We start from the raw sequence: 692,641 nt of genomic DNA on the forward strand, positions 1-692,641 counted from the left end.
GCCGAACAAAACAAATCAACCGCATGGCAAAGCCAACAGATCTACATGGCTCACAGTGCCGTCACCACCGAAGAAAAACACTACGCCGATGAAAAATGGTCACGCGATCAAGCAGAACTGGCAGGAGTAAGCACATCACCATTTCGCGTCTATCTTGATGATTGGCAGTGGACATCTTCTACCAATGACTTATTCCCTGCCACATTGAATGCTAATTCAGAGCAGTTTGGCTACTCGTTAACACTGACTAACGACGCTCCCTACCAAAAACAAGGAGAGCAAGGCTACAGCACCAAAAGCAGTGACGGAAAAGTCGCCTCCTACTACTACAGCCAGCCATTCATCGATGTATCAGGCGACGTGACGATTGATGGCGTGACGCATGAAGTTTCAGGCAAAGGCTGGATTGACAGAGAGTGGAGCTCGCAGTTCTTACTCGACTCTCAACAAGGCTGGGATTGGTTTGCACTTAGGCTCAATGATGAAACCAGCCTAGTCGTGTTTCAACTGCGAAACTCGACGACAGGCAAAGCCAGTTATGCTCACGCAAGATTGATGCAGCAAGATGGCTCTGGTACTGCCATTTCGCAGCAAGACATTACTCTCACCGCCACCAAACAAACAGTAATCGATGGGCGCGATTATCCAACAGAGTGGCAAATATCAATTCCAACGAAAAACATAGAGCTGACTGTCTCAGCACTCAATCCCAAAGCAAAAATGCCCCTATCGGTTCCCTATTGGGAGGGTCCAATCTCAATTAAAGGAACACACTCAGGTACAGGGTATATGGAGTTGACGGGGTATTAGGTATGTCTGAGCAATCATAAAGCAATGACAATAAAAAGGCATGAATTAACCAGTCACCGATTCAAATCGCACGAGCTTGTCACAGCGTAAAGTCATGTTCACTACAACATCAAAAAATTAAGTACAACCAAGTCAATAAGTTAAATTCGCACCTAACAACGAAACCACTCATAGTGAGATACCGTTTTGTGAAGCGATCAAACATTGATGTACGTTTAATAAATACCAACAAGTATAAGCTTTAGATATATTACCAAGAGTAAAAACAACAAAAGCTAATAGCTTAATATTTGGCTACGCGGTTCCTTCTTTACAGGCAACACCACCACGATTTTCAGGGTCATCATCCAAATTAATTGACCCTGTATGTTAGAGAGTATCCGTCCAAGGAGGTCACAGCGCGCTCAAACATAGCTAGGTGGACCTGACATTATCAAACAACTCAAATATCCAATTCATATAAAGGGAAAAAGTGAAAAACAATAGTGACGGTGTAATTAAAGCGTATAAGCTAGCAAGCCCAGGGCGTCGTTATGTAGGGGAGCTCATCGATTCTTTGATTAGCGCTATCATATTCATGCTCTTTCTTTCGTTAGGTAATTCAATCGGCTTATCTCAAGATATAACAGGTTGGTCAGCGAGCTTGATAGCAGCTTCGTATTTCCTACTTTCTGATGGTTTGCCGAGAGGTCAAAGTCTTGGCAAGAAACTACTGGGAATTTCGGTTATAGATTCGGTTACAGGAGAAAATTGTAGTTTAAAACAATCACTCTTTCGTAATTTGCTATAACCATTGCTTGGCATTATCGACGCATTTTTTATTCTTGGTAAAAAGAGGCAAAGAATAGGTGACAAGTTGGCGAAAACGGTCGTCATCGTTCACTAGCTACAAACAGTGGCAGCTCGAGAGGATACTATGGAACAAGAAGAACAAGAGTTATATCACGCTGCCGTTGAGCTGATTAAAAAACGGTATCCGCGAGGCTGGGGCGGTGCTGCAGCTGTAAGAACGGAAACAGGCAAAATTTTAACTAGTATTGCTCCCGATACGAAAAATGATGCACTTTCTCTTTGTATGGAGGTCGGCGCCTTTCTGGAAGCGCATAAATTGAACGAAAAAGTCACGCACTCCCTGTGTATCTGTCGAGAAGACGAGAGTACTGAGTTTTTGGTGCTATCTCCTTGTGGAGTCTGCCAAGAAAGACTGGTTCATTGGGGAGGCGACGTTAAAGCAGCTATCTCAACAAAAGAGAATAAGCTGGTGTTCAAAACTATCCGTGAATTAATGCCACACCACTGGTCGTTAGTAAATGGAACCACTCTATAACAAAACGCTTATTACCAAGCCTCGAAGCCCCTAAGCACTCTATACAATGCTTCTAGGGATGATACGTAACATGATAACTGGTAATTTGAAATCTACGCTAGGGAGCTCTATTGGACATTTTAATTCAGCAAGAAATCGAACTTCATCAATATGAAGTTCGACAAAACAACAATGATATTAAGCGTTTAATACATCCCGATTTTTCTGAAGTCGGTCGCAGTGGCGATAGCTATGACTTTATGTCTATCGTCAAAATGATGAGAGCAGAGGAACCTTCCACCTCAAAAATTCACTCACAAAACTACGAATGCCTTTTACTAAGCCCTTCGGTACACTTACTAAAATATCAGACTGCTTTGGTAAGTGAACTTGGTGATGTGAGTAACTATGCCAAACGTTGCTCTATATGGGTTTTGACTGAGGCTGGTTGGCAGCTTAAATATCACCAAGGCACACCATGTTTACCTTTCGAGCTAACCAACTCCTAGTATGTGAACTCACATATTGGACGTTGTATTGAAGCTGAGCTAATGGACAAGCATATCTCGTCGGCTACCTTTGGCACTCCATTAATACAGAAGATAAATCTACCTTCATCTACGACTTCTACGTATTTAATTTGTACCGAGGTGCAAGCTATGGAAAACAAGCACTGAGCTCATTAGAACACCAGCTTAAGGCACATGGTCTTGAACAAATAAAGTTAAGAATCGCGTACCATAATGAAAGAGCACCGAAGCTCTACCAAGCAGTGGGCTTCTCTATTACTGGTTTTTACATGTCTAAGAAAATAGGAGCTGTTGAAGCCTAAACCCACACAACCGAGTAATGGAACAGCTAAACATAATATTTGAGTGAGGATGCATTTTAAGCCACTCATCTCAAGGGAATAAGTTCTGTACTCACCTATTGTCTTAATAACTATCGAAGGAAAACTGTGAGCGAAGAGATTTATGATAAGATGTGGCAACGCTTTAAAGTTGCATCTAAAACCGACCAATATGAACTAGATTCACATCTATTAGATCTACCCAACGACACTCGAAGAGGGATCACTGCTCTAGCCTATCTAAAACAAGGCAACAATGCTCTTCTCGATGAAATAATGAGATTTCAAGAGGCTGTAAGCATACTCGAACCCGACCAATATTATCATCCTAGGGAGGAGTTACATTTAACCATTCTTTCCATTATTTCATGCGTTGCTAACTTTGAAATAACTCATATTAATGCTCAATCCTACGTTGAGGTTTTCAATAAAGTTGTAGGTTCAATTGCACCTATTGAGATTGAGTATAAAGGCATAAGTGCTTCTGAAAACTGTATCATCCTCCAAGGCTTTCCTATGGGTAATGGACTTGAACAGTTCCGAAACAAGTTACGTGAAGCATTAGTAGAAGAAGGGCTACGAGTCACTTTCGATAGTCGATACAAACAGGTCACTGCTCACAGCTCTTTGATTCGCTTTAGATCACCAATCAATAATGCTCAGCGACTTTTTAACCTCTGTGAGCAATATCGAAATCATACGTTTGGTAGGATTACTCTTAATGACTTCGAACTGGTTTTCAATAACTGGTACCAACACCTGGATATCACTCAATCGTTATCTAGAACCTGCATATCACTCAACACAAACACAAAGAGCTTAGCTGAAGCTTAACGACGTTGCTTATCGATACACTGAGTGTTCTCTACTGCAAATACCACTCACTAATAAAGTGTTCGCAAGATAAAAAGCCATCACTAGGATGGCTTCATTGCATTGACTTAAGTTTATATATCAACCATTACAGCGGCTGTCATATATGTCATTTACCCAGCTTGGATTATCAATGAACGGGTTGCGGTTACCTTGCCATTTAACAGCTTTTTCATGTCGATTACGTTCCCAATCATCGACAGGGTCGGCGTTATGCCATTGTAGTAATGTGCACAGTTTTCCAACCTTAGGTTGCCCTGAAGAGCTCGACGTGTCATCGACTAAGTACAAGTCCGGCATTTTCGCGTTATTGCCTTCATAACGTACCGCCATGTAGAAAAGCGAACGAGCGGTATCCCCTTTCACTGCGTCACGAGGTTCAAAGCTGTCGTAATCCGTCTTGTTAAGCGGTGACTTTTTCAATGGCGCACCACCAAAATCGAAGTCTTTGTTCGAACGGATAGAGTTAATCTCTGCGTCGGTTGGTTGAAGATGGTGAATGTCGGTATAACCCCACTGATCTTTGCGCTTGAAACCAAAAGATTTTGGCCAAAGATGTTCACGGTTCCAAGCATTCTTGTCGTTGTTGCCTGATGACGTAAAGTCTTTGGATTGTGAACGACCGCTATAGTACAAAATCACATTGTTCGGATTATTCGGATCTTCGTTGGTGTCTTTCAATGCAGACCACACCTGAGTGTAAGTGAGTTGCTTTTGCCCGCGAGCAGCAATCACACCAAGCATGTCTTTTAAGGCATTGCCGCTTAGCCCCTCAGCTTCAAGGTAGTAACCATCAGGGTAGCTAGTATTAGCAAGCGCAACTGGACTAAGTGCCGTCGAAATCAGCAATAGGCTAAGATTTAAACGTAATTTCATTGTTTTTATTATCCTTGTTATTGTTGTTATCCACCCACCATTGATGAGTGCCCTCATACTCTACAAAACACAATTTATATGCAATCTGTTTGTTTATAAATCTTACTCGAGCTACAGCCTTAATATTTAAGCCGTAAGGTATAGCTGTGCACAAACCTGCAATGAGCTATGCTTGATTTAAGGTATTTAGGGTTGGGGTGCTTACTCCCGAACGCGAATAAGCTGCTTTTGCTAGTGATGCAGAGCGAAAGTGAGTCACTTACGCCCTGCTATCTTCGGTTAAGTTAAGTTCGAGACAGATCTAGCCACGTCTTCCGCGCCTTTTTGTATCTCTTCGATCACAACAGATACGCTTTCAAGCCTGTCGTTTGTTTCGATAGACGATTGACTGATCACTTCCATAGATTGCGTAATGTCATTGGTTAAAGATAAGTTCTCTGCAACCACTCGACTGATTTCTTCTGTTGAATCGGATGTTCTCGAAGCTAAAACTCTGACCTCATCAGCAACTACGGCAAAACCACGGCCGTAATCTCCAGCCCTAGCCGCCTCGATGGCCGCATTAAGTGCCAGTAGATTCGTTTGATCAGCAATATTGCCGATGACCTGCACGATATTTTCGATGCTGCCCGATAATTCGGTCAGTCGACGAATTAGCTTTTCAGACTTCTCGATATCTTCAACCACATTTTTAGACAGCTCGCGGGTCAGAGCGAGAGAAGATTGTCCATCGCTTGCCACTTGTGCTGTCTCTACCGCGGTACTGTAAGCAATAGAAGTCGCATCCGAAGTCGCCTCTTCTTGCAGCACTTCATTAGTGATATCAGAAGCAAACTTAACGACTTTATAGACCTCTCCTCGCTCGTTCTTTATTGGGCTGTAAGAAGCTTGAATCCAAACTTTTCCACCATGTCGATCTTTTCTTAAGAAGCGGCCAGTAAATGCTCGACCCGATTGCAGCTCTTGCCAAAAGTTAGGGTTCTCTTTGTAAAATTCGTCAAAACAGAACATCCGATGATTCTGCGAAATAACCTGTTCTTTTGAGTAACCCAAGGTTTTCAGGAAGTTGTCATTTGCATCTAAAATATTGCCATCGGGCGTAAACGAAATAGTCGCAAAGGTTTGGTTGAGTGCGTCTAATAACTCGCTGTCTAGAGTCTGCTTTACATGAGACTCGGTAACATCAGCGGCAACTTTAACGACCTTTTGCACTTCCCCATTTGAAATGATTGGGCAATAAGTCGCTTCGATATGAACTTGTCGCTTTCCCTTGGCGTAACGAGGAAAAACACCGCTTTTCTTTGTACCTGCAGCAAGGTCTCGCCAAAACTGCGTATAGTGAGAGGTATTCACTACCTCGTCAGAGCAAAATAGTGAGTGATGTTTACCTTTTATTTCATCCAGTGAATAGCCCATCAATGATAAGAATGGCTCACTCGCGTCTAACACATGCCCGCGAGTATCAAACGACACCATTGCTAAAGAACGATTCAATGAATCAACAATATCCATATTGTGATCAGGTTGATCTATGCTTTTTTCCTTCTTTTTAAAAAAAATGATACTGTCCACCTTCAAAAATAATAATTGGTTTTATGTTTTATACCCTTAGTAAATAAGGACTAAATTCCTATCGCGCCAAGTTAGTTAACGACAGAAAGTTCTACGATTGGCAAACTGCTAGTAGGATGCGTGTTAAGTTCGACTTTATGAAAGCCAAACAGTTGGACAATATGAATAAAGTTGTCCACGTTAATATTGGATAAACTGACCATTAATGGCTTAATTTGCTGTTGCTCCTCTGAGAAGCATTGCTCTAGATGCGCCTGCGAGACATATAAAGTACTAGGAAGATATTCGGACACACCTTCATTAAGGTCTGCCGTTATCCCATGATCTTCTCTCAAATATTCAAGTAGATAGTGAAGCTTATGCATGTCATTCAACCTATCCCTGTAGCTTTGGGATAGCTCTCTAAGCTCACATAAACGCTCTTCAAGTAAGGCTGTACCATACTTGCCAGCCTGTATGATCGACTTTATCTCTTTCTTAATTTTTTTATATTTGATCTTATTTATTTTTGGCTTAAACCATCGCACCAATATCTGGTTTCGGACATCTCTAGAAACATGATTTCTTGAGTTGGCAACCGAAATCCAAAGGTGCAATAAAGCGTTGTCTATCGTGGTTGAGAGTAAACGCTCGTATTTGTAACTCGACATTGTCACTCTTTATTTTCGAACTGCTACGTTTTGTAAAATCAACGGGGCTAATTACCTGCCTACCTGTATCCCCCCAAGAAATGAAAAATTATCTGGTTGACTATTGAGGTATGGGTTTATTTATTAACGGATGCTTCTTTTTCAAAAAATATTGTCATACACATTTCTCTGATGTAACAGAACATTTATTAAACAAAATTGAATTTATGATCAAATAGCAACAGCAAGGCTATAGAAGTAATGGAAACTAATGAAAAACTGGCTAAGGATTAGATGTAATGAAATATAGTCAACCTAACAGCTCTCTTCGCTGTTCATCAGGTTCACCCGCGAGTAAAACGTGATCAGGTGCATATTAATGTCATCTAGCAATATAATAAGCAACTAATTACTCATCAAATGGAGATGCTAGTGCTAGTATTGATTCTCATTAACATTAAGTTACCATGCAACTTTTAATGTTTTATCTGCACAGAGTAAAGGACTCTCGTTAGTCAACAAACTCTTAGGTAACTCTTGTAGTAATACGTTCCAAAAGCAACATTTTGCATATTAGAATCACGAAGGTTTAGTGCGTTAATAATTAGAGTCGAAAGTCGTTGTGTAAATCTGTCGTGAAGAAATTAAGCTAATTATGAATCTTTGTAAGAATTATCGAAACTCTAAGCTAGAAAGCCTCCTGCGAATCTCTAATATCAAGCAAGAGGATATAAAGTAATGATCACTAAAATAGCACAATATTATATTACGCAAGAACTGCTACCTGCTCTCGCCCGATCTAAAACTGGACTTATAATAGGAACGATTGCGGAAGGGGTTGCTGCTCTGACTAAAGTTTTCGCTCTATTATGCTTAATACAACTGATAGATAACTTTTCGAGTCAATGGTTATATACAGCCATTATATTATGGATTACGAGCGCTGCGCTTTCATCACTAGCCTCTTGGTCGATTCACAAGGCGGAAGCACAGTTCTCTTCTCAATTACGTAGACAAATAGCTCAGCACCTCGTGAGGTTACCCCATAAAGCGTTAACACAATACAGCGATAACCAACTTCGTCGTTTGACGACAGAGGATATTAATGCACTTCATCATATGGTGGCTCATTTACCCTCAGAGTTCGTTACATTTATGGTAGTGCCATTGGCATCAATAACTATCATGATACATTTTGCTGGTGCAACCGCCCTGCTGGTTCTGCTCCCTGGGCTACTTGCATCACTCTATTACCTAATATTTCTCCCGAACTACGCAGCTAAACATGGTAAACGACGTATGAGCATCATGGGAGAAATAGTAACGGCAGTTAACGATTACATACGAGGAATCAAAATAAACAGAATCTTTGAAACTCACGTTGGTGCTATGGCAGATTATAATAAAGCCACCCAATGCTTCACTAATGGTATTGTTGGTTGGGTAAGTAAAGTCGCTTTACCAGCCGCAATAGCTGTCGCACTTCTGCAAGCAGTAGCTACATTTTCAATTGCATATACTGTGTCCTACCAATTACCCGTTCCAGAAATGGCAGCAATCTTCTTTTTTAGCTTAGCTATTGTAACGCCAGTGTTGAAGCTAGGGCACGGACTCGATTATGTCGTTGCAGGAAAAAGTGCAGCAAGACGGCTTCAAAGCTTCTTGAAAGAGTCCCCAATAAAAAAAGCTCAAGCTACCGTCGATACTGTCGAGCAATTACATGCAAGAAATATACATGCTATCTATGAGCGAACACTCCTGATTGACAATGTCAGTCATACGTTTACTCCAGGTTCATGTACTGCGATTATGGGACCTAGTGGAGTCGGTAAAAGTACTTTTCTACGAATCCTATCTGGTTCTGAAATTCCAACTAAAGGCTCGGTTTTTCTTGGAGAAACACCAATCCAGCAATTAAACGACAAGTCACAATTCTCTGCCATTCGCTACTTACCACAGCAGGTCAGTATTTTGAACACAACAGTGAGAAGTAACTTACAGTTGGCAAATAGCGAAGTTACTGAAAGGCAGATGATAGAGGCACTTGACATTGCACAGATAAGTATTGACTTAGAAGACAATGCCGGTGCCTTATCGGGAGGACAAAAACAACGAATCGCACTCGCTTGTTTGCTTCTCACTGATGCGAACATATTTTTACTTGATGAACCGACCAGTGCACTCGACAAGCACACCGCAATCTCAGTCATCGAGAATTTGCGGAACTTTGCCCACGAGAAGAATAAAACTTTGATCATAGTCACCCATGACTCAGAGTTGGCTCAGAAAACAGATGTCAAGCTAACCTTAACACGAACGAACCGCACTTGGAGTGAAGCAATATGACAGCGCAAGATTCACGACTTTCTGAGCAAAAACTTCCATTGGCGGTAAAACAACGTTTGCTTGGTATTGGCTGTGCTTGGGGAGTTATTGCAGCTCTGGAAGCCTTTTCCTATACATGCCTTGCGATGGCAATCGTGCAACAGCTCCCGCCACTCTACGTAGTCGTTCCCGCTTTCATTACAATATTAGTAACCATCGTAGTTACGCGGAGTGGCTTCATAGCTGGCGCACAATTGGCTGGTATCCTTTATCAGTCACTTGGATATGCGCTAAGCCGAGCTAAATTAGCATGGTTTAACGATAAAAATCGGGCCCAGACAACCCAACTTGCGGAACAGGGGATACCGGACTTTATGGCAATTCCCGCACACCAATTACAAACCTTTATTTATGCCCCACTTCTTCCCTTATTTATTATTTTTGGTATCGGTTTTGTCGGAGGCTTTCAGATTGCAATGCTGAGTGCAGCTTTGCTTTTTATGTCACTTTTCTTTCATCACAAGCTTCAAACCCTACTCAGTAAAGCCGATGCATCACGCCATGATTCGGATACTCAAGCTTCGCAATCAACAATAGAGCTTCTTGAGCATCTCGATTTTCTGCGCTCAACCGTAGGTCCTGGAAGAGCAGTAAAAAGAATGGAATCTAGTTGGGTCAGACAAGAAAAAATTTACGCACATATCAATTGCACAATTGCAAAAGTCACATTTTTATCAGCTCTTGTAAACATAATTCCAATTACAGGCATAGCAAGTTATATGGTCTTTAATGATATAGACCAGCCTGTACTAATTTTGGCCATACTAATTCTTATTACAAGAGCTTCTGCTACATTAGAAAAGTTAGTATTTACAGGGATGGACGTTAACACCGTAAAAAATTCAATAAGTGACTACCTTTACTTAACGAACGTCCCCTGCTTACCCGACCCGGAAAAAGTCAGTGCACAATCCCCAAGTCATCATCACCTTCAGTTATCTGGAATAAGCTATGGTGACATCTTCAGTCACATTGCAGCCGATATCCCCCAAGGCTCAAACGTCGTTATAACTGGGCCTAGTGGTTGCGGAAAAAGCACGTTGTTAGGGCTGCTGTTACGGTTTGATGATCCTACATGTGGGCATATTTCTTTGGGGGGCATCGATCTAACCAGAATTCCGTATAATACGCTCACTAAGCAACTTTCTTACGTTGCACAAGACCCTATCATTTTTACGGGTACGATAGCTGAAAATATACGACTAGGAAAGCCCGACGCGAGCGATGAGGAAGTAGAGGAATACGCTAGGCTAGCTCAACTCAGTCAAGTACTCGAACGATCGGCTTTAGGCATTCACCAACACGTTGGACTAAAAGGTAGAAGTTTATCCGGAGGTGAAAATCAGCGAATAGCGATTGCGAGAGCATTGATAAAACAAGCTCCTATTTTGATCCTCGACGAAGCCACTTCGGCTTTGGATGAAATGACTGAACGTTCTATTGCTGAGCTCACTCACTCATTAGCATCGACCGTTCTTGTTGTTACGCATCGTGATTCAAGTATTTGGCAACCAACTTTCGAGTTAAATATGGAAAGCTAATTTAAAGTACTGTACTAAAGAATAGCCCAAATTAATATTTATCAGCGAGCGAAAACGTACTTGCGCTCGCTGATAAGTTTAGCTGCAACTCACTGTGTAAAGTTAATTAGGCTAAACTTGGGCGACGTGACAGAGAGAACTTGCTCATTGAAAGGCTATTGCGTCAAATCAGCCTTAATCTGATCAACTTGATTCGCCAGAGAAGTATCTTGGAAATATTCACTGTGTGTTTTTCCTAAGTACAACTTCTTGTTTTTAACGCGTTGATCCAACTTATCTTTAACAACAGTGCCTTGTACTAACTTGTTGTTTAGCTCGTCGGCGATAGCAGAGCTGTCTGATACTTTGTTTCCTTTCGTATCATAATAACGAACTTTGCCGATATTTTTATCAAATGGATCACAGTAGGCTATGTCTAAATCACCACTTTCAATAATGTTGTTATATTGGGCTTTGGTGATTGGTGCCTCTTTATTTGATGCGAATTGGCTACCTCGAATACACCAATTGATTCGGGTACCTACACCTGGGAAATACGCCGAAATTAAGTTAACGGCATAATATGAATCAGGGTCTGACAGATTTCGTTTTGCATATCTATCAATCACCTTACCGCCAACCACTTGATATTCGGCTTCGCCATTATTATGAAGCTCCAAAAAATAGCTATTTCTAAACATATCACTGAAACTAACAGTATCAACTATACGCTCGCTACCTGAGCTGAAACTCTTCAATTGCTGCTTGTTCTGAATAGCACCAGTAATGCTAGTTGTCACTAGACCAATCACTGTGTTTTTCTGAGAATCAATTTGCCAAGCAGTATAGTTTTTCCAATTTTGTTGAGGTGTGTTTTTAGCGGCATCAACGCTATATTGGTGCCTAAGCTCTGTAATGTCTTCACCCACCTTATTCACTTTGGAATAGGACTTGTAGCGACGAGCTTCGCAATCTTGATGGTTTGCATCATAGTAGAAGTAGCTGATCCAATCTTTTGCTTCAATCATTTCTTTGCTGTTCTCAGCATAGTCTACGATCCCATTTGCGCCGTAAACGCCGTAAAACCCTTTGAGGTCTTTTTGCTGCTTAAGTGATAACTCTTCATTAAATTTATCATCCCAGCCAATACTATAAATATTAAATAAGTTTAAAGATTTGATGCACTCTTTGATATCAGTGCTGCCAATGGTATTTGCCGAATACATGGCAGGGCTGCTAGAGAACTTCTTTACTGCATCATCTTTTGGATCAGCCACACTACCTTTTGCTGGAGTGACCGACATTTGTGGCACTACTGTTTGTTTCTTTTGAGCCTGTGGCGCTGAATCACCGCCGCCACCTCCGCATGCAGAAAGTGTGGCAACTAACACTGATAATATTGAGATTCGGAACTTCAAGGTTTTCCTCGATAGGTTAAGCAAGTGGTAAATAAATCATCACCGAATTACCGAAAGAAAACTAAACACTTATATAACCAAATTAAAACCATTAAAGAATCAGGATTAGAGCTAAGCTCAAAATAATTGAATTTAGCCAACTAAAGCAGCAACTTAGATATAAAAATCAGTAACCTTCACAATGTCAATCTAAGTATTTGACTAAACCTATTACAACAAACGGTTCTTATACTATTCGGGAGTTTGACCTGAATAATTCTTGAACATACTGATGAAAAGACTGGCCTGATTGTAGCCTGATAATGCAACTTATTTGATAGACAGCCAACTTTTTTGTAGAACCATTGAATATAAGTATCAAACTCGCAATCACTATTCCGTCACACTCATGCCCTATTCAATTTGGTATGATGCCATAAAGAGCATTTATTTTTGAATTCAACTCTCGAAACATATCAATATGAGAAGCAAGCTCGATAGACGAATCTATGTTCGGTGGAACGACATGAAAACTATCATTGGCAGCAATTGGGAAAGAAGATTGGTTGACGGGGGTACCAGAATTGTCTTCACTTTCACACCCAAGTTGCGCGAGTAACAAAGCACTAAACAAGACTAAAAACAAACCGCGTTGCATTAAATACCCTTTTGACTGATATAACGAATAAATTCTTCCAAAGTGAGTGGCTTAGAATAAAAGTAGCCTTGAATAGCGTCCACGCCTCTAGAGAGGAAATAGTGAACTTGGTCTTCAGTCTCAACGCCTTCAACAATGCATGTTTGTTCCATCTTCTGGGATAATTCGATCAAGCTGTCTACAATGTGTGCAGACGCCGACTTATCACCGACTCGCTCAACAAAACTTTTATCAATTTTGACAATTTGAAACTCATAATTCATTAAAGACTCTAAAGTTGAAAAGCCAGTGCCAAAATCGTCAAGTGCCAACTTGACACCCATCGCTCTAATGGATGCCAATAAACTCAACGTTAAGTCAGTATTAGCGAGAAGCTCTCGTTCCGTGAGTTCAAGGCATAATATTGAGCCTCTTGAAAAATGGCTGAGGAAGTTTTCGCAACTACTTACTATTGAAGGGCATCCAAGATGAGAAGCCGACACATTAAAACTAATCGAGAACTCAGGTGATAACTGATGCTCAATGTCACAAAGTCTGTTAGCCACAACCTCCATGATCTGCTCTGTAATTGGAATAATTAATCCACTTTCTTCAGCAAGCAATATAAAATCATCGGGTGGGATTAGGCCAAATTTGGGGTGAACCCATCGAACCAATACTTCTGCATGTTTAATTGTTCCATCATGGCTGACTATTGGCTGTATATAAGGAACAAAATGATGCAATTTTATAGAATTTTTAATCTCTTTAAGCAAAAGTGCATCATCGTCACAACCAAAGTTAATAAAAAAATAGACAACAAGGGGTGAGAAAAATAATGAATACAAAAAGAAGCTGCTACTAAATAAGTAGTAAGCCAAATCATAATAATGATAGTTAAATACCAGTGAATAAGGGTATTGGCTTGATTCAACAATGATGGTTTGACCAGAAAAATGTTCAACAAAGTGATTAGACCCGATATAAGCATCGTTAATGTTAATATAAACGGTACCAAAATCGTAAAATTGATCAATAACATTCAACAAGGTATAAATATCCAATGTGGAATATGAACCGATGCGTTTAGAGTCGCTAACCATTAAGATAGAGTCGATAGGATTTAAAGCTTGGCCTACCTTGAGCTTAAAAAAGTCACCTTTCCATTCTGGTAACGAGAGGCTAATACTTGAAATATTTGAGGAATAACACTCCTCTTTATCATTGGCCAACACCACTCCATTGATATATCGTGTAGTCAAAACTAAGTCATCCAAATATTTTTGATAAGTATAGCAACCATTAATAAAATGTTTACTTATTGTTCCTGCCCGAATAGCAGCGACTTCACCCGCTCTCACAATATTGTTTAGTTCGATGACTTTTTTATTTAAAGAGAGATTTATCGTCTCATAAATATTTTTTGATTGATAAGTAAAGCTAGCTAATGTTAGTACAACCAGAAAAACAATTGAAAATAGAATCCGCTTAATATAAAAAAGACGCTTTCTATCGAAAAGAATATTTTGTACCACACTTCCGCCTTTAAAAGCTCATATAGTAAGCTACTAGTACTACGACTAACAATGTAATTGCAAACGCCCGCAGCGCTTGATTCACAGCCACGACCTAGGTTAAATATCGTTCAAACAAAAATTATGATAACTCGTTTCTTAAGAAATCGAGAGCCACTTACTATAGCATAAATTATTTTTGACAACTTACTACCAACCAATTTTGTAATAGAAAACCACATACAAAACCTAAAAGCTAACCTTACATTGGATAAAAAGTTTTTTTTGAATTCCGTGACCGTAAATTTAAAGCCAAATATCTAATAGCTTTTAAATAATTAAAAAATTACGTTTAAAATCAATCACTTAACCAAAGTCGCCCCAATAAAAACAAAGGTGAACTCATTCCCTTTCAACTCAAACGTTTCTTCCGTTACCGCTCTCTGTAAGCTTACATTTGGTGACTTCTTATGGTAAGGGCATAGCAAGGCAGCTACCTCCTCCAATACCCGCTCGAACCGTATGGCTGCTTCAACCGGAAAAAGGGAGGTAAATGATTTGTTGTACCTTTCATTGGGGCCAAAACACGTAACAAGATCAGTTTAATTATTAATAAACTACTTCACCATGATTAACTCTACCCGTCGATTTAACGCCCTGCCTTCTGGTGTTAAATTTGTCGCTAAAAAATTTGATCCACCACGACCTTCAACGGATACTTGTTCTTTATTGATTCCATTAGCTTCTAACCACTTAGCCAATGAGATAGCTCTTCTCTTCGAGAGTGCAAAGTTATATTGATCAGCGCCTTTTGAATCTGTATACCCAATAACTTTAATTCTTAAACTTTTATCTTTTTTCAACCTTTCTAGCAACTTATGGTAATTTGCATGAGCATCGCCTCCGTTGACCTCATCACTATCAAAAGCAAAATTAAGTGCAGGGTAATGATGTTTTATTGGCGTATGAAGGGACGTTTGGCGATCTTGTAAGGGAAGCTTCTCTTTCTTGATGACATCAGTAGGGTTAACGACAACCGTTGTGTCATTTCCCTTACCTAAGTGAAACCTCAGACCGGAGATCAAACCATGGCTATTGTAAGTGCCGGTTTTACTTGAACCAATGTGATTGATGTACTGATAGCCAATATTGACTTCTACTTTGTTTGACAGTTTATAAACACTACCCACTTCCACTATTGGCGAAAAACCGGTGTCGTTTATCGACTTCTGTTGGTATTCAGTACTCATTCCCCATTGACCCACACCGACTCGTCCATAAAAATACAGATCGTGCTTTTGATAAAAATCATACCTTACTCCACTTTCAATGAAGGATACGTTTACATTTGTTCCATCACTACTACTGGGAACAATATGATATTGGTAACCTAAATCAATGCTTATATTTCCAGTGATATACAGCCCCCCATAGAGCCCCACAATAGCACCATTAGAAATGGTAGAATGGGAATCTTGGTTATTGGCGTAACCGTACCCAACTTTTCCCCCTAAAAAAGACGCGTCATTTATCTCATAGCTGCCTGAATAAGTGAGATGTGAAAATACGGACAGAAAAAAAATGACGATCGTGTTTTGAATAGATTTTTTCATAGGAATAATCTTTATCGATGTAAATAGAGGCTTTCAGTGTCGGTTGACTATATTTAATGGTCTTATTTTATATCTATAGCATAACAACTGAAGCGACCGAAAATATCCGACCTCCCCATCACGACAGCGAGATGAGGAGGAAAGAAAATAACAGACTAGTTTGGCCTTGGTTTAAAGCCATACCCCCAAGACACCAAACGCCCGTCATTTTTTATTGCATGAAAAGAATGACCAGATGAGTAAATATCTTTCACACCCCCCGTAAGGTCAACACCGGTATTGTTATTTCCTCCACACCTAGCTTCACCGAAAACTTCTACGGTTCCGTCAAATTTCAATGCCGCCAGAGCAGTATTACCATAGCAAGAGTTTTTGAGGATTTTTTTAACATCTTTTAACATATTGTTAGGAATATAAGAATGACTATCATCGCCCCAAATAATACTAGAGCCATCAGTTTTACGAATGAAAAAACCACCACCAATACTACTAACCACATCTTTTACACCTGAAAGTGTCTCAGTCGGAACCTCTTCTTCACTATGAGTACTAGGATTATAACGCCCCCCCCAAATAGTCAGCGTATTGGTCTTACGATTGAGCGCTCCAAATTTTCTGTATGTTGGTACTATCTTATCTATATCTTTTAACCACATGGACGCTGTTGTTGCCCCACCATAAGAATTTAGCCCCCAATTTGTCACAGTCCCATTATTCCATAACACGGCAAATGCGAGCCCTGTTGAATATAGTACCTTATCCATTTTTTTTATATCGAGTGTTGTAGGATGAGGGGTCTTACGCGAAGGGTAACGATACAGGGGTCCAAGTTGTTGAGTCCTCCCCGACACATGAATCAGTAATACATGAGTCTCAGTACCCATAATATCTACAATGTAGTGTGCACGTGGAGTAGGGTAAGGATCATAAAGACCCCAAACTTTTCCGCAAACAAACACCTCACCGTTTTCGAGCAAGATCACGAAACCATTAGTCACGGCTTTAACCTTTTTAACTCTGATCGTGCTCGTATCAATTCCACAAGACATTGTCTTACCCGAGGATTTACCCCAAACTTCTACAGAACGGTCAGGCTTAATAGCAAGCCAGCTTTCACTGGATCCAATTAATTCATCGACGTCTTGAACACCTTTAAGATTATTTAGATGGGGATGGTGCGGGGCAAAAGTATAGGCCGTATTGTTATTGTTATTATTGGTGATAATACCAAAGCCTGCTCCTGATCCCACAAGGTTTGTTATGTTTTGATAACCACGCACTTTTAAAATAGCTGGTGGTACGGTGCCGCCTAAAGATTGCTGAGCCCAGACTACATCAACGGTACCATCAGAACTCAGCGCGGTACCATAGCCGAAACTGTCTAAAGCAAATTTTATAACCCCTTTTTGTATAAATCGAGGTTGCCACACATTTGACCTTGCCTTAGATACTGAAGCAATAATAACAAGGTTGTCATTCGCGGCATTAGCACTGGCCTCGATAACCACTTCCCCATTTTGGTTAGTGGTACCAGTCATGCTGACTGTTCCGCCTGTTAGCTGACGAACTATCGGCTGAGATGTTGTAATGCCGTCTAACGCATTCCCTGACCAAGTAAAAGTCACGGCATGACCAGAGATAGGGTTATTATTTTTATCGGTAAGAATATAAGTCGCCTTTATCTTATCTGTGCCATTAGCGATTGCCGAAGAGACGGCTCCTGGCTTTATTTCTAATGAATTCACATTTGACGCATCGCCTATCAGGGTCACTAACGGGCTTTTTACCGAGTCTGATGAATCAGAAGCATCGATATAAAACGATCCCGCTTTGGTACCACGAACAAAGATTCTGATTTTCAAGGAATCATTTGGATCGCTCTTAGAAGACAAGGTCACTTCCGCATCATCCAAACTCCCGCGTTTTACCGTTAACGTCGGAGATTGGCTGATATCTTTTTTGGTTAAAGTCGCAATCCAATGCTCTTTGCCGTCGGCAACAGCGATATTAGTACGCATCCTCAATCCGAATGAGCTGTTCTGTACACAAGTGACATAGTATGGGCCAAGATTTTTAGACACAGTATTGGCTTTAAGATCATAACCAGCAAAAACAATGTTTCCGTTGTTGTTGGTTTGAGTCAGATAGTGTTTATCTTTTGGCCATTTTTTCTTTTTGTCTAGCCTATTTTCCTCAACGTGCAGCGATTGCATTTCACTCACGGTTGGCAGTCGCCCTCTGGATGCACAATACTGCTGCCCAGACTGATCGTTAAATGCAGACAGTGTATTCTTAACGCCTGTATCCCACTCAGGGGCAACATGAAAAACGTTAAACACGCTTTGTATATACCGTTCTGGTGCCGTAAAAAACTCGCTACCAATCGCTATTTGCTCCCAAGTTCGTGGCCTTAAGTCCGCATTCACTGTAATTTTCATTTGGCCCATACTATAGCCACCGTAATGGTCTGCGACGATGTAGCTAACGATATGCTCGCCAGCTTTTTGAGCTTTGAAAGTAAATTGAGTGTTAGTGACTGAGTCTTTATCAGTTGGTTGAACAACCCCCGTCATGCTTTGTACTGCCAAAAGTTGATAACCTTGGCCATCAGGCTCAGTTATAGTCGCACCCGAAGTCTTTAAATCAATCGTCAGGCTGACACCGGCATCCACCTCTGTTTTATAGTCAAGATTTGGTTTGCCTATTTGTGGCGGTAAATTCACTTTATCAGAAATAGTGACATAGACAGCACCAACTTTATCCTGATCTGTTTTGCTAGGATGACTCAAGGTATAAACAATCCGATTCCAGCCCGACATTGTAGGCGGTTTATAGCTGAAGGTAGTGCCTGATTTATATACAACGGCCCCCTTATTATCGCCTTGAACATTTAACGCAGCTTGATCTACCAATTGATAGCCTGCGGGAAAGTCGGTCGCTAGTAGCTGTTTAAGATCGATATCAACCGCATTGCCATCAACTTGTAACGCGCGCGATATCGGAGGTAACGTAGGTTGAAGTGCATTACTTGCAAATACAATCACTTCAGCCGAGGCAGATGCATCAAGTGAAGAAGCACTATACGTGTAACGGCATAACGACGGGTTACTTCGTACACTCACCTCAAAACCATGGTCTTTCACCGTCGCATCCTGGCAATCAGGATCCTCGGTTGTCACCGAGTTCACCTGAATAGAAGAGGTTTTGGATGAATACTTTGACAACTCAACATATTGAGTCCGACCCGGTGCGATAACTTCAAAGCCATCGCTCACTGTAAAGCCTTGTCTAACAGTACCTGAGTGAGTCGTGTCTGCTGCTGACGCACTCTTCTGTCCATCATCACTTTGATTACAAGCACTCACCAAAGTGATAAAAGTGATAATGAGCCAATGCTTTAGTTGGAATAGATTTCGTATGTCACTAAAAGTCTTTGTCATATATTAAATCCTCGGCTCGATGAGAAAGCGAAATATACCTCTATACTTGCCTGTTTTAAGTTCATTCAATTTCTTATTGTCAAAAAATATTCTCAAATTAAAGGGCAAAACGTTTAAGTTTCCGGCATTATCGATATATGTGCTCTGGACCCTTACGTTATTATCACGTAATAGTATTTTGTCTTCACAACGCGAACATTCGACACTAAAAGGTATGGTTTTATTCTCTGGTCCAATTAAATGATAATTCCCGGCATCTTCACTATACAAAGATAGTTTTAAGCCCAAAGGGAAAACTCCTTCAGCTGTGAATGTGCATAAAATATTGCCTGAAACATTGTCCCTACGGTCGTATCTTGTCGTCATCGATTGATTTGATTGAAGACATGGTGATCTTACTGTGTTGAGCACAGCCGGTTCATAATTAACAGATATCGTCAATGGCACAGATAAAGTATGCCGAGCACGAACTCCAGACATTGGAACGACATAATCATACTCGACCGTAATTGTTGACTGACCAGTATAAATACCTCGAATAGCTTTGACGTCGGTGAATGATTTTAGTAGTGTACTTCTATCCACAGCCTTGAATATTGGCCGAAAATGAGTGAATGGGGTTGCCTCAGTCGTTAGATTGATTAGCTTTTCCCCTTGCCCAACGCCATTAGCAATGATTAGAACACCGTCAAGAGTCAGCTGAGTAGAACCTGAACCCTTATAAGAGCGAAGGTTATCCACTTTTGGGCTCATGTACTCAAAGCCGATTATTTCGAGCGGAATAGAGACTGTTTGACCTCCTCCCCTCAAAGTAATACTTTGGTTAGCACTAATCCGAGCTTGAGTGAAAGCCTTAGCGCTAGGAAGACCATAACTTAGAAACCAATTACTAGGAACAAAGCCATTTGTGACGCTTTCACTTTGATTCCAACGAACGTTATCGCCTCGAATATCTACAGTTAAAAGGACAGCTTGGGCGGGAGCAATAAATAATAATATCGCTACCGTTAAAAATAGATTCCACATGCCTTAACCTCTGGGGTTATTAAAATGATAGGTCTTTTCAACCCTGAATTTATTGGCATGAGAAATCAGAGATACCTCAAATTTGTTTTGATTCTTCATCTTCTCAGGCAATTCAAGGACTAATCTTCGGCCAGACAGTACAACAACTGAAACAGCACACTCACTTTTTTCCATCTCTTCAGTATTATCATCACAACTGCTGACTGATGCGCTGAAATACCCCTTACCGTAGTTAAAAATCTCCACTTTATCGCCGAGATATGTAAACTCATATTCAATAGGTGGGGTTTGTTTGGCAGGTAAAACGACAAAAGGGGCAAAACCAAAAGTCACAAGAACTGGATTCTTTGTCTCGCCATTAGCCTCACTCATATAAGGTGTTGGAATGATATTTAACTGGTAAATCCGGTCTTCATGATCAGACCATTCGCTCATTGGTAAGATATTCCTTACAACAACTTTTTTATGAAATCCAGGATCGATGATTGTACGCGCAGGCGTTGCTTCAACTTCCCATTTTTCTATATTATTTCGAGTATAAGGTTCAAAGGTAAAGTCTCCATTTTCCAAATTCACTTTATTAATAGTGACATTGATAAACTGGCGTTGGCTATCAGAATTGGTTACGACTAGCTCTGCCTTACCCTTGGAATCTCCAAAACTTACCATCGTATCAATTGAAATAGCATAAACTTGGGAGCTAAGTAGAATAATCGCAAGCACCGAAGCACTTATTAGTGTATTTTTTAAATTAGACATCATTGACATAACCTTTTACTAACTAGAACAGCGAGCAGATATAAAATAACTATTTGTTTTCGATTGAGAAAAGACACACGGACCTTCAGATGAAGATAATTGGTAAGTTCCTTTGTTAATAAACTTAACTCTGAAAACACCATCATTAGATAGGGCTTCTACACCTCGACAATCATCTCCAATACATTGTAAGTTTGTCACTGGTTTACCTTGATTATCACTAACAACATATATTTGGCTATTGTATTGATTAATTTGGCTATCGACTATTAATACTGTGCTAGGGTACATTATCTGAGTACGCGAAGGGTCACTTATATCTAGGTTTTGATATTCAGCATTGAGTTGGATTGTCACTTCATTGTAAGGCTGTAAGCTCACAATATGCTCGGATATTGCATCAAACTCCCCCATAGATTTACTTCCATTATCGGAAATGACATCGTAATCGACAGTCATGCTATCTAAACCTTGGATTTCAGGAGATAAAATTGCGAATGATTCGCCAGTTTCATCGGTGAAGTTAACGCTATCTGCAGTAAAAATTTGAGTACCCGTAAATGAACCACTAAACATTTTAATATCATTGGTTCCGGTATAACCATAAGCATTAAAATGGCCATACCCCTCTTTCTTAAACAATTGCGCAGAAAGAGAAGTCTCTGGCTCGCTCGTTCCCACGGAGCCAGTAACAGTACCTGAATAATCTAAGCTATCACTAGAGTGAGAGTAAGTAAGCGCCGTCTCTGTTCGTTCTTTACCGTTTTTTTCAAAGTTAGTCGAGAATTGAGCCGTCAAATCACGACTAAAGTTATAAGATAGATAGATATTCGTTGAAATATTATCCGGAGTTGAGTTATCCATCATATTATAGTTGAGACTGAGACCAATATTGCCCCATGATGTCGCCTTCGACCAGCCTGCAATTAAATTATTACTGGTATAGCTACTATTGAAGTCAGAGTTTCCCTCCATTGCTCCTTTATTCTCTGAGTGTCTATAACTTAAGTAACCAGTACCATGAAAAATCTCTGCTGTTGTACCAATATCATAACGTAAAAAAGAACTTGGACTGTATAGTTGTGATGCTAGGTCAAGGGCTAATGAACGAGTGTTTTTTTCTAAGGACTCGACAGACAAAGACAGACCAAAATTAAAATCCAATGTGGCTGACTGATATGTATCCCCGGTTGAAAAATAGCCCGCGACATAGTCAAGAGAAGTAGATTCCTGGAAAAAATATTTCGCCCCGACATTGGTATAAATATCATCTTTGTCGTGGAAAGTTAATCCACTTGCCAAAAGAAGATTTTCATCCCATTTATATGTTGAACGAAACTGACCAAAGTTCAATGAAGACATTTCGTTGAAATTATCACTCGTGACATCAAGCTGACCGACACTCAAGACATAGTCAACGCCCCTAATAGGCAGGTACAGGTCAGGAGTGTTCACAACTCGTCTTGTTTCGTCGACTAAAACCTGCTCACCAGACTTCAACACTAATCTGACATCGTAACTGCCATTAGGTAACTCACTGTAATTAATGAATTGTTGGCCTGACGAAACAGCACGAGAAATCAACAAGCGGTCATCTTGATAAACATCTAACTGACCTGCTCGTAAAGCCATAAAGTACAATTTTAATTGATTGGCTTGACCACCCCGAACTAAATTCCCACTGGTACCATAACTGATCCCCGTTGATGCATAGTTTGCCGTTTGATTAAGAAAGTCACTGGTATTAAAGGGGTCGTTCGTACTGGTGTAACCTGCAAACACCCGATATGCGTCAAATTCATAATCATAGCCGGCTCTATAAATATCGCCTTTTGAGTGAGAATTTAGTTGTGACTCAACTTGAATAAAACCAAATGGCAAGCCTATCGTCGTATCATTTTCTGTACTCAAAGAGTTGTTCAAACCTGAACCAGCTTGAGTGTAAATACGCATTTGATTAATCAAAGCATTTTGCTGACGCAATGCCGAATAATAAGAATTATTTCTGCCAGACACTGAAAAAACATTAGAACCAAGAAATATTTTCAAAAAACTATTGTCGTAATCAAATGTATATTTAACCGAGTGCAAAGTGTTATTAGGTATACAATCAACAATACTCTCTTTGCAGGTAATGTCGGTTGAAACACCTTTTAAGAGGTCAGAAACAATGCTATTAACAACCTCATCCTTCAAATTCATCGAGCCTAAAAACCCCTGAACCTTTAATTCATCGCCTATAGTCATCCGAAAATCATCATAGGTAACAAGAGCATTTACTATAATGCTTTCCCTCTCTCCAAAAATTTGGATTTTAATATTTCTTTGTTTTTCAGAAAATAAGTCATCAAACCCTTCAGGGTATTGTAATGCTAGTGTTAGACTTGGAAATATAATAGTTAACAAACAAAAAACAACAGCAATTCGCATACTACCTATTCCTTAAATTCTTGCTCTTGCCATTATTGAAAGACGACCTTGACACTCTTGAAATTGGTTTACTTGCTTAACATCATAAACATCAACACTCAGTGTATGGTTTGATTCATTAGCATTATTTTTAAATTTCAACGCTTTTGAAACTGAAAATTCCGTATCATCAACCTTAAACATAACCTTCGGTAAAGTTTCACTTTTTGATTCCGTTTTGCAATATGTTTCAGCATTTAACAATGTCAAGGAATAATTATCAAGCGCGGACTTAGAAATCGTCGACTTTACAATAAATGGGATCTTGAGAACCTTAAATTTATTTTTCCCACTCTCATATTCCAGAGTAAAATCAGACTGAGGAGTAACAATATCTAGACCATTAATCTTTCTTTTCGAATATATATCAACGGATAAATTTACTGCTCCAATAAAAGGATCTGCCAATCCAGAAAAACTGAATATTATAAAAGAAAATATTAATAGCCTAGACATTATTTACCGCCTACATCCCTGCATCACTAACAACCACCGCTGCATATACTGAGACATAATCTCCCGCAGCAGGCACGCCGCCTTTATTCGAAGCGTGCCCTTTTACGGACAATGTTGTGGTGCCAGAGACTTCAGATGATTGTGCATTTTTTGCGAGTGGTTTTCCATTTGCAGTGATTTCAAAATAACCCTTTGCCCCTTGCTCTTTCATCATATTACTGCTGTTTGATATTTTTAACGAAGTAAGTTCATATTTATATTTAATTACCTTAGTTAGGTTGGGTTTGTTATTGGCGCCTAATTCAAAAACGTTAAATGCAATATCCGTGGCATTTTTCAACGTAACAGTACCATCAGTATCAACATTAAAGTCTAGCTTACCGGCAGCTGGTTCATTACCTGTTGGGCTTGCAATTCTGTACTTTGCTCCTGTCGGAGCAGGTGGAACCTCGCCCTGCCAAACGAATGTACGAGAAGCATCAACGGCTGCTAATGCTGGGAACGAACTTGAAACGGCTAATGCGACAAGTGCAATGCTCTTTTTATAATTTTTTATCATACTGACTCCTAAAAACCATAACGCAAATTAACAACTAATTGACTAAAAATAACATTAAGCCAACAACTAAATAGTGACAATCAATATGTAACAAGTCAACGCAGAAATTAACAAAAAAACTGGTAATACCAGATAAATATATTAGTTGATTAACTCTAAAAACTTATTTATTAACAAAAAAAATAAGCAAATCGATAACAAATAACATCATATTTGAACAGTTCTTAAGCATTGCTTTTTGATTTAATGATTAAATAAACACACAATTTTAACGTGTATAAAAAGATAAAATTGAATAATTACCGCGTCCATTCAAAAAAAACTTGGTAGAAAATTTAAAGTTTCCTTAATTACAGAGGTTTACTGAGACTATTATCTGAACACCCGAACTTTACTGCTGAACAATCTGGTAGAAAATCTCTGTATGAATGAATTTTATCTATCTGAAGGGTGTGCGCATACCCATATTCAGAAAGTCAATAATAGTTTCAACACTTGACAGCTGTCATTACTAAAACTTTGACACCGAATGCTCTCGGACTATCTTGTATATACTCTTTCAACTTGAAGATGCAGGTATCAGTACCTGAAAATTATCTGTAATTCTGGATACAAGTGAGCCTGCAACTTCTGGTAACGTCACATCGAAAAACTTTTTGATAGCAGAAGTGCATGCTGTTTTGGAGGGAAAATAGACATTGTTCCTCACATGCTCATTCATTACTTTCCAAAGCCGCTCTATTGGATTTAAGTTTGGGCTGTATGGGGGTAAGTAATGAAGCTCTATATTGAGTACTTTTGCCGCATTCCTAACCATTTCTTACCGATGGTAGGCCGCACCATCAAGCACATTATGCACGGTTTGCTCTAGTGGATAATGCTCTTTCTTGAGTTTCCAAAAGAAGCGAACAATGCTCTCGCTATCTATCGTTTCATAAGTATCTGTGATCGTCGCGCTGATGTTTTTCAATGACAGAGCACCGATTAGGTTCACTCGAGTGCGGCTACCTGTCGTTTCAATTAGCTTATCCTGTCCCTTACGGATCCAACCACAGCTAAGTTTTGTTGATTGAGTTGGATGAACGGCGTCCATGAAAAGTACAGGCGCATCCTTGGGCTTAAGTACCTCGTTTTAATACTCGATAAATGCTTGCTGCTCTTTAGGCTTTAGTTTACGTGGTACACCTTTGGGCTTTTTGTATACAAAACCGTGGTGATGTAACCACTTATTCATCCCAGAAACGGTGTAGCTCACACTGAATTCAGCTTCGACGTAAGTAATGATTTGACGCGTATGAAAATAGGCATTCTCAGTCAAATGCTCGATGAGCTGAATCGTCTGAGTATCAGAAAGTAGACTCTGGCTCCCGCCATTCTCAGGTTTAAGTTTTTCAGATAGAGCATAATCACTAAAATGACGAGAAACTGTAGATTCATGGATACGAAGGGCTTGAGAGATCATAGTCGGACTCCAACCTTCGGAAGCTAGCAAGACAGCTTTTATACGGTCGCATACTCGACGATCACGCTCAGTATTGTGCATCTGTTCGAGTTGTTGTTTTTACTCAGGAGTTAGCACCATTTTCATGGTGAGTAGCATGATCCTGATTTCATTGAAAATCAAGCATCTCCAATGATCACGGGTATAGACACTCAACATTCACAATATTCTAAAAACGACTATGAAGAATAATTATAATTTTATACTATCAGAATAAGTTTACGGCTTATCAGTTTGAGAAATAAAACATCCGATATCTTTGATATCGAGAACCCAACCAACGTGAACATTCAATTACGCTAGGTGCAATATTATTCATATTGGTAAAGCAGGGTTCCTCTACTGATTATGAGATGGGATTTGCAACATTAATCGGTTTATAAAATATAAAATACAGCCAAGAAAGATTTAGCAGTCTATTTTAAAAGTTTCTTATAAATTTCGATAATATTATCTACAGTAAAACTCATATTTTCTGAAGACAACATAACACCAGGGTATGCGTTTAAACTGACTAATACAACTAAGTAACTTTCATAATCGGTTGATTCTACATCTGTACAAAGTTTTAGATAAGAGTAAATGATGTCAAAAAACTCTTCCTTAATGTCGGACTTTAATAGAATCAACTTGTTTATTGAAACTGAATATCTGTAGTTCTCCACAAAAATAGATGTAAAAATAAGGACCAACTCTTTGAAGGTCAACTTATCAATTAATCTAATTCGTTGTTCAAGTATGTAGGCGTATGATTCAATAAACAATTGTTCTTTGTTTTCATAGTAATAATATAATAGTGACGATGATACATTTGCAGATTTAGCAATCTCTGCGATTTTAACATCACTATAACTTAATGAGGAAAAGTGTAAAAAAGCACTTTCCATTATTTTATTTCTTTTTAAAAGTTCCTTTGATTTCATTAAAGCTCGCTATTTCAAAAAATAAATCTGGTCAATTTATAGAAAAAAACTTTCAATTTAACCACTTAAAACATAGATCAATTATTAACAGTCGTATAAAAATGTCAAATTATAAAATTGACAAAAAACTCATTCGACCAGTTGTTAATTAAAAGTTAAAACCTACGAAAACAACACTTTCGGTAGTGGATTTTCAGTAGGAATCATAAAAAGATAACTTTTTAAAGGTATTTTAATGGTATTTTTACGAGGCAAAATCGATTATTGTAGTTCAAAGCAATCTTGAAAGTTGAAAATAACGGCGATAAATTCAATATTTTTTTTCTAACTTGAATTGGCTTAGTAAAAAAAGATAATGAGATTCATTTACTACGTCAGAAATCTGCTTCATCTACCGAATAAAGACCTTTTTATTCAATCTATATTCTTATATGGGGCTTTTAATTTACTAACTATCAAATTTATTTAGAGAGGGGTGAACATGGCCTCTACATCCTTGATGTAAGATATACACTTGAATTTTCCTTAATTAAGCATAAGGAAATGTAAGCATTCTAATTAGATATTTAATTTATGATTCCATTTACAATCATTTTTGGAACTGAGATCAAATATTGTTTAATCGTATGTATGAAATAGACGAAGAAGGCGTTGTTGCCTAAAATAGTTGAACCTTTTCCAAGTCCTGCGATCTGATCATTTGAAACGATTGGAATGGTGGTGATATGGGTAAATCAAACAAGAAGATAACTAACTGGTCGGAGTACAATAAGGCTCTTTGTAAACGTGGTTCGGTTACATTCTGGATAGAGGATTCAGCCGTAGATGCATGGTGATGCAAAACCCATCATGGTAGGCGTGGGAGAGGCTTTCAGTACTCTGATACAGCGATTGAAACCGCCTTGATGATTAAGGGCATCTTCACTATTCCTTTACGTGCTCTTCAAGGCTTTATCGACTCTATCTTTGAGCTATTAGATGTTCCACTAACGTCCCCTGATTATACCTGTATCTATAAACGCTCGAAGACAGTTCAGGTCAAATATCGCAATAAATCGAGAGGGGCTTTTCGCCATATAGCCATTGATTCTGCTGGCCTCAAAGTCTTTCGTCAGGGTGAGTGGAAAGTGAATAAGCATGGTGCAGAAATGTAGGACATGGCGTAAACTGCACTTAGCTGTAGATGTGGATACTCACGAACCGATGAGTGCGGAAGTCGGTCTTGTAAATGTAGGCGATAGTGAAGTGTTACCGACGTTACTCAACCCACTACGTTGAAAGGTCGCTGCCGTACCCGCCGATGGAGTATATGACACAAAAATGGCTACGAGACTCTGAAAAAATAAAGACTGTACTTCGTTAATACCGCCTCGAAAGAATGCAGCTCTTTGGGAAGACGGTCATCCCAGAAACAAAACGGTAATAACTCTGAGAGATGGAACAATATCGAAATGGAGAACAGAGTCTGGTTATCACTATCGTTCAATATCTGAAACTGTTATGTCCCGATATAAAGGACTAACAAGCAGTTAATTGAGCTTGAGATGTTACAACGCTCAACTGGGCGAAATCATGGCGAATGTCAAAGCGATTAACAAAGTCATAGGACTAGGTATGCCCGTTAGAAATTAACGGATAGCTACATATGGTATCGTTGATCTTCAAGCTGATTCGATCAACAACACCACTACAAACTAGCGAGTACTACTTAAGCAACTTATTATAGGCTTCAAGCAAATTATGCATCTTAAAATTGGCTTCCTTGGGGCATGACATTACTTCCTGACTGGGTATCAAGCCCATTAGAACCGCTAAATATGTATCGTAATCTGTCAATTTAATATCACTACATAACTTAAAACAAGAATACACAACTTCATGTATATCGTGCTTGGCATCGCGATTAGAAGAAGCAACCTCACTAATTGATGCAGAGAACTTATAGTTTTCCAGAAAAACTGATGTATACAATAACACTAACTTCTTAAAGGTAAGCTTACTAACCGACTTTACTCTTTGATTGATAATATGAGCATAAGACTCTACAAATAAGTGCTCTTTGCTTTCATAATAATAATAAATCAGGGATGGCGAAACACCTGCAGAGTTTGCGATTGCGTTTACTTTTACATTTCTATAACTAGTTTTTGAAAAATGGGCTATTGCACTTTGAAGTATTTTTTTTCTTTTTACTGCTTCACTTGGCTTCATGTTTTGTACGGCTCAATATTGACTTATTTAAATCAACTATGATTTATAATGAAAAGTTAGATTTACGAAAAGTCACCCTAACTATTTACATAGAAAATACATAATTAACGCCATGTTCACTTAACTAAACACTTTGAATTATATTGCTGTAGATAAAAGCATTACAATTAAGAGCCTTTACCATCGCATACCAAATTGCTATTCAAGCCATCGTCCTGCACTGCATTACTTTCATCATCAAGGCTATTAGTTTAACCAATAACTACTGCAATAAAACTAAGAGTAATACTGATGTACTGTCTATCCACCTTAATGATCAGACCAGTTTTAGAACGTGTAAATGATAAGCTCTCCATTTGGTACGTTGTTAGTTAAAATCGGAGCGCATTAACCTCTAAATCAAACAAAAAAAACTAATTAAAATATAACAAAAACCTAAAAATATATAAAAATACATAAAAAAACACATAAGTTACTGATAATAATATCAAAAATATAATCATAAAAATTTACAAGAAAGCCATAACAACTTCACGCCTCTTCTCGGTCTGGCCTAACTAGCCGTAGCTTAGTTTCATATCAAACAACCAACTTATGCCGCTTTATATTAATATATCTCAATATGATCGTTTTTAGCTTCTGGAGGAAAGCCTCTTTTCATCCTTTAGTCATTTTGATTAAGTCTCTCCTTTCCCCTTTAAAGAAAGACTTTAAGTGTCATAGTTCTGTATTTTACTTATATAAGGTAGCACTGGGATAATATTTACTGTAATTGCTTATTCTTAATATTTTGCAATGCCCGTAGTTAATCACAACAAACGGTTTTTATACTGCTCAGGAGTTTGACCTGAATACTTCTTGAACATACTGATGAAAGGGCTGGCTTGGTTGTAGCCTAATGTAAGCGCAACTTCTTTAACCGATTGCCCATTTCTTAGCAGATCCATTGAGTATAAATAACGAACACGCAGTCGCCATTCAGTAAAACTCATACCTAATTCACTCTGGCAATGACGCGACAAAGTGCGCTCGGTAGTATGGACTTTCTCCGCCCAATCTTTCAACGAAACTTCATCCGTTGGGTTTTCTTCTATCGCCGCTAAAATAGGCGCAAGGTATTTGTTGTCGGTTGAAGGTAAGAAGTGGTGTTCAACTTGACGCTCTGCGAGTTGATCCAATAAGACCTGAACCAGTCTCTTGTCTGGTTCGGTTTGTGCCACGTTGATATCACGCTGACGAAAGTCATCAATGATCGAAGAGACTATCGGCGTGATCTTAATTAGGCTGGTCTTTTCTGGCAGGTGCTGAGTTAGCTCTGGGGCGATATTCAGTGAGCAGTAATCAAGCGGTTTACGGTTATAACTGCAGTGCCTAACCCCTGCTGGCACCCAAATAGCGAGATGTGGCGGCGCCAAGAAACGAGTTCCCTCGGCCTCCATTTCAAGAATCCCACCACTGATCAACTGAACCTGTCCCCAAGGGTGACTGTGGACACGCGTTTCAGTATTCGATAAGAACGCTTCAAAATTCATAAATACGTTGGATGGTGCCTTATCAATTGATAAGGATGGGTGAAGGTTTCTTGGGTGTTTTTTCAAACTTGTCTTCCTATCGCGCCTGATGTCTTTTTAAAGATATCTGTAAGTATAACGACCTGTCAAACTAGCCGCATCAACTCATTTTGCGATGGAATTCACATGCATTATCTTTTACCTTTTTTCACAGTCTGTATCTGGGGTGCCAATGCGATAGTCAACAAGCTCGCTGCAAGCACCATCGAACCAAGCGCGATGAGTTTTTACCGTTGGTTTATTGCGATGTTAATTCTGACTCCTTTTTGCATTCGCTCGGTTGTCAAACAATGGCCAACCATTAAGCCTAACTTATCAAAGCTGGCTTTCCTTGGCTTTCTAGGTATGGTGTTGAACCAATCTTTAGGTTACTACGCAGGCTTAACCACTTCCGCTTCGAACATGGCTTTGATTACATCATTAGTGCCATTGATCAGCGTATTCCTTAGCGTTCCACTGCTTAACAAGTCAATTTCAAGTTTGAGTATTGTAGGCGGTGTGTTGTCTCTATCAGGCTTAGCATTAATGCTTGGTAAAGGCGATCCCCTATTCTTCATCCATCAAGAGTTAACGCAAGGCGATGGCTACATGTTAATCGCAGCTTGTGTGTATGCTTCTTACTGCGTGTTGCTAAAACGTTGGAAAATGCCGATAAGCAATTGGGTAGTCATCTACATGCAAGGGATATTCGCGGTCGCGATGTTGGCACCACTTTGGCTAACCAGCGATCAGCTAGTGCCTTCACAACAAGCCATTCCTTTGATTGCTTACGCAGCGGTAGCGGCTTCTATTTTAGCACCTTGGATGTGGGTCAAAGCGATTGACACGATTGGCGCTGATTCAAGTGCGATGTTCATGAACTTAATGCCTGTCGTCGCGATTGTATTGGCATCAACATGGTTAGGCGAAGAGATTAACCAGTTCCATATCATTGGCGGTATCATGGTCGTTTCTGGTGTTATCCTTGCTCAAGTAAAAAGAAAACCAAGACTGGAAGCGCCACTACCTCAACAAAGTTAAGTAAAGTTCCCATACTTTAAGCTTCCTACACACGAACAAGTTCCACTTAACAATGCCTGCGTTACTCCGCAGGCATTTTCGTTTTGTTCACACCGCTTTCAAATTCCGTTAATGCACACTTGCTGTATTGCAACCTGTGTCCGAGTCATTTTTAATGCATTGAGTACTGTTTAAGTTGTAAAAGGAAGTACAATGATTCAACCAAAGCTACCTTTGCTTATCTCATCGCTTATCGCTCTCTCTTCGACTTCAGCTATTGCTGCTTCTGTACCCTCTGGCACTTCACTCGCCAAAGACAGCATTTTGTTCGTGGGAATGGTGCAGAGCCAAATACGCTAGACCCTAGCTTCGTCAACTCAGGCATGCCAGGAGATATTATCGTCAACGATATGTTTGAAGGCTTTGTTATCGAGAACAGCGATGGACAAATAATTCCGGGACAAGCTGACAGTTGGAGGTTCAGCGACGGGGGAAAGACGGTCACATTCGTTTTAAAAGATGGTCTGAAGTGGTCAAATGGTGATCCTGTTACCGCAGCAGACTTTGTGTTTGGTTGGCAACGTGCCGTGTCTCCTAAAACGGGCAATAACACCGGTTTTGTTTTCTCGACGGCAAATATCGTCAACGCCAGTGAAATTCTATCTGGAGACAAAGTTCCCTCAGAGTTGGGGATTAAAGCACTGGACGAGCGCACGGTAGAGATCTCTTTATCGAAACCTACTCCCTACTTCAATGAGTTTAATGAGTTTAATGAGTTTAATGAGTTTAATGAGTATTAAAACCTTCTTCCCTCTGCCAACTAAATTAGTAGAAGAGAAAGGAGATCAATGGACTCGTGCGGAAAACATCACGACCAATGGTGCTTACACTCTCAGTAAATGGGTTCCCAATGAATACGTCGAAGTGACGAGAAACCCAAACTATTGGGGTAACGATTCAACGGTTATTAATAAGGTAACCTACCTAGGGTTATCATCTCAAAACGCTGAGCTTATTCGTTATCAGTCTGGTGAGATTGATATGACCAATCGCGTGCAGCTTGAGTACTACCAAAAACTTGTCAAAGAGAGCCCTGAGCAAATTAAAGCGCAAGCTTTGCTAGATTCTTACGTCTACTCGTTCAATACGCGTCAGGCGCCATTTGATGATGTCAGAGTACGTCAAGCACTAAGCATGGCCGTCGACCGTCAAATACTAGTAGATAAGGTAACAGGGCAAGGTGAACCCGAAGCCTACAGCGTGACACCGAATAATATTCCTAACTACACGGCGCCGAAATCAGTATTTGAAGCATTAAATAGTGTCGAACGCCAAGCCAAAGCGAAACAGCTACTTGAAGACGCTGGATACAACAAAGCAAACCCTCTGAAATTCACACTCACCTATAACACCAGCGAGAACCACAAAAAAATTGCCATCGCAATTGCCTCTATGTGGAAGCCTCTAGGGGTACACGTTGAATTACAAAACATGGAATGGAAAGCATACGTTGCAGCAAAAGGAACCGGAGACTATCAACTTGCTCGTTCATGGGCATTTGGCGATTACCCAGAACCTTCTGCTCTTCTAGAAGCATTCACTTGCGATCACACAGCAAACGAAAGTGGTTTCTGTAATCCAGAATACGATGAGCTTTTACAGCAAGCAAGCAAGACGGAAGATCAGGCTAATCGCTTTGCTTTATACCAGCATGCTGAGTCGATATTAAACGAATCCGCAGCAGTTATGCCTCTATATCACTACAATCACACTCGATTAGTGCGAAATACCCTCAAAGGCTTCCCAAACAACAATCCGAAAGGAAATATCTACGCTAAGGATCTATACTTCATACAACAGTAAAAGTGAGCTCAACAATAAAGACTTTTAACTACCACTTTGGTGGTAATGAAGATAGAATCACTTTAACGAACCAGATAAAACAACGGTTAGTTGGCTAACATTATAAAGGTACCGCGATGAGTACCTAGCGGCTTAAAAACACCTAGCACTGCGCTAGGTGTTTTTTTCAGTATCGAACTCCATGAGCCTATTCCACTACCTCATAAGCCCAACAAACAACAACCTTCACCTGCTTGTCATCCGTTTGAAAAAATACTCGTAACCTTGAGATTATCCGCTTTAAATTATGTCGTCTTAAGTATATTGTTATTAGCAAGTAACACGCATGTTATGCAATAAAATAATAATGAAGGAAGACACATGAGCAGTAACAATAGCCGACAAGATGGTAAACGAGACGTTACTCTGCGTTTTTTAGCTGAACCCGGGGATGTGAACTTTGGTGGTAAAGTTCATGGTGGCGCAGCAATGAAATGGATCGATTTAGCGGCCTATGCTTGCTCTGCAGGATGGAGTGGTAAATATTGCATTACAGCCTACGCTGGTGGTATTCGATTTGTTGCCCCAATCCATGTAGGTAACTTGGTAGAAGTAAGTGCAAAAGTCATCTATACCGGTTCCTCTTCTATGCATATTGCTATCGATGTACAAGCCAGCGATCCTAAAGAATTGAATAACCGACTAACCACTCACTGTATCGTTATTATGGTTGCAGTGGATGAAAATGGTAACCCGACTAAAGTTCCAGAATGGATTCCAGAAACACCAGAAGACATCGAACTAAGAGATTCAGCTATTCGCCTCATGAACATGCGAAAGCAGATCGGTGAAGAGATGGAAGCGCACGTGAAGTACCTGAAATAAGGTTAACCATTAGCCCTACATTATCATTTAACAGCTATTTTCAGCCCAAATAGTTTCAGTGCCAGGCACTCGCTTGGCATTCGTTTATCTAACTCTACCTTCCTATCTAATAAGCCCCAAAAGCACTCTGTTACGCCCATAGAACGTGATTCTCAGCCAACACTTAGAATGAATTGCCCTAAGCTCAATGATTTATTTTGACTGTAATAAAGTCGTCATTTTGCTCTGGTTAAATACCGCCAATCATAATGGATGTATTAAATTTCCCGGAGCCACACTTGAGCGTCACACGCCCCACTCTTAGCGAAGCTACACTGAACAATTTGAAGGCTGTTGAGTACCAATGGGTTAGAACTTTGTACGTCGAAGGCTACGACAGTAATGAGATCAACCACTACATCCAAACCTGTTTCGGCGGTGACTCGACGTTTGCGGATCTGTTTCGTCGCGTGGCCTTGGATCAAGAAAGTATCTATGTATTACTGCAACACCTTGGATGCGCTCCTTCGAGTAAAGAGTTCTGACTCAATACTCAACCAAACACTTCACAAAGCTAATATCCAAATCACCTTATATAAGCATATGAAATAACGAGCAAAAGCTCTAAAAGACACAGTTGTGTCTATGTCCTTTTTTATGCAATATCTATAGTTGTTGCATACAAATCATTGAAGTATCACGCAATGGAATATTAGCAATATATCAATAGACCAATCGCCCCTTATACTGAATGTCTGATTTGTGAGACTAGTTCATTTCCTCAAGTAACCGAGATGATGCAGTCAGTGTTTAGGAGAGAAGTGACTCGAAACTTTGAATACTTAAGCCGTTGTAAACATAACAACCGCGCTGGGTAGACAGTTAACGAGTAAAGCTGACACAAAGGTGAGATAAAAACAGCAGGCATAAAAAAACCCAAGTAAATACCTGGGTTAGAGTTACAAAAACCACTAATCATTAATAGCGTAAGGAACCTGATTAGTAGCCAGCTATGCGTAACCTGAGGGTTATTTTTATTACTGATCGGCGGCCAAACCAAATGATGTAATAAAAATGCCAATATAGAGCGACCTAATGGTCGCTCTTTTTCTTTCTTATAGGATACAGCTTATCCTTTTACACCACCTGCCGTCAAACCGCCAACTAACCAGCGTTGAGCAAGTAAGAACACGATAGTGATAGGAAGCGCTGAAAGTACAGCCGCTGCCGCAAAGTCACCCCATAAGTAGTTCTGAGGGTATAGGTATTGCTGCATACCTACGGCTAGCGTGTAAGAGTTCACATCAGTAAGTAGGATAGACGCTACTGGAACCTCACCCACTGTTGCAATGAACGACAGGATAAACACAACCGCTAGAATTGGCACAGACAACGGCAGTAGAACCAGTCTGAATGCTTGCCATGGCGTTGCACCGTCCAGTGCTGCAGCCTCTTCCAAAGAGTTATCAATCGTCTCAAAGTAGCCTTTAATCGTCCAAACGTGCAGTGCGATACCGCCTAAGTAAGAGAAGATCAAACCACCGTGCGTATTTAAGCCTAAGAACGGAACGTATTGTCCAAGTTTGTCGAATAGCGCGTAAATCGCTACAAGAGCCAATACCGGAGGGAACATTTGGAAAATCATCATCGCTTTCAGGATTGTATTTTTACCTTTAAAGCGCATACGAGCAAACGCGTAAGCTGATGTCGTAGACAGTGCCACAATCAGAATAGATGTAATACCCGCCACTTTCACTGAATTCCACAACCAAGTCAGTACTGGGAATGGTGGTGTTGTTACCGAACCATCCGCGTTTGTTACTGAGATGCCTAGTGCAAGTTTCCAGTGCTCCAGCGATGGATTGTCTGGAATCAAGCTACCCGTTGCGAAGTTACCTTCACGGAACGAGATCGCGATGATCATCAGTAGTGGGAAGATAATCATTGCCAGGAAGCACCACAACAGTGCATGTGTTGCCCACACTCGGTATTTAAGGCCTTTACCTTGTACCATAGCCATTGTCGTGCTCCTTAATCTTGAGACAGTTTAGTGAAACGAAGGTTTAGTAACGCTAGTGCACCAACCAATAGGAAGATAAGCGTCGCGATAGCACTTGCTAGACCGAAGTCTTGACCGCCGCCGCCTTCGAATGCGATTCGGTAGGTGTAGCTTACAAGCAAGTCTGTGTAACCCGCTGGCTCAGAAGTACCAATCATGTTCGGGCCACCGTTCGTTAATAGTTGAATCATTACGAAGTTGTTGAAGTTAAAGGCGAACGCTGCAATCAATAGCGGTGTTAGCGGCTTAATCATCAATGGGAAAGTGATTCGCTTGAAGTTATCAAGGAAGTTCGCACCATCGATTGCTGACGCTTCGTATAGGTCATCAGGAATCGCTTTAAGCAGACCCATACATAGAATCATCATGTAAGGGAAACCTAGCCATGTGTTTACAATCAACACCATGGTTTTCGCAAGAATCGGGTCAGAGAACCAGTTCGGGCTTAGGCCGAAGATATTCTCAAGCACCATGTTGATCTCACCAAAGCTCTGGTTGAATAGACCTTTAAAGATAAGAATCGAGATGAACGCTGGTACCGCATAAGGCAGAATAAGTAGAACTCGGTAAATAGAACGACCTTTCAGCTCTTCCCACTGTACGATGTTTGCAAGTACAAGACCGATAATCAGAGTGAACGCCACAGTACATACAGAGAAAATAACCGTCCAGATGAAGATGCTGATGAAAGGTTCTTTAATACCGTCATCTTTCCATACACGTTCAAAGTTGTGCGTACCGATGCCAACGACAAAGCCAGGAGAAATAGTGTTACCAGTAAACTCACCGTTTGCATCAACAGGTTGGTAGAAACCGACTTCCATATTTGGCTTTAATACATCACCAGTTTCATTGTTAACCAGTGTTTCGCCATCTTCTTGTAGCGTGTAAAGCGGAGCAACAGAGGCAAACTTACGCAAACCGCTCATGCGGATGTCATCGCCGTTTGGCAGATGGAAATCTACGCCACTGATCGCTGCTCGGTTTTGAATAATCGCTTTGATCTTCTCTTTTTCACCTTGAGTCGACTCGATAGCCGATAGGTCCATATCTGTCGCTGTCATGCCTCCTAACGAAAATACTTCAGTCGCTAACAGTTGATCGCCATCTTTAACCACGATTTGATGGCCGTTATCTGTTTTGTACAAAGTGAATGGGTAGCTTTCGCCGCTTTGGAAAGAGCGGTCTAAAAGAACGGTTTGAGTACGTTCTAGAGAAAGTTGGTTTTTTGAGCTGTAGTTAGTAAACGCAAGCCCAACGGTGTATGCCAATGGGAAAAGAATGAACAAGATCATTCCGGCAATACCCGGGTAAATATAACGGTGGGCGTAAGTTTTCTTACTACCAAAAATGTAAAGAGCTAAAGCCGTTAAGATCACTGTAAGCAGCGCAAAAGCGAGCTCACCGCGAGAATACATTAGAATTGTAGCGTAGCCATTAATTAAGCCAACGCTACCAAGCAACCCCCATTTGATGAAGACGCTTTTACTGCCTGGAAGGCTTGATGGTGCTGGGATAGCATCTGTACCTTGAACTGACTGCATAGAGGAACCTGCTAGCGATATAGATAAAAAATAGAAAAGTAAGGAGAGGTTACCCTCTCCTTAAAAGGTAGTGCTTAGTTATTACTTAGTCATGCGATCTTCAGCACCTTTCAGCGCTTGGTCTACTGTTTGACGACCATCAACTACGTTGCCGATCGCTTCTTCCATGCTGTACCAGAACGTTGTGAACTGAGGGATGTTAGGCATGATTTCGCCGTTCATCGCGTTGTCCATTGTCGCTGCGATACGAGTGTCGCTGTCTAGTTGACGTTGGAAAGAGTTTAGAGCAACAGCGCCAAGTGGTTTATCGTCGTTCAGGCTCTTCATACCTTCATCAGTTAGTAGATAGTTTTCCATGAACTCAACCGCTAGGTCACGGTTTGGAGAAGCTGTGCTGATACCACCAGCCCATACGCCAACGAAAGGTTTAGATGCTTTACCGTTGAACTTAGGTAGAGTTGCTACGCCGTAGTCTACGCCAGCTTTCTCGATGTTTGCCCAGCCCCAAGGACCGTTGATTGTCATTGCAACGTTACCTGCAACGAACTCAGACTCCGCTACTGAGTAGTCCATGTCTGCAGAGATAACTTTGTCTTGTACCATTTTCTCGATGAAACCTAGTGACTTCTGAACACCTTCAGTCGCTACGCCTGCATCTTTAATGTCGTAACCTTCAGCAACCTGTTTGAATGCGTAACCGCCGTCAGCTGCTAGTAGAGGCCATGTGAAGTATGCGCCACCACGTAGAGGCCACATGATCGCTTTCTTACCTTCTTTTTGAAGTTCAGCGTTAAGTGCTGGGATTTCTTCCCAAGACTTAGGTGGGTTAGGAACAAGTGCTTTGTTGTAGATTAGAGAAACTGACTCAACAGCAACTGGGTAAGCGATTGTTTTACCCTCGTAAGAAACTGCGTCCCATGCGAAGTCTACGATACCTTCTTTTGTTTCTTTAGAAGGTTTGATATCAACAAGAAGACCCGCTTCTGCAAAACCACCAAAACGGTCGTGTGCGTAGAAAATCATATCTGGGCCGTCACCAGCCGCTGCAACTTGAGAGAACTTCTCTTCTAGTTTGTCAGGGAAAGCTACTGTTACTTTAACGCCAGTGTCTTCTTCAAATCGTTTACCTACTTCAGCCATCCCTTCGTAAGCTTTGTCACCACCTATCCAGATTGTTAGTTGTCCTTCTTCGATAGCAGCGTTTGCACCAAAAGAACCCAATGCAACTAATGTACCTAGAGCTACAGCGCTTAGAGCGTTTTTCATGTTAATATCCTTTTTATACTTATACGTAGGGCACATCAGCCAAGACGAGCCAGTTATCGACAGTTATGATCTGAGAAAACACTCACTAGCTCATCATCCTAGCCACTACGCCCTAGCTATTATGGCTTAAATTCGTGATCACCATCCGGTCAGATTAGAGACTAAAATCACAAAAAACGCACTCAGCGTGATCGGCATCACCGTTATCCGGTGAATTTATTTGAACTGGATCGCTAATTATTATTGAGCTCATTTATCTACTCATCCCCTCCTACTCCCCCTAGTTAATTTTCCATTAGGAGGATGTGCGCTTACGCTAATTCACCGAGACTACGTTCATCCGAGAGTGGATAGTGAGAACTCTTTCCCAGCGAGTATTATGTGTATCGCATGATTCATTAAGCTGGCTTAGCTGCCCGCTGTTGTCTTTATTAGGCATCAAGCTAAACCTGTGATGGAATCACGGGGGAGGTTTAGCTTGTTGTGGGGGAAATAGGCATCAGTTTGGCAATGACGGTGGGGCTTGGGTAACGATTCAAGCCCCACCCACTTTTTTTACTCACTCAGTACTTACCAATTCCTACAGTTACTGCTGGCCCACAAATTTCTTATAATGATAAGCAGTACAACTTAAAATTTGATCGAGGACGAGCTAGATGGCGAGTGTCACTTTAAAAAACGTTTATAAATCATATGGCGATGTACAGATTTCTAAGGACGTAAACCTAGAGATCAACGAAGGTGAATTCGTCGTATTCGTTGGACCATCAGGCTGTGGTAAATCGACGTTGTTACGTTGTATCGCAGGTCTAGAAGACATCACTTCAGGTGATTTGTACATTGGCGACGAGCGTATGAACGACGTTGAGCCATCAAAGCGTGGCGTAGGTATGGTATTCCAATCATACGCGCTATACCCTCACCTAAACCTTTACGACAACATGTCTTTTGGCCTTAAGCTAGCGAAAGCGGATAAAGCTGAAATCGATAAGCGTGTTGAACATGCAGCTGAAATCCTGCAGCTTGGTCACCTACTAGAGCGTCAACCTAAAGCGCTTTCTGGTGGTCAACGTCAGCGTGTTGCGATTGGTCGAACACTGGTTTCTCAACCAAACGTATTCCTACTGGATGAGCCGTTATCTAACCTAGATGCTGCACTTCGTGTTCAAATGCGTTCACAAATCACGAAACTACAGCGTCAGCTTGGCTGCACCATGATCTACGTTACCCACGACCAAGTGGAAGCGATGACAATGGCTGACAAAATCGTTGTTCTTGATGGCGGTTACGTATCTCAAGTGGGTAAGCCACTGGACCTTTACCACTACCCTCAAAACCGTTTTGTTGCTGGCTTCATTGGCTCACCTAAGATGAACTTTATGTCTGTACACATTGAACAAGCGGAAGCAGAGCGCGTACTGGTACAGCTTTCAAACGGCATGACTTTCTGGATCCCTGTTGATGGTACAACCGTTAACGTTGGTGACCGCATGTCACTAGGTGTTCGTCCAGAGCACTTGATGTCTGCAGAAGCGGGCGACGCAACGATTGAAGGCGAAGTGATGATTGTTGAGAAGCTAGGTAACGAAACTCAAGTTTACCTAAACCTTGAAAGTGCAGATGCCGACGTTATCTACCGTCAACCAGATACTCTAACAGTAGAGCCTGGCGACAAACTTGCTATCGGTATCCCAGCGCACCGTTGTCACCTGTTCCATAGCGATGGCAAAGCATGTCGTCGTCTGTACAAAGAGTACGGCACTGAATAAGCGCTAAGCCTTTAAGATATAACTTGCCCAATTCAAATCCCTCTTACGCTGTAAGGGGGATTTTTCTTTAGATTCGACCAATATCAGTACGCAATAAAAACCAGTAAGCAATAAAAAAGGCCTAGCGTGTGCTAGACCTTTATCTGTTAAGTTTGAGCCTCAGCCCAACCAATCACTTAACAACGTCACCTAACATAGGTTTGTTTTAAGCTTAGTGGATTGGCGTATCATTCTTTTTGTTGAACTGACCAAAGTGCGCTTCTAATACTTCAGGTGTCAGTTTGCCTTCTGCTTCTAGTCGCTTAAATTCAGCAACGATCGCTTTTTGCTCTTCAAGTGATGGCAGTTTTACCTCAGGCTCATCGCCCATCTCTTGAGTCATCTGCTCTAGTTCTTTTTCAAAATCGCTCATGATACATACTTACCTAAATATTAAACTTAATCAGATTTTACTCATTTCCGCCCTATGATGCTAGGTTGATTGAAAGCAAAGCCCGAAACCAGATCAAGCTAAATGCAGTTAGAAGCAAATGAGCTCACCAATAAAAAGAGCCGGATTCACGAGAAATGAATCCAGTTCTTCGTCTATATCATTTTCTAAACCATGTTACCGCTTGAAAGGATTAAAGCTTAAATGAACCAACCATCTTATCTAGGCGAGAAGACAAGTCACGAAGCTCTTGGCTCGCTTCAGCAAGTTGCTCAGCAGTGCCTGTTGTAACTTCGTTAATCGCGTTGATCTCTTCGATGTTCTGGTTAATGGTGTGAACCACTGTTGATTGCTCTTCAGTTGCAGTCGCGACTTGAGTGTTGCGGTCAGAGATATCAACGATACGGTCAGAAATACCACCCAACACATCAACCGCTTCATCCGATGCTGATACACCTTCAAGCGTAATCACTTTGCCCGCACTCATTGCGGTTACCGCATCTTTTGCATCACTTTGCAGTTGGTTGATCATCTTCTGAATCTCTTCCGTTGAATCTGCAGTGCGACTTGCTAAGTTACGGACTTCATCCGCTACTACCGCAAAACCACGACCTTGCTCACCGGCACGCGCAGCTTCAATCGCAGCGTTCAATGCAAGTAAGTTGGTTTGCTCTGAAATATCACGGATAACACCCAGAATAGAGCCAATGTCTTGAGTCGTAGAAGCCAGTTGCTCTACTACCTGCCCAGTGCTTTCGATGTCTTGAGCCAAACGGCTGATAGCATCTTTTGCTTTGTTCACAACAGAACGGCCAACTTCTGTATTGCCTGAAGCCTGTGTTGCCGTTTCAGCAGCGGTTGCCGCGTTCGATGCAATCTCGCTGATGGTCATGCCCATCTGGTTGATTGCAGCCACCACTTGAAGGGTCTGGTCACGTTGTTCTTGACTGTTGTCATGGGTGATGTGTGCTTTGTGAGAAACGCTCTCCGCCGCCACTTGAAGCGCTTGGCTTGTCGAGCATACTTCTTTCATCGACTCGTGAATCTTCTCAATGAAGCCGTTGAAGCCTTTTGAAAGCTGAGCGATTTCATCATTGCCTTTCACTTCGATACGCTGTGCAAGGTCACCATCACCTTCACCAAGGTCACTAAAACGCTTAGCTAGTAGTTTAATTGGCTGAGTAATGCTGTTTGCTAGCACTACGCCCATCAAGATAAATGCTAATGCCACAACCGCAGTCATGATCAGCATCTTTTGTGCTGTCTCATCGAGCTCAGCAAACACTTCACCCGTTGGTACCACGCCAATAACAAACCAGTCCATTGAAGACACATACAAACTTGCGACAAACAATTCTTGGCCTTGGCTTTCCGTTGTGATCAGGTTAAAGCCTGATTTATTCAAAAGTTGGCTCGCTTGAGGACCGTAAAGTTGTTGAAGAGAAGAATCACTGCGAGAACGCTCACGGTGAATCTGCACATCACCTTGGCTATCAGTTAAGAATACAAAACCAGTATTCTCAATTTTGAAGCCATTAAGCAGGCTCACCATGTCGTCCATCGATTTTGATAGACCAGACATCGCTAAACCAGAAGGCTGTTGGTAGTTAGCGAACATCTTCACTTCACCATTCGCTTCTTGGAACATGCTTACCATGGTTGGCTGCCCAGATTGAGTAAAGCCAAAGAACCAACCATCTTGTTGTTGGTTAAGCTGGCGTAGGAAGCCATTCTGGTTCCAGTAATACGCCGTTTGACGGTTCGCTACTGAAGCATCATTTAAGTTGTATTGGTTACGCACATTATTCAGTTGTTTAACCAACTTACTCTCTAACGCTGGATCGCGCTCTGTCGACTCGATTGCATCAGAAATGAATTCATTTGAAGCAATTTGCTCAGCGGCCAACAATAGCTGGGAAACTTCACGGTCAATCTCACCATTGATTCGCTCTAGCATTCCAGGAAGTTCAATATCGACCAGTCGATGACTCAGTACATCTCGTGCTTGTTGCTGCGCCATCGCGCCCACAATAACCGTAGAGGCAAGAACCGCAAAAGTAATACCCAGTACTACCTTTTGCTTAATACTCAGAGAGTTAGCTTTAAACATATTTGGACCTTTAAAAAGAATCGCTCTTAATTTGTATCCCTAAAACAGGGCTTTCTAGTGCACTCTTAGGCTGGAATGCACAGTCTGAGTTATGTTTCGGCAGGGATTGATAAAACTAGAGACTTTTCTCACAAAAAAACGCAAACGCAATGCAACAAGACAAATTATTCAACATACACATCAAATGAAACAGAATAAACCTAGCCAATATTTTAATTAATCATAAAATTCAATATGTTAAATTAAGACGTGTTGAACAAAAATATGAGAATCACCACGGCTTTATTATATAAATATCGGCTGATGTGATAAAAATCGCCTGATAAACGGATTACTCGCTAAGCGCTTGTAATTCGTTCCAAATTTGAAAAGATAAATTACGTGGATGTACCGGAACTTTTTGCTTTCAAGAAGTGACCAATACTCACAATAAAAAATCAAATGGCTACCCAGAGAGTCCAAAATGCACAAAACGAATTTCGAAGTCCTTCAAAACTATTTAGAGTCTCAAATTATTGGTCAGCAAGAGCTCGTCAAACAACTGATGATCGCACTACTTGCTGACGGTCATATTCTGGTTGAAGGTCCTCCGGGTTTAGCGAAGACCCGTGCAGTCAAATCACTGGCTGATTGTGTTGAAGGGGATTTCCACCGCATTCAATTTACCCCAGACTTACTGCCTGCCGACTTGACGGGCACCGATATCTTCCGACCAGAGACAGGCGAATTTACGTTCCAATCTGGGCCGATCTTTAACTCACTTATCCTAGCGGATGAGATCAACCGTGCTCCTGCAAAAGTGCAAGCAGCGATGCTAGAAGCAATGGCGGAGAAGCAAGTCACTGCTGGCCGAAAAACCTACGCCCTACCTGACCTATTTTTGGTGATGGCGACACAAAACCCGATTGAGCAAGAAGGTACATATCCACTTCCAGAAGCTCAATTAGACCGTTTTCTGCTACACCTTGAAGTTGAATACCCAGACATGGAAAGTGAGCTTGAGATCCTGCGGCTCAACCGTGGCGAAGCTCAAGGTAACGAATCGGCACAGCCACAAGAGATCTCTCAACAGACTATCTTTGAAGCGCGCCAAGAAGTACTGAATATCCACATGGCAGATACCATTGAGCAGTACATCATCAGACTGGTCATGGCAACTCGCCAACCTAAGCAGTACAGCGACCAACTGGATCAGTGGCTAGATATGGGTGTGAGTCCACGTGCGACTATCGCTCTCGACCGCTGCGCTCGTGCACATGCTTGGCTTGCAGGCCGCGACTACGTCACACCTCAAGATGTTCAAACGATGGCATTTCCTGTCTTGCGTCACCGCCTGCTTCGTAGCTACCACGCACAAGCTGAAGGTGTCACAGCAAACCAAGTGATTGCACACCTAATTTCGTTGGTTGGTTGCGCATAGGAACACGCGCATGAATAATTTATTACCGAACCACAGTGACGGCGTGATGCTGAACCTAGACGAACTGCTGCAGTACAAAGCGCAGTCTGTTCGATGGTTACCTCCAGCGAAAAGCCTCTGGTCACAGCTCAATGGTCAACACGAAAGCAACCGTAAAGGTCGCGGGATGAATTTCTCAGAAGTTCGCCAGTACCAAGCGGGCGATGACATACGCAGCATTGACTGGCGAGTAACCGCAAGAACAGGCAAAGCGCACACTAAGTTGTTCTCTGAAGAGAGAGAACAACCTGTCATCTTGTACTTAGATTTATCAAGCAGCATGATTTTCGGCTCAACCTTATTACTGAAATCGGTTCAACTTGCGCACTTTGCTAGTCAGTTGTGCTGGCTAACCGTCGCTCAAAAAGACCGAATTGGTGCAGTCATCGATACCGGTAAAGAGATCATAGAAATCAAACCGAGTGGCAGTAACCATGCTCCTTTGCGTATTTTGCAAAAAGTCATAGAAATCAATAATGCAGCGCTAATCAACGACGATAATCGTTGCAATACTACCTTAGAGCATGGATTGAAGTCTCTTCATCAACTTTGCCCAAAAGGAAGCGATATTATTATGCTCAGTGACTTTGTACGTTACCAAGAAAGTGACTACTCACTTATCAGTCAAATTCGCCGACACAACAGAGTACGTCTTGTACATTTTTATGACCCGCTAGAGCAAGGTCAAACGGCCTATAAAGGCTCAAAACAAGTCACCGATGGCAGTAAAACACAGTGGTTTAACTTCTCCTCCACGAAAGAGAAGCAAAAACTCAATCACGCGTTCTCATTAAAAAAACAGCAGCTACAACAGCTGAGCTTATCTCTCGCGATACCCTATAGCTCGTTGTCGAGTGCACAGCCATTGATGAGCCAGATATCAGGAGCTCAGTCATGAAGCAGCCCTTAGATTTAAGCCCTGTGATTACACCAGATGCGCCAACATGGTGGCCTCTGGCGTGGGGTTGGTGGGCAATGATTGTCACATCCATCATCTTGATTGCCCTTGTATTTTTCATTGTAAGACGCAGAAACAACAATCAACAGGCGAAGCAAGAAGCGCTGTCTTACTTCACTAATAGTCAGTCTTCAGATCGTTTGTCTCCGAGTGAAGCACAACGCATCCTTCGTCAGGCTGCATTGAGCTACTTCCCACGAGAAAAAGTAGCAGGCCTAGCTGGTGATGATTGGTTGAAGTTCTTAGACGCGCAATTGAAAAAACCGTTGTTTGTAGAGAAACAAGCTCATTGGCAACAGTCACTCTATCAAGATCCAACTTCAATGAACGAAGAACAACATAAAGTCCAACAACAATTGGTGACTGACTGCGAAACTTGGATTCGCAAAGCCCTTCCTCCAAAGCGAGGTCGTTATGAGTAATCTCCTAAGCACTAACTTACTAAACATTGAATTCGTTTGGTGGTGGATGTTTTTCCTCGCACCATTGCCGTTTCTCGTTTACTTGTTCTCACCTAAAGCAGAATCAAGCGGTGCTCTCAAGCTTCCATTTCTGCCAGAAGACAGTAATACCAAAACACCGAGTACTCGCTTACCAAAAGCGTTGTCAGTGCTTATTTGGCTACTGCTAGTAACGGCGAGCGCTCGCCCGGTCTGGTATGGCGAACCCGTTGAGTTTCAACCGAAGCACCGTGATTTGATGTTGGTCGTTGACCTCTCTTATTCGATGAGCCAAGAGGACATGCAATTCAATGGCGAGTACATCGACCGCTTATCGGCAGTGAAACATGTGTTGAGTGACTTCATTGAACGCCGCAAAGGCGACCGAGTTGGTTTGGTGCTCTTTGCCGATCATGCCTACCTACAAACACCTTTGACTTTGGATAGAGACACGCTGTCACAGCAGCTCAATCAAGCAGTCCTAAGACTGATCGGTAATCAAACCGCGATTGGTGACGGCATTGGATTGGCGACCAAAACCTTTGTAGATAGTGATGCGCCTCAACGTGTGATGGTACTACTCAGCGACGGCAGTAATACCGCCGGGGTGTTAGACCCACTAGAGGCCGCAGATATTGCCAAGAAGTACAACGCAACCATCTACACCGTCGGTGTTGGCGCAGGCGAAATGATGGTTAAAGAGTTCTTCATGACTCGTAAAGTAAACACCGCTCAAGATTTAGATGAACGCACGCTAATGGAAATTGCCAAACGCACTGGCGGTCAATACTTCCGAGCGCGTGACAGCAAAGAGCTGGCAACGATTTACGACACTATCAACCAACTAGAACCCGTGACAAATGCGACCAAAATATGGCGACCACAACAAGAGTGGTTTGTATGGCCTTTGTCGGCTGCCATGTTCTTCGCATTTATGCTGTTAGCCATTAGGAGAAACAATGTCTAACTTTACTTTTATCTACCCATATTGGTTGTTAGCACTTGCTGCCCTGCCCGCTATTTGGTGGCTCAGCAAGAAGCAATCAAAACAAGGGTTACTGGCGTCTCATATCGCGCGATATTTAGCCCCAGAATCAAGCAAACCGTCTAAAAACCGCAGTACTTACTTTGGGATCTGGTGGTTGGTTGGTGTTATTGCGCTAGCCGGACCAAGCTTTCAAAACAATGAGCAGCCTAGCTTTGAAAAAACACAGGCACGAGTTGTGATGATGGATATGTCGATGTCGCTCTACGCTACCGACATAAAACCAAACCGTTTAACGCAAGTGCGATATAAAGCGCTCGATCTACTCTCATTGTGGAATGAGGGCTTAACCGGAATGGTCGCTTACGCTGGCGATGCTTATACCATTAGCCCACTAACGTCAGACATCAACACCATTAAGAGCCAAGTACCGAACTTGTCTCCGGATATCATGCCTTACCAAGGCAGTAATGCCCCCGCAGCGGTTAAGCTTGCCATTGAGATGATGACTCGTGCAAAGATCTACCAAGGTGATTTGGTACTCATTGCCGATGACATCGATGACCAAGAAAAGAAAGAGATCGACTCGCTACTATCTGGTGGCAATTGGACGCTATCTATCTTGGCGGTGGGCAGTGAAAGTGGCGCACCAATTTCATTACCAAGTGGCTCGATGATGCAAACCGACTCTGGACAGACGGTAGTAGCAAGAACCAACTTAAAAAACATGCGCGATCTTACACGCAGCTATGGCGGCACCTTTACTGAGGTTCAATTTGATAATTCGGATGTTGAACACATAGCGAGCTATCTCGACCGCATTGCAACAACGACAGAAGTAACCAAAACTAATAACTCACTCAACACCAGAGTCAACAATGGCTTTTGGCTACTGCCATTCCTATTGCTACCTGCGCTTGGGCTGTTCCGAAAAGGCGTTCTTTGGTGTGGGTTAGCTGTGGTTCTATCATTTAGCCAACCGAATGCTGCGTTTGCAAGCCCGTGGAAAACCGACGATCAAGTCGGTTATCAACTTTATCAAGATGAAGATTTCCAGCAAGCTGCGGAACAATTCAAACAGCAAGAGTGGAAAGGCATCTCACAATACAAAGCGGGTGACTTCGAAGCGGCTGAGCAAACACTACAAGGTTTGACTGACGAAAGTGCTCGTTACAACCTGGCGAATGCTCAAGCACAGCAAGGCAAGTACGATCAAGCGATCGAAGAGTATCAACGCATTATCGAAAACAACCCTGATCATGAGTATGCGAAGAAGAATCTAGAGATCGTTAAACAAGCCCAGAAGCAACAGCAACAGCAACAGCAACAGCAACAGCAACAGCAACAGCAAGATGATTCTCACTCCAAAGACCAAAAAGACCAAGACCAGCAGAATCAGCAAGGTCAGCAAGGTCAGCAAGGTCAGCAAGGTCAGCAAGGTCAGCAAGGTCAGCAAGGTCAGCAAGGTCAGCAAGGTCAGCAAAATGATTCTTCACAAGGCTCGCAGGATCAACAGCAAAACTCTGCAGACGCTGAAAATTCGCAGAGCAAAGCTGATAGCCAATCTCAAAACGCAAACCAAGAGCAAGCCAAAGACCAATCGAGTGCAAACACAGGCGACCAAGAGGGCGAGCGATCTAAGCAGCCAAATACAGCAAACCAGTCTGAGGAAAAAGAGCAGAATAAGTCGCAACCTCAAAGTGCAAGTGCACAGCAAGCTTCAGGTGAGAAAGGTGATAAAGATGGTCAACAAGCTTTAACACAAGCCTCAGATAAGCCGCTATCAAATGACCCGGATATGCGAAAGCTTGAGCAGGTAGAGAGCGTCCGAGATCCAAGCCAGCTGCTTAAAGCGCAAATGATTTTACAAGCACAACAAAAAAGTGCCCCTAACAACCAGAACAAAAAGTGGTAACCATGCGATTTCTAAATAAGCCATTTTTATCCATAGCCCTAACACTGCTTTTGGGCGCTTTCTCGTCATTTTCAGCATTGGCGGCGAATGCCGTAGCGAGCGTTTCACAGAACAGTGTCACCAAAGATGAAGTATTCTTACTTAGAGTGACCACTGACGAGAAGGTCTCTTCTGATGCTCTGGATCTCACCGCACTTCAGCAAGACTTCTATGTCGGTACACCAAGTTTTGGTTCATCGATGCGAATCATTAATGGTAGCCGTTCGGTTTCTAGTGAATGGAACATCACCCTTGCTCCACTGCGCTTAGGCCAAATACAGATCCCGAGCTTTGATATTGAAGGGGCTAAAACCAAGCCTATCACCATCAATGTGGCCGTTAACAAAGCGGCGCCCACTCAACATGATATGGCTGAGTTTCAACTTAATCTAAGTAAGAGCTCACTATACCCACAAGAGACCGCAGAGCTTGATGTAAAGCTGATCATTAAAGCAGACCCAAGAAGGCTGCAAGATCCAAAAATAGCGCCACCAAGCTCTTCTGGCTTAGACGTAGAACCTATTGGGGAATCGAAGCAGTTTCAAGACGTTCTCAATGGAAAGGAGGTGACAGTAGTTCAACAGTCATTCCGAATCTCGTCACAAAAAGCAGGTCAATTTAAGCTGAACGGGCCGAAGCTAACAGGAGCAGTTGTCTACTCAACCAACAACTCCAGTGCAACTCGACTGTTCCAACTCGACACGCCCGTTGAAACCTTAGATGTCACCGTAAAGGATGTGCCAAAAGGCTACAAGGGTGAGTGGTTACCTACATCGAACTTCAAATTGATTCAGCAATGGTCGGATAGCCAAGGCAACGAATTAACGGCTAACAAGGGATTAGCAGGTGGCAAGCAAGCCATCGAAATGGAAGTGGGTGATTCTTTAACTCGTACTATTACCATGACGGCGAGTAACTTAACGCAGCACCAACTACCAAAACTGAATATCACCTACCCTAAATCGGTTCGTATTTATGAAGAAAAGCCGCAATTTGGTACCACAAAATCCGGCGATGCAGTTGTAGTGTACAAACAGGTTCTAATCCCAAAAGAAGCAGGAAATATCTCGCTTCCTGACGTTTCCCAAGCTTGGTTCAATACTGATGCTCAATCAGAACAAACCAGTAAAGCTCTGGGCTTAGAGCTAGCAGTAACAGCAAGTGATCGTGTTGTATCAAGCACACCTCCAGTTGCTAGCGCACCGCTCCAACAAACAGCGCCAACGGTGATTAATGTCGATAACCCTGGTTTCTGGCCTTATCTCACCGCCCTATTCGCTGCTTTGTGGTTAATCAGCTCAGCAATGGCTTTCTACTTCTGGTCACGCCGTGGAAAAATCACACAATCGAAGCACCCAGAACAAAGAACTTCCAATACCGAAGAGGCGTTAGTCAGCGCTCTAAAGGCGCACGATGGTGTGATGATCAGAACCTTGTTTGAACAATGGAAATCTGAAAATACAGATCTAAGTGATGAGGCGTTGCAAACCGTTGAAGCCGAACTCACCAAGCTAAACCAAAGCCTTTACGGTGAAGCCGGTTCATCAGCCCAAACATGGAGCCCTGAACTGGCAATCAAAACGGTGAAGAAGCCCAAGAGAGTCGCGAGTAAAAAGCAGAGTAGCTCACTAGAAAAGCTTTAGTCGACACTGCTCATCAAGAACAGTAAAACACAAAGGCCGTTGATCATATGGAGATCAACGGCCTTTATTTTAAGAAAGAGAGGCTGCAACTTTTTTACGCTTTAATGCAGAAACAATTCGATTTCGCCCTGAGTCTTTGGCTTGATATAAGGCTTTATCTGCCTTGCCATATAACAGATCAAAATCGAATTGATGCTGGTCAGAAGTTATCGAGGCATAACCCACGGATGCGGTTAAATAAGGGCTGGTACTACTTTCACAATGGAGGATTTTTGCCTCTTCAATGCATTTTCTAATCGATTCTGCACGTTGCTTTGTCTCTGAGTGATTCGTACCAATCATCAACAACATAAACTCCTCTCCGCCAATCCGACAGAAAGTTTCTTTGTCATTGTGAACATGAGCATTCAGTATCTCGCCTACCGTCCTCAGAGCTGCGTCCCCTTCAGTATGACCATAGACACTGTTGTACAAACCAAAGTGATCAAGGTCGACAAGGATTAACCCAAATGTGATTTCATGCTGTGAGGCAAACGCACCTTGATCGTTGCAATTCAAATCGTCTAAAACCTGCGACAACATACGACGGTTTCCAAGGCGCGTAAGAGGATCTAGCTTAGAGATGATGTCTAATTGCTCATTCGCCAACTCCAGCTCTTGAGTGCGCTTACTGACTTCTTGCTCCAGTGTTTCATTGAGCTTTTTCAGCTCTTCTTGAGCCATGGTTCTTTGCAGTACCTCAGCAAGGCTTGAAGCAAAGATACGTATTACCTCACGAAGCTGTGAGGTTAAAGGGCTACGAGTTAGCAAGTTGTCGGCAGCGATAAACGCAATAGGCTCACCCGTGTTTGTGGTGAGCATAGTCATGGCCGTCCAACCAACGCCGACAATATTGAAATCGTGATAAATAGGGACTGACTCCTCGAACGCGACTTGGTTCGGGCAAGCACGTGCTGCTGCGACAATGTCACGTTCCACCAGCTCAGAGCGATAATAAGACTCATCGACAATATCGCCTTTGATGTCGGTGCCCCACGTACCTTGCATGTAACTGCACTTTTTGTCCGTCAAGAAAACCGCAAGTCGATCGATACCTAGATGTTGAATCGCAAAACTCACAGCTGACTTACAGACTTCACTGACGCTATCGCATCGAGACAGCTCAACCATACTCGAGTGCAACATACGTATGTTCTGCTCTTGGCGCTTGCGAATATAGATCTGAGAAAGCAGAGAGCCAAAAGACTCAAGCATCTGCTTTTGATAATCAGTAATCGGTGAGCGATTAATGTAGTTATCCATGGCAATCCAGCCAACAGGCTTGTCGCCTTCACGCAAGATGAGCATGCCATTCCAGCCCTGCCCGACCACCTTACCTTCTGTATACAGAGGTGCATTACCGATAATGACTAGGTTCGTGTGATTATCAGACAGCGCTTCGATGTATTCCGCTTCAAGTTGATGCAAATCGTATTGAGTGTGGTGTTCACTGTTAGTTTTACCCGCTTCGTCGGTGCCATAAGTGCCGCTGAAACAACGCTTTTTCATATCAAGCAACATGAAGATCGCTCGATCAAACCCTAGCCTATCTCGAACAGCCTCAACAGAGGCTTTATACAAAGCATCGAGTGACTCAGGGTTAGACAGTTCTAATGCGACCTGATGGACCAACTTCATGTTCTCAACAAATAACTCACGTAGCTTTATCTCATCTAAGTATTGAGCTTCACGAGTGTCTCTGTGTTTGATTTCAAGCGCAGCGTTCTTTTCAGCTCGAATGCACTGCCAACGGGCTGCGGCTAACTGAAGTACGTCAAGGTCTTGATCAAAAGTCTGGTTGATCTGCTCTGTACAACAATTTTGAACAATTAAATAAGTTCTGGAGGCAGGCGCATTATCGAGCATCATGATGAATGACTCACCGCCGAGTACCTTCATGTGTTCCCACTTACAGGTGTTGATAGCCATTGGCAAAACCCCGTCCGCGGTATCGAACTGAGCAACCCAAGGCCAAAATGTAGCGGGATAGTTCGCTAATGAAGTGAGTTCGCCGTAAGAGAATAGTGGTAATGCGTCGCTCTCTGGCGTTGGCTCAGCAAATATTCCAATCCCTTTGGGAGCTAGCACCTTAACCAGATAGTCAAAAAGAGACTCAGCCAACAGACGATGGTCGCATGTCGCAGATATTTGTTTTGCAAAGGCTTTAACAGGCACAGCTTCCTTCCATTGGCGATTAAGAATAAAGCAAAAATACAGAAGCCTTGATATGCAATCAATGTAAGTAAAAATGAGATGTTAAGCGGGTCGCAGTTTCACCTTTAACATTATCACAAGCTTGAGAAGGACGACAAAAATGGGATTCTCTGCCCAAAATTAGATCGACATTGGGGCTTTTTTAGACACATAAAAAAGCCCCACCTAAAGTGGGGCAAAACTTCCATCGCTTATAGTTATAGTGATAATTCTTTTGTTCTATTCGATTATCTAACCTGCGTTTCAGTTAGTGTGTAAAGGTATCTAATCGCTTAAATACCACACGTAAATCGACGATTAACCAAAGTCACCGTTAACGTAACCTTTAGTACGGTCATCTTTTGGCTCACTGAAGATGACACTAGTTTCGTTGTGCTCCACAAGCTCTCCCATTAGGAAGAAAGCAGTGCGGTCTGAGATACGACGCGCTTGTTGCATTGAGTGTGTTACGATAACGATAGTGAAGTCTTTCTTCAGATCTTCCATCAATTCTTCAATCTTGTGTGTCGCGATTGGGTCTAGAGCCGATGTTGGTTCATCCATCAGGATTACATCTGGTTCCATTGCAATGGTACGTGCGATACATAGACGCTGTTGCTGACCACCCGACAAACCAAATGCATGCGCTTTAAGACGGTCTTTTACTTCATCCCACAGTGCAGCACTGCGTAGCGAGCGCTCTACCACTTCATCGATGTGCTTTTTGTCCTTGATACCTTGAGCACGCAGGCCGTATGCGACGTTCTCGTAGATACTCATTGGGAACGGGTTAGGCTTTTGGAATACCATGCCTACACGGATACGTAGGTCAGCTACATCGATATCGCCATAGATGTCAGTACCATCCATATCAAGCTTACCTTTGATAGTAACGCCTTCAATTAGGTCATTCATGCGGTTCAAACAACGCAATAGTGTTGATTTACCACAGCCAGATGGGCCAATCAGAGCAGTCACCTGACGAGTTGGAATCGGCAGGTTGATAGATTTAAGCGCTTGGTTGTCGCCGTAAAACAGATCTAGGTTCTCAATATCAAATTTGTTCATGTTCGTAATCTCTAAATTCTTAAATTCGTGTCTAACTTGATGCTTTCTTTATCACGGGGCTCTCTTTGTTGTGGAGCCAATAGCTAATGAGCTTAATAAGTTGCCGTGTTGAAGCGTCTCGCAATCAGTTTTGTAACCATGTTGATCAAGAGAACCAATACGATTAGGACTGTCGCCGTGCCGTAGGCTTGGTTCCATTCGTCGATAGTAAATAGCTCTGTTGTCAGCTTATATAAGTGAACCGTTAGTGTACGGCCAGAGTCGAATACCGACTCAGGAACACGTGCCACCATACCTGCTGTTAAGAACACAGGCGCTGATTCACCAATCACACGACCAATACTAAGAATGACCGAAGTTAAGATACCTGGCATTGCGCTTGGTAAGATCAAACGCCAGATAGTGTAGATTTTTGAAGCGCCAAGGCCGTATGAGCCTTCACGGTAAGTTTGTGGTACTGCCATCAATGCTTCTTCTGTAGTACGAATGATTACAGGAAGAATCAGGATACTTAGCGTTAGTGCGCCCGACAGAATCGAGAAGCCAAGACCAAGAATCGATACAAAGAAGGTCATACCAAATAGACCGAAAATAATCGACGGAATACCCGCTAGAGACTCAGTACAGAATCGAATCGCTTTAACCAGTCGGCTACCCACTTTCGCATATTCAGTTAGGTAGATTGCCGTCATGATGCCCAGTGGTGCTGCAACGACAATCGATGCAATAACCATGTAGATCGTGGCGATGATCATTGGGAAAATACCACGTTCTTCACCAGTACGAGTGTAATCGTCAGTGATGAAGTTCCAATCTACGTATTGCAGACCGTTCGATAGGATGTACCAAATAATCCAGAATAAGAAACCAACAGTGACTGCTGCTGCCGCCCAGATAAAACCATTTAGGATGTTATCTTTAGTTTGACGGGCTTGTTTTAATTTTACGAGATCCATATTACTCATCCCCGCTTACTTCGATTTTTCACGGTTAAGATAAAGTAGAGCACCATTTAACATCATGATGAACACTAGAAGTACAACACCGGTTGCGTAGAGTGCATTTGCGTGAACGCCACTTGCGTAAGACATCTCAATCGCAATGTTTGCTGTTAGTGTACGAGCCGAGTCCAAAATACCTTCTGGCATTGCTGGAGCGTTACCCATCACCATGATGATTGCCATGGTTTCACCAAGTGCACGACCGATACCTAGAATCACACCAGTCATAATGCCTGAACGAGCGGCAGGAACGAGCAGCTTAAAAATCGTGTAGATTTTAGAAGCACCCAGTGCAAGTGAACCTTCTTTATAAGTGCGTGGTACTGCACGAATCGAAGTTTCAGAAACCGTAATAACGGTAGGAAGAATCATGATACCCAGAACGATGATACCTGCCAGAATGGTGTTACCCGCTGGTACAGAGAAGATGTTCTGAATCATCGGAACGATAATTACTAGACCAAAGAAGCCGTATACTACCGACGGGATACCCGCTAGAAGCTCAACTGCTGGACGAATAATATCTGCAAGACGCTTAGGAGCAATCTCGGCAATAAAAATAGCGGTTAATACACCTACTGGTACACCAACAACTACAGCGCCTAGTGTCGACACAATCGATGCAACAATCATGGTTGCAACACCGAATAGAGCTGGAGGTAACCAGTCAACACCCAAAACGATGCCAGAAACACCAGCCTCTTGGAATGCAGGGATACTCTCTGCAACGATAAAGTAAGCGATAACGGCTAGTGATACGATGCCGATTACAGCACTCGACAAGAACAAGCCGTGAAAGATTCTTTCTTTCCAGTCAACGCGCTTTTTAGTACGCAGACTCGGCTTATTGATTTGAGTTGCTTCAGTATTCATAAGCTTTTCACTATGTGCGATGGTCATATATAAAATCTCAAACTTTGTGACTCAAAAAGAGCTCGAAATAGCCAAAGTTGAAAGAAAAGGCTCAGCCTAAAGTCAGGCTGAGCAATAATTAAGAGTGAGCCAGTTAAGATTAGTTAACTGTGATGTAACCTTTCTTACCAGCGATAGCTTGAGCTTCGTCTGAAACCATCCAGTCCAAAAACTTTTGAGTTTCAGCTGTAGGAGCGCCAGACTTGTATAGCACTAGGAAAGGACGAGCAACTTTATAAGAACCGCTCTTAACATTAGCCACTGTCGCAGCTGCACCATCGATAGTTAGAGGATGTACAGATTCGTCAACCGTACCCAAAGAGATAAAGCCGATTGCGTATGGGTTGCTTGCTACAGAAACTTTAAGTGCGCCGTTACCGTTAGCAACTTGTGCACGCTGAGAGATAGCCGATACTTTCTTATCACCAATTTTCTTCTTAAGCTTCATGATGTCCTCGAATGCACCACGTGTACCAGATGCAGTATCACGAGTGATTGCTACGATTGGCTTGTCTGCGCCACCCACATCTTTCCAGTTAGTGATATCGCCTTTGTAGATTGAAGTGATTTGCTCAGAAGTAAGAGCAGATACTTCATTATTTGGGTTTACAACAACTGCGATACCGTCACGAGCGATAACTAGCTCTTTCAGGTCAGCTGTTTTTTCTTCTGCTTTCAGTTCACGAGAAGAGATACCTAGGTCAGCACTTCCATTTTTTGCTGCTTTGATACCTGCAGAAGAACCTGGAGCTTGAATCTCGATGAACACTGGTTCACCTTTATTCATGAAGGTTTCTGCAAAAACTTCAACCAGTGGAGAAGCACTGTTAGAGCCAACTACAGAGATAGTTTCGTTAGCTGAAGCTGTATTCACTGTTAGAGCGCCTAGAAGTGCGATTGCACCGATAACTGTCTTTTTCATCACAAATTTCCTTTCGTGGCGTTATTGCCGTAATGTTGTGTTTGCTTGAACGGTGCCCACTTTAGAATCCGAATGTGACAGTTGTGTTTCACTAAATTGAAGCCTATATGACAACTGCAACTTATTTTCTTGTTCTATACTTATTTAGATGCCTTCAAAGTAATACATTTCCTTGTTCTATAAGCACTAAGTATTTATTCCAACCAAATTAAAACAACCTGCGCAATTAACCATCACTGTTGTTCGTTACGTAGAACATGTCTAGATCTCCCCTTATTAGCCTTACCTTTATAAAGGTCAAGAGGCTTAATTGAACGATTAATAATCATTACCTATCAAATACCTATCACATATATCTAAATCGAATCTATTACTGATTGAATTGTCATTCTCAGAAGTTAGAATCACCCACTAATAACAATAATAACAATTGCTTCTGCTCATTTATTTATTCAAAGAGGGACATTACATGCGCCAACTTCTCAGTGGCTTATCTATAAAAATACAAATACTAATTCCTGTACTCTTTTCCGTCGTATTGCTTTTTACGGGGGTTATTATCGGTGGTGACAAACTAGAAAATGCCTTTAAAGAGGTATCTATCGCAACAGACCAGTTGATACTACATAAAGAAGAACTCGGCGAAATCGTCGACAACAGCTACGGTATGCGCATCAAAGCGATCTACAGCTTATTCAATGCAGATGATGTGAAAACCTTGGTTCAAACTCTTAATGAAAAGCGCGACCTGAACACTCGTCTACTGAACTCCTTAAACACTGTGCCGGGGATGCAAGACGAAGTAGCAGCGATGAGTAAGGCGATGAATCATTATGTCGACTTTTCTCGTACAACAATGCTTCCTCTATTAAAGGCAAAACATGGTAATTCAGCTCTGTCTTCTGACTTCGATGCACGTTACCAAGTGGCCATTGACCAATACCGTCATGCTGGCAACGAGATGGTACAAGCCATCAATACCCTATCTAAAAAGCTCAACTTACTTGCAACGAAAGAAGTGGACATCAATGGTCAGCAACATACCAATACACTTGATACGGCGACGGTAGCACTGTTAGTTATCCTTTCAGTCGCACTGGGCATCAGTTGGGTACTCGCAAGCATCATTGTTAAACCAATAAGCAATATTCAAGCAACCATGCGTGAAGTTGCTAAAGGTAACTTGTTAGTCAAAGCAGAAGAGTACGGCGATAACGAAATCTCTCGCCTAGCAAAAGACGTTAATCAATCGGTAGACCAACTGCGTGACACCGTAAGTTCACTTTCTCGAATCAGTATTGAAGTCGCTTCTGCTTCCACAGAGCTAGCAGCAGTAATGACGCAATCAAGCGTGAACTCAGATCAAGAAAAGCAAGAAGTTGAACAAGTTGCTTCAGCAGTGAATCAACTGGAGAGCACAGCTTCTCACGTTAACGAGAATGCCGTTCAAGCAGATTCGGCGTCTAAGCAAGCTGACGAGATGGCAACGCACAGCATGAGTTTGTTTAACGAAAGCAACAAAGCCAATGAGCAAATGGCTATTCAGCTTAGTGAAGCAGCGAATGTTGTGGGAACACTAAAAGAGCACTCAGAACAGATTGGTAAAGTAATTGAAGTGATTCAAAGCATCTCTGAACAAACCAACCTACTTGCGCTGAATGCAGCTATTGAAGCGGCGCGTGCTGGAGAAAGTGGTCGTGGTTTCGCTGTGGTTGCCGATGAGGTTCGAATGCTTGCGGCACGTACTCAAGACTCAACCAAAGAGATACAAACCATTATCGAAGGTTTGCAGGTTCAATCTGGCAATGCGAACGAGAGCATGAGCGGCTCACTGGCGATGCTAGAGCACAACCAAACACTTGCAGCTGAAGTAAGCGAGGCTCTTTCTGGTATTGCCAACTCAGTAACGGACATGACGGAAATTAACACTCAGGTAGCCTCGGCAGCGGAAGAACAAAGTCAAGTGACGTCAGACATCAACCGCAATATCTCCAACATCTACAGCTTAGTAAGCCAGAACGTAACCGGGGTTACTCAAGCTGCTGCTGCAAGCCATGAGTTATCCAACCTTGCCGAGCAACAGAAGCAACAGTTGGGCTTCTTTAAGGTTTAGGGTTTAAGGTTTGACTTTATAGTCGAAACAACCCTCCTCGTAGTTAAAAACCAGTCACTCGTGACTGGTTTTTTTACTCATAGGCTCTTTCATTAAACGAACCTCGCTACTCAAGCTCTGCATCCCAAATTCGTTCTATCGCTTCGACTCTTCTAATCTGCTTTGAAGGAAAGTGGGCAACTCTAAGCTCCGCAATTGTCTCTTGCCGTTCGGCCTGTGATAGCCCAGTGTCATCTAAAATATCTTTTCGCTCCGCTAAGTAAATTTCTAAAGCACCTTCAAAATCCGCTCTTTGTTGGTCCAGTACTTCAAGCCTTTGCGCCGCTTCATCACCCACTAGTTCATTTCGCTTCAAGTATTTCTCTTGCTGATCAAGCCCTTCAGAATTGGATAATTGTTGAAGCAATACCTGATTCTTGTGACTCGTTTGAACATAATCGGCTTGCTCAGAGATTAAAGAATCTAACCGTTGCTGGTACTCCAGCTCATTCAACCCTTCTTGCTTCAATCGAAGCTTTTCTAGGGAAATTTCCCTCATTTGGTTATCGTGAGTAAATAAAATACTTATCTCGCTCGGGCTAAAAAACTGAGCCTGAAGATCGAGTAAGGCTAGGTTTAAGCGTTGTAGATCATCGACAGAGATCGAGGTGGTGTCGAACTGAACGTCCAATGACGTCAATGCCGACTTGTAATCAAGGTATTTGGCAAACAAAGCCTCGTCGACAATCGCACCTTGTGATTGAGCATGATGTTGAGCAACGTTGCTACGAATATCTTCAAGGGTAAGCTCTGTTTGTCCAGAGACAAAGTAATCCATTGTGTCTTTAGCCGATGCATTATCAATATCGGTGTCTTGTTGAGAGCTCACTTTCAACGAGGAGATGCTTTGTTGTTTGCTATTGCTTGGGTTTAAGCCCTCTTCCACTGGATATAAAAAAAAGACCGCCGCTGCACTCATCAGGGCTATCGTGGTTATCGAAAAAATGGCGGCCTTAGTCATTATATTTTCCTTATGGTGTTAATGAATCATCCAAACAGACTACAAGCCTGCCAACTTCAATCGGTTAGCGTGCTGGCGATACAATGTCACCGGGTCGGTCTCAAACAAGTGATGGATGCCTAGCAAACCGTTGATCTCATCCAGATGATTCATTTTGTAATCATCGCCGATCACTTTACCTAGATGAGTACTACATACTCCAACAAGCCCATCATTTGGTTCGTTAAACGCTAAACCTAGCACTGTCATCGCCGCATCGGTTGGGTCCAAAAGATTGGTAAAAGTGGAAGACCCTGTCCATGAGTAATAATAAACGCCGTTACTGGCTTGCCATTCACCATCACCGCATGCAGAGGTTGGAACCCCTTCAGGGTAAAACTGATTGAAAGCAAGAGAGCCTTCTGTGGTCAGCGCTTCTAATGATGCCAAGCCATCTTGTTCTAGATCAGAACCACCGGACAGTAGATTGATGAGTGTCGTCAAACCACCAGCCAACTTAACCGCAATTCCCTCAGTGGCAGACCCTTCAGGTACGGTTCCACGAACTAAATCCGCTACCTTTGAGCCTTTATGAACGCCGCCTATACTCGTTACCGATGCGACAAGGTCTGGTCTCACTGAGGCCACATATCGCGCTGTGGGACCACCATGACTATGCCCGACAAGGTTGACCTTATTTGCTCCTGTTGCCGCTAAAAGTGTCTCTACCTGAGCCAGTAACTGCTCTCCCCTAACCTCTGAGCTATTGGTCGCTGATACTTGTGCAACGTATACGCTCGCGCCATCTTTGGTTAAAGATTCAGGCACTCCGTAAAAGTAATCCACACCCGCTAAGGTATCGAACCCAAATAAGCCGTGCACCAACACAATGGGATACTTGGTTTCAGTGTACCCACTTACCTCTAATGCCGATGCGCTTGTTCCTGCATAGACACCCATGCTGGATAGGCAGGCGATTGTCCAAATTAATATCTTTTTCAATGCTCTTTCCTTAAACAAGTTAGACCTCTGATGAGTATCAAGAAACGTAGGTGATAATTTTATAAAACTAAAAAGAGTGACTCGAGATTTGTGATGTTGAACTGGAAATAAACAATTGCAATTAACATTGAACGACGAAAATCACAATAAACCCAAAAGATAATAAGTAACTGATTAATAATCATTAATTAACATAAAAATTAATAGTGAAGCATTGAAAATTTGGGTGAGGAATTGAGCCCAAAGAAAAGTGAATGAGCGTAAACTCGTTGAAAGTTGGATCCATGCAACACTTATTAAACGTGCTTTATATGAGTTATTGACGTAACAGCGAGTAATGTTCGATACACTTTTAAATGATATTGATTCTAATTATTAACAATCAAGTAATTAAACACACACCCCTTGTTAAATGAGTACTCGAAAATGAAGAAAATGACCTTGGTATTTGCGCTGACGATGGCCCAAATTGCATCAGCTCAGGCAGAGACATCAATGCCTTTAGACTCAACAATGCCCGACGAAGTAACACAAGAGCAGATGCTTGATACACAAACATACGTAAGATGCTGGTACCGATCCGACATATCAAATGACTCGGTCGCGACGGATTGGAAATGGGCAAGAGACAAAGAGGGCAATTATTACACCATTGAGGGATATTGGTGGTCACCCTCCGCGTATAAAAACATGTTCTTCAGTGAAACTCCGCAATCAGAAATTAAACAACGTTGTGATGAAACCCTAGACCTTAAGCATGATGCCGCAGATATCACGTATTTTGCAGCAGACAGTCGTTTCTCCTACAACCATTCGATATGGACTAATGACGAAGAACGCCAAGAGAATCAAATTAATCGAATCATCACATTTGGAGATAGCCTTTCTGACACTGGGAACTTATTCAACGGCTCGCAGTGGGTGTTTCCAAACGCCAACTCGTGGTTCTTAGGTCACTTCTCAAACGGCTTGGTCTGGACTGAATACTTGGCAAAAGAGAAAAAGATACCGCTTTACAACTGGGCAGTTGGTGGAGCAGCAGGCACAAATCAGTATGGCGTGCTCAAAGGTGTTTATGATCAAGTGACGTCATACTTAAGATATATGGAAGCAGCTAAAAACTATAAACCGGAAAACTCACTGTTTACTTTAGAGTTTGGACTCAACGACTTTATGAATTACGATCGCTCTGTCGTCGATGTAAAAGCCGATTTTAGTAGCGCGCTTATTCGGCTAACAGGGTCTGGCGCTCAAAACATCTTGCTATTTACACTTCCAGACGCAACTAAGGCACCACAATTTAAGTATACGAGCGACGCGGAAACAGAGCTCGTAAGACGTAAAATTATCGAGTTCAATCTCTTTATCGAAGAACAGGTGAGCTACTACAAGCAAAGAGGACTCAATATCGTTCTATTCGATGCTTACACTCTGTTTAATAGCATTACCGAGAACCCGCAGCAACATGGTTTCCAAAACGCAACTGAACCCTGTTTAGACATCCAACGTCACTCTGCGGCCGATTATCTCTACCAGCATAACCTTACCAATGAATGTGCAGCCTATGGTTCAGACCATTATGTCTTTTGGGGGGTAACTCATCCTACGACCGCAGTACACAAATATCTCGCAGAGCATATTCTCATGACTCATTTATCGACCTTTAACTTTGACTAGTAAAATTTGCCTGGAATGACACTATTCGCCTCATAACGCCATTAACATTTTATCGCAAACTCAATGTTGTCGACGGAAGTCAATGTACTCAAATACTGTTATACCCAGCTCTTAGAAACGGGTCGTGAGCGAAGTTTGAAATAGACTAAGGAAAAGTAGAGAAACATCGATACAAAAAAACCGCCTGTATAGGCGGTTTTTATTTGTATTCATTTTATCAGCACAGGCGCTTGGACTCGCAAGAAATTACTCGTCGTCCACTTTTGGCGCAACTTTCTTCTTAGGGATAAACACGCTATCACCCACAGCCACATTTTGGTGGAAACTCTTATCGCGTTTAACTGGCTTCTTCGCTGTCTTCTTCGCTTGAGGTTTGCCCGCTTTCTTAGCTGGACCGCCCTTCTTAAAGGCTGGCTTACGAGGCTTAATGCCTTTGAACTTGCCTTTAAGGCCTTCAAGAACTGAGAAGTTAAGATCTTGCTGCAGGTAAAGCTCAACGCGCTTAAAGCTGTCCCAGTCTTTTGGACCAACCAAAGAGATTGCATCACCTTTATTACCAGCACGGCCTGTACGACCAACGCGGTGAACGTACTCTTCGGTGTGCTTAGGCATATCAAAGTTGATAACATGGCTCACATTTGGAATATCAATACCACGTGACGCAACATCTGTTGTTACTAGAATCTTGTAAACCGCACGCTCAAATTGACTCATGATGGCATTACGTTGCGTTTGGTTTAGGTTGCCACTCAGTGCAACCGCTTTTAGTTTCTTCTCGTTAAGCTTGTCAGTTAGACGATCAGTATCAGCACGAGTAGCCGTAAAGATCATAACCTGACGGTACTCAGCCTCTTCCAGAACGCGATCTAAAATCGCCTCTTTATGATCCAAGTGGTCACACAGGTAGAACTTCTGCGTGATATCAAGGTGCTGCTCATTCGATACACCTACTGAAATACGCTTAGGTGCGTCTAGCATCTCATTAGCAATATCGTTCACTTCTGCGTGATCAAGCGTTGCAGAGAACATCAAGGTTTGACGACGACGGTGTTTAGCGGCATTCGCAATACGGCGCAGCTCAGGTGCAAAGCCTAGATCAAGCATTCGGTCTGCTTCATCAAGGATCAGTGTTTCAACACCATCTAGGAACAATGAGCGGTGCTCTAGGTGATCGGCTAAACGGCCAGGAGTCGCTACGATAAAACGAGGGTATTTACGAAGTGCTTTAACCTGATCATTAAAGTTCTCACCGCCTAGGATAAGAGTCGCTTCATAAGACAGACCGCCCAGCATGCTACGTAGCTCGCCATATACCTGCTTAGCCAACTCACGAGTAGGAGCCAAGATTACACCACGAGGATCACGAGCAGAAAACGCTTTGGTTTTTAATGCTTTGTGAATCATCGGCAAAACAAACGCCAATGTTTTACCTGAACCCGTTTTTGATGAAGCCAATAGATCCTTACCGGCAATAGCAACAGGGATCGCTTTCGATTGGATCTCTGTCGCTTTCTTAAAGTCGTAATGTTTTAAGTTCTTCAGTAAGCGGTTATCTAAGCCTAAATCTTTAAAGTGCAAAGGACTCTCCAGTCATGATGGTATTGAATAAAATTATTTTAACGTGACATGATACCGCGAAAATGCTTTATAAGGATAGAGATCACAGTAAATTTATCCTTACTAACAAAGTTGTTTAGAGCATTGTATGCGTTGACAACAAAGGGCTGCCTCCATTAAATCAAAGACAAAGCTCTTCAAAATAAGCTATCTCACAAGTGAGACAGAACGTGATGCTCAGCTAATTACCTCTAAAATTTAGCAATTTCTTTAGTTATTGTTTTTGCGCTTAAAAAATTAGTCGCTACAATCATTAATGAAGCGACTATATGATAAAGAATGTATAGCGCATCTTTTGATGTTAAATAAGCAAGGAGTTCTTATGAATAAGACGTTAATCGCCGCTGCAGCCTCAGTTTTCATTCTAGCTGGTTGTTCTTCAGAGCCAGAAGAAGCTGCAGTGTCAGAAATGGATCAACTAACTAACCAAGTCGCTCAGCTTACAAGTGAAGTTGAAGCACTTAAGAGTGATAAAGCAGCAGCAGAAATGAAAGCTCAAGAAGCTTCTGAAGCCGCTATGGCAGCAAAAGAAGAAGCGGATCGTGCTAACGACCGTATCGACAACATCGCTGAGTCTTACACTAAGTAGTTTGATATTTAAGCGCGATTAAGCTGTAGATTAAATCAGTCGCAAAAGCAGTAAATTGATAGCACCACCTCTTCGCAGATGTGGTGCTTTTGTTTTTTGGGGAGAATTTGTGAATCTAGTAGAGCAGCTGCCTCAGCTAAGAAGAAGTGCGTTAAAACTCAATCACCGGTGGAGCGATTTCAACAGGTACACCATTTTGCGCAAAGATAACCGCTTTGGCTTTTGAATTAGGCAAATCTGCATCTTCAAGCCACCACTTCAGTTCAACCGGGATTTGTAGTGATTTCTTAGAACCGTCACTTCGAGTTAATGGCTCATGCGCTTCAACAAACACGCTTCGGTCTGGTTCTAACGAGACCTTAATCGGCTCATTAATAATCGTCACTTGCTCACCGCGATTCACCTGCTCAAAAAGCCACTCGATATCTTTAGGTTCCATACGGATACATCCGGAACTCACACGCAGGCCGATCCCAAAGTCCTTATTGGTGCCGTGTATCAGGTAATCCCCAGCTCCATACGCAAGTCGCAGCGCGTACTCACCTAGAGGGTTTTCTGGTCCTGCAGGAACAACTTTCGGTAACTCAATACCTTTTTCTAGATACTCTTCACGAATTGACTTAGGCGGCGTCCAGGTCGGGTTTGGTCTCCTTTGGCTTATCTTGGTGATCATCTCTGGGGTATCACGTCCAATCCTGCCAATACCGACAGGGAATACGTGCACCTGATTTTTCTCTGGCTCGAAGTAGTACAACCTAAGCTCAGCCAAGTTAATCACTATCCCTTTTCTTGGGGTATCTGGAAGAATGAGACGACTGGGAATACTTAGCACGTAACCTTCAGGGGGAAGAAAAGGATCAACACCTTTATTTGCCGCCATTAAAGAAAGAAAACCGATATCGTATTGCTTGGCAATGATGGCTAGCGTTTCACCAGCAGCAACTTCATGCTGTTGTATCCGGCCAACAATACGGCTCTCTTTCGGAGGAAGCTCAAAAGTTGCCGCAGAGGCCCACGACGACGCAACCCCAGCAGCAATCAAAGTCCCTTTCACAGTAAACCTAGTCGTTCGCTGTGCGAGCAAAGCGATCTTACGTATATATATTTTCATAGAGTACATAAGCGTCGAGTTAGGGCAATACAACATACAATTCCTTGGTTTGCCGTCTTTATCAAAGTTTAGATTATCGCTGATCAAACGTCTCTACAATGTATTGTTGTCTCAAACACCAGATGCAATTGCGCTTTCGTCTATGTGTTTCCTTTATCTGACCTTTAATTTATCGATACAAAATCGATTGCCTTTACGCTTTCAACAGATTTAGTTATCAATATTAATAAAGCGATAATAGCAGACCCATTTTGTGACTAACATCTCATGGAGGCTCGTTTTAACTCGCTAATATTGCCTCAACAAAACGAATTCAATTCAACAGAATCGGTAATTGACTAAATTCTGTTCCTAAAATTACCGTTTAAACTTTGGAGAACGACCATGGCTACACCTCATATTAACGCTCAAGCTGGTGATTTCGCAGAAACAGTACTGATGCCGGGTGACCCGCTTCGCGCAAAATACATTGCTGAAACATTCCTTGATGACGTTAAGCAAGTTTGTGACGTTCGCAACATGTTTGGTTACACAGGCACTTACAAAGGTAAGAAAGTTTCTGTGATGGGCCACGGTATGGGTATCCCATCAGCTTGCATCTACACACACGAGCTGATCGCTGAGTACGGTGTAAAGAACGTAATTCGCGTAGGTAGCTGTGGTGCAGTACGTGACGACGTTAAACTTATGGACGTTGTTATCGGTATGGGCGCTTCAACAGACTCTAAAGTTAACCGCATTCGTTTTAATGACCACGACTTTGCAGCAATCGCTGATTTCGGTCTTCTAGAAGAAGCTGTAAACCAAGCGCGCGCTCAAGAAGTGCCAGTGAAAGTTGGTAACGTATTCTCTGCTGACCTATTCTACACACCTGAAGCAGACATCTTCGAGAAGATGGAAAAACTAGGTATCCTAGGTGTAGACATGGAAGCGGCAGGTATCTACGGCGTTGCTGCAGACCTAGGCGCGAAAGCACTAACAATCCTAACAGTTTCTGACCACATCATCCGTGGTGAAAAACTAAGCTCAGAAGAGCGTCAAAAATCGTTCAACGACATGATGAAAGTAGCTCTAGAGACAGCTATCAACATCTAATCATTGATTAACGATACTTTGAAAAGCAATACCCCGCAGCCAAGTTCGCTTGGCTGCTCAAATAATCCCGAGGGGGAGATCGTGTCTAACGACAAGCTGCCAAAAGATGCAGATGGTTTGCAACTCAACTTTTGTAAAACATTGGCGTGTGACAACTTTGGCTTGAGCGATGCAAAACGTTATGTTTTGCAACACGCTAACCCTAAGCGTCCAGCGATGGTTTGTCGTGAATGTGGAGCTTTCCCCCCCTTACTTAACAATCGTGAAGTGTTAAGCGAACTTCATCGCCTGAGACAACTTCACAGCGATGGGCTCCCTGCCTGTCGTAATGATGATTGCGATAACTTCGGCTTATCGGTTCATACTCACAAACATCTTTACCATGCCTTCGGCTACAGTGGCGACAGGCAGCGCTATCGATGCAAAGACTGCCAATCAACCTTCGTTGACAAGTGGTCTGGCTCCAATAAAAAACTCCAGTTCCAAGAGAACCTCATGGGCTTATTGTTCATGGGATATTCTGTACGTGAAATCTGCAGAAAATTAGAGATCAACCCAAAGACTTTCTATGATCATGTTGACCATATCGCTAGCCGTTGCCGTCGCAAACTCGCGATGATTGATGCTCGATGGGTCAACCATGCCAAAGATTATCAGTTCGCCTCTCACTATCAGCGTTTGCAACCGCAAAGCAACAACGGCGTGGTTTGGATCGCGACAGGTGAAGCGCACTCTGGATACATCCTTTGCCAACATGTGAATTACTCACAAAATGAAGAGCCTTCAGGCAATGTCGACCACAACCCGTATGATGATGTGGCACGCTTTGTATCCAAAGAGCACTCTTCAGAGGCAAATCTTGACCTACCACAACGCTCAGACAAGCTAAAAGAGCGTATTGAGCAACAATACCAAGTTATTTTGGCGCGAGGCAACGTTGAAGACCCGATGGGGAATCTCACAGCATTTAGCTATCCGTCAAAAGGGGCGCTAATTCGACCACCTTATACGTCCTATGCCCACTTCCTGCATGTATTAGACATGTGCGATGAAAATAAGCACGTAGCGATCTATATGCCACAAGATCCATTACTAAGATCTGCCGCCCTAAGCATTTGTTTGCCGCGTATACAGAGTCAAAATATTGACCTTATGTACGTAGAGGAAGATTCCGGATGGCAAGACGATCACAGTTTTGAAAAGATCGACATTGTTCATATGAGTTGGTGGCGCGATCGTTGGGCTATTGCTAATCAAGGTGATAAACAGAAAGGTATCTGCTACCTAACAGGTAACAATCCAGAGCCAAAACAGTGGTTTAATACTGCTTCAATTCAACAAACTAAATTTTATCAAGAGCGTTTTCAGGTGCTATTTGATAGCTTTATTAATGAGCCTAGACGTAAGCTTCGTCCTGGTGGCATTCTTCCATTACTCGACATATTTAGAGCTTGGCACAATCTGTGCTACCAAGATAAGCAAGGGCTTACGGCAGCGCAACGCTTAGGTGTAGCGGAACAACCATTGACCCTAAAGCAACTACTTTCATAGAAACGTACCTCTAGATGATTATTCGGGAACTCATTGATTTTTAAGTAACAACATGAGGTAACACCCATAATTGGAAAAGATACGTGTTCCTTTAGTGCTCTAAGAAAGATAATTAGTGCTTATCCTAAATCACACTCTTATAATGATTGTGTTATCAATATTTTCGATAATTACGGATCTAAGCCTTGGACAAAAATCAGTACCTTCTTGAAACAGAACTAGAACAACTCAAAACTCGTGTCGACTCTGAACCGCTGGTGATCCTTGAGATTGCCCAGCAATGCCTCGTCAGATCTGAGCAAGTTCTGTTTGAAGAAGGAGCGATCCAATCGCTTATGTTAATGGCGAGATGTTGCTGGAGCCTGATGGATTACCAAAAAGGTTTAAAGTACGTCAAAGAAGCCTATAAGCGCCAAAGCCGATTAGACACCGACCTTTTTCTTCCTGAAATCCTTCACTTACATGCGCTCCAATATTGGGGACAAGCCAAGTACTATTCTGCACAACAGTTCTGGATCAATGCGCTAGAGCAATCTGCACTGGTCGATGAAGTCGAAATACAGATCGAATGCCTGATTGGTCTGGGCAACATCTGGCGAATTACTCACGAATATAAGCTGGCTCGTTCAACACACCAACTCGCGGTAAAAGTGGCAAACAACAGCCGCATTGGTTGGCTTGAAGGCAAAGCAAGAATCCTTCTCGCGTGGGATTACTACCTGCTCAACAACTATGTTGAAATGCTGTCGGTGTTAGATGGTGCGGAAGAAGCGTTAAAAGGACACAAAGACAACACTTGGCATGCCGAGGTGTGGGACTTCAGAGGCCTTGCATTACTTGGGCTTGAGCGTTTAGACGACGCTGAGCGTGCCACAGCCAAAGCGCACAAACTTGCGGTTGAACACAACCTTGTGTGGATGAAAGCCCACTCTTATATTAGCCGCGCGCGCTTAGAGTTACTCAGAAAGAGACCAGAGCAAGCCGCAGAGTTACTTAGGCTTGCGGAAGAGTCAGCAAACGAATTTGATAATGGTGAGCTACTCAGCCAAATCTGTTATCAGCAATCTTTGGTCGCAGAAGAAAACCAAGATTTTAAAGCCGCTTTAATCGCCTTTAAGAAGTACCGTCAATATTCTATCGGTATGCTTCGAGAACAAACCACTCGCGTGGGTTTAGATAAAGCGCGCAGTTCAAAACGCCAACTCGAACAAAGAGCGAGAAAGCTCATCAACCGCATTCGTGGCCAACACGAGTATGACCCAGAAAAGCATCTCTCTTATGTTGTGTCTGAAACCTTTTGGTGGGAACAACTGGTTCTGTTCAAAACAGAACTTAAGCGTTCAAATCACAGCATTATTATGTTTCAACACGTCGATCCCGACTATTTAGATGTCTGTACCGAAATCGCTCACACCTTGTGTAATCAAGATGACTTCATTTCAAGGCTCAGTTCCGAGCGTGTTGCGCTCATGCTCTCTGAAAAAGGCGAAGCCGCAGAGCAAACCTTCCAAACTCTAAGCACCATGCTTGATATTTATCCATGGCATAGAAAAGGATTAAAAGGTTCAAAACCAACCGTCAGCCTCAATGACATTTTGACGTTCCCATTCACTCTGGAACAACTAGAAGAAGACGATGTCGAGGTAAGAGTTTGATGGAAACGCTACTAAGTAAAATCACCGATGCCGGCCTAGACCCCTCTTCCGTTTCAGGTGAAGAAGCAATCATATTCTGGAATCATATTCGCCAGCATGTTTCGACAACCAAAACCGAGCAAGCGCACTGCTATATCATTAGTTCGGAATATCGCGCTGAACTCCAGCAAACCCAAACCAGTATCGAAGAACTTAGACTGGCACTCAATCTATTAAATTTGCCAACAGATATAGAAGATATTCTGACCGTAAAAACCAGCCTAAGTGATCGCTTGGTAGAAGTTGGGGATTACACTTCGGCACTTAATGAGTTCGTTAGCTCATCATCCATCGCCGTTGAACATGGCTATATCGATGAATACGTCATGGCAATTCTAGGTATGGGAAACCTGTGTGACGCTTATGGCGACCACAACCGAGCTCTCCGCTACTACCAGAAAATCAACAGCATTGACCATGCGATAAGTAGTCGCTCACTTCGTCTTAAGTTCAAGCTTCATATGGTGGCGAGCCTAGTTCTACTGAATAGGATTACTGCAGCGAGTGACCTGCTCAATGAGTGTGAAGAGCTCAGCATTCTGGTCAGCGACAAACTACTGACTGCTCAAATATTGCTATACCAAGCAAAAGTGTTACGTGCAAAGAAGAAGTATCACGAAGCACTGCGTTGCCTGTCTCAGATTCAATACTCTGCGAACAACACGCAAGCAAGTTGGTTAGCAACCATGACACGTCTCGAGCTCGCTCATTGTTTAAGTGCAATCGGCAAGCAAGAATACGCCAGCATGATCTTATCGAGTACAGACAAGCGCATGAAGGTTTACTCATCCCCAGTACTCGCTAAACGATTTTATGATTCACTAAGCGACGTGTGCATGAATCAAGGACGTTTTCAGGAAGCACTAAGCTACGAGAAAAAAGGCTACCGAATTGAGACGGATCTAATGAAACAGATCCCGATCAGTGAACTGGGAGCCAGCCAGCTTCGTCGCCTATCGAGATTCGAGCTGCAACTTAAACTCATCCTCTCTGAGCAAGAAAACCGAGAGCTAAAAGAGACAACCGAACAGCACAAAAACGCGGTAGCACAGCTACAGCAGGATGTGTTCACCGACCCATTAACCGGTTTGCACAACCGCCGGTGGTTAGATGTGAAGCTAAAAGACATGCTGTTACACGACACCTCTTTCGCACTCATGGTTGTCGATATTGATCACTTTAAGTCGATCAATGATGAACTGAGCCACCTAGTGGGTGATAAAGCGATTGTGAGTGTTTCTCAAGAGTTAAGGTCGTACTTCAAGTTCCGAGGCGCTTCCTGTGTCAGATTCGGTGGAGAAGAATTCCTAGTCATTCTTGAGAATACCGACATGGCAAAAGCAGAAATGCACTCAGAGAATTACCGTGAACGCATTTTTCAATTTGGTTGGCACGAAATACTCGGTGAGCGTGGCTTAACAGTCAGTATTGGTATCACGATGCATCGTGAGGGAGAGAATACACAGCGTACCTTCTATCGAGCAGACAAAGCCTTATATCGTGCAAAAGCAAACGGTCGAAACCAAGTCTGCACTGAGTAGTTAGATAGTTAAAGTAGTGCCGAACCAATCATGCTCGGCACTATCCAATTGCAAAACAATCACTTGCTTCGAGCTTTATCTATTAATGAAAAGACGTCATTGATAGAAGAACAAAGATATTCCTCCTACTGCGGCAAGCGTGCCTATGAGACTCTGCTTTGAGACCTTTTCCCCTTTCAACGCATAGATCACCAGAATAAAGACCGGGCTGGTCGCTATCAATGTTTGAGCAATCGCGGGATTAGCATTTTTTAAAGCGATTTGTTGCAACCAAAGCGCGAGAAACGTCCCAACAAAAATGGCGCTGAGTAACCATAGCTTGTCGAGTTTAGTCATCTCCCATAAATCCCTTTTGATTAATGAGTAAGGTTTACGCTCAACAAAAGGAATAATCATCATCACCACAAACACGCCGATTGTCAGGCGAATCAACGCCCCCAACAATGGTGGGATATCACCGCTAACCAAAGCGTAGTGAGAAATGACTACACCTGAAGCTTGGCACACACTTGCTACTAGCCCGTATCCAATGCCGCTCCATTGCGTTTGGTTAGTTGAATCATCACTCACCGAATTAGATGGCTGAAACACCACAAAGGTCACCGCTAACGTGGTGATGACGACACCGAGCCAACTTTGCAGTGTCAACGCAGCACCCAAGAACATCAACGCCAGTACGCCAGAAAGAGGCGGGGCTAAAGACTCAAGCAGCAGTGTCTTGTTGGCACCGATTCTTTTCAAAGCAGCAAAGTACGCGCTGTCACCAATTGCGATTCCAATAAAGCCTGAAATCGCCAATATCCAAAAGTGATTAGCACTCAGTTCAAAATCGGGCATTGGGATAAGCGGCATCACAAGCAGCATCATGACTGAAGCAACCAAGCCCTTGACGATATTGAGCTGCATTGCTGAGAAACGATGCCCAAATTGCCCATAAATCCAAGTCGCACACGCCCACACGATAGCAGCACCGATCGCCGCTATTTCACCTATATACATTTGTATTTATCCTTGTGGTTATGTGCATCATGCATATTTTAACGATCACTATTAAGTCTGTATGACAAATAAGATAACAGAAATAACTCAATACATTAGAGATGTGACTTTATGGGTTCCAATAATGACATCGCTCACATTAGAAGCAAAAACACATTATTTATAACTCGTTAAATCACATTGATAACAATTACTTGGATGATAGCCTACTATATTTATAACTAATATCTAACATCACAAGGATCTGTTATGTTTTTAGACTACTTTGCGCTCGGTCTGCTGATTTTCGTAGCCTTAGTCATCTTCTACGGCATCATAGTCATTCACGATATTCCCTATGAAATTGCGAAAGGACGCAATCATCCTCATCAAGATGCAATTCATGTCTCTGGCTGGGTTAGTCTTTTCACTCTACACACTATCTGGCCGTTTCTTTGGATCTGGGCGACGTTATGGCGCAAAGATCGTGGATGGGGCTTTGCCAAACTCGAAGAAGAGCAACATGACATTCACCACCGCGTTGATATTTTAATCGACCAAGTGAGCACTCTTCAGGAAGAAATCTCACAACTCAAAAAAGCAAAGCCAGAGCAAAGTAACCAAGATGACGATCAAAATAAAGCTCAAGATCAGGAGGTTAAGTAATGGATTTACTGCTGATAATGACCTACGCGGCACTGTGTATCACCATTTTTAAGGTGTTCAACATTCCGCTAAATAAATGGACTGTCCCTACTGCTGTTCTTGGCGGTGTGATCATCATCGGTACTTTGATCTTACTGATGAACTACAACCACCCTTTCACTCAGATTGGTAACCAAGTTTACTCAACAACGCCTATCGTTTCAGGGGTTAGAGGTAAAGTAATTGAAGTGCCTGTAGAGGCAAATAAGCCTCTGAAAAAGGGCGATATCCTCTTTAAAATCGATCCTATTCCGTTCGAGGCTGAAGTCGCAAGATTAGAAGCGAAAGTAAAGGAAGCTAGCCAAGGTGCGCTAGGAATGGAATCTGATGTTGCTGAAGCTGAAGCTGCAAGAATCAAAGCCATTGCTGAGAGAGACAAAGCTCAACGTGAGTTCTCTCGTTATAAACGCGGTTACGACAGTGGTGCCTTTACTGAGCAACAACTGGATACTCGCAGACAAGCTTATAAAGCATCAGAAGCTGCCGTAAAAGTGGCAGATGCGACTTTAGAAAGAGCAAAAGTTGCTTTGGATTCTGAGATCGGTGGCGAGAACACAGCAGTATTAAGCCTATTAGCTGAATTGCGTAAAGCTCAATTTGACTTGGATCAGACCGTGGTTCGAGCACCTACCGATGGCTACGTGACTCAATTAGCCCTGCGCCCGGGTGTTATGGCGGTACCACTTCCATTGGCTCCGGTGATGACCTTTGTTCACACAGAAGACCAGTTCTACACTGCAGCCTTTAGACAAAACTCGTTACAGCGCTTACAGCCAGGCTACGAAGCAGAGTTCCTGTTTAGAGCATTACCAGGCAAAGTCTTCAAAGGACGCATTGAAGAAGTGATTCCAGCCATCGGTGAAAGCCAATTTCAAGCGAGAGGTGCGCTACTGGGTACAGAGGCATTGCGAACTAGTGGCCGTGTGTTTGTTAAATTGACCATTACTGATGACCTGTCTGATTTCCACTTACCTATGGGAACAGCAGTAGAAGTTGCGGTTTATTCAGATAGCTTCACTCACGTATCTATCATGCGTAAAGTACTTATCCGCATGAAGAGTTGGCAGAACTACCTATACCTAGATCACTAAGCCCGGCATATGTTGGTCAAGAACTGACTTAACACTTTGTTAATATGAATGAAAAAGCCAGACCTGATCTGGCTTTTTTGTTGCTTGATTAACCACAAACCACGGATTTTTACATCATATAAACGTATCTGGATGGAATTTTAGACATCTAGACACTTACCTTCCCTTATGGAAGGGTTCTACTGTATAATGCGCGCCTTATTTTTTATATTTGCCTAAAAAACGATCTCGATGAGATACCTATTAGAAATGGCGAATATACGTTCTTTGTTATTTTTATCTTTCAGTATTTGAGGTTACCTATGAACTTTTCAGCTAAAACGGTGGTTGTGATTGCCATTGGCGCAGCACTGTATGGCATTGGTGGTTTACCTATGTTTGGTGTCCCAGTGTTCGCTAATACAACATTAAAACCAGCAATGGCGGTGTTAGCACTGTTTTCTGTTTTGTTCGGCCCAATTGTAGGTTTCTTAGTAGGCTTCATTGGCCACTGGGTAACAGACCTATTCGCAGGCTGGGGGGTATGGTTAACTTGGGTATTGGGCTCAGGTATTGTAGGTATGATCATCGGTTTATTCCCGATGTTGACCAAAAACCGCCTTCAGCAAGGTGAGTTGCCTATGAAAGACTTCGCGCTGTTTGTGGTACTTGCCCTTGCCGGTAATGTGGTCGGTTACGGCTGTTCAGCATTCCTAGATACCATCCTTTATGCAGAACCGTTTACTAAAGTCTTCACTCAACTGTCTATCATTGCAGCGGGTAACACCGTTCTGATCGCTGTTGTTGGCTTGCTGATCCTTAAATCAGTCGCTAAACGCAACAAACAAAGCCGTAACCTGACTGAGGCATAAGCGATAATGACTATAGCATTTTCGAACTTCTCTTTTAGATATGAGTCGCTGGATAAACCGACGCTAAAAAATATCAATCTAAGGATAGAGAAAGGAGAGAAAATCGTCATTATTGGACCAAGTGGTAGTGGTAAATCTACCCTAGGTCAATGCCTTAACGGTCTGATTCCTCATGCTACCAAAGGTGAGGTGACTGGGTCTCTAGAGATCAACGGCAAGAACATCTCTGATTTTTCTATGCACGACTATACCGAGCAAGTCGGCACAGTATTACAAGATACTGATAGCCAATTTGTCGGTTTGAGTATTGGCGAAGACATCGCATTCGCGCTGGAAAATCAGTTAGTGTCGAACATTGATATGTACCCTCTGGTTAAGTCGACAGCAAAAATGGTCGACTTAGCAGATATGCTTGATCGCTCGCCACATGATTTATCCGGCGGCCAGAAACAACGCGTGTCATTAGCGGGAATCTTAGTTGATGACGTTGACATCCTTTTGTTTGATGAACCTTTAGCTAGCCTTGACCCGAAAACGGGTAAAGCGACTATCGAAATCATCGACCAGCTTCATAAAGAAACCAACAAGACTATCGTAATCATCGAGCATCGCCTTGAGGATGTTCTACACCGCGATATAGACCGAGTGATCTTGATGGAGCGTGGTGAAATTGTTGCGGACATGACACCCGATGAAATCTTAGCTTCTGAACTGCTTGAAACACACGGTATTCGTGAACCACTTTATTTATCTGCTCTGAAGGCAGCGAAAGCACCTTTGACCAGTGAAGATAAGCTATCAAACCTCAAAGCTCTCGATTACAAGAGGTTCCGTCCTGCAGTTCAAACTTGGTTTGCAGAACGCCCGATTCCAGTTGCCGAGAAACAGTACCAGCCTTTGCTTGAGGTCCACGGTCTGACTTACTCTTACGATGGTGAAAAGAACGCTCTCGAAGACGTTAGCTTTAAGATCGGCAAAGGAGAATTCGTTTCAATCTTAGGCAAAAATGGCTCAGGTAAATCGACCATCACCAAGATTATCATGGGTGTGATTGACGCAGATTCAGGCTCGTCGTACCTCAACGGTGAAAACCTGTCAGAGCTTTCTATCTTTGAAAGAAGCCAGAAAGTCGGCGTTGTGATGCAGAATCCAAATCATATGATCTCTCATCATATGATTTTTGACGAAGTTGCATTCGGTCTACGTAATCGTGGGGTTACAGAGCAGGAAATCAAAGAAAAAGTTGAGAACGTTCTTGAGCTGTGTGGCTTGAGTAAGTTCCGCCACTGGCCAATTGAAGCACTGAGCTACGGGCAGAAAAAACGTGTAACGATTGCTTCTATCCTAGTATTGGAACCTGAGCTTCTGATCTTGGATGAACCAACTGCTGGTCAAGATTACCGTAATTACACCTCAATGCTGGCGTTTATCCAAAAGCTTAACCGCGAGTTAGGTATCACCGTCGTGATCATTTCACACGACATGCACCTCGTTCTAGAGTACACCACACGCTCAATCGTCATTGCTGACAGCAAGCTGATTGCTAACGCAGACATGACTGAGGTGTTCAGCCAACCATCGCTTCTAGAGCGTGCAAATCTCTGTACCACCAGTATTTATGAACTCGCGACCATGATGAAAATCGACGACACCAATGCATTTATGCAGTACTTCATCGACTACGAGAGAAGCTCGCTATGAATGCATCAAAAGTAAAATTCGGCATCAACTACATTGATACCAAATCACCGCTGCATGCATTAAACGGCATCACTAAATTTGCTCTTTTCTTAGCTTGGGTGACCGTTGTTTTAACGACATTCGACCTACGGTTAATCACGTTACTTATCCTAACGGGGCTTTATCTACTCAAGCTAACCAGAGTGCCAGTTAGGGTTTATAAGCCTCTGTTGCTAGGTACGGCCAGTGTGCTAAGCCTAAATGCTTTGTTCATGTATCTGCTAGCCCCACAGCAAGGTACTGAACTCATTGGCAGCGAAACTTTATTGCTAACATTACCGGGTAACTACTCGTTGAGCCAAGAGACATTGTTTTACTTAGTGACCGTAACACTCAAGTACATGAGTATGTTTCCAATAGCGCTGATCTTTGTATTCACAACGCATCCGACTGAGTTTGCGGCTAGCCTTAACCGCATTGGTGTTCCTTACAAGATTGCCTACGCGGTCAGCTTAACGCTACGTTACTTACCAGAAGTTAAGAAAGATTTCGTCAACATCATGCATGCCCAACAAGCTCGTGGTGTTGAACTTTCCAAGAAAGCACCACTTCTTGTACGCATAAAAAATGTTGCTAAAGTGTTAGGGCCATTGATTTTCTCAAGCTTAGATCGAGCAGATGAGATATCGAATGCTATGACGCTACGTGGCTTTGGCAGACACAAGTCTCGCACTTGGTATAGCTACGCACCATTAAAACGTATCGATTTTATTTGTTTATTTATCATCGGTTTAATCGTGATATTGGCTATCGCAAAACGCATCCTTGAACCAGCTTTGTTTTGGTATCCATTTTAGTATCAGTTTAAACAACTAGTTAAAATGACACACCGCCCAATAGGGCGGTGTGTCATTTTACCCATCCACTTTTGAACAAAACTTAACCGAACAAACCGTAATCATCGGGTTTTGGCGATAAACTGACCGTTTCCTTACATCTTTGGTTTGAATTCTAATTTAGAAGCTCTTAATATTCTGTTTACAGAATGTTGCTCGAAATAGAGATTTGTAATGGCTCGAATTACCCAAGTACAGAAACTAGAAAACCAAAAGCACTACGATGAGATCGTACTAAGCCTTTTTCTAGCTGAAGGACATGAAGCACTAACTTATGCAAGGATTGCTCAAGAAATTGGCATTAGTTTAACGACGCTTCAGGGTTACTACCCATCAACTCGTGCTATCCGCTCCGTGTTACACCAACACATGCTATCGATTGTTATAGAGAGTCTAGACTTCTCATCAGAGGAAGCGTTTGTTCAATCATGGCAAAACGCTTTAGATAACGAGCAATTCCGATACGTGATCAAGTTAATGTTCTTTCATGCGTCTCAGGTTAAAAGCCCTGAAGAGTTCAATATCAGCTCAGATGGCGCATTTAAAAATAAAATGCTCGAGAGCTTTGGAACTGACTCCATTAGGATTATTGAAACGGTAGTAGGACGCTCTATGCTCTACCTTACGAACTTCCGACAGCACTGAGCAAATACATCGTCAATTAAAAAGGGGCTTTAGAGCTCCTTTTTCATACCTAAAACACGAGCCACTGAAGAGGGCAGCACAATTAGCACGTCCATTTTTATATTCTTTTATGGACAAGCTTATAAACTTTGTGATTAAAGCTAATTTGACGCCATTGCGTATAAATCTACCGTTATTAATTTGCTCACGGTGCCTTACATATCTGAATTTCCCTTACATATTTAACCTTCCACCATATGAAATAGATCACTATAATTTCTGGATGCCCAGAATTACTAAAGTACAGAAACTACAAAACCAAAAGCACTACGATGAGATCGTACTAAGCCTTTTTCTAGCTGAAGGACATGAAGCACTAACTTATGCAAGGATTGCTCAGGAAGTTGGCATTAGTTTAACGACGCTTCAGGGTTACTACCCATCAACTCGTGCTATCCGCTCCGTATTACATCAACACATGCTTTCGATCGTTATAGAGAGCCTAGACTTCTCATCAGAAGAAGCCTTTCTTCAATCTTGGCAAAGCGCTCTCGATGATGAACAGTTCCGATACGTGATCAAGTTGATGTTCTTTCATGCATCTCAAGTAAAAAGCCCTGAAGAGTTCAATATCAGCTCTGATGGTGTATTCCGAGATAAAATGTTCGAGAGCTTTGGAACTGACTCCATTAGGATTATTGAAACCGTAGTAGGACGCTCTATGCTCTATCTTACGAACTTCAAGCAACACTAAACGAGATACTCTCAAATAGAAAAGGGAACCATAAGGTTCCCTTTTTTGTGTTATCTACGCGTGCATTCTACCGACTCCATTACGGGTTCAGCTTGTAAAAAATAGTCGACAATGGCGGTAGGCGAAGCTCAATCGAGGTATCCAACCCTTCACTCTGAACGGCTTCGATTTCGACAACCTCTTTCACGTCATAACCACTACCGTTATATTTAGCATCATCAGTATTGAGTAATAGGCTGTACTTACCTTGTGCCGGAACACCTAGTCGGAAATGCTCATGTGGTACTGGCGTAAAGTTCGATACGACTAGCACACGCTCACCAGATTCACTGATACGCTCATGAGCTAAGATACTCGCCTCTGCAGAGTCTTGAAGACGCCATTCAAAACCTTGTGGATCGAAATCTAAGTCATGCATTGCAGCTTCATTGCGGTAAAGGTAGTTCAGGTCTTTCGTTAGCTTTTGAACACCTTGGTGGCGTTCGTAGTCTAATAAGAACCACTGCAGTTGGTCATCATGGTTCCACTCTGCTGTCTGACCAAACTCAGCCCCCATGAAGTTAAGCTTCTTACCCGGTTGTGCGTACATGTAACCCATGTATGCGCGTAGGTTAGCCGTTTGCTGCCACTCATCACCTGGCATCTTGTTATGGATAGAGCCTTTACCATAAACCACTTCATCGTGAGACAGTGACAATACGTAGTTCTCACTGTGTGCGTAAACCAGCGGGAAAGTAATCGTATCGTGGTGGTATTTACGGTTAATAGGATCTTCTTGGATGTAAGATAAGCTATCGTGCATCCAACCCATGTTCCACTTAAAGCCGAAGCCTAACCCCCCCATAAAAGTCGGTGCAGAAACACCAGGGAAAGCCGTCGACTCTTCCGCAATCGTCATCGCATTCGGGAAGTGCTTGTACACCTCTTCGTTCATCCATTTCAATGTCGCGATAGCGTCGTAGTTCTCATTGCCGCCATCAACATTTGGAATCCACTGATCGTGGCTACGCGAGTAATCGAGGTACAACATCGAAGCTACAGCATCCACACGGATACCATCAATATGGAATTGCTCGAACCAGTACAGCGCATTTGCTACTAAGAAACGACGCACGTGTTCGCGACCTAAGTCATAGATGTACGAGTTCCAATCTTGATGCCAACCACGACGCGGGTCCGGATCGTGGAACAATGGTGTACCATCGAAGTTAGCTAAGCCGTGGTCATCGCTCGGGAAGTGTGCTGGAACCCAGTCAAGCACTACGCCAAGACCAGCTTGATGACATTGGTCGACAAAGTATTTGAAATCATCCGGAGAACCAAAGCGGCTCGTTGGTGCGAAAAGACCAACTGGCTGGTAGCCCCATGAACCATAGAAAGGGTGTTCTGAAACTGGCATCAACTCGACGTGAGTGTACCCAAGCTCGGTGAGGTACGGAATTAGCTCTGCCGCTAACTCACGGTAGTTTAGAAAATCACCTTCAGCATTACGCTTCCAAGAACCAGCATGTAATTCATAGAACGACAGTGCTTCTTTTCGCTTCTCTGTCACTGGGCGATTTTGCCATTTCGCATCTTGCCACTCATAACGAGCGTGATCGTAAGTCACAGAAGAGAACGAAGGGTACTGCTCAGAGTAGAACCCCCATGGATCAGCCTTGTGAGGTAAGCCTTCACCATTTGGTCCTTTTAATTCGAACTTATATTGAGCGCCCTCTTCCAAGTCTGGAATGAATAAGCCCCAAATGCCGTAGTCCAAACGTTGCATTGGGTGGCGGCGACCGTCCCACGAGTTGAAGTTACCCACTAAGCTAGCCGCTGTTGCATGCGGTGCATAAACCAAGAAGCGAGTACCAGAAATTGTCTGACCATCACGCTCTAGCGTAACAAACTGAGCCCCCATGTGATGGTACATATCTTTAGGTGTGTGAAGGTCTTCATAGCTCGCGTACAGCTCATGATATTGGTATGGGTCATCTATGATCTGCTCTACTCCCGCCCAATCAACTGCGAGCTTGTAGTGAGTAAAACGCAAGTCTCTTTCTTGCTTAAGAATGAAGCCACTTTCATCCTCTCGCTCTAACTCAATACGAGGTTCCTTTCCAACAATCAACTCGACTTTATCTGCCCCTGGGATCCATACACGTAATGCACCTTGCTCTGAAGGTAAGTACGGCCCTAAAAACGCAAATGGGTCAGTGAAACAAGCCTGTGATAGTTGGGTATATATTTGTTTTTGCTTTGAAATCGAACTTAGTTCCAAAACGTTTCTCCCTAACCAAACATCCAAAAAATATAATACAAAAATGCCCGCTATTAGTGCGGGCAATATAACGACGGTTTATTCTACCAGATGAGCATTCATTATTGAGTGACCAAGGTTGTAGTTTCGTACGCCGTAAGCAAAAAACCACCTATTTTCAAAGCCACTCAAACTCATCATTTACCTGCTTTTTCTCGAACTTCTGTTAGCTTAGAAGCAATTCGATTCACGCCGTCATGAGCAAAGATTTCGTCTAGATTCATCGATAGTTTACGACGCCAGTTCGGGTACTCATCAACCGTGCCAGGAATGTTTACTGGCTGGTCCATTTCCAACCAATCTTCCAATTGAACACTTAGCAATGTTGAGCCACCAGCAGCAACGTGCAACTGCAATGCTTCAGCAAGGTAAGAGTCCATTGGTACTTGGCTCGCGTCACGGCCTACACCTTCAGGTAAGAAACCATGCCATGCCACAGAGTCTAGGATACCTTGCTTACACTCAAGACGATCATCAAACAAGCCGTTCAGCTGTTCTTGATCTGGGTACAAGCCAATCTCTTGACCCATTTTCAGGTCATCACAGTGCCAGAAGCCACGGAGTGTTGGCATATCGTGTGTACATAGTGCCGCCATCGACTGTTCAGCATAATGAGCAGGTGAGATGAAACCGCCATCTTCTTCTGATGTTTCGAAGAAGAACACCTTGTACGAGTGCACACCTGCATCAGCCAAGATATCAACAATCTCATCTGGCACAGTACCTAAATCTTCACCGATAACGCTACATTGGTAACGATGAGATTCAAGAGCAAGAATAGACAGCATGTCTTGAACTGGGTAGTAGATGTAAGCGCCTTTCGTTGCATCTTCACCTTTTGGAATCCACCACAGGCGAAGTAGGCCTAATACATGGTCAATACGCAACGCACCACAGTGCTTCATGTTTGCACGAAGTAGCTTGATGTAAGCATCGTAACCCGTCGCTTGAAGCACTTCTGGGTTTAGCGGTGGAAGCCCCCAGTTTTGACCTAATGGACCAAGAATATCCGGTGGAGCACCGATGCTTGCATCCATCACAAGATTACCTTCATCGGCCCAAGTTTCACTGCCTGAATCCGCAACGCCTACCGCTAGATCTCGGTACAGGCCAACCGCCATGCCTTTTTCTTCAGCCAATGACTGAGCATCGTTGATTTGACAGTCAGCTAGCCATTGTAGGTACATGTAAAGATGTACTTTATCTAGGTTGTCTTTGATGTACTTTTGAGTAGCTGGGCTGTCGAATGTACGGTATTTCTCAGGGAATACCGGCCATCCCCACATACCAGAATCTTCAGCATGCAATTCACCGTGCAGAGCATCAAATGCCGCTTGGTGCATCAGGCTATCACCGCCCTCTTCAACAAACGCCAAGAATGCTTGTGCGCGATCGCTGTTTTTGTCTAGGTGACGAGTTCTAAATTCTGTAAATAGCAGAGGCAAGATGCTCATCTTCAGCTCAGACACTTCGGTGTAGTTCACCCAGTGTGCATCACGCGCTTTCTGAAGGCGCAGTTGGAACTCTGCACTGCCTACTGTTTGTTGCGCTTCAGCGCTTAATGCAAACTCAGGTACTGAGCTCACATCAATATATAGGATGTTCAACCAACGACGTGAAGACGGGCTGTATGGGCTCGCACCTTCAGGGTTCGCAGGGAACAGAGAGTGAATCGGGTTTAGACCAACGAAGTCACCGCCGCTAGACGCGATATCAGCCACCAATTGTTTCAGGTCACCGAAATCACCAATACCCCAGTTATGCTGAGTTCTTAGAGTGTAAAGCTGAACACTTGGTCCCCAAAGTTTTTTGCCTTCTTCGATTGGCGACTGCTTAAAGCACGCTTTAGGTGTAATAATTAGCGTCATTTCGTAAGGCTTTTTACGGCGCTTACGGCTCACAATTAACTTGTGGTAACCCCATGCCAGATCATTTGGCAATGCAAACACTAAAGGGCCACCCTCTGCACGCTCATCACGAACGACTTGAGATTGAAGATAGCCTTCAAGTACCTCTCCTTGCTCGGTCTCTAAACGCCAGCTGAACTCACTCTCACGAGCGCTCACACCTAGATTCAGCGCCACTTCTACTGGCTCACCATCACGCAAGACAAGAGCTGGGTCTAGTACATCTTTTTTGTGTTTTCTTTCTGCTGACTTAAGCAGTGCATCATCGCTGCTTGTATCGTAGCCCAATGAAGCCAGTAGAGATGTAATTGTCTCATCTGATACCTGTGCTTCATCGCCCCACGCACTAACGTAACTATCGGCAATGTTTGCCATTTCTGCGACTTGTTTTAATACGGTCTGTTCTTTCATCGCTCTCTCCGAAAACGTTCTGACGCTTTCAATTTTGTAGGGTTGTTATTTAATCTGTTACTAATCAATTAGCTTGTGACAATCAGTTTGTGAGCATTGCTATCGGTTAAGCCATCTGTTTGCTCACAAGCTAATTGAGCCAAGGCAGAGACTGCCTTGGCTACGTTGAAACTATTAACGGTTAACCGCTTCAAGTTTCCAAATGTTATTCACGTAATCGCGGATAGAGCGATCCGATGTGAACTTACCAACGAGTGCTGTGTTAAGAATCGCTTTCTTAGCCCAACCCGCTTGGTCTTTGTATTGCACGCCCATGTCTTCATGCGCTTTCACGTAAGAAGCAAAGTCAGCAAGACATAGGTATGGGTCACCGCCATCTAGCAGGCTATCAAACGTTGCACGTAGAAGGCCTGGTTGACCTGGTGTGAACTCTTCACCAGTTAGCAGATCAAGTGACGCTTTCAATAGTGGGTCTGCGTTGTAGTAGTCATATGGGTTGTAGCCCTGAGCTTTCAGTGCTTGTACGCCATCCACTTCTAGACCGAAGATGTAGATGTTCTCATCACCCACTTCTTCACGGATCTCAACGTTCGCACCATCCATCGTACCGATAGTCAGAGCGCCGTTCAGAGCCATCTTCATGTTACCCGTACCTGATGCTTCTTTACCCGCTAGCGAGATTTGTTGAGAAACGTCAGCTGCCGGAATGATGATTTCCGCCATGCTTACACGGTAGTCAGGTATGAATACCACTTTAAGCTTGTTACCAATGCGAGGATCGTTGTTGATCTTCTCTGCAATCTTGTTAACCGCGAAGATGATTTCTTTCGCTAGGTGGTAACCCGGTGCTGCTTTCGCTGCAAAGAAACATACGCGTGGCTCACACTCAAAACCAGGTTCCTTAAGAATACGGTGGTACAGAGATAGAATGTGTAGCAAGTCTAGGTGCTGACGCTTGTATTCGTGTAGACGCTTGATTTGCACGTCGAAGATAGCGTTAGTGTCTAACTCAATACCCATGTTCTCTTGAACCCAATCAGCAAGGCGCTGTTTGTTTTCTTTCTTAACCGCCATGAATTCTTTTTGGAATTTCGCGTCTGTCGCGTACTTAGCAATACCTTCTAGCTGCTCAAGTTTTGCTGGCCACTCTGTGCCAATCTTGTCAGTGATAAGCTTAGATAGACCTGGATTACAGAACTTCAACCAACGACGAGGCGTGATACCGTTTGTTACGTTAGTCAATTTGCCAGGGAAGATTTCGTTGAACTCTGGGAACAGGTCTTTCTTAACCAACTGAGAGTGAAGTGCTGCTACGCCGTTTACTTTGTAAGAGCCGATTACACATAGGTTTGCCATGCGAACCATACGGTGGAAACCTTCTTGGATGATAGAAAGCTTAGCTTGCTTCTCACCGTCACCAGGCCACATCTTGCGAACTTCTTGTAGGAAGCGGTGGTTGATTTCAAAAATGATTTCCATGTGACGAGGAAGTAGACGCTGGATTAGCGACTCAGACCAAGTCTCAAGTGCTTCAGGAAGTAGTGTGTGGTTCGTGTAAGCGAACGTGTTTGCACTGATGTCCCATGCTGTATCCCAGTCTAGACCTTTCTCATCGATTAGGATGCGCATTAGTTCAGGAATCGCGATTGTTGGGTGCGTATCGTTAAGCTGGATAGTCTCTTGCTTAGGAAGATCAGCTAGAGCGAAACCTGCTGCTTCGTGACGGCGTAGGATGTCACGCACAGACGCTGCAGAGTGAAAGTACTGCTGCATTAGACGAAGCGTTTTACCTTTTTCGTGGTTGTCGTTCGGGTATAGAACCTTAGTGATGTTACCCGCATCGATTAGCGCGTGTTGTGCTTCGAAGTAGTCACCGTTGTTGAAGCTTGCTAGTGAGAATGGTGCGATAGCCTGACATTCCCAAAGACGCAGTGGGTAAACCGTGTTTGACTCGTAACCTATGATTGGCAGATCCCAAGGCATTGCTTTTACTTCCATACCTGGAACCCAAGTACGCACTTCTTTACCGTCAATGTATTCAACTTCAACATGACCGTAAAAACCAATGTGTTGCGCAAGTTCTGGACGAGCTACTTCCCATGGGTAACCTTCAACACCACGCCATGCGTCTGGTGCTTCTTGTTGACGACCGTCTTGGAAAGATTGCTTGAATAGGCCGTATTCGTAGTGAAGACCGTAGCCTACCGTTGGGTATTCTTGAGCGGCACAAGAATCCATGAAACAAGCCGCTAGACGACCAAGACCACCATTACCTAGTGATGGGTCACGTTCTTCTTCTAGAAGGTCAGTCAGGCTTTGACCTAACTCTTCCATCGCATGCGTGATCTGCTCGTACAGACCCATGCTGATTAGGTTGTTACCTGTTAGACGACCAATCAAGAATTCTAGCGAAAGGTAGTTCACGCTCTTCGCATTTTTGATTTTCTCGTCATTTTCAGTTTCTAACAGGTCAAATGTTGTAAGTTCGGCTAGTGCGCGACCCATTGCTAGGTACCATGCGCGGCTATCTGCGTTTTCTATTGTAGTTGCGTAGGTTGCAGATAGATGTTTCTTAACGCTTTCTTGGAACGACACTTTATCGAAAGTTTTTTGCTGAGTTGGTTTCATTTCAGAAATCTCGCTTTTAATAGTTCTAATTCATCTGTGACATATCGTGCATGGTCACCAGAAACTAAACATCCTCCCGCTAACGCGCCAAACTAGGAGTAGATGGGAGGGCGTAGGGGGCGTACCGACATAGGGTTAGTGATCTGACTCTCATGTTCTGACTTCGAACAAAAACTTGGAGTGACTAAGATCACAAGCTCCCGTTCGATAACTTAACTTCGATTGATGTGATTTTTATTTGACCTAATTAGAGTCATTGTCAAATCTGAGTTTCAGATCACGAAAATATTTTCCGGGTATCATCTTTTGCATTAAATACAGTGCAAACAGAAACAAAGTCACATTATCGAACCACCACACTTTGTGAGAAAAGTCACAAATAAAGGGCGTAGAGACTCAAAAACATGCAGGAGTGCAAGGTTTCTGCGGAGGATCATAGTCGCTGTCGTTTTGCTTCACGTAATATGAGTAAAGACTTAAGTAATTAGGCTAGTGTCATTGGACTGCACTCACTACGTGCTTGATAGATTCCAGACCATAGCCACGGAATAGGTGTAAAACTTCGACATGTGGATCCCTTCGAAACTGACTCGTCCCGGCCGCTTACACAATGCAATTCTGCGTCCTAGGGTTCTCGATCTGCTTCAGAATGCAGATTGCTATAAACTCGTACTGTTCCGCTCTCCAGCTGGATACGGCAAGACCACCATGGCTGCCCAGTGGTTGGTAGATAAGCCCAACGTAGGTTGGTATAGCATCGATGACAGTGACAACGATGCCTTCCGTTTTATCAACTACCTACTTCAATCACTCAATAAGGCGACGCAAAACGCCTGCCCTAATGCGCAAAAGCTAGCAGAGAAAAGACAGTTTTCATCGCTACACTCTCTACTAAGTGAAGTGTTCGCCGAGATGTCTGAGTTCCATCAGGAATGTTTCCTTGTATTGGATGACTATCACCTGGTTAACAATGACGACATCCACGAAGCCATGCGCTTTTTCCTTAAGCACATGCCCGACAACCTAACGCTTGTTGTGACCAGCCGCGGCACACCGCCATTGGGTACAGCAAACCTTCGCGTTCGTGACTTAATGATCGAATTAGGTAATGACTCTTTGGCATTCGATACCGAAGAGACCACACGCTTCTTTAATCAACGCGTTGCCGATGGCATTGATGACACAACCGCCAATAGTATTTGTAGTTATGTAGAAGGCTGGCCTTCTGCACTGCAACTTATCGCCCTTCAAGCACAACACCAAAAACGCACACTGGCGCAGTCTGCTGAGTCATTCTCTCACTTCAACCATGCTCATTTGTGGGACTACCTGGTTGAAGAAGTCTTCGACTTGCTAGACAAAGAAACCCGTCAGTTCTTGATGCAATGCTCTGTACTTGATCACTTTAATGATGAACTGGTGTGCGCGCTTACTCAGCGTGAAGACGCACTCGGTATGATCGAGTCTCTCAACCGATTTGGCCTGTTCATCTATCCTCTTGAGGGAGAGAAGAACTGGTATCGCTTCCATAATCTGTTTGGTGAATTCCTTGCCCATGAGCGTCAAGCTCGCATTCCACAACAAGAAGCTGAACTGCACCGCAGTGCGGCAAAAGCGTGGATCAAACAGAAGACACCGCATCAAGCACTGCGTCATGCACAGCGCGCCGATGATCCTGATTTGATTGTTCAGATCCTCAGCGAGCACGGTTGGCAGATGTTCAACCAAGGTGAATTGTCCTCACTAGAAATGGCAATCAAGCAGCTCACGGCCGATCAGCTCTACAGCGAACCAAAACTGTCGATGCTACGCGCATGGTTGGCACAAAGTCAGCACCGTTATGATCAAGTGGGTACCTTGTTAGAAGAGGCAGAAACTCAGTATCAGGCACGAAACATCGAGCTAGATACTCAGCAGCAAGGCCAATACAACGCCCTACGCGCACAGGTGGCCATTAATAGCAACGAACCAGAAAAAGCACTCGAACTCGCAGAGCTTTCTCTAAGCCAACTTAATACCACGGTTTACCGCAGCCGCATTGTGGCAACCTCGGTTGTTGGCGAAGTGAATCACGTAATGGGTAACCTAAGCCGTGCGCTACCAATGATGCAGCAAACTGAGAAACTGGCTCGCCAGTATCAGGTTTACCATCAGGCACTGTGGGCGATTCTTCAGCAGAGTGAAATTTTGATAGCTCAAGGCTACGTTCAAGCTGCATTTGAATTGCAAGACAGCGCCTTCAAATTGATCGAAGAGCATCAACTTCAATACGTTCCACTACATGAATTCTTGCTACGCGTACGCGCTCAGATCTTCTGGTGTTGGAACCGTTTAGATGAAGCGGAAGAGTGTTGCTACAAAGGCTTAGATATCCTTGGTCACCACTCTCCGAGCAAACACCTTCATAGCTATTCAATGTTGGCTCGTATTTCACTAAGCCGTGGTGAGATCGACAAAGCATCGAAGTTTATTGACCAGATCCAACACTTATTGCGCCAATCAACCTACCACGTTGACTGGACGGCGAATGCTTCATTATCTCTGATCTTGTTTTGGCAAGTTAAAGGCGATAAAGATGCTATCCGTGACTGGTTAAGCGTTGCGGTAAGACCTGAATCTGCCAGCAACCACTTCTGTCAGCTTCAGTGGCGTAACATCGTCCGTGCCCACATCATCCTTGAGCAATATGAAGAAGCAGAAGAGGCGTTAGCGTTTTTGAAGAGCGAAGCTCAGCGTTCACACTTGGTCACTGACACCAACCGTAACTTGATTGTTGAGGCGGTGCTGCGTACACAAATCAATGATGAAGACAGCGCACGTGTATTGCTTGAAGAAGCCCTTCACATGACCAACCAAACAGGCATGGTCGGAAACTTCTTGGTTGATGGTGGCACTATCGGACATATCCTAGATAAGTTGAGCAACAAACCTGGCTTGGGTGATTTAGAACGTCACAGAGCACAACAAATCATGAAGGATATCTCGACCACGCAACGCAGCCGCTCCGTTCACTTTGATGAAGACTTTGTTGAAAACTTGGTTAACCACCCGAACATTCCTGAGCTTGTGCGCACCAGCCCACTCACTCAACGTGAATGGCAGGTACTGGGCTTGATCTATTCTGGGTTCAGTAACGAACAAATCGCTCAAGAGCTGGATGTGGCAGGGACAACGATCAAGACTCACATTCGAAATCTTTATCAGAAGCTCAACATCGCTAACCGTAAAGAAGCGATAAGTACAGCAGAGAATTTGTTGCAGTTGATGGGTTACTAAACGGATTTGAAATTCGAGAAAAAAATAAGCTAGTCACCGATGGTGGCTGGCTCTTTTTCGCTTGAAGAATGGAGTAAAACCTATAAAGAACTAGAGATAACCAAACGACAGGCAAAAAAATAGCCAACCGCAATAATCGCGATTGGCTCTATATATTTGTGAACAAATCATAGGTTCACTAACAACGTCAGTTGGCTAGGTGACCCTCGGCTTAAGAAGGGTCACTTAATACTATGCAGTTAGCGTGCCAACTTTAATTAGGCATTTTATAAGCCCTGCATCGCATAAAAACGGCTAATTTCACATGAGAATTGCAAAGTGCATTTGCATAATGCAATCAAGATGCAATATTGATAAGAGACCAGTTTCATCCCTAACATTAATGATAAATTACTAAGTGATTGTATTTTAAATGTTAGGCTGATATTCACATCAACGAATTGCCTTACAATTAAGAGAGTAAGAAAAGTACCTTCTCAGTAGCATATTCATACTTTTTTGACAGCAAAGTTTGTATACTGCACGAAATTACCCTCAACTCTATGAAGCAATGAACTACTTAAGTACTTTTTTCAAAGGCATGGCCATGGGCGCAGCTGACGTTGTCCCAGGCGTTTCAGGCGGCACCATCGCATTCATCACAGGTATCTACGATACGCTATTAGAAAGCATTCGTAGAATTAACCCTAGCGTACTTGGTTTATGGAAACGCGAAGGCTTCAAAGCTGCGTTTAACCACATTAACGGCTTTTTCTTAATCTCCTTGTTCGCAGGCGTGTTCACTAGCATTGCGACATTCGCAAAACTGATATCTTGGTTATTGGTCACTCACCCAGTACCTCTATGGTCGTTCTTCTTTGGCCTGATTTTGGTGTCGGTGTTCCATATTCTTAAACAAGTAGAAAAGCGCGATATCATTCGATTCGTGTTTTTACTGCTTGGTGTTGCCTTCGCTTATAGCATTACAGTGCTTAAACCACTGCAAATGGAGCCAACTAGCATCAACATCCTAATTGCAGGTGCGATCGCGATCTGTGCGATGATCTTACCTGGCATATCAGGCAGCTTCATTTTGCTGTTAATTGGTATGTACGGCCCCGTACTTGGCGCCGTGAAGGAATTCCAAATTGACGTGCTTGCCCTATTCCTTGCGGGCTGTGTGATCGGTCTGCTGACTTTCTCACATGTACTATCTTGGCTATTACGTTCATTCCGCGACTTCACGCTTGTGTTCTTAACCGGTTTGATGATTGGTACGCTGCCTAAGATCTGGCCTTGGAAAGAGACCATCAGCTGGCGCATCAACTCTAAAGGTGAGCAAGTGCCTCTCATCCAAGAGAACTTGTCGCCGTTTAACTTCGAAGCCGTCACCTCTCAGCCTTCTCAACTGACTTTGGCTGTGGTCATGATGTTGGTTGCCATCGCATTAGTTCTTGGCTTAGAAAAGTTCGCTGAGCGCAATGCTGACTAACCTCTAACAATCGAGCGGCATTTCGCATGTAAGGTGCTTTCCTTAAACAGCGACGTGTCAGTAAATTGAATCAAAGCGAAGCTACTGGCTTCGCTTTTTTATATCTACCATACGCACAAAATTGCTTTTTGATACAAGCACGTATTGAGTGGTGTGATACCATCGCCGTTCTTATAAAATCAAATGAGAACACGACATGCACCCAGCATTAAAGGTTGCTGCGCTCGGTATTGCGCTGGTCGCTGGCTTTTATGGACCACAGGCAGTCGAGCAATTTAAATCCGTAGTAGAGAGCCGCTCTCCTGACGTCAACTTAGATGACTACTGCATGCTTTCAACAACATCGTGTGAGCAAGACAGTGTTGCTATGACCCTTGAGCATGAAACGGCTCAACCTCTAGTCCCAACAAAAATCAAAGTGGTGTGGGAAGGCGCGGCCTCTGAAACCTTGATGCTATCGCTGACCGGTTTAGAGATGGAAATGGGCTCGGCACGTTTCCAATTAAAAAATACTGGTAACAACATCTATGAAGGTGATGTCATTTTACCCGTGTGTACCATGGATCACATGACTTGGCTTGGTGAGCTCACCGATGGTGTTGAAACCGTAAAACCTGCAATAAGGATGACAAGATGAGTAAGAATTGGTCGCTAGCGCTGGTTGTAGCGTTTGTACTTGGCTTTGGAGTTAAAAGCTATCTCGATGATCAAACAGAGGCTCAAGAGCAACACGTTGAAAAACAGCAATTCTCCGAAACAACGCTTTTTGGAAAAGACAACCAACCAATAAAACTCTTTGACGAAACCGATGACAGAATTCGTATCGTTTATTTTGGCTTCACGCGCTGTCCTGACGTTTGCCCAACGTCACTAGCGATGCTAGCGGGAGCTCTCAATCAAATCTCTGATGAATCGAAAGCCAAGATTCGCCCTATGTTTGTTTCTCTTGATCCAGAGCGCGATGCCGCGGAAGCGTCATACGAATACGCGCAGTACTTCAACCCAATGATTGAAGGGATGAGTGGCCCATTGGATGTCACCACGAATCTAGCACATAAATACGGTGTTATTTTCAGAAAGACACAGCTTGAAGGTTCCGAGCTGGAATACACACTCGATCACAGCTCATATTTCTACTTTTTAAAGCCCAACGGTACCTTGATTACGAAAGTACCGCACACGTTGACGCCAGCGCCAATTGTTGAAGCGATCAACACATTAACGCGCTAGTGTGCTAAATCACTCGAGAAACAACGTGTACAAAAATAAAGAACTCAACCAATAGAGTTCGAAACGTAAAGTCAGGTCTCAGACCAACACATAAAACAATAAGGACAACAACATGAAGTTAAAAGCACTTGCTCTAGCAGGCTTATTGCTCACTCCTCTTGCTCAGGCAAAAAGCGACATCATGGTTCATGACGCGTACGCTCGTGCGACACCGCCAACAGCAGTGAACAGCGCAGTATTTACGACCCTAATGAACCATAGTGACAAAGATCGCGCTATCGTTTCAGCGACAACACCAGCTGCAGGTAAAGTAGAGCTTCATGATGTTATCGTTGAAGGTGATGTGATGAAAATGCGTCAGGTTCAACAGATCACAATCCCGGCAAATGGTGAAGCCGTACTTAAGCCTGGCAGCCTGCACATTATGTTATTCGACCTTAAAAATGGTCTAAAAGAAGGTGAGCAGATCGAAATGACACTGACTTTCGCGAATGGCGAAACACAAACTTTCGAAGCACCTATTAAGAAAGTGATGAGTGGCATGAAAAAGATGAATCACGATCACCACTAATTGTAGAAACTGATGCTCATGAGGCTTATTAAGAGTCGCAGCACATATCGGTAAAAATTAGACAAAACAAGCCACGATGACTTCTAGCTATCGTGGCTTTTTGTTAAACTGCGCTCGCTTTCTGTGCAAAGCGTGACCAAATTAATAACCAAGGAGAAGAGAAGATGATTGTAATGAAAACACTAAAACTGGCCGTAAAAGTAACGCGTTAATTTTGTTTGGTTAAACCAACTTTAATCTCGAACTACCAACATTAAGCCACCAGCTGGCTACCGCACACTTTTACCCGGTTTACACTTGATCGCACATGATCAAAGCATGCTCACTACGCATGAATCAATCCGGGGTCCTATCTATTTGAATTCGACCCAAACTCTAACGCATTTTTGACGTCACGACGCTTTTTGAGCTTGTAATGCTTCTGGTCTCACCAACGATAAGAGATCTCACAAGAAGTAAATGCTCTCATAAGAAAGCTCGCACGTCTGGGTAAATAGACATGAATTCACAAACTGCATTTTCTCATCCAATGTCACTTCAACAACTTGGATGGCAACCGGTATTTCAACAACAACTGACACTTGAAGATTACGACCATTCAGTGATCGCCCGTATCACCGCACACCATCGTAGTGGCTACACATTGGCGTCTGAACAGGGCGAAATCACTCTATCCATTCATCACAACCAACCGGCAATGACCGTTGGCGACTGGGTAATATTGAACTCTGAACTGCAATTCGATCGCTTACTAGAACGCCAATCGCTCTTTAGCCGAAAAGCTGCGGGCAGTCGTGTTGCTGAACAATATATTTCAGCCAATATCGACACAGTGTTTATCGTGGTTTCATTGAACAACGACTTTAATCTGAGTCGCATTGAACGCTATCTAGCACTTGCCAATGAAGCCCAAGTTGAAGCGGTTATCGTCCTAACTAAGAAAGACTTGTGTGACGACTGGGAAGACAAAGTACGACAGGTACAAAGCTTAGACCCGATGCTCATGATCGAAGCGGTCAGCAGCCTAGATCAAGACTCAACCCAAGTACTTTCACCTTGGTGTAAAACCGGCAAGACCGTCGCGCTAATGGGCTCTTCTGGTGTGGGTAAGTCAACTTTGGTTAACTCATTGCTAGGTGAAGCATCGCAGGCAACTGGTGGTATTCGTGAAGACGACAGTAAAGGACGTCATACAACGACATCACGATCGCTCCACTTGCTCGAGTCAGGTGGCTTGCTACTCGACACTCCTGGAATGCGAGAGCTACAACTTGCAGACTGCGCTGAAGGCGTGAGTGAAATTTTTTCAGACGTAGAAGAGTTAGCAATGCACTGCCGCTTCTCTGATTGTCGTCATGAATCAGAGCCGGGATGCAAGATAAGGGCTGCTATTGAGAGTGGTGAACTGTCTGAAAGACGATTTACTAACTATCAAAAGCTACTGAGAGAACAAGCAAGAAACGGCGCTTCTCTTGCAGAGCAACGCGCTAACAATAAGCAGCTGTCCAAAATGTACCGAAACGTACAGTCAGAAAGCCGCAACATTAAGAAAGGCTCTGCTTAAACAGTTGACATATGGCCGCGAGCTAAGTTCATAGCTCATCGTTTAACTGAAAACTTCAAGCCCCATGATGTTTATCGCAAGGGGCTTTTTTTCAACGTGTGGGGAAGCGACTATTTACGCACACAATGTTCTCACCAATCGCCATTTACACCCTCTAATTTACAGTATATTAGCTCCATCAAATATGAATTTGCAGATTTATAGCTCAATCAAAATACATTTATTTAACATTTAGCTCTAAAAACACCACGTAGTGCAAACAATCACACTAAAAGTAAACTATTCCTAGACACCCGCTACGATCCAGCTAATATGACCGCCCATTCCACTAGTGTATAGTTGGATTCGGTACAACTTTATAAAAGATACATCACTATAATAAATTAACAATTGCAGGTATTTTATGCAAAATCACAACATGCTCGCCCGCATCGCTCGTGGGAATCTTGTCCTACAGATCCTTGCTGGTATTGTTTTCGGTGTCGTTCTCGCCATGGTTTCTCCTTCAGCAGCTCAAGACGCAGGCCTATTAGGTAGTCTGTTTGTTGGCGCTCTGAAAGCTGTTGCCCCAATTTTAGTATTCATTCTTGTTGCAGCTTCTATCGCAAACCAAAAGAAAGGTCAGCATACTCATATGCGTCCAATCATCGTGCTATACTTGATTGGTACCTTCTCTGCAGCACTGACAGCAGTAGTACTGAGCTTCATGTTCCCAACCACCTTGACACTGGTTGCTGGCGCAGAAGGTGCTACTCCTCCTCAAGGTATCGGTGAAGTACTTCACACGCTTCTATTTAAACTTGTAGACAACCCAGTAAGCGCGCTAATGAACGCAAACTACATCGGTATTCTTGCTTGGGCTATCGGTCTTGGTCTTGCTCTGCACCACGCATCTGCAACAACAAAAGCGGTTTTCGAAGATCTAAGCCACAGTGTTTCACACATTGTTCGCTTCATCATTCGCCTAGCGCCATTTGGTATCTTCGGTCTAGTTTCAGCGACTTTCGCAACCACTGGTTTTGAGGCGCTAGCAAGCTACGGTCAACTTCTAGCGGTACTACTAGGTTCAATGCTAATCATTGCTCTAGTGGTTAACCCACTGCTTGTTTTCGTTAAAACAAAGCAGAACCCATACCCTCTAGTATTCCAATGTATTCGTGAATCAGGTGTAACTGCATTCTTCACTCGTTCAAGTGCTGCGAACATCCCAGTAAACATGAACCTTTGTAAGAAATTAAACTTAGACGAAGACACTTACTCTGTATCTATCCCACTAGGTGCAACCATCAACATGGCTGGTGCTGCAATCACTATCACTGTGTTAACGCTGGCTGCTGTACACACCATGGGTATTGAGATTGATATCTTCACTGCAATCCTACTAAGCCTTGTTGCTGCGGTATCTGCATGTGGCGCATCTGGTGTTGCGGGTGGCTCACTGCTGCTTATCCCTCTTGCATGTGGTCTATTCGGTATCTCAAACGATATTGCGATGCAGGTAGTAGCGGTAGGTTTCATCATCGGTGTGATTCAAGACTCTGCTGAAACTGCGCTTAACAGCTCGACAGACGTAGTGTTCACAGCTGCAGTATGTAAAGCTGAGCAGAACAAAGCTTAATTAGCCTTTATTCGCTCGTAAGCCAAAGCTATATAAAGAAAAAGGGAAGCATCGGCTTCCCTTTTTTGTTGTCTGAATTTCATTATATCCACTCAAGCTGTATTAACTTATCACGATGGATAACATGGTCCCATGGATAATCCAGTGAACACCACTAACTAGCTTCTGCTCCAATTAGACTGACTAAAGTCTAGAGGGTCACTAGTCTGATTGGCTTGCTTCTCTATTGGTGCTTGCTCTGTATTCGATTGCGGGCTGTAATCGATGTTCGCTTCTTGTGTATTCGATAGCGACGTTTCTAGATGGCTAGCCTCTACATTTGATGACTCACCCTCTTCATCAGACGCTTCTTTCACTTTCTTTGGAATCGGTACATTGCGTTTGTAAAGCTTATTGAGCGCTTTGATTATTGAATGCTTGGTGATCGCTTGTTGGGTAAGCTTCGTCATGATCGGTTTAGTCAGCGCTTGTAAGCCCACAACCGCATCGACACCCAGCTCACCACCTACTTTATCTCGCTGCTGCTTAGCTTCTGAATAGCCAAAGTGAGCAGATAGGAATAGCCAGATATAAGCAATCGCATTACCGTTGTCACCATGGTCTATCCATGCCTCACCGGCTCTAAACATCGCCTCTGCACTGTTCTTTTCTGCTGCAGTTTCAAACCAGTACACAGCCTCACCATGATTTGGTTCTACGCCGACGCCATTTAAGTAACTCATACCGAGTTTGATTTTGCCGTCTAGATTGTTTTTCTCTGCCGCTTTGCGATACCAATCAACAGAGCTTTCTGCAGAGCAGTCTGGGTTTTCTTTATCTAAGCACCAATCACCCATGAACAGCATCGCTTCGGTATTACCACCAGCGGCAGATTCCTCAATATAGGTGTAACCCTTGGGAATGTTCTTTACGGTCCCGCGCCCATGAACCAGCGCTTTGCCCATCTCAAACTTCGCCGACATGTCGTTGTCTAAGGCTGCGATCGCAAGCTGCCAAAAGTTAGCTTGTTCTCTTAAGATCAGGTCTTCTTTGCGCTTCATACTTATGCGAACAATACCGTACATACCGTTGACGTTATCCAAATGTGCTGCTTTATCGTACCAATATAACGCTTCCTTAATATTGTTACGCTCCGCCTCTTTCGCCAAAAATAGAATCGACGGGACATGCCCGGTTTCTGCTTTAAAGTGGCGCTCTTTTTGCTCTTGGATACGTGCTTTTTCAATCGCCTTTCGGTAAGCAACAGCACGCGCTTTACGCTCTTGTTCCAAGCGCTGTTTTCTCAGTGATAAAGAAATCAGCCACACGACAATAAGTATTAACGAAAGAGCAGTCGCACCAATTGCGATTCCCATTGTACTCATAGAATGTTTAACCTAATTCGGTTTCGTTCTACCCTATATCGACCACAAGCAGACTATATTGAGTAGTTAATTTCTGAGGCTATTAGCCCTGATGGTGACAAGAGACGCAGTCTCTACACGCTCCGCCTTAAACTCGGTTCAGTATCTCAGGAATACATAACGATAAGAAGTCTGCAAAGACTAATCCGTACGCACTCCATAAATCGTGTGATCTTGCTTCAATAAAGATTGTTATCTCTAGCTTGCCTTTCATCAAATAAGGCTCAACCGCTCACCAGAAACCCATGGTTAAAGACCTGTACCTGAATGCAGCGGTGATGCATCCCCCACCAAGAGTGACAACGTCACTCGAACATAAAATATTAAGATCTATGAAACGGGCACTGATCGTCGATCAAGAAGTAGAAATTGATGACCACTTGGGTACAAAAGCTTACCCAAGTGGTAATGAGGTGATTCACGAGCACTAACTGCGATTGAAGACGTACTCTTTGTGGAATAATAGCAGCTCACGCTAGCTATAGCTGAACTTTACATTGTAAATTAGTGAGCGCTAGAAAAGTAAAAAGAAGCCAGTTCGTGTGACGTTCTGGCTTCTTTTTTGATTTGATATGGCAGAGAAACCGCTAACCTTGCTGCATCTTCTCCCAAATCGTTGGTGACCCAATATAATCTTGCACTGAGGTGATGAACTCTTTTACTAGCTTGGTCTGCTTACGGTGTGGGTAGACAGCGTAAATGGCGGTATCCACTGTTGAGATGGCGTAATCAGGAAGCAGTGTCACCAAGCCTAACTCTTTCATCGATGCGTACAGGTTTGATTGATCAAGGAAGCCATAACCTAAGCCATCTTTCACACAAGACACCATAGTACGAACATCACTCACCTTGTAGTTACCACGAATCGTCAGGCTCTGGAAAGTGTTGCCATGCGGCTCTTCACTGATACGCAGATGATCCACCGTCATATCACCGTTGGTATAAATCACCGCAGGCAGAGACAACAGATCTTGTGGCGTTTTCGGCTTACCATGCCGCTTCACAAAGTCTTTCGAGGCGACCAGCATGAAGTTACTGTCGGCTATCTTCTTCGCAATTAGATTTGATTCCACCAACTTACTGAAACGAAACGCGATATCAAACTGCCCAGCAATGATATTAGCGATCTTGTCGTCTAGTGAAAGTACGATCTGTACATCTGGGTACTTTCTCATGAACTGCGTGATGATAGGTTGCAGGTATTGCTGACCAAAATAGATGGGCGACGTAATTCGCAGCACACCTTTAGGCTCAGACTGATACGAATCAGCAATGCCTTGAATCTGATTAATGGTGTCTTTCAACACATAGGTTTGCGCAAGAATATCTTCCCCAGCTGACGTCAAAGAAAACGAACGAGTAGAACGGTTGAGTAACTGAACACCTAAGTCTTGCTCAAGCTTTTTGATCTGTTTAGAGAGTGAGGAATTGTCCATATCGTGCAAGGTTGCCGCTTTAGTAAACGACCCTTGTTGAACCACATCTAAGAACAATAACAACTGATTGGTATTGGGCACTGTGCCGCTCCTGATATTTAAGCTCGATTAACGTTCATCTTTAGGAGTGTCCATCACTACCATGGTTGTGATGGATTGAACCTGAGCACACTCCCCTAGCACATCGGCATGAAACTTCTTATAGCTCTGCAAGTCTTTAGTCTCGACTCGCAACAAGTACTCATTGGCACCGGTGATGTTGTGACACTCGACCACCTCTTTCTCCATAGCGACGTGCTCTTCAAACTCCAATTGAGCAGATTTTTTGTGGCTTGATAAACCAATTGAAACATAGGCGATAAAACCCACGCCCATTAAGCCGTTATCTAGAACCGCACGATAACCTTGAATGATACCTTTGCGCTCAAGATCTTGTACACGCCTTAACGTCGCTGAAGCCGATAAACCAATTCGCTCTGAGAGCTCAATGTTGGAGATTCTGCCGTCCAACTTAAGCTCTTGCAATATCCTTTCGTCAAATCTATCCATAAGTACTTATTATTGTGCATTTAGTGATAATAGAGGAAATAAAAGCACATAATTGCCTCACTTTCCACCTACTATGTTTCTCAACACGTGAAAGTCATGACCGGTCAGTCACTTCGTTCATTTTATTGCTGGAGAACCATTATGCCTTTAGAACAACTTAGCGCACTTGCCTTGTTTGCGTTTGTCTCGACCTTCACGCCGGGTCCAAATAACATCATGCTCATGACTTCTGGTGCCAATGTTGGCTTTGCCCGCACCATTCCACACATGTTTGGCATTGCTCTAGGTTTTGCTGCTATGTTGCTATTGGTTGGCTTTGGTTTAATGGGGGTTTTCAACGCCTATCCGGTGACTCACCAAGTATTGAAATACCTGAGCCTTGCTTACTTGGTGTACCTCGCAATTAAAATAGCCAAGAGTGGAAAAGCGAAAAGCACTGAAGCTTATAAACCGATGACCTTCATCGGCGCGGCAAGTTTTCAATGGGTTAACCCGAAAGGTTGGTCAATGGCACTGACAGCCATTTCTGTTTATAGCAGTGGCAGTTCATGGTGGGAACTTGCAATCATCGCAGCCGTTTTTACGCTAGCTAACCTGCCATCGGTGACCTTCTGGACAGCAGCAGGCAAGCAGCTACAACACTGGCTAACAACGCCAGTCCGCATCAAAAGCTTCAACTATGGTATGGCGGGCTTGCTGTTAGCATCGACCATTCCGATGCTCTAATCGAATAACTTCTATATTTTAACGGTTAGTACTCCGCTGCTAACCGTTATTCTCGTTATAAATACCCCACAAGTTCACCAAGCCAACGACCAAACATCGCCTGCCCGTTAGGCGTTAACGTCCAGGCAAACGCCGCTACATTGATGACCACTGTCGACCAATAAATCGCTCTGAACGGCTGTTTTTGTGTTTTATGACGCAGCTTATCTTGTGCGATCAAAGCCCCTAACCAACCACCAGCTACCGAAAAGATGTGCAGGGTTTTCTCTGGCACACGCCAATTACCATGAATCGCGGCTCGCTTGTCTTTTGCGTACACAAAAAACGTCACGACACCGATAACTAAATACCACGCCAGCATTACTTTAGAACTTTCCGCAAACAACGCAGACACCGCCACCAGAACCAAATAGGTGATAGCGATCTGAACAGATGAAGACAACATCAACTCCTTTTGGGTAACAGCTCACATACTGTGGCAATTACGACCTGTAGATTTTGATAAGGATGAGTAAGGCGTATTGTAATTCGATTAGCCTGCAAAAAATAAACAAGCCCTTTCATCCCTACATAACATGATGGAAGTTAAAGGAATTATAAATATGTACAACCAAAAGTACGCCATCTACCAAGTTTTTACGCGTTTATTTGGCAATAAAGACACCCAACATGTCCCGTGGGGCACCATTGAACAAAATGGCGTTGGTAAATTCAGTGATTTTACAGACAAAGCGCTGTCTGAAATTCGCAAGCTTGGAATGACTCACATTTGGTATACCGAAGTTCCTCACCACGCGTTAATCAATGACTACAAATACATTGGTATTTCAGACGATCACCCGAGCGTGGTAAAAGGCCGTGCGGGCTCTCCTTATGCCGTAAAAGATTACTACTCTGTTAACCCTGATCTCGCTGATAATCCCGAGCAGCGACTAGAGGAGTTTGAGGCGCTAATTAAAAGAAGCCACGACCACGGCTTAAAGGTGATCATCGATATCGTCCCTAATCATGTTGCACGTCACTACAAAGGGTTAAACAATCCACAAGGCGTAAGTGACTTTGGTGCTCACGATGACACTACACTCGAATACCACAGAAACAATAACTTCTACTACATCCCCAACACCCCCTTTGAGCTTCCGAATATCGAGCCTGACTTTACTCCACTTGGTGGTGAACAACATCTAGCCCTAAACTCTCCATTTGTCGAAATGCCCGCTAAATGGACTGGTAATGGCTCACGCCTAGCTAAACCCAACTTCGACGATTGGTATGAAACTGTGAAGATCAATTACGGTGTGCGCCCTGACGGTTCAAAGGACTTCCCTGAATTACCGAGTAACTATGCTCAACGTGATTGCCGAGAACACTTCGATTTCTGGAAATTCATCGATGTGCCTAACTCTTGGGTTAAGTTCAGAGACATCGCCTTGTTCTGGTTAGATAAAGGCGTCGATGGGTTTCGTTACGATATGGCTGAAATGGTACCAGTCGAGTTCTGGAGCTATCTCAACTCATCAATAAAAATGCAAAACCCCGATGCCTTTCTTATGGCAGAGGTATATCAGCCAGACTTATACCGCGACTACATTCACTTAGGAAAAATGGACTATCTATACGACAAAGTAGACCTATACGATGGACTTAAATCTGTTATGCAGGGTAAAGCTTCAACAGCCATCATTCCCGAGATTCAGAATCAAATGATGGACATCGAACACCACATGCTGCACTTCTTAGATAACCATGATGAACAGCGTATCGCGTCTCCTGAATTTGTAGGTGACCCAAATATTGCCAAACCTGCAATGCTCGTCAGCACCTTATTGAGCAGTTCACCAACGATGATTTACTTCGGACAAGAAGTCGGCGAACCGGGCGCGGAGCACGCAGGTTTTGGGCAACCCTCTCGTACATCCATCTTCGATTACGTCGGTGTCCCACAGCATCAAAAATGGATGAACCACGACGCATTCGATGGCGGGCTATTAAACGATAACGAAAAGCAACTACGTCACTTTTATCAGAAGGTGATGAACTTTTCGCTCGAGCACTCTTCAATGACAGGACATTACCGAGACTTACACCAAAGCAATAATTTGAGTGATTCGGTTTACGCATTTCTACGCTATGACGACCAAGAGCTGACAATAGTTGCTGCGAATTTCAGCCAGCACACTACAGAGTGTGTTTGCTTGGTTATTCCACGTGATGTAATCCAAGTAATCAAAGTTGCGGATGGTGGTTACTTGCTTAATGAACATATCGAATCTATCCAGCCACAAGAATTACGTGTGGAGGAAGGAGTTGGCTGCTTCAATATTGAATTAAAACCGCTGGCATCCTTGGTTTGGGTATTACCATTAAATAATTAAAACCCTTGTCGATATTATATAGAAAAAAATTAGGATAATTGATAATTAACTTAATTCCCAAGTTAAATTAACACCCAAACATTTCGATATCTTCCTCACATTTATAAGGATGAGCTCTCATCCTTATTCTCTACGCCCGGCCGCTTCGCCCTATCCTATTGATATTAAATATATGAGTTCTTGATCCAAGTAAATCTACATAAACCAAGTACAAATCGTGATATCGACACTAGGTTTTTTATTTTTACTTATTAAAAACAACTTTACATATAGACATCACAAATAGTTGACCACCGTTAAGACTAGGATATTCATCTTCATAAAAAGTGAAATATGGATATCGAAACGTGAACAATATAAATATTAATCAATGTTTAACTCTACGAAATACCTTTAACAATACAAAGAAAAGAAGCTTCAAGAAGTCGACCTTAACCAAAGCGATTTTACCTCTTTTCACCGCTACTTTAATCGCAGGTTGTGGCAGTGATAATAACAGCGACAACGGTACTGACACTGGCAGCAGTGGTCTATATCCTGCAGCAGAAAACGAAGTGGTTATCTACTACAAACGTGATGTTGCCGCAGCGAGCACTTCTGGGTCGACTTATGACGGCTGGGGACTGCACCTGTGGAATGGTGAAGGCTGTACCAGTACCGATTTAGTCGGAATGGGGTTGAGTGAGACTGGAACCGATTGGAACAGTCCTTACGAATACGACGGCATTAGCGATACTTACGGCGCCTACTATGTATTGAAAGTCGATCCCGATGCCGCTGACCCACATAAGTGTATGAACTTCATCTTACACAATGGTGATGAAAAAGCCTTTGGTAGCGCGAACTCAAAAGTTGAGCTAGATAAACTCGGTGAATCTCAAGGTGTGTTTGGTTTCCATGGCAGCAGCGAGTTGTACTACGAGCCTATCTCAGAACGACCAGTGAATATTGATGGTCAAAAAGCACATTGGCTTGATGCAACGACCATAGGTTGGGAAGCGGCCAGCAATGCAGATTCTTTAAAACTCTTCTATGCATTGGATAACAGCATCTCAATGAATGATGACAAAGAGATCATTGGTGGTACTGCGATTGAGCTAGTAAAAGATGGCGAACTATCCTCAGAACTCAAAGCACGTTTCCGTCACTTAGCCAGCTTACCTGCGGTCGCGATTGACGTGGATAACAGCACGCTACGCACCATTTTAAAATCTCAGATCGTTGTCGTAGCTTACAATGCCGATGGCGATGTTATCTCTTCAACCGAGGTTCAAAAGCCTGGTGTGCTTGATGCGGTGTTTGCTAGCGAAGATGCAGGTAATGCCATCAGTGAACCATTGGGGGCGATAGTAGATGGTGACTCTACAACCTTTAAACTTTGGGCTCCTACTGCGCAAGATGTTGAACTCGTTCTATACAGCGAATACCTACAAAGCTCACAAGTCATACCTATGACAGAGCATACTGAAACGGGGATTTGGGCGACAGAAGCAGTGTCAAACGCAGTGAACCAATACTACCGCTACCAAGTGAAGGTTTACCACCCAACCACTGGCAAAATAGAAAATCGCCTTGTGACAGACCCTTACTCTCTCAGCTTGTCGAAGAACTCGGCATACTCTCAAGTCATTGACCTTGATGATGCATCCTTGATGCCTGATGGCTGGACCGGCTACGTTCGTCCTACCGTCGAGAAAGACGAAGACCACGTTCTCTACGAATCACATCTACGTGATTTTAGTTTCAGCGACAAGTTAGGCACCACAAGCCTGAACGGAAAATACCTTGCGCTTACGGAAGCGGATCGTGAGTCCGTCAAACACCTGCAAGCTCTGAAAGATGCCGGTTTGACAACTCTGCATATCTTGCCAGCTTTCGATATCGCTACCGTGGATGAAGATGAAGCAAGCCGTGTCGATATTACCGATACCGTTGGTAAGCTGTGTGATGTAAAACCTGCCGCTACCTTATGTGGTAATGAAGATGAAAACCGAACGATTGAGGATGTACTCGACGGCTATGACCCTTCCACAGGCGACGCACAAGCGTTAATGAACGACTTACGAATGCTCGACAGCTTCAACTGGGGTTACGACCCATTCCATTACACCGTGCCTGAGGGAAGCTACGCGACGGATCCAAACGGATCTAAGCGTATTCTAGAGTTCCGTCAAATGGTTAAGGCCACGCACGACATGGATCTTAAGTTGATCATGGACGTGGTATACAACCACACCAATGCATCTGGCGTGAATGATAAATCCGTACTGGATAAGATCGTCCCTGGGTATTACCACCGACTTAATGTAAATACTGGCGGCGTGGAAAACTCAACCTGTTGTGACAACACTGCGACAGAAAACCTAATGATGGGTAAGTTAATGGTCGACTCGCTCAAGGTGTGGGCTGATGATTACAAGATCGACGGTTTCCGTTTTGACTTAATGGGCCACCAGCCAAAAGACGTGATGGTCGAAGCACTGGAAGAAGTGCGTAAAATTGACCCGAATACCCTGTTCTACGGGGAAGGTTGGGATTTTGGTGAAGTCGCCAACAACGCTCGCTTCGACCAAGCAAACCAAATCAACATGGCAGGCACAGAAATCGGCACATTCTCAGACCGTTTGCGTGATGCTGTTCGTGGTGGTAGCCCGTTCGATGGCGGTGTTGACTCAGAAGGGAATCACCCGCTTCGCTTTAATCAAGGCTTCGGTAACGCAGCTATCACCAATGAAGAAACCAAGACAGATCAAGACTCCATCAACGGTCGTTTGCACAACCAAGACCTTGTTCGCTTAGGGATGGCAGGTAACCTCGCTGAATACGTGCTAATTGATTACAAAGGTGATACCAAACTGGGTAAAAACGTCGACTACAATGGCGCACCTGCGGGTTACACTAAGATGCCTTCAGAGAACATCTCTTACGTATCAAAACACGACAACCAAACACTTTGGGACAACAACGCATACAAAATCGCAACTGGCACTAGTTCTGCAGAACGTGCTCGCATGCAGTCGGTATCGCTTTCTACCGTGATGTTGGGCCAAGGCATACCATTCATCCATATGGGTTCGGAACTGCTTCGCTCGAAGTCTATGCAGCGTGACTCTTACGATTCTGGAGACTGGTACAACCGTGTTTTCTTCGATGGGTCTGACAGCAACTGGAATGTCGGCTTGCCTCGTGAAGACAAAGATGGAGCAAACTGGGATCTGATCAAAACCATCATTGCTGACCCAACGACAAAACCAGACGTAGACGACATCGAGTTAACTAAGCAGCAATTCCTAGAACTATTAAAGATCCGCAGCTCAAGTGAGCTTTTCCGCTTAGATACAGCTGACGAAGTCATGAAGCGAGTCGATTTCCGTAACGTTGGCGAAGACCAAGTCGAAGGCCTAATCGTGATGTCTATCGATGATGGTGTATCCACAGGCGAAGACCTTGATCCCGCTAATGACGCCATTGTCGCAGTTGTAAACTCAACCAATGAGTCTCAAACGTTCAAGATCGCCGGAACAACAGACTTTGCGCTTCACGATGTTCAACAAAACTCAGCGGATGACATAGTGAAAGGCGCAAGCTTTGCTAATGAATCATTCACAGTTCCAGCACTAACAACAGCTGTGTTTGTACAAGCACAAAACGGTGCGCAAGGCGCTGGTTTGCCAGTTGATAACTCAGACAAGGATGTATCTAGCATTCCTCCATACGGTCAAACAACCGTTTATGTGCGTGGCTCTATGAATGGTTGGACGCCTGTTGACGATTGGGCGATGAGCTTTATCAGCAACGGCGTTTACTCTATAACCAAGACTTTGGAACAAGATGAGTATGGGTTCAAGTTTAGCGGGCCTACTTGGGATCAACTAGACCTTGGTTGTAATTCAGTTGAGCTTGCTGATGGATCAATCGACCTAGGAACTGGTGGTAATTGCCAACTAAACGTAACTGAAGCTGGAACCGACACATTCACCTTGAATGCGATTCACGAGCTGGATGACGACGTAGATGGTCCAGTTGTTTCGGTCACGAAGCAGTAAGTCTGAAAGGATCAAAGCTAAGTAACAGATAATAAAACCAGCGAAAGCTAGCCTTTGGGAGACGTCAGTCTCCCTTTTTTGTGCCCCCAACAAACACCAACCTAAAAATGCCTTCTCTACTATCCGTGAGCCACATTCAACTTCAATGATGAACTAACCTCTTGCGTTCTAGATAGAACATCTCTTCTTCACCTGTACTGCAAATTTCAGCCCAAATAACCTTAAGTCACTGTATTTGAATTAAGTATATGCAATAGAGAAGAGTGAGAGCTTATAGAGAGCAAAGCCATTTAATCATGGTGATAGGGCTACAGAGTATAGCGTCACTAAGCTCTGTATTTAATGAGATCTGCTGTTCATGAGATTCGATAGCATTCATAAAATCGCTTGTTTCGAGCTAATTGATTTCAACCAATGTGAATATTTCATTTATAGCTGGCAATAAAAAAGGACCCTATTAGGGTCCCTTCTCTTAAATCAGACTTTGCAATTGTATCAGTTACTTTTTATTAACTGCTTTTACAAAGACTTCTTGTGCGCCTTCAATGCCCAGTGCTTTCGCTTCGTCTAATAGACCCAAAGCTTTTGGAATATTGTCAGCTTCGACAGCGGCTTTGATCGCATTATGGTAGTAAGTTTGTGTCTCTGGTTGAATTGTTTCAACCTTCGCGGCTGCCGCTGGCTTAGCGTTAGATTCACTGCTTGAACCGAACGAGAAGAAACCAACTCGATCAATAGCGACTTCGATTTTACCAACGTTTGAGTTTGGAACTGGAATATCTTCTACTTCTGGTAAGTAGTTACCACGGCCTTCCGCGTCTAAACGAGCAGGGTGAATAACATCAGTAAAACCATCAAGGTCTTCTTGCTCTGTGTAGATAACTAAGTAAACAGACTCAGCGGTTGTCGGAGGGTAAAAATCGTTTTCTGCGACAAGGCGGTTGCCCAAATGCAGCCTAGGCTTCGCATATTCGAAGCTATCTTTACCGTAACGCTCTAACTCACGACCATTTTTATCATAAATAACCGCATTAGGAACAAACGCGGTGTCGCCGATCATACTTGTGATCTTAATAGAGTATTCACCACGATCCGCTGGTAGCTCTATCGCTACTACAGGGCTGTTTATATCCTGATAGTTCAAAATTTGGCTGTCTGGTGTTACATCGAAAATTGCCGAGCTTGGAAGCTTCATCGGGGCAAATTGAAGACCAGCAAGAGAGTTAACTTGTTCAGCTTGTGCCACTTGCACTTGCTCTACAACTTGTGCAGATTGACAACCGGCCAACGCAACACAGCCACTCAACATTAGAGCTTTAAAATACATAACTCTTCCTTCTTGTTATTTTTTTTAAGAAATTTACTAACTTTAATTACCACAAAGAAAACTATTCACCTAGGGAACGATCCACTTAATCGTACATTCCTTAAAAAAATAGCCGACGCGAGCCGGCTATGAATTAGGACAGTTTAGGATTGGTTAAGCTAAGTGTTTACCACCAAGCTTCAGCTTGGATACCGAATACATATTCTGTATCGTCGCCGTTGAATGCATCTTTGTTTTCAGTATCTAGGATGTAAGAGCCGTAAACGCGGATTTCAGGACGAGCCCAGAAGCTGTCACCCATAGCCCAAGCTTGAGCTACTGTGAATTTAGCGTTACCGAAGTCTTCTTTCGCTAGACCACCGTCAGCAATGCGCTCACCAGCGTTGTAGCCAGCTTCAAATACTGTACGCATTGTGTCGTTCCACTTGTACATTGGACGAACTACAGCAGAGTACTGGTCGATGTCAAAAGTTTTGCCTGTCGCTTTATTAGAGTCGTCACCGTCGCCACCAATTTGACCACCGATATCGCTACCTGCTAGGTAGGCTAGTTGGTGACCCATTTCCCAAGATTCGCCAAGGTTCATTACACCCCAGTTAATTAGACGGAAACCAGATGCTTCGTTGAATGCTTCAGTACCACGTGCGTAGTAAGAACCAGAACCCCAGAAGTTTGCAGCTTGTACGCCGTAACCGTTAGTACCGTACTGAAGTACTGTTTGGTGGAAACCGTTGCTTGTTCCTTGATGTACAATTGCAGAAGCTAGTAGGCCGTCGTCAGCAGACTCGCTTGCGTTATCTGAATCAGTTGCGAAGTTGTACGCTAGTGCTAATTCTAGAGATGCATCTTGCCATAGGCCGATGTTCGCTAGACGAGCATCAAAGATGTAGCCAGTTGAATCATCAGTCGCGCCATCTTGGATTAATGCAACAGATAGTTTTTGGTCACCGATTGAGATGTTTTCAACACCACCACCAGTACCAGATGTGTTTAGGAAGTAGAAGTCAGTGATATGGATATCTTTACGTTGGTAGTATGTTTTACCAGCCCAAAGAGTCGCTTCTTGGTCGAAAGATAGAACACCTTTCGCTTTAACTGCGAACTGAGCAACGTTAAAATCAGAATCTTCCCAACCATTTGCGCCTGGAGCACCAGAAGCAATCATTGACTCAACGCGCCAAGTTTGCTCACCAGTTTTGAGTTCTTCAGCCAAACCAAACTCAGAGTAGTTGTCATTTTCGTTACCTAGACGACCAATACCGTTTTTGTTAACTGAGATATCACCATTACCGTTGCCGCTGATACCAGTACCAGCACGCATGTAACCATTAAAGTCAACAGCGAACGCAGAGCCAGCAGCTAGCGTAGTCGCCACTGCAGCAGCAATCAAACTTACTTTTTTCATTCTTAACTCCATTAAGGACGATTTATTTTAGGTTTTTATATTTTGCTCTCTTGCGGCAACCAAAGGCAGTTATGGTAGTCGTAAGATAGAGAGGTTTAGGGTTTCCCCTGATTCGTTTCAACGGGGTCAATATTAAGAGGGGATGACAAGTTTGACTTCCTCCACCCCCAACTAAATTAAGGGGGACTAGAGGGGAGTAGAAAATATACAGAATGGCGTTTTAAAGAGGTAGATCACTTAATCTAGGAGGAGTAGACAGCACGAAGATCTAATTATTCAGCATAAGTGAGATCTACTTCAAATATATAATTTGAACTTCATCGATCAATTATTTTTTTAACCGTAATTAATCTGTGAAGATGCTTGACCTTACTGTGACAAAGCCTTTTACTAATAGTTCACTGATGTTGATAAACGAACAAGAAATCAAGCAATGACTAGAACGCTCGATCGCCCTTATCCGCTAGGCGCAACGCTAGGTAACACTGGCTGCAACTTCTCTATTTATTCTCCTGACTGTAAATCTCTCTCACTCGCTCTTTTTGATGAGAACGATGAATTCACAACTTATAAATTGGACAATGAATACGCTGATATTCGATATGTATTTATCGAAGGTATTAAGGCGGGGCAAAAATACGGTTTTATTGCAGAAACAGATAATGGGCCAATATTACTTTCTGACCCTTATGCGAAAGCAATAAGCGAGCCGCTCCACTACGCCACACCTTATAGCAATGAGAAAAGCTTTGCGATGGCAAAGTGTGTCGTTGTTGATGATGCCTTCGATTGGCAAGACGTCGAAAAACCACGCATTAGCCGTGAAGAGACGGTTCTATTTGAAACGCATGTTAAAGGTCTATCTCAACTTCACCCCGAAGTAGCTAGTAATACTAAAGGCCGTTATCTGGGGTTAGTGAGCCCAGAGATGCTTGCATTCTATAAGCAACAAAACATCAACTCTCTACAGCTTTTACCCATTGCGGCCTGCATGCACGAACCACACCTGCTTGATATGGGTAAAGTGAACTATTGGGGCTACAACCCTTATTTGTTCATGGTGCCAGACCCTCGCTATGCAGAAAAAGACGCCGTCACAGAACTCAAAACGGCTATTCGTGAGCTGCACCGCAATGGTATCGAGGTGATCTTAGATGTGGTGTATAACCACACAGCAGAAGGTGGCGAAGGCGGAACAACCTTCAACTTAAAAGCATTGGATAGCCGCACGTATATTAAACACGGCTGTCATTACGCAAACTTCACCGGTTGTGGAAATACAGTAGACCTCACCCACCAGCCAGCACTCAACCTAGTTATGGACACGCTTCGTTACTGGGTAAGTGAATTCCAAGTCGATGGCTTCCGTTTTGACTTGGCAGCCACATTGGGACGCGAAGGAGACAACTACAACCCTGAGGCGGCTTTCTTTAAAGCGGTAGCTCAAGATCCAGTGCTTAAAGAGACCAAATTAATTGCAGAACCGTGGGATATCGGCCCTAATGGCTACCAAGTGGGTAACTTTCCGTTTGGTTGGAACGAATGTAACGACAAACTGAGAGACATTACACGTAGCTTCTGGCGCGGCGATCAAGGCTACCTTAAAGAGTTTGCAACGCGCCTTATGGGCTCTCGCGATATCTACAGTGCGGCGCACTGGCCATACAAACTCACCGTAAACTACATCACTTACCATGATGGCTTCACCATGCAAGACCTTGTCTCGTACAAACATAAGCACAATGAAGAAAATGGAGAAAGTAACCGTGATGGACATGGTGACAACCGCTCTGAAAACTACGGAGTGGAGGGTGAAACCGAAAACCTGTTGGTTATCGCGACTCGTGAAAAGCAGAAACGCAACTTCATGGCGAGCCTGCTGTTTGCTTTCGGTATTCCACACATTCTGACAGCAGACGTGTTATCCCATACTCAAAAAGGTAACAATAACGCTTACTGCCAAGATAGTGAGACGAGTTGGCTGAGCTGGGAAGATTCTGAGCGCAAGACCTACTTCAAAACTTGGCTATCTGAGATGATCGCCGCACGACAGCAATACATGGTGCCTTTTATCAAGGCATTCAGTGGCGAGAAACGTAACTCTAACCGTATCTTCTGGAGCCGTGTTGATGGCACGCTGATGGAGCATGATGATTGGAACCGCTTAAGTTCAGTGGCACTGCATCTTGGTATAGGTAAAGATGGCGACGAACTGATTTACCTCATCAACCAAACCAATGCACCAGCACGTTTCAGCTTACCCAGTGATCGTGAACAAAACTGGGTGACGATATGTGATACCAACCTGAGAAATGTAAAACCAGGTCACGCTGAAGGGGAAATGTTGTTATCTCCAACATCGATGGCTATTTTGCACTACTCACCAAACAAAACAGGGTTAAGTGAAGGTTAAGCTCACTCAATAAAAAAGCAAAATCCATAAGATCCAGTTATGTTTTTAACTGGCTTTTTTGTTAGCTGAATATCACAAAACTCATTCTTTTATATGGAATCATTTGCATTGATGTGATTAATAAAACTGTTTAGTATGGCCGTACTATAAAAATGAATCTATTACGTCTTTGGATATCATGGCTTTACCTAAAACACTTATTCGGCTTTTTAAACCATACACAATCTTATTAACCGGAGGAATGCTTTACCTCGCAGCAGCTCAATTAGAAAAAGTAGAGACCGCAGCAACCAACCAATCAGCATCAAACATTCGCATCGCAAGCGCGACTATTCGTTCCAACATCGAGGCCGTATTCGGCAAACTCTATTTCTTAGAAACTAGCCTAGGCTTACCCAATACTACCGACTTTAGCGACCAAAAATTTCGTGAACTCAGCGATAATATTCTAAAAAGAACACCAAACTTCTCCGATATCATCCGATACCAACCTAACTCCCAGCATTACGTCTCCACCCGTGGCCTTCCTCTTTCTAATGAGCAAATTGCCACAATACAATGGCATTCAATAGACGGTGTTGTTGAAGATTTCTACATCTCTTCCGTTTACCAGAAAGCAGATGGTCGATGGGTTTTCGCGGTTAAACACACAGCAGAAAAGCTCAACGAAGAAATCTGGATTGAGTTTGATTTACTGCACACCACACAAGGCTTAAGAGATTTAAAAACGCTAAATAATGGCTATGTATTTGTTGTAGATAAAGCAACTGAACGGCTCGTTTTCCATCCAGATCCAAAACGAATTGGCTCAAAGTCGATTAGCTATCATGCAGGAATTAGCCACCAGCTTTCACAGGGGCAATTGGCCGGAAAGCATGAGTACTACTATCAAGATAACTTCAAAATATCGGTATTTGATGCAGACAACAGCTTGAACTGGGTGTTTATTGCGGGCACCGATCGTCATGACATCTTAACCAGCTCACATCAATTTACGTTAACAGGCGTTGTACTTGGCTCGCTCCTTCTACTGTGGATTGGTGCCAACTACCTGGCTTATCGTTTAAATGTCTCTTTATCTCAGCTCAATAAAGTAGAAGACCTTGCGAGCTTTAAACGCAAACTGAAGTCTATTTTGGATAACTTTACCTACCATAAAGGTATTCAGTTCTGCCTATACCAACCAGAGAACCACTCATTCAGTACGCTTGATTATCATGGGAACAAATCAACTGTGCATTGTGACAAAGCGCTCTCAGAACGTTTTGTCGCAAATGCTATGGTTTATCGAAACGGTAAAGACGCTGATCCACTCGCCCGTAAACTCAAAATAACCCAGCGCCACTATTGCCTCCCTTTATACTCACGTCAGCAGTTAATTGCGGTGTTATATGTGAATGCGAACTTGCCTATTAGCCAGAATATCTTGCGCATGATCAGAGATTACACGGAAGTCTCACTGTCCAACTTACTGCTTCAGCACCAGTTGAGTAGCAAAGACCTGATGACGCAACTGGACAATAAGAGCAGCTTCAATCTTGCATTGGAAAACTACGCCAACCAATCAGAAACCTATATCGCTCTGCTCGATATCGATAATTTTGATCACTTAAACCGCGCTTATGGTGAAGCCGTGGGTGACAAGATGATCAAGCTAACAGCTGAGGCATTGCGCTCGTACTTTCCGAAGCCTAAAGGGCTGTGCCTTGCTCGTGTTGGAGGCAAAGAGTTCGCGGTATTATTCAAAGCAAACGACGCTAACGACGCCAAGTTCCAACTAGACCAGTGCCGAATCGGCGTAGCAGAGAAAGCGATTGTGACCCCAGACATCAGCCTCTCTTTAGGCGTAAGTATCGGTTTTTCTCAAATAGAGGGCGAGCCAGATACAGCCCTAGCACTTGCGGAGCAAGCAAAGCTTATCGCTCAACAACTTGGAAAAAATCGAGTTGAAGGCCACATCAGGGCAGTTGCAAAGGCTTCGTAAGTTGCCCTAGCAAATCCCTTACTCGGATACCGATGAAAACAAAGCACCTAGGGTTCACGCTCTCGGTGCTTTTGTTTTTATAGAAAGTCATTACAATGCGCGTTCAACACGACAACCTCACTTTTCCAACGATACGGACCTTATGAAGCTAAGTAACCGACTGCAAACTCTCCACTCCCTTGTCAATAATGACTACCAACACATTTGGGACTGTTGCTGTGATCATGGCTTCTTGGGTGTTCAACTGTTGGCGGATAACAAAGCCCCCCACATTCACTTTGTCGATATTGTTCCGTCCCTAATGAGCGAGCTAGAAAGCAAACTGGTGCGTTACTTTCCACAAAGCGAGATGACACGACAAAAAGTCACTAGCCAATGGCAAGTCTATTGCACGGATGTCTCTGCAATCCCATTGGAAAAACACACGGGAAAGCACCTGGTCATCATTGCAGGAGTCGGTGGCGATCTAACACAGAAGCTTGTGGACGATATTCACCGCCAGCATCCAGACAAAACGATCGACTTCTTACTCTGCCCGGTTCATCAGCAGTTTGAGCTAAGAAGCCACTTAAAATCGCTCAAGTTCGGCCTGATTGATGAGGTGTTGATTGAGGAGAATCGCCGCTACTACGAGATTCTGTTGGTCAGCAATAACCGAGGTGAAAGAGTAGATACTTCGACAGTAAGCGAGATTTCAAACGTCGGTGACAAGATCTGGACTCCAAACAACGATGAGCAGATTAAGGTATCTCAGCAGTACAAAGCTAAAACACTGCAGCACTACTTGCGTATCCATCAAGGGCAGGAGAAACAAGGTAAACCTAGCCAAGTGAAGCATATTATTGATGCCTACCAATCGGTTCAGCCATAGTAAATACTCACTTGATTGTTGAAGGTTAAGAAAGTCGAATCAATAAAAAAGCCGATAGTTCAATGAGCTATCGGCTTTTTTAATACTATTGGTTCAGTTTGAGCTTACTGCTCTTGTTTCTTATAAAGCTTATCAGCCTCATCAACTGTCTCTACCTCAGAAGGCTTATCAACCCCATAGACCGTATCAAGATAAGCATCTTTCTCTTTCCAAGTGTTGTTTAACCAGCTATGGAAGCGACGTTTAAATGCTTTATCTTCGAAGTAGTTACCATTCACGTTCTCATCCATTGGATGCAATTTAATGCGCACAACGACCTTAGTCATCTTGCCTTTCAGCATATCTTCAAACGGAGAGGTTTGGTTTTCAGGGTAAGCTAAAGTCACATCCACGATGCCATCCAAAATTGGCCCCATTGCAGATAAGGCAAAAGCCACACCACCCGTCTTCGGCTTCAGTAAGTGACGGTAAGGGGTTTTCGCTGACGCAAGTTTCTCGTGGTTTGCACGAGTCCCTTCAACAAAGTTAACCAATGTTGTCGGTGCTAATTTGAACTTGGTACACGCTTTATTGATTGCATTGAAGTCATCATTACGGCGTTCAGGGTTACGTAATAGAAACTCACGAGAGTGGCGTCTCATGAATGGCATATCTAAGCCCCAGCATGCCAAGCCAACAAATGGTACGTACAGCAATTCGTGTTTCAAGAAGTACTTCGTCATCGGCATTTTGTCTTTTAAGATCGAAGACAAAATCACAATATCTGCCCAGCTTAAGTGGTTAGACATCATCAAATACCACTGCTTGGTCGAAATATCTTCCCCCCCTTCCACTTGCCATTCGATGTCGTTGTTGGCGTTCAACATCCACAAATTAAGAGAAGCCCAACACCAGAATGCGAAGTTAGCTAAGCGAGTGCATGATTTTTGAATGACAGAGATTGGCAAAATAAGTTTGATTAGGGCAAACAGGCTCACAGCCAATGCGGTGAATGCAGTATTAATGGTCACGAACAATACGTTCAAGGCCATACGAAGATTATCAAGCATAAAACACAATTATATTGAGAACGAAAGCCGCCATTATACGCATCTATAAATTATTCTCTTCAGTAATTGGTTGAATATCCTAGGGGTCAAACCACTCAACCTATTTCAACGATATTCAACTTGCTAAAGCCTATTAAAAAGAAATCAAAACACACCACAGTGTCATTTGGACACAATTTCAACACTGTCTTTTTGACAACATTTGATCCAACAATCACCCTTAAAGCCAGCATTGATAAGCATTCTCATTATTGGCATGGTACATGCAACTCTAAAGTGTAAATAGTTGAGTATCCTTAATGAGATAACTTCTCTTCTTAAAGGTGATGATATGACAGATATTCCTCATGGTTTAGTCACAGGTAAAGTCCTAAACAAGACAGAATGGACAGATCAATTGTTCTCACTCCAAGTCAGTGCGCCTGTCTCTTCTTATCAGGCAGGTCAGTTTACTAAGCTTGGTTTGCTCAATAACGAAGGTGAGTTTGTGAGACGCGCTTATTCCATGGTGAATGCACCAGAGCATGAGCAAGGCCATCAGCATCTAGAGTTTTTGATTATTAAGGATCAGAACGGTCAGCTCTCGCCTCAACTTCACGAATTGCAAGCAGGCGATGAAATCTTTGTCGGGAAAGACCCAAGTGGTTTTATGACATTAGATGAGATCCCAGAGATCGCCGAAGATCTATGGATGCTTTCAACCGGAACCGCGGTAGGCCCGTTTATCTCAATGCTTGAGAGCATGCAGATACAACAAAATGAGTTGGCTTCAGACAAAGCCTCTTCATTCAAAAATCTGGTTCTGGTGCATGCCGTCAGAACAGAGCAAGACCTGACTTATCGAGATCGTATCACTCAACTCGTTGATCACTTTCAAGGGAGACTTAAATATGTGCCAATTATTTCTAGAGAATCAGTTACCGGAACTTTGCGCGGACGAATCCCAAGTTTGTTACTTGGAGGCGACCTCGAGCAAGCCGCGTCTGTCACTTTCAATCAAACCTGCAGTTTCTTCTACCTTTGCGGCAATCCGCAAATGGTTCGTGACACAAGTGATGCGCTAACAAGTTTAGGTTTCGAGAAGCATCTACGCCGAAAGCCTGGTCAATTCAGCAGTGAAAATTACTGGTAAAGATAGGCCACCTAAAACACCGAAGTATCAACTTCAAAGAACAGTTAAATAAGAGGTTTTATATGAGTCATTTACGTATTCCTTCTCACTGGAAAATTCAACGTTCAACACCGTTTTTCACTAAGGACAACATCCCAGCAGCATTGCTCAATCATCACAATACGGCTGAAGGCGTGTTTGGTCAGATCTGCGTAATGGAAGGCACCGTCACTTTCTATGGCTTTGCCGATGCAGAAGCGACAGAACCAGAAACCGTTATCACTATTGAAGCAGGGCAATTTGCCACAAGCCCACCTCAATATTGGCACCGAGTAGAACTGAGTGACGACGCGCAATTCAACATTAACTTCTGGTCAGAAAAAGAGACCAAGAAAATGTTCAATACTCGAAAGTAAGATCGACTCTGCATTGATGAACTTATAAGCAAGCTACATCGTAGTATGATTTTTGATGTTCAGTAAATAACAACAAGAGACCAAATAACCATAGTAATTACAATGACTAATGGTGATAGACAAGACAAAAAAACTCTAGCACACTGAACGGAGTTGTTAGTTTTTACCCCTTATCAAATAAACATAATTGGGGTAGTCATTTTTTAGGTAAGAGAGGAAGCCATGCTCAACATTGCTTTTTTTAGCTCAAAATCATACGACGAAAAGTCATTCAACCTTGCGAAAGGCGAACTCAACGCTGAGTTTCATTTCCATGATTTTCGCCTCACCACAACCACTGCGAAAATGGCGCACGACAATGAAGTGGTTTGTGCGTTTGTAAACGACGACCTATCGCGAGAAGTGCTAGAGATTCTTGCACAAGGCGGTACAAAACTAATTGCAATGCGCTGTGCTGGCTTTGACAAGGTCGACCTAGACGCAGCCAAAGAGCTTGGCTTACAAGTGGTGCGCGTTCCTGCTTATTCACCAGAGTCAGTGGCAGAGCACACTGTCGGCATGATGATGTGTTTGAACCGTAAACTTCACAAGGCATACCAACGCACTCGTGATGCAAACTTCTCTCTAGAAGGCTTGGTTGGCTTTAACTTCTACGGCAAAACTGTGGGTGTGATTGGTTCCGGTAAAATAGGCCTAGCGACCATGCGTATTCTGAAAGGCTTGGGCATGAACATCCTATGTTACGACCCATATCCAAACCCACTAGCCGTTGAGCTAGGCGCTAAATATGTAGAGCTAGACGAACTTTACAAAGAGTCGGATGTGATTTCTCTACACTGCCCAATGAGTAAAGAGAACTACCACCTATTGGACGCGACTGCGTTTGAGAAGATGAAAGACGGCGTGATGATCGTCAACACCAGCCGTGGTGAACTACTGGATTCCACAGCGGCTATCGAAGCGCTTAAACAGAGTAAGATTGGCGCGCTTGGCCTTGATGTGTATGACAACGAGAAAGAGCTGTTCTTCCAAGACAAATCGAATGACGTAATTGTTGATGACGTGTTCCGCCGTCTATCGGCTTGTCACAACGTGCTATTCACAGGTCACCAAGCTTTCTTAACCAAAGATGCTCTGTTCAATATCGCGAACACAACCCTAACCAGTGTTGATGCTTTCTTTGCAGGCAACACCAGCGGCAACGAACTCGTCGAATAACGGACTGAGTTAAAAACAAACTAGCTCTACAAATACAAAGCCACGCAGGTTCTTAAGAATAGCGTGGCTTTTTGGTTTATCTCAGTATCAAAACTAGATGCAGAAGTGGCAGTCCTCGATATCTAAACCATAGGTCCCTTTGCGAATCGCCAAGTGTTCTTCCCCTGCTTTCAGGCCCATCTCATAACCTGCATCCAATATCGCTTTATCCATAGTGAGTCGCTTAACCGCGAACGCCTCAGGTGGCGCTATCACCTTAATGGTCGCATCTTCAGGCGGATTACGAATGAACTCCAAAGATTGGTTGTAGTTTTCAGCACGCACCGCCATCGATTCTGCAATGTTGGGGAATTTCTTTAACAGCTTTTTCAGCATCCATTGATACTTCTGCGGCTTCATTCGGTAGCTCAGTGGATGGGAAAGAATCACAGTAATCTCTCGCGCACCACGGCGATAAGCTTCACGAACTGGGATTGAATCCGCGACCCCACCATCGGTATAACAACCACCAGAGAAACACGGTGTTTCACGATAAGCGATAGGTAAAGCCGTTGTTGCCTCAACCACGTTCGAGAGATTTTCTGGCTTGATATGATAGTAATCACCACTGCCTGTGTCGACGTTAGTCACCGCAGCAATCAGTGGAATGCTTGAAAATAGCTCTCCACAATCCAGTGGGTAACGTTGGTTTGATTCATTCCATAACCACTTCACATCAACCAAGTTGCCACCTTTAGCGAAGCGAGCTGGATTAAAGAACGTTTTATCGGTCGCCATCGTGGTAATCACACTGTAGCTACGTTTTGGCGCCTGAGATAAGTAACCAACCAAATTAGACACACCCGCAGATACACCAATCGCAAAATCATAAGGACGAAAATCCTCTTGCATAAAGGCGTCTAATACTCCGGCTGCAAAGATGCCTCTCATTGCCCCACCCTCAACGATTAATGCACTTTTACTCATCTCAAACTCTACTACTTTATAAACTGATAGCTGTAGGATAATCCCACCTAAATCATAAAGATAATGGGCATAATTTATTACTTCGATAGGAAAAAACTATTGTTAGGTAACTGTCTAAGATTCAATAATTTACTTAGACCAATGATCTAAAAAGGCCATTGAGTGATTAACTCAACGGCCTTCAATTTAATGAATTAAGCGAATCGATTACGACTTAAATTCACTCACATCGATTTCAAGCAACTTACCAATGCCTTCGCCGTATGCTGGGTCTGCTTTGTAACAGTGTCTTAGGTGACGCAGCTGAATCTCTTTAGGCACGCCGCCTAAGTTACGTGCTGTGTTATCGAATAGGATTGCTTGTTGTTCTGCACTCATTAAGCGGAACAAATCACCCGGTTGTGAGAAGTAATCTTCATCTTCACGGTGATCCCAATGCGCTGCCGCACCATCAAGGTTCAATGCTGGTTCGGCAAAATCTGGTTGTTCTGCCCATTGGCCTTCATTGTTTGGCTCATAACCTAGCGTACTGCCAAAGTTACCATCGACACGCATCGCACCGTCACGGTGGTAGCTGTGGACTGGACAACGAGGTGCATTCACTGGAATATGCTGATGGTTCACACCTAAACGGTAGCGCTGCGCATCACCGTAAGCAAACAAGCGACCTTGTAGCATTCTGTCTGGAGAGAAGCTAATACCTGGAACCACGTTTGCAGGGTTGAATGCTGACTGCTCAACTTCAGCGAAGAAGTTCTCAGGGTTACGGTTAAGCTCTAGCTCACCCACTTCAATTAATGGGTAGTCTGCATGTGGCCAGATCTTAGTAAGATCGAATGGGTTGTAAGGTACTTTCGCTGCGTCCGCTTCTGGCATCACTTGAACTTTAAGTGTCCATTTTGGGAAGTCTTGGTTATCGATACTTTCTAGCAGATCACGTTGATGACTTTCACGATCTTCGCCGATCAGCTTCGCTGCTTCAGCATCCGACAAGTTCTTAATACCTTGCTGAGATTTGAAGTGGAATTTAACCCAGAAACGCTCATTATCGCTGTTAATAAAGCTGAATGTGTGGCTACCAAAACCATGCATGTGGCGGTAAGTCGCAGGGATACCACGATCACTCATTACGATAGTGATTTGGTGAAGTGCTTCAGGCAGAGAGGTCCAGAAATCCCAGTTGTTCTTCGCGCTACGCATGTTCGTGCGTGGATCGCGTTTCACCGCGTGGTTTAGGTCTGGGAATTTAAGAGGATCGCGTAAGAAGAACACTGGCGTGTTGTTGCCTACCATGTCCCAGTTACCTTCTTCAGTATAGAATTTCAATGCAAAACCACGGATATCACGCTCTGCGTCAGCCGCGCCACGCTCGCCCGCTACGGTCGTAAAACGTGCAAACAAGTCGGTTTTCTTGCCCACTTCAGAGAACAGTTTTGCCTTGGTGTATTTGGTAATATCGTGGGTCACGGTAAATGTACCGTAAGCACCTGAGCCTTTTGCGTGCATGCGACGCTCTGGAATCACTTCACGATCAAAGTGAGCCAATTTCTCTAAAAACCAAACATCTTGTAGAAGCTGTGGGCCACGTTTGCCCGCCGTTTGAACATTCTGGTTATGAGCAACAGGACAACCCGCAGCTGTAGTTAGTTTTTTACTCATGGTCTATTCCTTAAGGTAAAAGATATCGCATCGTTGCCATATCTTCGATTTAAGTGGATTCAATACTTTAAAAACCACTAAAATAATATGGGTAAAGAATAGACCTGAGTGGCCGGAAAATATAATCGTTTATATTTATCGTTGCTATCTATAAAACCTATCGAACGACTGAGTTAACTAGGCACCTGTATAACAATACTTTATTTCAGAATCGCATGACCTAATTTCAGCGTTGATGCAATATTTCTTGCTGTTCTGGTTAGGTTCAATTCGGCTTCTTGCAGCACTTGTTCAAGAGGCTGGGGAGAACGTACGGTTCCGAATAGACTGGTCATTTCACCATACAAAGCCTCAACTTGAGTTCCCAAAGAGCCTGCTATCCCAATCGCAGGAATACCTTGTAAACTCGCTCGTTTAGCTATCCCATAAGGTGTTTTTCCTTGTAGAGTTTGATTGTCCATCTGCCCTTCCCCCGTAATCACAAGGTCGGCACCGTTCAATATCTCATCGGCTTGTAATACATCAAGCACCATCTCAATGCCCGGTTTAATCTGCATGTTGAATAGCACACTCAACCCCATCGGTGTGCCACCAGCCGCACCATAACCGGTACGTTCATAAACCGACTGTTCCCCTTTAACACAGCCTTGTGACTCAGAAACTTGAGCAAAGTGAGCGAGGGCATTATCAAGCATTGAGGCTTGTTCTGGGGTTGCACCCTTTTGTGGGCCGAAGATATGGCTGGCACCCTTATCACCACACAATGGATTATCAACATCACATGCGACAATCAATTCGATATCCGTGCAGCGCGAATCTATGTCAGCTAAATCAATAGAAGCTAACTCCGATAACGCGGCACCACCTCGGCTGATCTCTTGTCCTTCACTATTGAGCAACTTACCCCCTAACGCCTGAACAATCCCCGCACCGCCATCGTTGGTTGCACTGCCGCCCAAGCCTAGAATGATCATTTGAGCGCCCTGCTGCATCGCTTCTAAAATGAGCTGACCTGTACCGTATGAAGAAGCCACCAGCGGATCACGCTGCTCTGGCGTTAGTAAATCTAAACCGGACGCCGCCGCAATCTCAATCAGTGCCGTTTTTTTCGAGATTCGTGTAGATGGCTCAAGCATCGCCCATTCTGCGTTTACAAGTTCACCCAACGGCCCTTCAACCTGCGTTACTCGCTTTTTCCCTGCTAAGCCTTGCAGCAAAACATCCACCGTGCCCTCACCACCATCAGCCAGAGGCAAGGTCACGTAATCCGCGTCGGGGAAAACTTCACGAAAGCCTTTTTCAATGCATTCCGCCACAGAACCAGCGTCTAATGACTCTTTGAATGAGTCTGGTGCGATAACTATTTTCATAATTCGTAGATCCAATAAGCCCCTATGAGTGATCGATAAACCAATCAAACGATAGGGGCAGTATAACCAGAGATGCAGTATTAGCTTGCTGCTGCAGCTTTTACTTGTGACTTCTCTTTAGATTTTAACCACACCATAATCGCGCCAAGTACAGCAATTGGTACTAATGGGTCGATCATCGTGCCGCCCTTACCAAACACCAAGTTCAAAATCATGATGATAGATGCACCAATTGCCCAAGCAATCGTTGATGAAACTGACCAAATCTTGATTTGATCGGTCAACTCAGTGATACCCAAAGTTCGGTTAATGATATGGAAGTAAGAGTCATTTAGGTGTGAGAAGCCAACAGGGCCAACCGCACATGCTAATGCAACGAATACCGGGTCAAGGCCAAGTGTTTCAACCAATGGTAGTGTCATCGTTGCTGCTACCATCATTGATGCCGTTGCTGAACCTTGAATTAGACGAAGCATAGAAGCAATCGTTAGTGGTACCAATAATGGTGGAATACCGCTGCTTGCGATAGCATCAGCAACCTGTGGACCAGCACCTGATGCTTTAAGAACTGCACCCATAGCACCACCACAACCAGTTACAACAAGGATTAGGCCCGTTGTAGAAAGTGCGTCGTCCATTGAACCCACCATGTCTTTGCGTTCAATTTTCACCGTTAGGCCATAAAGCGCCATCAGCACACCAATACCCACTGCAACTACAGGGTTACCTAGCAGTGACAAAACAGTATGCAGCGCAGTATCACCTTTACCTACTAACGTGTTAATTAAGATAAGCGCAATAGGAATCAGAATTGGACCGAAAGATAAGAAGTTGCTAGGAAGCTCTTTGTCATCTGTCGCTTCTACTTTTTCTAGGTTCGCCCAATCGGCTTGGTTAGTAATCCAAGTTTCACCATTTGGCACACGGTAGTACTCGTTGCCAACACGACGAATATAGATCATCGACAATAGCATCATAGGGATTGAAACCATTAAGCCCCACAACATGTATTGACCAAGGTCGACACCAAGAATTCCTGCAACAGCAACCGGACCAGGTGTAGGTGGCACAAGAGCGTGAGTGATAAGGAGACCAAGTGCTAATGTAACACCAAGACCAACAGCAGACTTACCAGTGTCACGTGAAATTGCGCGAACAAGAGAATGCAAAATAACGTACGCAGAATCACAGAAGACTGGAATCGCCACTAGCACACCAGTAAAGCCAAGCGCTATATCCTCTCGACCCTTGCCACATAGCTTAACGAAGGTTTTCGCCATACGAACCGCCGCACCAGATCGTTCAAAACACGCGCCCATAATTACGCCAAAAGCGATAATTAGACCGATACCGCCAAGCACGCCGCCAAAGCCTGCTTTAATTGCATCAATCAGTTCAGTTGGTGCCATTCCTGCAAATAGCCCCATGATAATGCTTGACATAACCATTGCGAGTGCTACTGGAATACGCGTTTTAATGATCATTCCCATCATGGCAATAATACCAATCACAATGCCTATCAATGCTCCGTCCATTTTTAATTTCCTTTTGTTTCTTATTTTGTAGGGAAGTTCTGTGGGCAGTTCGATCTACCCACAGTACTTTCTATGCAAGCGATTTATTCGTTGTTAAATCGTCGAGTTGTTTGTTTTTTAATCGACTCTTGGTTGAGTTGCCTGATTAGAGATAAGACTTGACCCAACCGAGACCTTGTTCTGTTGTCTCTCTTGGGTTGTACTCACAGCCAATCCACCCTTGGTAACCAGAGTCATCCAAAACAGTGAAAAGGTGTGGGTAATTCAGTTCACCTTCCGACGGTTCATGTCGTTCAGGTACTGATGCGATTTGGATATGCCCTGTGTAAGGCGCGACATCGCGAACCAATGTGCTTAAGTCGCCATCCATAATTTGTGCGTGGTATAGATCGAGCTGCAATTTCACGTTTGGACGGTCCACTTGCTTGATAAGCTCTACAGCTTCACGTTGATGTGCAACAAAGTAGTTCGGCACATCGCGACTGTTGAGAGGCTCTATCATCAGCTCGATGCTCTGCTCTGCAAATTTGTCAGCTGCGTAGCGGATGTTCGAGATGAAGGTATCAACGTGCTGTTCACGCGTGAAACGCGCATCAACAATGCCAGACATGGCGTGAACCTTTTTACAGTTCAGTGCGTTGGCATACATCAGTGTAGTTTCAACGCTCGCTTTAAACTCTTCCTCACGACCTGGGATAGCTGCAAAGCCACGCTCACCCGCATCCCAATCGCCCGGAGGCATATTGAACAGTGCTTGTTCAAAACCAAACTGCGCCATCTTATTTGCGAGTTCTTGAACTTCAAATGGGTATGGGAAAAGGTATTCCACCGCTTTGAAGCCCGCTTGATGCGCTTCCTCGAAACGCTCTAGAAACGGTACTTCTGTGAATAGCATGGTCAGGTTTGCTGCGAACTTAGCCATTATTTACCTCTCCCTTTTAGGTCTTGAACCTCAGCATCCGTTAGGTAGCGGACGTTGCTGTCTTTAAGAATGAACGCCAGTTTTGCTGTCTCTTCCAGCTCTTCGGCGTTGTCTACTGCATCTTCAAAATCTGTACCTGTGATTACTGGGCCATGGTTCGCCAGCAAGAAGGCACGGTAATCCCCTGCTCGCTGCGCAAGCTCTTCGGCAATTTGCGGATCGCCCGGGCGTAGATAAGGAATCACTGGTAGCTCACCAATACGCATCACAAAGTAAGGCGTAAAGGCTTTAATCGCGTTCTCGCGATCTAAACCGTCTAGGCAAGAAAGCGCTGTCAGGTAAGTCGAGTGCAGGTGCACAATCGCATTGCATTCAGGATTATTGCGATAAATCGCTAGGTGAAATGCTGCTTCCTTCGATGGCTTCTTACCAGAGATATGGTTGCCATCAATGTCCACTACCGAAAGTTCCTCAGCAACCAAGCGACCAAACGATGAGCCCGTTGGCGTTGCCAGAAAGTGACCATTTGGCAGTTTCAAAGAAAGGTTGCCTGCTCCGCCCGTCGCATAGCCACGTTCAAACATAGAACGCGCCATTGTGACCATTTGCTCTCGCAGTTGTTGTTCTGTCATTGTTTCTTTACTCATCACAGCCTCACTTATGCAAAGAACGACTGCGCTTTGACAAAGAAGTTTTCATCGCCGAAGTTGCCAGATTTCAGAGCAAGAGAAAGCTCGCCTTCTACTGATTTCACCCAAGGCACACCCGGTGCGATTTGAGGACCGATATGGAAGCCTTTCACCGCGAGGCTTTGAGTCACAACGCCAGAGGTTTCACCACCAGCAACAATGAAGTTTTTCACGCCGTGCTGTTGAAGTTTGATGGCTAGCTGACTAAAGAATTGCTCTACTGCGTGGCTCGATGCCTGCGCGCCAAATTCTTGTTGAATGGCTTTTAGAGCCGTTGCATCCGCGGTTGCGTAAACCAGTGGCGCAAACTCACTTTCAATGTTTGTCATCACCCAATCAAACACTTGGTTTGAGTAGGCTTCGTCCGTCAGGCACGCCTTCACATCAATCGCGAAATGCGGCGCTTTTTCTTTGTAAACCGCAACCTGCTGGTTCGTCATTACTGAACAAGAGCCAGAGAACAAGACCGTCGGCGCTTTTACAGGATTACCCGCTTGCTTCGCATCGCTTTGGTCTTCTAGGTGTTCAACCCAGTTCTTCGCAATGCCTGCCGCCAGACCTGAGCCGCCAGTCACCAATTTTAGAGATTTCGCTGCTTGGCCAAGAGTGACAAGGTGCTCTGCATTAAATGCATCAACCACAGCGTAGCGATTACCTTGTGCTTTTAGCTGTTCAAAACGCTCAGAGACCGCTTGTGAGCCTTGGTCAATCACTTTGAAATTCACTAAGCCTGACGTGCCTTGTGATTGGGCATCCATCATACGAACAAGGCTTGAATCCGTCATTGGTGTCACTGGGTGGTTACGCATGCCTGAATCGCTCAGCAAGTCTTGGAATACAAACAGGTGGCCGTTGTAAACCGTGCGACCATTCACTGGTAATGCAGGACATACCATAGTGAACTCTTCACCTAGCTCAGCAAGCAGTGCATCCGTTACAGGCCCAATGTTGCCCTCTGCTGTGCTGTCGAACGTTGAGCAGTACTTGAAGTAAAACTGCTGACAGCCATTTGTTTGCAGCCACTTAAGCGCTGCGACTGAATCGTTGATTGCTTCGTCCACAGGACAAGAGCGAGATTTAAGACTGATCACAACCGCATCTGCATTTACATCAATCTCTTCTTTTGGAATACCATTAAGCTGAACTGTGCGCATGCCGTTTTCTACTAGGAAACCAGCAATGTCGGTTGCGCCAGTAAAGTCGTCTGCGATAACGCCTAATAACATAATTTCTTCTCCGATTTACTTGCGCTTATTTCTGTTTGCTTTCTACACTTGGAAGCTCGATGCCACCAAAGATCTTGATAACAGCGCTATCATCTTCCTGACCAAAGCCGGCGTTGCTTGCACTTACAAACATGTTGAGTGCTGCACTTGATAGAGGAAGTGGGAATTTCAGATCTTTCGCAGTGTCCGATACGAGATTTAGATCTTTCACAAAGATGTCGACCATAGATTTTGGTGAGTAGTCACCATCAACCACATGCTTCATACGGTTCTCAAACATCCAAGAATTACCTGCTGCATTGGTCACCACGTCGTACATCAGATCAAGAGGGATATTTGCACGTGCAGCTAATGCCATTGCTTCAGCACCTGCTGCGATATGAACGCCCGCTAGCAATTGGTGGATGATTTTGACCGTAGCGCCAAGACCAACCGCTTCGCCGATGTTGTAAACCTTAGCGGCCGTTGCGTTCAGTACCGGTTCAAGTGCATCAAACGTTTTTTGCGAACCAGATGCCATAATGGTCATCTCACCCGCTTCCGCTTTCAATGCGCCACCAGAAACCGGAGCATCTAGCATGACGAGATTGTGCTCAGCCAGCTTCGCTTCAATTTGTTTTGCATCTTCAGCTGAGATGGTCGCTGAAACCATAACTGGCGTGTTTGCCTTGAGCGCCGCAGCAAGACCTGTTTTGAACAGGACTGTATTAACTTGCGCTGCGTTCACAACCAGAACAAGAACCGAATCTAGCTTGTCTGCGAACTCAACTGCATTAGTAGAAACCGCTTTCGCACCAAATGAACCCAGCTCTTCAAGAGCTTGTGGGTTTAGGTCGAAACCGTATACATCAAGGCCAGCACGCACACATGACTTTGCAGCACCCATGCCCATCGAACCCAAACCAATAACACCGACAGATTGAACTTCACTCATAACAACAATGCCTTCTTGGAAAATATGTAAGTAGTTTTTGTTAATTCTTGTTTATGTTTGTGATTATATGTGAAGGTGGTATTTTCTACTTAGTGATAAGTCACATTTTTAACAAAATTTAACACACGGACGCCGATTTAACCCTTTTTAGGCATAGAATCTAGACTCAAAACACTAAATCACATAAGTATGTTCGCATTTGGAACACAAGTTCACAGATATTCACAAATCCTGTGAAGATTGGTAGGATGCGATAAAACAAAGATATAGAAGAAAAAACATGATTCCAGCTGAACGCCAACGCACGATTTTATCGCTGCTTTCACACCAAGAAGTGATCAGTATCACTGAATTAACAGAGCATCTCGATGTTTCACATATGACAATACGCCGAGATATCGTGAAGCTTGAGTCATCAGGTAAGGTGATATCTGTGTCAGGAGGGGTTCAACTGGCGCAAGCGCTTCACAGTGAGCTTTCACACGATGCAAAAGCTGAGCAACAAGCGCTTGAGAAAGCACAGATAGGTAAGGTAGCGGCTAGCTTGATTTCACCGGAAGCAACCATTTACTTAGATGCGGGAACAACGTCGCTCGAAATCGCTCATCAATTAGCAGGTCGAGACGATCTGTTAATCATCACAAATGATTTTTCAATCGCGGCTTATTTAATGAATCACACCCGTTGTGAAATCTACCATACAGGTGGCAAAGTCGATCGTGACAACCAATCCAGTGTGGGAGGGAAAGTTGCAGAGTTTCTCAACGGCGTAAACATCGATGTGGCCTTCATCTCTTCATCATCTTGGAACCTAAAAGGGCTATCCACCCCTAATGAGAATAAAGTTTCGGTCAAACAGGCCATCGTGCGCGCTGCACAAACTAACTACTTAATATCTGATTCAACCAAGTATGGTCGAGTAGCAAGCTTTCACGCACTCGATCTAGAGGAACTCAACGGAATTATTACCGATAGCAACCTATCCGCGAGCGTAATCGAAGAGTTAAAAGATAAAGGTATTGAAATTATTAACTCCTAGTGCCTCCCTATATCAATCCAGGCTCAAAAATTAACATTTAGAGCCTGAATACAGTTCACTCAAAGTATTTATTAATCCACTCGATAAAAATAATTCTTACAATTAAGTCCCTTTATTCGTTAATAATATTGTTACTCAACGGCATAATAGTCACGAATCCATTCAATGAGTTAGGTTATGTTCTGCAAGCGCCTTTTGGCATTAGTTTTACCCATTTCTGTTGTTTTTTCTGGACACGCTGAAACCTTTGGTGAACAAATAGAGCGCATCGAACAAGAAAACGCACTCGCGAAAACCATGAGCGAAACACAAGCTGAGTTAATACAGAAAGTCGTTCAAACTAATCACTGCGCTAAAGTAGCATTGGTTCATCACCAACGAATTCTAGGTCAATACAAGAATCCAACCTCTTCTTCAGAGCTATTCGTTAAATGGCGAGAACAGGGCAAGCAACTGGACAGTGAATATGAGGCCGAGTATCCCGGTTACCCTAAACACGTATTCCAAGAATACCCAGCCGCTTCAAGCAAGGTTGATGGTTACCTATTCGCCCTAATTGACAATGGCTTGAATGAAAAATCATGGGTCGCCAAAGAGTTCAAACAGTGTAAAAACAACAAGCTGATTTCAAGAGCCTAATTCAATGTTGGCAAAGAGCGGGCTTCCAAAATAGAGGCCGACAAACAACTTAAAGCACCTCGAGTTTCAGGCTAGTAAAGTAGAAACAACCCTTCATACCCGCCAATTTCTATCTGGTTAACATATTCACCAATGTTGCCATCTGCATCAACGGGCTTCATCGGCACATCCAATGTAATCGTCAGTTTCTCTGTCTCATAAAAACTTGCGCTCTTGCCGTGGAAGTCAGTGCGATACAACACTCGCCCATGCTCGAACTCTCTCGCTAACACCATATCTTCAGGCCCACCAGCGACCACTTGCTCTTCAGATTGGTAAATAAAATAGGTAAACGTCGGCAATACATGCGTCATACCATTAGGTAAGTCTTGATGCACCATCTCGTTCATCGATGCATCACCGACTATGGTGTAATCGGCTGACACAGGCGTACTTGTCGAGAGCATAAAAGGAATGGCGTCAAAGCCTTGTGGAATGTGGTTCGCTGGCTCGCCTAACTCAACAGCTAGCAGCAAGCTTGGCTGATACGCCAAATTCTTAGGTATACCACTCCGCCAAAAGTTATCTGATGTGGTATTGCCGCTCCCATAAACATAACCATTATTCCATTGGTTAAAATAGCTATAGTGAGGGTGGCGACTCAGATGGTAAATCGCCAAAGCGGAGTACTGATCCTGCTTCCAGTTTTGTTCACTATTTCCGTAATGATGAACTCGTCCATAGCGAGTATTTGCCTGAAAAATAACGCCTTGCTCAGCATAAGCGAGTGCAGAGTTATCCCAATGTTTTGATATTCCTGAGTAGCCACTCAAGCCGGTAGAAGGAAAGATATAGTGCTCTCTGAGATATAGTGACCCGGCTTCGCGCAAGTGAGATTGACCATTTCTTCCTAGCAAATTTGCCGTGCCTATATTCAATCCAATCAACGAGGCACTTTCCAGCAATGATAGATTTTTCAGGAACTCTGAAAATTGCAGTTTGTAACGCTCATCCGCTTCACTTGAGCCAGCAACAGCCCCCAACTCCTGGACATGTCCACCGGAGTAGACAAAAAATTGATTAGCGCCGATCAGCTTGTTGGTATCATCGTTGTAAGCACCATTCAGACCTTGTTCGCCCCAACTCTGTTGGTAATAGCCATGTATTGCCGACAGGTAGTCCAAATTAGCCATATTCGTTAGCGCCCAAGAGGAATCAGCACTCCACATTCGACCAAATGGAATGACTCTCGATTCCCAACGAAAGCGAGCAGTGGCGTTTTTATTTGTGCGATTACGGTACTCGCTTTGTGACAAGTAGTTATCACCATTGAGGTCTGCAGCAACATCAAAACCACGGATTTTACGCCATTGGCTGATAGCACTTCCGTCTGGCGTGACTGTGGGTGCATCAGTCAGTTTCACCGTCGGAAAACTGTTTTTCAGCTTCACGTCTTTTAAACGCGGGCGGTCTTGTGGGTTATCACCTTGCCAGCGAACCCTAACTACATAAAAGCGTCCACCATCTCTTACAAAGGTTGAACCAAAATACTGCCCACCACCATAGCTTGCGCCACTGCCATCATGTGTCGCCGCTCTCATCCAATCACTTGGTGGGTTCCAAATCACAGACTGGTTTTTGGTCATGTTGAGGGTTTTGTCTTTCTTACTCTCAAGCCTCTCCCACTGAGATACCATCCCATGAGAATCAACGGCAGCCGGGTATTCAATCCAAAACTCGCCACCCGTAGCGAACTGAGAAAACTTGAAGGTTAAACGATCAAACGGCTCAGCATGGTAGATATAAAGCGCCCCACCGCTTTCGAAATTCTCAAATACATCTGCATCCCAAGGTGGTTGTTGGTAAAGCCAAAATCCCGCGTGATCCTCACTGGCTGTGTACCCAACAATTAAGGGTTTTCGATTTAACAGTGTGTTTTCACCGTGCGTTTTGTCAACTTCGGCTATAACTGTATCTTCGGAAAAGTGAAGGAAATAGTCTTCGAAGTTAATGCCATCCAACTCGGCTTGATTGCGAAGATCGTTCTCCAACCAACCCGAATTCACGGCCATCGCTTGGTTATACATATAACCAATGGTTATAGCTTGTTGGTTGTCAGCAATGTCTGAATAAGCGCCGAATACAAGGTCGCTATTGGCGATCTCCCAATCAATAACATCATCCGCAGATAAAGGGGAACCGTCGAGAGCAGTGCCGGGCTCATGTTGCCCAGGTAATACTACCGCTGTACCAACGGCAAACGAGTGACTAGCAACCAAGTATGATGCAATGAGCGCTAGTACCCAGAGAATGTAGGTTTTCATTATCAAAACTTCCTAATCGATACTGTCGTAACTCATATAACGAGACGAAAAGTCAGCCAACTTACGTGTCAATTTAGGAATCAAAATAAGAAAAAGTATTGGTTAGATATAAGTATTGATCAAGGGTGCTCCGTCTGAATGGCAGTTACCATCACCCACTCCATATAAATAGAGACGTAAACTCAGGACGTTATAGGGAAAGATAAAAATTTATAATCTTAATTTTTCTCGTAAGGTAAGTTTCATAGGCAGTGAAAACTGAGGGGGCATTTATTCTCAAAATGAGAATTTTGGGTAAAGAGAGATTGTGGTGTTTCCAAAGCAACACCACCAAATTCCGTCACCGTTGATCGAATATCAAGATGTTCTGGGGGGAGAATTACAGCCTTAAATTCCACTTACCTTGGTGGTCACGGTCGCAATTTTCTTGTGTATCGAAGCTTAAGTGCTTATCAATGTTCTTAAGCTTAATCCCGCCCTGATTGAATGCGCTTTGAATAACGGAAGCCACTTGTTGTTGACCATCAGCCTCTAAGAAATTCGTTCTATCTTGATTGCTATCGAACACACAAACGATTTTTAAGCTTTGTGGAAAGGAAGAAAAATTGACCGTATGAGTCACCCAAAGAAAACCGTCGTAGCCTTTCAACGTATCTTCACAAACATCAGCTAGCACATCTCTAATTTGATTTTCGATCTTCTTATCTGATTTACGCATGAAGCAAAGCCCCTATTTAACACCTTAAAATATAAGGTTTTTTGGTCAAAATAATCTTAAACGATATTGGACACTGTGAGTGTTTCAAATGCAAAGTATTTATAGGGAATCAAAAGGGAAATATTTGGGGGAATGTGTGAGAAAGAACGACCCATCTTGATTAGCTGAGCAATACAGCAAAGTAATCAAGCATGAGTCGTTCATACTAATCAAGAGGGTTAAGCGCTCGCCGCTTGTTCCCAATCAGTCAGTAACTTCATGATTACGCGAGAGTCTTGATGAGTTGCCATTGGTGCTGTGAGTTGTGTGTCGCCTTGCTCGACTGCTTGGCGAATATTGCGCACTTGATAATGGAAGGCGTCACCTTGCGCTTCGACTTTTACTTCACGTTTCGACGTTTCGTAAATCTCAACCGTGAATGTGTTGTCTTCGGTCGGTAACCATGGGTTGGTGTCGAGAGTGATACAGCCTTTACTGCCGAGAATCGTGAAGCCATGCTTTAAGCCGTGGTCTTCTGCAGTATGGATTTGCGCAGTGAACTGACTATTGAAGCGTATCATCGCTGACGACTCGCAGATATTGCCATCTTGACCACGTCGGCCAATGGCTGAGATCTGCACGTCATTGAACACGCTCTCACCAAACTGGTGTTGCGCGACAGAGTGGATCAGTGACATTGGGTAACAACCTAAGTTGTACAGCGCACCTTTGCTCGCAGGGTTCACAAACAGGTCAATCGCCGCCACATATGAACCTTGGATTGAGCGTACTTCACCTATTTCACCAGTCGCCAGCTCTTGATGAAGCTTGGCGATCAATGGGTGATTTAAGTACATCAAACCTTCTGCAAAAAATACGCCCGCTTCTTTCACCGCTTGCAAAGCTTGTTCGGTTTTTTCCATATCCACTGATAACGATTTTTCACACAGAATCGCTTTACCGTTTTGAGCGGCTTTAATCACGTATTCGTGGTGAACATGGTTAGGTAGCGCGATGTAGATAATGTCGACCGACTCTTCTTCAATCAGGGCTTCATAGCTATTGAAGGTTCGTGTTGGTTGGTATTGCTCGGCAAACTCATTGAGTGTTTTCTCTGTGCGTCCTGCAACGGCATAAAGCTCGCTTTGAGCATCGCCTTTAATCGCATCTGCCATAACGCCTGAGATAAAGCTGGTGCCTAGAATTCCCCATTTCATGCTTAGATCTCCTTCTTATGAGTTTCAAAGGCTTGTACTAATTCTGTTATATCACGCTCGATAAATGCTTGGGTGTGGGGCATTCCAAAGTGCTGGTTAATGGCTTCACGGTTAGCGTATTGCTCAAGCAAGATCACTCGGTCGTGTTGGCTTGAGTCATAGGTTGCAATCGCTTGTAGGCAGCCCGGCTCGCTCTGCATATCTAGGCAAAACTGTTCGATGGCTTCAACCGCAGTCTCACGTTCAATGTTGCTTTTAATCTTAAGTTCGGCAGTAACAAAGATAGTTTCGTTTGTTTGAGGCATTTCACGCTCTTATTTTAATCAACTATTGGTTTGCCATTAATATAATTAACCCCTAATAATTGATAAACTCACCTTTTGTTTATTATTTATCAACCAAGAGTGTTCAATGGATAAGTTAACTAGCATGAAAGTCTTCGTTTACGTAGTGGAGCAAGGTAGCTTTCGTAGTGCCGCCAACCACTTCAATCTATCGGCAACCATGATCAGTAAACATATCCATCATCTTGAATCGAGCCTTAACTCTCAGCTGATTCATCGCACTACGCGTAAGCAGTCTTTAACCGATTCAGGGCAGCTCTACTATCGAGAATGTAAACGAATTCTGGAAGACATCAGCAATGCTGAAAATCTAATTCAAACCTTAGAAAACCAGCCTCAAGGCACGGTCAAAATAAACTGCCCAGTGACCTATGGGAACAAGGTGCTAGCCCCGATCGTGGCGAAGTTCCTTGCAAATCACCCAACGATTAATGTCGAGCTCGTACTGAACAACGATCTTGTTGATCCCTACTCTTCCGATATTGATTTAATTGTGCGAATTGGTGACCTGTCTGACTCGAGTTTAGTCGCCAGATACTTAGGTGATTACGAGATGTGTTACTGCGCAGCGCCTGAATACCTAGACCAACATACAAAGATTCGTGTATTAGAAGATCTCGCACAGCACCCGTCGCTTGGATTTAGTTACAGCAGCCGTCGTGATGTGAATGGTCGTGAAACCCAACTACGCAATCCCCAAAACAGTGAGTCGCAACTCCTAGCCCCTAAGAACCACCAAGCGGCGCATAGCACGGGGAGTAAAGGCCAAGTGCGTTTGATGTCGAACAATGGGGATGTGTTGCGATATGCCGCCCTACAAGGTGTAGGCGTGTTGTTACAGCCAACTATCCTAGTCGCAGAAGAGATTGAACGTGGTGCTCTGTTAGAAATATTACCTGGTATGGCACCTTTGCCCAAGCCGATTCATCTACTCTATAAAACCAAGCAACTGTCTCTGAAAAACAGAACCTTTGTCGAGTTCTTGTTAAGCGAGCTTGCTGAATAACTAGAGTGATCAAAGTAACTAAGGTGGGCTACGTTACTAATGGCTTTGAAGCAACGATGAAAGTTAAAGCGTTTGCCAATGACTCATCAAGTAACTGCCAAGGCCAGAAGGCGTAGTTACGATTCCACAGCGTATGATGGTGGGCTCTTTGAATCACAGAGATCGTATCAATTTGCACATACCCAAGGTTTTCAATCGCAGACAGCGTGCTCGCCAAAGCTCCGCCATTACGTTTCTTTTTAGGCGGCAGCTTTTGCGAAAGCAGTACAATTTTTTGCGCTTGAGCGAGTGAAAGTGATTCCATGAAATTCAGACTCTAATTGATACCATCGATCGGCTTATGATTCCGCAATAAGCTCTTGAAGGATTTGCTTGTACGTTTCTACCGTCTGCGCGCCTGTCACTGCACTCTTGCGGTTAAATACCACGGTAGGAACCGCAGAGATCCCCATGCGTTGCCATTCGAACTCTTGCGCTTCTATTTGCTTTAAGTTGTCGGTGTTCTTTAAGCGTTTCAGTGCCTTCGTTGCGTCTAAGCCAACCGCTTCAAGCTCTTGCGCAATAACATCCAGATCTGACAGATCTTTCTGCTCTGAAAAATGCGCGGTGAAGAAGCGTAGCTTCAACTCAGTCTGTTTTCCGTAAGCTAGAGCAAAATCAAGCAGCACATGTAAGTGGCGTGAATTCACCATTCTCATGCTGTCATAAAAATTGAAATCGAACCCTACTGCCTTGCCGCGAGCCGCCAGTTGCTCACGTGAGCGCTGACTTTCTTCTGCACTAGAACCGTATTTTCTCATGATATGCTCACGCAGGTTTTCACCCTCTTGCGGCATATCTGGATTCAACTCAAACGGTTGCCATTCAAGTTCAATCTGTTGTTCTAAACCTAGCTCTGAAACAGCCTGCTCTAGGTTTTTGTAACCGACGACGCACCATGGGCACATTACGTCAGAAATAATATCGAGTTGAAGTTTCTTACTCATCGTCATTCCAAATATCGTTAATAAGGCAGATCCAATACAAGGTGGATATCCGTGTTGCCATTAAGACTACAACAATCTGAACACTCGTTCAAATACCGACATGTTCGCTCTCAAATTTCTCTCAATTAACCTTTGACTTAAAGTTAACTTTAAGTTGTAGAGTGATACAAAACGGAGACGATGAGACAGAGATATGAAAAGAAAAACACCACCCTACCTTACCGGACGCTTCTTTGATGGCATTAGCTCAGGGCTATTTATGTTGGCACTTCCGTGGCTAATGCTAGCAACGCCCAATATGGGCACTTTTGTTGCGCTCACGGCTCTGGTCTGTACGCTCACTACCTTTCTTGCTACACCCTATTTTTCAGCGTTGATCGACCGCCATTCTCGTAAAAATATTTTGATCATCGCGCAGGTAATCCAGGCTTCAACCGCATTTACTGTCGCTGCAATTTACTGGTTTGGCTTCGGCTCCATTGTCGTCCTAGGTGCAGCTCAACTCATTTTTTGGGTTTCAAGTAGCCTTGCCTGGCACACCAACAATGCCTTTACGCAAGAGAATTACGACCACCATGAATATGCCAAAATTTCGAGTCACCAAGAGATTATTTTGCAGTCGACAACTTTGGGTGCTGGCGCTCTTGGCGTTGTATTACTCGAGCAGTGGAGCATTATTGAATTTGCGATTTTTGCAGGTCTTGCCTCGAGCATTTCAGCGATAAGTTACTTGGTGACACCTTACAGAAGACAAATCACGGAGAGTGTAAATACACCATTCAAACAGCAATTGGTCGAAATTAAGGATGTGTTCTCTCAATCGCCTCAATTTTACGGTTTCCTGATCGTTTCTTGTCTCTCATATCCGATGGTGACCTTTTTAAGCCGCTTAATTCCGATTTGGTTTTCAGAACTGAATATCACCGGAGACTGGCTTGCACTTTACAATATCTCTCTCGGCATGGGGGCACTGATTATTGGGATATCTTTACCACTGATTCTGAAGTCCGCGTCTCACAAAACAACCATCCAAATAGCGATGTACATCATCGGACTCTCTTTATTGTTGATGAGCCAAGCAGAAAACCCTGCGTATCTTATTATTCTTACTTTCATTTTCGGCGCATTCAACGCGCTCAATAGAATCGCCCGAACCAACTGGATGCACCATGCAGTAGCAATAAAACAAAGAGGAAGAGTAGATGGAGGGCTTGCGCTATTCGCTACCTTAACTCAGAGCCTAAGTTATGTGTTGATTGCCGTATTGGCGCAAGCCGATGCGATTATTTATGGTTTTACCATTGCTGGAACCGTGGTTCTGGCTGCCACATTTTGGATGGGTAAACTTGGCAGACAAATTAAGCCGGAGTGTACCTTAGCGAATCAATGTTAAGGCGAATTATCAAAATTCGAGATTACTAATAAAAAAGCCGACTCATGTTAGAGAGTCGGCTTTGATAAAAATCTAAAAAGGATTCCAAACGTTACGCGAGAAGCTTTTCCAACACTTGGAATACACCCGCATCAACATTACTTGGCGCGCCAAAACGAGCTATCTCTTTCAGTTTTGGATGTGCATTTTCCATCGCATATGAGTGGTAACTTTCTTTAAGCATCTCGTAATCATTTAGGTAGTCGCCAAAGCTCATGGTCTGTTCGTAAGTGAAACCTAATGTGTTCTGGAGATGCTTAATTGCCGCCCCTTTTGAAGCCTCAGCATTCATTACATCCAACCAAATTTTTGCGCTTACAACCACTTGGTAATTTTCACCAAACTTAGCGTTGATGCTTGGGTTTACTTTCTCTTGCGAGCCGTCAAAGTGGCAAATAGCAACCTTGATAAATTCATCTTCAACCGCCAACAGATCTTCTACTTGCTCACGGCGATGGTAGTACTTAGAGATCTCTGCTAGAGCACGCTCGTCTTTGGTTTCGATGTATGCCGACTTCTTACCACACAACACAACATGAGCGCCTTCGATAGCACGCGCTTCTTTGATGATGTCTCTGATGGCATCTGTATCTAGCAAGCAGCTGTAGAGTTCTTCACCTTTGTGCATCACTAATGTGCCGTTTTCAGCAACAAACATCATGCGATCGTTAATAGGAGAAAAAGTTTCCATTAAGCTGTAATACTGGCGGCCCGAAGCAGCAGCAAAGATAATGTCTTGAGCTTCTAGTCGCTCATACAGGTTGAAAAATTCTGAGTCTAATTTCCCGTCTTCATTAAGCAGAGTGCCGTCCATATCAGCAGCGATAAATTTGATGTTCTGTTGTGGCATTTCAGAGCTTACCTATAAATATAAATAAAGTTGTAAATTATGATTTTTCGTTATCTTGGGTAACGGTTCTGCGTTCGATTATATCGTTAGAGTAGCCAGTGAATGCAATGCTTTTCGATAAGCTTCTTTGTTTGAATCTAAGCTTAAATCTATTGCTCCAAATTCACGTCTTACAATCAGCCCTTCGATGAACGTCATAACCGATTCCGTTCGGCGCTCAAGCGTTGCTGCGCCTGCTTCTTCGCCACTAGTTATCACGTCGTGAATCGTGTTCTTGAGCCAAATCTTGTGTTTCTGTGAGAGCATCGCAATGTCATCTTCTGACTCTTTAAATTCAGCGAGCGCATGCATGAACATGCAACCTTTGAAGTCTGGTTGTTCGAACCATGCAAAATGCCAATCTAAAAGCACATCCAATTGGTGTTGTAATCCAGAAGTGGATGCAAGTACCGCCTCTAAACTCGACTCAAAACGCTGATGACGCCTTTCCAACACCGCTTCAATCAGCTTGGTTTTAGAACCAAAGTGACGATACATGGATGTCTTAGAAACCGCTGCTTCATCCCGGATCATATCCACCCCAACAGCGGTATAACCAAACTGATTAAACAAAGACTCAGCCACATCCAAGATTAGTTCTTTCTTACTCATCCTATCTACTCGTTCAATTAAGGTCGCAAAATTTTACGTTGCAAAGAGTGTACAGATCTGTATCATTCAAATCAAAAAGTACAGATCTGTACACTTTTATTTTCTAGTCATAGATGGGAGTTAGTGATGATAAAAAAACTGATCGGTGGAGAAGAGCTACCTCCTAAGGCTACGCTGAACCAACTACTTAAGGGCTTTGTCGGTGGTACGGTAGGCATATTGATCTTGTGTTTGCCGGCTGAACAGTCGCAAGTGCCTTGGTTAATGGCACCGTTTGGCGCGACTTGTGTGCTGTTGTTTGCAAGACCAACCTCGCCGCTTGCTCAACCACGCAACATCATTGCGGGTCATTTTATTTCAGCAGCAGTCGGGCTCGTAGCGCTGTATGGTGTCGGGGATTCTTATTTAGTGATGTCGCTAGCGGTAGGCAGCGCGATCTTTTTGATGCAGTACTTTCGCACAGTTCATCCACCTGCTGGAGCTAACCCGATTGTTATCTCGCTAGCAGGAACGTCACTTGTCGATTGGACTTTCTTGTTTACGCCAGTTTTAGTCGGCAGTGTCGCGCTCGTTTTGGTTGGCGCTATGCTCAATAACACCTCGACACAACAACGATGGCCGCTGTATTGGGTAGGAAAGTAGAGCTGCTCACTTATTTCTAACTCACACGGTAATCGCTAAGTTGGCCTTAATCATGGATGTGCATATTTGCTCTTTAAGTTGTGCGGCTTTTAAAATTCACATTGACCGCTAAAAGAAATAGGCTTACTATTAATCGTCTTTTAACGATTAGTATTAAGTGAGCCACCTAAGTATGACTGCAACATGCCAAGCAACAGAAAGCTGTTCTCTACCTCTTCCGCCGAGTAATGCAGAAGCAGAAAAAGAAATGGCAGCGTTAGCAAAAGCACTCGCGCATCCAGCTCGAATTCGCATACTTAGCATCTTGTCTGCACTAGAAAAGTCAGGTGGCTGCTTAAACAGTGATCTGGTGAGTGAATTAGGTTTAGCTCAATCAACAGTGTCAGAACACTTAAGAATATTAAAAAACTCAGGCTTCATTACCGCTGAGTCTATTCCGCCAAAGATGTGTTACCGCATCGACCGCGACAATATTCAACGCTTCGAATCGGTATTTAACAGCATTTTAAAATAGAAGTTCACGCTTGAATGATTGGCTTTGATAGCCTTTACTTTTAAGCGTGTTTTTTTGCCACAATCAATCGTTTTTCGACGATTTACGATATCAACAAAGAGAGATTACCATGAAACCAAAGTTAGGTTTTCTAGATCGCTACTTAACACTATGGATCTTCATCGCCATGGGCATTGGTGTACTGCTGGGTACCCTATTCCCACAGATCGAACAGTGGAACGATTCAATGTCTGTTGGCACCACCAACATTCCACTTGCGATTGGCCTTATCTTAATGATGTACCCACCTCTGGCTAAGGTTAACTACAACCTGCTAGGCACCGTGGTAAAAGATAAGAAAGCCATCAAGCTCTCTTTGATCATGAACTGGTTTGTTGGCCCAATCCTCATGTTCGTATTGGCACTGACTTTCTTAGGTGATCACCCTGGTTACATGGTCGGCGTAATTCTTATGGGTCTTGCTCGTTGTGTGGCAATGGTTCTAGTTTGGAACGACATCGGCGGCGGTAACAAAGAATACGGGGCTGCCTTGGTTGCTCTAAACAGTGCATTCCAAGTGGTTAGCTACAGCTTTATGGCGTGGTTGTTCATTAGCGTTCTTCCTCCTGTATTCGGTTACGAAGGTATGTTGGTTGATATCTCAATGATCGATATTGCACACAGCGTGCTTATCTACTTAGGTATCCCATTCTTAGCAGGCTTCCTGAGCCGTAAGATCCTTGTGTCGATGAAAGGTGAACAATGGTACACCGAGGTGTTCATTCCGCGCATTTCTCCAATGACGCTGATTGCACTACTAGCAACTATCGTTCTGATGTTCAGCCTGAAAGGTGAAATGATTGTTGAACTGCCAATGGACGTTCTATTAATTGCGGTTCCACTGACTATCTACTTCACTGCGATGTTCTTCATCAGTTTCTTCATCGGTAAGAAGATGGGCATCGAGTACGACAAGAACGCATCAATTGCATATACAGCAACGGGTAACAACTTTGAATTAGCGATTGCGGTTGCAATCTCTGTATTCGGTATCAACTCAGACCAAGCGTTTGCAGGCGTTATTGGGCCGCTGATTGAAGTGCCTGTGCTGATTTACCTAGTGAACGTTGCACTTAAGATGAAAGACAAGTACTACAACGGACTAACAGTGAAATCAGCGAACTAAAAAATTACGTATCGTTTTAAACAGAAAGGCTCACAAATTACTTTGTGAGCCTTTTCTTTATTCCGGTTCACCCAATTTAAGTCTCATTCAGCTTATGCTTCGTCTAATAGACCTTTCAATGCTTGTTCAAGCCATAGCAGTGCTGGCCCTTTCGAGCGTGTTTTCGATAAAACCAAGTCAACGGGAGGCTGTAAGAGACTACTTTGTAACACAAGGCAAAGTTAGCGCTCTCAATTAAGTCACCACTGAGCGATAGACCAAGCGAATTGCCAGAGTCAGTATGGATCTGGCATTTTTTTTCACAGCTTAAGTACATCCTTGTTTGTTAACGCTTTTCCAACATTTGAGAACCCGGATAAGTCCACAAGATCCAAGTTTAATAAACCACCACTCGCGAATCAGCATCACAAATCCAGCCATCAACTCCTCGTACCAGTTGTGCATCTGCTTACATACAGGTACTTTTAGCGACCTCACAGGACATACATTCGCACAATAGCATCCATACAAGCTTCTTTTTCGAGCAAAAGTGTTCGGTTTAACATTTCAAGCCAGTTTAATTAACAATTTTATGCTCAAACGCTCATTTTTAATGCTCGTTTATTTTCGAGTTCGCAAATTTATGCACAATACGCGTGCTAGATAAGCAAAAATAACAAGGACTCGAACATGACAACAAACAAACAACCTTCTTTATTTGGGCAATGCCTCGCCGAATTTATCGGTACTGGCCTGCTCATCTTCTTTGGCGTTGGCTGTGTGGCTGCACTGGTATTAACAGGTGCAACATTCGGACAATGGGAAGTTAGTATCATCTGGGGCTTCGGCGTATCTATCGCAATTTACTGTACAGCTGGCGTTTCTGGCGCACACATAAACCCTGCAGTAACCATTGCGTTAGCCATGTTCCATGGATTTGATAAGGCGAAAGTATTGCCTTACATCATCTCTCAATTACTTGGTGCCTTCTGCTCTGCAGCTTTGGTTTACAGCCTATACAGCAACTTGTTCACCGATTACGAAATTGCTCATAACTTTGTTCGTAGCAGCCAAGACGCACTATCAACTGCTGGTATCTTCTCGACTTACCCACATGCTTCACTCTCTTTCTTCGGCGCTTTTGCTGTGGAATTCGTGATTACTGCAGTATTGATGTTCGCCATTCTGGCACTGGGTGACGAAAACAATGGTGCATCACGCGGCGCAATGAACCCTCTACTGATCGGTATTCTTATCGCGGTAATCGGTGGCTCTCTAGGTCCACTAACTGGCTTTGCAATGAACCCAGCACGTGACTTCGGACCAAAGCTTTTCGCTTACTTTGCAGGTTGGGATTTTGCATTAACCGGTGCTCGTGATATTCCTTACTTCATCGTTCCAATTCTTGCTCCTATTGCTGGTGCGTGTTTTGGTGGCTGGTTGTACCCACGTGTTATCGGTGCTCACCTACCAGTGGAAGGCCAAGGCTGCACAATTCCAAACCAATGTGAAACAGAAGAAGAAGCTGAACAAGCTCAAGCTTAACCCCAAGCAACCTTACATTTACTAAAATATAAATAACGGAACAAAAAGGATTCTTACCATGACCGAGCAAAAATACATTGTTGCCCTAGACCAAGGCACTACAAGCTCTCGCGCTGTAATCCTCGATCACGATGCAAACATCGTAAGCTCTTCTCAACGAGAATTTACTCAAATTTATCCAAAGGCTGGCTGGGTTGAGCATGATCCAATGGAAATCTGGGCGACTCAAAGCTCTACATTGGTTGAAGCTCTAGCTAAAGCAGGCATTCGCAGTGACGAGCTAGCGGGTATCGGTATCACTAACCAACGTGAAACCACTATCGTTTGGAACAAAGAGACTGGCAAACCGGTATACAACGCTATCGTATGGCAATGTCGTCGTACTGCAGAAATCTGTGAAGAACTTAAAGAGCGCGGCCTAGAAGACTACGTACGTGACAATACAGGTTTAGTCCTTGATCCGTATTTCTCAGGTACAAAAGTAAAATGGATTCTAGACAACGTTGAAGGTGCTCGCGAAGACGCTGAAGCAGGTAAGTTACTGTTCGGTACGGTTGATACTTGGTTGGTTTGGAAGATGACTCAAGGCCGTGTACACGTTACGGATTACACTAACGCATCACGTACTATGTTGTTTAACATCAACGACCTATGCTGGGACAGCAAGCTATTAGACGAGATGGGTATTCCAGCATCTATGATGCCTGAAGTGAAACGCTCTTCTGAAGTTTACGGCCAAACGAACCTTGGTGGTAAAGGTGGTACTCGTATTCCAATCGCGGGTATTGCCGGTGACCAACAAGCAGCGCTTTACGGTCAAATGTGTGTTGAAGCTGGCCAAGCGAAAAACACATACGGCACGGGCTGTTTCCTACTGATGAACACAGGCCAAGAGAAAGTTACATCGAAGAACGGTCTATTGACGACATTAGCATGTGGTCCTAAAGGCGAACCAGCTTACGCACTTGAAGGTGCGGTATTCATGGGTGGCGCATCTATCCAATGGCTACGTGATGAAATGAAACTACTGGCTGGCGCAGAAGATTCTGAATACTTCGCAACTAAAGTCGATACGTCAAACGGTGTTTACGTTGTTCCTGCATTTACCGGTCTAGGCGCACCATACTGGGACGCTTACGCTCGCGGTACGATTGTTGGCCTAACTCGTGGTGTTAACTCTAACCACATCATCCGTGCAACACTGGAAGGTATTGCTTACCAAACTCGTGACGTACTGGATGCGATGCAAGCGGACTCTGGCATCAAGCTAGCAAACCTACGTGTTGATGGCGGTGCAGTAGCGAACAACTTCCTAATGCAGTTCCAATCAGACGTGCTAGATACAGAAGTTCACCGTCCTGAAGTAACTGAAGTAACGGCTCTGGGTGCAGCATACCTTGCTGGTCTGGCGGTTGGTTTCTGGGACAGCATCGATGAGCTTCAAGACAAAGCAGTACTAGACCGTACTTTCTTGCCACACCACGATGAAGAGAAACGTAACCGCCGTTACAAAGGTTGGAAACGTGCTATCAAGTGTGCACAAGTTTGGTCTGAACTGCACGATGACGACGAAGAGTAAAATCGAGCGTTCGAATAATCACTCTCTTTTCGATTGAATTGTTCGTTCCTCAGTAAACGAAACTAAAAAGAGCACTATTTTGTGCTCTTTTTTGCGTTTGGGGCCTTTTTTTCATGTTTTGATCAACGTTTTTGCGGTTTAGACATAATTCCTTACCATCATTACTTCTCTCTGAGTATCAATTCGAGCACAATAGAACGAGGTAATATTTAGAATTAGGTGCGCTAAAGTATTGCAGCGCGCAGGGAGTGGTAAGTTAAGTGAAGCAAATACCAAGACACCAGCAGATTGTAGACCTGGTAAAAACACAAGGATATGTGAGCACCGAAGAGCTCGTAGAGAAGTTCGATGTTAGCCCACAAACCATCAGACGAGATCTCAATGAGCTGGCTGATAGCAATAAAATCCGTCGCTATCATGGTGGTGCTACTATTCCTCTTAGCTCAGAAAACACCTCTTACAACACGCGTAAAGCGCTTAACTTCAATGAAAAAGATGTGATTGCCGACGAGCTGGTAAAACACATTCCAGATGGTGCAACCTTGTTCGTTGATATCGGCACCACACCAGAATCCGTGGCACGCGCGCTGAACAAAAACCACAAACAACTCAGAGTCGTGACTAACAACATCAACGTTGCCAGTATCCTTCTACCAAACCCAGAGATAAAAGTTATCTTGGCAGGTGGTGAAGTAAGAAACCGTGATGGTGGCATCGTGGGTGAAGCAACACTCGATTTCGTAAAGCAGTTCCGCCTCGACTTCGGCATTCTAGGGATCAGCGGTATCGACTTTGACGGCTCACTGCTTGATTTTGACTACCATGAAGTTCGAGTGAAGCAAGCCATCATTGAAAACAGCCGTAGCATCTTCCTGGCAGTCGACCACAGTAAGTTTGGTCGTAACGCAATGGTGAAGCTGGGTAACATCTCTCAAGCACACATGGTATTCACGAATAAACAACCACCAGAAGAGATCCTGAACATCCTCAAGGATTCATCGATCCCACTAGAAGTGATCGAGACTGCTTCTCAACCACTAGCGTCGGACGAATAAAAAAACGCTCAGAAATCATGTTCATTAGAAGAGCTCACCATTGATAGATCACTCTGTCGATAATGGGCTCTTTTGTTACTTAGAAAGTCGTACTTGAACATGAACAGTATCACTTCTATGCTCGAATAAGAGTTATTTTGAACCTTCGCTGTCATAAGCGAAGGTTTTTTTATGCGCAAATCACATAAAACGCGCATAAACGAAAATAATGAATGACCGCAAACGAAAGTTAATATAGGATTCAATTATGTTCTAAAATGCTCGTTCGCTCAGAAAGAGGTCAAAACTATGAGTGCTCAACAAACTAATTCAAACAATAGTACATCTTCAACTCTAGACTTAATCGTTATTGGCGGCGGCATCAATGGTGCGGGTATCGCGGCAGATGCTGCTGGTCGTGGTCTAAACGTTGGTTTATACGAAGCAAATGATTTCGCCTCTGCGACGTCTTCTGCAAGTTCAAAGCTAATCCACGGTGGCTTACGTTACCTTGAACATTACGAGTTTCGTTTAGTTTCAGAAGCACTCGCAGAACGTGAAGTGTTGCTGAGAAAAGCACCTCATGTTGCGCAACCAATGCGTTTCCGTTTACCGCACCGTCCATTTTTACGCCCAGCTTGGATGATTCGCTGTGGCTTGTTCCTTTACGACAACTTGGGCAAACGTACGACTCTTCCTGGAAGTAAAACGGTGAACTTGGCTCAATCAGGTTTGCTGAAACCAGAAATGAAAATAGGTTTCGAATACTCAGACTGCTGGGTAGATGATGCGCGTATGGTATTACTGAACGTGTTGGCAGCGAAAGAAAACAACGCAGAAGTACGCAACTACTGCCGAGTTGAAAAAGCACACCGTGAGGGCGACATTTGGCATGTAACTATTCTTGATGTGATGACAAACCAACGTTTTGAGCGCAAAGCGAAAGCGTTGGTCAACGCAGCTGGCCCTTGGGTGAAACAGTTCTTTGATGATGGTTTGGAGCAAACATCACCGCGTAATATTCGCCTAATCAAAGGCTCACACATTGTGGTCCCGCGTGTTCATGACGAACCACAATCTTACATTCTACAAAATAAAGATAACCGCATCGTGTTCATGATCCCTTACTTAGATAAGTTCTCACTCATCGGTACAACCGATCTTGAATACAAAGGCGATCCTCGCGAAGTAGCTATCGACGATGTAGAAGTTGATTACTTAATTGATATTGTAAACCAGCATTTTGTTAAGCAACTAGAGCGTGACGATGTAGTGTGGACTTTCAGTGGCGTGAGACCGCTTTGCGATGATGAATCTGACTCTCCACAAGCAATAACCCGTGACTACACATTAGAATTAGATGCTGAGTTTGACCAAGCGCCACTACTTTCTATTTTCGGTGGCAAACTAACCACTTATCGTAAGCTTGGTGAAGCAGCTGTAAACAAGCTAGAACCGTACCTGAAAAATATGGGGGCACCTTGGACAGCTAACGACACGCTACCGGGTGGTAACTTCAGCTGCAGCCGCGAACAGCTTGCCACAATGATGCACACGAAATACCCTTGGGCATCCGAAGCACTGCTGCTTCGTTACGTAACCCAATTTGGTACTTACACATGGCATCTACTTGAAGGCGCTACGTGTGAATCGGACCTTGGTATCCAGTTCTCAAGCGAAGCACACGGTGTTTACCAAGCTGAGATTGATTACTTGATCAACCAAGAGATGGCAATGACAGACGAAGACATCTTATGGCGCAGAACCAAGCTTGGCCTGTACATGAGCGAATCTGAGCAACAAGCATTGTCTGATTACTTAAAAGAGAAGCTACAACGTAAAGTGGTAAGCTTTTCTCAAGTAGGCTAACTCCACCAACCAACAAGCACAGTTCAATAACCTGATTAATAACCAAGCTTAGCGTCCCCCACGCTAAGCTTTTTATTACCGGGTAATCAAACCACACCCAATCACTTAAGCAAGCACCAATATCTTACAAACAAAAAAACTCCCGAAGGAGTTTTTATTGTCGATATCTAAAAGATGCTGTCCACTAGTTGTTCAAGCGAGCATATAGCGCATCTTTCAGCACAGAACGGTCGTGCTTCAGTTGGTGCATTGAGACATCATCAATGGGTGAATCTTTCAGCTCAAGTTTACGAATCTCTTTATCAAGGTTGTCGTATGTCTTCATGTCTGTTGCAAAGCCATCATCAGTTTTAGCAAGCTCAGCAATTTTGTCTTTCATTTCAGGAAATTCGTGAACAAGAGAGTGATTTTCACCTAGCATAGAAACCTCTTCAGTTGATTAAAGTGATTGGTATTACACGTTCATTATTAACCTTAGCAAGGGACTCAAATAACAAATGAGATCCAGTACACAGCATAGAATATAGACAATTTAGATTCATAAATTTACAACATCCCCCTACAAAATCGAGGGTGGTAAATTGAATTGTCTCAGTAACGATATACTTTTCCCACATATTTCATCTTGGTCTCTCCGGTCTACAAGCTCAGAGCGTGCTTGGATACACCAAAGCGTATCAACGTCAGCATTCGTTGATAATCCACAATATAGTCGAATCAGTTTTTAGATTTTAAATAAAATACCCTCTCCAGATGGAGAGGGTATTAATGTACTTATTGATAGAGGAGGAGCTTTAATCTCAATGTGAGATGATTAATAACCTACTGCTTAGATTCATATAATTTTGTTGGAACTTCGGTTTCACAACGCTCAAGGTCATAGTCTTGAGTCGTGCCACTATTACCTTGGAATCGAATTCTCACGATCATACCTCTATCAACAAACCAACGAAGATCTTCGCAAGAATAACGATAGCTCAACTCCGAAATGTGCGCTGTTGACCATCGAGAGTCACCAGGCAGTGAAATGACATAATAAATCACGCCATTTTCTGTAATCGTCATTCCTTTTATATCGCTTAGGTGTTCAATAGCTGTATCAATTGTTTCTTGATCTGCTGTTGGTTGTAGCTCTTCAATTGGGACACTCAAACAACCAGAAAGAGCCGTTGCTGACAGACAAGCCAAAAAAATAGATTTCAAATTCATTTTAATTCTCATTCAATTACATAGTCAAAATAACGCTAGAACGAGATTCTATTCACAATATAAATAGATGTGTATTGGTATATCTACTAATTTATAATAAATGTGATGCAGAGTTCTAATTCACTCGACTTGGGGCTTTCTAAAAGAAGAGAATGACTCGTAACCCACTCTTAGAAATATCAGTGTCTACATAAAAGCTAAATACTTTGACGACATATCAATGTGTTACTATTGAATCTGTGCGGCGCTTGCTCTATTGAAGCGTTCATTTTTCACTACAGCTAGCGATATCAACAAAGGCCAGAGGGAATTGCTCAACTGGCACATGAAAATATGCCCACATAGCGGTCGCCCGCGTATGTGCATTATAATCGACACATATACAGCCAGTCTTTGGACGCAAAAAAGCTCCAAGTTCAAAAACAAATGCGTTACGGAGTTAAAGGTTTACCCCACTAAAAAATGTCGTTATGGTGATTTGTAATACATCATAAAAACAAGGACAGTCAGAGCGCTATGAATAGTACGATTGAGACCATCTTGGAGCATCGCTCCATTCGTCAGTATACCGATCAACCAATAGAGAAAGAGCACCTCGATTTAATTGTCCAGGCAGGTCTCGCTGCGTCATCATCAAGCTTACTGCAGGCTGTTTCTATCATCAGAGTAACAGACAAAGACAAGCGTAAACTGCTAGCGGAATACGCTGGCAACCAGTCTTATGTGGAAAGTGCCGCTGAGTTTTTAGTGTTCTGTATCGACTATCAACGCCACGCCCAGATTAACCCTGAAGTAAAAACCGACTTTACTGAGCTTACCCTGATTGGCGCCGTTGATTCTGGCATTATGGCGCAAAACTGTATGCTAGCAGCGGAGTCATTGGGATTAGGTGGCGTATACATTGGTGGCTTACGTAACAGCGCTCAACAGGTTGATGAGCTATTAGAACTTCCACAGCACACAGCCGTGCTATTTGGTATGTGTTTAGGTCATCCTGCACAGCAACCAGAGATAAAACCCCGACTTCCAGCTCATGTGGTGATGCACGAAAACCAATACCATCCATTAAGCCTAGATGAAATCGCTAGCTATGATGATTCAATGCAGAGCTACTACTCCAACCGCTCAAGTAACCAAAAGCAAAGCAGTTGGTCACAACAGATCACACAGAAACTCTCTGGTGAATCTCGCCCACATATTTTGCCGTACTTGAACAGTAAACAACTGACTAAAAGGTAGCGTTCAAAACCTAGCTCAGATAAACAAGCTAAGTTTCAATCACCACAAACAAAAATGTCAGCGCATTATACGGTGACATTTTTCCTTATTCTGAGGTCGACTCTCTTAGAGGTATTTCTCTATCGGGAGAAGCTGTAGGAAACCTGATTGCATGCGCTCCCACTTACCGGTTTCTGGTTCGCTGTCCCAACTTTGCTCACCTGAATACCAATACACATCACCATCTTCTAGCTCCAAACGCCAACTGTTGTCTTCGCTCATTGCCTGTTCGATAGTTTCAGCTAGCGTTTCAGCAATCGCTTTGTTTTCGATGATTAACACCGACTCCGTATTTAAGTAAGTCGAACGCAGGTTGAAGTTGAATGAACCAATACTCGCAATACTGCGGTCAAATACCACTGATTTAGCATGCAAACCGTAAGCTGTCTCAGGTGCACACTTAGACACGTCTTGGGTAGATGCTTCACACAACTTGGAATCTGGTTTTAGCTCAAATAGGTCGATGCCATGCTCTAACATATCGTAGCGTCTGCCCGCGTAAGCAGAGTGGTTAGTAACCAAGTCATTTGACGCCATTGAGTTGGTCAGTGCCTTTATCTCAACGCCTTCGTCATTCAACGTTTGCCACTCATCTAATTGGCCATCATCGAATACCAAGTAAGCCGACTCAAGCAAGATCTCTTGTTTCGACTCGCTTGCTAGTTGTCCTAACAAAACTGCCGTTGCTTTGGGTTCATCAGTATTGTCTGAATCGACAGGCACAGGGCGATCGTAAGCGAAACGAGCATTCACCCAAGTCATCTCATCAAGAGCCTTTTTCAGTAGGCTATCTGCTGCTTCGCGATTTAATGGTAACTCTGGATAGTTTTTGTATTGTGGAACCGTTATATCGTCAATCTTTGAAAGATCCGGTTGCTCTTCGTCACCCAACATAGCGACAGGATAAGACCAACGGCTGTCCCAGTATTCAATAAAGCTGGTTTGGATAGTGGTAACCACCGTGCCCATCACCAAGACATCGCGATCGCGGAAGTTGATCTTGTCAGAAAGGTCGAAGTATTCATCACCAATATTACGTCCCCCCACCACAGATAAAGTGCCATCTACGGTGAAGGATTTATTGTGCATACGACGGTTTAAACGAGAGAAGTCACCAAGGAAGCTCAACCACTTACTGAAACCACGGCGCGTTGGTGTTGGGTTGAAGATTCGGATCTCAACATTCGGGTGAGCGTCGAGTGCCGACAATAACCCTTCACGCTCATTGAGGTTGATGTCATCCAACATCACTCGAACCTTAACACCACGATCAGCAGCGGCTAGCAAACGGCTAGCGAGATACTTGCCCGATTCATCCGAGTTCCATATGTAGTATTGAATATCGATGGTGTGCTCTGCGCTTTCAACTAATGCCAAGCGCTGAGCCAAAGCGTCCCAACCGGATTCTTGTAAACGAACGGCGGTTGTCGCCTGTTCTGATGCGGGTTGATATTCATCTGCCAAAACCGATAAAGCGCTAGGTCCATAAGAAGTGTACGGTTCTGCCGGGTGATCGATGCCTTCTGGTAATGAAGAACAGCCGCCGAGTACAGCGACGAGTAATAAGGTTAAGCTGATGCGTTGGAGCACAGGCATGTGTTTGACTTCCTTTTCACGGTGAGGTCTTTGAATTGGCCTCGACAACTTTTCAACGACCAAGTTGTTCGAGGTTATGCATTGATTATTACTGCTAAATCCAGAAATTTATAGGTAATTATCCAGTATAAATAAAACTTAGCGACTTCATCATGAGGAACACTGTACCGAATTCACCTATTCAGGCATCAATACTGACTACAAGGTCATGACGTTTTCAGTTGTTCGATACCCAAGCAATAAAGGCCTAAAGGCTTTCTCACCATCTCAACCGTAATCTCAGTTCTATCCGGGTTACAGTTCAATGCAAGCGCATAGCCATGCAAGTAGTCAACTAGCAAATGAAGAGCATCTTCGGATTGCTCTGATGTAAGATTTAACGGATTCACTACCGCTTCAAAGCGCTCACTAAAGACTTCAACGGGCCCAAGCGATTTCATCGTCAGCAAAGTTTCTAGTAGCCCGCGATAGTCATTCAACACTGAAAGATAGCTCACGCTAAGCTGATACAAGTTCTCTTGCCACACTTGGTTTTGCTCAGGCTGTGCCACTGCACCTACCAATGAGACAGTGATCGACTCCAATAGATCATTTTTGTTTTTGAAGTAATGGTATATCGCCATCGCATCGACACCGAGCTCTGTGGCTAATCCTCTGATACTCGGAACTTTACCGCCTTCACGCATCATGCTCTTTGCCGTATCTAAGATCTTTTCTGCACTCAGTTGACTTGATCCACTCTTTGGTCGACCTCGCTTTTGATCCTTGACAGTCATAACACCACCTATTAAATTAAAATATTCTACACTGTAGAATATTTTAATTTAATACAGCGTAAATGCCAAGTTCCTGTTCAATTTCGGAGTTAACAATGTCAAATATTGTCTTTATCGGTACGAGTCTTGATGGTTACATTGCAGACAAAAACGGTGGTCTAGATTGGTTACAAGCCATCCCAAATCCAGAGGGTGATGACATGGGGTACAACGCCCATATCGATCGTATCGATGCTTTGGTAATGGGCCGAAACACCATGGATATGGTGCTGATCTTCGGTATTGATTGGCCTTACACAAAACCGGTTTATGTTTTGAGTAACACGTTGACTGAAGTGCCTAAAGAGCTTGAAGGTAAAGTGTTCTTGATAAAGGGCGAACTCACTCAGATCATCGAAGATCTAAACAGCAAAGGCCTTAACAATCTGTATATTGATGGCGGTGTGACCATTCAAAACTTCCTGAAAGAAGACCTGGTTGATGAACTGATTATCTCGACGATCCCTGTCGTTCTTGGTGGTGGTGCTCCGCTATTTGGTGACTTAGTCTCTCCTCTCGACTTTACGCTAAAAAGTGTCACGACTTACCTCGATGAGATCGTAACTACTCACTATTTACGTAAGCGTTAAGCCACTTAATGATCGATGTTGATGAGCCAAAATCGAGTTGGCTCATCATGCCTCCTTTACTTAAGAAACCTAAAGTCTGCAACCCAGCTCTCTCCTCGAAGCCGTTCCTAATTCTGCTCACAAGCTAATCATTGACAAGCTAAGCCAACATTGACACTCTATAATGCTGCGTTGATTTTGCCGCACTAGCTGCATTGCAGTTCTAACTTTTTAAGATAGGTAAAATATGAACTACCCAAGCACTCTTCCAGCACCTCACAAAGCACTTCTCATCAAAGTGGTTGATGTCTTGTCTCAAGATCCTCGTATATGTGGCATCGCCGCAAGTGGCTCCTTTGGCGCTAACTCGATGGACAAATACAGCGACTTAGATTTTGTTATCGCGGTTAACCCAGCCGACTATGAAAGCGTAATGAAAGAACGGTTCAACATTCTTGATAGCATTGGCGGTAAAGTCGCTGCCTTCACGGGTGAACACGTTGGTGAGCCACGTTTAATTGTGTCGATATTTGGCCCAGAGCCTGTTCACGTTGATTTCAAATTTGTCTCGCTACCAGACGCAGCAGTTCGAGTTGATAACAACCAAGTGTTATGGGAACGAGATAGCTTATTAACCGATGTGTTCAGCAGCGCGGAACCACGCTACCCACAACCAGACCCGCAATGGATTGAAGATCGTTTTTGGATTTGGACGCACTATGCCGCAACCAAGATAGCTCGTGGCGAATACTTCGAAACAGTTGAGTCTCTCTCTTTCATTCGTCAAAACGTTCTATCTCCGCTGGCGCTAAAGCAAGCTGGGCTCACGCCGTCTGGTGTGAGGAAAATTGAAGAACGACTGCCTGAGTTTGCGCAAGCACTCGTAAAAACCGTCGCGATGCCAGAACGTGACGCATTGATCCCGGCACTCAAACAAGCAGTCACACTGTACCTTGAGTTGAGAGGTAACGAGCAAGTTAACATTGATGATCATGCTCAATCATTTTGTCTTCAATACGTTGAGGAAGAGTTAAGCTAATTCCGTATTAAGTAAGCCACAGGTTTTAACAGCCAATTCATAAATGCGCCGAAGGCTAATTGCTCTCGGCGTATTCGTTCTCAGTACAATCATGATAAGTACGGCAATCTTGACACGGCACTTGCAAGAACGGGTTGATCGCTCCTACACAATCCTACCCAAAAGTAGTACCATTTATCGTATCTCATTCTTAATGGTATTTATGTCTTATGAAGCTTTTAGTCGATCGCACTGGTGAACAGTTTTTTAGAAATTCTGGAAGAATCAGGAGACAAACTGACGGTTCAATTCATTAGCAATGAAGGTAATCGAAAAGGTAAGCCGTTCCAAGACAGTTTGAGTGGCTTGTTCCTCACAGGCTGGAAGCCTCACACGACCTCAACCGCTATTGGCCTAGAGCGCTTTAAACAAGGCAAATTACAAGATCCAAAAGTAAGCTTTGCGCTTCATCAGCTCTACCCACTTGGCCGAGATGTAAAACTACCTTCTTGTGATATCGCCACAATCGTAAGCTACGCCAATACCCACAGCGACGGCTACTATATGTTTGTTCGTCTCAATGATGAATTGAAGCGCCTTAAGATGACGCCAGAATGGGAGCTATTACCTTCAGTTGTGAGATTAGCCCTGCCTTATTACCCAGCCCCAAGAAGCCAGCAAGAACTCGACAATATTGATGACTTCGATGCCTGGGCGGGCGGGTTTTAAAGTTCAATTACCTTTGTTAATCAACATCTAATAGCTCCATTATTATCAATTAATTTTTGATAATAATTCTAACGGAGCACGGTTTATCATCATGAGCCTTCCTACTATTCTTTGTTCATCGGCACTGATGATTGCTCATCCAATAGGGAGCAACTCAGTGAATAGCACCGCTTTGGTGAATCAAATAATATAGGTAACAAACATGACTCAACTGACTATCATCGCAAATATCGTCGCTAACGAAGACAAAGTTGAACTGGTTAAAGCAGAGTTGCTAAAGCTGATTGATATCACTCGCGCTGAAGAAGGTTGCATCAACTACGACCTACACCAAGATAACGAAAACCCTGCGCATTTCACTTTCTACGAAAACTGGACATCACGCGAACTGTGGCAAGCGCACATGGGGAATACTCATCTCGCTGAGTACATGGCTGCAACCGAAGGTTGTGTGGCGTCGTTCACTCTCAATGAGATGACGAAAATCGGTTAGTCGCTGACTGAACACATTAACATGTCTCGTCCTAAAATACGTTGACAGTTTTTTACTAAGCCAACAGCGCCAGCTGTTGGCTTTGGCCTCATATTGTTATAGATATTGATAGACTCTTTTACTAGTCGTTTTAGCTCCTCAAGATTCTTACACCTATCAAGTAAGAACTCTTGTTTCAGGCTCCCATTTATTCTTTCTGCTAAAGCATTTTGGTAGCAGTCATAACCATCTGTCATCGAAGGCATTATGCCGCTAATTTTCAATTTATCTTGATATACACCTGAGCAATACTGCAGACCACGATCCGAATGATGGATGCAAGAACGATGATATTGACGCCCTTTGATAGCCATATCTAGCGCTTTCACGACATCCGTCGCTTTCATTTCATTACTCAGCTCATAGCCCATTATTTTTCGGCTAAACGCATCCGTAACCAATGATAGGTAGTGAACTCCTTCATCAGATTGAACATAGGTTATGTCGCTCACAAACACACTCTCTGGACTAGACGGCTTGTAGTCTTTTAATAAGTTCGGGTGTTTCTTCATCCAATACCGACTATTGGTCGTTTTTGTAAAACTACGCTTAGGTCTTACCAACAATCGCTCAGCGCGTAAGTAGTTGAAAAGCGCATCTCGGCCTAACTTGATACCTTGTTCTTTTAGTCTAGGCTTAATTAAAAAATAGAGCTTCCTCGTACCAACCCGAGGCATATAACGCCTAATATCCAACACCATTTTTTAATCGGTTTAAGCTCTAACCGACGATGATGAGCTCGATTTTCTCGTTGATAAACACTCTGCCTTGTTATGCCGCAAAGCCTACATACCCGAGCTAAACTTATTCCTTCCTGTTTTTGAAGGCTTCTTGCTACTTGGCTAGATACTTTTTTCTGAGACTGGTTCCGTGCTCAGCATCAAGGATATCAACCACTCGATTTAAGAAGAGGTTCTTGATTTTTTCGTCTTCCAACTCCTTCTCAAGAGGTTTTATTTTCTGTGCAGGCGATTCTTTAGGCTTAGGTGATTGGCTCATGACATTCATCCTTGGATTTTGCGCCCAATTCATCTTACCGTGCTTTCGAAGCCAGGTTAAAACGGTTGAACGGCCTTGGATACCATAAATGGTTTGGGCTTGTTTATAGGTCATATCGCCTCTTTCTACAGCGGCGACGACCTGTAATTTAAAGCCTAGTGTGTAATCACGCTGAGTGCGCTTAACGTGGGTATTATTTGAAGTAGTCATAATTCGTCCTCAATGTGTAAACACATTTCAGGACGAGACAGCAGAAACTAAAAAAGCTCCAATATCGCTATTGGAGCTTTTTATTTACCTCGCGTTAGGTGACCGTGTCATTAGCGCCAGCTAAACATTCGTACTTCGTTGCCCTCTTCAGGCTTCTTCGGAATATTCAAAGACAGCGCCAAAGAAACCGCCGCCATTGCTGCACCAATGTAGAACACCGTCGCAGGCGAAGAGAGCCAAATCACACCGAATACAACGGGAATGACAACAGCTGCGATATGGTTGATAGTGAAAGACACACCCGCTGTGGAAGCCATATCAGCCGGATCGGCAATCTTCTGGAAGTAGGTTTTGATTGCTAGAGCGAGAGCAAAGAATAGATGATCGACCACGTACAGTGCTGCCGCCCACTCTGCACTTTGCACCAAGCCGTAACCGACAAACACGCCAATCAAACCCACGTACTCGAAGATAAGTGCTTTACGCTCACCCACTACACCAATGAACTTGCCGATACGCTTAGCAAACAAGAAGTTAAACAAATAATTAATTAAGAACAGTAGAGTCACGTCTGCCGCCGAGTAACCGAACTTCTCTACCATCAAGAAGCCTGCGAATACCGTAAATATCTGTCTTCTGGCACCACTCATGAAGGTCAACGCGTAGTAGAGCCAGTAACGCTTTCTCAGCACCAACTTTTTGTTTTGTTGGGTCTTCGTTTGAAATTCAGGGAAGCCAAAAGTCATCACCAGTACTAGAACAAAACCTAGGCCGCCAGTAATGCCATATACCCAAACGAAATCGAGCTTTAACTGCTCCAACATCACCCAGATAGAGCCGTATGTAAGCAAAGAAGCTAACGCGCCAACCGAGATCATTTTACCTAGCATCTCAGGCGCTTCTTCTTTGTTCAGCCATTGTAGGGACAAAGATTGCTTGAGGGTTTCAAAATAATGAAAGCCTGTCGACATCAAAATAGTGGTAAACAAAAGGCCAGTAAGTGAAGGGAACAAGCCAGTAATCGCTGTACCGATAGTGAGCATTGCCAGCGATACCAACATGAAGCGCTGCTCGCGGATAAAAGCCAGCACAAACACCACAGTAAAAGCTAAAAAGCCTGGAATTTCACGAACACTTTGCAGCAAGCCGATATCGGCACCGTCAAAGTTCGCTTTCTCTATCACGAAGTTGTTCAACAGAGCCATCCAGCTCGAAAACGCGATAGGTACAACAATCGAAATCAATAATAAAAAGTTTTGCGGCGTTTTCCAGCTCGCCTTCGATGCACTCATAGCAGCCAAATCCTGAATGATAATGTTACATCATACTCTGCTTTTCTCTTGAGTCACAAATCATTAACACTTCTGGAGAAGTTAAAATGACACGACTTTTATCGTTTACGTAGGGGAGCGAGAAAACAGCAATCGAAGCCTTGAAATGATGAAACATTATGTTACATTTACACCCTACTTGATCACAACCAAGTGACGGGAATGACAACCCTGCGTAACACTCCTCTCTACTACGCGCATCCCAGTATCAAAATTTCATTCTAAGCCTACCTGCACTTGCAGCGTTTGCGCTTCTGACTTTTATAATAATAACTCATTGGATTAACTATGTTTCCCATCTCTCATGAGGGGAAGTGGTTTCGATTTTTAATGGTATTCATATTCCTTGGTGCTGCCATGGAGACGGATATCTATCTACCCACATTTCCCGATATATTGAACGACTTCAACACTAACGCGGTTATGGTGCAGCGCATTCTGAGCTATAACTTTATCGGCATCTGTCTTGGTTCATTACTCTATGGACCACTATCGGATCATTTTGGACGCCGAAAGATACTAATGTTTGGTTTTAGCGTCTTTCTTGCTGCAAGTATCGGCTGTATTTATGCTTCGAGTATCGAGCAATTACTAGCATTTCGACTACTTCAAGGCTTTGGCAGTTCGGCGTGTGTGATCGTTGGTACCGCAATGATCTTTGATCTGTTTGATGAAGAACCCGCCGCCAAACTGATTGCCGATCTCAACACGTTAGTGGTCAGCTTAATGGCTTTTGCACCTCTTATTGGCGGCTGGATAAGTCTCCATATAGGGTATAAAGCAAACTTTGTCTTTATCGCCATTTTAGTGCTGCTTTCTGCGACCAAATGTTTCTTCTTCTTGCCTGAATCTTTGAGTAAAGATAAACGGAAGAAGGTCGCGCCTAAACGAATAGCAAGCGACTATAAAACCTTATTGTCTTCGTCTGCTTTTTGGTACAACACGCTAGTGACGAGCTTAATTCTTGCCGCCTATATGATTTATGTTTCCAACATGTCGTTATTGTATATAGAGCAATTAGAAGTCAGCCCTGATCAGTTCCCGTTTTTCCAAATGGCAACACTGGGCACATTCGTCTTGGTGAGTTTGAACAACGCACGCTTAATCGACAGGTTTGGCATTGATAAATTAAAAAGTACTGGGCTTGGCTTAATATTTACCACCACGCTCATCTTTTTCTTATTGCCGTCTGAACAACTTAACTCACCATTCATCCTAACAGGGACGATGTGCTTGTTTTCAATAGGTGCAGGGTTATCGATTGGATTGTTCTTTGCGAAATCGATGCAAGTTTTTCCAGATCTCACAGGGATCGCAGCATCACTGGTGACAGCTATTCGTCTATTTATCGTTTCTGCAGCGATTGATTTAGGCAGTAATGCGTATGAAGGGACGTCGGAGTCAGTCATACATGTGATGACCGCTGTCGTTGTCTTTTTAGCGGCTATCTCCTCAGTCAATTACTGGCGTCAAAGCCAATTGAAACGGGCTAAAAGCTCTTGACTAAACAGCTCAATCAAGAACATATAGTTTGTAGATAGTCCATAACGAAAAGCCCAGCAAATGCTGGGCTTGATATCGCATCATGATCTCTTATCTCGATTGATAAAGAAGTTGGTTCTAAATAACAGCAGGACCTTTATCAACGTTCTCGTCTTGAGAAATAATTACGAGGTATTCTACTCCAGAAAATTTTAAAACTCATTCCACTACTTGCGAACCTACTGCAAATACTCTTACATTATCTTCAAAAGCAAGGCTATCATCGGGCAGTCCTCCCCGACTAACCAAAGATTGATGAATAATATGTTGGATACGATAATACAATAGAACACTCATTAAAGGAGATAATTTAAATATGTCTATATTAGCTGTTTTTTCATTTCTAACATTTGTTGTTGCCATAGTGGCACTAATTTTGTCTTTTATTCTCGGGATTATTCTTGGGCATATTTTAAAAGTACACGAACCAAGCGCTCGAAATCAACTTTTCGCATTTTACATACCTATTTCCTTACTTTTGTTATATGGATACGTTAAAGATAGTGAAAATGCCAATAAAATTCCCAGAGATAAGCTTTGGCTATTGGTTACCTTAAAGTACCTAATACCAACGGCAATAATCTCTGGAAGTATGATGTTTATTACTGGCTATTTTGCATTTACTAACCAGCTGTAAAGCTAGTCAGTAAAATCAGCATAGGCTTCTCTCCCTAAGTCATAAACCCAAGTCACGCCATTTATGATTGGATCTCGTAAACTCTGTTCGTAAAAGGTATCTATTTCATAATCAACCTTAACCCCTACTCCTACAATTGTTGACGCTGCACCACTTGAAACCATTTGTACAAAATCGACACCATTAGCAATAAACGCTCTTGAACTAACTCCATACACATTGATGTTATCGTAGCCATCAACACCAAATTCATAAGCATCCCCAACAATTCCTAAGTATTTACTGTATATGTAGAAAGACGAGCTTTCACTCACAACTTTAGAGGAAGTTGAGTAGGTCTGATTATTCCCATAAATACTAATCATTTCGCTGTCATCCGGATCATAAATTGAGGAATGCGGTAGCTCAGTTTTAAATCACCTAATGTATTATAATTCAACATATTACTCGTCGAAATATGTTGTGTCCTTGAGTTAAGCACTGCCCATATTCATCGACATCTTCAAATAATTTTTTGGAATTAACGACTGTTGTACCTACTCGTTGGCTAATGTCAGTTAAGCGACTGGCACCACCAAATACATGTCCCTCATTGCCAATTGTGAACTTTGGATCCGCTACTCTATCTTTACAAAGCACATAACCATCACGTCAAGGTCCAGGCGAACGCTCATGTCCGCTGACTCCCAGTGCTAACTCTCCAAAGTGATGTTCTAAATGCGCATCCCATCCGCTCATATGCGTCTCGAATGTTAAATCTTCCTCTTGGAGATTCCAGTTACTCGGGTCATCCGCTGCAGAAAGTGGCGTTACAATCATCGTTGGTTGATCGTGTTCATCAACACCATCTACAATAGAGTTACCCACGCATTGCCAAAGGAGTCGGTTAGCATAGATATATTGACCAGCACCATTGGTTATTGGAAAGCAAAATGCATGGAGATAAGACGTCCAGTGGGATGGAGGCGACTGATTTATAGTGCTTGTTAACTCTTTTATTGTCGGCTCTAACAGTACCCATACTCGACTGGACTAAACCGCTCAAACACAAGCACATTGTTTAATAATACCAGATAGGCCATAACGAAAAGCTCAGCAAATGCTGGGCTTGATATCGCATCATGATCCCTTATCTCGATTGATAAAGAAGTTGGATCTAAACAACAGCATGACCTTTATCAACGTTCTCGTCTTTGGAATAATAACGATGTACTCTACTACAGAAAATTTTAAAACTCAGGCAACTAGATATAACAGGAGCCAAACCGCTTTGTTTGGCTCCTAAGCATTAAAAATAAACCTTTATTCCCTCTCAATCTATGAAAGCAGAGAACAAGATGATTATCTCATTATACTACCTCATCAAAGCTGCGATAAAACCTACCACTAGGGCTCCAAGACGTGTAGAAAAGCACATAACCGTAAAAAGAAAACTCAAAGTCCGCGCAGCATTGCACCTTGTATTTTTTCAACAGAAAAAAATAAGCTTCTCCATACTTAAAACCTTTATTCTTTATACAAATTGTATAGGTCATGTAGGCCGATAATAAACAACTCAAGGTGTAGGGAACCCAAATGCTATTCTCATCAATTATTCCCAAACTTATATGTATTAACAAATAAATCCCATGAAAAAAAATACTGATCAATGAAGTGGTCATTATGAACGGCCAAACTACGCCATTAGTTTTATTTCCAGAATAATTATAGTTGTGCACATGCTGACACCCAAAAAATACACGAATAATATCCCTCACACCTAAAACAAATTTACTAACCATTATCTGTTCAACTATCTATCCATCTCATACCATCTTGCACCTGATTTACTTCACCTGAAACATTGGGTAGAAAAACTATCTCTTACCAAGCAGAAGTTTGTGAGTGAGATGCTGGATACCGAGATACGTTAGGCAAGCGGCTAAGGGTAAGGGTAAGGGTAAGGGTAATTAGCCACTCATTAAAGACTAGCTAGCCTAAATTAACCGTTTCAGTTTTTCCAATAAACATTGGCACGCGGCTGATTCTTCAATAAATTCCTGTTCACTAAGACGTCTTCCTCGCTCTGCATAATAAATATACCACCGGCCCTCTCTCTCTTGTAAACAATACTTATCATTGGCTAGCTCACCTGAAAGTGTATATGATTCAGTAGGTACACCTAATGACTTTAGCTCTTTCGTTAATTGTTTTCGGTTATTTACCATATTTATTTGATATAGAGAAAATCTAGCCCTAATACAGAAAACAAAATCTGCGAGATAGCTAAATGAATAAACGTAAGCGAAACACATACTCAAAATAACCAAAATCAACATATCAACCATTATCTCACCACCGTTATCCTGTATGGAGATGGCAATAGAAGTGCCCACAGCTGACAAAGCCCCCACTTTGCGAAGAGTGCTTTGGCAAGTATCACCTTTTGTTGTCTTAAAGCCAAAGAACAACAGGACTGGATTATTGTCTGAGACAGTACCTTGCGAGATAGCAGAATTAAATGAAAAAGATGAATCCTTAAACCGACCCTTCATTAACCCTACTCTAAAGTTTGATTTGGGTTCTAGTGCCCTGGTGAGAAACCCACAACAACACATGCCTATTGGCAAGAGCAATAACATTACGATACCAAGCACACTACCGCTATATGTACTCCACTGATATATTATGATTGATAGCATATAGGCGAAAGATGTCGTAGATAACAAAAACCGCCAGCTTACAAAAGCAAAGGACAATTTAACTCGCGTTCTAAAATAGGCTACTCCAATTATAAAGATAGTTAGCATCAATAAAAATATACTGACATAAACGCGTAAAGCTGCTGCATCAAAATAGGACCGCAACAGAACAGCTCCCCCCGTTAAAGCCAATATTATAAAAATCCCCCCAAAATCAATCAACTCACTTTCATCCGACATACTCTGCATAATTATCCTTTAAAGGGGCTTAACCCCGCAATTTTCTGCAGCGTGGTAGTTACACTTTGATGGAAGAAATGCATAGTTAATACTAGCAGAGACCAACGCAACTCCACTAATAAGCTTTATGCATCAGCAACTTAGAAAGACCGACAAGTAATTCATCTATGAAAGAAGGAGCTGACCTCCCCCTTTCATAAACAGCATCCCTTATAGAGCTTTATAGAAGGTTAACCACTCGCCTCGTTCTAAGCCGCTAACGTTCACTCCAGTGATGCTACTCGAGGTTGTTGCGTTAGAAGGAGAGAATGAAAGATTAACATTTTTGAATTTATCAGAAATGCTACTTTCGGTCCCTGTTTGAGAAAGAATGTAGCCCAAGTTAGTAGAGTTCCAGCTTGAGTTTCCACTGTCTTCCCATTTTTTTAGGAGTTCTTTTGTTACCAGTTGGCTGCCAACTTTAAGAGCCGGGCCACTAATATTTCGGAATTGATAGTAATCTACTCCTGAAGAAGTCAGCGCAATTACTTTATCAGCCAATACATATAAAGAGTTGATTGCCGAACTGCTCAACACCTCTTTCACTACCAAGGCTCTATTTGTGTTATCAACGATATAGAGAGTGTTCGCTGTAGCAACCGCACTTATTTTGCCATCCTTCGATGTGGCTATCTTACTGATGGTGGAATCGACATCCAACTCCCCAAGTACCGTTTGCTGAATCGAGTTTGAAACCCATTCAAGCTTGTTACTGTCTAGCCCCAACAAAATTTGCTGGTTCGCTACAATATTGGCGGTTTTCAGGTTCAACTTATCAATCGTCATCTTAGTGGATAAGTTAGTTGTATTGATAACCTCAGCCGCTAAATTGGCGCTCGAAAAATAATTTTTGTAAACAATCAAAGCTTCACTCTGATCATACGATGGCATGATTTGAGGTGAAGAAGATTTAAGAGTATGACGCCAACTTTTCATAGTTAACTTGTCGGCGCTTAACGATTTCAGCTCTTGCTGCGAGTAAATCGAACTGCCAGTATTTTTAACTGCCAATAACGAACCGCTCTGCAATAATGGAACCACTTTAGCGAAGTTATCGTTAATACAAGATTCACTCGAATTCGGAGTCACCGCAGGCTTAGGTTTCGGCGTTGGAATTGGCGGTAGTGTTCCTCCACTTTGGCCGCTATAGCTATCAATAGCGTACGCTTTTGCGCCATTATTATTGTTATTGGTGTCACTTAGATTCGCTAAGAAAATGCCGTTCGAACCTTTGCTATTACAAACATCACTCGCTGTCGGGGAAACATGGGAGGTCGGCTTGTAAAGCTTATAGGCCTGAACACCGTTTAGCGCAGGCACTAACTGGACAATTTCATTAGAGTCTACCGGTATCTCTACCCCCCCTGTTCCGCCTCCATGATGGTCATCATCATCGTCGTCATCGTCATCGTCGTCATCATGATCATCGTAATCGTCGTCGTACGAGCGAATACCAACCGCATCAAAACTCGCTTGGGAAGCAAGGTCACCAACAATTGTCACAGGCTTATTACGTGAAGAGCTATCGATTTGCATAACCACATCATTCGCCGTTAAAAACACAATCTGGCTGCTCGCTGGATTCAGAGCGATAGATTTTGCACCAGAGAATTCTGGCACCGATTGTGACCCGCGAACAACCAGAGCATCCTCTATTTGCAGGTGCCTCGAAGCAGTTCCAGCGACATCGACATCTGATAGGTCTAACGTTTTATGCTCGATCATGAGGTCGAGAGCATGGGCAATATTTGTGTATGCAGCTTGCTTTCCATCAGTTTGTGCCTTTTTCAGAGATTTTAGCAACACATTAGACTGATCTTTAGGGCCGTACGTTGTATCTAGTGAGGAAAAATTAACACCAACATGATCACCCAATTTACTTTGAAGCGATGCTTTAGCCTGCTCTACATCGTTGCTAACCGTTGGATTAAACATCATCTCGCTATGAATCAAAGTCGTGAAAGGCGTCACCAACGCCATACCGGGAGAAGCGGTTAAAATTGCACCATCATATTGCCTCTGTTTTGCATACCCTGAAACGTCTGAAATGAGTTTTTCTTGCTCACTGCATACACCATTCAGATCTGCATCAGCACATACTAATGAACTTTGAAATGCATAGCCTGAAGTAGTAGATCCAACTGGGTTTTCGCCATCAGAACCGCCTCCGCATCCTGCGACCATTAAGACACCAGATATAGCTAGTGATAGTTTGCATATTAAAAAATTATTGTGCATTTTTTCGACCAATTCACCTAGTTTATTGTTGTGTGGGTAGTATTTTATTTTGCTATTAAATCACTTAACGAAATAAAAGATCAAATGATATTGATAACTACTATCATTTAAATTAATATTCTCAGCCTTTCTTGCGGGTAATTTATAAATCTTTTGGAGTTCAAGTGGTAAGGAATCCATACAAATTGGCGGGTGTTTCACTCGTCTCTACAATGCTTGTTGCTTGTGGTGGTGCAGAGTCAGATCCCAAGCTTAACCAGTCACAAACTCAGCCAAAATCCTCGAATATTTCAGGCATAGCGTTAGATGGTTATTTGCACAAAGCCAAGGTCTGTTTAGACAAAAATAACAATGCGATGTGTGATTCTGCCGATGGAGAAATTGCGACAACGGACGCCAAAGGACAATTCCAACTCAATGTCGACGATGATGTGGCTCAATACAAAGTGCTGGTTGAGGCCTTAGCAGGCACCACCGTAGATATGGACTCCCCTAACCAAGCAATTAAGTCTGGGTTTACCTTAGAAGTACCAAGTAACAACTCGGACGTAGTGAGCCCGGTTACCTCACTGATTGCCAGTGTGTCAAAGACCAGCGGTATCAGCTTCGATGATGCGACTGAGCTTGTTGCTAACGACCTAGGGATCGACAAAAGCCTAGCATTAGGTGATTACTCTGTATCAAATTCGGCGAAAAGTCGTGAAGTGCACATGTTTGCGCGTGGTGTGACTCGCGTACTGCAAGAAGCTCAAAAGGCTTCGGTAGACGCAGGTGTCGACCAAGTTAACGCCCGTAAAGGTGCAATGTACAAACTTGCTGATCTTGATTTGGTCGAGTTCAAAGCCAAAACGGATCGACTTTCACACGGTGCATCTGGGACAGAGGGTGCTCTGGAGCAACTCGGCAAGGAGTACCGAGAGCAGCTCAAAGTCTCGCAAGAAGATATCGACGGTAGTGAAATCGTGGTTAAGCCACCAGCGCCCAAGCACGGTAAAGTCAATGATGCCTCAGATACTTTCAACTGGCAGTTCGTACGTGGATTCAATCAAAACACAGATTACGAATATTCCGTAGATTCCGGTAGCACCTGGTCGACTGTCATTCGCAAGCCGATTGTGGTTGGAAAACAGGCATTCGATAAAGGCGCTATTCAGGTTCGAGTCGCAGCCTCTAGTGCACGTAATACTCCAGCAGGTAAACCGCTTCTTTCAAGCAAAGCATTTACGCTTACGACGGTCCCAGCAGCACCCGCTTGGGTCACCGTTGACAACGCGAGCAACGAATTTGATTGGGCGCTGGTCGATTCTTTTAATGAATTATCTCTTTACGAGTACTCTCTAGATAACGGTGCTAACTGGGTACAAGCAACTGAAAAACCTCAACGCATTCAAGACTTAGATATTCCAGTTGGGCATCTCAAAGTACGTATCGCGAAGGACGACTCCCTAGGTCACCCGACTGGTTTAAGTGCTATGTCAGACAAACCGATGACAGTAACCCCGGCGCAACCAGTAAAACCTGTACTGGACTTTGCAAACGACAGCACTAATCAGATCAACTGGCTTTGGGTCTCTGGATATGATGCGCCATCTTTCTACGAGATTAATCTAGGTAACGGTTGGAATACTGTAACTGAACTTCCCTATGTGGTTGGCAACGTTTCACTTCCGGCGAACAGCATCTCTATCCGTGTAAAATCGAATGTGCAAGATGCTCGCCCTGCAGGCAATCCACTAGTAATAGGTACGGCTTTCACTCGCTCTGAAAACCAGCCTGTTGCGCCAACCCTGCCGATTATTGATGATGCTGAAAACACATTTGCATGGACAGAAGTTACAGAATTTGCAGGCAATGACTTCTACGAATACTCACTAGACAGAGGTCTTACATTTAGCCCGGTAACTAGCAACCCACAAGCAGTCCCAGATGAGAAGTTTGCTAAGGGACAAGTCTGTGTAAGAGTGAAAGCCGGAACAGATCCTCAACATGATCCTGGTGAAACGCTATGCTCAGATAAGCCATATTCGGTGACACCTAACAAGCCATCGGCACCAACATCTCCAATAACTCACGATGGGTTAGACACATTTGATTGGACATTCGTAACAGGCTTTTCAGAAGCTGCAGATTACGAGATCAATGTACTCAACACTGGTTGGGCAACGGTTACTCAGAAACCTTATCAGTTAAACGATCAAGCTTACGCTGTTAACTCAATTCAAGTGCGAGTTAAACGAGATCCAATCACCGGTCGCCCTAGTGGATCAGAGCTGACAAATGATACTGCGTTTACCGTTCGTCCATCTGCACCCAATGCTCCAACAGGCCTAGTAGTGAACGATACGGACAACACACTAGATTGGACATACTTTGGCGAATTCACACAACCAGAGCATTTCGAAATCACGCTCGACTCAGGTTCTACTTGGACTAAAGTCACCGCAAAACCGGTTGTGATCGGTAACGTCGACAAGAATATCGGTGAGGTTCAATTACGCGTCGCTCAAAATCCGGCGAATGGCATGCCTCATGGCGTAGCAGCATTAACCACACAAGCCTTCACCAAAGTGTTTGAGATTCCAGCACCAACCTCGCCTGAGATTACCAACACCTTCACTGGCTCAAATCCAATTAAGACCAATGGTTTTGAGTGGGATTACCTAACGGCTAACGTTGATGGCCAATCTGTTCGCTTTGATGACGCGGAATACTATGAGTTTACCAACGACAAAGGCCTGACTTGGCACCCTGCTGTTTCGAACCCACAGTTCATTGGCCCTGAAGCATATGACAAGGCTAGTGTCGGTATCCGACTAAAAGCACGTGCGAAAGAAGGCGTCGCAAACTCAACCAGTGACACGCTTTGGGCGACAGCAGCAAGCAGTCGCTTTATCGGCCTAAAATTCGTACCAATGAAAACCCGTTCTCAAGCTGCTGACTTTGGTTACGGTGGCTCATGGAATACGTACTCACTCAATTGTATTGCTGAATACGATGATAAAGGACAAGGGGAACCGACATTTTGGGCAGAACGAATCTCTTCAGACATCAATACTGTATTCGATAAAATCGCACAACTAGATGATTGTGGTATCGCGGGTTGGACACTTCCAGACACCAATGAAGTGATCACCTTGTCGCAGAGAGATCCTGCAACACTCCCTTCAAATCTAAGAAAGGGTTACTTGGTATCGAATCAGTCAGTGAATGTATTAGCAGATAAAAATGGCGTCGCTGTCACTATCAACAAAGGCCAAGAATCTGTTGAGCAATATTATTCAAAATACGCATACGCTAAATGGCAATTGCCATCAGGTACAAAGTTACTCACTGGTGTAAATAGCGCGACGACTGAAATAACCACCTTTCTGAGTACACAAGATACGAAGATTAGCGCTACAGAGCTTTATTTAGAAACCTGGCTAACCGCCAACCAATCTAAGAGCAAAGGTTACGCTGCATTAGAAGCGGAAGCTCAAGCTAAAGTAGTAGAACTGCAGGCTTTAACCCAACCATGGGCAGATGATCTTAAGAATACAAAACTAAAGCTAAAAGCTCTTGAGTTTCAGGCATCTGTTGCTCAAAGCCGAACTGATGCTGAAAGCCTTGAATTTATTAACAAAGTAAAAGCGTATAAAGAGCAAGTCGCTAAATTAGAGCAAAACACCGTTGCACTGAGCGCATTAGTCTCTGGTTCTGAGTTTGCTCAAAAATTGGCGTTCATGCAGCAAAAGTCCGTAACTCTGTCCAGCTCAACCAACGCACTAAGCTCTGCGTCACTGGCTAAGGATATTCACCAAGCAAGTTTAGACCTATACAAGGCTATCTCAGACTTAGAGTATCAATATGGCATGGTTAATTCGTTCGTAAGCGAGCTGAATACATCAACACAAACGCTAGGCTCGGAGTTTGCCACCCTAAGTACGTTGTTCCAGAAGTTTGTCAGTGAGATGAACATTACGGCCACAATCCACAACTTAGTACAATCAAAAGTGCTAGCAAAAGATGGACTGAAACTGGCAAAAGACAATGGCTTTAGCGTTTCTCAAACAGACGCAATGGTAAGCAACCGCTTCGCTAAATTGGACGAGTTAGGTAACTACCTACCAAAAGACACCACCTACCAACAAGGCTGGCGTTGTGTTGAGGACACTAACATCACAGGCAAACGCCGAGTTTGGACACTGCTCAAAGACGGCCGACCAAAAGGTGCTGACGATCTTGCTTATGACGCTTCAGCATCTGGTGTCGCGAGTGTCTTAGGCAGTAACGGCCTGCTAGAAAGCACTAATGATGCGAACTTATGTGGCTTCAATGATTGGAAAGTACCAGCGCTGTCTCAGCTACTTTCACTACAAACTAAAGCAATATCTAGCTCAAACTCGACCATAACAATCGATACAGATGCGTTCCCTCATCACCGAGGGCTGGATCCGGAATACGACAAATATAGCTCTTATGGGGGCGTGATCTTTTACTACTGGTCGAATCAAGCAAAGGACGCCAAACAATACATCACAAACTACAGCTCTGAACGCAGCTACCAAGATGTCCGTCGTTCGGCAGTCGGCGGTACTAAAGATGCAGTCATCTTAGGACGTCTGGTTAGAGAGAAAGCAAACGCATACCAGTATCTAGATATGCAAGGAAACGTTGTCGCCGATCGCCAAAATGCCATTTGCGCGCAAGACACTGATAGCAAGCTCGTTTGGCAACTGTTTACCAACGGAGACAGCAGTCGTTTCAAGAAATACGTAGAGGTAACACCTTTAATTTCAACACGAAATACACAAAAGGTGTGTGGCAAAGCGAACTGGCGCTACCCATCGAAAGCAGAGCTGTATGGATTACTTCCTATCAATGCGAATGTCTTTAAGTTTAACGAAGTCACTGGTGGAGGTTATTCCAACCATAGTTCCTATATCACCAGCGATCCTGCTCCTTATGGTCGTGTCCTCGGATTGAACATGACAACCATGGATGAAAGCCAAGTTGGTACTCAAAGTTACGACGGCCGTTACCTATACCGACTCGTTGCCCAATAGGCACTCAAAATCTCTTATTAATTACTACAACAGCCTCTGCTGAGGCTGTTTTCATCTAGGAAACAAGAAATGTTGAACAAGAAAAAGCAACGCGGTGCAGCCGCAATCGAATACGCCATTCTCGCAGCAGCAATGGCAGTCGTACTACTCAATTTTGTTGGCGGTGAAAACGGTGAGCTAACTACAGCTATCAGTGACGCCTACGGTACTGTAGTCGACAAACTAAAAGACGCACAACAAGCCTCAGAGTAAGCCCGTTTATTGCAAATTAAAGGAATAGTTATGACTGCCAAGCGACTCATGTTGCTGTCGTTATTTTGCTCGGTGCTCGGAATATCCGTTTTGCTGTTGAGCCAAACCAATAGCGAGTCTGCGACCACCTCTTCTAAACAAGCCGTTAAGCAAACGGTCAAAGTGCTGGTTCCAACTCGCACGATAGAGATAGGTCAAGCCTACACACCAAACTCGTTCCGATGGAGAGAAGTTCCACAACAAGAGTTGGAGAACTACATCGACCATGTGACACCGGAAGATATTTCTGCTGATCACTCTATGTCGGGGCTTGCACGTACCAAGCTTGTCAAAGACTCGATATTGTCTAAAGCGGATATTACCGAGCCAGAAGGCGGTTATTCGCTTTCATTAAAGCTACAACCTGGTTATCGCGCTATCTCAGTGCCTGTTGATCAGGTGACATCAAATTCGGGATTTATTGAACCGGGCGACCACGTAGATATTCTCCTGCTCGGTTCACAAGATGGTGAGCTTCTTCGTTATGGCAATTCGTCGCAGGGTTTGTATGTCACAACGATCGCTCATGATGTGAGAGTCTTGGCATTTAATGACAAACAAACGGCTGAGTCTTATCAAAAGGCCCGCGAATCTAATCATTATGAAAATGGTATCCCTGACGACAGCAGTGTCTCTTTAGAGGTAACCCCTGAGCAAGCAAACCAAGTTGTTTTGGCTAAGCAATTAGGCAAGTTAACACTTGTCTTACGCGGGCAAAACGAAGACCCAAGTCAAACTCAGCACGCAAATTCAGCGACGCTGAAAGCCATCTCGCCAGACACAACTCAGGTACTGCCTGACGTCGGTTTGGTGGAATTTAGAGCCGACAACAAAACGATCAACAATAAAACCGGAGCTGATAACAATGGCTAGTACCTGTCGTTGGTGGGGGATTCTCCTACTATCAAGCCTGTGCCTCTCTTTCGCATCAGCAGCATCTGCGCTTGATGTGACAATCAATGAGGCAAAAATGATTCGCTTACCAGAAAAAGCGAAGTCAATTTTCATCTCTAGCACCCATATTGCCGATTACCAGACCTTAACTAACACCAAGGTAATGGTATTTGGTAAACGAGCTGGCAGTGCCACTATCACTGTTTTGAACGAGCAAGAGCGCGTCATCTATACCAATAAGATTCGCGTGACTCACAACAGCCGCGAGTTCAATGAATTGGTCAAAAACAAGTTCCCAGAAGCCTCCGTAAACGCGGAATCTCTGGGTGGAAAACTATGGCTCAAAGGGCAAGTGCCTTCACCTATGATGGCGCATAATATCGTGTCCTTGGCGAAAGGTTACTTGTCTCCTATTGTTGACCAAACCCAGCAACAAGAAAGTTCAAACACTCAAAACGGTGCAGGTAGTAGCAATACGACGACTAAAGATCAGCCAATGCAATCCAATGAAGATGAGCTGATCAATCAATTGGTTATCACCATGCCAAACCAGGTCAACATTCGAGTGAAAATCGCTGAAGTATCGAGAAATGTTTCGAACAAATTGGGGATCAAGTGGGGCTCTATCGCAGGTGGTGTTGGACAGTTTTCATTCTCAAAGCTGCCGAATGTCAGCAGCTGGGGTAAACCAAGCATTACCGCACTGATTGATGCATTAGCGACAAACGGCATGATGTCTGTACTGGCTGAGCCTAACTTGACGGCGATGTCCGGCGAAGATGCTGAGTTTCTGGTGGGTGGTCAGGTTCCACTGCCTTTGATCACTGCTGATACCACTCAAATCGAATACAAAGACTTCGGTGTAAAACTAAACTTCACTCCAACGGTGCTCAGCCAAAATCGAATCAGTTTAAAGGTAAACCCAGAGGTCAGTAACGTCTCCATCGAAAGCCAGCAAGTGATACATGGGACTAACTTTCCCTCTTTTACTACTCGTAGCGCTGCTACCACCATCGAATTGGCCAGCGGACAGAGCTTTGCCTTGGGCGGCTTATTGAAATCAGAAGACATTGAACAACTGCAAAAAGTGCCGCTTATCGGTGAAGTACCTGTACTAGGAAGTCTGTTCCGTTCAACTGAATTCACTCGCAGAGAAACAGAGTTGATCATCATTGTCACGGCTTACCTAGTGAAGCCAACTCGTTCAGATTCGATGCAGCTACCAACCGACGGTCTCATTCCACTAAGCGATGTAGAACGTCTTCTAGCATTGCCAAGAATTCAACGTAAAAGAACACACGACCAAGACACATACACCGACAACCACAAGCCTCGCTTGCTGGGTGACAACGGGTTCTATTACTGAGGACATCATGAATAAATTATCCTTATTGCTCCCTGCCCTATTTGTCTTTGCGGGATGCGCACCTACGCCAACCACTCAGCAACCATCAGTCGATGTGGTGTCTGTGACTAACAAGTTCTCTCTGACACTTGCCGGGAAAACGCTGTCGGCTCAGGAAAAGGCCGATATTTCTGACTTTATCGCTCGTCGAGGCAGCGCGAGTAGCTTGATGGTCAAAATAGAAAAAACAACTCCCAAAGGTGAAAAGCAGCTCGAGAAAGTAAGACTTCACCTTATCGAATCAGGTCTCTACCCCTCACAAATTTGGGTAGCAGACGAAGCAACAGTAGGTAAAGGCGACATCACTATTTTAGTCGAGTCTTACCGCGCCAAAGTCACAGCCTGTGACGCGGGTAAAACGCCAAGAACGACGCTCAACGCCTACCGTACTCAGCGCAATTTTGGGTGTGCAAATGCCAATGCGCTTGCACAAATGGTAGCCAACCCTAAAGACCTGATCGTCGGTCAACCGATTAATGGTGCTCAAGGGCAGAAAGCTGTCTCTAGTATCGATAACTACTTTGCTCCACCAGCCCAAAACCAACAGCCACATAATGGTTCTTCGACGACCACGCAAGGAGGTTCGCTATGAATCAAGTACACCAGTTGACGGTACTGATCGCAGCGTCTGAGCAACTCGATGCCCTAGCGCTTACGCATACACTGAATGACTTTGGTATCCACAACATCACTGTCTCTTCAAATCAAGAAGACGACGTAGTGCGACACGTTCTGAAGCATGGCATCAAGACAATATTTCTCGATGTGTTGAATTGTGAACTGGCTGAATCAAAACAAGCCGTGCAGCGCTTGATTAAGCGTACAGGCTGTCAAATTATCGTTCTTGGCCACTCAGATGAAATTTTCATCTACCGTGGCATGCTGGCATCAGGCGCGAGTGACTATCTAGTACCTCCTGTGACTCCGCAAGATCTGGAACACGTTTCTTTCGCGGCTTTACAGAACAACAGCGAAAAACGACATGAAAAAGTCATCTCGGTTGTCAGTGCAAAAGGTGGTTCAGGCAGTAGCACCATTACTGCAACTCTTGCACAACAACTCGCAGAGCTCGATAAGAAAGTGGCTTGTCTAGACCTAGACTTTTCAATGGGCGACTTGGATCTGCTACTCAATGTTGAGGGAAACTCAGCATTGATCGAGCTTTTACAATACCCAGAGAGACTCGACCCGTTAGTTTTCGAACGCAGTGGGATCAGCGTATCTGCAAAGCACACCCTCTTTACTGGCTATCTACCTTTAGATGCCACACCATTCTGGCCACAAAAGAGCGCTTTAGACCAATTTACCAAGTTTTGCCTACAAAACTCAGACTACCTACTAGTGGATATCCCAACTTACTCTTTGCGTGATCAAGTTGGCTTTGACGCACTGAAAAGTGCCGATATCCGAGTGATTGTCGTAGAGCCAACACTTGGCTCTATCCGCAATGCCGGTCAAATAATCAAACGACTTCAGAATCAAGCCGACTCACAAACGCTTGTTGTGCTCAATCACACCAAGTCCGATTCAGGCTCAATGATTTCAGTTAACGATGTGAAAAAGTCATTAGGTGTCCCGGTAGACGTTGTCATTCCATTCTCCCCGAACCACTTTTTGAGCAAGTCATCACTTGGTCAACCTGCCCACAAAGGCAACAGGAAAGTGAAAGTGGCATTCAATTCTTTGGTTGAATTAATCACAGGTGAATCGCAGCAAAGCAGCCGCCGTTTTTGGAAGCGAGGTGCATAATGTTTGGTCAAAAAGCAAACACGGTTGATCCGATTGAAGTCAAGCAAGCTCGGTTGCATGAAACGTTAACATCCGCTCCTTCGCTACGTGATCATTATCATGTGATTCATGAAGAAATCATCAAGGCAATCGATCCATCAGCGGTTGTGAGTTTAAGTGCGTCCGATCTTGAAGCTCGAATTTCAGAAATGGTATCGGAAATTGTGGTCTCTAAGCAGCTACCACTCGGTCATCAGGATGTGACTCATTCTGTAGAACAGCTCTTAAATGAATTTCTAGGGTTGGGACCACTACAACCACTGATTGAAGACCAAACGGTCACTGACATCATGGTCAATGGTTACCGTGAAGTTTACGTCGAGCGTTCAGGCAAACTGCAAAAAACCACGGTCCAATTTCGTAATGAAGAGCAGCTTCTCAACTTAGCGCGACGTATCGTGAGCAAAGTAGGTCGCCGAATCGATGAATCGAATCCATTAGTTGATGCAAGGCTAGACGACGGCAGCCGTGTCAATGTCATGATCCCGCCGCTCGCGCTTGATGGAACCTACATATCTATCCGTAAGTTCAATGAAAAGAAGCTGACACTGAGCCAATTGGCACAGTTTGGTGCGATGTCGAATTCGATGATTAAGCTTATTGATATTATCGTTCGCTCTCGCCTCAACGTTCTTGTCGCGGGTGGTACCGGTGCAGGTAAAACCACCCTGCTTAACGCGATGTCTTTCAGCATCTCGCCTCAAGAGCGCATCATCACCATTGAAGACACAGCAGAACTGCGCCTGCAACAACCCCATGTGGTGCGTGCAGAAACTCGCCCAGCCAATGCAGAAGGTTTAACGCCGATTACTCAAAGAGAGTTAGTACGAAATGCCCTACGTATGCGACCAGATCGCATCATTTTAGGCGAAGTTCGTGGCGATGAAGCCTTTGAGATGATGCAAGCAATGAACACAGGCCACGAAGGCTCGCTGTGTACACTTCACGCCAATTCTGCAACAGATGCACTGGTGCGCATGGAGAACATGCTAATGATGAGCCAGGCAACGCTGCCTCTCTTTTCACTGCGTCGCCAAATCGCCGACACCATTGATGTGGTTATCCAAGTAGAGCGAATGCGCGATGGCAAGCGACGCATTGTTTCAATAACCGAGGTACAAGGATTAGAGGGCGAGCAATACGTCACTCAAGAGCTGTTCGCCTTTAAAACGCTATCGGAAGACCAGCAAGGCAACCTAATTGGTGAGTATAAGAGTGCCAAGTGCGTGCCAAGCTTCAACGAAAAAGCGAAATATCACCAGCTAGACGCTCAACTAAGGGTGGCAATGGAGCTTGAAGCCGGATGATTATTGTTCTTACTATTTCTGCGCTGCTGGCTACGGTTTGGCTAATAAAGCTCAACTCAAAACAAGCCATTGTTAATAAGCGCCTGTCATTAGTATCAAATGCTTACAAAGTAAGCCCTGCAGACGTTTCTATCAAAAAGTCGAGCCACCAGCGCGCCAACAAACTGCATTCCTTTTTCCTACGAATAAATGCCTTGCTGCCTGTTTGGGATAAGTATTTTATCGCCTCAATGGTTGTTGGCTTTCCAGTTGCTGGTTACCTGTTAGTACCGGAACTTCCAGTGCATCTTCGATTGCTTGCAGCACTGGGGCTGTGGCTCATATGTACCTGTGCCATTGTGTTTTATCGCAGAAAGAGACAAGTAGAAGAGTTTGAAAAAGACATCATCAACGTCCTTGGATTGATTTCTAGAGCGGTATCAGCAGGGCTATCTATCCCACAAGCGATTGATCAAGTGGCACAGACGCAACCTGGCTTGCTAGGACGCGAGTTCTCTTACCTTCGCGACAATCTTGCGCTTGGCCTTAGTCTTCGTCAGAGTCTCGACGATGCGTGCATTCGCCTCCCTTACAGCAGCTTTCGTTATTTCTCTGTTGCACTGATCCTTAACCAGTCGAATGGTGGTCAACTGCGCGACATTCTTCATAGCTTAAGCCGAACCATGCATGACAACCGAGCGATGAGAAAAAAGGTGAAGAGCTTAACCTCAGAGCCTCGCATCACAGCGTTATTTCTCTCTGTCTTACCCATAGGGTTGCTGGGTGGCATCTATTTAATTGAGCCCTACATGATTAAGCAGCTGTTTAACACTGAACTGGGCCAACGAGTTCTGACCTATGCACTCATTAGCATCAGCATCGGCACCTTAATTTTGAATGCTCTGACTCGCAATAAGAGGTTCCCATCATGATGTATGTTGCCATGTTGCTGTTGGGATTAGCTGTTCTTCTCACGCTGATCGCACACCTATCTTCGTTCAAACGAGACGTTGTGGCTGAGCGACTGAATCGCGTATCAAGCTATTCCTCAAAGTATAAAAACACGTCGAGTAAGTGGCATTTCCAAGGTGAGAAATCTCGACGTCAAAAGCTGGTTCTGATTGGCTGGCTTAACCCAAATGCAGAGATGTACTTTTTAGGGCTTAGATTAATCACCATGACCGTAGGTGCTGTTACTTGGTATGCCACTCGCATTCCAGTGCTAACGATGAATTCGGCGGCAGAGTGTATCGCTATCGGCATTGTTGTCGGCATCCTGTTCGATCGCATCCTTGAATGGCGTGTGAACCAAGTTCGAATGCAGATCAGCCGAGTAATACCCGATGCCGTCGACCTAATGGTAGTGTGTGTTGCATCTGGCCTAACACTCGAAGCGGTATTTCGCTGCGTTGGTGAAGAGATGCGTTCGATCTCCCCTGCCTTGTCACGAGAATGGCTGTTAACCGCAACAGAAATCTCTGTTCTCGATTCTCCACAAACGGCACTCAACAACCTAGACAAACGTGTACAACTATCTGACATCAACAACGTTGTCACTACCATGAACCAAGCATTGCAATACGGTACGCCTATGGCTGATGCCCTCAAACTGATCGCTTCGGATAGCCGTCAATATCACTTTTTAGAACTGGAAGAGTGGGTGGGAAAAATACCAGCCAAGATGTCATTCCCTTTGGTGGTTTTCATCATGCTACCTGTGGTGGGCATCATCGTCGTGCCAATCATGTTATCTCTTACACAAACTCTGGGGGGCTTATGAGAACCATCCCGTTATTCTTTTTGTCGCTGATATTGTTCGGCTGTCAATCAACCAACCATGTTGAAAAAGATACCGCCGAAAACATGAAGGTGGCAGAAGTTGCGTTAATGAATGGTAAGCCAGAGAGCGCCATGGATCTCTATCGCAAAATGTTGGTATCCAATCCCAATGACCCGCAGTTACTGCTGTTGATGGGCTCCGCAGCCAATCAAGCCAGTCGTTATGACGAAGCACTGCATTACTTAAAGCGTGGTATCGAGCTTAATCAATCCAGTGCGATTTACCGTGAGTTAGGCCGTTCATGGTTAGCTTTAGGAGAGCTTGAACAAGCGACCTCCGCTCTTGAAAAGTCTGTTCGGCTGGATGCTTCCGATGACGTTGCTCAAAATAGCTTAGGAGTCAGCTACTCGCTCAATAAGCAGTATTCCAAAGCCAGAGAGTGTTACTCAAATGCGCTTAGCTTAATGCCTTCAAGCAACGAATACCGAAACAACCTCGCTATGGCGTGGATACTCGATGGTAAACCAGATCAAGGGATTCGTATTCTGCACCCGATCTTTGTCAGAGGTGAAGCTAGCGTAAAACTCCAGCTTAACCTTGCGTTGGCTTACGCACTTTCTGGTGACAGCGAGTCTGCAAAAGCAATCGCTCGTGAACACTTATCGCAACCGGAATACGCTAACAATAGCTTGTATTACCAAGCCCTAGCCGCTCACGCTGAGCGAGGAGAACAATAATGCTCTCTCGTCAGAAAGGTGCGAATAGCGTTGAGTTTCTAATGATCACCCTACCGTTTCTATTGCTGATACTAGGGGTCTTTGAGATCTGCCGCCTGCTGCTAGTCAACATCATCTTCGATGTTGCCGTTCATGCAGGAGCGCGAGAAGTCAAAATTCGACCAGTTGGTCCCATATCAAACCAAGTTTTCATCGACACTATCGACAATTTCCCACTGCTCGAACGGAGCAAGATCAAGTTGTCTCAACCTTTGTACGTTGAAAGCCTACCGGACTTAGTTAACAGGAAAGCGGCACCGATAAGCAAAGCAGTATTGGGGGAATACACGGTGTCTTACGCATTTTCATTCGCTCTACTGCCTAGCCTTTCAACTCGTTTTTTAGAACGTACCGGCCAAATGACAACCTTGGAAAGAAAGGTATTGGTGAGTTATGACGGTTAATAACACACACACCAAAAAACAGGCGGGATCAGCAGCCGTGGAATTCCCATTTGTCGTGCTCGCGATGATGATCATTCTGTGGGGCTTCGTTGCTATCTATCGCTTATTCAGTATGCAGACTCAGTTAGACAATGTTACCTACAACCTAGTGAATGCGATTTCTTCAACTCAACTCAAACCTGAGCAAGGTAAGAATGGTTTACCCGAGACTCTAAAAGGTCCATTGATCGTACTCGCTGAACGTTACCTGCCGAGTAGCATTGCCCATAGCGATATTGGGCTTTTACTTGAAAGTCGTGTCTTTGATATTGCTACTTCAACGTGGGAATACAAACATCTGTATGCGGGAAGCGACTGCCAAAGTGATCGACCGATTGAACAGCTTACGGACATGCTCGTTGTGGGCAGCGGCGATCCTGCGTTGGATGGAAGACCGTCCACCCTGGTTCAGCTGACCTTATGCGTGGAGACACCATTTAGTTACGAACGACTCGCTCTTCCAAAAAGCTTAAAAAGCTCATCAGTAGTGGTAGGTAAGCACTATGGTTAACCCAATGTTTAGCGGCCTAGCCCGACAGCAAAAAGGTTCGATCACTCTTTCCTTTCTTGCACTACTGTTCCCTGCACTATTTATCGCTGTTGGCACTCTGATGATCTGCGCGCAAGTGATGGTTTCTAATCGAGCTGCGCAAGCCGCTGACTCTGCCGCACTGGCTTGTGCTTTTACTGATGAAGCGACTTCGAAAATGATGCGCGCATACCAAAGTTACTACCGCCCAACATTGAAAGGTGTGAGTGGATTAACGCCAGAAAACCAAGGCTGCCGAATTAGCCTAGGTTACTCCGTCACACCGCTAATACCGCATTTCAGCTATGAACGCTATGACCAAAATGTGACTGCAACAGGTGGTGGCTTTAAGGGGGGGGTTGAAAGCAAACACTCTGCGATTCCAACAGAGTTGGTATTGGTACTCGACGTATCTGGCTCCATGAGCTCAAACATACAGTCACTAAAATCTATTTTGTCGAATGCCTTGAATACAATTCAATCTCAGAGTAATAACGCTAACGATTTAGATTCAGTAAGGATTTCGATCGTTCCCTTCGATTCTGGAGTGGCAACACATCGCCCGCCCTGGTTATCCGAAGAAAAAGCCGGAATCTACTGTATCGATGGACTTAGCTATCGTAATGGCGATTTCTCTGCGGCGCTGACCGTAGATAACCTCGCGACGCTGCATTCAGAGCGACCTGTGAAGTTTACACCGCCGAGTAAGTGGTTAAGCGACTGCAATCAAGAATCACCAATGCTGCCATTGACCAGCGTCTTTTCCCGCGTCCAAAACTCGATAAACAGCCTAACAGCAAATGGCGGTACTCGCTCTTATCAAGGTTTGGTATGGGGCGTAAGACAGCTTATCCCAAGTTGGCAACAAGCATGGGGAATGAAGGTTAGCACTGTACCCGAAACCAGAAGAAAGCTGGTGTTATTTACCGATGGCGCTGACGAAGGAGACGCGTTCAATCAACTAGTAAACGCTGGGTTCTGCACTACGGCTATCAAGCAGTACGGCATTGAAATGAATTTCATCGGCTATGGCGTCAGCCCATCTCGAATTACTCAGTTCGAGAACTGTGCAGGCAATCATTTACGCGTATTCAGTGCCACCAATACGACACAACTTAACGAGTATTTCTCCGACATTTTGGCGGTTGAATACTCGGCAAGCATCCGACTCACTCGCTAATTCAAATAAAGCGTTTGATTCAAAAGCCCCAAACTTAAAGCATTGAATTTAAAAAAGATAAATTAAAAACAATATGGAGAAAAACATGTTTACACGAGCCCTAGCGTTATTGGCGCTGTGCCTTTCTTTGCCTGCAATGGCTTATCAAGAAGGCGATGCTTTATCGCAAGACGTTATAAAGAAACTGCAACTCAACAATGAGGAGCTCACCATTGTCGACTTCTTTGCTGAGTGGTGCGTTTCTTGCCGTGAAGAGCTTCCAGAAATAAACCAACTCTACAAAGAACTTAAAGGCACTGGCGTGACATTCAAAGGTGTTGATGTCGATGAGGATGTTGAAGTTGGTCTTGAGTTTCAAAAGCAACTCGGATTGGAATTCCCAGTAGTTAACGATCCAGAGCAAGCATTAATCGCAGAGTTTAAACCTATCGGTATGCCTGCACTGTATTACATCTACCAAGGCAAGGTTATCAAGATTCGCTTTGGCGCAATCAACCACATTGGCGACGTCATTACTGATGACCTAGTGAAAATGGGAGTGCAGTTGTGATGTTGATGAAAGCCACCCTTGTTGGATTGCTCGCTATTCCAATGACCGCAAACGCCGCTCTTGAACTCGACCTTAGTGGTTTAGGAAAAAAGCCCGTTGAACAGCAAACCAGTAATAACAGCACTAATAGCGATGGTCCCATCGTAGAAGAAGAGATCATCTCCAGCACGGTTTACTCCAGTGGCGGCACGCACTCAAACCAAACCACCAAAAGCGCAACTAGACGCAACATCGACATGGTTACACCAAAGGCAAAACAGCTGGTTATCAAAAAAAAAGAGCCAGAAGAGACTAACAAGCCTTCAGCGTTAGCGTTTGTCGATGAATTTCTTGGTATTGAGCCGGTAAAGCCTTGGGAGAAAGGGACGCTAGCTCAAAAAGAGATGAAACCGGGCGGTCCAGTACCAGAATTCGATGTTTTCTCTGAAAAAGTCTTTGCCTACAAACAGGGCTCTGTGGGTGGCAGCGGTGTTGGCGGTGGCGGCTGCGGCTGTAACTAACCATTAAATCGATCCAATAAACTCAATCGACAAAAACACTCAATCAATAAAAAAATATTCAGTACTTCAAAAACAAAATAAGAACAAAATGAAAAAACTACCAATTACGCTGCTAAGTGCAGCGGCAGTGGCTAATGTGGCATTAGCTGAAGATCATGTCTCTGTGCATTACCTTAACTATGAAGAGTATGACGACAGAGTTTCAGCCAAGGACACCATGGTTTCGATTGAAAAAAGTATCGGCTTAGATTGGACCCTAAACGCAGAAATAAGCTACGACAGTGTTTCAGGTGCTTCTCCAGCATGGGGCCCTACGACGCCTACAGCTTCGGAGGCCGACAAAATAAATCGCGCCCTGAAAACCCAGCAAGCTCAAGACAAAACTGACGAAGTCATCCGTGCGGGTTACGATCCTTACCGAGACAGTTATGAGGTCCAGAAAGTCGGTCTAGAAGACACCAGAAAAGCGCTCAGCTTGAGTGCCACCTATCGTGACAGACTGCGCAATGAATGGACTTTTGGGGGCAATATATCCCAAGAAGAAGACTATAAAAGCATTGGTATCAATGGTAAAGGTTTGATTTATGCCGATAGCACTAAAAATCGTTCGTACAGCTTAGGGGGCTCTACTCTTTTCGACCAAACGAAGGCGTTTGGCAAATACGTTGATAACTCTTCTAACAGCCAAAGCTGGAAAGACATCTTCACCGGTAGCTTAGAGGCAGGGTTATCTCAAACCTTTACACCAAATCTGTACAGCATTTTTACCGCTTATGCAGGCTACCGTAGCGGTTACTTGAGCAACCACTATTTGACGGTGCTTCGTGAAGTCGACATTAATGACGATGGTAAAATCGATGATGACGAAGTGTTCTTGGGGCAAGACTCTAGACCAGATACCCGACTGTCTGGCGGTATTAACCTTCAGGCCTTCTACTCGCTGTCCGATAGCATCAAAATCCGACCACGTTACAAATGGTTCATAGATGACTGGGGCGTGATGTCTCATCAAATAGGCGGAAAATTATCTTGGCGTGTCAGTGAGTGGCTAACCCTAGCGCCAGGCTATTTCTGGTATACGCAAGATGCGGCAGATTTCTATCGCGATCCGAGTAGCGCTGATCCTTCTTTTGCTTCGACAGGTTACGCGACTTCTGACCTACGCCTAGGTAACTTCACCGCGAATGCTTATGAGCTTGGCGCGAGCGTGAAGGTCCATAAAACTGTGCGTTTAAATGCGCTGGCGGCTTACTACGAACAAAGCAACGGATTTGAAGCGCAGTGGTGGGCGGTTGGAGCAACTTATGAATTCTAAGCTGCCCTTTGTCCATCGCTTTCATGCCATGACAGTACCTTGCGAAGTGCAGATCTTATCGCTTGATTTGACCCACTTCCCAAAGGCGTGCGCAAAAAGCATCGCTGATGAGATAGAGCAGAACACACATCGATTAGAGGGCAAATATAACTTCTACAGCGATAATTCATGGCTAACGCGACAGATTAATCAGCGCACAACCAGTGAAGTCGAACTCGATTCAGAGTCTGCGGAAGTTTTTGAGCATCTCGACCGATTAAGCCAACTGACATTCGACACGTTTGATACCACTGTTGGCAGCATCAAACATCTTTTAAAACAGAAACCTAAGATGTCACACAGCCATGCCTTTCAAGCCCTCTCTTCTGCACTGGGCAAGCAGGCGTGGGAGCTAAAAGAGGCAATAGGTCAAGAAGAGACAGTCGATCTACAAAGGACAAGACTACACGTTCCTGATTCACGCACTCGCTTCGATTTTGGTGGCGTCATCAAAGAGTACGCGGTCGACCAAGCAGTAAAGATAGGTAAGCGACTTGGTGCAACTTCAATGTTGGTGAATTTTGGTGGCGATATCTATGCATTGGGTACAAAGCCAGATGGTTCGCCATTCAATATTGCAGTTCTGGATCCAAGAGACAACAAGACACCTTTTTTTGCCGTTCCGATTACCGACGCGGCGCTGACCACATCAGCCCACAGTGAACGTCAGATGCAGTTCGGCGATAAAACCACGTCTCATATTTTGTCGAAACAAGGCGTAGAAAAGAAAATTCTGTCTGTTACGGCAATAGCTTCCTCCACTTTGGAAGCAGGTGTACTTAGCACTTCCTTGACGCTCAACCCGAACATTTCAGTACCAGAAGAGAGCGCCGTTATTTACATCGACGATCAATTACACATTCACCAAAGCACGGAGTTTTTGCATTCATGAAAAACTACCTACTCACGTTAATTCTATTGTTTAGCAGCTTTTTACATGCTCAAGACAGTGAGTTTCTTCCGGTTGAAGAAGCCTTCCCTGTTACATGGGAAGCCACAGGCCAAGGCGCAGTTATCCGCTTTGATACACACCCCGGGTACTATCTTTACCAATCTCGCTTCTCGTTTAAAGAAGAGTCTTCATTATCGACATTAGATCCTCAATACTCTCTGCCAGGTGAAGAAAAACAAGACCCTAACTTCGGCAATGTAGTGGTATTTCACGATCCACTTACCGTTACCGTGCCTTACACCGGAAGTGGCAAGCTCACTGTCCGCTATCAGGGCTGTGCAGACAAAGGGCTTTGCTACCTGCCACAAAAGCTAGTGCTGGATTTACCTACGCTCAAGGCGTTGGCAGACGTCGCTACTGAGAAGCCATCAAATTCTCTGGTTCAAACGCTAGGTGAGATAAGCGATGATACCAATGGCTTGTCGTCGTATCTCTCTCAAGCAGGCAAGTTACAGGCACTGCTTGTGTTCTTCTTGCTTGGCTTAGGCCTTTCTCTAACGCCGTGTGTGCTGCCTATGATTCCTATCTTAGCCAGCATCATAGGGGGCGAAAAAGCGATGACAGGCAAGAAAGGTGCAGCCCTTTCTAGCTCGTACGTTCTGGGTATGGCGACCAGTTATGCCATGACGGGAATTCTGGTCACCACATTAGCAAAAGGCATCAATTTACAAGCAGCCATGCAACAGCCTTGGTTGCTCAGCATTTTTGCCGCCGTGTTCGTGTTACTGGCGTTAGCCATGTTCGGCTTCTATGAACTTCAACTGCCAGCCGCACTGCAGCAGAAACTCAACAGTGGTTCAGACAAATTGGGCGGCGGTAAAATTGCTAGCGTGTTCGCGATGGGCGCGATATCTGCCCTAGTGGTTTCGCCTTGTGTGAGTGCGCCACTAGCCGGTGCATTGCTTTATGTATCCACCACTCAAGACTGGGGGTTTGGCGGTGCTACCCTGTTTGTTATGGCTCTGGGCATGGGTGTTCCGCTTATCGCGATTGGTGCTAGCGGCGGACGCTTACTGTTAAGAAGTGGCGCGTGGATGGTATCGGTTAAGCAAGTATTCGGTGTACTCCTGCTTGCGGTGGCTATCGTCTTGTTAAGCCGCTTCGTTGACCCATCAATCATTATGATTTTGTGGGCGCTCCTTGCTATTGGTACGGGTGTACACTTCGGCGCGCTAGAAGCGGCACAACCAGGCTGGGCTCGTACTCGTAAGTTTTCTGCGCTGTTGCCACTAAGCTATGGCTTGATTCTATTTGTAGGTTATTTCTTAGGCAATTCCGATCCTCTCAACCCACTTGCGAACCGAGAATCCGCACAACCTATAACCATCACATCTTTTGAGAAAACCGATTCAGTCACTCACTTAGAACAGCAATTACAAGCTGCAGCCAATGCTGATCAAAAGGTGTTAGTGGATCTTTATGCTGACTGGTGCGTCTCTTGTAAAGTGATTGAGGCCAAAGTGTTTAACGATCAACAAATCAGCCAAAAACTCAAAGAGTGGCAGACCATCAAGCTAGATGTGACAGAAAGCTCGCCAGAACAAATGGCATGGCTCAACAATAAGAACGTGTTCGGCCCACCAGCCATTTTCTTTTACTCTCCCCTTAGCGGAGAGTTAGAACCAGCGCGAGTCCTGGGGGATATCGACAAGGCTGGCTTTAAAAGCAAACTCAAACTTGCTAATCAGCTTGTAGCAGCCCGTACAGCGAAGCAAGACAGCCAAATAAATTAGACCGTCGCTCAATGAGCAAAAACGCCCAACCAATGATTGGGCGTTTTTATTTGGTCTATTGATGATAACCCTGTTACTCAGCTCTCTCTAACTGTTGGATAACCGCTTGAGTCAACTGCTCAGTGTAAGGGTTGATCTTCCAATGATCTGGACTCCAACCTTTCACGAAACGTTGGAAATCAGCCCACGCAACATAAAACAGTGGTCGCCATGCGCGTTCGACGTCTTCAAATGAGAGCTGTGGTTGATAGTGTGCAAGCGCCTCTTTCAAGTGCTGGAAATAAGTACCTAACACCTCACTTTCATACTCTTGGCAATCTTGTGGCCTAACCGCGCTGCTCATAAACAAGGCGACGTCTTTCATTGCACACCCATGGCCAACGTATTGAAAATCGACTGCAGCCGCATTTTCACTTTCTGGATCAAAGCAAAAGTTTGCGAGCTTTGCATCGCCGTGCACTAAGGTGGGATACGGGCACTGTTTCAATAAACGGTCGATACGTTGCGCTTGTTGTTTCAAAGGCAAATCCGCCAAGGCACTCAGCTCATCAGGACGCGTGTCTAAATGCCAATAAGTACCGACTGACCACAAGGATACAGACTGCTCTTGATTGATGTTAATGTGCTTTGCGTGAAAGTTAGCCAACCATTTTAAGCAAGCATTGCGCTGTTTGACCTCAACAGGCGTATAAGCATGATGCTCCTCGCCTGAAGCTGATTCATCAGAAGCGGCCAGTACATCAAACTGAGAGGTTAATGGGAAACCGCTATCCGCTAAGTCTTGCATCACGATAAGCCATTCGTTATCTGCTAATTCACATTGCAAACCCACAGGCACGGGGCAGCGCTCATCCCATTGTTGAGTGAACGATTGATACCACACCGTCTCTACTTGATAGGAATGCACTTTACGCTGATGAGACAGCTTAGTGTTCCATCCTTTCGGGTGTTCAGTTTTATCGGGCAACGCGACATGTTTAACGATAACGCTGTTGAACCCAGCATCACTACTATTTGTAAAGACTAAGCGCACTAACTCGCCATAGCCGCCCCACAAGCGTTGAATCACGTGAATATCGAACCCTTTATGACGACCTAGTGACGTGGCTATTTTTTGATAAAGCTCAGGAAGTTGCTGGCTGGGATTAACATCGGATTCGATAGAGTGTTTTGAAGATATTGATTGAGACATATAACTCGTTGCTACGCCTTGTCAGCTAAAAGGTGTGACCATTGTGGCTGTCTATTCGTGTAGTGAACAACATAACTGCATACCGGGACAATGGTGTAACCCGCTCGCTCAATCTCAGGGAGTACCGACTCCATCATCACCTTACCAAAGCCCTTGCCTTGCAGTTCATCAGGAATTCGAGTTGAGGTGATATGCAGTACCTCGCCATCCATTTTATACTTAACAACCGCAAATTGGTCTGGTTCCAATTCAACCGTGATCTGGTTCTCACCTTTATCCCATTTAACTGCCTGCATTCTCAACTCCTGCAAATAATGGATACGACAAACAATTAAAGTTTGAAGTATGAATTCCTTGTAATAGACTAACGCAAGTGCATATAAATAAAACTAAGTACTTACAAACAAAGAAAATATTATTATAGCGTGTGGTTATAGATAAAATTCAAACCAATAAGAGGCACTCTATAAATTGCGTTAGTACGCCTACTCAATCTAGCACGTAATACCCCCTTGTTAGCAAGTTATCAATATCTAACAGACGCATGTTGGCACATGGAGAACCTATAATGAACGCACCACTGAAGAAGCCTTTGGAGCATAATCAGGCACTGCAAGATCCTCGAAATCGAACCGTCACCACCATTAATAGTACCGATGCGCTGGCTATGATTGAGCATGGCAGTGAGCTGACGTTAAATGTCTCGACACCTGTTGGTAACAAGTTTCTCGCTACCACCAAATTTATCGGCACTCACAGTGATAACTGTATCCTGATTGAAGTACCGGAGATCTCCAGTGATGACCTACGCTTTTTCTTTCAGGAAGGCTTTTGGATGACAGCTCGAGCCTACTCTTTGCGAGGCGAAGGTGCTCTAATCCACTTTAGGTCCCAGATTCACCACACCGTTGGCGAACCCTTTCCTATCATCGTGCTTTCCACGCCAAGTACCATGCAAGTGACGCAACTGCGTAAAGAAACGCGCTATGAAGTAAACCTAAGCTCTCGAGTGATCTTTGATGATCAACGCATGAACTGCGAGATTAGAGACCTCTCAAAGAGTGGCTGTCGCTTTGTTACATCACCAACCTCTCGTCCAATTCAGGTTGCCGACCGAGTCTCTATCGAAATTACGCCTGAGAACTACAATGGTCCGTTGATTCCGCCACTTCGAGGGATTGTGTGTAATCTGCAAAGATCAACGCACTACGCGCGTTATGGTGTCGAATTTGATGATATCGGTAAAGCCAATGCCAAGAACCTGCTCAGTAAGCTGAAGTTCGATGGCACCAAACTTCGTTTGCGTAATGCTTAAACGCTCTCGATAGAAACGAAGCAAAAGGCCCCAAATAAAAAAACAGCCATCGATAATGTCGATGGCTGTTTTGTTTCAAAACGATAATAGGTTTAGAGCTTTTTCCTGCTCTCACCTACCAGGTTTCACTATTTACGTAAGGCATTAAGCTTAGCTTGCGCGATACCGAAGATAGTATCGATTGGGTAACTGCCCTCATCGCTCGCTTCACCTGCCGGTTTGCCTGTGAACAGCTCAATCGCCTCTGTCACATGATCAATCGCCCAGATATTGAACTCGCCCTTTTCCACCGCTTTCACGATGTCACTGCGCAACATCAGGTTATGAACGTTAGAGCGCGGGATGATAACCCCTTGCTCATTAGAACGACCTTTAATTTCACATACGTCAAAGAAGCCTTCAATCTTCTCGTTCACACCACCAATTGGCTGAGACTCACCGAACTGGTTCATCGAGCCAGTAATCGCGATGTCTTGACGGTTTGGTTGCTTAGAGAATGCAGATACAACGGCACAGAACTCCGCCATACTCGCACTATCGCCATCAACGCCACCATAAGACTGCTCGAAAGTGATGTTAGTCGTAAGCGGGACTTTGGCCGTCTTACCAAACACAGAAGATAGATATGCCGACAAGATCATCACCCCTTTCGAGTGAATACTGCCACCAAGGTCTACGTTTCTTTCAATATCAATCACTTCACCATCACCATAAGCGGTGGTCGCCGTGATTCGGTTTGGCGCACCAAACATGTGATCCGTTGTGCTTAATACCGACAGCGCATTGACCTGTCCTACTGCTTCACCATCGACATGAATCAGTGTTGTGCCGTTGGTGAAGGTCTCCATTACGCTGTCTTGTAGTCGTCCAACACGCATCTGTTGGTTCGATAACGCTTGTTCGACGTGCGATGCACGAATCAGATTCGACTTCGAACCTCTAGCCACGTAGTTGGATTCACGAAGCAGATTAGCAATGTGTGCTGAGTGCAGGGACAGCTTACCTTGGTCACCCGCCTGACGAGAACTGTGCTCAATAATGCGAGCAATCGCCTTGCGGTCACAGTGAAGCATATTGTTGTCGTGGACGATGCTCGAAATAAAGCGCGCATAATGCATTTCAGAGTCAGCAGTACGCTTCATCTCATCTTCAAAGTCGGCCGTCACACGGAACAGCTCACCAAACTCCGCATCGTAATGTTGCAGTAGCTGGTATGTGCGGTAATCACCAAACAAGATGATCTTAACGTCCAGAGGAATAGGTTCTGGGTCGAGCGATACCGCTCCCGTTAACGTCACCTCTTTCTCTAATGAAGTGAAGCTTAACTGACGAGAACGCAGCGCACGTTTCAAGCCTTCCCATACGTAAGGTTGTTCTAGCACTTTGACCGCATCTATCAACAGCACACCGCCGTTCGCTCGGTGTAAGCTACCTGCGCGAATCAACGAGAAATCAGTAAATACTGTGCCTTTAAAGGTTGCCGTTTCTACATAACCAAACAGCGAGTGATAGTTCGGATTCTCCTCGACCACAATCGGGAGAGTGTCTTCCTTCTGGCTTACTATCACGTTCACTTTGTAGCGACGCGGCATTTTCTTGTCCAAAGAAGCCGTCGCGACTTCAGCCTGCTCAGTACTCTCTTCTAAGAAAATATCAGCGTTATCGACAATGTCTTTACGCAGTGCGGTTAGGTACTTTTTAATGTCTGGATATTCGCTGTAATCCTTCTTCAATTGCTTGATGAAGTGCGTGATCACATCTCGCGCCGTGTCATCATTCAGCTTTTGAATTTTCTCGGTATACGTCTCTTCAAGTTCCGTCAGTTCACGAGAAACCGTTCGCAACCCAACTTCCAGCGCATCGATGGTTTTATCGAACTGGTCTTGCTCTTCCGGTGACAGCAGATCAAAGCTCTCTTCGGTATGAAGCTCATCGCCGTTCATTGCTACGAATTGGTAATCACCTTGAGTGGTGATCGTCAGATTCACACCGTTCTTTTTCGCTTCTTGGCTGATCGCCTCTAGCGCAGCTTGTTGCTTGGCTGCTAACTGGTTCTTTAGTCGATCAGCACGGCTGAAGTACATCTCATTGTCGAACGCGAGTGGCATCGCTTTGATGAGTTTGCGCATCAGCTTTTCAATATCTTGCTTTAAGCTGCTGCCCACGCCACGCGGAAGTTTCAGTACCTTAGGTGTACGGATATCCTCGAAATTCGCGATGTAACACCAGTCAAAAAGCTCCTCAACTTCATGAGGGTGTCGGTTGAGATAACGCAAGATCATGGTGCGCTTACCCAGACCATTGCGTCCTATCGCATAAATGTTGTAACCCTTTTCTTTAATTGACATCGCGAACTCAACGGCTTTTTGCGCACGTTCTTGCCCGACGATTTCGTCAATTGGAGCCAGTTCTTTGGTTGACTTGCATGGTAACTTTTCGAGTTCTGCTACCTGATACAGTTGTTCTGTATTGAGTCTTTGAATCGCCATCGCCGCCTCCTTAGTCCTTTATTTCTTGGGTGTAGATAAATTCAGTGTAGATGTAATTGCCTATAAATTTAGTGACTTACGCTACATCGCTGTTCAACCGAACAAATAACACACAATTTAATGCAATTTAACGAATTACAAGCTATTTAATTCACCAAACCTAACATATGAATGATTTTAATTTGCAATTGATAATAAATATCATTAACATTTTAAGATATTATAAATCGAGGATGTGGATATGGAAATTGAACGATGCTGGATGCACTACCTAAAAGCTGAACAGTTAATGGAGCAAGGTCACTGGCCAGAAGCACAGCGCCTTTATGGTGATGTTCTCAATTCTCTTCCTCACCACATTCAAGATGCGGCATACCAAAGCGATATCAAGCCTTGCCAATTTGCCTGCCTACTTGCTGGGCTCAGAGATGCAAGCGTGGCTCAATCTGAGATTCTTAACCGCCTAGGTCAACACAAGCAAGCCTTTGATACATTGAATCAGTCTTATGCGCTAATGCAATTTATCTCTCTTGAGAGCACAGAGCTGATTCAACGCACTCACGGGTTACTGGAAAAGCAGAGTGAAGATCTACTCAATCACCTGATCGCTTTTTGCAGTGCTCAACGCAGCTCGCATTGGATGCTAGAGCTAGAACAAATTCAACGCGCTCATCACCATTTTGGGCAACTTAAAACAACGTCAGAAGTTCAATCTTCACCAAACGTCTTAAATTGATAAGGATATATCATGTCGGACCAGGCTCTTCTTAAAGTCAATAACCTATCCGTTAGCTTCAAAACCAACGATGGAATCGTTGATGCGGTGAAAAAGGTTAACTTTACCCTTAAATCCAGCGAAACCTTGGCCATTGTTGGTGAATCAGGTTCTGGTAAGTCTGTTTCTTCTAACGCACTGATGCGTCTACTTCCAGACAACGCCATTATTGATCCGCAGTCTCAAATTGAGTTCGAAGGCGAATCTGTTCTCGAAAAATCAGAACGTGAAATGCAGTCGATTCGTGGCGATAGAATCGGCATGATCTTTCAAGAGCCGATGACATCTTTGAACCCATACCTGCGCGTCGGTATTCAAGTGGCAGAAGCCATTATGTGTCATCGTAAAGTGTCGAAGTCTCAAGCCAAACAGCGTGTGATAGAGCTGTTTAATCTTGTGCACTTGCCAATGCCAGAAAAGTCATACACCAAGTACCCTCACGAATTTTCGGGTGGTCAACTGCAGCGCATCATGATTGCAATGGCACTGATTAATGAACCGGATATTCTGATTGCTGACGAACCGACGACAGCACTCGACGTAACGGTTCAAGCTGAAGTGCTTTCTCTTATCAAAGAGATTCAAGGAAAGATGGGAATGGCAATTTTGTTCATCACTCATGATTTAGGTGTGGTGAAACACTTCGCTGATCGTGTGATAGTGATGTGTAAAGGTGAACTTGTAGAAGAAGGGATGACTCAATCTCTGTTCGATAGCCCTAGACATGACTACACACGAATGCTCATTAACTCGATACCTAAAGGGGCGAAAGACCCGGTAAACGCTGCAGCTCCAGAGCTTCTTTCTGCTGATGATATTCGCGTTAAGTTCTTGGTGAAACCACACTTCATCAAGTCAAAAAATCAGTACTTTGAAGCGGTGAAAGGCATCTCGTTGAACCTAAAACAAGGTGAAACCCTGGGCATTGTGGGCGAGTCTGGTTCTGGCAAATCAACCCTTGGGCGTGCGTTAATCGGCTTATTACCAAGCTCAGGTCGTATTGTTTATAAAGGACAAGACGTCAGCTTACTCAACGACAAACAGCGCCATAGCCTGAAAAAAGATGTTCAAATGGTGTTCCAAGACCCTTATGGTTCCTTGTCACCACGTATGACGGTTGGCGAAATCATCACCGAAGGCTTAACGGTGCATCAACCTCACTTGTCAAAACAAGAACGTTTAGAAAGAGCTCGTAAAGCGCTGATTGAGGTTCGTCTAGAGCCAAACTCAATTAACCGCTACCCGCATGAGTTCTCTGGTGGACAAAGACAACGTATTGCAATTGCTCGAGCACTGATTCTTGAGCCATCTTTCATTTTGTTGGATGAACCAACTTCGGCACTCGATCGCTCAGTACAGCTGACCGTGATTGACTTGCTCAAAGACATCCAAACCAAGCACAATATCGGCTTCCTGTTCATTAGCCATGACCTTTCGGTCGTAAAGGCACTTTCAGATCGTGTACTTGTGATGCAGAAGGGTGAAGTGATGGAAGAAGGCTCAGCTGAAGAGATTTTTAATGCGCCGAAAAACGACTACACCAAGAAACTCATAGCTGCGTCATTCGATTTAGAAAATAATTCGGAAAAAAATGCTGCTTAAAGGGAACTAATCAAGATTAACAGCGTCTTATAAGTACATTCTGAAAAAGCATCTAATGGATTGCACTCTAGAATGGATATAGCAAAACTGGTTTGGCCGCCAAAAGAGAAATGTCGCATGGATGCGACATTTTTCGTTTCTGACATATAAAGAAAATCAGTTTAGTGGTTGATAACGATGGTCACGTACATTTACTTGTATTAACAGTCTTTTCAGACTTTCAATTGAGTACAACCTCACTCCACCTACTGTAATCAATATCCAACCGAATCGTTAAAGTGGCTTCCTTATTTCAAATAGCGAGCCTTAACTAAAACAATCTTTATTGACTAGTCGATCGCATTATACGAACACGAATCCATTATCCAAATGCATGCCCGCAATGGCGTTCAACTTACTGAACATTTTCCACTACTCGACCTTAAATCATTGACGGTAAAATTAAAGCTATCATCATTTGAAGTTACTTCCCCCAACAAGAATGACACCATTTTACTCAGCATCATGTCATCAATGGTGCCATGATGAGTAAATCGAATATGGCCCATTTTATCAATTAGAACCAATCCAGGAGTCCCCCCTAATCCATATTCGCCCATTGTAATAGGTATTGATCCGCCTGAAGGAGCATCAATTGCGATTGGAAAATCTAGACGGTATTCATGTACAAATGCTTTAAGTGAGTTAAGCTGCATAGCTTCATGGTGTTCGAAAACCGTATGTAGCCCTATGACCTCTAGCGCTTCATCCTTGAAGAAATGTGCTAACTTGGCAGCTTGTGGCAATCCATGACTTACACAACCAGGACAGAGCATCTGAAATGTGTGTAAGGCAATGACTTTCCCTCTCAACTCACTAAGAAGCAAAGGAGTCTCTGTATTTAACCAGCTCGATACTTTGAGCTCTGGGGCCTTTGACCATTGATTCATGTTAACCCTCCTACTGGTTCGTTTTACCCGGCAGTGATAGATCACCAGATGCAACATCAAAAACATCAACCACACAAAGCAAAGGTGAATGTGCACTAGCATTGACTCTCAGACCAGACGTAACTCCGTCAAATTGTGTCAAATTCAGCGCCTCTACATTGTCAAACTGAAAACTTACATTAACCGAATTTTCTTTGAAGTTGGGTTTATAATCAGGGCTATCAATCAAAATCGGTAAACCTGGCCAAGTTTTGGGTAAATTAGGCTTGGCTCCTTCAGGAATATTTACCACACCAAGTGCACCAACTCCGCACTGCTCATTAGGCTCTAAAACCACCCAGTGACTATGCCAGACATCACCATCATTCGCTTTATTACCATCACCATTCTCGTCATACAATGGCGTATCATCAAAATCTGGATGAGACGTCACAGCTAGCGCGAGTATTCCTGCATTATCGTCGAAACCAACCAGACTACTGTTGAGAGTTGTCGGCCAAACGTAAGAGAACACGTTACTACCTGCAAGTTTGCCTGTTGCCGTAGGCTTAACCTCTCCAGCTCGCTCAGAGACTGCCATATGAAAAGTCGCGATATTCCCTTTAGTCGTGACTTTGGTGTGAATGATGTCAAATGGTGCCAATATGCCAGAACTCACCTGAGAATTAATACCACCTGTGTGATTTGCGTGTGCGAACACCTGACCAGAGCTTGACACTACCGATACTGCCAATATAGATAAACCTAGTTTAGAAGTTTTCATTTCCTTGTCTTTTAGTTTCGAGTCGATACCAAATAGCATAATCGTATAGAATCCCGCTTGTCAACATTGTTTTTAGTCGATACTATTAATTCATGAATACAGAAATTTTATATCACTTACTCGATAGAGTCGGTAATCTGCTTAGAAATGAAGTGCGGGCCGATTTAACGCCTTATGGCCTTCAGCCTATCCATTTTGAAGCATTGTACTACTTATCAATTTGCAATCGATTTTCTGACACACCAAAAGCCGTAACTGAATACTTGGGTTTAACAAAAGGCACGGTTTCCCAAAGTCTTAAAGTACTGGAAGCCAAAGGCTACTTAATAAAACAACCTGACGTAACAGATAAGAGGGTGACGCATTTAGTCGTATCGCAACAGGGCAGGAAGCTAATAAAAACCGTGTTCCCACCACCGTTGATGAAACGGGCAATAAATACGAATAAAAAGGAAAATACAGGCGTCGATGGCGCAAAATTACAACAGCAATTGCAACTTTTACTGCGTTCAATTCAGAATGAAAACCGTCTACACACCTTTGGTGTATGTGCCACATGTCAACATAATCAACCTTTATCTAAAGGCACCCATCTATGCGGCTTAACTCAATTGCCTCTATCAGATGAAGATATAAAATTGATTTGTATTGAGCATCTTGAATAACAACAATATTTTTCCTCTAATGCCAAGGCTCTGTTTCCCCCAACCTTGGTAAACTACACATAGCCACAATCAAATACATTACTCATTAAATGTAGTTCTTTCATCTTTTGGAACGATGAGGAGGAGATTAATGTGTGGACGCAAGTATACAAATTAACCATGGGACAGCGTGATAGATGAGAGCTCAATGATACTCAAAGCGTTGGACAAGCTTACTAGGTTAAATATGACTAAAACTGTTCGTATTGACTAAGAACGATACGAATAGCTCTATCTGTAAATTTAATTACACGACAAAGTTTCCAAATCAGAAAAACTACTCCTGCCACATCATGTCGTTAGCCCCCACTCTATGACGTTCACAAAATCATATGAAAAAAGAAAGGTTAACAAAGCAAGCGATAACCAACAAAAATTGACAACATCATCAATTAATTGATTGGAAATCTTTATCCACTAATCAAATTCGAACATTAAAACATATAGATTACGAATATTAGCACCTATTAATACCTCTACTGATTTTAAATTATTATTTGTATGTGAAAGCTTATTTAAAATAATAATCAATAAATAAAGAAATCATATAACAAGTACAACGTTATATAAAAAACAAAAAAGCATAAACGCCTATCAATAGAAAAAATATATAATTAATTTTTATTAAAAGGATATTCTTGCATTAATTTTAATTTTATAAATAAAGGGGATTTGTATATATTAATAAAAAAATATTAAAGAATTAGAGAGACTTATGGAAAGACGATTTATTTTAAAAGGAATTACAGCCTCAATATTTTGCTCAACTTTACCTATGGAAGCATTATCTAAAAGCTTAAAAAATGGTGTTGATATTTATAAGGAAAATTCAGATGTAGATAGGTTTGCTGGAAAAGGGGTGTTTGTTGATGAATATGGAAAGTTCATATTGACTGATCATCACTGGCTACAGATACAGATGTATATCACACATGCTCTTTCACTGCCAACAACAGAAAAAGAGTTTACAACAGAGTTTTCTATACCTGAACACATAGATGTTTCTGGTTTTGATTGGTTAATGAGCTGCTACCAAGAACTCAAGCAATCCGCAGAGAAATGGAATAACAAAACATTCCGTAGTTTATTAGACAACATTCAAGCAATGTCTGGATGGTGTAGTTTCTCTGGAGGAATAATGGAATTTATTTATTGGTCGATAGAAAATCTTCAATATGCTGCAGATATAGGAAATTCAACGCTATTCGAAAATACAAAAGGGCCATTAGTGATGCTTCTCAGAGAGCAACTCAAATTCGCTATACCTCGTGCAGAAGAAGCTGAGAAATTAGCCAGGGAAATGATTGATTTTCAAACATTATTAATAGGCCAACAGAGAGACTTAGAAACTTTAGAATCTAGGTATGGAGACTTAATTGGGAATTATGATGAAAACTCAATAAAAGAAGATATAGAGGATCTTAAAAAGGAAATAGATGCTTTAAATAAAGAATATGCGAGGCTTGTAACCATCGCTGCAACAACTCCAACATATGCCTGGGTACCTTTCTGGGGCTGGTTCATTGCGCCTGCTGTCGCAGGAGTTTACGGGTCGCAAGCCGCAGAAGTTAATCGCCAACGAGAAGAAAAAATACAAGAACTAAATGAGCTGGAAATCTCATTAGATCATGGGTTAAAAATCTTCAGGTCATGGCAACTAGCCAGACAGAGTATCCAATCAACCGATATGTTAATCGGACCAGCAACCAATAGCTTAGGCCATCTAATTGGGCAGTGGCAAGCCTTTGTCAGCTCTATGGAGCTAGTGATATCAACAATTGAAGAACTCGACTGTGATTTAAAAGATCCCACTGTGGGATATATCTTAGCTGAATACACAGCGGATTCACTTGGTGATAACTGGCTGGCATTGAGTGAGAAATGCCAAGAATTTATAAACAGCGTAACAATAAGAACATACCACTAAAAGGAAACTTAATATGAGATTTAAGAAAAAGATACTTTTAACAACCATTGCGATTGCAGCACTACAAAGTACTTCTGTATTTTCAGCACAAAACACAATGAACACCTATAAGTCACAAAATTATTCGGGGCAGAGCCAATCATTTCAGATTGCCAATGAAGGTCTATTATTGGGGGACCCGACAGTATTTGAAGAAAACGGCGACTTCATACTTTCAACTGACGAATGGTCAGACATTCAATTTTTTGCACAAACGGCATATAGCTTACCTCATACAGAACAAGACATGAAATGGGAGTTTGAGCTAGGTGACTTACCGTTTGTTGGAGTATATCCTCAGCTATTAAGTAACTATCAAGATATACATAATATCTCGATCGAATGGCTAGGAGCTAATGGTTATCGAGATCAAATGGTTAGACTGGCACATGACCTTAAAAACTATTCCTTACAAGTTAACTCTAAATCTAATGCTTTATCAAGTCTTGCAGAGTTAATGTATGATGCCGCCTTATATGATGATCAAGAAAAGTTTGATAGATATAAATCTGCATTTAAAAAACAACTCATAAAAATGAGTAATGAAACTCATGAATTTAATGATAAAGCTGGTTTACTTAATGAAAAATTAGGTGAATTCGTATTAACTTTAACAGAGTCCGAAACTAAGCTAGATCGATTAGAAGATGCTTATCAAGATGAACTTGGCAATAACGGGGATATTCTAAAATCTGAAATTGAACGCTTAATACTGGAAAAAGATGCTCTCAATGCAAAATATGTAAAATGGAAAACCGTTTCTTGGACGACTCTTACATATGCGTGGATTCCACCTTGGGGTACGATTGCTGCAATTACCTGTGCTGCAAAATGTTCAGCAGAAGCAATCGCGTTTAAGGCTGAATTAGAAGCAAAAAAACAAGAGCTTGAAGAAAAACAGAAAGAACTTGATACTCAGTTAAAAGTGTACACCTCTTGGACACTTGCGACAGGTAATATGCATAATATTGAATCCTCTATGGGGGCTGCTCGCCAATCACTTGAAAAATTACAAGGTGGCTGGGCCGATATTACCAATACTTTAGATACGACGATACAAGCTATTGATGGTATTGACACTGACGATGTACTGAATGATCCAGATAACTGGACTGCAGCTTGGAATACGCAGACTGAAGTCGAAGCTGTTCAGGCACTGTGGGCTGAAGTTGGTAATGTCGCTAATAAATGGGCTGCAAATGCATTTATAAGTGAAGCACCAACTAAAAAAATCAATTTTAACTAAATAGCAGTTTGATAATTTTAATAAGCAAACTTAAGTTTGCTTATTTTAAGTTTATGTTGAGAAAAAAATGTATAAAAAAACAATTTTAGCTTTAAGTATCATTTTAGCTTCCAATAGTTCGAGTGCGAATCCTTTTACAGACTATTACAATCTCATTGAAGATGAGCTGTACCCATCCTCTTATAAGGATATAGAACAAACAACATCCTACAAGGATGGTGTTATTCAAGGAATGCTTATTAACTCTGATTTATTAATTGAACTTTTAAGATCTAACAAGAATGCTAGAAACATTATTATTATTGCTGACACAATAAATATTGATTCTCCTGTTGTCTCGGACATATCAAATCAGTCAGTTTTAATCTTAGCTAGGAAGATAACTGGTGAACACTCAGTAAACTTATCAGCTTCTGAAGATTCAAGGGCTATGGTTAATGTTATATCAAATGAAATTGATACTAGAATTTCTATTAATACGTTAAATTCTTTTAATCAAGTACACCTAGAAAATGGCCGTCACTACAGATATGTAAAACAAAAAAACCAATCCCCTACGGATTATAATGATGAAAACTTAAACATCAACAGCTATTTAACATCTTCTAACAAAAATCATCAATTTATATTTGATCAAGCATTTGATATGAGTGTATCTATTTACGATCAAGTACCTAATTTGAGTTTAGATATGTTATCTTGGTACTCAGATATTTTAGGTAAATCGCAATCTTTACTGGATAAAGATATTAACCTAGCAGGATTATACAATTCTATTCAAGCTATAAAAATATTTTTGGAAATGAACAATAATTCAAGTAATTATGTTCCAAAATTAAAAATGAATGTCTATTCTGATTCTTATCAGATAATCCTTGATTCAATGTCTTCATTTCAAGATGAATATAACCAGTTCGAAGATCATACATTAGATATCGAGACTAGAAAAGATGCAGCTCAACTAATGCTGGGTCATCTACAAAGTGCTTTAGAAGCGCAACAGGGAATAATAGATAACCAAAACAAAAAAATCGACAGCTACCAGAAAGTTATAGAAGAACGAAGTGAAGAATTTAAAAAACAAGAGTCTATTGTTGAAGTTCTAGAAAAAGACTTTCAAAAAGGCATACTTGAGTACCAAGCTAATTTTGTCATTGAAACTATGTTTAACTGTTTATCTATCCTAGCTGACCTAGGTCAAGCATTTATTGGAGCATTTACAGGTAATGTTGGTGGCGTTGCTGACTCTGCTGATCAAATAGCAAGTGATGTTAAAGAAACTGTTTTTGATGTTAAAAATTTAAAGAAGCTAGCTGAAAATATAGGTCATATCAAAAAATTAAGTGATAATATTACTGCTATTCTAAAAATGGTCAAAGAGCAGAAGTTTGGGGCTGATCTTCGTGAGCAGATGAATGATATCAATTTAGCCATTCCTGAACTAGAATCCTCTGCACTGAATTGGACACTCACTCAGCAAGATATTTCAGAAATGCTTGGAGCTGCCGAAGCGCTATCAATAAGAGGAGCTAAGGCTTATCGAGCATCTCTTGATCGATTAATGACTTGGGGCTCTGCTGTGACTGGTACTCAGTTAGCATTAATTCAAATGTCTGCTAGGGTTGTAGAGTTAGAGCTCGAAAAAACAGCTATTCTAGAAGATCTAGAACGTGTTGAAGCTTTAATTGAAAAAATAGAAGATGATGAGTCTAACATGTTAGAAGTTCAAAAGTACCTATTCAGGAGCTATAACTTTTTCAAAAGGCCATTGTACACAACTCAATTAAATTATAACGCGGCCCTAAAATACAATACATTTAAAAATAGCTCCGTTGTTCCTAAGTTAAATTCAACATACGATGAATATAATAAAAACTTGGTAACAATGAACCAAGATCTAATAGATCATCTAAGTAGCCTTAACTCTTATCCTCAAAATTATGAGTATACATTCCCGTTAGAAAACGAAGATGTTGTCAAAAGCTTAAAAGAAAGTGGTGAGTTTACCATTAGTATTAATAACAATAAATATGTTAGCTTTCAAAAAAATCCATTTGAATATAATATTTCCAGTTTTGCTGGTGGCACATTGAAGGATAGAGATAGAATCAGAGTTAACAAAATTGGTATTCAGCTAGTAGGTAATAACTTGCCCGATGGCTATTATAAGTTCCAGGTGAGCCATACTGGCCAATTCCAAGATACATACTTAGGGACTAGCTACACCTTCAACACTAGCCCTCAGTATAGGTTTTATTCCTATAACAGTGTGGGATCACACAACACTATAGTAGAAGATGGCGCCATTGATGAAGACTTCGGTCCTTATTATTTTAAACCGACATTGTTATCTAATTGGACATTCAAGCTAAAAGATTTTGAAATTCATGATTTAAGTAAGCTTCAAGACGTGAAGATCTCTCTGAGCTTAAACTCAATATCTACACCTTGGAGGAGCTCAAACTTATTCTGATTTAGAAAATTTTTATTAAACTCCTAACATACCAAGCTAGCTACTGTAGATTGTTGAAATCAGGTAGTTAGCTTGTATGAAATGGGCAGGTTTCAGTGATTTAAACCGTTGTCAACCCTCTCACATAACTCCATCAAGCACACCTAATCAAGTTCCAGCCCTAAGATATCTTTGGAAAATTGCATAAAACAACATTCTAATTTCTTCTTATTGCTCTTATATTCAATCTTCGAATTGACCGCTTAACGAGCCGAGATCTACGTTGTCATGACATTAACTGGTACAAAGAAAATTAAATTGGTGCGAAATAAGAAGCACAAGGGAGAAAAGATGAAGACAAACACATCTCACCAGCAAGTAGTCAACGCCAAAGCTTGTCAGCAGCTTCAGTTGATACTAGCCCAAAAATAGAAACGGAACGTATTGTCACGCAAGAGGTCAAGCGATTGGCTGGTAGCATCGACGCGAGTTTTTATCACTTGGTGCAGAAAATAGTTCTGAGGCTTAAAAACTTAGAAGTCGTCGTACGACTCAATAACGGCAGTGTCGACTACGAGTACTTCAGGGCGTAACACCTTGGTGATCATCTTAAAATTAACGATACAAAGACTTAGTCGATTCTCTAACAAGTAAATCAATCGGTGGTAGTCGCGCTTCATGTCTCTCACCTGAAAGCAAATTCAAAATAGACTGAGCACACACCTCACCAATCTCTTCAATTGGCTGTCTCAAAGTCGTCAATGCTGGCGTGAAATACTTCGACGTAGGCAAGTCATCAAACCCTATTACAGACACATCTTCTGGCACTTTGTAGCCGTGATCGTGGAGCGCCTTAATCGCCCCATAAGCCGTTTGATCATTGGCGGCAAATAGAGCAGAAAAATGAATCTTCGACTCGATTAATTCCACGGTTTTCTCATAGCCAGTTTCACTACTGAAATCCCCTTGCTTGACGAGCTTTGGCATCACCTTAATGCCCGCTTCTTGAAGCGCTTTCTTATAGCCTTCAAAACGATTACCTGCATCTGGTTGGCTTGAAAGCCCTTTGATATGAGCAATATTCACGTGCCCCTGTTGGAGCAAATGGAGGGTTGCCATGTAGCCACCCAACACATTATCAATGTTAATTGAACGAACATTATCCGCAACCATGTCATAGCCCACCGCAACCACAGGAGTGTCTGGTGCGTACTTGGCAATATCCTCTTTGGTAATGCTCCCTGTCACGATGATCATGCCATCGACATTACTCTTAGCTAGATACTCTAAGGCGTGTATCTCAAGCTTTTTTTGCCAATGCCCGGTAGCTATCACCAACGAATAGCCTTGGGCTATCAGGGTTTTCTCCATGTCGTTAAGGATACGACTGGTATAAGGGCTATCAGGGTGTTGTACCAATACACCAATCGTTAATGAACGGCGATTACTGTTTTCCTGCATTTGAAAATTCGGTTTGTAGCCGGTGTCTTTGATCGCCTGTTCGATGTTCTGGCTTTTATCATCCGAGACATAGGTTGTTCGATTAAGAAAACGAGAAACCGTGCTTGGCGAAACGCCAGCTAGCCTCGCTACATCGTATACGGTGGTTTTTTTAGTTTTAGTGCGCATCTCGATACCCTAACCCAGTGACATTAAGGGGAGCCCTAAAGCTCCCCATCAGTTTCAACTCAACATTGCTCGAGTTGAAACTCATACTCTTTAATTAATATAAGTAGGCGAAAATCATCCCCGGTCGGAAATAGCGACCTGCGGTATATTTCAAACCTGTGCTCAGAAGCCACATGTGAAGAACCGTAGCTTGCTCCGCTGAAATTTCACCTTGAACCATATTAACAAATTTATCACTGTCTTTCGTCAAGCTAGGATTAACCCGACCGTCAGACAGCACACAGTTTTGCAATTTAAGTGCATTAATCCACTTTTTCGCATCACTTTGTGACAATTTAAAAGACTCTGAAAGATCTTTCTCATCAAATGAGACAGAACAGTTGAACCCTTCTGGTGCGGCAAATGGAATTTTTGAATAGTCATACAGCGCGGTATACACAGTATCCATCAATGTTTCTGCTTGCTGCGACTTACCCGCTAAACTCAACGCTGTCGAGACACTAAACTGCACGCCAATCCACACGTCTTGCGCCTGAAAGGCCTCATGCGGCGAACCATCGGCGAGCGTCATATTCGCCACCCCAAGTTTAGGGCTGTTAATCTCGAAGTTATGTTTATAAACATAGTCCAATGCACGCTGAATGCGCTGTTTCGGGAAAATACCCTCTAGGCCAATCAGTTTGAGATAGCTATCGGCAAGCAATGCATCACCAAAGCTATTGTCTGAATCGGGTACCAAATCTAGATATTCTTGTGTGAAAGCTTGAGGTGCCGTTTCACTCAACAAACGTTTCTTGGAAACACGTTGAGCTACCTTACCGATGTTTATTGAAGTATCGGTTTGGTTTAGATAATCGTTAAGCATATTCTTATCGACAATCGCATCCCCCGTTAAAACCAACCCCAGACTTTCCAAAGCTTGGTAGCCTTCACCAGTAAGGTGCTTAGCTTGGACTGGCGTCACGAAGAAGTGGTAATAACCCTCTTTCTCATCCCACAAGCTCTGCTCAACTGTTGCTAATGCCTTTTTCGAACGTGTTAGATAACCCGCGCCTAGATCGTGTTCGCCCATCAATTTTGCAAGCTCACTTGCAGCTTGAAGACCTGCAACCCAGAGGCTCGCACAGTAAATAGAGATACCGTGAGACGCAAGGTTATCAAAGGTGTCGTCAGTACCGCGGGTTAGCGGTAAATCGTCACCTTCAGCAATCAAGTTCGACAAGAAATCGATGCTCTCTGTTACGGCTTGCCAGCACTCTTTAACCACTGATATATCTTGTGTTTTTTGGTAGTGACGGTACACCATCAGAATGTATTTCGGTGCTAAGTCCTTCCACTCCTTAACATTATGCCAACTATACGCGTCAGGCTGAATATCGAACGGGCTGCCCAAATCGTGGATGACTGCACCTCGAATCGCGCGCACACCTTGGTACTTTTCATCAATCAATTCAGCATTCGGTGTCGCTTCATATTCCCAGTAGCGGCGCTGGGTAAAATCTTCAGCCAAAATCGCTTTTGAGAACTCTTTCATCACACAGCCATCAAGTTCAGGTAGCAAATAGAGCAATGAAAATGAGCCGTAGAAATACACATCCAGAGAGTTAAAGAATGGGTAATCAACACACTCTTTCACCAGGAACTTATCTTCTTTATCCCATACTGTTGATTCAGCAAGGAATGATAGTGAGTTCATCGCCATCGTCGCATAGCGCAGTGCCGATTCAGGCTGTGATATCTTGCTTTGAGCTTGCTCTAGGAAAGCAATCTGTTGCTCAACGATCTTCTGCTCAATCACCTCAAGCTTTGGTAAAACATCTTCTAACATCGGTAAGGCTGGTTTCGCTTGAGGGTAGAATTGCGTATAAGCCTTGTCCGAGTTCCAGCCATTAAGCATCACTTTGCTATGTGCCATCACTTGAGCAAAACGCAGGTCTACAGACTCACCCGGCTCCAGTTCAACCTGAGCCACAACTAGTGCGCTCAATGCTTCGCGCCCTGTGTAAATGCCTGTTTGGAATTCAGCGTTAGTGCGGCCGGTTTTCAATGCGAACTCGGTTTGCTGGCTCACTTTAGAAGTATAGAGCGTTGGCTTAACAGACACCGATACCTTCCCAGATTCAGTCAAACGGTTTTCGGCTTGAACACCAAACACCACCTCACCCTCAATGTCACTTTGATAAGGCGACTGACTAGTGAGCTGAACACCAGTAAAACCGTGGCTTTCACCATCGACCTTCACTGCTTGATGCTGCTGAGCAATCGGGTTTTGAGATAAGGTACACGCCGAATCTTGAATCCCATCACGACCTTTTCGGTAGGTTGAACCAATCAAGTTTTGTAGAGGTTGAGCAAGCGTAATCACGCGTGTTTGCTGTGATTCATTAGTAATCTGGAAGTGGTTCCAGTGCATCGGCAAAGAACAGAGACGCTTATCCTCTTTAACGATCGGCGAGACTACTTTTCGCTTTATATTAATACCATCAAAACTATTATATTTATATTCAGCTAATGGATATAAAGCCTTATATTCTATATCGCTACCATTAACACTTTCTATATCACTATTATTTCCCGCAGTTAGTGATAGCTGTCTCGTTGTATCATTTATTAATAAACCATTAAAGAAATCTAAGGCTACATATAATTGACAATCAATCGACGATGAATCGGATTCAATTAATAATTGGGTCTTATTAGAAAACTCGACATTCCACTTTATAAAGTTATCTTTATTTTCTTTATAGAAATTACCATTTTCTAATGCGGCACGAATGAGGTTAATCGCATTCGAAATATTTTCTTTATCTATCTTCTTTCCATCGAATAGCGCTGGGTAAAAATTCAGATGAACGCTAAGCTCTTGCTCATTAAGAACCTGAAGCGTTTCAATGGCAGGCCCATCCATCACTGACGCATAAAAATCATTAAAATTAATAACTTGCTTTGAGCAGTCGACAAATATTCCTGGAATAAAACTGAAGTTTGGCGTGTTACCATTTGGCGTCAGTGTAAAGGTATTACCGATCCCACCGATCGCCATACCTGTATTTTCTGGTGTCGTAGAAATTGGCGTGTACCAAGGTTGAATAAATTCAACTGCGTCGCCCTTTGTACACAAGTGTTCTGAATTTCCTGAATAGCTTGAATATGGAATTTTATTATTCATGTTAAAACCGCCATTGAATATTTTTTTCTTCTTGTTAATATCTTTCAAAAAATGGAGACATCAACATGTTTAAAATTATAAATGAAAAATTTGGAAATATTGACTCTGTCACATTAATAAATCAGCAGCATGGTATAGAACTTCAAATAATCAATGGGTTTGGTGCTGTTATAAATAAATACATTGTGAATAACAGTCCATTCTCTTTTATTTGTGGCTATCAGAATTATGATGAACTGATCAACCAACATCCGTTCTTTTCCCGCAGCGCTAAATTATTTCCTTTTCCAAACCGTTTAAACTTAGGTCGCTACAGTTTCGACAGCCAAAACCATCAACTCCCAGCTAACTTTCCTTGGTCTGATCACGCCGTACATGGCCTTCTCTATAACCAACCTTTTTCAATAACAAACAGCGTAGCCAATGATCAGTCAGCCAGTGTGACGCTTGAGTATCAAACGTCGTCTTTACATCCAGGTTTTCCGTTTGCTTTTAACCTTGAAATTACCTTCACCATCTACACAACGGGTAAGCTCTCTTGCTCAACAACCGTCTCTAATTGTGGTGATTATGCCTTCCCATTCGGTGATGCTTGGCACCCTTACTTCTCGCTCAGCAATGACCTAGAACAGTGTGAACTGACCATGTCGCCTTGCGCTGAGGTCGTACACGAGAACGACCTACCCAATGGTGACAAGCGTGCTTTTGAGCGTTCCTCCCTGAGTGAAGATCTTATTAATCAAAGCCTAAATCACTGCTTTGAATTCGAAGCGACTGCGACCAACCAACTGACTTTGACACGCTCAGATTCATCTGCCGCAATTCACTACCAACAAGACGCGAGCTACCCATTTGTTCAGCTTTATACTCCAACGAGTGAACAGAGCATTGCGATAGAGCCCATGACTTGCCCTGCCGATGCATTCAATAACCAGATTGGCTTATTGACGCTGAACCCGAACCAGTCTCAAACCTTCACTTGGCAATGCCAAGCCACCTATCAACCAAAATAACCAAACGAAAGAGCAATAAAGGGCGCATAAAGCGCCCCTCTCTTTGTTAACCTAAAACCACTTCCACCGTGTGCTCACCCGATGTAAATACCGGTGCTTTATTGCCTGAAATCAGGTCACCATTGACCTTCATCTCAACCACACCTTTACACACGTTGTTCGGGTTCGTGACATGAATATTGTATGTTGCACCACGGAACTGGCGACGGACTTTGAACTCAGGCCACTCAGCGGGGATACAAGGGTCCACCAGCAAGCCATCAATTTCAGGTCGAACACCCAGAATCCACTGAGTACCTGCAACGTATGTCCAAGATGAAGTACCCGACAGCCATGCATTACGACCTAGGCCGAACTGTTTATGTTCGTCGCCCAAGATGTTTTGTGGGTAGCAGTATGGCTCCGATTCGAAGGTATCAATATCGTCGTTCTTCGAAGCCGGGTTAATTTGACGGTAGTACTCGTAAGCACGCTCGCCATTGCCCATTTTCGCTTCTGCAATCATCACCCACGGGTTTGAGTGAAGGAAAATACCGCCGTTCTCTTTCGCACCCGGTGGGTATGTCGAAACACCACCAAGTTGTGGATCAAAGCCGTTGTAACCAGGAGTTGAAAGCTTGATACCATTGGTCGTGTTCAGCTTGTTGTAAACCGAATCTAGCGCTTGTGTCGCACGCTCTTGCGTTGCGAAACCAGAAATCACAGGCCAGCTTTGACCGTTAGTGTAGATCTGCCCTTGTTCATTCTTATGAGAGCCAATCGGCAGGCCTTGCTCATCAAAGTAACGCACAAACCATTCGCCATCCCAACCGCATTCATTCACAGTGCTCTGCATTTGTTGGTATTGCTCTTTGAACTGAGCTGTTGGTTGTTCCTCACCGCGTAGCTCACAAAGGTCCAACATATCAAGCAGGGCTTTACCGTACATGTTAGCTACCATCATCGACTCAGCACCTGTTGGCAGGTTCACCGTGTCATTCCAGTCTGCAAACCCTAATAATGGTAGGCCGTGCTCACCGGTGTTGGTGTATGTAAATTTAATCGCGCGACACAAGTGATCCCAAACGGTGCCTGTTTCTACAGGGTTGCCCGCTTTATCTTTTTGGTAGAACGGAATCTCTTTGTTCAAGAAGTCAGCATTGCCTGTCTCTTTCACATATTGAGTGACTGCGTAGATGATCCACAGATGATCGTCACCGTAGTAATCCGGGCGATCTTCTTCTTCACGAGAGTCACCAGCGTTCGCTTCCATGGTCGATGGGAAGAACTGGTGCATCGCAGAGCCATTAGTGTTTTGCACCGATAGCAGGCGCTCAATGAACTCGCGCGCCTCTTCTGGCATATGAGTAATAACGCCCAATGTATCTTGTGAAGAATCGCGGAAACCGATGCCGCGTGCGCCATAACCAAGCTGATACAGAGACAGGTAACGAGACCAGTTTTTAGTAGTGTGGCATTGGCGTGGGTTGTGTACGTTAAGCATCGAATTCATAGCAGGGTCTGGCGTTTCAACCTGAACCGCTTGTAGGTAAGAATCCCAGTGCTCAGCCAGTTCAGCGAATGCCGAGTCAACCACTTGGTGGTCACGGTATTTAGCCAGTAAAGGTTGCGCGACTTCTAGGCTCTCTTCTTGTGCAATTTGTACAACGGTACGTTCAGTCTGCTCTGGAGATAACCAACCTAAACGCAGATTCAGTGCACCGATGTTGTCACCACGCAGACACTCGGTATTGCCAAGCTCATCGTTTTCTAACGCTTGCGGCGCAGCCCAAGTGCCATAACCAAACTGACCTAGGAATGATTGGCGATCACCGTCAAATGAAGTCGCAGGGCGATCCGCTGTCATCAGATTTACCGCATAGTCTCGCTTCATGAACGCATACTGCTCAAGCACGGTATGACCCGACTCTTGCTGGTGTGCTTTGAGCGTCATGGTTTGTGGAACCCAATCCGCATTCAATAGTTGCTTAAGTGCATCGAAGTGTGTGAATTCGTATACAGGCACAACATCAACGTGCAGCGCTTTGTCTGAAATGTTGGTGACTTTGATGTCTTGTAGAAGAACTTGGTCTGCTTTTGGCACGAAGAAGGTCGCTTCACAACGCACACCAAACGCTTCTGCAATGATGGTGGTGTAAGACAAGCCTGTGTGGTTTTCAAACTTATCCAGCGGCTTCAATGTTGGTGTGTAGAAAGGTGAAAATATTTCCAAGTTGCCCGCTTCATCACGCACCTTGAGGTACATGGTCGAGCCTTTGAAATCTGAGTTTGGCAGCTGAGCAATGTACTTAGTGATACGGTTCAGTGCCGGATCACCTTTACACAACAACACACCGCCGTTGCTATCGACAATACCACCGAAATCTAATGTACCTACATAGTTACACCATTTGATCGGTGTACACGGCGTGGTTGCTACGTATTCTTTGTTTTTATCGTCAAAATATCCGAATTTCATCATCACTATCCCTAGCCCCTCCCAAATCAGGAGGAGCCAAAACAATTTGTCGTAAGTAGAGTGGTATCAGCTCGTTGGCTGACTTAAATTGACTAGCTCGCTAGCGAGTTCTCGCTCAGTGCGTCAAACAGATGGAAAGCATCCAAGTCCAAATAAAGTGTCAGTTCTTTCACATCCACTTCAGCGGCTTGGGTTTCAACCATCAGCGGTTGACCACCGATTTCTGTTTTCAGAAGAATGCTCGCACCTAGCAGTTCCTTGTCTTTGATTTTCACAGGGAATGGCAGCACACGGTCGTGGTCAACTTGCTCAGCACGTAGGTGGATGTCTGTTGGACGAACACCAAAGTGAAGCGCTAGGTTTTTAGATGCTAGAGACTTAAAGCGCTCTGGCAGTGGGATATGAACATCGCCAAGTTCAACGAAGAATTCTCCTTCTTTTTCAATCAGCTTAGCTTCCAACATGTTCATTGACGGGTTACCAATGAATTGCGCGACAAACTTGTTAGCTGGGCGTTGGAACACCTCGGTTGGCGTGCCCACTTGAGCAACATAACCGTCTTTCAGAATCACGATGCGGTCTGCTAGCGTCATCGCTTCGATCTGGTCGTGTGTAACGTAGATCGTGGTCGTTTTCAGCTCGCGGTGTAGGTGTTTGATCTCTTCACGCATCACGCCACGAAGTTTTGCATCGAGGTTAGATAGCGGCTCATCAAACAAGAACACTTTCGGAGTACGAACCATCGCGCGGCCCATAGCTACACGCTGACGCTGACCACCAGAGAGCTCTTTTGGCTTACGGTTTAGTAACGGATCAAGCTCTAGCATTTTCGCCGCTTTGCGTACTTCTACGTCAATCTCTGCCTTTGGCATGCCCTTCAGTTTCAGAGCGAAAGCGATGTTCTCGTAAACCGTCATGTGTGGGTACAATGCATAGCTTTGGAATACCATTGCTAAGTCACGGTCTTTGGCATCAACCTTGTTCATCACTTTGCCACCAACCACGATGTCACCAGAACTGATGCTTTCTAGGCCTGCTAGCATGCGAAGGGTAGTCGACTTACCACAGCCAGATGGGCCAAGGAAAACCACGAACTCACCGTCTTCGACCGTAAAATCAAACTCTTTAACCACTTCAACATCACCAAATGATTTCTTGATGTTTTTGAATTCTACTTTAGCCATTATCTGTTCTCCTCAACGCGCTCTTGAAGCATGTTTCGGTACGCAATTGCGCTCTGTTTCAGTGTTCTTTCTTGGGTGGTGTAATCAACATGGACGATGCCAAAGCGTTGGCAGTAGCCGAATGCCCACTCAAAGTTATCCATTAGACTCCACGCAAAGTAGCCATCAACTTTCACACCTGCTTCAACGGCGTTGTGAACTGCTTCAATGTGGCCTTGGAAGTAACGAACACGTTGGTCATCCATCACTTGTCCGTTAACACGCTCGTCGTTACCTGCTGCACCATTCTCTGTGATGTAGATAGGCGGCATATTTTCGTAACGAGCATCCAGTCTTACCAATAAATCAGTTAGGCCTTGTGGATTGATTTCCCAGCCGATATAAGTGTGTTCTGCGTCAGTCTGTTTTACTGATTCAATGTCACCATTTTCATTGAAGCGAGCGACATTACGTGTGTAGTAGTTGATACCGATGTAATCAACCGGTGCACTTATGATGTCTAGATCGCCTTCTAGAATCATCGGCATGTTCATCGCTTGACGGTCGACTACTGGCTGTGGGTATTCACCCTTTAGCACAGGGTCGATGAACCAGTGGTAGTTCTCTGCTTCACAGTAGTCTGCAGCGCCTTGATCTTGCGGTGTCAGTGGGTAAGCCGGAGTCGCGTTAAATACCACACCATGCTTAGCATGAGGTGCATTCTTACGAAGAATCGGCATCGCCAAACCATGACCTAGCATTAAGTGGTGAGAGGCTAAGAAACCTTCTTTTTCACCCTTGATACCCGGTGCATGCTCGCCCCAACGGTAGCCTAAGAACGCAGATACAAACGGTTCGTTCAATGTGGTGTAAACATCAATTTTATTGCCAAAGTAGTTACTCACCACTTCTGCATACTCAGCAAACTTGTAAGACGTTTCACGGTTTAACCAACCACCTTTGTCTTCTAGGTATTGCGGTAGATCCCAGTGATAAAGTGTCACGAACACCTTCATTCCACGGGCATGACATTCATCGATGATCTGCTCGTAAAACTCCAGACCTTGCTGATTCACCACACCGTCTTGCGGCAAGATACGTGGCCATGCAATTGACAGACGGTAAGCATCAACACCTAAGCCTTGAATCATCTCGATATCTTGTTGCCACAAGTGGTAGTGGTCGCACGCCACATCACCACTATCGCCGTTATCTACCTTACCTGGCGTCTTACAAAACGTGTCCCAGATAGACGGTGTACGACCGCCCTCTTCAACGCCGCCTTCAATTTGGTATGCAGATGTCGCGACACCGAATACAAATTCCTTACTGCGTAACTTTGAATCACTTGGAAGTTGAAATTTATTCATTGTTATAACCCTTAAACCTAACCTTTAACTGCGCCGGACGTTAAACCACTGATCATCTGTTTCGATGCGAGCAGGTATGTAATCACGAGTGGTAAAATAGAAATTGTGGTACCTAGCATTACCGCGCCCCATGGCGTATTCGGAATACCTTGAACACTTCGTAGTGCTTGTGTGATGACGTAATTGTCAGGGTTGTTCAGCACCACAAGAGGCTGCATAAACATGTTCCAGAAGAAGACGAACTGCACGATAGCGAGTGTTGCTAGTGCTGGTTTCATCAGTGGCAGTACCACACTCCAGTACGTTCTGAACTCACCTGCACCATCTAACTTCGCTGCTTCTAATAGCTCTTTAGGAATCGATGCAATCACGTGCTGACGCATCAAGAAGATACCAAATGGCGTGGTTGTGAACGGTAGCCATACCGCCATGTGGTTATCCAACAAGCCTAAGAATTTCACGATCATGAAGTAAGGGATCAAGCTAAGCACTGGCGGAATCGCCATTGAGCCAACCAGCATGCCGAACAACACGTTCTTACCGCGGAACTTAAACACAGCAAACGCGTAGCCACCCATGCTACAAAACAGCAGCGAGATGGTTGTGCCTAAGAAAGCCACGTAAATCGAGTTAAACATCGCTTTCCAAAACGGCATGATTTCCAGCAGTTTTGCGTAGTTCACCATTAGGCTGTCGCCAATCGCAAAGCTGATGCCCGAGCCGAAGATCTCCGAACGGTCACGTGTTGAAAGCAGTGCAGACCACACAAATGGGAACACCGTAATGATTGCGGAAACAATCAGTAATATGCCGAGCATGACCATCAAGATCTTAGTCATGATGTACATGGTGCGTTCGCTTGGCATTAGGCCACTTAGTGGTGAGGTATTTGTCTTAATTGATGTCGACATCTTAATGTTCCCCTAAGCCTTTCTTACCGAAGAATAAAAATTGAACCAAAGTACAAGACGCGATCAGTGCAAACAGAAGCCATGAAATTGCTGACGCTGTGCCCATTTCTAACCATTCCCAACCCACTTTGTAGAGGTACATAGAGATAGTTAAACCAGATTGACCCGTACCACCTGTACCACGCGTTAGAACGAACGGTTCTTCAAACATTTGCAGGTTACCGATGATGGTCATGGTGATTGCAAAGAAGATGAATGGACGAATCATTGGTAGTGAGATGTTCCAGAAGCGGCGGAAGGCATTCGCACCATCCATACGAGCAGCTTCTAAAATATCTTTAGGAATCGTCATTAAACCAGTGGTGTAAAGGACGATGTTAAAACCGGTGTATTTCCAGAAAACCATGATCGCGATAGACGGCTTCACCATAGTGGCATCATCTAACCAGCGGATCGGTTGAAAATCGTTAACCCAAGCAAACGCCCAACCAAACAGCGTGCTATCGGCCAATGCCATTAGCGTTTGGTTGATAATTCCTGAGTTAGGAGAATACATATTGAAAAAAATCAGTGACGCTGCGACCGTTGATGTGATGAACGGTAGAAAGTACGCCGATGTTAGCCAGTGACGCATACGGTCACCCATTGAAACCAACATGTAAGCCACTGGAATAGCGACTAAGTGCTGAGCAACACCCGATGTGATTGCTAGCCATAATGTGTTCTTTAATGAACGCCATAGCCATGGGTCAGTCAAGGCAATGTGATAGTTCTCAAAACCAACGAACTCCATTGCATCCATGCCCTGTACTGGGTTCCATTCGTGGAACGACAGGTAAACAGAGAACAACAGCGGGAAGATCCCAAATACAGAAAAAATGATCAGAAACGGCAGAAGGAATCCATACGGTGTAAGCGCTTTCAAATTCAGACGAGAAAAAAGGCTTTGCTCAGAAGGTTCTATCGTTGTGCTCGCTGTATGATTCATAGTAACGACCTCTTAAAAAAGGAAGCGCGTTATCCACGCTTCCTCACTTACTCAAAGTAATAACAAATTAAAGATTACGCGTACGACGCTTAATTAGGCGCTCTGCCTCTTTCAATGCAGTCTCGATGTCCTTACCTTCATCAAGCACTTCCATCAATGCGTTCTCTAAAATTATAGAGCGTGCTACGTGGTCGCCTTGAGCTGGAGATACTGGCTTGATGTTCTGTGCCACTTCTGCAAATAGAAGACGTGCTTTCTGACCACCTAGGAACTCCATCTCTTCTTGGAATAACTCATCGTCATACGTCGTTACGTTCGCAGGGAAAGCCGCAATCGTTTCGAAGTGCTTAAGTTGAACTTCACGGTCCGTCGTCATGTACTCGATAAGCGCCCATGCTTCATCTGGGTTTTCAGATTGCGTTGGGATAGATAGAAACGAACCACCCCAGCTGCCGTAGATACCATCAGGAAGGTTTTCTACTGCCCACTTACCTTTGGTTTCAGGTGCAATCCAGTTGTTTAGGTGACCAAGTAGCCAAGCGCCAGAAAGTTGAGTTGCAAATGTGCCGTTGCGGAAGCCTTCGTACCATTCGTTAGACCAAGCCAGAATGCGGCCATCTAAGCCTTTGTCGCGAATCTCTTTTGCCACTTCAAAAGCGTGAACAAAACGCTCAGATGTCACCACTGGATTGCCATCTTTATCGAAGTAAAGACCTTCGCCTTCAGGAACTGTAGTAAAGATGATTGCTTGTGCTACGTCGGCGGCTGAAGCGATAAGCTGTACGTTTTGCTCTTTTAGTTTCTCACCAGCTGCGATGTATGAATCCCAATCTTTGATTGCGTCTTCTACATTGATGCCCGCTTTTTCAAATACGTCGGTGCGGTAGTACATAACACCAGGACCAAGGTCGACAGGAATACCGTACATGTCGCCGTCAGCGCCTTTACCTTGCGCCCATGCATATGGTGCGAATCGCTCTTGGTACTTATCAGCACCGTAGTTTTCAGACAGGTTTACTAGGCCACCAGAACTTACGAATGGACCAATTTTCTCAACGTCCACAACAATCACGTCACCTGCACCAGAGCCTGTTGCCAGGTTAGTGGTTAGTTTCGTGTGGTGGTCACCGTGATTGTTCATAAGGTAATCCACTTTGATCCCTGTTTCCTTTTCGAAATCAGGCAGTAATACCTTCAGGCTGCTATCGAAATCAGGGAAGCCATCGAAACGAATCTCTTTGTCAGCAGCATTAACAGCTGTTGCACCTAGTCCTAAAGCAACCGCGCATGAAAGCGCTAAGGTCTTAAATTTCATCTTCTATCCTTAATATTTTTTATAGGGCAATGAGTAAATCCGATACCGAGTTTCTAGTGACCAACGTCGGCAACAATTTAAAATTCACGTCATGTTTAATTTTCTTTAGCTTTTGCAGAGTGAGCTGAACCGCTTCAATGCTCATCTCTTCAATGGGGAAATTAATGGTGGTCAAACTAGGGGTCAGATAACGCGCGAAGATGGTGTTATCGAAGCCCACAAGAGATATGTCTTTCGGAACCGACAATCCCTCGTTGTGTAAGACTTCGAAAGCGCCAAATGCCATGTGATCGTTTGAAGCAAATACAGCTGTGAAGTGGCACTTACGGTTGATCAACTTCTTCATAGCACTGATGCCGGTCTCTTCAGTAAATCCCGCCTCAGCGACCAAGGCCTCATCATATGGCACACCCGCTTCTTCCAAAGCCTTGCGATACCCCTGCAAACGCCCCCTAGCGTCTGCTTTATCTAAAGGCCCGGTGATACACGCGATATCTGTATGTCCCTTTTGCAAAAGATATTGAGTGGCGAGCAGCCCCCCGACTTCGTTATCAATATCAATGCAACTCATCGCCATTTCTGGGATAACGCGGTTAATTAAAACCACAGGGGTCCCCTGTTCTTCCAATTCAATTAAATAGTCATCACTGAGCAGTTGAGTATGAAGAATCAAAGCATCAACACGACGCCCCAACAAAAACTCCACAGACTCGCGCTGCCCTTGTTCGGTGTTCGAGCCCGCCGCAACAACAGCGTGGTAACCAAAGCGGCGTAGGTTTTCTTCTATACTGTGCAAGATGCCCGAATAGAAAGAGCCACCAAGCTCTGGAACAACAACGCCAACACTACCGGTACGACTTGAAGCCAAGGCTTGAGCGATAGAATTCGGGCGATAACCTAACTCCTTGATCGCTTTTTCAACCTTTAATTTCTTGTCATGACTCACTCTACTAGTGCCGTTGATCACTCTAGACACTGTCGCTTGAGACACACCTGCATGTTCTGATACGTGTTTAATTGTCGCCACTCGAACCTCGATACTTCATTAGCTTGTAACCGCTTACAAAACGATTATTAAGAAATTACGTTTTAGTTGAAGTGAGTGTCATCACACTAAGCTTGGAGGTAAAAAGGCTGGATTTGGAAATCTTGAAAGCGCTTACAGATTCACTTCACGCCATGAAACTGTTTCATGAGATTATTACTCACCCAATCAAAACGATGCCTGGTTACTTGCTGCCAGGGTGAAAGTAAGAACGCTTAAACTCCGGTTCTCAAAAGCACTATTCAGAGGTGAACCCGCAGCAGACGGTAATATACGGGGCTAAATTGACCCTAATATTTCAGTGGCTATGCGAAATTGTATGGGAACATTTCATAGGTACTTCGAATTCGCTTTGCAGAACCCGAAACTTGAAACAACAACGCCCAGCAAAGGCTGGGCGTGAAACAGTAGAGAGCTTAGAGTCGCCTCTAAACCTTGTTTTCTGATTGCTCAGCGAGCTTAAACTCTTGAGTTAGTGAGAATTGCTGCTGCGACATGGTTTCAAGCTGTTGACCATGAGAGAACAGAACTTGAGATCGTTGAGAATTATCCTCTGCCAAGGTGTGTATCTGGCTGATGTTTTGTGTGACTTGAGATGCGACCACTTGGTGTTCCGTGGTCGCAGTCGCGATTTGATGGCTTCTTTGTTCAACCTCAGTGAGCAGTTCTGACACGCTTGATATTGAGTGATTCACTTCGCCCGTTTGTTCAAAACATTGAACCATGCCCACCACACATTGATTGATTTGTTCCACCGCCAGTTTGGAACTGGTTTGTAACTGTTCAATCTTGTTGTGTATCTCTTGCGTCGAGGCATTGGTTTTGGCCGCTAGCACGCGAACTTCATCGGCCACCACAGAGAAACCACGCCCTTGTTCTCCCGCTCGCGCTGCTTCAATGGCTGCATTTAATGCCAACAAGTTAGTTTGCTCTGATATCCCAGATATCACATCAAGAATCGAACCAATGCTGGCACTATCACTTTCAAGCTGGCCGATGGTCGCTGTTGATTCTGCTAATTTGCGTTCCAAGCTACTCATCAACTCGACGCTTTTGTCCATCGTCTCTTGGCCATGATTGGAACTCGACACCGCTTCAGTCACCAGGGTTAACGTTTGATTAGCCGCTTGAGTTATTTCGGTCACCGAACACTCGATTTGCTCCATGGCCGTTGCTACCATCACGGTCTGATTGGTTTGGTCTTGCATCGCCTCACTCAATGAACGGCTAGTGCTTTGGTTCTCCAAAGACGCTTCTTTTAAGCGCGTTGACGATTGGCGCATGTTCTCAATCATTTCAGTCAGATGACTGATAACCAAATTCACTTTATCGCTAACTAAACCAAACTCATTATTCGCTTGATATCGCACCATTTTGCTCAAATCCTTGTTCGCAACTTGGTCCAATGCGCCTTGCAGAAGCTTGCTTGGTTTACGAATCCCTTTGGCGATATTCAACCCAATCAAAAGAGCAATAACTACAGAAGTAAGAGCAATCACGCCTTGTATCCAAAGGGCTCTCTCTGAAGAATCCATCGATTCGTGATACAAGCGTGTTGCGGTATCTTCTGCGTATAGAGAAAGCTCATCAAAGTGACTTAACTGTTGATCGATTAGCTGTTCAATTTCCTGCTTTTGAAGGGAGATAGACTCATCAAGTTTCACGGTTTCTTTATGGGTAGCGACTGAACCACTGGATGAAAATGCGTGTGAAGCGAGCAGTGATAAAGACTGTTGACTGCGACGTAGTAAAGATGAGTCCAGATTATCTAAGTCGGTTACCGCTTGTTCGAATCGCTCTTTGCGACTTTGTAGGCGTCGCTCTACCCCGCGAACTTCTGATGACGTTTGTAATGAGAATGCCTCATTAGTCTCTGCCGCAATCAGGCTTAGTTGCACCAACAGAGCTTCGACCGCCTTCTGTATTTGATCTGATTTCGCACTCGCCAGTTGATTGACCAAGGTGTTATTAAGCTGTCCCACCACAGACTGAAATTGCGCTTGCCCCATCGCACCAAGATCTTTGCTATCCAGATAAGCAACGTAAAGTTCTAGTACTCCTTCTATCTTTTCGATCGTCGATCTACCCGTTTCATCAATGTTGCTAAGCAAGATTTCCATTTGTGAGCCAGCGACACCTTTACCTTCAAACCAACTCAACTGCTGCTGATATTGCTCTATGTTATTCAATATGGTCAGTTTCAGTGGTTCGAGTTCATCCATGTAATTGGCGGATAAGTACGGCGTGATGCTGCGATTAATGTCCAGAAATCGGATGGTTAACGTGGAGGATTGAAGCATTAATGGCGTAGCTTGCTGGGTGATGCTTTCGATTCGAGTGGTGATGTCTTTATTGCTACTGATGCTTAACCATGCAGAACCCAGCATGATCACAATCAGTACGAAGAAACCTAAATAAACTCGAGACACGATGGAAGAAAGTCTCATAGTAAATCCCTGATCTAGTGGCGAAAAAAAGGGCACAAAAATGTGCCCAAGAATGGAGCTAATTGAAACGTGCCCTAATCAATCTGCCTTTAGGGCTAAAATGGACAGTATTTACGTACTATTGAAACGTATGGATATTCGAAAGCATGGCTCTTTGAAAATATGCCGGATTCAAAGAGCCGCTGTTTCTATATCAGTGATTACCACCAAGCTTCAAACATTGCACCGAACGACAATGTGTCAACATTCGTTGTCTTCACTGTGTTGCCTTTAGTTTCTACATCACCCACCGTTGTGTAGAAACGAAGCATTGGACGGCTCCAAGGTAAGCCACCTAGAGAAACGTTTTGAGAAAGCGTTACTTTCCATGCGTTCTCTTCACCGTCGTCATCGTAATCAACCATGCCGTAGCCCGCTTCTAACCATGTAGAGTGAACATCATTCCATTGGTACTGTGGACGAACGATACCAGCGTATTCCGTGTTCTCGCGGTCTAGATCAGAACCAGAGTTGTCTTTGTACGACACCAAGTAATCAATGATGAATTGCTCAGACGCTGCGTAGCTACCTTCCAAACTTGCGTAGAAGGTTTGGTAATCACCTTTCAGTTCAAATACAGATGAGTCTGCACCGTCACCATACTTCATAACTAACTTGTTAGACTCGCCTAGACCTAAAGTTGCACCAACTAAGTATGCTGTTTCATCACTAACTTTTTGACCCGGTGTTACCACTGGTTCCATTTTGTCTGTAAGAGGGTTATATACATACTCAGTCGTAGTAGAAGTATCAGCTTCATCAGAAGCAAAACCGTAGTTTGCGTAAAGATCTAGGTTACCGATACCAGCGTTGATGCTATGCAGTTTTGCAGTCACAGCGTATCGACCGTTGTCATTAACGAGGCCGCCTTTCACTTGGCCTACAAAGCCCATATCTAGCTTCGCGCCACCGAAATCTAGGTTATTAAAACCAGCACCTTGACCATCGTGTGTCATCCAGAAGTAATCGTTCAAACCTTGTTGCGGACGTTGATGGAAGTCACGACCAGCCCACATGTAAAGCTCAGGCTGGCTTTCAAATACATTGGTTACACCGGCGTACATTTTTTTCATGCTCAGGCCACCGTCATCAGCCCATGCGTCTGCTTCCCAGTGATCAGCCATGAATACGATGTCCCAGATAGCGCCGTTGTCAGCTTGGAAAAGCTTAGCTAACTGAACTTCACCACCATTGGCTTCGTTACCTAAACGACCAACTGAGCGACCTGTTGTACCGATGTCTACATAACGCTCATCACCACTTTTGTAGTGAGCGCCGTAACGAGCATAACCAGAGAAGACGATGCCGTCTGGTACATTGGTTTCTGCCGTTAGAACCGCCTGTTGTTGATCATCAACATACTTGATGTCACCAACTTGAGATTCTAACTCTAAGATTCGTTGTTCTAGAGCGGCAAGATCCGTTTCTGCAGCAAAAGAAGAGAGTGAAGCAAGCGAAGCCGCCACTGCGACCGTTATTGGCAAAAGCTTAAATCTTTGCATTGTAATTCCCTATTATTTTTTTTGAGTTTTCATCGAACAGGGAAATATTAAGCAATGAAAGCGTTGAAAAGTTGGTCGCTGTTCACACTGATAAATTAGGTCAGGAGCCATGAAACTTTTAGAAAATTCATGAGCAAAACTATTTCTTACAGATCAGTTATTTAGAGTTTAAATTGTGTGAAATATCAGCTTGAAATCGCTTTCATTTCATCAATAATGGCGGGGTCTATCACGGAAAACAGTGTGTAAAAATAAAGGAAACATGGTGCATTTTTGATAGATTTTCATATATATGAAAAGCCTCAAAACCTAAGGTCGATTTTGAGGCTTTTTGGTTATGGTCAAATATCTATTTTAATTAATTCAAAACATCTCTACGGCGTATCAAAAGACTCAACACCCATGTTGAACAGAGTAAATGCATAGATATCTGCAGTAAGATCGATAGCTTTACTCAATGGCATTCCAGCACCGTGCCCCGCATTAACATCAATACGAATCATCACAGGCGCACCACCGTCGTGCTTGTCTTGTAGCTCAGCAATGAACTTATAAGAATGTGCTGGCACCACGCGGTCGTCATGGTCAGCCGTCGTGACCAATGTTGCTGGATAGTCGACGCCACGTAGCACATTGTGAACTGGGGAATAACCAAGCAGGTATTCAAACATCTCTTTGTTTTGTTCAGATGTACCATAGTCGTATGCCCAGCCTTCGCCAGACGTGAATGTGTGGTAACGCAGCATGTCTAGCACCCCAACCGCAGGCAAAGCCACTTGGAATAGCTCCGGCCTTTGAGTCATACAGGCACCAACAAGCAAGCCGCCATTAGAGCCACCGCGAATCGCTAGCTTGTCGCTACTGGTGTAGTTCTCTTTGATTAAGAATTCTGCTGCAGCGATAAAGTCATCAAACACATTCTGTTTCTGCTGCTGAGTACCGGCTTTGTGCCACGCCTTGCCATACTCACCGCCGCCTCTCAGGTTGGGAACTGCGTACACACCACCCAACTCCAACCAACTGCCCACCGTCCCCGAGAAAGAAGGGGTTAGGCTGACATTGAAGCCGCCATAGGCGTATAACATGGTTGGGTTATTACCATCTAGCTGTAATCCCTTCTTGTAAGAGATAAGCATCGGAACCTGAGTTCCGTCTTTTGAGGTATAGAAGACCTGCTTAGATTCGAACTTGTCCGGCTCAAACGGAGACTCAGAGTGCTGATAGATTTCCGAGTTGCCAGATTCAACATCAAACGAGAAGATAGTGGGCGGCGTAACATAATTGGTAAAGGTGTAATAAAGCTGAGTTTGCTCTTTTTTACCACCCAAACCGCTGGCCGTTCCTAATCCTGGCATGTGGAGCTCTCGAACTAAGTTACCTTGGTAATCAAGCTGATCAATTTTGGATACCACGTCTACCATGTAGTGCGCGAACAAGTACCCTCCACCGGTACTGATGTCTAATGGCTGTGGCTTTTCTGAGATGATATCTCGCCACTGCTCAGTACGTGTGTCAAAGCTCACGGCCTTGCCGTTCGGAGCATCAAGATTGGTGTAAAGAATGAAGGTCTCATCTTGATTATCGATGAGATACGTATCGCTATCCACATGATCAATCAGTGTGCTCAACGATTGGTCTTGTGAATTTAAGTCGATATAGAACAGTCGGTTACCAGACGTAGACTCTTTCCCAAGAATAATTAAGTAGCGATCGTCTTCGGTAGTGTAGCCGGACACATAGCGGTGTTGCTCATCGTTGCTTTCGCCAAAAATCACCTTGTCATTGGCTTGCTCTATACCTAATTCATGGAAGTACAATTTGTGTTGCTCAGTGCGAGCAGAGAGTTCACTACCATCGGGCTTATCGTAGCTTGAGTAGTAAAATCCACGATTGCCTAACCAAGAGATGCCCGTAAATTTAGCGTCAGTGATTTCTGTTTCGAGCTGCTGCTTAGTTTCGGTATCAATCACAAAGATCTTGCGCCAGTCACTGCCGCCCTCAGAAATACTGTACGCCACTAAGCTATAGTCTTTCGAAAACGACACTGAGCCGAGAGATGTGGTGCCATCTTCCGAGAAGGTGTTCGGGTCTAGGAATACTTCAACCGACTGCCCCTCTTTCTGACGATAGAGAATACTGTGGTTCTGCAAGCCATCATTCTTATAGAAGTAGGTGTAATCGCCTCGGACAAACGGCTGAGAGCTCTTTTTGTAGTCTTGCGCTTTTGCTAAGCGCTCTCGCAGTTCTGCACGATAGGGGATTTGAGCAAGGTAATCAAACGTGACTGCATTTTGGCTCGCTACCCACTGCGCGGTTTCATCACTTCTGTCGTCTTCTAACCAGCGATAAGGGTCTTCGACTATCTGACCAAAGTAGTCATCGCTGACAATCTGTTTGTTGGTGATTGGATATTGATACTCTTTTAAATAGCTCATCGTGATCCTTATTAAAAATAGTGAGAAATCGTCAGGTAACGCGTTCTTATGTGTTCAATCAGTAACTTAATCTTGTTGGGCGGCTGACGAGTAAAAGGGTAAACCGCATAAATGCCCAACTTCTTGCCCACCAAGTCAGGGAAGATATCCACCAGCTGACCATTGCGAATATCGTGATAAACCAGACAACGCGGCACGTACGCCACACCATGCCCACCTAAGGCGGCTTTTCTTAGCGCGGTCGCGTTGTCCGTCGAGAAAGAGCCCGAAACGCGCACAATGTATTTATCGTTGTCGGTAAAACCGTCTTTGCTATGCAGAAACTGCCACTCACTCGCGCCTGTGGTTTGATAAGCGTATTGCAAGCAGTTGTGCTCAACTAAGTCTTTGGGCTGCATCGGTTTACCGTTTTTGGCGATATAAGAGGGCGAAGCACACACCACCCATTGCGAATCCAATATATGTCGTGCAATTAAGCTGGAGTCTTCTAGGTAACCGGTACGAATCACCAAGTCCAAACCATCTTCTACTAAGTCAACAAAGCGATTGTCCAGTGACATATCGACCGTTAAACCTGGATGCATATTACAAAACTCGGCAACGGCGTCTGCCAGAATCAAATCTCCAGAGATAGTAGGCACTGACATTTTGATATGACCGCTGACATTTTCACCAAAGCCTGAAACTGCGTCCATAGCCTCTTGAGTCGCCTGCTTCACATTTTTGGCTCCGTGCAAAATTGCCTTGCCCGCCTCAGTCAGGGTCAATTTACGCGTCGTTCGATATAATAATTGCACGCCAATTTCTTCCTCTAGGCGTGCAATTCTTTTACTAACTACTGAATTTGTAAGGTTATTTTGCTCTGCCACCTTACTAAAACTGCCCAGTTCTACTACCTGTGAAAACAGGATCAAATCGTCTGCTCGCATTTTATTATGCCAATTTTGGAATTAATTATTTTCATTATTTCCCTATATCAATAAAAAATAAAGGGGTAAATTCACGCCAAATTAACAAAACAATTACAAAAACAGTCATTCCAATTACAAGAGTCGCCCAAATAAGGTGCCCGTTTAGAGGCCAAAGCGACTCAAATGACGACAAACCATAACGTGATCTTTACTTCAAACATGAACGTTTGAAAACAGTACGAGGAAGTACCCATGAGTGAAACTCTACTAGCTTTATTGGCCTTTTCGCCAATAGTTGTTGCAGCGATTCTACTGGTTGGCCTGAACTGGCCAGCGAAAAAAGCGATGCCAGTGGCATTTGCACTAACCGTTGCTATTGCCCTACTTGCTTGGGATATGTCTGGCACTCGCGTGCTAGCTTCTGTGTTCCAAGGCTTCGGCATTACCGTGTCGGTTCTCTGGATTGTGTTCGGCGCCATCTTCTTATTAAACACTTTGAAACACACCGGAGCTATCACCACTATTCGTAACGGCTTTACGGATATATCCGCTGACCGTCGCGTTCAGGCAATCATCATTGCTTGGTGTTTTGGTTCATTCATTGAGGGCGCATCTGGCTTCGGTACGCCTGCAGCTATTGCAGCTCCGCTACTGGTTGCTATCGGTTTCCCAGCACTTGCTGCGGTACTGATGGGCATGATGATCCAATCTACGCCAGTATCATTCGGCGCGGTTGGCACTCCAATTATCGTTGGTGTGAACAAAGGTTTAGATACACACAACATCGGTGAAAGCCTGATTGCTCACGGTTCTACTTGGGACGCTTACCTACAACAAATCACGTCAAGTGTTGCACTGATTCACGCCTCTGTGGGTGTGATGATGCCTGTGCTGATGGCGATGATGCTGACTCGTTTCTTCGGTAAAAACAAAAGCTGGACGGAAGGTTTAGACATCTTACCGTTTGCGCTATTCGCTGGTGCAGCTTTCACGATTCCTTACGCACTGACGGGTGTCTTCCTAGGTGCTGAGTTCCCTTCACTGATTGGTGGTCTGGTTGGTTTAGCAATTGTCGTTACAGCAGCAAAACGTGGCTTCCTAGTACCGAAATCAAAATGGGACTTTGAGAGCGAAGACAAATGGCCAGCTGAATGGCTAGGTTCTCTAAAAATTGACCTTGATGACAACAATCAAGGCCATAAGAAGATGAGCATGGCGATGGCATGGGCACCATACGTGCTGCTGGCTGTGACTTTGGTTGCGAGCCGCGTGAGCCCTGAGTTTAAAGGTCTCTTGAAGAGCGTTAGCCTTTCGTTCAGCAACATCCTTGGTGAAACCGGTGTGAGCACTGCGATTCAACCTCTTTACCTACCGGGCGGTATCTTAGTATTCGTGGCATTGGTTGCAGTTCTGATTCAAGGCCGCAGCGCAGCGCCACTAGCAAAAGCGTTCGGTGAATCAAGCAAAACACTGATTGGTGCTGGTTTTGTACTGGTGTTCACCATCCCTATGGTTCGTATCTTTATCAACTCTGGCGTGAACGCAGCTGACCTCGCGAGCATGCCTGTAACAACAGCAAACTTCGCCGCTGACCTTGTAGGCTCTGCTTTCCCTGCGTTGAGTGCGACAGTGGGTGCTCTAGGTGCCTTCATTGCAGGTTCGAACACAGTATCAAACATGATGTTCAGCCAGTTCCAATTCGAAGTGGCACAGACCCTGACTATCTCAAGTGCAGTCGTCGTTGCCCTGCAAGCCGTTGGTGCAGCAGCCGGTAACATGATTGCGATTCACAACGTGGTAGCCGCTTCGGCAACGGTAGGCCTACTAGGACGTGAAGGTGCAACACTACGTAAAACCGTTATCCCTACGTTCTACTACTTGGTGATGACAGGAATCATTGGCCTAGTGGTTATCTACGGCTTCAATATGACAGACGCACTTATGTAGACCATAAGTCGTTACAAAAGCACTTAGCGTTAATACTCAATTCCCCGACAGCGACACCGTCTAATAAGACAGTTGATGAGTTCCGGGATGGACACTAGAACACATCAACACCCACGGGTATTAACGCCATTTTCCCGAATTAAAGCAGCCCAAACCAAGCTCTCAAAGAAGAGCAACATCCCAAGAATTTAGGACTGAAATTATGATCATATCCGCATCGACTGATTACCGCGCCGCAGCAAAATCGAAATTACCTCCGTTTCTTTTCCACTACATTGATGGTGGTTCTTACGGAGAGCACACCCTACACCGCAACACGGCTGACCTTGCTGAGATTGCGCTAAAGCAGCGCGTACTCAACGACATGTCGGATCTAAACTTAGAAACCGAGCTGTTCGGCGAGAAGCTTGCAATGCCAATCGCACTGGCGCCTGTTGGTTTAACGGGTATGTACGCACGACGCGGTGAAGTACAAGCCGCAAAAGCCGCAGACAACAAAGGCATTCCGTTTACTATGTCGACCGTGTCGGTGTGCCCGATTGAAGAAGTAGCGCCTAAGATTGATCGCCCAATGTGGTTCCAGCTCTACGTACTCAAAGATCGCGGTTTCATGAAAAACGTGCTTGAGCGTGCAAAAGCGGCAGGCGTAACAACATTGGTCTTCACCGTTGATATGCCCGTACCCGGTGCACGCTACCGTGACATGCATTCCGGAATGAGTGGACCCAATGCAGCAGTACGCCGCGTATTCCAATCTATGCGTCATCCTAGTTGGGCAGTTGATGTCGGCTTACTGGGTAAGCCACACGACCTAGGCAACATCTCTACTTATCGTGGTTCTCCTACCAAACTGGAAGACTACATCGGTTGGTTGGGCGACAACTTCGACCCGTCGATTTCATGGAAAGACCTAGAGTGGATTCGTGATTTCTGGGACGGCCCAATGGTCATCAAAGGCATTCTTGATGAAGAAGATGCAAAAGACGCCGTGAGATTTGGCGCAGACGGTATCGTCGTTTCAAACCACGGTGGTCGTCAGCTTGACGGTGTTCTATCGAGTGCTAAAGCGCTGCCTTCGATTGCTGATGCAGTTAAAGGCGATACCAAGATTCTGGTCGACTCTGGCATTCGTACTGGCTTAGATGTGGTTCGTATGATGGCACTTGGTGCAGACTGCACCTTGCTTGGCCGCTCTTTCGTATACGCATTAGCAGCGCAGGGACAAGCTGGGGTTGAGAACCTACTCGACCTTTACGACAAAGAGATGCGCGTTGCGATGACATTAACTGGCGCAAAGACAATCAAAGACTTAACTCGTGAATCTTTGGTGGGCTTAGATTAAGCCCGTTGATTAACTGTAATGCTTTGGCCTACTTAGACTGAAGTTCAATCGGTGTCACAGCAATTCCACTGCCGTTGTGACACCGTTTAAGCACTGGAAAATAAAATAAAAAAACAAAAAAACAAACCAGTGCCAAATAAGAAGCACAAGGAAGCAAAGATGGAGACAAACACATCCCATGAGCGAGTAATCGACGCCAAGGCTTATCAGCAGCTTGAGGCGATACTGGCCCAAAAAATAGAAACGGAACGCATTGTCACGCAAGAGGCAAAGCGATTGGCTTACGGCACCGACGCGAGTTTTTATCGCTTGGTGCCGAAAATGGTTCTAAAGCTTAAAAACCTAGACGAAGTAATATTCACCATCCAAAGCTGTCGTGAACTAGGCATTCATTTTACCTTTCGCGCTGCAGGCACCAGCCTTTCAGGGCAAGCGGTTTCAGATTCCGTACTTATCACTCTGACCGACGATTGGCGTGGCCATGAGATCGTCGATAATGGCAATCAAATCATTCTTCAGCCCGGTGTGATTGGCGCCGATGCCAACAAATACCTTGCCCCATTTCAACGTAAAATTGGCCCAGATCCAGCTTCCATCAACACCTGTAAGATTGGTGGTATCGCCGCAAACAACGCCAGCGGCATGTGCTGCGGTACCGCGCAGAACTCCTATCACACGGTCGAAAGCATGAAAGTCGTGTTGAGCGATGGCACCCTACTCGATACAGCAGACAGTGCTAGCGTTGAATCATTCAAGCAGTCACACAAAAACCTGTTTGATGGTATTGCTGAATTGCATCGTCAAACCAGCTCAAATCAAGAACTGGCCGACAGAATCCGTCACAAATACCGTCTTAAAAACACCACAGGCTATGCGCTCAATGCATTGATTGATTATCACGATCCAATCGAAATTATTAAACACCTGATGATTGGTTCTGAAGGCACCCTCGGCTTCATCGCCGAGATCACTTACAACACAGTGATTGAGCACCCAAATAAAGCCTCTGCACTGCTTGTGTTTGCGGACATCGAGCAAGCTAGTAAAGCAGTCACTACATTATCCAAAACTCCGGTTGCAGCCGTTGAGTTAATGGACGGTAGAGCACTGCGTTCTGTCGCGGATAAACCGGGTATGCCTGCGTTCATGCCAAACTTGGATTTAGAAGCAGCGGCTATCTTGGTGGAATCACACGCCAGCTCCCAGCAGGACTTAGATTTACAATGTAAATCAATTTTAGATGCATTGGCTGATTACACGATTATTGAATCTGTTCCTTTCACGTCCGATCCGAAGATTGTCGCTACCCTGTGGGGCATCCGAAAAGGCATGTTCCCAGCCGTTGGTGCAGTGCGTGAAGTCGGTACGACCGTCATCATTGAAGATGTTGCTTTCCCAGTTGAAAACCTAGCGAATGGTATTCGAGAGCTGCAAGAGCTGTTCGATAAATACGACTACAGCGAAGCAATCATTTTCGGTCACGCCCTAGAAGGCAACCTACACTTTGTGTTTACCCAAGGCTTTGATAGCCAAGAAGAGATCGACCGGTACGGTGGTTTCATGGATGACGTTGCCGAGCTTGTCGCCGTGAAATATCAAGGCTCTCTGAAAGCGGAACACGGCACTGGCCGCAACATGGCACCTTACGTAGAGTTGGAATGGGGCAAAGATGGCTATGCCCTGATGCAACAGATCAAAGCGCTGTTCGATCCAGAAAGGCTGCTCAATCCTGGCGTCATCATCAACGACAATCCAAACTCCCACATCACAGACTTAAAGCCAATGCCTGCAGCCGATGATCTTGTCGACCGCTGTATTGAGTGTGGATTCTGTGAGCCTGTTTGTCCGTCTCGCACACTGACCTTGTCACCACGACAGCGTATTGTGTTGTACCGTGAACTGCAACGCCGCCGAGCTGCAGGTGAAGAGATAGAAGCCAGCGAACTAGAAAAGACCTTTGAATACCAAGGCATTGATACCTGCGCGGCAACAGGCCTGTGTGCAGAGCGTTGTCCAGTAGGCATTAATACGGGTGACTTGGTGAAGAAGCTTCGTGTTGCCAAGTATGAGAAGTTCACACCAATTGCTAAGTGGACAGCCGATCATTTCTCGACCACCACGAAGCTGACCAAAGCCGGCCTCAAAACCAATCAAGTAGCGAGTAAAGTTCTGGGCGCAAACACAGTCGGCAAGCTTACCAATGGCCTGCGCTCAGTGACCAAAGGCGCGACACCGGTTTGGATGCCAGAGATGCCACAGTCCAACAGTCACTCGCTCACAGCTTCACCAATGACAGGCGCAACATCGAATAACACTAAAAAAGTGGTTTACCTCCCGTCGTGTGCTAGCCGAACCATGGGGCAACAGAGCGATGCGGGCGACCAACGTCCTCTTACTGAAGTAACCATGTCTCTGCTCAACAAAGCTGGTTTTGAAGTCATCCTGCCTAAGAAATTAGACGACCAGTGTTGTGGTATGCCTTACGACAGTAAAGGGATGAACGATCTAGCTCAATCGAAAGCACAACAGCTCGAAGAAGTGTTGTGGCAAGCGAGTCGCCAGGGTGAATACCCAGTATTGATGGACACCAGCCCATGTGCCAAACGCAGTATTGAGCAGTTCACTAAGCCATTAGAAGTGCTAGAACCGACAGGGTTTGTGAATCAATACTTGCTAGAGCACCTGACGCTTGAGCCACTTAAAGAGACCGTGATGCTTCATGTCACTTGTAGCTCTCGCCGAATGGGCTTAGAAGGGGCGATGTTAAACCTTGCTAAAGCCTGTACCGAAGAAGTGATTGTCCCAGAGCATATTCAATGTTGTGGCTGGGCGGGTGACAAAGGCTTCACTACGCCAGAGTTGAATGAAGCGGCAGTCCACCCACTTAAAGAGCAAGTACCGAGCAACTGTACTCGTGGTTTCAGTAACAGCCGAACCTGTGAGATCGGTTTATCACACCACAGTGGCATTCCATATCAGTCAATCTTGTATTTAGTGGATGAAGTAGCACAATAGCTAGACTTTAAAAGCGAGACACACTCTAGATTAAAAGGTTGCCTGATCAGCAACCTTTTGTAGCTCTAGTCAAAGCTCCCTCATGATGATTTGACAATATATGTCGTTTTCTGGGCAAAGGCTCAAAGAATTGTTCATTTCGTTGTTGAGTTCTTGAGCATAACTGGTAGCGACCAAAATGAGTTGTATTAGTGCGGCCAAAATGGTTACCTTCTTCATGACTATTTTTCCCCAATGTATACTGAAACAGGGAGCCTTCAAGTTTAATTATATTAAAGCTGGCTCACTCCGAAAAACCATACTATTCAGAACTTTAAACATGAATGCCTATTTCTTAAAAAAGACGATGGAAGACTCAAAGCCGCATGAGCTTTCTCTGAATAATGACTACCAGACCGAATCAAGCTAAGTTTAGCGATAAGCAATATTAAGGGTTTTCAATATGTTACAATGCACTTTGTTTAAACGAGACCATACCCATCGCTATGGTTACGCACTAATCAGTTTCGCTAACTCTTGCGCAGAATAGTCCTCGGCCTCTTGACCTCTGCTGATCAAATCAATCACTTGGAGTTCACTCATATCACCAAACTCTTTGGCCAAGTAATCACGAAACGCTTTTTCGTTCGGCCATTTTCCTCGCACGATATAGCCCTCTTCTTTGTCGAAATCTTCCGTCTCAAAAAAAGAAAAATCAGTCATACCAATGTTATGGCAATACAAAGCAAGATACATGTTGAATCCTTTACACTTAACTAGGGTCTATTGAACTTTCGAGCAGTTCTAAAAGCAAGCCTAAGGTTACAACATAAAGAGCCAACCGAAAACTCAAGCCCCTTCCTGATTCGTTAGTCATCAAACATCATGTTGATAGCCGCACCCAGCAGGATAAGCCCAATAATTGGCCCCATTACGGCCAGTGGTGCACGTTCAATATATGGTAAGTTCTCTGCAATCATTAAACCCCATTCCGGAGTTGGTGGTTTTGCCCCAAGTCCGATGAAGCTAAGCGAGGTCAGGCTTAGAGTGATGACTGGCAACCTCAACAACGCGTGTCTTAACAACGGTGGTAAAACATAAGGAAGCAAGTAGAAGCGGAAGACTCTCAGCTTGCTAGTACCCCACAATGGCGCGAGGTGAGTATAAGGCTGAGCCTTGGCTTCTACGATTAAACTTGAACAGTGCGCCGCTAATGGCGCCCAAGATACCAGTACAATCGCGATTAATGCGCTATTCGGGTTCATACCTGTTAAGCCCGCAACCAACAGGCCTGCAATGATGTAAGGAATACCCTTAGTGATCTCGATAAGGCCTTGGCTAAAGCGCGTATTGAAGCCCATGATAATGCCGGTCACCAAGCTCAAGAAGGTTGCCAAGATACCCGCTTGGAAGGTCGCGACCATACCAGAGCCGATTCTCGCTAACAGGTCTCGCCCAATGCCATCTGCACCCAAAGGCGCTTGCCAGCTCGGTGCTGCCAAACGTGCAAATGGGCTGGTGTATGGGTCTCGGAAGAAAGCCCAAATCACAATAGCAATTAGGAATGAGAAGATCGCAAAAGCAGTGACACGCTTAGTGCGGCTCTCAGTAAAGCGAAACGACGAGTGGCTGCTGATGAGCTTACCGCTTTTCAGACTATGACCCAGAATCAACTGCTGAACAAACAGGCTGATGCTGCTTACTGCAATCGAAAACAGTAACAATACTAATAAGCCACCTTGCAGCATTGGTAGATCTTGCGCTTTAGCAGCACCAAGAATCATGCGCCCGATCCCCGGAATCGAAAAGATCAGCTCAACCGCGACCGCGCCGCCAGTTAAACCAATCACGATCATCGCGATTTGTGGGATCAGACTGCTCAGCGCCCTTTTCAGCGCAAAGCGAATAATTTGATTGGAGTGAACGTTGGCACTGAGCCAAGTTATCACCCAAGGTTCGTTAAGAACTCGTTGTAAACTGTCTCTGAGTAGGCGACTAAATAGGCCGCTAGCGGGCAGTGCGAGCGCTAGACTCGGTAACCAAAGATCTTGCCAGCCTTGCCAACCATAAGGTGGTAGCCAACCTAACCAGATTGAGAACACCAGTATTAATACCGAAGCCACCACGTACTCTGGCAACGATATTAATACGGTGCTTAAACTGCTGTAACTCTGCCCTAATTTGCCCTTCTTCCAACTGCTCAAGGTAGCAAGTAGGCCTGCACCACATAGTACGAAAGTCATCACTAGTGCGCTAGACATCAAAAACAGAGATGTAGCCGCTGTTTTTTGCAGGCCTAATGCAACTGAAGAACCATCTATCCATGATGTACCTAGGTCACCAGAAAAGGCACTGCCAACCCAGTCGATTAAGCGCTCACTTGCCGAACGGTCCAGCTGTAAGTCAGCTCTGACTGCGGCTAAAGCTTCAGGCGTAAGCAGGTGTTGTTGCCCCGCCCTCGCTCGCAGGATGGATTGACTTGGGTCGATGCCGGCAATGTCAGGCATCAAGCCAACAAGAATCACCACCACGATCAGTGAAGCGATTCTTGATAGCCAAGGCGTCAAAATAAATAAAGTTCGACGCAGAGTTTCAGCAGATAACATCTATTTAGTTAACCTGTGTTGCCGAGTTAACTTGAGTCGTTTGATCAACCAAGCGACGCTCACTTGGGTCACGAACTACATTGCTTACACGTTCGCTTTCACCTTGAATCACACGCTCATGAAGCAGCGGAATAGCTGCGAAGTCATTAAGTATTTTTTGCTCAGCCTCAATGATCGCTTGCTGACGCAGTGCACCTAGTGGTTGCAGGTCTGCGTGAGTCAATGCTTTGTCTACTTCTTGAGAGCAAAACTGACCAAGGTTGAATGAACCCTTACAGCCAAAGTCACTCATCATGTAAGCCACTGGGTCACCAGAATCCAGAACGGTTGCACGAGAAAGGATGAACGCATCAAACTTACCAGACAATGCATCGTTTTCAATCTGAGCGTATTCACGGATATCCAGCTCAACTTTAAAACCAGCCGCTTCAAGTTGCTGCTTAAGTAGTGCCGCTACTTCTGGAAGCTCAGCACGGTCAGTAAAGGTACCGATAACAATGCTCTCACCGTTAGCTTTTAGCGTTTTGTCTACCGCCTGACCTTCAGGTCGAATCGGCGCGGCCCAAGCAAGAGCGGGACCTAGAAGACCTTGTGCGATGTCCGCGTGATTTTCGTACACAGTCTTCACGATTTGCTCACGGTCTACAGCCGCTGCTGCAACTTTACGTAGGTTGATATCGCTAAATACACCCGACTTGTTGTTCAGGTAAAGCGTGTTAGTACGAGGCATTGCCACTTCATAAAGCAGGTTAGAGTCAATGGTCGCGATTTGTGAAACTGGCACCGCTTCAACGACGTCTGCAGTACCGGTTCTTAGAGCAGCAGCACGTGCAAAGCCATTTGGAACATACTCTGCAATCACAGATTCAATTCTCGCCTTTTCGCCCCAGTAGCCATCAAATCGCTGTAGCTTGGCACTTGTTGTTCCGTTAATTTCAGTCAACTCAAACGGCCCCGTACCTGCGCCAGTTGGGATTACACGACCATCTTCTTGGTAAGCGCTTGCTGCAAGAATCGCGAGCTGAGGGCTTGATAGACGGCTTGGTAAAAGAGGGTCATCAAAGCTGGTTTTGATCTCAACGCGGTAGTTGTCCAACGCTTTCACTTCCAGATCTACACCATCAAGAATGCGAGGCTTAGGTGCCGCTTCAAGTGCCTTCTGAAGCGAGTTCACAACAGACTCTGCGCTTAATGTAGAGCCATCATGAAATTTAACGTCCTGACGAATCGTGAATTGCCACGTCAGGGGATCTACCTGTTTCCAGTCCGTAGCCAGCATTGGCTCAGCTTCTGAAGTTGGGCTCAGGTTAACTAGCGTTTCAGCCGTGCTCCAACGCGATAACTTAAACGCATCATCAGAAAGTGGCGATAGGCCCGTTCTTGGTGGCTGCATCATCGCAACACGGATTTCAGATTTGACCGCAGCTTCGCTCGACTCTGGTTGAGAGTCAAAACAGCCTGTCAAAGGCAGCGCTAGCGCAAGTGCGCAAGCCAATTTGATTGAATTAAAACGCATAGTTGTTTGTCTCTATAGCTGTATTTTATTAATTAGTAAGGTTGTGTTTAACAAGTAGATTTCGACAGAGGCTGAGATTCGATCAGCATCTGAGTCGCTGGATGATCAGGTTCACTCATCACTTGAGGTGTCGGTCCATGCTCAACCATTTGGCCATGGTCGAGGACCAGAATTTCTTCGCAAAGCGCCTGTGCTGCGCCTAGGTCGTGTGTTACCAAAATAAGGCGCATATCGCGCTTCTTTTTCAATGAATTCAATAAGTCGAGTAGCCTCTGGCGATTCACCGGATCTAAGCTACTGGTTGGCTCATCGGCAACTAATACTGCGGGTCTAACGACAAGCGCACGAGCAATAGCCACACGTTGAGCTTGGCCCGTAGAGAGGTGATTTGGCTTGAGCGATAACAAAGACGCAGGTAAGCCAACGTCCGATAGCGTCTCTTCAATGATGCTTTCATGATTGCCAGAAACATCTAGGTTGCTCAGCGGTTCAGCTAAGATCTGTCGAACGGTGTAGTAAGGGTTGAGGCTAGTGTGTGGCTCTTGTGGCACCAATTGGATAAGGCGACATACCGTCGCTTGCACTTTGCTATTTCGAATCGGCAATGAATGCCCAAACAGGCTGATACCACCAACGGTCGGCGATTTCAGCCCAAACAGCAGTTCAATCAGCGTAGATTTACCCGCACCAGAACGCCCAACAATAGCTAGGCTTTTGTCTTCAACATTAAGGTCGACATTTTGTAGCGCTTTGAACACCTGACCACCTAACCAACGAGGAATGGAGTAATAGTGCACTCCGACGTTCTCGAACTTAATCTCAATCGGTGTTTGTGTTTCTGAATCAATCACAGGCATTGATGGCGAGACTTCTGAATTTAGTGAATAGGTCGAGCTCATTCGATGAGGTCTCTCAATGAACAACAGAACGCATGAGAACTCGATTCAAGCGCATTTTTTGGTGATCCATAAGCCACCACACCGCCATCATCTATCACCAATAACTTGTCACACGCTAACGCGCTGTGTAGATCATGAGTAATAAGCAAGCCGCCAATCTGGCGCTGCTTTACATTGTCTCGAATCAGCTTGAGTATCTCTTGCTCTGTCACCGGATCTAACGCACTGGTGGGTTCATCGGCAATGATGATATCGGCGTTACTCAACAAGCCAATCGCAATACACACTCGTTGACGTTGTCCTCCAGAGATTTGACTTGGGTATAACGGCAAAATAGTTTCTGGGTTTGGGAAGCCCAACTGAGTCAACAGTTCGGTGATCTTGGTTTTGTCTTTTGACTTAGGCTTAGTACGAGTTCCCGTTAGTGCCAACGTAAGCTGACCTTCAATAGAAACAAGCGGATTGAGCGCTTGGAGGGCATCTTGGAAGATCACCGCTGGTCTCTGTGCTGCAGTTCTTTGCAACATCGGCAAATCACACACACTCTCACCAGCAAAAGTAATATCACCAGCCGCCCCAACAGTCTCGGGCATGAACCCCGCAATCGCACGTGAAAGCATCGACTTGCCGATTCCTGAAGGTCCCATGATCGCTAACAATTCACCTCGATATACATCGAAGCAGATATCTTGGAAAAGGGTTCTCGAAGAAGTTTTGATTGTTAACTGGTCAACAGACAAAAGTGGGGCGTTCACGCAAATACTCATAGATAAGATGTTATAACATAACAACCTTATCATTTAGCTGAGGGGATGGAAAGAGAACATTGAACTGTATCGCAGTTTTTTTGCTGTTTGATTGACCGATTTTAACGATTTATCGGGTACAAAAAAGCGCCGTCTAAATTTACTGTATAAAGATAGACAAGCGCTTTCATAAAGTTTTAAAAGTGGCTTTAGATAGAGTTAATTCGTAGCCCCATTAAGACTCTCTTTTGCCGGGTAACACTTCTGTTTAACCTGAGTGATGAGCGGGTACAGGAAGGCAATACGCCCAAGGTAGAACAGCGTAAACGCTAACCACAAACCATGATTACCCCATGCACCAACTGCTAGTGCCTGGACAACCAAGAACACCAACAACGTAGCAATACTCGAGTCACGAACCGGACGGGTTGTGCCTGTTCCAGTAAAGATGCCGTAAACCGTCAAACCAAACCCAGCCACCAGCGGAAACGCAATCAGCCACGGTGCCATCTCATAGTATAAAGCAACTAGCGCCGGAATATCGGTAAACAAGAAAACGATCATATCTTTAAACGCCAAAGTCAGTAGCGTTAGCGCAGCAATGAAACCTGCGGTCCATTGGAAGTTAAGCCTTAATACACTCTCCAACATTGAAGCATTTTTTTGACCAACCGCTTTACCCGCAAACACGCTCGATGCGTTAGCAATGCCATCAAACATGTAGCTGACTATAAAGGTCACCTGCATCAAGATCGCGTTAGCGGCCAGAACATCAGTACCCAGTTTAGAACCGGTGCGCGCCATCATATTGAAGAACACCAAGATACAGATAGTGCGTAACAGTAGGTCAGTATTTGATGAGATGATTGTCGACAGGTCTTTCTTGGTCATCTTAGAGCCTTGTAGGAACTCAGATACCGAGATATTACTCGTCTTCATAACCAGCGTCATACCAATCGCAAAGGTGGTGATTTGTGCAATCAAACTTGCGTATGCCACCCCCGCAACACCTAAATCGAAATACAGTACGAACACCGCATCCAAAACAATGTTTAACACGTTGCCAAACACTTGTGTGTAAAGGACTTCTTTGGCTTTCGCCTGCCCCATCAACCATCCAATAATGGTGTAATTGAGCAGGACAAAAGGCGCACCATAAATGAGAATGTTGAAATAGATATTCGCTTGCTCAGCAACATTCGACTCCGGTTCAATCACCCACATCGCACCTTGCCAGATGAGGGGTTGTATCAAGATAAAGATCAAACCCACCAAACCAGACAGCACAAATGGGCGCATCAAACTGCCCGCCAGTTCTGAGCGATCACCCTTGCCTAACGCCATCGCACTTTGCCCTGTTGTGCTGACACGAAAGAAGCCAAACAACCAATACATGGTGTTCATGATAATGGTGCCAATCGCCACACCTCCTATCAATTCAGCAATACCAAGTTGGCCAATGACAGCAGTATCCACCGCACCGAGTAGAGGTTGAGTAACCGTGGAGATAATGAAAGGGAAAGCGATTTTCAGATAATCTTTGTGAGTAATAGTCATGTTTACTAGCAGGTGATATTAAGAACTATTTGCAATAAGACGGTGATGCTATCGTTTAATCCGTATGTTGTCATCTTTTAATGGAGTGCATTATCAACAAAGCGTGTCTATCTTAGTCCACCGGCATAGAATCGTTGTCAGCCATTAGTCGTGCTAATTTGTCTCAACAAAAGAGCAAAGTCTGGTTCAACAAAACAGCACAACCATCGATCAGTAGAAACTCACGGGAAGATAGAAATCAAGCTCGAACACTTCATCACTATTTAAGAAATGATTCTGATGATAGTGCACATAGGCTGGTGTTGAACGCTGCTTGAAACCTGATGTAGGTAACCATTTTTCTAATACCATACTGATCTGTGGTAGCAATTCTCCATAACGGCCATTGAGTCGAAACACGGCATGTAAGCCGCCGGGAATCACCATCTGATTGACCACGCTGCGATACTTGATCGGTTCACTGATCGCGATACACGCCACATAGCGACACTGGTCCATTTCAACCCAAGCTGGGTTTGAGTGATGCAAACCAAACTGGGTCGAAAAATCACGCTGTTCGGCGTTCGCCCACGCTTTCAATATCAACCACGCATTACGAATAGAACGGTTATAGCCAGTGTGTCGCACATATGCCGCCATGCGCTCAGGTGTTTCCACGATTTTAGGCTCGGGTAGCTTGCGCTGTGCGACATTTTGATAACCAACCGCCACCTCTGGATCTTTCAAATAAGGCTTTTCGGCGATCTGCAAATCGTGTTTTCTCCACTCGCCCGGAGACATATTAAAGGTCGCTTTAAACGCCCGGCTAAATGAAGACACCGAACTGAAACCACATTTATTGGCTATCTCAACCACCGACGAGCTGGTATCGAACATCAACTGATTAGCGGCATACTCCATCCGAGTACGTCGGATATATTGGTGCAGCGACTCCCCCACCACACTTTTGAAGGTGCGATGAAAGTGTTGCTCTGAGTAGGCTGCTATCTCAGAGAGCTCTTTGGCAGACAACGGCTGGCTGATGTCTTGATGAATATGGAAAAGAACATCATTGATTCGAGATATGTGTTGACGTGACATCGTTTAAATAGCATAAATGGACATGTTTAAGAGCATAAATGGACACGCTAGTTTTTACAATTGCCGTGTAATATCAAGCGATAGAATAGAAACGAAAAACGATGAGACACAAAAAATGGAAATCGCACAGTCATTACAACAAATTCAATCTTCATATATTCGAGAGATCCTCGCTGCAGCAAGCGACCCAAACGTCATATCATTAGCAGGTGGCCTGCCGGATGAGAAAACCTTCCCGATCGATTTAATGAAGCCAACGCTAGAAAACCTAGCGAACATGCCTGAAGTTTTCCAATACGGCTCAACAGCGGGTTACGGCCCTTTGCTTGACCACCTAACGCAAAGCTACCAATTGCCAGAAACTCACACTGCGATGATCTGTACAGGCTCTCAGCAAGGTCTAGATTTGATTGCTCGTGCGTATGTCGATCCGAATGATGTAGTGGTAATGGAAGCGCCGAGCTACTTGGGTGCGATGCAAGTGTTTGGCTTGGTTCAAGCAAACATCGTGACTGTGTCTCAAACTGAATTTGGCCCTAACCTAGATGAACTAGAAACGTGCTTCGCCGAGCAATCGCCAAAGATGTTCTACGCGGTGCCAGATTTCCATAACCCAACAGGCGTATGCTGGACAACAGAGACTCGCCAAAAAGTGGCTGAGCTGTGTATCAAATACAACGTCGCGTTCATCGAAGATGCACCATACCGAGAGCTACGTTTCACAGGTACAGAGCTGCCGTTGGTTTCGTCTTTCTGCCCTGACAACTCTATCGTTCTTCGTTCATTCTCTAAGATCGCATCACCTGGCTTACGTATTGGTGCGGTAACGGGTAAACGCAGCTACCTTGAACCACTGATCAAGGTGAAGCAAGGTGCAGATTTACACTCAAGCGTTCCGATGCAGGCCCTACTGCTTGGCCTTCTAAAGCACCAAGACTTTAACGCACACATGGAAAGCATTCGTTCACTGTACAAGTCTCGCTATGAAGTGCTGTTTTCAGAACTAGAACAACAACTGCCTGCTGACTGTGTATTAAAGGCAGTAGATGGCGGGATGTTCATTTGGGTTGAGATTCCAGAATGCGATACTTTTGAACTGGCTAAGACCCTACTTTCAAATGGTGTGGCGGTTGTACCAAGCCCAGTATTCTATCCAAAGCCGGAGGGAGCAAAAGCTGCACTGCGCTTAAACTTCACTAACGCTAACCCAGAAGAACTGACTGAAGCGGTCAAACGCTTAGCGGAAGTACTTAACCAAGCGTAATCGCTGATTAAGTAAGACAGATTCAACACCAAGCCCTACTGTATTTGTACAGCAGGGCTTTTTCGTTCCTCAAATCATAAATCCACAATAAAACAGGTGATAAATAGCCCTACACTTGGTTGGTTTTTGTCCTACATCGCCTTAGTTATACTGCTGCGGATTTTAATAAGCCATCATGACGAGCTAGGTATCAATACCCAGCTATGATCAGAATAGGCAACCGCTCTGGATTTACGTTCCAGCTCGCAGAAAGGAAAAACCATGTCTCAATATGTTGTATGTGCTCTGTATAAATTCGTAGCACTTGATGATTACCAAGAAATTCGCCAACCGCTAACTGAGCTTCTAGAAGCCAATAACATTCGCGGTACTTTGTTACTTGCAAGTGAAGGTATCAACGGTACCGTTGCAGGTAAGCGCGAATCTATCGACGCCCTCCTTCAATGGTTCAAGCAAGACGACCGTCTAGCGGATGTTGTTTACAAAGAGTCGTTCAACGACGAACAACCATTCAACCGCACCAAGGTTAAGCTTAAGAAAGAGATCGTAACCATGGGTGTTGAAGGCATCGACCCTCGCCATGTTGTCGGTACTTACGTTAAGCCAAACGAATGGAACGACCTTATCTCTGATCCAGATGTGGTCTTGGTTGATACTCGCAACGACTATGAAGTGGACATCGGCACATTCAAAAACGCGGTAAACCCAAACACGGAAACTTTCCGTGAATTCCCTCAGTACGTTGAAGACAATCTAGATCCTAAGAAGCACAAGAAAGTCGCGATGTTCTGTACAGGTGGTATTCGTTGTGAAAAATCAACAGCCTACATGAAAGAGCAAGGCTTTGAAGAGGTTTACCACCTTGAAGGCGGCATTCTAAAGTACCTAGAAGAAGTGCCTGAAGAAGAGAGTATGTGGGAAGGCGATTGCTACGTGTTTGATGGCCGTGTTGCCGTTAACCACCAGCTAGAAAAAAGTGGCTACGATGTATGTAACGCTTGTCGTCTACCAATCACAGAGGGAGACAAAGCCTCTGAGCACTTCGAGAAAGGCGTAAGCTGCCCTAAGTGTTTTGATAAGCACACGGACGAGCAGAAAGCGCGTTTCCGTGAGCGTGAAAAGCAAGTACAGCTATCAAATGCACGCGGCGAAACTCACGTAGGTGGCGATGCTGCTCACCTAATCGAGCAACGTAAGAAAGAAAAATTGGCATACAAAGAGCAACAACGCTCTGGCAAAAAAGCGAAATAATCTCCTAGGAGAAGCGCTATAGCGGTCAACGCAACTGATAGAACAAAGGGCATCAGCGAATCCAATTGGGAACGCTAATGCCCTTTTTTGATCCTAATCTCGCTTTGTGTTTTGAACCACATTTATCTTCAAAAATAGGTTCTATACTGAAGTTAATTTAACGAAAGAGGAAGTGCCAATGCTCAATGAAAACCATGCCTTTATCTTAGATTTCCCAGAGCTAAAATTAGACATTGTTCAACTCAACCACGACGACGAAAAGTTCAAAGCAGACATGCAAAAGTATCATCAGCTTGATTATGACATCCGTGAATTGGAAATATCAGGTAGTCCGATTGATGACGACAGCATGCACAACCTCAAAGTAGAACGCATGGAGCTCAAAGACGCGCTACACAAGCAACTCACTCGACATCACGCTCTGAAAATGGTTTAGCCAAGTTTCTAACAATCAACTTTCAAGGCCACGTATCTACGTGGCTTTTTCATTTAGTATAAATATCAGCCGCTTATGGTATTGTTTGCTTATCGAGATTCAGGGTAAGGAAATAGAAAGAATGACAAGCAAATACGGAGAACTTCGATTAGAAACCGTCTTAAGCTCCGAGTTTAAAGAGCTGTTTGACTGCGTTAAGCAAGGTATCTTCGAACACGTCGACAATGTGTTTGGCTGGGATGACGAGTTTCAGCGCAACCGCCTCTCAAACGACTACCAGCCGTCTTGGTTTCATTGGGTGTATAGAGGCTCTCAAAAGGTCGGGCTTACCTGCTTCAAACCTTACGACAACGCATACCACGTTCACTTATTGATTATTTTCCCTCAACATCAAAGCCAAAACATCGGTCAACAAGTCATGATGCTGATTCACAATAAAGCTCGCCTGGAACAGCGAAACCAAGTCACGTTATCTAGCTTCAAAGGCAACACTCGCGCCATCCAATTTTATGAGGGGCTTGGCTATCAAATCGTTGATAATAGTGATGAGGATTTTGTCGGAATGACTCTCTCCCTTAATAACTATTTATAAGTCGTTAATTAGGGAGAGAGTAACGCATTAACGAATATCCAATTTATTCAACAATGAAGGGAAACCCCAACCATTCTCGCCTGCTACTACGAGTTCTCCAGTTAGATACTCATAGAGAGTCGGTGCCAGCGAACCATTAGCTTCGATCTTTAATGGCAATGAGTTCTCACCAATTGGAGATCCCCAAAATCCGATAAATGCATCTTTCTCTAAATAGTCTTCACCTGCGTGACGCCCCGGTACTATTGTGTTGTAACCAATTCCTGCTTTAGGGAACAAATTAATAGTACCGGCTCTATCCTCAAGATAAATGTTAGCCAGTTGATTGACCGAATCAGGTCGAGGAGTCAATTGAGTTAAATCCGTCCACTCACTGCGACTACACCAAGTTGAATCATCTTCCTTAACTGAACGGTTTATGCACTTTTCCAACAACCGAGAGTAAGCAGAAAAATCAGCTTTACTTGGTGATCCAAGATATGGGTTTAACGTTTGGATATTCAGTAAGGTAGGTGCCTGATTACCCATTAATGACTCATAAAATAGCTTGTCACCGTGTCGGGTGATCAACTCGTCAACGCGCTTAAGATCACGATTGCCGATCACTCGAACAGAGCAAGCTCGCTCGCCACAGGCACTCTCTCTTACCACCATATAATCGAGACTCTCAGGTAAGCGTTTTGCTATCTCATCAATAACATTAATGCTGCCATCTTTTGGGGCAGCAATAGGCGCCCACTGTACCAACTCCTGATAAAGCGGCTGTACAGTCCAACCCTGCTTTGAGTTAAAGAAATCCATCATAAAGTTGCCACCGGCGGTCGAAGCAACCACGACATCAACATGTTTAGAGCTTGGATAATTCAACGCATTCGTTATTTTAGGCCCCTCACCTTCATCCGAGGAAATTTTCTTCACCACAATTGGGTAATCAAGCTCTGCTTGTAACCCATAAAAAACTTGCTTCTCAGGATTCAATGAATAGAACACAGGTGTTAGCCCGTGATCCCCAGCCATTCCCCACAACGTCTTATCGTAGACACCAGCACTTTTATAAGTCGCTTCTATTTGACGAATCCAATAATCCAAACGATTTAACTCACCGGTTGGCATTAAAATCTCGTCACTAAAAGGCCCTGTAAAATGGGCGAAGTGATCGGGCCATGGGTTATACACCAAGGTGTAATCTGGCATCCCGTTGCCATCAAGCTCCGCAAACTGAGTTATCGACTGTTTAACTTGCGCTTTTTTAGATAACTTAGTGAACAAGTCAAAACTTGAAATAGACTGGTAGGCCTCGATGTCTTCTATCAAGGCCTTTCTTTTCTCTCGTAAAGCTACTTCAACTTCAGAGCGTGCCTGAAGCTCTTTTACACAACGTTTCTCACCGTAATCGCGTAATGACTCCCCTAAACCTAAGTTCACCAGACCATCATAACTTGTATGTGCATTCCAATCGTATTGAGCATTACAATTCAGAGTTTTAAGGTAATCGAGACGATCAAACATCGTCTGTACCTTGTTGTCTACCATTAGTACATCCAGCTGGAGCGCATCATTCCCAAAGAAGTAATAAGCTCGGTCGATATCCCTGTCCACAAAGTGGAAGTTAGGCACGCCTGTACCACCTTCACCAGAAACCTTAGCGCCCGTTTTGATAATAGGCAGGTTACGCACGCTGATGGTTGGAGTCGACGAGATACCGACGCGGCTAATATTGTCTCGATGATCTTGATAAAGCTTTTTAAAGAAAGGCAGATAATGTGGATCACGGTAGGTTTGTTCAGATAGAACTTCCATGAACCTCACTTGTTGTTGATGCTCAGGTTCGATCACCTTTTCTATCTCGGGTTTATATTTCGCTCGGTCTTTATGGTTCTGATAAGCAACCGAAATAAAAGGCGTGCCTTCATTGACCAAACCCTCAATCAACCCTTGTTGTAAGCCATCTACCGTCACTTGCACAGCAAAGCGTTTATTCTGTTGGGATTCCAAAAACTGGATTAGAGAGTCCGGCTGCTCATCAAAGGCTTGCTGCATCCAATCATCAAGCGCTTCAGCTCGCTCATCTTTATAAACAAATTGCCGGTAGGCTTTGAGTAAATTCAAGCGAACAAAATCAATAAGCGTGATAGTAAGAGCTTGTGCTTTGTTATTCGACTTATCGGCATTTTCCGGCTTACCATCCTCGGCAATTGCGAGCATTGCCGATTTCATGTCACCCTCTTCCATGCCCGACGCTGCCTGAGCAATTAACTCAACAATAATCGGTTGTATCTGATTAATGATTGCTAAATCTTCAGGACTGTTAGTTAAATAGGTGTAGCTCTCTGGCAATCTTTCCATATCTTGCCAAACACCAATCTCAAACAGCGCATCGTAGATCACAACCATGTTCGCAATGAAGTGTTCATCGATTCGAATACCCTCATGATGTCCGGTTGCTTCTGTGGACGTATCAGGCTCTTTGTAATCAGAATCAGGCGCATCACCCACATAATAGAGGCTATGTTCAAAGCCTCTTAATACCTCATCATCGTAGACTGTCGATAGGTATGCTTTGAATACATCTTCACTGCCCAAGCCCGAATAGCGATCGTAGTAACTATAGAGAAAGTACCCCAAAGGAATGGAGTAAGTCGGGTTAGACAACTGAGCGATCACCCGCGCTTTCGTTTTAGCATCTAAAGGCAGTGCGAGAATGTACGCATCTAGCGTTACGCCCGCGATCGTAAAGATCGCTGCATCGCGAGTTAATGTAGCCGAATAACTCAGGCTTGAAAGCACCTGGTTTTTCAAAACCTCACTTGAACTGAATACACCACCAATGACAGGCGTTGTCGATATATCGGCAACACTAGACGTTGGTACAACCGCTAAAGAAAGCGTGCTAAATAAAAAGGCACGGCAACGACTTGGGGAATAGAAACTCATCAAATACCCTTAGTTTAATGTGTTTTTATAAATGTAAGTTATTGTTCCAGTTTAGTTTAACAACCAAAAAATGCGCAATGATGCACATCTCAAGTACCCAATGAGCTGTCACTTATTAACTGGTAGTAATATCAATTACAAACACCATTCATTCACTAGAGATATGACTCGCATATAAAAACATTCAAATTTGATGTAACTCTAGAATAAAAGCTCCTTTGCTTTCCGCGCAATCCCTACTTGATACATTCCACAATAATGGCACTCGATTTATAAATAGTCATATTTATCAATGACATTCCGCCAATTGATTTCTAAATAGAAGACTTTTATCAATAACTCAATAAAGGAGAACTAACATGAATGGTCAACGTTCACTGTTAGCAGTGGCAATAGCCCTAGGGATAGCAGGATGTGGTAGCGATAGTTCGAATAGCCCCGCAACGGATAGTGGGGGGGCAACGGCAACAACAGCATCTCTTACTGCCAAAGCCGCAGATGGCTATCTAGTAGGTGCTAATGCATGTTTGGATCTAAACAGCAACAAGGAGTGTGATAAGGATGAGCCAAATGCAGTAACCGGCGACAATGGCGAATTCACCATTGATAACTTAACTCAAGAGCAACTAGAGCAGATCACTCTATTGATTGAAGTTGTCGCCGGACAAACCATCGACACGGATAACCCAGGAGTAGTGTTAAACAAAAGCTACCGCTTAACGGCTCCACCACAATCAGAGTTTATTAGCCCGTTAACCACACTCATACAAAATGAAATTGAAAGTGGCGCATCATTAGATGAAGCCAAAGCAACTATTCAAGAGAAATTAGGGACAACGCTCGACTTAACTCAAGATTACATTGAGGCCAAAAATAACGACAAGCTAGCCGACTCACAAAAAGCAGCTTTTGAAAACCTACACCGCGTTGCTCAAGTTACGGCATCGGTCATGGCAGAGAATACTGACGCACTATCAGAAACCGCAGCGGGTGCTGGTATTTCTGTAGAAGCGCTCACAGCGTTGATCAATGAAGAAGTAACTCGAGTACTAGATGAAGTCGTCAAAAATATTGAAGCCGCGGGAGAAAACTTCAACCCGAGCGACATTGCTGGCAGCATTAATCGCGACCACATCGACATTGATGACTCTAACCTTGAAGATAAAATCAAAGAAAACGAAGCAAATAAAGAATCTAAGCAAGCCGACCTTGCGAAGCTGATTAAAACGGATGGCATCAATTGGTTTGGTGGTGAGAATGACACAGGCAAAGACTTGATGGTCGCCTATGGAACACTAAAAGCGGATTCTGATAACTCTGTCACCGAAACCAGTTACATTTATGACTATTTTGCAGAACAGTTTATCGAGGTAGAAACAACTCTGGACTCCAATGGCATGGTATTGGGTCAAAATGGTTGGGAAACTAGCAATGACACTTTAACTAGCATCAAGCCAAATAAAAACGGCAGTGTCATTCTTGAGTCGAGCAGCTCAATTTTTAATGAAGTTGCTAGTGCTAAGCAGTTGGATATTAGCGGTCTTAATGTTCGCTCAATCATGGATCAAACAGATGGTGAGAACGTTTGGTCTCTAATTATGCCAGCAGGATTAAAATTCCCAGATAACACCACAGCATACAAGTTGTCAGTAGAAGATCTCTACGACAACATTTATTACTTTTATAAGGGTGATTGGTGTGCTGAACACGATCCAGATCGTTACCAAGCGCTCAATAACTCGTGTAACGGAATAAGTGCTTTTAAAAATGGCGACGTTACAGATACATGGCTGGCAACTTTAGCATCGACTATTGCTGACGATGAGTCAGATCGTCATGAAACAGCATCTAACAATCATGATGACTTAATCCCGATGGCGGGCTTCGAAAGTGCTGAACTATTTGCACAGCTTCTATCTAACGGTACCGTTGTTTATTATTCAAGATCGTGGGAAGGAAATACTCAGTTCTTGAGATTAGCAGACCTTGGTTTGTGGAAAGATATCTCATTGAACGGTGAAGTTGTACGTCAGGTTACGATTCCAGAGTCCATCCACTCACAAACCACATGGTCAAACTATCAAAGACAAGATAACTCTGCTTACCTATCTGTTGTCGACGGGTTTGTGCGTATAACCTATAAAGAGAACGAAGAGCTTGATAGTGAAGCCTATATCTTTGATGAAGCAACTAAACAGTTCATTTTAGATAACGCATTAACGCCACAGCCTCTACACCCTCTAAATCTACAGGCTTGTCTTGACTCGCTACCAGATGCCGGGTTCGCACCAGCAACCAATGACGTCACGCTTTACGATGTACAGCGCACACCTATGTGGGAAGAAGATCCTGTTACCGAAAATCTAACTTATGAGTTTACCTATCTTGGGGATACTTTTTCTTGGCTGAATGACGTTACGTTAGTCACTGGACTTCCAAGTTGGATTTCTGACCTAGAGGATAGTCTAGAAAAAACACGTATCGATATTAAAGATTCGGAAGGTATTCTAATCGGTTATGAGTTCTCATATAGCTCTGAAGGTCACTATCTAGGTCAAGAAGGCTTTAACTCTGATGACTCGTTAGGTTGGGGGTCAGCGAAAGCAGTATTACCTCTAGCGGTTGCTGATAACCAAAAAATCATCAATCAAACGGTAGACTTTGGAACGTCAACCAACGCACCACTCACCTCTCAGCTCGATTATTGGTGGGACGAAGAGAGCGGTGACATAATCGAAATAGAGTATCCTGGATTAAGAACCGTTTCTGTTGAAACCTCATTAGATGAAATCATTAACGCACGACCTTACTACCTATCTACCTTTGACTACCAGCAAACCTACGTAGGTAAAGAGGAAATCACAGTGCCTGCAGGTGCTTTGGAAGCATGTAAAGTAACAAGTAAGACACAGTTCGCGAATGACGGACCGATTGATACTCAAACAACCTGGCTTACTAACCGAGGCTCCATCAAGTCTATTAAAGAGGAACAATCTTGGGGTATGTCGATTGTAATGGAGGCAAAAAGCTTACCTTCTATTCAGTAATCGATAAGTAATAAGAACAAGCCAATATTTTATTGGCTTGTTCTTTTTTACAAACCACACTTTGCACCCGACACAAAAACTGATTCACAAGATGTGGTGTAAAGACCTCTACAAACGCTTACCGCTGCCATCTTCCCACATCACTTCACACTCTTCTTTAATGGCTGCTTTTAATAGTTCTACCAACGGAAATGCTCGGCTGCCAATGTTTACTGGCGCTTCGACAACTTCATCTTCATTGTCGTCATCCGTATCGCCTTGCTCTACAGCTTGATTTTGCTCCGCAGCTATTGCAGTGCGCAGGTTATTCAATGCTTGGGGAACTTCTGAAGCATCGATCGCTCCTGGGATCTTGCCACTATGTCCGAGCATTTTAATAAACTGAAGGCCTACTTCACCAAACATCGTGACGCTTGCGTGCGCCTTGCAACTGAACGTGATTAACATAATTGGTCCCTTGATAACTCAATAGTAAAAGAACTATGTGGAGTAAATTGTTGGAAAGCAAGCACATAATCGCCCGATTGCTTTTGGCGAGCTGCACCACCAGTGACATTTATCACCATTTAGAATGCGTTAATCAACCTTTCATATGAAATCTTGATAATAGTCACATTAAATGATCACCGAAGTTTCCGCATAGCCCATTATTTAATCTAGTATTAATACCATTATCAAAATTAGTGGCACAAATCACATGAACAGGCTTGTAGGAAGGCACCTTGAAGAGATGGCGGATCTCCGCTCTACGCGAAAACAAAAAATCGTCTACTCCTTTTCACTGACTGCTGCCGCGCTCTTTATCTTTTACACATGGGCTTACTTTCAGGGGCAACACTATACGCTGTCCATGTTTGAACTGTGCTTCGCCTTTATCGCTATCGCCAACGCGATTTATGTAAGAAAAGTCTACAACCCTGAGTACTCAGAGCTAATTCTCAGCTGTGTACTGCTTGTGCAAGGCGTCATCCTATTTTTATACAGCTATGCCATTCCCGACCGCATACTTTGGCTCTATCCAATTTTGGCCGCCGTTATTTTCATCAACGACTTCAGAATTGGTGTCATCCTAAGCACCTCTTTTTGTCTATTCATAAGTACGCTGATCACTGCATTGCCTAGCAATTTTTCTCTACCTTTTAACAGCACACATCGCTTTATTCTTAGCTTGTTTACTATGAGCTTGGTGTGCCATACCTCGGCTTACTACTACACTAAAGCAGTAAGTTATATACAGCGCTTGTATAAAGAAGGGATCGAAGACTTAGCTTACCGAGACCAACTCACAGGGCTAGCAAATCGATGGAGCTTTGAACGTTGGGCTATTGAAAAACTCACAACCGTTGATAGTGAGCGATCACTTACTGCATTGGTTTTTTTAGATATCGATGATTTTAAAGGCATCAATGACAGTTATGGACACGATGTGGGCGACAGTGTGCTGCAGCACTTTGCGAATCGCTTGAGCAACAATATTCGAACTCGAGATCGAAAAAGTCACGAATACGACTATTCGATTGCGCGTTTTGCAGGCGATGAGTTTGTATTAATGCTCTACGATATCCCGACGCGAAAAGACCTCGACGGAATCCTAGACCGGATCTGTGGTTTATTCGAAAGCGGCTGCCAAACAAATGAAAGAATAAAAGAACTAACGCTCAGTGTTGGTGTGTCTTTGTATCCACAAGACGCGCAAGACTTACATGAGTTAACGAGATGTGCGGATAAAGCCATGTATGTTGCCAAGCATTCAGGCAAGAACCGATACGCTTATTATCACGACAACCCTGTTTCTCCCCTGATAGAAGAGTGTCCGATAGACAGCATCCATGCAGAAGCCGAATCGTCTAAACATGAAGAGGATGTTCAAACTAACGTAGAAGGGAACAATGTAACGTTACTAAAAACTCGCCAGCGTTAGCCAGCCATATACATGGCCCATAAGCTGACAAGACCAATAACAATAATCCAAACCACTTGCCGAACTCGGCTTCGGTTTTCCCATTTAGATCTGGTGACGGTTTTCAGCGCGGATTCCTTTGCCGAATGCACAAAAGGCGCTTCAACTTCGCGCTTTTTGATGCGACGTTTCACCGCGTTATTCGCAACCTCAGTAAAACGTTGACCTTGATCTTTCGTAAAGTCATTTTCAAAGCCCATTCGACCGTGCCTTTCGCCATGTTTTTGTTGTACTGCCATAGCGGCCTCCTTGGCGGTCTACCCTATATTGAGTATAGACTTAATTTTATATTGTTACCTGTTCAAAATTTTCGAATAAGTCACTCAACGTAGCACCATCTTCTTTATAAATTAAATTCCATACACTAACCCTATTCAAGCTTACGAGGGTTTCAATATGTCGAATGTAAGAACCGTAGAACATGTAATCTCAGCCCATGCCACGTCCGATGGCGATGGGGTTAAAATCCAAAGAGTTGCTGGTTTTAATAACAAACGCTTCTCTCCATTTTTGATGATTGATGAACTCAAATCAGATGAGAGCAAAGGCTATGTTGGCGGCTTCCCTCCCCACCCTCACCGTGGGATAGAGACACTCACCTATATGCTGCAAGGTCACTTTCAGCATAAAGACCACATGGGCAATGTCGGAGAGCTTCGCAGTGGTGGGGCGCAATGGATGGCTGCAGGCCGTGGCGTTATTCACAGTGAAATGCCGATGATGGAGGAAGGTGCACTTCATGGCTTTCAGATTTGGATCAATCAACCTGCCAAAGACAAAATGAAGCCAGCGCAATACCATGACTTCCAAAGCGAAACTATTACTGAACACCAAAGTGAGCAGGGTGGTCTACTAAGAGTCATTGCCGGAGGATTTGAATTACTTAATCCTGTCACTGATACTTTAAAGATACAAGGACCACTACAACAAACGGGCGTGCCACTGAGTGTTTCAGATTGGCGAGCAAGCATTGGGCAACAAATCTCGCTAAGCACTAACGCTAGTCATAATGCCATGACTTATGTGCACAAGGGCAGCCTTAAAATTGGTGAAAAGATCATAAGCCAAGGTCAACTGGCGTTCCTAACAAGCGCTGAAGTACTGTCTTTAGAAAGCCAAGAGGATTCCGGTGCGCTTATCTTTGTCGGAGAGCCAATCGATGAACCGGTTGTACATTATGGTCCATTTGTCATGAACTCTATGGAAGAGATTGAACAAACCATTCAAGACTATAACAGCGGCGTATTTGAAACTTATTAGTGTTTGGTTCGGACTTTTGAAGGATTGAGAAGATAACAACGAATTTGGTCGTCGATTTGATGACTGTAAAACAAGTGGCACTATCCACTGCCGGTTATTATCACTTATTTAACCACGCTCTTAGAGCGTGGTTTTTTCTTATTGGAGAGAAGCTAGCTCACTTATCCCTAAAGGTACTCACATAGGTAAGCCGTTGCTTCTTTTACTTGCAGGTCGAAAGAAGATTCGCCCGCAACGTCAAAAGATTCTCCAGATCGGTATGTAGTCCAGTCGTCATCGCCAACACGCTTTACAATCAGAGCGCCTTTAACCACTGTCATCTTTTCAGGAGCAGCCGTACCGAAGGTATATTCGCCAGCCGCCATCACACCAACACTCACATCAGCGCCAGATTGATTAAACGCTAACGATTTAACGCCACCTTCAAAGTATGTGTTTTCTTTAATCATTGTACTTCCTTGTTGTCTTTAAATTGCAGTTATTTGGCTCAACGAATAAGCCTACCTGTAGACTTAGGTGATAATTGTTTTAACCAATTCGCGACTTTCCTACAAGAAATAAATACGCATAACTTAAGATTTACTGACAGCAACTTCCATTGATGACATAAATATTGGTGGTAATACTCAAAGAAACATCAAAGCAAGCCTATTTATCGTAACATTGGATCTTGCTTCTAACTCTTTTACCAATCTTTGCAAACAAAGATTTTAATTTATAGACTCAAAGACGGTACAAGCAAAAAAAACGAAGAGATAATGGCAAAAAAGCCCACTAAAAGCAGAGATATATTTGCCAACTCACTACTCTACGGCTTTCTATTAGCTGGTTTTATGATTGCCGTCACCGCTGGTTATTTTGCTTATCAAGCCCACCAAAAGTCTGTCAGCCCAAGTAACGTACATGGTAATTGGATTGAGATTGGTGCTCCACCATACGATACCGACATCCTAACCCTTTCTGAAAAAGGGGTAATGATCAATCATCGCCTTATCACCACTTCGTTTGAGTTTGACGGTAAAATCGTCACGATCAATACAGGCTCTGGACCAAGGGTTTACACCATCAGTGGTACCTACGATTCACCTCGCCTAAAGCGACTGGAGCCAAGCACACCTGCCCAGCAATTTATTAAAGAAGGCTTTGAGCATACCGCTACCGGTGATAATCACAGTGTCATGCAACAAAGAAGAGCGTCATTAGCTGAGCAATTCAAAAAATAGTCTTCAATCGCCAAAATCACTCCACCAACACGCTTCATACCTCTCCTCACCACTAATTCGTGATCTTGCTTCAACGTCACGATATTTTCATGCAGCTAGTCGCATTTTAACATAACTTCATGTCGTGCAATTTCACATATGAGATTTTCATGCTAGGTGATATTTCATTTTATAAAACATGGACTCGACCTCTCACTCACTAAGCAACAAATTTGTAACAAGATACAATTTTTTAGTTGTCCATCGAAAACAGATTTATTTTCAGTTATGAAATTAAAACTCTCTCGAATACTGACGGGGAAGCTCCTTCAAAAGTGATCGGAGCAACTTATAGGGCCATTTGGTTCTCGTAACCTTCAAGGAATGAGAGAAATAGTATGATTCGTTTTAATACCTGTGCGGCGAGCATTGCTCTAGCGCTATCTGGTGCAGCATTAGCTGCTCCAACAGCACCTAGCATCGATATGTACGGTTCCAACAACCTACAGTTTTCTAAAATTGAACTCGCGATGGAAACCACTTCTGGCTACAACCAGATGGTTAAGTATCACGACGAAGCAAAAGTCGACGTTAAGTTTAACCAGTGGAGCGGAACGACAGGAAACGCGTACAACATCTACTTTGATGGCGTCAAGGTTGCGACCGGTCCAATCACTGGCAGCCAAACTACAGCTTCATTCGAATACGGCCAGGGTGGCTTGTTTGATATGGAGATCGAAGCGTGTGACGAAACGGGTTGTAGCAAGAGTACACCCGCAAAGATCACCATCGCCGATACGGATGGTGCACACTTGGCACCACTAGCAATGAACATTGATCCAAACAACAAGTCATACAATACAGACCCAAACACAGTAGTGGGTACTTACTTTGTTGAATGGGGCATCTATGGCCGCGATTACACAGTCGACAACCTACCCGCTGATAACTTGACCCATATCCTTTATGGCTTTATCCCAATTTGTGGTCCTAACGAATCAGTGAAATCGGTTGGCGGTAACAGCTACAACGCACTCATGACGGCTTGTCAGGGCGTCAACGATTACGAAGTGGTGATTCATGACCCATGGGCAGCTTTCCAGAAAAGTTTCCCTCAAGCAGGTCACGAGTACAGCTCACCAATCAAGGGCAACTATGCAATGATGATGGCGCTCAAGCAGCGTAATCCGAACCTGAAAATCATCCCTTCAATTGGCGGTTGGACCCTGTCAGACCCATTCTTCGATTTCACAACCAAAGCAAACCGTGACACCTTCGTTGCATCGGTTAAGAAGTTCCTAAATACATGGAAGTTCTATGACGGTGTGGATATCGATTGGGAATTCCCAGGTGGCGGCGGTGCTGCACCAGAACTTGGTGACCCAGTAAATGATGGCCCAGCTTATATCGCACTGATGGCAGAACTGCGCGCAATGCTTGATGAGTTAGAAGCAGAAAATGGTCGTACTTACGAACTCACATCAGCGATCGGTGTTGGTCACGACAAAATTGAGGATGTGGATTACGGTGATGCTATCCAGTACATGGACTACATCTTTGCGATGACTTACGACTTCTATGGCGGTTGGAACAACGTGTTAGGTCACCAGACAGCATTAAACTGCGGTAATTTCATGCGTCCTGGTCAGTGTGATGGATCTGGCATTGATGAAAATGGCAAACCATACACAGGCCCTGCTTACACCACTGACAACGGTATCCAATTACTGCTTCAGCAAGGTGTTCCAGCTAACAAGCTTGTCGTAGGTACAGCAATGTACGGTCGTGGTTGGGAAGGCGTACTACCATCAACACTCTCTGATCCAAGCGACCCTATGACAGGTGTCGGTAATGGCAAACTGAAAGGCAGCACTGCACAAGGTGTATGGGAAGATGGCGTTATCGACTACAAAGGCATTAAAGCGAACATGCTTGGCGCCAACAACCAAGGCATCAATGGCTTCGAATATGGCTACGACGAAATGGCAGAAGCGCCATACGTTTGGAACCGTACTTCAGGTCAGTTGATCACGTTTGATGACGACCGCTCGGTTAAAGCAAAAGGTGCGTACGTGCGTAGCCTTGGTCTTGCGGGTCTGTTCTCTTGGGAAATTGATGCGGATAACGGCGACATCCTAAATGCGATGCACGAGGGTTTAGCAGGTGGCACCACAGAACCTGTGAACAAGAAACCAACCGCATCAGCAGGTGCAGACCAATCTGTTGAAGGCCCTGCTTCTGTTTCTCTGGATGGCAGTGCTTCAAAAGACAGCGACGGCACTATCGCTAGTTACGCTTGGTCACAAGTGAGCGGTCCCGCCGTAACACTGGCTAATGCTAATGCCGCAGTTGCAAGCTTCGATGTCGTTGAAGTCGCACAACAAGAAGCTCTAACATTCAGCCTAACCGTAACAGACAACGAAGGCGCAACGTCAACAGACGCGGTTGTTATAACGGTAAACCCTAAAGATACTGGCCCGGTTAACACAGCACCAGTTGCAGTAGTTACGGCTCCGGCAGAAGTCAATACGGGTGATGTTGTAGTGGTTGATGCGTCAGCGTCTAGTGATGCGGATCAAGACACATTAACCTTCACATGGGATGTACCTGCAGGTATCGATGCAACCGTACAAGGCGCTTCAGTAAGCTTTGTCGCCGCTGAATACACGCAAGATACGGTACTAAACTTCTCTGTGACAGTGAGTGATGCTACAGATACATCAGTCGCGGCTGTATCAGTGAAAGTACTTAAGAAAACCACAGACGGCGGTACGTGTACAAACGCTTGGGATTCAAGTGCAGTCTACACTGGCGGCGACCAAGTGACTCAGGCTGATAAGGTTTGGGAAGCGAAATGGTGGACCAAAGGTGATGACCCAGTTAACTCTGGTGAGTGGGGCGTATGGAAAGAGATTGGCCCAGCAAACTGCGCTAACTAAAAATAGGTGTAAGCTAAATACTTACTAAAATCCCAAAAGCAAAGGCCAACCAGAAATATCTGGTTGGTCTTTTTGTTGTTTTTTATCCAAGCCTACGTATTACCGAATTGCTTAACTAAACCTAGCCAATCAAGGTATCAAAGCTCTCAAACACTTGCGGGCACTTCATTACTCGCCCGTGACCTTGCCCTTGAGTGGCAATCAAGGTAACGCGATCCATTTCATTCGCTGCACGCTGCGACACATCGAACTTAGTAAACTTATCTTTCTCATCATGCACAATGATGGTCTGAGACTGACGAAGCGCAAGCTTGCCATACGGGTCAACAGACTGAATTGGGTAATTAAACTGCTCTTGTACTTCTTCAACTACCGCCTCGAAAAGCTTCATTGAATAACCAGAACGAGCAACGCTGCCAAACAAATTATCCAAGTAGTCCAATACAGGTGCGATCAGAAGCAACGGCTTGTTTTCTAATTTAACGTGCTTACATTCCAACGCAGAAGCGGTACCCATGCTGTGACCGACCAAACCAGCCACTTCGCCCACCGAATCTAGAATCGCCTCAAGACCGTTCACAAACGCTGGAATATGACCATGCACTCCATCGCTGCCACCATGCGCCGGGTGATCGTAAGCCAGAGCGGTATAACCTTTAGCGGCAATGTGTTCCATCAAAGGGAAGAATTGACTCGCGGTACCAGACCAGCCATGAGTTAATACCCAAACTGGGCCTGTACCCAAAGAGTAAGTTTTTAACACACCATCACGGCCTTTGATTTCGCTCTTGATCAGCCCTTGCGGATCCGCGTTTTTTTGCTCGGTTCGCATTGGCGTAAGCAGCAGTTTACGCGCGGTTTTCTTCGCATGGCTCGGCGCTAAGATGTAATGCAGATTGGTGGTTGCACCAATCAGGCTGCGCTTAAAGCTGAATTTGTTCGATGTATTAAAATAGATTTTGTCACTCATGACCGTTCCTTATCTCGCCAAGTTTATTAGCGTATCCAGCTCGGTCATAAAAACGAACGACCGTGCTATTTGTTAATGTAAAAAATGGCGCTACTGCTATTTATGCACGCTACCGCCACTTATCTTAAATTTTTTAGGCCATAGATAGGCCAAGCTCATGGGCTTAACCGGCTCAATGGCTTACCTGTTAAACCACTTTCCAGCTGGTAATTAAGCGCTCTACGCCACTCCAAAAATGAGTATGGCTCGCTTGTTGGCCTCGTAACGAATAGAACAAGTTCGCACTCAAGTAGAGCCCATACAACTCAAAGGTTGCCTGTTTTGGGTCTAGGTCGGCTCTAAACTGTTGGCTCTCCACCGCTTTTGCTACTTGAATCGTCAAGTAATCAATCCAAACCGAAATGGTTTTCTGCAGCGCTTGCTGAATCACAGACGTTTCACTGCCTGCGTCTTTCCATGCATCTATAAACATGCAACTACCTTGGAATGAGTGGTTCCACCCTAACCAGTTATCGAGCAGCTGTTTTAATTTCGCTTCAATGTCAGCATCACCAAGCTCTCTTGCTGGGATGATGACTCGCTCGGTGAAGATAGCATTGGAGTACTCAAGTACAGAGAGCTGGAGGTTCTCTTTAGAGTTGAAGTGTGCAAACAAACCACTCTTAGACATACCACACTGCTTGGCTAATTCGCCAATCGTCAAACTCTCAAGCCCGTTCTCACTCGCAAGGGCGAATGCATGGCTCAAAATATACTCTTTGGTTATCTTTCCTTTACTCATCATTCACCAAGGATAAATCTGATACGTTATTTTTAGCACGTTCGTTCTTTTTTTCAAAGATTTTTACTTATCTATTGGGGTTCAATTTCTCTTCTCAAAGAATTGTGGAAAAATGCGACAGTATTCAAAGGATATTGAAGTTGGCTAAAATTAAGGAAAAATAATGGACACACTTTGGGAACAGTTTGCATTTTCAGCCTCAGTGACAGGCCCTATCTGTTTAATGCTGTTTCTTGGTGTGGTGCTCAAACGAATAGGACTTATCAATGACAACTTCATTGATGTCGCTTCTAAGATTGTTTTTCAAATCACCTTACCTGCAATGCTGTTCTTGAGTATCGTTCAATCCGAACATAACTTCTCTGCCAGCAGCACCCTGGTGTTATTTGCTCTCGCTGCTAACTTCGCTTTTTTCCTCATTGCTACCCTCTCGACCAAGCTGCTATTCAAAGGTTCGAAGGACCAAGGCGTCATCATCCAAGGTGGATTCCGAGCGAATACGGGCATCATAGGTTTAGCGTATGTCGCCAATATCTACGGTAATCAAGGCGTGGCACTTGCGGCGATCTATGTTGCCTCAATTACTGTGCTCTACAATATCCAAGCCGTGATTGCTTTAACCCCTAAGGGCAAAGACACGGGCGATAAAGCCATTCAAGCGATAGCAAAATCGATAACCAAGAACCCTCTTATTATCGCCATTTTCCTCGGTGTTTTCTGTTACGCACTGTCTGTTCCAATTCCTAAAATGGTGACTGATGCCGGACAATACTTGGCGAAAATGACCTTGCCTCTGGCTTTGCTGTGTACCGGCGGCTCATTGGATATCAGCTCTCTCAAACAGGAGAAACTCGCGACTTGGTTTTCCTCAAGTTACCGGTTAATTGCCTCGCCATTACTTATCACATTGACAGCATTGGCCTTAGGCTTTGAAGGACTCGATCTTGGACTGATCTTCCTGATGAGCGCGGCACCAACCGCTGCTGCAAGTTATGTAATGGCACGAGCGATGGGAGGAAATGTAACGCTTGCTGCCAATATTATCGCGCTGACCACTTTAGGTTCGCTTATCACTTGTACGCTTGGTATTTTTGCACTTACTGCAATGGATTTAATATAGCTGCGACAGGCTTCAAAAAATCAATACAAGCCGTCATATAAAGGCCGAAACCCTTGATTTAACGCTAACCGGTTCAATACAAAGGCTGCTAGATTCTACGAAAATTTTCTTAGAGCTCTGATATGTCTTCCGTTCAAAATACGCCTTCACAACGCATCGCCAGTATCGAGTTAGGTCGAGTGATTGCTATCTTGGCGATCATTGGCTTACATGGCCAAATGGCCCTTACTTATTGGCAAATCAATGAAGTGCCATGGATTGGTTATATTCTCAACCAAACTGCTCGCTTTGCGGTACCTCTGTTTTTCCTAATTTCAGGTTATCTGATTCAACCTAAGCTCGTCTCATCTCCTTGGGAAACCGTCATCAATTACTCGAAACCACTGCTCAGGGTTTGGGTGGTATGGAGCATCATTTGTTTAGCTTTACCATTCAACCTCGCCAGAGTTGAAGAGCTCGGTTATCTAGGTGAGCGCCAAGGTTACTGGGGCTTTTTGATGAGCACACCGCTCAACTCTTTCTTAGAGGGGGGATTGGTGCATTTATGGTTTATTCCAGCTTTAGTTTTCGCTGTTTTGATCATCGCTTTGGTGGTTGAGATGAAGCTCGATAAGCTTTTATTGCCTCTCGCAATTGCACTCTACATCTACGGTGTTTTAGCGGGGAGTTATACAAACCTGACTGGACTGGAAGCACCTTTCTTTACCCGTAACGGCCCATTCTTCAGTACATTAATAGTGACCTTAGGTTTCCTTATTCGTCAGCATCAATGGAAAGTGTCGTCGGCTAAGGCGCTAGGACTCATCGCATTGGGTATGGGGATTCATTTTGCTGAAGCGGCATGGCTGTCTAAATTCGACATCGCGTTCAACATCCATGATTTCTTGTTTGGTACTGCGCTATGGGGAATGGGCACGTTTATGTGGCTTCTAGCTAATCCAAACGTGGGCAATTATGGTTGGGTTCGTGCTATCTCAAATCGTATGTTGGGTATCTACGTTAGTCACCTATTAATCATCATCTTGTTGTTTAATGTCTGTGGTGTATTGGGCATTACGGAGCTAGCAAAAGACGTAACCGTATTCTTTGGCACCGTATTACTCAGCTTTGGGTTGGTCGTTGCGATTGAGAAAAGCCCACTGCGACACATGCTGCTTCGTTAGCACCAACAAAATGGTGTGATTAACCTTCTCGGTTTAACTAGCCACAAAAAAGAAAGGCAAGATAACTTAATATCTTGCCTTTTTTGTTCAGATAAAGAGTGAACCTACGTCATTCATGAGGTGTTATCGGAACGCCATCGCGCCTTTACCTACCCCTTCATAAGCCACAATTTGTAGTGATTGGTTTTCTGTCAAACTTGGGGAAACTTGATCCGCAATGTAGCCTGCCAGTAATTCCACCGTGGTATCGGTTGGCAAGATCTCTGTTTCACTCTTAGCAATCGCTAACTCAAACTCACCTTGTGGCGCCGTGTAGCTAAAACCATAATGGCTTTCGTCATTCACACTCTGTGAGCGCTCGCTTAGGTTTAATGATGAAACAGAAACTTGGTCTTCTTTAGAGCCTAGGTAGATGTCTTCCCAGCGCTTAGCAAACGCTAGCTCACGTTGCTCATCACGCTGACCGTCAACCACAATTTCAACCGGAGAACGGTGGCCATGCGCAATACGCTGACAGTTACCATCGTGCTTTTTCAAACCATGGGTATAGTGGTAGAATGCACCATTAATGTTCTCGTGGCGAAGGGTGATCTCTAACCCTGTTACGTTACTTGGAAGGTTATCGCGAAGAATGTCATAAACATGTGCGGTCACGCTCTCGATGGTGATCGCCTCAGCATCAACCAGACAGTACGCTTCATCAGGACAGTGCAAATGAAGACTCTTATCACCACGTAACACATCGACTTTTGCGTAACCCGGTTTACTTGCTTGATGCACGATCACTGCATTTTTCATTGGTAGCAGTAAACGGTGATCAACATGCTGATCAACAAGGTTTTTGATCTGTTTTTTGACTCTGCTAAAGTCTAAAACCATGCTCATTTCATTCAGTTCACCAGACATAGTGACATCTAAAATCCAACTATCTCCTACGACCCCTCTGTGTTCACAGATGTATGAAGAATCGATAACGGTAAGGTCTCTTACAAATAGGTTCAAGTGGAACTCCTTAGTGCTTTAATGAGATACGGGAGGCTGAATAATGTTCAGCAGGCACTTCGTCTCATTGATGTCTGATAAAATAGGACGGGCAGGATGTTACAACGAGCTTATAAAGTCCACCTTTTTAGCCCATCATTCGAGAAATGAGCAAACTACGCGCAATTTCCGCTAAAACATAACCAAGCCTCATGCTAATAGCCACATTTCAGATAAGGTTGCCCGGAGCTTTACGCCACATTCTGTTTTAGCCATAACCGCGGCGACATTCCGGTTACATGTTGAAACGCACGAGCGAAACCAGAATAGCTGTTGTACCCCACTTCATCCGCGACCCAGTTGATGGGCTTGTTTTGTAACAGCAACGATTGAACCACAGAAACGCGCCACTTTTGAACATAGTCACCAGGGGTTTCGCCAACTTCCCGCTTGAACGCTTCAATGAACTGAGTGCGAGACATCGCAGCCAAAGAAGCCTTTTGAGCGATAGAAAAGTGTCGAGCGGGCATCAAGTGAATAGCAGTCACCACCGGAGCTAGCCTCGGATGAGCAAGCGCAGAGAACACGCCTTGATCGATTTGCTGGTGCTCTATGAGATGTCGAAAAATCAAAGCCATTAGCGCATCACTCAACTTATCCATTAAGTATTGCTGACCCGATGATGCCTGGCTCGACTCTCTAAACAGCACTTCAATCACCGGCATGACATTCGGAGCATCCTCAAACGGAATCACAATCACATCAGGCAATGCAGCCAACAATGGGTTCATCTGCCCTGATCGGTATTCGACGTTTGCACACACTAATTCAGCGCCCTCTCCCACACCTTCTATTGCATGAGGCGTGCTATTGGGTAAGTAAACGATACAAGGCTGTGAAAGCTGCCTGTGCTCCCCATGAGCGCAAGACAAGGTCAGCTCCCCCGCACTCAATACGTGCAGGTGTCCCTCTTTCCCTTCTTGTGCATTAAATGATGAGACGCCACACAAGTGCCCTGAATAGAAGACACCGGTACGTATCGAGAAGTGCTCCATCAACTGTGACAGCAGATCCATGCATCCTCCGAACGATTCGCTTACTTTTTAGTTCTTTTGTCCCTCTATAGACCGGACCAGTCGGCTAATTTATTTCATACAAGTTAACTAACACTGACAAGGAACTTGATATGTCACATTTAAAATCGACCAGTCAAAAAATCACTCTTACAGCCGCGTGACTAGGCGCGAGCTTTTCAATAATGGCTGCAGACCTTGATATGAGTGTCGATAGCAACGATCTAGCAATTAAAGGCTATGACCCAGTAGCTTACTTCGACAACAAAGGTCCAGTGAAAGGCACGTCAAAATTCACTGCAACGTATAAAAATGCCATTTATCAGTTTGTGAGCAGTGAAAACCGAGACCAATTCAGCGCCGATCCACAAGCTTGGAAAATAGAAGATGGAAAGTTATACCTGAACTTAGACAAGTCAGTACAAAAGCGTTGGTTGGAGAACACACAAGAGTTCATCCAGGATGCGGACAACAATTGGAGCACTATAAAAACGGTTGAAGCCTATATGCTCTAGATAAATTGCCACTACCCTCCCTTCTATAAACGGAAGACCCTCTGTCTTCCGTTTTTCAATCTGCACTTGTTAACCATTTCTATTGATTAATTGCTTGCGTACATAAAACATTGATTTTCTGAGCTCCAGCTAACATCGCTCTTAGGCTATGTGACCTAGACAACATTTTAAGTGGGTTAGTTATTGATAATCTAACCAGATAGCTTTGTTATGTTATAACATTTAACAACCTCTGCTTACGATGGTTTTTCACAAAGCGTTTAAGAGGTCAATCTTGAGTTAAAGGAAAGTATGATGAAACTACACAAGTTAGCGGCGCTGTGCGCTCTTACTCTGGCCGGTAATGCATTTGCCGACGTCACCGTTAAGGAAACAGATAAATTCCAAGATGTGGCAGATAAAGTAAGTCAACTAACAGAGAAAGGCGAAAAACCGCTGATCGTTATTGATATCGATAACACGCTTCTAACCTCGACGAGCGATATCGGCGGTGATATTTGGTATCAGTGGCAGCGAGGGAAACTGGATGTGAAGCCATCAGCTGAAGACAAAGTAGATTGCCTATTCCAAGACTCAATCGGACTTCTTTACGAACTTGTTCCTATGAGAATTATCGAAGACGATGTGCCAAGCACAGTCAGCGGCTGGCAAGATAAAGGGCTTACTGTAATGGCTCTCACTTCACGCTCACCAAATTACCGTTATGCGACCGAACGCGAGATGATTCGTAATCAATACGATATGACGCGTACCGCACTGAAAGAAAAAGGCTCAGATGAGCTACCAATTTACATCGATAACCCTGACCGCCCACTGAGTTACATTAATGGCATCATGATGACGACAGGAATGAACAAGGGGGTCATGCTCGACTACATCCTTGATAAAACAGGTCAAAGCTTTAGCAGCGTTGTATTTATCGATGACAGTAAAAAGAACATCGTCAACATGGCAGAGGCCTACAAAGATGATGCTTCTATCGACATCAACATTTTCCACTACACCAAGGTGGAACATGATCGCATGAAACAGTATGGCTCAGTTTTGACACAAGAGCAGGCAGAGAAGATGGCTAGCGATTGGAAGGAATTAAATGTAGTTCTTGATAAAATTGCCCCAGCTCGACTTGGGGAAGCGTGTTTGGGGCAATAATCTAGACCGCTACATTTAGGGTCGTGGGGCGCAACGCTCCCCGACCTTTTTCCTAAACCATCTATCACTTCTTTTGTCATATCCTCTCACTTACACAGAAACAAATGTCACGCGAACCCAACCTATTTTTATTCTATACTCATGGCAGATAAGCTTCTCATTTCATGGAAGAATAATGATATTACCTAGGATTTTGGTACTTGGACTCTGTTTATTTTCAGCTCTCTCTTATGCGACTCCGTGGCAATTTGTCAAAAGTGAAAACGGCATCACCATTCATAAGCGTAATCATGGGAATAGTCTTGTTGAAGTTCGAGCTCAAATGCAGGTCGAAACGAGCTACTCAGGTTTTCTCTTATTATTGGAAGACAGCGATAATGTACCGAATTGGATCGAAAATGTTTCGCACAGTGAAGTATTAATGCAGATCTCTAGTAATGAGAATATCGTCTACACCCAGTTCAAAGCTCCTTGGCCAGCTCGTAACCGTGATATGGTAACGTATTCGAAATATAAAGTAGAAGACGGCCAATTCACCTTAACCATTAAAGATGCATCCAATTACTTGGCTAAAGAGTCGGGGTATATTCGAATCAACGAGGTCGATGCACTTTGGGTTTTACAGCCCCTCACCAATGGCCTAACTCACATCACCTATACGGCATATGCGAATGCGGGCGGTATCTTGCCTGACTGGTTAATGAACCGCTTATCAGCTAACAACGCATTCAGTACCTTCAAAAAGCTTAAAGACCAGCTTCCAAAGTACCAAGGGCAGCAGCACCCTCATCTCGACAAATAACTCAACATCAGGTTTGGCTGCAGTTGTAGAACGGTTAATTTCGTCTCGCTAGGTCACGCGCAAGAATCAATGCTAAACCAAAGATCTGAAGAAAGATCGCGATATTTTTATAGAGGGTCATCAGCTCTTCAAGAGCTTGGAGGAGTTCAGATAAGGTTAGATTATCAAGGTAGAAGTCATCGATGCGTGTGCGTTGCGATTACTGAGCTTGGTTAATCAGCATCATGACATGAGAAAGGTTTTCGACAGTAATCTCTGGAACTTCGCCACTGACTCACGCACCAAGCTGACCGCGCATCGCTTCTTTTAATTCCGGCGTCACCGCCGAACTTGAAGAAGTACTATTATCCATGTGCAGCAACATAGATTCACGCTTACGCTCTAAAGCTTTAATCGTATTCCAAGCCAACTGAATCGAGTAGACATTGCCCTGTTGGCGCTCTCGATACTGAGCTTGTTCAACCACCATTTTATCCAGCACTAGACTCGACACAACAATGGCCAGAATATTCAGCACTAACCCTGTTAGTACAATCATCTATGGTGGAGGGAGGCGTAGCGCCATGCTTGTCCTACATAAGCTTATCAAACGGAAGATAAATCAAGTTTAGAACAACTAAAGACACCATGCTGGCAAAGGTCAAATACATGCCTTGCTTTCTTCCCTTCAGGCTACGAGCAAGAATGCTTTTTCCATGAATAATACGACCAGCAACAAAAGCAATACCAATAACGTGAATCAGCCATACATTGGCGCCGTTGAACTCTAGCAACGCCATCAGTATCACGGTAATCGGAATATAGTCCATTGCGTTACTTTGAGCGGAACGAGCCACTTGTAACGATTCAACACCACCATCTGCGTATGCTACTTGATTATTTCTTCTTTGCTTAATCACCTCAATGGAAAGCCATAACATGACTAACGTGAGCAACGAAGCATATAACGCTGTAACCATTATCATTACCTACTGGTTAGTTTATTCGGCGGGCTACCTCAACCTATCTGTATTCAGCAAACAAGGAGCATTCACGCCCGCACATATATAAGAGATCTCTCACAACAAACGTAAGAGATTACAATCAAGCTTCGCAGAAAAATCCTAGATTACAAACCCAAGCCCTTGTTTTGTATGAGTACGCACAGTTTTTCTTAGCTTTGCCTTCAGATTATTTGCTTGAGGTAGATTGTCGGAGAAGCCTCGAGAGTGTTTATATACGTGTCGACAGGGAGTTGGCAGGAACAGGAAAAAGCCTAATGGATTAGGTATCTTCAGGATGAAGATTTGATGACTTAGGATGAGTTATCAGCAAGGAAGTTATGCTCTAGGATAGAGTCACTTATCAGGATGATGAGTTTGCAAGGACACCGCTAGGAAGGCGATGGATTGGATAGGTTAAAGGATTTAGCCACGTCAAGGAACGATGCAGGGAGCACCAGTTACCTATTGAAAGATAAGTAACGCGCAGTAGCAAGATGGCTACAAAAAGAATAGACCCCGTTTGGTAAAAGCCAAACGGGGTTTCCTTTTTCTAAAGCCTAAGAAATATCAAAAGCTAGGCTACAGAATAATTCTCATCAGGAACATCGCACCAAACGCATTCAACACTGAAATAGCGATCATCACTGGAATGTAACGGCCTTCGGTACCAATTGGTCCCATGATACGACCCATGTATTGAACCTGTGAGCCCATCAAGTAAATAGCTGGCGCTAAGATCGCAATATGATTGCCATTCAAGATACCTTGGTCAAACAGCGTGATTACCACACCCACAGCACCACCCATCGACATCCACGCACCGATCAATACCGCAGCAGCTTCACCCGGCAAACCAAACACCGCCATGATTGGAGCAAAAACGCTACCCATCAGATCCAATGCACCCGTAATCTGCAATGCTTTGATGATTACAAACGCCATCAGAACATTTGGCACTGTCGAGGTGGTCGCAATAACCCAGCCTTTCTTAGCACCTTCAACGAAAATATCAGTCACCATTGGTTTCTTTGCTTTTACTTCGCTCATTATGCTACTTCCTCTTCCAGTTTTTGTTCTTTGTCTGATTTTGGTTTGTCTTCTTTGCCTTCAGTAATATTGAGGTAGATACGGAATAGGTTGGCACCCACAAACTTAAAGATGAACATTACCGCAACAGCAAGGCCAATAGATGACGTTACTGCCAGAGAACCGTCCATCGCGGTTAGAGTAAATAGCACAGCACCCGACGAGAAGAAGTTAACGATCGCCGCACCTGCTGTGAATTGGAACATGGTAAAGACATCAGTTTCACGCTTAGTTAGATGCCCTTCATCTTTAAGCTGACGAGTCATCGCTGCACCTGCATCGGTGCTTTGCAAAGAAGCGATCAGTGCCAAGCCTGAGTTACCAGGAATGCCCATAAGCGGACGAAGTAGTGGAGTAAGCAGTTTACGAGCAGCGTCTAGCGCACCGTAGTGCTCAAGTACGTTGATCATACCCAAAGCAAACATCACGGTCGGAATAAGTGTCAGAGCAAAAATGAAACCGTCACGAGCACCGCTACCGCCTTTACCACGCAAAGAGGTGGTTGCCGCTTGAATACCATCAGCAGATTCACTTACATCGTAAGCCACTTTACCGAATGAGCCGTTAAGCGTCGTAAAATCGAATACGCCATACCATTCATTGGACTGCATCAAGCCGGAGAAAAACACAACCGCAAAGGCGAGTGCGATGTAACTGCCGATCGTGACTTTACGATCGGTTTTCGTTGGATTAGTCATAAGGACCTCTATACATCTAGTTTATGTGGAACAGAACACGCATAGATAGTGCAAACTAATGAGAAGAAGGTTAATGACCAAAATCAAACAGAGTATCGGTTTAAATTAAAGATGATAGGCAACATATAAAACTGTGACTATAGTTTAGATATCGAAATATAAACTGACAAAATCCTCATATTTCACATACAAAACTAAATAAATTTTGCTGCAATAGCGCAACCGAAAACATACAGACGAGACACAAAAATCAGTGCTCAACGGATAACATTCTGGATAGTCCGATCTCTGATAATTATGTGAGATATCTCTTACATGAATTTTTAGTTAAATTTTTATTTAATTATAATACAGGCACTTAAATCGTGATTTATCTTCCAAAACGCAACCGTTTTCATTCTGCTGATTGAGTTTTATTCCAAGCCGAATTCATGAGCCATTTTATAAAGGATTTGAGCTTGATTCGAAATTCCAGCCTCAAGAGGTGCTATAGACTTCGCGCAGCCAATATAGAAGGAAAACGGTGACAAAAATGGAAATGAAAACACTAAAATATCAGGTAATGGGTAAAGGCATGTGGATCACTGCCACGGTATCTCGCGTAGTTGCGGACAAACTTGCGATGGAATACCAATCCTATGGCTGGCCTGTTGAGATATGTGCTGCAGAACAAACAATGACGTTTGATCGTAATGCTGCATAATGTTGGCGACACAGAATAAGCTCTATCGGACTAAGCCCGGTAGGGCTTTTTCTTTATCACTCGCGTGTACAAGATTGTAATTTGAGACGCACAAGGCCGTACTTCAGCCCACCTCACAGTCTCTCGCTTTCCCTGTAATCTGTTGAATTATTAAGATATCTATCACACTCCACACGGTTATTTAAGTCTACGCTTTTACGCGTGTTAATAACTTATTAACTTTGGAGCGTAATCCATGCTAGGTATCCAGCTTTCTGTTGTCCTCTCTTTACTGTGTTTTTCTGCGGTGGCAGGGGCAGCTACCTCCCAACTCGGGGAACCTCTCAAGCTAACCAACTCATTTGCTGGCTACCTCTCGCTAACAATTTTCGTTATTGCTTACGTTGTAGTGATGATGGAAGAGTATCTAAAGCTGCGAAAGTCCAAACCCGTTTTACTTGCTGCAGGCCTTATTTGGATCATCATTGGTTTCACGTACCAAGAACACAATCTGGTTGAAGTCGCGAAGCAAGCCCTAGAACACAACCTATTAGAGTACGCCGAACTACTACTCTTCCTGCTCGTCGCCATGACTTACATCAGCGCGATGGAAGAGCGAAGACTATTTGATGCGCTACAAGCTTGGATGGTGGGTAAAGGCTTTAATTTTCGCTCTCTATTCTGGTTAACCGGTATTTTGTCGTTCTTTATCTCTCCGATAGCCGATAACCTGACAACGGCTTTATTAATGTGTGCCGTGGTACTTAAAGTCGCAGGAGATAACCCTAAGTTTGTTAACCTCGCCTGTGTGAATATTGTGATAGCGGCGAATGCAGGAGGCGCGTTCAGTCCATTTGGCGACATCACTACCTTAATGGTATGGCAGGCAGGCTATGTCAGTTTTAGTGAGTTCATCCCCTTATTCATTCCTTCAATGATGAACTACCTCGTCCCTGCTCTTATCATGTCTTACTTTGTGCCTACCACTCAGCCTGATACGGTACATCAACACGTTGAATTGAAACGAGGTGCGAGACGAATTGTATTCTTATTCATTATGACCATAGGGACAGCGGTTGCTTTCCACGCCGTCCTGCACTTCCCACCAGTAATGGGCATGATGATGGGGCTCGCATACCTCCAGTTCTTTGGGTATTTCCTGAGAAAAACACTGCCGAATTCGCTGGCTAAGAAGAAAGCCGTGGCAATTGCGAATAACGATGAAGGAGCCTTGAAACGACTCGGCTCTGTTGTGCCTTTTGATGTATTTCGAAGAGTCTCTCATGCCGAATGGGACACATTACTCTTCTTCTACGGGGTGGTAATGTGTGTCGGTGGTTTGAGCTTGCTTGGTTACTTAGAACTCGCTTCAGGCGTAATGTATAGCCAATGGAATCCGATTTGGGCGAATATCATGGTGGGTATATTGTCTGCGATCGTCGATAACATTCCGGTGATGTTTGCAGTGTTATCAATGGAGCCACAAATGTCGATGGGTAACTGGTTACTGATTACGTTAACCGCTGGCGTTGGGGGAAGCTTATTATCTATCGGTAGTGCAGCTGGTGTGGCATTGATGGGCGCAGCTCATGGCAAGTACACCTTCTTTGGACACCTAAAGTGGATGCCAGTCATCATGATTGGCTATGCGGTCAGTATCGCAGCTCACTTATGGCTTAACGGTGGGTTATTCTAGTTAGATGAACCCTCTTGATGCGGGGTTTCGACTCGGGTCCAAACGTTACTCAATTGAACAGCTGGGCATTGGTTGCATGTCAGTACCTCACCCTGCTGTTGAATGCGCATCACCAAGTCTGAATCCGTTCGACTGCTTCCTGAGTTCAGCTCAATGGTAATCAAAGCATCATCGACACTATAACTGCGTGTCACCGTGTTATCTGTCGTCTGATAAGTGACTTGTCCCGATTCAAAAAGCAAATAGCTGTCGTTATCAGTACTTTCATACATACCTTTAAATAGAACCAGCTGTGAGACTTCAAAAGGTTGATTGGTATCGCTTAAACAACCTGTCAGTAACAGCGTACTACTGCAACTGAGTAAGAAAGGGATTTGACTATTCATTTGGGCATCCTTGCCTAGAGAACATAACTAAAAGGATATACAACCAAATAAGTATTTTCCAGAAAGCGCCAACCTTTTTGCAAAGTCACACTTTTAAGGTCTCTAGGCTAGGTTCAACACTGCGAGGCATCAGTTAACCAAAAATCCAATAACCAAGCGATCTATTCTTGGCCAATCCCCTCAATCGTCAATAAGCGCTGTTTTCGTTCAATCCCGCCAGCGTAACCCGTCAATTTGCCATTCTTGCCTATCACTCGATGACACGGAACAATCACTGATACCGGGTTCTTGCCATTGGCTAACCCCACAGCTCGTACCGCTTTTGGATTACCGATCGCGTCGGCTAACTGAGCGTAGCTCCATGTTTCTCCGTAAGGAATAGTAGTAAGAGCGTGCCAAACCGATTGCTGAAAAGGAGTGCCTTTGGCAGCGATTGGTACATCAAATTGAACGGCGTCTCCTGCAAAATAACGTTCGAGCTGCTCTTTGACCGATTGGAAGATCGGAAAGCTATCTTCTTGTATACCTAAGTCTTCCGGTTTCGTTGTGTGTGTTTCAAACCAAACTCCGAGTAAGCCTTGCTCATTCGCTTGCAGAGTCACAGTGCCTAACGGGCTGTCATAATATGTAAAACGGTTCGCCATGATTACTCCTACTTTGTATTGCGGACTTTCGCGGGTTACTCTTTCTATTAAGACTGATTCCAGCAGTGGAACGTAGCGTAACTGCCCCACGGTGAAACACTCTCTATATTGATAGCCGGTCGGTGCTCGATAAACTTCTTCACAACTAAATCACCCACCAACAGATGATTCGGTTCACTCAAGCCACGCAGTAATGCGTATTGTATGGTCCAAGGGCCAATGCCTTTTAGGTCAATCCATTTGGAAGGGTGCTCGGATTGATTGTCGGTCATGTATTCGGCAAAACGCTTTAAGGTCTCCTTACGGCTTCCTGGCATTCGCAAAAAGCTCACATCAGCTTCCGCTACTTGTTTCGGTGTCGGAAAATAGGTTTTCTTATCTGATTCAGAAAGCTCTTTAACCAATAGGTTTAACTGACCAATCGCAGCTGTTACCGAAACTTGCTGTCCAAGTATCGCTCTGACCCCCGCCTCCCAAGCACTCCATACACCTGGAATACGAATGCCACTTCTGGCGACTAAGTTAGGATCTATCGTCGCAAAAAAGGCTTCAACTTTAGCGATGTCGACATCTAGGTCGAACATGCGACGAATGTGAGTGATCAAACCTCGTAATTGGTTTATATCATCCAACTCAAATTCAATGTCTAATCGGTTCTTTTTAGCTAAGGTCGCCTTAAACCAACCTTTCGAACCATTTACTGTCACAGTTCGCTGATAATAGTCATCCCCAACCTCTTCTATCCCCTCGATCATTCTGCGTCGATAGAAGTCTAATAAGTGCTTCCAATCTAATGGGCCATGAAAAGCCAGTTGGATGTGATTACTCAGACTATCACTAGGTTTGGTTCGTCGAATCTGACTTGGCGAAAGCTTCAGCTCTTTTTGAAATGCATCGTTAAAGCGACGCGTGCTATTAAAGCCACTCGCAAAGCCGACATCAGTAATACTCATACTGCTGTTGTGCAGCAACTGTTTAGCGAACATTAATTGACTGTACAGGCTATATTGCTTGGGTGACACACCAATATAGTTGTCGAACAGGGTGCGTAAGTATCGATCAGAGATCCCCAAACGCACAGCAAGATCGGTTATCGACCCTGAGCTTAATGCACCGTTATCGATAAGCTGCATCGCTCTAAGAAACGTGGTTTCAACCCCTTTCCATGCTGGTGAGAAAGGCGCACTGTCTGGTCGACAGCGTAAACAAGGTCGGTAGCCCGCTTTTAATGCCTGAGCCTGATGAGAAAAATATTCGACGTTCTCTTCTTTTGGTGGTGTTGCAGGACAGATAGGCCGACAGAAAATCCCCGTCGTTTTTACTGCAGTGAAAAACATACCATCAAAGCGAGCGTCTCGCGCATAGCGAGCCAAATGACATTGCTCATTAGTTAACGCATTGTTATGATGAATATTGTTCGACATATTGAGCTCTTCTCTTTTTCAATAATTCTTACTTCACGCCCTAAAAGTCTATCCTGAAAAACCACTATCGCTAGCCATTTTCGGAGCTTAAGGTTAGATAAATCACATGAAAGGGTTTTATTTTTACCCAATTCGACTAAATTTAACCCAGAGAAGCCAATCTTCTCACAACGTCAAACGATAGGCACTTAGCACGTCAAAGATGCAGAGACCTATCGAATATAAAAAGGAAAAGGCTATGGTTCTTCACACGTGTCGTATTGTTTTATCAAACCAACAGGTTCTCACCAGTCAATCAGTCGAGCAATCACTAGGCTTTCTTGAAGACCAAGTAGAACAGGAGATTTCTAAGATTGAGATTGACGCAACGGACGGACAAACAATCCATTCGTACATGTCACACTCTCTTGAAGAGTCGATTGAAAACCTAATGAACCTATGAGTGCTTTAAAACTATAGAGCCTTTTAGATGGGTTACACACCAGGCTTAAACGATTTTCCGACTTAGAGCTTTCTCTAACTTGGACAGTATGAATATCTCTGGTTTAAACAAAAATGGCTCCCAAAAAGGAGCCATTTTTTATTTATTCAGCAAAGCAATGAGTGACAGCCTAAACGGCTACTCAGGTGCTTGTTCTGCTGCTTGTTGCAGAGTGTATGCCGTCGATGGATCAATCTCGTTAACCAACTTCTCAACCTGCATGATCGCCTCTACTGAGGTACTGTTTTTACGGTAGCTTAGGTAAATCGGGCGATACCAGTCTTCAACGCCTTTCACCTTGTACAACTGTCCTGACTCGATAAAAGGTTCAACAAGAGACACTGGCAAATAGGCACTACCCCCTTTCTCTAAAATAAAATCGAGTGCAATACGAGCCGTTGAGGTGCGTAAGTACGGTGCGGGTACTTTTGGGTGACGCTCTGCGTGCTCAGAACCAAAACGAGTTCCCCAGTCGACATAAACATACTTATGCTGGAACACCGATTCTAAATCATCAGGTTGTGTCGATACCAAAACTAACACGAGATCAGCCACTTTTTTACAGTTCAGCTCTTCAGCTTTAATCTGGTCAAAAGCAAAGGCCATATCTAAGGTGCGCTCAAGTAAGTTACGGTTCAGTTGCTCACGCCCCATCACCTCTGCCATAAAGCCGTAACCGCCAAAAGAATCCGTCACAACACTCAGACAGTTTTGTAAATACGCATCCCAAATATTCGGTGTGCCACCCAACGTTAGCTGCAAGGCTTTTCCACTCTCTAGTGACAGCTCAAACTTAGCCTGTTGCAAAGTAGAAACCATTACCTCAGCGTAACCAATCAAACGCTCACCTGAAGAGGTAAGCTTGATGTTATTACGATCACGGATGAACAACTGAGTATCAAAATAGCCTTCTAGCTGTTTGATCCGCGCACTCACCGCCGCTTGTGTTAAATACAAGTTCTCAGCAGCACGCCCAAAGTGGCGTACCCTTGCAACCTCAAGAAAGGTTTTAAATACTTTCACATCCATCAAATACATCTCTGTAATAAATCTGCTAACTAGCGGATCTAGGATTGTTTATCGTAAAGGCAAAAACGTTTTGTTTCCTATTTTAGCCTTTTAACAATATTTTCGCGTGAGCAATAAACACTAATTTCTATCTAACCACATTACTGAGGCTGATATGTCTGAGACCGAATTCCGTCATGGAAAAAAACGTTTTTATGACACCATTAAATTCCCACGAGGGTTCGCTAAGTCAGGGGATTTTACTCTTTCAGAAGAGGAAATCCTAACCTTGTTTGGCGACACTATGCTTGCACTTGAGACTGGTGAACTTACACCAATCAATGCAGAAGAAAAGCACTTCCTTAAAGTGTTGTCTCACCCTCATAAGGCAAAGTCCAAGTTAGAGCGTGTTTGGTTGAAGTACATTCAACTGGCTCGCGGACGCCGTCGCTTTCATACCCTAAACGGCTGTAAACGCGGCGAAGTGCCTAGGGAAGAATACAACAGCGAGTTAGTGTTAGAAGATTAGTAAAATCGCTCAAAGTGATACCTCATCACTTTGGGCTTTTTTGTGCCTTCAAACACGACTTCACTTCGTGATTAGTAATTTTAGCCAACCCATTAAGTTTTACCAAGATTTATATAAAATTCATAGAGATAGCACACAATAGCTATCTCTAAGTATCCAGATCTTGCAAATTCAAAGCTAAGAGCCCTTTCAGAAAGCGACTATTACTGCGGCTTTTTGAGAGCTGCTCAATCTCCTGGGTTCATGCTTATCTGCTCACCTCTACTATACTCCTCTAACTCACTCCAACTTCAAAATCGGTGAACCCTTTCAGGCGCTGAATTAAATCAAGATTGCGATATATGACAAGCGTATTAATCTTGTTTAACGCCACCAAATATCCATACAATAGGTATGAAATTTTGAGAGTTCGACTCACAGATATGACGAAAAAAGTAAAAACTTGACCTAAAACAATGGCAGAAACAGATCACTTATTTTATAATGCGAATTAATGTTTCAGCACACTATAAATTACTTATCTTAGGGGCTACAAAAATGAGACTTATTCCTTTAAACAACGCGGCACAAGTAGGTAAATGGGCAGCACGTCACATCGTTGAAGCGATCAAAGCATTCAACCCAACAGCTGATCGTCCATTCGTTCTTGGTCTACCAACTGGTGGCACACCACTTACGACTTACAAAGAGCTAATCGCACTATACAATGCGGGTGAAGTTAGCTTTAAAAACGTTGTTACATTCAATATGGATGAGTACGTAGGTATCGATCCTAACCACCCTGAGTCTTACCGTACTTTCATGTACACAAACTTCTTCAACCACGTTGATATTCAAGAAGAGAACATCAACCTACTAGACGGCAAAGCAGAAGACATCGACGCTCACTGTGCAGCTTACGAAGAAAAAATCCGTTCTTACGGTAAAATCAACCTGTTCATGGGCGGTATCGGCATCGACGGTCACATCGCATTCAACGAACCAGGTTCTTCTCTAGCATCTCGTACTCGTATCAAGACGCTGACTGAAGAAACTCGCATCGCGAACTCTCGCTTCTTCGACAACGACATCAACCAAGTACCAAAATACGCACTAACTATCGGTGTTGCGACTCTACTAGACGCTGAAGAAGTAATGATCCTGACTATGGGTCACAACAAAGCACAAGCTCTACAAGTAGCTATCGAAGGTTCTGTAAACCACATGTGGACTGTGACAGCACTACAAATGCACCGTAAAGCTATCATCGTTGCTGACGAGCCAGCTCAACAAGAGTTAAAAGTTAAGACTCTACGCTACTTCCAAGAGCTAGAAGCAGAAAACATCCAAGACCTATAATTTCAGGTCTTGTTGAAATAAAAAGCCACTTCGGTGGCTTTTTTTGTACCTGAAATTTGCCGTCGATATGCTGACTGCGACGAATTTGAACAATCAGATTGAATGCTAGGCGAGAGAATCACCTCCGATACAGCTCTTGCTTATATCAGAAGAAATGAAGGCTAAAGTGAATACCAAAAAGCGATTCCTCAATGAGAGAAACCGCAATCAATATTTATTCTAGGATGGATAAAACAGGTGGTAGCGAGTGGTTGTGTCGTAATGAAAACGTTCAATAACGAAATCTAAGAACTCAAGGCATTGTCGCGGCATAAGGTGTTAATAATGTCTGTGATAGCCAAAACAATGGTCGACTTCACTTTCTGGTGATGTCGCCCTAAGAACATTTGAAGCATCGGGCCAGGCATGGTTTCGACCATCTCCGCATCATATTCGATAGGCATAATACGCTGAATCGCGTGTACCTTATTGAGCTCAAAGATAACATCAACGTCGGTAAAGCTGGTGTCGTCACCTTGTAATTTCGCCCACTCTTTCAAAGTTACAAAAACCTCTAAATCGTCATAAAGCTCTTTACTGATAACACCCAACCCCAGGAGCAACTTGCCGCGAACCATTATTTCGCCTAAAGGCCCACCGCTGTTAAGTAGTGGCTCGACAACGAATTTAATCGCCGTGTCATCTTTCTTGAAGATGTTTTTTAAAACCGCATCCACCGTATCATCCAATGCATCATAAGCCGCCATCAAGCAGGCGCTAGCACTCTCAGCTTCAGATAAGGCCTCGAGTAATTCTGTTTCATGACTAGGATGTATTGGCATAACGGCTCGGCAATAAGAAAGTGCCACAGGTGTGGCACTTTGATGATTTATCATTTCAATGCTAGGTAAGCTTGTTCCGCTAGTTTAACAACTTCTGAGTCGATATTCAGCTCAGAATAGTGCGCTAATGTCTCAGCAAAACCTTTTTCTGCGAACATTGCCTGAAGTTCAACCGCTTGAGGGTCATCTTCATTCTTGTAGTGGAAAGCCGCGGCAATCGCTTTTACAAGGTGTGCATTTGGTAGGCCGTATTCTAGCGTACCGTTCAGTGGCTTGACTAGACGATCTTGTGGGCTCAGTTTACGGATTGGTTGACGGCCAACGCGGTCAACTTCGTCACGTAGGAATGGGTTCGCAAAGCGGCCTAGAATTTTTAAGATGTATGCTGCATGTGCCTCTGGATCAAAGCCGTAACGCTTGATAAGCACCTCACCACTCTCTTCCATCGTCGCTTTTACTTCAGCGTAAATTGCTTGGTCTTCAATCGCGTCTTTGATTGTTTCGTGGCCTGCAAGCACGCCAAGGTATGCCGTTACCAAGTGACCTGTATTTAGCGTGAATAGTTTACGCTCAACGAAAGCCATAAGGTTGTCAGTGCATTCCATACCTGGGATGTTTGGAATCTCACCTTTAAATTGTGTTTGGTCTACGATCCACTCGCTGAACGTTTCAACCGTTACTGCTAGTGGGTCAGTTTCACCGGCTTCAGCTGGCGGTACGATACGGTCAACCGCAGAATCAACAAAGCCAATATGTTCTTCAGTGAACGCTTTCATGTCATCAGAAAGATGCTCTAAAACCGCCGCTTTTAGTTGGCTAGTACCACGAACCATGTTCTCTGCTGCGATGATGTTCATTGGCGCAGTATTGTTTGCCGCTGCGCGCTTCTCGATACCTTGAGCAATAGACTTAGAAATAATCTTAAGAACCGTTGGGCCAACGGCTGTCGTCACAATGTCAGACTCAGCAATGCAATCTACCACAGCGCTTGTTGCTGAGTTTACTGCTGTCACGTTCTTAACGGTTTCAACAACGCACTCTTCACCAACAATCTTCACTGGGTATTCTTGGCGTTCAATTAACGCATTAACAACCGTTTCATTTACGTCAGCAAAAGTAACCTTCATACCAGCGTCAGAAAGAAGTTTACCAATGAAACCACGACCGATATTACCTGCACCAAAATGTAACGCTTTCATAATTTTGACCTTATAAATATTTGAATCTAGATAGCTAACTGCTCAACAACATGCCTGATGATTAACTAGAGACATTAAGCAGTAAGCTATTCAGACTGAATCTTGTTAAGACAGATTTAGACCGAAAATGAGGCCAGTAGGGGGATACCGGCCTCCTTCACTTAGGAGCTTGACTAGAGCTTTTTAGTTTCCGCTAAGAATACGTAGAACATCAGCAGGGTTTGTTGTGTTCTGTAGGCATTCCACAGCGTCTTCATCATCAAGTGAATTGGTAATAGCCATCAGCACCATGTTGTGCTCATCGCCTTGAGCGGCAATACCGATAACCATCTTCGCGATATCATCTTCATCTTCACCCCACTGAATACCTTCAGGGTACTGACAGAATACGATGCCGGTTTTTTGTACGTATTGCTTCGCTTCGATTGTGCCGTGTGGTACTGCGATAGACTCGCCTAGGTAAGTAGATACAAGCTCTTCACGAGCAAACATGCCATCTACGTACTCTGGAGATACGTTGCCAAGTTTCACTAATTGGTCGCCAGCAAACTTGATTGCGTCTTCTTTCTGAGTCGCTTTAAGGCCAAGGAAGATGCTGTCATTAGTCAGTGCAAGCTTGTTGCCTTCTTGAGCTGGTGCTGCCGCAGGAGCCGGTGCTTCTACTTTCGCTTCACCACTTTGTGCTTCAACAAGTTCTGCTACTAGGTTGTCGTATACTGCGCCATCTAAGAAGTTGTTCAGAGACATGTGCATTGCACCAGGAATGGTTTTACGTGCACGGTCTGTTAAATCTTTATGCGTAATAACAATTTGTGAATCAGCTGGTAAGTTGTTGATTGCGTAATTAGTTACCGTGATATTTAGGTCCGCTGCATCTACTTTCTTACGCAGTAGACCTGCACCCATTGCACTTGAACCCATACCCGCATCACACGCTACGTATACTGCTTTCACGTCAGCTAGGTTGATGTCTGCACCCGTTGCTGCACCTTTAGAAGACGCTTTCATGTCTTTCATTTGTGCTGATGCTTTCTCTAGTGAATCTTCCTCATCATCTTGCGCTGATGTTTTAAGAAGGATTGACGCTACAACAAACGATACTGCCGTTGCTGCGATAACCGATAGAATCACGCCGATGTAAGAGCCTTTTGGTGTCATCAACAGAATCGCGAAGATAGAACCAGGAGATGCTGGAGAGATTAGGCCAGAGCTGAACATTACGTTAGTGAATACACCAGCCATACCACCTGCGATTACCGCAAGGATTAGACGTGGGTTCATTAGAACGTATGGGAAGTAAATTTCGTGGATACCACCTAGGAAGTGGATGATAGATGCACCCGCAGCAGATTGCTTCGCGCTGCCTTTACCAAATACCATGTAAGCAAGTAGTAGACCTAGACCAGGACCTGGGTTCGCTTCAATTAGGAAGAAGATAGAACGGCCGATCTCTTCAGACTGCTGAATACCTAGTGGAGAGAAAATACCATGGTTGATTGCGTTGTTTAGGAATAGGATTTTCGCCGGTTCTACAAAGATAGAAGCAAGAGGTAGTGCACCCGCTTCAACCATCACGTTAACGCCAGCCGCTAAACCAGAAGACAGAACTTTCACAGCAGGACCAATCACGATGAACGCGATGATCGCGCAGATCATGCCGATGATACCAGCAGAGAAGTTGTTCACTAGCATTTCGAAACCACTCTTCACTTTACCGTGAATAGCTTCATCGAATTTCTTGATTGCGATACCGCCTAGTGGGCCCACAATCATTGCACCCATGAACATCGGGATGTCAGTACCAACGATAACACCCATTGTTGTGATGGCACCTACTACCGCGCCGCGGTCACCACCAACCATCTTACCACCAGTGTAACCAATCAATAATGGCAGCAAGTAAGTGATCATAGGACCAACCATTGATGCTAACGTTTCGTTAGGCCACCAACCTGTTGGGATGAATAGTGCTGTAATGAAACCCCACGCAATAAATGCGCCGATGTTTGGCATTACCATATTGGATAAGAAACGACCAAAGTTTTGAACCTTGATCTTCGCTTCTGGTGATAACATAGGTAGAACCCCGTAGTGTATTGGTTGGTCAAATGACCGAAAATGTGTGCTCAAAAGTTGATTGAAATGTATCACAACATTTCCAAAATGCACCTCAAGCCAATTTTCGTGATAGCAATCACACACAAAAAACACTTAGGGGTTATCGGGAACGATTTAGATCACAAAAACGCCATGAATTAAAATTACAAAGCAAAATTAACGATAATAAATCTCATTTACATGAGATCTTTATCACACTTATAAATTCAGTCATTAAAAATAATTAGCGATCCAGATCACACTTAATAAAAGATACACCTTAAAAACTATAAAACATGTATGAAAGAACGCCATTCCAAGTGTGTTTTCTATGCACCCAGATGAATTCAGCTTGTTGTTTTGTAATTTAATTACAAAAAATCAGATTAATGCCTATTTTTCAAAATTCTGATTTTCCCAGCCCCTAAACCTCAAAATACATGAACAATGAAGGAACGAAATTGCTTAAAATAGATGTGTTATTCTAGTAACGCCTACCCCAACGTTATCCAGTAGCCCAATAACGAGTTAAGAGAAGACTATGTCAGACAAGATCTCCACATCAGCTCTCGCTAAGCAGAGAGATATAGAAGCTAAAACTCTATTCAGTGACCTAAAAACGGCCGGATATATCGTACGTTCACAGGATCGATGGGTGCTGACCGAACGAGGGGAAAGCTTTGGTGGGGAGTATGTAGAACACAAAAAGTTTGGTGTCTTCATTGTCTGGCCAGAGAAGCTACTTATCGATTTGGACACCTTCTCAGGGCAAACACTAACCGCAACTCAACTTGGGAGTGCTTTCAAGCTCAGCGCAAAGAAAATTAACCTCTTGCTCAATGAACTTGGTTGGATAACAAGAGAAGAAAACGGTTGGCACGTCACCTCGACAGGTTTAAGGGCCGGTGGTGAACAGAGAGAAGATAAAGGCACACAAAACCTATTCGTGGTATGGCACGATTCATTAGTCCGCAATAAACGTTTGAAGCAATCAGTTGTTGAATTCCTAGGGCACGATGCAGAAAGCCACTCAACGGATGTGTCATTCTCTAGCTTCCGCCAAAAGTTCGAGGCCAAGCATAGAACCTTGGATGGGCACTATGTGCGTTCAAAGGGAGAGCTAATCATCGACAACTGGCTATATATGGCGGGTGTGGTACATGCGTACGAGCGTCCACTGCCAATAGCAAAAGAAGTGATCAGTGACTTTTATCTTCCAAGTGGCAAAGTCTACATCCAATTTTGGGGAACCGACTCTGCGCCAATCGCCGAGGAAAAACGTGAAGCGACGAGAAAAATCTATGATGAGCATGGTTTTGGCTTAATCGAAATTACACCGGAAGATATCCCAAACCTAGACAGCGTCCTTCCACCATTATTGCGCCAGTATGGCATCAAGGCGTACTAAACTACTGAATCTAGACAATTCAAACCTATTAAGATCACACTTATCGAATCATTATGGACATTATTTACCATAGTGATTTGATATGTTCGCTATTTTTCCCAAGCTAATCTTCTATTATCTTACCTCCATCGACTTGAGCTACCGCAGATACTCGATTTATCGGGGCATGTTCGATGACCATTTCAGCGCTTGTTTCTTAGAAACCCGTTCTATTAAAGATCGATGATATTAGAGACAAAGCCCAAATGCGTTATCCGTTTATTGTTGACGTTACCGAACATAACACCCTACAACATTTATTATTGATAGATATTAGGATTCAACATGACTCATCCAATCATTACTGATCTAAACACTCGTTACACAACTAAAAAATACGATGCAGAAAAACGCATCTCTGCGGAAGACATGGAAGTAATCAAAGAAGCACTTCGTCTGTCAGCTTCTTCTATCAACTCTCAGCCTTGGAAATTCATCATCATTGAGAGCGACGAGGCAAAACAACGTTTCCACAACACTTTCGAGAACATGTTCCAGTTTAACCAACCACATGCGAAAGAAGCGTCACACACAATCCTGTTCGCTCACGATCCTAAGTACACTAAAGAGAAATTCGCGAAACGCGCAGATACGGAAGTAAGCTCTGGTCACCTACCTGCTGAAATGTATGAACAGTTCTTAGGTGCTTACGCATTCGCAGAAATGAACACCGACGAAACAGGTTTCAACGGTAACTGGACTAAGTCTCAAGTGTACATTGCACTGGGTAACACACTGCACACACTTGCGCGCCTTGGTATCGCTTCAACTCCAATGGAAGGTGTAGACGCGGCTATGATCAGCGAAGAGTTTGCTGACGAGCTAGAAGGTCACGTTGTTGATGTAGCACTGGCTATCGGTTACCACAAAGACGGCGAAGACTACAACCACGGTAAACCAAAAGCGCGTTTAGCTCTTGATGAAGTCGTGACTACGCTTTAAAAACTAACAAATAAATTGCACAGCTTATTTGGCCAGACTTTCGTCTGGCCAAATAACATTACTAAAAATTTTGCTCTATTCATGTGAGCAAGAAGACCGAACCTGAAATCATAGCCTCTGTTCACTACTCCATAACAAAATTATCCCTCCATCAGCATTACTTAGAAACTTTAAATAATCACCCTAGCCAACTTGCGCATTTGAAACTATCAATGACCTCAATGTAGCAGATCAGAGAGTATACTTTGGATTTGGTGCCATCAATTTAGTATCAAAGCCACATAATATAAGGAGAAAAAATCATGCAAACCATTATCTTGTCGTAATAATGACTTTAATTGTCCCTATATTGATATTAGTTAGAAATATAAATAATTTAATATTTAATCTAACAAATAACTATCCTTATCAATAAAGGTCTAATATGTCAAGCAAAGAAATAATAAATAAAATTCTTAAAGATGCTGGAATCGAAATCAATGGAAGCAATGAATGGGATATAAAAATAAATAATGATAAGATATATGAAGACCTTTTAAAAAAAGGGAAGATTGCTTTTGGCGAAGGTTATATGAATAATCTTTGGGATTGCAATAGAATTGATATACTAGTTAGTAAATTATTGAAATATGATATTGAACGCCATCTATCAAAAAAAGACATACTAAAAATATCAGCAAATATCGGCATGAAAAATATACTTAACATGCAATCTATAAATCGTGTTAAAAAAGATGTCCCTTTTCATTATGATATTGGTAATGATCTTTATGAAAATATGCTAGACAAGCGTTTAACTTACACTTGTGCATACTGGGATGGAGCTGAAAACCTAGACCAAGCTCAAGAAAAAAAAATGGATCTAATATGTCGGAAATTAGACTTAAAGCCAGGTCAAAGATTACTTGATATTGGCTGTGGATGGGCAAGTTTTATAAACTATGCTGCAGAAAATTATGGTGTAATCTGCGATGGCTTAACATTATCTCAAGAGCAAATGAAATTAGGGAAAAAAATTGCTAATGAAAAAGGATTAGACGTAAATATAATTTTGCAAGATTATCGTGAATATGAAGTGGATGATAAATACGACAAAGTTGTTTCAATTGGTATGATAGAGCACGTCGGGCCTGAAAACTATGATGAGTTTTTTAAATGTGTATGTGAACTGATGAAAGATGATGGTTTATTTTTATTACATACCATAAGTAGTCCAATATCAGTAAATAAAACAGACCCATGGATTAATAAATATATATTCCCAAATGGAGTTATCCCATCCATATCTCAATTAAGCCTTGCTTTAGAAGGAAAGATGAACATTGAAGATATCCATAATTTTGGTCCGGATTATGATAAAACACTATTATCTTGGTGTGAAAACTTTGAGAAAAATTGGCATAGAATATCAGATAAATATAGCGATATGTTTTATAGGATGTGGCGATATTATTTACTTAGCTGCGCTGGTGCATTTAGGAATCGTGATTTGAATTTGATACAAATATCTCTAACTAAGAATGGCAGAGCATTACCTACAACAGCTCGTTCTAGTTGATAAAATATACCTTACTTATATCTAATATTTTATATTAATAAAAATTCCCTTATTCAGATTCGGTGAATTTTTTTCATACCACGTTGAATGTCTCTTTGCATTTTAAATCTAAAGAGAAAATAAATGAACAGGTAAAATTTAAAGGTTATTTTAGGATTCTAGATTAAAAATTAAAAATAATTAATAAAATCTCCGGGTTACAATATGGAAATACTTATAAGTAATCCGGCAGGTGCATTATAAAAATTTAACTAATAAATTTTTATATATGGTTATCATGCCTAGTTATCACCTATAGAAGTTGAAAAATTAATCTTTATTTAAGATAAATGGTGAAATATGTCAGGAGTTAACGTTTCCATCTGCAGAAGCAGTATTGAGCCTTTTCATAAAGTGAATGATTTATCAAGCTTAGCACTTATTACTGAAGGGGGAGGTCAAAGAGGGGTTTTTACAGCAGGAGTACTAGACGTTTTTATGGAGAATAATTTTAATCCATTTTCTCTTTTAATTGGAGCATCTGCAGGATCTTTAAATTTAGCGTCTTATATTTGCAACCAACGACAACACGCATATCGTGTAATTACTGAAGTTACCACAAAAAAACATTTTTTTAACTATTACAACCTATTTTCAAATAAAGGAGCAATGAATCTAGATTGGTTGATCGAGGAGACAAAAAGCAATTTGAAACTTGATTGGGATACAGGTAAAAAGAATATGAAATACAAGAAAGTTCTTGCCTGCGCTTCTTGCCTTTACGAGGATAAGGCTGAATTCTTCGATCTAAATCTAGGCTCCTGGGAGGATAGTCTAAAAGCTTCTTGCTCAATACCACTACTAAATCGTCACCCAGTTTATTTTAATCAAAAGTATTGGGTCGATGGTGGTTTAAGCGCACCGATCCCGGTTGAAGAAGCTTATAATCGAGGTTTTAAGAATCTTGTTGTGATTCGCACTAACCCCAAGGGGACTTACTCATCTCACCAATGGCTTAAAGTTGCTAAAAAGTGTCTTTCAAAAACAAAAGTAGCTGCATTAATCGACATGTTACTAATTCATGAAAGAAACTATGAAAGAAATGAAAAATTTATTAATGATCCACCAGATGATGCTGTTATATATGAAATTCACCCAAGTAAGAAATTAAATGCTAATTTAGTAGGCAGTGATTTATTATCTTTACATTCTGACTATGAACATGGACGAAAACTAGGGAAGTACTTTTTAAAGTATTATAACCACTTAAAATAATCAAGTTTTCCATTTCGTTCCTGATAACCTTCTGATTTTGTTAGAGTGTTAAAGCATACATAAATTACAGATGCTTATAGATTACCAGATATCAGCTTATTCGCTACGAGATTTAATCTAAAATTGAGAGCCTGCTACGACCTAGATACGATGCATTTTATGAGAGACTTTAGTGCCTTATTTTTAAAAATCATTTACCTTCTACCTTCAGATCTTAAATAATAACCACGAGTTCTGTTGATTCGGAAAATGATGTTTTTATTAACAAGATTTTCGATCGTGTGAAAATTATATGGACAGTTACATAGATTTTTCAAAGTATTAGATAATTTTAATTCTACCAGACTCCATGTTGTCCTAGCGGATTTTCATGAAAAGATACTTTCTTGTTTGCCGGCTATTTAGAGAATATTTCTCTGATTTTTATTTCAAATGCTGATTGGCCAATATTGCTACGCAGCTTCTAGACTAAGCTTGGGAAGTTAAAAAATAAGAGAACATGCCTTACAAGACAAAAAAAGCCAGTCAATAGACTGGCTTTTTTATGCGTTAAGCGAAGTGTTTACATTAACCGATAAACGAGATGTAACCTTGCAGGATAATCAGGTTAACGATATCAATGAAGAATGCGCCTACGATTGGCACCACCATGAACGCCTGTGGTGATGGACCATAACGGTTTACCAAGGAGCCCATGTTCATTACCGCTGTAGGTGTTGCGCCTAGGCCGAAACCACAGTGACCACCCGACATAACCGCTGCGTCGTAGTTTGAACCCATCACTTTAAATGTCACAAAGTAAGAGAACAGACCAAGTACCACCGATTGAACACTTAAGATCACCAAGAATGGGATCGCAAGGTCGAAAATATTCCACAGCTTGAGGCTCATTAACGCCATCGCCAAGAATAGAGACAATGACACAGTACCCAGAATATCAACAGTTTCGCTGTCAGTTTTATGCAGCTTCGTCACTTCAAACACATTAGTGATGAATACACCGATAAACAAAGCGTAAACAAAGTCAGGAATCATCAACCAAGAAATTTCGAAAGTCGCTACCCACTGCTCTAGGTATTTCGCAGCTGTGATACAGACAAGGAGAATGAACAATACTTCAATCACCTTCTTGGCTGTCACTTTGTCTTCTTCATACTCGTTATATGTCACCAGCTCAGGGAAACGCTCGTGCGTTTGTGTACCCGTGCCGTACTCTGATTCAAGATTGTTTTTATCGATCAGCTTTTGTGCCACCGGGCTACCAATGATACCGCCAATGATCAAACCAAAGGTGGCCGAAGCCATCGCGATTTCTAGCGTATTGGCAATGCCATAAGTATCAGAAAAGGTTTGCGACCAAGCTGCACCCGTACCGTGACCACCAGATAGCGTAATAGAACCTGCAATCAAGCCCATTAACGGTTCAAGACCAAGCGCGGTAGCTAACGTCACACCCACACCATTTTGGATGATGATGTACACCGAAGCGACGCCCAAGAACAAGAATACCTTCGCACCGCCTTTCATTAACTGTGTGTAGTTAGCAGCAAGACCTACCGTCGCAAAGAACATCAGCATGAATGTGTTCTGTAAAGGTAGGGAGAACTCTAGATCAACGCCGTTAAAATGCAGACCTGTAATCGCAAAAGCAACAATTAAGCCGCCCACAATGGGCTCTGGGATATTGTACTTTTTAAGAATCGGTAGCTTTGCGTTTACAAAATGACCTAGAAACAAAACGCTGATCGCGATTAAGAAAGATTCTAGTGGCCCTATTGAAATTAATTGATTCATATAACCTCTATTGTTTTACGTTCTCATCTTCCCTAATGAGTCTAGTTTTATCTGTAAGTATTTGTCTTGCTCAGCCTATATTTATGCAAATTGATGAGAAATTGTTGGATTAGAAAACCGAACACACTAACGTGTCAGCTAAGTGTCATGTTAGTAACACGTTAACTTTAGTAGGCGATGAGAGATTCTATGACCCAAATCAACACCTATCTGTTTATCTTATCGCCGATGCTATCGTCGATTTAACCCTTTCTGAATACCTAAAAAAGCAAAAAGGAGCTATCGCTAGCTCCTCTTTTATTACCATCGCTGGTAATTAGAATTTCTTAGGGGCATAACCCGTCATAACCTCAAGACGAAGCTCTTTACCAATCTTCGTCATTGGGTGAACAACGACTAATCCTTTTACAGACTTTTTCAGTTTACCCATATCCGCTTGCTCAGCTTTAGTAATCTCGCGGCTAAATGGCATATCAAGCAACGACTTACGTTCTTGATTCACATCGTAGCTTTGCTTGTGCTTAAGCTGTGCAATCTTCTTTGTTAGCTTTTTGATTTCGTCTTCAAATTGACGAACAACAGGACGATCATTACGAGCTTTAGCAGCCGCTAACTTATGGCGACACTTGTCTAAACGGTTGTTAATTTGTTGAAGTTCGTTTTTAGCACTCATAATAATTTCCTAAGATTAAGCAAGCCAATTCGGATTGGGGCGCGGAGTATAGCACAAGGGTTTACCTGAACCGAAATTTATCTGATAAATAGCCTTTGGAATAAAAAACAGCCTAAGCTGTCTATCAGCCCATCGATAAAAAAATGCCACTAATCCGCCGATCAGATATCAACCACAAGGAAGCGTAATGACATCACCGAAACAAAGAGTATTGACCTACAGCCTAGTCCTTGGCTCTGTATTTGCCACAAGTTATGCATCCAGCGAAGCCTCTAATGAAAGCATGCACGACAACAATCTGATTATTGAGTATTCAGCGCCTAAAGACGAAACAGAGAGACAGCTTAAGCAAGAGATTGAGCAGAGTGGCGTTAATGACACCATGGTAGACCTATCGAATCAGTTGTTCCTGTTCAAACAGCCTTTGGTCATTCAATATGGTGGCGATGAGGGTCCGCTCTACGACCCGCAAACTCATCATGTACTGATTCCTTACAGCTTCTACGCCGAATCATTCAACTATTTTGAAAAGAACCAATACGAAAAAGAGTATGGGAAATCCGCGCAAACTGGCGCCATCGATACCTTGCTCCATACGCTGATTCATGAGGCTGGCCATGCCTATGTTGAAGATCAGCAAATAGCCATTCTAGGTAAAGAAGAAGACGCGGTTGATAATTTAGCGACCATCTTACTTATCAACTATGTCGAACACGGTACGGATGCAGCGATAAGCGCAGCTGATATGTTCGCCTTCGAATCAGAGGACCGCCCAGAGTATTACGATTTGGGTGAATACATTGATGAGCACAGCTTCGACCTACAGCGCTACTTCTCAACCCTATGTTTGGTCTATGGCAGCGACCCCGAGGCCTACAAAAACTTACTTGATGAAGTAGAAAACTCCTATCTGAAAGACAGAAAGGAGTTTTGCGTAGAGCATTTTGATGTCATCAACGCCAATTGGCATCGATATTTAAAAGAGAGCGACGATAGTTAAGAGCTTCACTATCACAGTTCAGAAGTTTCCCCATTCAACTGCTACCTCCAACAGCGGCTTCGTGCTTTTAAAGCCGCTGAATGTTGTTTGGGGAACGCAAAATGAGACGTCAGACAAAACCTAGACGTTCACTTTGTACTTCAGATCTTGTGCTTCATCGCCAGTCATCCCTCGGAAACCCCAACAATGTGAAGGCTGCTCTTTGATGGTGATTTCAATATCGATCGGAGAGATAGAGAGCTGCTTTTCAATCTCAGAAAATATCTTCTTAATTAAGCGCTTTTTGGTGTTAACAGCGCGTCCTTCCATCATATTAATCTCGATAACGGTATAGGCCTGCGTTCGCCCTTCTGGGTAAAAGAAGTCATCTCGTTCTAATGGCACAAAACGATGCGCGCGCTTGTCATCTGGCAACCCCATCTCACTATTTAAGCACTGCTGCAAAACATTAGAGAGCTCTAGCTTAATCGGGTTTAAGCACTCTTTGATACCATAAATAACAATCATGACCAGTCCTTCGATGTGATGTTAAGTAAAGAAGAAAGTTAGAAAGAAGCAGCCATCCACCCTTTCTGCTCGCTTACTATTTATCCATATACTACCTAATGACATTGACTAAAGAAGAGACGAACGATGAATTTATGAACAAGTGCAACAAAAAACATATCCTTCTATTGCAGCTGGTTTGCCAAACAACTTCGATTAATAAACAACCACCTTCTGACCTAGATTGATCGAACCTCTCAAACAGTCCGTATACCCTCCTAAATCATCTTTGAACTAAGGAGTGCTATGTGCCGAATTCAACTGGGAAGACCACGCGGACAGAAGCCAAAACAGACAAACCCGTAGAGTCTTCTCTAGAGCTTGCTGTGTTCCCCCTCCCCATCTTTCTTTTGCCAGGAGGGAGACAAAGGCTAAGAATCTTCGAACAAAAATATCTCACCATGGTGGCACACGCTGCCAAAGGCGAAGGTTTTATCATCGCGACGCAAGACAACACAAAGTCCGAACATCTTAGTACGTGGGGAACTAAGGTCACGATTGTCGATTTCAACATGTCGGATGATCAGTTGTTGGAGATCGACGTAGAAGGGCAAAACTTAGTGCAGTTGCACTCCTCACATCGCCAAAGCGACGGCCTGATTAAAAGCCAATTCCATGATTTACCCCATTGGCCAGCGCTCGACTATGATGTGCCCAATGTCTTTACTGCATTTCTTGTGCAGTTGTTCCGCGACCACGACTCAATCAGAACGCTCTACCCGACCCCAGATTTTGATAGCCCGCAGTGGATTTGTGCGCGATTGCTCGAAATGATGCCAATCCCGTTAGAAAAGAAATCAGAATTTACAGAACCTGCGAGTTTTCCCTCGCTAGTTCCTTTTTTGAATCAAATCATTACGGGGCAGTAAACACTTTTTTTCACTATAATTTTGTATAGTAAAAATTAATTTAAACAAAAGTGATCCCTACTGATGCTTTGCACGTAGTGCCACTCAAATTCGCATGATGGTTACTGACTATGCAAGTGGAAAGCAGAAGCAAAGGGAAGGGCAAGGAGCATGTCATCATTCCCGACAACAAATTACCAAGTGAAAACAAGGTACCTACAGAGCTCTCAAGCTGGTTAATTTCGGTGGGAGAAAACCGAGACAAGCAGGCATTCACCTGTTTGTTCAAGTTCTTTGCACCCAAAATCAAACGATTTGGAATTAGCAAACTTGGTGGCGAAGCAGCCGCAAATGAACTGGTCCAAGACACCATGACGAATGTTTGGAAGAAAGCACACCTCTACAACGAAGATAAAGGTGCGGCGACCACTTGGGTCTACACAGTAATGCGAAACGCAGCATTCGATATGCTTCGCAAAGTAAAAGCAAAAGCAGAGCAAACGATAGCTGACGACATTTGGCCATTAGACGCTATGGTGGCTGAGACTCAAAACGAAGATTTGCCTTTTGGCGATCATCTGATGAGCCGACATGTCATGACGCAAATCGAGAAGCTCCCTTTAGCTCAGAAAACCATAGTGAAAGGCGTTTACTTCCAAGAGCTGTCACAAGAGCAACTCGCTCAGCAACTCGGCGTCCCGCTTGGAACCGTGAAATCCCGTTTAAGACTCGCTCTAGCCAAACTTAAGGTTCACATGGGGGAACAAAGCCATGATTAAACATCACCCAAACGATGCAATATTGAAAAACTTTGTTGATGGTACGCTTGCTGACTCAGTTTCCCTAATTGTGTCCAGCCATATCGAGCTATGTGAACATTGCCAGGCAAAGGTGCAGCAGCTAACGGCTAATGCAGCTGACAGCGTATTTGATGAGCAGCAAACAGCAACAAGTAACGAACTAGATAGCTTCCTTGCCGACGACATAGATTTCGATTTTGATGTGATTGATCAGATCACTACCGATTTGTCGCAATCAATCGAGGTGGAATTAAAAACCGAACAAGTGACAGTCGCTGATACTACCTTCACCATTCCACGTGCGTTGAGTTCAATCGCGAGAAAGGACTGGATGAATCTCGGGAAAATATCTCGAGCACGACTCGATTTTGAAGATGACGCTCACCACACTAGTTTGTTGCACATCGACAAAGATGGACAAGTCCCTTGCCACACACACAAGGGCTTCGAGATTACTCTATTATTAGAAGGCAGTTTCGAAGATGAGATGGGTGTCTACAACAAAGGCGATTTCATTTGGTTGGATGGAAATCATACCCATCAGCCAGCAACGAAAGAAGGGTGTGTGTGCCTGACAGTGTCAAGCGACGCCTTGTACTTCACCAAAGGGGTGAGCCAACTGTTCAACCCACTGGGTAAATACATTTATTAAGTTACATTACAGAACTTTTAAAGTCGGCTAGGAAACAATCTTAAAAACGACTAAATTAATGTGGGGTAAGCAACATCCCACATAACAAGAAATAAAATGAGCAATGAGCGTAAGGAACTGACCAATGGATAAAAAAATAAAAATAGGCATTAGTGCATGTGTCGCCGGTCATAAAGTTAGGTTCGATACTGGCCACAAACGTTCTCGCTTCTGTACTGAAGACCTTGCAGATTATGTTGAACTTGAGCCAGTGTGCCCTGAAATGGCAGTTGGTTTGCCAACGCCTCGCCCAACTATTCGTCAGACACGGATGTTAGACGACATCATTCACGTTTCCCGTCCTGATGGTACTGGCGACGTCACTGATGAACTAATCGAATTCGGTCAAAACTACTCCAAGAACAACCAACATATCGCTGGTTTCATCGTGTGCCAAAAGAGCCCAACTTGCGGCATGGAGCGCGTTAAGGTGTATCACCATCACGGCCGCGGCTCTGAGTCAACAGGTATTGGCATGTTCACTAAGCAAGTTATGGAAGGCAACCCTTTGCTGCCTGTGGAAGAAAATGGTCGCCTGAACGATCCGATTTTGCGCGAAAACTTCATGACTCGTGTTTTCACGTATCAGAAGTGGTTAGACCTAGTAGATGAAGGAATTACTAAGCACAAGCTTATCCAGTTCCATAGTGCCCACAAATATCTAGTAATGTGTCATCACGTTGAAGGCTACAAAAGCCTTGGCAAGTTACTAGCAGGCAACGAGCTAGAGATAAATGAGCTTGCAGATAAGTACATCGAAGGACTGATGACGGCATTATCACACCACGCAAACCGTGGTACGCACGCCAACACGCTTCAACACCTTCAAGGTTACTTTAAGAAGCAGCTCAGCAGTGCTAATAAGCAAGAGTTATCTAACCAGATTGCTTCCTTCAGAGAGGGCGTGATTCCGCTATTAGTGCCTCTAACACTGATCAATCACTACTTGATGGAATACCCAAACGAGTATCTGCAATCACAGGTTTACCTGAACCCTCACCCGCAAGAACTTAAATTGAGATACGGATATTGAGCGACATTCTATGGATAAGACGAGACCTGCGCATTCACGATAATCCAGCTCTCGTCTCAGCAATCGAAAACGGCGTTTCAATCGCCGTTTTTATTTCTACACCACAAAAGTGGCATCAGCATCACCTTGCTCCTATTAAAGCAGACTTTATCTTCCGTCATTTAAAGCAACTGGAAGCTGAACTCGCCGACTTGGGCATAACCCTGCTGCACCTCAAAGCGACCGATTTTGATGATCAAGCCAAGCAGTTGACCGAGCTGTACCAACAACTCGGTTCTCAGGTTGTTTTCGCCAATTCAGAGCCAGAGGTCGATGAACAAGCTCGTGACCAACAACTGATATCGAGCGGTATAAATCTTCAGATCAGTGACTGTGATGTGATGCTCCCTCTAGGCAGTGTGCTTAACCAGCAAGGTGAGATGTTCAAAGTATTCACGCCATTTAAAAATGCCTGGTTAAAAGAAGTGCAAGCAAAAGGCATTCAATGCAGTCCTGCTGCGCTCACTTCTAAAAACAATGCTAAAGCCCTATTGCCTGACAACCTGCAAACGCTCCAGCTTGCCAGTGACTATGACTTCGACTTTCCGCGTGTCGACTCAAGCCGTTGGCCACTAAGCCAAGACGTACTCGGCAATGTGATACCTAACTTCCTAGCCAACAAGGTCAACGACTACGCTCACCTGAGAGATATCCCTTCAGTAAAAGGTACCTCAGGTTTATCGCCTTACTTAGCAATTGGTGCAGTAAGCCCAAGATGGTTAGCCATTCAGCTCATCCAACAGCAACCCGATTTACTGTTTGATACCCAGCTGCCCGCTTTTTCTTGGCTTAATGAACTAATTTGGCGAGATTTTTATAAGCATTTGATGTTCCATCACCCTAAACTGGTTAAAGGCGCTAACTTTCAGCAGAAATACAACGGCTTAGATTGGTATAAAGATCATCCGAGCTTCAAAGCGTGGTGTGAAGGGAAAACAGGCTACCCCCTAGTTGATGCGGCCATGCGTCAACTGGTTGAAACTGGCTGGATGCACAACAGGTTAAGAATGGTAGTCGCTAGCTTCCTAACTAAACATTTGTTGATTGACTGGCGTTGGGGTGAGCGCTTCTTTATGGAACACCTAATTGACGGTGATTTTAGTGCCAACAATGGCGGCTGGCAGTGGGCTTCAAGTACCGGCTGTGATGCACAACCTTACTTCCGAATCTTCAATCCGATCACACAGAGTGAAAAGTTTGATCCGAAAGGAATTTTTATCCGTAAGTACATACCAGAGCTGAAAAATATTCCAGACAAGCATGTGCACTTCCCACATGGTTACATAGCAAAAAACGGAATAAACAGTGAATACTGGCAACCCATCGTTGAACATAAAGAAGCACGATTGAGAGCCTTAGCCTTTTTCAAATAATTAGAGTGAATATTATGGATAACTCTCTATGGCTTGATAACTTTCTCAACATGTATCGAGAGCTCGGAACGGACAATTTCGACGTGCTAAAGACGGTTTATCACCCTAATATCGAATTCCAAGACCCGCTGCATCATGTCAGCGGGATCGCAGCGCTAACTCATTATTTCGACAACATTTACACCCAAGTGACTAGCTGTAACTTTCACATCGAGCACACGTTTGAAGTCAACGGAGAAGCATCGGTGTATTGGACAATGCACTTTGTACACAAGCAACTTAATGGGCAGAAGCCTATCGAAGTGCAAGGCCACAGCCATCTAAAAATGCTCGATGATCAAGTGATTTACCACAGAGACTATCTCGATGTCGGCTCTATGTTGTATGAACATATTCCGGTGTTGGGCTGCGCCATCAAATCCATTAAGAAAAGAGCGAGCCGATAATGCATATTATGATTACAGGTGCTACCTCTGGTATCGGCCAATCACTCGCTCTCGATTATGCCCAGCAAGGACATCAAGTCATTGCGTGCGGTCGTAGCCAAGATAAGTTACAGACTCTAGTCGATTCGCACGAAACTGACATCACAGAGTCCTCTATTACCCCTCTGTGCTTTGACCTGACGGATTATCACCACTTTCCGGAGCTTGACCAAGACAATCCACTTGACCTCCTGATTCTCAATGCAGGCGACTGTGAATACATCGATGACCCAGTCAACTTTGATGCGGAGCTTTTTGAGCGCGTCATCAACATTAACTTAATCTCTATTGGTTACGCTCTAAAGTCTTGGTTAAAAAACATTAAACCCGGCGGACGCTTAGTTTTAGTAAGCTCTAGCGCTAGCTTTCTGCCTCTGCCAAGAGCTGAGGCTTATGGCGCTTCAAAAGCAGCACTCACTTACTTAGGAAGAACACTTTCGGTTGATCTTGCCAAGCATAATATTCATGTCTCAATTGTGCATCCTGGCTTTGTGGAAACACCATTAACCGAGCGAAACACGTTCGCTATGCCTATGATTATAAGTAGTGAGGCTGCAACTCAGCGAATCGTTAACGGAATTGCTCAAGGAAAGAGCGAGATCGATTTCCCTCGACGATTCATCATGTTGATGAAGCTATTAAGAATGCTTCCAACTTCAGTTTGGCAAAAACTCGCTTCAAGGATGGTATAACAATGAAGAAAATCGCCATTATTGGTTCAGGCATTTCTGGACTCACTTGCGCGCACATATTAGATAAACACCACGACGTAACAGTATTCGAAAAAAATGATTACGTTGGTGGGCACACCGCCACCGTTGATATTGAACATCAAGGCTCGGCGTTCTCGATTGATACAGGCTTCATCGTGTTCAACGATCGAACCTACCCAAACTTCAATCAACTACTCGAACAGTTGGGTGTCGAACGACAACCGACAGAAATGAGCTTCAGTGTACACAACACAACCACTCAGTTTGAATACAATGGCCACAGCATCAACTCGCTGTTTGCGCAGAGGAGCAACATCTTCAAGCCGCAGTTCTGGTCGTTAATCTCTGACATTCTGAAATTCAACAAACTGTGTAAGGCTCAATTCGAAAGTAATCGCTTCTCACCTGACGTTACCCTTGGCAGTTTCCTACGTGACAATCAATTTTCTGACTTCTTTAGCCAACACTACATTTTGCCAATGGGGGCGGCTATTTGGTCAACCAGCCTTGAAGAGATGGAAGAGTTTGAACTTAAGTTCTTCATACAGTTCTTCTACAACCACGGCCTGCTAGATATCACCAATCGCCCTCAATGGTATGTGATTCCAAAAGGTTCTCGTTCTTATGTTGAGATCATCCTTTCTCGCCTAAGCAAGCCAGTGGCATTAAACACATCGATTCAACAAGTCACTCGCCATGAAACCGGCGTGACTATCAAATTTGAAGACGGTGCAACAAAGCAATTTGATGAGGTGATTTTCGCTTGCCATTCAGACCAAGCGTTAGCACTGCTAGGCGATGCAACACCTGAGGAGAGAAAGGTATTGGGTGAAATACCCTACAGCCGCAACGAAGTAGTTCTTCATACCGATACCAGCTTGCTACCAGACAGAAAGCTGGCGTGGGCAAGTTGGAACTACATGCTGGATGGTAATAGCAAGCGACCAGCTTGTGTCACTTACAACATGAATATTCTGCAGGGAATAGAGAGCAAAGATACCTTCTGCGTGACCTTAAACCAGAGTGAAGCCATTGCTCCAGAAAAGATCATCCGAAGCTTTGTGTATCACCACCCAGTATTGAACTCCAACACAGTCAATGCACAACAACAGCGTGACCGCATTTGCGGTAAACAGAATACGCATTTCGCAGGCGCGTATTGGTACAACGGGTTCCACGAAGATGGCGTGCATAGCGCATTGGATGTGACCAAGCGCTTTGGTCTGGATCTCAGCACGAGCACAGCACAATGAACACCGAGGCCCTAGCGTCCAACACAGAAATAGCATCTGAACAGAGTGAAGAGTTCAGCGGTATTTATTGGGGAAACGTCAGACATCGCCGCTTTGGTGATATCCCCCATGAGTTCAGCTACCAGCTCTACATGATGGGGCTAGATCTCGATGAGCTGCCTAAGACCACTGCGAGAAGTGTGCTGTTTGGGACTCGCTGGTACAACCCGATTCGCTTTGTCGAATCGGATTATCTTGCTGAAAAAGAAGAAAATGCGATTAGCGATGAACCTAAATCTCTAAAACAACGTATAGCATCCAAAGTACAACAGCTTGGTGGCGCTTGGTCTGATGTAAACCGAGTAACAATGCTGGCTCAATGCCGATGTTTAGGTATTTACTTTAGTCCAATTAACTGCTTTTTCTGTTACGACGAAGCAGACGAGTGTCGATATATGTTGGCCGAGGTTAGCAACACACCTTGGCGAGAGAGACATTATTATCTGATCGACATGCGCCAAGAGTTAAAAGTTAAAAAAGATTTTCACGTTTCGCCGTTCATGGATTTAAACATGACCTATTTTTGGAAAATTAAGCCACCAGCGAAACGAACGCTTGTCCACATCGAAAGCCGTCGAAGCGAACGAATATTCGATGCGACACTAGCGCTGACTAAGCAGTCAGTAACGAAAACAAACATTAGGCGAACGGTATTAAAGATCCCTGCAATGACAGTGAAAGTGGTGATGGGGATTTATTATCAGGCTCTCAAGTTATTCCTGAAAAAAGTACCGTTTGTGGCGCACCCTGACTCAACACCTTAAGCGCCAAAATCAATACTCAATTATGTTGCGAGTGTGCTCAAACCAACGAATGCCACCCAACTTAGTTGGCAAAAAAGTTAGAATGAATTCTCAGCGAGGTTGACATGGAACAGCTTGCAAAACAAAACAACAACATTGAACAACAAGCTAAAGCCGTTGCTGTTTCAAGCAACTGTAAGTATCGAGCTTTAATCTTTAAGGTCCTAGAGCGCCTGCAATTTGCAACGCTGGAAATCATCGAGCGAGACCAGCATTCGGTGTTTGGAGACAGAGAAGCAAATTTGAAAGGTCGAATTGTGATTCATGATGCGACCTTTTTTAGAGACGTGGTTGTCAACGGCAGTATCGGGGCATCCGAAGCGTATATAGACGGTAAATGGACCAGTCCAGACCTAACCCGCGTTATACAGATTATGGCTCGTAACCAAGCCCAGTTAGATGAGCTAGACGACAAAACTCAGTGGATTTCTCGCATTAAGAATCTACTGCTTCGTCGCAAAAACGCCAACACCGAGCAAGGCTCTAAGCGAAACATTTTGGCTCACTACGACATCGGTAATGAGCTATACGAACGTTTTCTTGATAGATCAATGCAGTACTCGTCGGCTATCTACAGCGAAGATGCATTAACCCTTTCGAAAGCACAGCAGAACAAAATGAAAACCATCTGTGAGCGTCTAGAACTATCTGAGGCAGACAGTGTGGTCGAGATTGGCACTGGCTGGGGTGGTTTAGCAATCTTCATGGCACAGCATTATGGCTGCCACGTCACGACGACGACTATTTCAGATGCACAGCACGAGTTGGCAGAGCAGCGCGTAAAATCGCTCGGCTTAACCGATAAAATAACTCTACTCAAAGAAGACTATCGCAACCTAACGGGTGAATACGATAAGTTGGTTTCCATCGAGATGATAGAAGCGGTGGGACATGAATACCTGCAAACCTTCTTTGAGAAATGCTCTTCATTGTTGAAGCCTTCCGGCAAAATGTTGATACAAGCGATTACCATCGCCGATGGGCGTTATGAAAAGTACCGCAAAGGCGTCGACTTTATCCAAAAGTACATTTTCCCTGGCGGCTGCTTACCTTCGGTATCAGTGATGACCCAACATCTTGCGACCAGCACAGACCTTGTCGTTCAAGAAATTGACGATATTGGTCTGCATTACGCTCGCACATTGAACGACTGGAACGTTGCCTTTCAAAACAGCTGGGAAGAATTGCAATCACTGGGCTATTCAGAAGAGTTCAAGCGCCTGTGGACCTTCTACTTCTGCTACTGTGAAGGTGCATTCAAAGAGCGAGTGATCAGTACTCACCATTTAGTGGCAAGAAAACCTCGTTACTTTGGAGCGAAAGATGAAACGGTTTTGGATTATTAATCTCATTCTGTTTCAAGCGACCTGGGTTTGTAGCGCGTTCTTCACCGCTCAAGCCCCGTTCGTAACACCGCTGCTGGTGATCATTCACTTCCTATTGTCACCGACTCGCCACAGCGACCTTAAAATACTCGTTTTATTACCATTGGGGTTACTGCTTGATAGCCTCATGCTTCACTTCGGCGTCTTCACCGTCGACCCTGCCATTGCCAATCAATCATGGTTCCCTGTATGGCTCGTCTGCCTATGGATCATGTTCTTGATTAGTTTCAACCACAGCCTTAACTGGCTCTTAAAATGCTCAAAAGTGATCTTGTTCGCCTTAGGGTTCGTAGCGGGTACTAGTAGCTATTGGGGAGGAATCAAAGCGGGAGCCCTCCTTGCTACTTGGCCAGATGCATCGGTAGTTGCTGCCCTTGCGTTGAGTTGGGGGATATTTTTGCCTCTTCTTGTGGCCGCCTACTCCAACTTAATGAAACCGACAATGGCAAGGACAACGAGGTGACTTATGGCTTACTCACTCAAACGGACACAGGCGCTCCATTCAAAGAGCACTGAGAGTCACGCGTGTGCCCAATCTAACACTCTAACAGCTGCAAACAATCACTACACAAGAGCATTTCTAGGTGCGTTCACTCTCTCTCTATTAATCGCAGCATTACTGTTTGCCGGGCAAGCTCGCGCCTCTGCTGTCGACGATTTAAATAAGCGCGGACAAGGGGAAATGAGTTACCTATTTTGGACCCTCTACTCTGCTGAATTCTACACCGCACCTTCGAGTTCAGAACGCGCCCTGAAAATAGAGTACTACCGCGCGATAGACAGTAAGGACCTAGTCGAAGCAACCGAGGATCAGTGGAACAAGCTCGGCTACCCTAACAGCAATATCGAACGCTGGTTGAAGCCCCTCTACTCGATGTGGCCCAACGTAGAAGCAGGAAGCACACTAACGATTCGCGTAGCAGAAGATAATGTCAGCCGCTTTTACTTCGATGAGCAGCCTATTGGTGTCATTCAAGACAAACAATTTGGCGATGCCTTCCTAGCGATCTGGCTATCTGAAAACACCTCCGAACCTGGCCTACGCAAACAACTATTAGGTTTGAATAAATGAATCCAAAAACAAAAATAATCAAATTTGCTCTCGCAATACTGTCTCTTAGTTGGCTAATAGGTTGCGGCTCTGCCAGCCTTGATAATCATGTCGACACAACACCAGAGCTCAAGCTTGAGTCCTTCTTCAATGGCGAGTTAATGGCCTACGGTATGGTGCTCGACCGCTCCGGCAACTTGCTACGACGCTTCGATGCTAAACTCATCGCTACGTGGGAAGGTAATAATGGTGAAATCAAAGAGTGGTTCTCATTTGCCGATGGTGAACGCTCAACTCGAGTGTGGAACCTGATAAAAACCGGCGACAACACCTACTCAGGCACCGCTAACGATGTTGTAGGAACCGCTTATGGTGAAACCCAAGGCTCTGCGCTCTACTGGAAGTACGATTTAGAAATTGAAGTCGACGGCAGTACCTATGAAGTTACATTGGATGATTGGATGTTCTTGATGGACGAAAAGCGATTGTTCAATAAAACAGAGATGTCTAAGTTTGGCTTTAAAGTCGGAGAAGTCATCCTGTACATCGAAAAGATTTAGACAACTCGCCTTTCAATTCAATCTGAATCACTCGCTTTAGAATCCAGCCCACTACTGCACGTTGTGGGCTGTTTCGTTTAATCCCTCGAATAGCATGCCTACATGCTTCCCCACTATGCTAAGATGCGCCACCAGCGTACAAATGGCTAATACCTCATACTGATGAATACCCCTTTGTTTCGCCACGTGTAGATTCCCTACCACGATAAATTAAAAAGGCTTTAAAGCATGAGCAAGTTAACCTCAGCGGAGCGTAAGGCTCGCGACAATGAACGTTTCTCACAACGCGTAAACGAGCGCAGAGAAAAAGGTGAAGACGTAGCTGCTTACGCATTAACCAACAAAAAAGCCGTTAAATTCCTGACCAAGTCAGAGAAGAAACGTCTCAATGAGATGAAAACAGCTCGCCAAGAAGAGCTTCGTCAGAAAGAACAAGAAGAGCTGAACCGAATCGAAGACGCCTTCACCATCAAACAGTTCGACGACGAATAATCACACCAAACAACTCAAAGTGCTGTCGCAGATTTTGGCTACCCAAACAAATGAGATCTTAAATTATTTTGTAAGGGTGACCTTCAAAGTGTGCGACAATGCGCGATGTAAATTCATATTCAAGGTTCATTATGAAACTTCTAGTTCGTAACCTATCTCGCTCAACAACAGAGCAAGACATCCGTGTACTATTTTCTGAGTTCGGTTCAGTAAAAGCATGCAACCTAGTATTAGACCAAGAAACTGGCTACTCAAAAGGTTTTGCTTTCGTTGAAATGCCAGAGCAAGAAGAAGCGAAAACTGCACTAGACAAGCTGCACATGACCAAGCTTGGCAAAAACACGATTCGTGTAAAAATCGCCAACTCTTAATTCGACTTTAATTCTCTCGCTGGTTTCACAGAAACTCAGATGATAAAGCCCGTAACGATATCGCGCTGAAATAACGCCATATCGTTACGGGCTTTTTGCTGCTCGGTACTTTTCTAAGCACTCATAACTTATCTATAGCCCTTCATAGTCATCAATGGCTCGTCGTGCTTCGGCCATAGAACACCCAGACTCCATGACCAATTGAGCAACTGTCATAGAAGGAGTTGCGGCTAACAGCGACGCCAAACACACCACAGGTTTTGGCAGTACCTTGTCTATGGCTACTGCTATCCAGCCGTCTTTTTCATGAGTTAACAAAGCTTTGAATTCGATCAATTGATGCTCTTGAGCCACCAATAACCAGTTGCGTGAGCGACGAACTCGCTTCAACTGACATCCACACTCAGCAGCGTTCGCTATTACTTGGCTCTTATCACTCACACGATGTACAAAACTATTCAGTGGGACGCTAAACATAACTCTCTGCCAATCAATCTCTATAATCATTCTGCGCTGTCTTGAACTGCTTGGTGAAACCGTGAGTAGGATTACACAGACAAAAAAAAACCGCCAGTCATACGCTCCAGCCACTCTTCCCCCTTTTCAAAAGCAGCAATGGTCGCAAATGTCGTCAAAGCGTTACCGTGGTCAAGGTACATCGCCGCTACGTTGGCTTTAAACGCTTCAAATAGGGCTTCATTATTGGTGTAAACATAGCCGTTAGAGATGCTGTGCATGCCAAAGGTTTTCGCCGGTGAACCAATCAGGGTGATCACCTTGTCGTAATCGAAACTGGTCAAGCTCGTGAAAGTATGGCCTTCAAAAATAATGTCGGAATGGATTTCATCGCTGATGACCAGAACATCATGACGCTTAGCGAACTCAACAACTTGCTCTATTTCTTGCGCTGTCCATACGCGACCCGTTGGGTTGTGCGGGTTACAGAAAATCATCGTCTTCACTTGATGGTCGACGATCTGTTGCTCCATCCCCTCGAAATCAATTTGGTAACTTTGGCCATCATTTACCAACGGGCTTTTCACTACCTCGCGACCGGCTTTGTTCACCAAGTTAGAAAACTGGTGATAGGCTGGCGTATGAATAAGCACGCCATCACCTTCGTTGGTGAATTGGCGCATTAACAAGGCAATACCAGAGAGCACACCCGGCACCTGCACAAATTTGTCCGCTGAAAGATTTAGCCCATGACGCTTTGCATACCATTTTGAAAGAGCTTCAAACACCGCTTGCTCATGAAACTCGTAAGAGTACACGCCGCGTCCGACCAAACGATTCAGCTCTTGGGTAATGGGTTCCGCTATCTGAAAATCCATATCGGCAACCCAATATGGGAATACATCTGTGGTGTTATACATATTCATAAGCATCTGCGGTTTGCTTTTAATAAACGCATTATCACCGCAGTTCGATGTACTCTTAAACGCTGTCATGGTCTGTCCTCAGTTAGTTTCTCAATCATCTTTTACAAATAAGATGAATTGCATAAATGCCCGTAAGACGACGGCAAAGTCAAAAAGACGAAGCTTTTAGAAAAAACTGGAAATGAGTCCCTTGCCTCTACCTTGATCTCAGCCTTAACCGAATTCGTAATAAGGCAATTCTTGTGTAGTAATTAGTGCTGATTTTTGAGAGCGATGCAGCGGTTGTGGTGGCGTCGGCAAAGCGATTTGCTTTTCACTTGCCGATCTCGGTGCGACAGAGATCGCAATATATGACCGGGATCTAACAAAAATGAATAGCCTAGCGAAGCTGCTTGCGGCTGAGAATGTAGATACCGTATGTTTGAATGAAACGACGCTAGAAACAGCGGTACAAAAAGCAGAAGGTGTCCTCAATTGCACGCCCATCGGTCACTATCAAACACCCGGTTGCCCAATTGAAGCCTCTTGGTTGCAGGATCAGGCTTGGTGTTTTGATGCCGTATACACACCGCGGGAGACAGAGTTTCTAAAAGCCGCACAGCTAAAATCTATCAATACGTTGAGTGGCTTTGAGCTCTTTTTCCATCAAGCGCACGATGCGTTCACCCTGTTCACCGGTGCCCAAGTTTCAACTCAACAACTCAATACTTTTAAGCAAACACAGCTTGAGAATTTACGTTAAGGACAATGACTCAATGAAAAAAATCTTAATACTCAACGGACCAAACCTAAACCTACTTGGCACACGTGAGCCTGCACAATACGGCTACGAAACACTGGCTGACGTAGAAGAAAACTGCCGCAAAGTCGCAGCGGAGTACGGTTATGACGCTGAGTGTTTTCAAAGCAATACTGAAGGCAGCCTAATTGATGCTATCCACAAAGCGGGCCGTGAGTTTACTCAAGGTGAATGCGCTGGCGTTGTATTTAACCCGGGCGCTTACACGCATACATCGATTGCTCTTCACGATGCGATCAAAGGGGTTGAGGTACCAGTGGTTGAAGTACACATCTCTAACGTGCATGCACGCGAAGCTTTCCGCCATCACTCGTACATCTCGCCTGTCGCTGCAGGCACCATCATAGGTATGGGTACGAAAGGCTACAAATTAGCGTTAGATTTTTTGTTAGATAAGTAATCAAACTGAATACGTTGAGAGGCGCTTTGAAGAAGTCGTTGTAAGCAGATCGGCTTGAGCAACGCCCTATCAATCCAAAGTAAGGGAGCATCGCTAAGTTGCTCCCTTAATTGATCTTGAGTACAACTGAGAAAATCGTGTGGGTTACGAGTCTATCTCTACCGTGATCTCGGTTTTTACAGAATTGGCAATGAAGCAGTTACTGTGCGCCAGATGGTGCAGTTTTTCGAGCTGTTTATCCGTGGGGCGCTTATCACCAACAAATTGGATTTGAGGTCTAAGCGTCACATGACTCACCCAAGCGCGCCCCGCTTTATCTTCTTCAAGAACACCAATCGCATCATCAACGTAAGACTCAATCACGTATTTACGCTTAGCTGCAATGCCCAAAAACGTCAGCATATGACAACTGGCAATCGCAGCAATAAAGGCTTCTTCGGGATCAACATTTTCTTCAACAGAGAGTGGTAGTGGCACTACATGAGGCGATGACGACGCAGGGACAATAACGCCACCATCAAATTCCCACGTATGCCCGCGACTGTATTGGTTATCGCTAAATACCTCATCTTCATCTTTCTGCCAACGAATCAGAGCACCATAATCCGACATATTTTTCTCCTTAGCGATCCGCAGGATGGTTCACACCATCGTTAGTTACCACATCACCAATATCAAAAGGGTTCACGCCTTCCAAACAACCAATATTGAATCCGTATTCATTTGGGCTAGAGCGACGTTGATGATGGGTATAGATACCGCAGTTCGAACAGAAGTAGTGCTTCGCGGTGTTGGTATTGAATTGATATAACTTGAGATGCTCTGCACCTTTGAGGATCTTGATGCCATCCAAGGCTACCGAACCCACTATCGCGCCTTTACGACGACAGATAGAGCAATCGCAGCGACGCGGCTTTTCGATGCCGTTAGGTAGACTAAGCTCTAACTCCACCGCTCCGCAGTGACAGATCGCTTTATGAAATGGTTTGATCACCGTGTTACCAACTATTTTCATTGTTCTCTCCAGTAACGTCCATATATTGCTCACATCATAACCAGTTCTGCCAGTCCTGTCCGTAGTCCCGTTTTCAGTTCGAGAGTTTTGTCATATCGCGTTAATTAATTGATTTATCTGTCAAACGACCAAAATTATCGATTAGAAAGTCCAAGAACAGTCGAATTCGCTTAGGTTGATACTTCTTGCTGATGTACACCACATTCAAGTCGGCGCTCGATACAGAGGTCGAGGTATTGAAGTTTTTCATATAGCCGTTGAGCAGCGTGACAAGGCGTTGGTTATTGATGTCATCTTGCACATCCAACACTGATTTGAGCGCAATACCCTCGCCTTTTAATGCCCAATAGCGAATCACTTCGCCATCGTCTGAGAATCGTTTTGGCACAACGGTAATCGACTTCTTCATATCGTGATCTTGAAAGTGCCATGTTTTCAGTTCTTCATTGCTACGTAGCATTGCCAAACAATCGTGGTCTGCTAAGTCTTGAGGCGTTAGGGGCGTTCCATGCTTCGCAAGATATTTAGGAGAAGCACACAACACACGTCGGCTCGGGGATAAACGTCTTGATATCAAACTGCTGTCGACTAACTCTCCGTAGCGAATCACCACATCCATGCCCGACTCTGCAATATTCGACAGGTTATCGTTCAAATACAGGTAAGGGATCACGTCAGGATATTGCTGACAGAACTCAGAGAGAATCGGAAGAATGTACTGCTTGCCGATGTCTTTCGGCGCGGCGATCTTTAATGGGCCTTTAACCTCTTTGACGCCATTTTGAATCAGGTTTTCGGCTTCGCTAACGTTATCCAATATCTCCAAACACGCCTTGTGGTACAGCTCTCCAGAGTCAGTTAAAGACACATGTCGAGTACTTCGATTCAACAGCTTCACGCCATATCGTTCTTCCAGTGCTTGTAGCCTTGCCGTCATGGTCGCAGGTGATAAGCCTAGCTCTCGCCCTGCTGCAGCCAACCCTTGGTGCTTAACGATACTGACGAACATCGCCATGTCTGAAAACTTATCCATGCTACTTCTTCCTCATCATACTGTTCATCTCATCCGAATAATGAATTCACATTTTAGCCAATTATCAAAATTAATCGAATAAATATAATGGCCAACCATCAGCAGAACACGCAGGAATTCAGAACATGAACAACGTAGTAACGAACCAAGAAAAAAGCACTTTCGTCATCATTGGTGGCACGTCTGGCATCGGTAAAGCATTAGCGATGCAATTGAGAAACGAAGACAACACTGTACACATTGCAAGCCGACATACCGGCGTTGATATCAGCAATGAAAAGTCGATTTGCGAGTACTTCGAATCGATTGGTCCCTTCGATCATTTGGTGGTCACGGCTGGCTCATCTGCTCCCGCAGGAAAGGTGACCGACGTTGCTCTTAAAGACGCAAAAACGGCATTTGATACCAAATTTTGGGGCAGCCTAAACGTCGCCAAGCATGCGGCGCGTTACATCAAACCCAAGGGTTCTATCACGCTTACCACAGGCATGTTGTCACGCAAAGTGGTCGCCGGCACTTACGTAAAAACCGCCATCAACGCCGCACTAGAGAGCTTGACTAAAGTGCTTGCAAAAGAACTTGCGCCTATTCGAGTGAACGCCGTCAGCCCAGGTTTAACCATGACCGAAGCCTACAAAAATATGGACGACTCATCTCGTAACGCCATGTATGACAACGCCAAGAAGAACTTACCTGTTGGCAAAGTCGGTGATGCTTCAGAGGCCGCCATGGGCTACCTGTTCGCGATTAATAACACATATGTGACCGGCTCAATTATCGACATCGATGGCGGCGCGCTACTCGGCTAAAACACTTCACAAAGACACAAAGAACAATTGTTAGGGCGTGTACCTAAGCGTCCTAACAAACCAGAATTTACATAGGCATATCATCATGAAAAAAGAACAGATCCCATTACAAGTTTGGATATTGACACTCGCAGCATTTGCGATCGGCACCGCTGAGTTTGTTATCGCAGGCATTCTTCCACAAATTGCTACATCCCTTTCGATCACAGAAGGCCAAGCAGGTTATCTAATCAGTGCTTACGCGTTAGCTATCGTTATCGGTGGGCCAATCTTAACCATCTACCTTGCTCGCTTTAATAAGAAGATGGTACTGATTGGATTAATGGCGCTATTCATTATTGGTAATGTCTTGTCAGCCCTAGCGCCTAACTACTCATTGCTGCTCGCTAGCCGTGTAATTGCAGGCTTAGTTCAAGGGCCTTTCTATGGCATAGGTGCGGTTGTTGCGACCAACCTGGTATCGGAAAAAATGGCAGGCCGCGCGGTTGGTCAAATGTTCGCAGGCTTAACACTGGCTAACGTTCTTGGCGTTCCCGCTGGTACATGGATTAGCTTGCAGTTCGGTTGGCACACCACCTTCTTTACCGTAGCTGCACTTGGCACCATCGCAATGATTTCTATCCTGACATCTATCAAATCAAGCGGTCACAGCGAAGCGAAAGACATCAAAACTCAACTAATGGCATTTAGAAATCCAATGCTACTGATCAGCTTGGCGATCACCGCTTTTGCTTGGTCTGGGTTTATGACGCTTTACGGCTACCTTGCTCCTATTGCCATGCACATCACGGGCTACGGTCAAGACTCAGTCACTTGGATCTTAGTGATTGTCGGTGTGGGCTTAATCATAGGTAACACATTAGGCGGCCGCTCTTCAGATAAAGATTTAGGCAAAGCTTCCATGTTTTGGGCTATCGCGATGATCGCTTCACTGGTTGTGGTGGGCCTGGTGGTAGACAACAAAATACTATTCGTTGCAGCTGCATTTGTCTTTGGCATTGCATCATTTGCGAACGTTCCTGCCATGCAACTTCGAGTAATGAACCACGGTGGCGAAGGACAAGAACTTGCTGCTACAGCCAACATTTCAGCCTTTAACCTAGCGAATGCCTTCGGTGGATTCCTTGGTGGCATGGTACTCGACAGCCAGCTAGGGGCAGGCATGATTCCATTCGCAGCCGTTGTTGTTCCTGTCATTGGCTTGCTACTTATCGCCAAAGCCAACCAAGCTGATAAGCCTCAGAGCAACTCGATTTTCAGCCCGGCGGAAAGCAAGTAATCCGCTCTATAACCCGAATACAAAACTAAAAACATTGAATTAAAAAGTACTGAATTAAAACAAGGTAGATACCATGAACAAATTATTCGAAACACCAGCACTCAAAGGCCTAGCACTGCAAAACCGTGTCGTTATGGCACCCATGACTCGCGCTCGTACCAGCCAACCGGGCAATGTGCCAAACGATATGATGGCGACCTACTACCAACAACGTGCGAGCGCTGGCCTAATCATCACTGAAGCGACGCAGATCTCTGATGACTCTCAAGGCTACTCATTCACTCCCGGCGTTTACACCGATGCACAAATTGAAGGTTGGAAGTCAGTAACCAAAGTAGCCAAAGAACAAGGCGCAGCAATATTCTGTCAGCTCTGGCATGTCGGCCGCGTGTCTCACCCTACCTTTCAAAAAGGCGAACTGCCGATAGCACCGTCAGCTTTGGCTCCAATAGAAACTCAGGTGTGGATTTCTGATGAGAATGGCAACGGCAATATGGTCGATTGCATCCAACCAAGAGAGATGACCCAAGCAGACATCGATCGAGTGGTTCAAGATTTTGCGAATGCAGCAAAGAAAGCCATCGAAGCAGGCTTTAATGGTGTCGAGATCCACGGCGGAAATGGCTACCTGATTGACCAGTTCCTAAGAACCAACTCAAACAAGCGCAACGACAACTACGGTGGAAGCCGTGAGAACAGACTTCGCTTCCTGATTGAAGTGGTTGATGCTGTTATTGCAGAGATAGGTGCCGATAAAGTCGGCGTGCGTTTGGCGCCATTCATCACCTTTAAAGATATGAACTGCCCAGACATAGTGCCAACGATTTTGGAGGCTTCGAAAGCACTGCAAGCTCGTGATATCGCTTATCTGCATCTTTCAGAAGCTGATTGGGATGATGCACCGGTTATCCCTGAAAGCTTCCGAATTGAGCTAAGAGAGCTATTCTCCAACACCATCATCGTCGCAGGCAGCTACACACCACAACGCGCGGAAGAAGTATTAAGCAAAGGCTACGCGGATCTCGTCGCATTTGGTCGCCCATTCGTAGCAAATCCAGATCTCGTATCACGCCTACAAAACGGCAGCGAGCTAGCACAACTTGATGGAGCTACCCTATTCGGCGGAAATGAAAAAGGTTATATCGATTATCCAGCGTTGTAGTGGGTTTTGAAGTGATAGTGCTGCCTAGAGTTTTCCTTCAGGCAAAAGAAAGGCTCGCGTGACTAGTGCGAGCCTAATGCAGTTTAGGGGGTAAACCACAATCTGATATTAATTTGGGCTAATTATTTAACTTATGAGCCATTATGCACTTGCGCGCACTAATATTCCATTTTTAAATGATTCACGGCAATTAATCAATCGATAAAAGTTAGCGTTTGGTCAATTTAAACCACATAAATAACAATGATTTAGTGAGCGATGTCTACTAATTCATCAGAAAGCCCATACAAAGCAGATTTATAGACTTTTCATTTGCCAATAGCCTTCACCATTGGTTGCGAGCTGACTATGTAAATAATCGAGCGTGTCAGCAACCGTCCCTGCAATGCCTTGTGGTGGGTTAAATAATAGTAAGCCACTACCAATAAGGCGGTCATCCCCTTTCGGATCGCGCAGTCGTAATTCCGACTTTATCGGACTTGGCAACAAGCCATCTGTCACCGCTGTCACACAGTGCTCCAATATTAGAGAGCTTCGATCATCGGTGTATAACGGATACCAAATTAACGCAGAGACTCTCTCTGACTGCTGATAGGCCTTAACCAAAGCATCAATCACCGCGAGATATTCGGAATCCGTTTCGTAAGGTGGATCGATCACAATCAGGTGGTGGCTATCATGTTTCGCGACATCGTCAGGCAGTGCTTTAAGCCCATCGCCCGCACTAATGGTCAGCTTGCTAGAGACATCCAGATCGCGTTGTAACTTCTCAATATTGGTTTGCAGTAAGTCGGCTTCATCTTGCTGAATATCTGAAAAATAGAAGCTATCTTGGCTGCGACCTTGTTGATAGGTAATCGCCGCTGAACCGGGATACAGCGTAATAAGTTGATTCGGATTGTAGTATTCCAACACCAACATAAAAGATGCGAATGACTCAGGAAGGTACGCCTTGTTTCGCCAAAGGTACCCAACCCCTTCTGCAAACTCGCCAGCGTGATTACTTGGCGCAGTGGTTAGGTCGTAACACCCTGTACCTGAGTGAGTGTCGATAACATTGAGGCGCGAATGCTGCTGCATTAATGACTGAACCAGAGCACTTAATACAGGGTGCTTCAGTGCATCACCGTGGTCGCCTACGTGACATTGATGTCGATATTCCATTCCCTTGCCTCATTTCTACTAACGTCATATAAACATACTTCATATCATTAGTGCTTGCCTGCTCAACCCGTCGTTTTTTGAAATAGGCTCTCTTTTCTCTAACTAATTGACTCTTAAATAAAATAAAGCCCTTCGTTCGGTTAAAAACGAAGGGCTAAAGTAAACTCACTTACTGAGTTGCAGCATTATCAAAATAGATAACTTAAGGGTACTCACCCTCAACTTCTACCGGCGGTTTCACTTGATAGTGACAAGGCTGTAGGCCAAGTAATTTCGGAAGGGTGATACCGACCGAGATTGAAGACCATGTACCACTCGCAATGCCGACAACCAATGCAATCGCAAAACCTTGTAGCGCTGCGCCACCAAGCAACCAAAGTGCAGATACCGTTAACAAAGTCGTACCTGAAGTCACCATGGTACGAGAGAACGTCGCTTTAACTGATTCGTTAAGCAGGTTGTCAGTATCACCGTTAGGGTTGCCACGCAGCATCTCACGGACACGGTCAGCAATGATGATCGAGTCATTCAGTGAGTAACCCAGAATCGCTAATACCGCCGCTAACACCGTTAGGTTGAACTCAAACTGAGTCAAAGCGAATAAGCCGAAGATAATCGTCACGTCGTAAATGATCGCAGCCAAAGCACCTAGAGCTAAACGCCATTCAAATCGTACACTTAGGTAAAGCATGATCATTAAGAAACACACCAATACCGCTAAACCACCTTGGTCAACCATGTCTTGACCCACTTGAGGGCCAACCACACTGCTGTTCAGCACTTTCACTTGGTCACTCACCGATGCCAAAGCATCAACTAAGTTAATCTGCGGTGCGTCTGTCAGTTGGCTGTAGCGAATGGTCCAGCGGTCTTGCTCTGCCATGCCAACCACTTGCACGTCTTGTTGGAAAGCGGCATCAAGCTGTGTTTTCAATGCGTCTTTGGTCACTTGATCAGAAAGTTGAACCTCAGCAACCACACCGCCTGTAAAGTCCAAACCCCAGTTAAACCCTTTCACGGCCACTAGCATTACTGAGCTCATGAACAGAACAATAGAGATTACTGACATCACCTTACGCAGGAGAGTCATATTGCTATTGGAAAAATAGCGTTCTGAAATTGTCATTTTTGTTGAAGTACTCATGCTTAAATCCTTACATCGTGGCGTTGGTCACGCCCCCAAACCAAATTGATGATCGCTCGTGAAGCAAAAATGCCCGTAAACATACTGGTTAGAAGACCCAAGCCCAGTGTCAAAGCAAAGCCTTGAATTGGTCCGTTACCAATGGTGTAAAGAGCGACAGCTACAATCATGGTGGTGAAGTTAGCATCGAAGATAGACGAGAACGCGCTATCGAAACCACGATCGATGGAGCTAGCAAAGCTGCGTCCTTCTTTCATTTTGTCTCGAATACGTTCGAAGATAAGTACGTTAGTATCCACCGCCATACCAACGGTTAATACCAAGCCAGCAATACCCGGCAGTGTTAATACCGCACCCGGTAGCAATGCGATCAGACCAAACAGCGTTACCATGTTAACGATAAGCGCACCATTCGCGACCCAACCAAGACGGCGATACCATAGCGCCATAAACGTCAGAGTAAGACCAAGGCCAAGCGCCAATGCAGCAAAGCCGTTAGTCACGTTTTCTGCGCCCAAAGATGGACCAATGGTACGCTCTTCAATAATGGTGACTGGCGCCGTTAGTGAACCTGCACGAAGCAATAGAGCAAGCTCTTGCGCTTCAGCCATGCTGCCCGCACCTGTAATTCTGAAGCGGCTACCCAATTGAGATTGGATGTTCGCAAGGCTGATCACTTCACTGGTTTTCTCGCTGTTACCGGCTCTGTCGCGGCTGTACTCGCTGTACACTGTCGCCATTGGCTTACCGATATTATGACGAGAGAACTCAGACATTTTCTTACCACCCGCAGAATCTAGGGTGATGTTTACTTCTGCGCTGCCCATTTCACCAATGCCACTACGTGCATCAATAATGTGCTCACCACTCAGTACTGCTTTGCGAGCAACAACCACACGGTTGCCATCGGTATCTTTTAGCGTTTGAGTGTTGCGTGTTGGGTTATCGTAAACCGAGTAGAACGCCAATGATGCTGTGGCACCAATCACGTCTTTTGCAGCTGCAGGATCTTGTACACCCGGCAATTCGATACGGATACGGCTTTCGCCTTGGCGTTGAATTGAGGCTTCAGTGATACCTAGCTCTTCAATACGGCTGCGCATGATTTGTAGGTTTTGTTGAACCGTTAGGTTGCGAAGCGTGCGTTGTTCATCTTCAGATTGCGTTAGAGTCAGCTTTTTGTCTGAGCTGTCACGTAGCCATTGCGGGAACTCTTCACGAATCAGCTTTTGCGCCTTTTCAAAATCGGCATCGGTGCGGAAGTTAAATTCCACTTTGTTGTTCACCACTTTGCCGCGGGCATAACGCACTTGGCTGGTGATCTCGTCCACCACAGCTTGCGCTTGCGCGTGGTAAACCGGTTCCATATCTACTTCGAGTAAGAACTGCACACCACCACGTAAATCAAGGCCTAGCTGAATCGGTGCAAAGCCCATGTCAGTCAGCCATTTTGGTGCCGCTGGCTCCATTGCTAGCGCGACGGTTGCAGTATCAAGCAGACGCTCATTCAGTACTTCTTTGGCTTTTGCTTGCTGCTCGGCATCTTCTAAGATCACGACTAAACGCTTGTCTTTCTGATAAGCCGATTTCGCTTGGATGCCTTCGCTCGCAAGGTATTGAGTGACCTGCGTCGCGTCGATGGTTTGCTCAGAGCGATTGTTAATTTGAACCGAAGCATCTTCGCCATACCAAGACGGTAAAGCGCTCAGAATCATAATGATAATGGTGGTGATAAGTACCACGTATTTCCACTTAGAGTAGTGGTTGATTTGTTTTCTTGGAATGCGTTTTTTCACAGTCAAGATCTCTTATTTCTTAAGCTAATATGTTACGAACAGGTACGAAACTGACGACAACCAGACAAAACTGATTAAACGACAGCAGAGTGCATTCGCAAATTGTTTTGGGGATTGGCTAAAACAACGGACAAAAGGGAGCGTCGATACGACCAATCAGGGGCAAAGGATTAGCTAAGAAGTTCTCGGAAATGTGAATATTGGATGTTGCCCTCTTTCCACCCCGATAAACGGGAAGGCGGAGAGCTGACAATACTGGTCCAGTGCTGTTTGAGGTCCAACATAGGGGTTGTCGCTAACAGCGAAGCCAGTAAAGAAGGGGGAGAGAAGTCAATCAGCAAGTGATAAGCAGGCTCAAGGTCAGGCGCGCTTTCTTGCTCATTGGTTGATATACGTCGGTAAGTGGTCGCTTGAAGGCTAGATTCAGTATCGTGATAATTGGATCTGTCACCTACTGACGAAGCGCCTACTTGAACTTTATCGCACTCCAAATAGGCCGATGGGTCATCAATGGCAGCGTTCTGACACTGTTTTTGCGCGAAAGATTGCTGTTGAGCAGTCTCGATTTGAAACGGCTTAGAAGGAAACGAATAGCCGTTAGAATTCACTAAGCCAAAGCTCAGTAAAAACAACATTAAGACTAATCGGGTACCCAGTTTAAGCAATCTAATATCCAAACAATATTCTCGTAGATCGCCAATCTACAACACAAATGAAACGCTGTCTTGATTTAAAACATTTTTTTAGAAAATGATTCAATGCAACCGATTAAGCTTTGATGCTTCTAAAAAAAGAAAAAGCCAAGCAACTAGGCTTGGCTTTCCATTACGTATGCGTCCAACGCTGATCGTTATGACGCTTTAGGTCGCATGATGTTCTTAACCTTACGGCTATTCTCGCCAAACAGGTGATGGAGCAGAGTATTCATGTCTTCAACCGATATTGATTTAACGACTCGGTCAACATCAGCCAAGGCTTCCACTCCATACCCATACAATAGATAACGAGACACAAACCACGCCTGATCGATAGAACTTGCCTCTAGTGGCGCGAAGTCAGCTTCAAACTGTTTTACTATCGAATGCAGTTCGTCTTCAGAAATACCTTGTAGGAGGCCTGAGATCACTCTATCAATCGCCATTTCAACAGTATCTACGTTCTCCGGCGCGATCATTGCTCCGATTACCCACTCATGAATCGGTTCACCATCATTCGAAGCCGTATAAGCATAAGGTGAATAATCTAAACTCAACTCTTCACGAACATAAGAGTCTAAACGAGATGCGACTAAACGTTGCAATAAGTCTTCCATGAAGACATCTTTTGCAGTCCAGCCTCCACTTTCTATTGTCGTCGGCTCTGGAATCACTCGTAAGATATATTCCGCACTATTTACGTTGTTGATCGCGACATCAATACGTGGTTTCGCTGGTTGCTTGTACTCCACTTTGAAATCTGGCACCGTCCCCGCTTGCAATGGAATTGAAGCTAAGTACTTACGAACTAGAGGTTTCAACTCACTTGGGTCGATATCACCAACGACCACCAACTGGTTGTGTCTTAGTTGACCAAACAGTTGTTGATGAACAGCACGGACATCTTCAACAGAAACCGCTTTAACACGCTCTTTATTTACGAATAGATGGCGGCTTCCCGAGCGATAAATATTTTGATTGATCGCTTGTTCAAATTGACCAACAGGCGTACTTAGGAAGGACTCTTTATCTTGCACTAGCTCTTGCTTGACAGCTTCAAGCTGATCAGAATTCACTTTAGGAGACACCATGAAGGTATATAGCGCAGCAAACGCGTCACTCATCCCATCTTTTTCGATATTAAACTCAATGCCATGTCGCGTCGAAGAAATAAAAGAATCGACTAAAATCCCTTCACGATCAAAGTAGGCTTTCAGCTCAGATCCCGTAAAGTCACCAGCACCACTTCGAGCAATAACAGGTAGTGTCACATTTGCAGCTGCGTATAAATCCGGCTCCAACGCCGCTTTACCGCCAAGACTCACGTACATTATTCCAACATCGTCTTTCGCGTATGAATCACGTAGGTACCACATGTCGATACCATTACTTAAAGTCCACTTTTGAATATTTGGATCGGCGTACATTTGCTCTACCAATTCAACCTCGCCGGGTACGGCAGGCGAAGCAAATGCACTGGCTGTTGCCGTTACGAATGTCTGTGTACCCTGCTGACTATAAGAAGCTTTTAATCCATCTAGAGAAGCCAGAACCGCTGTGCGATCCTCATTGTCATCCATGCCGACAATCAAAAAGTAATCACTCGAAAGGACTTCTTTGATATTTTTATTAATCGCTTCAAGGCTTAAATTAGCAAGAAAGGCTTCCATGCTGGCCTGATAGTCTTTTTGAGATTGAACAATATCGCCAGACAGTAATGCGTTCACTTTATCGTTCACGTGATCCACACTGTCCCTTTTATCCCAGTCGTGCTCAATATCATCCAGTGAGTCTTGATAATAATGGAGCTCACTCGCAATTTCTCCTTCAGAAACACCGTAATCACGTAACGACGTTAAAGTAGAAACCAACGCTTTCTGAACCGCATCACGGCTGCCTGCTGGGAAGCCAACACTTGTCGATGAATAAAGCAGAGCACCCAACCTGATGTTATCTGACGTTATCCATTGCGTCGGTAGCGCTGCATCATTAAAGTCTGCCTCTAAACGCTGCTGAATAAGAATCTGAGTGGTTTCATCCAACCAACGCTGATGTTGTTGAGCGTGGGTTTCAACAGTGTTTAAACCTCGGTTAAACGTCAAAGAAATACTCGGAGCTTCTCTGCCAGCATATTCAATGTAGTCACCTTCATTGAACGAAGTCGTATTCTGCTTTTGTGGCTTTGACGTTTTACCGCGCTCCCAGCTCGAAAATTTCTCTTCAATCAGTGGGATCAGTGTTTTAAGGTCCACATCACCAGAAACCACTAGCTCAACGATTTGAGGTTGATACCAAGTTTGGTAGAAGTCGGTAAGCCCTTCCGACGTGGCAGCCATAACCGAAGCTTTAGTTCCTAACGCATCTTGCGATTCGTAAGGGCTGCCTTCGAATAGGTAATCAACATATTTCTCGGGGAATGACTTATCATCGAGACGAGCCATACGAAACTCACCAAGAATCACTCCCTTTTCTTTTTCAACTTCCGAACTAGAGAGATCGAGGCCATCGCCAACGTCACGCATCCAAGTCAATGCTTGCTCTAATTGGAGGTTATCTGGCAAATCTAATTCATACACCGTATCTTCATAGGAAGTATAGGCATTGATGTCCGCACCAAAGCTGGAGCCAGCTTCTTCAAATAGACGAATCACATCGTTTTGAGAGAAGTTCTTGCTGCCATTAAATGCCATATGCTCGACAAAGTGAGCATAGCCTTCTTGTTGAGGTGTTTCTTGAATGGAGCCCGCGTGCACAACTAAACGCACAGATACCGATGCTTCATGATCAGGATAAACATGGTAAGTAAAACCATTATCCAGTTGAGCAGATGTCCAGGCAGGATCTGGTTGAATTAAAGTTTCATTGGTTTTTGATGTAGAACTGCAACCAACCAGGGCAAAGCATATTGCCGTCGCTAAATAATATGTCTTCATAACAACCTCTTAATGTCATTCACTGACAATATACAGATTGAGTTAATGATTATTATTTAATATTGAACCAAATGAGTATAGTTGTGATCTAGATCGTCATCTTATAAATTACAATAACACATGTAAAGTCAGCCATATTCAACTAGAAGTTCAGGAGTAAGGGGAAGAAAAACAGACTACATGCCTTTAAACAGAGCTTGCGAGGCACGGCTGATTGGCAGCTTGTCACCGGATACATACGCCGACATCTGACCGGATAGTCCTTTTTTGACCTTATCAATAGCCGACACTTTCACTACCACTGAACGATGGATCTGCCAAAACTCATCCGGATTAAGTTGAGCGAGTAACTCTTTTAGAGATACACGAAGAATAAACTCCTCTAAAAGCCCGCCCTGCCCTTTCTTAAATATCGATACGTACTTATCTTCGGCTTTGAAATACGCCACATCATCGACGGCGATCAGGTGAATGTCTTCGCCAACGCTGGCTTTGAGCCACGTAAGATACTTTTTCTGCGACAAATAAGGAGGCTGCGTTTGCTGTGACGCCGACTGTGACAGTTGCTGAAGTTGACTCATGAGTGCAGCGATGTCGGGTTGTTCTGGCATATGACCGGACTGTGTTTGATTACTTGATAAGCGCGCTTGAATCTTCTGACAGGTAGCAAGCAGGCGCTCTTCATTGATTGGCTTGAGTAGGTAATCTATCGCATTGTGCTCAAAAGCTTTAACTGCATACTCGTCGTAAGCCGTAACAAAGACCACCAGCGGCGGTGATGCAAGCTTGTTCAATTGCTTGGCTAACGAAATGCCATCAAGCTCTGGCATGCGAATATCAAGAAAGGCGACATCAGGTTGTAGCTGCTGAATGCTCTGCATAGCCTCTGTCCCATTTTTGGCCTTGCTGATAATCTCTAGCTCAGGCCAAACCTCAGCAAGACTCTTATCCAAGTGATGTCTTAACAGCGCTTCATCGTCTGCAATAATTGCCGTCACGCTGGGCTTTACTCCTGAGTTGATCATTATTCTTCCTTTAAATTCACACTGTAAATCGTCTGTTTTTTAACAGTACTTAGAGTTTCAAAACTGCATTCTCGGAGCTAGTTTCGCTGATGAGCGGCAACAATATCGTCGACACCACGCCGCCAGTCGCTCGCTCTGTGATCGTCAGGCTCGCCTTATCTCCGTATAGGGTATCAATACGCTGACGAATGTTACTCAATCCAACACCATGGCCGGTAGCAATAGACGGTGCTGTTAGCCCCACGCCACTGTCTGATACTTCAATTTTCATCTGATCATCTTGTTGAACAATTCGGATATTAACTTCACCGCCAGCAGCCTTGGGCTCGATGCCGTGTGTTAACGCATTCTCAACCAAAGGTTGAATCAAGAAAGGCGGAATCACTTGTTGTTCGCTGATGTCGTTGGTTTCAATCGAGAACGTCAAACGCTCATCTAATCGTATCTTCTGGATGTTGAGATATGCGTCGAGCAAATCGACCTCTTGAGCGATGCTCGATTGCTCAGTACGGCTGTTCTTCAGAGTCACACGCAACAAGTCAGTCAGCTTTTCAAGCATCAACTTAGCTTTGGCGCTGTCACTCTCAATCAATACATTGATGGTCGCAAGAGTGTTGAACAAAAAGTGCGGCTCGATTTGGCTTTGCAGCTGTTTTAACTGGCTAAGTACAACGACCTTTTCTTGATCAGCTTGGCGACGCTTCGCCACCTCTAATTCATTATCGGCACGCAGCTGCTGCTCTCTTGTGTAGAAATAGTAATAACAAACGGAACAAAAGATCACACCAAGCAGCATCACAGACTTAAGATCGGAAAGGTTAGAGCCGAAAAAGCCGTTCAACCAATAGTGTGCATTCAAGGTACCAATGGTCATTGCAATCACCATTGATACCCCTACATCAAATGCCTTTGATTTCCTTTTGAATAGTTCAACCAACACAAACGAAGAGCCAACTGCGCTGTAGCCAAAGCCGAAGCTGATGACCAAGTTGAGCGTAAACCCGCCTCCCCAAATCGTATTGGTTGTAATTGCAATAAGAACGCAAAATAGCGTAGTGAACGCGAAGCTTTTAATCCATGAAAAGCGACTGTTTGAAGAAGTGTCCATTAAAATCGTCCTTTGATATTTAAAAGAATCATATGACTATCCGGTAAGTTGGCGTAAGCAGAATCACTTTTACCGCCTAGAAAGCGTGCAGCAAGTTCCAATTCCAACGATGAATCACCATTATCGAAAGCCTGACAATTAAGCCACTGCGTAGCAATAAAGCCACCGTCCTGTGGAGACAGCATGACATCAAATGTAGGTGTAATATCTTCAAGCCAGCCATGTGCCGAGTCCAAAGACCAGTGAAACATGAGATTGTGTTGAACCAAATTAGCGTGTTGATAACCTTGAGCGTAAGAGCCCGCCAACGATGTTGTCATGGGATTAAGAGACAAATATTCCGCATTCACCAAAGCGCTTTGCCACTCAGAGTCACTCCAAGCACGGCTATCAAACCAGTATTCCAGTACCACATTGTGGCCCGTCTCGTTGGCCCATGTCAGTCCAACTAAGGCTTGGTACGCCTCGCCCCGCTCTTCTAGATAAACCGGTTCAAGCAGTGAGTTGGGCTGGCTGTAACCCAAACTTTGTCGTTGATAAACCATCGAACCGTGAAACTCCCACGCGAGATTTAATACCGACACCAAGCTCGCTCCAAGCAAGCCGTGGCGTACATCGTCGTAATAAGCGACCCATTGATATTCGTGATCGCCTACTAAATTGTAACGACGTAAGCCAACCCCTTGTTGCTGATTCTGCTTTTCGAATTGATTCACATCTTGGGAAGTCCATGATGAATCGCTGTAAAGCAGTGTCCATTCGCCCGTCATATCGAACAGTGACGCTGAAGCCACACCTGCGCCCTCTTCTGCGACAATGCCAACAGGGTTTTGTCGGTAAGGCTTGATAATGTCTAACGGTCGGTAGCCATAACCAACACCCCAATCTAGGCGAACCTTACCGAGTGTCACATCAAGGTAGTGATCACCCAACGCTGAATTAGACAGTTCAACACCACCTTGCCAAAACAGCTCGCGCACAATGAATTCCGATTCAAAGCTCGCGTCTTGGTCTTGAGGAGTATTACTCAAAATGTCGTTGGCTTTTACGGCAAACAGCCCAAGCCAATTCCCATATCCAACCTCAAGATCCAGCAAGCCATTGAGTGACTGACGATTATCAGATGCGAAAGGGCTAAATGGCGACTCTCGCGATTCAACGGCCTCAGCACTCAGTTGCCAGTCCCATGCTAGGCTCAGATCGCCCGCTTGAGTCGTGTTACTCACACAAGACAATGCAAGCAAGCTAGCGATCAAAGGCTTGATGTGGAATCGACGGCTAGAAGCTTTCATAGCACCCACCTAAAGCCCAGACACGCTATTACGCGATAAGTAAGCAGGGTTGTAGTATTTATCTGCCAAGGCTTGCTCGCTTACCTCGCGATACTCAATCACGGTTTTCTTACTTGGTTGAATCTTATCGAGTAGGGTCATCGACACCACACTTGGCAAGCCATCTCGCACGCCTTCAGTAAACCAAGCTTGCTTGGCTAACTTACCTGAACGCAGATACAGATCCGCTTTGACTGGAAACGCTCGGTCTGCCGTTAACCACAGATCAATCGATTGATAACTCGCGCCCTTAGTTTTTGCGGTGAGTTTTAAGTGATGGGTATCAAGCTGATCACCACTTGGCATCTCAACCGATTGTTCAGCAACCCACTCGCCTTGGTAGTCTTCGCTCCAAGTCAGCGTCGAGATGTCACCAACCGAAGCTTCACCAAGCAGCTTTTGCATCGGGGTGATACGAATTGGACGGCGCGATTTCGGCATCAGTAACCAATAGTTGTCTTCTATCATCAACATCTTTTGACCCGCCTCGACCGCCGACTTGAACACAACCAGCGACTCTCGGTTTGGTCTTGTGTAGACGTTGTACTCACGGGTTTTGTCTAGCTGCTCGTCTTGATATAGCGCGACCAGAGATACCACTTTTGATGCCTGTTCGCTGTTCAAACGGTAGCTATCTGCCTTAGCAATTATCTCGGAAACTTGCTGTGAATCGATAGCCCAGCTTGATGCCGATGCTAGAGCCAACGCACAGCCTAAAATAGAGAGTAAACGAGTAAATTTATACATAAACCAGTGCCTCCGTGATTGGTTTATTTACGCCTTTGCGAGCAGAGAAATACGCAGCCAGCAAACAGATCGTCAGCACACCCAAAGTGGCATAACCAACCAATTCCAATGAGAAATAAATATTGAGTGGGTAACCTTCGGTTCTTCCCGGAGGTGGTGGCATTTGCACATCGATCACCAGCAATAACACCGACACTAAACCACTCACTAATGCGCCTATCGCACTGCCAATCACCGCCAGTAAGCCCGCCTCTTTTAGAAAACCCGCCACGATTTCAGATGGGTAACTGCCGAGTGCCGATAAGGTGCCGATTTCACGAGTGCGTTCCGTAACCGACATGGTCATGGTATTGAACAGCGACACAAACACGACCAATGCCATCACTGCGCCCATGATGCCGAAGATACGGTCGTAAAGGTCTTTAACCTTGGTGTAGAAAAACGCGCGATCTTGCCATGGGGTAATCTCAATGCCTGAGCTTTGTTGGCCAGCTTGCTTGTCTATAGCCGATTGGATGCGTTGTTGAACCGTCGAAGTCTTGCTGGTTTCGAAAAGGAATACCGATAAGGTACTTACTTTGTCTGATGCTAAAAGCTCTTGTGCGGTGGTGATGTGCACGTACAACTGACGTTTGTCCAACTCAGGCACACCAGTCGAGTAAATGCCCTGCACCTTAAAATCAAAGGCATTCAATGCGCCATCACTGGTGGTGGCGAGCAGTGTGACCCAATCGCCAACGGCCACTTTGAGGTTACGAGCAAGGTCGGTTCCGAGCATCACTTGTGGCTCTTGGCTGTCGTATCTTGGTGATTTCACATCCGAGAGGGTTTGACCGCTGCGCACGTCAAGGAAAGGTCCTTTCATGTCGAACTCGCGCTCATTAACGCCTGTTCCCATAAAAATGGTCGACTTGCTTCCGTTAGACACCAAACCGCTAAAGTAAACTCGTGGCTGCACACCACGTACGTCGCTGTCACCAATAATGCTCTTGGTGAGCGCTTGAACGTTATCCAGACCATTACTCAGCGGCATATCTTCGTCTTGTTCAAAATAACCCGGCGTACTCAAAGTAAGATGACCAGTATCTCGCGCGGTTGATTCTCTCAAAGATTCGTAGGTGTAAAGCCCATAGCCACCAGCACTGGTTAATGCAAATACCGCGATGGCGATAATCAATACCGACAACAAACTACGGCGACCATTTCTTAATAAGTTGAGCCACGCTAAGCGAACCGACGTAGGAACCAGAGAAGTGCTCAACCCTTGCGTTAACTTGCCCATGAGATCGCCTCCATTGCTTCGGCTTGTGATGACAGTTGTCCATCGATAAGTTCAATCACTCGGTCACAGCGCTGCGCCATCCTTGGGTCGTGCGTTGCGACGATAAATGTGGTACCCATCTCATGACCGAGCTCTTTCATAATGTCGATCACCAAGTTGGCTGTGTAGCTGTCTAAGCTGGCAGTCGGCTCATCGGCAATCACTAGGCTTGGGTTGTGGATCAGTGCTCTGGCTATCGCGACACGTTGCTGCTGACCGCCTGATAGGTTGTCTGGACGGTGATGGATGTACTCCCCTAGCCCAACACGCTCTAACATATCTTGCGCTCTGGTCTGCTGTTCTTGCTTTGAACATTGGTTCAGCATCAATGGGTAAGCGACGTTCTCAAGCGCTGTCATCACAGGAACCAGATTGAAGCGCTGAAACACAAAACCCAACGACTGGCGGCGAAAACGCGCAGCCGTAATCTGATCTGTTGGATACGCTTTGCCATCAATATTTATCTCACCTCGATAGTCCATATCCAACAAACCTAGGATGTTCAGCAGTGTGCTTTTTCCCGATCCCGACGGGCCGCACAGTGCCACCATTTCACCGCGTTTAATCTGACCATCGACTCCCTTGAGTGCGTCTACACTTTGTCCACCCGTGAGATACGACTTACCGATTCCTTTAAATTCAATCATTCCATTTTCCTCTGATTGCTCGCCAACTATTTAGCTTCCATGCCCTTTATTTCGCTTTCGCAACTATTACTTAGCTTTCGCTACTATTACTTGGCTTTCGCTATTAGGGCCTTCGCAGTCATCGTTTCGATGTTGTCGGCATCAGCCATTTCCATTTGTTTTAACCACACTTGTGCTTGCGTTAGGTCTTCAGCACGAATCGATGCAGTAATTGCGTAACGATAAATCCATGAAGTTGCAGAGAAGTGCTGTTGTTGAAATTCTTCTTCCGCGAGTAGCGAGAGAAACAAGTCATAACCGCGATCGAAATGGTTAAACATGTCTGGAAGAGAGGTGTAAGTCACCGCGGCCATGGCGCGAGTCAGGTAAGAATCTGGTAACCCTTGAACACGAGGTTGTTCATGAATGGGCAGGTCTTCATCTTTCAGCAACACCAGTGATTTATCGATGGTCGATAAGCCCTTTTCGACATACTTCATCTTGTTCCAAGGTAAGAACGCATCACGACCCATTAAGGTTTCTGTGCTCCCTAGGTAAACCAAAGTCAGTGGTGTTGCGCCGTCTTGTTGCAGCGTGTCATTAAGGCGTTCATACGCCACCTCGACCAGATCTTCATTGCCTTGCGCGGCTTGATTGTAAATATCAAGCACGTCTGAACTTGGATTAGCTAGCGCCAGCGTAGGAGCGATTGAAGCTAACCCAATTAAAAGTGAACGACGAAACAGAGCAGTAAATGAGTTTGAAGTGTTTGAAGCCGTCATGATATGTAATCCCTTTCAAATGTTGACGTTGAAAGGTTAACCACAAACTGTCACGCCGTTTTATCAATGCGACGAATGGCAATAATGCGGAGTGAATGGTTGAGTGAAAGCGTGAGTGGGGAAGTTAGAGGTGGGAGTAATTACCCTTCTCTGCAAAGAAAGATTCAAGTTTAGTCACCATCATGCTGCACTGTTTGTTAACTGGCCATTTCAATTAACCCAAATAATTTAGCCCTTTATAAAGCTAATTAGAACGACTCAAGCAACATTAGTACATAATTTAAACACAATATAATAAATTCATACTATCAATACACAACCACATAACATTTACCATCATAAGAGCTTGATTTCACACTGCGTATTAATATAGGGTACAACCCGAAATAGCTCGTCACAAGTTACTGATTTAAAAGAACAAAAAACCATCAGATCAATTAATCAATGCTTTGATAGCTATAATTCGCGTACGTCGGTCGTTCTAAACAATGGCTAGTCTTATAACAATTCAATGAGAACAAAATGAACTTACTTAACAAATCGGTTATCACAGCTATCACCAGTGTATTATTCATGACATCAGCGCAGTCAATGGCCAGCAGCGGCTGCTACATGGGAGAAACCGATGGCTCTCAATGGCTAGAAAGTATCATCGAGCCAGATAAACCACTCTTCATTGATTACAACACCAGAACATGGGGTGAAATCGAAAAGTTTGATTTTGATTTCGGCTACGACAAGATTGAAAACCCACGAGGCTTTTCAGTTAAGGTTCTTTTAGCTAACCGTACTACAGAAGCAATGTCGATTTCAGGTATCCTTGAGGGAGAGAGTGGATCAAACGGCGGCTCGAATAACGCTGGTAGAATTGAACTTCACATGAATCTAAACAGTGACCGTTATTTTTCACGTTTAGTTGACGGAAAACTGAATCTTGGGTTAGGCCGTACAGGTTCAAATGAAACCATCGAAGTAATCAAAGTAACAGCAAGATTCTGTGGTTTACCTGTTCAAGAAGGTGTCGCTGTTAGCGCGTCTGATCACAATATTCTTGCAGGCAACGCTCAGCCTCTATCACATTTTATTGATGCGGATACGACGTATCGAGTTTCGGCGACGGGAAGCGCAACCGATGAAAACGGAAATGCTATTACCGCAGTATCGATCAACTACATTGATTCTCGAAATTCTGAAAATTCGACGCTTCAAGTGAATACAGGTGAAGAGTTCTACCTTCATTCAAATGGTAAGGTATCTCTGTATTACGCAACAGAATCAAGTCAAAACACCGGTGGTCACACTGTCAAATTTGAGCGTGTTAACCTAGATTAGTCTCTAGCTAAAACCTGATTAAAGGCACTATGTGTACCGAACTACTCGGGTATACATAACCATCGATAGGCTTGCCTGGATTTATACAAGCCATACAAAAATAGCCGCTAATCAGCGGCTATTTTTCGTTATCCAAGTGACACTCCAACTCGGCGCTCGTTAGCCTTAATAAAGTAATGACAATGCTTTTTCGAGCACAACATCTCGGCCTTGCTGACGATCTTCTAACACAAAGTTTCTAACCACGTGATCTGGCTGTACCCCTTTGACTTCATGGTTTTCAAGGTCGCGATTCTTATAATATAAATTACTTAATGAATACTCCCAGCCATTAGGCAGCATTCTGCCAAACGCATCTGAGGTGGCGCCTGATGTCGATTCACCAACGATGGTCACGTGAGGGAGCGTCTTCATCGCCGATGCGAATGTCTCTGCTGCACTAACCGTTCCAAAAGAGGTCAAAAGTACAATAGGTTTTGTATATGAAATACCATCGCTCGGAGTCATCGTGACATCGACATCATGGCTGAATTCACCTTTGAAGTAAGAGCTAACATGCCAAGCTAACTGCTGCTCTTCAATCAAATGCTGCAATAACCATAAACCTTGCATATCAAGCCCACCCTCATTTTCACGGATGTCGATAATCAACGACTGGGTATCATTTAGCTGCGTTAAAATTTTAGTCACTAATTCTTCAAACTGACGATGAGCTTTATCTGTGTTTCGTTTAGGAGTCTCTGTTATTAAACCTTCATCGATATAGCTCATGAAGTCGCCAATTCTTAAGTATCCAGTCGGTATGCCTTTATTATCAATGATGCCCCAGTTAAGACGATGTTCCTTGCTCTCACGAGAAGCTCGTTTTTTAAAACCTTCCTGTTCATGTTCAAACAAATACTTCATGATATTGAGCGTGATTTTATCCTTCTGACTGGTTATGTAGCTTTCTTTTTCTGATTCAGGAATATTTAACTGGTCAGCTTCCAACTCCAATTGCTGTTCCAAGGTGGCTTTATTGCTATACCATATCTGCAGCTCTTTTGAAGGGATAGAAATAGAACTATGATCATCCTTTAAGTGACGCAGTATTTCATCGAATACATTAATTAACTGTTCGTCGTCTGCACCGTATAATTCATCATAATATTTATCATAAACCTCATCCCAGTCAATGTTACGTTCATCAAAAAAGGCATAGTGGTTGTTCATATCTTGCCAATATATATCGAACATCGATTGAGCATCAAAATCAAAGTAACCATCGCGAACCATAGAGTGGCCAAGGCCTTCAGTACATACATCATTAATATTGCTAATTAAAGTATAAGTAAAAGGTCTAGGTCGAAGAATATTAAGAATCAATTGATTATCTTGACGAATGGAATGCTGTTTTATTGCTTCATAACTCAACTCTGTGCCATAACTCAGAGAGTTAGACACTTCATAACAAGTGCTATTAACCACTTGTATTGTTCTTGTAGTCTCATTTTCGATAACTTTAATTTCGCCATCTCGTTGGCTAAACCAAACCCCATTAATATCATGAGTCTGGTCTTTTTTAACTTGTTCGCTATGACATGCGAATGAGCCTTGAATTAAAGCAAGTGTCATCACATATTTAAGAGGTTTCATTTTATTACTCCACTATACTGAAGTTAAAAATGATAAATTAATTTAATAGTAATCAGTGTAGGTATATGTATGTTTTATGTAACTAAGCCTATTACATTATTAATTAGAATAAAATAAATTAATATTATCAAATTTAAAGAAACCTAATTTAAATCTAACTAATTTAGAGAATTTAGAATAAAAAAGAGCCTATATTAAAATATAGGCTCAAAGCAGTGGCAGTGCATAAATTAAAATAGGTTTATATATTTTTAGCTAATTAAATAAATTCGTTTAATTAAGCCACAATCGCTGATACTTTAACGGCATCACTGATTGTTCGGTAATTCGGAGAAAATTGTTGGACCCCAGCAATAACTTCATCGTAATCAGCTTGAGTACCATCACCTTGAACTTCAAACTGAAATTGGATCTCTTCGAAGCCAACCGGAGCTTCTTCAGCTACATTCAAGAACCCACGAAGATCCAAAGCCCCTTTGATGGTCAACTTTACAGATTCTAAACGAATGCCGCGGGCACTGGCGCCTGCAACAAAACCAACCATCATACAGCCAGCCATGCCACCCAGCAGGTAATCTTGTGGCGTAGGGTATGCGTTATTGCCAAGAAGCTCTTCTGGTTCACCCACGTCGAAAGTAAAATCTTTAACGATTTCTGTTCCACCTACCTTTTGGTTCAACGTGCGAATTTCGCTATGAACACCGCCTTTCCATTCAGCAACAATGCCGTATTCAGATACCGCTTGTGTCGCATCATCAGTAATAACTTTCGTATAAGCTGATAGGTCTTCTAAGTTAAGGCCATTTAATGGTGCATTACTCATGTTAAATCCTTTAATTATTTCTTGTTTATAGTGATTAATATTCATGTAGTGCCTCCCACACCGCGTGGAAGGCGACATGTAATTTAGTTTCGACCCGCCATCACGCCGCCATCGACATTTAGAATCGTGCCCGTTACCCAAGAAGACTTGTTCGATAGTAGATATTCAATCGCGTCAGCAACATCGTCTGTAGAACCAATTCGACCGATTGGGTGGAAATCGTTAAAGCCTTGTAGTGCAGATTCAATCTCGTCTTCAGCGATGAATGACTTATAAATTGTCGACATCACGACTGCTGGAGCCACTGCGTTTACACGTACACCGTGGTCGCCTAGTTCAATGGCCAAGTTTTTTGTCAGTGCATGTAGTGCCGCTTTCTGCATAGAGTAAGCTGAAGAAGGCGTTGCTTTAATTGCTTGATGTGCCCACATAGAACCGATGTTTACAATTGCGCCACCACCGTGTTGTTTCATATTTTTCGCAACAGCTTGTGTAATGAAGAAGAAAGCACGGTTCATATCTAACTGAAGGTCGTAATCTTGCTCAGAATGCTCTAGGAAATCGACAGGTTTGAAGAAACCAGCTGCATTCACCAAATAGCCAATGTGACGTTTTTCTGCATTTAATTGTTCAATAAAGCTTTGAACAGCAGAAGGGTCGTATAAATCAACCTGAGCAGTTTCAACATGACCATTCGTGGTTGATTCCAGATCCAATTTTGCTTCAGCAAGATTCTGTTTGTCATGAGAGAGAATCATTACAGGCACACCAGACTTAAGCAGTCGCTCTGCTGTTGCTTTACCCATACCAGAAGAACCGCCAACAATTAGTGCAATAGAAGATGTATTAAACATAATGAAATCCTTAACTTAAAACTACCTACTAGTAGATAGGTTGTTTATTCAAAAAAATGGAGGAGTAGTAGAGACCATCTCCTCGTCAGTGGGTGTACTTTAAGATCGGATCGGTTTCGCGTCAACAACTTTATCTACCTACCAGTAGATAGATAAAGTTGTTTTCAATAAAAACCCATATTTATCATAAAGATAGGTTATAGAATTATTTTTGTAAAAATAAGCATCCGTCTCATAAAAAGTGTCTACAACACCATTTAGTGAGTCAGAACCATTACGAATTTTTGTCCAATGAACAGTTTGCAGACATAAAAAAAGCGAGGGCTAAGCCTCGCTTTCAAAACTACAATCTCTTTTGGGTTGCACTACGTCCAACATATCTACAGCGCGATGACAATGTCTCCTTCAAGGCCGATTGCTATACCGCGCCGTATCAATCTGAGCGATAAACTATGACGCCTGCAGAATGTTTAAACAGCTGGCTTTCACTGAACGGATATAATCTGTGTCCTTGAATTGAGACAGTAAAATCCCTCCCTCCAAGGCGACAAAAACCAACCTCGCAGCTTGAGTCACTTCTAACCCAGAACGGAAATGTCCACTCGCAATCCCCTGCTCTATGCTTTTACGAATAAAGTCTTCATTGATTTGAACAAATTTAGACAATAGGCTTTCCAAACCATCCGCCAAAAAATAGAAGTCAGAAGCATACATACCACATAGACACAGTTTATTGTTCTCGCGTACATCAACAAAAATGTCGGCTAATGCTTCAATTTTACCTTCTGCAGAGATGTCTTGACTCTCGATCCGCTTTAACGCTACTTCGTAATTAACAAGGTAACGTTCAAATACCGTTTGAGCCAGGTCTTGTTTCGTTTTGAAATGGTAATGGATACTCGCAGTCTTTATCCCAAGCTCATTTTGAATGTCGCGAAAACTGAAGCCATTAAAACCTCGGCTTTGCATATAACTTTCCGCTAAATCGACGATCTTTTCTGCCGTTGGATTAAGTTCTTTCATATTAATTCCACCTATATTTTGGACGAATATAGCATAATTCACAGGGAACGCCTATCTATCAGTAGGTATGGTTTTCCAGGAGGTGTAAAGTTCGAGTGTGGGTGGGCAAAAAATAGCCGCTGATTAGCGGCTATTTTTAATTATCTAAACGAAGTTTCTATCTTTCTACTTCTTTGTCTCTTCAACCACAGCTTTCATCAATACAGAGGTATCCATGCGGCCTTCACCTTGTGCAGAAAGAGCCTTGTATGCGTTGTTGGTCTTCTCCGTCAATGGAAGTTGAATGCCTTGGCGCTCAGCTTCATCTAAACAGAAACCTAAGTCTTTGATCATCCAATCAATGGCGAAACCAAAATCAAACTTGTCTTGCGCCATTGTCGTAGCGCGGTTTTCCATCTGCCACGAACCAGCAGCGCCGTTTTTGAGGCAATCAACCAGAGTTGGGATATCTAAACCTGATTTCTCAGCAAGCACTAAGCCTTCAGATAAGCCATTCAACACACCTGCGATGCAGATCTGGTTAACCATTTTCGCGCGCTGGCCTTGGCCGACTTTACCCATCAGAACCGACGATTTACCGTAAGCTTCGAACACAGGTTGAAGGTCGTTAAATAGCTCCTGTTCACCACCACACATGATAGTTAACACGCCGTTTTCTGCACCCGCTTGGCCACCAGACACTGGTGCATCCATAAAGCGAATACCCGCTTCTTTCGCTGCGACTTCAAGTTCTTCGGCAAGGATTGCTGACGTTGTAGTGTGATCAACAAGAATCGCGTTTGGCTTCATAGCCGCCAATGCACCTGTTTCGCTAGTTGTCATGCTGCGTACGTCATCATCGTTACCCACGCAAACCAGCACAACATCGGCTTCTGCCACACACTCAGCAACGCTCTCAGCGGCTTTACCTTGGTGCTTTTCAGCCCAGTCCAATGCTTTGCTGTGAGTTCGGTTAAATACCGTTACCTCGAAACCGGCTTTGACTAGGTGTCCTGCCATTGGGAAACCCATAACGCCTAACCCGATAAAACTTACTTTCATTTCTTTCTCCTTTTGTTTAACTCAGCTCATCGCTATGGAACGACTGAACGCTTTTAATTAACGCCTCAATAAGCAGAGTTAAAGCCTTCGGCTGATATTTTCTTTCTTTGTACACTAAATACGCTTGGCGATCACCCCGATGGTACTCAGGGAGCACTTGAACCAGATTCATTTCCGGATACACATGACGAAAAGGCAGCGAAACGATACCCAGCCCCTTTTGCGCTGCCGCCGCGACCGCATGAATATCGTTCACAATAAACTTGGGTTTGATCGTCACCATCTGTTCCAAGTGACCCGCTTTGTAGAGCGGCATATCAAACACATCATCAACGTTAATCCAGTCTTGATGTTCAAGATCCTCTGGTTTAACGATCGGTCCACGCGAATCTAAATAGGCTTGGCTTGCAAAAAAGCCATGTTTCGCTTTAAACAATGGTCGAGCGATCATGCCATCCATGTCGGAAATCTGAAACGTGATCAACAAATCACGGTCGGTTTGAGGCGCCACTTGTTGCTGGCTCAAAATCAGATTGAGCTGCACATTTGGATATTGAGTAAGGTATTGCTCGACAGTCGGGCGAAGAAAACCACTATAGAAATTATGAGGGACTGCGAGTTTAATCTTGCCTTGAATGGCATCACGTTCTTCAAGCAGGCTACTAAAACCTTGATGAAGAGACTCCATGCCACTACTCAGCGCTGCAAAGGCCGCCTCACCATCTTTGGTCGCCACCAGTTCCCTACCCTTCTTTTCTAACAAGCGAATACTCAAACGCTCTTCTAAAGCGGTTAACCGGCGTGACATGGTCGACACAGGCAGTTGAAGCCGCTTCGATGCCGACAGCAACGATCCCTCTTCAACCACAGAACAAAACAGGAATAGGTCGTCAATGTTTCCGAATATGGAATTCATACTTCTATTTATGCCTATTTTTCTCATTAATGGATAGTTGTAACCTTATCTCATCAGTTACAGAAAATCACGGGAGAAACATATATGAGCAAAAAACAATTTTGGGTAACCGCGATTTTATCCTCACTCACCATGGCAACCATCATGTCTGGGTTAATTTCTGGCTATAAAATGGGTTTCAGCCACGAGTGGCCGCCAATCTGGTTACAAAGCTTCTTTCTTGCTTGGCCGTGTGCCATTGTGCTGAACCTTACAGTACTCCCTTTGATTCGAAAGCTGTCTGAGTGGATTTGTCGACCACGCACGCTTTGCTAATCAGTGCTGTATCAACGGGCTCTTTGTTGGCAAAAATGCGGAACGATGATCAAGGCTGATCAATACTCAAAGCATAAAAAAACCGAGCACTAGGCTCGGTTTTTTATTAACTATTGTCACTGTAAAAATTACAGCTCAGCGTTGTGGTAAACCTGCTGAACGTCATCACAGTCATCAAGAAGGTCTAGGAACTTCTGGAACTTCTCAGAATCTTCTTCCGCTACTGGCGTCATAGTTTGAGGAACGAAAGTAATTTCCTCAACATCTAGAACTAGCTCAGGGAACGCGTTAGTTAGTGCAGTCTTCGTTTTGAAGAACTCAGTTGTTGGAGCGAATACAGTGATTACACCATCTTCTAGCTCTACATCTGTTACGTCTACGTCGTCCATCATTAGTGTTTCTAGGATGATCTCGTCATCTTCACCTTTGAACTGGAATACAGCTTGGTGAGCGAACATGTGAGAAACAGAACCTTCAACACCGATTTTCGCGCCAGTTTTAACGAAACATTGGCGAACGTCTTGGAAAGTACGGTTGCCGTTGTCAGTTAGACAGTCAACGATTACGCTTGTGCCGCCTGGGCCAAAGCCTTCGTAACGAGCTGGTGCGTAGTCTTCACCACCGCCGCCATTTGCTTTGTCGATCGCTTTGTCGATAACGTGTGCAGGAACTTGGTCTTTCTTCGCTTTAGCAATAAGGTGCTTAAGCGACAGGTTCATGTCTGGATCTGAACCACCATTCTTCGCACACATGTAAATTTCTTTACCGTATTTGGAATAAACTTTAATTTTTGCGCCAGCAGTTTTAGCCATTGAGGCTTTGCGCACTTCAAAACTTCTTCCCATCGGGATCTTCTCTCTGATTCAATTAACGGGGCAAATTCTAGCAAATTACTGTGTCATTTCAATTCTACAGCTTTGCTGAGCAAGGTTTGTCTGCGGTTATGCGACGCCCATTACTCGTTTGTATTTTTCTACAGACTGTTCAAACCACGCCTTTTCATCTGGGTCTCCGAGCTTCATTGCTTCTTCAACAATGGCTTCTGGGCCACATTTAGCCTGCTTCAATTTCCATACTAGAAACGATGCCTGCTTATCCAGTTCGATTTTGTTTTTCTCGCTGGGTGGAAGGAGTGAAAGGTTGATAGACATTAGTCGCCTTCGTCTGTAATACACTTGGCCGAGAAATATATCATAGAGCAGCCTCATAAAACCAATACTATGAGTAGCAGAAAGGATTTATGAGACAAGAAACCAAGCAAGTGCTGATGTAGGTCAAGCTAGTTTAAGAGAACTTATGCCACTTGATGAGAAAGTAGCACTTATTCGACTCACCAAATGAGCCGAATAATGAGATATTCAAATCATTGAGGCTGGAGAAGCGCCTCTCCAGCCCAGAATGACTATTCACTCACCGCAAACACATCGCAGCGTGAAGCACAGATGAAGTCGTTTTTGTGTAGGCCTTTGATTGAATGGCTCCACCAAGTGACGGTGACTTTACCCCACTCCAATAAGATAGAAGGGTGATGGAACTCTTCTTCTGCCAACTCTGACACTTTATTGCTGAATGCCCATGCTTGTTTGTAGTTCTTAAACTTGTATACCTTTTCAAGCTGCGGGATGCCGTCTCTTTCGATGATTTGCCAATCAGACAACTCCAACAATAGCGACTGTTGTTCAGCTTTAGTCAGGGCAATCGCATCAATACTGCAGGCTTCGCATTTTAATTCATTCAACATGTGTCGGTTCCTTGGGTTCAAAAAGTGGTGGTAGTAACCCCGCCTCAATCGCGAGATCAGCTTGTTGTAACAGGTTTTCTTGGCTGATTTGAAATAGCTCAGCCAAGTCATTAATCACATAATATTTCGGTTGCATGATGTCGATGCGATAAGGGGTTCTTAGCACCGTTTGTAAATCAAAACGCTCACGAACGGCCAAATCCCCTTCTAGCGCATAATGGGTTTCTGCTGGAGAAGAGAGAATGCCGCCGCCGTAGATTTTCAATTTATCGCCCTCTTTTACTAATCCGAACTCAACCGTAAACCAATACAAACGGGCAAGATAACCTCGCTGTTTAGAGGTGGCGGCTTGGCCTAGCTTTCCATATTGCTCAGTGAAAGCGGCAAAATCAGGGTTAGTGAGCATGGCACAGTGACCAAAAATCTCATGGAAAAAATCTGGTTCTTGTAGGTAATCAAACTCTTCTCGCGTTCTCAAAAATGTTGCTACAGGGAATCGCTTATTGGCTAGCAAATCAAAGAAACGGTCGAAATCTATCAACGCAGGTACGGGCTGTACTTGCCAACCTGTTGTTTCCTTTAGAACTTTGTTTATCTCAGGGAGTTGAGGAACTCTGTCTAATGGCAGATCAAGCAACGTCAATCCATGCAAATAGGCTTCACATGCGCGATCATCAATGACGTCCAGTTGCCTTTTCACCAAGTCGTGCCAAATGGCGTCTTCTTCGAGGCTCCACTCAACCCATCCCTCTTGGCTCACGGGCTTAGAATGATATTGAGTCATTACGTACCTCCTTTCGAATGTCTCCCTTTAAGCCTATCCCCACTCATTGTAAGCGCCAAATTTACACTATTTTTCGAAACACCCCTTTATGTAACATTTTATTTACATAAATATATCAAAGCCTTATTTCACTGATCTTTTGACTTTGTAAAACCTTCATACCAGACTGAAATCGTTAAGTTTTTGTTAAAGGTAAAGGAATGTACGAAAGCAACAAGCCAGTTTGGCAGCCAAGTGAGCAGCGTATCGCTGATGCCAACTTAACCCGATTTATCGACAACTTTGATCTGTCTGAATTACATCTAGATAGAGGTATACAAAGCTACGCCGATCTCCATCAATGGTCGGTGGATCAACCGGAGTCGTTTTGGAAAAACGTGTGGCAGTTTTGTGGCGTGGTTGGCTCACAAGGAAGTGAAATTCAAACACAAGGTGAGAGCCGATGGCAGCAGCCTAAATCGAATCGTGATGCGATTTGGTTTCCGAATGCGCAAGTAAACTATGCCGAGAACTTGCTGCGCTTCGCGCAAACCATGCCTGACCAGCACGCGATTTGGTTTGAGAATGAACGTGGTGAGCAGCAGAGCTACACATGGAAAGCCTTGTGTGAAGCTGTCTCCAACGTACAGCAATGGCTTGTTGATAGCGGCATCGAGCAAGATGATGTGGTTGCTGCGTATACGCCCTACCTACCACAAACCGTGATAGCCATGCTCGCGACCACCAGCTTAGGAGCGATTTGGACGTCAACCTCGCCTGATTTTGGCGTTGAGAGTGTTATTGAGCGATTTGGCCAAGTTAAACCCAAGGTGCTATTCACCTGCGATGGTTACACCTTCAATGGTAAAACATTTGATATGGCAGACAAGAACAGCGCCATCATTGAGCACCTCAGTGAACTAAAACAGGTGTGTCAGATCGGCTATTTAAAAAAGAATGATTTTGAGCACGACGTGTCGCTACAAAGCTGGCACAACATCATCAATCATTACCAGCCACAGCCTGTTCGGTTTGTGCGTATCGGCTTCAATGATCCGCTGTTTGTTCTTTACTCTTCTGGAACCACAGGTAAGCCAAAGTGCATAGTGCACTCTGTTGGCGGCACCATCATCAACCACCTAAAAGAGCATCAACTGCACAGCGATGTTAAGCCGAAAGATCGCGTTTTCTACTACACCACATGTGGTTGGATGATGTGGAACTGGCACGTCTCTGCGCTCGCCAGCGGTGCTTGTTTAGTGATCTTTGATGGCAGCCCTGTTTACCCACAACCCAATGTACTGTGGGACTTGGCACAGCGCGCCGATGTGTCGCTGTTTGGTACATCGGCCAAGTATCTAGAAGCGATTGAGAAGGCAGAGCTCTCACCTATCGACAGTCACTCTCTGCCGAATTTAAGAACACTGTGCTCAACGGGTTCTGTGCTTTACCCAGAGCAATTTGATTACGTTTACAAATACGTCAAACAAGATCTGCATTTGGCGTCTATCTCTGGCGGCACGGATATTTGCGGATGCTTTGTGTTAGGTAATCCTATCTCGCCAGTGTATCGCGGCGAGTGCCAACAGGCAGGGCTTGGCGTCGACATTAAGGTGTTCAATTCAACGGGCCATAAAGTCGATCAGGAACGTGGTGAACTGGTGTGCACGAATTCCCTCCCAAACTTCCCAGTTGGCTTCTGGAATGACACCGGAGAGCGCTATCACAGCACTTATTGGGACAGGTTCGAAAACGTATGGCATCACGGTGACGAGGTCGCACAGAGCGCGCATGGCGGTTATCTGTTCTACGGGCGAGGTGACACTACGCTCAACCCTGGAGGTGTGCGTATTGGTACTGCTGAGATCTACCAACAAGTGAACACCATTGAGGGCATCATAGATTCCATCGCCGTGGGTAAAGATGTCGACCGCAATGAGCAGATCTGGTTGTTCGTTCAACTGCAGCAAGGTGTGGTTCTAAATGAAACACTATTGGCAGCCATTAAGCACAAGCTCAAATCCTCTTGTTCACCAAGGCATGTACCAAGCCAAATTTTTACTATCAGCGACGTGCCAAAAACACGTTCAGGAAAACTGGTAGAGCTGGCAGTGAAACAGGTGGTAAATGGCAAACCCGTTGAGAACATCGGTGCGATAGCCAATGCGGATGTGCTCGATGAGATCAAGCGTGTGATTTCGCTTTAAACTTGAAAAAAAGCCCTCCACGAATGAACATCGTGGAGGGCTTTCTACTCTTAACAGCCGTTGGGGCTTAATCTGAGCTATACGTTCGCATCTGCCTGATTCTCTGGCATCGCATCAATGAACGCAGGTAACTGGTTACACGCTGCAACAATCGAGTTAATCAGCGGATAAGGCGACATATCCACATCAAATCGCAGCGCATTGTAAACTTGAGGCACTAAGCAAATATCGACGATACAGGGTGAATCTGTGAGGCTATACACCGATTCGCCGTACACTTTTCTGTGTTTCGCCAGCTTCTCTTCTAAAGCATGGAAACCTTGGCTCATCCAGTGATGAAGCCAGCCCATTTTCACCTCTTGTTCGCACGATAATTCTCGCTCCAAATACTGCAGCACACGCAGATTGTTCAGAGGGTGAATTTCCATCGCAATATCCTGAGCCATCGCCAACGCTTGGTAACGCAGTGGTGTTTGCTCTGGAATCAACAAGGAATCTGGGCTGCTCTCACACAAATAGCTCTCGTCCAAGTATTGTAAAATCGTCAGCGACTGATTGAGTTGAACGTCACCATCCACCAGCACTGGCACCAATGCACTGGCATTGAGATCACGATATTGTGGATCATGCTGCTCGCCACCATTACGCACTAAATGCACCGATTTCGACTCATAGCTAAGTTGCTTTAGATTCAACCCAATACGCACTCGATAGGCTGCCGAAGAGCGCCAATAACCATAGAGCGTGATCTTCTTGTTCATATCGTGCCTCTCGATAGCTTATTTATGGCTGTCGATATTGACTGACTTTTTGGTCAATCGCGCCAAAGATCGAGTCACCAGCCTCATCAAACATCTCAAGCTTAATCGAGTCACCAAACGACATGAACTGAGTCAACGGCTTACCATCACGAATTGTCTCTATCATGCGTACTTCAGCAATGCAGGAGTAGCCTACACCACCTTCTGCAATCGAGGTGCCGTGGTCAGTGCCTTGTTTGTTCGATACCGTGCCAGAGCCAATGATTGCACCAGCCGACAGTGGACGAGTTTTCGCAGCATGGACAATCAGCTCCGCGAAATTGAAGGTCATATCCACACCTGCATTTGGACAACCAAAAGGCGTGTCGTTGTAGGTTGAAGTCAGTGGCAGGTGCACCTTGCTCCCTTTCCAATGTTCCCCCAACTCATCAGGCGTAACGGCAACCGGAGAGAACGCTGAAGACGGTTTAGACTGGAAGAAACCAAAGCCCTTAGCGAGCTCAGCAGGAATCAAACCACGCAACGACACATCATTCACTAGCATCAGCAGACGAATCGAATCATGCGCTTGCTCGGCACTTGCACCCATTGGCACATCTCCGGTAACCACCGCGACTTCGCCCTCAAAATCGATACCCCACTCGTCACTGGCAAATTCAATATTGTCATGTGGGCCAATAAACGAATCTGAGCCACCTTGATACATGAGCGGGTCAACCCAGAAGCTTTCTGGCATTTCAGCGCCACGAGCCTTACGCACCAGCTCAACGTGGTTTACATACGCGCTGCCATCCGCCCATTGATAAGCGCGTGGCAGAGGCGATTCACAATAATGAGACGCAAACACTTCACTGCCCGTTACATGACCAGTGTTGATCGAGTTGTATAGCTCCTCTAACTGAGGTGCAACGCTGTCCCAGTTATCCAGAGCGACTTGCATTGTCGGCGTCAGATGCATCGCGTGGAAAATATCCGTCGCTGGCACACACTGTTTTAGATCTCGACTCACGACCATCAACAGACCATCGCGAGTACCATTTTTCTTGGTTGCTAATTTCATCCTTGTTGCCCCTTACTTCTCTTGCCAACTGTAGACATATTCTTTGTTCTCAACGCTATCGAGCTCATCAGAAAACTGCAGTGCATGACGGGTATCAATCATCACAGCCACTTCGTCGGTAAACTTTTTCTTATATGCTTGCCCAGCCTTAAAGGCTTTCGGGTGAGGACCATGAGTGAAGCCAGCAGGGTGGAAAGTCACCATGCCCGCTTCAATATTGTCACGACTGAAAAAGTCTCCAGCGTGATAGAAAAGCACTTCATCGTAATCATCGTTGTTATGGTAGAACGGCACTTTCAGCGCACCAGGGTCGCTCTCTATCGGGCGTGGCACAAAGGTACAAACCACAAAGCCTGCGCCAACAAAGGTGGTATGTGCAGACGGTGGCAAGTGGTAGCGATGTGACATCAACGGTCTGATATCGCGCCAATTCACTTTCACCACGGCCAAATCACCATGCCAGCCAACCGCGTCTAAAGGATTGAACGGATAAGTGATCACACTGACTTTTTCGTGGCGTATCACCTGCACTTGAGTTTGATCTTCTGAATACTGAGCGCGGAATTGATCGTTGATCGATGGGATTTCAAGAACCGCCGGATCAAACACCGCGTGATTGCCGACCATGCCCTTCTCTGGCAAGGAATAAGCGGCGTCGGTGTTCTCAATCATCAGGATGAACATTGGTTCACTTGGCTCCAAGCGCCAATTGGTCGAACGCGGGATCATCACGTAATCCCCTTCACTCACCTCTAAATGACCATAGTCGCAATAGAAATCAGCCCTGCCTTGGTGAATGAACAGTAGTTCATCGCCATCGGAGTTACGTACCAAGAAATCCATCTTCTCATCCATGCGCCATACGCGAATTTTGCAGTCCGCGTTGTGCAAAAGATGAGGCACAGCCCAAGGGGTTATCTGACTGGCTTTTTCCACCAGCGTAAAATCAAAAGCGCGAGGGCGTAAGTCGCCCTCCCACTCAGACCAACCTGTCGGCGCATGTTGGTGATGGAAGTGAGCGGCAGGGCCGAAGAAACCACTTCGGCCCGCCTCTCGCTCATAGATAGCCTCTTCGGGGAAATCAGCATGCGCTTGTTTAGAGCACACCCCCTCCCGATGAGGAAACGAGATCCATTTATGCATCGTCTAATACTCCTCGACGAATCTGGTCCTCTTCGATCGATTCAAACAGCGCCTTGAAGTTGCCTTCACCAAAGCCTTCATTGCCCTTACGCTGAATGATTTCAAAGAACACAGGCCCAATAACCGTCTGTGTGAAAATTTGCAGCAAGATGCCGTCTTTCGTCGGTGCACCATCAATCAGAACACGAAGCTCACGCAGCAGATCAGTGTCTTCTCCGTGGCCTTTAACGCGCTCATCAACTTTCTCGTAGTAGGTGTCTGGCGTTGGCATAAAGTCCATACCGCGATCACGCAGAGTTTTCACTGTTTTGTAGATGTCATCTGTCGCAAGTGCGATGTGTTGAATGCCTTCACCGTTGTATTCGCGGATGAACTCTTCAATTTGTGATTTGTCGTCTGAAGACTCATTGATAGGGATGCGGATTTTACCACATGGGGAGGTCATTGCTCGGCTCACAAGGCCTGTCAGCTTACCTTCGATATCAAAGTATCGAATCTCGCGGAAGTTACCGATACGCTCATAAAAACCAGACCACAGGTCCATATTGCCTTGTTTCACGTTGTGCGTAAGGTGATCAATCTCGTAGAGGCCTACATCAGCTTTTGCCATGCGCTCTTCCGCATCATCATAGAATCGGAAATCAACATCATAGATGCTCTGCTTGCCGTAACGGTCAACGAAATAAAGCAGACTTTCACCGATACCGTAAATGGCAGGAATGCTCAGTTCCATTGGCCCGATTTCTGTCTTGTACTCTTCCCCACCACCGCTAGACGCCTGCGTCATTGCCGTGGTTGCATCGTTAACACGAAACGCCATGCCACACACCGATGGGCCGTGAACTTTAGCGAACGCTTCAGCTTGGCTGTGTGGTTGTTCATTGACGATAAAGTTGATGTCACCTTGTCGATAAAGCCAAGCCTCTTTTGAACGGTGCTTAGCGATCTCGGCAAAACCCAGTGACACAAACAGCGCTTTAAGTTGCTCAATTCCCTTGTGGTCGACAGCTGTGTATTCAACAAACTCGAATCCATCCGTACCAAGCGGGTTGTATGACTCCACCATGAACTTTCTCCTTGTACCTATCGGTCTTGTGTTACGTTTTTTGTGAAATGATTGTTTGTTTTTTGTCCTTAACTAAATTTGGCCCACAAGCCGACAGATTGGAATGGATAGAGAGAAATGGACAATCACGCTAAAAACCCGTCAATTTGTAAAATATTTGTTACACGCAAGCTCTATTCACAAGAAAGTGAGCGCTATCAAGGGGTTGAAAGATGATGGTTTGATTTACAGGTAAGCAAGAGATGTTATTGAATTGTTACATTCAAGCTTTTGTGAGCTAAGGTGATAAGTCGAACATTAGACTGATGAGGCAAAAAAGCCGCTGTAGTCAGCGGCTTGATAAGTTCTAAAACGAAGCTAATTAGAATATAGAGCTCGCGTTAATCCCAGTTCAGAATCGACCAATTCGGTTTATCGGCCAGTGCTTTCAAACGCGGGCATGGGTTCACTAAATACGCAAAATCAGCGTGTTCACACAAAGGTGCGTCGTTGATTGAATCGGTATAAAAGTGAATGTCTGAATAGTTAGTTTCTTGATTATCTAACCACTCTTTCAAACGGGTGACTTTACCTTCTCGGTAGCTCGGCACGCCTAATATTTGAGAAGTAAAACGGCCTTGGTTTTCTACCAAATCGATACCGAGTGCATTCTCGATACCAATCTTACGGCCCACTGCTTCTACTAAAAAAGTGACGCTCGCTGAGATGATCAACATGTCGATATCGTCACGCTCAAGCTGCTCTATTAATGGTTTCGACTGTTTGAACTGCCTAGGTAAAATATACTGCTCAACACACTCTTCCACCAAAGCCCTGACTTGCTCAGTCGGCATGTCAGCCAGTGGCTCCATAGCAAACTCAAGGTAGTCTTCCATGTTCAGCTTACCTTCTGAATATAAGCCCATTAAGCGTTGGTCTTCTTCAATAAATTTCGGTGCTGTAGCAATGCCCTTTTCAACCAAGAATTCATTCCAGAGCATCGCTGCATCGGCATTGATCAGCGTTTCGTCCATATCAAATACATACAAAGGTTTGAACATCTTAGGCTCTCACTGGTTGAATTTCGTTAAGGTTAAACAGGAGTTCAAGTTGGCTGCCGTTTGCCAACAGTCGTTCAGAAGAACGGTTAAGTAAGTCGACCGTTAATTCACACTCATCAACGTCCACTTGGTAGCGAATCACGTTGCCCAACAGTTGGTGGTTGCGAATGGTGCCGGTCTTCGGCGCAGAGATATGTTCGCCATATTGTCGGCCTTGCTCTTTAACGTAGATAGATTCAGGTCGAATCGCCACTTTCCACTCGGTTTCAATATCGAACAGCTGCTTAGCCTTGTTCGCCTGCACCAAGTTGTAGTGTCCCATGAACCCTGCCACAAACTCATTAGCTGGTTGAGTGTAGATCTCTTCAGGTGTGCCCGCTTGGACGATCTCGCCTTTATTCATCAGGAAGATACGGTCAGACATGATCATCGCTTCTTCTTGATCGTGAGTCACGAAGATCGTGGTCAGATTCATCTCTTTTTGGATATCTCGGATCTGTTGGCGTAGATGTTTACGGATCTTCGCATCCAGCGCTGAAAGTGGTTCATCAAGCAATAAAATACGCGGCTTGACCACCAAGGCTCTGGCCAAAGCCACACGCTGACGCTGACCACCTGATAACTGATGCGGGTAGAACTTCTCTTTGCCCGATAAGTCCACTAGCCCAATCACTTTCGCCACTTCGCGCTTGATCTCGTCAGCAGCAAGCTTTTTCATTTTAAGGCCAAACGCAATGTTGCCCTCAACCGTCATGTTCGGGAACAGCGCATAAGATTGAAACACCATGCCAATGCCACGCTCTTGCGGCACTTGGTGAGTGATCCCTTCACCATTCACCCAAATCTCGCCACCATCGACCGGATTTAGGCCTGCTAAGCTACGTAGCAGCGTTGATTTACCACAGCCACTTGGGCCAAGTAACGTGATGAATTCCCCTTTCTCGATGGAAAATTCAATGTCTTCAAATACTGTGTTGTCACCAAAACGCTTGGTGAGGTTTATCGCATTTACATAGCTCATTATTTGGTTCCTTGGCTGAAACGACTTGCCAACCAAGTCAGTAAGAAAATAAACAGGAAGTACGTCATCACAAGGGCTGACGTGAAGTGACCGCTGGTTTGACGCATGTTGTATAGGTAGATTTGCAGTGTCTCGTAACGTGTACCAACCAAGATGTTGGCAAACACGAACTCGCCAAGTAGGAACGAGAACGATAAGAACAGCGACGCCATTAAGCCTTTTTTAAGGTTTGGCAAAATAATCAACAAGAACGCCTTAGTAGTGCTTGCACCAAGCAGATGAGCTGCGTCCATCAAGTCGTGCAAGTTAATTGCTTCAAAGCTGTTAGCAATCGCGCGATACATGAATGGCAATGCGATGGTGAAGTAAGTACCGATCAAAATCCATGGCGTGCCTATCAAAGATATTTCGCTATCGGCATACAGCTGAAGCAAGCCTACCGAAGACACCACTGGCGGCACTGCGAATGGCAATAAGATCATGATATTCATGACCTTGTCGAGTTTCGGGAAATAGTAAAACACCACGAAAATCGCAGGCAGAATCAACACTACACTCAGTGATAATGCTGCTATACAAATAAACAGTGAACGGCCAAAGGCTTGTAAGAAGCGAGGATCCGTCAGTAAGTTAATGTACCAATCCAAAGTAAAGCCATCAGGCAAGATCGTGGCGCCCCAACGCGACGAGATCGAGTAGATGAAGGTCGCTAAGATCGGGATCATCATGATGCCAACGATCGAATAGACCACGGTTTTATGAAAGTGAGTATTTACGGTATTCATTACTTTCTCTTCCCTGCGTAGCTTTTGCTGATCAGCCATTGGTTAATCACGGTGATGAAGGCCAGCATAGCCATCAGAATCACGGAAATTGCGGCTGCTAGATTAGGTTCTAGGAACAAGTCGCCCGATACCAAGCTCGCGATTCGAATCGTAATCACGTTGTAGTTACCCGAGGTCAACGCATACACACTCGCATAGGCGCCAATCGCATTAGCAATCAAGATGATGAAGGTGCCAAATAAGGCAGGTGATAGCACAGGAAGCGCAACTTTGGTCCAGTATTGCCAGGTTTTCGCACCAAGCAGTGCTGAGGCCGCTTGCCAGTCGTCACTAAGGGCATCAAACGCTGGATACAGCAACAGCACCGCCAATGGGATCTGGAAGTAAATATAAATTGCCAGCAAGCCCCACTTGCCGTACAAGTCGAAGTCCCCTAGCAATCCGTACTGCTTGAGCAATAAGGTGATCGCACCGTTGGTGCCTAAGATGATGATGAAGGCGAACGACAGAGGCACCCCCGAGAAGTTGCTGCTCATATTGGTAAAGGCAATCACCGCGTCGCGGATTTTAGAGTCGACACGGCGCAGTGAAGAGACGAGCAGAGTCGCAATCGCCAAACCAAAGATACTCGACCAAATCGACAGCCATAAACTGTTGCCAAAGGCCTGCATCATGAAGGCAGAGTCGAAGACTTCAGCGTAGTTTTCTAAGGAAAGCTCATCGTCGTAGAAGAAGCTGTTGATCAGCACCCAAACCATAGGAGCCAGTTGGAACAGATAGAAAAACAGGGCGAAAGGCGCAAGCCACAAAGCAGGCTTGAAGCGTTTGAACCAAGATTTGGTTTGAGGTTTAAGGACAGAGCCATCGCTCTGCGTGATTACAGAACTGCTCATAGGGCCAACAATTCCTGAGTATAAGATTTATCGTGTTCAAGGTTGAGTAGCTGACACACACTGCCGCAAATATCAGTCTGTTTCACTGAACATGCTTGGTGTGTAAACTTATCGCCAATCACAAAGAATGGCACTTCACGCTCTTCAGGAAGAATGCCACCGTGTGATAAGTCATTATTCATGCCGTGGTCACTAGTGATGATCACCTGATAACCATCGTCCACCCATTTCTCAAGGTAGTTCGACAGGTAGATATCGGCGCCACGTGCACTATTACGGTATTGGCGAGAATCCAACCCATGCTTGTGACCCATATCGTCAATGTTCATTGGGTGAATCAATAAGAAATCCGGCTGATGAGTGACACGCAAGTGCTCAGCATCCAAGAACAAGGCTTCATCTGGGTAATGATCCCAATGATAGAAACAGCCATGTTGAATGTTCATGGTTTCGTCGTTGGTAAAGCGGTCACGCACCGCATCAAAGGGCGCTCGGTTATACAGCTCACTCACCCAGTGATACGCCGCGGCAGCCGTCACTTTGCCCTGCGATTTGGCCAAGCTAAAAATCGATTCGTGATTCGATAAACGCACGATTTGGTTGTTAACGATACCACTCTCAACGGGGCGAACTCCGGTTAAGATGCACTCATACAGTGGACGTGACATGGACGGCAGCTCGCACTGCATTGGGTAAAGCGTGGCACGCAGCTTGTTTTTCTGCGTGCTCATGTTTAGCGAATCGCCTTGTTTTTCATGAAGATCACTCAGTTCTAGAAGACCGTTCAGGTAGCCCATGCAATCACGGGCTACCTGATAATTCAGTCCATCTAGAACAACAAGGATAACCTTATTGCTCATGGTCTATTCTCTGTTGCTTGTTTTGAATATGGATTACTGCTGATGAATCAAGACGCTTTCTTGCCATTGGCGCGGCAGGCGACGTGCTGATTTTTCCCATGCTGAGAAGTCAGTGACTGGATGAACGTTGCTGTATTGCTCGTTCGAGATCAGCTTATCTTGTACTGATTGAGGAAGCGTCACGTTGCTACGGATTGGGCGCGCGTAACCTTCAGCTAGGTTGATCTGGCCTTGGTCACTGAAGATGTATTCACGAGCCAGCTTCGCGGCATTCGGGTTCTTCGCATATTTGTTGATGATGGTGGTGTAACCAGAGATCACTGAACCATCTTGTGGAATATTTACAGTGAAGCGCTCACGGTCAATCTTGTCGCGGTAGTTCAGTGCGTTGAAATCCCACATGATCGCGACTTCCACTTCACCTTTTTCAAGGTTCGCAATGCTTGGGTCGGTGTAAGATAGGCGGCCTTGCTTCGCTAGTTCACCAAAGAACTTAATCGCCGGTTTTAGGTTCGACTCGTCACCGCCATTCGCAAATGCTGCCGCTAGAATCGCGTTGTTAGCTTGTGCTGCGACACCTACGTCACCAACAGTGACTTTGTAATCGCCTTCTAGTAGGTCACTCCAAGATTTTGGTGCGTCTTTAACAAGATTGTTGTTTGAGATAAATGAGATAGTGCCCGTATAAGCCAGAGCCCAGTGACCATCTTTGTCTTTCGCCCAATCCGGAATATCATTCCAAGTACTTGGCTTGTATGGCTGAGTCACGTCTTTCTTCACCGCAACACGTGCAAAGGCGAAGCCAACGTCACCGATATCTGCGGTTGCATTTCTTTTCTCTGCTTCAAATTTCGAGATCTCTTGTGCTGAGCTCATGTCTGTATCCTGATGCTTCAAACCGTAGTTCGCTTTCAGATCAGCCCATGTGCCTTTCCAGTTTGCCCAACTGTCTGGCATGCCCACACTGTAAACCGCACCCTCTTTTTGAGCGGCTTCAATCAGTGACTCAAGATCAGCATCTTTCGCCATCGCTGGCATTGAAAGTGTTGCCGTTATTAGCGTTGCGCCAATCATTTTGGCTGGCGATACAGTTGAACGGCTAAGCAAAGTTTTCATTGTCTCTATCCCTCTGGACTAGGTCAGTAAGTTCGTTTTGTATGCTATCGCCAGAATATGACGCTTTCGCGCAACTTATTTGACAGTTAGGGTGCATTTTCGTGGCAGTTATATTTCACTCATATGACAGTAAGCCTTTGTTTACTGTCACATTCCTGTTAACTCCATGGTTTACCTTATTGAGCACACGAACTTATGGACTAGATCAGTAATGAGAACATTGGCAACAGCGCAATCAGGGACACAGCTAGGTAGAATTAAGGCGAGCATTAGAGAACAGCTTCAATCGGGTATCTTCACCGAGGGGCAAAAACTGCCATCCGAACGAGAGCTCAGCGAACTGTTTTCCACCACTCGAATCACGCTTAAAGATGCATTGGTGTCATTAGAAACTGAAGGTCTGATATACCGAGAGGAGCGCCGAGGCTGGTATGTGTCACCTGAACGTATTCTCTACAACCCATTGTCTCGCTCTCACTTTCATCAAATGATTCGCGAACAAGACCGCATCGCAGAAACACGACTGCTGAGCACCCGTACAGAAATGGCGGCAGGTGATTACGCCAAAGCATTAGAGATAGAGCAGATAACGCCAATACATGTGATTGAGCGATTACGCTTTATTGATGGCAGAGCGGTGCTGTTCGTTGAAAACGTATTGAAAGCGCCCCTGTTTGAAAAAATATTGTCGGAAAACCTCACCATGTCGCTGACAGGTATTTATAGAGAGAAGTATGGCTATGAGACCAAACGTTCGCGCTTTGATGTCATTCCCACTTCAGCCCCAGCCTATGTCGCTAAGGCGTTGAATTTAGCTGAGGGCCAGCCAGTGCTGAAGATCTGTCGTGTGAACTACAAGCAAGATGGCGAGTTGATGGACTGCGAACTGGAATACTGGCGACCAGACTCAGTAGTGATCCACATTGATAGCATTGGCTAGTGCCGTATCTTTTTAGAGAGTAAAGTCACATATACAAAAACTCCGACGGATTAAGTCGGAGTTTTGGGTTTTAACGATGAGATTTAATGGTGCGCGGACTAAACAATCTTCTGCTCACTGTCGCCTGTAAGCTTGTTCTTATCAGACAAAAAACTCGCTACGACTTCTCTCAGTGTACCTTGATTAACAGGCTTAGGTAGAAACTCATCCATCCCCACATCAAAACATAAGTGCTTATCTTTCAGCACTACGTTGGCTGTCAGCGCCACAATAGGAATATGTTTCGACGTCCCTTCTTCGAGTGCTCTAATCTGTTTCGTCGCTTCAAAGCCATCGAGCACTGGCATCTGACAATCCATGAAGATCATCTGATATTCGTTGTGCTTAAATTTATCGACTCCGACTTTACCGTTGTCGGCAATATCCACTTCAAAACCAAGCTTCTTGAGCATCATCTTAGCAACTTGTTGGTTGACTCTGGAGTCTTCGACCACCAGTACTTTACCGCTAAATAACGAAGTTTCAGTTTGAGGCTTAGACTCTTCAACCTTAACGCCCTCTTTCGCCACCACCGCGGGTTTAGTGGTTGATAGAGGGTCATTGTCCTTAAACGCCACCTCACCTCGATTTGGATAGGTAAAGGTCTCGGTTTCAGCTGTTCTCGCCAACACCTCACTGATGGTCCATTTAATCTGATTATCTTGATACGGGCGAGCAATGTAGGCAATAAACCCCACTTGCTTAGCATGCATTTCGTCTTGCTTACGAGGGTCGGCAGAGATCATGACAAGCTTAGGGCAGGCTTTGCCAAAGCGCTCTATCAGTTTTCTTGCAAGCTGAAACCCATCGATGGAAGGCATCACTTTATCAATCAACACTAAGTCGTAAGGCGAAGCGTTTTCGACAGACTCTGAAACGAGCTCTAGCGCTTCGGTTGCGGTTTCACAGCATGTAGAGGACACACCAAACGATTGTAGCTGTGTCGATGTGATACGCATGTTCAGTTGGCTATCATCCACCAGCAACACCGAGACCTTATTGAAATCGATATTACTCTCGTCGAGCTCCAAACACGGATCAAAGTCAGCCACAAAGTAAAAGGTACTGCCCTTGCCTTCAATACTGGTTAGCTCAAGCTTACTGCCCATTAAGGACACTATCTTATCGCATATGGTCAGACCCAATCCTGTGCCGCCGTAAATACGAGTGGTACTGCCATCAGCCTGCTGAAACTTATCAAATACCGATTTTTGTTTGTCTTCTGCGATACCAATACCGCTATCGGCAACTTCAAATCGAACTCTCAATTTCTGCTCAGGCTCAATCACTTTTTCTAAACGAAGAGAAAGTGTCACATGACCGCGCTCGGTAAATTTAATGGCATTACCCACTAAATTATTCAGCACTTGTCTGAGCTGCGTTCCATCACCAATCACCATGGTTGGAATCTTAGGGTCTATCTCCAATTGGAATCGTAAACCTTTTTGCTCGGCTTTAACTCTGAACGTCGACTCAACATCAGCCGCAATGCCCATCATTTTCATCGGCTCTTGTTGAAGCTCTAAACGTCCCGCTTCAATTTTCGAATAATCCAAGATGTCATTGATAAGGTCTAGCAGGGTAAGTGAAGAGGTATTGAGCATGTTGACATACTCTTTTTGCTCTTTCGGCATATCCATTTCTGAAAGCAGAGACGAAAGTCCGATAATTCCATTCATGGGAGTACGGATTTCGTGGCTCATGTTAGCCAAAAATTCACTCTTGTTGCGGTTAGCAACTTCAGCCGTCTCTTTGGCTTTAATCAACTCTTGATACTGTTGACGAATGCGTTCGATTGATTGGTTGTAGCTGTTTTCCAGCGTCGATATTTCATCTTTATAAGTAGAGTCGGTTGGCGTTAAAAAACGGGGTTTATTGTCTTCAACTTGCTGCTCGTTTATCTGAGAGGACATGGTCATCAAGCGTTTGACGACCAAGCGATAAACAATGGCCAAAGAGACCAATGACAGCAAAAAGATTTTCACAGCTTCAAAAGCGAGTAACAACAGCACTCGTTCTTCGAAGTCATTGAGGATCATACTTAAATCGGACTGCACCGTGAGGGTGGCAAGTGGGAAGTCTTTCCCCCCCATTTGATACACCATTTCCCATGACTGAGAATAAGATTGCCCGGTCGTAGGGCTGCCAAGCTCTAAGATTTTTTCGTCAGGGCTTTCGATAAGAAGATAACTGACCGAAGGGAGGCGGGAGATGCCCTCCGCTTGCACAAACAACTGAGCGCGATCTTCAACCCAAAGGCTTGACGTTAAACCAGAAAGGTAGCCAGCTTTGACCTGTTCGATCTGAGAACTGATAAAAGAAACTCGATTTTGGTACTCCACATACAGCCCCAGACCTGTCACTATAACTGTGAATAAGGTACTGATAGCAATGATGGCCCCGATTAACTGTCGAGAGAGTCCAATATAGCGTTTTCCTTTTTTCACCATATAAAAATTACCAATGTTGTTATCTTAGTAAACTACAATTACTCAACTAGTATAGTAGTAGTCATTCATCAAATAACTAGGGAAGGTTATGAAAAAACATCTTATCGTTGCATCCATAGTCAGTTTGTTTTCAAGCAGTTATGCTTTCTCAAGCGAGCCTCTTCACTACTACATTATTGCGAGCCAAGCGCAACCTTTTCAGATCGAAACTGACGGGTCATCCCACAGAGGAATCGTTTCTGATATTGTTGAAGCCGTGTTTGACGATAGCCAGTACGAGATTAACTACCACACTTACCCTTTTAATCGAATGATTGACAAGCTAGATGCGAGAGAGAACCCAAATTGGGTTACCTACGGCAGCCCTAGCTGGGGGAACATCCAATCAGTCAACCTATCTGAAGAGCCAATTTACAATGTAAAACACGTATTGCTGAGTAGCGGTAAAAAGCCGTTCGAGTTCAATACCATTGACGATTTAGATGGTAAGGCAGTGGTGTTGCTGGTGGGATTTGAATATCCAAACTTAGAGCCTTACATCAAGCAAGGCAAGCTCAATGAGATCCGAGTAAAAGATTATACGGCTGCATTCCGCGTTATTAACCGTGCACCTGGTGATACCGTATTTGTAGAAATGGAATCACGAATCAAATACAACCTAAACGATCAGAAACTCAATATCGATGATTACCAAATGCAGGACTTCGGTTCAGTCATCAATAACTACCCAATTCATTTGGCTTTCGACCCAGAAATGGATCCCAAGCTCGAGACTTTTATTAACCAACGTTTAGACCAAATGAAAGACGATGGACAACTCGACGACATCGTCCAAAGTTACTTATAGTTCTAACGTCACTCTATGACTCGTTAGCGCACTCTAGCGACTTCGGATACCGGAACTACAGAAATACAAAAGGCCGCTCTGTTTTTAGCGTACAAGCTAACCAGAGCGACCTTTTTAATGTGTACTTAATGTGATGTGATCAAATGCAGTTGCTGACTACGAAGTTGTTGGCGCACTGCCATCAAAATTTTCCCTAAGTGATTCTCACCGGTTCCATCTCCCCCATCTCCCCAAAAATGGTCTTTATGAGAGTGCTCTTTGATCACCGAATCGCCCGTGCTCGTTAAAAACAAAGCAAACTGCGGGTTCTGTGTGAATTTCTCGGTCACAATGAATCGCATCACCTCTACACGAATATCGTACCAGTCCTCTCGAACCTGCTCTTCGTATTGTCGGCTTAACGAGAATGCTTCAGCAGGTGTGCAGGCTTTAAGAATCCTATTTCTTAGCGACGGTGAAGAAAACTTCATTGCCTGATAATAGTGCTCACTGGTTGCCCACACTTGCCCATCCACCTTGATCGGGCAAGCGGCAAAATTTGAAAGGTATCCATTCGGATCTTCTGGTTCATAAAACAACACTTCTTCAGCTTGAGCCACTGAATTCGACATAGCCTTCTCCCTACCAACGACATCGCATATTTTTGCTTTGCCTTTAAAATTAGTGGCGTCACATATTGCTGTCAAACAACTTAGTTCAAGAGTATGCCGTCAGCCTGTTTTTAAACGAAAAGTAGAAACTGCCGAGAAAATTTGTGTGAGTGAGCTTTGAGCCTAGAAGGTAAAATTGCAGATGGAAATCGAGTGAGAAATGAGTAAAGTGCTTATAAATCAAAGGGTGGCACTGAGCCACCCTATTGCATGCAATCGGGGATATTAGTGAATAAGACCCAGCTCCCTCGCTTCTTCCAGACTCAAACCGCTTTCTCTAATTTCTCTTAGCGCCTCGATACGACGACGAGCTTCAGCGGACTTCATTTTCTTTTCTGGTTTGAAAGATACTTCTTCTTCAGCATCCCACTTGTTTGCAATGTTTGTCATTTCATCATGGTTGATAGAATTAATGGACATGTTTTCCTCCGAAAAGCACCATGTAATGGACAGGTAATCTTTAGCAAATGCTATTTCGCTTGTTAAGAAATTCTGCACTGAAATGTGATGATTCCGACGCTTCATAAAGCTAATTAATAAATGGCTTATTTAAACTTTGCCAAAGCCATTTTCTGCAATTACATTTAAAAAATTCCCCATAAGAAATGGGGGTTGATCCAACTCTCACTTTCCTCCCTTAGTTTTCGCATTTCCCACTGAAAATTCCTGAAATACCCCAAGATAAATTTCGAGGCACTTCATTGTTTTTGTGCTGATCGCTTTCACTAAATCCAACACATGTTAATGATAATAGTTATCAATATCATAACTGAGTATCTATCATGTCTATGGAAAATCCAGATACACCTCTTCTCGAAGTGAAGAACCTATGTGTCGATTACATCACCGATGACGGAGACTTCAACGCGGTAAAGTCCGTCAGCTTTAGCATAGGACAAGGAGAAATCTTTGGCCTGGCTGGCGAGTCAGGCTGTGGCAAAAGCACCATCGCATTTGCCATTAACCAACTTCACAAGCCACCCGCATTCATCTCTGGCGGTCAAATACTTTTTGATGGGCAAGACCTACTGAGGCTATCTGACAGTCAGCTTAATACATTACGCTGGAGTGAGATCGCTATGGTGTTCCAGAGTGCAATGAACTCACTTAACCCTGTGTTAACCATTGAAGAACAGTTTGCCGATGTGCTACGCCACCACAAAGGGATGAGTGATGAACAAGCCAAAGATCGCGCAGAAAAGCTGCTCGACTTAGTGAATATTCCACGCCATCGCCTAACCGAATATCCTCACCAATTTAGTGGCGGTATGCGTCAACGATTAGTGATTGCAATTGCTCTCGCGCTCAATCCCAAACTGATCATCATGGATGAGCCAACCACGGCATTGGATGTGGTCGTTCAGCGAGAAATATTGCAACAGATACACCAACTCAGAGAAGAGTTCGGCTTCTCAATCCTCTTTATCACCCACGATTTGGCCCTGATGAGCCAGCTGTGTGACCGCATTGCCATTATGCGTCATGGCAAGATAGTTGAAGTCAATCAAGCCTACGAAATTCGTAATAACCCTCAGCACTCCTACACCCAAAAGCTGTGGAGTTCATTCCCTAATATTCACGAACATGCTCACGCCACAGCGTGCTAGGAGCCTAAATGTCACAACCAATTATGCAAGTAAAAAACCTCGTTAAAGAGTTCACCGTTGGTGGCGGATTTGGCAAAGAGGAGATATTTAGAGCCCTGCATGGCGTGAGTTTTGACTTATACGCAGGAAGAACGTTAGCTCTCGTTGGCGAATCAGGCTGCGGAAAAAGTACCTGCGCGAGGCTAATGACCAAGGTTTACCCACCGACAGAAGGCGAGATCCTGTTCAATGGCAAAGACATCTCTACCCTCAACAGCCGCAAAGACATCTTGGACTACCGCAGCAGAGTGCAAATGGTGTTCCAAGACCCGTTTGGGTCGTTGAATCCGACACATACTATAGAGCACCATTTAACGCGCCCTCTCAAGATTCATAAGCAAGTCGCCAATAAAAAAGCGCTAGCAGAGCGTCTGGAAGAGTTATTAACGCTGGTGGAGTTACCCATTGAAACACTGGCTAAGTACCCTCACGAGCTCAGTGGAGGCCAAAGACAAAGGGTTAACCTAGCAAGAGCACTGGCTGTTGGCGCTGAGGTTATTCTTGCCGACGAACCCACCTCCATGCTGGATGTTTCAATTCGACTTGGCGTGCTCAACCTAATGCAACGAATGAAGAAAGAACTCGGGATTGGCTTTTTGTACATAACCCATGATCTCGCGACCGCACATTACATCGCAGAAGAAACAGCAGTTATGTACAAAGGACAGATCGTCGAATGGGGATCCACTCAGTCGATCTTGACCAATCCTCAACACCCATACACCAAGCTATTGATCTCTGCGGTGCCAGATCCTGATCTGCCATTTGGCGAACTCGTTAAAAATGAACCAAACTATTCAATAGACGCGGAGCGTATTCGAGAACAAAGCAGTGAAATACAGCATAACGTTAAGCAAGTTGCTGATAATCACTATGTAAAACAATGGGATAATGTTGCATGAATGAACTAGACACTTGGTTAGAGCGGATCGGAGATTGGTACAAAGCCCGAAAGCATGATCAAGTGGAACGGTTAGAACCTTTGATCTTAACGCCTCCAGATGCACTCTGGGGGCCATTGATCACGGATGAACAAAGCAAAGGCATCGCATGTTGGTTAGATGGCTGCCTGAGAATCTTTACCTTCTATCGACAGCCGAACGAAAATGCACACCATCAAGAAAAGGCTTACCAATACCTAATGTTTGCTTACGGCAAGCTGCAAGCGGTGTCTTGTGACCCCGAAGCAGAGCCAGACTTGCAAGAGTGGTGTACTCAGCGAGTTCAGCATCTGTGTGTGCTGGCTCTTGAGTTTGCCAATCAGCAACAAGAGCCACGCTGGCAAGCGGAATCAGAGAAGTTGATCGAGTCGCACGTCCGCTTCATGGCGAGCCATTCCCGAAACGATGATCAAGGTAATGTAAAACATCAGATTCACTGATCGCTACTCACTTGATCCACAGTCGCCCCTAAGAAGCTTCCATTCCTGACAATGAGCCAGATCCATGAAAGCATGATCTAACCTTGATCATGCTTCGGAAGGAAACACATTAAACTATTGATTTTTAATGGCGAGTCGAATTTTAGACAAAAAAAAGCGAGTCCCTTGGGGAACTCGCAAAAATCTATTCAGTATGATGTAACAAAATATGAGCCAATCTATTAATCATAAGAAAGGACAAAAGGTTGTCTATTCGGGATAAATAATAATCAACCGGGTGCGCTACTTTGTCATCACTTTGTCAGCGTTAGGTTCGGTTCTTATCAACACCAAATGATGTTTCAAATTTCCATTCACAGGCCTGAAAACAGGCCCAGAATTAGTGGCCAATCGCCATCTCATCTAACGCTAAGAACACATTCTCATCCAAATGCCCTTCGTGAACTTGCTTACACACTTTGCGGCGAACCGCTAAGCCAGAGATAAGACGTTCAATAGAAAGGTGGCGGTTGCTGTTACTATCGCGGTCGTTGTACAGCTCAATTAACTTACTTAGCGTTTCGTAAGGAATGATCTCATCCCCTACTCTCAACCAATCAAGCTTCTCAATAAGCTCTGAGCACTCTTCTTTGATTGAGGCGTGTGAATGCCCTGTCATAGCAGATAAAGCCGTTATACTGCGTTCTAGAGCCTCTGCAGAGGTATATTTAGAGAGTGTTATCATGATCTCGTCTGCATTGATCTCAACAGAGTGCTTACGCTGCTTAACACGACGCCCTAATTTACCTCTTGGTGATGGTGCCTTGCGTTGGATTGGTTCGAACTCACCATCGATAATTTCAGACAGCTCTTCCAGCTTCTGCTTCGATACCATCTCGTTGCGGAGCGGGTTTGGCAGCGTTGGTGCCATATTACGTTTACCTGCATTGGTGGTACGGGCTCTCGAGTAACGCAATACTTCTTCAACGTTACATTTAATATCAACTTGATAGTCTGTAGTTTTCCCTTTCTCGATCAAAGCGGTGATCGTCAAATGGTAACCCCACAGGTTAACCAGGAAGGTATCTTCTTGATCTCCAGCTTCGCCAAGTTTTCTCAATTCACGGATCAAATCCATTGAGAATCGACGCCAATCGATGTTGCGAGCCAACTTCTGATTAAGTTCGCTTAACAGCATGCAATCAGAATGACGACGTGCCATACGACTTCTGAAGTAAGAATACAATTGGAAAACCAAGGTATGTTGCTTCAGGATCTCTGGCGGGAACAAGAAGAAATAATCACGTGTCAGCAGCTCTTCGTAGAACGATGGCTCCCAAACAAGGATGTATAGGTTCGGTTTAATGCGAATTTCGCCGTCAGAGCCCTCTGTAGGCGCCTCTTCCGATGCAGTAATAGTTCTCGCTAAGAATCGGAAACGATCACTCTTAAAGCCTTCTGGCATGTTCTCGCTAAGCCAACGACCAGTAAGCTCATGCAATTGAAAATCTGTAAACTCGATACGATCAATACTGTCACGGATTGAGTCACGTGCAGGACCGCTGTCTTTTTTGCCTCGAAGCGACAAAATATCGGTGATGTAGAGTGGTGTTTTGTTCGGTGTGTGCTTTGCATCAAGATGGTAATCATCTTGGTGGTGATCATGATATTGAACGGTGAGTGTAAATAACGCAAATAGCGTCATGAGATCATCAACCGTCATGATATTTTTCGATGATCTTGTCTCGATCACTGCGCGAGTACCTGAGATCGAAACCATTGATTTTTGGTAACTCTTACGCGTTCGTGGTGGCGCTAACGCTTGATCAATAATCCCCGCCCAGTTTGTAGGAGACACAATGAACTGGTCTGCTTCATCTTTCATTGTTGGGGGAGTATTGAGTCCGTGTTCATTCAGCAGGCGTTTGTTTACTTTAGTTTGAGCTAGGGCTTTAGAACGCTTCTGCTTTTCATTTTGTTTGACACTTTCTGTCACCAAGCTGGTGGCACCCAATACCGATATTAACTGGTTAGGGTTAACAAAACGATGCAGCATGGTTTTTCCTGCTAGGCCTTCTTCAAAGCGAACAGGGATTTGCTTGAAAAGACCTATATTTACCGCCGCTCTCAATCTTTGTTGCAAAGCTGCGCGGGTAACTTGACCATCGGTTGATTCAATAATCTCGGTCGTTGAAACGTATCCATCTTTGCTGCTAAATCCACGAAGTGAAATTAGGTTAAGAAGCTCAACTATGCTTTTAGTGACACCTTTGAAGTGTTGATATTGTTCTATCCATTCAACGGCTGTTTCAGATACCTCAAATAAATGACCATCTTTGTGGCTTCGTGCCTTAATTAACAATTTCTCTTCTGGTTTCATTTTTGATCCGTATCACACTAACCGTAATTTCACTATAGTTCCTGAATGATAAAGAAAGAATGATCATAAATAAAGAGAATTTATTGGCTTTTAAATAACTGATCTTTTTGATTAATATGATCTTAAATGATTAAGTGATCTAATGATCTGGCTATAAGTTTGCCTTTAAGTTACTGAATTTAAAGTGTTAAATAAAACACGCTTGGAAAGCATGATCATAAGCTACTCGAAACGATGATCATAAAACAGAAGAAAGCATGATCACAGAGAGTCAGAACGATGATCATTAAGTCATTGTAAGCATGATCATTATTGATTCGAAAGCATGATCATTATGGTTATACAGCTTATCCACAGCCGATCTTTGTCTACTTTGCTTCGAAGCGCTTATTTGCTGACAGTGTGGATATTTTTGACGACCAATTTATCGGAACAATGATCAAGTAAGTCGTGATTTTCATTGTTCCTGCCCTATTTCGTACAAAATCCATTCAATATTGATGTATCACAGGTTGCCTCTCATTTTAAAAATACACCTAACCAAAGGTAGGAAGCATGATCATGAAATTGTCATGTTTCTGTATTCCCATCTTGTGTCGATTGAATTTCCTAGCAATGAGGCCCAATAAGCCTTGAATCCCCATTCCAAAAGCATTTGTCCGTAAGTTAGGTCCAAAAAAATATGCTTCCGGAACGATATCTACTTGATCATTTTTCCGGAAGTTGATCATTTTGAACTGACATTCATTCGGATCAATATTGGCGACGATGAACCTTGATCATGCTTCATAATATCAGTTTATCAATTATAGAATTCGTCATTTACACCATGATCATTCTTCCGGTGTGATTTGGTTTGTTCAGTATTCAATGGTGCCCATTGCTTTGAAATGGTTCAGTATCGAATCGATTTTCTTAAATCGAAGTTTCAATTTTCATGTATTGCTATTTTTTGTGTGGTTCGCCTGTAATTTAGAATGAAAATCACATAGACCGTAATCTATGGTTGTATTTCAATCGTTCCGGCGTTTTCGGTCATTTTAGCATTTACATTGTAAATAAGTGATACTGTAACATTTCAAATCTAGCGGGAAATTAGGCTAGTTATGCACTAAGAAAGAGGTCAAATTTGTATTCATTTTAAATACTATTTCATCAAACTGTAAAAATTCAGTCTATTTTATGTGATTTTACTCATAAATGCATGTTCATGTTTTTGTTGTTTTTATTGGTGATCGCTGTACAATTTGTACGTAGTTAATCATTACGGAAACTGGCAATGAAAAGAGAACAAACGATTGATAAGCTCTATCAGCTAGCCGAACAAACTCAACAAGTTCAGGCTGACCGAATTGAGATTATTTTGGAAGAGCGAAGTGATGAGCATTTTCCGCCTATGTCTAAGGCTATGATGGAGACTCGTTCTGGCTTAACTCGTCGTAAATTGGATGAAGCTATCACTAAGCTTGAGGCGGAAGGCCACCAGTTTACGAAGAATAATGCTAACCATTACTCAATTTCATTGACCGAAGCTCACATGCTGATGGACGCGGCTGAAGTGCCAAAATTCCACCAACGTAAACAGCATGCGGGGAATAAGCCATGGATTATCAACGTACAGAACCAAAAGGGTGGTACGGGGAAATCAATGACAGCGGTTCATTTAGCGGCATGTTTATCTTTGAATCTTGATAAACGTTACCGTATCTGTCTGATTGACTTAGATCCACAAGGCTCTCTGCGCTTATTCCTAAACCCACAAATTAGTGGTACTGAGCACGATAGCATTTATTCTGCTGTTGATATCATGTTGGACAACGTGCCAGAAGGCCAAGAAGTTGACCAAGAGTTTCTGCGTAAAAATGTACTGTTGCCAACACAATATCCAAACCTAAAGACTATTTCAGCTTTCCCAGAAGATGCAATGTTCAACGCTGAAGCGTGGCAAAGCCTTTCTCAAGATCAGTCTTTAGATATTGTACGTCTTTTAAAAGAGAAGCTTATCGATAAAATCGCGGATGATTTTGACGTGATTATGATTGATACCGGCCCGCACGTAGACCCGCTGGTATGGAATGCAATGTACGCGTCTAACGCACTTTTGATTCCATGTGCGGCGAAGCGTTTGGATTGGGCTTCAACGGTTAACTTCTTCCAACACTTACCAACCGTGTACGAAATGTTCCCGGACGATTGGAAAGGGCTTGAGTTTGTTCGTCTGATGCCAACCATGTTTGAAGACGATAACAAGAAACAAGTATCAGTACTGACTGAAATGAACTACCTGTTGAATGACCAAGTAATGATGGCAACGATTCCAAGAAGCCGCGCATTCGAGACTTGTGCAGATACTTACAGCACGGTTTTCGACCTTACAGTGAGTGATTTTGAAGGCGGTAAGAAGACTCTGGCTGTCGCTCAAGACGCGGTACAAAAAAGTGCTCTAGAATTAGAGCGAGTATTACATAGCAACTGGCCTTCACTTAATCAGGGATAACAAGAATGGCAATTAAAACATCTGACTTAAATGCAAAGCTATTTGGTAAGGCGAACAAACGTCGTGTTGCTACGCCTCAAGAAGCGCAAACTGCAGCTAAAGAACAGGCTCAAGTGATCGAGCTTTCTGTTGCTGGCGAAGATTTAGTTTCATTTGAATTGGTTCGAATTCCTGCTTCTGAAGTAGCAACTCGCACCGTTGTTTTTGAAGAGAATGCTCGTGAGCAATCTTTCCTAAACGAACATGCTCTTTCTGATGTTCTTACAACATTGAAAGAACGCGGCCAGCAATACCCGGCAGTAGGTCGTAAAAACAAAGACGGTAAGATTGAAGTTCTTGATGGTAGCCGTCGTCGTATGTCATGTATTTTGGCTGACAAAGAGTTCCTAATCTATGTTGCTGAAAACATTAACGGCGAACACGCTAAGTTTTTATCTGATGTAGCCAACGCTCATAAGCCGCTTTCTCTGTACGAGAAGGGTAAAGAGATGCAAGCCAAGCTTGATAAAGGCGAAGCTGAAGACCAAAAAGCGTTAGCAAAAATGTTCCAGTGCAGCGAAGCGCTAGTGAGTGGTGCTTTGAAAGCAGCTGCTTTACCACTTGAACTACTTCAAGCTTACCCAAATGTGAGCGACCTTGGTCGTCCAACGATTGTTAAACTGCATAAACAGTTCAGTGGCCTGACTGAAGACCAGCAGCAAACATTACTCACTAAGTGTGATGCGTCTGAAGGTTTTGTATGGCAGCGCAGTGAAGCACAAGGTGTGACTCGTCTAACTAAAGACGTAACGGAAACACTAGAAGGTTGGATTCTTGAACTGGCTCCTGCACCTGCGAAAAAGGCATCTCCAAAAGTCGAGCTTATCAAAGGCCGCGCATCATACAGCCGTAAGGGTTCAAACCTAGCGTTAAACCTTAAGAAAGTTGATGATGCAACGATGCAAGAAATCCTAGCGTTCGTGCAATCGAAACTCGACTAAGTCGATTACTTTCCAAAACTTCTCTAAAGCCGCTTTATGCGGCTTTTTATTTGGCTGTGATAAACTGTGTTTAGATGAATCTGGACACAAATTATGACAAGCCCAATCAACACATTTCTGCATACACTTTCTGATATCGCCCAACATAATGATCACCGTTACGGCGTGGTGTTTAATGGCGATGCGACATGGCAAAACTCTGCTATCTCTAGTTACTTCAAAGAGAACAACACACAAACCGTTTTCCAAATTGGTGGGACTCCATTTGGCGGCGTTATACATGCCCCTGCAAAGAAAGGTCAGCAACTTCTTGGTCGCGAATGCCAAGTGCTTGTTTGTGATTTTAGAGAGCAGTTTGATGCGAATGGCTTTAGTGCAGCACTCGGTGCCTTGGTCGGTGGCGGACTGTTGTTGGTGTTACCGCCTGATATCGAAAATACCGAAGGTTTAGTGTTTGGCCAACGTTGGTTACATACGCATTTCGAAAAGCTTATTTCCGTGTCTCAAGGTGATGAAGCTTCAGGATTGGAGCACAGCTTTGATTTGCTTCCACAAAAGAATAACGATCCCAAACATCTAGATCGATTTGCGCAGCAGAATGTCGCCATTGAGTTAGTCAAAAAAGTGGTGTTTGGTCATCGAAAGCGTCCTTTGATTTTAACGGCTGATAGAGGCCGTGGTAAAAGTTCGACGTTAGGTATTGCAGCAGCGCAGCTTTTGACTGAACGTCCTGGATTCAACATTATTGTGACAGCTCCATCTGTTAAAGCCATTGAGCCTGTTTTTTCACATGCGAAGCAACGGCTCAATGGTTGTGAAGTAGTGAATGCCACTCATGTTTGCTATCAAGGTGGCAGCCTTAGATTTGTTGCGCCAGACGAACTACTAAAATCAAAGCCCGAGTGCGATTTATTATTGGTTGATGAAGCGGCTGCGATTCCTATCCCAATGTTGAAATCTATGGTCGACAATTATCACCGTATGGTTTTTTCAACCACGGTGCATGGCTATGAAGGCAGCGGCCGAGGTTTTGGAATCAAATTCGAAGCATGGCTTTCTAAGCATCGTCCGGGCTGGAAAGGATACAAACTTGAACAACCTATCCGTTGGAATAATCACGATCCGCTTGAAGCTTGGTTATTTGATTGTTTCTTACTTGGTGCCGCCTCATCAAATGATGCCGCAGAGCACGACGTAGAGCTACTTTCTAGTGAGAAACTCAGCTCACTAAGATTGGTCGAGGTATCCAAGCAAGATTGTTTAACTAACCCGAGCATGCTTCAACAATGTTTTTCGCTATTGGTCGATGCTCATTATCAAACATCCCCAAATGACTTGATGCAATTTCTAAATAACCCTGCGATTCAGTTGTACGCGGTTTGGCAACAAGAAGAGTGTTTGGGGTGTATGTTGGTCACGCAAGAGGGGGGGTTAGACAGTGAATTGATTTCCCAGATTCAAATTGGAAAACGCAGACCACAAGGCCATCTGGCTCCAGTGTTGTTAGCTAATCAACTTGGCGCAGCACAAGCGGCAACGAGCCGCTGTATCAGAGTCATGCGTATCGCGGTTTCAACACGTCACCAAGGTCTTGGTATTGGCAGTTGGATGCTGGACAAGTTGTCACTGCATATTGAACAAGCCGACTACTTAGCGACGAGTTTTGGAGCGACAAGTGATTTGATTGCATTCTGGCGTAACAATGATTTCGCACCAGTACATATTGGCCACCAGCGTGATCAGGCAAGTGGCTGTCACTCTGTCCTAATGGTTAAACCTCTTAAAGTAAATTCAGAAAGTTGGATCAGCCAGCTTCTGAATCATTTTGAGCGTAGTTTTTGTTTTGTTGTTGCGGGTTCTCTGGCATCTCTTGAAGTCGATATGGTGCGAGCATTGCTGCCAACTTATTCTGAATCGATCTGCGAACTCGAAGTCCAACTTATCAAGAACTATGTTGATGGAGGGAATAGTTACGACAGCATTGGCTACAGTGTGTTGAAGTTGGTGCTTATTAGTAATGCCCGCCTAGCTCAGAAAACAGTTCTCGATTCTACGAATGTCGTTCACTCTTCTGTTTCTGATTTGTTGCTTGCCAAAGTTGTTCAACAGAAAGGGTGGGGGAGCTGTGTTGAACAATTTAACTTTATTGGACGCAAGCAAGCTGAGGCTCAATTCCGAAAAGATGTAGAAGCCTTATTGGTGAATTTACAGTGTAAATAGCGACAGCCAATTTCAAATGTGATTTACAGTGTAAATTAGAATGTTGAATTTACACTGTAAACTGTTCCTTAATCCCAAGCCTTCAGCCTCATTTCGATGCCACTACCTCAATTTCCTATTTAACTCAGATAAGTCACCACATCATTAGACAATGAAACTTCAAATTAAACCGTGTGAGAATTGTCGCTTTGCCTTTGTAAAGGTGAGACACATCATAAAATGAGTACGTCTTATTTATGAGTCATCTTTGCAGCCACGAAAGTAAGTGATGTGACGCTGATTATTATAATGTGACGATTCTAAGCTCAGATTGATTTATATAGACTGAATAAAAACTGAGTCATTAGGGATACTCAATTCGAATGTGGGATAACATCGTTACACTGTCGGAAGATAAGCAACAAGTGATGGCATGTCTGCCGTCAGGGTTTGTGGTTGATGCAAGCTTTGATAACAAGACACTGCCACCAGCCTTGGAAGCCATAGACGCATCAAGCTATTTTCTTTTTGAAGAAGAAGTGCTGCGTTTTGTCTCTCTTGCTAAAGAAGGCAAAGGAGAAGCTTACGAAGGTATTTTGATTGCTGAAGTTCGTGACGCCAGTGCAGAGGTGCAACTATCCGATGATGAGATGTTAGCGAGTCTTGTTGTTACTGGTCCATACAACGGAAATCCTCTGCGCGGTAGTGACATCATTCATTGTCTAGCCCAAGCTCACATCACTAAAGGGATTAATAAGTTAGCCCTCAGAAAAGTATTAATGATGAGTAGTAAGCTTAGGCCGGGAGAAAAGTTTACTCAGCCTGTCGCTAAAGGCACTCAGCCGATCAGGGGGAAAGACGCTAAGTTTGCAGCGCTTGTGGAAGACATTACGCGCCAAGTTCTAAAGCCCCGAAGTAAAGACGAAGGCAAGATTGATATGCGGGATTTGGGAGAAACCATCACCGTTGGATTGAATGACCAATTGATGAAGCGTACTCCCGCGACTAAAGGCGTCGCTGGCTTTACGGTTCTAGGTCGAGTTATCCCGCCAATCCCCGGACAAGACAGCTTAATCAAGCCTGGTAAAGGCACGTACATTTCTCCTGATGACCCCAATCTATTGCTCGCTTCCCATCCTGGCTTACCCATCATTAAAGATCGAACCATCGAAGTGGATGACGCATTGTGTGTTAGCAATGTCGATGTCTCTACTGGACACGTAAAGTTTAAAGGTAATGTGTTTGTCTCTGGCAACATTGAACCAGGAATGGTTGTGAAAGCCACAGGGAGTATTACCGTCGGCGGCTTTATTGAATCGGCTGAAGTTCAGGCGCAAGGCGATATCAAAGTCGCGAAAGGAATCATCGGACATACGACCAAAGAGGGAGAACCGAAAAGCTGTAAGGTATTTAGCAAAGGGTCTATCACGGCAAGCTATGCTCAAAACGCTGAATTACAGACGGCGGGCGATATACGTTTTGGCGTGCACAGCATGAGTAACGAAATACGCTGTGGTAACAACCTTATTGTGATGGACTCACTCAAGAAGCACGGCACACTCAGTGGCGGTGAAGCGAAAGTGGGTGGCAAGGTGGAGTGCGTTTTCTTAGGCGTTGAAGGAGATACTGCAACTAAGGTTCATGGTTTTGCACGCTATGATGGTTACCGACAGAAGATTGCTGAACTTAAGGAAATTTATAGATACGCGCAAGAACAGACGCTGGATGTAATTCGCCAAGAGATTGAGTTTAAGAAATTACCTAAAGCCGAACGACTTGAAGAACATGCGTTACAAATAGAGCAGCAACGGGAGAAGAACAATCACGCTATAGAAAGCACTAAACAAAAGCTTGATACTCTTGAAGCGGAATTTGAAACAAACCTAGCAGAATGTACAGTCGAAGCACATGAAAAGGTTTATACACGAGTCACCGTGCAGTTTGGTGATGAAACCGTGACAACTAAGCGCACCCATGGGGGAAGCGTATTTTCCTTCAATCAATACGAGATTCAATGTTCCTTTAAGATGGAACAAGAAGACATTTCACTATAAATGGCGCCAGTATGCGGCGCCTCTACCAAAAACATCCTCATCGCAACCTCTCTTTAATCAGAAGACCACACCGAGCGAATGTCTGGCCATCCCCAGTTGGTCAGTGCGACATCTTCTAAGACACCTTGAAATCTTAATGTTTGAGTGTGATGAAACATTGGGGCAATCCAGTATTCACTGACCAAGGTTGAAGCGATCGGCTCTAACGCCGTTAGGTAATCTTCAAGCGGGTTGCTCGCTCTTAGGTTTTCCAATTGCTGATCAAACCAACTTGCATTTGCCTCCCCTAAGGTGTGGTACAGCACGTTGTTACAGTAGAAATTAGAAAACGCTGAAGCATGACGGTTATCGTCTAAATTGATATTGGTTAAGATCAGTGTTTCATCGAGTGTGCCGTTGTTCGCTTTCTCACTCAACTCTCGATAGGAATACATCACCATTTCAACCACACAATTGTGCTCGGCAAGTACAGAAGAAATAGCCTGAGCACATCGACGCAGAGCTGTGTAGTTGTATCCCGCAATGGTAATGGTTTTTGGTAGCGCGCTGAATTCACCAAACGGGCGTAAAACGGGGTTCCAAACCGGTAATAAGTTGTTGGCTACGACACTGCCGTAATGGACCTTCTTTTTCTGGAATACTTCGAGTAGTCGCTGCGGTTGAATCAATTCCGTAATGTAACAGCGTTGGGCACGTGTTAACGGATGCTTTGCATGGTGGTTGAATAACGCGAACAAACAGCCATCTTCAGTTCGACTGTGTTGACTCGCTTGAGTAGCATTGGTTGCTTGTATTGACACTTCAATACCGCTTGTCGTTTCAGATACTTGGATTGGTGCATTACTGGATAGCGACGGATTCTCCATTTTCTCGTCGTTGACGCTCCAAATCGTAACTAAGTCGACTAACACGCGACACGAATAGTAGCCATCGAACGCTTGCAGTTTAAGCTTATTTTTGTCGTGTTCGAGCACTGTAAATGGACCACTGCCAATCACAGCATTGTTGTTTGCGACATTAACTTGGTTTGCTGGTTGAATACCGTATTTGACACCAGAGACAAGCCCTGCAAACCCTTGGTCCGGTTTACTTAGTGTAAATACCACTTTCAATGGATGCGGTGCGCTGATGTCGCTGACGTGCGCGAGTTCTTTTTGATAATAGGGAAGGGCACTGAGTTTAGCAAACAGGCTCACAATGGTATCAGCGTTTATTGGTTCGTCGTTGTGGAACGTAAGTCCTGGACGAAGGTGGAATGTCCATTGATAGCTTGCTTCGTCATAACGCCAGTGGTGAGCGAGTTCTGGTTTGATAACACCATTGTCATGGCTGGAGACCAAGCAGCAATACACCTGACGCAAGAAGAAGCGCTCGCTACAGCGGTGTAATTGGTGTGGCACAATGCGCTCGAACATGCGTTTGTATGTGAGTTGGATACTGACACGGCCTTCCTGAACAGAAGCTCCTGAGGTGGTTTTCAGCAGGCGACCAAACGTTGCTTCGTCCTCATCAAGAATAGCCAAAGCTTTCTCATACTTGCCTTGTTGGATTCGCTCTAGAGCAAGTCTCTCTTTGAGTGCGCCTAATTCGATATTTAACAGTAGCGATGAACGTTGGTTTCGACCGGCTTTCGGTTGCCAGGTTAACCACGTTAGCTCTTGCATTTGTGATAACAGGTTGCGGGCATGTCGAGGTGAAGTACACAGTAAATCAGCCACTTCCTGTACTGTGGTTTTCATTTCGCTGCCGACACCAATGGGTGCGATTCGCTGATAATACCTAAGCAGGTTGAGATTAGACACCAAGAGCCCTTTGTTAATGGATAGCCTGGTATTTTACTCAACTTAACTTTGAGAAAATAAGAAAATGTTCAGTTACTTTGTTCCCCTTTTGTCACGGTTTAAGGGAATAAAAAAGGGGGGGAGCATTCGCTCCCCCCTTTGGTAATTGTGTTGATGACAGGCTTTAGCTAACTGCTCTTACACGGCCTTGTTTAAGATCGGACAGAACCTTCGCTTTCGGACCATCAGCAATTATGCTGCCTTTCTCCATCACGATGACTCGGTCTACAACATCTAACATCGAGGTTTTGTGAGTGATAAGGATCAGCGTTTCACTTGGTAACAGTTGGCTAAGCTGGTGCTTGATATGCATTTCTGAACGGTTATCCATCGCACTGGTTGGCTCATCCATTAGCAATACTGGTGGACGGCCTAAGAAAGCTCTGGCAATCGCAATTGACTGACGTTGACCACCTGAAAGCAAACCACCACCTTCACCTACTTGACGTTCTAGGCCAGCAGGATCTTGTTGAGTAAAGGCTGTCACACCGGCACGGTTCGCAGCATCCATCACATCACGATCGTCCACCAAAGGACGGCCTAGAGTAATGTTATCTCTGACTGAGCCATAGAATAGGTTACTGTCTTGCGGTACACAGCCTATATTGCGTCGTACGTCGACATGGTGAAGTTGCTCCATATCGGTATCATCAATACGTACATGGCCTTCTGTGGGCTTGTAGAGGCCCATAATAAGGCGTTCTAGGGTTGTTTTACCTGAACCAATACGACCGATGATCGCCACCTTCTCGCCGGGTGCTATGGTCAGGCTGAGATCTCGCACTGAAGCGACGGGCGAATCAGGATAGTGGAACGTCACTTTATCCAGCGCAATATGACCTTGGATGATTGGTCGGTGAATGTAACGCTTACCTTCTTCTTGCTCGTCAGGCATCGACATCACTTGTTCAATCAGCGTCATTGAAGATTTGGCTTGGTTGTAACGTGTAGAAAGCAGCGACAATTGAACGAGAGGACCAATCGCACGGCCACTCAACATGGTTGCAGCGATCAAACCACCCATCGTCAGTTCGCCTTCCGCAATTAGATACACACCAAAAATGATCATCCCTACATTGGTACTTTGTTGAACAAAGCCTGCGGTGTTTTGGATGCTGTCGGTAATGCGGCGGCTTTTAATGTTCCAGTTTGCCATATGAGCAACGGCTTCTTCCCAACGGAATTGGAACTGGCTCTGTGCGCTAAATAGCTTAACGGTTTCTAGGCCCGCCAAACTCTCAATCAAGTTTGCGTACTTCTGAGAGGCTAGACGTGAACCTTCTTCAATGGTGCGACGCAATGGACCTTGAATCAGCAGCGCGTAGATGATCAGAATCACAACGCCCGCGACAGGAACAAACACTAAGTTACCCGCCATCAACCAGATTAAGGCGAGGAACATAAGCGCGAAAGGCAAGTCGATCAGAGAACCAATCGTAGCTGAGGTGAAGAATTCTCGAATGGACTCAAACTCTTGCAAGTTCTTCGCGAAGGCACCAACTGAAGCTGGTTTTGCTTCCATACGAATGCCAAGTACCTTGCTGAACAATTTGGAGGAAATCAGGATATCGGATTTTTTCCCCGCAACGTCGATGAAGTAGCTACGCATCAACTTTAAGAGCAGATCGAACAGGAAGACTACGAAGATACCGCTTGCTAATACCCACAAGGTTTCAAATGCAAGGTTGGGTACCACTTTGTCGTACACCAAACGCGTAAACATCGGCGCGGCAATCGCAAAAATGTTGATAAGAATCGATGCAATTAACACATCACGATAGATGTTTTTCGATTCCCAAATAGTGCTCCAAAACCAGTGACCTTTGCGTGTTTTCAGAACTTCTGGTGAGCGCTCGTCATAGCGGAACTGCTTTTTAACTAAGAAGTAGCGGCCAATGAACTGCTCTTTGAGTTCAGCAACAGGAATGATGATTGGCACCATTCCACTCTCTGCTGTGATGATTTCAGCTTCTTGCTTTTCAAGGTCGATGCTGTTGAGCACACAAGCTTCGCCCTGTTTTAGCAATAATACCGCCGGCAAAATGAGGTGTGGGATGCTATCTAAGTCGGAACGGTTTTCTTTTGCCACTAGCCCCGCACGTTCGGCAGAACGTGGGAACAGGAAAGGAGTTAGCTTTCCGTCTGATAGTGGTAACCCATTGACCAACGCCTCAGGCGAGTTCGCTAACCCGTAATATCGGCTAACGTAGATCAATGAGTTCAATAGTGGATCTTGCATGCGATATAACCCTTACAACTATTTATCAACAATGAAGCCTTGGAACACTTCTACGTAGTTATCAGACAAGATATCTAACTGAGTCTGAGTTTCGATTCGAGATGCGATGGTGGTGACACCAAGGTTATGAGCCGTTCGTGAAATCGACGTGAGCGTGAATTTCTGCTTCTCATCGTCCAAGTTATGCGTGAACAGGTAATCCAGTTTCACGTAGCTAGGACGGTACTCGTTGATGTAGTCCAGTGATTGGAAGTTACGTCCGTAGTTATCGACACCAAACATCGCTTCAGCATTACGAATGGTGTTACACAATAGTGCCGTGTAGTGCGGAACGTTGATGAAACAGTTTTCTGGGATCTCAAAGTGCAGCAGGTGAGCAACTGAAGCGTTTTGCTCAAGCGTTTTACCAATCCAACGGATAAAGCTTGGTTGAGAAATACTGCTTGGTGAGATATTGATTGCGATTGGGCTTGTCACCTCTTGTGCTGTTAGCTTCTCAATCATCTTCTCGATAACGTATTGGTCGAGAATGTGGCTCATTTCAAGCTGCTCTAGTGCGTATAGGTACTGGTTAGCACCGTAACGAATGCCATCCTTCTCTATCGCAGAGAACACCTCTTGGTGATAGGTTTTGCCAAACGCATTGTTTGCAGCTTGCAGGCGGAATGTGACTAGGTCATTGATGATCGCCTCTTCAACCAACATACGCCATTGTTGTTTACCCATTACTGCGCCATGGTCGTCAGCAGTGACGTAGCCGTAAGCAAGTTCACGATTCGCTTTAGCACTAGAGAGCGCGTTATCGACCAATGACATGATTTCAGTGCTGGTTTTACGTTTGTTGCTGTACGTTACACCCAATGCAATGTGTGGGTTTGCCATGCCTGTTGGATCTGAACCTAGGCTTTGAATACAGTTAACGATGCTGCCAGCGACCAGTTTAAGCTCGCTTTCATCAATGTTTGGCATAATGAAACCAAACTCGTCACTAGAAATACGCGCGATGGTGATGTCTGGTGATGAGATAGAAGCTTGCAGTTGCTCTGCCAATTGATGAACTAACGTGTCACCCTCTTGGTAACCTTTCTCGTCATACTCTTCACTGATAAATTCCGCTTTCAGTACAGCAAGGCCACCTAAACTTGATTCTTCCAACCACTGATTTAATTGCGACATGTAGTAAGCGCGATTACCCAGCTGAGAAACCGGATCAATGTACGCTCTTTCACGTAGCTTCTGAGCTTCTTTCGCTTGGTTTTTAAAGGCTTGTTCAACTTGAGTCGACATGTGATTGATGCCATCAACCACCAAGATCAGATCTTTTGTTTTAGGGCGTTTTAATGGCTCACCGAATTGGTTCTTAGCGATCTGATCCATTTTGGTAATGATCATCGATAGTGGGCGTAGTGCTCGCTTAAGGATCCATGAAATCGAGACCAAGCCGAGTAAGAAGATCACACCGAAGATGCTGAGTAAGCGAGTGAAGGCTTGCCACAATTGATCATAGGCAGGGCCTGGATGACTGACGATCTCTACCTCTGCAAGCTGCATCCAACCACTGGTGATCACTCGGCGATCATGAACGGGTTCAAATAGGTTGAGATTGGTAAACCAATGGGGCACGCCCGAGGGTTTTACTGGGTATGAACGGATGATGTCTTCACCGCTGTCGAGAAAAATTAATCGTACGACCGAGTAAGAACTGCCATCAAACAGGGCGTTGATAACAGACTCTACCGATACCTTGTCCTTTTCTTCAAGGTATGGGGCAAGAGCCAGTCCAACAGTATTAATGGTATTACTTACCTCAGAGCGTTGCTGTTCCTCTAAGTATCCACGGGTAGTATTGAATTCGATCATAAAGACTGACGTCATCAGTAATATGAACACCGCAACCATCCCGACCACAAGCTGTTTATATAAAGTCATTGTACCTACTCATCGTAATTGATAATGGGTTTGTTTAGTTTTAGAGAGCGCTCACGGGAACGTAAGTCGTTCCATAAGCTCAATCTTGAAGATTTCCCTGCTAGCTTGCCGCTGCCTGCTGCTGACTTGATTAACCAAAGGTTTTTACCATTGAAACTGTAAATTGGTCGTAGGTCAGGGCGCTTAGAACCGCGCTTTATTTCAGGGTTTAAGTTGTCCAAAATTAGTGGCTCTGCACTCGGTGTGGAGTAGTAAGCCAATACCATGTGGAATTGGTTTAGCTCCAGTGCCTTTACGTACACTAATCGCAATTTCTTATCTGGAACGCCTAGCTCAAGCAGAGAGAAGTATTTCGCAATGGTGAAGTCTTCACAGTCACCTGCGTTACTGCCTAGAAACTCCAGCGGGGTCGCCCAGTAGTCGTTTTTTCCCCACAGGATGCTGTCGTCGACAAAGTACATCTGATTGAAGAACTGGTTAACTGACGTTAGCTTCTCTTTCTCGCTTAAACCATCGTACGACGTCATATTTGAACGCCAAGTTGCCACGCGCTTTCCGGCTCTTTCACCGTAGGTTTGCGTGACAGCATCGATCCATCTTTGGTCGTTCTTATTGAGAGCGACAGAAGTAAAAGAGGTGAGGGCGAGCAATAACAGCGATATTCGAGACTTCATAGCCTCAGCTCTTGTTGGTTCACTATGTATTGAAAGGCGTTGTTAACCATCAAACGTCCTTACTCTTTCAATGCGTTATTTTGAGCACTGAGGATAGGTTTCAACATGTACTCAAGTACGGTTCTTTTACCTGTGATGATATCGACAGAGGCTGTCATACCAGGGATGATTGGCAGCTCTTCGTTTTGTCCAAAATTATGTTTCTCGGTACGTACACGTACGATGTAAAAGCTGTTGCCTTCTTCATCTTGTGTGGTGTCGGCGCTGATGTGCTCTAACACGCCTTCTAAGCCACCATATTTAGTGAAATCATAAGCACTAAACTTAACAATGGCGGTCAGTTCTGGGCGTAGGAATGCGATGTCTTGCGGGGCAATTTTTGCTTCAACGAGCAAGGAGTCTTCGGTTGGTACAATCTCAACGATGTCCATACCTGGCTGGATTACGCCACCCACAGTATTGATACCTAACGTTTTAACGGTGCCGGTTACTGGAGAAACGACGACTGTGCGGTTTACTCTGTCTTCCAAGCCAACCGCAGATTCGGTCAGTGCAGAGAGTTTATCTTGTGCTTGGTTGAGTTTTTCTTGTTGTTCCGAACGGAAGTTAAGAGCCGCGTCGATACGGCTGAGCATGGCTTCTTTGATTGCTGAGCGTAGTAGAGGGATTTTAAGCTCGCTTGAGGTCATTTCTCGGCGAGTGTCGTTGACTTGTCGTTGCAGCTTAAGTAATTCAATTCTTGGTACCACGCCTTCGTCGGCAAGCGGTTTCGTGATGTCCAATTCTTGGCGAGCGAACTGGTAGCTCTGTTTTAGGTTTCGCACACGTGCTTTGATTTCAACAAGATCTTGTTGTTTTTGTTCAACTTGTTGATCAAAAACGGAAAGTTGGTTTTTAAGATTGTTTAAATCTTGGCGGTATTCTGCTTTTTGACGATTAACCAGTTCAGGCTGAACCTCGTAGAACTTAGGTGGGAAAGCGAGTTTTCCATAATCAAGAGTGACACTTTTCTTCCACTCTTTTTCGTTAAAGTCCTCGTTGATTACGACGCTGGTTAACGATGCGGAAAGCATCAATACGCTGGCGGTTAAGTTGGCAACTTGCTGTTCACGTTCACGGAAGTCAGAGCGGAATCGAGTGTCATCGATCAATAGCAGTTGTTGGCCTTTTTGAACCTGTTGACCCTCTTTAACCAAGATCTCTTTAACTAAGCCACCTTCAAGGTTTTGCACAACTTGGATCTGCGAAGAGGGGATCACTTTGCCTTGGCCAACGGTGACTTTGTCAATCTCTGCCCAAGCGGACCACCCAATAGCAGCAATAAAGAACAGAACGATCATCCACAACATGATACGCGCACTGGTCGGCGTATTGAGCAGTAGTGCCGCGGTCTTATCGTCGACGTACTCAAGTTCGGTTTCGTTCAATTTGCTGAAATTCTTCTGGCTCATAACAGTCCTTGTTTGCTGAATAAAAGTGCAAGCCTATTGAGTGTATTCTTACTTTTGATAAATGTTAAGAAATTGCTCCTTTAAATATTTGAATTTATATATCTTTTAACTCTTATTTGTTTTTGAAATCTGTTTTGTCGAGTTGATGCTTTCTTAGCTTGTCATAGAGGGTTTTCCTCGACACTTGCAGCTCTTGTTGTACGTCTTTTAAGCGCCCCTGATGGCGATGTAGTGCTTCTATTAAGAGGATTTGCTCAAAGCTGTCGGTACGTTGGCTTAATGACAGTTGTTGTTCTTCAATCTTCACGTCTAGCGAACTGTCATCCACTTGTTCTGGATTGTCTGCTTTATCTGACTCTTGATTGTCGAGTGCTGGTTGCTTCACCTGAGTTAGCACGCGTAGCTCGGCATGTTGACGAAGCTGGCGAATATTTTCGCTCCAGTGAGTGGCTATCAAGCGTTGAATCTCTTTCTCTGTGATCACTGGTGGTGGCAACTGGTAACGACTTGCTGCACCTCTAGCAAAGTGTTTGAACAAAGAGCCAATATCCTCTGTTCGTTGCGCCAAAGGCAGTAAGTCAAATCGGCGCAGCTCACTTGTAATTGTAGTAGGAACCACTGTAGTTGCGACAATGATACAAGTTGCATTTTTCTTACATGAGTTTTCTCGAAGCAGAATCGGTTTTAAAGCCGCCAACCACTGCCATTGATCAGAAGTTAATGCTTCTGTTTCATGGATGTAGAGTGTTCCGCCTTGATGTTTGTGAAAGAGCTGTAAGACAAATTGGTGAAATGTCGCTTCGTCATTGCCTGGCAAATTAAACGCAGCAATCGGACAAAGTTCAGCGGTGGGATGGCTGTGTAAATCGTGAGTGTACTGCGCGGTAATTCGTTTGCCTGTGCCTATGTCGCCAACAAACAGTAACAGTGGGCTCTGTTTGCAATCTAAGGTGATCAATTCGCGGCGTAATGCCTGCATTGATTGAGACTGGCCAATCAGCTTTGGGCCCACTTGATTTTGCATCGCAAGCTCTTTTCTGAGTAGATTGTTTTCCTCAACCAAAGCGAGTTTATCGGCTGCTTTTTTGACTGCCGTTAATAGCGCATCAACAACAAACGGTTTCTCAAGAAAATCATAAGCGCCGGACTTCATCGCAGAAACGGCGGTTTGCACGTCACCGTGACCAGTAAGAACAATGATTTGAAAATTCGGATTTTGACTCAACAGCTTCTGTGTAAATTGAATGCCATCCATCACTGGCATGTGAATATCGGTGATCACAATGCCTGCTTGCGTGATGTTAATCTGCTTGAGAGCCTCGATGGCATTCGGAAAGCAGACTATATCGATACCTTCAATGAGCATGGCTTGTTCTACCGAGTCACGAATCGCGGGTTCATCATCGACAAAGTAGAGTTTAGGCATAGAGTGCAAGTGTTGAGTCCTTAATGTTGGGAAAGCTTTTAATAACAGGCTGTTAGCCTTTATCTTGGTACAGTGGAATATTCAGAGAGAATACCATGCCTGAAGGCTCGCGCTGAGTTGCGCTGATCGTGCCGTGATAGGCTTCAATGATTCGCTTCGATATCGAAAGTCCGAGCCCTAACCCCTCAGGCTTATTAGTAAAAAATGGGTCGAATAACTGTTCCAGTTTGTCGCTGGCGATACCAATCCCGTTATCCCAAATGATCAGTTGGCAGGCATCATTATTAAGCTGCCACTCTACGCCAATTTGAGGAAAGGTTGGTTGATTCCCTTCTTGAGTTTCCAAGTCGTTTTGAAGTGCGGCTTGCTGAGAAAGTGCCTGAGTCGCATTGTGCATCAGGTTAACTAACACTTGCTCAAGCTCTGTTGGGTGAATCGCGATATTAATGTCATCTGGCACGGTACTTAACTTGAGCGTGATGCCTTGTTTGATCATCAGTGCTCTGAGAATGCTGGTGGCGTTGTTGATCGCGTGATGCAGGCTCGCCACATGATGCTCTTGCTTGGTCACCTTACGCGCAAATACCTTAAGGCGCGCAATGATCTCGGTAATTGAGGTGTTTAGCGCGATCATTTTATCCAGATTACTTTTTACTAAGTCTGAACGTCCCATCTCAAGCAGCTTGACGCTGTTTTCGCTGTAGGTTCTAAGTGCAGCAAGTGGTTGATTAATCTCGTGGTTAATACTGGCTGACAGCTCACCCAGCACGGCTAATTTAGCGGTTTGTGTTAGCTCTTGCTCTGTCTGTTTTAACTTCAATTGAGACTCTTGATATTGAAAGAGTGTCTGTTGCAGCTGTTGGTTGGATTGCTTTAGATATTGAGTTCGCTTGTCTACGGTCTGCTCTAAATTCTGATTGAGCTCAGTCAGTGCCACTTTCGCGAGGTAGGTTTGGCGCCACGACCAAGCAATCAGCATGACTAAGCTGTAAATTACGATGAAGATAACGTCGAGCTGCAGCACCTTGAGCAGTTCGGATCTTGTGTCCTTGATAGCAACGACTTGGTACTGATTGTCACTGGTAGCGGCAGGGTACAGGTTGAAAGTTCCAAGTTTAAATAACTGGTTTGCAGTAAGCACTTTGCTTGCATCGGTTGTTTGGTTCGTAGAGTTAAACGCATCAATGATCGAAATTTTGTTTTGACCGTATTGGCGTTGCGCTGCGATATCTTGTTGCTGTTGATCCGTTAATGGCAGCAATGAGTGATAAAGCCAAGGTGCCTGACTAGATAGAAACACCACTTGGTTGGAATCAAGCACTACAATCTCAAAGTCGTCGCTAGTTAGAATGTTTTCTAGGTTCTCTAAGCTTACTTTCACCGTGATGACGCCTACGATGTCATCGTCGATATAAAGTGGTGAAGATAAGAAATAGCCTCGTACATCAGAGCGAGCGCCGAGTGCGACATATTGGGTTTTATGGCCTTTTATTGCGGACGCAAAGTAGGGGCGAAACGCGAAGTTTTCGCCAACGAAAGTTCGAGGTTTTCGATAGTTACTTGAGGCTACCACGGTGCCGCTCGGATCGTGGATGTAGATGGTATCGGCTTGGCTTTGTCCCGACCATTCGAATAACAAGGTGTTGAGTTCAGCTGTGGAGATTTTGTCTGTCTTTAGTGATTTATCAAAGTAGGACAGCAGGCGTGGATCGTGGCTGAGCAAGTCGGGAATTTGTTTGAACTTATCTAATTCAGAATCGATCTGCAGGTTGGCTTTGTTCGCCGCTTCGTTGAGTTGTTGTGTGACAACTTGCTCTTGGTATTGACCTGCCAAAAAGTGAGTAGCAGTTAGCCCAGCCGCTCCCAATATCAATGAGAAAAATACAAAAGGCGTGATCAGGTTAGACAGTTTTTTAGACACGAGAAACTCAAGTTACAATCAGTTTACATATAGACTATCAATATGACGGTTAGCGTACCGAGATCTCGTTAACACAGAGCACCTTAAATGAGACAAAACCAAGGCTTAGACTTGTGTTTCAAAGGATTACGGCGCAGAATCACAAAAAAATTAAAAGGAGCAACCAAATGGAACTGACAGACATTCGTCGCGAATACGCTCAGGGTGGATTGAGACGTAAAGACTTAGCCGCAGACCCAATTGACCAATTTAACCTTTGGTTAGAGCAAGCGATTGAAGCTAAGTTGACGGATCCGACGGCAATGACAGTGGCGACGGTTGATGAAAATGGACAGCCATTCCAGCGCATTGTTTTGCTGAAGAATGTTGATAAAGATGGTTTCGTTTTTTACACCAACCTAGGTAGCCGTAAAGCACAGCAACTTGAGCATAACAGCAAGATCAGTTTGCATTTCCCTTGGCATCCTTTAGAGCGACAAGTTCATATTACTGGCACGGCTGAAAAGCTGACGGCGATGGAAAACATGAAGTACTTCTCGTCTCGTCCAAAAGAGAGCCAATTGGCTGCTATTGCAAGTAAACAAAGTAGTCGTATCTCTGCTCGTGGCATCTTAGAAGGCAAGTATCTAGAGCTTAAACAGAAGTTTGCGAAAGGTGAGATCCCAGTCCCTTCTTTCTGGGGTGGTTTCCGAGTGCGCGTCGATAGCATTGAATTTTGGCAAGGTGGTGAGCACCGCCTACATGATCGCTTCTTGTTCTCACGTCAAGACAACAGCTGGGACATTGATCGCCTAGCGCCATAGTTTGAGTTTGCTGAACTAACTAGAAAATAGCGTTGATTTAAGAAGATACCGTTGATCTTGTGTTCATTCACGTCAACGGTATTTTTTTGTCTGTCTTTCCATCTCGACGGGCGCTGTGAGTCGTTAATCAGTCGCTGTGTAGAACCACAGAGATCTGTTTCTTGAGTAAAGTTTCAGGAATCACAGAGCCTAATCCTGAATCCAATGCATACTCGATTAACTGGCTCTTACTACGTGCATCGAACTTTTGCTTAAGCCTTGCTACATGCCCCTCAACCGTCTTGATTGAGATGTTTAACGTCAATGCAATGTATTGAGGTTTCTTACCGAAAAGCAGTAAAAATAGGACTTCTGATTCACGTGAGGTCAGCTTCTTTTGCAGTTTAGATACACGCGGTGTTGAGCCCGCGATCGATGCCTGATTGTCTTTGGCGCAAGTTGCCTGACACACCCAGTGACCCACTTCTAAAATCGCTGTATCAGTCAGCTCTTGTCCATAGAAGATGGTGCCTTGTACGTTGTCGTTGTCATCAAGCCAAGGCGTTTTGGTGAAGATATGGGCGTGCCAGCGTCCATCGGGGTAGGGATGAATATCAAGGATCTTGAGTGTCGAGCGCGTTTCCATTACATGCTTGTCTTGCGCCCTAAAGTCTTGCGCGCATTCGATGGTTTGGCTCGGCATATCAAAATCTGTCAATCCAGTACAACTCTCACCCGGTTTTAAGCCAATCAATTGGTTGTAAGCGAGGTTTGCGTATACGAAAACAGAGTCAGTATCTTTACAGCCCCAGCAGCCTGGAAGTTGTTCGAACAAAGAACGATGTATGGGGTTTAGTGATTCTGGCAAGGTTTTATCTCGTAGATGGCGATGTTGCAATAATATCAGTTTACTATTGCACTGCAATGGCAATTACAGGTTGGAATACGTGTAGAAAAGATGGGGTGAGTTTTCGTTAATCAGAGTGTTGAATAACTGCATGATTCACGGGCAATAGATAGGCGAACCGTGTGATCGATAGGCAAAAAAAAGCCAGCCTGAAGAGGGGCTGGCCAAAGACAAGATATGCCTTGTCGACATGTAGAAGGTTTTCAGCTTAGTTTACGAGGGTCAGGCAAATTAAGCTGAGGCATCAGTTAGATACCCAGAGTGACTTACTACTCTATCGACGAATCTACTCCTAGGCGTGCTCATGCATAAGGGGGGAATTCCCCTATAAACACAATTGAATGCGATAAATGAGAGCCTAGAGTAAATATTTTAAACTATGGCGCGAGTTATCGAGAGCTTATAGCTCTCGTAACACTCTAAAGCCGAGGTAGTTGGCTGCGGTTGAAGGCGGAACGTATAGCTCGTTAAATGCTTTGGCTTCTTCAGGAGAGAAGCTCCACGCGCCACCTTTGGCTAGGCCTTTCTGAGTGGTTGTCCACTCCCATACATTGCCTACCATGTCGTAGAAACCTGTTGGTGTTGGCATGAATGACTTTACCGGAGAGGTACTCACGTTTGACCACGGTGTGCCTGCCCATCCCGTATTCGCTTTACCTGAACGGAATTCATTACCCCACCAGAAGTTGGTTTCTTGGCCTGCTCTTGCTGCCGCTTCCCACTCTTGTGGTGTTGGCAAGCGATAGGTAAAGCCAGTGTTCTTGGATAGCCAACGAGTGTAGGCCATCGCATCATTCTGACTGACACAAACTACTGGTGAGTTGTCTGCTTGCTTGAAGCCTGGTTTTTGCCAGTCGCTGTCGGCAACAGAGGTAATTTCAGCATTGGCGAAGGTATCGCAGGTATTCATTAGCTCTGCATCTGTTTGGTAGCCAGTGCTCTCTACAAACGCTCTAAAGTCTTGTACACGTGTTGGGGTAGCGGCTAAGGCAAATGGCTGCTTTATTGTCACTTGCTTGGCGCTGTTTTCACCCAGTAGGTAACGGCCAGAGCCGACAACGATCATTTCAGGGCTCTGAGTGCTATCTTTCATCGGGTCCGCAAACTTGGTGCCTACGTTTAACGTATTTTGCTTGGCTTGTAACACTGCTCTTAGGTTGTGATCGCGAGTTATTTTTAGCTCTTGGTGGAAGGAGATGTAACCTTCTTTCTCGATCGTCACCATGTGTGGGCCCGTTGGCAGCATGACTTCAACAGGGGTGCTGCCGTAGTTAACGCCGTTGATTAGCACTTTGTCGTTGTACTGATTTGAGCGAACTACCAAGTTAACCCAAGCGACTTCTTTTTGTTGGTCGTTGGCTTGTTGATCAGTTTGCGTGAAACAGTTGGATGACTTAATACCAAGCAGGCGACAAGGGGTGTTCTTGTTTGGGCGAGTTTCTAGGTTCGCAGAGATGACAGCGCGGTAGCGGTTATCTTCCGAGAAGCCTGAAGAGGTCACTTTGTGTTGCAGAACGTGGATGTTCAGTGATGTAGACGACAAGTGCTCTTTAACGGTTTTCGACTCTGTCGTGTTATCAATCAGGCTGTGTTGGAACTGCTTCACCGCCCTCTGAAGCGCTAGGGTCACTGTTTGATCAGAACATTGGGCTAATGTCATGTCGCTGCTGCAGCGATTGGTAAAGCTGACTGTCTGCTCTTGTGTTTGGGTGATCTCGTTTCTGAGTCTTTCAGCTCTTGCTCTCAGCTTGTCTTGCTCTAGCTGGGCGATGGCTGTTTCTGTCGCTGTTTTCTCGGCTTGGATAGCTTCAAGCTCCATAGCCAAACCTTGCTGCTTCTGCTTAGAGTCAGAAATCGCAAGTTTGCCTTCTTTCACGGTTTTCCATGCGTCTTGGAAGTGATTTTGAGCCGTCGAGATATCGAAGTCTGGCTCATCAATCATGCGCGTGTAATCTTGCTCTAGGCTTGCTTTGGCCGCTGCAAGTTTTTGTTCCGCTTCCACAGATAGTTTAGCGAGACGTGCTGTTTGCTGCGCTTGGTTGTCAACTTGGTTTTGTTTGTCTGCGACTTTCTTTTCGATAGCCGTTAACTCAGCGTGCTTTTCGAAAAGCGAACTTTTAAGACCAGTAACAGACGCGGCCGTGATTGCTGGTGGTGTTGCTTCAGCGAAAACAGCAGGTGTCATTAAGCAGGGAGCAAGTGCAAATAATAGAGTGGGTAAACCTTGGCGCATGATGGGCTACTTCAATCGTAATTTAGGTTAATCGACTATTCTAAACGACAACGCCATTTCGTCTGCAGCTACTGTTTATTAAAATCAACAGTTTATAACTATCAACAAAATGGCGAGTGTTCATTCAGCTTCGTGAAATCGGTATGGCGATCTTCTACTGAGGGAATTAGCTTTCTTTGCTAGGAAGAAGCTTAACCCAGATAGTATCGCTGCCATTGATGGTGACTGTGCGGTTGTATGACTCGTAACCTTGCTTAGAGATGGTTACTTGGTGACGACCACTTGGTAGCGCGACCTCAATAGGTGTGCTGCCATACTTAATGCCATTGATGGTCACAGAGTCGTTGTATTGGTCAGAACGCACGGTCACGTTTGCCCATTTCTTGTCGCTCTTTTTGACTGCAGCTGCGTCGCTGCCAGTTAAACAGTAGCGTGTTGACACGTTCAATAGGTTACATGCAGCAACTGCTTCAGGTTTGGCTTGCAGCTGAGCTTGCATCTGCATGAAGTAAGAGTTGTTGCCAGAGAAACCGCTCTTGATTGGCTGGCTATCCTGAACGTGGATGTTCAGTTGAACACCTTGTAAATTTTGCTTTGCCAACGTGCTTTCTGTGAGCTGTTCAAGTAACTGGGTCTTGAACGTTTGCACGGCTTTTTGGTTCGTTAGGTATTTACCTTGTGCAGTACACTCACCAAGCGTCATTGTTGATGCACATGTCGTGGTGTAGCTGGTTTCCAAAACCGCACTTTCACGCAGTTCTGTAGCAATACGTTTTACGCGAGCTTCAACTTTAGACTCTCGCAGATTCGCTAACTCATTATTTAGGCGAGCTTGCTTTTGCTTGATCTGAGAAAGGTGAATCTCACCTTCATTCATCGCTTGTTGATTGTCTAACTGAGCCGATTGATTTTCTTTAACTGCAGCCCATGCATCTTGGTAGCTTTTTTGAAAAGAGACCAGATCCGTTTCTGGATCTTCAAGTAAACGACTGTACTGTTTGTCTAGTACAGACTTGGCTCTGTTACGTTTTGCCTTAAGTTCTTCACCTTCGCGCAACAACTTACTATTTTTGTTTTGTAGTTGTTTTAGGTTCTCAGTCGCCGATACTTTGGTTGCTGAAATACGCTCAATATCTGAGTTTTTCTCTGTGATTTTTGCATCGATGGCTGAAACGGGATCGACTTGATTCAGTTCTTCAGCTGATACCGATGCAGATACCCAAAGTGGGGATAGCGCAAGTAAAAGCGCTGAAATTCGAAAGTTAGTCATAGGTCCCTGCAACTTATAGATTGTAATTGGCTCATTGATAATGTGTCTGCTTTCTAGTTGTGAGTCACTAGTTATTAGCAATCAACACAGTATCCATCTTTATACCGTTTTATTGTATTTCAATCTACTCAAATGCCGCGTTTCGGTACTTTGGATACACTTTTTATAAGTTTTATGCGAATTGTTTGAGCTATAGAAGCAAATTTTTTAGCGATGTTCTGATGATTGAATTCTCATTTATGAATCATCTCGAGTTGGTTGGATAATGAGGTTGGGATTTATAAAAAAGCACTGGAAATATTGATTTTACATAGCCCGTAGTTTGTACACTCATGATCATCTTTCCGGAAGTATGATCATGATGATTGCGATAATGATCTTTTCGTTCTCGTGAGCAAATAACTCTCAGGAACATTTACAAATTCATCTTATGCGCATTTAAGAGTATTATTCTTAGTATGTTGACCCGAGTATTTGTCTGTCATGTCTAAACCTTTACCCTTTCCTAACCTAGACCTTTCTCCGCTAGGCCTTACTGGTCCTCGTCCTGCTGAGATCATCACTTTGCCATCGCACATGGATTGTCATGATCATAGTTATTCTCAGGTGGTGATTGGTTTAAAAGGTCAGGCTGAATTTGAAGTCAGCGGTAAGGGGAATCTTGTTGGCCCTGGACAAGGTTGTGTGGTGACGGCGAGCTCTGATCATGCTTTCGGTGGTGTGGTCGGTCAGTCCGATATTTTGGTGCTTAACATGCCCGTGCCGAGTGACGACGACCCGCTGATGCTAGATAAGATTAACCAGCTCGAATCTTCGAACGTCTATTTCCAATTAGATGCTCAAATTCAAAAGCTTATCCATATGTTAGTGCAAGAGATGCAGGCGAGTCCTGATGATCTCTTATTAAGCCGAGCGTGTAATGACACGGTGATCGCCTTAATGCAAAGGCACATTTCGGCATTTGAAACGTCAGTGAAGGATTCGCGCTTCGATCTTGAAGCACTTGATCGTTATATCGAGCAACATTTAGCAAGTAAGATCTCAGTCGCGCAACTCGCAGGTAGCGTGTTCTTAGGTGAGAGCCAATTCCACATGTTGTTTAAAGAGCAAATGGGCATTACTCCTCACCAGTATGTATTAGGTAAGCGAATCGACCGTGCTCGACGCCTTATTGAACAAGGGAATTTAAGCCTTGGTCAGGTCGCAGAACTTGCTGGATTCTCCGGTCAATCCTCCTTTACCCACACTTTTTCACGCCTTCAAGGCATGTCACCATCTCAATACAAAAAGCAAATTTCTGTTAAATAGTGAAACGAAACGGCATATTATATTAAAGTTTCATATGTGACATTGTGTTTGTTTTGTTAATAAAGCGAGTTTTTAGCAAAAAACTCGGAGTTTTTGACAAGTATTCCTTATATACTCTAAATACACTGCAGCCATTGTAGAGATCCCGGGCTAATTCCGGGTGTGAGATTAAGGAAAACGCATGTTTACAGCTACTGATGTGTTAAAGCCAGAATTCAACGAGCAGTCGCTTGATGATCTATGGTCGCTTATCTCACCATTGTATATGGTGGATGAAACCCAATGGCTAGAGCAACTTCTGCCACTAGCTACCCCTTCTGAGTCTGAAAAGCAGCAAATCACAGACAAAACGACTTCTTTGATCGAAGCTATCCGTGCGGATAAGACTTCTATCCAGATGATCGATGCGCTGTTGCTTGAATACAGCTTAGATACTCAAGAGGGCATCTTGCTGATGTGTCTGGCGGAAGCCTTGATGCGTATTCCTGATTCAGCAACGGCTGATGCACTGATTCGCGACAAGCTAAGCGTTGCGGATTGGAAGTCTCACCTAAAGAATTCTGATTCTGTTTTTGTTAACGCTTCGACTTGGGGCTTAATGCTAACAGGCAAGGTGGTTGGACTTTCATCGAACGAGCAGAGTGCTGGACAAGCGGTTAACCGTCTAGTGAACAAGCTTTCTGAGCCGGTAATTCGTAAAGCGATGCACCAAGCGATGAAAGTGATGGGTCACCAATTTGTTCTTGGCCGTAGCATTGCTGAAGCGCAAAAGAACGGTAAGTCTATGCGCGACAAAGGCTTTACCTACTCTTACGACATGCTAGGTGAAGCGGCACTGACCACAGCTGACGCAAATAAGTACTTTAAAGATTACCTAATGGCGATTGAAGCCGTAGGCCGAGACACTTATGTCTCTTCAAAATCTAGCCCTGCGCCATCTGTGTCTATCAAGCTTTCTGCACTTCACCCTCGTTACGAAGTAGCGAATGAAGACCGTGTACTAACTGAGCTATGCGACACGCTAGAGCAGTTACTGCGTCGTGCGATTGAGCTTGATGTAGCGATCACGATTGATGCAGAAGAAGCGGATCGTCTAGAGCTTTCGCTTAAGTTATTCGAAAAACTGTACCGCAGCGAGCTAGTGAAAGGCTGGGGTAAGTTTGGTCTGGTTATTCAAGCGTATTCAAAGCGTGCGCTACCAGTTCTAGTTTGGCTAAACCGCCTAGCAAAAGAGCAAGGTGATTTAATCCCACTTCGCCTAGTTAAAGGTGCTTACTGGGATAGCGAGATCAAATGGTCGCAACAAGCAGGTTTCGATAATTACCCAGTTTACACACGTAAAGAAGCGACTGATGTAGCTTACCTAGCGTGTGCGCGTTACCTATTGAGCCCAAGTGTTCGTGGCAATATCTTCCCGCAGTTTGCGAGCCACAATGCTCACACGGTTTCTGCTATTGCAGTGATGACAGACCATAAAGACTTTGAATTCCAACGTTTACATGGCATGGGTGATTCACTTTACAACCATGCAATGGAAGCTTACCAACAGTCGGTACGTATCTACGCGCCAGTTGGTAGCCATAAAGATCTACTGCCATACCTAGTACGTCGTCTGCTAGAGAACGGTGCAAACAGCTCGTTTGTACACCGTTTGGTTGATGCTCGTTGCCCTGTGGCAGAGCTAACACAGCACCCAGTCGACATGCTTTTGGCATTCGATACTTTGAACAACACTAAGATTCCTCTGCCGCCAGCGGTATTCCCTGAGCGTAAGAACTCATACGGTGTGAACATTGATATTGAAAGCGAAGCGCATCAGTTTGAAGAGCAAGTAAAAAGCTTTTTGAACAATCAATGGACTGCTGGACCTGTGATCAACGGTGAATCTCTTGCCGAAAGCATGATCAAGGCTGATCAGAATGTTGAACAAGTAACAGCACCTTACGATCGTCGTATTAACGTGGGTCAGGTGGCTTTCGCAAACCTTGATCATGTTTCCGCAGCGATCACTGGTGCAGACGCAGCATTTGCTGATTGGAATGCGACATCAGTTGAAACCAAAGCCGCTGCGCTTGAGAAGCTGGCTGATTTGATGGAAGAGAACCTAGCTGAGCTGGTGGCAATCTGTCACCAAGAAGCGGGTAAGACTATTCACGATAGCATTGATGAAGTGCGTGAAGCGGTCGACTTCTGTCGTTACTACGCAAAACAAGCGAACAACCTACAAGGTTTTGAGCTAAAAGGCTTTGATGGTCTAACTCGAATCGCTTCGCGACAAGGTCGTGGTGTATTCGTTTGTATCAGCCCATGGAACTTCCCATTGGCAATCTTCCTTGGCCAAATTACCGCTGCACTAGTGGCGGGTAACACGGTTGTGGCGAAACCTGCAGAGCAAACAAGCTTGATTGCAGCTCGCGCGGTTGAACTGATGAATGAAGCGGGTTTCCCTGCTGGCACGATTCAACTTCTACCTGGTCGTGGTGCTGAGATCGGCAGTGCGTTAACTAGCCATGATGCGATTGCGGGCGTTGCCTTCACGGGCTCTACACCAACTGCACAACGCATCAACGTGTCGCTGGCAAGTCGCAACGCTAAGCCAGTGCCGTTTATCGCGGAAACTGGTGGTCAGAACGCGATGATCGTTGACAGTACTGCACTGCCTGAACAAGTGGTTCGTGATGTTATTCGTTCTGCCTTTGCTTCAGCTGGTCAACGTTGTTCAGCGCTACGTGTGCTTTACATTCAAGAGGACATTGCAGACCGCGTGATTGGATTGATTCACGGTGCGATGGATGAGCTAAGTGTTGGTATTCCACATCTTCATAAAACGGATGTGGGCCCGGTTATCGACCAAAACGCGAAGCAGAAGTTGATGACGCACCTAGAAAACATGACCAAGACCCAGAAGAAAGTGGCTCAACTTTCTCTAGGAGCGGATTGTGAACATGGTGATTTTGTTCCACCAAGTGCATTTGAAATCGATGACATTAGCTGTTTGAAAGAAGAGCAGTTTGGTCCTGTGCTGCATATCGTTCGCTTCAAAGCGAGTGAACTGGCGCAAGTGGTAGACCAAATTAACCAAACCGGTTTTGGCTTAACCATGGGTATCCACAGCCGTAACGAGACAACTTACCGTTGGATCGAAAAACACGTTCGTGTGGGTAACTGTTACATCAACCGTGACCAAGTTGGCGCTGTTGTTGGTGTACAACCATTTGGTGGTCAAGGCTTGTCTGGTACTGGCCCTAAAGCGGGTGGTCCTCACTACCTATACCGCTTTACTGATGTTCATTTCTCTCAATCACAAGACAAGGCATAAGGAGCAGTATCATGGTTCATCAAGTGACAGGTTTTTCTGATGCTTTCTTGGCGTGGGAACAATGGAATCTTACCGACTTTGATCATAAGAGTGCTCAGGTACTTGCATTCAAATCAGAGATCGAAAGCCAATCTACGTCTTTGGCGGCAGTGGCAACTTATCACCTAGAGCAAGCGTCTGCGCTGCTTTCTGAGCAGCACTTAATGGCTGGCCCGACTGGTGAAACAAACGAGCTGTATGCTGCAGGTCGCGGTGTGGCTTTGGTAATTGTTGATGATTGCCAAGACAAAGAGCCAGCACTGCAAACAGCAACCGCGATGATTACCGCAGCACTATTAGCGGGTAACAGCGTGCAACTGTGCAGTGATGACGTGCAATTCAACACGTTGATCGCTGATGCGGCGAAACAAGCGAATCTACCGACGAACTTGGTGCAGGTTGCTTCGTACGACGCGGCTCAACAGCTGCTGTCTTGCGATGTACGTAGCGCAGGTTACGTAGGTAATTCACAAACGGCTCAAGCTATCAATTTACAACTTGCTAAGCGTGACGGTGCCATCGTCAGTTTAGTAGCTGAAACGGATCTGACAGCAATGCATGTTGCTCACGATCCACACCTATCGCTGCGCTTCATTACCGAGCGTACGCGAACTATAAATATAACAGCCGTGGGCGGTAACGCGACCTTGCTCGAACTTGGAAGCGAAGCTCACTAACCTTCAGTAACATTGGCTCTAAGCACTTTTGGTTTTCTCCCTCAGTGCTTTGGAGCCAAAATCCCCAACTCAATGTAATGGCTTGCCTTTATTTAGGTGAGGGCATGGTATTGGGTTAGGCATGGAAGGCTTTTTACAAATGAGGACTATCTAATGATAGAAAACAGTTTTGCAATAACGACGACGTTCATTGCGTATCTAATTATGATGCTGGCAATCGGTGTTATTGCTTACAAACGTACTTCTAGCTCTACAGACTACTTCCTTGGTGGTCGTTCGCTAGGCCCATGGCCTGCAGCACTTTCTGCTGGTGCATCAGACATGAGTGGTTGGCTACTACTTGGTCTACCGGGTTACGCTTACGCTGCTGGTTTTGAAGCATTCTGGCTTGCTGGTGGCCTGCTAGTGGGTACTTGGGCGAACTGGTTAATCAGTGCTAAGCGTCTGCGTACTTACAGCATTACGACAGAGTCACTGACCCTACCTGAGTTCCTATCTCGTCGTTTCAATGATAATTCTAAGCTGATCCAAACAATTTCTGCTTTCTTTATCCTTTTATTCTTCCTTTTCTACACAAGTTCTGGCTTGGTAGCAGGTGGTAAGTTGTTTGAAACGGTATTCGGCCTAGATTACACAACAGCGGTAATTATCGGCACTGTATGTGTGGTTTCTTACACGCTATTTGGTGGCTTCCTTGCGGTATCTTGGACGGACTTGGTTCAAGGTCTACTGATGTCTGCTGCGCTATTGATTGTACCAATCGCAGCGATGAATGGCGGTCTTGGTCAGCTATCGACTGATCTTCACAACATCAACCCAGAGCTGCTAACGCTATGGAATGATGCGAAAGGTGAGCCACTGTCTGCTATCGCGATCATTTCGCTAGCGGCTTGGGGTCTTGGTTACTTCGGTCAGCCACACATCCTTGCTCGTTTCAAAGCAACACGTACTAATAAAGACCTAGCAACAGCGCGTCGTATCGCTGTGGTATGGACAGCACTGTCTATGGTTGGTGCAATGCTAGTGGGTCTGGTTGGTCTTATCTACGTGACTAACTCTGGCGCGCCGAAGCTAGACGATGGTGAGAAGATCTTCATGCTTCTTGTTAACGCGATGTTCCACCCAGTAATCGCAGGTATCCTACTGGCGGCTATCCTTGCTGCAATCATGAGTACTGCGGATTCACAACTTCTTGTATCTTCATCTGCAATGGCAGAAGACCTTTACAAGCAAGTGCTTAAGAAAGATGCGACATCTGAAGATATCGTTCGTGTAGGTCGCTTTGCGGTAATCATTATTTCTCTTATCGCGCTATTCCTAGCGATGACGCCAGACAGCTCTGTACTTGGCCTTGTATCTTACGCTTGGGCTGGTTTTGGTGCGGCATTTGGTCCAGCTATCGTGATGAGCCTTTACTGGTCTCGTATGAACCGTAACGGCGCTCTAGCGGGTATCGTGGTTGGTGGTGTGACTATCGTACTTTGGAAACAGTTCACGGGCGGTTGGTTCGACGTTTACGAAATCGTACCAGGAATCATCCTATCGACTATCTCTATCGTTATCGTGAGCCTAATTACTGGCGAGCCAGAAGACGAAGTGAAAGCGCAACACGCTGAGTTCGAGAAGAAGCTAGTAGAGCTAGACTAATTTACATTGTAAAAATACAAGTGAACTAGCAAAAGATATTAATTTAGAACAATAGAGTCACTTCGGTGGCTCTATTTTTTTGACCACTCTCTAATGCTCGCGACTTCTTGCTCATCGATATTCAATGACTCCAAAAACTCTTGGTGAGCGGTTGGTTCCATCTTTTTTGAAGCGATCGGATCTTGCGTGAGAAGGGAAAGATTAACTTGCTCAATGGCGTGTGATGTCAAAAAATGAAACAGAAAAGTGGCTAATTTTTGAACTTGACGCTCACTTTTGTTATTAGCTCGGTGAATTGTGGAACCGAATTGGACATGATGTGTCAATTGTCAGTAATCACTAAAGACCTATAGGACAAAGGTATGCCTGATCTCTATTGCAAAGGATGTAAAAAAACAACACTACATAAGTCTATAATGAAACGTTGTGAATCAGAACCCGAGACAGCCTCTGGCCGTATGTTGCAATGGACCTCAAAGCTATTTAGTGGCAACTTATATTACGATATGGAAACGCAGCACTTTTGTCGTACATGCAATTGCCGTTGTGAAACTGGAAGTTCAGTTCCTCAAGTAGGCTTAGCTTAGCTGATAGTAAGCGCTTACTAACTCATATCAAAAAAAACCTCCGTTTGGGAGGTTTTTTGTCATTTAAGCTGCTTTAAGCGCGATCTCGCTGTTAATGGCATTGCCATCAATTTTTACTTCCCATCCGTAGTTTGAGTATTCATTAGCGAGTGCTTGAGCCACATCTTTTGACACTGTTACGTGTGTCCATGAGCCGATACCGTAGGGTTTATATGCGAGTTCTTGTGTTTTCATAATAGAGTCATCCTTTCTCTTTGATAATTATATTATTCACTTTGCCATATATCCTTTCTTTCGTTTCTGGCTCAACTTATTTGTTTATCGGGTCATTTCTATAATAATTTGTTAATAACCAGAGTTTGATTTATAAGGGTTGTTATCGATTTGTGTGGATTTATATTTAGTGTGAATGCGACTTGCGCGTTTAGTTTTTAAATGTGTGAGCGGGGTTTTCTTCGATCGCTCTAGGTATGGAATATACTGAGCCGAATTTAGAATGTTTAAGGAATGTTATGTCTCAGCATCAGCTTGATCGTATCGATAAAGAGATACTAAGAATTCTGCATATGAAAGGACGCTTGCCTGTGGTTGAGTTGGCCAAGCAAGTTAACCTAACCACCTCTCCTTGCTCTGATAGATTGAAGCGATTAGAAAAAGAGGGTTACATCACGGGTTACCACGCTGAGCTGTGTTCCGAGAAGTTGGGGCTCGATGTACAAGTCTTTATCCATATTCGTCTCGACCAAACCAGCTTTTCAATTTTTGATAAATTTGCCCAAGCCGTGGAAATGATGCCAGAGGTGGAAGAGTGTTACTCGTTGTCGGGAGACTTCGACACCATGATTAAGGTTCGAGTGAAAGACATGAAGGCGTACCAAGCATTTATGGCCACCAAGTTAGGTACTTTGCCTGGCGTGATTCAGACACGCAGTGAAGTGGTGATTGAAGAGCATAAAAAGGGCTTTGGTGTGAACCCAGAGCTGTTAGCGACTTTAACTTAGCGCGCTTCTAACTTGACCCAGTTTGATAGATATAAAAAATGGAAGCCAATGAGCTTCCATTTTTTGTGACTGCCAGAAAGGGGCAATCAGATAAGTATGGTCATAGACGATTTACAGTGTAATCGCCGCTGAAATAAGACCAATCACACCACCGAATACACCACCCCACACGACAAGCCAGCCAAGGTGTTTCTTGATCATGGTTTGAACCATCTCTTTTACCAGTTTCGGTGTCAGTTCATTCAAACGCTGGTCGATGATAGCTTCAATGTTCTCTTTGATTTCATCCATCATCGCTGGTGACTCCAGCTCTTCTTTGATGGCATTCTTCACTGAATCACTCTTGCTGATTTCGATAACAGATTCTTGCATCTTCTCAACAAATGGCGCTTTCATTGGCTCTAATGCTTCTGTACCACCAAACATTGCGAGCATGCCGCCAAACTGTGAGTTCTCGATAACGTTAACCAGTGAATCAAATGCTGGATTGAAATCGATTTTCTTAATCACAGGCTCTAGGTTCAGTGATTGGCCACCGCTCATTTCGCTGCTTAGGAAGCGGTCGATGTTACTCTCAGTAAAGAATTGCTCCATCATCAGTTGTTTGATGGCTGCTTTGAACTCTTCAAAGCGTGCTGGAATAACGCCAGAACCGTATAGGCCGGGTACTTTCTCGAACAACATGTGAATCGCAAGCCAGTTGGTGATGGCACCAGAAAAGGCGAATAGGCCCGCGTAAAGTAGGTATTGATTTGCTGTCGTATAGCCGCCAGCAAGCAGTGCTAACGCGATGACGTTAGTTAAGACACTTTTGTTCATGGTTGATCTCTAGAAAGAATATTGCGCGCATTTTAAGAAAAAAACGCCAAGAAAAAAACAAAAGGATCGATGAAGTTGAAGGAACAGGTGGGAAAGAGCGCTGAACTACGGGCATAAGAAAGGCTAGCCTCCCCCCGAAGTCTAGCCTTATTCCAGAACGCGCAAGCGAAGCCGTCTTGGTTTGTTAAAGTCATTATATAATTACGACATAACATTCTGCCATGTGTAATTCACCGCTATGTAGCAAATTGGTGTGAAGTGCGCCGCACTTTTAAAATAGCATATAAATTAATCGCTACTATTTTTGAGCAAGATAATACGCCATAAAAGCCATCAGTTTATTAAATCTAATACCATCAAAGGAAGGCGTGTATCTTCTCGGAACAAGCATAAGTAGTTGCAGAATGTTCTATCGAGACAGTTGTCATCTTACCGGAAATTTCCCCTCTACACTGATAGAGTGATATCTACTGGTGCAAAGAAAATATTGGCTTCATACCTTTCCTGATTTCTATACCAGGGCTAACTGTAAGGTTAGGTTGTTATATGAAAGACAAACTCACAATAGGCCAAAAATATCATAGAACTACATTTTATGTTTGGCACTTTTATAATACAAACTGTATAAAAAACATATAGATCGAGTGTTGGGCTATATTTAGAAATTTCCATTTTTGTTCTTGCATTAATTGTCAGCAGATACTAAACAATAAGTAGTGATACCACTATTTAAGGAAAAATAGCATATGAATAAGTCTCAACTAGTTGATCAAATTGCGCTGTCAGCGGATATATCAAAAACGAAGGCTGAAAAGGCTTTGAAAGCTGTTATGGAAAGTGTGAGCCATGCGCTCTCTAATGGTAATGAAGTTGCGCTGGTCGGATTTGGTACATTTAGAGTTAACGAGCGTGCTGAACGTAAAGGGCGTAATCCGAAAACAGGTGAAGAAATAACGATTGCGGCGGCAAAAGTTCCGACATTTAAAGCTGGAACAAAACTGAAGGCGGAATGCAACGCTTAAATGCGGTCTACCTAAATTCTAACTTTAGCTAGTAAAAACATACATCGAGAAAAGGCTGTCAAAAGGCAGCCTTTTTAGTTTAACGAGTCCAATTATTATTAACACTTACCTGATCTTCAACGTAGGACAATCATGTAAGCAACGGTCTGTATACTTTTGATCATCCATGCTTACTTATCTTACTTGGGTTTCCCATAACCTTCTTTTGTTCATAATCAAACGAAGCCATTGCTATGGTCAGAAAGCACTCGCTATGACGCGTGATTTGAATTCAGTCTAAGAGAGGTCACACCCACTTCAGTAGTTTGAGTCAATTAGAACTTCTTCGCCATACCTACCTGCCTGAGGCAGCGGAGTATAGGTTGTTTGTGCGCCTCTTAGAAAGCGTATAGCTTTTGCGCCTGCTTCACGAGAGCTGGTGATATCTTCGTCTGAATCACCGTAGTATTGGGCAATTTTTGCCATTTTAAGTTGTTTTACCTTATCTAAAGAGCCAGAGAATATGACGGGTTGAATTTGTTCCCTGTATTCTTTTGGAAATATATTGCGTAAGGTTTCGGTGATAGTTTCTTGTCCTTGAGGAGCAGTGCGGCCAGTAATGAAGTATATGGTATCACCGTGTTTTAGGTGCATTGATACTATTTCTACCGCTGACTTTTTTGGGATAGAAAAACGGTCAAGACCCGTAGAAGCCTCATTCCAAAAATCTTGGTTTTTTAGGTAATTAAAAGAGTCCGGAGAATATTTTTGTTTACCGTAATGAAAAACAGGACTTGAGAACAACATAGTATCATCAATATCTAAACCAACATTAATTGGGTGCTTAGGAAGCTCTGAAGCAATCTTGTCAACAGTTGTCCAACTGATATCCGAGTAATGCGTTAGTGCTTGTTTTGAAAGAGTATGCATATCTATGGTTGCATTAGTATTGGCGAGTACTGATACCGAAAAAAGTGAGCTAAGTACAATGATGGTAGACGTCTTCATTTTTAATCCTAGTAAGAGTTTGTATGCTTGTGGCTTAGGTTTCAATCGATCTTACATCTTTTATTATGCTGTGCATTCGCTCAAAATTAGTTTTTATTAATGGCTTTTCAAAGTGTCTTGAAATCCTGTGTTTCATCGTTGTCTATTCACTTTTTGTTCTGAAGTTTTTAGATCCGATGAACTTACCGTTTGGTGAACATTGATGTAAATCGAATTGATTTAAGTCGTATCTTGAGGTGTCCGTACTGAAACCTTCCGAAGTTCTATCTCTAAATTATATTTCGATTCACATAACAGATTGATGTAAATTGAGTTTTATAATGTATGCCAGCATCATAGCTCTGATGACATTTAAACCAAGGAAAACAAATAGAAATACCAAACCTTCCCTTAAGTTAAACCTAAATTAGTGGAACTTGAAATAAGTCATCAATCAGAAACCACATTATTGAAAGTTCTTTCATAATTAAATTGGGTCAAAAAATGAAAAAAATATTGATCACTTGTGCTACCAGTAATATTGGCTCAGCTCTAGCTAAAAGATTGGCTGCAGACAACAAGCTTTATCTTGCCGCTCGAGATACAGCTAAATTGGACAATATTGTCGATACCGTCGTCACATCAGGGCATCATAGTGTACTGGCACATCACCTGGACTTCTTCGACAAAGGATCTATCGACCTGTGTGCAGACTCCATTATTGAGTTTGGTGGGCTGGATGGATTAGTTTTTATCATTCCAAGGATTCCGCCTTCTAATAGTGTATTTCCGGACGATGAGGCTTGGAGAGACTTGTACGAAAAATATTTTATATTACCTTTGAGGCTTATCAAAAAGCTTGCTAATCACTCACGATTAAACAGTGGGTGTAAGATCGTGTTGATTTCCGGTCTAAGCTCAAAGAGTGCTCTAACACATTATTCTACAAATAATTGTCTGAGAAGTGCTTGGGTTGGACAAGCAAAAACGATGGCGTTGTATTTAGCCTCTCAGAACATATCTGTGAACACTATTTCACTCGGAGGTGTCATGACTGAGAGTTACACTCAAAAGATGCGAGATAAAGCAGAGGCTCAAGGGGTCAGCTTTGAAGAATTTATGGTTAGTGAAGTTGCAAATATCCCACTGAAAAAGTATGCCACGGTAAACGATGTTACAGAATCTATAGTTGCCTTGTTAGGTCCATTAGCGAATCATATGACAGGACAAAATATTTTGTTAGATGGTGGTTTTAACAAGGCGTATTGATTGAATTATCTTAAACTTGTGTGGACTCAGAGGTAGCTTTTCAACGGCTCCTTTGAGAGTGTCCAGAATTCTGTGTAGCTGTCTAGACTTTAGCCTCAAAGGCTAAAGATTGACAATATGGTTAAGAGAGCACTTGAAGCTTTTGCTCGTGAAGCAACAAAGTCAATTGAGACAGAATCTGATCTTGATGACTCTTGAAAACTGTTAACCAAGGTTACCGTTGAAACGGCCTTAAACGCTGAACTCGATGGGCACCTTGGATAGCAAAACCACGAATTTAGAGTGAGTTCCAACTCCCGCAACGGCTAATAGGGTAAGTTAATCCTCGCGATCGTGAAGCTAGTTTTTAGCCTCAACTCGTCCGCAAACACCCAACTCACTTTCAATCCATGGATCACAATATATTAAGCTTGTGCGCAAAGAGCATGGCCACACGTGACATCGTCGCAACGTTCAAGGAAATGTATGATGCTGATTTCTCACCAACGCAGATATCAAAAGTAACGGGCTCGGTGCTGATTAAGTGATTTAATGTCAGTCGCGACCTCTCGACGATATTTACCCTACTGTCTCAAAGCGCGATTAGTCAGATGATGTCATAGTTTTATGGCTTGGTTGAACATCTATGCTATTGCCTAGAAGACGGTAATTTACGATCTCTCCAAGCTTAATTCGGTTTAGATAGTCTTCGACTTCGTGTTTAACTAACGGGGCAAACAAATAAAGACCGATGACGTTAGGCAACGCAATTAGAAATACTAGGGCATCAGAGAACATCAGTACAGCATCGAGATGGAGCATGCTGCCTAGAGCAACAAACCAACAGAACATAAGTTTGAATAAAAATTTTGAGTGACGCTTCTCACCGAAGAGATACGTCCACCCCTTCAACCCATAGTATGACCATGCAATGGTAGTTGAAAAAGCAAATAACAGAGCTGCAATTGCTAGTGGATAAGGGGCCCAAGTAAAATGATGTGCAAAGACAGCCGAAGTTAATTCAATACCGACAAGGTCACCATTAATCAGGCCGGCTGGATAAGCAGTAGAAATCACCACCAGGGCGCTCAGAGTACAAATAACAACGGTGTCAATCAGTGGTTCAAACAAGGAGACTAGGCCTTCAGAAGCTGGTTCCTCTGTTTGTACCGCCGAATGGGCAATGGATGATGAGCCTATTCCGGCTTCATTAGAGAATACGGCCCGCTGGAATCCAACTATGATGGCTCCAATTGCACCACCAGTGGCACTTTCTAGGCTAAAAGCGTGTAAGAATATGAGTGATACAGCACTTGGTAAGTGCTCTACGCTTTTGATAAGAATAATGCAGGCAGAAATCACATAGAGAATAGCCATGATCGGAACAAGTTTGGCGGTTACCTTAGCGATGGAACTGATACCTCCAAGAATGACTAGAGCTACTAGCACCGCCATAATCAAACCAAACAGCCAACCTTTATCGGCAAAGAAGCTTTGGCTTTCTCCTGTGATAGCCAGTAACTGTGAATAGGCTTGATTTGATTGGAACATGTTGCCAATTCCTAAGCACCCAATAACAAGAGCAAGTGCATAAAAGCTTCCTAAACATTTACCTAAAGTCGGGTAGTTACGACTTTTTAAATAATGCTCAAGGTAGTACATAGGGCCACCTGAAATACTGCCATCTGGATTTACTTTTCGGTACTTTACACCCAAAGTACACTCAACTAGCTTGGTCGACATACTGAGAAAGCCAGCCATGATAAGCCAGAAAGTTGCGCCTGGTCCGCCAATAGTGATTGCTACGGCGACGCCACCAATATTACCAATCCCGACGGTCCCTGATATTGCAGTGGCAACAGCTTGAAAGTGAGAAATTTCCCCCGTTGCTCTTGGGTTGGTGTAGTCGCCTCTAATTAATCGAAATGCTGTTGCCAAACCACGTAAATTAACAAAATTCAAATAAAAGGTGAAAAAAACAGCGGCAACGCTTAGCCAGAGAACAATGATGGGCACTGAGTAACCGAATAAGTTTATTTTGTAGAAAACGATTGAAGAGAGTTGGTGTGCGATAGGAGAAATGATGGAATTGACTTGCTGATCAAAGTTAAGTGCTTGAGCAGAGTTTGTGGCCAAAGCGGGAGAAGACAAACTTAATGGTACAAACCAAGCTAGTACTCGAAAGGCTTGATTAAGTGGATGTAGATGCATTGCTTAAAGTCCTGCGTTATTAACGGCATAGGATTCATCTTAGATAAAAGATCCGAATACTATTAGAGCCAGAAGTATGTTAAAAATGGGGCCAGTAAGTTGCTAAATTGTTGATAGTATTAATAAAATGAAACATTTGTTTTACATGGAGTTTGACGAAGGTGCCAGTCTACAAACTCAGATTAAGAATATGATCACCTCCAGCATTCTCGATGGTCACATTAGTTCAGGTGCACCATTACCTTCATGTCGAGAGCTAGCAAAAACGCTTGGAGTTTCCCGTAATACTGTGGTTCTTGCTTATGAGAGGCTGATTGAGGAAGGGTATGCAATTGCCAAAGAGAGAAAAGGATTCTTCGTCCACTCTACTTATGACGAGAATCTAGTGGCAAGTCACTCCTCTTTACCGTCAAGAGGATCGAATGTTAATTGGGATAATAAGCTTAAACTTATGCCGTCTCAGCAACATCTTTTTTATAAACCGGATGCTTGGAAACAGTGTGAATACCCATTTATTTATGGGCAACCTGACCCTGATTTTTTTCCTGTTAGGGAATGGCGCGAGTGCACTCAGCGAGCTGCACAGACTTTGCATGCAAAAGAGTGGCTTCAAGACCGTTTCGATGAAGATGACTCGTTACTAATTGATCAACTTAGGACTCGTATTCTTGCTCGCCGAGGAGTTCGTTGTAACAAAAATGAGATCTTGCTTACGGTGGGTACCCAGCATTCATTATATCTACTGAGTCAATTGCTCGGAGGCGATCACGCTTGTCTCGGGTTAGAGACTCCTGGTTATTCCGATGTTCGTCACATTTTTGATCTTAACCAAACACAACTTCGTGAGTTGGACGTAGATGAAGGTGGGTTGGTCGTGAACCAAAAGATTGATGGTTGTGACTATGTATTTGTAACGCCCAGCCATCAATCACCTACAACTGTCACCATGCCGCTTGAGCGTCGCCTTAAGCTGTTGCAAAAAGCGGCTGACCATGATCTTGTGCTTATCGAGGATGATTACGAATGCGAGCTTAATTTTCATTCAGCGCCAACTCCGGCACTGAAGAGTCTAGATAATGAAGGTCGGGTCATTTATATAGGTAGTTTGTCAAAAACACTCGCTCCGGGCTTGAGAGTTGGCTACTTGGTTGGGCCAGAAGCCTTAATACGTGAAGCTCGTGCGCTGCGGCGATTAATGATGCGTCACACTCCATCGAATAATCAACGCGCATTAGCACTTTTTCTAGCTGGCGGGTACCACGATACTTTAGTACACAGACTGACGCTTAGATATTCTGAGCGTTATGAGGTGCTAAAAACAGCCTTACAAGAGTTTCTTCCTTGCGTGGAATTAACACCATCATTAGGCGGAAGTGCGATTTGGCTTAAAGGAGCTCCAGGTTTAGACTGTGTCCGTTTACAAAGAGAAGCGTTGAAACATGGTGTCTATATCGAGACTGGAATACAGCACTTTCATCAACTGTCCAATAACGAATATGAGGCAAGCCGATATTTCAGGTTGGGGTTTTCTCTGATAAAGACGGACCGTATTCGAGATGGAGTCCGTCTTTTATCGTATGCGGTTGATCAAGTGCTTTCGACTACAACGCTGGCGTGAGTATTTTCTCTTCTACTTCTGTCAGTGCCTTGTCGATTGCTTGTGCTATCAGGTCGATCTCGTATTGCTGAGTAATAAGCGCAGGACTTAAACACAAGGTGTTATTGAGTGTCTGGAATGAGCGATTCGTTCTGCCAATAATAACGCCTTGTTTTAGGCAGTTAGCCGCAATGGCAGCACTTATACTCTCATCAACAGGTTGCTTGGTTTCTTTGTCTGTTACAATCTCGAGGCCGACGAAGAGACCTTTACCACGTACATCACCGACAATGGGGTGTTTTTTCTGTAACTCAAGCATCTTTTCTTTCAGGTATTCGCCTTGTATCCGTGCATTGTCGACCAAGCTTTCTCTTTCTATGATCTCTAGATTAGCTAGTGCAGCGACAGGCCCTGCAGTACAACCACCAAACGTAGAAATGTCGCGGAAAAAATCCATACGGCTGGTTGTATCTTGATCATGGATCAATTGATAAATACGCTCCGTGGTTACCGTGCATGAGATAGCGGCATAACCTGATGCAACACCTTTAGCCATAGTGACGATATCAGGCTGTATGCCGTAATGCTGATAGCCAAACCACTTACCAGTTCGGCCAAGGCCACATACGACTTCATCGATGTGCAGTAGTACATCATATTGGTGACATATTTCTTGTACACGTTGCCAGTAGCCAATTGGTGGCTCAATAACACCGCCTCCTGCCGTAATAGGCTCAAGGCAAATAGCGCCAACGGTATCAGGCCCCTCTCTCAGTATTACTTTTTCAATTTCATCGGCCGCTTTAAGACCATAATCTTCCATTTCGCCCCATTGAGAACGATACTCACAGCAGTGAGGTACGCTAACAAATCCAGGAGTAAATGGCCCGTATTGATCGCGCCTTTCTTCTTGGCCTGTTGCGCTTAAGCACGTAATCGTTGTGCCATGATAGTCGCGCTCGCGATAAAGTATCTTGTACTTTTTTCCGCCATATTTTTTTGCAGCAATTTGCCTTACTAGTTTAAATGCTTTCTCGTTGGCCTCAGAACCAGAATTTGAGTAATAAACACGGCTTAGTCCGGGCATTTTCTCAAGGAGCTTTTTGGCAAAGCGCCCAGCGGGCAGGTTACCAGCGGTTTGCGCAAAGTAGTTCATAGTCACTAATTGGTCTCTAACGGCATTCGCGATCTCTTCGCGGCCGTAGCCAACATTGACACACCAAACGCCACCCGAGACAGCATCTAAGTATTGTTTGCCGTGGACATCCCAGACATACATACCTTGGCCTTTTTCGATCATCATAGGCGTAGCTTGGTGTGGCTTCATATGGTGCCAGACGTGTTCATTGTTGCTGTCAACCAGTGATTGAATATCCATGTCCTTCATCATCAGCTCCTTAAGATTACTACTTTTTATAACGGATTAACTTTGATACTCGATGAATGAACCATTAGGTCAGGTTAACTCACCATTGCTTAGTTAAGGTGTTGTGCGTGTGAATAAAGTTTACAGATCAATGTGACGAGTTGAGTAGAGCCAGATGTGGATAGTTTTAAGTCCAGTTCTGGTACCAAAAAAAATGCTTGTTGGCTCTACGCTCAATGGGTTAGGTCACTTACATTAATGGTTCTGTTTATGACTGGGTAGTAAAACAAGCAATGGACGTTATTTCTCTGTCAACCACAACCCTAGCTTTAACTACCTTGGTGGTGGTTTTGGCTTCTGTGCTATCGAGTTTGACAGGGAGTGCTGGTGGTATCTTGATGTTCACTGGCATGAGTGTATTCATTCCAGTGAGGCCATTAATTGCAATTCATGCATCCATTCAGATTGTGGGGAATGGCATTCGTGCTTGGTTATTGCGTCGTGAAGTTTCTGCCAAAATGTGCATACCATTTTGTATTGGTGCTTTGATCGGTGCTGCGTTGACGACCAGATTGATGGTTGAGCTAGTAAGTGATTTGTTTGCCTTATATCTATTACTAATACTGATTGCTTATACATTGTTTAAACCCAAAAAACTGCCGATGTTAAAGATAAAAGATCGGAGTTTTTTTTGGGTAGGGTTGGCAGCAGGAAGTTTAGGAATTATTGCGGGTGCAGTTGACCCTTTGCTTACGGCATTTTTCATGCGTGATGATTTGTCAAAGGAAAGTATTGTTGCCAACAAGTCTATCATGCAGCTTTTTGTCCACTTAACCAAAATACCGGCATTTCTCTATCTTGGCTTTTCATTCTCTGACAATGCGGGGCTGATTGTAATTTTTGCTCTGGCTGCTTTTTTAGCAACAAAGCTAGGAGTGTTCCTACTGACTAAGGTAAACACAGCCTTATTCTTACGTTTGATGTGGTGGGCACTGCTAATATCTGGCGGGCAATTGGCCTATCAAATTATCACCATACACCTTAACTAGAATAATAGGAAAGACTTATGACATTGGCTTATCAGGTAAAAAACCCTTATACACAAGAGAGCATTGGTCAATTTCACTTTAGTTCAAAAGAAGAAATTGCAAATTGTTTTGCCATCCTTCATGAGGGGCGTGAAGTACAGTCGAAGCTAAGGGCTTTTCAGCGTTCTGATATTTTGCGTAGATTAGCGGGTTTATTAGAAACCCATGCTGAATCTTTAGCATCAATGATAACGCAAGAAACAGGAAAAACGATCGCAGATAGCCGAATCGAGTTGACGCGTGCTATTAATACCACCATTGCTTGCAGTGAAGAAGCACGTCAAATCCAAGGTGAAGTGCTGGACTCCGATGCCTATGCACCTGCGAGGGGCAAAACTGGTGTTGTTCGTTACACTCCTATCGGTACCGTGCTATGTATTACACCTTTTAATTTCCCTATTAATATAGCAATGCACAAAATTGGCCCAGCTTTTGCTGCAGGCAACCGGATTATTTTTAAACCAGCACCGATTAACCATGGTTCAGCAGCAAAGTTGGTCGAGCTTTGCTACGAAGCGGGCATCCCAAAAGAAGTGCTGCAGCTTCTTGTGCCAGATATTGATCAAATGGCTGGGCTAGTGAGTCATCCAGACGTTAATGCGGTGAACTTCACCGGAGGTCATCCAGCGGCTGAAGCTATCGCTGCCCACGCAGGTTATAAAAAAATGCTGTTTGAATTAGGAGGCAGTGATCCACTCATTGTCATGCCTGATGCAGATCTTGAAGCTGCGGTTAATGCTGCTATTCAACAGCGTTTTGCTACGGCAGGTCAGCGCTGTACTGCTGCGAAACGTTTGTTTGTCCACCAAGACATATATAATGAATTTCGTGACTCACTTTTGAGCGCGAGCAGTGAGCTTGTTGTAGGTGATCCAGCTAAAGAAGCGACTTTTGTCGGGCCGCTTGTCAACGAGCAATCCGCTATTCAAATACAAGATGTGATTGATCAAAGTGTGAAAATGGGTGCCCACATTGTTCTTGGTGGACAAAGAGAAGGCAATATTGTTTTTCCGACCATATTAGAGAATGTGACAGATGATAGCCCAGTGATGACAGAGGAAGTGTTTGGCCCGGTTATTCCATTGCGTGAGTTTGCGTCTATCGATGAGATTATTCCTGTTATCAATAGTAGTGATTATGGTCTTCAGGCTGGTGTATTTACTCATGACTTGAGAACAATAAATAGGTTGTTCGATGAGCTAGATGTGGGGACTCTTGCGGTGAATGACGGTCCTGGATTTAGAGCAGAGCACTTTCCATTCGGAGGGGTGAAGAATAGTGGTATTGGTCGAGAAGGAATAAAGTATGCGATAAGAGAAATGTCTATTACTAAAACACTAGTGTTATAAATATTTATCTATGGTGTGTTGATGTAGTTTGGACATTAGATTACGCAACTTCACTCATTTATGGGTAAGTTAAGCAAAAGGTAACTCGTTTTATCTAAATTAAAGCCCGTGAAGTTTTAACGGGCTTATCGGACAATACTTCACAGGCTTCGATTTTGAGAGCGATACTCATTTTTATAAAAATAATTTTATAACCTATGTTTTTGATAAATATGGGTTTTTATTGAAAGCAACCTACCTATCTACTGGTAGGTAGGTAAAGTTGTTGACGCGAAACCGATCCGATCTTAAAGTACACCCACTGACGAGGAGATGGTCTCTACTACTCCTCCATTTTTTTGAATAATAAACCTACCTATTGGTAGGTAGTTTTGAATTAAGGATTTCATTATGTTTAACACATCTTCTATTGCACTAATTGTTGGCGGTTCTTCTGGTATGGGTAAAGCAACAGCAGAGCGACTGCTTAAGTCTGGTGTGCCTGTAATGATTCTCTCTCATGACAAACAGAATCTTGCTGAAGCAAAATTGGATCTGGAATCAACCACGAATGGTCATGTTGAAACGGCTCAGGTTGATTTATACGACTCTTCTGCTGTTCAAAGCTTTATTGAACAGTTAAATGCAGAAAAACGTCACATTGGCTACTTGGTGAATGCGGCTGGTTTCTTCAAACCTGTCGATTTCCTTGAGCATTCTGAGCAAGATTACGACCTTCAGTTAGATATGAACCGTGCTTTCTTCTTCATTACACAAGCCGTTGCGAAAAATATGAAACAGCACGGTGGTGGCGCAATTGTAAACATCGGTTCTATGTGGGCACATCAAGCAATTAAAGCAACGCCTTCTTCAGCTTACTCAATGCAGAAAGCGGCACTACATGCACTAACAAAAAACTTGGCCATTGAACTAGGTGACCACGGTGTACGTGTAAACGCAGTGGCTCCAGCAGTCGTGATGTCAACAATTTATAAGTCATTCATCGCTGAAGATGAGATTGAATCTGCACTACAAGGCTTTAACGATTTCCACCCAATCGGTCGAATTGGTTCTACAGACGATGTTGCTGATGCAATTGAATACCTACTATCGAATAAGTCTTCTTGGGTAACGGGTACGATTCTAAATGTCGATGGCGGCGTGATGGCGGGTCGAAACTAAATTATTTACGATTTTTCAAGATGTGGCAGTTGTTTCAATAAAGAAATACTGTAACCAAACGAATAAAAATTAGAAATAGAAAGGCTAATGTATGCGTAAGATAATTGCACTTGGATTAATGGCTACTTCAATGAATACTGTTTTTGCTGCAGATGGGGCTTATACAGGAACTATTGATACGACAAAGAGCAAAGGCAATCAAGTAAAGGTAGAGCGTGTTAAGGTTGATTTTATTCTTAAAGGAAGAAATAAAGCGTCAAATGGCGGTTTGAAATTTAGTTCGAATGCTTCACATGACCAAAAATTCCAATTGAAAGGTCGTCGTGATTAACGCTAAATCATGCCATGAAAATACTGTGCCGTCGGGTGCAGTTTTTTCGTTTTGTGATTAGGGGGAGAACTTCGGCATCGGTTACGTGAGATAAGCTCAGCTCTGCTGTGCTATTTCGTGGGGGGGAGTATCTACTGCGATGTGCAGCTTACGCCATACTCTGCGTATCCCGTCAGTTCTATGCTTCTTGACTTTACATTCACCTTCGCCATTAACCTTGAGAACAGTGACATCAATGGCTAGGTTTTGTATCACACCTCTGGTTTTAGTTTTAAATGAAACCTCAACATCTTTAGATCGACGGCTTATACAGGTGTAGTGTGGGCAAACCAGCGGAATGTTAGCCAGCTTAAATACGGAGTTTAGAAAACCTTGCAGCGCTTAAGATGATGATTTTCATAATATCTCCTAGATTTATGACGTTAATTTTATCCTACTAAATCCTCCATAGCACTACTGTCAGCGAATTAGTAAATCATGCACTTCTTTTTGTAACAAATGGCGATCTAACGTGGTTGGTTGTAATAGCTCACCAATATTGACTTCGATACGAGACCAAAAACGAGTCGGGCGCTTAGTTAACGCGTGTCCATTTTTATGGCTGAAGAAAGAGCCCCATAAGCCCTTTAACGCCATTGGAATCACGGGTACAGGTTTTCTCTTTAAAATCTTCTCAACACCGGGTCTGAACTCGCCCAGTTCACCATTTGAGGTCAAACGACCTTCAGGGAAGAGACAAACTACTTCATCGTTACTAAACGCTTGCTCAATCTGTTCGAAAGCTCTTTTGTAAGTCTCTGCACATTTGCGTGGAGAGCAGATTGGGATAACTCCAGCATGACGAAAAACGTGTTTAAGAACAGGTAGCTCACTGATTGACTTGTCCATCACGAATCGAACAGGGCGGGTTGATGTACCCATTAGAATCAAAGCGTCCACATAGCTTACATGGTTTGCCACAATCAGGGCAGCGCCTTGCTCCGGGATATGCTGACGACCGCTTACCGAAACTCGGTACAGGCAGTGGCTTAGCAAGTAGCTAATAAAGCGCTGAGTAAACTCAGGTACTTGACGGTAAACATAGATGGCTACGATGAAGTTACCGACGGCCAAAATCGCAAATAGCTCAACAATAGAGAACTCAAAAACACTTAACACCAAGATAGAAACAGCAGCGGAAGCGACCATAAACAGTGCGTTCATGATGTTGTTTGCCGCAATAGATTGAGCACATTCGCCTTCTTCTGAACGCGATTGGATAAACGCATAAAGGGGAACAATAAATACACCTCCGCTCACACCTACCAAGAACAAGTCGATCATCACTCTAATATGCGAAGACTGAGCAACAAAGCTTTGTACGTCGTAATATTGGCTTGGGAAAGATTCGATTGCAGGCACTGCCCATAAAAGGTCGGTACTGAAAATCGTTAAGCCCAAAATACCAAATGGTAGAATACCCAGTTCAACTTGATTGAAAGACAGCTTTTCACACAACCATGAACCCGTCGCGATTCCAACTGAGAATAGAGCTAACAGCAGAGAAACCACAGTGCTGTCTGCAAATAGGTGTTCGCGAGCAAAGTTCGGGAATTGAGTTAGGTAAGTCGCACCCATAAACCAGAACCAACTGATCGCGAGAATAGACATCCAAATACCGCGTTGTTTTTGTGCCAGTTTGAGTGTTTTCTTCAAACCAGTAATAGGTTCGAATTTTACTTTGTCACTTTTCTTACTTGGCAGAGAAGGGATGTTAGCGCTGCTTAAAAAGCCTAGAAGTGAAAGCGTAATTACAATGCAAGAAGCGATAATCATGCCGTTTGGGACTGCAAGCAGAAGACCTGCGCTTAATGTACCAATCAGGATAGAAAGGAAAGTCCCAATCTCAACCCAAGCATTACCTTTCACTAGATCATCCGATTTTAGCGCTTGAGGAAGTAGAGCGTATTTCACAGGGCCGAAGTAAGCCGATTGAGTGCCAGTCATGAAGAGTAGCACCAGCATTAGGATAGCACTCTGCGTCATGATAGCCGCCGCAGCACAACTCATGATCACCAATTCAATAAGTTTTAAGCGGCGGATTAGCTTAGCTTTGTCCATGTTGTCGGCAATCGCACCAGCGTGAGCTGAAAACAGAAAGAAGGGGAGAATAAATAAGCCAGCCGCAAGGTTAACAAAAAGATCGACCGACATCGGTAGTGAATCAATTTGACTGTAGGTCACCATCAGCAAGAGAATATTTTTGTAGATATTGTCGTTCAGTGCACCAAGGCACTGAGTAACGAAATAGGGGAAGAATCGTTTAGTAAAAAACATGCTGGCTCCGTAGGGGCAAAATCGCGTTGAGATGGGAGCACTTTAATGGCTGAGCTTTAGGAAACTAGCGTAAAGAAAAGAGTTACGTTATGAGAAACCAAAAGTAACACTTTGCGATACTTCTGGTTTCATTAACTTGAGATATTGAACGGATAGGTGCTTTTATACGTTACGAGATTAGCTTAATGTCGGAACCAGACGCTGAGCATTCTCAATGTAACGAACAAGATAAAGCCAGACAGTCCAATAAAGCCCAAGGTGATGAGATAAAAGAACAGACGCACTAAGCGAGCTTTCATTCGTTTGAAAAAACCGAGGCTTGGTGTAAGTTCAGGAACATGCTGAAAGCTTGAGATCATCACCCAAGCTGCAAGCGCCCACAACGCCGTTACGCCACTCGGAATAAGATAAGACTCCCCAACCACATCAGAAAGTTGCAAGAGTGTGGCAATGAACACCGCAAAACCAGCAAATGCAACCAACATAAACAAAGGGAGAATAGGTCTTGTCTTGATAGATAGGCTTTTGAGTTTATCGAGCATCAGTTCTTCCTATTTACGTTCCCAAGGGTTAAACAGCGGGAACGTCCAACGACGCATCGCAATCACCAGAGAGGTACCGTGCTTCTCGTTCATTTCCAGTGAATCGTCGCTTTGACAGATCGTATAAAACTCATCAATGACCTTTTGTAGCTTCTGCTGCATCTTCTTATTGGTTGGCAAGCTCATGAGGCCTGTTGCCATCACCAGCTTTTCACCCTCGGCAGAGAAATGGCTTTGGAAAAAGGCTTCTTGAACTTGTTGTTGGAAGAAACGCTGAATAGGGCCGCCGGTATGCCAACGAAAAGTAGGGGAAATACGCAGACGAATCTTATTGCCAGGTAGCAGGTCAATAATATTGAGGCGGTCGAGTTGGGCGAGCTTTTGTATCAGCTCTAACTCATCAAAGGTGTACTGTTCAATGATCTGTTCGAAGCGATAGCCATTTACTACACAGACAGCGACAAGCAGCAGGCCCTTATCGTCGACCAGTTGCTTTTCTTGTTCTAGCGTGAGTGACTCCAGCCCTTTGTTGTGTGCCGCAGCCAGCTTAAATAGCTCAGACATCTCCAAACCAATTAGTTGACAGATACGCTCCAATCGATCGAGGCTAATTTGACTGCCTTCTGCCAATAAGCGCTTTATGGAGCCCTCGCTTAACTCCAAATGTTGTGCAACATCGACATAGTGCAAGCCATACAGCTTGAGTTGGCGTTTGAGTTCTTTGATAAGGTCTTGACTTTCTGACATATTAACCTTTACTCCTCAGTGTAATTATTCTAGCGAGATTGATTTACTGTTCAATGTTCTCGATTCGCATATTCGACTATCTCAAGCGCTGTATCCAGTTGATACTGTTCAATCTAAGCTGGATATTCTTACACACGACAGCGTTAATCTAAAAGAAATCGACCCAATGATGAGTGTGGACTAATTATTTATCTGGTCGGTGATAATTGCGATTAATTGGGGGAAAAAAGCCCTTTTGCAGTGTTGCAAAATGTAACTCACATGATTCAATATGCTCGGTAATTATCGTCTTTATCGATTGGAAAGAAAGTGGCTAAATCAGCTAGAAAGACAGATATAAAATCAGTATTTGAACCACTTAACTTGCTTCTTCTTTTTATGGCTTTGCTTACATTTCTATTTAAGTCACGACTCAAAGTTTTTCGCTGAACTCATCACACTGATTGCACTTATAACCCTGTTTATAGAAAAACAGAGGAAAGCCTAACAATATGAACACCAGAAACGCTGGCCGCTTACCCTTTGTATAGGCAGATAAGTCACTACTTCCGCAGTGAGGGCAAATGTCTAGCTTTTCTCCTATTTCTTGAGAGTGACTTTTTAGGCATTCAGAAAAATCACTATTAAGAACTTCGGTTGCCTCCTCTAAGTCCTCTTCTGAAACCATTAATCGAACACCTCCAATTGCATTCGAATATAGCCATTGTGTATTCACCGTATGTTCATCTCCAATGAAGCTTTTAATACCAGCACTTTCTAGGTTAGCTTTGGCAATATGGGCTTCATGTGGAAAAGAAAACCTTACTACTACAATCATGAATTTCTCCTCAAGGCATAGACATAATGCCCCCACGAATGAGCTAAAGTCCTAACAGTCACCATTTCTCGATTATGACGCTGTGGGGTAGATAACCTTATCATCACAAAAGCTTATAGATTCTAAATGACTCACTTCTAACTTGTTCAACATTTCACTGTCTAGCTCATGAATTTTGAAACCGAAGACAAGGTGAACCCCCTCAAGTGCTTCATCAGAAAGTAACGTTTCTAGGATTAATGCTTGTTTTATAAGTATGAGCCCAGGTCGATTAGAAATATCCATGTACATACTTCAATCTTTCAACAGCCTCACTCCCACTCAATGAACAAAGATAATAAAGTCATTAGCCACAAGGCTATCCTGAAACACTTACAAATCTATCTTAAACCGATGTTACTCGATAAAGCCCAAAATACCGACGTTTCCTGGGGCATGGCGATGGTCAAAGATGAAGCTCTTAAAGCCGTAATTGTGCATACTCGTGGCAATTAAGCAAAACCCGCGAAGTTATTGGGCATTAGTCGTAGTAATTTCACTATCAAAATAAAAGATACAGCCTTTCAACGACAAGGCAGGTGAAGCTTCACTGTGCCAGTATATTTGATGTGCTCTTTAAGAGTTTAGAACACCGACTTTCAACTAATCGTAACTCATTATTGGACAAAACCTTGTTAGATTAAATGACTTAGTTGCATCAAGATCAGGTATGAAAAAGTATCTTGAAACCAAAGTCTCTTGTTATGTGTGTTGCTCCATTTCTGCTTTATAGAGCTCTGAACCTACAGCTATCTCCCACAAGTACCCATCTGGATCAGAGAAGTAACCTGAAAAACCACCCCAAAATACAAGCTGCCCTTGCTTTACGATTTTCCCACCATTTGCTTCTGCCTTGTTCAGAAGACTAAGCACTTCACGAGAAGAGTCGACATTTCTAGCCAGTGTAATACCGGCAAAACCTGAACCATCTGGTTCAACACCAACATCTTTAGCTAATTCGGGTTTAGGAAATAAAGCTAACTCCGGTCCATCAACATCCATGAATACAATTTCATCAGATTTATAATCTGTACGCTCTAACCCAAGCACCGCTTCATAAAACTTTGCTGAGGACTCGATATTTGATACGCCCAGCGTGATGATTGATAGTTTTTTCATATTTTGCTCCGAGCACATAACGCAGCGTTAAGTAGTGAGCAACGCTACCATTGAACCTAACCTATTGTGCCGTAAACACTAAAACTGATTCAAACCCAAAATGCCAAGCGTTGCGAATCTGTCTTAAACGCTTTGTTAGGCATTTATACTACGTTCCATTTTTTGAACTACAAGATCTCGTACTTTTGCTGACAAAAAGTGTGTTGGGATATAGCGCAAACTATAGGATTGCCTTGACGGTCTCATACGTGTTTTTACATAGTTTAGAATTAATTGAGCATGATCTTTATCCCATGCCCACAGTAGCTCACCTCTAATCGGCCATTGCCAATAAGCATCAGAAGGCCAACACAACACATGCTTGTTATTCACATGGCAACTCTGACATTGTACAAGTCCATTAGTTAATAGTGGATAGCCTCCTTTACCAGTGTTACCACCGCCTCTCAGATACTGACATGAACTCGATGGCGGCTTCCAAGATACTTGTGATGGAAAACGTTCCACTACTGTCCAACCTCCCCACCTATGAGTTGGTCGATTGTCATCAGCATTAGCTTCTATTTTTGGCCAGAACTCAAATGGTTCTTCGAACTTTGCTAAATTGCCACAATTTGGGCACTTGATATCTATTGGTTCGTACTTCATTTTAAATGCCTAACAGCTATATTAGACAGAATAATTCTGTACTTAAATATAGAATTATTCTGTCTAGTATCTTTATGACGTAAACCATACATCTGTTTTGCTTTGAATAACAATAGTTTAAGTTCTACAGTTCCGTACCTACATCACTAAATACAGATTTTTTCTGTATAGCATGAATTGATCGGCAAAATATGTTCCAGCCTGATGCTCGAATATGTGTTAGACAATTTGCGAACAAGCTATTGCCACAATAGTTATCATGCTAGATTCATAAGTTCTAAACACACTTTGGGGCACAAACGAGTCAGACAAGCTTGAAGCTACAGTGTGATCACCAAGCGATTCTGTCGTACCTTAACTACCAAGCGACTTTGTCGTTAGCCTAATTACCGAGGGAAATTTCACTATTCCATTTCACTTGGTCTGCCATCACAGAGCCTAAACCTAAGTAGGGTACACTCACCTACTCACCTTCGCGCTGAGCATTCATCTTCTTAACGACACGTACAACTGTTCTCGCTGAGACGCCTATCATTTTGGCTGTCTCATTGACGCTCATCTGGTTACCCACTCTAAGCTTGTAGATTTTTTCATGCAGCTCTAAATCTGGCTTTCTTCCTTGATACTTCCCTTCTTTCTTAGCCTTCTCGATACCTTGTTTTTGGCGTCGGCGTCTGTCTTCATAATCTTTTCGAGAAATTGCAGCCAACATGTCCATCATCATGCTATTGATGGCTTTGAGCATTGAGTACGTGAACTCATCAGAAATTTCTGGGGCCAGTGCAATATGAACAGCACCACCAATACTGGACACTAAGTTAAACGACTTTACATACCCTTATTTATTCATAAATAACCAATTTAGCAAAGCCACGAGCAAATTTGTGTTCAAAAGTGAGTCTCAAATCCAAGTGCTCCTATGTGATCACCAAGCGACTTTGCCATAAAACTTCGTTCAGTGATGAATAACAGTTAATTGAGATGTCTACAACAAGCCCCCAATACAGCCACTTTCTATTCTTTGTCCATACCATAAACGTTCTTTATCAGAGACAGATATTTGCTGAGTAAAATAGCTATTAGATCGGAGCTAAGACTAAAAAATCACTACGCTAGGTTGGCTATACTTATACTGTGTTTAAGGCATCGAGTGAGTCATGCCAAAAACTCAGTCCGCTATCTAATGACTCCTCAGTTTAGGGCGTTCAGTTTTATGTGCGAGTTACGCAGCAAAGCCATTCTGTACTCTAAAAATGATCAGAAATTGTATCTTATTTAACAGCCGCTGAATGACTACTATTAGCTTTGATTAATGCAAAAATAAATGAAACCGCTAGTCAATTAAGGTTGTTGTGTATGAAATTCAAAAACAAAGAACTGTGTAAAATAAGGACTATTACTACTTTTTTGTCATTAACAAATGATAAAAAAACTTGGAGAAGTCAAATACAAAAAGCTGCTGATTTTTGTAATAATCTATCTGAAAAATTTATTAGTCAGGGCTATATAGTTCAATCTATTCGTATTGTCACCAATCCGTTTGGTGAATACTTAAATACTTTAAATATAGAAAGTGCTAAAGCTGATTTAACTCTACTAAGTAAATTGATTAATAGCCATAATAAAAGCGGATTACGTATTAGATTTGCTATCGGTGAAGTTAAAACTAAACATGAGCTTAGCCTTCTTCCTGAATTAATACGTGACTTCGGAGATTTGTGTAATGCTTGCGTTAATGTATCACCTGATGAGTTTGGTATTCTTGATAATGAGATGATTGACTTAGCAGCAACAACCGTAAAAAGAATTAGTGTAATAACTAGCCATGGTGAAGGTAACTTTAATTTTACAGTTAATTTTAACTGTAAACCATTTATCCCATATTTTCCTGCAAGCTACCACCGTTCAGAGCTTGAGGATAGCTTTGTGATTGGTTTGGAAACACCAGATCTTTTAGTGCAAGTATTAAAAGATATAAATGAAAATTATAATATTAAAAACCATAACGAAGCATTCAAAATATATTTTGACGCAATGAAAACTGCTTTGCATTATCATATCGAGGAAATTAATCAACTTATTTTAGATTCAACGACAACAGATAGCTTCAATTTTGCAGGTTTTGATAGTTCTGCTGCACCGTCTAAAAGTTGCGCAAGTATGGTGGAAGTATATAAAGAATTAGGCGTTAAAAACTTTGGGGCCGCTGGTACAGTTGAGGTCTCTTCATTGTTAACTCGCGTATTTAAGTCAATGACTCACGTTAATCTAGTTGGATTTTCAGGCGTAATGCTCGCATTGACAGAGGATACAGGGCTTGCTGAGAGAACCTTAACTAGTGATTTTGATATTCTGACCTTACTTACTAATAGTGCCGTCTGTGGTATCGGGTTAGACACAGTACCGATTCCAGGTAACACATCAATAGATAAAATTTCAGCGTTAATGCGCGATACAGGGACAATGGCCTATAGGTTGAATAAACCATTAACTGTGCGTTTGTTTCCTATTCCAAATTTAGTAGCAGGTGATGTTACTCAGTTTGAAAGCGACGATTTGTGTAACTCTGCCGTACTCAGTGTGGATTAAAGCGTAAGTAAAATTACTCACTCATAAAATGCCTGATATATTACAGTGGGGCTTATCTCTTTCTCTACATAAACAAAAAATTAAAGATTATTGAGTAAGATTTTTAAGATACATACCCTAATGCAAAAACAAGCTAGCTGAACGCTAATCGTGAAAACCAGAGCATGAGCTCTGGTTTTTTTTAGAAGCGATGTACTTATATTCTTCGTTATATTGTCGCCATTTAATGTTCTATTCTAATTAATGTTTAAAAGCCTAATTCTCGGTACCGATAAAGCCACCAGTCTGGTGATTCCACAACTGCGCATAGATACCATTTTGGTTAATCAGATCTTGGTGCGTGCCTTCTTCAACGATATTACCTTCATCTAAAACGATCAGGCGATCCATTGCTGCGATGGTGGATAGGCGGTGCGCAATTGCGATAACCGTCTTACCTTCCATTAGTTCAATTAAGCTCTCTTGGATTGCAGCCTCTACCTCTGAATCTAGAGCTGAAGTCGCTTCATCAAGAACCAACAGTGGTGCATTTTTCAGAAGTACACGTGAAATTGCTACACGTTGGCGTTGACCACCAGATAGCTTAACACCACGCTCGCCCACTTGAGCATCGTAACCAATGTTGCCGAACGGGTCGGTTAGGGTTTCGATAAACTCATGCGCGTGCGCTTGTTTGGTTGCAGCATACACCTCTTCATCCGTCGCTTCCGGACGACCGTAAAGAATGTTGTCTTTGATCGAACGGTGAAGCAGTGAAGTGTCTTGTGTCACCATACCAATATTGCTGCGTAGTGAGTCTTGAGTAACGCTTGAGATCTCTTGATCATCAATCAGGATACGACCGCTTTCGACATCATGAAAACGCAGTAACAAGTTAACCAGCGTCGATTTACCAGCACCAGAACGTCCAACTAAACCTACCTTTTCACCGGGTTTGATTTTTAGGTTTAGCTTGTTGATAACGCCTTTGTTTTCACCGTAGTTGAAGCTCACGTTTTCGAAGTTGATGCCGCCTTGTGGAACCTTAAGTGGCTGTGCATCTTTCTTGTCTTCGATAGCGATCGGCTTCGACATGGTTTTAATGCCGTCAATCACGGTACCTAGGTTTTCAAACAGGCCACCGATCTCCCACATGATCCATTTAGACATGCCGTTAATACGCAGAGCCAAACTCACCGCAATCGCAATGGCACCCACAGTGATTGCGCTATCGAGCCATAGGTAGATAGAGATACCCGCGATACTGAATACCAGTAGGTAGTTAGCGAATTCCACACAGATGTTGAAGCCAGTAACAAGGCGCATTTGGCGATACACGGTATCTAGGAAGCCTTCCATGCCTTCTTCGGCGTATTCGGTTTCACGTTTACTGTGCGAAAACAGTTTTACTGTCGCGATGTTGGTGTAGCTATCAACAATTCGACCTGTCATGAGTGAGCGAGCGTCTGCTTGTTCCGATGATACGTCTTTGAGTTTCGGCACGTAGTAAAGCTGAATGCCGATGTAGACGAACAACCAGATCAACATTGGAGCCATTAAACGCCAATCCGACTCGGCCAGCATGAACAGCATCGCAGTGAAGTAAACCGTCACGTAGACAAACACATCAACCATTTTGGTCACGGTTTCACGTACCGCGAGCGATGTCTGCATTACTTTGGTGGCAACACGCCCAGCAAAGTCATCTTGGTAGAAAGATAAGCTTTGCTTTAACAGATAGCGGTGCGCCAACCAGCGAATCGACATCGGATAGTTACCGAGTAAGGTTTGATGGAGCAACAGTGAGTACACGCTGATCAAGATTGGCATTACGACCAACAGCAGTACACCAAGACCCATAAGAGTGGACTTGTTGTCAGCTAAGAAGGTTTCTGGGTTGCTTGTTGATAGCCAGTCAACCAATTGTCCCATGTAACCAAATAGCGCCACTTCGATGATCGCAATCGTCATGCTCATGATACCGAGCAAGATGAGAGGCTTTTCAAAACCTCGCGTGTAGTGGCGGCAAAATGCCAGTATTCCAGCAGGAGGTTGTATCGGCTCTCCCTTTGGAAAGGCTTCAGTAAAGCCTTCAAACTTTTTGTACATAGATTTCCCTTTATAAACTCGTGTCTCTATAAGCAGCGGCATCGTCGTGCAGCTTTGTTTTTATAGTCTCAATTTAAATTTTCACAGTCTTAGTTTGAAATTTTATGAGCGCCCATGCGTTCTTATAAGCATTAAATCATTCGATAGAGTTTGGTTTAACACCGTGTTTTAGTGATCGCGAAAGGTCCAAAACGTATTGTGTATGACGCTTATTTTAGATTGGATCAGATGGGAAGAGTTAAGCTTATTTCAAACGTAATTGATTGTTATGCAACGGTGATAATCCTAACGCTAAATGGATTAAATTGTAACCTAAACTCGCGGTAACACAGAAAAGAGCGCTCGGATATTTATTCAGCAAATTCTTTAATTGATATGCAAACTGTTTGTTCTTTCTGATGTGCTGTTATCTTGCAGTAAAAATTACGGTTTAAACTGGGTTTGGCAGTAAATGTTTGGGATAAATATTCAAATCATTATTCTTTTCAGTGAATCTTGTCGTAACAACTTGTTTACAATCCTGAGGTAAATAAAAGATAGGGACGGTTGAAATGTTAAACCTACACAAAAAATCACTTCACATTACTAATGTTCAAAACGCCAATTGCGTTGTTATGGTGCCGCCAAAAGAATTTCGATTTAACGAAGAAACTGCACGTGATAACGAGTTTCAAAACAGAGTTAACCTCACCGAAGCTGAGGTGAAGTTAGAAACTATGGCTGAATTTAAGGCGATGGTGGCTTCATTACGTAAAGAGGGTGTGCAAGTTGTAGAGTTTGATTATCCAGAGCTTGGTGTGGAAACGCCAGATGCGGTGTTCCCAAACAATTGGTTTAGCACCTGTAGCGATGGCAGCTTATTCACCTTCCCTATGGCCTGTGAAAACCGTCAGAATGAAGTTAAACCAAATGCGCTTATTGAAGCTTTAGAGGCGTCGGGTCGTATTGTTAACCATACTGAGTCGCTAGAATCTTACATCGCACAAGGCTCTTATCTTGAGAGCACGGGTGTGATGGTGATTGATCATATCAACAAGACCATCTATGCCGCGCTTTCTCAACGTTGTGACCGTGAAGTGTTGGAGGATTACGCAAAGCGTATTGGCTATTCACGCGTGGTTTCTTTCCAAACGGCATTGCCATCTGGTCAGCCGATTTATCATACCAATGTAATGATGGCGATTGGTGATAACTTCTGCGTAATCTGTGATGAAGTGATTCCAGAGTTCGAGCGTCGCTTCGTCGTGAAGTCCCTTGCGAAAGACAAACAAGTGATCTCGATTTCGATTGATCAGATGAACCGTTTCTGTGGCAATATCCTGCAGCTTGAAACCGTGAATGGCGACAAGGTGATCGCGATGTCCCAATCGGCTTACGATGCGTTCTCTCCAGCTCAGCTTACTCAGCTGTCGACTCACGGAAAGTTGCTCCCATTCGATGTAAAAACCATTGAAGACATTGGTGGCGGTTCAGTACGCTGTATGCTCGGTGAAGTGTTCCTGCCAAAACGAATAAACCGTCTGTAATAAACAGGTCTTATAGAGTTATGAATCCCATTCTGATTGCAGATTGGGATTTTTATATTTATCGTTTAATAGCTTGAAGCAAGCATGGGATAAAGGCTAGGAAGCCATCTGGAAAGTCCTGTGCTCGATAAACTGGACAGAGCGCGTGACGACTTCCTTAGAATACACCAAGGCAGTGTGGTTGACGTTGAGCGCGCAAGTGTCTGTTGCCCCTTTCAGGTTTGCGTCTTCAAGAGTGACCGTACCATCGCCATGATTTTTTCCTAATACGATTCGTCCTACGCCAGCGTCGTAGGTGCCAGTAATCACACCAATTGGCACATCATTATCGTAGTCACCAAGCCCATCGTTGAGGATGTGTTTGGTTGAACCAAAAATGAACCCAAAGCCATGATTAGAAAGCGTTTTAGCTATGGTCGCACCATTGTGTGGTGTGCCCGCAGTAATGATGCAGGTGTCAGCGAAGTGTGGTTGGTAGAATTTAAAGTAATGACGAATCAGTAAGCCACCGAGTGAGTGACCAAAGAAATAGACTTTATCGTGCTCATCAAAGCGTGCATTTACGAAGCGATTTAGGCGTTTTGCTGCGGATGGGAAGCGCAGTGAGTTGTAGGCAAACTTATGGGTAGTGAAGCCGCGTTTCTTAAAGTTTCTATCTAGATATTGCATGATCAACGCAGGCATATACAGACCATGAATTAAAACTATGTGTTTGTTTTTATTATTCATTATTGCCCTCCGTCTGATGGTGTTTCCAGTATATGGAGTCGCAATCCTAAACTCAATAAAACTTGCTACGAATGAGGCACGATAGACAGAGATCTAATGTGTGGTCAGTTCGTTACTCTGACCTGAAACCGTCATATACATCTATGGTTAATCCACCTTCTTTGACATAGGTATTTGGTGTGAAGCCAATGGTCTTTTTTAGGTAACGAATCAGGTGTGGTTGGTCGCTAAATCCAAATTGAAAAGCGACGTCTAGCCAATCTATGTCATTCAACTCTTTCTTATAAAGATATTCGAGCATTGCTTCGAGTTTGTTCATGGATTGGCACTGCTTTAACGTTAGGCCTGTCACTTTGTTAAAGCTTCGTTCGAGTGTTCTTTGAGAAAAAAATAGCGTGTCACTAAGTTCAGCTATCGGCGTTGAACCAAGCACACTCAGTACTTTTCGAGTGAGGTCACTATGTCTATCGTTTGTAGCGGTGGATAACCAAGGTAGCAGCAAGTCATCCAACTGCTGGCAACAAGCTTCAAAGTCGCTTTGAGCAAGCTTAATCAGTGACGTTACATCGGCATCAAAATTGTTGAGTAGAACTGCAAGGTCGATGGTGTTGACGCGATCTAAGCTTGGATGCGGGCAATCAGGGATTGTGAGCGAGTATAAAGCGCCGGCGTGGAACTTGATGCCCAAGTGAATAAACGGCTTCGAGTGATCCAGTTCTATCGCCTTATGATGGGGCAATAATAGGTGGCTGCCAACTCCTTGTTGGACTTGTTGATTTATTGTGTAGTGATACGGTTGGTCGCTGGGTGACAGAATCAAATGTGCTGAAGGGGCAGGGGGGAGTATCGGAAATTGATGAGTTTGAGCGTCGGGCGTTTTCTCGATTAGCCAATAACAATCAATGTATTGAGCAACAGCTGAGGGTTTAGGAGACTGTAACCAATAGCTCATTCTAATTTCAACCTCTAATTAGGTTTATGTATGGTGATAAGTTTTTAAATATCTTCTACCAGTGCCTATGAATCATAAATGGCAATATTTACGCGCTGTGGAATGATAAAATTCACTTTGCCGTTTTGATTGCAAAGTGAATTATTTACGTTAGGGTGTTCTAAGTAGGTTCGCTACATTAGAAGTTGTAAGAACCACCTAGGCTAACACTGCTGAATGCCAGTGTCTTATCTTCGGTTTTGAATGGACCGTAGTAGTTTTCTACGCTCACGGCATCAGCTTGTGAAATTAGGCGTAGTGTTAGGTTTTCGATTGGCGTGTATTCAACACCAAGGCCAAAGTGGAAGCCTGTACCGCTGTCATCATTGTAACCAGCGCTCTTGTTTGCGTGTAGGTCAACAGAGCTAAGACCAGCCAACACGAATGGGCGAATCGTGTTGTCGAACGTGTAACCTAGGTTTGCAGATACGGAAACAGACGTTGGAGATACTTTTGCTGTGCCCTGTTTGTAGTTTGCGTAATCATTGTAGCCAAGTTCAACACCAACGATACGGTTGAACTGGTAGCCACCATATAGGTTGTAACCCATACCATCTGAATCTAGGTTACCTTGACCGTCTGTATCAGAATCTTGATACACACCAAGGCCGCCACCGATGTACGCACCGCCGTCAGTTCCTGCTGCTAGGGCAGGAAAAGAAACCGCGCTGATTAAGCCCAGTGCCAATGCTGATTTCGCGAATTTGTTCATTGTTCTTACTCACTCTTTTATGTCATGCAGTATCAAGTATTTTTGTTATCGGCCTTTGACCGTTGGTGAGCATTATTCCGCAGTCTTATACGTATTACTGTATGGCTTTGTAAGCTAAATCGTTACATAGTAAAAGCTTATAAATAAGGGGATATATTTTTGTTAGCGTGAATAGTGCTCTAATTTTAATTTGATATGTTTGTATTGGAGATATTGTCCTTTCGTTACAAAAAATATTGTTCAAGAGTTTGCACAATAAACGGTAGTAAAAATTGGAATACATGTCATTGAGCTCGACTTGGGAATTGCAGTGCATCCACTCATAAAAATTAATGACGAAATGAGTAACACTCTCATGGGGATTTTTCTCGCTGTTATTATGTTGAGTTTATTTTAAACTACTATCAATTAGTAATATAAACCATAACAATTACACAAATTGTAACAAGTTTTATTTGATTTAAAAATTTCAGGTACTAACATTGCGGTAATTCAATTGAACAGTGTTTTATATTATGAGAAAGAAATTTTTTGCTTTGTTACTTTTGCCATTCTTAACACATGCTAAGAGCTCTGATTATGTTGTAGGTGCTGGGTTGAGTGCTGACAATAACCATATACTAGGTGGTTCAAGTAAAGAGACTTACATGCTTAGATCCGGCATCATTAATAATGATACTCACCGATTTCTTGGAACAGTTACCTACTCAAGTGAGAGTAAGTTGACTAAATACCTTGGCTCGTATGACTATATGTATGGTTTAGGTTCAAGTGGTAAGTTTAATACATTTATTGGTATAAGTGCTGGTTATAAACATCAAGACATTGACACTCCTGATAATAATAGTTTTTATTTATTCGGGGGGCAGGCTGGTGTTAATTACTTTTTCAGCGAATCTTGGTCTACAGAATTAGGATATCGAGTGCTAAGTGGAAGCACACAAGAGGATGAATGGATAAAAGATGAGTTATACATGACGCTAGATTACCGCTTTTAGAAATCTTATAGTATTTAATTTCGTAATTACAATGAAATATCTTTTCAATTACGATGATTTTATTTGTAAATGTATTTTTATCTTAGTGGTCAACATTTTATATTCTTGAGTAATATAGCAATAGGTTATAATTTTTTAAATTTATAACTATACATTTTTTATATTGATTTCCGATGGCGCATGCCTGTAAATGTTGTTATTGCTCATGTTTATCGTCGATATTTTTTAGCGTTAGCGTGAACGTCATTCCTTGAGCTGAGTTGTTTTTAGCAATCAAGTAGCCTTGCATATCGCGTACATTGTTGGCGGTGATGGCGAGCCCGAGTCCGAGCCCTTCGCCCATTTTTTTGTTGGTGTGGAAGGGTTCGAAAATGGTTTCTAGTTGGTCTTCGGATACGCCACAACCGTTATCTTGCACCTTGATGATCACACGCTCTTGTTCGGTATGAGCACTGATAACAATGGTCGCTGTTGACTGATTTTGCGTGGCATCGATAGCATTGCTTAAGAGATTACCGAGTACTTGTCTAAGTCGTGCTTCTTCTCCCATCACCATTGAAATATTAGAGGCGACACGTACTCGAATATCGACACGTTCTAACGCGGCTTGGTGTATGCGCAGGGTTTCTTGAAGTGCGTCTGTTAGTGAAACCGGATAAGGCTTTTCCAATCTTTGAAAGGCGAAGGACTTCAGCTGACTCGTCATGTTGGCCATCCTGTCGATCAGGCTCATCACCAGGTCCATGTTCGCTTTTAACATCTTAGTCTCGCCTCTTTCCATCAGTAACTGATTACTTGAAAGCAGGGTTTTTAGGCCAGTAAGCGGTTGATTGAGTTCATGAGTAATTGCGCTAGACATCCGCCCCAATGCGGCAAGTTTGCTTGATTCGACCAACTCTTGCTGTGCATCTTTTAGGTCTTGAGTTCGCTCTTCGACCCTCAGCTGTAGTGTTCTATTGGCTTCTTGTACCGCGATCTCCGCTTTCTTACGTTTACTGATATCAATCACAGTACACAGGTAATAGGTTGTGCCATGCCAAGGAAAGGGACTAATCGAGAACAATACCGGGAAGTTGCTGCCATCACTGCGTCTTGCCATGGTTTCAACACTGGTGATTTCGGCCAGCTCCTGATGTTGCTCTAAGTTCTTCAGCAACTGCAAAGTGGTTGAGTTCGGGTTACCGGCCTCAAAAAGTTGCCATGCTTTGATGTTGCTGATCATCGAATCGGATAGGCAGAAGTAGTTTTTCGCCATCAAATTAATGTCGTGGATGTGACCGTGTTTATCGATCAGCACAAGTCCTACGTGGGTCTTGTTGATCATTCCAGACAACCGTTTTTCCGACTCTTCGATAAGCTTTTGGATTCGTAGGTTACTGAGCTTTTTCTGGCGTCTCTGGTAGAGAATGACCAGCAATAGCATGATGAAAAGACAGCCCACCGCCACACTCCAACTTATCCAATTCGTAGTTTGGTTGAGGCTAGTTAATGGGGTGAGGTAGGTTAAACGCCAGTTGAGGTCGTCTAACTTGATCGACTGAATCAGATAGTCTTTACCTTGCAGTCGCCACACGCGAATGTGGGTTTGATCGTACAACTCGCGTGTGGTGGCAGTAGGCTGGGAGCTGAAGGTGTCGTTAAACCAATCTGCACTCAGTTTGTGGTCACTTGAGAGAAAAAATTGTTCGCGAGGGTTTTGGAACAGTACCGCTTCGCCATCGGCGAACCATTGATCGGTCAGCAGCGACAAATCAATCTGCACCGCAACAATGCCCACCACATCAGCGGCTCGATACACCGGAGCGGCAATAAAATAGTCTGGGGTGACGCCTTTGTTTTTGGTTACTACTGAAATCGCCCCACCTTGCTGGTGGATCTTGGACACTATCGTATTGGCGTTTTTACGGCTGAGTTGGCTGCTTTCGACACTCGATACCAGCAAATCGCCTTTGTGGGTGAGTAGGTACCAACCTTTGGTATTCGCTGCTTTGTCCAATTGGATGAGCTGCTTTTTTATACGCTTTTCAAGGCGGTTTTCGCCATCGATAAAACGAACCGTGGTTTCATCATTGGTGACTAGGTAGGGCAGGTAATAGAAACGTTTTAGGGTTCGCCTTGCTTCAGCGATATATCCAAGGAAGCGCTGCTCAGCATAGCGCTGCGCTTGTTCAAGCTTCCATTGACTGATCCCGTTTTTGGTTGTGACTTGCACTAAGCCAATTATTAAACAGGAAAATAGGAATAACCAATATCGATTGTTATTCATCATTCTTGATTAAATCCCTTTAAAATTAGTGGTTTAAAGTCATTTTGTGTTTGCTTTTTGAGCACGAGGAGAGTGAAACAAGTTGAACCTAACAAACATCATAAAACTGTTAAAGAGGTGTTACTCAAAGTGGGAGCTAGCTCCTTTTCGTCGGCTCGGTTTTTGAATACCGTGGGCGGCATATTTGGTTCAAGTGTTAGGAACAGACCATGCAACGTATAGCTTTGATTGAAGATGATGCGATTGTGCGTCAAGCAACCAGCCAATGGTTACAGTTGGCTGGCTTCGACGTCACTGCGTTTGAGGTTGGGCAAGATGCGTTAAACGCAGTTAAACAGGGGGACTTTCACACCATCATTAGTGACGTGCGTTTGCCCGATATTGATGGGGTGGAATTACTTGGAAGATTTAAGAGTTTGGTGCCAGAAGTCCCTGTTATTTTGATCACCGGGCACGGTGATGTTGATATGGCGGTAAAGGCGTTACATCAAGGCGCCTATGATTTCATCGAAAAGCCGTTTGACCCTGAACGGCTTTCCCAAACCGTTTCTGAAGCGGTCGAGAAGTACCAAAGCAGCCAAGACAGAGTTAACCGTCAAAGCTACTTAAATAACCTAAAGGGTATTGAGCAGGTCCTGATTGGTCGCAGTAAGGTGATGTGTGAACTGCGCGAACAGATACAGAAGGTGGCTTCCATAGACACTAATGTGATCATCTATGGTGAAACTGGCTGTGGTAAAGAGTTGGTCGCTTCTTGCTTGCATGAGTTTAGCGAGAGAAAAAGACACCCTTTTGTACCGCTCAATTGTGGTGCCATTCCTGAAAATTTGTTTGAGAGCGAACTGTTTGGGCATGAGGCCGGAGCCTTTACTGGTGCAGCTAAGCGACGCATCGGTAAGCTTGAGTTTGCTGATAAAGGCACGGTCTTCCTTGATGAGATCGAGAGCATGCCTTTGTCTATGCAGGTCAAAGTGCTAAGAACTTTACAAGACAATGTCGTTGAGCGTGTGGGGGGTAACCAGCAGCAACACGTTGATTTGAGGGTAGTATCTGCCTCGAAATGTGACTTATTGAATCATCCTGACTTTCGCCAAGACTTATTCTATCGTCTGAACGTTGCCCAGTTGCACTTGCCTCCGCTTAGTGAGCGTGAGGATGACGCTTTGATTCTTTTTGAACACTTTACTCAAGAAGCGAACAGCGAAACTCGAGTAGCCAGTGAAGCGGATCGCCATGCCTTATTGTCGTATGCGTGGCCGGGGAATGTACGTGAACTTCGCAATGTTGCGATTCGTTTTGCGTTGGATGAAAGCCTAACGGTTGGGGATATATTGGCGTGTCGCCCCAATTCGGTAACGGAATCTGCCACAGCGGGAATTCCGTTGGCGGTGCAGGTACAGAGTTTCGAACGTAAGGTGATTCACGATGCGTTAGTGCGTTATCAAGGGCGCATTAATGATGTGATGCAAGACTTAGATCTACCTCGCCGAACATTGAACCAAAAAATGGTGCGCTATGCGCTGAATCGAAGCGACTATGTCGAATCTTAGTGAGCAACAAGACTGTAGTGTTTATTGAAAGTTAATGAGCAATAAATGGCTCACTCTGTATTTGCGATTTTATAACTGTTGGTCACATTTCTCACGTAAAGTGTGATGTAGCTAACTTTATATAGATGTTAATGCCCTTTTTTAGTAAGCAAAAAATTGCTCATGCCATCAGTATGTAATAAGCAATAATCCGCCTACCGTTATTGATCTTTTTATTTAAATTTATTTAAATCAATAACTTAAAATTTGGCATTGTGCTTGCTATCTGGCTGTTGTTGTTAACAAAACTATAACGTGAATAACTCTACATGGAGAGTAACAATGAAATACAACAAGCTAGTTAAAACTTTAGCAATCGCAATGGCATCTATTGGCCTTATCAGCAACGCCTCTGCTCAAGAAGAGCGCAGCTATATTCTAGCGACAGCTTCAACAGGCGGCACTTACTACCCTGTAGGCGTAGCGTTGGCGACATTGAGTAAAGTTAAGCTTGCGCCGAAGCAGCACTTTTCTTTGGCGGCTATCAGTTCTGCAGGGTCGGGCGAGAACGTAAAACTGCTGAATGAAAATGAAGCCCAGTTTGCTATCTTGCAAGGCTTGTACGGCGCGTGGGCTTGGCAGGGACTAGGGCCATACGAAAAATCGGGTAGCCAAACTCAGCTGCGCTCTGTCTCTATGCTTTGGCAAAATGTTGAACACTTTATTGTTCGTTCGGACCTAGCTGAAACAGGCACCATGAGTGATTTAGAAAATCTGAACGGCAAGAAATTTTCTATCGGTAAGAAAAACTCAGGTACAGAAAACTCAGGTCGTCAGATTATGAAGGGCCTATCAGTGAACCCAGAACAATTTAAACTTGCCTTTATGGGTTACGGCGGTAGCGCGAGCGCATTGCAAAACGGCACCATTGATGGCATGAACACCCCAGCAGGTGTACCTGTGGGCGCGGTAACCCAAGCTTTTGCAGCTCTAGGTGAAGATATTCAAATCCTGTCGTTTACCGATGAACAGATCAAACAAGCGAATGGCGATTACAACATCTGGACCAAGTACGAGATCCCTGCCAATACCTACCCAGGTGTTGATAAACCGATCACTACAATCGCTCAACCTAACTTCCTAGCGGTTCGTGAAGATATCTCAGAAGAAGATGTCTACCAACTGACCAAAGCTATCTATGAAAACCTACCTTTCCTACAAGGTATCCACAAAGCAACCAAAGCCATGGCGCTTGAGAAAGGGATTGCAGGTCTGCCTGTTCCACTTCACCCGGGCGCAGCACGTTACTACAAAGAAGTGGGCATCGAGCTTCCTTCTGAGTTGATCGTTAACTAACGGCTTTCGTCGACTAACTGTTTTGGTCGATCCCCAATCTTTAATGGCTTAACCGCTAGGTGCGCGTTCACGTTGTGAATGGGTTCGTGCGCCTGCATATTTTATGGATTTTCTCTGCGCATTTTGTTGTAGAGAGCAGGAGTTTTCTATGAGCGATTCGCTGCAGCAGGAACTGAAAAAATTTGAATTGCCGACCCGAACGGATTTTCCTTGGGTAGGCAAAGCGATAACAACCATGGGAGTGATTCTCTCCCTATTACACATTTGGTTTAATACCTTATCTACCTTACCGGAGCTTTGGATCTCTGCGACTCACTTTGCTGGTTTCGCGATCATTTGTGCGCTTTGGTATCCCGCTCATATCTCGCTGAAAAAGAGCAAGGTGGCACTTGCTGTCGATATCGGGATCGCATTGGCAGCATTGGCTTGCCTTATCTATATCCCCTTTGCAGAGGATGCACTTTATGAGCGAGGCGTGAAGTTCATCGCCAGTGATTGGTTCTTCTCTATCTTGGCGATTGCTATCGTCATCGAGCTGATTCGTCGTACCATGGGCTGGTTTATTCCTGTACTTATTCTGGTGTGTTTGAGCTACGTAGTGGTGTGGGGGCAATGGACCAGTGGCATCTTCCACTTTCCTGGTTTGAGCCTTGAGACACTGCTCTATCGAAGCTTTTATTCATCGGAAGGTATGTTTGGTTCTATCTCTAGAATCAGCTGGACCTTCGTATTCATGTTTATCCTATTTGGCGCTTTCTTAGTGCGCTCGGGTGTCGGTGACTACATTATTGATGTCTCTCGCGCGGCGGCGGGCAAAGTGATCGGTGGGCCTGGTTTTATTGCGGTGATTGGCTCTGGTTTGATGGGCTCAGTGTCTGGCTCTAGCGTGGCTAATACGGTGTCGACAGGCGTTATCAGTATTCCTCTGATGCAAAAAGCGGGTTTCCCTTCACGCTTTGCTGCTGGTGTGGAAGCTGCTGCATCAACAGGTGGGCAGTTGATGCCACCAGTGATGGGGGCAGGTGCTTTTATCATGGCGTCTTACACGCAGATCCCTTATGTCGATATCATTGCGGTCTCTTTCTTGCCAGCGCTTATTTACTTTTTGTCAGTGGCGTTTTTCGTACGTATTGAAGCGAAGCGTAGCGGTGTACAAAAAGTCTCTTCGGGTTGTGAGCCTCTATTAAAAGTACTCTTGTCTGGTTGGCATAATCTTATCCCTCTTGCGGTGCTGGTGACTCTATTGGTGCAAGGCTTTACGCCGACGTACGCTGCGGGTATCTCAATCGTCTCGGTAGTGGTTGCTTCGTGGTTCTCCAAAAACCATAAAATGGGACCAAAGGCGATCATCGAAGCGCTTTCTCAAGGCGCAAAAAACATGGCAACCACAGCCGTATTACTCGTGGGTATTGGCCTTGTGGTCAATGTGATCAGCACCACCGGGATAGGTAACACCTTCTCGTTGATGATCAATAGTTGGGCCAATGGTGACTTGTTGGTGATGATTGCCTTGATCGCGCTGGCATCTTTGATTCTCGGTATGGGTCTGCCAGTTACCGCGGCTTATATCGTGTTGGGTACTCTGTCTGCTCCAGCCTTGTACAAGTTAATTGCTGAAAGCCAGCTGCTTGACCTGTTGGTTTCGGGTCAGTTACCAGAGCAGGCGAAAGCAATTTTCATGTTGGCAGCACCAGAAAAGCTGGAACTGCTTAACGCACCTATGGCTCTGGAAACTGCAAAAGAACTGATTGCGTTAGTGCCCGCTGATTTTGTGGAAACGCTGCTTGAGCAAAGCTTAGGCTTGGAAGCGATTAGCCTTGCTCTATTGTCTGCACACTTAATCATTTTCTGGTTATCGCAAGACAGCAACGTGACGCCACCGGTTTGTTTGACCGCTTTTGCGGCAGCGACAATTGCTAAAACGCCACCAATGAGAACGGGCTTAATGGCATGGAAGATCGCTAAAGGCTTGTACTTGGTGCCACTGCTTATCGCTTACACCAACTTGGTAAGTTGGGATGTGACCTCGGTTTTAGTGACTGGTGGCTTTGCTATTATTGGTACTTATGCATTTATTGCAGCGATTGAAGGTTACCTCGAGAGCGAAATCAATCTTGTGTTGCGCGCGGTATTGATTGCCTTAGGTGTGGCTTTAGTTTGGCCTGATGTGTCAATCGTGATTCGCCTGGTCGGTGTGGCACTGTTTGTTGCTATCTTCATCTACAGCGGTCGTAAGTACGATATCAATCAAGTGAAAAAGCCGTCGGATGAAGAGCAAAAGTCTTTGCCTCAAACCGAGCCTGATACTGTCGCTTCTTCCCTATAATTTAAAGGACTGAATGTAGGAACATTATGAACTCAATATACGACTATATTATCGTTGGTGGTGGCATTGTTGGCGTGTCGACGGCATGGCAACTGCAACAAGCTCACCCTGATAAAAGTATCCTTTTAGTCGAAAAGGAGCGTGGCTTTGCGCAGCATCAAACGGGTCACAACAGTGGTGTGATTCACGCTGGCGTTTACTACGCTCCGGGTAGCTTGAAAGCGGATTTCTGTAAGCGAGGCGCAGAGCGTACTATCGCGTTTTGTCGTCAACATGATATCCCCGTCGAAAACTGCGGTAAGTTATTGGTTGCGACCAATGAGCAAGAAGTTGAGCGCATGAACGCGCTCTATCAGCGCTGTCATGATAACGATATTGATGTCGATTTATTGGACCGAGCGCAGCTCAAACTCGCCGAGCCGAACATCACTGGTTTAGGGGCGATTTACGTCAAAACCACCAGCATCGTAAACTACAAAAAAGTCACTGAAGTGATGGCTCAGCAGTTTGTTGAGGCGGGTGGGGAGTTGAGTTTAGGCACGGAAGTTATCCTGGCTGATGAGCAAGACGATGAGGTTCAGTTAACCTGCAAAGTGGATGGGCAAACCTTGCAGTTGAACAGTCGATTTTTGATCACTTGCTCAGGCCTAATGGCGGACAGAATGACCAAGATGCTTGGTATTGAAACTGACTTCCAAATCCTCCCTTATCGCGGTGAATACTATCAGCTTGATCCTAAACATAACCAAGTGGTGAACCACCTTATCTATCCGATCCCTGACCCTGAACTGCCTTTCCTCGGTGTGCATTTAACACGCATGATTGATGGCTCGGTAACGGTAGGGCCTAACGCGGTTCAAGGGTGGAAGCGGGAAGGCTACGGTAAGTTGAATTTTAGTGTTAAGGATACCTTGCAGATGCTGAGCTTTGCTGGCTTTTGGAAGGTGACGGCTAAGCACCTAAAAACCGGTTTGGTTGAGTTCAAAAACTCGTGGTGGAAGGCGGGGTATCTAAAGTTGGTTAATAAGTACTGCCCAAGCATCACTGTGTCTGACTTCAAACCCTACCCGGCAGGTATTCGTGCTCAAGCGGTACTGAAGGATGGTACCTTGGTTCATGACTTCCTGTTTGCGGAAAGCCCAAGAAGCTTGCATGTGTGCAATGCACCATCGCCAGCGGCGACCTCAGCGATGCCTATTGGCGAATACATTTGTGGCAAGATAATGCGTAAAACAAGCAGTTAAATTACCCCAGCTTCAATAATAAAAAAGACCATCATTATGATGGTCTTTTTTTTATCAGCCGCTTACAAAGTAGCAGGCACGCTAGACTACAGGCAAGAGAGTGAACTGCGGCTGCGAGCCGCGACTTCTTCACCGCTGTAACTGTCATAAATGTGGATATCAGGTTCCGCTTTTAGGTACCGTGAGGGGTTCTTTATTTCACGCATCTTGATGTAGTTCTTCTTCGGTGAGACTCGCTCAATCGCTTCTACTCGAAAGTAGGTGTTTGGCTTCGCGAGTATTTCTGCTTCATCTGGTTTGAACGTGTACGCGTTAATGGCGCGACCTGCCGACTTGAGTTCAATTTTGAATTGAGCAGCAGAAGCACCTTCATAAACACCGGCTGAAGAAAAGTGCTTGGCGACACTTGGTAGAGTTGATGTCGATAAAAACGCTTTCTCATGCAGAATATCACCCACGTTGAGTTTATCGAGCAGTGAGTTCTTGATGGATGAGCCACGATAAACCGTACCTTTGTAGTTAGGCAGTTTATTCATGACATTTCGCATGTGGAATACGCGTGATTTCAATGTACGGCCAAACATTTCGGATAAGTAGCCTTCAGGCTCTCCCGCTCTCATGTATTCATTCACCACATCATGGTCAACTCGACCGTAATTCTTAATGGCAGAGTACTCTTCACTGATCATCTTTTTTTCAGCTTTTACATGGTGCGTCGTTGCCCAATCCATCAGGTCATCCGCAATTTGTTGTTGCGCCTGATAGGAGAGTGAACGGCCTTTAAACTCTGGAAACTCCTCACTCTGTGCCGAAAAACTTGTCAATAAAGAGAGGCAAAGCCCCCAAATAAATTTTTTCATTGCTTGATCCTTAGCTTATGTACAAACGAGAGAGTGCCAAAATGACGCTTCTACTTCTTCGCCTGAATAGAGGTTATATTTCTGAGTATTTTTGGCGGCAGATGCCTTTACCGTTTCCACGCCAATGTAGGTGTGGTTAGAGGTTCGCTCTATCTGGGTGATTCGAAAGTGTGCATTTGGCGCAAATAGAACCTCTGCTTCTTTGCTGTATTCCGAAAGCCCAGCAATGGTGTGCCCCCCCTGATTGATCTTGACTTCAAACAGTACTCGCTTGAGCCTTTGCGGGGAGTTGGGATGCACTACTGAAAAGCGCTTAGCGACTTCTGGGAGAGTCGAAGTTGAGGTAAATGCTGGCTCGACCAACACGTCCCCCTCTTCGAGCTTATTAAGCAGAGATTGTTTTACCCAAGTGCCTCGATAGGCGGTCCCTTTGTATTTTGGCAGCTTGTTGAGTGCCGATTTAACCGTGCGAATGTACTGCCTCGCATCCGCCCCTGCGACACCCCATGTTGAGGTGTCAGTGGCTCTTAGGTAGTCATTAGCGGTCTGATAGCCAGAAATGGAAAAGTCTTCCACTGCTTCCTTTTCATTAGCAGTGATGAAGGAATAGCGCCAATCATTGGAAGCCTTTGACCAGTCTTTGAAGTCTTCTGCTAGCTGGGTCACTTCTTCCTCTGAACGGTTTGGCTGTTTGAGCGAATCAAACGGTTGAGAGAAGGTCGTAAAACTCAGACAACAGAGCAGTAATAAAAAACGAGTATTCATAGTGTCCGCCCTTTATTGGTATTGGTAGCTGTTAGGGCTTAAATCACATGGAATGCCGAAAGTGTTCTGATTGATGACGGCATATTTCAGAGCCCCAAACATATTGAGCTGTTGGCGAGTGACGGCGTCGTACCATTCTGAGATAGGCGAAATCCAATACAGGTCATCATCAGCCGCAACATCAAGCAGTGCGCTCTTAAGGTATGGGTAGTAAATCATGCAGCTACGGCCCGGTTTATCGGTAAAGTTTTCATTTGTATTGCTTAACTTATCGAGTTTTTGATTGAGTTCAGACGTTGGGTTAAAGATGGCGTCGATAGAGCGCTCAATGCGCGCATCGTAGCTATCAGGGATGATGTCTGAAATCAGGTAGCGCATAAGGTGAGCAGGCAGCATCTCTGAAAACAGAGCGGTGACTTCACCTTCCCCAGAGGCGTAGTGCCCAGTAGAGATATGCTGAGAATGGATGATCGATGTATAGCGCTGGAATTGGCCCACTTGTGAATGTAGCCACTCAACACCGTTGCTGTCGGAGACACTGATCGCTTCAGCAAGACGAGTTTTTACGATCCCTTTCGCGAGTTGCAGCGTGTTGCCTTGCAGGTGAGCAAGATCCAGTGAGGACGATTTCAGTGCAGAATAAATCAGTGGCGCATTTTTCTGAAGATCAATGCTACCTGGGTAAGTGAAGCTATAAAACTCGACGGCTCTCTTAGCCTGCCATTCACTCTCTAGCGCAGTGGTGATCAAGCCACCAAGCTTTTGATAGCGCTTCGAATGCACATAGGCGCCTTTGCCTGAGTAATTTGCGTGCCAATTGTTGATGTAATGTAGCGACGCTTGTCGTGAAAGGTTCTCTTTTTGAAGGTAAGACAAGCTCCACCCAGCACATGCGCTACCGCCACCACATTCACCTTCAAGCATTGCGCTTGAGTCCAGTAACCAGTGATAAACCTGTTGTTTGTCGAATTCAGCTTGCTTTTTTAGACGTTGCTGCGCAGAAAAATCCAGCAACTGTTGTTCCAACCAACGCTCCTCTGCTTCGGCATTCCAACCATGATCAATTAGGTTACTAAGTGAATCGAAAAGCACGCGTTTTACTGCTTCTTTGCTTGGCGGCAAGATCTGAGCAATAACGGTATCTTCAGATGGAATAAATGGGCGAGTTTCTGCTGGCACCCAAGCGTACTCAACGCAACCCCTAAAGTTTGGATCGCCTCCTAGAATGCCAATACGAACGCATTTTTCGTAACCACTTTGCAGGACGATCTGTTTGTTTCGTATTTCTTGTGTTGTTGCTGGGCGCCCTAGAATACTGCGTGTCATCTCATCAATGGCGCTGCGCTCGGCTTGTCCCTTGAAGAAATTATGCATGGTGTCGACCGAACCTGAACGGAATAGTCGCTCTATGGCGATATCACCTTGTGTGAACATCTCTCTTTGTAGCTTACTCATCAGTAGATTGACATGATTATCTGCCGTTTCGATGATCTGTGTTTTAGCCGCAAGTGTGCGTGCATACAACTGTTGAACTGCAGCTTGGTCTAGCCCCTCAATTTGACCTGTTCGCAACTCATTCAGTTTGGCAATGGCTTGATCTAGCAGGTTCTGCTGACAGTGCTGAAGTTTGGCCAATGCGCGGTTCGCTTGGCGTTTTGAAGGTAATGCTGGTGGTAGGGAGTTACTCTCTTCAATATCATGATCAGGATAAAGGTCTGCCAGCACTCGAGTTTCCTCGTTACAGCTAGCGGCAATATCCGATGCAAATAGACGAGAGTCTTTATGGTCGAGAGCCAGTTGGCTAAAGATGGCTTTGCGGAGCTCGTGGTCGACCGCGGTGATCAGCTCTTCCGCCATAATGGTCTGAGCTTTTACCACTTCTTGATAATGCTGTTGGTATTTGAGGGCAAGATCGGTGGCAAAGCCGCGTGCAACGGCGTTCAACATCGCTTGCTGGTCTGAGGCGAGTTCTGCCCAATAAATTTTGTCTCTTAAATCTTGCTGGGTGACGAGATCTTCATGAACGTGATAACTGTAATGGTTACCTGCTGCAATTCTATCCCAGCGACTACTTAAAATTTGGCGGTCAATCTCTCTTGCGGGCAGCTTTAAAACGCCAAACCAATCGACGAGCCCCATTACTGTGGCAAACCGATCGTAAGAGGTACGTGATTCATCTTGGAAGCTCGTTGCGACCTCATTTGCCCAAAGCCCAACGGCAACCGCGTCGCCAATCGGTCCCAGAGCTTCCAGTGCACCTTTCGCTAGCCCTGTCGTTGAACGGCCCAAAGTGTCCATCAGCCTTACAGCTTCCTCAGGTGCTAGCGTAACAGCTGAGGTGGGGCCTGTTTCTAGTAAGGTGGCAGTTTCAGGGAAAACATCACTGGCTTCAGAGAGAGAGGGTTTTAAGTCGACAATGTGCTCTGGCGCTGATGGAAACAGGTTTTCAGGAGTAATACCTTCACCGAAGGCATCATAGTTTTTCTGTCGGATCTGATGAAAGCTTTCGCTGTCCAAGACATTATATTCGTCTCCGATGTTACAGACCTGAAAGGCATTAACGTTGGATGAAATCATAGCAGTAATAAGTGCTAATCTTTTTAACTTCATAGGTTTATCCTTATTGTTAGCGAAGTTATATGCTTAATTTAGAAAGCAAAAAGCCTCTCCTTGCCGAGATGGAAAAGAGATAACTAGAGGTTGTTGTGTGGGGTGTTTTGAAAAATCGTTTACTCAAATCACCTGGGGGGTAATATGAGGTTTAGCTTTGGTGTTGTGATTAGGGGAATAGCTTCCCCTAATCAGTCTTTATTGAATCTTGCTGAGGTTAACGGTTTAGCTTGAAGGTACTGACTGCTTGTGTGAGCTTCTCAGACAGTGCAATAAGCTCTGACGCTTTCTCTTGGTTCGATGCAGACAAGCTGTGTGTCTGACGGGCTTTGTCATTGACGTCAACGATACTCTGGTTGATTTCGCCTGCGACAAGGGTCTGTTCTTCAGTCGCTGTGGCTATCTGTGTATTCATGTCTTCAATAATAGTAATAGAGCTCGAGATTTCATTGAGTGAAGCCTGTGCTTGCTTCGCATTCTCCATGGTGACATTTGACGCCTCTCTGTTCATCTGCATCATTTCCATAGAGCTATTGGCTTCATGTTGCAGTGAAGTAATCACCTCTTGAATTTCGTTGGTACTCTGTTGAGTGCGGTTGGCTAGGTTACGAACCTCGTCAGCAACAACTGCGAAGCCTCGACCTTGCTCACCTGCTCGTGCGGCTTCAATGGCAGCGTTAAGAGCGAGTAGGTTAGTTTGGTCTGCAATGTCTTTGATCACGTCCAATACGGTGCCAATGCTTGAGGTTTTCTCACCTACAGTGTTAATAACATCGGATACTTCTTGAATCCCTTGAGAGAGGCTCACAATACTGTGATTTACAGTATCGAACGTTTGATTGCCAGACTGTGCTTCTTGAGCTGCTTGCATTGCCGCTTCTGAAGCTCTATGGGCGTTTTGTGCGACTTCATCTACAGCGACCGACATTTCGTTCATTGCCGTCGAAGTTTGCTCTAGCTGTTCCATTTGTGAGGCAGAGCTGGCATTCACGTTGTCGGCAGCGTTGGTTATGCCTTCGGCAAAGGTAAACAGGTCGTTTGATGAATTACGGATGGTTTCAATTGTGGTGCTCAGCTCATTGACCATATCGTTAACCGCAGCGTTAATACCAATCGCTTTACCCTGTTGCTGTTTGATTGCGGTAAAGTCACCAGAGGCTACTTTAGCTACTGTCGCTTCTATTTCGCTTGGCTCTCCACCGAGTGGGCGGTAAACCAAAACTTCAACAACGTAGTAGACGCATCCAGCACAAATAAGTAGCAGTAATAAAGAGGTAAATAGAGTCTCTTGTAGGTTGTCATTTGAGTCCTGATTTACATTAGACTCTTTATCCCATGCCCATACACTCCAGCCAAGATCGTTGATTTTCGCCCCACTTGCTAGGAACTCAATATTCTTGTAAGTGTATTCAAAACTTTCTTCTTTCGAAGGGTCGCTGTTTTTAAACGCTGGAATCTCGTTGAAGATATTCTTTCCAATCAAAGACGCGTTTTGTGCGCCCAAGATAAAGCCATCTTTCCGGGTAACGAAGATTTTATTATCAGTGGTGAGTTGCTCGGTGAACCTGGTCAGGTCTTCAACTAAGATGTTTAGAGCAGCCACGCCAACAATCTTGCCTTGTTTGTAGATAGGCGTTGCTAGAGACATTACTTGGTCGCCGGTTGATGCCAAATAAGGGCGAGTAATGATTTTGTCCTCGCCGCTCATTGCTTTCAAAAACCATTCGCGTTGTTTGGTTTTTGCGTTGAAATTTTCGATCAGTCCATTTGTCTTTGACGAGTAAGAAGTACCATCCGCTAGAGAAAAGTAGATGTTAGTAACCTTGGTTGAGCTCATGGCACTATGGAGAGTTGTGATTGCTCGTGATATGTCGACTTGACCACGCTCATCGAAGGATAGCTCATTGCTCACTACGTTCAAAATATCAAAGTAGCGATTAATTTTCTGTCCGATAGTATCTGCAATCAGTTGAGATTTATATCCTAACTGTTTTTTATAACCTATCGTCGAAGAAGCTTCGAAATTCTTCCAGCTTAAAAAGCTTGTCGTCATGATTAACATGACAGTTAGCCCCATAATAGAAAGCATTATTTTTAGTTTAGCACTCATAATTCGTTCCAATATAATCAGTGTTAATTGTTTTTGGTTTTATTATCATTCAGGTAAATGTCTGAATAGAAATAATATAACACTTATAAAATGCACGTATAAGCTCGGTTTATTTGTGAATAATATACATCTAATTAATATATGCAATATTTATTAAATAGGTTGATTACTTATTTGTTTGATGTATTAAGTGCTGCTTTTTCTTGAACCAATATCTCAAATCAAAACTGGTCTTACTTGTCGTTTTTATTGCTTAACCCTTGGTGTGTATGGGTTTGCTGGTTTATTTTCTCCTTAATCAAAATGTGGTTATACATTTCGAACACTCTAAATAAATCATAAAATGAAGGTTTGTTTAATTATATTTAAAATGATTGGACTGGTCTGATTTGTTGATTGCTGCAACGGTAGGTGAGAATTAAATAGATAAAGATACTTCTAATTAAGGCTTTGCTGTTTTAGTTCTTGTTTAAGTTAATTGGCGGGATGGGTTTATTCTGGGTAAAATAAGCTTTGTATATTTGTGGTTTTTATTGCTTTAAATGAACCTATCTATTTAGAGCTAATTTTCTAAATTCTATGATCTATCAATTAATTCGGCTTCTTCCAAAAAACGCAGCCAGTTCGGCTGCGTTTGTTTTGGTTATTTTGGCAATGAGCCATGTCATGCTTGAGTTTAGCTAGTCAGCACTAGAGAAGCTCAGGGATAAAGTTAGCGACGATAGAGACATCGCTGAAGTTGCGATAGCCGCGCACCATGATGCTGAATTCACCCGCAGGTTTGTTCAGTACACATTGTTCATTGCTGCTATTCTGGTACGGGCGGCAGTCAAAGTCCGCTTTCGATACCACACCGTTATATTTGACGTATAAGTCGGCATCGCCACTGCGAGGCCCCGTTATGGTTACGGTCAATTGCCCTGCGTATTCCGTCGTTACGGTAAAGAATTGCTCTTCACCGTAACCTGCGGATAGTCCTTCAATAGGGACGTCATACTGAAGTTCTGTTGGACCTGCAACAGGTGAATCCAAACTAGTTTCAACGAGATAAGCAATCGCCAACTTAGCGAACTTTGAGGCATGGGTTGCAGTCGGGTCTGAGTTCTCAATCGTATCATGCTGAGTGTGGATGCTAGGGTTGTAGTCGTTGAACATGCTCTCGAACGGCATAGCTGCTGAGTAGCCGACGTTGTGCCATGAGGCGTGATCGGAACAGGCATAACCACAACGGTCGAAACTGTAACTGATGTCGCTAGCATAGGTGTCAATCAACTCACTTAGGTAAGCCGTTAGGTTGTTATCAGTGTAGTCGGTGATGAAGGTGATATCGTGCGCCGAGCCATTGTAGTTAGTCATGTCCAACTGAAGTACAGAGACAACATTTGCTTGTTCGTCTCTAAGTGCATTAGCCACATCTTGTGAGCCACGCAGCCCCACTTCTTCAGCCGCATAGCCATAGAACTTGATGGTTTTGTCTGGCTGAATACCACTAGCTATCATCAAACGCAGCGATTCAGTAACGGTAGCAATTCCCGACGCATCATCGTCTGCTCCTGGAGAGATTGTCCCTTCGCTCGTCCAAGAACCAACGGTTGAGTCAAGGTGTCCACCAACGACAACGATCTCTTCTGGATACTTTGCGCCACGTAAGGTGACCTCGACAGATTTTTGCGGGTACTCTGCGTGGGTGATTTGGCGTGCCGAGGCATAAGGTACATCTTCAATTTCCGCTTTCCAGCGCTCTAGTAGCCAATCTGACGCAGCAACACCCGTAGAAGTGGTATAAAAACGGTTGGTGAAGTTGGTTAGATTTTCGATAGTCGCAACCATATTGTTTGGCTCAACCTGAGCAAGCAACTCATTGACGGTGTTTTGATGGCTGATCACTGGTTTTTCGAAGGTGCTCATTGTTAGTGGCATTGCTGAGGCTTTAAGCGCACTTGCTTTGTCTTCGTGCACCATGTAGCCACCACAGCGGTGAGTCTCTTCGTGCATGTGGCTCGAGAGCGCAGCCAGTTGTTTCGCGTTGATTTTTGCGACGACCGAGTGTTTGTTTCCATTCACCGCTGGGTAAACTGTTGCGCCGTGCTCCACTATCAGGTGCTGAGCGTCAGCATCGGTGGTGATCCAAACTTCTGAGTTTTCTGGCGGTGTAATACCCAGGGATGCGTAAGCCGTTGCGCTGCCAAATAGAGCCACAGCGAGAATGCTTTTTTGAATAGCCATTTGATGTCCTTTCTATCGTTTATATTGTTGTTTTTCGCATTGCTTTAGTTATGAGAGTTTTCATTATCCATATAGTTAAAGGGCTCCTTTCGGAGCCCTGAATTAACTATCGATTATTGTGTTTTGATGAAGCGGTAGTGCTTGGTTTCTGAACAAACATCGCTTGAGGTACACACTTGGTACTCCACATCTACTGTGCCGTTGTGACGGAACTTATCGACGTATGAGTTGAAGTCTGTTGCGCCAACATTTTTGCCGTTACGCTTAATCACAAAGTAATCGTTGGTGTCGTAATTCCATGTAAGCTTGACGCGAGCTTTGCCATTCGGGTTCTTGTTACCAAACTTCAGTTTTAGTGGGAAACCTTCCGCAGAGTCACCTTCAATCGTGATTGATTTACTTGTTGATGTTGCAACGCCAGCGTCGTCAGTTACGGTCAGTGTTACCACGTAGTCGCCTGCTTCAGCGTAGGTGTAGCGAGTTACTTCACCCGTTTGTGTGTTGCCATCGCCAAGGTCCCATAAATAAGAGACGATTTGGCCGTCGCTGTCTGAGCTTGTACTGCGAAGTTCGACTTCTTTACCAACCACGCTGTGTTCAAATGAAGATACAGGTGGTACGTTCGTACTGCCCACTTCATATACCGCTTTCAGGTTGGCACCTGAGTATTCTGAGTAGCCCAGAATGTTAACGGTGTAGCGACCTGCTGTTGGGTTCTCGATGACACAAACTTCATTCGTCACGCTTTCACTCTTACAGATGTTCTCTTGTGGGCTTGGCGCATAATCTAGGCCAACATACATATCTGGATCACCCGTAGAGACAGCAAGATCAATCGTCAGTTTGTCCTGGCCTGCAGGTACTTCGATATCAAAGTAAGTCTTGGAACCGGTTCCACCAGTCACTGGTGTCTCAACACCATTTTCTAAACGCTGGTATTCTGGTTCCGGCGGTAGTGGTGGCTCGTCACATGGCGTAACGCCAACCAGTTCGAACGCAGAGACTACATCTTCGGTACTGTAACCAAGGTCAGTTGCTGAGTTTTTCACGCCACAAGCACCTTGCCAGAAATCACTGTTTTCCGACCAGTAGATCTGGTTAGCCAATACGAACAACTCGAATGCTTTCTTTGTGTCCCATCCTTGTGTCGTTGCAAGGTGGTAAAACGCCTTGTTGAATACACCTGAACTGTAGTGCACGTTTAAGCCGTCGTAGTATTCCGATGCGTTGTTGATTGAAGAACCGTCACGCGATGGGTCATCCATGTAACGTAGAGCACCGTCACCTTTAAAGATGTTGCGACCCACCATCCAGTCGTTGGTACCTTTCATGTAGTATTCTGCTGCTTCTCCGGCCATATCAGAGAAGGCTTCGTTCATACCACCAGATTGGTTTGCGTAGATCAGACCTGAGTTTTGCTCTGTGAAACCGTGGCTCACCTCGTGGGCAGACACGTCTAAGCTCACAAGTGGGTAGAAGAAGCTTTCACCATCACCAAAGGTCATCGCTTTGCCGTCCCAGAATGCGTTCTCGTAGTTAGAGCCGTAATGGACACGCATCATGAGTTTGAAAGAGAGTGGTGCTGTATCGAACCAGTTTTTATACATGTCGAAAACGATGTTACCAAAGTAATGAGCATCGTTCAGAGGAGAGTATGCACCGTTTACTTCTTTATGTTCGTTACGTGGGCATTCGTAGCTGTAAGCGGTATCGCCTTCTGTTGCGCCATTTAGGTCAACCGTGACAACGTTTTCAGATTCCATCACACACTCAGTGCCATTCTCTTGAACATCGAGGAAGTGGTAGTCGGTACCGTATTCGTACATGCCTGTCTTCTCATTACCGCCAGGGCCTGTACCGATCTGAGCGTGAGCAATACCTTCCCAGCGGTCGATGATTTCACCGGTGTGAGCATCTAGCATAGTGAATGGTCGCGAAGGCTTGTCACCCCCTTTGATGAAGTAAGAAACAACGTATACTAGGCGTGTCTTATCAACCTTTTGTGCTCCAAGTCCTTGCTTCGACGTGCCTTGGTAAATAAACAGCTCATGTTGTACGTTGTCTAGTGATTTGCTAATTACGTTCTGGTCTTTTAGGTCTTTACTTGCCAGTTCAATTGCTTGAGCGCTGTTGATGGACGGCTTAACGAAAGAGCGCTCCAGAGTCGTGGTTTTCAGGTAGCGACCTTGAACAGACTTAAGTGCGCCACCTTGAACACTTTGGGTTGCGTTTAGGTAGTGCCCCCAAACCGGCGTCCCCCAAATGTTTTGTTGGATCTTAACTTTGTAGATACCGCGCTTTTTCAGGTTAACTTCTTTAACCATTTTGAAGCTTGAAGCATTGCTGACGCCTAACTGAGTATTTAGCCCAGAGAAGCTTGTAAAGTTGATCGGTTGATTAATGCTAACGGATTCACCCGCGTGCACTGATAAAGACATAGCACTAGCTATAGCAACGGCAACTAAACGCTTTTTCATTTTCATTGTTATTTTCTCTTTCCATGTAAAATCCATAAAAACGTAACAAAAATATCACATTGAATTTACATTCTTCGATCGGATTAATTAGTAGCATGGCAGAGCTCTCTTTTATTCATGAAAGTTATATTTCTCGTATTTACAGATGGTTATGATTTCTGTTTATTTTTCGATGTAATCATATGTTTTATTTATAAAATCATGATGAATTTATTAACTGTTATTTATCGAAGTGAAATAACCCCATTATGTGAATTGATCTGTGCCTCAATTAATTGAGTTCAAGCTGATAGAAGAGTAAATGGTTGAAATGCGTACGTTATACTTTACGACGATTAAGCGATTTTAAAAATGATTTTGACGAAGATTCTATCTTTTAGACGCTTATTGCTTAAGTTGTCATTTATTTCTCATCGCGATTTTTGAGACGTTTTTTGGCACAGCGCTCAAAAAGTCAGGAACAAAAAAACCAGCGACGGATGCCACTGGTTTGAAGATTCTTGCTTGGATTAGCTTGCGTTTAACGTTACGTAAGCTCTCGCAAATTACTGCTTTTTACCGCCAACTTGAACGTAGTCGATACCGATGATGCGGTTGATGATGCCAAGGGCAGAGCTTGTGTCAGAGTTTGTTGAACGGATGGTATCAACACTTGCACCTTCAGGAACCAGTTCCATTGCTCGATCCTGTGTATTGCCAGGAATTTGGAAGCCTACGATGTTGAAGCTTTCAGCGTGCGCAGTGTACACCTCATCGTTGTGGGTAATACCTGAACAACCGGCAAGAGATACAATACCTAAAACAACTAATAATTTTTTCATAAACATACCTTTAGAATAAATGGGATCTAGAGGCTTTGCCTTTGGCACTAATGACTCATAAAGAACGTCGGAGCGGTTCTTCGCCGCACTCAAGTGACAAGCCATTAATGTGGCGCCAAGGTTATCTAGATCGAATAAATGGATTGGGAGACAACGCCTCCCTACCGATGTGAACATTATTTCAGAGGTGTTTTGTCGTTACTGTATGGCTTTGTCAGTTGCTTCGTTACAGAGTGGGAAAGTGATGGTGAAGACCGCACCTTTCAAACTAGGGCTTTGAGCGACTAAGACGTTTGCATTGTGTTGGGCGCAGATCTTATCGACGATAGACAACCCTAAGCCATGACCACTCTTCGCTTTATTACGTGCTTTGTCGCCAACATAAAAGGGATCGAACAGGTGTGCTCGGTGTTCTTCTGCAACGCCATCACCATCGTCATGTACCGCAATTTTTAGCTGCTCTTGGTGTTTGGTTACTTCAATTGAAATCTGTGTGCGTGCAAATTTCATAGCATTACGTACGAGGTTATCCAAGGCGCGATTGAGCAGGGTTTCATCGGCCACAATCGACTGCTCGTGTTCTGGTAAGTAAAGGTCAATACTGAGCGCGGTCTCTTTGCTCCAGCGCGTCGTCGCGTGCTCGAGAAAGTCTTTTATTTCAAATGGCTGCTGTAGGCTTTCGAGTTCAGTGCTGTCGAGCTTGGCATAATACAAGAGCTCATCAACCATCTTTTCCATCTCTTCAGTGTCTTCAACAATGCTCTCAATGGTTTTCTTTTGTTCTTCGCTTAACGGCGTGTCTTTCAGCATTTCAGCCTGCCACTGAATACGAAATATTGGTGTGCGCAGTTCATGAGCTACCGCATTGGTGAGCGAGCGATTACTCTCAATTAAGCGGTGAATTCGATCGGCCATGAGGTTGAAGGACTTGTTCAATGAGCCAATCGCGATGCCGCTTGAGATTTCAGCTCGCGTCGAAAGATCTCCTTCTGCAAAACGCAGAGTAGCGGATTCAAGCTTCTTAACTCGTCGGAAGATGATCAGTACATGGCATAAGCCATATAAGATAAAGCTAGCTAAAAAGAACAGCCAGATTAGGTCATCCTCTAACTCTATCTTTTGCCTCACTAACGCTTCACTGTTGGGCAGGTAGTGATAAGTGTTGTCACTGTTTGCTAAGCGAAACCACAGGTCACGTTCATCATCGTGAAAGATAAAGGTATTCGGGTTGGCGGTGAAGAACTCTGAAACGGGGCCTGGTATTTCATCATCTGGGCTGAAGGTCACTAGCTTGTTTCGTGTTGTCTCGACAAACTGATTAATGGCTTGATGAGCCGCCTCAAGCCCCTGATTTTTTGCGATGTTTTCTATAAGTTGTTGGTGCGCTGCTGCTTCATAGTCTTGCAGCACATATTCGTAGTCGGTATTAAGCTGATAGACACAGATCTCATAGGCGATGATGCCGCTCATAAAGCAAACTAGCAGCCCTAATAATGACTCCAAATAGATACGTCGCATAATCGTTCTCTTTCATTACGCTCGTATTGAGCGAGGTTAATGCCAAGCGGTGGACACAAATAAGTAACCTTTACCGCGAATGGTCTGAATTTTTTCTGCTGGCGTATGGTCGTCACCCAGTATTTTCCTTAGGCGCACGACTTTGTTGTCAATGGTTCGATCAATACCGTCATACTCAATACCACGCAAGGTTTGTGTCAAATAGTCACGTGATAGTGGTGTATCAGGGTTACTCGCCAATAGCCAAAGTAGGTCAAATTCACTGTCTGTGAGTGACAACACTTCACCTGCCAGTTCGCACTTCTTATAGGTGTTTTTTAACACCAGTTGATCGAATTGTAGGCTGTCTGAGTCATCGGCTGAAGCGGTACTAGTGTCTTGGCGGCGTAATAATGAACGAACTCTTGCAAGCAGAACTCTTGGTTTGATTGGCTTAGTGACATAGTCATCAGCCCCTGTCTCTAAGCCTGCGACGTGATCAAAGTCGTCGTCGCTAGCAGTGAGCATCAGGATTTTACCTTTGTAATGTGTACGCGTCTGTCGGCAGATTGTAAGTCCGTCGCTTACAGGAAGCATCAGGTCCAGTAATACAATGTCTGGTTGTTCAGCGAGGATAGTCTGTGCAGCACTGCTGCCATCATCGAGTACCGAGACGTCAAAGTCTTGTGCGATAAAGTAGTCTTGCAACATTCTTTGAAGCTTCAAATCATCTTCCACGATGATCATTCTAGGTTTTGTCATTCCATTATCAGCCTTATCGTGTGTTTAACTTATGAGATTTCATGAGTGCAATTATCTTACCTGGATAATCATAGTTGCATATTCGGTTCGAATGCTTCACGAAAAATACCTGATGCAAATGATTAAACACTTTATAAGTTAGTTCAATGCTGAATTGGCATTTATAACAAAAATAAAAAACATTGTTCAAATGTAAGACTGGCCGCCACCAAACCCAATTTTCGAATGGGTTTAATGGCGAGGTTCTATTTCAAGAGACTAGATGTAAAGCGGTAGGTGCACTAAGCCATACCCAATGGGATACTTGGAACTCTCGGGTGACTTTCAATAAGCCTGGAGGCAGTCCCGTTTTTTCGAGTATCAGTCGCTGTACATTCTATTACATTCCCACTACAGATAGTTTGAAGTCTAAATAATAGAATTTCCCCATCTTACGTTTGGGGGAATCATTGCATGAAGTACTATCGAAACGCGCTGTTGGCATTACCATTAATCTTTTTAGCTGGATGCCACTCTGGCTCTAACACCATGAAAAAACAATTACCTCAACCTAAAGCCGATTACGTGTTCTCATCGGCCAAGCTAGGAAAGTTGTATCAAGACCGAGAAGAGCTACAAGAAGCCTTCACACTGAATTACGATGGTGTGCAGTACGAGAAAGTGATGTTTGCCGAGGACATTAGCGGGCAGCAGAAAGTCATCAGGCTTGTCGACCGATTAGGTCAAACCATTGACATGTATTTCCCTGATGCTGGAGTCGATACCTGTGGTATTTATAGGGAAGGGGATTTCTATGATGAGTTTGATTGCAATGCTGCACAGCGCTCAGTGTCGAATGAAACCACATTAATCCAAACGACAACCAGTGATAGAAAACTGCCTATTGAATTTGAGTTCTATACCGAAGCGTTAGATTACGTGACGACGCTAGGCTCTACGGTTTTAACCCGCTCTCTACAAGATAACAAAGTCACGATTACCACTTCGTTCGCTTTTCAAGCCTTTTACCGATATAGATTTAATGAGCCCAGCGTTGGTGAGCGTATTGACTCCACTTTAGGCGCATCAACCTATTCTCAGTTATTTGATATTGTGAAGTTATCTCAAGGCCGAGATATGACATTCAAGTTCGATAATCATATTGGCGGCAGTGCCGATGATGAAATCAACATGTACACCGGACGTATGATCCATAGTAATAAAATGACAACCATTGTGAGTCCAAGAGGTTCGGTTTTCTCGGGTGGTACGGACCTATTCGCAGCGGGTTACCCACGTATTTTGCAACGTGCAGACACCAGTAAAGCTATTGAACAGAATAAGCAGGTTGGTGTACACAGTTGGGCTGAGGGAGATAAAACCGCGAAAGAATTTCCTTACACTGATGTGAGCCATCGCAGTCAAGCGACTTACTTTAACAAGGTGATGGGAGACAAAGGGATCGCTTTTTATATGTTTACCCTAAATTCAGCCCCAGCGTCTGGTGAGCATTGGATGACGAAAGCGGACTCTGATAAATACAGTTTTATTACCCGTATTGAGTAAGTTTGGGGACGATAACTGAGCGTTCTTCATCGATTACTAAAGGTTGATAGTGGCTTTGTCATTATCAACCTTTTTTGTGTTTGTTTTTTCCATTTCAACTTCATTCTCAAATTGAGAAAAACGATAGAATTTTCTGTAACTAATTGTTAAGTATGACTTTATTTTTCGGCATTATACTTGCTCTATTTTTCTTTACACGTTTAAGGCTGGTGAGAGAGGGAATAGAATGAGAAATTGGAATTCAGTCATACTGCCGAGTTGCTTGGTGCCATGTGTTGCGATGGCGTTGACAACCGCAGACCTTACATTTGAATCTGGAGCGGACGCTTCTAATTATTCAGCAAAAGGTAAGCCCAATAACACTTACTCGATAGCTGAATCACTCCCACAAGACGTTTTAACTAACGTCTATTCGATGCTGCCTGAAGGTACCACTGTCAACAGCGCTTTTATTGCACCTGAGCGCTACTCTAGCATCGACATTGATGATGAGTTGGACGGTGCAGAGTACGCCACAGCTACAATCACTTTCTTGAACGAAGGAGCAGGTTACCGCAACACCCTTGGTTACTTCGTTTTTGATACTGATAACCCTCCAGCAACTAAAGATGATATCAACGCACATGTCGTGGTGTTTCCTAATACGTCCGTTGCTGATGTTGGGGAAATGCAAGAAGGGGACTCCATTGATCTCAGTGTCCAACTTACGGCAGGTCAAACATTAGCCTTTTTTATCATCTCTAATGGTTGGGGCTGGGAAGGATCTTATAACAACATCCCGTGGCTTGGTGGCTGGGGCACACCTTTCTACAGCTATCCAGCGCTTAACCCTGAGGCGTCAGCTGACAATAGAAGACATAATGTTGCTTTCCTGGATACCGAGAATGAGTTTTTGGTACTTGGCTTTGAGGATATTTATCGTCCAACGGGAGACAACGATTTTAATGATTTGATCTTTACTGTTGAAGTGACGCCATTTATTGCTGTTGATGGGGTTAACGAAGATGGCACAACAGACTCAAAATATGAGGTGCTTGTCCAAGAGAACAATGAAGATGTGACAGTGACAACCGTCTACCCAAGTTCGAACAGCTACGCAACGATCGCCTTTGAGGATAACTGGCCACTAAAAGGTGACTACGACTTCAATGATGTGGTTTGGCGCTACAAAGTGACGGAGCAGCTCAATGGTCAACGAGAACTTAAAAACTTGACCGTAGATTACACACTTCAAGCGATGGGGGCAGGCTACTCGAATGGTTATGCAGTGAAACTACCGAATGTTTTACCTGCGAACGTAGCATCTACGACACTCACTCGTAATGGCGTTGCCGTTGGTCACACGATTTTACAAGCGGGAGACAGTGAGACGATATTGATGGTGTCAGAAAATCTAAGAGAGGATCTGGAAAACTTAGGTGAACTCACAGAAAGCTGTGTTTTCTACCGAACTCAAAGTGCGTGTTCTGGGGTACAAAACGCTGACGTGCTTAACTACCAACTGTACGTGGAATTTACTACACCAGTATCACGTGATGACATAGGTTACCCACCTTATGACTCGTTTATCTTTGGAGCTGATGGTACTTATCACGGTGACTTCGTTACGACCCCACCGGGTATGACGTGGCAAACTCACTTAAAAGAGTTTTCAGGTACAAGTGATATGAATGACACCTTGTTCAACAGTCATGATGATAGCTCTTCAGGCTCTGAGTCGTTCAAAACCAGCAATAACATGCCATGGGTTATTAATATTCGAGACGAATGGGATCACCCTGTAGAACTGGTTGATATCAGTGATGCCTATACGTCATTCCCTACATGGGTAACCAGCAGCGGTGAAACTGATGGTGAATGGTATAAAGCACCGACCACTAACAAAGTTATATCAGCGACGGATGAGTAGGAGAGCACCATGAATAAGATCAGCAAATTAATCACCATGACATCCTTCTCACTCATAGTCAGTGCTTGTGGCGGCGGTGGAGGAGGTGGCGGTGGTAACACGAGTGCATCACCTGCACAGACTCCAGATACGACACCGTCTCCAACGCCTGCTCAACTGCCTGCGTCAGCAATCCAACCAGCCGCGATCAGTACGTCTGACATTGTGGCGCCTGTTGGTTTCTCATTTGATATTGGGGAGAAGATCAGCTTGTCAATGGATTACACGGGAACGACGGCAGGGGCTCTTCATTTGTACTCTGAGTCAGCATTTGTCATGAGTAATGGTGATGTTGTTGCGGAGCCTACTTCTCGAATCACAACCGTTTATCCAACACACACCGATGTCGTAGAGTTAGAAGTCAATGGCAACTGGGAGCAGATCTATGCTCGTTGGGTGCCAATGAGTAGTAAGGAGCAAGAACAGAGCTGGGTGATCACACTCGATCAGCCGAGCAATAGTTACCATTTAGCTTTCCAGTAACGTGTCGCTTCTCGATAAAATATCGAGCGATATTAGTGATAGTATTTCCAATTTAAAGTACCCAAATATTTGGGTACTTTTATTTTTCACCTGCTTTCCCTTCCTTTATTCCAAAGAAAAATAGAGCCGAAAAGAGGGCTTTCTCATTTAGTAAGCCCACCTCCTCTTCTGCTTAAAATTTAGGCGTTTTAATCAATATCTGTTGAGCCATAACCATCATAGTTCAAACTTTTAATGAATTTGATTAGTGCTCTGAATGAATATTAAGTGTCTGTTTTTACAGTGATTGTTGTTTGGTTGGTGTTGTTTTGTTAACGGTTTGTTTTAAATAATAATTTGAACCCTAACTAAACTTCTGTCATTTTATATTTAACTGAACGTTCAATAAAAAATAAAAGGACTGAGAAATGCCGAAGGTTGGGATGCCTGATATACGTAAACCACAGCTTGTTCAAGCCACTATGGCTGTGATCGATCGAGTGGGTTTACATGCCGCGAGTATTGCGTTGATCAGCAAAGAAGCGGGAGTCTCTACCGGCATCATTAATCACTATTTTGGTGGTAAGCACGGCCTGCTCGAAGAGACCATGCGTGAAATCCTTCGCCAACTGTCCAATACCATCACCACCTCATTAAAAGCCCTTCCTGTTGATGCTCACCAACAGAGGATCAATGCGATCATCGATGGCAACTTCGAAGGCTATCAAGCCGAGAATAAGGTCGCGAAGGCGTGGTTGGCGTTTTGGTCTTACTCCATGCATGACGAACAGTTAAAACGATTACAGCGCGTGAATGAAATACGTTTACTCTCGCATTTACGCCTTGAATTAAAAGGTATTTTGGATCATGAACAAGCGGATCTCGTTGCTCACGGGATTGCTTCTCTGATTGATGGTTTATGGCTGAGAGGCACGTTAAACCCTGATGGTATTGATGCTAAGAAAGCCAAAGCCATCATCAATGATTACCTTGATAAACAACTGACGTTCTATTCGTGTGACACTAAGTAGACCGCGGTTTTGTCATAGAGCAGCACTAGAACGACCAATACTTACAACTAACATTCAAACAAGACCAACAGAGTCTAATAACAACAATCAAGTCAGAATCTCAAATGGAAATGAACTCGTTATATATTGACGGCGCAGCAGTGAACGCTACGTCTGGTGAAACCTTTGATAGCATCAATCCAGCAAACGGCGAGCCTATTGCCATGCTAGGCCAAGCCTCTGCGGCGGATGTCGATAGCGCTATCGAATCAGCAAAACGTGGCTTCGCAGTGTGGTCAGCAATGACAGCAGTCGAGCGCAGTCGCATTCTTTTGAAGGCAGTAGAAATACTTAGAGCTCGAAATGATGACCTTGCAAAACTTGAGGTTGTTGATACGGGTAAGCCACTACAAGAAGCGATTGAAGTGGACGTAGCCTCTGGCGCGGATGTTATTGAATACTTTGCTGGCCTGGCGCCAACGCTGCAAGGTGACCAACAACCGCTTAGCGAATCTCAGTTTTTCTACACACGCCGTGAACCGTTAGGTATTTGTGCGGGCATTGGTGCGTGGAACTATCCAATCCAAATTGCGATGTGGAAATCAGCTCCGGCGCTGGCTGCGGGCAACGCGATGATTTTCAAACCTTCAGAAGAAACACCGTTAACCGCTCTCAAACTTGCCGAGATCTTTACCGAAGCAGGCCTTCCAGATGGTGTGTTCAACGTGGTTCAAGGTGATTACCGTGTGGGCCAAATGCTAACGACTCATCCTGATATCGCGAAAGTCTCGTTTACGGGTGAAACCGGTACCGGCAAAACAGTAATGGCTGATAGTGCTAAAACTCTTAAGTCAGTGACGATGGAGCTTGGTGGAAAATCACCAATGATCGTGTTTGATGACGCAAAACTGGACGACGCGGTTTCGGCTTCTATGGTCGCTAACTTCTACACACAAGGCGAAGTATGCACCAATGGTACTCGTGTTTATGTGCACGAAAACATTTACAACGCATTTATCGAACAACTCAAAATGCGCACAGAGAAACTGGTCATTGGTAATCCAATGGAGATGGAGACTCAGATCGGTGCGTTGATTTCTAAAGAGCATCTTTCGAAAGTCCTTGGTGCGATTGAGCTGGCTAAACAGTCTGGCGCAACTTTGTTGACGGGCGGCTACCAAGTAACGGATAACGGCCTCGAAAATGGCAATTTTGTTATTCCAACGGTGTTTGTCGATTGTGATGACTCTATGCCACATGTCCAGCAAGAGATATTTGGCCCTGTGATGTCGGTGATGAAGTTTACCGACGAAGACGATGTGATTCGCCGTGCTAACGACACCAAATATGGTCTGGCTGCTGGTGTATTCACACAGAACCTTTCTCGTGCTCACCGCGTGATCCACCAAATGCAGGCGGGTATTTGTTGGGTAAACACTTGGGGTGACTCACCGGCAGAAATGCCTGTTGGTGGCTACAAACTTTCGGGTATTGGTCGTGAAAATGGACCAGAGACTCTACTTCACTATACGCAGACTAAGAGCATTCTTATCGAACTTGGCGATTACGCCAGCCCTTATGCCTAACGCGTAACACTCGATTTAACGGGCTAGCGTAATAGAGCTAGCCCAACTGACTCATCTAAGGGAATAGATAACATGGAACAACGCTACGATTATATTATCGTCGGCGCGGGTTCGGCCGGCTGTGTGTTAGCGGATAGGCTAACGGAAAGCGGTGAACATAGCGTTTTATTACTCGAAGCTGGTGGTACGGATAAGAGCATTTTTATCCAGATGCCAACCGCGCTTTCTTACCCAATGAATACTGAAAAGTACGCTTGGCAATTTGAAACTGAGCAGGAACCGGGCCTTGATGGGCGTGAACTGCACTGCCCACGTGGCAAAGTGTTAGGTGGTAGCTCATCAATCAATGGCATGGTTTATGTGCGTGGCCATGCGTGTGACTTCGATCAGTGGGAAGAAGAAGGTGCGGCCGGCTGGAATTACCAAGCGTGTTTGCCTTATTTCCGCCGAGCTGAATCGTGGAATAAAGGCGGCGACGAATACCGTGGTGACAATGGCCCGGTCGGCACATGTAACGGTAACGATATGGCGCTTAACCCACTTTACCAAGCGTTCATTGATGCAGGTAAAGACGCCGGTTACCCAGAAACTCAAGACTACAACGGCTATCAGCAAGAAGGCTTCGGCACCATGCACATGACGGTAGACAAGGGGGTTAGAGCCTCAACCTCTAACGCTTATCTGCGTCGAGCATTGAAGCGCCCAAACCTTACGTTGAAGAAAGGCATCGTGGCACGCAAGTTTTTGATCGAGGTTCAACCGGACCAAAGCAAGAAAGCAGTCGGTGTGGAATTTGAAAAGTCAGGCAATATCCAAATTGCTATGGCGAACAAAGAAGTGATCTCTTCTGCGGGCTCTATCGGCTCTGTTCAACTACTACAACTATCAGGTATCGGCCCGAAAGCCGTACTTGAAAAGGCAGGCGTAGACGTTAAACACGAGTTGAATGGTGTGGGAGAAAACCTTCAAGACCACCTAGAAGTGTACTTCCAATATCACTGTAACGAACCTATCACGCTTAATAGCAAGCTTGGCTTAGTGAGCAAAGGAATGATCGGTGCTGAGTGGGTTCTTACTCGCAAAGGCTTAGGTGCGACCAATCATTTTGAATCGTGCGCCTTCATTCGATCTCGCAAAGGATTGAAATGGCCAAATATCCAATACCACTTCCTGCCGGCGGCCATGCGTTACGACGGCCAAGCCGCCTTTGATGGACATGGCTTCCAAGTTCACGTTGGACCTAACAAGCCAGAGAGTCGCGGCACGGTAGCCATTACCTCAGCAGATCCGCATGCCAAACCTCAGATTCAATTCAACTACATTTCGACCGAGCAAGACCGCCAAGATTGGCGTGACTGTATTCGTCTAACGCGCGAAATTTTGTCGCAACCAGCAATGGACATTTACCGTGGCGAAGAGATTCAGCCGGGCTCGGATGTGACTTCTGATGAAGCGATTGACGAGTGGGTTAAGCAGAATGTTGAAAGTGCTTATCACCCATCTTGTGGCTGTAAAATGGGTGCTGACGATGATCCGATGGCAGTGCTTGATGAGCAGTGTCGCGTTCGCGGCGTTGATAATCTGCGTGTCGTTGACTCGTCTGTTTTCCCAACTATTCCAAACGGAAACTTAAACGCGCCAACCATCATGGTTGCAGAGCGCGCATCTGATCTGATTCTGGGTAAACCAATGCTTAAAGAGCAAGACGTTCCTGTGTGGATTGCACCTGAATGGCAAGAGAAACAAAGAATCCACAAACCCGTCAGAGAAGCGTAACGCGCGGTGACTGGGTGAAAAACGATAAGAAATTCGCAATAAAAATAATTAGTTAAAAGTCAGCAAAACTGCCTCTACCGTGTGAGAAGAGGCAGAAAAAGGAAAGATTAAAAGGAACCATTATGACGACTCTAAACATGCACAACGTGACCACAAAAACGTTAGCGACATTGGCGATTAGTTCATTTGCATTTGCAGCTAACGCTTCCGTTGAACCGCAACAATGTGAAAACGTGCGTTTTGCCGATGTTGGTTGGACTGACATTACCGCTACCACCGCTGTCACCACTGAGCTTTTAAAAGGCTTAGGCTACACCACTAAAACCGACCTGCTTTCAGTACCTGTAACTTACTCTTCAATGGCTAACGGCGACATCGATGTGTTCCTAGGGAACTGGATGCCGACGATGGAAGGCGACATTGCTAAGTACCGTGAAGCGGGCACTGTCGAAACGGTTCGTGCCAATCTAGAAGGTGCTAAGTACACGTTAGCGGTACCTAAATACGTGTATGACGCGGGGGTTAAAAGCTTCGCAGATTTAGCTAAGCACGCCGATAAATTCAAAGATCGTATCTACGGTATCGAGCCAGGTAATGATGGTAACCGTCTAATCCAATCGATGATTGACTCTGACGCATTCGGTTTAAAAGATTTCAGCCTAGTTGAATCAAGTGAAGCGGGCATGGTGTCGCAAGTATCACGTGCAGCGCGTCGCAGCCAATGGATTGTTTACCTTGGTTGGGCACCGCACCCGATGAACAGCAACGTTGAGATGGAATACCTTGCTGGCGGTGACGACTTCTTCGGCCCGAATTACGGTGGCGCGAATGTTTACACCAATGTTCGTTCAAACTACCTATCTGAATGTTCAAACGTCGGTCAGCTCCTGCAAAACCTAGAGTTCACACTAGAGATGGAAAACCAGTTGATGGAAGCGATTTTGAACCAAAATGTGAAGCCTGAGAAAGCGGCTCAGCAATGGTTGAACAGCAATCCACAACAAGTGGAAGCTTGGTTAGATAACGTTAAGACACATAAAGGTGAATCTGCAACTCAAGCGGTTACAGAGTACCTAAAGCAAGTAAAAGCATAGCTCTATCTATCGATCTGTTTACCAAAGCTACATAAAGAATAAAGGTGGGCTTCGGCCCGCCAATAATGAAAGGCAATATTGTGAATTTTATTACGGAAAACAAAATCCCTGTCGGACAATGGATGGAAGCTGGTGTTGACTGGTTAACTATCAACGCAGCGGGCTTTTTTGATGCTATTTCTATCTTTTTAGAAACCGTTATTCTGTTTTTAGTCGATGTATTTAAATGGATGCCGCCTGCGCTCCCTATCGTGATTACTGCTGCGATCGCTTGGTATTTACACCGTAAATTGTCGTTGGTGATCTTCGTTGTCGCGGCGCTTCTGACCATCCTCAACCTTGGCTATTGGCAAGAAATGCTGGAAACCTTTGTTCTCGTCTTTGCGGCGACAACGATTTCCGTATTAATTGGCGTACCGGTTGGCATCATGGCAGCGCACCGTCCTTGGCTGTATACGTTACTGCGCCCCATTCTCGACTTAATGCAGACGGTCCCAACGTTTGTTTACCTTATCCCAACTTTGGTTCTATTCGGCTTAGGTATTGTCCCTGGCTTAATCTCAACCATTATTTTTGCTATCGCGGCCCCAATACGTTTGACCTACTTGGGCGTGACTAAGGTGCCAGAAGAGCTGATTGAAGCCGGTAAAGCGTTTGGCGCTAGCCGCATGAAATTGCTCCTCAAAGTGGAGTTACCAGCTGCTCTGCCAAGCATTATGGCAGGTGTCACTCAGTGCATCATGTTATCGCTTTCTATGGTCGTGATCGCGGCGCTTGTTGGTGCTGACGGGCTTGGTAAACCAGTGGTTCGAGCCTTGAACACAGTGAATATCTCGCAAGGATTTGAAGCGGGACTTGCGATTGTACTTGTCGCTATCATTCTTGATCGCTTGTGCAAAACACCTAACCAGAAGGAGGCTTAATCATGTCTATTTCTCAAGAACAAAAGACAGTGGACGCAATTACGATTAAAAATCTTGATGTCGTTTTTGGTGATAAACCGAAGCAAGCGCTTGAGCTACTCGATCAAGGCAAAACTCGTCAGGAGATCATTGATGAGACCGGCCAAGTCGTCGGCGTAGATAATGTGTCGCTAACGGTTAAAGAGGGCGAGATCTGCGTGCTGATGGGCTTGTCTGGCTCAGGAAAATCTTCATTGCTTCGAGCGGTAAACGGTTTGAATGAGATTAGCCGTGGCTCGTTGGCAATTAAAGATGGCGATAAGCAGGTTGATTTAGGTGAACAGTGTGATGAAACGACACTGCGCCACCTTCGTACCCACCGTGTTTCGATGGTATTCCAAAAGTTCGCCTTAATGCCTTGGTTGACCGTGTTGGATAACGTGGCCTTTGGCCTTGAAATGCAAGGTGTCGCTAAAGATGTTCGTCGTGCTAAGGCACGTGAACAGCTTGAAATGGTTGGTCTTGCGGAGTGGGAGACCAAATTCCCTCATGAGCTCTCTGGTGGTATGCAGCAACGTGTTGGCTTAGCTCGAGCATTCGCTATGGACACTGACATTCTATTAATGGACGAACCGTTCTCGGCGCTTGACCCATTGATTCGTGCACAGCTTCAAGATGAGTTGATCACACTGCAAAACAAGCTCAATAAAACGATTTTGTTCGTCAGCCATGATTTAGACGAAGCGCTGAAGATTGGTAACAACATTGCGATCATGGAGTCAGGCAAGCTGATTCAACATGGTAAACCTGAAGAGATTGTACTTACACCTAAAACGGAATACGTGAAGGACTTCGTTGCTCATACTAACCCATTGAATGTACTAAAAGGTCGCTCATTGATGCAGCCTCTGGATTCTTTGAAACAAGAAGATGAAAGCTGGCAGATCTGCGATTCAAAAGACCTATGGGTTGAACAGAGCGAAGGGGAGCTATCTGTAAAAGGTGAATCGGATTTGGCACTTGTCGAGTGGAATGAGTCTGATGATTTAACCGAGATCAGCGGGTCGAGTGTGGTTGTCGTAAGCCCTGAAATAGGCATGCGTGATGCAATTAAGCTCAAGCAGATCAGCAACCATCCCATCTTGCTGGTTGAAGATAATCAATTGGTCGGAATCTTGGATAATAGTGAGTTTTACAACGCATTGACGGGAAATTTCCAACTCAATAATGCTGCTTAGTCGTTTGAGTTGAGTACACTCGCTTTTTATGACAAATAGGTAGCGAAATCTCGCTACCTATTTGACTCTACTCTCTTTTTATTTTTCTCTTGTTCGTGACTTTTCTTTGATGGTTCGCCGCTTCAAACCGGAATATCAGTACTCAAAGTACAAAAGTGTTGTCACGCTCAAACTCAGAGGCATAGAAAAGATTGAGAATAGTATGAACATCAGTACAATGCGGAAAAATTAATGAAGTAATTTATCAATTTACAGTGTAATTCCCGAGCAGCTTTGGCTCTATTAATTGGAGTTTCGAGTCGCTTGAGCACTGTGAAAACATTCACCGTATATTAGTACAAAGGTCTGCATCTTGGACAAACATGACGAAATCCTGGTCGCTATTCGCCAAATTATTCGCGCTATCGATTTACATTCGAAGAAGCTGAGTAAAGAGTATGGTTTGACTGGCCCTCAATTAATCTTAATGAGAGCAATCCAAGAAATGGGTAACGTGACGATCAAAGAATTGTCTAACCACACCAATGTAAGCCAAGCGACTACCACTACGATCATTGATCGTCTAGAGGTGAATGGCTATGTACAACGTATCCGCAGTGTTGCTGACCGTCGTAAAGTGCATGCGAACTTGACCGAAAAAGGTCAAGAACTGCTAAACAACGCTCCACCACCACTGCAAGATAGCTTCGTTAACAAATTTCAAAATCTTGAGCCGTGGGAACAAAGTTTGCTACTTTCTTCGATGCAACGTGTATCATCTATGATGAACGCGGAAGACATTGATGCCGCTCCAGTTCTTCAGCTTGAAGGTATTGCTAATATCGCAAAAAGCTAGACAACACAACCTGAGAACACGAGTTAAATTCAACCCTCGGTACTTATGAATCGGTTAGCCTCCACGATGGTGAGCTTTACCTATTTTGTTTTTAACTTCTCAGAAAAATTGAGTCTTGTACTTTCCTCCTCGTTAGCCAGGTTTCCTGGCTATTTAAAGCTTACTGATTTTTAAACATGCATCTTTATCTGATGATCAGCTACGTCACAAAACCTTCTGTAAGCCACAAAACTTTTTTCAATATAAGCGCGTTCTATTAACTAAAAACAGCCAGCTTAAATTGCTTATTTGGCGCCTTAAATTGGCTAAAAACAGGTGCTTTAAGTTGCTGTTTTTGTTGGCTTTTAATTTGATGTTTTCTAAAGATCTCAGTGGTAGTCTTAGCTTACTTTCTTTAGGGGGCTAAATGGACACTAATAACAGTACTTATCACAACCACATTTTCGCTCAACAAGACTTGTCCGATATGACTTTCACAGCATGTACCTTCATTCGCTGTGACTTTAGGCGTTGTAATCTACGTGACACGACCTTTATTAATTGTAAGTTCATTGCGCAAGGCGATATCGAAGGATGCCACTTTGGTATCGCAGATTTGCGTGATGCAAGTTTTCAGAGCTGCCAGCTCGCCATGGCGAATTTTAGTAACGCCAATTGCTATGGGATTGAGTTACGTGAATGTGACTTGAAAGGGGCTAACTTTACGAGAACGAACTTTGCCAACCAGGTGAGTAATCGTATGTACTTTTGCTCAGCGTATATCACAGGCTGTAACTTGTCTTATGCTAACTTTGAACAGGCTTGTTTAGAAAAATGTGAGCTGTTTGAGAACCGTTGGATAGGGACTTACCTTGCAGGAGCGTCATTAAAGGAGTCGGATCTGAGCCGAGGCGTATTCTCTGAAGATGTATGGGGACAGTTCAGTATGCAGGGAGCAAACTTGTGTCACGCTGAATTAGAGGGGTTAGATCCTCGAAAGGTTGACACATCGGGCATTAAAATTGTCGCTTGGCAACAAGAGCAACTGCTTGAAACTATGGGTATTGTGGTAATGCCTGATTAATAGGGTTAGCGAAATCTTTGATTAACCGAGAAAAGACGGTTGTTTTGCTTCTAACCACTGTGGCTGCACATGGTTTATACCTGCTTTATCTATGAAACTTATCTTGTGAGATTTTTAGGTAAAGTTTTGATTTTAATAGTCAAAGCAAGATTAAAATAAGGCACTTTCCTAGCAGGAAAGTGCCTTGCTCTTATCGGTTGAGAGCTTTACGTACTCACAATCTCTTCACCGACTTTGGCCCAGTTCGAACTAACCTCTAAGCTAAATCACGCCCTAATCTTTGATAGGCACCCACGTTCTTTGGCAGCTTGAAGCCTTGCTAAGTGTGGCGTAGTCAAAGTTATATGGCACAGAATGGTTGGTTTTTATTAATGTTTGTACAAGGCTGAGATTCTCGTTTGTTCGTGTTACGCCCCAATTCAACCACTTGTTTACCATTGACATCAAACATCGAGAAATCGTATGTCTCAACTTGATCTGTGTCCCATCGGTCTAGCTTGAGTGTTTTATTCTTTAAGTCTACTTGCGAAACCCATAAAGTTGGAAAGTTCGCGTCATAGGCGACGTCCCATTTTGTATATCCGCTACGCATCTCATGAGCAACACCTTCAATAATATTACTTAATTGTTTGTTGTCGCGGATACCAAAACGCTCTTCATACGCTTTTACTTCCTTAAGAGCATATTGAGCACGATAACGACGATCTATAGAGTTGATTGAAGCCGTTGGGAAGCGCTTTTCACTTAATAATTCTCTGTCCATTTCTGTCATAGTATCAAACGTTGGGTTGTTTGAAATGACATCTAAAGAACCTGTTCCTCGGTAGAGTTTCTTTTCACCATTTACCATTTCAACAAGGACAGTCTCACCAGAGTTATCAGCAAAAATGAAGTGAGCCAAGAAGTGGTTTACAGTTGTATTTGCATCATACAGACCAGGTACGCCACCAAGTTTTTGGTCACGGATGTTTGTGTTATTGATAATAGATTCTACTTCATCAAGGTTTTTTGCATTCGCAATAACGTATTGCACGAATCGCTGACCATCGATGTCTTGATTACCTTTTACTCGCGCTTTTTCATCTTGCCAGTCTGTATTGAGATAATGAATTTGACCAAGAACACCATGTTCGTTGATTGCTTCGGTGACAAACTCTGCGTCGAAGCTTGCAATCTCAATCATGGCATGTTTTGACTTGTAAACTTGATGGGCTCCCCCTGATTTGTTGAGGTCGACACCGTATACCGTGGGTGCTCGTGTATCAAGGACAGTTCCTCTCGGTACACCGCGCACAACACCTTGATCGTAACCTTCCCAGTCCATTGAACGTGTGACCATCGTCGTATCTAAAGTATCCGAGTGGTACAAAGCTCGTGTACAAGCTTGTGCTGTACCAGAAATGGCTCCAAGCGTTGTGGCAACTAGGGTGAGTGTTAATAATTGTTTTTTCATGATTTAAGTAACCTAAAAGATAAGTTCGTATGTGTCGAATGCTAGGTGTTATGCGCTATATATGTCATTGGCTGATAGAATTTTGCACTCTTCAGAGTTGTGGTTAATTCAACTTTTATTTCTCAGAAAACATATAACAATAACTTGTTAAATAATCTTTGTTTCTATGTTGGATATTATGCAATCTTAAGTATATCAATTCAACTGGCTCTCAATAAGTTAGAGGAGAGATTCATTTGCTAAAGCTTTGAAGGTAATTACCTCAATCAAGGCGTCATTTTTTGCTATTAAAAACATAGCAAGTTAAATTATAACCGATTATACTCAGACACGTTTTTGATAGCGGAGGAATCTCAATGACTCATTTTAGTTGTCTCGGTAAGCCAGTTCGCGGCTCAGAGTCAGGAATCCCTATCATGGCATTATTTGACTTGCTGGGGAGACGTTGGGCTATGGGAGTTCTTTGGCAGCTATGTTCAGGTGGTCCCTGTACATTCCGTGAATTGCAGGATCGCTGTGAATCAATTTCTCCTGCCGTTTTAAATTCAAGAATTAAAGACTTAAGACAGGCAAAGTTACTTGAACGCGGAGAGGGGGGGTATCAACCTACGGATTTAGGAAAGCAAATCATCTCATCCCTTCATCCTTTAAAAGATTTAGCTGAACAATGGGTTGAAACACTCTAAGACGGAGAGTGAAAAGTGAATACTAAAAAAATTGCCTATGAAGCTATACAGTAACCTGAACGAGGAGCCATCATGTTTATTGTATCTTTAAATTATATTGGTAAATTATCAGAAGTTGATAAGTATCTTGAGGATCATATTGACTATCTGAATAGATACTACGAGCTGGGTATTTTTATTGCTTCCGGCAGGAAAGTGCCTCGTACTGGTGGGGTTATCCTTGCACAGGCGAAGGACCGCACTGCACTAGAAGGTATATTAAATCATGACCCTTTTATCATTTACAACCTTGCCGATTACGAGTTAACAGAGTTTATCCCAAGCAAGATGGTTCCTGAGCTTGCTTCGTTAATCAATTGACACTCAATGTTAATCTAAACGGAGCAAGATCAGTGAGTGGGCTTAGTTTCAAGCTCGTAGATCTACGGAAACCTTTCGCACGATATCTATGTTTTAAGAATATTCTAATCCAAAAATTTATGTGCAACACACTATTACCAGAGCAGGGACTGGTAGTGGCCTAGTTACGTGTTGTCGCCTAAGTTAGATTATCGTTTTAATTTTACTTGTTTTATTTGATTAATACTTGGTCAAAGATTTTCTTAACGATGGGCGCACTATTGAAAGAACCGCCACCGGCATTTTCGAGGATTACTGTTACTACGATCTCCGGCTCTTCATAAGGGGCAAACCCAGTAAACAACGCTAAATCTCTTAGATGTTCGGGAGTATTATCAGCATCGTACTCTTCGTTTTCTGCCAACCCGAAGACCTGGCTCGTGCCAGACTTCCCTGCGCTTTTATAGAGAGCGTTTCGAAATACTGTTCTAGAGGTGCCATTTTTACCATGATTTACTAGGTACATACCGTATCTAGCAAGTTCCCAGTAGTTTGATGGAACTCCTTGGATCGGCGGGGACTCGGCTAGCTTATTTTTAGTCGAATCATTTTGATTCGATAAACTGTCGAGCAACTGGAGCGGCTTTTTCCGACCATTATTGACTAAAATTGAGGTGGCATTGGCTATCTGAATGGGAGTTGCTGTCCAGTAACCTTGCCCTATACCTATAGGTATGGTGTCGCCGATATACCAAGGCTTGTTAAAGCGATTCCGTTTCCACGCTCTAGTCGGCATGTTAGCTGACGTTTCCTCGAATATATCGATCCCGGTACTTTCGCCAAAGCCAAACATCATCATCCAGTTGGAGAGTGAGTCAATACCCATGTCGTATGCAATCTGATAGAAGAAGGTATTGACGGACTGTTCGATAGATTGAGTCACATCTACGTTACCATGCCCCCACTTGAGCCAATCGCGAAATGCACGAGTACTGCTGTTAGGGACTCGCCATGCGCCAACGCTTCGAACTTTGGTTCTCGGTGTTATGCTCCTTTCTTTTAAGGCTGCTACAGCAATAAATGGCTTAATAGTAGAGCCTGGAGAATAGGTGCCTAACGTAGCGCGGTTGATTAGTGGCCTATTCCTGTTGGTCAACAATGCTTTGTAGTCATGGTTAGATATACCTCCGACAAAGGCATTAGGGTCATAGCTAGGGCTAGACACCATCGCTAAAACACCGTTATCGTGAGGATCTACCACTACTGCGGCTCCTTTGCGGCCTCCAAGCAGTTTATGTATATAAGATTGAAGTTTAACATCGATATTGAGGGTAATATCTTGTCCAGAGACTGGGGGGACGTATTTGAGCGTTCGTATGACGCGACCACGACTGTTTACTTCGACTTCTTGATAGCCTACTTTTCCATGTAGTACATCTTCATAATACCGTTCAATGCCAATTTTTCCGATGTTCCTAGTGGCTTTATAGTTGTGGTCTTTCCCTGCAGTGATGAGACGATTTAGGTCTGACTGGTTCAAGCGTGCAACATAGCCGAGCGAGTGTGTCAAAATATCAGCATAAGGATAATGTCTTTTTAGCGTTGCTATGACATCCACACCCGGATATTTATAACGATTTACCGAGAACCTAGCGACTTGTTCCTCATTAAGGTTGTCTAACAGAGGTATTGAACTAAAACGTCGTGCTCGCTTGAGGTTTTTTTTAAATCTCTCCTCTTGCTCTTGGGATATATCGATGATTCCACGTAGCTTCTCGATCGTTTCAGATATGTTTTCTATCTTTTCTGGTACTAGCTCTAAGCTAAATACTGGTACGTTTTCGGCTAAAATGATGCCGTTACGATCATAAATCAGGCCTCTGGTAGGGGGGACGGGGATGATTTTGATACGATTTGAATTAGAACGCGTTTGATAGTACTCATGTTGTGTCACCTGTAGGCAGTATATGTTTAGAACCAACAGTCCTGCTAGGAACACAATACATATAAAAGCAAACACCGCCCGACTTCTGAATAATCTAGCTTCTAGCTTATGATCTCGAAATTTGTTTCTTCTTCGCATTTATCATTGTCCTTCAACATGGCGGTGTTGAATTGACCATAAATGTAAACACAGGTGATTTCGCTCACAAAAACATTCATTAAATGACTGACTGGGTGGGCATAACATATCTTTTTCTACTGCTTTGTTCGCTTTTTAGGGAGAGGAGGCTTGCATGATGATATGGAACGTATTGCGTATGTCAATTACAAGGCTATTTTTTTGGGGGTAAGGGACGTGTTTTCATCCGAGGATCTCCTATAGACATCAGTGGCTCACTTAATGGTTTAGGTTTAATATGCGTCTTCGCGGCTGCACATGTTTATATTCAGTTCAATCAAGAGAAAATTATGACTATAGAAAATGTGCTTCCTGAAGATTACGCAGAAATGCTTAAGGTTTGGGAAAATTCAGTCCGAGCAACTCATGACTTTATTACAGAAGAAGATATTGAGTTTTTTAAACCTATCATCATCGAACATACGTTCCCTGCGGTTTCTTTGAAATGCGTTAAAAATGAATGTGGTTCGATAGTTGGCTTCGTGGGCGTCCATGATGCAAAAGTCGAGATGCTTTTCGTTTTGAATGAAGTTCGAGGACAAGGAGTAGGTACGGTGTTGTTGCAACATGCGATTGAGCAGTTGGCAGCGACCAAAGTTGACGTGAATGAGCAAAACCCACAAGCGGTAAGCTTCTATCAGCACATGGGGTTCAAAATTGAATCACGCTCACCACTTGATGACATGGGGAAACCATTTCCAATTCTGCATATGACGCTGTAAGACTCGGTTGTCGTATCACTCGGTTGTAATCAACCACAGTCGCTAGAAGAAAAGCCCAAAGCTAATAACTTTGGGCTTTTCCGTATTTGATAGCCAACATTTGATAATGGTTTGAAAAAGATAAATGCTTTGCTATCTCGAATTAGATTAGTGCATACCCGAACGCATTTTATCGGCAAGGGCAAAGAACACAAACAGCACAAAACACACCAAAGCTACACAAAGTGAAATGAGTATCATTGTGGCATCTTTTGTCATTAGTGGAACCACGATAGAAGCTAATGCTATCAAGATAACAAGGATATGAACGACTCGACCGGGAATTGGGTTTTTATGACAGAATGAAGCCCATAGGTAACGCATTATTAACACCAGTATAAGATTAGTGGGTCTATTTTATTTGTTTAATGAGTATTTTGTAAATAAGTTTTCTTTACGGGTGACTGTAAATATGATCTAAGTCGATGTGGTATAAAACTAGTTAAATAACAGTGATTTATTGTTTTTTATAAGGCTAAAAGTATACAAGTGAAAATAATAGTATTCTGTATCCTTTAGCTTGGTAAGTTGAAATTCGGCAAAATTTTGGTTTCTTGACTGAAGATCTCACTTATTGAGTTTTTTGTTAAAATATCGTTTGCGCATTTGTATTTATCTTGTGAATGTAAATTGAGTGGGTAGCGGTTTCGGATCTGCGAATCGTTTTGTGTAATTTATCAAAGAGAGCTTTCGAATTGAGAGCGCGGTAATCTTATCGAAGATTTGGTTTGATATACTCAAGGTTCATTCTACGAAGATGATGGAGATGATATGTCGAAAACCGCGAAGATCATGAATGAAGATAAGCTGGTTAAGAAGGCTCTAGAAGTCGGTTTTAAAATGGCAAAGTTGCAAGGTTTCGATTTGCCGAACTCATCTCAACCAATTAAGGTTAAGGCTGTTTATCTATTTCTTGTTGAAGTTAATCAAATTACTCCGTTGCCAGACAGCAAATTGGATGGCGCAAATCTTAAGAAGCGCCTAGCGTTATGGATACACAACGCATTGCCTGACAACGATCCTCTGAAGTAAGCAAAGAGTAATTCATTTTTATCTTTGAAACCTAGCGACTACTCGCTAGGTTTCTTTGTTTTATGGTGACCAATTCAAGTTTGAGCTGCGTCAATAAAGTAGTATCAAACCTTGGTAACCACCTACCTGCACTTCATCTAGATATTCTCCCACTTTGCCATCAGCGCTCACGGGCTTCATTGGTGGATCTAATCGAATAGAGATTTTCTCTGCGGCATAAAAGTCAGCGTTTTTCCCATAAAAATCGGTGCGATAGAGAACGCGTCCATGCTCAAACTCTCTGGCTATCACCATGTTTTCTGGGCCGCCTTCCACAACCTGTTTATCTGATTGATAAAGGAAATAGGCATGAGTAGGCAATAATGAAACCTTGCCATTCGGTAGATCTGGGTGATCGATTCGGGATTGTGATGTGTTGCCAACAATCGTGTAATCCTCAGGTTTTGGAGTGCGGGTTGAGAGCATCAGTGTAAGTGGTTGGAAGCCCTTTGGTATGGCTCCTGAAGGCACACCAAGATCAACGTTGAGCAGTGCTGTGGGCCGGTAAGCCATATTTTTGGGTACGCCAGCTTTCCAGAAATTATCTGTTGTGGTGTTGTCGCTCCCGTATACGTAACCACTGTTCCATTGGTTGAAGTAGCTCTGCTCGGGGTGGTGGTTAAGGTAATAGGTCGCGAGAGTTGAGTACTGGTCTTGTTGCCAATTCTCTTGGTTGTTCCCAAAGAACTGCACTCTTCCATAGCGCGTAGTGGCTTGTTGAATAACCTTCGAACCTGAATACCCGAGTGCTGAGTTGTCCCAAAACTTCGATAGCCCGCCATAGCCGCTAAAACCCGTTGACGGGAAAATATAGTGCTCCCTGAAATACAGGTTTCCTGCATCTATGAGGTGCGATTGTCCATTTCGACCATAGAGGTTAGCTGTTCCAATATTGAGCCCAATTAACGGTTTGTCATTAACGGCAGTCAATCGTTTGAGAAAGGCGGAAAACTGTTGTTTATAGCGTTCATCAGCTTCAGTTGAGCCTACGATAGCATCAAGTTCAGCGATGTTACCCCCAGAGTAGATATCAAATTGATTACTACCCAAGAGCTTATTGGTGTCATCGTTGTAGGCGCCAGTAAGTCCTAGCTTGGTCCAATGTTGACCATAATAACTGCCCATTGCCATCAATAGCCCGGGATTAGACAGATTGGTTAGCGACCATGACGAATTTTGGTCCCACATTCGACCAAAAGGGATAACGCGAGATTCCCAACGAAATCGAGCTGTGGCGGATTTGTTACTTCGATTCTGGTATTCAGCAGGAGACAAATAGTTGTCTTGGTTAAGGTCGGCCGATTGGTCGAAGCCACGAATTTTTCGCCAACGCTTTGGTTCATTAGGGGAGGGGCTGTGGCTACTCTCTTTAGAACCAAGTTCAACGCTTTTAGGCGGTAAGTCTTCTTTGGTCATTTGGGGAAAGCTATCTGTGAACTGGACGCGACTTAAACGAGGTCGAATATCACTTGCTTGGCCTTGCCAACGCACTCTTACTACGTATAAACGCCCTCCATCACGGACAAAAGAGGAGCCAAAAAATTGCCCGCCACCATAACTGTTGCCACTACCATCGTGAGTGCTTGCTCGTACCCAATCAGAGGGCACTTGCCAGCTAACCGCTTGGTTTTGAGTCATGTTCTCGGTGTTATCTTCACTTACAACAAGATGAGACCATGCTTTGACTTGATTGTTGGTGTTCACCTCAGAAGGGTATTCAATCCAAAACTTCCCACCTTGTGCAAAGCGTGAAAACTCAAAATCGACACTATCGAATTGTTCAGAGTGGTAAAGGTAGAGTGCGCCACCTTGTTGGAAGTGTTCGAAGACATCGGCATCCCAAGGTGGTGGCTGGTAAAGGGCAAAACCTGCGTGCATTGCGTCTGCGGTATAACCCACAAGCATGGGTTTACGGTTTAACAGGGTACTCTCACCATGAGTGGGGTTTGGCTCTGCAAGGATGGTGTCTTCTGAAAAGTGTAAAAAGAAATCTTCGTAATCGATGTCGTATCGTTCTGCTATTTCTCTAATCTCGTCTTCGAGTACACCTGAGTTCAACTCTAACTTTTGGTTGTACATGTAGCCAACGGCCAGGATATTGGTTTTAAGGTTTTGGTTAGCACTAGATCCAAATATCAAATCACTATGGTTGAGCTCCCAATCAATCACATCGTGGGCAGATATTTCATTACCTTGTAAGTCGATCCCTTGCTCATGTTGACCGGGTAGAACGATCGCGTAGTTGGCCCAAGTAATATTGGGAATGATAAGGCTGGTAAGAAATAGGGCAGAGACAAATCGTGTTGTTTTCATTAAGTTTCCTAGCCATTCACTCTTTTAGTGTTATCCCTGTTTGTTAATTGTAGTCAATCGTAATATCTGTGCTCCGTTTCGTGGTATGCCTGATTTTGAGGTGCGTATGCTTTTCTTGATTCGGCGTGTTACTTGCATCTTCTCTTCATAGAAGGATTTGTTAGTCGTGGAAACTTGACAGGTTAACGCTTACTAGCAAGTATTAAATTGATGATTTTTAATCCGTAATCCATAGATTTGCCGATTTTGAATGCTGTTTGGGGCGTAGGTGTGGATATTCATTTTGACGTTCAATATGACTGGACTTGATAAATAGCGAGGGAATATCTCTTATGATGTCTTTACTGTTTCTACTATTACTCGTGGCGATGTTATGCGCTTTTTTCGACAAAAAGACTGCAGCTTATGGCTTTTTTGCGGGCTCAGTGATCCTTGGGTTGTATTGGTTTAATCACCATGCGACTGATTCATTACCCATCTTATTGTAAGGAGCTAACATGAATCGAAATCAGTTAACGCTCCTAAATACGCTTGGCCTACTCGGTATGACTGCCGTTCTGTTGATAGGCTTTATCCTTCAGTTTGTTCTTCATGAGTTGCCTTGCCCGCTGTGTTTATTGCAGCGCATCGGTTTCGTGATGGTTGCGTTTGGCTTTATGTTGAATGTGGTTTATGGGCCTCAACCTCGTCACTATGGCATTGTTTTGATCGGTGCCTTGTATGGTGTCGCCACCTCACTGCGGCAGGTATCGCTGCATGTGATTCCAGGCACGCCTGGCTATGGTAGTCCTATCTTTGGGATGCACTATTACACTTGGGCTTTCGTGTTATTTGCTGCGACCATATTAGCGGTTGCCGTCATTTTAATACTGACCAATAAAGAACCGTCGCAAGAAGCTTATAAGATGAGTAACTTGGGGCGTGTGGCGTGTTTGTTAGCCATCGTTGTGGTTGCCCTCAATGCCATTGCAACCTTTGTTGAATGTGGACCTTATCAGTGCCCTGATAATCCTATTAGTTATTGGCTACTGGGCTAGCTGTCCTGTCTGTTTATTTAGTGAAAAAGAGAGCCACAGCGCCAGCTGTGGCTTTGTTGTTTATGGGTGACTCCATTACGGTGCTTTGTAAGCATTACTATTGTTCCTCACAATTCGGATAAATACACAAATATCTATTACGGTGATTGCCTGTTTTGTATCTGAGGAAGGGGGAGGTAGGTGTTGTGGATTCCCGGTTACTTTGAGCATATTGTGGATTACCTTGGTAAGGCGGGGAAGAAAGGTAGATAGCGCCACGATTGGTTGTTTTTTGTTCTTTTGTCAACTTGATACTTGAATTTAGCCATTTTCAGGCCAGACTTCTAATTGAGTTTAATGTAATTAGGAGGTAAGTATGGCTGCAGATAGAGATCTAGTGAACTTCAGCGAAGAGCATGAGCTTAATTATTGTCTCAGAAGTGCAGGTAAGCGCCAAACTAAAGCAAATCGAGATGCGCTTGTTGATTTGGGTAAACAAGTTAAACATGTTTTAGACAAACGTGTGTTGACTCAAGATGATGTAAGAGGTGCTATCCACGATCACGATGATATGTTTGAGTGAGTATGGTCGTTAGTGACTGTATTGTCTTTCGAGAGGCTTGACTGGCGATTGTTCCGAGCCTCTTTTTATTTCATTTCTGTTCGTCTAATTCATCATAAACTCACAGTGCTTCCATATTTGTTATCATTTTCGTGAATATGATTTGCGTGGCTTTTATTTTATTTTTTATTTATTTGTATAAAATGCGCGTTTGGTTTTTTATTAATAATGAAATGTTATATATCGACATTAATTGTTTTTATTTGTTCTATAAAATACTGGTCCGACATCATGTTATTCCAATATTAGATAAGACGAGTATGATACAAAGAATAAAAGATTTTAGCCTAAAAACAAAAATATCATTTACATCACTTTTTGCTGTTATAGCCATGGGTTCTATTCTGACTTGGGTTTCCGCCAATAGCCTTAATGATGCAACCAATACTGCGATCAAAGCCAGAGCCCAAAGTTCAAGTTATGTTGCTACAGAGTATCTATCAAGTTGGGTTTCCTACAAAAAATCGGTTTTATCGTCGATCGATATTAAGGAGAACAATATTGGTATATTTGCTTCTCTAAGCCAAGCACAAGAAGCCGGAAAGTTTGCAGATACCTATTTTGCAACAGAGGATGGTAAAACCTTAGACACACTCACGGGGAATTCAGCTAGCGACCTGAGAGGGAGACCTTGGTACTTAGAGGCAAAAAATGCCAATAAAACAATCATTACGCCTGCTTATCATGACTTAAACACAGCACAGTTAATGGTTACTATCGCTCGACCAATTAAGCAAGAAGGTATTTTAAACGGTGTTGTTGGGGTAGATATTTCATTAGATTCATTGCTTAAAGGTATCAGTGATATCAATGTAGGCAAAAATGCGCACGCTATTTTGATTGATATGAAAAGTCATACTTTTTTAGCGCATCCTAAAAATAGCCTTGTATTGAAACCAACAACTTTTATTGCGCCTGATTTTACAAGTGACCTTATTGAACGAGCAGCTGACCAACAACAGGTTGTTACTATCAGTATCAACCAAGAAAATAAATTTTACTACTTTTCTCGAGTACCTGAAACAAACTGGATGTACGCCATAGAAATGGATGCTAATACGGAGACTGCTCATCAATCAGAGCTATTGCGAGATATGATCTTTGTAGCATTGTTTGTCGTGCTATCTGTAGCTGCGTTTATCTTTATTTTAATGAAAGTATTATTCAAAGATCTGGAGAATGTCTCACTGGCTCTAGCAGAAATTGCATCAGGAGATGCAGACCTGACCCAACGGATAAAACCACGTTGTAATGATGAAGTTGGAAAATTAGCAAACAGTTTTAATCGCTTTGTTGAAAACATGCACTCGATGGTTACTCGTTTAAGTGGCGTTTCTATCGCGCTTTCTGAACAGGCTAAAGACATTGCTCAACAAGCAACGAGTAACTCGCAGAGAATCTCTTATCAACAAGATGAAATCAATATGGTTGCGACAGCTGTTAATGAAATGGCTGCGGCTACTCAAGAAATAGCAAGTAACGCTGACCTTACAGCAAGTAATTCAGAGCAAGCCGTTCTTGAATGTTCAACAGGCTCAAGCCAAGTTCAAGAAACACAAAGCTCTATTCAAAGTTTGGAGAGTGAAGTTCAAGTAGCCACCGATATCATTCAGCAGTTAGAACAGCATGGGCAAAGTATCAATGCGATACTCTCAACGATTCAAGATATCGCGGAACAAACAAACTTGTTGGCTTTGAACGCAGCTATCGAGGCTGCACGAGCTGGTGAACAAGGTCGAGGATTTGCCGTAGTTGCAGATGAAGTGAGAATATTAAGTCAGCGCACTCATGCATCGACTAAAGAAATACAAGGTACGATTGAATTATTGCAAGGCACTACAGGTCAAGCAGTATCTATTATGGATGAAAGTCGCAAGCTAGCAAGCACGAGTGTTGATGATGCAAACTCTGCAACAGTTAGCTTGGGCCAAATTCATTTGGCTATTGAACAGATTAGTGATATGGCGACACAGATAGCATCAGCAGCAGAAGAGCAAGCCTCTGTGACGAACGAAATTACTCGTAATACGGAGGGTATTAGAGATGTGTCCAACGAGTTATCGATTGAAGCGCAACAGACTTCAGACAAAGCGGCTAATCTATCTAAGTTATCCAACGAGTTAGAGCAAGAGATCAACCACTTTAAACTTTAATATGGATGATCCTTTGATAATACCTTGATTATCTCGGCGTTAATTTAATGGGTGTTTAAAGTGGGATGTTGATTATTCAACATCCCACTTTTTTACGGTGTTTGTTTTCATTTTTTCGATTCAGATACCGGATTAATTTGGCTGGCGTGCCGCCGTAGAGGCAATCTGGTGGTACATCACTGTTGACGACAGAGTTGGCAGCGATAACAGAGCGAGCGCCAATCGTCACATCTTGATTAATGACCGAGTTCCCACCAATCCATACATCATCTTCAACGATAATAGGGAAACAGAAGGTTTCCCACTGACGACGACTGCGGTGGTCCAGAGAGTGAGAAGCGGTATAAAATTGAACGCTTGGCCCTACTAAAACATTGTTGCCAATTTTGATGTTAGCACCGTCCAGCATGACCACATTCATGTTAATGAAAGTATCGTCACCTATCTCAATGTTTTTACCAAACTCACAATGAAAAGGGGGACGCACTATGCTGCTACCAATCTTGCCAAACAGGTTTGTTTGCAAACTTGGCTGTTGAGTATCGTCTGTACATTGATTGAAGTCTGACAGGGCTTTACTGGCATGAGAACGCATTTGGCTAATCTCATGGTCGGCGCCGTCAAAAACCTCGCCAGTGAGCATTTTTTCGAGTTCTGTTTTTGTGTTCATGGTTTATATCTTGCGAATCAATATTGGTATCAGAATACTGATAAATGGACATAAAAAAAGAGAAAAGCGTCAGCCTTTCTCTTCCTATTTTGTGCTTTTAAGCACTAGCTTTAAGTGAGCCTAGCTCTTCAGCAAAAGGCGCTTTTAACCGTTAGATTTGCTCAACAAAACCCATTAGATGCTGCTTTACTTCGTCTGAAGCAAATGCGCTTTCTACAGAGTACTTGTAGATTTCTGCGTAATCTTCTTTCGTTAGGTCGAAAGTTTCACATACGCGTTTCACTTCGTTAGTCATTGTTGTGTTCGACACAGTGCGGTTATCTGTGTTGATGGTTACAATGATGCCATCTTTCTTGAATTCAGAAATTGGGTGGTCGCTGAATTTATGAATACATTTAGTTTGAACGTTACTCGTTGGGCAAGTTTCAAGCGCAACCTGCTTCTCTTTCACAATGTTGTACGCATCTTCGTTACCTTGGATGTGAACACCGTGGCCGATACGCTCAGCGTCCAGCATAGTCACTGCGTCGTAAACGTTTTGACCGTGCCATTGCTCACCTGCGTGAACCGTCACTCGGTAGCCTTGTTCGATCGCGTATTGCGTGTATTCAGGGAACTCAGTACAGAAACCTGGCTTTTCACCGCCAGCAATATCAAATGCTACAACGCCTTTACCAAGGTATGGCTTACCTGCATCGATCACGTCTTTGATTGAATCTTTAGGGAACATACGCAGTACAGACATAATGTAGTTGCCCTTGATGTCGTATTTCTCTTCAGCACGCTTCATGCCTTTCACTGCACTTGCAATGATCGCGTCAAGAGACAGGCCTTTATTCACGTGCAGGATTGGTGCGAAACGAACTTCTAGGTACTTAACGTTTTCTAGTGCTGCGTCTTCGTAAAGCTCAAAAGAGATACGCTCAATTGCTTCTTCAGTTTGCATCACTTTAAGTGGCAGGCTGAAACAGGCTAGGTACTCATCTAGGTTTTTGCAATCTTCTGGCACAGTTAGAGATTGAACAACCGCATCACGGTCTTCAGGTAGTTCGATATTGTACTGTTTTGCTAGATCAATAATCGTATCTGGGCGAACACTTCCGTCTAGGTGGCAGTGTAAGTCAATCTTTGGTAGTGCTAGAAAATCCATGAGTATTCCTTAATTCTATTATTCTTTGAGTGTGTTAACTCACATGCGCTCAATTTACCAAGAGCATGATATGATTTAAAGTGACAAATAATCATCATTAACCTGAATTTGGGGAATATCATGGTCGATGTTAAAAGCTTACTTAAATGTGATATGAATTTGCTGTTGTGCTTACATGTTCTGATTGAAGAACGTAGTGTGAGCAAAACGGCAGAGCGGCTGTTTTTGAGCCAATCTGCGGTAAGTAAACAACTCACCAAGCTTCGAGCTTTGTTTGACGACCCGCTATTTGAGCGTGAGTCTAAAGGGTTATTCCCAACTCCAAAAGCACTCGTATTAGCGCCCAAGATCCACCAAATTTTGCTGCAAATCGAAAAGCTAACTGTCCCTGAGGTGTTTGATCCTAAGGAGAGCGAGCGTACTTTCACTATAGACCTGGTTGAGACCGCCTACACAGCGGTTTATCCGCAATTTATGCCGACAGCGCTTGCTGATGCACCCCATATCACCATCAATAGCTCAACGTGGAGTAGTGATAGTTTCAAACGTTTACTCAAGCGCGAAGTCGATTTTGGTATCGGTATTTTTGAATTAGATGAACGTGCTTCAACCCATGTGCAATGTATTCCGGATGAGTTGGATTACGTTGAGTTGTGCCTAGATTATTCTGTTTGTTTAATGCGTAATGATCACCCCGCTTTGCAAGAAGAGTGGAACCTCGACACCTTTCTTAAGTATCGACACATACAATTGGTGACGGGCGGAGCGGGCGACTGGTTATTGATGGAAGTGCTTAACGCTAAGCAGTTAGAGATCAACAAGGCCGCGAACGTGTCGGATATCACTAGTGCCATTAAACTGTGTAAGCAGAGCGACCTGTTGATGTGCTATCCATACAACTCGGTGCGCGATTATATCGATAGCGGTGAACTTGTGATGAAGCCAGTTCCCATCGATTTGGTACCTGGAGGGTTATTTTTATTGTGGCACCATTACTTTGATTCTGAGCCTAGCCATCGCTGGTTGCGAGAGCTGATTGTTAAAAAGACGCAAGACTCTCAATAGTAGGTTATTGATTTACTAATTATTGAGCGCAATAAAATGTTTTTCAGGCAGCTCGATGAAGCTGTTTGTGAGCATAAGTTGAGTGAATTTGCCTTTTTAGGCTGCCGTTAAATTAAAGAGTATTTAAACGCTTATCGTGCTTAAAGCCAAATGAGTCCGCTGTATGGTTTCGCTTTAAGTGCCTCTAACCTACTTTTAAGTGAGCCTGAGTGTATCTCCAGCTTATGACCATCAGGGTCTAAAATATAGAGTGAGTTCCCTTCGCTTTTGTTCTCTTTGAAAACTGTCGCGCCTGATGAAATAACACGTTCTGTAAAGGCTTCAAATTCTTCTGGTGCAATATCAAAAGCTGTGTGTATAGTCATTTTTCGGGCAAGGTTCATCCAGAGCAAGACAAAACCAGAGGTCGCCCGCAGAAAGATAAGCTCCTTTGTCCCATTTAGCATGAGCCGCAAACCCCAAAGTATCTTGATAGAAACGAATAGAACGTTCCAAGTCACTGACTGCAATGGTGATATGATTAAGCCCTAAGATCATTGCTTTTTTCATTAAATACTCCCACTAACTTAATGAATCGTATAAATATTTTATGACCATAATATACTCTACTTAATCTGGATTTACCCAAAGTTTTGCAAAATCGCACCAACCAATAGAGTTGATTTCGACATTTCTTACTCGAGATGGAACCGTTAGCGTTAAACTCTCTGACTTAAAGATCGCAAGAACATTATTGTTGTAGAGATCAGTTATTAGGCCATTTATTAAGGTTTCTTTTTGAGTAGGGGACTCAGTTTTACGTATGGTATTTAAAGTGTTAGCTAAATTATCATGCTGCTCCCAAGTTAGATTTTTACTCCAAAAAGGGTAAAGCTTGAAAAAAGCAAACAAGCTTGTAACTCGATCTCCCTCTAATCGAATCCCACCAATAGCCAAGTCTTGGTTAGGTACAGCACGTCCGTATGAATGCTGACGACCTATAGGCTTTTTATTTATGGATGAATTGGCACGCATTAACTTACGAGCAAAGTTGCGATTTTCATTGTTGTTCTCATAGCTGAACGATATGGGAAATGGCCATTCAAATGATGATTGGTCATTGCATTGAAACAAATTGATTAGTGAATTTTTGATGGAAGTGGTTTGGAGCTCACTATGATTAAGTAAAATGAAAAAGTAACCAATATCACTAGTTGATACTTTGTATTTGTTCTCATCACCATCAAGAAAGAAGAAATTCTCAGCGCACTTTTTGTCTTGCTCCCATTCCGGATGAATCCAAAGTTCAATCCTTTCAATTAATGCGCAGTGGCCGCTGTATTGGTCATTTCGTGCTAACCTAAGAACTCGAGTTGAGTTAACCTCAACAAGAAATGGCCCAGATCCTATGGGCAAGTAACTCATGTCTGGCTGGTAAATGCTATGTTTAGGCATAATTGCTGTTTCAGCTCTGGACAACAACAGAGGTAGGCTAGGGTCTTTGGTTTTTAATCTGATAATAATGCAATGCAACGAAGCTATTTCTATGTCGCTAATATGATCGTATAACCTTTGCCAGTACACAGATAGAGACAAGGCTTTTAAGCTTTCAACAACATCTATCGCTGTTACGGCTGATTGATCATGAAAAATTGCTGAGGATCTCAGGTGAAAAGTCCAATTCATATGGCCTTTATCACTTTCCCAGTGATGCGCAAGATCTCCTATAAGCTCTGACCCTTCATAGGTGACTAAAGTCTGAAAAACTTCATGAATTAGATGTCTTTCAGTTCGTTCTATAGATTTGTGAGGGTGTAGTGGTCCTATCTTTCTGTGAAATGGAGCGTAGATAGTTCTATCATTTTGGCTAGATGTTCGCTCCAAATATTGCTTTAATCCGACTGCAGCATCTCGTTTGTTAAAGCTCACTAATTGGTGTGCTTGTTCATATTTTGCGCTGTCTATAGCTTTATCTACTTGTGCGTAACAAGCATCGATTGGTTCTACGACGCAGTTAAGTTGCCCTCTTTTGCCTCGTCCTCTAGCTGGAGCCCAAGTCAGCCAATTCATTTCGGACATTTGTTTAAGTAGAGTTCGCGTATGCCTTTCACTGCACATAAAGGCGGTAGCGATCTGTTCAATAGTCACCTTATTAGTGCCGGGACCCATTTTTTGAAACAGGTCCTCGTATAATTCTAGTTTACGTTTATTCATTTATTTTCGCAGTATCGTTGGACTTTTCTCGTTGAGTCATTCGAGTATGACTCTCTCGTGTATCCTCCCAAAACTTGTTAGTGTCAAATATTTCATTGAGCCTTTGCACTCTTTGCGCAGGTGTCATATAGAAAATCCGAGCCAGCAATCCCCGCGTTCTCTCGTGCGGATAAGTTGATCGAATGAACTTTGCAATGTAGTCATAAGTTGTCATCTTTTTTACCTGTATGAATGAAAGCATAGACAGGCTAAATGATTTCAGGAAGACAAAACCGGAACATTTATAGAGTTTGTTCCTGTTTTACTAACTAAAGAGTCGTTGCTAATACACATAGTTCGCGAGTGCTGAGTGTAAACGGCGTGTGTTACAAGTGATAAATCTGACATATATCAATAGTAATGGTTTAGGATAACTCGATCTTCTTAACGTTGTGCAACCATATGTGAGTAGATTGAATTACTTTTTGTGGTAGTAGTGGTTGCATTTTTTCAGGTTTAAATATGGCTTCAGCTATAAAGGTTCCTTAGCTACCACTGAGCTTGTAAAACTTCATAACGAATATCCGTTTGGCGTACTCGAATATAAATATTGAATGGAGAGGCAATTAGGTTGTCTCAGATTTATAGCCGTTTTTTGTGAATGGTCTTACGAATGAGTAAGACCATTTTTTCATTGAAGCCGCTTCGATGTGCGCGAATTTGATTTAAGGGATCTCAGACAATTCTTGCTTTAAGTCATCAATTTTACGCTGCTCTTTTTCTATCTTGCGCTGATACTTTTTAATTTTGTCCGACCTGTTGTCTTGTTTGGCTTTTTCTAAGTCGGCTTGATACTCAGCCAAATCTTTCTCATTAGATTCGATTTTTTCACGAAGGTCGTCTTTCAAACTTCCGTTGCTACAGTTTTCTTTTGCCGCTTTTAATGCCGTTGTGAGTCGGTCGACTTTGTATTGATTGTCGTATTGCTTGGCTTGTTCGATTTGATGCTCGATCTCACAGAACTTTTTCTCACAGCCAGTAAGTGAGTTGCAGGTCGTGCTTGCCATACTGCTAAAAGAAAATGCACTGAGGAGCAGTATTGGGCCTTTTAGGTGTCGATTCATGATTTACCTTCTACTGGTTCTATAGGGTTGAGCCTAGTTTCATCGTAACTTAACACCCGCACGCTTTGCTTATGGCAGAGGAGTGTTAAAGGTAAGTCTATGTGTTGAATGACTTATCTCTGTTAAAGATAGAATCAAATATGGCTAATCCACAACTTATCGAGGTCACACCAACCGAATCCATTTACTCGTGCTCCGTGTATTTTTTCAGATACCTCAAGATTGAATGCCTCTTGCTTAAGCTCAACCACTACTTCAGTCTTGTATAGCCAGCATTTGAGTTTCAAGAGCGTTTTGGCAGCTTGTTCAAAGTCTGGTTCGCACTGAATTGAGGTTAAAGCCTGTTCGATGGTTGCGAGCATTTCAACGGGTAGTGACAGATCTTCGAAAGGGAAACGGGTGAAGAAGTCTAACCAAGAAGAGAATGAGTGGTTTTCATCGATAATGCTGCATAAAGCAGCGTCTCTTATTGTTGAAAAATCCCCATACTCGACGGTGAGTTTAGTTTCACCAGGCGCTGAAGATTGCTTGAAAAAAGCTTGGCATTCCGAGGTGTCTTCGACGGTGAATGTTCGATTGGGAGAAGACAACCCTGGGTTTTGAATTTGGAAAAAAGTAGAACCATGACTCTGAGCATGTCCACAGCCGTATTCGCCAACTTTGAGTGTCTTTTCAGGCATTTTTACGCACACCTGATTTTGAGCACACGCTTTACTCTCTGCCCACTCTGGGTAAACCCATAATTCGACTCGATTTAGGGTCGGAACCTGATTTGAATACGCATCATTGCGGTTCAGTCTTAGCATCTTGTTTGAGAATATCGCCAATGAGAATGGGCCGGAACCGACCAGCCTCTCGACAGAATTAGGTTCAAAAATCGATGCTTCGGCTCTAGCAAGCAAGCGGGGCAGATGCCAATCCGTCTTGCTGAGTTTTATTGTGATGATGTTGCCTGAAGACGCAGAGACTTCAGTAATATGCTGATAGCAGCGATACCATAACTTGTTTGAAGAGAGCAAACTCAGACAGTGTGCTATGTCTTGAGCTTCCATTGTTCGGCCGTTGTGGAATTGTACACCATTACGAATTTGGAAACGCCAGATCGTTGCATCTTCATTGGGTTGCCAATGATAAGCCAAGTCGCCACATAATTTACCTTGTTGTACCGAGGTGAGACGCTGGCAAATTTGCATCACTAAGAAGCGCTCGGTACGTCTCAGTACACGCTGAGGGTGAAGCGCTTCTAATTCACGGTGGAAGGGGATGTACGCGACGCTCTGAGCCGATTGATTCGCGCTGTTTAGAAAGGCTTGCAGCTCTGTACCAGCATTGCGTCCATTAAAGCTTAAGGTGCTGAAGACCTGCTCGATATTGCCGGAGTCTGCTTGGCTTTGTGCGTATTGGTAGCACGCTTCCATCGGTTCAATCAGACACGTGAGTTGTGCCTTTTTATTGCGTCCTGAACCGGCTTGCCACTCAATCCAGCCTTGTGCTGTCATTGCTTTGAGTAGAGTTTGAACGTGACGCTCACTCACATGTAGAAGCGTTGCGATTTGACTGACTTGGCAGCGTGATACTCCAGGCCCAAAAGCCTGAAATATCTTTTCGTACAGTTCAAGCTTGCGCTTTAGGTTGCCCAATTCGAATTCCTAAATGTTAGGTTGAGTTAAGTGTTGGTAGCCTGCATCAGCGAGCGCTTTTTCCATGGTTTCAAGAACCTGTGCACTTATCTTTGAGCTTAGGATATCAGACTCAAGTTTTCCCTCTAATACAAGTTGCGAGAAGTGCTCGATTTGATACTCGAACCCATTACCTTGAACGGGGTGCTCGATGGTGAAGGTTTCTTGTTTGTACTCCACCGTTATATGGGCTGGGTTCCACCACTTCTCTTTAATCGTAATGGTGATATCTGGGCCCGTTAATCGCGCTGCGCGTGGCAGATTACGTACCGTTGAAGCCGATATGGTCGCGTTGATCTCTCCAGAGAACTGGAAGCACGAATCGGTATCTACATTCGAACCTTCATAGAGGCTCGACATTTCGACTTGAGGTAGAGGAGGCGTAATACCAAGAGTGCGACATAAATCGTAGAAGAACCACAGACCATACACGCCAACATCAAGTGTTGCCCCGCCGGCTAAATCCGGGTTGAAGATAAACAGATTAGGGTTGTAGTCGTGTTCATTACCAAAGCTGGCTTCTATCGAATCAAGCTTAATCTGGTTACTGGTTAAAAATGTTGTAAGCTCGCGATAAGCTGGGAATACGACAGTCTTCATTGCCTCTAGCAACATCACACCATTTTTCTCCGCTAGGGCTTGCATTTCTAACCAATCACCAAGGTTGGTAAAGGCTGGTTTTTCTACCAATACGTGCTTGTTGTGGCTCAGAAATAGTTTGGCTAGAGGTTTGTGATAAGGGTGGACCGTGGCAATGTATACCGCTTCAACATCAGGATCTTGAGCCATGGCTTCATAAGAACCATAAGCTTTATTGCAATCAAACTTATTAGCAAAAAGAGCTGCTCTTGATTGGTCGCGCGCTGACACCGCGTAGAGTTCGCCAAATGAGCAGTGCTCTGTTAGCGCAGTTGCGAATCTATTCGCGATATTGCCGAGCCCTGCGATACCCCATTTAATCTTACGTTGCGTGTCACTCATCACTTACTCCAATCGTTGTTTTGTTCCAGTGTACTCAGTGGGCTCACATACAAATAGAGAACACTTGCTTCGATTTGTTCAGGGTTTACATCACTAATTCAACTCATTGAAATACTTACGCTTCTTACAATCCATTACTCCCACTTACCCTTTCTCTTTATTGATATGCTCCAATGGACATTGAAAGTAAGTTTATTCATATAGAGTCAATTAAGGATAATAATAATGAAACACATGATAAGCATCGTAATGATGTTTACGGCTATCTTTAGTCACTTGGTTAGTGCTGCACCGAGTAAAGGATACACTGAGACACAATACCCAATCGTATTAGTTCATGGTTTTTTAGGCTTCGATGACATTCAAGGTTATGACTATTTTTATCAGATAGCTCAAACCTTGCGTAAAGATGGAGCCAAAGTGTTCACTGCACAAGTGTCCTCAGCAAATACCACCGAGGTTCGCGGTGAGCAGCTTTTAAAGCAGGTGAAACAGTATCTTGCTCGAACAGGAGCTAAAAAAGTTAACTTGGTTGGGCATAGCCACGGCGGACCGACTTCCCGCTATGTCGCGTCGGTTGCCCCTGAGCTCGTGGCCTCTGTGACCAGTATTGGTGGAGTAAACAAAGGCTCCAAGTTTGCTGACCTTTTCTATACCGTTGCTCCTGATGGCACCTTAGTAAATAGCGCTGGCGCAAATATCATTGGCTATCTTTCTAAAATAACTCAATACCTATCGAGTGGTTCTACTTTACCGGTTGATGCTACTGGTGCGTTAAAAGCACTGACTACGCATGAGTCGTTGGCATTCAACAAGAAATATCCAGAAGGCGTACCAACAACAGAATGCGGTCAAGGTACGCCTGTTGTTACTACTTCGGTAAATAACATCGATCACGATGTTTACTATTACTCATGGAGTGGTAACCGATTACTGACCAGCCCGAAAGATGCGCTTGTTGATGGACCGCTGAAGGCAGTGAGCCTATTGGCTTTTGGTTCTTCAATCTTGGGTGGCGAAGAGAATGACGGAATGGTTGGTGTTTGCAGCACACACTTAGGTAAAGTGATTAACGATAGTTATCGAATGAACCATGTGGACGAAATTAACCAAGTTCTAGGACATACGGCACTGTTTTTATCTGTTCCAAGTATTTATCGACAACATGCGAACCGCTTAAAATTGCAGGGCTTATAAACATGAATAAGGCTATTCTAGCTATCACTGTGATTGCTGTGGCTACTAGCGTAGCCTATTTTCAAGCGTCTGTTCCCCGCTCACACCAGACGCAAAGTCTACCAGTCGCATTTGAAGAGTCTCTCGCGTCAGCAGAAATGTCGCAAGAGAGTGAACAAGTTGAAAAGTTTGCAAAGCCCAAGGTTTCTTTTACAGAGGATGAGCTTCAAGCGCCTTCCCAACAGGATACGGAAGTCGACCAAGCATCATTGCGCGATACGTTTGATTACTTTCTGTCAGGGTTCGATGACTCGACGATGGATATCGAACAGTTAAAAACAAGGGTTAAAGAATTCATGGCAAGAAACTATGAACGCTATCGCCCTGAGCACTACGATCTGTTTGAGCAATATCTGCTATATAAAGAGTTATTGATGTTAATTGAGGTTGAACAGGCGTTGAGCCTTGATGATTTGATTCGAATCGATAATGAGCTGCTTGAACATCAGCTCTCACTCTTTAGCATAGAGGAACAGGCACTACTGTTCAGCGATGAAAACTTCCATCGTCAAGTAACCATTAAGAAAATGTCTCTCAAAGATATTGCCGCCTCGAACAATGATTACAATTACTTACTTAAAGAAGAGTTGGATGAAATGCCAGAAGAGATCCGTCGTGTTTACCAAGACGATCTTATTTCTGCGCAATTGAATCAGGTAGCGAATTACGAAGATGAGCAGCAACGCTACATCGCTTATGAGACGTTAATTGGTACCGAAGCAGCACAAAGGATGGTGGAATTAGAGCAACGAGAATTGGCGTTAAATCAAAAAATCGAGCGCTACTTGGAGCAGCGCCGTCAAATTTTAAACAGCAGTGTCACGATAGGTAAAGAGTATGAGATCGCTAGGTTGAGAGAGTCGTTTTTTGAGCCCTCAGACCATAGGCGCATAATGTCACTTGAATCGATAGATGACCTTTAAATACCTTATATGTGGACTTCGCCCTGTATTGGAATACAAGTAACAGGGCGCTTAACTGCCACTGAGCCCAAACTATTTTTCTTCAATGACCTCAAGTTTCCAATCTGCTAGGGCTTTAATATGTTTTGGTCCGATGCCGCAACACCCGCCAATAATATTAGCGCCGAGGTCATGCCAGCGTTTTGCATAGGTTAAGTAACCTTGGCCATCTAACTCGCGCATTTCTTGAAGCATGTCATTCGCTTCATGTTCGCTGCTGATCGGAGCAAAGTTATTTGCATAGACACCGATTTCTAGATCTTGGCCTAACTCATCCATTACCTGTTTTGTATCGATAATCGCTTGATCCATCACTTCCGGTACTGAACAGTTAAACATGATGCCTGTCGCGTTAGACTGACAAACCAGTTTGACGGCTTCTTTTACGCTCTCACCTGAACGAATAGACGCAGAGTCGCCTTTAGTATCTTCTAAGCTAAAAGCGTAGTAACACGGTTTCGTTGATTGCTTAAGTACCCCATGAATGGATTCAAACTCTTGTACGCTGGATAGGGTTTCTACCAACCACAGATCGATATTTGGTTCTTGTGCATCGTAGAGAGTTTGAATGATAGATGCCGCTTCTTCGACTTTGAATAAGTCAGGTCGGTAGCTACCAAATGGTGGTGGAATAGAGCCTGCCACTTTGACCGCTTGAGGCGCTTGGTCAGCAACTGCTTTAGCTAATTCGCCAGACAGCGCTGCTAGCTCAAATCCTCTTTGTGCAAACAGTTCTTCACCCAAGTGAAAAGGCACACAAGCATAGCTGTTAGTGATTATGATTTCAGCACCTGAATCGACAAAGTTTTGGTGCGCTTGGCTAACAAAATCCGGGGCTTCAATCAGCGCTTGAGCGCTCCAAAGAGGTTGCGAGAAAGGTGCGCCAATCTCTTTGAGTTCTCGGCCCATGCCGCCATCAAGTATGGTGAGTGTTTTCATATTCGATACTATCTAAAACAATTGCTGAAGTTCTGCTGCCACCATATCAGACAACCTTGCTTGACTAAAGCTGTCCAAGCGCGAGGTTCTTAACTAAGCCGATACTGCCTAGGTAGGAATAATAAAATATTGCACCTCTGGCGCTATGTTGTATTGGATTTGGGGGATATATTATTAATTTAGTGCCAATGATTGACCTGAATCCAACAAGCTGTAGAGGAAAGTGCATTGAAGTTAACGAATAAGCTCGTGCGTTACCCGCACATTGATGTTGATCGTGCGTTTGAAAAAGAAGATGAGCTATTGCAGCAGATACAGAATGGTGAGATTGGACAAGCCTTAATGTTGTGGCAAGCCAAAACGCCGACACTTGTTTTGCCTGCAGGGAAAAAGTGGCCAGTGACGTTGGAATCTAGAAAGCAGCTTGAGACTCAAGGTTGGCAACTCTCTTCGCGTAAAACGGGTGGTGCTCCCGTTCCCCAGCTACCGGGCGTGATTAACTTGTCGCACATTTATCATTGGCCGAGCGATGAAGCGTACAATATTCAAAAAGCTTATCTGCATTTATGTGATGTTTTAACTCAATTTTTTAGAGAGTTAGGCGTTGATGTCGATGTGCATGCAACTCCAGGTTCTTATTGCGATGGCGATTACAATCTCAACATCAACAAGCAAAAAATAGTGGGTACGGCTCAGCGTGTGTTGCTGAAACGCGGGGGCGGTCAAATCGTACTTTCCCAAGCCTGTATCTTGTTAGATGCAGACCTAGAACACATCGTTACGCCCGTGAACTTTTACAATCAAATTTGCGGGAATCCAACCGTTGTTGAGCCGCACGTTCATACGCTTTTATCTGACCATGTGACGTCCATGCCCAACGTAGACTCACTCTTTCAGCAGTTGAGCCAAGTTTTTATTAGGTATGCATAGCGCTCTGTATCTGTCGGAATCAATGGAGTTCGGAGGATAAGTTTTCTTGCAACAGTCGCTCGATCACTTCCACCAGTTTACGGTTTTTAGTGGGATCAAGAGCATCGTTGTGAGGGTCTTTGAATAATCCAGAGTCATTATCGAAGTATCGTCCTGAGGCATTGGCAAACTCATCGCTGAGCGCTGCTCGACAAAGGATGTCTGCGCCAATCGCAAGATCATTACCATCAACGCCATAAGCATCTTTGACCAGCTTGCTCCCCAAGAAAGAGGCAGGGTTTACTGGAATAACCGCGAGGCCATTAGTTGATGGGCTATTTGCTAAGGCATTCGCCAAATCAATCGACCACATCGTTAGTGCATGATGGTTTTAGTGGGCATGTTCTGCTGAATCTTTGTATAGCTCAGCGTCCACTTCTTCACCTTTATTCGGACGTGGGACAATCTCAAATGAAGTGTCGGCTTCCGTCAGAGAAGAGAGCAGTTTGTTCAGTGATGACTTGTCACCTTTGACGCCAGCTTGACCATCTTCTAGCAGTTTATCGAGTGTTGTCTTCTTCAATACGATGTCAGACACGTCTGCTCTATTAATGATCAGCGTCGTATTGGCATCTTGCAGTTCACTCACTTGAATGTTGTTTAGGTTACCGTTAGACATTTCTACGTAGTAGAACTCTTTCACGTCAGGCAGTTGAATATTCATGGTAAATGGCGTGTTTTGCGCTTTCAATGAATCTACTTTTACTGCTAAGTAATCCAATAGGCTCTCGATTGTCATATTCGCCAATACATCTGGTGATACTGACCTTTTCATCCGTGAAGGGCGGGGTATCTCGCCGACTAATGCGGCGGTGCAACTGGCAAGTCGTGTAGAACCTGCTCTAGATGGAATTACGAGCGCGGTGAGTACGTTAAAGCAGTTCGACAATCAGCAGCATCACGTGTTTCGAGTTCACCATGGTGCCGAATAATGAAGAGGATTTGCTGCAAAGTCTGAGCATGCAGCAAGCGGACTTAGCTATCGATATTCACTACCCACAAGTAAATGGGTACCTAAAGCAACCTTTGATTGAAGATGAGCTAGTACTTATTGCCAGAAAAGGACATCCACGAATCAATGGCTCAGTGACAGAAGCGCAGTATTATCATGAAAAGCACATTACTTTCCGAATGCGACGCACGCGTTTATACACCGCTGACTACTTTACTAAATCGCCGCTCAAGCAAAGAAAGGTCAGTGCGGAATGTGACTCGTTAATGACGATTTGTGTGTTGGTATCGGGCTCGGATTGTGTAGGCAGTACATCGCGTGATTTTGCTAACCAGTTTGCAGACTCTTTTCAGCTTCAAGTGCTCGAACAACCATTTGAAATCTTGCCGATGCAGCAATATATGATCTGGCATAAAAGAACCGATTTAAATTCTGCTCATCAGTGGTTGAGGGACAAGATCCAGCAGTATATGAAGAAGTCTAAAGTCGGCTGAGTTACATGTGAATCAAATAAAAACGGCCTCAAAATGAGGCCGTTTTTATATCTGGTTATTCCGCTTTTTGTTTTCGCTTTTGGCGTGCGCTTTTGAGCATCTTTGCTGGTGATAAACCGGTCACCAGCATGGTGCCTGTGATGACCAAGACAGAGCCAACCACAGTATTAATGCCAATGGCTTCACCTAAGAACAAGTTACCCCAGAGAATACCAAAGACTGGAATTAAGAAGGTCACAGATAGCGCTGAAGGCGCACCAAGCTCATTGATGAGATTAAAGTAAAGCAGATACGCTAACCCGGTACATACTGCACCCAATAAGATGACCGATGTGGTGATAGTGAGATCGGGTGCTTCTCGCATTGGCATGAAAAACACAAATGGCAATACGATTAACACTGCTGCCCACATGCTGCCGTGCGCGTTATTGAAGGCTTCAACCTTGGGTGCTGTTTTGGTGTAGTTAGACGCAATACCGTAGCTAAATGCGGCCATCACGGCAGCAAAGATTGGAACAATGGCTTCTTGGCCAATATTGAACGCATCCCATCCAACCAACACGGTTACGCCCGTCACACCAATGCCTAGTCCAAGCAACACTTTGCTCTCAAGTGCAGTTTTGGTCCATATGGCTCCAATGATTGCCGCCCATATCGGTGCTGTTGAGTTCAGAATTGCGAGGGTTGAAGCATTCAGTGTTTGAGCCGCATAAGCGAAACACAAAAAAGGAAGTGCGGTGTTAAACAAACCGAGAATGAAAAAGTGTTTCGAATGAGCATTAAATGAGAGCTTTCTCTTTAGATAAAAAGAAACCAAAAGTAGGGTGATTGCCGCACACAAAACTCGCGCTTCAATTAGGACCGCAGGGCCTAAAGGATTCGCTGCAATTCTCATGAAAAGGAACGAGCCTCCCCATATAGCAGCTAGCATGATCAGTTTAAAATAGCTCACAGTTTGAATCTCGATTGTGTAAAACACCGACTATGGAGCAAAGCTATCTATTACACAAATTGATATGCCAATATTGCGCAGCGACTGGGTGAAATATCACCAAATAAATAGGAAGGTGTTTGGCGAGTAATCTGATGCTAAATATCCACATTAGGTGTTAGAAATGAAGATTGAACATATCGCGATTTGGACCAAACAACTCGAAGTACTGAAACGATTTTATGAAGATTACTTTGGTGCGACGTCTAACCAGAAATACCATAATCCAACTAAAGGCTTTTCTTCTTACTTTTTATCTTTTGATACCGGTAGCCGTTTGGAACTGATGGAGATGGACTCAGTCCCGGAATCGAAAGATGACATCTATGATCAGTTCACGGGCTTTGTTCATATGGCGATTTCGTTGGGGTCAGAGCAAGCCGTCGATGAACTGACTCACCGCTTAGTCGAAGATGGTTATGAACGTTTAGACGGTCCAAGAAGAACGGGCGATGGTTATTATGGGAGCTGTGTCCTCGATCCTGATGGTAATCGCTTGGAACTTACCGTTTAATGTACGGACTTGATTGAATGACTTACGGATTTGAGGGGGAATGATGAAGCGCATTTTGGCTTTTGTTTTTAGTCTGAGTTTGGTGGGATGTGCGTCTTCGGAGCTAGCGCAGGTTGATGTACCAGAGACGACAATCGAACCATCTCAATCTATTGGCTACCTCGGTTTCAAAGATCATCAAGACTGGGCTATCAAATTCAATGATTGTACGGTTTATGATCTAACCGGAGCTCAACCATATCAATGGTTTGATCGCACTTCTGCGTCTGTAAGTTGTTATACCTTTAAACCAAGCGACGCTATTGCACCTTTGCCCGTCTATTCGAGTGCAAGTTTCGAAAGCGATCAGCTTTCCTCGATTGAGCGCTTTCAAGAGTTACAGGTGTCGGATTCTGGCTGGGGCCGTTTTCCTATTGTCTATGATAAAAACGGCACCAATTGGCTAAGGGTTAAAGAAGGTTGGATTCATCTTACGCTCGCCGACCAGACGCTCGTCCAGTTCTACCCGGGAACTCAAGATCAGTCTGCTAAATCACAACATGATCAGTATTTTGAGCACCATTGAGAAACGAATGATCAATGCCCCTTGCTAAATGCGGTTTGGGGCATAAATAGCTAATCAGTTAACAGTTAACAGTTAGCAGTTAGCCTGAACAATGACAGTTACTGTTTCTGTTTGGCTTTGATGATAAACGGTAGGATTGCACTGAATAAAATCACGCTCGCACCGATCAAAGCGAGTGAGTTTGGCAGCTCCGCAAACAATAGATAGCCTAGAACCATTGAGTAGATCATTTGTGAGTATTCGACATTCGACACCACGTTCGCTTCTCCCCATTTATAGGCGGTCACTCCAAAGCACTGCCCGATAGAAGAGATAACGCCGACCAGAACTAATAAAGCCAGTTCAGACCATGTCGGCCATTGCCATTCGATGATCGCTGGGATTAACGCAACAGCGCCAACAAAGATGGCTTGGTAGGCCAATACAACGGTTTTCGATTCTACATTCGCCATTTCCCTCACACAGATAACCGCAATAGCAGCGCCTAATGCTGCGACTAATCCTGTTCCAACATAGAAAAGAGACTCACTTTCTAAGGTCGGTTGTACGACTAACATCACTCCAGTAAAGCCAACTAAGATCGTCGTCATGCGAGCCCAGCCAACGTTTTCTTTCAGGAATAGACGAGAGATAACAGCCACGAACAACACTTTCAGAAACCCTAATGCGGTTGCATCGGCAAACGGAATATTACTGACGGTTAAGAAGCTGAAGTAGAGTGCGATGAATGCTCCGGTGACACGCCATACATGCATCGACATCATTTTAGGGTGGAGCATTGCATCGATGTTGCTGGTTATCGATGGCATTAATAAGGTGACGAAAACCAGTTGTCGAAATAGCAAGATCTGGAAAATGTCGATGGTCTGGCTCAACTCGCGGACAATAACGCCTACTAATATGAACAGCGCATTTGAGATAAGCGCCAGTGCAATTCCTTTTGCTGGGTCGGACAGTCGGTCGAAAAATGAAAGCAGCGGACGAGGCACTGCGAAGGAACGATGAATAGACATAGCACACCTCTTGATGAATGGGTGCTGAGCATAAAGCCTACACTGGTAGACGGGTCAAACATTGTTTTTTAAAAAAGCTCAAGGGATTAACAAGTAGAAGTGAACAAGCCTTTCATAATTTTAATTAATAAGAGTGAGGTAAAACCATATAGATTATTTTTATCATGATAAACGAAAGTTTATTTAATCACTTAATGATAGAAATTAAATTTTGACAAATTTAACGAGATTTTAAACTTATTAGATAATAAGCGAGATGTCGGATATTTCCTTTTTATTTTAAGGGGTAAACGGCTAGCGAATTATTCCAAATAATAAAAAACTTTCTAAAATCACTGATAATCTTAACATTAAAGGTGTTTATTGATGCGAGTCACAACAAATAAACAGTCAAGATTTTATAAAAACTAATCCTTTTTCCATTTGTGAAGTGGTGATTACCTGAACATTATTGAATTGGTGGTTTTACTATCAATATAAACTACTGTTTTTTAAGGGTATTACTTTTCATTTGGTTTTATGTCTTAGTTGGCTTTAGCAAGGTTTAGAAATTTTACATTGATGAAGTGATTAATTAACTTGGCACTGTCCGTTTAATCAATTAAATGGCTTGTAAGTAATAGTTATCGGAATGGTCAATGGCGTTTACAAATTTGATGATGTGAACATTGAATAAGGCAAAGACCTTAAGATGATTTAATTATCAAAAAACTGTCATATCTAAAGATAACTGTACTTTTATTTAATTTCTTAACGAATAATGTTGAGGGTCAATACTATGAAGTTATCGATGAAGAAGTCATTGTTATTAGCAATGTCGGCATGTGTTTTTTCTAATGTAAGTGTTGCTGCCATTAATGGTGACTATCATGTGGTCGACGATGATCTGACGGCTGATCATAATGAAAGCAATGGTGTACCAATGCCTTTTTACGCTAACGGAAGAATGCAGTCAAAACTCAGCGTTTCTGTTTCTTTTGCGGATAGCTACGGCAGACCAGTGACCGTATCTAAGAGTGACTTAGAGGGGGCGATATCATTTTACCTAAAGAATAGTGGGCAGGAGTTAGGCAAAGATAAAGATTGCAGTTACGGAAGAGGTTGCTGGGGATACACGTTGAATCCAAATGATTACTCCCACCAAATGGGCAGCAGTTACGGTTACTCGAAGACCCTTCCCACGTCTCGTGTTTCAGCAAGTGATACTAAATTAACCGCTTGGGTTTATAGCAACGAAGTCGCTCAATACCGTGAAGTGTGTATGAAGGTTAAGTTCGATGCCGGAAGCCAGTATGACAACAATTACTACGATAGCTGTGCCTTCCCGAATGAAAGCAGTGCGTTCTACCAAAGCGTGCAGCCTAAGTCTTACAGCGCTGCTGACTTTTCTGAGCTTGGAGAAGGTGAAGTGGTGTGGGAAGAAGCCAACGCCGATGGGTTCTATTTTGATAAAGCAGAGATGCGTAACTTTTATGTGACGCCGAAAGATACGTCCGTTCAACTGGTTCAGGTTGCTATGGATAACTTTGACGAGTCAGATAGCGATAAAGTGTTCCTAAATGATGAATGGCTGGGCTGCTACTCAGATTGCCCTGACGATAATCGCTCTGTGAAAGGTTATATATTTGTTCCAGGTTCAGAGCGCAAAGTCTCTGACGAGTATGTCTGGAATAGTGCTGCTGGTGAAGGCCGAACTGCTGTGTGGCGTGTTAACCAACAGCTAAGATCAGTGACGCTTAGCAAGCTGTTATATTCGAACAACGGAACGTCAAATAACGATTCGCAAAAAGAGTACCGATTTACTGTATTTGACCAATACGGTAACAAGGGACCATTGAAGCTTATTTATCCTCAAAGTGAATTTACTGGTGGTGGTCAGAAGTGGGATTACACCCGTTGGACCCTAGTTAGCCAATAACACTCGAACAAAATAGAGTTAGCTCAAGCATTTGAGCTAACTCATCCACTTTAGGGGAAATTTATGTCTAATTGGACTTCAAATGCTTTTAACTTTGATAGTTTTTGTTCGGGCGGTGTAGACCAAAGGACCAGAAGCTACTCATACCAAATCTTACTTGGCTCTCTTATTGGTAACTGGCTCAAGGGACCAAACCTCGATATCTCCATTCAATTCTCACCATACTCAGCAGAAAACCTTGGTTTTGGTAAAGGCTGGAAGTTAAATCTTCCGCGATACGATATTGAAAATAAACAACTCTATCTAGCCAACGGGCAATCTTATCGCGCTGAATTAAATGCCAATCTAGAAATGAGTATTCGTTACAAAAAGTTGCTCGATTTTTCGGTATCGTCTAGCGCAAATGGTTACGAAATTACTTATAAAAATGGCCGTACTGATATCTTAGATAAAGATGGTGACATCATTAAGGTACGCCAAAGTAATGGGCATGCCCTCTATTTTTCTTGGCTCAATGTTGGCGGCAAGAAACGCTTGGAAAAAATTTGGGACGATAGAACAAACAAGCAAACAGCGCTGCTGTGGATTGAATATGTGAGCGCAGGTCGCGTCAATATTTTTACCAATCTTGGCAGTACCCACGAGGCCTTTTTTGGTCTTACACTAAATAACAGTAAGCTGGTTAAGTGTGACTTACCTGAGCGCGCCGGTAGCTATAGCTTTGGTTATCTAAACATTGGCACATACACGCTAATTGAGAAGGTGGTTCACCCTTGTGGCTTAACGGAAAGTCTGCGATACAAAGCTAATGGCATTCGAATTAATTCGATGACCTATTTACCTGCGGTGACTTCTCATGAGGTGCTGACTCTCAACTCTCCTGTTATTACGACAACCTATGACAGTATTGGTACCGATAGTCGTAATTTTATGGGGTATGGATCGCCCGGTGGAGAATTGAGCGAAGGGCTTGATAATTTGCTGGAGCGCGGTAGAGAGTACAGCTATCGCGTACAAAAAATTGAAAATGGCTCTATTGTCACAGCTCAAACCTACAATCAATTTCACTTGCTTGTTGAAGAAGCTCGACACGTCGATGGTAACCTGGTTCATTTGAAAAGGTTGGACTACCCCGCCATTGATAATCAAGAGTTTTCCGCTCAACCCGCTCAGTACTCATTGATCAGTAAAGAGGAGCAGGTTTGGTTCTCTGGATCGGATAGCCAAGTTCAAAATAGATTCTGGGACTATGACGAATACGGCAACATGCTTAGGTTTGTCGACGAGAATAGTATTACAGAACACTATGAATATTATGCTAAAAATGGAGAGGCGGGCTGTCCTGCATCACCAACGGGCATGGTTAATTTCGTTAAATCTCGCACGTTAGACAATGGCTCTGAACAAAGAGTGATTACTTACCAGTATGCTTCTCTAGAGGGGTTAAATGGTCAGCGAGACGTAGTGCTGAGTCTAGAAGAAGATACACAACGTTACCAAACTCATTACGCCTATCAAACTGATACAAGTGATACCTATTCATTTAGCCGACTGGCTTCGGTACAAAATGACATTCTTCACCCTAACGGTGTCTATTCTGCTACTTCACGCTATCAGTATGCATTGGATAATGATGTTCTTGAAGAACACGAAGAGCTGACTTGTCATGATAATACGAAAACCAATCTTGTTGTTGGCCACTACCTTGATATTGGTGAGTTAGCGCGACATGTCGACTCTGACGGTGTCAGCTGTTCATTTGCTTATGACACGCTTCGAAGAACCACCGAAGAGCGAATTGAAGGAAGTGCTTCCCGTTCGTACCAATATATCGTTGATACTGGTTTGAGCCGACAAACTCTGCTGTTAACTGACTGCAAAGGTAATTTGTGTGAGCAGAGCTGGGATGGTCAAGGGCGAGAATTAGAAGCCAAGGTTGGAAGTTCAGTCGTATGGACCAAAATGTACGATGCGTTTGGCAGGCTGCAAAGCAAGAGTACCTATGATGTGCTGCCCGATCGAAACTCCAGATCAGCGCCTGTAGTGTTAACTGAGAGCTATGAATACGATGATTGGGGGCAGGTTAAATCTACGTTGCTTGCTAACGGAAAGCGTCGCGTTGAATTTAACAACCTTGCATCGCGTAAGAAAACTCAGGGCATTGAAGGCTTAACCATGACGGTGAGCTCTCTGAACACTTGGGGTCTTGAAGACAAAAAAGAGCAGGGGATCCATAGCTGGAATTATGAGTATGACTCGTGGGGAAGGCTGATCAAAGAAACCAACCCACTTGCTCACTCCAAGTACTACCATTACGACCGTTTTGATCGCGTGATTCGCATGACTCAAGCGAACGGTGTCGACCACGACATCACCTACGCTGAGCATACCGATCAGTCACAGGTTATAGACCTGAAGATTGGCGGGACAACGGTGGGGAAACGTGACATTGATGGCTTGGGGCGTCAGCGATCACTGCGACGTGGTGCGAGTACTCAAGCGGCGCTGAGTTGGTCCTACTCAGACAGCAGTAATATTCCTGAAACTGAAACTAGCTTGTCAGCGCCAGTGCGTAAGTTTACTCGCGATAGTCAGTTGGGTGTATTGAGTGCCAAGTCATCTGATGGGCAGGTTGCCAACTATACTCATGACCCAATATCTGGCTTGCAAACCGGGAGTCAAGATAGTGAAGGCAATCAAAGCAGCATTACCTATTCGTCGAAGGGGTTACCTGAAGTTGAGGTAAATGACGGACAGTCTCGTTACTACAGTTATTCAGATGGCGGGGTTATCGCTGCCGTTGATAGCGACACGGATACTCGCCAGTATGGCTATGATGAACTCGGGCGTTTGGTGAAGCTGAGCTGCAATTCGACAACGGTATATTACGATTATGATGAGTTTGATCGGGTGATCGTCGAGACTTTAGTGTCTGGTAATCAAACCCAAATTACGGAGCTTGATTGGGATGAGTACAGCCGTGAAGTGAATCGTGCTGTTGCCTTGAACAACCATTATATCTTTGAGCAATCACAAGAATATAACGCGCTAGGTATGCTCGAATCTCGTACCAAAGAGTGTGCGACATTAGGCAACCTGACAGAAAGCTATACCTATGACGAGCTTGCTCAGCTTACTAAGGTCGAATTCTTTGGGGCGGGTCCTTTGAGTGATTGGGGACAGCCAATGACTTCAATTGAGTGGAGCTATGACGAGCTGGGTAACATGTTGACTCAGCGTACATTGACGGCTGAATCTGAAGATTTCGCTCGTTATTTTTACGAGTCGGATGACCCTAGTCGGTTGACCAGCATTACTCACTCTCATCCACAACTCGATAGCCAAATATCAATCCAGTACGACTTGAATGGCAACATGACTCAAGATGCGGATGGTCGAGTGCTCGAGTATGACAACTTTGACCGCCTGCAGCGTGTGTTTGCCGACAATACCGAATGGTTATACCACTATGACAGCAACGACCGACTCTCGGCTCAGCAGTCTTCTTCGGAGTCTCGTCACTTTAGTTATCTGTGGGGTGATCTCTCAGCAATAGAAGAAAATGGCAAACTGACTCAGTATGTCTATCACGAAGGGGTACCAATATGGTCAGAGACAGGCTCGGAGACGACATTGTTAGCGACGGATCTAAATGGTTCTGTCATTGCCTCTAACACTTCAGGGAAAACGGGCTCGATGTACCGTTACTCTCCATATGGACAACGCGAGCAAGCGGGGAATGCAAATGAAGAATAAAGACTCGGTATTTATTACCCCACTTAATCGCCGTCAGTTTCTGATTAAAATTGGTCAAACAGCGGCAGTGGCTGGTGGCATATCCTTGCTACCGACTTCAGTTCGTTTGGCGATGGCGCAGTCGATGACAATCTCTCATTCAGACATTGGTTTCAATGGTGAGTGGCTAGACCCCGTGTTGCAAGGTTATCACTTAGGACAAGGCTATCGTGTTTACCAACCTAAGTTGATGCGTTTCAATGCCCCTGACAGTTTGGCGCCTTTTAATGAGGGTGTTCATAATGCTTATGTGTATTGTCACAATGATCCTATTAATTTCACTGACCCAAGTGGGCACCTGAATATCAGCAAGATCTTGTTTGGTGCTTTTGGTGTACTTGCTGGGATAGTTGGTATTGCATTGGCGGCACCTACTGGTGGTTCAAGCTTGGTGTTGGCGGCTGGTATCATCGGTGGTATTGCTGGGATGACCAGTGGCGCATTGCAAATCGCATCTGGTGTTATCGATGATGGGGACATTTCCCGTAAACTTGATATAGCGACGATTCCTTTCGATATTATTGGTGTGGTAAGTGGCGGGTATTCGGCCTATAAGTCGGTTCAGAATCTGCGTTGGGTAAGAGCTGGCGGTGCTCTAGAAGATGTGACACAGCCAGGCCTTGGTTCTCGCTTAATGAATAAAATCAGGCCTTCGAGTGAGTACAATGTGGCATGGGCCAGTAAAACGAACCCGGCCATGCGCATAGGAAGTTCTGAGGGACGGGTGATTGCAACCAGAATGACTCAGGGCGGCAAGACGATGACGTACACGCCTCCTCCGATTCATGGTGGCTACACAAAGATCCTCCTTGGGCAGGTAAAGGTTGGTGCACGAGGTTATACCATCTATCAAGGTATAATGACGGCGCGCTCGATCGGTAGTTTGGGCTGGTCTACGGTCAAAACAATACCTGGGCGTTTGGATCAGGAGAAGTCCTCAGCGGATAATATGGTAACTGAAGGAAGAAGTGCTAACCCTGCTGCTAAGAAGACCCAAATGTACGCACTTGAAGAGACCAGACAGCGCATAAAATATGGTAATGAAGTTCAGCAAATGATCCGTCAATTGCCATTGTCTTAGCCTGCTCTATTTTTCTTGAACACTGTAAAGCCAGCTCAACCTTAGTTGAGCTGGTTTTTTTGTATTTAATATTGGCGTTTTTGAACGTTATCTGTAAACCATGACCGCTTCCCTTAAATTCACTTTGTGATCAAAAAAGATCAAAAATAGTTGTTGAAACCGGTTTCAATGTGTATCTTTATTGCATCTTGAAATCGGTTTCAGAGTTTCAGCTTTTAAGTTTGTTACCTTAAACCTATCTATTTTCTAGCGAATAACTTGTAGTGAGTGATGGTATGAATAACGAATTTCCAAACAATTTTTTATGGGGTGGCGCGGTTGCGGCGCATCAGCTAGAAGGCGGCTGGGATGCGAATGGTAAAGGTGTTAGCGTTGTCGATGTATTAACAGCAGGCGCTCATGGTGTTCAGCGTCGAATCACCGATGGTGTGATCGACGGTGAAAACTACCCAAACCAAGTGGCGGTTGATTTCTACCATCGTTACAAAGAAGACATTCAGTTATTTGCTGAGATGGGCTTTAAGTGTTTCCGCACCAGTATCGCGTGGACGCGTATTTTCCCGAATGGCGATGAAGCCGAACCTTGTGAAGCGGGATTAAAATTTTACGATGACCTATTTGATGAGCTTCTCAAATACGATATTCAGCCAGTTGTGACGCTGAGCCACTTTGAAATGCCTTACCATCTAGCCAAAGAATATGGTGGCTGGATGAACCGCAAAGTGATCGACTTCTTTGTTAAGTACTCAACCACGGTGATGGAGCGTTACCAGCACAAAGTTAAATACTGGATGACGTTTAACGAGATCAACAACCAGATGAACACCTCGGCGGACATCTTCGGTTGGTTGTGCTCTGGTGTGAAGTTTCCGCAATGTGAAAAGCCACAAGAAGCCATGTATCAAGCAGTTCACCATCAGTTTGTTGCGAGCGCATTGGTGGTGAAGAAAGGTCATGAGATCAACCCAGATCTTCAGATCGGTGCAATGTGTGCGATGGTGCCTTTCTACCCTCGTTCTTCAAAGCCAGAAGACATCATGGTGGCGCAGCAAGCGATGCGTGATCGTTATTTCTTCTCTGATGTCATGGTTCGTGGTCACTACCCAAGCTATGCCAAGCGTGATTGGGCTATTAAAGGCTTTAATATCGAAATGCAGCCTGAAGATGAGCAGATCTTAAAAGAGGGTAAAGCCGATTACTTAGGCTTTAGTTACTACATGTCGAATACCTTGGACTCTTCTTCTCACCAATCTACGGAAGAAGCGATGGACGGCGGTCATGAAAATTCAGTAGAGAACCCTTTCATCAAATCGAGCGATTGGGGCTGGCCGATTGATCCAACAGGCCTACGTTACTGTTTAGCGTCTCTCTACGAGCGCTATGAAGTGCCACTGTTCATCGTTGAGAATGGTTTTGGTGCGGTTGATACCATCGAAGAAGATGGCAGCATTAATGATGACTATCGTATCGCTTATCTTGGCGATCACATCAAAGAGATGAAAAAAGCCGTAGCGATTGATGGCGTTGACTTGATGGGCTACACCCCTTGGGGCTGTATCGACTTGGTATCGTTCACCACTGGCGAGATGAAAAAGCGCTACGGATTCATTTACGTAGACAAACACAACGACCAGTCAGGAACACTAGAGCGTAAGCGCAAGAAGTCTTTTGAGTGGTATAAAGGCGTGATTGCATCTAACGGTGCCACTATTTAGAATGCCTGCAATTAAACGGCAGCGAGCGTTGCCGTTTCCTAAGCAATACAATTAGCTGGCTTAGGTCAGCTAATTTTTTATAGAAGGGTAAGTGAATGGTCACCATGCTTGATGTCGCGAACCGCGCAGGCGTATCTAAGTCGACGGTTTCTCGTGTCTTAAACGGCAAGAATATCGTGCGCCCAGATGTGGTGAAAAAGGTATTTGATGCGATTCAAGAAACGGGCTATCGACCAAATCTATTAGCTCAACAATTGGCGACTAAGAAGACTAATTTTATCGGTTTTGTTATTACCAACGAGCTTTTCAACGGCCCTTACTTTTCGTCTTTGATGTATCACGCCGCTTCTTACAGTGAAAAATCCAATCATCAGTTGGTGATTACCGATGGTAAACACAGTGCTGAAGACGAGCGCAAAGCCATTAATTTTCTACTCGATATGAAATGCGCCGGGATCATCATTTATCCGCAATGCTTGAGTGAATCTGAAATCGCGCAGATCATTGAGAGCACTGACACTCCCATTCTTGTGCTCAACCGTGAAATGCCTTCGAAGCCTGAGCATGCGATCACTACCGATCATTATCGAAGTGCTTGTTTGATGGTTGAACACATCATAGAGCAGGGACATACAGAGATTGCGGTTATCCGTGGTAAAGCTGGCTCGTCGACCGATGAACAGCGTTATCAAGCTTATCAAGATGTGCTCACTAAGCATGGTATTGAGCTAAACCAATCTAACGTTGCTCAAGGCAACTGGACCATGGAGAGTGGTTACCGTGCCGCTCAATCTTTAGTGGAACGTAAAGCAAGCTTCACTGCGATTCTGTCTGAAAACGATGACATGGCGATTGGTGCGATTAAGGCGTTAACTGAGCTGGGGTATTCATTACCTCAAGATATCTCTATCGTCGGCTTTGATAACAGTAAAGTAGGTGAGTTCCTCACACCAAGCTTAACCTCTGTGAGCGTTCCATTAGAGCAAATGACCCAAAAGGCGATTCTACAAATCGTTGGAGATTCGGAACACGCAGATGCCATCGACACTACGGGTAGTCTTGTCATTCGAGATTCAGTTGCACAGCGTACCTAAACGATATGACACATCAATTTCAATTGGCCTTTGCTTAATAGCAAAGGCTTTTTTATTGGTTTCATCTATGTGTTGCGTTTGTTGAGCATGAATTTTAATGGGTCGTTCACTACAAATCGTGACAGGAAGCGCATCTCCGTAAGCATCTTAAAACCGCTCTTATTGTGGGAGGGAAAGATATGCGGTATTGCCTTTTTTGGTCATTGTATTGACCATTACTGGGTCAGTCGTGTGGAAATAGGTAAATAACGTGAAAACAGAAAAACAGAAGATGTTGGCTGGAGAGCCTTACTTAGCATGGGACGAAGAGTTGTACGCTGAGCGAATCGAGTGTCGTAAGGTTCTGCAAAAGCTTAACAACATTATTCCAGATACCGATGAATGGCGCACGGCGATTGATAAGCTGATCCCTGATTCTGAAGGTGTATATTTAGAACCACCATTTCGCTGCGACTACGGCTCAAACATTAAGCTCGGTAAGAACTTTTACGCCAACTTTAATTGTGTCGTGTTAGATATGGCTGAAGTAACGATTGGCGACAATGTGCTGTTTGCCCCTAATGTACAAGTGCTTACGGCAGGTCACCCATTGGATGTAAAGAGCCGTGTTGATGAAGGCGTTGAGTTCGGTACGCCAATCACGATTGGTGACAATGCTTGGATTGGTGCTGGCGTGATTATTTGCCCAGGCGTGAATATTGGTAAGAATAGTGTGATCGGTGCGGGTAGTGTTGTGACCAAAGATATTCCAGACAATGTGGTCGCAGTCGGTAACCCATGCCGAGTATTAAAGCCAATTGATAATGAATAGTAGAACAACCAAAGAGACAAAGCCCGAATCTAGATTCGGGCTTTTCTATTCTAGCTAGATGCTAGATGCAGCGACTTGCGGAGTCTGTTTCTTGCCTAGCAGACCACTGAATCGAGTTAATACAGTAGCGAGTCAATGCGGTGTTCTACAAATCATCCTCGGTATCTAAGCGTATCTCTGCGTTTATCGATTTTATTCAGCCTAGGTTAAACCTTTGATTCGCTGTTAGACGAAGTTAATCTTCCTATTTATTATTACTAATATGTAATAATTATTCTCAAAAATATGGGATTATCAAACTTGATGGTCACACCTATACTAGCCTCAACAAAACGAGAGAGCGATAACAAACAGGCTCAACGTTGACTGACTAATATAGGAAATATCACATGACTATCGAAATCAAACCTGGTCAAACTCATATCCAATCTAAAGCTATGGTTGCTTGGAAAGCTGGTGAGCCACTAAAGCGTGAAACGGTTGACGTTGAACTGCCAAAGGCTGGCGAAGTACTTGTTCGTATCGTTGCTACTGGTGTTTGTCACACTGACGCATTCACTCTTTCAGGTGACGATCCAGAAGGTATCTTCCCTTCTATCCTTGGTCACGAAGGTGGCGGTATCGTTGAAATGGTTGGCGAAGGCGTAACAAGCGTTGAAGTTGGCGACCACGTTATCCCACTTTACACAGCTGAGTGTGGCGAATGTAAGTTCTGTAAGTCTGGTAAAACTAACCTTTGCCAAGCGGTTCGCGAAACTCAAGGTAAAGGCCTAATGCCAGATGGCACAAGCCGTTTCTCTATCAACGGTGAGCCAATTTTCCACTACATGGGTTGTTCTACTTTCTCTGAGTACACGGTACTTCCAGAAATTTCACTAGCGAAAGTAAACAAAGAAGCACCTCTCGAGGAAGTTTGTCTTCTAGGTTGTGGCGTAACCACTGGTATGGGCGCAGTACTGAACACAGCTAAAGTTGAAAAAGGCGACACAGTTGCTGTATTCGGCCTGGGCGGTATCGGTCTTTCTGCAATCATCGGTGCTCGTATGGCGGGTGCAAGCAAAATCATCGGTGTTGATATCAACGAGAGCAAATTCGAGCTAGCAAAACAACTTGGCGCGACTGACTGCATCAACCCAATGAACTACGACAAGCCAATCCAAGACGTTATCGTTGAGATGACAGACGGTGGTGTTGATTACTCATTCGAATGTATCGGTAACGTAAACGTGATGCGTCAAGCTCTTGAGTGTTGTCACAAAGGCTGGGGTGAATCCGTTGTAATTGGTGTTGCAGGTGCAGGCCAAGAGATCTCAACTCGTCCATTCCAACTAGTAACAGGTCGTGTATGGCGTGGTTCTGCTTTCGGTGGTGTTAAAGGCCGCTCTGAGCTTCCAGAAATCGTAAACCGTTACATGGCGGGTGAGTTCGGACTACAAGAGTTCATCACTCACACTATGGGCCTTGAAGACGTAAACGAAGCATTCGACCTAATGCACAAAGGTGAATCTATCCGTACTGTTCTACACATGGATAAATAGCCTTAAATCTTAAACCTCATTTGGTTTTCTTAAAGTCCGTTAGATCAAATCTAACGGACTTTATTTTTTCCTAGGCATGCTTTACCAAGGAATATTTTTATTAAAGGTTGTTCCCTTTAATAAAGGTATCTGAATTGTCCTACAGGGTTACTGGAATTGTCCTTATGTTGACTAAACTTCGCCACTCTTTACCTCTACAGTTAATGTTAGCTGCTTTGCTTGCATGGCTTTTTGCACAACTTATTTCTTCAACCTCTGGTATTACCCAAACGGGGTGGTATCAGTTCTTAATGCTTGGCAAAACTACCTATATCGGCTTGCTAAAAATGGTCGTTGGCTTAGTGGTTTTATTCTCGCTATTGCAAGGTATAACAAGCATTGGTTCGATAACTCGATTGAAGCAAATTGGTCGCAATACGGTGCTTTTCTATAGCTTCACGACGCTGATAGCCATTTCTTTGGGCTTGGGTGCTTCACTACTGTTGCCTGCTTGGGAGCCTTTAACCAGCGCTGCTGCGATTGGAGACGATGTTCAGCTTATAAGCGAAGATGCGGCAGGAGGAGCTGCGATTGCCAGCAAGCTGTTTAGCATGGCATTAGTGAACCCGGTAGCGGCATTAACCAATGGTAACTTGCTCGCGATTGTTGTGTTCTCATTCATGTTGGGTATTGCTCTGCTTTCTTCATTGCCAGAAAAACACCCGATCTTTGAGGTGCTTAATGGCTTGAACAAGAGCATCAATACCATTGTTGGTTGGATAATTCGTTTAGCTCCACTAGCGGTTTTCGCCATTGTCTTTGATTTTACCGTTCGTGGCGGTGAGTCACTGTTTGAGCAATTGGCACTGTTTGCTTTGCTCGTGTTTGTGCTGACTTTAATTCACGGAGCGATTGTCTTGCCGACTATTGCGAAGGTGATGACTGGGATTCGTCTTAGCACACTATTCAAAGGTATCTCGGCACCGATGGCGATGGCGTTCGCAACGTCATCAAGCTCTGCTACTTTGCCACTTGCGATGCAGAGCGCAGAAGAAAAGCTCGGCGTATCGCAAAGTACAAGTAGCATGGTGTTACCACTTGGCGCAGTGATGAACATGGATGGGACGGCACTTTTTGAAGGTGTTGCGGCAATCTTCTTGGCTCAATTGTTTGGTGTGGACCTCACGACTTCTGGCTTGGTGATGATCTTCATTATGGCGATGGTCTCTTCTGTCGGGGCTCCGGGTATGCCATCTGGATCTATGTCTGGCATGCAGCTGGTGTTATTGGCCGCAGGTATACCACTGGAAGCGATCGCGATTCTGCTGATTATTGAACGTCCGTTAGATACATTTCGTACGGCTGTGAACGTAGAAGGTGACCTGATCGCTGCACTGGTCGTGGATAAATGGCAGAAACAACAAAAGATAGTGCTTGAACCTGCACTGAGCGAGTCAGTAGCTTAGAGAATACCAAGTTCAATGAAAAAGCCCGTTCAGGTGTTCTGAACGGGCTTTTTGTTGTTTGTCTCGTCCTGAAATGTGTTTACACATTGAGGACGAATTATGACTACTTCAAATAATACCTACGTTAAGCGCACTCAGCGTGATTACACACTAGGCTTTAAATTACAGGTCGTCGCCGCTGTAGAAAGAGGCGATATGACCTATAAACAAGCCCAAACCATTTATGGTATCCAAGGCCGTTCAACCGTTTTAACCTGGCTTCGAAAGCACGGTAAGATGAATTGGGCGCAAAATCCAAGGATGAATGTCATGAGCCAATCACCTAAGCCTAAAGAATCGCCTGCACAGAAAATAAAACGTCTTGAGAAGGAGTTGGAAGACGAAAAAATCAAGAACCTCTTCTTAAATCGAGTGGTTGATATCCTTGATGCTGAGCACGGAACCAGTCTCAGAAAAAAGTATCTAGCCAAGGAGCAAGAAGCCTTCAAAAACAGGAAGGAATAAGTTTAGCTCGGGTATGTAGGCTTTGCGGCATAACAAGGCAGAGTGTTTATCAACGAGAAAATCGAGCTCATCATCGTCGGTTAGAGCTTAAACCGATTAAAAAATGGTGTTGGATATTAGGCGTTATATGCCTCGGGTTGGTACGAGGAAGCTCTATTTTTTAATTAAGCCTAGACTAAAAGAACAAGGTATCAAGTTAGGCCGAGATGCGCTTTTCAACTACTTACGCGCTGAGCGATTGTTGGTAAGACCTAAGCGTAGTTTTACAAAAACGACCAATAGTCGGCATTGGATGAAGAAACACCCGAACTTATTAAAAGACTACAAGCCGTTTAGTCCAGAGCGTGTGTTGGTGAGCGACATAACCTATGTTCAACCTGATGAAGGAGTTCACTACCTATCATTGGTTACGGATGCGTTTAGCCGAAAAATAATGGGCTATGAGCTGAGTAATGAAATGAAAGCGACGGATGTCGTGAAAGCGCTAGATATGGCTATCAAAGGGCGTCAATATCATCGTTCTTGCATCCATCATTCGGATCGTGGTCTGCAGTATTGCTCAGGTGTATATCAAGATAAATTGAAAATTAGCGGCATAATGCCTTCGATGACAGATGGTTATGACTGCTACCAAAATGCTTTAGCAGAAAGAATAAATGGGATCCTGAAACAAGAGTTCTTACTTGATAGGTGTAAGAATCTTGAGGAACTAAAACGACTAGTAAAAGAGTCTATCAATATCTATAACAATATGAGGCCGCACCTCAGTCTCATGATGAAAACTCCAAATGAGGTGCATGAAAAAAGCCAACATCTGGCGCTGTTGGCTTAGTAAAAAACTGTCAACGTATTTTAGGACGAGACATGCTGTTCGCTCGTCTACACGACTTGTTGCTCTAAGGAGTCAGCAAAGCGCTTCTTGTAACTGCGTAACATGCTAAAGCTGACGATCGCCGTTAGAGTTTCCGCGAATAGAATACTTGCCCAAATCCCTTGTTCTGGGAACAGCTTTGGCAGAATGATGATACCCAAAGCCATGAAAACAAAACTGCGAGCAATTGCTATGAGTTTTGCTTGTTTGGGGCTTGCCGGGGCCTGAAAGAGTCTAGCTATCACTAAGTTAATGCCCATGAGTGAGCTGATGACAAGATTAGTGCGAGTGAAGTAGCAATCAATTCAATCAGATGATGTGATCTCCCTAGGTAAAGATCAGCAATGTTGAGAGCAAGCCGATACACAAAGCTTATAAACAGTAAGCCATTGACTAAGGCGCTTTTTGTTTCTGATTTAAATGTCGTCTTTATGCGCTCCGTTTTGTTAGCCCAGATTATCGAGCACTTTGCCGCACAGTTTCTTCAGCATGATCATTTCATCCAACTCTAATGAAATTTTGCACATCATGGCGTTTGGCACTGACTTGGCGTGCTCTCTGAGGTCACGACCCCGCTCGGTTAGATTGAGTACACGAACGCGCTCATCCGTATCACTGCGACCACGCTCTACGTAGCCTTTTGTTTCTAATCGTTTAAGCAACGGCGTGAGTGTGCCTGAGTCTAAATGCAGTTGTGATCCCAATTCTTTCACGCTGGCACCGTCTTTCTCCCATAACACAATCATCACTAAATATTGTGAGTAGGTCAGATCAAGCTCGTCCAACAGCGGACGGTAAGCTCGAATCACCGCATTCGCTGCGCTATAGAGAGGGAAGCAAGTTTGGTTTTCGAGTAAGAGTTTATCGTCGTCGGTCATGATGTTGTCGGTGTGACACTGGCTCATTGGCGTTGCCTCGCTATCCATGGAAAAAAACATAATAAATTGTGCGCAATATAGTTGCAACGATCTTTAATTCGATATAAGGTTGTTGGCAATTAGATGGCGCACAACTTAAATTAAAAAGGAAATTAGTATGACTACAATCTATAAAACTCAGGCTACCGCAGTGGCTGGTCGCAATGGTCAAGTAAAAACAAATGACGGTCTTTTGGAGTTAGAACTGGCTTATCCTAAGGAGATGGGGGGAACGGGTTCGGCGACAAACCCAGAGCAACTTTTCGCGGCGGGTTATTCGGCATGCTTTTCTAGTGCGATTCAGCACGTAGCGCGAGAAGCCCAAATGGACATAGAGCCAGCTCCTGTTACTGCAGAAATAGGGATTGGACCGAATAATGACGGTGGATTTGCACTGACGGTGAGCCTAGCGGTTGAGCTAAACATGTCACAAGAAGAAGCGTTGAAGCTAACTCGTCGCGCGCATCAGGTGTGCCCGTACTCAAACGCGGTTCGTGGCAACATTAATGTCGCAGTAACGGTAAATGGAGAAGCGATCTAAGCCGTTCTATCATGTCACAAAGAAAAGGAAGCCTGCAATTACGCAGGCTTTTTATATTGGTATTAGGCGAGAACATTTAACGCGACTCTAGTAGCTAAGATCGGTGGCTTCAAATGTTCTGAGAACGCAGTGTATTTCGGTCGATATTAATGGTAGTCATAAAAACCACCTAGTGCGTGCAATGCTTGGTGCTTCAGCCTTGAGATTAAAACTTCTTATTATGGGAAATAATCGATCATAAATTTAAATAAAAGAACACAATATTAACATTAAAGTAACAATTTGCTTACACTGCACATTTTGATTTTCTTTTGTTTGCGCTTAGTTGCATATGGGGTTTAGTTTGAACTTGCATGTCTACGTGTAACAACGAATAAGGATTATTAATGATGAGAACATTGACTATTGCCGCTTTGTTGTGGGCAATGACGTTCCAAGCGCTAGCTACTTCTGTCTACTACATAAACCGCACGGATGAACCTGTCCGTATTAACTTTATCGCGGATGCCACGGCCCCAGTTGAAAACGGCAACCAATATCGCTTGACCTCAGAACAAATTATCATACCCGCTTACCAACGAGTTAAGGTAGCTGACTTTAATCGTTATTACGGGATAGTCAACGGTGCAACTTATGATTATTTTATGCATGTTGAACGTGCAAACGGTTATGGAGGATGGATAGAGGAAACCGGTACTCCGGTAGCGCAATTGCGTTTAGTCGGTCATGGGGCAGGTACCACGCTTTCCTACGGGTATAAAAGGTTCGTTTTAAAAACAGATTATAATCCCTACGTGACCACTCTTAACCGCGGTGACGGTAGTCATACTGAGTTCGGAGTAAAAGCGGTTTATACCTCTGGCTTTGATGACGTTGAGTTTGTGATTGCTGACCATGATATTGCCGACATGGAGTACCGAGATCATGTGCTGACGGTTGCTACTTATAACCTATGGATGATTCCTTCTGTTTCTTCAGACATTGATGCTCGTGCTGCTCTGATGGAACACAGTTTGTCCGGCTATGATGTTTTGGTCTTACAGGAAGCGTTTTCGAGCGCGAGAGATCCAATGTTTGACGCTTTAGAGCTGGAATACCCTTACCAAACCGATGTTGTCGGTGGTGATAGCGCTGCACTCTATGATGGTGGTGTTGTGACGTTAAGTCGATACCCAATTTTAGAGACGGATGCTTTGGTTTTTGATCATTGTTCTGGGACAGATTGTTATGCAGATAAAGGAATTGTTTACACTAAAATCGATAAAAATGGTCAGATATACCATATTTTCAATACACACCTAGCTTCGTTCAATACAAAGGCTGCCAAAAGATTGCGTCGCTTGCAGCTTGGTTTATTACGTACTTTTATGTTGACTAAACAAATACCAGCCGACGAGGCAGTCATTTATGCAGGTGACTTTAACATCGATAAAAATAGCGATTTTATGGAGTACTTGCTTATGTTGGCTACGCTTGAGGTTGATCCGCCAACTTACCTTGGATATCGAGAAGCAACATTTGACCCGAGTATAAACTCATACGCGTCTGCTAAATACTCTGGTGGCTCCCAATCTGAGTACCTCGATTATGTACTCGTTAGTTCAGAGCACCGCAGAGCCTTTGAAAATACGAATACCGTTAAGTTGAGACAGCGGGTGAGCGAAGAGACGTGGGGTGAGTGGCATTTGTCAGATCACTTCAGTGTGGAGGGCCAATTCGTCTTTGATGAACGTGAATAAGTCGTTTTTTTAATCTATCCGGGTCTACAGGCTGTTTGTAGGCCCGGAATATTCGATATCAAGAATAAGCTGGTGAAAGAGCTTTACGTTTGTAGTTTAGCAACATGCTCAAACTGATCACCGCGGTGAGCGATTCTGCAAAGACAATGCTTGCCCAAATGCCGTCTTGCGGGAAGAGCTTAGGCAGTAGTAATACACCTAGCACAACAAACACAAACCCTCGACATAAGGAAATAAGCGTCGCTTGTTTTGGCTTGGCAATGGCTTGGAACAGGTTGGCAATCACCATGTTTAACCCCATCAAAGGTACGCCGAAGAAGTAAAACGTCAGCGCGCTTGCGGCGATTGGGATTAAGTCATTCGCATTACCTAAGTAAATTGAGGCAATCAGTGGCGCCGACGGCCAGATACCTAACAGAAAGACTGTACCGCTGCCCATGGCTGCTTTCACCCCCAGTTTTAGAGTCTCGTCAATGAGTTCTGGGCGTCCTGCTCCGTGATTAAAGCTAAGGATTGGCTGACATGCTTGTGCGATGCCTACCATGACAAATAGGGCAAATATACCAACGTTTGTGGTCAAACCGTAGGCGATAATGTAGCCCTCACCGAACTGGTTTAGTAGGACATAATTGAACAAAATAATGGTCATTGCTGATGTGAGTTCAAGAAAGAAAGTCGGTGTACCTATACTTAAAATTTCTTTCGCTTTACTTAATCCGATGCCTTTTAAATTAAGCCTCAACGTGCCTTTCTCTCCGGCGAGATGAGTGATCAAAATTAATGCAATTAGTGTTTGTGCGACTGCCGTTCCATAGGCTGCCCCTGCCATTCCCATGTCCATTTTTATGATGAAAAAATAATCGCATGCTAGGTTAGCTATCGCACCAAAAGACATGGCATAAGTGGCCAGTTTAGGGTTTGTATCGTTGCGCACAAAGCAGGATAGAACCCAAGCGAGTGAATAGATGACGAAAAACGGTAGCATCGCAGACAGATAATCGTGAGCATGTTTCGCTATAGAGCCTGTGGCTCCAATTAAGGCAATAATTTCATCTAGCCAGACTATGCCAACTCCAACCGTTATGCTCGAAAGCAGCGCTATGAGCAAGATTGATTGACTAAACCAGATTTGACTGGCTCTGGATTTTCCTTTGCCAACTTCTATCGACATTTTGGCGGCGCCACCAATCCCAACCATCATTGCAATGGCGGTAAAAATGGAGAATGGCGCAACAATTAATGCCATTGCACCAACTCCCTCGGAGCCGATGCCCATCCCGACGATGAGTGTATCGCCCATTATGAACAAGGATTTTATTAACATGCCAGTTAGCGCTGGCCATAGATACTGATAAAAGGATTTTGAAATAGGGTCAGTGTTTAAGTTGATAGCCATGGAATAGAAAAATACCCGAATGTGATGAATTTATTTTCGGGTATTATTGGTACATTCAAACGTGGATAAAAGGGATTATCCACCCTTTATATTGTACTATCTAAACATCGGTGACGAAATTCTGCAGGTGTTTCTCTCTTTTGCTTTCGATAGAAGCGGCTGAAATAAGCAGGGTCATCAAAGCCCAATTCAAAGGCGATGGTCTTGACGGATTTGGTCGAAAACACCAGCTCTCGATTCGCTTCTAATATAATTCGGTCATGAATCAGTTGCGTGACCGTCTTGCCTCTGTCCGCCTTCACTAATTCGTTGAGACGTTTGCTGGTGAGAGCTAAGGCATCGGAGTAGAACTGGCATTTCTTTTTTTCGCGATAATGCAGTTCAATCAATTCGATCAATTGAACAATGCGAGCATCTTTCTGCTTCCCTTTTTGGGATGGCTTTTTAGAAAAGCGCAATACGTAACGTAAAAAACTGTTAAGGAGTGATTCTACAAGCTCCCAGTCGCACGCCTTTCGTTCGCATTCTTCTAGGAGCAGTGTGTAAATTGATTCTAGGTAGGGAAAACCCTCTTCGTTGCAATCAAGGTACGGTGGACGATCAATCGTAGAAAATACGGTATTCACCAGTTGCGTGCTACGTGGATTAGTTTCAGCGAAGCCGGGGCTGAATATCAACATGCGAACGCTTTTGCCCATGAACTCAGAATGGTGAACCTGCCCCGGTGAAATGGTAAATAAACGGCCGCGGCGGTTTTGGTATTCGATGAAATCGATGCTTTGCGTTCCGCTATTATCCAAACACCACACGATTTCCCAGTACTCGTGACGATGCGGCTCAATGAACTGTGCTTCTTGGATACCTGAAAATTCCAGCGCTCGGCAAGGTTCTCCTAAAATGAGCGGTATTTTTGGAATAGGCAGGGTGGTATTGCTCATGAAGTTTTCAACCGTTCTTGGAGATGATGGCTTTATTATTAATCGAATGACTTTTATCTTGCACGGCTTTTATTTTGATCAAGAGTCGGTAAGTCCCATATAACCAATACCAGAATGAGAACCCTCAATACATACTGGGTCTTCCTAATTAGGCTTAGAAGGCGACATTTTCGCGTTCTGGTTGAGACCAGATACGGTGAGCTTAAACTGTTTAATCGGAATCGAAACTTACCACTCGGTTGGATACTTTCCGCCATTTCACACCTTGCCTCATGCGTTATTCGCGCTTTATCCGAGTACTGGCGTTACTATAAAAAGAATGTTTATCAATATTCAACGCTTTGGGATGAAAGAACGTTTTATAGCTGTGTAAATAGCGTTGTAGGAATTGCTCAGCGTCGAGTCGCAAAGGTGCTAGTAACAGTAGCCAACGAAAAGATTTTGTGGGCTAGTTGCTGGTGTCCTGATTCCTAGCCTTACCAGTACAGCCTGTTTGTTGAAAAACATGCAAAGTAACCTCCTCATTTTTCGCGTAGTTCATTATCAAATTTGAGCATAAAGTTGTTAATGCGAGTGTCAGAATTAGCATAGCCTCTTTGTAGGTAAATGCGTCCTCAGTCAATAGAACTTACCACCCTACGCAACACTATGGTTGTTGCATTATAAATAGTGATTGGATTCAAAAATCATACAGTCCTTTAAAATATTTTAATATGAAACAGTGTGAATATGGTTTGTTTGACTAATGTTAGTTGGCTAACAAAGGAGTAATGACTGGAATTGCGAAGACCAATTTGGTTTTCGGAGACAAGCGGAGCGTGAAGGAGCAAATAGTAATGGCTTACATGCTTTTATAGGTTGTGCCTGAATATTAGTGCCTTTTACTAAAAAGATGCGCATTCAATACCGTCTATCTACTTACCTTTTTGTTACGCAGTTCATGTAAACAAACTCCACCTAATGATAAGGACTAAAAAGTGAAAATTATCCACACACTTCGGTATGCTCAAACTAAGAGGAAATATAAAAAACTACTTAAAGACCCCATCTCTGGACAAAGTAATGTATTTAAGAAACTGATAAAGTCGGGGCGGAAGACCCAATTCGGCAAGCAAAATCATTTTTCTAGTATTTGCACCGTTAGAGATTTTCAATCACTTGTTCCCATTCAGACTAACGAAACGATCGCCCCTTACATGCGAAGAGTTGTTCTTGGAGAAGAGAGTGTGCTTTGGCCGGGCAAGCCTCGTTACTTTGCATGTACGTCAGGTACCACGGGAGAAATTAAATATGTTCCTGTGACAAAAGAAAGTCAGGCAAATCAATTGTTAGGCTCAATGCAATTGGCACATTTATACCCTTTAATAACTCAGCAAAAATCACTAGTTCATGCTAATTGTATTGCTCTAACAGGGTCATGTAAAACAGTCTCGATGAATGGTTTTCCTATTGGTAGACTATCTGGGCTGACTCGAAAGCTATTGCCTAAAAGGCTGTTTAAAGGAGTTGTACCGGTTGAAGAAACTTTAGACATTCCTGAGCATGAAGAGATGATGCTACAAATTGCGCGAGAAGCCATTAATGCCAAGGATATTCGTTCTATGGTTGGCTTTCCTTCCTGGGTAGTTGTAATGTTACAAGCTTGCCAAAAAGTTTCTGGCTCTGAGTGCTTACATCATATCTTCCCAAATCTTGATACCTTCTATTCTTCGGGGACTCGATATCAACCTTACCTACCCGCAATAGAAAAAATGCTAGGCCATAAAATCAATGTTCGAGAGTTTTATTGTTCCTCGGAGGCCTTTTTTGCTGTGCAAGATTTAAAAGAAGACGGTATGTTGCTCGACACTCATAATGGCGTTTTTTTTGAATTCATTCCGTTGAGCAAATTTCATACAGCGACGCCCACATGTCTCTCTTTACAAGAGGTTGAGAGAGATCAAGCCTACGTGATGTTGATTTCGACGTTTTCGGGCTTATACCGTTATTGTGTAGGCGATATCGTAAGATTTGTTTCCATCAACCCTTACCGTATCGTGGTATGTGGTAGGACACAGCATGAGTTAAATATTATGGGTGAACATATCCGTAGCGAACATGTTGAGTTGGTAATGAGTCAAGTCGCGGAAAAGTTAAATATTAGTGTGCATGAGTTTACGGTCGCTCCTAGCCCGATTTGCAATGACACCAAGTTATTTTACCATCATTGGTTTATTGAAATACCTGATAATGAACAGATTAATTTATCGATTTTAGCTGAAGAGCTTGATAAAGCATTAATGGCACAATGTGCGTTCTATCAAGCATTCCGAAGTAAGGGAGAACTCAGCATACCCATAGTAACAAGGCTAAGAGAACGTTCATTTTGCGACTACCTAACTGAAAATAAAAAACAAGTTGATAATCAACAAAAGGTACCTAGAGTGTCCAATAACCGTGAAATTGCGAACTTTCTACTCGGTCAAATGGATTCAATTTCTCAAGTCACAACCCTTGAAGAAATATATGAGGCTGGGTGAGAAGTTTTATATGACTGAGTAAGTGCTACTTTGCGTAGTTAGAGAGTGTGTTCATCCTCACTCCAGTTAAACATATAGACTAATAGACAAGGCCCCAGAAACACACGCTTTGTTTCTGGGGCAGTTTGAATATGGCTTTGGTTTTAGTTGTTTAGCTACTTAGTTAGTGCTTGCCGCTTTAAGCGTTGAACGCAGCTTGAAGATGCTCTTCGGTGCTTTAGTTAGCAAGATGCCACAAAGTAGAGGGATCATCATAAGCAGAGACTGTTCAGATAGTACTTCACCGTTGATGTAGCAAGAGATCAGCAGTGCAACCACTGGGAAGATAAGGAAACAAATGGATGCTTGGAACGGCGTCGAAACCTGACCTAGTTTGAAGTAAGCCACAATACCGCCGACACTCGCTACAAAACCTAGGTACACGACCGCTGAGATAGAATCCCAAGTGAAAGAGTCTACGTTCACGTTCTCACCTACTGCCGATACTGCAAACAAGAAAATCGCAGCAATAAAACTTGGTATAGCGTTGTAAGTCAGTACTTCGATGCCTTTGCAGTGTTTTTGAACTAACACGTACATTACCGCATGAATTGCAACCGCAAGACCCAGGCAAACCGTACCGATAAAGTAGTCATCACCGCCCATTTGCATTTCGTTGCCAAGAATTAAACACAGGCTTATAACCGCGGTAACTAGGCCGAATATTTGATGTTTCGCTAAGCGTAGACCAAGGAATAAACCCGACATCAGCATCACAGCAACAGGCATATTAGCGAAGATAATCGAAGCCAAACCAGAAGAGATGTATTGCTCACCGTAGATCATCAAAGTGAACGGAATCGCAAAATACATCAGTGCCACAATAAGCAGCCATTGACGCTTGCCCTTAGGGAACAGCAAAGGTTGATTAAAGGCTTTTGCTAATACTGCAAGCAGAGGGGCTGCAAGTAAAAAGCGCAGTCCAGTAGCAAAAATTGGTGGGATAGAATGCAATGCCACTTCCATAGCGAACCAAGTGGTTCCCCAAATTAAGCAAACAGAGACAAAAAGCAAGATAGTTAGCGACTTCGAATTCATGGTGACTACTCATTAATAATTATTTTAAATCATAGGCTTGTAGCGCCTTAATGACGTGGCACAGTATAAGGAGGTCGTCGGAGAAAAAAATTGTCTTTTTGTCTCTAATTGAAATGAAATGTAGAAATTAAATCTCTAATATAAACAATGAAAGGTAAATTTTTTCACCAATTGATATTTTGATAAAGTCATTGTTCTTTATGAGGTTTAATTTTAGTTTAAGAGTTGACCAATTTAGCGGCGCATAGTGATTTGGTTGAAATCAATCCAGCCGTTCGCCAACTGCTCCACAGGGTTCACGGTTTTGGCATAATTGAGCTGCTGTTTAACGTGAAAAATTGGTCGATAGATTCCGAATGTGATCAATTGCGCTTCTATGTCTAGGAAGGCAGGTTGTCGTTGTTGGTAATCGGTTATTTTCCAAAGCCGTTCAAGGCTTTCATCTCGCCACTGTTTTTGCTCATCAGTGAGGCAAACTTCTAATGCGATAGAGCTTTGTAGCCACCCCATCCAACTACTGTCGAGATTATCTGAAAACACTTCGCCGCTAATTAATATGTCAGCATCTTTTAGGTTATCTGGCTGGCAAAATTCTGGGAACTCAAGTACTTGATATTCGCAGATAAAACCAAGTTCATTTAACCGATCACAATAGTGGCGAGCCATTTTTATGTGGTCAAACAGCTGATAGGTTAAGATCTTTAATGGTTGTTTAGGCTTGCTAAGCTGGTCAGCGAATTGTCGGGCCATTTGTAATGGGCTTTGGTTATTCGCCGTTTCTATCTTTGGCTGTGTTGATTGATTGGACGTCGATAGCATCCCCTCGGCGTAGCCGACGGTGTCCAGAGATATGTCTTTTGCGATCCCTAGCAAACGTAGTAATTCACTCAGTGATTTAAGGTGTTGTCGGTTTGATAGCCAAGTGTGTCGATGTGGGTTTATCACAGCGTACTCGCACCCCTTTTCCCACTGTTCTATCTCGGCAAGCTCGTTTGAGATGGATGAGTGTTGGTAGTGTGGGTGTGAGTGAACAATATCGCAGTGCATTTCATAGTCTTTGGCTTTATCACCAACATTCCAAATTTCTATACCGTCTACCCAAGGTCGGTGCCCATGGTAGGAGCTGAAAACCTCGAGTCTGGTTAGCCATTCGGACTGTTCCACCAATTTAAAGCTGCCGCTACCAATGATTTTCCCTCCTACTTCTTTGGCAACACCCGCAGCGGAGCACGATAGCAGTGATGGAAAGTAGCCTGTGTTGGCATTGATATCGAAACAGAGGTGGAGCGGATCGATAACAGTAATAGCGGAGATGCATTTAAATTGCTGACTATTGTGATGACTGCTGCCTATCAGACGTTGAAAGTGTGCTTTGACGTCTTGCGCTAGAATCGGTGAACCGTCATGAAAGACTAAGCCTTTGCGTAACGTGAAGTGCCAACGGTGCTCTGTTTGGTACCAATCAATGGCAAGATCACCATCAAACGAGTGAGTCGACTTGTTGAAACGTAGTAAGTTACTAAAAAGGTAGCTAGTGATGTGAGCTTCAGTGCGTCGTGTGACTTTAATCGGGTCCAGACAGTGTGTCCCTCGATAAAAAGGGATTTGCAGAATATCTAGTTCAGTCGGCAAGCTTTGATAGCGGCTGATATAACCCAGTAGAAACTGATCCCGTTGTGATTCATCAACCAGATCCAATGCTTGGTCAACTTTATTATCAGAGAGCAACTCATCTATTCGTACCTCAAGCTCACTGTCCAGGCTTTTTAATAGCGTGAGCGTGGGTAGGTTGCCTCTGCCAACTCCCGACTTCCAGTCAATCCAGCCTTCGCTGACTAGCTTTTTGATCACCAATTGAGCGTTACGTTTGGTACAACCTAGCGCATTGGTTACTTCAGTTAAAGAGAGTGAGGTCGGTTGGTTAACGAGTACCCGAGAACGTAAAAATGCTAGAGCCTTCCAGTAATGCATAAAGGTGAAATCCTTGTTTGATCTTTCTATTTTTCTTCATCTTTTAATCTCGATAATAGAGTTATTCGATTGTTTTTAAAAGGAATGAGAAATGGAAAGTATAAAAGGTGCAGGGGCATCACCCTCTATTTGGAAAAGCTCAAGCTTTATTGTTTTGTTCTCAACAGCGTTCTTTGTTGCCTTTGGTACCAAGATTTATGACCTTGCTCTGCCCTTGTTGGTTTACGAGTTGACAGAGTCTTCAGAGATGATGGGTTGGATGAGAGCCGTCGAGTTTTTACCCAACCTACTATTAGCTCTGTTCATCGGTGTTTGGGTTGATAGGTTTAATAAAAAGCAGTGGTCACAATGCATGTTGATCGGGCAAGCGGCAGTATTGGTCGTCTCTTATATTGCAGTGAGATGGTTACCGAACCCTTTGTACGCACTGTTTCCATGCGCGTTCCTGATGATGGCGTTTAACTATGGTTACCACAATGCGCGTATTGGGATGATGAAAAATGTTTTACCTCAGCACATGCAAAATACCGCCACCGCGAGAATGAGTTCTTTGTACAGTTTGTTAGAAACTGTTGGCCCAGTTTTGTCTGGGGGGCTGCTTTTATTGTCTGCGTTACATAACGTGTTTTTGCTTATTGCGGGGATGTATGTGCTAGCGTTTTGGCAGCTCAATAAACTGGAATTCAAGCCATCAGCCCCCGTCGCTCAACAGTCGGTGCTGAGTGCGCTTAAAGAGGGTTGGTTGATCTTATATGCGAACAAAAACATGTGGCACATCACCTTGGTCGTGATGGTGATCAATACCACGGGTGCCATTTTCTGGATTCAAGCTATCTATTTTGCCAAAGCTGAATTAGCGCTCAGTCATATCGAGGTGGGTTACTTGATCGCGGCGTCCGGTGTCGGTGGACTATTAGGTTCTTTTACCGCTGATAAGGTTAGAAAGCGCATCGGGCTTGGCGTGCTGCTTATTTTATCTATTGTTTTAGAGGCGTTTGGATTCTTGTTCCCTGCATTGCTGAGTCAAAGCTATTTATTGCAAGGTATGACTTCAGCGCACATGGTTGTTATTGAAAAAGGCGTATTGATGATGTCGTTCTTATGGGTGAGTGCGATTGGCGTCTACAGCAGCATTTGTATTTGGAGCTATCGTCAAGAAGCATTCGAGGAAAAGCACCTTGGTCGTGTTGCGGGAATTACAGGGTCTTTGTTTAAACTCTTGATGCCATTTGGTCTGGCTGCTTCTGGATACTTGGTGACAATGTTTGGTTTGCCGGTACTCTTTGTCAGCTGTTTTGTGGCTCAAGTGTTGGCTGCCCTTGGGTTGATGATGACCAAGGTTCGATATATTGATTAGATTTAGGATTTGGCTTAAGTTTTGTAACGACCATTAATAAATAACGCGCCAATTTAAGGCGCGTTTTTATAGTTTAGTTTGCAGCTTTTACTGCGTAACGGGTTTGACTGTCTTGGACTGTCGGATTGCAAGAATCAGCTGTGGTAGCAGTGACATAATGATCATGCCTGTCATGAGTGAGTATTGTACCGCAGTGAAGGATTCGCCCATTAACACCATACCTGTCATGATGCCCGCTACTGGGTTGGCGATACCACCAAAGGTAAAATCAACCACAGTCATACGTTGTAGTAGCCATACATACATACCGTAACCCAGTGCTGTGTTTAGCCCAATTACCCAAACCAAGCCCATTGCGTTACGAGTATCGAAATGAGTCACAGCATTCACATAAGGTTGCGGATCGATGAAGGCATGAACGCCAGACGCGACAGACAAGATTGCACCGCCCAGAATCAGCTGCCATGTCAGTACCTTCCACCAATGCATGCGATTACCCAGTGATTTGGTAATGCTGCTGCCAATAACGATACACATGATCGCGGCAAACATGGCACCTAAACCGATAGGGTTCAATACGATTTGGCTTGGGTTGAATAGAATCCACGCCAAGGTGACCAGTCCTATACCGGACAAAGCTTGAATCAAATGTGGGCGCTGCTTTTTCACTACCCAATGGAACATCATTGCGAACACAGGCACAGAGATCATACCCACGCCCGAAATCGCTGAAGGCAGTGTCAGTGCCATCACGAAGATCAAACCAAAGAAGGTCGCGATGTTGATCAGGCCTAGAGTGAAAATGATTTGCCACTCGCCTTTTTTCGGCAGTGTCGGTTTTACCGCTAGCAATAACAAACCAGAAGGTAATGCACGCAAAGCACCTAGTAATAATGGTGGCCACTCCTGTAGCGTAAATTGCGTCACTGCATAAGTTGTTCCCCAGAAGAATGCGGGAATCATTGCTAATAATATGTTCATCTAAAATATCTTTACGTTAAGATAACTATTGTGTGAACTGTATACTGAGAACTAGTGGTTGTAAAGTATCTTTATGTTAAACTAGTTTAAAGTAATCAGACTAATAACGGAGCTAGATTGCAAATGGATGCTATCGACCGCGTTGTAGAGCAATGGGCAAAGGAAAAGCCCGAATTAGAAACTGAGCCTATGGCAATGATGGGCCGGATTATGCGTATTGCCAAGTATATGGAGACGCAAGTTGCCGACCTTCATAAAAAATACGACATGAAATTGGGCGAGTTTGATGTATTAGCGACCTTACGACGCTCTGGCAAGCCATACCGACTAACGCCCTCTGAGCTCATTGGGTCAATGATGCTGACCTCAGGTGCGATGACTAATCGTCTTGATAAACTGGAAGCTAAAGGGTTAATCAGCCGCGAGCACAGTAAAGAAGACCGACGCAGCGTCAGCGTGAAATTGACCAAAGATGGTTTAGTTCTGATTGATGAGATGATGACTGAGCATGTCGAAATGCAGAAAAAACTGGTTAAGTCTTTATCGGCTAGCCAGAAGAAAAACACTAACCAACTCTTAAAAACTTGGTTGAGTGCCTACGAGTAGGTTCGCTTATGTCTTTTTAGATTCATTAAAAAACCGAAGCACAAGGCTTCGGTTTTCTTTTTTTATGTTATCTCTATTGCTGAATTAAGCTTGAAGCATCTCGTCGCTAAACAGTTCTGCGCAGCCAATTCCGTTGATGGCGCAGCTTTCATCGATGTCTGATATGTCGCCGCTGACACCAATAGCACCGATTACCGTTTTATCCTTGTCTCGAATCAGTAAGCCCCCTGGTACTGGCACCATGTTTCCGTGTGCGAGTACGTTCACGGCGGAGATAAATGCTGGCCTGTTGTCAGCATCTTGGGCGAGTTTTCTTGAGGAACACCCTAGTGCGAGTGCGCCCCAGGCTTTAGCAATGGCGATATCAGGTCGCATCATGCTGGAGCCATCTTGGCGTTGCAGAGAAATCAGTTTGCCACCGCTGTCTAACACAGCAACAGTGAGGGGCTCTGTGTGAATCTTTTTGCCTGCTTTAAAGGTGCCATCTATGATGGTTAACGCTTGTTGTAGAGTCAAACTTCCCATGTTATCTCCTAATTTTCAGGGGCTTGGCTATTTCAAACAGAGCATTAATCAGTGCACTGTTTGAATCGCCGCAAGACGCCTAGCTGGATTCTTGCAAAAGCCCATAGCTGGGTAAAGTTAGGAAGGCAGCGAACTCTTCGGCTGTAGAAAGTTGATAGAAAAGATCGGCTGTCTCTTCAAATCGACCTGCTGCGTAGCGCGAGTCACCGACTTCGTGTTTTATTGTGTCTAACTCTTGGTAAAGCCAAGAGTGGAACAGTTGTTTGGTAAAGGTTTGGCCGTCATCGAGCGTGACGCCATGATGGATCCATTGCCAAATGTTGGCTCTTGAGATCTCGGCGGTGGCGGCATCTTCCATTAGTCCGTAGATAGGTACACAGCCGTAGCCTTGGATCCAAGCCTCGATGTAATACAGCGCAATACGGATATTCTTGCGCACGCCGGCTTCGTCGCGGCTGCCTTCACATGGTTTAAGTAAGGTGTCGGCATTGATGGTGTGTTCAGGGCTTTGGAAATCCATCTGATTGACTTTGCCATCAAGGTGCTTGTCGAAGATCGACATCGCTAAATCAACTAAGGCAGGGTGCGCGACCCATGTGCCATCGTGGCCGTTTTGCGATTCTCTTTGTTTGTCTTCAATAACCTTGGCGGTAACACGCTCCATCTCTTGTGGATCTTTTGCTGGAATGAAGGCTGACATGCCCCCCATCGCCAGTGCTCCACGAGCGTGACAAGTACGAACCAGCAGTTGGCTGTATGCGTTAAGGAATTCTTGATCCATTCCGATCCCGTGACGGTCTGGCAAGATACGATCTTTATGATTTTTCAGTGTTTTAATGTAGCTGAAGATGTAATCCCAACGGCCGCAGTTCATCGCAACGATGTGATCGCGCATGGCGTACAAGATCTCTTCCATTTGGAAAACGGCTGGCAGCGTTTCAATCAATACGGTCGCACGGATGGTGCCTTTTGCGACGTTGAAATAGTTCTCAGTGAAACTGAAAACGTCGTCCCACCATTGTGCTTCTTCCATGCTCTCAAGCTTTGGAATGTAGTAGTAAACGCCCAAGCCTTGCTGCGCTCGTGATTGATAGTTGTGGAAAAAGTACAACGCAAAGTCCATCAGACAACCCGCAATAGGTTGATTGTTGAATTGAATCGATTGTTCAGGTAGATGGATTCCACGAGGGCGAGCGATTAACAACGCAGGGTCGCTGTTTAGCTGGTAGTTCTTTTGTTTCTTCTCATCGAAATAGCTGATGGTGCCTAAGTTGGCATCTCTTAAGTTAATTTGCCCTTCGACCATGTTGGCCCAAGTTGGGGAAGACGCATCCTCAAAACAGCACATGAAGACTTTCGCACCTGAGTTTAATGCGTTGATCACCATCTTTCTCTCGATAGGGCCTGTGATCTCTACGCGACGATCCAGTAGCTCTGGTGGCGGTGTTGCGACTTTCCACTCTTTATTCTGACGAATAGAGATAGTGTCCTTTCTAAAGTTAGGTAGCTCACCATCATCATATTGCGCTTGTTTTGTGTCGCGATCATTTAGCAGGGCATGACGGCGATCTCCAAACTTGTTAACGATAGCTTCTAAGAACTTCAATGCATCTTTAGACAAGATCTCTTTGTACTCGGGGTTGTCCATATTCCCAAGTACCTGCATACACAGTGTTTCTTCTCTTTCTTTCACGTCATTCATCATTGCTTGTCTCCTTTACACAATACGATGTCATTTTGTATACAAAATGTTATTTTTAACGGTATTTATATTGTAGAAATTGTAAACAAGCAAATGGTATTTAACATTTATTTATCATTTGATCTTTTTGTAATTTATTTTTACGTAAAGATATTTTATGTAAAGCAATGAATTGTAAGGTTTTCAGTCTTGTTTGCTGTTCAATAGGATAGGTTGATGTAACAAAATTGTTTCAAATTGGGCTTGATAAATGCTGAGGATGATTCATAGTACACAAAAGTCAATTTAATTGTATACAATCTGAACTGGAGGTTCGAATGGCAATTATGAAAGCGATTGAAGCAGCGGTTGAAGTGCTTAAACGTGAAGGAGTAGACATCGCATTTGGTGTTCCCGGCGCAGCAATAAACCCAATGTACGCAGCAATGAAAAAACTCGGAGGGATCGATCACGTCTTAGCTCGACATGTAGAGGGTGCCTCACACATGGCTGAAGGTTACACACGTACGAATCAAGATAATATTGGTGTGTGTATTGGTACTTCAGGTCCAGCAGGGACGGATATGATCACAGGCCTTTATTCGGCATCGGCTGACTCGATCCCTATCCTATGTATTACTGGTCAGGCTCCACGTGCTCGCCTTCATAAAGAAGATTTTCAAGCGGTCGACATCGAATCCATTGCCAAGCCTGTCACTAAGTGGGCAACTACGGTACTGGAGCCAGCTCAAGTGCCACGCGCTTTTCAAAAAGCCTTTCACTTGATGCGTTCAGGACGTCCTGGCCCTGTGCTGATTGACCTACCTCTAGATGTACAGTTAGCCGAAATTGAGTTCGATATTGATACCTACGAGCCGCTTGAACCATACAAACCCAAAGCGACTCGCGAACAGGTTGAGAAAGCACTCACCATGATGGCACAAGCTGAAAAACCTCTGATTGTCTCAGGTGGTGGTGTTATCAACGCAGGCGCATCTGAGCTGCTGCAGCAGTTTGCTGAGATCACAGGTGTACCAGTAATTCCAACCTTGATGGGGTGGGGCTCTATCCCAGATGATCATGAGCTAATGGCGGGTATGGTGGGTCTACAAACCTCTCACCGTTACGGTAATGAAACCATGCTGAACTCTGACTTTGTATTTGGCGTGGGTAACCGTTGGGCCAACCGTCACACCGGCTCTGTCGATGTTTACACCGAAGGTCGTAAGTTTGTTCATGTCGATATTGAACCAACCCAAATTGGCCGCGTGTTCTGCCCTGATTTAGGCATTGTTTCAGATGCAAAATCGGCACTTGAGCTCATGGTTGAAGTCGCTAAAGAGTGGCGCGATGCAGGTAAATTACCAAATCGAAGTGGTTGGGTAGGTGAGTGTCAGGAGCGCAAATCGACCATGCTACGCAAAACTAATTTCGATGAAGCACCGATGAAACCGATGCGCGTTTATGAAGAGATGAACAAAGCATTTGGTCGTGATACTTGCTACGTCAGCACTATCGGCTTGTCGCAGATTGCCGCAGCGCAGTTCCTTCATGTGTACAAGCCTCGACATTGGATCAACTGTGGTCAGGCTGGCCCGCTTGGTTGGACAACACCCGCGGCATTGGGTGTGCGAGCTGCGGATCCGGATCGCGATATCGTCGCTATCTCCGGTGACTACGACTTCCAATTCATGATTGAAGAGCTAGCAGTAGGTGCCCAATTCAACCTGCCATATATCCATGTACTGGTGAATAACTCCTACTTAGGCTTGATTCGCCAAGCGCAGCGTCAGTTTGATATCGATTACTGTGTGCAACTGGCATTTGATAACCAGAATGCGCCAGAGCTTGAAGGCTACGGTGTTGACCATGTTGCTGTTGTTGAAGGCCTTGGTTGTAAGGCGATTCGTGTTCGCGAACCAGACCAAATTGCAGCAGCGTTTGAGCAAGCCAAAGAGCTCATGAACAAGCACAAAGTGCCTGTGGTTGTTGAGCTGATTTTGGAGCGCGTGACCAATATCTCTATGGGCGTAGAGATCAACGCCATCAATGAATTTGAACCGCTTGCGGAAAGCAGTAGCGATGCGCCAACCGCGCTAGCGTACAAGTAATCACGAAGTAATGTGTGTCCGTAGAGGGAGATTGAGCTCTACGGAAAGCCTCCAATAGAGTGAGGCTTCACCAAACCACATTAGCTTCATCAAACAAAGAGTAAGGACAGAATCATGGCAAAATTTGCAGCAAACTTGTCAATGTTATTCACGGAAGTTGATTTTATGGACCGTTTTGAAGCCGCCGCAGAGGCAGGTTTTCAAGGCGTCGAATACCTTTTCCCATATGCCTTTGATGCGGATGAGATTAAACAAAAGCTTGATGCTAATAATCTAGAGCAAGTGCTATTTAACTTGCCTGCTGGGGATTGGGATGCAGGCGATCGTGGTATTGCGGTTGACCCAGCACGCGTTGAAGAGTTTCAAGCGGGCGTGCCTAAAGCGATCGCTTATGCCAAGAAACTGGGTTGTAAACAGGTGAACTGTTTGGCGGGCATTGTCCCACAGGGAGTGACTCCGCAAGATGCTCAGGCAACCTTTGTGATTAACCTTCATTATGCCGCAAATGCTCTGGCTGCCGAAGGCATTAGCTTAGTGATTGAAGCGATTAACACGCGCGATATTCCGGGCTTTTTCCTAAACACCACCGAGCAAGCGAAAGCCATTATTAAAGAGGTGGCGAGCGATAATCTTTCTATCCAATACGATATCTATCACATGCAGATTATGGAAGGCGATCTTACGCCGACCATGCAGCAGAATATTGGTCAAATCGCTCACGTGCAGCTCGCTGATAACCCTGGTCGACACGAGCCGGGTACCGGAGAAATCAATTATCCATTCGTACTTAACTACCTTGATGAGCTTGGCTATCAAGGCTGGGTTGGCTGCGAATACAAACCAAAAACGACAACGACCGAAGGCCTTGGTTGGCTGAACCAGTACCGTTAATTGCGCCTGGTAACCCTCAAACGTTAAGGAGAACAACATGTCTAAAATTGCATTTATCGGAACTGGCATCATGGGTAAACCTATGGCGAGTAACCTTCAAAAAGCAGGTCACGACTTGATTCTGTCGGATCATTTCAACGCTGCTCCTGCCGAGTTGGTTGCAGCAGGCGCAACGGTTTGTCACTCCCCAGCCGAAGCTACGGAACAAGCGGATGTCATTATTCTTATGGTACCGAACACCCCTCAAGTAGAAGAGGTGCTGTTTGGTGATAACGGTGTCGAGCAAGGTCTTACTGCTGGTGGAGCAACAGGTAAGCTAGTTATCGATATGAGTTCTATCTCACCTATCGCGACGAAAGCCATTGCAGAACGCATCAACGAAGGTGGTGCATCATATCTTGATGCTCCGGTTTCAGGTGGCGAAGTAGGCGCGATCAATGCCGCACTGACTATTATGGTGGGTGGTGAGCAAGACGCTTTTGATAAGGCTCGACCTCTATTTGAAGTGATGGGCAAAAATATCACGCTGGTGGGTGATAACGGTGCTGGCCAAACTTGTAAGGTTGCCAACCAGATCATCGTTGCACTAAACATTGAAGCGGTCTCTGAAGCACTTGTATTTGCATCAAAAGCCGGTGCTGATCCAGCGCGAGTTCGCCAGGCGTTACTGGGTGGCTTCGCTAATTCTAAGATCCTTGAAGTTCATGGTGAGCGCATGGTGGAAGGCACATTTGACCCTGGCTTTAGAATCTCGCTTCACCAGAAAGATCTAAATCTTGCGCTAGCGGGCGCACAAGAACTAGGTGTTGCGCTGCCAAACACAGCTATCGCACAAGAGCTATTTGGCGAATGTGCTGAAATGGGCGGTGAAGGTTGGGATCACTCTGCGCTGGTTCAAGCGATAGAGAAGCGTTCTGATCACTCAATTCGCTAATCCTTAACGAGTAATCCGTTTCAATAATTGGTTTTGTCGTTTCTAATGAAACTAAAACCAATGAATCCGGGCTAGCTTCGATAAGTTAGCCCCCCAGTTTCAAACAGTTTGTTTATAAATCGCGTAGTTTCGTCTCCTTTTATACGCGTTCCCGATACGAGGCAAAGGTTGAAGTTGTTCCTTTCCAACTTAATCTTAGCAGGCACCCTTTCGCCTTGTATTGGGGTTCTTTTTTCCTCCGTCAACTAAGGAGTGGCTGATGGACATTGATGCTAAGCAGTTTTTGCAAACCCTTTTCTCAAGTGCTGTAAATCAGGCACTACCCAAAAATCACATCGAACCTTTTCTTCCTCAAGACATATTTTATCGCTCGGCAAATCAAGCTGGGCGAACTGTCGTTATCGGGGCAGGGAAAGCGGCAGCATCGATGGCCGCTGAATTGGAAGCCGTATGGCAAGCCAAGAAACAGCAAGACCTTGCGCTACGTGATTTAGAAGGCTTGGTTGTGACTCGTTATGAACATCTCGCGCCATGTGAGTACATCGAGGTGATCGAAGCAGCGCACCCAGTTCCGGATGCGATGGGGCTTGAAGTTAGTCACCGGATGTTGGAGTTGGTGAGCAATCTAAGTGAAGACGACACCGTGATATGTCTCTTATCGGGAGGTGGCTCCGCATTACTGAGTCTGCCTGGTGGCCATATTAGCTTGGCAGAGAAGCAACAAATCAACAAAGCGCTGCTTAAATCTGGTGCAGCCATTGATGAGATGAACTGTGTTCGTAAGCATCTGTCTTCGATAAAGGGCGGCCGACTTGCTAAAGCTGCGTATCCAGCAAGAGTGGTGTCATTGGCGATTTCGGATGTACCGGGTGATGACATCAGTGTGATTGCCTCTGGACCAACCGTACCAGACACCACCACGCGTTTTGATGCCCTCGCCATATTGGAACGCTACCAAATAGAAATACCTAACTCGGCATTTGAATGGCTGAATAACCCAAAATCTGAAACCATCAAGCCAGATGACATTTGTTGGAAAAACGCCGAGCACCATATTATCGCGACTCCCATGTCTGCCCTTGAATCAGCGGCGGCAGAGGCTGAAGGTTTGGGTATTCCTGCGTATGTGTTGAGTGATTGTATCGAGGGTGAGGCGAGAGAAGTGGCAAAGGTGCATGCAGCATTAGCTAAACAAGTCGCTAATAATAAGCACCCTTTCGAGACTCCTTGTGTATTGCTTTCAGGTGGTGAAACAACAGTAACGGTTAAAGGATACGGTCGTGGTGGGCGCAATTGTGAGTTCCTTTTAAGTTTGTACAACGAACTGAAAGGGCAGGACAACATATTCGCATTGGCCGCTGATACGGATGGTATTGACGGTGTGGAAGACAATGCCGGAGCATGGATAACGCCAGAAATCTGGCAAGAAGGTACTCGCTTATCACTTAAAGCCGATGATTATCTAGAGGCGAATAATAGTTATGACTTTTTCAAGCAAACCGGCGTTCTGCTGTCGACAGGGCCTACGCTGACTAACGTCAATGACTTCCGTGCAATATTGATTCTCTAGCAACCGGATAAAAGGGTCGCTCCACTGTGCATGTGGGCGGCCATTTTTTGTTATCAATGCGGTGACCTTGAGTTCTTTGAATTATCTTCTGGACTAATGAAGCACGTTGATTACTATGGTTTAAGTAATGAGCTGTAAAGGAAGTCATATGTCTAGGATCAGACAAAAGAATCAAGATTTAATCATCGAAGTGGCGTGTGAACAATTCGCTACTCATGGTTATGCCGCAACTAAAATGGCGGATATCGCGAAGGCGGCCGACATTCCCAAACCCAACGTATTCTATTACTTCAGCTCGAAAGACAAGCTCTACAATGCCGTTCTAGAAACCGTCACGCAGCCGCTACTTGAAGCCTCTCGTCCTATTGAAGAGCTGAGCGATCCCGTAGAAGCCCTATCTCAATACATTCAAACTAAGTTAATCATCTCACGCGACCACCCACACGCGTCTAAGGTATTTGCCAATGAAGTGATGTCGGGCGCCAAGGTGCTTCCGAAAGAGATCGGTGATGAGTTGTATAAGCAGTCACAGATGATCCTTGATAAGTTCTCGACTTGGTCGGCAAAAGGGCTGATGGACGACGTGCCTGCGCATCACCTAATGTTTACCATTTGGGCGGCAACCCAAACCTATGCCGATTTTGGCTGGCAGATTTGCAGTGTTATGCAGAAAGATAAGCTCGATGATAAAGACTACGAAGAAGCCGCTGAGTTTATCACTCAGCTAGTGATTAAAGGTTGCGGTGTTAAAAGCTGAAACATTTGATTTCTCGCAGGAGCTGGTACATAGCTAAATTTGACGTTTGGTCAGTCCAGGGGCTAACCACTATCTTTGAGTGTTAAGGTATTGTTTCGACGTCGCGAGTACAGTAAGGATACTACTATACTCGCATCAATCGTAACGCATAGGTTTAGGCTTGGTTAATAACATTCTTAATTATACCAACAGCCTTTACAGTGGCACTGACTGCAACAGCAGTAACCCCTACATCAGATGCGGTTGATTCTACCGAAGTTAAATCAATCGACCCTGCAATTTGTTCAATATTTTCTGTAGCAGCTGCTAGTACTTCAAAAGGCACAAATGGCAACGTTAATAGTATTAATAGATGTTTAATTTTCATGGTATCCGTCCTTTTCTGTTAGCGGTGATGTTTTGTTTTCTTCCACCATTTCGCGAATTGGCATTGCACACGTAATCCCTTTTTCATTTACCCCCTTCACTAGTTTGATATAAAAATCCTGCTCAACCACTCTTATTTTTTCCCAACGGTCTCGATATATTATTTGTTCACTCTGGCTCCATTCTTTAACACACATCCAAAATGAAACAGGGAAGCATGCTTCTCCAAATCCTTCGAAGCGCACGCCACAATCGTTATATAGCTCAGGATGTTCGGTACATATTTTTTTCATCATGTCTATGACTTCATTAATTTCATTATGCTTGGTTTTATGATGCAGTCGAATACTCCCCGATAGTAAGTAAAAGCCTCTTTTGTCTATATTTCTGACAGGACTATCCATAAATATTTTATTAGGGAATGTTAAGTGTTCCCCGCCAAACTCTTCTAAAACTGTACATCTAAGTCCGATATGATGTACGGCTCCTGTATTTCCATTAATACAAATCCAATCTCCTGTTTTGAATGGTTTTTGAACCAGTAACATTATTCCAGCGATAATGTTTGCCACTGCGTCCTGTGCAGCAAATGCGATTGCCATACCTCCGATCCCCAAACCAGCGAGGAGAGCGAATGGATCATGACCTGCAGTGCTTATTGCTATCATTATTCCGTTTAATGATGTCAAAACAACCGCGATCAGACATATAAAATCGACAAGAGAGCTGTCAAAGTTGTAAGGATTTTGAGTGAGTTTTCTGTGAAAAAATGTAGAAAATAAAACTCGTAACATCCTAACGAGTAAAAAAGTGAGGCTGAGTACAAGCAAAACATTCAAAGTGAGCTTAATCTGAGGGTAAATATCTGATATTAAGTCTTTGCTGCTATCAATCAGCATAGTAAAGGCTGTTAAAACAATCAGTAGGATTACTGGGATACGCAGACACTTGTATGTTTCCGAAGTGTAGACATAACGGAGAATTCGCCATAGTCTCAAGAAACGAGCGAGGCGAAGAATGGCCATGTCACCCAACCATCCAATACCACCACTTAAGAAAGGTTCAATGAGAACCGGGATACTCAGTATTACTATTAAAAAGTCTAGTTTATTCCAATTATCAGAAAAGTAACCCTTAGTACCCAAATCTGTCCATTTGACACCAAGTTCCACTGCAAAATAGAGCACGCAAACGAAATCTACCCAAAGAATCCAATAGCCTATAGTCTTTGGTAATGTTGGTGTTGTTTCAAGTGCGACCATCACAACAGCATTAATGAAGATAACAGATAACACGATCGCTTCATGGGTCATAAATTTTAATGCGCTTTTTATTATCATATTCCTATCTCATTTTCATTCTGACTCTCAAATTTGAATTTATTGAACCAACGCTATAAGACAAGGCAGCATAAAAACAAACCCACATAAAGACCCGACTAAGAAACTTATTACTTCCATAAATTCACCTCCGATGGAATTTTGCAATATTTGAGCCAAAATAAGTTCAGAAAACTAAGTTAATGTTGCATTGCCATTGGTTGCATTACTTGGGCTGTTGATACCATATTAGGTTTCCCTTTTAGGGGAGAAATTTTTCTATTTAACTGGATGCTAGTTACTTAATCGTGATGGAGAAAAATACTAGTTTTAGGAAGACATCTCGGATCGATTTTTGCTTCATTCGTATATTTAGCCTTGGTGGAAGTGTTATGTCCCAAATCAAATTAGATGTAAAAAAACAACACGATGAAAACATCCAGTTTGATGATTTCTGTCAGAGTTATTTAGGTGGATTTGAAGATAGTATCGGAGGCGATAGCAATGTCTTACTTGCAAACTCTTTAGACAGGTTAGCAATAGCTTTAGAGAAAAACGGGCAAGATATAGAAGCGGTTCAGTTGGTAAATGAAGCCTTTTTCTTAGGCTTTTTCCTCGTAATCTTCTGCGGCTTGCTTGCGCTACCTATTGTTACGTTTATTCGAGTTCTTAAGGGGTAGTTATGATTACACTTATTTACGGAAGACCTGGAACTGGAAAAACCTATGAAGCCGTGAAGTATCATATTTTACCGAACCTTAAACTTGGTAATAAAGTATTCACTAATATTCCTATCAATGTATCGAGTGAATATCTTACAGTAAATGAAACTCCTGAAATTTTTGATATTGTTAGATTAATTGATTCTTCAGACGTTGAGTTAACTTTCGTGTTGGATGAATTTCAATTTTTGTTAAAAGAAGATGAAGATGCTTGGTTCCAACTTTTGGCACAACATCGTAAGTTCAGAACGGATTTTTTTATTATCACTCAATCCCCGCTCTCGCTGTCTGAAAAGATGCAAGATTTAATATCATTTTCACATAAAATAACGCATAACCCCTTCTTTCTTAAGAAGTGGAGTTATATAAAGAAAGTTTATGACGGTGTCCCTACGCTAGAACGTGTCGTTGTGCTGTCATCTAAACTTAGATTTTATAGTAAAAAGACGTTTTCGAATTATAATTCTTTTTATCAACGAGATTATGTAAAAACTGGAAACCTTTTTCACTTTGACAACAAAAGCAACATTATGTTTTGGCCTGTATTAGCTGCCATTACGCTCGTATTTTTAATTTATAATTTTTCTACAGAACGAGACTTTAGCTTAAAGTCTTATATTAGCCACTCTAAAGCCCATGTAAATTTAGAAGAAAAAAAAGACATACCTGTAACTTCTGAAAGAGAATTAAAAACTGAAACTCCTCAAAATATAAGTAACGAAAATGAACAGGAAGTCGGTATAGAAGAGAGCTATAGTGACATGTCGCTAATCAACCTATTGTTTAACTCAAAGATTATTATTGATAGTTGGTATGTTGATAGAGGCGAAAAAGTCACTTACTTTGAAGTGGAACAAAACAAAACTTCCTTTAAGTTAACTTCTAATAATATGATTTTTAAAAAAATAGAAATTATTAACTACGAAGATTGTTTATTGGTATTTCAGTATAAGAATCAGGTCAAAGTCATAACTTGTCCTCCAAATGAGTAGTTGATAAAAATTAACACACTGTGTTTACGGTTCTTACTATCTAGCTTGAATCATAGTTGAAGAAATCCCTTTCTATACCTAGAATAGGGATTTCCACCGGTTTATGCGTAATAATGCTGGCCCTCAGATAGCTTAAGGGGGGGCTTTTTGTGTTTCATGTTATCCTTCTTCACTATTCCGACTAATTAGAACAACTGTTGCCATTAGGGATACCACTGCCTAAGAACTCAACCCTAATTTGTTCTACATCTTGTAGGTATTGGTTGTTGGCTTGGTCTGCCTCATCGAAGTTGTTGAGGGTGACATTCCATGTCGAGAATGGAGTTGGTTGGAAGTACGCATATTCGAACTTATTCGCCACTGCGCCATCTGTGATGATGCTAACGTCATTGGTGGTTGGGTCATCCAAGCGGTAGTAAAACGCGCGTGAGACTGGATTAGAACTGAATTGGTAATCCTGATCCTGATAGCGGTCGGCATAGTTACCTGAACTCGATATTTCAAGGTTGAGTTGCTTGCCATAAGGTAAGTTTTCCCCTTCTAAGAACACACGTACAGTAGAGAGTCTAACTCGGTCGAATGAACATAGTTGTGCCTGACCTAATGGAATAGTGAAGTTCAACTCGCCAGTGGTTGCGAAGCTATCGAGCTGCTCTTGGCTAGAGATGGTGTAGTTGTCGATAGTGAAGTCTTGTGGTGCTGGCTGGAATGAAGAGAGTGCATTAACATACTCACTTTCTATGGACGCGAGGTCAAACTGGTAGTCCAAGTAACTTTTATTCAACGAAGGTGTTATCTCACTTGGTTTCAATGCCCAGTATTCGTATGCCTGAACATAGTTAGACAAAGCCACATACATTGGTCGTTTGAAGTGCATTAGCACTCGTGAAAGCTCACGCTCGATGGAGTCGAAACCTTCGCTGTCTACCTGATAACTCTCAATGGCGTCACTCAATCTTTGCTGTTGATTAGCGGTGACGTTCTTGGTCAATAGTAGGTCGACGAGTTTGGCTTGCTCTTGTGCAAAATTAAGCTGAGTGGTGTTAATTGCTTTGCCTAATAGCACCTGTTTTTCAAGTTCGACTAAGTATTGTCTCGCGCCTTTAATTCCCAAGCTATCAGCAAGTCTTAAGTTACTGCGGATCTCGGTGATCATCAGATCCCAGGCCAGATTACTCTCATTCAAAGTCGGAATATTAAAGTTAAAGCCATCCATCGCTTCGGAGATTTTATGAAGTTTGATGGTCGATTTCACATCGGCGGTGAGCTGCGCGATGCCGGAAATAGTCTTGGTAACGCTATCAATGATCCCCGTGACTGTCTTGATATTGGTGACTAAGTTTTTCGCTTTATCCAGTGCTTCTGGCGTTTTAGCCAATTGCTCGGTGAGGTCGTTCACGCCAGATAGATTTCCTGTGAACACACCGCTGACGGCACTGCCAATCTCTGCGATGGCTTTGAAGATAGCCAATGCTGCATTGAGCTCTTGCTGAGTTTTCCAGTTTTCTACACCGACTAAGTAAGTGGTTCTTGCACTCAGTGTCACAAGTTCTTGAGCTTTGTATTGGCTGTCGATTTCGGTCAGGCTGTCGCCTATTTTGTCTATGTTAGATTGGGTTTGAGTGATGATCGAGTCTTGTGCTCTGAGAACGTCTTCAACGTTATCGAGTGCTAACTTCGCAGCTTCAATCTTGTCTTCGATCACCGTACTTCTGTCTTGAATGATATCCCACTGCGCTTGATACGCGATCATTGCATTCAGGTACGCTTCGTATTTGCCTTGGTAGAGCACCTTGTCGAGATAAGGCACATAGTTACTCTCTTTAGTGCTGAAACTAATGAACTGTTTAAAGGCAACGGTTTGTAGGTATAGATCTGAAAGGATAGGGTCATCTTCCACCACTGAGCCTGCGTGACGCAAACTCTGCTCAATCCAGTTCATCAGTTCGAGGCTAAGCTCTGGGTTAGTGTCGAATAAGCTGGCAGCCATATCAAAAGAGCGGTTAACAATGTCGGTAAAAGGTGTGGTCGCCAGTTTCATTTGCCCTGTAATGTTCGAGTCGATGGTGGTTCTGCGGTAGTGTTCACCTGCTAGTACCACAGAGGTTCCATCGCCGTCTTCTGCAGAAAGGGCATCTCGTGTGATGCTGCCATCGCTTTGGAAGGCAAGGACATTAATCGGAGTTTCGATCTCTCCTGCAATCACAGTCACTGATGCCGCCGCGCCTTGTTGCCCAAGAACGAACGTCGGGGCACCTTGACCGACAATTTTACGGGCAAAAATGAGTATGTTTTGGTTATTCACTACCAAGTTGAAGTTTTCTGGAACCTCAATAGTATCGGCAAAAACGACGATCTTTGAGGGTTTAGTCACGTAGAGGTTCTGTTCTGCAATCCAGTCACTGAGGTTGATGTGGAGATCAGATGTAGAGCGAGAGAGAACATCGACATCGGAATAAGCAGATTGAATCCAAGTTGGGTATTCGGTGGAATTAGGCAAGTTATTAAGTTCTAGCCAGTCACTAGCAAAAGCTTGTGGAGATAATGAAAGAGAAATAATAATCGGTAGAATTCTCATATTAATGTCCTGTCGAAATGAGTATTAGCCAAATTTTGGGTAGCAGAAACCAACACCTTATTTTTCATAAGGCGTGGTGTTCTGTTGTTGTTTTGTTTTTATTGGTCTTGCTGGTTTAACTTATAGCGAGGCGTCGCTTTGCCGAGCTATTTGTCGATGGGTATGGACTACTCCATTTCTTGAATATAAGCATTATTTGCAAATGCCTTGGCTTTCTCGCTGATGTTATTCCAGTTCATTTCTGCAACCGATGTATTGGCTAATGCACCGATAGCACCAAGCATTGCGTCGTCTTTCATGATATCGGCATTGTTTTGAGCTTCATCCAATGCTGCAAGCAGTGATGTGAAGTCGGTATTCATTTTTTGCCAATTTAACTTCAGCTTATTAATGTGTGGGATTGCATCTTCAATTTGCTGAGATATAAGATCAATGCTTTCTGAAGAGCGATGGTAAGAGTTATATACCTTTTGTGTGTAAGACAATTGTTCTTCTAAATCTTTAACTTCATTTTGCAGTTCATTGCGCAGCTTACGTGCTTTCTCCGCTTTATCTCCGTAGACGCCCATGATTGGCACGGCGACTAAAGGGAACCATGCGTAGGTGACGGCGGTAGAGGCTACCGTGACGTAGTGAGTGTAGTCTTTGTTGAGTTGCGCGATTCGAGCATTGATGTCGTTTACTTGCTGTTGAAGTGCACTGCCATCATCCGTTAGATAGCCGTTATGTGTGCCTTCTAACACTTCAAGTTGTAGCTTTTGCGTGTCTAGCTGCGCAGAGAAGTCCAACAAGTTATCACCCACATCGGACACCTCTTGCTGGTATCTCAATGAAAAGTTTTGCAGGCTTTTCAGGTAAGCAATCGCCATTTTTCGGTTGCGTTCAACGGCTTCAATATCTTCTGGTAACGGAGAGAATGCCTTTGCCAACATCTCATTGAGGGCGTCGCTCAAAGGGTTAAGCATGTAGTCTTTGATTTGCGCGTAGTTAGCCAGGCTTAGTGACAGGTTAACGATGCTTGGGTACAGGTCCTTTTTCCAGTAGAAAGCGGTGTCATGGATATTTGAGTATTGCTGAACTAAGGCTTGGAAGTTAGAGAAAGGGATGTCGTTAGGAATGCTAAAAGCCGATTTCATGCTGGTTTCTGTGACAGGCAGTGCCAATGCTCCCTCTACATAAGCTTGGATTTGGTACCACTCTTGCTGCTTGAGGATGAAATTGTCGGTTTCTAGATCGATAAACACGCCATTTTCACCGATGATCGTATCGTAGGTGATTTGAGGAATATTCTGTTCGGCTGACGCTTGATTAACTTGAATTGGCGCTGCTTGAGAAGTGAAAGCAAAAGAGGAAAGCAGCCCAATCGAGATCGAAGATAATACGAGTGTTCGTGTGATTTTTTTCATGTTTGAATCCCTGTTAGATTTGTTATTAGCTTTTTTAGAGACAATAAATTCCTCTACCATAAAAATGGTATTTATATATTTATGCGGGTTTATTGAATTCTTTATATTGTTATTGTTGTAATTATGCTGTGGGTTTTAAATACGCTCTCCATTAATGTGCTTTTTGTTTTTATAAGATTTGGTCAATCTATAGCAAATTTATAATGAAAAGTTATATCTAGATCACATATTGGGATTCATATTGTTTGATTGTTGATCTATTGAATTTGGTGATATTTAAATCATTAGTTTCCATTCTTTCTTCAGGCTATATCTAGAAAGGCGTCGGTGACTTTTATTTTATTCACTAATGAGTTAAATGATAAAAATGTAATTATAATAATTGTTGTGATTATTACTAAATCTGTTGATTGAATTGATGTTTATATAATTAGAACAAGCGTTTTAAATTTGATCTGTGCCAAATAAATAAGAGGTTTGATATTTAGCTTTAGTTAAATTAGATAGATTTAAATTAGCTTTAATTAAATTGGTAGTGATTAAATTTGTGATATTGACTATAGGGTGGGGGTTGGTTGGATATTTAGGGGAAGAACAATCAATAGGACGGCGTATTTAATAGTCAGAATTAAACTTCTCCATACGGAAGTCTTCTTCGTCTAAGGTTTCGCACAAGTAGCTGTGAATCATGACGTTTTCACATTCACTGATCTTGGCAGTTTCCCTCATCGGGTAGGTAGTGACTGAGAATGGCGAACAAAACGCGAGTGGGATTTGAATCATTGCCCCTTGATTGCGCTGGTGGCAATCACGAATCAAGCATTGGCTGCCATCAATGATGGTTTGTTCTGTTTGAATGTTGTGTCTTGGTCGCCATCACTCTTCATCTTCCCCAAGACTCATCAATAAATTAAATCATGTTGTTGCTTGACGTGCGAACCAGCCAAGCAACGTTGTGAACAATCAAGAAACGACTGCTCAGGAACTATAGGATTAACCGATGAACACTAGCTTGGCGATGAAGATAGCCGCTAGGAAGTACATCGAGATAGAGACATCTTTCGTTTTACCTGTCGCAAGCTTAAGTACGGTGTAGGTGATGAAACCCAGTGCGATACCATTAGCGATTGAGAAGGTGAGTGGCATCATCAGTGCGGTAATCGCAGCTGGAGCACCGTTGGTAAAGTCTTTCCAATCGACGTGTTGCATGCTGCTCATCATTACGAATGCTACGTAGATAAGAGCGCCAGACGTTGCGTAAGCGGGGATCATGCCTGCAAGCGGTGATAGGAAAATCGCCGCTAAGAACAAAGCGCCAACTACGATTGCTGAAAGACCTGTACGAGCACCTGCAGCAACACCAGCAGCACTTTCTACGTAACTGGTTACTGGCGGACAACCCACACACGCACCTGCAACACTTGAGATACTATCGGCTTTGAGCGCTTTGCTCAGGCCTTCAATCTTGCCGGTTTCTGGGTTAGTGAGGTTTGCACGCTCAGCCACGCCCATAAGCGTACCGGCAGTATCGAACATGTTTACAAAAAGGAATGCCAAGATAACGCTGATCATGGATACGTTCAGAGCGCCTGCAATATCCATTGCCATAAAGGTAGGTGCTAAGCTCGGCGGTGCAGCGAAGAAGCCATTGTATTTTACTAGGCCTAGCCCCATGCCGATAAGCGTGACGCTTAAAATACCGATAAGTACCGCACCAAATACTTTGCGCTCACTCAGAACCGCAATAATCAAGAATGCGATAGCTGCAAGTAAGGCTTCTGGTTTGGTGAAATCACCCAGTGAAACCAAAGTCGCAGGGTTTTCGACGACGATGCCCGCTGTTTTCAAACCAATTAGACCTAAGAAAAGACCCACACCGGCAGTCATCGAGTAGCGTAAACTTTCAGGAATACTCTCGATGATCCATTGACGGACCTTGTAGAAACTCATCCCGACAAACAAGATACCGGAGATAAACACCGCACCCAGTGCGACTTCCCAGCTATAGCCCATCTCGCTCACAACCGTAAAGGAGAAGAACGCATTCAGACCCATGCCCGGTGCTAGGCCAACAGGCCAGTTCGCAAATAAGCCCATTAATAAACAACCGATAGCGGCACCGATACAGGTTGCAACGAATACTGCGCCAGCATCCATACCTGAAGCGGCCATTATTTGAGGGTTAACGAAGATAATGTAAGCCATCGTCGCGAAGGTAGTGATACCGCCGACTAACTCATTTTTCACACTGCTTCCGTGGGCCTTAATTTTAAAGAATTTCTCTAAAATTCCGTTATTCGCATCTTGGTTGAGTATTTCTGTTTTACTCTCACTCATGTCTGCAAGTCCTTTTATGTTGTGATCCATTTATTGAATACAGCGAAATTTCAATATGAAGTTTTAAGGTTTGTCCTAGCGCTAAGCCTCTATTAACGAGTTTCTCGCGACTCATTTTCTAACTGTTAACGTTGTTAGTATTTTTATATGAGCGTGCTTAATGAACGCGCATCTTTTCAGATGCACGCATGAATCTGTTTATTGTTTGGTGATTGAGCCTAGATCGATAATCTAGGCTCAGGGATTAACTGCCCCGATAAGTAGAGAAACTGTATGGTGAGACTAAAAGCGGAACGTGGTAATGCGCATCAGGATCATCTAAGCCGAAGCGAATCACTACGTCGTCTAAGAAAGGCACACCATCGAGCTCCACACCTTTGCCTTTGTAGTAATCAGCTACGTAGAACACCAATTGGTATTTCCCCGGTCGAAATTCATTCCCAGCCAGAATTGGTGCATCGGTACGACCATCTGAATTAGTAAGCACGGTCGCCAGCTTTTCAGTGGAGTCTTCGTTGACCTTATAAAGCTCTACCTTGATCTCTGCACCAGGCAAGCCGTGAGTGGTGTCTAAAACGTGTGTTGTTAATCTTCCCATAGTCCTTTAATAGCGCTTTTGGCGCTCCTCTGTTCCGTGGTTTATGTATCCATTTCGACCTTGCAAAAGAGAGCAATTGGTCACTTTGTTAGCACTAACTATGTACGAACTGTACACAATTAGTAAAGCAAATTGTTGGAGAAATGTTAACTAATGTGTCTTTTTGTCTAAATTTATAGATGTTGAATATTCATTATTAGTAGTGTTGCGTTTTGTTAAATGGTTGTTTTTATTCGTATTTGGTTTGATTCTTTAACTTAAGCAACAAAATCTTTACATCAAGATAAATAATTGTATACAATAAATATACAGGGGTGAGGTTGCTCGGTTTTGGATAAATCACTAGCTGAATCATTTCGATGGGGCAGCTGAAGAGCGGCTAAGCCAACCACTTATGTTAGGAGTACTTGGATGAATAAGGATTATTCAAGAAATTTGATCGGTTACGGAGCTAATCCTCCTAACCCTCAATGGCCAGGTAATGCGCGCGTCGCGGTTTCTTTTGTATTGAATTATGAAGAGGGCGGTGAGCGTTGTTTGTTACATGGAGACGACGAGTCTGAAGCCTTTCTCTCAGAGATCCCGTCAGCACAGCCGATCAAAGGCGAGCGTCACATCAGCATGGAATCCATCTATGAATATGGTAGCCGAGCGGGTGTGTGGCGTGTTCTTCGCTTGTTCGATGAATATGAAATTCCACTGACTGTATTTGCGGTCGCTATGGCTATTGAGCGTCACCCAGACGTAGCTGAAGCCATGGTAGAAGCAGGTCACGAAATCTGTAGCCACGGTTATCGTTGGATAGACTATCAATACATTGATGAGTCAGAAGAGCGTGACCATATGACCAAAGCGATTGAGATTATCCAACAGGTGACGGGTCAACGCCCGCAAGGTTGGTATACCGGTCGTACAGGGCCGAATACTCGTCGCTTAGTTGCAGAAGAAGGTGGCTTCCTTTATGACTCAGATGCCTATGACGATGACCTGCCTTATTGGCACACTGAAACCGGTCATCCACAGCTAGTGATCCCTTACACGCTTGATGTTAACGATATGCGCTTTTCAACGGCGCAAGGCTTCAACTCTGGTGAGCAGTTCTTCCAGTATTTAAAAGACACTTTTGACACCCTTTATATGGAAGGCGAAACCGCACCAAAAATGATGTCGGTAGGGCTGCATTGTCGTCTTATTGGTCGTCCCGGTCGTATTGCTGCATTAAGACGCTTCTTAGATTACGTAAAACAACATGACAGCGTGTGGCTATGTCGTCGAATTGATATTGCCAACCACTGGCATAAACATCACCCATACAACGGACAACAAAATTAGAACGAACAGCAAGGAGGCTTAACGTGACTGAATTTCGATCTTGCCAACCAACAACCATGGACCGTGACACTTTTGTCGCGCACTTTGCTGATGTTTACGAACACAGCCCATGGGTTGCTGAGGCGGTGTATGACCAAGGTTTGAATGCCGAAGACGACCACATTGAGAATCTTCATCTAAAAATGGCATCCACCTTGTTGAATGCCGACCAAGGTAAACAGTTGGCTTTGATCAACGCTCACCCGGATTTAGCTGGCAGAGCAGCAGTAAACGGCGAACTTACTGAGTCGTCGACAAAAGAACAAGCGGGAGCGGGCATTGACCAATGCAGCGCCGAAGAATTTGAAAAATTCACTTCTTATAACAACAGCTACAAAAGTCGCTTCAATTTCCCTTTTATCATGGCGGTGAAGGGAGCCAATCGTTACCAAATTCTTGAGTCGTTCGAGATGCGATTAGGAAATGATAGTGAAACTGAGTTTGCTACGGCGATTCAAGAGATCAACAAGATCGCAATGTTTCGTCTCTGGGATATGTAAGTTAACGGAGTTAACAGCTATCTCAGCCCAGTCTTAGTGCGCTAAGAGCCAGCTTTATAAGCGAATAAGCCACTAAGTTCTCATTTTATTATTACTTGATTAATTTCATAGGATTACACGGAAATGACCCATAAATTTGAACAGTACATCAACCTTGCAGACGAAAAACTCGGCGCAGAAGCTATCTTCGCAACAGACGACTTTTTCGCAGATAAAAGCCGTCTACTCAGCCATGCAGAACCAGAGTGGAAAGACGACTTATACGACGATAACGGCAAGTGGATGGACGGCTGGGAAAGCCGACGTAAACGTGGCGAAGGTTACGACTACTGTGTGGTACGCCTTGGCTTAGCTGGCACTATCGCTGGCGTTGATATTGATACCTCATTCTTCACAGGTAACTTCCCACCTTCGGCATCAATCGACGCATGTTATTCACCACAGGGTGAGCCAACCGATTCAACAGAGTGGCAAGAAATTCTGCCTTCAATGGCACTACAAGGTGACCACCACCATTTTGAAGAGATTGAAAGCGACCAAGTATTTACGCACCTGCGTCTGAACATCTATCCAGACGGTGGTGTTGCACGCCTACGTGTTTACGGCCAACCAAGTGTTGATTGGGACGCAATAGACTCACATCAACAGGTAGATCTAGCAGCCGTTGAGCATGGTGGTCGAGCACTGGCATGTAGTGATGAACACTACGGTAATAAAGCCAATATCTTAGGCCCAGGCCGCGGTGAAAACATGGGTGATGGCTGGGAAACAGCGCGTCGTCGTACGCCGGGTAATGACTGGGTTATCGTGGCATTAGGCCATCCAGGTAATATCGAACGTATCATCGTTGATACGGCGTACTTTAAAGGTAACTACCCAGACAGCTGCTCAATTCAAGCGGCTTACGTGAAAGGTGGTACCGACGATCAAGTGGAAACACAAAGCCTATTCTGGCGTGAACTGCTGCCTGCTCAAAAGCTGCAAGCGCATGAGATTCACGAATTCATTTCTGAGGTAAACGACCTTGGTGCGATTACCCACGTACGTGCAAATATATTCCCAGATGGTGGTATTAGCCGTTTGCGTCTATTTGGTACGAAAGCGAAATAGGTAAGGAAATCAGTATGAGTAATGGAATACGTCGTTTAACTATCGAACCGTTAACTAAGCTAGCTTTTGCTGAGTTTGGTGATGTTATCGAGTCCGATAATAGTGATTTCTTCATGATCAACAGTGGATCAACACGTCGCTACCACAAGCTAGCGACAACGGATGTGCAAGACCAAGGCGGAGAAGCGATCATCAGCATCTTCCAAGCTACGCCGTTGAGCTACCCACTGACCATCAAAATGCTAGAGCGTCATCCACTTGGTTCTCAGGCATTCATTCCATTACTTGGTCAACCCTATTTAATTGTTGTTGCCCCAAAAGGCGGTAACCCATCGTTAGCCAATTGCCGAGCTTTCTTAAGCAACGGCCGTCAAGGAGTGAACTATCACAAAGGGGTGTGGCATCACCCGGTTCTTGCACTCACGGATCAAGACCAGTTCTTGATTGTCGATAGAGGCGGAGAAGGACATAACTGTGATGAACTTTATTTTGAGAACGACCTAGTGGCATTGCATTTGGAAGATATGCCAACGGAAGACAACAAGGAAGAGCACGCTTAGCTAAAGCGTTGTGATACAGGAGTTTATTATGGATCCGCATATTATAGAGTGGTTGAATTTAGCGATTCGCTGGATTCACATGATTGTTGGTGTTGCGTGGATAGGCGCATCATTTTACTTTGTTTGGTTAGAGAACAACCTTAACCGAGTTAACCCTAAAACTGGCCTTTCAGGCGACTTGTGGGCGATTCACGGAGGTGGTATTTATCACCTAGAGAAGTACAAACTCGCGCCACCAGAAATGCCAGAGCACCTTCACTGGTTCAAGTGGGAAGCCTACTTCACGTGGATCACAGGTGTGTGTCTACTGGGTGTAGTTTACTACCTCAACGCAGAAATCTATCTGATTGCACCGGGCTCTGGCCTTGATTCAACAACGGCAATCGCAATTGGTATTGGCTCTCTTATCGCAGGTTGGTTTATCTATGACCTACTGTGTGATTCGCCGCTAGGCAAAACGCCGGTTCTACTTGGCCTAGTACTTTTTGTTGGCTTAGTTGGTGCAACATACGGTCTTACGCAAGTGTTCAGTGGTCGTGGTGCTTACATCCACGTGGGTGCCATTATCGGTACCATCATGGTGGGTAACGTATTCCGCGTCATAATGCCTGCGCAGCGCAATTTGGTGAAAGCGATTGAAGAGAAACGCGAACCTGATCCAGCACTGCCTGCGAAAGGTCTATTGCGCTCTCGTCACAATAACTACATGACACTGCCAGTGCTGTTCATCATGATCAGCAACCACTTCCCAAGCACTTATGGTTCGGAATACAACTGGTTGATCCTTGCTGGCCTAGCAATCTTCAGTATCTTGGTTCGTCACTACTTCAATACACGTCATGGCAGTCAGAAGTTCGCATGGACAGTGCCAGTAGCGGCACTGGGTATGATTACTCTCGCGTTTGTTACCTCACCTTACGCGAAAAAACAGATGACTCCGGTAGTGCAAGCACCAGTGGTACAAGAAGCTCCTGTGAGCACGACGGAATCGATGACTGAAGAGATCGCTTCGAGCAACACGGCTTCAACGGCGGCTGACTCTCAAGCAGTGCCTGCCGACCATGCCATGCCAACGGCGAGTGCAGGTGTCAGCTTTGAAACCATTAACAAGGTCATTCAAGAGCGCTGTTCAGTGTGTCACTCTGCAACGCCTAGCCACGCCGCTTTTGCTGCTGCGCCTGCGGGTGTCATGCTTGATACGCCAGAAGAGATCAAAGCTAATGCACCTAGGATTGTTGCTCAAACCGTAACAACTCAGGTGATGCCTCTTGGTAACATGACTCAAATGACCGAGGAAGAACGAGCACTCATCGGCACTTGGGTAGAACAAGGCGCCACGATTCAATAACCGTATTTTTCAAAAACAGTACTCAGCATCCTTTACCTAAGAGCATGATTCTTAGGTGAGGCTTGGGGAGAGTTTGGTCTTACGGGCACGCGCCAAACTCATCCCACCCTGTTTCCCCGGTTCCTATACCGGGGCTTTTTGTTTTTGGATATCTGACTGGCGCTTCGAGAAGCTATAGTTGTTACTAAGGGGATTAGATCTTACACCTTGGATTTACGTCCGTTTATCGTCCCCACCTTCTTACGTCTTGCTGCGAGTTTCTTCCTTAATTTAAGTCCAGGTCGCTCAATTAAGAAGTATGAAATGAGCGCACATATAAATACGAGAACAATATTAATAGGCCAGGTGGCATACCATTCACGAGTCCAAGAATTTAAGAAAGGTTCTTGCCACAGATACAGCGAGTAACTTAATACACCTAACCACACCGCAAGTTTACTATTTAAAATAGTGTAACTTAGACCACGATTAAACTGGCTATAGCGAAGAATCATAAGTGCAGCACAAACGTTGATTAATGTCTGGCCAAGTACGTAGAACCAAGCTGGGCTCATTTTATAGAGTGCGCCGGGAACTAAAATCATCGCCACAGGCACGACTATAAACAATCTAGAACCAAAATAATTAGGGAGTGTGAACCCTGCCTCTTTCATGTAGGCAATAATACAGCCCATGGCTAGTGCATCTGCAATTGCCTGAAATTCTCGGGTCATCGCAGAGGGGGAACTGCCGGCTTCAAACCACATCCAGTAGCGGATACAGGGGATAAATAAAACGGCTAATATGAGCAATGACTTTGTATGTCGTCTTTCCAATGTAGTGAGTAAAAGTGGCCACAAAAGGTAGAATTGCTCTTCGACCGCAAGTGACCAAGTGTGGTTGAGCCACCATTCGCGTTCGTGGTGATAATTCATCGTGTAGGTAACAGCATGGAATAGGTCACCCGGTAGTAAAGAGATGATGCCTGCGTATTCTGCAATAGCGATACAAAGAATGTAGAAGTAGAAAGCAGGGAATAAACGAAACATACGCCGGATGAAGAATTGAGGCAGGTTTATCTTATTGGTTAGCTTAAGTTCACTGAGCAATAGCGTGGTTATTAGGAACCCAGAAATCACAAAAAATACTTTTACGCCGAAGTTTCCCAAGCTATTGAGTGGCATAAAAATTTGAGGAAAGTTAACCGTACCGCACAAGTGCCCTAAACAGACTAGCGATATAGATGCTGCACGCAAACCATCTAGAGATGGAATTCTATTCTCCATGTGACTTTTCCCCTTTTGGCTCGTTGTCTTTCTCAGAGCGTTTCGGTCATCACAGTATGGTTTGCAAAGGGAGTGCCATTTATTATTGAGCTTATCTTGTTGTTATATTGAACTTATATTTTAAATCAATTTCTTACTTTCAAATTGCGAGTCAATTTAAGTGGGTACAATACTTTAGGCTTCATATCCGATTGAACTTTTTACCGCTCTTTCTCAAGCTAAGGTCGAATGAAGCCTTCTTTCAATCGCTATTTCGTAGATAGTTCCGTATAAGCGACTTGATCTGAACCTATACCCATGGCATTTTCTATTCAAAATTGACGTTCGTTAGGAAAGAAAATGGAAGATATAGTACTCACACTCTTTAGGTTCGTTGGTGCGTTCTTTCGCATGCTTTTCCAGTTCTTCATTATGGACATCATATGCTTCGGCGTGGGGTGGGTTGTATCTAAGGTGCTCACTCTAGGGCGTTTTCCTTCGTTTACGCCTGACGAAAAAGAGCGGGAGCGAGTATCTAATATTGGTATTATTAGTATCGTTCTGTTTCTTTTAGCAATAGGCGTATTTAATAGCCTTTAGTGCACTAGTGTTAATTTGAATAGTGAGGATGCATGCAATTTTACCCAGCAGAACAATACCAAGCGGCTTGCCGTGAGATGTTTGAACGATACGAGCGTGATATCAAGAAGCTACTTCCTACCGCGAGAGTAGAGCATGTAGATGCATCATCCATTCCGTTAGCTTTATCTAAGGGCGATTTAGATATCTTCGTGGGTGTTGAGCTCAACGAGCTTGAGGATGCCGCAGAGCGACTCACAGCACTCGGCTTCAAAGAGAAGCTCGATACGCTAAGAACACCAGAATTGTGTATGTTGGAATCCATATCTTCTGATGATGTGGCATTGCAACTGGTCGCCAATGGTTCTGAGTTTGAGTGCTTTCTAACGTTTCGAGACAGGCTGAGGGCAAGTGCCGATTTAGTCGAAAAATACAATACACTCAAAATGTCTTGTGAAGGTTGGCCACAAGACAAATATCGCAAAAAGAAGTCAGCTTTTATTGAGTCTGTGTTGGGGCGAGAGTAGACGCGATAGTCTTTATTTTTGGTATCACTACTTAGTGAAAAATGCATTTATACAGCGTGTTAAGTCTCCACCTCTTACTTCCAAGTTTTACCTTCGTAAGCGTCCTTCCAATTTATCATTACATCTCTATCTTTATTTTATGCAACGAAACTCACATAAACTGCATTGAATACCTATTGTGATATTTGTGCATGATATGTTTCATTTGATTTTATAAAGCGGCTTTATTTATTGAAAACAAGGTGTTTTTCATACCTATTTCTACGTTTTTTATCAATAAATGAAGCTTTAGTTATCTGAAATCGCACTCTCTACATCAATAATCAACACTACCTTAGGAAAGGGCATGTCTGAAGTCATAGAAAATACACCCACAGTAGTTATCGCATCTCGATGGTCTCGCTTTTGGGCCTTTATTATTGATGCTTACGTGTATGCGATTTTCATGATTCCTGCTTTTCTATATAGCAGCCTATACGACAAATTTCTCCTCAATGAAACAACCCTTGATCTAACCGAAAAAGTTGCCCTATTTGTTTATGGTTGGGTGATTTTCTTTTTATGCCAAGGGTACTTACTTCATACGAAGGGACAAACAATTGGTAAAAATCTGATGGATATTGCGATTGTCGATATGGAAGGCAAACAAATAGGTTTGCTAAACATCGTGGGCAAACGAATTCTTCCTGTGATGGTCGTGGGTTATGTCCCTTTTATTGGTCTAGTTCTTCCGATGTTAGGTTATCTGGGGATTTTTCGTAAAGATAAACGCTGCTTGCATGATTTAATCGCAGGTACTCAAGTTGTTGATGCTTCGTCTAAAAGTGTAGATAGCGACAAGTCTGAAATCGCTGAAAGTACAATTGAAGTTATCCCCGCATCTCGATGGACTCGTTTTTTGGCGTTTTTTATTGATGGTGTAATTACTACTGTCATCATCCTGCCAATCTTGATGTACACAGATGATACTCAAATAATATTCGATACAGGGGAGGTCGACCTTAGAGGACTCGCTGCTGTCTATGTCTATTTAGGGGGGATGTTCTTGTTAGTACATGGATACTTATTGCATAAGAAGGGACAGACAATTGGAAAACATCTAATGGATATTGCGATTGTTGATATGGAGGGTAAACCTTTAGGGTTATATAAGATATTGGGTAAACGAGTGGTGCCTATGCTTGCCTTCAAAATTGTACCTATTAGTGGCAATTTTATAGCTATGATGGAATCTCTTTTTATTTTCCGTAAAAACAGACGATGCCTACATGATTTAATCGCAGGCACTCAAGTTGTTAGTGTGTCAGCCAGCAACTTAGAAACAAATGAGCGAGAATCATTCGAAAACTTTTCATCGGCACCTGAAAATATTTGTGACCTCACACTTGCATCTCGATGGTTACGTTTTTGGGCCGTTTTTATTGATCTACTTATTGCTGTTGTTAGTGTCATGCCAATTTATCTCTATACCGATTACTTCCAAAAAATCTTTGGAACAGGGACTGCTGATACCTCAGATCTGGTAGCAGTCACGACTTATAGTTGGCTTGCGTTCCTTTTATTGAATGGGTATTTACTGCATAAAAAAGGACAGACTATTGGCAAAAACATAATGGAAATCGCGATTGTCGATATGAAAGGCAAACAAATGGGGCTATTTAAAATACTAGGTAAGAGATTCTTACCGATGACAATTTTTGTATATATACCTTTAATTGGCCCATGCATATCAATCTTAAATTATCTTTTTGCTTTGCGTAAAGACAGACGCTGTTTGCATGACTTAATTGCAGGCACTCAGGTGGTGAGTGTTGCCGTGCCTAGAAGCCTCGATTTCAGCACCATCGAATAAAAAACAGTCGCCAAAAACTAGATGTTACTTTAAGGATATTATGATCAATCAGCTATTCTCTGCCACTGCAATGTACAGGAACTTACCAAATAATATTTATTATTTAGCTTTGGCTAGAATGATTTTAGGGATGGGTAACTTCATTCTCCCATTTCTTGTCTTACTTTTTACTGACAAGTTGGGCTACTCCGCAACGGTAGCTGGCACCTTAGCAATGGCGGGAACGGGAGGATACCTCTTCGGGAGCTTTTTAGGTGGGAGGCTATCGGATAGATTAGGACATAAACGAATCATGGTTTTTGGTGAGTTTACGTCTGCAGTATTGTTGATTGTTTGTGGTTTTTTCGCTGATGATCCTGTCATTGTGCCTACGCTGTTGCTGTCAGCCTATTTCTTTGGTGGTTTAGCTCTGCCCGCGAGCAATGCTCTAGTTGCTGATCTTTCCACACCTAAAAATCGTGATGCAGTTATTTCGCTCAGTTATTTAGCGTATAACTTTGGTTCAGCCCTTGGTCCTATCATGGCTGGTTATCTGTTTTGGAATCATACCGAGTGGATATTCTTTGGTAACGGGTTGGCTGCTCTTTGCTGTGTTGTTATTGTTGCTGCGTTTGTGAGCGTGCAACCTGGATTAGAATCGGCTAACGATAGCGAGCTTGAACAGCCGGTCTCAGGCTCTGTTTGGTCCGTTCTACGATCAAGGCCAAGGCTTTTAGTATTCACTTTTTTATGCGGATTACTATGGTACTCATTGAATCAAATGACAATGGCTAGCCCACTGTACTTGAGCCATGTTTTCGGAGAGCAAGGCCCTGTTATTTTTGGGCAACTAATGACTTACGCTTGTGTTTTAGTCGTGCTGATCACACCCATTTTAATGAGGTTAACCTCAAAAAAAATTGAGACGGTTAGCCTTGCTTATGCTGGTTTGATGTTTGCATTTGGTTACATACTTGTGATGTTGTATCCAACCATTCCTGTTCACTTCTTTGCTTGGCTATTTCTTTCTGCAGGCGAGGTCCTCCTTTTAACAAAAGAAGGGGTATACCTAGCAAACAACTCACCGTCGAGCCATCGTGGACGTATTCAAGGAGTGTTGATTACATTAAGAATGCTTTTTGTTATGCCGAGCTTTGTTGTCATTGGCTATTTTATTGATGATTATGGTTACACCTTTACTTGGCTAAGTGTGGTTTTAATTTCCCTTGCTAGTGCGGTTGCCTTTTATTTTATGTCAGCTAAAGCACAACGTTCGCCTGCATTAGCTATTGACTAGTTTTTATCAGTTAGCAAACACTATCTATTAATTTTTGGAGATTAATTATGATTAATATAAGGAAAGCAGCTAGATCTGATGCCAAGGATATTTTTGATATTCGCAGCCGCGCCATTCTTGACCAGTGTCCCGCTTATTACTCGGAAGAACAGCTTTCACTATGGACGCAGGGCGAGATGTCTGAGGCATTTATTGCTGACGTGGGAGCAACCTTTTACGTTTCCCAAGTGGATGGCCAAGTGATTGGTAGCGGCAAGATCAACACCCAAACGGGTATGGTCGATGCGATTTTCGTAGACCCTGATTTTTACGGTAAAGGTGCAGCTAAAATGATGCTGCATTTCTTAGAGGGGTTAGCGAATCAACACAACTTGCCTCTAATGAAACTAGAATCGACTCTGAATGCAGCAGCGTTTTATCGTTCGTGTGGCTTTATTGGTGATGAACTTTCCACTTATCATTCTCCGAGCGGTATTAGCCTCGATTGTGTCCCGATGGAAAAGCGTTTACTTCAAGGCTAACGCTTGATTCCTCAGGGAAACGGCTAATACCTGATATGTTCAAATAAACAGCACCAACTCTCATTCTTGGTGCTGTTTTTACTTTCCTCTTACACTCTTTTCTCATATCGCTCTTAGTATCAAATCACTCCTTGTTTAACAGCAAGTAACTCATTATGAAGAACTTCTTCGATAGCGAACTCATGCTCTCTAGCTCTTTGAATTTCGTTTTGCTATCACTGGGGCTAACGCTTCTCTTACACCTTCCTATTTGGTGTGGATTCAATTTGAGCCGACGAAAATGGAAACGGATGGACTATTTGTGGCCGCTACTGGCGGGTATTGGGATGCTCGGTGCTGTGTCTGAAATTCGTGCCAAAGTCGCAGGTGATTGGGTCGAGACAGAACAAACCAGAGCGGTGGCGATTTTGGAGTCGGTGCAGCAGTTTTCTTTGGATAAGTTAAGAAGTGATGTCTGCAATGGGCAACCATCATTAGACAATCATGGGCAGCACCATGAAGCGTGTTTGTGGTATTTGAACACCGCGATGACGTTTAAAGATGTGGATTTCACTCAGTTGCCAAATGCGGCTGATTTTACGGTCCCTGCACCTAGCGTACCGTTAGTGGAAAGCGATGCAGTCTGGGTGAGTGGGATGCTGATCCAGTATGAAAAACAGAAAAACCAGTATATTAAGACCAGAGAGGCACAGGTCAAGCAGCCATTAGAAAGTCTTTTTTGGTACGTGAGCCCTTATTTAGTTTGCTTTGCGATAGCTCTGCGCCTTACTAAGGTGACGGCAGAACTTAAATTAGATAGATCTAGCTAGTTTATGCAAGGTACAGCGCCAAAAAAACGAGGGTCTGATCACCCTCGTTAATATGTTTCCTACGGAAGTAATACCGTTGTTTAAGGTGTCATTTTAATCAGAATTTGGAGTATATGCTTAAAATCCAAATTCCTAATGATCACTAACACATACAAGTCCATTGCTTGTTCCAATTTTATTTTTCATTCTATACCTATTGCTTTTCATTTTATTCTCATCGAAAGTAAGCTGCCAAATATAGTATGAACGTGGGCCATCTGATGATAAAAACTGTTGGTAATCTAGTGTGTCCAAGAGCTCATTTTTGCTCAGATAGTTCCATAACTCTTGATACTCTTCTTTTGTTGCTAAATGTTTATTCGGTAATCTACACTTATGTCGGATGTCCCAACCATTATCATTTTGATTTAATAGTTCACTATCTAACACTGTAAATTTTTTATTGTTAATATCATAACTTTTGGATTGAGAAAAATCATGGCGAGATAACTTAATTGTTGAAAATATATCTGAATTTACATCAGATACTCGAACGAAAACCGGACAGTTAGGGATTTTTTGTACAATAAAGAAATGTTACCTTCAGAATTAACAATGGTTTTTTCCCAATCACAGGACGTAATGACTTGGAAGTCGACTTCACTAATTTCTATTTTATCACTCAGGAAGTTTAAGTTAATTTTACTATTTCCTTCAATATCTGAAGTGCCCTCTTTTTGAAAATCCAATAAAATTGTTGGAGAACGATAAGGAAGGATTGTTTGACGTTCCTCTTCAGTGGTGAGTTGTGGAATGATTTGTGCTGCAAAATAGTCTGCAAATCCATATGTCATGCCACTCGAGTGGTTGAAGCCATGAGCGTGGCCAATTTCATGTAGCCAAGTTCTATAAAAGCGAGTTGAGTAAGCCTGAGACGGAGTCAGTATCGAATGCAAAGTAGAAGCCCACCCACTAGTGTTTGTTAAGAACTGATTTAGCTTCACGCCTCTTCCTCCACCAACCCCTTCGGAGCGATATTTATTACGCATAACCTTTAGAGCTAGGTTGTGATCTTGTCCCCCCAAGGCCAGTAAGTTTCTAATACCATAGGGTAACTGGGCATCTGCATAATTCCCGCACTTTGAAGGCTTACTAGTGCAACGATTTTCCATGTACTCTGTCAGTAACTCAGAATATTGCTTGCTATTGCTCAAGCTATGGGTCAGGGCAATCATATTTTGAATGGTAATTTTTTGCTCTGAGTCTGGGAAGCTATAGCATGTATTTTGTTTATCTTGAGGACTTTGACAGGCTTCTGAGTCATAGGGTCCGAGGGTGACCCTCGGAAGAAAGATGTTACTTTGATATACAAAATCGAGCTTATCGGCTTCGAGCCCATTTATTGATACAATTGCAGAACTAAAAGCGGGTACTTCCTCATTCGATGAAATCAGCTTTAGACCATCTAAAGTGTCAACTTTTACGGGAAAAAAGGAGGTTGGGATTGGTGTATTATTCGTGATTTCCCATGTCAACTCGCCTTTCTTTTTTATCGTTATGTCATTAAATTTGAAGCTATCTACGTTATTTCTTGTTTTTATTGACTCGGTTAAAGCTGTGTAAGATGTGATTGAACTTGTATTTATGAATTCTTTGTTACTATAAAACTTGGATGATTGGAACTCACTCGTGAAAGCTGAAGGAACATAAAAATTAGAGCTGTTGACAATAGTGCTATTTTTCTCATAAACAATTATCTCTTTCGGTTATGGTTAAACAAAGTATTTAAAAAACATTATTACCATACTGATTAAATATGTTTATTTCTGTTAACTTCATTTCAAAGTTTCTGCTTTATTCTGATACAACTAAAACTGAGTATTTTGATGTTAATTTAAATTATTATTCCGATGTGTTTTACTAACTTTAAAGTTAATATCTTCATTAAGATTGAAGTATGTTTCGAATTATTATCAGAGAGTCAAAGTAAGCTATCAAGCTATTTAGACTTTTAAATTGTTCATTGATGGGGAAACTGACTGTAATATACCTTCAGCTCTTCGATAAAGAGTTTAACTTTTTTCGGCGTGTTGGTACGTTCACGATATAGCGCATAGACATTCCGTTTGGATAGTTGGTAGTCGTTCAGTACTTCAATCAATTGCCCTCTTTTCAGTTCTTTTTCTGCTAATTCTCTGGGTAGCATAGCTACGCCGAAATGTTGCTTCAGTGCGCTTTTTACGGCTTGCACGCTGTTCACTGAAAGCGATGGCACAATCTTTAAGGTCTGCTCTTGCCCTTCTTTCGTAAATTGCCATACCTTGTGATTCATCAAATTTGGGTCTTCTATAATCCGATGAGAGTGCAAATCCATTGGTTGTCGAATTGGAGCGTTGGTTCGCAAATAGTCTGGAGATGCACAAATTACATTGTGATGCTCGGTGATTTTTTGGGCCACGAGATCCAAATCTTGTTTAACTAATTGACCTGAGCGAATTGCCACATCATAACCTTGCGCTGAAATATCACTTAGATTATCACTAAGAAGTAAATTTACACTCAACTCCGGGTATTGAGTAGTAAAGTGGCATACGAAGGGCATCATCGTAATTTCAGTTAAGCCGTTTGGGGCAAGCACATTTAAAGTTCCTGACATTTCATGACTTGCAAGTCTTACAGCATCATTTAACGACTCTAGTTGAAAAATCAGTGTATGCGCCTCTTGATAGTATTGTCTCCCAGCATCGGTGAGAGAGAGTGTTTTTGTTGATCTATTCATCAATCGAGTTTCGAGATAGGTTTCGAGGTCGCGCACATTCCGGCTGACAAGAGATTTAGACACTCCTAGTTTCTTGGACGCACTGGTAAAGCTGCCTTCTTCTACTGTACTTATAAATGATTTTATTAACGTAATTAAATTCACAATGGGGGTTACTGTTTACTATTTGTTGACAGACTATCGCTCTTTTTAGACCTATTCAAGCTTCATTTATTCATTAATAATTCAGTAAATTCAATAGCAAACTGTGAGGTAGGAAAATGGCTAGTAAACAAGTTCAAACTATAAGAGATTATTTTAAGTTTTGTGTTGATGGTAAGGACACAAGTCGAGTTGGAGAGTTCTTTGCTGAAGATGCACTTATCCATAGGCCTGATTGTGGCAGCACCTTAAAAGGCTTGGTGCAATTTGAAGCTAAATTGAAGTCTTGTGTTACTGAACGTTATGAGAGTGTAGAAACAAGCTTTCAACGTATTGTTGAAGGAGGCGATCAAGTTGTTGTCGCACTTACCCACAAAGCAAAGAATGCCAATACTTGGATGGGTTTTGACGTAACGGGCAAAGATTTAACGTGGACAAGTCTTACCTATTTTCGTTTCAATAATGAATGCAAGGTTATTGAAGAAATTGTAGAGAGAAACGAGTTAAGCATGGCAACTCAGTTGGGGCTGCAGGTAACTCAGTGAAGGTTGATTGAAGAACCATAGTATAACCCTAACTATTGCCTCAAAGACAATTAACAGAAAGCTTAGCTCTTGTTTAATTGACTCTTAATACCGAACCAATCATTGGTGCACAGTAGGGGGGAACGTTGAAAATGGGAGTATTAGTGAGACAACGAAGCTTAAACCATCTTAACTAAATACCCAGTGGCAATTTTCTTACGTATTGTCCAGTTACACACTGGAAGGAGCTGCTTAACGATAAGTAGAACAATCACCAGTTGGAGGTGGTTACAGTGACTATTTTTCCTCGATAGCGATTTTTCGCTATCGAGGCAATTTCAACCTTATTATTAAAAATTGAGGTCTGAATTTAGATCTCGATCAGGTAGTTTTGTCCTTCATTTTGTAAACGATCAATCAATTTATGACAGTGGTCTAAATCAAGGTCTTGCTTGAAGCGTCGTTTGAGGTTCATTAAAAAGAAGATGTCTTCACACATCGCTTTTTCTGGTTCATCGCTGATCTTCGCTACTGGAGAGCCATTACATGTTACCATTTTGATTACGATCGAAAGTGGTGAATAGGCTTTACCATTATCATTAGAGTAATTACCCATATCGTTTGCTAAAAAGGTCCCGATACCAAAGTTAACTTGAACTCGTTGTTGAAAGTGTTCGCAAATATCTAATGCTTGCTCAAAGTTTAATCCATCAGTGAAAACTAATGTTTTACTCATTGGATCGATGCCATGTGATTGATAATGTTTAATTACTTTCTCGCCCCATTCAAAAGGGCAGCCACTATCATGTCTTACACCAGAATAGGCATGACTTAAACTTTCGTCAAAGTCTGCTAAGAAAGCATCAATACCAATGGTGTCCGTCAAAGCAATGCCTAAAGCTCCATCAAACATACTATGCCAACGTTGTAGAGCGACTTTTTGTGAGTCTTGGACATTCGTAAGTGCTTGATGCCCCATGAACCATTCATGCGCAACGGTTCCGATGGGAGTTAGGCCTAGTTTATGAGCAAGATGATAATTACTGGTTCCCGTTAAACACTCAGGTAATGTCGAGTTAATATAATCCAACATCAACTTTTGTGTTTTATATGAAAAACGTCGACGAGTAGACATATCAGAAAATTTAAAGTTAGTAATATTACGTCGCTTCAATTCTGCTTTGAGGAAATGTATTTTTTCATGAAGCACTGCAAGAAAGTGATCAGATGGAATTTCTGCCCAGAGTGTTCGGCTTCGAACCTCAGAAACTATACTCATTATGAGAGTTTCATAGAGAATAACTTCCTGCCATAAACCTCCGATAGTAATGTGTAGCTGATTTTTACCATTCGAGTTGCATTTAATGTTAAAAGACACATTTCGTTTAGGTGTAAAGCAAAATGCTTTGAGAGACTCAATAAACTCTGTTGGTAAATATGGTGCAACATTTTTAACGTATTGAAGCTGCTCAGAGGTGAATTTAATCTTCTGAAGTTGATTCACTTGTTTTTCTACTTCAGGCAGCAAAGCGGAAAGATCTTCGTCGCTTCGAACAATGAACTTATAAGTCACTTCAATATCTGGGTAATATGATGCTACGGCTGCCATCATATTTGCTTTATACACGTCAAAATCTAGCGCACTTTGGATGATACGAGAAGAGAATAAATTATCGCGCATTTGGAACCCTATTGACTCAAGCTTGTTACAGGATTATGAAGAATTAGCATATTACGACACTAAAAAGTTATTGATACCGAAAAAGTTGAGTTTATAACTGTTTGTTACTTACTGGTTGTATAAACAATAAATACCTCAAGTTTGTTTGTCAACTTTTGTTACTAGCTCTTTTCAAGGTTCACTTGTTTAATGTTTCATGAGCTTCTTATAAAGAAACGATGACGTTATGAATATCAACGATATATTTGGTTGACCTTTGATTGAATAGCTCTAATCATAGCAAATCATTGAAGTTTGTATCACATTGTTATTTACCTGTTGATTGAGTCGCGCTTATAAGCTAAATTGCCCACAAATCATATTTAAGGACTTACTATGATTGTTTGTGTCGATATTATTCCGTTTCGATTGTCCGGGTGCATTCAAAAAAAACTTGAGGTGCTATTGTTAAAGCGCTCTAACCCTAGTCGACCTAGCTATGGTATATGGGCACTGCCCGGAGGCGTCGTTTTTGATAAAGACATGACAGACCAAGGAGGCCAGCCAGCGGATGATAGTTTTGAAGCCGCGCGTCGTCGTATCTGTCGAGAAAAAATTCATACTTACCCCCGTCACTTTAGTGAGGCTTTCTTCGACAGTGACGCAAAACGAGCCCCAGAAGAGTGGAATTTAAATATCACTTACTATGCTTTATTGGATAGAAATAACGTAGAGCAAATCAATGAGAGTGGTATTGAAGAATGTCAACTAAAATGGTGTTCGTTAGAGTCTCTTCTCAATGGAGATGAAGCTCTTGCTTTTGATCATAAGGGAATGATCGAAATTGCCAAGAAAAAGCTAAGAGCATCCATCGAATATACCTCTGTTTTATTATTTGCTTTAGATAAAGAATTTTTGGTCGCTGATGTTATCGCTGCTTATAGAGAGTTTGGTGTTCCTATCAGCCGAATGACCATTAAACGTCGTTTGATTGACTCAGGTGTAATAGTACCAACCAATAAGATTGCCTCAACGAACAAGGGAAAAGGAGGTAAACCAGCTATGGTTTATAAACTCGCAGATGATGACGTAACTTTCTTTCAAAACTGTTTACGTGGTTGAGTAGTATTTCGTTACTAAACGAGACTGAACCCAAGGTATCGAAAATTTTTATAAAAACTCTACTGCGTTAATAATCAAGCAGTAAAAGCTAGGAATTTTATGACCATTCAAGTTAATTACCAAAACACAGCAGTTATTGATGTTGACCCTCAACAAGGGTTCACCGAACTGTGCCCAAATGAACTTCCAGTAAAAGACGCATTGGCAATTGTTCCCGAATTGATACAGAACCATACCAAAGGTCAATTCAAGCTTGTCAGTCGTGACCTGCATCCACCTAAAGCGTCTTGGGATGCTGAAACACCAGCGAATATGCTAGATCCTGTTGGTTTGCCAAATGTTGATGTTAAATGGAACCGGCATTGTGTGGTCGGCACTCCGGGAGCCGAGTTACTCGATGGGTTACCTCAAGTTTTAGAGTATGATTTTCAAGTTAATAAAGGCATGGACCCTAATGCTCACCCTTATGGTGTGTTTTTTCATGATATTGCAGATACCATCACAACAGGAGCTAATGAATTTCTTAAATTCAACCGAATCGACACTCTCATTATTGGTGGACTGGCGCTCGATTTTTGTGTAAAAAAATCGGTCTCTCAGGCTCTTACCTTAGGCTTTAATGTTATTGTTAATCTCGCATCAACCCGAGCGGTTTTACCTGAGAAAAGCACCGAGGTGATCGCTGATTTAGAAAAACAAGGTGCTATTTTTGTCGCAACAGCTGACGAAATTGTTAGTGATCTGATACTTTAGTTTTAGTCTTTGTTAGTTTATTGATTCAGTATTTAGTACTCAATATAAATACTGACTTAACAATGCTTGACTGGCTGTATTGTTCTTATGGTTGGCGATTCGCCTTCAGTAGTCGAGCATATCGTTGCGGTTAATCCAAACATTCTATACAGTTTTTGATCGAAATCTGTTACTTTTTGGGTAGATTCAGATAGTCAATGCACCCATAGAGAAAATAATAAAGCTTCTTAAGTATATCCTTATTACATTTATTCTAGCTATGATAAAAATGTTATTATAAGTGTTGAAAATTATGCGTCCCGAGTTGAAATTTAAAAATTGTTTTTTTTATTCATTGTTTTTATATTTATTAAAATAATAATCTCTAGCCATTAACTAATCATACTTAAGGTCAGTGTATGTTGGAGAAAATTAAGTTTATATTACTATTATTACCTTTTCTGTTTTCTAACTCAGTGCTAAGTTCAACTTTATTTATAAAGAACAGTTTGGATTTTACTGGAGAAAGTACCAGCGAAGAAATGAAAGCTTTCTATTCCATTAATAAAGGTGCATGGATTGATATTGAACAGCTTGATATGGATGACCCGAGTTCCTTGTCTAATCTCATTAGTTACACTGATGGTGATAGGTTAAGAATCAAAGTTATCACACCAACTAAGCGATTCGTTAGTCAAGGTATGTCTATACCTTACTTCCGTAACTCTCAACCTCATATGTTTGAAATTAAAGGCACGACATTGCCGGAAGAAGTGCATATTCAAATAGATGGTGTATTAGGACGAGGAACGATCAAGCGTGCTTTTACTACCGATTCTGGCTGGCAATATCGTGTCACGACCTGTGGCGGTGCAGGTATTGTGATTGCCTGTGCTGTTGGTGATTATGGTGAGCTAGTGATGCGCTTCGCTGGTATTACAACAATCCCTGTTTTCTCTGGTTCATCTTATATTGATGAGCGATTCTTCGATAAGCTTGAGAAGGGGAAGCAGATCGAATTACTCGATAATAAGGGGCATTACTTCAGCGGCTTGTTTTACCATGAGGTGAAAATTTGGGACAGAGAAGCTGGGGAGATTTTTGACCTTAAAGCTGGTGGGTTAGGTCTGGGAATGGGTGAAGCCGTCTCAATTAAATTCACGCGTTGGTAATTATAAGTAACGGAAAGAATAATGAAAAAAGTAATTTTATCACTTAGTGTGTTGTTATTTTCTGGCGTGTTAGGGACAGCCGTTCAAGCGCAAGAAATAGAAACATCTCATGAGTTGTCACCAATGCACAAGGCTGTTATGGGGCCTTGGAATCTTCTTCGTATCAATGGTGAGCAGCCGACACACCAAGCATCAATACAAATAGCACGAGATAACATTTACGGCCGTACGGGGTGTAACCATTTTGTCACCCAAGTAACGACATTTGAGCAGGGCTATTTGGCATTCACCCCAATTGCCAGCACGAGAATGGGCTGTAGTGGAACTCAAGCGATTCAAGAGAATTTGATTTTTGATACACTCGAAGAGAGCGTTACTGTGGCCTACGACGATGCAGGTAAACAGTTGACGATTATCGGACATGACAATACGTTGGTCTTCGAACCATCAAGCTAGCTTGGAATTGATTGGATGTTAAAAAGAGCCTCGATGAGGCTCTTTTCGTTATAGGTTATGATTTGTCGGTTAAACCAAAGCTAGCATTAGCACTTCGTGATTTACGTCGCTGACTTAGTGGTAATTCACTACCAACGAAGCATTCATATCTTACCCCATGGTCAGATCGCCATTGACAAGATACACATTGTTGGTGGTCAGTTTTGAAGAAATTACGCCTTCGACCCAGGCTGGGTGTTGAACCGTTTCTACTTTGTCGCCTTCAGGGTAAGAGATGTTGACAATTTGGTTCGCTGGTGGTGGCAGATGTATACACGCTCCAGCAGTAGGAACTAACAAGAATTCGGTAGCGAGGAACCTTCTTACCATCAAAGTCGTGAGTTAGTGTTTCTGATGCTCGCTGTGGATTCTCTATATACTCTGAATGCAGCTTTAGTCGTTAATCGGCGTGTAGCCCTTCTGATGTTAATTTTTGCTGCGCTAAGTATGTTGAATACAAGATGTCTCATCAAATGGCTACTTTGCTTTTAAGAATCTTTACTTACAGTCAGTTAATTAAAATTGTATCTAACCCCAAGTTGTAGTTGAGGCCCGTAAATCCCGTTGTTCTTAGAAGATATCGAGAACGCGGCTTTATCCGTTGCATGGAATCTCGCGCCAAACGTAAAGATCGAATGCTCTCCATTTGCCCCCACCATGACATTTGCCTCTACTCGTTGCGTAATCCAGGCACGAAGCCCTGCGTTGAATTCAATAAAGGTTTTGCTTTTCCCTGGAGCGTAAGATCCTTTGTTGTAGTGAAGCAATAGTTGAGTATTGAGATCGATGGCTTGGTTGATAGGCCCATAAACTTGAGGCCCGATATAGACGTCATAGTTGTCTTCATCGAGATCGGTATTTGAGCTTACTCCACCTAGAAGCGCTAGGCTGTCATTGATATCTCGCCCCCCTTCCAAACTAATACCATTTGGCTTTGTTTGAATCCCAAGCTCTACAAAATCTGTAGTGAAATTTGCAGCAGACAATGCTTGGTGAGAGAAGGTACATAGCAGTAGAGGTATTAAATTTTTAATTTTCATATGACTTATAAAAGGTAATGCCAGCGGGGCGAAAATCGGATGGTATTTTATTAACTAGGTAACTTGAGGAAGATGAAGTTCGAGGAGAACAAAGTCAAAATAAATAAAATATTTTGTTGTTCATTTTTGTGTTTTTGTTCAGGAAGGGGGGGAGGGAAAGAGTGATATCAAACTTATTTTGTATTGAGTTTCTATTTTGTGCGTTTATTAAACATCAACAATGATATTTATTCTTAGGATGGGAACTTTATGTTTTTATCTTGTGTGCCTGTCGTACAGCGGACTCGCAGTAATTTTTAGGACATCGACAGGGCAAAAGACAGTAATATCGGCAGCGTTACCACACTTAAGAAGTTACCGAACAACACCATAGAGGCGACTTTAGATGGCTCTACGTTGAACCTTTCTGCGAACAGGTAATTCATCACAGCAGGTGGCAGCATGGTGAACAACACCATCATCTGCAAGTGTAGAGTAGGTAGAGGAATGAAGTAGTAGATGATCGTAAATGCGATCGCTCCAGTGAACAGAGATTGCGCGGTACATAACAAGCCGACTTTCAGACCGCTCAGCCTCAAGTTGACCATTTGTGATCCCAGTGACAAAAGCATGACAGGAACAGCAGCTTGTCCAAGCAGCGATGTGGCTTCGTAGATAGGATTCCAGACTGCAATGCCGGACAAATTCAGTGTCATTGCTAATAAAGCAGCCAAGAATATCGGCATCTTGAAGATCTGTTTGATCGGGTTACCTTCGCTTAATAACGCCAAGCCTACACTGATATGAACACACGCCGACACCACAAACAGCAGTACCGCTGGGGCTAATGCACTTTCGCCAAAGGTATACGTGAATAGGGGGATCGCAAGGTTGCCGCTATTACGAAACATGTGTGGCGGAGCCCAAGCTTTGAAGTTGAGCTTAAAGATCTTACAGATCGGTATCATCAGCAGTGCGGGTACTAACACCGCAACCAAAGAGGCAGAAATCAGAGGCAGTTGTTCGGTGTCGAGTGGCATGGTGGTCAGCGATGCAAACACCAAAGCAGGGATACAAACATCCATGTTGATGCGATTGATTGGCTTGAAATCGGGCTTAAGCCAACGACCGACTGCAAAGCCAGCACTGGCGAGTGCAAAAACGGGAAACAGAATGCTAACGACCTGTTCGAACATAGAATTCCTTTCTAAGCGTGTGTTGTTTTAAGCGGACAATAGTTTTAAACGGACAATATTTGGTCTACCACCGTCTAACGTACCAACATAACTTGGCTGCGTCATGGGTGTTGAGCACACCACTGGCAATAATTTGTATTTCTTTGAATGAAGCACAAAAAAGACCAGTGGCATTAGCAACTGGTCTTTTAAGGCTAGGCGAATCTGGACGGGTTCTTTAACAACAAAGGTTACCCAACAACAGTGAGGTATTCGCTAACTCACAAGCTTTTTGTAATCTTTGAAATTGACGTCGTAGGCTTTCTCACCGTAGATGTAAGTCTCGCTGACGGTTCTGTCGTCACCCAAGCTCATCAGTAAAAATAGTTTTTCTTCAAGCTTGGTCGCTTGTTCCATTCTGAAGCGCATCAGTTGTGTTGCGTGCAGATCCAGTACTACGAAGTCGGCCTCTTTGCCTACTTCTAAGTTACCGATTTTATCTTCTAAATGCAGAGAACGTGCGCCACCTAAAGTTGCCAAAAATAAAATTTGGTATTGTCAGGTTTTGTTTATATCAACATGTGACTCATCAATTTTTTAGTCTTCTCTGGGTCTGAGCATGTGATAGATAAAATCAAATGGTTTTCATCCTGTTCGACAATATTCAGACTTCTAATGTCAATATTATTCTCTGATAATTTCCTTGCTAACTTTGCCAACGCTCCAAGCTCATCATCGATTTTTACCATTATTATCTCAGTGTTGAAAATAATATTGAATCCCGCTTTAATCAATATTTCATACGTGTACTTGTTATTGTCTGAACTTATCTTTATTAATGCGGTGTTATTTATTTTGTCAGCATCTATATTTTTTATTTTTATTTTATTTTTCGATAAAATTTCCGTTATGTCTGTGATCAATCCGATATAGTCTTCAGATATTAATATTATCTTTTCCATTTAAATATCCTCATAGGTCATTCATGTCTAGTTTTAATGCAGAAGTAAACGCATCAATATCTGAAAATTTCATATGTGGCATACAAATAATATGTGTCATACCATTTGCTGTTGCTAATTGATATTTTTGCTTTATTCCCTCTGGCACAGCTGGTAAAACAACAGTTATCGCATTTGGGTTTCGCCAAGCTTTTATACCTATATTTTGTAATTGAATTTCCGTGTATTTTGCAATTTCTAGGCTGTGTAGTACACGTTTAGCCAGGCCTTCTAACCCTAAACTGTTAATGGCATACCACAGTACCATCGGTGTAAAGCCATTACGTGAGCCTGTAATAGTAGTATCTAAACAGCCAATGTAAGCAATAGAGCGTGCAATACGATCAACATTTGATTTACGGGCTACAACAACCCCACAAGGAATTGGAGAACCAATAAATTTGTGTCCACTCAGTGAAACACTGTCGGCACCGTCTTCAAAATCAAACGACGGTCTGGGTGTTAAAAAAGGATTTATAGCTCCGCATAATGCGGCATCACTGTGGATATAACTTTTTGAAATAGAAAACTCGTCTAAAATAGTACGAATTTTTTTTATGTCATCTTTGGCTTCTGTCATAGTGGTGCCACTATTCGCAAAAATAATAGCAGGCACATCCCTATTGACTTTTAGCGTTTCTCGCAAGTCATCATAGTCAATTACACCCTTATCGTCACATCGGATCATTATATGACGCATATTGAGCAAGTGTAAATTTTTGGCGACAGAATAATGAGTTTCTTTGGAAAAATAACAAATACCATTAGGGTAGAGTTCACGAGCTAAATATAAAGCATATAGATTAGCTTCAGTACTGCCATTTGTGACATACCCCCACCAATCTTTTTCAGGTGCTCGTAATAGTTTTGCAAAAAATTCTATTACTTCACATTCAAACTCTCTACTATCAACTTGCCAAGTAGATTTAGCAAAAGGATCCCCAAGGTTATTTAAAGGAAAGTTGATTAATTCTTTTAGTTGTTGATAGTTAAAGTCTGTTGAAATTGGATAACCCATAAAGCTTGTTGCTTTTTTATGAATATCCTTTATGAAAATTTTTAATTTCTCTTGTTGATGAGCATTTAAAGACATAGTCTACCCTTTTAAATCGTCCTAGCCAGTATTAAATATAAATTACACTTTTCTGGTTTTCTCTCGGGGTATGGTTATCAGCCTTTCTAATTAAACTTTTATAGAAATTTGGAAAAGGCAATTCTTATAATAATATTTTTCACACTTATAATTAATAGATATTTAAATTGCTAATTAAATGTCGATGATTAAGCTATGGTTTGGTTTTTTACCAAAGATTACAGTGTTGTTCTATTAATTAGTCCACTTTTAATTTATCTAAATATAACTACTGGCTGAAGGTGATAGATATAAATTTACCAGCAGTAATTACGGAGTTGTCATATTTGTCACAATAAGCATGGGCTTTTATTTTTGCTTTTGAATAGTCATTTATTGTGGACAGTAAATTTATGTAATCTACTTTATTTGGGTGACTTGATTCAATTTTAAGTACTTCTATTTCATTACATCCTTGTAAGTTCCAGCTATCTTCTGATTTAATAAACCAGCTGCCGTCAACGCCAACAGTAATAGTTGATATCTTTTTTTCATCTGTGGTGATGATTTCATCTAGCGGGCCTGCGCATGCCGATGAAGCAAACAACATTAGGGAAATTCCAGTTTTTATTTCTTTGAGTTTCATAACTAGTTACCTTTTTGGGCCCAATATAGTATAAAAAAAGATAATAAAAAGTTTTTTTTGTTTTTATTATCTTAAAATAGATCTCACTTGCATATTTTATATTTTTGGGTGATTTAATTGTTTATAATTTTATTTGTCATTATTTGATGGGGGGGAGTAGGGATTTTTCGATGCTATATCTTTGTTCGTGACTTGATGAAGTTTTGATGTGCAACTAAAGGAAGTTCGCTTCAACTAGATATATCGCCTATTTTTCGATGGCACGAGAGCGTGCCATCGTTAAGTTAAGCCGCTGTGTGATTATTTCTCTCAACTTAACTCACAAGCTTTTTGTAATCTTTGAAATTCACATCGTAGGTTTTCTCACCGTAGATGTAAGTTTCGCTGACTGTTCTGTCGTCACCCAAGCTCATCAGTACAAATAGTTTTTCTTCAAGCTTGGTCGCTTGTTCCATTCTGAAGCGCATCAGTTGTGTCGCATGTAGATCCAGTACCACGAAGTCGGCTTCTTTGCCTACTTCTAAGTTACCGATTTTATCTTCTAAATGCAGAGAACGTGCGCCACCTAAAGTTGCCAAAAACAGCGATTTGGCAGGGTGAAGTTTCTCTTGTTGAAGCTGCATGATTTTGTACGCCTCGCTCATGGTTTGCAGAATCGAGAAGCTGGTACCAGCGCCAACGTCTGTCCCCATTCCAACACGAATACCGTGCTCTTCCATTTTTGGCAGCTTGAATAATCCAGAGCCTAAAAACAGGTTGGAAGTAGGGCAGAAGGCGATTGCAGAATCGGTATCCGCGAGGCGTTTGCATTCGCAGTCTGATAGGTGAATACCGTGTGCGAATACCGAACGCTTATGCAGTAAGCCATAGTGGTCATACACATCTAAATAGCTGTCGCGTTCTGGGAACAATTCTAGAACCCAGTCGATCTCTTTCTTGTTTTCAGAAAGGTGGGTGTGCATGTACACATCTGGATACTCTTCTAACAATTTCCCTACAGTTTCCAGTTGCTCCGGGGTACTGGTTGGCGCAAAGCGCGGTGTCACTGCATACAACAAGCGGCCACGGTTATGCCATTTCTCGATGAGTTCTTTTGAATCTTCATAGCCAGACTCAGGAGTGTCGGTGAGGTAATCGGGCGCATTGCGATCCATTAAAACCTTACCCGCGATCATACGTAGGTTACGTTTCTCAGCTTCTTCAAAGAAAACGTTAACCGACTCTTTGTGCACGGTGCCGAACACGAGTGCTGTCGTGGTGCCGTTGCTCGCCAGTTCGTCTAGAAATAGCTTCGCCACTTTGTGCGCGTAGACTGGGTTTTTGAAACGTTTTTCTTCTGGGAAGGTGTAATTCTCTAACCAATCAAGTAGCTGCTCACCGTAAGATGCGATCATCCCCGTTTGAGGGTAGTGGATGTGCGTATCAATAAAACCAGAGGTGATCAGTTTGTCTTTGTATTCTTTTACTTCGAGTGTTTTAGGCTGACGTGCCAATACGTCATCGGCATGACCCAAATCGACGATGTGGCCATTCTCAACCACTAAAACACCGTCTTCAAAATAGTCGTAAGACTCATCGATACCGACGTCTTTTGGGTCGGCTACGCTGTGTAAAATACTGGCGCGATAAGCTTTGCGTTGCGTTGTCATGTTTACTTCCTTTTAATGACTTCAGTAACGTTATGGCTACCGAAGCTTTGCGACTTGTATTAGGCGATCTTCTCTTCCAAAGGAGGTTCGCCTACATCGCTTGATTGACTGTGTTGATCGGTCAAATCCTGATTTTGATATTGTTTGGTTGGGCGCTTTTGTTCAAGCGCTTGGCCCTGATAGTGTGCGATCAGTTCACCCGCGACCGATACCGCGATTTCAGCTGGATGTTTGCCATTCACAGCGCTAATGCCAATCGGGCAAATCATAGTTTCAATTTGTTCTTGGCTGTAACCACGTTGTTCTAAGCGGAAGTCAAACTTCTTACGCTTAGTCAGCGAGCCGATCATGCCGAAGTAACGGCTGTCTTCACGGTCGATAATGGCTTTCGTTAAATCGAAATCAAGCTGGTGGTTGTGGGTCATTACTAGGTAGTAGCTATTCGGTGGCATGTGTTTAACTTCGCCAACCGGATCGTCTGTGACTAGCTTTTTGACACCGTGAGGAAGCGTGTCCGGGAACATTTCTTCACGTTCATCAATCCAGGTCACACGGAAGGGTAGGGTCGCGACAATGTGCAGCAGCGCCTTGGCAACATGGCCAGCGCCGAACAGCACGAGATGGTTCTGTTGAGTACCAATCGGCTCAAAGCTTAGCGTTGCCATTCCGCCACAACACTGGCCCAAACGAGCGCCTAGGTTAAAACGTTCCACTTTGAGCGACTTTTCACTGGCAATCAGCATTTCACGTGCCATTTTAGTGGCCACATGTTCCAGGTGACCACCACCAATCGTAGCGATGATTCGGTCACGAGTGACAAGCATCTTGGTACCCGCATCACGTGGCACTGAGCCTCTGTCTTCAAGCACTGTCACCATGACACATGGTTCGTAGTTCTCTTCCAGTTTTGCCAGTGCGTGAATCCAATTATCCTTAAACATATGTCCTCCTAAATCCCTTCTATGCTTCCTAAGCTGTTTATTACGCCCTAAGCCATATCTGTCAGCTCTAAGCCGTTTCTGATTGAGCATCGACCGAAGTCGGGGCTGTTTCAGAGACTTCCTGAATCGCCATCAGAATGCGCTCTGGCGTTGCTGGTGTGTTCAGCTTTGGAATCGCGCCATCAACGGCTACGTAGCTAATCGCATCTTTCAATGCACTCCATACCGACATACCCAACATGAAAGGTGGCTCACCCACGGCTTTCGAGTTGAATACTGTGTCTTCTGGGTTGCTACGGTTTTCCAAAAGGTGCGTTCTGAAATCAATTGGCATATCAGCAATCGCAGGGATTTTGTAGCTTGCTGGGCCATTGGTCATTAAGCGACCTTGTTGGTTCCATACCAACTCTTCTGTCGTCAACCAGCCGACACCTTGCACAAAGCCGCCTTCGACTTGGCCGATGTCAATCGCCGGGTTAAGTGAAGCGCCCACGTCATGCAGAATATCTACACGCAGAATCTTGTTTTCGCCGGTTAGGGTGTCGATGATGACTTCTGAACAAGATGCGCCATAGGCGTAGTAGTAGAACGGACGACCGCGCGCCTTCTCGTGATCGTAATAGATCTTCGGAGTGCGGTAGAAGCCAGTGCTCGATAGTGAGATTTGGTTAAACCAAGCCAGTTCAACAAACGCGTTGAAGGTCATGATCTCATCTCGGATCTGCACCATGCCGTTCTTAAATACCACCTCTTCTGGAGACACTTTGAAGTGTGCAGAAGCGAAGTCGATCAGGCGCTGCTTAATGGTTATTGCTGCGTTTTGCGCGGCCTTACCGTTGAGGTCGGCGCCCGATGAGGCTGCGGTTGGTGATGTGTTCGGAACTTTGTCTGTGTTTGTAGCGGTGATCTGTATACGTTCGACATCGACTTGAAACTCCTGTGCAACGATTTGTGCCACTTTGATGTTCAAGCCTTGCCCCATTTCCGTACCACCGTGATTCAAATGAATACTGCCATCGGTGTAGATATGGATAAGCGCACCTGCTTGGTTCAAGAAAGTCGCAGTAAACGAGATGCCGAATTTCACAGGTGTGATAGCAAGACCTTTCTTCAAGATAGGGCTCTGCTTGTTGAACTCAGCAATTTCTTTACGACGTGCGTGATAGTCACTGCTGCGTTCAAGCTGTTCGGTTATCTCAGGTAAAAAGTTGTCTTCAACGGTTTGGTAGTAATGGGTTACATTACGGCCTTCTTCGCCGTAGTAGTTCGCCTTACGTACTTCCAAAGGATCTTTTTTCAGGTAACGCGCAATCTCATCCATGATGTGTTCGATAGTCATCATGCCTTGCGGGCCACCAAAGCCACGATACGCAGTGTTCGATGCTGTGTTGGTTTTGCATCGATGACCAACCACAGTTGCATCGCCTAGGTAGTAAGCGTTATCTGAGTGGAACATTGCACGGTCGACGATAGAGCTTGATAAGTCTGGTGAGTAACCACAGTTACCTGCAACCGTAATGTCTGCACCTTGAATCACACCATTGTCGTCGAAGCCGACGGTGTATTGGTTGTAAAACGGGTGTCGTTTACCGGTTTGTTGCATGTCTTCGTTACGTAGCAGGCGCATTTTGGTCGGTCGGCCTGTAAGGTGGGCAATCACCGCTGCCATACACGCAGGAGAGGCTGCTTGAGTCTCTTTACCACCGAAACCACCACCCATACGACGCATATCAATCACGACTTTGTGCATCGGTACGCCAATCACTTCCGCAACCAGTTTTTGAACTTCGGTCGGGTTCTGTGTTGAGGTGTAGACGATCATGCCACCATCTTCGGTTGGCATTACGCTACTGATTTGAGTTTCTAGGTAGAAGTGCTCTTGGCCACCGATCTCTAGGTCACCAGAGATCACGTGTTTCGCTTTTGCCAATGCTGCTTTTGAGTCACCACGCTGTTGAGTGTGGCTCTCTGTCACGAAGTGCTCTTTTGCTAGCGCTTCTTTAACATCAAGGATGGCAGGCAGCTCTTCGTATTCAATAATGGCTGCATGTGCCGCTTTTCGTGCCGTTTCTAGATCGTTTGCTGCTACGGCAATCACGGGTTGACCGTAATATTCTACTTTGCCGTCAGCAAGCAGTGGGTCACCCGGTAGGATTGCACCGATATCCAGCTCACCCGGTACGTCTTTGGCTTGGATAGCAATTGCCACATCTTCAAATTCGTAACACGGTGATACGTCGATTTTAGTGATCTTCGCGTGTGCTTGTGTGCTCAGGCGTGCGTACACGTGCAGTTGATTTGGGAACTCTAGGCGGTCATCAATGTATACCGCTTCGCCCGTTACTTGTTTGGCAGCACTGTCGTGTTTAACGCTTTTACCCACGCCAGTTTTTAGGTCTTGTTTTGCAATGGCAACCATCTCTTCGTGGGTCATCGCATGCTTGTTTGAATTAGACATAAGACGTTACCCTTGTTTCGATTTGGTTGTTTTTGTTCTGTTGTTCAATGAAGTAGCGACGCAGCATGTTAGCCGCAGACAATGAACGGTATTCTTGGCTTGCACGGAAATCAGATAGCGGCTCAAAGTCGTTATACAGTTCTTGCATCGCTAACTTAATATTAGCGTCTGTCCATGGTTTGCCTAATAACGTATTTTCACAACGGGTTGCGCGCTTAGGCGTTGCAGCCATACCACCAAAGGCAATACGAGCGTGTGTAACCTTGCCTTCTTCCACTTGAATATCGAACGCGCCACATACTGCAGATATGTCATCGTCTAAACGTTTAGATAGCTTGTAAGCTCGGAAACTGTCATTGGCAGGTTTAGGGATGATGATTTGCTCAATGAATTCACTCTCTTTTTGAGCTGTCACCTTGTAGCTGATGAAGTAATCTTCGATCGGCATGATGCGAGACTCATCACCACAGCGCAGTTTGATTTTCGCGTTAAGCGCAATCAGCAGGGGAGGCGTATCACCGATAGGCGAAGCATTGGCAACATTGCCGCCGATGGTGCCTTGGTTACGCACTTGCAGCGAAGCAAAGCGGTGTAACAGTTCACCAAAATCAGGGTAGTGTTTTTTCAGTAGTGAGTAAGAGTCACTAATTGGAAGGTTGGCACCAATGATTAAGTCGGTGTCTGTCTCTTCACATACCTTCATGTCTTCAACAAGGTTTACGCTGATCAGTGTTTCAATTTCGCGATGGAATTGCGTCACTTCCAGTGCTAAATCCGTACCGCCAGCAACCAGCTTAGCGTTCGGGTGGGCTTGAAAAAGCTTGGCCAACTCATCAGTACTTCTCGGGGAAAAAGCAGTGAGGTGGCCAAGACGTAAGTTGGCTTCGGTGTCTTGAATGCTTTCTAGTTTCTCGATGGTTTTGCGCTCGAGTTCAGCAAATTGGTCAATCAAAGGTTGGTCTGTTGAAAGTGACATTGCGGCATCAACAATAGGGCGGTAGCCAGTACAACGACATAGGTTACCCGCCAATGATTCCATGACGTCTTCTTTACTCGCATCTGGTTTATTTTTACCAAGCGCAAACATCGACATGATGAAACCCGGCGTGCAGTAACCACATTGGGAACCGTGAAAATCGACAACCGCTTTCTGTACTGGGTGTAATGACTTATCTCGGTTTTGCAGATCTTCTACTGTGATCAGCTGCTTACCGTGTAACGCTGACACAAATGTAAGGCAAGAGTTCACCGAACGGTATTGCAGTTGTCCATCAACTACTTCACCGAGAACGACGGTACATGCGCCACAGTCACCTGACCCACAACCTTCTTTGGTACCTGTTTTATTTATCTTGGTACGAAGGTAATTGAGCACTGTCATATTCGGTGACAGATTGTCTTCACGTCTTATTTCCTGATTAAGCAAAAAAGTAATCAAGAGACCTCCTTGTAAATCGACATTGTTCCATGTGTATTCTTTTTGACTTCTAGGTCAATAATTATCCATCCTGACCCTGTGGTCAACTATTTATTTACAAAAATGCAACAATCAAGTGTCGGTTGGGATTGTGTACAATCTTATTTTGTTTTTAGGGCTATGTTTTATATGGGGTTTTCTAGAGGCGTTCAGTTTTATGCTGTGGATTAATTGTTGGCTATGTATACAAGATAAAGGCAAGGTTTTTGGTGCTTGTGGGGTTATGTAAACGAGAGCAAATTCGTCATTTAGGTCTGATTGGGTGGTATTTAGAGCTGAAAATGAACCGATCTTTGTGTTTAGCATTTTGTAGAGGGCACAAAAAAGAGAAGTAAACACAGAGGCTTACTTCTCTCCCGTCTTGTTAACAAAAAGTTGTTAACAGAAAGTTGTTAGAGCTGGATCGGAATAGTTAGCTCGTTATGATTTGTTCTTAAGTAAATCAGAGAACACAACGTGCAAGTCGCTTGATGCGGTGCTGCTGTCTAGGTTGAGCTTAGATCGGATGTGGCTTAGGTGTTCTTTCATTAAGTCAACCGCCTTTTCTTCATCGCCGGACTCAATAGCATCAAGTAACTGTTCGTGCTCGTCTTGAGAGCAGTTTGAATGGTTACCGGTTTCGTATTGAGCGATCAACAGGGACGTTTGTGAGACTAAGCTGCGTTGGAAAGCGAGCAGTGGTGCGTTTTCTGCCATTTGAGCAAGTTTGATATGGAATTCACCGGACAGTCGCAATCCGGAACCATAATCGCCTTGTTCAAAGGCGCAGTTCTCTTTTGCGACCAGCTTTCTGCACTCATCGATCTGAGCTTTAGTCGCGTGTTTAACGGCAAGCTCTATGATAGCAAGCTCCATGACTTCGCGCGCTTTAAAGATTTGCTTGGCTTCATCTACTGTTGGTGCAGCAATCATGGCACCTCGGTTTGGACGGATCACCACAACTTGCTCTAAAGAGAGACGCAGCAAGGCGCGGCGGATGATTGTGCGGCTAACTCCGAAGATTTCTGCTAGTGCTTCTTCGCTTAATTTTGTGGCTGGCGGCAGCCTTTGTTCTAATATTGCGTCGAAGATATGGCAGTAAACAACATCGTCTTGAGTCTGGCCTGTTACTTTTGTTTTTACACCTTTGGAGACAGAGTTTTTGAGTGCTGTCATAGAGATAAGGGCCCTTGTTTAGTCGAGTCGAGTTGGTCGAGAATAATTCATGAGTATTAATCTATATTGTATACATTTATCTATACAATGCCACCGGATGAAAGTGCGAGGTACGCTTATTTGTTAATGACTTATAACATTTAGTTTTCAGGGAACTGTGCCAAATATTCCGTTTTAAGGCACTCTCACGATTGTTAAACGCGGTTATCACCACAGCTGTAAGCAACGATCTGGCTGATTTCGCTCAGGCTACGACCTGATTGCTGCTGCCACTCGTTGAAAGCTTTACTTGCCGCAACTTGGGCTCGCTTGGTGTTACGTCCGCTGTCGATCACATCCGTACTTCGCAGGTGCGCTTCAACGTCAGAAGACAGAATGAAGGTGTCTTTACCCATTTGACGTAAGGTGTAGGCGCCTGTATTTCCGCCCAATCGCTTGCCATGTTTTTTCAGGTAGTCCCACAATTCTGTAATTCGTTCTGAAGGCCAGTCGGCAACCATTTGAGAGAAAGAGTCCGCTTCACGCTTGGCATTGCGGATCATCATGGCATTAGCAGGGATCGTCATGACTTTGGTGAGGTGACGAATAATACGCGGGTCTTGCGCTTTCTGCTCCCACATTTCATTTGGCAGCATTAGCATTTTTTCGATGTCGAATCCAAAGAATACTTCTTCAAATTGCGGCCATTTCTTTCTCACCACATTCCAAGAAATACCGCACTGGAACACCTTTTCAGTAAAAGCTGCTAACCAGCGGTCATCGGTGATTTGTGATAGCTGGGTTTGTGAAAGAGGCGCACGAACAATCTTTTCGAGTTCGGCTGCTCCACCTTTACGATGAGCTGCTCGTTGGTAAATGGTGTCGAATTTTTCTTGGGTCATTGAAGGTTCCAAATTAATGCGATGTTCTAAGATATGGGGTCGAATCTGGCAATTAAAACGATTCTGTTAACTAAAGTAAGTCTGTTAATTAAAACGAACACGCCAAGTAAAACACGCTAGCTGAGCTTTAATTCCATTTGATACAGAGGCCAAGTGTTGCCATTGAATTCTTTGTACTTGGGTTCTTTGTCGACCACTTGAAAGCCAGCTTTGTCGTAGCAACGTTTTGCTCCGATATTCTGCTGAAAGACCGCTAAGCTAATGGTGGTGATATCAGGGATTTGCTTTGCGGCTTTCAATGCACTTTCTATCATGGATTGTCCAAATCCTTTACCACGCTGATGTGGATGAATGGCGACTCGGCAGAAGCGAAGTTCACTGTCTGACATACGTTGAAACTCCATAAACCCGATCAGTTCAGTGTGATTGCCGTTTGAACTCGGTTCAGAGAGAGCACTGGATTCAGAGAAGGTATATAGCTCAACCTGAGGTTCTTGAGAGCGTTTGATAATCGATTCTGCTTCTAACGGCCAACCAAAGGTTCGTCCTCCCCAAAGCACATAGTCTTCGAGTGATGTGAACCAAGTTACGATCTCGTCGGCGTCGGATGCCTTAAAGCGGTTTATTTCCATATCCTTCTTTCCTTGTCGTATGTCTCTTTTTCTAAGCCACTAAACTTCTGCGCCCAACTGTTCAAGAAAGCCGCGCATGTAGTCAGTGCGCTTGTTAGCTTCTAACTTGGCGGATTTGGTATTCATGGTTTCAGCGAGCTTAAACAGCTTCACGTAGAAGTGATCGACGCTGTAATGCTTGTCATCCAAGTCACGTTGATTCGCGAACGGGTCTTCGTGGTTGTAAAGTTCAGCGTTAAAGCTTTGACCTACGTACAGGCAGCGAGCAATACCAATTGCACCTAGAGAATCAAGGCGATCCGCATCTTGGACGATTTGCGCTTCTAAGGTCTCTGGTGTGATGTTAGCGCTGTAGCTGTGCGTGACAATGGCATGATGTATCTCATCAAGATGGGGCGTGGGGTAGTCGATAGACTTAAGGAAAGCGATCGCTTTGTCTGCTGCCATTTTCGAGCTTTGGGCTCTGTCTGGGTGGTTCTTGGGAAAGGTGAAACAATCATGAAGATAAGCCGCTGGTAAAACGACTTCAAGCTTAGCTTGTTCTTGAGCACACAATGCTTTTGCAGTTTTGACGACACGTTTAATATGGCTGATGTCGTGTGCTGCATCTTGTGTCATTTCTTGCTGTGCAAAATCAAGCAGTTGGTCTTCAAACTTTTCCTTCACGCGTCTCTTTCTCCGTTACTGGTGTTGCTTAATACCTAACATTTACTTCAAATCGACTGTAACAGTTTCAAGCGCGAGTTTTTATCTTTTATAAAAGGAATAGCAACAAAAAAACCGACTCTGTGAGTCGGCTTGATAGAGAGGCTTGTCTGCGTTGATAAAAGCAATATCAACGGCGGCGATAGCTTAAGCTGTAGCTTGTTGAAGCTGTGCTAATACATCATGCAGAGAAGGGCTGATGGTATGCCCAAGCGCTTTTACTTCATCACATGGTTCGACTAAATCAGGGATTTGGAAGCTGATCATGTTGGCAGCCATCGATGCACGAATACCGTTGTTTGAATCTTCAAACGCAAGACAAGTTTCAGGTGCAACGCCTAAGCGCTCTGCTGCCAGTAAGTAGATCTCTGGGTGAGGCTTACCATTAGTGACTTCGCAGCCTGTGCTTAATGAGGTGAAATAAGAATCTAAGCCAGCAAGTTCCAGCTTTTTCTTCGCGATATCAAGCTGCGTTGAGGTTGCCACCGCGATTGGAATGTCGTTCGATTTTAGCCATTCCAGCAGTTCAATCACGCCATTTTTGACCGGAATCGCTTGGTTCTTCACGATCGCGCTATAGCGAGTACGCCATTCATTATTTAGAGCCGGATAATCAAGATCTTCGCCATAACCATTTCTAAAGATCTGTTCGATAGTTTTTGCATTACAGCCGATGATGCCTAAGTAAACGTCCTTTAAAAATGGGACACCTTGCGCGTGGCATGCTTCTTCAAAAATCTGCATACACAGGCGCTCTGTATCAAGGAGTAGGCCATCCATATCAAAAATAGCTGCTTGGAATTTCATATCCGTGGTTCTTATGTGTTGTGGTCGAGAGGGCGAGTATTTTGACATAGCCACTAGGTATAGGCGAGTCAAAGCTTTGTGAAAAAACGGGAAGGTTTACTGCAAACAGTACTCAGCACTTGGTTTTTGCGCGATGAAGGTGATATGCATATTATTGTTTAATAGCCAAAACATCTTATAGGATAATTTTATAGATTTCGATGTTCTAACAGAAACAATAAACATCAGAATGCATAACAATTTAGCGGCTGTGCTCGAACGAAAGATTACATTCTTGATACTTATTGGCCTGTTATCGTGACCATAATCTTATAAAAAACAATCCATTAAAACGCTCAATGATTGTGTGATCTACCAATAAGTAACGCATTGAACATAAAGACAAAATAACCCTAGTCCACATTTTTAGCAGGCTTGCTTATGTTGTATTTTGAGTTTCTATTTTTGCTTATTGTCCTCTATATCGGTTCTCGTTATGGCGGTATTGGTTTAGGGGTTGTTTCGGGCATTGGTTTGGTGATTGAGGTCTTTATCTTCAAGATGCCTCCAACATCGCCACCGGTCACTGTAATGCTGATTATTATCGCGGTCGTGACTTGTGCGTCGATCCTCGAAGCGGCTGGTGGCCTGAAGTACATGTTACAAGTCGCGGAAAGGGTGCTAAGAAAGAACCCGAAGCGCGTCACCATGATAGCCCCATTTGTTACTTATTCGATGACGTTCCTATTGGGCACTGGCCACGCGGTTTACTCAATCATGCCTATCATTGGTGATGTGGCATTGAAGAACGGGATTCGTCCTGAGCGCCCGATGGCAGCAGCTTCTGTTGCATCTCAACTAGCGATCACAGCATCGCCAATCTCGGCAGCCGTCGTTTATTACTTAGCGCAGCTATCGGATATTCAACATTCTATCACTCTGCTTTCGATTCTATTGGTGACGGTGCCTGCAACACTATTCGGTACTTTTCTACTTTCTCTGTACAGCCTAAAGCGCGGTAAAGAACTGAATGACGATCCTGAGTACCAAGAGCGTTTAAAAGATCCTGAGTGGAAAAAGCGCATTGAGAGCACCACAGCAACATCTTTAGATGAGGTGCTACCTACTTCGGCTCGTAACGCAGTATTAATTTTCCTACTTTCTATTGTCGTGATCGTCATTGTGGCGATGGTGCCTGAGATCAGAACCATTGTAGACGGCGACAAGCCAATCAAGATGTCGGTCATCATCCAAATGATGATGCTCTGCTTCGGCGGTATCATTTTACTGGCAACCAAAACTGACCCACGTGACGTGCCAAATGGTGTGGTATTTAAATCGGGTATGGTGGCGGCGATTGCTATCTTCGGTATCGCTTGGATGTCAGATACCTATTTCCAATACGCAATGCCTCAGTTCAAATCTGGCATCGTTGAAATGGTCACTAACTACCCTTGGACGTTCGCACTAGCACTATTCATCGTATCGGTTGTTGTGAACTCGCAAGCGGCAACGGCACGTATGATGTTGCCTGTTGGTCTTGGCCTAGGGTTAGACCCAGCGCTGCTTATCGGCTTGATGCCAGCGGTTTACGGCTACTTCTTCATCCCGAACTACCCATCAGATATCGCAACGGTGAACTTCGATGTCTCTGGCACAACTAAGATTGGTAAGTGGTACTTCAACCACTCATTCATGTCGGTGGGTTTAATCGGTGTCGTAGGTGCATGTTGTTTAGGCTACGCACTAGCACAGATTTTTATCGCTTAGTGTAATTAGCTCTTGTTGAAATAGCCAAGACGACAACGAAAAACAGCGCCTGAATTGGCGCTGTTTTTGTTTTGGGATAATTGAAGCACTGACTTTCTGAGTCGATATTAATGGGCTTCAAAAGCGAGCGACTCAATCGCTTCTTCAATAGTTGGGAAGTGAATTTTCATTAGGCACACTTCGGCTTTCTGGAACTCATGATTGCGAATCAGTTTGGTCACGCTTTCAATCGAATATTGCTCAGGTCGTTTGGTGAGAGATAGTTTATTTGAGTTGGATTTAAGTGAATAGCTGTTACCTTCAGAATCAATGAGGTAATCATCTTCGCCCAAGATCATGTCTGAGCATTCTGCTTGAAAGTCACTCTCGGATGCGACGTAAATCAGTTCATCATCGCCGTCGAGTTTTACTAAAGATGGCCAATGGATCATTTCAGCCTCTGAATTATATATGTTGAAGTGTATCGACTATAAACAGTTTTGAGCCTTGGATCATCTATTGATCTAGCTGTCCAAAACGTTACTTACTTAAAGAGCTACTTGCTCAAAGAGCGGCCTAGCGGTGCAAAATAGCCTTGTATTGCGTTGTAGATTTCCTTTCTATGCGCGAGGTCTGGATAGAGGGGGAACATATCCGGCTTTGTTGTGCCATCGACTAGGTACGAGTTTTCGATATCTGAGCAAGTTTCAATGGCAGACTCAAAAGCACGCGCCATCATCTCTGTTGGTAAGGAGAAGTAACGAGCTGACGTCGCTTTGTCGGCTATGACACTTCGGGCAACGTAATCGTGTTTATCCAAGTGATTTTCGCTGAGTAGCGTGGCATCGAAGAGCGACATCAGACTCTCGTTTAATGGGTGAGGTCGCACCTTTCTATCGTGTAGCCAGCAATCGCTGGCAAACAAGATGTGTTTACGAGGTCCTGAGGTATCGCCAATCTCAAATGCCTTTTCAGCGATGTAGTGGTCAAATGCATGCCAAAACTCGTGAGCCAGCGCACCTGCACCTGCGTTTTTCGCGAGTGCTAATTCACGTTGGTTGGGCGCGTAATGCGCTTGTACGCCTTTTCTGCCACCACTGCCAAATGCTAACCCAAGTGTGCCACGAAGGCCTATCGTTTCTGGTGGCAGAGCTAAAATATAAGCCAGATCTGCTAATGAATCGAATATCAAGTTCGCAGCTAAGTCCTTCTCTTCTTTGGTTACCCAAGCGCCCACACGAATGCTTCCCATACCGAAGGTCTGTTTAATATCCATGAAAGACACCTGATCGCCGTGTCGGTAGTCAGGGCCTTTACGGGTTTTGTACTTAAAGTGGGTTAACTTCAAGGGAGTCCTTAGAAATGAGTGTATAACGTAAATACTATCAGGTACGGCTCAGTGCCTTACAAACCTAAGCCGAGGAAGTTACCACTTTTCGTAGTCAATTTCTGAATAAAATGACTTTGGGTTAGGTTGAAGGACCTACCATGAGGTGGGATCGCCTTCACGGGTCAGCGGAAATAAAGGTTCGTTGGGTTTGGCGTAACTTAGTCGTTGTAGTCTTTGGGTGACGTGATAGCTGTCTAGCCCTGATATGGTGACTGTGTCTAAAGCCTCCAAATCCAAATATCCATCGGGCATAAAGGCATTTTTTGGGGCGTGAAGCGTGACGACTTCGCCAATCAACATTTGGGTGTGATTGCTTTCTATTTGAATATGCTCTTTCAATTCCAACCCAATTTTCAAAGCGCTTTCTAATACAAACGGCGCTGAGATGTCATCGTCATAATAAGGTGTCAGGCCGACCGACTCGAACTCAGATACTTCTTTAGGATATCGCGCAGAGGTTTGGTGAGCTTTCTTGAAAAAGTCAGCGCCAATACTGTTGATGGTGAAGTGCTTGGTCTGGAGAATGTTGTCCAAGGTGTGGCGGCGTCTTTTACATGGGCGGACAATAAAACCAAATAGTGGAGGGTGAGAGCCTAAATGTACCACCGAGCTTATCACGGCCAAGTTTGCTGCCCCTTGACTGTCACAGCTACCAATCAAATTCGCACTTTTGAATCCTGACAATGAGTTGACTAGACGAGTGCGCTCTCGCTGCTCCATGGCTTGAAGATCGTTCTTTGACAGGGTGATGTCCTTCATACCTTTCTCTTCCTACTTGATTTAATGAACTTGCGTTTTTATGAGCCTATATGTACGAATATGGACTTTTTATCGATCAGGAAAATTATCCGTTTTGTGATCTACCATTACGTCTGCATGATAGGTGAGTCTTTTGGGGTTACTGGAACTGATTGGAAGGCGTTGAGTTGTGGAGTAGCACCAAGAAAGTACTACTCCTTTGTTGTTTTGTTAGACACACCTGTTGTGTATTAAAGCCGATTTACAGTGCTGCATTTTGAATATCATCTAAGGCATCGCAATAGAAAGGGCCGCTGAACTCTAATAAGGCTTGCGGCATCTCTATGGTTTCGGCCAAAACGTTGTGCTCGTATAAAGAAACATTAACCGCAGCCTTCATCGATTTCATGTACTTCTGCTCTCCGCCAAAGATAATTACGGAAGGGAAGGCTAACGGATAAAAGCTTTCCAGTTCTGATTTTACTTCCATGACCATCTTGTACTTAATTTTGTTCATCTCGAATTTTAAGTATCCCGCGCAGGAATCTACCTCTCTTTTCAGTGAAATATTGCCAATCGCCGGGTAGAAGATCAGGTCATAATTAGGGGAGATATAGCGGCCAGCCCACAGTTCAATATTAGAATTCCCAACTTTTGCACCTGTAAACATGTAATAGAGTTCATCAGAAAGTCCCATGGTGTAGATCATTCCCGCGCTAGACTCTTTGTCGTACCACCCTTTATCAAGCTGAGCGTATCCGCTTCCAAACAGAGATTGCTCACCATCGTAGAAACTGTACTGAATCGGCGTGCCAACGGTGTAAAGAAACCATTTACCTCCGACTCCCGGCAATTCAGGAATAATACCGAAAGGCGTTTGTCCCGGATTTCTGCCACGCCAATAATGAGCATGTTCGCCATCCCAACGCATCGAGAATTGAAAGTCTTCGAAAGTTACATTCAGTGTGTCTTTATTGGCGACGATAATCCCCGGTATTTCGTAATGGAACTGTTCCGAGTCGTCAAAACCACGGAGGATTAACTCATCACGAAAGATGTCGTATTTCACTGTCTTGCCGTTGACCGGTGTAAACGCGAGATGCACGTATGCCTTAGGCGTTGGGTCAACAAAGTCAGGTGCAATGTAGGTTTGTAGGCTGACTTTAAAGTAGCCGACCTCTGGGACGGCGATATTGTAGAACCATTGTTCAGCCCAAGTTTGTTGAGATGATGGAGTATGAGGGCGTATATCCTCGAGTGTGGTAGCAAACCCTTGTGCTACGAACAGGCAGCAACATGCTAGCCCTAAACGCAGTAGTTGGCAGAGGTTCATTGAAGTGATGTCCTTTGTTGGATCCTTTGGAAAAACGAGTATCAGGCATAGAGCACAGTGCTATATGCCTGACGAGCCAGTTATTTTCGACAGATGCGAGCGTCAGTGAAGTGGAGTCCTGACTGACAAGTTGTCCCTGATTGACAGTGGGCATCCTCTTGACAGTAACATTCGCCGCGCACGTTACATCCTGGTTTTAGATAATCTTCTAATGGCGTTTCACCACTCACACGCTCCCAGAATGGGTTGGTGAAGGTATCGAAAGGGTCCAGCTCCGCTTTGGCTTGCAAGAACTCAGGCCACATCGGGAAGCGAGAGGGCATGTCCTCAAAAATAGCGACTGAATTTTTCCCCCAGTGTGGTCGCGCATCATATTTTCGCAGCGACATTTGCTCGATTTCTAGGTTTACGAAGTAGCTTTTAGGCTCTTTCTTCCCCTCTTTTCGCAGTGTGTATTCAATACCGACGAAAGCGGTATCTCGTCCAGCGCTCATTCCTAAATAACTGTCGGAAGCTTTACCAAATCGGAAGTAAATACCATTGAGTGGGAAGCAAGTACGCGGGTGGGCGTCGACGATCTGGCGGACATCATTGATCCAGTTTGGCAGACGCTCAATATCGATAGCGACTTCTTGAAGCGCGATAGGCAGGCGATCCCAAATACACTTGTTCGGGTCTTTGCACTCGAAGTACTGCATTTGGTCTGAATAGCCGATAGGCTCATCAACTTTCTTGCCGGTGATGCTATCTCTGAAGTAGGAGTTTGCTCGGCCATTGTAACGAGCGACGGCAGCAAGACACTGCAAACCAGACCCTGGGAATTCGTGTGCGGCATTAAAAAGTAGCCCGAAGAAAAACTCCTCCGCATCTGTGACATCGGCTTGTGCATTGTAGGCTTGGCCTTCTGTCTCGATTGGAACTGGGTTGTAAAGTGTGGTGGTGTAACGCCCTAAGCCGGGGAACCATGCGATGTTCGCTGAGTAGTTGTTGTGTGCAATATCCAGTACCACGTCTTCAAGGTCGGAATCATCTCGATAACCGGTGACTTCTGCTTTCACTTTAAAGGCATCTTCAAGTTTTAATGTCGCTTCAACCACTACGCCAAGCACACCAAGGTTCACTCTTGCGGCGTCCAGTAACTCGCCCTCAAGTACTCTGACCTCGCCTTGCCCGTCAACAATTTTAAGCTGGGTAACGTAGTCAGCGAGCATGTTGCTTGGTCTATCCAATGTAGAGCCGTGTGTGCCACTGCCCAGCATGCCACCAACGGTAAAGATAGCTAACTCAGTCACCATGTTGATCGCGTAACCTTGCCCGCGCAAGAAGTCATTGAGATCGTTGAACCGCATACCAGCTTCAACTGTGACGGTCTTACTTGTTGCATCGAAGTGAACAATCTTATTCATATTCTTCAGAGTGATTTGAACTTGGTCGTCACCGGCACAAGCGGCATCGATTTGGCTGGCGAACTTGCGATTTCCCGTCATCACTTTTTTACCGCGTATCAGAGCGTCTTGGACGATGTTTTGCACTTCATCAATAGAACGTGGGTCGTAGATCGCTTCTGGGTGGCAAGTGTATGTTCCTTGGTAGTTCGAAATCTCTCTTTCCGGTTCATTGGAATGAAGAGAGAAAGCTGTCCCCATTACAGCAGCAAGCAAAGCGTTACCAAGTACCATGGTTTTTATTTTCATTAAGACTTCCTTGTGGTTTAGTCGACGTTGATTTTTAAAGGTGTTTTTCTTCATCGAATGGATTAGCCAAATCGAGGCAGAATGTGTTGTTGAATGACATCTTGAATAGCGCTGCGATGACTTGATAAACGTGAACTGAAGAAGTCTCCAACGTTGGCTTTATAGGCATCAGCAGGTCTCGGGCCTATCTCTGCCACCCAGAGCGCATGATTCGTCGTTGCAAAATTGAGTTGCGGGTGCCCTAAGATCGCTAATGGACCTTGTGCTAAGTTTTGTGCGTCAAAGATCCAGATCTCTTTGCCATTTCCAATGCCGTAAGTAGGGTGACTACGAACCACGGCTGTGAATATGTAGCCATCGTCTTGAGAGGTGCTGTTAGGGCGAGCCATAAACTGAGGCGTTCGCATCACACAATCTGAGGGAAATTGATACGCATCGGCGAGATTCATCGAAAGGCAGTCCATGTGCACGAGAGCCGAGGGTTGGTCGGCTTGAGGTAATGAATCGTTGGTGAACCTTCTATTTGGGTAGTGCTCATACGCCTCTGCGACACGCTTAATGACATGGTCTTTGCGATAGCCAACGGCAGCCCAATAAATATGTTCAAATTGCTCTGGGAACTGGAAGTGTCCACGGTACGCGGGATCATTCATATCCCAAAAAAGTTGGTTGTCTCTTATCAGCCTGAAGTCTTCATTTATCTGTCGAGCGGATTGTGACTGAACTTGGATCCTTGCGCGTACTAAGCCGCCGACATCAATAGGTGCTGCCGGGTAACCTGCCAATTGACTCGGAGTTCTTCCACCAAATAATCGCTTATCGCGTGTGTATTGGGGCTCTGATTTGTCCATCGCTCCTAGGTATTGGCCATATAGGGTGATTTCGTTTTCATGGTCATCGTAGTTACACATGATGTCTGAGGTATCGAAATCCAGTTCTAGGTAGTCGGCAACCACATAATCGCGCCCGGGATTGAGATCTTTCTTGCGAATTATCCAAGTTGGAGTTCGATGTTGCTGAGCATAAACCGACGATATACCGAGCATACGTAGCGGCTCGACCTGCGCAGCAGTTTCAAATACGAGGATGTGGTGGCGCGTTACACCCAGCGAGTGAGCGGTTGCGGCGATAAAAGCGGGCTTACCGTTGCGGCCAATAATGTTCCAGCCTTGTAAAGGGCTGTGCTTATCCCATTTAAGAAGCCGTATAAATCCATTTTTAGTACCTGTGTTGGAAATGTTTCCACCGTAGTTAATGGTGAAACATTCATCCGACTCGAGATCAAAATATGGATGACCTGTGGTACGTACTTGTGGAAACAGCCATTTGTCAGGAATAAAAGGGCTCATCCAAGGTGGAAGACTGCTCTGCCATTCATCATAGTGACCAATCGGTGTGATCAGGTCTAAGCTGAGCGCATCAAATTCGTAGGGAACCCCGCCTTCGTAGCTGAGCGCGAATCGGTTGTCACCTAGGTAGTTGGGCGCGGTATTACAATAGTTGACGAATCCCATCGTCGGGCTGTAATAAGCCATACCACCAAGTAGTTTAAAGCTGTCATAGCCATAGGAGATATGCTGTTGCATGATGGCTGACGGGGTATCGATCATCTTACGTAAGAAAGAAACTTTGCTTGGCGAAAAGTCGAGACGGGTTAAAGCGCCGCGGCCGTTCGGACTCAGGTGGTCTGGCTCCAATGGTATTCCCTCAGAAAAAAACACATGGCCATGGATGTCAGCTGGCAATTCTCCTCCAATAAGGTGCAAATCTCCTGAGGTTACGCTGCGTCCAGCCTGCATAATTGAGACCGGAAATGAGGAAGGGGTGTTGTCTTGGGAAGCCAAAAGTTGGCTTGGCACAAATGCAGCCCCGGCTACGTTTTTCAAAAATGTACGTCTTTTCATTGCTCTGATTTATATGTTCATCCACGCATATAAACAAAGTAGGTGAGTTTTATTGGCTAAAATGAGTAATGTACAAAACTATGAAAGAGTGCAAAGAAGTCGTGTAATTTGACGGGTGAATTACACGGGTTAATATCAATAAGCTATTGATTTAAATGTTTTTAATTTCACTTTTCTTGCGTTTGGTTTGGCGAGTTTTAACGGTGTGATTAGCCCTTATTTAGTTTCTAACGCCAATATTTGAAGAGAGGGTGCTTCTTTATGCGTGGCACCAATACTTTCTTTAGCGGTGTATTTAAAGGCTTGAGATCATTTAATTTGCTATTGCAGCTATTCGCTATTGAGCGATACCATATAGGGCTATTTCTTTGGAAAAGATGTGATTATGTCAGATGAAAAACTCGCACTAGAGTGGATGCGCCAACAGGCACACAAAGTAGACCCATACGTTATTAATCCATCGTTTGATGAGTGCGTTGAGCTGCTTGATCCTGCTTTTAAGAAGGGCAAAAGTGTTGCGCAGCTAAAGTATCTGTTATCAGAAGCGGATCGTAGGGCTGGCGCGGCGGAACGTAAGCATGCGGCTTTAAAATACGCCAAAGAGAAAAGCCCAAATGCTGGTCAAATCTTGCGACTGCAAAGCAAGCTGCAACAAGTTCAGTTGGCTCTCAAGCTTGCCACTGGCGACAACAACATGACCATATCCCAGTTCTGTGCGGAGTATGAAGTCTCTAAGCGTGATGGCAATACAGCATGGAATGAGAAGCTGGTAGAGCAGAATAAAAGAAGATAATAAAACAACAAGAGATACTTAAATGAGCCTTTTAAACTGGCTCATTTTCGTTGTGCGCTTGAGAAAACCTGTCAAGGATGAATATTATCGAGCTGACCGACTACGTTTACCTTTAAATTTATCTTGCTTCACAACATACAACTTCCATTTTAAGTGATTAAAGTGCTAGCTAATCAGATAAGTCACCTATTATTTTTTGGTTGTGCTCTAAATCGTGTTTTTGGTGAACTATTGGATTTATGTTTGTTTGCTTTAGGGCCCTCGGCTTCCAAGGCAAGTTTAAGAATACCAATTATACACTTTGTTATTTGATAATAAATTATCGTAAAACAATAATACCTTCTTGCTCTGAGTTTGATTTGCTTTTAGTATTTAACCTGTCAACTTAACAGGAACATTAACTATGCCTAACATCCAAAAACAAAGCCGACGTGTCCGCATGCTATTGCAGTCCTTTCTTGTACTTACTCCTATCATGGTGTGCTACTTTTGGTTGACCGTTGAAACCCCCTATGACTTTATAAGTTCGACAGGTATTTTTTATCTCACTTATGACATCGGGAGTTACACGATGTTGCCGCTTACTATGACAACAAGAATGGTGGCTGCGTTCACAAGCTTAGCGATGTCTAGCATCTTGATATATGCCCTAATGGTGCTGATACGTTTATTTCGTAACTATGAACGAGGCGAAATTTTTTCACTAGAAAATGCAATGTCTTACCAGAAGCTCGGGTATAGCTTGTTCTATTGGGTATTCGGCTCCGTTGTCTATGGTTCATTGATGTCAGTGATTTTGTCGTTCAATAATCCACCCGGAGAGCGTATCTTTGCGATTAGTTTTGAGGGAATGGATTTTTTGACCCTGATAGTAGGTATGTTCATTTTAATCATCTCATGGGTGATGAAAGAAGGTTATATTCTGGCTGATGAGCACAGCCAAACGATTTAAAGGACTTGTCATGACTATCCGCATTAATTTAGACATTATGATGGCCAAGCGAAAAATGCGATTAAAGACATTGGCACAAGAGGTTGGGATTACTGAAGCCAACCTGTCGGTGTTAAAGAATGGCAAGGCCAAAGCGGTAAGGCTATCGACACTAGACAAGTTGTGTGAAGTGTTAGACTGCCAACCGGGTGACATATTGGAATTTGAAGCGAACATTCATCAAGAGAGCGCAACTGCCGAATAGCGAGTTCGTAAATCGTCTTCCCTTATGAAAACAATGAGTCTCGAAATTATTCGAGACTCATTCGCTCCAAACTAAACAGGCTCTCCAGCCTCGTCTTCTTCAACGATATCTTTTTCTAAACTCGCCTCTGCCAACCATTTCTTTATCGACGGACTATTCAACACACGTTGTTGATACTGTTGGGCTTTATCCGAAAGCTTGATGCCGTAGGTTTCGACTCGCAGTGCTACAGGTGCAAACATCGCATCGGCAATCGACCATTCTCCAAATAACCAGCCTTCTGGGTATCGCTCCATTTGCTCAGACCAAATGGCATCGATGCGAGCGATATCTTTCTGGGCACCTTCACTCAAAACCAGCTTTCTTTTGGCTCGGCAGTTCATTGGTAATTCATTTCTGATGTTGAAAAAACCAGAATGCATTTCTGCCGAGATAGCTCGGGCTAACGCGCGCTCTGCAACGGATGTTGGCCAGGCAGTGCCGTTTAGGTAGGCATCATTAACGTATTCGAGAATGGCGAGTGAATCCCACACTGCAACGTCACCATCAACCAGAGTCGGCACTTTTGCAGTTGGTGTCACTTTTGCTAACGTGTCATAAAAATATTGGGTGAACAGCTTAAGTTTGATGACGTCTGCGTTGAGGTTGTAATGAGTGAATATTAGCCATGCGCGCAGTGACCAAGTGGAGTAGTTCTGATTAGCGATATAAAGCTGCATAAATGCTTCCTTGCGTTTGGTGGGTATGCATTTGAGCTTAAGGGATTGTATTACGGCGCACTAACGGATAATTTTGATGCAATACATTAATAAAAACGATGGGTGGTGATTTCAATATGGATATTGATGCGTTGCGAGGCTTTCTCGCGTTTGTGGAGACCAGCAGTTTTACACGTGCTGCGAAGCAGATTAATCGCACCCAATCGGCCTTTAGTGCTCAGATGCGTAAGTTAGAGGAAGAACTGAACGTCACCCTGTTTCAAAAGGAAGGGCGCAACCTGGTTTTGACTGAAGCGGGCTTGGCATTGCGTGCCCATGCTGAGCAGCTCGTCGCACTCCACAATACGGCATTGAAACAAGTGAAGCGTTATGAAGACAAACAGCCTCTGCGATTAGGTTGCCCTGAAGACTATAACGACAGCATCTTGCCGAACGTGATTAAGCTGTTGCAGAACGCGGAACCCACGTGCTCCATTCAGATATTTAGCTTGCCGAGCATTACGCTTAGAGAGTGGCTTGATGATGGTCGGCTTGATGCTGCGATTGTGACCCGCGCTCCCGGTAGTGAAGAGGGATATTGGCTAACCAATGATGTGGGCGTTTGGATAAGCAGTCCTGATTTTGTGTTTGATGATTCTAAACCTGTCCCACTTGCTCTGTTCCAGACGGATTGTAAATATCATGCTGCGGCGGTGAATGGTTTAACTAAACAAGACACGCGATACCAGCTTTTGGCTTGTAGTAATACGGCTTCAGCGCAGCGTGCAATCGTCAAAGCGGGGTTAGCAATTGGTGCGATGGGCAAGCTCAGTGTCACGCCTGATTTGAAGATTCTCGACGACATGCCACCGTTACCTGCGGTAGACATCGTACTGTTGCTCGCGAGTAAGCATCATCCAGTATTGGACAAAGAGGTACTCAATCAGCTGGTTGAATTGGATTCTAATTAGCTCTTGCTCGGTGAGATGCATTGAGTTCGAGAGCGAACAATAAATAGAAAGGCCGAGAACATTGCGTTTCTCGGCCTTGTTTTTATGGAAGAGAGCGAATTATGAGAGCTTAAATTTACTCAGTTCTCCGTGTAAATCTCCGGCTTTTACTGTCAGCTCATTACTGATTTCTACCGAGGATGTCATGGTGTCCATCACTTCCACGGCGGTGTCGTTAATGATGACGACATTACGGTTAATCTCTTCAGATACTGAACTTTGCTCTTCAGCTGCAGAAGCGATTTGATTGTTCATGTCGTTGATGACTTCAATGGCTTGGTTAATCTCAGACAGCGCCAAATGAGCGGCTTGAGTTTCGCCTTTGGTATCATTCGCTTGCTTTTGACTTTGCTCCATCAAGACCACGATAGATTGGGTCTCTTGCTCTAGGCGAGCTAGCATCGAACGGATCTCTTCGGTCGAACCTTGGGTACGGTTTGCTAGGTTACGTACTTCATCGGCCACCACGGCAAAGCCTCGTCCTGCTTCGCCTGCGCGTGCAGCTTCAATGGCAGCATTCAGAGCAAGCAAGTTAGTTTGTTCTGCAATACCACCAATTTCGCTCAAAATGCCTTGAATCGCAGTGCTCGAATCGACTAAGTTTTGCGTTTGTTGCTGCGCATCATTCACCTGAACTGCCAAGCTATCAACCGCGCTGGCAGCATTGTCCATGCGTGTCATGCCGTTAAGGCTATTACTTTGTACTTGGCTTGCTGCGGCAGCGGCTTGCACGGCTGAGTTGGCCACTTCTTGCGCAGTTGCACTCATCTCATTGATTGCAGTGGCGAGTGAGTTCACTTCGTTTACTTGAGCGTTCAACTGGTCACGAGATACCTCTGCACGCGCTTGGCCTTCAGTCGCGTTTTTATCGACTTGGTCTGCTGTCGCCATTACAGTAAGTAGCATCTCTTGTATACGAGATAGGAAGGTATTAAACCAGTGAGCCAGTTGTGCGGTCTCATCTTTCCCTTTTACTTCGATGCGGTAGGTTAAATCGCCTTCGCCTTGTGCGGCATCTTTGAATCGCTCTACCAAGTTATTGAGAACTTTGCCCAGAGAGTTGGCGATCAATGCCATCGATATGATGCCTAGAAGAACGGCGACGATCCCCGCCCACACACCTTTTTCAAGCGCTTTCGAATTCTGTTCATCACTCCACTGGGTGTACTCGTCGACACTTTTTGCAAGGTGACTACTGGGAACCGACACCATGACTACCCACGGTGCGTCGCTGGTCTCGATAGCCGTTATGGCGTACTCTTCACCACCAAACGTCACCAGCCCAGCCCCAGACCGTTTCGCGATAGACTGAACACGCGACCACTCTTTTTCTAGCGCTGGTGAGACTTTTTTACCCACCATGTTTCCAGCACTGCTGTTGGCTAGGGTAATACCTTTCCATGAAGTGATAAGGATTCTACCTTGTCCGTCGAATAGCTGACGAGCAAGACCTTCACTCTGGCTTTGCAGTTCATGAAGTGACAAATCGAAGCCAAGTGAGCCGATGATCTTACCGTTCTGTTTGATTGGCTGGCTGATAGTAGTAATAAGTTCTTGCTTACCACGAACCGGATAGAAGTACGGTTCCATTACGAATGTTTTACCGGTTTGATAAGGCATTAAGTGCCAGTCGTCTTTGCGTTCGCCATTACTGTTTAACTCGGTATTGCTGAAGCTCTCCATTGCGACCGCATCAAAGCTGTTTTGGTCATTGGGAGAGAAGAAAGGGGCAAGATAGCCCTGACTATTAAAGCCTAATTCACTGTTCAAGCTGATCTCGCCATTGATATCGGTTTGTCGTGGCCAAGTTTTGTTTTCCCACACCATGTAGCCAGCAAATACGGCTTTGTTTTGTGCTTCTAGTGCGGCAGTGAACTGTTTAACGATAAGGTCTGCGCTAGCGTCAGTTTCTGAACTTAACTCTATGATTGAACGTGCTTGTGTTAAGTTGGCGAGTACCGGGTTAAGTTGGTTGGAAATGTTCAACCCTTGCTGAAGTGCCGTATTCTGTAAATCGGTTGTCGTAGCGTCGGTTAACTGGAGTTTTACTTTCTCTGTGACTTGTTTGTTCACATCAGTAAAAGCGCTAGTGGTCATGCCCATTGCGATCAACAGGGTGAAAGCCATCGCTCCGCCTGCACTCACCGCAATTCGCGTTCGTATACTGTTAAACATATGATCTCTCTAGCTAAATAGTGTTAGTTTTGCAGAGATTTTAAACAAGATAAGTGAACGGAAAATGCAAAAAAATGAACACAAAAAGAATAGGAAGATCAAAAATATAAACAAGATTGCATAATGTGCAGTTTTGGCCTTGGTCGCAACGCTTAGAGAACGATCAAAATCATCATTTAGCAATTGCTAACTTTCTGTATTTATTAGTTTTAATGATACCTAAATGAGTTCAATGTTTTAGCAAGGCAGCGATTCTTATTTTCGAGTTTGTGACCGCGAGTCTATTACTCATTATATGACGAGGGTCACAATTAATTTTATCTACCCTAGTGGATGACCACTCTTTTTATAAGTAATTTGAAGAGGGAATGCGTTGTCTTAGATTGCCCGTGTTGTTTTGCTTTTTTTCTTCGGTGGCCTAACGTGGCGCGACAAAATACGACTTCGTTCTTGTTTCACTTCCGTTAGTTTTCTCCATGACCACAAACGCACTCGTGCTTCTTTAGCGCTAGCTTCGAGATCGATGACTGGATTAAGGTAAGGGGAATCTAGTTCAAGCTCATGCATCATGACTTCCATTGGCGTCATCTTCCAAGGCTCAAACAGAAGTGGAGTGGGTATATCTGAAAGTTCTGGTACCCATTTTCGGATGAAGTCTCCATCAGAATCGTGTTCTTGGGCTTGCTTTGTTGGGTTGTAAATACGGATGGTGTTGATGCCCGTTACCCCAGCTTGCATTTGAAACTGTGGATAATGAATGCCGGGTTCAAAATCGAGGAACAGCCGGGCTAAATGAGTGACACCATCACGCCAGTCCATGTTCATATGGTGAGTGAGAAAGCTCACTAGCATTGAGCGCATGCGGAAATTAATGTACCCAGTATGATGCAGGCAGCGCATACAGGCATCTACCAATGGCACCCCGGTCAACCCCATCTTCCATGCCTGAAGAAGTGTAGAATCTTTTACCGTTTCTTTTTGTAAGAGCGCTTCATAGGCGTGATTGATACAGCGATATTCCATCGCGCATTCCGATTCAAATTTCTGCATGAAATGACAGTGCCAGTGGAGCCTTGAGGAGAGCGCAATCAAGCTGCGACGAAATCCCGCGACCTGCCAGTGCCCCAATAGGTGTTGATAAACCTCACGCAGCGATATGTTACCCCAAGCCAAATATGGAGATAGACGTGTACAGGCATGTCGCGAGGCTTCAGGACTTGAGATGCTGCGGTAGTAATCTCGACCACGGCGCTCAAAGAAGTCGTGTAACGTTTCCCATGCCAGTGCACTTCCACCCGTTTGTATACCGTTAACTTTGGTTAACCATGCTTGTGGAGGTTCCATAGCGAGTTCAAGCTCTTCAGCATCAAGGGTATGTAGTGATTCTGCAGTTAATTGACTTTCTTCGATGGGAGCACGCATCACGCTGTTCCAATGCTTGTCCCAACCGACTCTATCTTTCGACCCTCTCACGACAGCGCCCTGTGCGAACTCTTGCCATGGGATGTTGTGCTCTTTAAGCCAAGCAGAAAGTTGCATGTCGCGCTTAAAGGTGCAATTTAATCCTATCTCTTGGTGAGAGAAGACATTTTTTATGTGGTAACGAGATTGAATCGCTTCAAAGCAGTCCATTGCACTGCCATAAAGTATTGAGACCTGATGTCCGTACGCCTTCAGTGACAGGTTCATGCATTGTAGAGACTGCCAAACAAACCGCCAATGTCGCTCAGAATAGTGGGCATTGTTTAGCAGCATGGGTTCGAAAATGTAGATCAATATCGTGGGGTGTTGATCTGATAAAGCGTGTTGTAAAGGTGCGTGGTCGGTGAGCCTTAAATCGCGCTTTAGCCACACTACGTTGATTGTTTGCATCTGAGCCCTCTTTCGTTTTGGAGCATTACGAGTCAGAGAGCAAAATGTCTCACTAGAAGTGAATTTTATTTTCGATAATGAAAGGTCAAGCTATGAGCGCCTGTGTTCATTATCAGAGAATGCCTAAGCTTTTTAGTTTTCGATAAATCGTATTACGGCTGATGCCAAGTATGCGTGAAGTTTTGCTGATGTTGCCTTGGTTGGCTTGATAGGTTTGCAACAAGGTTTCTTCAACGGTGCTTCTTAAATCAGCATTTGGCTTACCTTCGATGATACGAGAAGCAGTAACCTGATGACGGTTATCTTGAGCTAAAGAGGTGAGGTGCTGAGCAAGGTGGCTTGGCACATGCTCGAGTGTGAGCAGCGGTTCATCACTCGCTAGTAGAGCGGCGACTTTAAGTAAGTTGTCTAATTCTCGGATGTTGCCCGGCCAAGAATAGGCGCACAATAAACTCATTAGGTGCGGGCAAATAGACTGTTCAGCCTCGGAGTATTTACGATGAATGTGTTCGATTAAGGCATGCTTATCTTGTCGCTGTTGCAAGCTTGGCAAGGTAAAGGCTAAGCCATTTAGTCTGTAATACAGGTCTTGCCTAAATTCACCGGTTGTGACTAACTGCTCGAGGTTTTTGTGAGTTGCGGCGATGATCTGGCAATCGACTTGATAGCTTTGATTGGAACCAACTGGCACCACGGATTTATCTTGCAGAACATGCAGTAGTCGGCACTGAGTCTCTAACGGCATATCAGCTATTTCATCCAAGAATAAGATCCCTTTGTCTGCTTGACGGATCTTCCCTTGAAAACCTTGTTTGTTTGCGCCAGTAAAAGCCCCCGGTGCGTAACCAAACAGTTCAGATTCGATAAGATCTTTAGGCAGCGCACCACAATTTACCGCTACTAGGGGCGATGATTTACGCTGGCTTTGCTTGTGTAACGCCTTAACAAACTCGCCCTTGCCGACGCCTGTTTCACCAAGGATTAATAGGCTAATGCCTTTGTCGATAACCTTATTGGCCTGCTGCCAAGCGTGTTCTATCTTTTGCTCACCATGGTGTAAATCACACGATGCGGAAAGAGAGCGTGTGCGCTTGGCTGTTGGGCGTTTGAGATGCTGTTTTTCAAACACAAAGGGGGCATCTATTGAAGTTTGGTTGAAGAGGGTATCGATACTCTCACCGACGATTGAGGTTTGATCTAAAAGTTGAGAGGCGACCTGATTGTGCGCGACCACCTCTCCAGCTCCATTGGCTATTACAATCCCTTGCCAACCACTGTGAAGTAGTGATTTATCGCACGCGAGATCAATACGAGTCGTGCCTTGTGGGATATGACTCAATAGCTGATTCTCAATAAGCTGAACCATGTTTTGAACGAGCAGCTGTACCGAACTGTCGTGTTGTTGCTGCTCGCTGGTAATGTCCAATACGCCAACCATGTTCCCTTGGTGATCAAACACAGGGCTTGCTGAACAACTGATAAACCTGTGCTGGTGGATGAAGTGCTGCTCACCAATGATGGTCACGGGTTTGGCTTCCACGATCGCCGTGCCAATGGCGTTGGTGCCTTTGAGTTGTTCCTGCCAACACGCACCAGAGCTGAGTGCTATCGAAGTCAGTTTTTCCTTAAACCGCTCTTGTCCCCAACTCGCCAGAATCACCCCTTCAATGTCGGTCAAGATTAAACGACTGTCTGTGCGTGCAAACATCTGATTGAACAGAGGCAGCGCATTGCGCTCGACGATTTGAATCAAGCTTGATGACTGATGACGTCGCTGCTTAAGAATCGACTGTGGTAGGCGAATATCTTCGGGAAGACGTCTCTGTTTTAGCCCCGCTTTTGTGCTGCGGTGCCAAGAAGATGAAAGCCAATCTGATGTGTTTGCTTGTTGAAGGTGCATGACTGTTCCATGTCGTAACAGTGAGAGTGTACCAAATTGAAACAGTTGAACACTGGAGTGGTTTCCATACGGCCGTTCAATGCCAACTCACTTTGGGTTGTAAATGTTTGGTAATCATAGTTTTACAATTTACTAACAACAAGTTTTGAGGTTATGGCGTGTGATTTGCGTTGTTCTTGTTGTGAAGAAAGCACGAAGCATCAGTGTTTTAAACAGAAACAATAAACATGGGCGTCTTGTTATGAGTTCTTTTCTCAGGATAAGTCGCCAAAAAATAAGACAGCTCTCGCTTAATAACGAACAACACATCTAAGAAGGATCGAACTATGATTTACGCACAGCCGGGTAGTGACAACGCAGTGGTGAACTTTAAAGCTCAATACGATAACTTTATCGGTGGTGAGTGGGTGAAGCCTGTCAGCGGCGAGTATTTTGATAACACTTCCCCAGTGAATGGTCAGGTGTATTGCCAAGTGGCGCGCTCAAATGAAGCAGACATTAGCTTGGCGCTCGATGCGGCACATGCAGCTCGTGCAAGTTGGGCGGCGACCAGTGTTGCTGAACGTTCTAACATCCTACTTAAAATTGCTGACCGTATTGAAGCGAACCTAGAAGAGATCGCAGTTGCTGAAACATGGGAAAATGGCAAACCAGTTCGTGAAACCTTAGCCGCAGACATTCCATTAGTTGTCGATCACTTCCGTTACTTTGCAGGCTGTATTCGAGCACAAGAAGGCAGCGCAGCCGAGCTCGATTCAAACACCGCTAGCTACCATTTCCCTGAGCCAATTGGCGTAGTCGGTCAGATCATTCCTTGGAATTTCCCAATCTTAATGGCGGCTTGGAAACTGGCACCTGCTTTAGCCGCAGGTTGTTGTGTGGTGATGAAGCCTGCCGAGCAAACACCAACATCTATTTTGGTTATGATGGAGAAGATCGCCGACCTTCTGCCGGCTGGTGTAGTCAACATCGTGAATGGTTTTGGTAGTGAAGCGGGGCAAGCCTTAGCGACTAGCGATCGCATTGCTAAGTTAGCATTTACAGGCTCAACTGAGGTCGGTCACCATATTCTAAAGTGTGCGGCTGAGAGCTTGATTCCATCAACGGTAGAATTGGGTGGTAAGTCACCGAACATCTACTTCCCAGATATCTTTGATCATGAAGATGAATATCTCGATAAGTGTGTTGAAGGTATGTTGCTGGCGTTTTTTAACCAAGGTGAAGTGTGTACTTGTCCTTCTCGTGTGCTGATTCATGAATCGGTCTACGACAAGTTCATTACGAAAGTGGTCGAGCGTGCTCAAACCATCAAGCAAGGCAACCCGCTAGATACGGACACTCAGGTTGGCGCACAAGCCTCTCAAGAGCAGTTTGATAAGATTCTCAGCTACTTAGAAATTGGTCGCCAAGAGGGTGCGAAAGTTCTAACTGGTGGTGAAATTGCGCAGCAACCGGATGATCTAGGCAATGGTTACTACATTCAACCGACCATGCTCGAAGGCAACAATAAGATGCGTGTCTTCCAAGAAGAGATCTTTGGCCCAGTTATCGCGGTGACTACCTTTAAAGATGAAGCAGAAGCGCTAGAGATTGCCAACGATACCGAATATGGCTTGGGCGCAGGTGTATGGACGCGTGATGCAAACCTTGCTTACCGCATGGGTCGTAATATCGAAGCGGGCCGTATCTGGGTTAACTGTTACCATGCTTACCCAGCACATGCAGCGTTTGGCGGATATAAGAAATCAGGTATTGGTCGTGAGACACATAAGATGATGCTCGATCACTACCAAAACACTAAGAACCTGCTGATCAGCTACGATACTAATCCGCTTGGCTTTTTTTGATTAAACAAAAATGTACTCAGGGGACTATTTGGACTCAATACAAAGCGCCGTATCAACGGCGCTTTTTTCCATTTTATTACCCCGTTCCTTAATGCTCTGACTCACTTTTTTGCAGTGTAATCGAGTCGAGTTCACCTAAATGTTTTACAAACAATTCGAGTAGTTTGGGCTGTCTAGGGTGGTATGCACTCAGTAGTACCATCTTCCGGTTGTATTTCTTGTTGGTTATTGGTGTGATGGTGATGTGTTCATCAAAGAGTTCCAAGCCAGGCCAGACTGGAACAATTGATACTCCAACCTCTTCCACCACCAGTTGAGCAATCGCCTCAAGGGAATCCAGGTCAAAAATGGTATTTTTAGTCATCCCCGTGTCGTTCATGAATCGTTCCGACATCTGCCCGCCCCAACAGGTAGGGTCATATCTAATATAAGCGTTGTTATCGAGTATACTTGCAATAGAGCCTTGAATCGTTTTGTTATGAATTAACGCAAGAGGCTCATTTCTCAGTTCTCTACATTGCAATGTTTTTGGAATGACAGAGGGAGGGGCAACGATAATCGCTGCATCAAGGTCGCCATTGATAAGGCTCCGATTTAAATCGATAGAATTCCCAGGAATGATATGAAATTTTGCCTGTGGCGCAACTTCCCGAATGGACTTGAGAGTCGATGGGATAAACGCGGTTAATGACGTTGAGTTAGCCCCCACTCTTAACGTGCCATCTAATCCCGACCCTTGTGCAACTTCAATAAGATCACGAGTCTCCCTGATAATCGATTTTGCTTTGGGGACAACCGCCAAACAGGCATATGTGGCCTGAACAGTGCTTCCAGCTCGTCTAAACAGCTTACAATTAAACTCGCCCTCTAATGCTTGAATCCTTTGACTGATGGCTGCCGGTGTTATGCCTTGGGCACGGGCTGCAGCGGCTATTGACCCTTCCTCTACGACTGCGACAAGGCTTTCAAGAAATCGAGTGTCCATAGGTTTCCTTACGAATGAATATATAAAAACTTAGTTTTTCTATTTTTATGTGGTGAGTAAACTAGCTACAACGACGACTTAAGTCTAGAGTCGATGTCACTTTAAAAGGGATCTTAAATGAATTTTGATTTGTGGTTTGCGTTTTTGATGGCGTGCATTGTTTTAGCTGTTTCTCCTGGTGCAGGGGCCGTGAATATGATGTCAATAACAATGAAATACGGCTTTCGTCGAAGCTTGATTTCAAACATTGGGTTACAAGTTGGGAATATGTTCAATATTGCGATAGTTGGTGTTGGACTTGGTGCTGTTCTTGCCCAATCAGAGGTTGCGTTTATTGCTATAAAGTGGGTCGGGGCATTCTACTTAATTTATTTAGGTATCAAGAAGTTTACCGAGACGGTGGATAATACAGATTACAAAGAACACCAGCAGAAAGTAAGTGGCTTGAAAATGTTTTGTCAGTCAGTGATTGTCAACGTTACCAATCCTAAAAGTATTGTTTTCCTTGTTGCTCTTTTGCCCCAGTTTATTGTGTCAAGCAGTCCCCATGTAGAGCAGATACTAGTGCTAGGCAGTACTTTACTTACCGTCGATATGCTTGTGATGTGTGCTTATGCATTATTAGCTAGTCGGTTGAGCGGATTGGTTAAGAATCGCCGTCATATGATTGTGCAAAACCGTATTTTCGGCAGTGTATTTATTGGTACAGGCAGTTTATTAGCGATGGCTGGACGAAGCTAATATGGGCTTTAAAGGATATGATGAGTTTATTGATTTACTTAACTCAGATATTGCCTCTTTGAAAGCGCCTATTAATGGCGCTTTTTTCATGGTGTAAACTTCTCGAACAAACTTTTTATTATTCGCTTTTAGAAAAGAAGACTTCTGGCTTATGAGTAGGCCCTGAATTGCCTTCGAGTTGAGTCAGTTCCAAACCTTGTTTGCCGACCAAAGAAGCGACCATCTGACGGTTGAACGGGTAGTTCTCTGTGTTGTTGATGAACTCTTCTACATCTACCCATTTGGCTTCCGCAATTTCATCCGTGTCTTGAATCGCAATCTCTTGAGTTTGAGCTATCAGGTGGCAAACAAAGTAGAGGTTCGATTTGCCAAACTGATATGGGTGGCGCGTTGCCATGCCAACTACCGATACAAACTCTGCTTTGATGCCAGTCTCTTCCATGGTCTCTCTAACCACAGACTCTTCAATACTTTCGCCTAGTTCAATGTGGCCGCCAGGTAATTTATAGCCCGTCATACCATGTTCTTTGATAATTAGTACTTGGTTGTGTTCATTGGTGATCAATGCGCCAGCACCCAAGGTGTGAGTGGGAATAAAAGGCACAAATTCAACAATCTCGGATTTGTGAATCAGCGTAATTTCGTCCTCTAGGCAGTTGTGGAACACAAAACCAAGTTCAGTCGCTACAGGGATAAGGTGTGATAATGCAATTGGTAAGCTGATCCAAATGATGCCTTTGTTGTTTTGCTTTGAAAATTCGGTGATCTTGTTGAGTTCAGCATGGAATGAGTCAACATCATATGTGACTGTTGCTGGATTGATGATGATGCCGTTAAATTTATCGAGCGTAAATTCCACAGATGATCCTTTATGGTTTTGATTTATTAAATGTCGAGAATTTGGTCAGCTTATATCATCTTAGGTGTCGATAACACTCTAATCATTAAAGGATATGTACGAGGTAACCCCACGCCTTCGTAAATACAATCATAAGTTGAGTGTTATTGTTAAAATAGTAAATTAATTGTCCTTACTCTTTATTTTAGCGATCGCTTAGGAAGTCAATCAATAACCTTAAATCCCTTTTCTACTAAAAAACTGTGCCTGCCAATGGTATTTCTCCCCCTTATTTAAATGAGTTTTGTATAAATATAATAAGTAAGCCTCTCTTTATAAATGATAGTTATTTGCATTTATTCGCGATACAAGGAAATATACTCAACTCAAATGAGAATCGTTTACATTACTATTACTATATTCATTTGTTTTTTATTAGATATTACTTATTTATGGATAAAGGTTGGACCTATGGCGTTAAAAGTATCTAAGCTAGCATTTAGTGTGTGTTTATCATTAAGTTCCTTTACTGTTTTAGGGGAAGCTATTGACCCTGATAAATTAGAAGTAATGGTGGTGACGGCTGGAAAGGTAGCCGAAGAATCACAAAAGTCCCCGATCAGTATTTCAGTGTTATCGGATTACGATGTTGAAAGAGCTGGTATCGAAAACACGTTTGATATTGTAAAAAGAACCCCAAATGTCTCCATGATTAAAGCGGGTAACCCTTCCGATGCGAGTTTTCTTTCTATGAGAGGAATTACCCCCACCATGGAAGGCTCACAATCTGTACTGTTTTTAATTGATGGTGTCATGTATCAAACGTTTGACACAGAATTACTCGATGTTGAACGTATTGAAGTATTGCGTGGGCCACAGGGTACCCTATATGGGCGAAATGCTTCATCAGGTGTTATTAGCATCCATACAAAGGATCCTGACTTTTTCACTGAAGGTAGCGCCGGGTTAACCTACGGAAGTTACAACCAAATTAAGGGCAATCTTATTTCGGGCGGTGCTATTGCAGATAGCGATGAGTGGGCATACCGTACTGCGATTCAATATTCGACGGATGACGGCTATTTTACAAGGGACTATGACGGTAAAGACGACGTTAATGACGTAAAAGACTTTAATGGTCGATTAAAAGTTCGTTGGGTACCCGTTGATCAGTCATGGGATGTAATTGCTACTGTCGATGCCCAAAATCGTAAAAATGGCAATATGTCATTCGCTACACTAGACCAGATTAATCAAGATAGCCATAAAGTCTATTCCAACTTAGAGGGACAAGCGAAAGCCGATATCCTGACTGGTTCAATTCGTGCAAATTATGCTGCAGATGCTTTCGATTTTACGTCTATTACGGCTTATACCAAAGAGGATAAAGTTGATAATCAAGATTTAGACTTTACTCAAGTTGATGACCAAGAACTGTTTATTGATTCAGATTTCTCTCGCATGACACAAGAGTTCCGATTGAGTTCTGATCAAAATGATGCCGTTCGTTGGGTGAGTGGTCTGTACTTCTTTGATGAGACTGCCAAAAATGACATTGATATGCGTATGAAAAATGCCGGTATGTTTAATAAAACTAAAACAAAGTCAAAAGTAGGAAATTATGCTGTATTTGGCAATGTTAATTATCGATTCTCTGAAAAATGGGAAGCGATTGCTGGTTTACGTTATGACTATCAGAAAGTTCAGTTTGATTATCTTGACCTTTGGAATATGTATGCCCCAAGTTCAAATGGTTCAGATGAGGCTAGTTTTAATGAGTGGTTGCCTAAAGCTGGTCTAAATTACTACGCCACCCCCGACATTATGATGTTTGCGAGCATCGCGCGCGGTTATAAAAGTGGTGGGTTTAATATGCTAACTCCGCCAACTATTTCACCAAAGTATGATCCTGAATACACAATAAACTATGAATTAGGAATGAAGAGTGAATGGTTAGATAATCGTATTCGCTTTAATTCGTCAGTATTCTTGATTGATTGGAAAGATCAACAAGTTGAACAGCAGATTTACCCTAAGTCCTTTACCCAAAATGCAGGGGGCACCGTTAGTAAGGGCGCTGAATTTGAGTTGTCGTGGTTAATTCAGCCTGGTTTAACGACTTGGGTTAACGGTGGATTTAATGATGCAAGCTTTGATGATTTTGTTAGCAAGGATTACGACATGAATGGTGGCTTCGCCGGTCAACATGATTATAGCGGTAATCGCCCAGCCAACTCCCCTAAATATACTTATAGCCTAGGTGTGGATTATAACTTCTTAGAAAACTACTTTATTTACACTGATTATAACGTAACGGGTGATTTTTATTTCGATAGTGCTAACACGACTAAACAAGATGCTTATGGCGTTCTGAACTTAAGGGGTGGTTACACAAGCGATAATATTGACCTGATTCTTTGGGCGAAAAATGTGTTAGATAAAGAATACCTGACACGTGCCTTCCCTATGGGGGATGGATCAAATGAAAAATGGTACGGCCGCTCTGGTGACCCAGCGACAATTGGTGCCACTGTCAATCTAAAATGGTAGTTCTCCAATAATATACTCCCCCTCTGTTTGAGGGGGATAACTACAAATTAATCGTGTAGGAAAAAGTAATGCAAGAAATTGTAGCTGGCTGGGTGCAGCAAAGGTTAATGCATAATTTTGAAAATAATGCATTAGAAATAGCACTGAATGATTGCACTGGTGAAGAACATCAGAGCTATAGTTATCAAGAACTATTTTATGAAGTGAGTAAAGTTGCTCGAAATATAAAATGTTTTTCCGGGGAAAGAGCATTATTATTATTACCAGGGGACTCAAGTTTTATTTTTTCGTACCTAGCCTGTCTGATGGTGGGGGTTACTGCGGTACCTGTCAATTTGCCTGGTGTTAAACGGTTACAGCGAGTTAAATCTAATATTGAGCATATCCTGGATGACTGTGAACCAAACCTCATTGTTGCTTTGTCAGCGACCAAAGGAGAAATTGAAAAATTTGGTTGGGATATAAACCGAGAAGTTGTATATCTGGATGAGTTATTCGGAGAGAAACAACCACTTTGTTGGAATGACCTGTGCCCACCCACAGGCCCTGTTATGTTGCAATATTCATCGGGCTCAACGGGAAGCCCAAAAGCGGTTTGTAACTATGATAAAAATATTTATCATCAATTCGACATTATGCTTCAAGTAGAACCAAGTCTACAGCATATCCACACCGCAAATTGGTTACCTTTTTATCATGATCTAGGCTTGTTCTACGGTCTTATGTTCCCTTTATTGTCTGGTGGTACGTGCAGTTTTATCCGGCCAAGTCAATTTTCTGTAGAACCAGCAAAATGGTTAAACATGATAGAGCAGTACCAAGCCACAATTACCGCTGCGCCTGATTTTGCCTACCAACTGTGTGTTGATTCTATTTCAGATCTTCAAGCCAGTGAGTTGGACCTCTCATCTTTGAAGGTCGTGATGAATGCTGCTGAGCCAATTCGAGCTTCAACGATAAGGAGCTTTTCTCAAAAGTTCGAATCGTCAGGTTTCCAGTCATCTAGATTCTTACCTGCATATGGAATGGCAGAAGCCACGCTTATTGTGAGCCATAAACCTGCGAATACCTCTGCAGTAATGAAGACTTTTGATGTTGGCTGCCTTGCTGAAGGACATGCTGTTGAATCTATGTCGGGGCGGGAGTTAGTGAGTAGCGGTAGCCAGTTTAATTCTTGGCAAGTTGAGATTGTTGACCCTCATACCGGTGCTGCTTGTGAGTTGGGACAGGTTGGTGAAGTTTGGGTTCGCGGTAATAGCGTGGCGAAAGGCTACTGGAATAAAGCTTCGCTCACTCAACAAACGTTTAATGCATCGATAAATTCAAGTTGTGACGATGGGGAGTATCTGCGCACCGGAGATCTGGCATTTAAGTGGGGTGGTGAATTGTATATTTGCGGCCGCTTCAAAGATGTCATTATTGTTTCTGGTGAAAACCATATGCCTAACGACCTAGAATCTACGATTGAGAGCGTGTGTGGTGACATCGAGGTTGGGGGGGCTTGCTTTGTTCAAGATATTGAGTCAGGTGAAATTCATGGGTTATGCGAAGTGCATCGCCATACAGAACAAAGACAACTAATAAAAATTTCAAAAACAATTAAGTCGCTTATCGCTAAAAATCATAATTTGTCAGTGAGTCAAGTTACCCTCATCGCAAGAGGTTGCTTACAAAAAACTTCTAGCGGTAAGATCCGTCGAAGCTTGATGCTATCAGAGCTCCAAGCACAAAAATTAAAGCCACTATACATATCGTCGCTACCAGCCACTCCCGCTTTCATTACTGACATTTCTGAATATTTGCGAAATTCCCTTGAAGCTATTGTCGGTATTGAGCTATTGGGTGATAAGCAAGGTTTCACTGATGTCGGACTGACAAGTTTGCTTGCGACACAGTGGTGCGCACAAATTTCGAGTCAGCTTGGTATCTCGATTTCACCTGTACAGTTATTTGCTTATCCAAATCTATCCGCTTTTAGTCAGTTTGTTCAACAGCAACACAGGCAGCAGTCCCCAAAAGAGTTGGTGGAGGCGTTTTCATCTCGGTCAACTGATATTGCGATTATTGCAATTAGCAGTCGTTTACCAAAGCAACAAAACGCAAGTTGGGTTGAGTACGCAGATTGGCTAATTAAAGGCGAATCAGCACTAGCGAGTGTGAGTGATGAGTTACGCACATTTTCTTTACCTATAGGTGCGGTTGATAACATAGACAAGTTTGATGCTAATTTCTTTGCTATGTCTTCTCGAGAAGCCTGCTTGCTCGATCCACAACAGCGCTGGTTGATGGAGTCAAGTTGGCATCTTTTTGAACAAGCGGGTTGGTTACCTTCGAAATTAAAAGGGTTGCCATTAGGTATTTTTGTCGGCCAGGGAAGCCAAGATTATAGTGATCTGTTGGCTAATCAAAACGCTCCTGAGTTTTTAAAAAGTTATTTAATTACTGGCACGAGTCGTAGTGGTAGTTCGGGTCGACTTGCTAAATATTACGGTACAAGTGGCCCAGCTATTACTATAGATACCGCTTGTTCATCATCTATCGTTGCCATTGATATGGCTGTCCAAAATATTCAATCAAAGCGTTGTGAATCTGCAATTGCTGGTGGTGTAAACCTTCTTCTCTCGTCTCAAATAGAGAGTGCTTTACAAAAAGCAGGGATGCTTTCTCCGAACGGGCGATGCGCTACTTTTAGTGCTGATGCTGATGGTTATGCTCGTGCTGAGGGTTTAGGGTTACTACTGCTAAAAGATTATGATGCAGCGATAAGAGATGGTGACCCTATTTTAGCGGTTATTGAGGCTACAGGTGTGGCACAAGACGGTGAGAGTAGTAGCTTGACGGCACCTAACCCACTTGCACAGCAAACACTGTTGAAAGAAGTACTAGCGCGCAGTGGAAGAACAGAAAATGATATTGATGCAATTGAAATGCATGGCACCGGCACACCGCTTGGCGACCCTATCGAATTAAGTGCTATTGATGGTGTTTATCAGAGTCGTATTCAACCGCTGCATTTGACTGCAGGCAAAGCGCAGTTTGGTCACCTAGAATCTGCTGCTGGTGTTGCGGGGGTGATTAGGGCGATTGCTCAAATGCGTGCACAAACTGTTTTCCCTCACCCAACGTTTAAGTCGTTTAATCCTGAGCTACGGCCTTGGATTGAACGTTATATTTTTGAGAACGACGTTCGTCCAATACCGTTAAGACGCATGGGGGTTAGTTCCTTTAGTTTTACTGGGACTTTGGGTCACATTATTATTCGTAATCATCAAGATGTGACGGACAAATCTGAGTATGTACTACCACAGATAGGGTTCCTTCCCTTAACAGCAAGTCATATTGATAGTCTTAGCCAATTGGCTAAAGCTTGGATTCAAACAATAGAATCACACCGTCACAATGCTGTTGAGCTATTCCATGCTTGGAGAGATAAACGCGAGCATCACTTACCAATCCGGCGATGTGTTCCATTTGCAGATATCGAAGACTTACTATGTAAATTAAAACAAATTGCCGTAGGTCAATCTTTCGTTCCGTCGGCATTACCAGCCGAACTTGAACAATGGTGCAATGGTGCTGATTATGACTGGTCGCACTTTAGTGAGAAAGTGACTTATCCAACCGAAATTTTATTGGCTTTACCGCTATACCCATTTAAACGAGAGAAATACTGGGTTGAACAGCAAAATACAGGTAGCAAAAGTAATATAGAGGAAGCTACTTTACCCGCGAAATCGATCATTGATCATCAAGCATTCTTAACTGAATGGCTGAGCGATGTGCTACTTATCGAGCCTGGAGAAATAGGCTTAGACGCTGATTTGATTAACTTAGGCTTGGATTCATTGCAGATGATGGATCTTGTTGATGAAGCGAAAAAGCACAATGTTGTGTTTGAACTTGTTCGGATGTACGAAGCGCCAACTTTAGCTGCGTGGTCTGCATTATGGCAATCATCAGTAAGTTGTGACCAAGTTGCTGAAAAATATCTAGATGCTAAAAAAGAACAAGATACTGAAACAGTATTAACTCACCCTTTCGAGTTGACTAGTGTTCAACAAGCGTATTGGCAAGGTAGGAACAGCACACAAACTCTTGGTGGGGTTGCATGCCAGGTCTACTTAGAGCTTGATAGTGAATGGATCGATAGTGACAAACTTCGTTTAGCGCTTGATCGCCTATATGCCCGTCATAGCATGTTACGAATGAGGATGAATAGCGATGGTCTTGGCTATATTACAGCGAATGCTCCAACGCAAATCCATGAATATGATTGGAGAACTCTTGACTGTGAATTGGCAACAAGTAAACAGGCAGATCTGAGGCGTAATTTAGAAGCGCAGATTCTGGATTTAGAAAATGAATCTGGCTTGGCAATTAATTTAAGTCATAGTCCGCGAGGTAGTCGTCTTCACTTCAATATTGATATGGTTGTTGCTGATGCATTAAGCATTCAAATTCTGCTTGATGATCTAGCTCAGTTCTATCTCGATGATAATTGTGAACAACTTGCGCAACCAACCCTGCATTTCCCTCAATATCTATCAGCAATACGTGAGCAAGCGCATGTAGAGGCTGATCGTCAATATTGGCTAGCACAACTGCCTAGCTTGCCTTCGGCGCCGCAATTACCGTTGGCAAAACGACCGGAAGAAATCAAACAACCTGTGTTCGTTCACCGTGAATGGCGTTTAGCTGCCGATAAATGGCGAGCATTACAGCAAGCATGCCGTCAACACCGTATTACTCCCTCAATGATGTTGGCGAGTTGTTATGCGGAGACCTTAAGAGGCTGGAGTGATAATAAGGATTTTTGTTTAAATCTTACGATTTTCAACCGACGTCATACTGCCATGGATGTGTCGGGTGTTGTTGCTGATTTTACTACGCTGATGCTATTAGCATGCCGTGATGGAGAAGCATCCAATATCTTAGATAATGCAAGTGCATTGAATCGCCAATTTATGGCGAATCTTGACCATAGTGATTTCGATGCAATTCGCTTGTTAAGAGAGCTTTCCAAGCAGAGAGGCTCTCAAGTTGCCATGCCGATAGTTTTCACTAGTAACCTAGGTAATGACTTCCTTGGCGATAGTTGTCTGGGTGAGATGAATTATGTCATCTCTCAGACGCCTCAGGTTTGGATTGACTGTCAGGTAATGGAGAGAAAAGGGGAGTTGATAATAAGTTGGGATACAGTCGATGATCTATTCCCAGCCAATATGGTCGATCAGATGTTTGCTAGCATGGGAAGGCTAATCACTGAAATAGCGCAGCGACCTAACATGCTGAAACAAACGGTGCCCGCATTTTTAACCGAAGAAGCAAGAAAAGATCGTGCTTCGAGAAACAGCAGTGACGTGATTTCGTACGCCCCTCGCACTCTCCATCAGCGATTCTTTGAATTGGCAGAGGCGCAACCTGATGCCATTGCGGTTATTGAAAATAAAGCGTCGATGTCTTATCGCCAGTTGTCAGAAAGTGCTGGTGAACTTGCCTATCGTCTCAAGCAAGAAGGTGTACTGTCTGGGGATCGTGTGGCGATTTTATTGCCAAAGGGAGCATCACAAGTTGTCGCGGTGTTGGCAATACACTTATTGGGCGCTAGTTATGTCCCCCTCGATATTGAGCAACCAGTCGCTCGGTTGAATCAAATTATTGAACAAGCAGCAATTAAAATCGTTGTAATAAATCAGGATGCTGTGGAGGCAATTACCAACCAAGAAGCAATGGCTGGTTGGTCATTACTCGATATTGATGAACGTGGGCAAGAGCACATCATAGCAACACAAATTGCTTCGGTATCACCACACGATGTTGCTTATATTATTTATACCTCTGGCTCTACCGGTATTCCTAAAGGCGTTATTACTACCCATCAAGCTGCGGCCAATACTATTGATGATATTAATCAGCGTTATCAGTTGGTTAGTGACTGTCGAACATTTGCTTTATCGGCACTGAACTTTGATTTATCTGTCTTTGATATTTTTGGACCACTTTCTGTAGGGGGCTGCGTTGTTGTTCCTCAACAGTCAGAACGAAAAGAAGCAAAAGCGTGGATTTCATTGATTCATGAATATCAAATTACGATATGGAATAGTGTGCCTGCACTGTTCGAAATGTTGTTAATTGCAGCTGAAAATGACACTCGTCAATTGCCAAGCTCGATGACAAATGTTCTGTTGTCAGGCGACTGGGTTGGTTTGGATTTACAACCAAGATTAAATGCTTTGAACCCATCAATTCAATTGACGGCATTAGGAGGGGCAACAGAAGCTGCGATTTGGTCTAATGCTTTTGATGTCAATTACGTAGAGACGGATTGGACAAGCATCCCATACGGTTATTCATTGAGTAATCAAAGTTACCGAGTGATGGATGCCTTGGGCCGAGATTGTCCTGATTGGGTGATTGGTGAGCTCTGGATTGGTGGTCAGGGGGTTGCAGAGGGGTACTTTGCTGACCCTGAAAGAACAGCAGCACAATTCATTTTCCATGATGGGCAACAGTATTACCGAACTGGTGATATGGGACGTTTTTGGTCTAACGGGATCGTTGAGTTTATTGGGCGACGAGATAACCAGGTCAAACTTAATGGCTTTAGGATTGAACTTGGGGACGTTGAACATGCGGCAGAGCAATTTTCTGGGGTGCAAAAAGCGATAGCGCTATTGCTAGATAAACCACAGAAACATATTCAACTTTTTGTTTCTAAACAGCAAGGTGAGGTGAGTGCTCTTCAAACAGAGTATGAAGCTGATATGACGCTGCTTGATACAAAGGTATCGCAACCCACACCACCAAAGCCTGTCGATCACACCGCTATTGAGCAAGCAATGGCAACGCATGTTATGCGTTTGGTGCTCGATAAGATGGTGATAGCAAATAACGTTAAACCGGGTGCGTCACTGACGCTGGATGATTGGCTATGTAGTTTGCATATTACACCTCGTTTTCAAGCTGTATTTGAAAGCTGGTTGCATGTTCTCGTTGAAACAAAGCAATGGTCAGCTGAGCGGGGATACTGGCGTCAAGAGCAAGACGTCGTTAGTCCAATGGTTGCCTACCAAAAGAAGGTAGCGCATATGCCTGCTCATGCTTCAATCTTATCGGCATTAGAAAATAAGGTTGATTGGTATGTTGATTTGATGCAGGGCGAGGTGAGTGAAATTACGCTTATTGATGACCCGGTGTTGACACCTGAAGCGTTAGCATTAATCCACCCTGATTTTTCATCAACGGAACAATATATTGTTGAAACAATAGTCTTACTTTCTAAGCAATTGGGTCGAGCTGTAAACGTTGTCGAACTCAATGGTAGAACGGGTCATTTAGCATCACATATATTGAATCAATGTGACGCTAGCCAGGTAAGTTACTGCGTAGCTGAACAAGCTAAGTCGGTTCTTGATCAAGCGACATTCCGATTAGTGGGCTATGGGGATCATGCTTTTGCTTGTGCATTAAGCGACGTTGAAAGGCATCAAGCTGATTTGGTGATCAGTAACAATGCACTCCATCGTTTTAATGATGTGAATGAAGGGATTAACCTAATGTCTTCACTTATCGCACCAAGTGGTCATTTTGTTGCGATAGAGACGCAAGCGCTGAGCCCTCTTGCATTATTAACGGTGACATTAATGCAGCCAGAAGCGTTAATGAGAAGCGTAGATCAAAGCCCTTATCATGATTGTCGCCGAGGGGAGTCTTCACCTCTACTTGATGCCCAACAATGGCAAACTAGTTTGCAAACTTCATCACTAAGCATGAATGTCTTGCCTGCAGTAAATAAAGCGAACTTATTAGTGATGACGGGGCGCCAGGCTGAAACTCTTACTGTGTCTGATACCTCTCAACTGGCTGACTGGTTAGCATTACAGCTACCCAATTATATGTTGCCTCAACACATTGTCGTTTGTTCAACAATGCCTTTAACAAACAATGGCAAAATTGACCGTACTCAACTGCGCTTATCAGCTGCCAATATTGCAATGGCTAGTCATGAAGATAAACAAGATTGCGTAACCGACAATGAAAAGTATGTTGCAGAGGTTTGGGCGCAAGTTCTTGGTGTAACACCATCACGTACAGATAATTTCTTCCTGTTAGGAGGCGATAGTCTTCATGCAACAAGAATTACGGCGGTATTGGGCGAGGTTGGCTTTAATAGTGTGAAGTTGTCCGATGTCTTTTCACTTCCTGTGTTGAGTGACTTTGCTCGCCATTTAGAATTTGATGCAGGTGAAATTTCATCACAAATCACGTTAGTGCATAACGAGAATGAACGTTATCAACCATTTGTGCTGACTGATGTTCAACAAGCCTACATTATGGGGCGAAACGAAGGCTTTGTGATGGGCGGTGTTGGCACACATTTCTATTCTGAATTTGAAGCTGATGGCTTTGATGTGACGCGTCTAGAGCAAGCGCTTATGCGTTTAATTGAGCGTCATGACACCCTTCGTATTGTGTTTGATGACCAAGGGCAACAAGTTTGTATTCCGTCAGCACTTTACTGTCCGATGGAGATTGTCTCTTGTACTGAAAAACAGTGGGAAGAAGTTGTTACTCATCAACGTGAGGTGCTATCTCATCGAGTGTTAAATCCTCAGGTATGGCCGCTTTTCCACCTTACACTCATTGAGTCTGAATGTGGGAAAAAACGGCTATGTATCGGCTTAGACAATGTCATTCTTGATGGTCTTAGCATGCGGATTTTCTTTGCTGAGCTTGGAATTTTATATCGTGATTTGGAAGCCGACTTGCCAGAGTTGGGGATTACGTTCCGTGATTATCAACAGCAAGTTTATCTGCAAGAAGAGCATGAATCCCAAACATTAGCGAAGAGTTATTGGTTAAGCAGACTGCCTAGTTTACCGGAGGCTCCGCGTCTGCCGTTAAGCATGGAGCCAAATCAATTAGAGAAGCCACGCTTCGTTCGACGCCAATCCTGCTTGTCTAAAGAATTATGGAGCCGTTTAACAGAGAAAGCACGAGAGTGTGCGATCACGCCGTCTTGTTTGTTGCTTAACTGTTATGCGCAAGTATTGGCAAAATGGTCCGAATCCTCATCGCATTGCATCAATGTTACTTTGTTTGATCGCAAGCCTGTCCATGACAATATTCAGCACATTATGGGGGATTTCACCTCACTCTTGTTACTCGAGACAAATCAAATTGCAGGTGAAAGTTGGTTGCAAAGTGCTGAGCGTTTGCAACAGCAGTTATGGCAAGACTTGGAGTACGCCGATGTTTCTGCTGTTTGGGTGATACGCGAGTTAGCCAAGTTAAAAGAAGTGACTGATTTGAGTATGCCAGTGGTGTTCACTAGTGCACTAGGTGCGGACACTAGCCTTGATGAGTCTTCTGAGTTAGGCATTACCCGATCTGTATGGGGCGTATCTCAAACACCTCAAGTTTGGATTGACCATCAAGTATTTGAGCAAGATGGAGAATTACACTTTAACTGGGATGTTGTCGAGGCGTTGTTCCCTGACGGTGTAGTTGATGCAATGTTTAATTCATATTGCCAATTATTGGAGCAACTTGCTGACTGTGATTGGTCACAGCCATCGCCAATAGCGTTACCTGCATCACAGCGAGAAGTTCGCACTCTTGTTAACAGCACTCAGGACGTGGTGCCTCTGCGAGCAATGCACATTAGTGTGTATGAAAAAATGCAAGCAACACCTGAGGCGACGGCGATTGTCGCTAATGGTCAGCGCTATAAGTATCGAGATCTGCATACAAAAGTGAGTCAGGCAGCGTACCAGTTGCAAAAACATGGAATTGCTAAAGGTGATTGCGTTGGTGTCATGTTGCCGCGCTCTATCGAGCAGATTGCTTCTGTCCTTGCAATTCAGTGGATTGGAGCGGCTTATGTACCATTAGCAACTGATTGGCCAAAAGCTCGAGTTGAGTCTGTATTGGCGCAAGCATGCATCAAGTTCGTGATTTGTGACCGCAACGAGTTGTTTGAGAATGGTGGCCAAGGGATCAATGTTGAAAGCTTGCTGGCTTCTGAAGAAGCTTTGGTTGAGCCCCTTCAGAGCACGCTTGATGAGTTGGCTTATGTGATCTTCACCTCAGGCAGTACAGGAACACCGAAAGGGGTTGCGATCACTCATGGCGCGGCCATGAATACCATTGAAGCGATCAATCGCCAGCACAATGTAACTGCAGATGACAGTGTCTTAGCGCTATCAGCCTTGTATTTCGATTTATCGGTATATGACATTTTTGGCTTGCTGTCTGTTGGCGGGAAATTGGTGCTTATCAACGATGAGCAAACCAGAGACGTTGGCGTTTGGTTAGAGTTGGTTCAGCAGCATCAAATTACCTTGTGGAATACCGTACCAGCATTGTTAGAAATGCTTTTGATGGGGAATGAGTCACAGGCTGAATGTCAGCTATTGACCTCATTGCGCTGCGTTATGTTGTCAGGTGATTGGATCAATCTGGAATTACCTGAACGCTTACGTCGTAACAGTTGTCTTGCCAAATTTGTGGCGATGGGAGGTGCGACTGAAGCTGCAATTTGGTCGAACTATTGTGTTGTTCAGCAAGTTGAAAAGCAATGGCGTTCAATTCCTTATGGTAAGCCTTTACCAAATCAATGTTTTAGAGTTGCAAGTGATATTGGTGATGACTGCCCTGATTGGGTTGCCGGTGAACTATGGATTGGGGGAGATGGTGTCGCCCAAGGTTACATTGGTAATAAGGAATTAACTCAGCAGCAGTTCTGTGAACATCAATCACAACGTTGGTATCGAACCGGTGATATAGGGCGCTACTGGCCTGATGGAACTATAGAGTTCCTTGGGCGTCGTGACCACCAGGTTAAAGTGGCAGGGCTGCGTATTGAACTCGGTGAAATAGTGAAAGCACTTAAGTCATGCGCTGGAGTGAAAGATGCGATTGTATTGATTGAGCATCATGATTCTCGTCCTAAGATTCATGCTTATTTGTTGTCGAATATGGCCGTCGAACTTTCGATTATTCAGCCGCAATTATTAAATTATTTACCAAGTTACTCTATGCCTGATGGCTACGCCGTACTTCAAGAATGGCCACTCACAGCTAACGGTAAAGTCGATCGAAATGTATTAAAAACCTTGGAACTTTCAATTTCTAATGAGAGTGAGTTTGTTGCACCAAGTACAGATGAAGAGATTGTTCTGACTCAAGCAATGCAACAAGTTCTTGGTATTAATACGCCAATTAGCGCGAGCGATAACTTCTTTGCCTTAGGCGGAGATTCATTTGTTGCGATTCAGCTAGCTAGCACACTCCAACAACAGCACGGTATTACTTTGCCACTTCACGCTGTGTTTAATTTACAAACGATTTCACGTATTGCACTTGCTCTTGAAACCTCAGAAAAAGAGAGCAACGAGGTTGATTTTGAGGAAGGAACCTTATGAAAAAAGGAACAACATTAATGTCACCATTAGCGTTACTGCAACAGTTAGAAGCTAAGAAAGCCGAGTTTTGGCTTGAAGCTGACGCCTTGAAGTTCAGAGCTCCTCAAGGCGTAATGACCAAAGAGGTTGTTGAGCAGCTGAAAGCAGTAAAAAGTGAATTAATAACAATACTAAAAGAGCGTGAATTGGGCGCTGTTCTTTGTCCTAGTACGAAAGATAAATATGAGATTTTTCCGGTAAATGATGTACAGGCCGCTTATCTTATTGGACGGCAAAATGTGTTTGAGTTCGGTGGCACAGGCTGCCACGGTTACTTTGAGCTCGAATTTGCACATCTTGATGTTGAGAAGCTAAACCAAGCTTGGAATAAGCTCATTGAACGCCATGAGATGTTGCGAGCTATAGTCTTTTCTAATGGTACTCAGCAAATACTATCACAAGTACCTGAGTATAAGATTGAATGTGATTTGCAAACTGATACGAGGTTAACGTATCGGGCAAACATGTCCCATCGCGTTTATGACACTGAAGCATGGCCTCTGTTTGACTTAAAAGTAAGCGAGTCGGAAGGTAAATCATACCTGCATTTTAGTATTGACCTATTGATTGCAGACTTTATGAGTATTCAGGTGATTTTGTCTGAGTTGATTCATTTTTATCATGAGTCTGAATTGGTGCTAGCGCCTATTAGCTTATCGTTCAAAGATGTCATGGAGTTTGAAAAGCGACAGAAGCTGACAGACAAATATGCGCAAGCGAGACAATACTGGCAAGACCGAGTGCCTCATTTGCCAATGGCACCAGAGTTATCACTCCTCGCTGATATTAATGATGGTTTGACGTCGGAAGCTAAGAAAGAAACACCGCATTTCACTCGCCATGAAATGCAATTAGCGCCAGAGCAATGGGCTGAACTCGAAAGTCAATGTAATCATCAAGGGGTTAGTCCTTCATCGCTATTACTGACGCTCTTTAGTGAAGTGTTAGCTAAGTGGTCTAAATCAAAACATTTTTGCTTGAACATGACGGTAATGAATCGTGAACCGATCCATCCAGATTTACTCAACATGGTGGGGGATTTCACGAGTGTCAACTTGCTGGAAGTGAATCTTACGGAGTCACGAACCTTGTTAGCACAAGTGAAAGAGCAGCAGAATCAATTGTGGCAAGACTTAGAGTATAAAGCGTTTAGTGGCGTTGAGGTTATGCGTGAAATAGCCCGACAACGTGGTGCTGATTATGCTCGCATGCCAATAGTCTTCACGAGTGCATTAGTCGGTAGTAATAGAGAGCAAGTTTCAGAGACCAAATCTCAGTACGAGATGGGGATGGAGGTTGCATATGGTATTAGTCAAACGCCTCAAGTTTGGATTGATTGCCAACTTATGAATCGAGACCGCTGTTTGTACATCAATTGGGATGTACTTGACGGCATATTCCCTGACTCAATGATCGAGTCAATGTTTACATGTTTTGAAGGTGCGATTGAACAAGTCATTGCTGGTGGACTTCAGCAGTGGGATCAAGCTACTCGCCTTGCTTTACCGAATAAACAACAACAGGTTCGCGAACAGGTAAATAATACGATTAAACCTGTTGCTGAATCTATGTTGCATCAACTGGTGTTAGAGCAAGCAGTGTTAACGCCTGATGCGACAGCACTGGTTACGCCCGAACAAACACTGACATACGATGAGCTGATCGTTCGTTCAAAGTCACTGGCGAGCAAGTTACCAAAGGGAGCTCGTATTGCGATTGCGATTGATAAAAGTGTTGAACAAGTTGTTTCAACATTAGCAACGTTATTAGCTGATGGGGTGTATTTACCGCTTGACGTTAGTCAGCCGGTTTCTCGTATGAAGCAAATTCTGTTTGATGCCGATGTAGAGTTGGTGTTGACGCGCTCAAATGAACTTGCCCAACAGCTAGCAGACGATGGGTTTGAGGCCGTCAATATTTGTGATGCGCAAGCGCTACAAGGTGGTGTTCATAACATTGGCAGTACAGAGATAACTCAGTCATCTGAACGACTGGCTTACATTATTTATACCTCTGGTAGTACAGGAAGCCCCAAAGGTGTCATGGTAAGTCATCAAGCGGCTGTGAATACTGTGGTCGATATCAATCGTCGCTTTGACATTACAGAAAACGATGTGGTGTTTGGCTTGGCTAAATTAAGTTTTGATCTCTCTGTTTATGACATCTTTGGTACTTTGGCTTGTGGTGCTACATTGGTGTTACCTTGCGAGAAAGATATTCAAAATCCAGCAGAATGGACTCGTCAAATTCGAGAACATAACGTCAGTGTTTGGAACTCTGTACCTGCGCAGATAACAATGTTAACGCGATATTTAGCCGACGAATCACTACCTACGCTGGATAGTATTAAATGCGTAATGCTGTCTGGTGATTGGATTCCGGTCGCATTACCCAAAGCGATTGCTACCTTGATACCTGCCGCCCAACTATACAGCTTAGGTGGCGCGACAGAGGCCGCTATTTGGTCTATATATTTCCCAATTGATCCTACCTTTGATTATTACACTTCTATTCCTTACGGTACTCCGTTATCAAATCAGATGTTTGCTGTACTGGATGACAAAGGTATGGCCTGCCCTGACTGGGTTGCTGGTGAACTGTGTATTGGCGGTAGCGGGGTAGCGCTCGGGTACTGGCAAGATGAAGAGAAAACGGCTGCCCATTTCTTCCAAGATGCAAATACTGGAACATCTTGGTATCGAACGGGTGACCGAGGTTATTACCGAGATGATGGTGTGATCGTGTTTGTTGGTCGTGATGACAACCAAGTAAAAGTACGAGGATATCGAGTTGAGCTTGGTGAAATAGAATCAGCGCTTGAGCGTCAATCATCAGTATCTCAAGCTGTCGTCTTAGCGCGAGGAGATAAGCATAATTATCACCTTCAAGCTTACATTGAGCCGGCTATTTACCAAAATGATGCAAAAAGTACTTTGTTCTCGCATCAATTTGCAGAGACGGAAACCGAGTTAACTTTGACGGCAGAAGCTATTAGGCAAACAGTGCCAGAGAAGTCGGTAACAGACTTTGTTTATTATTTAGATAGAGTCGCTTTGCTCCATATGGTTCAAGCATTGCAATCAAGTGGAGGACTAGGTGAAGGTCAACAGAAAAACATCGATGACATGATTGCTGATGGTAATTATGCGCCTCGTCATAAACAATTATTAAGTCGATGGCTAAAAGCGCTTATTGAAAATCAACTAGCACGACATGATGGAGAAACATACGCTTTACTACAGCAAGTGAGCGAAGATGATATCTCGTTATGTTGGAAAGGATGTTACGAAGCACTGGAGTGTTTGGATGGTGATAAAGGCTTAGTTAACTACCTTGAGCGAAGTAGTCAATGTTTGCCTGAGTTACTGCGAGATAAGGCCGATCCTCTCGATTTGTTGTTTCCTGATGGCAAGTTAGATGTCGCGACATCAACTTACCAAAATAACTTGATCAGCAAAATGATGAATAAAATGTTGATCACAGCGGCGTTAAGTAAAGTAAAGCATTTAGCTGAACGTGCTCAGCCAATTCGTATCCTAGAGATTGGTGCAGGTGTTGGTGGTACAAGTAACGAGCTTATTCCGGCTCTAGCAGCACATAATGTCGAGTATACCTTTACTGATGTTTCATCATTTTTCCTCAATGAAGCTAAGCTTCGTTACCAAGGTTATGATTTTGTTGATTATCGCTTATACGATTTCAATCAACCTGCGTTAGAGCAAGGTTTTGATTGCGGTCAGTATGATCTGGTTGTTTCTTCTAATGTGTTACATAACGCAGTTGTTGCGCGTGAAGGGTTAAATCACTTACGTGAGTTAATGAAGCCAGGGGCTTGGTTACTTGTAATTGAGGCGACAAGAGATAATTACCAACTTATGACTTCAATGGAGTTCAAACATGGCTTGACCGCTCATAATGATGAGCGTTTAGCATTAAATTCTCCATTTATGCCTCAGGAACGTTGGTTAAACGCAATGTCGGATGTAGGGGCTGAGCAGTTATTTGCGTTCCCTAATAATCAAGAAGCCTTATATCAATTAGGTCAAAGTTTTATGCTGGCTCAATTCAATGGTCAGAAGCATGAATGTGATAAGACTGAAATCTTAGAACAGCTTAGTAAAGAGTTACCTAGTTATATGGTACCTGCACAATTGGCTGTCTTAGACCGTTTTCCGCTTACAAATAACGGTAAAATAGATAGAAAGGCGTTACCTGAAATTATAGGCCATCAAGAGACTCTACAAAACGAGGTATCAGAAGACCTTGATCAACTTGAGACGTTATTACTATCGTCATGTCGGGATGTGATTGGTAACCCTAATATGGGGCCAAATGATGATTTCTTTGGTGCGGGTGGTGACTCATTATTGATAACGCAGTGGGTGAGTAGGATTCGCCAAGAATTAGGTGAAGAATTTGTTCCCTGGGAAGGGACACTTCGCCAGGTATTGCAAACCCCCACTATTAAAGAGCTTGCGATCTTCTTACGAAAACAAACGCCAATTCAGCAGCACTGCAGTGCGATTGAAGATAGTTCAACGGCTTTGCAACGTATTAAAGAAGGTGACGGCGCACCTATCATTATTCTTCATGATGGTAGCGGCACTGTAATGCCTTGCTTAGCACTCGTAGAGCACCTTACAGCGCCAGTTTATGGCATTAGTGTTCAAGATAGACAGCAATATTTAACCATTCCAAGTGAACATTTGATCGTTGAATTAGCTGATCAATACAAAGCCTTGTTGGAAGATAATTTTGACTTGTCTAAATGCCATCTTTTTGGTTTTTGTATGGGGGGGTTAATTGCTTTTGAGCTGGCAAGACAAGCGATGGAATGTGGCTCTCCGTTCGCATCATTGACGATCGCAAGTAGTTATCAAATTCCGTACAAAGTAAATGACCCTATGATGACGGATGTCGCTCTTGCTAAAGAACTGAATGTACCAAACCCTTGGAGCGGTATTGATTTACTTCAGCTTGAGCAAACTTATTTGGCTTTATTAGCCACTAAGCCTAATCAAATTAATATTGAAGATGTAGTGGCTAAAGCTAAACAGCTCGGCTTTGATAAACTCTCACTAAATTATGCGAGTTACGCAAAAGCAAATGAAGCACAGCGTATCGCTTATTTCCAAACAGTACTTGATATCCAATCAAATCAACAAACGGCAAAAGTAGGAGATATTTCTCAGCTCTATCCAGTGTTCCATCACAGTTTGCAGGCTGTGACTCATTATGAACCATCTTTTTATAGTGGTGATTTCACTTTCGCTTGTCAGCAAGATGAAACTTATTTACTGCCCACGCTTAAAGCCGATATGCATGACTTTTGGCAGCAATATAGTGTTGGTGACATTGATGTTATTTCACTTGAAGGTGATCACTTCACCTGTATGCAATCATCTCAAGTTTTACCTCTAGCTAAGCACTTAAACACAGTTGCTACGCAAGGAGGAAAGCATGAATAGAGTCGCCATCTTCGGAGCTTGTGGTGAAGTGGGACAACATATTGACCAAGCGCTTGGTGCGCTTGGTTATCAAGTTACGCGAATAGGACGGCAGCCACGTCCTGACTTAACACATTATAGGATTGTTGATTTGTATGATCAGAAGGAGGTGGCAGCTGTTTGCCATCATCATGATTTGATCATAAATGCAGCAGGGCCTGCGTCGGCGATTCGAGACAATATAGCTCGCGTTGCAATAGACACTCATACCTTATATGTCGATGTGGGGGGGGAGCAGGATGTTTTCGGTCACGTTCAGCAACAGTTGCAGGGTCGAGACTTACCAGTTAGCTGTGTTTTTGGAGCGGGTTTTGTTCCCGGTTTTACCTCGTTGCTTCCTTTTATTGCCAAAGAAAAGCTACAAGACCTGCACAGTATCGAGCTTTATGTAGGGGGTATTGAAGCATTTACATCAACGTCTGCGATAGATTTTATTGCAAGCTTAGGGGGTAATGATGCTTTAAGCGGGGTGGTAATTAGAGATGATATAAAGGTGAGAGAGGGGACAAGAGAGGGCTATCAACCACTACCTGAGGGAAAAGAATTTACCGCATTACCTTATTTGAGTGCTGAGCATCAACGCGTCGCTAACACACTTTCAATATCTAACTTCGCGGCCTTTAATTTAGTCGCTGATCGACAGTTATTAATGTCAGCAAATGAAAGTGCTAAGGAGCAAACTGCAGCGTTAGTTAGTCTGAGTCAATCCATGGTTCAGAAGCATGGTACTCAGCAATATTGCGTAATGGATGTGCAAGGTTGGATTGCTCAACAGCCAGTTAATTTAACGCTTCGTTGTAAGTTTAATGATGGCTATCGAATGACGGGAATGGTCGCCGCTTTTACTGTGCACCAATTGTTAACGCAATCATCATCTCATTTAAATAATGGGGTGTTTTGGCTTTCTGAAATAGTTGAAACAGGTCATTTAATCTCGTTTTTGCACGAACAAAATATGTTTAGTCATTGGGACCTCTCGATTGAGCCTAATTATGAATTGGCGTTTGAAGAGGGAGCTTTGTGATGAAAACATATCGTGTTGTTGTATGTGGAACGCTTTTTGGTCAGGTATACCTTTCCGCATTTAAACGCCAATTCCCAGGGTTTGAACTTGCTGGAATTTTAGCAAGAGGAAGTGAACGATCCTTAACAATAGCTAAGGAGTATGGTGTGCCTTTATATCGTGAGGTGTCAGAATTACCTCAGGATATTGATATTGCATGTGTTGTTGTTCGTTCTGCAATTGTAGGGGGGGCTGGGTCACAACTTGCCCGCGCGTTATTAGAAAAAGGCATACATGTTCTGCAAGAGCATCCCGTTTATGAAAAAGATGTCGTGGAATGCTTAAAGTTAGCGAGGAAAAACGGATGTCATTACCAAATTAATACTCATTATCCTAATGTGCCAGCTGTTCGCCACTTTGTTGAGTACTTAAAGAAAGCGCGTGAAACTCAGCAGCCTTGCTTTATTGAAGCGACCTGTGGAGTACAAGTGATTTGCGGCTTGCTCGATATGTTGGGACAGGCATTAGGAGGGGTTACGCCATTTGAGTTCCATTCTAATGTTGATTGGTCTGAGGTGAGAAAATTAAAGTCGGAGCTATTACCGCCTTATCAAGTAATTCACGGTGTTTTTGCTGGGATTCCGCTCATCTTGAAGATTCAGAACCAGTTGGATCCAGGCGACCCTGATAACCATTTCCACATTATGCATCGCATTACTGTGGGGTTACCGAGTGGCAATTTGGTGTTAGTTAACACACATGGCCCAGTGCTATGGAATAGAGCTTTTCATATACCTCGAACCCCTGAGGAAAATGGGATGAGAGAGTTGCTCGATAAACAACAAGCGCCAGAGTTTTATCAGCCCGCTTCTTGCGAGTTTCTATACAAAGAAATGCCAAGCTTAGAAGAAATTATTGACGAACACTGGCCAGAGGCAATCAGAACAGCATTACATAGCATGGTAAGTAATATTGAATCACCAACCCCTGCATCAGCACAGTTCTTACTAGGACAAGCATCAGTATGGCGATCTTTAATGGGGTGCATTGGGAATCCTGAAGTCATTTCGGCGCAAGAGCCAATGTTAACGAGCCCTTCTATTGAAGGTTGGTTGGTTGAATATCATCAGGAGAGTGAAAATGCATAAGCAATTGAAACTCATCAAACCAGGCACACGTAGGCAGCTAATCTGTTTTCACTTTGCTGGAGGGAATGCGGAATATTTCATGCCGTGGCGTGACCATATTGATGAGCATACCGCTGTATATGCAGTGCAACTCTCAGGTCGTGGTCATCGACTATCAGAAAAACTCAAGACTTGCTTACATCAGTGTGCTGATGAGGTTGCGCAAAGTTTATCTTTTTTGCCTCATCGCCCCACCTCCTTTTTTGGGCACAGTATGGGTGCCGCTTTAGCGTTTGAAACCGCAATACGCTGGGAGCAGCAGGGTCGTAAATTGGCGCATTTCTTTGCTTCAGGACGAATTCCACCGCATAAAAGTAGAGGGACCAACTACCATAAGCAAAGTGATGATGCTTTGGTTAACAAAATCATGGGGTTGGGGGGAACATCAGAGGTTGTGTTTGATAACCCAGCCCTTAGAAAGTTAATGCTACCCATTATTCGTGCTGATTTTGAGGCAATAGAAAGCTATCAACGAGACTCTTTACCAACACTTTCTTGTCCTCTTAGTGCTTTGCTGGGTGAGGGAGATACAGAAGTAACAGAAAGTGAAATTCTAGATTGGTCATTAGCAACTACGGGGGAGTTTTATTTTCAGCGTTTCTCTGGTGGGCATTTTTACCTTAATAACCTCTGCCCTACATTGTTTGACTACCTTAAAAATAAAATGTCTTAGTTCTTTATTGGGGGCGTAAGGTGAAAATTTACGCTTTTGTTTTTTATTTCTTTATATAGGCAAAAAAATGAAAGGAACGCCGTTTTCTTGGTTAATTCAATTGGTTGCAAACCAACGCCGTAAGCTTTTATCGTCTATGGTATTAGCCGTTGTTTATTCTTTACTTACGGTAGTACCATATTTTATTATTTATCATTTGGTTGATGGATTTATCAATGATGCTATTGCTGACTCCTATATTGTCTGGCAATTAGTTTTACTTGCTACGATTGCATTAGTGATGAAAATGCTGTTGCAACTAGCATCTGGATTATTGTCGCACAAAGCCGCTTTTCAACTATTATTTGAAATACGCCAACAAATTATTGATAGCGTAGGGCAGTTATCATTAGGTGAAAGTAATAAACAAGCTGCGGCATCAATGAAAAAAATTATTTCAGATGATGTCGACAGAATTGAGACTTTTATTGCCCATCATTTACCAGATATGGCTGCTGCGATTGTGAGCCCTTTAGTTGCTTCACTGCTCTTGTTATATATCGATTGGCGATTGGCACTTATAGCTCTCTTACCTTTACCTATCGCTTTGGTTTTACAAGCTCTTATGTTCAAAGGCTTCAACGTTAGAGTAGATGAGTACCATAAAGTCGTTTCCAATTTGCATATTAGTGTTGTCGATTTTGTAGCATCTATACCTGTAGTAAAAGCGTTTAACATGACGGTCGATTCGCATCAAAAATATCGAGATGCAGTGAATGAGCATCATAAACTGGTGACGAATTGGTTATTAGATACAAAAACGCCAGCATCTTTATTTAAGTTATCGCTTGATCTTGGTTTGCTCTTTTTATTACCTGTTAGTGTATGGTTATACGCTCAAGGTGATTTAACGCTATCGACATTATTTATTTTTATATTACTGGGCGTGGGGTTGATGGAACCTCTTTACAACCTTATTCAATTTGGTGGTATGTTCAGTGAGATGCTAAAAGGTGTTGAAAAGATAAAATACTTCTGTGAAATAACTCCTCAGAGTGAGGGCTCTCAACAGCAAACTATAGCACATACTGGTATCACTTTTGATCATGTAACGTTTCGACATAATAAAGCGATTAAAAGTACTGTCGATGATGTTTCTTTTACTGCTTTGCAAGGAAAAATTACCGCTATTGTAGGGCCATCTGGCGCGGGTAAAACAACAGCGGCTCAGTTGATTCCTCGATTTTTTGAATACCAGAGTGGTGAGATCACTATCGGTAATAAGTTGATAACAGATTTTCCATTTGATCAGTTGATGTCGCTTGTTAGTTTTGTTTTTCAGGATGTTTATATTTTTGAGCAGACTATCAAAGAAAACATTCGCATGGGTAATGATGAGCTTTCCGATGAAGACATAGTTAATGCAGCGAAAGCAGCTTGTGCTCACGAGTTTATTTTGTCATTACCAGAAGGCTACGAGACGATAGTTGATCAAGGGAGTTTAAGTGGTGGGCAAGCTCAAAGAATTGCGATTGCTCGGGCTATAGCTAAAGATTCGCCTATTTTGATCCTTGATGAAGCAACGGCTTATGCTGATGCGCGCAATGAAGTTCGCATCCAGCAAGCAATTTCAAGTTTAATGCGAGGCAAAACAGTATTAGTTATTGCGCATCGTTTAAATACGCTTACTCATGTCGATAAAATTATTGTTATGGATAAAGGTAAAAAAGTGTCAGAAGGTACACATGGTGAATTGCTAGAAGGCTGCGAGCTATATCAGTCCATGTGGGAAGCACACCAAGAAACTAAAGCTTGGCACTTTGGGCAATCATCAAAGGGTCAAGAGACTATGACAGTGTCAGAGGGTGTAGAGTCATGTTGAGAATAAATACCTTAAAGCGTTTAACCGGTACGTCTCTGAAAGGTTTAAATCGAACTGTATTTCTGACAGTGCTTGATGCTTTCTTTGCTTCTGCTCCCTATGGCTTTCTTTATTATATTCTGCTGGATATGTTAGCCGATAAGCCAGATATACAGCATCAATTTTTGTTGGTGATCGGATGTGCTGTCATGATGATCATACGGGCCCTATTGGCACGAGTCATTCACGTGAACATTTCTCTTATTGGTTTTGATGCAGGAAAGCAAATTCGTCAGCGTTTAGGTGACCATTTACGGAAAATGCCAATGGGTTTTTTCCAGCGTTCTGATTTTGGCAGTGTTAATAACACCTTGCTAAAAGACATTGATATGATTGAGCGGATTTTTACTCATTTGTATGCACCAATTATAGCCACTGGTTCAGTATTGTGCTTTTTTGCCTTAGGCCTGATAGCTAAAGATTGGCGAATGGGGCTGGCCATGATGTCAACCTTGCCATTAGCTTGTTTCGCTTACTTACTAACGCGAGCTTACGCTAGGAAGTGGCAGAGTCACATGCAGCATTTGATGCATCAACTGAATGATGCCGTAATGGAGTATATGAATGGCTTAAAGGAACTCAAGTCACATAGCATGATGGGGAAAGCTTTTTCACGCTTAAATGATGTTTTAACATCAACACGTAATCAAGCCTTAAAAGCTGAGAAGGCTGCTGTATGGCCTGTATACAGCTTTAATGTACTGGTGGAGTCAGGCTTAATTGTGTTGCTGGTTGTACTTACTTGGGCTTGGTTAGAGCGTACAATAGCTTTACCGGAAGTATTATTATTTTTGATTGCAGCAGTCCGTTTTTTCAGGCCATTACTTAACATGTCAATGTTTTTGGCTGAGCTAAATTATTTAGATCTGGCTGTAAACCGAGTTGATGAAGTGTTGTCATTACCTACTATGCCACATGGTCAAGGCCGACCGCAGATTTCAAATATGGCGATCACCTTTAATGATGTGAGTTTCACTTATCCGGGTTCAAAAGATCCGCTTTTTGATAGTTTAAACCTAACTCTCCCTCACAATAAAGTAACCGCACTTGTCGGCCCATCAGGCTCAGGTAAATCGACAATTGCGTCATTGATAGCTCGTTTTTGGCAGCTTGATTCAGGCTCAATCTCAATAGGAGAACAAGGAAGTCAGGTTGATATTGCAAGTATGCAAGTAGAGCATTGGCTTCAGCATGTCAGTATTGTGTTTCAATTGAATTATATTTTTAATGACACACTGGCGAATAACCTTCGTGTTGCTAAACCAGGTGCGACAGATGATGAATTGTGGCGTGTTATAGAGCTCGCGAAACTCAAAAATTTAGTGTCAGAGATGGAAAAGGGGCTTGATACCGAGATTGGTGCTGGTGGTGTACACTTATCAGGCGGTGAAAAACAGAGACTTTCAATTGCTCGTGCACTTCTTAAAGATGCGCCACTTGTTATCTTAGATGAAGCCACAGCCTCTCTAGACCCTGAAAATGAGCGAGATATCCAGGTTGCAATGCAAGCTTTAGTTCAGAATAAAACCGTACTTGTAATAGCTCATAAGTTATCAACAGTTCAATACGCTGATCATATTGTTGTTTTAGACTCAGGGAAGATCGTTGAGCAAGGGGGGCACGACACTTTGCTGCAAAATAAACTTCTTTATAATGAGCTTTGGAACCTTCAACAGCAAGCTCAAAGTTGGCACTTTATTTCGTAGTTTTCTGTTGTTGAGAGAAAGCTGGCAAGATAACGTTTTGCCAGCTTTTAGTTTCTTGGTTTATACAAGCATAGCGTTGTGATCTCATTTCTCTTGGTGTCATAGCGATAGTTGCACGTGATAATTTTGTTGATGTTAAAGTTTTTGTTAAGGTTCGTGGACGTAGAAAAGGTCAGGATTGATTTGTGATGATTAATATTGACTAAATTAACAGCATCAAAATTGACTATTTCCATAATATGTGGGTATATAGCTTTGTATATGCTCTCTTTAGCCGAAAATAACAATGTAGTGCAATATTCATTAGAGTAATTAAGCTTCTTCAATAGCAATAATTCTGTTATGTCAGCAATAAGTGGTTGGATGCTTTTGCTCTGTTGCTGAGACATTAAAGTCTGGATATCGATACCAAATGAAAGGTTGTCGTCTGAGTGTTCTTTTTTACCCACTATTGCAATAGCACTATTATCGGTATGAGATATTGAACCTGTTAATCCACAAGGCCATTTTGGCGAACGATCTGCGGATATTGGAACATCGATTGCGTAACCCAAATTCTTTTTTATCAAGTACTTGGTGCATATCCGACCTGCCAAAAACTCCCTCTTTCTTTTGGGTACGGACTCTCTGACTAAATTTGGATATTCAATATCAAAGTGAAAAAATAAGTTTTCCCTAAATTTATCTGGAGAAAAACTAATTCTCATTATATCTAAAGATTTACCTTGATAATCAAAATTAAAAAATTTGAAGTCATTAATAAATTCTGATGATAAATTTTCCATTACTTTAAGGTTATGACCAAATTACTTGTTGCAAATAATTATCATTTACTTTCTTTTATATGTAAAGCATAATTTAGTTTCTCAGAAACCATACATTAATTTACCTATTGAACAGAAATGAAATTAAGGACTTTTATGGAAAGCTGCAATATTAAAGGTGAGAGTGAGAATTTTAGATCTAAACAAAGCAATGTCTTTTTTGTCATTATTTGTAGTCTGTATTTTGTTCAGGGTATCCCTATTGGTTTAACATTCCATGCTATTCCTACACTATTAAAAACACTCGGTTTACCACTAGAATTGATCTCAATGGTACCGCTCGCTGGAATTTTTTGGGCCATTAAATTTTTGTGGGCGCCATTAGTGGAAAATAATTGGCTAGGCTCTCTTGGGCGAAGAAAGTCATGGATCATACCTATGCAATTGGTGATGGTAATGACACTGATAACATTAGCGATGATTAACGTTACTGAACAGAACTTGGCCATAGTGACATTATTACTCGCGATCATTTCTATTGTGGGAGCGACACAAGATATTGCGACCGATGGTTTAGCAGCTGATCATACAGAGAAGTCACAACTCGGTTTAGTGAATGCGATTCAGGTTTCAGGAATTATTATCGGGATGTTAATTGCGGGCCCGTTTGCAATGGTTGCCTTTGAATATGTTGGGTATCGGGTGACTTTACTACTATTGGCCGCAATAGTGTGTGTATGTCTAATACCAATTATCACTTGGCAAGAGCCGAAAGTGAAGCACAGCAGTACAACAGCAAAAGCATCCCTTCTCAAGTTTTTCAAAGCCCCAAGAGCGACTTCAACTTTGGTACTATGTTCATGTGCCACTTTGTGTGGAGTCATCACAATGGCGCTGTCAAAATTTATCTTGGTTGACTTATCTTGGTCTATGTCGCAAGTAGGAATGCTAACAGGAGTTGGTCATTTGCTAGTAATGCTTGTAGGTTGTTTCATTGCTAGCAACCTTATAAAGCGTTGCGGATATCGTTCAACATTGCTGTTCGGCTTGCAGTTGGTTATGTTCGGTGGTTTTCTTTGGATAGCGATCGCCGAGGATTGGCTTTTGGGTGCATGGTGTGTGTGGTTAACATCTGTCATTGTAGGTTTGGGGATGGGTTTTATTGCGGTAAGCACCTATACATATTCAATGCGTTTTTCTCAGCAGACTTTGCAGCCTGCAACAAACATTGCTTTCTTTCAGGGAACACAGACTTTTGGGGAGATAGTCTTTTCTTCTGTAGCCACAAGTTTAGCGGGGGTTAGTGGATATAGTAGTGCTTTGGTGCTCGGAATAGTGATTGCATTGTCTTGCTTATTTGCAGTGCTGAAATCAACTCATTATCGCCACTGGAGTGATGCGTACAATGACTGAGTTTAATCAATATTTGAGCAAGTGAGCAAACGCCATAGACTGAATACGTATTGTTCTCTAGGAGCACATTGCGCTCGGCTTGGACGCCAGAGCGCAGTTTTAAAGTTGGAGTTATTTGAGCTCGTATCTAACGAACGTAGTTCGCATCAACGCTGACATACCAGTGTTGAAACTTACCGTCAGATTTTTCAATCCACAAATCGTTGGTGTAGCTCTCTATCTTGCCGTTTACCGTTAACTTGAATGTGTTCTCATCAAAGTCGCCAAGCTTCACAAACTGATCGGTTGTGACTAGGAATGGGTCCATGTCGTCAACGCCAACTACATCTGAAATCACATAGTAGTGGTAAGTAAATGGCTTGCTCGCATCATTTGGATTACTGCGGTACGCCACAAGCTTGAACGGTTCCGTCAGTGGGACATCGAGAGTTTGCTTGTCTATGGTCGCGGGGATTGAAATAAACAACCAAGCCGTGAATAGACCGCAAGCTAAAATCATCAGTAGAAAAAGAGTCTTAATTGCTTTCATGGCAACCTTTAAAATAGGTAATGTTGAAGGTGCTATGGTAACAGGTTTGATTTGTTGATTGTAAGAGTATGAATAAGTGAAGGCGACACCACTCTGTTAGGAAATTTGAACAAATTGACGCACTGTTCATAACTTAGGTTTCAGACGCTTTCTATCTAAAAGCGCCTGGGTAAATTAGTGCGCGTGGCCTTGTGATAGGTTGATCAACATGACCCCTGCGGCAACAAACCCCATGCCAATCCAAACTTTTGTGTCTAGGTGTTGGCTGTATACGAAGCTCGAGATTAAGCTCACCGTCAAAATTGCTAATCCAGCCCATAAAGAGTGCACCACACCAACTGGCATCTCTTTCATGGCTTGGCTTAAGAATAAAAATGCCGCCAAGTGGCCTGAGATAACCAGTAAAGCTGGGACTGGTTTAGATAAACTCAATCCATCGGTGGCTTTAAGTGCAACGTGAGAAAGTGCTTCAGCCATTACGCCCATCATCAAGAAAAACCAGCTCATATTCGTACCTTTATCTTTGTATTGTTTGTGTTGGTATAGCAAGAGTGTTTGAAAGTGGTAATTGGTGCTAATCGCGGATTAGCTCATATTGCAGGCACAAAAAAGCCCGCACCTCACGCTTTTGCAAGGTGCGGGCTAAATAGGTGTGACTACTTGTTTAGGTAAGCTGCGTGGAACTCAATGTGCTCATCAATAAAGCTAGAGATGAAGTAGTAGCTGTGGTCGTAACCAGGCTGCATACGTAGCTCTAAATCAGCATTGTTTACTTTCGCGGCTTCAACTAACTGTTCAGGTTTTAGTTGTTCAATTAGGAAGTTGTCCGCTTCGCCTTGGTCAACTAACATTGGCAGCTTAGTGCCTTTCGTTTTTAGAAGCTCAGAGGCGTCGTACTGTTTCCACTCTTCAATATCTAAGCCTAGATATTGGTTAAATGCTTTTTGGCCCCAAGGACATTGCATTGGGTTACTGATTGGGCTGAATGCCGAGATAGAACGGTAGCTATCTTCGTTCTTGATGCCAATCGTAAGGGCACCGTGTCCGCCCATGCTGTGACCAGAAATTGATTTCACTGATGTCACAGGGAAGAAAGACTCAATCAGTGCTGGAAGCTCTGTTACCACGTAATCGTACATGTGGTAATGGCTGTCCCATGGCGCTTGAGTGGCATTCACGTAGAAGCCAGCACCTTGGCCTAAGTCGTAGCTTTCATTGTCAGCAACGTTCTCACCACGTGGGCTTGTATCTGGTGCAACAATAGCGATGCCTTGCTCAGCTGCAGCTCTAAATGCGCCGGCTTTTTGCATGAAGTTTTCATCGGTACAGGTTAGGCCTGATAACCAATACAAAACAGGAACTGGGTTTTCTTTGCTTGCATTTGGTGGCAAGAAAATCGCGAAACGCATATCGCAGTCAAGCGTTGCAGAAAAGTGGGTGTATTGTTTGTGCCAACCACCAGCAACCTTTGCTTGGCTAATGTTTTCGATTGTCATTTATTGTGCTCCGTTAGGTTGATGGTTTCGGAATTAATGTATTTGATTTTCTATAGCTTAAGCTAGAGGTTCACCACCCACCGGGCAGGAGGTGGTGAAGACAGTTTCGCTCTGATTTTTAAGTCAGAACTGTGGTCTCGACACCTAAGTGCCGAGACCAAGGAGAATTATCTGTCCATGTGTAAAACAGTACGGATAGATTCACCTTTGTGCATTAGGTCGAATGCGTCGTTTACTTCGTCAAGGCTCATTGTGTGAGTAATGAACTCTTGAAGACCAAACTCACCCGCCATGTAACGGTTTACGATTTCTGGTAGCTCAGAGCGGCCTTTAACACCACCGAAAGCAGAACCACGCCATACACGACCTGTTACTAGTTGGAATGGACGAGTTGAGATCTCTTGACCTGCGCCTGCAACACCGATGATTACAGATTCGCCCCAACCTTTGTGACAACATTCAAGAGCTTGACGCATCACGTTTACGTTACCGATACATTCGAATGAGTAATCAACACCACCGTCTGTCATCTCAACGATAACGTCTTGGATTGGCTTGTCGAATTTCATTGGGTTGATGCAGTCAGTCGCGCCAAGTTGTTTTGCAAGCTCGAATTTGCTCTCATTGATATCAACACCGATGATTTTGCTTGCACCAGCCATACGAGCACCGATGATTGCAGAAAGGCCGATACCGCCTAGACCGAATACAGCAACTGTGTCGCCTTTTTCAACTTTAGCTGTGTTCAGTACCGCACCCATACCTGTGGTTACGCCACAGCCTAGAAGACAAACTTCCTCAAGAGGTGCTTCTTTAGCTACTTTCGCTAGTGAGATTTCTGGAAGTACAGTGTACTCAGAGAAAGTAGAACAACCCATGTAGTGGAAGATTGGCTCACCGTTGATAGAGAAACGGCTTGTGCCATCTGGCATTAGGCCTTTACCTTGAGTTTCGCGAACCGCTTGGCAAAGGTTAGTTTTGCCAGACTTACAGAATTTACATTCGCCACATTCAGCTGTGTAAAGTGGGATAACGTGGTCGCCAACTTCAACGCTTGTTACGCCTTCGCCAACCATTTCAACGATACCGCCACCTTCGTGACCAAGGATAGAAGGGAAGATACCTTCTGGATCGTCACCTGAAAGAGTGAATGCGTCAGTGTGACAAACACCAGTAGCAACGATACGAACAAGTACTTCGCCAGCCTTTGGCAGTTCAACGTCAACCGTTTCACGCTTTAGCGGCTCACCTGCTTTCCAAGCGACCATTGCTTTAGATTGGATATGAGTTTGACCAGGTTTGATTTCGATAGTCATTGGATGCTTCCTTTATATGTCAGTACAGCGGATAACTTTGCAATTAAGTTCAACTCGTTAAGCGTAGTCGAGCTTAATTGTTTCCGCTCTCTCGTTTTGTTGGAGCCAGTATATGCTTGGTCACAGGTTTTGATAATCCCCTCAAATAGAAAATGATTATTACCCATTTGTAATAATCAATGGAGTTTGAAGGGGGAGAGTGAAAGGAAATGTGTTGCTAAGAGAATCTATCGAGACGCTAAATAGTAACTAAGTAGAAGGGACATTTACTGGAAATAAATAGAGCATAAGCTTGCCGCCTATTTTCTAGTTGTAGGTTTGAACATGCTTTTTTCTCTTCCACCTCCTGTAATACTATCACTCGCCATCGTGCTTGAAGTTGTTGCCACTTCTCTATTACCTAAAACGCAGCAGTTTACTTCTTTGCCCGCGAGTGCCGCGGTATTGGCTGGCTACGGCTGTGCTTTCTACCTGTTGTCTTTAACAGTGCAAACCATCTCTTTGGGTGTGGCGTATGCGATTTGGTGTGGGGCAGGGATCGTGTTAGTCGCAGCACTGTCTTGGCTGGTCTACGGGCAAAAGCTCGATATCTACGCAATCATCGGCATCGCTTTGATTTTGGCTGGCGTGGTGATTATCAACCTGTTTTCGAGTTCGGTGAGTCATTAGTGGCTAGATTGTTCTTGCCCCAAAATGTGTTTAGAACGTATGAATTTAGCATGAGAACTATTGTGGCAACAGCTTGCTGGCAAATCGTCTAACACTTATTCGTGCATCTGGCTGGAACATATTTTGCCGATCAATTCATGCTATACAGAAAAATCTGTATTTAGTGATGTAGGTAAGGAACTGTAGAACTTAAAGTATTGTTATTCATAGCAAAACAGATGTATGGTTTTCGTCATCAAGATACTAGACAGAATAATTCTATATTTAAGTACAGAATTATTCTGTCTAATATAGCTGTTATGTGATTGGGGGTTAAAATCGAAAAATTAGCGCACGAGATATGGATATTCGACGGTAGCTCAGTTCAGTTTCTAGGGTTACCTTTTTCTACTCGAATGACGATTGTTCGGCTATCTAGTGGTGAGCTTTGGGTTCACAGCCCAATCAAGTTATCAGAAGCAATTATTGCTCAGATTAGCAGCTTAGGTGAAGTAAGGTATTTGATAGCACCAAATCACTTACATCATCTATTTTTACCTGATTGGCTAGCGGTTTATCCCAAAGCCGAAGTTTTTGGCACTAATGAAGTTATAGCAAAGCGTGGTGATCTATCTTTTAATGGTTCTTTGAACCATAAGCAAAGTTGGGCATGGGGAGCAGACATCGATCAAGTGTTATTTTCGGGTTCCCCCTTGATGGAAGAATGTGTTTTTTTCCATAAAAGTTCAGGTGTCCTTATCGTCACAGACTTGGTTGAAAACTTTTCCGGAAACGATTTCAATTATTGGCAAAGAGTTGTAGCGAAAGGTGTTGGTATTCTCGCTCCTAACGGAAAAATGCCTTTAGATTGGCGTCTAAGTTTTATGTTCGGTAAATCGGATGCTAGCCGACACCTTGATAGCTTGTTGTCTTGGAAACCTCAAATTTTAGTCATGTCCCATGGCGAAATTGTCAAAGAAAATGCAGATAAGTTCTTAGAGCGTGCATTCAAATGGCTTATATGAGCAAGTGGCAAAAAATCACATAACAAAGCATTTAAGATGGATTCTGTTGTTCACCCCTTAATTGGGCGTTGATATGACCCCCACTGTCAATTAAAAACGTAGAAGTTTCTGCTCCCTCATTTCAGAGCCTTTGTTCATTTTGGGATAGTGTTAGCGCATAGATGAAGCGAGTAATGTCGTCGGTTCTCATGCTGATATACGTGGATTGCTCATCGTTTGATGAGTAGAGCCTACCTTACTTGTTCCGTCGTAGCACCTGTCTTCAGTCTATGCTCGTGGTTCAATACAGCCGAAGCTATATTGCCGTCCTAACGCCGTCGGTGTTTATGCCACTCCCGATGCTTTATCCAATGCGATAACACTAATTCTGTCTTCATGCCGGTAAACGAGCGATTCGAGTTCTAGGATCTACGTCGCTAATGACAACTTCACGCGCAATGGCCCAGATGTAAGCGATCATCTCTCTTGCGATGGCGACCACAACGACATTTCGGTGTTTACCTTTTTGTAGTAGTCGTTGGTAACGACGACATAACCTTTGCTGGGCTTGCCAAGCGATATCAACTATCTCTTTAGGCAGCCCTTCTTGCCTTAGTTGCAGCTCTACAGATATGTTCGCTTTATGCTTATAGGTGTGTGCGCCTTCAACGAGTAACCGTCTGGCTCGACTGTTGCCACACTTTGTTAAGCTGCCACGACGAGTTTTACCTCCACTGGAGTTTTCTGTTGGAACAAGCCCAAGGTAAGCCATAAGCTTTCTTGGATGGTGGAACCGCCGTAAGTCACCCAGCTCAGCTATTGTGCCAAGAGCTACGAGTAACCTAACACCCCGCATAGCTTGAATGGCTTTCACAACAGGATAGTATCGCCAGTTTTTGACCTGATGGAGCAGTTCATTATCGAGTCGTTGCAGCCGCTGTATCCGCTCATTGATTGTAATGATCATCTCTTGCAAGACGATTTGTTGACTATGGTGAGGAAGAATGAGGTCGGTCAGCCACCGTAGATGCTTTTTAGACCAGTTATCATTCACCGTCGCTTGGATATTATTGCGAAGAAGAAAGCCTTTGAGTTGGAACTTTGCGTCTTTGAGATCTTTCATTGCCGTTTCTCTGGCACGCGAGAGATCTCGAATAGCTTCATCTTCGGCTTCTGGTACATAGATGGGTGTAAGCTCTTCGGCTTTTAACAGCTTGGTGAGCTTTGCTGCGTCTCGTTTGTCAGTTTTAACTCTATCGCCTGGCTTCTTAGGTATAAGTGATGGAGCGACGACATAGCAGCAGTGTCCAAGGCTCGTAATCAGGCGATAAGTCCAGTAACCACATGGTCCTGCTTCATAGACAAAGTGCAGAGTGGCTTTTGGATACTTGGATTGCAGTTGTCTGGCCAATTTAATAAGCGCGGACTTGTTAGATTTAATACGGCCAAGGTGTTGTGGGTTTGCCCTTCGATGTTCTTGTAAAACAGCGACTTGAATAAATGACTTATGCGTATCTAAGCCAATGAAAATTATGCTATCTTTACTCATGCTAGCCTCCAAATTTAGTTGTTTGACGCACTAATTATGGCTCTGGCTTAAAGCTAACCCACGATATTGGAGGCTAGCACCTTTCGTGGGGGTCATTATGTCTAGGCTACAAAATTAATATAAGGACAAATAATGGATTATTTGAGTATAAATAAAGAAGCATGGGATAAAAGAACCAAGGTACACGTTGAATCGGAGTTCTATGATGTTGCATCATTTAAGTGTGGTAGATGTTCGCTAAATCCAATCGAACTAAAACAAGTAGGGAATGTTCAAGGAAAGTCTCTATTGCACCTACAGTGTCATTTTGGTCAAGATACCTTGTCTTGGGCTCGCTTAGGTGCAGAGGTCACAGGTGTAGATTTATCTGCTAATGCAATCAAGCATGCTAATTCACTGAAGCAGGCTTTGGATTTAAAAGCGGATTTTATTGAAAGTGATGTGGTTCAATTTGGTCATGAAAATAAACAACAATTCGATATCGTATTTACTTCATACGGTGTGTTGTGTTGGCTACCCAACTTAGTTGATTGGGCGCAGACTATTGCCAAGTCACTAAAAGTCGGCGGGGAGTTTCACCTAGTTGAGTTCCATACATTTAATGACCTGCTATCTGGCTACCCGTATTTTCCGGATAGCAGGCCTGACGTTGAAGAGGAAGGCACTTATACAGAAAACTGTGATGGTACAAAAACAACTACGGTTACTTGGTCTCATCCAATAAGTGAGGTTATAAACGCCTTAATCGACGCAGGTTTAAAGATTGAGTCTTTCTCTGAGCATCCATATAGCCCATATAATTGTTTTGATGGTTTGGAGTCAGTACCAAACTTGGGATATCAAATGTTGTATAAAGGTCAACAGATTCCTTTGTTATATTCAATCAAAGCGCGAAAAGTCGCCTACAAGGCGTTATAGGAATAAAGGTGGTTATGATAAAAACAGAGAATTTACTTCTTAGTCCCGTTAGTCATGGAGACTTAGATATTTATTCTAAAATATTGAGCTCTGATGAATTAACAAAATTCTTGCCTAAAGGTCAGGCGTATACTGATGCAGAGATTCAGCAGCATGTAGAAAACCGAATTGAACATTGGAATCACGGATTTGGGTCTTATGTGATAAGCCTTAAAAGTGAGCCCAAAACTAAAATAGGCTATGTTGGGGTTGAGCACTGTGAAAATCCAGAGTTCAGCGATATCAGATACGCGTTGGTGTCAGGTTATCAAGGGCGAGGATATGTTTTTGAGGCTGCAAAAGCTGCCTTAGAGCAAACATTTCGTGCCAATAAGCACTCAAAAATTTATGGTGTAGCTTTGAAAGAAAATTTACCGTCATTAGCGATCATAAAAAAACTAGGTATGATCCTTGAGCCAGAAGTTAAGCTTTATGGTGATGTTGATGGTCTTGAAATATATGCGATAGAAAAATTCATATAACAAGATGATTGGACTCCCCATCCCCAATCCGCCTATCTTTTAATAGGAAGCAACACGGGAGTCTGATTATGAAAAATCTCATTATTGGCGTTGATCTAGCCGCTAAGGTTATTCAAGTTTGCGTTTACGCAGATAAAAAGGTGCAATCTAATCGAGAAATGACACCGAAACAGTTCAGCGCTTATCTCAGTAATTTGTCACCCTCTCTGGTGGTGTTTGAAGCTTGCGCAAGCTCTAATTATTGGAATCAAATTGCCACATCTTTAGGCCACACTTCGAAGTTAATTTCCTCTCGTTTGGTTAAAGCGGTTCGTCAGAATCAAAAAACAGATAAGAATGACGCTTTAGCGATCATTCAAGCCTCACAGTTACCTGAAGTAACTTTCGTTTCTGGTAAGACGAATAGCCAACAGCAAGCGCAATCAATGCTGAAATTACGAGAGCAAGCTGTTAAACAACGGACGGCATTAAAAAATCAATTAATAGGATTGATGAGGGAGTTTAATCTTCCAGTTTCGAGGAGCCATCAAGGCTTTACTCAATCGATAGAGATGATTTTGGAAGACGCGGACAATGAGCTAACAGCTGATTTTAGGCATATGCTGAAAGTGTCACTCGACTTATATTTGGTTTTGTGCGAAGCAATTGATACTTATGATCATTCCCTTGAACAATGGATAAGGTCAATCCAAGAATGCCAAAAGTTAATGAAGATTGAAGGTATCGGTAAGTTAAACGCAGTTCATTTGTACATTGCTTTGGCATCAGGAGAACTTGGTCAGTTTAAAAAGGGAAAAGATGTTTCCGCTTGTATTGGCTTAACACCACTCCAACATTCTTCTGGTGGTAAAGCGAAGTTGGGACATATTGATAAACGGAAAAACTCAACGTTGCGCAGCCTATTAATTACTGGCGCAATGTCTGTGGTTCAGCAAGTCGTAAAACGCGATGCTAAAACAAAGAAAGAACAGTGGCTACAAGCATTAGTAGTACGTAGAGGTAAAAAATGTGCAGCGGTAGCGCTGGCAAATAAAACAGTTCGTACCGCTTTTGCTATGCTTAAATCTGATACGGAGTATAGAGCATCTATGCTCTGACAGTTTGACAAAATGAAGCGTAAGATAAAGTTAGGTGATACAGAATAGTCGAAAGAGGAAAAGCTCGCTAACAAGCATTGTACCCTGACAGCCGAAATTATCATTGAGCAGAGGTAGCTCCTCAATAGTAGCTCGTATATAAGCACGCGAATATCTATCGTTCTTTTTGTTGAAACGGGGGAGTCCATATAAGAGACTATGGTCTCAAGATACTTTTTCATACCTGATCTTGATGCAACTAAATCATTTACGCTAACAAGGTTTTGTCTAAAACCTTCACAAGCTGAATTTTTACCCGTGGCACTTTCTAACTCGAAAAAGCCTATTTCAAGCTAGCCCTTATTACCTAGTCACAACTTATGTGTGCGGTTTTTCCTACCTATTTAAATGTGTCTAATGGAATAACTGTCTCAAGGAAATATTGAGCAAGTATATGCGGATAGTATTGATATCATGAGTCTCGCCACATGAATACTGGCCGGACAATAATGATGCGTATTGGTGGGTTTAATTGGATATCGCTCTATCGAACCTATTTAGGGAATTGTGTTTCAAGAGCTTGATTAAGTACTTATCTATATCTATATCTATATCTATATCTATATCATGTATCGATGAGCCAATACCTAAAGTCTTTACCTATAACAATGGCCAGCAATAGACTGCCAAAAGTGTCATTTAAATTGCTTGTCTTAACTAGGTGCTAAATTTGTCGGTCCCTGTCGCAGCCGTTATGAATATTGAGGATTCATTATGAAAGTAACTCTCGATCTAGATAAATTGTTAAGCGAAGGGGCAGTTACTCGGGAAGAGTACGAAAAATTCAGTGCCCTTGCTGCAAAATCTACGGGTTCCCTCGCGTTTAACATCCTAATTGGATTTGGGGTTACCGCTGTCAGTAGTTCGATACTTGCTCTGGTACCCGAACCAACAACCGCAATATTGATAGGAGCATTCATTATAATCGGTGGCCTTGTGATATTAAGTAGTGGCAGCGAACAATGGAATGTACTTGCTAACATTTGCATTTTGGCAGGCGCATTGATGAACGGAGGTGGAATCACGGTTGCGGGCGAAGGTAGCCTTTTATCAATTATAACTGTCACAACAATATTTACTGTAGCGAGTATATTTGCGAGGAGTGCTCTGCTTGCTGTTCTAGCAACATTAATGTTATCAGCTTGTATCGGCGCTAGAACAGGATATTTTCATGCGACTTACTTTGTTGGTATTCAAGAGCCTATCATCACAGTCATTCTTTTTAGCCTATTGTCGATAACCCTATATCAACTATCTAAAAGACTCCCAGCAGAATACGAAAGAATAGCCATTGCTTCATCGAGAACCGGCTTTTTTCTGATTAATTTGGGTTTTTGGGTTGGTTCTTTGTGGGGCGAGCGAAACGAAACAAGAGAAGTCATTGTTTCCGCTTCTACATTTGCCTTCGTTTGGGCTGTCGCATTAATTGCGGTTGCAGTTTGGGCTTGGAAAAGAAACCGCAGGTGGGTTCTAAATACCGTTTCAGTTTTCGGGGGGATTCATTTTTTCACACAATGGTTCGAGAACTTAGGTGCAACCCCTAGCACGGTACTTGTCGCTGGTTTACTTGCCCTTGGATTTGCATTGGGACTTCGAAGTATAAATCTAAAGATGAAAAATAATGAATAATCGGGTAGGCGGAGGTATCTAGCCTCCATCACTCCCCAACACCGCCAAAAACGCATCTAAATACTGCTCTATCGTTAGATCCGCAGAAACCGGTGGAAGCTCTACGGTAATACACGGTAGGCTTCTTTCTTGGCACCAGGTGCCGAATGAGCCTGGGGTTTCGTAGTCCACGTCTTCAACGAGCGGTAGGTTGAACTGTTTGCCTAGCCAAGTGGCAAGTTCCGATTGGTTTGGGCCATCGACCATAGCGAGTGGTTCGTGGAAAGAGATGACGAATTTGGGCTTGCGCTGCTCAATGAGCTTGATGAGCGACTGTACTTCCGGTTCAAGTTGGTCGACTTGCCCAGTTTTTACCTTTACATCTCTGACTGGTGTGTGGGAACTCCAGCGATAGACGGTGCCGTCTTCTGTCCAGTTTTGCGTCGGGAATGCGCGGTTCAAATCGACTTGGTTAGCGTTGGCGCGTGTGCCTAACTGATTACCATCTGGGTTCATCGACAAGATCACATCGTGTCGTAAGTTGGCGGCTGGCAGGCTTCTTAGCGCACAAGATAAACCTGCGATAGACGCGGTTTCATCACCGTGTGTGCCTGCTATGATTAGGCCTCGAGATTCGCTTTCTACTTGCGCGGGGAAATAGAGCAAGGGTGCGCCCAATACCGACTTTCCATATGGCAGCGGCTTTATTGAAAATGCAGCTCTTTCCGTTCTTGGAATTAAACTCACCTTTATCTCCTGATTGATCAAGTACTATCAAGTATTAACGATTACAAAAACTACTTAGATAAACGAAAGCATTAAAACTCGTCAACAGTCGCATTGTTAATTTTATTACTTGCTTCAAAGATAGGCTAGGAGAGCAAAACACATGGATTTTAAGAAACACTCAACGGCTTTACTCATTTCATCTCTATTGACCCCTTTTATCTCAGTGACTGCCGTTGCTGACATATTGCCAGCGGGAACTTCTCTGGCGAAAGAACAACACTTGGTGCGCGCGAATGATGCAGAAGCGGCGACTCTTGACCCTGCAAAAGCTGAAGGCCTACCAGAAATGCACATTCTACGTGACCTCTTTGAAGGTTTAGTGATTCAAGACCGCGATGGCAACATTACTCCAGGTGTGGCGGAATCTTGGGAAACCGAAGACAACAAAACGTTTGTATTCAACCTGCGTAAAGACGCGCAATGGTCGAATGGCGATCCGGTGACGGCCGATGATTTCGTGTATGCGATACGGCGAGCGGTTGACCCTAAAACGGCATCGCCAAATGTGTGGTATCTGAAGCTCACCAAAATCAACAATATTGCTGATGTGGCAGAAGGTAAGAAACCGATTGAGGAACTAGGCGTGTCGGCAGTCGATAAACACACCGTCCGTTTTGAACTCGACAGCCAAGTGCCATACTTTGTGGCGATGACGGGCCACACATCCATGATGCCAGTGCATAAAGCAGCCCTTGAAATTAGCGACAAGCCGTGGAGCGATCCTAAGCAATTTGTTGGTAATGGTGCATTCATACTAGACGAGTGGGTGGTGAACGAGCGTATTGAACTGAAGAAGAACCCGAAATATTGGGACAGTTCAGATACTCACTTAACCGAAGTGACTTATATTCCGTTTGAGAATCAGAATGCCTCGATTAACCGTTATGCCGTGGGCGAGGTCGATATTACTTCGGACGTGCCTACACACATGGCACAGCAACTTAAAAGCAAATACCAAGATGCGTTTACCACAGTGCCTCTGCTGTGTACTTACTACTACGCATTCAATACTACGCGACCACCTTTTGATGATGCGCGAGTACGTAAAGCCGTCTCTTATTCTATGATGCGTGACGTTATCACCAATGGTGTGACTCAGGTGGGCAACTTACCGGCTTATACCTTTGCACATGAGTACACGGCTGGCTTTGATGCGACACAACCTGAATACAGTACTTGGACTCAAAAGGAACGTGATCAAAAAGCAAAAGAGCTACTGAAAGAAGCGGGCTACGATGCGTCTAACCCGTTGGATTTCAAACTGCTTTACAACACCAGTGAATCGAACAAGTCGATTGCAGTGGCGATTGCGTCAATGTTGAAAGGTAACCTAGGCGCACAAGTTGAACTGGAAAACCAAGAGTGGAAGTCTTACTTAGTATCGCGTCGCCAAGGTGACTTCGATGTAATGCGCGCCTCTTGGTGTGGTGACTACAATGAAGCATCAACCTTCTTGAGCCTATTGCGTTCAGGTTCTTCGGGTAACTTTGCTCGCTACAGCAGTGACAAGTACGACGCTGCAATGGATAGCGCACTAGCCGCAACCAGCGAACAAGATCGCCAAGGTTTCTATGACCAAGCGGAGCAGTTACTGGCAGAAGACATGCCGATCGCACCAATCTACTACTACATGCAGGCCCGTCTAGTGCGACCAAGTGTCGGTGGTTTTGCGAAGAACAATGTAGAAGGGCGTATCTACTCTAAGGATCTCTACATCACAGAGTAATTGATCTTCTGACATACAAATAAAAGTCTGAAATAGAGAAAAGGGACGTTGATCATAAATCTCTGATTAACGTCCCTTCGTCATTAATCTGTAACGGTAAGCGCAAAAAACTGAAACCTGCCTGAAGTATTTTTCACTTTTATTTCAATCAGGTGAAGCCATGTTACCCCCTCTACGTGCCCTCGTTGCGTTTGAAGCTGTTGCCCGCCTCGGTTCTATTGGCGCTGCTGCGCGAGAGCTTTGTGTTACCCAAGCAGCGGTGAGCCAGCAGCTTAAAAGTTTAGAAACCTTTCTCGATACCACACTGTTTGAACGCAGCTCCAAAGGCGTACAGCTGACATCGGCTGCCCAACATTATCAACCGATTGTTGCGGGCTCATTAGCCCATCTGAAACTACAGACTCAAATCTTGTTCGGGGAAAAAGAAACCGATGTCTTGAGCCTGCGCGTTAATCACACCTTTTGTCATAACTGGCTGCTACCTCGCCTGCCATCTTTTTATCAAAAATACCCTTTTATCAGGCTCGATATTCAGCTGGTGGACTGGCCATCTACCAACCCTTGTCAGAATGTCGATATTGAACTGACCAACGGTAAGGTCGAAAGCGAAGACACCCATTGCGAGCGACTGTTTCAAGAGCATTGGCAGTTAGTGTGCAGCCCAGAATTTAAAAAACAATATCAAGGTTCGTTGGTTGAGCATGATTTTTCTGCTCTGCCGACCGTGCAAGTAAAAGGCTACCGAGAGAACTGGCTGCAATGGCTGAGTCACAACCAATTCGAGATGACTTTACCTAAGGTGCTACTTGAAGTGAGTAACTCTCTGCACGCTTTAGAGGCGGTCAAACATGGTATTGGCGTGTTGTTAGTGCGTTCGCTTGCGGTGTCTGAGTTGTTAGAGAAAAACGAACTTGTTTTGGCGACAGAGTCCTCCATGCCTGCTGAATCAGCCCACTATTTGATTACCAAACACCGACGCAGTGCCAAGGTGAATTTCTTTTGTGATTGGCTTTATCACCAGATGGAAGACGGTGAACTGGAAGAAAGATTTTCTAATGGGTAGCCATAAAAAAAATGAAGGGCGCTCTTACTAACCTGTCACACAAACCCCTTAATTTAACCGCATACAAATAAGGACGAGGTCACCATGAGTGCTTTCTCAGAACCAATGAAAAACCGCTTAAAGGTACTGCTATTTACTGCACCGTTGTTGGTGCCACTGTTTACTTTTTGGCTCGTACCATTTGGTTATTCGATTTACATCAGCTTCACCGATTGGGATTACATCTCGCCATATTATTCGTTCATCGGTTTAGAAAATTACGAGTACATGGTCGAGGACTACGAGTTCATCCAAGCGATGCTCAACACGTTTTGGTTCTCTGTTGGTGTGGTGATTCCCACCATCCTTCTTGGTCTTGTGTTTGCCATGCTGCTGCACAAAAACTTCAAGGGTAGCCAATTTTATCGTGCAGTGATCTTCTCGCCTTGGATTACACCCACAGTCGCGGTGTCGATTGTGTGGTCTTGGGTATTCGAGACCAAATCGGGCTTGGCAAACCACTTATTGGAGTCCGCAGGGTTTAGCGCGATTCCATGGTTAGAGAACGGAAACACAGCCTTGGTTGCGGTGATTATCGTGACAGTTTGGCAGGCGATTGGTTGGACGATGCTGTTTTACATCAGTGCGCTTAACAAGATTCCAGAGTCCCTGTATGAGGCGTCTTTGATTGATGGTTGCAGCAGCTTAACGCGCTTTTTGAAGATAACGCTGCCGCTGATTTCACCAACCACATTCTTTTTGGTGGTGGTCAACATTATCACGGCAATGCAGGCGTTCGATCAGTTCCAGATCTTAACGCAGGGTGGCCCGGGAGGCGAGACTCGTACCTTGCTGTACTTGTTCTACCAACAAGCATTTGAACGTTACGAAATGGGACCAGCAGCCGCGACATCGTTAGTGATATTCCTGATTACTGGATTGTTGGCACTTATTAATACCTACATCGGCAAGCGCTGGGTGTACTACTAGTCGATTTTTGAAAGGACAGAATTATGACCACGCAAGTATTGGATGCCAATCAAGTATTAAATCAGGGCGCAACGAAAGCCAAAGTTAGAGCTCAAGTCAAAGCGACGAAGTCAGAAGTTGCGTCAAAGAAAGCCTCAGCGGATCGCCGTTCGGTCTTCGCACTGGCTAAGCACCTGTTTTTGGCAACCAGTGGAACCATCATGGTGTTTCCGTTCTTATGGATGTTGTCTGGTTCACTGAAAAGCAACGATGAGATCTTTGCTAACCCGCTGGACTTGATTCCAGAGCAGTTTCGCTGGGAAACCTTTGTCGAAACCTTCCACAGCGCGCCGTTTGGCTTGTACATCTTCAACAGCTTTAGTGTGGCTTTGTTCACTACCTTGTTGGTGATTGTGAATTCGGCGATGTTTGCATACGCGCTAACTCAGCTGAAATTTCGTTCGAAGACAGTGCTCTATTTCATCGTTATGGGTTGTTACATGCTGCCGGGCGCAGTGACTTACATTCCGTCTTACATCACCTTGGCAAAACTGGGTTTGTTGGATTCACACATGGGCTTGGTGGCGTCGAACGCGGCGTCGGTGTTCGGTGTGTTCTATCTACGCCAAGTGTTTATTAAGGTGCATCCGTCGCTGATTGAAGCGGCACGAATTGATGGTGCAGGTGAGCTCAAAATCTTATGGGCAATCATCTTACCGCAATGCCGAGCAGCAGTCGCAACACTGTTCCTCATCACTTTTATTACCAATTACAACAGCTACATGTGGCCAAGTCTGGTGATTACGACTCAGGATTTAAATCTGATCGCTACTGGTATTCGTCACTATTTTATTGCCGAAGGTAATTATGGGTTGAACTGGTCGCAAATTATGGCGGCGAGCACCATTGCAGTATTGCCTTTGTTAATTCTATTCGTCATTTGTCAAAAGACGATTCTTTCAGGTATCGCCGATAACGGCGTAAAAGAGTAAACGGAAATGAAACTAAAAACTCTCGCACTAGTGTGTGCTGGCGCAGCAAGCGCGTCTATGTTCTCTAGCAGTGTTCTTGCGGCAACCGAAGTTAACTTTTGGTATTCCGGTGGTACTAAGCCACAGCAAATGATGACTAAGCTCATCGAAGAGTTCAACGCGAGCCAAGATGAGTATGTGGTGAAGCCTGCATTGCAAGGTAACTACACGGAAACCTATCAGAAGCTGCAAGCTGGTTTAGCGTCGAAAACGGCACCTGAACTTGTGTTGCTAGATTCAGGCCGTGCGGAAGCGATGCACGGACGTGGTTTGAGCCGTGACCTAACGCCGTTCATGGATGAAGAGTTCAACTTCTCTGATTTCATTGGCGCGTTCAAAGATCAAGTGACGGCAGACGACGGCACCATCATCGGTCTACCTGCTTACGGTACAACTCAAGTGTTCTACTACAACAAGCAGGTGTTGGCAGATAACGGCTTTACTGAGCAAGATCTAAAGACTTGGCAAGGCGTAGCTAAGGTCGCAGAGAAAGTCACACAACGTGACGAGAAAGGTAATGTGACCTTCTACGGCTGGGAGCCGATGTGGGGTCAAGACAACATGATTGACGCGGCATTTTCTAACGGCGCTAAGATCATCAGTGATGACGGTAAGAAAGTGCTGATTGACTCTCCTGAGTGGGTTGAGGTGTGGGACAGCTTCCGTAAGTGGATCCACGATGATCAAATCATGCGTATTCACTACGGTGGTCAAGGTTGGGAATACTGGTACAAAACCATTGATGATGTGATGAAAGACAACGCACTAGGCTACACCGGTTCATCGGGTGACCAAGGTGACTTGGACTTCACTAAGCTTTCAGCAACCACGCAACCAGGTTGGGGCTCAAACCCTTCTGCACCACAAGCGGGTGCGCTGGTTTACGTAATGCCAAAAGGCACAGACGACGCAGCGGCGAAAGGTGCATTTGAGTTTGTTGAGTTCTACACCAACGCGAAAAACACCGCAGCTTGGTCAATGTTCACCGGTTACATCCCTGTACGTAACAGCGTATCTGAGGTGCCAGAGTACCAAGCGTTCACTAAAGATAACCCACAAGCTCTAATTCCATTGAAGCAAGCGAACACGGCGACCAAAGACTTCCTAGACCCTACCAACGGTAAGATCATGGATGCTCTGAAGGTGGCAGCGGATCAGATTCAGATCCAAAACGTGCCTGCTGACAAAGCGCTAAAACAAGCGGCTAAGAAAGCGCAACGTGCACTAGACCGAGCGAATCGTTCTTAATCCGTAAAGATAACAAAACTATCTTTGCATGCATCAAGGCCCATCTATTCGGGTGGGCCTCTTTTTGACCCAGTCCTTCAATTAGGACGAATTTGGTGAAGACAATGACCCAATTTCAAGGTGAGCTGCCGTTTGGCAGAGTACGTATCCCCTTTGATGTGCCAGCAGGTTCTCACAGCGTAACCATTACTGGTACGACGGTGACAAAAGGGTTTCTATACGCAGCAGCTTACGATGCTAACCAAGCATTTCGTGGCAAAGTGCTGTTTGAAAAGACGCACAAGTCACTCACCATCCGACCGGAAAGCTCAGGCCTAGGCGCGATTGATGGAGCGATTCCTTCGGGCGAGTGGTTCTTAGAACTTTATAACCTTGAAGGTGAGTTTCGCACCGAGCGTGCGATGCAGTATCAAGTCGATGTACTTTGCTCTAATGAGTTAGTTAATAACGATGTTGAGTTAGAACTGACTCCAACGGTGACAAGTTCTCACGATATCGAGTTTGATTACAGCTACATGCTGAGTTCTGATTCTCGTTGGTATCGTGGTGACTTACACGCTCACACTCAGCTTTCTGATGGTCACAATACCTTAGCGGCGGCTAAAGACATTGTGGAATCACAAGGGCTCGATTTTTTCTTCTTTACAGAGCACAACATCTGCCAGCCTAAATTGCCAGTATCAAAGCAGTGCTTGTTCTTACCTGCGTTAGAAGTCACAACCGATCTCGGGCACTTCAATGTGCATGGTCCGGTTAAGTCTTTGGACCTTAGAGACGTTGAACACAGCAGCCAAGCGACTATGGAAGCAGGGTTGAATTTAGCCAAAAGCGGACACAGCTCTCTTGGCATTAATCACCCAATGATGAAGCCGTGGCACTGGCATTACGATCAAGTGGATCTAAGCCAAGTGTCTACCTTTGAAGTGTGTTGTGACCCTACTTGGTCAACTTCACCAAAAGCGATCGAAGAGGCGTTATTGGTTCTTAATGAAATGTGGAATTGTGGCCAGCGCATTACCGCGATTGGCGGCAGCGATTCACACCTTGAACCGCATGAACGTAATCCTAAATCGGATGAGCCTTCTATCTACGGTGACCCATCCACCTTCGTTTACAGCCATGGTTTGAGTGGCGAGGGTATCTTGTCTGGTCTGCGTATTGGGCAAGTTTACCTAGAGCGCCGTTGCGGCTTGAAGTTTGATATCAACTTAGGTGATTTGCTACCGGGCAACGATTCTCAAGGACAAGCGCTTACATACCGAATTGCCGTCTCTGACTCAGAAAACCCTTACTACGCGGAGTGCGTGGTCGATGGCGAGATTGTTGAACGAATCGCTTTGAGTGATGAGCTGCAAAGTATCCATATTGAACAGGGCTACCGTTGGTGCCGTGTCGATATTCGTCGTGGGGATCTTTCTTCAGCATTAACCAACAGTACTCAATCTGAACCTGACGAGCATGATTTTGAAGGCTGCATCAACGCCGTATTTGATGGCAAACAACCAGAATTTAACCAACCCCTAGTGCGTACTTGGGGAGAACTAATGGAGCGAATGAGCCGTGATGAAGTTTAAGGCGATGTTATTTGATAAAGACGGCACATTGTTAGAGTTCCACAAGATGTGGCTTAACGTTTCTCGTGGTGCCTGTGAGCGTGTGAAATCTTACAGTGATCAGCATCAGGGTAATCAAACTGTCACACCTGCTGAGTTACTCTTGGCCATCGGTGTTGAAGGTGATGTGGTTGATAACTATGGACTACTAGCCTCAAACCCAGTGGAAGATACCGCGACAGCGTGGTTCAACATGCTACAACCTAATGTCTCGCTCGCTGAGTTCACTAAGGTGACCAAAGCCGCTTTCAATGACGAAGTGGAAGAGAATCCAAGCTGGATTGAAGCACTACCAGGTGTGCCTGAAAAGCTGGGTGTGTTTAAACAGCAGGGCATGATTTTAGGCATCGCGACTGCGGATACCAAAGACTCAACGATCTACACACTAGAGCAATCGGGTTTGAGTGAGATGTTCGATTATGTTGGTTATTCCGATGGTAATATCGAACCTAAGCCAGCACCAGCACTACTCAATGCCTTCTGTGAGCAATGCGGTATTGAGGCACATGAAGTGATCATGTTTGGTGACACGGTTTCGGATATGGAATTTGGCCGTAATGCAGGTGCAAGCAATGTCGGCGTGCTGACGGGGACTGCACAACACAGCGAGTTAGAGCCAGTGGCGGATCTGGTGATCGCGTCAGTCGCCCATTTTGAGTTCAACCAACTGCAAGAACGTGGCTAAAACGTCCACGATAGATTGCAAAGATAGTATTTAACCAATTGATTTAAGGACAGGTTATGGCTGAAGTCACACTGAGAGGGGTAGAGAAAACCTACCCAAATGGTTTTAAGGCCGTGCACGGTGTTGATCTGAATATTCGCGAAGGTGAGTTCATGGTGTTTGTTGGGCCGTCTGGCTGCGCAAAATCTACCACACTTCGAATGATCGCAGGCCTTGAAGATATCTCAGAAGGCGATGTCTACATTGGCGATAAGCGTGTAAACGAATTGCCACCTAAAGATCGCGGCATCTCTATGGTGTTTCAGAACTACGCGCTTTACCCACACATGTCGGTATACGACAACATGGCTTTCGGCCTTAAACAACAGAAGTTGCCTAAGCGCGAAATCACCGAACGCATCGAAGAAGCAGCCAAGACATTAGACATCGAGCACTTGTTAGATAACAAGCCGGGTGAAATGTCAGGTGGTCAAAGGCAGCGTGTCGCGCTTGGTCGTGCGATGGTTCGTAAACCAGATGTGTTCTTGTTTGATGAGCCTTTGTCTAACTTGGATGCGAAGCTGCGAGTTTCAACGCGAGTCAGCATTGCGCAGCTGCACAACAACCTTAAGCAAGAAGGGCAGAACGCCACCATGATCTACGTGACACACGATCAGGTGGAAGCCATGACTCTTGGCGACCGCATCTGCGTGTTGAATCAAGGTGAGATCATGCAGGTCGATACACCGATGAATCTTTACCAATACCCGGCAAACAAGTTTGTAGCGGGCTTTATTGGTTCGCCAGGGATGAATCTTCTCAAGGTGAGATTGGATGAGATTGACGGTGTGATGAACGTGGTTTCTGAAAGTGGTACTCGTTGGACGTTACCACAAGACAAGCAGGCGGTTGCTCGTGAAAAATCGGGAGAGTGGATGTGGTTTGGTGTTCGTCCTGAGCACATTCAGTTGGCTAATCACGACGCACCGTTGTCTGAGGTTAATACTCAAACGCACAGGCTTGATGTGGTCGAGTCGATGGGTAACGAGCTATATCTCTACTTCAAATTGGGTGCTGATAAGCTGGTGGCTCGCGTGCCTTTCGATGCAGATCGCACGGCAAACAGTGGCGAAGAGACAGTGCTGCATTTCAACACAAGCCAATGTCACTTATTCGATTTAGAGACAGAAGAGACACTTGATCCTAAGAGCTGATCTTGCCTCGCCAATTAAGTGAGAGCTGAATAAAGAAATCCCCACTCGTTGACTAGACGAACGGGGATTTTTCTTAGTAGGGGGTACTTTATCAATAGTGAGCATTCACTAATTTATTGATTCTTTTAGATAGTCACCATATCGGCGGCTTTCTTCATCGCTTCCTTAGTAGAGCATTCAATCACGTTCGCGTTGGCAAAGCGGTGAGCGTCTTTCACTTGAATATCGTGAGCCAAGATAACCATTTTCGCGTTCGCCACATCTAGGTCGGTAATACGATTTTGAATACCGTTTTGACCTTGAGTTTCTACCTTAATCTTAAGGCCTGCTGCCGCACCAGCCTTTTCTAGTGCTTTGGCAGCCATGAAGGTGTGTGCAACGCCTGATGGGCAACATGTTACTGCTACGATGTCGTACTCGCCTTCGCCTGCTACAGGTGCTGTTTGAGCTTGAACTGGCGCAGTTTCAACAGTGTCTTCCTCTGTTTCAACGACCACTGGTTTCCAGAAGCCAACGATAACCGCTGTGGTTAGTGAGCCAAGCGCGATATCGACAAGATATATGCTATTTGGCGCGCTTTGTTTGGGTTCACTACTGCACGTTCTACGAAGTTTTCAAGCGCTTTGATTGGTGAGTCTGTTTCGTTGCGAAAGCGGTTCAGGTTGAGAATGCCAAGCTCTTTATAGTGAGCAAGCACCTTTTTAAATAGACTTGCTTTGCTGCCAGCGGTTGAATAGATGCTACCCGGACGAAGACCAAGCACATATTGCAGGTTATGTATAAAAGTCGCGTGAAGTCCTTTTCCCAATACAGGTTCGTTGCCTTATCTACAGCGTCTTGTCTATCGAACTTCGCGGTCTTGGACATAACATATGCTTCATTAATCTGAACATATGTTCAAAATTTTATGCTGAACGTTCGTTCCGTTAAAGCAGTGTTTTACTCAATTTACAAGTTGTTCTTGCACCTTATTAGGATATAAGGCGCTCGATTGAATACAATTTATGGCAAGTTTTGGCTGCTTTTACTTTGGAATATTGCCCCATTTCCAGGGACGTTCCTGTAACAACGCTTCGGTAACAATAAAGTGTATTGCTTGATCACTTTTCTTATGTGCACAGTTACGCTGCATTTAAATTAATGGAGTGCTATACAGCTTTGTCGATAGAGAGGTGCGGATAATCGGAAACAAAACTTACATTGTAATTATGCAATGAAATCCACATAAAAAGTGTATAAGGTGGGATTGATAAATAGATTGAGGATACAATTTGGTTCGCTTTTATAACATATGTATTTGTTTTTTTATGTAATAAAAGCGGCTTTCTTAAGTGCGTGTTTAATAAGACACGGGTCATGCTTTGGTTTGAACGTCAAAAGGCAACAAATAATGAATTGGAATACTAATGAGTTACAAGTGCTCTTAAGTGAGCATCAGGGTTGGAGTGTTGAGTCAACTGAGCAGTCTATCGTGATACAAAACGAAGATGGAATTAATGCTTTTTTAGCCGTTTCAGGGGAACAGATATTGGTTGAAGTCTTGTTGTTCTCTCAATCTGACGTCAAGGATAAGCATGCGCTTAATGAAACAATCCTGCGTACACACAAGATGTTCCCTCTATCAACTATTGGGATTAATGACGTGAATGGTGAGAGCTATTACACAGCGTTTGGTTCATTGTCGTCTCAATCTAAAAAAGAGAGTGTAGTCATTGAAGTTGCTACTCTATTTAGAAACGTTGAGGCATTCATCGACCTTTACCAAGAATACTTATAAGGAGAGAGCAGATGAGTGTTTGGAAAAAACTAGTAACGGCCATCAAAGGTGGCGCAAATGAAGCGGCAGAAGCGGTAGCGGACAACCAAGCTCTAAGGATTCTTGATCAAGAAATCCGAGAAGCAAAAGAGGAGTTGCGCCGTTCAGATGAAGCTTTAGTTAAAATCATTGCAAAAAGAAAGCTGTCAGAACAGAAAGTTGCGAGCTTCGATAGTGGAATAGCTGAATACGAAGGGCATGCCCGTTCAGCTATGGAAAAAGGCCAACAGGATCTAGCGTTGGAGTGTGCAACAAAGGTTGCGACGCTGCGTAGCGAACAACAAGCGGAACAGGCTTATTTTCAGCAGTTTACTCAGTCTGAGCAATCTATGCGTACGAATATCGCACAAGCGAAAGACAAATTACGCCAATTAGAACAGCAAGTTGATGTTGTTAAAGCCAATGAAGCAGTTCAAAAAGCGCAGGCCGCTGTATCTGCAACAAATGTTGGTGCTAATGCAAAAATGCATACTGCGGTTGAGTCTTTAGATCGTATTAAGCGTCGTCAGGATGAAAGGCAAGCACAATTTGAAGCTGCACAAGAACTCCATGAACAGCAATCTGGTAGTAGTTTAGATAAGAAGTTGGCGGATGCTGGCATTGTGTCTGGGGGAAGTACGTCAGCTGAAGACGAACTAGCTCGAATTCTCGGGCAGTAGCTTCTAAGTTGCGTGTATATGGAGCGTAGCGCTTGGCCGTTACGCTCTTTCGTTTGTTAAACAAGGAGTGCTTTATGTTTGGCTGGTTTAAAAAACAAAAAGACGAGAAACCTCAGGCACCCCAAGCGCCGGAAGTGATTGGATTGAGGCTAGGCGGTGCGTTTGAACTTGATGATCTCAAACTGAAGATTATTGAACCTAGTCTAGTTATTGAAGGTGCAGCTCGAACTCAAATCATTAAAGCAGTTGGCGAGGTCAAACTTGATAATCAGACTCGCCTTTTGCGGTATTACACTGACGACGAGGGGTATTTACAGATCCTTCAACATGGGAATCAAGAAGCTGATATTGAAGAAGTGAAGCTTTGGTATTTCTATGAGTCTAAGCCGATTGATACCGACGCTCAGTGGCAATCATTGTTAGACAACGATGTGGTTCAATCGTACAAGGAGCTTGAAGGGCACCGCTTTTCCAAGGTTTGGGACAATATTCGTCCGGTTCCTATGACAGAGACTACTTGGGATCAGTCGGGAAATATCACAACCACCGATCAATTTGTCATGGTTTATGAACGTGAGGCTGAAACGGATTTATTCGAGTCACTATTGGTGAGCGCCGAAGAGTCTATCGTCAATAATCAGCACGTTCGCAGTGTAGTAACAAGCACTGGTATTAACCTTACTCCAGCTGACTTCACGTTAATTAGTTAACAATTCTCCATCTCCGTTAAGGAAACATTATGTCTCAATTTGTAAATTCTCTGGCAGGCCTTGGTGCGTTTGCGCTTTACTTCGCATTGTCAATTTTCTTCTTGCTGCTTTTTAAGTTTGTTTATATTCGTTGCACTCCTTACGACGAGTGGAAGTTGGTTAAGGATGAACAAAATATTGCAGCCGGTATTACTTTATCTGGTGCTTTCCTAGGGTATAGCTTGGCAATTGCTGGTGCAGCAAAGAACTCAGTAAATCTGGTCGACTTCGCTATCTGGGGCGTGATTGCTTTGGTCGCACAACTACTCGCTTTTGCGATAGTTCGTTATGGTTTTATGCCAAAATTGGTCGAGCGTATTAAGGCTAACGAAATTCCTGCAGGTATCGTGATGGCATCTATGTCTATCGCGATTGGCCTGCTTAATGCCGCTTGTATGACCTACTAGGAGGCGGCATGAAACGTAGTCAAAATGTAGTTTTGCCTGAAATGCGTAAGAACTGGCGTCAGTTCAGTCTGGCCCCGATTTCTGTGGCGGTGACAACAGCAATGATTTCTGGCTGCAGTGATGATTCTGTTCGAACCAATATTTATGGCACGATCGATGAATGTATTTATGATCACCCATCTTATGCGGCGGAGTGCAAAAGTGCTTATCAGGATGCTCTAGAAGAAGCGAGTCGCACGGCACCTAAGTATAAGAGCATTGATGATTGTGCGCATGAGTTTGGCTTTAGCGGATGTGTTGCTGCTCCTCAAAACAATTGGTTTATGCCTGCGATGGCTGGGTTTATGTTCGCACGCATGGTAGATGATCGCCGTTACTATTCTCAGCCTATGTTTACATCTACGTACTCTCGTAGCATTTTCTATGATGATTGGATCACTGCGGATGGTCGAACTTATGGGAAGTCATATCAACGAGGCACGGTATCTGTGAGTCGTGACGAGTTTAAGCCCAAGCCGACGGTGAAACGAACTATCTCTCGTGGTGGTTTTGGCTCCACGGTGTCAGCGAAATCAAGTTGGAGTAGTTCTAAGAGTTCAAGTAAAGGTTGGGGCGGCTGATGCTTCGTCTGAATTCGGAACCTCGAAAACACTGGAAGCAGTTGGCGGCAGAGTATGGTTTTGGTTTCCATACCATGTACGATGAACCGTATTGGGATGAAACGGCTTACTACCAGTTCACTCTGAAGCAAATCGAAGAAGATCTTGAAGAGCCAACTCGGGAAATTCATGAAATGTGTCTCGAAATCGTGGATGTGGTCGTGCACGATGAATATTGGCTTAAGCGCTTTCAAATCCCTCAATCCATGTGGCAAGGTGTTTTGGATTCGTGGAAGCGTAGGGAGCCTTCTCTCTATTCTCGTATCGATCTTGCTTATGATGGACGTGGTCCTGCCAAGTTTTATGAAAACAACGCCGATACACCTACATCGCTGTTTGAAACAGGATTCTGGCAATGGTTTTGGCTTGAAGATTTGGTGAACTCAGGAAAGCTAAGGCGGGATTCTGATCAATTTAACTTGCTTCAAGAGTTAATGATGGCGAGATTCCAAGAGTTAGCTCGCTTACAACCCGGTCAGACATTGCACTTTTCATGCTGTAAAGATACTGAAGAAGATCGTGGTACGGTTCAGTATATGCAGGACTGTGCGATTGAAGCAGGGTTGAAAACGAAGTTTGTTCATATTGAAGACATCGGCGTAACGCGAGATGGAGAGTTTACCGACACTCAAGATAACCTGATTCGATGGATGTTCAAGCTTTACCCTTGGGAATTCATGTTCCAAGAGGATTACGCCAAGCACTTGGAGACGGCCAAAGTGAATTGGCTAGAGCCTATGTGGAAGTCAGTGCTATCTAACAAGGCAATTCTTCCTTTGTTATGGAAGAAATTTCCTAACCATCCGAACTTACTAGCTGCGTATTTTTCAGATGATCCTAAACTGAAACAACTGAAAAATTCCGAGCTCAAAGATCATGTAATTAAGCCTCTATTTTCACGGGAAGGTGCCAATATTCAAGTTGTAAGAGATCAAGAGCTTGTTCTCGATACCGAGGGCCCTTACGGTGAAGAAGGACATATCATTCAAGCTTTTCATCCATTACCAAAGTTTGGTGATAACTATACCTTGGTTGGTAGTTGGTTGATTAATGATGAGCCTGCGGGAATCTCAATCCGAGAAGACAGCTCCCTGGTGACTCAAGATATGTCTCGTTACCTTCCTCACATCATTCTCGACTAGATGGTCATTTAGGTTGATAGACACTGTGTTTGCTTGTTTATCAACCTACCTTTTCAATTATTGGTGCTGTGTACCCAAAGTTGTCATAGCTCTGACAATTAGATTGGTTGAGGGCTTAGAGTTTCTCGCGCTTTAAGTTGTTGCATAAGCTATTGGCTCTGTTGGTCTCTTTTTACTTTTCATTTTATTTTCCTTCAGAAGCCGCTATTGCAACCTTTAATTGAACAATGTTTTATATTTTGGAGAGGGAATGAAGTACTTTGTGGTCCCCGCTGTTGTGTTGTCAGGCTTCGCGGTGAGTGCAGCCTTTGCGCTGAGTGATGACGTTGAACACTTTGTGAGTTTAGGTGTACTTGATGGTTACACCGCGTTGAATGAGTCGGAGTTTACGCCTGCGGTCGGCTATCATGCCTTGATCGACGATAGGCATCGTTGGGGGTTAGGAGTGGCGCACAGTATGAAGTCAGACTACACGACTACGACTGGCTCTTATGATTATGTCTATAACTTCGACTCAAAATGGGCAATTTTCGGAGGAGTATCGACAGGTTATAGCTTCGCCAAAAGGGATGATGGCGTGTTGGCTGGTGGTCAGTTTGGTTCAACTTTTGAACCGGTAGAGAACATGAAAATGGAACTCGGCTACCGAATTCACGACACATTGGACAATTGGAAAGACAGAGATATGTCGCGAATTGAAGGGATTTACTTCGGATTTAGCATGAAAGTGTAATTACTGGCGACAAACTGGGTCGCCAGAAGCAGGAGCCTTTAAGGAACGTCGATACAGGAAAAGTTTACCGTAGTGGTTTGCATCTGCTCTTCAATGCGCAGGCGCTGATCATGAGGAAGGTATAACCCTTAAACTATAGAGTTAATTGGCTACAAAGTTAACTAGCTCAAAACTAAAAAGACTCCGCTCTAGCCTTTGGCTAACAGTGGAGTCTTTTTGTTGATATGTCTGAGCTCAGCCTTTAAAAAGGGTGATACTTAAATACGTCTTCAACCATTGAGTTAAGTAAATCGATGTCGTCACAGGTTTTCGCGTAGGTACGCAGGCCTGCGATTTGAACCTGAACGTGTCGAGCAAGTTGAGTCGGTTCACGTTCCTTACTGATCTCACCCAGTTCTTGCGCTTCGGTAATCAGCTTAGCGAATTCGCCTTCCATGATCTTCAGAGATCTCTTCGCCTCTTCTAATAACTCTGCGTGCTCATCAGTCAGCTCTGCCACTGTCTTAGCCAACATACACATGCCATTTGGCGCGCTTTGTTTTGATTCAACAACCGCACGTTTTACGAAGTTTTCTAGCGCTTTGATTGGTGAGTCTGTTTCACTGCGGAAGCGGTTCAAATTAAGGATGCCAAGTTCGGTATAGCGAGCAAGCGTCTCTTTAAACAGACCCTCTTTGCTGCCAAACGTCGCGTAGATGCTACCCGGACGTATATCAATTACATCTTGAAGGTTACGCATGGAAGTCGCGTGAAAGCCTTTTTCCCAATACAGGTTCGTTGCTTTATCTACAACATCTTGTCTATCGAACTTCGCAGTCTTGGCCATAACATCTACTTCATTAATCTGAACATATGTTCAATATTTTATGCTGAACGCTCGTTCCAGTAAAGGTGTGTTTTGTTCGACTTAATTGCCGTTCTTGCACCTTACTGGTGCACAAGGCGCTTGATTGAATGCAATTTATGACGAGCTTTGACAGCTTCTACGGTGAAATATTTCTCAATGTCTGATGAAGGCTAGTCGTCGATAACTTCGACGGTTTTATGTTGTGCACCGTAATAAGTGCCTTCATCGATGGTGTACATCAGAGTTGCTTCACATTCAGGGCAGTCGAACTCTTCATTGGGCTCGATGGCTTCCTCTTCTACCCATTCCCATCCAATGTGTTCTTCGCAAGCTGGACAGTCCATAAATACCTCAGGTTATGCTTTTTAGTTGATTGAATTGTTAACTTTTCGGGGCGGCATTATATATAGTTGCTGCTCAACATGTAGTGAGTATTCAGGTGAACCTTAGTGTTTGCCTACCCCTTTAGTATTAACAAAAAGCTTAATTTTTCAGTCACTTGCATCGGGAATATGTTGTTGCACGGTTTTTGTGTTCGATAAGGTTGCATAGCTAACAGATTTATAAATAAACCAATGGATTTTGTAAGGTTAAATGCTAGCATTATCGATTGCCGATAACATGGCACGGTAATTGATAAAACTAAAGATTATATGATCTTAGTAAAAGTACACCGTTTTAGAAGTGTGTCTAATTACATTACAGATAAAGATTCGTTAGCTGCTAGGAAATAACAATGAAATTAACCGATATGTCTTTTAAGCAAAAAATCATCGCTTTGCTTATTTTACCGATCTTAGGGTTTCTATGGCTGAGTGCTTCTACGATTTCTAAAAGCGTAGAAACGACCAGCGAAATGTCGTCATTAAACCAACTGACTCGTTTGTCGGTTGTGTACAGCGAACTTGTACATGAGCTACAAAAAGAACGCGGTATGACGGCAGGCTTTATCGGGTCGAAGGGCACGAAGTTTGTTAGTGAACTTCAATCCCAAAGAACCAGTGCGGATAATAGACGTGCTCAGAGAAACGAATATTGGCAGTCTGCAGCGATTGATTTACCGCAGATTACTCGCCTGAATAACGAAATTAGCCAAAGTCTTAACCAAATCACTTCTATTCGTAACCGAGTTGATTCTCAGTCGATACCACTTTCTGAAGCTTTGGGCTATTACACAAATCTTAACGCAAAATTATTGAGTGTCTCGGCGTTAATCGCAGAGCTAAGCTCTGATGCCACCATCACCACGGAAACCATCGCTTATTACAACTTTTTGCAAGGTAAAGAGCGTGCGGGTATTGAGCGTGCTGTGCTGAACAACACCTTCTCCAAAAACGAGTTTGGCCCAGGTATGCTGGTGAAATTCATCTCTTTGGTGACAGAGCAAAATACCTATTTCTCAAACTTTGAGGTGTTGAGTAACCCAGATAATGTCCGCTTCTTTGAGCAGCAATTGAATGATCGCTCTGTGGCAGAAGTAGAGAAGCTTCGTAGTTTGGCTGAATCTAAGATGAGTGGTTTCGATGTCGACCCTGTTTACTGGTTCTCTCAATCTACCGCTCGTATTGTTCAGCTAAAGAAAACAGAAAACCACTTAGCAGAATCACTGATTGCGTTGACTGAGAAAAAAATGTCAGAGGCGCAGTCTGCGATGATGATGAGTATCAGTCTGTTTGCTTTGGTCACTTTGTTTGCGACCTTTGTGAGCTTTAAGGCTATCAGCGACCTAACGATGAGAGTAAAAGACCTGACGGTGATGTTGTCTAAAGTTCGTAATGACAATGATCTAACGGTTCGTGCTAAGTACGTTGGTAACAGCGAGCTTGGACAGATATCTTCGGCACTGAACGAAACGTTAGAAAAGTTTTCGAACGTCATCGACAATCTGTCTCAATCGAGCCTGACTTTAGCTTCAGCTGCTGAAGAAACTTCGCAAACTTGTCACTACAACTCGAATACGTTGGTTCAACAACAAGACCAAATTGGCTTGGTTGCGACGGCGACAGAAGAGTTGTCAGCAACGGTAAATGAGGTGGCGGCTAAAACTCAGCAGACAGCAAGCTCTGCTAAACTGGTCGATGAGCAGTCTCAAGAAGGTTTGAGTACGGTTCAAAACTCTTATCACTCTATCGAAAATCTGGCATCTGAAATTAATGACCTAGCGGAAAAGATCACGCACCTACACGAGAGCAGCAACAACATTAACAGTGTGATTGATGTGATTAAGTCGGTAGCGGAACAAACTAACCTATTGGCATTGAACGCGGCGATTGAAGCAGCGCGAGCGGGTGAGCAAGGTCGTGGTTTTGCGGTGGTTGCCGATGAGGTACGTACACTGGCTCAGCGTACTCAGCAATCGACAGCAGAAATTGAAGGCTTTATCAGCTCGCTACAGTCTGATGTGCAGACGGCGTTCAATGTTATTGATAACAGCCAGAAGATGTCATCAAAAGCGGTAGAAGATTCCAGAGAAGTTGAACAGACTCTTCAAGGTATCTCCAACGCTGTTAGCGAAATCTTTAGCATGACTGAGCAGATTGCAACGGCAACAGAAGAGCAAGCGGTCGTAACTCAAGACATCGCACAAAACGTGATGGCGGTTGAGCAGAAGTCGACAGAGTCAACCACAGGCGCAACGCAAATTGCAGCAACCGCTAAGGAGCAAGCTGAACTCGCGGCTTCATTGAAAGAGATTGCGAGTACGTTTAAGAGCTAGTTCGAAAACGCTCAAACGAAGCTGATTAATAAAACTAAAAAGCCCGTGAATCACAGGATTCACGGGCTTTTTTATTACAGACGCTCGGGCTAGCCCAGAAACTTTACCCCATAAACCAAGACACGAAAATCAACGCACCAAAGCCAAAGGTAGCAACAAGTGCTGTGTCGCCGCCTGCTGCGGTGTAGCTGCCCTCGGTTTGTAGGTGAGGGAAGTCAGGTCTACGAACCTTAACCACCATCGCCAGTGGCCCCCAGATAGCTAAGAACACCAACACCATGCCTGCATAGTCCAACATACTGACGAATTGGCTAGCGAACAGCTCAGCTAATACCAAAGGCAACACAAAGGTCAAAGCGTAAGCCATGAACTTGTTGTTGGTCACTGCGTCTTTGTTTTGGTCGTATAGCGCCATGGATACACCAAGGAACGAGGTCACCAATGCAAGCGCAGAAAACAGTGCAATCACGACTTTTAGCCAAGATGATTGACCACTAAACGCAGAGATGAGCTCTGAAATGTTGTGGAACTGACTGATCGCGTCTGTACCAAGGTTTCCGATAATCGCGAACAACCAAGTGAGGTAGCACACGAGCGGAATCACTGACCCAAGCAGAATCATATTGCGGATCTGCTTTTGAGTCGCTTCACGGTTGTAGATAACCAGTGACGGGATCACCACCATAGAGGCAAAGCTGGTAAAGATAACCGCGCTGTATTTCACCACGTCATTGGCTGTGTACTGGCTAGTTTGAGTTAGGTAATCAAGACGGATATTGCTAAACAGAGAAGCAATAACAATAAACAGCATCACCACCATCATGATGAATAGGCCACGGTTCAACTTATCGATATAAGATTTACCCGCTACCACAATCACACTCATAAACAGGCTGAAAACCGTATAAGCAGCAGGTGCAGAAATGTTAACGCCGACATCGAGCAGTAGCTTATGGATGATGTCACCGACACCCAGGATATAAGCGATCAGCATGCATACCAGCAGCAAATAAAAGAGTGCATTGATAAAGTGTTTTCCTTTGCTGCCCAGAGTTAGGTAAGCAACACTGCTCATGCCACTGTTATCTTTGGTTTTGGTACACGCTTCTGCCAATAGGAGAGCTGAGTATGTGGTGCCGATAAAGATAAGTAGCATCAGCACTGAGCTGATCATGAAGCCAAATTGAGCCAGCACCATGGGAATAGCAAGCATGCCAGCCCCTAATGCAGTTCCTGAAAGAATCAAAGAACTGCCGAATAATTTCATATTCAAAAAAGCAACCTCTAAGTATCCAATTAATTTTTAGTTGGATTGTAAATATTTGTTGCCAATCCTAACAAATTACTCAGTAAAGTTAGGGGTTAAATTCTAATTATTTTTGAATTTTTCTAAAAAATTTAAGCAGGTGTTTACGTTGGGTATGAGTGGTCAATTAAAGCATTCGCCTGGTGACTTAATTTATCTTTCTGATAACTTTTGTAAATTGATTACCGAGTAATAGGCAGCGGTTTATAGCTGAAAAATCGGTGTCTTAAGTTCAGCTGAATTGAGTCAAAACCTTGCTTATTGCCTGAATTCTTGTCTGGCGCCTTTTCTACATACTGAGGGTTTGTCGTAAATGGACAGAACCGTTGTCGTAGAAGCCACTCGGTAGTTGGGCGTTTCGCTCTTATTATCCTCACACCAATTATGTGGGGGTGTTATGTATCGTTTTCTGTTTTGTAGCTTCGCGCTTGTTCTTTTGTATCCAACGGCGATTGATTTGTATTTGGTTGGCTTGCCTCAAATCGCTGCTGACCTAAATGCCTCAGAGGCGCAGCTCCATATTGCGTTTTCTATCTACTTGGCTGGAATGGCAACCACCATGTTGTTCGCCGGTAAATTTGCCGATAAGGCGGGAAGAAGGCCTGTCGCGATTTTCGGTGCGATTGTGTTTGCTACTTCTTCCATGCTAGGTGGAATGGTGACCAGTACAGAACCGTTTCTAGCGGTACGCTTCTTCCAAGGCGTTGGTGCGGGGTCATGTTATGTGGTGGCATTTGCCATTCTAAGAGATGTACTAGATGACCAGAAGCGCGCCAAGGTGCTATCGATGATGAATGGCATTACCTGTATTGTTCCAGTGCTTGCACCTGTTATCGGTCACTTAATCATGACGGTATACCCTTGGCCGAGTCTGTTCACGACTATGGCAAGTATGGGCGTAGTGGTGTGTTTGCTGTCGGTTCTAGTTCTAAGAGAAACCAAGCCTAGTGGCAAAGGTTTGGAAGCAACACGGACTTTTGTGTCTCAAACATCTTCAAGCGAAACTTTTATGGAACCTTTGTTTATCAGCCGAGTGGTCATGACCAGCTTGGGCGTGACGGCGATTCTGACTTACGTGAATGTGTCTCCGATGTTGATCATGACCGAGCTTGGTTTCGATCGTGGACAATACTCCTATACCATGGCTCTTACTGCACTAGTTAGTATGTTGGTGTCGTTCTCTGCGCCGTTTGCACTGAATTTATTTAGGCAGAAAAGCCTGATGCTGGCATCTCAAATATGCTTTGTGATTGCGGCTATTTTGCTGCTTGTATCGATTGATGGCGGCTTGGGGCATTACGTAACGCTTATCGGTTTTGCCTTCGTGTGCGGTGGCTTCTCGCTCGGTTTTGGCGTCGCAATGAGCCAAGCATTGAGTAGCTATTCACAACGAGCGGGCGTGGCGAGTTCAATACTTGGTGTTTCTCAGGTGTGTACATCAGCACTGTTCATTTGGCTCATGGGCGTTATCGGGCCAAGTGCATTGAATATGTTGGTATTTATACTGGCTGCTGGTGGAGTTATCAGTATTGCTCTAATACTATGGGTAGGTCCTTCCCAAGTGAAAAGTGATTATGAAGAAGCCACTAGCCCGTCTTGATCTCAACCTGCTGTTCACTCTGCAATTGCTTTTGCAAGAGCAGAGTGTTTCAAAAGCTGCCAAAAAGCTTAACGTCACGCCTTCAACAGTGAGTAAATCACTGACTAAGCTTCGAGACTGGTTTGATGATCCTCTGTTTGTAAAAACGCCAAGAGGTTTAACGCCGACACCACTTGCGCTAAGTATGGTGAAAGATCTTCAAGACTGGCTGCAGATTGGCAGTCAAATTCTTACGACTCGTGGTGATGACGCGCCCAAAGATGTGCGATTGAATCTAGAGGCTGAATCACCGCTGTCACTGATCATGCTTAACGAGCTGACGCAAAGCGTGTATCAACGCTATCCCAACGCGAAGATAAAAATGCGCAACTGGGATTACGACTCAATAGATTCCATCGTGCGTGGTGAGTCTGATATCGGCTTTTCAGGGCGAGAAAGTCATCCGCGATCGAAAGAGTCTCTAGACGCGCTGCCTTACTTTATCGATTTCGAGGTCCTGTTTCACGATATGCCAGTCGTGTATCTCAGAAAAGATCATCCGGTCTTACAGGAAGAGTGGAACCTTGAGGCTTTCCTTAAATATCCGCATATCAATATTGTGTGGGAAAAAAGTGAAACGTGGGCACTGGATGAAGTGCTTACCGATCTGCAACTAGATCGAAATATTGCCCTTACGCTTGCAGGTTTCGAGCAGTCTCTGTTTATGGCGGCTCAATCCAATCACACTATGACGACGGTTGCGCCTAACTACTGCCGACGCTATGCAGAGCAACTTCACCCCAACCTTACGTGCTTACCTATTCCGTTAGACGAAGAACATGCCAATAAATTGCTAATTCCTTTCACTATGATTTGGCATAAACGCAATGCCTACAATCCGCTCGTTTTATGGCTAAAAGACACACTCAGATCGCTTTACCAGTTTGAAGGCAAATAGGTGAAAGACGAGAAAAGTCTCTAAAATTTTGTTGACCTGACCAAATTAGTTAGGATGAGTAGTTCTACATCGTTAAATGACATCAAGATAGCAAAGACTGCGAGTGTCGCGAACCTCTAGTGTTTAACATGCTATTAAAATTAAAGTTGAGTCCTGAATATTTTTGAATACTCAGAGACTCTTAGTTTACATGCTTCGCGATAATTTTCGCCAGAGTTGCGATTCCTTCTTTCCAATCCTTGCTCTCTTCAATGTTCGCGACAGTAAAGCGCAGGCAATGTTTGTATTGATCGTGTGTACCAAAAATAGTACCAGGTAAAATACCGATTTTGTGTTTCAAGCATTCTTGGTAGACGGCATAACTGTCGAGTGATTCGGGGAGCGTTATCCAGTTTATAAATGCCCCTTCAGGTTTGGAAAGGTGGTAGCGGCCAACAAGATGTGGGTAGCTATCTAATGCTTGAATCAAAAGACTTTGAAACTGCTTTTGGTTAGTTTGATAGAGTCGCTTCATCTTAGATAAATGACTGCGATACTTTCCTGTGGTCAGAAACTGGCCGACGGCTGACTGCATCAGGTTAGAGCTGCCCATGTTGTCACACAGTAGGTACTTTTCGATTAAAGGTTGATAGCGACCAGAAAGCAACCAGCCCAAACGTAGGCGAGAGTCTAAAGTTTTGGATAGAGAGTTCACGTAGATCACTCGGTCTTTGTCATCCAGTTCTTTCAAGCTCGCAATTGGAGCATCAAACGCCAAGCTTCCGAATACATCATCTTCAATTATCGGCAAAGAGCCAGTGACCTCCAATAGTGCTTTTCGATTCGCCAGAGGCATTCTCGATCCAGTTGGGTTAGTAAAGTTTGGTGTCAGCAGCAGCGTTTTTACTTCCCATTGTTCTAAGGCATTTTGTAGTGCTTGAATATCGATTCCGTGACTCACACTGCTTGGGATTTCAAGCGCTTGTAAGCCCAATGATTCCAGCAATAACAAGTTGCCAAAGTAACAGGGAGATTCAACCACCACGATATCACCAGGTTTGGTTAACGCACGCAGCGCTAAACTGATCGCTTGCTGCGCACCGTGAGTAATCGCAATCTCTTTCGATCCCGCAGGTACACCAAGATCATGGGTGATCTTTAACAATTGTTTTACTAATTGTTCGTCGCCGGGCGGCAATTGGTAATAGCCGGGAAGTTGAGTCTGCAAGCGGCTGTGACGACCAATTTCAGCGTACAGGCTACGAATGGCGGGGTTGTTAATGTTGGGGTGAGCAGAGCCCGATTGTAACTTTAAACGCTCGCTTGGGCGGGAGAGCACAGATTTAGTGACAGATAACAGATCAACTTTTTGAGGTTGGCTTGGTGCATCCCAACTCGTTGTATTCGGTACTTTGACGCGATAACCCGACTTGGGAACGGAATATACCCAACCTGTTGCTTCGAGTTCTTGGTAGGCTCGAATCACAGTGTTTTTGCTTACACCCAGTTGTTCACTTAGCTGGCGGATAGAGGGAAGGCGGTCGTCTGGGTGAAAAAGTCCTTTATCTATCTGTGCCTTAATGTGTTGCTCGGTGGCGAGGTATTTATTGCCGCTGACTTCTGTTTCCACGCTGTTCTCCCGTTCCATAATGACCAATCTGTAACCATTTAAAGTGTTATATCTGTATCTTTATTAGTTATCTGTACCCAACTAAGGTAACAGCATTGATGAAGAGTTGACCAGAGGTTTGTAATGCTGATTAAAATGATTCCGTTCGTGTTTGTAATATTGTGGTCTTCAGGTTTTGTGGGCGCACGTCTTGGTGTGGAATACGCTGAGCCCGCAACGTTATTGTCACTTAGGATGGTAGCTAACGTAGCGCTGTTCTTGGTTTTGATTGCCATTCTTAAGCGTCGTATTCCTCGTGGTCGCGCATTTTTTCATGCTTGTGTAGTCGGTACTTTGATTCACGGTTTTTACCTTGGGGGCACTTATCTAGCGATAGATTGGGGCATGCCTGCTGGGTTGAGCTCTCTATTGGTGGGGCTGCAACCAATTCTTACGGCATTGATCATGGTCAGTTGTACTTCACAGCGTTTCAACTTTGCTCAATGGCTAGGTTTGGGGCTTGGCTTTGCCGGTATCAGCTTAGTGTTGATGGGAAATATTGAGTGGCAGTCCGATGACCAAAAAGGGATGGCGACATTACTTTGTTTAGTGGCGTTAGTTGGTATTACCTTTGGAACCCTTTATCAAAAGCGTTTCTGTAAGGGGACAGACATGGTAGGCGGTGCGATGGTGCAATATCTGGCTTCGGCAGCGTTGTTTCTCCCTTTCGCTATGCGTTACGAAACAATGCAGGTGAACTGGACGCTAGAATTTACGTTAACGTTGGTTTGGCTGGTGGTTGTTTTGTCTTGTGTTGCTATTCTATTGCTGCTGTACATGGTGGAACACGGTGCATCGTCAAGTGTGGCATCTGTCTTTTATCTCGTTCCGCCGACTACTGCAATTCAAGCTTGGTTGATTTTCGGTGAGTCATTTGATGTCTACGGTGCAATGGGCTTTGCGTTATCAGCCACTGCGGTTTATCTGGTAGTGAAGAAGCCCGAATTGATTAGGTTCCGAAGACCAGCGGCTTTAAACCGTTAAAAACAAAAAGAGCCTGAATACTCAAGCTCTTACTCTATCAATAACTTTCTAGCGGCTTTGGATTAGCGCTTCATCAAGCAAGCGTAAGCCGTTGTAAACGGCGCTTCTTGGTACTGCTTGAGACCCGTCTCTTTGAACTTCATCATTAGAGGGTTGCGCTTTAGGCTCTCTTTGATGTCTGCCGGAGAAACAACTTCAACGTTTAGGCCGTCGATCAGTTGGATCGCTGCCTCTAGCTTGAAGCCGAAGCCACCGCCAGCAAATTTACCTTTAGTTTGGCGTTGGCGAATCACTACTTTTTCTACTTGGTAATCTTCCATTAACTTTGCAAAAGAGAATTGAAAGTCTTTCATATTCTGTGTGTCGTTAGCGTCACTGATAGAAACCTTAGAAACTCGGCAATCAGGGATGTTAAATACACCATCTGACAGAGAAAGAAGACAGATGACTGCATCGTTACCTTTGATTTCAACACCACAAATTTTCATGTTCTTACCTACTTATTTTAGAGCCGTATATTATGGTGTTATTTCTGATACTTCTCCACTATTTGAGAGGATTCGTCACAAATAATTCTAAATTAGTCGATATTTGAACCCAAAACAAAGCTGCTTGAAAAAGTCCGATAGCCAAAGGTAACTGATATTTATGGGTAAAGTCTGCTGATTAAGGTGACAGAGATCGGTAACTTCAATACACTGCATTGGTATCCGTAGTTCAGCACAAGGTAAAGGCATGGCCAATTGGGAAGGAGTTAGTGAGTTTGTTGCAGTTGCAGAGCGTGAAAGCTTTACTGGTGCAGCGCAGAAGCTTGCTACATCGGTCGCTCAAATTAGTCGCAGAGTAGCAAACCTCGAGGAGCGTCTCGCGGTGAAACTGCTTAACCGAACGACTCGAAAGGTTTCATTAACTGAAGCCGGGCAGCTATATTATCAGCAATGTAAATTGTTAGTCGAGGGATTAGAAATTGCGGAGTTAGCAGTTACTCAAATGCAATCGACACCGAAAGGATTACTGAAGGTGACAGCTCCTGTGACTTATGGCGAGCGCCAGCTTGCACCATTACTCCATCAGTTTTTAAAGCTTCACCCTCAAGTTGAGTTAGAGCTAATGCTGACTAACCAAAAGCTTGACTTGATCGACTCTGGCGTAGATGTTGCGATTCGCCTGGGTCGATTAGAAGATTCAAGTCTTGTGGCGAAGAGGCTTTCGCAACGACAGCTCTACGTATGTGCAAGCCCTGACTATATCGAACGTTACGGTGAGCCTCACACAATCTCCGAATTGAGCAATCATCAATGTTTGGTTGGTGGTTTTGAGCATTGGCGCTTTAAAGAAAATGGTCGTCCTCGCTCGGTGCGTGTTAATGGGCGTATTAAGTGCAATAGTGGTTTGGCTTTGTTAGAAGCAGCAAAGCAAAGCATAGGTTTGGTACAGTTACCAGAATATTATGTGAGTGAAGATCTAGACTCTGGAGAGTTAGTTGAGGTGCTTTCTGATTATCGAGACGATAAAGAAGGTATTTGGGCGCTTTATCCTCAAAACCGTAACTTGTCTTCTAAGGTACGTCTGCTGGTGGATTTCCTTTCTGAGCAATTAGATTAGTTTTGAACAGTCTGTTCATAGACGTAAAAAAGAGCTGAAGAAACTAAACTCTGAAGCTCTTTTGTTAAGGTTATTTTTTTATTGAACGCTTCACATCAGACCGTGAAACGGTCGACCAAGTGGTAAAGTTCATTCGCGCGGTTATTGAGGTTTTGGCTACCAGCGCGGTTTTGGTTGGCTAGCGATGCCGATTGAGAGCTTTGGTCTGATATGACGACAATACGTTGAGATATCTCTTGGCCGACAATGTTTTGCTGTTCGGTTGCTGTCGCAATAAGCGAGTTCATATCCATGATGGTATCGATCGATTCTTGGATCTTCGCCAGTGCAGTTGCGGCAGCGTTCGCCTCTTCGACGGTTTGAGTACTTCTATTCTGACTTGAATCCATCGCTTTCACTGCGGCATCTGAAGCGGCTTTTAGCTGCTCAATCATTTCATGTATGTCACCTGTACTCTCCTGAGTTCGGCTCGCCAGCTTACGAACCTCATCGGCGACTACTGCAAACCCACGGCCTTGTTCACCTGCTCGAGCGGCTTCAATTGCAGCATTCAGTGCCAATAGATTGGTTTGCTCGGCAATGTCTTGAATGACAGCTAACGAAGAGGAGATGTTCTGAACATCGTCTTCTAAACGAGACACGACAGCGTTAGCTTCCGACACCTCACTGGCTAAAACAGCTACTGAATCAGCCGCCGCGTTTACGATTTGCTGGGCTTCTTTGGCATTGCCCTCTGCAAGCTTCGCTGAATCTGCGGCTTGGCTAGCGTTGCTTGATATCTCCTGAGCCGTTGTTGTCATCTCTGTCATAGCGGTAGCGACTTGTTCAGTTTCTTCCCGTTGCCCTGTCGCGAGTTCATCAACTTGAGCTGCGCGAGAAGACATGCTGGATGTTTCAGACACAACTTGTTGACCTACCTCGCTTACACTGCGAATAATGGTTTGCAGGTTAGTAACAAAAGCATTGAAGTTCTCGCTAAGCTTCGCGAATTCCGGTACTTTGAATGTTTCCATTCGAGCTGTTAAGTCGGCTTCACCAGTTGCGAAAGCCTTAATTGACAGATCGAACTGTTCTATGGGCTTCATAATAGTACGGTTTACAACAACGGCAAATAGAGTAACCAATAGAGCGATCAAACCACAAAAAAGTGTAATCGCGGTGAGTGAGCTTTGTAGTGCAACGTTTGAACTCTCTTTCATCTCGGCGATGACTGCATCAATGTCGTCTGTGTAAAAGCCAGTACCAAGCATCAAGTCCCATTGCGGAATAAATATTGAGTAGCTGAGTTTTGGTAGTGCTTCCGACTGGCCAAGTTTTGGAAAATAGTAGGTAGTGAATTTGCCAAGCTTTGAGTTCTTAATAAGATCACGAATCAGGTAATGGCCTTTTTTATCTTGCAAGTCATAATAATTTTTTCCAATACCATCGGTATTTTGCCCTGCGAATATTCTCACTCCTTTAGAGTCGTAACCAAAGATATAGCCCGACTCGCCATACTCTAGTGTTCTTAAGGTTGGCAAGGCATCTTCTAAAGTTGCACCTCGTTCTAAGAGCGGGCTGATAGAAGACTGGGCCATTTGTAGATAAGCTTTAAGTTCCTTTTCTTTCATGGCCATCATTTTACTGCGTGTGGATTCGACTTGTTGCGCGGTTAGCGCTGCACTCTTCATATATGTTACGCTCATCATTCCGATGGCCATCAGTAGCAGAGGAATGAAAGAGAGAATATAAAGACGTTTTTTGATGGTTAGGGTCATGTCTACTTCCTGTTTGATCGTCTTGTGCAATTTTAAAAACACAATATGAATGCAGTTGCTATTTGTAAATGAGCTTATTGATGAATTGTTACCCCAGAGCGATTTTGTTTTATAAATATGATGGCTGTTAGATGTTTGTTGTGACATTTGTTCCAATCAGGCTAGATGGTGAAAAAGTCCTTTTTGTTGGGGCCTTTTGTTTCGATGCTTTTGAATTCGACGTTGCTTTGTTAGAATGCGGCGCTTTGTAGCACCCTACTATTTCTATTCGCTAAGTGAGAAAGATTCATGAACAAAAGCCATGTGACTATTGGTTTAACTAACCCTAAAAGCCCGACAAACGTGGGTGCTGTCATGCGTGCGGCTGGTTGTTATCAGGTCGACGAAGTTAAATACACAGGGCAACGCTACGAAAAAGCCGCTAAATTTCACACTGATACCAAGAGTGCTACGCGTACTATTCCGTTGACGGGCGTTGAGTCGTTTTTAGATAACCTTGACCCTGAAACCAAAATCGTTTGTGTGGAACTTGCGGAAGGTGCTACGCCACTGCCACGTTTTAAACACCCAGAAAACACGATTTACATTTTTGGCCCAGAAGACGGTTCTATTGCTCAAAACGTGGCCGATCGAGCTGATCACGTGGTTTACGTTCCAACGGTTGGGTGCATGAACTTGGCTGCAACCGTGAATGTGCTACTTTATGACCGCCTTGCTAAGTCAGATGAAATGGACGAGAGTAACGAGCTGATTAAGAAAAGCCGCGATAACCGCAACCACTTGGTTATCAAGGAGAAGTGCTAATCTGACGCTCGTTGTTAGATGTTTTTAAAATTCAATATCGCTAAAATCGAAGGTAAACAGATTTAAAATATATTTGACGATGGCAAATATAAAGAAGATGCTCGCAATAGATAACGCGGCATAAATTAACGTTGTCATTTTAGTTACCTTTATATTAGTTAATGTATTTCAGTAATAAAAAACCACCTAACAAGGTGGTTTTTTATTTTAAGAGTTAAGGCTATTGACGTTTCATCTGATGCAGAGAGTGCATGATAACCAATACAATGGCGGCAACAGCGCAAGCCAAAAGCGTCAATGCTAAGTCGGCGAACTCGGCTGCTCTATGTAAGCCAAAACCAATAATTAAGTAATAGAACAGGCCTAATAGAGCTCCAGCACTGCCTAGGTGGTCGTGATATTTAGTCAAGGCACCACTAAGCAAATTAGGTAACGCAAGCCCGAATGATAGCGATACAAATACCATTGGGATGAAGAACCAAACGGATTCCTGCATGATAAACACACCAATGCCTGCAACTAGTAATAGGCAAGACGCAAATGCTACAATTTTGTCATGACTTAAATGCATGCGAATTAGCTTCATATTAATGACAGAACCTAGTACTGAACCCATCGCAAGAATAAAACCGGTATTACCAAAAAAGTTCACACTTGCCCCTAATTGCTCAAACATAAACGGGGCAATACTGTAGTACGAGAATAGCGCTATATTAAATAGCCCAACCATTAACGTTACGTACCAGATGTGTGCATCGGTAAGCATTTTTATAGCGACAGATATTAGGCTGTCTCGTTTTGTATTGGTTGGCTTTGTTTCTGGCAGTTTGCCTAGTGACCAAATCAGTAAGATAGCCACAAGTACCACCATCGCCATGAATACCCATTTATAACCACCCACAGACGTCAACCAACTACCAGCCAACATCCCAACAACAGGGCTGATACCAATAGAGGTGCCCACAATCGAGAAGACGTGGCTGAGTTCTTTACCTTGATAACCATCACGGATAATAGTCTGTGTGCAAACAGAACCAACAGCAGCACCAAAGGCACAGCAACCAAACCCTGTGAGCATCAAAGTAAAAGTCGGTGCTAACATGGTAAACAGCGCTGCAATGATAAAGACGGTCAAACCCAGTAAGGTTGAAACTCGTCTCCCTATAACATCACACATGCGACCCCAGAATACGACTCCGAACGCAAAAGCAATAAAGAATATAGACATCGCTTGTGCCGCTTCACTGCTGCTAACCCCAAAGTGGTTTTTTACAGAAGTCAGAGCCGGGCTATACATGGTTTCTACTATTTGTGGAAACATTAGCAACACAACCGCCAATGGGATCGAAATTTTTCCAATAATCTTGTTCATTTTTTTGTTTTCAAATACCTCTAATTAACATCGCAATGATTTAGTTATTTCCTGGACCTTTTAATAAGGGGGGTAACAGAACAGGTACTATTCTAGGCATTATGTGCTAATGTCTTATAGTGAGATTTGGACATAAAATATCGAAATAAGGACAAACTGCTAAATGGCATTGATTTCAGAACAAGATGACTTTTGTGCAGACGACCATAACGGGTTAGTCGTTGGTGTTGCAGCTGAGGTTTCTAATCACGCTTCCGGCATACATTTTCATGACAAAGACCAGTTAATGTTTTCGAAGCACGGATGCATGACAATTACATTGGAAGATATGAAGTATGTATTACCCCCAATGAGGGCTGCATGGATCCCGAAAGGCGTCCAACATGATGCTCAGATGACCAACATTACCCAATATCGCTCACTATATTTTGATCAATCCTTGTCAGAGCGCTTACCTAGAGGTGTGATGATTTTCGATATCACTGCGTTAATGAGAGTCTTGATAGAACGAATGGCATTTTGGGCATTTGATAAGCCGAATAATGAGCAAATTAATACGTTGAATTTGTTTATCGAAGAGTTGAACGACTCGCAAGAGGTGTACTTGTCGTTGCCGTTACCTCAAGATCACCGTCTCAAATCTTGGTTATCTGATATTGATAACAAAGATTTTATGGCACCGTCGTTGGCACAATTGAGTGAGGTTGTTGGAGCGAGCGAAAAGACGATCACTCGGATCTTTAATAAAGAAACCGGGATGCCATATCAAAGCTGGCGTCAGCAGTGGCGCTTGTTGGGCGCGATTGAATTGCTGTCGAGTGGCATGCGCATATCGGATGTCTCCGATAGGTTGGAATTCTCCAGTGACAGTGCATTTATTCATTTCTTTCGTCAGAAAACAGGCATGACACCAATGAATTACATGAACAACACATCCAACGCGGAGGCTATGTAACCTTCGTTTATGTCAGCCTCTAATAGCAATGTATATGTTAGTCTAATGGCTTAATTGCGCTCGCTAATCAAAAGGACATCGATTTGAACCTAAGACAGCTGGAAGTCTTTTACGCCATTATGCAGACCGGAACCGTATCTGGAGCTGCACGTAGCTTGCATGTATCTCAGCCAAACGTGACTCGTATTTTGGCTCACACCGAGCAGCAGCTTGGATTTGGATTGTTTGAGCGTGTCAAAGGCAGACTAGTGCCAACGGTTGAAGCGAAAACTTTGTTGCCGGAAGCGGAAAAGGTCTACCAACAACTGGGCCAATTTCGCTCTCTTACCAACAAAGTAAAGCAAGGCCATCAGCATTTACGCATTGGTGCGCCACCGATATTGGCGACTAAATTGCTGACACCGATGATCGCCCAAATGTCTCACGAGCAAGAGCTTTCTTTTGAATTGCTGACTGCCAATCGCGACGAGCTGTGTTCAGGGTTATTGAAGCATGAGCTTGATATTGCTATCGCATTTGGAGATGAAGCACCGCCTGCGATATTGTCAGAAACGCTATTAACCAAATCTCTTCAAGTCCTAGTTCCATTTAACACCGTTGAGCATTTGCCAGCAGACTTAACCCTTGATGATCTGATCAATTATCCGTTGCCAATCATCGGGCTTGATAGTCGCGATCCACTGGGTTTGCTGCTCCACCAAAGCTTGATTGCACGCGATGAGCATTATCATCATCCCATATCAGTACGTGGATACAGCGCTGCGGCGGAGTTGGTTAAGCACCAAGCCGGTTTTGCGATTGTCGATCCGTGGACGGCAGAGCAGTACCAAAATGAGGATGCTGTTTGTGTGTTGCCGCTGCAGCCTGAGATTCCATTCTCAGTATCGACTTTGTATGCCGAGCACACGCCGCAGTCGATTGTTGCCAAGCAGTTCATTACAGCGCTGAAGGGTTCTTGTTAGCGAACGACTAACTTTATCTATCACCATACTTTTCGCTCAGTTTGCAACCTATAACATCATGTTATAGGCGTGCTATGAATTGGTATTCGGCAGGGCTCAGCCTCTTAATTAAAGTAAATCCATACAAGGACTTATTAATTAGGAATGCTCATGTCTATCGCTCAACCTTACCTTCTTTTTCTTGGGGATGTTACTGACCCATTGGCTGCAAAAACCGCTCGTGGTATTCACCAATGGCGCCCTGAAATCTGCCTCGGCCAATTACGTTTAACAGCAGAGACAGTTTCTCTTGGTTTGACGGATATGACCTTGCAAGAGGCACAAGCGCAGCGAGCGAAAACGCTAGTTATTGGTACAGCCAACCCAGGCGGCGTGATCCCTGAGTCATGGCAACCAACCATACTGGCAGCTGCAGAAATGGGATTTGAGATTGCATCGGGCATGCACCAACGCTTGAGTGAATTTTCACCGCTTGCTGACATGCAGCAGCGAGGATTGACTAAGCTTCATGATGTGCGCCATTTTGATGGTGTTCTAAACATTGGTAATGGCAAGTCTCGCCAAGGTAAGCGTCTGCTCACTGTCGGAACTGATTGCTCGGTAGGCAAGATGTTTTCTGCACTGGCGATAGAAAAGTCGCTAAAAGAAGCGGGAATATCTGCTCAATTCAAGGCGACCGGGCAGACTGGCATCTTGATTGAAGGCAGCGGAATTTCGATTGATGCAGTGGTGGCAGATTTCATCTCTGGCGCAGTTGAAGCGATTAGCCCAGATTTTACTGACCACGAATGGGACATCATTGAAGGGCAGGGCTCTTTATTTACCCCTTCTTTTGCAGGCGTGAGTTTGGGTTTATTGCATGGTGCGCAAGCTGATGCTTTAGTGCTATGTCATGAAGTAGGGCGCCCACATATTCGCAATCTACCGCATGCTAAATTGCCAACAATAGAGCAAACTATTGATGCAAATTTACAAGCCGCGCGATTAACAAATCCAGACGCGAAACTAGTGGGTATCTGCTTGAACACATCGGCGATTAGCATTGAAGAGGCTGAGGCATTGTGCCAAGAATGGACCGAAACTTATCAAGTACCAGTGACGGATCCGATGCGATTTGGTGTACAACACATTACTGATCATTTGCGACATTCACTTTAACGATTTCATCATTTCTACGTTTCCATTTGTTAAAGCGAACATCAACCGAGTGAAATTATGAAGATTACAGCAGAACCAATTACTATCGCGATGCAAACGCCTTTTCGCATCTCTCGAGGCAGCCGAACAGAGTGTCATGTTGTTCGCGTTTACATTGAACACAATGGTAAACAAGCGCAAGGTGAATGTACTCCTTACCCACGTTATGGTGAGTCATCCGAATCTGTATTGGCGCAAATTCAACAAGTTTCGAGCTCTCTTGAAACGGCCTTTGAACGTGGTATGACTGAGCCGGCTGAATTAAGAGGTTATCTTCAGTCTTTATTGACTGGAGGAGCTGCTCGTAATGCTGTCGATTGTGCGCTTTGGGATTTTGAAGTGCAGCAAAACGAGCAGATGTTCCCAAATAGTATGTTTGAGTTACCCACTCAAATAGTTACGGCAATGACGGTCTCGATTGGTACACCAGAAGCGATGGCAACACAAGCTCGTGATTATGTGGCGAATGGTGCAAAACTCCTAAAAGTGAAGCTAGATGGCGAGCAAGTGGTAGAGCGAGTGAGTGCAGTCCGAGGTGCCGCGCCTGGAGTGAAAATTGTACTTGATGCCAATGAAGCGTGGACAGGGCTGAATCTCGAGGAGCTGTTCAATCAATTGGCTGAGTTTGATATCGCGATGATAGAACAACCTCTGCCGCAACAGCATGATGCCTCATTGGCACACATCAAGCATCCAATTCCATTATGCGCTGATGAAAGTTGCCACACCACGTCGCAGCTTTCATCACTATTGGGCAAGTATGAAATGGTTAACATCAAGCTTGATAAAACCGGTGGTCTGACAGAGGCGCTAGCACTTGCCGAAGAAGCGCAAAGGCTTGGTTTTACTCTTATGTCTGGCTGTATGCTTGGCACTTCATTGGCAATGCGTGCCGCGCTGCCAATCGCCGTGCAATCTGAAATTGTCGATCTCGATGGACCTGTTTTACTTGGTCAAGACGTGTCGCCAGCACTGACTTATCGAGATGGAATGATCATTCTTTAGTTCTGAACTATTCAGTTAAAAGTCTCTCCGTACAAAAATCGCATAGGCGTTAACCTATGCGATTTTCTATTTGCTTCATTGACCAATTGCGGTTTCGAGATAGATACTCTGAACAGCTCGATATAACCCGATTAGAAAATACAGTGCTTAGCAAAGTCACCAGCTTCGTTCGCTGTCCAGTCGCCTTTTGGCTTCTCTTTCATATCTTCACACCAAGCTTCACTGCCAACTTCTGTACAAGCCATTAATTGAGTGGCTAGGAAAAGGATCAACGCGACTTTCTTCATAACAAATATTCCGTTTGGTGTAGGTTATCTAGGGTTACTTTACCAAAGACTACTGATGATTGTCATAGCTATCAGGGACTGACGATATGGACTGAGCTGGAAAAGCGATTTGGTAACGAGAGTGACCGGCTGACTCTCAAGATCGAAAAAGCCAGCAACATGTGCTGGCTTTGAAATTCTTAATAAGCTTTTTTATCGGTAAGCTTTGACTACTTGAGGAGTTATACCAGTTTCATCTCTTGGATGATGTCCGAAGCGATTTCTGGCTTGGTACTTGTTGGTTTCTCGTGTAGATCTGCTTTCAATTGTCCCTTACGGTTGCTTAGGCCAGTTTCTAGCTTTTTGATAGCTGATGAAATTGCTGGGTACATAACGTCATCTGTCGCTTTTGCTGTTACACGTACACCTTCGTAGTTGGTGAACACTTCAACCTGATGTTGACCATGTTCTTTGGTAATGATGATGTCGCAGCTGATCAGTGATGGAAAATGGTTAGATATCTTTTCGAATTTACCTTCGATGTCTTTACGTGAGTCGTCGTTAATTGATACGTGGTGTGTTTGAACGTTTATTTTCATAAATCATACCTTTCCAATGACTGTGTCATTTAAACGTAGCAAACATCGGATAGATTAACCAATAGAGAAAGTACACATGTGTGATTGACTTCAGTGTTATCAAATAATCTCTACTTACTCCCTTGAAAGTCCGAATAACTGATCGCATATTATGTTTCGTGTTTTCGAGACATGTTCAAAAATACTCCATCCTTGATAATTTGCTCTAATTATGAGCGCCAATCTAGTGAATATCTCTTCATCGTTTTTATAATTCCGAACTTGTCACTTGGCTAACTTCTTTCGTTTTTGATAAATAAGTTACCACTAGACTTTAATTTATAGACACTCAACAGCCCACTCCATATTGAAATTTGCTTTAAAGCTCCGACAGATCGGAGTAACGCACTAACTATTTATGAATTCGTCACTCAATATCACAATTACAAATAAGGGGTGCGGTAGTTTATTGAGGTATCTGTTAGTACGGGATACCATAACATCTTCGTTAAATTTGGATTCGTTACCATGAAAATGCCTGTTAAATTGGCTGCTGTTGCAGCTTCACTTTCTTTCGCTTTTAATGCTTTTGCTGCGCCTGTTGAGTTTCAGAAAATTCCAGAGATCATGCAGCAATTTGAAACTGCAGAGCTGTACGTTAAAAGTTCAGTGACTCTAGGGCGTTTGCCTGCTGAATCTGAAATAGGCACTGATTTCCCTACCTACGTTTCTGACGGAAAGGGTGGTTACAGCTTAGAAACCAACAACGTGATGACGGATGATGTAGTTATTGCAAGCATGCCGAAGGCGATTGTTGACGATGTTTTCAACCAATGGTTGGTACCAAAAGAGACGTGGATCAGTAGCTATGGTTCACTGCCAACGTCGACCACTGAGTTCAAGCCTTTTAAGCGAATTAAAACCATCAAAGCCATTAAGATTGATGCTGAAATGCTTGAGCTAATGGGCAGCGAAGATGGCAAAACAGCCGTGATTAAAGTGAGTTGGGATGAAAAAGGGATGAAGGTTTATAAGGACGGTTACTTAGCGGATTATGAGTACGGTATTGCCCCTCATGAGATGCAAGAGAACTACGAGCTAGCACCTAAGTAGTTTTATTCCATTTCCGAAAAGCGCTCTGGTTTGCAGGGCGCTTTTTATATCCCCACCAAAACATGACTTAACTCACACTTTTCTGACATTTTACCGCTCGTTATGCTAGTATGCGCCGCTTGTCTTTGTAATTGATAAAAAACGCATTACCCAAACAGAGTTTTCTGTTTATCTGCTTGTAATGACCTCATTCAGTTTGGCCTAACTTGGCTGAACATCTGCATTTTGCTCGGACGCAAAGAGAGTAGTTCTCGCTACTTCACTATGTACATTTGAGAGCACCATCTATCAAAGGCCTTTTAGAAACAGCTTAGTTAGCGCGAACTACGTTCTGCGTGAAGGGTTTCGTTTTTCCAAAAATCCCTCTGGCGCCAAGTATTACTTGGTTGCTGACAAGTAAGGAGTCTATATGACGTCTACGGTATCTACATCCGTACCTACATCTCCAGCCGGTAATACAGCTTCGACAGAGAAAGAAGTAAACCATCCATTTCTTTCCTTAGTCATCATGGTTATCGTTGCAGCAATCGCAACCTACTTTATCCCTGCAGGCGAGTTTGAACGAGTGGTTATGAATGGCCGCACGGTGATCGACCCAGACAGCTATACATTATTAGCAAGTAACCCAACAACATTAGCCTCTTTTTTCGAATCATTTTTTAAAGGCTTCAAATCCGCTTCAGGGGTGATGGGTGTTGTGGTGTTTGTTGGTGGTGCTTTCGGTATCATCAAACACATGGGGCTGCTAGACGCTTCGGTCGTCGCGCTTACCACTAAGCTTAAAAAACAAGGCTTGTATGTGATCGCGCCAGTGATCATGACGGCGATCTTCTTTAACGTGACCTTCACCGGTATGCGTGAACTGGATGTTATTTTCATCTCGTTGATGATCCCGATCTGTATCAAGCTTGGATACGATGCGATCACAGCGTTAGGCGTTGTTCTGTTAGCAAGTTGTGCAGGTTTTGCTGCGGCGTTGGCGAACCCATTCTTCACGGGTATTGCACATACTATCGCTGAACTGCCTTTGTATTCAGGCATGTGGTATCGCTTTATTGTCGGTATGTTTATGCTTTTGACTGGCGCTTGGTATGTGTTGAATTACGCAAGAAAAGTAAAACAAGATCCAACCAAAGGCTTGTTGCATGGCACAGGTTACCATTACGAATCGAACGTTGAAGCGAAGACTCTAACTTTGCGTGAGAAGCTAGCGGGTATCGCGTTCTTGGGCGTATTCGCGTATATGATCTTCGGTACCCTGACTATGGGCTTTGGCTTTACTGAGATCGCAGGTGCGTTTGTGGCAATGGCGATCATTCCGGGCTTAGTGGCAGGGCTGTCTCCAAACAAGATTTGTGAATATTGGACCAAAGGTGTCAGCGATGTATTGGTCGCTGTTCTGATCATCTTCTTTGCGCGTTCGGTGTTGACCATTATGGAAGATGCGAAAATTGTCGACTCGATCATCTACTATCTTGCGCAGATCATTTCAGGCAGCTCTAAGCTTGTTGCTGCGGCGGGTATCTACTTCTCACAAGCGGCGATTAACCTGTTTATCCCGTCGGGCAGTGGTCAAGCAGTGATCACCATGCCAATTATCATTCCATTGGCAGATATTGGCGAAGTGACTCGTCAAGTTGCGGCGTTGGCATCGCAATTGGGTGACGGTATCTCGAATTACATTTATCCAACCAACGGTGGCTTGCTGGCGGTACTAGCGATTGCCAAAGTACCTTATGGCAAGTGGGTACGTTTCTTCTTACCACTATTCTTGTTCTGGTCGGTAGGCGCTCTGATTTCAGTCGTGGTTGCTCAAATGATTGAGTTAGGTCCATTCTAAGGCTCGTGCTTTAGTCGGATAGCTTTGCTTGAAACAATCCAATAACTATACAGGCAGCGAATTCGCTGCCTTTATAGTTTGAGGTGAAGCTACCTGAGGTAGAGTATTACTCTTCAAACTGATAAGAGGAGGGTACGACGATGACACCTTGTTTCGAAATGTGGAAACGCTTGGCGTCTGCAAGGCTATCAAGACCAATTTGGGTTCCATCTGGTACTTTCACGTTCTTATCTATGATGCAGTTTTGAATGTGGCAGTTTCGTCCAATCTCAACATCTTCAAACAAGATACTATCAATCACGATTGCCGCGTTGCTCACTTTTACCTTCGGGAAGAAGATAGAGTTTTGCGCAGAGCCTCCCTCTATCACTACACCATTAGCAATCATCGAGTTGATGAATATCCCTTGATTTCCCTCTACCGAAGCAATGGTGCGTGCTGGTGGTAGTTGCGGTTCATAGGTACGAATTGCCCAATCCGGCTGATACAAATCGATTGGCGAAGTTGGCTTTAGCAAATCCATGTTCGATTGGTAATAAGAGTCGATGGTACCCACGTCTCTCCAATAGGCATCCTGGGTTACGCGTCCCTCTTCGTCGCCAAATTTATAGGCGTAAACACTGTTATTCTCGACTAGCTTAGGAATGATGTCTTTACCAAAATCATGGCTTGAATGTGGGTCTTCTGCGTCTGCTAATAATGCTTGTGTCAGTACTTCTTTGTCGAAGATGTAAATCCCCATAGAAGCCATACTTCGCGTTGGTCTACCGGGTACGCTCGCGGGGTAACGCGGTTTTTCGGTAAAGTTATTAATCTGATGAGACTCGTCGATCTCCATCACACCAAACTCTTTGGCTTCATCTATCGACACCTCCATGCAGGCTACCGTTAAGTCAGCTTCATTCTGCTTATGTTGCTTGAGCATTGGAGCGTAATCCATCCGGTAGATATGATCGCCCGATAACACCACCACATGCTTGGCTTCACTGCGTGACAGTAAATATAAGTTTTGATAAATCGCATCGGCTGTACCGCTATACCAGCTGTCACCTGTACGCATTTGCGGGGGAACATTAGTGATGTATTCGCCGAGCTCGGGGTTAAGCACCGACCAACCATCACGTAAGTGTTTTTGCAAAGAGTGAGACTTGTACTGAGTCAGCACCAGTATTTGGCGAAGCCCGGAGTGCAGGCAGTTCGCGAGTGTGAAATCGATGATTCGATATTTGCCACCAAAAGGCACCGCAGGCTTTGCACGGTTATCAGTGAGAGGAGAAAGCCGAGAGCCAACACCGCCGGCCAGAACGATTGTTAGAGTGTCTTGCATAGTCAGAACCTCAATATATTTTTGATTATGTTTAAGGTCCTGCAAGCACTAAGCCAAATGTAACCCATTGAATATTAAAAGAGGGGATAAAGATTTCTATCCCGTTGCACCACATTGATGCATTTAGAATCTTAACTTGCTCTATTTTGATTCAGACTGGTTAGAACAAGTCTATGAGGTTGGATTAAACAAAATGACGCACGGGAAAGTTGCATTACAAAACTGTCAATAAAATGAAGGAATAAAGTGATCGGCTCGATATAAATTTACATAAATGGTCACAACTTTTCACAAATTGATTTCCATCAATAAAGTAGGGTTATTCTGTGATAACTTGCACGCAAAATAAGAAATGATTACTCATTCACCAATAAAATGAAGCCCTCAAAGGAAATAATAATGAAAAAAACAGTATGTGGTATTGCGGTTATTGCGGCTCTTATGTCAACGAATGTTCTTGCTCATAAAGAAGGTGATTTCATCATCCGTGCAGGTGCAGCAACAGTATCTCCAAACGACAGTAGCGACGCTGTACTTAATAACCCTGACCTAGAATTCTCAGTTGATTCTGATACTCAGCTTGGTCTGACTTTCGGTTATATGTTCACTGACAACATCAGCTTTGAAGTGTTAGCAGCAAGCCCATTTTCTCACAGCATTTCTGTTAACGGTTTAGGTAAAATTGCTGATACTAAACACCTTCCACCAACATTCATGGTGCAATACTACTTCGGTGAAGCGAACAGTGACTTCCGTCCATACGTAGGTGCTGGCCTTAACTACACCGTATTCTTTGATGAAGGTTTGAATGCTAACGGCAAAAACGCTGGTCTAACAGATGTGTCTTTAGATGACTCTTGGGGTCTAGCGGCAAACATTGGTATGGATTACATGATCAATGAAGATTGGTTCCTAAATGCATCGGTTTGGTACGCAGATATTGGAACAACGGCAACATACAAGACTGCGACAGATACATTTAAAACAGACGTTGATATAGACCCATGGGTATTCATGATCGGTGGTGGTTACAACTTCTAACCTATGATTCCGTTTACTAAGGCGCTCAAGCACCAGCCAGCTTGTGCGCCTTTTTTTATTGTTAATGAATTAGTCACTGTAACGCTTTGTTGTTATGGGTAAAGTAGAGCTATTGTCGTCATCTATTATTAACAAAACAGAAAGATAGCTGTCATAACCACCTCATAAAATCGCGATTCAAATTATGGAGGATATATGAATCGCAAAATCAATAAGCTGACTTTATTACTGCCTATCGCAGTGAGTTCTGCTCTTGCTGGATGTTCTCAGTCAACATCATCTACGGCTAGTACACTCTCTCAAACCTCACTTGATGCTTTGAGCCTCCAATGCCAATCCAGCCAACAGCCAATTGCAAGCGATGCTGAGGTTACCGGGCTTACTTTGGTTGGAAGTTCCATTGCCGACGCTCCTTTCGCAACTTCTGCAGCAGAAATTGTCAGCTACGATTCATGTACCGATAAATTGTATGTCGTAAATGCTCAAGCAAAGAAAGTAGACTTATTATCGATGAATGCCGATAGCTCGCCAAACTCAGAAGGCTCTATTGATCTTCAATCTGCAGCTTTAGCTTCTGGTATCAATATCGGGGCGGCAAATAGCGTCTCGACACATCAAGGATTAGTTGCTGTCGCGATTGAAAACGCCGACAAACAACAAAATGGTATTATTGCTCTGTATCGCTCAGATACTTTAGAACTAATTACCACCTACACGACGGGCGCACTGCCAGACATGGTGAGCTTTTCTAAAGACGGTCGTTATATCGCTTCAGCAAATGAAGGTGAGCCGAACTCGGATTACACCATTGACCCTGAAGGCTCGGTGACATTGGTGGATTTAGCGAATGGCACTATGCAAGCGAAGGTCACTCAGATTGATTTCAAGGCATTTAATCAAGGTCAGCCTCGTCACAAAGAACTCACCGACAAGGTTCGAATTTCAGCGCCGAATGCGACCGTTGCTCAAGACTTAGAGCCTGAATATCTAACGTTTGCTGATAACGGTAAACTCTACGTTGCCCTGCAAGAGAACAATGCACTAGCAGCGATTGATGTCGCAACTGCAGAGGTGGATGCGATCCTTGGTTTAGGCGGTAAACCTTGGGATAGCGCGCAATTGGATGCGTCGAATAAAGACAAAAATATTGGCAACCTACAAAGCTACGCGATGTTAGAAGGGCTCTACATGCCAGACAGCATCACTAGCTATAGTGTCGATGGCAATACCTACATCGTGACGGCGAATGAAGGTGATGGCCGCGAGTATGGCATCAAGACGACGCAAAAATTATGTGATGATAAGGGTTTCGAGTGGGATGGTGATGATTATCAAGGCACCGAAAACTACACCACAGAGAAAGACTTTTGTATCGCTTATGTTGATGAAGTACGTGGCAAAAAGTTAGATGTTGACGCTAACCACCCATTGGCAGGTGCATTGAAAGACAATAAGCAACTGGCTCGCTTTAAGGTGATCAAGCCACAAGGCACGCTTGCTGCTGACCAAAAGGTTCTAGCGTTTGGTAGCCGCTCTTTCTCGATCTGGAATGACTCAGGCGAATTAGTGTTTGATAGTGGTGATGACTTTGCTCGAATCGTTCTTGAGCAAGATCCTGCAAATTTCAACAGCACCAATGATAACAATCAGAGTGGTGACGATCGCAGCGATGATAAAGGGGTGGAACCTGAAGCTATCGAAGTGGCTGAGATTAACGGTAAGCACTATGCCTTTATCGGCCTTGAACGCCAAGGTGGCATCATGGTTTACGATGTAACGCAGCCTAAGAACGCAAGCTTCATCAGCTATCTCAATAATCGTGATTTTACTCAGCCAGTGTGCACTAAGGTTGATGAAGACGGCGATTGTGGTAACGATACTTACAACTCGAAAGCCGGTGACTTAGGTCCAGAATCAATCAAGTATTTCACTCGTTCTGGTAACCACTTTATTGCGGTTGGCAATGAAGTAAGCGGCAGTACATCAGTTTATCGCGTTGAGTTCTAACCTCGCTTATTGCTAGCAATTAGATTGAATCAAAACAAAAGCGCCACTACTGGGTAAGTAGTGGCGCTTTTAGTTTATGGCTTATTTTACCGCTGACTCATTAGCGATAGATAAGTCCTATGGCTCTTGCTTAGTTGGTGCTAGAGCGATTTCACGGATACATACGTTTTGTGGTTGCTGGTAAGCGAATGATACTGCGCGAGCAATGTCGTCAGCTGCTAGTACGCCACCCATTTGCTCTTTCCACTCACCGTATCCATCTTTAATTTCTTGAGATGTTGTGTGAGATAGAAGTTCAGTTTCTACCGCACCTGGTGCAATCGTTGTTACACGAACGTTTGCAGCAGCGACTTCTTCACGTACGTTTTCAGAGATAGCGTGTACCGCGAACTTAGTACCACAGTAAGCTGCGTGGTTAGGGAATGTTTTCTTACCTGCAATTGAGCTGATGTTGATGATTGTGCCGCTGTTACGCTCTTTCATTGGCGCTAGAACAGCTTGCATGCCGTTTAGAAGACCGATTACGTTCACATCGAACATACGTTTCCACTCAGATGCGTCTTGCGTATCAATTTGGCCTAGAAGCATTGCGCCAGCGTTGTTGATTAGCGCATCAACAGGGCCGAATTTCTCTTCACCTTGTGCAATCGCAGCTTCGAATGATGCTTGGTCAGTCACATCTACTTTTACTGCTAGAGAGTTTGGTAGGTTTAGCGCTTCAAGGCGATCAATACGACGAGCTAGAAGTAGCAGAGGGTGACCTTCATCGCTAAGACGACGAGCGATTGCTTCACCAATACCAGAGCTTGCACCTGTAATTACGATTAGTTTTTTCATTTTATTTCCTCTGTACTTTTATTGCGTCGGTTGGCTACGACGTATTGTTTAAGTGCATTCGAATCAAGTGCTTGTTGCCTTGCTTCGTTGCGATGGAGGTATATTAAGGAAAATAGCATTGTTGATATATAGCGCTTCACTTGAAACACTGTTGCTGTGGTGCAACAATAAGGATGTTCACCTTATTGCTTCATCTCTTTTAATTTCACAAGTAAGTTGGCGACCATGCTCAATCAAATTAACCTGTCTGATATTCGTTCCTTCGTGCTTATTGCTCGCTTGGGCAACTTTACTAAAGCCGCTGAGGAGCTTGATGTGTCACGCTCCCACGTGTCACGCCAAGTGAGTAGCCTAGAAAAGCAGATGGGTGTGACATTGTTTATTCGCACCACTCGAACTCTGAGGTTGACCCATGCAGGGCAAGATCTGTACATGAGATGCGAACAAGCTCTAGAGAATATAGACCAAGCCTTGATTGCTGCTGTCGACGATGTCGAAGAAGTACGCGGTGACATCAAAGTCAACTGTGTCGGTGGGTATTTGGGGGAGGTGATCATTGCGGATCTGGTCAATGAGTTTATGCAGCTCTACCCTGATATCAGCATAAGCTTAGATTTCAGTAGTAACCGAGTCGACTTGATTGAAGACGCTTTCGATCTCGCATTTCGTATGGGGAGCCTTGAAGACGCAGGCTTTATTGCAAGGAAGTTATTGGATATAGAGATGGGAACGCTCGCGAGCCCTGAGTACTTTGTTCGTAAAGGAAAGCCTAATCACCCTAAAGAGTTGATCCATCATGACTGCTTAACCGGTTCGGTGCGTAAATGGAGTTTTCAAGCGCTCGATGACACTAAGAAAACGCTCGATGTACATGTGACAGGAAGGTTGCAATGCAAAAATGGTCGAGTGCTAGTACAAGGTGCTAAGTCGGGTAACGGGATTATTCGCGTACCTACTATCTATTGCTTACAAGATCTGATTGATGGGCAATTAGTGCAAGTGTTTGATGATTGGGTGGTGCCTAAAGTGGACTTTTCAGCGATCTACCATCGAGACCGCTATCAACCAAGACGTATTAGAACCTTTATTGATTTTGTGAAAAGTCGTTTTGAACAAATGCCAGTGAGCTAGGTATGTTAGCTGTCTTCCGTCTTTTGACAATAGTTAGGCTGGCTTGGACTTACATTTCGTCGATTTCGTTTTGTAGGCTTTCTAGCTGATCTAGAATCAGTAGGAATTTCTCACCAAAAGGCGTTACCTGATACTCCACTCTTGGTGGCAGTTCGTTGAACATTTGCTTATCTAGAATCCCGAACTCTACATTTCGCTTTAAACATTCATTCAAGACCTTGGTCGATAACCCTTCGACCGAGCGTACCATTTCACCTGGACGATTGATGCCATTTGCCAGTAATTGGTAAACCGTGAGCGACCATTTACAACCGTAGATGGTCTCTACCATGCGAGCTGAGCGCTCTGGTGCTGATTTTCTTGAAAAAAAGTTTTCCTGATTTTTCATAAAGATGTACCAATAAGTACCTACCTAACCGATTTGTACTTACTATTCATAGTGTTAGTTCAAAGCCTAAGATTACCACGTTCACATGACTTAGGAGATAACAAAATGAACTTCACTAAAAATGGTATTGCAGTCGTAATCGGTGGCACAAGTGGTATGGGCTTTGAAACAGCGAAGCAGTTAGTCGCTCAAAATGTCCATGTGCTGGTTGTCGGCAATAACCCAACTAAGTTAAATAAAGCAGTATCAGAACTTCAGTCACTAGGCCACGCGACTGGCTGGCAAGCTAATCTTTATGATGATGAGAGTGTAGCGAATCTTATTACGCATTTAGAGTCTATTGAAGAGGGTATTGGTTACCTTGTTAATGCTGCTGGCTATTTTAACCCTAAAGCATTTGTCGAGCATCAAGAGGCGGACTACGAGCAATACATGCAGCTCAATAAAGCGACTTTCTTCATTACCCAAGCTGTCAGCAAGTTGATGATCAAAAACGGTGGCGGAAACGTGGTAAACGTCGGCTCTATGTGGGCGAAACAAGCGATCAAAGCGACGCCATCTTCTGCGTATTCAATGGCAAAAGCTGGACTACACGCTTTAACACAGCACATGGCAATGGAATTGGCGGATCACAATATTCGTGTGAATGCGGTTTCTCCTGCTGTCGTTAAAACGCCGATCTACGAATCATTCATTAAGCCAGAAGAGGTGGACCAAGCGCTAGAAGGCTTCAATGCTTTCCATCCAATTGGTCGAGTGGGTCAACCGAAAGACATCGCAAACAGCATCTCTTTCCTATTGTCTGACAGTGCCGATTGGGTAACGGGTGCAATCTGGGATGTTGATGGTGGTGTGATCGCGGGCCGCAATTAATCAAGCCGAGCTTTCAATATGGGAGACGCTTTGTTAGCAATTAGCAGCGAAGTCTCCCCCTCGCTCGTTATTCGCGTAGAATAGACATTAGCAAGACAACAATAATTAAAACAATATTTAGAGTAAGGTCGTCATTATGCTCAACATGGACTTTTCAAAGAGATTGGTTATCGAAACCGATAAACTAGATTGGGTTGCAAGCCCTGCCAAAGGAGTGTGGCGTAAGCCCCTAGAAAGAGAAGAGAAAGAATCAGGTCACACGACTAGCGTGGTGAAATACGACCCTCAATCTTCATTCTCTGAACACCCACATCCGCAAGGAGAAGAGATCTTCGTGTTAGACGGTGTTTTCTCAGATGAAACTGGCGACTTCCCCGCTGGCACTTATATCCGTAATCCGCCAGGCAGCGCGCATTCCCCATCAAGTAAAGAGGGCTGCACGATCTTAGTTAAGCTTAATCAGTTTGATGCAAGAGACTTAACTCAAGTTCGAGTCAATACGCTAGAAACGGAATGGCTACCGGGTATTGGAGGGTTACAGGTGATGCCATTGCATGAGTTTGAGCACGAGCATGTCGCTTTAGTGAAGTGGCCTGTTGGCGAACGTTTTCAGCCGCACCGTCACTTTGGTGGAGAAGAGATCTTTGTGTTGTCGGGCACCTTTAAAGATGAACATGGCGTGTACCCGAAACATACTTGGATGCGTAGCCCTCACATGAGCGAGCATTTCCCTTATGTGGAAGAAGAGACGGTCATCCTAGTGAAAACAGGTCATTTGCCACTGATATGATAATTATCTCGACAAGTAAAATAGAAAGCCGCTTACCAAAAGTCAGCGGCTTTTTAGACTCTAGTGCTTATTGATCTTACTTGATGCACGTCTGAGCACTAGTAAGCGACTCCAATACTTCAAGGGCTTCGCCTTGCGCTGAGGCTTCATTTTTATATTCTTCAGGGAAATCTGGAACGGTCACTAGCGATACGTTTGATGCCACTTCTAATGAACCTGCACCACTAACCCACAACAAGCGCTCGATACCGATAGTTAGTAATGTTTCCAAAAAACCTAGTCGCAGTGTTTTTTACGATGTGACCTAGCTAACCCATTGATTGCAGATGGTCAGTTGAAGCGGATATTGGAGGGTTTTATTTCACCAAGCAGCGTGCTTTGGCCGTGTATTTATCTCGGAGCTATCAGCTTCCGGTTGTTCGTCAGTTCATTGATTTTGCAGCAGAAGCTTGGTCGAAGGATATCAGGTCTAATGATGTTTGAATAAGCTAGCTAAGTGAAGATTCACGATAGAGTTCGTCGGCACATAACTACAAAAATCCGATATCAATGGTGATATCGGATTTGAACTCAATAATCTAGAGTTCCAGCACGCTCTCCTCTCACGAAGTCGTTATACATATCCATGTTCGGATAATCGGGTATTTACTGTATTTCCATTGATGTCTGGTAAAGGCTGATACAAGCTCTTTGCTATTTCGGACAGCACCTGATCATAGACTTGCGAAATGGCACGAGATATATCACTGGTTAGTTCATACATGCTATCTGCTGGCTGAGTTAGTTCACTGCTTGAAGAGATCTCCGCGAGCGAATGCATTGCTCGTGAGAAAACGGGTGAGCCAGTGCTAATAGGGCAAATTATCGATAGCTGGTTAAGCTTTCGATGCATCTGAGACGCGTAGAACTTAAACCTCAAATATTCTTCCGGCTTCTCGCTATCAGTACCTGTAATTTCTGGGATACATAAGCGAAGTTTAGTCAGAACATCCATGCAATCTAAGATTTGCTGCCAGTTCATGTGATACTCACGGCTCATGTCTTCACGCTCTGATTGAGTTAACCATACGATCAACACCTCATCCATTAAGAACATGCAATGGCGAATGGTTTTACCATGAATCGATTGGTTGCGAACCAAGCTGCGGTTTTGCCAATCACTGTGCATTGCGATGAGCTTGAGGTGGTAGATGCGATACATAGGTCGGCTATCAAATGAGACGTGCGATTGAAGCAGCTCAGACACCTCTAGTATGTTGTCGTATATCTCATTTACTCTGCGAATTGAGTTGCTAGATAATTTACAAGCCAAAGCGTAATGCGTCGCAGCACGGTGTTTTCGTGATAGCAACAGCAGCTCCCTGAGTAGAACTAAGGTTTCAAACTTGTGTGTTAGCACAGTCTGTCTCTTTCTGGAGAAATAGAACAGAGTTGCAAGCACTGCTATGGATAAACCCACTGAAATAACTACAAACATATTCGACTCCCAATATCTGAATACCTATTTAGTGGTAGTGCAGACACTGTACCAGAATTGATAAGTTTTATATTTCAATGGCTTATATTTATGTGCTGTTTTTGAATGATCAACGTTGGTGCATGACTTCACCATTCGAGTGAGTTTTTCTCATGTTTTGCAGAATTTTTTGAGAGGTAATCCGTCAGAAGTGGAACGTATCTTTGATTTCAGAGCTGACTTTGCTTGCCATAAGGGAAATTAAAAAGGCCTCACTCTTTAATGCTGCTCACTAGAAACAGCATTAAAGAATGAGGCCTTTCGATATTTATCTGACGCTCAATGACTTACAAAGGGAGTCATTAAACACTAAGCCTTATGCAAGCTTAAGATCGAACTCGTTGCGGTACATCACCATATCTTCGATGGTCAGTACTGGCATGTTGTGTAGTTTACCGAAAGCAACGATCTCTGGCGCTTTTGCCATTGTGCCATCTGGGTTAGTGACTTCACACAATACACCTGCTGGTTGAAGACCTGCCATTTGCATTAGGTCCACAGTACCTTCTGTGTGACCGCGGCGAGCAAGTACGCCACCTTTACGAGCACGTAATGGGAATACGTGACCAGGGCGAGCAAGGTCAGTAGGTTTAGCTGTCGGGTTTGCAGCTGTTTTGATCGTAGTTACACGGTCAGCGGCAGAAACACCTGTTGTAACGCCAACTTTTGCTTCAATAGTCACAGTAAACGCAGTTTGGTTTGCGCTGTTGTTATCAACAACCATAGGTGGAAGGTCAAGTTGGTTGGCTTGATCATCAGTTAGACACAGACACACGATACCGCTGCATTCACGGATCATAAGTGCCATTTGAGCATTAGTTAGGTGTTCTACTGAGTAGATGATGTCGCCTTCGTTCTCACGATCTTCATCGTCAAGTAAAAGTACGCCACGACCTTCGCGCAGAGCTTGCAGTGCGTTTTCAACGCGAGTGATTGGTTCGCCAAATTCGGCAAGTAGTGAAGACTGATTCATGGTTAAACTCCTAAAATATCACCAGAATCAGGGCTGTATGAGGGATCTCAACGGACACAACAAAGCCAACTCATTACAAGTCGGTTCATCATGGTTTTATCCAAAACGAAATGCACACGTCTGAGTTGGAGGCATTAACCCAATAAATAGGTACGCCTTTCCAACTTAAACGAGTGTCTTTCCATTCTCTCTCATCCGGACTATAACCGTCGGCTCTGGCATCTCACCAGATCTGCTGACCTCGACGAATCGAGCGCTCGCGGGCTTATCTTTAGATTTTGCTAAGGACATACCGCCGGTGGGGAATTTCGCCCCGCCCTGAGAATAAAAATTAATAATTTGTTTTGCTATGAAAGCAGACCAGATGGTAATCCTTTCAATACTGGATTTAAAGGACTCACAGCAAAGTTTTTTAGATTCATCGCTTTTAAACCGGTAAGTGTTCACTTTATCAGCAGAACGCAGGCAGGGTGCTTTATTATGGGCTAGCTTGGTTCCCGCCATTTGCTATTGGAATGTGAAATAAGGGTGTTGCTGCTGATGGGTTGTAGTGCGGTGTTTCACGTAACCAATAATAAAGCGACTCGAATATATGAAGTTTATTGCGCTACGACGTCTTACTGAGCGTTTTTACAAAAAATTGATATTGGCGGTGCTAAGCTGCGATAGCATCCGACCACTTTAACCAAAAGATCTTAGCCATGACTTCTCTGTTCTCTAACAAATCCAAAGGCTTACTGCTACTCGTTTTAAGCTTGTATTCTCTCGTTCCCTTTTTGATCTTTGGATCTCATTTCGACCTTGGAAGTGCCGTATTGCCTTTCTATGGTGCAGTGATGACATTCGTGACTTATTCAGCGGGTAATCAAGGGTTCCTAATCACACTCGCAGTTCTCTCTTTATTGGTGCTGACATTAAAGTTCTCAAAAGCAAAATTAGTGAGCCTTTGTTTGCAGCTCGGTGTTTTATTGGTGTTAAGCTTTGCAGCGAAGACATTCCTTAAATCATCAACTGAGAGCCCACGTCCGTATACTGAGTACTTAGTTACCCAAGAAGTGGTTGATATGCCGGAGTTGTTTTATGAATTGCCACTAGAAGAAAAGAACGTGGCCATTGAGTCAGTAGAAGATAAGGTCAGCGAATGGCGAACGCGTCATTGGCTTGGCGAAACAGACTATTCATTTCCATCAGGACACATGATTTTCGTGGGTGTTTGCTTAGCATTCTTTGGTGGGTTGTTCTTAGAAGCGAAGCGTTTTTACCTTGTAGGCAGCATGCTAGCTTGGGCTGGTGGTGTAGCTTATAGCCGCGTTTGGCTTGGTATGCATCGTCCTGAAGACTTAGCGGCATCTATCGCTTTTGCAGGCTTAATCTACCTATTAGTACCACTGGTGCCAACGCAAAAAATAGAACCTTTATTACCTAAATTCCTCAGAACGGCTTAACCATTCAAGAAGAGCTTCGTTGTTAAAAGCAACTTAGTTTTTAAAGCAAATAAGTTATTAAAAACAAGTTAGTTCCCAAAAGCAATTTGGCATTAGCTTAACAAGCGGAATCTCTGGTTATTGATTGAGCCCGAGTTCTGCTTGTTTCTTTTTGGTTAGTCCCAAAGAGACAATTCGGTGAGACTCCTTGAGGTAGTATCTTAATTCGTCATCCCTTTCTGGTGTGCTCTCAAACAGCTGAATCCACTTCATGCCACGCGAAGCAAAGTAGGGCGCGGGTTTATACCCTGGCTCTTCTTTGAGAAAATCAAAATTCTGATCAGAAGCCTTAAAGATAAATGCAGGCTCGTCGTTTGGTCCCCAACCTCCAATCGCAAACACCTTACCACCCACTTTCCAAACATGGGAATTGTTCCATTGCATGACATAGCTAGTAGCAACTTGTGACTCGCAAAAAGCATTGAATTCATTGTATGTCATAGAGCGCCCTCTCAATAGTTCGGTGCTGGTGGTGTTTATTTAGGATACCGCTTGAAGTTAGCCAGCTAAGCCTTGCCAAATAGCCGTCAAGCCGCTGATAGAACATAGCAGTAAAGAAGCGATACGTATCTTCTCTTTCGAAATGGTTTGAGTGGTCATCATAGCCACTTTGTAGCCTAGCCAAGCAGCGGGCAGCAAAGGTATTGTGATGATCAAATGGTGGAGCGTGAAGAAGCCAATCGGGATCTGCACGACTAATGAAATGATCGAGCTAAACACAAAGAAAGCAGAAAGGTTGCCACGAAGCTGGTTAGCATCTTGGTGTTGAAGCAGTAGCGCCATCGGTGGCCCTCCGATCCCCGAACTTGTCCCAAAGAACCCTGAGAAAAATCCTGCAATCCCCATCTTGGCAGGCGTTGGCTCCAATCTAAATGGTAGTAGGCTTACAATCACAGCAAACACAACCAGTAACCCTAGCCACAGAGACAATACGCTCGTTGACACCATCACCAACAAAGCTCCTCCTGCCAATGAGCCTGGGATTCGGCCCAACAGTGCGACTTTGAGTCCGCCAATAGAAATATTTGCGCGGTGTTTTAATGCATTAAATACCGAGATAAATAGTCCAATGAGGCAGATAGGCGCAGGGACATAGTCTGGCGAGACCAAAAACAGCAGTGGTGCGGCGACAACAGCCAAGCCAAAGCCGATGGCAGTTTGTACAAACGAACCCACAAAAATGAGTGCCATTGCGATAAGGGCGGTTTGATTTAGGTATTCCATAGGCCTGTGAGTAAGTTCTAAAGGAGCGAATGGATACTATAAATTAAAACGGTAGAAATAGTCTTAATATTCAGTGAGGTTTATGCAAGTTTCTCTAGTTATAATTTCGATTTTCACGCCCAATAAAAAAGAGAGCGGATATCTCAGGAACTAGTCCATTCGATATCCACTCTCTCATTGGATTGCTTATCGCTGTAACTGATTGGGGGAGTCAGTATTAAACGTTAAGCCATTGCCAATTTCAGACGCTCAATTGGTTTGTCATTGATCGGTAAATGGATAAGCGCAGCGGCAAATGCCAGTACTACCGTCGACCACCAGATTGGTTCGTAAGATCCGTAGTAATCGTAAATACGACCACCAACCCAAGCACCTAAGAAGCTACCTACTTGGTGAGTGAAGAATACCAAGCCGTAAAGAGTCGATAGGTAGCGAGCTCCAAAGATCTGACGAACTAAACCAGAAGTGAGTGGAACCGTACCAAGCCAACAGAAGCCAATTGCAGCACCGAAGATTGCTGCGGTCGATTCTGTTACTGGCAGAGTGACAAACGCACCGATAACCACTGTGCGAACTAAGTAAAGTGCAGACATCACATGACGCTTGCTGAACTTGTCACCCATCACACCCCAGAAGTAAGAACCGAAGATGTTGAAGATACCAACGTAAGCCAATGCCATTGCTGCGCTACTCGCTGGTAGGTTTTTGTCAGCTAGATAGCTTGGTAAATGCGTTGCAATGAACATTACGTGGAAGCCACACACGAAGAAACCAGCATGAATTAACCAGTAACCTCTGTGAGAGAAGGCTTCAGATAGCGCTTCTTTCAATGTTTGATTGTCTTCAATTTGCGTTTGTTTACTCGTTACGACTTTTGGCGCTCGCATGAAAAGTGCAAATGAGATCATCACACAGCACAGTACAGCAAACACTTGCATCGCACTCTGCCAATCAAATTCGTTCAACATGTATTGCGCGCCTGGAATCACAGCAAACATACCAAATGACCCCGCAGCCGTAGTTAAACCAAATGCTTTAGCGGCGTGTTCTGCAGGTACCACTTTCGCTACTGCGCCTAATACGATCACATAGCTTGTTGCACTCAGTCCAAGGCCAACCAGTGCGCCTAGCGAAACGTAAAGCATGTTCGATTCGGTAGAAATTGAGGTAAGAAGTAAACCCAAACCGTAAGCACATGCGCCAGCAACAATGATGCGCCTTGCTCCCCATTTGTCTGCAGCCATGCCAACAAAAGGTTGGAACACACCGAACAATAGGTTCTGTAGGGCAATAGCGAAGCTGAAAAATTCACGACCGGTGCCGAAATGCTCTGAAATTGGCATCATGAAAATGCCGAATGATTGTCTGATCCCTAGACTGATAATAAGTGTGCCGATCCCAAGCCATACCAGTAAAGGAAAACGGAAAATGCTCATTCTAATACTCTTAAATTAATGGTGGTGATGTGAGTGGTCTTGCGCAGACATGTTTTGTTCAGTCATATCATGATGATGCTCGTGTCCTGATTGCTGGTGGCAGCCACTACTCACGGCGTGCTGAGCCAAAAGATCAATCAGTGGCTGACTGTGATGCACAATAACCAAACTAATGACGAGGAATAACGTCATTCTGGCTAGTTGAGCAAAAAGAGATTGTGAAAACATAAGGTGTTTACATGTGCTCGATGTTGTAAGAAGTCGCGCATCATAATGATGGGGAGGATATGTATCAAATGACAATTTGTGATTTAGTCTATGCGTTTCATGCATAGCTTTACACGCTGCTGATCTGAGAGGGAAATGTGACTAAGAAATGGGAAAACTCGGCACTCAACGATTCCAAGGAAGAAGCCAGTAATTCAATATGGATACTTAGTGTCGTCTCTGTAACTCTACGCTTTATTGAGATATTTCACATAACTGTAAAAACTAATATACAAACTAATTACCGTATAAGATTGGTCTCTCGCTCGACTTATCTGTTAAACATCGTAAATTTGGGCGTAAATCGTTTCAACATGACTGAAACGCGATGTTAAAAGATTCAGGGAGAGTCATTCACATGGATAAAGATCATAACTTTCGTGAAAACTTGCTGGCACTTATCTTAGGTAGCGCACTGGTTTCACTTGGCGTTATCTTTTTCAATCAAGTCGGCTTGCTAACCGGAGGCACCGCTGGTCTAGCAATCTTCATCACCAAAGTGACAGATCTAAGCTTTGGCCAAGTGTTCTTCGCACTAAACTTACCTTTCTATATTTTATCCGTCGCTCGTATGGGGTGGCGTTTCACAATCAATACTTTTATTGCTGTTTCGATAGTTTCGTTCGCAGTGGATCACTTATATCACGTGATTCAGATCGCCGAGATTCATACACTGTATGCAGCATTACTTGGCGGTGGATTAATTGGCACTGGTATGTTGGTGATTTTCCGTCACAAAATGAGCTTGGGCGGCTTTAATATTCTGGCGCTGTTCTTACAAGAACGTTTTGGGATTCGAGCAGGCAAGGTTCAGATGGCATTGGACTGTACTATTGTGGTGCTTTCACTTTTTATCGTTGATGCTCCGCTAATATTCTTGTCTGTGTTGGGTGCAGTAGTCACCAACCTGATTCTCGCAATGAATCATAAACCGGGGCGCTACCAACCGATTGTAAAGGCGGAAGCGGCTTAGCGAACTTGAGTTTAAGCCTATATTACAAGCAATAGAAAACAACAAAGCCAGCATCAATTGCTGGCTTTGTTCTATGAAAATAGTCATTCAACACTTAGCAGTTGCTACAACCGGATTCCGGTTTGAGCTCGCAATCAATCACATTACCTTGTTTGTCTAGTGACAAGTTGCAGCACTGTTCAAATAGGTTCTTAAGATCGCCACGGCTTTTCTGAACGCGAGATTTAATGGTCGAATAACTGACGTTTTGCTCTTCTGCTAGCGCTTTTTGACTCTGACCCTTGATATCAACGGCAAGCAATAGCGAGGCACTTTGCTCAGGCAATGCTTGGATGAAGGGTTCAATACACAAAGACAACTTCTGTTTGAACTCTTCATTGTGGTCTAAATCTGCAAACCATAAATCGTCCGCATCAATTTTGCTATCACGTTGTTGACGAGCATGTTTCCGGTAGAAGTCGATAATTGTGTTATTAGCTAATTGAAATAGCCACGATTTAACACTGCTCGCATCTTGCACTTTGTGCAGGTTCTGAAAAGTCTTAATTAAGATCTCTTGCAGCAAATCTTCTACATCGGCGGTATTACTGACTTTAGAGTGGAGGAAGGCTTTTAATGTCTGCTGATATTCAGCCCACACCTGCTCTAAGTTTAAAGATGTGCTATTTGCACTGTTCATTTACACAACACTCGTCTTGTAAGAAACCAATAACCCCTTCTAGGCATTCATACTCTGCGACGCAAAAGAGAGTTCTGCCTTCACGTCTTTGGCTTATAAGGCCCGCTGAAGCAAGGCTTGATATGTGATGAGACAAAGTAGAACCGGGGATACCGAGTTCTTCTTGTAGGCCGCCAACCGCAATGCCTTGGTAGCCAGCTTTTACAACACTCTTATAGATACTAAGGCGAATTGGGTGGCCTAGCTCTTTAAGTGCTTTTGCTACGACTTCTAAGTTCATATTCACTCCTCAAGATTTAATTTCGATAATAGTCGAAATGAAAGTTAAATTCAAATATAAAAACAATGAATACGTAAGTCATTGAAAGTACTTCGCTTTGAAAATTATTTCGATTTTTATCGAAATAAAACTTGATCTGTAACTATTTATTTCTATAATTCGAGAATATTCGAAATTAAGGGTCGGATACTTTCCTCATAGAGTTCGACTTTCAATCCTGTTTGGAGTTAATTATGAGCAATGAAATGTTAACAATGCTAAAAGACGCACTGGATATGTTCGCTTTCTTAGCAGTAGAACTCATCATCCTTTTCTTGGCGATTAGCTACATAGTTGGGATTCTTCAAGAGTTCCTTACGCCCGAGAAGATTCAATCTATCTTGAGCTCACGTAACGGTAAGGGCTATGTGATTGCCGCACTACTGGGTGCGATTACACCTTTCTGTTCATGTTCGACGATTCCTTTCCTAAAAGGTTTGCTACGTGCACGAGCGGGTTTTGGTCCAATGATGGTGTTCCTATTTGGTAGTCCACTATTGAACCCAGTGATCATTGGTTTGTTCGTGATTACCTTTGGCTGGCAAGTGGCAGCGTTCTACTTCTTAGTCGCAATGACGGTATCGGTAGTAGCAGGTTACACACTGGAGAAATTAGGCTTTGAGCGTTACGTAAAAGCAGAAGCGTATGAATCAACAGGTTCATCTTCAAGCTGTGCTACTAGTTGTGGTGACTCTGCACCTATGAAAGCAGAGCCAGCAAAAGCAGAATCTTCATGTGATACAAGCGCATGTGGTGAACCTGCACCAGTAATGGCAAAAGAGAGCGCATGTTGTGGCACTAAGGAAGAAGAGCCGAAAGTAGAAGTATCATGCTGCTCGGCTGACGGTACAGCGACAGCAACAGTTGTTGAGAAGCAAGAACCTAGCCGTTGGGTAAGAATCTGGTTCTCAACTTGGAAAGACTTCAAACAAGTGTTCCCTTACTTGATGATGGGTATCGCAATTGGTTCATTCATCTATGGCTTCATTCCAACTGACTTGATTGCTGAATATGCAGGTGAAGGTAAGTGGTACGCGATTCCAATCGCAGCTGTAATTGGTATTCCACTATACATTCGTGCTGAAGCTGTGATTCCACTGAGTGCTGCCTTAGTACAAAAGGGTATGGCTCTAGGTTCTGTAATGGCGTTGATCATTGGTAGTGCGGGTGCGAGTTTGACAGAAGTTATTCTGCTTAAGTCAATCTTCAAAAATCAGATGATTGCGGCCTTCCTATTCGTAATACTAAGTATGGCGATTGGTGCAGGTTACCTATACACCTTCATCTTTGGCTAATCTTAGATAACACCATCGATACGAAAATATAGCCAATAAAAAAGAGCTCACATTGTTGAGCTCTTTTTGTTTTTAAAGGAAAGCAGCAACGCAACATTACACAGAGTTAGGCAGTGCAGACGAGGTGCCTTTAGTCGCGAAAGCATTAGTTGCTAATACATTGCAGTGGTGCCGATTAATTGCATCGCCATAGTTATTGGTTATACCGGGAAATTGAAAGCGATACATTGGAATACCAAAGCGACGCTCTCTCTCTGATGTCCGATTCGGTCTTTGCTTGTACAAAACAGTCGATTCTTAGCGGTGTAGGTTTTGCCGTGTATTTTATTACAATTGTGTTAGCTGAGGACGATGCGAAAGAACTCAATCATTTAGTCGTCTTAGCGTCAGAGCAATACGAGACATTAATGCGAGATCTCATGTGAGGGTGTAGCTTGCGACACATTAAACGAAGGTGTTACCTGTACATCGAAAACTAAAAAGCCCGGTGAATAACCGGGCTTTGTTAATCATGATTTTGTCTTATTGAGTTTAGAAACCGCGGATATCCAATTCGTTGTTAATTAACACGACACACTGAGAAGCGAATAGCATGTTTGGACCTAAGCTGATTTTCTCTGTTCCTAAGCGTTTTAAGCTGTTGTAGCTTTTCTTAGGCATAGGGATGTGATCAGTCAGAAGGAAACATGGGTTTTCAGCAATCTCTGCATCACGGATAAAGTCACCTTTTTTATCCATCATGTACAGCTGGTGGTCTTCAGCCAGTTCTTTAACCAGCTTTTCAAAACTCATAGTGCGAACAGTGATGCCCGGTTCAACCTGACGCATCTGCTCTTTAGTCATGCCTTGAGAAGCGTCAACCGCTCTTACTACCGCTGACAACAATGCCGACTCATGGAAACCACCAATATTAGTGATCTCATTAGAATCGAATGTAATTGTACGTGAAAAGTCTTTAGTACTTTCTAATACAAGGTGTACGGTGACATTCTCACGGTGAGATTGGGCAACGAAGATCGTGTTCATCAAAGTATGAGCCAGAATCTCAGTATGAGCATCTTGCCCAACGCCTTCTAAGATAAGTTTGCTCTCTGTAGGGGCTGCGCGGGCGCGTAATACAAATGAACGCATAGAATGTACCTTGTCAGTATGTGATAAAGCGAAATGAGCTTCAGCAACATGAATTGATGAATAACCAAAATTGTGGCGGTATGTAACTCTTTTCTATCAATGAAGTCAAATAGAGTTGCTTATAGCGCTAACGTCAAGAGCTCAACGTATTAAATAGAGAATGACCACATTACAAGATGGTAAAGGTTGAAGCGACCGATTGTTTACATAGATAGTATGCGCAAATTATTAGGTGGCTTGTAGAAGGAAGTAGTCGATGAAGTTTAAGAAAATAAATAAAGAAGAATATAGAAAGAAGATGAACCTATTGTTGGTTGCTTTAGTTGGATCACTTGCCGTATTTGCTATCGTATTCGGCACCATTCTGATTGACTTATTTGGTACAACTAATCCAATTGCTGGTGAATCAACGGGCAATTTCCATTTAAACGTGCTTGGAGTGATCTTGTCTGTAGCGCTAAATGCTTTTATTGCTAGTCGTGTAAAAGGGCATGAATACTTCAAGGAAGCGGTGTACGTGTTGAACCTAAAACAAATCCACAATCGAATTTATCGAAAACTAAAACGAATTCAACCGAAGGCTGAGCAAGGTGACCAAGATGCGCTGGTCATTCTGTACTTCTATTACACCACACAAAAACAAGTATACGACCTAGATAACAACACATTGACGATAACGACGGTGCAGCACTCTCTAGATAACATCGTAGAGTTGAGTAAAAAATGGGGTATAGAGCTAGATATAGAATCCTTTTCGAGAGATTTAATCACAAAGTTTTGAGGAATATGCCTGTTATTGTATGAGCTTTGAGCGACGAAAGAGCCTTTTGGCGTAAAAGTAAACACTTAAACAGTTTTTTTGAATTTTTATCAAAAAAGGGGTTGCCATGTTTTCGATGATCTCTATAATTCCGCCTCACTGACACGGCAGACGCCACAAGGCTTCAGCAGTAATCAGTAAGACGGAAAGTTCGAAAGAAATTAATTTTAAAAAGTGTTTGACACTTAAGATTAAATCGCTAGAATTCACGTCCGCTTTCAAGGGTTTCTTTGTAAAAAGAAAGTTTCGATAAGCAAGGCTCTTTAACAATTTAAACCTATCAATCTGTGTGGGCACTCGTTGATGAATATCAAAAATGAAACTTCGGTTTCAACTTGATTTCAATGAACTGAGTGGCCAATCGATAATTTATTATCGGCACAGTCAATTCAACATTACTTAGCTTTTTATTAAGCGAAGAGAATGTAATCAGTATTCATTGAGTCACAAAATCTTAAATTGAAGAGTTTGATCATGGCTCAGATTGAACGCTGGCGGCAGGCCTAACACATGCAAGTCGAGCGGAAACGAGTTATCTAAACCTTCGGGGGACGATAACGGCGTCGAGCGGCGGACGGGTGAGTAATGCCTAGGAAATTGCCTTGATGTGGGGGATAACCATTGGAAACGATGGCTAATACCGCATAATGCCTACGGGCCAAAGAGGGGGACCTTCGGGCCTCTCGCGTCAAGATATGCCTAGGTGGGATTAGCTAGTTGGTGAGGTAATGGCTCACCAAGGCGACGATCCCTAGCTGGTCTGAGAGGATGATCAGCCACACTGGAACTGAGACACGGTCCAGACTCCTACGGGAGGCAGCAGTGGGGAATATTGCACAATGGGCGAAAGCCTGATGCAGCCATGCCGCGTGTATGAAGAAGGCCTTCGGGTTGTAAAGTACTTTCAGTTGTGAGGAAGGGGGTGTCGTTAATAGCGGCATCTCTTGACGTTAGCAACAGAAGAAGCACCGGCTAACTCCGTGCCAGCAGCCGCGGTAATACGGAGGGTGCGAGCGTTAATCGGAATTACTGGGCGTAAAGCGCATGCAGGTGGTTCATTAAGTCAGATGTGAAAGCCCGGGGCTCAACCTCGGAACTGCATTTGAAACTGGTGAACTAGAGTACTGTAGAGGGGGGTAGAATTTCAGGTGTAGCGGTGAAATGCGTAGAGATCTGAAGGAATACCAGTGGCGAAGGCGGCCCCCTGGACAGATACTGACACTCAGATGCGAAAGCGTGGGGAGCAAACAGGATTAGATACCCTGGTAGTCCACGCCGTAAACGATGTCTACTTGGAGGTTGTGGCCTTGAGCCGTGGCTTTCGGAGCTAACGCGTTAAGTAGACCGCCTGGGGAGTACGGTCGCAAGATTAAAACTCAAATGAATTGACGGGGGCCCGCACAAGCGGTGGAGCATGTGGTTTAATTCGATGCAACGCGAAGAACCTTACCTACTCTTGACATCCAGAGAAGCCAGCGGAGACGCAGGTGTGCCTTCGGGAGCTCTGAGACAGGTGCTGCATGGCTGTCGTCAGCTCGTGTTGTGAAATGTTGGGTTAAGTCCCGCAACGAGCGCAACCCTTATCCTTGTTTGCCAGCGAGTAATGTCGGGAACTCCAGGGAGACTGCCGGTGATAAACCGGAGGAAGGTGGGGACGACGTCAAGTCATCATGGCCCTTACGAGTAGGGCTACACACGTGCTACAATGGCGCATACAGAGGGCGGCGAACTTGCGAGAGTAAGCGAATCCCAAAAAGTGCGTCGTAGTCCGGATTGGAGTCTGCAACTCGACTCCATGAAGTCGGAATCGCTAGTAATCGTAGATCAGAATGCTACGGTGAATACGTTCCCGGGCCTTGTACACACCGCCCGTCACACCATGGGAGTGGGCTGCAAAAGAAGTGGGTAGTTTAACCTTCGGGAGGACGCTCACCACTTTGTGGTTCATGACTGGGGTGAAGTCGTAACAAGGTAGCCCTAGGGGAACCTGGGGCTGGATCACCTCCTTATACGAAGATATTTACGATAAGTGTCCACACAGATTGATACGGTTTAGAAAAGAAAAGAGTTGAAGAACTCCCAAGTTCTTCAAAGTTTGTTTCTACTTTTTTAAAGTGGAGATAAATTAGCAGTGTCCCGTTCGTCTAGAGGCCTAGGACACCGCCCTTTCACGGCGGTAACAGGGGTTCGACTCCCCTACGGGATACCATTGGGTCGTTAGCTCAGTTGGTAGAGCAGTTGACTTTTAATCAATTGGTCGCAGGTTCGAATCCTGCACGACCCACCATTCTTTCTCCACGAAGGAATTAAAACTTTTAGTGGGCGATTAGCTCAGTTGGGAGAGCACCTGCCTTACAAGCAGGGGGTCACTGGTTCGAGCCCGGTATCGCCCACCATTTCCTCCCAAGGAAATAAAATATGGGGCTATAGCTCAGCTGGGAGAGCGCCTGCCTTGCACGCAGGAGGTCTGCGGTTCGATCCCGCATAGCTCCACCATTCTTTCTCCATGAAGGAATTAAAACTATCATGGGCGATTAGCTCAGTTGGGAGAGCACCTGCCTTACAAGCAGGGGGTCACTGGTTCGAGCCCGGTATCGCCCACCATCTTTAAGCGCATTTGCTAAGTGTTCTTAAAAATGGTTTTCGTTAGAAAATCTGCTCTTTAACAATTTGGAAAGCTGACTGATTACTTAATTGGTTTTCACTTTAAAAAGTGAAATCAAACAGCTCAAGGCTGTGATTAAGTTAATCAAATTAAAAGTTCTCAATGTTTATCTGCTCTTATTTATTAAGAACAGTAAACACAACACAAACACATTCAAGTGTCTTGTATTCGATTCAAATTCGTTTGAATCATATTGAGTCCGGCAAACACGTAATAAGAATTAACCCTTCTTGTTACAACCAAAAACCTTGGTTGCTGTTTTGTCTTCACTTTTTAAAAGTGAAAGCAAATGCCATACATAAGACCTCTTCGGGTTGTATGGTTAAGTGA

At 43.8% G+C, this 692,641-nt stretch carries 558 protein-coding genes, 5 tRNA genes, 1 rRNA gene, 29 pseudogenes and 1 riboswitch (1 of these 594 only partly in view); of the genes and pseudogenes, 304 read left to right on the plus strand and 289 right to left on the minus strand.

Annotated elements, in window-relative coordinates:
• From BTO10_RS05225 to BTO10_RS05250, 6 genes and pseudogenes are all read left to right on the plus strand, one after another.
• Window positions 1-810 carry the 3' portion of a lipocalin-like domain-containing protein gene (locus BTO10_RS05225; protein WP_105023814.1) on the plus strand. 321 nt of this gene lie to the left of the window's left edge, so only the last 810 of its 1,131 coding nucleotides appear in the window; its start codon lies off the left edge, out of view; it ends in the stop codon at window positions 808-810.
• A 472-nt stretch (window positions 811-1,282) separates the two neighbouring features.
• Window positions 1,283-1,696, plus strand: a pseudogene (locus tag BTO10_RS05230) (RDD family protein).
• 30 nt (window positions 1,697-1,726) lie between these two features.
• A complete protein-coding gene (locus BTO10_RS05235; protein WP_105023815.1) occupies window positions 1,727-2,137 on the plus strand; it encodes a cytidine deaminase in 411 nt (136 codons plus the stop codon).
• A gap of 110 nt (window positions 2,138-2,247) precedes the next feature.
• Window positions 2,248-2,625, plus strand: a complete 378-nt coding sequence (locus tag BTO10_RS05240) for a nuclear transport factor 2 family protein (protein WP_105023816.1) — start codon at window positions 2,248-2,250, stop codon at window positions 2,623-2,625.
• Between the two features lie 56 nt (window positions 2,626-2,681).
• A pseudogene (locus tag BTO10_RS05245) lies at window positions 2,682-2,948 on the plus strand (GNAT family N-acetyltransferase); the annotation flags it as partial.
• Window positions 2,949-3,074: 126 nt separating this feature from the next.
• Window positions 3,075-3,800, plus strand: a complete 726-nt coding sequence (locus BTO10_RS05250) for a 2'-5' RNA ligase family protein (protein ID WP_105023817.1) — start codon at window positions 3,075-3,077, stop codon at window positions 3,798-3,800.
• A gap of 120 nt (window positions 3,801-3,920) precedes the next feature.
• Here the strand turns inward: BTO10_RS05250 and BTO10_RS05255 are convergent, their stop codons facing one another.
• The 3 genes from BTO10_RS05255 to BTO10_RS05265 form a co-directional block, all read right to left on the minus strand.
• Window positions 3,921-4,715, minus strand: a complete 795-nt coding sequence (locus tag BTO10_RS05255; protein WP_105023818.1) for an endonuclease I family protein — start codon at window positions 4,713-4,715, stop codon at window positions 3,921-3,923.
• A 279-nt stretch (window positions 4,716-4,994) separates the two neighbouring features.
• Window positions 4,995-6,227, minus strand: coding sequence for a methyl-accepting chemotaxis protein (locus tag BTO10_RS05260; RefSeq protein WP_105023819.1), 1,233 nt, complete (start codon window positions 6,225-6,227; stop codon window positions 4,995-4,997).
• A gap of 131 nt (window positions 6,228-6,358) precedes the next feature.
• A complete protein-coding gene (locus tag BTO10_RS05265) occupies window positions 6,359-6,937 on the minus strand; it encodes a DUF2913 family protein (protein WP_105023820.1) in 579 nt (192 codons plus the stop codon).
• Window positions 6,938-7,654: 717 nt separating this feature from the next.
• Here BTO10_RS05265 and BTO10_RS05270 point away from each other — a divergent pair.
• Both BTO10_RS05270 and BTO10_RS05275 read left to right on the plus strand, forming a co-directional pair.
• On the plus strand, window positions 7,655-9,262 hold the full coding sequence (locus BTO10_RS05270; protein WP_105023821.1) for an ATP-binding cassette domain-containing protein: 1,608 nt from the start codon (window positions 7,655-7,657) through the stop codon (window positions 9,260-9,262).
• Window positions 9,259-10,842 (plus strand): ATP-binding cassette domain-containing protein, encoded by a 1,584-nt coding sequence (locus BTO10_RS05275; RefSeq protein ID WP_063525332.1) that lies wholly within the window; start codon window positions 9,259-9,261, stop codon window positions 10,840-10,842. The genes BTO10_RS05270 and BTO10_RS05275 overlap by 4 nt, the downstream gene beginning before the upstream one ends.
• A 155-nt stretch (window positions 10,843-10,997) precedes the next feature.
• On the opposite strand, the gene BTO10_RS05280 is transcribed toward BTO10_RS05275, so the two are convergent.
• The 13 genes and pseudogenes from BTO10_RS05280 to BTO10_RS05335 all read right to left on the minus strand — a co-directional run bounded on the left by BTO10_RS05280 (window position 10,998) and on the right by BTO10_RS05335 (window position 27,115).
• Window positions 10,998-12,098, minus strand: coding sequence for a hypothetical protein (locus BTO10_RS05280; RefSeq protein WP_258097001.1), 1,101 nt, complete (start codon window positions 12,096-12,098; stop codon window positions 10,998-11,000).
• A 372-nt stretch (window positions 12,099-12,470) separates the two neighbouring features.
• Window positions 12,471-12,596: pseudogene (locus BTO10_RS23685) on the minus strand (AraC family transcriptional regulator); the annotation flags it as partial.
• Between the two features lie 40 nt (window positions 12,597-12,636).
• Window positions 12,637-12,876 carry a hypothetical protein gene (locus tag BTO10_RS05285; protein WP_105023823.1) on the minus strand — a complete coding sequence of 80 codons (240 nt, stop codon included), beginning with the start codon at window positions 12,874-12,876 and terminating at the stop codon, window positions 12,637-12,639.
• Window positions 12,876-14,390, minus strand: coding sequence for an EAL domain-containing protein (locus BTO10_RS05290; protein ID WP_105023824.1), 1,515 nt, complete (start codon window positions 14,388-14,390; stop codon window positions 12,876-12,878). The genes BTO10_RS05285 and BTO10_RS05290 overlap by 1 nt, the downstream gene beginning before the upstream one ends.
• Before the next feature lie 596 nt (window positions 14,391-14,986).
• A complete protein-coding gene (locus BTO10_RS05295) occupies window positions 14,987-15,982 on the minus strand; it encodes an OmpA family protein (RefSeq protein WP_105023825.1) in 996 nt (331 codons plus the stop codon).
• Between the two features lie 155 nt (window positions 15,983-16,137).
• Entirely contained in the window at window positions 16,138-19,422 is a 3,285-nt protein-coding gene (locus BTO10_RS05300) for an Ig-like domain-containing protein (protein ID WP_105023826.1), read from the minus strand.
• Window positions 19,423-19,425: 3 nt separating this feature from the next.
• On the minus strand, window positions 19,426-20,448 hold the full coding sequence (locus BTO10_RS05305) for a hypothetical protein (RefSeq protein WP_105023827.1): 1,023 nt from the start codon (window positions 20,446-20,448) through the stop codon (window positions 19,426-19,428).
• A 3-nt stretch (window positions 20,449-20,451) separates the two neighbouring features.
• The gene (locus tag BTO10_RS05310) at window positions 20,452-21,210 is read right to left on the minus strand and encodes a hypothetical protein (protein WP_105023828.1); all 759 of its coding nucleotides are present in this window, start codon (window positions 21,208-21,210) and stop codon (window positions 20,452-20,454) included.
• A gap of 15 nt (window positions 21,211-21,225) precedes the next feature.
• Window positions 21,226-23,637 carry a TcfC E-set like domain-containing protein gene (locus BTO10_RS05315; RefSeq protein WP_105023829.1) on the minus strand — a complete coding sequence of 804 codons (2,412 nt, stop codon included), beginning with the start codon at window positions 23,635-23,637 and terminating at the stop codon, window positions 21,226-21,228.
• A gap of 12 nt (window positions 23,638-23,649) precedes the next feature.
• Window positions 23,650-24,132 (minus strand): hypothetical protein, encoded by a 483-nt coding sequence (locus BTO10_RS05320; protein ID WP_105023830.1) that lies wholly within the window; start codon window positions 24,130-24,132, stop codon window positions 23,650-23,652.
• 10 nt (window positions 24,133-24,142) lie between these two features.
• Window positions 24,143-24,691, minus strand: a complete 549-nt coding sequence (locus BTO10_RS05325; protein ID WP_105023831.1) for a hypothetical protein — start codon at window positions 24,689-24,691, stop codon at window positions 24,143-24,145.
• A gap of 559 nt (window positions 24,692-25,250) precedes the next feature.
• Window positions 25,251-26,234: pseudogene (locus BTO10_RS05330) on the minus strand (IS630 family transposase).
• A gap of 374 nt (window positions 26,235-26,608) precedes the next feature.
• A complete protein-coding gene (locus BTO10_RS05335) occupies window positions 26,609-27,115 on the minus strand; it encodes a TetR/AcrR family transcriptional regulator (RefSeq protein ID WP_105023832.1) in 507 nt (168 codons plus the stop codon).
• 725 nt (window positions 27,116-27,840) lie between these two features.
• Between BTO10_RS05335 and BTO10_RS05340 the strand changes: the two are divergent.
• Window positions 27,841-28,747, plus strand: a pseudogene (locus BTO10_RS05340) (IS5 family transposase).
• 72 nt (window positions 28,748-28,819) lie between these two features.
• On the opposite strand, the gene BTO10_RS05345 reads toward BTO10_RS05340, so the two are convergent.
• Entirely contained in the window at window positions 28,820-29,326 is a 507-nt protein-coding gene (locus BTO10_RS05345; RefSeq protein ID WP_105023833.1) for a TetR/AcrR family transcriptional regulator, read from the minus strand.
• Between the two features lie 809 nt (window positions 29,327-30,135).
• Entirely contained in the window at window positions 30,136-30,924 is a 789-nt protein-coding gene (locus tag BTO10_RS05350; protein WP_105023834.1) for an AraC family transcriptional regulator, read from the minus strand.
• Between the two features lie 99 nt (window positions 30,925-31,023).
• Between BTO10_RS05350 and BTO10_RS05355 the strand changes: the two genes are divergently transcribed.
• From BTO10_RS05355 to BTO10_RS05370, 4 genes and pseudogenes are all read left to right on the plus strand, one after another.
• Entirely contained in the window at window positions 31,024-31,917 is an 894-nt protein-coding gene (locus BTO10_RS05355) for a DMT family transporter (protein WP_105023835.1), read from the plus strand.
• A gap of 192 nt (window positions 31,918-32,109) precedes the next feature.
• A pseudogene (locus BTO10_RS05360) lies at window positions 32,110-33,759 on the plus strand (peptide ABC transporter substrate-binding protein).
• A gap of 360 nt (window positions 33,760-34,119) precedes the next feature.
• On the plus strand, window positions 34,120-34,623 hold the full coding sequence (locus BTO10_RS05365) for an acyl-CoA thioesterase (RefSeq protein WP_004737700.1): 504 nt from the start codon (window positions 34,120-34,122) through the stop codon (window positions 34,621-34,623).
• Between the two features lie 278 nt (window positions 34,624-34,901).
• Window positions 34,902-35,147 carry a hypothetical protein gene (locus BTO10_RS05370; protein ID WP_032498029.1) on the plus strand — a complete coding sequence of 82 codons (246 nt, stop codon included), beginning with the start codon at window positions 34,902-34,904 and terminating at the stop codon, window positions 35,145-35,147.
• Between the two features lie 584 nt (window positions 35,148-35,731).
• On the opposite strand, the gene malG is transcribed toward BTO10_RS05370, so the two are convergent.
• The 3 genes from malG to malE form a co-directional block, all read right to left on the minus strand.
• Entirely contained in the window at window positions 35,732-36,622 is an 891-nt protein-coding gene (gene malG / locus BTO10_RS05375) for a maltose ABC transporter permease MalG (RefSeq protein ID WP_105023836.1), read from the minus strand.
• 11 nt (window positions 36,623-36,633) lie between these two features.
• Window positions 36,634-38,205 carry a maltose ABC transporter permease MalF gene (malF, locus tag BTO10_RS05380; protein ID WP_105023837.1) on the minus strand — a complete coding sequence of 524 codons (1,572 nt, stop codon included), beginning with the start codon at window positions 38,203-38,205 and terminating at the stop codon, window positions 36,634-36,636.
• An 81-nt stretch (window positions 38,206-38,286) separates the two neighbouring features.
• Window positions 38,287-39,471 (minus strand): maltose/maltodextrin ABC transporter substrate-binding protein MalE, encoded by a 1,185-nt coding sequence (gene malE, locus BTO10_RS05385; protein ID WP_105023838.1) that lies wholly within the window; start codon window positions 39,469-39,471, stop codon window positions 38,287-38,289.
• Window positions 39,472-40,127: 656 nt separating this feature from the next.
• Between malE and malK the strand changes: the two genes are divergently transcribed.
• The gene (gene malK, locus BTO10_RS05390; protein ID WP_105023839.1) at window positions 40,128-41,240 is read left to right on the plus strand and encodes a maltose/maltodextrin ABC transporter ATP-binding protein MalK; all 1,113 of its coding nucleotides are present in this window, start codon (window positions 40,128-40,130) and stop codon (window positions 41,238-41,240) included.
• 211 nt (window positions 41,241-41,451) lie between these two features.
• Here the strand turns inward: malK and BTO10_RS05395 are convergent, their stop codons facing one another.
• Together BTO10_RS05395 and BTO10_RS05400 are read right to left on the minus strand one after the other, a co-directional pair.
• On the minus strand, window positions 41,452-41,652 hold the full coding sequence (locus BTO10_RS05395) for a hypothetical protein (protein ID WP_004737706.1): 201 nt from the start codon (window positions 41,650-41,652) through the stop codon (window positions 41,452-41,454).
• A 211-nt stretch (window positions 41,653-41,863) separates the two neighbouring features.
• Window positions 41,864-43,780: a methyl-accepting chemotaxis protein gene (locus BTO10_RS05400; protein ID WP_105023840.1), complete on the minus strand. Its 1,917-nt coding sequence runs from the start codon at window positions 43,778-43,780 to the stop codon at window positions 41,864-41,866.
• 463 nt (window positions 43,781-44,243) lie between these two features.
• Between BTO10_RS05400 and BTO10_RS05410 the strand changes: the two genes are divergently transcribed.
• Genes BTO10_RS05410 through BTO10_RS05435 form a run of 6 tightly spaced genes read left to right on the plus strand, consistent with a single transcriptional unit; the run spans window position 44,244 to window position 51,219 of the window.
• Complete coding sequence (locus BTO10_RS05410; protein ID WP_105023841.1) at window positions 44,244-45,200, plus strand: AAA family ATPase; 957 nt, start codon at window positions 44,244-44,246, stop codon at window positions 45,198-45,200.
• A 10-nt stretch (window positions 45,201-45,210) separates the two neighbouring features.
• Window positions 45,211-46,137, plus strand: a complete 927-nt coding sequence (locus BTO10_RS05415) for a DUF58 domain-containing protein (RefSeq protein ID WP_105023842.1) — start codon at window positions 45,211-45,213, stop codon at window positions 46,135-46,137.
• Window positions 46,134-46,619, plus strand: coding sequence for a DUF4381 domain-containing protein (locus tag BTO10_RS05420; RefSeq protein ID WP_105023843.1), 486 nt, complete (start codon window positions 46,134-46,136; stop codon window positions 46,617-46,619). The genes BTO10_RS05415 and BTO10_RS05420 overlap by 4 nt, the downstream gene beginning before the upstream one ends.
• Window positions 46,612-47,604, plus strand: a complete 993-nt coding sequence (locus BTO10_RS05425) for a vWA domain-containing protein (RefSeq protein WP_105023844.1) — start codon at window positions 46,612-46,614, stop codon at window positions 47,602-47,604. Before BTO10_RS05420 ends, BTO10_RS05425 begins: the two co-directional genes overlap by 8 nt.
• Window positions 47,597-49,537 carry a vWA domain-containing protein gene (locus BTO10_RS05430; protein WP_105023845.1) on the plus strand — a complete coding sequence of 647 codons (1,941 nt, stop codon included), beginning with the start codon at window positions 47,597-47,599 and terminating at the stop codon, window positions 49,535-49,537. Before BTO10_RS05425 ends, BTO10_RS05430 begins: the two co-directional genes overlap by 8 nt.
• A gap of 2 nt (window positions 49,538-49,539) precedes the next feature.
• Window positions 49,540-51,219, plus strand: a complete 1,680-nt coding sequence (locus tag BTO10_RS05435; RefSeq protein ID WP_105023846.1) for a BatD family protein — start codon at window positions 49,540-49,542, stop codon at window positions 51,217-51,219.
• A gap of 69 nt (window positions 51,220-51,288) precedes the next feature.
• On the opposite strand, the gene BTO10_RS05440 is transcribed toward BTO10_RS05435, so the two are convergent.
• The 5 genes from BTO10_RS05440 to BTO10_RS05460 all read right to left on the minus strand — a co-directional run bounded on the left by BTO10_RS05440 (window position 51,289) and on the right by BTO10_RS05460 (window position 57,354).
• Window positions 51,289-53,433: a sensor domain-containing diguanylate cyclase gene (locus tag BTO10_RS05440; protein ID WP_105023847.1), complete on the minus strand. Its 2,145-nt coding sequence runs from the start codon at window positions 53,431-53,433 to the stop codon at window positions 51,289-51,291.
• A gap of 336 nt (window positions 53,434-53,769) precedes the next feature.
• Window positions 53,770-54,519: a phosphate ABC transporter ATP-binding protein PstB gene (gene pstB / locus BTO10_RS05445; protein WP_105023848.1), complete on the minus strand. Its 750-nt coding sequence runs from the start codon at window positions 54,517-54,519 to the stop codon at window positions 53,770-53,772.
• 92 nt (window positions 54,520-54,611) lie between these two features.
• Window positions 54,612-55,475 carry a phosphate ABC transporter permease PstA gene (gene pstA / locus BTO10_RS05450; protein WP_105023849.1) on the minus strand — a complete coding sequence of 288 codons (864 nt, stop codon included), beginning with the start codon at window positions 55,473-55,475 and terminating at the stop codon, window positions 54,612-54,614.
• A 15-nt stretch (window positions 55,476-55,490) separates the two neighbouring features.
• Window positions 55,491-56,420: a phosphate ABC transporter permease subunit PstC gene (gene pstC / locus BTO10_RS05455; protein WP_004737717.1), complete on the minus strand. Its 930-nt coding sequence runs from the start codon at window positions 56,418-56,420 to the stop codon at window positions 55,491-55,493.
• A 112-nt stretch (window positions 56,421-56,532) separates the two neighbouring features.
• Window positions 56,533-57,354, minus strand: a complete 822-nt coding sequence (locus tag BTO10_RS05460) for a phosphate ABC transporter substrate-binding protein (protein ID WP_063525351.1) — start codon at window positions 57,352-57,354, stop codon at window positions 56,533-56,535.
• A gap of 469 nt (window positions 57,355-57,823) precedes the next feature.
• On the opposite strand from BTO10_RS05460, the gene BTO10_RS05465 reads away from it, so the two are divergent.
• Window positions 57,824-59,467, plus strand: coding sequence for a methyl-accepting chemotaxis protein (locus BTO10_RS05465; protein WP_105023850.1), 1,644 nt, complete (start codon window positions 57,824-57,826; stop codon window positions 59,465-59,467).
• Between the two features lie 106 nt (window positions 59,468-59,573).
• Here BTO10_RS05465 and BTO10_RS05470 read toward each other — a convergent pair whose 3' ends face one another.
• Both BTO10_RS05470 and BTO10_RS05475 read right to left on the minus strand, forming a co-directional pair.
• Window positions 59,574-60,467, minus strand: a complete 894-nt coding sequence (locus BTO10_RS05470) for a lipase secretion chaperone (protein WP_105023851.1) — start codon at window positions 60,465-60,467, stop codon at window positions 59,574-59,576.
• Between the two features lie 39 nt (window positions 60,468-60,506).
• A complete protein-coding gene (locus tag BTO10_RS05475; protein ID WP_105023852.1) occupies window positions 60,507-61,448 on the minus strand; it encodes an esterase/lipase family protein in 942 nt (313 codons plus the stop codon).
• 426 nt (window positions 61,449-61,874) lie between these two features.
• On the opposite strand from BTO10_RS05475, the gene BTO10_RS05480 reads away from it, so the two are divergent.
• Window positions 61,875-63,125, plus strand: coding sequence for an SGNH/GDSL hydrolase family protein (locus BTO10_RS05480; RefSeq protein WP_105023853.1), 1,251 nt, complete (start codon window positions 61,875-61,877; stop codon window positions 63,123-63,125).
• Window positions 63,126-63,371: 246 nt separating this feature from the next.
• Here BTO10_RS05480 and BTO10_RS05485 read toward each other — a convergent pair whose 3' ends face one another.
• On the minus strand, window positions 63,372-64,703 hold the full coding sequence (locus BTO10_RS05485; RefSeq protein ID WP_004737728.1) for a DEAD/DEAH box helicase: 1,332 nt from the start codon (window positions 64,701-64,703) through the stop codon (window positions 63,372-63,374).
• A gap of 361 nt (window positions 64,704-65,064) precedes the next feature.
• Between BTO10_RS05485 and BTO10_RS05490 the strand changes: the two genes are divergently transcribed.
• Window positions 65,065-65,331 carry an Lpp/OprI family alanine-zipper lipoprotein gene (locus BTO10_RS05490; protein WP_004737730.1) on the plus strand — a complete coding sequence of 89 codons (267 nt, stop codon included), beginning with the start codon at window positions 65,065-65,067 and terminating at the stop codon, window positions 65,329-65,331.
• A gap of 151 nt (window positions 65,332-65,482) precedes the next feature.
• Here BTO10_RS05490 and BTO10_RS05495 read toward each other — a convergent pair whose 3' ends face one another.
• Window positions 65,483-66,478, minus strand: coding sequence for a L,D-transpeptidase family protein (locus BTO10_RS05495; RefSeq protein ID WP_105023854.1), 996 nt, complete (start codon window positions 66,476-66,478; stop codon window positions 65,483-65,485).
• A 348-nt stretch (window positions 66,479-66,826) separates the two neighbouring features.
• Here BTO10_RS05495 and deoD point away from each other — a divergent pair, with 348 nt between their 5' ends.
• From deoD to BTO10_RS05515, 4 genes are all read left to right on the plus strand, one after another.
• Entirely contained in the window at window positions 66,827-67,537 is a 711-nt protein-coding gene (gene deoD, locus BTO10_RS05500) for a purine-nucleoside phosphorylase (protein WP_004737732.1), read from the plus strand.
• An 81-nt stretch (window positions 67,538-67,618) separates the two neighbouring features.
• Window positions 67,619-69,088: a hypothetical protein gene (locus BTO10_RS05505; RefSeq protein WP_004737733.1), complete on the plus strand. Its 1,470-nt coding sequence runs from the start codon at window positions 67,619-67,621 to the stop codon at window positions 69,086-69,088.
• A gap of 185 nt (window positions 69,089-69,273) precedes the next feature.
• On the plus strand, window positions 69,274-70,743 hold the full coding sequence (locus tag BTO10_RS05510) for a hypothetical protein (protein WP_004737734.1): 1,470 nt from the start codon (window positions 69,274-69,276) through the stop codon (window positions 70,741-70,743).
• A complete protein-coding gene (locus tag BTO10_RS05515; RefSeq protein WP_004737735.1) occupies window positions 70,743-72,323 on the plus strand; it encodes a GGDEF domain-containing protein in 1,581 nt (526 codons plus the stop codon). The genes BTO10_RS05510 and BTO10_RS05515 overlap by 1 nt, the downstream gene beginning before the upstream one ends.
• Before the next feature lie 96 nt (window positions 72,324-72,419).
• Here the strand turns inward: BTO10_RS05515 and BTO10_RS05520 are convergent, their stop codons facing one another.
• Window positions 72,420-73,322, minus strand: coding sequence for a DMT family transporter (locus BTO10_RS05520; RefSeq protein WP_105023855.1), 903 nt, complete (start codon window positions 73,320-73,322; stop codon window positions 72,420-72,422).
• A gap of 249 nt (window positions 73,323-73,571) precedes the next feature.
• On the opposite strand from BTO10_RS05520, the gene BTO10_RS05525 reads away from it, so the two are divergent.
• From BTO10_RS05525 to BTO10_RS05555, 7 genes are all read left to right on the plus strand, one after another.
• Window positions 73,572-73,967, plus strand: coding sequence for a DUF3302 domain-containing protein (locus tag BTO10_RS05525; RefSeq protein ID WP_105023856.1), 396 nt, complete (start codon window positions 73,572-73,574; stop codon window positions 73,965-73,967).
• Window positions 73,967-75,097 carry an HlyD family secretion protein gene (locus tag BTO10_RS05530; RefSeq protein ID WP_102423599.1) on the plus strand — a complete coding sequence of 377 codons (1,131 nt, stop codon included), beginning with the start codon at window positions 73,967-73,969 and terminating at the stop codon, window positions 75,095-75,097. The genes BTO10_RS05525 and BTO10_RS05530 overlap by 1 nt, the downstream gene beginning before the upstream one ends.
• A gap of 302 nt (window positions 75,098-75,399) precedes the next feature.
• A complete protein-coding gene (locus tag BTO10_RS05535; RefSeq protein WP_004737739.1) occupies window positions 75,400-75,948 on the plus strand; it encodes an ECF-type riboflavin transporter substrate-binding protein in 549 nt (182 codons plus the stop codon).
• Window positions 75,949-75,954: 6 nt separating this feature from the next.
• A complete protein-coding gene (locus tag BTO10_RS05540) occupies window positions 75,955-77,649 on the plus strand; it encodes an ABC transporter ATP-binding protein (RefSeq protein WP_105023857.1) in 1,695 nt (564 codons plus the stop codon).
• A complete protein-coding gene (locus BTO10_RS05545) occupies window positions 77,646-78,485 on the plus strand; it encodes an energy-coupling factor transporter transmembrane component T family protein (RefSeq protein WP_004737741.1) in 840 nt (279 codons plus the stop codon). The genes BTO10_RS05540 and BTO10_RS05545 overlap by 4 nt, the downstream gene beginning before the upstream one ends.
• 213 nt (window positions 78,486-78,698) lie before the next feature.
• On the plus strand, window positions 78,699-79,169 hold the full coding sequence (locus BTO10_RS05550) for a hypothetical protein (protein ID WP_004737742.1): 471 nt from the start codon (window positions 78,699-78,701) through the stop codon (window positions 79,167-79,169).
• A gap of 262 nt (window positions 79,170-79,431) precedes the next feature.
• A complete protein-coding gene (locus BTO10_RS05555) occupies window positions 79,432-79,902 on the plus strand; it encodes a hypothetical protein (RefSeq protein ID WP_105023858.1) in 471 nt (156 codons plus the stop codon).
• A 79-nt stretch (window positions 79,903-79,981) separates the two neighbouring features.
• Here the strand turns inward: BTO10_RS05555 and glgB are convergent, their stop codons facing one another.
• From glgB to BTO10_RS05570, 3 genes are all read right to left on the minus strand, one after another.
• Window positions 79,982-82,165, minus strand: coding sequence for a 1,4-alpha-glucan branching protein GlgB (glgB, locus tag BTO10_RS05560; protein ID WP_004737744.1), 2,184 nt, complete (start codon window positions 82,163-82,165; stop codon window positions 79,982-79,984).
• A gap of 176 nt (window positions 82,166-82,341) precedes the next feature.
• Window positions 82,342-84,522, minus strand: coding sequence for a 4-alpha-glucanotransferase (gene malQ, locus BTO10_RS05565; RefSeq protein WP_105023859.1), 2,181 nt, complete (start codon window positions 84,520-84,522; stop codon window positions 82,342-82,344).
• A 174-nt stretch (window positions 84,523-84,696) separates the two neighbouring features.
• A complete protein-coding gene (locus BTO10_RS05570) occupies window positions 84,697-87,150 on the minus strand; it encodes a glycogen/starch/alpha-glucan phosphorylase (RefSeq protein ID WP_105023860.1) in 2,454 nt (817 codons plus the stop codon).
• Between the two features lie 567 nt (window positions 87,151-87,717).
• On the opposite strand from BTO10_RS05570, the gene malT reads away from it, so the two are divergent.
• From malT to sstT, 7 genes are all read left to right on the plus strand, one after another.
• Entirely contained in the window at window positions 87,718-90,426 is a 2,709-nt protein-coding gene (gene malT / locus BTO10_RS05575) for an HTH-type transcriptional regulator MalT (protein ID WP_105023861.1), read from the plus strand.
• A gap of 550 nt (window positions 90,427-90,976) precedes the next feature.
• The gene (locus BTO10_RS05580; protein WP_004740444.1) at window positions 90,977-91,897 is read left to right on the plus strand and encodes a DUF368 domain-containing protein; all 921 of its coding nucleotides are present in this window, start codon (window positions 90,977-90,979) and stop codon (window positions 91,895-91,897) included.
• 196 nt (window positions 91,898-92,093) lie between these two features.
• A complete protein-coding gene (locus BTO10_RS05585; RefSeq protein ID WP_004740443.1) occupies window positions 92,094-92,534 on the plus strand; it encodes a hypothetical protein in 441 nt (146 codons plus the stop codon).
• Window positions 92,531-93,127 (plus strand): SCO family protein, encoded by a 597-nt coding sequence (locus BTO10_RS05590; protein WP_004740441.1) that lies wholly within the window; start codon window positions 92,531-92,533, stop codon window positions 93,125-93,127. Before BTO10_RS05585 ends, BTO10_RS05590 begins: the two co-directional genes overlap by 4 nt.
• Window positions 93,128-93,239: 112 nt before the next feature.
• Complete coding sequence (locus BTO10_RS05595) at window positions 93,240-93,698, plus strand: copper chaperone PCu(A)C (RefSeq protein WP_105023862.1); 459 nt, start codon at window positions 93,240-93,242, stop codon at window positions 93,696-93,698.
• Between the two features lie 499 nt (window positions 93,699-94,197).
• Window positions 94,198-95,262, plus strand: a complete 1,065-nt coding sequence (gene rsgA / locus BTO10_RS05600; RefSeq protein ID WP_105023863.1) for a ribosome small subunit-dependent GTPase A — start codon at window positions 94,198-94,200, stop codon at window positions 95,260-95,262.
• 403 nt (window positions 95,263-95,665) lie between these two features.
• Complete coding sequence (gene sstT, locus BTO10_RS05605; RefSeq protein ID WP_105023864.1) at window positions 95,666-96,880, plus strand: serine/threonine transporter SstT; 1,215 nt, start codon at window positions 95,666-95,668, stop codon at window positions 96,878-96,880.
• Between the two features lie 158 nt (window positions 96,881-97,038).
• Here sstT and BTO10_RS05610 read toward each other — a convergent pair whose 3' ends face one another.
• From BTO10_RS05610 to BTO10_RS05620, 3 genes are all read right to left on the minus strand, one after another.
• Window positions 97,039-98,244 (minus strand): tetratricopeptide repeat protein, encoded by a 1,206-nt coding sequence (locus BTO10_RS05610; RefSeq protein WP_105023865.1) that lies wholly within the window; start codon window positions 98,242-98,244, stop codon window positions 97,039-97,041.
• 626 nt (window positions 98,245-98,870) lie between these two features.
• Entirely contained in the window at window positions 98,871-99,800 is a 930-nt protein-coding gene (locus BTO10_RS05615; RefSeq protein WP_105023866.1) for a LysR family transcriptional regulator, read from the minus strand.
• A gap of 27 nt (window positions 99,801-99,827) precedes the next feature.
• Complete coding sequence (locus BTO10_RS05620; RefSeq protein ID WP_004740425.1) at window positions 99,828-100,268, minus strand: Lrp/AsnC family transcriptional regulator; 441 nt, start codon at window positions 100,266-100,268, stop codon at window positions 99,828-99,830.
• Window positions 100,269-100,409: 141 nt separating this feature from the next.
• On the opposite strand from BTO10_RS05620, the gene BTO10_RS05625 reads away from it, so the two are divergent.
• Window positions 100,410-100,994: a LysE family translocator gene (locus tag BTO10_RS05625; RefSeq protein WP_105023867.1), complete on the plus strand. Its 585-nt coding sequence runs from the start codon at window positions 100,410-100,412 to the stop codon at window positions 100,992-100,994.
• A gap of 55 nt (window positions 100,995-101,049) precedes the next feature.
• Here the strand turns inward: BTO10_RS05625 and BTO10_RS05630 are convergent, their stop codons facing one another.
• A complete protein-coding gene (locus BTO10_RS05630) occupies window positions 101,050-101,439 on the minus strand; it encodes a DUF1294 domain-containing protein (RefSeq protein WP_105023868.1) in 390 nt (129 codons plus the stop codon).
• A 157-nt stretch (window positions 101,440-101,596) separates the two neighbouring features.
• Here BTO10_RS05630 and BTO10_RS05635 point away from each other — a divergent pair, with 157 nt between their 5' ends.
• Window positions 101,597-103,369 (plus strand): alpha-amylase family protein, encoded by a 1,773-nt coding sequence (locus BTO10_RS05635; RefSeq protein ID WP_105023869.1) that lies wholly within the window; start codon window positions 101,597-101,599, stop codon window positions 103,367-103,369.
• 347 nt (window positions 103,370-103,716) lie between these two features.
• Complete coding sequence (pulA, locus tag BTO10_RS05640) at window positions 103,717-107,415, plus strand: pullulanase-type alpha-1,6-glucosidase (protein WP_105023870.1); 3,699 nt, start codon at window positions 103,717-103,719, stop codon at window positions 107,413-107,415.
• A 499-nt stretch (window positions 107,416-107,914) separates the two neighbouring features.
• Here the strand turns inward: pulA and BTO10_RS05645 are convergent, their stop codons facing one another.
• Both BTO10_RS05645 and lamB read right to left on the minus strand, forming a co-directional pair.
• On the minus strand, window positions 107,915-108,742 hold the full coding sequence (locus BTO10_RS05645) for a MalM family protein (RefSeq protein ID WP_105023871.1): 828 nt from the start codon (window positions 108,740-108,742) through the stop codon (window positions 107,915-107,917).
• A gap of 166 nt (window positions 108,743-108,908) precedes the next feature.
• Window positions 108,909-110,147, minus strand: a complete 1,239-nt coding sequence (lamB, locus tag BTO10_RS05650; RefSeq protein WP_164880372.1) for a maltoporin LamB — start codon at window positions 110,145-110,147, stop codon at window positions 108,909-108,911.
• A gap of 433 nt (window positions 110,148-110,580) precedes the next feature.
• Here lamB and glgX point away from each other — a divergent pair, with 433 nt between their 5' ends.
• The 3 genes from glgX to BTO10_RS05665 all read left to right on the plus strand — a co-directional run bounded on the left by glgX (window position 110,581) and on the right by BTO10_RS05665 (window position 115,415).
• Window positions 110,581-112,560 carry a glycogen debranching protein GlgX gene (glgX, locus tag BTO10_RS05655; RefSeq protein WP_105023873.1) on the plus strand — a complete coding sequence of 660 codons (1,980 nt, stop codon included), beginning with the start codon at window positions 110,581-110,583 and terminating at the stop codon, window positions 112,558-112,560.
• Window positions 112,561-112,801: 241 nt separating this feature from the next.
• Entirely contained in the window at window positions 112,802-114,544 is a 1,743-nt protein-coding gene (locus BTO10_RS05660) for a sensor domain-containing diguanylate cyclase (protein WP_105023874.1), read from the plus strand.
• 142 nt (window positions 114,545-114,686) lie between these two features.
• Window positions 114,687-115,415 (plus strand): tRNA (adenine(22)-N(1))-methyltransferase, encoded by a 729-nt coding sequence (locus BTO10_RS05665; protein ID WP_105023875.1) that lies wholly within the window; start codon window positions 114,687-114,689, stop codon window positions 115,413-115,415.
• Between the two features lie 104 nt (window positions 115,416-115,519).
• Here the strand turns inward: BTO10_RS05665 and BTO10_RS05670 are convergent, their stop codons facing one another.
• Window positions 115,520-116,464, minus strand: a complete 945-nt coding sequence (locus BTO10_RS05670) for an acyltransferase (RefSeq protein ID WP_004740406.1) — start codon at window positions 116,462-116,464, stop codon at window positions 115,520-115,522.
• 331 nt (window positions 116,465-116,795) lie between these two features.
• On the opposite strand from BTO10_RS05670, the gene BTO10_RS05675 reads away from it, so the two are divergent.
• The 3 genes from BTO10_RS05675 to BTO10_RS05685 all read left to right on the plus strand — a co-directional run bounded on the left by BTO10_RS05675 (window position 116,796) and on the right by BTO10_RS05685 (window position 119,209).
• Complete coding sequence (locus BTO10_RS05675; RefSeq protein WP_105023876.1) at window positions 116,796-117,596, plus strand: ferredoxin--NADP reductase; 801 nt, start codon at window positions 116,796-116,798, stop codon at window positions 117,594-117,596.
• 62 nt (window positions 117,597-117,658) lie between these two features.
• Window positions 117,659-117,991 (plus strand): DUF1971 domain-containing protein, encoded by a 333-nt coding sequence (locus tag BTO10_RS05680; protein ID WP_004740404.1) that lies wholly within the window; start codon window positions 117,659-117,661, stop codon window positions 117,989-117,991.
• A gap of 222 nt (window positions 117,992-118,213) precedes the next feature.
• Window positions 118,214-119,209, plus strand: a complete 996-nt coding sequence (locus tag BTO10_RS05685; RefSeq protein WP_105023877.1) for a 2-hydroxyacid dehydrogenase — start codon at window positions 118,214-118,216, stop codon at window positions 119,207-119,209.
• Between the two features lie 93 nt (window positions 119,210-119,302).
• Here BTO10_RS05685 and BTO10_RS05690 read toward each other — a convergent pair whose 3' ends face one another.
• The 8 genes from BTO10_RS05690 to ltnD all read right to left on the minus strand — a co-directional run bounded on the left by BTO10_RS05690 (window position 119,303) and on the right by ltnD (window position 128,510).
• Window positions 119,303-120,175, minus strand: coding sequence for a patatin-like phospholipase family protein (locus BTO10_RS05690; protein ID WP_105023878.1), 873 nt, complete (start codon window positions 120,173-120,175; stop codon window positions 119,303-119,305).
• 207 nt (window positions 120,176-120,382) lie between these two features.
• On the minus strand, window positions 120,383-121,834 hold the full coding sequence (locus tag BTO10_RS05695; protein WP_105023879.1) for a catalase: 1,452 nt from the start codon (window positions 121,832-121,834) through the stop codon (window positions 120,383-120,385).
• Window positions 121,835-122,034: 200 nt separating this feature from the next.
• Window positions 122,035-123,204: a glycerate kinase gene (locus BTO10_RS05700; protein WP_105023880.1), complete on the minus strand. Its 1,170-nt coding sequence runs from the start codon at window positions 123,202-123,204 to the stop codon at window positions 122,035-122,037.
• Between the two features lie 80 nt (window positions 123,205-123,284).
• The gene (locus BTO10_RS05705) at window positions 123,285-124,739 is read right to left on the minus strand and encodes a GntP family permease (RefSeq protein WP_105023881.1); all 1,455 of its coding nucleotides are present in this window, start codon (window positions 124,737-124,739) and stop codon (window positions 123,285-123,287) included.
• A gap of 145 nt (window positions 124,740-124,884) precedes the next feature.
• Window positions 124,885-125,661 (minus strand): 2-oxo-tetronate isomerase, encoded by a 777-nt coding sequence (otnI, locus tag BTO10_RS05710; protein ID WP_105023882.1) that lies wholly within the window; start codon window positions 125,659-125,661, stop codon window positions 124,885-124,887.
• Window positions 125,661-126,308, minus strand: coding sequence for a 3-oxo-tetronate 4-phosphate decarboxylase (gene otnC, locus BTO10_RS05715; RefSeq protein ID WP_174269919.1), 648 nt, complete (start codon window positions 126,306-126,308; stop codon window positions 125,661-125,663). Before otnC ends, otnI begins: the two co-directional genes overlap by 1 nt.
• An 11-nt stretch (window positions 126,309-126,319) precedes the next feature.
• Window positions 126,320-127,576, minus strand: coding sequence for a 3-oxo-tetronate kinase (gene otnK, locus BTO10_RS05720; protein WP_105023883.1), 1,257 nt, complete (start codon window positions 127,574-127,576; stop codon window positions 126,320-126,322).
• 25 nt (window positions 127,577-127,601) lie between these two features.
• A complete protein-coding gene (ltnD, locus tag BTO10_RS05725; RefSeq protein ID WP_004740395.1) occupies window positions 127,602-128,510 on the minus strand; it encodes an L-threonate dehydrogenase in 909 nt (302 codons plus the stop codon).
• Between the two features lie 280 nt (window positions 128,511-128,790).
• Here ltnD and BTO10_RS05730 point away from each other — a divergent pair, with 280 nt between their 5' ends.
• Both BTO10_RS05730 and BTO10_RS05735 read left to right on the plus strand, forming a co-directional pair.
• Window positions 128,791-129,549: a DeoR/GlpR family DNA-binding transcription regulator gene (locus BTO10_RS05730; protein WP_105023884.1), complete on the plus strand. Its 759-nt coding sequence runs from the start codon at window positions 128,791-128,793 to the stop codon at window positions 129,547-129,549.
• Between the two features lie 177 nt (window positions 129,550-129,726).
• A complete protein-coding gene (locus BTO10_RS05735) occupies window positions 129,727-130,188 on the plus strand; it encodes a hypothetical protein (protein WP_105023885.1) in 462 nt (153 codons plus the stop codon).
• A gap of 71 nt (window positions 130,189-130,259) precedes the next feature.
• Here the strand turns inward: BTO10_RS05735 and BTO10_RS05740 are convergent, their stop codons facing one another.
• From BTO10_RS05740 to BTO10_RS05755, 4 genes are all read right to left on the minus strand, one after another.
• Window positions 130,260-132,491 (minus strand): hypothetical protein, encoded by a 2,232-nt coding sequence (locus BTO10_RS05740; RefSeq protein ID WP_105023886.1) that lies wholly within the window; start codon window positions 132,489-132,491, stop codon window positions 130,260-130,262.
• Between the two features lie 379 nt (window positions 132,492-132,870).
• Entirely contained in the window at window positions 132,871-133,209 is a 339-nt protein-coding gene (locus BTO10_RS05745; protein WP_004740392.1) for a hypothetical protein, read from the minus strand.
• A 218-nt stretch (window positions 133,210-133,427) separates the two neighbouring features.
• On the minus strand, window positions 133,428-134,405 hold the full coding sequence (locus BTO10_RS05750; protein WP_105023887.1) for a Gfo/Idh/MocA family protein: 978 nt from the start codon (window positions 134,403-134,405) through the stop codon (window positions 133,428-133,430).
• 2 nt (window positions 134,406-134,407) lie between these two features.
• Window positions 134,408-134,710: a putative quinol monooxygenase gene (locus tag BTO10_RS05755; RefSeq protein ID WP_105023888.1), complete on the minus strand. Its 303-nt coding sequence runs from the start codon at window positions 134,708-134,710 to the stop codon at window positions 134,408-134,410.
• A 106-nt stretch (window positions 134,711-134,816) separates the two neighbouring features.
• Here BTO10_RS05755 and BTO10_RS05760 point away from each other — a divergent pair, with 106 nt between their 5' ends.
• Window positions 134,817-135,755, plus strand: a complete 939-nt coding sequence (locus BTO10_RS05760; protein ID WP_105023889.1) for a LysR substrate-binding domain-containing protein — start codon at window positions 134,817-134,819, stop codon at window positions 135,753-135,755.
• Between the two features lie 115 nt (window positions 135,756-135,870).
• On the opposite strand, the pseudogene BTO10_RS05765 reads toward BTO10_RS05760, so the two are convergent.
• Both BTO10_RS05765 and BTO10_RS05770 read right to left on the minus strand, forming a co-directional pair.
• Window positions 135,871-136,059, minus strand: a pseudogene (locus BTO10_RS05765) (hypothetical protein); the annotation flags it as partial.
• A 34-nt stretch (window positions 136,060-136,093) separates the two neighbouring features.
• Window positions 136,094-136,741, minus strand: coding sequence for a DsbA family oxidoreductase (locus BTO10_RS05770; RefSeq protein WP_004740387.1), 648 nt, complete (start codon window positions 136,739-136,741; stop codon window positions 136,094-136,096).
• A 193-nt stretch (window positions 136,742-136,934) separates the two neighbouring features.
• Between BTO10_RS05770 and BTO10_RS05775 the strand changes: the two genes are divergently transcribed.
• Window positions 136,935-138,134 carry an MFS transporter gene (locus BTO10_RS05775; RefSeq protein ID WP_105023890.1) on the plus strand — a complete coding sequence of 400 codons (1,200 nt, stop codon included), beginning with the start codon at window positions 136,935-136,937 and terminating at the stop codon, window positions 138,132-138,134.
• Between the two features lie 91 nt (window positions 138,135-138,225).
• Here BTO10_RS05775 and BTO10_RS05780 read toward each other — a convergent pair whose 3' ends face one another.
• On the minus strand, window positions 138,226-139,023 hold the full coding sequence (locus BTO10_RS05780) for a Cof-type HAD-IIB family hydrolase (RefSeq protein ID WP_105023891.1): 798 nt from the start codon (window positions 139,021-139,023) through the stop codon (window positions 138,226-138,228).
• A gap of 78 nt (window positions 139,024-139,101) precedes the next feature.
• Complete coding sequence (locus tag BTO10_RS05785; protein ID WP_105023892.1) at window positions 139,102-139,674, minus strand: TetR/AcrR family transcriptional regulator; 573 nt, start codon at window positions 139,672-139,674, stop codon at window positions 139,102-139,104.
• Window positions 139,675-139,800: 126 nt separating this feature from the next.
• Between BTO10_RS05785 and BTO10_RS05790 the strand changes: the two genes are divergently transcribed.
• From BTO10_RS05790 to arsB, 3 genes are all read left to right on the plus strand, one after another.
• Entirely contained in the window at window positions 139,801-140,316 is a 516-nt protein-coding gene (locus tag BTO10_RS05790; protein WP_105023893.1) for an HPP family protein, read from the plus strand.
• Between the two features lie 172 nt (window positions 140,317-140,488).
• On the plus strand, window positions 140,489-140,830 hold the full coding sequence (locus tag BTO10_RS05795; RefSeq protein WP_004740382.1) for an ArsR/SmtB family transcription factor: 342 nt from the start codon (window positions 140,489-140,491) through the stop codon (window positions 140,828-140,830).
• Between the two features lie 109 nt (window positions 140,831-140,939).
• A complete protein-coding gene (gene arsB / locus BTO10_RS05800; protein WP_105023894.1) occupies window positions 140,940-141,995 on the plus strand; it encodes an ACR3 family arsenite efflux transporter in 1,056 nt (351 codons plus the stop codon).
• A 92-nt stretch (window positions 141,996-142,087) separates the two neighbouring features.
• Here arsB and BTO10_RS05805 read toward each other — a convergent pair.
• A pseudogene (locus tag BTO10_RS05805) lies at window positions 142,088-142,183 on the minus strand (LysR family transcriptional regulator); the annotation flags it as partial.
• Between the two features lie 481 nt (window positions 142,184-142,664).
• Here BTO10_RS05805 and BTO10_RS05810 point away from each other — a divergent pair.
• From BTO10_RS05810 to glpD, 4 genes are all read left to right on the plus strand, one after another.
• Complete coding sequence (locus tag BTO10_RS05810; RefSeq protein ID WP_105023895.1) at window positions 142,665-143,519, plus strand: MIP/aquaporin family protein; 855 nt, start codon at window positions 142,665-142,667, stop codon at window positions 143,517-143,519.
• 58 nt (window positions 143,520-143,577) lie between these two features.
• Window positions 143,578-145,098, plus strand: a complete 1,521-nt coding sequence (glpK, locus tag BTO10_RS05815) for a glycerol kinase GlpK (RefSeq protein ID WP_063524098.1) — start codon at window positions 143,578-143,580, stop codon at window positions 145,096-145,098.
• A 260-nt stretch (window positions 145,099-145,358) separates the two neighbouring features.
• Window positions 145,359-146,153 (plus strand): DeoR/GlpR family transcriptional regulator, encoded by a 795-nt coding sequence (locus BTO10_RS05820; RefSeq protein WP_004740378.1) that lies wholly within the window; start codon window positions 145,359-145,361, stop codon window positions 146,151-146,153.
• A 288-nt stretch (window positions 146,154-146,441) separates the two neighbouring features.
• A complete protein-coding gene (gene glpD, locus BTO10_RS05825) occupies window positions 146,442-148,001 on the plus strand; it encodes a glycerol-3-phosphate dehydrogenase (protein WP_105023896.1) in 1,560 nt (519 codons plus the stop codon).
• A 184-nt stretch (window positions 148,002-148,185) separates the two neighbouring features.
• Here glpD and BTO10_RS05830 read toward each other — a convergent pair whose 3' ends face one another.
• Complete coding sequence (locus tag BTO10_RS05830) at window positions 148,186-148,422, minus strand: YdcH family protein (protein WP_105023897.1); 237 nt, start codon at window positions 148,420-148,422, stop codon at window positions 148,186-148,188.
• A 401-nt stretch (window positions 148,423-148,823) separates the two neighbouring features.
• On the minus strand, window positions 148,824-149,210 hold the full coding sequence (locus BTO10_RS05835; RefSeq protein ID WP_105023898.1) for a hypothetical protein: 387 nt from the start codon (window positions 149,208-149,210) through the stop codon (window positions 148,824-148,826).
• Window positions 149,211-149,726: 516 nt separating this feature from the next.
• Here BTO10_RS05835 and nfsA point away from each other — a divergent pair.
• Entirely contained in the window at window positions 149,727-150,449 is a 723-nt protein-coding gene (nfsA, locus tag BTO10_RS05840; protein ID WP_105023899.1) for an oxygen-insensitive NADPH nitroreductase, read from the plus strand.
• A 105-nt stretch (window positions 150,450-150,554) separates the two neighbouring features.
• Here the strand turns inward: nfsA and BTO10_RS05845 are convergent, their stop codons facing one another.
• Together BTO10_RS05845 and BTO10_RS05850 are read right to left on the minus strand one after the other, a co-directional pair.
• A complete protein-coding gene (locus tag BTO10_RS05845; RefSeq protein WP_105023900.1) occupies window positions 150,555-152,084 on the minus strand; it encodes a phospholipase D family protein in 1,530 nt (509 codons plus the stop codon).
• A 206-nt stretch (window positions 152,085-152,290) separates the two neighbouring features.
• The gene (locus BTO10_RS05850) at window positions 152,291-152,860 is read right to left on the minus strand and encodes a TetR/AcrR family transcriptional regulator (RefSeq protein ID WP_105023901.1); all 570 of its coding nucleotides are present in this window, start codon (window positions 152,858-152,860) and stop codon (window positions 152,291-152,293) included.
• A gap of 62 nt (window positions 152,861-152,922) precedes the next feature.
• Here BTO10_RS05850 and BTO10_RS05855 point away from each other — a divergent pair, with 62 nt between their 5' ends.
• The 4 genes and pseudogenes from BTO10_RS05855 to BTO10_RS05870 all read left to right on the plus strand — a co-directional run bounded on the left by BTO10_RS05855 (window position 152,923) and on the right by BTO10_RS05870 (window position 155,708).
• Window positions 152,923-153,489, plus strand: coding sequence for a dihydrofolate reductase family protein (locus tag BTO10_RS05855; protein ID WP_105023902.1), 567 nt, complete (start codon window positions 152,923-152,925; stop codon window positions 153,487-153,489).
• A gap of 226 nt (window positions 153,490-153,715) precedes the next feature.
• Window positions 153,716-154,507, plus strand: a complete 792-nt coding sequence (locus tag BTO10_RS05860; RefSeq protein WP_105023903.1) for an oxalate:formate antiporter — start codon at window positions 153,716-153,718, stop codon at window positions 154,505-154,507.
• Window positions 154,508-154,716: 209 nt separating this feature from the next.
• Window positions 154,717-155,215 (plus strand): annotated as a pseudogene (locus tag BTO10_RS05865) (hypothetical protein).
• 202 nt (window positions 155,216-155,417) lie between these two features.
• A complete protein-coding gene (locus BTO10_RS05870) occupies window positions 155,418-155,708 on the plus strand; it encodes a putative quinol monooxygenase (protein ID WP_102425863.1) in 291 nt (96 codons plus the stop codon).
• On the opposite strand, the pseudogene BTO10_RS05875 reads toward BTO10_RS05870, so the two are convergent.
• Both BTO10_RS05875 and BTO10_RS05880 read right to left on the minus strand, forming a co-directional pair.
• Window positions 155,705-156,956, minus strand: a pseudogene (locus BTO10_RS05875) (IS3 family transposase). The gene BTO10_RS05870 and the pseudogene BTO10_RS05875 sit on opposite strands and share 4 nt — an antisense overlap.
• 110 nt (window positions 156,957-157,066) lie before the next feature.
• Window positions 157,067-158,248 (minus strand): MFS transporter, encoded by a 1,182-nt coding sequence (locus tag BTO10_RS05880; protein WP_105023904.1) that lies wholly within the window; start codon window positions 158,246-158,248, stop codon window positions 157,067-157,069.
• Between the two features lie 327 nt (window positions 158,249-158,575).
• Between BTO10_RS05880 and BTO10_RS05885 the strand changes: the two genes are divergently transcribed.
• Both BTO10_RS05885 and BTO10_RS05890 read left to right on the plus strand, forming a co-directional pair.
• The gene (locus tag BTO10_RS05885; protein WP_105023905.1) at window positions 158,576-159,790 is read left to right on the plus strand and encodes a multidrug effflux MFS transporter; all 1,215 of its coding nucleotides are present in this window, start codon (window positions 158,576-158,578) and stop codon (window positions 159,788-159,790) included.
• A 355-nt stretch (window positions 159,791-160,145) separates the two neighbouring features.
• Window positions 160,146-160,466, plus strand: coding sequence for a hypothetical protein (locus BTO10_RS05890; RefSeq protein WP_105023906.1), 321 nt, complete (start codon window positions 160,146-160,148; stop codon window positions 160,464-160,466).
• A 2-nt stretch (window positions 160,467-160,468) separates the two neighbouring features.
• Here the strand turns inward: BTO10_RS05890 and BTO10_RS05895 are convergent, their stop codons facing one another.
• The 3 genes from BTO10_RS05895 to BTO10_RS05915 form a co-directional block, all read right to left on the minus strand.
• Window positions 160,469-160,831 (minus strand): hypothetical protein, encoded by a 363-nt coding sequence (locus BTO10_RS05895; RefSeq protein ID WP_105023907.1) that lies wholly within the window; start codon window positions 160,829-160,831, stop codon window positions 160,469-160,471.
• A 1,611-nt stretch (window positions 160,832-162,442) separates the two neighbouring features.
• A complete protein-coding gene (locus BTO10_RS05910; protein WP_105023910.1) occupies window positions 162,443-163,396 on the minus strand; it encodes a hypothetical protein in 954 nt (317 codons plus the stop codon).
• A 201-nt stretch (window positions 163,397-163,597) separates the two neighbouring features.
• Window positions 163,598-165,610, minus strand: coding sequence for a hypothetical protein (locus tag BTO10_RS05915; protein ID WP_105023911.1), 2,013 nt, complete (start codon window positions 165,608-165,610; stop codon window positions 163,598-163,600).
• Window positions 165,611-165,876: 266 nt separating this feature from the next.
• Here BTO10_RS05915 and BTO10_RS05920 point away from each other — a divergent pair, with 266 nt between their 5' ends.
• The 18 genes from BTO10_RS05920 to dsbD all read left to right on the plus strand — a co-directional run bounded on the left by BTO10_RS05920 (window position 165,877) and on the right by dsbD (window position 186,170).
• Window positions 165,877-170,709, plus strand: a complete 4,833-nt coding sequence (locus BTO10_RS05920) for a DUF1566 domain-containing protein (protein ID WP_105024250.1) — start codon at window positions 165,877-165,879, stop codon at window positions 170,707-170,709.
• 69 nt (window positions 170,710-170,778) lie between these two features.
• A complete protein-coding gene (locus tag BTO10_RS05925; protein WP_105023912.1) occupies window positions 170,779-170,961 on the plus strand; it encodes a Flp family type IVb pilin in 183 nt (60 codons plus the stop codon).
• Between the two features lie 30 nt (window positions 170,962-170,991).
• Entirely contained in the window at window positions 170,992-171,873 is an 882-nt protein-coding gene (cpaB, locus tag BTO10_RS05930) for a Flp pilus assembly protein CpaB (protein ID WP_105023913.1), read from the plus strand.
• Window positions 171,866-173,260, plus strand: coding sequence for a type II and III secretion system protein family protein (locus BTO10_RS05935; RefSeq protein ID WP_105023914.1), 1,395 nt, complete (start codon window positions 171,866-171,868; stop codon window positions 173,258-173,260). Before cpaB ends, BTO10_RS05935 begins: the two co-directional genes overlap by 8 nt.
• A 7-nt stretch (window positions 173,261-173,267) precedes the next feature.
• Window positions 173,268-173,891 (plus strand): CpaD family pilus assembly lipoprotein, encoded by a 624-nt coding sequence (locus BTO10_RS05940; RefSeq protein ID WP_105023915.1) that lies wholly within the window; start codon window positions 173,268-173,270, stop codon window positions 173,889-173,891.
• Complete coding sequence (locus tag BTO10_RS05945) at window positions 173,888-175,048, plus strand: P-loop NTPase (protein ID WP_105023916.1); 1,161 nt, start codon at window positions 173,888-173,890, stop codon at window positions 175,046-175,048. Before BTO10_RS05940 ends, BTO10_RS05945 begins: the two co-directional genes overlap by 4 nt.
• A complete protein-coding gene (locus BTO10_RS05950; protein ID WP_105023917.1) occupies window positions 175,048-176,394 on the plus strand; it encodes a CpaF family protein in 1,347 nt (448 codons plus the stop codon). The genes BTO10_RS05945 and BTO10_RS05950 overlap by 1 nt, the downstream gene beginning before the upstream one ends.
• Window positions 176,391-177,305, plus strand: coding sequence for a type II secretion system F family protein (locus BTO10_RS05955; RefSeq protein ID WP_105023918.1), 915 nt, complete (start codon window positions 176,391-176,393; stop codon window positions 177,303-177,305). Before BTO10_RS05950 ends, BTO10_RS05955 begins: the two co-directional genes overlap by 4 nt.
• Window positions 177,302-178,153 (plus strand): type II secretion system F family protein, encoded by an 852-nt coding sequence (locus BTO10_RS05960; RefSeq protein WP_105023919.1) that lies wholly within the window; start codon window positions 177,302-177,304, stop codon window positions 178,151-178,153. The genes BTO10_RS05955 and BTO10_RS05960 overlap by 4 nt, the downstream gene beginning before the upstream one ends.
• The gene (locus BTO10_RS05965) at window positions 178,150-178,890 is read left to right on the plus strand and encodes a tetratricopeptide repeat protein (RefSeq protein WP_105023920.1); all 741 of its coding nucleotides are present in this window, start codon (window positions 178,150-178,152) and stop codon (window positions 178,888-178,890) included. Before BTO10_RS05960 ends, BTO10_RS05965 begins: the two co-directional genes overlap by 4 nt.
• Window positions 178,890-179,333, plus strand: coding sequence for a TadE/TadG family type IV pilus assembly protein (locus BTO10_RS05970; protein WP_105023921.1), 444 nt, complete (start codon window positions 178,890-178,892; stop codon window positions 179,331-179,333). Before BTO10_RS05965 ends, BTO10_RS05970 begins: the two co-directional genes overlap by 1 nt.
• A complete protein-coding gene (gene tadF, locus BTO10_RS05975) occupies window positions 179,323-179,883 on the plus strand; it encodes a tight adherence pilus pseudopilin TadF (protein WP_105023922.1) in 561 nt (186 codons plus the stop codon). Before BTO10_RS05970 ends, tadF begins: the two co-directional genes overlap by 11 nt.
• On the plus strand, window positions 179,876-181,081 hold the full coding sequence (locus BTO10_RS05980) for a vWA domain-containing protein (protein ID WP_105023923.1): 1,206 nt from the start codon (window positions 179,876-179,878) through the stop codon (window positions 181,079-181,081). Before tadF ends, BTO10_RS05980 begins: the two co-directional genes overlap by 8 nt.
• An 85-nt stretch (window positions 181,082-181,166) precedes the next feature.
• A complete protein-coding gene (locus tag BTO10_RS05985) occupies window positions 181,167-181,631 on the plus strand; it encodes a TlpA family protein disulfide reductase (protein WP_105023924.1) in 465 nt (154 codons plus the stop codon).
• Complete coding sequence (locus BTO10_RS05990) at window positions 181,631-182,131, plus strand: DUF4266 domain-containing protein (protein WP_105023925.1); 501 nt, start codon at window positions 181,631-181,633, stop codon at window positions 182,129-182,131. Before BTO10_RS05985 ends, BTO10_RS05990 begins: the two co-directional genes overlap by 1 nt.
• A gap of 88 nt (window positions 182,132-182,219) precedes the next feature.
• Window positions 182,220-183,446, plus strand: a complete 1,227-nt coding sequence (locus BTO10_RS05995; protein ID WP_105023926.1) for a DUF3570 domain-containing protein — start codon at window positions 182,220-182,222, stop codon at window positions 183,444-183,446.
• The gene (locus tag BTO10_RS06000; protein ID WP_105023927.1) at window positions 183,436-184,377 is read left to right on the plus strand and encodes an FAD:protein FMN transferase; all 942 of its coding nucleotides are present in this window, start codon (window positions 183,436-183,438) and stop codon (window positions 184,375-184,377) included. Before BTO10_RS05995 ends, BTO10_RS06000 begins: the two co-directional genes overlap by 11 nt.
• Entirely contained in the window at window positions 184,374-186,170 is a 1,797-nt protein-coding gene (gene dsbD / locus BTO10_RS06005) for a protein-disulfide reductase DsbD (RefSeq protein WP_105023928.1), read from the plus strand. The genes BTO10_RS06000 and dsbD overlap by 4 nt, the downstream gene beginning before the upstream one ends.
• 73 nt (window positions 186,171-186,243) lie before the next feature.
• On the opposite strand, the gene BTO10_RS06010 is transcribed toward dsbD, so the two are convergent.
• Window positions 186,244-187,362 carry a phosphotransferase gene (locus BTO10_RS06010; protein WP_105023929.1) on the minus strand — a complete coding sequence of 373 codons (1,119 nt, stop codon included), beginning with the start codon at window positions 187,360-187,362 and terminating at the stop codon, window positions 186,244-186,246.
• Between the two features lie 11 nt (window positions 187,363-187,373).
• Window positions 187,374-187,658 (minus strand): GNAT family N-acetyltransferase, encoded by a 285-nt coding sequence (locus BTO10_RS06015; RefSeq protein ID WP_105023930.1) that lies wholly within the window; start codon window positions 187,656-187,658, stop codon window positions 187,374-187,376.
• A gap of 272 nt (window positions 187,659-187,930) precedes the next feature.
• On the opposite strand from BTO10_RS06015, the gene BTO10_RS06020 reads away from it, so the two are divergent.
• On the plus strand, window positions 187,931-188,677 hold the full coding sequence (locus BTO10_RS06020; RefSeq protein ID WP_004740704.1) for a flagellar brake protein: 747 nt from the start codon (window positions 187,931-187,933) through the stop codon (window positions 188,675-188,677).
• Window positions 188,678-188,805: 128 nt separating this feature from the next.
• Here BTO10_RS06020 and BTO10_RS06025 read toward each other — a convergent pair whose 3' ends face one another.
• On the minus strand, window positions 188,806-191,166 hold the full coding sequence (locus tag BTO10_RS06025; protein WP_105023931.1) for a Lon protease family protein: 2,361 nt from the start codon (window positions 191,164-191,166) through the stop codon (window positions 188,806-188,808).
• Between the two features lie 241 nt (window positions 191,167-191,407).
• On the opposite strand from BTO10_RS06025, the gene BTO10_RS06030 reads away from it, so the two are divergent.
• Window positions 191,408-191,902: a hypothetical protein gene (locus tag BTO10_RS06030; RefSeq protein WP_004740701.1), complete on the plus strand. Its 495-nt coding sequence runs from the start codon at window positions 191,408-191,410 to the stop codon at window positions 191,900-191,902.
• 12 nt (window positions 191,903-191,914) lie between these two features.
• Complete coding sequence (locus BTO10_RS06035; RefSeq protein ID WP_105023932.1) at window positions 191,915-193,543, plus strand: ABC transporter ATP-binding protein; 1,629 nt, start codon at window positions 191,915-191,917, stop codon at window positions 193,541-193,543.
• A gap of 389 nt (window positions 193,544-193,932) precedes the next feature.
• Here the strand turns inward: BTO10_RS06035 and BTO10_RS06040 are convergent, their stop codons facing one another.
• The gene (locus BTO10_RS06040) at window positions 193,933-194,472 is read right to left on the minus strand and encodes a redoxin domain-containing protein (protein WP_105023933.1); all 540 of its coding nucleotides are present in this window, start codon (window positions 194,470-194,472) and stop codon (window positions 193,933-193,935) included.
• A gap of 10 nt (window positions 194,473-194,482) precedes the next feature.
• A complete protein-coding gene (locus tag BTO10_RS06045) occupies window positions 194,483-195,235 on the minus strand; it encodes a hypothetical protein (protein WP_105024251.1) in 753 nt (250 codons plus the stop codon).
• Between the two features lie 92 nt (window positions 195,236-195,327).
• On the opposite strand from BTO10_RS06045, the gene BTO10_RS06050 reads away from it, so the two are divergent.
• From BTO10_RS06050 to BTO10_RS23345, 5 genes and pseudogenes are all read left to right on the plus strand, one after another.
• Window positions 195,328-195,900, plus strand: a complete 573-nt coding sequence (locus tag BTO10_RS06050) for a MarR family winged helix-turn-helix transcriptional regulator (RefSeq protein WP_105023934.1) — start codon at window positions 195,328-195,330, stop codon at window positions 195,898-195,900.
• 754 nt (window positions 195,901-196,654) lie between these two features.
• A complete protein-coding gene (locus tag BTO10_RS06055; RefSeq protein ID WP_105023935.1) occupies window positions 196,655-197,866 on the plus strand; it encodes an alpha-xenorhabdolysin family binary toxin subunit A in 1,212 nt (403 codons plus the stop codon).
• Between the two features lie 13 nt (window positions 197,867-197,879).
• Window positions 197,880-199,151, plus strand: coding sequence for an alpha-xenorhabdolysin family binary toxin subunit A (locus tag BTO10_RS06060; protein ID WP_105023936.1), 1,272 nt, complete (start codon window positions 197,880-197,882; stop codon window positions 199,149-199,151).
• Between the two features lie 67 nt (window positions 199,152-199,218).
• Window positions 199,219-201,624, plus strand: coding sequence for a hypothetical protein (locus tag BTO10_RS06065; protein ID WP_105023937.1), 2,406 nt, complete (start codon window positions 199,219-199,221; stop codon window positions 201,622-201,624).
• Window positions 201,625-201,954: 330 nt separating this feature from the next.
• A pseudogene (locus BTO10_RS23345) lies at window positions 201,955-202,151 on the plus strand (hypothetical protein); the annotation flags it as partial.
• 67 nt (window positions 202,152-202,218) lie between these two features.
• Here BTO10_RS23345 and BTO10_RS06070 read toward each other — a convergent pair.
• Both BTO10_RS06070 and BTO10_RS06075 read right to left on the minus strand, forming a co-directional pair.
• Window positions 202,219-203,232 (minus strand): LacI family DNA-binding transcriptional regulator, encoded by a 1,014-nt coding sequence (locus BTO10_RS06070; RefSeq protein WP_105023938.1) that lies wholly within the window; start codon window positions 203,230-203,232, stop codon window positions 202,219-202,221.
• 94 nt (window positions 203,233-203,326) lie between these two features.
• Window positions 203,327-206,401, minus strand: coding sequence for a GH116 family glycosyl hydrolase (locus BTO10_RS06075; RefSeq protein WP_105023939.1), 3,075 nt, complete (start codon window positions 206,399-206,401; stop codon window positions 203,327-203,329).
• Between the two features lie 65 nt (window positions 206,402-206,466).
• On the opposite strand from BTO10_RS06075, the gene BTO10_RS06080 reads away from it, so the two are divergent.
• Entirely contained in the window at window positions 206,467-207,414 is a 948-nt protein-coding gene (locus BTO10_RS06080) for an aldose 1-epimerase (RefSeq protein WP_105023940.1), read from the plus strand.
• Window positions 207,415-207,460: 46 nt separating this feature from the next.
• Here the strand turns inward: BTO10_RS06080 and BTO10_RS06085 are convergent, their stop codons facing one another.
• The 11 genes from BTO10_RS06085 to BTO10_RS06140 all read right to left on the minus strand — a co-directional run bounded on the left by BTO10_RS06085 (window position 207,461) and on the right by BTO10_RS06140 (window position 224,016).
• Window positions 207,461-209,875 (minus strand): GH36-type glycosyl hydrolase domain-containing protein, encoded by a 2,415-nt coding sequence (locus tag BTO10_RS06085; protein ID WP_105023941.1) that lies wholly within the window; start codon window positions 209,873-209,875, stop codon window positions 207,461-207,463.
• Between the two features lie 89 nt (window positions 209,876-209,964).
• Window positions 209,965-211,056 carry an ABC transporter ATP-binding protein gene (locus tag BTO10_RS06090; RefSeq protein WP_105023942.1) on the minus strand — a complete coding sequence of 364 codons (1,092 nt, stop codon included), beginning with the start codon at window positions 211,054-211,056 and terminating at the stop codon, window positions 209,965-209,967.
• Window positions 211,056-212,405, minus strand: a complete 1,350-nt coding sequence (locus BTO10_RS06095; protein ID WP_105023943.1) for a GH1 family beta-glucosidase — start codon at window positions 212,403-212,405, stop codon at window positions 211,056-211,058. Before BTO10_RS06095 ends, BTO10_RS06090 begins: the two co-directional genes overlap by 1 nt.
• 17 nt (window positions 212,406-212,422) lie before the next feature.
• The gene (locus BTO10_RS06100) at window positions 212,423-213,271 is read right to left on the minus strand and encodes a carbohydrate ABC transporter permease (protein ID WP_181143965.1); all 849 of its coding nucleotides are present in this window, start codon (window positions 213,269-213,271) and stop codon (window positions 212,423-212,425) included.
• A gap of 46 nt (window positions 213,272-213,317) precedes the next feature.
• Window positions 213,318-214,304: a carbohydrate ABC transporter permease gene (locus BTO10_RS06105; RefSeq protein WP_105023945.1), complete on the minus strand. Its 987-nt coding sequence runs from the start codon at window positions 214,302-214,304 to the stop codon at window positions 213,318-213,320.
• Window positions 214,305-214,371: 67 nt separating this feature from the next.
• Window positions 214,372-215,619 (minus strand): ABC transporter substrate-binding protein, encoded by a 1,248-nt coding sequence (locus BTO10_RS06110; protein WP_105023946.1) that lies wholly within the window; start codon window positions 215,617-215,619, stop codon window positions 214,372-214,374.
• A gap of 19 nt (window positions 215,620-215,638) precedes the next feature.
• Window positions 215,639-216,646, minus strand: coding sequence for a LacI family DNA-binding transcriptional regulator (locus tag BTO10_RS06115; RefSeq protein ID WP_105023947.1), 1,008 nt, complete (start codon window positions 216,644-216,646; stop codon window positions 215,639-215,641).
• A gap of 446 nt (window positions 216,647-217,092) precedes the next feature.
• On the minus strand, window positions 217,093-219,111 hold the full coding sequence (locus tag BTO10_RS06120) for a methyl-accepting chemotaxis protein (RefSeq protein ID WP_105023948.1): 2,019 nt from the start codon (window positions 219,109-219,111) through the stop codon (window positions 217,093-217,095).
• Between the two features lie 200 nt (window positions 219,112-219,311).
• Complete coding sequence (locus BTO10_RS06125) at window positions 219,312-220,652, minus strand: carbohydrate porin (protein WP_105023949.1); 1,341 nt, start codon at window positions 220,650-220,652, stop codon at window positions 219,312-219,314.
• Between the two features lie 374 nt (window positions 220,653-221,026).
• Complete coding sequence (locus tag BTO10_RS06135) at window positions 221,027-223,087, minus strand: prolyl oligopeptidase family serine peptidase (RefSeq protein WP_105023950.1); 2,061 nt, start codon at window positions 223,085-223,087, stop codon at window positions 221,027-221,029.
• An 11-nt stretch (window positions 223,088-223,098) separates the two neighbouring features.
• Window positions 223,099-224,016, minus strand: a complete 918-nt coding sequence (locus BTO10_RS06140) for a LysR family transcriptional regulator (RefSeq protein ID WP_105023951.1) — start codon at window positions 224,014-224,016, stop codon at window positions 223,099-223,101.
• A gap of 234 nt (window positions 224,017-224,250) precedes the next feature.
• Here BTO10_RS06140 and BTO10_RS06145 point away from each other — a divergent pair, with 234 nt between their 5' ends.
• From BTO10_RS06145 to BTO10_RS06155, 3 genes are all read left to right on the plus strand, one after another.
• Window positions 224,251-225,945, plus strand: coding sequence for an L-lactate permease (locus BTO10_RS06145; RefSeq protein ID WP_004737058.1), 1,695 nt, complete (start codon window positions 224,251-224,253; stop codon window positions 225,943-225,945).
• 202 nt (window positions 225,946-226,147) lie between these two features.
• Window positions 226,148-227,287: an FMN-dependent L-lactate dehydrogenase LldD gene (gene lldD, locus BTO10_RS06150; RefSeq protein ID WP_004737057.1), complete on the plus strand. Its 1,140-nt coding sequence runs from the start codon at window positions 226,148-226,150 to the stop codon at window positions 227,285-227,287.
• Window positions 227,288-227,446: 159 nt separating this feature from the next.
• Entirely contained in the window at window positions 227,447-230,302 is a 2,856-nt protein-coding gene (locus BTO10_RS06155) for an FAD-binding and (Fe-S)-binding domain-containing protein (protein ID WP_105023952.1), read from the plus strand.
• 489 nt (window positions 230,303-230,791) lie between these two features.
• Here the strand turns inward: BTO10_RS06155 and BTO10_RS06165 are convergent, their stop codons facing one another.
• The 7 genes from BTO10_RS06165 to BTO10_RS06195 all read right to left on the minus strand — a co-directional run bounded on the left by BTO10_RS06165 (window position 230,792) and on the right by BTO10_RS06195 (window position 238,685).
• Window positions 230,792-231,037 carry a hypothetical protein gene (locus tag BTO10_RS06165; protein WP_105023953.1) on the minus strand — a complete coding sequence of 82 codons (246 nt, stop codon included), beginning with the start codon at window positions 231,035-231,037 and terminating at the stop codon, window positions 230,792-230,794.
• A gap of 113 nt (window positions 231,038-231,150) precedes the next feature.
• Complete coding sequence (locus BTO10_RS06170; protein WP_105023954.1) at window positions 231,151-232,887, minus strand: ABC transporter permease subunit; 1,737 nt, start codon at window positions 232,885-232,887, stop codon at window positions 231,151-231,153.
• Window positions 232,888-232,891: 4 nt separating this feature from the next.
• Window positions 232,892-234,403 carry an ABC transporter substrate-binding protein gene (locus BTO10_RS06175; RefSeq protein WP_105023955.1) on the minus strand — a complete coding sequence of 504 codons (1,512 nt, stop codon included), beginning with the start codon at window positions 234,401-234,403 and terminating at the stop codon, window positions 232,892-232,894.
• Between the two features lie 47 nt (window positions 234,404-234,450).
• Window positions 234,451-235,302, minus strand: coding sequence for an ABC transporter ATP-binding protein (locus tag BTO10_RS06180; RefSeq protein ID WP_105023956.1), 852 nt, complete (start codon window positions 235,300-235,302; stop codon window positions 234,451-234,453).
• Window positions 235,299-236,057 (minus strand): ATP-binding cassette domain-containing protein, encoded by a 759-nt coding sequence (locus BTO10_RS06185; protein ID WP_105023957.1) that lies wholly within the window; start codon window positions 236,055-236,057, stop codon window positions 235,299-235,301. The genes BTO10_RS06180 and BTO10_RS06185 overlap by 4 nt, the downstream gene beginning before the upstream one ends.
• A gap of 210 nt (window positions 236,058-236,267) precedes the next feature.
• Window positions 236,268-237,605: an MATE family efflux transporter gene (locus tag BTO10_RS06190; protein ID WP_105023958.1), complete on the minus strand. Its 1,338-nt coding sequence runs from the start codon at window positions 237,603-237,605 to the stop codon at window positions 236,268-236,270.
• A 210-nt stretch (window positions 237,606-237,815) separates the two neighbouring features.
• Window positions 237,816-238,685: an AraC family transcriptional regulator gene (locus tag BTO10_RS06195; protein ID WP_105023959.1), complete on the minus strand. Its 870-nt coding sequence runs from the start codon at window positions 238,683-238,685 to the stop codon at window positions 237,816-237,818.
• Window positions 238,686-238,800: 115 nt separating this feature from the next.
• Here BTO10_RS06195 and BTO10_RS06200 point away from each other — a divergent pair, with 115 nt between their 5' ends.
• The 4 genes from BTO10_RS06200 (at window position 238,801) to BTO10_RS06215 (ending at window position 242,228) form a co-directional block, all read left to right on the plus strand.
• Window positions 238,801-239,949, plus strand: coding sequence for an aminotransferase-like domain-containing protein (locus BTO10_RS06200; protein WP_105023960.1), 1,149 nt, complete (start codon window positions 238,801-238,803; stop codon window positions 239,947-239,949).
• 261 nt (window positions 239,950-240,210) lie between these two features.
• Window positions 240,211-241,200, plus strand: coding sequence for an oxygen-dependent tRNA uridine(34) hydroxylase TrhO (gene trhO, locus BTO10_RS06205; RefSeq protein WP_105023961.1), 990 nt, complete (start codon window positions 240,211-240,213; stop codon window positions 241,198-241,200).
• A gap of 178 nt (window positions 241,201-241,378) precedes the next feature.
• Window positions 241,379-241,636, plus strand: a complete 258-nt coding sequence (locus BTO10_RS06210) for a YdcH family protein (RefSeq protein ID WP_004737050.1) — start codon at window positions 241,379-241,381, stop codon at window positions 241,634-241,636.
• A 121-nt stretch (window positions 241,637-241,757) separates the two neighbouring features.
• On the plus strand, window positions 241,758-242,228 hold the full coding sequence (locus tag BTO10_RS06215) for a GNAT family N-acetyltransferase (RefSeq protein ID WP_105023962.1): 471 nt from the start codon (window positions 241,758-241,760) through the stop codon (window positions 242,226-242,228).
• Window positions 242,229-242,255: 27 nt separating this feature from the next.
• Here BTO10_RS06215 and BTO10_RS06220 read toward each other — a convergent pair whose 3' ends face one another.
• Window positions 242,256-245,162 carry an alkaline phosphatase family protein gene (locus tag BTO10_RS06220; protein WP_105023963.1) on the minus strand — a complete coding sequence of 969 codons (2,907 nt, stop codon included), beginning with the start codon at window positions 245,160-245,162 and terminating at the stop codon, window positions 242,256-242,258.
• 359 nt (window positions 245,163-245,521) lie between these two features.
• Between BTO10_RS06220 and BTO10_RS06225 the strand changes: the two genes are divergently transcribed.
• Window positions 245,522-248,209 (plus strand): hypothetical protein, encoded by a 2,688-nt coding sequence (locus BTO10_RS06225; protein ID WP_105023964.1) that lies wholly within the window; start codon window positions 245,522-245,524, stop codon window positions 248,207-248,209.
• Between the two features lie 108 nt (window positions 248,210-248,317).
• On the opposite strand, the gene BTO10_RS06230 is transcribed toward BTO10_RS06225, so the two are convergent.
• The gene (locus BTO10_RS06230; protein ID WP_004737046.1) at window positions 248,318-248,656 is read right to left on the minus strand and encodes a DUF1840 domain-containing protein; all 339 of its coding nucleotides are present in this window, start codon (window positions 248,654-248,656) and stop codon (window positions 248,318-248,320) included.
• Between the two features lie 283 nt (window positions 248,657-248,939).
• Between BTO10_RS06230 and BTO10_RS06235 the strand changes: the two genes are divergently transcribed.
• Complete coding sequence (locus BTO10_RS06235) at window positions 248,940-250,130, plus strand: GGDEF domain-containing protein (protein WP_004737045.1); 1,191 nt, start codon at window positions 248,940-248,942, stop codon at window positions 250,128-250,130.
• Here the strand turns inward: BTO10_RS06235 and BTO10_RS06240 are convergent.
• Window positions 250,127-250,408 (minus strand): hypothetical protein, encoded by a 282-nt coding sequence (locus BTO10_RS06240; protein WP_105023965.1) that lies wholly within the window; start codon window positions 250,406-250,408, stop codon window positions 250,127-250,129. The two genes, BTO10_RS06235 and BTO10_RS06240, sit on opposite strands and share 4 nt — an antisense overlap.
• A gap of 157 nt (window positions 250,409-250,565) precedes the next feature.
• On the opposite strand from BTO10_RS06240, the gene BTO10_RS06245 reads away from it, so the two are divergent.
• The gene (locus BTO10_RS06245; RefSeq protein WP_105023966.1) at window positions 250,566-251,429 is read left to right on the plus strand and encodes a pirin family protein; all 864 of its coding nucleotides are present in this window, start codon (window positions 250,566-250,568) and stop codon (window positions 251,427-251,429) included.
• Between the two features lie 167 nt (window positions 251,430-251,596).
• Here the strand turns inward: BTO10_RS06245 and ppnP are convergent, their stop codons facing one another.
• A complete protein-coding gene (gene ppnP / locus BTO10_RS06250) occupies window positions 251,597-251,878 on the minus strand; it encodes a pyrimidine/purine nucleoside phosphorylase (RefSeq protein ID WP_004737042.1) in 282 nt (93 codons plus the stop codon).
• Window positions 251,879-252,187: 309 nt separating this feature from the next.
• Between ppnP and BTO10_RS06255 the strand changes: the two genes are divergently transcribed.
• Together BTO10_RS06255 and BTO10_RS06260 are read left to right on the plus strand one after the other, a co-directional pair.
• Complete coding sequence (locus BTO10_RS06255) at window positions 252,188-252,652, plus strand: DUF2850 domain-containing protein (protein WP_105023967.1); 465 nt, start codon at window positions 252,188-252,190, stop codon at window positions 252,650-252,652.
• 377 nt (window positions 252,653-253,029) lie between these two features.
• Window positions 253,030-255,570, plus strand: coding sequence for a glycosyl hydrolase family 18 protein (locus BTO10_RS06260; protein ID WP_105023968.1), 2,541 nt, complete (start codon window positions 253,030-253,032; stop codon window positions 255,568-255,570).
• A gap of 121 nt (window positions 255,571-255,691) precedes the next feature.
• Here the strand turns inward: BTO10_RS06260 and BTO10_RS06265 are convergent, their stop codons facing one another.
• Window positions 255,692-256,540: an alpha/beta hydrolase gene (locus BTO10_RS06265; protein ID WP_105023969.1), complete on the minus strand. Its 849-nt coding sequence runs from the start codon at window positions 256,538-256,540 to the stop codon at window positions 255,692-255,694.
• Between the two features lie 187 nt (window positions 256,541-256,727).
• Window positions 256,728-257,321, minus strand: coding sequence for a TetR/AcrR family transcriptional regulator (locus BTO10_RS06270; RefSeq protein ID WP_004737036.1), 594 nt, complete (start codon window positions 257,319-257,321; stop codon window positions 256,728-256,730).
• A gap of 163 nt (window positions 257,322-257,484) precedes the next feature.
• On the opposite strand from BTO10_RS06270, the gene BTO10_RS06275 reads away from it, so the two are divergent.
• Window positions 257,485-258,441 carry an AEC family transporter gene (locus BTO10_RS06275; protein ID WP_105023970.1) on the plus strand — a complete coding sequence of 319 codons (957 nt, stop codon included), beginning with the start codon at window positions 257,485-257,487 and terminating at the stop codon, window positions 258,439-258,441.
• Between the two features lie 122 nt (window positions 258,442-258,563).
• On the plus strand, window positions 258,564-259,604 hold the full coding sequence (locus tag BTO10_RS06280; protein WP_105023971.1) for an acyltransferase: 1,041 nt from the start codon (window positions 258,564-258,566) through the stop codon (window positions 259,602-259,604).
• Window positions 259,605-259,727: 123 nt separating this feature from the next.
• Here the strand turns inward: BTO10_RS06280 and BTO10_RS06285 are convergent, their stop codons facing one another.
• Together BTO10_RS06285 and BTO10_RS06290 are read right to left on the minus strand one after the other, a co-directional pair.
• Complete coding sequence (locus BTO10_RS06285) at window positions 259,728-260,606, minus strand: 6-pyruvoyl trahydropterin synthase family protein (protein ID WP_105023972.1); 879 nt, start codon at window positions 260,604-260,606, stop codon at window positions 259,728-259,730.
• 230 nt (window positions 260,607-260,836) lie between these two features.
• Window positions 260,837-261,661, minus strand: coding sequence for an AraC family transcriptional regulator (locus BTO10_RS06290; protein WP_105023973.1), 825 nt, complete (start codon window positions 261,659-261,661; stop codon window positions 260,837-260,839).
• A 110-nt stretch (window positions 261,662-261,771) separates the two neighbouring features.
• On the opposite strand from BTO10_RS06290, the pseudogene BTO10_RS06295 reads away from it, so the two are divergent.
• From BTO10_RS06295 to BTO10_RS06305, 3 genes and pseudogenes are all read left to right on the plus strand, one after another.
• Window positions 261,772-262,173, plus strand: a pseudogene (locus BTO10_RS06295) (YHS domain-containing (seleno)protein).
• Between the two features lie 294 nt (window positions 262,174-262,467).
• A complete protein-coding gene (locus BTO10_RS06300) occupies window positions 262,468-263,325 on the plus strand; it encodes a DUF2608 domain-containing protein (RefSeq protein ID WP_063524782.1) in 858 nt (285 codons plus the stop codon).
• Window positions 263,326-263,500: 175 nt separating this feature from the next.
• Window positions 263,501-264,127 carry an START domain-containing protein gene (locus tag BTO10_RS06305; protein ID WP_105023974.1) on the plus strand — a complete coding sequence of 209 codons (627 nt, stop codon included), beginning with the start codon at window positions 263,501-263,503 and terminating at the stop codon, window positions 264,125-264,127.
• Between the two features lie 34 nt (window positions 264,128-264,161).
• On the opposite strand, the pseudogene BTO10_RS06310 reads toward BTO10_RS06305, so the two are convergent.
• The 4 genes and pseudogenes from BTO10_RS06310 to BTO10_RS06325 all read right to left on the minus strand — a co-directional run bounded on the left by BTO10_RS06310 (window position 264,162) and on the right by BTO10_RS06325 (window position 266,894).
• Window positions 264,162-264,665: pseudogene (locus tag BTO10_RS06310) on the minus strand (DNA mismatch repair protein).
• Between the two features lie 34 nt (window positions 264,666-264,699).
• A complete protein-coding gene (locus tag BTO10_RS06315; RefSeq protein WP_105023975.1) occupies window positions 264,700-265,086 on the minus strand; it encodes an MAPEG family protein in 387 nt (128 codons plus the stop codon).
• 603 nt (window positions 265,087-265,689) lie between these two features.
• Window positions 265,690-266,157: a YjiG family protein gene (locus tag BTO10_RS06320; protein WP_105023976.1), complete on the minus strand. Its 468-nt coding sequence runs from the start codon at window positions 266,155-266,157 to the stop codon at window positions 265,690-265,692.
• Complete coding sequence (locus tag BTO10_RS06325) at window positions 266,157-266,894, minus strand: nucleoside recognition domain-containing protein (protein ID WP_004737022.1); 738 nt, start codon at window positions 266,892-266,894, stop codon at window positions 266,157-266,159. Before BTO10_RS06325 ends, BTO10_RS06320 begins: the two co-directional genes overlap by 1 nt.
• 532 nt (window positions 266,895-267,426) lie before the next feature.
• Between BTO10_RS06325 and BTO10_RS23435 the strand changes: the two genes are divergently transcribed.
• Window positions 267,427-267,597, plus strand: a complete 171-nt coding sequence (locus BTO10_RS23435; protein ID WP_004737020.1) for a hypothetical protein — start codon at window positions 267,427-267,429, stop codon at window positions 267,595-267,597.
• A 235-nt stretch (window positions 267,598-267,832) separates the two neighbouring features.
• The gene (gene nhaD / locus BTO10_RS06330; protein WP_004737019.1) at window positions 267,833-269,272 is read left to right on the plus strand and encodes a sodium:proton antiporter NhaD; all 1,440 of its coding nucleotides are present in this window, start codon (window positions 267,833-267,835) and stop codon (window positions 269,270-269,272) included.
• Here nhaD and BTO10_RS06335 read toward each other — a convergent pair.
• The 3 genes from BTO10_RS06335 to BTO10_RS06345 form a co-directional block, all read right to left on the minus strand.
• Window positions 269,269-269,658: a hypothetical protein gene (locus BTO10_RS06335; RefSeq protein WP_105023977.1), complete on the minus strand. Its 390-nt coding sequence runs from the start codon at window positions 269,656-269,658 to the stop codon at window positions 269,269-269,271. The genes nhaD and BTO10_RS06335 overlap by 4 nt on opposite strands.
• Window positions 269,659-269,819: 161 nt before the next feature.
• Window positions 269,820-270,302 (minus strand): methylated-DNA--[protein]-cysteine S-methyltransferase, encoded by a 483-nt coding sequence (locus BTO10_RS06340; RefSeq protein ID WP_004737017.1) that lies wholly within the window; start codon window positions 270,300-270,302, stop codon window positions 269,820-269,822.
• A gap of 47 nt (window positions 270,303-270,349) precedes the next feature.
• Window positions 270,350-271,726 carry an AlkA N-terminal domain-containing protein gene (locus BTO10_RS06345; RefSeq protein WP_105023978.1) on the minus strand — a complete coding sequence of 459 codons (1,377 nt, stop codon included), beginning with the start codon at window positions 271,724-271,726 and terminating at the stop codon, window positions 270,350-270,352.
• A gap of 238 nt (window positions 271,727-271,964) precedes the next feature.
• Between BTO10_RS06345 and BTO10_RS06350 the strand changes: the two genes are divergently transcribed.
• Window positions 271,965-272,168: a hypothetical protein gene (locus tag BTO10_RS06350; RefSeq protein ID WP_063524788.1), complete on the plus strand. Its 204-nt coding sequence runs from the start codon at window positions 271,965-271,967 to the stop codon at window positions 272,166-272,168.
• 177 nt (window positions 272,169-272,345) lie between these two features.
• Here BTO10_RS06350 and BTO10_RS06355 read toward each other — a convergent pair whose 3' ends face one another.
• On the minus strand, window positions 272,346-273,236 hold the full coding sequence (locus BTO10_RS06355; RefSeq protein WP_105023979.1) for a LysR family transcriptional regulator: 891 nt from the start codon (window positions 273,234-273,236) through the stop codon (window positions 272,346-272,348).
• Between the two features lie 154 nt (window positions 273,237-273,390).
• Between BTO10_RS06355 and BTO10_RS06360 the strand changes: the two genes are divergently transcribed.
• Window positions 273,391-273,744, plus strand: a complete 354-nt coding sequence (locus BTO10_RS06360) for a DUF413 domain-containing protein (protein ID WP_105023980.1) — start codon at window positions 273,391-273,393, stop codon at window positions 273,742-273,744.
• 537 nt (window positions 273,745-274,281) lie between these two features.
• Window positions 274,282-275,082, plus strand: coding sequence for a glucosamine-6-phosphate deaminase (gene nagB / locus BTO10_RS06365; protein WP_063524791.1), 801 nt, complete (start codon window positions 274,282-274,284; stop codon window positions 275,080-275,082).
• Window positions 275,083-275,366: 284 nt separating this feature from the next.
• Here the strand turns inward: nagB and BTO10_RS06370 are convergent, their stop codons facing one another.
• From BTO10_RS06370 to BTO10_RS06380, 3 genes are all read right to left on the minus strand, one after another.
• On the minus strand, window positions 275,367-275,903 hold the full coding sequence (locus BTO10_RS06370; protein WP_219846855.1) for an MltR family transcriptional regulator: 537 nt from the start codon (window positions 275,901-275,903) through the stop codon (window positions 275,367-275,369).
• A 50-nt stretch (window positions 275,904-275,953) separates the two neighbouring features.
• Window positions 275,954-277,102, minus strand: a complete 1,149-nt coding sequence (locus BTO10_RS06375; protein WP_105023982.1) for a mannitol-1-phosphate 5-dehydrogenase — start codon at window positions 277,100-277,102, stop codon at window positions 275,954-275,956.
• 183 nt (window positions 277,103-277,285) lie between these two features.
• Window positions 277,286-279,178: a PTS mannitol transporter subunit IICBA gene (locus tag BTO10_RS06380; protein ID WP_105023983.1), complete on the minus strand. Its 1,893-nt coding sequence runs from the start codon at window positions 279,176-279,178 to the stop codon at window positions 277,286-277,288.
• 562 nt (window positions 279,179-279,740) lie between these two features.
• On the opposite strand from BTO10_RS06380, the gene BTO10_RS06385 reads away from it, so the two are divergent.
• From BTO10_RS06385 to BTO10_RS06400, 4 genes are all read left to right on the plus strand, one after another.
• Window positions 279,741-280,607, plus strand: coding sequence for a glycerol kinase (locus BTO10_RS06385; protein ID WP_105023984.1), 867 nt, complete (start codon window positions 279,741-279,743; stop codon window positions 280,605-280,607).
• Between the two features lie 324 nt (window positions 280,608-280,931).
• Window positions 280,932-281,588: a nitroreductase family protein gene (locus BTO10_RS06390; RefSeq protein ID WP_102426648.1), complete on the plus strand. Its 657-nt coding sequence runs from the start codon at window positions 280,932-280,934 to the stop codon at window positions 281,586-281,588.
• Between the two features lie 424 nt (window positions 281,589-282,012).
• Window positions 282,013-283,146, plus strand: coding sequence for a cyclopropane fatty acyl phospholipid synthase (cfa, locus tag BTO10_RS06395; RefSeq protein WP_105023985.1), 1,134 nt, complete (start codon window positions 282,013-282,015; stop codon window positions 283,144-283,146).
• Between the two features lie 339 nt (window positions 283,147-283,485).
• Window positions 283,486-284,400 carry a patatin-like phospholipase family protein gene (locus tag BTO10_RS06400; RefSeq protein WP_105023986.1) on the plus strand — a complete coding sequence of 305 codons (915 nt, stop codon included), beginning with the start codon at window positions 283,486-283,488 and terminating at the stop codon, window positions 284,398-284,400.
• A 567-nt stretch (window positions 284,401-284,967) separates the two neighbouring features.
• Here BTO10_RS06400 and gltS read toward each other — a convergent pair.
• Window positions 284,968-286,194, minus strand: coding sequence for a sodium/glutamate symporter (gene gltS, locus BTO10_RS06405; RefSeq protein ID WP_105023987.1), 1,227 nt, complete (start codon window positions 286,192-286,194; stop codon window positions 284,968-284,970).
• Between the two features lie 316 nt (window positions 286,195-286,510).
• Window positions 286,511-286,867, minus strand: coding sequence for a YibL family ribosome-associated protein (locus BTO10_RS06415; RefSeq protein WP_004737001.1), 357 nt, complete (start codon window positions 286,865-286,867; stop codon window positions 286,511-286,513).
• A 187-nt stretch (window positions 286,868-287,054) separates the two neighbouring features.
• Between BTO10_RS06415 and BTO10_RS06420 the strand changes: the two genes are divergently transcribed.
• Window positions 287,055-287,867, plus strand: a complete 813-nt coding sequence (locus tag BTO10_RS06420; RefSeq protein WP_105023988.1) for a DUF4344 domain-containing metallopeptidase — start codon at window positions 287,055-287,057, stop codon at window positions 287,865-287,867.
• A 120-nt stretch (window positions 287,868-287,987) separates the two neighbouring features.
• Here BTO10_RS06420 and BTO10_RS06425 read toward each other — a convergent pair whose 3' ends face one another.
• A complete protein-coding gene (locus BTO10_RS06425; protein ID WP_004736999.1) occupies window positions 287,988-288,374 on the minus strand; it encodes a tautomerase family protein in 387 nt (128 codons plus the stop codon).
• A gap of 287 nt (window positions 288,375-288,661) precedes the next feature.
• Here BTO10_RS06425 and BTO10_RS06430 point away from each other — a divergent pair, with 287 nt between their 5' ends.
• From BTO10_RS06430 to BTO10_RS06500, 15 genes are all read left to right on the plus strand, one after another.
• The gene (locus tag BTO10_RS06430) at window positions 288,662-289,282 is read left to right on the plus strand and encodes an LON peptidase substrate-binding domain-containing protein (RefSeq protein ID WP_105023989.1); all 621 of its coding nucleotides are present in this window, start codon (window positions 288,662-288,664) and stop codon (window positions 289,280-289,282) included.
• Between the two features lie 110 nt (window positions 289,283-289,392).
• On the plus strand, window positions 289,393-290,040 hold the full coding sequence (locus BTO10_RS06435; RefSeq protein WP_004736997.1) for a sigma-70 family RNA polymerase sigma factor: 648 nt from the start codon (window positions 289,393-289,395) through the stop codon (window positions 290,038-290,040).
• Complete coding sequence (locus BTO10_RS06440; protein ID WP_105023990.1) at window positions 290,033-290,713, plus strand: ChrR family anti-sigma-E factor; 681 nt, start codon at window positions 290,033-290,035, stop codon at window positions 290,711-290,713. The genes BTO10_RS06435 and BTO10_RS06440 overlap by 8 nt, the downstream gene beginning before the upstream one ends.
• Window positions 290,714-290,837: 124 nt before the next feature.
• On the plus strand, window positions 290,838-291,785 hold the full coding sequence (locus BTO10_RS06445) for a YbgA family protein (RefSeq protein WP_004736995.1): 948 nt from the start codon (window positions 290,838-290,840) through the stop codon (window positions 291,783-291,785).
• Entirely contained in the window at window positions 291,782-293,197 is a 1,416-nt protein-coding gene (gene phrB / locus BTO10_RS06450) for a deoxyribodipyrimidine photo-lyase (RefSeq protein ID WP_105023991.1), read from the plus strand. The genes BTO10_RS06445 and phrB overlap by 4 nt, the downstream gene beginning before the upstream one ends.
• Before the next feature lie 14 nt (window positions 293,198-293,211).
• Window positions 293,212-293,643: a nuclear transport factor 2 family protein gene (locus BTO10_RS06455; RefSeq protein ID WP_004736993.1), complete on the plus strand. Its 432-nt coding sequence runs from the start codon at window positions 293,212-293,214 to the stop codon at window positions 293,641-293,643.
• A complete protein-coding gene (locus tag BTO10_RS06460; protein WP_105023992.1) occupies window positions 293,643-294,374 on the plus strand; it encodes an SDR family NAD(P)-dependent oxidoreductase in 732 nt (243 codons plus the stop codon). Before BTO10_RS06455 ends, BTO10_RS06460 begins: the two co-directional genes overlap by 1 nt.
• A gap of 2 nt (window positions 294,375-294,376) precedes the next feature.
• Window positions 294,377-295,648, plus strand: coding sequence for an NAD(P)/FAD-dependent oxidoreductase (locus BTO10_RS06465; protein WP_105023993.1), 1,272 nt, complete (start codon window positions 294,377-294,379; stop codon window positions 295,646-295,648).
• The gene (locus BTO10_RS06470) at window positions 295,645-296,451 is read left to right on the plus strand and encodes a DUF1365 domain-containing protein (RefSeq protein WP_105023994.1); all 807 of its coding nucleotides are present in this window, start codon (window positions 295,645-295,647) and stop codon (window positions 296,449-296,451) included. The genes BTO10_RS06465 and BTO10_RS06470 overlap by 4 nt, the downstream gene beginning before the upstream one ends.
• A 104-nt stretch (window positions 296,452-296,555) precedes the next feature.
• Entirely contained in the window at window positions 296,556-297,836 is a 1,281-nt protein-coding gene (locus BTO10_RS06475) for an SAM-dependent methyltransferase (protein WP_105023995.1), read from the plus strand.
• Entirely contained in the window at window positions 297,814-298,338 is a 525-nt protein-coding gene (locus BTO10_RS06480) for a DUF2878 domain-containing protein (RefSeq protein ID WP_105023996.1), read from the plus strand. The genes BTO10_RS06475 and BTO10_RS06480 overlap by 23 nt, the downstream gene beginning before the upstream one ends.
• 3 nt (window positions 298,339-298,341) lie before the next feature.
• Window positions 298,342-298,947 (plus strand): chalcone isomerase family protein, encoded by a 606-nt coding sequence (locus tag BTO10_RS06485; RefSeq protein WP_105023997.1) that lies wholly within the window; start codon window positions 298,342-298,344, stop codon window positions 298,945-298,947.
• A complete protein-coding gene (locus BTO10_RS06490) occupies window positions 298,944-299,486 on the plus strand; it encodes a DUF3833 domain-containing protein (RefSeq protein WP_105023998.1) in 543 nt (180 codons plus the stop codon). Before BTO10_RS06485 ends, BTO10_RS06490 begins: the two co-directional genes overlap by 4 nt.
• 228 nt (window positions 299,487-299,714) lie before the next feature.
• Window positions 299,715-299,978, plus strand: coding sequence for a DNA polymerase III subunit epsilon (locus BTO10_RS06495; protein ID WP_102424279.1), 264 nt, complete (start codon window positions 299,715-299,717; stop codon window positions 299,976-299,978).
• 131 nt (window positions 299,979-300,109) lie between these two features.
• A complete protein-coding gene (locus BTO10_RS06500) occupies window positions 300,110-300,349 on the plus strand; it encodes an RNA recognition motif domain-containing protein (protein ID WP_105023999.1) in 240 nt (79 codons plus the stop codon).
• Between the two features lie 132 nt (window positions 300,350-300,481).
• On the opposite strand, the gene BTO10_RS06505 is transcribed toward BTO10_RS06500, so the two are convergent.
• Together BTO10_RS06505 and BTO10_RS06510 are read right to left on the minus strand one after the other, a co-directional pair.
• Complete coding sequence (locus tag BTO10_RS06505; protein WP_105024000.1) at window positions 300,482-300,826, minus strand: ribosome recycling factor family protein; 345 nt, start codon at window positions 300,824-300,826, stop codon at window positions 300,482-300,484.
• A 98-nt stretch (window positions 300,827-300,924) separates the two neighbouring features.
• A pseudogene (locus BTO10_RS06510) lies at window positions 300,925-301,800 on the minus strand (MalY/PatB family protein); the annotation flags it as partial.
• Window positions 301,801-302,101: 301 nt separating this feature from the next.
• On the opposite strand from BTO10_RS06510, the gene BTO10_RS06515 reads away from it, so the two are divergent.
• Both BTO10_RS06515 and aroQ read left to right on the plus strand, forming a co-directional pair.
• Complete coding sequence (locus BTO10_RS06515; protein WP_105024001.1) at window positions 302,102-302,473, plus strand: hypothetical protein; 372 nt, start codon at window positions 302,102-302,104, stop codon at window positions 302,471-302,473.
• Window positions 302,474-302,486: 13 nt separating this feature from the next.
• On the plus strand, window positions 302,487-302,930 hold the full coding sequence (gene aroQ, locus BTO10_RS06520) for a type II 3-dehydroquinate dehydratase (protein WP_008216825.1): 444 nt from the start codon (window positions 302,487-302,489) through the stop codon (window positions 302,928-302,930).
• Between the two features lie 144 nt (window positions 302,931-303,074).
• Here the strand turns inward: aroQ and BTO10_RS06525 are convergent, their stop codons facing one another.
• The 3 genes from BTO10_RS06525 to BTO10_RS06535 form a co-directional block, all read right to left on the minus strand.
• Complete coding sequence (locus tag BTO10_RS06525; protein ID WP_105024002.1) at window positions 303,075-303,542, minus strand: OsmC family protein; 468 nt, start codon at window positions 303,540-303,542, stop codon at window positions 303,075-303,077.
• Between the two features lie 10 nt (window positions 303,543-303,552).
• Window positions 303,553-303,945 (minus strand): GFA family protein, encoded by a 393-nt coding sequence (locus BTO10_RS06530; RefSeq protein ID WP_105024003.1) that lies wholly within the window; start codon window positions 303,943-303,945, stop codon window positions 303,553-303,555.
• Window positions 303,946-304,045: 100 nt separating this feature from the next.
• The gene (locus BTO10_RS06535; protein WP_105024004.1) at window positions 304,046-304,978 is read right to left on the minus strand and encodes a LysR family transcriptional regulator; all 933 of its coding nucleotides are present in this window, start codon (window positions 304,976-304,978) and stop codon (window positions 304,046-304,048) included.
• 125 nt (window positions 304,979-305,103) lie between these two features.
• On the opposite strand from BTO10_RS06535, the gene BTO10_RS06540 reads away from it, so the two are divergent.
• From BTO10_RS06540 to BTO10_RS06550, 3 genes are all read left to right on the plus strand, one after another.
• Window positions 305,104-305,787, plus strand: a complete 684-nt coding sequence (locus BTO10_RS06540; RefSeq protein ID WP_105024005.1) for an SDR family oxidoreductase — start codon at window positions 305,104-305,106, stop codon at window positions 305,785-305,787.
• Between the two features lie 85 nt (window positions 305,788-305,872).
• Entirely contained in the window at window positions 305,873-307,066 is a 1,194-nt protein-coding gene (locus BTO10_RS06545) for an MFS transporter (protein WP_105024006.1), read from the plus strand.
• A gap of 73 nt (window positions 307,067-307,139) precedes the next feature.
• Window positions 307,140-308,228, plus strand: coding sequence for an alkene reductase (locus BTO10_RS06550; protein ID WP_105024007.1), 1,089 nt, complete (start codon window positions 307,140-307,142; stop codon window positions 308,226-308,228).
• 297 nt (window positions 308,229-308,525) lie between these two features.
• Here the strand turns inward: BTO10_RS06550 and rlmJ are convergent, their stop codons facing one another.
• From rlmJ to BTO10_RS06610, 12 genes are all read right to left on the minus strand, one after another.
• A complete protein-coding gene (gene rlmJ, locus BTO10_RS06555) occupies window positions 308,526-309,392 on the minus strand; it encodes a 23S rRNA (adenine(2030)-N(6))-methyltransferase RlmJ (protein ID WP_105024008.1) in 867 nt (288 codons plus the stop codon).
• A gap of 202 nt (window positions 309,393-309,594) precedes the next feature.
• Window positions 309,595-310,536 carry a protein translocase subunit SecF gene (secF, locus tag BTO10_RS06560; protein WP_105024009.1) on the minus strand — a complete coding sequence of 314 codons (942 nt, stop codon included), beginning with the start codon at window positions 310,534-310,536 and terminating at the stop codon, window positions 309,595-309,597.
• A gap of 2 nt (window positions 310,537-310,538) precedes the next feature.
• Window positions 310,539-312,338: a protein translocase subunit SecD gene (gene secD / locus BTO10_RS06565; protein WP_105024010.1), complete on the minus strand. Its 1,800-nt coding sequence runs from the start codon at window positions 312,336-312,338 to the stop codon at window positions 310,539-310,541.
• 164 nt (window positions 312,339-312,502) lie between these two features.
• Window positions 312,503-312,967 carry a hypothetical protein gene (locus tag BTO10_RS06570; RefSeq protein ID WP_063524822.1) on the minus strand — a complete coding sequence of 155 codons (465 nt, stop codon included), beginning with the start codon at window positions 312,965-312,967 and terminating at the stop codon, window positions 312,503-312,505.
• Window positions 312,968-313,182: 215 nt separating this feature from the next.
• On the minus strand, window positions 313,183-315,960 hold the full coding sequence (locus tag BTO10_RS06575; RefSeq protein ID WP_105024011.1) for an insulinase family protein: 2,778 nt from the start codon (window positions 315,958-315,960) through the stop codon (window positions 313,183-313,185).
• A gap of 176 nt (window positions 315,961-316,136) precedes the next feature.
• The gene (locus BTO10_RS06580; RefSeq protein ID WP_105024012.1) at window positions 316,137-316,985 is read right to left on the minus strand and encodes a LytR/AlgR family response regulator transcription factor; all 849 of its coding nucleotides are present in this window, start codon (window positions 316,983-316,985) and stop codon (window positions 316,137-316,139) included.
• A 49-nt stretch (window positions 316,986-317,034) separates the two neighbouring features.
• A complete protein-coding gene (locus tag BTO10_RS06585) occupies window positions 317,035-318,093 on the minus strand; it encodes a sensor histidine kinase (protein ID WP_105024013.1) in 1,059 nt (352 codons plus the stop codon).
• Window positions 318,093-319,385, minus strand: a complete 1,293-nt coding sequence (locus tag BTO10_RS06590) for a hypothetical protein (RefSeq protein ID WP_105024014.1) — start codon at window positions 319,383-319,385, stop codon at window positions 318,093-318,095. Before BTO10_RS06590 ends, BTO10_RS06585 begins: the two co-directional genes overlap by 1 nt.
• Window positions 319,386-319,394: 9 nt before the next feature.
• Window positions 319,395-320,171, minus strand: a complete 777-nt coding sequence (locus BTO10_RS06595; RefSeq protein ID WP_105024015.1) for an outer membrane lipoprotein-sorting protein — start codon at window positions 320,169-320,171, stop codon at window positions 319,395-319,397.
• The gene (locus BTO10_RS06600) at window positions 320,164-321,453 is read right to left on the minus strand and encodes an ABC transporter permease (RefSeq protein WP_105024016.1); all 1,290 of its coding nucleotides are present in this window, start codon (window positions 321,451-321,453) and stop codon (window positions 320,164-320,166) included. Before BTO10_RS06600 ends, BTO10_RS06595 begins: the two co-directional genes overlap by 8 nt.
• Window positions 321,441-322,139: an ABC transporter ATP-binding protein gene (locus BTO10_RS06605; protein ID WP_105024017.1), complete on the minus strand. Its 699-nt coding sequence runs from the start codon at window positions 322,137-322,139 to the stop codon at window positions 321,441-321,443. Before BTO10_RS06605 ends, BTO10_RS06600 begins: the two co-directional genes overlap by 13 nt.
• An 86-nt stretch (window positions 322,140-322,225) precedes the next feature.
• Window positions 322,226-322,900: a hypothetical protein gene (locus tag BTO10_RS06610; protein WP_105024018.1), complete on the minus strand. Its 675-nt coding sequence runs from the start codon at window positions 322,898-322,900 to the stop codon at window positions 322,226-322,228.
• 522 nt (window positions 322,901-323,422) lie between these two features.
• Here BTO10_RS06610 and BTO10_RS06615 point away from each other — a divergent pair.
• A complete protein-coding gene (locus BTO10_RS06615; RefSeq protein ID WP_004736958.1) occupies window positions 323,423-324,232 on the plus strand; it encodes a hypothetical protein in 810 nt (269 codons plus the stop codon).
• Window positions 324,233-324,397: 165 nt separating this feature from the next.
• On the opposite strand, the gene BTO10_RS06620 is transcribed toward BTO10_RS06615, so the two are convergent.
• The 6 genes from BTO10_RS06620 to BTO10_RS06645 form a co-directional block, all read right to left on the minus strand.
• The gene (locus tag BTO10_RS06620) at window positions 324,398-325,867 is read right to left on the minus strand and encodes a S41 family peptidase (protein WP_105024019.1); all 1,470 of its coding nucleotides are present in this window, start codon (window positions 325,865-325,867) and stop codon (window positions 324,398-324,400) included.
• A gap of 277 nt (window positions 325,868-326,144) precedes the next feature.
• Window positions 326,145-326,690, minus strand: coding sequence for an OsmC family protein (locus tag BTO10_RS06625; protein ID WP_032498156.1), 546 nt, complete (start codon window positions 326,688-326,690; stop codon window positions 326,145-326,147).
• Between the two features lie 83 nt (window positions 326,691-326,773).
• Window positions 326,774-327,544 carry an SDR family NAD(P)-dependent oxidoreductase gene (locus tag BTO10_RS06630; RefSeq protein ID WP_010647221.1) on the minus strand — a complete coding sequence of 257 codons (771 nt, stop codon included), beginning with the start codon at window positions 327,542-327,544 and terminating at the stop codon, window positions 326,774-326,776.
• A gap of 450 nt (window positions 327,545-327,994) precedes the next feature.
• The gene (locus BTO10_RS06635; RefSeq protein WP_105024020.1) at window positions 327,995-328,567 is read right to left on the minus strand and encodes a TetR/AcrR family transcriptional regulator; all 573 of its coding nucleotides are present in this window, start codon (window positions 328,565-328,567) and stop codon (window positions 327,995-327,997) included.
• A gap of 165 nt (window positions 328,568-328,732) precedes the next feature.
• Window positions 328,733-329,608 carry an NAD(P)-dependent oxidoreductase gene (locus BTO10_RS06640; protein ID WP_061034008.1) on the minus strand — a complete coding sequence of 292 codons (876 nt, stop codon included), beginning with the start codon at window positions 329,606-329,608 and terminating at the stop codon, window positions 328,733-328,735.
• Window positions 329,609-329,624: 16 nt separating this feature from the next.
• Window positions 329,625-330,524, minus strand: coding sequence for a LysR family transcriptional regulator (locus BTO10_RS06645; RefSeq protein ID WP_105024021.1), 900 nt, complete (start codon window positions 330,522-330,524; stop codon window positions 329,625-329,627).
• An 84-nt stretch (window positions 330,525-330,608) separates the two neighbouring features.
• Between BTO10_RS06645 and BTO10_RS06650 the strand changes: the two genes are divergently transcribed.
• The gene (locus BTO10_RS06650; protein WP_004736951.1) at window positions 330,609-330,839 is read left to right on the plus strand and encodes a DUF2798 domain-containing protein; all 231 of its coding nucleotides are present in this window, start codon (window positions 330,609-330,611) and stop codon (window positions 330,837-330,839) included.
• Window positions 330,840-330,967: 128 nt separating this feature from the next.
• On the opposite strand, the gene BTO10_RS06655 is transcribed toward BTO10_RS06650, so the two are convergent.
• The 4 genes from BTO10_RS06655 to phhA all read right to left on the minus strand — a co-directional run bounded on the left by BTO10_RS06655 (window position 330,968) and on the right by phhA (window position 333,364).
• A complete protein-coding gene (locus BTO10_RS06655) occupies window positions 330,968-331,684 on the minus strand; it encodes a YebC/PmpR family DNA-binding transcriptional regulator (RefSeq protein ID WP_004736950.1) in 717 nt (238 codons plus the stop codon).
• Between the two features lie 96 nt (window positions 331,685-331,780).
• On the minus strand, window positions 331,781-331,990 hold the full coding sequence (locus BTO10_RS06660) for a DUF3283 family protein (RefSeq protein WP_004736949.1): 210 nt from the start codon (window positions 331,988-331,990) through the stop codon (window positions 331,781-331,783).
• A gap of 251 nt (window positions 331,991-332,241) precedes the next feature.
• Window positions 332,242-332,580, minus strand: coding sequence for a 4a-hydroxytetrahydrobiopterin dehydratase (locus BTO10_RS06665; RefSeq protein ID WP_004736948.1), 339 nt, complete (start codon window positions 332,578-332,580; stop codon window positions 332,242-332,244).
• Window positions 332,570-333,364 carry a phenylalanine 4-monooxygenase gene (gene phhA, locus BTO10_RS06670; RefSeq protein WP_105024022.1) on the minus strand — a complete coding sequence of 265 codons (795 nt, stop codon included), beginning with the start codon at window positions 333,362-333,364 and terminating at the stop codon, window positions 332,570-332,572. The genes BTO10_RS06665 and phhA overlap by 11 nt, the downstream gene beginning before the upstream one ends.
• 200 nt (window positions 333,365-333,564) lie before the next feature.
• Here phhA and BTO10_RS06675 point away from each other — a divergent pair, with 200 nt between their 5' ends.
• Entirely contained in the window at window positions 333,565-335,550 is a 1,986-nt protein-coding gene (locus tag BTO10_RS06675; RefSeq protein ID WP_105024023.1) for an acetoacetate--CoA ligase, read from the plus strand.
• A 77-nt stretch (window positions 335,551-335,627) separates the two neighbouring features.
• On the opposite strand, the gene maiA is transcribed toward BTO10_RS06675, so the two are convergent.
• The 10 genes from maiA to BTO10_RS06725 form a co-directional block, all read right to left on the minus strand.
• Window positions 335,628-336,311 carry a maleylacetoacetate isomerase gene (gene maiA, locus BTO10_RS06680; RefSeq protein WP_105024024.1) on the minus strand — a complete coding sequence of 228 codons (684 nt, stop codon included), beginning with the start codon at window positions 336,309-336,311 and terminating at the stop codon, window positions 335,628-335,630.
• 22 nt (window positions 336,312-336,333) lie between these two features.
• A complete protein-coding gene (locus tag BTO10_RS06685; RefSeq protein WP_105024025.1) occupies window positions 336,334-337,371 on the minus strand; it encodes a fumarylacetoacetate hydrolase family protein in 1,038 nt (345 codons plus the stop codon).
• A 12-nt stretch (window positions 337,372-337,383) separates the two neighbouring features.
• Window positions 337,384-338,514 carry a homogentisate 1,2-dioxygenase gene (locus BTO10_RS06690; RefSeq protein ID WP_105024026.1) on the minus strand — a complete coding sequence of 377 codons (1,131 nt, stop codon included), beginning with the start codon at window positions 338,512-338,514 and terminating at the stop codon, window positions 337,384-337,386.
• Complete coding sequence (gene hppD, locus BTO10_RS06695) at window positions 338,507-339,580, minus strand: 4-hydroxyphenylpyruvate dioxygenase (protein WP_004736942.1); 1,074 nt, start codon at window positions 339,578-339,580, stop codon at window positions 338,507-338,509. The genes BTO10_RS06690 and hppD overlap by 8 nt, the downstream gene beginning before the upstream one ends.
• Before the next feature lie 380 nt (window positions 339,581-339,960).
• Window positions 339,961-340,620 carry an HAD family hydrolase gene (locus tag BTO10_RS06700; RefSeq protein WP_105024027.1) on the minus strand — a complete coding sequence of 220 codons (660 nt, stop codon included), beginning with the start codon at window positions 340,618-340,620 and terminating at the stop codon, window positions 339,961-339,963.
• 1 nt (window position 340,621) lies between these two features.
• Window positions 340,622-341,641 (minus strand): ABC transporter ATP-binding protein, encoded by a 1,020-nt coding sequence (locus BTO10_RS06705; RefSeq protein WP_105024028.1) that lies wholly within the window; start codon window positions 341,639-341,641, stop codon window positions 340,622-340,624.
• Window positions 341,641-342,426 (minus strand): ABC transporter permease, encoded by a 786-nt coding sequence (locus tag BTO10_RS06710; protein ID WP_105024029.1) that lies wholly within the window; start codon window positions 342,424-342,426, stop codon window positions 341,641-341,643. The genes BTO10_RS06705 and BTO10_RS06710 overlap by 1 nt, the downstream gene beginning before the upstream one ends.
• Window positions 342,426-343,319: an ABC transporter permease gene (locus tag BTO10_RS06715; protein WP_004736938.1), complete on the minus strand. Its 894-nt coding sequence runs from the start codon at window positions 343,317-343,319 to the stop codon at window positions 342,426-342,428. The genes BTO10_RS06710 and BTO10_RS06715 overlap by 1 nt, the downstream gene beginning before the upstream one ends.
• Window positions 343,316-344,179: an alkaline phosphatase family protein gene (locus tag BTO10_RS06720; RefSeq protein WP_061033992.1), complete on the minus strand. Its 864-nt coding sequence runs from the start codon at window positions 344,177-344,179 to the stop codon at window positions 343,316-343,318. The genes BTO10_RS06715 and BTO10_RS06720 overlap by 4 nt, the downstream gene beginning before the upstream one ends.
• 33 nt (window positions 344,180-344,212) lie before the next feature.
• Window positions 344,213-345,295: an ABC transporter substrate-binding protein gene (locus BTO10_RS06725; protein WP_105024030.1), complete on the minus strand. Its 1,083-nt coding sequence runs from the start codon at window positions 345,293-345,295 to the stop codon at window positions 344,213-344,215.
• A gap of 211 nt (window positions 345,296-345,506) precedes the next feature.
• Here BTO10_RS06725 and BTO10_RS06730 point away from each other — a divergent pair, with 211 nt between their 5' ends.
• A complete protein-coding gene (locus BTO10_RS06730; RefSeq protein WP_105024031.1) occupies window positions 345,507-346,235 on the plus strand; it encodes a UTRA domain-containing protein in 729 nt (242 codons plus the stop codon).
• A gap of 98 nt (window positions 346,236-346,333) precedes the next feature.
• Here the strand turns inward: BTO10_RS06730 and BTO10_RS06735 are convergent, their stop codons facing one another.
• Window positions 346,334-348,724: a response regulator gene (locus tag BTO10_RS06735; RefSeq protein ID WP_105024032.1), complete on the minus strand. Its 2,391-nt coding sequence runs from the start codon at window positions 348,722-348,724 to the stop codon at window positions 346,334-346,336.
• Between the two features lie 88 nt (window positions 348,725-348,812).
• On the opposite strand from BTO10_RS06735, the gene BTO10_RS06740 reads away from it, so the two are divergent.
• Window positions 348,813-349,571 (plus strand): substrate-binding periplasmic protein, encoded by a 759-nt coding sequence (locus tag BTO10_RS06740; RefSeq protein ID WP_004736932.1) that lies wholly within the window; start codon window positions 348,813-348,815, stop codon window positions 349,569-349,571.
• Between the two features lie 125 nt (window positions 349,572-349,696).
• Here BTO10_RS06740 and BTO10_RS06745 read toward each other — a convergent pair whose 3' ends face one another.
• On the minus strand, window positions 349,697-350,257 hold the full coding sequence (locus tag BTO10_RS06745) for an NADAR family protein (protein ID WP_105024033.1): 561 nt from the start codon (window positions 350,255-350,257) through the stop codon (window positions 349,697-349,699).
• 189 nt (window positions 350,258-350,446) lie between these two features.
• Window positions 350,447-350,641: a PA3496 family putative envelope integrity protein gene (locus BTO10_RS06750; RefSeq protein ID WP_004736928.1), complete on the minus strand. Its 195-nt coding sequence runs from the start codon at window positions 350,639-350,641 to the stop codon at window positions 350,447-350,449.
• A 362-nt stretch (window positions 350,642-351,003) separates the two neighbouring features.
• Between BTO10_RS06750 and BTO10_RS06755 the strand changes: the two genes are divergently transcribed.
• The 3 genes from BTO10_RS06755 to BTO10_RS06765 are packed head-to-tail and all read left to right on the plus strand — an operon-like array spanning window position 351,004 to window position 353,248.
• Entirely contained in the window at window positions 351,004-351,828 is an 825-nt protein-coding gene (locus BTO10_RS06755; RefSeq protein WP_105024034.1) for an ABC transporter ATP-binding protein, read from the plus strand.
• A gap of 8 nt (window positions 351,829-351,836) precedes the next feature.
• Window positions 351,837-352,769 (plus strand): ATP-binding cassette domain-containing protein, encoded by a 933-nt coding sequence (locus BTO10_RS06760; protein ID WP_105024035.1) that lies wholly within the window; start codon window positions 351,837-351,839, stop codon window positions 352,767-352,769.
• On the plus strand, window positions 352,766-353,248 hold the full coding sequence (locus tag BTO10_RS06765; protein WP_105024036.1) for a transcriptional regulator: 483 nt from the start codon (window positions 352,766-352,768) through the stop codon (window positions 353,246-353,248). Before BTO10_RS06760 ends, BTO10_RS06765 begins: the two co-directional genes overlap by 4 nt.
• A 379-nt stretch (window positions 353,249-353,627) precedes the next feature.
• Here BTO10_RS06765 and BTO10_RS06770 read toward each other — a convergent pair whose 3' ends face one another.
• Complete coding sequence (locus BTO10_RS06770) at window positions 353,628-355,607, minus strand: replication initiator protein RctB domain-containing protein (RefSeq protein WP_004736922.1); 1,980 nt, start codon at window positions 355,605-355,607, stop codon at window positions 353,628-353,630.
• Between the two features lie 1,279 nt (window positions 355,608-356,886).
• Here BTO10_RS06770 and BTO10_RS06780 point away from each other — a divergent pair.
• From BTO10_RS06780 to BTO10_RS06795, 4 genes are all read left to right on the plus strand, one after another.
• Complete coding sequence (locus BTO10_RS06780) at window positions 356,887-358,104, plus strand: ParA family protein (RefSeq protein ID WP_004736920.1); 1,218 nt, start codon at window positions 356,887-356,889, stop codon at window positions 358,102-358,104.
• A 5-nt stretch (window positions 358,105-358,109) separates the two neighbouring features.
• Window positions 358,110-359,084 (plus strand): ParB/RepB/Spo0J family partition protein, encoded by a 975-nt coding sequence (locus tag BTO10_RS06785; RefSeq protein ID WP_008217970.1) that lies wholly within the window; start codon window positions 358,110-358,112, stop codon window positions 359,082-359,084.
• 93 nt (window positions 359,085-359,177) lie between these two features.
• The gene (locus BTO10_RS06790) at window positions 359,178-361,304 is read left to right on the plus strand and encodes a GNAT family N-acetyltransferase (RefSeq protein ID WP_105024037.1); all 2,127 of its coding nucleotides are present in this window, start codon (window positions 359,178-359,180) and stop codon (window positions 361,302-361,304) included.
• A gap of 362 nt (window positions 361,305-361,666) precedes the next feature.
• On the plus strand, window positions 361,667-363,337 hold the full coding sequence (locus tag BTO10_RS06795; protein WP_105024038.1) for a FapA family protein: 1,671 nt from the start codon (window positions 361,667-361,669) through the stop codon (window positions 363,335-363,337).
• A gap of 53 nt (window positions 363,338-363,390) precedes the next feature.
• Here the strand turns inward: BTO10_RS06795 and BTO10_RS06800 are convergent, their stop codons facing one another.
• From BTO10_RS06800 to BTO10_RS06830, 7 genes are all read right to left on the minus strand, one after another.
• Entirely contained in the window at window positions 363,391-365,139 is a 1,749-nt protein-coding gene (locus BTO10_RS06800) for an SgrR family transcriptional regulator (RefSeq protein WP_105024039.1), read from the minus strand.
• A 163-nt stretch (window positions 365,140-365,302) separates the two neighbouring features.
• Entirely contained in the window at window positions 365,303-367,417 is a 2,115-nt protein-coding gene (locus BTO10_RS06805) for a type I secretion system permease/ATPase (protein WP_004736912.1), read from the minus strand.
• A gap of 18 nt (window positions 367,418-367,435) precedes the next feature.
• Window positions 367,436-369,346 carry a bifunctional diguanylate cyclase/phosphodiesterase gene (locus tag BTO10_RS06810; RefSeq protein ID WP_004736911.1) on the minus strand — a complete coding sequence of 637 codons (1,911 nt, stop codon included), beginning with the start codon at window positions 369,344-369,346 and terminating at the stop codon, window positions 367,436-367,438.
• Window positions 369,347-369,351: 5 nt separating this feature from the next.
• Window positions 369,352-370,020, minus strand: coding sequence for a transglutaminase-like cysteine peptidase (locus tag BTO10_RS06815; RefSeq protein ID WP_105024040.1), 669 nt, complete (start codon window positions 370,018-370,020; stop codon window positions 369,352-369,354).
• A 59-nt stretch (window positions 370,021-370,079) separates the two neighbouring features.
• Window positions 370,080-371,471, minus strand: coding sequence for an HlyD family type I secretion periplasmic adaptor subunit (locus BTO10_RS06820; protein WP_004736909.1), 1,392 nt, complete (start codon window positions 371,469-371,471; stop codon window positions 370,080-370,082).
• A 112-nt stretch (window positions 371,472-371,583) separates the two neighbouring features.
• Complete coding sequence (locus BTO10_RS06825; RefSeq protein ID WP_105024041.1) at window positions 371,584-372,897, minus strand: sigma-54-dependent transcriptional regulator; 1,314 nt, start codon at window positions 372,895-372,897, stop codon at window positions 371,584-371,586.
• 52 nt (window positions 372,898-372,949) lie between these two features.
• The gene (locus BTO10_RS06830; RefSeq protein ID WP_105024042.1) at window positions 372,950-374,818 is read right to left on the minus strand and encodes a sensor histidine kinase; all 1,869 of its coding nucleotides are present in this window, start codon (window positions 374,816-374,818) and stop codon (window positions 372,950-372,952) included.
• Between the two features lie 167 nt (window positions 374,819-374,985).
• On the opposite strand from BTO10_RS06830, the gene pdxH reads away from it, so the two are divergent.
• Complete coding sequence (pdxH, locus tag BTO10_RS06835; RefSeq protein WP_004736905.1) at window positions 374,986-375,621, plus strand: pyridoxamine 5'-phosphate oxidase; 636 nt, start codon at window positions 374,986-374,988, stop codon at window positions 375,619-375,621.
• Between the two features lie 127 nt (window positions 375,622-375,748).
• Here pdxH and BTO10_RS06840 read toward each other — a convergent pair whose 3' ends face one another.
• The 3 genes from BTO10_RS06840 to BTO10_RS06850 form a co-directional block, all read right to left on the minus strand.
• On the minus strand, window positions 375,749-376,531 hold the full coding sequence (locus tag BTO10_RS06840) for a helix-turn-helix transcriptional regulator (protein ID WP_080566501.1): 783 nt from the start codon (window positions 376,529-376,531) through the stop codon (window positions 375,749-375,751).
• Window positions 376,532-376,907: 376 nt separating this feature from the next.
• The gene (locus tag BTO10_RS06845; RefSeq protein ID WP_105024043.1) at window positions 376,908-378,740 is read right to left on the minus strand and encodes a formylglycine-generating enzyme family protein; all 1,833 of its coding nucleotides are present in this window, start codon (window positions 378,738-378,740) and stop codon (window positions 376,908-376,910) included.
• Window positions 378,741-378,906: 166 nt separating this feature from the next.
• A complete protein-coding gene (locus BTO10_RS06850; protein WP_105024044.1) occupies window positions 378,907-380,010 on the minus strand; it encodes a PEGA domain-containing protein in 1,104 nt (367 codons plus the stop codon).
• Window positions 380,011-380,493: 483 nt separating this feature from the next.
• Between BTO10_RS06850 and BTO10_RS06855 the strand changes: the two genes are divergently transcribed.
• The 4 genes from BTO10_RS06855 to putP all read left to right on the plus strand — a co-directional run bounded on the left by BTO10_RS06855 (window position 380,494) and on the right by putP (window position 387,000).
• Window positions 380,494-381,318 carry a helix-turn-helix domain-containing protein gene (locus BTO10_RS06855; protein WP_105024252.1) on the plus strand — a complete coding sequence of 275 codons (825 nt, stop codon included), beginning with the start codon at window positions 380,494-380,496 and terminating at the stop codon, window positions 381,316-381,318.
• 181 nt (window positions 381,319-381,499) lie between these two features.
• Window positions 381,500-384,637: a bifunctional proline dehydrogenase/L-glutamate gamma-semialdehyde dehydrogenase PutA gene (putA, locus tag BTO10_RS06860; protein WP_105024045.1), complete on the plus strand. Its 3,138-nt coding sequence runs from the start codon at window positions 381,500-381,502 to the stop codon at window positions 384,635-384,637.
• An 11-nt stretch (window positions 384,638-384,648) separates the two neighbouring features.
• Window positions 384,649-385,353: a hypothetical protein gene (locus BTO10_RS06865; RefSeq protein WP_004736898.1), complete on the plus strand. Its 705-nt coding sequence runs from the start codon at window positions 384,649-384,651 to the stop codon at window positions 385,351-385,353.
• 156 nt (window positions 385,354-385,509) lie between these two features.
• On the plus strand, window positions 385,510-387,000 hold the full coding sequence (putP, locus tag BTO10_RS06870; RefSeq protein ID WP_105024253.1) for a sodium/proline symporter PutP: 1,491 nt from the start codon (window positions 385,510-385,512) through the stop codon (window positions 386,998-387,000).
• A 650-nt stretch (window positions 387,001-387,650) separates the two neighbouring features.
• Here putP and BTO10_RS23440 read toward each other — a convergent pair.
• On the minus strand, window positions 387,651-387,821 hold the full coding sequence (locus BTO10_RS23440; RefSeq protein WP_004736895.1) for a hypothetical protein: 171 nt from the start codon (window positions 387,819-387,821) through the stop codon (window positions 387,651-387,653).
• A 278-nt stretch (window positions 387,822-388,099) separates the two neighbouring features.
• Here BTO10_RS23440 and BTO10_RS06880 point away from each other — a divergent pair, with 278 nt between their 5' ends.
• Window positions 388,100-388,588: an Lrp/AsnC family transcriptional regulator gene (locus BTO10_RS06880; RefSeq protein WP_004736894.1), complete on the plus strand. Its 489-nt coding sequence runs from the start codon at window positions 388,100-388,102 to the stop codon at window positions 388,586-388,588.
• Window positions 388,589-388,699: 111 nt separating this feature from the next.
• Here the strand turns inward: BTO10_RS06880 and BTO10_RS06885 are convergent, their stop codons facing one another.
• Entirely contained in the window at window positions 388,700-389,407 is a 708-nt protein-coding gene (locus BTO10_RS06885) for a DUF445 family protein (protein ID WP_105024046.1), read from the minus strand.
• Window positions 389,408-390,153: 746 nt separating this feature from the next.
• Here BTO10_RS06885 and BTO10_RS06890 point away from each other — a divergent pair.
• Window positions 390,154-390,429 carry an HU family DNA-binding protein gene (locus BTO10_RS06890; RefSeq protein ID WP_063524878.1) on the plus strand — a complete coding sequence of 92 codons (276 nt, stop codon included), beginning with the start codon at window positions 390,154-390,156 and terminating at the stop codon, window positions 390,427-390,429.
• 297 nt (window positions 390,430-390,726) lie between these two features.
• Here BTO10_RS06890 and aphA read toward each other — a convergent pair whose 3' ends face one another.
• The gene (aphA, locus tag BTO10_RS06895) at window positions 390,727-391,416 is read right to left on the minus strand and encodes an acid phosphatase AphA (RefSeq protein WP_105024047.1); all 690 of its coding nucleotides are present in this window, start codon (window positions 391,414-391,416) and stop codon (window positions 390,727-390,729) included.
• A gap of 483 nt (window positions 391,417-391,899) precedes the next feature.
• On the opposite strand from aphA, the gene BTO10_RS06900 reads away from it, so the two are divergent.
• Together BTO10_RS06900 and BTO10_RS23975 are read left to right on the plus strand one after the other, a co-directional pair.
• A complete protein-coding gene (locus BTO10_RS06900; protein ID WP_105024048.1) occupies window positions 391,900-392,664 on the plus strand; it encodes an SDR family oxidoreductase in 765 nt (254 codons plus the stop codon).
• Window positions 392,665-392,781: 117 nt separating this feature from the next.
• Window positions 392,782-393,193, plus strand: a pseudogene (locus tag BTO10_RS23975) (transposase); the annotation flags it as partial.
• Between the two features lie 53 nt (window positions 393,194-393,246).
• On the opposite strand, the gene BTO10_RS06910 reads toward BTO10_RS23975, so the two are convergent.
• Complete coding sequence (locus tag BTO10_RS06910; RefSeq protein WP_105024049.1) at window positions 393,247-394,854, minus strand: alanine/glycine:cation symporter family protein; 1,608 nt, start codon at window positions 394,852-394,854, stop codon at window positions 393,247-393,249.
• A gap of 127 nt (window positions 394,855-394,981) precedes the next feature.
• On the opposite strand from BTO10_RS06910, the gene pdxR reads away from it, so the two are divergent.
• Window positions 394,982-396,472 (plus strand): MocR-like pyridoxine biosynthesis transcription factor PdxR, encoded by a 1,491-nt coding sequence (gene pdxR, locus BTO10_RS06915; RefSeq protein WP_105024050.1) that lies wholly within the window; start codon window positions 394,982-394,984, stop codon window positions 396,470-396,472.
• Here pdxR and BTO10_RS06920 read toward each other — a convergent pair.
• On the minus strand, window positions 396,456-397,841 hold the full coding sequence (locus BTO10_RS06920; RefSeq protein ID WP_219846853.1) for an aminotransferase family protein: 1,386 nt from the start codon (window positions 397,839-397,841) through the stop codon (window positions 396,456-396,458). The two genes, pdxR and BTO10_RS06920, sit on opposite strands and share 17 nt — an antisense overlap.
• A gap of 269 nt (window positions 397,842-398,110) precedes the next feature.
• On the opposite strand from BTO10_RS06920, the gene BTO10_RS06925 reads away from it, so the two are divergent.
• From BTO10_RS06925 to BTO10_RS06940, 4 genes are all read left to right on the plus strand, one after another.
• Window positions 398,111-398,866 carry a sulfite exporter TauE/SafE family protein gene (locus tag BTO10_RS06925; RefSeq protein WP_105024051.1) on the plus strand — a complete coding sequence of 252 codons (756 nt, stop codon included), beginning with the start codon at window positions 398,111-398,113 and terminating at the stop codon, window positions 398,864-398,866.
• Between the two features lie 17 nt (window positions 398,867-398,883).
• On the plus strand, window positions 398,884-400,254 hold the full coding sequence (gene safD / locus BTO10_RS06930; RefSeq protein WP_105024052.1) for a sulfoacetaldehyde dehydrogenase SafD: 1,371 nt from the start codon (window positions 398,884-398,886) through the stop codon (window positions 400,252-400,254).
• Window positions 400,255-400,644: 390 nt separating this feature from the next.
• On the plus strand, window positions 400,645-401,415 hold the full coding sequence (locus BTO10_RS06935; protein WP_105024053.1) for an SDR family NAD(P)-dependent oxidoreductase: 771 nt from the start codon (window positions 400,645-400,647) through the stop codon (window positions 401,413-401,415).
• Between the two features lie 91 nt (window positions 401,416-401,506).
• Window positions 401,507-401,746: a hypothetical protein gene (locus BTO10_RS06940; RefSeq protein WP_105024054.1), complete on the plus strand. Its 240-nt coding sequence runs from the start codon at window positions 401,507-401,509 to the stop codon at window positions 401,744-401,746.
• A 28-nt stretch (window positions 401,747-401,774) separates the two neighbouring features.
• Here the strand turns inward: BTO10_RS06940 and BTO10_RS06945 are convergent.
• The 9 genes and pseudogenes from BTO10_RS06945 to BTO10_RS23575 all read right to left on the minus strand — a co-directional run.
• Window positions 401,775-402,127: pseudogene (locus tag BTO10_RS06945) on the minus strand (transposase); the annotation flags it as partial.
• 78 nt (window positions 402,128-402,205) lie between these two features.
• Window positions 402,206-404,062 (minus strand): MFS transporter, encoded by a 1,857-nt coding sequence (locus BTO10_RS06950; RefSeq protein WP_105024055.1) that lies wholly within the window; start codon window positions 404,060-404,062, stop codon window positions 402,206-402,208.
• Between the two features lie 182 nt (window positions 404,063-404,244).
• On the minus strand, window positions 404,245-404,604 hold the full coding sequence (locus BTO10_RS06955) for a hypothetical protein (protein WP_105024056.1): 360 nt from the start codon (window positions 404,602-404,604) through the stop codon (window positions 404,245-404,247).
• Between the two features lie 9 nt (window positions 404,605-404,613).
• Complete coding sequence (locus tag BTO10_RS06960; protein ID WP_105024057.1) at window positions 404,614-405,351, minus strand: helix-turn-helix domain-containing protein; 738 nt, start codon at window positions 405,349-405,351, stop codon at window positions 404,614-404,616.
• Between the two features lie 412 nt (window positions 405,352-405,763).
• On the minus strand, window positions 405,764-406,168 hold the full coding sequence (locus BTO10_RS06965) for a putative signal transducing protein (RefSeq protein WP_105024058.1): 405 nt from the start codon (window positions 406,166-406,168) through the stop codon (window positions 405,764-405,766).
• A gap of 72 nt (window positions 406,169-406,240) precedes the next feature.
• A complete protein-coding gene (locus BTO10_RS06970) occupies window positions 406,241-406,459 on the minus strand; it encodes a hypothetical protein (RefSeq protein ID WP_105024059.1) in 219 nt (72 codons plus the stop codon).
• A 450-nt stretch (window positions 406,460-406,909) separates the two neighbouring features.
• Complete coding sequence (locus BTO10_RS06980) at window positions 406,910-407,326, minus strand: VOC family protein (RefSeq protein ID WP_105024060.1); 417 nt, start codon at window positions 407,324-407,326, stop codon at window positions 406,910-406,912.
• Window positions 407,327-407,461: 135 nt separating this feature from the next.
• Window positions 407,462-407,974, minus strand: coding sequence for a hypothetical protein (locus tag BTO10_RS06985; protein ID WP_105024061.1), 513 nt, complete (start codon window positions 407,972-407,974; stop codon window positions 407,462-407,464).
• 463 nt (window positions 407,975-408,437) lie between these two features.
• A pseudogene (locus tag BTO10_RS23575) lies at window positions 408,438-408,767 on the minus strand (recombinase family protein); the annotation flags it as partial.
• A gap of 563 nt (window positions 408,768-409,330) precedes the next feature.
• Between BTO10_RS23575 and BTO10_RS06995 the strand changes: the two are divergent.
• Window positions 409,331-410,563, plus strand: coding sequence for a DUF711 family protein (locus BTO10_RS06995; protein WP_105024062.1), 1,233 nt, complete (start codon window positions 409,331-409,333; stop codon window positions 410,561-410,563).
• A gap of 255 nt (window positions 410,564-410,818) precedes the next feature.
• Here BTO10_RS06995 and BTO10_RS07000 read toward each other — a convergent pair whose 3' ends face one another.
• A complete protein-coding gene (locus BTO10_RS07000; RefSeq protein WP_105024063.1) occupies window positions 410,819-412,651 on the minus strand; it encodes an ABC transporter ATP-binding protein in 1,833 nt (610 codons plus the stop codon).
• Between the two features lie 551 nt (window positions 412,652-413,202).
• On the opposite strand from BTO10_RS07000, the gene BTO10_RS07005 reads away from it, so the two are divergent.
• Window positions 413,203-414,177, plus strand: a complete 975-nt coding sequence (locus tag BTO10_RS07005; protein ID WP_004736890.1) for an arginine deiminase-related protein — start codon at window positions 413,203-413,205, stop codon at window positions 414,175-414,177.
• Between the two features lie 96 nt (window positions 414,178-414,273).
• Here BTO10_RS07005 and BTO10_RS07010 read toward each other — a convergent pair whose 3' ends face one another.
• The 3 genes from BTO10_RS07010 to BTO10_RS07020 all read right to left on the minus strand — a co-directional run bounded on the left by BTO10_RS07010 (window position 414,274) and on the right by BTO10_RS07020 (window position 416,609).
• Window positions 414,274-414,906 (minus strand): esterase/lipase family protein, encoded by a 633-nt coding sequence (locus BTO10_RS07010; RefSeq protein ID WP_105024064.1) that lies wholly within the window; start codon window positions 414,904-414,906, stop codon window positions 414,274-414,276.
• Between the two features lie 112 nt (window positions 414,907-415,018).
• Window positions 415,019-415,858: a helix-turn-helix domain-containing protein gene (locus BTO10_RS07015; protein WP_105024065.1), complete on the minus strand. Its 840-nt coding sequence runs from the start codon at window positions 415,856-415,858 to the stop codon at window positions 415,019-415,021.
• Between the two features lie 178 nt (window positions 415,859-416,036).
• Window positions 416,037-416,609, minus strand: coding sequence for a porin family protein (locus tag BTO10_RS07020; RefSeq protein ID WP_004736887.1), 573 nt, complete (start codon window positions 416,607-416,609; stop codon window positions 416,037-416,039).
• Window positions 416,610-417,124: 515 nt separating this feature from the next.
• Between BTO10_RS07020 and BTO10_RS07025 the strand changes: the two genes are divergently transcribed.
• Window positions 417,125-417,607 carry a hypothetical protein gene (locus BTO10_RS07025; protein ID WP_004736886.1) on the plus strand — a complete coding sequence of 161 codons (483 nt, stop codon included), beginning with the start codon at window positions 417,125-417,127 and terminating at the stop codon, window positions 417,605-417,607.
• A 196-nt stretch (window positions 417,608-417,803) separates the two neighbouring features.
• Here the strand turns inward: BTO10_RS07025 and BTO10_RS07030 are convergent, their stop codons facing one another.
• Entirely contained in the window at window positions 417,804-419,876 is a 2,073-nt protein-coding gene (locus tag BTO10_RS07030) for an ATP-binding protein (RefSeq protein ID WP_105024066.1), read from the minus strand.
• A gap of 206 nt (window positions 419,877-420,082) precedes the next feature.
• Here BTO10_RS07030 and BTO10_RS07035 point away from each other — a divergent pair, with 206 nt between their 5' ends.
• The 4 genes from BTO10_RS07035 to lhgO all read left to right on the plus strand — a co-directional run bounded on the left by BTO10_RS07035 (window position 420,083) and on the right by lhgO (window position 426,328).
• Complete coding sequence (locus tag BTO10_RS07035; RefSeq protein WP_004736884.1) at window positions 420,083-421,423, plus strand: sigma-54-dependent transcriptional regulator; 1,341 nt, start codon at window positions 420,083-420,085, stop codon at window positions 421,421-421,423.
• Between the two features lie 321 nt (window positions 421,424-421,744).
• Window positions 421,745-422,758 (plus strand): TAXI family TRAP transporter solute-binding subunit, encoded by a 1,014-nt coding sequence (locus BTO10_RS07040; RefSeq protein WP_004736883.1) that lies wholly within the window; start codon window positions 421,745-421,747, stop codon window positions 422,756-422,758.
• Between the two features lie 148 nt (window positions 422,759-422,906).
• Window positions 422,907-425,084 carry a TRAP transporter permease gene (locus BTO10_RS07045; protein ID WP_102424953.1) on the plus strand — a complete coding sequence of 726 codons (2,178 nt, stop codon included), beginning with the start codon at window positions 422,907-422,909 and terminating at the stop codon, window positions 425,082-425,084.
• Window positions 425,085-425,110: 26 nt separating this feature from the next.
• The gene (lhgO, locus tag BTO10_RS07050; RefSeq protein ID WP_105024067.1) at window positions 425,111-426,328 is read left to right on the plus strand and encodes an L-2-hydroxyglutarate oxidase; all 1,218 of its coding nucleotides are present in this window, start codon (window positions 425,111-425,113) and stop codon (window positions 426,326-426,328) included.
• 86 nt (window positions 426,329-426,414) lie between these two features.
• Here lhgO and BTO10_RS07055 read toward each other — a convergent pair whose 3' ends face one another.
• The 9 genes from BTO10_RS07055 to BTO10_RS07095 all read right to left on the minus strand — a co-directional run bounded on the left by BTO10_RS07055 (window position 426,415) and on the right by BTO10_RS07095 (window position 440,456).
• Window positions 426,415-427,188: an ADP-ribosyltransferase gene (locus tag BTO10_RS07055; protein ID WP_004736880.1), complete on the minus strand. Its 774-nt coding sequence runs from the start codon at window positions 427,186-427,188 to the stop codon at window positions 426,415-426,417.
• A gap of 15 nt (window positions 427,189-427,203) precedes the next feature.
• Complete coding sequence (locus tag BTO10_RS07060; protein WP_004736878.1) at window positions 427,204-427,953, minus strand: ADP-ribosyltransferase; 750 nt, start codon at window positions 427,951-427,953, stop codon at window positions 427,204-427,206.
• A gap of 12 nt (window positions 427,954-427,965) precedes the next feature.
• Window positions 427,966-430,563: a hypothetical protein gene (locus BTO10_RS07065; RefSeq protein ID WP_105024068.1), complete on the minus strand. Its 2,598-nt coding sequence runs from the start codon at window positions 430,561-430,563 to the stop codon at window positions 427,966-427,968.
• A 217-nt stretch (window positions 430,564-430,780) separates the two neighbouring features.
• The gene (locus BTO10_RS07070) at window positions 430,781-432,673 is read right to left on the minus strand and encodes a methyl-accepting chemotaxis protein (protein WP_105024069.1); all 1,893 of its coding nucleotides are present in this window, start codon (window positions 432,671-432,673) and stop codon (window positions 430,781-430,783) included.
• Between the two features lie 690 nt (window positions 432,674-433,363).
• Complete coding sequence (locus BTO10_RS07075) at window positions 433,364-434,899, minus strand: M28 family metallopeptidase (protein ID WP_105024070.1); 1,536 nt, start codon at window positions 434,897-434,899, stop codon at window positions 433,364-433,366.
• A gap of 113 nt (window positions 434,900-435,012) precedes the next feature.
• Entirely contained in the window at window positions 435,013-437,382 is a 2,370-nt protein-coding gene (locus BTO10_RS07080; protein ID WP_105024071.1) for a M4 family metallopeptidase, read from the minus strand.
• Between the two features lie 539 nt (window positions 437,383-437,921).
• A complete protein-coding gene (locus BTO10_RS07085; protein WP_008216093.1) occupies window positions 437,922-438,197 on the minus strand; it encodes a hypothetical protein in 276 nt (91 codons plus the stop codon).
• 198 nt (window positions 438,198-438,395) lie between these two features.
• Entirely contained in the window at window positions 438,396-439,715 is a 1,320-nt protein-coding gene (locus tag BTO10_RS07090; RefSeq protein WP_105024072.1) for an ATP-binding protein, read from the minus strand.
• A gap of 36 nt (window positions 439,716-439,751) precedes the next feature.
• Window positions 439,752-440,456: a response regulator gene (locus tag BTO10_RS07095; protein ID WP_032553949.1), complete on the minus strand. Its 705-nt coding sequence runs from the start codon at window positions 440,454-440,456 to the stop codon at window positions 439,752-439,754.
• A gap of 453 nt (window positions 440,457-440,909) precedes the next feature.
• On the opposite strand from BTO10_RS07095, the gene BTO10_RS07100 reads away from it, so the two are divergent.
• The 11 genes from BTO10_RS07100 to BTO10_RS07150 all read left to right on the plus strand — a co-directional run bounded on the left by BTO10_RS07100 (window position 440,910) and on the right by BTO10_RS07150 (window position 453,915).
• The gene (locus BTO10_RS07100; protein WP_004736870.1) at window positions 440,910-442,001 is read left to right on the plus strand and encodes a hypothetical protein; all 1,092 of its coding nucleotides are present in this window, start codon (window positions 440,910-440,912) and stop codon (window positions 441,999-442,001) included.
• Between the two features lie 226 nt (window positions 442,002-442,227).
• On the plus strand, window positions 442,228-443,910 hold the full coding sequence (locus BTO10_RS07105; protein ID WP_032553948.1) for an LruC domain-containing protein: 1,683 nt from the start codon (window positions 442,228-442,230) through the stop codon (window positions 443,908-443,910).
• A 9-nt stretch (window positions 443,911-443,919) separates the two neighbouring features.
• Complete coding sequence (locus tag BTO10_RS07110) at window positions 443,920-444,432, plus strand: hypothetical protein (RefSeq protein ID WP_004736868.1); 513 nt, start codon at window positions 443,920-443,922, stop codon at window positions 444,430-444,432.
• A gap of 407 nt (window positions 444,433-444,839) precedes the next feature.
• The gene (betI, locus tag BTO10_RS07115; protein WP_004736867.1) at window positions 444,840-445,442 is read left to right on the plus strand and encodes a transcriptional regulator BetI; all 603 of its coding nucleotides are present in this window, start codon (window positions 444,840-444,842) and stop codon (window positions 445,440-445,442) included.
• A 104-nt stretch (window positions 445,443-445,546) separates the two neighbouring features.
• Window positions 445,547-447,007 (plus strand): betaine-aldehyde dehydrogenase, encoded by a 1,461-nt coding sequence (gene betB, locus BTO10_RS07120; RefSeq protein WP_105024073.1) that lies wholly within the window; start codon window positions 445,547-445,549, stop codon window positions 447,005-447,007.
• Window positions 447,008-447,079: 72 nt separating this feature from the next.
• Window positions 447,080-448,783, plus strand: coding sequence for a choline dehydrogenase (gene betA / locus BTO10_RS07125; protein WP_105024074.1), 1,704 nt, complete (start codon window positions 447,080-447,082; stop codon window positions 448,781-448,783).
• Between the two features lie 122 nt (window positions 448,784-448,905).
• The gene (locus tag BTO10_RS07130) at window positions 448,906-449,877 is read left to right on the plus strand and encodes a choline ABC transporter substrate-binding protein (protein ID WP_105024075.1); all 972 of its coding nucleotides are present in this window, start codon (window positions 448,906-448,908) and stop codon (window positions 449,875-449,877) included.
• Between the two features lie 80 nt (window positions 449,878-449,957).
• Window positions 449,958-450,800, plus strand: coding sequence for a choline ABC transporter permease subunit (choW, locus tag BTO10_RS07135; RefSeq protein ID WP_004736863.1), 843 nt, complete (start codon window positions 449,958-449,960; stop codon window positions 450,798-450,800).
• Window positions 450,801-450,802: 2 nt separating this feature from the next.
• On the plus strand, window positions 450,803-452,017 hold the full coding sequence (choV, locus tag BTO10_RS07140) for a choline ABC transporter ATP-binding protein (RefSeq protein ID WP_105024076.1): 1,215 nt from the start codon (window positions 450,803-450,805) through the stop codon (window positions 452,015-452,017).
• A gap of 352 nt (window positions 452,018-452,369) precedes the next feature.
• Window positions 452,370-452,852, plus strand: a complete 483-nt coding sequence (locus BTO10_RS07145; RefSeq protein ID WP_004736861.1) for a MarR family winged helix-turn-helix transcriptional regulator — start codon at window positions 452,370-452,372, stop codon at window positions 452,850-452,852.
• Between the two features lie 406 nt (window positions 452,853-453,258).
• Window positions 453,259-453,915, plus strand: coding sequence for a Qnr family pentapeptide repeat protein (locus BTO10_RS07150; protein WP_105024077.1), 657 nt, complete (start codon window positions 453,259-453,261; stop codon window positions 453,913-453,915).
• 340 nt (window positions 453,916-454,255) lie between these two features.
• Here BTO10_RS07150 and BTO10_RS07155 read toward each other — a convergent pair whose 3' ends face one another.
• Window positions 454,256-455,368, minus strand: a complete 1,113-nt coding sequence (locus BTO10_RS07155) for a linear amide C-N hydrolase (RefSeq protein ID WP_004736859.1) — start codon at window positions 455,366-455,368, stop codon at window positions 454,256-454,258.
• Window positions 455,369-455,784: 416 nt separating this feature from the next.
• Here BTO10_RS07155 and BTO10_RS07160 point away from each other — a divergent pair, with 416 nt between their 5' ends.
• Both BTO10_RS07160 and BTO10_RS07165 read left to right on the plus strand, forming a co-directional pair.
• Entirely contained in the window at window positions 455,785-456,054 is a 270-nt protein-coding gene (locus BTO10_RS07160) for a winged helix-turn-helix transcriptional regulator (RefSeq protein ID WP_004736858.1), read from the plus strand.
• A 72-nt stretch (window positions 456,055-456,126) separates the two neighbouring features.
• Window positions 456,127-456,414 carry a YciI family protein gene (locus tag BTO10_RS07165; protein WP_105024078.1) on the plus strand — a complete coding sequence of 96 codons (288 nt, stop codon included), beginning with the start codon at window positions 456,127-456,129 and terminating at the stop codon, window positions 456,412-456,414.
• 211 nt (window positions 456,415-456,625) lie between these two features.
• Here BTO10_RS07165 and mrdA read toward each other — a convergent pair whose 3' ends face one another.
• The gene (gene mrdA, locus BTO10_RS07170; RefSeq protein ID WP_105024079.1) at window positions 456,626-458,476 is read right to left on the minus strand and encodes a penicillin-binding protein 2; all 1,851 of its coding nucleotides are present in this window, start codon (window positions 458,474-458,476) and stop codon (window positions 456,626-456,628) included.
• 329 nt (window positions 458,477-458,805) lie between these two features.
• Between mrdA and BTO10_RS07175 the strand changes: the two genes are divergently transcribed.
• Window positions 458,806-459,237, plus strand: a complete 432-nt coding sequence (locus tag BTO10_RS07175) for a GNAT family N-acetyltransferase (protein WP_004736855.1) — start codon at window positions 458,806-458,808, stop codon at window positions 459,235-459,237.
• A 147-nt stretch (window positions 459,238-459,384) separates the two neighbouring features.
• Here BTO10_RS07175 and BTO10_RS07180 read toward each other — a convergent pair whose 3' ends face one another.
• Window positions 459,385-459,600: a hypothetical protein gene (locus tag BTO10_RS07180; RefSeq protein ID WP_105024080.1), complete on the minus strand. Its 216-nt coding sequence runs from the start codon at window positions 459,598-459,600 to the stop codon at window positions 459,385-459,387.
• Window positions 459,601-460,047: 447 nt separating this feature from the next.
• On the opposite strand from BTO10_RS07180, the gene BTO10_RS07185 reads away from it, so the two are divergent.
• Entirely contained in the window at window positions 460,048-460,308 is a 261-nt protein-coding gene (locus tag BTO10_RS07185; protein ID WP_004736854.1) for a DUF5062 family protein, read from the plus strand.
• A gap of 90 nt (window positions 460,309-460,398) precedes the next feature.
• Here BTO10_RS07185 and BTO10_RS07190 read toward each other — a convergent pair whose 3' ends face one another.
• Window positions 460,399-462,660 carry a hypothetical protein gene (locus BTO10_RS07190; RefSeq protein WP_105024081.1) on the minus strand — a complete coding sequence of 754 codons (2,262 nt, stop codon included), beginning with the start codon at window positions 462,658-462,660 and terminating at the stop codon, window positions 460,399-460,401.
• A 332-nt stretch (window positions 462,661-462,992) separates the two neighbouring features.
• Between BTO10_RS07190 and BTO10_RS23580 the strand changes: the two genes are divergently transcribed.
• From BTO10_RS23580 to BTO10_RS07205, 4 genes are all read left to right on the plus strand, one after another.
• Entirely contained in the window at window positions 462,993-463,148 is a 156-nt protein-coding gene (locus tag BTO10_RS23580; RefSeq protein ID WP_004736852.1) for a DUF5993 family protein, read from the plus strand.
• A gap of 9 nt (window positions 463,149-463,157) precedes the next feature.
• Window positions 463,158-463,697 carry a disulfide bond formation protein B gene (locus BTO10_RS07195; protein ID WP_105024082.1) on the plus strand — a complete coding sequence of 180 codons (540 nt, stop codon included), beginning with the start codon at window positions 463,158-463,160 and terminating at the stop codon, window positions 463,695-463,697.
• A gap of 355 nt (window positions 463,698-464,052) precedes the next feature.
• Window positions 464,053-464,259 carry a hypothetical protein gene (locus tag BTO10_RS07200; protein ID WP_004736849.1) on the plus strand — a complete coding sequence of 69 codons (207 nt, stop codon included), beginning with the start codon at window positions 464,053-464,055 and terminating at the stop codon, window positions 464,257-464,259.
• A 299-nt stretch (window positions 464,260-464,558) separates the two neighbouring features.
• A complete protein-coding gene (locus BTO10_RS07205; RefSeq protein ID WP_032553942.1) occupies window positions 464,559-466,451 on the plus strand; it encodes a methyl-accepting chemotaxis protein in 1,893 nt (630 codons plus the stop codon).
• A 76-nt stretch (window positions 466,452-466,527) separates the two neighbouring features.
• On the opposite strand, the gene BTO10_RS07210 is transcribed toward BTO10_RS07205, so the two are convergent.
• Together BTO10_RS07210 and add are read right to left on the minus strand one after the other, a co-directional pair.
• Entirely contained in the window at window positions 466,528-467,121 is a 594-nt protein-coding gene (locus tag BTO10_RS07210) for a sugar O-acetyltransferase (RefSeq protein WP_105024083.1), read from the minus strand.
• 151 nt (window positions 467,122-467,272) lie between these two features.
• Complete coding sequence (gene add, locus BTO10_RS07215; protein WP_105024084.1) at window positions 467,273-468,271, minus strand: adenosine deaminase; 999 nt, start codon at window positions 468,269-468,271, stop codon at window positions 467,273-467,275.
• 120 nt (window positions 468,272-468,391) lie between these two features.
• Between add and BTO10_RS07220 the strand changes: the two genes are divergently transcribed.
• Window positions 468,392-469,336, plus strand: a complete 945-nt coding sequence (locus BTO10_RS07220; protein WP_004736845.1) for a LysR substrate-binding domain-containing protein — start codon at window positions 468,392-468,394, stop codon at window positions 469,334-469,336.
• Between the two features lie 140 nt (window positions 469,337-469,476).
• Here BTO10_RS07220 and fos read toward each other — a convergent pair.
• From fos to BTO10_RS07250, 5 genes and pseudogenes are all read right to left on the minus strand, one after another.
• Window positions 469,477-469,873: pseudogene (fos, locus tag BTO10_RS07225) on the minus strand (fosfomycin resistance glutathione transferase).
• 72 nt (window positions 469,874-469,945) lie between these two features.
• Window positions 469,946-471,529 carry an SgrR family transcriptional regulator gene (locus BTO10_RS07230; RefSeq protein WP_004736842.1) on the minus strand — a complete coding sequence of 528 codons (1,584 nt, stop codon included), beginning with the start codon at window positions 471,527-471,529 and terminating at the stop codon, window positions 469,946-469,948.
• Between the two features lie 704 nt (window positions 471,530-472,233).
• Complete coding sequence (locus BTO10_RS07240; RefSeq protein WP_105024085.1) at window positions 472,234-472,632, minus strand: DUF1090 domain-containing protein; 399 nt, start codon at window positions 472,630-472,632, stop codon at window positions 472,234-472,236.
• Between the two features lie 134 nt (window positions 472,633-472,766).
• Window positions 472,767-474,272: an SgrR family transcriptional regulator gene (locus tag BTO10_RS07245; RefSeq protein WP_105024086.1), complete on the minus strand. Its 1,506-nt coding sequence runs from the start codon at window positions 474,270-474,272 to the stop codon at window positions 472,767-472,769.
• A 9-nt stretch (window positions 474,273-474,281) separates the two neighbouring features.
• Complete coding sequence (locus BTO10_RS07250) at window positions 474,282-475,292, minus strand: Gfo/Idh/MocA family protein (RefSeq protein ID WP_105024087.1); 1,011 nt, start codon at window positions 475,290-475,292, stop codon at window positions 474,282-474,284.
• Between the two features lie 225 nt (window positions 475,293-475,517).
• Between BTO10_RS07250 and BTO10_RS07255 the strand changes: the two genes are divergently transcribed.
• Entirely contained in the window at window positions 475,518-476,489 is a 972-nt protein-coding gene (locus tag BTO10_RS07255) for an esterase/lipase family protein (RefSeq protein ID WP_105024088.1), read from the plus strand.
• Between the two features lie 2 nt (window positions 476,490-476,491).
• The gene (locus BTO10_RS07260) at window positions 476,492-477,451 is read left to right on the plus strand and encodes a lipase secretion chaperone (RefSeq protein ID WP_105024089.1); all 960 of its coding nucleotides are present in this window, start codon (window positions 476,492-476,494) and stop codon (window positions 477,449-477,451) included.
• Window positions 477,452-477,523: 72 nt separating this feature from the next.
• On the opposite strand, the gene BTO10_RS07265 is transcribed toward BTO10_RS07260, so the two are convergent.
• On the minus strand, window positions 477,524-478,429 hold the full coding sequence (locus BTO10_RS07265; RefSeq protein WP_105024090.1) for a homocysteine S-methyltransferase family protein: 906 nt from the start codon (window positions 478,427-478,429) through the stop codon (window positions 477,524-477,526).
• 228 nt (window positions 478,430-478,657) lie between these two features.
• Between BTO10_RS07265 and BTO10_RS07270 the strand changes: the two genes are divergently transcribed.
• Window positions 478,658-479,359 carry a lipoate--protein ligase family protein gene (locus BTO10_RS07270; RefSeq protein WP_105024091.1) on the plus strand — a complete coding sequence of 234 codons (702 nt, stop codon included), beginning with the start codon at window positions 478,658-478,660 and terminating at the stop codon, window positions 479,357-479,359.
• Window positions 479,360-479,378: 19 nt separating this feature from the next.
• Here BTO10_RS07270 and BTO10_RS07275 read toward each other — a convergent pair.
• Window positions 479,379-479,720, minus strand: a pseudogene (locus BTO10_RS07275) (SDR family NAD(P)-dependent oxidoreductase); the annotation flags it as partial.
• 9 nt (window positions 479,721-479,729) lie between these two features.
• Window positions 479,730-480,167: pseudogene (locus BTO10_RS07280) on the minus strand (alkyl sulfatase C-terminal domain-containing protein); the annotation flags it as partial.
• Between BTO10_RS07280 and BTO10_RS07285 the strand changes: the two are divergent.
• Window positions 480,160-480,844: pseudogene (locus tag BTO10_RS07285) on the plus strand (LysR substrate-binding domain-containing protein); the annotation flags it as partial. The pseudogenes BTO10_RS07280 and BTO10_RS07285 sit on opposite strands and share 8 nt — an antisense overlap.
• Window positions 480,845-480,899: 55 nt before the next feature.
• Here the strand turns inward: BTO10_RS07285 and BTO10_RS07290 are convergent.
• Window positions 480,900-481,739, minus strand: coding sequence for a DMT family transporter (locus BTO10_RS07290; RefSeq protein ID WP_258097037.1), 840 nt, complete (start codon window positions 481,737-481,739; stop codon window positions 480,900-480,902).
• Window positions 481,740-481,959: 220 nt separating this feature from the next.
• Between BTO10_RS07290 and BTO10_RS07295 the strand changes: the two genes are divergently transcribed.
• Both BTO10_RS07295 and BTO10_RS07300 read left to right on the plus strand, forming a co-directional pair.
• Window positions 481,960-482,349 (plus strand): VOC family protein, encoded by a 390-nt coding sequence (locus BTO10_RS07295; protein WP_105024092.1) that lies wholly within the window; start codon window positions 481,960-481,962, stop codon window positions 482,347-482,349.
• A gap of 40 nt (window positions 482,350-482,389) precedes the next feature.
• On the plus strand, window positions 482,390-482,914 hold the full coding sequence (locus BTO10_RS07300) for a hypothetical protein (RefSeq protein ID WP_105024093.1): 525 nt from the start codon (window positions 482,390-482,392) through the stop codon (window positions 482,912-482,914).
• A gap of 98 nt (window positions 482,915-483,012) precedes the next feature.
• Here BTO10_RS07300 and BTO10_RS07305 read toward each other — a convergent pair whose 3' ends face one another.
• Window positions 483,013-483,927: a DMT family transporter gene (locus tag BTO10_RS07305; RefSeq protein WP_105024094.1), complete on the minus strand. Its 915-nt coding sequence runs from the start codon at window positions 483,925-483,927 to the stop codon at window positions 483,013-483,015.
• 790 nt (window positions 483,928-484,717) lie between these two features.
• Here BTO10_RS07305 and BTO10_RS07310 point away from each other — a divergent pair.
• The 9 genes and pseudogenes from BTO10_RS07310 to BTO10_RS07350 all read left to right on the plus strand — a co-directional run bounded on the left by BTO10_RS07310 (window position 484,718) and on the right by BTO10_RS07350 (window position 498,660).
• Entirely contained in the window at window positions 484,718-485,845 is a 1,128-nt protein-coding gene (locus tag BTO10_RS07310) for a hypothetical protein (protein WP_004736821.1), read from the plus strand.
• Window positions 485,846-485,908: 63 nt separating this feature from the next.
• Window positions 485,909-489,601 carry an RHS repeat domain-containing protein gene (locus BTO10_RS07315; protein WP_105024095.1) on the plus strand — a complete coding sequence of 1,231 codons (3,693 nt, stop codon included), beginning with the start codon at window positions 485,909-485,911 and terminating at the stop codon, window positions 489,599-489,601.
• On the plus strand, window positions 489,591-490,721 hold the full coding sequence (locus BTO10_RS07320) for an RHS repeat-associated core domain-containing protein (protein ID WP_004736818.1): 1,131 nt from the start codon (window positions 489,591-489,593) through the stop codon (window positions 490,719-490,721). The genes BTO10_RS07315 and BTO10_RS07320 overlap by 11 nt, the downstream gene beginning before the upstream one ends.
• A 275-nt stretch (window positions 490,722-490,996) precedes the next feature.
• Window positions 490,997-492,436: a 6-phospho-beta-glucosidase gene (locus BTO10_RS07325; RefSeq protein ID WP_105024096.1), complete on the plus strand. Its 1,440-nt coding sequence runs from the start codon at window positions 490,997-490,999 to the stop codon at window positions 492,434-492,436.
• A 95-nt stretch (window positions 492,437-492,531) separates the two neighbouring features.
• Window positions 492,532-493,530 carry a LacI family DNA-binding transcriptional regulator gene (locus tag BTO10_RS07330; RefSeq protein WP_105024097.1) on the plus strand — a complete coding sequence of 333 codons (999 nt, stop codon included), beginning with the start codon at window positions 492,532-492,534 and terminating at the stop codon, window positions 493,528-493,530.
• A gap of 250 nt (window positions 493,531-493,780) precedes the next feature.
• On the plus strand, window positions 493,781-494,341 hold the full coding sequence (locus BTO10_RS07335; RefSeq protein WP_105024098.1) for a sugar O-acetyltransferase: 561 nt from the start codon (window positions 493,781-493,783) through the stop codon (window positions 494,339-494,341).
• A 389-nt stretch (window positions 494,342-494,730) separates the two neighbouring features.
• A complete protein-coding gene (locus BTO10_RS07340; protein WP_086714777.1) occupies window positions 494,731-495,879 on the plus strand; it encodes an S-(hydroxymethyl)glutathione dehydrogenase/class III alcohol dehydrogenase in 1,149 nt (382 codons plus the stop codon).
• Between the two features lie 164 nt (window positions 495,880-496,043).
• Window positions 496,044-497,324, plus strand: a complete 1,281-nt coding sequence (locus BTO10_RS07345; protein WP_105024099.1) for a dicarboxylate/amino acid:cation symporter — start codon at window positions 496,044-496,046, stop codon at window positions 497,322-497,324.
• Window positions 497,325-497,423: 99 nt separating this feature from the next.
• Window positions 497,424-498,660: pseudogene (locus BTO10_RS07350) on the plus strand (IS3 family transposase).
• A 47-nt stretch (window positions 498,661-498,707) separates the two neighbouring features.
• Here the strand turns inward: BTO10_RS07350 and BTO10_RS23980 are convergent.
• Window positions 498,708-499,150, minus strand: a pseudogene (locus BTO10_RS23980) (MATE family efflux transporter); the annotation flags it as partial.
• The gene (locus BTO10_RS07360) at window positions 499,146-499,604 is read right to left on the minus strand and encodes a MarR family winged helix-turn-helix transcriptional regulator (RefSeq protein ID WP_105024256.1); all 459 of its coding nucleotides are present in this window, start codon (window positions 499,602-499,604) and stop codon (window positions 499,146-499,148) included. The pseudogene BTO10_RS23980 and the gene BTO10_RS07360, both read right to left, overlap by 5 nt.
• Before the next feature lie 130 nt (window positions 499,605-499,734).
• On the opposite strand from BTO10_RS07360, the gene BTO10_RS07365 reads away from it, so the two are divergent.
• Entirely contained in the window at window positions 499,735-500,157 is a 423-nt protein-coding gene (locus BTO10_RS07365) for an organic hydroperoxide resistance protein (RefSeq protein ID WP_105024100.1), read from the plus strand.
• A gap of 386 nt (window positions 500,158-500,543) precedes the next feature.
• On the plus strand, window positions 500,544-501,896 hold the full coding sequence (locus BTO10_RS07370; RefSeq protein ID WP_374955516.1) for a sphingomyelin phosphodiesterase: 1,353 nt from the start codon (window positions 500,544-500,546) through the stop codon (window positions 501,894-501,896).
• Window positions 501,897-501,954: 58 nt separating this feature from the next.
• Here BTO10_RS07370 and BTO10_RS07375 read toward each other — a convergent pair whose 3' ends face one another.
• Both BTO10_RS07375 and BTO10_RS07380 read right to left on the minus strand, forming a co-directional pair.
• The gene (locus BTO10_RS07375) at window positions 501,955-503,292 is read right to left on the minus strand and encodes an MATE family efflux transporter (protein WP_105024101.1); all 1,338 of its coding nucleotides are present in this window, start codon (window positions 503,290-503,292) and stop codon (window positions 501,955-501,957) included.
• 86 nt (window positions 503,293-503,378) lie between these two features.
• Window positions 503,379-504,230, minus strand: coding sequence for a helix-turn-helix domain-containing protein (locus BTO10_RS07380; protein WP_105024102.1), 852 nt, complete (start codon window positions 504,228-504,230; stop codon window positions 503,379-503,381).
• Window positions 504,231-505,207: 977 nt separating this feature from the next.
• On the opposite strand from BTO10_RS07380, the gene BTO10_RS07385 reads away from it, so the two are divergent.
• A complete protein-coding gene (locus tag BTO10_RS07385; protein WP_105024103.1) occupies window positions 505,208-506,749 on the plus strand; it encodes a GH3 family domain-containing protein in 1,542 nt (513 codons plus the stop codon).
• 159 nt (window positions 506,750-506,908) lie between these two features.
• Here BTO10_RS07385 and BTO10_RS07390 read toward each other — a convergent pair whose 3' ends face one another.
• Together BTO10_RS07390 and BTO10_RS07395 are read right to left on the minus strand one after the other, a co-directional pair.
• A complete protein-coding gene (locus tag BTO10_RS07390) occupies window positions 506,909-507,826 on the minus strand; it encodes a DMT family transporter (protein ID WP_105024104.1) in 918 nt (305 codons plus the stop codon).
• A gap of 234 nt (window positions 507,827-508,060) precedes the next feature.
• A complete protein-coding gene (locus BTO10_RS07395) occupies window positions 508,061-509,797 on the minus strand; it encodes an SgrR family transcriptional regulator (protein ID WP_105024105.1) in 1,737 nt (578 codons plus the stop codon).
• 91 nt (window positions 509,798-509,888) lie between these two features.
• Between BTO10_RS07395 and BTO10_RS07400 the strand changes: the two genes are divergently transcribed.
• Window positions 509,889-511,154, plus strand: coding sequence for an MFS transporter (locus BTO10_RS07400; RefSeq protein WP_105024106.1), 1,266 nt, complete (start codon window positions 509,889-509,891; stop codon window positions 511,152-511,154).
• Window positions 511,155-511,241: 87 nt separating this feature from the next.
• Here the strand turns inward: BTO10_RS07400 and BTO10_RS07405 are convergent, their stop codons facing one another.
• The gene (locus BTO10_RS07405; RefSeq protein ID WP_105024107.1) at window positions 511,242-512,135 is read right to left on the minus strand and encodes a DMT family transporter; all 894 of its coding nucleotides are present in this window, start codon (window positions 512,133-512,135) and stop codon (window positions 511,242-511,244) included.
• Between the two features lie 123 nt (window positions 512,136-512,258).
• Between BTO10_RS07405 and BTO10_RS07410 the strand changes: the two genes are divergently transcribed.
• Window positions 512,259-512,741, plus strand: coding sequence for a MarR family winged helix-turn-helix transcriptional regulator (locus BTO10_RS07410; RefSeq protein ID WP_004737459.1), 483 nt, complete (start codon window positions 512,259-512,261; stop codon window positions 512,739-512,741).
• An 84-nt stretch (window positions 512,742-512,825) separates the two neighbouring features.
• Here BTO10_RS07410 and BTO10_RS07415 read toward each other — a convergent pair whose 3' ends face one another.
• Window positions 512,826-513,266 (minus strand): GlcG/HbpS family heme-binding protein, encoded by a 441-nt coding sequence (locus tag BTO10_RS07415; RefSeq protein WP_004737460.1) that lies wholly within the window; start codon window positions 513,264-513,266, stop codon window positions 512,826-512,828.
• 79 nt (window positions 513,267-513,345) lie between these two features.
• Complete coding sequence (gene aceB / locus BTO10_RS07420) at window positions 513,346-514,971, minus strand: malate synthase A (RefSeq protein WP_105024108.1); 1,626 nt, start codon at window positions 514,969-514,971, stop codon at window positions 513,346-513,348.
• 314 nt (window positions 514,972-515,285) lie between these two features.
• Here aceB and gcl point away from each other — a divergent pair, with 314 nt between their 5' ends.
• From gcl to BTO10_RS07445, 5 genes are all read left to right on the plus strand, one after another.
• Window positions 515,286-517,058 (plus strand): glyoxylate carboligase, encoded by a 1,773-nt coding sequence (gene gcl / locus BTO10_RS07425; protein ID WP_061032996.1) that lies wholly within the window; start codon window positions 515,286-515,288, stop codon window positions 517,056-517,058.
• Window positions 517,059-517,172: 114 nt separating this feature from the next.
• Window positions 517,173-517,949 carry a hydroxypyruvate isomerase gene (gene hyi, locus BTO10_RS07430; protein ID WP_008220967.1) on the plus strand — a complete coding sequence of 259 codons (777 nt, stop codon included), beginning with the start codon at window positions 517,173-517,175 and terminating at the stop codon, window positions 517,947-517,949.
• Window positions 517,950-517,986: 37 nt separating this feature from the next.
• Window positions 517,987-518,883: a 2-hydroxy-3-oxopropionate reductase gene (locus tag BTO10_RS07435; protein WP_105024109.1), complete on the plus strand. Its 897-nt coding sequence runs from the start codon at window positions 517,987-517,989 to the stop codon at window positions 518,881-518,883.
• A gap of 259 nt (window positions 518,884-519,142) precedes the next feature.
• Window positions 519,143-520,453 carry a glycerate kinase type-2 family protein gene (locus BTO10_RS07440; protein ID WP_105024110.1) on the plus strand — a complete coding sequence of 437 codons (1,311 nt, stop codon included), beginning with the start codon at window positions 519,143-519,145 and terminating at the stop codon, window positions 520,451-520,453.
• Window positions 520,454-520,601: 148 nt separating this feature from the next.
• Window positions 520,602-521,210 carry a TetR/AcrR family transcriptional regulator gene (locus BTO10_RS07445; RefSeq protein WP_004737466.1) on the plus strand — a complete coding sequence of 203 codons (609 nt, stop codon included), beginning with the start codon at window positions 520,602-520,604 and terminating at the stop codon, window positions 521,208-521,210.
• A 154-nt stretch (window positions 521,211-521,364) separates the two neighbouring features.
• Here the strand turns inward: BTO10_RS07445 and BTO10_RS07450 are convergent, their stop codons facing one another.
• Both BTO10_RS07450 and BTO10_RS07455 read right to left on the minus strand, forming a co-directional pair.
• Window positions 521,365-521,577, minus strand: coding sequence for a hypothetical protein (locus BTO10_RS07450; RefSeq protein WP_105024111.1), 213 nt, complete (start codon window positions 521,575-521,577; stop codon window positions 521,365-521,367).
• Complete coding sequence (locus BTO10_RS07455; protein ID WP_105024112.1) at window positions 521,567-522,916, minus strand: mechanosensitive ion channel domain-containing protein; 1,350 nt, start codon at window positions 522,914-522,916, stop codon at window positions 521,567-521,569. Before BTO10_RS07455 ends, BTO10_RS07450 begins: the two co-directional genes overlap by 11 nt.
• 371 nt (window positions 522,917-523,287) lie before the next feature.
• Here BTO10_RS07455 and BTO10_RS07460 point away from each other — a divergent pair, with 371 nt between their 5' ends.
• Both BTO10_RS07460 and BTO10_RS07465 read left to right on the plus strand, forming a co-directional pair.
• A complete protein-coding gene (locus BTO10_RS07460; protein WP_004737469.1) occupies window positions 523,288-523,575 on the plus strand; it encodes a hypothetical protein in 288 nt (95 codons plus the stop codon).
• Between the two features lie 2 nt (window positions 523,576-523,577).
• Window positions 523,578-524,609: a zonular occludens toxin domain-containing protein gene (locus BTO10_RS07465; RefSeq protein ID WP_105024113.1), complete on the plus strand. Its 1,032-nt coding sequence runs from the start codon at window positions 523,578-523,580 to the stop codon at window positions 524,607-524,609.
• A 181-nt stretch (window positions 524,610-524,790) separates the two neighbouring features.
• On the opposite strand, the gene BTO10_RS07470 is transcribed toward BTO10_RS07465, so the two are convergent.
• The 5 genes and pseudogenes from BTO10_RS07470 to uraH all read right to left on the minus strand — a co-directional run bounded on the left by BTO10_RS07470 (window position 524,791) and on the right by uraH (window position 531,528).
• Window positions 524,791-527,187 carry a hypothetical protein gene (locus BTO10_RS07470; RefSeq protein WP_105024114.1) on the minus strand — a complete coding sequence of 799 codons (2,397 nt, stop codon included), beginning with the start codon at window positions 527,185-527,187 and terminating at the stop codon, window positions 524,791-524,793.
• A 167-nt stretch (window positions 527,188-527,354) separates the two neighbouring features.
• A complete protein-coding gene (locus tag BTO10_RS07475) occupies window positions 527,355-528,593 on the minus strand; it encodes an alpha-xenorhabdolysin family binary toxin subunit A (protein ID WP_004737472.1) in 1,239 nt (412 codons plus the stop codon).
• Between the two features lie 630 nt (window positions 528,594-529,223).
• Window positions 529,224-529,496 (minus strand): annotated as a pseudogene (locus BTO10_RS07480) (8-oxoguanine deaminase); the annotation flags it as partial.
• Between the two features lie 90 nt (window positions 529,497-529,586).
• Complete coding sequence (locus tag BTO10_RS07485; protein ID WP_105024115.1) at window positions 529,587-530,930, minus strand: NCS2 family permease; 1,344 nt, start codon at window positions 530,928-530,930, stop codon at window positions 529,587-529,589.
• A 244-nt stretch (window positions 530,931-531,174) separates the two neighbouring features.
• Window positions 531,175-531,528, minus strand: coding sequence for a hydroxyisourate hydrolase (gene uraH, locus BTO10_RS07490; protein WP_004737476.1), 354 nt, complete (start codon window positions 531,526-531,528; stop codon window positions 531,175-531,177).
• A gap of 411 nt (window positions 531,529-531,939) precedes the next feature.
• On the opposite strand from uraH, the gene puuE reads away from it, so the two are divergent.
• The 5 genes and pseudogenes from puuE to BTO10_RS07515 all read left to right on the plus strand — a co-directional run bounded on the left by puuE (window position 531,940) and on the right by BTO10_RS07515 (window position 536,417).
• Window positions 531,940-532,860, plus strand: coding sequence for an allantoinase PuuE (puuE, locus tag BTO10_RS07495; protein WP_004737477.1), 921 nt, complete (start codon window positions 531,940-531,942; stop codon window positions 532,858-532,860).
• A 23-nt stretch (window positions 532,861-532,883) separates the two neighbouring features.
• On the plus strand, window positions 532,884-533,399 hold the full coding sequence (gene uraD / locus BTO10_RS07500; RefSeq protein WP_061033009.1) for a 2-oxo-4-hydroxy-4-carboxy-5-ureidoimidazoline decarboxylase: 516 nt from the start codon (window positions 532,884-532,886) through the stop codon (window positions 533,397-533,399).
• A 123-nt stretch (window positions 533,400-533,522) separates the two neighbouring features.
• Window positions 533,523-534,509, plus strand: coding sequence for an allantoicase (alc, locus tag BTO10_RS07505; RefSeq protein WP_105024116.1), 987 nt, complete (start codon window positions 533,523-533,525; stop codon window positions 534,507-534,509).
• Window positions 534,510-534,523: 14 nt separating this feature from the next.
• A pseudogene (locus BTO10_RS07510) lies at window positions 534,524-535,083 on the plus strand (ureidoglycolate lyase).
• Window positions 535,084-535,097: 14 nt separating this feature from the next.
• Complete coding sequence (locus BTO10_RS07515; protein ID WP_105024118.1) at window positions 535,098-536,417, plus strand: urate hydroxylase PuuD; 1,320 nt, start codon at window positions 535,098-535,100, stop codon at window positions 536,415-536,417.
• 200 nt (window positions 536,418-536,617) lie between these two features.
• Here BTO10_RS07515 and BTO10_RS07520 read toward each other — a convergent pair whose 3' ends face one another.
• Window positions 536,618-537,682, minus strand: coding sequence for an acyltransferase family protein (locus tag BTO10_RS07520; RefSeq protein WP_105024119.1), 1,065 nt, complete (start codon window positions 537,680-537,682; stop codon window positions 536,618-536,620).
• Between the two features lie 339 nt (window positions 537,683-538,021).
• Here BTO10_RS07520 and BTO10_RS07525 point away from each other — a divergent pair, with 339 nt between their 5' ends.
• The 6 genes from BTO10_RS07525 to BTO10_RS07550 all read left to right on the plus strand — a co-directional run bounded on the left by BTO10_RS07525 (window position 538,022) and on the right by BTO10_RS07550 (window position 543,225).
• A complete protein-coding gene (locus BTO10_RS07525; RefSeq protein ID WP_105024120.1) occupies window positions 538,022-538,261 on the plus strand; it encodes a hypothetical protein in 240 nt (79 codons plus the stop codon).
• A 32-nt stretch (window positions 538,262-538,293) separates the two neighbouring features.
• A complete protein-coding gene (locus BTO10_RS07530; RefSeq protein ID WP_105024121.1) occupies window positions 538,294-538,767 on the plus strand; it encodes a GrpB family protein in 474 nt (157 codons plus the stop codon).
• 346 nt (window positions 538,768-539,113) lie between these two features.
• Window positions 539,114-540,619 (plus strand): RDD family protein, encoded by a 1,506-nt coding sequence (locus BTO10_RS07535; RefSeq protein WP_105024122.1) that lies wholly within the window; start codon window positions 539,114-539,116, stop codon window positions 540,617-540,619.
• Between the two features lie 40 nt (window positions 540,620-540,659).
• Window positions 540,660-541,895, plus strand: a complete 1,236-nt coding sequence (locus tag BTO10_RS07540) for an MFS transporter (RefSeq protein WP_146106818.1) — start codon at window positions 540,660-540,662, stop codon at window positions 541,893-541,895.
• 47 nt (window positions 541,896-541,942) lie between these two features.
• Entirely contained in the window at window positions 541,943-542,416 is a 474-nt protein-coding gene (locus tag BTO10_RS07545) for a GNAT family N-acetyltransferase (RefSeq protein WP_105024123.1), read from the plus strand.
• A gap of 155 nt (window positions 542,417-542,571) precedes the next feature.
• Entirely contained in the window at window positions 542,572-543,225 is a 654-nt protein-coding gene (locus tag BTO10_RS07550) for a hypothetical protein (protein WP_080566512.1), read from the plus strand.
• Window positions 543,226-543,740: 515 nt separating this feature from the next.
• Here BTO10_RS07550 and BTO10_RS23705 read toward each other — a convergent pair.
• Together BTO10_RS23705 and BTO10_RS07560 are read right to left on the minus strand one after the other, a co-directional pair.
• On the minus strand, window positions 543,741-544,739 hold the full coding sequence (locus BTO10_RS23705; RefSeq protein ID WP_258097038.1) for a hypothetical protein: 999 nt from the start codon (window positions 544,737-544,739) through the stop codon (window positions 543,741-543,743).
• Window positions 544,740-545,224: 485 nt separating this feature from the next.
• Complete coding sequence (locus BTO10_RS07560; protein ID WP_105024124.1) at window positions 545,225-546,127, minus strand: LysR family transcriptional regulator; 903 nt, start codon at window positions 546,125-546,127, stop codon at window positions 545,225-545,227.
• A 116-nt stretch (window positions 546,128-546,243) separates the two neighbouring features.
• Here BTO10_RS07560 and BTO10_RS07565 point away from each other — a divergent pair, with 116 nt between their 5' ends.
• On the plus strand, window positions 546,244-546,669 hold the full coding sequence (locus BTO10_RS07565; protein ID WP_105024125.1) for an ester cyclase: 426 nt from the start codon (window positions 546,244-546,246) through the stop codon (window positions 546,667-546,669).
• A 349-nt stretch (window positions 546,670-547,018) separates the two neighbouring features.
• Here BTO10_RS07565 and pncB read toward each other — a convergent pair whose 3' ends face one another.
• Window positions 547,019-548,329, minus strand: a complete 1,311-nt coding sequence (gene pncB / locus BTO10_RS07570) for a nicotinate phosphoribosyltransferase (protein WP_105024126.1) — start codon at window positions 548,327-548,329, stop codon at window positions 547,019-547,021.
• Between the two features lie 375 nt (window positions 548,330-548,704).
• Here pncB and BTO10_RS07575 point away from each other — a divergent pair, with 375 nt between their 5' ends.
• From BTO10_RS07575 to BTO10_RS07590, 4 genes are all read left to right on the plus strand, one after another.
• Window positions 548,705-549,430 (plus strand): NUDIX domain-containing protein, encoded by a 726-nt coding sequence (locus tag BTO10_RS07575; protein WP_105024127.1) that lies wholly within the window; start codon window positions 548,705-548,707, stop codon window positions 549,428-549,430.
• Between the two features lie 99 nt (window positions 549,431-549,529).
• The gene (locus BTO10_RS07580) at window positions 549,530-550,183 is read left to right on the plus strand and encodes an isochorismatase family protein (RefSeq protein ID WP_105024128.1); all 654 of its coding nucleotides are present in this window, start codon (window positions 549,530-549,532) and stop codon (window positions 550,181-550,183) included.
• A gap of 398 nt (window positions 550,184-550,581) precedes the next feature.
• Complete coding sequence (locus tag BTO10_RS07585) at window positions 550,582-551,334, plus strand: hypothetical protein (RefSeq protein WP_105024129.1); 753 nt, start codon at window positions 550,582-550,584, stop codon at window positions 551,332-551,334.
• A gap of 21 nt (window positions 551,335-551,355) precedes the next feature.
• Window positions 551,356-551,790 (plus strand): META domain-containing protein, encoded by a 435-nt coding sequence (locus tag BTO10_RS07590; protein WP_105024130.1) that lies wholly within the window; start codon window positions 551,356-551,358, stop codon window positions 551,788-551,790.
• 150 nt (window positions 551,791-551,940) lie between these two features.
• Here BTO10_RS07590 and BTO10_RS07595 read toward each other — a convergent pair whose 3' ends face one another.
• The 16 genes and pseudogenes from BTO10_RS07595 to BTO10_RS07670 all read right to left on the minus strand — a co-directional run bounded on the left by BTO10_RS07595 (window position 551,941) and on the right by BTO10_RS07670 (window position 567,447).
• Window positions 551,941-552,159 (minus strand): DUF3299 domain-containing protein, encoded by a 219-nt coding sequence (locus BTO10_RS07595; RefSeq protein WP_258097039.1) that lies wholly within the window; start codon window positions 552,157-552,159, stop codon window positions 551,941-551,943.
• A 182-nt stretch (window positions 552,160-552,341) separates the two neighbouring features.
• On the minus strand, window positions 552,342-552,869 hold the full coding sequence (locus BTO10_RS07600) for a hypothetical protein (RefSeq protein ID WP_105024132.1): 528 nt from the start codon (window positions 552,867-552,869) through the stop codon (window positions 552,342-552,344).
• 296 nt (window positions 552,870-553,165) lie between these two features.
• The gene (locus BTO10_RS07605) at window positions 553,166-554,044 is read right to left on the minus strand and encodes an AEC family transporter (RefSeq protein ID WP_105024133.1); all 879 of its coding nucleotides are present in this window, start codon (window positions 554,042-554,044) and stop codon (window positions 553,166-553,168) included.
• Between the two features lie 255 nt (window positions 554,045-554,299).
• Window positions 554,300-554,569 (minus strand): annotated as a pseudogene (locus tag BTO10_RS07610) (amidohydrolase family protein); the annotation flags it as partial.
• 23 nt (window positions 554,570-554,592) lie between these two features.
• Window positions 554,593-554,985 (minus strand): hypothetical protein, encoded by a 393-nt coding sequence (locus BTO10_RS07615; RefSeq protein ID WP_004737501.1) that lies wholly within the window; start codon window positions 554,983-554,985, stop codon window positions 554,593-554,595.
• A gap of 10 nt (window positions 554,986-554,995) precedes the next feature.
• Entirely contained in the window at window positions 554,996-556,117 is a 1,122-nt protein-coding gene (locus BTO10_RS07620) for a histidine decarboxylase (protein ID WP_105024134.1), read from the minus strand.
• A gap of 268 nt (window positions 556,118-556,385) precedes the next feature.
• A complete protein-coding gene (locus tag BTO10_RS07625) occupies window positions 556,386-556,742 on the minus strand; it encodes a hypothetical protein (protein ID WP_105024135.1) in 357 nt (118 codons plus the stop codon).
• A 314-nt stretch (window positions 556,743-557,056) separates the two neighbouring features.
• On the minus strand, window positions 557,057-558,391 hold the full coding sequence (gene guaD, locus BTO10_RS07630) for a guanine deaminase (protein ID WP_105024136.1): 1,335 nt from the start codon (window positions 558,389-558,391) through the stop codon (window positions 557,057-557,059).
• Between the two features lie 59 nt (window positions 558,392-558,450).
• A complete protein-coding gene (gene xdhC, locus BTO10_RS07635; RefSeq protein ID WP_105024137.1) occupies window positions 558,451-559,332 on the minus strand; it encodes a xanthine dehydrogenase accessory protein XdhC in 882 nt (293 codons plus the stop codon).
• A 67-nt stretch (window positions 559,333-559,399) separates the two neighbouring features.
• On the minus strand, window positions 559,400-561,790 hold the full coding sequence (gene xdhB, locus BTO10_RS07640) for a xanthine dehydrogenase molybdopterin binding subunit (protein WP_105024138.1): 2,391 nt from the start codon (window positions 561,788-561,790) through the stop codon (window positions 559,400-559,402).
• Entirely contained in the window at window positions 561,783-563,228 is a 1,446-nt protein-coding gene (gene xdhA / locus BTO10_RS07645; RefSeq protein ID WP_105024139.1) for a xanthine dehydrogenase small subunit, read from the minus strand. Before xdhA ends, xdhB begins: the two co-directional genes overlap by 8 nt.
• 459 nt (window positions 563,229-563,687) lie before the next feature.
• Window positions 563,688-564,422 carry a GntR family transcriptional regulator gene (locus tag BTO10_RS07650; protein ID WP_004737508.1) on the minus strand — a complete coding sequence of 245 codons (735 nt, stop codon included), beginning with the start codon at window positions 564,420-564,422 and terminating at the stop codon, window positions 563,688-563,690.
• Window positions 564,423-564,616: 194 nt separating this feature from the next.
• A complete protein-coding gene (locus BTO10_RS07655) occupies window positions 564,617-565,303 on the minus strand; it encodes a DNA-3-methyladenine glycosylase I (protein WP_105024140.1) in 687 nt (228 codons plus the stop codon).
• Between the two features lie 116 nt (window positions 565,304-565,419).
• Window positions 565,420-565,935: a GNAT family N-acetyltransferase gene (locus BTO10_RS07660; protein ID WP_105024141.1), complete on the minus strand. Its 516-nt coding sequence runs from the start codon at window positions 565,933-565,935 to the stop codon at window positions 565,420-565,422.
• 39 nt (window positions 565,936-565,974) lie between these two features.
• Entirely contained in the window at window positions 565,975-566,601 is a 627-nt protein-coding gene (locus BTO10_RS07665) for an HD domain-containing protein (RefSeq protein ID WP_105024142.1), read from the minus strand.
• Window positions 566,602-566,787: 186 nt separating this feature from the next.
• Window positions 566,788-567,447, minus strand: a complete 660-nt coding sequence (locus BTO10_RS07670; protein WP_105024143.1) for an HAD family hydrolase — start codon at window positions 567,445-567,447, stop codon at window positions 566,788-566,790.
• A 420-nt stretch (window positions 567,448-567,867) separates the two neighbouring features.
• On the opposite strand from BTO10_RS07670, the gene BTO10_RS07675 reads away from it, so the two are divergent.
• The gene (locus tag BTO10_RS07675; protein WP_105024144.1) at window positions 567,868-569,196 is read left to right on the plus strand and encodes an anaerobic C4-dicarboxylate transporter; all 1,329 of its coding nucleotides are present in this window, start codon (window positions 567,868-567,870) and stop codon (window positions 569,194-569,196) included.
• Window positions 569,197-569,303: 107 nt separating this feature from the next.
• Here BTO10_RS07675 and BTO10_RS07680 read toward each other — a convergent pair whose 3' ends face one another.
• The 6 genes from BTO10_RS07680 to BTO10_RS07705 form a co-directional block, all read right to left on the minus strand.
• Window positions 569,304-569,627 (minus strand): DUF4144 domain-containing protein, encoded by a 324-nt coding sequence (locus BTO10_RS07680; RefSeq protein WP_105024145.1) that lies wholly within the window; start codon window positions 569,625-569,627, stop codon window positions 569,304-569,306.
• Window positions 569,628-569,731: 104 nt separating this feature from the next.
• On the minus strand, window positions 569,732-570,523 hold the full coding sequence (locus BTO10_RS07685) for a CLCA_X family protein (RefSeq protein WP_004737515.1): 792 nt from the start codon (window positions 570,521-570,523) through the stop codon (window positions 569,732-569,734).
• 135 nt (window positions 570,524-570,658) lie between these two features.
• A complete protein-coding gene (locus tag BTO10_RS07690; protein ID WP_105024146.1) occupies window positions 570,659-571,324 on the minus strand; it encodes a flavin reductase family protein in 666 nt (221 codons plus the stop codon).
• Between the two features lie 241 nt (window positions 571,325-571,565).
• Entirely contained in the window at window positions 571,566-572,636 is a 1,071-nt protein-coding gene (locus tag BTO10_RS07695) for a hypothetical protein (protein WP_105024147.1), read from the minus strand.
• A gap of 80 nt (window positions 572,637-572,716) precedes the next feature.
• Entirely contained in the window at window positions 572,717-574,330 is a 1,614-nt protein-coding gene (locus BTO10_RS07700; protein ID WP_105024148.1) for an FAD-binding protein, read from the minus strand.
• Between the two features lie 62 nt (window positions 574,331-574,392).
• Window positions 574,393-576,234: a carotenoid oxygenase family protein gene (locus BTO10_RS07705; RefSeq protein WP_105024149.1), complete on the minus strand. Its 1,842-nt coding sequence runs from the start codon at window positions 576,232-576,234 to the stop codon at window positions 574,393-574,395.
• A 385-nt stretch (window positions 576,235-576,619) separates the two neighbouring features.
• Here BTO10_RS07705 and BTO10_RS07710 point away from each other — a divergent pair, with 385 nt between their 5' ends.
• From BTO10_RS07710 to BTO10_RS07720, 3 genes are all read left to right on the plus strand, one after another.
• Entirely contained in the window at window positions 576,620-577,027 is a 408-nt protein-coding gene (locus tag BTO10_RS07710; protein ID WP_004737521.1) for a hypothetical protein, read from the plus strand.
• Between the two features lie 403 nt (window positions 577,028-577,430).
• A complete protein-coding gene (locus BTO10_RS07715; RefSeq protein ID WP_105024150.1) occupies window positions 577,431-577,979 on the plus strand; it encodes a DUF2975 domain-containing protein in 549 nt (182 codons plus the stop codon).
• Window positions 577,980-577,989: 10 nt separating this feature from the next.
• Window positions 577,990-578,223 (plus strand): helix-turn-helix domain-containing protein, encoded by a 234-nt coding sequence (locus tag BTO10_RS07720; RefSeq protein WP_105024151.1) that lies wholly within the window; start codon window positions 577,990-577,992, stop codon window positions 578,221-578,223.
• A gap of 71 nt (window positions 578,224-578,294) precedes the next feature.
• On the opposite strand, the gene BTO10_RS07725 is transcribed toward BTO10_RS07720, so the two are convergent.
• Window positions 578,295-578,942: a glutathione S-transferase family protein gene (locus BTO10_RS07725; protein WP_105024152.1), complete on the minus strand. Its 648-nt coding sequence runs from the start codon at window positions 578,940-578,942 to the stop codon at window positions 578,295-578,297.
• Window positions 578,943-579,040: 98 nt separating this feature from the next.
• Between BTO10_RS07725 and BTO10_RS07730 the strand changes: the two genes are divergently transcribed.
• Window positions 579,041-579,892, plus strand: a complete 852-nt coding sequence (locus BTO10_RS07730) for a LysR family transcriptional regulator (RefSeq protein ID WP_105024153.1) — start codon at window positions 579,041-579,043, stop codon at window positions 579,890-579,892.
• Window positions 579,893-579,991: 99 nt separating this feature from the next.
• Here the strand turns inward: BTO10_RS07730 and BTO10_RS07735 are convergent, their stop codons facing one another.
• The 3 genes from BTO10_RS07735 to BTO10_RS07745 form a co-directional block, all read right to left on the minus strand.
• Window positions 579,992-582,106 carry a methyl-accepting chemotaxis protein gene (locus BTO10_RS07735; RefSeq protein WP_105024154.1) on the minus strand — a complete coding sequence of 705 codons (2,115 nt, stop codon included), beginning with the start codon at window positions 582,104-582,106 and terminating at the stop codon, window positions 579,992-579,994.
• Window positions 582,107-582,484: 378 nt separating this feature from the next.
• Window positions 582,485-583,978 carry a cryptochrome/deoxyribodipyrimidine photo-lyase family protein gene (locus BTO10_RS07740; protein WP_105024155.1) on the minus strand — a complete coding sequence of 498 codons (1,494 nt, stop codon included), beginning with the start codon at window positions 583,976-583,978 and terminating at the stop codon, window positions 582,485-582,487.
• A 112-nt stretch (window positions 583,979-584,090) separates the two neighbouring features.
• Window positions 584,091-585,878 carry a sigma-54-dependent Fis family transcriptional regulator gene (locus BTO10_RS07745; protein WP_105024156.1) on the minus strand — a complete coding sequence of 596 codons (1,788 nt, stop codon included), beginning with the start codon at window positions 585,876-585,878 and terminating at the stop codon, window positions 584,091-584,093.
• A 326-nt stretch (window positions 585,879-586,204) separates the two neighbouring features.
• Here BTO10_RS07745 and exaC point away from each other — a divergent pair, with 326 nt between their 5' ends.
• The gene (exaC, locus tag BTO10_RS07750; protein WP_105024157.1) at window positions 586,205-587,725 is read left to right on the plus strand and encodes an acetaldehyde dehydrogenase ExaC; all 1,521 of its coding nucleotides are present in this window, start codon (window positions 586,205-586,207) and stop codon (window positions 587,723-587,725) included.
• An 88-nt stretch (window positions 587,726-587,813) separates the two neighbouring features.
• Here the strand turns inward: exaC and BTO10_RS07755 are convergent, their stop codons facing one another.
• A complete protein-coding gene (locus BTO10_RS07755; protein ID WP_105024158.1) occupies window positions 587,814-588,710 on the minus strand; it encodes a LysR family transcriptional regulator in 897 nt (298 codons plus the stop codon).
• A gap of 117 nt (window positions 588,711-588,827) precedes the next feature.
• On the opposite strand from BTO10_RS07755, the gene rhtB reads away from it, so the two are divergent.
• A complete protein-coding gene (rhtB, locus tag BTO10_RS07760) occupies window positions 588,828-589,451 on the plus strand; it encodes a homoserine/homoserine lactone efflux protein (RefSeq protein WP_105024159.1) in 624 nt (207 codons plus the stop codon).
• Between the two features lie 118 nt (window positions 589,452-589,569).
• Here the strand turns inward: rhtB and BTO10_RS07765 are convergent, their stop codons facing one another.
• A complete protein-coding gene (locus tag BTO10_RS07765) occupies window positions 589,570-590,310 on the minus strand; it encodes an NUDIX hydrolase (protein WP_004737533.1) in 741 nt (246 codons plus the stop codon).
• A gap of 450 nt (window positions 590,311-590,760) precedes the next feature.
• On the opposite strand from BTO10_RS07765, the gene BTO10_RS07770 reads away from it, so the two are divergent.
• The 8 genes from BTO10_RS07770 (at window position 590,761) to BTO10_RS07805 (ending at window position 616,280) form a co-directional block, all read left to right on the plus strand.
• Complete coding sequence (locus BTO10_RS07770; RefSeq protein ID WP_181143959.1) at window positions 590,761-592,839, plus strand: TonB-dependent receptor; 2,079 nt, start codon at window positions 590,761-590,763, stop codon at window positions 592,837-592,839.
• Window positions 592,840-592,907: 68 nt separating this feature from the next.
• Window positions 592,908-604,265 carry a non-ribosomal peptide synthetase gene (locus BTO10_RS07775; RefSeq protein WP_105024161.1) on the plus strand — a complete coding sequence of 3,786 codons (11,358 nt, stop codon included), beginning with the start codon at window positions 592,908-592,910 and terminating at the stop codon, window positions 604,263-604,265.
• Entirely contained in the window at window positions 604,262-609,772 is a 5,511-nt protein-coding gene (locus BTO10_RS07780; protein WP_105024162.1) for a non-ribosomal peptide synthetase, read from the plus strand. Before BTO10_RS07775 ends, BTO10_RS07780 begins: the two co-directional genes overlap by 4 nt.
• On the plus strand, window positions 609,765-610,835 hold the full coding sequence (locus tag BTO10_RS07785; protein ID WP_105024163.1) for an NAD-dependent epimerase/dehydratase family protein: 1,071 nt from the start codon (window positions 609,765-609,767) through the stop codon (window positions 610,833-610,835). Before BTO10_RS07780 ends, BTO10_RS07785 begins: the two co-directional genes overlap by 8 nt.
• The gene (locus BTO10_RS07790; protein WP_004737537.1) at window positions 610,835-611,962 is read left to right on the plus strand and encodes a Gfo/Idh/MocA family oxidoreductase; all 1,128 of its coding nucleotides are present in this window, start codon (window positions 610,835-610,837) and stop codon (window positions 611,960-611,962) included. Before BTO10_RS07785 ends, BTO10_RS07790 begins: the two co-directional genes overlap by 1 nt.
• On the plus strand, window positions 611,955-612,674 hold the full coding sequence (locus BTO10_RS07795; protein WP_105024164.1) for a thioesterase II family protein: 720 nt from the start codon (window positions 611,955-611,957) through the stop codon (window positions 612,672-612,674). Before BTO10_RS07790 ends, BTO10_RS07795 begins: the two co-directional genes overlap by 8 nt.
• Window positions 612,675-612,741: 67 nt before the next feature.
• A complete protein-coding gene (locus tag BTO10_RS07800; protein WP_105024165.1) occupies window positions 612,742-614,535 on the plus strand; it encodes an ABC transporter ATP-binding protein in 1,794 nt (597 codons plus the stop codon).
• Window positions 614,529-616,280 (plus strand): ABC transporter ATP-binding protein, encoded by a 1,752-nt coding sequence (locus BTO10_RS07805; protein WP_004737540.1) that lies wholly within the window; start codon window positions 614,529-614,531, stop codon window positions 616,278-616,280. The genes BTO10_RS07800 and BTO10_RS07805 overlap by 7 nt, the downstream gene beginning before the upstream one ends.
• Before the next feature lie 47 nt (window positions 616,281-616,327).
• Here the strand turns inward: BTO10_RS07805 and BTO10_RS07810 are convergent, their stop codons facing one another.
• Window positions 616,328-617,065: a 4'-phosphopantetheinyl transferase family protein gene (locus BTO10_RS07810; protein ID WP_105024166.1), complete on the minus strand. Its 738-nt coding sequence runs from the start codon at window positions 617,063-617,065 to the stop codon at window positions 616,328-616,330.
• 117 nt (window positions 617,066-617,182) lie between these two features.
• On the opposite strand from BTO10_RS07810, the gene BTO10_RS07815 reads away from it, so the two are divergent.
• Window positions 617,183-618,457 carry an MFS transporter gene (locus BTO10_RS07815; protein ID WP_105024167.1) on the plus strand — a complete coding sequence of 425 codons (1,275 nt, stop codon included), beginning with the start codon at window positions 617,183-617,185 and terminating at the stop codon, window positions 618,455-618,457.
• A 127-nt stretch (window positions 618,458-618,584) separates the two neighbouring features.
• On the opposite strand, the gene BTO10_RS07820 is transcribed toward BTO10_RS07815, so the two are convergent.
• From BTO10_RS07820 to BTO10_RS07835, 4 genes are all read right to left on the minus strand, one after another.
• Complete coding sequence (locus BTO10_RS07820; protein WP_105024168.1) at window positions 618,585-618,986, minus strand: hypothetical protein; 402 nt, start codon at window positions 618,984-618,986, stop codon at window positions 618,585-618,587.
• A gap of 174 nt (window positions 618,987-619,160) precedes the next feature.
• A complete protein-coding gene (locus tag BTO10_RS07825) occupies window positions 619,161-619,493 on the minus strand; it encodes a DMT family transporter (RefSeq protein WP_105024169.1) in 333 nt (110 codons plus the stop codon).
• Window positions 619,494-619,642: 149 nt separating this feature from the next.
• Window positions 619,643-620,482 (minus strand): S-formylglutathione hydrolase, encoded by an 840-nt coding sequence (gene fghA / locus BTO10_RS07830; RefSeq protein WP_105024170.1) that lies wholly within the window; start codon window positions 620,480-620,482, stop codon window positions 619,643-619,645.
• 167 nt (window positions 620,483-620,649) lie between these two features.
• Window positions 620,650-621,798, minus strand: coding sequence for an S-(hydroxymethyl)glutathione dehydrogenase/class III alcohol dehydrogenase (locus BTO10_RS07835; RefSeq protein WP_004737546.1), 1,149 nt, complete (start codon window positions 621,796-621,798; stop codon window positions 620,650-620,652).
• A gap of 324 nt (window positions 621,799-622,122) precedes the next feature.
• Here BTO10_RS07835 and BTO10_RS07840 point away from each other — a divergent pair, with 324 nt between their 5' ends.
• On the plus strand, window positions 622,123-622,467 hold the full coding sequence (locus BTO10_RS07840) for a DMT family transporter (RefSeq protein WP_105024171.1): 345 nt from the start codon (window positions 622,123-622,125) through the stop codon (window positions 622,465-622,467).
• 317 nt (window positions 622,468-622,784) lie between these two features.
• Window positions 622,785-623,471 (plus strand): DUF4336 domain-containing protein, encoded by a 687-nt coding sequence (locus tag BTO10_RS07845; RefSeq protein WP_032554423.1) that lies wholly within the window; start codon window positions 622,785-622,787, stop codon window positions 623,469-623,471.
• Between the two features lie 373 nt (window positions 623,472-623,844).
• On the opposite strand, the gene BTO10_RS07850 is transcribed toward BTO10_RS07845, so the two are convergent.
• Window positions 623,845-624,999, minus strand: a complete 1,155-nt coding sequence (locus BTO10_RS07850; RefSeq protein WP_105024172.1) for an IS110 family transposase — start codon at window positions 624,997-624,999, stop codon at window positions 623,845-623,847.
• Window positions 625,000-625,131: 132 nt separating this feature from the next.
• On the opposite strand from BTO10_RS07850, the gene BTO10_RS07855 reads away from it, so the two are divergent.
• The 4 genes from BTO10_RS07855 (at window position 625,132) to BTO10_RS07870 (ending at window position 629,203) form a co-directional block, all read left to right on the plus strand.
• On the plus strand, window positions 625,132-625,917 hold the full coding sequence (locus BTO10_RS07855; protein ID WP_004741886.1) for a class I SAM-dependent methyltransferase: 786 nt from the start codon (window positions 625,132-625,134) through the stop codon (window positions 625,915-625,917).
• A 14-nt stretch (window positions 625,918-625,931) separates the two neighbouring features.
• The gene (locus BTO10_RS07860) at window positions 625,932-626,438 is read left to right on the plus strand and encodes a GNAT family N-acetyltransferase (protein ID WP_105024173.1); all 507 of its coding nucleotides are present in this window, start codon (window positions 625,932-625,934) and stop codon (window positions 626,436-626,438) included.
• 68 nt (window positions 626,439-626,506) lie between these two features.
• Window positions 626,507-627,535, plus strand: coding sequence for an IS110 family transposase (locus tag BTO10_RS07865; RefSeq protein ID WP_105024174.1), 1,029 nt, complete (start codon window positions 626,507-626,509; stop codon window positions 627,533-627,535).
• Between the two features lie 753 nt (window positions 627,536-628,288).
• Window positions 628,289-629,203 (plus strand): hypothetical protein, encoded by a 915-nt coding sequence (locus BTO10_RS07870; protein WP_105024175.1) that lies wholly within the window; start codon window positions 628,289-628,291, stop codon window positions 629,201-629,203.
• 18 nt (window positions 629,204-629,221) lie between these two features.
• Here the strand turns inward: BTO10_RS07870 and mpaA are convergent, their stop codons facing one another.
• Window positions 629,222-629,929, minus strand: coding sequence for a murein tripeptide amidase MpaA (gene mpaA / locus BTO10_RS07875; protein ID WP_105024176.1), 708 nt, complete (start codon window positions 629,927-629,929; stop codon window positions 629,222-629,224).
• 142 nt (window positions 629,930-630,071) lie between these two features.
• Here mpaA and BTO10_RS07880 point away from each other — a divergent pair, with 142 nt between their 5' ends.
• The 8 genes from BTO10_RS07880 to BTO10_RS07915 all read left to right on the plus strand — a co-directional run bounded on the left by BTO10_RS07880 (window position 630,072) and on the right by BTO10_RS07915 (window position 639,478).
• The gene (locus tag BTO10_RS07880; protein WP_105024177.1) at window positions 630,072-631,697 is read left to right on the plus strand and encodes an ABC transporter substrate-binding protein; all 1,626 of its coding nucleotides are present in this window, start codon (window positions 630,072-630,074) and stop codon (window positions 631,695-631,697) included.
• Between the two features lie 160 nt (window positions 631,698-631,857).
• A complete protein-coding gene (locus BTO10_RS07885; protein WP_105024178.1) occupies window positions 631,858-632,760 on the plus strand; it encodes a LysR substrate-binding domain-containing protein in 903 nt (300 codons plus the stop codon).
• 84 nt (window positions 632,761-632,844) lie between these two features.
• A complete protein-coding gene (locus BTO10_RS07890) occupies window positions 632,845-633,729 on the plus strand; it encodes a carbohydrate ABC transporter permease (protein ID WP_105024179.1) in 885 nt (294 codons plus the stop codon).
• 23 nt (window positions 633,730-633,752) lie between these two features.
• A complete protein-coding gene (locus BTO10_RS07895; protein WP_105024180.1) occupies window positions 633,753-634,700 on the plus strand; it encodes a carbohydrate ABC transporter permease in 948 nt (315 codons plus the stop codon).
• Between the two features lie 6 nt (window positions 634,701-634,706).
• Window positions 634,707-635,987: an extracellular solute-binding protein gene (locus BTO10_RS07900; protein WP_063521770.1), complete on the plus strand. Its 1,281-nt coding sequence runs from the start codon at window positions 634,707-634,709 to the stop codon at window positions 635,985-635,987.
• A 104-nt stretch (window positions 635,988-636,091) separates the two neighbouring features.
• The gene (locus BTO10_RS07905; protein WP_105024181.1) at window positions 636,092-637,561 is read left to right on the plus strand and encodes a CehA/McbA family metallohydrolase; all 1,470 of its coding nucleotides are present in this window, start codon (window positions 636,092-636,094) and stop codon (window positions 637,559-637,561) included.
• On the plus strand, window positions 637,551-638,285 hold the full coding sequence (locus BTO10_RS07910; protein WP_105024182.1) for an HAD family hydrolase: 735 nt from the start codon (window positions 637,551-637,553) through the stop codon (window positions 638,283-638,285). Before BTO10_RS07905 ends, BTO10_RS07910 begins: the two co-directional genes overlap by 11 nt.
• Before the next feature lie 56 nt (window positions 638,286-638,341).
• A complete protein-coding gene (locus BTO10_RS07915; protein WP_105024183.1) occupies window positions 638,342-639,478 on the plus strand; it encodes an ABC transporter ATP-binding protein in 1,137 nt (378 codons plus the stop codon).
• Window positions 639,479-639,603: 125 nt separating this feature from the next.
• On the opposite strand, the pseudogene BTO10_RS07920 reads toward BTO10_RS07915, so the two are convergent.
• Both BTO10_RS07920 and BTO10_RS23450 read right to left on the minus strand, forming a co-directional pair.
• Window positions 639,604-640,041 (minus strand): annotated as a pseudogene (locus BTO10_RS07920) (PTS fructose transporter subunit IIB); the annotation flags it as partial.
• Window positions 640,008-640,286 carry a hypothetical protein gene (locus tag BTO10_RS23450; RefSeq protein ID WP_374955517.1) on the minus strand — a complete coding sequence of 93 codons (279 nt, stop codon included), beginning with the start codon at window positions 640,284-640,286 and terminating at the stop codon, window positions 640,008-640,010. The gene BTO10_RS23450 and the pseudogene BTO10_RS07920, both read right to left, overlap by 34 nt.
• Before the next feature lie 582 nt (window positions 640,287-640,868).
• Here BTO10_RS23450 and BTO10_RS07925 point away from each other — a divergent pair.
• From BTO10_RS07925 to BTO10_RS07955, 7 genes are all read left to right on the plus strand, one after another.
• Window positions 640,869-641,255: a DUF2170 family protein gene (locus BTO10_RS07925; protein ID WP_004741680.1), complete on the plus strand. Its 387-nt coding sequence runs from the start codon at window positions 640,869-640,871 to the stop codon at window positions 641,253-641,255.
• Window positions 641,256-641,266: 11 nt separating this feature from the next.
• Complete coding sequence (locus BTO10_RS07930; protein WP_105024184.1) at window positions 641,267-641,953, plus strand: PspA/IM30 family protein; 687 nt, start codon at window positions 641,267-641,269, stop codon at window positions 641,951-641,953.
• A gap of 74 nt (window positions 641,954-642,027) precedes the next feature.
• Window positions 642,028-642,663: a YjfK family protein gene (locus BTO10_RS07935; RefSeq protein WP_105024185.1), complete on the plus strand. Its 636-nt coding sequence runs from the start codon at window positions 642,028-642,030 to the stop codon at window positions 642,661-642,663.
• Window positions 642,664-642,692: 29 nt separating this feature from the next.
• Window positions 642,693-643,109, plus strand: coding sequence for a DUF350 domain-containing protein (locus tag BTO10_RS07940; protein ID WP_004741677.1), 417 nt, complete (start codon window positions 642,693-642,695; stop codon window positions 643,107-643,109).
• Window positions 643,110-643,117: 8 nt separating this feature from the next.
• A complete protein-coding gene (locus BTO10_RS07945) occupies window positions 643,118-643,729 on the plus strand; it encodes a DUF1190 domain-containing protein (RefSeq protein WP_004741676.1) in 612 nt (203 codons plus the stop codon).
• Complete coding sequence (locus BTO10_RS07950) at window positions 643,729-644,910, plus strand: glutathionylspermidine synthase family protein (protein ID WP_105024186.1); 1,182 nt, start codon at window positions 643,729-643,731, stop codon at window positions 644,908-644,910. Before BTO10_RS07945 ends, BTO10_RS07950 begins: the two co-directional genes overlap by 1 nt.
• 250 nt (window positions 644,911-645,160) lie before the next feature.
• On the plus strand, window positions 645,161-645,643 hold the full coding sequence (locus BTO10_RS07955; RefSeq protein WP_004741674.1) for a hypothetical protein: 483 nt from the start codon (window positions 645,161-645,163) through the stop codon (window positions 645,641-645,643).
• Window positions 645,644-645,884: 241 nt separating this feature from the next.
• Here BTO10_RS07955 and BTO10_RS07960 read toward each other — a convergent pair whose 3' ends face one another.
• Window positions 645,885-646,469 carry a TetR/AcrR family transcriptional regulator gene (locus BTO10_RS07960; RefSeq protein ID WP_105024187.1) on the minus strand — a complete coding sequence of 195 codons (585 nt, stop codon included), beginning with the start codon at window positions 646,467-646,469 and terminating at the stop codon, window positions 645,885-645,887.
• A gap of 191 nt (window positions 646,470-646,660) precedes the next feature.
• Entirely contained in the window at window positions 646,661-646,834 is a 174-nt protein-coding gene (locus BTO10_RS23455) for a hypothetical protein (protein ID WP_004741672.1), read from the minus strand.
• A 392-nt stretch (window positions 646,835-647,226) separates the two neighbouring features.
• Here BTO10_RS23455 and BTO10_RS07965 point away from each other — a divergent pair, with 392 nt between their 5' ends.
• A complete protein-coding gene (locus tag BTO10_RS07965) occupies window positions 647,227-649,206 on the plus strand; it encodes a methyl-accepting chemotaxis protein (RefSeq protein ID WP_105024188.1) in 1,980 nt (659 codons plus the stop codon).
• 103 nt (window positions 649,207-649,309) lie between these two features.
• On the opposite strand, the gene BTO10_RS07970 is transcribed toward BTO10_RS07965, so the two are convergent.
• Window positions 649,310-650,473, minus strand: a complete 1,164-nt coding sequence (locus BTO10_RS07970) for an amino acid permease (protein WP_105024189.1) — start codon at window positions 650,471-650,473, stop codon at window positions 649,310-649,312.
• 436 nt (window positions 650,474-650,909) lie between these two features.
• Between BTO10_RS07970 and BTO10_RS07975 the strand changes: the two genes are divergently transcribed.
• The gene (locus BTO10_RS07975) at window positions 650,910-652,112 is read left to right on the plus strand and encodes an MFS transporter (RefSeq protein ID WP_105024190.1); all 1,203 of its coding nucleotides are present in this window, start codon (window positions 650,910-650,912) and stop codon (window positions 652,110-652,112) included.
• A complete protein-coding gene (yidZ, locus tag BTO10_RS07980) occupies window positions 652,087-653,049 on the plus strand; it encodes an HTH-type transcriptional regulator YidZ (protein WP_105024191.1) in 963 nt (320 codons plus the stop codon). Before BTO10_RS07975 ends, yidZ begins: the two co-directional genes overlap by 26 nt.
• A gap of 181 nt (window positions 653,050-653,230) precedes the next feature.
• Here the strand turns inward: yidZ and BTO10_RS07985 are convergent, their stop codons facing one another.
• A complete protein-coding gene (locus BTO10_RS07985; protein ID WP_105024192.1) occupies window positions 653,231-654,658 on the minus strand; it encodes an aminotransferase-like domain-containing protein in 1,428 nt (475 codons plus the stop codon).
• A gap of 123 nt (window positions 654,659-654,781) precedes the next feature.
• On the opposite strand from BTO10_RS07985, the gene BTO10_RS07990 reads away from it, so the two are divergent.
• On the plus strand, window positions 654,782-655,681 hold the full coding sequence (locus BTO10_RS07990; RefSeq protein ID WP_105024193.1) for a DMT family transporter: 900 nt from the start codon (window positions 654,782-654,784) through the stop codon (window positions 655,679-655,681).
• Window positions 655,682-655,743: 62 nt separating this feature from the next.
• Here BTO10_RS07990 and BTO10_RS07995 read toward each other — a convergent pair whose 3' ends face one another.
• Window positions 655,744-656,169, minus strand: coding sequence for a DUF3010 family protein (locus BTO10_RS07995; protein WP_004741147.1), 426 nt, complete (start codon window positions 656,167-656,169; stop codon window positions 655,744-655,746).
• Window positions 656,170-656,416: 247 nt separating this feature from the next.
• On the opposite strand from BTO10_RS07995, the gene BTO10_RS08000 reads away from it, so the two are divergent.
• The gene (locus BTO10_RS08000; RefSeq protein ID WP_004741146.1) at window positions 656,417-657,286 is read left to right on the plus strand and encodes a LysR family transcriptional regulator; all 870 of its coding nucleotides are present in this window, start codon (window positions 656,417-656,419) and stop codon (window positions 657,284-657,286) included.
• Between the two features lie 95 nt (window positions 657,287-657,381).
• On the opposite strand, the gene BTO10_RS08005 is transcribed toward BTO10_RS08000, so the two are convergent.
• On the minus strand, window positions 657,382-659,043 hold the full coding sequence (locus tag BTO10_RS08005; protein ID WP_105024194.1) for a methyl-accepting chemotaxis protein: 1,662 nt from the start codon (window positions 659,041-659,043) through the stop codon (window positions 657,382-657,384).
• Between the two features lie 288 nt (window positions 659,044-659,331).
• On the opposite strand from BTO10_RS08005, the gene BTO10_RS08010 reads away from it, so the two are divergent.
• Window positions 659,332-659,847: an RNA methyltransferase gene (locus BTO10_RS08010; RefSeq protein ID WP_004741143.1), complete on the plus strand. Its 516-nt coding sequence runs from the start codon at window positions 659,332-659,334 to the stop codon at window positions 659,845-659,847.
• 220 nt (window positions 659,848-660,067) lie between these two features.
• Here the strand turns inward: BTO10_RS08010 and BTO10_RS08015 are convergent, their stop codons facing one another.
• A complete protein-coding gene (locus BTO10_RS08015) occupies window positions 660,068-661,219 on the minus strand; it encodes an MFS transporter (protein ID WP_105024195.1) in 1,152 nt (383 codons plus the stop codon).
• Window positions 661,220-661,382: 163 nt separating this feature from the next.
• Here BTO10_RS08015 and BTO10_RS08020 point away from each other — a divergent pair, with 163 nt between their 5' ends.
• The 4 genes from BTO10_RS08020 (at window position 661,383) to dgcA (ending at window position 665,338) form a co-directional block, all read left to right on the plus strand.
• On the plus strand, window positions 661,383-662,174 hold the full coding sequence (locus BTO10_RS08020; RefSeq protein WP_004741140.1) for an AraC family transcriptional regulator: 792 nt from the start codon (window positions 661,383-661,385) through the stop codon (window positions 662,172-662,174).
• 83 nt (window positions 662,175-662,257) lie between these two features.
• Window positions 662,258-663,136, plus strand: coding sequence for a LysR family transcriptional regulator (locus tag BTO10_RS08025; RefSeq protein ID WP_004741139.1), 879 nt, complete (start codon window positions 662,258-662,260; stop codon window positions 663,134-663,136).
• Between the two features lie 150 nt (window positions 663,137-663,286).
• On the plus strand, window positions 663,287-664,294 hold the full coding sequence (gene dgcN / locus BTO10_RS08030) for an N-acetyltransferase DgcN (RefSeq protein WP_105024196.1): 1,008 nt from the start codon (window positions 663,287-663,289) through the stop codon (window positions 664,292-664,294).
• A gap of 57 nt (window positions 664,295-664,351) precedes the next feature.
• Window positions 664,352-665,338 (plus strand): N-acetyl-D-Glu racemase DgcA, encoded by a 987-nt coding sequence (gene dgcA, locus BTO10_RS08035; protein WP_105024197.1) that lies wholly within the window; start codon window positions 664,352-664,354, stop codon window positions 665,336-665,338.
• A gap of 131 nt (window positions 665,339-665,469) precedes the next feature.
• On the opposite strand, the gene BTO10_RS08040 is transcribed toward dgcA, so the two are convergent.
• Window positions 665,470-665,625 carry a DUF3012 domain-containing protein gene (locus BTO10_RS08040; protein WP_008216583.1) on the minus strand — a complete coding sequence of 52 codons (156 nt, stop codon included), beginning with the start codon at window positions 665,623-665,625 and terminating at the stop codon, window positions 665,470-665,472.
• 221 nt (window positions 665,626-665,846) lie between these two features.
• Window positions 665,847-666,203 (minus strand): ribosome hibernation-promoting factor, HPF/YfiA family, encoded by a 357-nt coding sequence (gene hpf, locus BTO10_RS08045; RefSeq protein WP_004741135.1) that lies wholly within the window; start codon window positions 666,201-666,203, stop codon window positions 665,847-665,849.
• A gap of 507 nt (window positions 666,204-666,710) precedes the next feature.
• Here hpf and BTO10_RS08050 point away from each other — a divergent pair.
• Both BTO10_RS08050 and BTO10_RS08055 read left to right on the plus strand, forming a co-directional pair.
• Window positions 666,711-667,295, plus strand: a complete 585-nt coding sequence (locus BTO10_RS08050) for a hypothetical protein (RefSeq protein WP_105024198.1) — start codon at window positions 666,711-666,713, stop codon at window positions 667,293-667,295.
• A gap of 409 nt (window positions 667,296-667,704) precedes the next feature.
• Window positions 667,705-669,135, plus strand: coding sequence for a YfcC family protein (locus BTO10_RS08055; protein WP_004741133.1), 1,431 nt, complete (start codon window positions 667,705-667,707; stop codon window positions 669,133-669,135).
• Window positions 669,136-669,241: 106 nt separating this feature from the next.
• Here the strand turns inward: BTO10_RS08055 and glgC are convergent, their stop codons facing one another.
• Window positions 669,242-670,462: a glucose-1-phosphate adenylyltransferase gene (glgC, locus tag BTO10_RS08060; RefSeq protein ID WP_105024199.1), complete on the minus strand. Its 1,221-nt coding sequence runs from the start codon at window positions 670,460-670,462 to the stop codon at window positions 669,242-669,244.
• 399 nt (window positions 670,463-670,861) lie between these two features.
• Between glgC and ompW the strand changes: the two genes are divergently transcribed.
• A complete protein-coding gene (gene ompW / locus BTO10_RS08065; RefSeq protein ID WP_102425199.1) occupies window positions 670,862-671,503 on the plus strand; it encodes an outer membrane protein OmpW in 642 nt (213 codons plus the stop codon).
• Window positions 671,504-671,698: 195 nt separating this feature from the next.
• Window positions 671,699-673,510: a choice-of-anchor I family protein gene (locus tag BTO10_RS08070; protein WP_105024200.1), complete on the plus strand. Its 1,812-nt coding sequence runs from the start codon at window positions 671,699-671,701 to the stop codon at window positions 673,508-673,510.
• Between the two features lie 117 nt (window positions 673,511-673,627).
• Here the strand turns inward: BTO10_RS08070 and BTO10_RS08075 are convergent, their stop codons facing one another.
• Window positions 673,628-674,347, minus strand: a complete 720-nt coding sequence (locus BTO10_RS08075; RefSeq protein ID WP_105024201.1) for an SDR family oxidoreductase — start codon at window positions 674,345-674,347, stop codon at window positions 673,628-673,630.
• 225 nt (window positions 674,348-674,572) lie between these two features.
• Here BTO10_RS08075 and BTO10_RS08080 point away from each other — a divergent pair, with 225 nt between their 5' ends.
• On the plus strand, window positions 674,573-675,478 hold the full coding sequence (locus tag BTO10_RS08080; protein WP_105024202.1) for a LysR family transcriptional regulator: 906 nt from the start codon (window positions 674,573-674,575) through the stop codon (window positions 675,476-675,478).
• 49 nt (window positions 675,479-675,527) lie between these two features.
• On the opposite strand, the gene BTO10_RS08085 is transcribed toward BTO10_RS08080, so the two are convergent.
• Window positions 675,528-675,866 (minus strand): winged helix-turn-helix transcriptional regulator, encoded by a 339-nt coding sequence (locus BTO10_RS08085; RefSeq protein ID WP_004741127.1) that lies wholly within the window; start codon window positions 675,864-675,866, stop codon window positions 675,528-675,530.
• Between the two features lie 105 nt (window positions 675,867-675,971).
• On the opposite strand from BTO10_RS08085, the gene BTO10_RS08090 reads away from it, so the two are divergent.
• Window positions 675,972-676,739 (plus strand): SDR family NAD(P)-dependent oxidoreductase, encoded by a 768-nt coding sequence (locus BTO10_RS08090; protein WP_004741126.1) that lies wholly within the window; start codon window positions 675,972-675,974, stop codon window positions 676,737-676,739.
• 136 nt (window positions 676,740-676,875) lie between these two features.
• Window positions 676,876-677,529 carry a cupin domain-containing protein gene (locus BTO10_RS08095; RefSeq protein ID WP_008216567.1) on the plus strand — a complete coding sequence of 218 codons (654 nt, stop codon included), beginning with the start codon at window positions 676,876-676,878 and terminating at the stop codon, window positions 677,527-677,529.
• A gap of 97 nt (window positions 677,530-677,626) precedes the next feature.
• On the opposite strand, the pseudogene BTO10_RS08100 reads toward BTO10_RS08095, so the two are convergent.
• A pseudogene (locus BTO10_RS08100) lies at window positions 677,627-677,779 on the minus strand (NAD(P)-dependent oxidoreductase); the annotation flags it as partial.
• A gap of 42 nt (window positions 677,780-677,821) precedes the next feature.
• On the opposite strand from BTO10_RS08100, the pseudogene BTO10_RS08105 reads away from it, so the two are divergent.
• Window positions 677,822-678,012 (plus strand): annotated as a pseudogene (locus tag BTO10_RS08105) (LysR family transcriptional regulator); the annotation flags it as partial.
• Window positions 678,013-678,142: 130 nt separating this feature from the next.
• On the opposite strand, the gene BTO10_RS08110 reads toward BTO10_RS08105, so the two are convergent.
• Together BTO10_RS08110 and ribB are read right to left on the minus strand one after the other, a co-directional pair.
• Window positions 678,143-679,006: a hypothetical protein gene (locus BTO10_RS08110; protein WP_105024203.1), complete on the minus strand. Its 864-nt coding sequence runs from the start codon at window positions 679,004-679,006 to the stop codon at window positions 678,143-678,145.
• Between the two features lie 355 nt (window positions 679,007-679,361).
• Window positions 679,362-680,018 carry a 3,4-dihydroxy-2-butanone-4-phosphate synthase gene (gene ribB, locus BTO10_RS08115; protein ID WP_063521737.1) on the minus strand — a complete coding sequence of 219 codons (657 nt, stop codon included), beginning with the start codon at window positions 680,016-680,018 and terminating at the stop codon, window positions 679,362-679,364.
• Between the two features lie 179 nt (window positions 680,019-680,197).
• Window positions 680,198-680,348: riboswitch (FMN riboswitch) on the minus strand.
• 371 nt (window positions 680,349-680,719) lie between these two features.
• Here ribB and BTO10_RS08120 point away from each other — a divergent pair.
• Window positions 680,720-681,463, plus strand: coding sequence for a phosphatase PAP2 family protein (locus BTO10_RS08120; RefSeq protein ID WP_105024204.1), 744 nt, complete (start codon window positions 680,720-680,722; stop codon window positions 681,461-681,463).
• A 117-nt stretch (window positions 681,464-681,580) separates the two neighbouring features.
• Here BTO10_RS08120 and BTO10_RS08125 read toward each other — a convergent pair whose 3' ends face one another.
• The 3 genes from BTO10_RS08125 to BTO10_RS08135 all read right to left on the minus strand — a co-directional run bounded on the left by BTO10_RS08125 (window position 681,581) and on the right by BTO10_RS08135 (window position 684,162).
• Complete coding sequence (locus BTO10_RS08125; RefSeq protein ID WP_105024205.1) at window positions 681,581-681,943, minus strand: MmcQ/YjbR family DNA-binding protein; 363 nt, start codon at window positions 681,941-681,943, stop codon at window positions 681,581-681,583.
• 57 nt (window positions 681,944-682,000) lie between these two features.
• Window positions 682,001-682,726, minus strand: coding sequence for a sulfite exporter TauE/SafE family protein (locus BTO10_RS08130; RefSeq protein WP_004741118.1), 726 nt, complete (start codon window positions 682,724-682,726; stop codon window positions 682,001-682,003).
• Between the two features lie 224 nt (window positions 682,727-682,950).
• Window positions 682,951-684,162, minus strand: coding sequence for an MFS transporter (locus BTO10_RS08135; protein WP_105024206.1), 1,212 nt, complete (start codon window positions 684,160-684,162; stop codon window positions 682,951-682,953).
• A gap of 29 nt (window positions 684,163-684,191) precedes the next feature.
• On the opposite strand from BTO10_RS08135, the gene BTO10_RS23940 reads away from it, so the two are divergent.
• Entirely contained in the window at window positions 684,192-684,326 is a 135-nt protein-coding gene (locus tag BTO10_RS23940) for a hypothetical protein (RefSeq protein ID WP_004741116.1), read from the plus strand.
• Between the two features lie 461 nt (window positions 684,327-684,787).
• Window positions 684,788-685,402 carry a YitT family protein gene (locus BTO10_RS08140; RefSeq protein WP_105024207.1) on the plus strand — a complete coding sequence of 205 codons (615 nt, stop codon included), beginning with the start codon at window positions 684,788-684,790 and terminating at the stop codon, window positions 685,400-685,402.
• 94 nt (window positions 685,403-685,496) lie between these two features.
• Here the strand turns inward: BTO10_RS08140 and sigZ are convergent, their stop codons facing one another.
• The gene (gene sigZ / locus BTO10_RS08145; RefSeq protein ID WP_105024208.1) at window positions 685,497-686,081 is read right to left on the minus strand and encodes an RNA polymerase sigma factor SigZ; all 585 of its coding nucleotides are present in this window, start codon (window positions 686,079-686,081) and stop codon (window positions 685,497-685,499) included.
• Complete coding sequence (locus BTO10_RS08150) at window positions 686,065-686,361, minus strand: ArsR/SmtB family transcription factor (RefSeq protein WP_004741113.1); 297 nt, start codon at window positions 686,359-686,361, stop codon at window positions 686,065-686,067. Before BTO10_RS08150 ends, sigZ begins: the two co-directional genes overlap by 17 nt.
• Before the next feature lie 233 nt (window positions 686,362-686,594).
• On the opposite strand from BTO10_RS08150, the gene BTO10_RS08155 reads away from it, so the two are divergent.
• A complete protein-coding gene (locus tag BTO10_RS08155) occupies window positions 686,595-687,695 on the plus strand; it encodes a permease (protein ID WP_105024209.1) in 1,101 nt (366 codons plus the stop codon).
• A gap of 531 nt (window positions 687,696-688,226) precedes the next feature.
• Here the strand turns inward: BTO10_RS08155 and trmY are convergent.
• A complete protein-coding gene (gene trmY, locus BTO10_RS08165; RefSeq protein ID WP_105024210.1) occupies window positions 688,227-688,826 on the minus strand; it encodes a tRNA (pseudouridine(54)-N(1))-methyltransferase TrmY in 600 nt (199 codons plus the stop codon).
• A 256-nt stretch (window positions 688,827-689,082) separates the two neighbouring features.
• Here trmY and BTO10_RS08170 point away from each other — a divergent pair, with 256 nt between their 5' ends.
• From BTO10_RS08170 to BTO10_RS08205, 7 genes are all read left to right on the plus strand, one after another.
• Complete coding sequence (locus tag BTO10_RS08170) at window positions 689,083-689,607, plus strand: DUF3087 family protein (protein WP_105024211.1); 525 nt, start codon at window positions 689,083-689,085, stop codon at window positions 689,605-689,607.
• Window positions 689,608-690,102: 495 nt separating this feature from the next.
• Window positions 690,103-691,655, plus strand: a 16S ribosomal RNA gene (locus BTO10_RS08180).
• Between the two features lie 124 nt (window positions 691,656-691,779).
• Window positions 691,780-691,855, plus strand: a tRNA-Glu gene (locus BTO10_RS08185).
• A gap of 2 nt (window positions 691,856-691,857) precedes the next feature.
• Window positions 691,858-691,933: transfer RNA gene (locus BTO10_RS08190), tRNA-Lys, on the plus strand.
• Between the two features lie 33 nt (window positions 691,934-691,966).
• Window positions 691,967-692,042, plus strand: a tRNA-Val gene (locus BTO10_RS08195).
• 24 nt (window positions 692,043-692,066) lie between these two features.
• A tRNA-Ala gene (locus BTO10_RS08200) sits at window positions 692,067-692,142 on the plus strand.
• Window positions 692,143-692,174: 32 nt separating this feature from the next.
• A tRNA-Val gene (locus BTO10_RS08205) sits at window positions 692,175-692,250 on the plus strand.
• Window positions 692,251-692,641: the final 391 nt, after the last annotated feature.

This window comes from Vibrio chagasii (assembly GCF_002954585.1).
Taxonomy (GTDB): Bacteria; Pseudomonadota; Gammaproteobacteria; order Enterobacterales; family Vibrionaceae; genus Vibrio; species Vibrio chagasii_A.

Bases quoted from the DNA above. Each gene is read 5' to 3' on its own strand.
- BTO10_RS06400 (WP_105023986.1), top strand. From the start codon at position 283,486: ATGTCAGGAGTTAACGTTTCCATCTGCAGAAGCAGTATTGAGCCTTTT.
- BTO10_RS07605 (WP_105024133.1), bottom strand. From the start codon at position 554,044: ATGTTCGAACAGGTCGTTAGCATTCTGTTTCCCGTTTTTGCACTCGCC.
- BTO10_RS05525 (WP_105023856.1), top strand. From the start codon at position 73,572: ATGTTTTTAGACTACTTTGCGCTCGGTCTGCTGATTTTCGTAGCCTTA.
- BTO10_RS08085 (WP_004741127.1), bottom strand. From the start codon at position 675,866: ATGAAAAATCAGGAAAACTTTTTTTCAAGAAAATCAGCACCAGAGCGC.
- BTO10_RS06380 (WP_105023983.1), bottom strand. From the start codon at position 279,178: ATGTTATCACCAGAAGCGAAGATCAAGGTTCAAAACTTTGGTCGTTTC.
- BTO10_RS06540 (WP_105024005.1), top strand. From the start codon at position 305,104: ATGAACAACGTAGTAACGAACCAAGAAAAAAGCACTTTCGTCATCATT.
- BTO10_RS07565 (WP_105024125.1), top strand. From the start codon at position 546,244: ATGGCTAGTAAACAAGTTCAAACTATAAGAGATTATTTTAAGTTTTGT.
- BTO10_RS07855 (WP_004741886.1), top strand. From the start codon at position 625,132: ATGGATTATTTGAGTATAAATAAAGAAGCATGGGATAAAAGAACCAAG.
- BTO10_RS06720 (WP_061033992.1), bottom strand. From the start codon at position 344,179: ATGAGCAATAAGGTTATCCTTGTTGTTCTAGATGGACTGAATTATCAG.
- BTO10_RS07825 (WP_105024169.1), bottom strand. From the start codon at position 619,493: ATGAGCTGGTTTTTCTTGATGATGGGCGTAATGGCTGAAGCACTTTCT.
- BTO10_RS06370 (WP_219846855.1), bottom strand. From the start codon at position 275,903: ATGCCAATACATCCTAGTCATGAAACAGAATTACTCGAGGCCTTATCT.
- mrdA (WP_105024079.1), bottom strand. From the start codon at position 458,476: ATGCGAAGAAGAAACAAATTTCGAGATCATAAGCTAGAAGCTAGATTA.
- aroQ (WP_008216825.1), top strand. From the start codon at position 302,487: ATGAAAAAAATCTTAATACTCAACGGACCAAACCTAAACCTACTTGGC.
- BTO10_RS07320 (WP_004736818.1), top strand. From the start codon at position 489,591: ATGAAGAATAAAGACTCGGTATTTATTACCCCACTTAATCGCCGTCAG.
- BTO10_RS07545 (WP_105024123.1), top strand. From the start codon at position 541,943: ATGATTAATATAAGGAAAGCAGCTAGATCTGATGCCAAGGATATTTTT.
- BTO10_RS05410 (WP_105023841.1), top strand. From the start codon at position 44,244: ATGCACAAAACGAATTTCGAAGTCCTTCAAAACTATTTAGAGTCTCAA.
- hyi (WP_008220967.1), top strand. From the start codon at position 517,173: ATGGCAAAATTTGCAGCAAACTTGTCAATGTTATTCACGGAAGTTGAT.
- BTO10_RS07625 (WP_105024135.1), bottom strand. From the start codon at position 556,742: ATGAAACTCAAAGAAATAAAAACTGGAATTTCCCTAATGTTGTTTGCT.
- malK (WP_105023839.1), top strand. From the start codon at position 40,128: ATGGCGAGTGTCACTTTAAAAAACGTTTATAAATCATATGGCGATGTA.
- BTO10_RS07075 (WP_105024070.1), bottom strand. From the start codon at position 434,899: ATGGCTATTCAAAAAAGCATTCTCGCTGTGGCTCTATTTGGCAGCGCA.
- BTO10_RS06500 (WP_105023999.1), top strand. From the start codon at position 300,110: ATGAAACTTCTAGTTCGTAACCTATCTCGCTCAACAACAGAGCAAGAC.
- BTO10_RS06900 (WP_105024048.1), top strand. From the start codon at position 391,900: ATGAAAAAAATATTGATCACTTGTGCTACCAGTAATATTGGCTCAGCT.
- BTO10_RS07395 (WP_105024105.1), bottom strand. From the start codon at position 509,797: ATGCATTACTGGAAGGCTCTAGCATTTTTACGTTCTCGGGTACTCGTT.
- guaD (WP_105024136.1), bottom strand. From the start codon at position 558,391: ATGACAACGCAACGCAAAGCTTATCGCGCCAGTATTTTACACAGCGTA.
- BTO10_RS07525 (WP_105024120.1), top strand. From the start codon at position 538,022: ATGGAAGATATAGTACTCACACTCTTTAGGTTCGTTGGTGCGTTCTTT.
- choV (WP_105024076.1), top strand. From the start codon at position 450,803: ATGTCTATTTCTCAAGAACAAAAGACAGTGGACGCAATTACGATTAAA.
- BTO10_RS07190 (WP_105024081.1), bottom strand. From the start codon at position 462,660: ATGAAAACAACACGATTTGTCTCTGCCCTATTTCTTACCAGCCTTATC.
- BTO10_RS06980 (WP_105024060.1), bottom strand. From the start codon at position 407,326: ATGAAAAAACTATCAATCATCACGCTGGGCGTATCAAATATCGAGTCC.
- BTO10_RS07465 (WP_105024113.1), top strand. From the start codon at position 523,578: ATGATTACACTTATTTACGGAAGACCTGGAACTGGAAAAACCTATGAA.
- xdhC (WP_105024137.1), bottom strand. From the start codon at position 559,332: ATGTTTAAGGATAATTGGATTCACGCACTGGCAAAACTGGAAGAGAAC.
- add (WP_105024084.1), bottom strand. From the start codon at position 468,271: ATGGATTTTCTAGCACTACCAAAGATTGACTTACACTGCCACCTAGAC.
- BTO10_RS06030 (WP_004740701.1), top strand. From the start codon at position 191,408: ATGGAAATTGAACGATGCTGGATGCACTACCTAAAAGCTGAACAGTTA.
- BTO10_RS23455 (WP_004741672.1), bottom strand. From the start codon at position 646,834: ATGGACTGTCCAGCTTGCGAAGAACACATTGGATGGGAATGGGTAGAA.
- BTO10_RS07370 (WP_374955516.1), top strand. From the start codon at position 500,544: ATGATGAGAACATTGACTATTGCCGCTTTGTTGTGGGCAATGACGTTC.
- BTO10_RS07195 (WP_105024082.1), top strand. From the start codon at position 463,158: ATGAATCGAAATCAGTTAACGCTCCTAAATACGCTTGGCCTACTCGGT.
- BTO10_RS05255 (WP_105023818.1), bottom strand. From the start codon at position 4,715: ATGAAATTACGTTTAAATCTTAGCCTATTGCTGATTTCGACGGCACTT.
- BTO10_RS05305 (WP_105023827.1), bottom strand. From the start codon at position 20,448: ATGTGGAATCTATTTTTAACGGTAGCGATATTATTATTTATTGCTCCC.
- malF (WP_105023837.1), bottom strand. From the start codon at position 38,205: ATGCAGTCAGTTCAAGGTACAGATGCTATCCCAGCACCATCAAGCCTT.
- BTO10_RS06760 (WP_105024035.1), top strand. From the start codon at position 351,837: ATGTCACAACCAATTATGCAAGTAAAAAACCTCGTTAAAGAGTTCACC.
- BTO10_RS07040 (WP_004736883.1), top strand. From the start codon at position 421,745: ATGAAATACAACAAGCTAGTTAAAACTTTAGCAATCGCAATGGCATCT.
- BTO10_RS06485 (WP_105023997.1), top strand. From the start codon at position 298,342: ATGGCTTACTCACTCAAACGGACACAGGCGCTCCATTCAAAGAGCACT.
- BTO10_RS06790 (WP_105024037.1), top strand. From the start codon at position 359,178: ATGACAAGCCCAATCAACACATTTCTGCATACACTTTCTGATATCGCC.
- BTO10_RS06950 (WP_105024055.1), bottom strand. From the start codon at position 404,062: ATGTTTTTTACTAAACGATTCTTCCCCTATTTCGTTACTCAGTGCCTT.
- BTO10_RS06805 (WP_004736912.1), bottom strand. From the start codon at position 367,417: ATGCAAGATCCACTATTGAACTCATTGATCTACGTTAGCCGATATTAC.
- BTO10_RS07530 (WP_105024121.1), top strand. From the start codon at position 538,294: ATGCAATTTTACCCAGCAGAACAATACCAAGCGGCTTGCCGTGAGATG.
- BTO10_RS07950 (WP_105024186.1), top strand. From the start codon at position 643,729: ATGCTTCGTCTGAATTCGGAACCTCGAAAACACTGGAAGCAGTTGGCG.
- BTO10_RS06955 (WP_105024056.1), bottom strand. From the start codon at position 404,604: ATGCTCGATAAACTCAAAAGCCTATCTATCAAGACAAGACCTATTCTC.
- BTO10_RS06355 (WP_105023979.1), bottom strand. From the start codon at position 273,236: ATGGATGTGAAAGTATTTAAAACCTTTCTTGAGGTTGCAAGGGTACGC.
- BTO10_RS06785 (WP_008217970.1), top strand. From the start codon at position 358,110: ATGGCAATTAAAACATCTGACTTAAATGCAAAGCTATTTGGTAAGGCG.
- BTO10_RS07055 (WP_004736880.1), bottom strand. From the start codon at position 427,188: ATGAAAAAATTTATTTGGGGGCTTTGCCTCTCTTTATTGACAAGTTTT.
- BTO10_RS07990 (WP_105024193.1), top strand. From the start codon at position 654,782: ATGCTGATTAAAATGATTCCGTTCGTGTTTGTAATATTGTGGTCTTCA.
- BTO10_RS06095 (WP_105023943.1), bottom strand. From the start codon at position 212,405: ATGAATAAATTTCAACTTCCAAGTGATTCAAAGTTACGCAGTAAGGAA.
- BTO10_RS06375 (WP_105023982.1), bottom strand. From the start codon at position 277,102: ATGAAAGCGTTACATTTTGGTGCAGGTAATATCGGTCGTGGTTTCATT.
- BTO10_RS07930 (WP_105024184.1), top strand. From the start codon at position 641,267: ATGAGTGTTTGGAAAAAACTAGTAACGGCCATCAAAGGTGGCGCAAAT.
- BTO10_RS07935 (WP_105024185.1), top strand. From the start codon at position 642,028: ATGTTTGGCTGGTTTAAAAAACAAAAAGACGAGAAACCTCAGGCACCC.
- BTO10_RS07380 (WP_105024102.1), bottom strand. From the start codon at position 504,230: ATGAGCAATACCACCCTGCCTATTCCAAAAATACCGCTCATTTTAGGA.
- BTO10_RS06640 (WP_061034008.1), bottom strand. From the start codon at position 329,608: ATGAAAGTAAGTTTTATCGGGTTAGGCGTTATGGGTTTCCCAATGGCA.
- pstA (WP_105023849.1), bottom strand. From the start codon at position 55,475: ATGGATCTCGTAAAATTAAAACAAGCCCGTCAAACTAAAGATAACATC.
- BTO10_RS06515 (WP_105024001.1), top strand. From the start codon at position 302,102: ATGAATAGCCTAGCGAAGCTGCTTGCGGCTGAGAATGTAGATACCGTA.
- BTO10_RS07520 (WP_105024119.1), bottom strand. From the start codon at position 537,682: ATGGAGAATAGAATTCCATCTCTAGATGGTTTGCGTGCAGCATCTATA.
- BTO10_RS05585 (WP_004740443.1), top strand. From the start codon at position 92,094: ATGCACCCAGCATTAAAGGTTGCTGCGCTCGGTATTGCGCTGGTCGCT.
- BTO10_RS05785 (WP_105023892.1), bottom strand. From the start codon at position 139,674: ATGAGTAAGAAAGAACTAATCTTGGATGTGGCTGAGTCTTTGTTTAAT.
- BTO10_RS06530 (WP_105024003.1), bottom strand. From the start codon at position 303,945: ATGAAAATAGTTGGTAACACGGTGATCAAACCATTTCATAAAGCGATC.
- BTO10_RS07955 (WP_004741674.1), top strand. From the start codon at position 645,161: ATGAAGTACTTTGTGGTCCCCGCTGTTGTGTTGTCAGGCTTCGCGGTG.
- BTO10_RS06010 (WP_105023929.1), bottom strand. From the start codon at position 187,362: ATGTCTCAATCAATATCTTCAAAACACTCTATCGAATCCGATGTTAAT.
- BTO10_RS06335 (WP_105023977.1), bottom strand. From the start codon at position 269,658: ATGAATAGTCAAATCCCTTTCTTACTCAGTTGCAGTAGTACGCTGTTA.
- BTO10_RS06225 (WP_105023964.1), top strand. From the start codon at position 245,522: ATGAATGGTCAACGTTCACTGTTAGCAGTGGCAATAGCCCTAGGGATA.
- BTO10_RS05890 (WP_105023906.1), top strand. From the start codon at position 160,146: ATGTCTATATTAGCTGTTTTTTCATTTCTAACATTTGTTGTTGCCATA.
- BTO10_RS06590 (WP_105024014.1), bottom strand. From the start codon at position 319,385: ATGAAAGCTTCTAGCCGTCGATTCCACATCAAGCCTTTGATCGCTAGC.
- BTO10_RS07100 (WP_004736870.1), top strand. From the start codon at position 440,910: ATGAAGTACTATCGAAACGCGCTGTTGGCATTACCATTAATCTTTTTA.
- BTO10_RS07020 (WP_004736887.1), bottom strand. From the start codon at position 416,609: ATGAACAAATTCGCGAAATCAGCATTGGCACTGGGCTTAATCAGCGCG.
- ppnP (WP_004737042.1), bottom strand. From the start codon at position 251,878: ATGATTAAAGAAAACACATACTTTGAAGGTGGCGTTAAATCGTTAGCG.
- BTO10_RS07770 (WP_181143959.1), top strand. From the start codon at position 590,761: ATGGCGTTAAAAGTATCTAAGCTAGCATTTAGTGTGTGTTTATCATTA.
- aphA (WP_105024047.1), bottom strand. From the start codon at position 391,416: ATGAAGACGTCTACCATCATTGTACTTAGCTCACTTTTTTCGGTATCA.
- BTO10_RS06815 (WP_105024040.1), bottom strand. From the start codon at position 370,020: ATGAAGTCTCGAATATCGCTGTTATTGCTCGCCCTCACCTCTTTTACT.
- BTO10_RS07365 (WP_105024100.1), top strand. From the start codon at position 499,735: ATGACTACAATCTATAAAACTCAGGCTACCGCAGTGGCTGGTCGCAAT.
- BTO10_RS07085 (WP_008216093.1), bottom strand. From the start codon at position 438,197: ATGAAAAAATTATTAGTTGTTTTAGGTATTGTATCTCTTGCCGGTTGT.
- BTO10_RS07710 (WP_004737521.1), top strand. From the start codon at position 576,620: ATGTCAGATGAAAAACTCGCACTAGAGTGGATGCGCCAACAGGCACAC.
- BTO10_RS06585 (WP_105024013.1), bottom strand. From the start codon at position 318,093: ATGGACACTTCTTCAAACAGTCGCTTTTCATGGATTAAAAGCTTCGCG.
- BTO10_RS06940 (WP_105024054.1), top strand. From the start codon at position 401,507: ATGCGTAAGATAATTGCACTTGGATTAATGGCTACTTCAATGAATACT.
- BTO10_RS07680 (WP_105024145.1), bottom strand. From the start codon at position 569,627: ATGATCCATTGGCCATCTTTAGTAAAACTCGACGGCGATGATGAACTG.
- BTO10_RS07015 (WP_105024065.1), bottom strand. From the start codon at position 415,858: ATGAGCTATTGGTTACAGTCTCCTAAACCCTCAGCTGTTGCTCAATAC.
- BTO10_RS06440 (WP_105023990.1), top strand. From the start codon at position 290,033: ATGATTAAACATCACCCAAACGATGCAATATTGAAAAACTTTGTTGAT.
- BTO10_RS05295 (WP_105023825.1), bottom strand. From the start codon at position 15,982: ATGAAAAAATCTATTCAAAACACGATCGTCATTTTTTTTCTGTCCGTA.
- nagB (WP_063524791.1), top strand. From the start codon at position 274,282: ATGAGACTTATTCCTTTAAACAACGCGGCACAAGTAGGTAAATGGGCA.
- BTO10_RS08170 (WP_105024211.1), top strand. From the start codon at position 689,083: ATGAAGTTTAAGAAAATAAATAAAGAAGAATATAGAAAGAAGATGAAC.
- BTO10_RS07695 (WP_105024147.1), bottom strand. From the start codon at position 572,636: ATGAACCTCTGCCAACTACTGCGTTTAGGGCTAGCATGTTGCTGCCTG.
- BTO10_RS05495 (WP_105023854.1), bottom strand. From the start codon at position 66,478: ATGTTGTATTGCCCTAACTCGACGCTTATGTACTCTATGAAAATATAT.
- BTO10_RS06690 (WP_105024026.1), bottom strand. From the start codon at position 338,514: ATGCATAAATGGATCTCGTTTCCTCATCGGGAGGGGGTGTGCTCTAAA.
- BTO10_RS08075 (WP_105024201.1), bottom strand. From the start codon at position 674,347: ATGAAAAAACTAATCGTAATTACAGGTGCAAGCTCTGGTATTGGTGAA.
- BTO10_RS07865 (WP_105024174.1), top strand. From the start codon at position 626,507: ATGAAAAATCTCATTATTGGCGTTGATCTAGCCGCTAAGGTTATTCAA.
- betB (WP_105024073.1), top strand. From the start codon at position 445,547: ATGGAAATGAACTCGTTATATATTGACGGCGCAGCAGTGAACGCTACG.
- BTO10_RS06455 (WP_004736993.1), top strand. From the start codon at position 293,212: ATGGATAACTCTCTATGGCTTGATAACTTTCTCAACATGTATCGAGAG.
- BTO10_RS07220 (WP_004736845.1), top strand. From the start codon at position 468,392: ATGGTCGATGTTAAAAGCTTACTTAAATGTGATATGAATTTGCTGTTG.
- BTO10_RS08020 (WP_004741140.1), top strand. From the start codon at position 661,383: ATGGCATTGATTTCAGAACAAGATGACTTTTGTGCAGACGACCATAAC.
- BTO10_RS06985 (WP_105024061.1), bottom strand. From the start codon at position 407,974: ATGAAGTACGAACCAATAGATATCAAGTGCCCAAATTGTGGCAATTTA.
- BTO10_RS05415 (WP_105023842.1), top strand. From the start codon at position 45,211: ATGAATAATTTATTACCGAACCACAGTGACGGCGTGATGCTGAACCTA.
- BTO10_RS06255 (WP_105023967.1), top strand. From the start codon at position 252,188: ATGGCAAAAAAGCCCACTAAAAGCAGAGATATATTTGCCAACTCACTA.
- BTO10_RS05955 (WP_105023918.1), top strand. From the start codon at position 176,391: ATGATTATTGTTCTTACTATTTCTGCGCTGCTGGCTACGGTTTGGCTA.
- BTO10_RS05695 (WP_105023879.1), bottom strand. From the start codon at position 121,834: ATGAGTAAAAAACTAACTACAGCTGCGGGTTGTCCTGTTGCTCATAAC.
- BTO10_RS05465 (WP_105023850.1), top strand. From the start codon at position 57,824: ATGCGCCAACTTCTCAGTGGCTTATCTATAAAAATACAAATACTAATT.
- BTO10_RS08140 (WP_105024207.1), top strand. From the start codon at position 684,788: ATGGATAAAGATCATAACTTTCGTGAAAACTTGCTGGCACTTATCTTA.
- phhA (WP_105024022.1), bottom strand. From the start codon at position 333,364: ATGACTCAATATCATTCTAAGCCCGTGAGCCAAGAGGGATGGGTTGAG.
- BTO10_RS06120 (WP_105023948.1), bottom strand. From the start codon at position 219,111: ATGAGACTTTCTTCCATCGTGTCTCGAGTTTATTTAGGTTTCTTCGTA.
- BTO10_RS06525 (WP_105024002.1), bottom strand. From the start codon at position 303,542: ATGTCGGATTATGGTGCTCTGATTCGTTGGCAGAAAGATGAAGATGAG.
- BTO10_RS06685 (WP_105024025.1), bottom strand. From the start codon at position 337,371: ATGAAATTAGCAACCAAGAAAAATGGTACTCGCGATGGTCTGTTGATG.
- BTO10_RS06035 (WP_105023932.1), top strand. From the start codon at position 191,915: ATGTCGGACCAGGCTCTTCTTAAAGTCAATAACCTATCCGTTAGCTTC.
- BTO10_RS06280 (WP_105023971.1), top strand. From the start codon at position 258,564: ATGTCTTCCGTTCAAAATACGCCTTCACAACGCATCGCCAGTATCGAG.
- BTO10_RS06770 (WP_004736922.1), bottom strand. From the start codon at position 355,607: ATGAAACCAGAAGAGAAATTGTTAATTAAGGCACGAAGCCACAAAGAT.
- BTO10_RS05740 (WP_105023886.1), bottom strand. From the start codon at position 132,491: ATGAAAACCTACATTCTCTGGGTACTAGCGCTCATTGCATCATACTTG.
- BTO10_RS06570 (WP_063524822.1), bottom strand. From the start codon at position 312,967: ATGTTGTTTTTACTGAGCTTTGGCTTAGTGAATTCTAACGGCTATTCG.
- hpf (WP_004741135.1), bottom strand. From the start codon at position 666,203: ATGAAAATAAACGTTCAAACACACCACGTATCAATTAACGACGACTCA.
- BTO10_RS07905 (WP_105024181.1), top strand. From the start codon at position 636,092: ATGACCCAATTTCAAGGTGAGCTGCCGTTTGGCAGAGTACGTATCCCC.
- BTO10_RS05515 (WP_004737735.1), top strand. From the start codon at position 70,743: ATGGAAACGCTACTAAGTAAAATCACCGATGCCGGCCTAGACCCCTCT.
- BTO10_RS07590 (WP_105024130.1), top strand. From the start codon at position 551,356: ATGAAAAAAGTAATTTTATCACTTAGTGTGTTGTTATTTTCTGGCGTG.
- BTO10_RS06475 (WP_105023995.1), top strand. From the start codon at position 296,556: ATGGAACAGCTTGCAAAACAAAACAACAACATTGAACAACAAGCTAAA.
- BTO10_RS05630 (WP_105023868.1), bottom strand. From the start codon at position 101,439: ATGTTGTCTTCATCTGTTCAGATCGCTATCACCTATTTGGTTCTGGTG.
- pdxH (WP_004736905.1), top strand. From the start codon at position 374,986: ATGGAACTGACAGACATTCGTCGCGAATACGCTCAGGGTGGATTGAGA.
- BTO10_RS06620 (WP_105024019.1), bottom strand. From the start codon at position 325,867: ATGAAACCTCTTAAATATGTGATGACACTTGCTTTAATTCAAGGCTCA.
- BTO10_RS06265 (WP_105023969.1), bottom strand. From the start codon at position 256,540: ATGAGTGACAAAATCTATTTTAATACATCGAACAAATTCAGCTTTAAG.
- BTO10_RS05880 (WP_105023904.1), bottom strand. From the start codon at position 158,248: ATGAGTGCATCGAAGGCGAGCTGGAAAACGCCGCAAAACTTTTTATTA.
- BTO10_RS06705 (WP_105024028.1), bottom strand. From the start codon at position 341,641: ATGAGCTATGTAAATGCGATAAACCTCACCAAGCGTTTTGGTGACAAC.
- BTO10_RS06140 (WP_105023951.1), bottom strand. From the start codon at position 224,016: ATGCGAGCAGACGATTTGATCCTGTTTTCACAGGTAGTAGAACTGGGC.
- BTO10_RS05420 (WP_105023843.1), top strand. From the start codon at position 46,134: ATGAAGCAGCCCTTAGATTTAAGCCCTGTGATTACACCAGATGCGCCA.
- BTO10_RS05365 (WP_004737700.1), top strand. From the start codon at position 34,120: ATGAGCAGTAACAATAGCCGACAAGATGGTAAACGAGACGTTACTCTG.
- BTO10_RS08080 (WP_105024202.1), top strand. From the start codon at position 674,573: ATGCTCAATCAAATTAACCTGTCTGATATTCGTTCCTTCGTGCTTATT.
- BTO10_RS05960 (WP_105023919.1), top strand. From the start codon at position 177,302: ATGATGTATGTTGCCATGTTGCTGTTGGGATTAGCTGTTCTTCTCACG.
- BTO10_RS06385 (WP_105023984.1), top strand. From the start codon at position 279,741: ATGTCAGACAAGATCTCCACATCAGCTCTCGCTAAGCAGAGAGATATA.
- BTO10_RS07470 (WP_105024114.1), bottom strand. From the start codon at position 527,187: ATGAGAATTCTACCGATTATTATTTCTCTTTCATTATCTCCACAAGCT.
- BTO10_RS07315 (WP_105024095.1), top strand. From the start codon at position 485,909: ATGTCTAATTGGACTTCAAATGCTTTTAACTTTGATAGTTTTTGTTCG.
- BTO10_RS07995 (WP_004741147.1), bottom strand. From the start codon at position 656,169: ATGAAAATTTGTGGTGTTGAAATCAAAGGTAACGATGCAGTCATCTGT.
- BTO10_RS07450 (WP_105024111.1), bottom strand. From the start codon at position 521,577: ATGAAAATTAAACATCTATTAATACTATTAACGTTGCCATTTGTGCCT.
- BTO10_RS06865 (WP_004736898.1), top strand. From the start codon at position 384,649: ATGGTTCATCAAGTGACAGGTTTTTCTGATGCTTTCTTGGCGTGGGAA.
- BTO10_RS06925 (WP_105024051.1), top strand. From the start codon at position 398,111: ATGGACGTTATTTCTCTGTCAACCACAACCCTAGCTTTAACTACCTTG.
- BTO10_RS06070 (WP_105023938.1), bottom strand. From the start codon at position 203,232: ATGCGCACTAAAACTAAAAAAACCACCGTATACGATGTAGCGAGGCTA.
- BTO10_RS07945 (WP_004741676.1), top strand. From the start codon at position 643,118: ATGAAACGTAGTCAAAATGTAGTTTTGCCTGAAATGCGTAAGAACTGG.
- BTO10_RS07900 (WP_063521770.1), top strand. From the start codon at position 634,707: ATGAAACTAAAAACTCTCGCACTAGTGTGTGCTGGCGCAGCAAGCGCG.
- BTO10_RS07445 (WP_004737466.1), top strand. From the start codon at position 520,602: ATGTCTAGGATCAGACAAAAGAATCAAGATTTAATCATCGAAGTGGCG.
- BTO10_RS07240 (WP_105024085.1), bottom strand. From the start codon at position 472,632: ATGAATCGACACCTAAAAGGCCCAATACTGCTCCTCAGTGCATTTTCT.
- BTO10_RS07405 (WP_105024107.1), bottom strand. From the start codon at position 512,135: ATGAACATATTATTAGCAATGATTCCCGCATTCTTCTGGGGAACAACT.
- BTO10_RS06235 (WP_004737045.1), top strand. From the start codon at position 248,940: ATGGCGGATCTCCGCTCTACGCGAAAACAAAAAATCGTCTACTCCTTT.
- BTO10_RS06480 (WP_105023996.1), top strand. From the start codon at position 297,814: ATGAAACGGTTTTGGATTATTAATCTCATTCTGTTTCAAGCGACCTGG.
- BTO10_RS07300 (WP_105024093.1), top strand. From the start codon at position 482,390: ATGATGAAGCGCATTTTGGCTTTTGTTTTTAGTCTGAGTTTGGTGGGA.
- BTO10_RS07975 (WP_105024190.1), top strand. From the start codon at position 650,910: ATGTATCGTTTTCTGTTTTGTAGCTTCGCGCTTGTTCTTTTGTATCCA.
- BTO10_RS07310 (WP_004736821.1), top strand. From the start codon at position 484,718: ATGAAGAAGTCATTGTTATTAGCAATGTCGGCATGTGTTTTTTCTAAT.
- BTO10_RS06885 (WP_105024046.1), bottom strand. From the start codon at position 389,407: ATGAACAAAAGTGTCTTAACTAACGTCATCGCGTTAGCACTGCTTGCT.
- trhO (WP_105023961.1), top strand. From the start codon at position 240,211: ATGTCTCAATATGTTGTATGTGCTCTGTATAAATTCGTAGCACTTGAT.
- BTO10_RS07725 (WP_105024152.1), bottom strand. From the start codon at position 578,942: ATGCAGCTTTATATCGCTAATCAGAACTACTCCACTTGGTCACTGCGC.
- BTO10_RS06210 (WP_004737050.1), top strand. From the start codon at position 241,379: ATGCTCAATGAAAACCATGCCTTTATCTTAGATTTCCCAGAGCTAAAA.
- BTO10_RS07410 (WP_004737459.1), top strand. From the start codon at position 512,259: ATGGATGCTATCGACCGCGTTGTAGAGCAATGGGCAAAGGAAAAGCCC.
- BTO10_RS07435 (WP_105024109.1), top strand. From the start codon at position 517,987: ATGTCTAAAATTGCATTTATCGGAACTGGCATCATGGGTAAACCTATG.
- BTO10_RS06080 (WP_105023940.1), top strand. From the start codon at position 206,467: ATGTTTAAAATTATAAATGAAAAATTTGGAAATATTGACTCTGTCACA.
- BTO10_RS07805 (WP_004737540.1), top strand. From the start codon at position 614,529: ATGTTGAGAATAAATACCTTAAAGCGTTTAACCGGTACGTCTCTGAAA.
- BTO10_RS06320 (WP_105023976.1), bottom strand. From the start codon at position 266,157: ATGAGCGAAGTAAAAGCAAAGAAACCAATGGTGACTGATATTTTCGTT.
- BTO10_RS06730 (WP_105024031.1), top strand. From the start codon at position 345,507: ATGAGAACATTGGCAACAGCGCAATCAGGGACACAGCTAGGTAGAATT.
- BTO10_RS06710 (WP_105024029.1), bottom strand. From the start codon at position 342,426: ATGAATACCGTAAATACTCACTTTCATAAAACCGTGGTCTATTCGATC.
- BTO10_RS07515 (WP_105024118.1), top strand. From the start codon at position 535,098: ATGGATCCGCATATTATAGAGTGGTTGAATTTAGCGATTCGCTGGATT.
- BTO10_RS05685 (WP_105023877.1), top strand. From the start codon at position 118,214: ATGCTCAACATTGCTTTTTTTAGCTCAAAATCATACGACGAAAAGTCA.
- BTO10_RS06550 (WP_105024007.1), top strand. From the start codon at position 307,140: ATGAACAAATTATTCGAAACACCAGCACTCAAAGGCCTAGCACTGCAA.
- BTO10_RS07840 (WP_105024171.1), top strand. From the start codon at position 622,123: ATGCTTTTTTCTCTTCCACCTCCTGTAATACTATCACTCGCCATCGTG.
- BTO10_RS05965 (WP_105023920.1), top strand. From the start codon at position 178,150: ATGAGAACCATCCCGTTATTCTTTTTGTCGCTGATATTGTTCGGCTGT.
- BTO10_RS06740 (WP_004736932.1), top strand. From the start codon at position 348,813: ATGAAAAAACATCTTATCGTTGCATCCATAGTCAGTTTGTTTTCAAGC.
- BTO10_RS05705 (WP_105023881.1), bottom strand. From the start codon at position 124,739: ATGGACGGAGCATTGATAGGCATTGTGATTGGTATTATTGCCATGATG.
- yidZ (WP_105024191.1), top strand. From the start codon at position 652,087: ATGAAGAAGCCACTAGCCCGTCTTGATCTCAACCTGCTGTTCACTCTG.
- BTO10_RS06050 (WP_105023934.1), top strand. From the start codon at position 195,328: ATGAATACAGAAATTTTATATCACTTACTCGATAGAGTCGGTAATCTG.
- BTO10_RS05995 (WP_105023926.1), top strand. From the start codon at position 182,220: ATGAAAAAACTACCAATTACGCTGCTAAGTGCAGCGGCAGTGGCTAAT.
- BTO10_RS07360 (WP_105024256.1), bottom strand. From the start codon at position 499,604: ATGAGCCAGTGTCACACCGACAACATCATGACCGACGACGATAAACTC.
- BTO10_RS06970 (WP_105024059.1), bottom strand. From the start codon at position 406,459: ATGTACATGGATATTTCTAATCGACCTGGGCTCATACTTATAAAACAA.
- BTO10_RS05690 (WP_105023878.1), bottom strand. From the start codon at position 120,175: ATGAGTAAAAGTGCATTAATCGTTGAGGGTGGGGCAATGAGAGGCATC.
- BTO10_RS07780 (WP_105024162.1), top strand. From the start codon at position 604,262: ATGAAAAAAGGAACAACATTAATGTCACCATTAGCGTTACTGCAACAG.
- hppD (WP_004736942.1), bottom strand. From the start codon at position 339,580: ATGGTGGAGTCATACAACCCGCTTGGTACGGATGGATTCGAGTTTGTT.
- BTO10_RS07850 (WP_105024172.1), bottom strand. From the start codon at position 624,999: ATGAGTAAAGATAGCATAATTTTCATTGGCTTAGATACGCATAAGTCA.
- BTO10_RS06755 (WP_105024034.1), top strand. From the start codon at position 351,004: ATGTCTATGGAAAATCCAGATACACCTCTTCTCGAAGTGAAGAACCTA.
- BTO10_RS07835 (WP_004737546.1), bottom strand. From the start codon at position 621,798: ATGACTATCGAAATCAAACCTGGTCAAACTCATATCCAATCTAAAGCA.
- BTO10_RS06465 (WP_105023993.1), top strand. From the start codon at position 294,377: ATGAAGAAAATCGCCATTATTGGTTCAGGCATTTCTGGACTCACTTGC.
- BTO10_RS07700 (WP_105024148.1), bottom strand. From the start codon at position 574,330: ATGAAAATAAAAACCATGGTACTTGGTAACGCTTTGCTTGCTGCTGTA.
- lldD (WP_004737057.1), top strand. From the start codon at position 226,148: ATGATCATATCCGCATCGACTGATTACCGCGCCGCAGCAAAATCGAAA.
- BTO10_RS05730 (WP_105023884.1), top strand. From the start codon at position 128,791: ATGATTCCAGCTGAACGCCAACGCACGATTTTATCGCTGCTTTCACAC.
- BTO10_RS06425 (WP_004736999.1), bottom strand. From the start codon at position 288,374: ATGATTGTTATTTATGGTATCAAAGAGTGCTTAAACCCGATTAAGCTA.
- BTO10_RS07305 (WP_105024094.1), bottom strand. From the start codon at position 483,927: ATGTCTATTCATCGTTCCTTCGCAGTGCCTCGTCCGCTGCTTTCATTT.
- BTO10_RS07800 (WP_105024165.1), top strand. From the start codon at position 612,742: ATGAAAGGAACGCCGTTTTCTTGGTTAATTCAATTGGTTGCAAACCAA.
- BTO10_RS06505 (WP_105024000.1), bottom strand. From the start codon at position 300,826: ATGTTTAGCGTCCCACTGAATAGTTTTGTACATCGTGTGAGTGATAAG.
- BTO10_RS08120 (WP_105024204.1), top strand. From the start codon at position 680,720: ATGACTTCTCTGTTCTCTAACAAATCCAAAGGCTTACTGCTACTCGTT.
- BTO10_RS07295 (WP_105024092.1), top strand. From the start codon at position 481,960: ATGAAGATTGAACATATCGCGATTTGGACCAAACAACTCGAAGTACTG.
- secF (WP_105024009.1), bottom strand. From the start codon at position 310,536: ATGAGTACTTCAACAAAAATGACAATTTCAGAACGCTATTTTTCCAAT.
- BTO10_RS06155 (WP_105023952.1), top strand. From the start codon at position 227,447: ATGGAGACAAACACATCCCATGAGCGAGTAATCGACGCCAAGGCTTAT.
- BTO10_RS06220 (WP_105023963.1), bottom strand. From the start codon at position 245,162: ATGAGTTTCTATTCCCCAAGTCGTTGCCGTGCCTTTTTATTTAGCACG.
- BTO10_RS05540 (WP_105023857.1), top strand. From the start codon at position 75,955: ATGACTATAGCATTTTCGAACTTCTCTTTTAGATATGAGTCGCTGGAT.
- BTO10_RS07720 (WP_105024151.1), top strand. From the start codon at position 577,990: ATGACTATCCGCATTAATTTAGACATTATGATGGCCAAGCGAAAAATG.
- BTO10_RS05490 (WP_004737730.1), top strand. From the start codon at position 65,065: ATGAATAAGACGTTAATCGCCGCTGCAGCCTCAGTTTTCATTCTAGCT.
- BTO10_RS06125 (WP_105023949.1), bottom strand. From the start codon at position 220,652: ATGCAAAGATTTAAGCTTTTGCCAATAACGGTCGCAGTGGCGGCTTCG.
- BTO10_RS05895 (WP_105023907.1), bottom strand. From the start codon at position 160,831: ATGATTAGTATTTATGGGAATAATCAGACCTACTCAACTTCCTCTAAA.
- BTO10_RS06810 (WP_004736911.1), bottom strand. From the start codon at position 369,346: ATGACTTTATATAAACAGCTTGTGGTCGGGATGGTTGCGGTGTTCATA.
- BTO10_RS08125 (WP_105024205.1), bottom strand. From the start codon at position 681,943: ATGACATACAATGAATTCAATGCTTTTTGCGAGTCACAAGTTGCTACT.
- sigZ (WP_105024208.1), bottom strand. From the start codon at position 686,081: ATGAACAGTGCAAATAGCACATCTTTAAACTTAGAGCAGGTGTGGGCT.
- nfsA (WP_105023899.1), top strand. From the start codon at position 149,727: ATGAATAGTACGATTGAGACCATCTTGGAGCATCGCTCCATTCGTCAG.
- BTO10_RS05315 (WP_105023829.1), bottom strand. From the start codon at position 23,637: ATGCGAATTGCTGTTGTTTTTTGTTTGTTAACTATTATATTTCCAAGT.
- BTO10_RS07540 (WP_146106818.1), top strand. From the start codon at position 540,660: ATGATCAATCAGCTATTCTCTGCCACTGCAATGTACAGGAACTTACCA.
- glpD (WP_105023896.1), top strand. From the start codon at position 146,442: ATGAGTGCTCAACAAACTAATTCAAACAATAGTACATCTTCAACTCTA.
- BTO10_RS07675 (WP_105024144.1), top strand. From the start codon at position 567,868: ATGTTGTATTTTGAGTTTCTATTTTTGCTTATTGTCCTCTATATCGGT.
- alc (WP_105024116.1), top strand. From the start codon at position 533,523: ATGACCCATAAATTTGAACAGTACATCAACCTTGCAGACGAAAAACTC.
- BTO10_RS06135 (WP_105023950.1), bottom strand. From the start codon at position 223,087: ATGAGCTATTTAAAAGAGTATCAATATCCAATCACCAACAAACAGATT.
- BTO10_RS07730 (WP_105024153.1), top strand. From the start codon at position 579,041: ATGGGTGGTGATTTCAATATGGATATTGATGCGTTGCGAGGCTTTCTC.
- BTO10_RS07250 (WP_105024087.1), bottom strand. From the start codon at position 475,292: ATGAGTGACACGCAACGTAAGATTAAATGGGGTATCGCAGGGCTCGGC.
- BTO10_RS07005 (WP_004736890.1), top strand. From the start codon at position 413,203: ATGTTAAACCTACACAAAAAATCACTTCACATTACTAATGTTCAAAAC.
- BTO10_RS08010 (WP_004741143.1), top strand. From the start codon at position 659,332: ATGAACAAAAGCCATGTGACTATTGGTTTAACTAACCCTAAAAGCCCG.
- gltS (WP_105023987.1), bottom strand. From the start codon at position 286,194: ATGAATCAATTAATTTCAATAGGGCCACTAGAATCTTTCTTAATCGCG.
- BTO10_RS07000 (WP_105024063.1), bottom strand. From the start codon at position 412,651: ATGTACAAAAAGTTTGAAGGCTTTACTGAAGCCTTTCCAAAGGGAGAG.
- BTO10_RS07910 (WP_105024182.1), top strand. From the start codon at position 637,551: ATGAAGTTTAAGGCGATGTTATTTGATAAAGACGGCACATTGTTAGAG.
- BTO10_RS06660 (WP_004736949.1), bottom strand. From the start codon at position 331,990: ATGTCTATCAACCTTTCACTCCTTCCACCCAGCGAGAAAAACAAAATC.
- BTO10_RS08135 (WP_105024206.1), bottom strand. From the start codon at position 684,162: ATGAGCATTTTCCGTTTTCCTTTACTGGTATGGCTTGGGATCGGCACA.
- BTO10_RS05750 (WP_105023887.1), bottom strand. From the start codon at position 134,405: ATGAAATGGGGAATTCTAGGCACCAGCTTTATCTCAGGCGTTATGGCA.
- gcl (WP_061032996.1), top strand. From the start codon at position 515,286: ATGGCAATTATGAAAGCGATTGAAGCAGCGGTTGAAGTGCTTAAACGT.
- BTO10_RS05755 (WP_105023888.1), bottom strand. From the start codon at position 134,710: ATGCCTCAAACAAACGAAACTATCTTTGTTACTGCCGAACTTAAGATT.
- BTO10_RS06240 (WP_105023965.1), bottom strand. From the start codon at position 250,408: ATGGCAGTACAACAAAAACATGGCGAAAGGCACGGTCGAATGGGCTTT.
- BTO10_RS07660 (WP_105024141.1), bottom strand. From the start codon at position 565,935: ATGGAAATAAACCGCTTTAAGGCATCCGACGCCGACGAGATCGTAACT.
- sstT (WP_105023864.1), top strand. From the start codon at position 95,666: ATGCAAAATCACAACATGCTCGCCCGCATCGCTCGTGGGAATCTTGTC.
- BTO10_RS06215 (WP_105023962.1), top strand. From the start codon at position 241,758: ATGACAAGCAAATACGGAGAACTTCGATTAGAAACCGTCTTAAGCTCC.
- BTO10_RS07260 (WP_105024089.1), top strand. From the start codon at position 476,492: ATGAATAAGGCTATTCTAGCTATCACTGTGATTGCTGTGGCTACTAGC.
- BTO10_RS05595 (WP_105023862.1), top strand. From the start codon at position 93,240: ATGAAGTTAAAAGCACTTGCTCTAGCAGGCTTATTGCTCACTCCTCTT.
- BTO10_RS07970 (WP_105024189.1), bottom strand. From the start codon at position 650,473: ATGAAATTATTCGGCAGTTCTTTGATTCTTTCAGGAACTGCATTAGGG.
- BTO10_RS05885 (WP_105023905.1), top strand. From the start codon at position 158,576: ATGTTTCCCATCTCTCATGAGGGGAAGTGGTTTCGATTTTTAATGGTA.
- BTO10_RS06445 (WP_004736995.1), top strand. From the start codon at position 290,838: ATGGATAAAAAAATAAAAATAGGCATTAGTGCATGTGTCGCCGGTCAT.
- BTO10_RS05555 (WP_105023858.1), top strand. From the start codon at position 79,432: ATGCCCAGAATTACTAAAGTACAGAAACTACAAAACCAAAAGCACTAC.
- BTO10_RS07065 (WP_105024068.1), bottom strand. From the start codon at position 430,563: ATGAAGTTAAAAAGATTAGCACTTATTACTGCTATGATTTCATCCAAC.
- BTO10_RS06025 (WP_105023931.1), bottom strand. From the start codon at position 191,166: ATGGCGATTCAAAGACTCAATACAGAACAACTGTATCAGGTAGCAGAA.
- otnC (WP_174269919.1), bottom strand. From the start codon at position 126,308: ATGAGTAAAGAAACAATGACAGAACAACAACTGCGAGAGCAAATGGTC.
- BTO10_RS06180 (WP_105023956.1), bottom strand. From the start codon at position 235,302: ATGAGCTCGACCTATTCACTAAATTCAGAAGTCTCGCCATCAATGCCT.
- BTO10_RS06230 (WP_004737046.1), bottom strand. From the start codon at position 248,656: ATGTTAATCACGTTCAGTTGCAAGGCGCACGCAAGCGTCACGATGTTT.
- BTO10_RS07940 (WP_004741677.1), top strand. From the start codon at position 642,693: ATGTCTCAATTTGTAAATTCTCTGGCAGGCCTTGGTGCGTTTGCGCTT.
- BTO10_RS05845 (WP_105023900.1), bottom strand. From the start codon at position 152,084: ATGCCTGTGCTCCAACGCATCAGCTTAACCTTATTACTCGTCGCTGTA.
- BTO10_RS05355 (WP_105023835.1), top strand. From the start codon at position 31,024: ATGCATTATCTTTTACCTTTTTTCACAGTCTGTATCTGGGGTGCCAAT.
- BTO10_RS06615 (WP_004736958.1), top strand. From the start codon at position 323,423: ATGAACTTACTTAACAAATCGGTTATCACAGCTATCACCAGTGTATTA.
- BTO10_RS07025 (WP_004736886.1), top strand. From the start codon at position 417,125: ATGAGAAAGAAATTTTTTGCTTTGTTACTTTTGCCATTCTTAACACAT.
- BTO10_RS06635 (WP_105024020.1), bottom strand. From the start codon at position 328,567: ATGAAAGAACTTAATCCAACGGCAGAAAAGATCGTCGATTTAGCGGAA.
- BTO10_RS05985 (WP_105023924.1), top strand. From the start codon at position 181,167: ATGTTTACACGAGCCCTAGCGTTATTGGCGCTGTGCCTTTCTTTGCCT.
- BTO10_RS08005 (WP_105024194.1), bottom strand. From the start codon at position 659,043: ATGACCCTAACCATCAAAAAACGTCTTTATATTCTCTCTTTCATTCCT.
- BTO10_RS06845 (WP_105024043.1), bottom strand. From the start codon at position 378,740: ATGCGCCAAGGTTTACCCACTCTATTATTTGCACTTGCTCCCTGCTTA.
- BTO10_RS05395 (WP_004737706.1), bottom strand. From the start codon at position 41,652: ATGAGCGATTTTGAAAAAGAACTAGAGCAGATGACTCAAGAGATGGGC.
- BTO10_RS07965 (WP_105024188.1), top strand. From the start codon at position 647,227: ATGAAATTAACCGATATGTCTTTTAAGCAAAAAATCATCGCTTTGCTT.
- BTO10_RS05535 (WP_004737739.1), top strand. From the start codon at position 75,400: ATGAACTTTTCAGCTAAAACGGTGGTTGTGATTGCCATTGGCGCAGCA.
- BTO10_RS05920 (WP_105024250.1), top strand. From the start codon at position 165,877: ATGCTTGTTGCTTGTGGTGGTGCAGAGTCAGATCCCAAGCTTAACCAG.
- BTO10_RS07810 (WP_105024166.1), bottom strand. From the start codon at position 617,065: ATGGAAAATTTATCATCAGAATTTATTAATGACTTCAAATTTTTTAAT.
- BTO10_RS05625 (WP_105023867.1), top strand. From the start codon at position 100,410: ATGCCTTTAGAACAACTTAGCGCACTTGCCTTGTTTGCGTTTGTCTCG.
- BTO10_RS07615 (WP_004737501.1), bottom strand. From the start codon at position 554,985: ATGGAAAAGATAATATTAATATCTGAAGACTATATCGGATTGATCACA.
- BTO10_RS07165 (WP_105024078.1), top strand. From the start codon at position 456,127: ATGTTTATTGTATCTTTAAATTATATTGGTAAATTATCAGAAGTTGAT.
- rlmJ (WP_105024008.1), bottom strand. From the start codon at position 309,392: ATGGAATATCGACATCAATGTCACGTAGGCGACCACGGTGATGCACTG.
- BTO10_RS07580 (WP_105024128.1), top strand. From the start codon at position 549,530: ATGACCATTCAAGTTAATTACCAAAACACAGCAGTTATTGATGTTGAC.
- ribB (WP_063521737.1), bottom strand. From the start codon at position 680,018: ATGAATCAGTCTTCACTACTTGCCGAATTTGGCGAACCAATCACTCGC.
- dgcN (WP_105024196.1), top strand. From the start codon at position 663,287: ATGTCTATCGCTCAACCTTACCTTCTTTTTCTTGGGGATGTTACTGAC.
- BTO10_RS06085 (WP_105023941.1), bottom strand. From the start codon at position 209,875: ATGATGAAATTCGGATATTTTGACGATAAAAACAAAGAATACGTAGCA.
- BTO10_RS07880 (WP_105024177.1), top strand. From the start codon at position 630,072: ATGGATTTTAAGAAACACTCAACGGCTTTACTCATTTCATCTCTATTG.
- BTO10_RS05870 (WP_102425863.1), top strand. From the start codon at position 155,418: ATGACTCAACTGACTATCATCGCAAATATCGTCGCTAACGAAGACAAA.
- BTO10_RS07690 (WP_105024146.1), bottom strand. From the start codon at position 571,324: ATGAAGGACATCACCCTGTCAAAGAACGATCTTCAAGCCATGGAGCAG.
- BTO10_RS06625 (WP_032498156.1), bottom strand. From the start codon at position 326,690: ATGAGTAATGCACCATTAAATGGCCTTAACTTAGAAGACCTATCAGCT.
- BTO10_RS05970 (WP_105023921.1), top strand. From the start codon at position 178,890: ATGCTCTCTCGTCAGAAAGGTGCGAATAGCGTTGAGTTTCTAATGATC.
- BTO10_RS06995 (WP_105024062.1), top strand. From the start codon at position 409,331: ATGAAATTCAAAAACAAAGAACTGTGTAAAATAAGGACTATTACTACT.
- BTO10_RS07575 (WP_105024127.1), top strand. From the start codon at position 548,705: ATGATTGTTTGTGTCGATATTATTCCGTTTCGATTGTCCGGGTGCATT.
- BTO10_RS06420 (WP_105023988.1), top strand. From the start codon at position 287,055: ATGACATCACCGAAACAAAGAGTATTGACCTACAGCCTAGTCCTTGGC.
- BTO10_RS07440 (WP_105024110.1), top strand. From the start codon at position 519,143: ATGGACATTGATGCTAAGCAGTTTTTGCAAACCCTTTTCTCAAGTGCT.
- BTO10_RS05435 (WP_105023846.1), top strand. From the start codon at position 49,540: ATGCGATTTCTAAATAAGCCATTTTTATCCATAGCCCTAACACTGCTT.
- BTO10_RS07230 (WP_004736842.1), bottom strand. From the start codon at position 471,529: ATGAATAAACGTAAACTAGAATTATACGAGGACCTGTTTCAAAAAATG.
- putA (WP_105024045.1), top strand. From the start codon at position 381,500: ATGTTTACAGCTACTGATGTGTTAAAGCCAGAATTCAACGAGCAGTCG.
- BTO10_RS08130 (WP_004741118.1), bottom strand. From the start codon at position 682,726: ATGGAATACCTAAATCAAACCGCCCTTATCGCAATGGCACTCATTTTT.
- BTO10_RS07185 (WP_004736854.1), top strand. From the start codon at position 460,048: ATGTCGAAAACCGCGAAGATCATGAATGAAGATAAGCTGGTTAAGAAG.
- BTO10_RS05775 (WP_105023890.1), top strand. From the start codon at position 136,935: ATGAAAAGAAAAACACCACCCTACCTTACCGGACGCTTCTTTGATGGC.
- BTO10_RS05665 (WP_105023875.1), top strand. From the start codon at position 114,687: ATGAAGCTAAGTAACCGACTGCAAACTCTCCACTCCCTTGTCAATAAT.
- BTO10_RS05950 (WP_105023917.1), top strand. From the start codon at position 175,048: ATGTTTGGTCAAAAAGCAAACACGGTTGATCCGATTGAAGTCAAGCAA.
- BTO10_RS05300 (WP_105023826.1), bottom strand. From the start codon at position 19,422: ATGACAAAGACTTTTAGTGACATACGAAATCTATTCCAACTAAAGCAT.
- otnI (WP_105023882.1), bottom strand. From the start codon at position 125,661: ATGGCTAAGTTCGCAGCAAACCTGACCATGCTATTCACAGAAGTACCG.
- BTO10_RS06345 (WP_105023978.1), bottom strand. From the start codon at position 271,726: ATGTCGAACAATATTCATCATAACAATGCGTTAACTAATGAGCAATGT.
- BTO10_RS07010 (WP_105024064.1), bottom strand. From the start codon at position 414,906: ATGAATAATAAAAACAAACACATAGTTTTAATTCATGGTCTGTATATG.
- cfa (WP_105023985.1), top strand. From the start codon at position 282,013: ATGTCAAGCAAAGAAATAATAAATAAAATTCTTAAAGATGCTGGAATC.
- BTO10_RS06065 (WP_105023937.1), top strand. From the start codon at position 199,219: ATGTATAAAAAAACAATTTTAGCTTTAAGTATCATTTTAGCTTCCAAT.
- BTO10_RS05325 (WP_105023831.1), bottom strand. From the start codon at position 24,691: ATGATAAAAAATTATAAAAAGAGCATTGCACTTGTCGCATTAGCCGTT.
- BTO10_RS06780 (WP_004736920.1), top strand. From the start codon at position 356,887: ATGAAAAGAGAACAAACGATTGATAAGCTCTATCAGCTAGCCGAACAA.
- BTO10_RS05660 (WP_105023874.1), top strand. From the start codon at position 112,802: ATGCTTTACCTCGCAGCAGCTCAATTAGAAAAAGTAGAGACCGCAGCA.
- otnK (WP_105023883.1), bottom strand. From the start codon at position 127,576: ATGTTATTAGGCGTTATCGCAGACGACTTTACTGGCGCAACCGACATT.
- BTO10_RS07870 (WP_105024175.1), top strand. From the start codon at position 628,289: ATGAAAGTAACTCTCGATCTAGATAAATTGTTAAGCGAAGGGGCAGTT.
- BTO10_RS06055 (WP_105023935.1), top strand. From the start codon at position 196,655: ATGGAAAGACGATTTATTTTAAAAGGAATTACAGCCTCAATATTTTGC.
- BTO10_RS05915 (WP_105023911.1), bottom strand. From the start codon at position 165,610: ATGGTCGCAGGATGCGGAGGCGGTTCTGATGGCGAAAACCCAGTTGGA.
- BTO10_RS06600 (WP_105024016.1), bottom strand. From the start codon at position 321,453: ATGGGCAAGTTAACGCAAGGGTTGAGCACTTCTCTGGTTCCTACGTCG.
- BTO10_RS06935 (WP_105024053.1), top strand. From the start codon at position 400,645: ATGTTTAACACATCTTCTATTGCACTAATTGTTGGCGGTTCTTCTGGT.
- BTO10_RS07030 (WP_105024066.1), bottom strand. From the start codon at position 419,876: ATGATGAATAACAATCGATATTGGTTATTCCTATTTTCCTGTTTAATA.
- BTO10_RS07460 (WP_004737469.1), top strand. From the start codon at position 523,288: ATGTCCCAAATCAAATTAGATGTAAAAAAACAACACGATGAAAACATC.
- BTO10_RS06535 (WP_105024004.1), bottom strand. From the start codon at position 304,978: ATGGATAAGTTTTCAGACATGGCGATGTTCGTCAGTATCGTTAAGCAC.
- BTO10_RS07200 (WP_004736849.1), top strand. From the start codon at position 464,053: ATGGCTGCAGATAGAGATCTAGTGAACTTCAGCGAAGAGCATGAGCTT.
- BTO10_RS06260 (WP_105023968.1), top strand. From the start codon at position 253,030: ATGATTCGTTTTAATACCTGTGCGGCGAGCATTGCTCTAGCGCTATCT.
- uraH (WP_004737476.1), bottom strand. From the start codon at position 531,528: ATGGGAAGATTAACAACACACGTTTTAGACACCACTCACGGCTTGCCT.
- BTO10_RS07175 (WP_004736855.1), top strand. From the start codon at position 458,806: ATGACTATAGAAAATGTGCTTCCTGAAGATTACGCAGAAATGCTTAAG.
- cpaB (WP_105023913.1), top strand. From the start codon at position 170,992: ATGACTGCCAAGCGACTCATGTTGCTGTCGTTATTTTGCTCGGTGCTC.
- BTO10_RS06735 (WP_105024032.1), bottom strand. From the start codon at position 348,724: ATGGTGAAAAAAGGAAAACGCTATATTGGACTCTCTCGACAGTTAATC.
- BTO10_RS06820 (WP_004736909.1), bottom strand. From the start codon at position 371,471: ATGAGCCAGAAGAATTTCAGCAAATTGAACGAAACCGAACTTGAGTAC.
- BTO10_RS06190 (WP_105023958.1), bottom strand. From the start codon at position 237,605: ATGACTATTACTCACAAAGATTATCTGAAAATCGCTTTCCCTTTCATT.
- lhgO (WP_105024067.1), top strand. From the start codon at position 425,111: ATGAACTCAATATACGACTATATTATCGTTGGTGGTGGCATTGTTGGC.
- BTO10_RS06100 (WP_181143965.1), bottom strand. From the start codon at position 213,271: ATGCCAAGCGAACGCACCATGTACATCATGACTAAGATCTTGATGGTC.
- BTO10_RS06920 (WP_219846853.1), bottom strand. From the start codon at position 397,841: ATGATGAAGGACATGGATATTCAATCACTGGTTGACAGCAACAATGAA.
- BTO10_RS05285 (WP_105023823.1), bottom strand. From the start codon at position 12,876: ATGCAACGCGGTTTGTTTTTAGTCTTGTTTAGTGCTTTGTTACTCGCG.
- BTO10_RS05235 (WP_105023815.1), top strand. From the start codon at position 1,727: ATGGAACAAGAAGAACAAGAGTTATATCACGCTGCCGTTGAGCTGATT.
- BTO10_RS06040 (WP_105023933.1), bottom strand. From the start codon at position 194,472: ATGAATCAATGGTCAAAGGCCCCAGAGCTCAAAGTATCGAGCTGGTTA.
- BTO10_RS07330 (WP_105024097.1), top strand. From the start codon at position 492,532: ATGGTCACCATGCTTGATGTCGCGAACCGCGCAGGCGTATCTAAGTCG.
- BTO10_RS05530 (WP_102423599.1), top strand. From the start codon at position 73,967: ATGGATTTACTGCTGATAATGACCTACGCGGCACTGTGTATCACCATT.
- BTO10_RS07885 (WP_105024178.1), top strand. From the start codon at position 631,858: ATGTTACCCCCTCTACGTGCCCTCGTTGCGTTTGAAGCTGTTGCCCGC.
- BTO10_RS05675 (WP_105023876.1), top strand. From the start codon at position 116,796: ATGACAGATATTCCTCATGGTTTAGTCACAGGTAAAGTCCTAAACAAG.
- BTO10_RS05635 (WP_105023869.1), top strand. From the start codon at position 101,597: ATGTACAACCAAAAGTACGCCATCTACCAAGTTTTTACGCGTTTATTT.
- BTO10_RS06910 (WP_105024049.1), bottom strand. From the start codon at position 394,854: ATGCATCTACATCCACTTAATCAAGCCTTTCGAGTACTAGCTTGGTTT.
- BTO10_RS06270 (WP_004737036.1), bottom strand. From the start codon at position 257,321: ATGAGTAAAGGAAAGATAACCAAAGAGTATATTTTGAGCCATGCATTC.
- BTO10_RS08110 (WP_105024203.1), bottom strand. From the start codon at position 679,006: ATGTTTGTAGTTATTTCAGTGGGTTTATCCATAGCAGTGCTTGCAACT.
- BTO10_RS06495 (WP_102424279.1), top strand. From the start codon at position 299,715: ATGAGCAAGTTAACCTCAGCGGAGCGTAAGGCTCGCGACAATGAACGT.
- BTO10_RS05855 (WP_105023902.1), top strand. From the start codon at position 152,923: ATGCCAAGTTCCTGTTCAATTTCGGAGTTAACAATGTCAAATATTGTC.
- BTO10_RS05680 (WP_004740404.1), top strand. From the start codon at position 117,659: ATGAGTCATTTACGTATTCCTTCTCACTGGAAAATTCAACGTTCAACA.
- BTO10_RS23580 (WP_004736852.1), top strand. From the start codon at position 462,993: ATGATGTCTTTACTGTTTCTACTATTACTCGTGGCGATGTTATGCGCT.
- BTO10_RS07325 (WP_105024096.1), top strand. From the start codon at position 490,997: ATGAATAACGAATTTCCAAACAATTTTTTATGGGGTGGCGCGGTTGCG.
- rhtB (WP_105024159.1), top strand. From the start codon at position 588,828: ATGAATTTTGATTTGTGGTTTGCGTTTTTGATGGCGTGCATTGTTTTA.
- BTO10_RS06630 (WP_010647221.1), bottom strand. From the start codon at position 327,544: ATGTTTAATACATCTTCTATTGCACTAATTGTTGGCGGTTCTTCTGGT.
- dsbD (WP_105023928.1), top strand. From the start codon at position 184,374: ATGAAAAACTACCTACTCACGTTAATTCTATTGTTTAGCAGCTTTTTA.
- BTO10_RS06170 (WP_105023954.1), bottom strand. From the start codon at position 232,887: ATGTTATCTGCTGAAACTCTGCGTCGAACTTTATTTATTTTGACGCCT.
- malE (WP_105023838.1), bottom strand. From the start codon at position 39,471: ATGAAAAACGCTCTAAGCGCTGTAGCTCTAGGTACATTAGTTGCATTG.
- BTO10_RS06325 (WP_004737022.1), bottom strand. From the start codon at position 266,894: ATGACTAATCCAACGAAAACCGATCGTAAAGTCACGATCGGCAGTTAC.
- BTO10_RS07600 (WP_105024132.1), bottom strand. From the start codon at position 552,869: ATGAAAATTAAAAATTTAATACCTCTACTGCTATGTACCTTCTCTCAC.
- BTO10_RS06315 (WP_105023975.1), bottom strand. From the start codon at position 265,086: ATGGTTACAGCGTTATATGCTTCGTTGCTCACGTTAGTCATGTTATGG.
- BTO10_RS06580 (WP_105024012.1), bottom strand. From the start codon at position 316,985: ATGATCAACTCAGGAGTAAAGCCCAGCGTGACGGCAATTATTGCAGAC.
- BTO10_RS07620 (WP_105024134.1), bottom strand. From the start codon at position 556,117: ATGTCTTTAAATGCTCATCAACAAGAGAAATTAAAAATTTTCATAAAG.
- BTO10_RS07150 (WP_105024077.1), top strand. From the start codon at position 453,259: ATGGACACTAATAACAGTACTTATCACAACCACATTTTCGCTCAACAA.
- BTO10_RS07035 (WP_004736884.1), top strand. From the start codon at position 420,083: ATGCAACGTATAGCTTTGATTGAAGATGATGCGATTGTGCGTCAAGCA.
- BTO10_RS07585 (WP_105024129.1), top strand. From the start codon at position 550,582: ATGTTGGAGAAAATTAAGTTTATATTACTATTATTACCTTTTCTGTTT.
- BTO10_RS06435 (WP_004736997.1), top strand. From the start codon at position 289,393: ATGCAAGTGGAAAGCAGAAGCAAAGGGAAGGGCAAGGAGCATGTCATC.
- BTO10_RS07595 (WP_258097039.1), bottom strand. From the start codon at position 552,159: ATGGTAAGAAGGTTCCTCGCTACCGAATTCTTGTTAGTTCCTACTGCT.
- BTO10_RS05620 (WP_004740425.1), bottom strand. From the start codon at position 100,268: ATGGATAGATTTGACGAAAGGATATTGCAAGAGCTTAAGTTGGACGGC.
- fghA (WP_105024170.1), bottom strand. From the start codon at position 620,482: ATGACAATCGAAAACATTAGCCAAGCAAAGGTTGCTGGTGGTTGGCAC.
- BTO10_RS06605 (WP_105024017.1), bottom strand. From the start codon at position 322,139: ATGATTGAATTTAAAGGAATCGGTAAGTCGTATCTCACGGGTGGACAA.
- BTO10_RS07740 (WP_105024155.1), bottom strand. From the start codon at position 583,978: ATGCAAACAATCAACGTAGTGTGGCTAAAGCGCGATTTAAGGCTCACC.
- BTO10_RS07345 (WP_105024099.1), top strand. From the start codon at position 496,044: ATGTTGACTAAACTTCGCCACTCTTTACCTCTACAGTTAATGTTAGCT.
- BTO10_RS07795 (WP_105024164.1), top strand. From the start codon at position 611,955: ATGCATAAGCAATTGAAACTCATCAAACCAGGCACACGTAGGCAGCTA.
- BTO10_RS05345 (WP_105023833.1), bottom strand. From the start codon at position 29,326: ATGAAGCCAAGTGAAGCAGTAAAAAGAAAAAAAATACTTCAAAGTGCA.
- BTO10_RS07915 (WP_105024183.1), top strand. From the start codon at position 638,342: ATGGCTGAAGTCACACTGAGAGGGGTAGAGAAAACCTACCCAAATGGT.
- ltnD (WP_004740395.1), bottom strand. From the start codon at position 128,510: ATGAGTGAAGTTCAATCTGTCGGTGTTATTGGTTTGGGTTCGATGGGC.
- BTO10_RS06490 (WP_105023998.1), top strand. From the start codon at position 298,944: ATGAATCCAAAAACAAAAATAATCAAATTTGCTCTCGCAATACTGTCT.
- BTO10_RS07745 (WP_105024156.1), bottom strand. From the start codon at position 585,878: ATGCACCTTCAACAAGCAAACACATCAGATTGGCTTTCATCTTCTTGG.
- BTO10_RS05770 (WP_004740387.1), bottom strand. From the start codon at position 136,741: ATGAGTAAGAAACTTCAACTCGATATTATTTCTGACGTAATGTGCCCA.
- BTO10_RS07895 (WP_105024180.1), top strand. From the start codon at position 633,753: ATGACCACGCAAGTATTGGATGCCAATCAAGTATTAAATCAGGGCGCA.
- BTO10_RS07290 (WP_258097037.1), bottom strand. From the start codon at position 481,739: ATGAGAATTGCAGCGAATCCTTTAGGCCCTGCGGTCCTAATTGAAGCG.
- maiA (WP_105024024.1), bottom strand. From the start codon at position 336,311: ATGAACAAGAAGATCACGCTCTATGGTTATTGGCGCTCTTCGGCAGCC.
- BTO10_RS06200 (WP_105023960.1), top strand. From the start codon at position 238,801: ATGGAAATCGCACAGTCATTACAACAAATTCAATCTTCATATATTCGA.
- BTO10_RS07715 (WP_105024150.1), top strand. From the start codon at position 577,431: ATGCCTAACATCCAAAAACAAAGCCGACGTGTCCGCATGCTATTGCAG.
- aceB (WP_105024108.1), bottom strand. From the start codon at position 514,971: ATGATGAATGACGTGAAAGAAAGAGAAGAAACACTGTGTATGCAGGTA.
- BTO10_RS06850 (WP_105024044.1), bottom strand. From the start codon at position 380,010: ATGACTAACTTTCGAATTTCAGCGCTTTTACTTGCGCTATCCCCACTT.
- BTO10_RS06015 (WP_105023930.1), bottom strand. From the start codon at position 187,658: ATGCAGGCAGTTAAATGGGATAAAGGTGAGAACCAGATCACGGTTGAA.
- BTO10_RS06715 (WP_004736938.1), bottom strand. From the start codon at position 343,319: ATGAGCAGTTCTGTAATCACGCAGAGCGATGGCTCTGTCCTTAAACCT.
- BTO10_RS06665 (WP_004736948.1), bottom strand. From the start codon at position 332,580: ATGTTGAATGAATTAAAATGCGAAGCCTGCAGTATTGATGCGATTGCC.
- BTO10_RS06000 (WP_105023927.1), top strand. From the start codon at position 183,436: ATGAATTCTAAGCTGCCCTTTGTCCATCGCTTTCATGCCATGACAGTA.
- BTO10_RS07735 (WP_105024154.1), bottom strand. From the start codon at position 582,106: ATGTTTAACAGTATACGAACGCGAATTGCGGTGAGTGCAGGCGGAGCG.
- BTO10_RS08070 (WP_105024200.1), top strand. From the start codon at position 671,699: ATGAATCGCAAAATCAATAAGCTGACTTTATTACTGCCTATCGCAGTG.
- BTO10_RS06960 (WP_105024057.1), bottom strand. From the start codon at position 405,351: ATGTCAGAAAGTCAAGACCTTATCAAAGAACTCAAACGCCAACTCAAG.
- BTO10_RS06725 (WP_105024030.1), bottom strand. From the start codon at position 345,295: ATGAAAACTTTGCTTAGCCGTTCAACTGTATCGCCAGCCAAAATGATT.
- BTO10_RS05425 (WP_105023844.1), top strand. From the start codon at position 46,612: ATGAGTAATCTCCTAAGCACTAACTTACTAAACATTGAATTCGTTTGG.
- BTO10_RS06390 (WP_102426648.1), top strand. From the start codon at position 280,932: ATGACTCATCCAATCATTACTGATCTAAACACTCGTTACACAACTAAA.
- nhaD (WP_004737019.1), top strand. From the start codon at position 267,833: ATGCTAGGTATCCAGCTTTCTGTTGTCCTCTCTTTACTGTGTTTTTCT.
- BTO10_RS05860 (WP_105023903.1), top strand. From the start codon at position 153,716: ATGAACTACCCAAGCACTCTTCCAGCACCTCACAAAGCACTTCTCATC.
- BTO10_RS05430 (WP_105023845.1), top strand. From the start codon at position 47,597: ATGTCTAACTTTACTTTTATCTACCCATATTGGTTGTTAGCACTTGCT.
- lamB (WP_164880372.1), bottom strand. From the start codon at position 110,147: ATGAAAAAAGTAAGTTTGATTGCTGCTGCAGTGGCGACTACGCTAGCT.
- BTO10_RS06545 (WP_105024006.1), top strand. From the start codon at position 305,873: ATGAAAAAAGAACAGATCCCATTACAAGTTTGGATATTGACACTCGCA.
- BTO10_RS06595 (WP_105024015.1), bottom strand. From the start codon at position 320,171: ATGTATAAATTTACTCGTTTACTCTCTATTTTAGGCTGTGCGTTGGCT.
- BTO10_RS07890 (WP_105024179.1), top strand. From the start codon at position 632,845: ATGAGTGCTTTCTCAGAACCAATGAAAAACCGCTTAAAGGTACTGCTA.
- BTO10_RS05745 (WP_004740392.1), bottom strand. From the start codon at position 133,209: ATGCGTAAATCAGATAAGAAGATCGAAAATCAAATTAGAGATGTGCTA.
- BTO10_RS06245 (WP_105023966.1), top strand. From the start codon at position 250,566: ATGTCGAATGTAAGAACCGTAGAACATGTAATCTCAGCCCATGCCACG.
- tadF (WP_105023922.1), top strand. From the start codon at position 179,323: ATGACGGTTAATAACACACACACCAAAAAACAGGCGGGATCAGCAGCC.
- BTO10_RS05940 (WP_105023915.1), top strand. From the start codon at position 173,268: ATGAATAAATTATCCTTATTGCTCCCTGCCCTATTTGTCTTTGCGGGA.
- BTO10_RS06795 (WP_105024038.1), top strand. From the start codon at position 361,667: ATGTGGGATAACATCGTTACACTGTCGGAAGATAAGCAACAAGTGATG.
- BTO10_RS07130 (WP_105024075.1), top strand. From the start codon at position 448,906: ATGACGACTCTAAACATGCACAACGTGACCACAAAAACGTTAGCGACA.
- BTO10_RS08095 (WP_008216567.1), top strand. From the start codon at position 676,876: ATGCTCAACATGGACTTTTCAAAGAGATTGGTTATCGAAACCGATAAA.
- BTO10_RS05260 (WP_105023819.1), bottom strand. From the start codon at position 6,227: ATGGATATTGTTGATTCATTGAATCGTTCTTTAGCAATGGTGTCGTTT.
- BTO10_RS06165 (WP_105023953.1), bottom strand. From the start codon at position 231,037: ATGTATCTTGCTTTGTATTGCCATAACATTGGTATGACTGATTTTTCT.
- BTO10_RS05480 (WP_105023853.1), top strand. From the start codon at position 61,875: ATGAAGAAAATGACCTTGGTATTTGCGCTGACGATGGCCCAAATTGCA.
- BTO10_RS07790 (WP_004737537.1), top strand. From the start codon at position 610,835: ATGAAAACATATCGTGTTGTTGTATGTGGAACGCTTTTTGGTCAGGTA.
- glgC (WP_105024199.1), bottom strand. From the start codon at position 670,462: ATGCAAGACACTCTAACAATCGTTCTGGCCGGCGGTGTTGGCTCTCGG.
- BTO10_RS05700 (WP_105023880.1), bottom strand. From the start codon at position 123,204: ATGAAAATAGTTATCGCACCAGACTCATTCAAAGAGTCATTAGACGCT.
- arsB (WP_105023894.1), top strand. From the start codon at position 140,940: ATGAAACCAAAGTTAGGTTTTCTAGATCGCTACTTAACACTATGGATC.
- BTO10_RS07550 (WP_080566512.1), top strand. From the start codon at position 542,572: ATGAAGAACTTCTTCGATAGCGAACTCATGCTCTCTAGCTCTTTGAAT.
- BTO10_RS06090 (WP_105023942.1), bottom strand. From the start codon at position 211,056: ATGGCTAAAGTAGAATTCAAAAACATCAAGAAATCATTTGGTGATGTT.
- BTO10_RS05910 (WP_105023910.1), bottom strand. From the start codon at position 163,396: ATGCAGAGTATGTCGGATGAAAGTGAGTTGATTGATTTTGGGGGGATT.
- BTO10_RS05780 (WP_105023891.1), bottom strand. From the start codon at position 139,023: ATGCCACAACAGAACATCAAATTTATCGCTGCTGATATGGACGGCACT.
- BTO10_RS08055 (WP_004741133.1), top strand. From the start codon at position 667,705: ATGACGTCTACGGTATCTACATCCGTACCTACATCTCCAGCCGGTAAT.
- BTO10_RS07925 (WP_004741680.1), top strand. From the start codon at position 640,869: ATGAATTGGAATACTAATGAGTTACAAGTGCTCTTAAGTGAGCATCAG.
- BTO10_RS06575 (WP_105024011.1), bottom strand. From the start codon at position 315,960: ATGAAGACATATTATTTAGCGACGGCAATATGCTTTGCCCTGGTTGGT.
- BTO10_RS06880 (WP_004736894.1), top strand. From the start codon at position 388,100: ATGTCTCAGCATCAGCTTGATCGTATCGATAAAGAGATACTAAGAATT.
- BTO10_RS05520 (WP_105023855.1), bottom strand. From the start codon at position 73,322: ATGTATATAGGTGAAATAGCGGCGATCGGTGCTGCTATCGTGTGGGCG.
- BTO10_RS07080 (WP_105024071.1), bottom strand. From the start codon at position 437,382: ATGAAAATGAAAAAGCGTTTAGTTGCCGTTGCTATAGCTAGTGCTATG.
- BTO10_RS07265 (WP_105024090.1), bottom strand. From the start codon at position 478,429: ATGAAAACACTCACCATACTTGATGGCGGCATGGGCCGAGAACTCAAA.
- BTO10_RS07095 (WP_032553949.1), bottom strand. From the start codon at position 440,456: ATGACAAAACCTAGAATGATCATCGTGGAAGATGATTTGAAGCTTCAA.
- pncB (WP_105024126.1), bottom strand. From the start codon at position 548,329: ATGCGCGATAATTTATTCTCTTCTCGTATCATCCAAAGTGCGCTAGAT.
- BTO10_RS07105 (WP_032553948.1), top strand. From the start codon at position 442,228: ATGAGAAATTGGAATTCAGTCATACTGCCGAGTTGCTTGGTGCCATGT.
- BTO10_RS08015 (WP_105024195.1), bottom strand. From the start codon at position 661,219: ATGAACAAGATTATTGGAAAAATTTCGATCCCATTGGCGGTTGTGTTG.
- BTO10_RS06965 (WP_105024058.1), bottom strand. From the start codon at position 406,168: ATGATTGTAGTAGTAAGGTTTTCTTTTCCACATGAAGCCCATATTGCC.
- BTO10_RS07785 (WP_105024163.1), top strand. From the start codon at position 609,765: ATGAATAGAGTCGCCATCTTCGGAGCTTGTGGTGAAGTGGGACAACAT.
- BTO10_RS07455 (WP_105024112.1), bottom strand. From the start codon at position 522,916: ATGATAATAAAAAGCGCATTAAAATTTATGACCCATGAAGCGATCGTG.
- safD (WP_105024052.1), top strand. From the start codon at position 398,884: ATGACATTGGCTTATCAGGTAAAAAACCCTTATACACAAGAGAGCATT.
- BTO10_RS08090 (WP_004741126.1), top strand. From the start codon at position 675,972: ATGAACTTCACTAAAAATGGTATTGCAGTCGTAATCGGTGGCACAAGT.
- BTO10_RS06105 (WP_105023945.1), bottom strand. From the start codon at position 214,304: ATGAATCATACAGCGAGCACAACGATAGAACCTTCTGAGCAAAGCCTT.
- BTO10_RS06300 (WP_063524782.1), top strand. From the start codon at position 262,468: ATGAAACTACACAAGTTAGCGGCGCTGTGCGCTCTTACTCTGGCCGGT.
- rsgA (WP_105023863.1), top strand. From the start codon at position 94,198: ATGAATTCACAAACTGCATTTTCTCATCCAATGTCACTTCAACAACTT.
- BTO10_RS06700 (WP_105024027.1), bottom strand. From the start codon at position 340,620: ATGTTCAAACCTTTGTATGTATTTGATATGGACGAAACGCTGATCAAT.
- BTO10_RS06195 (WP_105023959.1), bottom strand. From the start codon at position 238,685: ATGTCACGTCAACACATATCTCGAATCAATGATGTTCTTTTCCATATT.
- malQ (WP_105023859.1), bottom strand. From the start codon at position 84,522: ATGAAAGAACAGACCGTATTAAAACAAGTCGCAGAAATGGCAAACATT.
- betI (WP_004736867.1), top strand. From the start codon at position 444,840: ATGCCGAAGGTTGGGATGCCTGATATACGTAAACCACAGCTTGTTCAA.
- BTO10_RS07705 (WP_105024149.1), bottom strand. From the start codon at position 576,234: ATGAAAAGACGTACATTTTTGAAAAACGTAGCCGGGGCTGCATTTGTG.
- BTO10_RS06460 (WP_105023992.1), top strand. From the start codon at position 293,643: ATGCATATTATGATTACAGGTGCTACCTCTGGTATCGGCCAATCACTC.
- BTO10_RS07650 (WP_004737508.1), bottom strand. From the start codon at position 564,422: ATGACAGCACTCAAAAACTCTGTCTCCAAAGGTGTAAAAACAAAAGTA.
- BTO10_RS06075 (WP_105023939.1), bottom strand. From the start codon at position 206,401: ATGAATAATAAAATTCCATATTCAAGCTATTCAGGAAATTCAGAACAC.
- BTO10_RS05760 (WP_105023889.1), top strand. From the start codon at position 134,817: ATGGATAAGTTAACTAGCATGAAAGTCTTCGTTTACGTAGTGGAGCAA.
- BTO10_RS07390 (WP_105024104.1), bottom strand. From the start codon at position 507,826: ATGAATTCGAAGTCGCTAACTATCTTGCTTTTTGTCTCTGTTTGCTTA.
- BTO10_RS06750 (WP_004736928.1), bottom strand. From the start codon at position 350,641: ATGTCCATTAATTCTATCAACCATGATGAAATGACAAACATTGCAAAC.
- BTO10_RS05830 (WP_105023897.1), bottom strand. From the start codon at position 148,422: ATGCTAGGTGAAAATCACTCTCTTGTTCACGAATTTCCTGAAATGAAA.
- BTO10_RS07755 (WP_105024158.1), bottom strand. From the start codon at position 588,710: ATGGACACTCGATTTCTTGAAAGCCTTGTCGCAGTCGTAGAGGAAGGG.
- BTO10_RS06350 (WP_063524788.1), top strand. From the start codon at position 271,965: ATGGTTCTTCACACGTGTCGTATTGTTTTATCAAACCAACAGGTTCTC.
- BTO10_RS06855 (WP_105024252.1), top strand. From the start codon at position 380,494: ATGTCTAAACCTTTACCCTTTCCTAACCTAGACCTTTCTCCGCTAGGC.
- BTO10_RS06765 (WP_105024036.1), top strand. From the start codon at position 352,766: ATGAATGAACTAGACACTTGGTTAGAGCGGATCGGAGATTGGTACAAA.
- ompW (WP_102425199.1), top strand. From the start codon at position 670,862: ATGAAAAAAACAGTATGTGGTATTGCGGTTATTGCGGCTCTTATGTCA.
- BTO10_RS05545 (WP_004737741.1), top strand. From the start codon at position 77,646: ATGAATGCATCAAAAGTAAAATTCGGCATCAACTACATTGATACCAAA.
- BTO10_RS08040 (WP_008216583.1), bottom strand. From the start codon at position 665,625: ATGAAGAAAGTCGCGTTGATCCTTTTCCTAGCCACTCAATTAATGGCT.
- BTO10_RS05580 (WP_004740444.1), top strand. From the start codon at position 90,977: ATGAACTACTTAAGTACTTTTTTCAAAGGCATGGCCATGGGCGCAGCT.
- BTO10_RS07820 (WP_105024168.1), bottom strand. From the start codon at position 618,986: ATGAAAGCAATTAAGACTCTTTTTCTACTGATGATTTTAGCTTGCGGT.
- BTO10_RS23435 (WP_004737020.1), top strand. From the start codon at position 267,427: ATGGAAATGAAAACACTAAAATATCAGGTAATGGGTAAAGGCATGTGG.
- BTO10_RS05275 (WP_063525332.1), top strand. From the start codon at position 9,259: ATGACAGCGCAAGATTCACGACTTTCTGAGCAAAAACTTCCATTGGCG.
- BTO10_RS07655 (WP_105024140.1), bottom strand. From the start codon at position 565,303: ATGACCCAAGAAAAATTCGACACCATTTACCAACGAGCAGCTCATCGT.
- BTO10_RS06110 (WP_105023946.1), bottom strand. From the start codon at position 215,619: ATGAAATTTAAGACCTTAGCGCTTTCATGCGCGGTTGCTTTAGGACTA.
- BTO10_RS08000 (WP_004741146.1), top strand. From the start codon at position 656,417: ATGGCCAATTGGGAAGGAGTTAGTGAGTTTGTTGCAGTTGCAGAGCGT.
- BTO10_RS06360 (WP_105023980.1), top strand. From the start codon at position 273,391: ATGTCTGAGACCGAATTCCGTCATGGAAAAAAACGTTTTTATGACACC.
- BTO10_RS05320 (WP_105023830.1), bottom strand. From the start codon at position 24,132: ATGTCTAGGCTATTAATATTTTCTTTTATAATATTCAGTTTTTCTGGA.
- BTO10_RS07485 (WP_105024115.1), bottom strand. From the start codon at position 530,930: ATGAGTGAGAGTAAAACAGAAATACTCAACCAAGATGCGAATAACGGA.
- BTO10_RS07375 (WP_105024101.1), bottom strand. From the start codon at position 503,292: ATGGCTATCAACTTAAACACTGACCCTATTTCAAAATCCTTTTATCAG.
- BTO10_RS06045 (WP_105024251.1), bottom strand. From the start codon at position 195,235: ATGAAAACTTCTAAACTAGGTTTATCTATATTGGCAGTATCGGTAGTG.
- BTO10_RS07775 (WP_105024161.1), top strand. From the start codon at position 592,908: ATGCAAGAAATTGTAGCTGGCTGGGTGCAGCAAAGGTTAATGCATAAT.
- BTO10_RS07090 (WP_105024072.1), bottom strand. From the start codon at position 439,715: ATGCGACGTATCTATTTGGAGTCATTATTAGGGCTGCTAGTTTGCTTT.
- BTO10_RS05835 (WP_105023898.1), bottom strand. From the start codon at position 149,210: ATGAATTTGAAATCTATTTTTTTGGCTTGTCTGTCAGCAACGGCTCTT.
- BTO10_RS05570 (WP_105023860.1), bottom strand. From the start codon at position 87,150: ATGAAACCAACTCAGCAAAAAACTTTCGATAAAGTGTCGTTCCAAGAA.
- BTO10_RS06290 (WP_105023973.1), bottom strand. From the start codon at position 261,661: ATGGATCTGCTGTCACAGTTGATGGAGCACTTCTCGATACGTACCGGT.
- BTO10_RS07110 (WP_004736868.1), top strand. From the start codon at position 443,920: ATGAATAAGATCAGCAAATTAATCACCATGACATCCTTCTCACTCATA.
- BTO10_RS06610 (WP_105024018.1), bottom strand. From the start codon at position 322,900: ATGACGGCTTCAAACACTTCAAACTCATTTACTGCTCTGTTTCGTCGT.
- BTO10_RS05980 (WP_105023923.1), top strand. From the start codon at position 179,876: ATGGTTAACCCAATGTTTAGCGGCCTAGCCCGACAGCAAAAAGGTTCG.
- BTO10_RS08150 (WP_004741113.1), bottom strand. From the start codon at position 686,361: ATGAACTTAGAAGTCGTAGCAAAAGCACTTAAAGAGCTAGGCCACCCA.
- BTO10_RS05400 (WP_105023840.1), bottom strand. From the start codon at position 43,780: ATGTTTAAAGCTAACTCTCTGAGTATTAAGCAAAAGGTAGTACTGGGT.
- BTO10_RS08050 (WP_105024198.1), top strand. From the start codon at position 666,711: ATGAAAATGCCTGTTAAATTGGCTGCTGTTGCAGCTTCACTTTCTTTC.
- BTO10_RS05270 (WP_105023821.1), top strand. From the start codon at position 7,655: ATGATCACTAAAATAGCACAATATTATATTACGCAAGAACTGCTACCT.
- BTO10_RS06675 (WP_105024023.1), top strand. From the start codon at position 333,565: ATGTACGAAAGCAACAAGCCAGTTTGGCAGCCAAGTGAGCAGCGTATC.
- deoD (WP_004737732.1), top strand. From the start codon at position 66,827: ATGGCTACACCTCATATTAACGCTCAAGCTGGTGATTTCGCAGAAACA.
- BTO10_RS07160 (WP_004736858.1), top strand. From the start codon at position 455,785: ATGGCATTATTTGACTTGCTGGGGAGACGTTGGGCTATGGGAGTTCTT.
- BTO10_RS06340 (WP_004737017.1), bottom strand. From the start codon at position 270,302: ATGGCGAACCGTTTTACATATTATGACAGCCCGTTAGGCACTGTGACT.
- BTO10_RS05925 (WP_105023912.1), top strand. From the start codon at position 170,779: ATGTTGAACAAGAAAAAGCAACGCGGTGCAGCCGCAATCGAATACGCC.
- BTO10_RS06020 (WP_004740704.1), top strand. From the start codon at position 187,931: ATGAACGCACCACTGAAGAAGCCTTTGGAGCATAATCAGGCACTGCAA.
- BTO10_RS07205 (WP_032553942.1), top strand. From the start codon at position 464,559: ATGATACAAAGAATAAAAGATTTTAGCCTAAAAACAAAAATATCATTT.
- BTO10_RS06275 (WP_105023970.1), top strand. From the start codon at position 257,485: ATGGACACACTTTGGGAACAGTTTGCATTTTCAGCCTCAGTGACAGGC.
- xdhB (WP_105024138.1), bottom strand. From the start codon at position 561,790: ATGTCTAATTCAAACAAGCATGCGATGACCCACGAAGAGATGGTTGCC.
- BTO10_RS05645 (WP_105023871.1), bottom strand. From the start codon at position 108,742: ATGTATTTTAAAGCTCTAATGTTGAGTGGCTGTGTTGCGTTGGCCGGT.
- BTO10_RS05670 (WP_004740406.1), bottom strand. From the start codon at position 116,464: ATGCTTGATAATCTTCGTATGGCCTTGAACGTATTGTTCGTGACCATT.
- BTO10_RS06470 (WP_105023994.1), top strand. From the start codon at position 295,645: ATGAACACCGAGGCCCTAGCGTCCAACACAGAAATAGCATCTGAACAG.
- pdxR (WP_105024050.1), top strand. From the start codon at position 394,982: ATGAAACATTTGTTTTACATGGAGTTTGACGAAGGTGCCAGTCTACAA.
- BTO10_RS07070 (WP_105024069.1), bottom strand. From the start codon at position 432,673: ATGAGTGCTAAACTAAAAATAATGCTTTCTATTATGGGGCTAACTGTC.
- BTO10_RS06060 (WP_105023936.1), top strand. From the start codon at position 197,880: ATGAGATTTAAGAAAAAGATACTTTTAACAACCATTGCGATTGCAGCA.
- BTO10_RS06175 (WP_105023955.1), bottom strand. From the start codon at position 234,403: ATGCGTTTTAATTCAATCAAATTGGCTTGCGCACTTGCGCTAGCGCTG.
- BTO10_RS07815 (WP_105024167.1), top strand. From the start codon at position 617,183: ATGAAATTAAGGACTTTTATGGAAAGCTGCAATATTAAAGGTGAGAGT.
- puuE (WP_004737477.1), top strand. From the start codon at position 531,940: ATGAATAAGGATTATTCAAGAAATTTGATCGGTTACGGAGCTAATCCT.
- BTO10_RS07210 (WP_105024083.1), bottom strand. From the start codon at position 467,121: ATGAACACAAAAACAGAACTCGAAAAAATGCTCACTGGCGAGGTTTTT.
- BTO10_RS05610 (WP_105023865.1), bottom strand. From the start codon at position 98,244: ATGAGTACAATGGGAATCGCAATTGGTGCGACTGCTCTTTCGTTAATA.
- BTO10_RS07860 (WP_105024173.1), top strand. From the start codon at position 625,932: ATGATAAAAACAGAGAATTTACTTCTTAGTCCCGTTAGTCATGGAGAC.
- BTO10_RS07400 (WP_105024106.1), top strand. From the start codon at position 509,889: ATGGAAAGTATAAAAGGTGCAGGGGCATCACCCTCTATTTGGAAAAGC.
- BTO10_RS07475 (WP_004737472.1), bottom strand. From the start codon at position 528,593: ATGAAAAAAATCACACGAACACTCGTATTATCTTCGATCTCGATTGGG.
- BTO10_RS23440 (WP_004736895.1), bottom strand. From the start codon at position 387,821: ATGAAAACACAAGAACTCGCATATAAACCCTACGGTATCGGCTCATGG.
- pstB (WP_105023848.1), bottom strand. From the start codon at position 54,519: ATGAACAAATTTGATATTGAGAACCTAGATCTGTTTTACGGCGACAAC.
- BTO10_RS05550 (WP_004737742.1), top strand. From the start codon at position 78,699: ATGGCTCGAATTACCCAAGTACAGAAACTAGAAAACCAAAAGCACTAC.
- BTO10_RS07415 (WP_004737460.1), bottom strand. From the start codon at position 513,266: ATGGGAAGTTTGACTCTACAACAAGCGTTAACCATCATAGATGGCACC.
- trmY (WP_105024210.1), bottom strand. From the start codon at position 688,826: ATGCGTTCATTTGTATTACGCGCCCGCGCAGCCCCTACAGAGAGCAAA.
- BTO10_RS06655 (WP_004736950.1), bottom strand. From the start codon at position 331,684: ATGGGAAGAAGTTTTGAAGTGCGCAAAGCCTCAATGGCTAAAACTGCT.
- BTO10_RS07045 (WP_102424953.1), top strand. From the start codon at position 422,907: ATGAGCGATTCGCTGCAGCAGGAACTGAAAAAATTTGAATTGCCGACC.
- BTO10_RS07255 (WP_105024088.1), top strand. From the start codon at position 475,518: ATGAAACACATGATAAGCATCGTAATGATGTTTACGGCTATCTTTAGT.
- BTO10_RS07960 (WP_105024187.1), bottom strand. From the start codon at position 646,469: ATGGCCAAGACTGCGAAGTTCGATAGACAAGATGTTGTAGATAAAGCA.
- BTO10_RS05850 (WP_105023901.1), bottom strand. From the start codon at position 152,860: ATGACTGTCAAGGATCAAAAGCGAGGTCGACCAAAGAGTGGATCAAGT.
- BTO10_RS06645 (WP_105024021.1), bottom strand. From the start codon at position 330,524: ATGAATTCCATATTCGGAAACATTGACGACCTATTCCTGTTTTGTTCT.
- exaC (WP_105024157.1), top strand. From the start codon at position 586,205: ATGATTTACGCACAGCCGGGTAGTGACAACGCAGTGGTGAACTTTAAA.
- BTO10_RS05795 (WP_004740382.1), top strand. From the start codon at position 140,489: ATGACTGCAACATGCCAAGCAACAGAAAGCTGTTCTCTACCTCTTCCG.
- BTO10_RS05460 (WP_063525351.1), bottom strand. From the start codon at position 57,354: ATGAAAAAGACAGTTATCGGTGCAATCGCACTTCTAGGCGCTCTAACA.
- BTO10_RS05310 (WP_105023828.1), bottom strand. From the start codon at position 21,210: ATGATGTCTAATTTAAAAAATACACTAATAAGTGCTTCGGTGCTTGCG.
- BTO10_RS05735 (WP_105023885.1), top strand. From the start codon at position 129,727: ATGTTCTGCAAGCGCCTTTTGGCATTAGTTTTACCCATTTCTGTTGTT.
- BTO10_RS05590 (WP_004740441.1), top strand. From the start codon at position 92,531: ATGAGTAAGAATTGGTCGCTAGCGCTGGTTGTAGCGTTTGTACTTGGC.
- BTO10_RS06890 (WP_063524878.1), top strand. From the start codon at position 390,154: ATGAATAAGTCTCAACTAGTTGATCAAATTGCGCTGTCAGCGGATATA.
- BTO10_RS08155 (WP_105024209.1), top strand. From the start codon at position 686,595: ATGAGCAATGAAATGTTAACAATGCTAAAAGACGCACTGGATATGTTC.
- malT (WP_105023861.1), top strand. From the start codon at position 87,718: ATGTGGATCCCTTCGAAACTGACTCGTCCCGGCCGCTTACACAATGCA.
- glgX (WP_105023873.1), top strand. From the start codon at position 110,581: ATGACTAGAACGCTCGATCGCCCTTATCCGCTAGGCGCAACGCTAGGT.
- BTO10_RS07340 (WP_086714777.1), top strand. From the start codon at position 494,731: ATGACTATCGAAATCAAACCTGGTCAAACTCATATCCAATCTAAAGCT.
- BTO10_RS05945 (WP_105023916.1), top strand. From the start codon at position 173,888: ATGAATCAAGTACACCAGTTGACGGTACTGATCGCAGCGTCTGAGCAA.
- BTO10_RS05990 (WP_105023925.1), top strand. From the start codon at position 181,631: ATGTTGATGAAAGCCACCCTTGTTGGATTGCTCGCTATTCCAATGACC.
- BTO10_RS07535 (WP_105024122.1), top strand. From the start codon at position 539,114: ATGTCTGAAGTCATAGAAAATACACCCACAGTAGTTATCGCATCTCGA.
- BTO10_RS06415 (WP_004737001.1), bottom strand. From the start codon at position 286,867: ATGAGTGCTAAAAACGAACTTCAACAAATTAACAACCGTTTAGACAAG.
- malG (WP_105023836.1), bottom strand. From the start codon at position 36,622: ATGGCTATGGTACAAGGTAAAGGCCTTAAATACCGAGTGTGGGCAACA.
- pstC (WP_004737717.1), bottom strand. From the start codon at position 56,420: ATGACCATCGCACATAGTGAAAAGCTTATGAATACTGAAGCAACTCAA.
- BTO10_RS05265 (WP_105023820.1), bottom strand. From the start codon at position 6,937: ATGTCGAGTTACAAATACGAGCGTTTACTCTCAACCACGATAGACAAC.
- BTO10_RS07155 (WP_004736859.1), bottom strand. From the start codon at position 455,368: ATGAAAAAACAATTATTAACACTCACCCTAGTTGCCACAACGCTTGGA.
- BTO10_RS06650 (WP_004736951.1), top strand. From the start codon at position 330,609: ATGAGCAAAAAACAATTTTGGGTAACCGCGATTTTATCCTCACTCACC.
- dgcA (WP_105024197.1), top strand. From the start codon at position 664,352: ATGAAGATTACAGCAGAACCAATTACTATCGCGATGCAAACGCCTTTT.
- BTO10_RS05470 (WP_105023851.1), bottom strand. From the start codon at position 60,467: ATGACTAAGGCCGCCATTTTTTCGATAACCACGATAGCCCTGATGAGT.
- BTO10_RS07180 (WP_105024080.1), bottom strand. From the start codon at position 459,600: ATGCGTTACCTATGGGCTTCATTCTGTCATAAAAACCCAATTCCCGGT.
- BTO10_RS05935 (WP_105023914.1), top strand. From the start codon at position 171,866: ATGGCTAGTACCTGTCGTTGGTGGGGGATTCTCCTACTATCAAGCCTG.
- BTO10_RS07060 (WP_004736878.1), bottom strand. From the start codon at position 427,953: ATGAATACTCGTTTTTTATTACTGCTCTGTTGTCTGAGTTTTACGACC.
- glpK (WP_063524098.1), top strand. From the start codon at position 143,578: ATGACCGAGCAAAAATACATTGTTGCCCTAGACCAAGGCACTACAAGC.
- BTO10_RS05790 (WP_105023893.1), top strand. From the start codon at position 139,801: ATGATAAAAAAACTGATCGGTGGAGAAGAGCTACCTCCTAAGGCTACG.
- BTO10_RS06145 (WP_004737058.1), top strand. From the start codon at position 224,251: ATGAGTGAAACTCTACTAGCTTTATTGGCCTTTTCGCCAATAGTTGTT.
- betA (WP_105024074.1), top strand. From the start codon at position 447,080: ATGGAACAACGCTACGATTATATTATCGTCGGCGCGGGTTCGGCCGGC.
- BTO10_RS05810 (WP_105023895.1), top strand. From the start codon at position 142,665: ATGACAACAAACAAACAACCTTCTTTATTTGGGCAATGCCTCGCCGAA.
- BTO10_RS06825 (WP_105024041.1), bottom strand. From the start codon at position 372,897: ATGCCTAAACTCTACTTTGTCGATGATGAACCCGCGATTCGTGACTCG.
- BTO10_RS05335 (WP_105023832.1), bottom strand. From the start codon at position 27,115: ATGAAATCAAAGGAACTTTTAAAAAGAAATAAAATAATGGAAAGTGCT.
- BTO10_RS07670 (WP_105024143.1), bottom strand. From the start codon at position 567,447: ATGAAATTCCAAGCAGCTATTTTTGATATGGATGGCCTACTCCTTGAT.
- BTO10_RS06305 (WP_105023974.1), top strand. From the start codon at position 263,501: ATGATATTACCTAGGATTTTGGTACTTGGACTCTGTTTATTTTCAGCT.